The 918,518-nt window shown below is 70.8% G+C and carries 847 protein-coding genes, 4 tRNA genes, 3 rRNA genes, 2 pseudogenes and 2 riboswitches (2 of these 858 running past the window's edge); of the genes and pseudogenes, 512 read left to right on the forward strand and 344 right to left on the reverse strand.

The features are described from left to right. Positions 1-76: the 3' end of a PqqD family peptide modification chaperone gene (locus CVS47_RS02380; protein WP_127094651.1), read on the forward strand. It extends 1,316 nt beyond the left edge of the window; only the last 76 of its 1,392 coding nucleotides appear in the window; its start codon lies beyond the left edge, outside the window; it ends in the stop codon at positions 74-76. A 46-nt stretch (positions 77-122) separates the two neighbouring features. Here CVS47_RS02380 and lepB read toward each other — a convergent pair whose 3' ends face one another. Then, on the reverse strand, positions 123-821 hold the full coding sequence (lepB, locus tag CVS47_RS02385) for a signal peptidase I (RefSeq protein WP_164734583.1): 699 nt from the start codon (positions 819-821) through the stop codon (positions 123-125). 238 nt (positions 822-1,059) lie between these two features. On the opposite strand from lepB, the gene CVS47_RS02390 reads away from it, so the two are divergent. After that, on the forward strand, positions 1,060-1,575 hold the full coding sequence (locus CVS47_RS02390; RefSeq protein WP_127094653.1) for a hypothetical protein: 516 nt from the start codon (positions 1,060-1,062) through the stop codon (positions 1,573-1,575). A gap of 8 nt (positions 1,576-1,583) precedes the next feature. On the opposite strand, the gene CVS47_RS02395 is transcribed toward CVS47_RS02390, so the two are convergent. The 9 genes from CVS47_RS02395 to CVS47_RS02435 all read right to left on the reverse strand — a co-directional run bounded on the left by CVS47_RS02395 (position 1,584) and on the right by CVS47_RS02435 (position 10,714). Continuing rightward, on the reverse strand, positions 1,584-2,546 hold the full coding sequence (locus tag CVS47_RS02395) for a nucleotidyltransferase family protein (protein ID WP_127094654.1): 963 nt from the start codon (positions 2,544-2,546) through the stop codon (positions 1,584-1,586). A 5-nt stretch (positions 2,547-2,551) separates the two neighbouring features. After that, positions 2,552-3,154, reverse strand: a complete 603-nt coding sequence (locus CVS47_RS02400) for a hypothetical protein (protein WP_127094655.1) — start codon at positions 3,152-3,154, stop codon at positions 2,552-2,554. 240 nt (positions 3,155-3,394) lie between these two features. Further along, the gene (locus CVS47_RS02405; protein ID WP_127094656.1) at positions 3,395-4,054 is read right to left on the reverse strand and encodes a hypothetical protein; all 660 of its coding nucleotides are present in this window, start codon (positions 4,052-4,054) and stop codon (positions 3,395-3,397) included. Positions 4,055-4,275: 221 nt separating this feature from the next. Further along, a complete protein-coding gene (locus tag CVS47_RS02410) occupies positions 4,276-5,109 on the reverse strand; it encodes an AraC family transcriptional regulator (protein WP_164734584.1) in 834 nt (277 codons plus the stop codon). A gap of 416 nt (positions 5,110-5,525) precedes the next feature. Then, the gene (locus tag CVS47_RS02415; protein WP_127094658.1) at positions 5,526-6,836 is read right to left on the reverse strand and encodes a UDP-glucose dehydrogenase family protein; all 1,311 of its coding nucleotides are present in this window, start codon (positions 6,834-6,836) and stop codon (positions 5,526-5,528) included. 26 nt (positions 6,837-6,862) lie between these two features. Beyond that, entirely contained in the window at positions 6,863-8,113 is a 1,251-nt protein-coding gene (locus tag CVS47_RS02420; RefSeq protein WP_127094659.1) for a glycosyltransferase, read from the reverse strand. Next, entirely contained in the window at positions 8,110-9,045 is a 936-nt protein-coding gene (locus CVS47_RS02425; protein WP_127094660.1) for a glycosyltransferase, read from the reverse strand. Before CVS47_RS02425 ends, CVS47_RS02420 begins: the two co-directional genes overlap by 4 nt. Further along, on the reverse strand, positions 9,042-9,788 hold the full coding sequence (locus tag CVS47_RS02430) for a polysaccharide pyruvyl transferase family protein (protein ID WP_127094661.1): 747 nt from the start codon (positions 9,786-9,788) through the stop codon (positions 9,042-9,044). Before CVS47_RS02430 ends, CVS47_RS02425 begins: the two co-directional genes overlap by 4 nt. Positions 9,789-9,871: 83 nt before the next feature. After that, complete coding sequence (locus CVS47_RS02435; RefSeq protein WP_164734585.1) at positions 9,872-10,714, reverse strand: glycosyltransferase; 843 nt, start codon at positions 10,712-10,714, stop codon at positions 9,872-9,874. Positions 10,715-10,941: 227 nt separating this feature from the next. Here CVS47_RS02435 and CVS47_RS02440 point away from each other — a divergent pair, with 227 nt between their 5' ends. The 6 genes from CVS47_RS02440 to CVS47_RS02465 all read left to right on the forward strand — a co-directional run bounded on the left by CVS47_RS02440 (position 10,942) and on the right by CVS47_RS02465 (position 18,555). Beyond that, positions 10,942-12,000, forward strand: a complete 1,059-nt coding sequence (locus tag CVS47_RS02440) for a glycosyltransferase (RefSeq protein WP_127094663.1) — start codon at positions 10,942-10,944, stop codon at positions 11,998-12,000. After that, positions 11,997-12,746: a hypothetical protein gene (locus CVS47_RS02445; protein ID WP_127094664.1), complete on the forward strand. Its 750-nt coding sequence runs from the start codon at positions 11,997-11,999 to the stop codon at positions 12,744-12,746. The genes CVS47_RS02440 and CVS47_RS02445 overlap by 4 nt, the downstream gene beginning before the upstream one ends. A 2-nt stretch (positions 12,747-12,748) precedes the next feature. Continuing rightward, the gene (locus tag CVS47_RS02450; RefSeq protein ID WP_164734586.1) at positions 12,749-14,146 is read left to right on the forward strand and encodes an O-antigen ligase family protein; all 1,398 of its coding nucleotides are present in this window, start codon (positions 12,749-12,751) and stop codon (positions 14,144-14,146) included. Then, positions 14,059-15,603: a lipopolysaccharide biosynthesis protein gene (locus CVS47_RS02455; protein ID WP_127094666.1), complete on the forward strand. Its 1,545-nt coding sequence runs from the start codon at positions 14,059-14,061 to the stop codon at positions 15,601-15,603. Before CVS47_RS02450 ends, CVS47_RS02455 begins: the two co-directional genes overlap by 88 nt. A gap of 182 nt (positions 15,604-15,785) precedes the next feature. Continuing rightward, entirely contained in the window at positions 15,786-17,393 is a 1,608-nt protein-coding gene (locus tag CVS47_RS02460) for a fibronectin type III domain-containing protein (RefSeq protein ID WP_127094667.1), read from the forward strand. A gap of 136 nt (positions 17,394-17,529) precedes the next feature. Continuing rightward, complete coding sequence (locus CVS47_RS02465; protein ID WP_206502723.1) at positions 17,530-18,555, forward strand: glycoside hydrolase family 5 protein; 1,026 nt, start codon at positions 17,530-17,532, stop codon at positions 18,553-18,555. Between the two features lie 70 nt (positions 18,556-18,625). Here CVS47_RS02465 and CVS47_RS02470 read toward each other — a convergent pair whose 3' ends face one another. The 3 genes from CVS47_RS02470 to CVS47_RS02480 form a co-directional block, all read right to left on the reverse strand. Further along, positions 18,626-20,179, reverse strand: coding sequence for a sugar transferase (locus CVS47_RS02470; protein WP_127097149.1), 1,554 nt, complete (start codon positions 20,177-20,179; stop codon positions 18,626-18,628). Between the two features lie 356 nt (positions 20,180-20,535). Then, on the reverse strand, positions 20,536-21,144 hold the full coding sequence (locus tag CVS47_RS02475; RefSeq protein ID WP_127094669.1) for an arsenate reductase/protein-tyrosine-phosphatase family protein: 609 nt from the start codon (positions 21,142-21,144) through the stop codon (positions 20,536-20,538). A gap of 1 nt (position 21,145) precedes the next feature. Then, entirely contained in the window at positions 21,146-22,642 is a 1,497-nt protein-coding gene (locus CVS47_RS02480; protein WP_241240247.1) for a tyrosine-protein kinase domain-containing protein, read from the reverse strand. 206 nt (positions 22,643-22,848) lie between these two features. Between CVS47_RS02480 and CVS47_RS16845 the strand changes: the two genes are divergently transcribed. From CVS47_RS16845 to CVS47_RS16730, 7 genes are all read left to right on the forward strand, one after another. Continuing rightward, the gene (locus tag CVS47_RS16845) at positions 22,849-24,129 is read left to right on the forward strand and encodes a hypothetical protein (RefSeq protein WP_206502724.1); all 1,281 of its coding nucleotides are present in this window, start codon (positions 22,849-22,851) and stop codon (positions 24,127-24,129) included. 187 nt (positions 24,130-24,316) lie between these two features. Continuing rightward, on the forward strand, positions 24,317-24,763 hold the full coding sequence (gene rplM, locus CVS47_RS02490) for a 50S ribosomal protein L13 (protein ID WP_127094671.1): 447 nt from the start codon (positions 24,317-24,319) through the stop codon (positions 24,761-24,763). 29 nt (positions 24,764-24,792) lie between these two features. After that, positions 24,793-25,299, forward strand: coding sequence for a 30S ribosomal protein S9 (gene rpsI / locus CVS47_RS02495; protein ID WP_127094672.1), 507 nt, complete (start codon positions 24,793-24,795; stop codon positions 25,297-25,299). A gap of 14 nt (positions 25,300-25,313) precedes the next feature. Next, positions 25,314-26,672: a phosphoglucosamine mutase gene (glmM, locus tag CVS47_RS02500; RefSeq protein ID WP_127094673.1), complete on the forward strand. Its 1,359-nt coding sequence runs from the start codon at positions 25,314-25,316 to the stop codon at positions 26,670-26,672. A 192-nt stretch (positions 26,673-26,864) separates the two neighbouring features. Further along, the gene (locus tag CVS47_RS02505; RefSeq protein ID WP_127094674.1) at positions 26,865-28,475 is read left to right on the forward strand and encodes a tyrosine-protein kinase domain-containing protein; all 1,611 of its coding nucleotides are present in this window, start codon (positions 26,865-26,867) and stop codon (positions 28,473-28,475) included. A 4-nt stretch (positions 28,476-28,479) separates the two neighbouring features. Further along, positions 28,480-29,337, forward strand: coding sequence for a helix-turn-helix domain-containing protein (locus CVS47_RS02510; RefSeq protein ID WP_127094675.1), 858 nt, complete (start codon positions 28,480-28,482; stop codon positions 29,335-29,337). A 379-nt stretch (positions 29,338-29,716) separates the two neighbouring features. Next, the gene (locus CVS47_RS16730) at positions 29,717-29,872 is read left to right on the forward strand and encodes a hypothetical protein (RefSeq protein ID WP_164734588.1); all 156 of its coding nucleotides are present in this window, start codon (positions 29,717-29,719) and stop codon (positions 29,870-29,872) included. On the opposite strand, the gene CVS47_RS02515 is transcribed toward CVS47_RS16730, so the two are convergent. Continuing rightward, on the reverse strand, positions 29,851-30,777 hold the full coding sequence (locus CVS47_RS02515; protein ID WP_127094676.1) for a Ppx/GppA phosphatase family protein: 927 nt from the start codon (positions 30,775-30,777) through the stop codon (positions 29,851-29,853). The genes CVS47_RS16730 and CVS47_RS02515 overlap by 22 nt on opposite strands. 9 nt (positions 30,778-30,786) lie before the next feature. Further along, complete coding sequence (locus tag CVS47_RS02520) at positions 30,787-31,338, reverse strand: YdcF family protein (RefSeq protein WP_127094677.1); 552 nt, start codon at positions 31,336-31,338, stop codon at positions 30,787-30,789. Between the two features lie 127 nt (positions 31,339-31,465). Here CVS47_RS02520 and coaA point away from each other — a divergent pair, with 127 nt between their 5' ends. The 5 genes from coaA to tsaE all read left to right on the forward strand — a co-directional run bounded on the left by coaA (position 31,466) and on the right by tsaE (position 36,538). Beyond that, positions 31,466-32,419 (forward strand): type I pantothenate kinase, encoded by a 954-nt coding sequence (gene coaA, locus CVS47_RS02525; protein WP_127094678.1) that lies wholly within the window; start codon positions 31,466-31,468, stop codon positions 32,417-32,419. Between the two features lie 68 nt (positions 32,420-32,487). Continuing rightward, entirely contained in the window at positions 32,488-34,341 is a 1,854-nt protein-coding gene (glmS, locus tag CVS47_RS02530; protein ID WP_127094679.1) for a glutamine--fructose-6-phosphate transaminase (isomerizing), read from the forward strand. Positions 34,342-34,503: 162 nt separating this feature from the next. Then, positions 34,504-34,917, forward strand: coding sequence for a holo-ACP synthase (locus CVS47_RS02535; RefSeq protein ID WP_127094680.1), 414 nt, complete (start codon positions 34,504-34,506; stop codon positions 34,915-34,917). Next, the gene (gene alr, locus CVS47_RS02540) at positions 34,914-36,038 is read left to right on the forward strand and encodes an alanine racemase (RefSeq protein ID WP_241240248.1); all 1,125 of its coding nucleotides are present in this window, start codon (positions 34,914-34,916) and stop codon (positions 36,036-36,038) included. Before CVS47_RS02535 ends, alr begins: the two co-directional genes overlap by 4 nt. Continuing rightward, positions 36,035-36,538 carry a tRNA (adenosine(37)-N6)-threonylcarbamoyltransferase complex ATPase subunit type 1 TsaE gene (tsaE, locus tag CVS47_RS02545; RefSeq protein ID WP_127094681.1) on the forward strand — a complete coding sequence of 168 codons (504 nt, stop codon included), beginning with the start codon at positions 36,035-36,037 and terminating at the stop codon, positions 36,536-36,538. Before alr ends, tsaE begins: the two co-directional genes overlap by 4 nt. On the opposite strand, the gene CVS47_RS02550 is transcribed toward tsaE, so the two are convergent. Then, positions 36,522-37,475, reverse strand: coding sequence for an alpha/beta fold hydrolase (locus CVS47_RS02550; RefSeq protein WP_164734589.1), 954 nt, complete (start codon positions 37,473-37,475; stop codon positions 36,522-36,524). The genes tsaE and CVS47_RS02550 overlap by 17 nt on opposite strands. 123 nt (positions 37,476-37,598) lie before the next feature. Between CVS47_RS02550 and CVS47_RS02555 the strand changes: the two genes are divergently transcribed. Genes CVS47_RS02555 through CVS47_RS02595 form a run of 9 tightly spaced genes read left to right on the forward strand, consistent with a single transcriptional unit; the run spans position 37,599 to position 44,092 of the window. Further along, positions 37,599-38,813, forward strand: coding sequence for an OmpA family protein (locus tag CVS47_RS02555; RefSeq protein ID WP_127094683.1), 1,215 nt, complete (start codon positions 37,599-37,601; stop codon positions 38,811-38,813). A gap of 1 nt (position 38,814) precedes the next feature. Beyond that, positions 38,815-39,375: a DUF3060 domain-containing protein gene (locus tag CVS47_RS02560; protein WP_127094684.1), complete on the forward strand. Its 561-nt coding sequence runs from the start codon at positions 38,815-38,817 to the stop codon at positions 39,373-39,375. Then, positions 39,375-39,671, forward strand: a complete 297-nt coding sequence (locus tag CVS47_RS02565) for a DUF4190 domain-containing protein (protein ID WP_127094685.1) — start codon at positions 39,375-39,377, stop codon at positions 39,669-39,671. Before CVS47_RS02560 ends, CVS47_RS02565 begins: the two co-directional genes overlap by 1 nt. Next, a complete protein-coding gene (locus CVS47_RS02570) occupies positions 39,668-40,381 on the forward strand; it encodes a response regulator transcription factor (protein ID WP_127094686.1) in 714 nt (237 codons plus the stop codon). The genes CVS47_RS02565 and CVS47_RS02570 overlap by 4 nt, the downstream gene beginning before the upstream one ends. Beyond that, positions 40,378-41,346, forward strand: a complete 969-nt coding sequence (locus CVS47_RS02575) for a sensor histidine kinase (protein ID WP_127094687.1) — start codon at positions 40,378-40,380, stop codon at positions 41,344-41,346. Before CVS47_RS02570 ends, CVS47_RS02575 begins: the two co-directional genes overlap by 4 nt. Positions 41,347-41,350: 4 nt before the next feature. Beyond that, positions 41,351-41,983: a tRNA (adenosine(37)-N6)-threonylcarbamoyltransferase complex dimerization subunit type 1 TsaB gene (gene tsaB, locus CVS47_RS02580; protein ID WP_127094688.1), complete on the forward strand. Its 633-nt coding sequence runs from the start codon at positions 41,351-41,353 to the stop codon at positions 41,981-41,983. After that, positions 41,980-42,489 carry a ribosomal protein S18-alanine N-acetyltransferase gene (gene rimI, locus CVS47_RS02585; protein WP_127094689.1) on the forward strand — a complete coding sequence of 170 codons (510 nt, stop codon included), beginning with the start codon at positions 41,980-41,982 and terminating at the stop codon, positions 42,487-42,489. Before tsaB ends, rimI begins: the two co-directional genes overlap by 4 nt. Then, complete coding sequence (tsaD, locus tag CVS47_RS02590) at positions 42,486-43,559, forward strand: tRNA (adenosine(37)-N6)-threonylcarbamoyltransferase complex transferase subunit TsaD (RefSeq protein WP_127094690.1); 1,074 nt, start codon at positions 42,486-42,488, stop codon at positions 43,557-43,559. The genes rimI and tsaD overlap by 4 nt, the downstream gene beginning before the upstream one ends. Further along, on the forward strand, positions 43,556-44,092 hold the full coding sequence (locus tag CVS47_RS02595) for a RodZ family helix-turn-helix domain-containing protein (RefSeq protein ID WP_241240249.1): 537 nt from the start codon (positions 43,556-43,558) through the stop codon (positions 44,090-44,092). The genes tsaD and CVS47_RS02595 overlap by 4 nt, the downstream gene beginning before the upstream one ends. Before the next feature lie 13 nt (positions 44,093-44,105). Here CVS47_RS02595 and CVS47_RS02600 read toward each other — a convergent pair whose 3' ends face one another. Further along, positions 44,106-45,308, reverse strand: a complete 1,203-nt coding sequence (locus CVS47_RS02600; protein ID WP_127094691.1) for a class I SAM-dependent methyltransferase — start codon at positions 45,306-45,308, stop codon at positions 44,106-44,108. 214 nt (positions 45,309-45,522) lie between these two features. On the opposite strand from CVS47_RS02600, the gene CVS47_RS02605 reads away from it, so the two are divergent. The 4 genes from CVS47_RS02605 to CVS47_RS02620 all read left to right on the forward strand — a co-directional run bounded on the left by CVS47_RS02605 (position 45,523) and on the right by CVS47_RS02620 (position 51,533). Then, positions 45,523-46,653, forward strand: a complete 1,131-nt coding sequence (locus tag CVS47_RS02605) for a hypothetical protein (protein ID WP_127094692.1) — start codon at positions 45,523-45,525, stop codon at positions 46,651-46,653. Between the two features lie 104 nt (positions 46,654-46,757). Continuing rightward, positions 46,758-47,903: a hypothetical protein gene (locus tag CVS47_RS02610; RefSeq protein ID WP_127094693.1), complete on the forward strand. Its 1,146-nt coding sequence runs from the start codon at positions 46,758-46,760 to the stop codon at positions 47,901-47,903. 98 nt (positions 47,904-48,001) lie between these two features. Then, positions 48,002-49,906 carry a dynamin family protein gene (locus CVS47_RS02615; protein ID WP_127094694.1) on the forward strand — a complete coding sequence of 635 codons (1,905 nt, stop codon included), beginning with the start codon at positions 48,002-48,004 and terminating at the stop codon, positions 49,904-49,906. A 31-nt stretch (positions 49,907-49,937) separates the two neighbouring features. Further along, positions 49,938-51,533 (forward strand): dynamin family protein, encoded by a 1,596-nt coding sequence (locus CVS47_RS02620; protein ID WP_127094695.1) that lies wholly within the window; start codon positions 49,938-49,940, stop codon positions 51,531-51,533. Here the strand turns inward: CVS47_RS02620 and CVS47_RS02625 are convergent. From CVS47_RS02625 to CVS47_RS02640, 4 genes are all read right to left on the reverse strand, one after another. Next, positions 51,450-52,181, reverse strand: coding sequence for a hypothetical protein (locus CVS47_RS02625; RefSeq protein ID WP_127094696.1), 732 nt, complete (start codon positions 52,179-52,181; stop codon positions 51,450-51,452). The genes CVS47_RS02620 and CVS47_RS02625 overlap by 84 nt on opposite strands. A gap of 2 nt (positions 52,182-52,183) precedes the next feature. Then, entirely contained in the window at positions 52,184-53,206 is a 1,023-nt protein-coding gene (locus tag CVS47_RS02630) for an IniB N-terminal domain-containing protein (protein WP_127094697.1), read from the reverse strand. A gap of 130 nt (positions 53,207-53,336) precedes the next feature. Further along, on the reverse strand, positions 53,337-55,859 hold the full coding sequence (locus CVS47_RS02635; protein WP_127094698.1) for a helix-turn-helix domain-containing protein: 2,523 nt from the start codon (positions 55,857-55,859) through the stop codon (positions 53,337-53,339). Beyond that, the gene (locus CVS47_RS02640) at positions 55,856-57,463 is read right to left on the reverse strand and encodes an Hsp70 family protein (RefSeq protein ID WP_127094699.1); all 1,608 of its coding nucleotides are present in this window, start codon (positions 57,461-57,463) and stop codon (positions 55,856-55,858) included. Before CVS47_RS02640 ends, CVS47_RS02635 begins: the two co-directional genes overlap by 4 nt. A 258-nt stretch (positions 57,464-57,721) precedes the next feature. On the opposite strand from CVS47_RS02640, the gene groES reads away from it, so the two are divergent. The 3 genes from groES (at position 57,722) to CVS47_RS02655 (ending at position 60,572) form a co-directional block, all read left to right on the forward strand. Continuing rightward, positions 57,722-58,018, forward strand: a complete 297-nt coding sequence (groES, locus tag CVS47_RS02645) for a co-chaperone GroES (protein WP_127094700.1) — start codon at positions 57,722-57,724, stop codon at positions 58,016-58,018. A 176-nt stretch (positions 58,019-58,194) separates the two neighbouring features. Beyond that, on the forward strand, positions 58,195-59,160 hold the full coding sequence (gene rarD / locus CVS47_RS02650) for an EamA family transporter RarD (RefSeq protein WP_127094701.1): 966 nt from the start codon (positions 58,195-58,197) through the stop codon (positions 59,158-59,160). A 152-nt stretch (positions 59,161-59,312) separates the two neighbouring features. Then, entirely contained in the window at positions 59,313-60,572 is a 1,260-nt protein-coding gene (locus CVS47_RS02655; RefSeq protein WP_127094702.1) for an ABC transporter substrate-binding protein, read from the forward strand. A gap of 292 nt (positions 60,573-60,864) precedes the next feature. Here CVS47_RS02655 and CVS47_RS02660 read toward each other — a convergent pair whose 3' ends face one another. The 4 genes from CVS47_RS02660 to CVS47_RS02675 form a co-directional block, all read right to left on the reverse strand. Beyond that, positions 60,865-61,650: an ABC transporter ATP-binding protein gene (locus CVS47_RS02660; RefSeq protein ID WP_127094703.1), complete on the reverse strand. Its 786-nt coding sequence runs from the start codon at positions 61,648-61,650 to the stop codon at positions 60,865-60,867. Then, complete coding sequence (locus tag CVS47_RS02665) at positions 61,647-62,522, reverse strand: ABC transporter ATP-binding protein (protein WP_206502813.1); 876 nt, start codon at positions 62,520-62,522, stop codon at positions 61,647-61,649. The genes CVS47_RS02660 and CVS47_RS02665 overlap by 4 nt, the downstream gene beginning before the upstream one ends. Before the next feature lie 121 nt (positions 62,523-62,643). After that, positions 62,644-63,621, reverse strand: a complete 978-nt coding sequence (locus CVS47_RS02670; protein ID WP_127094704.1) for a branched-chain amino acid ABC transporter permease — start codon at positions 63,619-63,621, stop codon at positions 62,644-62,646. A 5-nt stretch (positions 63,622-63,626) separates the two neighbouring features. Continuing rightward, positions 63,627-64,946, reverse strand: coding sequence for a branched-chain amino acid ABC transporter permease (locus tag CVS47_RS02675; RefSeq protein WP_241240250.1), 1,320 nt, complete (start codon positions 64,944-64,946; stop codon positions 63,627-63,629). Positions 64,947-65,261: 315 nt separating this feature from the next. Here CVS47_RS02675 and guaB point away from each other — a divergent pair, with 315 nt between their 5' ends. Beyond that, positions 65,262-66,764 carry an IMP dehydrogenase gene (gene guaB / locus CVS47_RS02680; protein ID WP_127094705.1) on the forward strand — a complete coding sequence of 501 codons (1,503 nt, stop codon included), beginning with the start codon at positions 65,262-65,264 and terminating at the stop codon, positions 66,762-66,764. Positions 66,765-66,900: 136 nt separating this feature from the next. Here guaB and CVS47_RS02685 read toward each other — a convergent pair whose 3' ends face one another. Continuing rightward, positions 66,901-68,010 (reverse strand): FAD-dependent oxidoreductase, encoded by a 1,110-nt coding sequence (locus CVS47_RS02685; RefSeq protein WP_277600962.1) that lies wholly within the window; start codon positions 68,008-68,010, stop codon positions 66,901-66,903. A 450-nt stretch (positions 68,011-68,460) separates the two neighbouring features. On the opposite strand from CVS47_RS02685, the gene CVS47_RS02690 reads away from it, so the two are divergent. Genes CVS47_RS02690 through CVS47_RS02710 form a run of 5 tightly spaced genes read left to right on the forward strand, consistent with a single transcriptional unit; the run spans position 68,461 to position 73,971 of the window. Then, positions 68,461-69,579 (forward strand): GuaB3 family IMP dehydrogenase-related protein, encoded by a 1,119-nt coding sequence (locus CVS47_RS02690; protein ID WP_127097154.1) that lies wholly within the window; start codon positions 68,461-68,463, stop codon positions 69,577-69,579. Then, complete coding sequence (locus CVS47_RS02695; protein ID WP_127094707.1) at positions 69,576-70,484, forward strand: SURF1 family protein; 909 nt, start codon at positions 69,576-69,578, stop codon at positions 70,482-70,484. The genes CVS47_RS02690 and CVS47_RS02695 overlap by 4 nt, the downstream gene beginning before the upstream one ends. A 9-nt stretch (positions 70,485-70,493) precedes the next feature. Continuing rightward, on the forward strand, positions 70,494-70,973 hold the full coding sequence (locus tag CVS47_RS02700; RefSeq protein WP_127094708.1) for a DUF3817 domain-containing protein: 480 nt from the start codon (positions 70,494-70,496) through the stop codon (positions 70,971-70,973). Continuing rightward, on the forward strand, positions 70,970-72,568 hold the full coding sequence (gene guaA / locus CVS47_RS02705) for a glutamine-hydrolyzing GMP synthase (RefSeq protein ID WP_127094709.1): 1,599 nt from the start codon (positions 70,970-70,972) through the stop codon (positions 72,566-72,568). Before CVS47_RS02700 ends, guaA begins: the two co-directional genes overlap by 4 nt. Before the next feature lie 5 nt (positions 72,569-72,573). After that, positions 72,574-73,971, forward strand: coding sequence for a glycosyltransferase (locus tag CVS47_RS02710; protein ID WP_164734590.1), 1,398 nt, complete (start codon positions 72,574-72,576; stop codon positions 73,969-73,971). Positions 73,972-74,006: 35 nt separating this feature from the next. Here CVS47_RS02710 and CVS47_RS02715 read toward each other — a convergent pair whose 3' ends face one another. Further along, complete coding sequence (locus CVS47_RS02715; RefSeq protein ID WP_127094710.1) at positions 74,007-74,726, reverse strand: MBL fold metallo-hydrolase; 720 nt, start codon at positions 74,724-74,726, stop codon at positions 74,007-74,009. Between the two features lie 74 nt (positions 74,727-74,800). Here CVS47_RS02715 and CVS47_RS02720 point away from each other — a divergent pair, with 74 nt between their 5' ends. Next, positions 74,801-75,352, forward strand: coding sequence for a TetR/AcrR family transcriptional regulator (locus CVS47_RS02720; RefSeq protein WP_127094711.1), 552 nt, complete (start codon positions 74,801-74,803; stop codon positions 75,350-75,352). Between the two features lie 46 nt (positions 75,353-75,398). Here the strand turns inward: CVS47_RS02720 and ligD (CVS47_RS02725) are convergent, their stop codons facing one another. Together ligD (CVS47_RS02725) and CVS47_RS02730 are read right to left on the reverse strand one after the other, a co-directional pair. Further along, positions 75,399-76,628: a non-homologous end-joining DNA ligase gene (gene ligD, locus CVS47_RS02725; RefSeq protein WP_127094712.1), complete on the reverse strand. Its 1,230-nt coding sequence runs from the start codon at positions 76,626-76,628 to the stop codon at positions 75,399-75,401. A 119-nt stretch (positions 76,629-76,747) separates the two neighbouring features. Continuing rightward, positions 76,748-77,656: a Bax inhibitor-1/YccA family protein gene (locus CVS47_RS02730; protein WP_127097156.1), complete on the reverse strand. Its 909-nt coding sequence runs from the start codon at positions 77,654-77,656 to the stop codon at positions 76,748-76,750. A 156-nt stretch (positions 77,657-77,812) separates the two neighbouring features. Here CVS47_RS02730 and CVS47_RS02735 point away from each other — a divergent pair, with 156 nt between their 5' ends. From CVS47_RS02735 to CVS47_RS02745, 3 genes are all read left to right on the forward strand, one after another. Beyond that, the gene (locus CVS47_RS02735) at positions 77,813-78,820 is read left to right on the forward strand and encodes a glycerophosphodiester phosphodiesterase family protein (RefSeq protein ID WP_127094713.1); all 1,008 of its coding nucleotides are present in this window, start codon (positions 77,813-77,815) and stop codon (positions 78,818-78,820) included. 68 nt (positions 78,821-78,888) lie between these two features. Continuing rightward, entirely contained in the window at positions 78,889-79,707 is an 819-nt protein-coding gene (locus CVS47_RS02740) for a M23 family metallopeptidase (protein ID WP_127094714.1), read from the forward strand. A 5-nt stretch (positions 79,708-79,712) separates the two neighbouring features. Next, a complete protein-coding gene (locus CVS47_RS02745) occupies positions 79,713-80,357 on the forward strand; it encodes a 4'-phosphopantetheinyl transferase family protein (protein WP_127094715.1) in 645 nt (214 codons plus the stop codon). A 24-nt stretch (positions 80,358-80,381) separates the two neighbouring features. Here CVS47_RS02745 and CVS47_RS02750 read toward each other — a convergent pair whose 3' ends face one another. Together CVS47_RS02750 and CVS47_RS02755 are read right to left on the reverse strand one after the other, a co-directional pair. Next, the gene (locus CVS47_RS02750) at positions 80,382-81,677 is read right to left on the reverse strand and encodes a M1 family metallopeptidase (protein WP_127094716.1); all 1,296 of its coding nucleotides are present in this window, start codon (positions 81,675-81,677) and stop codon (positions 80,382-80,384) included. After that, a complete protein-coding gene (locus tag CVS47_RS02755) occupies positions 81,674-85,621 on the reverse strand; it encodes a Pls/PosA family non-ribosomal peptide synthetase (protein ID WP_127094717.1) in 3,948 nt (1,315 codons plus the stop codon). Before CVS47_RS02755 ends, CVS47_RS02750 begins: the two co-directional genes overlap by 4 nt. Before the next feature lie 118 nt (positions 85,622-85,739). Here CVS47_RS02755 and CVS47_RS02760 point away from each other — a divergent pair, with 118 nt between their 5' ends. Beyond that, positions 85,740-86,885, forward strand: coding sequence for an ArsB/NhaD family transporter (locus CVS47_RS02760; protein WP_241240251.1), 1,146 nt, complete (start codon positions 85,740-85,742; stop codon positions 86,883-86,885). Between the two features lie 92 nt (positions 86,886-86,977). Here the strand turns inward: CVS47_RS02760 and CVS47_RS02765 are convergent, their stop codons facing one another. Continuing rightward, complete coding sequence (locus CVS47_RS02765) at positions 86,978-87,325, reverse strand: DUF7882 family protein (RefSeq protein WP_315269100.1); 348 nt, start codon at positions 87,323-87,325, stop codon at positions 86,978-86,980. 130 nt (positions 87,326-87,455) lie between these two features. Between CVS47_RS02765 and CVS47_RS02770 the strand changes: the two genes are divergently transcribed. Next, positions 87,456-87,914 (forward strand): MarR family transcriptional regulator, encoded by a 459-nt coding sequence (locus CVS47_RS02770; protein ID WP_127094719.1) that lies wholly within the window; start codon positions 87,456-87,458, stop codon positions 87,912-87,914. Positions 87,915-87,942: 28 nt separating this feature from the next. Here the strand turns inward: CVS47_RS02770 and CVS47_RS02775 are convergent, their stop codons facing one another. Further along, on the reverse strand, positions 87,943-88,317 hold the full coding sequence (locus tag CVS47_RS02775; protein ID WP_127094720.1) for a hypothetical protein: 375 nt from the start codon (positions 88,315-88,317) through the stop codon (positions 87,943-87,945). 157 nt (positions 88,318-88,474) lie between these two features. Here CVS47_RS02775 and CVS47_RS02780 point away from each other — a divergent pair, with 157 nt between their 5' ends. Next, positions 88,475-88,732 (forward strand): hypothetical protein, encoded by a 258-nt coding sequence (locus CVS47_RS02780; protein WP_127094721.1) that lies wholly within the window; start codon positions 88,475-88,477, stop codon positions 88,730-88,732. Positions 88,733-88,843: 111 nt separating this feature from the next. On the opposite strand, the gene CVS47_RS02785 is transcribed toward CVS47_RS02780, so the two are convergent. Together CVS47_RS02785 and CVS47_RS02790 are read right to left on the reverse strand one after the other, a co-directional pair. Then, a complete protein-coding gene (locus CVS47_RS02785; protein WP_127094722.1) occupies positions 88,844-89,539 on the reverse strand; it encodes an HAD family hydrolase in 696 nt (231 codons plus the stop codon). Then, positions 89,536-90,081, reverse strand: a complete 546-nt coding sequence (locus CVS47_RS02790) for a hypothetical protein (RefSeq protein ID WP_127094723.1) — start codon at positions 90,079-90,081, stop codon at positions 89,536-89,538. Before CVS47_RS02790 ends, CVS47_RS02785 begins: the two co-directional genes overlap by 4 nt. A 107-nt stretch (positions 90,082-90,188) precedes the next feature. Between CVS47_RS02790 and CVS47_RS02795 the strand changes: the two genes are divergently transcribed. The 8 genes from CVS47_RS02795 to CVS47_RS02830 all read left to right on the forward strand — a co-directional run bounded on the left by CVS47_RS02795 (position 90,189) and on the right by CVS47_RS02830 (position 103,298). Next, positions 90,189-90,680, forward strand: a complete 492-nt coding sequence (locus CVS47_RS02795; RefSeq protein WP_127094724.1) for a GNAT family N-acetyltransferase — start codon at positions 90,189-90,191, stop codon at positions 90,678-90,680. Positions 90,681-90,762: 82 nt separating this feature from the next. After that, positions 90,763-91,986, forward strand: a complete 1,224-nt coding sequence (locus CVS47_RS02800; protein ID WP_127094725.1) for an FAD-binding domain-containing protein — start codon at positions 90,763-90,765, stop codon at positions 91,984-91,986. Positions 91,987-92,131: 145 nt separating this feature from the next. Further along, entirely contained in the window at positions 92,132-93,499 is a 1,368-nt protein-coding gene (locus CVS47_RS02805) for an APC family permease (protein WP_127094726.1), read from the forward strand. 204 nt (positions 93,500-93,703) lie between these two features. Beyond that, on the forward strand, positions 93,704-95,101 hold the full coding sequence (locus tag CVS47_RS02810) for an alanine--tRNA ligase-related protein (protein ID WP_127094727.1): 1,398 nt from the start codon (positions 93,704-93,706) through the stop codon (positions 95,099-95,101). 137 nt (positions 95,102-95,238) lie between these two features. After that, positions 95,239-96,261, forward strand: coding sequence for a 3-oxoacyl-ACP synthase III (locus CVS47_RS02815; RefSeq protein ID WP_378790701.1), 1,023 nt, complete (start codon positions 95,239-95,241; stop codon positions 96,259-96,261). Then, positions 96,255-98,936, forward strand: coding sequence for an alpha/beta fold hydrolase (locus tag CVS47_RS02820; RefSeq protein WP_127094729.1), 2,682 nt, complete (start codon positions 96,255-96,257; stop codon positions 98,934-98,936). The genes CVS47_RS02815 and CVS47_RS02820 overlap by 7 nt, the downstream gene beginning before the upstream one ends. Beyond that, the gene (locus CVS47_RS02825; protein ID WP_127094730.1) at positions 98,933-99,907 is read left to right on the forward strand and encodes an NAD-dependent epimerase/dehydratase family protein; all 975 of its coding nucleotides are present in this window, start codon (positions 98,933-98,935) and stop codon (positions 99,905-99,907) included. Before CVS47_RS02820 ends, CVS47_RS02825 begins: the two co-directional genes overlap by 4 nt. A 208-nt stretch (positions 99,908-100,115) precedes the next feature. Beyond that, complete coding sequence (locus tag CVS47_RS02830) at positions 100,116-103,298, forward strand: right-handed parallel beta-helix repeat-containing protein (RefSeq protein WP_206502726.1); 3,183 nt, start codon at positions 100,116-100,118, stop codon at positions 103,296-103,298. An 81-nt stretch (positions 103,299-103,379) separates the two neighbouring features. Here the strand turns inward: CVS47_RS02830 and CVS47_RS02840 are convergent, their stop codons facing one another. Genes CVS47_RS02840 through CVS47_RS02855 form a run of 4 tightly spaced genes read right to left on the reverse strand, consistent with a single transcriptional unit; the run spans position 103,380 to position 106,724 of the window. Continuing rightward, the gene (locus tag CVS47_RS02840) at positions 103,380-104,321 is read right to left on the reverse strand and encodes a sugar kinase (RefSeq protein ID WP_206502728.1); all 942 of its coding nucleotides are present in this window, start codon (positions 104,319-104,321) and stop codon (positions 103,380-103,382) included. Beyond that, a complete protein-coding gene (locus CVS47_RS02845; RefSeq protein ID WP_127094731.1) occupies positions 104,318-104,944 on the reverse strand; it encodes a bifunctional 4-hydroxy-2-oxoglutarate aldolase/2-dehydro-3-deoxy-phosphogluconate aldolase in 627 nt (208 codons plus the stop codon). Before CVS47_RS02845 ends, CVS47_RS02840 begins: the two co-directional genes overlap by 4 nt. Beyond that, complete coding sequence (locus CVS47_RS02850; protein WP_127094732.1) at positions 104,941-105,702, reverse strand: SDR family oxidoreductase; 762 nt, start codon at positions 105,700-105,702, stop codon at positions 104,941-104,943. The genes CVS47_RS02845 and CVS47_RS02850 overlap by 4 nt, the downstream gene beginning before the upstream one ends. Next, a complete protein-coding gene (locus CVS47_RS02855) occupies positions 105,699-106,724 on the reverse strand; it encodes a zinc-dependent alcohol dehydrogenase (protein WP_127094733.1) in 1,026 nt (341 codons plus the stop codon). The genes CVS47_RS02850 and CVS47_RS02855 overlap by 4 nt, the downstream gene beginning before the upstream one ends. Before the next feature lie 151 nt (positions 106,725-106,875). Between CVS47_RS02855 and CVS47_RS02860 the strand changes: the two genes are divergently transcribed. From CVS47_RS02860 to CVS47_RS02875, 4 genes are all read left to right on the forward strand, one after another. Further along, complete coding sequence (locus CVS47_RS02860) at positions 106,876-108,246, forward strand: ABC transporter substrate-binding protein (protein WP_127094734.1); 1,371 nt, start codon at positions 106,876-106,878, stop codon at positions 108,244-108,246. 127 nt (positions 108,247-108,373) lie between these two features. Next, entirely contained in the window at positions 108,374-109,216 is an 843-nt protein-coding gene (locus CVS47_RS02865) for a carbohydrate ABC transporter permease (protein ID WP_206502732.1), read from the forward strand. Further along, positions 109,203-110,150: a carbohydrate ABC transporter permease gene (locus CVS47_RS02870; protein ID WP_241240252.1), complete on the forward strand. Its 948-nt coding sequence runs from the start codon at positions 109,203-109,205 to the stop codon at positions 110,148-110,150. Before CVS47_RS02865 ends, CVS47_RS02870 begins: the two co-directional genes overlap by 14 nt. Positions 110,151-110,152: 2 nt before the next feature. Continuing rightward, positions 110,153-110,476: an L-rhamnose mutarotase gene (locus CVS47_RS02875; protein ID WP_127094736.1), complete on the forward strand. Its 324-nt coding sequence runs from the start codon at positions 110,153-110,155 to the stop codon at positions 110,474-110,476. Between the two features lie 12 nt (positions 110,477-110,488). Here CVS47_RS02875 and CVS47_RS02880 read toward each other — a convergent pair whose 3' ends face one another. Both CVS47_RS02880 and CVS47_RS02885 read right to left on the reverse strand, forming a co-directional pair. Beyond that, positions 110,489-111,253: a FadR/GntR family transcriptional regulator gene (locus tag CVS47_RS02880; protein ID WP_127094737.1), complete on the reverse strand. Its 765-nt coding sequence runs from the start codon at positions 111,251-111,253 to the stop codon at positions 110,489-110,491. A 9-nt stretch (positions 111,254-111,262) separates the two neighbouring features. Further along, positions 111,263-112,489, reverse strand: a complete 1,227-nt coding sequence (locus tag CVS47_RS02885; protein ID WP_241240253.1) for a mandelate racemase/muconate lactonizing enzyme family protein — start codon at positions 112,487-112,489, stop codon at positions 111,263-111,265. An 84-nt stretch (positions 112,490-112,573) separates the two neighbouring features. On the opposite strand from CVS47_RS02885, the gene CVS47_RS02890 reads away from it, so the two are divergent. The 4 genes from CVS47_RS02890 (at position 112,574) to CVS47_RS02905 (ending at position 116,129) form a co-directional block, all read left to right on the forward strand. Further along, complete coding sequence (locus tag CVS47_RS02890; RefSeq protein ID WP_127094738.1) at positions 112,574-113,542, forward strand: aldo/keto reductase; 969 nt, start codon at positions 112,574-112,576, stop codon at positions 113,540-113,542. Positions 113,543-113,618: 76 nt separating this feature from the next. Further along, complete coding sequence (locus CVS47_RS02895; protein WP_127094739.1) at positions 113,619-114,467, forward strand: fumarylacetoacetate hydrolase family protein; 849 nt, start codon at positions 113,619-113,621, stop codon at positions 114,465-114,467. Then, on the forward strand, positions 114,464-115,228 hold the full coding sequence (locus CVS47_RS02900) for an SDR family NAD(P)-dependent oxidoreductase (protein ID WP_241240254.1): 765 nt from the start codon (positions 114,464-114,466) through the stop codon (positions 115,226-115,228). The genes CVS47_RS02895 and CVS47_RS02900 overlap by 4 nt, the downstream gene beginning before the upstream one ends. A gap of 43 nt (positions 115,229-115,271) precedes the next feature. Beyond that, a complete protein-coding gene (locus tag CVS47_RS02905) occupies positions 115,272-116,129 on the forward strand; it encodes an amidohydrolase family protein (protein ID WP_127094740.1) in 858 nt (285 codons plus the stop codon). 75 nt (positions 116,130-116,204) lie between these two features. On the opposite strand, the gene CVS47_RS02910 is transcribed toward CVS47_RS02905, so the two are convergent. The 5 genes from CVS47_RS02910 to CVS47_RS02930 form a co-directional block, all read right to left on the reverse strand. Next, positions 116,205-116,582, reverse strand: coding sequence for a hypothetical protein (locus CVS47_RS02910; protein ID WP_127094741.1), 378 nt, complete (start codon positions 116,580-116,582; stop codon positions 116,205-116,207). Beyond that, on the reverse strand, positions 116,579-117,214 hold the full coding sequence (locus CVS47_RS02915; protein WP_127094742.1) for a hypothetical protein: 636 nt from the start codon (positions 117,212-117,214) through the stop codon (positions 116,579-116,581). Before CVS47_RS02915 ends, CVS47_RS02910 begins: the two co-directional genes overlap by 4 nt. A 131-nt stretch (positions 117,215-117,345) precedes the next feature. Then, the gene (locus CVS47_RS02920) at positions 117,346-117,951 is read right to left on the reverse strand and encodes a hypothetical protein (protein WP_127094743.1); all 606 of its coding nucleotides are present in this window, start codon (positions 117,949-117,951) and stop codon (positions 117,346-117,348) included. A 131-nt stretch (positions 117,952-118,082) separates the two neighbouring features. Further along, positions 118,083-118,814, reverse strand: a complete 732-nt coding sequence (locus tag CVS47_RS02925; RefSeq protein ID WP_127094744.1) for an alpha/beta hydrolase family protein — start codon at positions 118,812-118,814, stop codon at positions 118,083-118,085. After that, positions 118,811-119,287: a cupin domain-containing protein gene (locus tag CVS47_RS02930; RefSeq protein WP_127094745.1), complete on the reverse strand. Its 477-nt coding sequence runs from the start codon at positions 119,285-119,287 to the stop codon at positions 118,811-118,813. Before CVS47_RS02930 ends, CVS47_RS02925 begins: the two co-directional genes overlap by 4 nt. A gap of 319 nt (positions 119,288-119,606) precedes the next feature. Between CVS47_RS02930 and CVS47_RS02940 the strand changes: the two genes are divergently transcribed. Both CVS47_RS02940 and CVS47_RS02945 read left to right on the forward strand, forming a co-directional pair. After that, positions 119,607-120,971: an MFS transporter gene (locus tag CVS47_RS02940; RefSeq protein ID WP_127094746.1), complete on the forward strand. Its 1,365-nt coding sequence runs from the start codon at positions 119,607-119,609 to the stop codon at positions 120,969-120,971. Between the two features lie 104 nt (positions 120,972-121,075). After that, positions 121,076-122,560, forward strand: a complete 1,485-nt coding sequence (locus CVS47_RS02945) for a hypothetical protein (protein ID WP_206502733.1) — start codon at positions 121,076-121,078, stop codon at positions 122,558-122,560. Positions 122,561-122,609: 49 nt separating this feature from the next. Here the strand turns inward: CVS47_RS02945 and CVS47_RS02950 are convergent, their stop codons facing one another. The 4 genes from CVS47_RS02950 to CVS47_RS02965 are packed head-to-tail and all read right to left on the reverse strand — an operon-like array spanning position 122,610 to position 126,648. Then, entirely contained in the window at positions 122,610-123,659 is a 1,050-nt protein-coding gene (locus CVS47_RS02950) for an ABC transporter ATP-binding protein (RefSeq protein WP_164734591.1), read from the reverse strand. Next, the gene (locus CVS47_RS02955) at positions 123,649-124,530 is read right to left on the reverse strand and encodes an ABC transporter permease (RefSeq protein WP_127094748.1); all 882 of its coding nucleotides are present in this window, start codon (positions 124,528-124,530) and stop codon (positions 123,649-123,651) included. Before CVS47_RS02955 ends, CVS47_RS02950 begins: the two co-directional genes overlap by 11 nt. A 4-nt stretch (positions 124,531-124,534) precedes the next feature. Beyond that, positions 124,535-125,410: an ABC transporter permease gene (locus CVS47_RS02960; protein WP_127094749.1), complete on the reverse strand. Its 876-nt coding sequence runs from the start codon at positions 125,408-125,410 to the stop codon at positions 124,535-124,537. After that, positions 125,407-126,648 carry an ABC transporter substrate-binding protein gene (locus CVS47_RS02965; protein WP_127094750.1) on the reverse strand — a complete coding sequence of 414 codons (1,242 nt, stop codon included), beginning with the start codon at positions 126,646-126,648 and terminating at the stop codon, positions 125,407-125,409. The genes CVS47_RS02960 and CVS47_RS02965 overlap by 4 nt, the downstream gene beginning before the upstream one ends. A gap of 53 nt (positions 126,649-126,701) precedes the next feature. Between CVS47_RS02965 and CVS47_RS02970 the strand changes: the two genes are divergently transcribed. Together CVS47_RS02970 and CVS47_RS02975 are read left to right on the forward strand one after the other, a co-directional pair. Beyond that, the gene (locus CVS47_RS02970; protein WP_164734592.1) at positions 126,702-127,445 is read left to right on the forward strand and encodes a TVP38/TMEM64 family protein; all 744 of its coding nucleotides are present in this window, start codon (positions 126,702-126,704) and stop codon (positions 127,443-127,445) included. After that, positions 127,438-128,076 carry a CDP-alcohol phosphatidyltransferase family protein gene (locus CVS47_RS02975; protein WP_127094752.1) on the forward strand — a complete coding sequence of 213 codons (639 nt, stop codon included), beginning with the start codon at positions 127,438-127,440 and terminating at the stop codon, positions 128,074-128,076. The genes CVS47_RS02970 and CVS47_RS02975 overlap by 8 nt, the downstream gene beginning before the upstream one ends. 7 nt (positions 128,077-128,083) lie before the next feature. Here CVS47_RS02975 and CVS47_RS02980 read toward each other — a convergent pair whose 3' ends face one another. Beyond that, a complete protein-coding gene (locus CVS47_RS02980; protein WP_127094753.1) occupies positions 128,084-129,571 on the reverse strand; it encodes a dihydrolipoyl dehydrogenase family protein in 1,488 nt (495 codons plus the stop codon). Between the two features lie 36 nt (positions 129,572-129,607). On the opposite strand from CVS47_RS02980, the gene CVS47_RS02985 reads away from it, so the two are divergent. Further along, on the forward strand, positions 129,608-130,252 hold the full coding sequence (locus tag CVS47_RS02985) for a class I SAM-dependent methyltransferase (RefSeq protein WP_127094754.1): 645 nt from the start codon (positions 129,608-129,610) through the stop codon (positions 130,250-130,252). Positions 130,253-130,333: 81 nt separating this feature from the next. Here the strand turns inward: CVS47_RS02985 and CVS47_RS16735 are convergent. Further along, a tRNA-Met gene (locus CVS47_RS16735) sits at positions 130,334-130,409 on the reverse strand. Positions 130,410-130,612: 203 nt separating this feature from the next. Here CVS47_RS16735 and CVS47_RS02990 point away from each other — a divergent pair. The 3 genes from CVS47_RS02990 to CVS47_RS03000 all read left to right on the forward strand — a co-directional run bounded on the left by CVS47_RS02990 (position 130,613) and on the right by CVS47_RS03000 (position 135,000). Continuing rightward, positions 130,613-132,796: an adenylate/guanylate cyclase domain-containing protein gene (locus CVS47_RS02990; protein WP_164734593.1), complete on the forward strand. Its 2,184-nt coding sequence runs from the start codon at positions 130,613-130,615 to the stop codon at positions 132,794-132,796. Next, positions 132,793-134,220, forward strand: a complete 1,428-nt coding sequence (locus CVS47_RS02995) for a mechanosensitive ion channel domain-containing protein (RefSeq protein WP_127094756.1) — start codon at positions 132,793-132,795, stop codon at positions 134,218-134,220. The genes CVS47_RS02990 and CVS47_RS02995 overlap by 4 nt, the downstream gene beginning before the upstream one ends. Before the next feature lie 66 nt (positions 134,221-134,286). Further along, complete coding sequence (locus CVS47_RS03000) at positions 134,287-135,000, forward strand: hypothetical protein (protein WP_127094757.1); 714 nt, start codon at positions 134,287-134,289, stop codon at positions 134,998-135,000. A 10-nt stretch (positions 135,001-135,010) separates the two neighbouring features. On the opposite strand, the gene CVS47_RS03005 is transcribed toward CVS47_RS03000, so the two are convergent. Next, positions 135,011-135,409, reverse strand: a complete 399-nt coding sequence (locus tag CVS47_RS03005; RefSeq protein ID WP_127094758.1) for a YccF domain-containing protein — start codon at positions 135,407-135,409, stop codon at positions 135,011-135,013. 141 nt (positions 135,410-135,550) lie between these two features. Here CVS47_RS03005 and CVS47_RS03010 point away from each other — a divergent pair, with 141 nt between their 5' ends. From CVS47_RS03010 to ligD (CVS47_RS03020), 3 genes are all read left to right on the forward strand, one after another. Further along, on the forward strand, positions 135,551-138,010 hold the full coding sequence (locus CVS47_RS03010) for an ATP-dependent helicase (protein WP_127094759.1): 2,460 nt from the start codon (positions 135,551-135,553) through the stop codon (positions 138,008-138,010). A gap of 48 nt (positions 138,011-138,058) precedes the next feature. Further along, positions 138,059-139,255 (forward strand): SseB family protein, encoded by a 1,197-nt coding sequence (locus CVS47_RS03015; RefSeq protein ID WP_127094760.1) that lies wholly within the window; start codon positions 138,059-138,061, stop codon positions 139,253-139,255. Positions 139,256-139,424: 169 nt separating this feature from the next. Continuing rightward, positions 139,425-140,465, forward strand: coding sequence for a non-homologous end-joining DNA ligase (gene ligD, locus CVS47_RS03020; RefSeq protein ID WP_127094761.1), 1,041 nt, complete (start codon positions 139,425-139,427; stop codon positions 140,463-140,465). Positions 140,466-140,615: 150 nt separating this feature from the next. Here the strand turns inward: ligD (CVS47_RS03020) and CVS47_RS03025 are convergent, their stop codons facing one another. The 4 genes from CVS47_RS03025 to CVS47_RS03040 all read right to left on the reverse strand — a co-directional run bounded on the left by CVS47_RS03025 (position 140,616) and on the right by CVS47_RS03040 (position 144,973). Beyond that, a complete protein-coding gene (locus CVS47_RS03025; protein ID WP_127094762.1) occupies positions 140,616-141,662 on the reverse strand; it encodes an ATP-dependent DNA ligase in 1,047 nt (348 codons plus the stop codon). Between the two features lie 27 nt (positions 141,663-141,689). Continuing rightward, a complete protein-coding gene (locus CVS47_RS03030) occupies positions 141,690-142,850 on the reverse strand; it encodes an AI-2E family transporter (protein WP_127094763.1) in 1,161 nt (386 codons plus the stop codon). 114 nt (positions 142,851-142,964) lie between these two features. Next, positions 142,965-144,197 carry an acyl-CoA dehydrogenase family protein gene (locus tag CVS47_RS03035; RefSeq protein ID WP_127094764.1) on the reverse strand — a complete coding sequence of 411 codons (1,233 nt, stop codon included), beginning with the start codon at positions 144,195-144,197 and terminating at the stop codon, positions 142,965-142,967. Positions 144,198-144,310: 113 nt separating this feature from the next. Beyond that, on the reverse strand, positions 144,311-144,973 hold the full coding sequence (locus tag CVS47_RS03040) for a TetR family transcriptional regulator (protein ID WP_127094765.1): 663 nt from the start codon (positions 144,971-144,973) through the stop codon (positions 144,311-144,313). A gap of 90 nt (positions 144,974-145,063) precedes the next feature. Here CVS47_RS03040 and CVS47_RS03045 point away from each other — a divergent pair, with 90 nt between their 5' ends. Continuing rightward, positions 145,064-146,566: an FAD-dependent oxidoreductase gene (locus CVS47_RS03045; RefSeq protein WP_127094766.1), complete on the forward strand. Its 1,503-nt coding sequence runs from the start codon at positions 145,064-145,066 to the stop codon at positions 146,564-146,566. A 169-nt stretch (positions 146,567-146,735) separates the two neighbouring features. On the opposite strand, the gene CVS47_RS03050 is transcribed toward CVS47_RS03045, so the two are convergent. Further along, positions 146,736-147,236 carry a small multidrug efflux protein gene (locus tag CVS47_RS03050; RefSeq protein WP_127094767.1) on the reverse strand — a complete coding sequence of 167 codons (501 nt, stop codon included), beginning with the start codon at positions 147,234-147,236 and terminating at the stop codon, positions 146,736-146,738. Between the two features lie 134 nt (positions 147,237-147,370). Here CVS47_RS03050 and CVS47_RS03055 point away from each other — a divergent pair, with 134 nt between their 5' ends. The 5 genes from CVS47_RS03055 (at position 147,371) to CVS47_RS03075 (ending at position 152,155) form a co-directional block, all read left to right on the forward strand. Next, complete coding sequence (locus CVS47_RS03055) at positions 147,371-148,588, forward strand: sensor histidine kinase (RefSeq protein ID WP_241240255.1); 1,218 nt, start codon at positions 147,371-147,373, stop codon at positions 148,586-148,588. Beyond that, positions 148,585-149,187 carry a response regulator transcription factor gene (locus CVS47_RS03060; RefSeq protein ID WP_127094768.1) on the forward strand — a complete coding sequence of 201 codons (603 nt, stop codon included), beginning with the start codon at positions 148,585-148,587 and terminating at the stop codon, positions 149,185-149,187. The genes CVS47_RS03055 and CVS47_RS03060 overlap by 4 nt, the downstream gene beginning before the upstream one ends. Before the next feature lie 133 nt (positions 149,188-149,320). Further along, positions 149,321-150,484: an ADP-forming succinate--CoA ligase subunit beta gene (sucC, locus tag CVS47_RS03065; protein WP_127094769.1), complete on the forward strand. Its 1,164-nt coding sequence runs from the start codon at positions 149,321-149,323 to the stop codon at positions 150,482-150,484. Between the two features lie 31 nt (positions 150,485-150,515). Beyond that, on the forward strand, positions 150,516-151,418 hold the full coding sequence (gene sucD / locus CVS47_RS03070) for a succinate--CoA ligase subunit alpha (protein WP_127094770.1): 903 nt from the start codon (positions 150,516-150,518) through the stop codon (positions 151,416-151,418). A gap of 296 nt (positions 151,419-151,714) precedes the next feature. Then, entirely contained in the window at positions 151,715-152,155 is a 441-nt protein-coding gene (locus tag CVS47_RS03075) for a nitroreductase family deazaflavin-dependent oxidoreductase (protein ID WP_127094771.1), read from the forward strand. A 6-nt stretch (positions 152,156-152,161) separates the two neighbouring features. Here the strand turns inward: CVS47_RS03075 and CVS47_RS03080 are convergent, their stop codons facing one another. Further along, a complete protein-coding gene (locus CVS47_RS03080; protein ID WP_127094772.1) occupies positions 152,162-153,622 on the reverse strand; it encodes an NCS2 family permease in 1,461 nt (486 codons plus the stop codon). Positions 153,623-153,757: 135 nt separating this feature from the next. Here CVS47_RS03080 and CVS47_RS03085 point away from each other — a divergent pair, with 135 nt between their 5' ends. Genes CVS47_RS03085 through purH form a run of 3 tightly spaced genes read left to right on the forward strand, consistent with a single transcriptional unit; the run spans position 153,758 to position 157,713 of the window. Further along, the gene (locus CVS47_RS03085; RefSeq protein ID WP_206502734.1) at positions 153,758-155,473 is read left to right on the forward strand and encodes a cell division protein PerM; all 1,716 of its coding nucleotides are present in this window, start codon (positions 153,758-153,760) and stop codon (positions 155,471-155,473) included. 4 nt (positions 155,474-155,477) lie between these two features. Next, positions 155,478-156,077, forward strand: coding sequence for a phosphoribosylglycinamide formyltransferase (gene purN / locus CVS47_RS03090; RefSeq protein WP_127094773.1), 600 nt, complete (start codon positions 155,478-155,480; stop codon positions 156,075-156,077). 28 nt (positions 156,078-156,105) lie between these two features. Further along, positions 156,106-157,713, forward strand: a complete 1,608-nt coding sequence (gene purH, locus CVS47_RS03095) for a bifunctional phosphoribosylaminoimidazolecarboxamide formyltransferase/IMP cyclohydrolase (protein ID WP_127094774.1) — start codon at positions 156,106-156,108, stop codon at positions 157,711-157,713. A gap of 70 nt (positions 157,714-157,783) precedes the next feature. On the opposite strand, the gene mmsB is transcribed toward purH, so the two are convergent. The 5 genes from mmsB to CVS47_RS03120 all read right to left on the reverse strand — a co-directional run bounded on the left by mmsB (position 157,784) and on the right by CVS47_RS03120 (position 164,870). After that, positions 157,784-159,049 (reverse strand): multiple monosaccharide ABC transporter permease, encoded by a 1,266-nt coding sequence (mmsB, locus tag CVS47_RS03100; RefSeq protein ID WP_241240256.1) that lies wholly within the window; start codon positions 159,047-159,049, stop codon positions 157,784-157,786. Next, entirely contained in the window at positions 159,036-160,562 is a 1,527-nt protein-coding gene (gene mmsA / locus CVS47_RS03105; RefSeq protein WP_127097163.1) for a multiple monosaccharide ABC transporter ATP-binding protein, read from the reverse strand. Before mmsA ends, mmsB begins: the two co-directional genes overlap by 14 nt. 103 nt (positions 160,563-160,665) lie before the next feature. After that, complete coding sequence (gene chvE / locus CVS47_RS03110) at positions 160,666-161,763, reverse strand: multiple monosaccharide ABC transporter substrate-binding protein (protein WP_127097165.1); 1,098 nt, start codon at positions 161,761-161,763, stop codon at positions 160,666-160,668. A 331-nt stretch (positions 161,764-162,094) separates the two neighbouring features. Further along, positions 162,095-163,129 carry a LacI family DNA-binding transcriptional regulator gene (locus tag CVS47_RS03115; protein ID WP_127094775.1) on the reverse strand — a complete coding sequence of 345 codons (1,035 nt, stop codon included), beginning with the start codon at positions 163,127-163,129 and terminating at the stop codon, positions 162,095-162,097. 316 nt (positions 163,130-163,445) lie between these two features. Further along, positions 163,446-164,870: a dihydrolipoyl dehydrogenase family protein gene (locus CVS47_RS03120; RefSeq protein WP_127094776.1), complete on the reverse strand. Its 1,425-nt coding sequence runs from the start codon at positions 164,868-164,870 to the stop codon at positions 163,446-163,448. 162 nt (positions 164,871-165,032) lie between these two features. Here CVS47_RS03120 and CVS47_RS03125 point away from each other — a divergent pair, with 162 nt between their 5' ends. The 4 genes from CVS47_RS03125 (at position 165,033) to CVS47_RS03140 (ending at position 171,057) form a co-directional block, all read left to right on the forward strand. Then, a complete protein-coding gene (locus tag CVS47_RS03125) occupies positions 165,033-166,523 on the forward strand; it encodes a DNA-3-methyladenine glycosylase 2 family protein (protein ID WP_127097166.1) in 1,491 nt (496 codons plus the stop codon). Further along, positions 166,520-167,041: a methylated-DNA--[protein]-cysteine S-methyltransferase gene (locus CVS47_RS03130; protein ID WP_127094777.1), complete on the forward strand. Its 522-nt coding sequence runs from the start codon at positions 166,520-166,522 to the stop codon at positions 167,039-167,041. Before CVS47_RS03125 ends, CVS47_RS03130 begins: the two co-directional genes overlap by 4 nt. Positions 167,042-167,422: 381 nt before the next feature. After that, positions 167,423-169,243, forward strand: coding sequence for an ABC transporter ATP-binding protein (locus tag CVS47_RS03135; RefSeq protein WP_127094778.1), 1,821 nt, complete (start codon positions 167,423-167,425; stop codon positions 169,241-169,243). Then, entirely contained in the window at positions 169,240-171,057 is a 1,818-nt protein-coding gene (locus tag CVS47_RS03140) for an ABC transporter ATP-binding protein (protein ID WP_127094779.1), read from the forward strand. The genes CVS47_RS03135 and CVS47_RS03140 overlap by 4 nt, the downstream gene beginning before the upstream one ends. Before the next feature lie 58 nt (positions 171,058-171,115). Here CVS47_RS03140 and CVS47_RS03145 read toward each other — a convergent pair whose 3' ends face one another. Continuing rightward, positions 171,116-171,571: a GNAT family N-acetyltransferase gene (locus tag CVS47_RS03145; protein ID WP_127094780.1), complete on the reverse strand. Its 456-nt coding sequence runs from the start codon at positions 171,569-171,571 to the stop codon at positions 171,116-171,118. Positions 171,572-171,715: 144 nt separating this feature from the next. On the opposite strand from CVS47_RS03145, the gene CVS47_RS03150 reads away from it, so the two are divergent. Further along, complete coding sequence (locus CVS47_RS03150) at positions 171,716-173,935, forward strand: NADP-dependent isocitrate dehydrogenase (protein WP_127094781.1); 2,220 nt, start codon at positions 171,716-171,718, stop codon at positions 173,933-173,935. A 59-nt stretch (positions 173,936-173,994) separates the two neighbouring features. Here CVS47_RS03150 and CVS47_RS03155 read toward each other — a convergent pair whose 3' ends face one another. From CVS47_RS03155 to CVS47_RS03165, 3 genes are all read right to left on the reverse strand, one after another. Continuing rightward, complete coding sequence (locus CVS47_RS03155) at positions 173,995-174,951, reverse strand: BadF/BadG/BcrA/BcrD ATPase family protein (protein ID WP_127094782.1); 957 nt, start codon at positions 174,949-174,951, stop codon at positions 173,995-173,997. 28 nt (positions 174,952-174,979) lie between these two features. Further along, positions 174,980-176,461, reverse strand: coding sequence for a L,D-transpeptidase family protein (locus CVS47_RS03160; RefSeq protein WP_127094783.1), 1,482 nt, complete (start codon positions 176,459-176,461; stop codon positions 174,980-174,982). Between the two features lie 123 nt (positions 176,462-176,584). Continuing rightward, positions 176,585-177,082 (reverse strand): hypothetical protein, encoded by a 498-nt coding sequence (locus tag CVS47_RS03165; RefSeq protein ID WP_127094784.1) that lies wholly within the window; start codon positions 177,080-177,082, stop codon positions 176,585-176,587. 131 nt (positions 177,083-177,213) lie between these two features. Here CVS47_RS03165 and CVS47_RS03170 point away from each other — a divergent pair, with 131 nt between their 5' ends. The 7 genes from CVS47_RS03170 (at position 177,214) to CVS47_RS03200 (ending at position 183,925) form a co-directional block, all read left to right on the forward strand. Next, on the forward strand, positions 177,214-178,407 hold the full coding sequence (locus CVS47_RS03170; protein ID WP_127094785.1) for an ROK family transcriptional regulator: 1,194 nt from the start codon (positions 177,214-177,216) through the stop codon (positions 178,405-178,407). 77 nt (positions 178,408-178,484) lie between these two features. Further along, positions 178,485-179,747 carry an extracellular solute-binding protein gene (locus CVS47_RS03175; protein WP_127094786.1) on the forward strand — a complete coding sequence of 421 codons (1,263 nt, stop codon included), beginning with the start codon at positions 178,485-178,487 and terminating at the stop codon, positions 179,745-179,747. Positions 179,748-179,823: 76 nt separating this feature from the next. Beyond that, positions 179,824-180,795, forward strand: a complete 972-nt coding sequence (locus tag CVS47_RS03180) for a carbohydrate ABC transporter permease (protein WP_127094787.1) — start codon at positions 179,824-179,826, stop codon at positions 180,793-180,795. Beyond that, positions 180,792-181,757 carry a carbohydrate ABC transporter permease gene (locus CVS47_RS03185; protein ID WP_127094788.1) on the forward strand — a complete coding sequence of 322 codons (966 nt, stop codon included), beginning with the start codon at positions 180,792-180,794 and terminating at the stop codon, positions 181,755-181,757. Before CVS47_RS03180 ends, CVS47_RS03185 begins: the two co-directional genes overlap by 4 nt. Before the next feature lie 43 nt (positions 181,758-181,800). Then, complete coding sequence (locus CVS47_RS03190) at positions 181,801-182,727, forward strand: ROK family protein (RefSeq protein ID WP_127094789.1); 927 nt, start codon at positions 181,801-181,803, stop codon at positions 182,725-182,727. Continuing rightward, entirely contained in the window at positions 182,720-183,499 is a 780-nt protein-coding gene (locus tag CVS47_RS03195; protein ID WP_127094790.1) for a glucosamine-6-phosphate deaminase, read from the forward strand. Before CVS47_RS03190 ends, CVS47_RS03195 begins: the two co-directional genes overlap by 8 nt. Positions 183,500-183,529: 30 nt before the next feature. After that, the gene (locus tag CVS47_RS03200) at positions 183,530-183,925 is read left to right on the forward strand and encodes a PPOX class F420-dependent oxidoreductase (protein ID WP_127094791.1); all 396 of its coding nucleotides are present in this window, start codon (positions 183,530-183,532) and stop codon (positions 183,923-183,925) included. A 21-nt stretch (positions 183,926-183,946) separates the two neighbouring features. Here the strand turns inward: CVS47_RS03200 and CVS47_RS03205 are convergent, their stop codons facing one another. The 5 genes from CVS47_RS03205 to CVS47_RS03225 all read right to left on the reverse strand — a co-directional run bounded on the left by CVS47_RS03205 (position 183,947) and on the right by CVS47_RS03225 (position 188,862). Next, entirely contained in the window at positions 183,947-184,345 is a 399-nt protein-coding gene (locus CVS47_RS03205) for an NUDIX hydrolase (protein ID WP_241240257.1), read from the reverse strand. Further along, positions 184,342-185,706, reverse strand: a complete 1,365-nt coding sequence (locus CVS47_RS03210; RefSeq protein WP_127094792.1) for an FAD-binding oxidoreductase — start codon at positions 185,704-185,706, stop codon at positions 184,342-184,344. The genes CVS47_RS03205 and CVS47_RS03210 overlap by 4 nt, the downstream gene beginning before the upstream one ends. Then, positions 185,703-186,098 (reverse strand): YrdB family protein, encoded by a 396-nt coding sequence (locus tag CVS47_RS03215; protein WP_127094793.1) that lies wholly within the window; start codon positions 186,096-186,098, stop codon positions 185,703-185,705. Before CVS47_RS03215 ends, CVS47_RS03210 begins: the two co-directional genes overlap by 4 nt. A 62-nt stretch (positions 186,099-186,160) precedes the next feature. Beyond that, positions 186,161-187,309, reverse strand: a complete 1,149-nt coding sequence (locus tag CVS47_RS03220; RefSeq protein WP_127094794.1) for an N-acetylglucosamine-6-phosphate deacetylase — start codon at positions 187,307-187,309, stop codon at positions 186,161-186,163. After that, positions 187,306-188,862, reverse strand: a complete 1,557-nt coding sequence (locus tag CVS47_RS03225; RefSeq protein WP_241240258.1) for a family 20 glycosylhydrolase — start codon at positions 188,860-188,862, stop codon at positions 187,306-187,308. The genes CVS47_RS03220 and CVS47_RS03225 overlap by 4 nt, the downstream gene beginning before the upstream one ends. Before the next feature lie 77 nt (positions 188,863-188,939). Then, positions 188,940-189,024, forward strand: a riboswitch (ZMP/ZTP riboswitch). A gap of 37 nt (positions 189,025-189,061) precedes the next feature. Between CVS47_RS03225 and glyA the strand changes: the two genes are divergently transcribed. Next, entirely contained in the window at positions 189,062-190,336 is a 1,275-nt protein-coding gene (glyA, locus tag CVS47_RS03230; protein WP_127094796.1) for a serine hydroxymethyltransferase, read from the forward strand. 260 nt (positions 190,337-190,596) lie between these two features. Next, complete coding sequence (locus tag CVS47_RS03235; RefSeq protein WP_127094797.1) at positions 190,597-191,484, forward strand: bifunctional methylenetetrahydrofolate dehydrogenase/methenyltetrahydrofolate cyclohydrolase; 888 nt, start codon at positions 190,597-190,599, stop codon at positions 191,482-191,484. A 118-nt stretch (positions 191,485-191,602) separates the two neighbouring features. Here the strand turns inward: CVS47_RS03235 and CVS47_RS03240 are convergent, their stop codons facing one another. The 10 genes from CVS47_RS03240 to CVS47_RS03285 form a co-directional block, all read right to left on the reverse strand. Continuing rightward, positions 191,603-192,337 carry an amino acid ABC transporter ATP-binding protein gene (locus tag CVS47_RS03240; RefSeq protein ID WP_127094798.1) on the reverse strand — a complete coding sequence of 245 codons (735 nt, stop codon included), beginning with the start codon at positions 192,335-192,337 and terminating at the stop codon, positions 191,603-191,605. After that, entirely contained in the window at positions 192,334-193,179 is an 846-nt protein-coding gene (locus CVS47_RS03245) for an amino acid ABC transporter permease (RefSeq protein ID WP_127094799.1), read from the reverse strand. Before CVS47_RS03245 ends, CVS47_RS03240 begins: the two co-directional genes overlap by 4 nt. A gap of 20 nt (positions 193,180-193,199) precedes the next feature. Beyond that, positions 193,200-194,054, reverse strand: coding sequence for an ABC transporter substrate-binding protein (locus CVS47_RS03250; RefSeq protein WP_127094800.1), 855 nt, complete (start codon positions 194,052-194,054; stop codon positions 193,200-193,202). A 130-nt stretch (positions 194,055-194,184) separates the two neighbouring features. Then, positions 194,185-194,979: a transglutaminase-like domain-containing protein gene (locus CVS47_RS03255; protein WP_127094801.1), complete on the reverse strand. Its 795-nt coding sequence runs from the start codon at positions 194,977-194,979 to the stop codon at positions 194,185-194,187. A 63-nt stretch (positions 194,980-195,042) separates the two neighbouring features. After that, positions 195,043-195,843 (reverse strand): HpcH/HpaI aldolase family protein, encoded by an 801-nt coding sequence (locus CVS47_RS03260; protein WP_127094802.1) that lies wholly within the window; start codon positions 195,841-195,843, stop codon positions 195,043-195,045. Continuing rightward, complete coding sequence (locus CVS47_RS03265) at positions 195,828-196,613, reverse strand: 2-keto-4-pentenoate hydratase (protein WP_127094803.1); 786 nt, start codon at positions 196,611-196,613, stop codon at positions 195,828-195,830. Before CVS47_RS03265 ends, CVS47_RS03260 begins: the two co-directional genes overlap by 16 nt. A 238-nt stretch (positions 196,614-196,851) precedes the next feature. Continuing rightward, entirely contained in the window at positions 196,852-197,985 is a 1,134-nt protein-coding gene (gene hpaD, locus CVS47_RS03270) for a 3,4-dihydroxyphenylacetate 2,3-dioxygenase (RefSeq protein WP_127094804.1), read from the reverse strand. A gap of 1 nt (position 197,986) precedes the next feature. After that, entirely contained in the window at positions 197,987-199,501 is a 1,515-nt protein-coding gene (gene hpaE, locus CVS47_RS03275; protein WP_127094805.1) for a 5-carboxymethyl-2-hydroxymuconate semialdehyde dehydrogenase, read from the reverse strand. A 47-nt stretch (positions 199,502-199,548) separates the two neighbouring features. Next, entirely contained in the window at positions 199,549-200,244 is a 696-nt protein-coding gene (locus CVS47_RS03280; protein ID WP_127097168.1) for a GntR family transcriptional regulator, read from the reverse strand. Positions 200,245-200,249: 5 nt separating this feature from the next. Then, positions 200,250-201,803 (reverse strand): fumarylacetoacetate hydrolase family protein, encoded by a 1,554-nt coding sequence (locus tag CVS47_RS03285; RefSeq protein ID WP_127094806.1) that lies wholly within the window; start codon positions 201,801-201,803, stop codon positions 200,250-200,252. A 108-nt stretch (positions 201,804-201,911) separates the two neighbouring features. Here CVS47_RS03285 and CVS47_RS03290 point away from each other — a divergent pair, with 108 nt between their 5' ends. The 3 genes from CVS47_RS03290 to CVS47_RS03300 all read left to right on the forward strand — a co-directional run bounded on the left by CVS47_RS03290 (position 201,912) and on the right by CVS47_RS03300 (position 205,681). Continuing rightward, positions 201,912-203,291, forward strand: a complete 1,380-nt coding sequence (locus CVS47_RS03290; RefSeq protein ID WP_127094807.1) for an MFS transporter — start codon at positions 201,912-201,914, stop codon at positions 203,289-203,291. Between the two features lie 108 nt (positions 203,292-203,399). Next, positions 203,400-205,295 carry an FAD-dependent monooxygenase gene (locus CVS47_RS03295; RefSeq protein ID WP_127094808.1) on the forward strand — a complete coding sequence of 632 codons (1,896 nt, stop codon included), beginning with the start codon at positions 203,400-203,402 and terminating at the stop codon, positions 205,293-205,295. A 32-nt stretch (positions 205,296-205,327) separates the two neighbouring features. Further along, positions 205,328-205,681: a hypothetical protein gene (locus tag CVS47_RS03300; RefSeq protein ID WP_127094809.1), complete on the forward strand. Its 354-nt coding sequence runs from the start codon at positions 205,328-205,330 to the stop codon at positions 205,679-205,681. Here CVS47_RS03300 and CVS47_RS03305 read toward each other — a convergent pair. Beyond that, positions 205,662-207,314, reverse strand: coding sequence for a thiamine pyrophosphate-binding protein (locus tag CVS47_RS03305; protein ID WP_127094810.1), 1,653 nt, complete (start codon positions 207,312-207,314; stop codon positions 205,662-205,664). The genes CVS47_RS03300 and CVS47_RS03305 overlap by 20 nt on opposite strands. A gap of 339 nt (positions 207,315-207,653) precedes the next feature. Here CVS47_RS03305 and CVS47_RS03310 point away from each other — a divergent pair, with 339 nt between their 5' ends. The 6 genes from CVS47_RS03310 to CVS47_RS03335 all read left to right on the forward strand — a co-directional run bounded on the left by CVS47_RS03310 (position 207,654) and on the right by CVS47_RS03335 (position 214,463). Then, a complete protein-coding gene (locus tag CVS47_RS03310; RefSeq protein ID WP_127094811.1) occupies positions 207,654-209,126 on the forward strand; it encodes an NAD-dependent succinate-semialdehyde dehydrogenase in 1,473 nt (490 codons plus the stop codon). A gap of 139 nt (positions 209,127-209,265) precedes the next feature. Beyond that, positions 209,266-210,561 (forward strand): ABC transporter substrate-binding protein, encoded by a 1,296-nt coding sequence (locus tag CVS47_RS03315; protein WP_127094812.1) that lies wholly within the window; start codon positions 209,266-209,268, stop codon positions 210,559-210,561. Position 210,562: 1 nt separating this feature from the next. Next, positions 210,563-211,453: a carbohydrate ABC transporter permease gene (locus tag CVS47_RS03320; protein ID WP_241240260.1), complete on the forward strand. Its 891-nt coding sequence runs from the start codon at positions 210,563-210,565 to the stop codon at positions 211,451-211,453. Further along, entirely contained in the window at positions 211,450-212,289 is an 840-nt protein-coding gene (locus CVS47_RS03325) for a carbohydrate ABC transporter permease (RefSeq protein WP_127094813.1), read from the forward strand. Before CVS47_RS03320 ends, CVS47_RS03325 begins: the two co-directional genes overlap by 4 nt. 34 nt (positions 212,290-212,323) lie before the next feature. After that, a complete protein-coding gene (locus tag CVS47_RS03330; RefSeq protein WP_241240261.1) occupies positions 212,324-213,397 on the forward strand; it encodes a winged helix DNA-binding domain-containing protein in 1,074 nt (357 codons plus the stop codon). A 22-nt stretch (positions 213,398-213,419) separates the two neighbouring features. After that, a complete protein-coding gene (locus tag CVS47_RS03335) occupies positions 213,420-214,463 on the forward strand; it encodes a DUF4436 family protein (RefSeq protein ID WP_164734595.1) in 1,044 nt (347 codons plus the stop codon). A 20-nt stretch (positions 214,464-214,483) separates the two neighbouring features. Here the strand turns inward: CVS47_RS03335 and CVS47_RS03340 are convergent, their stop codons facing one another. Then, the gene (locus CVS47_RS03340) at positions 214,484-215,926 is read right to left on the reverse strand and encodes a helix-turn-helix transcriptional regulator (RefSeq protein ID WP_127094815.1); all 1,443 of its coding nucleotides are present in this window, start codon (positions 215,924-215,926) and stop codon (positions 214,484-214,486) included. A gap of 119 nt (positions 215,927-216,045) precedes the next feature. On the opposite strand from CVS47_RS03340, the gene CVS47_RS03345 reads away from it, so the two are divergent. Further along, positions 216,046-217,926 (forward strand): phosphoenolpyruvate carboxykinase (GTP), encoded by a 1,881-nt coding sequence (locus tag CVS47_RS03345; protein WP_127094816.1) that lies wholly within the window; start codon positions 216,046-216,048, stop codon positions 217,924-217,926. A 128-nt stretch (positions 217,927-218,054) separates the two neighbouring features. On the opposite strand, the gene CVS47_RS03350 is transcribed toward CVS47_RS03345, so the two are convergent. From CVS47_RS03350 to CVS47_RS03400, 11 genes are all read right to left on the reverse strand, one after another. Next, a complete protein-coding gene (locus CVS47_RS03350) occupies positions 218,055-219,977 on the reverse strand; it encodes an ABC transporter ATP-binding protein (protein ID WP_127094817.1) in 1,923 nt (640 codons plus the stop codon). 93 nt (positions 219,978-220,070) lie between these two features. Next, the gene (locus tag CVS47_RS03355; protein WP_127094818.1) at positions 220,071-221,057 is read right to left on the reverse strand and encodes an NADP-dependent oxidoreductase; all 987 of its coding nucleotides are present in this window, start codon (positions 221,055-221,057) and stop codon (positions 220,071-220,073) included. A 133-nt stretch (positions 221,058-221,190) separates the two neighbouring features. Continuing rightward, positions 221,191-221,703, reverse strand: coding sequence for a DUF2231 domain-containing protein (locus CVS47_RS03360; RefSeq protein WP_127094819.1), 513 nt, complete (start codon positions 221,701-221,703; stop codon positions 221,191-221,193). Positions 221,704-221,737: 34 nt separating this feature from the next. Next, complete coding sequence (locus tag CVS47_RS03365; protein ID WP_127094820.1) at positions 221,738-222,244, reverse strand: DUF2231 domain-containing protein; 507 nt, start codon at positions 222,242-222,244, stop codon at positions 221,738-221,740. Between the two features lie 147 nt (positions 222,245-222,391). After that, positions 222,392-223,864 carry an MFS transporter gene (locus CVS47_RS03370; RefSeq protein WP_127094821.1) on the reverse strand — a complete coding sequence of 491 codons (1,473 nt, stop codon included), beginning with the start codon at positions 223,862-223,864 and terminating at the stop codon, positions 222,392-222,394. A 55-nt stretch (positions 223,865-223,919) separates the two neighbouring features. Next, the gene (locus CVS47_RS03375) at positions 223,920-224,270 is read right to left on the reverse strand and encodes a Fe-S protein (RefSeq protein ID WP_127094822.1); all 351 of its coding nucleotides are present in this window, start codon (positions 224,268-224,270) and stop codon (positions 223,920-223,922) included. A 40-nt stretch (positions 224,271-224,310) separates the two neighbouring features. Beyond that, the gene (gene ribH, locus CVS47_RS03380; RefSeq protein ID WP_127094823.1) at positions 224,311-224,784 is read right to left on the reverse strand and encodes a 6,7-dimethyl-8-ribityllumazine synthase; all 474 of its coding nucleotides are present in this window, start codon (positions 224,782-224,784) and stop codon (positions 224,311-224,313) included. Next, on the reverse strand, positions 224,781-226,058 hold the full coding sequence (gene ribA / locus CVS47_RS03385; protein WP_127094824.1) for a GTP cyclohydrolase II: 1,278 nt from the start codon (positions 226,056-226,058) through the stop codon (positions 224,781-224,783). Before ribA ends, ribH begins: the two co-directional genes overlap by 4 nt. Then, a complete protein-coding gene (locus tag CVS47_RS03390; RefSeq protein WP_127094825.1) occupies positions 226,055-226,699 on the reverse strand; it encodes a riboflavin synthase in 645 nt (214 codons plus the stop codon). Before CVS47_RS03390 ends, ribA begins: the two co-directional genes overlap by 4 nt. After that, complete coding sequence (gene ribD / locus CVS47_RS03395) at positions 226,699-227,733, reverse strand: bifunctional diaminohydroxyphosphoribosylaminopyrimidine deaminase/5-amino-6-(5-phosphoribosylamino)uracil reductase RibD (protein WP_127097171.1); 1,035 nt, start codon at positions 227,731-227,733, stop codon at positions 226,699-226,701. The genes CVS47_RS03390 and ribD overlap by 1 nt, the downstream gene beginning before the upstream one ends. Positions 227,734-227,794: 61 nt before the next feature. After that, positions 227,795-227,956: riboswitch (FMN riboswitch) on the reverse strand. 37 nt (positions 227,957-227,993) lie between these two features. After that, positions 227,994-228,572, reverse strand: coding sequence for a TetR/AcrR family transcriptional regulator (locus CVS47_RS03400; protein ID WP_127094826.1), 579 nt, complete (start codon positions 228,570-228,572; stop codon positions 227,994-227,996). A 103-nt stretch (positions 228,573-228,675) separates the two neighbouring features. On the opposite strand from CVS47_RS03400, the gene CVS47_RS03405 reads away from it, so the two are divergent. Beyond that, positions 228,676-229,503 (forward strand): alpha/beta fold hydrolase, encoded by an 828-nt coding sequence (locus CVS47_RS03405; protein WP_127094827.1) that lies wholly within the window; start codon positions 228,676-228,678, stop codon positions 229,501-229,503. Positions 229,504-229,617: 114 nt separating this feature from the next. Here the strand turns inward: CVS47_RS03405 and CVS47_RS03410 are convergent, their stop codons facing one another. From CVS47_RS03410 to sdhC, 10 genes are all read right to left on the reverse strand, one after another. Further along, on the reverse strand, positions 229,618-230,505 hold the full coding sequence (locus tag CVS47_RS03410; RefSeq protein WP_127094828.1) for an Fpg/Nei family DNA glycosylase: 888 nt from the start codon (positions 230,503-230,505) through the stop codon (positions 229,618-229,620). Between the two features lie 76 nt (positions 230,506-230,581). Then, positions 230,582-231,145, reverse strand: coding sequence for a GNAT family N-acetyltransferase (locus CVS47_RS03415; protein WP_127094829.1), 564 nt, complete (start codon positions 231,143-231,145; stop codon positions 230,582-230,584). Between the two features lie 23 nt (positions 231,146-231,168). Beyond that, positions 231,169-232,173 carry a tryptophan--tRNA ligase gene (gene trpS, locus CVS47_RS03420; RefSeq protein ID WP_127094830.1) on the reverse strand — a complete coding sequence of 335 codons (1,005 nt, stop codon included), beginning with the start codon at positions 232,171-232,173 and terminating at the stop codon, positions 231,169-231,171. Between the two features lie 38 nt (positions 232,174-232,211). Continuing rightward, positions 232,212-234,107, reverse strand: a complete 1,896-nt coding sequence (locus CVS47_RS03425; protein ID WP_127094831.1) for an NHL repeat-containing protein — start codon at positions 234,105-234,107, stop codon at positions 232,212-232,214. Positions 234,108-234,188: 81 nt separating this feature from the next. Next, a complete protein-coding gene (locus tag CVS47_RS03430) occupies positions 234,189-235,055 on the reverse strand; it encodes an exodeoxyribonuclease III (RefSeq protein ID WP_206502737.1) in 867 nt (288 codons plus the stop codon). Positions 235,056-235,133: 78 nt separating this feature from the next. Next, a complete protein-coding gene (locus tag CVS47_RS03435) occupies positions 235,134-236,309 on the reverse strand; it encodes a YihY/virulence factor BrkB family protein (RefSeq protein ID WP_127094832.1) in 1,176 nt (391 codons plus the stop codon). A 109-nt stretch (positions 236,310-236,418) separates the two neighbouring features. Beyond that, positions 236,419-237,186: a succinate dehydrogenase iron-sulfur subunit gene (locus CVS47_RS03440; RefSeq protein ID WP_127094833.1), complete on the reverse strand. Its 768-nt coding sequence runs from the start codon at positions 237,184-237,186 to the stop codon at positions 236,419-236,421. Then, on the reverse strand, positions 237,186-238,991 hold the full coding sequence (gene sdhA, locus CVS47_RS03445) for a succinate dehydrogenase flavoprotein subunit (protein WP_127094834.1): 1,806 nt from the start codon (positions 238,989-238,991) through the stop codon (positions 237,186-237,188). The genes CVS47_RS03440 and sdhA overlap by 1 nt, the downstream gene beginning before the upstream one ends. 43 nt (positions 238,992-239,034) lie before the next feature. Beyond that, on the reverse strand, positions 239,035-239,478 hold the full coding sequence (locus tag CVS47_RS03450) for a succinate dehydrogenase hydrophobic membrane anchor subunit (RefSeq protein WP_127094835.1): 444 nt from the start codon (positions 239,476-239,478) through the stop codon (positions 239,035-239,037). Further along, positions 239,478-239,900, reverse strand: a complete 423-nt coding sequence (gene sdhC / locus CVS47_RS03455; protein ID WP_127094836.1) for a succinate dehydrogenase, cytochrome b556 subunit — start codon at positions 239,898-239,900, stop codon at positions 239,478-239,480. The genes CVS47_RS03450 and sdhC overlap by 1 nt, the downstream gene beginning before the upstream one ends. Before the next feature lie 206 nt (positions 239,901-240,106). On the opposite strand from sdhC, the gene CVS47_RS03460 reads away from it, so the two are divergent. The 8 genes from CVS47_RS03460 (at position 240,107) to CVS47_RS03495 (ending at position 249,512) form a co-directional block, all read left to right on the forward strand. Beyond that, positions 240,107-241,222 carry a mannose-1-phosphate guanylyltransferase gene (locus tag CVS47_RS03460; protein WP_127094837.1) on the forward strand — a complete coding sequence of 372 codons (1,116 nt, stop codon included), beginning with the start codon at positions 240,107-240,109 and terminating at the stop codon, positions 241,220-241,222. 153 nt (positions 241,223-241,375) lie between these two features. Continuing rightward, a complete protein-coding gene (locus tag CVS47_RS03465; RefSeq protein ID WP_206502738.1) occupies positions 241,376-242,488 on the forward strand; it encodes a BMP family lipoprotein in 1,113 nt (370 codons plus the stop codon). A 91-nt stretch (positions 242,489-242,579) separates the two neighbouring features. After that, positions 242,580-244,097, forward strand: a complete 1,518-nt coding sequence (locus CVS47_RS03470) for an ABC transporter ATP-binding protein (RefSeq protein WP_127094839.1) — start codon at positions 242,580-242,582, stop codon at positions 244,095-244,097. Then, positions 244,094-245,389 (forward strand): ABC transporter permease, encoded by a 1,296-nt coding sequence (locus tag CVS47_RS03475; RefSeq protein WP_127094840.1) that lies wholly within the window; start codon positions 244,094-244,096, stop codon positions 245,387-245,389. Before CVS47_RS03470 ends, CVS47_RS03475 begins: the two co-directional genes overlap by 4 nt. Further along, positions 245,389-246,669, forward strand: coding sequence for an ABC transporter permease (locus CVS47_RS03480; protein WP_127097173.1), 1,281 nt, complete (start codon positions 245,389-245,391; stop codon positions 246,667-246,669). The genes CVS47_RS03475 and CVS47_RS03480 overlap by 1 nt, the downstream gene beginning before the upstream one ends. Positions 246,670-246,671: 2 nt before the next feature. Further along, positions 246,672-247,073, forward strand: coding sequence for a cytidine deaminase (locus CVS47_RS03485; protein WP_127094841.1), 402 nt, complete (start codon positions 246,672-246,674; stop codon positions 247,071-247,073). Then, positions 247,070-248,365 (forward strand): thymidine phosphorylase, encoded by a 1,296-nt coding sequence (locus tag CVS47_RS03490; RefSeq protein WP_127094842.1) that lies wholly within the window; start codon positions 247,070-247,072, stop codon positions 248,363-248,365. Before CVS47_RS03485 ends, CVS47_RS03490 begins: the two co-directional genes overlap by 4 nt. Positions 248,366-248,396: 31 nt before the next feature. Next, positions 248,397-249,512, forward strand: a complete 1,116-nt coding sequence (locus CVS47_RS03495) for an adenosine deaminase (RefSeq protein WP_127094843.1) — start codon at positions 248,397-248,399, stop codon at positions 249,510-249,512. Positions 249,513-249,785: 273 nt separating this feature from the next. Here CVS47_RS03495 and CVS47_RS03500 read toward each other — a convergent pair whose 3' ends face one another. The 8 genes from CVS47_RS03500 to CVS47_RS03535 form a co-directional block, all read right to left on the reverse strand. After that, a complete protein-coding gene (locus tag CVS47_RS03500) occupies positions 249,786-250,622 on the reverse strand; it encodes an endonuclease domain-containing protein (protein ID WP_241240262.1) in 837 nt (278 codons plus the stop codon). Positions 250,623-251,196: 574 nt separating this feature from the next. After that, positions 251,197-251,928, reverse strand: a complete 732-nt coding sequence (locus CVS47_RS03505; RefSeq protein WP_241240263.1) for an alpha/beta hydrolase — start codon at positions 251,926-251,928, stop codon at positions 251,197-251,199. 47 nt (positions 251,929-251,975) lie between these two features. Beyond that, the gene (locus tag CVS47_RS03510) at positions 251,976-253,127 is read right to left on the reverse strand and encodes a mannitol-1-phosphate 5-dehydrogenase (protein WP_127094844.1); all 1,152 of its coding nucleotides are present in this window, start codon (positions 253,125-253,127) and stop codon (positions 251,976-251,978) included. Beyond that, entirely contained in the window at positions 253,127-253,564 is a 438-nt protein-coding gene (locus CVS47_RS03515) for a PTS mannitol transporter subunit IIA (protein ID WP_127094845.1), read from the reverse strand. The genes CVS47_RS03510 and CVS47_RS03515 overlap by 1 nt, the downstream gene beginning before the upstream one ends. A 103-nt stretch (positions 253,565-253,667) precedes the next feature. Continuing rightward, positions 253,668-255,338 (reverse strand): PTS mannitol transporter subunit IIBC, encoded by a 1,671-nt coding sequence (locus CVS47_RS03520; protein ID WP_127094846.1) that lies wholly within the window; start codon positions 255,336-255,338, stop codon positions 253,668-253,670. Then, positions 255,335-257,041, reverse strand: a complete 1,707-nt coding sequence (gene ptsP / locus CVS47_RS03525) for a phosphoenolpyruvate--protein phosphotransferase (protein ID WP_127094847.1) — start codon at positions 257,039-257,041, stop codon at positions 255,335-255,337. The genes CVS47_RS03520 and ptsP overlap by 4 nt, the downstream gene beginning before the upstream one ends. Positions 257,042-257,066: 25 nt before the next feature. Continuing rightward, positions 257,067-257,342 carry an HPr family phosphocarrier protein gene (locus CVS47_RS03530; RefSeq protein ID WP_127094848.1) on the reverse strand — a complete coding sequence of 92 codons (276 nt, stop codon included), beginning with the start codon at positions 257,340-257,342 and terminating at the stop codon, positions 257,067-257,069. A gap of 31 nt (positions 257,343-257,373) precedes the next feature. After that, positions 257,374-257,700, reverse strand: coding sequence for a PTS sugar transporter subunit IIB (locus CVS47_RS03535; protein ID WP_127094849.1), 327 nt, complete (start codon positions 257,698-257,700; stop codon positions 257,374-257,376). Between the two features lie 132 nt (positions 257,701-257,832). On the opposite strand from CVS47_RS03535, the gene CVS47_RS03540 reads away from it, so the two are divergent. Next, positions 257,833-259,782, forward strand: coding sequence for a BglG family transcription antiterminator (locus CVS47_RS03540; RefSeq protein WP_127094850.1), 1,950 nt, complete (start codon positions 257,833-257,835; stop codon positions 259,780-259,782). 9 nt (positions 259,783-259,791) lie between these two features. Here the strand turns inward: CVS47_RS03540 and CVS47_RS03545 are convergent, their stop codons facing one another. Genes CVS47_RS03545 through CVS47_RS03555 form a run of 3 tightly spaced genes read right to left on the reverse strand, consistent with a single transcriptional unit; the run spans position 259,792 to position 262,998 of the window. Continuing rightward, positions 259,792-260,376: a GNAT family N-acetyltransferase gene (locus CVS47_RS03545; protein ID WP_127094851.1), complete on the reverse strand. Its 585-nt coding sequence runs from the start codon at positions 260,374-260,376 to the stop codon at positions 259,792-259,794. Between the two features lie 55 nt (positions 260,377-260,431). After that, on the reverse strand, positions 260,432-262,171 hold the full coding sequence (locus tag CVS47_RS03550) for a phospho-sugar mutase (RefSeq protein ID WP_420899337.1): 1,740 nt from the start codon (positions 262,169-262,171) through the stop codon (positions 260,432-260,434). Further along, positions 262,168-262,998 carry a purine-nucleoside phosphorylase gene (locus CVS47_RS03555; protein ID WP_127094852.1) on the reverse strand — a complete coding sequence of 277 codons (831 nt, stop codon included), beginning with the start codon at positions 262,996-262,998 and terminating at the stop codon, positions 262,168-262,170. The genes CVS47_RS03550 and CVS47_RS03555 overlap by 4 nt, the downstream gene beginning before the upstream one ends. 124 nt (positions 262,999-263,122) lie before the next feature. On the opposite strand from CVS47_RS03555, the gene CVS47_RS03560 reads away from it, so the two are divergent. Then, entirely contained in the window at positions 263,123-264,583 is a 1,461-nt protein-coding gene (locus CVS47_RS03560; RefSeq protein ID WP_127094853.1) for an NAD(P)H-quinone dehydrogenase, read from the forward strand. 95 nt (positions 264,584-264,678) lie between these two features. Here the strand turns inward: CVS47_RS03560 and CVS47_RS03565 are convergent, their stop codons facing one another. Both CVS47_RS03565 and CVS47_RS03570 read right to left on the reverse strand, forming a co-directional pair. Beyond that, positions 264,679-266,445 carry an acetyl/propionyl/methylcrotonyl-CoA carboxylase subunit alpha gene (locus CVS47_RS03565; RefSeq protein ID WP_127094854.1) on the reverse strand — a complete coding sequence of 589 codons (1,767 nt, stop codon included), beginning with the start codon at positions 266,443-266,445 and terminating at the stop codon, positions 264,679-264,681. Between the two features lie 98 nt (positions 266,446-266,543). Beyond that, positions 266,544-267,188 carry a Maf family protein gene (locus CVS47_RS03570; RefSeq protein WP_127094855.1) on the reverse strand — a complete coding sequence of 215 codons (645 nt, stop codon included), beginning with the start codon at positions 267,186-267,188 and terminating at the stop codon, positions 266,544-266,546. A gap of 50 nt (positions 267,189-267,238) precedes the next feature. Between CVS47_RS03570 and CVS47_RS03575 the strand changes: the two genes are divergently transcribed. From CVS47_RS03575 to CVS47_RS03595, 5 genes are all read left to right on the forward strand, one after another. After that, positions 267,239-268,597 carry a class I SAM-dependent RNA methyltransferase gene (locus CVS47_RS03575; RefSeq protein WP_420899338.1) on the forward strand — a complete coding sequence of 453 codons (1,359 nt, stop codon included), beginning with the start codon at positions 267,239-267,241 and terminating at the stop codon, positions 268,595-268,597. Beyond that, positions 268,594-269,250: a response regulator gene (locus CVS47_RS03580; RefSeq protein ID WP_127094856.1), complete on the forward strand. Its 657-nt coding sequence runs from the start codon at positions 268,594-268,596 to the stop codon at positions 269,248-269,250. The genes CVS47_RS03575 and CVS47_RS03580 overlap by 4 nt, the downstream gene beginning before the upstream one ends. Beyond that, positions 269,240-270,496: a sensor histidine kinase gene (locus CVS47_RS03585; RefSeq protein ID WP_127094857.1), complete on the forward strand. Its 1,257-nt coding sequence runs from the start codon at positions 269,240-269,242 to the stop codon at positions 270,494-270,496. Before CVS47_RS03580 ends, CVS47_RS03585 begins: the two co-directional genes overlap by 11 nt. Next, complete coding sequence (locus CVS47_RS03590) at positions 270,493-271,542, forward strand: hypothetical protein (protein ID WP_127094858.1); 1,050 nt, start codon at positions 270,493-270,495, stop codon at positions 271,540-271,542. The genes CVS47_RS03585 and CVS47_RS03590 overlap by 4 nt, the downstream gene beginning before the upstream one ends. A gap of 96 nt (positions 271,543-271,638) precedes the next feature. Beyond that, positions 271,639-271,842, forward strand: a complete 204-nt coding sequence (locus tag CVS47_RS03595; RefSeq protein ID WP_127094859.1) for a hypothetical protein — start codon at positions 271,639-271,641, stop codon at positions 271,840-271,842. A 259-nt stretch (positions 271,843-272,101) separates the two neighbouring features. Here CVS47_RS03595 and CVS47_RS03600 read toward each other — a convergent pair whose 3' ends face one another. Then, entirely contained in the window at positions 272,102-272,356 is a 255-nt protein-coding gene (locus CVS47_RS03600) for an acyl-CoA carboxylase subunit epsilon (RefSeq protein WP_127094860.1), read from the reverse strand. Beyond that, positions 272,353-273,969 carry an acyl-CoA carboxylase subunit beta gene (locus CVS47_RS03605; RefSeq protein WP_127094861.1) on the reverse strand — a complete coding sequence of 539 codons (1,617 nt, stop codon included), beginning with the start codon at positions 273,967-273,969 and terminating at the stop codon, positions 272,353-272,355. Before CVS47_RS03605 ends, CVS47_RS03600 begins: the two co-directional genes overlap by 4 nt. 96 nt (positions 273,970-274,065) lie before the next feature. On the opposite strand from CVS47_RS03605, the gene CVS47_RS03610 reads away from it, so the two are divergent. The 7 genes from CVS47_RS03610 to CVS47_RS03640 all read left to right on the forward strand — a co-directional run bounded on the left by CVS47_RS03610 (position 274,066) and on the right by CVS47_RS03640 (position 282,106). Beyond that, positions 274,066-274,860 carry a biotin--[acetyl-CoA-carboxylase] ligase gene (locus CVS47_RS03610; RefSeq protein ID WP_127094862.1) on the forward strand — a complete coding sequence of 265 codons (795 nt, stop codon included), beginning with the start codon at positions 274,066-274,068 and terminating at the stop codon, positions 274,858-274,860. Between the two features lie 93 nt (positions 274,861-274,953). Next, on the forward strand, positions 274,954-275,514 hold the full coding sequence (locus tag CVS47_RS03615) for a PH domain-containing protein (protein ID WP_127094863.1): 561 nt from the start codon (positions 274,954-274,956) through the stop codon (positions 275,512-275,514). Positions 275,515-275,598: 84 nt separating this feature from the next. Beyond that, positions 275,599-276,735, forward strand: a complete 1,137-nt coding sequence (locus CVS47_RS03620; RefSeq protein ID WP_127094864.1) for a 5-(carboxyamino)imidazole ribonucleotide synthase — start codon at positions 275,599-275,601, stop codon at positions 276,733-276,735. A gap of 192 nt (positions 276,736-276,927) precedes the next feature. Next, the gene (purE, locus tag CVS47_RS03625) at positions 276,928-277,395 is read left to right on the forward strand and encodes a 5-(carboxyamino)imidazole ribonucleotide mutase (RefSeq protein ID WP_127097178.1); all 468 of its coding nucleotides are present in this window, start codon (positions 276,928-276,930) and stop codon (positions 277,393-277,395) included. After that, positions 277,392-278,870, forward strand: coding sequence for an LCP family protein (locus tag CVS47_RS03630; RefSeq protein ID WP_378790970.1), 1,479 nt, complete (start codon positions 277,392-277,394; stop codon positions 278,868-278,870). The genes purE and CVS47_RS03630 overlap by 4 nt, the downstream gene beginning before the upstream one ends. Before the next feature lie 3 nt (positions 278,871-278,873). Continuing rightward, positions 278,874-279,998, forward strand: a complete 1,125-nt coding sequence (locus tag CVS47_RS03635) for a glycosyltransferase (RefSeq protein WP_127094865.1) — start codon at positions 278,874-278,876, stop codon at positions 279,996-279,998. A 155-nt stretch (positions 279,999-280,153) separates the two neighbouring features. Beyond that, positions 280,154-282,106, forward strand: a complete 1,953-nt coding sequence (locus CVS47_RS03640) for a cell wall-binding repeat-containing protein (RefSeq protein WP_127094866.1) — start codon at positions 280,154-280,156, stop codon at positions 282,104-282,106. A 28-nt stretch (positions 282,107-282,134) separates the two neighbouring features. Here CVS47_RS03640 and CVS47_RS03645 read toward each other — a convergent pair whose 3' ends face one another. The 6 genes from CVS47_RS03645 to CVS47_RS03670 all read right to left on the reverse strand — a co-directional run bounded on the left by CVS47_RS03645 (position 282,135) and on the right by CVS47_RS03670 (position 287,688). After that, positions 282,135-283,040: a glycosyltransferase family 2 protein gene (locus CVS47_RS03645; RefSeq protein ID WP_127094867.1), complete on the reverse strand. Its 906-nt coding sequence runs from the start codon at positions 283,038-283,040 to the stop codon at positions 282,135-282,137. Between the two features lie 64 nt (positions 283,041-283,104). After that, on the reverse strand, positions 283,105-284,184 hold the full coding sequence (locus CVS47_RS03650) for a glycosyltransferase family 2 protein (RefSeq protein WP_127094868.1): 1,080 nt from the start codon (positions 284,182-284,184) through the stop codon (positions 283,105-283,107). Next, the gene (locus tag CVS47_RS03655; protein WP_127094869.1) at positions 284,177-284,923 is read right to left on the reverse strand and encodes an ABC transporter ATP-binding protein; all 747 of its coding nucleotides are present in this window, start codon (positions 284,921-284,923) and stop codon (positions 284,177-284,179) included. The genes CVS47_RS03650 and CVS47_RS03655 overlap by 8 nt, the downstream gene beginning before the upstream one ends. Beyond that, positions 284,907-285,773 (reverse strand): ABC transporter permease, encoded by an 867-nt coding sequence (locus CVS47_RS16885; RefSeq protein WP_127094870.1) that lies wholly within the window; start codon positions 285,771-285,773, stop codon positions 284,907-284,909. Before CVS47_RS16885 ends, CVS47_RS03655 begins: the two co-directional genes overlap by 17 nt. Positions 285,774-285,860: 87 nt before the next feature. Further along, positions 285,861-286,772, reverse strand: coding sequence for a glycosyltransferase (locus CVS47_RS03665; protein ID WP_127094871.1), 912 nt, complete (start codon positions 286,770-286,772; stop codon positions 285,861-285,863). Between the two features lie 49 nt (positions 286,773-286,821). Continuing rightward, entirely contained in the window at positions 286,822-287,688 is an 867-nt protein-coding gene (locus tag CVS47_RS03670) for a glycosyltransferase family 2 protein (protein ID WP_127094872.1), read from the reverse strand. A 214-nt stretch (positions 287,689-287,902) separates the two neighbouring features. Here CVS47_RS03670 and CVS47_RS03675 point away from each other — a divergent pair, with 214 nt between their 5' ends. Genes CVS47_RS03675 through CVS47_RS03695 form a run of 5 tightly spaced genes read left to right on the forward strand, consistent with a single transcriptional unit; the run spans position 287,903 to position 294,155 of the window. Beyond that, positions 287,903-289,876 carry a DUF6541 family protein gene (locus CVS47_RS03675; protein ID WP_127094873.1) on the forward strand — a complete coding sequence of 658 codons (1,974 nt, stop codon included), beginning with the start codon at positions 287,903-287,905 and terminating at the stop codon, positions 289,874-289,876. Further along, positions 289,873-290,766, forward strand: coding sequence for a glycosyltransferase family 2 protein (locus CVS47_RS03680; RefSeq protein ID WP_127094874.1), 894 nt, complete (start codon positions 289,873-289,875; stop codon positions 290,764-290,766). Before CVS47_RS03675 ends, CVS47_RS03680 begins: the two co-directional genes overlap by 4 nt. A gap of 38 nt (positions 290,767-290,804) precedes the next feature. Continuing rightward, positions 290,805-291,941 carry an NAD-dependent epimerase/dehydratase family protein gene (locus tag CVS47_RS03685; protein WP_127094875.1) on the forward strand — a complete coding sequence of 379 codons (1,137 nt, stop codon included), beginning with the start codon at positions 290,805-290,807 and terminating at the stop codon, positions 291,939-291,941. After that, positions 291,938-293,038: an acyltransferase family protein gene (locus CVS47_RS03690; protein WP_127094876.1), complete on the forward strand. Its 1,101-nt coding sequence runs from the start codon at positions 291,938-291,940 to the stop codon at positions 293,036-293,038. The genes CVS47_RS03685 and CVS47_RS03690 overlap by 4 nt, the downstream gene beginning before the upstream one ends. A 16-nt stretch (positions 293,039-293,054) precedes the next feature. Then, positions 293,055-294,155 (forward strand): glycosyltransferase family 4 protein, encoded by a 1,101-nt coding sequence (locus tag CVS47_RS03695; protein ID WP_127094877.1) that lies wholly within the window; start codon positions 293,055-293,057, stop codon positions 294,153-294,155. On the opposite strand, the gene CVS47_RS03700 is transcribed toward CVS47_RS03695, so the two are convergent. From CVS47_RS03700 to CVS47_RS03715, 4 genes are read right to left on the reverse strand one after another with little or no spacing between them, the layout of a single operon-like run. Beyond that, entirely contained in the window at positions 294,145-295,389 is a 1,245-nt protein-coding gene (locus CVS47_RS03700; RefSeq protein WP_127094878.1) for a hypothetical protein, read from the reverse strand. The genes CVS47_RS03695 and CVS47_RS03700 overlap by 11 nt on opposite strands. After that, the gene (locus CVS47_RS03705) at positions 295,382-295,813 is read right to left on the reverse strand and encodes a DUF2304 domain-containing protein (RefSeq protein ID WP_127094879.1); all 432 of its coding nucleotides are present in this window, start codon (positions 295,811-295,813) and stop codon (positions 295,382-295,384) included. The genes CVS47_RS03700 and CVS47_RS03705 overlap by 8 nt, the downstream gene beginning before the upstream one ends. Continuing rightward, positions 295,810-296,541 carry a glycosyltransferase family 2 protein gene (locus CVS47_RS03710; protein ID WP_127094880.1) on the reverse strand — a complete coding sequence of 244 codons (732 nt, stop codon included), beginning with the start codon at positions 296,539-296,541 and terminating at the stop codon, positions 295,810-295,812. Before CVS47_RS03710 ends, CVS47_RS03705 begins: the two co-directional genes overlap by 4 nt. A 40-nt stretch (positions 296,542-296,581) precedes the next feature. Next, the gene (locus CVS47_RS03715) at positions 296,582-299,302 is read right to left on the reverse strand and encodes an LGFP repeat-containing protein (RefSeq protein WP_127094881.1); all 2,721 of its coding nucleotides are present in this window, start codon (positions 299,300-299,302) and stop codon (positions 296,582-296,584) included. 134 nt (positions 299,303-299,436) lie between these two features. Here CVS47_RS03715 and rfbA point away from each other — a divergent pair, with 134 nt between their 5' ends. The 7 genes from rfbA to CVS47_RS03750 all read left to right on the forward strand — a co-directional run bounded on the left by rfbA (position 299,437) and on the right by CVS47_RS03750 (position 309,020). Further along, positions 299,437-300,306, forward strand: a complete 870-nt coding sequence (gene rfbA, locus CVS47_RS03720; RefSeq protein ID WP_127094882.1) for a glucose-1-phosphate thymidylyltransferase RfbA — start codon at positions 299,437-299,439, stop codon at positions 300,304-300,306. Then, positions 300,306-301,304: a dTDP-glucose 4,6-dehydratase gene (rfbB, locus tag CVS47_RS03725; protein ID WP_127094883.1), complete on the forward strand. Its 999-nt coding sequence runs from the start codon at positions 300,306-300,308 to the stop codon at positions 301,302-301,304. The genes rfbA and rfbB overlap by 1 nt, the downstream gene beginning before the upstream one ends. Beyond that, entirely contained in the window at positions 301,304-302,713 is a 1,410-nt protein-coding gene (locus CVS47_RS03730; protein ID WP_127094884.1) for a sugar nucleotide-binding protein, read from the forward strand. Before rfbB ends, CVS47_RS03730 begins: the two co-directional genes overlap by 1 nt. A gap of 220 nt (positions 302,714-302,933) precedes the next feature. Further along, positions 302,934-305,057 (forward strand): acyltransferase family protein, encoded by a 2,124-nt coding sequence (locus tag CVS47_RS03735; RefSeq protein ID WP_127094885.1) that lies wholly within the window; start codon positions 302,934-302,936, stop codon positions 305,055-305,057. A gap of 54 nt (positions 305,058-305,111) precedes the next feature. Next, positions 305,112-306,248 carry a UDP-galactopyranose mutase gene (gene glf, locus CVS47_RS03740; RefSeq protein WP_127094886.1) on the forward strand — a complete coding sequence of 379 codons (1,137 nt, stop codon included), beginning with the start codon at positions 305,112-305,114 and terminating at the stop codon, positions 306,246-306,248. Next, a complete protein-coding gene (locus tag CVS47_RS03745) occupies positions 306,245-306,952 on the forward strand; it encodes an SGNH/GDSL hydrolase family protein (protein ID WP_127094887.1) in 708 nt (235 codons plus the stop codon). Before glf ends, CVS47_RS03745 begins: the two co-directional genes overlap by 4 nt. A gap of 43 nt (positions 306,953-306,995) precedes the next feature. Further along, positions 306,996-309,020, forward strand: coding sequence for an acyltransferase family protein (locus tag CVS47_RS03750; RefSeq protein WP_127094888.1), 2,025 nt, complete (start codon positions 306,996-306,998; stop codon positions 309,018-309,020). Between the two features lie 65 nt (positions 309,021-309,085). Here CVS47_RS03750 and CVS47_RS03755 read toward each other — a convergent pair whose 3' ends face one another. The 3 genes and pseudogenes from CVS47_RS03755 to CVS47_RS03765 form a co-directional block, all read right to left on the reverse strand. Further along, positions 309,086-310,831, reverse strand: coding sequence for a cell wall-binding repeat-containing protein (locus CVS47_RS03755; RefSeq protein WP_164734596.1), 1,746 nt, complete (start codon positions 310,829-310,831; stop codon positions 309,086-309,088). A 102-nt stretch (positions 310,832-310,933) separates the two neighbouring features. Next, a pseudogene (locus CVS47_RS03760) lies at positions 310,934-311,892 on the reverse strand (glycosyltransferase). A 67-nt stretch (positions 311,893-311,959) separates the two neighbouring features. Next, the gene (locus tag CVS47_RS03765) at positions 311,960-313,369 is read right to left on the reverse strand and encodes an O-antigen ligase family protein (RefSeq protein WP_127094890.1); all 1,410 of its coding nucleotides are present in this window, start codon (positions 313,367-313,369) and stop codon (positions 311,960-311,962) included. Between the two features lie 42 nt (positions 313,370-313,411). Here CVS47_RS03765 and manA point away from each other — a divergent pair, with 42 nt between their 5' ends. The 4 genes from manA (at position 313,412) to CVS47_RS03785 (ending at position 319,416) form a co-directional block, all read left to right on the forward strand. Beyond that, the gene (manA, locus tag CVS47_RS03770) at positions 313,412-314,584 is read left to right on the forward strand and encodes a mannose-6-phosphate isomerase, class I (RefSeq protein WP_127094891.1); all 1,173 of its coding nucleotides are present in this window, start codon (positions 313,412-313,414) and stop codon (positions 314,582-314,584) included. A 143-nt stretch (positions 314,585-314,727) separates the two neighbouring features. After that, on the forward strand, positions 314,728-315,045 hold the full coding sequence (locus tag CVS47_RS03775; protein ID WP_127094892.1) for a WhiB family transcriptional regulator: 318 nt from the start codon (positions 314,728-314,730) through the stop codon (positions 315,043-315,045). Positions 315,046-315,139: 94 nt separating this feature from the next. After that, positions 315,140-318,007 carry a glycosyltransferase gene (locus CVS47_RS03780; protein ID WP_127094893.1) on the forward strand — a complete coding sequence of 956 codons (2,868 nt, stop codon included), beginning with the start codon at positions 315,140-315,142 and terminating at the stop codon, positions 318,005-318,007. Continuing rightward, the gene (locus CVS47_RS03785; RefSeq protein WP_127094894.1) at positions 318,004-319,416 is read left to right on the forward strand and encodes a DUF5719 family protein; all 1,413 of its coding nucleotides are present in this window, start codon (positions 318,004-318,006) and stop codon (positions 319,414-319,416) included. Before CVS47_RS03780 ends, CVS47_RS03785 begins: the two co-directional genes overlap by 4 nt. Before the next feature lie 16 nt (positions 319,417-319,432). Here the strand turns inward: CVS47_RS03785 and CVS47_RS03790 are convergent, their stop codons facing one another. Continuing rightward, entirely contained in the window at positions 319,433-319,876 is a 444-nt protein-coding gene (locus CVS47_RS03790) for a metallopeptidase family protein (RefSeq protein WP_241240264.1), read from the reverse strand. A gap of 80 nt (positions 319,877-319,956) precedes the next feature. Here CVS47_RS03790 and CVS47_RS03795 point away from each other — a divergent pair, with 80 nt between their 5' ends. The 3 genes from CVS47_RS03795 to ahcY all read left to right on the forward strand — a co-directional run bounded on the left by CVS47_RS03795 (position 319,957) and on the right by ahcY (position 321,894). Beyond that, entirely contained in the window at positions 319,957-320,136 is a 180-nt protein-coding gene (locus CVS47_RS03795; RefSeq protein ID WP_127094895.1) for a hypothetical protein, read from the forward strand. 10 nt (positions 320,137-320,146) lie between these two features. After that, positions 320,147-320,350 carry a DUF3499 family protein gene (locus CVS47_RS03800; RefSeq protein WP_127094896.1) on the forward strand — a complete coding sequence of 68 codons (204 nt, stop codon included), beginning with the start codon at positions 320,147-320,149 and terminating at the stop codon, positions 320,348-320,350. A gap of 83 nt (positions 320,351-320,433) precedes the next feature. Further along, complete coding sequence (gene ahcY, locus CVS47_RS03805; RefSeq protein WP_127094897.1) at positions 320,434-321,894, forward strand: adenosylhomocysteinase; 1,461 nt, start codon at positions 320,434-320,436, stop codon at positions 321,892-321,894. Positions 321,895-321,904: 10 nt separating this feature from the next. Here the strand turns inward: ahcY and CVS47_RS03810 are convergent, their stop codons facing one another. Beyond that, entirely contained in the window at positions 321,905-322,765 is an 861-nt protein-coding gene (locus tag CVS47_RS03810) for an RDD family protein (protein WP_127094898.1), read from the reverse strand. Positions 322,766-322,781: 16 nt separating this feature from the next. Here CVS47_RS03810 and CVS47_RS03815 point away from each other — a divergent pair, with 16 nt between their 5' ends. The 3 genes from CVS47_RS03815 to katG all read left to right on the forward strand — a co-directional run bounded on the left by CVS47_RS03815 (position 322,782) and on the right by katG (position 326,717). Continuing rightward, entirely contained in the window at positions 322,782-323,777 is a 996-nt protein-coding gene (locus CVS47_RS03815) for a stage II sporulation protein M (protein ID WP_127094899.1), read from the forward strand. 95 nt (positions 323,778-323,872) lie between these two features. After that, positions 323,873-324,373, forward strand: coding sequence for a Fur family transcriptional regulator (locus CVS47_RS03820; protein ID WP_127094900.1), 501 nt, complete (start codon positions 323,873-323,875; stop codon positions 324,371-324,373). A 31-nt stretch (positions 324,374-324,404) separates the two neighbouring features. Next, the gene (gene katG / locus CVS47_RS03825; RefSeq protein WP_127094901.1) at positions 324,405-326,717 is read left to right on the forward strand and encodes a catalase/peroxidase HPI; all 2,313 of its coding nucleotides are present in this window, start codon (positions 324,405-324,407) and stop codon (positions 326,715-326,717) included. 64 nt (positions 326,718-326,781) lie between these two features. Here the strand turns inward: katG and CVS47_RS03830 are convergent, their stop codons facing one another. The 6 genes from CVS47_RS03830 to CVS47_RS03855 form a co-directional block, all read right to left on the reverse strand. Then, positions 326,782-327,570: an MIP family channel protein gene (locus CVS47_RS03830; RefSeq protein ID WP_127094902.1), complete on the reverse strand. Its 789-nt coding sequence runs from the start codon at positions 327,568-327,570 to the stop codon at positions 326,782-326,784. Between the two features lie 167 nt (positions 327,571-327,737). Next, positions 327,738-329,045 (reverse strand): DUF58 domain-containing protein, encoded by a 1,308-nt coding sequence (locus tag CVS47_RS03835; RefSeq protein WP_127094903.1) that lies wholly within the window; start codon positions 329,043-329,045, stop codon positions 327,738-327,740. A gap of 6 nt (positions 329,046-329,051) precedes the next feature. Next, positions 329,052-330,023, reverse strand: coding sequence for an AAA family ATPase (locus CVS47_RS03840; protein WP_127094904.1), 972 nt, complete (start codon positions 330,021-330,023; stop codon positions 329,052-329,054). Beyond that, complete coding sequence (locus tag CVS47_RS03845; protein WP_127094905.1) at positions 330,020-331,174, reverse strand: DUF4350 domain-containing protein; 1,155 nt, start codon at positions 331,172-331,174, stop codon at positions 330,020-330,022. Before CVS47_RS03845 ends, CVS47_RS03840 begins: the two co-directional genes overlap by 4 nt. Beyond that, complete coding sequence (locus CVS47_RS03850) at positions 331,171-331,848, reverse strand: DUF4129 domain-containing protein (RefSeq protein WP_164734597.1); 678 nt, start codon at positions 331,846-331,848, stop codon at positions 331,171-331,173. Before CVS47_RS03850 ends, CVS47_RS03845 begins: the two co-directional genes overlap by 4 nt. A gap of 2 nt (positions 331,849-331,850) precedes the next feature. After that, positions 331,851-333,269 (reverse strand): DUF7847 domain-containing protein, encoded by a 1,419-nt coding sequence (locus tag CVS47_RS03855; protein ID WP_127094907.1) that lies wholly within the window; start codon positions 333,267-333,269, stop codon positions 331,851-331,853. 163 nt (positions 333,270-333,432) lie between these two features. On the opposite strand from CVS47_RS03855, the gene mtrA reads away from it, so the two are divergent. From mtrA to hpf, 5 genes are all read left to right on the forward strand, one after another. Continuing rightward, positions 333,433-334,113: an MtrAB system response regulator MtrA gene (gene mtrA / locus CVS47_RS03860; protein ID WP_127094908.1), complete on the forward strand. Its 681-nt coding sequence runs from the start codon at positions 333,433-333,435 to the stop codon at positions 334,111-334,113. A gap of 5 nt (positions 334,114-334,118) precedes the next feature. Further along, positions 334,119-335,831 carry an MtrAB system histidine kinase MtrB gene (gene mtrB / locus CVS47_RS03865; RefSeq protein ID WP_127094909.1) on the forward strand — a complete coding sequence of 571 codons (1,713 nt, stop codon included), beginning with the start codon at positions 334,119-334,121 and terminating at the stop codon, positions 335,829-335,831. Positions 335,832-335,842: 11 nt separating this feature from the next. After that, positions 335,843-337,495 (forward strand): LpqB family beta-propeller domain-containing protein, encoded by a 1,653-nt coding sequence (locus CVS47_RS03870; protein WP_164734598.1) that lies wholly within the window; start codon positions 335,843-335,845, stop codon positions 337,493-337,495. A gap of 161 nt (positions 337,496-337,656) precedes the next feature. Beyond that, positions 337,657-338,316 carry a ComF family protein gene (locus CVS47_RS03875; protein ID WP_127094911.1) on the forward strand — a complete coding sequence of 220 codons (660 nt, stop codon included), beginning with the start codon at positions 337,657-337,659 and terminating at the stop codon, positions 338,314-338,316. 92 nt (positions 338,317-338,408) lie between these two features. Further along, complete coding sequence (gene hpf / locus CVS47_RS03880; protein ID WP_127094912.1) at positions 338,409-339,074, forward strand: ribosome hibernation-promoting factor, HPF/YfiA family; 666 nt, start codon at positions 338,409-338,411, stop codon at positions 339,072-339,074. Positions 339,075-339,132: 58 nt separating this feature from the next. Here hpf and CVS47_RS03885 read toward each other — a convergent pair whose 3' ends face one another. The 3 genes from CVS47_RS03885 to CVS47_RS03895 all read right to left on the reverse strand — a co-directional run bounded on the left by CVS47_RS03885 (position 339,133) and on the right by CVS47_RS03895 (position 342,980). Beyond that, on the reverse strand, positions 339,133-340,449 hold the full coding sequence (locus CVS47_RS03885) for a coiled-coil domain-containing protein (protein WP_127094913.1): 1,317 nt from the start codon (positions 340,447-340,449) through the stop codon (positions 339,133-339,135). A gap of 88 nt (positions 340,450-340,537) precedes the next feature. Further along, positions 340,538-342,334 carry a DEAD/DEAH box helicase gene (locus tag CVS47_RS03890; protein WP_127094914.1) on the reverse strand — a complete coding sequence of 599 codons (1,797 nt, stop codon included), beginning with the start codon at positions 342,332-342,334 and terminating at the stop codon, positions 340,538-340,540. A 55-nt stretch (positions 342,335-342,389) separates the two neighbouring features. Next, positions 342,390-342,980: a PadR family transcriptional regulator gene (locus CVS47_RS03895; protein WP_127094915.1), complete on the reverse strand. Its 591-nt coding sequence runs from the start codon at positions 342,978-342,980 to the stop codon at positions 342,390-342,392. 260 nt (positions 342,981-343,240) lie between these two features. Here CVS47_RS03895 and secA point away from each other — a divergent pair, with 260 nt between their 5' ends. Beyond that, positions 343,241-346,060, forward strand: a complete 2,820-nt coding sequence (secA, locus tag CVS47_RS03900) for a preprotein translocase subunit SecA (protein WP_127094916.1) — start codon at positions 343,241-343,243, stop codon at positions 346,058-346,060. Between the two features lie 190 nt (positions 346,061-346,250). Continuing rightward, a complete protein-coding gene (locus CVS47_RS03905; RefSeq protein ID WP_127094917.1) occupies positions 346,251-347,477 on the forward strand; it encodes a pyridoxal phosphate-dependent aminotransferase in 1,227 nt (408 codons plus the stop codon). 75 nt (positions 347,478-347,552) lie between these two features. On the opposite strand, the gene CVS47_RS03910 is transcribed toward CVS47_RS03905, so the two are convergent. Then, positions 347,553-347,993 carry an Rv3235 family protein gene (locus CVS47_RS03910; RefSeq protein ID WP_127094918.1) on the reverse strand — a complete coding sequence of 147 codons (441 nt, stop codon included), beginning with the start codon at positions 347,991-347,993 and terminating at the stop codon, positions 347,553-347,555. 164 nt (positions 347,994-348,157) lie between these two features. Here CVS47_RS03910 and CVS47_RS03915 point away from each other — a divergent pair, with 164 nt between their 5' ends. Next, entirely contained in the window at positions 348,158-348,763 is a 606-nt protein-coding gene (locus tag CVS47_RS03915; RefSeq protein WP_127094919.1) for a hypothetical protein, read from the forward strand. A gap of 386 nt (positions 348,764-349,149) precedes the next feature. On the opposite strand, the gene CVS47_RS03920 is transcribed toward CVS47_RS03915, so the two are convergent. After that, positions 349,150-349,431, reverse strand: coding sequence for an excisionase family DNA-binding protein (locus CVS47_RS03920; RefSeq protein ID WP_127094920.1), 282 nt, complete (start codon positions 349,429-349,431; stop codon positions 349,150-349,152). Positions 349,432-349,529: 98 nt separating this feature from the next. Here CVS47_RS03920 and CVS47_RS03925 point away from each other — a divergent pair, with 98 nt between their 5' ends. Genes CVS47_RS03925 through CVS47_RS03935 form a run of 3 tightly spaced genes read left to right on the forward strand, consistent with a single transcriptional unit; the run spans position 349,530 to position 352,985 of the window. Next, a complete protein-coding gene (locus tag CVS47_RS03925) occupies positions 349,530-350,159 on the forward strand; it encodes an SAF domain-containing protein (RefSeq protein ID WP_127094921.1) in 630 nt (209 codons plus the stop codon). Next, positions 350,156-351,457 (forward strand): CpaE/TadZ family protein, encoded by a 1,302-nt coding sequence (locus CVS47_RS03930; RefSeq protein ID WP_241240265.1) that lies wholly within the window; start codon positions 350,156-350,158, stop codon positions 351,455-351,457. Before CVS47_RS03925 ends, CVS47_RS03930 begins: the two co-directional genes overlap by 4 nt. Positions 351,458-351,494: 37 nt before the next feature. Further along, positions 351,495-352,985, forward strand: coding sequence for a sensor histidine kinase (locus CVS47_RS03935; RefSeq protein ID WP_127094922.1), 1,491 nt, complete (start codon positions 351,495-351,497; stop codon positions 352,983-352,985). Between the two features lie 81 nt (positions 352,986-353,066). Here the strand turns inward: CVS47_RS03935 and CVS47_RS03940 are convergent, their stop codons facing one another. Beyond that, entirely contained in the window at positions 353,067-353,315 is a 249-nt protein-coding gene (locus CVS47_RS03940) for a WhiB family transcriptional regulator (protein WP_127094923.1), read from the reverse strand. Between the two features lie 242 nt (positions 353,316-353,557). Here CVS47_RS03940 and CVS47_RS03945 point away from each other — a divergent pair, with 242 nt between their 5' ends. Beyond that, positions 353,558-353,938, forward strand: coding sequence for a histidine kinase (locus CVS47_RS03945; RefSeq protein ID WP_127094924.1), 381 nt, complete (start codon positions 353,558-353,560; stop codon positions 353,936-353,938). 16 nt (positions 353,939-353,954) lie between these two features. Here CVS47_RS03945 and bcp read toward each other — a convergent pair whose 3' ends face one another. From bcp to aroA, 3 genes are read right to left on the reverse strand one after another with little or no spacing between them, the layout of a single operon-like run. Further along, a complete protein-coding gene (gene bcp, locus CVS47_RS03950) occupies positions 353,955-354,425 on the reverse strand; it encodes a thioredoxin-dependent thiol peroxidase (protein WP_127094925.1) in 471 nt (156 codons plus the stop codon). A 9-nt stretch (positions 354,426-354,434) separates the two neighbouring features. Then, complete coding sequence (gene rsgA / locus CVS47_RS03955; RefSeq protein ID WP_127094926.1) at positions 354,435-355,517, reverse strand: ribosome small subunit-dependent GTPase A; 1,083 nt, start codon at positions 355,515-355,517, stop codon at positions 354,435-354,437. After that, entirely contained in the window at positions 355,514-356,920 is a 1,407-nt protein-coding gene (gene aroA / locus CVS47_RS03960; RefSeq protein ID WP_127094927.1) for a 3-phosphoshikimate 1-carboxyvinyltransferase, read from the reverse strand. The genes rsgA and aroA overlap by 4 nt, the downstream gene beginning before the upstream one ends. Positions 356,921-357,031: 111 nt before the next feature. On the opposite strand from aroA, the gene CVS47_RS03965 reads away from it, so the two are divergent. The 4 genes from CVS47_RS03965 (at position 357,032) to CVS47_RS03980 (ending at position 361,832) form a co-directional block, all read left to right on the forward strand. Continuing rightward, a complete protein-coding gene (locus CVS47_RS03965; protein WP_127094928.1) occupies positions 357,032-357,646 on the forward strand; it encodes a sigma-70 family RNA polymerase sigma factor in 615 nt (204 codons plus the stop codon). Further along, positions 357,643-357,885: an alpha-ketoglutarate decarboxylase gene (locus CVS47_RS03970; RefSeq protein WP_127094929.1), complete on the forward strand. Its 243-nt coding sequence runs from the start codon at positions 357,643-357,645 to the stop codon at positions 357,883-357,885. Before CVS47_RS03965 ends, CVS47_RS03970 begins: the two co-directional genes overlap by 4 nt. A 120-nt stretch (positions 357,886-358,005) precedes the next feature. Further along, the gene (locus tag CVS47_RS03975; protein WP_127094930.1) at positions 358,006-360,546 is read left to right on the forward strand and encodes a bifunctional lysylphosphatidylglycerol flippase/synthetase MprF; all 2,541 of its coding nucleotides are present in this window, start codon (positions 358,006-358,008) and stop codon (positions 360,544-360,546) included. Next, complete coding sequence (locus tag CVS47_RS03980) at positions 360,543-361,832, forward strand: alpha/beta hydrolase (RefSeq protein WP_127094931.1); 1,290 nt, start codon at positions 360,543-360,545, stop codon at positions 361,830-361,832. The genes CVS47_RS03975 and CVS47_RS03980 overlap by 4 nt, the downstream gene beginning before the upstream one ends. 13 nt (positions 361,833-361,845) lie before the next feature. Here CVS47_RS03980 and CVS47_RS03985 read toward each other — a convergent pair whose 3' ends face one another. Further along, a complete protein-coding gene (locus tag CVS47_RS03985; RefSeq protein ID WP_127097182.1) occupies positions 361,846-362,739 on the reverse strand; it encodes a diacylglycerol kinase in 894 nt (297 codons plus the stop codon). A 145-nt stretch (positions 362,740-362,884) separates the two neighbouring features. Here CVS47_RS03985 and CVS47_RS03990 point away from each other — a divergent pair, with 145 nt between their 5' ends. Further along, on the forward strand, positions 362,885-364,189 hold the full coding sequence (locus CVS47_RS03990; RefSeq protein WP_127094932.1) for a GNAT family N-acetyltransferase: 1,305 nt from the start codon (positions 362,885-362,887) through the stop codon (positions 364,187-364,189). A 180-nt stretch (positions 364,190-364,369) separates the two neighbouring features. Here CVS47_RS03990 and CVS47_RS03995 read toward each other — a convergent pair whose 3' ends face one another. Further along, on the reverse strand, positions 364,370-368,158 hold the full coding sequence (locus tag CVS47_RS03995; protein ID WP_206502824.1) for a multifunctional oxoglutarate decarboxylase/oxoglutarate dehydrogenase thiamine pyrophosphate-binding subunit/dihydrolipoyllysine-residue succinyltransferase subunit: 3,789 nt from the start codon (positions 368,156-368,158) through the stop codon (positions 364,370-364,372). 156 nt (positions 368,159-368,314) lie between these two features. Between CVS47_RS03995 and guaB1 the strand changes: the two genes are divergently transcribed. Next, positions 368,315-369,772, forward strand: coding sequence for a GMP reductase (gene guaB1, locus CVS47_RS04000; RefSeq protein ID WP_127094934.1), 1,458 nt, complete (start codon positions 368,315-368,317; stop codon positions 369,770-369,772). A gap of 12 nt (positions 369,773-369,784) precedes the next feature. Here the strand turns inward: guaB1 and CVS47_RS04005 are convergent, their stop codons facing one another. Further along, positions 369,785-370,876, reverse strand: a complete 1,092-nt coding sequence (locus CVS47_RS04005; protein WP_127094935.1) for a glycoside hydrolase family 76 protein — start codon at positions 370,874-370,876, stop codon at positions 369,785-369,787. 148 nt (positions 370,877-371,024) lie between these two features. Between CVS47_RS04005 and CVS47_RS04010 the strand changes: the two genes are divergently transcribed. Further along, positions 371,025-372,365, forward strand: a complete 1,341-nt coding sequence (locus CVS47_RS04010) for a hemolysin family protein (protein WP_127094936.1) — start codon at positions 371,025-371,027, stop codon at positions 372,363-372,365. Continuing rightward, complete coding sequence (locus CVS47_RS04015) at positions 372,362-373,417, forward strand: hemolysin family protein (protein WP_127094937.1); 1,056 nt, start codon at positions 372,362-372,364, stop codon at positions 373,415-373,417. Before CVS47_RS04010 ends, CVS47_RS04015 begins: the two co-directional genes overlap by 4 nt. 288 nt (positions 373,418-373,705) lie before the next feature. On the opposite strand, the gene CVS47_RS04020 is transcribed toward CVS47_RS04015, so the two are convergent. Beyond that, a complete protein-coding gene (locus CVS47_RS04020; RefSeq protein ID WP_127094938.1) occupies positions 373,706-374,770 on the reverse strand; it encodes an NADH:flavin oxidoreductase/NADH oxidase in 1,065 nt (354 codons plus the stop codon). A 96-nt stretch (positions 374,771-374,866) separates the two neighbouring features. Between CVS47_RS04020 and CVS47_RS04025 the strand changes: the two genes are divergently transcribed. The 4 genes from CVS47_RS04025 (at position 374,867) to CVS47_RS04040 (ending at position 378,287) form a co-directional block, all read left to right on the forward strand. Next, positions 374,867-375,676: an ADP-dependent NAD(P)H-hydrate dehydratase gene (locus CVS47_RS04025; protein ID WP_241240266.1), complete on the forward strand. Its 810-nt coding sequence runs from the start codon at positions 374,867-374,869 to the stop codon at positions 375,674-375,676. A 181-nt stretch (positions 375,677-375,857) separates the two neighbouring features. Further along, on the forward strand, positions 375,858-377,180 hold the full coding sequence (locus tag CVS47_RS04030) for a DUF2029 domain-containing protein (RefSeq protein WP_241240267.1): 1,323 nt from the start codon (positions 375,858-375,860) through the stop codon (positions 377,178-377,180). Positions 377,181-377,199: 19 nt separating this feature from the next. Then, on the forward strand, positions 377,200-377,526 hold the full coding sequence (locus tag CVS47_RS04035; protein WP_127094940.1) for a thiamine-binding protein: 327 nt from the start codon (positions 377,200-377,202) through the stop codon (positions 377,524-377,526). Next, positions 377,523-378,287, forward strand: coding sequence for an NUDIX hydrolase (locus CVS47_RS04040; RefSeq protein ID WP_127094941.1), 765 nt, complete (start codon positions 377,523-377,525; stop codon positions 378,285-378,287). Before CVS47_RS04035 ends, CVS47_RS04040 begins: the two co-directional genes overlap by 4 nt. 22 nt (positions 378,288-378,309) lie before the next feature. On the opposite strand, the gene CVS47_RS04045 is transcribed toward CVS47_RS04040, so the two are convergent. Genes CVS47_RS04045 through CVS47_RS04055 form a run of 3 tightly spaced genes read right to left on the reverse strand, consistent with a single transcriptional unit; the run spans position 378,310 to position 380,502 of the window. After that, positions 378,310-379,059 carry a DUF429 domain-containing protein gene (locus CVS47_RS04045; protein ID WP_127094942.1) on the reverse strand — a complete coding sequence of 250 codons (750 nt, stop codon included), beginning with the start codon at positions 379,057-379,059 and terminating at the stop codon, positions 378,310-378,312. A 4-nt stretch (positions 379,060-379,063) separates the two neighbouring features. Further along, positions 379,064-379,642 carry a GNAT family N-acetyltransferase gene (locus CVS47_RS04050; RefSeq protein ID WP_127094943.1) on the reverse strand — a complete coding sequence of 193 codons (579 nt, stop codon included), beginning with the start codon at positions 379,640-379,642 and terminating at the stop codon, positions 379,064-379,066. A gap of 38 nt (positions 379,643-379,680) precedes the next feature. Next, positions 379,681-380,502, reverse strand: coding sequence for a sulfite exporter TauE/SafE family protein (locus tag CVS47_RS04055; RefSeq protein ID WP_127094944.1), 822 nt, complete (start codon positions 380,500-380,502; stop codon positions 379,681-379,683). Positions 380,503-380,559: 57 nt separating this feature from the next. Here CVS47_RS04055 and CVS47_RS04060 point away from each other — a divergent pair, with 57 nt between their 5' ends. Both CVS47_RS04060 and CVS47_RS16740 read left to right on the forward strand, forming a co-directional pair. Next, positions 380,560-380,877: a histone-like nucleoid-structuring protein Lsr2 gene (locus CVS47_RS04060; RefSeq protein WP_127094945.1), complete on the forward strand. Its 318-nt coding sequence runs from the start codon at positions 380,560-380,562 to the stop codon at positions 380,875-380,877. An 82-nt stretch (positions 380,878-380,959) separates the two neighbouring features. Then, positions 380,960-381,100, forward strand: a complete 141-nt coding sequence (locus CVS47_RS16740) for a hypothetical protein (protein WP_164734599.1) — start codon at positions 380,960-380,962, stop codon at positions 381,098-381,100. A gap of 2 nt (positions 381,101-381,102) precedes the next feature. Here CVS47_RS16740 and CVS47_RS04065 read toward each other — a convergent pair whose 3' ends face one another. Then, the gene (locus CVS47_RS04065) at positions 381,103-381,657 is read right to left on the reverse strand and encodes an AAA family ATPase (protein ID WP_127094946.1); all 555 of its coding nucleotides are present in this window, start codon (positions 381,655-381,657) and stop codon (positions 381,103-381,105) included. A gap of 33 nt (positions 381,658-381,690) precedes the next feature. On the opposite strand from CVS47_RS04065, the gene CVS47_RS04070 reads away from it, so the two are divergent. Both CVS47_RS04070 and CVS47_RS04075 read left to right on the forward strand, forming a co-directional pair. Beyond that, positions 381,691-382,275 carry a GrpB family protein gene (locus CVS47_RS04070; protein WP_241240268.1) on the forward strand — a complete coding sequence of 195 codons (585 nt, stop codon included), beginning with the start codon at positions 381,691-381,693 and terminating at the stop codon, positions 382,273-382,275. Further along, a complete protein-coding gene (locus CVS47_RS04075; RefSeq protein WP_127094948.1) occupies positions 382,272-382,673 on the forward strand; it encodes an arsenate reductase ArsC in 402 nt (133 codons plus the stop codon). Before CVS47_RS04070 ends, CVS47_RS04075 begins: the two co-directional genes overlap by 4 nt. 40 nt (positions 382,674-382,713) lie before the next feature. Here CVS47_RS04075 and CVS47_RS04080 read toward each other — a convergent pair whose 3' ends face one another. After that, positions 382,714-383,619 (reverse strand): L,D-transpeptidase, encoded by a 906-nt coding sequence (locus tag CVS47_RS04080; RefSeq protein WP_127094949.1) that lies wholly within the window; start codon positions 383,617-383,619, stop codon positions 382,714-382,716. Positions 383,620-383,691: 72 nt separating this feature from the next. Then, the gene (locus tag CVS47_RS04085) at positions 383,692-384,870 is read right to left on the reverse strand and encodes a hypothetical protein (protein WP_127094950.1); all 1,179 of its coding nucleotides are present in this window, start codon (positions 384,868-384,870) and stop codon (positions 383,692-383,694) included. Positions 384,871-385,133: 263 nt separating this feature from the next. On the opposite strand from CVS47_RS04085, the gene CVS47_RS04090 reads away from it, so the two are divergent. Further along, the gene (locus CVS47_RS04090; protein WP_127094951.1) at positions 385,134-385,805 is read left to right on the forward strand and encodes a sigma-70 family RNA polymerase sigma factor; all 672 of its coding nucleotides are present in this window, start codon (positions 385,134-385,136) and stop codon (positions 385,803-385,805) included. Here the strand turns inward: CVS47_RS04090 and metX are convergent. Both metX and CVS47_RS04100 read right to left on the reverse strand, forming a co-directional pair. After that, positions 385,753-386,958: a homoserine O-acetyltransferase MetX gene (gene metX, locus CVS47_RS04095; protein WP_127094952.1), complete on the reverse strand. Its 1,206-nt coding sequence runs from the start codon at positions 386,956-386,958 to the stop codon at positions 385,753-385,755. The two genes, CVS47_RS04090 and metX, sit on opposite strands and share 53 nt — an antisense overlap. 41 nt (positions 386,959-386,999) lie before the next feature. Then, positions 387,000-388,031: a DUF2332 domain-containing protein gene (locus tag CVS47_RS04100; protein ID WP_127094953.1), complete on the reverse strand. Its 1,032-nt coding sequence runs from the start codon at positions 388,029-388,031 to the stop codon at positions 387,000-387,002. Between the two features lie 123 nt (positions 388,032-388,154). Between CVS47_RS04100 and CVS47_RS04105 the strand changes: the two genes are divergently transcribed. Continuing rightward, positions 388,155-388,853, forward strand: a complete 699-nt coding sequence (locus CVS47_RS04105; protein ID WP_127094954.1) for an SDR family NAD(P)-dependent oxidoreductase — start codon at positions 388,155-388,157, stop codon at positions 388,851-388,853. 67 nt (positions 388,854-388,920) lie between these two features. On the opposite strand, the gene CVS47_RS04110 is transcribed toward CVS47_RS04105, so the two are convergent. Next, a complete protein-coding gene (locus CVS47_RS04110) occupies positions 388,921-390,243 on the reverse strand; it encodes a bifunctional o-acetylhomoserine/o-acetylserine sulfhydrylase (RefSeq protein WP_127094955.1) in 1,323 nt (440 codons plus the stop codon). Positions 390,244-390,383: 140 nt separating this feature from the next. On the opposite strand from CVS47_RS04110, the gene CVS47_RS04115 reads away from it, so the two are divergent. Both CVS47_RS04115 and CVS47_RS04120 read left to right on the forward strand, forming a co-directional pair. Beyond that, a complete protein-coding gene (locus CVS47_RS04115) occupies positions 390,384-391,169 on the forward strand; it encodes an SDR family oxidoreductase (RefSeq protein ID WP_164734600.1) in 786 nt (261 codons plus the stop codon). A gap of 119 nt (positions 391,170-391,288) precedes the next feature. After that, positions 391,289-392,299 (forward strand): hypothetical protein, encoded by a 1,011-nt coding sequence (locus CVS47_RS04120; protein WP_127094956.1) that lies wholly within the window; start codon positions 391,289-391,291, stop codon positions 392,297-392,299. A gap of 71 nt (positions 392,300-392,370) precedes the next feature. Here CVS47_RS04120 and CVS47_RS04125 read toward each other — a convergent pair whose 3' ends face one another. Further along, positions 392,371-393,876, reverse strand: a complete 1,506-nt coding sequence (locus CVS47_RS04125; RefSeq protein WP_127094957.1) for an MFS transporter — start codon at positions 393,874-393,876, stop codon at positions 392,371-392,373. 57 nt (positions 393,877-393,933) lie between these two features. On the opposite strand from CVS47_RS04125, the gene CVS47_RS04130 reads away from it, so the two are divergent. From CVS47_RS04130 to CVS47_RS04140, 3 genes are read left to right on the forward strand one after another with little or no spacing between them, the layout of a single operon-like run. Beyond that, positions 393,934-394,425, forward strand: coding sequence for a phosphoribosyltransferase (locus tag CVS47_RS04130; protein ID WP_127094958.1), 492 nt, complete (start codon positions 393,934-393,936; stop codon positions 394,423-394,425). Positions 394,426-394,429: 4 nt separating this feature from the next. After that, positions 394,430-395,143 (forward strand): uracil-DNA glycosylase, encoded by a 714-nt coding sequence (locus CVS47_RS04135; protein WP_206502743.1) that lies wholly within the window; start codon positions 394,430-394,432, stop codon positions 395,141-395,143. A 9-nt stretch (positions 395,144-395,152) separates the two neighbouring features. Continuing rightward, positions 395,153-395,797: a GNAT family N-acetyltransferase gene (locus tag CVS47_RS04140; protein ID WP_127094959.1), complete on the forward strand. Its 645-nt coding sequence runs from the start codon at positions 395,153-395,155 to the stop codon at positions 395,795-395,797. 25 nt (positions 395,798-395,822) lie between these two features. Here CVS47_RS04140 and CVS47_RS04145 read toward each other — a convergent pair whose 3' ends face one another. From CVS47_RS04145 to CVS47_RS04180, 8 genes are all read right to left on the reverse strand, one after another. Then, a complete protein-coding gene (locus CVS47_RS04145; protein ID WP_127094960.1) occupies positions 395,823-396,146 on the reverse strand; it encodes a protealysin inhibitor emfourin in 324 nt (107 codons plus the stop codon). After that, complete coding sequence (locus CVS47_RS04150) at positions 396,127-397,200, reverse strand: M4 family metallopeptidase (RefSeq protein ID WP_206502745.1); 1,074 nt, start codon at positions 397,198-397,200, stop codon at positions 396,127-396,129. Before CVS47_RS04150 ends, CVS47_RS04145 begins: the two co-directional genes overlap by 20 nt. A gap of 73 nt (positions 397,201-397,273) precedes the next feature. Next, on the reverse strand, positions 397,274-398,086 hold the full coding sequence (locus CVS47_RS04155) for an ABC transporter ATP-binding protein (RefSeq protein ID WP_127094961.1): 813 nt from the start codon (positions 398,084-398,086) through the stop codon (positions 397,274-397,276). Then, positions 398,083-398,871: an ABC transporter ATP-binding protein gene (locus tag CVS47_RS04160; protein WP_127094962.1), complete on the reverse strand. Its 789-nt coding sequence runs from the start codon at positions 398,869-398,871 to the stop codon at positions 398,083-398,085. The genes CVS47_RS04155 and CVS47_RS04160 overlap by 4 nt, the downstream gene beginning before the upstream one ends. Beyond that, the gene (locus tag CVS47_RS04165) at positions 398,868-399,761 is read right to left on the reverse strand and encodes an ABC transporter permease (protein WP_127094963.1); all 894 of its coding nucleotides are present in this window, start codon (positions 399,759-399,761) and stop codon (positions 398,868-398,870) included. Before CVS47_RS04165 ends, CVS47_RS04160 begins: the two co-directional genes overlap by 4 nt. Next, positions 399,761-400,708, reverse strand: a complete 948-nt coding sequence (locus CVS47_RS04170; protein WP_127094964.1) for an ABC transporter permease — start codon at positions 400,706-400,708, stop codon at positions 399,761-399,763. Before CVS47_RS04170 ends, CVS47_RS04165 begins: the two co-directional genes overlap by 1 nt. Before the next feature lie 9 nt (positions 400,709-400,717). Next, positions 400,718-402,229 (reverse strand): ABC transporter substrate-binding protein, encoded by a 1,512-nt coding sequence (locus tag CVS47_RS04175; protein WP_127094965.1) that lies wholly within the window; start codon positions 402,227-402,229, stop codon positions 400,718-400,720. Positions 402,230-402,366: 137 nt separating this feature from the next. Then, positions 402,367-403,368, reverse strand: a complete 1,002-nt coding sequence (locus tag CVS47_RS04180; protein ID WP_127094966.1) for an alpha/beta fold hydrolase — start codon at positions 403,366-403,368, stop codon at positions 402,367-402,369. A gap of 182 nt (positions 403,369-403,550) precedes the next feature. On the opposite strand from CVS47_RS04180, the gene CVS47_RS04185 reads away from it, so the two are divergent. The 3 genes from CVS47_RS04185 (at position 403,551) to CVS47_RS04195 (ending at position 405,276) form a co-directional block, all read left to right on the forward strand. Next, positions 403,551-404,027, forward strand: coding sequence for a carboxymuconolactone decarboxylase family protein (locus CVS47_RS04185; protein ID WP_127094967.1), 477 nt, complete (start codon positions 403,551-403,553; stop codon positions 404,025-404,027). After that, positions 404,027-404,746 carry a tyrosine-protein phosphatase gene (locus tag CVS47_RS04190; RefSeq protein WP_127094968.1) on the forward strand — a complete coding sequence of 240 codons (720 nt, stop codon included), beginning with the start codon at positions 404,027-404,029 and terminating at the stop codon, positions 404,744-404,746. Before CVS47_RS04185 ends, CVS47_RS04190 begins: the two co-directional genes overlap by 1 nt. Before the next feature lie 68 nt (positions 404,747-404,814). Continuing rightward, positions 404,815-405,276: an SIP domain-containing protein gene (locus CVS47_RS04195; RefSeq protein ID WP_127094969.1), complete on the forward strand. Its 462-nt coding sequence runs from the start codon at positions 404,815-404,817 to the stop codon at positions 405,274-405,276. Between the two features lie 93 nt (positions 405,277-405,369). Here the strand turns inward: CVS47_RS04195 and CVS47_RS04200 are convergent, their stop codons facing one another. The 4 genes from CVS47_RS04200 to CVS47_RS04215 all read right to left on the reverse strand — a co-directional run bounded on the left by CVS47_RS04200 (position 405,370) and on the right by CVS47_RS04215 (position 409,686). Continuing rightward, positions 405,370-405,825, reverse strand: coding sequence for a Fe-S oxidoreductase (locus tag CVS47_RS04200; protein WP_127094970.1), 456 nt, complete (start codon positions 405,823-405,825; stop codon positions 405,370-405,372). Then, on the reverse strand, positions 405,822-406,637 hold the full coding sequence (locus CVS47_RS04205; RefSeq protein WP_127094971.1) for an arginase family protein: 816 nt from the start codon (positions 406,635-406,637) through the stop codon (positions 405,822-405,824). Before CVS47_RS04205 ends, CVS47_RS04200 begins: the two co-directional genes overlap by 4 nt. Positions 406,638-406,815: 178 nt before the next feature. Then, complete coding sequence (locus CVS47_RS04210; RefSeq protein ID WP_127094972.1) at positions 406,816-407,559, reverse strand: PspA/IM30 family protein; 744 nt, start codon at positions 407,557-407,559, stop codon at positions 406,816-406,818. Between the two features lie 84 nt (positions 407,560-407,643). Continuing rightward, on the reverse strand, positions 407,644-409,686 hold the full coding sequence (locus CVS47_RS04215) for a TPM domain-containing protein (RefSeq protein ID WP_127094973.1): 2,043 nt from the start codon (positions 409,684-409,686) through the stop codon (positions 407,644-407,646). Between the two features lie 183 nt (positions 409,687-409,869). Here CVS47_RS04215 and CVS47_RS04220 point away from each other — a divergent pair, with 183 nt between their 5' ends. The 5 genes from CVS47_RS04220 to CVS47_RS04240 all read left to right on the forward strand — a co-directional run bounded on the left by CVS47_RS04220 (position 409,870) and on the right by CVS47_RS04240 (position 413,975). Continuing rightward, positions 409,870-410,703 (forward strand): DUF3097 domain-containing protein, encoded by an 834-nt coding sequence (locus tag CVS47_RS04220; protein ID WP_127094974.1) that lies wholly within the window; start codon positions 409,870-409,872, stop codon positions 410,701-410,703. A 127-nt stretch (positions 410,704-410,830) separates the two neighbouring features. After that, positions 410,831-411,496, forward strand: a complete 666-nt coding sequence (gene trmB / locus CVS47_RS04225) for a tRNA (guanosine(46)-N7)-methyltransferase TrmB (protein WP_241240385.1) — start codon at positions 410,831-410,833, stop codon at positions 411,494-411,496. A 22-nt stretch (positions 411,497-411,518) separates the two neighbouring features. After that, positions 411,519-412,406: a CPBP family intramembrane glutamic endopeptidase gene (locus tag CVS47_RS04230; protein ID WP_127094976.1), complete on the forward strand. Its 888-nt coding sequence runs from the start codon at positions 411,519-411,521 to the stop codon at positions 412,404-412,406. A 124-nt stretch (positions 412,407-412,530) separates the two neighbouring features. Next, positions 412,531-413,832, forward strand: a complete 1,302-nt coding sequence (locus CVS47_RS04235; RefSeq protein ID WP_127094977.1) for a hypothetical protein — start codon at positions 412,531-412,533, stop codon at positions 413,830-413,832. A gap of 67 nt (positions 413,833-413,899) precedes the next feature. Further along, a tRNA-Arg gene (locus CVS47_RS04240) sits at positions 413,900-413,975 on the forward strand. A gap of 24 nt (positions 413,976-413,999) precedes the next feature. Here the strand turns inward: CVS47_RS04240 and CVS47_RS04245 are convergent. From CVS47_RS04245 to CVS47_RS04250, 3 genes are read right to left on the reverse strand one after another with little or no spacing between them, the layout of a single operon-like run. Next, positions 414,000-414,851, reverse strand: coding sequence for a tyrosine-type recombinase/integrase (locus CVS47_RS04245; RefSeq protein WP_241240269.1), 852 nt, complete (start codon positions 414,849-414,851; stop codon positions 414,000-414,002). A gap of 33 nt (positions 414,852-414,884) precedes the next feature. Next, positions 414,885-415,127 (reverse strand): Arm DNA-binding domain-containing protein, encoded by a 243-nt coding sequence (locus CVS47_RS16890; RefSeq protein ID WP_241240270.1) that lies wholly within the window; start codon positions 415,125-415,127, stop codon positions 414,885-414,887. A gap of 24 nt (positions 415,128-415,151) precedes the next feature. Beyond that, entirely contained in the window at positions 415,152-415,745 is a 594-nt protein-coding gene (locus CVS47_RS04250; RefSeq protein ID WP_241240271.1) for a hypothetical protein, read from the reverse strand. A gap of 905 nt (positions 415,746-416,650) precedes the next feature. On the opposite strand from CVS47_RS04250, the gene CVS47_RS04255 reads away from it, so the two are divergent. Then, positions 416,651-417,526, forward strand: a complete 876-nt coding sequence (locus CVS47_RS04255) for an ArsR family transcriptional regulator (protein ID WP_127094978.1) — start codon at positions 416,651-416,653, stop codon at positions 417,524-417,526. Continuing rightward, entirely contained in the window at positions 417,523-418,212 is a 690-nt protein-coding gene (locus tag CVS47_RS04260) for a DUF3800 domain-containing protein (protein WP_127094979.1), read from the forward strand. Before CVS47_RS04255 ends, CVS47_RS04260 begins: the two co-directional genes overlap by 4 nt. 161 nt (positions 418,213-418,373) lie before the next feature. On the opposite strand, the gene CVS47_RS04265 is transcribed toward CVS47_RS04260, so the two are convergent. Next, positions 418,374-418,946 carry a hypothetical protein gene (locus CVS47_RS04265; protein ID WP_127094980.1) on the reverse strand — a complete coding sequence of 191 codons (573 nt, stop codon included), beginning with the start codon at positions 418,944-418,946 and terminating at the stop codon, positions 418,374-418,376. Between the two features lie 153 nt (positions 418,947-419,099). Here CVS47_RS04265 and CVS47_RS04270 point away from each other — a divergent pair, with 153 nt between their 5' ends. From CVS47_RS04270 to CVS47_RS17005, 3 genes are all read left to right on the forward strand, one after another. Next, the gene (locus CVS47_RS04270) at positions 419,100-420,095 is read left to right on the forward strand and encodes a TIR domain-containing protein (RefSeq protein WP_127094981.1); all 996 of its coding nucleotides are present in this window, start codon (positions 419,100-419,102) and stop codon (positions 420,093-420,095) included. A gap of 974 nt (positions 420,096-421,069) precedes the next feature. After that, positions 421,070-422,677 (forward strand): relaxase domain-containing protein, encoded by a 1,608-nt coding sequence (locus CVS47_RS17000; protein WP_277600965.1) that lies wholly within the window; start codon positions 421,070-421,072, stop codon positions 422,675-422,677. Positions 422,678-422,684: 7 nt separating this feature from the next. Then, on the forward strand, positions 422,685-423,644 hold the full coding sequence (locus CVS47_RS17005; protein WP_277600966.1) for an AAA family ATPase: 960 nt from the start codon (positions 422,685-422,687) through the stop codon (positions 423,642-423,644). Positions 423,645-423,942: 298 nt separating this feature from the next. Here the strand turns inward: CVS47_RS17005 and CVS47_RS04285 are convergent, their stop codons facing one another. After that, positions 423,943-424,122, reverse strand: coding sequence for a hypothetical protein (locus CVS47_RS04285; protein ID WP_127094982.1), 180 nt, complete (start codon positions 424,120-424,122; stop codon positions 423,943-423,945). Positions 424,123-424,568: 446 nt separating this feature from the next. Further along, positions 424,569-425,141 carry a TetR/AcrR family transcriptional regulator gene (locus tag CVS47_RS04290; RefSeq protein WP_127094983.1) on the reverse strand — a complete coding sequence of 191 codons (573 nt, stop codon included), beginning with the start codon at positions 425,139-425,141 and terminating at the stop codon, positions 424,569-424,571. Positions 425,142-425,257: 116 nt separating this feature from the next. Between CVS47_RS04290 and CVS47_RS04295 the strand changes: the two genes are divergently transcribed. Continuing rightward, positions 425,258-425,923: an SDR family NAD(P)-dependent oxidoreductase gene (locus tag CVS47_RS04295; RefSeq protein ID WP_127094984.1), complete on the forward strand. Its 666-nt coding sequence runs from the start codon at positions 425,258-425,260 to the stop codon at positions 425,921-425,923. A 361-nt stretch (positions 425,924-426,284) separates the two neighbouring features. Here CVS47_RS04295 and CVS47_RS04300 read toward each other — a convergent pair whose 3' ends face one another. The 4 genes from CVS47_RS04300 to CVS47_RS04315 all read right to left on the reverse strand — a co-directional run bounded on the left by CVS47_RS04300 (position 426,285) and on the right by CVS47_RS04315 (position 429,373). Continuing rightward, positions 426,285-427,052 (reverse strand): site-specific integrase, encoded by a 768-nt coding sequence (locus tag CVS47_RS04300; RefSeq protein WP_127094985.1) that lies wholly within the window; start codon positions 427,050-427,052, stop codon positions 426,285-426,287. A gap of 453 nt (positions 427,053-427,505) precedes the next feature. Next, the gene (locus CVS47_RS04305) at positions 427,506-428,342 is read right to left on the reverse strand and encodes a low temperature requirement protein A (protein ID WP_241240272.1); all 837 of its coding nucleotides are present in this window, start codon (positions 428,340-428,342) and stop codon (positions 427,506-427,508) included. Between the two features lie 174 nt (positions 428,343-428,516). Next, the gene (locus tag CVS47_RS04310; protein WP_241240273.1) at positions 428,517-428,918 is read right to left on the reverse strand and encodes a hypothetical protein; all 402 of its coding nucleotides are present in this window, start codon (positions 428,916-428,918) and stop codon (positions 428,517-428,519) included. 44 nt (positions 428,919-428,962) lie between these two features. Continuing rightward, positions 428,963-429,373, reverse strand: a complete 411-nt coding sequence (locus CVS47_RS04315; protein ID WP_127094986.1) for a VOC family protein — start codon at positions 429,371-429,373, stop codon at positions 428,963-428,965. Between the two features lie 620 nt (positions 429,374-429,993). Here CVS47_RS04315 and CVS47_RS04320 point away from each other — a divergent pair. From CVS47_RS04320 to CVS47_RS04345, 6 genes are all read left to right on the forward strand, one after another. Further along, positions 429,994-431,175, forward strand: a complete 1,182-nt coding sequence (locus CVS47_RS04320) for a DUF2254 domain-containing protein (protein ID WP_277600967.1) — start codon at positions 429,994-429,996, stop codon at positions 431,173-431,175. Positions 431,176-431,226: 51 nt separating this feature from the next. After that, positions 431,227-431,475 (forward strand): ANTAR domain-containing protein, encoded by a 249-nt coding sequence (locus CVS47_RS04325; RefSeq protein WP_127094988.1) that lies wholly within the window; start codon positions 431,227-431,229, stop codon positions 431,473-431,475. 151 nt (positions 431,476-431,626) lie between these two features. Further along, positions 431,627-433,000, forward strand: coding sequence for an alpha/beta hydrolase family protein (locus CVS47_RS04330; protein WP_127094989.1), 1,374 nt, complete (start codon positions 431,627-431,629; stop codon positions 432,998-433,000). 87 nt (positions 433,001-433,087) lie between these two features. Further along, positions 433,088-433,660, forward strand: coding sequence for a carboxymuconolactone decarboxylase family protein (locus tag CVS47_RS04335; protein ID WP_127094990.1), 573 nt, complete (start codon positions 433,088-433,090; stop codon positions 433,658-433,660). A gap of 146 nt (positions 433,661-433,806) precedes the next feature. After that, on the forward strand, positions 433,807-434,307 hold the full coding sequence (locus CVS47_RS04340) for a PaaI family thioesterase (protein WP_241240274.1): 501 nt from the start codon (positions 433,807-433,809) through the stop codon (positions 434,305-434,307). A gap of 87 nt (positions 434,308-434,394) precedes the next feature. Next, positions 434,395-434,691 (forward strand): hypothetical protein, encoded by a 297-nt coding sequence (locus CVS47_RS04345; protein ID WP_127094991.1) that lies wholly within the window; start codon positions 434,395-434,397, stop codon positions 434,689-434,691. A gap of 210 nt (positions 434,692-434,901) precedes the next feature. On the opposite strand, the gene CVS47_RS04350 is transcribed toward CVS47_RS04345, so the two are convergent. Beyond that, positions 434,902-435,165: a hypothetical protein gene (locus CVS47_RS04350; protein ID WP_127094992.1), complete on the reverse strand. Its 264-nt coding sequence runs from the start codon at positions 435,163-435,165 to the stop codon at positions 434,902-434,904. Between the two features lie 156 nt (positions 435,166-435,321). On the opposite strand from CVS47_RS04350, the gene CVS47_RS04355 reads away from it, so the two are divergent. From CVS47_RS04355 to CVS47_RS04370, 4 genes are all read left to right on the forward strand, one after another. Then, positions 435,322-435,909: a dihydrofolate reductase family protein gene (locus CVS47_RS04355; RefSeq protein ID WP_164734602.1), complete on the forward strand. Its 588-nt coding sequence runs from the start codon at positions 435,322-435,324 to the stop codon at positions 435,907-435,909. Positions 435,910-436,180: 271 nt separating this feature from the next. Further along, positions 436,181-436,915, forward strand: a complete 735-nt coding sequence (locus CVS47_RS04360; RefSeq protein WP_127094994.1) for a response regulator transcription factor — start codon at positions 436,181-436,183, stop codon at positions 436,913-436,915. Then, positions 436,912-438,393 (forward strand): sensor histidine kinase, encoded by a 1,482-nt coding sequence (locus tag CVS47_RS04365; protein WP_127094995.1) that lies wholly within the window; start codon positions 436,912-436,914, stop codon positions 438,391-438,393. Before CVS47_RS04360 ends, CVS47_RS04365 begins: the two co-directional genes overlap by 4 nt. Before the next feature lie 37 nt (positions 438,394-438,430). Then, entirely contained in the window at positions 438,431-439,366 is a 936-nt protein-coding gene (locus CVS47_RS04370) for an alpha/beta hydrolase (RefSeq protein WP_127094996.1), read from the forward strand. A 64-nt stretch (positions 439,367-439,430) separates the two neighbouring features. On the opposite strand, the gene CVS47_RS04375 is transcribed toward CVS47_RS04370, so the two are convergent. The 9 genes from CVS47_RS04375 to CVS47_RS04415 all read right to left on the reverse strand — a co-directional run bounded on the left by CVS47_RS04375 (position 439,431) and on the right by CVS47_RS04415 (position 449,961). Next, the gene (locus CVS47_RS04375) at positions 439,431-441,026 is read right to left on the reverse strand and encodes a carbohydrate-binding domain-containing protein (protein WP_127094997.1); all 1,596 of its coding nucleotides are present in this window, start codon (positions 441,024-441,026) and stop codon (positions 439,431-439,433) included. Then, the gene (locus CVS47_RS04380; protein WP_127094998.1) at positions 441,008-441,844 is read right to left on the reverse strand and encodes a polyphosphate polymerase domain-containing protein; all 837 of its coding nucleotides are present in this window, start codon (positions 441,842-441,844) and stop codon (positions 441,008-441,010) included. The genes CVS47_RS04375 and CVS47_RS04380 overlap by 19 nt, the downstream gene beginning before the upstream one ends. After that, positions 441,841-442,443 carry a DUF4956 domain-containing protein gene (locus CVS47_RS04385; RefSeq protein ID WP_127094999.1) on the reverse strand — a complete coding sequence of 201 codons (603 nt, stop codon included), beginning with the start codon at positions 442,441-442,443 and terminating at the stop codon, positions 441,841-441,843. The genes CVS47_RS04380 and CVS47_RS04385 overlap by 4 nt, the downstream gene beginning before the upstream one ends. Next, complete coding sequence (locus CVS47_RS04390; protein WP_127095000.1) at positions 442,440-443,591, reverse strand: glycosyltransferase; 1,152 nt, start codon at positions 443,589-443,591, stop codon at positions 442,440-442,442. Before CVS47_RS04390 ends, CVS47_RS04385 begins: the two co-directional genes overlap by 4 nt. 5 nt (positions 443,592-443,596) lie before the next feature. Then, entirely contained in the window at positions 443,597-444,697 is a 1,101-nt protein-coding gene (locus tag CVS47_RS04395; protein ID WP_127095001.1) for a phosphodiester glycosidase family protein, read from the reverse strand. Between the two features lie 110 nt (positions 444,698-444,807). After that, positions 444,808-446,751 carry a glycoside hydrolase family 127 protein gene (locus tag CVS47_RS04400; RefSeq protein ID WP_127095002.1) on the reverse strand — a complete coding sequence of 648 codons (1,944 nt, stop codon included), beginning with the start codon at positions 446,749-446,751 and terminating at the stop codon, positions 444,808-444,810. Further along, positions 446,748-447,641, reverse strand: a complete 894-nt coding sequence (locus CVS47_RS04405; protein ID WP_206502746.1) for a carbohydrate ABC transporter permease — start codon at positions 447,639-447,641, stop codon at positions 446,748-446,750. Before CVS47_RS04405 ends, CVS47_RS04400 begins: the two co-directional genes overlap by 4 nt. Positions 447,642-447,644: 3 nt before the next feature. Continuing rightward, complete coding sequence (locus CVS47_RS04410) at positions 447,645-448,592, reverse strand: carbohydrate ABC transporter permease (protein ID WP_241240275.1); 948 nt, start codon at positions 448,590-448,592, stop codon at positions 447,645-447,647. A gap of 70 nt (positions 448,593-448,662) precedes the next feature. Then, the gene (locus CVS47_RS04415; RefSeq protein ID WP_127095003.1) at positions 448,663-449,961 is read right to left on the reverse strand and encodes an ABC transporter substrate-binding protein; all 1,299 of its coding nucleotides are present in this window, start codon (positions 449,959-449,961) and stop codon (positions 448,663-448,665) included. A gap of 167 nt (positions 449,962-450,128) precedes the next feature. On the opposite strand from CVS47_RS04415, the gene CVS47_RS04420 reads away from it, so the two are divergent. Both CVS47_RS04420 and CVS47_RS04430 read left to right on the forward strand, forming a co-directional pair. Then, a complete protein-coding gene (locus CVS47_RS04420) occupies positions 450,129-451,154 on the forward strand; it encodes a LacI family DNA-binding transcriptional regulator (RefSeq protein WP_127095004.1) in 1,026 nt (341 codons plus the stop codon). 267 nt (positions 451,155-451,421) lie between these two features. Further along, positions 451,422-452,756, forward strand: coding sequence for an MFS transporter (locus CVS47_RS04430; RefSeq protein WP_127095005.1), 1,335 nt, complete (start codon positions 451,422-451,424; stop codon positions 452,754-452,756). Positions 452,757-452,802: 46 nt separating this feature from the next. Here CVS47_RS04430 and CVS47_RS04435 read toward each other — a convergent pair whose 3' ends face one another. The 4 genes from CVS47_RS04435 to CVS47_RS04450 form a co-directional block, all read right to left on the reverse strand. Further along, positions 452,803-453,267: a GNAT family N-acetyltransferase gene (locus tag CVS47_RS04435; RefSeq protein WP_206502747.1), complete on the reverse strand. Its 465-nt coding sequence runs from the start codon at positions 453,265-453,267 to the stop codon at positions 452,803-452,805. Between the two features lie 15 nt (positions 453,268-453,282). After that, on the reverse strand, positions 453,283-453,747 hold the full coding sequence (locus CVS47_RS04440; protein ID WP_206502748.1) for a DUF2255 family protein: 465 nt from the start codon (positions 453,745-453,747) through the stop codon (positions 453,283-453,285). Between the two features lie 72 nt (positions 453,748-453,819). Continuing rightward, positions 453,820-454,602 (reverse strand): alpha/beta fold hydrolase, encoded by a 783-nt coding sequence (locus CVS47_RS04445; protein ID WP_127095007.1) that lies wholly within the window; start codon positions 454,600-454,602, stop codon positions 453,820-453,822. 78 nt (positions 454,603-454,680) lie between these two features. Further along, positions 454,681-455,190 (reverse strand): DUF1990 family protein, encoded by a 510-nt coding sequence (locus CVS47_RS04450; protein ID WP_127095008.1) that lies wholly within the window; start codon positions 455,188-455,190, stop codon positions 454,681-454,683. 139 nt (positions 455,191-455,329) lie between these two features. Between CVS47_RS04450 and CVS47_RS04455 the strand changes: the two genes are divergently transcribed. The 4 genes from CVS47_RS04455 (at position 455,330) to CVS47_RS04470 (ending at position 458,130) form a co-directional block, all read left to right on the forward strand. Then, entirely contained in the window at positions 455,330-456,040 is a 711-nt protein-coding gene (locus CVS47_RS04455) for a hypothetical protein (RefSeq protein ID WP_127095009.1), read from the forward strand. Between the two features lie 270 nt (positions 456,041-456,310). Continuing rightward, positions 456,311-457,318, forward strand: a complete 1,008-nt coding sequence (locus CVS47_RS04460; protein WP_241240276.1) for a class I SAM-dependent methyltransferase — start codon at positions 456,311-456,313, stop codon at positions 457,316-457,318. Between the two features lie 69 nt (positions 457,319-457,387). After that, complete coding sequence (locus CVS47_RS04465; protein ID WP_127095010.1) at positions 457,388-457,579, forward strand: hypothetical protein; 192 nt, start codon at positions 457,388-457,390, stop codon at positions 457,577-457,579. Positions 457,580-457,584: 5 nt separating this feature from the next. Beyond that, entirely contained in the window at positions 457,585-458,130 is a 546-nt protein-coding gene (locus tag CVS47_RS04470; protein ID WP_127095011.1) for a DUF2087 domain-containing protein, read from the forward strand. Positions 458,131-458,147: 17 nt separating this feature from the next. Here the strand turns inward: CVS47_RS04470 and CVS47_RS04475 are convergent, their stop codons facing one another. Continuing rightward, on the reverse strand, positions 458,148-458,945 hold the full coding sequence (locus CVS47_RS04475; RefSeq protein WP_241240277.1) for an aspartyl protease family protein: 798 nt from the start codon (positions 458,943-458,945) through the stop codon (positions 458,148-458,150). Between the two features lie 147 nt (positions 458,946-459,092). On the opposite strand from CVS47_RS04475, the gene CVS47_RS04480 reads away from it, so the two are divergent. Together CVS47_RS04480 and CVS47_RS04485 are read left to right on the forward strand one after the other, a co-directional pair. After that, positions 459,093-459,674, forward strand: coding sequence for a dienelactone hydrolase family protein (locus CVS47_RS04480; protein ID WP_127095012.1), 582 nt, complete (start codon positions 459,093-459,095; stop codon positions 459,672-459,674). A 211-nt stretch (positions 459,675-459,885) separates the two neighbouring features. Beyond that, entirely contained in the window at positions 459,886-460,596 is a 711-nt protein-coding gene (locus CVS47_RS04485; protein WP_127095013.1) for a hypothetical protein, read from the forward strand. A 96-nt stretch (positions 460,597-460,692) separates the two neighbouring features. Here CVS47_RS04485 and CVS47_RS04490 read toward each other — a convergent pair whose 3' ends face one another. Beyond that, positions 460,693-461,535 carry a dienelactone hydrolase family protein gene (locus CVS47_RS04490; RefSeq protein ID WP_127095014.1) on the reverse strand — a complete coding sequence of 281 codons (843 nt, stop codon included), beginning with the start codon at positions 461,533-461,535 and terminating at the stop codon, positions 460,693-460,695. A gap of 78 nt (positions 461,536-461,613) precedes the next feature. Then, entirely contained in the window at positions 461,614-462,411 is a 798-nt protein-coding gene (locus tag CVS47_RS04495) for an MOSC domain-containing protein (protein ID WP_241240278.1), read from the reverse strand. A gap of 146 nt (positions 462,412-462,557) precedes the next feature. On the opposite strand from CVS47_RS04495, the gene CVS47_RS04500 reads away from it, so the two are divergent. The 3 genes from CVS47_RS04500 to CVS47_RS04510 all read left to right on the forward strand — a co-directional run bounded on the left by CVS47_RS04500 (position 462,558) and on the right by CVS47_RS04510 (position 464,782). Then, a complete protein-coding gene (locus tag CVS47_RS04500; RefSeq protein WP_127095015.1) occupies positions 462,558-463,130 on the forward strand; it encodes a TetR/AcrR family transcriptional regulator in 573 nt (190 codons plus the stop codon). Beyond that, positions 463,127-464,296, forward strand: coding sequence for a GDSL-type esterase/lipase family protein (locus CVS47_RS04505; protein ID WP_127095016.1), 1,170 nt, complete (start codon positions 463,127-463,129; stop codon positions 464,294-464,296). The genes CVS47_RS04500 and CVS47_RS04505 overlap by 4 nt, the downstream gene beginning before the upstream one ends. Before the next feature lie 90 nt (positions 464,297-464,386). Next, positions 464,387-464,782 (forward strand): VOC family protein, encoded by a 396-nt coding sequence (locus CVS47_RS04510; protein WP_127095017.1) that lies wholly within the window; start codon positions 464,387-464,389, stop codon positions 464,780-464,782. Positions 464,783-464,853: 71 nt separating this feature from the next. Here CVS47_RS04510 and CVS47_RS04515 read toward each other — a convergent pair whose 3' ends face one another. After that, positions 464,854-465,693: a hypothetical protein gene (locus CVS47_RS04515; protein WP_127095018.1), complete on the reverse strand. Its 840-nt coding sequence runs from the start codon at positions 465,691-465,693 to the stop codon at positions 464,854-464,856. A gap of 341 nt (positions 465,694-466,034) precedes the next feature. Here CVS47_RS04515 and CVS47_RS04525 point away from each other — a divergent pair, with 341 nt between their 5' ends. Continuing rightward, positions 466,035-466,550, forward strand: coding sequence for a CGNR zinc finger domain-containing protein (locus CVS47_RS04525; protein WP_127095020.1), 516 nt, complete (start codon positions 466,035-466,037; stop codon positions 466,548-466,550). On the opposite strand, the gene CVS47_RS04530 is transcribed toward CVS47_RS04525, so the two are convergent. The 8 genes from CVS47_RS04530 to CVS47_RS04565 form a co-directional block, all read right to left on the reverse strand. Next, positions 466,541-467,053 (reverse strand): Rho termination factor N-terminal domain-containing protein, encoded by a 513-nt coding sequence (locus CVS47_RS04530; protein ID WP_127095021.1) that lies wholly within the window; start codon positions 467,051-467,053, stop codon positions 466,541-466,543. The genes CVS47_RS04525 and CVS47_RS04530 overlap by 10 nt on opposite strands. A 118-nt stretch (positions 467,054-467,171) precedes the next feature. Then, on the reverse strand, positions 467,172-468,908 hold the full coding sequence (locus CVS47_RS04535) for an AMP-binding protein (protein ID WP_241240279.1): 1,737 nt from the start codon (positions 468,906-468,908) through the stop codon (positions 467,172-467,174). A 67-nt stretch (positions 468,909-468,975) separates the two neighbouring features. Continuing rightward, positions 468,976-470,340: an ABC transporter substrate-binding protein gene (locus CVS47_RS04540; protein WP_127095023.1), complete on the reverse strand. Its 1,365-nt coding sequence runs from the start codon at positions 470,338-470,340 to the stop codon at positions 468,976-468,978. A gap of 70 nt (positions 470,341-470,410) precedes the next feature. Then, a complete protein-coding gene (locus tag CVS47_RS04545; protein ID WP_127095024.1) occupies positions 470,411-471,358 on the reverse strand; it encodes a carbohydrate ABC transporter permease in 948 nt (315 codons plus the stop codon). After that, the gene (locus tag CVS47_RS04550; protein ID WP_127095025.1) at positions 471,358-472,365 is read right to left on the reverse strand and encodes a carbohydrate ABC transporter permease; all 1,008 of its coding nucleotides are present in this window, start codon (positions 472,363-472,365) and stop codon (positions 471,358-471,360) included. Before CVS47_RS04550 ends, CVS47_RS04545 begins: the two co-directional genes overlap by 1 nt. Before the next feature lie 175 nt (positions 472,366-472,540). Continuing rightward, a complete protein-coding gene (locus tag CVS47_RS04555) occupies positions 472,541-473,242 on the reverse strand; it encodes a phosphotransferase family protein (RefSeq protein ID WP_164734603.1) in 702 nt (233 codons plus the stop codon). An 86-nt stretch (positions 473,243-473,328) separates the two neighbouring features. Continuing rightward, positions 473,329-475,227 (reverse strand): alkaline phosphatase, encoded by a 1,899-nt coding sequence (phoA, locus tag CVS47_RS04560; RefSeq protein ID WP_127095027.1) that lies wholly within the window; start codon positions 475,225-475,227, stop codon positions 473,329-473,331. 208 nt (positions 475,228-475,435) lie between these two features. Further along, entirely contained in the window at positions 475,436-475,891 is a 456-nt protein-coding gene (locus CVS47_RS04565; protein ID WP_127095028.1) for an SRPBCC family protein, read from the reverse strand. Positions 475,892-476,122: 231 nt separating this feature from the next. Between CVS47_RS04565 and CVS47_RS17010 the strand changes: the two genes are divergently transcribed. Further along, positions 476,123-476,257, forward strand: a complete 135-nt coding sequence (locus CVS47_RS17010; RefSeq protein WP_277600968.1) for a hypothetical protein — start codon at positions 476,123-476,125, stop codon at positions 476,255-476,257. 31 nt (positions 476,258-476,288) lie between these two features. Here CVS47_RS17010 and CVS47_RS04570 read toward each other — a convergent pair whose 3' ends face one another. After that, a complete protein-coding gene (locus tag CVS47_RS04570; RefSeq protein ID WP_127095029.1) occupies positions 476,289-476,501 on the reverse strand; it encodes a hypothetical protein in 213 nt (70 codons plus the stop codon). 205 nt (positions 476,502-476,706) lie between these two features. Here CVS47_RS04570 and CVS47_RS04575 point away from each other — a divergent pair, with 205 nt between their 5' ends. Both CVS47_RS04575 and CVS47_RS04580 read left to right on the forward strand, forming a co-directional pair. Continuing rightward, a complete protein-coding gene (locus tag CVS47_RS04575) occupies positions 476,707-477,786 on the forward strand; it encodes a DNA polymerase IV (RefSeq protein ID WP_206502750.1) in 1,080 nt (359 codons plus the stop codon). Between the two features lie 102 nt (positions 477,787-477,888). Then, a complete protein-coding gene (locus CVS47_RS04580) occupies positions 477,889-478,722 on the forward strand; it encodes a transglutaminase-like domain-containing protein (protein ID WP_127095030.1) in 834 nt (277 codons plus the stop codon). A 41-nt stretch (positions 478,723-478,763) separates the two neighbouring features. On the opposite strand, the gene CVS47_RS04585 is transcribed toward CVS47_RS04580, so the two are convergent. Continuing rightward, positions 478,764-479,081 (reverse strand): hypothetical protein, encoded by a 318-nt coding sequence (locus CVS47_RS04585; RefSeq protein ID WP_127095031.1) that lies wholly within the window; start codon positions 479,079-479,081, stop codon positions 478,764-478,766. A gap of 94 nt (positions 479,082-479,175) precedes the next feature. On the opposite strand from CVS47_RS04585, the gene argS reads away from it, so the two are divergent. From argS to prfA, 8 genes are all read left to right on the forward strand, one after another. Further along, positions 479,176-480,843 carry an arginine--tRNA ligase gene (gene argS, locus CVS47_RS04590; RefSeq protein ID WP_127095032.1) on the forward strand — a complete coding sequence of 556 codons (1,668 nt, stop codon included), beginning with the start codon at positions 479,176-479,178 and terminating at the stop codon, positions 480,841-480,843. 39 nt (positions 480,844-480,882) lie between these two features. Beyond that, positions 480,883-481,713: an LmeA family phospholipid-binding protein gene (locus tag CVS47_RS04595; RefSeq protein ID WP_127095033.1), complete on the forward strand. Its 831-nt coding sequence runs from the start codon at positions 480,883-480,885 to the stop codon at positions 481,711-481,713. Positions 481,714-481,858: 145 nt separating this feature from the next. Then, positions 481,859-483,298 (forward strand): diaminopimelate decarboxylase, encoded by a 1,440-nt coding sequence (lysA, locus tag CVS47_RS04600; RefSeq protein ID WP_241240280.1) that lies wholly within the window; start codon positions 481,859-481,861, stop codon positions 483,296-483,298. After that, entirely contained in the window at positions 483,295-484,620 is a 1,326-nt protein-coding gene (locus CVS47_RS04605) for a homoserine dehydrogenase (RefSeq protein ID WP_127095035.1), read from the forward strand. The genes lysA and CVS47_RS04605 overlap by 4 nt, the downstream gene beginning before the upstream one ends. Position 484,621: 1 nt before the next feature. Beyond that, on the forward strand, positions 484,622-485,716 hold the full coding sequence (thrC, locus tag CVS47_RS04610; RefSeq protein ID WP_127095036.1) for a threonine synthase: 1,095 nt from the start codon (positions 484,622-484,624) through the stop codon (positions 485,714-485,716). Next, the gene (gene thrB / locus CVS47_RS04615) at positions 485,713-486,666 is read left to right on the forward strand and encodes a homoserine kinase (RefSeq protein ID WP_127095037.1); all 954 of its coding nucleotides are present in this window, start codon (positions 485,713-485,715) and stop codon (positions 486,664-486,666) included. The genes thrC and thrB overlap by 4 nt, the downstream gene beginning before the upstream one ends. Before the next feature lie 178 nt (positions 486,667-486,844). Beyond that, a complete protein-coding gene (gene rho / locus CVS47_RS04620) occupies positions 486,845-489,175 on the forward strand; it encodes a transcription termination factor Rho (RefSeq protein ID WP_127095038.1) in 2,331 nt (776 codons plus the stop codon). 20 nt (positions 489,176-489,195) lie between these two features. Then, on the forward strand, positions 489,196-490,275 hold the full coding sequence (gene prfA, locus CVS47_RS04625; RefSeq protein WP_127095039.1) for a peptide chain release factor 1: 1,080 nt from the start codon (positions 489,196-489,198) through the stop codon (positions 490,273-490,275). A gap of 141 nt (positions 490,276-490,416) precedes the next feature. Here prfA and epsC read toward each other — a convergent pair whose 3' ends face one another. Both epsC and cysK read right to left on the reverse strand, forming a co-directional pair. Then, on the reverse strand, positions 490,417-491,016 hold the full coding sequence (epsC, locus tag CVS47_RS04630; RefSeq protein WP_127095040.1) for a serine O-acetyltransferase EpsC: 600 nt from the start codon (positions 491,014-491,016) through the stop codon (positions 490,417-490,419). Then, on the reverse strand, positions 491,016-491,954 hold the full coding sequence (gene cysK, locus CVS47_RS04635; RefSeq protein WP_127095041.1) for a cysteine synthase A: 939 nt from the start codon (positions 491,952-491,954) through the stop codon (positions 491,016-491,018). The genes epsC and cysK overlap by 1 nt, the downstream gene beginning before the upstream one ends. 107 nt (positions 491,955-492,061) lie before the next feature. Here cysK and prmC point away from each other — a divergent pair, with 107 nt between their 5' ends. From prmC to CVS47_RS04655, 4 genes are read left to right on the forward strand one after another with little or no spacing between them, the layout of a single operon-like run. Then, the gene (gene prmC / locus CVS47_RS04640; protein ID WP_127095042.1) at positions 492,062-492,961 is read left to right on the forward strand and encodes a peptide chain release factor N(5)-glutamine methyltransferase; all 900 of its coding nucleotides are present in this window, start codon (positions 492,062-492,064) and stop codon (positions 492,959-492,961) included. A 43-nt stretch (positions 492,962-493,004) separates the two neighbouring features. Beyond that, positions 493,005-493,724, forward strand: a complete 720-nt coding sequence (locus tag CVS47_RS04645) for an L-threonylcarbamoyladenylate synthase (RefSeq protein ID WP_127095043.1) — start codon at positions 493,005-493,007, stop codon at positions 493,722-493,724. Then, the gene (locus CVS47_RS04650; RefSeq protein WP_127095044.1) at positions 493,721-494,863 is read left to right on the forward strand and encodes an MraY family glycosyltransferase; all 1,143 of its coding nucleotides are present in this window, start codon (positions 493,721-493,723) and stop codon (positions 494,861-494,863) included. The genes CVS47_RS04645 and CVS47_RS04650 overlap by 4 nt, the downstream gene beginning before the upstream one ends. Then, complete coding sequence (locus CVS47_RS04655) at positions 494,860-495,357, forward strand: Cg1360 family ATP-synthase-associated protein (RefSeq protein ID WP_127095045.1); 498 nt, start codon at positions 494,860-494,862, stop codon at positions 495,355-495,357. Before CVS47_RS04650 ends, CVS47_RS04655 begins: the two co-directional genes overlap by 4 nt. A 149-nt stretch (positions 495,358-495,506) precedes the next feature. Here CVS47_RS04655 and CVS47_RS16895 read toward each other — a convergent pair whose 3' ends face one another. Then, entirely contained in the window at positions 495,507-495,656 is a 150-nt protein-coding gene (locus tag CVS47_RS16895) for a hypothetical protein (protein WP_241240281.1), read from the reverse strand. On the opposite strand from CVS47_RS16895, the gene atpB reads away from it, so the two are divergent. From atpB to CVS47_RS04700, 9 genes are all read left to right on the forward strand, one after another. Then, a complete protein-coding gene (gene atpB, locus CVS47_RS04660) occupies positions 495,622-496,314 on the forward strand; it encodes a F0F1 ATP synthase subunit A (protein WP_378791070.1) in 693 nt (230 codons plus the stop codon). The genes CVS47_RS16895 and atpB overlap by 35 nt on opposite strands. A gap of 42 nt (positions 496,315-496,356) precedes the next feature. Then, positions 496,357-496,593 (forward strand): F0F1 ATP synthase subunit C, encoded by a 237-nt coding sequence (atpE, locus tag CVS47_RS04665; RefSeq protein WP_127095047.1) that lies wholly within the window; start codon positions 496,357-496,359, stop codon positions 496,591-496,593. 29 nt (positions 496,594-496,622) lie between these two features. Continuing rightward, positions 496,623-497,198 (forward strand): F0F1 ATP synthase subunit B, encoded by a 576-nt coding sequence (locus tag CVS47_RS04670; protein WP_127095048.1) that lies wholly within the window; start codon positions 496,623-496,625, stop codon positions 497,196-497,198. Further along, complete coding sequence (locus CVS47_RS04675) at positions 497,198-497,989, forward strand: F0F1 ATP synthase subunit delta (RefSeq protein WP_127095049.1); 792 nt, start codon at positions 497,198-497,200, stop codon at positions 497,987-497,989. The genes CVS47_RS04670 and CVS47_RS04675 overlap by 1 nt, the downstream gene beginning before the upstream one ends. Positions 497,990-498,060: 71 nt before the next feature. Continuing rightward, a complete protein-coding gene (atpA, locus tag CVS47_RS04680) occupies positions 498,061-499,698 on the forward strand; it encodes a F0F1 ATP synthase subunit alpha (RefSeq protein ID WP_127095050.1) in 1,638 nt (545 codons plus the stop codon). A gap of 23 nt (positions 499,699-499,721) precedes the next feature. Continuing rightward, positions 499,722-500,618 carry a F0F1 ATP synthase subunit gamma gene (locus CVS47_RS04685; RefSeq protein ID WP_127095051.1) on the forward strand — a complete coding sequence of 299 codons (897 nt, stop codon included), beginning with the start codon at positions 499,722-499,724 and terminating at the stop codon, positions 500,616-500,618. Positions 500,619-500,643: 25 nt separating this feature from the next. Beyond that, positions 500,644-502,092, forward strand: a complete 1,449-nt coding sequence (gene atpD, locus CVS47_RS04690; RefSeq protein WP_127095052.1) for a F0F1 ATP synthase subunit beta — start codon at positions 500,644-500,646, stop codon at positions 502,090-502,092. Position 502,093: 1 nt separating this feature from the next. Beyond that, positions 502,094-502,354 (forward strand): F0F1 ATP synthase subunit epsilon, encoded by a 261-nt coding sequence (locus tag CVS47_RS04695; RefSeq protein WP_127095053.1) that lies wholly within the window; start codon positions 502,094-502,096, stop codon positions 502,352-502,354. Between the two features lie 97 nt (positions 502,355-502,451). Beyond that, entirely contained in the window at positions 502,452-503,201 is a 750-nt protein-coding gene (locus CVS47_RS04700) for a YaaA family protein (RefSeq protein WP_127095054.1), read from the forward strand. A 1-nt stretch (position 503,202) separates the two neighbouring features. Here CVS47_RS04700 and CVS47_RS04705 read toward each other — a convergent pair whose 3' ends face one another. Then, on the reverse strand, positions 503,203-503,685 hold the full coding sequence (locus tag CVS47_RS04705) for a DUF4282 domain-containing protein (protein WP_127095055.1): 483 nt from the start codon (positions 503,683-503,685) through the stop codon (positions 503,203-503,205). 158 nt (positions 503,686-503,843) lie between these two features. Here CVS47_RS04705 and CVS47_RS04710 point away from each other — a divergent pair, with 158 nt between their 5' ends. The 5 genes from CVS47_RS04710 (at position 503,844) to CVS47_RS04730 (ending at position 511,451) form a co-directional block, all read left to right on the forward strand. Beyond that, positions 503,844-504,596 carry a DUF5684 domain-containing protein gene (locus CVS47_RS04710; RefSeq protein ID WP_127095056.1) on the forward strand — a complete coding sequence of 251 codons (753 nt, stop codon included), beginning with the start codon at positions 503,844-503,846 and terminating at the stop codon, positions 504,594-504,596. A gap of 105 nt (positions 504,597-504,701) precedes the next feature. Beyond that, positions 504,702-505,679 (forward strand): aldo/keto reductase, encoded by a 978-nt coding sequence (locus CVS47_RS04715; RefSeq protein ID WP_127095057.1) that lies wholly within the window; start codon positions 504,702-504,704, stop codon positions 505,677-505,679. Positions 505,680-505,770: 91 nt separating this feature from the next. Next, entirely contained in the window at positions 505,771-506,583 is an 813-nt protein-coding gene (locus CVS47_RS04720) for a PP2C family protein-serine/threonine phosphatase (RefSeq protein ID WP_127095058.1), read from the forward strand. Between the two features lie 89 nt (positions 506,584-506,672). After that, positions 506,673-509,855 carry an FtsK/SpoIIIE domain-containing protein gene (locus CVS47_RS04725; RefSeq protein ID WP_127095059.1) on the forward strand — a complete coding sequence of 1,061 codons (3,183 nt, stop codon included), beginning with the start codon at positions 506,673-506,675 and terminating at the stop codon, positions 509,853-509,855. A 33-nt stretch (positions 509,856-509,888) separates the two neighbouring features. Beyond that, positions 509,889-511,451: an APC family permease gene (locus tag CVS47_RS04730; RefSeq protein ID WP_127095060.1), complete on the forward strand. Its 1,563-nt coding sequence runs from the start codon at positions 509,889-509,891 to the stop codon at positions 511,449-511,451. Positions 511,452-511,557: 106 nt separating this feature from the next. On the opposite strand, the gene ald is transcribed toward CVS47_RS04730, so the two are convergent. Together ald and CVS47_RS04740 are read right to left on the reverse strand one after the other, a co-directional pair. Next, positions 511,558-512,673, reverse strand: a complete 1,116-nt coding sequence (gene ald, locus CVS47_RS04735; protein ID WP_127095061.1) for an alanine dehydrogenase — start codon at positions 512,671-512,673, stop codon at positions 511,558-511,560. Between the two features lie 33 nt (positions 512,674-512,706). Then, positions 512,707-513,696: an asparaginase gene (locus tag CVS47_RS04740; protein WP_127095062.1), complete on the reverse strand. Its 990-nt coding sequence runs from the start codon at positions 513,694-513,696 to the stop codon at positions 512,707-512,709. Between the two features lie 69 nt (positions 513,697-513,765). Here CVS47_RS04740 and CVS47_RS04745 point away from each other — a divergent pair, with 69 nt between their 5' ends. Beyond that, positions 513,766-514,242, forward strand: a complete 477-nt coding sequence (locus CVS47_RS04745) for an OsmC family protein (RefSeq protein WP_127095063.1) — start codon at positions 513,766-513,768, stop codon at positions 514,240-514,242. Positions 514,243-514,338: 96 nt separating this feature from the next. On the opposite strand, the gene glpK is transcribed toward CVS47_RS04745, so the two are convergent. From glpK to CVS47_RS04760, 3 genes are all read right to left on the reverse strand, one after another. Then, positions 514,339-515,850 (reverse strand): glycerol kinase GlpK, encoded by a 1,512-nt coding sequence (gene glpK / locus CVS47_RS04750; RefSeq protein WP_127095064.1) that lies wholly within the window; start codon positions 515,848-515,850, stop codon positions 514,339-514,341. Positions 515,851-515,934: 84 nt separating this feature from the next. Continuing rightward, positions 515,935-516,690 (reverse strand): MIP/aquaporin family protein, encoded by a 756-nt coding sequence (locus CVS47_RS04755; protein WP_127095065.1) that lies wholly within the window; start codon positions 516,688-516,690, stop codon positions 515,935-515,937. A 116-nt stretch (positions 516,691-516,806) separates the two neighbouring features. Further along, positions 516,807-518,525 carry a glycerol-3-phosphate dehydrogenase/oxidase gene (locus CVS47_RS04760; protein WP_127095066.1) on the reverse strand — a complete coding sequence of 573 codons (1,719 nt, stop codon included), beginning with the start codon at positions 518,523-518,525 and terminating at the stop codon, positions 516,807-516,809. A gap of 100 nt (positions 518,526-518,625) precedes the next feature. Here CVS47_RS04760 and CVS47_RS04765 point away from each other — a divergent pair, with 100 nt between their 5' ends. Further along, a complete protein-coding gene (locus CVS47_RS04765; protein WP_378791056.1) occupies positions 518,626-519,603 on the forward strand; it encodes a sugar-binding transcriptional regulator in 978 nt (325 codons plus the stop codon). A 1-nt stretch (position 519,604) separates the two neighbouring features. On the opposite strand, the gene dhaM is transcribed toward CVS47_RS04765, so the two are convergent. The 4 genes from dhaM to CVS47_RS04785 form a co-directional block, all read right to left on the reverse strand. After that, entirely contained in the window at positions 519,605-520,342 is a 738-nt protein-coding gene (gene dhaM / locus CVS47_RS04770) for a dihydroxyacetone kinase phosphoryl donor subunit DhaM (protein ID WP_127095067.1), read from the reverse strand. After that, on the reverse strand, positions 520,339-520,971 hold the full coding sequence (dhaL, locus tag CVS47_RS04775; RefSeq protein WP_127095068.1) for a dihydroxyacetone kinase subunit DhaL: 633 nt from the start codon (positions 520,969-520,971) through the stop codon (positions 520,339-520,341). Before dhaL ends, dhaM begins: the two co-directional genes overlap by 4 nt. An 8-nt stretch (positions 520,972-520,979) precedes the next feature. Next, positions 520,980-521,972 carry a dihydroxyacetone kinase subunit DhaK gene (gene dhaK, locus CVS47_RS04780; RefSeq protein ID WP_127095069.1) on the reverse strand — a complete coding sequence of 331 codons (993 nt, stop codon included), beginning with the start codon at positions 521,970-521,972 and terminating at the stop codon, positions 520,980-520,982. A gap of 82 nt (positions 521,973-522,054) precedes the next feature. Then, positions 522,055-522,771: a lysophospholipid acyltransferase family protein gene (locus CVS47_RS04785; RefSeq protein WP_241240388.1), complete on the reverse strand. Its 717-nt coding sequence runs from the start codon at positions 522,769-522,771 to the stop codon at positions 522,055-522,057. A 190-nt stretch (positions 522,772-522,961) separates the two neighbouring features. Between CVS47_RS04785 and CVS47_RS04790 the strand changes: the two genes are divergently transcribed. Both CVS47_RS04790 and dxr read left to right on the forward strand, forming a co-directional pair. Further along, positions 522,962-523,924: an FKBP-type peptidyl-prolyl cis-trans isomerase gene (locus tag CVS47_RS04790; RefSeq protein WP_127095070.1), complete on the forward strand. Its 963-nt coding sequence runs from the start codon at positions 522,962-522,964 to the stop codon at positions 523,922-523,924. A gap of 48 nt (positions 523,925-523,972) precedes the next feature. After that, positions 523,973-525,058 carry a 1-deoxy-D-xylulose-5-phosphate reductoisomerase gene (gene dxr, locus CVS47_RS04795; protein WP_127095071.1) on the forward strand — a complete coding sequence of 362 codons (1,086 nt, stop codon included), beginning with the start codon at positions 523,973-523,975 and terminating at the stop codon, positions 525,056-525,058. A 51-nt stretch (positions 525,059-525,109) separates the two neighbouring features. On the opposite strand, the gene CVS47_RS04800 is transcribed toward dxr, so the two are convergent. After that, complete coding sequence (locus tag CVS47_RS04800; protein WP_164734604.1) at positions 525,110-526,780, reverse strand: Mur ligase family protein; 1,671 nt, start codon at positions 526,778-526,780, stop codon at positions 525,110-525,112. Between the two features lie 115 nt (positions 526,781-526,895). Here CVS47_RS04800 and CVS47_RS04805 point away from each other — a divergent pair, with 115 nt between their 5' ends. From CVS47_RS04805 to CVS47_RS04815, 3 genes are all read left to right on the forward strand, one after another. Further along, positions 526,896-528,248, forward strand: coding sequence for a M50 family metallopeptidase (locus CVS47_RS04805; protein ID WP_127095072.1), 1,353 nt, complete (start codon positions 526,896-526,898; stop codon positions 528,246-528,248). A gap of 91 nt (positions 528,249-528,339) precedes the next feature. Continuing rightward, on the forward strand, positions 528,340-528,708 hold the full coding sequence (locus CVS47_RS04810) for a YciI family protein (RefSeq protein WP_127095073.1): 369 nt from the start codon (positions 528,340-528,342) through the stop codon (positions 528,706-528,708). Further along, positions 528,705-529,961 (forward strand): RNA polymerase sigma factor, encoded by a 1,257-nt coding sequence (locus tag CVS47_RS04815; RefSeq protein ID WP_127095074.1) that lies wholly within the window; start codon positions 528,705-528,707, stop codon positions 529,959-529,961. Before CVS47_RS04810 ends, CVS47_RS04815 begins: the two co-directional genes overlap by 4 nt. Before the next feature lie 10 nt (positions 529,962-529,971). Here CVS47_RS04815 and CVS47_RS04820 read toward each other — a convergent pair whose 3' ends face one another. Next, the gene (locus CVS47_RS04820; protein ID WP_127095075.1) at positions 529,972-531,921 is read right to left on the reverse strand and encodes an anthranilate synthase family protein; all 1,950 of its coding nucleotides are present in this window, start codon (positions 531,919-531,921) and stop codon (positions 529,972-529,974) included. 184 nt (positions 531,922-532,105) lie between these two features. Here CVS47_RS04820 and ispG point away from each other — a divergent pair, with 184 nt between their 5' ends. Beyond that, positions 532,106-533,257, forward strand: a complete 1,152-nt coding sequence (gene ispG / locus CVS47_RS04825) for a flavodoxin-dependent (E)-4-hydroxy-3-methylbut-2-enyl-diphosphate synthase (protein ID WP_206502753.1) — start codon at positions 532,106-532,108, stop codon at positions 533,255-533,257. Between the two features lie 51 nt (positions 533,258-533,308). Here ispG and CVS47_RS04830 read toward each other — a convergent pair whose 3' ends face one another. Together CVS47_RS04830 and CVS47_RS04835 are read right to left on the reverse strand one after the other, a co-directional pair. Next, positions 533,309-534,745, reverse strand: coding sequence for an RNB domain-containing ribonuclease (locus CVS47_RS04830; RefSeq protein WP_241240282.1), 1,437 nt, complete (start codon positions 534,743-534,745; stop codon positions 533,309-533,311). 62 nt (positions 534,746-534,807) lie between these two features. Further along, positions 534,808-535,707 (reverse strand): LysR family transcriptional regulator, encoded by a 900-nt coding sequence (locus tag CVS47_RS04835; protein ID WP_378791050.1) that lies wholly within the window; start codon positions 535,705-535,707, stop codon positions 534,808-534,810. Between the two features lie 100 nt (positions 535,708-535,807). Between CVS47_RS04835 and CVS47_RS04840 the strand changes: the two genes are divergently transcribed. Together CVS47_RS04840 and CVS47_RS04845 are read left to right on the forward strand one after the other, a co-directional pair. Next, entirely contained in the window at positions 535,808-537,211 is a 1,404-nt protein-coding gene (locus CVS47_RS04840; RefSeq protein ID WP_164734605.1) for an MFS transporter, read from the forward strand. Beyond that, positions 537,208-537,975 (forward strand): 3-hydroxybutyrate dehydrogenase, encoded by a 768-nt coding sequence (locus tag CVS47_RS04845; protein ID WP_127095077.1) that lies wholly within the window; start codon positions 537,208-537,210, stop codon positions 537,973-537,975. Before CVS47_RS04840 ends, CVS47_RS04845 begins: the two co-directional genes overlap by 4 nt. Before the next feature lie 32 nt (positions 537,976-538,007). Here the strand turns inward: CVS47_RS04845 and CVS47_RS04850 are convergent, their stop codons facing one another. Then, a complete protein-coding gene (locus tag CVS47_RS04850) occupies positions 538,008-538,706 on the reverse strand; it encodes a GntR family transcriptional regulator (protein WP_127095078.1) in 699 nt (232 codons plus the stop codon). 124 nt (positions 538,707-538,830) lie between these two features. On the opposite strand from CVS47_RS04850, the gene CVS47_RS04855 reads away from it, so the two are divergent. From CVS47_RS04855 to CVS47_RS04870, 4 genes are all read left to right on the forward strand, one after another. Beyond that, positions 538,831-539,838 (forward strand): 1-aminocyclopropane-1-carboxylate deaminase, encoded by a 1,008-nt coding sequence (locus CVS47_RS04855; RefSeq protein ID WP_127095079.1) that lies wholly within the window; start codon positions 538,831-538,833, stop codon positions 539,836-539,838. Positions 539,839-540,049: 211 nt separating this feature from the next. Further along, positions 540,050-540,586 (forward strand): RNA polymerase sigma factor, encoded by a 537-nt coding sequence (locus CVS47_RS04860; RefSeq protein ID WP_127095080.1) that lies wholly within the window; start codon positions 540,050-540,052, stop codon positions 540,584-540,586. After that, positions 540,577-541,791: a hypothetical protein gene (locus CVS47_RS04865; RefSeq protein WP_206502754.1), complete on the forward strand. Its 1,215-nt coding sequence runs from the start codon at positions 540,577-540,579 to the stop codon at positions 541,789-541,791. Before CVS47_RS04860 ends, CVS47_RS04865 begins: the two co-directional genes overlap by 10 nt. 70 nt (positions 541,792-541,861) lie before the next feature. Continuing rightward, entirely contained in the window at positions 541,862-543,619 is a 1,758-nt protein-coding gene (locus CVS47_RS04870) for a proline--tRNA ligase (RefSeq protein WP_127095082.1), read from the forward strand. Positions 543,620-543,856: 237 nt separating this feature from the next. Here the strand turns inward: CVS47_RS04870 and CVS47_RS04875 are convergent, their stop codons facing one another. Next, a complete protein-coding gene (locus CVS47_RS04875) occupies positions 543,857-545,185 on the reverse strand; it encodes an HNH endonuclease (RefSeq protein ID WP_241240283.1) in 1,329 nt (442 codons plus the stop codon). 127 nt (positions 545,186-545,312) lie between these two features. On the opposite strand from CVS47_RS04875, the gene CVS47_RS04880 reads away from it, so the two are divergent. Next, positions 545,313-546,374 carry an LOG family protein gene (locus CVS47_RS04880; protein WP_127095083.1) on the forward strand — a complete coding sequence of 354 codons (1,062 nt, stop codon included), beginning with the start codon at positions 545,313-545,315 and terminating at the stop codon, positions 546,372-546,374. Positions 546,375-546,393: 19 nt separating this feature from the next. Here the strand turns inward: CVS47_RS04880 and CVS47_RS04885 are convergent, their stop codons facing one another. Together CVS47_RS04885 and CVS47_RS04890 are read right to left on the reverse strand one after the other, a co-directional pair. Further along, positions 546,394-547,194: an NADH:ubiquinone oxidoreductase subunit 4 (chain M) gene (locus CVS47_RS04885; protein ID WP_127095084.1), complete on the reverse strand. Its 801-nt coding sequence runs from the start codon at positions 547,192-547,194 to the stop codon at positions 546,394-546,396. Positions 547,195-547,241: 47 nt separating this feature from the next. Continuing rightward, positions 547,242-547,745, reverse strand: a complete 504-nt coding sequence (locus CVS47_RS04890) for a pyridoxamine 5'-phosphate oxidase family protein (protein WP_127095085.1) — start codon at positions 547,743-547,745, stop codon at positions 547,242-547,244. An 89-nt stretch (positions 547,746-547,834) separates the two neighbouring features. Between CVS47_RS04890 and CVS47_RS04895 the strand changes: the two genes are divergently transcribed. From CVS47_RS04895 to CVS47_RS04920, 6 genes are all read left to right on the forward strand, one after another. Next, positions 547,835-549,694: a lipase family protein gene (locus CVS47_RS04895; protein ID WP_127095086.1), complete on the forward strand. Its 1,860-nt coding sequence runs from the start codon at positions 547,835-547,837 to the stop codon at positions 549,692-549,694. 128 nt (positions 549,695-549,822) lie between these two features. Further along, positions 549,823-550,812, forward strand: coding sequence for a transcription termination factor NusA (gene nusA / locus CVS47_RS04900; RefSeq protein WP_127095087.1), 990 nt, complete (start codon positions 549,823-549,825; stop codon positions 550,810-550,812). A 68-nt stretch (positions 550,813-550,880) separates the two neighbouring features. Continuing rightward, positions 550,881-551,132: a YlxR family protein gene (locus tag CVS47_RS04905; RefSeq protein ID WP_127095088.1), complete on the forward strand. Its 252-nt coding sequence runs from the start codon at positions 550,881-550,883 to the stop codon at positions 551,130-551,132. Positions 551,133-551,244: 112 nt separating this feature from the next. Continuing rightward, positions 551,245-554,049: a translation initiation factor IF-2 gene (gene infB / locus CVS47_RS04910; protein WP_127095089.1), complete on the forward strand. Its 2,805-nt coding sequence runs from the start codon at positions 551,245-551,247 to the stop codon at positions 554,047-554,049. Between the two features lie 93 nt (positions 554,050-554,142). After that, a complete protein-coding gene (rbfA, locus tag CVS47_RS04915) occupies positions 554,143-554,682 on the forward strand; it encodes a 30S ribosome-binding factor RbfA (protein ID WP_127095090.1) in 540 nt (179 codons plus the stop codon). A gap of 128 nt (positions 554,683-554,810) precedes the next feature. Then, positions 554,811-555,785, forward strand: a complete 975-nt coding sequence (locus tag CVS47_RS04920) for a CPBP family intramembrane glutamic endopeptidase (RefSeq protein WP_127095091.1) — start codon at positions 554,811-554,813, stop codon at positions 555,783-555,785. Here CVS47_RS04920 and CVS47_RS04925 read toward each other — a convergent pair. Next, positions 555,728-556,648 carry an HhH-GPD family protein gene (locus tag CVS47_RS04925; RefSeq protein WP_127095092.1) on the reverse strand — a complete coding sequence of 307 codons (921 nt, stop codon included), beginning with the start codon at positions 556,646-556,648 and terminating at the stop codon, positions 555,728-555,730. The two genes, CVS47_RS04920 and CVS47_RS04925, sit on opposite strands and share 58 nt — an antisense overlap. A gap of 72 nt (positions 556,649-556,720) precedes the next feature. Between CVS47_RS04925 and CVS47_RS04930 the strand changes: the two genes are divergently transcribed. The 13 genes from CVS47_RS04930 (at position 556,721) to CVS47_RS04990 (ending at position 570,617) form a co-directional block, all read left to right on the forward strand. Continuing rightward, a complete protein-coding gene (locus CVS47_RS04930) occupies positions 556,721-557,407 on the forward strand; it encodes a nucleoside/nucleotide kinase family protein (protein ID WP_127095093.1) in 687 nt (228 codons plus the stop codon). Beyond that, positions 557,407-558,306: a tRNA pseudouridine(55) synthase TruB gene (truB, locus tag CVS47_RS04935; protein WP_127095094.1), complete on the forward strand. Its 900-nt coding sequence runs from the start codon at positions 557,407-557,409 to the stop codon at positions 558,304-558,306. Before CVS47_RS04930 ends, truB begins: the two co-directional genes overlap by 1 nt. Further along, the gene (locus CVS47_RS04940) at positions 558,303-558,671 is read left to right on the forward strand and encodes a hypothetical protein (RefSeq protein ID WP_127095095.1); all 369 of its coding nucleotides are present in this window, start codon (positions 558,303-558,305) and stop codon (positions 558,669-558,671) included. The genes truB and CVS47_RS04940 overlap by 4 nt, the downstream gene beginning before the upstream one ends. Positions 558,672-558,718: 47 nt before the next feature. Then, positions 558,719-559,168, forward strand: a complete 450-nt coding sequence (locus CVS47_RS04945) for a hypothetical protein (protein WP_127095096.1) — start codon at positions 558,719-558,721, stop codon at positions 559,166-559,168. Further along, positions 559,165-560,124: a bifunctional riboflavin kinase/FAD synthetase gene (locus CVS47_RS04950; protein ID WP_127095097.1), complete on the forward strand. Its 960-nt coding sequence runs from the start codon at positions 559,165-559,167 to the stop codon at positions 560,122-560,124. The genes CVS47_RS04945 and CVS47_RS04950 overlap by 4 nt, the downstream gene beginning before the upstream one ends. Before the next feature lie 73 nt (positions 560,125-560,197). Beyond that, positions 560,198-561,205, forward strand: a complete 1,008-nt coding sequence (gene deoC, locus CVS47_RS04955; protein WP_127095098.1) for a deoxyribose-phosphate aldolase — start codon at positions 560,198-560,200, stop codon at positions 561,203-561,205. Positions 561,206-561,239: 34 nt separating this feature from the next. Continuing rightward, on the forward strand, positions 561,240-562,742 hold the full coding sequence (locus CVS47_RS04960; RefSeq protein ID WP_127095099.1) for an aldehyde dehydrogenase family protein: 1,503 nt from the start codon (positions 561,240-561,242) through the stop codon (positions 562,740-562,742). Continuing rightward, entirely contained in the window at positions 562,739-563,599 is an 861-nt protein-coding gene (locus CVS47_RS04965; protein WP_127095100.1) for an aldehyde dehydrogenase family protein, read from the forward strand. The genes CVS47_RS04960 and CVS47_RS04965 overlap by 4 nt, the downstream gene beginning before the upstream one ends. Before the next feature lie 71 nt (positions 563,600-563,670). Further along, positions 563,671-563,883 (forward strand): heavy-metal-associated domain-containing protein, encoded by a 213-nt coding sequence (locus CVS47_RS04970; protein ID WP_127095101.1) that lies wholly within the window; start codon positions 563,671-563,673, stop codon positions 563,881-563,883. Further along, entirely contained in the window at positions 563,880-566,309 is a 2,430-nt protein-coding gene (locus CVS47_RS04975; RefSeq protein ID WP_127095102.1) for a heavy metal translocating P-type ATPase, read from the forward strand. The genes CVS47_RS04970 and CVS47_RS04975 overlap by 4 nt, the downstream gene beginning before the upstream one ends. 98 nt (positions 566,310-566,407) lie before the next feature. Further along, the gene (locus CVS47_RS04980; protein ID WP_127095103.1) at positions 566,408-567,073 is read left to right on the forward strand and encodes a hypothetical protein; all 666 of its coding nucleotides are present in this window, start codon (positions 566,408-566,410) and stop codon (positions 567,071-567,073) included. Between the two features lie 199 nt (positions 567,074-567,272). After that, the gene (locus CVS47_RS04985) at positions 567,273-569,435 is read left to right on the forward strand and encodes a DEAD/DEAH box helicase (RefSeq protein WP_127095104.1); all 2,163 of its coding nucleotides are present in this window, start codon (positions 567,273-567,275) and stop codon (positions 569,433-569,435) included. A 153-nt stretch (positions 569,436-569,588) separates the two neighbouring features. Next, positions 569,589-570,617 (forward strand): 6-phosphofructokinase, encoded by a 1,029-nt coding sequence (locus tag CVS47_RS04990; protein ID WP_127095105.1) that lies wholly within the window; start codon positions 569,589-569,591, stop codon positions 570,615-570,617. 253 nt (positions 570,618-570,870) lie between these two features. Here CVS47_RS04990 and CVS47_RS04995 read toward each other — a convergent pair whose 3' ends face one another. From CVS47_RS04995 to CVS47_RS05005, 3 genes are all read right to left on the reverse strand, one after another. Then, positions 570,871-571,437 carry a hypothetical protein gene (locus tag CVS47_RS04995; protein WP_127095106.1) on the reverse strand — a complete coding sequence of 189 codons (567 nt, stop codon included), beginning with the start codon at positions 571,435-571,437 and terminating at the stop codon, positions 570,871-570,873. A 611-nt stretch (positions 571,438-572,048) separates the two neighbouring features. Beyond that, positions 572,049-574,157 (reverse strand): S9 family peptidase, encoded by a 2,109-nt coding sequence (locus tag CVS47_RS05000; RefSeq protein ID WP_127095107.1) that lies wholly within the window; start codon positions 574,155-574,157, stop codon positions 572,049-572,051. A 53-nt stretch (positions 574,158-574,210) separates the two neighbouring features. After that, positions 574,211-575,815 carry a molybdopterin-dependent oxidoreductase gene (locus CVS47_RS05005; RefSeq protein ID WP_127095108.1) on the reverse strand — a complete coding sequence of 535 codons (1,605 nt, stop codon included), beginning with the start codon at positions 575,813-575,815 and terminating at the stop codon, positions 574,211-574,213. A 285-nt stretch (positions 575,816-576,100) separates the two neighbouring features. Here CVS47_RS05005 and CVS47_RS05010 point away from each other — a divergent pair, with 285 nt between their 5' ends. The 5 genes from CVS47_RS05010 to CVS47_RS05030 all read left to right on the forward strand — a co-directional run bounded on the left by CVS47_RS05010 (position 576,101) and on the right by CVS47_RS05030 (position 580,828). Next, positions 576,101-577,348, forward strand: coding sequence for an inorganic phosphate transporter (locus CVS47_RS05010; protein WP_127095109.1), 1,248 nt, complete (start codon positions 576,101-576,103; stop codon positions 577,346-577,348). Beyond that, positions 577,345-577,677 carry a peptidase gene (locus CVS47_RS05015; RefSeq protein WP_127095110.1) on the forward strand — a complete coding sequence of 111 codons (333 nt, stop codon included), beginning with the start codon at positions 577,345-577,347 and terminating at the stop codon, positions 577,675-577,677. The genes CVS47_RS05010 and CVS47_RS05015 overlap by 4 nt, the downstream gene beginning before the upstream one ends. Before the next feature lie 72 nt (positions 577,678-577,749). Beyond that, positions 577,750-578,658: a phosphodiesterase gene (locus CVS47_RS05020; RefSeq protein WP_127095111.1), complete on the forward strand. Its 909-nt coding sequence runs from the start codon at positions 577,750-577,752 to the stop codon at positions 578,656-578,658. A gap of 142 nt (positions 578,659-578,800) precedes the next feature. Further along, positions 578,801-580,273, forward strand: a complete 1,473-nt coding sequence (locus tag CVS47_RS05025) for an aspartate ammonia-lyase (RefSeq protein ID WP_127095112.1) — start codon at positions 578,801-578,803, stop codon at positions 580,271-580,273. A 108-nt stretch (positions 580,274-580,381) separates the two neighbouring features. Further along, positions 580,382-580,828, forward strand: a complete 447-nt coding sequence (locus CVS47_RS05030) for a DUF4190 domain-containing protein (protein ID WP_127095113.1) — start codon at positions 580,382-580,384, stop codon at positions 580,826-580,828. Between the two features lie 74 nt (positions 580,829-580,902). Here the strand turns inward: CVS47_RS05030 and CVS47_RS05035 are convergent, their stop codons facing one another. After that, positions 580,903-581,769, reverse strand: coding sequence for a fumarylacetoacetate hydrolase family protein (locus CVS47_RS05035; protein WP_127095114.1), 867 nt, complete (start codon positions 581,767-581,769; stop codon positions 580,903-580,905). 193 nt (positions 581,770-581,962) lie between these two features. Here CVS47_RS05035 and CVS47_RS05040 point away from each other — a divergent pair, with 193 nt between their 5' ends. From CVS47_RS05040 to CVS47_RS05055, 4 genes are all read left to right on the forward strand, one after another. Beyond that, complete coding sequence (locus CVS47_RS05040) at positions 581,963-583,270, forward strand: ABC transporter substrate-binding protein (protein ID WP_127095115.1); 1,308 nt, start codon at positions 581,963-581,965, stop codon at positions 583,268-583,270. Positions 583,271-583,362: 92 nt separating this feature from the next. Further along, entirely contained in the window at positions 583,363-584,235 is an 873-nt protein-coding gene (locus CVS47_RS05045; protein ID WP_127095116.1) for a carbohydrate ABC transporter permease, read from the forward strand. Then, on the forward strand, positions 584,232-585,131 hold the full coding sequence (locus tag CVS47_RS05050; protein WP_127095117.1) for a carbohydrate ABC transporter permease: 900 nt from the start codon (positions 584,232-584,234) through the stop codon (positions 585,129-585,131). Before CVS47_RS05045 ends, CVS47_RS05050 begins: the two co-directional genes overlap by 4 nt. A gap of 1 nt (position 585,132) precedes the next feature. Continuing rightward, positions 585,133-585,819, forward strand: a complete 687-nt coding sequence (locus CVS47_RS05055; RefSeq protein ID WP_127095118.1) for an alpha/beta fold hydrolase — start codon at positions 585,133-585,135, stop codon at positions 585,817-585,819. Positions 585,820-586,051: 232 nt separating this feature from the next. On the opposite strand, the gene CVS47_RS05060 is transcribed toward CVS47_RS05055, so the two are convergent. From CVS47_RS05060 to hisD (CVS47_RS05070), 3 genes are read right to left on the reverse strand one after another with little or no spacing between them, the layout of a single operon-like run. Next, positions 586,052-586,795: an HpcH/HpaI aldolase family protein gene (locus CVS47_RS05060; RefSeq protein ID WP_127095119.1), complete on the reverse strand. Its 744-nt coding sequence runs from the start codon at positions 586,793-586,795 to the stop codon at positions 586,052-586,054. Further along, a complete protein-coding gene (locus CVS47_RS05065; protein ID WP_127095120.1) occupies positions 586,795-587,553 on the reverse strand; it encodes an SDR family NAD(P)-dependent oxidoreductase in 759 nt (252 codons plus the stop codon). Before CVS47_RS05065 ends, CVS47_RS05060 begins: the two co-directional genes overlap by 1 nt. Further along, complete coding sequence (gene hisD / locus CVS47_RS05070) at positions 587,550-588,881, reverse strand: histidinol dehydrogenase (protein ID WP_127095121.1); 1,332 nt, start codon at positions 588,879-588,881, stop codon at positions 587,550-587,552. Before hisD (CVS47_RS05070) ends, CVS47_RS05065 begins: the two co-directional genes overlap by 4 nt. Before the next feature lie 106 nt (positions 588,882-588,987). Here hisD (CVS47_RS05070) and CVS47_RS05075 point away from each other — a divergent pair, with 106 nt between their 5' ends. From CVS47_RS05075 to CVS47_RS05090, 4 genes are all read left to right on the forward strand, one after another. Continuing rightward, positions 588,988-589,989, forward strand: coding sequence for a LacI family DNA-binding transcriptional regulator (locus CVS47_RS05075; protein WP_127095122.1), 1,002 nt, complete (start codon positions 588,988-588,990; stop codon positions 589,987-589,989). 119 nt (positions 589,990-590,108) lie between these two features. Further along, positions 590,109-591,089: a nuclear transport factor 2 family protein gene (locus tag CVS47_RS05080; RefSeq protein WP_127095123.1), complete on the forward strand. Its 981-nt coding sequence runs from the start codon at positions 590,109-590,111 to the stop codon at positions 591,087-591,089. Between the two features lie 27 nt (positions 591,090-591,116). Beyond that, positions 591,117-592,283 (forward strand): cupin domain-containing protein, encoded by a 1,167-nt coding sequence (locus tag CVS47_RS16900; protein ID WP_127095124.1) that lies wholly within the window; start codon positions 591,117-591,119, stop codon positions 592,281-592,283. Between the two features lie 11 nt (positions 592,284-592,294). After that, positions 592,295-593,101 (forward strand): nitrilase-related carbon-nitrogen hydrolase, encoded by an 807-nt coding sequence (locus CVS47_RS05090; protein ID WP_127095125.1) that lies wholly within the window; start codon positions 592,295-592,297, stop codon positions 593,099-593,101. On the opposite strand, the gene CVS47_RS05095 is transcribed toward CVS47_RS05090, so the two are convergent. Further along, complete coding sequence (locus CVS47_RS05095) at positions 593,092-594,042, reverse strand: LysR family transcriptional regulator (protein WP_206502761.1); 951 nt, start codon at positions 594,040-594,042, stop codon at positions 593,092-593,094. The genes CVS47_RS05090 and CVS47_RS05095 overlap by 10 nt on opposite strands. A 78-nt stretch (positions 594,043-594,120) precedes the next feature. Here CVS47_RS05095 and hisD (CVS47_RS05100) point away from each other — a divergent pair, with 78 nt between their 5' ends. The 4 genes from hisD (CVS47_RS05100) (at position 594,121) to CVS47_RS05115 (ending at position 598,047) form a co-directional block, all read left to right on the forward strand. Further along, a complete protein-coding gene (gene hisD / locus CVS47_RS05100; RefSeq protein ID WP_127095126.1) occupies positions 594,121-595,437 on the forward strand; it encodes a histidinol dehydrogenase in 1,317 nt (438 codons plus the stop codon). Positions 595,438-595,583: 146 nt separating this feature from the next. Beyond that, entirely contained in the window at positions 595,584-596,753 is a 1,170-nt protein-coding gene (locus CVS47_RS05105; RefSeq protein WP_127095127.1) for a PrsW family intramembrane metalloprotease, read from the forward strand. A 213-nt stretch (positions 596,754-596,966) separates the two neighbouring features. After that, positions 596,967-597,335 carry an FKBP-type peptidyl-prolyl cis-trans isomerase gene (locus tag CVS47_RS05110; RefSeq protein WP_127095128.1) on the forward strand — a complete coding sequence of 123 codons (369 nt, stop codon included), beginning with the start codon at positions 596,967-596,969 and terminating at the stop codon, positions 597,333-597,335. A gap of 151 nt (positions 597,336-597,486) precedes the next feature. Next, complete coding sequence (locus CVS47_RS05115; RefSeq protein WP_127095129.1) at positions 597,487-598,047, forward strand: YceI family protein; 561 nt, start codon at positions 597,487-597,489, stop codon at positions 598,045-598,047. Here the strand turns inward: CVS47_RS05115 and CVS47_RS05120 are convergent. Further along, positions 598,013-599,005 (reverse strand): DMT family transporter, encoded by a 993-nt coding sequence (locus CVS47_RS05120; RefSeq protein WP_241240284.1) that lies wholly within the window; start codon positions 599,003-599,005, stop codon positions 598,013-598,015. The two genes, CVS47_RS05115 and CVS47_RS05120, sit on opposite strands and share 35 nt — an antisense overlap. Before the next feature lie 122 nt (positions 599,006-599,127). Beyond that, on the reverse strand, positions 599,128-600,438 hold the full coding sequence (locus CVS47_RS05125; RefSeq protein ID WP_241240285.1) for an MFS transporter: 1,311 nt from the start codon (positions 600,436-600,438) through the stop codon (positions 599,128-599,130). Between the two features lie 180 nt (positions 600,439-600,618). On the opposite strand from CVS47_RS05125, the gene rpsO reads away from it, so the two are divergent. Next, the gene (gene rpsO, locus CVS47_RS05130; RefSeq protein ID WP_127095130.1) at positions 600,619-600,888 is read left to right on the forward strand and encodes a 30S ribosomal protein S15; all 270 of its coding nucleotides are present in this window, start codon (positions 600,619-600,621) and stop codon (positions 600,886-600,888) included. 106 nt (positions 600,889-600,994) lie between these two features. On the opposite strand, the gene CVS47_RS05135 is transcribed toward rpsO, so the two are convergent. Both CVS47_RS05135 and CVS47_RS05140 read right to left on the reverse strand, forming a co-directional pair. Further along, on the reverse strand, positions 600,995-601,936 hold the full coding sequence (locus CVS47_RS05135) for a linear amide C-N hydrolase (RefSeq protein WP_164734606.1): 942 nt from the start codon (positions 601,934-601,936) through the stop codon (positions 600,995-600,997). Between the two features lie 67 nt (positions 601,937-602,003). Beyond that, the gene (locus tag CVS47_RS05140) at positions 602,004-603,023 is read right to left on the reverse strand and encodes an isopenicillin N synthase family dioxygenase (protein WP_127095132.1); all 1,020 of its coding nucleotides are present in this window, start codon (positions 603,021-603,023) and stop codon (positions 602,004-602,006) included. Between the two features lie 177 nt (positions 603,024-603,200). Between CVS47_RS05140 and efeU the strand changes: the two genes are divergently transcribed. The 6 genes from efeU (at position 603,201) to CVS47_RS05170 (ending at position 610,742) form a co-directional block, all read left to right on the forward strand. Beyond that, entirely contained in the window at positions 603,201-604,232 is a 1,032-nt protein-coding gene (gene efeU / locus CVS47_RS05145; RefSeq protein ID WP_127095133.1) for an iron uptake transporter permease EfeU, read from the forward strand. Further along, positions 604,229-605,482 (forward strand): iron uptake system protein EfeO, encoded by a 1,254-nt coding sequence (gene efeO / locus CVS47_RS05150; protein WP_127095134.1) that lies wholly within the window; start codon positions 604,229-604,231, stop codon positions 605,480-605,482. Before efeU ends, efeO begins: the two co-directional genes overlap by 4 nt. 1 nt (position 605,483) lies before the next feature. Next, entirely contained in the window at positions 605,484-606,776 is a 1,293-nt protein-coding gene (gene efeB, locus CVS47_RS05155) for an iron uptake transporter deferrochelatase/peroxidase subunit (RefSeq protein ID WP_127095135.1), read from the forward strand. A 235-nt stretch (positions 606,777-607,011) separates the two neighbouring features. Continuing rightward, the gene (locus CVS47_RS05160) at positions 607,012-608,724 is read left to right on the forward strand and encodes a hypothetical protein (protein ID WP_127095136.1); all 1,713 of its coding nucleotides are present in this window, start codon (positions 607,012-607,014) and stop codon (positions 608,722-608,724) included. A gap of 163 nt (positions 608,725-608,887) precedes the next feature. Then, a complete protein-coding gene (locus tag CVS47_RS05165; protein ID WP_127097206.1) occupies positions 608,888-610,093 on the forward strand; it encodes an LLM class flavin-dependent oxidoreductase in 1,206 nt (401 codons plus the stop codon). 1 nt (position 610,094) lies between these two features. Further along, positions 610,095-610,742: an FMN reductase gene (locus CVS47_RS05170; protein WP_127095137.1), complete on the forward strand. Its 648-nt coding sequence runs from the start codon at positions 610,095-610,097 to the stop codon at positions 610,740-610,742. Between the two features lie 19 nt (positions 610,743-610,761). On the opposite strand, the gene CVS47_RS17030 is transcribed toward CVS47_RS05170, so the two are convergent. Further along, positions 610,762-612,204, reverse strand: coding sequence for a DNA/RNA non-specific endonuclease (locus tag CVS47_RS17030; RefSeq protein WP_338142385.1), 1,443 nt, complete (start codon positions 612,202-612,204; stop codon positions 610,762-610,764). Between the two features lie 137 nt (positions 612,205-612,341). Here CVS47_RS17030 and CVS47_RS05185 point away from each other — a divergent pair, with 137 nt between their 5' ends. After that, the gene (locus CVS47_RS05185; protein ID WP_127095138.1) at positions 612,342-614,336 is read left to right on the forward strand and encodes a glycosyltransferase; all 1,995 of its coding nucleotides are present in this window, start codon (positions 612,342-612,344) and stop codon (positions 614,334-614,336) included. A gap of 6 nt (positions 614,337-614,342) precedes the next feature. On the opposite strand, the gene CVS47_RS16745 is transcribed toward CVS47_RS05185, so the two are convergent. From CVS47_RS16745 to CVS47_RS05195, 3 genes are all read right to left on the reverse strand, one after another. Continuing rightward, positions 614,343-614,504, reverse strand: coding sequence for a hypothetical protein (locus CVS47_RS16745; protein WP_164734607.1), 162 nt, complete (start codon positions 614,502-614,504; stop codon positions 614,343-614,345). A gap of 97 nt (positions 614,505-614,601) precedes the next feature. After that, complete coding sequence (locus CVS47_RS05190; RefSeq protein ID WP_127095139.1) at positions 614,602-615,285, reverse strand: response regulator; 684 nt, start codon at positions 615,283-615,285, stop codon at positions 614,602-614,604. Next, the gene (locus tag CVS47_RS05195) at positions 615,282-616,559 is read right to left on the reverse strand and encodes a sensor histidine kinase (RefSeq protein ID WP_241240286.1); all 1,278 of its coding nucleotides are present in this window, start codon (positions 616,557-616,559) and stop codon (positions 615,282-615,284) included. Before CVS47_RS05195 ends, CVS47_RS05190 begins: the two co-directional genes overlap by 4 nt. Before the next feature lie 185 nt (positions 616,560-616,744). On the opposite strand from CVS47_RS05195, the gene CVS47_RS05200 reads away from it, so the two are divergent. Then, positions 616,745-618,196 (forward strand): cation:dicarboxylate symporter family transporter, encoded by a 1,452-nt coding sequence (locus tag CVS47_RS05200; protein ID WP_206502763.1) that lies wholly within the window; start codon positions 616,745-616,747, stop codon positions 618,194-618,196. A 68-nt stretch (positions 618,197-618,264) separates the two neighbouring features. On the opposite strand, the gene CVS47_RS16750 is transcribed toward CVS47_RS05200, so the two are convergent. Then, a complete protein-coding gene (locus CVS47_RS16750) occupies positions 618,265-618,402 on the reverse strand; it encodes a hypothetical protein (RefSeq protein WP_164734608.1) in 138 nt (45 codons plus the stop codon). Between the two features lie 12 nt (positions 618,403-618,414). Beyond that, the gene (locus CVS47_RS05205; protein WP_127095141.1) at positions 618,415-618,597 is read right to left on the reverse strand and encodes a DUF5302 domain-containing protein; all 183 of its coding nucleotides are present in this window, start codon (positions 618,595-618,597) and stop codon (positions 618,415-618,417) included. 353 nt (positions 618,598-618,950) lie between these two features. Here CVS47_RS05205 and CVS47_RS05210 point away from each other — a divergent pair, with 353 nt between their 5' ends. From CVS47_RS05210 to CVS47_RS05230, 5 genes are all read left to right on the forward strand, one after another. Continuing rightward, entirely contained in the window at positions 618,951-621,230 is a 2,280-nt protein-coding gene (locus CVS47_RS05210) for a polyribonucleotide nucleotidyltransferase (protein WP_127095142.1), read from the forward strand. 233 nt (positions 621,231-621,463) lie between these two features. Beyond that, the gene (locus tag CVS47_RS05215; RefSeq protein WP_127095143.1) at positions 621,464-622,519 is read left to right on the forward strand and encodes an aldo/keto reductase; all 1,056 of its coding nucleotides are present in this window, start codon (positions 621,464-621,466) and stop codon (positions 622,517-622,519) included. Between the two features lie 179 nt (positions 622,520-622,698). Further along, a complete protein-coding gene (locus tag CVS47_RS05220) occupies positions 622,699-623,301 on the forward strand; it encodes a histidine phosphatase family protein (RefSeq protein ID WP_127095144.1) in 603 nt (200 codons plus the stop codon). A gap of 39 nt (positions 623,302-623,340) precedes the next feature. Continuing rightward, on the forward strand, positions 623,341-624,159 hold the full coding sequence (locus tag CVS47_RS05225) for a 4-hydroxy-tetrahydrodipicolinate reductase (RefSeq protein WP_127095145.1): 819 nt from the start codon (positions 623,341-623,343) through the stop codon (positions 624,157-624,159). Continuing rightward, complete coding sequence (locus tag CVS47_RS05230; RefSeq protein ID WP_127095146.1) at positions 624,156-624,608, forward strand: hypothetical protein; 453 nt, start codon at positions 624,156-624,158, stop codon at positions 624,606-624,608. The genes CVS47_RS05225 and CVS47_RS05230 overlap by 4 nt, the downstream gene beginning before the upstream one ends. A gap of 64 nt (positions 624,609-624,672) precedes the next feature. Here CVS47_RS05230 and CVS47_RS05235 read toward each other — a convergent pair whose 3' ends face one another. From CVS47_RS05235 to CVS47_RS05250, 4 genes are all read right to left on the reverse strand, one after another. Continuing rightward, positions 624,673-625,581: a TIGR01777 family oxidoreductase gene (locus tag CVS47_RS05235; protein ID WP_164734609.1), complete on the reverse strand. Its 909-nt coding sequence runs from the start codon at positions 625,579-625,581 to the stop codon at positions 624,673-624,675. Beyond that, a complete protein-coding gene (locus CVS47_RS05240) occupies positions 625,574-625,999 on the reverse strand; it encodes an OsmC family protein (RefSeq protein ID WP_127095148.1) in 426 nt (141 codons plus the stop codon). The genes CVS47_RS05235 and CVS47_RS05240 overlap by 8 nt, the downstream gene beginning before the upstream one ends. A 113-nt stretch (positions 626,000-626,112) precedes the next feature. Beyond that, on the reverse strand, positions 626,113-626,682 hold the full coding sequence (locus CVS47_RS05245) for a DUF4395 domain-containing protein (protein ID WP_127095149.1): 570 nt from the start codon (positions 626,680-626,682) through the stop codon (positions 626,113-626,115). After that, complete coding sequence (locus tag CVS47_RS05250; RefSeq protein ID WP_127095150.1) at positions 626,675-627,112, reverse strand: TlpA family protein disulfide reductase; 438 nt, start codon at positions 627,110-627,112, stop codon at positions 626,675-626,677. The genes CVS47_RS05245 and CVS47_RS05250 overlap by 8 nt, the downstream gene beginning before the upstream one ends. 123 nt (positions 627,113-627,235) lie before the next feature. Between CVS47_RS05250 and CVS47_RS05255 the strand changes: the two genes are divergently transcribed. From CVS47_RS05255 to dapF, 17 genes are all read left to right on the forward strand, one after another. After that, a complete protein-coding gene (locus tag CVS47_RS05255) occupies positions 627,236-628,039 on the forward strand; it encodes a thymidylate synthase (RefSeq protein ID WP_127097209.1) in 804 nt (267 codons plus the stop codon). Continuing rightward, positions 628,036-628,530: a dihydrofolate reductase gene (locus CVS47_RS05260; RefSeq protein WP_127095151.1), complete on the forward strand. Its 495-nt coding sequence runs from the start codon at positions 628,036-628,038 to the stop codon at positions 628,528-628,530. The genes CVS47_RS05255 and CVS47_RS05260 overlap by 4 nt, the downstream gene beginning before the upstream one ends. After that, the gene (locus CVS47_RS05265) at positions 628,530-629,291 is read left to right on the forward strand and encodes an SDR family NAD(P)-dependent oxidoreductase (protein ID WP_127095152.1); all 762 of its coding nucleotides are present in this window, start codon (positions 628,530-628,532) and stop codon (positions 629,289-629,291) included. The genes CVS47_RS05260 and CVS47_RS05265 overlap by 1 nt, the downstream gene beginning before the upstream one ends. 258 nt (positions 629,292-629,549) lie before the next feature. Continuing rightward, the gene (gene dapA / locus CVS47_RS05270) at positions 629,550-630,527 is read left to right on the forward strand and encodes a 4-hydroxy-tetrahydrodipicolinate synthase (RefSeq protein WP_127095153.1); all 978 of its coding nucleotides are present in this window, start codon (positions 629,550-629,552) and stop codon (positions 630,525-630,527) included. 55 nt (positions 630,528-630,582) lie between these two features. Then, positions 630,583-632,259: a ribonuclease J gene (locus CVS47_RS05275; RefSeq protein WP_127095154.1), complete on the forward strand. Its 1,677-nt coding sequence runs from the start codon at positions 630,583-630,585 to the stop codon at positions 632,257-632,259. A gap of 44 nt (positions 632,260-632,303) precedes the next feature. After that, positions 632,304-632,798, forward strand: coding sequence for a GNAT family N-acetyltransferase (locus CVS47_RS05280; protein WP_127095155.1), 495 nt, complete (start codon positions 632,304-632,306; stop codon positions 632,796-632,798). A gap of 75 nt (positions 632,799-632,873) precedes the next feature. Beyond that, on the forward strand, positions 632,874-635,564 hold the full coding sequence (locus tag CVS47_RS05285; RefSeq protein WP_127095156.1) for a DNA translocase FtsK: 2,691 nt from the start codon (positions 632,874-632,876) through the stop codon (positions 635,562-635,564). Further along, entirely contained in the window at positions 635,564-636,130 is a 567-nt protein-coding gene (gene pgsA / locus CVS47_RS05290) for a CDP-diacylglycerol--glycerol-3-phosphate 3-phosphatidyltransferase (protein ID WP_127095157.1), read from the forward strand. Before CVS47_RS05285 ends, pgsA begins: the two co-directional genes overlap by 1 nt. Continuing rightward, positions 636,127-636,588 carry a CinA family protein gene (locus CVS47_RS05295; protein WP_127095158.1) on the forward strand — a complete coding sequence of 154 codons (462 nt, stop codon included), beginning with the start codon at positions 636,127-636,129 and terminating at the stop codon, positions 636,586-636,588. Before pgsA ends, CVS47_RS05295 begins: the two co-directional genes overlap by 4 nt. A gap of 152 nt (positions 636,589-636,740) precedes the next feature. Beyond that, positions 636,741-637,049 carry a helix-turn-helix domain-containing protein gene (locus CVS47_RS05300; protein WP_127095159.1) on the forward strand — a complete coding sequence of 103 codons (309 nt, stop codon included), beginning with the start codon at positions 636,741-636,743 and terminating at the stop codon, positions 637,047-637,049. Between the two features lie 68 nt (positions 637,050-637,117). Continuing rightward, the gene (locus CVS47_RS05305) at positions 637,118-637,342 is read left to right on the forward strand and encodes a DUF3046 domain-containing protein (RefSeq protein ID WP_127095160.1); all 225 of its coding nucleotides are present in this window, start codon (positions 637,118-637,120) and stop codon (positions 637,340-637,342) included. A gap of 249 nt (positions 637,343-637,591) precedes the next feature. Continuing rightward, entirely contained in the window at positions 637,592-638,641 is a 1,050-nt protein-coding gene (recA, locus tag CVS47_RS05310; RefSeq protein WP_127095161.1) for a recombinase RecA, read from the forward strand. Next, a complete protein-coding gene (locus CVS47_RS05315; RefSeq protein WP_127095162.1) occupies positions 638,641-639,354 on the forward strand; it encodes a regulatory protein RecX in 714 nt (237 codons plus the stop codon). The genes recA and CVS47_RS05315 overlap by 1 nt, the downstream gene beginning before the upstream one ends. A 136-nt stretch (positions 639,355-639,490) precedes the next feature. Then, positions 639,491-641,038, forward strand: a complete 1,548-nt coding sequence (gene miaB, locus CVS47_RS05320; RefSeq protein ID WP_127095163.1) for a tRNA (N6-isopentenyl adenosine(37)-C2)-methylthiotransferase MiaB — start codon at positions 639,491-639,493, stop codon at positions 641,036-641,038. A 41-nt stretch (positions 641,039-641,079) separates the two neighbouring features. Then, positions 641,080-642,012 (forward strand): tRNA (adenosine(37)-N6)-dimethylallyltransferase MiaA, encoded by a 933-nt coding sequence (miaA, locus tag CVS47_RS05325; RefSeq protein WP_127097210.1) that lies wholly within the window; start codon positions 641,080-641,082, stop codon positions 642,010-642,012. Further along, positions 642,009-642,428, forward strand: coding sequence for a GNAT family acetyltransferase (locus tag CVS47_RS05330; protein ID WP_127095164.1), 420 nt, complete (start codon positions 642,009-642,011; stop codon positions 642,426-642,428). The genes miaA and CVS47_RS05330 overlap by 4 nt, the downstream gene beginning before the upstream one ends. A 60-nt stretch (positions 642,429-642,488) precedes the next feature. Next, positions 642,489-643,352 carry a diaminopimelate epimerase gene (gene dapF / locus CVS47_RS05335; protein WP_127095165.1) on the forward strand — a complete coding sequence of 288 codons (864 nt, stop codon included), beginning with the start codon at positions 642,489-642,491 and terminating at the stop codon, positions 643,350-643,352. A 37-nt stretch (positions 643,353-643,389) separates the two neighbouring features. Here the strand turns inward: dapF and CVS47_RS05340 are convergent, their stop codons facing one another. Continuing rightward, positions 643,390-644,028, reverse strand: a complete 639-nt coding sequence (locus CVS47_RS05340; RefSeq protein WP_127095166.1) for a class I SAM-dependent methyltransferase — start codon at positions 644,026-644,028, stop codon at positions 643,390-643,392. An 80-nt stretch (positions 644,029-644,108) separates the two neighbouring features. Between CVS47_RS05340 and hflX the strand changes: the two genes are divergently transcribed. After that, entirely contained in the window at positions 644,109-645,626 is a 1,518-nt protein-coding gene (gene hflX, locus CVS47_RS05345) for a GTPase HflX (RefSeq protein WP_127095167.1), read from the forward strand. Positions 645,627-645,719: 93 nt separating this feature from the next. Here hflX and CVS47_RS05350 read toward each other — a convergent pair whose 3' ends face one another. Continuing rightward, positions 645,720-647,681: a prolyl oligopeptidase family serine peptidase gene (locus CVS47_RS05350; RefSeq protein WP_127095168.1), complete on the reverse strand. Its 1,962-nt coding sequence runs from the start codon at positions 647,679-647,681 to the stop codon at positions 645,720-645,722. Between the two features lie 57 nt (positions 647,682-647,738). After that, complete coding sequence (gene lexA, locus CVS47_RS05355) at positions 647,739-648,431, reverse strand: transcriptional repressor LexA (RefSeq protein WP_127095169.1); 693 nt, start codon at positions 648,429-648,431, stop codon at positions 647,739-647,741. Between the two features lie 257 nt (positions 648,432-648,688). Between lexA and CVS47_RS05360 the strand changes: the two genes are divergently transcribed. The 6 genes from CVS47_RS05360 to CVS47_RS05385 are packed head-to-tail and all read left to right on the forward strand — an operon-like array spanning position 648,689 to position 653,020. Further along, positions 648,689-649,051 (forward strand): LysM peptidoglycan-binding domain-containing protein, encoded by a 363-nt coding sequence (locus tag CVS47_RS05360; RefSeq protein WP_127095170.1) that lies wholly within the window; start codon positions 648,689-648,691, stop codon positions 649,049-649,051. Positions 649,052-649,072: 21 nt separating this feature from the next. Then, positions 649,073-650,167 carry a histidinol-phosphate transaminase gene (locus CVS47_RS05365; RefSeq protein ID WP_206502765.1) on the forward strand — a complete coding sequence of 365 codons (1,095 nt, stop codon included), beginning with the start codon at positions 649,073-649,075 and terminating at the stop codon, positions 650,165-650,167. Continuing rightward, positions 650,164-650,778 carry an imidazoleglycerol-phosphate dehydratase HisB gene (gene hisB / locus CVS47_RS05370; RefSeq protein ID WP_127095172.1) on the forward strand — a complete coding sequence of 205 codons (615 nt, stop codon included), beginning with the start codon at positions 650,164-650,166 and terminating at the stop codon, positions 650,776-650,778. The genes CVS47_RS05365 and hisB overlap by 4 nt, the downstream gene beginning before the upstream one ends. Then, a complete protein-coding gene (gene hisH / locus CVS47_RS05375) occupies positions 650,775-651,425 on the forward strand; it encodes an imidazole glycerol phosphate synthase subunit HisH (RefSeq protein WP_127095173.1) in 651 nt (216 codons plus the stop codon). The genes hisB and hisH overlap by 4 nt, the downstream gene beginning before the upstream one ends. 58 nt (positions 651,426-651,483) lie before the next feature. Next, a complete protein-coding gene (gene priA / locus CVS47_RS05380) occupies positions 651,484-652,230 on the forward strand; it encodes a bifunctional 1-(5-phosphoribosyl)-5-((5-phosphoribosylamino)methylideneamino)imidazole-4-carboxamide isomerase/phosphoribosylanthranilate isomerase PriA (protein ID WP_127095174.1) in 747 nt (248 codons plus the stop codon). After that, a complete protein-coding gene (locus CVS47_RS05385; protein WP_127095175.1) occupies positions 652,214-653,020 on the forward strand; it encodes an SseB family protein in 807 nt (268 codons plus the stop codon). The genes priA and CVS47_RS05385 overlap by 17 nt, the downstream gene beginning before the upstream one ends. 87 nt (positions 653,021-653,107) lie before the next feature. Here CVS47_RS05385 and CVS47_RS05390 read toward each other — a convergent pair whose 3' ends face one another. After that, on the reverse strand, positions 653,108-653,524 hold the full coding sequence (locus tag CVS47_RS05390; protein ID WP_378790726.1) for a DUF1844 domain-containing protein: 417 nt from the start codon (positions 653,522-653,524) through the stop codon (positions 653,108-653,110). A gap of 236 nt (positions 653,525-653,760) precedes the next feature. Between CVS47_RS05390 and infC the strand changes: the two genes are divergently transcribed. The 18 genes from infC to argH all read left to right on the forward strand — a co-directional run bounded on the left by infC (position 653,761) and on the right by argH (position 672,311). After that, complete coding sequence (gene infC, locus CVS47_RS05395; RefSeq protein WP_127097212.1) at positions 653,761-654,426, forward strand: translation initiation factor IF-3; 666 nt, start codon at positions 653,761-653,763, stop codon at positions 654,424-654,426. A gap of 71 nt (positions 654,427-654,497) precedes the next feature. Beyond that, positions 654,498-654,692 carry a 50S ribosomal protein L35 gene (gene rpmI, locus CVS47_RS05400; protein ID WP_127095176.1) on the forward strand — a complete coding sequence of 65 codons (195 nt, stop codon included), beginning with the start codon at positions 654,498-654,500 and terminating at the stop codon, positions 654,690-654,692. Between the two features lie 32 nt (positions 654,693-654,724). Beyond that, entirely contained in the window at positions 654,725-655,105 is a 381-nt protein-coding gene (gene rplT / locus CVS47_RS05405; RefSeq protein ID WP_127095177.1) for a 50S ribosomal protein L20, read from the forward strand. An 89-nt stretch (positions 655,106-655,194) separates the two neighbouring features. Beyond that, a complete protein-coding gene (locus tag CVS47_RS05410) occupies positions 655,195-655,995 on the forward strand; it encodes a TrmH family RNA methyltransferase (protein WP_127095178.1) in 801 nt (266 codons plus the stop codon). 85 nt (positions 655,996-656,080) lie between these two features. Next, positions 656,081-656,863: an amino acid ABC transporter ATP-binding protein gene (locus CVS47_RS05415; protein WP_127095179.1), complete on the forward strand. Its 783-nt coding sequence runs from the start codon at positions 656,081-656,083 to the stop codon at positions 656,861-656,863. A 74-nt stretch (positions 656,864-656,937) separates the two neighbouring features. After that, the gene (locus tag CVS47_RS05420; protein WP_127095180.1) at positions 656,938-657,843 is read left to right on the forward strand and encodes a glutamate ABC transporter substrate-binding protein; all 906 of its coding nucleotides are present in this window, start codon (positions 656,938-656,940) and stop codon (positions 657,841-657,843) included. 110 nt (positions 657,844-657,953) lie between these two features. Continuing rightward, complete coding sequence (locus tag CVS47_RS05425) at positions 657,954-658,601, forward strand: amino acid ABC transporter permease (protein WP_127095181.1); 648 nt, start codon at positions 657,954-657,956, stop codon at positions 658,599-658,601. Next, a complete protein-coding gene (locus CVS47_RS05430; RefSeq protein WP_127095182.1) occupies positions 658,598-659,500 on the forward strand; it encodes an amino acid ABC transporter permease in 903 nt (300 codons plus the stop codon). The genes CVS47_RS05425 and CVS47_RS05430 overlap by 4 nt, the downstream gene beginning before the upstream one ends. A 44-nt stretch (positions 659,501-659,544) precedes the next feature. After that, positions 659,545-660,594, forward strand: a complete 1,050-nt coding sequence (gene pheS / locus CVS47_RS05435; RefSeq protein ID WP_127095183.1) for a phenylalanine--tRNA ligase subunit alpha — start codon at positions 659,545-659,547, stop codon at positions 660,592-660,594. After that, complete coding sequence (gene pheT, locus CVS47_RS05440) at positions 660,594-663,104, forward strand: phenylalanine--tRNA ligase subunit beta (protein WP_127095184.1); 2,511 nt, start codon at positions 660,594-660,596, stop codon at positions 663,102-663,104. Before pheS ends, pheT begins: the two co-directional genes overlap by 1 nt. A 43-nt stretch (positions 663,105-663,147) precedes the next feature. Next, positions 663,148-664,176 carry an NAD-dependent epimerase/dehydratase family protein gene (locus CVS47_RS05445; RefSeq protein WP_127095185.1) on the forward strand — a complete coding sequence of 343 codons (1,029 nt, stop codon included), beginning with the start codon at positions 663,148-663,150 and terminating at the stop codon, positions 664,174-664,176. Positions 664,177-664,417: 241 nt separating this feature from the next. Next, the gene (gene argC / locus CVS47_RS05450; protein WP_127095186.1) at positions 664,418-665,476 is read left to right on the forward strand and encodes an N-acetyl-gamma-glutamyl-phosphate reductase; all 1,059 of its coding nucleotides are present in this window, start codon (positions 664,418-664,420) and stop codon (positions 665,474-665,476) included. Next, positions 665,473-666,630 carry a bifunctional glutamate N-acetyltransferase/amino-acid acetyltransferase ArgJ gene (argJ, locus tag CVS47_RS05455; RefSeq protein WP_127095187.1) on the forward strand — a complete coding sequence of 386 codons (1,158 nt, stop codon included), beginning with the start codon at positions 665,473-665,475 and terminating at the stop codon, positions 666,628-666,630. The genes argC and argJ overlap by 4 nt, the downstream gene beginning before the upstream one ends. Next, the gene (gene argB, locus CVS47_RS05460) at positions 666,627-667,535 is read left to right on the forward strand and encodes an acetylglutamate kinase (RefSeq protein ID WP_127095188.1); all 909 of its coding nucleotides are present in this window, start codon (positions 666,627-666,629) and stop codon (positions 667,533-667,535) included. The genes argJ and argB overlap by 4 nt, the downstream gene beginning before the upstream one ends. Continuing rightward, on the forward strand, positions 667,528-668,778 hold the full coding sequence (locus CVS47_RS05465; protein WP_127095189.1) for an acetylornithine transaminase: 1,251 nt from the start codon (positions 667,528-667,530) through the stop codon (positions 668,776-668,778). The genes argB and CVS47_RS05465 overlap by 8 nt, the downstream gene beginning before the upstream one ends. Then, a complete protein-coding gene (gene argF, locus CVS47_RS05470; RefSeq protein ID WP_127095190.1) occupies positions 668,775-669,698 on the forward strand; it encodes an ornithine carbamoyltransferase in 924 nt (307 codons plus the stop codon). Before CVS47_RS05465 ends, argF begins: the two co-directional genes overlap by 4 nt. Positions 669,699-669,717: 19 nt before the next feature. Beyond that, entirely contained in the window at positions 669,718-670,869 is a 1,152-nt protein-coding gene (locus CVS47_RS05475) for a DUF418 domain-containing protein (protein ID WP_127095191.1), read from the forward strand. An 11-nt stretch (positions 670,870-670,880) separates the two neighbouring features. Continuing rightward, entirely contained in the window at positions 670,881-672,311 is a 1,431-nt protein-coding gene (gene argH / locus CVS47_RS05480; RefSeq protein WP_127095192.1) for an argininosuccinate lyase, read from the forward strand. Positions 672,312-672,400: 89 nt separating this feature from the next. Here the strand turns inward: argH and CVS47_RS05485 are convergent, their stop codons facing one another. Together CVS47_RS05485 and CVS47_RS05490 are read right to left on the reverse strand one after the other, a co-directional pair. Beyond that, positions 672,401-673,009, reverse strand: a complete 609-nt coding sequence (locus CVS47_RS05485) for a hypothetical protein (RefSeq protein WP_127095193.1) — start codon at positions 673,007-673,009, stop codon at positions 672,401-672,403. A 4-nt stretch (positions 673,010-673,013) separates the two neighbouring features. Then, positions 673,014-673,631, reverse strand: a complete 618-nt coding sequence (locus tag CVS47_RS05490) for a helix-turn-helix domain-containing protein (protein WP_127095194.1) — start codon at positions 673,629-673,631, stop codon at positions 673,014-673,016. 190 nt (positions 673,632-673,821) lie between these two features. On the opposite strand from CVS47_RS05490, the pseudogene tyrS reads away from it, so the two are divergent. The 22 genes and pseudogenes from tyrS (at position 673,822) to CVS47_RS05600 (ending at position 699,649) form a co-directional block, all read left to right on the forward strand. Beyond that, positions 673,822-675,113: pseudogene (gene tyrS / locus CVS47_RS05495) on the forward strand (tyrosine--tRNA ligase). A gap of 5 nt (positions 675,114-675,118) precedes the next feature. Then, entirely contained in the window at positions 675,119-675,979 is an 861-nt protein-coding gene (locus tag CVS47_RS05500) for a DUF4184 family protein (protein WP_127095195.1), read from the forward strand. Positions 675,980-676,436: 457 nt separating this feature from the next. Then, a 16S ribosomal RNA gene (locus CVS47_RS05505) occupies positions 676,437-677,959 on the forward strand. Positions 677,960-678,398: 439 nt separating this feature from the next. Beyond that, positions 678,399-681,508, forward strand: a 23S ribosomal RNA gene (locus CVS47_RS05515). 103 nt (positions 681,509-681,611) lie between these two features. Further along, a 5S ribosomal RNA gene (gene rrf / locus CVS47_RS05520) occupies positions 681,612-681,728 on the forward strand. The 16S, 23S and 5S rRNA genes sit together here, the layout of an rRNA operon. Before the next feature lie 1,312 nt (positions 681,729-683,040). Beyond that, on the forward strand, positions 683,041-684,072 hold the full coding sequence (locus CVS47_RS05525) for a hypothetical protein (protein WP_127095197.1): 1,032 nt from the start codon (positions 683,041-683,043) through the stop codon (positions 684,070-684,072). After that, entirely contained in the window at positions 684,072-685,115 is a 1,044-nt protein-coding gene (locus CVS47_RS05530) for an HAD-IIA family hydrolase (RefSeq protein WP_127095198.1), read from the forward strand. The genes CVS47_RS05525 and CVS47_RS05530 overlap by 1 nt, the downstream gene beginning before the upstream one ends. Positions 685,116-685,132: 17 nt before the next feature. After that, on the forward strand, positions 685,133-685,282 hold the full coding sequence (locus tag CVS47_RS16755) for a hypothetical protein (protein ID WP_164734610.1): 150 nt from the start codon (positions 685,133-685,135) through the stop codon (positions 685,280-685,282). Next, a complete protein-coding gene (locus tag CVS47_RS05535) occupies positions 685,279-686,088 on the forward strand; it encodes a TlyA family RNA methyltransferase (protein WP_127095199.1) in 810 nt (269 codons plus the stop codon). Before CVS47_RS16755 ends, CVS47_RS05535 begins: the two co-directional genes overlap by 4 nt. Beyond that, positions 686,085-687,032 carry an NAD kinase gene (locus CVS47_RS05540; protein WP_127095200.1) on the forward strand — a complete coding sequence of 316 codons (948 nt, stop codon included), beginning with the start codon at positions 686,085-686,087 and terminating at the stop codon, positions 687,030-687,032. The genes CVS47_RS05535 and CVS47_RS05540 overlap by 4 nt, the downstream gene beginning before the upstream one ends. Next, positions 687,029-688,726: a DNA repair protein RecN gene (gene recN / locus CVS47_RS05545; protein WP_127095201.1), complete on the forward strand. Its 1,698-nt coding sequence runs from the start codon at positions 687,029-687,031 to the stop codon at positions 688,724-688,726. Before CVS47_RS05540 ends, recN begins: the two co-directional genes overlap by 4 nt. Positions 688,727-688,773: 47 nt before the next feature. Next, positions 688,774-690,489, forward strand: a complete 1,716-nt coding sequence (locus tag CVS47_RS05550; RefSeq protein WP_127097213.1) for a CTP synthase — start codon at positions 688,774-688,776, stop codon at positions 690,487-690,489. Further along, complete coding sequence (locus tag CVS47_RS05555) at positions 690,486-691,094, forward strand: NUDIX domain-containing protein (RefSeq protein ID WP_127095202.1); 609 nt, start codon at positions 690,486-690,488, stop codon at positions 691,092-691,094. The genes CVS47_RS05550 and CVS47_RS05555 overlap by 4 nt, the downstream gene beginning before the upstream one ends. A gap of 8 nt (positions 691,095-691,102) precedes the next feature. Next, complete coding sequence (gene xerD, locus CVS47_RS05560) at positions 691,103-692,026, forward strand: site-specific tyrosine recombinase XerD (RefSeq protein WP_127095203.1); 924 nt, start codon at positions 691,103-691,105, stop codon at positions 692,024-692,026. A gap of 170 nt (positions 692,027-692,196) precedes the next feature. Next, positions 692,197-693,030, forward strand: coding sequence for a ParA family protein (locus tag CVS47_RS05565; protein ID WP_127095204.1), 834 nt, complete (start codon positions 692,197-692,199; stop codon positions 693,028-693,030). Next, positions 693,014-693,859: a segregation and condensation protein A gene (locus CVS47_RS05570; protein ID WP_127095205.1), complete on the forward strand. Its 846-nt coding sequence runs from the start codon at positions 693,014-693,016 to the stop codon at positions 693,857-693,859. The genes CVS47_RS05565 and CVS47_RS05570 overlap by 17 nt, the downstream gene beginning before the upstream one ends. After that, positions 693,849-694,487: an SMC-Scp complex subunit ScpB gene (gene scpB, locus CVS47_RS05575; protein WP_127095206.1), complete on the forward strand. Its 639-nt coding sequence runs from the start codon at positions 693,849-693,851 to the stop codon at positions 694,485-694,487. Before CVS47_RS05570 ends, scpB begins: the two co-directional genes overlap by 11 nt. Beyond that, on the forward strand, positions 694,484-695,290 hold the full coding sequence (locus tag CVS47_RS05580) for a pseudouridine synthase (RefSeq protein WP_127095207.1): 807 nt from the start codon (positions 694,484-694,486) through the stop codon (positions 695,288-695,290). Before scpB ends, CVS47_RS05580 begins: the two co-directional genes overlap by 4 nt. Then, entirely contained in the window at positions 695,287-696,405 is a 1,119-nt protein-coding gene (locus CVS47_RS05585; RefSeq protein WP_127095208.1) for a prephenate dehydrogenase, read from the forward strand. The genes CVS47_RS05580 and CVS47_RS05585 overlap by 4 nt, the downstream gene beginning before the upstream one ends. After that, positions 696,398-697,132, forward strand: a complete 735-nt coding sequence (cmk, locus tag CVS47_RS05590) for a (d)CMP kinase (protein WP_127095209.1) — start codon at positions 696,398-696,400, stop codon at positions 697,130-697,132. Before CVS47_RS05585 ends, cmk begins: the two co-directional genes overlap by 8 nt. Then, entirely contained in the window at positions 697,122-698,645 is a 1,524-nt protein-coding gene (gene der / locus CVS47_RS05595) for a ribosome biogenesis GTPase Der (RefSeq protein ID WP_127095210.1), read from the forward strand. Before cmk ends, der begins: the two co-directional genes overlap by 11 nt. A 98-nt stretch (positions 698,646-698,743) precedes the next feature. Further along, complete coding sequence (locus CVS47_RS05600) at positions 698,744-699,649, forward strand: NUDIX domain-containing protein (protein WP_127095211.1); 906 nt, start codon at positions 698,744-698,746, stop codon at positions 699,647-699,649. A gap of 38 nt (positions 699,650-699,687) precedes the next feature. Here CVS47_RS05600 and CVS47_RS05605 read toward each other — a convergent pair whose 3' ends face one another. Further along, entirely contained in the window at positions 699,688-700,071 is a 384-nt protein-coding gene (locus tag CVS47_RS05605) for an RNA-binding S4 domain-containing protein (protein WP_127097214.1), read from the reverse strand. 304 nt (positions 700,072-700,375) lie between these two features. Here CVS47_RS05605 and CVS47_RS05610 point away from each other — a divergent pair, with 304 nt between their 5' ends. Next, complete coding sequence (locus tag CVS47_RS05610) at positions 700,376-701,587, forward strand: HNH endonuclease signature motif containing protein (RefSeq protein ID WP_127095212.1); 1,212 nt, start codon at positions 700,376-700,378, stop codon at positions 701,585-701,587. 144 nt (positions 701,588-701,731) lie between these two features. Here the strand turns inward: CVS47_RS05610 and CVS47_RS05615 are convergent, their stop codons facing one another. Then, on the reverse strand, positions 701,732-702,316 hold the full coding sequence (locus CVS47_RS05615) for a GNAT family N-acetyltransferase (protein ID WP_127095213.1): 585 nt from the start codon (positions 702,314-702,316) through the stop codon (positions 701,732-701,734). A gap of 143 nt (positions 702,317-702,459) precedes the next feature. Here CVS47_RS05615 and CVS47_RS05620 point away from each other — a divergent pair. Together CVS47_RS05620 and CVS47_RS05625 are read left to right on the forward strand one after the other, a co-directional pair. Further along, positions 702,460-702,533, forward strand: a tRNA-Pro gene (locus CVS47_RS05620). A gap of 76 nt (positions 702,534-702,609) precedes the next feature. After that, positions 702,610-703,425, forward strand: coding sequence for a shikimate 5-dehydrogenase (locus tag CVS47_RS05625; RefSeq protein ID WP_127095214.1), 816 nt, complete (start codon positions 702,610-702,612; stop codon positions 703,423-703,425). A 40-nt stretch (positions 703,426-703,465) separates the two neighbouring features. Here CVS47_RS05625 and CVS47_RS05630 read toward each other — a convergent pair whose 3' ends face one another. Next, positions 703,466-704,491 carry an NADPH:quinone reductase gene (locus tag CVS47_RS05630; RefSeq protein WP_127095215.1) on the reverse strand — a complete coding sequence of 342 codons (1,026 nt, stop codon included), beginning with the start codon at positions 704,489-704,491 and terminating at the stop codon, positions 703,466-703,468. Between the two features lie 133 nt (positions 704,492-704,624). Between CVS47_RS05630 and CVS47_RS05635 the strand changes: the two genes are divergently transcribed. Then, the gene (locus CVS47_RS05635; protein WP_127095216.1) at positions 704,625-705,611 is read left to right on the forward strand and encodes an aldo/keto reductase; all 987 of its coding nucleotides are present in this window, start codon (positions 704,625-704,627) and stop codon (positions 705,609-705,611) included. Between the two features lie 86 nt (positions 705,612-705,697). Here CVS47_RS05635 and CVS47_RS05640 read toward each other — a convergent pair whose 3' ends face one another. Continuing rightward, positions 705,698-706,861 (reverse strand): serine hydrolase domain-containing protein, encoded by a 1,164-nt coding sequence (locus CVS47_RS05640; protein ID WP_127095217.1) that lies wholly within the window; start codon positions 706,859-706,861, stop codon positions 705,698-705,700. Positions 706,862-706,911: 50 nt separating this feature from the next. On the opposite strand from CVS47_RS05640, the gene CVS47_RS05645 reads away from it, so the two are divergent. The 3 genes from CVS47_RS05645 to CVS47_RS05655 all read left to right on the forward strand — a co-directional run bounded on the left by CVS47_RS05645 (position 706,912) and on the right by CVS47_RS05655 (position 708,938). Beyond that, complete coding sequence (locus CVS47_RS05645; protein ID WP_127095218.1) at positions 706,912-707,208, forward strand: DUF1905 domain-containing protein; 297 nt, start codon at positions 706,912-706,914, stop codon at positions 707,206-707,208. Between the two features lie 65 nt (positions 707,209-707,273). After that, positions 707,274-708,356 (forward strand): YihY/virulence factor BrkB family protein, encoded by a 1,083-nt coding sequence (locus CVS47_RS05650; RefSeq protein ID WP_127095219.1) that lies wholly within the window; start codon positions 707,274-707,276, stop codon positions 708,354-708,356. Between the two features lie 87 nt (positions 708,357-708,443). Then, positions 708,444-708,938 (forward strand): prepilin peptidase, encoded by a 495-nt coding sequence (locus CVS47_RS05655; RefSeq protein WP_127095220.1) that lies wholly within the window; start codon positions 708,444-708,446, stop codon positions 708,936-708,938. A gap of 25 nt (positions 708,939-708,963) precedes the next feature. On the opposite strand, the gene CVS47_RS05660 is transcribed toward CVS47_RS05655, so the two are convergent. Then, complete coding sequence (locus CVS47_RS05660; RefSeq protein WP_127095221.1) at positions 708,964-709,695, reverse strand: glutamine amidotransferase; 732 nt, start codon at positions 709,693-709,695, stop codon at positions 708,964-708,966. Positions 709,696-709,897: 202 nt separating this feature from the next. On the opposite strand from CVS47_RS05660, the gene CVS47_RS05665 reads away from it, so the two are divergent. From CVS47_RS05665 to CVS47_RS05675, 3 genes are all read left to right on the forward strand, one after another. After that, the gene (locus tag CVS47_RS05665) at positions 709,898-712,369 is read left to right on the forward strand and encodes a glycogen/starch/alpha-glucan phosphorylase (protein ID WP_378791242.1); all 2,472 of its coding nucleotides are present in this window, start codon (positions 709,898-709,900) and stop codon (positions 712,367-712,369) included. A 76-nt stretch (positions 712,370-712,445) separates the two neighbouring features. Continuing rightward, positions 712,446-712,679 carry a response regulator gene (locus tag CVS47_RS05670; RefSeq protein WP_127095222.1) on the forward strand — a complete coding sequence of 78 codons (234 nt, stop codon included), beginning with the start codon at positions 712,446-712,448 and terminating at the stop codon, positions 712,677-712,679. Next, positions 712,666-713,322 carry a CYTH domain-containing protein gene (locus tag CVS47_RS05675; protein WP_127095223.1) on the forward strand — a complete coding sequence of 219 codons (657 nt, stop codon included), beginning with the start codon at positions 712,666-712,668 and terminating at the stop codon, positions 713,320-713,322. The genes CVS47_RS05670 and CVS47_RS05675 overlap by 14 nt, the downstream gene beginning before the upstream one ends. A gap of 92 nt (positions 713,323-713,414) precedes the next feature. Here the strand turns inward: CVS47_RS05675 and lpdA are convergent, their stop codons facing one another. Beyond that, positions 713,415-714,815, reverse strand: a complete 1,401-nt coding sequence (gene lpdA / locus CVS47_RS05680; protein WP_127095224.1) for a dihydrolipoyl dehydrogenase — start codon at positions 714,813-714,815, stop codon at positions 713,415-713,417. Positions 714,816-714,876: 61 nt separating this feature from the next. Then, positions 714,877-715,542 (reverse strand): copper resistance CopC family protein, encoded by a 666-nt coding sequence (locus CVS47_RS05685; RefSeq protein ID WP_127095225.1) that lies wholly within the window; start codon positions 715,540-715,542, stop codon positions 714,877-714,879. A gap of 256 nt (positions 715,543-715,798) precedes the next feature. On the opposite strand from CVS47_RS05685, the gene CVS47_RS05690 reads away from it, so the two are divergent. The 3 genes from CVS47_RS05690 (at position 715,799) to CVS47_RS05700 (ending at position 717,618) form a co-directional block, all read left to right on the forward strand. Beyond that, complete coding sequence (locus tag CVS47_RS05690; RefSeq protein ID WP_127095226.1) at positions 715,799-716,296, forward strand: FHA domain-containing protein; 498 nt, start codon at positions 715,799-715,801, stop codon at positions 716,294-716,296. Further along, on the forward strand, positions 716,296-716,979 hold the full coding sequence (gene ftsR, locus CVS47_RS05695; protein WP_127095227.1) for a transcriptional regulator FtsR: 684 nt from the start codon (positions 716,296-716,298) through the stop codon (positions 716,977-716,979). The genes CVS47_RS05690 and ftsR overlap by 1 nt, the downstream gene beginning before the upstream one ends. Positions 716,980-717,072: 93 nt before the next feature. After that, the gene (locus tag CVS47_RS05700; protein WP_127095228.1) at positions 717,073-717,618 is read left to right on the forward strand and encodes a MerR family transcriptional regulator; all 546 of its coding nucleotides are present in this window, start codon (positions 717,073-717,075) and stop codon (positions 717,616-717,618) included. Between the two features lie 203 nt (positions 717,619-717,821). On the opposite strand, the gene CVS47_RS05705 is transcribed toward CVS47_RS05700, so the two are convergent. Next, positions 717,822-718,631 (reverse strand): ParA family protein, encoded by an 810-nt coding sequence (locus CVS47_RS05705; RefSeq protein ID WP_127095229.1) that lies wholly within the window; start codon positions 718,629-718,631, stop codon positions 717,822-717,824. 73 nt (positions 718,632-718,704) lie between these two features. Here CVS47_RS05705 and CVS47_RS05710 point away from each other — a divergent pair, with 73 nt between their 5' ends. The 3 genes from CVS47_RS05710 to def are packed head-to-tail and all read left to right on the forward strand — an operon-like array spanning position 718,705 to position 724,707. Then, the gene (locus tag CVS47_RS05710; RefSeq protein ID WP_127095230.1) at positions 718,705-722,112 is read left to right on the forward strand and encodes a pyruvate carboxylase; all 3,408 of its coding nucleotides are present in this window, start codon (positions 718,705-718,707) and stop codon (positions 722,110-722,112) included. Between the two features lie 14 nt (positions 722,113-722,126). Continuing rightward, a complete protein-coding gene (locus CVS47_RS05715; RefSeq protein WP_206502840.1) occupies positions 722,127-724,208 on the forward strand; it encodes a nucleotide-binding protein in 2,082 nt (693 codons plus the stop codon). Positions 724,209-724,215: 7 nt separating this feature from the next. Beyond that, positions 724,216-724,707, forward strand: coding sequence for a peptide deformylase (gene def, locus CVS47_RS05720; protein WP_127095231.1), 492 nt, complete (start codon positions 724,216-724,218; stop codon positions 724,705-724,707). 85 nt (positions 724,708-724,792) lie between these two features. Here def and CVS47_RS05725 read toward each other — a convergent pair whose 3' ends face one another. Beyond that, positions 724,793-726,619 carry an AMP-dependent synthetase/ligase gene (locus CVS47_RS05725; RefSeq protein ID WP_127095232.1) on the reverse strand — a complete coding sequence of 609 codons (1,827 nt, stop codon included), beginning with the start codon at positions 726,617-726,619 and terminating at the stop codon, positions 724,793-724,795. A 181-nt stretch (positions 726,620-726,800) separates the two neighbouring features. Between CVS47_RS05725 and CVS47_RS05730 the strand changes: the two genes are divergently transcribed. The 3 genes from CVS47_RS05730 to CVS47_RS05740 all read left to right on the forward strand — a co-directional run bounded on the left by CVS47_RS05730 (position 726,801) and on the right by CVS47_RS05740 (position 729,844). Beyond that, positions 726,801-727,751 carry an ROK family protein gene (locus CVS47_RS05730; protein ID WP_127095233.1) on the forward strand — a complete coding sequence of 317 codons (951 nt, stop codon included), beginning with the start codon at positions 726,801-726,803 and terminating at the stop codon, positions 727,749-727,751. A 3-nt stretch (positions 727,752-727,754) separates the two neighbouring features. Further along, the gene (locus tag CVS47_RS05735) at positions 727,755-728,444 is read left to right on the forward strand and encodes a lysophospholipid acyltransferase family protein (RefSeq protein WP_127095234.1); all 690 of its coding nucleotides are present in this window, start codon (positions 727,755-727,757) and stop codon (positions 728,442-728,444) included. A 62-nt stretch (positions 728,445-728,506) separates the two neighbouring features. Continuing rightward, positions 728,507-729,844 carry a class II 3-deoxy-7-phosphoheptulonate synthase gene (locus CVS47_RS05740; RefSeq protein ID WP_127095235.1) on the forward strand — a complete coding sequence of 446 codons (1,338 nt, stop codon included), beginning with the start codon at positions 728,507-728,509 and terminating at the stop codon, positions 729,842-729,844. Positions 729,845-729,907: 63 nt separating this feature from the next. On the opposite strand, the gene pknB is transcribed toward CVS47_RS05740, so the two are convergent. Continuing rightward, complete coding sequence (pknB, locus tag CVS47_RS05745; protein WP_127095236.1) at positions 729,908-731,857, reverse strand: Stk1 family PASTA domain-containing Ser/Thr kinase; 1,950 nt, start codon at positions 731,855-731,857, stop codon at positions 729,908-729,910. 83 nt (positions 731,858-731,940) lie between these two features. Continuing rightward, complete coding sequence (locus CVS47_RS05750; RefSeq protein WP_241240287.1) at positions 731,941-733,221, reverse strand: muramidase family protein; 1,281 nt, start codon at positions 733,219-733,221, stop codon at positions 731,941-731,943. Between the two features lie 163 nt (positions 733,222-733,384). On the opposite strand from CVS47_RS05750, the gene CVS47_RS05755 reads away from it, so the two are divergent. Next, positions 733,385-733,735, forward strand: a complete 351-nt coding sequence (locus tag CVS47_RS05755) for an Rv2175c family DNA-binding protein (protein ID WP_338142382.1) — start codon at positions 733,385-733,387, stop codon at positions 733,733-733,735. Positions 733,736-733,744: 9 nt separating this feature from the next. Here CVS47_RS05755 and CVS47_RS05760 read toward each other — a convergent pair whose 3' ends face one another. Next, complete coding sequence (locus CVS47_RS05760) at positions 733,745-734,839, reverse strand: polyprenyl synthetase family protein (protein ID WP_127095237.1); 1,095 nt, start codon at positions 734,837-734,839, stop codon at positions 733,745-733,747. A 66-nt stretch (positions 734,840-734,905) separates the two neighbouring features. Here CVS47_RS05760 and CVS47_RS05765 point away from each other — a divergent pair, with 66 nt between their 5' ends. The 10 genes from CVS47_RS05765 to CVS47_RS05810 all read left to right on the forward strand — a co-directional run bounded on the left by CVS47_RS05765 (position 734,906) and on the right by CVS47_RS05810 (position 745,791). Further along, complete coding sequence (locus CVS47_RS05765; RefSeq protein WP_127095238.1) at positions 734,906-735,277, forward strand: DUF3040 domain-containing protein; 372 nt, start codon at positions 734,906-734,908, stop codon at positions 735,275-735,277. A 214-nt stretch (positions 735,278-735,491) separates the two neighbouring features. Beyond that, complete coding sequence (mraZ, locus tag CVS47_RS05770; protein ID WP_127097219.1) at positions 735,492-735,923, forward strand: division/cell wall cluster transcriptional repressor MraZ; 432 nt, start codon at positions 735,492-735,494, stop codon at positions 735,921-735,923. A 102-nt stretch (positions 735,924-736,025) separates the two neighbouring features. Continuing rightward, a complete protein-coding gene (gene rsmH / locus CVS47_RS05775) occupies positions 736,026-736,979 on the forward strand; it encodes a 16S rRNA (cytosine(1402)-N(4))-methyltransferase RsmH (RefSeq protein ID WP_127095239.1) in 954 nt (317 codons plus the stop codon). Beyond that, on the forward strand, positions 736,976-737,566 hold the full coding sequence (gene ftsL, locus CVS47_RS05780) for a cell division protein FtsL (RefSeq protein ID WP_127095240.1): 591 nt from the start codon (positions 736,976-736,978) through the stop codon (positions 737,564-737,566). The genes rsmH and ftsL overlap by 4 nt, the downstream gene beginning before the upstream one ends. Positions 737,567-737,570: 4 nt before the next feature. Further along, positions 737,571-739,355, forward strand: a complete 1,785-nt coding sequence (locus tag CVS47_RS05785) for a peptidoglycan D,D-transpeptidase FtsI family protein (protein ID WP_127095241.1) — start codon at positions 737,571-737,573, stop codon at positions 739,353-739,355. Positions 739,356-739,382: 27 nt separating this feature from the next. Beyond that, positions 739,383-740,798 (forward strand): UDP-N-acetylmuramoyl-tripeptide--D-alanyl-D-alanine ligase, encoded by a 1,416-nt coding sequence (locus CVS47_RS05790; RefSeq protein WP_127095242.1) that lies wholly within the window; start codon positions 739,383-739,385, stop codon positions 740,796-740,798. After that, the gene (gene mraY, locus CVS47_RS05795; protein WP_127095243.1) at positions 740,795-741,901 is read left to right on the forward strand and encodes a phospho-N-acetylmuramoyl-pentapeptide-transferase; all 1,107 of its coding nucleotides are present in this window, start codon (positions 740,795-740,797) and stop codon (positions 741,899-741,901) included. The genes CVS47_RS05790 and mraY overlap by 4 nt, the downstream gene beginning before the upstream one ends. Further along, entirely contained in the window at positions 741,898-743,463 is a 1,566-nt protein-coding gene (gene murD, locus CVS47_RS05800; protein WP_127095244.1) for a UDP-N-acetylmuramoyl-L-alanine--D-glutamate ligase, read from the forward strand. Before mraY ends, murD begins: the two co-directional genes overlap by 4 nt. Then, positions 743,414-744,682, forward strand: coding sequence for a putative lipid II flippase FtsW (gene ftsW, locus CVS47_RS05805; protein ID WP_127095245.1), 1,269 nt, complete (start codon positions 743,414-743,416; stop codon positions 744,680-744,682). Before murD ends, ftsW begins: the two co-directional genes overlap by 50 nt. Further along, complete coding sequence (locus tag CVS47_RS05810; RefSeq protein WP_127095246.1) at positions 744,679-745,791, forward strand: UDP-N-acetylglucosamine--N-acetylmuramyl-(pentapeptide) pyrophosphoryl-undecaprenol N-acetylglucosamine transferase; 1,113 nt, start codon at positions 744,679-744,681, stop codon at positions 745,789-745,791. Before ftsW ends, CVS47_RS05810 begins: the two co-directional genes overlap by 4 nt. Before the next feature lie 9 nt (positions 745,792-745,800). Here CVS47_RS05810 and CVS47_RS05815 read toward each other — a convergent pair whose 3' ends face one another. Continuing rightward, entirely contained in the window at positions 745,801-746,208 is a 408-nt protein-coding gene (locus CVS47_RS05815) for a GntR family transcriptional regulator (protein WP_127095247.1), read from the reverse strand. A 105-nt stretch (positions 746,209-746,313) separates the two neighbouring features. Between CVS47_RS05815 and murC the strand changes: the two genes are divergently transcribed. From murC to CVS47_RS05865, 10 genes are all read left to right on the forward strand, one after another. Further along, a complete protein-coding gene (murC, locus tag CVS47_RS05820; protein WP_127095248.1) occupies positions 746,314-747,717 on the forward strand; it encodes a UDP-N-acetylmuramate--L-alanine ligase in 1,404 nt (467 codons plus the stop codon). A gap of 3 nt (positions 747,718-747,720) precedes the next feature. Continuing rightward, positions 747,721-748,752, forward strand: a complete 1,032-nt coding sequence (locus CVS47_RS05825; protein ID WP_241240288.1) for an FtsQ-type POTRA domain-containing protein — start codon at positions 747,721-747,723, stop codon at positions 748,750-748,752. Between the two features lie 267 nt (positions 748,753-749,019). Beyond that, on the forward strand, positions 749,020-750,168 hold the full coding sequence (ftsZ, locus tag CVS47_RS05830; RefSeq protein ID WP_127095249.1) for a cell division protein FtsZ: 1,149 nt from the start codon (positions 749,020-749,022) through the stop codon (positions 750,166-750,168). Positions 750,169-750,177: 9 nt separating this feature from the next. Continuing rightward, positions 750,178-750,867, forward strand: coding sequence for a YggS family pyridoxal phosphate-dependent enzyme (locus tag CVS47_RS05835; protein ID WP_127095250.1), 690 nt, complete (start codon positions 750,178-750,180; stop codon positions 750,865-750,867). Between the two features lie 31 nt (positions 750,868-750,898). Further along, positions 750,899-751,360, forward strand: coding sequence for a cell division protein SepF (locus CVS47_RS05840; protein ID WP_127095251.1), 462 nt, complete (start codon positions 750,899-750,901; stop codon positions 751,358-751,360). A gap of 9 nt (positions 751,361-751,369) precedes the next feature. Then, positions 751,370-751,672: a YggT family protein gene (locus CVS47_RS05845; RefSeq protein WP_127095252.1), complete on the forward strand. Its 303-nt coding sequence runs from the start codon at positions 751,370-751,372 to the stop codon at positions 751,670-751,672. Positions 751,673-751,766: 94 nt separating this feature from the next. Further along, positions 751,767-752,393, forward strand: coding sequence for a DivIVA domain-containing protein (locus CVS47_RS05850; protein ID WP_127095253.1), 627 nt, complete (start codon positions 751,767-751,769; stop codon positions 752,391-752,393). A 51-nt stretch (positions 752,394-752,444) separates the two neighbouring features. Continuing rightward, positions 752,445-752,960 carry a signal peptidase II gene (lspA, locus tag CVS47_RS05855; RefSeq protein WP_241240326.1) on the forward strand — a complete coding sequence of 172 codons (516 nt, stop codon included), beginning with the start codon at positions 752,445-752,447 and terminating at the stop codon, positions 752,958-752,960. A gap of 1 nt (position 752,961) precedes the next feature. Beyond that, on the forward strand, positions 752,962-753,882 hold the full coding sequence (locus CVS47_RS05860) for an RluA family pseudouridine synthase (protein WP_127095255.1): 921 nt from the start codon (positions 752,962-752,964) through the stop codon (positions 753,880-753,882). Positions 753,883-753,936: 54 nt separating this feature from the next. Further along, positions 753,937-754,512, forward strand: coding sequence for a GNAT family N-acetyltransferase (locus tag CVS47_RS05865; RefSeq protein WP_127095256.1), 576 nt, complete (start codon positions 753,937-753,939; stop codon positions 754,510-754,512). A 4-nt stretch (positions 754,513-754,516) separates the two neighbouring features. Here the strand turns inward: CVS47_RS05865 and CVS47_RS05870 are convergent, their stop codons facing one another. Then, complete coding sequence (locus tag CVS47_RS05870) at positions 754,517-754,990, reverse strand: NUDIX hydrolase (RefSeq protein WP_127095257.1); 474 nt, start codon at positions 754,988-754,990, stop codon at positions 754,517-754,519. A 175-nt stretch (positions 754,991-755,165) separates the two neighbouring features. Between CVS47_RS05870 and dnaE the strand changes: the two genes are divergently transcribed. From dnaE to CVS47_RS05900, 5 genes are all read left to right on the forward strand, one after another. Further along, the gene (dnaE, locus tag CVS47_RS05875; protein WP_241240327.1) at positions 755,166-758,636 is read left to right on the forward strand and encodes a DNA polymerase III subunit alpha; all 3,471 of its coding nucleotides are present in this window, start codon (positions 755,166-755,168) and stop codon (positions 758,634-758,636) included. Positions 758,637-758,709: 73 nt separating this feature from the next. Next, positions 758,710-760,032 carry a hypothetical protein gene (locus CVS47_RS16905; RefSeq protein ID WP_241240289.1) on the forward strand — a complete coding sequence of 441 codons (1,323 nt, stop codon included), beginning with the start codon at positions 758,710-758,712 and terminating at the stop codon, positions 760,030-760,032. A gap of 66 nt (positions 760,033-760,098) precedes the next feature. Then, the gene (gene hisD / locus CVS47_RS05890; protein ID WP_127095259.1) at positions 760,099-761,400 is read left to right on the forward strand and encodes a histidinol dehydrogenase; all 1,302 of its coding nucleotides are present in this window, start codon (positions 760,099-760,101) and stop codon (positions 761,398-761,400) included. A 12-nt stretch (positions 761,401-761,412) separates the two neighbouring features. Continuing rightward, positions 761,413-761,937, forward strand: coding sequence for a transcriptional regulator NrdR (nrdR, locus tag CVS47_RS05895; protein WP_241240290.1), 525 nt, complete (start codon positions 761,413-761,415; stop codon positions 761,935-761,937). A gap of 10 nt (positions 761,938-761,947) precedes the next feature. After that, entirely contained in the window at positions 761,948-762,988 is a 1,041-nt protein-coding gene (locus CVS47_RS05900; protein WP_127095260.1) for a quinone-dependent dihydroorotate dehydrogenase, read from the forward strand. Here CVS47_RS05900 and CVS47_RS05905 read toward each other — a convergent pair. Further along, a complete protein-coding gene (locus tag CVS47_RS05905; protein ID WP_127095261.1) occupies positions 762,963-763,556 on the reverse strand; it encodes a DUF3043 domain-containing protein in 594 nt (197 codons plus the stop codon). The genes CVS47_RS05900 and CVS47_RS05905 overlap by 26 nt on opposite strands. A gap of 48 nt (positions 763,557-763,604) precedes the next feature. Between CVS47_RS05905 and CVS47_RS05910 the strand changes: the two genes are divergently transcribed. The 6 genes from CVS47_RS05910 to CVS47_RS05935 all read left to right on the forward strand — a co-directional run bounded on the left by CVS47_RS05910 (position 763,605) and on the right by CVS47_RS05935 (position 769,506). Continuing rightward, positions 763,605-764,999 (forward strand): dipeptidase, encoded by a 1,395-nt coding sequence (locus CVS47_RS05910; RefSeq protein WP_127095262.1) that lies wholly within the window; start codon positions 763,605-763,607, stop codon positions 764,997-764,999. Between the two features lie 86 nt (positions 765,000-765,085). Further along, positions 765,086-765,451: a HesB/IscA family protein gene (locus CVS47_RS05915; RefSeq protein WP_127095263.1), complete on the forward strand. Its 366-nt coding sequence runs from the start codon at positions 765,086-765,088 to the stop codon at positions 765,449-765,451. 158 nt (positions 765,452-765,609) lie between these two features. After that, complete coding sequence (gene ctaC, locus CVS47_RS05920; RefSeq protein WP_127095264.1) at positions 765,610-766,506, forward strand: aa3-type cytochrome oxidase subunit II; 897 nt, start codon at positions 765,610-765,612, stop codon at positions 766,504-766,506. After that, a complete protein-coding gene (ctaD, locus tag CVS47_RS05925; RefSeq protein WP_127095265.1) occupies positions 766,506-768,269 on the forward strand; it encodes an aa3-type cytochrome oxidase subunit I in 1,764 nt (587 codons plus the stop codon). Before ctaC ends, ctaD begins: the two co-directional genes overlap by 1 nt. Next, positions 768,270-768,704 carry an aa3-type cytochrome oxidase subunit IV gene (ctaF, locus tag CVS47_RS05930; protein ID WP_127095266.1) on the forward strand — a complete coding sequence of 145 codons (435 nt, stop codon included), beginning with the start codon at positions 768,270-768,272 and terminating at the stop codon, positions 768,702-768,704. Between the two features lie 4 nt (positions 768,705-768,708). After that, positions 768,709-769,506 (forward strand): PP2C family protein-serine/threonine phosphatase, encoded by a 798-nt coding sequence (locus CVS47_RS05935; protein WP_127095267.1) that lies wholly within the window; start codon positions 768,709-768,711, stop codon positions 769,504-769,506. A 44-nt stretch (positions 769,507-769,550) separates the two neighbouring features. On the opposite strand, the gene CVS47_RS05940 is transcribed toward CVS47_RS05935, so the two are convergent. The 5 genes from CVS47_RS05940 to ctaE form a co-directional block, all read right to left on the reverse strand. After that, complete coding sequence (locus CVS47_RS05940; RefSeq protein WP_127095268.1) at positions 769,551-770,000, reverse strand: rhodanese-like domain-containing protein; 450 nt, start codon at positions 769,998-770,000, stop codon at positions 769,551-769,553. 231 nt (positions 770,001-770,231) lie between these two features. Then, positions 770,232-772,031 carry a cytochrome bc1 complex cytochrome b subunit gene (qcrB, locus tag CVS47_RS05945; protein WP_127095269.1) on the reverse strand — a complete coding sequence of 600 codons (1,800 nt, stop codon included), beginning with the start codon at positions 772,029-772,031 and terminating at the stop codon, positions 770,232-770,234. Positions 772,032-772,057: 26 nt separating this feature from the next. After that, positions 772,058-773,137 (reverse strand): cytochrome bc1 complex Rieske iron-sulfur subunit, encoded by a 1,080-nt coding sequence (gene qcrA / locus CVS47_RS05950; protein ID WP_127095270.1) that lies wholly within the window; start codon positions 773,135-773,137, stop codon positions 772,058-772,060. A 40-nt stretch (positions 773,138-773,177) separates the two neighbouring features. Next, a complete protein-coding gene (qcrC, locus tag CVS47_RS05955; protein ID WP_127095271.1) occupies positions 773,178-773,978 on the reverse strand; it encodes a cytochrome bc1 complex diheme cytochrome c subunit in 801 nt (266 codons plus the stop codon). A gap of 14 nt (positions 773,979-773,992) precedes the next feature. After that, complete coding sequence (gene ctaE, locus CVS47_RS05960; RefSeq protein WP_127095272.1) at positions 773,993-774,637, reverse strand: aa3-type cytochrome oxidase subunit III; 645 nt, start codon at positions 774,635-774,637, stop codon at positions 773,993-773,995. A gap of 178 nt (positions 774,638-774,815) precedes the next feature. On the opposite strand from ctaE, the gene trpD reads away from it, so the two are divergent. Both trpD and CVS47_RS05970 read left to right on the forward strand, forming a co-directional pair. Then, entirely contained in the window at positions 774,816-775,886 is a 1,071-nt protein-coding gene (gene trpD, locus CVS47_RS05965; protein ID WP_127095273.1) for an anthranilate phosphoribosyltransferase, read from the forward strand. A 12-nt stretch (positions 775,887-775,898) separates the two neighbouring features. Beyond that, positions 775,899-776,894, forward strand: coding sequence for a PHP domain-containing protein (locus CVS47_RS05970; protein WP_127095274.1), 996 nt, complete (start codon positions 775,899-775,901; stop codon positions 776,892-776,894). A 196-nt stretch (positions 776,895-777,090) separates the two neighbouring features. Here the strand turns inward: CVS47_RS05970 and CVS47_RS05975 are convergent, their stop codons facing one another. Genes CVS47_RS05975 through CVS47_RS05985 form a run of 3 tightly spaced genes read right to left on the reverse strand, consistent with a single transcriptional unit; the run spans position 777,091 to position 779,390 of the window. Beyond that, a complete protein-coding gene (locus CVS47_RS05975; protein ID WP_420899340.1) occupies positions 777,091-778,008 on the reverse strand; it encodes a 5'-3' exonuclease in 918 nt (305 codons plus the stop codon). 48 nt (positions 778,009-778,056) lie between these two features. Continuing rightward, positions 778,057-778,866: a hypothetical protein gene (locus CVS47_RS05980; protein ID WP_127095276.1), complete on the reverse strand. Its 810-nt coding sequence runs from the start codon at positions 778,864-778,866 to the stop codon at positions 778,057-778,059. Beyond that, positions 778,851-779,390, reverse strand: coding sequence for a hypothetical protein (locus CVS47_RS05985; protein WP_127095277.1), 540 nt, complete (start codon positions 779,388-779,390; stop codon positions 778,851-778,853). The genes CVS47_RS05980 and CVS47_RS05985 overlap by 16 nt, the downstream gene beginning before the upstream one ends. Before the next feature lie 290 nt (positions 779,391-779,680). Between CVS47_RS05985 and CVS47_RS05990 the strand changes: the two genes are divergently transcribed. Then, entirely contained in the window at positions 779,681-780,751 is a 1,071-nt protein-coding gene (locus CVS47_RS05990; protein WP_127095278.1) for a fatty acid desaturase family protein, read from the forward strand. Positions 780,752-780,891: 140 nt separating this feature from the next. On the opposite strand, the gene CVS47_RS05995 is transcribed toward CVS47_RS05990, so the two are convergent. Then, entirely contained in the window at positions 780,892-781,098 is a 207-nt protein-coding gene (locus CVS47_RS05995; protein ID WP_127095279.1) for a cold-shock protein, read from the reverse strand. 414 nt (positions 781,099-781,512) lie between these two features. After that, positions 781,513-782,592, reverse strand: a complete 1,080-nt coding sequence (locus CVS47_RS06000; RefSeq protein WP_127095280.1) for an FUSC family protein — start codon at positions 782,590-782,592, stop codon at positions 781,513-781,515. A 70-nt stretch (positions 782,593-782,662) separates the two neighbouring features. Here CVS47_RS06000 and CVS47_RS06005 point away from each other — a divergent pair, with 70 nt between their 5' ends. The 4 genes from CVS47_RS06005 to CVS47_RS06020 all read left to right on the forward strand — a co-directional run bounded on the left by CVS47_RS06005 (position 782,663) and on the right by CVS47_RS06020 (position 785,039). Beyond that, on the forward strand, positions 782,663-783,031 hold the full coding sequence (locus tag CVS47_RS06005; RefSeq protein ID WP_127095281.1) for a TraR/DksA family transcriptional regulator: 369 nt from the start codon (positions 782,663-782,665) through the stop codon (positions 783,029-783,031). A 22-nt stretch (positions 783,032-783,053) separates the two neighbouring features. After that, positions 783,054-783,443 carry a YchJ family protein gene (locus tag CVS47_RS06010; protein ID WP_127095282.1) on the forward strand — a complete coding sequence of 130 codons (390 nt, stop codon included), beginning with the start codon at positions 783,054-783,056 and terminating at the stop codon, positions 783,441-783,443. Positions 783,444-783,516: 73 nt separating this feature from the next. Further along, positions 783,517-784,293, forward strand: coding sequence for an isocitrate lyase/PEP mutase family protein (locus CVS47_RS06015; RefSeq protein WP_127095283.1), 777 nt, complete (start codon positions 783,517-783,519; stop codon positions 784,291-784,293). A gap of 80 nt (positions 784,294-784,373) precedes the next feature. Beyond that, on the forward strand, positions 784,374-785,039 hold the full coding sequence (locus CVS47_RS06020; protein WP_241240291.1) for an SDR family oxidoreductase: 666 nt from the start codon (positions 784,374-784,376) through the stop codon (positions 785,037-785,039). Between the two features lie 12 nt (positions 785,040-785,051). Here CVS47_RS06020 and CVS47_RS06025 read toward each other — a convergent pair whose 3' ends face one another. Continuing rightward, positions 785,052-785,822, reverse strand: coding sequence for an LON peptidase substrate-binding domain-containing protein (locus CVS47_RS06025; RefSeq protein WP_127095284.1), 771 nt, complete (start codon positions 785,820-785,822; stop codon positions 785,052-785,054). Between the two features lie 116 nt (positions 785,823-785,938). Here CVS47_RS06025 and CVS47_RS06030 point away from each other — a divergent pair, with 116 nt between their 5' ends. From CVS47_RS06030 to uvrB, 5 genes are all read left to right on the forward strand, one after another. Then, the gene (locus CVS47_RS06030) at positions 785,939-786,436 is read left to right on the forward strand and encodes a DUF427 domain-containing protein (RefSeq protein WP_241240292.1); all 498 of its coding nucleotides are present in this window, start codon (positions 785,939-785,941) and stop codon (positions 786,434-786,436) included. Positions 786,437-786,686: 250 nt separating this feature from the next. Next, positions 786,687-788,141: a 30S ribosomal protein S1 gene (gene rpsA, locus CVS47_RS06035; protein ID WP_127095286.1), complete on the forward strand. Its 1,455-nt coding sequence runs from the start codon at positions 786,687-786,689 to the stop codon at positions 788,139-788,141. Positions 788,142-788,283: 142 nt separating this feature from the next. Beyond that, positions 788,284-788,946, forward strand: coding sequence for a hypothetical protein (locus CVS47_RS06040; protein WP_127095287.1), 663 nt, complete (start codon positions 788,284-788,286; stop codon positions 788,944-788,946). Between the two features lie 74 nt (positions 788,947-789,020). Then, the gene (gene coaE / locus CVS47_RS06045; protein ID WP_127095288.1) at positions 789,021-789,635 is read left to right on the forward strand and encodes a dephospho-CoA kinase; all 615 of its coding nucleotides are present in this window, start codon (positions 789,021-789,023) and stop codon (positions 789,633-789,635) included. A 97-nt stretch (positions 789,636-789,732) separates the two neighbouring features. Beyond that, entirely contained in the window at positions 789,733-791,814 is a 2,082-nt protein-coding gene (uvrB, locus tag CVS47_RS06050; RefSeq protein WP_127095289.1) for an excinuclease ABC subunit UvrB, read from the forward strand. A 132-nt stretch (positions 791,815-791,946) separates the two neighbouring features. On the opposite strand, the gene CVS47_RS06055 is transcribed toward uvrB, so the two are convergent. After that, complete coding sequence (locus CVS47_RS06055; protein ID WP_127095290.1) at positions 791,947-792,192, reverse strand: hypothetical protein; 246 nt, start codon at positions 792,190-792,192, stop codon at positions 791,947-791,949. Between the two features lie 42 nt (positions 792,193-792,234). Between CVS47_RS06055 and CVS47_RS06060 the strand changes: the two genes are divergently transcribed. From CVS47_RS06060 to CVS47_RS06115, 12 genes are all read left to right on the forward strand, one after another. Beyond that, positions 792,235-792,687, forward strand: a complete 453-nt coding sequence (locus tag CVS47_RS06060; RefSeq protein WP_127095291.1) for a MarR family winged helix-turn-helix transcriptional regulator — start codon at positions 792,235-792,237, stop codon at positions 792,685-792,687. A gap of 123 nt (positions 792,688-792,810) precedes the next feature. Beyond that, positions 792,811-795,165: a 5'-nucleotidase C-terminal domain-containing protein gene (locus CVS47_RS06065; protein ID WP_127095292.1), complete on the forward strand. Its 2,355-nt coding sequence runs from the start codon at positions 792,811-792,813 to the stop codon at positions 795,163-795,165. 119 nt (positions 795,166-795,284) lie between these two features. Beyond that, positions 795,285-798,173 carry an excinuclease ABC subunit UvrA gene (uvrA, locus tag CVS47_RS06070; RefSeq protein WP_127095293.1) on the forward strand — a complete coding sequence of 963 codons (2,889 nt, stop codon included), beginning with the start codon at positions 795,285-795,287 and terminating at the stop codon, positions 798,171-798,173. A 2-nt stretch (positions 798,174-798,175) separates the two neighbouring features. Further along, positions 798,176-800,092 (forward strand): excinuclease ABC subunit UvrC, encoded by a 1,917-nt coding sequence (gene uvrC, locus CVS47_RS06075; protein WP_127095294.1) that lies wholly within the window; start codon positions 798,176-798,178, stop codon positions 800,090-800,092. Between the two features lie 48 nt (positions 800,093-800,140). Next, entirely contained in the window at positions 800,141-801,022 is an 882-nt protein-coding gene (gene rapZ / locus CVS47_RS06080) for an RNase adapter RapZ (RefSeq protein ID WP_127095295.1), read from the forward strand. Positions 801,023-801,086: 64 nt separating this feature from the next. Beyond that, positions 801,087-802,064 (forward strand): DNA-binding protein WhiA, encoded by a 978-nt coding sequence (gene whiA / locus CVS47_RS06085; protein ID WP_127095296.1) that lies wholly within the window; start codon positions 801,087-801,089, stop codon positions 802,062-802,064. A gap of 152 nt (positions 802,065-802,216) precedes the next feature. Then, positions 802,217-802,843: a superoxide dismutase gene (locus tag CVS47_RS06090; protein ID WP_127095297.1), complete on the forward strand. Its 627-nt coding sequence runs from the start codon at positions 802,217-802,219 to the stop codon at positions 802,841-802,843. Positions 802,844-802,947: 104 nt separating this feature from the next. Further along, the gene (gap, locus tag CVS47_RS06095) at positions 802,948-803,958 is read left to right on the forward strand and encodes a type I glyceraldehyde-3-phosphate dehydrogenase (protein ID WP_127095298.1); all 1,011 of its coding nucleotides are present in this window, start codon (positions 802,948-802,950) and stop codon (positions 803,956-803,958) included. An 8-nt stretch (positions 803,959-803,966) separates the two neighbouring features. Then, positions 803,967-805,184, forward strand: a complete 1,218-nt coding sequence (locus CVS47_RS06100) for a phosphoglycerate kinase (protein ID WP_127095299.1) — start codon at positions 803,967-803,969, stop codon at positions 805,182-805,184. Continuing rightward, on the forward strand, positions 805,172-805,987 hold the full coding sequence (gene tpiA / locus CVS47_RS06105; RefSeq protein ID WP_127095300.1) for a triose-phosphate isomerase: 816 nt from the start codon (positions 805,172-805,174) through the stop codon (positions 805,985-805,987). The genes CVS47_RS06100 and tpiA overlap by 13 nt, the downstream gene beginning before the upstream one ends. A 114-nt stretch (positions 805,988-806,101) precedes the next feature. Beyond that, positions 806,102-806,350: a preprotein translocase subunit SecG gene (gene secG / locus CVS47_RS06110; protein WP_127095301.1), complete on the forward strand. Its 249-nt coding sequence runs from the start codon at positions 806,102-806,104 to the stop codon at positions 806,348-806,350. A gap of 1 nt (position 806,351) precedes the next feature. Next, the gene (locus CVS47_RS06115; protein WP_127095302.1) at positions 806,352-806,708 is read left to right on the forward strand and encodes an RNA polymerase-binding protein RbpA; all 357 of its coding nucleotides are present in this window, start codon (positions 806,352-806,354) and stop codon (positions 806,706-806,708) included. An 80-nt stretch (positions 806,709-806,788) separates the two neighbouring features. Here CVS47_RS06115 and pgl read toward each other — a convergent pair whose 3' ends face one another. The 6 genes from pgl to tkt are packed head-to-tail and all read right to left on the reverse strand — an operon-like array spanning position 806,789 to position 814,943. Beyond that, entirely contained in the window at positions 806,789-807,580 is a 792-nt protein-coding gene (gene pgl / locus CVS47_RS06120) for a 6-phosphogluconolactonase (protein ID WP_127095303.1), read from the reverse strand. Continuing rightward, positions 807,573-808,532, reverse strand: coding sequence for a glucose-6-phosphate dehydrogenase assembly protein OpcA (locus tag CVS47_RS06125; RefSeq protein ID WP_127095304.1), 960 nt, complete (start codon positions 808,530-808,532; stop codon positions 807,573-807,575). The genes pgl and CVS47_RS06125 overlap by 8 nt, the downstream gene beginning before the upstream one ends. After that, positions 808,529-810,079, reverse strand: a complete 1,551-nt coding sequence (gene zwf / locus CVS47_RS06130) for a glucose-6-phosphate dehydrogenase (RefSeq protein WP_127095305.1) — start codon at positions 810,077-810,079, stop codon at positions 808,529-808,531. Before zwf ends, CVS47_RS06125 begins: the two co-directional genes overlap by 4 nt. Before the next feature lie 7 nt (positions 810,080-810,086). Next, positions 810,087-811,706 (reverse strand): glucose-6-phosphate isomerase, encoded by a 1,620-nt coding sequence (locus CVS47_RS06135; protein WP_127095306.1) that lies wholly within the window; start codon positions 811,704-811,706, stop codon positions 810,087-810,089. Beyond that, complete coding sequence (gene tal / locus CVS47_RS06140) at positions 811,703-812,821, reverse strand: transaldolase (protein WP_127095307.1); 1,119 nt, start codon at positions 812,819-812,821, stop codon at positions 811,703-811,705. The genes CVS47_RS06135 and tal overlap by 4 nt, the downstream gene beginning before the upstream one ends. A 22-nt stretch (positions 812,822-812,843) precedes the next feature. Then, positions 812,844-814,943, reverse strand: coding sequence for a transketolase (gene tkt / locus CVS47_RS06145; RefSeq protein ID WP_127095308.1), 2,100 nt, complete (start codon positions 814,941-814,943; stop codon positions 812,844-812,846). A 197-nt stretch (positions 814,944-815,140) separates the two neighbouring features. On the opposite strand from tkt, the gene CVS47_RS06150 reads away from it, so the two are divergent. Continuing rightward, the gene (locus CVS47_RS06150; protein ID WP_127095309.1) at positions 815,141-816,076 is read left to right on the forward strand and encodes a heme o synthase; all 936 of its coding nucleotides are present in this window, start codon (positions 815,141-815,143) and stop codon (positions 816,074-816,076) included. Between the two features lie 34 nt (positions 816,077-816,110). On the opposite strand, the gene CVS47_RS06155 is transcribed toward CVS47_RS06150, so the two are convergent. Beyond that, positions 816,111-816,512, reverse strand: a complete 402-nt coding sequence (locus CVS47_RS06155; protein WP_127095310.1) for a dinucleotide-utilizing enzyme — start codon at positions 816,510-816,512, stop codon at positions 816,111-816,113. Between the two features lie 106 nt (positions 816,513-816,618). Beyond that, positions 816,619-817,602, reverse strand: coding sequence for a COX15/CtaA family protein (locus tag CVS47_RS06160; RefSeq protein ID WP_127095311.1), 984 nt, complete (start codon positions 817,600-817,602; stop codon positions 816,619-816,621). A 251-nt stretch (positions 817,603-817,853) separates the two neighbouring features. Between CVS47_RS06160 and sufB the strand changes: the two genes are divergently transcribed. The 12 genes from sufB (at position 817,854) to CVS47_RS06220 (ending at position 829,465) form a co-directional block, all read left to right on the forward strand. Further along, positions 817,854-819,272: a Fe-S cluster assembly protein SufB gene (gene sufB, locus CVS47_RS06165; protein ID WP_127095312.1), complete on the forward strand. Its 1,419-nt coding sequence runs from the start codon at positions 817,854-817,856 to the stop codon at positions 819,270-819,272. Continuing rightward, a complete protein-coding gene (gene sufD / locus CVS47_RS06170; protein WP_127095313.1) occupies positions 819,272-820,456 on the forward strand; it encodes a Fe-S cluster assembly protein SufD in 1,185 nt (394 codons plus the stop codon). Before sufB ends, sufD begins: the two co-directional genes overlap by 1 nt. Further along, on the forward strand, positions 820,453-820,779 hold the full coding sequence (locus CVS47_RS06175) for a non-heme iron oxygenase ferredoxin subunit (RefSeq protein ID WP_127095314.1): 327 nt from the start codon (positions 820,453-820,455) through the stop codon (positions 820,777-820,779). Before sufD ends, CVS47_RS06175 begins: the two co-directional genes overlap by 4 nt. Continuing rightward, complete coding sequence (gene sufC, locus CVS47_RS06180) at positions 820,780-821,562, forward strand: Fe-S cluster assembly ATPase SufC (RefSeq protein ID WP_127095315.1); 783 nt, start codon at positions 820,780-820,782, stop codon at positions 821,560-821,562. A gap of 9 nt (positions 821,563-821,571) precedes the next feature. After that, entirely contained in the window at positions 821,572-821,901 is a 330-nt protein-coding gene (locus tag CVS47_RS06185) for a metal-sulfur cluster assembly factor (RefSeq protein WP_127095316.1), read from the forward strand. Between the two features lie 65 nt (positions 821,902-821,966). Further along, positions 821,967-823,127 (forward strand): MalY/PatB family protein, encoded by a 1,161-nt coding sequence (locus tag CVS47_RS06190; protein ID WP_127095317.1) that lies wholly within the window; start codon positions 821,967-821,969, stop codon positions 823,125-823,127. Continuing rightward, on the forward strand, positions 823,124-824,497 hold the full coding sequence (locus tag CVS47_RS06195; RefSeq protein ID WP_241240293.1) for an MFS transporter: 1,374 nt from the start codon (positions 823,124-823,126) through the stop codon (positions 824,495-824,497). The genes CVS47_RS06190 and CVS47_RS06195 overlap by 4 nt, the downstream gene beginning before the upstream one ends. Positions 824,498-824,553: 56 nt before the next feature. Next, entirely contained in the window at positions 824,554-825,501 is a 948-nt protein-coding gene (locus CVS47_RS06200) for a siderophore-interacting protein (protein ID WP_127095318.1), read from the forward strand. Then, positions 825,498-826,511, forward strand: a complete 1,014-nt coding sequence (locus tag CVS47_RS06205; protein ID WP_127095319.1) for a FecCD family ABC transporter permease — start codon at positions 825,498-825,500, stop codon at positions 826,509-826,511. Before CVS47_RS06200 ends, CVS47_RS06205 begins: the two co-directional genes overlap by 4 nt. Beyond that, positions 826,508-827,578, forward strand: a complete 1,071-nt coding sequence (locus tag CVS47_RS06210) for a FecCD family ABC transporter permease (protein ID WP_241240294.1) — start codon at positions 826,508-826,510, stop codon at positions 827,576-827,578. The genes CVS47_RS06205 and CVS47_RS06210 overlap by 4 nt, the downstream gene beginning before the upstream one ends. Then, positions 827,575-828,399 carry an ABC transporter ATP-binding protein gene (locus CVS47_RS06215; RefSeq protein WP_127095320.1) on the forward strand — a complete coding sequence of 275 codons (825 nt, stop codon included), beginning with the start codon at positions 827,575-827,577 and terminating at the stop codon, positions 828,397-828,399. Before CVS47_RS06210 ends, CVS47_RS06215 begins: the two co-directional genes overlap by 4 nt. Positions 828,400-828,433: 34 nt before the next feature. Next, the gene (locus tag CVS47_RS06220) at positions 828,434-829,465 is read left to right on the forward strand and encodes an ABC transporter substrate-binding protein (protein ID WP_127095321.1); all 1,032 of its coding nucleotides are present in this window, start codon (positions 828,434-828,436) and stop codon (positions 829,463-829,465) included. 117 nt (positions 829,466-829,582) lie between these two features. Here the strand turns inward: CVS47_RS06220 and CVS47_RS06225 are convergent, their stop codons facing one another. Beyond that, positions 829,583-830,215: a biotin transporter BioY gene (locus tag CVS47_RS06225; RefSeq protein WP_127095322.1), complete on the reverse strand. Its 633-nt coding sequence runs from the start codon at positions 830,213-830,215 to the stop codon at positions 829,583-829,585. Between the two features lie 208 nt (positions 830,216-830,423). On the opposite strand from CVS47_RS06225, the gene CVS47_RS06230 reads away from it, so the two are divergent. Next, positions 830,424-832,022: an ABC-F family ATP-binding cassette domain-containing protein gene (locus CVS47_RS06230; RefSeq protein ID WP_127095323.1), complete on the forward strand. Its 1,599-nt coding sequence runs from the start codon at positions 830,424-830,426 to the stop codon at positions 832,020-832,022. 42 nt (positions 832,023-832,064) lie between these two features. On the opposite strand, the gene CVS47_RS06235 is transcribed toward CVS47_RS06230, so the two are convergent. From CVS47_RS06235 to CVS47_RS06250, 4 genes are all read right to left on the reverse strand, one after another. Next, a complete protein-coding gene (locus CVS47_RS06235) occupies positions 832,065-832,967 on the reverse strand; it encodes an SURF1 family cytochrome oxidase biogenesis protein (RefSeq protein WP_127095324.1) in 903 nt (300 codons plus the stop codon). Next, complete coding sequence (locus tag CVS47_RS06240) at positions 832,964-833,176, reverse strand: hypothetical protein (protein WP_127095325.1); 213 nt, start codon at positions 833,174-833,176, stop codon at positions 832,964-832,966. Before CVS47_RS06240 ends, CVS47_RS06235 begins: the two co-directional genes overlap by 4 nt. Next, complete coding sequence (locus CVS47_RS06245) at positions 833,173-833,589, reverse strand: DUF3099 domain-containing protein (RefSeq protein WP_127095326.1); 417 nt, start codon at positions 833,587-833,589, stop codon at positions 833,173-833,175. The genes CVS47_RS06240 and CVS47_RS06245 overlap by 4 nt, the downstream gene beginning before the upstream one ends. A gap of 64 nt (positions 833,590-833,653) precedes the next feature. Further along, the gene (locus CVS47_RS06250) at positions 833,654-834,352 is read right to left on the reverse strand and encodes a DUF4190 domain-containing protein (protein WP_127095327.1); all 699 of its coding nucleotides are present in this window, start codon (positions 834,350-834,352) and stop codon (positions 833,654-833,656) included. A 140-nt stretch (positions 834,353-834,492) separates the two neighbouring features. Here CVS47_RS06250 and CVS47_RS06255 point away from each other — a divergent pair, with 140 nt between their 5' ends. After that, a complete protein-coding gene (locus tag CVS47_RS06255; RefSeq protein ID WP_127095328.1) occupies positions 834,493-835,203 on the forward strand; it encodes a beta-ketoacyl-ACP reductase in 711 nt (236 codons plus the stop codon). Between the two features lie 38 nt (positions 835,204-835,241). On the opposite strand, the gene serB is transcribed toward CVS47_RS06255, so the two are convergent. Together serB and glgC are read right to left on the reverse strand one after the other, a co-directional pair. After that, positions 835,242-835,880 (reverse strand): phosphoserine phosphatase SerB, encoded by a 639-nt coding sequence (gene serB / locus CVS47_RS06260; RefSeq protein WP_127095329.1) that lies wholly within the window; start codon positions 835,878-835,880, stop codon positions 835,242-835,244. A 26-nt stretch (positions 835,881-835,906) separates the two neighbouring features. Beyond that, complete coding sequence (gene glgC, locus CVS47_RS06265; protein WP_127095330.1) at positions 835,907-837,151, reverse strand: glucose-1-phosphate adenylyltransferase; 1,245 nt, start codon at positions 837,149-837,151, stop codon at positions 835,907-835,909. Positions 837,152-837,229: 78 nt separating this feature from the next. On the opposite strand from glgC, the gene glgA reads away from it, so the two are divergent. The 3 genes from glgA to CVS47_RS06280 all read left to right on the forward strand — a co-directional run bounded on the left by glgA (position 837,230) and on the right by CVS47_RS06280 (position 839,629). Continuing rightward, positions 837,230-838,423, forward strand: coding sequence for a glycogen synthase (glgA, locus tag CVS47_RS06270; RefSeq protein ID WP_127095331.1), 1,194 nt, complete (start codon positions 837,230-837,232; stop codon positions 838,421-838,423). Positions 838,424-838,475: 52 nt separating this feature from the next. After that, positions 838,476-839,261, forward strand: a complete 786-nt coding sequence (locus CVS47_RS06275) for an ABC transporter ATP-binding protein (RefSeq protein ID WP_127095332.1) — start codon at positions 838,476-838,478, stop codon at positions 839,259-839,261. A gap of 110 nt (positions 839,262-839,371) precedes the next feature. Then, positions 839,372-839,629, forward strand: a complete 258-nt coding sequence (locus CVS47_RS06280) for a type B 50S ribosomal protein L31 (protein ID WP_127095333.1) — start codon at positions 839,372-839,374, stop codon at positions 839,627-839,629. A 123-nt stretch (positions 839,630-839,752) separates the two neighbouring features. On the opposite strand, the gene CVS47_RS06285 is transcribed toward CVS47_RS06280, so the two are convergent. Then, on the reverse strand, positions 839,753-840,484 hold the full coding sequence (locus CVS47_RS06285; protein ID WP_241240295.1) for an exonuclease domain-containing protein: 732 nt from the start codon (positions 840,482-840,484) through the stop codon (positions 839,753-839,755). Between the two features lie 92 nt (positions 840,485-840,576). Between CVS47_RS06285 and CVS47_RS06290 the strand changes: the two genes are divergently transcribed. Continuing rightward, entirely contained in the window at positions 840,577-841,476 is a 900-nt protein-coding gene (locus tag CVS47_RS06290; RefSeq protein WP_127095335.1) for an alpha/beta fold hydrolase, read from the forward strand. On the opposite strand, the gene CVS47_RS06295 is transcribed toward CVS47_RS06290, so the two are convergent. Then, entirely contained in the window at positions 841,436-841,990 is a 555-nt protein-coding gene (locus CVS47_RS06295) for a CGNR zinc finger domain-containing protein (protein ID WP_127095336.1), read from the reverse strand. The genes CVS47_RS06290 and CVS47_RS06295 overlap by 41 nt on opposite strands. Before the next feature lie 72 nt (positions 841,991-842,062). Between CVS47_RS06295 and CVS47_RS06300 the strand changes: the two genes are divergently transcribed. After that, positions 842,063-843,079, forward strand: coding sequence for an EamA family transporter (locus tag CVS47_RS06300; RefSeq protein WP_127095337.1), 1,017 nt, complete (start codon positions 842,063-842,065; stop codon positions 843,077-843,079). On the opposite strand, the gene CVS47_RS06305 is transcribed toward CVS47_RS06300, so the two are convergent. Continuing rightward, the gene (locus CVS47_RS06305) at positions 843,051-843,524 is read right to left on the reverse strand and encodes an Lrp/AsnC family transcriptional regulator (RefSeq protein ID WP_127095338.1); all 474 of its coding nucleotides are present in this window, start codon (positions 843,522-843,524) and stop codon (positions 843,051-843,053) included. The two genes, CVS47_RS06300 and CVS47_RS06305, sit on opposite strands and share 29 nt — an antisense overlap. Positions 843,525-843,692: 168 nt before the next feature. On the opposite strand from CVS47_RS06305, the gene pdhA reads away from it, so the two are divergent. The 4 genes from pdhA to CVS47_RS06325 all read left to right on the forward strand — a co-directional run bounded on the left by pdhA (position 843,693) and on the right by CVS47_RS06325 (position 849,405). Next, the gene (gene pdhA, locus CVS47_RS06310; RefSeq protein WP_127095339.1) at positions 843,693-844,838 is read left to right on the forward strand and encodes a pyruvate dehydrogenase (acetyl-transferring) E1 component subunit alpha; all 1,146 of its coding nucleotides are present in this window, start codon (positions 843,693-843,695) and stop codon (positions 844,836-844,838) included. Continuing rightward, complete coding sequence (locus tag CVS47_RS06315) at positions 844,835-845,881, forward strand: alpha-ketoacid dehydrogenase subunit beta (protein WP_127095340.1); 1,047 nt, start codon at positions 844,835-844,837, stop codon at positions 845,879-845,881. Before pdhA ends, CVS47_RS06315 begins: the two co-directional genes overlap by 4 nt. Next, complete coding sequence (locus CVS47_RS06320; RefSeq protein ID WP_127095341.1) at positions 845,878-847,326, forward strand: dihydrolipoamide acetyltransferase family protein; 1,449 nt, start codon at positions 845,878-845,880, stop codon at positions 847,324-847,326. The genes CVS47_RS06315 and CVS47_RS06320 overlap by 4 nt, the downstream gene beginning before the upstream one ends. Before the next feature lie 522 nt (positions 847,327-847,848). Beyond that, positions 847,849-849,405: a DEAD/DEAH box helicase gene (locus CVS47_RS06325; RefSeq protein ID WP_127095342.1), complete on the forward strand. Its 1,557-nt coding sequence runs from the start codon at positions 847,849-847,851 to the stop codon at positions 849,403-849,405. Between the two features lie 379 nt (positions 849,406-849,784). Here the strand turns inward: CVS47_RS06325 and CVS47_RS06330 are convergent, their stop codons facing one another. Next, the gene (locus tag CVS47_RS06330; protein WP_127095343.1) at positions 849,785-850,381 is read right to left on the reverse strand and encodes an SACE_7040 family transcriptional regulator; all 597 of its coding nucleotides are present in this window, start codon (positions 850,379-850,381) and stop codon (positions 849,785-849,787) included. Positions 850,382-850,486: 105 nt separating this feature from the next. Here CVS47_RS06330 and CVS47_RS06335 point away from each other — a divergent pair, with 105 nt between their 5' ends. The 5 genes from CVS47_RS06335 to CVS47_RS06355 are packed head-to-tail and all read left to right on the forward strand — an operon-like array spanning position 850,487 to position 856,797. Beyond that, positions 850,487-852,055 (forward strand): carboxyl transferase domain-containing protein, encoded by a 1,569-nt coding sequence (locus tag CVS47_RS06335; protein WP_127095344.1) that lies wholly within the window; start codon positions 850,487-850,489, stop codon positions 852,053-852,055. A 4-nt stretch (positions 852,056-852,059) separates the two neighbouring features. Then, on the forward strand, positions 852,060-854,237 hold the full coding sequence (locus CVS47_RS06340) for an acetyl/propionyl/methylcrotonyl-CoA carboxylase subunit alpha (protein WP_127095345.1): 2,178 nt from the start codon (positions 852,060-852,062) through the stop codon (positions 854,235-854,237). After that, positions 854,218-855,366: an acyl-CoA dehydrogenase family protein gene (locus CVS47_RS06345; RefSeq protein ID WP_127095346.1), complete on the forward strand. Its 1,149-nt coding sequence runs from the start codon at positions 854,218-854,220 to the stop codon at positions 855,364-855,366. The genes CVS47_RS06340 and CVS47_RS06345 overlap by 20 nt, the downstream gene beginning before the upstream one ends. A gap of 4 nt (positions 855,367-855,370) precedes the next feature. Further along, positions 855,371-855,988, forward strand: a complete 618-nt coding sequence (locus CVS47_RS06350; RefSeq protein ID WP_378790305.1) for a MaoC family dehydratase — start codon at positions 855,371-855,373, stop codon at positions 855,986-855,988. Next, positions 855,985-856,797, forward strand: coding sequence for an HpcH/HpaI aldolase/citrate lyase family protein (locus tag CVS47_RS06355; protein ID WP_127095347.1), 813 nt, complete (start codon positions 855,985-855,987; stop codon positions 856,795-856,797). The genes CVS47_RS06350 and CVS47_RS06355 overlap by 4 nt, the downstream gene beginning before the upstream one ends. A 103-nt stretch (positions 856,798-856,900) precedes the next feature. Here the strand turns inward: CVS47_RS06355 and CVS47_RS06360 are convergent, their stop codons facing one another. Together CVS47_RS06360 and CVS47_RS17045 are read right to left on the reverse strand one after the other, a co-directional pair. Beyond that, complete coding sequence (locus CVS47_RS06360) at positions 856,901-858,079, reverse strand: MFS transporter (protein ID WP_241240297.1); 1,179 nt, start codon at positions 858,077-858,079, stop codon at positions 856,901-856,903. Between the two features lie 237 nt (positions 858,080-858,316). Further along, positions 858,317-858,772, reverse strand: a complete 456-nt coding sequence (locus CVS47_RS17045; RefSeq protein WP_206502770.1) for an HNH endonuclease signature motif containing protein — start codon at positions 858,770-858,772, stop codon at positions 858,317-858,319. Positions 858,773-859,088: 316 nt separating this feature from the next. Here CVS47_RS17045 and CVS47_RS17050 point away from each other — a divergent pair, with 316 nt between their 5' ends. Further along, positions 859,089-859,601: a hypothetical protein gene (locus CVS47_RS17050; protein WP_206502772.1), complete on the forward strand. Its 513-nt coding sequence runs from the start codon at positions 859,089-859,091 to the stop codon at positions 859,599-859,601. 378 nt (positions 859,602-859,979) lie between these two features. Here the strand turns inward: CVS47_RS17050 and CVS47_RS06370 are convergent, their stop codons facing one another. The 3 genes from CVS47_RS06370 to CVS47_RS06380 all read right to left on the reverse strand — a co-directional run bounded on the left by CVS47_RS06370 (position 859,980) and on the right by CVS47_RS06380 (position 861,890). Continuing rightward, entirely contained in the window at positions 859,980-860,336 is a 357-nt protein-coding gene (locus CVS47_RS06370; RefSeq protein WP_127095348.1) for an iron chaperone, read from the reverse strand. A gap of 10 nt (positions 860,337-860,346) precedes the next feature. After that, the gene (locus CVS47_RS06375; protein ID WP_127095349.1) at positions 860,347-860,952 is read right to left on the reverse strand and encodes a histidine phosphatase family protein; all 606 of its coding nucleotides are present in this window, start codon (positions 860,950-860,952) and stop codon (positions 860,347-860,349) included. Between the two features lie 80 nt (positions 860,953-861,032). Beyond that, positions 861,033-861,890 carry a Sir2 family NAD-dependent protein deacetylase gene (locus CVS47_RS06380; protein WP_378790306.1) on the reverse strand — a complete coding sequence of 286 codons (858 nt, stop codon included), beginning with the start codon at positions 861,888-861,890 and terminating at the stop codon, positions 861,033-861,035. A 155-nt stretch (positions 861,891-862,045) separates the two neighbouring features. On the opposite strand from CVS47_RS06380, the gene CVS47_RS06385 reads away from it, so the two are divergent. After that, positions 862,046-862,861, forward strand: a complete 816-nt coding sequence (locus tag CVS47_RS06385; RefSeq protein ID WP_127095351.1) for a TrmH family RNA methyltransferase — start codon at positions 862,046-862,048, stop codon at positions 862,859-862,861. A gap of 105 nt (positions 862,862-862,966) precedes the next feature. Here the strand turns inward: CVS47_RS06385 and CVS47_RS06390 are convergent, their stop codons facing one another. Next, a complete protein-coding gene (locus CVS47_RS06390) occupies positions 862,967-863,821 on the reverse strand; it encodes an SGNH/GDSL hydrolase family protein (RefSeq protein ID WP_378790307.1) in 855 nt (284 codons plus the stop codon). A 317-nt stretch (positions 863,822-864,138) separates the two neighbouring features. Between CVS47_RS06390 and CVS47_RS06395 the strand changes: the two genes are divergently transcribed. The 3 genes from CVS47_RS06395 (at position 864,139) to CVS47_RS06405 (ending at position 873,450) form a co-directional block, all read left to right on the forward strand. Further along, positions 864,139-865,947: a DEAD/DEAH box helicase gene (locus tag CVS47_RS06395; RefSeq protein WP_127097225.1), complete on the forward strand. Its 1,809-nt coding sequence runs from the start codon at positions 864,139-864,141 to the stop codon at positions 865,945-865,947. A 127-nt stretch (positions 865,948-866,074) separates the two neighbouring features. Then, the gene (gene pulA, locus CVS47_RS06400) at positions 866,075-872,173 is read left to right on the forward strand and encodes a pullulanase-type alpha-1,6-glucosidase (RefSeq protein ID WP_127095353.1); all 6,099 of its coding nucleotides are present in this window, start codon (positions 866,075-866,077) and stop codon (positions 872,171-872,173) included. Between the two features lie 191 nt (positions 872,174-872,364). Then, complete coding sequence (locus tag CVS47_RS06405) at positions 872,365-873,450, forward strand: VIT1/CCC1 transporter family protein (RefSeq protein ID WP_127095354.1); 1,086 nt, start codon at positions 872,365-872,367, stop codon at positions 873,448-873,450. Positions 873,451-873,507: 57 nt separating this feature from the next. Here the strand turns inward: CVS47_RS06405 and CVS47_RS06410 are convergent. Beyond that, a tRNA-Leu gene (locus tag CVS47_RS06410) sits at positions 873,508-873,592 on the reverse strand. Between the two features lie 120 nt (positions 873,593-873,712). Between CVS47_RS06410 and CVS47_RS06415 the strand changes: the two genes are divergently transcribed. Both CVS47_RS06415 and CVS47_RS06420 read left to right on the forward strand, forming a co-directional pair. Further along, positions 873,713-875,041, forward strand: coding sequence for a M20/M25/M40 family metallo-hydrolase (locus CVS47_RS06415; protein WP_127095355.1), 1,329 nt, complete (start codon positions 873,713-873,715; stop codon positions 875,039-875,041). 57 nt (positions 875,042-875,098) lie between these two features. Beyond that, positions 875,099-875,920 carry an undecaprenyl-diphosphate phosphatase gene (locus CVS47_RS06420; protein WP_127095356.1) on the forward strand — a complete coding sequence of 274 codons (822 nt, stop codon included), beginning with the start codon at positions 875,099-875,101 and terminating at the stop codon, positions 875,918-875,920. 25 nt (positions 875,921-875,945) lie between these two features. Here the strand turns inward: CVS47_RS06420 and CVS47_RS06425 are convergent, their stop codons facing one another. Then, positions 875,946-876,818: a PAC2 family protein gene (locus tag CVS47_RS06425; RefSeq protein WP_127095357.1), complete on the reverse strand. Its 873-nt coding sequence runs from the start codon at positions 876,816-876,818 to the stop codon at positions 875,946-875,948. 96 nt (positions 876,819-876,914) lie between these two features. On the opposite strand from CVS47_RS06425, the gene CVS47_RS06430 reads away from it, so the two are divergent. The 9 genes from CVS47_RS06430 (at position 876,915) to lnt (ending at position 886,966) form a co-directional block, all read left to right on the forward strand. After that, positions 876,915-877,601, forward strand: a complete 687-nt coding sequence (locus CVS47_RS06430; protein ID WP_277600977.1) for an HAD family hydrolase — start codon at positions 876,915-876,917, stop codon at positions 877,599-877,601. After that, positions 877,598-878,650, forward strand: coding sequence for a tRNA (adenine-N1)-methyltransferase (locus CVS47_RS06435; RefSeq protein ID WP_127095358.1), 1,053 nt, complete (start codon positions 877,598-877,600; stop codon positions 878,648-878,650). Before CVS47_RS06430 ends, CVS47_RS06435 begins: the two co-directional genes overlap by 4 nt. Before the next feature lie 9 nt (positions 878,651-878,659). Continuing rightward, positions 878,660-879,625 carry an FKBP-type peptidyl-prolyl cis-trans isomerase gene (locus tag CVS47_RS06440; RefSeq protein WP_127095359.1) on the forward strand — a complete coding sequence of 322 codons (966 nt, stop codon included), beginning with the start codon at positions 878,660-878,662 and terminating at the stop codon, positions 879,623-879,625. 44 nt (positions 879,626-879,669) lie between these two features. Beyond that, positions 879,670-880,665, forward strand: a complete 996-nt coding sequence (locus CVS47_RS06445; protein WP_127095360.1) for a helix-turn-helix transcriptional regulator — start codon at positions 879,670-879,672, stop codon at positions 880,663-880,665. After that, entirely contained in the window at positions 880,662-881,621 is a 960-nt protein-coding gene (locus tag CVS47_RS06450; protein ID WP_127095361.1) for a helix-turn-helix transcriptional regulator, read from the forward strand. The genes CVS47_RS06445 and CVS47_RS06450 overlap by 4 nt, the downstream gene beginning before the upstream one ends. 113 nt (positions 881,622-881,734) lie before the next feature. Continuing rightward, complete coding sequence (gene tatA, locus CVS47_RS06455; protein ID WP_127095362.1) at positions 881,735-882,013, forward strand: Sec-independent protein translocase subunit TatA; 279 nt, start codon at positions 881,735-881,737, stop codon at positions 882,011-882,013. A gap of 64 nt (positions 882,014-882,077) precedes the next feature. Then, positions 882,078-882,830: a twin-arginine translocase subunit TatC gene (gene tatC, locus CVS47_RS06460; RefSeq protein ID WP_127097227.1), complete on the forward strand. Its 753-nt coding sequence runs from the start codon at positions 882,078-882,080 to the stop codon at positions 882,828-882,830. Further along, positions 882,827-885,343, forward strand: a complete 2,517-nt coding sequence (locus tag CVS47_RS06465; RefSeq protein ID WP_127095363.1) for a DEAD/DEAH box helicase — start codon at positions 882,827-882,829, stop codon at positions 885,341-885,343. Before tatC ends, CVS47_RS06465 begins: the two co-directional genes overlap by 4 nt. A 63-nt stretch (positions 885,344-885,406) precedes the next feature. Further along, positions 885,407-886,966: an apolipoprotein N-acyltransferase gene (gene lnt / locus CVS47_RS06470; protein WP_127095364.1), complete on the forward strand. Its 1,560-nt coding sequence runs from the start codon at positions 885,407-885,409 to the stop codon at positions 886,964-886,966. Between the two features lie 18 nt (positions 886,967-886,984). Here the strand turns inward: lnt and CVS47_RS06475 are convergent, their stop codons facing one another. From CVS47_RS06475 to CVS47_RS06490, 4 genes are all read right to left on the reverse strand, one after another. After that, positions 886,985-887,368 (reverse strand): RNA polymerase-binding protein RbpA, encoded by a 384-nt coding sequence (locus tag CVS47_RS06475; RefSeq protein WP_127095365.1) that lies wholly within the window; start codon positions 887,366-887,368, stop codon positions 886,985-886,987. A 130-nt stretch (positions 887,369-887,498) separates the two neighbouring features. After that, positions 887,499-888,293: a glycerophosphodiester phosphodiesterase family protein gene (locus CVS47_RS06480; protein WP_241240299.1), complete on the reverse strand. Its 795-nt coding sequence runs from the start codon at positions 888,291-888,293 to the stop codon at positions 887,499-887,501. Positions 888,294-888,303: 10 nt separating this feature from the next. Further along, positions 888,304-889,425, reverse strand: a complete 1,122-nt coding sequence (locus CVS47_RS06485; RefSeq protein ID WP_127095367.1) for an SPFH domain-containing protein — start codon at positions 889,423-889,425, stop codon at positions 888,304-888,306. Then, positions 889,422-889,892 carry an NfeD family protein gene (locus CVS47_RS06490; RefSeq protein WP_127095368.1) on the reverse strand — a complete coding sequence of 157 codons (471 nt, stop codon included), beginning with the start codon at positions 889,890-889,892 and terminating at the stop codon, positions 889,422-889,424. The genes CVS47_RS06485 and CVS47_RS06490 overlap by 4 nt, the downstream gene beginning before the upstream one ends. Before the next feature lie 130 nt (positions 889,893-890,022). Between CVS47_RS06490 and CVS47_RS06495 the strand changes: the two genes are divergently transcribed. Then, the gene (locus CVS47_RS06495; protein WP_127095369.1) at positions 890,023-890,787 is read left to right on the forward strand and encodes an SDR family oxidoreductase; all 765 of its coding nucleotides are present in this window, start codon (positions 890,023-890,025) and stop codon (positions 890,785-890,787) included. Positions 890,788-890,863: 76 nt separating this feature from the next. On the opposite strand, the gene CVS47_RS06500 is transcribed toward CVS47_RS06495, so the two are convergent. Then, complete coding sequence (locus tag CVS47_RS06500; protein ID WP_127095370.1) at positions 890,864-891,418, reverse strand: HdeD family acid-resistance protein; 555 nt, start codon at positions 891,416-891,418, stop codon at positions 890,864-890,866. A 147-nt stretch (positions 891,419-891,565) separates the two neighbouring features. Further along, the gene (locus tag CVS47_RS06505; protein ID WP_127095371.1) at positions 891,566-892,486 is read right to left on the reverse strand and encodes an AEC family transporter; all 921 of its coding nucleotides are present in this window, start codon (positions 892,484-892,486) and stop codon (positions 891,566-891,568) included. A gap of 82 nt (positions 892,487-892,568) precedes the next feature. On the opposite strand from CVS47_RS06505, the gene CVS47_RS06510 reads away from it, so the two are divergent. Together CVS47_RS06510 and CVS47_RS06515 are read left to right on the forward strand one after the other, a co-directional pair. Next, positions 892,569-893,525, forward strand: a complete 957-nt coding sequence (locus CVS47_RS06510) for an epimerase (RefSeq protein WP_127095372.1) — start codon at positions 892,569-892,571, stop codon at positions 893,523-893,525. A 55-nt stretch (positions 893,526-893,580) separates the two neighbouring features. After that, positions 893,581-894,840: a hypothetical protein gene (locus CVS47_RS06515; RefSeq protein WP_127095373.1), complete on the forward strand. Its 1,260-nt coding sequence runs from the start codon at positions 893,581-893,583 to the stop codon at positions 894,838-894,840. On the opposite strand, the gene CVS47_RS06520 is transcribed toward CVS47_RS06515, so the two are convergent. The 6 genes from CVS47_RS06520 to CVS47_RS06545 form a co-directional block, all read right to left on the reverse strand. Beyond that, positions 894,767-895,324, reverse strand: a complete 558-nt coding sequence (locus CVS47_RS06520) for a hypothetical protein (protein WP_127095374.1) — start codon at positions 895,322-895,324, stop codon at positions 894,767-894,769. The two genes, CVS47_RS06515 and CVS47_RS06520, sit on opposite strands and share 74 nt — an antisense overlap. Next, on the reverse strand, positions 895,321-895,920 hold the full coding sequence (locus CVS47_RS06525; protein WP_127095375.1) for a hypothetical protein: 600 nt from the start codon (positions 895,918-895,920) through the stop codon (positions 895,321-895,323). Before CVS47_RS06525 ends, CVS47_RS06520 begins: the two co-directional genes overlap by 4 nt. After that, positions 895,917-896,528: a hypothetical protein gene (locus tag CVS47_RS06530; RefSeq protein ID WP_127095376.1), complete on the reverse strand. Its 612-nt coding sequence runs from the start codon at positions 896,526-896,528 to the stop codon at positions 895,917-895,919. The genes CVS47_RS06525 and CVS47_RS06530 overlap by 4 nt, the downstream gene beginning before the upstream one ends. Positions 896,529-896,618: 90 nt before the next feature. Next, positions 896,619-897,110 carry a hypothetical protein gene (locus tag CVS47_RS06535; RefSeq protein ID WP_127095377.1) on the reverse strand — a complete coding sequence of 164 codons (492 nt, stop codon included), beginning with the start codon at positions 897,108-897,110 and terminating at the stop codon, positions 896,619-896,621. A gap of 695 nt (positions 897,111-897,805) precedes the next feature. Next, positions 897,806-898,297: a hypothetical protein gene (locus tag CVS47_RS06540; RefSeq protein ID WP_127095378.1), complete on the reverse strand. Its 492-nt coding sequence runs from the start codon at positions 898,295-898,297 to the stop codon at positions 897,806-897,808. Positions 898,298-898,374: 77 nt separating this feature from the next. Continuing rightward, positions 898,375-899,091 carry a hypothetical protein gene (locus CVS47_RS06545; RefSeq protein WP_127095379.1) on the reverse strand — a complete coding sequence of 239 codons (717 nt, stop codon included), beginning with the start codon at positions 899,089-899,091 and terminating at the stop codon, positions 898,375-898,377. Between the two features lie 515 nt (positions 899,092-899,606). Here CVS47_RS06545 and CVS47_RS06550 point away from each other — a divergent pair. The 3 genes from CVS47_RS06550 (at position 899,607) to CVS47_RS06560 (ending at position 901,273) form a co-directional block, all read left to right on the forward strand. Then, positions 899,607-899,810: a type IV secretory system conjugative DNA transfer family protein gene (locus CVS47_RS06550; RefSeq protein WP_127095380.1), complete on the forward strand. Its 204-nt coding sequence runs from the start codon at positions 899,607-899,609 to the stop codon at positions 899,808-899,810. 289 nt (positions 899,811-900,099) lie between these two features. After that, positions 900,100-900,543: a HEAT repeat domain-containing protein gene (locus CVS47_RS06555; protein WP_127095381.1), complete on the forward strand. Its 444-nt coding sequence runs from the start codon at positions 900,100-900,102 to the stop codon at positions 900,541-900,543. A 43-nt stretch (positions 900,544-900,586) separates the two neighbouring features. After that, positions 900,587-901,273 (forward strand): hypothetical protein, encoded by a 687-nt coding sequence (locus tag CVS47_RS06560; RefSeq protein WP_127095382.1) that lies wholly within the window; start codon positions 900,587-900,589, stop codon positions 901,271-901,273. Positions 901,274-901,324: 51 nt separating this feature from the next. Here CVS47_RS06560 and CVS47_RS06565 read toward each other — a convergent pair whose 3' ends face one another. From CVS47_RS06565 to CVS47_RS06590, 6 genes are all read right to left on the reverse strand, one after another. Continuing rightward, complete coding sequence (locus tag CVS47_RS06565) at positions 901,325-901,666, reverse strand: hypothetical protein (RefSeq protein WP_127095383.1); 342 nt, start codon at positions 901,664-901,666, stop codon at positions 901,325-901,327. A gap of 114 nt (positions 901,667-901,780) precedes the next feature. Next, complete coding sequence (locus CVS47_RS06570; RefSeq protein WP_127095384.1) at positions 901,781-903,148, reverse strand: hypothetical protein; 1,368 nt, start codon at positions 903,146-903,148, stop codon at positions 901,781-901,783. Positions 903,149-903,407: 259 nt separating this feature from the next. Continuing rightward, positions 903,408-904,100: an alpha/beta fold hydrolase gene (locus tag CVS47_RS06575; protein ID WP_127095385.1), complete on the reverse strand. Its 693-nt coding sequence runs from the start codon at positions 904,098-904,100 to the stop codon at positions 903,408-903,410. Between the two features lie 189 nt (positions 904,101-904,289). Continuing rightward, positions 904,290-905,837 (reverse strand): GMC family oxidoreductase, encoded by a 1,548-nt coding sequence (locus tag CVS47_RS06580; RefSeq protein ID WP_127095386.1) that lies wholly within the window; start codon positions 905,835-905,837, stop codon positions 904,290-904,292. Further along, entirely contained in the window at positions 905,834-907,216 is a 1,383-nt protein-coding gene (locus tag CVS47_RS06585; protein ID WP_127095387.1) for an alpha/beta fold hydrolase, read from the reverse strand. The genes CVS47_RS06580 and CVS47_RS06585 overlap by 4 nt, the downstream gene beginning before the upstream one ends. Further along, positions 907,213-908,112, reverse strand: a complete 900-nt coding sequence (locus CVS47_RS06590; protein ID WP_127095388.1) for an SDR family oxidoreductase — start codon at positions 908,110-908,112, stop codon at positions 907,213-907,215. The genes CVS47_RS06585 and CVS47_RS06590 overlap by 4 nt, the downstream gene beginning before the upstream one ends. Positions 908,113-908,261: 149 nt before the next feature. Between CVS47_RS06590 and CVS47_RS06595 the strand changes: the two genes are divergently transcribed. Continuing rightward, positions 908,262-909,488 carry a sensor histidine kinase gene (locus tag CVS47_RS06595; RefSeq protein ID WP_127095389.1) on the forward strand — a complete coding sequence of 409 codons (1,227 nt, stop codon included), beginning with the start codon at positions 908,262-908,264 and terminating at the stop codon, positions 909,486-909,488. Between the two features lie 9 nt (positions 909,489-909,497). Here the strand turns inward: CVS47_RS06595 and CVS47_RS06600 are convergent, their stop codons facing one another. Continuing rightward, positions 909,498-909,944 (reverse strand): SRPBCC family protein, encoded by a 447-nt coding sequence (locus tag CVS47_RS06600; protein ID WP_127095390.1) that lies wholly within the window; start codon positions 909,942-909,944, stop codon positions 909,498-909,500. Positions 909,945-910,034: 90 nt separating this feature from the next. Beyond that, positions 910,035-911,003 (reverse strand): alpha/beta fold hydrolase, encoded by a 969-nt coding sequence (locus CVS47_RS06605; RefSeq protein ID WP_127095391.1) that lies wholly within the window; start codon positions 911,001-911,003, stop codon positions 910,035-910,037. A 57-nt stretch (positions 911,004-911,060) separates the two neighbouring features. On the opposite strand from CVS47_RS06605, the gene CVS47_RS16760 reads away from it, so the two are divergent. Then, positions 911,061-911,450, forward strand: a complete 390-nt coding sequence (locus CVS47_RS16760; protein ID WP_164734611.1) for a nuclear transport factor 2 family protein — start codon at positions 911,061-911,063, stop codon at positions 911,448-911,450. A 50-nt stretch (positions 911,451-911,500) separates the two neighbouring features. Further along, positions 911,501-911,848 carry a hypothetical protein gene (locus tag CVS47_RS06615; protein WP_127095393.1) on the forward strand — a complete coding sequence of 116 codons (348 nt, stop codon included), beginning with the start codon at positions 911,501-911,503 and terminating at the stop codon, positions 911,846-911,848. Between the two features lie 41 nt (positions 911,849-911,889). Here CVS47_RS06615 and CVS47_RS06620 read toward each other — a convergent pair whose 3' ends face one another. The 5 genes from CVS47_RS06620 to polA form a co-directional block, all read right to left on the reverse strand. Beyond that, positions 911,890-912,654 (reverse strand): SGNH/GDSL hydrolase family protein, encoded by a 765-nt coding sequence (locus tag CVS47_RS06620; protein ID WP_127095394.1) that lies wholly within the window; start codon positions 912,652-912,654, stop codon positions 911,890-911,892. Between the two features lie 15 nt (positions 912,655-912,669). Continuing rightward, positions 912,670-914,064 (reverse strand): MFS transporter, encoded by a 1,395-nt coding sequence (locus CVS47_RS06625; RefSeq protein WP_127095395.1) that lies wholly within the window; start codon positions 914,062-914,064, stop codon positions 912,670-912,672. A gap of 29 nt (positions 914,065-914,093) precedes the next feature. Further along, entirely contained in the window at positions 914,094-915,140 is a 1,047-nt protein-coding gene (locus CVS47_RS06630) for an LLM class flavin-dependent oxidoreductase (RefSeq protein ID WP_378790309.1), read from the reverse strand. Positions 915,141-915,249: 109 nt separating this feature from the next. After that, positions 915,250-916,929, reverse strand: a complete 1,680-nt coding sequence (locus CVS47_RS06635) for a DUF885 domain-containing protein (RefSeq protein WP_127095397.1) — start codon at positions 916,927-916,929, stop codon at positions 915,250-915,252. Positions 916,930-916,969: 40 nt separating this feature from the next. Beyond that, on the reverse strand, positions 916,970-918,518 hold the 3' portion of the coding sequence (polA, locus tag CVS47_RS06640; protein ID WP_127095398.1) for a DNA polymerase I. It continues 1,091 nt past the right edge of the window; the window shows 1,549 of its 2,640 coding nt (coding positions 1,092-2,640); its start codon lies off the right edge, out of view — the gene reads right to left on this strand; it ends in the stop codon at positions 916,970-916,972.

The raw sequence follows: 918,518 nt of genomic DNA on the forward strand, positions 1-918,518 counted from the left end.
CATCGCGGCCGACGTCTCGGACTTCCTCGCGCACCTCCTCGACGGCGGCCTGATCGAGGCGCGTCCACAGCCCTGACGCGTCAGCGCCGGGCTGGGCGGCGCGGTGGACCCGAAGCAGCCGCCTACAGACCGGCCCAGCGCGGGATCGGCCAGATGACGGCGGCGGCCCTGCCGACCAGCCCGTCGCGGGTGGCCCACCGCCAGCATCCGTCATCCGCCCCGGGAGCACGGCAGAACGCGGCGGAATCCGACGAGTTGCCCCTGTTGTCACCGAGCACGAGGTAGGAGCCGGCGGGCACCACCACCTCGTCGAAGCAGCGGGGCGATCGCGCCTCGGTCGCACAGTCGAGCGAGCCGGGGACGAACGGAAGGTCATTGCTGACGTAGTCCTCCGCGAGGGGTGTGCCGTCGACCTCCACAGCCCCCTCGGCCGAGCAGCAGGCCACTCTCTGACCGGGCAGCCCGATGATCCGCTTGACGAGGGTGTGCGGGCCGGTCGGCCCGAACCCGGTCACCTCGCCCACCCAGCGAGCGGCGTCCTTCAGGGCGCCGCCGGAGGGCTGCTCGCCGCCGTCCCACGCCGCACCGGCGTCGAACACGACCACATCACCCATGCCCGGTGCGGCGCCGACATACGCCAGCCGGTTCACGAGGATCCGGTCGCCGTTCTGCAGGGTCGCGTCCATCGACGCGGACGGCACGGCGTACGGCTTGGCCACGAAGGTGAGGAGCAGGCCGAACACCACGAAGGCGGCGAGGAGATGGAACCACACGCTGCCGCCGATGCGCCTCCAGAGCGGTCGGGGGGCGGCATCCGTCACGTTCCGAGGGTATCGATGCGGCGGATCGGGGACGTCCGCCGGTCCCTTACGCGCCACCGGACGTCCCCGACGCGCCGAATTCCGCCAGATCCGGGTGCGAAGGCGCCCGTCCTCTGGTGTGCGAAGGGCCGACGGCTATAGTCAAGGTGTCGTCGACCGGTGAAAGGTCGTGGCGAGAGGTTTGGGGACCGATCGTCGCGATGCCGGCAGGCGCGCGATTACGTGACTGGGGAGTCGTATGGTCAATTCTGCTGTGCAGGAGAGCGCCCTTTCGAAGGGGGCGGGTCTCGTCGATCTCGTCGTCGAGGACGGAAGCGCCATCGTGCTGCGCAACCATTCCTTGCACGACCTCACCGTGCTGGTGTCGTTCGTGACGAACGCCCGCGGCCGGAATCCGGAGGAGGCGCGCGCGCGGGTGGAGAGCACCACGGGCGGCGGGCCGAACGGAGAGGGGCACGTGCCGCGGATCTCGTCCGACGACGATGAGCGCGACGCGTACCGCACCGTCTGGCGCGACGAATTCGGAATGCGCACCGCGATCTCGGGCGACTACATCTGCACGCGCTTCGGCAGCGTGACGGTGTCGCTGTCGGCTGGATCGCGGTTCGCGTTCCACGTCGGCGCCGGGCCGACGACCGTGGTGGCCGGTGTGGCAGCCCTCGGTCTCGGCACCGACGACGACGTGGCGCTGTCGCCGATCTCCGACGGCCCCGTCGCGGTCATCGCCGCGGCGATCGAGCCCCTGTCGCGCTGACGCCTCCGTCAGCGGTCCCGCCGGTGGGCGCGGATCGCGCGGACCGCGCGGGGGAGCGAGCGGATGCCGCGGCCCCAGCGGGCCGCGCGCGCGAGCGTCATCGAGCGCAGGTCGGTGCCGACGTGGGGGAGCGCGAGGCGGAGATCAGCGGCGCTCGGCCAGACGGCGGCGCGGACGATCTGCGACCGCTCGCGGATGGACGCGCGCCGGAAGGCGGAGATCCAGAAGTACGCGCCCGAGCGGGCGTCGACGCGCTCCCGCCAGGCGCGCACCTGAGCCGGGTCGACGGCTGAGGCGTCGTCGCCCGCGGAGATGCCGAGCGCCGACAGCACGGGGGCGAGCGTCTCCGCGCTCCCCGTGAGGCGCGCGAGATCCGAGATGTCCTGGCGCTCGGTCGGTGTCAGCTCGAGGCGGAGGAGGTTCGCGAGCTCCTCCTCGTGACGCGGCTGACGATCCGTGCCGCGCATGGAGTGCAGGGCGAGGATGAGGAACGAGCCCGTCCTGTCGGGGACGACGCAGTCGCGGTGCGCGAAGTCCATCAGCGTGCGCCGCGACCAGAGGTGCTCGAAGGTGACCTCCGGGAGTGCCAGCATCCCCGGGTAGAAACGGTGGACGTCGATGTCGCACGGCCAGCGGTCGTGGAGGAACGTGCGGGAGTGCTTGCCCATGTGGCGCCCGAGAACTGTTGAACCTCGTTCGCGCCAGCCGGCGCCGATCACCGCGTCGCACAGCTCGTCGAACGCGGCGGGGTCGACCAGCACGTCGATGTCGCCGGACGTCCGATGCGGGCGGAGCCCGTGGCGATGCAGGGCGGGGCCTTTGATGAACAGCGCGCGGATCCCCGCACGATCAAAGAGGGCCTGCAGCCACGCGTGACCCAGCTCGACGGCGGTGGCGAGGGACAGCTCGGCGACCGGCGACCCGGTGTCTTCCGCCGATCGGTCGTCGACGACGCCGGTCCCGTCGAGCATCCGGCTCAGAGCATCCCCGTCCGGGGCGGCATCGTAATCGACGTGGTGACCCGCAGGGAGCGCCCGCCGACGGTGAGCACGGCAGCGACCGGGAAGACGACGCTCTGCTCGAGATGTGCGGCCGAGCCGATGCCGACGGAGCCGAACTCCACCGGGAAGATCACCGTCTCATGGGCTGCCACGTCGAGAACGGACGTCGTCGTAAACGTCGTCGCCGGGAAGCCGTGTCGTCCGATGACGGGGGCACTCCGGTAGGCGACCGTGCGGGAGGATTCCGCGACGCGCTCCCCGTTCCACCGCTCCACGGCGAAGCCGGGTGCCGCACCGACGCCCGGCGCGGAGACCGCGGGACGGAACACGGTCACCTGGAGGAGGGCCGGCTCCCTCTCGATCGGCCGCGAACCGTTGCTGAGCACGAGCTCGAGCGGCAGGGCGACGCCGCCGAGCGCGCTCGCGACGCCGTGATCCGCATCGCTCATCGTCCAGTGGAGGATCGGACGGTAGACCGCCGTCGACCGCACGCGGCTCTTCACGAGCCGCGTCGCACCACCCAGGAGTGAGCGCGTCAGGGAGACCTGACCGCGTCGGTCCGCGTCGATTTCGAGCATCGGCAATCCAGCTCCTGGGGTGGGTGAACCCCCTCACTCTCTCCCGAACCCTCCGGAGGGCATTCGCCCGCGGCGCTGATCGTCGCTTCGGCGTCGCGAAACGAACGAAAAGGGCCCCCGTCGACTCGATCCTGGGGAGATCGGGCGACGAGGGCCGTGCCTCGAGGAGTGACCGGGATGCTGGGGACACCGCCGGTGCGGGCTGGAACGCCTACCGCGAGGAGTTGGGGGGAGGGTGGATCAGAGGATGCCGGCGCCCACCGGGACGGAGATCGTGGTGGCCGCCGTGAGGGTGCGCCCGCCGATGGTCACGATCGTCGTCACGGGGAAGTCGGCGAGTGCTGCGATCGTCAGACCGGTCGAGTTGCCCGCGAGCCCGAACTGCACCGGGATGTTGAGCGAGCCGTTGGCAGCGATCGTGACCGGGACGGTGGTCGAGTACGTGGTGAGGGGGAAGCCGAACTGGCCGACGATCGGGGCCGACTGATAGGTGGCCGTGCGCGATCCGGACGGAGTGCTGGCACCGTCGAACTGACGCACGCCGAAACCGCGCGCGCGCCCCACGGTGATGGGAATGCCCGAGGGGCGGCCGACGGTGATCTGCACCGTCGCCGACTCGCCGGAGATCGCACCGGATCCGTTGGTGATCGTGAGCTGGGTGGGAACGGTGACCAGGGTCTGGGCAGTGACCAGTGATGCGGAATCGAGGATGCCGAGCGTGAGCAGGCCGGTGTTGCTGCTCGTCCAGGCGAGTCCCGCATTGTTCACCGAGGCGACGGCCATGGGTGCCGCGGCGGAGGCGACGATGACCGGAACCGACCACGCGGCGCCCTTCATCACGGAGCGGCGGCTGAGCCCGCGGGCGGCGTCAGCGGGGTTTCGGGTAACGAGGTCGGTCATTCCAGCTCCAGGTTCGGGAAAAGTGAGTGGGTTGTGCTGTCACTTTGTCCCGAACCCGCGGATGGGGCGATCGTCCTGGCGTCGATCAACACGGCCGTGGCGCGGAATTCACCTGTTCGGTCACACCCGTCGCATCAGGCCGGACAGCACGTCGCGCTGGGTCTTGTCGCGTGCGACGCCGGAGTCGTGTGGCGTATCAGCGCTCGTCGCGACCCGCGCGGTCAGCGCGAGCGGAGTTCCGCCGGCGACTTCGCGCCGTGGGCCTGGAATGCCCGGCGCATCGCGGCGGTGTTGCTGAAGCCGGAGTGCCGGGCGATCTCGGTGATCGACAGGGCGTCGTACTGGGTGTCGCCGAGCAGCGACTGGGCCAGCTCCAGGCGGAGTGCACGAAGCGCTGCCGCCGGCGACGTCCCCTCGCGGGCGAAGAGGCGCTGGAGATTGCGCATCGACATGTGCAGGTCTCGCGCGAGGTCTTCCACCCCGTAGTCCGGATCCGCGCGATTGAGGAGGAGCAGCATCCGAGCCCGGTGGCTGGGTCGGCCCGACTGCAGCGACGGCGGCTCGGTCTCGACGCGCTCGAGGAGGACGCCGTAGGCCATCTCCACCAGGAGCCGTTCGACCAGATACGACGACACCCTCGTCTGCACCTCGGCGCGGCGTGCGACGGAGCTGGCGAACGTCAGCATGCCGTGATTGAGCGGGGTGCCCGCGAGCGCGAACGGCGACGGAGCCTCCGGCACGCTCGCATCGACCACGTTGTCAGTGTCCAGCCAGACGACGGTCGCGCGAGCGTCTTCGCTCCAGTGGATATCGGCCTGCTGGGTGCTGTGGATCAAGACCCCGACGGCCGGCTCGTCCGCGTGGAGCAGATCGGGGCTCAGGGCGACGCGACCCTCGGTCGCGAAGATCATGACCGTGGTGCGGGCGACATCCGTGCGCGGCGACCAGTGCCAGCGCGGACCCCGCGGCCGATGTGCGCTGACGATGGCAGAGCGGTACTCCTGCACCGTAAGCAACCCGCTGGCCGGCGCGTCCATGTCCAGGCAGGCGGCCATCGCTCTGCGTAGTGCTCCGTTGGGCATGTTGTCCGATCGAATCTCTGGGAACGGGCGACCGCGCCCTTGCGGCGATCTGGGAGAAGTCTATGACTTTGTCGCGAAAAGCAGGGACCACTGTCGCGCAGTTCGCACCTACATGAATTGCGCCAATCTTGCGCTCTCATCGTGGGCGCCTTGTGGGACGCCCTCCTAACGTGGAGTCATCGCCTGGTGAACCCGAAGCACCGGGCGACGTCGCCGCCGAGAGATCGGCGGTCGGCATCGGGCCTCGCGCGTGCCCTGCAGCGCGCGCGAGGCCTCTTCCGGCTACTGGGGAGCTGACGGAAGAGGCCGGTCCGCACTGGGGAACACAGCACGGGGCCGGCGCGATCTGATCGCGCCGGCCCCGACTGGTTCCCCCGCTTTACGCCGGCTCAGGGGCGACCCATGCCGTAGTACGTCCACCCCGCGGCGCGCCACGCGGCGGCATCCAGGCAGTTGCGGCCGTCGACGACGATCCGTCCAGCGGTCAGGGTGGCTGCGTGCTCCGGAGAGAGCTCGCGACGGTACTCGTCCCATTCCGTGACCACGATGATCGCGTCAGCCGCACGCAGGGCCTCGTCACGATCCTCGACGTACGTCAGCTGCGGGTGGACTCGCTGCGCATTTGCGATGGCCTCGGGATCCGTGACGGCCACGTGGGCACCGAGGCCGTGAAGCTTCACCGCCACATCGAGGGCGGGCGAGTCGCGGATGTCGTCGCTGTGCGGCTTGAACGCTGCCCCGAGCACGGTGATGTTCTTCTTGAACACCGTGCCGGCGAGGGCCTCCACGACGAGCTCGACGGCCCGGTCTCGCCGACGGAGGTTGATCGCGTCGATCTCACGGAGGAAGGCCACGGACTCACCGCGGCCCAGCTCTTCGGCTCGAGCGGAGAATGCCCGGATGTCCTTCGGCAGGCACCCGCCGCCGAATCCGATGCCGGCGCCGAGGAAGCGGCGCCCGATCCGCGCGTCGTGTCCGATCGCCTCCGCGAGCTGTGTCACGTCTGCCCCGGTGACTTCGGCGATTTCCGCCATCGCGTTGATGAATGAGATCTTGGTGGCCAGGAAGGCATTGGCGGCAACTTTCACCAGCTCGGCCGTCGCGAGGTCTGTGACGATGAAGGGCGTGCCCTTCCCGACCGCGGGGTGGTACACCTCCCGCAGAATGTCGGCGGCGCGCTCGCCCGCTGTACCGCTGGGCACGCCGGCGACGAGGCGGTCGGGGTCGACCGTGTCCTGGACAGCCCAGCCCTCGCGGAGGAACTCAGGATTCCAAACAAGCGTGGCGCCGGTGGCCTCCACGCGAGGAGCGAGCCCGGCCGCCGTCCCGACCGGCACCGTCGACTTCCCGGCGACGATGTCCCCGTCGTCGAGGTAGGGGAGGAGACCGTCCACTGCCGCATTCACGTACGTCATGTCGGCCGCATAGCCGCCCGCCTGCTGCGGCGTTCCGACGCCGATGAAGTGCACCGAGGCATCCTTGGCCGCCGCCATCTCGGTGGTGAAGCGGAGGCGTCCCGACTCGATGCCCGCGGCGAGGATCTCCTGCAGCCCGGGCTCGAAGAAGGGAGCCTCACCCTTCGACAGGGATTCGATCTTCCGGGTGTCGACATCGATACCGACGACGTCGTGGCCGATGGATGCCATGGCCGCGGCATGCACCGCGCCTAGGTAGCCGCAGCCGATCACAGACAAACGCATAGGACGTCCTTCGTTTGGGTCGATAGTCAAAGGGCGGCCAGGTCGATCGGCTTCCGCCTACGGCTGGCACTCCGCGAGCGTGTCACATGAGCGAGGCGCGCGAGAAATTCCTCTACGCGGGCGTCCCAGGAATGATGCTCCCCGACGGATTCGCGTTGTGTGCGAATGCGAGCCTCATCATTGCTCGTCGCCCGGAGAAGGGCGGCTCTTAGCGCGTCCGGCAAAGCGGTCCAATCGGTGAAGATGTGAACGTCGGACCCGGACGACTTCAGCGCCGCCGCGTCTCCCGATGGCGTGCAAACAACGCTTAGACCCAGTGCGGCGTACTCGTAGATCTTGAGGGGTGAGTGGTACATCTCACTGCTGGAGGACTTAGTATGCCCCGCGAACCCGACGTGCCACGTGGCGATCCGCTCGACTGCCTCTGCATGACTCAAGCGTCCGAGGAAGGCGACGTTTTCCCAGCCCTCTTCTCGGCTGAGCGACTGGAGTCGTTCGAGGTCTCCGCCCTCGCCCACGATCTCGACCGCGATCCGGGCGCCCGTCTCCCGCAAGATCTGTTCCCGGCAGGCCTTGACGGCCGCAAGGAAGACGTCGAGATGCTGCCAGGCGACGACAGATCCGACGAAGCCGATCACAACCCGGCCAGGACTGCGTGGACTGCGCGGCACCAGCGTGAGCGACTTCCTCACGCCGTTCGGAAGTACAAGAATCTTGGAGGGATCGACCGCGGCGAACCGGACGATCTCTTCCGCGAGAGGCCGGCTCACGGAGATCACGAGATCCGCGCGCCGCAGAACGTGACGCTCGATCAATGCCGCCAGCTTCTCGGCGCGAAGGACTTTGCGGTCGTGCGCAGTCTCCCGCGAAAGGATCCCATTGGCTTCCACTACCCGGATCGTGGCGTGTTTCCAGCGGTGGAAGCTCGTCAGGCTCTGAAGAACTGCCGCGCGTTCGTAGATGAAGTGCGGACGCGGGCTGCGCGCCGTTCGGACGAACGTGCATAAGCCCGACCACAGACCGGCGCCGATGCGGATCGCGTCGGCGATGCGGATCTTCGCGTTGGACACGCCGCCGTAGTCGGATTGACGCACTCTTGCGAACCGACCCAGAAAGGGTAGGGACGACGCCAGAGTCAGAGTGACCTCGATCCCGGCGATCTGCAGAGCCTCGATGAAGTTGACGATGTGCGTACGTGGCCCAGGTGTGTTGCTGTTCGACCCGATCGAGATGCGGAAACCGCCGACCAGATAGTCGGCGCGCTTAGTGACCGTCAAACCGTCGTCCGCTTTCGTAGGGGCGAAACGCCCATGGTCGAAGCGCGCCGCACGAGATCAGCTGTGAGGTCGCCCGGCATCGAAGAGATCGCTATGCCACCTTGGGATACGACGCGAGCGATCTGGTGCTGGTGGTCGTCGACATGCTCGCCGAAGCGCCTACTCCTCGGAACGACGATCGGGTAGATGCCCGCATCGAGGAGTTGCAGGATGGTTCCCACACCGGAATGGGTGATGACTACATCGGCGTCCACGGCGGCTGCATGGAACTCCGACGCACTCATCTCCGACCGGACCTCTCCCGGAAGGTCATGTCGGGCAGTGACACCGACCTGCCACACAGTTCGATCATCGGCGAGTCCGGTAGCGAGGATCGCGTCGATCATCGCGTCGAAACGAAATCCTTCGATAGTCCCGAGGGTGACGAATAGGCGAGGACTGATTGCCTCGGGGCGGGCGACATGGGCCTCGAAATCGTTGAGGACGCCGGGTATCGCGCGCCAGCGACGATCAGACCACCCGGCGTGCTGCGTATGGAGATCTGCCGCCCGCAATGCCTTAAGGATTCTTCCTGACTGCGATGGCCCGTCCACGCGGGAAACGCTCTCGATGTAGGTCGACTTGATGCCAGCCATCCGTGCTGCGGGAAGAACGGCGACCGCGAGCGCGGCGCCGGTGCTGACGGCCTGGTCGAAGTGCTCTTCGCGAAGCAGACGCCGTATCTGTCTGTATACGGAGAATGTCGTCCGTGAATCGCGTGGTCGGATGTACGGCACGTGCAGAACGTGCCGACCCTCGAGCAGCGACTCGCTCTGCGGCGTGCGGAACGTGACCCACAGTGAGTCTTCCGAGGGTTCGAAACGGTGGGAAAGCCTGACCAGCTGAGCCAGGTGTCCGCCTGTCGAAGCCGCGAACAGCATTCTCCGGCTCATGGGGCCACTTCCTTTCGTCTTGAGCGCGCGTTGCTGGCGCTGAAGAGATCAATAGGGAATGCTCCGAGGAGCGAATCGCTGGACCATTCAACAAGCGGAGAAGGCCGCATCCGAATCGCCGCTTGCACGTCGTCCGCGAGGGGCGGCAGATCCTGCCCGATCCCCCTGAAGTAGTCCTCGTACTTGAAGAGCGACTCGCTCTGCGGGCGAAGCATGACCGTCGGCACTCCGAAGGAATGCGCCACGATCAGCCCGTGGAGTGAAGATGCGATGACGAGGTCGCTCCAACGGATGCGGGCGAGGACCTCCGTGAGGGGGCCGCGGGGATCCAGCACGCGAGGATCGCTGGCATCGAAATGCGGAAGATCGTTGAGGTTTGGCACGATAGCCACAGCGGGCGATTCATTCCGGTGGAGAAGTAACTCCTCGTCCTGCCACAGATGGCGGACGAGAAGTCCAGGATCACCAAATACAGCCGGCACATGGATCCCGCGGTTCTGCAGGAACTCACGAGTCCGTGGGCCGCGCACCGCCCGGACATCGAGATCTGAGAACGTGTGCAGACGTGGGTCCATCTTTCCGTTCACGCCGGTGCCCCACACGGTCGCCCCGCTACGTGCGAAATGCATGATCGAACCGATGGCGAGCAGATCATTTGAGGGATTGACCGGGTCGGGGGCGCCGAGCAGACGGGCTGATCTGACCACAACCTCAGGGCCGAGGAGGTCGCCGAAATTGTTCACCCGGGGTCCCCACCGCAGAATCCTGCCGATCGGGCCTGGAAAGATCCGCTTCCGAGGATTCCAGTGGACTATGCGACCTCGACTCACGACGATGACCCGCCAGATGCTGCCTGGGAGATTCGCTTTCCCATCAGCCTCTTGAATTTGCTGCTCCGCTGCAGGCGCGCACGGTACCCGTTCGCAGATATGAGGATCTTCCGCGCCATGCTCGGCGGCTCCGGGAGCCTGTTCCAGTCGATCTCGAAGAGAGACGAGCGATCAGCTAGACGTGGCAAGCCGACCTGGGTCTGGACGGTGTTGCTCGTGTGCATGGCCCTGATCCACGAAGGTGGACGGCGCACGTTGACGACCTTCTCCGTCTTCTTCACGAGGTGATGCTGGCGGAAGTAGACGCCCAGGAAGGCGCCGTCTGCTGAGGGCTGCTCGATGAGTGACATGAAGGGGTTGGAACTCCAGTGGCCGGTGAACAACGCGCCGTCGCATGCCCGCAGTCCCCAGGGGAAGTTGATGAAGACGCGGTCCTGACCGGCGTACTCCGATTGAACAGCCTCGATGAAGTCGATCGCGAGCGCATCGTCGTTATCCACGCGGGTTGTGATGAGCGGACGAGCTCCGGTGTATCCCCGATCGCGCAGAAGTGCCCCCATCGTGGCGTTGGTCATTCCTGACACGAAGACCGGCTCGACGGGCGGTCCATACGACGCCATCCGGTCCTTGAACCACTGGGGGCTCTCGTCATCGCAGAAGATGAGCCATCTGAAGGTTTTCGTCGACTGACTCCTCAGGGAGGGCAGCGAGAAGGTCTCGAACTCCGCGAGCCGACGCTCAAGCCAGGCGTCCTCGAGACGTCGCGCGGCAGGACCGTACTCCGGCGTCGTTAAGATGTTGAATTTGGTGAGCACCAGGTGGTCGAACTCCGCAGCCACATTCCCCGCCCGTTCACGTCGGCTCCACATCAGCAAAACGATGAAATCCTATGCGGGGTATGTTTCGCCTAAGCTACAGGAGCGGGCGCAGTCAACACGATGGCGCGGAATGCGCGTCTGTTGTCGCGAGGTAGTTCACCTCCGACCTCGGCTTCGCAAGAAGCCCGCAGCGCTCGGTATGATCGTCGCTCGTGCGGTTCTGAGCCCGCACCTGGGAGCCGTCTCGCATGGGTGAAGTGCAACTGTTGCCACCGGAGGAACGGCCCTCCGTTGTCGTCCTTCAGTCTGTCAGCGCCCCTTCGCGCGGCATCGACTTCGTTTCGGAACTCGAGCGTCATGCAACGGTCGAGACGTGCTTTCGCTACTTCTCCTGGCCGCGAGCTCTGTTGACCGACTACGACGTACTGCACATGCACTGGCCGGAATATTGGATTCGTAACTCGAACGTGTGGAAGCGATCGGCTCAATACGCCCTCTTCCCTCTGTTACTGGTGAGGCTGCGCCTGCGGAGGGCAGCCGTCGTGCGGACGATGCACAACGTAGCCCCTCATGAAGGCGGGTCTCGGCTCGAATCCCTCTATCTCCAATGGTTGGACCGGGTCACCACTCTGCGCATAAAGCTGAACCCATCGACCATCGCCCCAGATGGTGCAGCCTTCGCGACCATCCCCCACGGCGACTTCCGAGCATTCGCAGAGCTGGTCGTACCGAACACGGCCCGCGTCGGTGGTCGCATCCTCTTCTTCGGGCACATACGCGAATACAAGGCCGTACCCGAGCTGCTCCGAGCGTTCTCGGCGATCTCGGACCCGGCGCTCTCGCTGCATGTCGCCGGCGGGGTGAAGGGAGCCGGACTGCGCGCCCAGATCGAATCGCTCGCATCGTCGGACGAACGCATCGCCACGACACTCGCCTTCGTTGAAGATCGAGATCTCGCGCGAGAGGTCGTGCAGTCGACACTCGTGGCGCTGCCGTACTCGGAGATGAACAATTCCGGTGCCGTCTTCGTTGCGTTGTCTCTGGGGCGCCCCGTTCTCGTACCTCGGTCTGCCGCAACAGACGACCTTGCCAAAGAGGTGGGGGAGCAGTGGGTCATCAGATTCGACGGCCCGTTGGACAGGGAGGTACTCGAGCGTGCTACATCCGCGGCGCAGGATCTTCTCGGATCGTCATCTGATGCGCCGCGGCTGCATGAGCGCGATTGGGCGCGACTCGACGAGCTTCACTATCGAGCCTATGTCGCCGCCCTGGCGCTAGTTCGTCCTCCTCGGAAGGAATCCAGTTGAGCGGCCTGATCTTCACCATCGCCCAGAACGGCTACGACACGGCGTTTCTGCAGTGCATCGCCTCTCAGCGTGCATATGCGCGCCGCATCGGCGTCGAGTACGTCGCTGTCACCAGGCCTTCCCGTGTGGAGGACACGGCGCTCAGCGCCTGGCTGAAGTTGCCTCTGGCACAGGCCGGCCTGGAATCCGGGTACGACTGGGTCATGTACATCGACGCGGATTGCGAGGTGAGTGGGCTCGCTCCGGACTTCCGGGAAGGTCGGGACCCGAACGGCAGTGTCTTCATGGCAGACGGACGAAGCGGTCGAGTCAACTCCGGCGTCATCATGTGTCGGAATACGGAGGCCGCCAGGACCTTCCTCAACCTCGTCATTGATAGTGCGACGAGCGTGGTTCCTCCGGAGGACCGGTTGCACCTCAAGTATGAGAACGGGAACGTGATCTTCGTAGATCGCGTGCATGGAGGCGTGTCGCCTCTTTCGCAGGAATGGAACAACGCGTCCGATCCAGATCTTGCGGACTTTGTCCGTCACTACACAGGGGACATGCGCCCGATGCTGAAGCGCACCCCGTGGCGGGAGCTGCAGTACCGCGTGCTCAAGCGGTTTCGCTCACGCCAGCTGTCGAAGTTCCAGAGCCAACCAGAAAGTAGAGGCGAGGGATTCGTGACCGCGTTGATGCGCCTTCGCGACGAAGTGCTCGAAGCGCATCCCGAAATCACGCTAGCTGTGACTCACAGGCGTTGATGATGAGCCGCACGCTGCCGACCTGGAGCTTCTTCGCGCTTGCGGCCGTCGCAACGGTTGCCATCACCTGGCTGACCCTGGTGATCTCGAGTCAGCCGGGTTTGAGCGCCTTCACCCTCGTCCCGCTCGCCGCGGCAGCGTGTATCGCGCTCCTTCTTGTGCCCACTGATTCACTTCTGGCGATAGCCCTCATCGTCTACTTGTTCATTCCTCGAACAGTGCTGTCCCTCAATGACCTGTTGAGCACGGTGACTCCGTCGCTCGCGGTGGTTCTGGTGTGGGCTGTCCGAACGGTGACCAGCAGGGATCGATCTCGCGTGACCGCTGTCGGCGGGGGAACTCAGAGCCTCGTTGCCCTGTCAGGGCTGTGGCTCGTCGTCAGTGTGGTGACCCACCGCGCACAGGAGAGCATGATCGCCTGGTCGTTGGACTTCTGCATTCTTCTCCTCCTCCTCATGGTCGTGCCTTCAAGCCCTGAGGCTCGGTCGAATCTCGAGAAGGCGTTCCTCTGGTCTTCGGTCATCATGGTGGTGCTCTGTGCCATCGAGTTCGCGGCTGGATCAAACATCCTGCTCGATCCGCTCTACAGGGCGCTGGGTCTCCCGGAGGTGCAGCACTGGTCCGTGTATCGCGCAACCGGCACGCTCGGACATCCGCTTTACGCTGGCCTCTTTTTTTCCATGGCATTTGGTCTGGCATTCGGCAAACGATTCCAGGTAGGAGACAACCGGTATCTCTGGTTCGCGGCGGCGAACATACTCGGCGTACTTCTCACGGTGTCGAGAAACAGCCTCGGGGCCATCGCGGTGGCGGTCGCCGTCGTATTGATACCGAGCATCTTCTCCCGCTCGACGGCCCTGCGCAGCGGCAGCAAGATCTTGATCGCCGCCGCCGTTGCCGTCGCTGCGTTCGCGGTCACGCAAGCCCCGGTGTTCCAAGACCGGCTGACCTCAGACGAGGCGCAAGGATCCACAAATGCACGGGATTACATCTTCGGGGTCGCGTTGCAGGCAGCCGCCGACCACTCCTGGCTAGGTGCTGGACCTTCAACGTCGATCGTCGCCGCGGCTCCCTTCAACCCCCGCGGTGCGATCATGGAGAGTGCGTACCTGCAGACGCTGACCAGCTTGGGCGTGCCGGGTCTCATCCTTCTCTGTCTTCTCATCGCGGGTGGCGCCATACGGGCGATCCGGACGCGTTCCTACGGACCGCTCGGGCTGCTCGCCGCTTACGCATTTTCCATCGGTTTCTTCAACATCCTTGAGTCGAGCAGGCCGTCGCTCCTTCTAGGGGGGCTCGCGCTGATGCTCACATGGCAGAGCGCAACGCCCGGAGCGCCATCGATGCTTCCAACCTCCGACAGGCACCGGAGACCTCGGCCTGCCGCGTTGATCACATGACGGACGACTCGGAGTTCCGCCGCCGGGCGGTTTCCGGTGCTGGATGGGTTGCTGCCGACAAATGGAGCAATCGCCTCATGGGGCTTCTCGTCCTCGTGGTCCTAGGGCGACTACTGTCGCCGCAGGACTTCGGTCTCGTGGCGGTCGCGACAGCCTTCATGGCCTTTGCGGCCGTTTTTGTGGAGCAAGGCCTGGGCCGATCGCTCGTGCAGAAGCATGAACTCTCCTCGATATACCCCAACACCACGCTGTGGACCTCCCTCGTGACGTCGGGGCTCATCGCCGCAGTGATCATCGTTCTGGCGCCGCTGATCGCCGGGGTCTACGGTGCAGGGGACGAACTGACGCCCGTGATCCAATGGCTCGCCGTGGGGTTGGTCATCAACGCACTGTCGTCGACTCCGGCAGCGCTACTCGAGCGAGAGTTCAAGTTCAAGTCTCTGGCGATTCGACGTTTCGCGGGCACGATGGTGGGCGGCGTTGCTGCCGTCATTGCGGCGCTCTTCGGTCTCGGCGTGTGGAGCCTTGTCATTCAGTCTTTGACGACAGGCGTCGTCGGGTTGCTCACTCTGTGGACAGCAAGCAAATGGCGGCCCCAGTTCGAGTTCAGCTTCTCTAAGCTGAAAGAACTGTGGGGCACGGGTACCAGCATCATCGGTATGGAACTGATCGGTCTCCTGAATTCTCAAGCGGATCGCCTGCTCATCGGGGCTTTTCTGGGCCCCACGACGCTCGGCTACTACTTCATGGCAATCCGCATCGTCTCGATCGTCGTTGAACTGTTCTCATCCGTTTTCTCGGGGATATCGCTCACGACCTTCTCTCGGCTGCAGAACGACCGACCGCGCCTTCTTGCGTGGTTCTACAAGTTGACGAGCTTGAGCAGCACTACTGCCATTCCAATCTTCGCAGTAGCGGGCACAACGGCCCCGGTGCTCCTGCCGTTCGTCTTCGGCGCCCAATGGGCCCCGAGCGTCGTCCTGATGCAGATCCTGTGCTTCCTTGGCGCGCTGAATGCGGTCGCGTATTTCGACAGGTCTGTACTTATTGCGGTCGGCAAGGCGCGGGCCGCTTTCCTGCTCACGCTGGGTCAGGCTCTTCTCGGACTCGTGCTGGTAGTCATCGCGTTGCCGTGGGGAGTGGTGTTCGTGGCAATCGCGGTGACTTTGCGGCAGTACGCCTACTGGCCGATGAGGCTCGTTATCTTGAAGCGGAACGTCGGAGTCGAGCCGTGGAAGTACTTCCTCCAGTGGCTGCGTCCGTTCGGTCTGTCCGTGCTTGCGGTAGGACTGTCGCTTCTCATGACCCTTTATCTGCCGCAGTTGAGTCAAAATGCGCCGATTGTCTTCGTGGCGGCGAATGTGCTGATCGTCACGGTAATCTTCCTCGCGGGCACATGGGCGCTGAACCGCAGCTTCTTCAGTGACCTCATGAAGATCGTCCGACGAAAAATGTGACACGCATCACGCGGTCGGCAATCGAACCCCGGAGGTTCTCCATGATCAGAAGCCGATCCGCCCGGATGAGCGCAGTCGTCTTGGCGCTGTCGGTCTTTCTTTGTTCAGTTCTGCAGCAGGGGACACCTGCGCAGGCGGGGACAGAGGTGGCGACGAAGGGCCCGTCGAGCACGTTGAATCGCATGGCTGACACCGCGACAGTAGCCTCTGGCACGCACGAGGAGACGTCCGCCGCCATCAGCAAGATCGGTGACTGGGTGGTGGCAAAGCATTCGTCCGACTCCGCTGGCGCCAGCGCCAATGCCAAAGCCCGAGGCAACTACGCAGAGCTGTCGTTCAGTGGGGACTCGGTGGAATGGATCGGACGATCGGGACCCTCGCTCGGGATCGCGGAGGTGTATGTCGACGGCGTGATGATGAAGCAGGTCGACCTCTACTCGAATCAGCAGACCTTCCAGACGGTGTTGTTCCGCACTGGAAGTCTCAGTACGAATACGCACACCATCCGCATCGTTCGGACTGGCACCCACTCCGCCAGCTCGACAGGGAACGACATCTCGCTGGACGCATTCCGGGTCATCGACAATGCGGCGCCCGCTGCGCCGCGGAACATCTCGGTGGCTCCCGCGCGTGACAGCCTCCTCGTCAAGTGGGATCCGTCTTCTGAGCCGGACGTCGTCGGGTACCGTCTCTATCGAGCGCTCGAGGACGGCCCGTTCGCGCTCATCAGCGGAAGCGACTCGCTGTCGACGACGAACTTCTTGGATGTCGGGCTGACGTACGGGGCGCGATACCGATATTCGGTCACTGCGTTGGATTCCAGCGGCAACCAGTCGCTGCGCGGCAAGCTGCCTTCGGCGGTCCAGCCTGCTCCCGTCACGCCGCCGTTTCGGGCCTCGAACTGTCCGGCGACTGGAACAAAAGTGTCGACCCTTGAACAACTGCGCACCGCAGTCGCGAGCGCGCGTCCCGGCACGGTCATCCTCCTGGCTCCTGGAACCTACAGAGGCGGCATAACAGTCACGTCGAGTGGTACGAGCGATAAGCCGATTTGGATCTGCGGCCCTCGGACGGCCATTCTCGACAACCAGAACGTCCAGTCCAAGAACGGAGTGCATCTGGACGGTGCAGACAACGTTCACGTCGCCGGCATCTCGATCCAGAACTTCCGCAAAGGCATCGTCATATCCGGATCCGTCGGGTCGTCGGTTGCCGACGTCTCGATCGCCTCGACCGGCGAAGAAGCGGTTAAGGTCCGCTACTCTTCGACGGACACCGCCGTGCTCTATAACGTGATCCGCCAAACCGGTCTGGCTATACCGATGTATGGGGAAGGCGTCTACCTCGGCACTTCACCGAAAGACTGGTGCTCTGTGAACGGCTGTGAGCCCGACCGCAGCGACCGCACCGTCGTCGTCGGAAACGACATCGCCCGTACCACCGCTGACCCGATCGAGGCCAAGCCGGGGACGTCGGGTGGCGTGATCCGTGGCAATACAATCGATGCAGGCGGAGTGTCTGAAGTGACCACGATCGTCGCGATCAAGGGCAACGACTACATCGTCGTTGACAATGTCGCCCGAAACGGTGTCGGCCCGTCGGGCTTCTACGCGAGCGAGACGGAAGTCGCGGGGTGGGGTCAGAACAACATCTTCGCGAGGAATAACGTGGCGCTCCTGAACGCAGGGGTAGCGATATATGTGAAGACGGGTGCTAACAATGTGGTCGATTGCTCGAACACCCCTGCTGGGCAGGGCGTGGAGCGGTCGAATGTGGTCTGTCAGAAATAGCAAAGACCGCGCCCATGTCATTTCCACGAGAACACCGCTGAGACCGTCGCCCGCGGGACCGGCGGGGCAACCTTCGCTACCTGCGGCCCCCCCGACGACGCGCCTTGCCCTTCGTGCCCTGACGACGGTCGCTCTAGTGTTGTCGATACTTTCGTGCCTGACTGGATGTGTTCCCGAGAAGACGCCGCTCGAGCGCTACCTGGCCGGCAAGGATTACCTGAGAGGGGTAAACCTCTACACGCTGGTTTTGCAGAGAGACGCAGCGCCCGGAGCAACCGTCGGCGATTCGCAAGCTTCCTATGACTATCTCGCTGATCGGGGTGTGTCGGTCGTGCGCCTGGGTGTGCCGTGGCAGCAGCTCCAACCCATCGCTGCAGGGCAATCCGCAACTGACGCTCTGAGCAAGCCCGTCTCGGCTGACTACCTGGATCTCCTGGAGTCGCAGGTCGACATGGCGGACAAAGCTGGCATACGGATCATCCTTGATCTGCACAATGGCTGCACCTATCCCTGGGGCCCGGGGGCCTACGTCCCGGGTTCCGTCGTATGCGGCGACGGCATCAGTCCCACCGATGTGAAGAAGGTATGGCTGGCGTTATCCGACCGTTTCCGTGAGGACGATCGCGTCGCCGCCTACAACCTCTTCAACGAACCACGCGCTCGTATCGGGGTGGATCTCTACTTCGACTATGTCCAGGTGGTGATCGACGCGCTTCGTAGCTCTGGGGACCATCACGCCATATGGATCGACTCGATGCCAGGAGGAGCTCCGGGGGGATTTCCGCGCATCGCCGAGGACGGATCGCCCCTCCACGACCCCATCGATGCTCTCGTTTATTCGCAGCACTTTTACCGTCAAAATGGTGAAAGCCGAGCTCGTCTCCTCGAGAGAGTCACTGACTTCGGTCTCTGGTGTCAGCGGAACGGCGTTCACTGCTCCATCGGAGAGATGGGCTGGAAGGCTAGCGCTCCGCGCGGCACAGCGGATGTCTTCACAGCCGTGTACGAGTTGGCCAACTCTTTTGAGATGGATGTCCTGTATTTCAATGCCAGCTCGGTCCCGAAGTCAGGGGATATGGCAGCCTACTTCGCCGCGACCGGGTCCAGTTCCATCGACTCGAGTGGTCCGCAGGCAAACGTGATCGAGCAGTTCCTCGATTGAACCGATGTGTCGACTTAGTGGGCCGTCCTACGGCTGAGCCCGGTCGCTGACGGCAGGGTGTCTGACGGCTTCAGGCGGCGGTCATGCCTGGGCGCAGCACAGCCTTGCCGGTCTTGAGCAGGATGAGGATGTCGCCGGCCAGCGACCAGTTCTCCACGTAGGAGAGGTCCAGGCGCACCGAGTCCTCCCACGAGAGCGTGGAGCGGCCGCCGACCTGCCAGGCGCCGGTGATGCCGGGCTTCGCGAGGAAGCGGCGGTGCACGTGGTCGGCGTACTTCTCGACCTCGCTGGCGAGCGGGGGACGGGGGCCGACGAGCGACATCGAGCCGCCGATGACGTTGAACAGCTGGGGCAGCTCGTCCAGGCTGAACTTGCGCATGATGCGGCCGATCGGCGTGACGCGCGGGTCGTTGGTCATCTTGAAGAGGATCTCGTTGCCCGCATCGCGCTGCGCGGCCAGCAGGCCGGGCAGCAGTGCCTCTGCGTCCGGCACCATCGTGCGGAACTTGAGCATCGTGAACTCGCGTCCCTTGAGCCCGATGCGCTTCTGGCGGAAGAAGATGGGGCCGTCGCTGCTCAGCCGGATCGTGATGATGAGGAACAGGAACACCGGGCTCAGCACGATCACGCCGAGGAGGCTGGCCGACAGGTCGGTGATCCGCTTGAGGAAGAGCTGTCCCTTGCTGAACCGGGGCGTCTCCACGTGGATGAGGGGGAGGCCCGCGACCGGGCGCGTGTGCAGACGCGGCCCCGCGATGTCGACGATGCTCGGCGCCAGCACCAGATGCTGGCGGCCGGCCTCGAGCTGCCAGGAGATCTGCTTGACCTTGAATGGAGGCAGCTCATCGGTGCTGGTGACGACGACCGTGTCGGCGCCGACCGCGCGCATGGCCGCGCTGATGTCGTTGACGTTGCCCATCACGGGGATCTCGGTGGCGCCGATCGTGGCGCCGACCTGGCCGGTCGGGATGCAGGCGCCGACGACGTGATAGCCGGCGCCGGGGGTGCGGGTGAGTTCGTGCGCGATGCGCTCGACAGACTGCTCCGAGCCGATCAGCAGCACCCGTGAGGAGTAATCGCCGGTGCGCCTGCGACGCAGGAGCCAGTGGCGCCAGAGCGACCTCTCCGCCATGAGGAGCAGGATGCCGGTCGGCAACGCGACGAGCAGATAGCCCCGGGCGACGTCGAACTGGAGGAGGAAGCTGGCGATGATCACGACGCTGAAGACGACGAAGCTCGAGTTCGCGACGCGGACATACTCCATCGACCCGGTGCCCACGACGCGGGGGCTGCGGGTGTCGGCCATCGACAGGCCCACCATCCAGAGGACGACGAGGAGCGCGGAGAACATCCAGTACGAGACGTCGGTCAGTCGCGTGTCCGCCGCCATGGCGACCTTCGCGGCGCCCACGCCCAGCCACAGCACCTGCGTGCCGTAGACCACGAGCACCAGCACGAGAAGATCACTGAAGAGCAGCCGACGCGCGTACCCCGCGGTCCACCCATGGAACCCCGACCGGGGGGTCCGGTCGAACTGCGCGACGACGGGTGCGGATTCGGGGTCTGCGGCGGGCGGCGCGACCGAGGCGCGCGGGCGTACAGGCAGAAGTCCGGCCGGGCGCATCACGCGCTCCGGCGTGTGCAGTTCCGTGCCGGCTTCGTGTTCGCCCGGGATCTGCACGTCGAGATCGATTTTCACGTGGCCCCATTTCCGGCGATGTCGCGCCAGGCCCGCAGCGTGAGGTTCACCACACGCCTGCGAGGTCGGCTGTGAACTCCCTTGGATCGTGACGCTACCCGCCGATACAGCACCGTATTGAGCGGGCAGGTTACGTTGGCGTTAATTGATCCCGGGGTCGTCGCGGGGTGGAACTCGCAGGCTGGAACCGCCGCGCCCGCGACGCGGAGGCGCAACCGGTGTCGCGGTCGGATCGGCATGGCGCGCGAGGACGTAGACATGTCGTTCTGGGGATGGATAGGTCAGCGTCCCGCCGGCATCAGTGCCACTGCGCGGCGGAAAAGACCCACGACGGCTTCCGCGGCGGGCACGAGCTGAGCCCCGGAGAGCTCGTACACCTCGGTGCTCCGCCGGTAGGGGTCGATCACGTCGAGATCCGTCGGCGCCTCCGGCGGCGGGACGATGCCGCGGAACGACGAAGCGAGGGAGACCACCGACCGCAGGGCGGCTTCGGCGGACAGCGCCCCGTCGACCTCGTCACGGAGCTCCTCATCGGTGATCTCGGCGGCGATGCGTGCGAGCTCCCGGACCGTGAAGGCCTTGCGCGTGGCTGCGGGAGTCAGTTCCACGATCGACCGGCGGTGGTCGCGGGCCATCGCCAGCACCAGATCCGCCTCGGTCAGATCGGCGGCCACCAGCTGACGGGCGCGATGGGCCGCGGCATCAGCCACCCCCGCGCGCAGTGCGACGGCCTGAGCCTCCTCGGGCATGCCGGCGCCCACGAGGGCGCCGGTGCCGGCGCTGCGCACCGACACGTCGAGGAAGGAGCTCAGCTCGCGACGCAGCAGCTGCTCCGCCAGCGGCGAGCGGCAGATGTTGCCGGTGCACACCGTCAGAATCCGGAACGTCACCTCACGCGCCTCGCGCGCTCTTGACGGGCTCGACCGAAGCGCTCGAGGACTCCGCGGAACCAGCGGACGAGAGGAGATCGGATGCCCCGACCGCCGCGTCGGACGCCGGCCCCGAGGTCGCCTGATCCTCGCGCTCGCGACGGAGCTGGGCGCGGGTGGTGCCCTTCGAGCGGATGTCGTTGTTCGCGCTGTAGGTGTAGCTGCCGTAGCCGTAGCTGTCGGGACCCTTCGAGGGCAGCATCGTGACGATGACGCCGAGCAGGTTGCTGCCGATGCCGTTCAGGGTCTTGACGGCGGCCTCCAGCTGCGGGCGCTTCGTGCTGCCCGAGGCGGCGATCAGGATCACGCCGCTGGTGTACTTCGACACCACGGCGGCGTCGGTCACCAGCAGGAGCGGGGGAGCGTCGACGAGGACGTAGTCGAACGCCTCGGTCAGCTCAGCGAGCGTGCGCTGCATAGCGTGGCTGCCGAGGAGCTCGGCGGGGTTGGGAGGAACGCGACCCGAGGGCAGGACGAAGAGCTTGCCGCGACCCCAGCGCTGCAGGACGTCGACGAGCTCGGCGTTGCCGATCAGCACGTCGGTGAGGCCGGAACCGCCCTCGACGCCCATGTAGTCGGCGACGCGGGGGAGGCGCAGATCGCCGTCGACCAGCGCCACACGGGCGCCCGTCTCGGCCAGCGCGATGGCGAGGTTGGCGGTGGTGGTCGACTTGCCCTCGCCCGGTCCGGCGCTGGTGATGACGAACGAGCGCGAGCCCGCGCCGGCGTCCACCCCCACGAACTGCAGGTTGGTGCGCAGAGTGCGGAAGGACTCCGCCCGCGGGTTCATCGGATCGGCGTGCACGATGAGCGGGCGCTTCTTGGCGTCCGCGTCGAACGCGATGCCGCCCAGGAGCGGTTTGTCGGTGACGACCTCGATGTCGTGGATCGAGTGGATGCGCGTGTCGAGCACGGTGCGCAGCACGGCGAATGCCATGCCGAGGGCAAGACCGAGCAGGGCGCCGAGCGCGACGCTGAGCGGGAAGTTCGGGCTCGACGTGGCGGTCGGCACGAGCGCCGGCTCGATCGTCTCGATGCGGACGAGGCTGGCGGCGTCGCCCTCGGGCTTCTCGAGCCGATTCACGACGACGTCGGCGAAGTTCTTGCCGACGGAGTTGGCGATCGCGGCCGCCTGCTCCGGGTTCGGATCGTTGACCGTCGCGGAGATGATGACGGTGTTCGTGGGAACGGATGCCGTCACCTGACGCGCGAGCTGCGCCGAGGTCGTGTCGAGGTCGAGCTCGTCGATCACGCGGTCGAGGACGGCGGCGCTGTCGACCACGTCGACGAAGCTCGTCACGGCCTGACGTGCGTAGTTCGTGCCCTGCGCGAGCTCGCCGACCACGGCGCTGTCGCTCGCGCGGACCGACACGTAGAGCTGCGTCGTGGCCTGGTACTCCGGTGTCTTGAGCAGTGCCCAGCCGAAGCCCGCTGCCGCCCCGAGGACGGTCAGAGCCACGATGAAGATCCAGTTGCGGTGAAGGATTCTGACGTAATCGCGCAGTTCCAAGAAGCTGTTCCCCTCGAGCGGCGCCTGGTGCGCGACCACCCGAAGGCCGCGTATCCGGAGCGCACGGTGCTCGTTGCCGGAATTCTATAGTTGTCGTCGAGCGGGTGCTGAACCCGCCGTCGCCCGCCGAGATCCGCCCGACCGATTGGCTAGACGTGACCTCCCTCTCCGAGCTGTTCGCTGACGACCCCGCAGCAGCCGCACCCGCCGACGGCACGCGAAGCGACCAGATCGCCCGGCTTCGCGACGTCGTGGGAGCTCCGGCGAGCGGCGCGGCGACACCCCGGCCGGCGGTCGAGACCGCGTCCGCGGGGGCCTCCGCGCTCGCCGCGGTGGTCGGCGAGCGTGCCCCCGCACTGCAGCCCGCACGGGCCGCCGCGGGATCGTCGGACGGTCCCGCGGCTGATTCCGCCTCGAGCCGCTTCGGCGAGATGCGACAGATGGTCGGCCTCGACCGGATCGGCGCCGTGACGGCGATCGTGTCCGTCCTCGCGGTGGTCGGCGTCGTCTCGGGGGCGACCGCGCTGCAGGCCACATCGGGAGATGTGCGCGAGGCGCAGCAGAGCCTGCGCGCGGAGGAGGCAGACCTCCGCAACCACGTCACCGCCCTCGACACCGCGCAGACGCGCTTCGAAGACGCGGTGCAGGATGCTGCGGCCCTGGCTGCGGAGGCCGACACCACGCTCACCGCCCTCGCCGGGAAGAGCGACGAGACGGCCCGCGTGACGGCGACCGGGGCGCTCGGCCGGCTGCGATCCAGCGTCTCCGCCCAGGAGGCGGCATCGACGCCGCAGTACGTCTCCGCATCGCTGCCCTCCGGTGAGCTGGCGGAGGTCGCCACGGCGCTGGACCGGGTGCGCGCCACCGCCGGTCAGGTCGAGGTCGCGATCGACGACACCCGATCCGCCCGCGCCGCGGTCGAGCAGTCGCGCGCCGTCTTCATCGACGCGCTGTCCGGTTTCGGCGGCACCCTGCCGACGACGGCCGCCACGATCGTCGCCGAGAACACCGCCGCCGAGGCCGCCTACCGCGACGGCGTGACCGCCGCGCTGGTGGCCGTCACCGCCGAGCAGCAGGCCGGCGGCTCGGGCCTGGCCGCGATGATGACGTACGCGAGCGCCGTCGACAGCCTGCGAGCGGACAACGACCGGGCGATCGCCGAGATCGAAGCCGAGATCGAGGCGCGCGACAACGGCGGATCGAACGACGGCGGGATCTTCGTCCCCTACACGCCGCCGTCCTCCGGCGGGGGATCGCCGACGCAGCCGACGCCGCCTGTCACGGACCCGGGAACCCCGGTCGACCCGGGCACCGGGGGAGGGGCGCCGACCGATCCTCCGGTCGACCCGCCCGTCGATCCGCCCGTCGATCCCGATCCGACGCCCACGGAGCCGCAGCCCGAGCCCACCCAGCCCGAGGCGCCGGTCGGCGGCTGACGCATCCCGCCCCGATTTGGGCGCGGCATCCTCATGCCGTAGTCTTGACCTTTGGTGTCCGGCTCTGCTGACCCGGCCCGCGAACGTGAGCCCTCCACTGGCGTGTTCCACCGTGCTTCTGTACGGAGAACCACCCCGGAGCGGGATTCACGAACCTCTCCGTTCGATTCAAGAAAGCAGCACTACTGTGACGCGCACTTTCACCCCCAAGGCTGGCGAAGTCCAGCGCGAGTGGCTCATCATCGACGCGACCGACGTCGTCCTGGGCCGTCTCGCCACCCACGCCGCGGCGCTCCTGCGCGGCAAGCACAAGGCGACCTTCGCCAACCACATCGACTCGGGCGACTTCGTCGTGATCATCAACGCCGAGAAGGTGGTGCTGACCGGTCAGAAGGCCGAGAAGAAGAAGGCGTACCGCCACTCCGGCTACCCGGGTGGTCTGAAGTCGGTCACGTACACCGAGCTGCTCGAGAAGAACCCCGAGCGCGCCGTGGAGAAGGCCGTGCGCGGCATGCTCCCGAAGAACAGCCTGGGTGCCGCCCAGCTGCGCAAGCTCAAGGTGTACCGGGGTGCCGAGCACCCCCACGCGGCCCAGGTGCCGTCGACGTACATCATCGACCAGGTCGCCCAGTAAGCGCCGCTCAGACAGCTAAGGACACACTCGTGGCGAACATCTCCGACTCCATCGACAGCGCCGGCACCGCCGACGCGCTCCAGAACTACTCGACCGAGACCCCGGCCGACGAGACCAGCGAGGCCGCCGCGCCCCGCCCGGTGCTCAGCGTCCCCGGTGCCGCGGTCGGCCGCCGCAAGCAGGCCATCGCCCGCGTGCGCCTCATCCCCGGCTCCGGTGTCATCACCGTCAACGGTCGCGAGTTCGAGGACTACTTCCCGAACAAGCTGCACCAGCAGCTGATCACCGACCCGTTCACGGTGCTGAACCTCACCGGCGCCTACGACGTCATCGTCCGCATCTCCGGTGGCGGCCCCTCGGGCCAGGCCGGTGCGCTGCGTCTGGGCATCGCCCGGTCGCTGAACCAGATCGACGCCGAGAACAACCGTCCGACCCTGAAGAAGGCCGGCTTCCTGTCGCGTGACGCCCGCGTCATCGAGCGCAAGAAGGCGGGTCTCAAGAAGGCCCGTAAGGCTCCTCAGTACTCGAAGCGCTGATCGGCACCGCTCCGATGCCGCTTTTCGGCACGGACGGGGTGCGGGGGCTGGCCAACGGCCCCCTCACCGCCGACCTCGCTCTCTCCCTGGCCCAGGCGACCGCCGTCGTCCTGGGCCAGGGCCGTACGGCCGACGCGCGTCGTGCCGCAGGCAAGCGCCTCACCGCCGTCGTCGCGCGGGATCCGCGCGTCTCGGGTGAGTTCCTCGCCGCCGCCGTCGCGGCCGGCCTCGCCTCGTCCGGTGTGGACGTGCTGGAAGCCGGCGTCCTGCCGACCCCTGCCGCGGCGTTCCTCATCGCCGACATGGACGCCGATTTCGGCGTGATGGTCTCGGCCTCGCACAACCCGGCGCCCGACAACGGCATCAAGATCTTCGCGCGGGGCGGCGTCAAGCTCCCCGACCTCGTCGAGCAGCGCATCGAAGCGGCCATGTCCGGCCCGAAGCTGCAGCCCACCGGAGCGGGTGTCGGTCGCATCCGGCGCTTCTCGGACGCCGAGGATCGCTACGTCATCCACCTGCTCGGCTCCCTGCCGCACCAGCTCGACGGCATCCACGTCGTGCTCGACTGCGCGCACGGCGCGGCCTCCGGTGTGTCGCCCGAGACCTTCCGCGACGCCGGGGCGCGTGTGACCCTGATCGGGGCCGACCCCGACGGCATGAACATCAACGACGGCGTGGGCTCCACCCACCTCGACCAGCTCGCGCGCAAGGTGCGGGAGGTCGGCGCCGACCTCGGCATCGCCCACGACGGCGACGCGGACCGCTGCCTGGCCGTGGACGCCGACGGCAGGATCGTCGACGGCGACCAGATCATGGCCATCCTCGCGGTGGCGATGAAGGAGCGCGGCCACCTCGTCAAGGACACGCTCGTGGCCACGGTGATGAGCAACCTCGGCCTGCACAAGGCGATGGCCGACCACGGCATCACCGTCGAGCAGACCTCGGTCGGCGACCGCTACGTGCTGGAGCGCATGGACCAGGGCGGCTTCTCGCTCGGGGGAGAGCAGTCCGGCCACGTCATCATGAGCGAGTACGCGACCACCGGTGACGGCCTGCTGACCGGCCTGCACCTCGTCGCCGAGATGGCTCGTCAGCGCAAGACGCTCGCCGAGCTCGCGTCGATCATGACGGTGTTCCCGCAGGTGCTCATCAACGTCAAAGGTGTGGACCGCACCCGCGCCACCACGGACGAGGGCGTCGCGGACGCCGTCGCGAAGGCGACGGCGGAGCTCGGCGCCTCCGGACGCGTGCTCCTGCGCCCGTCGGGCACGGAGCAGCTCGTCCGCGTGATGGTCGAAGCCGCCGACGAGCACACGGCTCACCGTCTCGGCGAGCAGCTCGCCGACGTGGTCCGCGAGCGCCTCGCCATCTGACGATCCCCGTCGGCCCCCACCGGCGGCGTCTCGCGCCGCTGTCGTCCCCTCCGACGGCGTCTCGCGCCGCTGTCCGGCCTGCGGCGGATCGTAACGCGACAAGACTCGCGCGTTCCGCGACGGGCGGCGCGGACCCCGAACGACGCTCGCTCTACAGTCAGGAGCTGAGGTCGACGAAGGGGGAGATCGGCCGTGGAACTGAGGACGTATCTGCGCATCCTGCGCGCGCACTGGCTCGGACTGATCGTGCTGGTGGTCGTCGGCGTCGTGAGCGCCTTCGGATGGACACTGCTCCAGCCGAAGGTCTACAGCGCCGACGCGAGCGGCATCGTCGCGCCCGTGCGCACGGAGCTGTCGGGCAACGACGCCGGCTCCGCGCTCGTGGCCGAGAACCTGGCCAAGGCGAAGGTCGGCTCCTACCTCGACCTCGGGTCGTGGCGGGCCGTCGCCGAGCACGCGATCGCCGAGCTCGGCCTCACCTCCAGCCCGGAGTCGCTGGTGAACCGCGTGCAGGTGAGCAACCCGACCGACACCGTGAACATCAGGGTCGTGGCATCCGCATCCTCCCCGGAGGGCGCCCGCGATCTCGCGCAGGCCTGGATCCGCGCGATGGCCACCGAGGTCGAGAACCTCGAGACGAGTGGCGGCGTCAGCCTCGCCACGGTGCAGCTGGTGCCCGGCGACACCGCCCGGCTGCCGTCGTCGCCGAGCTCCCCGAACGTGCGGATCGCCCTGGCGCTCGGCGCCCTGGCGGGTCTCGTGCTCGGCATCGCCTACGCGGTGCTGCGGTACACACTGGACCGCCGCATCCGCTCCGCCGACGCGGTGGAGAAGGAGACGGGCCTCTCGGTGGTCGGCACCATCCCCGACGAGAAGTCCTTCACCGCCGACAACCGGCTGCTGCCCGTGGACGGCATCTCCAGCGGATCGCATGCCGACCTGTTCGGCGTCTCCGAGGCGATGCGCGAGCTGCGCACCAACCTCCAGTTCATGGACGTCGACAACCCGCCGCGGATCATCGTCGTCACGAGCCCGCTCCCCGGTGACGGCAAGTCGACCACGAGTGCCAACCTGGCCATCACGCTGGCGGCCAACGGCTCCAAGGTCGTGCTCATCGACGGCGACCTCCGCCGCCCGATGGTCGCCACGATCTTCCGCCTCGTCGACGGCGTCGGCGTCACCGACGTGCTGGCCGGCCGTGCCACCGTGGAGGACGTCGCCCAGCGGGTGGGCCGCAAGGGCAACCTCCTCGTGCTCGGCGCCGGCAAGCTGCCGCCCAACCCGAGCGAGGTGCTCGGCTCCGAGCGCATGAAGAACCTGCTGCGGACACTCGCGAAGGACTACACGGTCATCGTGGACGCGCCGCCCCTGATCCCGGTGACGGATGCCGCGGTGCTCAGTCACAGCGCGGACGGCGCCATCATCATCACGAGCGTGGGCAAGACGACGTTCGAAGCGCTGACCAAGGCGCTGCAGAACCTCGAGCGCGCCGGCTCGCGCGCGCTGGGCGTCGTGCTCAACCGCGTGCCGCGCAAGGGCCGCGGCGGCTACCACGACTACCGCTACGCCGGGGACTACTACCGCTCGAAGGGCGGAGAGGACGGGTTCGACATCGACCTGACAGAGGACACCGCGGGGACCATGGTCTCCGCGGGCGCGCCGGGCGCAGCATCCACCCCTTCCCCGTCATCCGCGACGCGGCCTGCATCCGGTGTCACGGGCTCGCCCGCGGCGACCGGCACGGCCACGCCGACGGTCGTCGCGACCGACTCCACGCGCCGCTCGCGCAGAAGCAAGAGGTGATGTGATGCTGCGCGAAGAGGGAACAGTGCTCGCCGGCCGCAGGGTCGCCCGCTCGGCGACGGTCGCCGTGTTCGGCACGGCGAGGATCCGCCACAGCTTCGTGCCCGAGGGGGAGGCGCCGCTGCGGCTGGACGCCGGCCCCGAGGCCGTCGGACTGCACGCGGTGCGCACCGGAGCGGTCATCGCCGAGACGGCCGTCGGCCCGCGGCGGTTCCTGGCCGGCGACGCATTCGCCGCCGGCGACCGCACGCCGCCGCTCGCGCTGCGCGGCGATGTCGAGGTGCTGTCGCTCCTCGTGCCCCGCGACGCCTTCGTCGGCGTGGAGACCCCGCGCGGCGGGGAGGTGCGGGTCATCACGAAGGACAACCCGCTGCTCGCGCCGACGATGGACTTCATCGGTCGCGCGGGTCGCGCGCAGAGCGACGAGATCTCCGGATTCACGGCGTACTACTTCGAGCGGCTGCTGCAGGAGATGATGATCGGCCTGCTCGTCAGCGCGTCGGCCTCCACGCCCGTGCCGCAGGGGCCGGGCACGTTCCTCCAGGCCGTGGCGGCGATCACCGCCCAGCGCGCCGACCCCGCCCTCTCGCCGCGGAGCGTCGCCCGCCACCTCAACCTCTCGCTGCGGCAGCTGCAGCGCGCGTTCCAGGCCCGTTCGACGACCGTCGAGCGGGAGATCCGGCGCGCCCGGGTGCAGCACGCGGTGGCCCTCCTCCGCGACCGCTCCTACGACTCGCTGAGCGTCGAGCAGATCGGGCAGTACTCCGGGTTCGCCGGCGGCTCGAGTCTCGCGAGGGCGATGGCGGCCGAGGGGTTCGAGTCGCCCGCCCGCGTGCGTCGCACCTCCCGCTCCGGCCACTGACCCTCGACCTCCCGCTCCGCCCACTGACCCTCGACCTCCGCGTCACGACTTCTGCGCCATCGGGCGACAGGTCGGTCGCTGCGCCGCGCCGTCCGGCGACACGATGCCACGCATCGCCCTCCGCGCGCCGGAGCGCGCCATGATGGGATCGGCAGATCGCACCCGAACGGCGATCGTCCATCGTGGCCCGGAGCACTCGACCGGGTCGTCGCGCTCGCACGTCGTGACCTGAAGGATCGACGAGCGCGTGGACCGCGTGGAAGCTGGGGCTGATGCGCGACAGGCACTCGCAGCGGGACCCTTCATCGGAGACCGCCGTGGTGTGGCCGGCGGTGGGCCCGGGGGGACGGTGCCGCGAATGAACCCTTTGGGAGGGATCATGACCGAGGACCTCGATCGTGAGAACGGCGACCGCAACGCCGTTCGTCGCGTCCGCAAGAGCGCCGCGTGGTCGGCATCCGTCATCGCGACGGCGATCGGCGCATCGTCCGTCGGCGAGCTGACCGGCGCGCGTCAGTCGAGCGTCTCGAGGTAGCGCAGCAGCACGCCCTCGCGAAGGGCCCACGGACTCACCTCGAGCTCGTCGACGTCGAGGGCCTTCATCGTCGCGTGCAGCACGACGGCGCCGCCGACGACCTGGAAGGTGCGCTCGGGGGTGATGCCCGGCAGCTGCTGCCGTGCGTCGGCCGGCATGCCCGCCATGCGCGGGATCCAGTCCTTGAGCGCTGAGCGCGTCAGGATCAGCCGCTCGCTCTCGCCCCATCCCGGGGCCGACGTGCCGGCCAGGCGCGCCAGCGACCGGATCGTCTTGGACGACCCCACGACGTGATCGGGTGCGGTGCGCCCGGACATCGCCGCGAGCACCGGCGCGAGCCGTGCGCGGACGTGCGCCCGCAGGTCGCCCATCTGCTGCTCGGTGGGCGGGTCGTCGGGGAGGAAGCCGACCGTCACGCGGCCGGCGCCCAGCGGCAGGGACAGAGCCACGTCGGGCAGCTCGTCGGCGCCTGCGGCGACCTCGAGGGAGCCCCCGCCGATGTCGATCATGAGGATCTCGCCGGCCGACCATCCGAACCACCGGCGGATCGCGAGGAACGTGAAGCGCGCCTCGCCGGGACCGTCGAGCACCTGCAGCGGCACGCCGGTCACGGCCTCGACGCGGGCGATCACCTCGGCGCCGTTCGTCGCCTCGCGCAGCGCCGACGTCGCGATCGTCAGGAACGCCGCGACGCGCTCGCGCTCGGCGACCCGCCGCGCCTCGCCGACGGCCGCCTCCAGCGCCCGCACACCCTCCTCGCTCAGCGCGCCGTCGGGCTCCAGGAAGCGCATGAGACGCAGGACGGTGCGGTGCGAGGTCGTCGCGACCGGCATCGCGCCGGGGCTCGCTTCGGCGACCAGGAGGTTGACGGTGTTGGAACCGATGTCGAGGACTCCCAGGCGCACGCGTCGAGACTACTGGTCGGTCAGGGTGGCGCAGGGCGTGACCGCCGCCTTCACGAACGCCGCGGTCTGGTAGGCGTACTGGTAGATCCAGCCGACCGGGGAGATGGGGTCGTCGACGCCGACGACGGTCGTCTCGCCGGGGAAGCAGCGCCCGAAGATGTAGCGGGTGCGCGCGACGTGAGGGGTGAAGGTGATGACGGCGGCGGTGGAGAGGCCCTCCTCCTGGGCGTACGCGCTGAGCATCGCCGCCTCGCCCTTGGTGGTGAACGGCTCGGGATGCCGGCAGACGACCCCGTCCTGTCTGCACAGCTTCTTCGCGGCCCACTGCGGGCCGGCGGCGGGGATGGAGACGAGGATCCGGTCGGACACGCCGTCGGCGCGCAGCTGCTCGGCCATCTGCGCGCGGGCCGTCGTGATGGGTCCGATGATGAAGATCACGTCGGCGCGGTCGGGTCGGTGCTCGGCCGGGAAGACGTAGACGGGGAGCCCCGCCACGACGACGGCCAGCACGCACAGGACGGCCGCGGTGATCACCGCCCACCACTCGCGCCTCGAACGCATCGGCCCGCCTTCCCCTGGTCTTCGCGGGCGCCGGCGGCCGTCGGGCCCGATGGTACCCCGCCGCGCTCGCGGCTCCCTGTGACGCGGCGGCACGGGGCCGCGGCATCCGCTCGGTTAAGATGGCGCCATGTCCGCCGACGAGGCCGTCACGGCCGCCCCGCCCTCCGCGCTCTACCGTGCGCTCGACCGCGAGGACTGGGCCCGGCTGGCTCCCGAGATGGAGCAGCCCCTCACCGCCGCCGAGGTGGTGCAGCTGCGCGGGCTGGGCGACCGGCTCGACCTCCAGGAGGTGCAGGAGGTCTATCTGCCGCTGAGTCGTCTGCTCAGCCTGTACGCGCGGGCGACGAAGAGCCTCGGCGCCTCGACGAGCACGTTCCTGCACGAGCCCGACACCACGACGCCGTTCCTCATCGGCATCGCCGGGTCGGTGGCCGTCGGCAAGTCGACCATCGCGCGCCTGCTCCGCGAGCTGCTCAGCCGCTGGTCCGACACCCCGCGGGTGGAGCTGGTGACCACCGACGGCTTCCTCTACCCCAACGAGGAGCTCGAGCGTCGCGGACTCATGGCCCGCAAGGGGTTCCCGGAGTCCTACGACCGCCGCGCGCTGCTGGATTTCCTCACCGACCTCAAGAGCGGCGCTCCCGTCGCCCGCGCCCCCTTCTACTCGCACCTGCGCTACGACATCGTGCCCGACGCCGTGGTCACCGTCCGCCGCCCGGACGTCGTCATCGTCGAGGGGCTGAACGTGCTGGCACCGCCGCCGAGCGCGAACGAGGTCTCCGTCAGCGAGCTGTTCGACTTCTCCATCTACGTGGATGCCGCACCCGACGACATCGCGCAGTGGTACGTCGACCGCTTCATGGCCCTGAAGAACGGCGCGTTCGCCAACCCGTCCTCCTACTTCAACGCCTTCGCCGAGATGAACGACGAGGAGGCGCACGAGACGGCGCTCGGCTACTGGACGAGCATCAACCTGCCGAACCTCGTCGAGAACGTGCTGCCCACCCGCCACCGGGCGACGCTCATCCTCCAGAAGTCCGCTCAGCACACCGTCGATCGCGTGCTCCTGCGCAAGCTCTGAGGGGACGCGACCCGCGGCATCCGTTTCGTTCAGGCTCCTCGCATACCCTCCCTCGTAGCATGGAGGTCATGTGCGGAATCGTCGGATACGTGGGTCCTCGTCCCAGTGAGCCCATCCTCGTGGCGGGACTCGCCCGGCTGGAATACCGCGGATACGACTCCGCCGGCGTCGCCGTCATCGACCACGACGGCGGCCTCGGCATGCGCAAGCGCGCGGGCAAGCTCAAGGTGCTGCGCGACGACCTCGCCGCCCATCCGCTCCCCGCGGGGACGACCGGCATCGGCCACACGCGGTGGGCCACGCACGGCGGCCCGACCGACGGCAATGCGCACCCGCACCTCGCCGACGACGACAAGCTGGCGCTGATCCACAACGGCATCATCGAGAACTTCGCCGAGATCAAAGCCGAGCTGCTCTCCGAGGGCTACACCTTCCGCAGCGAGACCGACACCGAGGCCGCGGCCATCCTGCTCGGTCGCGAGTACCACGCCGCCGACGGCGACCTGCAGGCCGCATTCCGCGCGGTCGTCGTGCGCCTCGAGGGCGCCTTCACCCTGCTCGCCATGCACCAGGACCACCCCGGCCTCGTCGTGGGCGCCCGCCGCAACTCGCCGCTGGTGATCGGCCTCGGCGAGGGCGAGAACTTCCTCGGCTCCGATGTCGCGGCGTTCGTCGAGCACACGCGCAACGCCCTCGCCATCGGCCAGGACCAGATCGTCGCGATCACCCCCGAGGGCGTCACCGTCACCGATTTCGACGGCAACGACGTCGAGGTCGAGCCGTTCGAGGTGCTGTGGGATGCCGCGGCCGCCGACAAGGGCGGATGGTCGAGCTTCATGGCCAAGGAGATCAGCGAGGAGCCCGAGGCCGTCGCGAACACCATCCGCGGCCGCATCCACGAGGGTCAGGTCGAGATCCCGGAGCTGGACGGTCTCGACGAGCTGTTCGCCGGCATCAACCGCGTCATCATCGTCGCCTGCGGCACCGCCGCGTACGCCGGCCAGGTCGGCAAGTACGCGATCGAGCAGTGGGCGCGCATCCCGGTCGACGTCGAGCTCGCGCACGAGTTCCGCTACCGCGACCCGGTGATCGGCGACGACACGCTCGTCGTGTCGATCAGCCAGTCGGGCGAGACGATGGACACGCTCATGGCCGTCAAGTACGCCCACGAGCGCGGCGCGAAGACCCTCTCGATCTGCAACACCCAGGGCGCCACGATCCCGCGCGAGTCCGACGCGATCGTCTACACGCACGCCGGCCCCGAGGTCGCCGTCGCCTCCACCAAGGCATTCGTCGCGCAGATCACCGCGCTGTACCTCCTCGGCCTGCACGTCGGCCGGGTGCGCGGAACGCTCAGCGCCGTCGAGGCCGAGCAGCACGTCCGCGAGCTCGAGTCGATCCCGGCGAAGATCCGCCGCATCATCGACGAGGAGCAGGGACGCATCGAGCAGCTCGCGCACTGGATGGCCGACACCCGCTCGGTGCTCTTCCTCGGACGCCACGTCGGGTTCCCCATCGCGATGGAGGGGGCTCTCAAGCTCAAGGAGCTGGCCTACATCCACGCGGAGGGCTTCGCCGCCGGCGAGCTCAAGCACGGACCGATCGCGCTGATCGAGGCCGGACAGCCCGTCTTCGTCATCGTGCCGTCTCCGCGCGAGTCCGCCGAGCTGCACAAGAAGGTCGTCTCGAACATCGAGGAGATCCGGGCCCGCGGCGCCCGCGTCATCGCCATCGCCGAGGAGGGCGACGCCGCCGTGCTGCCGCACGCCGACGAGGTGCTGCGCATCCCGCTCGCCGGACCCCTCTTCGAGCCGCTGCTGGCCGTCATCCCCCTGCACATCTACGCCATGGCGCTGTCGATGGCGAAGGGTCTCGACGTCGACCAGCCGCGCAACCTCGCGAAGTCCGTCACCGTCGAGTAGAGCCGGGCCCACCGCGCTGTCCGCGAGACTGCACCCGGACGGCGAGACAGCGGGCTTCCTCCTACGTCTCGCCGCTCGGGTGCAGTCTCGCGGTCGAACGGGGCGAGGGGCGCGCGGGATAAAGTGGCGGGTGCCCCGGGGAGGGGCCGGAGGGGAGCGGCGATGATCGTCGGCATCGGCGTCGACCTGGTCGACATCCCGCGGTTCGAGCGCTCCCTCGAGCGCACGCCGCGGCTGCTCGAGCGCCTCTTCACGTCGGGCGAGCGCGTGCTCGCCCCGCGGTCGCTCGCCGCGCGGTACGCCGCCAAGGAGGCGCTCATCAAGGCGCTCGGCGGCTCGGACGGCGTGCACTGGACCGAGATCGAGATCACCCCCGAGCCGTCCGGTCGCCCCTGGTTCACCTTGACCGGCTCCACCGCCGAAGTCGTGGCCGCCCGCGGCATCACGTCCCTCCACCTGTCGATGTCGCACGATGCGGGGCTCGCGACCGCCTACGTCGTCGCGGAGTCGGAGTCGGAGCCGCAGACGACGGATGCCGCGGCCGCCGGTCCGGCCGGCGAGCAGGTCGCCGCGTGAGCCGGCTGCCGGTGGGCTCGATGCGCGAGGCCACGATCGACGTCGGCGCGATCACCGCGAACGTGCGGCACCTGCGGCGTCTGACGGAGTCCGAGGTCATCGCCGTCGTCAAGGCCGACGGCTACGGCCACGGCGCCCTGCGCTCGGCGGTGGCCGCCGTCGACGGCGGTGCGTCGCGCATCGGCGTCGCGGACGTCGGCGAGGCTTTGCTGCTGCGCAAGGGCGGCATCCGCGCGCCCATCGTGGCGTGGCTGCACGCGCCGGGCATGTCCTTCCTCGAGGCGGCCGCGGGCCACATCGAGCTCGGCATCTCCTCATTCGACCAGCTGCTGGCGGCGGCGGCCGCGGCATCCGCCGATCGCCCCGTCGGCGTGCACCTGAAGATCGAGACCGGCCTCGGCCGCAACGGCATCGCACCCGAGGACTTCGCACGGGTCTGCGCCGAAGCCGCACGGCTCGAGCGCATCGGCAAGCTCCGGGTGATCGGGATCTTCAGCCACCTCTCCAACACGAGCCGCGACGAGGATCTCGCGCAGCTGCGGGCGTTCCAGGACGGCCTCGGAGTCGCCGCCGCCGCAGGACTCGCGCCGCAGCTGCGCCACCTCGCGGCGACCCACGCCGCGATCGAGCTCCCCGAGACGCGGCTCGGCTGCGTCAGGCTCGGCATCGGCATCTACGGACTGTCGCCGATCGCCGGACGCTCCTCGGCCGACCTCGGGCTCCGCCCCGCGATGACGCTCCGCGCGGCGGTCGCCGCCGTCCGTCGCGTCGGCCCCGGGCACGGCGTCTCGTACGGCTTCGACCACCGCACCGAGCGCGAGACGACGCTCGCCCTCGTCCCCCTCGGCTACGCCGACGGCGTGCCGCGGCAGGCGTCCGGCGCCGGGCCCGTCTCGATTCGCGGTCAGCGTTTCCGGGTCGCCGGTCGCGTCGCCATGGATCAGGTCGTCATCGACGTCGGCGACGTCCCCGTCGCGGTGGGCGATGAGGCCGTGCTGTTCGGCGACCCCACCCTCGGCGTGCCGTCGGCGACCGACTGGGCGGATGCCGCGGCCACGATCAACTACGAGATCGTCACGCGCATCGGACCGCGCGTCACCCGGCGGCAGGTGTCGGCGTGAGCGGTCTCGACCCGCTCGTCGGCCGACGCGAGGTGTCGTCGCCGGGGGCGATGGAGACCTTCGGCGAGGAGATCGGACGGATGCTGCGCGGGGGCGACCTCGTCGTGCTGACCGGTCCGCTGGGCGCCGGCAAGACCACGCTCACCCGCGGGATCGCAGCCGGCGTCGGCGTGCGCGGACCCGTGCAGAGCCCGACGTTCGTGATCGCACGCACCCACCCCTCGCTCATCGGCGGACCGAGCCTCGTGCACGTCGACGCCTACCGGCTGGGCTCGCCCGCCGAGCTCGACGACCTCGACATCGATGTGGAGCGCAGCGTCGTGGTAGTCGAATGGGGTCGCGGCATGGTCGACGGCCTGCGCGACGAGTGGTGGGAGATCGAGCTCGAGCGTCCGGTCGGCGGACGCGGTGCCGACACGATGTGCGGCGACATCTCCGCCCACACGCTGGAGCTCGATGCCGACGCCCCGAGGATCGTGACGGTCAGCCGACGGCCGTGAGCCGCGGCATCCGCTCGTCCTTCGCCTCGGCCATGGTCCCGAGGACGGCCGCGGGGTCCTCGATGTGGGCGAAGTGGCCGGCATCGTCCAGCCGGCGCTCGGCGAAATCGGGGATGTCGACGACGAAGGCGGCAGCGTCGGAGTCGGCGCTGAAGACGTCGTGGCGGCCGCGTACCGAGCGGACCGCAGCGGTGATCCGCCTCCAGACCCGCGTGTCGTAGCGCGCCGCCAGCTTCGCCGCGCGGACGAAGGACTCCGGACGGATCTCGTCGGCGAGGGCGTCGGCGACGCTCGAGTGCACGTAGCGCGGGCTGGCGAAGAGCGGAGAGGCCAGCCGGCGAATGAGCCCGGCGCGCCGCAGTGTGCGCAGAAGCCCGCGGCCGTCCGCGGGCAGAGCCGCGAGGAACCGCATGGCCAGCAGCATGCCGGCGAACCCGGGCAGGCGTCGTCCGGCCCGCAGAGGATGCCGCACGGCGTCGGTCACACTGCGACCGGTGGGGGAGACGAGCGTGACCGACAGCGTCGCGTCCGGCTCCGTCGCGGCGATGTCGAGGGCGACGAAGCCGCCGAGCGAGTGGCCGACGACGTGCCAGGAGGTGTAGCCCAGCGAGCGGACGGCCAGCACGACCGCCTCGGACAGCTCGCCGATCCCGGCACCCGCCGGCAGCGACCGGCTCTCGCCCCAGCCGGGCAGATCGGGGATGACGAGATCGGACAGGGGGCGCGCGGACGCATCGGATGCCGCGACCAGCGGCGTCCACGTGGTCCAGGACCCCGCGGCGCCGTGGAGGAGAACGACGGCCGGTCCACCCGCCTTCCGTCCGGCACGGACGACCACGGGGCCGGTCGCCGTCTCCACCGTCACGCGGCGCAGGCCGATCGCGCGCTCGCTCAGGAGGAGCGCGGCGGAGCGGCGAGCCGGTCGAGAAGGTTCCACACCTGTTCTTCGGCGCCCGGGCGGTGCCGGTTTGCACGACGGGCAGGTCATGTCGCGGAACTGCGACACGACTGCGACAGGGCCGCGACACCGCCGCGGCACGGCCACCAATAACGTGGAGGCATGAACCGCACTCGCCCACTGCACCTCTCGGTGACCCTCGTGGTCGCCGGCACGATCGTGCTCCTGTCAGGGTGTTCCGCGCAGGTCGTCGCCGCAGGGTCGGCTGCGCCGCCCGCGAGCGCGACCCCGTCGGCCTCGGCGACGGGGGCGACGGCGGCAGCCGTGGACGCGCCCACCGTCGCGGGCTATCCCGTGGGGGAGTTCCCGCCGGTGCCGCTGTTCCAGCTGCCCGACCTGGCCCTACTGGACGGTTCCGCCTCCGCCTTCACGATCGATCTCACCGCCCGCGTCGGCGACCACCCGGGCCTCACGGTCGCCCCCGCTCACTGCGACGCGTCGGGAGCGGTGGTCTCCGGCGCCGGATCGGCCTACCTCTACGGCGACGGCTCGGGCACCTACACCGGGCCCGACGGCACGGTGCAGAACTTCCGGGACGGCTCGGGCACCACCGTCATCGGCGACGTCACGATCCAGAACTTCGGCGACGGGTCGGGCACCTACGCCGACGGGGCGACGACGATCCAGAACTTCGGCGACGGCTCGGGGACATACGTCGACCCCGAGCTGGCGGTGCAGATCTTCGGCGACGGCTCCGGCAACTGGACCCGCGGCGACGTCACGATCCAGAACTTCGGCGACGGGTCGGGCACCTACGCCGACGGCACGACCCGCATCCAGAACTTCGGCGACGGGTCGGGCACGTACACCGACCCCGGCATCACCATCCAGAACTTCGGCGACGGGACGGGAGTGGTCGACGGCACCCCCGTCGAGGTCGCGCCGATCGCCACGGTCCCCGTGCTCGGCGTGTTCCCGACGCTGGCCACCCTGGCGCCGCTCGCGTCCTGCGGCACCACCATCACCCTGTCGGACGGCGTGCTGTTCGACTTCGATCAGGCGGTCGTCCGATCCGATGCCGTTCCCGTCCTCGACGCGCTCGCCCGCGCGCTCGGCGAGACCGGGGCGCCCCAGGCGGTGATCTCGGGCCACACCGATGCGATCGGCTCGGACGACGACAACCAGGAGCTCTCGGAGCGTCGCGCCGCTGCCGTCGTCGCGGCCCTCCGCGATCGCGGCGTGTCGGGCGGCCTCTCGGCGGAGGGCTTCGGCGAGTCCCGCCCCGTCGCGCCCGATGAGATCGACGGCGCCGACAACCCCGCCGGACGGCAGCTGAACCGCCGTGTCGAGATCTTCATCCCCGCGTTCGGAGCATGAGATGACCCGAGTGACCCCCCTCGTCCCTGTCACCGCCGCGCGCCGCGTCGTGCTCAGCGGCGGCGCCCTGATCCTCGCCGTGATGATGGCGGGATGCGCGGTCAGCCTCTCGGCCCCGGCATCCGGCACGCCCGCCGGCGAGGAGACGGCCGTGACGCCCGGCCCCACGTCGCCCGCGCCGGCGCCGTCCGTTCCGGCGACCGGTTCGGCGGACGGCCCTGCCCCGTCCTCGTCGCCGTCCGATGACCGCCTGACGCGGGAGGACCTCCTCGCCGCGGCATCCATCACGATCGCGTGCACCCCGGGACTCGTGCTCACCGAGCCCGGCGCTGTCACGCGGGTCGAGGGGACGTGCGAGGACGTCACCGTCGCGACCGATGCCGCCTACGTCGTCCTCGACGACGCGTCCCGCGTGACCATCACCGGCAGCGGAGTCGTCGTCTCGGCGCTCGCCGTCGACACGATCTCCATCGACGGCGACGCGAACACGGTGTGGTGGACGGGGTCGGCACCCGTCGTCACGGATTCCGGCGCCGGTAACGTCATCGAACGGGAGCGCTGATGTCCGCTCCCGTCATCGCCTGGCAGGGATGGCCGCGCCCCCCGGCGCGCACCGACGGGCTCGCCGTGGCCGCGCTGGTGCTCGGCGTCTGCGGATTCGGGCTCCTGCCCGTGGTCTTCGGCCACGTCGCGCTCCGCCGCATCCGCCGGACCGGCGACCAGGGCGCGGGACTCGCGATCGCCGGGCTCGTGCTCGGCTACCTCGCCCTCGCGGCGGCCGCCGTCGGCGTCGTGCTGCTCGTGCTCGCGGTCGGGATCCCGCTGTGGGCGGCTGCCGCATCCGGAGCGCTCTCGTGACCGAGCGGCCCTCCCTCCTTCTGATCGACGACGACGAGGCCATCACGGCCGGACTCGGGTCCTTCCTCGAGCGCAGCGGGTTCACAGTCCGCGTCGCCGGCGACGGCCGTGACGGCCTCGCCGCACTGGCCGAGGAACGGTTCGACGTCGCGGTCTGCGATGTGATCATGCCCCACATGGACGGGCGCGAGTTCGTGCGCCGCCTGCGGGCGGAGGGGAGCTGGATGCCGGTGATCCTGCTCACCGCGGTCGGGGAGTCGTACGAGCGCAGCGCCGCGCTGGACGAAGGCGCCGACGACTACCTGAACAAGCCGTTCGATCCGCAGGAGCTGCTGTCGCGCATCAGGGCGGTGCTCCGCCGCAGCGTGCCGGGGGAGCGGCCGCTGAGCGCTGCCTCGCGGCTGCGTGCCGGCGAGCTCGAACTGGACCGCTCCGCCCGCCGGGTGCGGCTGGCCGGTGCGGAGCTCGCCCTCACGCCGAAGGCCGTGATGCTGCTGGACTACCTCATGGCGCATCCGGGCGAGGTGCACACCCGCGAACGACTGCTCTCGACACTGTGGGGGTTCGACTTCGCCGCGAGCACCCGCGCGGTGGACCACCGGGTTGCGGAGCTGCGCCGTCTGCTGGACGACGATCCGGCCGAGCCGCGGTTCATCGAGACGGTGCAGACCCTGGGCTACCGGTTCTGCGCGGAGGTGGTGAGCGGATGAGGCGCGTGAGGACGGCCGTCGTGGTGCTCGCCCCGCTGCTTCTGGCCGCCGTGGTCGCCCTCGTGCTGGTCGTGCTCGGCGAGCGTCGCCGGCTCGTGGTGGAAGTCGCCCTCCCCGGAGTCGTGGTGATCGTCGGGGCGGTCGCCGCCGCCGTCGTGGCGATCGGTCTGCTTGTCGCGTCCGCACGACGACGTGGTGCGCGTCGACGCGAGGCCGCGCGCGCCGACGGCCTCGCCGACGGGCGTGAGGAGGAGCGCGCCGCGCGCCGCCGCTTCCTCGCGCGCCTCGACCACGAGCTGAAGAACCCGGTCACCGCGATCCGCGCGACCCTGGCCGGCGCCGCGGATCCGGGGGTTCCGCTCGAGGGGCCGCTGGCCGTCGTCGACGCCCAGGCGCGCCGCGTGGCGGCGCTCGTGTCCGACCTCCGCAAGCTCTCCGAGATCGAGACCCGTCCGCTCGAGACCGAGCCCGTCGTGCTCGAGGATCTGGTGAACGAGGCCGTGGCGGCCGTCGGGCAGCAGCGTCCCGACGCGCGGGGGCGGGTGACGGTGACGGTCTCGCGCGTGCCGTGGCCGATCCCGACACTCGCCGCCGACCCCGACCTGCTGTCGCTCGCCCTCGACAACGTCCTGGGCAACGCGGTGAAGTTCGCCGACCGCGGGCCGATCGAAGTGCGCGTCCGCGAGGATGCCGGCTGGGCGGTCGTGGAGGTGGCCGACACCGGTCGCGGCGTTCCGCCGGATGCGCAGGCGCAGGTGTTCGACGAGCTCGCGCGGGCCGAGAACGCGCGGGATGTGCCCGGTTCGGGCATCGGTCTCTCCCTCGTCCGCACGATCCTGCGCCGGCACGGGGGCGATGCGCAGCTGCTCTCCCGCGAAGGGGCGGGCACGGTGGTCACCCTGCGGCTCCCCATCCCGCCCGGAGCCGGTGGGGCGGCGACCGTCGGCGCGTCCCGACTACCCTGAGAGGGTGTTCCTCGGCATCGACACCTCCCTCGGCACGGCCGTCGCGCTCGTCGACGCCGACGGGTTCGTCGTCGCCGAGGCGTCGAGCGACGACCCGCTGGGCCACGCCGAGGTGGTCGGCGATCTGCTCGCCGCCGTCACCGCGGGTCAGCGCATCACGCACGTGGTCTCCGGCATGGGTCCGGGTCCTTTCACCGGCCTGCGCGTCGGGATCGCCGCCGCGCGCGCGTTCGCCCTCGGCTGCGGCATCCCCGTCGTCCCCGTGCCGAGCCACGACGCCGTCGCGCTGCAGGTGCTCCTGGCCGATGCGGTCGAGAGCCGTGACACGCCGCGATTCGCGGTGGTGACCGATGCCCGGCGGCGGGAGTTCGCCTGCTCCGTCTACGACGGGCTGGACGACGACGGGCTCCCCGTCCGCGTGGGCGGTCCGCTCCTCTGGCCGCGCGACGAGACCGACGCGCGTCTCGCCGAGTCCGGAGCGCGCCGGGTCGATGCGGCGACGGTGCCCGCCGCTCTGCTCGCGACCGCCGCCGCCCGCGCCCTCGGCGCCGGTCGAGCGCTCGCCGGCGCGGAGCCGCTGTACCTGCGCTCGCCGGACGTCACCATGCCCCGCGGACCGAAGCGGGTGACCGCATGAGCCTGCGCGAGGCGACCGTCGCCGACCTCGACGGCATCATGGCCATCGAGCGGATGTCCTTCCTCGGTGACGCCTGGTCGACCGCGGTCATGGAGGCCGACATCGCCTCCCCGCACACCTGGTACGTCGTGTGGGAGGAGGGGGCCGGCATCCGCGGCTACGCCGGTCTGCGCGCGCCCGCGGGCTCCGCGGACGCCGACGTGCAGACCATCGCGCTCGCCGCCGACGCCCGCGGCCGCGGACAGGGCCGCGCCCTCCTCCGCGCGCTGCTCTCCGAGGCGACCCGGCGCGGCGCGCGCGAGGTGTTCCTCGACGTGCGCGACGACAACACCGCGGCGCAGTCGCTGTACGTCTCCGAGGGTTTCGTGCCGATCGGCCGCCGCCCGAACTACTACCCGGCCGACGGCGGGGTCGACGCGATCGTCATGAAGCTCGAGCTGCGCGGGTGGGTGGCGCATCATGCGAGGACGGATGCCGCGGCCCCCGGTCAGGAGTGGTGCACGTGAGCGCGGCCGAGCCGCTGGTGCTGGGCATCGAGACGAGCTGCGACGAGACCGGCATCGGCATCGTCCGCGGCCGCACCCTGCTGTCGAACACCATCGCGAGCAGCATGGATGAGCACGCCCGCTTCGGCGGTGTGGTGCCCGAGGTCGCAGCGCGCGCCCACCTGGAGGCCCTGCAGCCGGCCGTCGAGGCGGCGCTGGCGGAGGCGGGCGTCGCGCTCGCCGACCTCGATGCCGTGGCCGTCACGAGCGGTCCGGGACTCGCGGGTGCGCTGATGGTCGGCATCGGCGCCGCTAAGGCGCTCGCCGTCTCGCTCGACCGCCCGCTCTACGCGGTCAACCACCTCGTCGGGCACATCGCCGCCGATCTCCTCGACGAGGACGCACCGCCGCTGGAGTATCCGACCGTCGCGCTGCTGGTCAGCGGAGGGCACACCTCGCTCCTCCTCGTCCGCGACCTGACCTCCGACGTGGAGCTGCTCGGCGAGACCGTCGACGACGCCGCCGGCGAGGCGTTCGACAAGGTCGCACGCCTGCTCGGGCTGCCGTATCCCGGCGGGCCGGAGATCGATCGCGCCGCCGACGGCGCTGCCGGTCCCGCCGGCGACGCCACGGCCATCCGCTTCCCCCGGGGTCTGTCCCGCGCGTCCGACATGGCCGCCCACCGCTACGACTTCTCGTTCTCGGGGCTCAAGACCGCGGTCGCGCGCTGGGTGGAGCAGCAGGACGGCGACATCCCGGTCGCCGATGTCGCAGCATCCTTCCGCGAAGCGGTCGTCGACGTCCTCATCACGAAGGCGCTCGACGCCTGCGCCCGCTTCGAGGTGCCGCGGCTGCTGCTGGGCGGAGGCGTCGTGGCGAACCGCCGACTGCGCGACGTCGCGACCGAGCGCGCCGAGGCCGCGGGCGTGACGCTGCGCATCCCGCCGCTGTCGCTCTGCACCGACAACGGCGCGATGATCGCCGGGCTCGCGGCCGAGCTGATCTCCTCGGGCCGCCGTCCCTCGACGCTCGCGTTCGGGGCGGACTCCACCCTCCCGGTGACCGAGATCCAGGTCGCGGAGCGGTCGTGACCGACGATCGGGATGCTGCGGCCACCCCGTCGGGGTCCGACGACCGCCTCGGCGAGACGCCGCCGATCTTCCGCGCGCCGCCTCCGGCGGTCGTCCCAAAGACTCCGCACCCGGAGCCCGTCGTGGAGGCGCCGTCGCCGGATGTCGCGCCGGCCGGTGAGGACCTCGTGCTGCCGGGTGCGCATCGCGGCGGCTTCGCCCGGCTGCCGACGGCCCCTGTGGGTATCGCGGCGCCCGTCGTGCCCGTCGACGACGTCGCTCCCCGCGTGGAGTGGGCGCCGCGTGCGCCGGTGTCGCGCGGACTGTCGGCGTGGGCGCTGGCCTTCGCCGTGCCCGGCCTCGCCTTCTCGCTGATCGTGGGCTGGGGGTTCCCCATCGGACTCGTCGCCGTCGTGGTGGGCGTCATCGCGCTGCGGCGTCCGGCCGAGAGCCGCGGCACCGCGCTCTGGGCGATCTGCCTCGGCGCGCTCTCCGTGCTCTACAGCGCGGGCTGGCTCATCTGGGCGGCGCAGCGTCTCGCCGTCCTCGGCTGAGGCGTCGCGCGATTCAGACGCGGTCGGCCAGCAGCGTGAGCCGCTTCGACCCGATCCGCGTCACGATGAGCGTCGCGGAGGCGTCGCCGCGCAGCTTCAGCGACGTCCGCAGGCGGGCGGGATCGATGTCCACTCCCCGCTTCTTGATCTCCAGCACACCCACTCCGCGCTCGCGGAGGGCCCGTGACAGCGCCTTCACATCCGACGGAAGCTCCTCCCGCACGCGGAACGTCGACACGAACGGGCTCGTCAGCGGGGCGTCGGAGGTCAGGTAGGCGATGCCGTCGGCGAGCATCCCGGCATCGAGTGCGCGCGCCACGTCGCCGATGAGGCGCGCGCGGATGACCGCGCCGTCCGGCTCGTGCACAAAGGCCCCGAGCGGCCTCACCGGCTCGTCCTCCGCGTCGGCGGCGGCGGTCAGCTCGTGGGCGGCATCCCCGCGCATCATGAGCGCCGCCCGCCGCACACCCGGCCGGGCGAGCGCACCCGACCAGAGCACGAGCTCGATCGTGGAGCCGTCGGCGCTGACCCACTGCGCCTCGACGCCGTCGGGGATCGTGTCCCGGTCGAAGCCCGGCCCGAGCTTGATGCCGGTCGGCACACGGGCCGCGAGGGCGAAGGCCCAGTCCAGCGGCGGGGTGTGGTCCTCCGCGCGCAGGCGGGTGGTCTCGGAGTGCCCGGCCGTGCGGCGCGCGGGGTCGAGCCAGACGGCATCGACCGGGAGAGCGGATGCCGCGCCCGGCGCGTGATCCTCGGCGCGGCCGGCGCGCACCGACGCGTCCGCCCCGAACGGTGCGAGGTTGTACGCCGCGATCGCGGCCGTGATCTCGTCCGCGTCGACGGCGGTGACACGGAGCCCGAGGCCGGCGAACCCCATCGCGTCGCCGCCGATCCCGCAGCCGAGGTCGGCGACCGAGCGCATGCCGGCGTCGCGGAAGCGCGCCGCGTGACGTGCCGCCACCGAGAGCCGCGTGGCCTGTTCGAGGCCGGCGCGGGTGAACAGCATCCGCGCGGCGAAGTCGCCGAACTTCGGCTTCGCCTTCTCGCGCAGCCGTGCCTGCCCGACGACCGCCGACACCAGTGCGGGGGAGTGTCCGTCCGCACGCAGCCGCGAGACCGCGCGGGTGACGTCGGCCGTGGATGCGATGGCGGGCTGTGCGTCCAGCAGCCGGAGGCCTTCGGGCGTGAGGAGGGCGCTGAGCTCTGCCGAATCCATCCGGCCAGCCTACGACGCACCCCCGGCCGCTCCCGGCGGGGCCCCGCGCGGACGGTACCCCGTAACCCCCTAAGGGGCCCGGGGGCGTCCCCGCAAACCCCCCGCCGCAGCATCCCATTGTCCGGAGTCCTCCCCGATGCGACCCCCGGTGCCCGGCTCGTAGCGTGAGGCCAACATCACACCGGGGTCTGTCCCCGAGATTGGGAAAGAAACCATGGCGGACAACACCAGCGTCGCTGGCTCCTACAACACCGGCGTGTGGGGCTCGGGCAACGAGGACAACACGACCAACAACGCGAACCTGAACCTCGGCATCGCGGACTCCTTCAACGCGGACGACTCCACGAACGACAGCGGCAACAGCGCCGTGGGCATCGCCGATTCCTACAACGAGGACAACTCGGTCAACGACAGCGGCAACGCCACGACCGACATCACCGACTCGTGGAACACCGACTCCAACGACGTCGTCACCGACACCGCCGACTCGTTCAACGACAACTCGGACAACTCCGACAACTCGGACAACTCGGACAACTCCGACAACTCGGACAACAGCGACAATTCCGACAACAGCGACAACTCGGACAACTCCGACAACTCGGACAACTCCGACAACAGCGACAACTCGGACAACTCCACGACCGACAACAGCGACAACTCGGTCAACGACTCCTACAACGACAACTCGGTCGACATCACGGAGGACTCGTACAACTCCTGGACCGACGACAACTCGGTGACCGTCGGCGTCCGCGACTACAGCACGGGCCTCGGCAACCTCAGCATCGGCGGCGGCGCCGCAGGCACCGGCACCGGTGACGTGTGGGTCAACAACCAGAACACCATCATCGACCAGTCGGTCAACGGCGCCGGTGACGGCGGCTTCGCCGGCGGCGGGTCGGCGGTCGTGGCCTCGGGTGAGGACTCGATGGCTGCGGGCGACGGCATCAGCATCGTCAACACGATGGACTCGTCCGAGACCATCACGGCGACCGACGGCAGCGTCAACATCGGCAACGAGACGACGATCACCACCGTCACCGACTCGTACAACGAGTACAACGAGACCAACGAGTGGACCGACAACTCGGTCGACACCACGGTCACCGACTCGTACAACGACAACTCGAGCGACTGGAGCGCGACGGACTCGTTCAACGACAGCTCCGCCGACTGGAGCGCGGCCGACTCGTTCAACGACAACTCGACCGACTACAGCGCGATGGACTCGTTCAACGACGAGAGCAGCCAGCTGTGGACGACGGACATCAACGCCGACGTCGACGTCATCATCGACAGCCAGAACGCCGCCGTCCTCGACGGCTCCGACTTCGCCGGCTGACACAGACCGCCCGGCCGCCGCCGCCTCGTGGCGGCCGGGCACCACATCCGTCCTCCCCGGACGGATGACACGACTTCACCACCCTCTTCCAGAAAGCGACGGCCATGGCCACCTTCGACGCCACAGACGACTCGTTCAACACCCGCGTGCGCGACTCGTTCAACACCACCACCACCACCAACAACGCCACCCTCGGCGCCGACCTCGACAACGTCGGCAACACCGACGCCTCGACCAACAACAGCGGCAACTCCGCCTGGTCGATCGACGGCAGCGGCAACACCGACAACTCGACCAACGACAGCGGCAACGTCGACTGGTCGATCGACGGCAGCGGCAACACCGACTCGAACGACACCACCACCACCACCACGGGGTCGGGCAACGACAACTCCGACAACTCCGACAACTCCGACAACTCGGACAACTCGGACAACTCCGACAACAGCGACAACTCGGACAATTCCGACAACAGCGACAACTCGGACAACTCGGACAACAGCGACAACTCGGACAACTCCGACAACTCGGTGACGGACAACAGCGACAACTCCGTCAACGACTCGTACAACGACAACAGCCTCGGTGTCATCAGCGGCTCGTACAACAGCAGCATGGACGACCACTCGGTGGCCGTCGGTGTCCGCGACTACAACACCGGCATGGGCGACCTCGACCTCGGCGGTGCCGGCGGCGGCGGCGGAGACGTCTGGGTCAACAACCAGAACACGATCGTCGACCAGTCGGTGAACGGCGCCGGCGACGGCGACTTCTCGGGCGGCGGCTCCGCGGTCGTGGCCTCCGGCGACGGCTCGATGGCGGCCGGCGAGGGCATCTCGATCACGCAGGTGCGCGACTCCTCCACCACGATCTCGGCCGACGGCGGCGACGTGAACCTCAACAACGACACGCGCATCACCACCATCGACGGCTCGTACAACACCTCCACCGTCGAGACCACGTGGACCGACAACTCCGTCGACACCAGCATCGCCGACTCATACAACGACAACTCCGACAGCTACACCGCGGCCGACTCGTTCAACGACAGCTCGGACAGCTACACGTCGACCGACTCGTTCAACGACAACTCGGACAGCTACAGCGCCGCCGACTCGTTCAACGACCTGTCGGTCACGCACGACGAGAGCAACTGGAACATCGACGCCGACGTGATCTGGGGCAGCGACGACTCCGTCATCGCCCAGGACGCGACGGTGGACGTCGACCCCGGCGACTGGGCAAGCTGAGGATCCGTATCCCGACCGGCACCGAATAGCGATCAGGACCTGACGGCCCTGGGTGGGAGACCGCCCGGGGTCGTCGGGCGTCGAACGAGAGGTCGACCATGCCCCCCACCACCCGTACGACCGAGGATGCCGCAGCCGACGTGGTCGCGGCCCGTCCCGCCGCCGACCTGCTCGCGCTGGTGGAGCGCACGGCGGGCCTGTCCGACTCCGTCGGACGCTCGGACCTGGTCTCCCGGCTCTCCGAGACCCGGCAGCGGCTGATCGACCCCTACGTGCGGGTGATCATCGTCGGGCAGTTCAAACAGGGCAAGAGCAAACTCGTCAATGCGCTGGTGAACGCACCCGCGTGCCCCGTGGACGACGACATCGCCACCAGCGTGCCGACCTCCGTCTCATACGGCGAGGAACCCGAGGCGTTCGCCCTGATCCGCCGCGACGAGGGCACCGAGCCGTCGATCGAGCGGCGGCCGATCGCGCTGGACGACCTCGCCGAGTTCGTCTCCGAGAAGGGCCAGGGCGGTAAGGGCCTCGAGGTCGTGGGCGCAGAGGTGAAGATCCCGCGCGCCCTGCTGAAGGGCGGCCTCCGCCTCGTCGACTCCCCGGGCGTCGGGGGAGTCGAGTCGACCCGCTCCGTCAGCACGCTCGCGGCCCTGTCGACCGCGCACGCCGTGCTGCTCGTCTCCGACGCCTCGCAGGAGTACACCGAGCCGGAGGTGCAGTTCCTGCGGCACGCGCTGCGCGTGTCGCCGAACGTGGCCGCGGTGCTGTCGAAGACCGACATCTATCCCGAGTGGCGCCAGATCGAGCAGATCGACCGGTCGCACCTCGGCGACGTGGGCCGCATCCCGATGTTCGCCGTCTCCAGTGACCTGCGGATGATGGCGGCCCAGGAGCAGGACCGCGAGCTCAACGAGGAGTCCGGGTTCCCGGCCCTCGTCGCCCACCTTCGTCGCGACGTGCTCGGGCGGGCGGAGGCCGTGCACCAGCGCGCCGCCGTGCACGACCTCGTCTCGGTCGTCGACCAGCTGGGCATGGCCGTGAAGACCGAACTGCGCGCGCTGCAGCATCCGGAGGACACCCCGGTGATGATCGCCCGTCTCGAGGACGCCAAGGCGCGCGCGGACGAGTTCCGCAGCCGCTCCTCGCGCTGGCAGGTCACGCTCTCCGACGGCATCGCCGATCTCATCTCCGACACCGAGCACGATCTGCGCGACCGCCTGCGCAAGGTGCAGCGCGAGGCCGAGCAGTCCATCGACGAAGGCGACCCGGGGCCGATCTGGGACCAGATCGCGGAATGGCTCGACCTGCGCGTGTCCGCCGCCGTCTCGGAGACCTTCGTCTGGACCAACGAGCGCTCGCGCTGGCTGTCCGAGCGGGTCGCCGACGAGTTCGTCAGCGGCGAGTCGGAGCTGCCCTTCATCGACGTGGGCGACACCGACGGCATCCTCGATCCCGTGGAGCACCTCCAGGGCATGGAGGAGGGCCGCCTCGGCGCGGCCGAGAAGATCTACATCGGCGTCCGCGGCTCCTACGGGGGCGTGCTCATGGCCGGTCTCGCAACGAGCCTGGTCGGACTCAGCCTGATCAACCCGCTGTCGCTGCTCGTCGGCGTGCTGGTCGGTCGCCGGGCCTATCGGGAGGACATGTCCTCACGTCTGTCGCGACGCCAGGCCGAGGCGAAGATGCTCGTCCGCCGGCACATCGAGGACGTCGTGTTCCAGGTCGGCAAGCAGCTCAAGGACCGGCTCCGGCTGGTGCAGCGCGTCTCGCGCGACCACTTCGGCGCGATCGCCGACCAGCTGCACCGGTCGCTCTCGGAGTCGGTGCTGGCGGCCAAGCAGGGGGCGACGGTCTACGCGAGCGATCGCGACGGCCGGATCGCCCAGCTGCAGACGCAGCTGGGGCGCATCGAGGCGCTCCGCCGGCAGATACCCGCACCCCTCGAGGTGCAGGCCGTCCCCGGCGATGCCGACGCCCGCGCCGCGGCGGGGACGGCACGATGATCTGCGGTCGGCGCATGTGGGGGCTCCGCCGATGAGCCGCGGGGCGTCGGGCGAGGTCGGCCTGCTGGTCGACCTCGCCCGCGACGTCTATGCCGACGACGCGACGGCGACGGATGTGCTCCAGGCGGCGCGCGCCCGCCTGCGCGAGCCGCTGCGGCTCGCGGTCGCCGGGATGGTGAAGGCCGGCAAGTCCACGCTGCTCAACGCCCTGATCGGCGAGCAGATCGCCCCGACCGACGCGGGGGAGTGCACGCGCACCGTCACCTGGTACCGGTACGCCAAGACCGCACGCGTCACCGCCCACCTCGTGGGCGGCGGCGAGGTGCGCCTGCCGGTGCGACGGTCGGCGGGCGCCCTGGTGCTCGACCTCGACGGACGCACGGCCGACGACGTGTCGCGCATCGATGTGGAGTGGCCCTCGGAGAACCTCCGCGGCACCGTCCTCATCGACACCCCGGGCATCGCGTCGCTCTCCGAGCGCGTCTCCGCGCGCTCGACGCGGTTCCTGACGCCATCGGACGCTCCGTCCGAGGCCGACGCGATCTTGTACCTCCTGCGGCACATCCACGCGTCGGACGTGTCGTTCCTCGAGGCGTTCCACGACACCGCCGCCGGCGCCGCGCAGACCGTCAACGCGGTCGCCCTGCTCTCCCGGGCCGACGAGATCGGCGCGGGCCGCATCGACTCCCTGCTCTCGGCCGCGCGGATCGCGGGGCGGTACCGCGCCGACGGCGAGCTGCGCTCGATCGCGCTGGAGTGCATCCCGGTCGCGGGCCTCCTCGCCGAGGCTGCGCGCACACTCCGGGAGAACGAGTTCGCCGCGCTGCGGGAGCTCGCCGACCTCGACCGCAGCACCCGCGACCGCATGCTCATCTCGGTCGACCGCTTCACGCGTCCCACGACCGACTGCTCGCTCTCGCCGGCGCAGCGCCGTGCCCTGCTCGCCCGGTTCGGGATCTTCGGCATCCGCCTCGCCACGGCCCTCATTCGCGGTGGAGCCCGGACGTCGTCGGAGCTATCCGAGAGACTGGTGCAGCAGAGCGGTCTGGTCGACGTGCAGCGCTTCGTCGCCGAGCAGTTCCGGGCGCGCGCCGGGGCGCTGAAGGCGCGGACCATCCTCGACACGCTCGAGCGTCTCATCCGCGATCGGCCCCGTCCGGGGACGGCCTCCGTGCACGCCGGCATCGAGCGCATCCGCTCGTCCAGCCATGATCTCCGGGAGCTCGATCTGCTCGCGCTGCTGCGCACCGGCGGTCCCACCGTCCTGCCGGAGGACGCCGTCGAGGCCGAGCGCATCATCGGCGGTGCGGGCACGGCGTCGCTGTCTCGCCTCGGGCTCGGGGAGTCGGCGCGTCCGTCCGACGTCGATGACCGCGTCCGGTCGCTCCTCGGCCACTGGCGCGCCCTGAGCGAGAGCCCCCTCAGCGACCGCCGGACGGTGGAGACCTGCCACGTCGTGATCCGCAGCCTGGAAGGCGTGGCGGCTCAGCGGGCCTTCGACGGGACGAGCCGGTCCGACGACGACGGACCGGCTGTCCCGGAGTCAGATGCCGGCGCCGGCGGACGGGGCGACGGGACCCCGGCGGATGTCGTGCTTGCGGGCGGTCCAGGCAAGAGCGGGCGGTAGGGCGCTCACCAGCAGGCCGAGGGTGGCCAGCGCGAGCTGGACGAGCAGGATCTGCTCGAGCGGCGCACCGCGCTCGCCGAACGCGACGATCTCCCGCGCCAGCAGGAAGACTCCGCCCGAGAACATGAGGGAGCCGAACTGCCACCACCGCACATTCGGGCGGCGGGCGGCGAACGACACCTGCAGCATGATCTGCAGCAGGATCACGACGACGGCCGGAGTGAAGACGGTCCAGAACAGGATGTCGGCCGCCGTGGTGTACGTCGCCTCCTGACGCGTGCCGTCCACGGCGCGCACCAGATCCGCGATGGCGGGCAGCTGCGCCTGCCGGATGACGAACATGTAGATGACGCCGGCGGCGCCGGCGGCGAGGCTCGCGATCCAGAGGATGCGGCTGACGGCGATCAGGAACGGCGGGCGCACCTTCACCAGGACCGGCGGCGCCTCCTTGTCTGCCAACGACGGACGCTGCGGCATCCCCGTCGCACCCGTCGCGTCCGCACCGGAAGACGCGCGAAGGTGCTCGAGTGAGGTGCCGGTGTCGGAGGTCACGTGCTCCTGGACCGGTGCGGCCGCAGCATCCGCCGCCGGGTTCTCGGGGGGCGGCGACTGCTCGCCGGCTCTCCTCGGCTTGAGGGGCGACCGCACGCTCAGTACTCCTCGCCCGCCGCGGCGGTGTCGGGGAGCATCGCGTCATCGGAGGCGTAGTCGTCGGACTCGGTGCTGACGTCGGCCTCGGCGTACTGCGCGGCGGCGTCGGCGTAGGGGTCCTCGGCGGGGGCCGCCTCGGCGAACTCCTCGGCCGGCGCGGCCTCCTCGGCGGGGGCCTCCTCGACGGGGGCGTCATCGAGCGGGGTCTCTTCGATGATCATCGCGGCGTCCGCGTCGGCGGCGACCACGGTGGTGGATTCGTCGGTGAAAGATCCGTCGACGGCCACGGTCGTGGAGCCGTCGTTGAAGGAGTCGTCGGTGTCGACGGTGGTGGACTCGTCGTTGTTCGATCCGTCGGTGTCGACGGTGGTCGATCCGTCGTTGTACGAGCCGTCGGTGTCGACCGTGGTGGAGCCGTCGGTGGTCGTGTCGGTGTCGGTGTCCTCGTCGAACGAGTCGTCGATGATCGTCACGTCGGTGTCGTTGCCCATGTTGACGTCGTCTCCGGCGTTGATCGTCGTCGACTCGTCCTTCGTCTGGTCGATGTCGACCGACCCGCCCGCAGCGATCGTGTCGTCGCCCGAGGCGACGACCGCGTCGTTGTCGAAGTTCTGCGTCACGTCGCCCTCGGCCCAGATGTTCTGGTTCACCGACTGGTCGACGATCGTGTCGCGGTCATCGACCGTCTGGAAGTGGTTCGTGATGTTCTTGATCTCGCGCACCACCGCATTGGACTCCTGGCTGGGCCCACGCCCGCCGCCTCCGCCGCCGTTCCCGCCGGAGCCGCCGCCGTCCACGTGGACCACCTTCGTCACACCGACCGGGACCTGCACGACGCTGGTGCGCTCGATGATGACGGGCGCGACGCTCTGCACGTCGTGGGCGGAGACGTTGTTGAGCCCGCACCGCGACAGCGCGGCCTGCGGGTCGTCCTCGAACTCCGCGGCCGCGACCGGATCCTTCAGCAGGCTCAGGATGAATTCGATCAGGGCGTCGGCGACTGTGGCGAGCGTCATGCTCATGCTCGGCTCCTCTTGGTAGGGCGTCTGTTCAACGTAGAACGTCGGCGTGGGGGGCGCGTCGGGGTATATCCCCAACGACGCCGGGATCTATAGGGGGGTCTCACCCCAGGAGTGGGGGATGTGCCGGCGCTCACGCCGACGCCCGGTTCTGCGCTCCGCCGTCGTCGGCGGATTCGTCGAGGGCCACGCGGAGCTTGGCGATGAGGTCGGAGCGGTTCGTGGCGCCGAGCCGGCGGCGGATGCGGGCGATGTGGTGCTCCGCCGTGCGGGGGCTGATGAAGATCGCCGTGCCGATCTCCGCGTAGGTCTTCCCCTGGACGACGAGGGCGGCCACCTCCAGCTCCCGGGCGCTGAGCTCGCTGTGCGAGCGCGGCTTCGACGGGGATGCCGGAGCCTCCTCCATCGCGGTGGGGCGCACCTCCTCATGGGGGTGCAGCCTCCGGGCGACGGCCAGGAGCCGCGAGATCGTGCGACGCTCGTCGGTGAGTCCGGCGCCGTGGCCGGCCAGCCGGGCGCCGTCCCAGGCCAGTCCGACCGCGGACAGGCCGAGCGCGGCATCCTCCACCGCATCGGCGTCGACGGTGCCGGCCAGCACCGAGGTCCACACCCGGCCCGCCTGGGCCATGGTCGCGGCGAGCCGGTTGTGGGCGGCGGCCTCGACGAGGGCCCGTGCGTGCGGGCGCAGCTGCGCGGGGCTGTCGAGCAGGATCGCGCGCTGCACGCCGGCCCAGTGCAGGTGGGCCGACCACAGCGGCGGCGAGCCGAGCCGGGACATGCTCGCCAGCGCCTCGGTGAAGTGCGGCTGCACGCGGTCGATCTCGCCGACGCGCACCGCCGTGACGACGAACTCGCCGAGGGGCAGGATGCTGTACAGGTCGAACTGGGCGCGCAGCAGGCTCTCGCGCGCGCCCCGCCACGCCGTGGTCAGTGCGGCGGCGTCGTGGTAGCGGCGCGCGATGGCCACGGTCAGGGCGTCGAGCAGGAGACGCTCGCGCGGAGCGAGGCTGCGCGCGTCGGGGAGGATGCCGGCCAGCGTCGACTCCACGTCTCCGGCGCGCTCCTGCTGCAGCGCGACCCAGGCCTTCCACAGCAGCAGCCGGCGCTGTGCCCACGCGCCGCCGTGCCCGGCATTCACAGCCGACTCCAGCACCGAGTGGGCGACCTCGGGCTCGCCCAGGTTGAGGGCGGCCAGCGCCGCCAGCACGGCGGGCAGCTCGGGGGTCGGGCCGCTCGCACCGGACGCGGAGTACATCTCGGAGGCGCGCACGAGGTCGTGCAGTGCGGACTGCCCCGATCCGGTCAGCGACTGGGCGAGGCCGCGGCTGAGCAGGTCGGTCGCGACCGAGAGGGTGGAGGGGATGGTGCGCCCCGGCGCCGCCGTGGCGTGCCGCAGTCCGCGCTCCCGGTCGGCGACGGCGATCGCGGCCACGCTCGCGTGGGCGGAGGTGAGGGGGCTGCGCGGAACGGCGCTGCGGTACACCTGGTCGCTCATCGGCAGCAGGCCGCGCGCAGCCCAGATGGAAGCGGACAGGTCGATCGCGGCATCCCGGTCGGCATGCCCTTCGGGCACCTCCACGGAGTCCAGCGCGGAGCCGGCGGCGTCGATCGCCCCGAGCGCCCAGGCGGCGGATGCCACGCGGACGGCGACCACCGTCTCGTCGGCGCCGGACTCCTGGGCGCTGCGGTAGAGCTCCCGCGCGCGCCCCGGGTCGGTCGTCAGCATCTCGTCGCCGCGGTGCAGGAGCGCCGCGGCCAGCCGTGGGTCGCGGACGCCGGCGGGCAGGCGCAGCGACGCGTCGGCGGCGGCGTCATCGGTGAAGGCGCGGATGAGGCGCTCCACCGAGAGGGTGGACAGCACCGCGTCGCGCACCAGGGGCATGGGGCTGCCGTTGGACAGGAGGAACCCCTCGGCGTACGCGGCGAGGACGAGCGCCGGCTCGGCGTCGGGTGCGGGCTCGCCCTCGGACGCGAGGCAGACCGCCTCGACGAAGGCGCGCACGGCGGGTGTGCTCGAGCGCAGGCGATGGGCCACCACATCCTGCAGGGCGTCCGCGGTCTCCGGATGGCGCGGATCGTCGCACCGCTCGCCGTCGTGGACGGCCAGCGCCTCGGCGACGAGCCAGGCCGCGCCGCCGGTGGTGGAGAGGATGTCGCGGAGGCACGCCGTGGTCAGGCTGGTGCCGCGCTCCTCGAGATGCGCGGCCACGTCGGCGCGCGACACGTGACCGAGCACGAGTGCGGGCTGCGACTGCTCGAGGATGCGGGTGGCGGCCTCGGCCGGGGCGCCCGGGAGGAGCGGGCGGCAGGCCACCAGCAGCCCCGCGTCGACGTCGGCGGCGCGATCGGCCACCGCCGCCAGCAGGGCGGGGTCGAGGAGGTGCGCATCGTCCACCAGGAGCACGTCGCTCTGAGGAAGTCCCGGCACGTCGACGGCGGAGGTGAGGCGCACGACAGCCGTTCCGCCGGCCGCGATCCGCTGCCGCAGGCGGCGCAGCAGCCGCGACTTGCCCGACCCTGCCGGTCCGATGATCAGGGCGCGGTGCGGTGCGCCGCCGGTGGCGAGCACCTCCGCGTGGGTGCGGGCGAGGATCGGCAGGAGCGCGGGCGGTTCGGCAGAGGACAGATGGCCGGACATCCGGGGGGCGGCGTTCATCGGGTCGTCTCCTCCGCCGGCGCCGGGGTGGCGGCTGCCGGATCGTCCTCCCCGCCGAACAGCACGACGGGGGTGTCCGCCGGCTGCAGGAGCGGGGTGGCGCTGTCGGAGGGCGAGGGGACTCCGGGTGCGGGCGTGGTGGCCGGCGTCGACGACGCGGGCGGCGTCTCGGTGTCGGCGTCCGCGCCGTCGGGCAGCGATCCCGACAGCACGGTGATGGCGATGCCGCCGGCGAGGACGAGGGCTCCGGCGATGACGGATGCCGCAGCCGGCCCCCGTCCGAGCCATCCGCGTCGCGCGGGGCGGGGGGCGGGTGTCTCCGCGGCGGAGGCGGCGACGTCGCCGGCGCGGGCGGCCGTGCCCCGCGCGTCGGCGCCGGATGCGGCGCTTCCGGCTTCCGTCGCCGCGGCGGCGCCGGCGCGGGTCGGCACCCACATCCTGCGCGGCTTCTTCTGCGGGCCGACCGCCGGCGAGGGCGCCGGCTCCTCGTCGAAGACGTCGTCGTCCACCGGGACGTCGACACGGAAGGACGCCGCGGCGGCCATCGCCGCACCGAGCGCGATGATCGCCTTCGGGTCGGCGTCGACGGCGATGGGGCGGTCGAACCTCTCCGAGAGCAGCTGCGCGACACGGGGGATGCGCGAGGACCCGCCCGTCAGGAGGATGGCGTGCAGGTCGTCGCCGTCGGTGTCGAGGTCGGCCGCGGTCATGGCCTCCGCGAGCACGTCAGCCGTCTTGCCGATGGACTCCTCGATCATGTCCTCGAACTCCGAGCGCGTCAGGCGGACGGTCGTGCGTCCGCCGCCGATCATGATGGGCACGACGGCCTCGGAGTCGAACGACAGCGATTCCTTCGCGTCGATGCATTCCCGGCGCATCGCGGCCCACGCCACCCGGCTCTCGTCGTCGATCCTCATGGCCTCGGGCCCGATCCCCGCCGCGGTGACCGCGTGGCGCAGCACCAGATCGTCGAAGTCGGATCCGCCGAGCGCCGCCATCCCGGCCGGCTCGCCGGCGACCGCGAGCACGCCGTCGTGCGTCTTGCGCAGCACCACGGCGTCGAAGGTGCCGCCGCCGAGGTCGTAGACCGCCAGGAAGCGCCCCGGCGGCACGGCTCGCGACGCCTCGTAGCGACGCGCGGCGGCCTCCGGTTCGGTGAGCAGCAGCACGTCCTTCCAGCCTGCGCGCGCCAATGCCCCGCGGACGGCGTCGATGCGGTGACCGCGCCACTCGACGGGGACCGTCACGGCCACGCCGCTGGGCGGAGCGCCCTCGCGCTCGGCGACGACGTCGATGACCCAGGTGACGACCTCGGCGAAGACGTCCTCGGGAGCGAAGCGCCGGTCGCCGGCGAGGATCGGGACGTCGTCGCCGATCCGCCGCTTGAACTCGCGGATGACGCGCTCCGGCTGCGCGATGGCCCGCCGTGCGGCGGCGTCACCGAACAGCAGCTCCCCGTCGGCGACGAACACCGCGCTCGGCGCGCTGTCGCTGTGACGCCCCAGCGGGAACGACACGGGCTCGGCATGTTCCGCCGCCCGCATCGTCGCCGCCGCCGTGCGGCTGGTGCCGACATCGACGGCAAGGTAGTACGACGTGCTCATCTGCGATCAACCCCAGAAGATCAGGTGGGGGACTCCGGCCGATCATTCCCAGTCATCGTGCCGCCCCGCACAAGTCCTATTCGGGTCCAGTGAAATATCGGATTGGCCGCACCGCAAGGGGATGGACGGATCGATTCCCCCGGGCTGGCACTCGCGTTGCGGGAGTGCCAGCGCTTCCCTAGACTGGTGTTAGCACTCGCCATGGGTGGGTGCTAACAAGTCTTCCGTTCCGAAGCGTTGAGAAAGAAGAGGTAGACCGTGTCGGTTTCCATCAAGCCGCTCGAAGACCGCATCGTCATCCAGCAGGTCGAGGCTGAGCAGACCACCTCCAGTGGTCTCGTCATCCCCGACACCGCCAAGGAGAAGCCCCAGGAGGGCGAGGTCGTGGCCGTCGGCCCCGGCCGCATCGACGACAACGGCAACCGCGTCCCGATCGACGTCGCCGTGGGCGACCGCGTGATCTACAGCAAGTACGGCGGCACCGAGGTCAAGTTCGGCGCCGACGACTACCTCGTGCTGTCGGCACGCGACGTGCTGGCGGTCGTCGTCCGCTGAGACGCCCCCGCATGACAGAAGGTCCGGACGCTTCGGCGTCCGGGCCTTCTTCGTTCCACCCCCGCGCGTTCTTCGCTCCCGCCGTCCGGGGTCTCTCCAGCGGGCCCTCCACCCGGAGGCCACGCAGGTCGGTGTGGACCTGCCCGCGCCGCGGAGGCCGGTCCTAGGCTGGAACGATGACGTCCCGCGCGCCCTCCGCCCCCGCTGCGGCGTCGCCCGCGGATCCGGCTCGCGAACGCACCCTCGGCGGCCTCTACGCCCTGGCGGCGTATCTCCTCTGGGGCTTCCTGCCGCTCTATTTCCTGCTCCTCGTGCCGACGGGTCCGTGGGAGCTGGTCGCCTGGCGCATCCTGTTCTCCCTGGTCTTCTGCGTCCTCCTCCTCGCGGTCACGCGCGGCTGGCAGCGGTTCGGAGTCATCCTCCGCAGTCCGCGCCTGCTGGGGTGGACGGCCCTGGCGGGCGCCTTCATCTATGTCAACTGGCAGGTCTTCATCCTCGGCACGCTGTCGGGGCACGTGATCGAGACGAGCCTGGGCTACTTCATCAATCCCGTCGTCACCGTGCTGTTCGGCGTGCTGTTCCTGCGCGAGCGTCTGAGGGTCACCCAGTGGGTCGCCATCGGGCTGGCCGTCGTGGCCATCGCCGTCATCGTCTTCGGCTACGGCCGGTTCCCGTGGATCGCGCTGTCGCTCGCGTTCTCGTTCGGGCTCTACGGGCTCGTGAAGAAGCGGATCGGCCCGTCCGTCGACGCCGTGAGCGGACTCACGCTCGAGACGGTGTGGCTGATCCCCGTCGCCGTGGTGCAGCTCCTCGTCGTCTCCTCCGTCACAGGTCTCACGATCGGCACCGCGGGGCCTGGACACACGGTTCTGCTGCTCCTCGTGGGCGTCGTCACGGCCGTGCCGCTGCTGCTCTTCGCGTCGGGCGCCCGTCGCGTGCCGCTCACCGTCATCGGGCTGCTGCAGTTCGCCGCGCCCATCCTGCAGTTCATCACCGGCGCCTGGCTGCTGGGCGAGACCATGACCCCCGAGCGCTGGTTCGGCTTCGGCCTGGTGTGGCTCGCGCTGATCGTGCTCTCCGCCGACTCTGTGATTCACGCGCGCCGTCTGCGCGGAGTCTCCGATGTCGCCGCATTCACCTGATCGGACGCGAAATCACGGGCTTGGATAACGATTGGGTCGCGTAACACATCGTTAACCAGTTGCAACACTCGCGAGACAGGCGGCGGGCTAGGTTTGGGGGCACTGGGCCGGCGCCCGAGCCGCGCCCGCGTTCATACACAGCAAGGAGCAACATGAACGTCTTCTCACGTACCCGCACCGGAAAGATCCTCGGCGTCATCGCCGTGGCCGGCGCGAGCGCTCTCGTCCTCGCCGGCTGCGCCGGCGGTGGAGGCGGCACAGCGTCGTCCGCCTCGTCGGGACCCGCCGAGGACCTCACCCTCAAGATCGGCACCGTCCTGCCCCAGACCGGCAGCCTCGCCTTCCTCGGCCCGCCCGAGGAGGCCGGCGTCGGACTCGCCGTCACCGAGGTGAACGAGGCCGCCAAGGGCATCACCATCGACGCGACCTTCGGCGACTCGGGTGACGCCGACAACAAGGCGTTCGAGACCACGGTCCCGAAGCTGCAGGCCGCGGGCGTGTCCGCGATGATCGGCGCCGCGGCATCCGGCGTCACCAAGCTGTTCCTCGACAGCAACGTCAGCGCCGGCATCATCACGTTCTCCCCCGCCAACACGTCGCCCGACTTCACCACGTGGGACGACAACGGCCTCTACTTCCGCACCGCCCCCAGCGACCTGCTGCAGGGCGAGGTTCTCGCGAACCTCATCGCGGAGGACGGCCACAAGAACATCGGCATCATCTACCAGAACGACGCCTACGGCACCGGCCTCTTCGGCGTCGTCAAGGAGGTCTTCGAGGGCACCGGCGGAAAGGTCGTCGCCGACGCGTCCTACAACGACGGCGACTCCTCGTTCGACGCCCAGGTCGCGACCATCACGGCGGCCAAGCCCGACGCGGTCGTGCTGATCACGTTCGACCAGTTCGCGACCATCGCGCCGCTGCTGTCGAACGCCGGCATCGCCCCCGCCGACTACTACCTGGTCGACGGAAACCTCAAGAACTGGGGCACCGACGTCGCCGTTCCGCTCGAAGGTGCCAAGGGAACGCTCCCCGGCCCGAAGCTGTCGGACGACTTCCAGGAGCGCCTCAACGAGAACTGGACCGCCGCGGGCAACACCGAGCTGGCGGACTACTCCTACTCGGGTGAGTCCTACGACGCGGTCGTGCTGCTCGCGCTCGCATCGCTGGCCGCCAAGTCGACCACCGCGACGGACGTCGCCGCGAAGCTGCAGGAGGTCTCCGGCGGCACGGGCGACGGCGAGAAGTGCACCACCTTCGCCGACTGCGCCGACATCATCAACGGCGGCGGCGTCGCGGACTACGACGGCTACTCCGGACCGGTGACGTTCGACGAGAACGGCGACCCGACCGAGGCCACGATCGGCATCTACCAGTACGGCGCCGACAACAACTACGCGCGCATCAACTGATACGCCTGTGACGCGAGGGCCCCGGAGCGATCCGGGGCCCTTTCGCGTGCCCGGTGCGCGCCCGCGTGCTGAGCCCGCGTGCGGAGTCCGCGCAGCGTGCTGAGTCCCCGCGGCCGGGCGCCCGCGTGCGGAACCGGAGGAGATGTGGGGATCCGGAGGACCGTGCCGCAGCATCCCTCCTCCCGCTCCGCACATCTCCTCCCGATCGCACGGCACGATACGTGAGGTGATGCGCCGGGCACACGGAAGAGGGACCGGATGCCGCGGCATCCGGTCCCTCTCGACGCTCGCGTCAGCTCTCGTCGGCGCCCAGGGTGCCGAGGTACAGGCCGATGACCTTGGGGTCGTTGAGCAGTTCGCGGCCGGTGCCCTCGTAGGCGTCGCGACCCTGATCCAGCACGTACCCGCGATCGCAGATCTGCAGGCAGCGGCGGGCGTTCTGCTCGACCATGATCGTCGTCACGCCGGCCTTGTTGATGTCGGAGACGCGGATGAAGGCGTCGTCCTGGCGGACGGGGGAGAGGCCGGCGGACGGCTCGTCGAGGAGCACGACGGACGGGTCCATCATCAGCGCCCGCGACATGGCCACCATCTGGCGCTCGCCGCCGGAGAGCGAGCCCGCGCGCTGCTTGAGACGCTTCCCCAGCTCCGCGAAGATGCCGGTGACGAACTCGAGGCGCTCCTTGTAGATCTTGGGGTTCTGGAAGAGCCCCATCTGCAGGTTCTCCTCGATCGACAGAGAGGGGAAGACGTTGTTCGTCTGCGGGACGAACGCCACCCCGCGCTGCACGAGCTTGTCGGCCTTGAGCCCGACGATGCTGTCGCCGTTGACGGTGATCTCGCCGCCGCGCACCTTGACCAGGCCGAAGATCGCCTTGAGCAGCGTCGACTTGCCGGCGCCGTTCGGGCCGATGATGCCGATCAGCTCGCCCTTCCGGGCGATCAGGTTCGTGCTGTTGAGGATGTTGACGCCGGGCAGGTAGCCCGCCACCAGGTCCTTCACCTCGACGACGACCCGGTCGCTCTTGCCCTCGGCGAGCGCGCTGGCGCCCGAGACCGCGGTGGAATCGCCCCTCATCGCTTGCCCTCCTCGGCCTCCTCGACGGAGACCTCGCGTTCTTCCTTGATCTCTTCCAGCAGCTGCACCGCGGAGGTGTCGAGCTCGCCGGCCACACGGCCGGTGACCACGCCGAGGTCGACATCCTGGTGGCTGCCGAGGTACGCGTCGATCACGGCCTGGTCGTTCATGACCGTGTCGGGCGGGCCTTCGGCCACCACCCGGCCCTCGGCCATGACGACGACCCAGTCGGCGATGTGGCGCACCATGTGCATGTCGTGCTCGACGAACAGCACCGTCATGCCGAGGTCCTTGAGGTCGAGGATGTGGTCCAGCAGCGACTGCGTCAGCGCCGGGTTCACCCCGGCCATCGGCTCGTCGAGCATGACGAGGGCGGGGTCGCTCATGAGCGCGCGTGCCATCTCCAGCAGCTTGCGCTGACCGCCGGAGAGGGATGCCGCGAAGTCGGCCTCCTTGGCGTCGAGCTTGAAGCGCGTCAGAAGGTCACGCGCCTTGTCCTCGTTCACCTTCTCCTGCTTGCGCCAGATGGCGGGGAAGAAGCTCTGCCAGAACTTCTCACCGCTCTGGTTCGGAGCGCCGAGCTTCATGTTCTCGAGCACCGTGAGGAGCGACAGCGCCTTGGTCAGCTGGAACGTGCGCACCTGACCCATCCGGGCCACCTTGAAGGCGGGGATGCCGGCGAGGCTCTTGCCGTCGTACGACCACGTTCCCGAGTTGGGCTTGTCGAAGCCGCACAGCAGGTTGAACAGCGTGGTTTTGCCGGCGCCGTTCGGACCGATGAGGGCCGTGATCGCATTGCGCGGGATCTCGAGGTGCTCGACGTCGACCGCGGTCAGGCCGCCGAAGCGACGCGTGACGTTGTCGACGACCATGATCGGGTCGTTCTTGGCGACGCCGGGGACGTTCTCGCCCTTGGCGAGTCCCGTGGTCTTCGGACGCGCCACGCTCCCCGTCGTGGGGGCCGCATCGGCCGCCACCCCGTCGATCGGCTCGTTACTTGACAAAGGTCATCTCCCTCTTGTCGCCGAGGATGCCCTGCGGTCGGAAGATCACCAGGAGCATGAGTGCCACGCCGACCAGGATGAACCGCAGCGTGCCGGCCTGGATGTCTGACATGGGAAGGTAGCCCGCCGAGGCGAGCTCGGGCAGCAGGTTGCCCAGCAGCGCCATGACCATCCAGAAGATGATCGCACCCAGCGAGGGGCCGAAGATCGTCGCGGCTCCGCCCAGCAGCAGGATCGTCCAGATGAAGAAGGTGAGCGACGTGGTGTAGCTCGACGGGACGACGGCGGAGGGGAGGACGTAGACGATGCCGCCCATCGCGCCGATCACACCGCCCACGACCAGCGACTGCATCTTGTAGGCGAAGACGTTCTTGCCGAGCGAGCGCACGGCGTCCTCGTCTTCGCGTATGCCCTTGAGCACGCGCCCCCACGGGCTGCGCATCAGCGCCCACACGACGAAGATCGCCAGCGCGAGCATCAGGAGGCCGAACACGCGCATCCAGAGCTCCTGCTCGTTGTACGTGAAGGGGCCGAAGCCGTAGGTGCCCGAGGGGAACGGGTTCGCCGACCGGAACCCGTCGTGGTACCCGCCGAGCCCGTCGGCCGAGTTGGTGAACTCGTCGAAGACCTGCGTCGTGAAGAGCAGCCGCACGATCTCCGCAGCGGCGATGGTCACGATGGCGAGGTAGTCGGCTCGCAGACGAAGCGTCGGAATGCCGAGTGCCACGGCGAACACCGCAGCCAGCAGGAGGCCGATGATCATTCCGAGCCACCAGGGGAGGCCGAAGCTGAGGACCGAGATCGCGTAGCCGTAGCCGCCGAGGGCCATGAAGCCGGCCATGCCGAAGTTCAGCAGGCCCGTGAACCCGAAGTGCACGGCCAGACCCGTCGCCGCGAGCGCGTAGGCGATCGTGACGGGGCTCAGCAGAGCAGCGAGTGTGTTTCCGAGGATGGCGCCCCAATCCATGGCGGCTACCCCAATCTCTCTTTGCGACCGAGCAGGCCCTGCGGTCTGATCAGCAGGATGAGGATCAGCACGACCAGCGCGCCGGCGTACTTGAGGTCGGACGGGATGAACAGCGTGGAGGTCTCCACGACGATCCCGACGATGATCGAGCCGACGAGGGCGCCGAACGCCGTTCCCAGTCCGCCGAGCGTGATGGCGGCGAAGATCAGCAGCAGCATCTGCGTGCCCATGTCCCACCGCACGCCGGGGCGGAAGTACGCCCACAGGATGCCGGACAGGGCCGCGAGGACTCCCGCTAGCACCCACACGATGCGAATGACGCGGTCGACGTTGATGCCGGACGCCGCGGCGAGCTGGGGGTTGTCGCTGATGGCGCGCGTGGCCTTGCCGATGCGGGTGCCCAGCAGGAAGTAGGCGACGCCGAGGATGACGATGATGCTGACGCCCATGCTGATGAGGTCGATGTAGGACAGTGAGATCGGCCCGAACTGCAGCGGAGTGGGGCTCGCGCCCGGCAGCTGGAAGGTCGATCCGCCGATCAGGTACTGGTAGAAGTAGCGCAGCGCCAGGGACAGGCCGATGCTGACGATCATCAGCTGCACCGTTCCGAGCCCTCTTCGCCGGAGTGGTCGCCAGAGACCCGCGTCGAGGGCGAGCCCCAGGATGCCTCCGCCCAGGACCGCCACGATGAGGCCGGCCCACAGCGGCAGCTGCCAGAAGGTGGTCGCCATCAGCGCGACGAGCGCGCCCCACGTCACCATCTCGCCGTGCGCGAAGTTCGACAGGCCGGTCGTGCCGTAGATGAGGGCGGCGCCCATGGCCGCCAGCGCCAGCAGCAGACCGAAGTTGAGGCCGTTGATGATGCGGGAGAAGAGCTGATCGGCGAACGACTGCGTCTGCCTCTCTCCCTCGCCGAGGAAGAGGTTCACGATCTTGGACCCGGTGAGGCCGAACTCCACCTCCTGAGAGGCGGAGTCGCCGGCGACGATGACGCCGTCCGGCAGCGTCGACTCGTCGACGGTGAGCGTGAACGTCGCCTTCTCGGGCACGTACAGGCGCCACTTGCCCTCGGCGTCGGTGACGGTCGAGGCGTCGAACCCGCCGCCGTCGACCGACAGCTTCACGTCGGGCACGGGCTTGTCGTCGAAGGTGATGACGCCCGCGAAGTAGAAGTCGGTCTTCTCCTGGTCGCCGCCGGGGGTGTCGGGGGCGGCGGCGTAGGCGGCCAGCGGCGAGCCCACGGCCATGAGCGCCACGGCAAAGGCGGCCACCAGGAGCACGAACCACCTCAACGGGCGTCGTGCGGTCGCGATCGTGGAACCCACGGAACCTCCAGTTAGTCACCACTGCAGACCGGAGCCTCGGTGGACATCGGCCTTGATGAACGGTACGAGCGTAATGTGTCGGTTCTGTTTCGCGTACCGGCCGATTCCGAGACGTGATCGAATCGGAACTCCGGCCCACCATACGGGGAATCCAGTCCCGTTCCGGGTTCCCGCCCCCGTCGTGTACGCGCGCACGCGGGAACAAAAGCGCGGTGCGCCCGCTTAGAATCGGTGTCGGAGCCGGCGGACATCGTGTCGCTGCGCACCGGCCGTCGTCGTCCACGAGCAACGCGCCGCGCGCGCAGGAGAACCCATATGGAGCACAACGACCCGTTCGGCATCGTCGGACTCACCTACGACGACGTCCTCCTCCTGCCGGGTCACACCGACGTCATCCCCAGCGAGGCCGACACCTCTTCGCGTGTCACCCGCCGCATCACGGTCGCGACGCCGCTGCTCTCCAGCGCGATGGACACCGTGACCGAGGCCCGCATGGCGATCGCCATCGCGCGCGAGGGCGGGCTCGGCATCCTGCATCGCAACCTTTCCATCGAGGAGCAGGCCTCCATGGTCGACCGCGTGAAGCGCAGCGAGTCGGGCATGATCTCCAACCCCATCACCACCACCCCCGACGCCACCATCGACGAGGTCGAGGCGCTGTGCGGGCAGTTCCGCATCTCGGGTCTGCCGGTCATCGACGAGTCGGGCCGACTGGTCGGCATCGTGACCAACCGCGACACGCGCTTCGTGTCGGGCTTCGAGCGCTCCTCCACCCGCGTGAAGGACGTCATGACCAGCGAGGGCCTGGTGACGGCCCCCGTGGGGATCGGCGCCAACGACGTGATCGCCCTCTTCGCCAAGCACCGCGTCGAGAAGCTGCCGCTGATCGATGCCGACGGCAAGCTCGCCGGCCTCATCACGGTCAAGGACTTCGACAAGAGCGAGAAGTATCCCCTCGCGACGAAGGACGACCACGGCCGCCTGCGGGTCGGTGCGGCCATCGGCTTCTTCGGCGACGCGTGGGAGCGCGCCGAGGCGCTGCGCGACGCGGGCGTCGACGTCCTCGTCGTCGACACCGCCAACGGCCAGTCCGCCGGCGTCATCGACATCGTCCGCCGCCTCAAGGCCGACCCGTCGTTCGAGCACATCGACATCATCGGCGGCAACGTCGCGACCCGAGAGGGCGCGCAGGCGCTCATCGACGCGGGTGTCGACGCGGTCAAGGTCGGTGTCGGTCCCGGGTCGATCTGCACGACCCGCGTCGTCGCCGGCGTCGGCGTCCCGCAGGTGACGGCCGTCTACGAGGCGTCGCTCGCGGCCCGCGAGGCCGGCATCCCGGTCATCGCCGACGGCGGCCTGCAGTACTCGGGCGACATCGCCAAGGCGCTCGTCGCCGGTGCCGACAGCGTCATGCTCGGGTCCCTCCTCGCCGGCACCGACGAGTCGCCGGGCGAGATCGTCTTCCAGGGCGGCAAGCAGTTCAAGCAGTACCGCGGGATGGGATCGCTCGGCGCGCTGCAGACCCGCGGCAAGAAGACGTCGTACTCGAAGGACCGCTACTTCCAGGCCGACGTGCCCACTGACGACAAGCTGATCCCCGAGGGCATCGAGGGACAGGTCGCCTACCGCGGCCCCGTTGCGGCTGTCGCCTACCAGCTCGTCGGAGGACTGCGGCAGTCGATGTTCTACGTCGGCGCGCGCACGATCGACGAGCTCAAGGCCAAGGGCAAGTTCGTCCGCATCACCGCGGCGGGGCTCAAAGAGTCGCACCCGCACGACGTGCAGATCGTCGTCGAGGCGCCGAACTACAAGAAGTAGCCCCCGCCGCGCCCGCCCGCGGGTCGTCCTTCCTGTCCACGAAACGTGGCAACACGCCGTGCCGCTCGCGCGCCGGACGGCGTGTTGCGACGTTTCGTGGTGAGGGGGACGGTGCACAGGCGAGATGCGTCCGCGGTCAGCGGAGGCGGAAGACGGGATCGGCCTGGGCCGAGGGGTCCTCGGCGAGGTCGGCCAGCACGGCGCCCACGCCGGGCGCGAACTTGAAGCCCTGCCCGGAGAACCCGGCGCCCACGACGATGCGCCCGACGCGGTCGAGCACGAACGCCTCGTCGGGGGTCGACGTGTAGGTGCAGCTGATGGGATCCGCCGTGCAGGGCTCGAGCCCCGGCATCCACTCGGCCACGTAGTCCGCCAGTGCGGCGGCGTGCACGTCGGTGCGGAACGGGCGCGCGTCGGGGTCGACCTCGTCGCCCACGAGGTGGAAGCCGACCTTCACGCCCTCACCGGGCGACGGCATGCCGTAGACGTTGCCGGGCCACGATCCGGGGGTGACGAAGTGGTTGAACGAGGGCCAGGCCGTGGACGGATGCCGCGGCGCGAAGTGCGCGGGACTCTCCTCCGTCACGCGCAGGGGCGGCAGGGCGATGCCCGGGAGCATCCGCGCCGTCCACGCGCCCACGGTCACGACGGCGACCTCGGCCCGGACGATGCCGGTCGCCGTCCGGATGCGGACGCCGTCGGCATCCTGTGACACGTCCTCGACGGGCGTCTCCCAGCGCACCTCGCCGCCCGCCGCGGTGATGCGCTGCTCGAGCGTCCGCATCGCGACCGCCGCGCGCACCACGCCGGCGTCGGGGGAGTGCAGCACCGTCCCGTCGAAGCGCATGCCCGTCCAGCGCCGCGCCGCCTCGGCCGGATCGAGGAGTTCCGACGGGATGCCGCGGCTCGTCAGACCCGCATGAATGTCGGCCAGTCCGCCGCCCGTGCCGCCGAGGGCGGCGCCCGAGCCGTGCGAGACGAGGCCGTGCAGGCGCAGCAGCGGCTCGCCGTCGGGCTCGCCGAGGGCGTCCCAGCCCTCGCGCGCGCGGGCGAGCAGATCGAGGTAGTGCGGGTCGGCGTAGGCGTTGTTGACATTGCGCGTCGCGCCGTGGGACGCACCGCGCGTGTGCCCGCGCGCGAAGCGCTCCAGGACGAGCGGGCGCTCGCCGCGCCGGGTCAGCGCCCACGCCGTGGAGAGGCCCATGATGCCGCCGCCGACCACGACCACCCGCGTCTTCTCGTCCACGCCCCGATCCTTCCAGTCCGCGGACGCGCCCGCGCTCCTCGCCCCCTCGCGAGACGTCGCAACACGCCGCTCGGCTCTCGCGGTGGGCGGCGTGTTGCGACCTTTCGCGGTCGTCGGCGCCGGAGCCGCGTCCGGGCGAGGACGGCCCGCCCACCCCTCGCGAGACGTCGCAACACGCCGCGCACCTGACCCCCTCGCGAGACGTCGCAACGCAGAGCGCACCTCACCCCCTCGCGAGGCGTCGCAAAACGCCGCGCACCTGCCGCGGCGGACGGCGTGTTGCGACGTTTCGCGGTGGTCGGAGGGTGGTCGGGCGGTGATCGGCGGGGGGTGAGGGGGTGAGGCGACGGCGACCGCGGACGTCGTCATGCGACAGCGCGACCGCAGAAGCGAGCGGATGCCGCGTCCCCCCACCCTCTCGGACCGCCCGGGTAGGCTGGAGGGGTGAGCATGGACATCGAACTGGGACGCGCCAAGCGCGCTCGCCGCGCCTACACGTTCGACGACATCGCCGTGGTGCCCTCGCGGCGCACGCGCAACCCGGAGGACGTTTCGACCGCCTGGACGATCGACGCCTTCTCGTTCGACATCCCGGTCCTCGGTGCACCGATGGACTCCGTCGTGAGCCCGCGCACGGCCATCATGCTCGGACAGCTCGGCGGTCTCGGCGTGCTCGACCTCGAGGGACTCTGGACCCGCTACGACGACCCGGAGCCGCTGCTCGCGGAGATCGCGTCGCTCGACACGCGGGCGGCCACCGGCCGCATGCAGGAGCTGTACGCCCAGCCGATCCGGCCCGAGCTCGTCACCGCCCGGCTCGCGGAGGTGCGCGAGGCCGGCGTCACCGTCGCCGGCGCGCTCACCCCGCAGCGCACGCAGGAGCTGTACGAGACCGTCGTGGCAGCCGGCGTCGACCTGTTCGTCATCCGCGGCACGACCGTGTCGGCCGAGCACGTCTCGTCGGTCGACCAGCCGCTGAACCTGAAGAAGTTCATCTACGACCTCGACGTGCCGGTGATCGTCGGCGGCGCCTCCACCTACACCGCCGCGCTCCACCTCATGCGCACGGGCGCGGCCGGCGTGCTCGTCGGCTTCGGCGGCGGAGCGGCGTCGACCACGCGAGCGGTGCTCGGACTCCACGCGCCGATGGCCACGGCCGTCGCGGACGTCGCCGGCGCGCGCCGCGACTACCTCGACGAGTCGGGCGGACGCTACGTCCACGTGATCGCGGACGGCGGCGTGGGCACCTCCGGCGACATCGTGAAGGCGCTCGCCATGGGCGCGGATGCGGTCATGCTCGGCGTCGCGCTCGCCCGCGCGACCGACGCCCCCGGCCGCGGCTACCACTGGGGCCCCGAGGCGCACCACGCCAAGCTGCCCCGCGGCCGTCGGGTGAAGGTCGACCAGATCACCGACCTCGAGTCCGTGCTCTACGGCCCCGCGCCCGTCGCCGACGGCACCGCCAACCTCATCGGTGCGCTCAAGAAGTCGATGGCGACCACCGGCTACTCCGATCTCAAGGAATTCCAGCGCGTCGAGGTCGTCGTGGCGCCCTACAGCCTCGAATGACCGCCCCCGCGGCCGGTGCGCCGCCCACGGATGTGCCCGACGTCTTCCCGCCCACGCTGCGGGAGGTGCTGCTGCGGCCGCGCTGGATCGCGATGCTGCTGCTCTGCCTCGTCGTCGCGGGCGTCTTCGCCTGGCTCGGGCAGTGGCAGCTCGGTCGCGCGCTCACGTCGAACCCGCTTCCGCCCGGGGCGACGGAGCAGGTGCTGCCCATCGCCGATGTCGTCGAGCCGGGCGCGTACCTCGACGGTCCGCTCGTGGGTCAGCGCGTCACCATCACCGGAACCTGGGTCGCCGACGACTTCGTGATCGTCTCCTCGCGCTTCAACGACGGCCAGGAGGGCTACTGGGTCACCGGACAGCTGCGGGTCGCCGACACCGCCGCGCCGACCTCCCTCGCCGTCGCCCTCGGCTGGGCGCCGACCGAGGAGGCCGCGCGCGCCGCCGTCGACCAGCTGAACGCCGAGGCGATCAGCGGATCGACAGCGCCCTTCGCCATGACCGGGCGCCTCATCTCCGACGAGGGGCCGGCCGTCCCCCGCCAGAATGTCGACCCGCAGACCATGACGCGCATGTCGCCGGCCGCGCTCCTCAGCCGGTGGCACGACATCGACGGACTTCAGGTCTACCGCCCCTACCTGGCGGCCGAGGTCGCGCCGCCGTCGCTGCAGGACATCGCCTCTCCCGCCCCCGACGAGGGCTCGTCGATCAACTGGCTGAACATCTTCTACGCGGTCGAGTGGGCCGTGTTCGCGGGCTTCGCCTTCTACCTCTGGTACCGCCTGGCGCGCGACGCCTGGGAGAAGGAGGTGGAGGAGCTGGAGGATGCCGCGGCCGCGGCATCCGGTCCTCCTCCGCCGGTCGAAGCCACCCGCACTCCGGACGAGGGCGCCGAGGCCCGCGAGTAGACTGGGGGCATGCCCGCCGCCCCTCGACTCGCGTCGTTCCCGGCCATCCGCAGCGCCCTGAAGTTCTACCAGATCTGCTCGGTCATCACCGGCGTCGGACTGCTGCTGCTGTGCGCCGAGATGATCCTCAAGTACACCCCGCTGCGCGTGGAGCTCTTCCTCGGCGGCTCCGGCGGCTTCCTCTGGTTCGCACCCGTCATCGACGGTGCGGAGGGCCTCGTCTCCACCGGTGACGGCTTCAATCTGTCACTCGGCATCCTCGTGGCCCACGGCTGGTTCTACGTGGTCTACCTCTTCGCATGCTTCCGCGTGTGGAGCCTGATGCGCTGGCACTTCGTGCGGTTCCTGCTGCTCGCCACCGGCGGCGTCGTGCCGCTGGCATCCTTCTTCCTCGAGGTGCGCGTCGCCCGCGACGTGCGCCGGTATCTCGCCGAGCGAGAAGCCCGAGAAGCGTCCCCGACCCCCCTCGCCACGGAAGGCACCCGGTGACCCAGAGTCCATCAGAAGCAGGGACCGAGACCGATCAGCGACCCGTCCTGGTCGTCGACTTCGGTGCGCAGTACGCGCAGCTCATCGCCCGCCGCGTCCGCGAGGCCGGCGTCTACAGCGAGATCGTGCCGCACACCTTCACCGCGGCGGAGATCGCGGCGAAGAACCCCGTCGGCATCATCCTGTCGGGCGGGCCGTCGTCGGTGTACGAGCCGGGCGCCCCGTCGCTGGACGGGGGCGTGTTCGAGCTCGGCGTGCCCACGCTGGGCATCTGCTACGGCTTCCAGGTGATGGCCCAGGCCCTCGGCGGCGAGGTCGCGAACACGGGCCTGCGCGAGTACGGGGCGACGGATGCCGCGCTCGCCGGCGACGGCGGCGTGCTGCTCGGCGGGCAGCCGGCCGCGCAGAACGTGTGGATGAGCCACGGCGACCAGGTCTCGCGCGCACCCGAGGGGTTCGACGTGCTGGCGTCCACGACGGCGACGCCGGTGGCGGCCTTCGGATCGGACGAGCGCCGCATGTACGGCGTGCAATGGCACCCCGAGGTCAAGCACACCGACCACGGGCAGCAGGTCATCGAGAACTTCCTGCACCGCGCCGCGGGCCTGCCCGCCGATTGGAACAGCGGCAACGTCATCGCCGAACAGGTCGACCGCATCCGCGCGCAGATCGGCACGGGCCGTGTGATCTCGGCGCTGTCCGGCGGCGTCGACTCCGCGGTCTCGACCGCCCTCGTGCACAAGGCCGTCGGCGACCAGCTCACGGCGATCTTCGTCGACCACGGTCTGCTCCGTAAGGGCGAGCGCGAACAGGTCGAGCAGGACTACGTGGCCTCCACCGGCGTCCGCCTCATCACCGTCGACGCGCGCGAGAAGTTCCTCTCCGCGCTCGAGGGCGTCAGCGACCCCGAGCAGAAGCGCAAGATCATCGGACGCGAGTTCATCCGCGCCTTCGAGGCCGCCGAGCGCGACCTGATGGCCGAGGCCGCCGCCGACGGCGAGCCCATCCGCTTCCTCGTGCAGGGCACGCTCTACCCGGACGTCGTCGAGTCCGGCGGCGGCACCGGCGCGGCGAACATCAAGAGCCACCACAACGTGGGAGGTCTGCCGGAAGACCTGCAGTTCTCGCTCGTGGAGCCCCTGCGCACGCTGTTCAAGGACGAGGTGCGCGCCATCGGCCGCGAACTCGGCCTCCCGGAGGCGATCGTCGGGCGCCAGCCCTTTCCGGGCCCCGGCCTCGGCATCCGGATCGTGGGTGAGGTCACCGCTGACCGTCTCGAGATTCTGCGCGATGCCGACGCCATCGCCCGCGAGGAGCTGACCAAGGCGGGTCTGGACGACGAGATCTGGCAGTGCCCGGTCGTCCTGCTGGCCGATGTGCGCTCGGTGGGCGTGCAGGGCGACGGTCGCACCTACGGTCACCCGATCGTGCTCCGCCCGGTGTCGAGCGAAGACGCGATGACGGCCGACTGGACGCGACTGCCCTACGACGTGCTGTCGAAGATCTCCAACCGCATCACGAACGAGGTGCGCGAGGTCAACCGTGTCGTGCTCGACGTGACCTCGAAGCCGCCGGGCACGATCGAGTGGGAGTAGGCGGGATGGTGGAGGGCTTCCCCGACGCCGTCTACGTGGTGCTGTCGAGTCGGCTGATCCCCGACCACGACGGCGGCTACACCTTCGCCACCCTCGCGCGCGCCCGGCAGATGGCTGCCGCCGGCGTCGACGACGGCCGCGGCCCGCTGCTGCTGACGGTCGATCCGGGCACGCCCGACGACCACGAGCGTCACCGCCGCACCTTCGCGGCGCGCGACCTGATCACCGGCGTCGACCGCATGCGCAATCTCTTCGACGAGGCGGCCGACCCCGCCGGCGGTGCGGCCGCGTGGCTGCGGGCGGCGGCCCACCCGGGTGGCGCGGATCCGGCATTGGAGTACCGGCGGATTCCGGATGCCGCGGGCCGTCCGGTGCTGTCGCTGCCGGTCATCGCGGGCAACCCCGACTGGCACGTGAGCACGGCGCCCGTGGTGCTGCATGACGCGACCGGTCGGCCGGTCGGTGCGATGGATGGGTTCGGCGCCCTCTACCGCGCGTGGCTCGACCATGTGCTCGCGGAGCTGCGCGTCGGCGACCCGTCGCGCGAGGTCGTCGTGCTGTGCGAATCGCGGCAGCTCGGCGAGCTGCTCGCCGGCTGGGAGGACCCGGGCGCCCGCGTGCTGCACACCGTCCACACGATCCACCTCGAGCCCCCCTTCACCCCCGAGGCGCCGGTCAACGCGCTGTGGTCGCGGTGGCTCGGCGTCGCCGACCGCTTCGACGCCGTGCTCTGGCCGACCTCCGCGCAGCGCGACGACGTCGCCGGGCGGTTCGGCGGATCGGGTGTGCACCTGGTGGTCCCGCAGGGAGTGGATGCCGCGGCATCCGTCGTGCCTCCGACGCACCGGGTGCCCGGTCGGGTCGTCATGCTGAACCGGCTGGCGCCGGGCAAGCGCATCGACCACGCCGTGCGGGCGTTCGCGCGCGTGCGCGACCGGGTGCCGGAGGCGTCGCTCGAGGTGTTCGGGGAGGGCGCCGAGAGGGATCGGCTGCAGTCGCTCGTCGACGACCTCGCGCTCGGCGACGCGGTGCACCTGCGCGGCACGACCCACCAGCCCGATCGGGAGCTGGGGGAGGCGATGGTGTTCCTGTCGACCTCGGCCTACGAGGGGCAGGGGCTGTCGATCGCCGAGGCGCTCGCTCACGGCTGCCCGGTCGTCACGTACGACGTGCGGTACGGCCCCCGCGAGGCGCTGAGCCGCGGCGGAGGCGTGCTCGTGCCCGACGGAGACGAAGACGCCCTCGCCGACGCGCTGGTGCGGGTGCTGACCGATCCGGGCGAGCACGCACGGCTCGCCGCGGAGGCCGTCGACTCGGCCCGCCGTCTCGACCCCGCGCTGGTGATGGGCGCGCTGGCCGAGGCCGTGCGGACGGCGCTGAGCGCGCCGCCGCGCCGCGGCTGACGCCGTCGCGACGCGGACGGGTCGCCGCGAACGTCTCAGGCGCGGGCGGCGTCTGCCCGGACGGCGGCGACGATGTCGGCGGGGGAGCCGTGCCAGGGCGTGCCGTGGCCGGGCAGCACCCATGCGGCGGACACCTCCGCGAGCCGGTCGAGGGAGGCGAGCGCCTCGGCGGGGTCGTCGGTGAACGGCGCGGGCTGCGCGCCGGCGCGGCCGGTCGTGACGTGGCGCGTCGTCAGCGCGTCGCCGACGAAGACGGCGTCGGCGGCCGGCACGTGGACGGCGATGCTGCCGGGCGAGTGGCCGGGGAGGGAGATGATCCGGGGTGCGCCCGGCAGGGGGAGCACGTCGCCGTCGGCGACCTCGGTGACGGCCGTCAGCGGAGGCACGCGCCACCCGCGTTTGCGCAGGGAGTAGCCGAAGAAGCCGGTCGTCGGCGCGAGCCGCATCTTCGGCATCTCCAGCTTCGGCTTCTCGCCGCCCATCGCCCGCGCGGCGTCGCCGGAGTGGACGAACACGGGCACGCCCACCTCGCAGCGCAGGCGCTCGGCGAAGCCCAGGTGGTCGCTGTCGCCGTGCGTGACGATGAGCCCCCGGATGTCGGCGAGCCCGCGCCCGATCGACGACAGCTCCGCGACCAGGTCGTTCCAGTGGCCGGGCAGGCCCGCGTCGACGACCGTGATGCCCTCGTCGGTCACGACGAGGTAGGCGGCCACGATGTCGTTGCCGATGCGATGCAGGTGGGTGTCCAGCTTCATGATGTCCTCCGGGTTTGGTTATGGCTACGGTACGTAGCTATGATGGCTTATGTCAATAGCCATGAGGAGTTCCGATGCCGACACCCGACAGAACATCCCGTGCCGAGATCGTCGCGGCCGCGGCATCCGTGCTCGAAGCGGGCGGTGTGCCGGCGGTGACGATGCAGGCCGTCGCCGAACGCGTGGGCGTCCGCGCGCCGTCGCTCTACAAGCGGGTCCGCGACCGGGACGGACTCCTCCTGCTCGTGGCGGAGGATGCGGCGGACGACCTCACCGCGCGCCTGGCCGCGTGCGAGCCCGACCTGCCGGCCTACGCCCGCGCGTTCCGGGAGTTCGCCCGGGCGCGACCGGAGGGGTTCCGGCTGATGTTCGCGTCATCCGACGCCGCGGAGGCGACAGAGCGTGCGGCGCGACCGGTCGTCGACGCCTGCCGGGAGATCGTCGGCGCGGAGGCGGCCCTCGACGCGGCACGACTGTTCACCGCGTGGGCCGTCGGCTTCCTCACGATGGAGCTCCTCGGGGCGTTCCGCCTGGGGGGCGACGTCGACCGGGCGTTCGCCTACGGGATCGCACGTCTTCTGGACGGCCTGACCGAAGGCGCGTCCGACCGGACCGCCGAAGGCTGAGCCGCCTCATCCGGACCGCGAGCGGGCATCGCGCGGGCCGAGCGGCTCACGCCTCGGGCCAGGTGCGCCCCGCCCACGGGTTGTAGTCCGCGATCAGCTCCTCCTGCCCGGGGCGGTCCGCCTCGGGGACGTGCTGCAGGTTCACCCGCACGCGGTACCAGAGCGAGCTCGAGCCGCGCATGCCGTCGACGAGCACATCGGCGGGATGCAGCATCCCGGCCGCCTCCGGATGCGTCGCCCGCCACTGCTCCAGCGCGTCGAGCGCCTCGGGCTTCGTCTTCGTGCGGGCGACCTCGATCAGCGGCATGGTCGACGCCCGGCGTCCGGAGCCGTCGCCCGCGCGCGGCGGCTTCTCGGCCGGACCGAGCTCACGCGCGAGAGCCAGCAGCCCGTCGAGCGTGCCGACGGCGTCGTCCATGCCGGCGTGCGGGTCGCCGATCTCGGCGTAGCGGGCCGGCACCGTGAGCGCGGTGAACTCCTCGGGACGGCGGTCGCGCACCTCGTCCCAGTGCAGCGGCGTCGACACCCGAGCGTCGGCGAGCGGCCGGATCGAGTACGCGGATGCCACGGTGCGGTCCTTCGCGTTCTGATTGAAGTCGACGAACACGCTCTCGCCGCGCTCCTCCTTCCACCACCGTGCGGTGGCGAGCCCGGGCGCCCGGTTCTCGACCTCGCGGGCGAGGGTCTCCGCGGCGAGGCGCACATCGGCGAAGGTCCACTGCGGCGCGATGCGCACGAGGATGTGCAGGCCGCGCGAGCCGCTCGTCTTCGGCCAGCCCACGAGGCCCATGTCGTCGAGCACCTCGCGCGCGACCATCGCGACGTCGACGATCTGCGACCAGCCGACGCCCGGCATGGGGTCGAGGTCGACGCGGAGCTCATCGGGGTGATCGAGATCCTCCGCCCGCACGGGGTGCGGGTTGAGGTCGAGGCAGCCGAGGTTGACGACCCAGGCGAGGCCCGCGGCATCCCGGATCACCGTCTCCTCGGCTGACGTGCCCCGTGCGTACTGCAGCGTCGCTGTGTCGATGAAGCCGGGATGGTTCTCGGGCACGCGCTTCTGGAAGAACGCCTCCTGCGAGATGCCCTTCACGAAGCGCTTGAGCACCATCGGCCGTCCGCCTGCGCCGCGCAGCGCGCCGTCGGCGACGGAGAGGAAGTACCGCACGACGTCGAGCTTGGTGATGCCGGGCTCGGGGAAGACGACCTTGTCGGGGCTGGACACGCGCACCTCGTGCCCGTCGATCTCCAGGAACTCTTCCTTGCGCGCAGCCATGTGCCGAGGCTATCCACGACCCGCGACACGGGGCGAGACCTTGACGTCGCCCGCGCGGCCGGGAACGCGGAACGGCCGCCCGGTGAACCGGACGGCCGTTCTCGGAAGGGATGCTGCGGCTAGTTGTTGCCGCGGGCGATCGCGAGGATGCGCAGGATCTCGACGTACAGCCACACGACGGTGACCATGATGCCGAAGCCGCCCATCCAGCCGTAGACGCGGGGGGCGCCGTTGCGCACGCCCTGCTGCACCTGGTCGAAGTCGAGCACCAGGGAGTACGCCGCCATGATGACGACGAAGACGCCGATGATGACGCCCCACGGGATGCCGAACGGGCCGGGCATGCTGCGCAGGCCGAAGGCGCCGCCGGCGATCGGCGCGCCGAAGACCATGAGGCCGAGGTTGATCAGCGAGAAGACCAGGTAGCCGATCATCGCGATCATGAAGATCTTGGTGGCCTTCTTCGACGCCCGGATGCGGCCGCTGGCGAACAGGGCGAGCGTGACGCCGACCACGACGAGCGTCGCGAGGGTCGCCTGCACGACGATGCCCGGGTAGAGGAACTCGAAGAACGCGGAGATGCCTCCGACGAACAGGCCCTCGAACGCGGCGTAGGCGAAGATCAGCGCGGGGCGGACCTTCTTGCGCGACGTGAAGATGATGACCATCGACAGGACGAAGCCGACGAGCGCGCCGATCACCCAGGGGAGGGGGTTGATGCGCGTGTCAGCCGCAGGAGCGAGACCGCCCAGGCTCCACACCCAGCCGACGGCGGCGGTGACGAGCAGGACGGCGAACAGGCTGACGGTCTTCATGACGGTGTCTTCGACCGTCATGCGGTCGGTCTGCACCGCGCCGGCGGCGGGGGCGGCGTACATGCCCTCCATCTGCGCCTGTGCGGCCATGTTCACGCCGGCGTGCTGCCCGGCTGCGGACGCTGCCGGCGGCGGGGTCAACGTCGGGTAGGCCTGCCCGGACCTCTTGTCCTGGAAGGCGGGATTGTTGAACGCGGGGTTGTTGAGGGCCACTGCTCTCACACTCCAAAGTCGGTCTGTCTCAGCCCGGTGCTGTCCCTCAAAGATAGCCGACCTGCATACGGGCACACCTGATCACGGCTGGGATTCGGCCCAGAGCGTACCCATCGTGGTATGCGGATGCCGCGACCCGGCCCGTAGCCTGGTCTCGTGCCGCGGATCCCTCCCCTCGTGATCGGACACCGGGGGGCGCCGGGGTACCGGCCCGAGCACTCGCGCGCGTCGTACGAGCTGGCCCTCGCCCTGGGCGTCGACGCCGTCGAGCCCGACGTCGTCCCGACGCGCGACGGCGTGCTCGTCGTGCGGCACGAGAACGAGATCTCCGGCACCACCGACGTGGCCGACCGGCCGGAGTTCCGCGATCGCCGCGCCACGAAGACCGTGGACGGCGAGATGCTCACCGGCTGGTTCACGGAGGACTTCACGTGGGCCGAGCTGTCGACCCTCCGCTGTCGAGAGCGGCTGCCCGGCCTCCGGCCGGAGAGCACGGCTTTCGACGACACCGAGCCGGTGCTGCGGCTGCGCGACGTGCTCGACCTCGTGCGCGACGCCCGCGGCGCCCGGGAGGTCGGTGTCGTGCTCGAGATGAAACACGCGACGTACTTCTCCGGCATCGGGTTCGACGTCGCCGCCCTGGTGGAGCACGAGCTGCGTGCGGCGGGCTGGGCGGACGGCGCGCATCCGCTCGTGGTCGAGTCGTTCGAGCTCTCGGTGCTGCGGCGGGTGCGGGAGCGCGGCATCCGTGCCACGTGGATCTACCTGCTCGAGGAGACCGGGGCACCGGCTGATCTCGTGGCCGCGCACGGGGCGGCGTCGGCGCCGCCGTACGCGCAGACCCTCTCCCCGACGGGACTCGACGGTCTCGTCGGGATCGTCGACGGCATCAGCGTCGACCGGCGGATGATCCTCGATCCGGACGCCCACGACCGTCCCCGCGGGCCGGCGGCCTTCGTCGCCGAGGCGCACGCGCGCGGCCTCCTCGTCTACACGTGGACCTGCCGCGCCGAGAACGCCTTCCTGCTGACGCCGTTCCGCACGAGCGCCGACCCGGCGGAGATCGGGCGCTACGCCGAGGAGTGGGCGGTGATCCGGGATGCCGCGGTCGACGGTGTCTTCGTCGACCACGCCGACCTCGGTGTCGCTTTTTTCCGCGGATGAGCGCCGAAACCCGACGCGATCGGGCCCTCCGTGCGTCTCCGCCGCGGGCGCCGCAATAGAGTCGGCCTATGTCGCAGAACCGGGATGAGCCGGCGCAGGCCGGTCTCGGCCGGCGCGGGTTCATCGCGGCATCCACTCTGCTGGCCCTCGGGCTGACGAGCTTCGACCTCGCCCGGCTCGCCCCGCCGGCCAGCGCCGCGGCCCCGTTCTGGGGGTATCCGCTGCGCGCGTACGGCACCGTGAGCACGATCTTCAACCCCGGTCAGACGATCACGAAGGACGAGCGGGCCCACGACGGCATCGACTTCACCAACTCCGTGCCCGGATCCCGCAACGGCGACCCGATCTTCTCCGTCGCCGACGGCATGGTGCTCGCATCCCAGTCCGGCGGCGCCTACGGCAACCTCGTGATCATCCAGCATCAGGACGGCTGGCGCAGTCGGTACGCGCACACCACCGACGGCAGCCTGATCGAGAAGGGGATGCCGGTGAACCGCGGTCGCAAGATCGCCACCATCGGCGCGACGGGCAACGCCACCGGCCCGCACCTGCACTTCGAGGTCCTCAACGACGGGGTGCTCCAGGACCCCTGGCCTTTGATCCGACGGGCGCCGCTGCCCGGTCTCGGAAACACGTACTCTCGCGATCTGACGGAGGCTGACATGTCCGTGCAACTGTGGCTCTACACCCCCACGAACTCGCTCATGCTCGTGGACCACATGAACATGACGATCCGCAACCTCGGCAACGTGCCGTCGGTCGAGCGGGACTTCTTCTCGTCGGGCGCCTTCTCCTATCGTCCGATCGGCGAGCCGGCGTGGACGAACACGTTCAAGAACTTCACCTACGTGAAGGTGCCGAACGTGGTCAACCAGCCCGCGACCTAGCGGCGGTGACCGTCGACAGCGCGTGTGTCGGCCCCGTCGCCCTGGCGTGGGCGGTCGCGCCGCCGGACGATGACGCGGCGATCCGCGCGGCCGCGGCGCACCTGCCGGCCTCGCAGGCGCGGCGCGCCAGGTCGCTCACCGGTGCCCGGGCTGCGGCTTTCCTCACGGGACGGCGTCTGCTCGCCCTGCTCGCTGCGGACCTCGTGCCCGGCGTCGCCCTCGAGATCGACGCGCGGTGCGCGACCTGCGGCGAGGACCATGGGCGTCCCCTCGCGGTCGGTGCGCCGCTGGCGCTGAGCGTCGCCTACGCCGGGCCGCTCGTCGTCGCCGCAGCAGCGCTGCAGGAGGACGTTCGGGCCGTGGGCGTCGACGTCGAGCGGGAGGGCGGAGTCGCGGACCTCGGCGACCTCGTGCCGGCGGGTGCGGGAGGTCTGGCCGGGTGGACGCGCATCGAGGCGGTCGTCAAGGCCGATGGCCGCGGCATCCGTCTCGACCCGGGAGAGGTGCGCATCGACCTCACCGCCGCGGGGCCGCTGCTGGGTCAGGCGGCCGCCCGGCTGCCGGGCCGCGACGACGTCGTCGAGGTGGCCACGGTCACCGGCCCCGCCGGGCATCTGCTCAGCGTCGCGGTCATCGCCGCGCGCGTCTGAGCGAGCGGATGCCGCAGCCCCGCGTCACGCGGCAGGCAGGGCGGGCAGCGCCGTCTCGTCGAGCCACGGGCGCAGAAGATCGCGTGCGGCCGCGCCCGCCCGCTCCGCGACCAGGCCGGTGAAGTCTGCCGTCCTGACCGTGCGGCCGCGCCCGGCATCGGTCCAGGCGCGCAGGAGGGCGAAGAACGCATCGTCGCCGATGGTCAGGCGCAGCGCGTGCAGGGTGAGCGCGCCGCGCTTGTAGACGCGGTCGTCGAACATCAGCTCGGGCCCGGGGTCGGCGAGCAGGAGGTCCTGCGGCAGCCGGCGCAGGCGGGCGTGGTGGGCCGTGGCCTCGGCGTGGGCGGATGGACCGCCGGAGCGCTCCGACCAGAGCCACTCGGCATAGCAGGCGAAGCCCTCGTTCAGCCAGATGTCGCGCCACAGCGCCAGGCCCACGCTGTTGCCGAACCACTGGTGGGCCAGCTCGTGGGCGATGAGGCGCTCGAGACCGCCGAAGCCGTCGATGTGGTTCGAGCCGAAGATGCCCATGCCCTGCGCCTCGAGGGGGATCTCGAGATCGTCGGCGGTCACGACCACCGCGTACGCCGGCGAGGGGTAGGGGCCGAAGACCTCCTGATACAGGGCCATCATGCGACCGAGGTCGGAGAAGTCTGCGTGCACCCGCGACGCCGCGGGGCGGGGGTAGTGCAGCTCGCCGCGCACGCCGTCGAGGTCGAGCGTCTCGGTGACGTAATGCCCCATCTGCACGGTCACCAGGTACGTCGGCGTCGGGGTCACCCACTCGAACACCCACGCGCGCCGGCCCCGCACGGTGGCCACCTCGACCAGGGGACCGGCGGCGACGTCGTAGCCGGGGTCGGTCGTGAACGACAGCCGGTAGGTCGCCTTGTCGGACGGCACGTCGTTGCAGGGGAACCAGGTCGGGGCGCCCGTGGGCTGCGAGGCGACGATCAGGCCGTCCTCGAGCTCCTCCCACCCGAGGGTGCCCCAGCGCGTGCGGCGCGGCCGGGGTGCGCCGCCGTAGGCGATCTCGAGGTCGAACCCCTCACCCGCCCGGAGCGGCCGCGAGGGCTTGACCTTCACCTTGCGGTCGCTCTGCGTGAATCCGGCGCGCGGGTCGCCCCCGAGGCGGACCTTCGTCGCCCGCAGCCCGACGAGGTCGAAGGACAGGGCGGCGGTGTCGCTCACCACCGTGCCGGAGATGCGGGCGGTTCCCGACAGCCGGTTCGTCGCGATCTTGTAGTCGAGCTGCAGGTCGTAATGCGACACCGACACCGCGGCATCCCCGCTCTGCGGCGTGTACGCGTCGACGGTCATGCGTCGGCGGCCTGATAGGCGCGGACCTTCACCACCCGCCAGGGACCGATCGGGTTGCCGCTCCAGCGGCTTCCCACCGGCACGTCCTCGCCGCGCATGACGAGCGACGCCGGGCCCACCGTCGCGTCGGCGCCGATGGTCGCAGCGGGCAGGACCACGCTGTGGGGGCCGAGGGTCGCACCCGGTCCGAGGGTCACGGTGTCGATGCTCATCACTCGATCATGGAACAGATGCGTCTGCACCACGCACCCGCGGTTCACCGTGGCGCCGTCGCCCAGGGTGACGAGGTCGGGTTCGGGGAGCCAGTAGCTGTCGGTCCAGACGCCTCGGCCGATCTTCGCGCCGAGCGAGCGCAGCCACATCGCCAGCGCCGGCGTGCCTGCGGCGGAGTTCGCGAACCAGGGCGCGGCGAGCATCTCGGTGAAGGTGTCGGCAACCTCGGTGCGCCACACGAACGACGACCAGAGCGGATGCTCGCCGGGGCGGATCACGCCCACGAACGTCCACTTCGCGAGGGTGGTGATCGCCGCGGCGACGGCTCCCGCCAGGAGCAGCACGGACCCCGACAGCACCGCCGCGACGAGCGGACCCCACTGCTCGCTGAGCCAGCCGAGCGTGAGGAGCACGGCGAGCCCGAGGGCGCAGGTCACCACGACGGGGATCAGCCGGCACAGCTCCCACAGGGTGCGGGCGACCCGGAGGCGGCGGGCGGGCCGGTAGGTGCGGTCGAGGTCGGCGTCGTTCACGACGCGGCGGAGGCGCACGGCCGGCGAGCCGAGCCACGACGACCCGGGCTTCGACTTCTCCGGAGCCACCGACAGCACGGCGACCAGGCCGTCGCGCGGCACGCGGTGCCCGGGGCCGGCCATGCCGGAGTTGCCGAGGAACGCGCGCTTGCCGATGCGCGCCGGTCCGATGCGCATGCGTCCGTGGCGGAGCGCGTAGGTGGCCACCATGGTGTCGTCCGCGAGGAAGGCGCCGTCGTCCACGGTGGTCATGGAGGGGATGAGGAGCACCGTGGATGCTTCGACATCGCGTCCGACGGTGGCGCCCAGCATCCGGAGCCAGACGGGGGTGAAGAGACTCGAGTAGATCGGGAAGAGGGTGGTTCGGGCGGCGTCGAGGATGCGCTCGGTCGTCCAGGCCTGCCAGGCGATGCGGCCGCGCACGGGGTGGTCGCCCTCGACGAGCCCGATGGCGAGGAGCCGCACGGCCAGCACTACGACGCCGGCGAAGACCACGCCCGCCACGAGCACCGCCGGCACGAGCCAGGCCAGGAGCGCCGGGATCGCGTCGGCGATCGAGTCCGCACCGCGCATGCCCGCGGCCAGCACCAGCCCGCCGGCGGAGAAGGCCGCGAGGGGGAGGAGCGCGAGCGCGGTGGAGGACGCCGCGTACGCCCACAGCCAGCGGCGGCGGACGGGCGGGCGCGGGAGGTCGTCCGGAGTCGCCGACCCCACGCGGACGGCGGGGGAGCCGGCCCACTGCTGGCCGGCGCGCACGCGACCGAACACCGCGGAGCCGGGGGCGATCTCGGCGCCGCGGCCGATCTTGGTGCCGGGCGCGAGCGTGCTGCGCGAGCCGATGGTGGCGCCTGCGCCGATGCGGATGCCCCCGATGCGGACCGTGTCGCCGTCGATCCAGGAGCCGGTGAGGTCGACCTCGGGCTCGATGGCGGCGCCCGATCCGACCTCGAGCATGCCGGTCACGGGCGGGAGGGTGTGCAGGTCGACGTCGCGGCCGATCTTCGCGCCGAGCGCCCGCGCGTAGTACGTGACCCAGGGGGCGCCGGCCATGCCGACGGGGTCGATCTGCCCGGCGACCTGCTCCGCGAGCCAGAGGCGGAGGTGCACGCCGCCGCCGCGCCGGTAGTCGCCGGGGCGCACGCCGGCCAGCAGGAGCCGGGCGGCGCCGGCCGACAGCGCCATGCGGCCCAGCGGCGTCGCGAACACGAGGAGCCCCGCGACGATGACCCACAGCGGTGCGTCCGGGAGGAAGGCGAAGCCGGGCACCAGCTGGAGGATCCAGCTCGCCGTCAGCAGCCAGAGCAGCCAGCGGATGCCGCTCAGCACGAACAGCGGCACACCGGCCACGGTCTGCACCCACTGCATGATGCGCGGAGTGGGGGAGGCGCTGGTGAAGACGGCGGGCTCGCCGTCGTCCTCCGCGGACTCCGCCTCGACGGCCTCGGCCATCTTCGCCAGCCGCGGCAGGTCGTAGACGTCGGCCATCGTGAACTCGGGCGCACGGGTGCGGATGCGCGATACGAGCTGCGCCGCGGCGAGGGACCCGCCGCCGAGCTGGAAGAAGTCGGCGTCCAGGCCGCCTGGCCGGATGCCGAGCACCGCGCCCCACTGCTCGGCCAGCCACGCGGCGGTGCCGGAGAGCTGACCGTCCTCGCCGTCCCCGTCGGTGAGAGGCCAGGGAAGAGCCGCCTTGTCGACCTTGCCCGAGGTGCGCACGGGCAGGTCGTCCACCGTCGCCAGAAGGGGGATGAGGGGTGCGGGAAGAGTCTCCGCCAGCTCGGCGCGCGCCCGGCCGCGGTCGAAGCCCGCATCGGGGACGACGTAGCCGACGAGCAGCGCGACCCCGGCCGCGGAGCGCTGCACGACGACGGTGGCGGCCGAGACGTCGCTGAGCGACTGCAGGGCCGCCTCGACCTCGCCCAGCTCGATGCGCCGACCGCCGATCTTGACCTGGTCGTCGGCGCGGCCCTGGAAGACCAGACCGGCCGCCTCTGCGCGAACGAGATCGCCGGAGCGGTAGGCGCGGTCCCAGCCGAGAGTCGGGAAGGGGGCGTACTTCTCGGCGTCCTTCGCGGGATCGAGGTAACGGGCAAGGCCCACCCCGCCGATGATGAGCTCTCCGACCGCGCCCTCGGCCACCGGCATCCCGTCGCCGTCGACGACCGCCAGCGCCCAGCCGTCCAGCGGCAGGCCGATGCGCACCGGCGCCGTGCCGTCCATCAGCGCCGCGCAGGCCACGACCGTCGCCTCGGTGGGGCCGTACGTGTTCCAGACCTCGCGGTCGTCGCCGATGAGCCGCGCCGACAGCTCGGGCGGCAGCGCCTCGCCGCCGAAGATCAGCAGGCGGATGTTCTCGATCGCGTCCTGCGGCCAGAGGGCCGCGAGGGTCGGCACGGTCGAGACGACGCTGATGCTGTGGCCGACCAGCCAGGGGCCGAGGTCTTCACCGGAGCGGACGAGCGCGCGGGGCGCGGGCACGAGGCACGCCCCGGATCGCCACGCCAGCCACATCTCCTCGCACGAGGCGTCGAACGCCACCGAGAGTCCGGCCAGCACGCGGTCTCCCGGGCCGAGCGGCGCGCCGCGCAGGAAGAGGCGCGCCTCCGCGTCGACGAACGCCGCCGCCGAGCGGTGCGAGACGGCGACGCCCTTGGGCACCCCGGTCGAACCCGAGGTGAAGATGATCCACGCGTCGTCCTCGACCGTGGGCGGCGGCACGATGAGCGTCGCGCTCGACGAGGGGTGGGGCGCATCGCCGGCGAAGAGCGCGCCGGCGTCGCCGGCGGACGGCGCCGACTCCGCGGAGGGCGTGAAGACGCCGCGGGCGCCGATGACCCCGCGGACGTGCGCCTCGCCGAAGACGAGGTCGGCGCGCTCCTGCGGATCGTCGGCGTCCACCGGCACGTAGGCGGCGCCGGCCGCGAGGATGCCGAGGATCGCCACGTAGAGCGCTCGGTCGCCCGACGGCATGCGCACGCCGACCCGGTCGCCGCGCACGACCCCGTGCTCGTGCAGGCGCGCGGCCGTGCGCCACACCTGCGCCAGCAGCTCCGCGTAGCTGAGCGCGCCGTCGGCGTCCTCGAGCGCGGACGCCTCGGGATGCCGTGCCGCGGTGTCGCGGAGGATGTCGATCAGCGTGCGCGGTGGGGGCGCGACGGACGTGCGGTCGAACGCCTCGGTGGTCGGCGGGCTCGCCATGTCCACTCACACACCTCTCGGGATCGCGCCTCCGGTGCGTGGCGCGCGGCACAGGATACAGGGGCGATCGGAACGGCACGGGAACGGGAGGCTCGTCGCGCGACGGCATGATGGACGAGTGAAACTCGCGGTCATCGGCGCAGCCCTGCTCGCAGCGGGCGTGGTCGCCGCCGTGACCGGCGTGCTTCCGGCGGAAGACGTCGCGGCGATCGGGGAGCGCGTGTGGCCGATCCTGCTGTTCGTCGTCGCCATCACGATCGTCGCGGAGCTGGCGGCGATCGCCGGGCTGTTCGACGTCGTCGCGGCGTTCCTCGCTCGCCTGTCCGGCGGTCGCACGTGGACGCTGTGGCTGCTCGTGGTCGCCCTCGCCGTCGTCTGCACCTCGTTCCTGTCGCTGGACACCACGGCGGTCCTGCTCACTCCGGTGGTCGTGGGTGTGGCGAAGGCCAACCGCCTGCCACCGCTGCCGTTCGCCCTCGCCACGGTCTGGCTGGCCAACACGGCGTCGCTCGCGCTCCCCGTGTCCAACCTGACCAACCTGCTCGCGGTGCACCGGCTGGACGCGGGCACGGGGGAGTTCCTCGCGCTCCTCGGCCCCTCGGCGCTCATCGCCGTCGTCGTGACGGTCGCGATCCTGGCGCTCGTGAATCGACGCGACCTGCGCGGGAGGTTCGACCCGGCCCCTGCGCCGGCCGTCGGCGACCGGCCGCTGCTGATCGTGTCGGCGATCGTCGTGACCGCGCTGCTGCCGCTGCTGGTGTCGGGGCTGGACCCGTGGATTCCCGCGCTGGCCGCCGCCGCCGTGATGGTCATCGTCTACGTCGTCCGCGCGCCGCGCGCCCTGCGGCCCGGCCTCGTGCCGTGGCAGCTCGTCGTCTTCGCCTCCGGGCTGTTCCTCGCCGTGGGCGCGCTGCAGTCGCTGGGAGCCGACGCGGTGATCGCCGCGGTCGCCGGCCACGGCGACGACCTTCCCGCCCTCGTGCGGCTGGCCGGGACGGGCCTGGTCGGCGCCAATGCGATCGACAACCTTCCGGCCTACCTCGCGCTGGAGAACACCGCAGACACGCCGGCACGGCTGGGCGCCCTGCTGGTGGGCGTCAACGCGGGCCCGCTGATCACGCCCTGGGCGTCGCTGGCGACCCTGCTCTGGCACCAGCGCCTGGAGGCCGCCGGCGTGCGGATCGGCTGGGGTCGCTACGCCCTCCTCGGATTGTGCGCGGCACCCGTCATCGTCTTCCTGGCGGTGCTGCCGCTGGCGCTGTGAGGCGGTGCCGGCGCACAGGACGCACGAGAAAAGGCCAGGCTTCGCGCCTGGCCTTCTTCGTCGGCGCCGAGCGCCGTGCGGATGTCGCCGCGTCAGGCGGCGGTGACGAGTCGGTCGGGTACAGCCGTCTCGGCCGCGTACCAGCTGTCGAGCTCGATCTGCAGTCCGCTGCCCGAGCTGGCACGGATCGCGAAGTCCTGCAGCACGGCGGAGTCGAGCTTGCCGGCTTCGACAGAGGTGAAGACGAACCGGAGGGGGATCGATTCCTGCAGCCAGAGCGCGGAGCGGCCGGCCGGATCGGTGATGGTGTGGCGCCAGCCGAGCGTGAAGCTCTCCTTGCGGCGCAGTTTGGTGGTGATGACCACCTTGAGATGACTGAGCAGAGCGTCGGGGAACTCGATCGGCTCCGCACGGTCGCCGTAGTACAGCATGCCCATCATGACTCCTTCGGTGTGTCGATCGGCGCATCCGCGGTGGCGGAGCCGACTTTCTCGACTGTACCCGAAAACTCACTCATTTAGTTAAACCAGTGAATAGCTCACTCGGTTAATCATCAGGTAGGATGAAATCATGACGACCAGCAGCAGCACCGACGCGGGCGGCGAGACGCCGACCCTGCGCGCTGCCCTTCTGGCCTACGGCAACGCCCGCGCACGCAGCGTCGGCGCCGCCCGACGCACCCTCGACATCGGCGAAGGCGACGCCCGCGCGATGCTGCACATCGCCGATCATCCGGGCATCAGGCCCTCTCAGCTCCGGGAGTTCCTCGACATCACCGCCGCGGGCGTCACCGCGCTGATCGATCGCCTCGAGCGCCGTGATGTCCTCCGCCGCGATGCCGATGCGGATGACAGGCGGGTCACGCGCATCACCCTCACCGTCGACATGACGGCGACACCGTGGGTGGCCTTGACGCGCTTCGACACCCGATTCGACGAGGCCACCGCACTGATGGATCAGGCGGCGGTCGGCCGGTTCGCCGCCTCTCTCGACGAGCTCACCCGCGCGACGGCCGGCGCGCCGTCCTGACACGACGGGCGCTCCCGAGCGGTCGACCTCAGCTCGCGTCGGCTCCGGCGAAAGCCGCTGACTTCGCTTCGAGGAACGCGCACAGTTCGGCCACCACCGACAGCTCCGAGGCGAGGCTCGCGACAGCGGCCGCGTCGAGCACGGCGGTGTCCTCCCGGGCCTCGAGCGTGACGCGCCACGTCGTCGAGGGCGCGGCGTCGGGCTCGATGTAGATCACCGTCGGGGCATAGGTGAGGCGCACCCCCACCAGACCGGTGTCGGCTCCCTCGTCGCCGTCCTGCTGCATCACCGTCACCGTCGCGGATGTCGGATGCCCGAGCGCGCGGAACTCCTCGAGCCACCCGGCGATGGTGCGCTGGCTGCGGAAGGGCATGAACGAGGTCTCCTCGGCGTAAACGGACATCAACAAAACCGTACCTGGGGGCTCTGACATCCATCCACACCCCTGAGGATGGATGTCGCTACACCGTCGCTCACCGGTCTGCAACGGTCACCGGTGAGCGGGCGGTCGGTCCTAGCCTTCGGGTTGGATAACGCCCCGCAGAAGGACAGGAGTCGTCATGAGCGAGAACAGCGACACGTCGTCGCACGACCGAGCGAACAACGAGCCGATCGAGGAGCCCGTCGACCCGAGCGCGGAGGCCGCGCCCGCCGATCCGGAGACCGGCGCCGCGGAGCCGTCCACGGAGCCGAGCACCGAGAAGGACCCCGGTGAGGAGCCGAAGGCCGCCCGCCCCCACGATCCGTCCCCGGATCACGAGGCCGTCGGCATCGGCGTCGTCGGCGGACCGCAGGTGGATCCGGACGCCGGAGCCTGACCGCGGAGACCGCAATGCGGACGGATGCCTCGGCCCGAGGCATCCGTCCGCCTCTCGTCTCGTCGCCGAGACCACGTGCGAGACCGCCGCGCAGCGGATCGCACGCGAGCATTACGGGGTGACGCGTTCCAGCAGCCCATCGAGGGCGTCGCGGAGCTCGGTCAGGGAGTCGTAGACGGCGATCGCACCGGCATCGGTGAGCTCGGCGGCGGAGAATCCCCCGGTGCGCACGGCGACGGTCGGCACCTCGGCCTTGGTCGCCGCCACGATGTCCCAGGTCGAGTCGCCGATCATGACGCCCGACGTGCCGCCCACGCGGTCGAGTGCGGTCTGCACGAGATCGGGCTCGGGCTTGCTGTTCTCGACGTCGTCGGAACTCGTCCAGGCATCCACCACGTCGGCGCCGTCCACGAGGTCGAGGAAGCGCTCCACGTGCTCCGCCTTGCCGGAGCTCGCCAGCACCACCTGGAACCCGCGCTGCTTCACCGCCACGAGCAGGTCGTGGGCCGACGCGAACGGCTTCACCTCGTCGATGACCTCGTCGAACTCCTCGGTCCAGGCCTCGCGCAGCGCCTCGCCGTGCTCCGCCTCGACGTCGTCGCTCGTGACGCTCGCGATCAGCTGATCGCCGCCCATGCCGATGGCGCGGTGGATGCGCCACACCGGCACCGTGATGTCGTGCCGGCGGAAGGCGCGGAACCACGACAGGGCGTGCTGGTAGTTCGTGTCGACCAGCGTGCCGTCCACGTCGAACAGGACCGTGTCGACGGCCAGCGGCGTGCGCAGGGCGTCGTCGCCGCGCGTCATCGATGCAGGAGGCTCTGGAGGAAGCCGGCGACGGGGCGCTGCTGCTCGCCCTGCTGCGCGCCGAGGATCAGGAGCGCACCGGTCGCGAGGGGGATGAGCCACTGCACGACGCGCTGCTGACGCTGTGCCGAGGCCAGCTTCCGGGATGCCGCGGCACCTGGCTCGGTCACGCCCGCACCGCCCTCTTCGGCCCGAGCGGCCATCTTCGCGCCGAGGATCGCCGAGTACCCGGTCGCGATCAGGGCGAAGGCGGTGATGCCGAGCTTCAGCTCGGTGTTGGCGCGCGCCTCCGGCTGCTTCACGAGGCGGGTCTTGTTGCCCAGGATGAGCCCCACGCCCCCGATGCCGTGGGCGATGATCGCGGTGAGCTGCACAGGAGCCCACCGGCCCCACCCGATCGAGGACAGACGGAGGCGCTCCGACGGCTCGGCGGCCTTCGCGGTGCCGCCGTTGAGTCCGACCGCGCCCATCAGGGCACCCCCGAACCACGCGGCCAGGCCGACGTCGTGGAGCGAGCGGACAAGGGTGTTGCGCTGGGACATCTAGGATTCCAATCCGGGTGGTGAGCGGCTCACCTTCGTCGATCCCAACCCGATCGGCACGGGGGTTGCCCACCCGGAGCCGACGTGCAAGCAGAGGGAGCGCAGCAGTGCCGATCCGGATCGTGGAGGTCGCCTACGACGATGAGCGCGCCCAGGAGCTGCGCCGGCAGCTGAACGACGACCTCGACCAGCGGTATGCGCCGCTGCACGCCCCGGCGGAGTCCGACGAGGTGCGCGCGGCGCGGGCCGAGGCGCTGCGCACCCGCCCGGAGGAGATCGTCCAGACCTGGCTCGCGCTCGACGAGGGCGGCGCGGCTGCGGGGCACGTGATCCTGCGCCGGCTCGGCGAGGAATGGGAGCTCAAGCGCCTCGTCGTCACACCGGCCGCGCGGCGCCGCGGCGTCGGGCGCGCCCTCACCGCCGCCGTCGTCGACCGCGCCCGGACGGACGGCGCGCACCGCGTCATCCTGCAGACCGGTGCCGCACAGCCCGAGTCGCTGGCCCTCTACACGGGCGCCGGATTCCGGCCCATCCCGGTCTACGAGCCCTACGCCGCCACCATGGCCGGCTCGCTCTGCTTCGCGCTCGACCTCGACTGATCCCCGTGTCGGCACGTCGCGTCGGCCGTGAGATCGGCGGGCAGCCGATCCCGAGGTCCGACCCCCGGGGCACACTGTCACCGTGCCCTCGCTTCCCGTGCCGCCCCCGCCGTCCATCGGCACCTCCGACGACACGGCCGCCTGGGTCGCGGAGCACCTCGGCGACCTCACTCGCGAAGGCCCTGAGGGGGTGCGGGCCGGCGGCTTCACCGGGGGCCAGGCGGCGGCGGATGCTGCGCTCGCCGCCCTCGACATCACCGGCTATGCGCGGTCGCGCAGCACCGTGCTCCCCGCATCGCGCAGGGGCGCGTCGCGGATGTCGCCCTACATCCGGCACGGCCTGCTGAGTCTCCGCGAGGTGTGGGACGCGGTGTCGGACGCCCACGACCAGGACAGGAAGCGCTACCGCGACGAGCTGCTGTGGCAGGAGTACGCGCGACACCTCTACGCCCGGGTCGGCCCGGCGCTGGGCAGGCCGCTGCGCGCGGAGCAGCCTCGCTCCGGCCGATGGGACGGTGACCCGTGGCCGGCCGAGATGGCCTGCATGGACTTCACGGTCGGCATGCTCCACGACGAGGGCTGGCTCGTGAACCAGACCCGGATGTGGCTGGCGTCGCAGTGGACGGTGCGCGCCGGCGCCGACTGGCGTGAGGGGGAGGACGAGTTCTTCGCCCACCTCCTCGACGGGTCGCGGGCGGCCAACCGCCTCGGCTGGCAGTGGACCGTCGGCACGGGCAGCGGCAAGCCCTACGGCTTCAGCCGCTGGCAGGTGCAGAAGCGTGCGCCGCAGCTGTGCCGCTCGTGCCCCCTCGCCGACCGCTGTCCGATCGAGAACTGGCCCGACGCCGGTGCCGGGCCGTCGGTCACCGGACCGGATCTGGGTCGTGGCGTGACGCCGTCGGGCCCCGCGGAGGTGCAGGGGTCGGGGGCGTCGACGGTCTGGCTGACGGCCGAGTCGCTCGGACACGGCGACCCCGCGCTCGCCGCCGATCCTGCCCGGCCCGCGGTCTTCGTGTTCGACGAGCCGCTGCTGCGCCGCCTGCGGCTGTCGGGAAAGCGCCTGGTCTTCCTGGCCGAGACGCTCGGAGAGCTCGCCGCGACGCGTCCGCTCGAGGTCCGACGGGGACGGGTCGCCGACGAGCTGGCCGGCCGGGACCTCGCCACCACCTACGCGCCGGTGCCGGGGTGGGCCACCCGGGCGGCCGCGCTGACGCCGGTAGAGGTGCATCCCTGGCCGTGGCTGACCCGACCCGGCGGTGGCCCGGTGCAGTCGTTCTCGGCCTGGCGCCGCGCCCTGAGGGTCTGAACCGGCTCCTCGACGGGGTGGGCGGCAGCAGCCGCATAACGGGGCGCGGGCCGCGCGTCAACCGGCGTGCGATGCACGCCGGGCATGACCCAAGCTCTCACGGTGCGGTCCGCCACAGGGGTGGAGTGCGCCCGAAGGAGTCTCCATGCCCACCGATGCCGCCCCGACGTCCGAGGGGCCGAACGACACCCGGCTGCGCCGCGCCATCACCGGTCCGCTTTTGTTCGCCTTCATCCTCGGCGACGTGCTCGGCGCGGGTATCTACGCCCTGATGGGCGTGCTGAGCGACAGGGTGGGCGGGATGCTCTGGGCACCGCTCCTGCTGGCGCTCGTGCTCGCGCTCCTCACCGCAGGGTCGTACGCCGAGCTCGTAACGAAGTACCCGCGCGCCGGTGGCGCGTCCGTCTTCGCGGAGCGCGCCTTCCGCAACCGTCTCGTGTCGTTCCTCGTCGGATTCTGCATGCTCGCGGCCGGAGTGGTCAGCGCCGCCGGACTCTCGCTCGCCTTCGCGGGGGAGTACCTCCGCACCTTCATCGACCTGCCGACGATCCCCGTCGCGATGGTCTTCCTCGTGATCGTGGCGCTGCTGAACGCCCGCGGCGTGCGCGAATCGCTCGGCGCGAACCTCGTCATGACCGTGATCGAGGTGAGCGGCCTGGTGATCGTGGTCGTCGTGGTCGGGCTGCTGCTGGCGGGCGGCGGCGACGTGTCGCGTGTCACGCAGCTGCCGGAGGGCACGGGCGCGGCGACCGCGGTGCTGGCCGGTGCCATCATCGCCTACTACTCCTTCGTGGGCTTCGAGACCTCCGCGAACATGATCGAGGAGGTCAAGCAGCCCTCCAAGACCTATCCGGTCGCACTGTTCGGCGCGCTTCTGGCGGCAGGCGTCGTGTACGTGCTGGTCGGACTGGCGAGCTCGATCGCCCTGCCGGCGAGCGAGCTGTCGGAATCGAGCGGACCGCTGCTCGCCGTCGTCGAGGCGAGCGGTGTGGCCATCCCGTCATGGCTGTTCAGCCTGATCGCCCTCGTCGCCGTCGCCAACGGGGCGCTCCTGACGATGATCATGACGAGCCGCCTGACCTACGGGATGTCCGAGCAGAGGCTCCTCCCGCGCACGCTGTCGCGGGTGCTCCCGCAGCGCAAGACGCCGTGGGTCGCGATCCTCGCCACCACGCTCGTCGCGATGCTGCTCACCCTCGTCGGCGACCTCGCCACCCTGGCCGAGACCGTGGTGCTCCTGCTCCTGTTCGTCTTCCTGAGCGCCAACGTCTCGGTGCTGGTCCTCCGCCGCGACCGTGTGCAGCACGCGCACTTCAGGGTCTGGACGTTCGTGCCGGTGCTGGGCGTCGCATCCTGCATCCTGCTGATGACCCAGCAGCGCCCCGAGGTCTGGCTTTTCGGGGCGATCCTCTTGGCCGTCGGTGCGGTGCTCTACGTGATCTCGCGCTGGACGCGGTCGCGCGAGGGCGCGAGGGACGCTGACCTGGCCGAGGAGACCGCGCCGCGGGCCTGAGGCAGCACGGACGGACAAAGAGGAAGGCCGTGGGTCAGATGGACCCACGGCCGGTGGTGGAGGACTCAGGAATCGCACCTGACGGGGCGCCTCATGTGCGCATCCCCCGAGATCACTCACTATAGCCAGGCCCGGAATGGTAGACAAGTCGCGGGAGGAGGCACGTCGAGACCCACCCGCCGGGGGTCTGCGTGTCCTACACACATGAACGCTGACGAGATCCGCCGCGCCTACCTCGACTTCATGACCGAACGCGGTCACGTGATCATCCCGCGCTCGCCCCTCGTTCCGAAGGACGACCCCACGACGCTCTTCACGGGGAGCGGCATGCAGCCGCTCCTTCCGTACCTGCTGGGGGCGCAGCATCCGGCCGGCACGAGGCTCGCCGACAGCCAGACCTGCCTCCGCGTGCAGGACATCGAGGAGGTCGGCGACAACCGGCACACCACCTTCTTCGAGATGCTCGGCAACTGGAGCCTGGGCGACTACTTCAAGCAGGAGCAGATCCCGCAGGTGTGGACGTTCCTGACGGCCAAGGTCGGCCTCGATCCCGACCGCATCTACGTGTCGTGCTTCAGCGGCGACCCGAAGAACGACATCCCGAAGGACGAGGAGTCGGCGCAGCTGTGGACGGGCTTGTTCCAGGAGGCGGGCGTCTCCTCCGACCAGGTCGACGTGGGGACCGAGGAGCACGCCGCCGCCGTCGGCACCGGCGGTGCGCGCATCGCCTTCTACGGCAAGAAGAACTGGTGGTGCCGCGGGGGGAAGGCGGAGGACATGCCCGTCGGCGAGCCCGGCGGCCCCGACACGGAGATCTTCTACCTGTTCCCGACCGTCGAGCACGATCCGACGTTCGGCGAGCACTGCCACCAGAACTGCGACTGCGGACGCTTCATCGAGCTGGGCAACTCGGTGTTCATGGAGTACCGCCGCACCGAGACGGGCTTCGAGCCCCTGCCGAAGAAGAACGTCGACTACGGCGGCGGACTGGCGCGTATCGCGGCCGCGGCGATCGACAGCCCCGATGTGTTCCGCATCGGGCTGCTGTGGCCGATCATCGAGCGCCTGCAGGAGCTGTCCGGTCGCAGCTATGAGGACGAGACCGTGAGCATGCGCGTCATCGCGGATCACCTGCGCGGCGCGACCTTCCTCGCGGTCGACGGGGTGATGCCGGGCAACAAGGCGCAGGGGTACGTCATGCGCCGCCTGCTGCGCCGGGCCATCCGCTTCGCCTTCGACCTCGGACTCGAGGAGAACTTCTTCCCGCAGATCATCCCCACCATCGCGGAGATCTACGAGGCGCACTATCCCGAGGTGGGGGAGCACGCCGAGTACGTCGAGAAGGTGCTGGTGAAGGAGGAGCAGGCCTTCCGCCGCACGCTCCGGAAGGGGCTGAAGCAGCTGCGCGCGTATCGCGGCACCACGGTGACCGGCGCCGAGCTCTTCGTGCTCTACGACACCTACGGCTTCCCCGTCGAGCTCTCCACCGAGGAGGCGGGCCGTCAGGGGATCGTGGTCAGCGAGACGTGGCGCGACGAGTTCGACGAGCACATGACCGCCCAGCGCGAGCGCTCGCAGCGCTCCACCACCCTGCACGTCTGACAGCCTTCCGGAGGTCGCGCGGGCTGATTGGACACCTGTCGCACACGCCGCCGGTGTGCAAGCCCCGCATCTTCACAGCCGAAGTGGGGTAGAACGTCCTGTGGAGGAAAAAAGTTCGACCTCCTATGGAGGATCGCTTGCCCGGTAATGCTGTTTCCCGTTTCCAGAACGTCGCGCTGTTGTCGGTGGCGAGCGTTCTGCCCAGTCGGGTGACCACCTCGGATGACATCGAGGGTCGCCTCGGCCCCTCCTTGGCACGCCTCAAATTGCGCAGCGGCCTCCTCAAACGCGTCGCCGGCGTGCTCGAGCGACGCAACTGGGGTCCGGGAGAGTCGGCCGACAAGGCCACCATCGCGGCAGGGAAGCGCGCGCTGGACGAGGCCGGCGTCGACGCGTCGCAGGTGGGCCTGCTCATCAACACGTCCGTGACGCGCATGCATCTCGAGCCGTCGGTCGCCGTCGCGCTGCATCACGGGCTCGGGCTGCCCAGCTCCGCGGTGAACTTCGACGTCGCGAACGCGTGCCTCGGCTTCATCAACGGGATGTCGCTCGCGGCCACGATGATCGAGTCCGGCCAGATCGACTACGCCATGGTCGTGGCCGGCGAGGACGCGGACGACATCCAGGTCAACACCATCGAGAGACTCCTCCGCTCCGAGTCCGACCGCGACGGGTTCATGAGCGAGTTCGCCTCGCTCACCCTGGGCTCGGGGTCCGCCGCAGCCGTGCTCGGCCGGGCCGACGCGCACCCCGAGGGTCACCGCATCCTCGGCGGCGTCACCCGCGCGGCCACGAACTTCCACACCCTCTGCGTCGGCAGCGTCGACGGCATGTTCACCGACGCGAAGGCGCTGCTCAAGGGCGGGCTCGACCTCGTGGTCTCGGCGTGGAAGGAGGCGTCGGCGGAGTGGGACTGGAAGTCGATGAACCGCTACATCACGCACCAGGTCTCGTCGATCCACACCGACGCCATCGTCAAGGCCGTGCACCTCGACCGATCGAAGGTGCCGACGACCTACCCCCGCTACGGCAATGTCGGTCCGGCCTCCGTGCCGATCACGCTCGCGCAGGAGCAGGACAGCCTGCGTCAGGGCGACCGGGTGCTGCTCATGGGCGTCGGGTCGGGCCTGAACACCGCCATGATGGAGCTCGCTTGGTGAACGACGCGACGCGGACGATCGCGGCCCTGCCCGGCATCGACGTCCGCGTCAGTCGGACGAGGCTGGTGCCGGAGCGCGACTCCGGAGCGGTGCACGAGTGGCACTACCTCGACACCGGCGCCGAGCTCGAGCGCCGGGGCGTGCCCGTCGCGGGCACGATCCTCGCCGTCCACGGCAATCCGACCTGGTCGTACCTCTGGCGCGGCATCGTCTCCGCCTCGCTGCGGGCCGCCGAGGCGGGGCGACCCGCCTGGCGGGTCATCGCCGTCGACCAGCTCGAGATGGGGTTCTCCGCGCGCACCGGCGTCGCCCGCCCGCTCGCGCGCCGAGTCGCCGACCTGGGCGACCTCACCGCCGATCTGGGGCTCACCGGGCCCGTCGTGACCCTCGCCCACGACTGGGGCGGACCGATCTCCCTCGGCTGGGCCGTGGATCACCCCGAGCTGCTCGCGGGGGTCATCGCGCTGAACACCGCCGTGCACCACCCTGACGGCGTGCCCATCCCCGCTCCCCTCCGCCTCGCCGGCGCCCGCGGGGTGCTCGCCAACGGCACCGTCCGCACGACGGCGTTCCTCGACACGACCCTCGCCCTGGGACACCCGGCGCTCGCGCCGGAGGTCAAGGACGCCTTCCGTGCGCCCTACCGCACGGCGGCACGCCGCACCGGGATCGGGGCGTTCGTCGCCGACATCCCCGTCGATGCGACGCACGGAAGTCACGCCGAGCTCCGGCGCATCTCCTCGGGCGTCGCCGCCCTCGACGTGCCGGCGCTGTTCCTGTGGGGACCCGCGGACCCGATCTTCGGCGACCGGTACCTCGACGACCTGATCGATCGGATGCCGCGCGCCGACGTGCACCGATTCGAGGGCTCAGGGCACCTGATCGCCGAGGACCGGCCCTACGCGGACGCCGTCCTCGCCTGGCTCGACGACAACGCGGCCCGGCTGACGGGGGCGGCACGCGGATCGTCCGCGGGGGAGGCGGCGGAGCAGACCCCGGTCGCCGACGCCGTCGCCGCCGCACGCGACGCGGCGACGTTCGCACCGCTGTGGGCGGCGCTCGACGCCCGTCGCGACGACGACGGCGTCGCGGTCATCGACATGTCCGCGCGGGCCGGGCGCCCCGCGCGCGTGAGCTGGCGCCGGCTGGACGACCGCGTACGGAACCTGGCCGCGGGCCTCCGCCGCATCGGCGTGCAGAAGGGCCAGCGCGTCTCGGTGCTCGTCCCGCCCGGACCCACGCTCACGGCCGTCATCTACGCCTGCCTGCGCATCGGCGCGATCGTCGTCGTGGCCGACGCGGGACTCGGCGTGCGCGGGCTGTCGCGCGCGGTGCGCGGGTCGTGGCCCGACGTCGTCATCGGGGAGCTGCCCGGGCTGACGGCCGCCCGCGTGCTGGGCTGGCCCGGCATCCGCATCTCCGTCCCGCGCCTCCCGAAGATCTCCGCGGCGGCCCTGGGCGTATCCCACGACCTCGCCGGCGTCGCCGCCCTCGGCGCGACCGCGCCGCTGCCGGCGGAGCCCGCGCCCGACGACTCCGCCGCGATCCTCTTCACCTCCGGCTCCACCGGGCCGGCGAAGGGCGTGGCGTACACGCACCGGCAGCTGTCGGCGCTCCGCGACATCCTCTCCGCGCACTTCGGCGTGACGGCCGACACCGGCCTCGTGACGGGCTTCGCGCCGTTCGCCCTCCTCGGCCCCGCACTCGGCACCCGCTCGGCCACGCCCGACATGGACGTCTCCGCGCCCCGCACCCTCACCGCCGCCGCGGTGGCGGCCGCCGTGCGGGCCTCCGATGCGCGCATGGTCTTCCTCTCGCCGGCGGCGATCCTCAACGTCGTCGCCACCGCGGACGCCCTCACGGCCGACGACCGCGCCGCCCTGGCGACGGTGCAGACGTTCCTCTCGACCGGCGCGCCCGTCGGCGAGCCGCTGCTGGCCGCCGCGGCCGCGCTCATGCCCGGGGCCGAGCCGCACACGCCGTACGGCATGACGGAGGGCCTCCTCGTCACCGACCTCACGCTCGCCGACATCCGGGGAGTGTCGGATGCCGCGGACCGCGGTGTCTGCGTCGGACGCGCGATCGAGGGCAACATCGTGCTGATCGACCCGCTCGACGACGACGGCCGCCCCGGCGGTTCGCCCGGCTCGGCGGCGGGGGTGCTCGGCGAGGTCGTCATCTCCGCCCCGCACCTCAAGACGTCCTACGACCGGCTGTGGCTGACGGACCGCACCGCGGGTGCCCAGGTGCCCGCGGAGGGCCGCTGGCACCGCACGGGCGACGTCGGCCATCTGGACGCCGACCGGCGGCTGTGGATCGAGGGCCGCCTGCCCCACGTGCTGACGATGACGGACGGCCCCGTCGCACCGGTCGGGCCCGAACAGCAGATCGAGACCGTGCCGGCCGTGCGCCGCGCCGCGGTCGTCGGCATCGGGCCGCACCGGCTGCGTCAGGCGGTGGCCGTCGTGGAGACGACCCCGCCCGCCGGGCGCCCTGCGCTGGCCGGACCCGAGGTCACCGCGGCCGTGCGCAGCGCGACCGACCTCCCGCTGGCCGCGGTGCTCGTGGTGCCGGAGCTGCCGACCGACATCCGCCACAACTCCAAGATCGACCGCACGCGACTGTCGGCGTGGGCCGAGGGCGTGCTCTCGGGCGGACGGACGGCGCGGCCGTGATGGTCACCGTCACCGGCGCCTCCGGCTACCTGGGGCGCGCCGTCGCGGCGGAGCTGATCGCCGCCGGTCACGAGGTGCGCACGCTGCAGCGCCGCCCGAGCACCGTCGCCGGCGCCACGGACGTGCTCGGCTCGATCGACGACCCCGCCGTCGTGGCGCGGGCCCTGGACGGCGCCGAGGGCGTCGTCCACCTCGCGGCGAAGGTATCCCTCGCCGGCGACCCGGCCGAGTTCCGCACCGTCAACGTCGAGGGCACGAGACGGCTCCTCGATGAGGCCGGCCGAGCCGGGGCATCCCGTTTCGTGCAGGTCTCCTCGCCGTCGGTCGCCCACGCGGGCGCCTCGCTCGCCGGCGTCGGGGCGGATCCGGCGTCTCCGGCCGACGCCCGCGGCGAGTACGCCCGCACGAAGGCCGAAGCGGAGCTCCTCGCCCTCGCCCGCGACTCGGCCGCCCTGCACGTCGTCGCCGTCCGCCCCCATCTCGTGTGGGGACCGGGCGACACCCAGCTCGTCGGCCGCATCGTCGACCGCGCGCGTCGCGGGCGTCTGCCCCTCCTCGACGGCGGTCGCGCCCTCATCGACTCCACCTACATCGACAACGCCGCGACCGGCATCGCGGCGGCGCTGCATCAGGCCCCGGCCGTGCACGGGCGGGCGTTCGTCATCACGAACGGCGAGCCGCGACCCGTCGGCGAACTGCTGGCCGGAATCTGCCTCGCCTCGGGCGTGCGCCCGCCGTCGTGGAGCGTCCCCGCGGGGGTGGCGCGGGCGGCCGGCTCGCTGATCGAGCGCGCGTGGGCGCTGCGCCCGGGCGCAGACGAGCCGCCGATGACGCGGTTCCTGGCAGAGCAGCTCTCCACCGCGCACTGGTTCGACCAGCGCGAGACGCGCGCGGCGCTGCAGTGGGCTCCGGCCGTGTCGATCGACGAGGGTCTGCGACGCCTCGCGAGCCACGCCGCGGCGGGCCGCTAGCGCGCTCACGCGGCTGGGGGTGCGCCCCGCTCCGGTGCGCCGTGCATGGCGGACTTCGATCCTCCGGGAGTCCGCATTTCCCTTGCGCTCCCTCATACGTCATTCATATGATGTTTGCAGGTGCCCCCCGCACCACCCGTCCACAAGGTCGTGATCGGATCGCGGCTCCTGCGTACGGGCATTCCTCTCCGGACAAGGAGTCCACCCCGTGAAGATCAGCCATCTCCGCGGCGGAGCGTTGGCGGTGATCGGTGCCCTGGCGGTATCCGTCGCCGTCGCCACCCCCGCCGCAGCTGCTGCGCCGAAGACCCTCCACACCTCGCCGGACGGGTCGGGCGACGCCTGCACCGTCGGTCAGCCCTGCTCGCTGCCCACCGCCAAAGACCGCGTGAAGGACCTCGTCGCGGGAGGGGGCGTCGACGTCGTCGTCGAACTCGCCGACGGCACCTACCGCGTCGACGAGCCGCTCGAGTTCCGTCCCGAGGATGCCGGCGGTGCCGACGGGTCGGTCCGCTGGACCGCGGCGCGCGGTGCCTCGCCGATCGTCTCCGGTGCCCAGCAGGTGTCGGGCTGGACCGTCTCGGATGCCGACGCCGGCATCTGGGTGGCGGACACGCCGCAGGGCGTCGACACCCGTCAGCTCTACGTGAACGGCGTGTACGCGCAGCGCGCGCAGCGCCAGGTCGCCGGAGCCGATCTGGCGCTGGATGAGACCGGCATCACGCTGAAGAACCCCGACCTCGCGTTCATGAACGACCTGCCGCAGCCGGACCGGGTGGAGTTCGAGGCGAAGGGCGACTTCACCTACCGGTATTCGCCGGTGGCGTCGATCGCGGACAACAAGGCGACCATGGACCAGCCCGCGTGGGAGAACAACACGTGGGGATGGGACACGCCGCAGTTCGCGCTGCTCGGCGGATCGACCTATTGGTTCTCCAATGCCCTCGCCTTCCTCGACGAGATGAACGAGTGGTACATCGACCCGGACGCCGGGAAGCTGTACTACAAGCCCGGTGCCGGGGTCGACCCGAACACGCTCGACGTCGAGCTGCCGCGGGTCGAGGTGCTCATGAGCATCGGCGGCACGTACGACGAGCCGCTGCAGAACCTCGCCTTCGAGGACATCACCTTCACAGGCACCTCCTGGCTCGGACCCTCCACCGACGGCTACGCCACCCAGCAGAACGGGTCCTACATCAAGGACCACTACGACTACCGGCCGGCTGATGCCTTCACCAGCTGCTCCCGCGGCTGCGAGCTCTTCGAGCGCGCGCGCACCAGCTGGTACCAGGAGCCGGCGGCCGTGCAGGTCTCCGCGGCCTCCGGGGTGCAATTCGAGCGCAACCTCTTCATCACGCTCGGCTCCTCCGCTCTCGGCATCGGCAACGACACCAACGCCGCGCTGAGCGGCGTCGGCCTGGGCGCGAGCGACATCCAGGTCATCGGCAACCGCTTCACCGAGGTCGGCGGCCACGGCGTCTTCGTCGGCGGCAACCGTCCCGAGGCGCATCACCCCGACGACGAGCGGATGATCAACCACGACATCACGGTCGAGCACAACACGGTGACGCGGGCGGCGGTCGAGTACAAGGACAACTCCGGCATCCTCAGCACGTACGTCACCAACGCGCGCATCCAGAACAACGAGGTCTCCAACGTCGCCTACGACGGCATCGACACCGGCTACGGCTGGGGCATGAACGACGCCGGCGGCAACGACGAGTACACCAAGCGCGGGTACTACAACTGGAACACCCGCTACGAGACGCCGACCACGCTGAAGGACAACGTCGTCGCGGGCAACCTCGTGCACAACACCAAGTCGCAGTTCGCGGACGGCGGCTCGATCTACAACCTCTCGGCGAGCCCGGGATCTGTGACCGAGCGCAACTACCTGTACAACGTCTCCGGTGTCGGTCTGTACCTCGACGAGGGCACGCGATCGACGATCTACCGGCAGAACGTGCTGCAGGGCACCAGCCCGTGGGTCTTCACCAACGCGTACAACGCCACGAACACGAGCGACAACCTCCTCACGCAGAACTGGTACAACTCCGGCGGCGCGCAGACTCCGAACCTCGAGTCCAACCGCAACCGTCTCGTGGACAACGTGCAGGTCTCCGGGCTGAACTGGCCGGACGCCGCGCGTCAGGTGATCTGCGAGGCCGGCGTCCCCGCCGATCTGCGGACCACGCTCAACGGGAACCTGTTCAGCGAGAACGCCGCCTGCGGCAGCACCGGAGATCCCGTCAAGAAGCCCTACTCGACGACCGCCACCTCGGCCTCGAGCTCGTACTTCGCTCAGGCCGACGGGTCCTTCGCGATCCGCGCCCAGGGCGCGGACGTGTGGGGCGGCGGCGGACAGCGGGATGACGCCTACGGGTCCATCTTCCAGAAGGACGCCGTCAACGGAGCCTCGAGCGTCTCGGCGCGCGTCGACACGATCGGCGACGCGAACGCCTGGGCGAAGTCGGGCGTCATGATCCGCAACGACATCGACCAGCCCGGTGCGTCTGCCGGCTACGCGCTCGTGGCCGTCACCCCCCGCAACGGCGTCGCGTTCCACTGGGACGCCGACGGCGACGGCTACGTCGAGAGCTCCGCCGCGGCGAACGTGAACACGTTCCGCCCGGTGTGGGTCAAGCTCGACCGGGCAGGGGATCAGGTCAGCGCCTGGTACTCCTACGACGGTGCGAACTACGCGCAGGTCGGCTCCACCGTCGCGCTGAAGAACGCCGCGTCGGTGCAGGATGCCGGCATCTTCTCGTCGTCGCACGACACCGGCCGGTCGGCCGTCAATGTGTTCAGCGACCTCGCGATCGAGCGCGACACGGTGAAGCCGACGGCGACGCTGGCCGCGCCGACGACGGCCGGACCGTTCACCGCGCTCGACCTCCAGGTCGACGCGGCCGATGACCGCGGCCTGTCCAAGATCGTGGCGAACGTCTACAAGGGCGGCACGCTCGTCAAGAGCACGCAGTCCGCGGTGGCGGGGGGCGCGACGAGCGCGACCCACACGGCGTCGGTCTCGCTGCCCGACGGCGAGTACCAGCTCAAGTACAACGCGCACGACCTGGCCGGCAATGTCTCGAAGACCGGGACGTTCGCGTTCACGATCGACGCGACCGCGCCGACCGCGACGGTGAAGGACGGCGCGCAGTTCACCGTGGCGACCGGGGCGACCTACGACAAGGTGAGCTTCAAGCTCTACGACGCCGGTCGCGTCGACAAGGTCGAGCTGAACGGGGTGGTGAAGGACCTGTCGAACAACGCGTGGTCCGACGTCAACTTCGTGACGCCCGGCGTGTTCGGCGCGGTGAAGGGTCTCAACACCCTGGTGGTGTTCGATGTCGCGGGCAACACCGCGACGACGACCTTCACGCTCAACTGACGACACGACGATGCCCCCTCGTTCGGTGAACGAGGGGGCATCGTCGTGCGTGGACGAACCGGGCAGGTCAGCCCTGGACCGTCAGCGCTGGACGGGGTCCGACGCGGAGGCGGCGAGCAGGTCCAGCTGACGACGGTGGGGGAGGCTCTCCCAGTCGCCGCGGCCCAGACAGGCGAACGCGCCCGCAGCCACCGCCGTGTCGAGGCGCTGCTCGGCGGGGGAACCTGCGAGCAGCTCGGCCAGGTACCCCGCGACGAAGGCGTCACCGGCTCCGACCGTGTCGACCGGCACGATCGGCAGCGCGCTTCGTCGCAGCATCCGACCGCCGTCGAGCACCAGCGCACCGCGCTCGCCCAGCTTCAGGGCGACGACGGAGGGGCCGAGAGCGGCGATCCGGGTCACCAGCTCCTCCTCGTCGCCCGCGCCGACGAGGAGTTCGGCCTCGTCCGCTCCGGCGAAGACGAGATCCGCGGATGCCGCGAGCCTCCGGTAGAGCGCACGCGGGTCACGTCCGCGCCACAGCGACGGACGGTGGTTGACGTCGAAGGAGACCGCGATGCCGGCCGCGCGGGCGACCTCGACAGCTTCGTCCACGGCGGCGGCGGCGCTCTCGGAGAGCGCAGGGGTGATGCCGGTCACGTGCAGCACCGACGAGCTGCGCAGCAGCGCGGGGTCGATGTCGTCGGGTGCGAGCCGACTGCCCGCACTGCCCGCCCGCCAGTACTGGACCGAGATGCGACCGGGTGCGGACTCGGCCTTCATCATCGCCCCGGTGCCTGCCGCGTCATCGATCCGCACCACGGCGTGAACGCCCTCGGCGCGCAGTTCGCGGGCGATCCGCCGACCGGCGACGTCGTCGCCCACGCGCCCGACCCAGGTGGCGGCGCCGCCGAGTCGGGCGACGCCGATCGCGACATTGCTCTCCGCACCGCCGAACGACAGCCGGTAGGCGTCGCCCTCGCCCGATTCGACGGGCCGGAACAGCGCCATCGTCTCGCCGAGGGTGACGAGCCCGCCGGTCACGCGGCCGCTCGCGCCTGCAGGGCCGCACGGCCGCGCTCGGTCACCCCGGACAGGTCGCCCGCGTCCAGCTGACGCCGTGGTGCCAGCCAGCTGCCGCTGACGGCGGGCACGGCGGAGTGCGCGAGGTAGGCGGCGGCGTTGTCCGGGCCGACCCCGCCGCTCGGCACGAAGCCCATATCCGGGAAGACCGCCGCCAACGCCTCGATCATCGCGAGGCCGCCGAGTCGATCCGCGGGGAAGAGCTTCACCGCGTCGAGACCGTCGCGGCGCGCGCGCTGCACCTCGCTCGCGGTGGCCACACCGGGCAGCACCGCCAGACCGAGCGCGCGTGCGCGGTCGACGACGGCCGGGTCGTACCCGGGGCTGACGATGAACGTCGCCCCCGCGTCGGCGGCGCGATTCACCTGCTCCTCGTCCAGCACCGTGCCGGCGCCGACGACGAACCCGCGTGGCGCGCCCGCGCTCATCGCCGCGAGCAGCTCCAGCGCGTGCGGCGTGCGCAGCGTGATCTCCGCGCAGGCGATGCCGCCGGCATCCAGCGCCTGCGCGAGGTCGGCGCCGATGTCGGAGCGATCGGCCACCACCACGGGGATGATCGGATGCGGGCGCAGCCAGTCCGTCATCGCCCGAGCCACCCGCCGTCGACGGGGAGGATGACGCCGTCGACGTAGTCCGAGGCGCGGGAGGCCAGGAAGACGGTGGCGCCCCCGATGTCGGAGGCCTCGCCCCAGCGACCGGCGGGGATCCGCTCGAGGATGCTGCGCGAGCGGTCGGCGTCCGCGCGCAGGGGAGCGGTGTTGTCGGTGGCGATGTAGCCCGGCGCGATGGCGTTCACATTCACGCCCCGGGGCGCCCACTCGTTCGCCAGGGCCTTCGTCAACCCTGCGATCCCCGACTTCGCCGCGGCATACCCGGGCACGTTGATCCCGCCCTGGAAGCTCAGCAGCGAGGCGGTGAAGATCACCTTGCCCGAACCGCGCTCGAGCATGCCCTGCGCGACGGCCTGGGTGAGGAGGAACGGGCTGCTGAGGTCGACCTCGACCACGCGGTCCCAGAGGTCGGCGGGATGCTCGGCGGCAGGGGCCCGCTCGATCGTGCCGGCGTTGTTGACCAGGATGTCGACCCTTCGGCCGCGCAGCTCGTCGGCGAGCGCGAGGACCGCGGCGCGATGCGAGAAGTCGCACGCGAAGGACGAGAACGTCCGGCCGTGCGCGGCGACGGCGAGGGCGACCGCGCTGTCGGCATCGGCCTCGCGGGTGCTGACGGCGATGATGTCGGCCCCGGCGCCGGCGAGGGCGTCCGCCATCGCCAGCCCGATGCCGCGGCTAGCGCCCGTGACGAGCGCGGTGCGCCCGGCGAGGTCGAACAGCGAGGCGGTCATCGGTCGCCGCCGACCGCGACGAGGAGCTTCAGCGCCTGTCCGGCTTCGAGCGTCGCGAACGCGTCACCCGTCCGCTCCAGCGGGACGACGTCGGTGATCAGCGCATCGGTCGGGATGGCCCGGCCGCCGGCGAGGAGGTCGACGGCGGTCTCGAAGTCCTGCCGCTGGTAGACCCGCGCACCCAGGAGGCGCAGCTCGCGCCAGAAGACCCGCTGGAGGTCGATCTCCCGCGGCTGCGAGTGGATGGCCACCACGACGATCGTGCCGCGGACCTTGGCGAGCGCGGTCATCCCGCGCACCGCGGCCGCGGCTCCCGAGACCTCGAAGACGACGTCGGCGCCTGCCCCCTGCGTCCACTCCTCGACGGCCGCCGTCTGATCGACGGCGGTCGGGTCGAGCGTGCGGAAGCCGAGCTCGTCGATGGAGGCCCGACGCCCGGCATCCGGCTCGATCACGACGACCTCCGCGCCGACGTGGCGGGCCACGCTGGCGATGAGGACGCCGATCGGACCTCCGCCGATCACCACGGCCTTGTCGCCGGCAGCGAGCTCGGAGCGCCGCACGTCGTGCACGGCGACGGCGACGGGCTCGACGAGGGCTCCCTCGCGCAGCGGGAGGTCCTGCGGCAGCCGCACCAGCGTGCCGGCGGGCACGTTCCAGAGCTCCTGGAGCGCGCCGGGGGAGTCGATCCCGATGAAGTCGAGGTTCTGGCAGATGTGCTCGTTGCCGGCGAGGCACGCGGGGCAGGTGCCGTCCCACGCGAGCGGCATGACCGTCACGCGGTCGCCTTCGGCCCAGCCCTCGACGCCGGTGCCGAGCGCCGTGACGACGCCGCTCATCTCGTGTCCGAAGACAAGGGGATGCTGGACGCGGGCGTCCATGTCGCCGTGGAAGATGTGGAGGTCCGTGCCGCAGAGGCCGGCGTACGCGACGCGCACCTGCACCTGTCCGGGCGGGGGAGCCTGCGGCTCGAGATCCACGGGGTTGACGTTTCGAGCCGAGACGTAGTGAAGTGCGCGCACGACTGCTCCTCTCCGATGAGTGCGGATGAGGTCGCCATCCGCTCCTCCACTGTACGGGTCTTTCTTCATAGGTCACATGTATGATCTAATGAATTCGCGAGCCGCAGCAGCGGCGAGTCGTCAACGACGTCGACCTCTTGAAGGACTTGAAATGGCCACACAGCATCGCCGCTTCTCCCGCGCCACCCGATTCGGGGCCCTCGCCATCGCCGGGCTCGCCGCCGTCGCCCTGAGCGGCTGCGGGGCAGACGCCACCGGAGGAGGGGACTCCTCGTTCGGGTTCACCCAGGCCGAGCAGGAGGCCGACAGCCCCATCACCGTGTGGGTGGATGCCACCCGCGAGCCGATCATCGACGCGTTCGAGGCCGCTCATCCCGACGTGCAGCTGAATGTCGAGACCTACGACGGCAACGCCAGCGGCTCGGCGAGCCTGCAGACGCGCATCGCCCTGTTCGATCAGGCAGGCGAGGGCTGGCCCGATGTCGTCTTCTCCACCCAGAACAACGACGCCTCGTGGGCGTCGAAGGAGACCAACGGCGTGCAGGCGTTCGCCGCGCCCGTCAACAAGGGGTGGTTCGACCAGGAGTTCCTCGACGGCTTCACACCGGGCTCGCTCGACCCGCTGACCATCGACGGCACGGTCTACGGACTGCGCAACGACCTCGCGCAGGTCGTGTTCTGGTACGACCAGACGCTCTTCGATCAGCTCGGCTACACGGTCCCCACGACGTGGGAGGAGTACGAGGCGCTCAGCGACAAGGTCGCGGCGGAGAACCCCGGCTACATCCTCGGCTCCGTCGGCGACGGCTTCCTCGGCTCGTACGTCTATTACTGGGGCGCGCAGGCGCCGATCTTCCAGCTCGACGGCAACGAGTTCTCCTCCGACTTCGAGGCGGAGAACTCGCAGAAGATGACCGATCTCCTCGACCACATGGTCGAGAACGGCACAATGTCGACCAACTCGGTGTTCGGCTCGGACTTCATCCAGGAGGCCCAGGGCAAGGTCCTCGGGATGCCCGGACCGGTGTGGTTCACCGGAGCCATCTTCCAGAACCCCGACAGCCTCAACGTGCCGGCCGGACAGCTCGGCGCGTCCACCCCGCTGCACTGGGAGGGCGAGGACATCGGCACAGGCAACGTCGGCGGCGGCACCTGGCTCGCCTCCAGCCACTCCAAGAACCTCGACGCGGTGAAGACCTTCATGGAGTTCGCCACGAGCTCCGACGAGTACCAGGTCGACCTCGCCCCCGGGTATCCCGCCTACGCTTCGGCGGGCGAGAAGTGGATCGCGCAGCAGGCCTCCGGCGGATACTTCGTCGGCGACTTCGAGAAGAACGTCATCGACGCCGCCGGTCAGGTCTGGGGCGGATGGGGCTTCCCGAGCTTCAGCGCCGAGACGGCGTACTCCAAGGTGGTCCTGCCGGCGCTCGCCGCGGGTTCGACGATCGGCGATGTCGCGTCGGACTGGCAGCAGGAGATCCTCAACGAGGCGCAGGTGCAGGGCTACACCGTCGCCCGCTGATCATGCCCACTCCGAGAAAGGCCCGCACATCGTCACCTCAACGATGACGCCCCTTTCCGCCGGCGCGGAGACGCGCCGGCGGAAAGGCGATGCACGGCGTCGCAATCCGAACCGCTCCCAGTCGGCGATGGCCTATGCCTTCTCCTCCGGGTACGGCATCCTGCTCCTGGTGTTCGGGCTCGGGCCGGCCCTCTACGCCGTCTTCCTCGCCTTCACCCAGGCGGGGCAGTTCGTCGGGGTGGAGAACTTCGTCCGCGTCTTCGCCGACTACCGGTTCTGGCCCGCGGTCCAGCACGTCGCCACCTACCTCGTCATCTGGCTCGTGTTCCAGATCGCCTTCGTGGTGCTGCTCGCGCTGATCGTGCACAACTTCGCCGCGCGATGGGTGTCGACGTCGGCCCGCTTCATCTACTACATCCCGGGGGCGCTGGCCGGGGCATCCAGCGTGCTGCTCTGGCTGTTCCTGCTGGACCCGTCGGTCAGCCCGGTGTCCGGGCTCCTGCGCGCGATGGGGTTCGACTCCTTCGTCGCCACCGTGTCGGTGGACAACCTGCCCGTCATCTTCACCGTGATCTCGTTCTGGACCGGGGCGGGGCAGTGGATCGTGATCATGTACGGCGCGCTGAACAACATCAGTCCCGAGATCATGGAGGCCTCGAGGATGGATGGTGCGGGGCCCGTCAAGACCGCCTGGTACATCCAGCTGCCGCTCCTGCGGAAGTGGATCTCGTACATGGTCGTCATGTCGGTCGCGGCGGGCAGCCAGCTGTTCGTCGAGCCCCGGGTGCTCTCGCAGGCCAGCAAGGGCGTCGTTCCGCCCGACTACTCCCTCAATCAACTGGCGTACCTCTACGCCTTCCGGCAGAACGACTTCAACGGCTCCGCGGCGATCTCCCTGATCCTGCTGGTCGTCGCGCTCGCTCTGGCCGCCTTCTTCGTCTTCCGAGGAGGACTCTTTGAGCGCGACTGACACGGCCGTCCCGCAGGTGCGGGTCACCGACGACGAGACACCGGTGCGCCGGCGCCGGCGCTCGCTGGCCCCGGGCGAGTGGCTCGGGCGCGCCCTGGCGGTCGTGATCGCCCTCTTCTTCGTGGTGTTCTTCGCTCTGCCGCTGGTGTGGCTGATCCTCGCGCCGACCAAGACGCCTCGCGAGCTGCTGCTGAACGGCCCATTCGACTTCGGGGCCTTCGCGACGCTGGCCGAGAACTGGAACGCACTGACGGCGTTCCAGAACGGCATCGTCTGGACCTGGCTCGGCAATGCCGCGTTCTACACCGGCGCCGCGCTCGTGCTGACGCTGCTGGTCAGCATCCCCGCCGGCTACGCACTCGCGATGATCGATTTCAAGCTGCGACGGGCCCTGCTGGCCGTGACGCTCATCGTGATGCTCATCCCGAGCACCGCACTCGTGCTGCCGACATTCCTCGAGCTCAGCGCCGTGAAGCTCATCGGCAACCCGCTGGCGGTGATCCTGCCCTTCTCGTTCTTCCCGTTCGGGGTGTACCTGACGTACATCTACTTCTCGACGAGCATCTCGAAGGACCTGCTCGACGCGGCGCGCATCGACGGCGCGGGGGAATGGCGGGTGTTCTGGCGCGTCGCCATGCCGCTGGCGACCCCGGTGATCGCCCTGGTGGGCTTCTTCAACGTCGTCGGCAACTGGAACAACTACTTCCTCCCGTTCGTGATGGTTCCGGGACGACGCGCTCCCATCCAGGTCGGGTTGGCCGAGCTGCTGTCGAACGTGCCGCTGTTCAACCCGACATCCGCCGGGTCGGTGACGATCGAGCTGCCCGTGCTCGCACTGGCCACCCTGGTCTCGGTCGCACCGGTGCTGCTGATCTTCCTGTTCTCGCAGCGCTTCCTCGTGACGGGGATGACCGCGGGCGGGACGAAGGGCTGACGATGCTGCGCGTGGCGATGGTGTGCCGCATGGTGCCCGAGAAGCGCGAGGAGTACCTCGCCCTTCATCGGGCGGTCTGGCCGGGCGTGGAGCAGACCCTCCGCGAGGGGAACATCCGCAACTTCAGCATCTTCGTGCGGGGCGACGTTCTCTTCGGCTACTACGAGTACGTGGGCGATGACCTCGCCGCCGACGACGCCAGGATGGCGGCCGATCCCGTCACGCAGCAGTGGTGGGAGCGCACGCGACCCTGCCAGCTGCCGTTCGACGCGGACGGCACGGAGCCGAACTGGCAGACCATGGCCGAGGCCTGGCACCTGGACTGAGGGGTGCCGACCTCAGCGCTCGCGGGCGGTGGGGAAGCGGCGGCGCTGCCACGCATCCAGGATGTGCGCGCGCATGGCGGCCTCCGCCTCGGCGGGGTCTCCGGCGGCGATGGCGTCGTGCACCCGGCGGTGCTCCTCGAGCGTGACGTGGAAGGCGTCGGTGGACTGGTTGCCGACGAAGCGGGCCGACTGACGGGCCCGGGAGAACAGGATCTTGGTGATGCTGCTCGCGAGCTCGTTGCCCGACAGTGTCATGACGAGGAAGTGGAACTCCAGGTCGGCGTCGGGGAACACCTCCGGGTCTTCGACCGACTCCTCCATGCGCAGGAGGGACTCCGTCACCATCGCCAGCTGCTCCTCCGTCCGGCGGGACGCCGTCGCCGACGACATCGAGCCCTCGAGTGAGGCGCGGATGACGGCGATGTCGTCGAGGACGCCGAGGGAGGAGTCGTTCTCCAGCAGCACGGCGAGCACCACGGGGTCGAGGATGTTCCACATCGTCTTCGGCTGGACGATGGTGCCACGGCCGGGGGCGACGCTGATGAGGCCCTTCTCCTCGATCCGCTTCACGGATTCGCGGATGACGGTGCGGCTCACGGCGAAGTGCTGGGCGAGCTTCTCCTCGGGCGGCAGCGCGTCGCCGGGGGAGACGTCGCCCTTGACGATGGCTTCGACGAGATCGTGCACCACGGCCACGCCCAGGCGCGCGGCGGGCATCCGCGGGGCCGAGCTGCGCAGTGCCGACGCGGTGCCCGAGGGCGGGGTCTGCTCGCTCATGCGGTCAGCCTAGTCGCGGCTCTGCGTGCCCTCGGGACGGTCGTGCCGATCGCCCTCGGGCACCAGCCGCAGTCCGGCGCGCGAGGGGCGCACGTGCGGTCCCGCACCCACGAGCCAGCTCGCTCCGCGGTGGTCGCTCCCCGCGATGAGAGCCTCGTCGACGCTGACACCGTGACCGGGGGTGTCACCGAGGATGATTCCCCCGTCGGCGAACTCCTGATCGATGCTGACCCCGAACGGCGAGCCCAGGTCCTGCACCTCGGCGGTCAGATGATTCGGCACGGACGCGGCGGCGTGCGCGACGGCCTGGTTGGCGGTGACGCCCACCGGGCTGATCGGCAGGTCGCGGCCGTGGGCCAGCATCGCCACGCGCAGGAAATGGGTCACGCCCCAGGTGCACCCGACCTGGACGACGTCGACGCCGCCCGCATCCAGGAGCGGACGGAACTGCTCGAGGCCGGTCAGGTTCTCGCCGGTGGCGACGGCGGCGCGGATGCTGCGGGTCAGGCGCGCGTGGCCCTCCGCGTCCCATCGACGCAACGGCTCCTCGACCCAGGTCAGGTCGAGGTCGCGTTCCAGCTCGCTCACGTAGCGCACGGCCTGCTTGACGCTCCAGGATTCGTTCGCGTCGAACATGACGCCGGGTCGCCGGGAGTTCCGCCCCATCGCGTCGCGCAGGATGTGGAGCCGGCGGCGGTCCACGTCGAGGTCGCGTCCGCCCTTGAGCTTGCCGCTGCTGAAGCCGAGATCGGCCATCTGCGCGTAGAACACCGCCAGCTCGTCATCGCTGAGCGCGATGTCCAGCCCAGAGGCGTAGCCGGTCACGAATCGATCCCGCCCGCCGAGCAGGCGCCAGAGGGGTTCACCCGCGGCCTTCGCCTTGATGTCCCACAGAGCCATGTCGAACGCGCCGATGCTGCCGAAGGTGGCCCCCGCGTGACCCGCCTTGAAGACGCGCGCCAGCATCCTGTCGTACAGGGCGGTCACGGCGCGCGGATCCTCGCCGTCGATGGCAGGGAACAGGCGTGCCAGGTCGCCGACGTGACCGGTGCCGACGCCGGTGATGCCGGCGTCGGTGTCGACCAGGACGATGGCCTCCTCGGTGATGCCCGAGGCGATGTGTCCGTTGACATCTCCGATGGGACGACCCCACTCGCGGAACGTGTGCAGAACGCGGTAACCGGTGACCTTCATATCGCCCTTGACTTCCTGCTGGCCGGCGCTCGGATCGAGCACACAAACAACATACATCATATGTTATCGTCGGCACAGACGCGCGTCGCTCGGCGCCGGCACCGACTCGCGACGACGGAGGAAGCGATGCGCACGCGCTCGACGACGAGGACGCCCGCGCTGACCGAGATCGGCTTCGGCGGCGCCCAGATCGGCAACCTCTCGCGAGCCGTCCACGAGGACGTCGCGCGCGGAGCCGTCGACGCCGCCTGGGATGCGGGCATCCGGTACTTCGACACTGCTCCGCACTACGGACTCGGTCTGTCGGAGCGCCGCCTCGGAGCCGCGCTGCGCGGTCGCCCCCGCGCGGACTACGTCCTGTCGACGAAGGTCGGGCGGCTGCTGGTCGATTCGCCCGACACCGCCCACCTGCAGGACGACGACGGGTTCGCCGTGCCGGCCGCGGTGCGCCGCCGGTGGGACTTCTCGCGCGACGGCATCCTCCGCTCCGTCGAGGAGAGTCTGACCCGCCTGGGCCTCGACCGCATCGACATCGCCTACCTCCACGATCCCGACGAGCACTGGGAGGCGGCGTCGACGTCGGGTGTCGGCGCGCTCATCGAGCTGCGCGACCAGGGCGTCGTGTCGGCGGTCGGCGCCGGCATGAACCAGGCCGGCATGCTCGCCGACTTCGTCGAGCGCTGCGACGTGGACGTGGTGATGGTCGCCGGCCGGTACACGCTGCTGGACGACGCGGCCGCCGAGCGGCTGCTGCCCCTGGCGGCGGAGCGCGGTGTCGGCGTGGTCGCCGCCGCCGTCTACAACTCGGGCCTGCTGAGTGCACCCCGCCCGCCGGCGGACGCCACCTACGACTACTCCACCGCTCCCGCAGAGCTGCGGGAGCGCGCGAACGCGATCGCCGACATCTGCGAGCGGCACGGTGTCGACCTGCCCTCCGCGGCCATCGCGCATCCTCTGCGCCGGCCCGAGGTCGTCTCGGTGGTGGTGGGGCTGCGCACCCGCGAGCAGGTGGAGTCGACGCGGGAGCGGTATCGCACCCGCATCCCCGCGTCGGTGTGGGCGGAGCTCTCCGCGGCGGGTCTCGTCGCGGCATGACACGGTCGGGCGGCGCGTGCCGCCCGTGACACGGTCGGCGGCGCAGTCCGCTCGGCCGGCGAGGAGAGGAGATCGGATGAGACTAGCCAGACGGGGAGCCCCGGGTTCGGAACGCGTGATCGCCGAGGTGTCGGGAACGGGCCGCGTCCTGCCGCCCGAGTTCGGCGACCTGAACGGCGCCTTCCTCGAGAACGGTGCGCTCGAGCGTCTGTCAGCTCTGGATCTGTCGAGCCTGCCGGTCGACGATCTCGAGTCCGACGAGCGCTGGGCGGCGCCCATCGCGACTCCGGGGAAGGTCGTCTGCATCGGTCTCAACTACCGCGACCACGCGGCGGAGACGGGCGCTGCCATCCCCGCGGAGCCCGTGGTGTTCATGAAGGACCCGTCCACGGTCGTCGGCCCGTTCGATGACGTGCTCATCCCGCGGGGCTCGGTGAAGACCGACTGGGAGGTCGAGCTCGGCGTCGTCATCGGCCGGACGGCGCGCTATCTCGACTCGGTCGAGAGCGCCGCCGACTGCATCGCGGGCTACGTCACATCGCACGACGTCAGTGAGCGCGAGTTCCAGCTCGAGCGCGGAGGCCAGTGGGACAAGGGCAAGAGCTGCGAGACCTTCAACCCCTGCGGGCCGTGGTTCGTGCCGGCCGCCGAGGTCGCCGATCCCCAGGCCCTTCGCCTGTGGGCCACCGTGAACGGTGAGTCCCGGCAGGACGGCACGACCGCCGACATGGTCTTCTCGGTGCTCGAGATCGTGCACTATCTCTCCCAGTTCATGGTGCTGCGCCCCGGTGACCTCATCAACACCGGGACCCCGGCAGGAGTCGGACTCGGGATGCCGCAGCCCGCCTACCTGCGGGCGGGCGACGTCGTCGAGCTCGGCGTCGAGGGCCTCGGCATCGCACGCCAGCGGATGGTGCAGGCGTGAGCGCGCCCACCACGGGGCTGACCGGCCTGGTCGCCGTCGTCACCGGTGGCGGGTCGGGCATCGGCCTGGCCACCGCGGAGCTGCTGCGCGACCTCGGCGCGTCCGTCTGGTGCCTCGACGCCGCGGACGGCGACGCGAGCCCGGGCACGCGGCGCCTCGCCTGCGACGTGCGGGACGGGGCATCCGTCTCAGCGGCCATCGACGCGGTGACCGCGGCCGAGGGGCGCATCGACGTGCTCGTCAACAACGCCGGCATCAGCGCCGTCGGCACGGTCGAAGCCTTCGACGAGACGGAGTGGGCGCGGGTCCTCGGGGTGAACGTCGTCGGCATGGCACGTGTGAGCGCCGCGGCGCTGCCGGCGCTGCGGCGATCCACGACCCCGGTCATCGTCAACGTCTGCTCGATCGCGGCGCTCAACGGGCTGCCCGAGCGCGCCCTGTACTCCGCGTCGAAGGGCGCCGTCTACGCGCTGACGCTGGCGATGGCCACCGATCACGTGGGGGAGGGCATCCGCGTGAACGCCGTGAGCCCCGGCACGGTCGAGACGCCGTTCGTGACCCGGATGCTGGCGGGGTTCCCCGATCCGGTCGCCGAGCGCCGGGCTCTCGAGGCGCGGCAGGCCACCCGGCGTCTGGTGCAGCCCGACGAGGTGGCACGCGCGATCGCCTATCTGGCCGACCCGGCCGCGTCGTCCACGACCGGCACGGTGCTGGACGTCGACGGCGGCGTCACGCGGCTGCGCGTGCGACCCATGCCGTGACCGCGACCGTGACCGTGACCGCGACGAGCGAGAGGATACGGGGATGATCGACGCGCATGTGCACCTGTGGGACCCGCGGGTGCTGTCGTACGACTGGCTCGAGGGAACGCCGATCGATCGGCCCATGCTGCCGTCGGACTACGCCGGTGAGGGCCTCGGGGCGCGCGGCGCCGTCTTCGTGCAGGCTGCCGACGATGCCACCGATCCGGTCGACGAGGCGCGATGGGTCGCCTCGCTCGACTGGCCTGAGCTGCTCGCGATCGTGGCCGGTGCGGATCTCGCGGCGGGTGCCGACGCGGTGGGCGCGCAGCTCGACGCCCTCGCGGCCGTGCCTCGTGTGAGCGGCGTGCGCCACCTCCTGCAGGCGACGGATGCTGCGGACTTCGGCGCCCTCGCGCCCGGGCTGCAGGAGCTCGGCGCGCGCGGCGGAACCTTCGACGCCTGCATCCGGCACCACCAGCTGCCCGCCCTCATCGCGCTGCTGCGCTCGGCGCCGGAGCTCGTCGTGGTGCTCGACCACGTGGGCAAGCCGCCGATGGATGAGGGCATCGACAGCGACGCCGGTGCCGCCTGGGCGCGGTCGCTGGCGGAGCTGGCCGAACGGCCGCGCACCTTCGTGAAGCTGTCCGGGCTGACGGCGGAGGCTCCCGACGCGGACGCGGTCGACCGTCATGCGAACGGGTACCTCGCTCACGCCCTCGACGTCTTCGGCCCGGGGCGGGCGATGATCGCCAGTGACTGGCCCGTCAGCACGACGTTCGGTGCCGGAGGCGCGGTAAGCGAATGGGTGGAGCGCGTGCGCGCCCTCGTCCCCGCTTCGGGGTGGGACGACGTCGCCGAGGGGACGGCCCGCCGGGCCTATCTGCCGAACGGCGAAGCCGCGCTCGCAGCACGGCACTGACGCCGGGCTGCGCGGCACGGACGCTGCGCTGCCCTGACCTGACGCTGCGCTGGGCGCGGCGGAGGAGCGCTGACGTCAGCGCGGCGGCATGAAGACCGCAGCCGCAGCCTGGATCTCCTCGTCCGTGGGCACCCGCACCTCGTAGTCGCGCGCCCTGACGTGGGCGAGGAAGTCGGCATCGGGCGACACCCCGTAGGTCTGCACGTAGTAGGTGACGGGCCCGGTCCACACGAACTCGCCGTCGGTGCGGATCGTCATCGGCACGACCTTCTCGTCGTCCTTCAGGATGTCGACGCCCAGAGCCGTCGTGCGCATGACCACGGCACCCGCCTCGAGGTACGCGCCGATCCGCGCGACCTCGTCCTCCGGCAGCCGCTCCTCGTTCAGCGGGGGCCGCTGTCCCGCGGCGGTGGGCACCCAGCCCGGCTGGAACACGGAAACCTGCTTCATCATGGACGTCCTCCGTTCTGCGGGCTGAAGTGCACCCACGTGCCGCTCGGCGGCCACACCGGGGCGCCCGTGACGGGATCGAGGTCTGTGACGAACGGAGCTCCGTTCGGCTGCGACCACACCGGCGTCGTGGGCGCCGTCACATCGACGCCGAGATCGTTCGACAGCTGCTGCGCGAACCCGTTCGGGTCTGCGCCGGTGTCGCACGAGAACAACCGTATCGGGGTCTGCCCGTCCCAGTCGGTGCGCCTGCGGACGACATCGGCGAAGGTCGAGGCGTCCATCATCGTGCCGTCGCCGCCCTGGACCTGCTGGGGAGACCCGTGCAGGTCCAGGACGTACTCGCCCGGATATTCCGGCACGTGCGCCGCCGCGTCACGATCCCTCTTCGGGAGGAAGTGCCACCCGGCGTCGGTCCTGCGCCCCCGGCGGGCGATGATGTCCCCCAACCACCCGCGGGCGGTGGCGTCGCTGACGCTGTCCGCATCGAAGGTGTCCACGTCCCGCACCGCGCGCACGATGCTGTCGAGATGGTTGTCGAGGTTCGTCGTCAGCTGGGACAGCTTGAGGTCGGTGTGACGCATGCCGTCCAGCACCGCCTGACGGAGCTCCCGCATGACCGGTTTGATCGACATCTGAGCCCCTCCCGACTTCGCGAGACGCCGACGCGTCCCGATGCTCAGAACGATAGGCGCCACGACCCGGAGAGGCGATGGAGAGAAGTACCCATGCGGTTCCGGCCCACGGTGCGGGCTTCGACGCCGGATCAGTCCGGCAGTGGGACGGGCCGATGGGTGCGGGGGTCGACACGGAACGCGAGACGGGGCGGGATGCCGGTGAGGTCCACCGACACGATGTCGACAGGACGTGTCACGAGGCCCGCCGCCCTGTCGAGCACGCGCTGCCGGATGCCGTCGAGATCCAGTTCGCGGGCGCCGTCCAGGCGGACGACCCGATGCGATCCGAGCACCGAGCCCTGGTCGTCGTGCACGACGAAGTCGCGGGTCTCGACGACCTTCGCGGGGGAATCGGCCTGCGGGGTCAGGTCGTGGATCAGCCCGAGCGCCGACGCCGTCTCGACCCCGTCGGCTTGGAGCTGGAAGGTGACCTGGTCGGTCTCGAGCCACACGTGGTTGTCGGTCTCCTTGTTCGGCATCGGGATGCCGAACGGTCCCGGTGGAGTGAGCTCCGTCTCGATGTAGGCGAGGGCGTAGCGCCGCCGGAAGCTCTGGAAGCGCTCGCCGTCCGCCAGGGAGAGCGCACTCAGCTGGATGTGGGCGAGGATCTGTCGCGTGGGGAAGTGCGCCTCATGCGTCGCCCATCCGAGGTCGCCCCGGCGAGCCAGCCACGCCCCGTAGAACACCTGTGACATCGAACGTCCCTCCTGCCGCGCCGCAGCGCATCGTCGCCGGCGAGTGCCGACACGACGATGAGGAGGGAGGCCGGGGGTGTCCTGATACCTGATGCTCGGGCCTGAACTGCGCGGCGGCGTCGCCCTTCGCCTCAGACACTGGCCGCGCGACCCCGTTCGAGCCAGGCGAAGACGTCGCGCCAGTGCGGTGCCGAAGGATCGATGGCGTCGAGATGGGGGAGGCTCGGCAGCTCCAGGAACGCGATGTCGCGTCCCGCCGCCCGAGAGGCGGCGACATAGGCGCGCGACTGCGTGACGGGGACGCGGGCATCGTCGCATCCATGGACGACGAGCACGTCGCCGGGCGGAGGGATGTGAGCGATGGGTGATGCCTCGGCGAAGAGGTCCGGCCGACTCTCGGGCGACGCCTGGAGGAACTCCTCGACCGCACCGTCCCCGCTGCCCTCGCGATATGCGGCGACGAGATCCGTGACCGGGGCGAGCGCGACGATCGCATCCCCGGCGCGACCGTTGAGCAGAGCCAGCTGTCCTCCGACCGAGTGCCCGATGATGAGCAGTTCCGATGTCGGGTCCCACGCCCGCACCGACGTCAGCGCGGCAGCGACGTCGTCCCGCGTGGCGGCCCAGCCGTCCCCGGCCCGTCGGTATTCGATGTTCGCGACCAGCCACCCGGCTTCGAGCAGAGCCGGCGCCAGCGGCCGCATCAGGCCGGCGGTGAAGGGCGCTCGCCAGTAGCCGCCATGGATGAGCGCAGCGACGCCGCGGCGTCGCTCACGCGGATGCGACAGCTCGATCCGCTGATCGGGATGATCGCCGTAGCGGAGGATGCCCTCTGACGAGCCCCCGACCGGGGAGGCCGTCACGCCCCGTCGACCGCGCCCTCGGGCAGGAAGTCGACGCCGTTCGCAGCCGACAGGCGGACGACCTCGGCGGGGTCGGTGACGTTGTGGAGCAGGCTGAACAGGTTCGCCAGCTTCCCGCCGGGACTGACCCAGAAGAGCGACTTCGCCACCGAGTCCTGCTTGTTGTAATAGGCGTGCGGCAGGTTGCGGGGCATCTGGACGAGATCGCCGGGGCCTGCGGTCGTCCACTGTCCATCGAGGTAGAGCGTGTAGACGCCCTCGAAGACGTAGATGAACTCGTCCTGCGTGGGGTGCACGTGCGGAGGGACTCCGGTGCCGGCCGGATCGAGCGACAGCCACGAATAGGTCGACGCGCTCTCGATCTTGGTGGTGTACGTGTGCCCGAGGACGTTCCACACCCGACCGGCGTAGGCCTCGTCCGCCCGCACGATTCCCGCGGGAAGATCGCCGAGGATGATCTCTTCGGAACTCATTGCGATGTCCACCTCTCCCTGAATGACGCTGACGCTATCAGGCGACCTCTCGCGGCCGTCATGCGCGGATGAGATCTCGACCATCCCGTCCGGCATCTTCCCCGAGAACGCCGCATCCCGAGCCCTCCACGCCCGACACGGCTTCCGCGAACTCGGCATCCGGGAGCGGATCGGACTGATGACATGCGGTCCCTAGTCCCGGCAGTGGCGCGACGACGTCCTCGTCGAACGGCGCAGTATGGGGTCATGACCATCGAGGAGCCATCGTGGCGGCCGGTGTGACCGCCTGTCGCGGTCCCGCGCGCGCTCGGTCGTGCGCGTGAACGGCCCGTCGGGGGAGGATGCTGCGCCGGGGCGCGTCCACGGGACGGGTGCCGTCATCGTCGCTCAGCTGCTGCTGCGGACGGCGTCGGCCGCGGGAGCGCTCGCGCTCGGCTCGTACTTCGTCGACCTGTCGCGCGACGGCGCGCCCGTGGGTGCGGTGCTCCTCGGCGTGCTGTCGGGTCTCAGCTTCCTGGCCGAGCTGGTGCTCGCTCCCGCTGCCGGGTCCGCCAGCGACCGGCGCGGACGGCGCGTCTTCCTCATCGTCGCCCCCCTCCTGGCGGCGGCGGGCATCCTGCTCACCCCCGGTGCGTCGCTCATCGCCGCGGCGCCCTCCGTCGCGCTGGTGGTCGTCGTGGTGGGCACGTCGCGGCTCCTCGACGGTGCCGGCGCCGCGATCTCCGCGCCGGCGACGCTGGGCCTGCTGGCCGATGCGAGTGACGGGGACCGGGCACGCAGGGGCCGCGTGACGAGCCTGTACGAGCTGTCCTCGTCCGGCGGCATCGCCCTGGGCGCCGTCGCGGGGCCGCTGCTGTTCGGCGCCCTGGGGCTGTGGAGCTTCGCGGTCCTCTGCGGCGTCTATGTCGTGGCATCCGTCATCGTCCTGATCTTCGTCCCGCCCTCCCCGGTCGGCGTGTCGACGCCCACCCGAACCCGCGCCACCGACCGGATCCGGGTACTCCTCCAACCCCGGCTCCTCGCCTTCCTGCCGGCCTGGATCGCCGTGAACGCGATCCTCGGCATCTGGGTCACGTCGCAGATCACCTTCGTCCTCGCCGGCGATCGTCGCGCCGAGGGCCAGAGTTTCCCGGGTGCGTTCGCCGGGAACGAGGCGGGGCTGTCGGCCGTCCTCGGGGTGTATGTGCTCGTCTTCAGCCTCTGCATCCTCGCGTGGGCGTTCTTCATCGGACGGCTTCCGACCGTGCCCGTCCTCTTCATCACGGTCGCGGGAGCGATCGTCGCCTCCCTGGGCCTGATGCTGGCCAATCACGGACTGCCGCTCGCCGTCGCCCTTCCGCTGGTGCTGCTCGGGGTCTTCCTCGAGGCCGGCTTCACGCCCGCCGCGCTCACCCACCTCAGCGACATCTCACGGGAGTATCGCGAGAACCGGGGTCTCATCATGGGTGCCTACTCGGTGGTCGTGGGGGCCGGGTACCTCCTCGGCAACGTCCTCGGCGGTGTGTTCGCGGAGTGGCTGCTGTTCGACGGACTGGCGCTGTTGACGATGGCCCTGGCCGTGGTGGCGCTCGTGGCGATCGCGGCGATGGCCGTGGTGGAGAAGCGCTCGCGCGCCGGCGACCGCCGTCACGGCGACGAGTCGGGCACGACATCGGTCGCGACGGATCCGAACGAGCACCCGTGAGGCAGAATGCAGGCAGAGCCGGGATCGACCCATCCGCGACCCCGCCGGTGACGAATCATCCGACAACGACGTAGGACGTGGCCCTGCGGGCACGGAAGGAACCCATGCGACTGGCGACGACGCTCCGGCGGTTCGAACTCGAGACGCGCCCCATCCACCCCGATACGCGGGCGGCGCTCGATCTCCGGTGGGCCCAGCTGCCCGAGCACGTGAAGACGCCCAATCAGCTTCTCGGGCGCTGCGCCGTGGGCTGCGAGGGCACGCACGGGGTCTTTCCGAAATGCAATCTGACGTGTTCGCCCTGCTACCACTCGGCGGATGCGAACAAGGTGCGCATCGACGGCGACCACACCGTGGACAACGTCGCGCGTCAGATGGCCTACCTGCGCAAGATCAGAGGGCCCCGCGCTCATGCGCAGCTGATCGGCGGCGAGGTCAGCCTGCTGTCGGCCGAAGACCACGCACAGGCTCTGCTCGCGATGCGCGCGGCCGGTCGAGAGCCGATGTCCATGACGCACGGCGACTTCGACGACGAGTACCTGCGGGATCTCGTGCTCGACGCGGACGGCGTGCCGCGCTTCGACAAGGTCTCCTTCGCGGCGCACTTCGATTCCCTCATGCGCGGGCGGCGCGGCGCCGTCCGTCCGCACAGCGAGGCGGAGCTGAATCCGTTCCGCGAGAAGTTCGCCCAGATGTTCGTCGATCTCAAGCGCGACCACGGCGTCAACCGGTATCTGGCCCACAACATGACGGTCACACCGTCGAACGTCGATGAGGTCGAGCAGGTCACCAGGGACGTCCTGGAAATGCCCTACGACATGATGTCGTTCCAACCGGCGGCGTTCATCGGAGACGATCGCCGCTGGCGCGAGGACTTCGGCGAGGTCACGATCGACGCCGTCTGGGAGCGCATCGAGCGAGGCGCCGGCCACAAGCTGCCGTGGCAGGCCACCCAGTTCGGTGATCCCCGGTGCAACCGATCCACGGTGGGCGTCCGCGTCGGCGCGGGGTTCGCCGCGCTGCTCGACCCCGAGGAGCCCAAGGACATCGCGGCACGCGATCGCTTCCTGGATCACTTCGGGGGGATGATCTTCGGCGACGTGCCGAAGCCGATCCTGACGGTCAAGGTGGTGCGCGCTCTCGCAGCCCACCCGGGCGATATCGCTCCGCTGATCGGGCTCGCTCGACGCGTGCTGCGGCGCGCCGGCGGCCTGGCCCGCGTGCTTCGTGAGGCACGGCGCGGGAAGGTCTCGTTCAAGACGTTCGTCGTCCACAACTTCATGGACGCCGCGCAGGTCGATCCGGCCTGGAAGCTCATGGAGCAGGGCCTCGTGGCGGACGACCCTCTCCTCAAGGAGACGCAGGAGCGGCTGGGGTCGTGCATGTACGCGATGTCGCACCCCGAGTCCGGACGTCTGGTCCCCGCGTGCGTGCAGCATTCCGTCCTGGATCCGATCGAGAACGTGGAGCTGCGGCGACTGCTTCCCCTTCCCGGCCTCCGCGACGGCGCCGAGCCGCAGATCGTCGCACGGCCGTCCGGGCTGAGCGCCGTCCGCGAGACCGGACCGGCGCGCGTCGGCTCGATCTGATCGGCACCGGCGCGGCCTGGTCGGCGCCACCACGCTGTTCCTGCCCGAGTCAGGCGGTCACGACGTGCACCGCCGCTTCGGGCAGGGTCAGCACGACCGGCTGACCCACGACGCACGACTGCATCGGCGAGACCTCCGCGTGCAGCAGAATGCCCCGACACCGGACGGCGACCTCGAGGCGGGCTCCGGTCCCCCGCAGCGTCTCGACGACGCCGGCGACGCCCTCGACCCCCGGATGCCGCTCCGAGGCGGGCTGGAGCACCACGTCCTCCTGGCGGATGACGAGGGTGCCGGGGCCGTGGGCGACCCCGCTTGAGACGCGGACCATGCCCAGCGCGCTGTGGTGCCACCCGCCGTCCACGGTGCCGGGCACCTCGTTGCGTCCACCCATCAGCTGCGCGGCCCGCATCGTGCGCGGTCGACGGTAGGCCTCGGCCACCGTGCCCTCACCGAGGAGCCGGCCGTGCTCGATGAGGGCGATGCGATCCGACACCCGCGACGCCTCGTCCCGGTCATGGGTGACCAGGACGATGGTGGGAGACGCGGCAGCCCGGACCGATTCGAGCAGGTCGTGCATATCCGCGCGAAGTGCGGGGTCCAGCGCGCTGAAGGGCTCGTCCAGCAGCAGCACGGCGGGAGCCGCCGCGAGAGCGCGGGCGATCGCCACGCGCTGCTCCTGACCGCCCGACAGCTCGTCCACCCGGCGGTCGCCGAAGCCGGACAGCTGGACCATGTCCAGGTAGGCATCCGCCCGTTCCCGGGCCGACGCCCGAGACGCCCCCGCCACCCGTCCTGCGAAGGCGACGTTGTCCACGACGGACAGATGAGGGAAGAGCAGCGACCGCTGGAAGACCATGCCCACGCCGCGGCGCTCGGCGGCGACGCCGGCGACGTCTCTCCCCCCGATCAGCACCGAACCGGCATCCGCCGTCTCGAGTCCGGCGATGACCCGCAGGAGGGTGCTCTTGCCCGATCCGCTCGGTCCGAGCACGGCGGTGCAGCTCCCGGCCTCGACCGTGAGCGAGACGTCGTGCAGGGCGGGGAGGCCGGCGTCGGTGAACCGCTTCCCGACGCCGCGGAGAGCGAGTTCAGCGCTCACGAGCTGCTCCCGCGCCAAGGGAGGCCACAGGATCCGGGATGCCGCGGGTCGGCGCCGGGCGGACGGCCCCGCGCCGCGGGCCACGCAGTCGGAGGACGGCGAGCAGGAGCGCGATCGGCGGGAGGACGGCGGTCAACGACATGACCGCGACGGCCGCGTCGTTGCCGAGACCGGCGGCCGCGCTCGCGACCACGAGGGGGAGTGTCACGATCTCACCACCGCCGACGATGAGGGTCACGATGTAGTCACTCCATGCGATGAGGAACGCGAAGAAGGCCGCACGCGCGAGCGCGGGGGCGATCATCGGGAGCTGGATGCGGCGCAGGACCTGGAGCCTCCCGGCGCCGAGCAGCCGCGCCTCCTCCTCGTAAGAGAGGTCGTAGGCCCCGTAGGCGGCGCGCATGACGAACGCGGTGTAGGGCAGCGCGAGGACGACCAGCACGATGACCACCCCGGCCGCGGAAGGCACGTGAACCCGGAGGAGGAGCACGTTGACCCCGAGGACGGCGGCGAAGGGGGGCAGGGCGATCGGCGCGAGCAGCATCGCGGAGACGGTCCGCGGGAACGGGACCGCGCCGAACGTCAGAGCCCGTGCGGCCAGCGCGCCGAGGGGAGTCGCGACGGCGGCGACGATCAGTCCCAGCAGAACGGAGCGCGCGAAGGAGGGGAGGGCTCCGAAGCCGACGGCGTCCTCGACGCCGCGCAGTCCCCAGGACGTCGGCAGCGGAGACGGGAACGACCACGCGTCGGCGAACGACCAGAGGGCCAGCGGCAGGAACGGCACCGCGAACCACACGACGAGGGCGATCGTGGCGGCGAGACGGATCAGGCGTCCGGCCCCTCGCGGGGCGGTCAGGGCGCTCGAGGTCATGCGGTCACCGCCATACCGCAGTGCGTCGCAGGGCCGCGAACGTGCCCCCGACGAAGGCGAGGGCGATGGCGCACGTGATGAGGGCCACCGCGGCCGCCTCCGGGCGGGAGTCGAGCGACACCCCTTGGAAGAGGCGCACCGCGAGCACGGGCAGCGGCTCGGGATAGGTGCGTCCCAGCAGCCACGACACCTCGTACGAGCCCAGTGCGTACACGAAGCTGATCGCGGCGCAGATCACGATGGACGGCATCGTCAGGGGCAGCAGCACGTGGCGGAAGCGACGCCACCGCCCGGCGCCGAGCAGAGCGGCGGTCTCGTCGTACGTGGCGATCCGTGTGGCGAGCGTTCCTGTCACGACCAGGGCGACGAACGCCGACTCCTTCCACGCGAACTCGGCGATGACGGCTCCCCACAGCGGCCCGCCCACCCATGCCGGCCACGCCTCGGGCGGGATTCCGAGCAGCCGCGGCAGGACACCTGCGTCGGACAGCAGCAGCCCGATGGCGGCCGCGCCGATGAGGTGGGGCACGGTGACGGTGGTGGCGCCGAGCGCCGCGATCAGCCGGCTGCCGATCCGTCCCGACACGATGACCACGGCAGCGACCGTCCCGACGACGACGGCGACCAGCGTCGCCACCGTCGCCACGGCCAGGGAGACGATCACGGCCGCCCCGAGCTCGCGCGGGTGGGCGAGGAACGCGTCCGCCCGCGCCACCGCGGGGCCGGCGACCGGCATGAGACCGAACGCCTGCAGCAGCGTCGCTCCGATGCCGCCGCCGACGACCAGCGCGGCCGGCAGCACGGCCGGGAGCACGAGGAGCGCACCCTGCACGCGCTGGGCGGTCGTCCCGCGGCGTCGCGCGACAGGCGCGAAGCTCATTCCTGCAGGACGCCGGATCGCCAGCCGTCGTCGAGCGCCGGCACCCACTCCGCCGCGAGCTCGCCGTGCGCGTTGCGCGAGAGGACGTCGTAGCCCGGCACCACCGGCGATGTCGGAAGGGCGTCGAACAGGGCTCGGTCCGCGTCGCCCAGTCCGTCGATGTCCAGCACGGTGAACTGCCCCCACACGTCCGGCTGCGCTTTCGCCACCTGCTGCTCGACCGACAGCGCCACGTTCGCGACGACCATCGCGCCGGCGATCGAGTCGGAATTGGCGGGCAGTCCGAGGAAGCTGGCGTTGCCCACCGTCCCCTCTTCGAGAGTGAGGACCTTGGTCTCCGGCGGGTACGTGCCGTCGGCGACGAGGTCCGTGAGGGTCGCGGGCCCGTACGTCATCGTGATGTCGATCTGGCGGTCGGCGAAGAGCTGGCCGAGCTCCGCCTCGTTCGCGGGGTAGGTGTCGCCACCGCGCCACAGGCTCGGCGCCAGCGCGCTGAGGCGCTCGTACAGTGCGGGTGAGAGCTCGTCGTAGGCATCCTCCGAGAATGTCGCAGGCACCTTGTCCGAGCCGCCGGAGACGCTGGCCAGGACCTCGCGCACGAACACGGAGCCGGTGAAGTCCGGGGGAGCGGGGTAGGTGAAACGGCCGGGGTGCGCCTCCGCCCAGTCCAGCACCCCCGCCAGCGTCGTGGGCGGGTCGGGGATGGCCTCGGCGTTGTAGGCGAGGGTGAACTGCGCCTTGTGCCAGGGGGCCTCGCAGCCGTCGACCGGCGTGCCGAAGTCCGATTGTAGGAGCGGGTCATCTGGGTCGGTGCCTGCCATCGAGGGCAGGAGGCCGGTCCAGTCGCACAGCCACGCGTCGGCCGCCTTGCCCGTGCGGAAGTTGTCTCCGTTGACCCAGATGAGGTCCACGGTGCCGTCGGAGCGGCCCGCCTGGATCTCGGTGAACACGCGGTTCAGGGCATCGCGGGTATCGGTCACGGGCACCCGCTCGACCGTGACGCCGTATTCGGCGGCAGCGGGCGACAGCACGTCGTCGACGTAGGCGTTGCCCTGATCGTCTCCGCCGTACATCCACAACTGGACGGTCTGACCGTCGGCGTCGGCGAGCACGCTGTCCCAGTCGTCGTACGTCTGAGACGCCTCTGTCTGCGGTGCCGCACACGCCGCCAGGGCGAGGAGGCCGATGCCGAGAGCCAGGGCGGATGCCCGACGGTGTCGGGATCCGGAGCGGGGCATGGTTCCTCGTTTCGGTCAGCAGGCGAAAGAGTCGCGTCGCATTAGGGTATGGGATGTCGGAAGGAAGCGTGACGTCGATGATGCGCGTGTTCTCCGGCGCCCGGTCCGGACGGCGGGTGTGGCTGCGACTCGTCCTCCTCCTCGTCTTCGTCGCGCTCGCCGCAGTGGTCGGAGTGCTCGTCGGCCCGGCCGATCTGGCACAGGTGCGGGCGTGGGCGACCGGGGTCGGAGTCGGCGGTGCGATGCTGTTCGTCGTCGCGTACGCCGGGCTCACACTCACGCCCGCTCCGAAGAACGTCCTCACCGTCGCCGCGGGACTGGTGTGGGGCTTCTGGCCCGCGCTGGCGATGGTCTACATCGGCGCTCTGCTCGGCGCTGCGGCCTCCTTCATCCTGGGCCGCTGGCTGGGGAGGGAAGCCGTGGAGCGACTGACGGGGGGGCGGGTGGAACGAGTGGATGCCGCGCTCGCGCGTCGAGGATTCCTCGCGGTCCTCGGGGCCCGCCTGGTGCCCCTCATCCCGTTCACCCTCATCAACTACGGGTCGGGGCTGACGTCCGTCCGGGTGCGCGACTACGCCCTCGGCACGGCGGTCGGGATCATCCCCGGGTCCGTCGCCTACGTCGCTCTCGGCGCGTTCGGGCTGGAGCTCGGGCCGCCGTTCTGGATCGCCGTGTCCGTGCTGGGCGCGCTCGCGCTGGCCGGAGTGATCGCGGGGGCGGTGCTCCGGCGCCGCAGCGGCAGCCGACCCGACGGTGGCGGGACGCCCGATCGGACGGGCGAGGTGGGGAGTGCTTGACGCCTCGGCGCGGGCGCTGCTGGCGCGTCCGCTGGAGGCCGCCGCGGCCGCCATCGACCGCCCGCACGTCACCCCCGATCGCCTCACCGTCGCGGGGCTGGCGCTCGGGGTCGCGGCGGCCGGCGCAGCGGCGATGCAGCTGTGGGGGGTCGCTCTCACACTCTGGCTCGTGTCCCGGCTGGCGGATGGCCTGGACGGCACGCTCGCGCGGCGTCGACGCGCGCGAGCGCCGCGAGGGGATCAGTCGCGGGAGAGTCACGCGGGCGGCTTCCTGGACATCACGGCGGATTTCGTCGCCTACGGGTCCACGGTCGTCGGCGTGGCGATCGGCGCGGCGAACCAGTTCGACGCGCCGTGGTGGCCGTTCCTGCTCGTCCTTCTGACGTACTACGTCAACGGCACGGCCTTCCTGGCCTTCTCGTCCATCGCCGAACGGACCGGTCGCACGCTGGACGACGGGCGGTCGCTGTCGTTCCTGGGCCGCATCGCGGAGGGGACCGAGACGATCGCCGTGCACGCCCTGTGGATGATCGTGCCGTTCTGGTCATGGCAGATCGCCCTGGGATGGTCGGTGTTCGTCGCGGTGAGCGCCGCCCAGCGCATCATCGTGGGTTATCTGCGCCTCCGCTGAGACGACATCACGCGCGTCGTCTGCGCACCGCGGACAGCCCGCGGATCGCCAGCGACACCGCTCCTCGGCCGAGACCGCGTCGGGCCTCGGACACGACGGCGTTCCACCCGGCGTCCGAGTACGTCGGGTAGGCGTGGATGGTCGAGGCGAGTGCGTTCACCGACAATCGCGCTCTGGTCGCGACGGTGTACTCGGCCAGCGACTCGCCGGCTCGCGGGCCCACGATCACCGCCCCCGCGACCCGTCCGCGACGGTCCACCACGATCTTGGTGAAGCCGTCCGTGTGTCCGTCCGCGATCGCCCTGTCGAGGTGGGCGTGCTGCTGCACGATCACACGCATGCCCCGGCCGGGGGCCTGCGCAGGGTCGACACCCACGGCGCCGACTTCCGGCGACGTGAAGGTCACGCGGGGGACGACGTCGAGGTCGGCTGCGCGCGACAGCCCGAGCACGGCGTTCGTCGCGGCCACGCTGGCGTACATTCCCGCCGTGTGGGTGAAGCGCGGGAGGGCGGTGACGTCACCGGCCGCGCGGATGCGCGGATTCGACGTCTTCATCGCACGGTCGACGGCGACCGCTCCGCTCGCGTCGAGCGCCACGCCGGCGACCTCCAGGCCGAGAGCGCCCGTCCTGGCCTGCCGTCCCAGAGCGGCCAGCATCCGATCGAACACCACGTCGGAGCCGTCGCTGAGACGGGCGCCCCCGGAGGCGGAGGTCGCACTCGTCCCCGCGGCCGACACGGCGCGCACGGAGGTCTTCAGGCGCACGTCGACACCGTCGGCTCGCAGAGCCTCGAGGACGACCTGCGAGGCCTCGGCGTCCTCTTTCGCCAGGAGGCGGTCTCCTCGGTGCACGAGCGTCACAGAACTGCCGAGCCGGGCCATCGCCTGGGCGATCTCGCACCCGATGGCGCCGCCGCCCTGGATGAGGAGTCGATCCGGACGTTCGTCCAGATCCCAGAACGTCTCATTCGTGAGGACATCGATCGACTCCGCACCCTCCGCCGGACTGCGGATGGGGGCGCTTCCCGTCGCGACGATCGCGTCACGGAACCGGATGCGCTCCGCGTCGACCACCACCGCATCCGGGCCGTCGAACCGGGCATGCCCGCGCAACGAGTGCACGCCGTCCTTCGCGAGCGCGTCCGGGGAGTCCACAGGCTCGATCCGGCGGATGGCTGCGCGCACATGAGACATCACGGCGCCGAAGTCGATGGGGACGTCCTGCCCTCCGACCCCCAGCGTGGACCCGTGCCGAGCGGCGTGCGCCGCGGCCGCCGTCGCGATCAGAGCCTTCGACGGGACGCACCCCGTATGCAGGCACTCGCCGCCGAAGCGCCCGGCCTCGATGAGCAGCACGCTCGCCCCGAGGGCGGCCGCCGTCCGCGATGCGACGAGCCCGGCGCTTCCCGCGCCGAGCACGACGAGGTCCCACTGCCTGCTCGCCGCCTGAGCGGGGGTCACGGTGGAGCCGACGCGCCGAGAGGATCTGGTCATGCCCGAAGCCTAGAGTGGACGGGGAACGGGGGACGGATGGCAGCGTTCTTGCGACGCTACGGCGTCGGCGCGCGATGGTACGACACCCTCTCCGGCGAGCGCTGGGTGTACCGGGCAGGCAGACTCGCCGGAGTGCAGCTCCTCGCGCCGCGCCCGGGTGACGTCGTGGTCGATCTCGGGTGCGGCACCGGATTGAACTTTCTTCTGCTCTTCGAGGCCGTCGGTCCTCGGGGCATGATCATCGGGGTGGACCGGAGCCCGGACATGCTCGACCGCGCACGCCGACGTGTCGACCGTGCGGGATGGGATGGGCAGGTGCGTCTCCTCCAGGCAGATGCAGTCCGCCTCGACCCGTCCGACGTCGTCGATCTCGCCGGCCGCCCCGCGGACGCGCTCTTCAGCACCTATGCATTGAGCGTCATCGGGGACCGGCAGACCGCCTGGAACCTGTCTCTCGAGACGCTGCGGCCGGAGGCGCGGGCCTGCGTCGTCGACATGCAGCCTCCGCGAGGGACGTGGCGCTTCCTCTCGCCCCTCGCCCGGCTCGCCTGCGCCGCCGGCGGCGCGGACATCACCGCGCGGCCGTGGCGTCTCCTGGAGAGGGTGGCGGACCCGTCCACGCTGAGGCGGTCGGAACGCAAGGGCGGGCACATCGTGGTCGTGGCCGGCGACATCGCCTGATCCGGTCGAAGTCCGTCCTCGGGCCGTACGAGATCGTCCCGTCGTAGCTCGGGCCCGTGACCATGTCCACGGGCGGGGAAGTGGACGCGACGGCGGGAGTCGAACCCGCAACGCTGCCGGGTATGAGCCGGAGCCCGGGACCACCCGGATCGCCGCGATGGCCCACGGTAACCCGCCGGACGCCGGCGGGCCGGCTGGATGACCCCGGGTGACGATGTGGTCCATTTCGCGACAGCTCTTCGTGCATCACACGACGAAACGTCTTCGAGACGGACACAGGTCTCGTCGCCTCGACAGTGTGATGTCGAGAAGGGCCCTCGCAGGCGGGCGCCGCCGCATCACGGACGACAGGGAGACCTCGTGACCGACGCCGAGACGCGTGCGCCAGTGACCGAGAGCGCACGACTGGACGGGCAGGATGCCGCCGGCAGGACCGCGAAGAAGGAGCGGAGGCGCCGCGGCGGGCTCAGCATCCAGTCGAAGCTCCTCATCATGCTTTTGGCGGTCAGCCTGATCGCCTCGGTCATCATCGGCGTCATCGGCTACGTGAGCGGACGCGAGTCGCTGCGCGAAGCGGCATTGGACCAGCTCACGACGATCCGGGAACTGCGCGTCGGCGAGGTCGAGAACGCCATGAAGAGCGTCCAGACCGGTGTCAGCCTGGATTCGCGCAACCTCAGCGCCCAGACCCTGTCCCGTGAGATCAACGCCGCCTGGGACGAGCTGCAGACCCGGCAGCTCACGTCCGAGCAGGATGCGCAGCTCGACGCCTACTACGCCGACACCTTCCTCCCGCAGCTGCAGGAACGCACGGGTGATCCGTACAGTCCCAGCGCCTTCGTCCCGACCTCCAACGCCGGGCGGTGGGCGCAGTACCACTTCACCATCCAGAGCGAAGACTTCGACGCGAAGCTGAATGACAACGACGGCGATGACGGCAGTCCCTACTCCGCGGTCGCCGATCGTTACGGCGACTACCTCTCACGGCTCGTGACTCAGGCCGGTTACGAGGATGTGCTCCTGATGAACCTCGACGGCGACGTCGTCTACTCCGCCTACAAGGGCGTGGATCTCGGGACGAACCTCAATGACGGACCGTATCGCGAGTCGCTGCTCGGCGACGCGTTCCGCAGTGTCGTGGCGACCAACAGCGTCGCCGCCCTCGAGACGACCGACTACGAGCGATGGATCCCGTCGCTCAACACCCCCACCCTCTGGGTCCTCTCCCCGGTCGGCAACGACACCGCCATCACGGGCGTCATGGCGGCGCAGATCCCCCTCTCGCGGATCAACGACGTGATGACCGGCGGGAACCGCTGGAAGGACCAAGGGCTCGGTGACACCGGCGAGGTCTACCTCGTGGGCCAGGATCATCTGATGCGCAGCACCTCCCGGCTGCTCGTCGAGGATCCCGAGGACTACCGCGCCCGCGCGATCGCGAACGGCACCCCGCCCGTGGTGGCCGACCGCATCGTGGCGGTGAACGGCACAGTCCTGCTGCAGCCCGTGAACACCGTGTCGGTCGAAAGTGCTCTGAAGGGCGAGTCGGGCACATCGATCTCGACCGGCTATCTCGGCAATGAGAACATCACCGCCTACAGTCCCGTCCAGATCGACGGACTGAACTGGGTCGCCGTCGCCCGCATCGACACCTCGGAGGCGTTCGCGCCGGTCGTGGACTTCACCCGCAGCCTGCTGCTGTCGCTCCTGGCGATCGTGCTCGCCGTCAGCGTCCTGTCGCTCCTGCTCGCGCAGGTCTTCACGCGGCCGATCAAGAAGCTGGTGGATGCGGTGCGCCGCGTCTCCGGAGGAGAGCTAGCCGTCTCCGTCCCGGTCTCGTCGCGGGATGAGATCGGCGATCTCGGGACCGCGTTCAACGACATGGCCTCCAGCCTGCGCGTCAAGCAGGAGCTGATCGACGCGCAGCACACGGAGAACGAGAAGCTCATGCTGACGCTGATGCCGGAGACCGTGGCCGAGCGCTACCGGGCGGGCGAGGAGACGATCTCCGAGGAGCACGAGAACGTCTCGGTCGTGTTCGCGGAGCTCGTCGGCTTCGACGAGTACAGCCACGAGCTGACGGGCGACGCCGAGATCGCACAGCTGAATCTGCTCATGCGCGGATTCGACGAGGCCGCGGCCAAAGCCGGCGTCGAGAAGGTCCGCACCCTTCGCGGCGGCTATCTCGCGAGTGCCGGGCTCAGCGTTCCGCGAGTGGACAACGTGCGGCGTGCGGTGGACTTCGCGCGCGAGATGCGGGCGGTCGTGCAGCGGTTCAACGCGCAGACGGGCAGCTCCCTCGATCTCCGCGCCGGCGTGGACACCGGCACCGTGACGAGCGGCCTCGTCGCCCGCACGAGCCTCGCCTACGACCTGTGGGGTGACGCGGTCAACCTGGCGTATCGCGTGCGCAGCGTGTCCGGCGACCCGGGCATCTACGTCACCCAGGCGGTGCGTGATCGCATGCAGGACAGCATCGCCTTCATCCCGGTGGGCGCCGTCGAGCTGCGCGGAGCATCGCAGCAGGTGTGGAGGATCGAGTGAGCGCGGATGTGCTGAGCGGCGGCTTCCTGTGGTGGATCATCGGCATCGCCGTCGGCGTGCCGGTGATCCTCGTCGTGCTGACGGAGGTGCTCAACACCCTTACGCGGCAGAGCAATCCGGCGGCCAAACCCGTCCGGCTGCTGCGCAACTGGGTGGTCCCGGTCGGCGCCCTCTTCGCCCTGCTGGTGTTCGCGCTGCGCTCGCCCGCCGATCAGGTGTGGGCACGCGTCGTGGCGACCGTGCTCGGCTTCCTCGTCATCCTGCTGGTGCTGTCGGCCTTCAACGTCGCTCTCTTCTCCAACGCCAAGGCGGGGTCGTGGCGTGAGCGCATCCCGTCCATCTTCGTCGAGCTGGCCCGGCTCATCCTCGTCGTCGTGGGCCTCGCCATCCTCTTCCAGTGGGTCTGGGAGGCGGATGTCGGCGGGCTCATCGCCGCGCTGGGAGTGACGTCGATCGTCATCGGCCTCGCCCTGCAGAACGCCGTGGGCGGTGTCGTCTCCGGCCTGCTTCTGCTCTTCGAACAGCCGTTCAAGATCGGCGACTATCTCGAAGTGGGAAGCGTGGAAGGCAGGGTCGTCGAGGTGAACTGGCGCGCCTGCCACATCGATACGGGGTCCGGCATCCAGATCGTCCCCAACTCCACCCTCTCCGGCGCGTCCTTCACCAATCGCAGCCAGCCCCTCGGGCCGTTCCATGTGACCACGACTGTGACGTTCACGACGGATGATCCCCCTCACGAGGTCGTCCAGCTCCTCGTGGACGTCGCGGATTCGCTGCCGATGCGGTGGGAGGCGGAGCGCGCCGCCGCGGAGTACGCCGGCTCGGGCAGGTATTCCGTCTCACTGCCGATCGCCGGCCCGTCCGACGGCTCCCGTGCGCTGAGTCTCTACCTCGCATGGCTCTGGTACGCCGCACGGAGGCGAGGGCTCGCCCTGGACGGCGACGCGACCGACCCGATCGCGGAGCCGGGCATGCTCGAGCGGGCGTTGGAGGTCGTCGGGCCGACGCTGCACCTCGGCGATGAGGAGCGCGACCTGGTGCTGTCGACCGGGAAGCTCGAGCGCTACGGACGCGGCGAGATCGTCCAGGCGCAGGGCATCCTGCCTCACGAGATGCGATTCATCGTCGACGGACGGGTGCGGCTGGCCGTGGAGGTGGCGGGAGGTCGCGTGGAGTTCGCGACGGCGGAGCCGGGGGACTACGTCGGCCAGACCGCGCTCACCCGCGAGAAGACGTTGACGGAGGCGATCGCCGCCGATGTTCTCACGGTTCTCGTGCTCCCACTCGCGACCGTCGATCGGCTCGTGCGCGCTCGTCCCCTGCTCGCCGCCGAGATCGGGCAGTCGATCGAGCTCAAGCGAAAGCTCGCCGCCGAGGCGCTGTCCGGCGCGGATGTGGTCCGCGAGGTGCTCGGCGGCGGCTGAGCTCATCGTCCCGCCTCCTGGGAGAACGGGGTGAACGACGGGCGAACGCTCGACTAACGTTGTGCCATGACGACGGTGACACGGCGAGGCATCCTCGCTGTGGGCATCGGTGTCGGGCTTCTCATCGCCGGCGTCGTGGTCGCACTCGTGCTCGGCGAAGCGCTCGACATCACGCCCTTCCCGGCCAGGCCCGCTGCCACGCCGGACGGCGACATCCCCCTGGCCTGGCTGGCCCGCATGCTCCTCGCGCTGACACTGGCCTGGATCGTCATCGGCATGTTCGCGTCACGCACCAGCCTCATCCGCCGGCCCGGTGCGGCGGCGGCGCGCGCATCCTGGATCGGCGCGACACGGCCGTGGCGCGCGAGGGAGTCCACGCTCGGGATGCTGCCGCTCGACCGGTGGCTCCTGCTGCTCGTTCCGGGGGCATTGCTCGGAGCCACCCGCGCGGTGCAGACGTCGTTCTCGGCACCGCTGCACCTGCTCGTCGTGCTGCTGGGGTGGATCGCGTTCGCGGTCGTGCTGCGGGTCGTGCTCGGCAGCCGCTCCCCGTGGCCGGTGCTGGCCGCCGTCGCCGGGGTCGTGGTTCTGCGCAGCGCGCTGACGCTGCTCGCCCTCTCGTTCGCCGGGCCCGGCGGATCGGAGGGTGCGTTCTGGTCCGACCCGCTGCTGCGCGGGCTGTACATCGCGCTGGCCGTCGCCCTCTACGTGTGGATGCTGGTCGCCGCCGTCTGGGCCTTCACGAGCAGTCCGCGGCGCCGCCGCGTCGACGCCGGCTAGACGCCTCTCCTCAGCGCGCGGGGAAGGCGCGGGACCCGCCCACGTCGACGATGTCCTTGCCCAGCGGCATCAGCGAGATCGGGACCAGCTTGAAGCTGGCGATGCCCAGCGGGATGCCGATGATCGTGATGCACATCGCGACGCCCGTGAGGATGTGGCCGATCGCGAGCCAGATGCCGGCGAGGATGACCCAGATCACGTTGCCGATGAACGAGCCGACGCCCGCGGTCGGCTTGTCGACGATGGTCTTGCCGAACGGCCACAGCGCGTAGACGCCGATGCGGAACGACGCGATCGCCCACGGGATGGTGATGATCGGGATGCACAGGATCACTCCCGCCAGCATGTAGGCGAGGAACATCCAGAAGCCCGACAGGACGAGCCAGATGATGTTGAGGATGACGCGCATGCGTCCATTCTCCCGGTCGGCGCCCGCGAAGCCGCTGTGCGAGGCCCGGCCCGGCCCGTGACGCGAGCGGCCGGCGCGGGCGGTGGCCGCGGCATCCGGTCCCGGGCTCGTGTCGGAGGCGCCGCGTAGAATGGTGGCGACATGACCGATGCACCTGTGCCCCTCATCGTGGCCGGTGATCGCGGCCCGCAGGCCGGCGCGCCGAGCGGCGCCCGTCCCGACGAAGACCTCCTCGAGGGCCTCAACCAGCCGCAGCGCGACGCCGTGGTCTACCGCGGTCCGGCGCTGCTCATCGTGGCCGGCGCGGGGTCGGGCAAGACACGCGTGCTCACCCACCGCATCGCCAGCCTGCTCCGCACGAGAGACGCCTGGCCCAGCCAGATCCTCGCGATCACGTTCACGAACAAGGCCGCCGGCGAGATGCGCGAGCGCGTGCAGCAGCTCATCGGCGAGCGCGCGCAGGGCATGTGGATCTCCACGTTCCACTCGGCGTGCGTGCGCATCCTGCGGCGCGAGGCCGAGCAGTTCGGCTTCACCCGCTCGTTCACCATCTACGACTCCGGCGACTCCCGGGCGCTGATCAAGCGCCTGGTGAAGGAGCACCAGGGCGACGCCTACGGGCTCACGCCCGCGGCCGTGCAGGGCAAGATCTCGAAGCACAAGAACGAGCTGGCCGACGCGGAGTCGTACGCGCGGCAGGCCAACATGGAAGATCCGGCCGAGCGCGTCTTCGTCGAGATCTTCGCCGACTACCAGCGGTCGCTGCAGCGGGCCAACGCCTTCGACTTCGACGACCTGATCGCCCAGGTGGTGTATCTCTTCCGCGCCTTCCCGAAGGTCGCCGACATCTACCGCAAGCGGTTCCGACACATCCTGGTCGACGAGTACCAAGACACCAACCACGCGCAGTACGCACTGATCCACGAGCTCACGCGGCCCCCCGGCTCCGACGCCGAGCCGTTCGCCGCCTCGGGCGGGATGATGATCTTCGAGCCCGAGCCGACGGGCGAGGATGCCGCGTCCCTCACCGTCGTCGGAGACTCCGACCAGTCGATCTACGCCTTCCGCGGCGCCGACATCCGCAACATCACGGAGTTCGAGCGCGACTATCCCGGCGCGAAGGTCGTGCTGCTCGAGCAGAACTACCGCTCGACCCAGAACATCCTGAGTGCGGCCAACGCGGTCATCAGCAACAACTTCGACCGCAAAGACAAGAAGCTCTGGACCGACGTGGGTGCCGGTGCGAAGATCATCGGCTTCACCGGCTACTCCCAGCACGACGAGGCGCAGTTCGTCGCCGACGAGATCGAGTCGCTGCACAAGGGCGGTCTCGACTACTCCGCGATCGCCGTGTTCTACCGCACCAACTCGCAGTCCCGCGCGCTGGAGGAGATCTTCATCCGCTCTGCGCTGCCGTACAAGATCATGGGCGGCACGAAGTTCTACGACCGCGCGGAGATCAAGGACGCGATGGCCTACGTCACGGCCGTGGTGAACCCCGCCGACGAGATGGCCGTCCGCCGCATCCTGAACAAGCCCCGCCGCGGCATCGGCGACGTGACCGAGACCTCCATCGCGCGCTACGCAGCCGACGAGGGCATCACGTTCCGCGATGCGCTCGCCAACGCCTCGGCGCTCGGCGTCGGGCCCAAGATCCAGGCCGCGATCACTCAGCTCGACAAGGTGCTGGCCGAGGCGGCGGAGATCATGATCCCGGCCTCGGGCGAGCTGCCGCCGCCGACCTCGGTGGCCGAGGGCGTCACGCTCCTGCTGCAGAAGAGCGGCTACCTCGATGCGCTGCGCGTCAGCAAGGATCCGCAGGACGAAGCGCGACTCGAGAACCTCGACGAGCTCGTCGCCGTGACGCGTGAGTTCGCCCGGAGCAACCCCGAGGGCACGGTCATCGACTTCCTCACCGAGGTCGCGCTCGTCGCCGACGCCGACGACCTCGAAGACGCGTCGGGCTCCGTCTCGCTCATGACCCTCCACACCGCGAAGGGCCTCGAGTACGACTCGGTGTTCCTGACGGGCGTCGAGGAGGACCTCATCCCGCACCGCATCTCGGCGGGCGAGCCGGGCGGTCCGCAGGAGGAGCGCCGGCTGTTCTACGTCGGCATCACGCGCGCCCGTCAGAGGCTGTTCATGTCGCTCGCGATGACCCGCGCGCAGTTCGGCGAGGTGACTGTGGCGATGCCGAGCCGGTTCCTGCAGGAGATCCCCGCCGACATCATCGATTGGCGGCAATCGCCCGGCGACGTGAACTCGCGCGGCGGCACGCAGTCGCGGGCGCTCAACGCCCGGCGGCCCGGCGGCTCGGGCTCCGGCTTCGGCGGGGGGTCGACCTCGCCACGACGGTTCGGCGACGACCTCGTGCCGAAGGGCACATCGCTCGACCGCTTCCCGAACCGGGTGCCCGCCCGCGTGCGCGACAACGGCGCGATGGAGCTGGCCGCGGGCGACCGCATCCGGCACGAGGATTTCGGCGAGGGCCGCGTCGACGCGGTCACGGGCGAGGGTGCCAAGCGCGTCGCCCATGTGCGCTTCGAGAAGGTCGGCGCCAAGAAGCTGCTCGTCAAGATCGCGCCGATCGAGAAGCTGTAGGGCGTCGGCTCCCGGCATCGGCTCCGGAGAGCCGGTTAGGGTCGAGAGATGGGCATCTTCTCGCGCTCGAAGCGCACTGACCCGACTTCCGACGAGCAGAAGGGCGCGGATGCCACGGCGTCCGGTGCCGCGGATGCCGGCGATTCCGGCTCGATGGATGCTGCGGCCTCCGGTGCCGCGGATGCCACGGCCTCCGGCTCGACCGAGACCGTGACGGACAGCGCCGGGAGCGCACCCGCGGCCACCGTCGGCATCTCGATGTCGACGTACCGCGGTGTGGGAGCGCCGGCGGGCGCGCCCGTCGCAGCCGAGCCGGCGTCGAGCGGTACTCCGGCGGGCTCCACCGTCGGCGCCTCGGCGGGCGCCTCGTTCGGTCTCGCGGGCGGTGCGTCCGGCGGCGGCCCCGCGGGCGCGGGAGCCGCAGCATCCGCTCGTCCGCCGGCAGAGGCGCCTCAGGGTGCGGAGCGCGCGCCGGGGATGCGCGACAACGGTCTGCTGCAGGCCGCGCTCGCGGAGCTCCCCGCCGAGCCGACGTCGCAGCAGATGCTGAACGCCGCGCGGCAGCTCCTGCAGGGCCACGTGTTCCTGCGGGTGGAGGGCGACGCGCGGGCGCTCATCGAGGCGGGGGAGAACCTTCCGCTGCAGGTGGCGACGCAGGGCGATGCGCAGTGGGCGCTCGCGTACAGCGGCGGCGATGCGCTGCGGGCGAGCGTGCAGGCCGACGGCGCGACGGGCACCTCGGCGCTGGCGCAGCCCGTGACGGCGGTGATCCAGCACGTGCTGCAGGGGCCGTACGCCGGTCTGGTGCTCGACCACGCGTCGGGCACGTCCCGGCTGATGCTGCCGCGCGATCTGCTCGAGCGCGCCGTCAAGGACACGACGCCCGAGTTGCGGATCAAGTCGCTGCTGGCGGCTCCCCGCACAGCCGAGACGGCCGGGCAGGTCGTCGAGGCGATCGCCGCCGGACCCGTCTGGGTCGCGGCGAGTCGCCCTGCCGAGGGTCAGACGCCTGGCATCGCCGAGGCCCGCAGTGCCGACGGCACGCGCTTCCTCGAGCTGTTCTCGCACCCCCTGGAAGTGTTCGCGCTGCGTCCGAACGACCAGCCGGTGCCGGTGAAGACGGCTCAGCTCGCGGCCGCACTGCGCAGCGATGAGGGCATCAGCGGTGTGCTGCTCGATCCGGCGGGTCCGTGGATCCAGCTGTCGCGTGAAGAGCTCGCGCCGATCCTCGCCGTCCAGGAGTGACCTGAGGCTCTGCCGCGCGCGAGCACGACGCAGGCGGATCGGTGTGGCGGGGGCCACGGCGCGGGGCCGGCGCGGGCGTGATCCTGCCCGCGTCCTGCACGTGCGGCGGTCGTGAAGCCCCGGCGCAACGGGGTGACGGGCGGCGCCGGGCGCCCCTAGTGTCGGAGGCATGGCGAGCCCGCACATTATGCTGACCGTGCCCGGAGGCGCCTCCGGCGATCGCGAGGTGCGGGTCTCCAGCCCCGACCGCGTGCTGTGGGCGGAGTCCGGGATCACCAAACGGGAGCTCGCGGAGTATCTGATCGCGGTGTCCGGCCCGTTCCTCGCCGCCAACGGCGATCGGCCCGTCTCGCTGGAGCGGTTCCCCGACGGCGTCGACGGCGAGAGCTTCTTCTCCAAGAACCCGCCGAAGGGGGCGCCCGACTACGTCGAGGCCGTCACGGTCGTCTACAACAGCGGGCGCCGGCATCCGCAGCTCGTCCTCACCGAGCCCGCTGCCATCGTGTGGGCCGCGCAGATGAACACGGTCGTGTTCCACCCGTGGGCCTCACTCCGGGCGGACACCGACAACCCCGTGGAGCTGCGGATCGACCTCGATCCCCAGCCGGGCACCGGCTTCCGCGAGGCCGCCGCCGTGGCTCCGGCGCTGCGGGACGTGCTGGCCGAGGCGGGACTCGAGGCCTGGACCAAGACCAGCGGCAACCGCGGTCTCCACGTGTTCTGCCCGATCGAGCCGACGCACGAGTTCCTCGACGTGCGTCACGCGGTCATCGCCGCGTCGCGCGAGCTCGAGCGGCGCATGCCCGATCGGGTGACGACGAGCTGGTGGAAGGAGGAGCGCGGTGAGCGCATCTTCCTCGACTTCAACCAGGCGAACCGCGACCGGACGATGGCCGGCGCCTACAGCCCGCGCGCACTCCCCGCCGCGACCGTGTCGACGCCGATCACGTGGGACGAGGTGGCGGATGCCGATCCCGCGGCCTTCACCGTCCGGTCGGTGCCCGAGCGGCTCGCGACGGTGGGCGACGCGTGGGCCGGCTTCGCCGAGCGTCCCGGACGCATCGACACGCTCCTGGAGTGGTGGGAGCGGGACCTCGCGAACGGGCTGGGCGAGCTGAACTTCCCGCCCGACTTCCCGAAGATGCCGGGTGAGCCTCCGCGCGTGCAGCCCAGCCGCATCAACCCGGACAACTGGCCGAAGGACGAGTAGGCCGGTCGGGCCTGCTGCGCGACGTCTGCACGACCGGCGGGGCTGGTGAGGGCAGGAGTGACGGGTGTGGGCGGCGCGGAAAGGGTCGTCGTGCAGACGTCGGCGCGAGCGCGGTGTGTCGACGCGCTGCGCTGCCCGCCGCGGGACGGGTTACTCGAGCACGTCGCCGACGTCGTAGGCGGAGACCGATTCGAGCTGGTCGTACGTGCACGAACGCGGGTCGCGGTCGGGGCGCCACCGCTCGAACTGCGCCGTGTGGCGGAAGCGCCAGCCCTCGAGCTGGTCGTACCGCACCTCCAGCACCTTCTCGGGGCGCAGCTTGACGAAGGACATGTCCTTGTCGGCCCCGGTGAAGCGCGACTTCTCGCCGGCACCGGTGACGGCTTCGCCGTCGTCGTCGCGCTCGACAAGGGGCGCCAGCTCGTCGATGAGCTCGAGTCGCCGTGCGTTGCTGAAGGCGGAGACCGCGCCGATCGGCAGCAGCGTCCCGTCATCGCCGTAGAGGCCGACCAGCAGCGAGCCGAGACCCTGACCCGACTTGTGCACCCGGTAGGCCCACGCCACGACGTCCGCCGTGCGGGCGTGTTTGATCTTGAACATCGTGCGCTTGTTCGGGGCGTACGGCTGGGCCAGCGGCTTGGCCACGACCCCGTCGAGCCCGGCGCCCTCGAACGTGGTGAGCCACTCCCGCGCGATGGCGGGATCGGTCGTCGTGCGGGTGACGTGCACGGGATGCGGCACATTCCCGAGCAGATCGAGCAACTGCGCCCGGCGCACCTCGAACGGCTCCGACTGCAGGTCGCGGTCGCCGCGGGCGAGAAGGTCGAAGGCGATGAACATGGCCGGCGTCTTCTCCGACAGCATCGTCACGCGCGAAGCCGCGGGGTGGATGCGCTGCGTCAGCGAGTCCCAGTCCAGCCGCTGCGAACCGGGTTCGCCCTTCAGCACCGCCACCTCGCCGTCGATCAGACACGGCTCGGGCAGCAGCCGCGCGAACGCCTCGACCAGCTCGGGGAAGTACCGCGTGAGCGGCTTCGCGCCGCGACTGCCGATCTCGACGGTCTCCCCGTCCCACGACACGAGCCCGCGGAATCCGTCCCACTTCGGCTCGAAGCTCAGACCGCCGGGGGTCTGGGACGGATCCGGGATGTCGGGGATGGACTTCGCCAGCATCGGCGCGGGGATGTCGTAGGGCATGGTCACATCCTGTCGTGAGGGTCCGACTCAGCCCACGGTGGGCTTCGAGGCCTCCACGAGCTCCTTCTTCTTCGGGCGCGCCCAGCTCGCCGGAAGGTCGTCGCCGTCCCAGACCTGGATGATGCCCCACACCACCGCGGTGAGGGGGACGGCCAGCAGGGTGCCGAGGATGCCGCCGATCGCGGTGCCCGCGGCGAGGGCGACGAGCACGACGAACGAGTGGAGCTTGAGCGAGCGGCCCATCAGCACCGGCTGGAGGAAGTTGCCCTCCAGCTGGTTCACCGCCACGACGATCCCGACCACGATCAGGGCGACGACCGGCCCCTGTGCGACGAGAGCCACGAGAGCAGCGAGGATGCCGGCGGTCACGGCGCCGACGATCGGGATGAACGCGAGCAGGAACACGAGCACGGCGAGGGGGATCGCGAGGGGCACCTGCAGGATGAGCAGCCCGATGAGGATGCCGATCGCGTCGACGGCGGCGACGGATGCCGTGCCGCGCACGTAGGAGCCGAGCACCGAGATCGTCTTGTGTCCGACGCGCTGCGCGCGGTCGTACTTCTCGCCCCGGAACGGACGCAGGACGAACTCCCACATGCGCGGGCCGTCCTTGAGGAAGAAGAAGAGGATCACCACCAGCAGCACGAAGCCGGTGAGGAAGGTCGCGATCGCGCTTCCGGCGGCGACCGCGCCGGAGCCGAACTGCGAGCTGGTGAGGAAGTCCTGGAGCGACGCGATCCACTCGTCGATCTGATCCTGCGACGGGGCGAAGGGGAGCTGCTGCGCCCAGTCCACGGCCTGCTGGAAGCCGGACGACGTGCGCGCCGACAGGTCGTCCCACTGGTCGCGCACCGCGATCACGATGACCCATGCCAGTCCGCCGAGCACGACGACGACCGCGAGCAGCGTGATCACGGTCGCCAGCAGCGCGGGGAGGCCTCGGCGTCGCATCCACATCACCACGGGCGCGAACGCGGACGCGAAGATCAGCGCCAGGATCAGCGGGATCACGACGACCGACACCTGCCGGATGCCCCAGATGAGACCCGCGAGGAGCACCACCACGACGATGATCTGGATGGCGCGGATGGCGAGGCGGCCGAAGACATCGCTCCACGGCGTCGCCGCCCTGCGGATGGGATCGGCGGGAACAGGCGCGGGAGCTGAGTTCCGGGGGAACAGGTGCATGATCCGACGGTAGGGGAGCGAAGGCCCCGGAGCGGCGGGGTTGCGGGCGCGTGTCGCACACCGTAGGGCGTGACGACGCCCCGCGGTCGGGCGATGGGCCTCAGACGAGCGTGCTCAGGCGAAGGCGCTCATGCCGGTGATGTCGCGACCGATCAGCAGCGCCTGAACAGACTCCGTGCCCTCGTAGGTGTGGATGGCCTCGATGTCGGCCATGTGCTGCATGACGCCGTACTCCAGCAGGATCCCGTTGCCCCCGAGGAGATCACGGGCGGATGCGGCGATCGTGCGCGCCGTGCGCGTGTTGTGGTACTTCGCGAGCGAGGCCTGGGTGGGACGGAGCCGTCCGTCCGCCTCGAGGTCGGCGAGGTGCCGGCAGTACAGCTGCATGCCGGTGAGCTCCTCGAGCATCTGGGCGAGCCGTTCCTGCACCATCTGGAACTTCGCGAGCGGCTTGCCGAACTGGATGCGCTGCTGGGCGTACTGCAGCGCGGCCTCGTAGCAGGCGGTCGCATGGCCCAGCGCCGACCATGCCACGCCCGAACGCGTGGCGTAGAGGACGGTCGAGGCGTCCTTGAACGACCGCGTGCCGGGCAGGACGGCAGTGGCGGGAACCCGGACGGCGGTGAGGGTGATGAGGGCCTGATGGATCCCCCGCAGCGAGGCCTTGCCGCGCATCGGCTCGCCGACGTAGCCCGGGGTGTCCTGCGGGACGAGGAAGCAGCGGACCGTCCCGTCGTCGTCGGCACCGGGCGACTCCACCCGCGCCCAGACGAAGGTCACCCCGCCGGATGCGCCGTTGCCGATCCACTTCTTCGCGCCGTCGAGGACGAAGCCGCCGTCGGTCTCACGCCGCGCGCGCGTCTCGAGCGACACGGAGTCGGAGCCGTGATCGGGCTCGGTCAGGGCGAATGATCCGAGCACCTCGCCCCGGGCGATGGGCAGGAGCCAGGCGGCCTTCTGCTCGTCGCTGCCGAACAGTGCGAGGGTGCGCAGTGCGAGTCCGCCCTGCACGGCCACCACGGTGCCCATCGATCCGTCGCCGCGGGAGATTTCCATGTTGACCAGCCCGGCGCCCAGGGGCGTGAGATGCGTCAGCCCCTCGTGCTCGATCCCGTCGGTGAAGAGGTCGAGCTCGCCCATGCGTCGCACGACGCTCAGGTCGTACTCGCCGCGGTCCCACCACTCCGCGATGCCCGGCGCGATCTCTTCCGAGAAGGTGCGTGCGCGCATCCACGCGTCACGCTCCTCGGCGCTGAGGTCGTCGAAGACGCCGTAGTAGTCGGTGTCGAGCGGCGCCGCGATCTCGTAGCGCTCGGTCTGCCGGCCGGGGACGGGGGTGAAAGACATGGGGGCCTCCAAGGTGACCAGCCCAGCGTACCGCGGCACTCAGTTCCAAGGTCAGCGGTACGCGGTGTCACGACGGTGGTGGGTGGCCGGGCGTCAGCCGCCCGAACCGCGGGTCAGGTGCCGAGGGCGGCGCCGAGGCGGCGGGCGACCTCGGCGGCCGGCATCCCGCGGGGGAAGACGGCGACGGCGACGTCGTCCGCGCCGGCGGGGGAGCCCGCCGGGTGCACGCCGAACCGGCGCATCGCGTCGTCGAGTGCCCGGCGCAGCACGGTGACCGGCACGCGCTTGGGTCCGCGGATGAGCTGCCGCAGCACGTGGTTGTGGACGGCCGTCACGAGGGCCGCGAAGCCGACGGCGTCGAGCGGGTCGAGGCCGGGCAGGGCGGAGCGCAGGTACTCGTCGAACAGCCGCTCGTAGCGGAACACGGTGACGATCTCGCGGTCGCGCAGCGCCGGCACCTGCCGGACGACGGTGTACCGCCGACGGGCGAGCTCGGGGTCGGAGGCGAAATGCCGGAACACCTGCACGCACGCCTCGCACACCGCCGCCCAGGGGTCGTCGTGCGCCTCGCCGAGGTAGTCGCGCAGCTGGGCGAGCAGCAGCTCGTGGTCGGCGAAGACGACGTCGTCCTTGCCGCCGAACTGCCGGAAGAAGGTGGAGCGCGAGACCCCGGCGGCGCGGGCGATCTGCTCCACCGAGGTCTGGTCGAAGCCCTGGGCGGCGAAGAGGTCGATCGCCGCGGCCACCACCGCGGAGGGGGGCGGGCTCTCGGTCATGGCCGAAGCCTAATCGGCCGCACCCGCCCGTCGCGGCCCGGGAGGTGTCAAGCCCTTTGCGCAGACGGGCGGCGCGGCTTGGCTGTGAGCATGGAATCCCTCTGGAGGACCGGCACGCCCCGCATCACCGGCACCCCGTTCGCCCCCGGCTCGCGGTCCGACGTGGTCGTGGTGGGCGCGGGTCTCACCGGGCTCGCCACGGCGCTCATGCTCCAGCGGGCCGGTCGCACGGTCACCGTCATCGAGGCGGGCGAGGTCGCCCAGCTCGCTACCGGCGGCAACACCGGCAAGCTCTCCCTGCTGCAGGGGTCGGTGCTGTCCACGCTGCGCCGCCACCACTACGCCGCGCTCGTGAAGGCCTACGTCGACGCGAACCGCGCGGGCATGGAGTGGCTCACCGGCTTCGCCGAGGAGGCGGGCGTGCCGTTCACCCGTCGGACCGCGTACTCCTACGCGCAGACGGATGCCGCGGCATCCACCGTCGACGACGAATTCGACGCAGCGCGGGAGGCCGGCCTCGACGTGCGGCGGGTCGACCCCGACGCGCTCGACGTGCCGTTCCCCGTCGCCGCGGCCATCGCCCTCAACGACCAGGTGGCCCTGGACCCGGCGCGGATCGCGGGCGCGCTCGCCGAGCAGTTCGTCGCCGCGGGCGGGTCTCTCCACACCGGACTGCGGGTGACGAAGGTGCACACGCTGCCCGACCCGCGCGTCGACACCCCCGAGGGGGTCGCCTTCGCCGATCACATCGTGCTCGCCACCGGCGCCCCGATCGCCGACCGCGGCCTCTACTTCGCCAAGACGAGTGGCCTGCGCTCGTATTGCGTCTCGTTCGCGACCGATCGCCCGGTGCCCGACGGACTGCTGCTCTCGGTCGACGGCCCGACGCGGTCGATCCGCTCGGTCACGACCATCGACGGACCGGTCGCCGGCCTCATCGTCGGCGGCAACGGTCACCCGGTCGGCCGCTCGGACAGCGAGCGCGCGGCCGTCGACGACCTCGTCGACTGGACCCGCCGGTACTTCCCCGAGGCCGTCGAGACGCACCGGTGGTCGGCGCAGGACTACCAGTCGCACGACCTCATCCCCTTCGTCGGCGCCCTGCCCCGCGGCCTCGGACGCATCCGCTTCGCGACCGGCTACGGCAAATGGGGGCTGTCGAACGCGCCGTGGGCGGCGATCCGGCTGAGCTCGGAGATCCTCGGCGTGCCGTGGCGCGACCGCCCCGCGTGGATGACCGGGATCGGCACGCGGCTCACCGTGCCCGCCGACCTCGCCCAGGGCGCGGTCGAGAACGCTCGTGTGGGCGCGGCCGCCGCCGCAGGCTGGGCGGGAGCCATGACGACGCGGACCCCCGTGCCGAAGCCCGCCGAAGGTGAGGGCGTCGTGGCCACGCGCGGCGTCGAGCCCGTCGCGATCTCCACCACCGACGGTCAGACGAGGGCGGTGAGCGCCGTCTGCCCGCACCTGGGCGGCATCCTGTCGTGGAACGACGCCGAGTGCACGTGGGACTGCCCCCTCCACGCGTCGCGCTTCGCGGCCGACGGCACGCGCCTCGAGGGCCCGGCGGTGCGGGACCTCGAGGCGCGCTGACCCGAGGCGCGCTGACCCGAGGCGCGCTGACCCGAGGCGCGCTGACCCGGGACGCCCGGACGGGGGCCGCGGTCAGCGGGCCCCCGGGCAAACGCCAGACGCCGACGTCAGCCCGCGCGAGCGGCGGCCCGCGCAGACGTCAGCCGCGCAGGCGTCAGCCGCGCAGGCGTCAGCCCGCGAAGGCGAACACGCCGGTGATGAGGAGCGTGACGGCGGTCGTCCACAGGACGATCGCGGCGGCCTGCCAGACGAGCACCGTCTTCACCGGGACGCCCGTCGACACGAGCGCGGCGGAGGTGATCTGCGTCGGCACGAGCAGCGGTCCCAGCAGGCTCACCCCGGGCGTCCCGTAGCGCTCGTACGCGCGCATGACCTTCTGGCGGCGAGCCGTCGGCGGCTCCTCCGTGCGGCCGCCGCGGGTCACGACCGCGGTGCGCACGCGGGCGCCGAGCAGCACCACGACCAGCACGCAGAGGAAGTTGCCGACGGCGCCGGCGATGGCGGCGACGACGGGGTGCAGGCCGCCGACGATGCCGATGGCGGCGGCCCCCTCGCCCTCGACGAACGGCACGGCCCCGGCGACGGCGACGATCAGAGGCTGCACGAGCACGGGCACCTGCGAGACGAGGTCCTGGAAACCGAGGACGAGGTCGGAGATCGGGTTGGACATGGGGTCTTCCTTCCGTGGGGTGTGATTCCATCCCAGCCGCCCCGCGTGCGCTGCGGCAGTGTCGCGGCGTCACCTCCTGTCGTGAGGATGAGCAGCCCGGGGCATGACAGAAGTCATGGTCGTACCCTGGCCGGGTGACCAGAATCCCGCCCTCCTCGTCCTCGACGCCTGCGGCGCCGTGGCTCGCGCGCAGCGTCAGCGCGACCTGGTGGTACACCGCGGGCTCCGTGCTCCTCTTCGCGGTCGTCACCGCCTTCGTGTGGGCCGTGCCGACGGTCCTCTCTCCGCCCGTGCTCTCCCGCCCCGTGACCTCGATCGTCTTCGCTGCCGGCGCGCTCGTGTGGCTGACCGGCGGCACGGTGCTGCTCCTGACCTACCGGCGGCGGGCGATGTCGGAGATGACGGATGCCGCGACCGCCCCCTCGGCCGCGGTGCTGGTGGGGGCGCTCGTCGCCTCCGGCGCAGGTGCGGTGGCGATGGCCGTGGCCGCCGCCTCGCCCCTGCTCGCGATCTCGACCGTGGCCTTCGCGCTGTGCATGGTGCCCCGGATGCCGGGCGTGCGCCTGCGGCTGACCGCGGCGGTGACGATCGTGCTGATCGTGGTCTGGATCGTCGAGGGCACGCGCGACACGGCAGCCGACGAGTCGGGCGTGGCGCTCTTCCACCCGTTCTTCTCCGTGCTGCTCCCGCTCGCCACGGTGCTGTCGCTGTGGTGGTGGGACGTGGTGGGCGAGCTCGATCGTGCCCGGGGCGTGGAGAGCAGGCTCGCCGCCGTGCAGGAGCGCCTGCGTCTGGCCGGCGACCTGCACGACCTCCAGGGGCACCACCTCCAGGTGATCGCCCTGCAGCTCGAGCTCGCCGACCGCATGATCGCGCGCGACCCCGCCGCCGCTGCGGAGCAGGTGCGGCTGGCGCGCGCCTCGGTCGACGACGCGCGTCGCGGCACCCGCGAGCTCGCCGGTCGGTTCCGAGGGGTTCCGCTCCCCGACGAGCTGGCGAACGCGGCCGACCTGCTGCGCGCGGCCGGGCTCCGCGTCGATCTCGACGTGGCGCCCGGGGCGGAGGCGGCTCCGGCCGACGTGCTCGGACCGGTCGTGCGCGAGTGCACGACGAACGTGCTGAAGCACGGCGGCGGCCGGTGGGCGCGCCTCGCGCTCGCGCGCACCGGCGCGGGCTGGGAGCTGCGCGTGTCGAACGACGTCGGCTCGGCGCCCACGTCCCGGTCGGGCTCCGGCCTGGCCGGCATGGCGGAGCGGGTCGGTGCGGCCGGCGGCGACCTGCGCCATCAGGTGGCGGGGGATGCGTTCGAGCTCGTGGCCTCCGTGCCCCAGGCCGCGGGGGTGCCGGCGTGATCCGCGTGCTCATCGCCGACGACGAGGACATGATCCGGTCGGCGCTCGCGTCGCTGCTGCGGCTGGAGGACGACCTCGACGTGATCTCGGAATGCCGGGACGGCGCGGAGGCCGTCGCCGAGGCGCTGCGTCTGCGTCCCGACGTGTGCCTGCTCGACCTCGAGATGCCCGGACTCGACGGCGTCGAGGCGGCCGCGCGCATCCGGCAGCAGATCCCGGCGCGCTGCGTCGTCGTGACCCGGCACGCGCGCCCCGGGGTGCTGCGGCGTGCGCTCAGCGCCGGCGTCGACGGCTTCCTGCCGAAGTCGCGTCGCGCCGATGACGTGGCCGCGGTCATCCGCGAGGTGGCGGCGGGGCGCCGCTACGTCGACCCGGAGATCGCCGCCGACGCCCTGAGCGACGAGCGCAGTCCGCTGACGGAGCGCGAGCTCGACGTGCTGCGCACGGGGGAGCAGGGGGCCACGATCGCGCAGATCGCGGCATCCCTCCATCTGTCCCCCGGCACGGTGCGCAACCACGTGTCGTCGGTGCTCGGCAAGCTGGGCGTCCAGACCCGTCAGCAGGCCACGATCATGGCACGGGAACGCGGCTGGATCTGACCGTCGGGCAGGCGGCCCGTCGGGCGTCCACAGCCGCGAGTAGTAGGCTGTGTGACCGTCCCGATATCTCGATATCGAGAGATTTCCGCGCTCGATGCGCCCATCCCACCGTTCGCCACCGAAGGATTGCACTGTGGATCTGTACGAGTACCAGGCACGTGACCTTTTCGAGAAGTACGAGGTGCCGGTTCTCGCCGGCATCGTCGCGGACACCCCCGAGGAGGTGCGTGCAGCAGCCGAGAAGATCGGCGGCGTCGTGGTCGTCAAGGCCCAGGTGAAGGCCGGAGGCCGCGGCAAGGCCGGCGGCGTCAAGGTCGCCAAGACCCCCGACGAGGCGTTCGAGGCGGCGAAGGCGATCTTCGGCCTCGACATCAAGGGCCACATCGTCAAGCGCGTCATGGTCGCGCAGGGTGCGCGCATCGACAAGGAGTACTACTTCTCGGTGCTGCTGGACCGCGCCAACCGCTCCTACCTGTCGCTGGCCAGCGTCGAGGGCGGCATGGAGATCGAGGAGCTCGCGGTCGAGCGTCCCGATGCGCTCGCGCGCGTCGAGGTCGACCCGCTGACCGGCATCGACCAGGCCAAGGCCCTCGAGATCGCCCAGGCCGCCCGCTTCGACGACGAGCTGGCTCCCAAGGTCGCCGACGTCTTCGTCAAGCTCTTCCAGGTCTACAAGGGCGAGGACGCCACGCTCGTGGAGGTCAACCCGCTCGTGCTCACCGAGGAGGGCGACATCATCGCCCTCGACGGCAAGGTCTCGCTCGACGAGAACGCCGACTTCCGTCACCCCGACCACGCGGAGCTCGAGGACAAGGACGCCGCCGACCCGCTCGAGGCGAAGGCCAAGGCCAACGACCTCAACTACGTCAAGCTCGACGGCCAGGTCGGCGTCATCGGCAACGGTGCGGGTCTCGTCATGTCGACGCTCGACGTCGTCGCGTACGCCGGTGAGAAGCACGGCGGCGTGAAGCCGGCCAACTTCCTCGACATCGGCGGCGGCGCATCGGCGGCGGTCATGGCCGCGGGCCTGGATGTCATCCTCGGCGACGAGCAGGTCAAGAGCGTCTTCGTCAACGTCTTCGGCGGCATCACCGCGTGCGATGCAGTCGCCAACGGCATCGTCGGCGCGCTCGAGACGCTGGGCGACAGCGCCTCCAAGCCGCTGGTCGTGCGCCTCGACGGCAACAAGGTGGAGGAGGGCCGCGAGATCCTGCGCGCCGCCAACCACCCGCTCGTGACCCTGGCCGAGACGATGGACGAGGGCGCCGACAAGGCCGCCGAGCTCGCCAACGCCTGATCCGACGCAGACCCAAAGGACCACACAGAACATGTCGATCTTCCTCAACAAGGACTCCAAGGTCATCGTCCAGGGCATCACCGGCGGCGAGGGCACCAAGCACACCGCGCTGATGCTCAAGGCCGGCACCCAGGTCGTCGGCGGCGTCAACGCCCGCAAGGCCGGCACCACCGTCTCCCACACCGCGGCCGACGGCTCGGCCGTCGAGCTGCCCGTCTTCGCCTCGGTCGCCGAGGCGATCGAGAAGACCGGCGCCGACGTCTCCATCGCTTTCGTTCCGCCCGCGTTCACCAAGGACGCGATGATCGAGGCCATCGACGCCGAGATCCCGCTCCTGGTCGTCATCACCGAGGGCGTGCCGGTCGGCGACACCGCCGAGGCCTGGGCCTACGCCCAGTCCAAGGGCGACACCACCCGCATCATCGGACCGAACTGCCCCGGCATCATCACCCCCGGCGAGTCGCTGGTCGGCATCACGCCCGCCAACATCGCCGGCAAGGGTCCGATCGGGCTCGTGTCGAAGTCGGGCACGCTGACCTATCAGATGATGTACGAGCTGCGCGAGATCGGCTTCTCGACGGCCATCGGCATCGGCGGCGACCCGATCATCGGCACCACCCACATCGACGCGCTCGCCGCGTTCGAGGCCGACCCGGAGACCAAGGCGATCGTGATGATCGGCGAGATCGGCGGCGACGCCGAGGAGCGCGCGGCCGACTTCATCAAGGCGAACGTCACCAAGCCGGTCGTCGGCTACGTCGCGGGCTTCACCGCCCCCGAGGGCAAGACCATGGGCCACGCCGGCGCCATCGTGTCCGGCTCGGCCGGCACCGCGCAGGCGAAGAAGGAGGCCCTCGAGGCCGCCGGCGTCAAGGTCGGCAAGACGCCGAGCGAGACCGCCGACCTCATGCGGGAGATCATCGCCGGTCTCTGACCCGGGTTTCCGAGGGGCGGATGCCGCGGCCACAGGCCGCAGCATCCGCCCCTCGTCTTTTCCCCGGCCCCTGGTCTCCGGTGGTCAGCCCCGCTCGGCCGTCGACCCTCCGCCGTGCCGTGGCGCGGCGCGGCGTGCCGTGCCGCGCCGTGCCGTGCCGCGCCGTGGCGCGGCGTGGCGTGGCGTGGCGTGTCGGGAGGAGATGTGCAGAAGCGGAGGGGGATGCTGCAGCATCCGTCCTCCCGATCAACACGTCTCCTCCCGACTGGCCACACACCCCGACGTAGGGTGGAGGCATGCCATTGACCGGAGAGTACAAGCCGAGCACCGCCGAGTGGGCCCGCACGCAGGCCGAGCGCTACGAGGCGTCGGGCGGCACCGAGGCGAACGAGCTCCGGGGCGTGCCGATCATCGTGCTGACGACCGTCGGGTTCCAGAGCGGGGCGCTGCGCAAGACCGCGCTAATGCGCGTCGAGCACGACGGACGCTACCTCGTCGTCGCCTCCAAGGGCGGCGCGCCCGATGAGCCCCGCTGGGGCGAGAACATGCGCCGTCACGCGCACGTGGAGCTGCAGGACGGCGCGGTGAGGCGCGACTACCTCGCCCGCGAGCTCGAGGGCGACGAGCGGGCGGAGTGGTGGGCGCGTGCCGTGGCTGTGTGGCCGGACTACGACGCCTACCAGAAGAAGACCGACCGCCAGATCGCGATCTTCGTGCTGGAGCCGATGGCGTCCTGACGGGCGTCAGCCCAGCAGCTGCTCGATCGGCCCCCGCGCGAAGAAGACGACGAAGCCGGCGGCGACGATCCACAGCAGCGGGCTGATGCCGCGCGCCTTGCCCGAGAACGCGCGCACCAGCACCCACGAGATGAAGCCCGCGCCGATGCCGTTGGCGATCGAGTAGGTCAGCGGCATCACGGTGACCGTCAGGAAGACCGGGATCAGGGCCGACACGTCGCTGAGGTCGATGTGGCGGATCTGCGCCATCATCAGCGCGCCGACGATGACGAGCGCCGCGGCGGCGATCTCGGTCGGGACGATCGAGGTGAGCGGCGTGAGGAACATGGCGAGCAGGAACAGCACGCCCGTGACGACGTTCGCGAGGCCCGTGCGGGCTCCCTCGCCGATGCCCGAGCCCGACTCGATGAAGACGGTGTTCGACGACGACGAGGTCACGCCGCCGGCGACGGCACCCACGCCCTCGACGATGAGCGCCGAGCGCAGGCGCGGGAAGTTGCCCTTCTCGTCGGCCAGGCCCGCCTCCCGGGAGAGGCCGGTCATCGTGCCCATGGCGTCGAAGAAGTTCGTGAACACCAGGGTGAAGACGAGCATGAGGGCGGCGAGCACGCCGATGCGCCCGAAGGAGCCGACGAGGTCGACCTGACCCACCAGGCTGAGGTCGGGCAGGCCGATCCACTGCGCCGGAAGGGTCGGCACGCTCAGTCCCCAGCCGCCCGGGTTCTCGGCGGTGCGGCCGCCCAGGTGCCAGATCGCCTCGACGATGACGGCGACCACGGTGCCCGAGAGCAGACCGATGAGCAGGCCGGCTTTCACCCTGCGCGCGATGAGGATCGACGTGAGCACGAGCGTGAAGACGAACAGCAGGGTCGGGACCGTCGTGATCGACCCCTGCACGCCGAGTCCGACCGGCGGCGAGGACAGTCCGGTCGAGGTGACCAGGCCGCTGTCGACGAAGCCGATGAAGGCGATGAACAGGCCGATGCCCACCGTGATGGCGGTCTTGAGCGCCAGCGGGACGGCGTCGAAGATCATGCGCCGCAAGCCGGTCGCGGCCAGCAGCACGATGATCAGGCCGTTGATGACGATGAGGCCCATCGCCTCGGGCCACGTCACCTGGCCCACGACGCTGACGGCGAGGAACGAGTTGATGCCCAGGCCCGCGGCGAAGGCGAAGGGCAGGCGGGTGACCAGCCCGAACAGGATCGTCATCGCGCCGGCGGTGAGCGCCGTGACGGCCGCCACCGCGCTGAAGCCCAGCTGGTTGCCCACGACATCGGTGCCGCCCGACAGGATGATCGGGTTCAGGATGACGATGTAGGCCATCGTCACGAAGGTGACGACGCCGCCGCGCACTTCGGTGCCGACGGTGGATCCGCGGCGCGAGATCTCGAAGAAACGGTCGAGGATGCCGCCGGGCTCGCGCGTCTGCGGGGCGTGGTCGGTCTCGGGGGGAATGGTGCTCATGGGTGACCTCCGCGTTGAAGGTTAGCCCCACCGGCGGCGCCCGATGATCCGCCGAGGGGATCTCCCGCGACGGTCGCCGGGGAACGGGCGTGGGCGACGGGGTGGACGCGACGCCGTGGGTAGGGTCGATGGGGCATGAATCGCCTTCTCGTCGCCCTCCTCTCCCTCATCGACGCCGTCCTCGCGGCGGCGATCGGTCTCGCGATCGCGCTCGCGCCGCTGACGGCTCTGTGGGCGTTCGGCCTCGGCGGCTCCGCCGACTGGGGCACGCTGTGGCCGGCGTCGGCGACGATCTGGCAGCTCGGGCACCTCGTGCCCGTCGCCGTCACCCTGCCCGACGCGTACCTCGCGGCGACCGGCATCGACCGGTCCGCCGGCGCGTTCGTGCTCTCGCTCGCGCCGACCGTCTTCGCCCTGTTCACCGCGGTCTTCGCCGCGCGTTCGGGCGCCCGGGCGTCGCGCGCCGACGCCTGGATCACCGGCGTGGCGTCATCGACCGTGGTGTTCGCCGTGCTCGCGGCGCTCGTCGCCGTCACCGGGGGGAACGCCGTGGCCGCGACGGAGACCTGGCAGGCGATCCTGTTCCCGACCCTCTTCTTCGCCGTGCCCGCGCTGGTCGGCGCGATCGTCATCGAGTGGCGCGAGGCGGGAGCGGGAGTGGTCGCCCGTCTGCGCGACCGCGCCGAGGCCGTCGCCGGCGGGTGGGGCGAGCTTCCCGCCCTCGCCGCGCGCGGCACCGCGATCGTCGTCGCCGGCTTCGTCGGGATCGGCGCCCTGGCCGTCGCCGTGGCCGTCGTCGTGGGCGGCGCGCAGGTGGTGTCGCTCTTGGAGGCCGGGCACATGGACGTGGTGGGCGTCACCGTCACCGCGCTCGGCCAGCTCGCGTTCCTCCCCACGCTGATCGTCTGGGCCGCCGCCTTCCTGGCCGGCCCCGGGTTCGCGCTCGGCACCGCGACCTCCGTCTCGCCGGTCGGCACGCAGCTCGGCGTGATCCCCGGCATCCCCGTGCTCGGCGCGGTGCCGCAGCTCGATTCCCCGTGGTTCCTGCTGACCGCCCTCCTGCCGGTCGCCCTCGGGGCTCTCGCCGGATGGGCGGTCCGCTCGCGTCTCGTCGCGCACGCCGACGCGGCGCCCGCCCCGGCCTCCGTCGCGCCGTGGGCGACGCCCTCGCTGGAGGGGCTGATCGGCGCACCCCCCGAGGCTCGGACCGCGGCGCAGGACGAGCCGGGCGACCGGTTCGGCGTGCGCGTCGCCCTCATGGCCGTCATCGCGGTGCTCTCCGGCGCCGCGGCCGCCCTCCTCGCGCAGCTGACGTCCGGCTCCCTCGGCCCCGGGCGCCTCGCCGAGGTGGGAGCCGCCCCCGGGCCCGTCGCGCTCGCTGTCGGTCTCGAGGTCTTCGTGGGCGCGGCGATCCTGCTGCTCTCACCTCGTCGGCGCTCCCGCCGCTCGACCTCGGACGACGTGCGCTCGACGTCGGATGACGATCGATCGGCCTCCGACGACGGGCGCTCCTGGTGGCGACGCGACCGCGGCGAAGACGAACGAGCGGATGCTGCGCCGGCGCGCGTCGACGCGGACGACCGGGTCGGTGCGGCGACGCGTGCGTCGGTGTGGGACGGTCGCATGGGCGGCGACGCCGCCCCGGCGGGAGTCGGCGCCGCCTCCCGCGGAGAGCAGGGGAGGGGCCGCTCCGTCGCCGTCGAGGATTCCGACGCCGCCGGCACGACGCCTGCGGACGAGACGGCCCCGGCCCCGGAGGACACCGCGCCCCTCCCGCCCTTCGTGCCGCGCGAGCGCGGCGAGGGGGAGTCGGCCCCCCGCAGGCCGTCGCCGCTGCCCCCGGTAGACTGACCGCGTGCTCACGGTCGCCGTCCTCATCTCCGGCACCGGGTCCAATCTCCGTGCACTGCTGGACGCCGCCGCGCACGAGGACTACCCCGCCCGCATCGTGGTCGTCGGCGCCGATCGCGAGGCCGACGGCTTCGCGCACGCCGAGGCCCACGGCATCCCGACCTTCCTCGTGCCGTTCCGCAACTTCGCCGACCGCGAGGACTGGGGCCGCGAACTGGCCGACCAGCTGCGCACCTGGTCGCCCGACCTCGTGGTGCTGAGCGGTCTCATGCGGCTCCTGCCCGCCGACCTCGTCGCGGAGTGGTCGCCCCGCATCATCAACACGCACCCGGCATTCCTCCCCGAGTTCCCCGGAGCGCACGGCGTGCGCGACGCCCTGGCCGCGGGTGTCGACCGCACGGGCGCGAGCGTCATCGTCGTCGATGCCGGCGTGGACAGCGGGCCCATCCTCGCCCAGGACCGCGTGCCGATCCGCGTCGGCGACGATGAGCACGCCCTCCACGACCGCATCAAGCCCGTCGAGCGCCGACTGCTGATCGACGTCGTGCGCCGCATCGCGACCGGCGAGCTCGATCTCGCCGCCGCATCCGCTCCCTCCCGTTAGCCACCCTCCGACCCGTCAGGAGCCCCGCATGGCCGGACCCCGTCATGACCCCGCCCTCTACCGCGACCGCGATGTCGTCCCCGTCCGTCGCGCGCTGATCTCGGTCAGCGACAAGACCGGGCTGCTGCAGCTCGCCGAGGCGCTCGCCGCCGCGGGCGTGCAGATGATCTCCACCGGCGGCTCGGCCACGATGCTCCGCGACGCGGGCTACGACGTCACGGACGTCGCGGCGATCACCGGCTTCCCCGAGTCGCTCGACGGCCGGGTGAAGACCCTGCATCCGAAGGTGCACGCCGGCCTGCTGGCCGACCTCCGCCTCGAGGACCACGAGCGCCAGCTGGCCGAGCTCGACGTGCAGCCGTTCGAGCTGGTCGTGGTGAACCTGTACCCGTTCGTGGAGACCGTCGCCTCCGGCGCGCAGGGCGACGACGTGGTCGAGCAGATCGACATCGGCGGACCGGCGATGGTGCGCGCCTCGGCGAAGAACCACGCCAACGTCGCCATCGTGGTCTCGCCCGAGTCGTACCCGGCCATCATCGAGGCGGTCGCCGCCGGCGGCACGTCGCTCGTGCAGCGCCGCGAGCTCGCCGCCCGCGCCTTCGCCCACACGGCGGCCTACGACACCGCCGTCGCCACGTGGTTCGCCGAGGGCACGCTCGCCGCGGAGGAGGACCTGCCGGCCCACCTCACCATCAGCGCGGAGCGGCTCAGCACCCTGCGCTACGGCGAGAACTCGCACCAGCGCGCCGCCATCTACACCCGCACCGGCGGCCACGGGATCGCCCAGGCGACGCAGCTGCAGGGCAAGGAGATGTCGTACAACAACTACGTCGACGCGGATGCCGCCCTGCGGGCCGCGTTCGACATGGTGAAGCCCGCCGTCGCGATCATCAAGCACGCCAACCCCTGCGGCATCGCGGTGGCCGCACCCAACGCGCTCGACCCGATCGCCAGCGCCCACCTGCGCGCCCACGAGTGCGATCCGGTGTCGGCGTACGGCGGCGTGATCGCCGCCAACGGCACGGTCACGCTCAAGATGGCCGAGAACCTCAAGGACATCTTCACCGAGGTGATCGTCGCGCCGTCGTTCGAGGATGCTGCGCTCGAGGTCTTCCGCACGAAGAAGAACCTGCGGCTGCTGCAGCTTCCCGCCGACTGGCAGCAGGAGCGCATGGACGTGCGCCTCGTCTCGGGCGGCCTCCTCCTGCAGGACGCCGATCGCTTCCCCGGCGACATCGACTCCGTCGCGAAGGACTGGGAGCTGGTGTCGGGGGAGCGCCCCGACCACGACGAGATGCAGAACTTCATCTTCGCGTGGAAGGCCGGCCGGGCCGTCAAGTCCAACGCGATCGTGCTGGCGAAGGGATCGGCGACGGTCGGGATCGGCATGGGCCAGGTCAACCGCGTCGACTCCTGCCGTCTCGCCGTGGAGCGGGCGGGAGATCGCGCGCGCGGGTCGGTCGCAGCATCCGACGCGTTCTTCCCCTTCGCCGACGGCCCGCAGGTGCTGCTCGACGCCGGCGTCTCGGCGATCGTGCAGCCCGGAGGCTCCGTTCGCGACGACGAGGTCATCGCGGCGGCGCAGGCGGCCGGCGTGACGATGTTCTTCACGGGCGAACGGCACTTCTTCCACTGAGCCGGCAGCGCGGAAACGAGAGACGCCTCGTCGCCGAAGCGACGGGGCGTCTCTCGTTGTGCGAGTCGGCTCAGCGACGGGTGCGGTTCTTGTTCCACACGTCGAAGGCGACCGCCAGCAGGAGCACGAGGCCCTTGATGAACTGCTGCACGTCGGTCGAGATGCCCATGAGCGACATGCCGTTGTTGAGCACGCCCATCACGAGGCCACCCGCGATGGCACCGACGACGCGGCCGACACCGCCCTGGACGGCGGCGCCTCCGATGAAGGCGGCGGCGATGGCATCCAGCTCGAACAGGTTGCCCGCGCCGGGACCGGCGGAGTTCAGACGTCCGGTGAAGACGATGCCGGCCAGCGCGGCCAGCACGCCCATGTTGACGAACAGCAGGAAGTCCACGCGGCGGGTGTTGATGCCCGAGAGCTTGGCTGCATTGCGGTTGCCGCCGATCGCGTAGATGTGGCGGCCGAACACGCTGCGGTTCATGACGACCGAGTAGCCGATGATCAGCACGGCCAGTACCACGAGCACGATGGGCGTGCCGCGCGAGTTGGGTGCGACGCCCAGCAGGTAGGTCAGGTACGCGATGAGCGCGCCGCCGCCGAGGATCTTGAACAGGAACCACACGCGGGGCTCGTTCTGGAGCTCCAGCGCCGCGCGCTTGGTGCGCTGACGCACCTGGCTGAACACGAACAGCACGAGCGTGAGCACGCCCAGGCCGACGGTGATCCACTCCGCGGGGGAGGAGGAGGCGGGGAAGAGGTCGGGGAACAGGTAGCCGCCGCCGAGCGCGCGGTACTCCGACGGGAACGGCGTGATCTGCGTGTTGCCGAGGGTGATCTGCGTCAGGCCGCGGAAGAGGAGCATGCCGGCGAGCGTCACGATGAACGCGGGTATGCCGACGTACGCGACCCAGAAGCCCTGCCACATGCCGACCACGGCGCCCAGGATGAGCGAGAGCACGATGCCCAGCCACCAGGGAAGGCCCATCTGCACGATGAGCACGCCCGAGACGGCGCCGACGAAGGCGGCGACCGATCCGACCGACAGGTCGATGTGGCCGGCGATGATGATCATCACCATGCCGATGGCGAGGATCAGGATGTAGCTGTTCTGGACGATGATGTTCGAGACGTTGCCCGGGGTGAGCAGACGCCCGCCGGTCAGCGCCTGGAACAGCAGCACGATCACGATCAGCGCGATGAAGATGCCGATCTCGCGCAGGCGGGAGGTGAAGAACTGCACGATCCCGCCGTTGTCGCCGGCGGATCCCCCGATGGGGCCGCGGGGGGTGTCGTTCAGACCCTTCCCGATGAGGGTGTTGTCAGGCACTGACATGGTCGGCTTCCTTCTCCTTCGTCATGAGCACCATGAGGGCCTCGGGTGTGGCCTCCTCGATGGGCAGCTGGCCGGTGATGTGGCCCTCGCTGAGTGTGTAGATGCGGTCGCAGATGCCGAGCAGCTCGGGCAGCTCGGACGAGATGACGAGCACCCCCTTGCCCTGCGCGGCGAGCGTGTTGATGATCGTGTAGATCTCGTACTTGGCCCCCACGTCGATGCCGCGTGTGGGCTCGTCGAGGATGAGCACCTCGGGATCCGAGTACAGCCACTGCGACAGCACGACCTTCTGCTGGTTGCCGCCCGAGAGCTTGCCCACCACGACGTCGACCGTCGGGGCCTTGATGTTCATCGACTGCCGGTAGCGGTTGGCGACGAGGTACTCCTCCTGGCCGTCGACCCAGCCCCGTCGGGTGAGCTTGCGCATGCCCGCGAGCGAGATGTTGCGCTTGATGGTGTCGATCAGGTTCAGTCCGGCGCCCTTGCGGTCCTCGGTCACATACGCCAGCCCGGCGCGGATGGCCTTGGGCACCGTCGAGGTGTCGACCTTCTGCCCGCGGACGTAGACACTGCCGGTGATGCGCGATCCGAAGCTGCGGCCGAACACGCTCATGGCGAGCTCGGTGCGACCGGCGCCCATGAGGCCCGCGATGCCGACGACCTCGCCCGCGCGCACGGTGATGTTCGCGCTGTGGATGACGACGCGGTTGGCGTCCGTCGGGTGGTGGACCGTCCAGTCCTCCACGCGCAGCACCTCATCGCCGATCTCGGCGTCGCGGTCGGGATAGCGGTTCTCGAGCTCGCGGCCGACCATGCCGCGGATGATGCGGTCTTCGCTGGTGCCGCCGGTGGCGACGTCGAGCGTCTCGATCGTCCGGCCGTCGCGGATGATGGTGACCTCGTCGGCGATGGCGCGGATCTCGTTGAGCTTGTGGCTGATGATGATGCAGGTGATCCCCTGCCCCCGGAGGTGGCGGATGAGATCGAGCAGGTGCGCCGAGTCGTCGTCGTTGAGCGCGGCGGTCGGCTCGTCGAGGATGAGGAGCTTCACGTCCTTCGAGAGCGCCTTGGCGATCTCGACGAGCTGCTGCTTGCCGACGCCGATCTCGTTCACGGGCACGTCGGGGCTGTCGCCGAGACCGACGCGGGCCAGCAGCTTCGCCGCCTCGCGGTTCGTCGCGTCCCAGTCGATGAGTCCGCGGTGCGTGATCTCGTTGCCGAGGAAGATGTTCTCGGCGATGGAGAGGTAGGGGCTGAGAGCCAGCTCCTGATGGATGATGACGATGCCGGCGGCTTCGCTGTCGCGGATGTCCTTGAACTGGACGATCTGGCCGTCGAACTCGATCTCGCCGCGGTAGTCGCCCGCGGGGTAGACCCCGCTGAGCACCTTCATGAGAGTGGACTTGCCCGCGCCGTTCTCGCCGCAGATGGCGTGGACGGTGCCCCGCTCGACGGTCAGCGACACGTCGGCCAGCGCGATGACGCCGGGGAACTCCTTGGTGATCGAGCGCATCTCGAGGATGGTGCTCACGAGGTCCTCCTTGCAGTGCCGACTTCGTCGGCGGGATGAGGGGAAGGGAGACGGCGGGAGGGCACGAGGCCCTCCCGCCGATGAGTCACTTGAGGTCGGACTCGGTGTAGTAGCCGCTGTCGACGAGGACGTCCTGGTAGTTGTCCTTCGTCACGATCGTCGACTTGAGGAGGAACGACGGGACGACCTTCTCGCCGTTGTCGTACGTCTCGGTGTCGTTGACCTCGGGCTCGCCGCCCTTGCGGATCGCGTCGATCATCGAGACGGCCTGCTTGGCCAGCTCGCGGGTGTCCTTGAAGATCGTCGAGTACTGCTCGCCGGCGATGATGGACTTGATCGAGCCGACCTCGGCGTCCTGACCGGTGATGACCGGGAGGGCGTCGGCGGCGTAGCCGCCGGAGGTCAGCGCGGAGATGATGCCGATCGACAGGCCGTCGTAGGGGGACAGCACGCCGTCGAGGCGGGTGTCGCCGATGACGGTGAGGATGTTCTCCATGCGCTCCTGGGCGGTCTCGGGCAGCCAGCGCAGGATCGCGGCCTGGCCGAACTCCGTCTGGCCGCTGGGGACCGTGAGCACACCCGAGTCCATGTAGGGCTTGAGGGTGTCCATGGCGCCGTTCCAGAAGAAAGTGGCGTTGTTGTCGTCGGGGCTGCCCGCGAAGAGCTCCACGTTGAAGGGGCCGGCGGCGCCGGTCTCCTGACCGGAGGCGTCCAGGACACCCAGGCCGGTGAGGAGCGACGTGGCCTGCTGGACGCCGACCTGGTAGTTGTCGAACGTCGTGTAGTAGTCGACGTTCTCGGTGCCGTTGATGAGGCGGTCGTACGCGATCACCGGGATGTCGGCGTCGGCGGCCTGCTGCAGCACGTCGGTCAGGGTGGTGCCGTCGATGGAGGCGATGACCAGGGCCTTGGCGCCCGAGGTGATCATGTTCTCGATCTGCGAGACCTGGGTGGGGATGTCGTCGTTCGCGTACTGCAGGTCGACCTGGTAGCCGAGGTCCTCCAGCTGCGACTTGACGTTGTCGCCGTCGGCGATCCAGCGCTCCGACTGCTGGGTCGGCATCGCGACGCCGATGATTCCGCCGGCCTCCTCGGTGGCATCGGTGCTGCCGCCGCTGCGGTCGCCCGCGCAGCCGGCCAGGCTGAGGGCGAGGACTGCAGCCCCCGCGACCATGGTGAGCATGCTGTGCTTCTTCACGCTGGTTCCCTTCGTTGGGTTCTTGATTCGCGGCTGTCCGGGGTTGGAGGCCGCCTCGTGATCGCAGACGGACGCACGGCCGGGCACGCTCGACCACCGGCTGGGCGAGACAGAGCGTCCCCGTGTCCATGGCGGGCGATGCGCGCATGTCGGAACGACGTCGTCTCGACTCGTCCGCTTCGTAGCGGACTCCGTCGGGGGTGGCGTGGCGGTCATGTGACCGTTCACATTGTGTGAGTGATGCTACCCCGCCGGTGTGCGTCGCTGTCAAGTGAGCGGATGCCGCGGCCCCGAGCGTTGCGGAAACGTGACTATCTCAGCGGGTCGGCGTAGCCGTGGAGGAGCGCACGATCAGGCGCAGGTGATCGGGCTGCGCGACCATGTCCTCCTCAGGCTGCACACCCAGATCGGCGAGGAGATCGCCGACCGCGCGGCGGCCGATCCCCTCGAAGTCCTGACGCACGGTGGTCAGCGGCGGCCAGAGGTGCGCCGACTCGGGCACGTCGTCGAATCCGACGATCGAGATGTCCTCGGGCACCGACCGGCCGATGGCGCGGACCGCATGCATGAAGCCCAGCGCCATGTGGTCGTTCCCGGCGAAGACGGCCGTGGCGTCCTCCATGCGCAGCAGCTCCATGCCGGCCTCGAAGCCGAACTTCGCCGTCCAGTCGCCGAGCACCGGCGGGCGCGGCGAGAGGTCGTGCGCGTCCATCTCGGCCAGGTAGCCCTGCATCCGGTGGTCCGCCTCCACCCAGTCACGGGGTCCGGCGATGTGCAGGATGCGCGAGTGACCGAGGTCGATCAGATGCCGCACCGCCGCGCGGGCGCCGGCGATCTGGTCGTTGTGCGTGCCGCCCAGTCCGGTGGGGGCGGTCGGCGAGACGATCTTCACCGGCACGGGCAGCTGCAGCTCGTCGAGGATGGGCACGACCCGTGACTGCGGGGCGACGGCGATCAGACCCTCGACCGACTGCCGGACGAGATGGTCGATCGAGGCGCGCACGTCGTCGGGGGCGCTCGAGGCGAGGTTGGTGACGGTGAGCCGGTAGCCCGCCGCGCGGGCGGCGGACTCGACCCCCTGCACCATGGTGGCCAGGCCGTAGGTCGTGGTGCGCGGCCCCAGCACGCCGAGGAGTCTCGTGCGACTCGTGGCGAGCGCCCGGGCCGCCTGGCTCGGCACGAACCGGAGCTCCGCGATGGCGGAGCGCACCCGCTCGGCCGTCTCGGGCCGCAGCTGCGAGCTGTTGTTGATCACGCGGGAGACGGTCTGGTACGACACCCCCGCCAGACGGGCGACATCGCGGATGCTGGGCGCGCGACCGGCGGGGCCGGGGGTGTCGCTCGCACTCATCGGTCCGCCTCGCTGCGTGGGTCGCGCACGTCGCGTGACCGGTCACACAGAGGATAACCCCCGCGCCTCCGAGCGGACCGCCCGGCGGGGAGTCGTCGCACCGTCGCGAACGGCCCGCGCCATCCGCGGAATGGACGTACGTGGGACGCATGTCCGTCTCGGCATGCATCCGCCGGCGGCACCTCCCCGATGCCCACGAAACGTCGCAACACGCCGCGCCGCCGCGCCGCCTGACGGCGTGTTGCGACTTCTCGGGAGGGGCTGGGGGGCGGGGGATCGAGCCGCGGCGGGCGCACGGGTCGGGTCCGCGCGGGGATCAGGTGGTCGGGCGCCCGTAGGTCTCGAGGAAGCGCAGCCAGACCTCGCTCACGGTCGGGTACGACGGCACCGCGTGCCAGAGCCGCGTGAGCGGCACCTCGCCGACGACGGCGATCGTGGCCGAGTGGAGCAGCTCGGCGACGTCCGGCCCGACGAAGGTCGCGCCGATGATGACGCCGCGGTCCTCGTCGACGATCGCCCGGGCCTTGCCGACGTAGTCGTCCGACACCGTGCTGGAGCCGGCGACCCAGCTGAGGTCGTAGTCCAGGACCCGGATGCTGCGCCCCGCCTTCCGCGCGGCGGCCTCGGTGAATCCGACCGAGGCGACGGGCGGGTCGGAGAAGGTCACCTGCGGCACCGCGTCGTGGTCGGCCGTGGCGACGTGGACCCCCCAGGGTGCGGCATCCACCCGCTCGCCCTTGGCGCGGGCGGCGATGACGTCGCCGGCGGCCCGTGCCTGGTACTTGCCCTGGTGCGTCAAGAGCGCCCGGTGGTTGACGTCGCCGACCCCGTAGAGCCAGTCGGTGCCCTTCACGAGGAGCGTGTCGTCGACGTCGAGCCAGGCGCCGGGCTCGAGCCCGATCGTCTCGAGTCCGAGGTCCTGCGTGCGCGGGGTGCGGCCGATCGCGACCAGCACCTTCTCGGCCGTGACGGGCTCGCCCTCCGACAGCGTGAGGACGGCCTTGTCGCCGTCGCGCGTCACCTCGGTGACGTCCGCGCCGTCGCGGATCGTGACGCCGAGCGCGCGGAGGGAGTCGGTGACGAGCTCTCCCGCGAAGGGCTCCATGTTCGTCAGCAGTCCGGAGCGGACGAGCAGCGTGACGTCCGTGCCGAATCCGGCATACGCCGTCGCCATCTCGACGCCGACGACGCCGCCGCCGATGATGGCGAGCGACGCGGGCACCTCCTGGGCGCTGGTGGCTTCGCGGCTCGTCCACGGCTCGATGTCGGCGAGCCCGGGGATGTCGGGCAGCAGTGCGGCGGAACCGGTTGCCGCGACGACGGCGTGGGTCGCGGTCAGGCGGGTGACGGTGCCGTCGGCGGCGGTCACCGTGAGCGCCTTCACGCCGGTGAACTCCGCGTGGCCGCGGATGAGGTCGATGCCCGCCTTCGCCACCCACTTCACCTGCGACGAGTCGTCCCAGTCGTGGGTGATCGTGTTGCGACGCCGCAGCACCCCCGCCACGTCGACGCTGCCGGTGACGGCCTGCTTCGCCCCGTCGACGGCCTGTGCCGCGCGGACGGCGGCGGCACTGCGCAGCAGCGCCTTGCTCGGCATGCACGCCCAATAGGAGCACTCGCCGCCGACCAGCTCGGCCTCGACGAGAGCGGTGCGCATCCCGCCCTGCACCGCCCGATCGGCGACGTTCTCGCCCACGGCCCCGGCTCCGATGACGATGACGTCGTACTCGAGTTCGCTCATGGCCTCACGCTAGCCCCGTCGCCCGCGTGCAGCCCAGGGTTGTGACCGATGCCGTCGGTGTGCGTCGGTCCTCGGGCGCGTCCGTGCCGCGGCACACCCATGTCCGTTTTCCGCGAGCCGAGGTCGGGGGCGCGTGTCAGGCTGGATCCCGTGAGCCTCACCATGACCTTCGACGAGCGGTACCGCGCGATCGACTCGCGCGACACCCGCTTCGACGGGCAGTTCGTCACGGCGGTGAGATCCACCGGCATCTACTGCCGCCCCAGCTGTCCGGCGCGCACGCCGAAGGCCGCCAACGTCACGTTCTACGCCACGTCCGCCGCCGCCCACGAGGCCGGCTATCGCGCCTGCAAGCGCTGCCTCCCGGAGGCCGCGCCCGGCTCGCCGGAGTGGAACCTCCGCGGCGACGTCGTGGCCCGGGCGATGCGCCTCATCGCCGACGGCATCGTGGAGCGCGAGGGCGTGCCGGGGCTGGCCGCGCGCCTCGGCTACTCGCCGCGCCACCTGACCCGCCTCATCGCCGCCGAGCTCGGAGCCGGGCCCCTCGCTCTCAGCCGCGCTCACCGGGCGCACACCGCCCGCATGCTGCTCGTGGGCACCGAGCTGCCCGCGTCGGAGGTGGCGTTCTCGGCAGGGTTCGCCAGCATCCGTCAGTTCAACGAGACCGTGCGCGAGGTCTTCGGGATGCCGCCTCTCGAGCTGCGCGCGCGCCGTGCCGCCGGGCGGCCCGAGGCTCCCGCCGGCCAGCTCGACCTCGTGCTGCCCCATCGCGGCGAGCTCGACTCCGCCGGCCTCTTCGGCTGGATGGCCGCCCATGCGGTCGGGGGAGTGGAGTCCGGCAGCGCGCATCGGTTCGCCCGCACGCTGCGGCTCCCGGGTGGTCCGGCGTGGTTCGAGCTGCGCGTCGATGCGGACGGCCGCGTGCGCCTCCGCGCCCAGCTGGCGGCGCTCTCCGACCTTCCCGCGATGGTGACCCGCGCACGCCGGCTGTTCGACCTCGACGCGGATCCGGTCGCGGTGGACGACGCGCTGTCGCAGCATCCCGAGCTGGCCCCCCTCGTCGCAGCGGTCCCCGGCGTGCGCGTTCCGGGCGCGGTGGACCCGCACGAGATGCTCATCCGGGCGATGATCGGCCAGCAGATCTCGGTGGCCGCCGCCCGCACCGCGCAGACGCGGCTGGCCGATGCGCTGGGCGAGCGCATGCAGACGCCCCACGGGGAGGGCATCCTCTTCCCGACGACCGCCGCGATCGCCGAGCGCGGCCACGAGGTGCTGCGCGGACCCGCTGCGCGCGTGCGCTCGGTCATCGGCGCGGCCGCCGCTCTGGCCGAGGGCCGGCTCGATGTCGGCCCCGGCGACGACGGCGCGGAGCAGCGCGCGGCGCTGCTGGCGATGCCCGGGATCGGTCCGTGGACCGCGGACTACGTGCGCATGCGCGTGCTGCAGGACCCCGACGTGCTCCTGCCGGGCGACGTCGCGGCACGCGCCGGGGCGCTCGCCGCCGGCATCCCCGCGGACGCTGCCGGACTCACCCGCTGGGCCGCCCGCGCGGCCCCCTGGCGCAGCTACCTGATGGCGCACCTCTGGTACGCCGCGCCCGTCACGCGCGCGTGGCGGGCGACCCCCGACCCGATTCCGACGGAGGACTCATGACCGCGACCACCGCCACCGCCACCGCCACCCTGCAGACCGTCGCCACCCCCGACGGTCCGTTCACCCTCCTCGTCGACGAGGAGGGCCGGGTGCTCGCGTCGGGCTGGACGGCCGAGGCCGACGCCGTGCTCGCGCGCCTGCGCCCCGCGCATCGTCCCGTCGACGTCACGACAGGGACGACGGATGCTGCCGCCGCCGTCGCCGCGTACTACGCCGGCGACCTGACCGCGATCGACACGGTGCCGGTGCGGCAGTTCGGCACCGCGCTGCAGAGCGCGGGGTGGGACGCGCTCCGGGGGATCCCCGCGGGTGGGCCGCTCAGCTACACCGGGTTCGCCGCCGCGCTCGGACAGCCGAGCGCGGTGCGGGCCGCAGCATCCATCTGCGCCCGCAATGCGCCGGCGCTCTTCGTGCCGTGCCACCGGGTGCTGCGCACCGACGGCTCGCTGGGCGGCTTCGCCTGGGGCGTCGAGGTGAAGGAGAGCCTCCTCGCGCGCGAGTCCGCCGCCGCGCGCTGAGCGAGTCCGCCGCGCGCTGAGCGAGTCCGCCGCGCGCTGAGCGACGGTGCCGGCGCGGTCGAGCGAGCGAGCGCGGCGAGCCGAAACACCGCAGCCGGATACCGGCCGAGCTCTTGCGCGCCGGCAGACCCTGGGAATATCCTGGAGGGCTGTCGTCCGCGCCCCGCGGTCGCTGCGCGAAGGAGGATGACATGACCCTGATCACCATCACGCCGGTCCGCCCCCTCCCGCTCGTCTCTCGCGCGTCGCGCCACTGAGCGCGCGGCCGGCATATCGCCGGCGCGCCCAGCGTTGTCGCCCCCGGGCAGGAAAGCCGCCCGCCTCCGCGCGCCCGCCGACCCTTCCGCTCGCTCCACCCGCCTCACACGTCCCACAAGGATCATGACCTCCACTGCATCGCCGCCTCCGCGCCTGTCCACGCCGCGCGCCCTCGCGCGGCTCCTCCCCTTCGCCAAACCGGTCGTCGGCCGCCTGAGCATGGGCGCCGTCAGCGCGCTCCTGGCCTCGCTGCTCGCCCTGTCGATCCCGCTCGTGCTCGAGGTGATCGTGCAGGGTCCGATCGCCTCCGGCGACATCGGGCAGATCGCCTGGGGAGCTGTGGCCATCCTGCTGCTGGGCCTGGCCGAAGCCGGGCTGATCTGGCTCCGCCGCTGGTTCGTGCTGGCCCCCGCCACGGGCGTCGAGTACGACATCCGCCAGACCTTCTACTCGCGCCTGCAGCGGCTGCCGGTGTCGTTCCACGACCGCTGGCAGTCGGGTCAGCTGCTGAGCCGCATGATGCAGGACCTCAGCATGCTGCGCCGCTGGCTCGCCTTCGGGCTCGTGCTCCTCGTCGTCAACGTCCTGACGATCCTCGTCGGCACCGTGCTGCTGTTCCGCTGGCACTGGCTGCTCGGCACGCTGTTCCTCGTCTGCTCCCTGCCGCTGTGGTTCAGCGGCTACGTCTTCGAGAAGACCTACGGCGCACTCGCGCGCCAGAGCCAGGACCAGGCCGGCGACCTCGCCACCTCGGTCGAGGAGAGCGTCCACGGGATCCGCGTGCTGAAGGCGTTCGGCCGCGGCGCCCACGCGCTGAAGAAGTTCACGCGCCAGGCCGAGACGCTGCGCCAGACCGAGCTGCGCAAGGCCCGGGCCATCGGCATGATCTGGTTCTGGCTCGTCCTGCTGCCCGACATCGCCTTCGCGCTGTGCCTGGGGGCGGGCATCTACCTCGTGCAGCTGAACCAGCTGACGGTGGCCGAGCTCGTCGCGTTCTTCGCGATGGCCACGGTGCTGCGCTGGCCGATGGAGTCGATCGGATTCCTCTTCTCCTTCGCCCTCGACGCCCGCACGGCCACCGATCGCATCTTCGAGGTGTTCGACGAGGAGAACACGATCGTCGACCCCGAGAACCCACGCACGATCACCGAGCCGCGCGGCGCGCTCTCGTTCGAGGGCGTGCACTTCCGCTATCAGGACTCGGCCGAGACCGAGCGCGATCTCATCGACGGCGTCGACCTCGTGCTGGAGCCGGGGGAGACCATGGCCCTGGTCGGTCTCACCGGCTCGGGCAAGACGACCCTCACCACCCTCCCGACACGGCTCTACGACGTGACGGGTGGCCGGGTCACCCTCGACGGCGTGGATGTGCGCGACCTGACGCTCCATGAGCTGCGCCGGCACGTCGGCATGGCCTTCGAAGACGCCACGCTCTTCTCGCAGACCGTCCGGGAGAACGTGCTGCTCGGGCGCGAGGATCTCGAGCCCGGCAGCCCCGAGGCGGAGGCCGTCATGCGCGAAGCGCTCGCGGTCGCGCAGGCCGGCTTTGTCGAGGACCTCCCCGACGGCGTCGACACCGTCATCGGCGAGGAGGGGCTGAGCCTCTCGGGCGGTCAGCGTCAGCGTCTCGCGCTCGCGCGCGCGGTCGCCGCCCGTCCGGCCGTCCTGGTGCTCGACGACCCGCTGTCGGCGCTCGACGTCGACACCGAGGCGCTCGTGGAGGACGCCCTTCGCGAGGTGCTGTCGGCCACGACGGCGCTCGTCGTCGCCCACCGTCCGTCCACCGTGATGCTCGCCGACCGTGTCGCCCTCCTGGAGGACGGCCGGGTCACGGCCGTCGGCCGCCACTCCGACCTGCTCCGGGAGAGCGAGCACTACCGACACGTGATCTCGAGCCTCGAGACCGATGACGCCCGCCAGCGGGAGACGGAGGCGACGCGATGAGCGCCACGACCGTGACCGGCACGTCCGGTGAAGACCGCTCCGACTACACGCGCGACGAGAGCCGCGCCATCCGCCGCCGGTCGCTGCGCCTGCTCGGCTCGCTGGTCTCGCCGCTCACGTGGCAGCTCGTGCTCGCCGGCGCGGTGCTGATCGTCTCGACCGCGCTGCGCGTGGCGGGTCCGGCGCTGATCGCCTACGGCATCAACAACGCCCTGCCGGCGGTGGTGGAGCGGACCGACTGGATGCCGACGATCGGCGTGGTGGCGGTGTTCCTGTCCGCCGGTGTCGGCGGCGCAGCCCTGATCGGCTGGTACGTCGTCGTGGCAGCGCGCCTGACCCAGGCGGTGATGCTCGATCTGCGCAAGCGGATCTTCCTGCACACCCAGCGGCTGAGCCTCGAGTTCCATGAGTCGTACACGTCGGGCCGCATCATCTCCCGCCAGACCAGCGACCTCGACACCATCAAGGAGCTGCTGGACGGCGGACTGAATGAGCTCGTCTCCGGCATCCTCTACGGCGTCTTCACGCTCATCGCCCTGCTGCTGCTCGACTGGCAGTCGGGGGTCATCCTGCTGGTGATGGGCCTCCCGCTCTACCTGCTCATGCGGTGGTTCTACACGCGCTCGCAGCGCGTCTACCGGGAGTCGCGCGTGATCAGCGCTCAGGTCATCGTCAAGTTCGTCGAGACGATGACCGGCATCCGCGCCGTGAAGGCGTTCCGCAAGGAGCGTCGCAACGACGACGAGTTCGGCGCGCTCGCCGCGGACTACCGCGAGGTCAACATGCGCTCGATCCGGCTCTTCGGAACCTTCGAGCCCGGCCTCATGGCCGTGGCGGCCGTCTCGGTCGCGCTCGTGCTGCTGTGGGGCGGTCTGCGCGTCGTCGACTCCTCGCTCCTCATCGGAACCCTGCTGGCCGCCGTGCTCTACGTGCGCAACTTCTTCGCCCCGCTGCAGGAGGTCGCGTTCTTCCTGAACTCCTACCAGTCGGCCACGGCGGCGCTCGAGAAGGTGTCGGGCGTGCTCGAGGAGGAGCCCACCGTGCCCGATCCGGTCACGCCGGTCGACCTGTGGACCTCGCGCGGCCATATCCGCTTCGACGGCGTGCGCTTCGGCTACAACGCGGCGACGACGATCCTGCCGGACTTCACGCTCGACATCCCGGCGGGGCAGACCATCGCCCTCGTGGGCACCACCGGCGCCGGCAAGTCGACGCTCGCGAAGCTCGTCTCGCGCTTCTACGACCCCACCGAGGGCAGCGTGACGCTCGACGACATCGACCTGCGCCGGCTGCACCCGAAAGACCTGCGGCGCGCGATCGTCATGGTGACGCAGGAGGCGTACCTGTTCAGCGGCACCGTCGCCGACAACATCGCACTCGGCAAGCCCGACGCGACGATGGACGAGATCCGCGCGGCCGCGCGGGCGGTGGGGGCGGACACCTTCATCGAGGCCCTGCCCGACGGCTACGACACCGACGTGAACAAGCGCGGCGGACGTGTCTCGGCGGGACAGCGCCAGCTGATCTCGTTCGCCCGGGCGTTCCTCGCCGATCCGGCGGTGCTCATCCTCGACGAGGCCACCGCCTCGCTCGACATGCCGAGCGAGCGGATGATACAGGACGCCCTGCAGACGCTGCTGGCCGACCGGACGGCCATCATCATCGCCCACCGGCTGTCCACGGTCGCCATCGCCGACCGCGTACTGGTGATGGAGCACGGCCGCATCATCGAGGACGACACGCCCGCGGAGCTCATCGCCGGCGACGGCAAGTTCGCGCAGCTGCACGCGGCCTGGCGCGAGTCGCTGGTCTAGGAGAGCGGATGCCCCGGCTCGCGTTTCTGCGCGGGTCGGGGCGTTCTACGTCCCGCCGTCAGATGCGGGTCTCGGCGACGACCTCGCCGTACGGCGTCTCCCCCACGGGGGTGAAGCCCACCCGCTGGAAGAACGCCTCCGGGCCGTCCTCGCCCGATTCGTAGACGACGTCGACGTGGTCGAAGCCGCGTGCCCGCGCCTCAGCGAGGAGCCCGTCCACGGCGAAGCGGCCGATGCCGCGGCCCTGCTCGTCGGCGTCGACGTTGATGCGCCACAGCACGGAGCGGAAGTGCTCCTCGGGGTGGTCGGCGTCGAAGTTCGCGCTGACGAAGCCGAGGACGCTGCCGTCCTCGTCGATCACGACGCGCTGCCACGTCGTCGTCGGATTGACGACTGTGGCCGCGACCCCGTAGCTGACGGGGGAGAGGTACTCCTCCTGGCCGGGTTTCAGCGACATGTTGTTCACCGCCACGATCGTGGCGGCGGACAGTTCGACCAGGCGCAGTTCACCCATGCGGACAGGCTAGCGCCCCGGCCCCTCCCGCAGACAATCCCGACACCATTCGTCATAGGACGTTCATCAGGGAAAGTATCTCGATATCAAGATACTTTGCCTCTTTGCGATAGGCTGGCCGAGAACTCGAACGGAGACAACCTGGTGACCGAATCGACCATCATCTACACCTACACCGATGAGGCGCCCGCGCTGGCGACGGCCTCGTTCCTGCCGATCGTGCAGGCGTTCGCGCGCCCCGCGGGTATCGACATCGAGACCCGCGACATCTCTCTCGCCGGACGCGTGCTGGCCGCCTTCCCACAGAACCTGACTCCCGAGCAGCAGGTGGGTGACGCGCTCGCCGAGCTCGGCGGCCTGGCCACCCTGCCCGAGGCGAACATCATCAAGCTGCCGAACATCTCCGCGTCGATCCCGCAGCTGAAGGCGGCCATCGCGGAGCTGCAGGCTGCCGGCTTCGACATCCCCGACTACCCGGACGAGCCGCAGTCCGTCGAGGACAAGGACGTCCGTGCCCGCTACGACCGCATCAAGGGCTCCGCCGTGAACCCGGTGCTGCGCGAGGGCAACAGCGACCGTCGCGCACCGCTGTCGGTGAAGCAGTACGCCCGCAAGCACCCGCACCGCAACAAGCCGTTCCCCGCCGGCTCGAAGACCCGCGTGGCCACGATGGGCCATGACGACTTCCGCTCCAACGAGAAGTCGGTCGTCATCGCCTCGGACGACGTGCTGAGCATCCAGCACGTCGCCGCCGACGGCACCGTCACCCCTCTCAAGTCCGGACTCAAGGTGCTCCCCGGCGAGATCGTCGACGCGACCTTCCTCTCGGGGTCGGCGCTGGACGCGTTCCTGGCCGAGACGCTGGCGGCCGCGGCATCCGAGGACGTCCTCTACTCGGTGCACCTGAAGGCCACGATGATGAAGGTCAGCGACCCGATCATCTTCGGGCACGTGGTGCGGGCGTACTTCGCCGACGTGTTCGAGCGCTACGGTGACGCCATCGCCGCTGCCGGACTCACCGCCAACGACGGACTCGGCGCCGTGCTCGCCGGTCTCGGCTCGATCGAGGGCGGTGCGGAGATCGCCGCCGCCATCGAGGCCGACCTCGCCCGCGGACCCCGCCTGTCGTACGTCAACTCCGACAAGGGCATCACGAACCTGCACGTCCCCTCGGACGTCATCGTCGACGCCTCCATGCCCGCGCTGGTGCGCAACGGCGGCAAGCTGTGGGGCGTCGACGGCGCCGAGGACGACACCCTCGCCGTCATCCCCGACTCGTCGTACGCGAGCGTGTACCAGACGACGATCGACGACGTCATCGCGCACGGCCCGCTCGACCCGGCGACCATCGGCACCGTGCCGAACGTCGGACTCATGGCCCAGGCGGCCGAGGAGTACGGCAGCCACGACAAGACGTTCGAGATCGCGAGCGACGGCGTCGTGCAGATCCTCGACGGCGCGGGCGCGGTGCTCATCGAGCACGAGTTGCACCGCGGCGACATCTGGCGCGCGACGCAGACGAAGGACATCCCCGTCCGCGACTGGGTGAAGCTCGCCGTCGGCCGTGCCCGCGCGACCGGTGCGCCGGCCGTGTTCTGGCTCGACGCCGACCGCGCCCACGATGCGAAGCTCATCGAGAAGGTCACCACCTACCTCGCCGAGCACGACACCGAGGGGCTGACGATCACGATCCTCCCGCCGGCCGAGGCGACCCAGTACTCGCTGGACCGCCTGCGCACGGGCGAGGACACGATCTCGGTCACCGGCAACGTGCTGCGCGACTACCTCACCGACCTGTTCCCGATCCTCGAGGTCGGCACCAGCGCCAAGATGCTGTCGATCGTCCCGCTGCTCGCCGGCGGCGGGCTGTTCGAGACCGGCGCGGGCGGCTCCGCCCCCAAGCACGTGCAGCAGCTCGTGGCCGAGGACTACCTGCGCTGGGACTCCCTCGGCGAGTTCTTCGCCCTGGCCGCGTCGCTCGAGCACCTCGCGACCTACACGGGCAACGTGCGGGCCCAGGTGCTGGCCGACACGCTGGATGCCGCGACCGGCACGTTCCTCGAGAACGACAAGTCGCCCGGCCGCGCGCTCGGCACGATCGACAACCGCGGAAGCCACTTCTACCTCGCCCTGTACTGGGCGCAGGAGCTGGCCTCGCAGACGGCCGACGCCGACCTGGCCGCGACCTTCGGGCCGGTCGCGGAGAAGCTGGCCGCCGACGAAGAGGCGATCGTCGGCGAGTTGCTGGCCGTCCAGGGCCGCTCGGTCGACATCGGCGGGTACTACCGTCCCGACCCCGAGCTGGTCGAGGGCGTCATGCGCCCGTCGCAGACGCTGAACACGGTCATCGACGGCATCAGCTGACACGACGACACGGGTGAGGGGCGGATGCTGCGGCATCCGCCCCTTCTCCGTCTTCGCTGTCAGGCCGTGGTCGAGCGCCCGACGAGGGCGGCGAGGGGATGCTGCGGCGACAGGTCGACGAGCCGCTCGACGCCGTCGATGCCGTGACCGCGCGGCGGCACGAGCCGGGAGCCGGCCGCGGTGACGGCGGCCTCGAACGCCGCGCGCAGCACGGGGGAGCCGAAGACCCCGCCGATCGCGCACACGTCGGCCGCGTCCTCCGCCTGCTCCGTCCGGCGCAGCGCGGCCGCGGCGCTCGCGGCCAGCTCGGCGGCGGCGCGCCGGGAGATGGAGATCGCGACGTCGTCGCCGTCGAGCGCCGCCCGGGCGACGGGTTCGGCGAAGGCGGCGACCACGCCGACCTTGCCCGGATCGGACTGCAGATCGATGTAGGCGTCGGCAAGGTGCGGCCACCGCGCGCGCACGGCGTCTGTCAGCGCAGTGGGTGATCCGCGGCCGTCGAATGCGCGCATCACGGCGTCGAGCGCCTCGCGCCCGATCCAGTAGCCGCTGCCGGCGTCGCCCATCAGGTAGCCCCAGCCGTCCACGCGGGCGACGGCGGCGCGGCCCACGGCCAGCGTCACGACTCCCGTGCCGGCCGCCACGACGACGCCCTGCCCGTCACCGAGGGCCCCCAGGAACGACGTGGTCGAGTCGTGCGCCATCACCACCCGCGCGACGCCCGTGCCCGCCAGGAGCTGCCGCAGGGCGTCGGGATCGGCCTCGGCGTCGGTGAGCCCGGAGACGCCGGCGGCGACGACGTCGACGGCGACGTCGGTGCGCTCCAGCTCCGCCCGGACGACGGCGGCGAGCTGCGGGAGGAGCGGGGCGTCGGTGCGGATGCCGGGGTGCACGGCGTCGCGGGACGTGCCGGCGGTGCGCGCCTTGATGCCCGTCTGTCCGGCGTCGAGGGCGATCGCGAGCACGCGACCCGCGGTCGCGCCGTCGGCGGGCGCGGCGAGCGGATCGGGTGTCACACGGTCACGATAGCCGGTGGCCGGAGGCTCAGTAGTAGACGGAGACCTCGGTGCCCAGCGGTGCCCAGTCGTACACGTACTGCGCGGCGTCGATGGTCATGTTGATGCAGCCGTGGCTCATCGGATTGCCGAAGTTGTTGTGCCAGTAGGTGCCGTGGAAGGCGATGTCGCCGTTGAAGTAGCTCACGTACGGCACATCGGGCGTGTAGTAGTGCGGCTCCTTGGTCAGGTCGCGGTTGCCCATGCCCTGGATGCGCACGTGCGCCTGCATGCGGAAGTCGCCGGTCGGGGTGTCGTTGGGTGTGAGGCCGGACGAGACCGCCCAGGACTGCACGACGGCGTTGTTCTCGAACAGGTACGTGCGCTGCGCGCTGAGGTCGACCTCGATGCGGCGGGCGAGCGTGGTCGTCGTGAACGGCACCTCGGACACGGCCAGCGGGTAGACGCCGTTGCCGTCGGCGAGCTGCGTGGCGAAAGCACCTGCGACGCCGTCGGTCGAGTCGAGCGCACGCCCGACGACGCCGGCGGTGAGGTCGCTCAGGGCGTTGCCCGACGAGTCGGTGATGACGGTGGCGTTGACGACGTCGCGGTTGACGGCGGCGGCGAGGCCGTCGACGGTCGGCTGGATCGCGGCGGCATCGGCGGTGACGGTGAAGTCGCCGTTCTCGGCCGGCGTGACGGTGAGCCAGGAGGCGGCGACAGCTCGGTCGACGGGCACGGTGCGCTCGTCGCCGATGTAGAACCCGACGGTGTCGAGCACGCCGTTGAGCTTGTCGGCAGTCGCCTGGGCCAGCTCCGTGGTCGTCGACGAGTCGATGGGCACCAGGGCCGGCGCGAGGTCGATGCTGGTGGCGCCGCTCTCGAACGCGTCCTGCAGGGCGCCCTGCACGGCGGCGACGTCGACGCCCTCGCCGGACTGGGCGGCGGTCACGGCGAAGGACGCCGTGTTCGCGTCGAAGGCCACCTGAGCACCGACGGGCTCGCTGTAGAGACCGGGAACAGCCTCGCGGAGCGCCTCGGTCGCCGTGGCGGGGTCGACGGTCACGGGTGCGTCGATGGGCGCGGCGAACCACGCGGTGGGGTTCCACATCGGGTTCTGCGCGAACGCGGCGTCGGCCAGGGCCTGCGCGTCGACCGTCGCGCCGAGGTCCGCGCCGCTGACGGCGACGTCGCCGCCGGCTCCGGTGAGCACCACCGTGGTCTCGGCGAGCCGGTTCTGCACCGCCTCAGCGGCGGACCCGGGGGTCATGCCGCCCACCGGGACGCCTGCGATGGCGGATCCGGGCGCGATCAGCACGAGGGACGCGGCGACGAGCCCGACGACGGCGGCCGCCGCGGGGATGCCGATCCACAGGCCGAGGTGGCGCTTCTTCGGCGCCGGCTCGGCGGGAGCCCATTCGTACCCGAATGCCGCGCCGTCACCGCCGCTCTGAATCGGCGTCGTAGGAGCGTCGGAGGGAACGCCGGAAGGCGCCTCGTCGGCATTCGGCTTGGTTGCCAGATCGGTCACGCCATCACCCCCGTGCTGTGAACCCGAATCTCTATGGTAAGGGACGCAGGGATCGGCGCGTACAACGGTCGCATCACGACCCCGCGGAGCGTGAGCCGACATCGCGGCGTCCGCTCACCAGGCTCAGCCGTTGTCGGCGCAGATGTCGGCGAAGCGCTGACCGGTCTCCTGGAACTGCGTGCCGAGGTCCGTGAGGTCGCCGACCTTCGACATGTCTCCGTCGGCGACGGAGCGCATGATGCCCGAGGCCTGCGTGAACATGTCCTTCAACTCGGGGACGACGGCGGCGACCTGGTCGTTGGTCACCTGCGCGGAGATCGAGGTCAGCTGCTCCGCCGCGGCGGTCATGCTGTCGGCGACCGCGCCGGGGTCTTCGGCGCTCGCCGACTGGAAGTCGTCGGTCGCGGCGCTGATCGTCTGCTGCACGAGCGCGCAGGCGTCGGCGGTCGACTGGCCGCCGTCGCCGGCATCATCGCCGGAGGTGGCGGGGGCCGACGCGCCGGCACTGCCGGACACCGCGGGAGCGGCGGTGGGGGAGGCCGTGCAGGCCGTCATCCCGAAGACGGCGGTCGCGGTCAGCGCGAGGGCGGCGCAGAGATGGGCGGTGCGGGTGCGGCGCATGGTGGCCCCTTTCGTCGCGTTCCAGCCTACGTCGCGGGCTGTGAGTCGGCCGGGTAACGAATTCGTAAAGAGTCCGAGCAAATTCGCCGGAACGCTTGTGCGGGCGGGATTCGTAAGGTCTACTAACAAACATGTCTCCCGCCGATCAGAGCCTGCCGACCGCGACGCTCGAGCCGGCCGTGCCCGCTGCGCGGACGCGCTCTTTCGGCTCCGGCCGTGCCCTGCGCCAGGGCGGAAAGGTGCTCCCCGAGCACGCCCGCGGGCACAACCGGTCGCTCGTGCTCCAGACCCTCTTCCACGAGGGCGCGATGAGCCGCGCCGACCTCTCGCGCGAGACGGGGCTGACCCGGGTGACGATCTCGGATCTCGTGTCGGAGCTGATCGACGACGGCTTCATCGCCGAGAAGGGGATGCGCGAGGCATCCGGCCCCGGAAAGCCCGCGATGCTCGTCGATCTCGACCGCGACGGCCACCGCATCGTCGGTCTCGACCTGTCCGGCGCCGACGTCTTCATCGGAGCCGTCCTCAGCCTCGACGGCGAGATCGTCCACCGCGCGGAGGTCCCCGTGCCCGACGGCAGCGACGAGGTGGTCGCGACCGTCGTGGACCTTGCCCGCGGGCTCGTCGACCGGGCCGATGCCCCCGTGCTCGGCGTCGGCGTCGGCACCCCGGGTGTGGTCGACGACCGCGGTGTCATCCTCACGGCGCCGAACCTCGGCTGGGCGGGCTTCGACCTCGAGGGCGCGCTGCGCGCGGCCCTCCGTCTGCCGGTGCTGGTCGCCAACGACGCCAACGCCGCGGTGCTCGCCGAATACACCTTCGGGGGTGCGGCCGACGACGTCCTGCTGGTGAAGGTCGGGCGCGGCGTCGGCTCGGGGCTGCTGGCCTCGGGGCAGCCGATGCGCGGCGCCCGCTTCGCGGCGGGGGAGATCGGCCACGTCACCGTCGGCACGGACGGCGGCCCGGTGTGCGTCTGCGGCAAGATCGGATGCCTCGAGGCCTGGCTCTCCGTGCCCTCGCTGACCCAGCGTCTCGCCGGTGCGGGCGACGCCGAGCGGGAGGGCATCCTCCGCGACGCGGGCGAGCGCCTGGGCATCGCGCTGGCGCCCGTCGTCGGCGCCCTCGACGTGACGGAGATCGTGCTCTCCGGACCCCTCGATCTGCTGGACGGTCCCCTCGCGGACCAGGCCGTCCAGACCCTCCGCACGCGGACGCTCGCGCGTTTCCACGACGGCGTGAGCGTGCGGATGACGCAGCAGGGCCAGGACATCGTCCTGCGCGGTGCTGCCGTCATGGTCCTCTCGGGACAGCTGGGCGTCTCGTGAGGACGGGGCCGATCCCGGCCCCGCATCCCCGGGCGGACCGACCGGTCCGCCGCACTCCATGAGAACAAGGAAGTCACATGAACAAGAAGCTCGGAGCCCTGGCTCTCCTGGGTGCGTCCGCGGTGGCGCTGGCGGGATGCTCGGGAGGCGCCGGCGGCGCGTCGAGCGCGGCGGCCACCGGTGACCTCACGGTCTGGCTCGTCGGCACGGACACGCCGCAGGACGCCCGCGACTACCTGAAGAAGACCTTCGAGGACGAGCACCAGGGATGGACGCTCACGATCGAGGAGAAGACCTGGGCCGACACCAGCGACAACTACATCGCGGCGCTGTCCTCCAACGACGCCCCCGATGTGGTCGAGGTGGGCAACACCCAGGCGCCCGGATTCATCTCGCAGGGCCTGTTCGCCGACCTCTCCTCGGTGCAGAGCGCCCTCGGCGGAGACGACCTGCTGCAGAGCTTCGTCGAGCTGGGCTCCGAGGACGGGACGCTGTACGCGGCGCCCTACTACGCCGGCTCGCGCGTGGTCTTCTACTCGCCGTCGATGTTCACCGGCACGGTGCCCACCACGCTCGACCAGTACGTCGCCGACGGCATGGCGATGAAGACCGAGACCGTCTCGGGCATCTACGCCCCCGGCAAGGACTGGTACAACGCGCTTCCCTACATCTGGGCGCACGGCGGCGAGATCGCGGTGAAGGACGGCGACGCCTGGGACGCGCAGTTCTCCAGCCCGAAGAGCATCGCGGGCCTCGAGCAGCTGCAGGAGGTCTACCAGAAGGCGAACAACGCGCCGGCCGACGCCGACGAGACCGACCCGCAGGTGCCGTTCTGCGCCGGCGAGGTGGGCTTCCTGTCCGCCCCCGCGTGGATGAAGGGCTCCGTGCTCGCGGCCGCCGACGCCAAGGCGCCGGGCTGCCCCGACACGTACGGCAAGGACCTCGCCGCGTTCGCGCTGCCCGGCATGACCGCCGGTGAGGTCGCGCCGGTGTTCGCAGGCGGCTCGAACATCGCCGTCGCGGCCAAGAGCGACGCCAAGGAGATGGCGACCTCCGCCCTCGAGATCATGCTGTCCGAGGGGTACCAGAAGATCATGGCCGAGAACGGGCTGATCCCCGCGCTGAGCTCGTTCGCGACCTACCTCCCCTCCGACGAGATCACCACGCAGGCGGCCAAGGCCGCGTCGGGCTCGAAGGCTGTTCCCGCCAGTGCCAACTGGTCCGAGGTCGAGTCCGCCGGCGTCATCAAGGACGCCCTGGTCAAGATCGCGCAGGGCGAGGACGTCACGACCATCGCCGAGGGACTGGACTCGCAGATCGAGGCGATCCTCAACAAGTAGGCGGGCCCGCCCGTCACGAGGGGTCCCGTCCGCGGGGCCCCTCGCCCCGACATCCGATTTTCCCGAAGGAGACGCCGTGGCCGAGGCCCTGCTCACCGCGCCGCCCGCGAAGGCCGCGGGACGGCGACCGCGTCCGACGGCGCGCGAGAGAGCCCGCGGACGCCGCGACGCCCGCGGAGCGTGGACTCTGCTGGCCCCGTCGGTGGTGATCCTCGCCGTGATGGTCGGGTACCCGGCCGTGCTCATGGTCGTGCAGTCGTTCACCGACTACTCGATCAAGAACAAGGTGCAGGGCACGCTCGCGGACTTCGTCGGCTTCGCCAACTACCTCGAGGTCTTCACGCAGTCCGACTTCCCGATCGTGCTGCTGCGCAGCCTCGGGCTGATGGTGGCCATGACGGTGCTGATCGTGTTGCTCGGCGTCCTCGTCGCGGTGCTGATGACCCGCCTCGGGCGCGGGTGGCGCATCACGGTCTCGGTCGGCCTGCTGCTGGCGTGGGCGATGCCGCCGCTGGCGGCGACGACGGTGTGGGGCTGGATCTTCGACACGCAGTACGGCGTCGTCAACTGGGCGCTGAACACGGTCACCGGCACCTCCGACTGGACCAATCACTCGTGGCTGCTGAACCCCTGGTCGTTCTACATGGTGCTCACGATCATCGTCGTGTGGCAGGGGGTGCCGTTCGTGGCGTTCACCACCTTCGCCGCCCTCGGCCAGGTGCCGGGCGAGGTGCTCGAGGCCTCCTCGCTCGACGGGGCCACCGGCTTCGCCCGCTTCCGTCTCGTCGTCTTCCCGTACCTCCGCAGCGTGCTGACGGTCGTGCTCGTGCTGCAGGTGATCTGGAACCTGCGCATCTTCACGCAGGTCTACGCGCTGCAGAGCCGGGGCGGGCTCGTGTCGGAGACGAATGTGCTCGGCACCTACCTCTTCCGGCAGGGCGTGGGCGAGTTCGGGGTCACGAGCGCCATCGGCGTGATCATGGTGGTGCTGCTCCTGGCCATGTCGTGGGGATACGTCCGCACCACCCTCAAGGAGGAGGAGCTGTGAGCACGCAGGTGAGTGCGGCCACGCAGGTCGCCACGGTCGGCGTCGACGAGGTGCTCGCCGAGGGCGGGCGGTCGAGGACGCCGGCGCGGCGATCGCTCGAGGTCCGGCGCCCGTCGTCCCGGCGTCGGCTGAGCCGCACGCTGCTCAACGTCGCCGCTCTCGTGGTGTTCGTCTGCTCCGTCTTCCCGGTGTACTGGATGGTGAACATGTCGTTCACCCAGGGCCGGCAGATCATCAGCCGCGACCCCGACTTCCTGCCGCTCGAGTTCACGGTGCAGAATTACCTCACCGCGTGGACCCGCGAGGCGGCACCCGGCCAGACCGACTTCCCGCACGCCCTGCTGACCTCGTCGATCGTCACGGTGGGCGTGCTCGTGGTGACGCTGCTGTTCGCCTTCCTCGCCTCCATCGCCGTCGCGCGGTTCCACTTCCGCGGCCGCCGGGGCTTCATCGTGTCGGTGCTGATCATCCAGATGATCCCCGGCGAGGCGATGATGTTCACGATCTACGGAATGATCGACGACTGGCGTCTCATGAACACGCTTCTCGGGCTGGGGATCGTCTACCTCGCCTCGGTGATCCCCTTCACGATCTGGACGCTGCGCGGCTTCGTCGCCGGTGTGCCGGCCGACCTCGAGGAGGCGGCCATGATCGACGGCTGCACCAAGAGCCAGGCATTCTGGCGGGTCACGTTCCCCCTGCTGGCCCCGGGTCTCGTCTCCACGGGCATCTTCGCCTTCATCCAGTCGTGGAACGAGTTCACGATGGCGCTCCTCCTCATGAAGGGCTACAACCTCACCCTCCCGACCTGGCTCAACTCGTTCCAGTCGGCGACCGAGGCCACCAACTGGGGCGCCGTCATGGCGGGCGCCACGCTCATCTCCATCCCGGTCGTGATCTTCTTCCTCATCGTGCAGGGACGGATGACCGGAGGGCTCGTCGCCGGGGCGGTCAAGGGCTGATGCGTCGCACGTATGACGCCGCCTCCCGCACGGAGGCCAGCCGATGAGGGTCGGCCTCGACGTCGGCGGCACCAAGACCGACGCGGTCGCGCTGGGCGACGCCGGCGAGGTGCGGGCACGCGTCCGCCTTCCCACCGCGTGGGGTCCGGACGGCGTGGTGCAGACGGTCCTCGCGGCCGTCGACCGTCTCTCCCTCGACGCCGGAGCATCCGCCGAGGCGATCACCACCGTCGGCGTCGGGATGCCGGGACAGGTGCACCCCGGAACGTCGAGGGTCGTGCACGCCGTCAACCTGGGCGTCGACGAGTTGGACCTCGCCGCCGCCGTCGCCCCGCTCCTGGGCGTGCCGGTGCGGGTGGAGAACGACGTCAAGGCCGCGGCGCTGGGCGCGCATGCGCTCGACGGCGGCGGCGGGTCGATGGCGTACCTCAATCTCGGCACCGGCATCGCGGCCGGCATCGTGACCGAGGGCACGCTGTGGCGCGGAGGCCGGGGGACGGCCGGTGAGGTGGGTCACATCTCCGTCGATCCCGCCGGCCCGGCGTGCCGGTGCGGCCAGCGCGGCTGCATCGAGGCGTTCGCCGGTGGGGGAGCGCTCGCCGAGCGCTGGGGCCGCCCGGGCGCGCTGCCCGTGCGCGACATCTTCGACGCGGCGGAGGCCGGCGACCCGCTCGCCGCCGCGCTGCGGTCCAGCCTCGCGCGCGGCGTCGCCGCGGCCGTCCGGGTGCTCGTGCTGACGACCGACGCCGATGTGGTCGTGCTCGGCGGCGGCCTCACCGGGCTGGGGCACCGCCTGCGCGCGGACGTCGCGGCCGAGCTCACACGCAGCGCCGCGGCATCCCCGTTCATGCGCTCGCTGCGGTTGGATGAGCGGGTGCGCCTCCTCGCCCCCGAATCGCCCGCCGCCGCCCTCGGCGCCGCGCTGGTCGGCGCGACGCGTGACGCGGAAGGAGCGCTGGCCCGTGGCTGAGGTCGTCATCGTGGAATCGCCGGCGGCTGCCGGGACGCTGGTGGCAGAGGCCGTCCTCCGACTGGTGCGCTCGCGTCCCGATGCGGTGCTCGGGCTGGCGACGGGCTCGACCCCGCTGCCGGTGTACGAGGCGCTGCGGGCCCGCGTCGGCGAAGTCGACCTGTCGCGCGTGCGCGGCTTCGCGCTCGACGAGTACGTGGGCATCGACCCCGCGCATCCCGAGAGCTACCGCTCGGTCATCACCCGGGAGGTCGTCGGGCCGCTCGGACTGACCCCCGACCGGATCCGCGTCCCGGACGGCTCGGTCGAGGGCATCGAGCACGCGGGCGAGGACTACGAGCGGGCCATCCGCGAGGCCGGCGGCGTCGACCTCCAGCTGCTCGGCATCGGCGGTGACGGCCACCTCGGCTTCAACGAACCGGGCTCGTCGTTCGCCTCGGAGACCCGCGTGAAGACGCTGACCGAGCAGACCCGCGCCGACAACGCCCGCTTCTTCGACAGCGTCGACGACGTGCCCCGGCACTGCATCACGCAGGGGCTCGGCACGATCCTGCGGGCACGTCACCTCGTGCTGCTGGCCTTCGGCGAGGGCAAGTCCGAGGCACTCGCCGCGGCCGTCGAGGGGCCGCTCACGGCGTCGCTGCCCGGCTCGGCGATCCAGCTCCATCCGCGCGTGACCGTCGTGGTCGACGAGGCGGCCGCCGCGCGGCTCGCGTTCGCCGACTACTACCGCTACACCTACGCGCACAAGCCCGCCTGGCAGGTGATCTGAACCGCGCGGGCGCCGCCTAGTCTCGGGAGCGTGACTCTTCCCGACGGGCTTCTCGCGCTGCTGCGCGCCCCCAGCACCTGCTATCTGGCCACCGTGATGTCCGACGGCTCGCCGCAGCTCACCCAGGTGTGGGTCGACACCGACGGCGAGCACGTCGTGATCAACAGCGTCTCCACCCATCTCAAGGTGCGCAACGTGCGGCGCGACCCCCGCGTCGCGCTGACCGTGAGCGACCCCGCACACCCGAGCGGCTTCATGCAGGTGCGCGGGCGCGTCATCGACATCACCGAGGCGGGCGGCGCCGAGCACATCGACGAGCTCTCCCACAAGTACACCGGGCGCCCCTACCCGTGGTACGGCGGCCGTGATCAGGTGCGCGTGATCCTCACCATCGAGGCGGAGAAGATCAGCGGCACCGGCATCTGACGCCCGGCGCCGAGCACGCCCTCAGCCCCAGACGAGGGGGAGGAGGTGGTCGCGACTGAGCGGCGCCAGCGGGAGGGTGGATGCCTCGGCCCGGCCGATCCAGCGGAGTTCGGCGATCTCGGCGCCGACGACCGGCTCCAGGCCGACGCCGTCCAGGTGGAACACGTCCGCGACCACGGTGTGCCCCGGCTCGTTCGCCGCGTCGGCGGTGAAGCTGCCGGCGGAGCGGAGCGTCGTGAGCGGCACATCGAGACGGAGTTCTTCGGCCAGCTCCCGCACCAGGCAGGCCGCGGCATCCTCCCCGGGCTCGGGCTTGCCGCCCGGCTGCATGAACACGCTCGTCCCGGCCTTGCGGACGAACAGCACGCGCTGGTCGGCGTCGACGATGATCGCCGCGGAGACGTGGATCCGCCCGGTCACGGCGCGAAGACCTTGCCGGGGTTCATGATCCCGAGCGGATCGAAGACGCGCTGGATGCCGCGCTGCAGCTCCCACTGATCCTCGCCCAGCTCGTCGACCAGCCAGCGGCGCTTGAGCACGCCGACGCCGTGCTCGCCCGTGAGCGTGCCGCCGAGCCGGAGCGCGGCCCGGAACAGGTCGTCGGCCGCCGCCCACACCTCCGGCGGCACGTCGGGGCCGGCGAACACGAAGTTCGGGTGCAGGTTGCCGTCGCCCGCGTGCGCCACCGTGGGGATGGCGAGACCGTGCTCGCGCTCGACGCGCGCGATCTCGTCGAACATCGCGGGCAGGGCGCTGCGCGGCACCGACACGTCCTCGATGAGTGAGGTGCCGAGCGTCTCCATCGCGGGGTGCATCGACCGGCGCACCGTCAGCAGCCGCTCGCCCTCCGCCGCGTCGGCCGCCACCGCGACGGTCCCGCCGACGCCCCGCAGCACGTCCGCGATCGCCTCGGCCTCCGTCGCCGCGGCCGGACCGTCGGTCTGGATGGTCAGCTGCGCGGCGCCCGGGGTGGGGGCCGGCAGCTGCAGGAGCCGGTGGACGGCGGCCAGGGACGCGGCATCCATCAGCTCCATGATCGCCGGCTGCACCCCGGAGGCCGTCACGGCGGCCGAGGCGACGGCGGCGGTGCGGACGTCGGGGAACGTCGCGGCGAGCGTGCGCACCTCGCCGGGTACCGCGCGGCGGAGCTTGAGGGTCGCGCCCACGACGACGCCGAGCGTGCCCTCCGAGCCGATGATCAGCGAGGTCAGGTCGAGCCCGGTGACGCCTTTGACGCTGCGATGGCCGAGATGGAGGAGCCGGCCGTCGGCCAGCACGAGGTCGACGCCGAGCACCGCATCGCGCACGACCCCGTATTTCGCGCAGAGGAGACCGCCGGCGCCCGTGGCGATGTTGCCGCCCACGGTGGAGATCGCGCGGCTGGCCGGATCCGGTGCCCACCACAGCCCCTGGGCGGCGAGGGCGGCGTTGAGGTCGCCGTTGAGGATGCCGGGCTCGACGACCGCGATGAGGTCGTCGGCGCGCACCTCGAGGATGCGCGTCATGTCGCGCACCGAGAGTGCGATCTCGCCGCCGCCGGCGTTCGCACCGCCCGCGAGGCCGGTGCCCGCGCCGCGCGTGACGACCGGGGTGCGCGTCGCGGTCGCGATCCGCAGCGTCGCCTGCACGTCGTCGACGGATGCCGCGTGCACGACAGCCAGCGGCGTGCCGGTCGCCGCGTGCCCCGACTTGTCCGCGCGGGCGTCGTGCAGCGAGGCGGGCCGCGTGTCGACGCGCTCGCCGAGGGCGTCTCGCAGGAGGGCGAGGACGTCGGCGCTCACGTGAAGCGGCGTCGTCCCGCGATGACGCCGGCCGTGACGGCGACGACGGCGAAGATGAGGCCCACCCAGGTCGCCCCGATGCTCCACCAGGCGATGGTCGCGGAGGCGTAGACGAGCAGCTCCACCACGGCGCGGATGAACGGATGCACGGCCAGCACGGCCCGCGGAGAGACGAAGAGCGCCCACAGCAGGATCGCGACGACGGGGGCGCCGATGCCGGCGACGATGTTCCACGGGAACTCCCACGCCGCGAAGCCCCAGAACGCGAGGGTGCCGAAGGCGAACAGCTCGCACACGAACGAGACCACCTCGACCGCGGAGAGCGGGCGCCGGGTGCCGGCCGGGTACGGCTCGGCGGGCGCCTGCGGGCTCGTGCGGGATGTCTCGGACATGCCTCGATTCTACGCGCGCGCGGGCAGGCGACCTCCGTCGAGCGACGACGCGGGGTGCGGGTTCAGTCGGCCGAGCCCGCCGTCCACACCCGGTGCACGTGAAGGTCGCCCGACAGCAGCACGGCGTCCGCCGACATCCCGGCTTCCAGCCGGCCGAGGTCCGCGTCACGCCCGACGGCTCGTGCCGGCGTCTCGGTGAGGGCGCGGACGGCGTCCACGAGCGGCACGCCGGCGTCGACGACGAGGCGCAGGGCGCGGTCGTGGGTGAGCGTCGACCCGGCGATCGACCCGCCCTCGACGAGACGCGCCGTGTCGCCCGCCACGTCGACCGCCAGGCTCCCGAGCAGGTACCGGCCGCCGGGCGCGCCCGCCGCTGCCATCGCGTCGGTGATGAGGGCGATGCGCCCGGGGGCGGCCGCGAAGAGGATGCGCACCACGGCGGGATCGAGGTGCACGCCGTCCGCGATGACCTCCAGGATCACGCGGGGATCGGATGCCGCGGCCCCCACCGGCCCCGGGGCGCGATGACCGAGTCCCGGCATGCCGTTGAAGGCATGGGTCAGGATGCGGGCGCCGGCCTCGACGGCCGCGCGCGTGATCGCGGCGTCGGCGGAGGTGTGGCCGATGGCCGGGACGGCGCCGGCGGCCGCGACCATCCGGATCGCCGCCATGCCGCCGGGAAGCTCCGGCGCGAGCGTGATCTGCCGCACCGTCCCCCGGCCGGCGTCGAGGAGCCGCCGCACGGCGTCGGCCGCGGGCGCCTGCAGGAGGGTCGGATCGTGCGCGCCGCGATGTTCGGCGTCGAGGAACGGCCCCTCGAGGTGGGAGCCGAGGATGTCGGGGTCGCTCTCGACGAGGTCGGCCACCATCGCGGCCCGTCGCTCCAGGTCGGGGAGCGGAGCGGTCACGAGCGAGACGATCGCGCGCGTCGTGCCGTGCGCGCGGTGCAGCGTGCGGGCGCGGCGGACGGCGTCGGGCCCGTCGTCGTACGACACCCCCGCACCGCCGTGGCCGTGGATGTCGATGAAGCCCGGGGTGAGCACCGCGTCCGGGCCGGCGAGGGCCGCAGCATCCACCACGTCCTCATCGCCGACGTTGCGCCAGCTCCCACCGGTGCCGACTGCGCTCACGCGGCCGTCGGCGAAGCTCACCCAGGCGTCGGCCGTCTCCGTGCCGCCGGAGACGAGCCGTGCGGAGTGGATGACGGTCATCGCGACGCCCAGGCGATCTCGGGGGAGCGGAAGAACGCGATGCCCCGGGCGTCCCAGAGCGGCCCCAGGCCGGCGACGCGCGCGCGGAACGAATCCCAGTCTCGGCCCGCGGCCGGCGACCACGCGATCTCGGCGATCGCGGCGATGCGCGGGAACGCGAGCGTGTCGATGTCGTCCAGGGAGCGCACCGTCTCGGTCCACAGCGGCGCCTCGACGCCGAGGATGTCGGCCTCGCCGATGCCGTCGACGACGTCCACCGGCTCCCACGAGTACGCCCGCTCGACGCTGGTCGGGCCGTCGGCCCAGGTGAGGCCGAGCGCCGTCCCCTCGTCGTACTTCATGTCGAGGTACGCGGCGTCGGCGGGGGAGAGGATCACCTGCGCGCCGTTCGCGACGAAGGCGCGGGCCGCGGCATCCGCCCCGTCGATCGGCTCCGTGAAGCCCCAGTACTGCCCGACCGTGCTGTCGTCGATGGTGGCGGATCCCGCCTCGTGCCAGGCGATCGGGGTGCGGCCGAGGTCGGCGACGATGCGCGTGGCCCTCGCCATGAAGACGGCGAAGTCCTCGGGATCGGTGCCGTGGCACTCGTCGCCGCCGACGTGCAGATACGGTCCCGGGGTGAGCCCGGCGATCTCGCCGAAGACGTCCGCGAGGAAGTCGTACACCGCCTCGTCGCCGATGCGCAGCGACGAGAAGCCGACTCCGATCCCCTCGTACGGGACGCCGCTCTCGGGCATAACACCGCCCTGGGCGCGGATCTCGTCGGTGAGCACGGGGGCCTCGACGAGCTCGGGATACGCGAGGCCGACCGCGTGGGTGTGCCCGGGGACGTCGATCTCGGGCACGACGGTCATGTGCCGCGAGGCGGCGTAGGCGACGATGTCGCGGAAGTCCGCCGTGGAGTAGAAGCCGCCGGCGTCGCCGCCGACGGCGGTGCCCGACGCGCGCTCGGTGAGCAGCGGCCGTGAGCGCAGCTGGAGCCGCCAGCCCTGGTCGTCGGTGAGGTGCAGGTGCAGCGCGTTGAACTTGAGCGCCGCGGCGCGGTCGATGTAGGCCCGCACGGTCTCGACCGGGGCGAAGTGGCGGGCGACGTCGAGCATGACGCCGCGGTAGCCGAAGCGCGGGGCGTCCTCGATCACCCCGGGCGGGAGGGTCAAGCCGCCGGCGTCTCTCTCGGTGTCGGTGCCGGTGCCGGCGCCTCTCTCGGGGTCTTCGTCGGTGTCCGGTCGCAGCAGCTGGCCGAGCGTGTGCGCCGCGTAGAAGAGTCCGGCGGCGTCGGGCGCGGAGACGTCGACGGATGCCGCGTCCACCACGATGCGCGACGACTCCGGCGGGCCGCCGTGCGCGAGGCGGAAGGCGATCCGGGGAGCGGGGTGACCGGCGGACGCGGGTTCCGGAGCACTGCTGCCCGTGACCTCGGCGACGATGCGGGTCCAGGTGGCCGCGGCATCCGCCTCTCCGGCGACCGGCTCACCGGCCACGAGCCGGAACGGCGCGGCGGCGGCATGGAGGGCGACGGACGCAGGGAGCGGGACGAGCGGGAGGGGGGTCACGGCATCTCCGTCCGGGCGACGACGCGGTCGCAAGTAAGGGGTCCTAACAAACGTGGTGCCGAGCTTATCCGTTATGCTCGTCGTGTCGCGACTGGCGTTGAGGTGGACATCCACCGGGGAGCGACGGACAACGGCATTCGACCGTACGCCTGGGCCGATGCGGACCTCATATCCCCCTGCCGCCGTCAAGGAGTTCGTCATGACCGATCCCTACTTCAACGCCCCCCTCTCCGAGGTCGACCCCGAGATCGCGCAGGTGCTGCAGCGCGAACTGGACCGCCAGCGCGGCTTCCTCGAGATGATCGCCTCCGAGAACTTCGTGCCCGTCTCCGTGCTGCAGTCGCAGGGCTCCGTGCTCACGAACAAGTACGCCGAGGGCTACCCCGGCCGCCGCTACTACGGCGGCTGCGAGGAGGTCGACGTCGCGGAGGAGCTCGCCATCGAGCGCGCGAAGTCGCTCTTCGGCGCCGGGTTCGCCAACGTCCAGCCGCACTCGGGCGCGACGGCCAACGCCGCCGTCCTGCACGCGATCGCCCGCCCCGGCGACACGCTGCTGGGCCTCGCGCTCGACCAGGGCGGTCACCTCACGCACGGCATGAAGATCAACTTCTCGGGCCGGCTGTACGACATCGTCGCCTACGGCGTCGACCCCGAGACCTCGCTCATCGACATGGACGAGGTGCGTCGCCTGGCCCTCGAGCACAAGCCGAAGGTCATCATCGCGGGCTGGTCGGCCTACCCCCGCCAGCTCGACTTCGCCGCGTTCCGCGCGATCGCCGACGAGGTCGGCGCCTACCTGTGGGTCGACATGGCGCACTTCGCCGGCCTCGTCGCCGCGGGCGTGCACCCGAACCCGGTGCCGCACGCCCACGTGGTCTCCTCCACGGTGCACAAGACCATCGGCGGCCCGCGGTCGGGCTTCATCCTGACCAACGACGCCGACCTCGCGAAGAAGCTGAACACCGCCGTCTTCCCCGGTCAGCAGGGCGGCCCGCTCATGCACGTGATCGCGGCGAAGGCCACGGCGTTCAAGCTCGCCGCGACCCCCGAGTTCCGCGACCGTCAGGAGCGCACGGTGCGCGGCGCCGCGATCCTCGCCGAACGTCTCGTCCAGCAGGACGTGAAGGATGCCGGCATCGCCGTCCGCTCCGGAGGCACTGACGTGCACCTGGTGCTGGTCGACCTCCGCGAGGCCGAGATCGACGGCAAGCAGGCCGAGGACCTCCTCCACGACATCCACATCACGGTCAACCGCAACGCGGTGCCCAACGACCCGCGGCCGCCGATGGTGACCTCCGGTCTGCGCATCGGCACCCCGGCGCTCGCGACGCGCGGCTTCGGCGACGAGGAGTTCACGGAGGTGTCGGACATCATCGCCCTCGCCCTCCTGCCCGGCGCCGACGTCGAGGCGCTCCGCGCGCGCGTCGCCGCGCTGACCGCCCGCTTCCCGCTGTACCCCGACCTCCAGCAGTAAGCGGCCGGCCGGGCTCTGGTCGGCGGCGCTGCGGCGCGCCTTCGTGCGGCTGAGCTCCGCACGGCGTGGCCGTCGCCCCCCGGGATAGACGCGAATCGCGCTGGTGCACACCGCAGTGCGGCGTTTCCGTGCCCGGATCGCGTTCATCCGGGGATGGGGATGCTGCGGGTGCGGGATCCGCGGGGGTTGCCACCGCTGATACCTATGGGCATAGTTAAAGCGACCGGCCCTGAACCGGTCCCACGAAGTGAGGATGCACGATGACCGCGCAGACCCTGGACGGCAAGGCAGCCGCCGCACAGATCAAGACCGAGCTCGCCGAGCGTGTGGCGGTGCTCCGCGGGCGCGGTGTCGTGCCCGGCATCGCCACGGTGCTCGTCGGAGCCGACCCCGCGTCGCAGCTCTACGTCGGCATGAAGCACCGGCAGTCCGAGGCGATCGGCATGAACTCGATCCAGGTCGAGCTGCCCGCCACGGCGACGCAGGAGGAGGTCGAGGCGGCGCTGGACGCGCTGAACGCCGACCCCGACTGCCACGGCTACATCGTGCAGCTGCCACTGCCGAAGCACCTCGACACCGACGCGCTCCTCGAGCGCATCGACCCCGCGAAGGACGCGGACGGCCTGCATCCGACCAACCTCGGCCGCCTGGTGCTGAACGTCAACGCTCCCATCACCACGCCGCTGCCCTGCACCCCGCGGGGTGTCATCGAGCTCCTGCTGCGCAACGACTACGACCTCACGGGCAAGGAGGTCGTCGTCGTCGGCCGCGGCGTCACCATCGGACGCTCGATCGGCCTGCTGCTGACCCGCCGCGAGATCAACGCCACCGTCACCCTGACCCACACCGGCACGGTCGACCTCGGTCACCACCTCCGTCAGGCCGACGTCATCGTCGCGGCCGCCGGCGTGCGTCACATCGTCACGGCCGAGAACGTGAAGCCGGGCGCGGCGGTGCTCGACGTGGGCGTCACGCGCGAGACCGACCCCGAGACCGGCAAGAGCCGCATCTACGGCGACGTGCATCCTGACGTCGCCGAGGTCGCCGGCTTCCTCTCGCCCAACCCGGGTGGAGTGGGCCCGATGACGGTCGCCCTGCTGATGACGAACGTCGTCGAGGCCGCCGAGCGCGCCGCCGGCATCGCCTGACCCGCACCCGCTGTCACCCGCTCAGCAAGCGGGGAATCGCTTCCTCGCTCACCGAGCGGGGAAGCACTCCTCGCTCGACGAGCAGGGGCGCGTCGCCTCAGCGACCGGGGAACGCGATTCATCCCGTGAATCGCGACAGGAACGCCCTCGTGCGGTCTTCGCGGGGTGCGCGGAACACCTCCGCGGGCGGACCCTGCTCGACGATGCGGCCGCCGTCGAGGAACACCACGCGGTGCGCCACGTCGCGGGCGAACGCCATCTCGTGGGTCGCCATGAGGATCGTCGCGCCGTCTTCCGCCAGGCTGCGCACGAGCGCCAGCACCTCCCCGACGAGCTCCGGGTCGAGCGCCGAGGTGATCTCGTCGAGGAACAGCACCTCGGGATCCGTCGCGATCGCCCGCACGATCGCCGCCCGCTGCTGTTGCCCGCCCGACAGCCGGTCGGGGTGCTCGCGCGCCTTGTCGGCGAGGCCGACGCGTTCGAGCAGACGGATGCCGCGCTCCTCCGCCGCGCGACGGGGCTCCTTGCGCACCACGCGCGAGGCGAGCGTCACGTTGTCGAGCACGGACAGGTGGGGGAACAGGTTGTAGGCCTGGAAGACCGCGCCGAAGCGGGCGCGCACGGCGTTGGCCTCGATGCGCGGGTCGGAGATGTCCTCGTCGCCGAGCAGGATGACGCCGTCGTCGATCGGCTCCAGCAGGTTCAGGCACCGCAGCAGCGTGGACTTGCCCGAGCCGCTCGCCCCGATGAGCGCGACGACCTCGTGCTGCGCCAGTTCCAGGTCGATGCCGTTCAGCACGTCGCGCTCGCCGAACGACTTGCGCAGCCCCTCGGCCCGCAGCAGGGCGCTCACAGCAGCGATCCCGTCTGCTCGCGCGCCCGCAGGCGGGCGGCGTACCAGTCCGTGAGCCGGATCGTCGGGATCGCCAGCAGGACGAAGAGGATGCCGGCCACCACGTACGGCGTGAAGTTGTAGGTCTGCGCCGTCGCGATCTGGGCGGCGCGCACGGCGTCGACGGCTCCGAGGATGGAGATCAGCCCGACATCCTTCTGCATCGAGATGAAGTCGTTCATGAGCGGCGGCGTGACCTTGCGCAGCGCCTGCGGCAGCACGACGCGGCGCAGCGTCTGCACGTAGCCGAGGCCGAGGGCGCGGGCGGCGAGTCGCTGCGACGGGTGCACAGCCTCGATGCCGGCGCGGATCACCTCGGCGACATAGGCGGAGTAGGTCAGGGTCACGGCGATGACGCCCAGGATCACCGGTGGGATGCGCTGGCCGGTGATCGTGGGCAGGCCGAAGCCGATCAGGAAGAGCACGATGATGAACGGGATGCCGCGGAAGAGGTCGGTGTACGTGGCGGCCAGTGCGCGCAGGGGGAAGAACACCGGACCCCGCAGCGTCCGCAGCAGGGCGAGGAGCAGCGCGCCCGCGCCGACCGTCAGCACGGAGAGCCCGAGCACCTGCAGGTTCAGCAGGAAGCCGGCCCAGACGTCGGGGAGAGACTCCCACGCGATCCGCGGGTCGAAGAACGACTGCTGCACCGCGGCCCATCCGGGCGTGTTCAGGACGACCGCCCACACCACGACCGCGAACGCCACCGTGGAGGCGACCGCCGTCAGGATGGATCGGCGCTCCCGCCCGCGACGGTAGGCGCGGCGCTCGAGCTCGAGCGCGCTCGGGGGTGCGGAGGTCACGACTCGACGCTAGCGCGCCGTCACTGGAGCTTCGTCACGCCCTGACCCGACCCGAGCCACGTGTCGGTGATCTCGGCGAGAGTGCCGTCCTCGCGGAGCGCGTCGACGGCGGCCGTGACGTCGGCGGTGAGCGGGGAGTCCTTCGGCAGCAGCAGGCCCCACTCGTCGGGGACTCCGGCGATGGGCAGCTCGCCGACGATGAACGAGTTCTCGATGTAGACGCCGGTGGCGTAGTACGCCGTCGGCAGGTCGAGCACGATGGCGTCGATCTGTCCGGCCTTGAGCGCCGCGACGGCGTCCTCGTTGGTGTTGTAGAGCTGCGGGGCGACGTTCGGGGCGACGGCCTCGTCGATGGTGGTGGCGCTCGTCGAGCCCGCGAGAGCGCCGAGGGTGAGGTCCTTCAGGCCCGCGATGTCGGTCACCCCGTCGGCGGCGCCGCCCGTGATGGCCACCACTGCCTGGCTCGCCTGGTAGTACGGGGAGGAGAAGTCGACCGCCTGCTTGCGCTCGTCGGTGATCGTGTACTGCTGCAGGTTGAAGTCGAAGCTCTTCGGGCCGGGCGCGACAGCCGACTCGAAGCTCGTGCGCACCCATTCGACGTCGTCCTTCGCGAAGCCGAGCTTGTCGGCCACGGCGTAGGCGACGGCCGCTTCGAAGCCCTCGCCGGAGGTCGGGTCATCGTCGATCACGTAGGGGAAGTACGCCGGCTCGCCCGTCGCGATGGTCAACGTGCCCGGCGTGAGATAGCCGGCGTCGGCGGGGCCGTCGCTCGCGGTGCCGGACGAGTCGGACGGGCCGCCGCCGGCGCAGCCGGTGAGGGCCAGCGCGGTCAGCAGGCCGAGGGCGGCGAGGCGGACGGAGCGGGGGCGGGACATGGCGACTCCAGGTCGGTGCGGATCGGGCGCGGGTGCTGTGGTGCGCGGGATCCCCATCTTCTCGTCCGCCGGACGGACGCGAGCGCTTGCGGGTCGCTTTGTTACACGCTCTTCACGAAGCGACCGGAGGTCAGCCGATCGTGACGAACTCGTCGATGTCGTCGGCGGGCAGGGTGTCGACCACGGCCGACACCTCGACCGACACGAGGTCGGCCAGGCCCGAGATCGTCGTCAGGAACGCGGTGTCGGCCGCGTCGCGACCGGTGGCGATGCGCACGAGCGTCTGCCGGGGGGCCAGGGTCGTGGCATCCACCACTCTCCAGGCATCCTCGATCCAGGCCTCGGCCACCGCGTGGAAGTCCATCGGATGCAGGCCCGGTGCGTAGACGGCGACGACGCGTGCGGGCACGCCGAGAGCGCGCAAGAGCGCCACGCACAGGTGGGCGTAGTCGCGGCAGACGCCCTGACGGGCGAGCAGCGTGCGCGTCGCGCCGTCGGTCGGCAGGCTCGAGCCCGGCACGTAGAAGAGCCGCGTGCCGACCCAGGACGACACGGCGGGGAGGAGTTCGCGGTGCGAGAGTCCGGCGAACTCCTGGACGGCGGTGGGTCCGAGGACGTCGGACTCCGCGTACCGACTGGGGCGCAGGTACACGAGGCGGTCGGTGCGGGTGGCGACCGGGGAGGAGCCGGGGCCGCGGATGCTCGCGTCGTAGTCGACGATGAGACGGCCGGTGTCGGCCTCGACCGTGTGCAGTCGCGTGCCGTGGAGGTCGGAGTGCGGGATGGCATCGAGGGGGCGGCCGTCCAGCGTGGCGGTGAAGTGCTCGGTGACCGGCGTGTAGTGCCCCGACGCCGCGACGGCGAACACGAGCTGCGCGGGCGACGTGATGTCGAGGACGATCGTGCTGGCGATGTCGCGTTCCATGCCTACAGCGTGGCATCCCGCATCGTGCGCCGTGAACCCCCGGATGTATCGGACTCCGACGCGTCAGTAGCCCGCGCGGTCGGTTCCGTCGGCGGCGGACCAGCGGGCGGCGAGGGCCTCGGAGCCGCGCGCGAGCAGAGCGACGTCGGCGCCGACCAGCACGAAGGCCGCTCCCGCGCGCAGGTAGTCCTCAGCGACGGCCGGGTCGAAGGCGTTCACGCCCACCGGCTTGCCGGCCGCGCGGACGGCGTCGAAGGTGCGGCGGACCGCGTCGACGACGTCGGGGTGGGTCTGGCTGCCCAGCACGCCCATCGACGCGGCGAGGTCGGACGGCCCGACGAACACGCCGTCGACCCCGTCGACGGCGGCGATCTCCGCAGCGGCCTCGACGCCCCGAGCCGTCTCCACCTGCACGAACACCGAGACGTGGGCCGCGGCATCCGTCAGGTAGTCGTCGACCCGGTTCCAGCGCGCCGAGCGCGCGAGGGCGCTGCCGACACCGCGGATGCCCCGGGGCGGATAGTGAGCGGCCTGCACGACCGCCTCGGCCTCGGCCGCCGACGACACCATGGGCACGAGGATGTTCTGTGCCCCCAGATCGAGAACCTGCTTGATCGTCACCGCGTCTGCGGACGGCACGCGCACGACGGGCGTCGACGGATACGCGGCGACGGCCTGCAGCTGCGCGAGCGTCGACTCGAGGCCGTTGGGGGAGTGCTCCATGTCGATCAGCAGCCAGTCCAGGCCCGCTCCCGCGCAGATCTCCGCGACCAGCGGGCTGCCCGACGACACCCACATGCCCGCGAGAGGGCGGGATGCTGCGCTCAGCCGGTCGCGGAACGTCGGCGTCAGACGAAGCGGCATTCGATGACTCCCATCTCGCGATAATCGCACCGGACACTGTCGCCGCGCGACACCCACATCGGGCGTGTGAAGGATCCGGCGAGGATGATCTCGCCGGCCTCGAGACGGGCGCCGTGCTGCGCGATCTTGTTCGCGAGCCACGCGACACCGGTCGCCGGGTGTCCGAGCACGCCGGCGGCGACACCGGTCTCGATGATCTCGCCGTTGCGCGAGAGCACTCCCGGCACCCAGCGGAGGTCGATCTCGTCGGGGCGCTTGTGCACGTCGCCGAGCACCATCGCCCCATAGGCGGCGTTGTCGGAGATGGTGTCGACGATCGTCCTGCCCTCCATCTCGATGTGCGAGTTGAGCACCTCGAGGGCGGGGACGGCGTAGTCGATCGCGGCGAGGGCGTCGTCGAGGGTGCAGTCGGGGCCCTCCAGCGAGCTCTTCAGCACGAAGGCGAGCTCGACCTCCACGCGGACGTTGGAGAAGTGCTCGACCGGGATGTCGGCGCCCGAGCCGTGCACGGTGTCGTCGAACATCACGCCGTAGTCGGGCTCGGTGATGCCGGTGGCCTCCTGCATGGCCTTGGAGGTGAGCCCGATCTTGCGTCCGACGAGACGCCGGCCGGCGGCGACGTTGCGGTCGCGCCACACGCCCTGGATGGCATAGGAGTCCTCGATCGTCGCGTGCGGGTAGCGCGCTGTGATGCGGGCGATGATCCCGTGCGTCCTGTCGGCCTCGGCCAGCTCCTCGGCGATCGTGGCGATCTGCTCGGCGGTCAGCATCCGTCGTCCTTCCTGCCTGTCTCTCGTGCCCCGCCGTCTGCTGCCGCTGGTGTCCGGCCGTCTGGTGCCATTCGTGTTCTGCCGTCTGCTGCCGATCGTGTTCCGCCGTCTGCTTCCGTCGGTGTCGCGCCGTCTGCTGCCATTCGTGTCCCACTTTCTGCAGACCATCCCGGCGTGTTGTGCAGAAAGTGGGACATGGTGGGGCTGAGGGCGGCGGCAGGGGCGGACACGGTGGGGGTCACAGCTGGTGCCCGAGCTTGCCTTCGCCGTCGGCGCGGGTGTAGCTGAACCCGTCGGCGCCGATGGTCACGGCCATCTCGCTCGAGTGGGTGCGGGAGTGCACGGGCTGCGGCTCGCCGTCGAGGTCGAGCACGAGGGAGCCGTCGGTGTACCAGGACGGCACGACAGGGTTGCCCCACCAGTCGCGGCGCTGGTTGTCGTGCACGTCCCAGGTGATGACCGGGTTGTCGGGGTCGCCGGTGTAGTAGTCCTGCGTGTAGATCTCGACGCGGTGCCCGTCGGGGTCGCGCAGGTACAGGTAGAAGGCGTTGCTGACGCCGTGGCGTCCCGGTCCGCGCTCGATCGCGTCGGATCGGCGCAGCGCGCCGAGCTTGTCGCAGATCGCGAGGATGTTGTGCTTCTCGTGCGTCGCGAAGCACACGTGGTGCATGCGCGGCCCGTCGCCGCCTGTCATGGCGGTGTCGTGCACGGTGGGCTTGCGGCGCATCCACGCGGCGTAGACGGTGCCCTCGTCGTCCTGGATGTCCTCGGTCACGCGGAACCCGAGCGACTGCATGAAGCCGACCGCCCGCGGCACGTCGGGGGTGATCTGGTTGAAGTGGTCGAGGCGCACGAGCTCACCGGGGGTGTGCAGGTCGTAGCGCCACGACAGGCGCTCGACGTGCTCGGTGGCGTGGAAGAACTCGTACGGGAACCCGAGGGGATCCACGACCCGCACCGAGTCGCCGATGCCCTTCGTGTAGCCGCCGGGCTCGCGCCGCACGTCGCAGCCGAGCTCGGTGTAGAAGGCGACCGCGGCGTCGAGGTCCTCGGGCGTCCGCACCCGGTACGAGAAGGCGGCGACGGCGGCGACCGGCCCCTTCCGCAGCACGAGGTTGTGGTGGATGAACTCCTCCGTCGAACGGAGGTAGATCACCTCGTCGTCCTCCTCGGTGACGTGCAGCCCGAGCACGTCGACGTAGAACACCCGCGACGCGGCGAGGTCGGTGACGACGAGCTCCATGTACGCGCAGCGCAGGATGTCGGGCGGCGAGACGCTCGGCACCGCGATCGGGTCGTCCGAATGGATCGGCGCCTCCTGCGAGACGTAGAAGCCCGACGACGTCAGGGTCATCTGCGAGCGGTCGGTCACGTCAGGCTCCCTTGCCGAAGGTGGGGTTGTGTGCCGGTCCGAGCGTGATGTGCACGGCCTGCTGGTCGGTGTAGAAGTCGATCGAGCGGTAGCCGCCCTCGTGCCCGAGTCCGGAAGCCTTCACGCCTCCGAACGGCGTGCGCAGGTCGCGGACGTTGTTGGAGTTGAGCCACACCATCCCCGCCTCGACGTTCTGCGCGAACGTGTGCGCGCGCCGGAGGTCGTTGGTCCACACGTACGCGGCGAGGCCGTACTTCGTGTCGTTCGCGAGCGCGAGCGCCTCCTCCTCGGTGTCGAAGGGCGTGATCGCCACGACCGGACCGAAGATCTCCTCCTGGAAGATGCGGGCGTCCGGCGCCACGTCGGCGAACACCGTCGGCTGCACGAAGTTGCCGGTCGGGAAGCCCTCGGGGCGTCCGCCGCCGGCGACCAGCCGGCCCTCGCCCTTGCCGAGCTCGACGTACGACATCACCTTGTCGAAGTGCTCGGGGTGCACGAGCGCCCCCACCTCGGTCGCCGGGTCGTGGGGATAGCCGACCCGCACGCGGCTCGCCTGCGCGGCGTAGCGCTCGACGAAGGCGTCGTAGACCGACCGCTGCACGAGGATGCGGCTGCCCGCGGTGCAGCGCTCGCCGTTGAGGGAGAACACGCCGAAGATCGTCGCGTCGATCGCGGCATCCAGATCGGCGTCCTCGAACACGATCGCCGGCGACTTGCCGCCCAGCTCCATCGAGAGTCCCTTGAGGAACGGTGCGGCGTTCGCGAAGATCAGCTTCCCGGTCGAGCTCTCGCCGGTGAACGAGATGAGGGGCACGTCGGGATGCTTCACCAGCGCGTCTCCGGCATCCTCTCCCAGTCCGTTGACCAGGTTGAAGACGCCCTGCGGGAGGCCGGCCTCCTCGAAGATCCCGGCCCAGAGCGACGCGGAGAGCGGGGTGAACTCCGCCGGCTTGAGCACCACGGTGTTGCCGGTCGCCAGGGCGGGGCCGAGCTTCCAGGACTCCAGCATGAACGGGGTGTTCCAGGGCGTGATGAGCCCCGCGACGCCGATCGGCTTGCGGTTGACGTAGTTGAGCTGGCGGCCGGGCACCTTGAAGGCGTCATCGGTCTGGGCGACGATCAGGTCGGCGAAGAAGCGGAAGTTCTCCGCGGCGCGACGGGCCTGCCCGAGCGCCTGGGTGATCGGCAGACCCGAGTCGAAGGACTCGAGCTCGGCCAGGCGCGCGTCCCGCGACTCGACGAGGTCGGCGATGCGGTGCAGGACGCGCGAGCGCTCGCGGGGCACCATGCGCGGCCACGGGCCGTCGGTGAAGGCGCGACGCGCGGCCGCCACGGCGCGGTCGATGTCGGCCTTCTTGCCGGCGGCGGCCTGCGCGTAGGTCTCGTTGGTCACCGGGTCGAGCACGTCGAAGGTGTCGCCGTCGACGGAGTCGGTGAAGGCGCCGTCGATGTAGTGCTGGATGCGGGTGGGTAGATCGGCGGGCACGGGCCTGCTCGCCAGGGCGGTGTCGGTCATGGTTCCTCCGTCGTCGACAGGTCGTCGAAAGGTCGAAAGTCGAATGGTCAGAAAGCGGGGAGGCCGAGGGCCTCGTCGGGGTGCTCGTGGATCATGTACGCGTCGAGCGTCGCGGAGCGGTGGCGGCGTGCCGCCTTCTCGATCTCGCCGAGCGGCGCCGACGTCTCGATGAGCCGCAGGATGTTCTCGTGCTCGGCGACCGACTCCTGCGCGCGCCCCGGCACGAAGCTGAACGTCGAGTCGCGCAGGTGGCCGAGCCGCGCCCACTCGCCCCGCACCAGCTCGAGGAGGCGCGGGTTGACGCACTTCTCGAAGAGTGTCGCGTGGAACTCCTGGTTGAGCCCGGTGAAGGCGCGGGGGTCGAAGTGGTCGAGCGTCTCCACCATGAGCGCGTTGATGTCGCGGGCACGGCGGACGTCGTCGATCGTGAGGCTGCGCGCGGCCAGGGCCGTGGCCGTGCCCTCGAGGATCGAGAGCGCCTGCATGCTGTGGCGGTAGGCGGAGTCGTCGACCATGGAGACACGGGCGCCGACGTTGCGCTCGAACATGACGAGGCCCTCGGCCTCGAGCTGACGGATGGCCTCGCGGACCGGCACGACGCTCATGTCGAGCTCGCCGGCGATCGACCCGAGCACGAGCCGGTAGCCGGGCACGAACTCCTGGCGCGCGATGCGGTCCTTGATCCAGCGGTAGGCCAGCTGCGACTTGCTGAACGTGGCGTCGGGTGCGCGCGTCTCCGGGATCGCGTTCACGAGGTCGACTCCCGGGCGTCGTAGATCGCGCGCCAGGCGGCGTTCATCGGGAAGAGCCCGTCGACGGGATGCCCCGCGGCGACCTGCTCCGCGATCCACGCGTCCTCCTCCTCCTGGGCGAGGGCGGCGCGGGCCACGTCCTCGGCCATCGCGCGGGGGAGGACGATCACACCGTCGGCGTCGCCGACGATGACGTCGCCCGGCTGCACCGTGGTGCCGCCGCAGGCGATCGTGAGGTCGACGTCCCAGGGGACGTGCTTGCGGCCGAGGACGGCGGGGTGGGCTCCGCGCGAGTAGACCGGCAGGCCGATCGCGGCGACCGCGTCCATGTCGCGCACGCCGCCGTCCGTGACGATGCCGGCCGCACCGCGGGTACGGGCGCGGAGGGCCAGGATGTCGCCCAGCGTGCCGGATCCGCTCTCCCCGCGCGCCTCGATGACGATGACCTCGCCCTCCTCGACGGCGTCGAACGCCCGCTTCTGGGCGTTGTAGCCGCCGCCGTGCGCGGCGAAGAGGTCTTCGCGGTTGGGGACGAAGCGCAGCGTGCGCGCGACGCCGATGAGCTTCATCTCGGGGTGGGTGGGGCGCACGCCGTCGATCGTGACGTTGTCGAGGCCGCGCTTGCGCAGCTGCGCCGACAGGGCCGCCACGGGCGTGACGTCGAGCACGGCCCGCAGCTCGGGGGAGAGGGCGCGCGCAGTCTCTTCCGGCGAGCGAGACGAGCGAGTCGAAACGTCCCCGTCGCTGCCGTCGCCGTGTCGGCTGCCGCCGACCGCAGCCGCCGCCTCCGCCGACCCCCACGCCTCGGCGCGCTGGGTGTCGTCCACCGCGGGCAGCGAGCCGAGAGCCGGGTCGAAGGGCACCTGCCCCTCGACGACGGTGGTCCGCAGGCGGCCCGACGTCGGAGCACCGGGCGCGGTCGGGGCATCCACTTCGATCTCGACGACGTCTCCCGGCACGATCACCGTCGAGCCCGCGGGCGTGCCGGTGAGGATGACGTCGCCCTCTTCGAGCGTGAAGTGCTGCGACAGGTCGGCGACGATCTGGGGGAGGGCGAAGATCAGGCCGGCGGTGGTGTCGTCCTGAGCGGGCTCTCCGTTGACCCACGCGCGCACGCGCAGCTCATCGGGGTCGACCGCGCGTGCGTCGATGAGCCCCGGGCCGAGCGGGGTGAAGCCGTCGCCGCCCTTCGACCGGACGTTGGATCCCTTGTCGTTCGCACGCAGGTCGTACAGTCCGAGGTCGTTCGCCGCCGTGACCCAGGCCACATGGTCCCACGCCCCGTCGACGGTCACGCGGCGAGCCGGGCGGCCCACGACGAGGGCGATCTCCGCCTCGAAGGCGAGGAGCTCGGTGCCGTGCGGGCGCTCGACGGTCGCGCCCGAGGCGGCGACGGAGCTCGACGGCTTGAGGAAGTAGGAGGGATCGGCGGGGCGGCGACCGCGCTGATCGGCGCGCGAGGCGTAGCTGAGGTGCACCGCGATGATCTTGCCGGGGCGGGCCGGCAGCGCCGAGAAACGGGGGTCCGCGGCATCCGTCTGCTGAGTCATGAGCTCCCTCGCTCTTGCGTCGTATCTGAAATCGTATATGATCTGATCACGTCCGGCAAGCATCGCCGCCCATCCCGACAGCAGCATCGCATCGACACAGGAGTCACGATGAGCAATCCTTCCCCGTCCGCCTTCACCCCGACGGGCACGATCTCCGCGCCGGCCGACCGTCGCCGCGTGGTCTTCGCCACCGTGGTCGGCACCACCGTCGAGTGGTACGACTTCTTCATCTACGCCACCGCGGTCGGTCTGGTCTTCGGCCAGCTGTTCTTCGGCAGCCTGGGCGCCGACAGCGCGATCCTCGCCTTCGCCACCGTGGGCGTCAGCTTCCTGTTCCGCCCGCTCGGCGCCTTCCTCGCCGGGCACTTCGGCGACAAGTTCGGCCGCAAGGTCGTGCTGATGTGGACGCTGATCCTCATGGGCATCGCGACCGCGCTCATCGGCGTGCTGCCGACCTACGAGTCGATCGGCGTGGCCGCGCCGATCCTGCTCGTGCTGCTGCGCATCCTGCAGGGCCTGTCGGCCGGCGGCGAGTGGGGCGGCGCGGTGCTGATGGCCGTCGAGCACGCTCCGCGGAACCGCCGCGGCGCGTTCGGAGCCTCGCCGCAGATCGGCGTCCCGCTCGGACTGCTTCTGGCCTCCGGCGTCATGGCGCTCATGACCGTGATCGCACCCGGCGACGCGTTCGTGCAGTGGGGCTGGCGCGTGCCGTTCCTGCTGAGCGTCGTGCTGATCCTCATCGGCTGGTACGTCCGCCGCCGCGTCGAGGAGAGCCCCGTCTTCGCGGAGCTGGCCGAGCGCAAGGAGAAGGCGCGGATGCCTATCGTGCAGCTCTTCCGCAAGCACGCGCTCCTCGTGCTCATCGCCGCCCTCGTGTTCGCCGGCAACAACGCCGTCGGGTACATGACCACCGGCGGCTACATCCAGGGCTACGCGACGAACCCCGACGGCCCGCTGGGCCTCGAGCGCGGCCCCGTCCTCTGGGCCGTCGCCGGCTCGGCCGTCACCTGGCTGATCTCCACCCTCGCAGCCGGCTTCGTCTCCGACCGCATCGGCCGCCGCACGACGTACGTCATCGGCTGGCTGCTGCAGCTCGTCGGCGTCTTCACGCTGTTCCCGCTGGTGAACACCGGCAGCATCGGACTGCTGTTCCTCGGACTCGCGATCCTCACAATCGGCCTGGGCTTCACCTACGGACCGCAGGCGGCGCTCTACACGGAGCTCTTCCCGGCATCCATCCGCTTCTCCGGCGTCTCGATCTCCTACGCGATCGGCGCCATTCTGGGCGGGGCGTTCGCGCCGACCATCGCCACCGCGCTGGTGAAGGAGACGGGCACCACGATGTCCGTCACCTGGTACCTCGCCGGCATGACGGTGATCGGCCTCATCGCGACCCTCCTCCTGCGCGACCGCAGCGGCATCCGTCTCGGCCTCGAGGCCGAGGAGGAGCAGGCGGTCAGCCCGATCCGCGGCCTCGCCAAGGTCTGACCCGAGGCTCGCCGCGGCACGGCCGAGACGCCCGCGAAGCCGCCGAAACCGCACCGCTCGACAAGCCGACCCGCACCGCCGTCCGCACCCGCCATCCGAGGGGATCCCATGCAGTTCCACCACCACGGCTACGTCTCCGGTGACCCGCGCGTGCAGCCCGCCGCCGGCATCGGCCGGGATCGGCCCGCCGACCTCCCCGACGAGGTCGACGTGCTCATCGTCGGCTCGGGGCCCGCCGGCATGCTGCTGGCGGCGCAGCTCGCGCAGTACCCCGACGTCTCCACGCGCATCGTGGAGCGCCGGAGCGGGCGCCTGGAGCTCGGTCAGGCCGACGGCATCCAGCCCCGCAGTGTCGAGACGTTCCAGGCGTTCGGCTTCGCGGAGCGGATCATCGCCGAGGCGTACAACATCGCGTGGATGAACTTCTGGGGACCGGACCCCGAGGACCCGAGCCGCATCATCCGCACCGCTCGCACCGAGGACTACGCGTTCAAGATCAGCGAGTTCCCGCACCTGATCGTGAACCAGGCGCGCGTGCTCGACTACTTCGCCGAGGCCGCCGCCCTGGCGCCCGGACGCATCGTGCCCGACTACGGCATGGAGTTCGCCGGCCTCACCGTGCACCCGGAGGGGGAGCACCCGGTCGAGGTGCGCCTGCGCCGGACCGAGGGCGACCGGGCCGGCGAGGAGCTGACCGTGCGCGCGACGTACGTCGTCGGAAGCGACGGCGCCCGCAGCGGCGTGCGCGAGGCGATCGGCCGCACGCACCTCGGCGCCTCGGCCGCGCACGCGTGGGGCGTCATGGACGTGCTGGTCAACACCGACTTCCCCGACTGGCGCACCAAGTGCGCGATCAACGCGGAGGCCGGCAACATCCTCCTCATCCCCCGTGAGGGCGGCTATCTCTGCCGCGTCTACGTCGACCTGGGCGAGGTGCCCGCCGGCGACAACCGCCAGGTGCGCTCCACTCCCGTCGAGGCGGTCATCGAGCGGGCGAACGCGATCCTGCACCCGTATGCGATCGACGTGAAGCAGGTGGCGTGGAGCAGCGTCTACGAGGTCGGGCATCGTGTGACCGACCACTTCGACGACGCCGCCGACGAGCCCGGTCGCGAGCCGCACGTGTTCCTCACCGGCGACGCGTGCCACACCCACAGCGCGAAGGCCGGCCAGGGCATGAACGTGTCGATGCAGGACGGCTTCAACCTCGGCTGGAAGCTGGGCTCGGTGCTCACCGGTCGCAGCCCCGCGTCGCTGCTGACGACCTACTCCGCCGAGCGTCAGCCCGTCGCGCAGGAGCTCATCGACTTCGACCGCGAGTGGTCGTCGCTGATGGCGCGCAAACCGGAGGAGATCTCCGACCCGCAGGACCTCGCCACCTACTACCTGGCCACGGCGGAGTTCCCGTCCGGCTTCATGACGCGTTACGCGCCGTCGTCGATCATCGCGGGCGCGGCCCGTCAGGAGCTCGCCGAGGGCTTCCCCCTCGGCAAGCGCTTCGCCTCCTCCGAGGTCGTGCTCGTCGCCGACGGCAACCGCGTGCACCTCGGGCACCACGCCCGTGCCGACGGCCGCTGGCGCATCTACGTGTTCGCCGACCGGGCCGCGCCGGGTGAGGACTCGGCCCTGTCGACCTGGGCGCAGTGGTGGACGGATGCCGCGGCATCCCCCCTCGCGACGTTCACGCCCGCGGGGGCCGACGCCGACGCGGTGTTCGACGTCAAGGTGGTCTACCAGCAGCCGCACGAGGAGGTCGACGTCACCCGCGTGCCGGATGCCTTCCGTCCGCAGACCGGCCCGCTCGGCCTCACCGACTGGGAGAAGGTGTTCGCCGCCGCGCCGAGCGCGTGGACGAGCACCGACATCTTCGAAGAGCGGGGCCTGTCGCGCGACGGCGTCGTGGTGGTCGTGCGGCCCGACCAGTACGTCGCGCACGTCCTGCCGCTGACGGCGACGGACGAGCTCGCGGAGTTCTTCGCGGGCAACATGCTGCCCCCGCGCTGAGCAACCCCGCCCGGGTGGGTCAGAATCGGGGCATGAGCACCGAGTACTCCGCCGATGCGGCCGCCGACCACCTCGAGGCGGATCTGGTGGGGCGGCCGCTGTCGCCGATGCGCCGCTCGCTGCGGATGATCGCCTCCGTCGTGACGACCGCGCTGTCGGGCGACGCCGATCCCGTCGGTGCGGCGATCGACCTCGTCGTCACGCGACGCGCGTCGGGCGCCGAGGTGCTGCGCGTCAAGGCCGGGAGCATGGAGGAGGCCGACCGGCTGCTGCAGGTCGTGCGTCAGGACCTCGCCACCAAGACCGTGCGGGAGTTCGCGGCCGAGTGGCGCCACATCGACGACGACCGCGACGGCGGCGACGGCGTCACGAGTTCACGCGGATGATCTCCTGCTGGTACGGCGCGACGACCGCGCCGGAGATCCGCAGATCCAGCAGCAGGAACGGCCGCTCGTCGGCGGGTCTGGCGGCCCACTCGGCGAGGCGGTCGAGGTCGGCCAGCGTGCGCACGGCGACACCCTCCGCCCCGACGGCTGCGGCGAGCCCGGCGAAGTCGACCTCGGGAATGCGCATCGGAGCCTCGGCGAGACCCTTCAGGCCGTAGAGGTTCACCTCTGCGCCATAGGCGGCGTCGTTCCAGACGACGGCGACGCCCCGGCCGCCGGCCACCCGCACCGCGCTCTCGAGATCGGCCAGCGCCATCAGCCCGCCGCCGTCGCCCGTGGTGAGCACGACCGTCGACCGGGGCTTCGCCAGCGCGGCGCCCGGAACGGACGCGAAGCCGAAGCCGATGGACTGGAAGGCCGTGCCGACCATGATCATGCGGTCGGGTGAGGCCACCGGCCAGTACATGTTCGCCCAGCCGATGAAGTGGCCGCCGTCGGAGACCACGACGCGATCCTCGGGCAGCAGCTCCGCGATGCGGCGCGCCGCCGAGCGCGGGTCGAGGCGTCCGTCGGGGGCGAGGTCGTCACCGGGCTCCTGCGTGCGGGCCGCCGGCACGTCCACCGACTCGCGCCAGCCCGACGGCGCCGCGCCCGTCGCGCGGAGGTCGTTCAGAAGCAGACGCGCCGTCGCCGTGACGTCGGCCCGCACGAAGCCGCCCACGTTCGGGTGGGTCGCCGTCGGCGCGGTGTCGACCTGGTACACCCGGGTGCCGGGAGCGAACAGCTCGCCGAAGCGCATCGTGAACTGGTTGAGTGAGGCGCCGAAGACGACGGCGACGTCGGCCTGACGCACGAGCTCCATCGCCCGCTCCGCGCCGAAGCCGCCGGTGACGCCGAGGTCGTACCGGTCGTCGGGGAACACCCCGCGCCCCAGTGCGCTGGTGGCGGTGAGGGCACCCGTGGCGGCGGCGAGCTCGCCGAGCACGTCGGAGGCCCCGGAGATCCAGGCGCCGCGGCCGGCCAGCAGCAGCGGGCGCTCGGCGACGGCCAGTGCTGCCGCCATCTCGTGCACGGCCGAGCGAGCGTACGGGCTCGCCGGCTGGAGCGGAGCCGGGATGCCGGGCAGCGGCGCGTCGGCGACCTCTCCGGCCTCCCGGGCGGCGACGTCGTACGGGATCGCGAGCACGACGGGCACGCGGTAGGCGAGCGCGTGCTCGATCGCGATGACGGTCGTGGCCGCAGCATCCGTCCGTCCTGCGGTGTACGTGCGCGCGCCGACGGCGGAGGCCATCGCGATCTGGTCGACGTCCCACGGACGGCGTCCGGACGTGGGCTCGTCGCCGACCACGAGCAGCAGCGGGACGTGCGCCTGCACCGACTCGGCGAGGGCGGTGAGGGTGTTGGTGAAGCCGGCGCCGTAGGTGGCGGTGGCGGCCGCGAGCCCGCCGCCCGCGCGGTGGAACGCGTCGGCGGCGACGACTCCGCCGGCCTCGTGGCGCACCGCGGTGAAGACGGCGTCCGTGCGGCGCTCGATCGCGTCGAGGAAGTGGGCGTTGCCGTTGCCCATCACGCCGAAGACGTGGTCGACGTGGCGGGCGAGGGTGACGGCGACGTGCGCGGAGACGGAGGACATGCGGGCCTTTCGAGACGGGAACGGAGTCGGATCCGTATGTGTCTCGTCCCTCCGGCGATGGAGGGGCGGCGTGCCCTTTTTTCGAGCACCGGCGTCGTGACGGCCGGACTCCTCGATTGTACAAGCGCCGCGGGGGACCGGCGGGGCGACGGATGCCGGGGGCCGCGGCACATCGAGGAGACACCCGTCCCGCTCGCCGCCCGGGACACGGATCCTGCCTCGGATGGACACGATGTACAGCGCCAGGCCCGCGCCGGCTTGGAAGAATGGGAGCACCGCCGATGGATGCTCGTCTGCAGCATCCATCCGCGCCGACGCCGCCCGACGAAGGGAATCCCCGTGACCGAGAACCGTGAGACCCAGCTCCTGGCGGACGTGCCGGACGGATTGTTCATCGGGGGCGAGTGGCGCCCCGCCGCCGGGGGAGCGACGCTGCGGGTCATCGACCCGTCGACCGGCGAGGTCGTCAAGGAGATCGCCGACGCGCGGGCCGAGGACGGCGCGGCGGCACTGGACGCCGCGGTGGATGCTGCGGCGGACTGGGCCGCGACCCCCGCCCGTCAGCGCGGCGAGATCCTCCGCCGCGCGTTCGACCTGCTGCAGGAGCGCAAGGAGGACTTCGCGCTGCTCATGACGATCGAGATGGGCAAGCCGCTGGCCGAGGCGCGAGGGGAGGTCGTCTACGGCGGCGAGTTCCTGCGCTGGTTCAGCGAGGAGGCGGTGCGCGCCACCGGCCGCTACGGCGCGAACCCCGAGGGCACCGGCCGCATGATCGTGTCGCAGCACCCGGTCGGGCCGTGCTTCCTCATCACCCCGTGGAACTTCCCGCTGGCGATGGCCACCCGCAAGATCGCGCCGGCGCTCGCCGCGGGCTGCACCGTCGTCATCAAGCCCGCCGAGTTGACCCCGCTCACGACCCTCTACTTCGCCAAGCTGCTGCAGGACGCCGGTCTCCCGGCAGGTGTCGTCAACGTCTTCACGACGTCGACGTCGGGCGCCGTGTCGGAGCCGATCATCCGCGACCCGCGCCTGCGGAAGCTCTCGTTCACCGGCTCGACGCCGGTCGGCGTGAAGCTGCTGGAGCAGGCCGCCGGCGGTGTCCTGCGCACGTCGATGGAGCTCGGCGGCAACGCGCCGTTCGTCATCTTCGACGACGCCGACCTCGACAAGGCCGTGGAGGGCGCGATGGCGGCGAAGTTCCGCAACATCGGTCAGGCGTGCACCGCGGCGAACCGCTTCATCGTGCACCGCTCCATCGCCGACGAGTTCGCCCGCCGGGTCACCGAGCGCGTGCAGGGGTTCCGCATGGGCCGCGGCACCGAGGACGGCGTGACCATCGGACCGCTCATCGACGACCGCGCGGTGGCGAAGGCCGAGGCGCTCGTCAAGGACGCCGTCGACCGCGGCGCGATCCTGCGCACGGGCGGCCGCCGCGGTGACGGCGCGGGGACGTTCTACGAGGCCACCGTCGTCTCGGACGTGGCGGAGGGCAGCGACATCCTCCGCGAGGAGATCTTCGGACCGGTGCTGGCCATCGTGCCGTTCGACGACGAGGACGAGGCCGTCCGTCTCGCCAACGACACCGAGTACGGCCTGGTCTCCTACGTCTACACCGAGAGCCTCGCGCGCGGACAGCGCATGATCGAGCGCCTCGAGACCGGGATGATGGGGCTCAACGTAGGGGTGGTCTCCAACGCGGCCGCGCCGTTCGGCGGATGGAAGATGTCGGGACTGGGTCGCGAGGGCGGCGCCGAGGGCATCCACGAGTACCTGCAGACCAAGTACACGCTCACCCCGAACCCCTTCGGCTGAGCCGCTCCTACCACAAACGCGCTCCAGGCGCGGATTTTTCTCGTACGACCCCGCAGGGCGTCGGGCGGCGTTAGCGTTCCGGGGAAGCGGGCGCTCGTGCCGCCCGCGCTTCGTGGCCGCACACATCCTGGAGTGACTCATGACGCTTTCCCGCCGCGGTTTCCTGATCGGCGCAGGCGCCGTCTCGCTGCCGGTCCTGCTCGCCGGGTGCGGCTTCGTGCCGCAGAGCACGCCGACGCAGCGCACGGGCACCCTCACCTTCACCACGTGGGGCACCGATGCCGAGCTCGCCGGCTTCCGCACCGCCATCGCCGCCTTCGAGAGCGCCAACCCCGGCCAGACCGTCACCCTCAACGCCGTGCCGTACGAGCAGATGTTCTCCAACATCGACGCGCAGCTGCAGGCGGGCAACCCGCCCGACATCTTCCGCGTGCCGTACTACACGTTCGGCGCGTACGCCGGGCGCGGGCAGCTCCTCGACCTCAAGCCCCTGCTCTCCTCCGACCGGCAGGCGCAGTTCACCGAGCCCGCCTGGGCGGCTGTGCAGAACCAGGGCGGGGTCTTCGGCCTGCCGCACCACACCGACACGTCGGCGATCCTGGTCAACACAGAGCTGCTGGCCGCCGCAGGCATCACCGAGGTCCCCACGAGCGTCGAGGACGCCTGGACCTGGGAGGAGCTGGCCGCCATCGGCGACAAGCTCCGCGGCGGACTCCCGTCGGGCACCTACCCGTGGGCGTACAACTGGCAGGGCAACGGCGTGACCCGCTGGCTCAGCCTGCTGTTCCAGGCCGACGGCGCCTTCCTCCAGTCCGATCAGAAGACGCCCGCGATCGACTCCGACGCGGCCCGCAAGGCCGTCGAGTTCTCCAGCTCCTTCTTCTCGAAGGGCTACGTGCCGGCGAACAACACGATCAACTCCTCGAGCTATGCCAGCGAGTCGTGGTTCTCGCAGTCGGTCGCGATGGTGTGGTCGGGCGCCTTCCAGATCCCGGATGCCGACGCCACCGCCACCTTCGACTGGACCGCCACCTTCGCTCCGCGCGACGTCCGCACCGGCGGGGACTTCGGCGGCAACGCCCTGGTCGCGACGGCGAACACCGCGCAGCCGGAGCTCGCCGCATCCTTCCTGGAGTTCATGACCGACGCCGAGCAGATGCGTGACTTCTGCGCAGCGGCGTCGCTCCTGCCGACCCGCGGCGACCTGCTCAACGGCGACCTGAAGTTCGACGTGCGTCCGGAGCTCGCGCCGATCTTCGCCGCCCAGGCCGGCGGCGTGCAGCCGCAGGACGTCGCACAGGTGGCGTCGCCGTCGATGTCGGCGATCATCCCGGTGCTCAAGGAGCAGCTGGACCTCGCCTTCACGGGTGCGCAGGATGCCGCCACGACGGTGCAGAACCTCCAGAGCGGCATCGCCACGGCGATCGGTGCCTAGAGTGGCGCGGCCGCGCCGGGCGGGGGCGCGCCGGGAGGCGCTCGCGGCGTACGCCTTCATCGCCCCCAACTACCTGCTGCTGCTGATCTTCGTGCTCGTCCCGCTCGTCGGCGCGTTCCTGGTCAGCCTGCAGCGCACCGACGGCTTCGGCGACGGCACATTCACCGGACTCGACAACTACGCCCGGCTCGCCTCCGACCCCCTGTTCTGGCGGTCGCTGGGCAACACGCTGCTCTTCACGGCGATCGTCACGCCGCTGTCGATGGCCTTCGGGCTCTTCGCCGCGGTGATGCTCAACTCCGCCCTCCCCGCTCGGCCGGTGCTCCGCTCGCTGCTCATCCTGCCGATGGCGGTCTCGGGCGTCGCGACCGCCCTGATCGGCGTGCTGATCTTCGACCAGAACTCCGGGGCGCTGAACAAGATCGCGCAGCTGTTCGGTCTGCCCTCGATCGACTGGCAGTCGCAGGCGGGCCCGGCCTTCGCGTCGATCGTCATCGCCACGGTGTGGTGGCGCACCGGCTTCAACATGCTCATCTACCTGGCCGGACTGCAGGGGCTCGGGCCCGATCTCTACGAGGCCGCGCGGCTCGACGGCGCCGGAGCGTGGCAGCGCTTCCGCAACGTCACCCTGCCGCTCCTCGGACCGACGACGTTCTTCCTCGTCATCCTCAACGTCATCTACTCCTTCCAGGTCTTCGACATCGTCTTCGTCCTCACCGGCGGCGGGCCGGGCGGGGCGACCTCCGTCCTGGTCACCTACGCGTACGAGACGGGCTTCGTGACGCGCGATCAGGGATACGCCGCGGCGATCGGCATGGTGCTGTTCCTGTTCGCCCTCCTCTTCGCCGCCGGGCAGTGGCGTGCGAGCCGCACGAGGGACCTGGTCGAATGAGCACCCGCGTGCAGCGCACCGCCCGCTGGAGCACCGCCGCCCGCACGGTCATCGTGCTGGTCATCGGGCTCATCACGATCTCGCCCCTCTACTGGATGGTCGTGGTCGCCTTCTCCACCCGCTCCGAGCTGCTCGGCGGGGGCGAGTTCCGCCTGTGGCCGCGGGAGTTCACGCTCGAGAACTTCACCCGCGTGTTCGGGTCGTTCCCCGTGGCGACGTGGTTCGGCAACTCCGTCGCGATCGCGGTCGTCGTCACGGCGCTCTCGGTCATCACGAGCCTGCTCGCCGGCTACGCGTTCGCGCAGCTGCGCTTCCGCGGTTCGACGGTGCTGTTCTTCATCGCCCTGGCGACGCTCGTGCTTCCGGTCCAGGTGATCATCGTGTCGCTCTTCCGCCTCATCACCGGCCTCGGCATCTACGGCACCTACTGGGGCGTCATCCTGCCCAGCGCGGCCTCCGCCTTCGGCCTCTTCCTCGCCCGGCAGTTCATGCTCGGCATCCCGAGGGAGCTCATCGAGGCGGCGCGTCTGGACGGCGCATCCCACGTCCAGACGTTCCTGCGCGTCGTGCTCCCGATGTCGAAATCGCTCATCGCCGTGCTGGTGTTCATGGGCCTCCTGCAGTCGTGGAACGACTTCGCGTGGCCCCTCATCGCCCTGCGCGACAATCAGCTGTTCACCCTGCCCATCGGGCTGCTGTTCCTGCAGGGTCAGGCGAACAGCGACTACGGGGCGACGATGGCGTTCGCGCTCATCAACGTCGTGCCGATCGCGCTGGTGTTCCTCTTCTTCCAGCGGTACTTCATCGCCGGCTTCGCCCGCAGCGGCATCAAGTAGCCGCCGTGTCGATGCGGCACGGCAGGATGTCGTCGTGCGCGCACTTCCCGACCGCCGGCTGAGGTCGCATCTCCTGTCGGCGCCGGCGGCGTCGATCGGCGGCGCCGCGGGCCACATGACGGCCGCCCAGGCGCAGGAGTTCTGGGGCGGCCGCTGGGCGCTGGCGCTGCGCACGCGCGGTCAGCCGACGCTGCGCGACGTCGACGCCGCTTTCGACCGCGGCGAGATCGTGCGCTCGTGGACGATGCGCGGCACGATCCACATCGTCCCCGCACGCGACCTGGGCTGGCTGCTGGCGCTCACGGGGGAGCGGCAGCGGCAGGGCGTCGCCGCGACGCACCGGCGCGAGGGCATCGACGCCGACGAGCTCCGCCGGGCGGAGCGTGCCACCCTCACCGCGCTGGCGGGAGGCGGGCGACTCGCGCGCACCGAGCTCTTCGCGGTCCTCGAGGGGGCGGGCATCTCGACGTCATGGCAGCGCGGCTACCACCTGCTCTGCGGTCTGTCGTGGCGCGGCGTCGTCTGCCAGGGGCCGGTCGTGCCGCGCGCGGGTGGTCCGACGCGGGAGCAGTACGTCGTGCGGACCGACGAGTGGATCACGGATGCCGCGGCCCCCGCCGACCCGCTCGCCGAGCTGTTCACGCGCTACATCACCTCGCACGGCCCCGCCGGCGCCCGGGACTTCGCGTGGTGGTCGGGGCTGCCGCTGGGCGCCGCGCGGGAGGCGGCGGCCGCGGCATCCGATCGCGTGTCCGTCGTCCCCGGAGGCGGGGAGCCGGTCTACGTGGCTGCGGGCCCGGCTCCCCGGCGGGCTCCGCGGATGCCGGGGGTGCTGGCCCTGCCCCCGTTCGACGAGTACTACCTGTCGTACGCCGACCGGACGGGCGTCTGCGCGCCCGCTCTGCTCGGCCGTGTCGGACCGGGCGCGAACGGCATGGTGCGGCCCGTCCTCGTCGCGCGCGGCGAGGTGGCCGGCGCGTGGTCGCACTCGCACGCCGTCGGCCGGCACGCGGGTGACCCGCTGCCGGATCTCTTCACCGCGGACTCCGCCTCGCCGGAGCAGGTGGACGCCGCGCTGCAGCGCTATCGCCGGTTCCTCCTGGGCTGACGCGTTCTGCCACACTGTCACCGTGCGGGCGGGAACGAGGAGACGCGGCTGGGTGGTCGCGCTCGTCGTGCTGGCCTTCCTCGGCCTCTACGTCGGCGTCGTCGCCACGTACGCGCTGACCGAGACGCAGTCCACCGGATCGAGCTGCCTCCCCGCCGATGAGCTCCCGACGGACCGCATCACCCTGTCGTTCACCCCGCAGTCGGTGGATGCCGCGGGCGAGCGCATCAGCGGCAGCCTCGACGTGCTCTCCTTCGGACCCGCGGCCGATGCGGACGAGCGGCTGCAGGGGCCGCTGACGATCTACCTCTCCAACGTCGACACGTCGCGCACCCTGACCTACGAGCCCGGGACGATCCCGTCCGCGCAGACCGTGCGCCTCATCGCCGAGGGCGAGATCGAGCGCTGGCCCGTCGACGTCTACCGCTCGCCGGTGGCCATCATCGCCGTCCAGAACGCCGGCACCGCGCAGGAGTCGGTGGTGCCGCTCGTGGTCTGCGGCACGCCGCACGTGCCGGGCTGGACGTTCCGCTCCGAGACGAGCGAGGCGACCAGTCAGCTGTTCACCGTGAACGGCACACCGGCCGACGAGGTGGTCATCATCGCGCAGCGGTCGGTCGCTCCGGTGACCTTCGGCGTCGTCATCCTCGTGCTCATGGTCGCGATGCCCGTTCTGTGCCTCACGATCGCGCTGCGCGTGCTGCGGGGGCGGCGCAAGGCCGAGGCGACCCTGATGAGCTGGATGGCGGCCATGCTGTTCGCCACGATCCCGCTGCGCGGCTTCCTGCCCGGCAGCCCACCGGTCGGGTCGTGGGTCGACTTCCTCGTCGTGATCTGGGTGCTCACCGGCCTGGTCAGCGCGCTGGTGATCTACGTCGTCGCCTGGCTGAAGTGGGGCCCTGACGGCGAGCGGCCCCGGGGCGAGCAGCCCCACGGCGCTGCCGGCGCGGTGACAGTGCCGGTGGCCGCCGACGCGCACGGATCGCAGGGTGCCGGCGGTGCCGCGGGTGCCGGCGGTGCCGCGGGCGACGGCGGAGGCGGCTCCGACGGCGGCGCAGCCGACTGAGCCCGACCGGATTCGCGGACTCAGCCCTCGGCGTGCCTCTCGAGGAAGCTGTAGACCTCTGTGTCGTCGACGCCGGGGAAGTCGCCCGAGGGCAGCGGCGAGAACATGTGCATGTGCACGCGTGCGCTCGGCCACGCCTTGCCGCTCCATCGGGCGGCGACGTCGGCGGGCGGGCGGCGGCAGCACGACTGGTCGGGGCAGTGCGAGCTGGAGCGCTTCGTCGTCTCCCGGCCGCGGAACCACCGCGCGTCGTCGAAGGGCACCCCGACCGTGATGGAGAACTCGCCGGCATCCGTCGTCCCGGTCTGCGTCGAGCACCAGAACGTGCCCGACGGGGTGTCGGTGTACTGGTAGTGCTCCGTGGTGCGGTTGTGCTCCTCGAAGGCGGAGCGCGCGAGGAAGCGGCGGCAGACGATCTGCCCCTCGACCGACCCCGTGACGTCCATGGGCACCGGCAGGTCGTCGTTCTCGTAGACGCGGTTGATCGCTCCCGAGCCGTCCACGCGCAGGAAGTGCAGCGGGATCTCGAAGTGCTGGGTCAGGAGGTTCGTGAGCCGCATGGCGGCCGCCTCATGGGTGACGCCGAAGGCATCGCGGAAGTCCTCGACGGCGAGGTTGCGGTCGCGCTTGGCCTGCTGCAGGAACGCGAGCGAGGCCGTCTCGGGCATGAGGCAGCAGGCGGCGTAGTAGTTGATCTCCAGGCGCTGCTCGAGGAAATCGGCGTAGTCGACCGGCCGCTCGTGCCCCAGCAGTCGGTGGGCCATCGCCTGCAGCGCCATCGACCGCAGGCCGTGGCCGCCGGGGATCGACGCCGGCGGCAGGTAGATGCGGCCGTTCTCGATGTCGGTGACGGAGCGCGCGGAGTGGGGGAGGTCGCTGACGTAGAGCAGCTCGAAGCCCAGCTGCTGGGCCATGATGCTGACCGTGCGGTGCGTGAGAGCTCCGCTCGAGTGCCCCGCCGCCTTGAGCTGGCGCTCGGCGAGCTTCTCGATGTCGGCGAGGTAGTTGCCCTTCTCCCGCATGCGCAGCCGGAGCTCCGTGTTGGCGCGGCGCGCCTCCTCGGGCGTCGCGATCGTCTCGCGCTCACGACGCTCGAGCTCGCGATGCAGCCCGATGATCGATTCGAGGGTCTCGTCGCTGGTGCCCTTCGTGACCTTCACCGGAGGGATGCCGAGCCGGCGGAACACCGTTCCGGCCTGCAGCCGGGCCAGGTCGATCTCGAGCGCGGCCCGGCGGTTGGGCGGCTCCGCCGACAGCAGCTCCGCCACCTCGATGCCCGTCGTGGCGGCGATCGCCTGCAGCAGCGAGAGCTTCGGCTCGCGCTTGCCGTTCTCGATGAGACTCAGCTGGCTGCCCGCCACGCCGACCTTCTCGCCGAGTTCGTCCAGCGTCATCCCGGCCGCCACGCGCTGGTGGCGGATGCGGTGACCGAGGGTCGTGAGCTCGAGCGACGTGGAGGCCATTCCTTGAGCATACGGAAAGATTCACGTTTCTTACAGCATGCAGGTCGCGAAAAGGTCGAGGTAATCGCGTCACAGTGGAGGAAGACCGCAGATGACGTGTCGATCGAGGAGGAACGAGCATGGCATTGGCCGACATCTTCACCCGCCCCACGTCCACCCCCGCCCGCGAGGCGCGCGGCTTCGGCCGGCGCCCCCACGTCACGGGAGCGGGCATGGACGCCCTGTACGCCTGGGTCGATGAGATCGCCGCGCTGACGCAGCCTGCCGGCATCCACTGGGTCGACGGCTCGCGCGCCGAGAACGACGCGCTCCTCCGTCAGCAGGTCGACGAGGGCAAGCTCATCAAGCTCAACCCCGAATGGCGCCCGGGCTCCTACCTCGCCCGTTCGCACCCGAGCGACGTCGCCCGCACCGAGGGGCGCACCTTCATCGCCTCCGAGCGCGAGGAGGACGCCGGCCCGACGAACAACTGGGCAGACCCGGCCGAGATGCGCAGCATCCTGACCGGTCTCTTCGAGGGGTCGATGCGTGGTCGCACGATGTACGTCGTCCCCTTCTCGATGGGCGCCGTCGGCGGCCCGCTGTCGCACATCGGCGTGCAGGTGACCGACAGCGCCTACGCGGTCACCTCCATCGGCATCATGACCCACGTCGGCACCGCCGTCCTCGAGCAGATCGCCGACGGCGCCGGCTGGGTCAAGACCGTCCACTCCGTCGGAGCGCCGCTGGCGCCGGGGGAGGAGGATGCCGCGTGGCCCTGCAACGACGAGAAGTACATCGCCCACTTCCCCGACACGCTCGAGGTGTGGTCGTTCGGCTCCGGCTACGGCGGCAACGCGATCCTCGCCAAGAAGTGCTTCGCCCTGCGCATCGCGTCGGTCATCGGCCGCGACGAGGGCTGGCTGGCAGAGCACATGCTGCTCATCCGCGTCATCGCCCCGTCCGGCAAGGCGTACCACGTCGCCGCGGCGTTCCCCTCGGCGTGCGGCAAGACCAACCTCGCGATGCTCCGCCCGACCATCCCCGGCTGGCGCGTCGAGACGCTCGGTGACGACATCGCGTGGCTGCGCCCCGGCGACGACGGACGCCTGTGGGCGATCAACCCCGAGGCCGGCTTCTTCGGCGTCGCACCCGGCACGGGCGAGTCGACCAACGTCACCGCTGTCGAGACGCTCTGGGGCAACACGATCTTCACCAACGTCGCGCTCCGCCCCGACGGCGACGTGTGGTGGGAGGGTCTGACCGACGAGGCCCCGCCGCACCTGACCGACTGGGAGGGTAACGCCTGGACGCCCGGACTCGGCCGTCCGGCCGCGCACCCGAACTCGCGCTTCACGGTGGCCGCGGCGCAGTGCCCGCAGATCGCCTCCGACTGGGACGCGCCCCAGGGCGTGCCCCTGGATGTCATCCTCTTCGGCGGACGTCGGGCGACGAACGTCCCGCTCGTGGTCGAGGCGACCGACTGGACGCACGGCGTCTTCATGGGCTCGAACATCTCGTCCGAGCGCACGGCGGCCGCGGAGGGCACGGTCGGCGAGCTGCGCCGCGACCCGTTCGCGATGCTGCCGTTCTGCGGCTACAACATGGCCGACTACTTCGGCCACTGGCTCAAGATCGGCCAGAAGCTGCGTTTCGACCGCGCGCCGCGCATCTTCCAGGTGAACTGGTTCCGCAAAGGTTCGGACGGACGCTTCCTGTGGCCCGGATTCGGCGACAACTCCCGGGTCATCGACTGGATCATCCGCCGCATCGACGGCGAGGTCGACGCGGTCGACAGCCCGATCGGACGCCTGCCCCGGACGTCGGACCTCAACCTCGACGGCATCGAGGTGCCGCAGGCCGACCTCGACGAGCTGTTCGCGATCGACCCGACCTCGTGGCAGCGGGAGGCCGACCTCACCGAGGAGTTCTACGCGACCTTCGACGGCCGCGTGCCGGCGGCCCTCGAGTCGGAGCTCTCCGCGCTGCGCTACCGCCTGAAGCAGGCCCCGCAGGCCTGACCTCCGGTCCGGTTTCCCGGGCGTATATCCGCGAGACTGCAACCGGAGCGCCAGACCTAGGGTGTCCCCCTAGGTCTCGCGCTCCCGGTGCAGTCTCGCGGTCGATGCGGGCGGGTGCGCCGACCGGGTCAGACGAGCAGCTGGTGCCGGGCCAGGTCGCGGTACAGCGGGGTCGACACGACCAGCTCGGAGTGCGTGCCCTGCCCCACGACCTGGCCGTGGTCGAGCACGACGATCAGGTCGCTGTCGACCACGGTCGACAGGCGGTGGGCGATGACGACCAGCGTGCGGCCGGTGGCGACGGCATCCAGAGCGTCCCTCATCCGCTGCTCGTTGAGACCGTCCAGCGACGACGTCGACTCGTCCAGCAGCAGGATCGGCGGGGCGGCCAGCAGCGCGCGCGCGATGGCCAGACGCTGCCGCTCGCCGCCGGAGAGCATGACGCCGCTCTCTCCGACCGGCGCGTCGATGCCGAGATCGTTGCGCTCGAGCACCTCGGTGAGGTTGACGGCGCGCAGGACCTGCTCGCATTCGGCGTCGGTGGCCTCGGGTGAGGCGAGACGCAGGTTGTCGGCGATGGTGCCCGCGAGCGTCGGGGCGTCCTGCTCGACGTAGCCGAACTGCGCGCGGAGGGCATCGCGCTCGAGCGAGCGGATGTCGCGCCCGTCGAGCTCGATCGCGCCCGCGGTCGGGTCGTAGAACCGTTCGATGAGCGAGAGCACCGTGCTCTTTCCGGCACCGCTCGGGCCGACGAGTGCCACGCGCGCCCCGCGGGGGACCGCGAAGGAGACGCCGCGGAGGACGTCGAGGTCACGGGCCTCCGGCTCGTCGGCGACCTCGTCGGCGGTGCGGTCGAGCCGCGCCTCCTGCAGGACGGAGCGGGCCTCCTCCGCCGCCTTCGCGCGAGCCGCCACCACGTTCTCCGGATAGCGGAACCGCACGTCGCGGAACGCGATGGCCGGAGCATCCGCCGTGCGGGCCTCCGGCTGAGCCGCGCGCGCCGCGGCGGCGGCGTCGTCCTGCGACTCGGTCGGCAGGTCGAGCACCTCCTGGATGCGACCCAGCGCCCCCAGCGCCTGATTGACGGAGGTGATGGCGCCGAAGGTCGAGCCGAGGGGCGCGATCAGCATGAAGAGGAAGAGGATGAACGTCACAAGGCTCGCGATGCCGATCGCCCCGGACGCCACGCGGAAGCCGCCGACGCCGAGGACGACCAGGAGCGACACCTGGAGCGCGATGCCGGCGATGGGCACGACGAGCGCCGAGACCTTCGCGATCCGAACCCCGACGTCGTACGCCTCCGTCGCCAGTCCCGACACCGAGGCGATCTCCCGCTCGGTCGCGCCCGCGGCGCGGACCGTGCGGATCGAGCCGACGGCGCGCTCCACCCCCGACGCCAGCTCGCCGACCTTGACCTGCTGCTCGGCCGAGGCGGTGCGGATGCGTCCGCTCAGCAGCACCACCACGACGACGGAGACGCCGATCACCACGAGGATGAGCACGAGCAGCACCGGGTCGATGACGGCCATGGCCACGAGCGCCCCGACGAAGATGAGCGCGTTGCCCACGGCATCCGCGAGGCCCTGCGTGAGCACGGCGTACAGCAGGGTGGTGTCCGTGCCGACACGCGAGACGAGGTCGCCCGTGCGGCGGGCGTCGAACTCGCTGATCGGCAGGCGCAGGATGCGCGCGATGAGCTTGCGCCTGCTCGAGAAGACGACGGCCGTGCCCGTGCGCTGCAGGAGGTAGTGCTGGTAGCCGGAGATGACCGAGGAGATCACCACGAGCGCGATGAGCACCCCCACCAGCACGCCCAGGGGCGCCTGATTCTGGACGCGGTCGATGACCTGGCCCACGAGGAGCGGCTGGGCAAGCGTTGCGCCGGCGCCGAGGATGCTGAGAACCGCGATGACGACCAGCACGGGCTTGTGCTCGAAGATGAACGGCAGCAGCTGGCGGAAGGTCGCGCGCGGCCCCTCCGGTGTCTTGCGCCGCCGTCCCCGTGGCCGGGGTGCGGGGGACTCGGACGTGGGGCGTGCGTCGACAGACAAGCGTGTTCCTCGAGGATCTGCGGAATCCGTGCGGTGCGGATCCGTCACCGTCGACCGTACTTCGTGTCCCTGTGCGCCGGGCGCGGACCGCGACTAGTCGCGCGCCTCCATCACCTCGCGCGCCTTGAGCACCCGGCGCGTGTTGACGGGGTGCGTCGCCAGCACGACCTTGCCCCGCGAGTGCAGCTTCTGCAGGTCGTCGTACGCCTCGACGACATCGCCCAGCGGGTAGAAGCCCGAGACCAGCACATTGACCACGCGGCGCTCGGCCAGAGCGACGAGCCGCTCGAGCTGGGACGTGCCGTGGGCGACGGCCGCGGGGTCCTCCGACAACAGCGCGATCTCGCGGTCGCGCCGGTCGCCGCTGGAGCGGAACCGCGCCTCCGGCACACCCAGCTCGGCCGCGAGCTCATGGCCGTCCTGCCCGAAGTTGTCGATGAACGCCGTGACGCCGTCGGGCGCCTTGGCGCGGATGCGGTCGGCGATCCCCTCGCCGTACCGCACGGGCGTGATGCCCATCTGCCGCAGGTAGTCGAAGTTGCGGTCGCCGCAGGTGCCGATGACACGCGCGCCGAGGTGCTTGGCCACCTGCGCCTCGATGCTGCCGACCGCACCTGCCGCGGCCGAGATCACCACCGTGTCGGAGGGGCCGATCTTCAGCTCGTCGAGGATGTCGAGCGCGGTGACGCCCGCGAGGTAGAGGCCGCCGGCGGCTTCGAACGGCACGCCCTTGGGCTTGCGGACGAGATGGTCGACGCCGACCGTGAGGTGCGTCGCGTGCGCACCGGCCCGCACGTGTCCGACCACGTCGGACCCGACGGGGAATCCGGTGACGCCGGGACCGACGGCGACGACGATGCCCGCGAAGCAGCTGCCCGAGCGGCGGGGGTAGGGGTCGTCCCAGTCCTCTTCCGCGCCCGAGCGCACGAAGCCCTCGATGTGATTGAGCGACGTGGTGATGACCTCGACGCTGACCTCGCCGGGCCCCGGCTCCGGCAGGGGGCGCTCGACGAGGTGCAGGACCTCGACTCCGCCGGGTTCGTCGTACTCCACCACTGAGGCGTTCGCGACCTTCTTCATTTCGGATCCTCCTGACACGGCGAGATGCACTGACCCGAAAGTAGGGCGCGCCGACCACGCGGACCAGGCCTTGACGGGCCCGGCCGCGTGGTCCATGGCCCCGCCCCGGCCGGAGCACCGGGGCGGGACTGCGTCAGGGGCGCTCGGGCACCCGGAAGGCCTCGCCCTGCGTCGTCTCCGCGGCGACGCGGATGCCCCATCGATAGGCGAGCTTGCCGCCGAGCCAACCCGAGAAGCTCAGGAACAGCAGGCTCACGATGCTGAAGACGAAGGCGAACATCGGGATCTCACCGGTCGTCGTGCGGAGGAAGAACTGGAAGAGATAGGCGCCGCAGACCAGGAAGTTGATGCCCATGTGGATCGTCGCCGCGCTCGAGGCCCGCGTGCGGTCGGGGATGCGCAGGTAGTCGTGGATCCCGAAGATGATGGCCGGGATGCTGCCGAGCAGGCCGATCGCGATGAGCACGCGCGATCCGGTGGCATACGGTGCCGGGTCGGCCGAGATCAGGCCGATGATGTCGAACACCAGGCTCGCCACCCATGCCCCGATCGGGATGGTGATCGCGATGGCGTGGAAGGGGTGGCCGTACGGTCCGGCCAGGATCGTCGCCGGCCGCTTGGCGGGGTTCTGCTCCTGATCGCTCATGCTGTCTCCTCGGGGTGGGTGCGTCGGCGGTCGGTCACGGAAGCGGCTCGTAGCCCTCGGCCTGTGTGCGCTCGTCGGCGACGCGCACCCCGAAGGTGTGCGCGAGCTTGCCGCCCAGCCATCCGGAGGCTGCGAGCAGCACGATGCCGGCGACGCTCGCCAGGAACGCCATCATCGGCACCACGTCATCGCTGTCGCGCAGCAGCAGGCTGACGAGGAAGAGACACATCACGGCGAGGTTGAGCACCATGTGCGTCGTACCCGTCGCGCGGGCGGTCGTGCCCGGGGGCAGACCGAACCAGTCGATGACGCCGAGCAGGGCGGCGGCGACCGACCCGATCAGGCCGATGATGATGAGGATGCGGGCGCCGACCGCGAAGGCGGACGCGTCATCCCCCGTGAGGGCGAGGATGTCGAAGATGATGGCGGCGACCCAGGCCCCGATGGGGATGATGATCGCGATCGGGTGGAACGGGTGTCCGTAGGGTCCTGCGATCGGACTGCGCGGGTACTTGGAACGTGCGGGCGGCGGATGGGCCATGGCTCTCCCTCGGTGAGTCAGGCGAACGTATGCCGAGGCGGATCCGGATCGTGATGTGGTTGACATCCGACCCGGTCATCCGGACGATTCCGCGCAGACGACGGATGCCGCGGGCCCAGCGGCCCGCGGCATCCGTCCGTCGGCGGCTCAGAGCGACGCGGTCGCACCCACCCCGATGTTCTCCTCGAAGTCGACGTCCTTCGTCTCGGGGGAGAGGATCAGGGCGATCATCGTGAGCACGCCCATCGCCGAGAGGTAGAGCCCGACGAGGACGGGGTTGCCGTCGCCGCTGAGCGACCACAGCCACAGCGCGACGATCGGCGCGAGGGCCGCGCCCAGGATCGAGGCGACGTTGTACGAGATGGCCGATCCGGTGTAGCGCACGTTCGTCGGGAAGAGCTCGGGCAGCACCGCGCCCATCGGTCCGAACGTGGCCCCCATCAGCACGAAGCCGAAGACGAGGAAGGCCTGCACCAGCGCGCCGGTGAACTTCGGGTCGGCGTGCGGCAGGAGGAAGACCGAGAAGGTCAGGCCGAACACGATGATGAGTCCGGTCACCCACATGAGCAGCTTCCGCCGGCCGATCGCGTCCGCGAGCGGGCCCGACAGCAGGGTGAAGATGCCGAAGAAGACGACGCCGACGATCTGCATGATGACGAAGTCGGTGAAGCCGAAGCCGAGGCCCGGATAGAACTGCGCGGCGAACGCGGTCGCGTCGTAGGCCGGGCCTCCGCGCTCGGCGGCGGCCCGCGCGGCGGCGGCCGCGGTGGCGAGGTCGGCGGCCTTCGTGCCGTACGACAGCGTGAACTGCGTCATCAGGTAGAAGAGCACATAGGTCGCGAGCATGATGAAGGTGCCGAGGATCAGCTGGCGCCAGTTGTTCCGCAGGGCCGCACCCAGCGGGAAGCGGCGGATCGCGCCGGTCTTCTCCGCCGCGGAGAACGTCTGGGACTCCACGAGCCGCAGGCGCACGTACAGGCCCACGATCACCATCACCGCCGAGAAGAGGAACGGCACGCGCCACCCCCAGGCGAGGAACTCGGCGGAGCGCTGCGCGCCGCCGTCGGGGTGCGGGAGGGCGAAGTTGATGATCAGGAAGACCGCGTTCGCGATGATGAAGCCCAGCGGTGCGCCGAGCTGGGGGAACGTGCCGTACCAGGCGCGCTTGCCCTTCGGCGCGTTCTCCGTGGCCACCAGGGCGGCGCCCGACCACTCGCCGCCGAGCGCGAAGCCCTGCACGAGCCGCATCAGCAGAAGAAGGAGGGCGGCCCACACGCCGATGTCGGCGAAGGTGGGCAGGCAGCCGATGAGGAAGGTCGCGATGCCCATCGTGAGGAGGGATGCCACGAGCGTGGCCTTGCGCCCGAAGCGGTCGCCGAAGTGGCCGAATACGATGGCCCCGAGCGGCCGCGCGATCATGGCGGCGCCGAAGACGCTGAACGACAGCAGCAGCGACGTCGTGTCGTTGCCCGTCGGGAAGAAGAGGACGGGGAAGACGAGCACGGCCGCGGTGGCGTAGGCGTAGAAGTCGTAGAACTCGATGGTGGTTCCCACCAGGCTCGCGGTGATGACGCGCGAGCGGGAGTTGGCGGGCCGGGCTGCGGCGGAGGTGGCGGACACGGGTGACAAGCCTAGACCCGTGGGCGGCCGCGCTGCGGGAGGTGAGGCCTCGGCGTCAGCGCCAGAGCACGGCGATGCCGGCGTTGACGAGCGTCAGCACGCCGACCGACCAGAAGAGGGCGGGCGCGACGGCGGCGCCGCGGCGCTGGCGCCCCGACCCGATGCCCAGGATCGCGCCGATGATCAGCAGGACGACGAGCTTGACGGCGATCTTCACGTAGTTCAGGTCGCCGTCCGTGCCCCACGGCGCCGCCAGGGCGAGGCCCGCGACGGCGGCGATGGCCAGCCCGCCGTCCATGACGCGCGTGAACTTCCGGGCTCCGGTGGCCGCGACCACCCACGAGCCGAAGAGCACGGCGAAGCCGACGAGGTGGACGAGGACGACGGCGTGGCGAAGGAACTCCATGCCGCCAGGGTACCTTAAGCCTGGCTGAAGGTGTACGGCGTCAGGCCCGGAGCGCCTGCAGCACGAGGGCGGTGCGGATCGCCGCATCCGCCGCCTCCGCTCCCTTGTCCTCCTTGGAGCCCTCGAGGCCGGCGCGGTCGAGTCCCTGCTGCTCGTCGTCGAGAGTCAGCACCCCGAAGCCCACGGGCTTGCCGGTGTCGAGCGCCACACGCGTGAGACCGTCGGTGGCCGCCGACGACACGTACTCGAAGTGGGGCGTGCCGCCCCGGATGATGACGCCGAGGGCCACCACCGCGTCGGCTCCTGCGTCGAGTGCGGCCTTGGCCGCCACCGGAAGCTCGAACGACCCCGGCACGCGCACGAGGCGCCACGAGGCCCCCGCCGCATCCAGGGCCCGCTCCGCGCCGGCGATCAGACCGTCGCTGATGGCGTCGTGCCATGTGCCGGCCACCACGACGATGTCCAGTCCGGAGGCGTCGGCCCCGCCCGTGATCGGTGCTCCCTTGCCGCTCATGAGCCGGCTCCTTCGTGCATCTGTGCGATCGCATCGGCGAGGTCCTGCTCGGCGATGATGTGGCCCATGCGGTCGCGCTTGGTCTGGAGGTACTGGTGGTTGTTGGGCCCGACGCCGACCAGCAGAGGCACCTGCTCGACGATCTCGAGTCCGAGCTCGCGCAGCTGCGCCACCTTGTCGGCGTTGTTCGTCAGCAGGCGCACCTTCTCTATGCCGAGATCGGCGAGGATGCCCGCCGCTGCGGCGTAGTCGCGCGCGTCGGCCGGGAGGCCGAGGGCGAGGTTGGCGTCGACGGTGTCGAGCCCCCGCTCCTGCAGGCTGTAGGCGCGCAGCTTGTTGATGAGCCCGATGCCGCGGCCCTCGTGGCCGCGCATGTAGACCACGACGCCGCCGTCCTGCTCGATGGCGTCGAGCGCCGCGTCGAGCTGGGGGCCGCACTCGCACTTCAACGACCCGAAGGCCTCGCCCGTCAGGCACTCCGAGTGCACGCGGACCAGCGGGGCGTCGTCGTCCAGGTCGCCGGAGATCACCGCGAGGTGATCCGTGCCGGTCGTGCGGTCCTTGTAGGCGCGGAAGCGGAACACGCCGTGCGACGTCGGCACGGTGGACTCGGCCCGCAGGCTGACGCGACGGCGAGCGACGGCGGGGACGGTCGCGTCGGCCGGATCGGTCTCCTCGAGGTGCGCGATCAGCTGCTCGATGGTGATGACCGGCAGGTTCTCGCGGGCGCCGAGCTCGAGCAGCCCCGGCAGCCGCATCATGCTGCCGTCCTCGGCGACGACCTCGCCGATCGCGCCGACGGGGGACAGCCCCGCGAGCTTCATGAGCTCCACGGCGGCCTCGGTGTGGCCCGCGCGCTCGCGGACGCCGCCGTCGACGGCGCGGAGGGGGAGCACGTGTCCGGGACGGATGACGCTGGTCGGCGTGGACTCGGGGTTCGCCAGCACGTTCAGCGTGTGCGAGCGGTCGGCCGCGCTGATGCCGGTGGACACGCGGTCGGCCGCGTCGACGCTGACCGTGTAGGCGGTGCCGCGTGCGTCCTCGTTCTGCGCGACCATGGGCGGCAGGTCGAGGCGGTCCGCCCAGTCCGCGGGCATCGGGGCGCAGATGAAGCCGCTGGACCAGCGGATGGTCCAGGCCAGCCACTCGGCCGTCGCCTTCTCCGCGGAGAGGATGATGTCGCCCTCGTTCTCGCGGCTCTCGTCGTCGGCGACGATGACCGGCCGGCCCGCGCGCAGCGAGTCCAGGGCCTCTTCGATGGTGGAAAGGCTCATCGCGAGCCTCCTTCTGTCGGGACGGCCGCAGCCGTCGGGGAGAATGCGAGCAGGCGCTGCACGTGCCGCGCCAGGATGTCGGTCTCGAGGTTCACGCGGTCGCCGAGCGAGCGGCCGCCGAGGGTCGTGGCGGCGAGGGTCTCGGGGATGAGCGAGACCTCGAACCACGCGTCCGGCTCGGACGCCGGGCTGGCCGCGCTCACGGTGAGCGAGACGCCGTCGACGGCGATCGACCCCTTGTCGACCACGAGCGGCGCGAGCTCCGCCGGCAGGGAGATGCGCAGCACGCTCCACTGATCGCCGGGACGGATGTCGAGGATCTCGCCGGTGCCGTCGATGTGCCCCTGGACGATGTGGCCGCCGAGACGGCCGTGCGCGACGGTGGCCCGCTCGAGGTTGACCGCGCGGCCCTCGTCGATGCCGGCGAGCGTGGACATGTCCAGCGTCTGACGCATGACGTCGGCGGTGAACCAGTCCTCGCCGCGGTCGACCACGGTGAGGCAGACGCCGCTGACGGAGATCGAGTCGCCGTGTCCGGCATCCGACACCGCCCGGGGAGCGCGCACGGTCACGCGCACGCCGTCACCCGATGCGGTCACAGCCGTCACTGCGCCGATCTCTTCGACGATTCCGGTGAACATCAGGAGGCTCCTTCGACGAGGGGGGAGGGGTGGGCGATGACCAGGAGGTCGTCGCCCAGGTGCTGCACGTCGGTCACCGACAGGCGGCGGGCATCCGCGATCGTGGTGACCCCGAGGTCGGTGACCGCGAGGCGGCCGCCCCCGAGCAGCACCGGCGCGAGGTAGACCAGCACCTCGTCGGCGAGCCCGGCGGTCACGAACGCGCTGGCGAGGGTGGGTCCGCCTTCCACGAAGACGCTCTGGATGCCGCGCCCATGCAGATCGCGGAGCACCTCGGGCAGATCGCGCCCACCCGCAAGGACCGGGGTCTTCGGGTGGCGGAACAGTGCGGCATCCGCCGGCACCTCGCGTCGCCCGATCACGACGGGCACCGGCTGCGTCGGATACAGCGAGCCGTCGGGGGTGCGGGCTGTCAGCGACGGGTCGTCCGCGAGCACCGTGCCGGTGCCGACGACGATGGCGTCGGCCTGGGCCCGGCGGCGGTGGACGTCCGCACGGGCGACCTCGCCCGTGATCCACTGGCTGGTGCCGTCGTCGGCGGCGGCGCGGCCGTCGAGGCTCTGCGCCCACTTGACCGTCACGCGCGGACGTCCGAGCCGGGTCGCCGTGAGCCACCCGTCGAGGAGCGTCTCGCCGTCGGAACGACGCACGCCCGCCGCCACCTCGACCCCTGCCTCCGCGAGGCGCTCGGCGCCGCCGCCGGCGACGGGGTTGGGGTCGTCGACGGCGTAGAGGACGCGCGAGACGCCGGCCTCGAGGAGGGCGACCGCGCAGGGTCCGGTGCGCCCGCGGTGGTTGCAGGGCTCGAGGGTCACGACGGCGGTCAGGCCGGACGCGTCGCCCCCGTCGAGGTGCGAGAGGGCGTCGACCTCGGCGTGCGGGGTGCCGGCGCCGCGGTGCCACCCCTCGGCGACGATGCGGCCGTCGGGGGAGAGCAGCACGGCGCCGACCTGCGGGTTGATGCCGCGGGGGCCGCGCGCGGCGAGCTCGAAGGCGCGGCTCATCGCCGCGTTCTCGGCCTCGCTCACCGTCATGCGCTTCCCGCCCTCGTCCGGATACCGGGGGTGCTGGGAAGACGCGTCGCGCACGCGACGCCTGTGCTGCCTCCCATCCGGACTAGCGACGAAACCTCCGTCGCATCACCGTCGGTTCCGGAATTCCACCGGATCGGCCCTCGCCGCATCCGCAATCGGATGGAGGACGAGGGTTCGCGGACTGTCACCGCCGGTTCGGATTCCCACCGACCCCGGAGCACTTGCTGCTCATCAGTGTAATCAACGCGGGACGGGCGGTTTCATTCCGTGACGTGCGCGCGCTCCAGGGCGGCGTCGATGAGGGTCTCCGCTGCCGCGCGCGCGTGCGCCGCGGCATCCGGTCGTCCGCTGATCGCCGCGGTGGTCTGCGCACCCTCCGCGAGCAGGGCGAGCTGGTCGCCCAGCACCTGATCGACGGCGAGGTCGGCCACGAGGCCGGCGACGTAGCGCCCGAACCCGGCCTTCTGCGAGCGCGCGGCCGCCGCGACGGGCGCCGAGACGGCGCCGAGCTCTCCGAAGGCGTTGATGAACCCGCAGCCGCGGAAGTCGTCGGTGCGGAACCACCCGTCGAGGAAGTCGTAGACCGCCAGGAGCTTCTCGCGGGGGGTGACGGCCGACGCGCTCGCCTGCGCGATGCCCGCGTTCCAGATGTCGGTGCGGTGATCGAGCACCTCGACCAGGAGCGCGTCCTTCGAGGGGAACTCGGCGTAGAGACGCTTCAGGGGCACGTGCGCGGCGGCACGGACGGCGTCCATTCCGACCGACTGGATGCCGCGGCCGTAGAAGAGGCGGTCGGCGGCGTCGACGATGCGTTCGCGGTCTGTATGGAGCTCCGACATGACCTGCTCACCTCCGAGGGGTTGCGTGGAGAACGCTCGTTCTCTACTGTAGCCCTATCGAGGTGAGAACGACCGTTCTCATCCGTCACACGAGGAGGACCCCATGGGTTACATCACCGTCGGCCAGGAGAACTCGACCCCGATCGAGCTGTACTACGAGGACCACGGCTCCGGCGCTCCGGTCGTGCTCATCCACGGCTATCCTCTCGACGGCTCGTCGTGGGAGCGACAGGCCCGCGAGCTGCGTGAGGCCGGCCGCCGCGTCATCACGTACGACCGCCGCGGCTTCGGCCGTTCGTCGAAGGTGGAGACGGGGTACGACTACGACACCTTCGCCGCCGACCTCGACGCAGTGCTCACGCACCTCGACCTCACCGAGGTCACCCTCGTGGGCTTCTCGATGGGCACCGGCGAGCTCGCCCGCTACGCGAAGAACCACGGCACCGACCGCGTCGCCAAGTTCGCCTTCCTCGCCTCGCTCGAACCCGGGATGCTGGGGCAGGGCGCGCCGCAGGAGCAGTTCGACGGGATCGCGGCCGCCGCCAAGGCCGACCGCTTCGCGTGGTTCACCGAGTTCTACAAGAACTTCTACAACCTCGACGAGAACCTCGGCTCGCGCATCTCGCAGGAGGCCGTGACGGCGAGCTGGAACACCGCGACCGGCAGCGCCCCGATCGCGGCCTACGCGGTCGTCCCGACGTGGATCGAGGACTTCACCGCGGATGTCGAGGTCGTGGCCGCGAGCGGCAAGCCCGTGCTCATCGCGCACGGCACGTCCGACAACATCCTGCCGATCGACCTCACCGGCCGCCCGTTCTCGAAGGCGGTGCCGAACGCCGAGTACCACGAGATCGACGGCGCTCCCCACGGCATGCTGTGGACGCACGCCGAAGAGATCAACGCGGTGCTGCTCCCCTTCGTCACCCGCTGATCGCCCATCGCAGGCCCGGTTCCGCTGTGCGGGCCGGGCCTGCGACGTCTCCGCGCCCGGTACCCGCGTCGCTCGTGGGTCAGCGCAGCGAGTCGACACGCCGGACGGCGCCGGTCACTTCAGCAGCCGCGACAGGCGCCGGTCGGCCAGCAGCTTGCCGCCGGTCTGACACGTCGGGCAGTACTCGAGGGAGTTGTCGGCGAAGAACACGCTGCGCACCTCGTCGCCGCAGACCGGGCACGCCTGCCCGCGGCGGCCGTGCACCCGCATCCCGCCGCGCTTGGCATCCTTCAGATCGGCCGGAGGCTTGCCGGATGCGGCGGCCACAGCATCCGTGAGCGTCGTGGTCATGGCGGCGAAGAGGTGGTCGACGTCGGCCTCCCCGAAGCTCGACGCCAGGGCGTAGGGCGACATCTTGGCCGCGTGGAGGATCTCGTCGGAGTAGGCGTTGCCGACCCCGGCGATGATCGACTGGTCGCGCAGCACGCCCTTGATCTGGGTGCGGCGGCCGGCCAGCAGCGCGGCGAGCTCGTCGCGGGTGAAGGCGGGGTCGAGCGGGTCGGGTCCGAGGCGCGCGATGCCGGCTACCTCGGCCGTGTCCCGCACGACGTAGACCGCGAGCGACTTCTTCGTGCCGGCCTCGGTGAGGTCGAAGCCCGAGCCGTCTTCGAAGACCAAGCGCAGCGCGATGGGCGTCTTGCCTGGACGGAGCACGGTGGCGGGCACCTGCTCGTACCACCGCAGCCACCCGGCCTTGGCGAGGTGGAACACGAGGTGCGGCGCCCCGTCCGCGGCTGCGTCGTCCGCCGGCTCCGTCGCGAGGTCGAGGAACTTGCCATGACGCTCGACCGCGGCGACCCGCAGCCCCTGCAGCGCCTGGACGGGAGGGTCGTACGTCTTCAGCGCGGCGATGGAGGTGACCGTCACGCGCATGATCTGAAGGCCGCGCACGCGGCCGCGCAGGAAGTCGGCCAGCCCCTGCACCTCGGGCATCTCGGGCATGCGCCCATCCTGGCACGCGGCGAAAGGCGCCGGGCCGGGCTTGCGTGGGCCGGTCGATCCCCGTGCCGCTCGGCCGTCAGTCCGCGAGCACGGGCCAGGGCTGCGGCATCCGAACGTCTGTGGGAAGGAGGGCGGCGATCCACCCGTCGTGATGACCGCGGGGACCGTGCAGCCCCTGACGGAGCAGGCCCTCGTAGCGGAAGCCTAGCGCGCGTGCCGCGCGGGCGGAGGCGATGTTGCCGGCGATCGCGCGCCAGCCCAGCCGGACCAGCGCGAGCCCCTGCGGGTCGAGCGCGACGTCGACGACGGCACGGCCGGCTTCGACGAGATACCCCTGGCCGCGCGCGGCGTCGGCCATCCAGTATCCGATCTCGCCCTCTTCGTCCTTCAGGGCGTGGACGCCGATCATGCCGACCAGCAGGCCGTCGGCGCGGATGGCCCACGTCACCTCGGCGCCCTCGTCCCACCACGTCTGCGTCTTGGCGATGAAGTCGTCCGCGTGATGGCGCTCGTACGGCGCCGGCACGGTCGTGTACTGCTGCAGGACGGGATCCTGACACGCCGCGAAGATCGCCTCCGCATCGTCGGGCGACGGCGGTGACAGCACCAGCCGGTCGGTGCGCAGCACAGTGATCTCCACCCGGCCACGCTAGCGGCCGGCCGTCAGACCCGGCGGAGCAGACCGATCTTGTCGTAGACGTCGGTGAGGGTGCGGTCGGCGGTCTCCTCGGCGCGCGCGGCGTTGCCGCTGAGCACCCGGTCGAGCTCGGCGGGGTCATCCAGCAGCGCCAGCGCGCGCTCGCGCACCGGACCGAACTCCGACACCACGACCTCGGCGAGGCCCTTCTTGAAGTCTCCGTAGCCACGGCCGGCGTACTCGTCCTCGATCGACGGGATCTGCCGGCCGGTCAGCGCGGCGTAGATGACGAGCAGGTTCGACACCCCGGGCTTGGCCTCGCGGTCGTAGCGCACCGTGCCGTCCGAATCGGTCACCGCGCGCATGATCTTCTTCGCCGAGACCGCCGGGTCATCGAGCAGCCAGAGCACACCGGCATCCGACTCCGCCGACTTCGACATCTTCGCCGTCGGGTTCTGCAGGTCGTAGATGCGCGCGGTCTCCTGCTGGATGACCGGCATCGGCACCCGGAACGTCTGCCCGTACCGCGCGTTGAAGCGCTCGGCGAGATCGCGCGTCAGCTCCACGTGCTGCTTCTGGTCGTCGCCGACCGGCACGATGTCGGTCTGGTAGAGCAGGATGTCGGCGGCCATCAGCACCGGGTAGGTGAAGAGGCCGACGGAGGTGGCGTCGGTGCCGTAGCGCTGCGACTTGTCCTTGAACTGCGTCATGCGCCCGGCCTCGCCGAACCCGGTGATGGTCGACAGGATCCACGCGAGCTCCGCGTGCGCGCGCACGTGCGACTGCACGTAGAGCGTCGAGCGCGACGGCTCGATGCCGGCGGCGATGTACTGCGCCGCCGTGCGCCGCGTCTTCTCACGCAGCTCGGCGGGGTCGTTCGGCTGGGTCAGCGCGTGCAGGTCGACGACGGAGAAGAACGCCTCGTACGAGTCCTGGAGCTCGCGCCACTGCATGAGCGCCCCGATGTAGTTGCCGATCTGGAGGGAGTCGGCCGAGGGCTGCATGCCGGAATAGAGGCGCGGGGTGGTCACCGCCCTATTTTACCGGCGCGGGATGCCGCACCCGCGCGTCACTGGAACTCGTCGACCGCCACGGGCGCAGCCGCGCCGACGAACGCGACGATGTGCCGGCCGCCGGATCCGGGCTGCGCGGGATCGGCGGGCGCGTTGTCGGTGACCCACACGTTGCCCGACGGGTCGACGGCGATGCCGGTCGAACCGGTGAAGCCCTCGAAGGTGTAGCCGGTGCCGTCGGGCGAGATCGGCTCGCCGGTCACCAGATCGCGCGGACAGGTGGCGGCGTCGGCGCCGCAGAACTCGCTGATGCGCTGCCCGCTCGCGTTGGCCACCCAGACGTTGCCGTCGCCGTCCGTCGCGATGGCCCGCGGCACGGTGATGCCACCGCCTGTGAAGGGCACCGACACGGTCGTGCCGTTCGGAGAGATCAGCATGATCGACGGGAGCCCGCGGGGTCCGGGGGTGCTGTCGGCGCAGGCCGGCACGCCGCCGGCGGCGTTGGCCACCCAGACGTTGCCGGCACGGTCGCTCGTGATGCCCAGGGGCTGGTCGAAGCCCTCGGAGAGCGGTGAGGAGTCGAGGGGCTCGCCGTCGCGGCCGAGCACGGCGACGCTGTCGTCGCCGGAGCCGGTCACGAAGACGCTCTGGCCGTTGTCGACGATGCCGAAGGGCGTCCGCAGTCCGACGCTGCCGAGATTCTTCGCCTCGCCGGGGTCGGCGGCCGTGTAGCGGCTGATGGTGTCGTTGCCGCAGTTGGCGATCCAGAGGTTGCCGTCGCGGTCGACCTCGAGGCCCTGCGGCGAGCTGAGCCGGCCGCGGGTGTAGCCGGTCTCGGGGGAGACCTGGGTGGGTCCGTCGAACAGCGCCACGGCGCCGTCGGTGCTGTCCGCGGTGTCGGCGCAGGCGCCGGCAGCGCTCACCCAGAGACGGCCGGTGCGATCGAAATCGATGCCGAGCCCGGTCTGCCCGCCGGGGAGGGCCGAGACCCGGCTGCCGTCGGGGGCGAACTCGACCACGCGCGCCCCGCAGAGAGCGCTGCCGGTCTCGTCGACCGGATAGCTGTCGGTCACGAAGATGTGCCCGTCGGGATCGATGGCGAACGTGCCGGGGCCGACGAGCGCGTCGTCGCCCTCCTCCGCGCCCGTGAAGCGCAGGGCGAGCGTCCACGCGGTCGGCGGCTCGGCGAGACCGGGGTCGAGGTTGCGCGCTGTCAGAGACAGGGCGAAGAGCTGGTCGGCGGAGCCGGACGGGTCGCGGGCGATGCCGGCGAAGGCCGCGGACGCCGAGGCGAGCCGGTCGCGGTCGTTGCCGGCGGCGGTGAACAGCGAGTCGCAGGACTTCGCCGTCTGCAGGCACGCCGACAGCATCCGCGTGAGGGAGGTGAACGTCGCCAGGGTGGGTGTCTCCGCCCCGTTCGGCGAGGTCGAGAGCACCGTGCCGAGCGCTCCGGTCGCCGGGTCGGCGAGGTTGGCGGCCATGCTCGCCGCATTGGTCACCGCCTTCTCGCGTCCGGTCGGCACGGCCTGTCCGAAGAACGGAGCCAGACCATAGCCGGCGGCCACTGTCGTGCGCTCGTTGAGGGTCACGGAGGTCGCGGCCGGATCGACGATGACCCCGAGGAGGGCGCGCTCGGCGTCCTTCGGTCGGGCGTCGACGTAGACGACGCCCTCCACGTCGGTCTCATCGATCTCGAGGTCGAATCCGCCGGTGGCGTCCGTCGTGCCCGTGCCGATCGCGCGGGAGCCGTCGGGACCGGTGTTCCAGGCGGTCACCGTCCATGCGGAGCGTGACACGCCGGAGGCGAGCGGGTCGAGCGTGCCCGACAGGGCCCGCGGCGGGTCGGGGGTGGGCGTCGGGATCACCTGCGTCGGAGCGGTGCAGCCCGACAGCACCAGCACCGCGCCGACCAGTGCGGCGGCGGCTGCGCGCGTCCATCGACGACCCGTCATCGACATCTCCCCGCGCGCTCGCCCATCACCGCGATTCTACCCAACGGGTTCGGCCCGACCGCCGCCGGATGCCCGGGAGGTTCACTGCCCGATGGTGTAGTCCGCGATGACCGGCGCGTGATCGCTCCACCGCGTGTCCCACGACGGCGCCCGCACGACGCGGTAGCCGCTCGCCCGCGCGGCCAGCTCAGGCGACGCGAGGTGGTAGTCGATGCGCCAGCCGGTGTCGGTGTCGAACGCGCGCCCGCGCATCGACCACCACGTGTACGGGCCGTCGACGTCTCCGGCGGCCCGCCGTCCCACGTCGACCCATCCCAGCCCGGTGCCCGAGGAGCCGTCGACGCCGGTCACCGCGGAGCCCTCCTCGCCGAGGAACCGGTCGAAGTACGCGCGCTCCCGCGGGAGGAACCCGGCCTTCTTGACGTTGCCCTTCCAGTTGCGGATGTCGAGCTCGCGGTGGCCGACGTTCAGGTCGCCCATGATCAGCGCGAGCGGGGTCGCGGCGCGGAGCCGCGGCATCCGCTCCTCCATGGCGTCGAGGAACGCCCACTTCGCCTCCTGCTTGGGGGAGTCGGCCTCGCCGGTGTGCACGTAGGCGCTGACGACGGTCACGAGCTCGCCGTCGACGTCGAGGTCGGCTTCGATCCAGCGGCCCGCGCTGTCGATGTCGACGTCCGCACCGTCGGCGTCGCGACCGAGGCCCCGGCGCACCGCGACGGCGGACGTGCGGGTGGCGATGGCGACGCCTGCGCGGCCCTTGGCGACCGCCTCGTCGTTGACCAGCTCCCAGCCGGGGAGGGCCGCGGCGAGCTCGTCGGCGCTCGCCCGCACCTCCTGCAGCGCCATCACGTCGACCTCCGCCTCGGCCAGCCAGTCGAGCATGCCTTTCCGCACCGCCGCCCGGATCCCGTTGACGTTGACCGAGGCGATGCGAAGGGGGCGTGACACGTCCGCCAGCCTAGGCGCAGCCGCCGACAGCGAGCCCGGCGCAGGAGCGGGGAGGAGCACGGCCGGCGCAGGAGCGGGTCAGTCCAGCAGCACGCCCCGCGACGCCGGCGCGGGGGCCGTCCGCTCGAGCTCGTCGAGGTCGTCCTGCGCGGCACGCAGCGCGCGCTCGGCGGCCCAGGCCCGGTACCACGGCGCGTGCGTGCGCTCCTGCCGGGCGGACCGCAGGCGCACCTGCGCGGCGAGCACCAGCGCCGCGTGCTCGGCGCACACGCGCTCCTCCTCGCTCTGCCCGCCGAGCGGGATCTCCCGGTCCGTGGCGGCCACGGCGATCCAGGACGCCGCGACCAGCATCACGATGCCGTTCAGCCGGAACCACAGCAGCAGGCCGATGAAGACCGCGAAGGTCGCCAGCAGCAGATTCGTGGGGGTGTAGAAGAGCAGCAGACCCGCGCCGAGCTGCAGCACGGTCAGCGCGCCTCCGCCGATCATGGCCCCGGGGCGGATCGTGCGCCACGGCAGCGCGGTGCCGGTCAGGAAGCGCACCATCGCCCCGAGCGCGGCGGTGTTGATCGCGAACGACACGATGACGGTCACGATGCGGATGCTGGAATTCACCCCGGCGGATCCGATGTGCCATCCGACCATGGAGAGCAGCCAGTCCAGGGTCAGTGTGCTCACGGTGCTGAGGCCCGAGCCGACCAGCAGGGCGACGCCGAACAGAAGGGCGGCGAGGAGGTCGCGTGCCTTGAGCAGGAAGTAGCTGCGGGGGTCGAACGGCAGACCGAAGATGTCGCGCACGGCCCGGCGGGAGAACGTGACCCAGCCGATGGCGGTCCAGATGACCGTGACGATGGCGATCGCTCCGGTGACGCTGAGCACGCCCGTCGTGCTGGTGGCGATCGCTGTCACCTGGTCGGGCGTGAAGAGACCGCCCTCTTTCCTGATCAGCCCGGGGATGTAGGTGTTGACGACCCCGATCATCGCCGTGATCGCCGACGAGCTCGCCCCGAGCCACAGTCCGACGCTGGCGAAGGCCACGTAGATCGCCGCGAAGATCGCGAAGAGCGCCTGGTAGCTCACTCCGGCAGCCAGGAGGAACCCGTTCCGCTGCAGGAAGTGGCGCCAGACCCGCACGGGGAACCAGGCGAGCGTCGCCCGGGTGAGCTCCGTCGCGCGGGCCAGCGGCTCGTCGAAACGCTCGCGCAGGGCCTCCTGCGCGTCGTCCCAGCGCGGCCGGCCGCTGTTCGAGGTCACCGTGACAGGATAACGATCCGGAAGCGGCCGGCCCGCGGCATCCGTGCCCGGAACCACGGAACGCCCGCCGGGAGGGCGGGCGTTCCGTGTCGGCTGCGTGCGAGGACGCTCAGCGGCGACCGCGCATGACGGCCTGCTTGACCTCGGCGATGGCCTTGGTGACCTCGATGCCGCGGGGGCACGCCTCGGTGCAGTTGAAGGTGGTGCGGCAGCGCCACACGCCTTCCTTGTCGTTGAGGATGTCGAGGCGCACGTCGGCGGCGTCATCGCGGGAGTCGAAGATGAACCGGTGCGCGTTGACGATCGCGGCCGGGCCGAAGTACTGCCCGTCGGTCCAGAACACGGGGCACGACGAGGTGCACGCGGCGCAGAGGATGCACTTCGTCGTGTCGTCGAAGATCTCGCGGTCGGCGATCGACTGCACGCGCTCCTTGCCCTTCTCCGGCGTGGAGTTGGCGATCAGGAAGGGCTGGACGTCGCGGTAGGAGGCGAAGAACGGCTCCATGTCGACGATGAGGTCCTTCTCGAGGGGGAGGCCCTTGATCGCCTCGACGTAGATCGGCTTCGAGATGTCGAGGTCCTTGATCAGCGTCTTGCAGGCGAGGCGGTTGCGGCCGTTGATGCGCATGGCGTCGGAGCCGCAGATGCCGTGCGCGCACGAGCGGCGGAACGACAGGGAGCCGTCGACCTCCCACTTGATCTTGTGCAGGGCGTCGAGCACGCGGTCGGTGGAGTAGAGCTCCACGTCGTAGTCGATCCAGCGCGGCTCCTCGTCGACCTCCGGGTTGAAGCGGCGGACGATGAAGGTCACGAGGAACGACTGGATGCCGGTGTCCTCGGTGGTCTCCTGGGTGTCGGCGTCTGAGACGAGAGTCATCAGTACTTCCTCTCCATGGGCTGGTAGCGCGTGATGACCACGGGCTTCCAGCCGAGCTCGATGTGATCGGCCGGGTGCGACGAGTGGGCATCGCCCGTCAGGTAGGCCATCGTGTGCTGCATGTAGTTCTCGTCGTCGCGCGTCGGGAAGTCATCGCGCATGTGACCGCCGCGGCTCTCCTCGCGGTTCTGCGCGGAGTAGACGACGACCTCGGCGAGGTCGAGCAGGAACCCCAGCTCGACGGCTTCGAGCAGGTCGGTGTTGTACCGCTTGCCCTTGTCGTCGACGTGGATGTTTATGTAGCGCTCGCGGAGGTCGGCGATGACGTCGAGGACGTGGGCGAGGGAGTCATGGGTGCGGAACACCTGGGCGCCCTTGTCCATCTCGTCCTGAAGCGTCTTGCGCAGGACGGCGATGCGCTCCTCGCCCGGGTTCGCACGGAGCGTCTCGATCATGTCGCGGACGGGGCCTGCGGGGTCCTCGGGGAGCGGCACGAAGTCGGCCGTCTTGACGTACTCGACCGCGTTGCGGCCGGCGCGCTTGCCGAAGACGTTGATGTCGAGCAGCGAGTTGGTGCCGAGGCGGTTCGAGCCGTGCACCGACACGCAGGCGCACTCGCCCGCGGCGTAGAGGCCGGGCACCACGGTCGTGTTGTCGCTGAGCACCTCGGCGTTGTTGTTGGTCGGGATGCCGCCCATCGCGTAGTGCGCGGTGGGCATGACGGGCACCGGCTCCGTCACGGGGTCGACGCCGAGGTAGGTGCGGGCGAACTCGGTGATGTCGGGGAGCTTCGTCTCCAGCACCTCGGCGCCCAGGTGCGTGCAGTCCAGCAGCACGTAGTCCTTGTGCGGTCCGGCGCCACGGCCCTCCGCGACCTCCTGCACCATGCAGCGCGCGACGATGTCACGCGGCGCCAGGTCCTTGATGGTCGGGGCGTAGCGCTCCATGAAGCGCTCGCCGCTGGCGTTGCGCAGGATCGCGCCTTCGCCGCGGGCGCCCTCGGTGAGGAGGATGCCGAGCCCGGCCAGACCGGTCGGGTGGAACTGGAAGAACTCCATGTCCTCCAGCGGCAGGCCCTTGCGCCAGACGATCCCGACGCCGTCGCCCGTGAGGGTGTGGGCGTTCGAGGTCGTCTTGTAGATCTTGCCGAAGCCGCCTGTGGCGAAGATGACGGCCTTCGACTGGAAGACGTGCAGGTCTCCGGTGGCGAGGTCGTACGCGACGACGCCGGAGACGAGTGTGGAGCCGTCAGGCGCCTTCACCGTCAGCAGGTCGAGAACGTAGTACTCGTTGAAGAAGTTGATGCCGAGCTTGACGCAGTTCTGGAACAGCGTCTGCAGGATCATGTGGCCGGTGCGGTCGGCGGCGTAACAGGATCGGCGCACAGGCGACTTGCCGTGGTCGGCCGTGTGGCCGCCGAAGCGGCGCTGGTCGATCTTGCCGTCGGGCGTGCGGTTGAACGGCAGGCCCATGTTCTCGAGGTCGATGACGGCGTCGATGGCCTCCTTCGCGAGGATCTCGGCCGCATCCTGGTCGACGAGGTAGTCGCCGCCCTTCACGGTGTCGAAGGTGTGCCACTCCCAGGAGTCCTCTTCGACGTTCGCGAGCGCAGCGGCCATGCCGCCCTGCGCCGCGCCCGTGTGCGAGCGGGTCGGGTACAGCTTCGAGATGACGGCCGTGCTGGCGCCCGGTCCCGCCTCGATGGCCGCGCGCATGCCGGCGCCGCCGGCGCCCACGATGACGATGTCGAACTGGTGGTAGTGCACGCCGTCCTTGATGACGGACTCGGAGGTCTGGGTGCTCACGTGGGGGTGCTTTCCGTCCGGGAGAGGGGACACCGACCGGCGCTCAGGCGCAGATCGAGGAGATGGTGTCGGAGGCGGTGGCGGGATCGAAGCCGAGGCAGGGGTCGAAGGTCGTGATGACCAGCGTGCCCAGGACGATGAGGAACGCGGCGGCCACGACGACGGCGCCGACGAGCACCGCGCGGGTGCGGGGGTGCGTCACGTAGTCGTTGATGATCGTGCGCATGCCGTTCGCGCCGTGGATCAGCGCGAGCCACAGCATGAGGCCGTCCCAGGCCTGCCAGAAGGGAGAGGCGTACTTGCCGGCGACGAAGGCGAAGTCGATGCCGGAGATGCCCTCGCCGACCATGAGGTTCACGAAGAGGTGCCCGAAGATCAGCACGACCAGGATGAGCCCGGACACGCGCATGTAGATCCAGCCCCACTTCTCGAGGTTGGAGCCCTTCTTGCGGACGACCGGGGTGCGGGGCGCTTCGATCGTGGTCATCATTCACCTCCGAAGGCGAGCATCAGATGCCGAGGCGCGAAGCCGGCCATGGTGACCGCCCACACCGCGAGGACGCCCCACCAGAGCTGACGCTGGTGCCGGGTCGCCCAGCTCCAGGAGTCCACCGCGATGATGCGCAGGCCGTTATAGGCGTGGTAGGCGATGGCCGCGACCAGCACCACCTCGCCGAGGGCCATGATCGGGTTCTTGTAGGTGCCGATGACCGCGTTGTAGGCCTCAGGGGACACGCGGATGAGCGCGGTGTCCAGGACGTGGACCAAGAGGAAGAAGAAGATGGCCACACCGGTGATGCGGTGCAGCACCCACGACCACATCCCCTCGTTGCCCCGATAGAGCGTCCCGCGAGGGACCTTCGAGGTGGTCCGCGATATCGACGGTGTCACGCGTGCGTCTGCAGACACGGTCGTCCTCTCTGATCGATGATGCCCGGATGCCGCGGCCCGAGGGTCGCATAGAGCCTTCTCAGTGTATTGCCGGGTAGATGCAGAGAGGGTTCGGGGTGCCCGGGTATCTCGATGTCGAGATACCTCAGCACCGCCGCGGCGCTGCGGAACGGTACGCCGGGAGGAGATGGGGCCGCGGCATCCGCACCGATACTCTGGTGCGCATGCCCGCATCCCTGGACGACTTCTACGCCGTGATCCCCGCCGGAGGCGTCGGCAGCCGGCTGTGGCCTCTCTCCCGCGCCGACGCGCCGAAGTTCCTGCACGACCTCACGGGCTCCGGGCACTCGCTGCTGCGCGACACCTGGGACCGCCTCGCGCCCCTGTCGGGCCCGGACCGGATCGCCGTCGTCACCGGACGCGCCCACCGCGCCGCCGTCGAGGCGCAGCTCCCCGGCATCGCCGACCACAACGTCTTCCTCGAGTCCGAGCCCCGCGACTCCGCCGCGGCGATCGGCTTGGCCGCCGCGATCCTGCACCGCCGCGAGCCCGACGTGGTCATCGGCTCCTTCGCCGCCGACCACGTCATCCGCAGCTCCCGCGTGTTCGAATTCGCCGTCCGCGACGCGGTGGAGGTGGCCCGCGAGGGCTACATCTGCACGATCGGCATCACCCCGTCGGAGCCCGCGGTCGGCTTCGGATACATCAAGAGAGGTGCGGAGCTGATCGTCGAGGGCGCCCGCGACGCGTCGCTCGTCGAGAGCTTCGTCGAGAAGCCCGATCTCGAGACCGCGAAGAAGTACGTGTCCGACCGCGACTACCTCTGGAACGCGGGCATGTTCATCACTCGCGCCGACGTGCTTCTCGCGGAGATCGCCGCCAACAACCCGAAGCTGCACGCCGGACTCCTGGAGCTGGCCGAGGCCTGGGACGACCGCGCGCTCCGCGGCCCCGCCGTCGACCGCATCTGGCCGACGCTGCCGAAGATCGCCATTGACTACGTCGTCGCCGAGCCCGCCGCCCAGAAGGGCAAGCTCGCGGTCGTCCCCGGCCACTTCGACTGGGACGACGTGGGCGACTTCGCGAGCCTGGCCAAGCTCAACTCCGGAGGCCGCAAGAACGACCTCGCGATCCTCGGCGAGAACGCGCGCATCCTGTCCGACGCGGCCAGCGGCATCGTCGTGACCCACACGAAGCGCGTCATCAGCGTCATCGGCGTGAAGGACATCGTCATCGTCGACACGGACGACGCCCTCCTGGTCACCACGAGCGAGCACGCGCAGCGGGTGAAGGGCGTCGTGGACGCCCTGAAGCTGACGGGTCGGGGAGACGTGCTCTGACGGATGCCGCGGGCCTGCCGTATGGCGGCTCTGTTGCGTCTTTGTAACCATTCGCCTGCACACCCGGATCGGGCATGCAAGGGCGAGGTCACAGTGGGTAATCTCGGCACCATTCGCCCGCGAGGTCCGCGGGCATCTGCACGTGGAGGCACAGTGACCATTTCGACCCGAAAGAGCGTGTTCGCCGGCCTGGCCGCCGTCAGCGTCGTCGTCGCCCTCGCAGGCTGCGGTTCCGCGCCCGCCGCCACCCCGACGTCGTCCGAGGCTGCAGGCGGAGGAGCCGTCGACGGCTTCAAGCCCTGCATGGTCTCCGACGCGGGTGGCTTCGACGACAAGTCGTTCAACCAGCTCGGCTTCGAGGGCATGGTCGCGGCATCCGACGCCCTGGGCGTCGAATACAAACAGGTGCAGTCCGACTCCGAGGCGGACTTCGCCCCCAACCTGACGAGTCTCGTCGACCAGAACTGCACGCTGATCATTACCGTCGGCTTCGCGCTCGCCTCGGCGGCGGGGGAGTCGGCCACGGCCAACCCCGACATCGAGTACGTTTCCATCGACGACGTGGTGGACAACGACTTCGACGGCAAGACCGACGCCGAGAACATCAAGCCCATCGTGTTCGACACCTCGCAGGCCGCGTTCCTCGCCGGCTACGCCGCGGCGTCCTACTCGGCTGACAAGGACAAGAAGGTCGGCACGTTCGGCGGTCAGAACTTCCCGACCGTCTCGATCTTCATGGACGGCTTCAAGCAGGGCGTCGAGTACTGGAACGCGCAGAAGAGCGACACCATCCAGGTGCTCGGCTGGGACGGCACGGACGGCCTGTTCACCGGTGCGTTCACCGCCAACCAGGACGCCATCAACGCGGCTCAGGGCCTCGTCGACCAGGGCGTGGACGTGCTCCTGCCCGTCGGCGGACCGATCTACCAGAGCGCAGCCTCGGTGATCCGCGCCTCCGGCCGCGACATCGCCCTCATCGGCGTGGACGCCGACGTCTACGAGACCGACCCCAGCGTCGCCGACCTGTTGCTGACCTCGGTCCGCAAGGGCATCGACGTGGGCGTCGAGGACGCCGTCAACGCCGCCGGCCAGGGAGAGTTCGACAACACCCCGTTCGTCGGCACGCTGGAGAACGACGGTGTCGGCCTGGCGCCGTTCCACGACTTCGAGTCGAAGATCTCGCCCGACCTCCAGGGTGAGCTGGACACCATCAGCGCCGGCATCATCGACGGGTCCATCCCCGTCACGTCGTACCTGAACCAGTAGCACCGCAGGGCAAAGGGGAGGTCGGGCGACCGGCCTCCCCCTTCTTCTGCCCTGGCATCCCCGACGACACCGCTCACTAGGATCGAGGACTATGAAGCTCGAACTCCGCGGCATCACCAAGCGGTTCGGCACCCTCATCGCCAACGACCACATCGACCTGGTGGTCCAGCCCGGCGAGATCCACTGCCTGTTGGGTGAGAACGGCGCGGGCAAGTCGACTCTGATGAACGTCCTGTACGGCCTGTACCGCGCAGACGAAGGATTCATCCTCCTCGACGATGAGGTGCAGAACTTCCAAGGACCCGGCGACGCCATGCGCGCCGGCATCGGCATGGTGCACCAGCACTTCATGCTCATCCCCGTGTTCACAGTGGCCGAGAACGTCATGCTCGGTCACGAGTCCACCAAGGCGGGAGGCCGCCTCGACGTCGAGTCCGCCCGCGCCCGCGTGCGGGAGATCTCCGACCGGTTCGGGTTCGACGTCGATCCCGATGCCCTCGTGGAGGATCTCCCGGTCGGCGTGCAGCAGCGCGTCGAGATCATCAAGGCACTCTCCCGCGACGCCCGCGTGCTCGTCTTCGACGAGCCGACCGCCGTGCTCACGCCGCAGGAGACCGACGAGCTGATGCTGATCATGCGTCAGCTCAAGGAGGCCGGCACCTCGATCGTCTTCATCACGCACAAGCTGCGCGAGGTGCGCGAGGTCGCGGACCGGATCACCGTCATCCGCCTCGGCAAGGTGATCGGCGAGGCCTCGCCCGATGCCACGAACGCCGAACTGGCCGAGCTGATGGTCGGCCGCGCGGTCGAGCTGACGGTGCACAAGGACGCCCCGACCCTCGGCGACCGCGCGCTCGTGGTGGACGATCTCACGGTCATCGACGCGAAGAACCAGGTTCTCGTCAGCGGCGTCAGCTTCGACGTGCGCGCAGGCGAGATCATCGCCATCGCCGGCGTACAGGGAAACGGGCAGACCGAGCTGACGCAGGCGCTCGTCGGCCTCGAGCAGCGGGTGACCGGGTCGATCACTCTGAACGGCACCGAGCTGGTGGGCTCCAGCGTCCGCGGCATCCTCGACGCAGGCGTGGGCTTCGTCCCGGAGGACCGCAAAGAGGACGGGCTCGTGGGCGGTATGACGATCGCCGAGAACCTCGTGCTCGACCGCACCGACGGACCGCCGTTCGTGCGCGGAGGCGGTCTGCGCCTCGGGTACATCGCCGAGTTCGCCGAGGAGAAGTTCCGCGAGTTCGACGTCCGCGGGCGTGGCATCGACACCCCCGTCGGCACCCTCTCCGGCGGCAACCAGCAGAAGGTCGTGCTGGCGCGCGAGCTGAGCCGCGATCTCTCCCTTCTCGTGGCCGCGCAGCCCACCCGGGGGGTGGATGTCGGCTCGATCGAATTCATCCACAAGCGCATCGTGGAGACGCGGGATGCCGGCATACCGGTCATCGTCGTCTCGACCGAACTGGACGAGGTGACCTCGCTGGCCGATCGCATCATCGTCATGTATCGAGGTCGGATCGTCGGCATAGTGCCGGGCGACACACCGCGTGGCGTCCTGGGGCTGATGATGGCCGGCGAAGTGCCCTCCGAAGGAGTCGCCGCATGAGCGAGAACCTCACGGGTGGGGCGCTCATCGGCCCATCCGCCCAGCTCCCGGCCGAGCCGCCCCCGCCCTCGAAGTGGCACGACACGTTCCTGCGGATCACCCAGGGCAATGCGATCATCTCGGTGCTCGCGGTGGTGCTCGCCCTTCTGGTCGGCGGAGTCATGATCGCCTTCACCGACGAGGACGTGCAGACGGCATCCGGCTACTTCTTCGCCCGACCGTTCGACACCATCTCCGCGGTCTGGAACGCCGTGTCCGGCGCCTACATCGCACTCTTCCAGGGGTCGATCTACAACTTCGGGGCGCCGACCTTCGAGCGCGGAATCCGTCCCCTCACCGAGACGCTCACATTCGCGACACCCTTGATCGCCGCGGGTCTCGGGGTCTCGCTCGCCTTCCGCATCGGCATGTTCAACATCGGCGGCCGCGGGCAGATGCTCATGGCCTCGGCTGCCGCAGGGTGGGTGGCGTTCTCGCTGGACCTTCCGTTCGGCATCCATCTCGCTGTCGCCCTCCTGGCCGGCCTCGCCGCCGGTGCGATCTGGGCAGGAATCGCGGGAGCGCTGAAGGCGTGGACAGGCGCGCACGAGGTCATCGTGACGATCATGCTCAACTACGTCGCCTTCTACCTGCTGTCCTTCATGCTCCGCACCCCCGGGCTGCTGCAGGCACCCGGCTCGAGCAACCCGAAGACGCCCCCGATGAAGGAGACCGCGGTGCTTCCGGACCTTCTCGGCCCGCAGTACAACCTGCATTTCGGCTTCGTCCTCGTGATCCTGGCCACGGTGCTGGTGTGGTGGATCCTGAGCCGTTCGAGCCTCGGGTTCAAATTCCGCGCCGTGGGTGAGAACCCCAACGCCGCACGGGTCGCCGGCATCAACGTCAAGAACATGTACATCTACGGCATGCTCATCGCCGGCGCGCTCATCGGCCTGGCCGGGGTGAACCAGGTGCTGGGCACGATCACGACCGGCTTCTCGTCCGACATTGACGCCGGCATCGGATTCGATGCGATCACCGTCGCGCTCCTGGGTCGTTCCACCCCGTGGGGCACCTTCGCCGCCGGCATCCTCTTCGGTGCCTTCAAGGCCGGCGGGTTCGCCATGCAGGCGGCCGAGCAGATCCCGATCGAGATCGTCGCGGTCGTCCAGGCGCTGATCGTGCTGTTCATCGCCGCGCCGCCGCTGGTGCGCACGATCTTCGGGCTGCCGTCGCCCGAGCGCGACCAGAAGCGTCAGCGCAAGGCCCGCGCCAAGCAGCTGCAGGCCGAGGCAAGAACGGTGGTGAAGTGATGACGACCGCCGGTACCGCGGGACTGCTCACACGGGCGCCCGAGCAGGCATCGATCCGCAGCTGGAAAGCGCCGATCTCCCTCGTGGTGTTCACCGCTCTCTACGTGCTCCTCATCAGCGCTGCCGCGCGCGACGGGGTCTCGACATTCCGCCTGTCCACCGACGCCGACGCGATTCAGCTGCCGTCGCTGTCGGTACCCGTCGGGCCGGCGGCCTGGGTCGCCGGACTGCTCCTGCTGGTGCTCACCGGAGTGGCCTTCGCCCTGGTGCAGCGTCGCTTGCGCACCCCGCTGTGGCTCATCATCGTCTACATCCTCGTCGCCGTCTTCGGGTTCCTGACGTGGGCCATCGCCGGAGCTGCCATCCCGGTCGCCGGCCTGCTCGCCGGTGCGGTGGCCCTGGCCATCCCGCTCATATACGGCGCACTGGCTGGAGTGATCGGTGAGCGCGCAGGTGTGGTGAACATCGCGATCGAGGGTCAGCTGCTGGCCGGCGCCTTCAGCGCCGCGGTCGTGTCGACCATCACCGGGCAGCCCCTCCTGGGCATGGTGGCCGCGATGATCGCGGGCGTCCTGGTCGCCGCGGTGCTGGCGGCGTTCGCCATCAAGTACCTCGTCGACCAGGTGATCGTCGGCGTCGTGCTGAACGTGCTCGTCGCGGGTCTCACGAGCTTCCTTTACTCGCAGGTGCTTCAGCCCAATCAGGCGACCTTGAACACCCCGCCGCGGTTCGACCGACTCCCGATCCCGCTGCTCAGCGAGATTCCCATCCTCGGTCCGGTTCTCTTCCGCCAGACGATCATCGTGTATCTGATGTACATCGCCGTCGCAGTGGTGTGGTTCGCCATGTTCCGCACCCGTTGGGGTCTGCGTCTGCGGGCCGTCGGCGAGCATCCGCAGGCCGCCGACACGGTCGGCATCAACGTCAACGCGACGCGCTTCTGGAACGTCCTGCTGGCGGGGGCGATCGCGGGGCTCGGCGGCACCGTGTTCACCATCGGCAACGGCATCGCTTTCAACAAGGAGATGACCGCGGGAGCAGGCTTCATCGCGCTGGCCGCGGTGATCTTCGGGCAGTGGGACCCCATCCGAGCGACCCTGGCGGCGCTGCTGTTCGGCTTCGCCTCCAGCCTTCAGAGCACCCTCAGCGTCATCGGCTCGCCGGTGCCGAGCGAGTTCATGCTCATGCTCCCGTACCTCGTGACCATCTTCGTCGTCGCCGGTGTCGTCGGACGCTCCCGCGCTCCTGCCGCCGACGGCCAGCCATACATCAAGGGATGACAGTGACCGACATCGACTGGGATGAACTCCGTGCCGTGGCCACCGACGCGATGGAGCGGGCGTACGCGCCGTATTCGCGCTACCGGGTCGGCGCCGCAGCCCTCGTGAGCGACGGACGCATCGTCTCCGGATGCAACGTCGAGAACGCCTCGTACGGCGTCGGCCTCTGCGCCGAGTGCGCCCTCGTCGGAGACCTGCACATGTCGGGCGGCGGGCAGCTCGTCGCGTTCGTCTGCGTCAACAACGACGGACAGACGATCATGCCGTGCGGACGCTGCCGTCAGCTGCTCAACGAGTTCGCGCTGCCCGGGATGCTGCTCGAGACCGTGTCGGGGATCCGCACCATCGACGAGGTGCTGCCCGACGCCTTCGGCCCGCGCGACCTCGAGGACGCCGCGCGGTGAGCTCCGGGGTCGAAGCGTTCGACGCCGTCGACGTCATCCGCGCGAAGCGCGACGGCGGAGCCGTGCCCGAAGACGCGCTGCGGTGGATGGTCGATGCGTACACGCGCGGCTACGTCGCCGACTCGCAGATGGCCTCCTTCGCGATGGCCGTGCTCCTCAACGGCATGGAGCGCGACGAGATCCGCGTGATGACCGACGCGATGATCGCCTCGGGGGAGCGCATGAGCTTCGCCGGCCTGGGGAAGCGCACGGTCGACAAGCACTCCACCGGCGGGGTGGGCGACAAGATCACCCTTCCGCTGGCTCCGCTCGTGGCATCCTTCGGCGTCGCCGTGCCCCAGCTGTCGGGCCGCGGCCTCGGCCACACCGGTGGCACGCTCGACAAGCTCGAGGCGATCCCCGGCTGGCGCGCGGCGCTGTCCAACGACGAGATGACCGCCCAGCTGCGCGACGTCGGCGCGGTCATCTGCGCCGCGGGCTCCGGGCTCGCCCCCGCCGACAAGAAGCTCTATGCGCTCCGGGACGTGACGGGCACGGTCGAGGCGATCCCGCTGATCGCGTCGAGCATCATGTCGAAGAAGATCGCCGAGGGCACCGACGCGCTCGTGCTCGACGTGAAGTTCGGCTCCGGCGCCTTCATGCGCGACGTCGACCGTGCGCGCGAGCTCGCCCGCACCATGGTCGCGCTCGGCACCGACTCGGGCGTGGCCACCACCGCGCTGCTCACCGACATGAACACGCCGCTGGGCCTGGCGATCGGCAACGCGAACGAGGTCCGCGAGTCGGTCGAGGTGCTCGCCGGCGGCGGCCCCACCGACGTGGTCGAGCTCACTCTCGCGCTGGCGCGCGAGATGCTCGCGCTCGCCGGGCAGCCCGATGCCGACGTCGAGGCCGCTCTGGCCGACGGACGGGCGATGGACGCGTGGCGCCGGATGATCCGCGCGCAGGACGGCGATCCGGATGCCGCACTGCCTCAGCCCCGCGAGACGCATGTGGTCGCGGCATCTGCCGACGGCTTCGTCTCGCGCATGGAGGCACTGCCCTTCGGCATCGCCGCGTGGCGCCTCGGCGCCGGACGTGCGCGCGCGGAGGATGCCGTGCTGCACGCCGCGGGCATAGACCTGCTGGTCAAGCCGGGCGACGCCGTGCGCGCGGGCCAGCCGCTCTTCACCCTGCTCGGGCATGACGACACGCGCTTCGAGCGTGCCCTCGACGCCCTGGAGGGCGCGTGGGAGATCGGCGACACCCCGCCCGCCGCCGCCCCGCTCGTCCTCGAGCGCATCACCGCCTGACCCAACCCACCTCTACCCCGGGAGCACCACGATGCCCATCGACCAGAACGGCGATGCCCTCGTCGAGGGCGTGTCGATCCGCCGCCTGCCCAAGATCTCGCTGCACGACCACCTCGACGGGGCGCTGCGGCCGGCGACCATCGTCGAGCTCGGCGATGCCGTCGGCCTCGACCTCCCCGTGGCCGACGCCGACGGCCTCGGCACGTGGATCGGCGAGCAGAGCGACTCCGGTTCGCTCGTCGAGTACCTGAAGACGTTCGACCTGACCACGGCCGTCATGCAGACCCGCGAAGGCCTCACGCGCGTCGCGCGCGAGTTCGTCGAGGACCTCGCCGAGGACGGCGTGATCTACGGCGAGGTGCGCTGGGCCCCCGAGCAGCATGTCGGCGGCGGTCTGTCGCTGGAGGAGGCCGTCGAGGCGGTCCAGGACGGGATCGAGGAGGGAGAGGATGCTGCGGAGCGGGCAGGCCGCGACATCCGCGTCGGTCAGCTGATCACCGCGATGCGCCACACCGACCGGTCGCTCGAGATCGCGAAGCTCGCTGTCGCCTTCCGTGGGCGCGGCGCCGTCGGCTTCGACATCGCCGGTCCCGAGGACGGCTTCCCGCCGTCGCGGCTCCGCGACGCATTCGAGTACCTCGCATCGGAGTTCTTCCCGACGACCGTGCACGCCGGCGAGGCCGCCGGGCTCGACTCCATCCGCTCGGCGCTGGTCGACGGCCGCGCGCTGCGCCTGGGCCACGGCGTGCGGATCGCGGAGGACCTCGAGGTCGTCTCGCGCGCCGGCGAAGAGGTGCTCGTGCAGTTCGGCGACCTGGCTCGCTGGGTGCGCGACCGGGAGATCCCGCTCGAGCTGTCGCCGTCGTCGAACCTGCAGACCGGGGCCATCGAGCGCTGGGGCACGGAGCTCGGCGACCACCCGTTCGACCTGCTGTATCAGCTGGGTTTCGCGGTCACGGTGAACGTGGACAACCGCACCATGAGCCGCACGTCGCTGACGCGCGAGCTCGCGCTGCTGGTCGAGACCTTCGAGTACGACCTGGCCGACCTCGAGGCGTTCCAGCTGAACGCCGCCGCAGGCGCCTTCCTGCCCGTCGAGGAGCGCGAGGAGCTCATCGAGCTGATCGCCGACGGCTTCGACCGCTGACCGGCTGGACGGGCCACCCGTTCGTCCCGCTCGTTGGGTTGGGGATCGGCCCGTTCGTTGGGTGGGGGATCCGCCCGTTCGTTGGGCGGGGCAGTGCCCGTCTGGCGGCGGGCCCCGGAGGCGCGCAACTCCACGGGTCGCGCTGGTTTACGGCCCGTCTCGCGGCGGGCCCGGAGGTGCGAAACTCCACGGGTCGCGCCGGTTTACGGCCCGCAGGCGTCGTTGCGCCCGGCATCATGCGCAATTCCGTGGAGTTCCCGCAGACCCGCCGGCTCAGCGGCTGTGCGAGAGGACGGCCTGCAGCATCGCGCGCAGCTCGTCGGGGCGGTACATGATGTCTTCCGCCAGGAGCCGGATCGTCGTGTAGCCGAGTCCGGCGGCGACGAGGTCGCGGCGCCTGTCGCGCTTCTGCGCAGCCCAGCCTTCGTGGAACGCCAGGCTGTCGCACTCGACGATGAGCCACCCGTCCACCACGAGGTCGACGCGTCCGACGCCGCGCAGCGTGACCTGGATGGCGACCTGGCAGCCCAGCGAGCGAAGAAGAAGTCGGACGAGGGTCTCCGGCCCGGCTTCGCTCCGTGGGTCCAGCAGCGGACGAAGGGCGCGGAATCTCCGCGGGAGACGCGCGAAGACACTCTCGACTCCGTTCTCATCCACCAACCCGAGGTGCCAGGCGCTGTCCAAGGTCGCGATGGCGTCGCGCGGCGTCTGGCATCGACATGCCTGCGCGAGGGCTTCGACGAGGTCTGCGCACATCGCCTCGCGGCGCACGTGTGTGGAACGCCAGTGGGCTCGTGTCGTGCCCGGGCGCAGAGGAAGTCGCGTCGTCCCAGGCTCGAACTGCAGGTGCAGATGGTGACGCGTGCGGACGAAGACGCCGAGCTCTGCGAGCAGCGAGACGCAGTCGAGCCTGCCGCCGAGCCGGCCTGCCTCCACAAGCGAGGCGTGTGTTCCGGCACGCACGTAGCGTCCGCGTCGCAGACGGAGCAGTGATCCGTCCGCGACGAGCGCGGCACGCGTCTGTCGCTTCACGCCGGCCCGAGCGAGGGCGGACGGCGGCAGATACTCCGCCGACAACAGGTCGACGGCGGTCGGGCCGGCGGCTGTCATCCCCGTAGGCAAGCAGACACAGCCCCACCGCCACCTTGGGCCTGCTCCGATCCGTGGACACCGGCCGACCAGGACGAGCGGGGGAGGATTCCAGAGTCAGCCCGTGCGGCCGGAGGAGTCAGCAGGGGATGACGGCATCGGCGGCGGAGCCTCGAGGGCGACACCGGCTTCAGCGGCGGAGCCGGTGCAACTCCACGGAATCGGCTGGCTGACGCGTCCGCGACCTGCCCGTCACCGCGTGTCGGCGCCAATCCGTGGAGTTAGATCCAGCGTCCGGCTAGCGCGCGGAGCGCGAGAGGGGGGCCGGTGTGGTGAAGCCGGCGAAGGGCGGTGTGGTCACCCCGCGGGGGCCGGTGTGGTCGAGCCGGTGAGGGCGCCGTGGTCGAGCCAGAAAAGGGCGGTGTGGTTAGCCCGCGGGAGGCCGGTGTGGTCGAGCGGGGGAGGGCGCCGTGGTCGAGCCCGGCGACGCGGCGCGGTCAGCCGGCGGGCAGCCGGTGTGGTCGAGCCCGGCGACGCGGCGCGGTCAGCCGGCCGGCGACGCGGCGCGGTCAGCCGGCGGGAGAGGGCGGCGCGGTCAGCCGGCGGGGGAGAGGGAGGCGGCGAAGGTGCCGACCAGCTCCGTCAGCCGCGCGGTCATGGCGGCGTCGTCGATCGTGGGGGTGCCGTCGCCGGTCTGCGGGCCGTAGTCCCCGAACGACGCGTGCGAGGCGCCGTCGATCTGGACGAGCTGGGCGTCGGCGGGCAGCGCGCCCCGGGCATCCGCGATCTTCTCCGGCGTCGACAGCCCGTCGTCGCTGCCGCCGATGCTGAGCACCGGCAGGTCGGTGCCGGACAGGTCGTTCGCGCAGTAGCTGCCGAACAGCACCAGCCCGTCGGCGTCGCCGGCGAGCTGGCACGCCCGCACACCCCCGAGCGAGTGGCCGCCCACCATCCAGCGCTCGACACCGGGCGCGGCGTCGGTGAACGCCGAGAGCGGCCGCAGGTCGAAGAACGCGAGATTCAGCGTCGGGCGGGTGATGACGACGGTGAGGCCGTCGTCGGCGACGAGTCCGGACAGCTTCGCGGCGTAGGCGAGCGGGTCGACCTTCGCACCGGGGATGAACACCAGCCCCTCGTCACCACCGCCGGACGCGGGGGTCATGACGATCGAGTCGCCCGAATCGTCCAGCACAATCGCCGGGTCGTCGCGCACCGCTTGCAGCGGGCCGGGCTCGGCGCCCATGACGCCGATGTTGGCGTAGAGGAGGAGGGCGACGATCACCAGTACGATCAGCCCGACGAGAACAGATCCGATCCAGATCAGCACCCGCCGACCGCGCCGGCGACCGCGCGGCTCCGCCGCCCCCTCCGTCGTCACGCCAGCTCGGCCTGTCGCGCCGCGACGACGGCCTCCACCTGCGAGAAGAGCGGATGCTGCGGCTCCAGCCCCGTGACGGCGGCGGTGAAGGTCGCGGCATCCTGTTCGCGGATCTGCCGCTGCAGATCGACCGACTGCGCGTCCTCGTCGTCATCGAACGCGAGCGCGGCGCCCATCGCTCCGACCAGCGCGGCGGTGTCCAGTCCGCGCTCGGCGGCCTCGGCGGCGGGACCGACGAAGCGCTCGTGCCGCGACAGCTTGCGCAGCGGCTGGCGCCCCACCCGCCAGACGGTGTCGGGCAGAAGCGGGTTCGCGAAGCGGCGCAGGATCGTCGCCCGGTACTCGGCCTGGGTGACGGGGTCGAGCTCGTGCTTGGCCACGAGCAGGGCCGACGTCTCCTCGAGCACAGCCTCGACCTGGGCGGCGATCGTCGGCTCGGCGAGGGCATCCGAGATCTTCTCGACCCCCGCGAGCGCGCCGAAGTACGCCGTCGTGGCGTGCCCGGTGTTGACGGTGAAGAGCTTCCGCTCGATGTAGGGCTCGAGGTCGTCGACGAAGTGCGCGCCGGGGATCGACGGCGGGTCGTCGCCGAAGGGCGGGCGCTCGATCGCCCACTCGTAGAACGGCTCGACGGTGACGTCAACGCCGCCGCCCTCGGGCTGCCCCGGCACGATGCGGTCGACTGCGGTGTTGGCGAAGACCGCCCGGCCGGACAGCTCCGGCCAGTCGTCGCCGGCGAGCTCGACGATCGCGTCGCGCAGGATGTCGGTGGCGTTGATGGCGTTCTCGCACGCCATCACCTGCAGCGGCCGCGACTGCAGGTCGCGCAGCGCGAGCGCCGCCACGATGTGCGGCGCGACGAACTTGAGGATCGTCGGGCCGACGGCGGTCGTGACGATGTCGGCTGTCGAGATCTCGTCGACGACCTTTCCGGGCTCCTCCGCGCTGTTGACGGCGCGGAAGCCGGTCACGACGGTGTCGCCGCCGCCCTCGCCGACCGCGTGGACGGTGTACTCGGAGGCCGCGTTGATCGCGTCGACGAGCGGCGCGGCGACGTCCGAGAAGACCAGCTCGTAGCCGCCCTCGTGCAGCAGCAGGCCGACGAAGCCGCGGCCGATGTTGCCGGCGCCGAAGTGGACCGCCTTCATCAGACGCCCGCGGCCGACACCAGCGCGAACAGCTCTTCCGGCGTCTGCGCCTGCTTCAGCTTGGCGACCTCGTCCTCGTCGGAGAACAGGATCGCGATCTGCGACAGGATCTCGAGGTGCTCGTCGCCCTTGCCGGCGATGCCGACGACGAAGGTGACGGGCTCGCCGCCCCAGTCCACGCCGCCGTCGTAGCGGACGACCGACAGGGCGGACTCGAGGATCGCGGCCTTCGTCTCGTTGGTGCCGTGGGGGATGGCGAGCTCGTTGCCCATGTAGGTCGAGACGGTCACCTCGCGCTGCTGCATCGCGTCGAAGTACGCGCTGGTGACGGCGCCGACGGACTCGAGGATGTCGGCGGCCTCCTTCATCGCCTCTTCGCGGGAAGCTCCGCCCGAGTGGATCCGGACCTGGCCGAGGCTCAGGACATCACGTGCCATGGTGTCGCCTTTCATTGGGTGGATGCCGCGGCATCCGCTTCTCACGGAGATGACTGCGGGGCCGGGGGCGTCTCGCCGCCCGGCCCCGCAGCGATGTCATCTTCTATGCACCATCCTGGTGCTGGTCGCGGACCAGGTCCACGACCTCTTCGTACTTCGGGGAATTCATGAAGTTGTCCACCGAGACATGGATGGCCTCAGGGGACTTCTGACGTGCCCGATCGGTGAGCTGGTTCTGCGTGATGATGAGGTCGGCGCTGCCGTCGAGGTTCGCGATCGCCTGGTTGACGACCGTGACGCCCTCGATGCCCGCCTTCTTCATCTTGTTGCGCAGGACGCTCGCGCCCATCGCTGACGAGCCCATGCCCGCGTCGCACGCGAAGACGATGCTGCGCACCTGCTTGGTGGTCAGCAGACCGCCGTCTTCACGACCGCCGGACGCGGCCTGCGTCTCGAGCTTGTCGAGCGCCGAGTCCGCGTCGCGCTCGGCGGCGTCGTCCCGTCCGCGAGAGGAGCGGAGCGCGTCCATGGCCACAGACGCCTTGCCCTTGTTCGCCTCGGTCTGCGCGATCGCGGCACCGAACGAGTCGCCCTCGGCGAGCAGATCGCGCTTGCGCGAGGCCCTCAGGATGACAGCGGCCACCAGGAAGCTGACCGCCGCGGCGAGGACCACCGACAGGTAGACGACGACGAGGTTGCCCACGCCGGGTCCGATGCCGGCGGCGCTCACGGCGATGATGCTGCCGGGAGCCGCGGGGAAGGCCAGACCTCCGCCGAGCAGCGCGTTGGTGGCGACACCGGTCGCACCGCCCGCGATGAGCGCGAGGATGGTCATGGGCTTGGCCAGCGCGTACGGGAAGTAGATCTCGTGGATGCCGCCGAAGAACTGGATCACGATCGCGCCGGGGGCGGATGCCTTCGCGGCGCCGACTCCGAAGAACGTGAACGCCAGCAGCAGACCCAGACCGGGGCCGGGGTTGGCCTCGATGAGGAACAGGATCGACTTGCCGGTGTCGGCGGCCTGCTCGATGCCGAGCGGGGTGAAGACACCGTGGTTGATGGCGTTGTTGAGGAACAGCACCTTCGCGGGCTCGACGATGATCGACAGCAGCGGGAGCAGGCCGAGCGAGACGAGCCAGGCCACCGCGGCGCCGAGCACCGTGGAGATGCCGAGCATGATCGGTCCGAACACGAAGAAGCCGATGATGGCCAGGATCATGCCGAGGATGCCGGCGGAGAAGTTGTTCACCAGCATCTCGAAGCCGGGCTTGATCTTGCCGTCCCAGATGCGGTCCATCTGCTTGGTGGCGTAGGCCGCGATCGGGCCCATGATCATCGCGCCGAGGAACATCGGGATGTCGGTGCCGACGATGACGCCCATCACGGCGATGGTCGCGACGACCCCACCGCGCTCGCCGTAGACCATGCGGCCGGCGGTGTTGGCGATGAGGAGCGGCAGGAGGTAGGTGACCATCGGGCCGACGAGGCCCACGTAGGCGCTGACGTCACCGGCAGCGAGCTGCGTCATGGCGCCGTTCCAGCCGATGACGGCCGGGTCGCCGCCACCGCCGATGATCTCGGCCACGGGTGCCCAGTGCCAGCCGAAGGGGCTGTTGGCACCGAAGAAGCCGGCCGGGATGAAGAGCATCGTGATGAAGCCCCAGGCGATGAACGCCGCGATGTTGGGCATGATCATGCCCGAGAGGAATGTGCCGAAGCGCTGGACCGCGACGCGCGCGCCCCCGGGCTTCTTCGTGGCTGACGCCGTCGTCATTGCTGTGTCTCCTTCGATTCCGGGGTGTCTCCCTCAGCGGGAGGGTTCTCGTGGGCGGCAGCGGCTTGCGCCGCCGACCGTGCCCCCGCCGCGTCGTCCGCGGAGAGGGCGGCCTCGGCGATGACTCGGGCATCGTCGAGGGTGTGCTGCAGAAGAGTGGCCCGCACGTCGGCGAGAGCGGTGGGCGCCATGGACAGGGATGTTGCACCGAGGCCGACGAGCACGACGGCCAGCAGAGGATCTGCGGCGGCCTCGCCGCAGATCCCGACCGGCTTGCCGAGCGCGCGCCCCGCGGCGCCCACCTCACGGATGAGTCGGAGGACGGCGGGATGCCACGGGTCCTGGAAGCCGGCGACGGAGCCCAGGAGGCGGTCGGCGGCCAGGGTGTACTGGGTGAGGTCGTTCGTTCCGATCGAGGCGAAGTCGGCGTGCTTCAGCACGCGATCGGCCAGGAGCGCGGAGGACGGCACCTCGACCATGACGCCGGCGGTCTTGATGCCGTAGTCGCGGGCCAGGGCGGTGAAGTACGTCGTCTCCTCCACCGTGGCCACCATCGGCGCCATCACCCACAGATCGGCCGCGGTCGCCGCATCCGCCTGCGCCAACGCGGTGAGCTGTTCGCGGAGGATGTCCTCGCTGGCGCGCAGGGCGCGGATGCCGCGGAGCCCCAGCGCGGGGTTCTCCTCGTGCGCGTCATTGAGGAAGGCGAGCGGCTTGTCGGCGCCGGCGTCCAGCACGCGCACGACGACCTTCTTGCCGGGGAAGGCCGCGAGAAGCTGCGTGTACGACTCCCGCTGCTGCTCGACCGTGGGTGCCTGGTTGGCGCTGAGGAACAGGAACTCGGTGCGGAACAGGCCCACGCCCTCCGCTCCCAGGGCCACGGCCTCGGCGGCGCCCTCGGGCTTGCCCAGGTTGGCGAGCAGGGGGACGGCGGTGCCGTCGGCCAGGGCGCCGTCGGTGATCGGCGCGGTCGCCGCCGACGCGCGGTCGGCGGCGCGGTTCGCGGCCTGGCTGAGCTCGTCGGCGCTCGGCTCGACCGTGACGACGCCCTTCGCGGCATCCACGATCACGGTCTGTCCGTCGAGGAGGCCCTTGGCCTCCACCGCACCCACCACGGCGACGATCGACTTCTCGCGGGCGAGGATCGCCGTGTGCGACGTCGGTCCACCCTCGGTGGTGATGAGGGCCAGCACCTTGTCGAGGTCGAGGAGGGCGGTGTCGGCCGGCGCGAGGTCTTTCGCGACCAGGACGAACGGATGCCCCGGGTCGGGCACGCCGGGGGCGGCGACGCCCCGCAGCCGCGCGATCACGCGCTGGGCGACGTCGTCGAGGTCGGCGGCGCGCTCGCCCAGGTAGCCGCCCATGGCGGTGAGGGTGTCGCGGAACGTCGCGAACGCGTCGAACACCGCCCATTCGGCGGTGCGGCCCTGCGCGATGCGCGCGGCGATCTCGTCGGCGAGGCTCGGGTCCTCCGCCATCATCGCCTGCGCCTCCAGGACGTCCTGCGCCGCGCCGCCCGCCTGTGCTCCGCGGGCCTCGAGCTCGCGCGCGACGGCGGCGACGGCGTCCGTCACGCGGGCCGTCTCCTCGTCGGGCGTCGCGGTGCTCGGTGCGTCGCTCGGAGCCGGCAGCGGCTCCGCCATCCGGGCGACCGGTCCCTGGGCCACGCCCAGTCCGATGCCCACGCCTCTCAGCTCTGCCATCGTCCGTCCTCCTTCTCGCGTGATCTCACGCTGCGTCGTGGTCGGTGGTGAGGAGCTCGGCAAGCCTGTCGAGCACCGTCTCCGCGTCGTCTCCGTCGGCAGTCAGGGTGACGTAGTCGCCCTGCTCGACACCGAGGGCGATGACCCCGAGGATGCTGGCGGCGTTGATCGGCGCACCCGCATCCTTCGCGACGGTGACGGGGATGCCGGAATCCTTCGCGGCCTGCGCGAACATCTTCGCCGGGCGGGCGTGCAGCCCATGGGCGGAGCCGATCCGCACGGTGCGGGTGAGCTGGGGCATGTCCGTGTCCTCTCGTCGTTGCAGTGGTGGGTCAGGATCCGGCGGCGAGCTGTCCGCCCGCGACCGCGTCGCGGACGAGGCTCAGCGTCCTCGACCCGTCCAGATCCGTGAAGATGTCGGGCGGCAGGAGCACCACCGTGGTTCCCCGGGCCGCGGCATCCCGTTCGATGCGGGGGAGCGCATGCGACAGGTGCGGTCCGACGAGGACCACGTCCGCGGAATCGAGATCGATCGGAAGAGAGAGCTCGGTGCCGGCGGAGGCGCTGTACGGCAGACCCCGTTCGTGCGCGGCACGCCGCACACGCTGAGCGACGAACGTACTGGACGCTCCCGCTCCACAGACCACAAGGATCCTCATCGACCCGCCTCCTGCGTCCATTGTTGTGAATCGGCTGAGAGTGGACAACCAGGGTGGTTTCCGCCCCCGCGGAATGCCGGGGCGTGGGGCGGCCGTCGCGTGCGGCTGCCGTGATTGACTGGGGGCGGCGCGATGCGCGCCCTTGCGGAGGACGACGTGACCAGAGCGCGGCAGGATCGCCTGCTCGGCATCCTCGCCCGCGACGGATCCTGGGCCACCGCCGCCACCCTGGCGGACGCCCTCGGGGTGACGCCCCGCAGCATCCGCTCCTATGTCACCGCCGTCAATGCGCGCGTCGTCCCGGGCGGTTCAGCCATCGAATCGGGACCGCAGGGCTACCGCGCGGGCGCCGAGGCGGGTGCCGCCCTGCGCGCCGGTGCCGGCGGCGAGAGCGGCACGCCGCGCGATCGCCTCCACCGGGTCGTGCGCTCGCTGCTGGACGCCCCCGACGGCGTCGACGTGCACGAGACGGCGGAGCGGCTCCACGTCAGCACGGCGACCGTCGACGCCGACCTGGCCCGCGTGCGTGCGCTGCTGGGCGGCACCGAGCTCACCCTCGAGCGCTCCGCCGACCGCGCGCGCCTGCGCGGCACCGAGATGGCGCAGCGGCGACTGCTGAGCAGGCTCGCCCACGACGAGATGGATGCCGGGTCGTTCGACCTCGGCGCGCTGCGCCGCACGCTCGGCGAGGGGTCGGTCGGCGCCCAGGCCTTCGGTCCGTTCAAGACCGACCTCGTGGCCGAGCTCGGCGCGCTGGGCTACTTCGTCAACGAGATCGGCATCTCCGACGTCGTCATGCACATCGCCATCGCCGCCGACCGGGTGGCCCGCGACCGCGGCCTCGAGGGCGGCGCGTCGGCCGAGCGCCCCGCCCAGAGCGAGGTGGGGGAGATCATCGCGCGCCTCGCCGTCCGCCACCTCGGCGTGGAGCTCGGTCCCGGCGACCGCCAGCACCTTGCGACGCTGGTGCTGACGCGCGTGGTCGCGCCCGGCGCCGGCGACCCGGTCGACGACGCCCGCGCCCGGCTCGAACCCGATGTGGAGAAGGCGGTCCGCGAGGTCGTCGAGCGCGCCGCGGGGCAGTTCCTCGTCGACATCGCCCACGAGGACTTCATCCTGCGCCTCGCCCTGCACGTGCAGAACCTCCTGCACCGCTCGCGCGAGCAGGCGTGGTCGCGCAATCCGCTCACGCGCTCGCTGAAGTCGACGTACCCGATGATCTTCGAGGTGGCGGTCTACATCGCCAGCGGTCTGAACGAGAGCCTCGGCATCCCGCTGCTCGACGACGAGATCGCCTACATCGCCATGCACGTGGGCGGCCGGCTCGAGCGCAGCAGGCAGGCCGACCAGCTCCTCACCGCGACGATCGTGTGCCCGGGCTACTACGAGCTGCACGAGCTTCTGCGCTCGTCGGTCGACCGCTCCCTCGGCCAGGCGATCGAGGTCACCGGCGTCGAGACGCGGGTGGACCCGGACTGGGGCTCGATCGACACCGATCTCGTGCTCACGACGATCGACCCCGCCGTCGCCGGCGACCGCATCGTGCGCATCCAGCCGTTCCTCACGGAATCGGACGTCGAGCGGGTGCAGGCCGCCGCCGGGCGCATCCGCCGGGCACGAAGGCTCGCGAGACTCCGGACGGAGCTCGAGCGCTACTTCGACCCGCACGCGTTCGTGCACGGGCTGGAGCCGGGGGAGGATGCCGCCATCCGGCGTCTGGGGTCGCTGCTGGTCGCCCGCGGCGTGATCGACGACGACTACGTCGAGCGCGCCCTCCAGCGGGAGCAGCTCTCCTCCACAGCCTTCACCGAGGCGCTCGCCGTCCCCCACGCCATGGGGATGACGGCCACGCGCACGGAGATCGCGATCGGCATCGCCGACCCGTCGATCCCCTGGGGCGAGGGCCGGGTGCAGGTGGTCGCGCTGGTGGCGTTCTCCGAGACCGACCGCGAGGCGTTCCAGACCGTCTTCGAGCAGTTCGTCGAGGTCTTCTCCGAGCGCGAGAGCGTGCAGCGGATCGTCCGGCGGGCGACCGACTTCGCCGGCTTCCTCGACGAGCTCGTCGCCGTCATCGACGGCTGAGCCGCAGGGTCACCGTCCGCGCAGGCGCTCCGACAGCCCGAGGCGCACGGCCGGCCACTCGGCGGCGATGATCGAGAAGACCACCGTGTCGCGCAGGGTGCCGTCCGGCCCGAGGCGATGGCTCCGCAGCACGCCGTCCTGTTTGGCGCCGAGACGCGCGATCGCCGCGCGCGACTGCCGGTTGTGCCAGTGCGTGCGCAGCTCCACCGCGATCGCCTCGCACGCCTCGAAGGCGTGACCGAGGGACAGGAGCTTCATCGCCGGGTTCACCTCGGTGCCCTGGGCCTCGCGGCCGAGCCACGTGTAACCGACCTCGACGTGCCGGTTGGGCTGGTCGATGCCGCAGAACGTCGTCATGCCGACGACCTTGCCCGTCGCGACGCGGCGCACCGCCCAGGGGTTCATGATGCCCTGGTCGCGCAGGCCGAGGCGCATCGCGATCTCGTCGGCGACACCCTCCGGCCGGGGGACAGAGGTGTACCAGGCGTACTCCAGGCCCTCGCAGGCCGCCGCGAGGTCATCGGCGTGCTCCGGACTCAGCGGCTCCAGCCGGACGTACGCGTTCTCGAGGGTGACCGGCGTGATGAGTTCCACGCGTCGAGCCTAGGCCGCGGCATCCATCGCTCCGGACGGCTGCCGCGGCCCGGCGTCAGCCCAGGTCGGCCAGCAGCGCCCGCGCGCCGGCGGTCAGCGCGGTGATGCGCGCCCGCGCGTCGTCGACCGAGTCGCCGCGGACGTCGAGGTACAGCTTGAGCTTCGGCTCGGTGCCACTGGGGCGCACGACCACGCGCGACCCGTCGGAGAGCCACAGGCGCAGCACATCGCCGGGGGGAAGGTCCGCGAAGCCGTCGAGCAGATCGTCGACGCGGTCGACGCCGACCTCGCCGATGCGCTCGGGGTGCCGAGCGCGCAGCGCGGCCATGATCCGGGCGATCGCCGAGACGTCCTCGACGCGCACCGAGATCTGGTCGCTGTCGAAGAAGCCGTAGGTCTCGCCGAACTCCCTCAGCAGGTCGCCGACGCCGGCGCCGCGTCCGCGGGCCTGCGCGGCCAGACCGAGGAGCGCCACCGCCGCGGAGATGCCGTCCTTGTCGCGGACGGTCTCGGGATTCACGAGGTACCCGAGGGCCTCCTCGAAGCCGTAGACCATGCCGGGTGCCCGGGAGATCCACTTGAAGCCCGTGAGCGTCGCGTGGAAGTCGAGACCGTGATGCTCGGCGACGGTCTGCAGACCCGGGGAGGACACGAGCGACGAGGCGAGCGACGCGTCGGTGCCCTCGGCCAGCCGCGCGGCGCGTGCTCCGAGGAGCAGGCCGACCTCGTTGCCGGTGAGGCGGCGCCAGCCGCCCTCCGCGGCATCGTCGGGGATCGCGACGGCGAGGCGGTCGGCGTCGGGGTCGTTGGCGACCACGAGCTCGGCGCCGGCCGCGCGGGCGGTCTCGAACGAGAGGTCCATCGCGCCCGGCTCCTCCGGGTTGGGGAACGAGACCGTCGGGAACCTGCCGTCCGGCGAGATCTGGGCCTCGACGACCGTCGGCCGGGGGTAGCCCGCGGCATCCAGGATCCGCGCGAACGTCTCCCACCCCACGCCGTGCATGGCCGTGTAGACCCACCTCAGACCCGCGGCGCCCTCCGGCGCCGGAGCGACCGCCGCGGTCGCGTCGACGTACGCGTCGACGATCGACTCGGGCGCGATCTCGTAGCCGAGCGAGCGGGGGAGCGCGCCCACGGTGCCGCCGTCGGCGACCTCCTGGATGCGTGCGGCGATCTCGGCGTCGGCGGGGGCCACGATCTGCGAGCCGTCATCGGGGCCGCCGAGGTAGACCTTGTAGCCGTTGTCGTTCGGCGGGTTGTGGCTGGCGGTGACCATGACCCCGGCATCGGCGCCGAGGTGCCGGACGGCGAAGGCGAGCACGGGGGTGGGCAGCAGGCGGGGGAGGAGGATGGCGCGCAGACCCGCACCGGCGAAGATCTCCGCCGAGTCGCGCGCGAAGACATCCGAGTTGCGCCGGCCGTCGTAGCCGATCACGACGCTCGGGACCTCCGCGTCCGAGCGGCCGCGGACGTAGGCCGCGAGCCCGGCGGCGGCCTGGGCGACGAGCACCCGGTTCATACGGTTGCTGCCGGCGCCGAGCTCTCCGCGGAGGCCGGCGGTGCCGAACGCGAGGCGCGCCGAGAAGCGGTCCGCCAGATCGGCGGACGCCGCGGCATCCCCGTTCTCGGAGCGCTCGAGCAGGTGCGACAGTTCGTCGCGGGTGTCGGGGTCGGGGTCCTGCGCGAGCCAGGCCCGTGCGCGATCGACGGCCGAGCCGTCGCGCGGAACCGCAACGTGCTCCGGGGCGGGATCCTGTCGCTCGGGCCCGGCGGCGGCCACGGTGTCCTCGCTCACAGGCGGCCGATCACGCGGGCCAGCAGGTCGGAGATGACGGGCTCGGCGGTGCGTCCGGCCTCGAGCACCTCCTCGTGACTCAGCGGCGTCTTCTGGATGCCGGCGGCGAGGTTCGTGATGAGGGAGAAGCCGAGGATCTCCATGCCGGCCTGCCGCGCGGCGATCGCCTCGAGCGCCGTGGACATGCCGACGATGTGCCCGCCGATCGCCTTGGCCATCTGCACCTCGGCCGGCGTCTCGTAGTGCGGCCCGCGGAACTGCGTGTACACGCCCTCGTCGAGCGTCGGGTCGACCTCGCGCGCGATCGCGCGCAGACGCGAGGAGTACAGATCGGTCAGGTCGATGAAGGTGGCGCCTTCGAGAGGGGAGTCCGCGGTCAGGTTGATGTGGTCGCTGATGAGCACCGGCTGCCCCGGCGCCCAGGTCTCCCGGATGCCGCCCGCGCCGTTGGTGAGCACCATGATCGTGGCGCCGGTCGCCGCCGCGGTGCGCACGCTGTGGACGACCCGGCGCACGCCGTGGCCCTCGTAGTAATGGGTGCGCGCACCGATGACCAGGACGCGGCGGCCGGACGGCGTCAGGATGCTGCGGAGCGAGCCCACGTGCCCGGCCAGCGCCGGCGCGCTGAAGCCGGCGACCTCGGTGGCCGGGACGGTGGCGACCGTCTCGCCGATGAGCTCCGCGGCGCGTCCCCAGCCGCTTCCGAGCGTGAGGGCGATGTCGTGGCGTTCCACACCGGTCAGCCGGGCGATGTCCGCGGCGGCGTCGGCGGCGACGGCGAACGGGTCGGCGGCGGGGTCGTCAAGGGGGTGGGGGTCGTGTGACATGGATCCCACTCTAGGAACACCGCGTCGGCGGGGCCAGGAGACGGATGCCGCAGCCCGCCCGGCCCGCGGCATCCTGCGCCTCGTCCGATGCCGCGGTGTGCGCTGGTCCCCGCGGCAGGGGAGAATGGAAGACATGTCGTTGAGCTTCGAGAGCAGCCAGAGCGTCGCCATCATCGGCGGCGGACCGGGGGGATACGAGGCGGCGATCGCGGGGGCGCAGCTCGGGGCCGACGTGACACTGATCGAGCGGGTCGGCATCGGCGGATCCGCGGTGATCACCGACGTGGTCCCGTCGAAGTCGCTCATCGCCACCGCGGATGCCGCCGTCGCCGTCTCGGAGGCGACCGACCTCGGCGTGCAGTTCTTCGCGAAGGGCGGCGACGGACGACCGCTGCGGCCCGAGATCGCCATCAACCTCGCCGCCGTCAACAAGCGCCTGCTGTCGCTGGCGCGCCAGCAGTCCGACGACATGCGCGCCTCGCTCGTCGAGGCGGGGGTGCGGATCATCTCGGGCCACGGGCGACTGGACAGCGATCGCGGCGTCATCATCTCGACCGGCCCCGACGGCACCGACTTCGACCGCGTCGAGGCCGACACCCTGGTCATCGCGACCGGATCGTCGCCCCGCGAGCTGCCGTCGGCCCGGCCCGACGGCCAGCGCATCTTCACCTGGACCCAGCTGTACGACATGAAGGCGCTGCCGGCGCACCTGATCGTGGTCGGCTCGGGTGTGACGGGTGCGGAGTTCGCGTCGGCGTACATGAACCTCGGCGCGAAGGTGACGCTGATCTCCAGCCGCGATCAGGTGCTCCCGGGCGAGGACAAGGACGCGGCGGCGGTGCTCGAGAAGGTCTTCAAGCGCGGCGGCATGACCGTCCTATCGAAGTCGCGCGCCGAGTCTGTCGTCAACATCGGCGACGGGGTGACGGTGACGCTCTCCAGCGGGCAGGTCGTCGAGGGCAGCCACTGCCTGCTGGCGGTCGGCTCCATCCCCAACACCGCCGGCCTGGGGCTCGAGGAGGCGGGCGTGCAGATGACCGACTCCGGTCACATCCAGGTCAACCGCGTCGCGCGCACCTCGGTGCCCAACGTCTACGCCGCCGGCGACTGCACCACGTTCGTGCCGCTCGCCTCGGTCGCATCGATGCAGGGGCGCACGGCGGTGTTCCACGCGCTCGGCGACGTGGTCATCCCGCTGGAGCGGCGCCGCATCGCGTCGAACATCTTCACCGCTCCCGAGATCGCGACCGTCGGCTGGCAGGAGAAGGACATCGAGGACGGCCTCATCGACGGCGTCGTGAAGAAGCTGCCGCTGGCGGCCAACCCGCGCGCCAAGATGATGGGCATCCGCGACGGCTTCGTGAAGGTGATCGCGCGCAAGGGCAGCGGCACCGTCATCGGCGCCGTCATCGTCGCCCCCCGCGCCTCGGAGCTCATCTACCCGCTCGGCATCGCCGTGGAGCGGCGGATGACGGTGGACCAGGTCTCGCGGGTGTTCGCGGTGTACCCGTCCCTGACCGGCAGCATCACCGACGCGATGCGCTCGATGCACTCCGTCGACCACTCGGACGCCGCGCGCGGCTGACCGGTCGCGGCCGGGCGACCGCCCGCGCGGCCGGGCCGCCGGCAGCGCAAGCGGCAGGCTGCCGACGCGGCAGGCGATCGCCTGCGGGCCCGTGGCTAGGAGATCGTCAGGAGCGCGTGCCCGGCCGACACGGTGGCACCGGGCGTCGCGTTGACCGAACCAACGACGCCGTCCTTGTGGGCCTGGATCGGCTGCTCCATCTTCATGGCCTCGAGCACGACGACGAGGTCGCCCTTGACGACCTGCTGGCCCTCCTCGACGGCGAGCTTCACGACGGTCGCCTGCATCGGCGACGTGACGGCGTCACCCGAGGCGCCGGCCATGACGGTCGTCGCGTGCGAGCGCCGTGACGGCGGGACCGCCGCCGGGCGACCGGCGGCCGACGGCGCGGCCACGATGCGGTCGGGGAGGCTGACCTCGAGCCGCTTGCCCGAGACCTCCACGACGACGGTGTGGCGCGTCTCGTCGGCCTTCGGGACTCCGGCCTCGCCGTCCCACGGCGGGATGTCGTTGACGAACTCGGTCTCGATCCAGCGGGTGAACACCCCGAACCGGCCGTCTTCCGCCGTGAAGGCGGGGTCGCTGACCACCTTGCGGTGGAAGGGCAGCACGGTCGGCATGCCCGAGACCTCGAACTCGTCGAGCGCGCGACGGGAGCGCTCCAGCGCCTCCGCGCGGTCGCGGCCGCTGACGATGATCTTGCCCAGCAGCGAGTCGAAGGCGCCGCTGACGCTGTCGCCGGCGGTCACGCCGGAGTCCAGACGCACGCCGGGGCCGCCGAAGGTCTTGAAGACGTTGATGGTGCCGGGCTGCGGGAGGAAGCCGCGCCCCGGATCCTCGCCGTTGATGCGGAACTCGATGGAGTGCCCGACCGGCTCGGGGTCGTGGTAGTCCAGGGTGCCGCCCTCGGCGATGCGGAACTGCTCGCGGACGAGGTCGATGCCCGTGACCTCCTCGGAGACGGGGTGCTCGACCTGGAGACGCGTGTTCACCTCGAGGAACGACACGGTGCCGTCGGCGCCGATGAGGAACTCGCACGTTCCTGCGCCGACGTAGCCGACCTCTTTCAGGATGGCCTTCGACGACTCGTAGAGCAGCCGGTTCTGCTCCTCGGTGAGGAAGGGTGCGGGAGCCTCCTCGACGAGCTTCTGGTGGCGACGCTGCAGCGAGCAGTCGCGGGTCGAGACGACGACGACCGTGCCCGCGGCATCCGCGAGGCACTGGGTCTCGACGTGACGCGGCTTGTCGAGGTACTTCTCGACGAAGCACTCGCCGCGGCCGAACGCCGCGATCGCCTCGCGCGTCGCGGACTCGAACAGCTCGGGGATCTCCTCGATGGTGCGGGCCACCTTGAGGCCGCGTCCGCCGCCGCCGTAGGCCGCCTTGATGGCGATCGGCAGGCCGAACTCCTCGGCGAACGCGACGACCTCGTCGGCGCCGTCGACGGGACCGGGGGTGCCGGGGGCGAGCGGGGCGCCCACCTTCTCGGCGACGTGGCGCGCGGTGACCTTGTCGCCGAGCGCCTCGATGGCGTCGGGCGACGGGCCGATCCAGGTGAGACCCGCGGCGATGACCGCGCGGGCGAAGTCGGCGTTCTCGGCGAGGAAGCCGTAGCCCGGGTGCACGGCATCGGCGCCGGAGCGCCGGGCGACCGAGAGGATCTTGTCGATCGAGAGATAGGTGTCGGCGCTGGTCGACCCTTCGAGGGCGTACGACTCGTCCGCGAGCCGCGTGTGCATCGCGTCCCGGTCCTGGTCGGCGTAGACGGCCACGGACGCGCGTCCGGAGTCCCTCGCGGCGCGGATGACACGAACGGCGATCTCGCCGCGGTTCGCGATGAGCACCTTGGCGATCTCAGGCATGGATGTCAGCCTATCGACCGGATCCGGAACGTTTTTGAGCGGTTCCTACAAGAACCGACGAAAAACGTGGGATTCCTACGACAACGTCGGCGCGCCTGTCAGATCTGGTTCCACAGCGCCGGCCAGTCCACGCCGAGCTCGCGCACCAGGCGCCGGAGGGTGGACAGCGACATCCCGACGACCGTGGACGGGTCGCCCTCGACGCGCTCGATGAAGGCGCCGCCGAGACTGTCGACGGTGAACGCGCCCGCGACCTGCAGCGGCTCGCCGGTGGCCACGTACGCGGCGATCTCGTCGTCGGTGACGTCGGCGGCGAAGGAGACGGATGCCGCGGCCACCGCCTGCGCGCGCGTGGGAGCGGCGTCCGGCGAGAGCCGGATCACGCTGTGTCCGGAGTGCAGCACGCCCGTGCGTCCGCGCATGTCCTTCCACCGCGCGACGGCGACGTCGGGCAGGAGCGGCTTGCCGAGGATCTCGTCGCCCAGCGCGAACATCGAGTCGCCCCCGATGACGATGCCGTCGAAGCCCGGATCGTCCGCGGCGAGGCGGGTGGCGACATCCTCCGCCTTCCGCTCCGCGAGGAGGAGCACGTGCGCGTCAGGATCGAGCCGACCCGTCGCGGCCTCGACCTCGGCGATGACCGCCTCCTCGTCGACGAGCGGCGACATCGTCTCCGGCTCGATGCCGGCCTGCCGCAGCAGCATCAGTCGGGCGGGGGAGGTGGAGGCCAGGCAGACGCGCATGCGGCCACGCTACCGCCGCCCGCCGGGGCGACCGGCGGGCAGGGTGTGGGATGCTCGGACCCGTGGACAGCGGAGACGTTCTTGACCTCGACATCACCGATGTCGCCCACGGCGGTGTGTTCGTCGCCCGGCTGCCGGCGGGGGACGCCGACCAGGGGCGCGGCCGCGTCGTGTTCGTGCCGGACGCGATCCCGGGGGAGCGCATCCGCGCGCGACTGACGGACGTGGGCAAGGCGTCGTTCTGGCGCGCCGAGGCCCTCGAGGTCCTGGATGCCTCGCCCCACCGCCAGGCGCATGTGTGGCGTCAGGCCGACATCGACGTGCCGCCGGAGGATCGCCCGGGCGGCGCGGACTTCGGACACATCGCGCTCGAGCACCAGCGGACGCTGAAGCTGGAGGTGCTGCAGGACGCGCTCACCCGCATCGGCCGGGTCGACGTGCCTGCGACGATGGAGGGCGCCCTGCCGGTCATGGACGCCGAGGGTGCCGTCGCGGCCGAGGAGTCCCCGGATGCCACGCGGTGGCGCACCCGCGTCAGCCTGCACGTCGACGCGGAGGGCCGGATCGGACCGTACGCCGCCCGCAGCCACCGGGTGGTGCCGGTCGCGGACCAGCCGCTCGCCACCGCCGCGATCGAGGAGGCCGCGCGGCACATCTCCGGCACGCGGGGCCGCATCGACTTCGTCCAGCCCGCCGACGGCAGGGTGCGCACCGTCGCCCGACCCGACTCCGATCGTCCGGTGCGCGGACGTCGGCGTCCCACCGCCCATCCCGCAGACGCACGCGCAGCGCGCGAGGTCGTCATCGAGCGCGTGGGCGACCGCGAGTTCCGCGTCGACGCGGCCGGCTTCTGGCAGGTGCACCGCCTGTCGGCGTCCTCGCTGACCCGCGCCGTGACGGACGCGCTCGTCGGCACCGTCGACGGCGACGCCGCACACCTCGACCTCTACGGCGGGGTCGGCATGCTCGCCGCCGCGGTCGGGGATGCCGGTGGCCCGGGCACCCGGGTCACGTCGGTCGAGTCCGACGCGCGGGCGACGGAGCACGCCGGCGAGAACCTGGCGGAATGGGTCGGCGCCCGGGCCGAGACCGCGCGCGTGGACCGCTACCTCCAGCGCCTCATCGCCGACGCATCGGCGGCGGAGCGGTCGCGGCTGGCGCGCGGTGTGGTCGTGCTCGACCCGCCGCGGGCGGGTGCGGGAGCGGACGTCGTCGAGGCGATCGCCGAGCTCGATCCGGCCCGCATCGTCTACGTCGCCTGCGACCCGGTCGCGCTGGCCCGCGACCTCGCGACGTTCGCCGACCGGGGGTACGTCGTGGACGGCGCCGTGCGCGCGATCGACCTGTTCCCGCACTCGCACCACGTCGAGGCGGTCGCCGCCCTCACTCCCTCTAGGCTGGCCCGATGACACGGGTGGCGCTGATCGACGACCATGAGTCCGTGCGGCTCGGGCTCGAGGCCGCGTGCGCACGATCGGGTAACGACGTCGTCTTCTCCGGCGCCGGGGTGGCGGAGTACGTCGAGTGGCGAGAGTCCACCCGATCGCGTCCCGCGGACGTCGTCGTGCTGGACCTCACCCTGGGCGACGGCTCCACGGTCACCGAGAACGTCAGCCGCCTCGTGGCGGAGGGGTCGAGCGTCATCATCCATTCCATCGCCGACCGCCCCGCCGCGGTGCGCGAGGCGATCGCCGCCGGAGCTGCGGGGGTGGTGAGCAAGTCCTCGCCCATCGGCGATGTGGCCGCGGCCATCCGCACGGTGGCGCAGGGCGAGCTGCTCGACAACGTCGAGTGGGCCAGCGCCGTCGAGGGCGACCGCGAGTTCGCAGACGCGCAGCTCTCGACGCGTGAGCGCGAGGTGCTCCGGCTGTACGCCGCCGGGCTCCCGCTCAAGGTGGTCGCCGACCGCCTGGGCGTCGCCTACTCGACCGCCAAGGAGAACATCACCCGCGTGCGGCTCAAGTACGTCGAGGTGGGCCGCCCGGCTCCGACGAAGGTCGATCTGCTGCGACGCGCCATGGAAGACGGGATCGTGTCGTCGGAGGGCAGCCGTGGCGATTGACTCCGAGCGCGCCGTCCTCGACGAGGCCTGGGGGCACATCTCCCAGACCCGCGACACCAGCGTGGGGCTCGGCTCGTTCACGCGTCAGCGTATCGAGCGCATCATCGGCTACGCCGCCGCGCTCGGCTCCACCATTCTGGGCGGCCAGGCTGTCGCCGGTGTCTTCGGCAGTGTCGAGGAGCAGCCCGAGTGGAAGCTGCCTCTCCTTCTCCTGACCTTCCTGCCCCTGGCGGCGATGATCGCCGCCTGTATGTTCGGCCGGTTCGTCCGCACGGCGGCCGGCGTCTTCGCCGTCGCCTACGTCGTCGCCCTCATCCTGTGGCCGCTCGCGTCAACGGGGTCCGCGCCGGAGCCCGGCGGTAATCCTCCCTGGATCTACCTCTTCGTCAACATCTCGACGCTTGCCGCTGTGCTTGCCTTCCCCCTGGCGCTGCAGCTCGCGTGGACGATTGCGATCCCGTTGCTCTGGGGCCTCGTCCGCCTGATCCAGGTGGACTTCGACAGCGCTTTCACCGTCTATCTCGCCCTCGACGTCTCCTTCACCCTGATGCTCGGCGGCGTCCTGATGGCGCTGGGGTGGGTGTTCCGCTCGCTCGCGTCGAACGTCGACGGCACGCGGGCTCGCGCGGTGGACGCCTACGCCGACGCCGCGGCGTCGGCGGCCTCGGAGCAGGAGCGGTTCGCCGTCGCCGCTCTCATGCACGACAGCGTGCTCGCGGCCCTCATCGCCGTGGAGCGCGCGGCGACGCCGCGAGAGCGGACGCTGGCCGCGGCGATGTCGCGCGAAGCGCTCACCCGCCTCGCCAATGCCGAACAGGACTCCGGCGAAGGCAGCGACGCTCCGCGCCCGATCGACTCGGTGGCCGACGACATCGAGAGGGAAGCCGGCGAGCTCGGCGTACAGCTCTCGGTCGCGCGCTCCATCGCTCCGGCGGCGCCGCCCATCCCCGGGCGCGTGGCTCGTGCGCTCGCGCTCGCTGCCACCCAGGGCGTCGCCAACGCCGTCCAGCACGCGGGCGGACGGGGCCTGTCCGTCTCGGTCTCGGCGACGGACACGCCGGCGGTGGTGCGCATCGCCGTCCGCGACACCGGCGCCGGGTTCGACTTCTCCGCCGTGCCCGACGACCGCCTCGGCATCCGAGCCTCGATCATCGCCCGCGTGGCCGCCATCGGCGGATCGACGGACATCGTCTCGGACACCGCAGGAACGACCATCACGCTCGAGTGGGGACACCCGGAGCAATGAGAAGCGTCCGTTCCGTCCTGGTGGGGCTGGGTATCGCCTTCATCGCCTACTTCGCTCTCCGCGCGCTCTGGTGGGTGGGGGCGCCCACGCCCCCGAACTCCCTGGCCCTCGCCGCGCTCACGCTCTTCCTCGCCACCGCGCTGCTGTGCCTGCTCTGGACTGCGCCGACCGCCACGGTGGCCGCGGCGACGGAGGAGGACGCGGAGGCGGGCAGTGGAGGCGGGCCATTGCATCCTTGGGCATGCGCCCTCGCGCTGGCGACTGCGGCCATCCTGCCCACGGCCATGGCCTTCGCCGTCGGACCCGACGCGCGCCTCCGGCCCTATTACGCGTGGATTCTCGGCGGTGTCGGCGCGATCATGACGATAGTCATGTCGCGACGGCGCCCATGGATCGCGTGGATCGGCATGATCATCCTGACAGTGGGTGTTGTCGCGTGGATGGGGCCGGCTGAGCCCTGGGGGCTCGGGCTGATCGGGTCGTACATCTGGGTGGTGGTCGCCCAGCTCATGGTCCTGTCCCTCGACCGCGCCGCGCGCGACACCCGTCGCCTGACGGTCCTGCAGCGCGCCACCTCCGGATGGCAGGCCTCCCAGACCGTCCGGCAGCGGGAGCGACGTGTGCAGGTGCAGCGGGCGCTCGCCGTCGCCGGTCCCGTCCTCACCGAGGCGGTCGCGTCGGGCGGCGTCCTCAGCGAGGAGGAGCGGCTGGAGGCGCGAATCGCCGAGGGACGGCTCCGCGACGAGCTGCGCGGCCCCCGCCTCCTCGACGACGCGGTGCGCGACGGGATCGACGCGGCGCGCCGACGGGGAGCGACGGTCACGGTCCTCGACGAGGGCGGACTCGACGACGCGCCGGAGGCGGCCCTCGAGCTCATCCGCCGCGAGCTCGCCGAGACGCTGAGCACCTCGAGGTCGGAACGCGTCATCATCCGGACCTCGCCGCACGAGAGCATCGCGGTCACGGTCGTGGGTCGCTCCGCCGACGGCGGGTCCGAGGACGTCGAGCTGTGGCAGGAGATCGCGCACCCCGTCCTGGACGCGTGACGACCGCGAGCCCGTGGGACGTCGTCGAGCGACGGCCTGACGACGAAGAACGCCCGCTCCCGATCGTGCCGTATCGAGGATCGCTAGGTTTCCGTCATGGAGACTCGACCGCAGATGAGCCAGAGCCGCTACCTCGTCTACCTCACGTACGGGCTGGTGGTGTCCGTCGTCATGGTGGGCGTCGGGATCTGGGGCGTCGGCTGGAGCGCTGAGCCCATCCTGGGCTGGATCATGCTCGTTGCCGGCATCGCCATCACGGCGCTGTCGATCGTGCAGCTGCGGCACGCACGCACCCGCTAGACGCGACGCGCGTTCGCCTGCCACGGCCGAGCCGGGGAGCGGAGTCGGAGGAGGCGAGGGGCGGCGAAGCCGCCCGCCCCTCGCCTAGCGAACGGTTACCCGAAAACCGTCCGCACTGGCCAAGCCCGGGCCCGACTACCCTGCAGTCGAGCGGACCGGCCGAACGCCAGAGGCGTTCCAGCTCCATAAGTATGTGTCGGCGCCTCAGGGTGCGTCTGTAGGTATTTTGGGGGACACCGCCGAGGACGGCGGCGACGCGTCACCAGCCGCTGCGAGCCCATCCGACGTCGCGCCGCAGCGGGGCGCGCAGCCCGCGCTGCGAGGCGCGCCACGCGTCTCCGGACGCGGTGTCCGACGCCGTCGCGGCTGCGGCCTCCGTCGCGTAGGCCTCGCTCACGACCGCCACGAGTGCGGCGAGCTCCTCCGGCGACGGGCTGCCCCGCCGGACGTCGATCGACAGCGGCACGATCGCGTCGGCCGTGGCCGCAGCATCCGATCCGGTCTCCTCGGTCACAGGGGGATGTTCCCGTGCTTCTTGGGCGGCAGGCTGGCGCGCTTGCCGCGCAGCGCGCGCAGGGCCTTGGCGATCGACACGCGCGTCTGCGCCGGCTCGATGATGCCGTCCAGCTCGCCGCGCTCGGCCGCGAGGAACGGCGAGGCCACATCGTAGGTGTACTGATTCGCCAGGCGCGTGCGGACGGCCGCCACGTCTTCGCCGGCCTCTTCGGCCTTGCGGATCTCTCCGCGGTAGAGGATGTTCACCGCGCCCTGACCGCCCATGACGGCGATCTCGGCGGTCGGCCACGCGAGGTTGATGTCGGCGCCGAGCTGCTTGGACCCCATGACGATGTACGCGCCGCCGTAGGCCTTGCGCAGGATGACGGTGACCAGGGGCACCGTCGCCTCGGCATAGGCGTAGAGCAGCTTGGCGCCGCGGCGGATGACGCCCTCCCACTCCTGGTCGGTGCCCGGCAGGTAGCCCGGCACGTCGACGAGGGTGAGGATCGGCACCGAGAACGCGTCGCAGAACCGCACGAAGCGGCTGGCCTTCTCGCCCGCCTGGATGTTGAGCGTGCCGGCCATCTGCGACGGCTGGTTCGCGATGATGCCGACCGTCCGGCCCTCAACGCGGCCGAAGCCGATGACGATGTTCGGCGCGAAGAGCGGCTGCACCTCGAGGAAATCGCCCTGGTCGACGATGTGCGAGATGACCGTGTGGATGTCGTACGGCTGGTTCGGCGAATCCGGGATCAGCGTGTTCAGCGTGCGATCGGCGTCGGTGGTCTCGAACTCGAACGCCGACTCGTAGACCGGGAGCTCCGCCATGTTGTTGTCGGGGAGGAAGCCGACGAGGGTGCGCGCGTAGTCGAGCGCGTCCTCCTCGTCCTCCGCGAGGTAGTGCGCGACGCCGGAGCGGGTGTTGTGCGTGTAGGCGCCGCCCAGCTCCTCCATGCCGACGTCCTCGCCGGTGACCGTCTTGATGACATCGGGACCGGTGACGAACATCTGGCTGGTCTTGTCGACCATGATCACGAAGTCGGTGAGGGCGGGGGAGTACACGGCGCCGCCGGCGGCCGGTCCCATGATGATCGAGATCTGCGGGATGACGCCCGAGGCCTGCGTGTTCAGGCGGAAGATCTCGCCGTACTTGCCGAGCGCGACGACACCCTCCTGGATGCGGGCTCCGCCGGAGTCGAGGATGCCGATGCAGGGCATCCCGCCGCGGAGGGCGAACTCCATCACCTTGATGATCTTGTCGCCGGCGACCTCGCCGAGCGACCCGCCGAAGGTCGAGAAGTCCTGCGAGTAGACCGCCACGGTCCGCCCGTGGATGGTGCCGACGCCCGTGACGACCGAGTCGCCGTAAGGGCGGGAGCGGTCCATGCCGAAGGCGGTGGTGCGGTGGCGCACGTACTCGTCGAGCTCGACGAAGCTGCCGGGGTCGACGAGCTGGACGATGCGTTCGCGCGCCGTGCCCTTGCCCTTCGCGTGCTGCTTGGCCTGAGCGCTCTCCTCGGCGCGCACGACGGCGTCGGCGTAGCGCTCCCTGAGGTCGGCGATCTTTCCGGCGGTGGTGAAGAGGTCGGGCTGATCGGTCACGGATTCCACCCTAGCGAGCAGGCCCATGAGCCGGTTGGAGAGTGCGCACAAGCGGCCGCGGCATCCACTGTGCGATGCATTCATCGGATGCCGCCTCCACCGGTCTCGCCATAGGGTGTGGGCATGCCGATCCCCTCCGAGGGGTACCCCCTCGCAGCCGCCGTCAGCCCCCGCGTCCAGGTCACCGAGCGCACCGACTCCACCAATGCCGACGTGGTCGCAGCCATCACGGCCGACGCCGACCTCTGGCCGCATCTCTCGCTGCTGCTGACCCGCGATCAGCGCGCCGGCCGGGGCCGCCTGGACCGCAGCTGGACCGCTCCCCCCGAGACCGCGCTCGCCGTCTCGGTCGTGGTGCGCGTCGACGCCCTGCCCGTCGCCGCCCGAGGGTGGATCCCGCTGATCGCCGGAGCCGCGATGACCCGCGCGGTCGCCGCCCAGCTGCGCGGCACCGGCCACTCCGCCGGCCTCAAGTGGCCGAACGACGTGCTGCTGGACGGTGCCAAGGTGAGCGGCATCCTGGCCGAGGCGGTTAACGCTCACCCTGACATCGTCGTCATCGGCTCCGGTGTGAACACGACGATGACGGCGGTCGACCTGCCGGTCGAAACGGCGACCTCCTTCGCCGCGGTCGGCGTGGACGTCGACGAGGACCGCCTCCTGGCGGACTACCTCGGTGCCCTCGACGAACAGCTCTCGGCTCTCGCCGCCGCAGGAGGGGATGCCGCGGCATCCGGAGTCCACGCGGAGATCTCGACGCTCTGCACGACCGTCGGGTCGGACGTGCGCGTCGCGCTGCCGGACGGCTCGTCGCTCGAGGGGCGCGCCGTGCGCATCGACGCCGACGGACGCCTCGTCGTCGACGTGGACGGAGACGAAACGGCTGTCGCCGCGGGCGACGTCGTCCACGTGCGCTGAGACCGGCCGCGCCCCGACGCGCGCGGCCACTGTTCGCGTCCTTCCATGGCGTGGCCAACCGGCCTGCTCGACGCCCGGCCCCATGATGGAGGGGTGACTCAGCCGACGCCGTATGCGGGGCGTCCACAGATGCCCGCGCCGGGAGCGCCGACCCCGGAGCTGCGCATCGCGCGCTTCCGCCGCCACGCCCGCCGGCTGTTCTGGTGCGCGATCGTCCTGATCGCCGTGGCGGGGGCGGTCGGCTACTTCCTCGGCAATCTCCCCGACCCGTTCGAGGACTGGATGCTGCTGGCGGCGGCGGGCCTCGTCGTGCTGCTGCTGGTCGTGCTGCCGTTCCTGTCGTGGGCCGGTCACACCTTCACCGTCACGACCCGCCGGGTCATCGAGCGCTCGGGGATCTTCGGGCGCCACTCGCGCGAGCTGTCCCACGTGCGGGGGTACAGCATCCAGGAGCGCCGCGGCATCGGTCAGCGCCTGTGGGGCGCCGGCACGCTCACCCTCTCGAACGGCGTGGACGTGCCCATGCGCCTCGCCGACATCCCCAGCGTGCAGCTCGTGCACGAGGTGCTCGCCGACCAGGTCGAGGTCAACCAGATCCTGGCGCACCGCGATTCGCAGGCCTACCCCGGTCCGCCGCCCCCACTGCCCTCCTGACCTGTCGGTCGTCGATCGGACGCCGACGCGTCGCGCGTCGAGCGGGCGTTGCGGGAGGATGGGGGAGTCGGAAGGAACCCCATCATGACCCTGCGTATCGGAGTCGTCGGAGGCGGGCAGCTGGCCCGCATGATGATCGCCCCCGCCGTCGAGCTCGGCGTCGATCTGCGCGTGCTCGCCGAGGACGAGGGGATGTCGGCCGCCCTGGCGGCCACGGCCGTCGGCGATTATCGTGACGCGGACGTCGTGCTGGCCTTCGCGCGTGACGTCGACGTGATCACGTTCGACCACGAGCACGTGCCGCAGGACGTGCTGACCGCGCTCGTCGATGCCGGGGTCGCCGTGCGCCCCGGCCCGTCGGCGCTGCGCCACGCGCAGGACAAGATCGTCATGCGCACCCGCCTGGCCGAGCTCGGGATGCCGCAGCCGGACTGGGCGGCCGTGTCGGACGCGGTCCAGCTGCAGCAGTTCCTCGACGATCACGGCGGGCGCGCAGTCGTCAAGACGCCGCGCGGCGGCTACGACGGCAAGGGCGTGCGGGTCGTGTCGCTGGCGACCGAGGCCGACGACTGGTTCGCCGCGCTCGCCGAGGACGGGCACGGCGGGGAGCTTCTCGTGGAGGAGCTCGTCGACTTCCGCCGCGAGCTCGCGCAGCAGGTCGCCCGGCGGCCGTCCGGTGAGGTGCGCACATATCCGGTGGTCGAGACGGTGCAGCGCGACGGCGTGTGCGCAGAGGTCATCGCCCCCGCGCCCCGCGCCGGGGAGCGTCTGACCGCGGTGACGGCCGCCCTCGGCGTCGCGATCGCCGAGGGACTCGGAGTCGAGGGGATGCTGGCGGTCGAGCTCTTCGAGACGACCGACGATCGCGTGCTGGTGAACGAGCTGGCGATGCGCCCGCACAACAGCGGCCACTGGTCGCAGGACGGCGCGGTCACCGGCCAGTTCGAGCAGCACCTGCGGGCCGTCCTCGACCTGCCCCTGGGCGACACGTCGCCGCGGGCGCCGTGGTCGGCGATGGTGAACATCCTCGGCGGACCGACGTCGGGGACCCTGGAGGACCGCTTCGCCGCCGCGATGGACGACTGCCCCGAGGTGAAGATCCACACCTACGGCAAGGCGCCGCGCCCCGGCCGCAAGGTGGGTCACGTGAACGCGACGGGCGACGATCTCGACGACGTCGTCTACCGCGCCCGCGCCGCCGCGTCGTTCTTCCAGGACTGACCCGGCGTTCCGGCTCGCCACACCCCGCTCGGCGAGCGGGGTGCGGCGATTCCGACTCGCCGCGCTCGCTCGACGAGCGGGTGCGCGCCGTTGCGGGGTTCTTCCAGCGACCCGGCTTAGCCTTGCCGGGTGACTGCGCCCGAGAACGATCAGCCGCTGCACGCCTCCGACTCGCCTCTGGTCGGCGTCGTCATGGGCTCCGACTCGGACTGGCGTGTCATGAGCGATGCCTCGCAGGTCCTCACGGATTTCGGCATCCCGCACGAGGTGGAGGTCGTCTCGGCGCACCGCACGCCCGACAAGCTGATCCGGTACGGTCGCGAGGCCCGGGGCCGCGGCATCCGCACCGTCATCGCCGGCGCCGGCGGAGCCGCTCACCTTCCGGGGATGCTCGCGTCCGTCACAGCCCTCCCCGTCATCGGCGTGCCCGTACAGCTCGCGACGCTCGACGGCCTGGACTCGCTGCTCAGCATCGTGCAGATGCCCGCCGGCATCCCGGTCGCCACCGTCTCCATCAACGGCGCGAAGAACGCCGGACTCCTCGCCGTGCGGATCCTCGCCGCCTCCGACTCCTCCCTCGCCGACCGGGTCGAGGCGTACGCCGCCGACCTCGAGGCGCAGGTCGAGCAGAAGAACGCCCGCCTCAAGGAGTCCCTGTGAGCGTCACCCACCCGCCGCTGTCGTCCGCGCCGCGCGTGGCCACCACGTCCTCCTCATTCCTCGAGGAGCGCCCCCTGCGCTATCCCGACGCGTCCTCGCGCGCCGTGATGACGCGCCGCGGCTGGTGGCTGATCCTCCTCAACTTCCTGCTGCCGGGCTCGGCGCAGGTGCTCGCCGGCAACCGCCGCCTCGGCCGCTTCGGTCTCGGTGCGACGCTGGCGATGTGGATCATCCTCATCCTCGGCGGCGTCACGATGATGCTCTGGCCGGCGGTCGGCGTCAGCGTCGCGGTCGGCGCGTGGATCCCCGACTGGCTCGCCTGGTTCCGCTGGCTGCCGCTCACGATCGTGCAGGCGGCGCTCATCGGCTATGCGGTGCTGTGGGGCTTCCTCACGATCGACACCCTCCGCCTCGTCCGTCTCATCCGCACGGGATCCCTCGCGCGATTCGGCATCGCCGTCGTCTCGGTGCTGCTGCTCGTCGGCGCCTCCAGCGGTGCGGCGTACGCCGCGAGCCTCGCCGGTGCGGTGCGGGACTCGTTCGCCGATCTCTTCGGAGCGTCCGCTCCCGTGGTGCCGCCCTCGGAGGGCTACTACAACATCCTCATGCTGGGCGCCGACAGCGGCGAGGGCCGTGACTCGATGCGGTACGACAGCATCTCCGTCGTATCCATCAACGCGACCACGGGCGCCGTGACCATCACGGGCATCCCGCGCGACATGCCGGGCTTCCCCTTCGCCCCCGGTCCGATGCAGGACCAGTACCCCGACGGCCACCAGGGTCACGCGGACGCCCGCTGCGGGTGGGGCAGCGGCATCAACCAGCTGCGCACCGAGGTGGAGGTCTGCCAGGACGGCACCACGCTCTACCCGGAGGCGAAGGCCAACGGCTCCACCCCCGCCATCGAGGCGACCAAGGATGCCGCGGAGGGCATCCTCGGCATCCAGATCCCCTACTACGTCTTCATCGACATGCACGGCTTCGCTGCGCTCGTCGATGCGCTCGGCGGCGTCGACGTGACCGTCGAGCAGCGTCTGCCGGAAGGCGGCGGTCCGTCCTACCCCGGCGAGCCGGCGGAGGACTGGGCGTCCGGCTGGATCGAGCCGGGGGCGCAGCACATGGACGGCGACACCGCGCAGTGGTACGCGCGATCCCGGTACACGACCGACGACTTCGACCGCATGAAGCGACAGCGTCAGCTGCAGCAGGCGATACTCGCGCAGTTCACCCCGCAGAACGTCCTCGCTCGCTTCCAGGACGTCGCGGCCGCGGGCACCGCCATCGTCGAGACCGATCTGCCCCAGGGTCTCATCGCCCCGACGCTCGTCGACCTCGCGCTGAAGGCGAAGTCGCAGCCCGTCACGACGGTCGAGCTGAGCCCGCCGCTGGTCGATGAGTACGAACCGGACTTCGCGTTCATCCAGCAGCACATGCAGCAGACCCTGCACCCGCCGACGCCCGCTCCGGGGGGCTGACGCGTGGTGGCGACACTGCGCGTGGTGCTCGACCAGGTCGCCGCGCCCACCGAGCCGACGCTCGAGGAGGCCTCCCGCGAGCTCGCGAAGGCCCTCGTGTCGGCCGCACCGGCAGGCTGCGAGGTCGCGGCCATCGTGCCGTCGGGCCCCGATCGGGATGCCGCGGCCACCGCCGTGCCCGGACTCGCCTCCGTCCGCATGCTGCCTCTCCCACGCCGCGAGCTGGTCGGGGCCTGGCAGCTCGGCGTGGCGTCGGGCGTCGGCGGCGGGATGATCCACTCACCGTCCCTCCTCGCGCCCCTGGTGAAGCACGACCGCGTGCACGACAACGACCAGACCGTCGTGACGCTGTGGGACCTGCGCGCCTGGGAAGCGCCGTCGGAGTTGCCGCGCGGGCTGACCGCCTGGCACCGCGGAATGCTGAAGCGCGCGGTCAAGCACGCGGATGCCGTCGTGGTGCCGACGCACGCGGCCGCGCTGCGGCTGGCGGAGGCCGCGCCGCTCGGCGACCGCATCCGCGTCATCGCGGGGGCCGCGCCGTCGGGCTTCGCGGTGCCGACCGACGAGGTGGGCCGCCGACGCCACCTCGGGCTGCCGGACGGCTACGTCCTCGTGTCGGGGGGAGCCGCAGCATCCGACGCCCTCGACGTGGCGTTCGGCGCGGTCGCCCGGGCCGGGATGGACCTGCCCGTCGTCGTGATCGACGCTCCGGACGGGGAGGAGTCGGCGCTTGTCGAGCTCGCTTCCGCGGCCGGCATCCCGGAGCGCCAGGTGCACGTGCACGGCGCTCTCGAACCGGCAGACCGCGGGGCCGTGTTCGGCGGGGCGCTGGCGCTGCTGGCGACGTCGCGGCGCACCGTGTTCCCGTGGCGCGTGCTCGAGGCGTTCGCGGTCGGGGTGCCGGTGGTCGCGGCCGACTCCCCGGTGCTCCGCGAGATCGTCGTCGACGGCGGCGTCCTGGCGGGCGGCGGAGACGATGACGCCGATGCGCTCGGCGCGGCGCTGGCGGACACCCTGGGCTCGGCGGCACGCGTCGAGACGCAGTCCGTGCTGGCCGCGGACCGTGGTCGCTCCTTCTCGTGGCGGGAAGCCGCCGACCGGGTGTGGCAGCTGCACGCCGACCTCTGAGCGCCCGGAGGGCGCCCGTCACGGCGGGTGCCCGGCATCAGCGCTGGTAATCTTCGATCAGCCAGCGGCTCCTCTCACGGCGTCATCGTCGTACCCCCTCGGTCGAACCGCACGGCGCAGACATCGGGGAGAACACCTTGCGCGCAACAGGCCGCTTGACCGCCACCATCTCCATCCTCGCCGCGGCCGGGATGGTGCTCATCTCCGGACCGGCATCCGCCGCCACCGTGCCGGCGGTGCCGGCGGCCACGGTGCCGGCGGCCACGGTGCCGGCGGCCGCTGGGGACAGCGTGTCGCGGCTGGCGGGCGCGGATCGGTTCGAGACGTCGGCGAAGGTGAGCGCGGCGTCGTTCGCGCCGGGTGTGCCGGTGGCGTATGTGGCGACGGGGTACAACTTCCCGGATGCGCTGTCGGCGTCGGCCGCGGCGGCGAAGCTGGGCGGTCCCGTGCTCTTGACGGCACCTGACTTCCTGCCCGGAACCGTCCGCACGGAGCTGGTACGGCTCAAAGCGGGAAAGATCGTGGTGCTGGGCAGGACCGGGGCGGTGACCGACGCCGTGCTCTCGCAGCTGGGATCACTGACCTCGGGCTCGGTGTCGCGACTGGCCGGCGCGGATCGGTTCGAGACCTCGGCGATGGTGAGCGCGGCGGCGTTCGCGCCCGGCGTGCCCGTGGCCTACGTGGCGACGGGCCGCAACTTCCCGGATGCGCTGTCGGCGTCGGCCGCTGCGGGCAAGCAAGGTGGCCCGGTGCTGCTGACGGAGCCGGATTCCCTCCCGTCGTCGGTGCGCGCGGAGTTGGCGCGGGTGAAGCCGGGCAAGATCGTCGTGCTCGGTCAGGCGGGTGCGGTGTCGGAGACGGTGCGCTCGCAGCTGGCGTCCCTGACGTCGGGGTCGGTGTCGCGGCTGGCCGGTGCGGACCGGTTCGAGACCTCGGCCAAGGTGAGCGCGGCGGCCTTCGCGCCGGGTGTGCCGGTGGCCTACGTCTCGACGGGCTACAACTTCCCGGATGCGCTGTCGGCGTCGGCCGCGGCGGCGAAGCTGGGCGGGCCCGTCCTGCTCACGGCGCCGGGTTCTCTGCCGGGGTCGGTGCGTGCCGAGTTGACGCGGCTGAAGCCGGGAAAGATCGTGGTGCTCGGTCGGGCCGATGTGGTCTCCGACGCGGTGCGCATCCAGCTGGGGGCCATCGGAGTCACGCCGAGCGCCGGCGACGGCGACGGGCACTTCACGATCGCGACCTACCCCGACACCCAGCAGGAGGTGTTCGACTGGGCCGGAACGCGCTTCATCGACCGGTCGAAGTGGCTGGTGGCTCAGCGCAAGGCGCTCGACCTGCGCTTCGTCATCCACACCGGCGACGTCGTGAACTGGGACACCGACGCGCACGAGCAGTACGTCGTCGCACGTGCGGCGATGCAGCCGCTGAACGACGCAGGCATCCCGTATCAGCTCAGCATCGGCAACCACGACACGCTGGCGACCGGGCCGGGCGGAGGTGCACGGGACAGCAAGCTCACCCGCCAGTACCAGCGCACGACGACGACCTTCAACTCCTATTGGAAGCCGACGGATTACAGCGCGCTCGCGGGCCAGTTCGAGCCGGGCAAGGTCGACAACACCTACTCGTCGTTCACGGCCGAGGGCGCGGACTGGCTGGTGATCAACCTCGAGCTGTGGCCCCGCGTCGACGCCGTCGCGTGGGCGGCGAAGGTGATCGAGGCGCATCCCGTCAGCAACGTCATCATCCAGACCCACTCCTTCCTCGACGCCTCGGGCAACATCTACGGTGCCGGGCAGAGCGTCACTCGCTGGTCCTATGGCGATTCGTCACCGCAGTACGTCTATGACAAGCTCGTCGCGCCGTACGGCAACGTGAAGATCGTCACGAGCGGCCACACCGGGTCGGCCACGTCGAAGGTCATCACGACCGCGGCGGGCAACAACGTCGCCTTCGTGCTGCAGGCGCTCCACTCGAACGACGACAATCCCGTGCGGCTGTCGGACATCGACGTGAATGCCGGGACCATCGGCACGCAGGTCTACGCCCCGGAGAGCGGCCGGACCTGGGACGTGCACACTCTGACCGGGCTCAGCTTCCTGCACGGCTGAGGCGTTCGGCCGCGGTCGGCCTTCGCGCTCAGCGCGCGGAGGCCGCCTGCGCGACGATCTTCGCGATGTCCTCAGCGGAGTAGGTCGCGGCGATCTGCTGGTCGTTGCCGCCTCCGGTGAGGTTGTCGTACCAGAGCGCCACCTCCTGCGTCTCGTCGATCAGCGGAAAGGTGCGGCTCACGCCGTCGATCAGCCGGATCCTCACCCCGTGGTGGACGGCGGTGTAGTGGATCCACACGTCGTCGGCGGCTGCCGCCGTCTCGCGGAAGTCGCGCCCGCGCTGCTGGAGGATCTTCAGGAAGGCGGGGGAGTGGATGATGCCGGAGACCGCGGTCGGGAAGGTGAGGAACGACGGCTCTGCCCGCTCGCTGAACTCCCACGTGGCGTAGGGAGCGAGCTTCTCTCCGGTCACCTCGATCTCGCGAGCCCGGTAGCAGACGACCTGGTCGGGTGTGCGCTCGTGCTCCGACACGAGCCGCTCCAGCCACCAACGGGGATAGATGGTGTCGTCGTCGGCGGTCACGAGCGGGTGCGCGATCGCGGCCGTGCTCTCCAGATACGGGTAGTACTTCGTGTGCGGGCCGAAGTTCTCGGCGAGACGGATCTCGAGTCCCCGTCGGCGCAGGCGCCGCAGGGCGGCCGGCGGCTTGGCGAACGTCGCGGGCTCGTCGAGCCACAGGATCAGGCGCGACGGCCGGAGGCTGCCGCGCGCGATCGACTCGATGGCGAGGTGGCTCCACGCGGTGCGCATGCCGTAGGTCGTCAGCGAGACGACCGGCCCGGAGCCGCCGCCGATGCGCGAGAGCAGCACCCGGTTCAGGACCGACAGGCGCAGGGGACCGGGCAGATCGACACGGGATGCCGCGGTGCGGGCTTTCCGGTACGCCCCGCGGACGCGATCCCGTCCGCGGGCGGCGATGCGACGGACGCCCATCACGCGAGCGGGGCCGAGACGGTGCGAGCGCCCGGAGCGAGGCGGGAGGCCGCGGCATCCGTCGTCATCGGTCTCCGTCCCCCCGGCGACGCAGTCCGCGTACCCACTGCTTACGGCGCCACACGAATCCGCGGATGCGCGCGTCCATGGTGCGGTCGAGATGGGCGCGGAGCTCGCCGATCGTGGCCTCGAGCGCGTCGATGCGGGCGTCCGACTGCTCCCGGCTGATGCGCTGCTCCTCGGCGACGCCGTCGAGCCCCTCGCGCACGGTGCGGTCGATCGACTGCACGGCGTCGGAGATCTCGCCGCGGATCTTGCGGTGCCGCTTCTCGGTCACCCGGGAGAGGTAGAGGGGGAGTCCGGTGCCGTACTGGTCGACGAAGGCGCGGAGCGCCTCGTCGCGGTGCCGGCCGTCGGCGATCCAGTGGTCGCGGGGGGCGGCGAACACGCTGTTGCCGAGTACGCCGCGCTCCTCCAGCCGCTGGTTCCAGTACGCCAGCACCCGGTCGCTCGCATACGGCACGGGGCCGAGCTGGAGGATCTGCAGGTTGAACGCCCAGTCGGCCGCTGCGGGGAGGCTTGCGTCGTAGAGCCCCAGCCGGTCGTGCAGCGACCGGCGGTAGAGGAAGGAGATGGGCACGAAGCGGTTGAAGTCGAGGAGGTCCGACAGGAGCACCTCGGGGTTGTGCTCCTCCAGCAGGTAGCCGCCCGTGCGGACGGCCGTGTCGCCCTCCCACCGCTCGTGCACGACCTCGGTGCGCACGAGCGCCGCGTGGTCGTCGGGGTGCGCCTGCAGGTAGGCGACCGTCTCGGTGAGGAAGTCCGGATGCCACGAGTCGTCGTCATCGTGCAGCGTCAGCAGCGGCGCGGTGCTGGCTGAGACCCCCGCGTTCGCGGCGGGCCACCGGCCCGTGGCGGAGGGGTTGTGGATGACGGAGGTGCGGTCGCGGAGGGTCGCCGGCTGCGCGGCGAGGACCTGCTCCACGGCCTGCGGGTCGCCGCCGTCGTTGACGATGACGACCTCGTAGTCGCCGAACGTCTGCGCGGAGATGCTCCCGAGCGCACGCGACAGGAAGAGCGGGCGGTCCTTCGTCCGGACGACGACCGCGACGAGGGGAGCGGGGGCAGCCGCATCCTCACCCACGACGCAGCACCTCGACGCCGTCGGCGCTCGGACCGTCGAAGACGATCTTGCCCTGGCGGAGCACGATGGCCCGCTCGCACAGGTTCGAGACCATGTCGAGGTCGTGGCTCACCACGACGAGCGTCTTGTTCTGCGCGTGCAGCTCGCGGATGCGGGCGAGGCACTTCTTCTGGAAAGGCTCGTCGCCGACGGAGAGGATCTCGTCGATGAGGAGGATGTCGACCTCGGTGTGGATGGCGACCGAGAAGGCCAGCCGCAGGAACATGCCCGAGGAGTAGTGCTTCACCTCGGTGTCGATGAACTGCTCGATCTCGCTGAAGGCGACGATGTCGTCGAATCGGTCGGCGCTCTCCTTGCGGCTCATGCCGAGGATCGCGGCATTCAGGTAGATGTTCTCGCGGCCGGAGAGGTCGGGGTGGAAGCCGGCGCCGACCTCGATGAGGCCCGCGACGCGGCCGCGGGTGAGCACCTTGCCGCGGTCGGCGGTCAGGACCCCGGAGATCATCTTGAGCATCGTGGACTTGCCCGAGCCGTTGAGCCCGAGGAGGGCGACGGCCTCACCCTCGCCGATGGTGAAGGACACCCCGTCGAGCGCGTGGAAGTCGGTGGTCAGCGGCTTGCGGCGGACAGCGGCGAGCGCGGTCTCCTTGATGGAGTGGGTGTGACGCAGCTTGAAGTCCTTGTGGACGTCATCCGCGAGGATGCGCGGCAGCGTGTCACGGTCAGAGGTCCTGGGCAAAGCGCCCCTCCAAGCGACGGAAGACGGCCTGGCCGATGAAGAGGATGACCAGTGAGACGGCGAGACCGATGCCGGCGAACGCCCAGAGATTCGGGATGGTCTGACCATCCGAGGGGTTCAGCGGCATCCACAGGCCGAAGTGGAAGAGCTCCACAGCGGCGGTCAGCGGGTTGAGGCGGTAGAGCGTGAAGAGGAAGCCCGGCACCTTCTCGGCGACCATCTCCCACTGGTACATGACGGGGGAGGCCCACACCGCGCACATCGTGATGATCTCGACGAACGACTGCGCGTCGCGGAAGGTGACGTTGATCGCGCCGAAGAGGAGCCCGAGCCCGGTGGCGAGCACCGCGATGATGAGCAGCGACAGCAGGATCGCGGCGATGCTGAGCACGGACGGCGTCCACCCGAAGAACAGGGCGATGACGATCACGACGAGGATCTGCGGGACGGCGTTCACCGCCGCGATGAACATGCTCGAGACGGGGAACATCTCGCGCGGCAGGTAGATCTTCTTGATGAGGGCCGCATTGTCCACCAGCGAGCGCGTGCCGTTGGAGAAGGCCTCGTTGAAGAACGTGATGATCGTGATGCCGGCCAGCAGGTAGATCGGGAAGAACTCGACCCGCTGGTTCATGCCGAGGAAGTAGCCGATCGCGACGTAGAAGACCACGAACTGCACGAGCGGCTTGACGTAGGACCACATCCAGCCGAGGACCGATCCGCGATAGCGGATCTGCACCTCCTTGCGGACGATCAGAGAGAGCAGGTACCGACGGCCGAAGACGTCGAAGAGCCCCCGGCTGTGGCCGGGCTCGTGAAGCACATCGGCTTCGCTCGACGCAGTGCGCATGGAACCCCTTCGGGCGCTGTCCTGTCCGCCCCGATCAGGGCAGAACTACTGTAGGTCTCTCGGTGCGGGTGTCCGGGTCACGGCGCACTAGGCGGCGACGGCGGTCCTCGTGACGGATTCGGGCTTCGGGTCGAATCGGATGGCGGCGAGCAGGCGGCCGGTGATGCGCCGGCGCAGACGCAAGGCCACGCGGCCGCGGTGCATCAGGAGCTGCGCGCGCACGAAGAACCGCACGTAGGACAGCACGGACTCGTGGTGCAGGTGGTACGACCCCTCGTTGCGGGCGCCGTAGGCGAACTTCCAGATGTTCTGGTCGTCGATCTTGGAGAAGTCGCCGGAGAGGTTGTTCGGGGTGTCGTGCATGACCTTGCTGTCGAGGATGCACACGCCCGGTCCGATGCCGTTGCCGGCCATGCGGGCGTAGGCCGCGTCGTCGAACCAGATGAAGTACTCGCGCAGCGGGAGGCCGATGCGCTCGACGGTCTCGCGGGTGTAGAGCGCGGAGACGAAGGAGCAGGTCTGCACCAGGACCGCCCGCTGGCCGAGCGCCCACAGGCGGGCCCACTTCCAGTCGGGAGCGGCGATGTTCATCTCGGCGAGCTCGTCGTGGTCGAAGTAGACCAGGGAGCACGCGAAGGGAACGCCGCCGGGCATCGCCGCGTTCGCCGCCGCGTGACCGCGGACCAGCTCGTCGAGCGCCGCAGGCTCGGGGTAGCAGTCGTCGTCCATCAGCCAGAACAGGTCGGCGCCCAGGTCGTAGGCGCGCTTCATCCCGGTGGCGAAGCCGCCGGCGCCGCCGGTATTCTCCTCGAGGCGCGTGACGTCCAGCGTCGGGTCGACCTCGGCGGCGAGGAACTCCTTCGTGCCGTCGGTCGAGGCGTTGTCGACCACGACGATCCACTCGGGAGGCGTCGTCTGCGCACGCAGACGGGACAGGACCGTCTTCAGCTTCTCGAGACGATTGAAGGTGACGACGACCGCGGCGACGCGCTGTGACACGAGACGGACCTCTTTCGGGGCGGGAGGGCTGACGAGGGGCGACGCGTCGTCAGGAACGACGGCGACCGATCCGGAGGCGGCTGGTGACGCGGTGGACGGCCCGGCGCACGGTCTGCTGCAGGGAGTAGTGGCGCGCCGTCTCCTCGATGTACTTCGAAAGGTACAGGAGGCCGCCGATGCCGTTCTTGTCGATGTACTCCTGCAGGAGCCGGTCGCGGACCATGCGGTCGAACTGCATGTGGTCGAGGCTCTCGCCGAAGACGCTGTTCGAGCTCGCGCCGGTGGCGTGCGGGCGCTGATGCCAGTAGGCCAGCGGCTCCTCGCCGACGAAGATCACCCGCCCATGACGGACGAGGCGGAGGTTGAACTCCCAGTCGCCGACCGCCTTGAGCGCGGGGTCGTACCACCCGATCTCGTCGTAGACGCGGCGACGCACCACAAGGGCGATCGGCACGACGCGGTTGGTCTGCAGGAGGTCGTACATCGAGACCATCTCGCCCGGCGGCACGAAGGGCGCCCGGCCGATCTCGATCGCCTTGTCTCCGACGATCTTCTCGAACACGATCTCGGTGCGGGCGGCGGCGCCGACGGCCTCCGGGTCCGCGTCGAGCGCGCGGGTCATGACGGACAGGAAGTCGCGGTCCCAGGTGTCGTCGTCATCGTGCACGACGACGTACTCGCCGTGGGCCTGCTGCGCACCGAGGTTGGCGGCGGCCTCCATCGATCCGGAGCCGCCCTCGACGTGGATGACCTCGACGCGGCCGGCCATGGCGGTGCGGCGCGCCGAGACCAGCTCGTCGACGGGGGCGACCCGGCCACCGTCGTTGACGATGATCAGTCGCCAGTCGGTGAGGGACTGTGCCAGCACGTCATCCAGGGCCCGTCGCAGCAGCTGCGGACGGTCCTTCGTTCGCATGACGATGCTCACTCGTTCGCGGGGTTCAGACACTCGACGCAACCTCAGGGGTGGGAACTCACAGCCGTCGCCGGTGGGCGGGCATGACGGCTCAGTCTATCCGCTCGCCCTCGCCGAACCTGAGTGTCCTCACCGGGGCCGCCACAGCGCCGCCGGTAGACTCTGCCGTCGGCCGCCGTCGATGCGGTCCCCCCATTCAGGAGAGCACTCACCCATGACCTGGCTGCCCCTCGTCGGAGCGGCCGCGGCCACTGCCGCGGTCATCCTCCTGCCCGGTCTGGTACTGGCGCTCATCCTCGGACTGCGGGGACTCTGGGCCTGGGCCATGGCCGGTCCGTTCGGGGTCACCGTGGTGGTCCTCGCCTCGCTCGCCGCTCCCTTCGCCGGCCTCCCCTGGGGGCTCCTGCCCGTGGGCATCGTCTTCGCGGCCATCGCCGTCGGCCTCGCCGTCGCGCGTGCCGCCACGGGCGGCTTTCGCCGTCGTGACGACTCCGATCCCGCGTCCGGCAGCCCCCGCGGTGCGCGGTGGTGGGCGGTGCCGGTCGGCCTCGTGATCGCCGCCGTCGTGCTGGGCGTCCAGCTCGTGCGCGTGGTGCAGGATCCGGGCAACATCTCGCAGACGTTCGACAACATCTTCCATCTCAACGCGATCCGCTACGCGCTGGAGACCGCCAACGCCTCTCCGCTGCACCTGGGCAGCATGACCTCCGAGAACGGCGGGGTGTGGTTCTATCCCTCCGCATGGCACGCCGTCGCGTCGCTCGTGGTCCAGCTGACCGGTGCCGCCATCCCGGTCGCCAGCACCGCCCTCGCCTTCGTCGTGGCCCTCGTGCTGTGGCCGGCCGGGGCCCTGCTGCTCACGCGCACCGTGTTCGGGTCGAACGCCGCCCTCCTCGTGTCGGCGGGCGTCCTCTCGGCCGCCCTGCCCGCCCTGCCCCTGCTGCCCATGGACTACGGGGTGCTGTATCCGTACGCCTTCGGGCTGTCGCTGGCTCCCGCCACGATCGCGGCCACCGTCGTGCTGCTCCGGCTGCCGGCCGTCCGCGACAGCCGCCCCGCGTGGGTGTGGGTCGTGGCCGTCGTCGGCGCGCTGCCCGGCGTGACCATCGCGCACCCCGGGGCGTTCATGGCGTGGCTCGTGATCGCCTCGCTCGCGGTCCTGGTCGCCTTCGTCCTGTTCCTCCGCACGCGCCCGGGCCGGCGCCGCGTCGTGGCAGCCTCGGCCGGGTTCGCCGTCTACGTCCTCGTCGCCTTCGTGGCCTGGCGGGTGCTGCGGCCCCCGCTGGACGCGCGCACCTGGCTCCCGACGGTCACCCTCGGCCAGGGCATCGGCGAGGCCGTGACGCTCTCCTACTGGTCGGGTGCCATCCCGATCGTCGTGGTCGCCGCCCTGGTGGTCGGTGTCGTCGTCGCCGTCCGCCGGCGGACCCGCATCGACGTGTGGATGCTGGCGGCGCTGGCCGCGACATCCATCCTCTACATCGCCGCCATCTCGCTGCCCTGGCTGCAGCTGCGCGATCTGCTCACGGCGGCCTGGTACAACAACGCGCCGCGCCTGGCGTCCATCGTCCCGATCATCATCGTGCCGCTGGCCGCGCTCGGTGCCGCCGCCGTCTGGAACGCGTGGCGTCGCCGCTCCCTGGAGCGCGAGCGCGGGTCGTCGGGCTCCGGCTTCACGGTCGCCGTGGCGGTCGGCGCGGTGCTCGCGCTCGTGGTCGCCACGCAGCTGGGCGCCATGCAGCAGGCCGTGCGCGAGGCGGCGAGCGGCTACTCCCTCACGCCGGACTCGCCGCTCGTGTCCACCGACGAGATGGCGCTCCTGCGTCGTCTCCCCGACGAGGTGCCGCAGGACGCGGTCATCGCCGGCAGCCCGTGGACCGGAGCCGGCGTCGCCTACGCCATCAGCGGGCGCGAGGTCCTCATGCCCCACACCTTGATGGACATCGACGACGAGACCGAGCTCATCAACGACGAGCTGGATGACGCTGCCACCCGGCCCGACGTCTGCACTGCGATCCTCGACAAGAACGTGGAGTACGTGCTCGACTTCGGCGACCGCGAGGTGCACGGCGCCGTGCACCCGTTCCCCGGTCTCGACGACCTGGCGACCTCCAGCGCCGTCGAGGCCATCGACCGCGAGGGCGACGCCGTCCTCTACAAAGTGATCGCGTGCGGATTGGACCGATGAGCACCATCGACATCGTCGTGCCCTTCTGGGGCGACCCCGGCCTCCTGTTCGAGACCGTCGCCTCCGTGCAGGCGCAGCGCGACACCGACTGGCGCCTCGTCGTGATCGACGACTGCTACCCGGACGACTCCGTCCCGGCCTTCTTCGCGGCGCTCGACGACCCGCGGATCACTTACGTCCGCAACGAGGTGAACCTGGGCATCACGGAGAACTACCGCGAGGCGATCCGTCTCGCGCGCTCGGAATTCATGACGATCCTCGGATGCGACGACCTGCTGCACCCCGGATACCTCGAAGTGATCCGCCGCACGATCGCCGCCGTGCCCGACGCGGACGTCATCCAGCCCGGCGTCCAGGTCATCGACGAGCGCGGCACGGTCATCCGGCCGCTCGTCGACCGCGTGAAACAGGGACTCCTCGCGCCGCGCGGCGGCAGCGGCATCGCCGTCCTGCGCGGACAGGCCATGGCCACGAGCCTCATCCGCGGCGACTGGCTGTACTGGCCGTCACTGACATTCCGCGTCGAGACGCTCCGCCGCATCGACTTCCGCGAAGGCCTGCCCATCATCCAGGACCTCGCGCTGCTGATGGACATCGCCTTCGAAGGCGGCACGCTCGCATACAACCCGACGCTCGCCTTCTCCTACCGTCGGCACGGCGGAAGCGCCTCGCAGAAGACCCTGCTCGACGGCCGGCGCTTCCGCGACGAGCGCACCTACTACCGTCAGGCGCGCGGCCTGGCCGAGGCCCAGGGGTGGTCGGCGACCTCCCGCACCGCCCGCGTGCGCCTCATGTCGCGCCTGCACGGCATCGCCGAGCTCCCGGGCGTCCTCCGGCGCGGCACGGGCGCCGGGATACAATCGACCGTCGCGCACATCCTCGCGCTCTGAGTCGCGGGGAGCGCCGCCGCACCACCGTCAGGAGAGCCATGCCCGATCACGTCCTCATCACCGGCGGCGCCGGCTTCATCGGAACGCGCCTCGCGAAGCGGTTCGTCGAGTCGGGCCGCACCGTGACGGTGCTGGACGCGCTGATCCCGCAGGTGCACGGCGACGACCCCGCGACCACCTCGCCGCTGCTCCGGTCCCTCGACGGCGTGGCCGAGGTCATCCACGGCACGGTCACGTCCTCCGATGACCTCGGCAGGGCGCTCGACCGGGCCACGATCGTCGTCCACCTCGCCGCGGAGACCGGCACCGGCCAGTCGATGTACGAGATCGACCGGTACGTCGAGGCCAACGTCGGCGGCACCGCCAAGCTGCTGGACATCCTCGCCAACAGCGAGCACACCGTCTCTCGCATGGTCATCGCCTCTTCGCGCTCCATCTACGGCGAGGGCGCCTACCGCACGGCCGACGGACGCATCGTCTATCCGCCCCACCGCGCCGACGCCGACATGGCGGCGGGCGACTTCGACGTGCACCTCGCGGGGGAGGGGGCCATCGAGGTCATCCCCACCGACGAGCGCGCGACGCTGCATCCGTCCTCGGTCTACGGCATCACCAAGCAGATGCAGGAGTCGCTCATCATGACCGTCGGCCCGACCATCGGGGTCGAGCCGGTCGCGCTGCGCTACCAGAACGTCTACGGACCCGGGCAGTCGCTCAAGAACCCCTACACCGGCATCCTCTCGATCTTCTCGACCCTCATCCGCCAGGGCAAGGAGATCAACATCTTCGAGGACGGGCTGGAGAGCCGCGACTTCGTCTATATCGACGACGTCGTGGAGGCGACCTTCCTCGCCGCCACGGAGCCGGCTGCCGCGGGTGGCGTCTTCAACGTCGGCTCCGGCGTCGCGACCACCGTGCACGACGTCGTGGCCGCCCTGTTCGCCGCGTTCGGCACCACCGTCCCGACGCGGGTGTCGGGCAACTACCGGCTGGGCGACATCCGCCACAACATCGCCGACACGACCGCGCTGCGCGAGAAGCTCGGCTTCACGCCGGCGGTGTCGTTCTCCGAGGGCGTCTCCGCGTTCGTGGACTGGGTGCGCACCGAGCCGGTCGAGGGCGACAGCTACCAGCGCTCCCTCGACGAGATGGCCTCGCGGAACCTGCTGAAGTGAGCGCGGCCACCGCGCTGCGCGGAACGCCGTACCCGTATCGGCGCAACAGCCTCAACCTCTTCCGGCTGATCCTGGCCGCGATGGTGCTGTTCGCGCACGCGTTCTACATCGCCGGAGCCGGCGACGGACCGCACCTCCACGGCGAGAACCTGGGCGGCTGGGCGGTCGCGGGCTTCTTCGTGCTCTCCGGCTTCCTCATCACGCGGAGCCGGCTGCGGACGAAGCCCGGCGACTACCTGCTGCACCGCATCGCCCGCATCTTCCCGGGCTTCGTCGTCTGCCTGCTGGTCATCGCCTTCGTCTTCGCGCCGATCGCCGCGCTCATCGAGCACGGCACCCTCGCGGGCTTCCTCAGCACGCCCGTGACGCCGCTGCAGTACGTGTGGGGCAACATCACTCTCTACATCGACCACTACGACATCGGCACGACGCTGCAGTCGGTGCCGTATCCGGGCGCGTGGAACGGCTCGCTGTGGACGCTCTTCTACGAGTTCTGCTGCTACATCATCGTCTGGCTCCTGGGCGGCCTCGCCGTCTACCGGCGCTCACCCTGGCTCGCGGCCGTCGCGTTCCTCGCCGGGCTCGCCGTGTGGATCGGCATCGACCTCGCACAGCGCTGGGGCCTGGACGAGAGCTTCTTCCTGCTGGCCAAGCTCGCCCCCTTCTTCCTCGGCGGCGCGTTCGTGTACTTCATCGTCGAGCGGGCGGGCATCAACCGCTGGGTGGCGATCGGATGCCTCGTCGTCGCCGTCGCGCTCATCTTCCTCGTGCCGCGCTGGGGCGGACAGGCATCCGCCCCGTTCCTCGCCTACGGGCTGCTGTGGCTGTCGGCCGTCATCCGGCAGCCCGCGTGGATCGCGCGCAACGACGTCTCGTACGGCTTCTACATCTACGCGTGGCCGGTGCAGCAGCTCGTCGTGCTCATCGGCGGACTGGCGCTCGGATTCCCCGTCTACATCGTCGTCACCATCGTCGTCACCTTCGCCCTGGCGTGGCTCAGCTGGGTCGGCATCGAACGCCGGGCGATGCGGTGGGTCAGGCCCGCGGCATCCACCGGCTCTCCCGAGAGCGTGCCCGGCGACATCCAGCGCGCCTGACGTAGGCTGGCTGACCGTGCCCCGCGTGCTCGTCGACCTGCTGTCCTACTCCGGAACCAAAGGGGGGATGGAGACCTACACCCGGGAGCTCTACCGCTCCCTCGGAGGCCTCGACGACGACTACGAGTACATCGGCTACCTCAGCAAGGAGGGGGCGCAGCTCGACCGCTCCTGGTTCCCCGGCCGCATCATCGAGTCCGGCATCAGCGGCGAGAACCGATTCCAGTGGGCCTGGGGCGAGCTGACGCAGGTCGCGAAGGCCGCGGCGGCCGAGAACGCCGACCTCGTGCACGCGCCCGCCACGCTCGGACCCCGCAGGACGAGGATGCCGACCGTCGTGACGATGCACGACATGCTCTACTGGTCGCACCCCGAGTACATGTCCACGCCGCTGTACACCGCCCCGGTGAAGTGGATGGAGAAGGTCGCTGCCCGCAACGCCGCCCGCATCGTCACGATCAGCCCGACGTCCGCCGACGAGATCGTCCGCTTCCTCGGCGTCGAGCGCGACCGGCTCGACGTCGTGCCGCTCGCCGGCAGCGCGCCGCTGAACGTCGACAGATCGTGCGCGGGGGAGAACGGCCCGATGATCCTCGCGATGGGCAACCGGCGGCCGCACAAGAACTGGGCCGCGCTCATCCGGGCGATCGCCCTGCTTCCGGCGGACGACCGGCCGCGCGTCGTGATCACCGGAGGCCGGGGCGAGGACCCGCTGCAGGCGGACGTCGAGAGCACCGGCATGCAGGCGTGGGTGGAGCTGCGCGGATGGGTCGACGACGACGAGGTGCGCGAGCTCTACTCGACCGCATCGGCGCTGGCCATCCCGTCGCTGGCGGAAGGATTCTCCCTGCCGACCCTCGAGGCGATGGGCGCCGGCGTGCCCGTCCTCCTCAGCGACATCGACGTGCACCGCTACGTGGGCGGCTCGGCCGCGCGATACTTCGACCCGCGCGACGACCGGTCGGTGGCCGACGCGATCGCCGCCGTGACGACGGATGCCGCGCTCCGCGACCGCCTGAGCGCGGAGGGCCGGGCGCGCGCGGCCGAGTTCACGTGGGAGCGCACGGCGCGCGAGACCCGCGCCTCCTTCGACGCCGCGCTCGGGCTCAGGCGCTGAGACTCACGCGGGGCCGCAGGAGCCCCGTCGCGTGCACGACGACTCCCACGACGGGTCCGGCGAGCAGCGCCGTGAGCACGCGCGGCAGCTCCGGAACGGGCAGGAACAGGCTCGCCACGGTCACGGCCGACGCGGCGATCCAGCTCGCGAGATAGAGCCGGTGACGACCGCCGGCGAGTGCCGCGGGGCCGGTGATGCACAGCAGCCCGGTGAGCCCGGCGCTGGCGACGATCGCCGCGTACGCGGGGGCGGGCAGCTCGTACCGTCCGCCGTACAGCAGCGACACGACCCACGGCCCGACCACGACGGCCAGGGCGGAGAGCACGACGGTCGCGCCGAGGAGACCCGAGCCCCACACCAGCACCCGTCGTCTCACCTGCTCGGCGGCGTCGCGGAACGTGACCACGAGATAGCTCTGCAGGGCGAGGAGCGGGATGACCAGCGGCGCGCGCGTGAGGGTGATCACGAGGATGAGTGACGCCAGGAGCGCCGCGTCGTCGCGCGCCGAGGTGACGCCGAGCAGGAAGGGCAGTCCCGAGATCATGATCCCGGTCGCGATCGCGGCGCCCACGGTGTGCAGGCTGTGCCGCAGCAGCGTCGGCAGATCGGCGTCGAGGGCGAGCCGGGAGCGGATGCCGCGCCCGGCGATCAGCCAGATGAGGAGCGCCGCCAGGGAGAACGGCACGGCGACGGCCCAGCCGATGGCGATGAGCCCCGCGCCCAGGAGCACGGCGGCGCCGACGGTGAGGAGGCGCACGCCGGCGTCGGCCACCGTCATCCCGGCCACGCCGCGCCAGTCCTTGACGCCGTAGAGCGCTCCGCTGATGGCCGCGACGAACGCATAGCCGACTGCGGCGACCGCCAGCGCCGCGACCAGGGGGACGGTGTCGGCGCCGAAGACGTCGGGCGCCCACAGCATGGCCGTCGCCGCCACGACCACGGCCGCGATCGCCGCGTAGATCACCGCGAAACGCGCGAGCACGCCCCATCCGCCGCCCTGCGCGGTGGAGCGGGAGGCGCGCGTCGCCTCCTGCTGGATGCCGGACAGGCCCGACACGACGAGGTAGACGATCGACCAGAAGACGCTGAAGACGACGTACTGCGCCTGGTCGACGAAGGCCGGGACCGCGGCCTGGATGATGTAGCCGATGCCGCCGGCGACCGCGGTCGCGCCGAGGATGTACGCGAGGCCCCCGCCGGAGCGCTCGGGCGCCGCGGCGGAGTTCTCAGACAACGGGCGGCTCGCTGCGGCCGATCGGAGCCGCGTCGGCGACGCCCTCGGCGGGGCGTCGGAGCGCGGGGGAGTCCAGCTCGTCCACGCGGGCGGTCAGATGCTCCAGCTGCGTGCGGAGGATCGTCACCTCCTCCGCGGTGCGGCGGATCTCCTCCTCGGCCTGCGACAGCTCCCACGACAGGTGCAGGGCGACGCCGAGAAGCAGAACGATCGCGATGGCGAAGAGCAGGTTGGCCGGCAGCTCCACCCCGACGACGCGGGTGAGTCCCTGCAGGAGCTGGGGGAAGATGCCGAGCACGAGCACGCCGACGCCGATGACCAGCCAGAGAGCGGCGTACTTCTCGCGGAGGCGCCGCGTCAGCAGCATCGCGATGACGACGACGATGAGGACGAGTGAGAGGGCGATGCCCAGGAAGACGATCATGCCGGTCCCCGTTCCCGGCCGGTGGGCCGTCGCATGATGGCGAGGCTGAGGGCGAACGCCGAGCGCAGCAGGTAGACCGTGGAGCCCCAGGCGCCCTGGCTCGGACGCCCGAACGCGCGCGGACGCATCGCGACGGGCACCTGCGTGACGGTCAGACCGGTGTGGCAGGCCGCGACGAGGGAGTCCAGGGTGTCGCCGAGGTACTCGGCCGGGTAGTAGCGGACGTACTGGGCGATGGCGCGGGGTCCGGCGGCGCGGAAGCCGCTCGTGACGTCGGTGAGCCTGGTCTTGGCCACCCGCGAGACGATCGCGGCGAGGAGCTTCATCGCCCACTTCCGCGGGCCGCGCACCTGATAGTCCCCGACGTCGCTGAAGCGGGCGCCGATGGAGATGTCGGCCGTCTCGAGTCCCGCGAGCACGCGGTCGATGTCGGCCGGATTGTGCTGGCCGTCTGCGTCGACCTGGATGGCGCGGCCGTATCCCATGCGCTGGGCATAGGTGAACCCCGTGCGCATGGCGCCGCCGACGCCGAGGTTGAAGGGGAGGGACAGCACGATGGCCCCGGCCGCGCGGGCCACGGTGGCCGTGGCATCCATCGATCCGTCATCGACGACCGCGACGTCGTAGCCCCGTCCGGTGCCCAGGATCTCGCGCACCGTGGTGCCGACGTTCTGCTCCTCGTTCCATGCGGGGACGATGACGAGCACGGAGTCGGCGGGACGGGTCATGGTGCTCACAGCGTATCAACCGAGGGGTGCCGCCCCCGTCTCACTCGAGGCGGTAGGTGCCGTCGGCGAGCAGTACCAGGGTGCCGCCCTGGAACCGCTGCGACCAGCGTCCGTCGCCGGCCCGCTCGTTGCCGAGCGGGAAGCCGAGGGTGCCGCTCTCGCCGCCGCGTCGCAGGTACTCCGCCCGCAGCGCGCCCCGGGTGACGAAGGCTCCGTCGGCGGAGACCAGGATGCTGCCGCCGGTGAAGTCCTGTCGGAAGCCGCCGGCCGTCGCGTACTCGTTCTTCGTCGGCACGCCGAGCACCCCGCCCGCGCCGCCCTGCTGCGCGTGGAACGTGCGGATGTAGCCGCGGGTGACGAACGTGCCGCCGGACGTCGCGTACAGCGTCGCCTTCTCGAAGGCTTGGATGCTGCGCCCCGACCCCAGCGCGGACGCCGGGCCGGTCGCGAAGCCGAATGAGTCGAGCCCGCCGTTCTTGCGGTAGCCGTCGAAGAAGGACCCGACGACCGCGGATGCCGCGGCAGCACGAGGCACGAAGACGACGCCCGACGCGAACTCCTGGTACCAGCCCGAGGGGGTCTCCTTCTCGATGCCGGTCGGCGCGCCCAGCACGTCGCTGCCGCCCGCCACGAGGGCCGCCTGGAGGATGCCCCCCACGACGGCGGCTCCGCTGCGCCCATCGGCGCTCATCCAGATCTCTCCGCCCTGGAAGACCTGCTTCTGGCCCTTCTCGCCCTTGAGCACCGGACCGGTCGGCCAGCCCAGGCGACCCTTCACGCCGCCGGCCGCTTCCAGCGCCTTGCCGACCGCCGCGGGCACTGCCGTCGTCGCGGCGGCGCTGCAGTAGATCCGGCCGCCCTGGAAGTCCTGCACGACGCCGTCGCCGACGACGCGCTCAGGTCCGGTGGCGGCGCCGAGGAAGCTCGTCACGCCACCCGACGTGCGGTAGCTGCGGCCGATGACGCCGCCGACGGCGAAGGAGCCCGCGGAGGAGGTGGTGAGCGTCGTCGCGCCGAAGTCCTGCGAGAACGTGGAGTCCGATCCGACCTGCGGGCCGGTCGGCCAGCCCAGCGCCGCCACGCCGCCGGCGTTCGCCAGCGCCTTGGACAGCGCGGTGACGGTGAACGTGCCGGATGTGGAGACGTAGATTGTGCCGCCCTGGAACTTCTGCGAGTAGGCGCCGTTCTTCGACTGCTCGTTCTCGAGCGGGGCGCCCAGCGCGCCGCCGATGCCGCCGGCCGCCGTGTAGCCGCGGAACGTCTCGCCGCGGACGAGGTACTGCTGGCCGCCGGAGGCGCGCGCCATGAGGGCCCCGCCGAATTGCACGTACGGCCCGGCATCGGTGCGGCCCGCGGTCACGGGCCACCCGAGCTTCGCCGGTCCACCGCCCGTGAGGAACGCGGACGTGAAGGCTGCGTCGAGTGCGACGGTGGACGTCGGGCCCTGGAACACGCTGCCGGTGGCGAAGTCCTGACGCGACCCGCCCTCGAAGCGGTAGGCGCGGCTCGCGGGCCATCCGAGCGGTCCGGTGATGTTGCCGGACTTCTCGTAAGCGTCGTTGATGGGCTGCGCGACCGCGAAGCCGCGGCCGTCCGACGGGCGGACGTAGATGCGTCCCCCTTCGAAGTTCTGGTACCAGCCGCCGCCTGCCTGGGCGACGAAGCTCGTGGGCCACCCCAGCCCGCTGGCGACCTCGCCGACCGAGCGGTACTCGTCGCGGGTGCCGCCGACGGTGCCCTGCACGACGGTGGTGCCGTTCTGCAGGTAGAGGTCGGCGTTGGCGAAGCGCTGCGACCAGCCGCGACCGGGCCACTCGCGCATGGAGCCGGTGGAGGCGCCGATCCAGCTGTTCGCACCGCCCGAGTCCTGCCAGAAGCGGGTCAGTCCTGCTCCGAGCTGCACCGAGGTGCTGCCGAACCAGTCGGTGAAGTTCTGGAAGAAGTTGCGGTTGCCGTAGGCGGAGCAGCCGTCGCCCTCGCCGTAGCCGGCGCGCAGCGCCGCAGCGTTCGGCTGGTACGGCGTGTAGTAGTAGAGGTTCGACGTGGCCTGGTTCTCGATGTACACGGGCGAGGAGCCGCAGGCCGCGTTCGGGCTCCAGCGGATGTTCCAGGTGCGACCGGGCGCGTAATAGGTGAAGTACCGGTTCTCGGTGTAGATCTTCATCTGCCGGGCGGCGCCGTACATCTGGTTGTAGAAGCCGTAGTAGCGGGTGTCGCAGGCGGCCGTGTCGGGGCATCCCTGGCCCATCGCGATCGTGTACCGCCAGTCCGACGGCCACGTGTGCGTGACGAGGCCCTGCTCCTTCTCGAGCATGACCAGCAGCACCTGCGGGTTGATGCCGCATGCCCGTGCCACCTTCGCGATGATGCGGGCGGCCGACTCGGAGCCCTCGCCCGAGTACGCGTCGCAGTAGCTGTCGGCGCCGCGGCTGGAGGTGGCCTGGCGGAAGTCCTTGAGACACGTGTAGCCCGACTGGCAGCGCGACACCTTCTGGCGCAGGAACGAGTCGATCCGCCCCTCGTCCATCGCGGACGAGTTGAAGAACACCGAGTCGGAGATGATCATGCCGGGCCGGAACTTCGACAGATCCGCGGTCTTGACGATGCCCGTCGGCGCGGCGACCGCCTCGACGGCGCCGGTCGGAGCGACCGACGCGGTGGCCGGCGACATCGGTCCCGCGGCGAGCAGGCCCACGGCCAGAGCGAGGCTGGTCAGCAGCGCGAGGAGGGCGCGCGGGGGCGCAGGATGGCGTCGAGTCACGGGGACCAGTGTGACTGAAGTTGTTCGTGGATACCACTGTTACTCGCGGGATGGCGTCAGACACGCCGCGTGTCGGCGTTTCTTCGCACTCGCCCGCGACGGGCGGAGAGGCCGGTCTATGCCACGATTGACAGGTGAAGGGCATCATCCTGGCCGGCGGTTCCGGCACGCGTCTGCATCCGATCACGCTCGGCGTCTCGAAGCAGCTCATTCCCGTGTACGACAAGCCGATGGTGTACTACCCGCTGTCGACGCTGATGCTCGCCGGCATCCGGGACATCCTCATCATCACCACGCCCCACGACGCGCCGTTCTTCGAGCGCCTCCTGGGGGACGGGTCGCAGTTCGGGGTGTCCCTCACCTTCGCGCAGCAGCCTTCGCCCGATGGGCTCGCGCAGGCCTTCACCATCGGCGCCGATTTCATCGGCGACGACAAGGTCGCGCTCGTGCTCGGAGACAACCTCCTCTATGGCCCTGGACTCGGCACGCAGCTCAAGCGCTACGCCGACGTCGACGGGGGAGCCGTCTTCGCCTACTGGGTCAGCGAGCCCTCCGCCTACGGTGTCGTGGAGTTCGATCCCGACGGCCGCGCCGTGTCGCTCGAGGAGAAGCCGGCCACGCCGAAGAGCAACTACGCCGTTCCCGGGCTGTACTTCTACGACAACGACGTGGTGCAGATCGCGCGCGACCTCGAGCCCTCGCCGCGCGGCGAGTACGAGATCACCGACGTCAACCGCGCGTACCTCGAGCGCGGCAAGCTCCAGGTCGAGGTGCTCCCGCGCGGAACGGCATGGCTCGACACCGGGACGTTCGACCAGATGACGGATGCCGGCGACTACGTGCGCACCATGGAGCGCCGGACGGGCCTGCGCATCGGCGTGCCGGAGGAAGTGGCCTGGCGACAGGGCTTCCTCGACGACGACTCGCTGCGCGAGCGCGCGAGCACGCTGGTGAAGTCGGGGTACGGCACCTACCTGCTCGAGATCCTGGAAAGAGGACGCTGATGGCCGATCTGCTCGTGACCGGCGGCGCCGGCTTCATCGGCTCCAACTTCGTGCACCACGTCGTGGCGCACACCGACCACCGCGTGACGGTGCTCGACAAGCTCACCTATGCCGGCAACCGCGCGTCGCTGGCAGGGCTCCCGGAGGACCGCGTGCGGCTCGTCGAGGGCGACATCGCCGACGCCGAGCTCGTCGACGGCCTCTTCGCCGAGGTCGATGCCGTCGTGCACTACGCGGCCGAGTCGCACAACGACAACTCGCTGCACGACCCCCGGCCCTTCCTGGACACCAACATCATCGGCACGTACACGCTGCTGGAGGCCGCGCGCCGCCTCGACCGCCGGTTCCACCACATCTCGACCGACGAGGTCTACGGCGACCTGGAGCTCGACGACCCGCAGCGGTTCACCGAGGACACCCCCTACAACCCGTCCTCGCCGTACTCCTCGACCAAAGCCGGCAGCGACCTGCTCGTGCGCGCCTGGGTGCGCTCGTTCGGTGTGCGGGCGACGATCTCGAACTGCTCGAACAACTACGGCCCGTACCAGCACGTAGAGAAGTTCATTCCGCGTCAGATCACGAACGTCATCCGCGGCATCCGTCCCAAGCTCTACGGGAAGGGCGAGAACGTGCGCGACTGGATCCACGCCGACGACCACTCGTCGGCCGTGCTGACCATCCTCGACCGCGGCGAGATCGGCGAGACCTACCTCATCGGCGCCGACGGCGAGAAGAACAACAAGGACGTCGTCGAGATGATCCTCGAGATCATGGGCGAGCCGCGCGACGCCTACGACCACGTCACCGACCGCGCCGGCCACGACCTGCGTTACGCGATCGACTCGACGAAGCTGCGCTCCGACCTCGGCTGGACGCCCTCCTTCGGCGACTTCGAGTCGGGCCTGGCCGCCACGATCCAGTGGTACCGCGACAACGAGGCCTGGTGGGCGCCCGCCAAGGACGGCGTCGAGGCCTTCTACGCCAGCAAGGGCCAGTGATGGCCGAGTTCGGCAAGCAGCTGTCGGTCGTCGAGACGACGATCCCGGGCCTGGTGGTCTTCGAGCTCCCCGTCCACGGCGACTCCCGCGGCTGGTTCAAGGAGAACTGGCAGCGCGAGAAGATGACCGCGCTGGGGCTCCCCGACTTCGGTCCGGTGCAGAACAACATCTCGTTCAACGACGCCGCGGGCACGACCCGCGGCATCCACGCCGAGCCCTGGGACAAGTGGGTCTCCGTGGCCACCGGGCGCATCTTCGGCGCCTGGGTCGACCTGCGCGAGGGGCCGAGCTTCGGCGCGGTGTTCACCACCGAGCTCGACCCGTCGCGCGCGATCTTCGTGCCGCGCGGCGTGGGCAACTCGTACCAGACGCTGGCTCCCGACACCGCCTACACCTACCTCGTCAACGACCACTGGTCGCCCGACGCGGCGTACTCCTTCCTCAACCTCGCCGACGAGACGGCCGCCATCGCCTGGCCGATCCCGCTCTCCGACGTCGAGATCTCGCCGAAGGACCTCGCGCACCCGCGGCTCGCGGACGTCACGCCGATCCCTCGCCGCAAGACCCTCGTCATCGGGGCGGGCGGGCAGCTGGGCGCGGCCCTGCGCAGCGGTTACGGCGAGGACCCCGCGGTGGAGTTCGCCATGCGCGCGGACCTCGATCTGACGGATCCGGATGCCGCGGCCTCCCGCCGCTGGCGCGATTACGGCACGATCGTCAACGCCGCCGCCTACACGGCCGTCGACACGGCCGAGACCGCGGACGGTCGTCGCGCGGCCTGGGCGTCGAACGTGTCGGGTCTCGCGACGCTCGCCGGCATCGCCGCCGCCAACGGCATCACGCTCGTCCACGTGTCGAGCGACTACGTCTTCGACGGCTCGCTCGAGCGGCCCTACCGCGAGGACGACGCCGTGTGCCCGCTCGGCGTCTACGGGCAGACGAAGGCCGCGGGCGACGCGATCGTCGCGACCGTGCCGCGCCACTACATCGTGCGCACCTCCTGGGTCATCGGCGAGGGAAAGAACTTCGTCCGCACGATGGCCTCGCTGGCCGAGCGCGGCGTCGACCCGCGGGTCGTGGACGACCAGACCGGGCGGCTCACCTTCACCGAGGACATCGCCCGCGGCATCCGGCACCTTCTTGACGTGGACGCCCCGTACGGCACGTACAACCTGACGGGCGCGGGGGAGCCGACGACCTGGGCGGACATCGCCCGCCGCGTGTACGAGCTCACCGGACACGACGCCGAGCGCGTCACCGGGGTCTCGACCGAGGAGTACTTCGCCGGAGCGACCGGACCCGTCGCGCCGCGACCAACCAACAGCGTGCTCGACCTCGGCCGGATCGAGGACACCGGGTTCGCGCCGGCCGACGCGGCCGCCTCGCTGGAGTCGTACCTGCGGGTCTGAAGCGCCCGCACGGCCACCCGCGTCCGTGCGCGCCCCGCGGGCGCGCGCTCGGGCGCGCACAGGGGCCGGTCGTAGACTGATCGGCGCCGCGGCCCAGGTTGCGGGAGTGCGCTGCGCACTCCCGCTCCACCCGCCCGGGCTTCCCCCACGCCTCACGGAGATCCGCCATGTGCTCGACCCCGCCTCGCCCCCGGTGCGGCGTCCCCGCGCGGACGGTCCGATGACCGCCCCCGTGACGGCGGCCCCTCCGGCGGCGGCGCGGCCGCGCGCACCCTTCCGGACGGACATCCAGGCGCTGCGCGCCGTCGCCATCGGCGCGGTCGTGCTGAACCACCTGTGGCCGACGGTCTTCACCGGCGGCTACGTCGGCGTCGACGTCTTCTTCGTGATCTCCGGCTTCCTCATCACCGGGCACCTGTGGGGCGAGCTCGAGCGCACGGGCCGCGTCCGGCTCGGCGCGTTCTACTCGCGGCGCATCCGACGGCTGCTGCCGGCTGCCCTCCTCGTGCTGACCGTCGCGGCCGCACTGGTCGCCCTGTTCCTGCCCTACACCCGCTGGGCGCGCAACGCCGGCGAGATCGCGGCCAGCGCCGGCTACGTCGAGAACTGGTTCCTCTCCGCGATGTCGGTCAACTACTCGGCACTCAACGACTCCGCCAGTGTGGCGCAGCACTACTGGTCGCTCTCGGTGGAGGAGCAGTTCTACCTCATCTGGCCGCTGCTCCTGGCAGGAGCGGTGCTGTGGGGCGGCCGCCGGCTGTCGGGCGCCTCGCCGCGCCGCCGCCGCGCGTTCACCGCGCTGGCCGTCGTAGGGGTCCTGTCCTTCGCGGCCAGTGTCGTCTTCACCGCCGTGACTCCCGCCCAGGCCTACTTCATCACCTTCACGCGCGCCTGGGAGTTCGCGGTCGGCGGGCTCATCGCGCTCGGCGCGACGCTGGTGCGCGTCTCGAAGCCGTGGGCGCAGACGCTGAGCCTCGCCGGTGCCGTGGCCGTCGTCGCGTCGGTCTTCCTCTACGACCACGAGACGGCGTTCCCCGGGGTGGCGGCCGCGCTCCCTGCGTTGGGCACGGCGGCGATCATCATCGCGGGGACGGTCACGCGCCCGCTGTGGCACACCCGGCTCAGCGCCGCCGCCCCGGTGCAGTGGCTGGGCGGCGTCTCGTACTCGCTGTACCTGTGGCACTGGCCGCTGATCGTCGTGGCGCCCTTCGCCCTCTCGATGGAGCTGCGCACGCCGGTGAAGATCGGCATCCTGGCCGTGGCGCTGCTGCTCGCCTGGGCGACGAAGAACCTCGTCGAAGACCCGGGTCAGCGCTGGCGCTGGTGGTCGGGATCGGTCCGTCGCGCCGTCGGAGGCATGGTCGCCGGCATCCTGGTGGTCCTCCTGTGTGCGGGGGCGCTCCTCGTCGGCTCGCAGCTGCGCGGCGCGGACGACGTGCCGACGGCGGCCCTTCCGACCGGGTCGTGCGTCGGACCCGATGCCCTCGCGCCCGGCGCGGACTGCCCCGACGCGTTCGCGGCCCCGGCCTCTGTCGAGATGACGGCCAAGAACGAGTACTTCTACACCCCGCCGGAGTGCGGCGGCTTCCTCGACATCCTCAGCTACGGCGACAAGCAGACCACCACGCGGTGCGATTTCGGTGCAGGACAGCCCACGGCCGACGTGTGGCTGGTGGGGGACTCCCATGCGCAGCAGTGGCAGGGCGCCGTGTTCGACCTCGCGCGCGAGCGCGGCTGGCGTGTCACGACGAGCTACTACGGGGGATGCCCGGCGGCCGATGTGGCGTTCCGCGGCTTCCGCGAGCCGTGGGGCCAGCCCGACATCGATCAATGCGTGCGGTGGTCGCGCGAGGTCGCCGGTGAGATCGCGACCGAACGGCCGCAGATCGTCTTCACCTCGATGGCGGCCCGAGAGCAGATCGTCGACGACGGCTCCGGCTCTCCCGAGATCGATCAGTTCGCCGCCGGACTGGAGCGCGACTGGACGCGCTGGGCCGACGCCGGGTCGCAGGTCGTCGCGCTCGCCGACCCGCCCCTCAACGGCGTCGTGCGCAGTCCGGACTGCCTGCTCCTCGCAGGAGACGACCCCGTCTCGTGCGCGCGGCCGCGCGCCGAGGCGCAGCCGGCCGATCCCCTCGTCGTCGCCGCGCAGGCGATCGACCGACCCGACGTGCGGCTCATCGACCTCACCGATCGCTTCTGCGACGCATCCCTCTGCTACGCCGCCGTGGGCGGTCTGCCCGTGTACTACGACGCGGATCATCTCAACCTTCAGTTCGTCCGCCTGCTCGCCCCGGTCATCGCCTCCACCCTGGACGCAGGCCCCGCGCAGGCGGCCGGGTAGGCTTTCAGGGTCGCGCGAGCGGCGCACATCGCCCCCTCCCCGAAGCGGAACATCATGGATCTCCTCATCGTCGGCTCCGGCTTCTTCGGCCTCACGATCGCAGAGCGGGCCGCGGCATCCGGTCGGAAGGTCACCGTCATCGACCGCCGGCACCACATCGGCGGCAACGCGTACAGCGAGAACGAGCCCCAGACCGGCATCGAGGTGCACCGTTACGGCGCGCACCTCTTCCACACCTCGAACTCGACGGTGTGGGAGTACGTCAACCGGTTCACGACCTTCACCGACTACGTGCACCGGGTGTACACGAACCACCGCGGCGTCGTGTTCCCGCTGCCGATCAACCTCGGCACGATCAACCAGTTCTTCCAGTCGGCGCACTCGCCCGCGGAGGCGCGCGCCCTCGTGCTCGAGCAGGCCGGCGAGTTCGACGTCAAGCAGGCCGCGAACCTGGAGGAGAAGGGCATCGCCCTCATCGGGCGCCCCCTCTACGAGGCGTTCATCCGCGACTACACCGCGAAGCAGTGGCAGACCGACCCCACCGAGCTGCCCGCCGAGATCATCAGCCGTCTCCCGGTGCGCTACACCTACGATAACCGCTACTTCAACGACACGTGGGAGGGTCTGCCCACCGACGGCTACACCGCGTGGATCGAGCGGATGGCGGACCACCCGAACATCGAGGTGCGCCTCTCGACCGACTTCTTCGACGAGAGCCAGCCCCTGAACCAGAAGGCGACCGTCGGCCAGGTGCCCGTCGTGTACACCGGCCCCGTGGACCGCTACTTCGACTTCGCCGCGGGCGAGCTGTCGTGGCGCACGCTCGACTTCGAGGAGGAGGTGCTCGACATCGCCGACTTCCAGGGGACGCCGGTGATGAACTACGCCGACGCCGACGTGCCGTACACGCGCATCCACGAGTTCAAGCACTTCCACCCGGAGCGCGCCGGTCGCCACCCCTCGGACAAGACGGTCATCATGCGGGAGTACTCCCGCTTCGCCACGCGCGAGGACGAGCCCTACTACCCGGTCAACACCCCGGAGGACCGCGCGGGGCTCCTCGCCTACCGCGAACTGGCCGCGGGGGAGAAGGACGTGCACTTCGGCGGACGCCTGGGCACCTACCAGTACCTCGACATGCACATGGCGATCGGGGCGGCGCTGTCGATGTGGAACAACCAGCTGGCGTGAGAGCCCGCCGTTCCGTCCACCTCCTGATCGCCGCCGTCGTGGCGGCGATCCTCACCGCCTGCGCGCCGGCGACGCAGTCCCGAGAGACGTCCACGGCCGCCACGAGCCCGCCCGCGCCCACGGTGACGGCCGTCCCTGCCGAGACCGCCGGCGCCGTCACCTCGCTCGTGATCGTGGGCGACTCGAACACCACGGGCTTCACCGGGACGCTCGACGCCGGTCTCGCGGCGGGCACGGCGTGGGCGGCGCTGCTGCCGGCGGATCGCTTCCCGATCGCCGGCGGCTGGGCGGTGGACGGCGCGACCACCGCCGCCATGCGCGACGGCATCACCGCCGCTTCGGTCAGCGGCGGCGACCGCGTGCTGGTCATGGGCGGCACGAACGACCTGTCGCGCGGCATCGACACCGAGACGATCCTCGGCAACGTCCGCGCGATCGTCGCCGCGAGCGGTGCTCCGGCGGCGACCGTGCTGGCCATCGCACCGTCCGAGGGTCGCCCGGGCGCGACCGACGATCTCAACGCCGAGCTGGAGGCGCTCGCCGCCGGCGAGGGCTGGAACTTCATCGACCCGTGGGCCGGCGCCCGCACGGCTGACGGGCGCTGGTCGGAGGACTATCTGACCGACGGCGTCCACACCACTCCGGAGGGCTACGCCCGTGCCGGACAGGCAATCCTCGCCCATCTCGAAGGCGGGGTGCAGTGATGCACGCGATAGATCCACCCTCGCACCGGAGCGTGATCACCGCATGACGGCGGTCACCACCGGCTCGCGGCGGGCGTCGACCCTCCCCGAGCCTGCCGCGGCGTCGCATCGCGCCGACATCGACGGGCTCCGTGCGCTGGCGATCCTGCTGGTCGTGAGCTACCACGTCTGGTTCGACCGTGTGTCGGGCGGGGTCGACGTCTTCCTGATGATCTCCGCGTACTTCCTCACCGGCTCGCTGGCGCGGCGACTCGTCGCGGGCGCACCGCTCGAGCTGGGGCAGTACTGGTCCCGCCGGTTCGCGCGACTCCTGCCGGCGGCGGCGGTCGTCCTGGTCGCCGTGCTCGCCGCGGTCTGGCTCTGGTACCCCGCATCGGCATGGACCGACGTCTGGGCGCAGACGTGGTCGTCGCTGTTCTACGTGCAGAACGCCGAGCTCGCAGCATCCGCAGTCGATTACTACGCACGGGATGCCGCATCTCTGAGTCCGCTCCAGCACTTCTGGTCGCTGTCGGTCCAGGGGCAGGTCTTCGTGCTGTGGCCCGTCGCGATGCTGCTGACGGGCGGTCTCGCTCGGCGTCGCGGATGGGACGTGCGCCGTACCCTGCTCGTGCTCTTCGCGGGCATCTTCACCCTGTCGTTCCTGTACTCGGTGTTCCACACGCGCGCGGCGCAGGAGTCGGCCTACTTCGATACGGCGGCCCGGCTGTGGGAGTTCGCCCTCGGCTCCCTGCTGGCCCTCGTCGCCCCGCGCATCCGGCTCCGCGCGTGGGCCGCGGTCGTCGTGGGATGGATCGGCATCGCCGGGCTGGTGCTCTGCGGCGTGCTGGTCGACGTCCAGGGAGGCTTCCCCGGCTCCCTCGCCCTGTGGCCCACGCTGAGCGCCGCCGCGGTCATCATCGCGGGGCAGACCGCTTCGCGTGCGGCCCCGGCCGCGTTCCTGGCGAGCCGCCCGCTCCTGCGCCTGGGCGGCATCGCGTACGCGCTGTACCTCGTGCACTGGCCGATCCTCATCACGTGGCTCGTCGTCAGCGGCGAGCCCCGCGCGGGCCTCATGTCGGGCGCGGGTGTCATCGCGCTGTCGCTGCTCGCCGCCGTCGTGCTGACCGCGCTCGTCGAACGGCCGATCCAGCGGTCCGCGTGGATCGGTGCGCGGACAAGACGAAGGATGCTGGCGCTCGCCGTCTCCGCAGCCGTCGTGGCCGTGCCGCTCGCCGTCTGGCAGACCTCCGAGACGGTGCGCGCCGCGGCGCTGGAGAGCTCGTCCGCCAATCCGGGCGCCGTCGTCCTCCTGCCAGGCGGATCCGGGGTGGGGGGCGACTACGAGACGACGCTGCCCCTTTCGACCACCCTGGGCGACGAGTGGGTCGCGCTCGACGGCGCGTGCACGGGTGAGCTCGCCCCGGCGACCGATGTGGTGCGCGAGTCCTGCCTCGAGCAGCGTGCCGACGGCGACCGGCGCGGCACCCTCGTCGTCGTGGGCGACTCCCATGCCCAGCAGTGGTCGGGCGCGATGCTCCCGCTCGCGCGCGACCGCGGCTTCGATGTGGTCGCGCTCCTCAAGGGCGGCTGCTCCTTCGCCGCGGACGAGCCGTACGGCGCGAACATCGAGGGCTGCGATGAGTGGCGCGACGAGGCGATGGCGCACATCGCGCGCCTTCAGCCCGACGTCGTCGCCGTGATGGGAACCCGCTCACGCGCGGACGGAGCGGACGAGTACGTGCCCCGCGGGCTCGAGCGGACGATCGCCGACATGCGAGAGACCGGCGCGGAGGTCATCGTGATGCGCGACAACCCCCGGTTCTCCTTCAACATGTTCGACTGCGCGCAGGAGGCAGCCGATCCGGCGGAGGAGTGCGCCCTCTCCGCGTCCGACGTGCTGGCCGACACCAACCCCGCGGCGTCGCTCGCCGGCGACGGGGTGCGCGTGATCGACCTGACCGACTACCTCTGCCCCGACGGCGTGTGCCTTCCGGTCATCGGCGGCGTGTCGGTCTACCTCGACGACAACCACCTGACCGGCACATTCGCGCGCACCCTTGCGGGTGCGCTCGACCGCGCGCTCTGACCGGGCCCTGATGATGGAGCGGGCGACGCGCAGCGCGTCGCCCGCTCGCCTCGGCGGGTGATGTGTCAACGCGTCGCCGCGCGGGCGAACAGTCGTACGAAGTCGGTCACCGACGCGTCGGAGCCGAGGACGATGATCTTTCCGGGCTTCAGCCTGGCGAGTTCATCGGTGATGTCCTGCGACATCGTGTCACCGCTGGTCAGCAGCACGGGGGCGCCGACGCTTCCTGCGGCTGGGGCGCCGGAGAGGGCGTCGGGGAACTTCCACCCGTTGGCGAGATAGACCACCGGGACGCCGGGCGCGAAGGTCGCCGCCGAGACCGCCGCGGAGGTGGCGAACCGATCGGCTCCGGCAAGCCGATCGACGCGCGCGGCGTACGCCCGCGCGGTCGACAGCACGCTGTCGCTCACCGAAGCAGCGGAGCCGAGGACGACGATCTTCGCGGGCTTGAGGCGGGTGAGCTCCGCCGAGACGCTGCTCGAAAGGCTCGATCCGTCGGTGAGCAGAACCGGGCCACCGAGGGTACCCGCGGCAGCCGCTCCCGAGAGCGCGTCGGGAAACTTCCACCCGTTCGCCAAATACGCGACCGGCACGCCCGGCGAGAAGGACGCGGCGGACACCGCGGCAGAGGTCTCGAAGCGGTCATCGCCGGCCGTCCGCTCCACGGTCGTGGCGTATCGAGTCAAGGAGGTGACGACGCCTGCACCGACGGAAGCCTCGGAGCCGAGCACCACGATCTTCGCCGGAGTGAGACGTGCGAGCTCGTCCGCGATGACGGTGGGCAGGCTCTCCCCGTCCGTCAGGAGGACGGGGCCGCCGAGAGCGCCGGCAGCAGCGGCTCCCGAGAGCGCGTCGGGGAACTTCCAGCCGTTCGTCACGTAGGCCACAGGGACGCCGGGCGCGAACGTCGCCGCCGACACGGCTGCCGATGTCTGAAAACGATCGTCACCCGCCAGGCGGGTCGCCGGCGCCGCGCCGACGGGAACGACACCTCCAGCGACTCCTTCGCGATGCTGACCGGCGACGACCTTGACGAGTGCCGCGGATTCCACAGTGGTTGCACCCTCCCACCACTCCTCTGCGACCGGTGCCATGGGGTCGAGACCCTCGTACCCGACCGTGTACTCGCCGGGAGGCAGTGCCACCGAGTACGGCACGATGTCGTCGTGGAAGAGGTCTGCGGCAAGACCAGGAAGGCGCACCCACTCGGCGCCGTCCCGCTCGTAGAGTCGCGCGCCCGCCACGTCGGATGTCGCACCCGGCGCCAGCCCGGACGCGCCGAGGGTGCCGGAGATCCGCGAGTCGAGCGATCGCGCAGTCGCCGTGAGGCCCACCTGCTGCTCACCATCGGCGAGGGTGATGGAGGAACCCGACCCGAAGCGGAGGAACTGGACGGACGTCAGCGGTGACTTCTCGGTGTTCTGTCCGTCGAAGCCCGACGTCCCCACCGCGACACGATACGTACCCGCCGGCAGGCCTGCGTAGCCGAAGTGGATGCTCTTGCTGAAGATGGCGTCGCCGAGCACCGAGTAGACCTTCTGGCCGTCCTCGCTGGTGAGCCAGGCCGTGTAGCTCCGGTTCCCGGGGTGCGCGGCGAGCAGAGCCGTGACATCCATGTTTCCGGAGATCCGAGCGGTTCCGCCGGGCGGCAGGTCGTCTGTGCGTGCAGGCATGAGCGTGCTGCCGACGGCCTCAGCGCGGTCCGGTGCCGCGACCGATCCGGCCGTCATCGCCCCGGCGACGAGCAGCACGGCGGCGATCACCGCCGTGGATCGACGGATGCGGATGTGGGCACGGGTGAACAACGACAAGACGACCCCCTGGTTTCGGGAGCGCAGCATCGCGGTCCCGCTCGATGCAGACGCGGCCAATATATCAGTCGCGTCGCACTGCGATCCTTCGGCTCAACGCCGTCAGGCGGTCAGCGCGGGCATCGGCCGCCAGGAGCGGTCGCGCGCGATCTTGCGGCCGTCGCGGAGGCCGCGGAAGAGGTTCGAGGTGCCGCGCACGGTGCGCTCGACCAGGAGCAGGCGGATGAGCTCCTTGCCGAAGGTGAGTGCCGTGCCGAGGGCGAAGGGGATCGGCCGGTAGACGCCGAGCGCTCGGTAGTAGCGCTGGATGTGCGCGCGATTGCGCATGATGTAGTACCGGTACGCGTTGCTCGAGGCGTTCATGTGGCGCACGCCGAAGTCGTGCTGCTTGATCTCACGGGTGCGGCGCGCACGAACTCGTCGACGATCACCGACGCGGTCCGGCGGGAGGCGAGCCAGCCGTACATCTGGTCGTCCCAGTAGATGAAGAACCGCGGATCGGGGAGGCCGATCTGCGTGACGATGTCGCGGTGGATGAACATGCCCTCGAAGCATCCGGAGTTCATCGGCTTGTACCCCGACGCGTCGAAGCCGGCGGGGGCGAAGGGGATCGGGATCGCGAGCGGCTCGGCGATGCGGTACTGCCAGTAGAACTCGCTGCCGTCGTAGTCGTAGCGCCGGCCCTGGATGCTCTTGAATTTCGGTGCCCAGCGGCCCATCTTCGCGAGGCCGTCGGGGATGACCTCGACGTCGTCGTCCATGAGCCACATCCACTGCGAGCCCAGCTCGTACGCGACGCGCATTCCCTCGCTGAAGCCGCCCGACCCGCCGGTGTTGGAGTCGAGGCGGCGGTAGACGAGCTCGGTGCCGAGGCGCTCGCGGAAGGACTCGACCACCTCGGTCGTGTCGTCGGTGGAGGCGTTGTCGACGATGACGACGTGACCCGGCTTCGGGTCCATCACGATGATGCTCTCCAGCAGCCTCGTCAGCAGCCCGGACCGGTTGTAGGTGACGATGGCGATGGTCGCCGTGGCGGGGTCGAAAGCGGTCGCAGACGTCATCTCAGGGCTTCCGGCTGGCTGGGGCATAACCTCAGCATCCTACCGCGGGCGCCCGAGCCGCCCGTGCTCACCCGACCTTGGCGACCGGCTCGATCGGATCGCCCATCTCCATCGCGAGCGTCTGCTCCGCGGGGCCGACGCCGATGAGCGGGGACTGCTTGATCTTGAAGGCGAACAGGAGGAGCAGCATCCATCCCCACATCATGAGGGGAGCGGATTCGGAGAGCCCCTGAACGAGGAGGATGGCTCCGAGCAGCGTCGGGAGCAGGGTGAGCGGCGAGTACGGACGGTCGGCGCGCAGATCCCAGCGGGGGCGGTCGACGGCGAAGAACCACGAGCGCCACACGAACGCCAGGTAGGTCAGGCCCATCAGCACGATGCCGATCACGCCGAGCTGGAAGTACACGTCGATCCACATGTCGTGGGCCTGGATGACCGTCCGGCCATGGATGAGGATCCAGCCGTCGAACGCGGGATCCCACGGCAGCCAGGGCGTCGCGAAGCCCCAGCCGGCGGCAGGGCGCTCGGCGGCACGTGCCAGCACCGTCTGCCAGATGCCCTCGCGCGCGTCGAGGTCCTCCGCGCGGTCGAGCGCGCCGAACACGGGTCCGCGCCAGAGCCACAGCGCGATCAGTCCGCCGACGCCGATCACGGCGTAGCCGGCGTAGTACTTCGTGCGCTGCCCCGGCCGTGAAGCTGTGCGCATGAGGAGCACCGTCGTGAGCACGATGACGACGCCGACCGCGGCGAGGGTCGCCGTGGCGGAGGAGGCCCGCACGAAGAGGAAGGCCGAGAGCAGCATCCATCCGATCAGCAGCACGCGACGCGGCGCGCGGTTGGAGTACCGGATGGCGAAGACGACGACGGCCATGAGCGCCGCGGCGGCGAGGAGGTTCGAGCTGCCCCAGATGCCCTGCAGCCGGCCGTCGCTGAAGAGGTCGCCGCTCGACCAGTGCAGAGCGGGATCGACGGGCTCCATCGGCAGGACGAAACCAGGGAGGAGCGGTCCGCGGACGATGAGGGCGACGGCGACCTCGAAGACCAGGGAGAGCCCGATCGCCCACTTGAAGGCGGACGCGATCGCGCGGACGACTTCGCGCCACGTCAGCACCGCCGCGACGAAGAAGGCCTGCACGCTGGTGATGACCAGCAGGGCCCAGGTGAGGGCGGAGGTGACGGGCCAGGCGGACCAGAGGATCGACAGTCCCGCGAACAGGATGTAGCCCATCGCGTACCAGGGCAGCCGACGCCACTGGACGGTCGGTCGGATGTTCAGCCACAGCACGGCGGAGACGATGCCGCCGGCGGCGAGCAGGGCGGCGGCTCCCGCGGCACCGAGCGCGTGGACCAGCGCCGGACCGGCGACCGCCTGGAAGAGCACGAAGATGCACCAGCCGCGCAGCAGGAGGTGCCGCGTCTTCTCGCGCACCGGCGCGGCCGGGAGGGCTGACACCGGATGCTTCGTGTGGACCGCCATCGTGCCCTCAGGCTACCGCGGCCGCGCGTTTAGGCTGGAGGGGTGCTGATCCGTCTGTCGAACACCCCTCGTGACTACGCCTGGGGCTCGACGACGATGCTCGCCGAACTCGAGGGGCGCGAGCCCAGCGGACGGCCGGAGGCCGAGGTCTGGTTCGGCGACCACCCCGGGGCGCCCGCCCGCGTCGAGGACGGCACGGGCCGCACGCTCGACGACGTGCTCGGCGGCGAGAAGCTGCCCTTCCTGCTGAAGCTGCTGGCTGCGGCATCCCCTCTCTCCATCCAGGCGCACCCGTCGATCCCGCAGGCGCGCGCGGGCTTCGCGAGGGAGGATGCCGCGGGTGTGCCCCGCGACGCCGGTCACCGCAACTACCGCGACGACAATCACAAGCCCGAGGTCATCGTCGCTCTGCGCGACGGGTTCGAGGCTCTCGCGGGACTGCGCGACCTCCCCGCGACGCTGCGCCTCCTCGAGGGTCTCGGCGAGGCCGCGTCGCCGCTGCGCGACCGTCTGGACGCCGCGAGCCCCGACGCCTCGCTGCGCGCGGCGATCGGATGGCTGCTCTCCGGAGAGGCGCAGGGCGAGGTCGACGCGATCATCGCCGCGGCGATCACGGCCGCGGTCCCCGGGTTCGCGGCGGAGCTCGCGGTCGCCCGCCGTCTCGCGGAGGCGGCGCCCGGCGACCCCGGCGTCGTCGTGGCGCTGCTGATGAACCTCGTCACCCTCGCCGCGGGGGAGGCGGTGTTCGTCCGAGCCGGGGCGCTGCACGCCTACCTCGGCGGGCTCGGGGTGGAGATCATGTCCGCCAGCGACAACGTGCTGCGCGGCGGTCTCACGCCCAAGCACGTCGACGTGGCCGAGCTCCTCGAGGTGCTCGACACCACCACGGGCCCCGCAGGGATCCTCGCGCCGGTCGCCGAGGGCGCGGGCATCCAGCGCTTCGCTCCGCCGGTCTCCGACTTCGCCCTCCTGCGCATCGACGCGTCCTCCGCCGGCCCCGTGCCGCTGGACGGCCCGGCGATCGCCCTGTGCACGGCCGGTCGCGTCACGGTCCGTGGAGCGGGCGGAGGAGAGGTGACGCTCGAGCCGGGGCAGGCCGCCTTCGCCTCGGTCGACGAGTCGCCGCTGCAGCTCTCCGGTGAGGGCGATGCGTTCCTCGCGGAACCCGGAGCGACATCCGACCGCGCTCCTGACGACGCCTCTTCCGCTCCCTGACAGGCGACACGCCGTCGGCGCGTCGTGAAGGTTCAAGGGGTGGATGAGGCTTTATGATCCGCGACTTGACCGGAACGAATTACACCGGTGTAATTGGTTCGAACACGCGGACCAGCGTGGGGGGATACAGGCAGGAGAACGATATGACGGGTTACCGTTCCGGCGTTCCCGATAATTGGTTCGTCGATCCGGTTCAGCTGGGTGTGCCGGGGGTGCGTCGTCCCGTCGAGGGAGTCGACGACAACCCGCTGTCCTGGCAGACGGACGCGCTGTGCGCGCAGACCGACCCCGAGGCGTTCTTCCCCGAGAAGGGCGGATCGACCCGCGACGCGAAGCGGATCTGCACGACGTGCGACGTGAAGGGCGAATGCCTGGAGTACGCGCTGCAGAACGACGAGCGCTTCGGCATCTGGGGCGGTCTCAGCGAGCGCGAGCGCCGCAAGCTCAAGCGCCGCGCCTGATTCCGCGGCGCCGGCGGGTGCGCGCGCGCTGATCTCGCGCCCGCGGCGCGTGCGCCCCGACGGCACGGGGGGAGGCGCTTAGGCTGACTGCGCCATGCCCGCCAGAGTCCACGCCATCCTCGTTGTGCGCCCCGACGGCCGCGCACCGGCGGCGCTGCACCTCGCGCGGACCCTGTCGGCCCTCGACGACCAGCAGCGCCGGCTCGACGCCCTGACCATCGTCCTCTGCGGCCCCGACGACGCGCTGCGCGAGATGGCCGCGGCATCCGGAGCGGAGTCGGTCATCACGACCGGCGCTTCCACCCGCTTCGCCGCGGCAGCCGCGCTGGCGACGCCGCGGCTCACCGGCGACGCAGTCTGGCTGCTCGCCCAGGACACCGCGCCCGAGACGGATGCGCTGGCCCGCCTCGCCGGCGCGCTCGAGCTCGCCCCGTCGGTCGCCTTCGTCGCCCCGAAGCTGGTGCGCTGGGAAGACCGCACGCAGATCGTGTCGCTCGGCGTCACGATGACCTCGCTCGGCACGACCGTGGGCCTCGCCGACGGCCAGCTCGATCAGGGGCAGCACGACGCGGCCGAGGACGTCCTCGGCGCCGACGTGCGCGGACTGCTCGTGCGGACGGATGCGTGGCGACGGCTCGGCGGTCTGGACGGCGCCCTCCGCGGCGCCGACGAGGGACTCGATCTCGGGGTGCGGGCCAGGCTCGCCGGAGCACGGGTCTCGCTCGTGCCGACCGCGCTGGTGGCCACCGCGGGAGACGGCGTCGCCGGCGTGCCCGCACCGCTCAGCCCCCAGCGCGTCCAGCACCGCGCCTTCATCGAGCGCACCGCGCAGCTGCACCGCCGGCTGGCCTACGCGCCGGCGGCCGCCGTGCCCTTCGTCTGGCTCTCGCTGCTGCCCCTCGCCGTCTGGCGCACCCTGGTGCACCTCGTCGCCAAGCACCCGGTGATGGTCGGCATCGAGTGGGGCGCCACCGCCACGGTCATGGCTCGCCTCGGCGCCATCGCCCGATCGCGCGGGCGCATCCGCGCAGCCCGCCAGGCGCCCTGGAGTCAGCTCACGGCTCTGCGGGCGACGCGCACCCAGCTCCGGGAGCGCCTCGACGACGAGGCCGAGCCCGTCCCCCTGGGCGGCGCACGCCCACGGGAGGAGCTGCGCTTCTTCATCGGCGGCGGTGCCTGGCTGGTGCTGGCCGCGCTCATCCTCAGCGTGGCGGCCTTCCCCGCGCTGCTCGCCTGGCCGGTGATGGGCGGCGGGGCTCTCGAGCCCCTCCGCGCCACCGTGGCGCAGCTGTGGGCGGACGCCGGCTACGGACTCCGCGCGACCGGGCTGGACGCGGTCGCCCCGGCCGATCCGTTCGCCGCGGTGGTCGCACTGCTCGGCACCCTGTGGCCGGCCGAGCCCTCGCGCGCACTCGTGCTGCTGTGGCTCGCGGCGCTCCCGCTGGCGGCACTCGGCGGCTGGTTCGCCGCGACGCGGGTCACCTCGCGGTCGTTCCTGCGCATCGTCGGCGGAGTGGTGTGGATGCTGGCCCCCGCCTTCCTGACGGCGCTGGTCGACGGACGCCCCACCGGCGTGCTGGTGCACCTGCTGCTGCCCTGGCTGTTCTACGCCGGGAGCGTGGCGCATCGCTCGTGGGCGGCGGCGGGTGCGGCATCCCTCCTGCTCCTCGCGGTCGTGGCCTGTGCGCCCTCGCTGGCACCGGCTCTGCTTGTGCTCACCATCGCGGCGATCGCCGTCAACGTCGCGATCCGCGGCGCGCGCGGCACGGCCCGCCTGGTGTGGCTGGTCATCCCCGCGGCCGTCGTCTTCGCACCGCTCGTCTGGGTTCAGGTGCGCGCGGGCAATGCGCTCGCGCTGCTCGCCGACCCGGGCGTCGTCTGGGCGGGTCCGGTGGTCTCGGCCGACGCGACCGGCCGCGCGCTCCTCGCCGCCGGTCTGCCGACGTCCGACCCCGGCGGCTGGGGGGCGTTCCTCAGCGGCGCCGGCGTCGACATGCCCGTCTGGTGGGTGCCGTTGCTGGCCGCCCCCCTCGCTGTGCTCGCGCTCATCGCCCCGCTGACCCAGCGCTGGGCGGCCGGAGCCGTGCTGCTCGCGATCACCGCCGCCGGGCTCGCGACGGCGCTGGCGGCCGTGGGCGTCACCGTGTCGTTCGCGGAGTCGGCGCCGGTGGGGGTGTGGCCCGGCGCGGGCCTCAGCCTCGCGTGGCTCGGCGTCATGGGCGGCACGCTCGTCGCCCTCGACACCGGACTGGCGCCGCGCCTCGTGGCGGTGCGGACGGCAGTCGGGGCCCTGGTCGTCGTCGCCGTCTGCGTGCTCGCCGTGCCCGCGCTGACCTCGCTCGGCCGCGGAGCCTCCGCCCTGACCAACGGCCCGGAGAGCACCCTCCCCGCGTACGTCGCCGCCGCCGGTCGCGACGACGCGTCGGTCGGGACGATCACCATCACCCCGCAGAACGCCGGCGGCGCCGCCGGCCGCATCGTGTGGGGCGGCAGCGAGACCCTCGGCGCACAGTCGACCGTGGCGGCCACGCGGCGCACGGCCTCGCCCGCCGACGTCGAGGTCGCCGACCTCACGGCCGACCTCGTCTCGACCGGGGCCGGCGACGTGGTGGAACGGCTCACCCGGGCGGGCGTCGACTTCATCCTGCTCGCCCCCGCACCCGCCCCGGAGTCGGACGTCGCCCGCGCGTTCCGGCTGAGCGCCGCCACCGCGATCGACCAGCGCGACGGACTCGACGCCGTCGGCACGACCTCCAAGGGCGAGCTGTGGCGCTTGACGGCGCCCGCCGACCCGCGGCCGGAGGCCGCAGCATCCGTCTCGACCCTCGCCGTGTGGATCGCCGTCCTGCAGCTCGCGGTGGTCGCCACCGCGCTGCTCCTGGCGCTTCCCACGAGCGTCTCCCGACGCACCGCACGCCGCTCCTCACGCGTGGTCGGCCCGTTCTGGCAGGAGGGTCGATGAGCGACCGCCGCGGTTTCCGCTGGGCCACCACCGGCGCACGCCTCGTCGGCGGCACGGTCGCGGCCGCCGGCTTCGTCGTGCTCGTCGTGACCGCCGTGGCCGCACCCTGGCCGTCGACGGCGCGCGAGCCGGTCTCGGTGCAGGCCACGCCCGCGCCGGCCGACACCGTCGTCTCGTGCACGGGCGGCCTGCTCGCCCTCGGCCGCGACGCGCGGGATCCGGCGCGACTCACGGTCGCCGCGGCGCCGTCGATTACGGTCGGCACCCCCAACGGCGCTGCAGCGCCGCTCGAGACCGCCCTGGCGGGATCGGGTGCGCTGAGCTCCGGCGGAACCGCCTACACGGCGCCGCCCGAGAACGGCGCACGTGTGGATGTCGCGGCCGCCGGCTCCGCCGTCGCCACCGACGACGACCTCCGGGGGTTCGCCGCGTCCGCGTGCCGCCAGCCGCTCATGGAGTCCTGGCTCGTGGCGGGGAGCACCGCGACCGGCTCGGCGGACATCGTGCTGCTGTCCAACCCCGGCCAGGTGCCGGCATCCGTCGAGCTGACGGTCTACGGACAGTCCGGCCCGTCCGTGCCGCCCGGCGGATCGGATCTCGTCGTCCCCGCGGCCACGCAGATCGCGGTTCCGCTCGCCGGCATCGCGCTCGGCGAGACCGCGCCGGTCATCCGCGTCACCGCCACCGGCGCACCCGTGCAGGCCGCGGTGCAGTCCTCCCTCACGCGGACCCTCGCTCCGGTCGGCGTCGATCAGGCCGGACCCTCGGCGGCGGCGTCGACCGACGTCGTCATCCCCGGCGTCGACGTGACGGTCGCCCCGGTATCGGGCGCCGCCGAGCCGACCACGCTGCTGCGGGTGCTCTCGCCGACCGCCGACACCACTGCCACCGTCACCGTCACGCGGGTCGGCGGCGCCGAGCCGGTGACGCAGCCGGCGAGCGTGGCGATCGCGGCCGGCGTGCCGACTCAGGTCGACCTGACCGGACTGTCCGTCGGACGCTACGTCGTGCGGGTCACGGCGGAGGCCCCTCTCGTGGCCGCCCTCTGGCACACCACGGGGATGACGGAGGGCTCGGACTTCGCCTGGTACACCCCGGCGCCGGCCGTCACCGCGCCGAGCGTGTTCGCCACGGTGGCCGGTCCCGCGCCGGTTCTGAGCCTGGTGAACCCCGGCGCGGCGGACGCCGCTGTGCGGATCGTTGCGGCCGACGGCTCGGACGATCAGACCGTCACGGTCGCGGCGGGCTCGTCTGCATCGACGACGCTGGATGCCCGCACCGTGTACACGATCGACCCGTCGGGCGGCACGGTCGAGGCCGCGCTGTCGATGTCGGGCGACGGCGCCCTGGCCGGATACCCCGTGTGGCCCTCCGCGGCCGCGGTGCCCACGATCACCGTCTACCCGTGACGACGGTCGCTGCCGGTCAGAAGTAGCGGAAGCGCTCGGGCCCGAGGTCCCACGGATCGCGGTCGAGGTACTCGGCCGCCGCCCGGAAGACGCTGCCCTCGACCATCATGCGGCGGTGCAGCTCGTCGTCGCGGTGCGGGTGCCCCAGCCGCTCGACGGGCAGCCGGAAGATGACGATGCGCTTCTCCTCGCGGAGCGTCTGCCAGCGCGGGATGCCGTCGGCATCGCTCTCGGGAGGCATGTCCGCCACCTCGAAGCTCACGTCCTCCAGCTCCGACCACGCCGAGCGCAGGAACTCCGCGGCGGTGCCGACGGCCAGGTCGAAGCGCTCGGCGCGCGTGTCGAGTGGGGGGAGCGGCGGTCGCACCACCGGGCTGCGGTCCTCGCGGCCGTGACGGCCGTGGCGGGACGGACGCCTGCGGGGGACCGGGCTGCTCGCCGCCGATCGTCGCCACGCCATGCGTTCATCCTAGATCCGGCGCGGCCTCCCCGGCGGGCACCTCCGCCGCGCGGTTCGACCTCCGCCGCGCGGTCCGCCCTGTGCAGGATGACGGAGATGTGCAGGATGCCGGACCACCCGTGCCCGCAGCATCCGTCATCGTGCACGTCTCCGCGTTCGTGCGCGTCTCCGCGATCGTGCACGTCTCCGCGTTCATGCGCATCCCCGGCGCTGGCGACAACCGGCGCGGCCTCCCCGGAGGGTACCTCTGCGGCGACTAGCATGACGACGATGCGCGAGAGACTCTGTTCCAAGGTGGCGTGCGCCCGCGAGGCCGTCACGACGCTCACCTTCGACTACGAAGACCAGATGGCCGCGCTCGGTCCGCTGGGTGCGGGCGACGATCCGCACGCTCACGACCTGTGCGCGATCCACACCGATCGGCTCTCCGTTCCGCGCGGCTGGATGGTCGTCCGCCACGAGACGGTGCGCTGAGCCGCACCCGCTGACCCGCACGCTCGGACGTTTCGCGGCGTCATCCGGGGCCCGGTGTCGCGCCGCGGTGGGAGGATGGCGGCATGACGACCACCTCCGTCTCCACCAGGATCGATTTCGACGTCGCCGACCTCCGCCTCGCCGAGGCCGGGCGCCATCAGCTCCGCCTCGCGGAGAACGAGATGCCGGGGCTCATGGCCCTGCGCCGCGAGTTCGCCGCGACGCAGCCGCTTGCGGGCGCGCGCATCGCGGGCTCGCTGCACATGACGGTGCAGACCGCCGTGCTCATCGAGACGCTCGTGGCGCTGGGCGCGCAGGTGCGCTGGGCGAGCTGCAACATCTTCAGCACCCAGGACGAGGCCGCCGCGGCCGTCGTCGTCGGCGACGGCACGCCGGACGACCCGCGCGGCGTGCCGGTGTTCGCCTGGAAGGGCGAGACCCTCGAAGAGTACTGGCGCTGCACCGAGCGCATCTTCGACTGGTCGGCGGAGGGCTCCGACGGCCCGACGCTCATCCTCGACGACGGCGGCGACGCCACGCTGCTCGTGCACAAGGGCGTCGAATTCGAGAAGTCGGGGAGGGTTCCGGATGCCGCACCCGGCGATTCGCGGGAGTACGGCGTCATCCTCGACACCCTGCGACGCAGCCTCGCGTCCGATGCGCAGCGCTGGACACGCGTGGCCGCCGGGCTCGTCGGCGTGACGGAGGAGACGACCACCGGCGTGCACCGCCTGTACGAGCTGGCCGCGTCAGGCGAGCTGCTCTTCCCGGCGATCAACGTCAACGACTCGGTCACCAAGTCGAAGTTCGACAACAAGTACGGCATCCGCCACTCCCTGCCCGACGGTCTCAACCGCGCCACCGACGTGCTGATCGGCGGCAAGGTCGTGTTCGTCTGCGGCTACGGCGATGTCGGCAAGGGCGCCGCGGAGGCGCTTCGCGGACAGGGCGCCCGCGTCATCGTGGGCGAGGTCGACCCCATCTGCGCGCTGCAGGCCGCGATGGACGGCTACCAGGTCGTGCCGCTGGACGACGTGATCGGCGACGTCGACATCGTCGTGACGGGCACAGGCAACACGGACGTCGTGACCGTCGAGCACCTCCAGGGACTCAAGCACCTCGCCATCGTCGCCAACGTCGGCCACTTCGACGACGAGATCGACATGGCGGGGCTCGCGGCGATCCCCGGGGTCGAATCGGTGGAGATCAAGCCGCAGGTGCACGAGTGGCGCCTGCCGTCGGGGCGCAGCATCCTCGTCCTCAGCGAGGGCCGGCTCATGAACCTGGGCAACGCGACCGGGCACCCGTCGTTCGTCATGAGCGCCTCGTTCACCAACCAGGTGCTCGCGCAGATCGAGCTGCACGCCAACCTGGCCGCCTACCCGGTCGGCGTGCACGTGCTGCCCAAGGCGCTCGATGAGAAGGTCGCCCGTCTGCACCTCGACGCGCTCGGCGTGAAGCTCACCACCCTGACGACGGCGCAGGCGGCCTACATCGGCGTACCGGTGGACGGTCCGTTCAAGCTCGACCACTACCGCTACTGACGGCGGCGGCTCAGCGCTCGGGATAGCCCCGGGGGCCGTCGGGCGCGCCGGCGACGAGCCGGTCGACGCGGCGTTCCTCCAGCTCGAGGGCGCGCAGCTCGCGGTCGTGCCGCACCGCGGCGACGCCGCGCAGCAGCAGCTCCGGGTCGACGGCGGGCACGGGGGAGACGAGCTCGCGCACCTCGGAGGCGAGGGATGCCGCGACCCGCGCCCGCGCAGAGGGCTCCATGCTCTCCGCCTGGCGCACGAACTGCGCGATGCGGCGGGCCAGGCGGTCGGGGAGGCGCGCGACGTCGGCGACGTCGGCCCAGACGGCGAGCGCGGGCGGGGCGCCCGGGGCGGGCGGCGGGAGCTTCGGCGCGCGCGTGCGCTCGGCGTAGGTGCCGGCCAGGAGATCGCCCAGGCGCTGCGCCCGCGGCGTCAGCGCGCCGACGACCCCCGCCACGGCGCCGAGGGTGAACCACAGCTCGAAGACGCCGACGAGCGCCCGGATGAACGCCTGACGGAAGCCGGAGGCCCCGCCGTCGGCGCGGACGATCCGCGCACCCACGGCGAGCCGTCCCAGGCTCCGGCCGCGCGTCGCCGTCTCGACGGTGGTGGGCACGACCACGGTGACGATCACCAGCATCGTGATCGAGAGGATCGGGAACAGCGCGGGGTCTATGGCGCCCTGCGAGGCGAGCCAGGTGGCGACGAGCGCGAACAGGAGGAAGGCGCCCGCGCCCACCGCCATGTCGATGAGCACGCCGAGCGCGCGGAGGAAGAAGCCGACGGGCTGAACGTCGAGCGCGACGGCCTCGCCGGTGAGGATCTCGTCCTGCGCCAGCTCCACCCGGATCGCGCCGGCGGGCGTGGTGGCGTCGGACGGCATGCGTACAGTTAACCAAATGGACCTCGACGCCCTCACCGCCGCCCGGCGGGAGGAGTGGGCCCGCCTCGACGAACTGGGCCGGCGCCGCCGCCTGACCGGCCGCGAGGTCGATGAGCTGGTGGCCCGCTACCGCTCCGCGTCCGCCGATCTGGCCGACATCAAGACGTCCGCCGGTCGCACCCTGCAGGGCGATCACGTCTCCACCCTGCTCGCGCAGGCCCGGCTGCGCCTGACCGGCGCGGGCGACGACGGCCTCCGCCGGCTGCCGCGGTTCTTCCTCCTTCAGCTGCCTGCGGCGCTCTACCGCGTGCGGTGGACGACGCTCATCATCGCGGCGGGGTTCGCGGCCGTGGCATCCCTCGTCGCCGTCTGGATCTCGCAGGACCCCCTCCTGGTCGCCTCGCTCGGCGCCGAGGCGCAGCTGCAGGACTACGTCGACAACCGCTTCACGCAGTACTACAGCGAGGACCCCGCCGCCGTCTTCGCCGGAACGGTGTGGACGAACAACGCGTGGATCGCGGCGCAGTGCGTGCTGTTCGGCATCACCGGCGTCTGGCCGGTGATGGTGCTCGTGCAGAACGCCATCGGCATCGGCACGACCGCGGCCGTGATGACCGCCTTCGACCGCGGGGACGTCTTCCTGCTCTACATCGCCCCGCACGGATTGCTCGAGCTGACCTGCATCTTCGTCGCGGGCGCGGCGGGACTCCACATCTTCTGGGCGTGGGTCGCTCCCGGAGCCCGCTCCCGCGGCGAGGCGCTCGCGCAGGAGGGCCGATCCCTCGCGACGGTGGCGATCGGCCTCGTGCTGGCGCTCGCCCTCTCCGGCGTCGTGGAGGGCTTCGTCACACCCCAGCCCTGGCCGTGGCCGGTCAAGATCGGGCTCGGGGCGCTCGCCCTCGGCGTCTTCCTCTTCTACATGCTCGTGGTCGGCCGCCGTGCGCACCGTCGCGGCGAAACGGGAGACCTGACCGAATACGAGGCGGGCACACCGCGCCTCGTCGCCGGCTGACCGACCAGCGGCACAGGCTCCGGTCATCCGGTGTTCATCGTGTTCTCACGGGACGTTTTTTTGAACTGTTCAAAATAAGCCGATACCCTGAGGTGATGGAACTCGGAGACGCGGAACACGGCGACACGGCCTCGGCCGCGCTGCTGCGGAGCGCCGGGCTGCGGGTCACCTCGCCCCGGCACGCCGTCATCGAGGCCCTCCGGGAGAGGGCGCACGCGAGCGCCGAGGAGCTGTTCGCGCACGTCGCACGCCACCGTCCCGAGACGAGCCTGCAGTCGGTGTACAACGCGCTGGGTGACTTCGTGGATGCCGGTCTCGTGCGTCGCATCGAGCCCGCCGGCCGTCCGCGCCTGTATGAGCTGCGCGTCGGCGACAACCACCATCACGCGGTCTGCACGTCGTGCGGCGCCGTCGCCGACATCGAGTGCGCGACCGGCGTCGCGCCGTGCCTGGTGCCCGCCGACACCGCCGGTTTCGTCATCCGCACGGCGGAGGTCACCTACTGGGGCCTCTGCTCCGCGTGCGCCGTCCGCGCGGCCCGTCCCGCCGAGGATGCGGTCCTCGCCGACACCGCACCCGCCTCCGACCGCCACTGACCACCTCTGACCGCCTCTCGAAAGGGAACACATGAGTGAGAACGACGACACCGCGACCGGCATCGGCAGCGAGCCGACCGACACGGACCAGTCCGTCACCGACATCGACACACCGGTCGACGAGCGCGCGGACGGCGAGAGCCGCCCCAGCCCGAACCCGGATGACGCGACGTGCCCGGTGATCCACGACCGTCAGCCGCTCCCGGTGAACGGATCGGCGAACCGGAAGTGGTGGCCCGAGCAGCTGAACATCAAGATCCTCGCGAAGAACCCTCCGGCGCGGAACCCGCTCGGCGAGGGCTTCGACTACCGGGCGGCCTTCGAGTCGCTGGACCTCGCCGCCGTCAAGGCGGACATCGCCCGCACCCTGACCGACAGCCAGGACTGGTGGCCGGCGGACTTCGGCAACTACGGCCCGCTCATGATCCGCATGGCCTGGCACAGCGCGGGCACCTACCGGGTGACCGACGGACGCGGCGGCGGAGGCACCGGACAGCAGCGCTTCGCGCCGCTCAACAGCTGGCCCGACAACGTCAGCCTCGACAAGGCGCGGCGACTGCTCTGGCCCGTCAAGAAGAAGTACGGCCAGAGCCTGTCGTGGGGCGATCTGATGATCCTCACGGGCAACGTCGCACTGGAGACCATGGGCTTCTCGACCTTCGGCTTCGGCGGTGGGCGCCCCGACGTCTGGGAGCCGGACGACGACGTGTACTGGGGTCCCGAGACCACCTGGCTCGGCGACGAGCGCTACTCCGGCGACCGCGAGCTGGAGAAGCCGCTCGCGGCGGTGCAGATGGGTCTCATCTACGTGAACCCCGAGGGGCCCAACGGCAACCCCGACCCGCTGGCGTCGGCCCGCGACATCCGCGAGACCTTCGGGCGGATGGGCATGAACGACGAGGAGACCGTCGCCCTCATCGCCGGTGGCCACACCTTCGGCAAGACCCACGGCGCGGCGCCCGACACGAACGTCGGCGACAACCCCGAGGCGGCCGGCATCGAGAGCCAGGGCCTGGGCTGGGCCAACAGCCACGGCACCGGCACCGGCGACGACACCATCACCTCGGGTCTCGAGGTCACGTGGACCTACCACCCCACCCGGTGGGACAACGAGTACTTCCACATCCTCTACGCCTACGAGTGGGAGCTCATGCGCAGCCCCGGCGGCGGGCACCAGTGGCGACCGGTGAACGGCGGCGGCGCCGACATGGTGCCGCTGGCGCACTCCGACGGCCGTCGCGAGCCCCGCATGCTCACCAGCGACATCGCGCTGCGCGTCGACCCCGCCTACGACGAGGTCTCGCGCCGCTTCGCCACCGACCCCGAAGCCTTCGGCGACGCGTTCGCCCGCGCGTGGTTCAAGCTCACGCACCGCGACATGGGTCCGATCGCCCGCTACCTCGGTCCTGAGGTGCCCACGGAGCAGCTCATCTGGCAGGACCCGGTGCCCGCCGTCGACCACGCGCTGATCGACGACGCGGATGCGGCCGAGCTGAAGCGCCGCATCCTCGACGCGGGGCTGAGCGTGGCCGAGCTCGTCGCCACGACGTGGGCCGCGGCATCCACCTTCCGCGGGAGCGACAAGCGCGGCGGCGCCAACGGCGCCCGCATCCGTCTGGCCCCGCAGAAGGACTGGGAGGTCAACAAGCCCGCCCAGCTCGCCCGCGTGCTCGAGGTGCTCGAGGGCGTGAAGGCGGCTTTCGACGCCGAGCGCGGCGACGGCAGGAAGGTGTCCCTGGCCGACCTCATCGTGCTGGCGGGCAACGCCGGTGTGGAGAAGGCGGCACAGGATGCCGGGGTCGAGGTCACCGTGCCGTTCCGGCCCGGCCGCACCGACGCCACGCAGGAACAGACCGACGAGCACTCGTTCGGCCACCTGGAGCCCGCTGCGGACGGCTTCCGCAACCACCAGGGACCGCTCGCCGGTCTGCCTGCGGAGTATCACCTGCTCGACCGGGCCAACCTGCTGACGCTGACCGCGCCGGAGATGACGGTGCTGGTCGGCGGACTCCGCGTGCTCGGCGCGAACTGGGACGACTCCGCCTACGGCGTGTTCACCGACCGTCCGGGCGTGCTCACGAACGACTTCTTCGTGAACCTGCTGGACCTCGGCACCACGTGGAAGCCGCTCGACCCGGGCTCGCACGCCTTCGAGGGCCGTCGCGACGGCTCCGGGGAGGTGCTCGGCCGCGGCACGCGCGTCGACCTGCTGTTCGGGTCGAACTCGGAGCTGCGCGCGCTGGCGGAGGTCTACGCCTCCGACGACGCGGCGGAGAAGTTCGTGCACGACTTCGTCTCCGCCTGGGGCAAGGTCACCGAGCTCGACCGCTTCGATCTGGTCTGATCCCCCTCTGAACGACGAAGCCCGCCCCGGTGCCCCGGGGCGGGCTTCGTCGTGCGACCCGGCGTCAGTCGACGCGCGCCTCGGACTGCAGCGGCGGCAGGTCGACCGTCTCGAACAGGGCGCGGTGCAGCCATCCGGCCAGCAGGCCGCCCACGACCGGGAAGACCAGGAAGACCCACAGCTGCGACAGCGCGTCGATGCCGCCGTAGAGTGCGGTCGCCAGGCTGCGGGCGGGGTTGACGGAGGTGTTGTCGATCGGGATCGAGGCGAGGTGGATCGCGACGAGCGTGAGGCCGATCGACAGGCCCGCCACGGTGCCGTTGCCGCGCTTGGTGTGGGTCACGCCGAGGATCACGAGCACGAAGATCGCGGTGAAGAGCACCTCCGCGATGATCGCCGCCCCGAGGCCGAAGCCGCCGGGGGAGGAGGCGCCGTAGCCGTTGCTGGCGAATCCGCCGTCCTGCGCGGTGGCGAGCCAGTCGCCGGGCCCGAACAGGCCGATCAGCACGAGCAGGGTGGTGCCGACGGCGCCGCCGACGAACTGGGCGACGATGTAGGCGGGCGCGTTCTTCCAGCTGAAGCGGCCGGCGGCGGCGAGGCCGAGGGTGACGGCGGGGTTGAAGTGGCCGCCGGAGATGTTGCCCCAGGCGTAGATGCCGGCCATGAGGGTGAGGCCGAAGGCGAGCGAGACCCCGACGAACCCGACGCCGAGCGGGGTGCCGTTGTCGGCGAGGCCGAAGGTCGCGGCGAACAGGGCGGTTCCGATGGAGCCGAAGACGAGGAGGAAGGTGCCGAGGGCTTCGGCGGCGAGCTTGGTGACCGTGGTGGGCGGGGTGACGAGGGTGTCCGACATGAGGCGTCCTTTCCGGGTGTGCTGAGACGGTATCGCGCGGCACCGGAGCCTCCCAGCTGATTCGACGACGGTGCCCGGATCTGAGCGAGGACGTCACGTCCCGGCAACGCGGGCGTCGCACGACGTTCTCATCCACGGCCCCGGCGGCCCCGACGGCCCCGTCGCCGTCACAGGCGCCCGGTGGCCTTGAGCGCGAGGTAGCGGTCGGCGATCCGCGGGGGCAGCGCCTCAGGCGTGTCGGCGATCGCATCCGCTCCGCCGCGGGCGAGCGCGTCGGCCACGCGGCGGGCGTCGCGGAGGCTCCGTTCCGCGGATGCCGCGCGGTAGACCTCGTCGCTGGTGCCGCGCTGGGCGGCGATGTCGTGCAGCCGGGTGTCGGTCGCCGTGCCGACGACGACGTGCCCGGCGCGGCCGAGGGCGGCGAGCGAGCCCAGCAGGCCCCGAGCCGATTCGGGCGCGTCCTGCGCGGTCAGGATGACGACGAGGGCCGGACGCGAGGCGAGTGTGCGCACCTGGGCGAAGGCGGCATCCCAGTCGGTGTCGATGAGCTGCGGCTCGACCGGGGCCATCGCGTCCACGAGCGCCGGCAGGAGCGCGGTGCCGTCGACGCCGGTGACGCGCGCCCGCACCACCCGGTCGAACATGACGAGGTGAACATGATCGCCCGCGCGGGCGGCGAGGGCGGACAGGAGCAGCGCCGCCTCCATCGCGGCATCGAGTCGCACGCCGTCGCCGACACGGGCGGCGCTGGTGCGGCCGGTGTCGATGAGGATCACGACGTGCCGATCCCGCTCGGGCCGCCACGTCCGCAGCATCGTGCTGCCCGCGCGGGCGGTCGCCCGCCAGTCGATGGAGCGCACGTCGTCGCCGCGCACGTATTCACGCAGCGAGTCGAACTCGGTGCCCTGTCCGCGCACCTGCACGCTCGTGCTGCCGTCGAGCTCGCGCAGGCGCGCCAGCCGGGACGGGAGATGCCGGCGCGACGCGAAGGGAGGGAGCACCCGCACGACGCCCCGCGACTCGATGCGCGCCTGCCGTCCGGCCAGGCCCAGCGGACCCTGCGCACGGATGACGACGAAGCCGCTGGACAGCTCGCCGCGGCGCCGCGGCACCAGCGGCACCCGCAGGCGCCGGCGCTCGCCGGCGGGCACGTCGAGGTGCATCCGCTCCGCGGGCGCGCCGGCCGTGGGCTGCCAGGCGTCGCGCACCTGGCCCCGCAGGCGACGCGGTCCGGCGTTCGCGACGGTGAGGACCGTCTCGACCGGCTCGCCGAGCCGCACCCGCGTGGGCGCCGAGCGCTCGATGCGCGCGCGGCGCGGGTCGGCGGCGGCCGCGACATCCGCTCCTGCGATGATCGCGCACGCGAGCAGCCAGAGCGCGGCGGTCAGCCACGGGTCGACGCCCACTCCCGAGAGCACGACGACCGGCACGACGCCGGCGGCGACGAGCAGGGGGAGGCGACCGGTGAGGTACACGGCGGGTCAGATCGGAACGCGCGTCTGCTGCAGCACGCCGGTCAGCACCGCGTCGACGGACACGCCCTCGAGCTCGGCCTCGGTGCGCAGGCGGATGCGGTGGCGCCACGCGGGGATGACCATCGTCTGCACGTGGTCGGGGGTGATGGCGGGATAGCCGCCCAGCCACGCCCACGCCTTCGCCGCGGCCAGCAGCGCGGTCGACGCGCGGGGGCTGACGCCGAGCTGCACCGACGGGCTCTGGCGGGTCGCGCGGGCGAGGTCGACGACGTATGCGAGCACGTCGTCGGAGACGGCGACGGATGCTGCGGCCCGCTGCGCCGCGCGGATCTCGGCGGCTCCGACGACCGGGCTGAGATCCTCCAGAGCCCGCGGATCGAAACCGGCCGCGTGACGCCGCAGGACGTCGATCTCGGCATCGCGGCCAGGAACGTCGATCACGAGCTTCAGCAGGAAGCGGTCGAGCTGGGCCTCGGGGAGCGAGTAGGTGCCCTCGTGCTCGACCGGGTTCTGCGTCGCGGCGACGAGGAACGGGTCGGGGAGCGCCCGCGTCACCCCGTCGGTGGACACCTGGCGCTCCTCCATGGCCTCGAGAAGCGCGGACTGCGTCTTCGGCGGCGTGCGGTTGATCTCGTCGGCCAGCACGATGTGCGTGAAGATCGGCCCCTCGCGGAAGTCGAACTCACCCGAGCGTGCGTCGTAGACGAGCGAGCCGGAGACGTCACCGGGCATGAGGTCGGGCGTGAACTGGATGCGCTTGGTGTCGAGTCCCAGCGCGCGGCTGAACGACCGCACCAGCAGCGTCTTCGCGACGCCGGGAACACCCTCCAGCAGCACGTGACCACGCGAGAGCAGGGCGATGAGCAGTCCGGTGACGGCGCCGTCCTGACCGACGACGGCTTTGCCGACCTCCAGCCGGACGCGGTTCATCCCCTCGCGGAGCGCGGCGTCGTCGAGGGTGGTCTCGGGGAGGGTCATGGGCGGTTCCTTTCGGGTCGCACGGCCGCCTGGACGGCGGTCTCCAGGTCGCGGAGGCTGTCGCTCAGGGCGAGAAGCTGCCGATCGTCGGCGGGGAGGTCATCGAAGAGGATGCCGCGGAGGCGGCTCCGATCGGCGCCGAGGCGGTCGGCCGCGGCGTCGGCGATCTCCGGAGCGGAGGCGGCGGGACCGAGGGCGAGCGTGCGGGCCAGGCGGCCCAGGGCGCCGATGCGGAGCTGGTCGGCGGAGTGGACGGCGTCCCGTGACCTGCCGTACAGCCGCGCGCGCCCCTCGGTGGTCTCCGACGCCCGCACCGTCACCGGGAGGCGCTCGGCCACGAGCGGACCGAAGCGTCGGCCGCGCCAGACGGCCGCCGCCAGCGCGGCGCCGAGCAGGAGCAGGATGGCGGGGGTGACCCATCCGGGGGTCAGCTCGCCGAGCGATGCACCGGACGCCCCGGCGTCGGCGTCGGCGATGCCGGGGACGAACCACACCAGCCGCGGCGTCGCGCCGAGGAGGTTCACGGCGAGCGCGGCGTTGCCGGAGGTCGCGAGGTGCTCGTTGGACAGCAGCGCCCGTCCGTCGACGGCCGTCACGTCCCCGGTGGTCAGCAGGGCGAAGGCGTCGCCGTCGACGGGGTAGCAGCCGTCGACGCCCCCGCCGGCGGAGAACACGTCGCCGGGTTCGATCGTGCCCGCCCGGCTGGCGGCCTCATCCTCGCAGCGCGGTTCGACGGAGCCTCCCGGCGCGACGCCGGTGGACCGCGACCCGGACAGCAGCAGCCTCAGGTCGCGCGAACTCGGGTCGATGAGCACGACGGAGGGCGCGGCGTCCGCCAGCGTCGTGAGGGTCTCGTCGGCGAGGTAGCGCGCATCGGCGATCGCGAGCGTCGCAGAACCCTCCGACAGCGCACGAGAGGCTGTCGCCCGGTCGCGGGCCACCACGACGTCGACGCCGCGTTCGGCGAGGATGCGGGCGAGGGCACGACCGCCCTGGGGCGCGGCGGACTCGGGGTCGAGTGCGTCGCGCTGAGCCCGTTGACCGGCGCCGGAGATCACCGAGCCGAGAATGCCGACGAGCACCACCACCAGGCCGATCACGGTCCACGCGGCGACGGCGCGGCGGCGGGACGTGGGACGGACGTCGGTCACGACAGCGACCCCGACAGGGTCGCGGGGGTCAGGGGCGTCCGACGCTGCACGTCGTCGTCGACGGCGACGATCCGCTGGTACAGCTCGGCCGTGCCCGGTCGGCGAAGGTAGCGGACGTCGTCGAAGGCCGCAGCCGCGGAGTCGAGCTCGGCGGCCGCGTCGGGGAATGCGCGGGCGGCGGCGCGGGCGAAGCCGTGCACGGTCGTCCCCGGCGGCGCATCCACGACGCCCCGCTCGTCGAGCCCGCGGGCGAGCGCGCGGAAACGCAGCACCACGGCGTCCACCCACTCCCCGGCGGCGGCGCTCGCCTGCGCCTCCGCGCGCAGCTGCGCGGCCGTGCGCTCCTCGGCATCGCCGAACAGCTCGCCGGCCGGCACCGTACGGGAGCGCACGAGCGCGCGCGGTCGGCCCCAGATGAGGAGCGCGGCGACGACGAGCGCGATGAGGACCACGACGACGATCACGGCCAGCAGCGATCCCCATCCGCCCTCGACCTGTCCGTTGAACAGGTTCGCGAAGAAGTCCCCGATCGCACGGGCGAGGCGGTCGATCGCCGTGGGCTCCGAGACGGCGTAGGACGGGTCGGTCAGCTCCTGCTCGGCCCACCGTCGCGCCTCATCCCCGTCGGGGGTCAGAGGGGGCGCGTCGAGGCCGAGGGGCGGCAGGAGCGTCACGATCACCGGTCGTCGCGGTCCTCGGAGGATCCGGGGGCGGCCCAGCGGGTGGGGGACTGCTCCTCGGGTGTGGCGGGGGTCGCCGGAGGCGCGGGCGGAGCCGGCGGGTACGCTGCAGCCTGCGGGGAGGAGCCGTCCTGCGGGTAGGAGTCGTCCTGCGGGTAGCGGCCGTCCTGGGGGTACCCGTTGTTCTGCGGGTAGCCGTTGTTCTGGGGGTACCCGTTGTTCTGCGGGTAGGAGCCGTTCTGCGGGTATCCGCCGTCCTGCGGGTAGCCCGGCGTGGGGGCGGCGTATCCGTAGGGCGCGGGCGCCGCGTATCCCGCCGGCGGGGCGTAGGACGGGGGCTGCACGCCGTACGCGCCGTATGCCGGCGGGCGGGGGGTCTCGCGGCCGATGTGCGCGCGATACGGGTCCGGCAGGCCGGTGGCTCCGGCATCCCGCTGATCGACGTACGACAGGAGGTCGGCGTCGAGCCCCTCGCGGCGCATCCGGCAGTCGATGTAGATGAGCGCGACGGCGGTCGACTGGACCACGACCGCGACGGCCTGGATGGCGAGGGTGACCACCTGCACCAGCACGCTCGTCGCGAGCACGGCGATGATCGAGGTCGCATCGGGCTCACCGGTGGGCGCGATGATCGTGCCGAGGCCGCTGGAGAGGAAGGAGAACGGGATGCTGATGACCTGGCCGATGGCGCTGAAGACCACGCTGATGATGACGATGATGCCCAGTGCCGGCCAGAAGCGGCCGCGGATCAGGCGCCACGAGCGGCCGATCGCCTGTCCGATGCCGGCATCCTCGAGGATGATCGCCGAGGCTGCCAGCGACAGCTTCGTCGAAAGCCACAGGGACAGCGGGATGAGCCCGATCGCGGACAGGACGATGAGCCCCACCGCGACCGGCAGGGACGCCTGCGCGACGAGGAAGAGCACGCCCACCAGGATCCCCAGCAGGAGGAATACGGCGACACTGACGAGCGCCGTGAACCCGACGAGCCGCCAGGCCACCGGCCGCACCCGCCGCCACAGTGCACGGAGGGGGAGCTTCTCGGCCAGCACCGCCGCGGCGACCTCGCTCACGACGACGCCCTGGACGAGCACGCTCATGGCCCCGGCAGCGAGACCGAGCACGATGCCGGTCGCCGCGGTGAGGGCGACGGAGCCGGCGGTGACCGCCTCGAACTCGTCGGTGCCCCAGCGGAGGGTCTCCAGCCGGGAGAAGGTCAGGAAGCCGACACCGACGACGCCGAGCAGAACGACGAGGTAGCTCACCACCTGCACGGGCAGGGCGAAGCCCAGGAGCACCTTGGGATTGTGGCGCAGGACCGAGAAGGACCTGCCGAGGATCGTGCCGAAGCCCAGCGGGTGGAGGGGGATGATCCCCGGACGGGCCGCCGGTGTCCAGGCCGGGTACGCGCTCACGAGTCCTCCTCCTGCTGTGCCTGCATCCATCGTGTCACAGGCATCCCGCGGCCCAGCCCGCCCACGGCCCCTCTCCAGGAGCGTCCACTAGTGTGTGAGAGCGCACGGGGGATCGAGCGGCACGTCGTGCCGTCCCCATGGAACTCGAAGGACGCACGCACGCATGACTTCACGGATCCTGGTTGTCGACGACGACACAGCCCTGGCCGAGATGATCGGCATCGTGCTGCGCACCGAGGGATTCGACACGGTCTTCTGCGCCGACGGGGCCGCCGCGGTCGACGCATGGCGCACGGAGCGGCCCGACCTCATCCTCCTCGACCTGATGCTGCCCGGCATGGACGGCATCGAGATCTGCACGCGCGTGCGCGCGGAGTCCGGCATCCCGATCATCATGCTCACCGCCCGCACCGATACGGCCGACGTCGTGCGCGGTCTCGAGGTCGGCGCGGACGACTACATCGTCAAGCCCTTCAACCCGAAGGAGCTCGTCGCCCGCATCCGCACGCGCCTCCGGCCCGCCGCCCAGGCCGCCGCCGAGACGCTGCGGATCGGGGACCTCTCCGTCGACGTCGCCGCGCACGAGGTGCGTCGCGGCGATGAGGTCATCGCCCTGACACCGCTCGAGTTCGAGCTCCTCGTCGCCCTCGCCGCGAAGCCCCAGCAGGTGTTCTCCCGCGAGATGCTGCTCGAGCAGGTGTGGGGCTACCACTACAAGGCCGACACGCGACTGGTGAACGTGCACGTGCAGCGCCTCCGCGCGAAGGTCGAGCAGGACCCTGACAACCCCCGCATCGTCACGACGGTGCGCGGCGTGGGCTACCGCGCCGGCGCCGTGGTCTGAGCGCCGTGTCCGGCGCGCGAGGAGCGGGCGCAGCATCCCGCGCGTCGCTCTCGGCGTGGCGCGACTGGCGCTCGTGGCCCGAGAGCCTGAGCTCGCTGTGGCGCCGCTCGCTCCGCTTCCGCACCATCCTGGTCACCCTCGCCCTCACGGCGCTGACGATCCTCGTGGCATGCGTGTGGATGGGCCTGGCCGTGCAGAACGATCTCTTCACCTCGCGCAAGGACCAGGTGCTCACCTACGCCGCGCGCGCGACGGAGGCCGCTCAGCTCACGCTCGACAACGCCGTGGTCGAGGGAGACCCGGTGCAGCTGGAGACGCTGCTGAACACCGTCGCCCGTCAGCTCAGCCAGCAGTCGTCGAGCAATTCGTTCGCGGTGACGCGCATCGCGGACGGACCCTCGCCGGTCGCTCCGCCCGACATCTTCTCGGGCGCCCTGTCGGTCGAGGAGAACGACCTCGTCTCCGACGGTCTGCGCACGGCCGTGCGCGGCAAGGCCGACGCCCAGTGGTGGCAGTCGGTCTCCCTCCCGACGGCCGACGGCACCGCCGTCCCCGGCATCGTCGTCGGTCAACAGCTTCAGGTTCCGGAGGTCGGCGCCTACGAGCTCTACCTCGCGTACGACCTCGGCAGTGCCCCGCAGACCCTCGGCTTCATCCAGGGCACGCTCTGGGTCGTCGGCGTCGCGTTGATCTTCCTCGTCGGGGCGATCTCCTGGTTCGTGCTGCGATCGGTGACGACCCCGATCGGGGAGGCGGCCGACACCAGCGCCAAACTCGCCGCCGGCGAGCTCGGCGTGCGGCTGCCCGTGCGCGGAGAGGACGAGCTGGCCACCCTCGGCCGCTCGTTCAACGCCATGGCCGACAGCATCGAGTCGCAGATCAAGGAGCTCGCCGAGCTCTCGCTCGTGCAGCAGCGCTTCGTCTCGGACGTCTCGCACGAGCTGCGCACGCCGCTGACGACCATCCGCCTGGCCGCCGACATGATCAACGACCGCCGCGACGATTTCGACCCCGCGACCGCCCGTGCGGCCGAACTGCTCAACGCCCAGGTGCAGCGCTTCGAGACCCTGCTGACCGACCTGCTCGAGATCAGCCGCTACGACGCCGGCTCGGTGCAGCTCGAGCTGGAGCCCACGAGCCTCGCGCACCTCGCCGAAGACGTCATCGCCTCGATGAGCACCCTCGCCGAACAGCACGGCAGCGATGTGCGACTCGTCGCCCCCGGTGGATATTCCCCGGTCGACATGGATCCGCGGCGTGTGCGCCGCATCGTGCGCAACCTCCTCGGCAACGCCATCGAGCACGGCGAGGGGCGGCCCATCGTCGTGACCGTCGACAGCAATCAGGCCGCCGTCGCGCTCTCCGTGCGCGACTTCGGCCTCGGCATGACCGCCGTCGACGTCGAGCGCGTGTTCGACCGCTTCTGGCGGGCCGACCCGTCGCGCAAGCGCACGATCGGAGGCACGGGCCTCGGTCTGTCGATCGCCCTCGGCGACGCGAAGCTGCACAACGGCGAGCTGACCGTGTGGTCCGAGCTCGGGCGCGGCACGAACTTCGTGCTGGCCCTGCCGCGCACCGCCGGGCGCGCGCCCGACCCGTCGCCGCTGTCGGCGGACGAGGGCCACGACAGCCCGGCGGCGATCGACGCGCTCGGCCTGACGCAGCCGATCGTGCTGCCGGTCATCGACGCACCCGTCACCGGAGGGCGGAACCGATGAGACTCCGACGGATGCTGGGGGCTGCGGTCGCACTGACGATCGCCCTCGCGCTCGCAGCCTGTTCCGGGCTGCCGATGACGAGCCCGGTGATGCCGGGCCGCGCGCCCGGCACAGCGCAGGAGGTACCCGACTTCGTCCTCCGGCCGGACAGCCCCCAGCGCGGGGCGACGCCCCAGGAGATCGTGGAGGGGTTCATCCGTGCGGGCTCCGGTCCCGCCGGGGGCTGGGCGGTCGCCCGCGAATACCTCACTCCCGGGGCATCCTGGAATCCACTCGCCGCCGTCACCATCGACGAGGGCGAGCGCGTCTACTCGGATGCCGGCCTCGGGGGAGTCACCCTCGCGCTGACGCAGATCGCCGGCGTCGACGCGAGCGGCGCCTACTCGGTGGCCGACCTCGGCTCTGCCCTGCTCGACTTCCGTCTCGAGCAGAGCGACGGGGAGTGGCGCATCAGCCAGGCCCCCGACGGCGTCGTGCTCAACCAGAACGTGTTCGCCAACGTCTACAAGCGCTACCAGCTGATGTTCTTCGACGACTCGTGGTCGACCCTCGTCCCCGATCTGCGCTGGTTCCCGACCACGAACGCGGCGGCCCGCGTGACGGACACCCTCGTCGACGGCCCGAGCCCGTGGCTCGCCGCATCGGTGCGCACCGCCATCCCCGACAACGTGGTGCCGCCGGGCTCCGTGCCCGTCGTCTCGGGAGTGGCGCAGGTCGAGCTCGGTCCCGATGTGGTCTCGCTCGACCAGGACACCCGCGACCGCATGCAGACCCAGCTCGAGACGAGCCTGGCGCTCGCGGGGGTCACGGAGGTGCAGATGACCGTGGCGGGCGCACCCCTCCAGGGCGAGCGCCTCCAGAAGACCGCGACCGGCGTCGACGCGCGCGCGCTCGCGCTCACCGACGCGGGCTTCGGCTTCCTCACGAGCGGCGCGCTCGAGCCCATCGACGGGCTGTCCGACGCCATCACCGGACTGTCGTCCACGCCGCTGGCGATCCAGGTCTCACCGACCCAGGATGCCGCGGCGGTGCGCCTCGACAACGGCGCCGTCGTGCGGGTGCCGGCCGACGGACCCGTCTCCGACGTCGACCAGCGGCCGGGGATGATCGATCCGACGATCGACCGGTATGGCTGGATCTGGACGGTTCCGCGCGACAGCCCGACGTCGATCCTCGCGACCTCGCCCGACGGCGAGCAGGTGAGCATCACCAACGGCTGGGGCGGGGCGACGGCCGTGACCGCGATGGTCGCCTCGCGGGACGGCACCCGGATCGCCGCGCTCGTGGAGAGCGGCGGACGGACGTTCGTGTGGGTCAAGGGCATCATCCGCCAGTCCGACGGCACACCGGCCGCGCTCGGCGTGGAGCTCGAGCTCGCCTCGACGGCCGGCCAGGGCACGGGGCTCACCTGGCTCGACGACGCGACCGTGGGCGCCCTCGTCCTCGGTGCCGACGGACCGGCGACGCTCGAGCAGCCGGTCGGCGGACCGGGCTCGACCGTGGCGGCCCCGATCGGGGTCAGCTCGGTGTCCGGCTCCAACCAGACCACGACGGTCCGCCTCCGCGGCGACGACGGGGCGCTGTACGTGCGTCGCGGCACGAACTGGAACCAGACCGCGTCGGGCGTGCTCGTGCTGGCGACGCAGCAGGGCCCCGGCCGCTGAGTCGGGCCGGCTCCGCGTCGGGCCGCGCCGGTACCCGGAGCCGCTGAGCGGTGCAGCCGCAGCGGTGGCATGAGTCCTCCACAGCGCCCTGACATCCGGAGCCGTCACCGATCCGCTCGCGCGCCGAGTGGACCGGGCGCCGATGACGGGAGGCTGGCCGCATGCGTCTCCCGCCGGTCGTACGCCTCTCGCTCGAGGACGCCCTCGCCCTCCTGCTGCCCGTCGAGTGCGCGGGCTGCGACGAGCCCGACGCGGCGCTGTGCGATGCCTGTCGGTCGGCGCTGGCGCCCGCGCCGACGCTGCAGATCCTCGATGGCGTGCGCGTCTGGAGCGGGCTGCCGTTCGCGGGGGTGCCCGCCCGTGTGCTGCGGGCGCTGAAGGAGGAGGGGCGGACCGGCCTCGCGCCGTCGATCGCACCGGCGCTCGCCGCCGCCGTCCGCGCGCTCGATCGCGATGCAGTGCTGGTGCCGCTGCCCACATCACGCGCCTCGATGCGCCGGCGCGGCTATCGGGTCGTCGACCTCGTCGCTCGCCACGGCGGCCTGCGCGTCACACGCCTGCTGTCGCCCGGGCGCGCCACCGCCGATCAGCGGGGCCTCGGGGTCGACGAGCGGGCGCGCAACGTCGCGGGCAGTCTGCGTGCGCGAGGCGGTGCCGGAGCACGGGTGATCGTCCTCGACGACGTCGTCACCACGGGCGCCACGCTCTCCGAAGCCGTCCGCGCGCTCCGACACGCCGGGGCGGAGATCGTCGGATGCGCCACGATCGCCGCCACCGCGCGCCACAACGGCCGCCGCGCACCCCTAGTGACAGATCCATAGATGACACCCGGTGCCCCCGCGACTACCTTGGGGGGACACAAGGCGACTGACGGTCCGCCCTTGACCCGGCGGACCGGACCAAGGAGGTCATGATGGAAACCAGCATCGTCGGCGTAGGCGTAGGGATCACCGATCGATTCCGCACTGTCGTCGAAGAGAAGGCCGTCCGCATAGAGCACCTCGCGCCACGGGCGCAGACCCTGGAGATCAAGGTCACGCACCGCTCGTATCGCAACAACCGCATCGACGATGAGACCGTCGAGCTCACGTTGACCGGCAAGGGCCCGATCGTCCGGGCGGAGGCCGTCGACGGCGACAAGTTCTGCGCGCTCGACCTCGCCGTCGACAAGATGGCGGAGCAGCTGCGCCGGGCGAAGGACAAGCGCGTCGACGCCCGCAACCACCCGCGCGGAGCCCACTTCGAGAAGGGCACCGGCCTGATCGAGGGTATCGACGTCGAGCCGGCCTCCGCCGAGGCGCTCCACGCCGTCGCAACCGGCTCGGTGCCGGTGGTCACCGCGGTCGAGGAGGAGGCCGACTACACGCCCGTCGTCATCCGCACGAAGAACTTCGACGCCGAATGGATGACGGTCGAGGAGGCGGTTGACCGGATGGAGCTGGTCGGCCACGACTTCTTCCTCTTCATCGACGCCCGCAGCGATCACCCGAGCGTCGTCTACCGCCGCAAGGGCTGGGACTACGGTGTCATCTCGCTGACCGCACTGGCACCGCCGGTCGAGGAGAAGCTCGCGTCCTGAGGCGCGACAGAAAGAGGGAGGGATGCCGCGGCATCCCTCCCTCTTTCTGTTCAGGTCGTCAGTCGAAGAGCCCGCCGAGGAGGCTGCCGATCACGACGCCGCCGAGGATGCCGCCCATCCCGCCACCACCGCCCATGCCGCCCCCCTGCTGACCGCCCCAGCCGCCGGGACCCTGCTGCGGGCGGGAGGAGTCGATGTCGCGCTGAGCGAGCTGCAGGGCCTCGCTGGCGAGCATGCCTGCGCGGCGGGCCATCTGGAGGGCGGGCTCCATCGAGTCCTCGTCGCCGGAGAGGCCTTCCATGTCGAGGCGGACGCGCTCGGCCTCGGCCAGCCGGGTGCGGGCGTCGGCGCCGATCCACCCGCGGTGGCCCGCGATGACGCTGCGGGCGACGGCGATCTGGCGGTCGGCGTCGTCGACGGCGTGCCGGATCTGCTCGACGGTCGGGAGCGGTCGCGCCGCGCGCTCGCGCGCCTTCGCGATCGCCACGTCGAGGCCGGTGTTGGCTTCGCGCAGCTGCGTCAGCTCGTGGAAGGGATCCGCCTTCGCGCTCGCGGGGGACAGAGCCGACAGCGCCTTCTCGAGCGCAGCCGTCGCCTCCTGCACGGCGGGGGTGCGCGGGGCGTCGCGGGCGGCGACGAGGTCTCCGCGGGAATCGGCCACCACGTCTGCGAGTGTCGACTGCGCGCGCAGCGCCTCGACCTCGAAGTCGTCGACCGCGTCGAAGAGGGAGGCGGCGCGGCGCACCGCCTCGGTGGCGGTCTCCAGTGCGATCAGCGCCTGGTCGCGCTGGCCGGCCGCGCGACGGCGCTCGGAGACGGCGGCACCGTGCTCGGCGAAGTCCAGCAGCTGCTCGGCCTCGTCGGCGTTGGCCGCGACGGTGTTCACCGCGTTCTCGCTGTACCGCTCGCGGACGCGGGCGATGACCGCGCGCACGTCGGGAAGGCGCTCGCGCAGACGCTCGGCGTCGGTGCGCACCCCGGCGAGGATCTCGGGCGCACGACGCACGGTGGCGATGCGCGCCTCGAGGGCCTCGGTCTTCTGCTCGAGCAGGTCGTTCGCCCACTCGCAGAGCTGCACGATGCGCGCGTTGCGGGTGATGAGCTCCTCGCGCGTGTCGGGGATCTCGTCGTGGTTCAGCTGGTGCAGGTGGAAGGCCTCCGACATGTGCGTGCGCACCGCGGTCAACGCCTCGCGCAGCTCGGCCGTGGCGGCGACGCCCAGCTCGGCCTCGGCGAAGGACAACTCGTCGGTGGTCAGGCGGATGCGCTCGTCGGCCTCGACGAGCGCGCTCTGCGCGCGACGGTCGAGGTCGGCATCCTGCGCGTCCTGCTGCGCCTGCTCTTCACGTCGTCGTCTGCCCCAGAAACCGGCCATAGCTCGATCCTAGATTCCGCCGCGGCACCGACTCGACCGGTTCGCCCTGAGCGCAGGGCGGTCGCCTCGCGACGACCGCCCCGACGGCTCAGTCGCGGTGACGGGGCTTGCGCGGTGCGCGGTCGTCACGGTCGGAGCGCGCGTCGCGGTCGAAGCCGCCCCTGCTTGCGCCGTCCGTGCGCGAGCGGCCGGGACCGCCGGTGTCGAGGCGGAGCTGGATGAGCTGACCCGAGATGCGCGTGCCCGACAGGCGATCGAGGGTGGCGGCGGGCAGGTCGGCGGGCAGCTCGACGAGCGAGAAGTCGGGCCGGATCTGGATGGCGCCGAAGTCACCGCGGCCGAGGCCGCCCTCATTCGCGAGCGCGCCGACGATCTGGCGCGGCTCGACCCGCTGGCGCTTGCCGACCGCGATGCGGTAGGTCGCCATGGGTCCGCTGTTGCCGCGCGGGCGGCGCTCGGGGCGCTCGCCGCGGGTGTCGCCGTCGGTGCGGCGCGGGCGCTCCTCGCGGGGAGCGGGCTCGGGGTCGGCCTCGAGCAGCAGCGGTGAGTCGCCCTGGGCGACGACGGCCAGGGCGGCCGCGACATCCACCTCGGGCACGTCGTGGTTGCGGACGTAGTGGGCGATGATGTCGCGGAAACGGTCGATGCGGGCGCTCTGCGCCAAAGCGGCGGTGATGCCGTCGTCGAAGCGCGAGAGCCGGGTGACGTTGACCTCGTCCACACTGGGCAGCTTCATCTCGGTGAGCTCCTGGCGCGTGGCGCGCTCGATCGCCTTCACCAGACCGCGCTCGCGCGGGGTGACGAAGCTGATCGCGTCGCCCGAGCGACCGGCGCGGCCGGTGCGGCCCACGCGGTGCACGTACGACTCGGTGTCGGTCGGGATGTCGAAGTTGACGACGTGCGAGATGCGGTCGACGTCGAGGCCGCGGGCCGCGACATCCGTCGCCACCAGGATGTCGAGCTTGCCCGACTTCAGCTGATTGACGGTGCGCTCGCGCTTGTCCTGCGCGACATCGCCGTTGATGGCGGCGGCGGAGTAGCCGCGGGCGCGCAGCTTCTCGGCGATCTCCTCGGTGACGATCTTCGTGCGGCCGAAGATGATCATGCCCTCGAAGTTCTCGACCTCGAGGATGCGGGTGAGCGCGTCCATCTTCTGCTGCCACGCCACGATGAGGTAGCGCTGGGTGGTGCTCGCGGAGGTCGTGGTCTTGGTCTTGACCGTGATCTCCTCCGGGTCGTGCAGGTACTGCTGCGACATCCGGCGGATGGAGGCGGGCATGGTCGCGGAGAAGAGTGCGACCTGCTTGGTGGCGGGGGTGTCGGCGAGGATCGTCTCGACATCCTCCGCGAAGCCCATCTTCAGCATCTCGTCGGCCTCGTCGAGCACGAGGTACTTGAGCTCGGACAGGTCGAGCGTGCCCTTGTCGAGGTGGTCCATGATGCGGCCGGGGGTGCCGACCACGATGTGGACGCCACGGCGGAGCGCCGACAGCTGCACGCCGTAGCCCTGCCCGCCGTAGACGGGGAGCACGTGGACGCCGCGCGTGTGCGACGCGTACTTCTCGAAGGCCTCGCAGACCTGCAGCGCGAGCTCACGCGTGGGGGCGAGCACGAGGGCCTGCGGCGTCTTCTGCGTCAGGTCGAGCCGGTCGAGGATGGGCAGCGCGAACGCGGCCGTCTTGCCCGTGCCGGTCTGGGCGAGACCCACGACGTCGCGGCCGGACAGCAGCGTCGGGATGGTCGCCGCCTGGATCGCGGAGGGCGTCTCGTAGCCGACATCGCGCAGCGACTTGAGCACGGCTTCACCCAGCCCCAGATCTGCGAAGGTCAGGGATGCGGGCTCGGTGGACGTCTCGGCTGCTGCGGGGTACTCGGTTTCAGACACAGTTAAGGGTAGTGGGTGGCGGCTGTGAGACCACAGGATGCCGCGGCATCCTGTCTCAGGCCACCGCGGGTCGGGCGGGCCGACCTCGACGCGGACGGTCGGTCGACAACGCCAGCGAGTGAGCCTGCTCCGGATGCTGCGCCAGTCGCCGCTCGGTGTGGTCGAGCCAGCGCACCTCGGCCTCGGCCGCGAAGATCAACGAGTCCACCACCAGCGACCGGGCGAGCTCCTCGGGGCCGTCCGCGTGCGGATCGGCGGCGGCCTTCAGCGCGCGGAGCTGCGTGACGGACGACCGCCGCTGGATGTCGATGATCCTCGCCACGTCCACCCCGGGGAGGGTGGAGGCGACGGCGAGCTTGACGGCCAGCTCGTCGCGCGTGGCGCCCGCGCGCACCACCGGCGCGGCGAGCCACTCGCGGACGGAGGCGGATCCGGCATCCGTGATCTCCCAGAAGACGTGACCCTGCTCGTCGATCTCGCCCTTCTCCACCAGCCCGTCGCGCTCGAGGCGGTCGAGGGTGTTGTAGATCTGGCCGACGTTCAGCGGCCACGTCGAACCGGTGCGCCGGTCGAACTCCGCCCGCAGCTGATAGCCGTAGCACGGCCCCTGGTCGAGGATGGCGAGCAGGCTCTGGCGGACGGACACGGCCATACCATACCCGGTATGTACATACGCGGTATGGATTCCGGTCACCCGGCGCCCGGCGCCCGGCGCGCGGCGCGCGTCACGTGCGCGGGCGGAGGAGAGACGCATGCCGCGACGGCGGTGCTCCCGAGCACGCCGCCCAGCGCGCTCCAAGGTCACGGCCCGATAACATGAAGGGATGTGTCTGCGGCCCTCCGGGGCCGGGCACGGCGGGCGGTCCGCGAACCGGAGCGCCGCACCCGACAGATGGAGATCGTCCCGTGGCAAATCCGCTCGAGAAACTGCTTCGCGCCGGTGAGGGCAGGATCCTGCGCCGCCTGCAGCAGGTCGTCAGAGCCGTCAACGCGCTCGAAGAGGACTACACCCAGCTCACCGACGAGGAGCTGCGCAGCGAGACCGCCGAGCTGCGCGCCCGCTTCGAGGCCGGCGCGACGCTCGACCAGCTGATGCCGGAGGCCTTCGCCGCCGTGCGCGAGGCTGCCAAGCGCACCCTCGGCCAGCGCCCCTACGACGTGCAGATCATGGGCGGTGCCGCGCTTCACCTGGGAAACATCGCCGAGATGAAGACCGGTGAGGGCAAGACGCTCACCGGCGCCTTCCCCGTCTACCTGAACGCCATCGCCGGCAAGGGCGTGCACGTCATCACGGTCAACGACTTCCTCGCGTCGTACCAGTCCGACCTGATGGGCCGCATCTACCGCGCGCTCGGGATGACCAACGGCACGATCGTGTCGGGTCAGACCCCCGAGGTGCGCCGTGTGCAGTACGAGGCGGACATCACCTACGGCACGAACAACGAGTTCGGCTTCGACTACCTCCGCGACAACATGGCGTGGCGCAAGGAGGACCTCGTGCAGCGCGGTCACTTCTTCGCGATCGTCGACGAGGTCGACTCGATCCTCATCGACGAGGCCCGCACCCCGCTGATCATCTCGGGCCCGTCCTCGGGCGAGGCGAACCGCTGGTTCGTCGAATTCGCGAAGATCGCCAAGACCCTCGATCCCGGCGTCGACTACGAGGTCGACGAGAAGAAGCGCACCATCGGCGTGCTGGAGCCCGGCATCGAGAAGGTCGAGGACTACCTCGGCATCGACAACCTGTACGAGTCCGCGAACACGCCGCTCATCTCGTTCCTCAACAACTCGATCAAGGCGCTCGCCCTGTTCAAGCGCGACACCGACTACGTCGTGATGAACGACGAGGTCATGATCGTCGACGAGCACACCGGCCGCATCCTCGTCGGGCGCCGCTACAACGAGGGCATCCACCAGGCGATCGAGGCGAAGGAGGCCGTGCCGGTCAAGGCCGAGAACCAGACCCTCGCCACCGTCACGCTGCAGAACTACTTCCGCCTCTACGAGAAGCTCGCCGGCATGACCGGTACGGCCGAGACCGAGGCCGCGGAGTTCATGTCGACCTATCAGCTGGGCGTCGTGCCGATCCCGACGAACAAGCCGATGATCCGCAAGGACCAGTCCGACCTCGTCTACAAGAACGAGCAGGCGAAGTTCACCCAGGTCGTCGAGGACATCGCCGCCCGGCACGCGGAGGGCCAGCCCGTGCTCGTGGGCACGGTGAGCGTCGAGAAGAGCGAGCTGCTCTCGCGCATGCTCGCCAAGAAGGGCATCAAGCACGAGGTGCTCAACGCCAAGAACCACGCCCGTGAGGCGGAGATCGTCGCCCGCGCGGGCCGGCTGGGAGCTGTCACCGTCGCGACCAACATGGCCGGTCGCGGCACCGACATCATGCTCGGCGGCAACGCCGAATTCCTCGCCGTGCAGGAGATGAAGGGCAAGGGACTGGATCCGGTCGAGACGCCCGAGGAGTACGAGAGCGAGTGGGATGCCGTCTACCAGGGCACCCGCGACACGGTGGCGGAGGAGGCGACCAAGGTCGTCGAGGCCGGCGGACTGTACGTGCTCGGCACCGAGCGCCACGAGTCGCGTCGCATCGACAACCAGCTGCGCGGACGCTCGGGTCGTCAGGGCGACCCGGGGGAGAGCCGCTTCTACCTGTCGCTGACCGACGACCTCATGCGCCTCTTCCAGTCGGGTGCGGCCGAGGCGATCCTCTCCCGCACGAACTTCCCCGACGACGTCGCCATCGAGTCCAGCATGGTCTCGCGCGCCATCAAGAGCGCGCAGTCGCAGGTCGAGGGCCGCAACGCCGAGATCCGCAAGAACGTCCTCAAGTACGACGACGTGCTCAACCGCCAGCGTGAGGCGATCTACTCCGACCGCCGCCACATCCTGGAGGGCGACGACATCGCCGGCCGGGTGCAGCACTTCATCGAGGACGCGATCAACGCCGTCATCGACGACCACACCGGCTCCGGTCACACCGAGAGCTGGGACTTCGACGCCCTCTGGACCGAGCTCAAGACGCTCTACCCCGTGAGCGTGACGATCGACGAGGTCGTGGCGGAGGCCGGCAACAGGGGCCGCATCACGCCCGCCGTGCTCAAGCGGGAGATCCTCTCCGACGCGAAGATCGCCTACGCGACGCGCGAGGAGACGCTCGGCGAGTCGGCGACGCGCGAGCTCGAGCGTCGCGTCGTGCTCCAGGTGCTCGACCGCCGGTGGCGCGACCACCTCTACGAGATGGACTACCTCAAGGACGGCATCGGCCTGCGCGCCATGGCGCAGCGCGACCCGCTGATCGAGTACCAGCGCGAGGGCTTCACCATGTTCCAGGCCATGATGGGCCAGATCAAGGAGGAGTCGGTCGGCTACCTCTACAACCTCGAGGTCGAGGTGCGCCGCGGCGACGGCGACGCGGACGCCGTCGCCCAGGTCGAGGCGAAGGGTCTGGGTGCCGCGCCCGTCGAGGGCCAGAAGCTCGAGTACTCGGCGCCGAACGACGCCGGCGAGGTCGAGGTGCGCAACGACCGCGGTCAGGTGCAGCAGGCGGCGACCAACCGCGTGCGCAACGCGGCGGCCGCGGCATCCGCTGCCTCCGCTCCGGCAGCACCCGCCGCCGTCGCCGAGGCCCCCCGCGGCGCCTTCGGCCAGCGGACCGACAGCGGTGCTCCGGCCGGCGCGAATCGCGCCGATCGTCGCGCCGCCGACAAGAAGAAGTAGCCGCACCCGCGGCCTTTCCCCGCGCGTCGTCCGATACGCCTGTTCCGGCAGGCGCAGGACGTTCCTCACCCGGATCGTCCTGTGCTCGCCGGAGCAGGCGTTCTCGCGTCGGCGGGAGACCGGCCACGGATGCCGCGGCCAGGCCAGAAGTGGACGATTGGCCGCGACGGGCCGGGCGTATTCTGAACCGATGAGCCCGCTGCGCACTCTCGACCAGTCGTCGAAGCTGAAGGACGTCCTCTACGAGATCCGCGGCCAGGCCCTCGTCGAGGCCGGGCGTCTCGAGGCCGAGGGACACACCATCCTCAAGCTCAACACGGGCAATCCGGCCGCGTTCGGCTTCGAGGCGCCGTTCCAGATCGTGCGCGACATGATCGAGGCGATCCCGCAGGCCCACGGGTACAGCGAGAGCCGCGGCATCATGTCGGCCCGTCGCGCGGTCGTCTACCGCTATGAGCAGACCCCCGGCTTCCCGAAGGTCGATCCCGACGACGTGTTCCTCGGCAACGGCGTCTCCGAGCTCATCACGATGACCATGCAGGCGCTGCTCGACGAGGGCGACGAGGTGCTCATCCCCGCGCCGGACTACCCGCTGTGGACGGCGATGACCAGCCTCGGCGGCGGCACGCCCCTGCACTACGTCTGCGACGAGCGCAACGGCTGGCAGCCCGACATCGAGGACATCCGCTCCCGGATCACGCCGCGCACGAAGGCGATCGTCGTCATCAACCCCAACAACCCGACGGGGGCGGTGTACTCGCGCGAGATCCTGCAGCAGATCGTCGAGGTGGCGCGCGAGCACTCGCTGCTGCTCCTCGCCGACGAGATCTACGACCGCATCCTGTTCGACGGCGCCGAGCACATCCCCCTGGCGACCCTGGCGCCCGACCTGCTGTGCCTCACCTTCAACGGACTGTCGAAGACCTACCGGGTGGCCGGCTACCGCTCCGGCTGGATGGTGATCACGGGGCCGAAGGCGCACGCCGCCGGCTTCCTCGAGGGCATCAACCTGCTCGCCTCCACGCGCCTGTGCCCGAACGTGCCCGCGCAGCACGCCGTGCAGGCGGCCCTGTCGGGTGTGCAGTCGATCGACTCCCTGATCGCCCCGATGGGGCGACTGCACGAGCAGCGGGATGCCGCGTGGGAGGGTCTCGAGAAGATCCCGGGCGTCTCGTGCGTGCGGCCGGAGGGGGCGCTCTACGCCTTCCCGCGCCTGGACCCCGAGGTCTACGAGATCCACGACGACGCGAAGCTCGTCTACGACTTCCTGGTGGCGGAGCACGTGCTGCTGGTGCAGGGCACGGGCTTCAACTGGCCCGACCCCGACCACCTGCGGATCGTCACGCTGCCCGAGGCGCGCGTGCTGTCGCAGGCGGTGGAGCGGCTCGGCAACTTCCTGTCCTCGTACAAGCAGTAGCACCGCCGGCAGGGGCCGGAATGGTGGCGAGCGGGTCGTTCACGACGCTGGGTCCGACCCGCTCGCACGTCTTCGTCAGAGCAGGGCGAGCGAGGTGGCGCGCCAGCGGCGGTCCATGCCCTCGGCCCGCAGCGCGACGGCGCGGGTGCGGGCAGGACCGCTGACGATGATGACCGCCTCGACCACGCCGTCGGCGGGGGAGGAGTGGTGCACCGAGAGGATGGTGTGCACCGGCCGGGTCGCGGGCACGCCGCGGGCGCTCCGTGCACGTGCCGCGAGGTTGGCGCGGGTGAGGAGGGCACGGTAGGAGTCCTCGGTCATCCAGCGCGCGAGCTGATCGACCTCGCGGACCCCGGCCAGCACCTCGAGCACGCCCCGGGTCAGGTTGGTCAGGAACGGCTCGGGATCGGGCAGCGACTCGGTGGAGGTGCGCTGCGGAGCGAAGAACTCCGAGAGCTCCATCGCCCCCAGGTGTCGCGGTGCCGTCCTCGCGGTGCTCGCCGGCGTCGGTGCCATCGGATCGTCTCCCCGCGGTCTGTCGGTTCTCGTCACGTGGTGTCGCGAAATGACACCTCCCGTGTCGTGAAAGTGAACCACAGGGCGAACTCTCAGGAAACAGGTGCGCGTCGTCTGTGGATAACTCGTGACCGACCCGTGACCTTCTGCCCTAGCCTCCGAGGGTGCGCTGGGATCGCTTCTTCGAAGACCTCGAGGATCAACTCGCTTCGGAGTGGGAAGCGGAGCGCGCCGCGCTCGACACCGAGGCGGAACGGCTGCGCCTCGCGCGCGTCGGTCTCCGCGAACGACTCGTGGCGGCGGCCGACCGCGAACCCGGCGGCGCGCCGCCGTCGATCGAATTCACCGACGGCACGACGGTGAACGCCGCCATCACCGGCGTCGGCGCTGACTGGGTGGCGCTCGATCCCGGCACCCGCATGGGGGCGATCCTCGCGCCGACGGCATCCCTCATCTCGATCGGGATGCCGCACGCCGATCTGCTGCGCTCCGCCCGTCCGGCGACCGCGCGGGGCTCATCGCTGGCGGAGCGCATGACACTCGGCTTCGTGCTGCGCGACGTGGCGCGTCGGCGCCTGCCGGTGACCGCGCACCTCGTCGGCGGTCGGGCGCTCACGGGCACGATCGACCGCGCGGCCGCCGACCACTTCGACATCGCGCTGCACGAGGCCGGCGCGGCCCGGCGCGCCGACTCGGTCAGCGGCCATCGGCTGGTGCCGTTCACCGCGCTGGCATGGCTGCGCATCGAGAGCGCGGCGGCGATACTCTGACGCCCGGCGAGTGGTCGGGGACGCGGGAGCCCGCTCAGTCGGCGTTGCGGATGACGCCGGTGCCGGGCGCGGGCGCCGGCGCCGGACGCGGATAGCGATGTCCGGTGAAACCCACCGACGCTGAGCCTCCGGCTCGTTCACCTGACGCCTGTTGCGGCACTCGATGATTCATTCCTGCGTAGAGCGTCACCTGGACGAAAGTGAGAACCGAATGGCGCAGCATCCGGTTCACTCAGGTGACACGTGTGGTGGTATCCCGCGGCCCATTCCAGCTGGGAGCGTCAACCGAAGGCTCGGGAATGTCCGGCGAGGCGAGATGCGCGCACCTGAGTCGCGGCGAGGCGAGAACGCGCGAGCGACGAACGGGGCGCGAGTCCCGAGCCCGCTCAGTCGGCGTTGCGGATGACGCCGGTGCCCCACAGCTCGGGGAAGCTGGCGGCGTTCGACTGGCGCCACAGGGCCATGCGCCGCGCCTCTTCGGCCTGATCATCGACGTACTCGCCGACGCTGGCCTCCTCGACGCGCCACTGCGCCGGCGATCCGACGCGCATGCCGCGCAGACGACCCTCGGCGATCAGGTCCACGACCTCGTCGACCGTCACGCCCAGCACCTCGGCCACCTGGGCCGGGGCGAGCAGGCGCACGTCGGAGGTCGGCGCGTCAGGCATGTCCTCATTATCACCGGACCCGCACGGTCCCGGCCCGCTGCGACACCCGCTGTGGATAACGCCGGATGCCCCCGGACCGTCTGAGCGACGATGGTCGCATGAGCGCAACCGAACCCGGCCGCCGCCGACCGCGCGGCTTCTGGAGCGACACCCGCTTCTTCCTCGGCGTCGTGCTGGTCGTCGCATCGGTGGCGGGCGTGTGGTTCGTCGTCTCGGCCGCGCGGCAGACCTCGCCCGTCTACGCGGCCACGCGCACCATCGTGCCGGGAGAGGTCGTGGGCGCCGACGACCTGCGCGCGGTCGACGTCGCGCTGGGCGCGCTCGGCGAGACCTACCTGCCCGCGCAGACCCTGTCCGACGGACTGGTGGCGACGCGCACCATCCCCTCGGGCGAGCTCGTCGCCCGGAGCGCGGTCGGCGACGCCGGCGCGTCGACGCTCACCACCGTCGTCCTGCGCAGCGCCGTCGACGTCCCCGCCTCCGTCGAGGCCGGGACTGTGGTCGAGGTGTGGTCGGCCCCGCTCAAGGAGCGGGGCGTCTACGACACTCCGCGCATCCTCGTCGCCGATGCCACGGTCGTCTCGGTCACCCGTGACGACTCGATGATCGGCGGCGGGGCGGCCACGCTCGAGGTCGTCATCCCGCGATCCGACGTGCCCGCGACGCTGACAGCCATGTCCGACGAGTCGGCTCTGTCGGTGGTGCCCTCGGCGGGCGGCGCGCGGTGAGGGTCTTCGTCGCGGTCGACCCGCCGCGCGGTCGGGCGCTGGAGGAGGATCTGGAGCGCGAGGGCGCGGAGGTGACCGGTGCAGCGGATGCCGCGACGCTCGCGGCCCTCGCCGCCGACGCGCTCGTCGGGGGTCGGGCAGTCGTCGACGTCGACGCGCTCACCGCCGCGGTGCGGGAGGCCGACATCCTCGTGCTGCAGGCGGATCGCACCACCCTGACCGCCGACACGGTCGCGCTCTGCGATCGCCTCGGCGTGCGCATCGTGCCACTCTGCGCGACGGAGTCCGACGAGCGACTGAGCGCGGCCTTCGGCCTCGGTCCGGCACTGCCGCCCGACGCCGCGGCGTGGCAGGTGCTCGAGGCGGCGGCCCGGGTGCCGCACCCGGTCGACGTCACGCCGCGTGCCGCCCTCCCCGGGGTGATCGCCGTGTGGGGTCCGGCCGGAGCGCCCGGACGCTCGACCGTCGCGGTCGAGCTCGCCGTCGAGCTGGCCCGCGGCGGGCGGCACGTCGCGCTCGTCGACGCCGACACCCACGCGCCCTCGCTCGCCCTGTCGCTGGGGCTGGCCGACGAGGGCCCGGGCTTCGCCGCGGCGTGCCGGCAGGGCGAACTGGGCGGCCTCGACGCGCGCGAGCTGACCCGGATCAGCATCCCCCTGTCCTCCGGCGGTGTCGACGTGCTCGCCGGCATCAATCGCCCGTCCCGCTGGCCAGAGCTCAGCGAGGCGCGCGTCGCCGGGGCGCTCACCGTCTGCCGCACCTGGGCGGAGCACACGGTCGTCGACGTCGCGTCGTCGCTGGAGCGCGACGAGGAGATCGTCAGCGACCTCGACGGACCGCGGCGCAACGCCGCCACGCTCGCGGCCCTGCGCTCCGCCGACCTCGTCGTGGCGGTCGCCTCCGCCGATCCGGTCGGCATCGCCCGCTTCCTCCGCGGCTACACCGAGCTCCGCGCGACGGTCGGCACGACGCGGGTCGCGGTGGTGGTGAACAGGCTGCGGCCCGGCGTGCTCGGCATCGATGCGCGCGGGCAGGTGCGGCGTGCGCTCGACCGGTTCGGCGGCATCGAGGACGTGTGGTTCCTGCCGATGGACCCGCGTTCGGTGGATGCGGCGACCCTGGCCGCCCGGCCGGTGGCCGACGTGTCCCCGCGGTCGCCCTTCTCCGCCGCCGTCCGGCGGTTCGTCGGCGAGGCGGTGGTGCCGCCGCGCACCGCGGGGGAGTCCCGCGAGCGGAGCGGCGCGCGCGATCCGAGCGCCCCGGTCACCCGCACGCGACGGAGCCGCCGCGCGGCATGAGCGGGCGCGGCGATCACCGCCCGCCTAGGCTGGGAGCATGTCGACCCTCAGCGATCTCGTCTACGCCCAGGGGCGCTCCCGCGACGCCGATGTGGAGTGGCTGCACCGCCTCGCCGGCGATGGCCAGCTGCTCGCCGACCTCGCCTTCGCCGACATCGTGCTCTGGGTGCCGACGGCCGACGATTCCTACATCGCCGTGGCGCACGCGCGCCCGAGCGGCGCCGCGACGCTCTTCTACCGCGACATCGTCGGCGACCGCGTGCGGCCGCAGTGGCGCACGCAGGTGCACGAGGCGTTCCAGTCCGGCACGATCGTCGACTCCGCCTCGCCCGACTGGTTCGAGGAGACGCCCACGCGCGTGCGCGCCGTGCCGATCGTGCGCCAGTTCCCGCACGGCGGCTCGCCCATCCCGATCGGCGTGGTGACCCGGCACACGAACCTCGGCGAGACGCGCACGCCCTCGCGGCAGCAGATCACCTTCAACGACTGTGCCGACGAGCTCTTCGGCATGATCGCCTCCGCCGACTTCCCCGACCTCGCGGCGCCCACGGCTCCCCGCCGCGGCGCGCCCCGCGCCTCGGACGGGCTCATCCGCCTCGACGTCGACGGGATCACCACGTTCGCCAGCCCGAACGCTCTGTCGGCCTTCAACCGCATGGGCTTCGACGACGAGCTCGAGGGGGAGGCGCTCGTGGAGGTCACGACGCGCATCATCCCCGAGAAGCGGCAGTTCGACGAGTCGCTGCCCCTGGTGGTCACGGGCCGGGCGCCCTGGCGCGCCGACATCGAGGCCCGCGGTGTCGCGGTGTCGTTGCGCACCATCCCGCTCAAGCACCGGGGCCAGCGCATCGGCGCCATCGTGCTGTGCCGCGACGTCACCGAGATCCGCCATCAGGAGCAGGAGCTCATCACCAAGGACGCGACGATCCGCGAGATCCACCACCGGGTGAAGAACAACCTGCAGACCGTGGCGTCGCTGCTGCGCATCCAGGCGCGCCGCTCGCACTCCGACGAGGCGCGCGAGGCGCTCACGCAGGCCATGCGCCGCGTCTCGGCGATCGCCGTCGTTCACGACACGCTGTCGGAGGGGCTCGCGCAGAACGTGAACTTCGACGAGGTCTTCGCGCGGGTCATGAAGCTCGTGGCCGAGGTCGCCGCCTCGCCCACGACGCATGCGCGCACGCGCTCGACGGGGCAGTTCGGCACCCTGCCCAGCGAGTACGCCACGCCCCTCGCGCTCGCCCTCACCGAGCTCGTCACCAATGCCGTCGAGCACGGGCTCGCCGGCCAGGAGGGCGACGTCGAGATCATCGCCGACCGCACCGACGACCGCCTCGAGGTGCGCGTGCGCGACACGGGCGTCGGCCTCCCCGAGGGTCAGGTCGGTCGCGGTCTGGGCACGCAGATCGTGCGCACCCTGATCCAGGGCGAGCTCAGCGGCACCATCGACTGGCACACCATCATGGGCAGCGGCACCGAGGTGACCATCGACATCCCGATGCGTTACATCGCACGGTCATCGAACTGAGAGGAGAGGGGATGCCGCGGCATCCCCTCTCCTCTCAGGCGAATCCTGACCGCGACGGCAGCCGGACGGAGGAATCCGTCGTCAGCTCGCGCGGCGCGCGCGGGCGGCGCGACGCTTGAGCGCGCGACGCTCGTCTTCGGAGAGCCCGCCCCACACGCCGGAGTCCTGGCCGCTCTCGAGGGCGTACTGCAGGCAGACCTCGGTGACGGTGCACCGGGCGCAGACGGACTTCGCCTTGTCGATCTGGTCGACCGCCGGGCCGGTGTTGCCTACGGGGAAGAACAGCTCGGGGTCTACGGTCAGGCAGGCCGCTTTGTCGCGCCAATCCATGGTGATGCTCCTCGGAACGAGTCGGGTCGAAGTTCAGGGCCCGGTAACAGTCCGGTACCCTGTGGGTGTGCGAGCGAACGCTCGCCCCACTTCGCTGTGGGAGCACACGGCTTTCTCAAGCCTCCCATACCATATGGGAGGAATCAAGAGATGTCTCGCAGGTTTCGTGTAGGTGCACGCGCCGGCGCCCGTCGAGCGCCGTGATTCCGCGGCCGGCGCCGCGAAGAAGGAGATCGATCGCGATGACGAGAAACCCGTTCGCGCGCATCGCCGCCGGCCTTCTGGCACTCGAAGCGGTGGCCGTCGTCGTGCTCCTCGTGCAGCAGGTGCTCGCCCTCCTCGCCGGAGACGTCGACTCGGCCGAGAGCGCGATCGCCCTGACCGTCCTGACCGCGGTCGGCGCGGCGGCTGTCGCCGCCTTCGCCGTCGCGACGTGGCGCGGTCAGTCCTGGGGGCGCTCGGGCGGCATCGTCACGCAGGCGCTCATCGCGGCCGTCGCGCTCGGCGCGGCGACGGGGGCTTTCGCCCACCCCGTCATCGGGCTCGCGCTCGCAGCACCCGCGATCGTCACCTTCGTGATGCTCGTGCTCGCCGCGCGGCGCGCGGGCGCCGACCGCCGCTAGACCCGGTCCGGCAGCGTCAGGCGCCGATGAGGGTGCGGATGCGCTCGACGTGGCCGGTGGCCTTGACGTTGTAGAGCGCGTGCTCGACGCGTCCGTCCTCGTCGAGGATGACCGTGGAGCGGATGACGCCCTCGTAGGTCTTGCCGTAGTTCTTCTTCTCGCCCCACGCGGCGTACGCCTCGAGCACTGCGTGGTCCTCATCGCTGAGGAGGTCGAAGGTCAGGCCGTCGCGCTCGCGGAACTCGCTCAGCTTCGTGGGCGAGTCGGGCGAGACGCCCAGCACGGTGTACCCGGCCGACTGCAGGCCCGACAGGTTGTCGCGGAAGTCGCAGGCCTGGGTCGTGCAGCCGGGCGTCATGGCCGCCGGGTAGAAGTAGAGGATGACGCGGCCGCCGCGCAGGTCGTGCAGCGAGACATCGTCGCCGTCCTGGTTCTTCAGGGTGAAATCGGGTGCCTCGTCGCCGGGTGCGAGCCGCGTGTTCGTCATGGCTCCAGCCTAGGAGTGCCGGCCGTTGTCCGTCGCGAACGTCGCCAGCAGCCGCTGCAGCGAGTCGAGGCGTGCCGCCCCGTGCGGACCGGCGCGACCCTCCTCGACGGCCTCGACGATCGCGCAGTCGGGGGCGTCGGGCAGGTGGGTGCATCCGCGCGGGCAGTCTTCCGCGATCTCGGCGAGGTCGGTGAACGCACGGAGGATGTTGTCGGTGTTCACGTGCCCGAGGCCGAACGAGCGCACGCCGGGGGTGTCGATGACCCAGCCGCTGCCGCCCTGCCCGTCGTCGTAGCGCAGCGACACGGTGGACGAGGACGTGTGGCGCCCGCGGCCCGTGACGGTGTTCACGTGGCCGGTCGCGCGGTCGGCCGACGGCACCAGTGCGTTGACCAGCGTCGACTTGCCGACGCCGGAGTGTCCGACGAAGACGGTCGAGTGCCCGATGAGGGCGGCGCCGATCTCCTCGATCGGCATCTCCTCCTCGCCGCCGTCGCGGCGGGCGCTGGTGAACACCTGAAGGTCCTCGAGCCCGGCGAAGTGGCTCAGGAACTCGGCCGGATCGGCGAGGTCGGTCTTCGTCACCACCATGAGCGGTCGCACACCCGCGTCGAGGGCCGCGATCAGGTAGCGGTCGACGAGGCGCTCGCGCGGCTCGGGGTCTGCCGCGGCGACCACCACGAGCATCTGGTCAGCGTTCGCGACGATGACGCGCTCCACCTGATCGGTGTCGTCGGCGCTGCGGCGCAGCAGCGACGAGCGCTCCTCGATGCCCACGATCCGCGCCAGCGTGCCGTCGTCGCCCGTCGTGTCTCCGACGATGCGGGCCCGGTCGCCGGTCACGATCGCGATCTTGCGCAGCTCCCGGGCGCGGGAGGCGAGCACCTGGTGCTCCTCCGGGCCGCCCTCGTCGACCAGGACGGTGTAGCGGCCGCGGTCGACCCCCAGCACGCGGGCGATGCGGGCGTCGGCGTGGGCCGGGCGCCGCTTCGTGCGCGGCCGGTTCGCCTTCGGGTTCGGACGCACCCGGATGCTGCTCTCGTCGTACGCGGAGTCGTCCTCCTCGTCGTCGACGTCATCGAGCCAGCTCACGCGGGGGCTTCCTCCGCGTGGGCTGCGGATGACCGCGATGCGGTGCCCGCGGCATCCGCGTGTCCGGTGTCATGCGCACCTTCGACGAGGCCCAGCCACAGCTCGGGGAACTCGGGAAGGGTCTTGGCGGTGGTGCCGATGTCGTCGATCTCCACGCCCGGCACGGCGAGTCCGAGGAGCGCGCCGGTCGTGGCCATGCGGTGATCGCCGTGCGCGTGCCAGGTGCCGCCGTGCAGGGGGCGGGGGACGATGCGGATGCCGTCCTCGAGTTCGTGGGCCTCGCCGCCGAGTCCGCGCAGCTCGCCGATCAGCGCGGCGATGCGGTCGGTCTCGTGGCCGCGGATGTGCCCGATGCCGTAGAGGGTGGTCGGCGCGTCCGCGAACGCGGCGAGGGCGAAGATCGTCGGGGTGAGCTCGCCCGCCGCAGACAGGTCGAGGTCGACGCCGGTGATGCCGGCGCCGCCCGTGACGATCATGGCGCCGCCGCGCCGCGACACCCGGGCGCCCATCAGCGACAGGATGTCGCCGAGCATCGCGCCCGGCTGCGTCGAGTGCACGGGCCACCCCGTGATCGACACGGTGCCGCCGGCGATCATCGCGGCCGCCAGGAACGGCGCGGCGTTGGAGAGGTCCGGCTCGATCGCGATGTCCTTCGCGCGCACCGGCCCGGCGGGCACGACCCACTCGCCGGGGGCGGGGCGCTCGACGTGCACGCCGCGGTGGCCGAGCGACTCGATCGTCATGTCGATGTGAGGCTGGCTGGGCAGGCGGCCGCCGGAGTGGATGAGATGGAGTCCCACGTCGAAGCGCGGCGCCGCCAGCAGGAGGCCCGAGACGAACTGGCTCGACGCGCTCGCGTCGATCGTCACCTCGCCGCCCCGCGTGTGCCCGCGACCGCGGACGGTGAAGGGGAGCGACCAGTGACCGCCGTCGTCGATGTCGACGCCGACGTCGCGCAGCGCCTTGATCATCGCGCCCATCGGACGGTGCAGCGCGCTCTCGTGCGCGGTCAGGGTGACGTCCCCCCGGGCGAAGCCTGCGAGTCCCGCAACGAAGCGCATGACGGTGCCGGCCTGTCCGCAGTCGATCTCGGTGCCGCCCCTGAGCGGCCACACGGGCGTGACCTCGAGGTCGTCGCCGAAGTGCCCGCTGCCCTCGAGCCGCTCGATGCCCACACCGAGAGCCTGGAGCGCTTCGATCATGCGCGCGGAGTCGTCGGAGTGGAGGGGAGCCGACAGGATGCTGGGACCCTCGGCCAGCGCGGCGAGGATCAGCTCGCGGTTGGTGAGCGATTTCGAGCCCGGAACGGCGAGCGCGGCCCGCAGCGGACCGTCGGCGACGGGGGCCGACCAGCGGCCTCGCGGACGAGGTCCGCCGTCGTGGGAATACCGATCCGCGTTCATCGGGTTCTACCCTACTGAACCGCATCGGAACACTCAGAAGGGGGAGAAGTGCACACCGTGCTCGAACGACCCACCCTGGCCGGGCGGGGCTCCGACGTAGACTGGCGCCTGATGGACGAGGACGCACAGACCACGGTGGATCCCAGCGCGCAGTTCGAAGAGCAGGCGCTGCCCTTCATGGACCAGCTCTACGCCGCCGCGATGCGGATGACCCGCAACCCGGCGGACGCCGCCGACCTCGTGCAGGAGACCTTCGTCAAGGCATTCGCCTCGTGGAAGACCTTCACGCAGGGGACGAACCTCAAGGCGTGGCTGTACCGCATTCTCACCAACACCTACATCAACACGTATCGCAAGAAGCAGCGCGAGCCCTACCAGGGCACGATCGACGAGCTCGAGGACTGGCAGCTCGGCGGGGCCGAGTCCACGACCGCGACCAGCTCGCGGTCGGCGGAGGCCGAAGCGATCGACCACATGCCGGCATCCGTCGTCAAAGACGCGCTGCAGGCCATCCCGGAGGACTTCCGGCTGGCGGTGTACCTCGCGGACGTCGAGGGCTTCGCCTACCAGGAGATCGCCGACATCATGAAAACCCCCATCGGCACGGTCATGAGCCGCCTGCACCGTGGCAGGCGCCTGCTTCGCGACCTTCTCGCCGACTATGCGCGTGAGCGCGGCATCAGTGCCGCCTCCGCGGGACAGACAACGAGTGGAGCAGAGAAATGAGCGACTGCGGCTGCGACAAGGCCAAGCGCGACCTGGAGGAGTACCTCCGCGACGAGGTCTGCAAGACGAGCCACCAGGACATCTCCGACCACTTGGAGAACTGCCCCACCTGCCAGGACGAGGCGCTCGTCGCCCGCACGCTGACCGACGTCGTCGCGCGCGCCTGCAAGGAGAGCGCACCCGAGGAGCTCCGCGAGCAGGTGCTCTCGCGCCTCCGCGCCGCGCAGACCACGCACTGACGGCGGGATGCCGCGGCCTGACGACATAGCAGGCGCACAGCCGTCGCGCGGTGGCCGCCCAGCGCCGCGGCTCTAGGATCGATCCCGGAGAAACGGGGTCAGCGCATGGGAATCGCGCAGGTGGACACTGTCCGTGCGCCGGTGGCGGCGCGACGCCGTCTCAGCGGCGGCGTGACGGTGCTGCGGTCGTACCTGCGGCGGAACCCGGTGGCGGTCTCGTTCGCCCTGCTGATCCTCCTCACCGGCATCGCCAGCGGGTCGCTGTGGGGGCGCGAGGACGCGGTGCTCCTGGGCTGGGGCGCGGCCTCGCTCGGAGCGCCCGCCACGTGGTGGACCACCGTGACGGCGCTGATCATCCCCGACTCGACGGTGGATGCCGTTCTGTCGATCCTGCTCGCCCTGTCCGCGCTCGCCATCGCCGAGCGCCTGCTCGGGGTGCGGCGGACGATCGTCGCGATGGCCGTGACGGGCGTCGTGGCCCTTTTCGTCGGCGCCGGCGCGCAGGCCGCCGTCGCCGGCCTGCCCGAGGTCAGCGACGCCGCGGCGCAGACGATGGTGCTCGACCCGACGATCCCGATCGCGGGTGCGGTGGCAGCATCCTCCGCCCTCGCCGGCGTGCTGTGGCGACGGCGCCTGCGCATCGTGACCTTCGCCGCGCTCGGCATGTTCGCCCTGTACGCCGGCGATGTCGATTCCTGGTTCCGGCTCATCGCCGCGCTGCTCGGACTCCTCCTCGGATTCGGGCTCGCCCGCGGCGCCGCCCGCCGGTCGTGGCATCGCAGCTCCAGCAGGGAGATCCGCTCGCTCCTCGCCGTGATCGTCGCCGTCACCGGCCTCGGTCCGATCGCCGCCCTCGTGGCCGGCGGCGGACGCGGCCCGCTCTCCCTCGTCGCCGACGCCTTCACGCAGTCGGACAACTGGCTCTCGCAGCGCTGCGAACGGCAGTACGTGCCGGCGTGCGACCACGAGTTCGCCCTCCTCGTCACGCGCGGCGCCGGGCCGGCGATCCTCGCGATCGTCCCGCTCGCGCTCCTGGTGCTCGCCGCCTGGGGTCTGCGCAACGGACGTCGGAGCGCCTGGATCCTCGCCGTCGCGGTCAACGCCTCGCTCGCGGCCCTCGCGATCATCACCCTCGCGCTCGGCGACATCTCCTTCCCCGATCCGGTCGACGGGGCGACGTTCGAGTGGGCGCTGTGGTTCATCTCCTCCGCGATACTCCCCGTCGGCGTGATCGTGGTGCTGGCGCTCAATCAGCGCCGCTTCCGCGTGCGGGCCTCCGCGCGGGCGCGGCGCACCTGGGGCATCGTCGTCGGCGTGGCCTTCGTCGCCTGCGCCGGTGCGTTCCTGCTCGTCTCCAGCGTGCTCACGAAGTCGTTCGACGTCACCCCGACGCTCGCCGACCTCCTCACCGAGATGGTGCGGCGCTTCATCCCGCCCGCGTTCCTGCAGGGCATCGGCCAGCCGCCCTTCCCGCGGGGCGGCGCCGCCCTCGTGGTCTATCAGTGGGTGGGCGTCGTGTTCTGGGTGGTCTTCGTCGTCGCGACGCTCCGCCTCTTCCGCAGCACCGCACTTCCCGAGGGCTCGGACAGCTCATCGCTCACCCTGTATCGCTCGCTCCTGCGGCGCGGCGGCGGCACCCTGTCGTTCCTCGGCACGTGGCGCGGCAACGCGCACTGGTTCAGTGACGACCTGCAGTCTGCGGTCGCCTACCGCGTGGTGGGGGGAGTGGCGCTCGCCGTCGCCGACCCGCTCTGCCCCCGCGGGCGGGAGGGCAGCACCCTGCGCGGATTCGCCGACTTCGCCATCTCCCGCGGCTGGACGCCGGTGTTCTACAGCATCCACGACGACTTCCGCCCCGCCTTCGAGGCGATGGGCTGGCACACCGTCGAGGTCGGTCAGGAGACGGTGATGCACCTCCCCGGACTGCAGATGGCCGGCAAGCAGTGGCAGAAGGTGCGCTCGCCCCTCAACCGCGCCGAGCGCGAGGGCATGACCGCCCAGTGGACGAGATGGCGCGACCTCCCCGCGGGCGTCAGCTCGCAGATCATCGACATCAGCGAGCAGTGGGTGACTGACAAGTCCCTGCCCGAGATGGGGTTCACCCTCGGCGGGCTCGAGGAGCTCGACGATCCCGACGTGGCGCTGCTGCTGGCCGTGGACGCCGGCGGGCGCGTGCAGGCCGTGACGAGCTGGATGCCGTCGTGGCAGGATGGCCGCATCGTGGGGTGGACCCTCGACTTCATGCGCCGGCGCGACGACGCGCCCAACGGGGTCATGGAGTTCCTGATCGCGAAGGCGGCGCTGCTCATGAAGGACGACGGCGTGCAGGTGCTCAGCCTCTCCGGCGCGCCCCTCGCGACCCGTCCGCGCACGGAGGGCGAGAGCGCCGCCGAACCGACCGCGCTCTCGGCGTTCCTCGGCTGGCTGGCCGGCGTGCTCGAGCCGGTCTACGGGTTCGCGTCGCTGTTCCGCTTCAAGAGCAAGTTCCTCCCGGAGTACCGCACCATGTACATGGCCTACGCCGACCCGGTCGAGCTCGGCTCGATCGGCGCCGCCGTCGGGCGGGCGTACCTGCCCGACGCGTCGCCGCGCGAGTACGTCGCGGTCGTGCGCACGCTTCTCGCTCCCCCCGGGCGCGCCCCCGCCGGCGCCCCGCGGTGACGTACTGGATCCTCGGCCTCGAGCTCATCGACGGACCGGTCCTCCCCGCCTGGGGGATCCTCACGGCGCTGTGCACGGTGCTGGTCGCGCTCGTGCGGCCGCGGCATCCGTGGCGCCTCCTCGTCGGCACGCTGGTCGGCGCGGCTCTGGCGGTCGGGACCGTCGTGGTCCTCGACGAGCAGCGCACGTTCGGGGTCGTCATCCCGCCCGAGGCCGGAGTGTGGGCGGCGATCGGGCTCGGCGGCGCGGGACTCGGGGTCGCCGGCGCATTCGGCCGGCCGGCACGGCGCATCGTTCCGGCGGTGCTGCTGATCCTCACCTCCCTCGTGCTCGGAGCGCTGGGGGTCAATCGGGCCTTCGACATCACGCACAACCTCGCCGCGCTGATCGGCGTGCAGGCGGTCGGGGCGATCGACCTCCCGCGGCAGACCGACACCGCCGTCCCCGCGCAGCCGCTCTCCGCGACGTGGACGCCACCGGCCGGCATGCCCGAGAAGGGGCTCGTCGGCGCCCTGACGGGGGACGACCGCATCCCGTCACCCGGCTTCGCCGCCCGGGATGCCGCGATCTACCTGCCGCCCGCGGCGCTGGTGCCCGATCCGCCCGCCCTGCCCGTCATCGTGTTCATGATGGGTCAGCCCGGGGCGCCCGACCCGACCTCGCTGTCGCGCACACTCGACGCGTTCGCCGCGCAGCACGACGGCCTGGCGCCGATCGCCATCGTCGCCGACCAGCTCACCGGCCCCACCGTCGACCCCGCCTGCCATGACTCCGAGACCTACGGCGCCGTCGAGACGTATTTCACCACCCACATCCCGGAGTGGATCCGGACGCATCTGAACGTGCCCGACGACGCCGCCTACCGCGTGATCGGCGGCTACTCCAACGGCGGATCGTGCGCGGCGCTGTGGGGCGCCTCGCACCCCGACGTCTGGGGCAGCATCCTCGATGTGTCGGGCAACGAGTTCCCCGGATCCGAGACGGTGCAGGCCACCACCGCGCGCGTCTTCGGCGGCGACAGCGACGCGTTCGAGGCGGCCAAGCCCGCCGCCGTGCTGGCCCGCAACACCGGGTCGTACGAAGGGCACACCGCCGTCTTCACACTCGGCGCCGACGACGACGTCTTCGGTCCCGGGCAGCGGTCCAACGCCGCCGCCGCGGAGGCCGCCGGCTTCACGGTGCGGGTGATCGAGATCCCGGGCGCCGGGCACGTGGGCCCGGCGCTCGACACCGGACTGGCCGAGGGCGTCGCCGCGCTCGCCGTGCCGCTGGGGTTGTCGGACTGAGCCCGTCGCCGGGTCAGCCGTCCGGCGCGAACAGCGAGAGCGCGGCGGGCACGACCTCGATCTCGAGGGGCAGCGCGCCGACGGGCTCGCCGTCGGCGTAGGCGGTCACCCCCGCGGCATCCATCCTCACGCGGGTGACGCGGTGCGTCGAGACCTCCGCGACACCGGTGTGCGTTCCCCGGTACACGCGGGGGAGGAGGCGCAGCAGCCGCAGGCGCCCGACCGGACGCACGAGGGTCAGGTCGAGCACCCCGTCGGCGATGTCGGCGTCGGGGCAGATCGGGATGCGGCCGCCGTACGTGCGCCCATTGCCGACGGTGGCCATCAGCAGGTCGCCGGACAGGCGTTCCTGCGTGCCGTCGGCCCGGACGAGGTCGAGCGTGTACGGGATGCCGCGCAGGGTCAGGAATTCGCGCAGGATCGCGATCGTGTACCGCGACCGGCCCCGAGGCCAGCGCATCGCGTTGGCGCGGTCGTTCACCCGGGAGTCGAAGCCGCTCGCCAGCACGGTGCCGAAGAACTCGCCGGGGCCGTCGGCCCGCGAGATCCGGGCGAGGTCGATGCGACGGGTGCGGCCCCGGGCGATCAGTTCCACGGCCCCGGCGATGTCGAGGTCGCCGAGCCCGACGGCGGCCGCCATGTCGTTGCCCGTGCCGATCGGGATGATGCCCAGCGGCACCGGTGTGCCCGCCAGCTCCTGGATCGCGAGGTGCACCGTGCCGTCGCCACCGGCGACGACGACCGCCTCGGTGCCGAGCGAGAGCGCGGTCCGCAGCAGGCGCGTCGATTCGGCCGCGCTGCCACCGCTGAGCACGGTCGTGCGGATGCCGCGGGCGCGCAGGCGCTCCGCGGCCTCCGGCACCGCCCGGCCGTGCGCCCCCGCCCGCGCGGCGGGGTTGACGAGCATCGTCACCTCCACCGCGTCGTCCCCTCCGCCCCGCCCACGACGCCCCCGTCTCGACCCGCGCTCGGGGTTCACGATAGCGCCGTGGTCCGCGCTCACGCCGCCGCTTCCCGTCGGCGCGGCGGCGCGCAGTCGTTAGCCTGGAGGGATGCCCCACCTCGACTGGAAGAAGCTCCCCCTCGACGCGGCGGCGGTGGCCGCGGCATCCGCTGCCGGATTCGACTACCGCCTCGTCGACACCTCCGACGAGGAGGCCTACGGCGCCGCGATGGCGACGATCCGGCGCGGGTTCCTCGACGACGAGGGCACGGCGGAGCAGCTGCAGGCGGCGCGGGACGACATCCGCTACCGGCGGTTCACCGGCGTGTACGACGACGGTTCCGCGGCTCCCGCGACGCCGGTCGCCACCGTCGCCTCGTGGGTCACCGAGCTCACACTGCCCGGCCGCACCGTGCTGCCGATGTGGGCGATCAGCGACGTGACGGTCGCCGCCACCCATCGCCGTCGCGGACTCGCGCGCACGCTCGTGGAGGGGGAGCTCCGCACCGCCGCGGACGCCGGCCTCGCCATCGCGGGCCTCACCGTCTCGGAGGCCACCATCTACGCGCGCTTCGGCTTCGGTCCGGCCGCCTTCCTGACCGACATCGAGATCAGCTCCTCGCGCGTGACGTGGACGGGACCGCGCCCCGCGGGGCGCCTCGACTACCTCGACCGGGACGCCCTCGCCCGCGAGTTCGCCGCACTGCACGCGCGGGTGCGCCTGGATCGCCCGGGGGAGATCGAGGGATGGCCCGGGCTGTGGCAGCGCGTCTCGGGCGTCGCGCCGGGTGACGAGAAGGCGAAGAGCGTGCGAGGGGTGCGGTGGACGGATGCCGCGGGCACCACCCGCGGCGTCGTGTCCTACCGGATCGCGGTGAACGAGGACGACTACGCCCTCAACGCCCTCGAGGTGGACCACCTGATGGCCGAGACCCCCGACGCCGCTGCGGCGCTGTGGCGCTTCCTGCTGGAGCACGACCTCGTCGGGGTCGTGCGCGCGCCGCGTCTGTCGGTGGACGAGGCGGTGCGATGGATGGTCTCCGACCAGCGGGCGATCCGCGGGATCGGCCGCGACCACGAGTGGCTGCGCATCCTCGACGTACCGCGCGTGCTGTCGGCCCGGCGCTACGGCGCGCCCGGTTCGGCGGTGATCGCGGTCGCCGACCCGCTCGGATATGCAGAGGGCACCTGGCGACTCGACGTGGTCCCTGACGGCACCGCCGTCGTCGAGCCGGTCGACGCCGCGGCCGACCTCGCGCTGTCGGTCGCAGACCTCGGCTCGATCCTGCTCGGAGGCGTGCGGCCCTCCACCCTGCGGGCCGCGGGGCGGATCGCCGGCGACGCGGATGCCGCGCTCGGCCTCGAGCTCATGTTCGCCTCGCCGCGCGTCCCGCACCTGAGCTTCTGGTACTGACCGGGCTGCGGCATCCGTCGCCTCCCGCGCGTGTTCCGGCAAGCCGGGGAGGCGACACGACGGGGCTCGATTCTCCGCGCCCGCGTGTCGCCTCGGATCCCCGCCGGAACGCCCGCGGCATGAGACGCGACAGGGCGGACGGGCCGCAGCCCGTCCGCCCTGTCAGCGAAGACGCGGGTCTCAGGTCGTGAGCGCCCGCTGCATGATGTCTGCGTGCTCGCGCGCGTGCACCTTCGGCGACCCGGTGGCGGGCGATGCGGCGCTCGTGCGGGACACGCGGCGGATCGTGCGCCCGCCGAGTCGCGAGGCGACCTCGAGCGAGATGAACGGCCACGCACCCTGGTTCTCGGGCTCGTCCTGCACCCACACCAGCTCGGCGTTCGGATAGGACTCCAGCACGGCGTTCAGCTCGTCGATCGGCGCCGGGTAGTACTGCTCGAGGCGCACGAGGGCGATCTGCGGGTTGGGGTTCTTCTCCAGCTCGGCCTTGAGGTCCCAGTGGATCTTGCCGGCGTGCAGGAGCACACGGGTGACGGCCGAGCGATCGCCGCCGCGGGCGTCGTCGAGCACGGGCTCGAACCTGCCGGTGGTGAAGTCCTCGACGGGGCTGGTGGCGCCGCGCAGGCGGAGCATGGCCTTCGGCGTGAACACCACGAGCGGACGACGCGGGCGCATGTAGGCCTGGCGGCGCAGCAGGTGGAAATACGAGGCGGGCGTCGAGGGGCGCGCCACGGTCATGTTGTCCTGCGCGCACATCGACAGGTAGCGCTCGATGCGGGCCGACGAGTGGTCGGGTCCCTGACCCTCGTAGCCGTGGGGGAGCAGCAGCACGACGCTCGACTGCTGGCCCCACTTCTGGTCGGCGGCGGAGATGTACTCGTCGATGACCGACTGGGCGCCGTTGGCGAAGTCGCCGAACTGCGCCTCCCACAGCACCAGCGCGTCGGGGCGCTCGACCGAGTAGCCGTACTCGAACGCCATGGCGGCATACTCCGACAGCAGCGAGTCGTAGACCCAGAAGCGGCCCTGGTTCTCGCTCAGGTTGGTCAGCGGGATCCACTCCTGGCCGTTGGCCCGGTCGTGGAGCACCGAATGGCGCTGGACGAAGGTTCCGCGACGGCTGTCCTGGCCGGCGAGGCGCACGTTCGTGCCCTCGAGCAGGAGAGAGCCGAAGGCCAGCAGCTCGCCGAAGGCCCAGTCCACGTTGCCGTTGCGGCTCATGTCGAGGCGCTTCTCGAGCAGCTGCTGCAGTTTGCCGTGCACGGTGAAGCCGTCGGGTCGGTTGACGAACGCGTCGCCGATCAGCTGCACGACGTCGACGCCCACGCCGGTGGTCTCGGGAGCGCCGGCGGCCGGCTCGACCGGGCCGTTCTCGTCCACGACGTTCGATGTGCCGGTCTCGGCCTCGTGCGTCTCGGCGAAGGCGATCTCCAGGCGGTCCTGGAAGTCGCGCTTGGCCTGCTCGTACTCCTCCTCGGTGATGTCACCGCGGCCGACGAGCGACTCGGTGTACAGGCGGCGCACGGAGCGCTTCGCCTCGATGAGGTTGGTCATGAGCGGCTGCGTCATCGAGGGGTCGTCGCCCTCGTTGTGACCGCGACGGCGGTAGCAGACGAGGTCGACGACGACGTCGCGGTGGAAGCGCTCACGGTAGGCGAAGGCCAGCTGCGAGACGCGGACGACGGCCTCGGGGTCATCGCCGTTCACGTGGAAGATCGGCGCCTGGATGGTCTTGGCGACGTCGGTGGCGTACACCGAGGTGCGCGCGTCACCCGGGACGGTGGTGAAGCCGACCTGGTTGTTGACCACGACGTGGATGGTTCCGCCGGTGCGGTAGCCCCGCAGCTGCGACATCTGCAGCGTCTCGACGACGACGCCCTGGCCGGCGAAGGCCGCATCGCCGTGCACGAGGATCGGCAGCCACGCGAAGGTGCCGATCGGCTTGCGGTCCTGCTTCGCGCGGACGATGCCCTCCAGCACGCCGTCGACCGTCTCGAGGTGCGAGGGGTTGGCGGCCAGCAGGATCGGCAGCTCGTCGCCGCGGTCGTCGACGAAGGTGCCCTCGGTGCCGAGGTGATACTTGACGTCGCCCGATCCGCTCTTCGAGCCGACGGCCACGGAGCCCTCGAACTCGCGGAACACCTGGCCGTAGGTCTTGCCGGCGATGTTGGTGAGCACGTTGAGGCGGCCGCGGTGGGCCATGCCGATCGCCGCGCCGTCCATGCCGGCCTGCGCCGCACCCTGGAGGATCTCGTCGAGGAGGGGGATGAGCGACTCGCCGCCCTCGAGGCTGAAGCGCTTCTGACCGACGTACTTCGTCTGCAGGAAGGTCTCGAACGCCTCGCCCTCGTTGAGCTTGGAGAGGATGCGCAGCTGCTCGTCGTGGCCGGGCTTCTGGTACTTCACCTCGACGTTGTCCTGGAACCACTTGCGCTGCTCGGGATCCTGGATATGCATGTACTCCAGGCCGATGGTGCGGCAGTAGGAGTCGCGCAGGACGCCGAGGATGTCGCGCAGCTTCATCTGGCGCTTGCCGCCGAAGCCGTTCGTGACGAACTCGCGGTCGAGGTCCCAGAAGGTGAGCCCGTGCTCCTCGATCTCGAGGTCGGGGTGCGTGCGCTGCACGTACTCCAGCGGGTCGATGTCGGCCATCAGGTGGCCGCGCACGCGGAAGGAGTTGATGAGCTCCTGCACGCGGGCGGTCTTGTCGACGCGCTCGGCGAGGTCGACGTTGATGTCCGAGGCCCAGTGGATGGGGGCGTAGGGGATGCGGAGGGCGGCGAAGATCGACTCGTAGAAGCCGCGCTGCCCGATCAGGAGCTCGTGCACCTTTTTGAGGAACTCGCCCGAGCCGGCGCCCTGGATGACGCGGTGGTCGTAGGTGCTGGTGAGGGTGATCGTCTTGCCGATGCCCAGCTCGACGAGCGTCTTCTCGCTGGAGCCCTGGAACTCGGCGGGGTACTCGAGGGCGCCGGCGCCGACGATGCAGCCCTGGCCCTTCATGAGGCGGGGGACGGAGTGGACCGTGCCGATGCCGCCCGGGTTGGTGAGCGAGATGGACGTGCCCTGGAAGTCGGCCGCGGTCAGCTTGTTGGTGCGCGCGCGGGTGACGAGGTCTTCGTAGGAGGCGAGGAACTCCCCGAAGGACAGGGTGTCGGCGCGCTTGATGCTCGGCACCATGAGGGCGCGCGTGCCGTCGGGCTTGGGCAGGTCGATCGCGATGCCGAGTCCGACGTGCGCGGGGGCCACGACCGACGGCTTGCCGTCGACCTCGGCGTAGAACACGTTCTGGCTCGGGAACTCCTTGAGCGCCTGGATGATCGCCCAGCCGATGAGGTGCGTGAAGCTGACCTTGCCGCCGCGGGTGCGGGACATGTGGTTGTTGATGACGATGCGGTTGTCGATCATCAGCTTGGCCGGGACCGTGCGCACGCTGGTGGCGGTCGGGACGGTCAGCGACTCGTCCATGTTCGCCGCGAGGGTCTTCGTCATGCCGCGCAGGGGCGTGACGGTGTCCTGCTCGCTCGCGTCCTCGGGCGACGAGGGCGCGGCCTTGGGTGCCTGGGCCGGGATCGGCTGCTTCGCCGCCGGCTTGGCCGTCGTCCGCGCCACGGGCTGCGCGCCCACGACGGGGATCGGCGCCGTCACCGGACGGGGCTCGGACGCGGCCGGCTGGGTGCGCGCGGGAGTCGCGGCGGCGGGAGTCGTGGCAGAGGCAGCCGGCGCGGTGCCGTTGCTCTCCGCCGCGGGTGCCGATGGGGCCGCGGCCGCCGGTGCCGCTGCGGGTGCCGAGGAGGCGCCGGAGTCGGACGATCCGGACGGCTTGTAGGCCTCCAGGACCGGCCACCAGGCCTTGTCGACGGAATTCTTGTCGTTCGTGAACTGCTCGTAGAGCTCTTCGACGAGCCACTCGTTGGCCCCGAACTCTCCCTCGCTCGAAGTCCCGACGCCTGTCACCTGGCTCGACACGGCTAGATCGCCTGCTTTCATCAGTGAAGTCTGAGAAGCGCGGGGCGGTCAGAGCCCCCCCGCACACGGTTCTCAATCCTATCCCAGATCCCCGTGCCGACAGCGGGCGTCAGCCGACCAGAGGCGCGGCTGATCCCGAATGGTTACCTTGGAGGAGTGGAGTTCTACGGAGACCGGCCCGACGTCGACCTGACCTACTCGGATGTCTTCCTGGTGCCGCGACGATCGGCGGTCACCAGCAGGCTGGATGTCGACCTCGCCCCGCGCGACGGCACGACGGCGACGCTCCCCCTCGTCTCGTCGAACATGAACTCCGTGACGGGGCCCCGGCTGGCTGCGACCCTCGCCCGCCGGGGAGGCCTCGGCGTGCTGCCGCAGGACATGCCGCTGCAGGAGCTCGATGCCGCGATCCGGTGGGTGAAGGAGCAGCCCGTTTCGTGGGACACGCCCCTCGTGCTGCCGCCCGACGCCACCGTCGCCGACGCCGGACGACTCCTCCCTGCCACCGAGGGTCACGGGATCGTCGTCGCCGCGGCCACCGGCGGCCGCCTGTCGATCGGCGACGTGCAGGGCGTGGTCCCGGCATCCCGCCTCGGCACCGCCCTCCCCGACGCGCGCCTCGGCGATCTCGTGCGCGGCGCGACGCCGTCGATCGACGCCGAGGACGTCGGCAGCGCCCGCCACGCGTTCGACCTGCTCGTCGCGGCCGACGCCGAGACGGTCTGCGTGCTGCACCACGGCTTCGTCGTCGGCACCCTCTCGCGTCGCAGCGCGCTGCGCTCGACGCTGTACACCCCGGCTGTCGACGTATCGGGCCGCCTCGTCGTGGCTGCGGCGGTGGGCATCAACGGCGACGTGCAGGGCAAGGCGAAGGCGCTCGCCGCGGCCGGCGTCGACGTCCTCGTCGTCGATACGGCCCACGGTCACCAGGAGGGGATGCTGCGGGCGCTCGCCGCGGTCGCCGACCTCGACCTCGGCATCCCCATCGCCGCGGGCAACATCGTCACCGCCGAGGGGGTGCACGATCTGGTGCGCGCGGGCGCCAGCATCCTGAAGGTCGGCGTCGGCCCCGGCGCCATGTGCACCACGCGCATGATGACGGCGGTCGGTCGCCCGCAGTTCTCCGCCGTGCTCGAGACGGCCGAGGCCGCCCGCATCATGGGCGCCCACGTCTGGGCGGACGGCGGCGTGCGCTACCCGCGCGACGTCGCGCTCGCGCTGGCGGCGGGTGCGGCATCCGTCATGATCGGCTCCTGGTTCGCGGGCACCATCGAGTCTCCGGGCGAGTTGCGCGTCGACGATGCGGGCCGTCCCTACAAGGAGTCGTGGGGCATGGCCTCCTCGAAGGCGGTGCACGAGCGCTTCGGGCGCCTCGACCCCTACGACCTCGCCCGCAAGGAGCTGTTCGCCGAGGGCATCTCGTCGTCGAAGATCTACCTCGACCCGCTGCGGCCGGGGCTGGAGGACCTCCTCGACATGATCACGTCGGGGGTGCGGTCCTCCTTCACCTACGCGGGTGCATCGACCGTGCCCGAGTTCCACGAGCGGGCGCGCGTCGGCCGGCAGTCGGCGGCCGGCTACGAAGAGGGCAAGGCGCTTCCGGTCAGCTGGTGACGCGCGGCGCCGTCAGCTCGTGACGGCGACCGCGGCCTCCAGCGTCATCCACGCGCCGAGCTGCACCGACAGATCACCGTCGGGCTCGCTGCCGCCGTCGGTGGCGCCCCCGACCGCGGCGCGCGGAGCGCCGTCGCGGCCCGAGGGCGCGACAGCGCCACGGCGGGGGTCGGCGGAGAACAGCGGCCGGCCGTCGATCTCGAGGCGTCCGTCCCAGAGGGCGCGCGCTTCGGACAGCACGAGACGACGGGCGGATGCTGCGGCATCCGCCGTCTCCGGACGATCCGCGAGCCGCACTGCCGCCTCGGCGAGATACCGGCACAGGATGCCGGCGAAGAGCCCGCCGTCCCCGCCGCCCGCGGTCGGGAGCAGTCCGTCCGGCTCGCACCAGGCCGCGATCGCGCGGACGAGCGCGGCGGCGGCGTCCGCCCGTGACGGGTCGGAGTCGGTCGCGAGCGCGAGCTGCGCGCCGAGCGCGACGCCCTGGTTGTAGGTGTAGAGCGTGTCGCGCACGACGCCGCCCTCCACGCCGTCGCGCACGAGCCCGGTCGTCTCGTCGGTGAGCTGCCGCAGCATCCAGTCCTCGAGCTGCGCCGCCCGCGTCGCGTCGTCCGTGCGCGCGAGGAGGATGGCGGCGGGTCCGTTGGCGGGCGCGTTGTAGAGCGAGCTGCCGACGTGCCAGGGGAGCGCGCCGACCGCCGGGTCGATCCCGTGCGCGAGGCGGCGCGAGATGCGGCGCACGGGGCGGTGGCGACGCTCGGGAGCCGTGCGCTGCAGGGCGAGGCCCATCCAGGCGATGTCGTCGTAGAAGCGATTCACCCAGCGGCCGGCGGTGCGCAGGCGCACGGTGCGGGCGAGCATGCGCAGCCGGCGCTCGCGGGCGGGGGAGGGCCGGTGCAGGAGGGCGTCGCCGGCGCAGTCGATGAGGTGCGCGTGCCACCAGTAGTGCCACACGGCGAGCTCGTCGAGGGCTCCGCGCAGTCCGGTGCGGGCAGGCCATCGCGGCCGCGCCCACGCGACACCCACCGCGTGCCGTCCGAAGCGCTCCCGCACGGCGTGCTCGGCGGCGGCGGCGCGGTCGTTCCACTGCTCTCGATCGGGCATGCGCCCATCCTCCCCCCTCAGCCGCCGCAACCCGCGGACACAGCAGGCGGACGGCGTGCAGGCCGTAGACTGGAGGGACGATGGACGACCCTCCCAGTAGACCCGCGCCCCGCGTTCCCGCACCTCCGACAGCGGAAGGTGATGCGTGATGGATTACGTCATGCTGGGCGTGGGGCTTCTGCTCACGGTCGGGACCGGCCTGTTCGTCGCGAGCGAGTTCGCGCTGGTCAATCTCGACCGCGCCGACCTCGAGGCCCGCCAGGCGGCGGGGGAGTCACGACTCGCGCTGACGATCAGCGCTCTGCGCATCACCTCGACGCACCTCTCCAGCGCGCAGCTCGGCATCACGCTGACGACGCTCCTCACCGGTTACACGATGGAGCCGGCGATCTCGAATCTGCTGCGCCCCGTGTTCGCGGCGTGGGGCCTGCCGGAGGGCTTCGCGTCGCCCTTCGCCGTGGTGCTCGGCGTCAGCGTCGCGACCGTGCTGTCGATGATCCTCGGCGAGCTGGTGCCCAAGAACTTCGCCCTGGCGATCCCGCGCCAGACGGGCAAGCTCGTCATGCCGTTCCAGGTCGCCTTCACCACGGTGTTCCGCCCGGCGATCGCGCTGCTCAACGGAAGCGCCAACGGCGTGCTGCGCCTCATGGGCGTCGAGCCCAAGGAGGAGCTGTCGGGCGCGCGCACCGCGGAGGAGCTCTCGAGCCTCGTCCGCCGCTCGGCCAGCGCCGGCGTGCTCGAGGAGGACACGGCCTCGCTCCTGGACCGCACCCTCACCTTCGCCCGCCTCACCGCCGCCGACGTGATGACGCCGCGGCCCAGCATCCACGCCCTGTCGGCGGACGACAGCGCCGAGGACGTCATCCAGCTCGCCCGTCGCACCGGCCACAGCCGATTCCCCGTGTACGAGGAGTCGATGGACGACATCACCGGCATCGTGCACCTGAAGGCCGCCGTCGGCGTGCCGCGCGACCGCCGTGCCGACGTGCCCGCGGCCGCCCTGGCCAGCGAGCCCCTGCGCGTGCCCGAAGCCGTGCACCTGGACACCCTGATGGCGGAGCTCCGCGCCCGCGGCTACCAGATGGCGATCGTCGTCGACGAGTACGGCGGCACCGCGGGCGTCGTCACGCTCGAAGACCTCGTCGAGGAGATCGTCGGCGAGGTGCTCGACGAGCACGACCGCCGCACGGCCGGCATCGCACGGGTGAAGGACGGCGTGCTGTTCCCGGGCGAGCTGCGACCCGACGAGCTGCGCGACCGCACCGGCATCCGCATCCCGGAGGGCGACGTCTACGACACCGTGGGCGGCTACATCATGAGCGTGCTGGAGCGGATCCCCGTGACCGGCGACACGCTCGTCACCGACGACGGGACCATCGAAGTGCAGCGCATGGACGGACGACGCGTGGACCGGGTGAAGTTCGTGCCCGCCCTCGTGCCGGACGACGCCGAGAACGCCCAGGCCGCGAGCGGAGGTGAGCGTCGATGAACGACTGGGCCGGAATCGCCTGGCTTTTCGTGCTGCTGGCGTTCAACGCGTTCTTCGTCGGCGCCGAGTTCGCCGTCATCTCCGCGCGGCGCTCGCAGATCGAGCCGCTCGCCGAACGCGGGTCGCGATCGGCGAAGACCGCGCTGTACGCCATGGAGCACGCGACGCTCATGCTGGCCACCAGCCAGCTGGGCATCACGATCTGCTCGCTGCTGATCCTGAACGTCTCCGAGCCGGCGATTCACCACCTGCTCGAGGTGCCGCTGGGTCTCACCGGCATCTCCGAGGAGGCCGTGAGCGTCGCCGGATTCGTCATCACCCTGCTGCTCGTGTCGTACCTGCACGTGGTCTTCGGCGAGATGGTGCCGAAGAACCTCGCGTTCTCGCTGCCCGACCGCGCCGTGCTCATGCTCGCGACGCCGCTGGTGTGGGTGTCGAAGGTCTTCCACCCCGTCATCGTCACGCTGAACTGGATCGCCAACCACGTCGTGCGCCTGTTCCGGGTCGAGCCGAAGGACGAGGCCGCCTCGACCTTCACCCTCGACGAGGTCGCCACGATCGTGAACCAGTCGCGCATCGAGGGCGTGCTGGACGACTCCTCCGGCGCCCTGTCGGCCGCGCTGGAGTTCACCGACAAGAAGGCGATGGATGTCGCGGTGCCGCTCGCGGGTCTCGTCACCCTTCCGGAGCGCGTGACGCCCGATGAGATCGAGCGCGCCGTCGCCAAGCACGGCTTCTCGCGGTACGTGATCGTCGACGCCGACGGCCTCCCCGTCGGCTACGTGCACCTGAAGGACATCCTGCGGGCCGCAGAGGGACCGGATGCCGCGACCGACGTCGCCCGTCCGGTGCCGGCCAAGCGGATCCACCACATGGTGCCGGTGGTCGAGACGACGGACCTCGAGGACGCGCTCGCCCTCATGCGCCGGGCCGGGCGCCACCTCGCGCAGGTGCGCGACCTCGACGGCCGCGTGACAGGTGTGCTGTTCCTCGAGGACATCATCGAGGAGCTCGTCGGCGAGGTGCAGGACGCCACCCGTCGCGGCCGGTGACGTGTCTTCGCGTCACCTGACGCGTGATGCGGCTTCGGCTGGGCGGTAACCGCGGATCGCGTCAGGTGCAGACGGCAGGGCGCCATGTGCCGGATGCTGCGCAGCATCCGGTCCCGTTCACCTGACGCGTGATGCGGCATCGCCTCGGCGGTAGCCGCGGATCGCGTCAGGTGCAGAGGGCAGCGCGACACGTTACGGATGCTGCGCAGCATCCGTTCCCGTTCACCTGACGCGTGCTGCGGCTGCCGGCCCGCGGAGGCCGCATCCCGCGTCAGGTGAGGGCGCGGGTCAGGGGCGCGCGCGGAGGTACTGCGCGGGCCAGTAGTCGATCTCGACGCCGAGCTCGGTCGCGGCGCGGAGGGCGAAGTGCGGGTCGCGCAGCCACTCGCGCCCGGCCAGCACGGCGTCGGCCTGACCGCTCGCGACGATCTGCTCGGCCTGCGCCGCCTCGGTGATGAGGCCGACGGCCGCGGTCGGCACGTCGGACGTCTGGCGCACCCCGGTCGCCAGTTCCACCTGATAGCCGGGGAACACCTCGATCTGCTGGTGCCGGACGAGGCCGCCGCTGGAGATGTCGAACAGGTCGGCTCCGGCGTCCCGCGACCAGCCGGCCACGATCGCCGTCTCGTCGACGTCGAGTCCGCCCTCGGCCCAGTCGGTGGCGGAGAACCGCACCAGGAGCGCGACGTCGGGCGCGGCATCCCGGATCTCGCGGACGATCCGCAGCACCAGGCGTGCGCGGTTCTCGAGCGATCCGCCGTACTCGTCGTCACGCTGATTGGACAGCGGCGAGAGGAACTGGTGCACGAGGTAGCCGTGCGCGGCGTGGATCTCGAGCACCTCGAAGCCCGCCTCGAGCGCCCGCAGCGCCGCGGCGACGAAATCGGACACGACCTCGTCGATGCCGGTGATGTCGAGGGCCAGGGGCTCCGCGTAGCCCTCGAACGCCACCGCCGACGGGGCGACGGTCTCCCAGCCGCCCTCGCCCACCGACACCGACCCGCGCCGGCCGGAGAACGGCGACCAGGTCGAGGCCTTGCGGCCCGCGTGGGCCAGCTGCACGCCGGCCAGCGCTCCGCGGCTGCGGATCGCCGAAACGATCGGCTTCCACGCCTGCACCTGCTCGTCGTTCCAGATGCCGACGTCCTCGGGCGAGATGCGCCCCTCCGGCGAGACCGCCGTGGCCTCGGCGATGACGAGCCCCGCGCCGCCGGAGGCGAACTGCGCGAGGTGCGTGTGGTGCCACTCCTGCGGCACGCCGTCGACGGCGCTGTACTGGCACATCGGAGCCACCCAGAGGCGGTTGCGCGCGGTCAGGCCGCGCAGGTCGAGGGGGGTGAAGAGTGCGCTCACGGGGAGACGTCCGATCGGATTCGGGGGCTTTCGGCGGGGTTATCGTGGGGCATGCCCGAGCGATGGACCGCACAGGACGCCGGACGCGTCCTGCGGATGCCAACCGACGACGACGACAAGTATTCCCGAGGGGTGCTGGGCGTCCGCACCGGCTCCGAGCAGTACCCGGGCGCCGCCGTCCTCGGCGTCGAGGCCGCGTGGCGGACGGGGACGGGCATGGTGCGCTACCTCGGTCCGGAGCGTCCGAGCACCCTCATCCTGCAGCGTCGCCCCGAGACGGTGACCGCCGACGGGCGCGTGCAGGCGTGGCTGATCGGATCGGGAACGGATGCCGCGTCCCGCTCCGTCGACGAGACGGCGGCGCTGCGCGGCATCCTGTCGGGCGACCTCACCGTGGTGGTCGACGCCGGTGCGCTCGACCTCGCGCCGTCGGGCACCGCGCCGCGCATCGTCACCCCGCACGGCCGCGAGCACACCCGGCTGCGCGAGGCGCTCGGGCTCGCGCCCCTGAGCGCCCAGCCCGACGAGGAGGAGCGGGCGGACGCCGCGGCCGAGACCGCCGCGGCGCTGGGCGCGGTCGTGCTGCTGAAGGGCGCGGTGACGATCGTCGCGACCCCGGACGGGTGGTCGACGCGGGTGCAGGCGGGCACGCCCTGGCTGTCGACCGCGGGGACGGGCGACGTGCTGGGCGGCGTCGTCGGAGCCCTCGCCGCCGCGGCGGGGGAGGACGCCGATGCGGGGGAGCTCGGCCGGGTCGCGGCGACCGGAGCCTGGCTCCACGGGCACGCCGCGTCGCTGGCCGCCACCGCCGCGGCGGCCGGGCCGGACGGCTCGGGGCCGATCACCGCGCTGGACGTCGCCGAGCACCTGCCCGCCGCCGTGGCCGCAGCGCTCGCCGCCGCCTAGCCGCGCCGCCGCATGGCCGCGCCACCGAGTAGCCGCACGTAGGCCCGGCGCCGCACGTCGGCCGGCGCCGCACGCCGGCCCGGCGCCGCTCCGACCGTGCGCGCCGACCCGGTCGCGTGAGGCTCGGACGGCGGCGTCCGCTCACAGGGAGTCGAGAGCACGCCCCCCGTAGAATGCACCTGTGTCGAGGCGTGCTGTTCTGTGGATCGCGTTCGTGGTCGTGCACGCGGTCGTCGCGTGGCTCGGCTGGGTGCTGCCCAACGCGGCGATGGGCGACGTCTATCTCGTCTACGAACGCTGGTCGGCCGCGTGGCTGAACGGCGGCTACGTCGACCCCGCCATCTACGGCCTCACGACCGTGCGCGAGTACGTCGGCTTCGTCGGGATCAACGAGCCCTGGGTCTACCCGCAGCTCGCGATCATCCCCATGCTCCTGACGCACGCGCTCGCGTGGCTCGTGAGCTACACCCCGGCGTGGGCGATCCTCGTGACGCTGGCGGATGCCGCGGCCTTCGCCCTCCTCGTCGGTCGCGGCCGCTCGCGCGGACGTGTGACGGCCGCCTGGTTCTGGCTCGCGTTCATCCTGCTGCTCGGCCCCGTCGGCCTCTACCGGCTCGACGGCTTCACCGTGCCGCTGGTGCTCGCGGGCTGCCTGTGGCTCGTCGGCCGCCCCTGGCTCGGCTCCGCACTGCTGTCGATCGCCGTCTGGATGAAGGTGTGGCCGGCGGCCATCCTCGCCGGTGCGGTCATCGCCGTGCGCCGTCGCTTCGCGCTCATCGGCGCCGCATTGGCCGTCTCCGCCGTGACCGCGGGCGTCGTGGCCGTGCTCGGCGGCGCGTCGAACATGCTCGGCTTCGTCGGGGATCAGGCCGGTCGCGGTCTGCAGATCGAGGCGCCCATCAGCACGCCCTACCTGTGGCGCTCGGTCTTCATGCTTCCCGACAGCGCGGTCTTCTACGACCCGGACATGCTCACGTTCCAGGTGAGCGGCCCGTTCCTCAACGAGGTCATCGCGATCATGACGCCGCTGCTGGCCCTCGCCGTGCTGTCCGTCGCCGGACTCGGCGCGTACAAGATGCTGCGCAAGGCGTCGTTCGCGGCGCTCTTCCCCCCGCTCTCGCTGGCGCTGGCGCTGGCCTTCATCGTCTTCAACAAGGTCGGCTCCCCGCAGTACATGGTGTGGATGATCGCGCCGCTGGTGATGGGCCTCGTCATCGACCGCCGCCGGTGGGCGCGTCCCGCGGTGCTCGGTCTCGTCGCCGCGCTCCTGACGTTCATCGTCTACCCGCTGCTGTACGACGGCCTCATGCTGACCTACCCGTACGCCCTGCCGACACTGGCCCTGACCCTGCGCAACCTCGCCGTCGTGGCCCTGTTCGCCTGGACGATGGTCATCCTCGTCCGCGTGCCGGTGCGGGCGCCGCTGGAGTGGCCGACGCTGACGCGTCCGTCACGGGCGCGCACAGCATCCGCTCCCGTCCCCGAGCTCGTCGAGAACGCCTGATCCACCTCCGGAGGTCACCATGCTCGTCGCCTTCTCCGTCGCCCCCAGCGGCACCGGCAGTGCCGACGGATCGGTGCACGACGCCGTCGCCGCCGCGGTCCGGGTCGTGCGCGACTCGGGACTCCCGCACCGCACCACGTCGATGTTCACCGAGATCGAGGGCGAGTGGGACGAGGTCTTCGACGTCGTGAAGCGCGCCACCGAGGCCGTGCAGGCGTTCGGCTCGCGGGTCTCGCTGGTGCTGAAGGCCGACATCCGTCCCGGTTACACGGGCGAGATCGACGCGAAGCTCGAGCGGCTCGAAGACGCCATCACCGAGTCCGACGGCACCTCCGCCCCCGCGTGAGCGCACCCGCACCCGGCTCAGCGGGCGACGCGGCCGGCGACCTCGCGCGGGCACTCGCGGGAGCCCGCGCGCGCACGGCGGGCGACATCGCCGACACGTCTGTTCGCGTCGCGGCGACCGTGGTGCTTTTCCGCGACGCCGACGGCGGTCCGGAGGTGCTGCTGATCCAGCGGCCAGGCCGGGGGACGTTCGCCGGCGCCTGGGTGTTCCCCGGTGGCGCGGTCGAGCCGGCCGATGCCGTCGGGCCGGCGGAGGACGCGGAGGAAGAGGCTGTCGCGCGCGTCGCGGCGGTGCGCGAGACGGCCGAAGAGGCCGGGCTCGCGGTCGATGCGGGCGAGCTGGTCACGCTCTCGCGGTGGGATCCGCCGCCCGGCATCGCCGTGCGCTTCCGCACGTGGTTTTTCGTGGGCCGAGCGCCGCGAGGCGCGCTGCGGCTGCAGCCCGGCGAGGCGGTCGGGGCCGACTGGGCGCGGCCGAGCGATGTGCTCGAACGGCACGGTCGCGGCGAGCTGACCCTCTACCCGCCGACCTTCGTCACGCTCTCGCGCCTGAGCATGCAGCCGAGCATCGACGCTGTGCTTGCCGAGGCGCGCTCCGCCGGAGTCCAGGACTTCGCGACGCAGGTGCGCGACGGCGGTGCGCTGCTGGTCTGGCCGGGTGACGCGGAGGACGGATCGACGCGAGAGGATGCTGCGGCCCCCACCGCCCGCCATCGTCTGCGTGTCGACGCGCTGCCCTGGACCTACGAGCACACGGCGTAGCCGCGGCATCCCCCTCTCCTGTTCAGGAGACGAGGTCGGCGAGGTGGCCTGTCGGGAGGACCACCCAGCCCTCGCGTCGCGCGCGATCGATCTGTGCGGCACTCGGCCGCCCGTAGCGGCGGAGGAGCGCTGCCCGAGCGGACAGTGCGGCGATGACGGCGTCGAAGGCGTCGCACGACCTGATCATCAGTTCCGCGTGGTCGCCGAGAACCAGCCACGGAGCCTCGTCGATGAGCCGGGCGAGGAGCCGTCGGCGCACGTCGGCGTCGAGCCGGTAGCCGCGGACGTCCCACCCCCACAGCCGCAGCGTCGCGCCGGGATAGACCTCCGCGACCGTGCCGCTCTCCGCCGACCGGTCGACGGCCACCCCGTTCGCGGCGAGCCGTGACAGCAGACCCGCGCACCGCATGGCGGTGAGCCCCAGGCGGTCGGTGGAGACGCTCAGCGGCCAGCGCCCGATCGCGGCGTGGACGGCGCGATCCGTCTCACGGTAGGCGAGGGTGCGGCGCCACTCGATGCCGCCGTCGGGCGTGGCGACGCCGGATGCGTGCGCGGCGACGAAGGCCACGAACTCGTCGGGCCAGCCGAATGCGCAGTCGATGCCGAGCCGGTCGAGGCCGGCGGCGGCCGTGACGATCCGCTTGTCGTCGGCGTTCAGCTCGAGACTCTCGAGCCGTGCCCGCCCGGGCGACCAGGCGATGACCGCCAGCGCCGTGCCCGGCGCTCCGGCGGCGAGGTCGACGCCGCCGGTGCGCCATGGAGACTCCTCCACGCGTTCAGCCGGCGGGCGGGACGGTGAGTCGCATCACCGTCTTGCTCGTGCCGATGTGGCGCTCGAACGTGAAGCCCGCCTTCTCGAACATGGTCCGCGTCCCGTTGTGGAGGAACGAAGAGGAGGTCCGCTTGCCGGCCTTCGGCTCGTTGGGGAACGACACGACCTCCCCGCCGCCGGCCTCGGCGATGAGGCCGAGCGCGCCCTGCAGCGCCTCCCGCGCCACGCCGGAGCGCCGGTGGTCGCGGTCGACGAAGAAGCAGGTGATCCGCCACGGCGCCGGTCTGGTCTCGCCGGCGTCGTACTGCTTCCGGTGGTAGATGCCGGGCAGTTCGGTCGGGCTGCCGTACTCGCACCAGGCGATCGCGGTGTCGCCGTCGAAGACGAGCGCGGCATGGGCCACGCCCTCCTCGACGAGGCGGCGCTTGAACGTCTTGCGGTCGTAGTCGTCCTTCACCGTGTGCTCGGTGTCGCTGTGGAAGTACGAGCAGTAGCACCCGCCCCACACTCCGTTGTGCTTCTCCGCGAGGGCCAGCCACGCCGGGAACGTCTCCGGCGTCAGCGGCCTGATCCGACCGTCCATGGCTCGAGCGTAGGGGTGCCCCGCGCGCGCGGGAAGGCTCAGGCGCCGGTGAACTGCGCGATCGTGTCCCACGCGAGCTTGACGATCAGCAGCGAGAGCACGACGAGGAACACGATCCGCACGAAGCGGTTGCCGTTGCGCGTCGCCATCCGCGCCCCGATGAAGCCGCCGGTCATGTTCAGCGCGGCCATGGCGATGCCGAGCACGAGGATGATCTCGCCGTGCACGCCGTAGACCGCGAGCGCGGCGAGGTTGGTGGTGAGGTTGGCGATCTTCGCGTTGACGCTGGCCTGCAGGAATCCGAATCCCAGGACGCCGACGAGGAGGATGACGAAGAACGACCCGGTGCCCGGTCCGAGGATGCCGTCGTAGAAGCCGACCAGGACGCCGATGAGCGCAGCGCGCCACGCCACCGAGGCGGTGCGCGTGTGCCGCGGCTCGTGGTGGAGCCCCATCTGCGGCTTGAGGAGCGTGTAGACGGCGACCACCACGACGGCCGCGAGCACGATCGGCGTGAGCACCTCCCGCGGGACGAAGCGCGAGAGCGCGGCTCCCACCGCAGACCCGGCGAAGGCGCCGATGACTAGAGGCACCAGGAGCGCGCAGTGCACGCGGATGCGCCGCAGATAGACCCAGCTCGCCGACAGTGTGCCGAAGAAGGACGACAGCTTGTTCGTTCCGAGGATGAAGGGCGTCGAGACGTTCTGCGGCACGGCGATGACGAGGGCGGGGAGCTGGATCAGTCCGCCACCGCCGACCACCGCATCGACCCAGCCCGCGACCCCGGCGGCCACGAGGAGGAAGATCAGCGCCCCCGCCGACACGGGGAGCCAATCGGCGAGCAGCGGACCATCGAGCACCGGTCGATTCTGGCCTGTCGGCGGGAGCCCGCCAAACCGGCGCCCTAGGCTGGGTGCATGGTTCAGCGGACGGTCACCCAGATCACCGACGACCTCGACGGGTCGCTCGGCGCCCGGTCCGTCACCTTCGCTTTCGAGGGTGCATCGTATTCGATCGACCTGTCGGAGGCGAACCGGGCCCGTCTGCGGGAGGCGCTCGCGCCGTTCATCGAGAACGCGGTCCGCGAGGGCGGTCCCGAGGGGCGGCGCGCGTCCTCCGCCGGAACGTGGCGACGCGAAGACCTGCAGGAGTGGGCCAAGGACCGCGGCTATCGCGTGGGCGACCGCGGACGGGTGCCGCAGAGCATCGTCGACGAATACCTGTCGACACGCTGAGCCGACCCGGCGCCGCGCCGCGCGCATCCGCAATCCGCCGGTCGTGACCCTCCGTCGCGCTTCCAGCCGCGAGAATGGAAGCATGTCACGACGCAAGGATGGACGGCCCCGCACGGTGGCAGCACCGGTGATCGAACGGCGCCGCACCCCGTCGACGACGCCGCCCGTCGCGCCAGAGGTCGCAGACCGTCACGTCGAGGACCCGCACGCGTCGCGCAGCTGACCTCAGCCGTGGAGCTGGTCGTCGAGCAGAGCCTCGAGGGTGGCCAGCCGCTCGTCTCGGTCGCCGGTGACCTCGGCCACCGTCACCCCGTCGCCCACGAGCTCCGGATCGTCGATGAGCTCGAGCAGGACGTCGTTCATGGCGGTGCGCAGCGCGAGGTGCTCGTCCGCGCCGACGTGGATCTCGTCGCGCGCCGACAGGGGCAGCACCACCAGCAGATCCACGGCGCGCATCGCGCGCGCGGTGATCGAGGTGTATCGCGCCAGGAGGTCGCGCGGCGTGCTGGTGCCCTGCACCTCGTCGAGGGCGAGCAGATAGGCCACGAAGTCGAGCGGCCCGCGCTCCGCGATGAGGTCCGCGGACGGGTCGCCCTCCCCGAGCCGCTCCGCGGCGATCCGCAGCTGCGCGGCGAACATCCCGGCACCGGGTGCGTCCCAGGTCTCGTCGAGGAGCTCGAAGGGATCGGGAAGGACGACGAATGCCGGATGCCGCGCCGCGAAGTCGGCGATGAGCGTGCTCTTGCCGCTGGCGTGGGTGCCCGAGATCACGATGCGCACGACGCGACTCTAGGGGAGCGGGGAGAATGGAGTGTGCCCCGTTCCTCCCCTCGTCGCCTCGACGTCCGCGACCGGGAGCTCATCGGCGGCGTGGAGAGGCTGCAGGTGACCCTGCACGATGCCGATCCCACGTGGCGCGACGTCTTCGAGGAGCACCGTCGACGTCTGCGGCAGGCGCTCGCCGATCGAGCCGTGCTGATCGAGCACATCGGCTCGACGTCGGTCGCCGGACTCGCGGCCAAGCCGATCGTCGACATCGTGGTCGCCGTCGCGGACATCGCCGCGGAGGAGGACTACCTGCCCGCCCTCGTGGCGGCGGGGTACGTGCTGCGGGTGAGGGAGCCCGGCCACCGGCTCGTGCGCACACCCGAGCGCGACGTCCATGTGCACGTGTACGCGGCGGGCGATGCGGCCGTGGAGGCGTACCTGCTCTTCCGCGATCGCCTGCGCGCCGACGCCGCCGACCGGTCGCTGTACGAGAGCACGAAGCGCGCGCTGCTCGATCGGGCGTGGGACGACATGAACGCCTACGCGGATGCCAAGACCGCCGTCATCCGCGGTATCCTCGAGCGCGCGCGAGCGCAGCGCGATTCCGAAGCAGGGGAGGACGGGCCATGACTGAGAGGCCCGCTGTCCTGTTCGTCTGCGTGCACAACGCCGGCCGCTCCCAGATGGCCGCCGGCTTCCTGCAGGCTCTCGCCGGGGACCGCATCGACGTGCTCTCCGCCGGTTCCGAGCCGAAGGACCGGCTGAACCCGGTCGCGGTCGCCGTCATGGCCGAGGACGGCATCGACATCGCCGGGAGCACCCCGAAGCTCCTCACCGTCGACGCCGTCCGGGAATCGGACGTGGTCATCACGATGGGCTGCGGCGACGCCTGCCCGATCTTCCCCGGCAAGCGCTACGAGGACTGGGCGCTCGACGACCCCGCGGGTCAGGATCACGAGACCGTCCGGCGCATCCGCGACGACATCCGCGTTCGCGTCGAGACCCTCATCGACGAGCTGACGGCATAGGCCGCAGGCGAGCGACCGCACCCGGATCGACCCGCCGACGTCAGGGCTGGATGAGGATGGGTGTTCCGAGGGGGAGGGTGTCAAGCGCGGTGATGGCGTCACCGGACACGCGCACGCAGCCGTGGGAGATGGCGCCGGAACGCTCCTCGTAGAAGTGGATGCCGATGAGGCCGCCGTCCTGGCCTCCGAAGGGCTCGTCAGCCGCCGACGAGTGCATCGAGCTCAGGGTGATGGGGTAGACGGTCTGATCCTGCGCCGGGTCGAGGTAGCGGGCCTGGACGTAGCCGACGACGCCGGTGGGAGTCGGTGTCTCCGACGCGCCGACAGCGGCCGGGAAGCTCTCCCGCACGTCACCGGAGGCGTCCACGATCGAGACCGTCTGATCACCGACGGAGATCACCACGTGTGCGGCGAGGTCCTGGGCTTTGGTGAGGAGTTCGGAGCGGATCCACCCGACCGACTGCGCCGGCGCGTCCGGGTTCTCGGACGGAAGCGTCTGACGCGCGGGCGTGAGCACCAGCGACCAATCGCCGTCGGTGCGGACCGGGACGACGACCGTGCTGTCGCCCAGGAAGTTCTTCGCCGCCAGCCGGGCGACGGGCGTGATGCGGTCGTCGCCGAAGAGGGGCGCGTCGGCGGCGATCGTGTACGCGGCGGTGAGCTCCGCCGGCACGTCGTTCGATGCGAATCCGAGGAGGGCCGGAATCACCGCGTTGTATCGCGCCTCCGGGAGAGCGGCGACCGTCGCGTCATCGGGCGCTGCGTACGGCGCCGCGCTGGGGGTCGGCGTCACGGAGGCGGTGGGGGATGGCGACGCTGAGGCCGACGGCGTAGCCGTCGCGGCCGGCGGGTCGGGCTGGGCGAGGACGAATGCGCCGACGCCGAGCACGACGAGGGCGGCTGCGGAGGCCGCGATGATGCCGGTGCGGCGGGTGGGAGTCATCATGTCGACCGTAGTTCAGAGAAGGGATGGGCCGGCCCCCGAGGGGACCGGCCCATCACATCGGTACGAGGTGTGTCAGCCGCTGACGACCGGGAGGCCGGTGCCGCCGCCGCTGCCGCCGCCGGGGGTGACCGGTGTGACGGGGTTCGCGGAGACGTCGAAGGTGCCGGCCGCGGTGCGCTCGCTGCGGACGCCGGAGACGGTGATCGTGTACGTCCCGGTGCCTGCCGTCTCGGGGAGGATGACGAAGCCGGCGAACGCGCCGGTCTGGTCATCTGCGAAGAAGCTGACCTCGGTCGGCGGGAGGACGACGACGCCGCCGCTGGGGTCGGTGACCACGATGGTGATCTCCTCGTTCGGGCTGAAGCCGGTCGCAAGGAACTTCACACCGGTGCTGGTCGCGTCGGCGAGCGGAAGCGACGCCGGGTCGGTCACGACGGCGAGGGGATCCAGCGGAGCGGGGGCGGTCGGGAAGACGAAGTTGATCCGCAGGCCTTCGGTGCCGGGGAAGACCTCGCCGTTCGTGCCGTACTCGGTAACGATGGCGCTGCCATCGGTGCTGCCGGGCTCCAGGTCGCTGAAGTCGGTCGTCGTCGTCCAGTTGCCGTCAGCGTCGACCGTCACGGTCGCGGCGGTGCCGGTCTGCACGGCGCGGGCACCGTAGGTGATGACGATGGAGGCGCCGGGGTTGCCGGTGCCCGAGAAGGTCGGTGTGGTGCTCTCGACCGGGGTGGTGGAGTTCGACCCGGGGGTCGTCACCGTGAACGGGTTGGCCGGTTTCGGCGCTACAGCCAGGGTGAAGGACACTGTTGCCGGCGCGACGGCAGGGTCCGGGTTTCCGCTAGCCGCATCGAGAGCAGTCACCGTGGCCGTGATCTCCGTCTGACCCGTGCTGACGTTCTCGAAGTTGTAGATGCCCGACCAATTGCCATCTGCATCCGGCGTGCTGCTCCCGTAGGTGATCTGCACATTTCCGTCCAGATCGAGGAAAGTGATCGACGCGGTATCACCGACCGGAAGACCGGTGCCGGCGAACGGCACGACGTTGGGGAACGTCTGCTCCACGCCGGTGGCGCCGTCGGCGGGCGACGTGACGGCGAACGGCTCCGCGGCGTTCGCGGCGGTCACCGAGACGACCGAGGGAACGACGACGAGAGCGGATGCCGCGACGAAGACGGCAAGCCGCGAAGCGAGCGACCGAGACCTCAGCCCCCGCACCTTCGCGTCGTCGCGGGCAGGGACTGACAATGTCATGAACTCTCCAATGAATACAGCACGAGTGGGCGAAGCGCCCGACCTATGTCTAACACGCGGTGTACAGGTCGAGGGTCGCCTCGGTGATGAACGGTCGGTGACCGTCGCCATACGGAGCGACAGCAGAACGAAATCACCGGCGATCGGGTGAATTCGGCGACATCGGTCGCGAAATGGGCGACATCCCGACCGTTTCGCGACAACATTCGCCCTGAGACAGTTCGGCGTCCGCGGCGGGTCGGATCAGGCCGGACGATGAGCCTGTGACCGAAACCCCCGCGGTAGCTCTCCGCTCGGAGACCCCTCGTGCAGAGGTGTGCCCCGCGGAGCTCGCCGACCTCATCGAGAGGACGGCCCTCAAGGACGTGCCCGCCTTCGGCGAGGTGTACGACGCGCTGGCGCGGCGGGTCTTCGGCCTCATCGTGCGGGTGATCGACAATCGCGCGCTGGCGGAGGAGATCCACCAGGACGTCTTCTTGGAGATGTGGAACAAGGCGGGTGCCTTCGATCGGTCCCGCGGTTCCGCGAGCACCTGGGCGCTGACGATCGCGCACCGGCGGGCCATCGACGGGGTGCGCGCTCGCCGCGCCCACCGCGAACGGGACCACAGCGCCGGCCTGAGAGACATCGCGCTCTCGGTCGAGGACGTCAGCGAGTCGGTCATGCACCGCGAGGACGCACGTCGGCTGCGCCAGGCGCTCGAGACCCTCTCCGAGCGCGAGCGGCTGTTCCTGCATCTGGCCTACAGCGAGGGGCGCAGTCAGAGCGAGATCGCGGCACTCACCGGCACCCCGCTGGGCACCGTCAAAACCGTGACGCGCACCGCGCTCACGCGTCTGCGGGCCACCCTCACCGGCGCGGGTTCCCGCAGCGACGTGGCGGTCAGGCGTCCAGCAGTCGTCGCAGGTGAGCGCCGACCGCTGCCGTCTCGATGAGGAAGCCGTCGTGACCGAAATCGCTGGTCAGCACGACCGCCCGCTCCCCGTCGAGGGTTCTCGGGATCGAACGCGCGATCCGGTGCTGACCGTCGATCGGGAAGAGCCGGTCGGTGTCGATGCCGACCACGAGCGCCGTCGCGGTGACCGACCGCAGCGCCTCTTCCACCCCGCCGCGGTCACGGCCGACGTCGTGCGAGTTCATCGCCTCCACCAGGCGGATGTAGGAGTTCGCGTCGAACCGGCGGGTGAACTTGTTGCCGTGGAAGTCGAGGTAGGACTCGACCGCGAAGCGTCCGCCGTGGCCGAGCGGACTCACGCCGGACTGCCATGACCGCTGGAAGCGCTGGTTGAGCTCCGTCGGGCTGCGGTAGTTCAGCAGCGCCATGCGTCGCGCGAGGGCGAGACCCCGGTGCGGCCCGTCGCCGTCGCCGCTGTCGTAGTACTGCCCGTTCTGGAAGCGCGGGTCGACCTGGATCGCCGCCAGCTGCACCGAGTTGAGCGCGATCTGATCGGCTGTGTTCACCGGCGGGGCCGACAGGATGCCGACGCGCTGCACGCGGTCGGCGTGCCCGACCGCCCACTCCAGCGCGTGCATCCCGCCCATCGAGCCGCCGATGACGGCGGCCCACGTGCCGATGCCGAGGGTGTCGGCCAGCAGAGCCTGCGCGGCGACCTGGTCGCGGATCGTCACGTACGGGAAGCGCGCGGCCCACTCGTAGCCGTCGGGCGCGATGCTCGCCGGACCGGTCGACCCCTGGCATCCGCCCAGCATGTTCGGGGCGACGACGAACCACCGGTCGGTGTCGATCGGGCCGCCCGGGCCGACGATGTCGTCCCACCAGCCGGCGGTCGGATGCCCCGGCCCGGCCGGACCGCGGAGGTGGCTGTCGCCGGTCAGCGCGTGCAGGACGAGCACGGCATTGTCGCCGGCGGCGTTCAGCTCGCCCCACGTCTCGTAAGCGAGGCGGAAGCCCGGGAGGCGGCCCCCGCCCTCGGTCGCGAAGGCGCCGAATGCGGCGAACCGGCGCTCGCCGACCGGGTCGCCGTCGCGCCACGCACCCGTCACCGGGGGGCGTCCGAGGAGCAGGCGCGCGTCGGCCTCCGTGACCGGCGCCGAGGGCACGGTGTCTTCGGAGGTCTGCCAGTCCATGACTGCCATTCTCCCGGTCCCCGCCGGAAGCGGGCGGACTGTTACGCGCTGCGGAAGGCGGAGGTCTCGTAGACGGCGCCGTGCTGGCCCGCCAGCGCCACCGGCACGGCATCGACCGTCTGCACGAAGCGGTGGTCGACGGCGAGGCCGACGGGAACGCGCGCGTCGATCTCGGGGAGCGTGCCGGCCGTCTCGTTCGAGAGCCACAGCACGCGGCGGCCGAGCCGCGCGCTCAGGCCCGTGACCGTGTCGGCGAAGCGCCGGCGCGCCTCCGCGTCGAGGTACAGGAGCACGGCGCTATGGAAGACGACCAGCGTGGCCTCGGGCGGCGCCTCGGCGGCCAGGGGAGTGACGAGGTCGATGATGTCGCCCCGCTGGATGTCGGGCGACGCGGCGGCGGCGATCGCCGCGGCGCCGCGCAGGCGCGCGACCCGGGAGTCGTGATCGGGTCCCGGCCAGACCAGATTCGCCAGCCAGGCGACGGCGTCGTGGTCGGACGCGTCGATCGGGTCGAGGTCGATGCCCCGCCGCCAGACGACCTCCGGCATCCGATCCGGAACGGAGGCGTCGTCGTCGACCCGGCAGGCGAGCGAGAACGCCGTGGCGCCGGCTCGCGGGTCGATCCGGTGCGGTCCGGAAGGTGCGGCGTAGTCCACGCTGTAGCGCTCGGGGAAGAGGCAGAGGCCCGCGGCGGTGCCGGTCTCGAGCAGGGCGACGGGCCCGTCGAGGCGCGAGAGTACCGGCAGCAGCGTGGCGCAGCGGTTGGGCTCGTTGGTCTGCACGCTGCGCTGGGTGGCGATCGCGATGACGTCGTCCCACGCGGAGCGCAGCCACGGGATCCACGACTCCGCCGGCTCCAGCGCGCAGCCCGCCCAGCGCGAGGCGGCGAACAGCAGGTTCGGCTGCTGCAGACGCCGGGGGAGCGCGGCGATCCGGGCGCAGAGATCCGGATGCTGCGCGATGCCGCACGCCCAGTCCTCGTAGAGCGGCGAGGTGCCGTGCGCCCAGCGCCGGCCGAAGTCGTCGTAGACGGCGGCGACACGCTCGGCGGCGGCGGAGTCGACGTTCGACATGGCGACACCTTATGGCCGCCGGAGAGAACGGGCTGACGTCCTCCGCCCGGCGCGTTCAACGCCTCGGCCGCCTCTCGGTCGTGCGGGGCGCAGGACAATGGAGACCCACAACACGGAGGACCCATGGCCCGCTATCTCATCATCGCCGCGTCCAGCGGGATCGGGCAGGCCACCTGCGCGCTCCTGCGCGAAGCCGGGCACGAGGTCGTCACGACCGCCCGCGACACCTCGACCATCACCCCCGACGTGATCCTCGACGCGAGCGACTTCGACGCCGTCGACGCCGCCGTCTCGAACGCCGGTGAGCTGGACGGCATCGCGACGTTCGCGGGCTCCATGATCCTCAAGCCGGCGCACCTGACCTCCCGCGAGCAGTACGACGAGACGATCGCGGCATCCCTGACCCCGGCCTTCGCCACGGTGCGGGCCGCCGGCCGTCATCTGCGCTCGGGCGGATCCCTCGTGCTCGTCTCGTCCGCGGCCGCCCTGGCGGGACTGCCGAACCACGATGCGATCGCCGCGGCCAAGGCCGGCGTGATCGGCCTGACCCTGTCGTCCGCGGCGAGCTACGCCTCGCAGAACCTGCGGATCAACGCCGTCGCGCCCGGGCTCACGCAGACGCCCCTGACGGCGGCCCTGACCGCGACCGAGGGCTCGCGCAAGGTGTCGGAGAACATGCATGCCCTGGGTCGTCTCGGCAAGCCGGACGACGTCGCGCGGGCGGTCGTCTTCCTCCTCGATCCCGCCAACGACTGGATCACCGGTCAGGTGCTCGGCGTCGACGGCGGTCTCGGTCACGTGCGCCCGAAGGTGCGTGCCTGAGAGATCGGTCGGCAGAACGACGGATGCCGCCGCCCGGTCGGGGCGGCGGCATCCGTGTTGCCCTGCGTCAGGCGCGCGCGGCCTCGGTCACGCGGTGCGCGGCGGCGAGAGCCTGCTCGAGGTCGGCCTTCAGGTCGTCGATGTTCTCGAGTCCGAGCGACAGTCGCACGAGCCCGGGCGTCACGCCGCTGGTGAGCTGCTGCTCGGGCGTGAGCTGCGAATGCGTCGTCGAGGCGGGGTGGATGACGAGCGAGCGCACGTCGCCGATGTTGGCGAGGTGGCTGAAGAGCGTCAGGCTGTTGACGAACTCACGGCCCGCCTGCACGCCGCCCTTGAGCTCGAACGACAGCACCGCGCCGACGCCCTTGGGGGCGTAGGTGTTGGCCGCCGCGTACCAGGGGGACGTGGGCAGGCCCGAGTAGTTCACCGACGCGACGTCGTCGCGGTTCTCGAGCCATTCGGCGATCTCCTGCGCGTTCTGCACGTGACGCTCGATGCGCAGCGACAGGGTCTCGATGCCCTGGATGAGCAGCCACGCGCTCTGCGGCGAGATCGCCGCGCCCAGGTCGCGGAGCAGCTGCACGCGGGCCTTGATGACGTAGGCGAGACCGTCGCCGACGGCGGTCGTGTACGAGGCGCCGTGGTAGCTGGGGTCGGGCTCGGTCAGGCCGGGGAAGCGGTCGACGTTCTCGGACCACTTGAACGTTCCGCCGTCGACGATCACTCCGCCGATCACGGTGCCGTGGCCGCCGAGGAACTTGGTGGCCGAGTGCACGACGATGTCGGCGCCGTGCTCGAACGGACGGATGAGGTACGGGGTCGCGATCGTGTTGTCGACGATCAGGGGCACACCCGACTCGTGCGCGACGTCGGCGACGAGCCGGATGTCGAGGATGTTGATCTTCGGGTTGCCGATGGTCTCGGCGAAGAAGAGCTTGGTGTTCGGGCGGACGGCCGCGCGCCACTCCTCGGCGTCGTCCTGGTTCTCGACGAAGGTCACGTCGATGCCGAGCTTCTTCAGCGTGTACTTGAAGAGGTTGTAGGTGCCGCCGTAGATCGAGCTCGACGAGACGATGTGGTCGCCGGCCTCGGCGATGTTGAGCACCGCGAAGGTCTCGGCCGCCTGGCCGCTCGCGACCAGCAGCGCTCCGGTGCCGCCCTCGAGCGCGGCGACGCGCTCCTCGACGACCGCCTGGGTCGGGTTCTGGATGCGGGTGTAGATGTTGCCGAACTCCGCCAGCGCGAAGAGGTTCGCGGCGTGGTCGGCGTTGTCGAACACGTACGACGTGGTCTGGTAGATCGGCGTGGCGCGAGCCTTGGTCACCGGGTCGGGCGCGGCGCCCGAGTGGATCTGCTTGGTCTCGAAACGCCAGTTCTCGGGAGCGGACACGGCATCCTCCTACGGGTGCGGAAGGCGCAGCGGGTGCCGCGCGGCTTCTGCGAGAGTACGGATGCCGCAGCACGGCCGACAAGGGAACGGACATGCTGCGTAACCTGGGGCCCTTCTCCGGCGTCGGTAATGTGGATCGCATGTCCAGCAGACGCGCAGTGGTGACCGGAGCGAGTTCAGGGATCGGTGCCGCGACCGTGCGGGCGCTGCGCACGAGCGGGTGGGACGTCGTCGGCGTCGCCCGTCGCGCCGCCCGCCTGGAGGAGCTCGCCGGCGACACGGGGGCGGAGGTGTTCGCCGCCGATCTGACCCAGCAGGCAGACGTCGACGCACTGGCGGAATGGCTCGCGCAGAGCGGCTCCGTCGATGCGCTCATCCACGTCGCCGGCGGTGCGCGCGGCACGGACCGCATCGAGGACGGTGCCGTCGACGACTGGCAGTGGATGTTCGACGTGAACGTGCTCGCCGCGCAGCGACTCGTCGCCGCGCTGCTGCCGCAGCTGCGGGCCGCCGCGGCCGTCAACGGGCACGCCGACACGGTCTTCCTCACCTCGACGGCGGCGACCACGCCGTACCCCGGTGGAGGCGGCTACAACGCCGCCAAGGCCGCGGAGTCGATGGTTCCGCAGGTGCTGCGCCAGGAGCTCAACGGCGAGCCGATCCGCGTCATCGAGATCGCCCCCGGAATGGTGCAGACCGAGGAGTTCACCCTCAACCGCCTCGGCGGCGACGCCGAGGCGGCCGAGCAGGTGTACCAGGGTGTCGAGAATCCGCTGCTCGCCGAAGACGTGGCCGACGTCGTCGCGTACGCCGTGAACGCCCCGGGGCACGTCAACCTCGACCTCGTGCTCATGCGGCCCGTCGCGCAGTCGGCGCAGCACCTCCTCGCCCGCGGACCCCTCCGGGTGCGCGGCGGACAGGACTGAGACCGCCGGTGCCGCGCGGCCCGTCCGCCGAGCCGCTCGGTGGCCCGTCCGGCGGACGCGTGCTCGAGGTGGCGGCTCTCGCCGCCCGCCCGAGGCGGGTAGAGCTGAAGAGGTTCCGCGTGGCGTTCGCGGCGTCGCACCCGTGGATCGCGACGCCCGCCCCCGCCGCACGCAGGGTGATCCTCGGGGTCGGCGCCGCAGCGGGCGTGCTCGGTGTGCTCACGCTGGCCTTCGGGTTCAGCGAGACGGTGGCCGAGGGCGGTGACGACGTCGTGGGTCAGTCCGCGGGGATCGCGGCGGTCGGGCTGCTCATGCTCATCGGACTGGTCGTGCTCGTCTGGGCGACCGTGCGCACCGCCCGTCGCAAGGAGACGCCCCTGCGCCACTGGCGTCTGGCGCGCTTCGCGGCGGAGAACGGCCTGACCTACATCCCCGGTCCGGTTCCCGGCGTGCTGACGGCCTGGCGGGAGCGCGGGCTGCTCACGATCGCCCGCGCCGTCCGCGCGCGGACCCCCGACGGACGCCTGGTCGAGTGGGCCGACTACGAGCTGCGCCAGGGAAACGCGACGTCGAGCAGTACCCAGTTCGGCGGGTGGATCGCGGTGGCGCTGCGCCGCCCGCTGCCGCACATCGTGCTGCGCTCGACCGCGCGGGGGAGTCGTGCGCTGTCGACGGCCGCCGTGCCCGACGCCTCCCAGCGGCTCTCGCTGGAGGGCGACTTCGACCGGCACTTCACCCTCTACTGCCCACGCGGCTACGAGCGCGATGCGCTGTACCTCTTCACGCCCGACGTCATGGCGCGCGCCATCGATGCCGCCGGCGGCTGGGACATCGAGATCGTGGATGACCGGCTGCTCATGGTGCGCTCCCGCGATGTCGTGACGACCGACGCCCGCTCCTGGGTCGAGGTGGTCGCCGCCGCCAACGCCTTCGCGGGGAAGGTGCAGCAGTGGGAGCGCTGGCGCGAGGAGCGCGTCGATCCCGTCGGAGACGGCGGCACGGGCATCGAGGTGGCCGGCGTGGCGCCCGCCGGTCGCCGTCTCCGCACCTCCCTCAGCCCCGCCACCTGGGTCTGGCTCGGCATCACCGTCGTCGTGCTCGCGGCCGTGGTCGTCGCCGGCCTCCTCTGACGCCGGCACGACCTCTTGCGCCTGCGAGAGTTCCTGCCAAGCCCGCACGGTGCTCCTGCGAAGCCGGTGAGTCAGAGGATCTGCGCCTGCCCGGCGGTGCCCTCCGGATCGGGGGCGGCCGCGGCATCCAGAGCCTCATCGCCGAAGGCGACCTTGGGCACGAAGAGCAGCAGCACGGCGGCGAGGAATCCTCCGGCGGCGCACACGGTCCACACCGTGATGTAGCCGCCGAGCGAGGCCGCCGTCTGGCTGGCGACCGTTCCCGCGCCCACGGCCAGCACGACGCCGAAGATCGCCGAGGCGAACGTGCCGCCGATCGTCTTGGTGGTGTTCGTCAGCGCCGACGAGATGCCCGTCTGGCCGCGAGGTGCGGCCGCCGCCGCCGCGGACGGCAGCGCCGCCACGAGGGCGCCCGACCCGAGACCGGCGATCGACAGGTTCAGCAGCACCTGCCACAGCTGCAGGTGGAAGGGCAGGAACAGGAGGTAGCCGATGCCGACGAGGGCGGAGGCGCCGATGAGGATGAGGCGCGGGCTGCCCTTGCGCGACGTGACGGCGAAGAGCACCGCGCCCACGATCAGCGAGACGAGATAGACGCCGATGACGTTGGAGCGGTCCGTGGCATCCAGACCCAGTCCATAGCCGAGGGAGGAGTCGGTGCCCGCGTACGTCGACAGCGGCCCCTGCGCGCCCAGCAGGCTGATGCCGACGAGGAAGGCCGTGGCCTGCACGGGCCACATCTCCGGGCGGGCGAGCACGCGCACGTCGACGGCCGGATCGTCCTGCCGCAGCTCGTACCGCACGAAGACGACGAAGGCGGCGAGCCCCGCGACCAGCAGCACCCAGGTCCAGACGAAGCCCGGGCCGTTGAGTCGGAGGAACGTCAGCGCGCTGGTGATGAGCAGCAGTCCCATCGCGAGGATCACGAAGCCGCCGGTGTCCAGACGCCGGCCCGGCAGCGGCTCGGATTCGGGGACGCCCAGCCAGATGACCACCGCGATCAGGGTGACGGCGATCGCCGGAATCGTGAGCGTCACGGTCAGGTCGCCCGTGGCGGCGAAGATGCGCCCCGCGGCCAGCGCGCCGATGATCGCGCCGGCCTGCAGGCCGACGACGAGGAGACCGGCCGCACGGCGGGTGAGCGAGACGCCGCGCTCCTGCACGCGGCCGCGCTCGAAGATGAGGGCGATCTCGAGGGGCAGCCACACCACGTAGAACCCCTGGAGCGCCCAGGCGATGAGGAAGGTCCAGAACGATCCGGCGAACACGAGCCACCAGCTCGCCCCCGCGGTCAGGATCGCAGCGATCAGCAGGATCTTCTTGTGGCCGTACATGTCGCCGAGCTTCGCCAGCACGGGCACGACGAGCGCCGACAGCAGCAGCTGCGCCGCCTCGAACCAGTTGACGTCGGCGTCGGTCACGCCCAGGTGCGCGACGATGTCGCTGAAGAGCGGCACGTAGAAGCCCTGCAGGATGCCGCTGGTCAGCTCGACGAGGATGAACCAGCCGATCAGCCCGGTCGTGATGCCGAGAGCGGACCCGCGGAGGCGGTCGGCGGCGGCGGAGGCGCGGGACACGACGGTGAGACTACACCGGGGCGGCCCTACGCTGGTCGGACGGAGAGAGGGGTCCACGTGACCGAGGAACGAGAGCGGCTGTCGTGGGACGGCTTCGGGGAGGCGGCCCGCGATCTGGCCCGCTCGATCGTCGCCGACGGGTTCGAGCCGGAGGTGGTGGTGGCGATCGCGCGCGGCGGGCTGCTGCCCGGCGGGGCCATCGCCTATGCGCTGGGTGCGAAGAACTGCGGCGCCCTGAACGTCGAGTTCTACACCGGCATCGGCGAGGTGCTGGATGCGCCGGAGGTGCTGCCGCCGACCCTCGACCTCGACTACCTCGACGGGCGGCGCGTGCTGCTGGTGGACGACGTCGCCGACAGCGGCCGCACGCTCGCGCTCGCCGTGCAGCTCTTGGCCGACGCCGGCGCCGACGTGCGCTCGGTGACGATCTACACCAAGCCCGGCACCGTGGCCACGCCCGACTACTCCTGGCGCGAGACGACGCTGTGGATCGACTTCCCCTGGTCGGCGCGCGGTCCGGTTCAGGACGAGTCGGCGAACGGCGCCTGAGCCGGTGGCGCTGTCGCTGACCGAGCTCGGCGCGTCGGGCCGGATGGACCCGGGCTGGGCCGACGCCCTCGCCCCCGTCGGCGCCGACATCGCCGCCCTCGGGGAGCGCCTGCGGGCGGAGGTGGCGGCCGGCAGGCACTACCTGCCCGCCGGCGAGAACGTGCTGCGGGTGTTCCAGCGGCCGCTGGCCGACGTGCGGGTGCTCATCGTCGGGCAGGACCCGTACCCGACGCCGGGGCATCCGATCGGCCTCTCCTTCGCCGTCGACGGGCACGTGCGCCCGCTGCCCCGGAGCCTCGCGAACATCTATCAGGAGCTCGAGTCCGACCTGGGCATCGCGCCGGCGCCGCACGGCGACCTGTCGGCGTGGAGCGATCAGGGCGTCATGCTGCTCAACCGGGTGCTGACCGTCGCGCCGGGACAGCCGGCATCCCACCGCGGCTGGGGCTGGGAGAAGGTCACCGAGCACGCGATCCGCACCCTGGTGGCACGCGACCGGCCGCTCGTCGCGATCCTCTGGGGGAAGGATGCGGCGAACCTGCGCCCGCTGCTGGGTTCGACGCCGATCGTGGAATCCGCCCACCCGTCGCCGCTGTCGGCCCGACGCGGATTCTTCGGCTCGTCGCCGTTCTCCCGCACCAACGCGCTGCTGGGCGAGCAGGGTGCCGAGCCCGTGGACTGGCGGCTGCCCGCTGAGCCCGTCGCCTCCGCCGCGTAGGCTCGCAGCATGCTCGAGGAGGAATACCAGAAGCGGCGCGTGCTCCCGCGCCACCTGCGCAAGCCGCCGGTCGAGGAGGCGCCCTTCGCCTACGAGATCCGCGTCGCCCGAGAAGGCGACATCCCCGACATACGAGAGATCTACAACTACTACGTCACCAACTCCGTGGTGACCTTCGACGAGAAGCGGTGGACGATCGCGCAGTGGCGCGAGAAGTTCGCGCACCTGCGCAAGCTCAGTCTGCCGTTCCTCGTGGCGGAGTCGCCGTCAGGCCAGATCCTCGGCTACGCGCTCGTGCAGCCCATGTCGACCAAGTCGGCGTACCGGTTCAGCGTCGAGAACTCGATCTACCTCGGCCACGCCGCGGCGGGCAAGGGTCTCGGCCGTGCCCTCCTCGAGGCGCTCATCGGGGAGTGCGAGAACGCCGGAATCCGCGAGATCGTCGCGATCATCAGCGACAAGGGCGCGGAAGCCTCCGTCGCGCTGCACGAGCGCCTGGGCTTCGTCGAGGTCGGCCGCATGGGCCGCGTCGGGTTCAAGTTCGGCCGCTGGCTGGGCACGATTTACCTGCAGAAGCACCTGAAGCCGAAGAAGCAGTCGCGGTCGCTCTTCGGACGCCGCGAGCGCGGCGGCGAGGACGGCGCCGGGGGCTGAGAGCGGGGCGCGGCGCCGGTCAGGCTCAGCGCTTCGCGACCTGCCGCACCTCGTCGACGAGCGTGCGCCACGGCCCGGCGACGGCCTGGTCGGGCAGATCGGCCTCGCGGTGCTGCTCGCCGCAGCGGGCGCTGATGCTCCAGACGTAGCGGTCGGCGCCGCGGGTCTCGCCCACCGACTCGTCCCAGGGGCAGCTCTCGATCAGCATGACCCAGTGCTCCTGTTCGTCGGGCGCCGGCTCGGCGCTCCACGTCTTGCGCATGCCCGCGATGCCGCCGGTGCGCACGACAGTCACGACGACGAGAGCGGATGCCGCGGCATCCGCATCATCAGCGGTCGGTTGACTCATCCTCCAGCACGCCGACTCCTGTCCACCCCGCGCGGACGGCGTCGACGACCTCCGAGTCCTCACCGTACTCCTGGCTCGCCGCGGCCAGGGTGGCCGCCGCGAACGCCGCGAAGTCGGCGGTGGGCGACAGATCGCCGGTGATCGTGCGGTACCAGACGAGTCCGGCGCGCTCCCATGCGTTGCCGCCGAGGGCCGTGGCCGCCAGGTAGAACGCGTGGTTCGGGATGCCGGAGTTGATGTGCACGCCGCCGTTGTCGTCGGTCGTCTCGACGTAGTCGTCCATGTGCGCGGGCTGCGGGTCGCGCCCGAGGACGTCATCGTCGTAGGCCGTGCCGGGGGCCTTCAGCGAGCGCAGGGCCTTCCCCTGCACGGCCGGCGTGAAGATGCCCGCACCGATGAGCCAGTCGGCGGCGTCGGCCGTCTGGCCCTTCGTGTACTGCTCGGTCAGCGCGCCGAAGACGTCGGACAGCGACTCGTTGAGCGCGCCGGGCTGGCCCTGGTACTCGAGCCCGCCCTCGTGCTCGGTGACACCGTGCGTCAGCTCGTGCGCGATGACAGTGAGCGACGAGGTGAACCCGGTGAAGACGTCGCCGTCGCCGTCGCCGAACACCATCTGCTCGCCGTTCCAGAACGCGTTGTCGTAGTCCTCGCCGTAGTGGACGGTGGCGAGGAGCGGGGCACCGGCGCCGTCGATGCCGCTGCGCTGGTAGGCCTCCCAGTAGAAGTCGAACGTCGCGCCCAGGCCGTCGAACGCCTGGTCGACGGCGGGGTCGCCCGAGGCGGGATCGTCTTCCCCGCGCACGCGGGTGCCGGGCAGGTCTTCGGTGGTCTTCGCGTCGTAGATCGTGCGGTCGGCGGCGGGGGCGTTCTCGACGACCAGCGTGCCGTCGCCCTCGATGGACAGGCGCACGCGGGAGCGCTGCGGGCGGACGGTGCGGTCGGCCAGGAGCGTCGCCTTCGCGGCGGCCGAGGCGCGTGCCAGCGCGGGCTCTTCGGTGGCGGCCAGGCGGGCCAGGAGATACGGGGGGATGATCCCATGCAGCGCGCTCGTCATGGTCAGAGGCTAACGCCGACCGGCGACATCCGTCCGTTGCGCGGCGACATCGCGACACACGTCGGCGGCGCCGTCAGGAGGCTCCCGCGGAGCCCGGATCGATGACCGGGACGGATGCCAGCAGGCGCCGCGTGTAGGCGGCCTGCGGCTGCAGCAGCACCTTCTCGGTCGGCCCCTCTTCGACGATGCGGCCGTCCTTGAGCACGAGCACGTCGTCGCAGAGGTTCTGCACCACGCCGATGTCGTGCGAGACCAGCAGGAGCGTCATCCCGTCGCGCTGGCGCAGCCGCCCGAGCAATGCGAGGATCTGCGCGCGGACGGTCACGTCCAGGGCCGACAGCGGCTCGTCGCCGACCAGCAGCGTGGGGCGGTGCACGATGGCCCGGGCGAGCGCGATGCGCTGACGCTGACCGCCGGAGAACTCGTGCGGGAACCGCTCGGCCATGTCGGCCTCGAGTCCGACGTCCTCGAGGGTCTCCCGCACCCGCGCCCGACGGTCGCCGTCGATCCCGAGGGCCCACAGCGGCTCGCCGACGATGCGTCCGACCGACATGCGGGGGTCGAGCGAGGCGTACGGATCCTGGAACACGACACCGGTGGCCCGTCGCAGCCAGTGCAGGGAGCGGGCGGAGGCCGCGGCATCCACCTCTCTGCCCTGGAAGTGGACGGTGCCCGCCGTCGGGGTGTCCAGGCCCAGCAGCAGGCGGATGAGGGTGGACTTGCCCGAACCGGACTCGCCGATGACGCCGACCGCGGAGCCGGTGCGCACGTCGATGTCGGCGTCCTCCAGGGCGACCGTCGTGCGGGGGCGCTCGAACAGCGAGGCGCGGGGGAGGCGATGGGTGCGCCCGAGCCCTCGGCCGCGCAGCAGCACGTCGTCGCTCATGAGGTGCCCTCCGGTCGCCACACCGTCGCCGTGGCATCGCGCAGCAGCCCCTGCGTGACCGGCGACTGCGGTGCCGTCAGAAGGCGGCCGATGGGCGCATCCTCGACGACGCGGCCGTCGGACAGCACCACACCGTGCGTCGCGATGCGCGACAGCACCGCGAGGTCGTGGGTGATGAACACGAGCGACATGCCGGAGTCCTCGACGAGACCGAGCAGGAGTCGCAGGATCTCGTCCTGGATGGTGACGTCCAGCGCGGTGGTCGGCTCATCGGCGATGAGCAGGCGCGGACGGCACGCCAGGGCCATCGCGATGGCCACCCGCTGACGCTGACCGCCGGACAGCTGATGCGGGTAGCGGTCGACGATGCGCGCCGGGTCGGGCAGGGCGACGCGCTCGGCCTCGCCGATCGCGCGGGCCTTCGCCTCGGCGCGGCTCGCTTTCTCATGGATGCGGATCGACTCGGCGATCTGGCGGCCCACCGTGCGGATCGGGTTGAGGGCGGTGCGCGGCTCCTGGAACACGATGCCGATGTCGTCGCCGCGCAGCTGCGCCAGCTCGCGGTCGGGCATGCCGATGAGCTCGCGGTCGTTCCAGCGGATGCTGCCGCCGACCTCGGCGCCCGCGGGGAGCAGGCCGAGGATCGCCAGCGCCGTGAGCGACTTGCCCGATCCCGATTCGCCGATCAGGCCCAGGCGGGCGCCGTCGGGCACGGCGAAGGACACGCCGTCCACGACCCGCCGGCCGTCGATGTCGATGGTGAGGCCCTCCACGCGGAGGCTCATGCGACCACCCCCGGCACGTGCGTGCGGGCGGTCGCCCTGTGGCGCGACAGCGTCGGGTCGGTCGCCTCGCGCAGGCCGTCGCCGAGGAGGTTGAAGCCCAGCACCGTCAGCGTGATCGCGAGCCCCGGCCAGACGACCGACAGCGGGTACACGCCGATGTAGCGCTGCAGGTCCGACAGCAGCAGCCCCCACGACGGGTCGGTGAGCGAGGCCCCGAAGCCCAGGTACGACAGGCCCGCTTCGGCGAGCACCGCGACGGCCATCGCCCACGAGAGCTGCACGATGAAGACCGGCGCGACGTTGGGCAGCAGGTGACGCACCAGGTTCTGCAGGGGAGTGAGCCCGACGGCACGTCCGGCCAGCACGAAGTCGGTGTGCAGCACGCGCCGCAGTTCCGGCCGCGTGACGCGGGCGATGTTCACGCCGAAGCCGATGCCGACCGCCCAGATGACCACCCACAGCGAGCGGCCCCACACCGCGGCGATCATCGTGGCGATGATGAGCACCGGGAAGGCGATGAGGATGTCGACGAGCACCGCGACGGACTCCCGCACCCAGCGCACCGTCAGCGCGCCGAGGCCCGCCAGCGCGATGCCGATGACCGTGGCGATCACCCCCGCGCCGACCGCGACGAACACGGTGGTGCGCGCGCCGGCCATGAGAAGGCTCAGGATGTCGCGGCCCGACCCGTCCGTGCCGAGCAGGTGCGGCCAGCTCGGCCCCGCCCAGCGGGCGGAGATGTCGGTCGTGGTGGGGGAGAACGGCGTCCAGAAGAGGGCGATGAGGGCGGTCAGCGCGATGAGCAGCACGACGGCGACGCCGAACCGACCCGTCGACAGCGACAGCAGGCGACGGAGCCAGCCGTCGCGGGGCGTATCGACGGCGGCCATCACGACTCCCTCTGGCGCGGGTCGATGACGCGGTGGAGCAGATCGACCACGAACCCGACGAGCAGCACGAAGCCGGTGAGCACGAGCAGCTCTCCCTGCACCTTGGGGAGGTCGCGGTTGCCCACGTCGGTCACCAGCATGCGTCCGATGCCCGGCAGCGTGAAGAGCTGCTCGATCACGACGGCGCCGACCACGATGCCGGCGACCTGCAGTCCGAGCACCGTGATCACGGACAGCCCGACGTTCGGCAGACCGTGGCGCAGCAGGGCCGTGGTGCGTGTCAGGCCCTTCGCCGCCGCCGTGCGCACGTAGTCCTGGCCGATCGCTTGGAGGGTGGCGCTGCGCACGAAGCGCAGCAGCATCGCGCCCTCGACGACGCCGATCGTGAGGGCGGGGAGGATGAGGGCGCGGAGGGCGGCGCCCGGATCGGCCCACCCGTCACGGGGGAAGCCCTGCGCCGGCAGCCAGCCGAGCCAGACGGCGAAGACGACGACGAGCATCATTCCCGCCCACACGACCGGCACCGCGGCCAGCGCCTGCGACGCCACGCTGAGGGCCGTGCCGCCGGGGCGGCCGCGGCGGAGGGCGGACAGCACGCCGAGCGGCACGCTGATGACGAGGGCGATGGTGAGCGCGAGGATGCCCAGCGGCACCGTCACCTGCGCCTTCTGGGCGAGCTCCGCCGCGACCGACGAGCCGGTCAGCAGGGAGCTGCCCAGGTCGCCGCTCAGCACGCCGCCGATCCAGCCGAAGTACTGCGTGATCGCCGGTTCGTTCAGCCCGAGGCTCTCGCGGATGGCGGCCACCTGCGCGGGGGTGCCCTCGCTGCCCGCGATCAGCTGGGCGATGTCTCCCGGCAGCACGCGCAGCGACAGGAAGATCAGCACGCTGGCCACGAACAGCCCCACCAGGAGGAGGGCTGCCCGGGTCAGCGCGTAGCGGATCACTCCGGGAGGCTACTTCGAGACGGTGACGCCGGCGAGGTCGATGCGCGAGTTGATCGAGTCGACGGGGAAGCCGCTGACGGTCGACTGCACCGCGGTGATCGTCGCGCCGTTGTAGAGCCAGTCCGCTGCGCTGTCCTCCGACACGATCTTCGCGGCCTGCGCGAGCAGGTCGGCCGACTCGTCGGGGTCGACCGTCGCGAGCGCCTCCTGGTACAGCTTCTGCACGTCGGGGTTGTCGTAGCCGAAGTAGTAATCGGGGTTGGCGAAGTTGCCGAAGTCGCGAGGCTCGACGTGCAGCACGAAGCTGAGGTCGTAGTCGCGGTTCGTGTAGACGTCCTGCAGCCAGGTCGAGAACTCGACCGCGTCGACGGTCAGGTCGACGCCCACGGCCTCGAAGTCCGACACGAGCACCTGCGGCACGGTGGTGCCGTAGAAGGACGGGATCGTCAGGGTCAGCTCGAGGTTCTCGGCGCCGGCCTCCGCGAGGAGCTCCTTGGCCCGCTCGGGGTCGTACGAGATCGTGCCCGAGAGGTCCTCGTAGCCGGGATCGAGCTCCGGGATCGGGCCGTACAGGGTCTGGCCCGCGCCCACCGCGGTGACGAGGTCGTCGTGGTTGATCGCCAGGCGCAGGGCCTCGCGCACGCGCTTGTCGTCGAGCGGCGCCTTCTTGTTGTTGAACGCCAGGGTCGCCTTGTCGGTGGTCTTGCCCGTGGTCAGGCTGAAGCCCTGCGCGCCGTCGAGCTGCGGCGCGAGGGTCGGGTCGACCGCGGTGAGCACGTCGAGGCTGCCGTCCAGCGCCGCGTTGACGCCGGCGGTGAAGTCGGGGATGTACTGCAGGACGACGGATGCCACGCCCGCCGGCTCTCCCCAGTACGCGTCGTTGCGGGCGAGCTCGAGGCTGTCGCCCTGGTTCCACCGCGTGAGGGTGAAGGGACCGGTGCCGTTCTCGGCCGTCTTGAGGTCGGTGGTGTCGCCCGCCTTGACGACGAGGCCGGCCGGACCGGTGAGGTTGAACAGGAAATTCTGGTCGGGCGTCGTCAGGGTCACGACGACCTTGTCGGCGCCGTCGGCGGCGATGCCGGCGACGTTCGCGAAGTCGGCGTGGCCGATGATCGTCTCGTCGTCCTTGACCTGCGTGAAGGAGGAGACCACGTCGTCGACCGTGAGGGGGTCGCCGCTGTGGAACGCGACGCCCTGCGCGAGGGTGAAGGTATACGTCAGGCCGTCATCGGAGACCGTGTGGTCCGTCGCGAGAGCGTTCTCGACCTCGTTGTCCTGCGACCGGCTGACGAGCCCCTCGTAGACGTTGCCGATGAGCACCTGCTCGAGGGCGGCGCCGCTGGTGTGGCGGATGTCGAGGTTCGACGGCTCGAGCACGAGGCCGACCCGCAGGGTGGCGCTGGAGTCCGCGGGGCCTGCTGACGTCGTGGTCTCGCCCGACGGGCTGCCGGTGCAGGCGGTCAGCAGCAGCGCGCTCGTGGTGACGAGGGCGGCGGCGGCCAGGGTGATGCGGCGACGCATGTGGGGGTCCTTTCGCGGGGCCGCGGCATCCAGGGGGTGTGAGGATGCCGGAGAAGTCGGCGACTCGGGGGTTGGGGCAAGCCTACGGTTCCGTCCGAGACGGCGTGCAACGCGCTACATGGAACGCAACACAGGTGTCAATCCTTCCGGACGAGGCTCCGCAGGCGACGACCGAGCTCGACCGGCAGCTCCTCCTGCACGTTGTGCCCCGACACGACGGTCTCGATCGATGCCGTCGGGACGCGTGCGGCGAAGACCGCGGCATCCTCTTCCGTGACGTAGCCGTGGTCGCCCCGCAGGAGTGTGACGGGTGCCGCGACGGCGGCGAGGTCCTCCCACCCGGCTTCTCCGAGGACAGCCGAGACGGCGTCGTGCGGCGCGGAGGCGGATGCCGCGGCCTCCGGCTCCGGCGCAGCATCCGGGTGCGGCGCGGCATCCGGCTCCGGCGCGGCAGGCGCAGCCGCGGCGGCTGCGGCGAGGTGGGCGAAGTGGTGCTTCCACTCGACCCGCCCGTCGGGGCGCACGCGGGAGTTGAGGAAGACGCCGCGCTCGGCGGCGGTGCGCGAGCCCCCGAGTCCGAAGGCCAGGGCGCGCTCGACGAGCTCGTCGCGGCTGGCCCAGTCGGTCGGTCCGGCGAAGAACTGCCGGATCTGGGAGGCGCCGGCATCGGGGTCGAGGCCCGGGGTGATGTCGATGACGACGAGCTCGCTCACGAGATCGGGGCGGGATGCCGCGACCGCCGCCGCCGTCAGGCCGCCCAGCGACTGCCCGACGAGGAGCTGCGGGGTGTCGGTCCAGGCATCCATTCCCGCGGCGACGTCCGCGGCGAGGAGTCGCGCGACGTAGGCGGCGTCGTCACGCCACGAGGAGTCGCCGTGCCCGGGGAGGTCGATCGCCAGGGCGGGGAGCCCCATCGCGAGGAGCGTGGTGTCCCACGTGTGGGCGTTCAGCCCCGCGCCGTGCAGCAGCGTCACCACGGGCGCGGCACCGGGTGCGTCGGCCGGAGTGGTGCGGATGGCGCTCAGCCGGCGACCGTCCGGAAGGGTCAGCTCGACGCGCTCGCGGTGGGGGAGCGCGCCGTCGTAGCCGATGTCGGCGGCCTGGGCGGGCAGGAAGGAGAATTCGTCGAAGTCGGTCACGCGGCATCCTCGGTGGTGACGGGTCAGGGCCCTCCATTGTCCCTCTCGCACCCCTTCCGCGACGATGTCCCACTCGCTGCACAACACGCCGATGCCTTCTGCAGAAAGTGGGACATGAAGAGGGGAGCCGTTCTGGTCATCCCCACCGGCCGTGCCGGGCCGGGGCTGGATAGGCTGGCACCATGTCGGATGAACGCCGTGTGCACCTGTCCCGCTCGGCGCCGGAGGCCTACAAGGCGCTCGAGGCGTTCTCCAAGACGGTCGGCGCCATCGCCACGGCGAACGGCATCGACGATCGCCTGAAGGAGATCGTCCAGCTGCACGCGTCGCAGCTGAACGGGTGCGCCTACTGCGTGCGGGTGCACGTCGACCGGGCACTGGTCGCGGGTCTCACCGCCGACGAGATCGCGCAGCTGGCCACGTGGCGCGAGTCCGGCGTGTTCGACGAGCGCGAGCGGGCGGCGCTCGAGCTCGCGGAGGCGTTCACGTTCATCTCCGAGGAGGGCATCCCCGACGCCGTCTACGACCACGTCGGCGGCATCCTCTCGGAGCAGGAGTATGTCGGGCTGAGCTGGATCCTCATCTCCATCAACGCCTTCAACCGCGTCACCATCGCCGGTCGGTACCCGGTGCCGCCCCGACCCGCGGCGACCTCCTGATGACCGACCAGACACTCGTCCCGGGCGCGATGAACTTCCGCGACGTCGGCGGCCTGCCCGCCGGTGAGGGCCGTACCCGCTCCGGCGTGCTCTACCGCTCCGGCAACCTGGCCGCGCTCGAGGAGCCCGGCACCGCCGCCTTCCGCGAGCTGGGGGTGCGCCGCATCATCGACCTGCGCGACGACGAGGAGGTCGAGCGCTCGCCGAGCCGCGTGGACGGCATGGACCTGCAGATGCAGCGCGTGCCGCTCTACCTCGGATCGATCTCGTCGTTCTTCCAGAAGGATGCGTCGCTGACGCAGTTCTACCGCGAGATCGTCGAGGACTCCGCCGACCAGGTGGTCGAGGTCGTCCGGAGCGTCCTCGCCGATCAGCCGGTGCTCGTGCACTGCACGGTCGGCAAGGACCGCACGGGTGTGACCGTGGCGCTGACGCTGCTCGCCGCCGGCGTCGACCAGGAGGCGGTCATCGCCGATTACGCGCGCACCGAGTCGATGCTCCCGGTCGAGCGCAACGAGATGATCGTGGCGCGACTGCGGGCGACGTTCCCCGACTCCGAGAACCTCGTGGAGCTGGCGACCCGCTCGCCCGCCCACATCATGCGCGGGCTGCTCGACGACCTGACGGCGCGCTACGGCGGACCGGTGGAGTACCTCCGCGCGAAGGGCCTCCGCGATGACGAGATCGCCGACCTGCGACGGGTGCTCATCGAGCCCTGATGGCCGTTGGCGACCGATTCGAGTGAGGTTAGGCAACCCTTCTCTGCGGCGGGTACACTGAGAACGTCATGTCCTCCGCCGAACACAACGCCAGCCTCTGCCGCACGGTGCGCCACGCGCGCGTGCAGCAGCTGATCACCGCCGACGAGAACGCACTCTCGGAGCTGCAGGCCGTCCTCGCGACGCTGCCGATCTGCTCGACCGGCCGGGTGTTCATCGAGGTCCCCGACGCGTCGTGGATCGGCGAGGTGAGCGCTCCGGCGCGGATGGTCGTGACGTGGCTCGACCGCTCGACCCGCAGCGGTGCACCCGGCACCGGCCGTGCGTGCGCGACCGGCGCGGCGCTGTCCCGCGCCGTCGCCGCATGGGCCGACGAGATGCTCTGCGCTGAGGACGACGCCACCCGCGTCACCCTGCTCGGTGGCTACCTCGGGACGGCCGACATCGTCGACCACCTCACCGGCCGCCTCGGCATGACCGCCGACGCCATCCACACGCCGGAGCGCTTCGGTCTCACGACCGCGCGCTGACGCACGTCGCCCGCGCTGACGCAACGCCGCCAGCTGTGACGCACGCCGCCCGCTGGTGCCCGCCATCCGCGCGCTGACGCACGCCCTCTGCGGTCAGGACCCGCGCGGGACGTAGTTGCCGTTCTCCAGGCCGGCCTCGATCTCGAACCGGTTGCGCAGCGGGTTCCGCCCCGAGAGCGAGTACAGCACCGGCATGAGGAAGCCGTAGCGGCGCCACTGCCGCGCGTGCACGGCTTCGTGCGCGATGATCGCGTCGGTCACGGGCTCGTCGCCGGTCAGGAAGCAGTCCCCGACGCAGACGCCGCCCCGCGGAAAAGCCCACGACGGGAGTCCGCGGAAGACCCAGAGCCCGCCCCGGCGCTCGATGCGCCCCGTGCTCCACAGCGTGCCCCATGCCCAGCCGACGGTGCGGCCGTACCAGAGGCCGACCCGGCTCACGGGGGAGTCAAGCAGAGCGTTCGGGATCATCCGCTCGATGCGCTTTCCGCGGGCGACGGCGCGATCGGCGTCGGCGCGCCACGAGCGCGGGGGCGTCGGGATCGGGCTCACGCGAGCGCCCCGACCAGGCGCAGGATCGCGCCGAGGTCCTCGACGGCTGCCTCGGGTGAGGAGGGCGAGAATTCCGTGAGGGATGCCCCGGCCAGCGGCATCCGCTCGCGCACCGCCTTGATCGCCGCGACCACCTGAGCCACCGTCGCCCCGAAGGGGACGGGGTAGGTGAGTGCGCCCATCTCGCCGGGATCGAGCACGTCGAGGTCGACGTGGATGTACACGCGGGCAGCACCCGTGGCGGAGACGGCGTCGGCAAGCGCGGCGGGGTCGGCGAGGTCGTCGACGCTGAGTACCGTCATCCCGGTCGCCGAGACGTAGAGCTCTTCGCCGAGGTCGAACTCGCGCGTGCCGGCCAGCACCACGCGGTCGGGCGTGATGACCTCGGCCGGAAGGCTCAGCACGTCGGCGCCTTCGCCGAGGATGGCGCGCAGCACCATGCCGTGGAACGCGCCGGAGTCCGACGTCTCGGGGGAGTTCAGGTCGGCGTGCGCGTCGAGCCACACCACCGCCAGGTCGGGACCGGCGACCGCGCCCACCCCCGCGAGGGTGACACCGCAGTCGCCGCCGATGACGACCACGGGCTCGTCCGCCTCGGCGACGGCCTCCTCGATCGCCGTGCGGACGCGGGTGAGCGAGCTGAGGCGCCGCACGCCCGACTCCAGGCTCTCGCCGGCCTCGGCGGGCACGTCGATGACGGTGGTCGTGGCACGGGGCAGGTCGCCCGCGATGGCGAGCGCGCCGTCGATGAGCTGCATCGCGCGGGAGGACGACGAGCCCTGCCACTGCGGCGCGACGATGAATCGGGTCATGGGCTCATCCTGCCCCACCCCGCACGAGCGCCGAGGCCGCTCCGCGCAGGGCGAACACGGCCGCCCCGTCACGCCGGCGAACGGCGACGGGCATGCCCGCAGACGGCGACCGGCACGCCCGGAAACAGCGACGGGCGCCGCCCCCCGAGGAGCGACGCCCGTCGAACGGGTCAGTGCGTCAGCTCTGGCCGCTCTCGATCGCGGCCGGAGCCTGTCCGCCCTTGAGCGCGGCGAGACGGGCCTCGACCTCGGTCAGCTCGCCGACGTCTTCGAGCTGGTTGAACTGCGCGTCCAGGCTCGACGCGGCCAGCTCCTGCTTGCCGGCGGCGAGCGCCTCCTGGCGGCGGATCTTGTCCTCGAACCGGCCCAGCTCGCTGGTCGGGTCCATGACGTCGATCGACTTGACGGCGTCGACGACCTTGTTCTGCGCCTCGGCGGTCTTGGCTCGGGCCATCAGCTCGGAGCGCTTCGACTTCAGCTGCTCCAGCTTCTGCTTCATGCCGTTGAGGCCGTCCTTCAGCTGGTCGACGACCTGCGTCTGCGTCGCGATCTGCGGAGCCGTGGCGCGCGCCTCGTTCTCCTCGCTGATCTGACGCTGCAGGGCGATCTTCGCCAGGTTGTCGAACTTGTCGGCGTCGGCGGTGTTGCCCGCGCGGCGCAGCTCGTCGGCCTTGCGACTGGCGGCGAGGGCCTTGTTGCCCCACTCGGTCGCCGCCTGGACGTCCTCGGCGTGGTCGCGCTCGAGCAGGCGCAGGTTGCCGATCGTCTCGGCGATGGCCGACTCGGCGTCGGCGATGTTGTTGGAGAAGTCGCGCACGAGCTGGTCGAGCATCTTCTGGGGGTCCTCGGCGGAGTCGAGCATGGAGTTGATGTTCGCCTTCAGGAGGGTCGAGATGCGACCGAAGATGGACTGCTTTGCCATCGGGTTTCCTTCCTATTCGTGGGAGAGGTCGAGAAGTGGATCAGGACGAGGGATGCCGCACCGGGGCGGCGACGGGAGTGCGGCTCAGAAGCGGCCACCTCCTCGGCGAGCACGGGTGCCGCCCCCGCCGAAGCTGCCGGGACGCATGCCGCCGGACGACCGGCCTCCGCCGCCCCCGCCGAACATGCCACCGAGCCCGCCCGAGCCGCCCAGGCCGCCTGATCCGCCGGAGCGCCCGCCGCCGAGCATGGAGTTGATGACGATGCCGCCCAGCACGGCGCCCAGCATGCCGCCGCCGGAGTTTCCGCCGCCCTGGCCGCCGCCCAGCATCCCGCCGAGTCCGCCCCCGCCGCCGAAGGCGCCGACGTCGTCCTGAGCGCGCTGGATGGCCTCCGCCGCCAGCTGCGCCGAGCGCTGCGCCTGCTGCAGCGCCTGCGCGGGGTCGACCGCCTGCAGCTGCTGCGCCTGCACCAGCGAGGCGCCGGCTTCGGCCAGCCGCGTGCGCGCTTCGGCGCCGACGGCACCGCGCCGTGCCGTGATGTAGTCCTCGGCGGCCGAGACCTGCGCCTGCGCCTGCAGGATGGTCTGACCGACCTGCTGACGGGCGCGCTCGGCCTGAGCTGCGGCATCCCGCACACCCTGGGTGACCGCGTCGATCTCGGTGTTCGCCGCCTGCAGCGACTCGAGCGTCTGCAGCGGGCGCTTGTCGGAGCCGTTGCTCGTCGCCCGGGCGGCGTCCACGCGCTGGCGCGTCGAGGCGATCGCCGCGGCGACGCGCCCGTCGGCGTCGGGGAGTGTCGCGGCGGTCGCCATGTCGGTCTCGAGCTCGGCGAGGAGAGACGTGATGCCCGCGTCGGCGGCCGCGAGGTCGGCGCCGAGCTTGTCGACGGCCTGCTCGAGCAGCACCGCCTGCGCGACGGCGTCCTCTGCGGCACGGATGCCCACGGCCGCCTCGCCGCCGCGTCCGGCGCCGATGTCGGTCTCGGCCTCCGTCAGTCGCGCGTCGGCGAACGCGATGCGCTCGCGCGCCTGATCGGGGTTGTCGGCGATCGTGGCCAGGGCATCCGCGGAGTAGCGCGCGGTGAGGGCGGTGAGGGATGCTTCCGAGCCGGCGATGCCGGCGGCCGCCGTCTCCCGCGCCTCCCGCACGCGCGCGAGCGCCTCCGGAGCGTTCTGCTCCAGCTTGCGCAGCTCGTCGAACGCCTCGGCCTTCTCATCCAGACCGTCGTTGGCCTCGCGGCACAGCTGGATGATCTGCTCGTTCCAGGCGCGCGTCTGCTCCTCGGCGTCGGGCACCTCGTCATCGAGCTGCTGCTTCAGCGTGAAGGCCTGGGTGAGGTTCTGCGACGCGCGGGCGAGAGCCTGCTCGAACTCGGCGGTCGCGGCATCCCCGAACTGCGCCTTGGCGAAGCCGAGCTCCTGCTCGCTCGTCTTGACGGCGTCGTCGGTGGCGACCAGCGCGGACGACGCCTCGCGGGCGAGATCCGCGGTGGAGATCTGCGGGGGACCGGCGGGCGCGGTGACCGACGGACGACGCCGCCTCCGGATGAGCCAGATGACGCCGCCGATCACCAGAGCGATGACGACCACCACGAGGATGCCGGTGATGACCCCGCCCCCGTCGGCACCGGTCGGGCTCGCACCGCCGCCGGCCGTGCCGAGCAGCTGGTCGATGGTGCCGGCGGCCGTCGTGGCCGCGCCGATCCAGTCGCCGGCGGTGAGCTGCGGCTTGACGGCGTCCTCGACCTGGCTCACCTGCGGGACGCTCAGCGGCCCGCTGCTGTCGGCGGAGAGGTAGAACTGGCGGGAGTCGACGGCGACGGCCAGCAGATACTGCTTGGGTCCGAGGCCGTTGTCGTTGGCGAGCTGGTTGGCCCACGCCTCGCTGTCGTCCGGAGACGTGAAGGTGTCGACGTAGACCACGAAGATGTCGACACCGGTGGTGCGGTAGGTCTCGGTCATCCTCGTGCTGAGGTCGATCGCCTCCTGATCCGTGAGGACGCCCGCCTCATCGGTGATGTAGGAGTCGGCCAGCGGAGGCGGGGGAGTGGCGGAGGCCGCCGTCGCCGCTCCGGTGAAGACGATCGCGAGCGCCGCGGCGAGCGACACCGCCCAGCGAGCACGCATCGACTCCTCCTCCGCGGGGACTCCACAGCCGTCCCTCCGCCCGAGTCTATTGACGGACCGCTTCCCGCGGGAAGCGAGGGCGGCGGCTTGACGGGGCGGACGACCCCCGGTAGGCGCTCACCCGGCGGGTCCGGCCTCCGCCCGGGTGCGCGGCGGCTACGCTCGCCCGGTCGGGAGGGGCGCATGGACGATCGGTACGGCTCGGATGTGCTGGCCAAGGGCTGGCGCGAGAAGGCCGCGAAGGTGCTCGCGCGCGTGCCGGCGGAGCGCGACCTCGTGGTCGAGGTGGCGGCCGACGGCTACTGCGGCGCCGTCGTGCGGGTCGGCTCGAGCCTTGTGGAGCTCGAGGACCGAAACGGCAGGCGACGCCAGTTCCCGCTGGGCGCGGGCTTCCTGATCGACGGTGCCGACGTGATCCTCGTGCCGCCCGCTCCGAAGGCTCCGGCCGCTCCGGCCCGGACGGCGTCGGGTTCGTTCGCGGCGCCCGACTCGCGGGCCCGCGTCGCCCGCGCCAGCCGCATCTGGGTCGAGGGGCGCCACGATGCCGAGCTCGTCGAGAAGGTCTGGGGCGACGACCTGCGCGCAGAGGGCGTGGTCGTCGAATACCTGCAGGGCGTCGACCTGCTCGACCAGGCGCTCGCCGACGATCCGCCGTCCGCCGAGCGGCGCTACGGCGTGCTGGTGGACCACCTGGTGCCCGGCTCGAAGGAGACGCGCCTCGTCGAGGCCACGCTGCGGGGCCCGCACGGCCGCCACCTGCGCGTCGTCGGGCATCCCTACATCGACGTCTGGCAGTGCGTGCTGCCCCGCGCCGTCGGCATCCAGCGATGGCCGGAGGTGCCGCGCGGCATCGAGTTCAAGGTCGGCGTGTGCCGCGCCCTCGGCTGGCCGGCGCGCGACCAGGCGGACATCGCCCGGGCGTGGAAGCGCATCCTCGGCAGCGTGACCTCATACCGCGACCTCGAGCCGAGTCTGCTCGGACGCGTCGAGGAGCTGATCGACTTCGTGACGGCCTGATCCCCGCGGAGCACGCGCGGCGGGCCCGCTCCATGGCGGTCGTTACCCTGGAAGGGTGTCCGACACCCCCGCCGACCCGCGACGCCACCGCGACCGCCCCGTGTCCTTCGTCCGCCGCAGCGGGCGGATGTCCGACGGGCAGGACCGCGCGTGGGAGCGCCTCGCGCCGGAGTACCTGCTGACGGTCACGCGGGATGCCCCGGCCACCAGCATCCTCCCGGGCACCGCCATCGACCCGCGCGACGTCTACGGCCGCCAGGCCGCGCTGATCGCCGAGATCGGCTCGGGGCAGGGTCACGCCATCGTCGCGGCCGCCTCGTCGCGCCCCGACGACGACTTCCTCGCCATCGAGGTCTTCCGGGCCGGGCTGGCACGCACGATGTTCGACGCCGACCGTGCCGGCGCCCGCAACCTGCGCATGGTCGAGGCGAACGCGCCGGAGGTGCTCGCGCACCTGCTGCCCGAGGCATCCCTCGACGAGCTCTGGGTGTTCTTCCCCGATCCGTGGCACAAGCACAAGCACTTCAAGCGGCGCCTGGTCACGGCGGAGTTCGGCGACCTCGCCGCGCGCGTGCTGAAGGACGGCGGGATGCTGCGCCTGGCCACCGACTGGGAGGAGTACGCCCGGTGGATGCGCGACGTGCTCGACGGCATCCCCGCCCTCGAGCGCGCCTTCGACGGCGACTGGTCCGACCGCTTCGACGGTCGCGTCGTGACCGCCTTCGAGCGCAAGGGCGCACGCGTCGGACGCGACATCCGCGACCTGGCCTATCGCCGAGCACCCCGCACATGAGCGCCCGTCAGCTGGACCGCTGATGCCGCAGCATCCGTCGTCGTCTCCTGCCGTCGCCCTGCCGGCGTGGTCGTGGGGACTCCTTCCCGCTCTGCTCGTGTGCCTCGCGGCGCCGGCCTTCTTCGTGCTGCTGCTGCCCTGGCTCGGATGGGTGCTGCTGGCGGCGGCGATGGCATCGGCGTGGATGCTGGAGCGCCGCGCGTCCGCTCCACTCGAGGTCCTGCCGGGTCGGACGCGTCCGCCGAGCCTTCTGCGCGACCTCTCGCTCATCGCCGCCGGGCTGCTCGTGGTCAGCGTGATCCCGTTGAAGGCGGAGCTCGACAACGTGGCGTTCGTGCGCTTCACCCTGGGCCTCGGCGGTGCCGTGGTGGTGCCCTATGTCATCTCGCGGTTCGTCTACCGCGACCGGGCGATCGGCTTCCCGTGGCGCGGGGGCGGCCGATGGACGACCTTCCAGTGGGCCTGGCTCGCCAGCGTGCTGGTGCTGGGCTGGCTGATCCTGCCGTTCTACTTCATCACCTCGGGGGTCTACCTCAACTGGCCGGTCGTGAACACCCCCGAGCTCATCGGCCGGCTGTTCGTCGGGGTCGGCGCCGTCGGCATCTGGGATGAGCTGTTCTTCGTCTGCACCGTCTTCGCGCTGCTGCGCCGGCACTTCCCCGTCTGGCAGGCGAACGTGCTGCAGACCATCGTGTTCGTGTCGTTCCTGTGGGAACTCGGCTACCGCGCGTGGGGCCCTCTGCTGACGATCCCCTTCGCGCTGCTGCAAGGATTCATCTTCCTGCGCACCCGATCGCTGGCCTACGTGGTGACCGTGCACCTGCTCTTCGACGCAGTTGTGTTCCTCGTGCTGGTGCACGCCCACAACCCCGGCGTGCTCGACGGCTTCTTCCTCGTCCCCTCTCCCTGATCCGACCACCCCTGATCGTCACGATTCGCCTCCGGTCGCGGGCGCTTGTACCACTCGCTCAGCCTGGTATGGGAAAATCCGATGACGCGGTCGGCGGATCTTCCCTGCTGCGCGAGGAGGATGCGTGACCGCTCAGGAACAGGAGCGCGCGGCGACGACCGTGCCGCCCCCGGGGGCGTCCGACCGGACCTCGCTCGTCGCCCGCGTCTGGAACGGCTCGATGCGTCTCCTCCGCTCGGCGCCGACGACGACGATCAACCGTGATCCGCTTCCCGCGGGTGTCATCAGCCGGGTGCTGCTGCTGTGGGGCGTCGGACGTGCGATCAACCTTCTGATCCTGTTCGGCTGGTACCAGATCTCCAAAGCGGGGAAGTGGGGCTTCGGCCCCGAAGGCGAGCTCGTCACCACCTTCCTCAACTTCCTCAGCGACTGGGACGGCGCCCGCTACGGACGCATCTCGCAGGTCGGCTATCCCACGTGGCTGCCGCTCGCGCCGAGCGGTGTCGTGCAGCCGAACGACTGGGCGTTCCTCCCCGTCTTCCCCTGGCTCGAGCGGGTCATCTCCGATGCGCTCGGCGTCCCCTGGCAGGCCGCCGGTGTCGGTATCAGCATCATCGCGAGCGCCGGCGCCACCGTCATGCTCTATCTGCTGCTGCACCGCGTCACCACGCCGAAGTCAGCCTGGTGGGGCGTCGTGCTCTTCACGCTCAGCCCGCTGTCCTTCGTCTTCGTGCTCGCCTACGCAGAGTCGCTCATCCTGATGCTGCTCTTCGCCTGCCTGCTGCTGGCGGTGAACCGGCGCTACGCCTGGATCGCCCCCGTCGGGGTGCTCGCCGCCTATGTGCGGCCGGGCGGCCTCGCGATCGCGCTGACGCTCGGCGTCGTGTTCCTCGTGCGCTGGGCGCGCCGCGCAGAAGACCCGTTCCCCGCCGCGCAGCGCTGGGGCATGATCGTCTCGGCCGGCCTCATCTCCGTCGCCGGCCTCTCGTGGTCGTACATCGCCCAGGCCGTCACCGGCACACGCGACGCCTACGTGCGCACCGAGATCGCCTGGTGGATCCCTTTCGTCGGCGACGGCCACTTCGTGCCGCTCACCCCGTGGTTCCGCTTCTGGGGCTCGTATCTCGGCATCCTGGGCGTGCTCATGGTGCTCACGATCGCCGGTGGCTTCATCGTGTGGATGCGCTCCAAGCCCATCCGCGCCCTCGGCGTCGAGGTCTGGTCGTTCGTGGCCGGCTACGGGCTGTACCTGTTCGCCGTCTTCCTGCCGCAGCAGAGCCTGTTCCGTCTGCTGATGCCGATGGCGCCGCTGCTCGCCGACTCGCGCTTGTCTTCCACGGCCACCCGACGCCGCCTCGGCGTCGTCGTCTGCATCGTCCTGCAGGTCGTCGCGGTGCTGCTGCTGTGGACCATCGGCTGGCCGTGAACCGGATGCTGCGGCCCCGCCCGCGTCCGGAGGCCCCTGCCGCCCGGTGATAGCATCGTGTGGTTGCGCCTCCGTAGCTCAGGGGATAGAGCGTTGGTTTCCGGTACCAAAGGTCGCTGGTTCGATTCCAGTCGGGGGCACCAGTCGGGACAAGGGATCGCGGGTCTTCAGACCTCGCGATCCTTTTCTTCTGACAACAAAATGACAACAGATGATTCGTGTCGGGCGCGATCGAGAGCGATCGCAACCGCGTCCACATCACCATCGAAGAGGTCTGCATAGACGTCCAGTGTCATCGCGGCAGAGGCGTGGCCGAGCATTCTCTGGATCGATTTCACGTGCGCGCCGGCTTGGACGGCGAGGCTCGCGGCGGTGTGGCGGAGGTCGTGCGGCGTGACCCGCGGCATCGTCGGATCGGCCGCGCGGGCTTCGCGGACCGCCGCGGTGAACCATCCGTTCCTCGACGCGGGGATCAGCAGGTGGGACGTGCCGTCACCGAAGACGAGCTGATCCGCGCTCTTGCCGGCGATGAGCTCGTGCAGCGGATCTAAGAGGAAGCCCGGAAACGGGACGGATCTCGACCGGTGCGACTTCGGGGTACCGACGTGCACCTGGTGCGACACCTTCACGGCGTTCTCGCGGACATCGATCCTGTGACGGGCGAGGTCGAGATGGCGGACCCGGATTGCGGTGGCTTCGCCCCAGCGGAGGCCCGTGTAGGCGAGAAACAGCACGAGGGTGGGGTGTCGCGCGTGATCGGCGAGGACTTGGACCTGCGCGTGAGTGAGATACGCGTGGCCGCGGACGTTGTTCCCCTTGGCTGGCAGCTTCACCCCGCGTGCGACGTTCTGCGCCAGGCGGCGGTCCGCCACCGCCGCATCCAGGATGCCCGCGAGGATGCTGTGGGCGCGTCGTACGGTCGTGGACCCGCCCGAGATCGTCGACACCCAGGTCTGCACCTCGGAGTGCCGGATGGACGTGATCGCCCGCGCGCCCCACGTGGGTTCGACATGCGTCAACCACGCCGAGACGAGCGGCCTGTACGACGAGGGTTAAAGGACACCTTCGGGCTGCCGCAGCCACTCCTTCGCCAAGGTCGCGACGGTCACGAGGCCACTCGCCGGGTCTACATATTGGCCGCGATCCTTCGTGATCTCGACCTCCGCCAAGCGCCGCTCCGCGTCACGCTTCGTCGAGAATCCACGCTCGGTCGTCTGCCGGTGATCCGGTCGCCGGTAGATGATCCGGTAGCGCCGCTTGCCTTCGGTGCTCGTATAGGAGTGAACGCTGCCCATGGATGCCGCCTCGGAGCGTGAGGATCAGGCGGACGCCGACAACTCGTGCGCAGGGCGGCCAATCGTGGACGTCATGCCGGCTAGGCGCCCCGCTTTCCGTGCCTTCTTGATCCAGTCAGATGCGGTCCGTTCAGGGACGGCGAGCTCGGCGGTGATCAGCTTCACCGGCGGTCGGCCGGCGAGAGCGGCAGCGCCGTAGAGGATCTCGATGACATCCCACCGCTCATCCTTCACGCCGTGCTTCACAACCGCGGCCACCAGCCACGGCGGAAGGATCCGGTTGTCATCTGCGGTGAGGTCCGAGACCGTCGCCCACTTCGCTTCCGGCTCCTCGGCCAGCCGGACAGCGATGCAATGCGGGACCGCAGCCTGCAGAACGCCCTGGGTGGAAGTGTGCCGCAGCTTTTCCTCGTCGAAGTCATCGCTCACCCCGCGATTGACGATCACGGACGGCACGTATCGTCCCTTCACCTCGCGATAATGCGCCTCGATCGTCGTCTCAATGCCCGAAGCGTCGTCGAGCGATGTCGCGATGAACCCGTTCGCGATTCGCAGCGACGACCCTAAAGGCGTCTGCGCCGCAGCTTCGGTCATTTCCTCGCCGGTCAGCGTTGTCACGTCGACTATCACCGCCTCAGTCTGTCTTACCCCGCCACCATTCCGCAGATCACGGTCCGCTCACCGTATCGCTGATACGAGTTCCACAGAAGAGGTGAGGCTTTCCGCAAAATAGCGCGGCCCGAACGCTGCTGTGTGGTCCGGCCTGTGGCCGGGCTGCGGTCGCCCTGCGGGCTCGATGTGTTGCTGTGAAGCCTTCGGCAGCGGACGGGCGGGCGGGCTTCGTGCAAGCGGTTGCGCCGCCGGCTTCCTTCCGACAAGTGCGGCACGCGGTCGCTGCGCTCCCTCACATCGCACCGAACTTCTCTCCTCCCACCGCCCTGACGGGTTGCGCTGCGCCCGTCCGCCCTCCGCGGCGACTCTGTCGCCTTCACGCCAACACACCAATGTGAAAAGGAGAAGTCTTCGACACGCAGTACCGGCATGAAAGGCCAAGCGCCCGCCCAGTACGCCAGGATCACTTTGCGGTCTCTGGAAGAGTCCTGCAGGATGCGCACGAGATCAGTAGGCGGCCGCCGCACGAGAGCGGCTAGAGGCCGCGCGTCGCGAACGAGAACGCCGGGATCAGGACGCACAGACCTTCGGCTGGCGCGACAACCAGCCGGGAGGCTCCGCGCCCACGCGTGGCTCACGCCTCTAAGCACCCTCAGGTCGCATCTGCCGCGGAACGATCACCCCACGGCCCAGAACCGGCGATCCTCGAGGGGCGGTCACGTCCGCCAGTTCAAGAGGATGAGTTCCCGGGGGGACATTCCGGGGCCGTTCCTATGGAATCGCGCACATGGCGCATCGCACTGTGTCGCATGCGGCATCGCACGGCGAATCGAATGGTGTGTCTCAGTATCTGGTGCGAAACGGCAAATGGGATCCGCCCGAATCCGGTAAAACGAAAACAGCCATGTGGTTTGATCGTCGACATGACATCGGAAACGAATCGCGCCACTCCGGCAGAGACCAGGGCTGACATCACGCGCCTGTCCGCTCGCGGCTACACGCAGCTTCGTCAGGTGCTCGTCCAGCTTCCGGACACGGAAGACCCTCGTGCATCCACGCTCGCACGCATGCTCAGCGAACGCAAGCACCGCCCGCTGTTGCTCTACATCATGCTGCTGACGTGCTGGCCCTGGCTCGAGGACCGCCGCGAACCGCTGCCGGGCGGCTTCTGGGTTCGCGCTCTCACCGCGCCCGGCGCACCGACATGGTCGCCGTCGACGCTGTCTCGCTCCTGGGGCGAGCTCGAAGAGCTTGGACTCATCACCAAGCCCGAGAAGCGCGAGGGTCGCTTGATGCGCCCCACGCCGCGTCGTGAAGACGGCGCGGTCGTCGAGGGAGGCGGCGTCCCGTACGACGCACCCGGAGGCCGGCGCGACCGCTGCAACACCTACTTCGCTCTCCCCGACGAATTCTGGACGGAAGAAATTTTCGCCAAGCTGTCGCTGCCCGCGCTCGTCATGCTCCTGCTCGTGGCGAAAGAGACTCAGAGCAAGCCCGAGGTCTGGCTCACCTACGACCGCATCGAAGACTGGTACGGGATCAAGCAGAAGTCCGCGCAGAACGGCCTCACGGATCTGCGGAAGGCGGGTCTGCTGCACCGCCGCATCGAAGAGGTGAAGACCACATTCTCCGCCACCGGCAGCACTGTCCACATGTGGTACTCGCTCAAAGGACCGTTCGGCCGTGAAGCGCGTCTCGCCCTCCAGGACCGCGCCGCGAAAGAACGAAAGAAACGACTCAAGCGCGCCGCCCGCGCGAAGAACACACCCCCGAAGGAACAGCCATGACCATCTCCCGCATGATCTACGTCGATGACTCCGGCTCCGTCGACCAGGGGCTCATCGTCTACGGCTGGCTCGAGGTCAGCCCGGAGCGATGGCGATACGCACTGCGGACCATCCTCGAACTGCGCAAGGAGCTGTACCGAGACCACAAGGTCCCGCCGGCGACCGAACTGCACGCGACCAAGTTCGTCAACGGTCGAAACCGAATCGCGACCACCGCGGGTGACGGTCCCGCGGAGTGGAAGACCCTCGGACGCGCCGTCGCTGAACAGTGCCTCCAGGTCCTCGCCGACAGCCCCGACATCAAGGTCGGCGCTGTGTGGAGGGGCACCAACGCCACAGGCCGCGCCTACTACGAGGAACGTGGCGAGGTCTACCGCGAGCTCATCAATGGGTGGAACGACGACCACCGCGCCGACGACAGCTACGTGTTCGTCAGCATGGACGGCAACGGATCAGACCCCACCTACTTCGACGCCCACCGATCCCTGCCGCTCGACACACGCCACATCATCGAGGACCCGATGATGCACGACTCCGGCCGGTCCCAATGGGTCCAGATGGCCGACCTCGTCGCGTACACGGCCTACGCGCACCTGAACCGGCACCAGGGGAACCGGTTCGGCTGGAGCTGGTATGAGGACTACCTGCGCCCGAAAGACGTCAACGGCGGCCCGAAGCGACTCTGACCGCGAAAACAGCAAGACCCGCTCATCCACGAGTGTGGGGCGGGTCCGCTCTTCGATTATGCCTGCATCTTTGCGGATACACAAGCCTGAGGGGAAGGTGCGCCTGCTCGGCCCGTGGCTCGCGCTCGGCGCATCTCATACCCGCCACCGGGCCCAGAAGTTCACCGCGCGGCAGTTACGGCGCCCGAAGCAAGGGCCTCAGCCACCTCGTCTGAAAACCGGAGTAGCGGAGAAGCTTCCCCGTTGTCCAGCAAGCCTTCACCGGTCAGTGTCAGGGGGTCCATCCCCTCAAAGGTCACGGTTGCGGTTACTTCTCCCGGCCAATTGTGGTCGAAGCGAACGACACGAAAGGTATCGGCCTCCGAAATCACAGATGAGCCGTCGATCACGCCCTCGGACGCGGCTACGCTCAGCGTTAGCGGGGCCCCTCGGCGGTGTGCTGTCACGCTCGGAGTGGGCTCATCGCCCTCGCGATCATCGAACTTGATGATGACCACCAGACCCGCGGTGAACAGCAGGATCCGCAGTGGACGTTCTTCGCTCAGCTCCACGTGAGCAAAGGTGACGACCTCCCCACGCGTCACGAGCAGAACCGCCGTCCAGAGTCGATCCGCCCACTCGCGACGATACGAGTTGCCGCGAGCGGTCGTCCACATGGCCTCCACGGCGCCCGGGCCACCCAACGCCTTCTCGATCTGCTCCACAGCAGCAATGCGTTGCGGCTTATCCATCATTTTCTCACCCTTCTATCTGACCGCCTCCAATGCTGTGGCGGGGCAGACCAGTCTAAGAAGGCGCTCCGACATCGCCTCGGGTGTTGAGCGCAAATCCGTTCCACGATCGCACGAGGTCGCCGCAGATCCTACGCAGGTCGATAGAGTCGCGGCGTGGAAGGCGCGAAAGAGTATGAGGTGGCGCTGTCGTTCGCGGGTTCGGAGCGAGCATACGCAGCCGCGGTGGCGGAGGCGCTGCGAGTCGCCGGGGTCAGAACGTTCTACGACGAGTACGAGGACGAGGCTGTCCGCCTGTGGGGTCTTGACCTAGCCGAGGAATTCCATCGGATCTACAGTGAAGCGAGTTCTGTGGTGGTCATGTTCGTATCGTCCGAGTATCGGGATCGGATGTGGACTCGTCATGAACGGCGCTCCGCAATTGAGCGTGCTCTGCGCGAGCGCCGCGAGTACATCCTGCCTGTGCAGTTCGATGCGACCCAGCTCCCGGGAATTTCTGCGAACATCGGCTACCTGGCCTCTTCCGCTGTGACGCCGGAGCAACTTGCAGAGCGAATCCAACAGAAGATAGTCGCGATCGGTGGTCGCATCCCTGCCCGTTCCGGAGCCACCAGCGGCTGGTTAGCGGACGGCGCTAACCGGGTTCCTGGAACAACTACCGTGCAGGTATTAGATGCGCGCGAATCGCCGATCGTTGGCGCGCAGGTAGCTCTGGTCAGAGCGAACGAAACCGCTTCCTTCGCGTCTACTGACACCGGGGGCACTGCGAGCATCATGCTCCCAGGCCGGGAGATGGTCACGGCGTGGATCGCCCATCCCGATTTCCGTGCTGGAGTGGTGGACAGCCATGATTCCGCGTCGGACCTGACCGTTCGCCTAATTCAGAAGCCGGGCTACTCCAGTCACATCTTCGAAACGTCGACCGGCTATTTGCCTGACTTTGAGGGTCGCTTGAATCCCATCTCCGATGGGGCGCGGAGATATTTCTATGGTGACAACATCGCCGCAAACGGCACAGCCGCAAACCCTGCCCTTGTCGAACTCGATGTCCCTCTCGCAGTCGAGGACCGGCAGGGACGTAGACGGCTGCTCACCTTCCGTGGATTGACTGGTCACCAGAGCCTGCTAGAAGTCGCTACTCACTCAGCGTGACGGCACTACTGCCCAGGTGACGCCACCGGTGACGTGTCGAGCGGTTCGGATAGCGCCGCAATCGTCCGGACCAGACGTCGGCACCGCAGGCGGCATCAGAGGTAGCCGGGGTCGCCGGCGAACCGCAGCATAGGCGTGTGGTCGAGGGTCGTCGTCGAACTGTGCGCAGTTCAACGCCGCGAGAAGCGACACGTATCTGGTATGGCACCGCACACACGGGTAAGTGTTGCCGGGTGTAACCGACCGGCGCGGCTCCGAAGGCCACCTCGGCCCTAGGGGTCGTTCTCAGGGAGGGGCTCATGCAATCGGAGTGACTTCTCTTTCACGTCAAACAAACCCCGCCGCGCCCTGGCCATCGTGTATGCCTCAGCGCGGAGCTCGTTGGCGAGAGCCGAGGTGAGACGGCCTCGAGGCATCCGCACCCACCCGTCCGGAAGACGATACACATGAGTCACGCGCCGCTCGTGTGCCACCACACCCCCCGTCTGGTCGTGAGAAGGCAAGGCTGACACGGCGTCAAGAGCATGTCTGTCCGCCAAACGGCTGTCATCAGCAACTCATGGCCTCAGTTGTCTCGCCCATCGGACGCCAACGAGCCGAACCTGCCTCGTGCTAGGAACACGAAAGGTGGGTTGCAGCGAAGCGCGAGCCGCTTTGAGCGGAGCTGCCCGCCAAATGGCGAGAATGTCGCGCATTCGAGGAGCGGATCGAGAACCAGATGACGCCGGCTAACGCTCAACAAGACTCATGCTGCAATGCACGCAGGCACCAATGTGTAACTGCGTAGCGGTTCCGCATGAAGCGGCGTAGCTTGGTCGCATGCGGGGAGGCTTAGAGCGGTGGAAGCGGGGTACGGAGTCGCGCGGCCTTCGGCACGCTCTCGCGTATGCGCTCGACGGTGTCTGCGACGCGCACGTTCAGGAGTCCTCAGGTGGCGTGGCGCTGGAGGGATACAGCGGGGTCTCGGATATGGGGTGACGCGGTTCATTGTCGAGGACGGCGAGGTCTCGGCGGACGCGCTCTCGGCGGGGGCGTTGCGAGTATGGCTGGCCGGTCACGACCCGATCTCGGGGCAGGAGCGGGGGAGACCGCACCTGCGCGCGGAGTCGGATCTGCTGTTGGACGCGACGCTGAATCACCCGAGGTCGTACAGCATCGCCGCCCTGCTGCACCCCGAACTCTCAGTGGAGTTCGAGGCTCTGCAGGACCGCATCCGCGACCGCACCGTCGTCCTGTGGCAGCAGGAGCTGAACGCCCGCCGCCGACACGGCGGCCTCATCCGCGAGGACATCTCCCGGCTCGAAGTCGTGGAGCTGCAGCACCGCCGCTCCCGCGCCCTGGACCCCCACATTCACCGGCACCTGTGGCTGAACGTCAAAGTCCGCGGCCGGGATGGGCAGTGGACGAATGTCGATTCGCGGGTGGCGATGAAGTTCCACACCGTCATCAACGCCGAGGGCGAGTTAGCCGCCCGCACCGACCCGCAATGGTTGACAGCCCTCGCGCGGCACGGGTACACGATCGACGCCGACGGGGAGATTACGGAGTTGGCTGCGCTGGTGGCGCCGCTGTCGCGCCGGTCGGCGCAGATCGAAGCGAACCGTGCCCGTCTGATCGCGGAATGGCAGGCAGCACACGGGGGCGCGACGCCGAGCCTGGCGGTGTTGCAACAGATCGACCGGCGCGCGTGGGCGGTCGCCCGACCGGACAAGCCCGCCGTCTTGGACGAAGAGTCCTGGGAGCGTGCCGTTCGCGAAGAACTCCAGGGCCTCGATCCCTCGATCGGTCACCCCCGCTCACTTTCGCCGCTCGCCGCGATTCCGCTTGGCCACCTGGACGTGAACCTGTTGGCGGCGATGGCGGTGGTGGATGCGAATGACCGGTCGCGGAGCTCAGGCGGACGCTTCAGCCTGTACGACCTCCATGCCGGCGCCCTTCGGGCCCTCTCCCGCACCGGCGTCATCGTTGACCGCGCAGAGCTGAACGATGTACAGCACTGCATCATCGCGACAGCGATGTCTTCAGTAGTGCGGTTAACGAGCGAGCAGAACGTGCCCGGGCATGTAAAGCAATACATGGCCACAAACACGCTCCGCTCGAAGGTGCGGCTGGCTCGCGATTTCGACCTGATCGCCACCCCCGGCCCCTCCGTCCCACGCGCCGATCTCCGAACCGCGGCAACACGGGTACTCGACGCCGACCGCCTTGACGCCTCTCAGCTCGACGCGGCCTCGGCCATCGCCGGGCATGCCGGGCTTGTCACGGTCACAGGCCCGGCCGGTGCAGGCAAAACCACGATGCTCCGCCTCGCCCACCACGCCCTCCGGGCCCGGCGGCGGCGCATGCTGGTTGTCGCTCCCACCCGGACGGCCGCGTCCATCGCCGCCGAAGAGATCGGCGCGACGGCCACGAGCCTGCACGCCCTTCTCTACGACCACGGGTTCCGATGGACTAAGAACGCCGCCGGTGCTCAGGTGTGGACCCGCCTCGCACCCGGCGACACCGACCCGACCACCGGCGCCAGCTACTCCGGTGCTACGAAGTATCCCCTGCACAAGGGGGGACCGAATCGTTGTGGATGAGGCGGGGATGATGGACCTGCAGACCGCCGAAGCCCTCACCACCATCACCCTCGAATCTCGGGTGGGACTCGCTCTCGTGGGCGATCCGCACCAGGCCGCGCCCGTCGGACACACCGGCGCGATGGTGATCGCAACCCGCGCCACCTCCACCGCGATCGAACTCGACACCGTACACCGGTTCCGCGACCCCGCCTACGCCGCCCTCACCCTCCATCTCCGCAATCCCCGCGACCACGAGCACGCACTCGAAATCGCCCAGACACTCAACGACACTGGCCACGTCATCCGGGTCGACAGCACGGACGCCGCTCGGACCGCGATGGTCAACGCCTACTTCGACACTCACGCTCACGGGCACACTGTCGCGCTAATCTGCGGCACCAACAGCGAAGTCGACGCCGTCAACACCCTCATCCAGGAGCAGCGCGTCACGTCCGGGCAGCTCGGCGCGGCAACAGCGGCGTGGGGGAGAGGCGAGCAGCGGCTCCTCGAAGGTGACACCGTCCAAACCCGACGCAACGACCGGAGCAGTGGCGTGGAAAACCGGGCCACCTGGATCATCCACCGCATCCACCCCGACCGCATCGACCTGGTCTCACCCACCGACGCAGGCGAACACCGATGGATCACCCACGACTACGCCGCAGACCATGTCCAGCTCGCCTACGCGTCCACCGTGCACGGCATCCAAGGCGACACCACCCACACCGCCATCGTCGGCCACGACGTCAACGCCGCTGGCCTGTACGTTGGCCTCACCCGCGGACGCCATCACAACACCGCAATCACCCTCGCACACACGGACCACGCCGCGATCAACCAGCTCGCCAACACGATGCTCCGCGGCCATGACGAAACCAGCATCACCCAGTCCGTCAATTCGGTCCGCGACGAGCTCAGACGCTCCGCACGCCAAGCCCCACAAACTCAGGCGCTACGCGCGCATGGGACCAGCCTCGCTCGATGAGCTCGTAAACCACGGTCGGAAAAGGGTCAGATCCGAGGTTTTGCCTGTCCGTTTGAGGTACCTCAGCGGCATCCTTCAACGGGCGGGTCTTACGGGAATCGTCGCTCCAGAACAGCTGACCATCGGACGTATCCAGCTGAGGCCGCGCACATGAGTCTTAGCTTGACGCGCAGCAGTTCCCCTCTGATCGTTCTCGCGACCCCCTGGCTGGTGGCGCATAGCGACCGACGAGCAGCGCGGTGAGGGATCCGCCCGCGGGCGGATCGTGTTCCCGCTAGCGGTCATCCTTGTCGGTCGCTCAGAAGCTGACCGTGCCCCACTCGATGTCGACGACACATAGTTCACCGTTGGTCTCGCCGAAGAAGACATCGGACGGATACGACCCGCCGTTCTCGGCGGTCGTCGTATCGAGGCCCTCTAGATTGATCGTCCACTCGGCGCCAAGTGACCGCTGCTGCTGCCAAGAATCGCCAGTCAAACGTCCAGGTTCACCCCCGGATAGACCGAACCACCGCTCCGGGTCGCCGAACTCTGGCGACGACCCCGGGCACGCACGCGGGCTATCGGCCCCGGCTACAACTTCCTGAACGATCTGATCCGTGACTTCGATGACTTGCGCGCCCCCTGAGCCCCAGATCATGGTGTCGACGGAGCATCCATTGAGGACGGCCCCGGTCGCTGCAATCGTGACTATGGCAGCTACTCGCGCGCGACTTATGACTCAAACCTACGTCGAGGGTCTTCGCCGCGCCATTGCTCGGTCCACCCCTGACCGCGTTCCAGGCGTCCGGTAGCGGATCCGCTTGCGGGCGCGATATCAGTCGCGTGGTCGAGGCGTCGCACGCAGCTGCTCCAAAGCCTGGTGGGGGAAGGTGTGCTGCTGCGAAGCACAAGCGTGGCGAGCCGCAATCCTTGCCCCGGGAGTCAGGGACTCGACGTGGTCCAGGCCTCGGCAAGGCTGCGGTCCAGGACGCGGCGCCAGCCTGGCGGGGCGTTCGGCTCGCGGCTGGTCGTGCCGGCCATCCAGAGGATGGCCATGAGGTCGTCGTGGGTGAAGTCCGGCGAGAGCGAGCCGTCGCGGTGTGCGGCGTCGACGAGGTCGCTGCCGAGTTCGATGGAGCGGGTGCAGGCGTTGATGAGCGCGGTCGCATCTGGGAAGCGGCGGAGCATGGCGTCGTTCATCGCCGGGTCCTCCAGCTGGAGGTCGATCATCCCCGAGACGAATTTCTCCAGGCGCCCGCGTGAGGAGCGTTCTTCGAGCGCGCGCTGGGTGAGGTCCTTCAACTTGGCGCCGGCGACCGCGGGGATCACGGCGTCGATGAGGGCCTCGCGGGAGCCGATGCGGTTGTACAGCGTGCCGATGCTCACGCCAGCATGTCGGGCGATGTCTTCGAGCGGCGCAGCGAGACCGCGGGCGCTGAAGATGTCGAGAGCGGCGGCGTGCAGCTTCTCGACGTTCTCACGCGCATCGCGTCGAAGGGCCTTCTGCTCGCCCATGGGATTCTCCCGACTCTTCTTGAGGATGACCTCAACTTAGGTCTACGGTGATACTGAGGCTGCACTCAACTTAGCGGCCGCCGCCCGCGTTTCGACGCATCAAACGTCAGGATGCCATGCCCCTCCTCACAGTGATCGGTGCCGGCCCCGGCCTGGGCCTGGAGATCGCCCGCGTCTTCGGCCACGCCGGCTTCACCGTCGCCCTCCTCTCCCGCCACCAGGAGAAGCTCGACGGCCTGGCTGCCCTCCTCGCCGACGAGGGGATCCAAGCCAAGGGGTTCGCCGCCGACATCGCGCGGCCCGAGACGCTGACCGCGGCGCTTCAGGCGGTCAAAGACGAGCAAGGCCCGATCGACGTGCTCGAATTTTCCCCCGCCGACGTGTCCCTCGCCCCGGCCAGCGTCCTCGAGGTCACGCCCGAGAACCTGCAGCCCCAGATCGATTTCTACCTCGGCGGGGCGCTCCGTGCTGCCGGCGCGGTCCTCCCGGACATGATCGCCCGCGGCAGCGGCACGATTCTCGTCACCACCGGCGGCGGCTCCATCACCCCCAACGCGGCCTACGCGAACATCGGAATCGCCGCTGCAGGCCTGCGGAACTGGACACTCAACCTTCACGACGCACTCCAGCCCCAGGGCGTCTACGTCGCCCACATCGCAATCTCCGCCCTCATCAACGCAGGCCACCCCGACGCCGCAGCCGATGTCATCGCGAAGTCCTACCTCGACCTCTACGTGAAGCGCGATCGGGCCGAGCTGCACTACGTCGCCCACACGGCCTGACTCAGGGCTGCCCGGGCTCCGAAGAGCGACGTTCAGTCGGGTCCTACCCGCCCCCAGCGTGCGCCATCTGCTTCCCCCCATCCCACAGATCGAAGAGCCGTCCTCGTAGAGCTCACCACCGCCGGAGCTGACCTCATGCGCTCGACGTCCGCCGAGCACGCAGAACCCAGCGCCGATCTCCTTGACGCGATTGATCCGGCCGATCGGGACGTGCTCGAACGTGGCATCCCACAACCGGCAAGAGGTGACTCTCGATCACGACGAGATCGTTGAGGGGGTTGGCCGCCACGTCGGGCCTGCCCCGACCCATCTGATGCCAGGGAGGCGTGAGTGCGGCTGCGAGAGTTCTTCTGACACAGCCCTATATCCGTGTCCGATTTCCGCCAACGCTTGACAACAAAATGACAACAGATGATCGAGATCGGGCGCGATTGAGGCTCTCGCAGGCGATCGAAAAACGTTGAATTTCCGCGGTTTTCGGACCGAAAGAGAAGCGCGAAAACCCCCGGTCAGGGTTTCCGGTACCAAAGGTCGCTGGTTCGATTCCAGTCGGGGGCACCAGCCGGGACAAGGGATCGCGGGCCATCAGGCCTCGCGATCCTTTTTCTTTTGACAATGAATTGGCAACAGACGATTCGTGTCGGGCGCGATCGAGAGCGATCGCAACCGCCTCCACATCACCATCGAAGAGGTCTGCATAGACATCCAGTGTCATCGCGGCAGAGGCGTGGCCGAGCATTCTCTGGATCGATTTCACGTGCGCGCCGGCTTGGACGGCGAGGCTCGCGGCGGTGTGGCGGAGGTCGTGCGGCGTGACCCGCGGCATCGTCGGATCGGCCGCGCGGGCTTCGCGGACCGCCGCGGTGAACCATCCGTTCCTCGACGCGGGGATCAGCAGGTGGGACGTGCCGTCACCGAAGACGAGCTGATCCGCGCTCTTGCCGGCGATGAGCTCGTGCAACGGATCTAAGAGGAAGCCCGGAAACGGGACGGATCTCGACCGGTGCGACTTCGGGGTACCGACGTGCACCTGGTGCGACACCTTCACGGCGTTCTCGCGGACATCGATCCTGTGACGGTTCAGGTCACCACCAGAGTCGTCGCGCCGGCGGCTGAGAAACCTGCCCAATGGATCACAAGTCGCCGGTCACGCTGGACCGGCTTCACCTAGAAGGCCGTATCCGTATCCTCGCCCAGCGGTCCGAAGATATAAACCGGCGAGTCCGCCTCGATCAGTTCAACGGAACCCCGCTAACGACCGCTGACCGATCCTTGCTCCTGCACCGAGAGCTCGGGGATTCACGTGACGCGAGCGACTAGTGGGTTGCGATCGAGGACTCGATACGAGGAACTAGAGCGTGGATTTCTTCCGGCGCGGGATCGACAGGCCTGGCAAGCTCAATGTCTATGCTCGGCCTGTGAGTGAGCCAATGCCTGCGCTCGACCCCACTCTGCTCGCGCTCCTATCCATATTCGGCGGCGCTGCCTTGACCGTCGCCGCGGGCTTCGTCGGCGCTTGGATTCAAGGCCGGCGCGAGCACACGAAATGGCTGAGAGATCAGCGCTACCTCGCGCACCTGGACTACCTCAAGAAGAAGGACAGGTACAGGTGCAGGCCTGCTCCGGTGGCCGCGATCGAGCCGAAGAGAGCCAGGTGCGCGTACCGCCAGCTGAAGGTGCGCTCTGGCCTTGCTTCCAGCACGAGGCGGGAGGGGACGAGGAAGTAGGTCCACCAGACTGCGGTGGCGATGAGCACGCCGGATGCGATGATCAGCACGGCCTCTGGCGACCACCCTTTCTCTTGGGTGAGAGCACCGACGGCCGCGACGGTGCCGGCGATGACTTCCCCGATCGTTATCAGGGTCAGCAGCCCGAATCGTTCTGCGAGATGACCGGCGTTCCAGGGCGAGTAGCCATAGCGGCGGGTCGCGATCGCGGGAGCCACCATCTCGCCCAGGGCCAGCACCACTATCAGGAGCACGGTCGCCGTTGCGGGGAGCGGCAAGACCGCCGTCAGCACCCACCCGACCTGGGCCGCGGAGATGATCGCCACGTAGGACAGGGCGTTGCGACGGTGTTCGGGGTCCTGGTTCGCAGCACGAAGCCATAGGGCGATGAGGGGAACGCGCATGATGACGTACCCGACGACCATCAGCAGATTGTTGGGACTTTCACCTCGCGCAGCGGTGTCGAAGCTGACGGGAAGCCCGTAGACGAGCACGACTACACCGATCATCGGCACGATTGTGGTCGCTCGGATCAGCAGGTCATCGTTGCCGTATGCCGACGCGAACCAGGAGTAGTTGAGCCACGCCCAACTCACCGCCCACACGGCGAAGACGAAAGCTCCGATCGCGGGCCAGATCGTCCCGGCCGCGAGGTGTTCCGCCAGCTGGTCGGATGCCGCGGCGAACGCCACGACATACGACTGCGCTCGGCCGGATCGCGGCCCCGCATCGGTCGGATGCGGTGCCGCAGCTCGTGCCGGAGCTGTTCAGCGAACGCGTCCGTCTCAGCCACTGGCCCTCCCCGCCTTACTCCGCTCGTGCCCTTGAGCCTGACGCTGACGCTGATGAGAAAACATTCATGGAAGTCACGGCACGTAGGTGTTGTTGGTAATGCCGAGCTGGAACAGCTCGCCTGCCCACAACAACTGCGCCACCCCGATGCCGACTCCGGAGGCGATGAGAACGGCTGTCACCGAAAACACAATCCCGGAGTTGCCGTACCCCTTGTACCCTAGAACGATCAGTCCGATCAACCCGAGGAGGTGAGCCAGAACCAGCGGAACACCACCGACCATTTCCGCGAACCCGGCCATCGTCGTTCCGGCCGATACAGCCTTCCCCTGCTCGGTCTGCGCCTCGAACTGCGCCAACCCGTACCAAGCCCACGCGACCGCTGCCGCCGGGATACCCAGAGCCGCGACAACCCAGAAGCCCACACGCCACCCATCCGCAGCCCGCGCCTGCTTCGATGTGGGCTGCTCGATCACGCGGTCAGCTTACTGAGGCCTCGACGATGCGGGCGGGCTGACAGTCAGCGTGCGTTGAGTGATTCTTGGGGCGGATTGTACATGAACTCGATGCGCACGCCGTTGTCGTCTTCGACGAAGGACGCGTAATAGCGATCGCTGAACCGTGGATACGGTTTCGGCTCACGTACCGACGTCCAGCCAGCCTCGATCGCAACGGCGTGCAAACGGTCGACCTCCTCCCGAGACCCCATCGCGAAAGCCAGGTGTTGCCAGCCCACGCGTCCCGTCCGATGGGGGACGCTCGACAGCTTCCGGGCAGGGTAAAGAACCAGTTCCTCTTCGCCGCGGTACCAGGACACGGAATCATCGGCGTCCTGCCGGGTGCATCCCAATGCGCTCATCACAGGGTCGAACTGTGCGACCGACCTCGACAGGTCACGCACGCTGATCCCGATGTGGTCGAAGAGAGACATAAGGACATCCTGTGCGGCTCGCGCCAAGCAGACAAGACAAATGAATGCCGGGACCTCATCGAAGGTCCGGCCGCCCCACCGTGCTCAGGTCGACCCCAATCGAGACAGGTCGAGCCGTATCTGCTGCGGACCGATCCTCTGGCCTGCGGGGGGTTGCTGGAGTACGGATAGTTGGCCGCCCGTGAATAGACCGGTGGCTTGGATCGTGTCCAATTTCCGCCAACGCGTGACAACAAAATGACAACAGATGATCGAGATCGGGCGCGATCGAGGCTCTAGTAGACGATCGAAAAACGTTGAATTTCCGTGATTTTCGGACCGAAAGAGAAGAGCTAAAACCCGCGGTTAGGGTTTCCGGTACCAAAGGTCGCTGGTTCGATTCCAGTCGGGGGCACCATTTCAGGGGACGTTCAGCAGCGGGGCGAGACCGCGGGCATGAATGAGCTCACCGTCGGGCACGCCCGCGTCTCCACCATCGAGCACGACCCATCGCTCAGCGTTCAGCGCCCCAAGACCTGGTCCGCATGCGGATCCGCTCGCGCGCATAGGATTCAGCAGTGACGGTCAGGTCTCGGAGCGCAGCACAGTCGTCTCTCCGTCGGCTGTTCACGAAAGTCTGGGTGCGGGCCTCCGTGTTCGTGCTGGTGGCGGTGGTGTTCGCACTTGCTGCGGGTGTCATCGGCGCCATCCTGCCGTTCCGGGTGGTGATCAACCTCGGCCAGAACTCGGTCGGATCTCTGCTGCAGATCATCGCGACGGCGATGCTGACCGCCACGACGTTCTCCGTCACCGCGATGGTGACCGCTTATTCGTCGGCCACAACGACCGCGACACCGCGCTCCACACAGTTGCTGATCGCCGACCCCACCTCGCAGAAATCGCTGTCGGTCTTCGTGGGCGCGTTCGTCTTCTCGATGGTGGGGATCATCGCGCTGTCGACGGGGTACTACAACGATCAGGGGCGCACGATTCTGTTCGTCGGCACCCTCCTCGTGATCGCGGTCGTGGTGGTCACTCTCATGCGGTGGATCGCTCACCTTGCCGACTTCGGGAGGATGGCGGACGTCATCGATCGGGTGGAGCGCGCTGCCGCGGATTCGTTGCTTGCCTACGCGTCGGACCCGGCCTTGGGAGCTCAGCGACTCACCGATATCCCTGCGGGATCCCACCAGGTGTGGGCGGAGGACGTCGGTTTCGTCGTTCACGTCGACGTCGCTGCCCTGAACCGGGTGGCCACGGCGAGCGACGTCAAGATCTACGTCGATTCGACCGCCGGACGCTCAGCAGGTCCGCTGAACCCTCTCTGTCACGTCGTGGGTCGTCTCCCGGCGTCCGATGCAGTGAAGGTCCGCTCCGCGTTCCGCATCGCAGCACACCGAGACTACGAACAGGACCCCAGGTTGGGCGTCATCGCTTTGGCCGAGATCGGCAGCAGGGCTCTATCGCCGGCAACGAACGACCCGGGGACAGCGATCGAAGTCATCTCGGCGCTTCAGCGCGTGTTCGTCCGCGCGCTCACCGTGACACCTCATCCGGAGGCGACTTTCGATCGCGTCTGGATCAAGCCGCCTGAAGTCGAGACCCTCGTCACGGACGCATTCCGCCCCATCGCCCGCGACGGCGCATCACTCATCGAAGTCCAGACCCGCCTGCAGAAAGCTCTCGCGTCCATCGCCGCCGCCGCCCCGGATCACCACGCGACGCTCGAAGCGGCGGCACGAGACGCCATGCGCAGAGCCCGTAAGTCTCTGGACAAGGCCGACTACCACGATCTCCGAGCCACGGTGCGGGGGCTTTGGTAGCTGCAACCGTCCCTGCGAGATGAACCTCGACCGTTTCCTACCGCGTCACGAATGACGACGGAGACCAGCATCTCCACTCAGATGGTGGCCGACCAGTTGCAGCGCGCTCTGAGCAGTCGCGTCCTGATCGAGCAGGCCAAGGGCGTGATCGCAGCCCAGGCCGGCGTTGACATGCACACGGCATTCAACATCCTGCGGAGCTATGCCCGTGCGCATCAACTCAAGTTGAGCGACGTCGCAGAGAGAGTGTCCGAACGCGAGCTCATCCTCACCGACCTCGCACCGGCCCCGGCCGACTGACGATTGCAAGGCGACCGGCTATCGTCGCCGGGGGTGGGCAGGCGCCATACTGAGGCGAGCTCGCGGGGCTGCGAGTGTGACCGTAGGCGGGGATTCTCACGACGTCGTGCAGGATCATGCGCAGCATCCGCCATGGAGAAACGAGCACCGCATGATGGACTGTCTCCCCGCTACGGGCGCCGAGCCCCCGCTATCCTGGGCGATCGGAATTGCGCTCATCGTCGCGGGGGCAGCAGCCCTGATTTGGACGGCGCACCGGCGCAAGAACGACGACAGGCGGCAGGCGACGATCGGTGCACGAACGGCTCTGACCACTCTTCTGGTCCTCGCCATCGGGGTGAATGGTGTCTTCGTCGCCGCCCCGCATGCGGCGGCAGACGACGGATGCCCCGCGGCGAGCCCGAGCCCCACTCCGAGTCCGACATCGACGGTCTCCGCCCCGGTGATCGGAGCCGATCAGGATGTCGTCTTCGACAGCGGTGGCGTCCCGACGTTCGGCAGCTATCGAGGCCCGTCCGACCCGTCGCAGCCTGTCGCGGCGGCCGTCATCATCGGCGGGACAGGAGCGATCGACCGCAACGGCAACGCCGCCACCTTGGCAACGGACGCATACTCGTGGATCGCCGACCTGCTCAGCGCGCAGGGCATCGCATCGCTCCGCTACGACAAGCTGGGCACGGGCCAGACCGGCCTGGGACCGTATGCGGCCGATCCGTCGCAGATGCTGCCCCTGAGCTACGAACGGCTGCGCATCCAGCCGGCGCGGGACGCACTGTCGTTCCTCGCCGTCCAGCCCGGCGTCGACCCGTCGCGGCTGATCATCGTCGGGCACAGCGAGGGTGGGGCCGTCGCCATCACGATCGCCGGCGACCTTCGCGGCGCGCCGGCTCCGGCTGCCCTCGCTCTCGTCGAGCCCGCGTACACCCGGATCCTCGAGATCCTCTCGCAGCAGTTCACGTCGCAGATGGATGCCGCAGCAGCGGCGGGAGCCATGACGACGGGTGATGCGCAGACACTGACCGAGTGGATGACCCGAGGCGTGCAGGAGATCCGCACCGGCACCCCGCCGTATCCCGAGCCGGAGCCCGCTCCGCTGCCGGATGCGACAGACTTCACGGCGACCATTCAAAGCATCATCGCCTCGAACATCTACGGCAGCGACCCCGCTGCGATGGTCGTCACGCACGCCGACCGCACCCTCTACGGGCAGGGGTACGACGCCATCGATCCCGCCGAGATCGCACCGCGGATCGGGGTCCCGACGTTCATCACCTGCGGCACGAAAGACTTCAACACTCCCTGCGGGGACGGCTCGCAAGGCTCAGGGGTGATCGCGCTCAAGGATGCGTTCAGCCCCGGAATCGCTCGATTCGTGCAGTTGCCGGACACAGTCCACATCCTGCGCGATGTCGGGGATGCGGACGTCCCCGACATGGCCGATCAACTCACATACCCCTTCTCGGCCCATCTCTCCGATGAGTTCACCGTCTTCCTGGAGCCCTTCCGCACCCCACGCGCACCGTGACCTGCGGATAGGTTCGCTCGGAACGTCCGACTTCGCGGATGCGTGCAATCTCCCCACCAGCTCGACACCGACACAGGAAGCAGATCCATGTCACGCCCTCGCCCCTACTCATCCACCGTCACCGTCCCGTTGCCCTCGGACGATCAGCTCCGTGCCGCGCTCGGCGACGGCTACGACTCCGATCGTGCGCTCAACGTCGTGAAGATGTTCGCGGGCACCGGTGACTTCCTGCCCGCGCTGATCGGGATGGTCCGCGCGATCTTCGGAGCCGACGACATCGACGCGCAGCATCGCGAGACGATCATCCTCCGCGCGGCATCCCTGCTGAACGTTCCGTACGAATGGCAGGCGAACGAGCAGATGGCACAGAACGCGGGCCTGACCGCCGACCAGATCGAGCGGCTCGCCGCCGACGGCCCCGTCGAGGGGGCGGGTGCGGAATTCGACCTCCTCGCCGCCGCGACCGACGAGATGCTCACGTCGGCCACGTTGACCGATGGCACGCTGCAACGACTCATGGACGTGTTCGGGGTGCAGACCACGCGGCGCTACATCGTGACGATCTCGTGGTTCAGCCTGCTGAGCCTCTTCCTCAACGCAACACGCGTGCCCCTCGAGACGACCGACAAGATCGGGTCGCGGACCAGCCCACTCGAGTAACAGATCAGCCCGCGCGGTCCGAGCCTGTCGCAGCGACGACGAAGGATGGGTCACGTCCGTCCGTGCTGGCCATCACTCTGGGATGTGATCCTCCGAGGCCGACTCCGGGGAGTGTGCTTCGCGGATAGGTGCGGCAGTATCGGTTCGTGACCGATCCCCGCTCCCGCACGTTCGACTGGGCAGATCCTGTCGATGCACTCCGACAGACCCGGACCGCCGGATCCGGACTCGAGGCGCTCCGTGCCATGATCGCCGGGTCGATCCCACCGCCGCCCATCGCGCAGCTGATGGGCTTCACTCTCGTACAGGCCGAGCCGGGCCTCGCGGTGTTCGAGTGCCAACCGGCGGAGTTCCACTACAACCCGATCGGCGCCGTCCACGGGGGACTGGCGTGCACGCTGCTCGATTCCGCGCTCGGCTGCGCCGGCCACACGACGCTTCCCGCCGGCGTGGGATACACCTCTGTCGACCTCAGCGTGAGATACCTCAGGCCGATCACCCACGCATCAGGCATCCTGCGGGCGACCGGCCGCGTTCTCAAGCCCGGCCGCCGGGTCATCTTCACCGAGGGGGAACTGACCGACGCCGCCGGCCGCGTCGTCGCGGCCGCCACGTCGTCGCTGCTGGTGCTGTCGCCCACGGACTAGCCTCCGCCACCGGCGGAGCCGCGGCGACCGAGAAGACGACCGAGATCAGCACACGCTAAAGTCACGAGCACAACGAGAGGCGGCACTGTGAGCGAGGCCGAGCAGAGGTATGCGGATCTGATGATCGAGCTCGTCGACTCCAACGACGGGGTCACGGAGGTGGGCGGTGATCTGCTCGTCCACGGGGGCCCGTTTGCGCGCCTCGTCGGCGATGAGCTCAGCGTCCGTCTCCCGCCAGATCGTGTCGAGGATCTTCGCACCCGTGGGATCGTTCGTCGGCACCACGGCGAGTGGGTGCTCGTCGAGGATCAGTCGATCTGGTCCGAGATGGCCCGCGAGAGCCACGAGTTCGTCGGCGAGCCTCCCGTCGGCAAGCAGAGCTAGCGCCCCGTCGCTCTGAGGACAAGCTGTCGGCTCCGTCACAGAGCGACGGTGGGTTCCGATCCTTTGCGCCCGAGTCGCGCTGCTGACGCCGGAGAGAGTCGTGCGTCCGGGTACTCGAGAGCTGCACGCGACCATGAGGCGAGGGCTGCCGGCATCAAGTCCATGACCCCTCGAGCTGGGCGCCGACCCTGTCGCGGCGCGTCATAGGTCTCAGCGGCCGTGATCGGCCAGGATCTGATCCACATCGATCCGGGCCAACAGGGCATCCCAATCGATGTCACGCGCCGCTTCCGCGACGGCGGCGTCGGCGTAGGCCTTGCCGTTCCGGTGCACGGTGACGCCCGCCGGCGTCAAAGAGTTGAGCGCCGCCAGGATCGCATCGTCGATGGCCTCGACGTCGAAGTCGGCCCCGACGGTTGCCAGATAGTCGGCGGAGAGAGTGTACGAGACGGTTCCGATCTCAACGTTGCTCATGCGCGACAGCATAGGCGGAAGGTGGTCGCTCGTTCGGTGCTGCCGGTGAGCGTCCATGTGTTCCCCCGTCGAACCATGGGTGCTCGCGGGCGAATACGCGATTCTCGATGCTCCTGGGGCCTGGAGGCCTGCGCCACGTTTGCGTATGTTCGACGCATGGGCCGGATCGTCGTGGAGCAGATCATCACCGCGGACGGTTTCGTGCAGGACACCGACGGCGGCATGAAGTTCATGGACGCCGCGCCGATCGACACCGCCGACGCCGATCAACTCGACATGCTGAGACGAGTCGGGGCCATCGTCTTCGGGCGTAACACCTACACGATGTTCGCCGGCTACTGGCCCACCGCCGATCCGGTCGTCGAGCCGGTCGCGAACCCGATCAACTCGCTTCCCAAGCACGTCATCAGCAGCACACTCGAATCAGCTCCGTGGGGCGATCACGCCCCAGCCATCGTCGAAAGCGGGAACGCGGTCGACACTCTCGTGCGCCTCCGGTCAGCCGTCGAGGGCGATCTCCTCGTGTGGGGCAGCTTGCAGCTCACAGATGCACTCTTCCGAGCCGGGCTCGTCGACGTGCTGCGTCTGCGCTTCATCCCCAGCCTCATCGGCGACGGGCGTGGTCCGACCCCGACCGACTTCAGCCAGGCCGTCATCACGCAGGTCGCGAGCCACACGGGGTCCGGCTGGGTGACCATCGAGTACGAAGTCAGCACACAGGAACGCGCGACCGGGGACAGCTGACGATCAGCACGAGGCTGCCCATCCGAGCGCGACTCTGACTGAGCAGTCCATTGCCCCGTCGTCCGCTCGCCGGCGTTTCATGGTGCCTGTCCACGCGAGGCCGGACGCTATCCTCGACGAACCACGACGACACGTCTCTGCCCTCGACCACGGGTCTCTCAGGGGCGGTCAGGAACGCTCATAGGAACCTCCAAGGTGGGGGCATCACGGTGAGGGCATCCGTCGTCGACCTCGTGACGACCGCCACGGCTCCGCCGGGAACAGGATCGACATGCACGCTTCCGCCTCACGCTCCGCGCCTCTGACGCGACCCGACGGGTCACCGGTCCGCGCGCTCATCGTGGACGACGAGCGCAACCTCAGCGAGCTGCTGCGGATGGCGCTCGCACACGAGGGGTGGGATGCGCGCACCGCGGCCAACGGACAGGAGGCGCTGGGCGCCATCCGCGAGTTCGCGCCCGACATCGTCGTGCTCGACATCATGATGCCCGGCCTAGACGGCATGGAGGTGCTGGCGCGCGTGCGGGCCACGGGCAACGACGTGCCGGTGCTGTTCCTCACGGCGAAGGACGCGGTCGAGGACCGCATCGCCGGCATCTCCGCCGGCGGCGACGACTACCTCACGAAGCCGTTCAACCTCGAGGAGGTCGTGGTGCGACTGCGAGGGATGGCCCGCCGGCACGTCGCCGCAACGGCCGCCGCTGATCCGCTGCTCCACGTCGGCGACCTGAGCCTCGACGAGGAGACCTACGAGGTCGAGCGCGCCGGCACGCCGATCAAGCTGACGGCCAAGGAGTTTGAACTGCTCCGTTACCTCATGCAGAATCCCCGTCGGGTGCTCAGCAAGGCGCAGATCCTCGACCAGGTGTGGAGCTACGATTTCGGCGGCAATGCGAGCGTCGTCGAGATCTACATCTCCTACCTGCGCAAGAAGATCGACACGATCGGCGAGCCGCTGATCCACACCGTCCGAGGCGTGGGCTACACGATCAAGCCCGCACGATGACCCGCAGGAGCTGGACGCTGCGGCGGACGCTCGTCATCAGCGTCGCCGCCCTCCTCGCTGCGGGCCTCATCGTCTCCGGGTTCGCGACGAGCCTGGCGCTGCGATCGTTCGTGTACGAGCGGCTCGACGCCCAGGTTCTGGAGTCGCTGAACTTCATATCCGGGCCGGGCGGAGCGGGCGACCTGTACGACCGTCGCGGACCGTCGGGTGGCTCAGACGGCTCTGACGCGAGTGGAGGCTCCGACGGCACCGGCCCAGGCCAGCGCGTCGGATCGCTCCAGGTGATCCTCGACGCCGACGGGGCCGTCATCGCGTCGGCGTACATCGCCTCCGACGGCACCAAGATCGCGCTCTCGGACGCGCAGGTCGAGACGCTGGATGCGGCCGGTCTCGTTCCGCGGACGCCCACCACCGTTGATCTCGGCGGAGACCTGGGGGCATTCCGGGTCGCGTCGGAATCCGCCGGCGGCGCGACGGTGATCGCGGGCAACTCGCTCGACGACGTGACCGCGACCACCGATGCGCTGACCTGGATCCTCCTCAGCGTGAGCGCGCTGACGCTGATCGTCGTCGTGGTGGTGCTGTCGCTCGTCATCCGTCGCAACGTCCGGCCGCTCGAGCGAGTGGCCGCCGTCGCCGAGCAGGTCGCGGAGCAGCCGCTCGCGCAGGGTGACGTCGAGATCCGCGAGCGAGTGGCCGCCCGCGACACCGACCCGCACACCGAGGTCGGACGGGTCGGAAGCTCCCTCAACACCCTCCTCGGTCACATCGAGGCTGCGCTGACCGCGCGCCAGCACAGCGAGCAGCAGCTGCGCCGGTTCATCGCGGACGCGAGCCACGAGCTGCGCACGCCGCTGGCATCGATCCGCGGGTACGCCCAGCTGTCGATGGGGGAGGCTGCTCCGATGACCCCGACTCAGCAGAGGTCGTTCGACCGCATCGCGGCGGAGTCGGAGCGGATGAGCTCCCTCGTCGACGATCTCCTGCTCCTGGCGAGACTGGATGCCGGACAGCCCCTCCGCCGCGAACCGGTGAGCCTCGCGATGCTGGCCATCGACGCAGTCAGCGACGCCCACGCCACCGACTCGGGCCACGACTGGCGGCTGGAGGTCGGCGAGGACGCGATCGAGGTGCCGGGCGACGAGAACCGGATCCGGCAGGTCATCGCGAACCTCCTGCGCAACGCGCGGACCCACACCCCGGCGGGCACGGTCGTCGTCACCTCCCTGAGGGAGCACGACGGGGATGCTGTGCTCGAGGTGACGGACGACGGGCCCGGCATCGACCCGGCCGTGCGCGATCGGCTGTTCGAGCGCTTCGCCCGCGGTGACCACTCGCGCAACCGGGACGCGGGCAGCACCGGCCTCGGTCTCTCCATCGCGGAGGCCATCGTCACCGCGCACGGCGGCGCCATCTCCGTGCGCAGCGAGCCGGGCTCCACCGTCTTCACCGTGCGCCTCCCGCTCCTGCAGTCATAGCTGCGGCCCGCCGCCGGGCGCGGCCTAGGGTGGCCGCATGGACATCGACGTCGTCGACCCGGCGCTGCGCGCATCCGTTCTGAAGATCCCGAAGATCGATCTGCGCCGTCGGCCCGTGCGCGTGCTCGTGCGGTGGATCGGACGCCACCTCCTTCGCGCTCACCCGGTGCCCGGCGTGCGAACGCGCGACCGGCGGACGGAGGCGGTGCGCGTGCGCACCTACGTTGCTGCGCAGCCGTCGACCCGAGCGGCACTGCTGTGGATCCACGGGGGCGGGCTGGTGATCGGATCTGCGCGCCAGGACGACCGGCTCTGCGCCGAGACCGCCGCACGCCTGGGGATGACCATCGTCTCGGCCGAGTACCGGCACGCGCCGGAAGCGCCCTTCCCTGCCGCTCTCGACGACGTCTACGCCGTCTGGCAGTGGATGATCTCGACGGACAGTGACCTCGACATCGATCCTGGACGTATCGTCGTCGGCGGTGAGAGCGCTGGCGGTGGACTCGCAGCGAGCCTCGTGCACCTGCTGCACGACACCTCCGCCGTGCAGCCGATCGCCCAATGGCTGTTCTGTCCGATGCTGGACGACCGCACCGCCGCCGACCGCGCGCTCGACAGGCACGACCACTGGGTCTGGAACAACGAACTGAATCGCCTGGGCTGGTCGTCGTACCTGCCCGTCGCACCCGGCGCGATCGCCGTTCCAGAATACGCCGTTCCGGCACGAAGAGATGACCTCGCCGGGCTCCCGCCGGCCTGGATCTGCGTGGGCGACATAGAGCTGTTCCTCGACGAGGACACGGCGTACGCCGAACGTCTGCGCGAGGCCGGCGTCGAGGTCGAGCTCGATGTGATCGCAGGGGCACCACATGGGTTCGAGAACTGGGCCGCGGAGACACCGCCCGCGCTGGCTCTGGTGGCGCGGGCGCAGGAGTGGCTGAGTCGGACGCCCGGGGTGCGCGCGCCGGCATGACGCGAAGCGGGTCCCCGCGTGACGCGGGGACCCGCCCATGGTCGGACCGGCTGGACGGTGGAAGTCAGCCTCGGGGGCCTGATCCGGGGCCGCCCGACCCCGGGCCGCCGCCGATGCCGCCGCCGCCCATCATGCCGCCGGCGGTCGCGGTGCCCTCGGTGACTGTCGCCGCCGAGATGCCGTTGACGAGGACGCTGTACGTCGCGCCGTCCTCGAGGTCGACCGAGGAGAAGACCACGGACTGGAACGTCTTCTCGGCCGTGAAGGTCGCCACGACAGTGCCGTCGGCATCCGTGAGCTCGACCGTGTCACCGGCGTTCCCCGACGCGCCCGCGGAGATCCAGGACTGCGTCGATCCGTCGCCGGGCGATTCCGCCATGCCTGCGCTTCCGACGGCGAGCAGGGTGCCGCCGGTCACGGAGAACACCCCGTTCGTGTCGAGCGCGCCGTTGCCGTCGCTGGTCGGACCGAACACGGTGATGGTGCCACCGGAGATGGTCATGGAGCCGTTCGAGTCGAGTCCGTCTCCGCCGGCGTCGACCACGATGGTGCCGCCGGCGATCGTGAGCGTCTCGCCGGTGTCCTGCATGCCGCCGCCTGTGCTGGAGCCCGAACCGCCGGATGCGTTCACACCGTCGTCGGATGCCGTGATGTCGATCTGGCCGCCCGAGAGGGTGATCGCTGCGGCCTCGAGCGCCTCGTACGACTGCGACACGGTGACGCTGCCGCCGGCGATCGCGAGCGCGACGTCGCCGTGGAGACCGTCGCCTTCGGTGGCGACATTCAGCTCGCCTCCCGTGACGATGACGTCGGTGAGCGCGTCCACTCCGTCGTCGGTGGCTGTCGCATCGATCGTGCCTCCTTCGATGAGCACGTAGCCGCGTGCGGCCTCTTCCTCGTTGTCGCTCTTGAGAGCATCTCCGCCCGCCGTGAGCGAGAGCGTCCCGCCCTCGATCGTCACAGAATCCTTCCCCCGAAGGGCGTCGTCGGCGGCGGTGACGCTGATCGTGCCTGACAGGATGGCGAGATCGTCGGTGCTCGTGATGCCGTCGTTGCCGTTGCCGTCGACCACCAGGGCACCCGTGCCGGTGATGGTCAGGTCGGCGGAGCTGTAGAGCGCGGCGTTCGCGTCCGCGTCGTCGGCGTAGGCCGCGGCATCCGACAGCGCGTTCGTCGTCCCGTCGGCCAGGGAGACGGCGACGTCGTCGGCGGTCACGACCTCGATCGCCGGGCCGTCGGCGTTCGAGATGGTCGCGTCGTCGAGGATCAGGACGACCTGCGCGTCGTCAGCTGCCGAGACGACGACGGAGCCGTCGAGTGTGCCGGAGAGGCGGTAGACGCCGGCGGTGGTGATGGTCACCGTCGCACCGTCGACGGACACCCCCGCGGAGGTCGTCGTCGCGGTCGAGCCGCTCAGAGTGACGTCTGCGGCGTCCGCCGCGGACCATTCGTCGTCTCGGACGACCGTCGCGTTCTCGTTCGCGGCGATCAGCGCGTCGGCGGTCGCATCCGTGGTCTGCGCGACGGCGTTCTCCGTCACCGCGGCGATGTCGGATGCCGCGGTGGCGGCCGGCTGGACGGTCGTCGTCGCGCAGGCCGCGAGGACGAGCGCGGCGATGCCGAGGGGGATGGCGGGCAGGATCAGGCGGCGTCTGCGCATGATGTCTCCTCTTTTCGGGTGATGGGTGAGCGGACGGAATCAGGGGAATGGAGGAGGGCGCCGGCGAAAGGGCCGCGGAGCAGCCGCGCCCACTTGTTGCGGGGGAGGTGAGGATGCAGGGCGGCCATGCCGGTGGCGTACTTGCTGATGCTCACCGGCCGGTGGCCGGCCCGCCACAGCACTCGGTCGACATCGGAGGCCGCCGCGGGCGACTTGGTCTCGAGGATCACGAGGTGCGGTGTGGTGAGCACTGGGCCGGCCACGTCGTCCCACTCCAGGTCGACGTCGACGGTGGCGCGGGCCGCGCGGTCGGCCGAGACGAACGTGGCACGACGGTACCGGGTGGTCAGCCGCACTCCGAGGTCGTCGGCCCGCCGACCTCCGACGCCGATGGAATCCAGGCCTTCCGCAGCGTAATCGCGGGCCATCTCGGTGAGGCGGCGACGATCGGACGCCGGGTACTCCACCCGGTCTTTGACCGTCGCGCTGCGAGCCCCGCGGGTCTTGAGCTCGAGGAACGCGGTTCGCGAGTCGAGGTAGGTGCGGGTGCGGAGCTTGAAGCGCCGGCGCCGCGGCTGAGCCGCCATGCGGAAGCTCAGCAGGTCGGGGGTGTCGAAGTAGACGGACTCGTAGCGGAACGAGCGGGCTCCCGCGGTGTCGAGGACCAGCGTGCGCGCATCCAGCGATGCGACGACGCGAGCCGCGGCATCCCGGGTCAGGACATACTTCCGGTCGACGCGGGTCTGTAGAGCGGCGTCGGCGATGAGTCGCTCGAGATCGATGCCCTCGAAGCGGCTGAGGTCGAGTGTCGCAGTCATCGCGCCTGCTCCTCGACGAGGGCCTCGTGCGAGACGGGCGTGGCTGCGGCGATACGCGGCAGCCGGTAGCGGACGTCGACGAGGGTGGTGTCGTCGACGAGGTCGAGGTGCTGCACGGTGAGCGAGGTCACGGTCGCGCCGAGCCGGCGCTCGAGCTCGGCGCGGAGCGCGTCCTCGTCGGCGATCGCCCGATCGACGTGCACGCTCTGGTGGCGCGAACGGCTCAGCAGCGCGGGGTGGTCGGCCGCCCACATGACGACCAGGACGAGCGTCATGAGCGAGAGCGGGATCCACGGCTGCGCCGTCGGGAGTCCGGACACGAGACCAAGGGCGAGCGCGGAGAAGTAGTAGGCGACCTCGCGCTGAGAGACCTCTGAGGAGCGCAGCCGGATGATGGACAGCACCCCGAACAGCCCGAGGCCGAGTCCGACGGCGACCTCCGACGAGCCGAGCACGGTCGTGACGGCCAGGACGCCGATGTTCACTCCGAGGAAGGCGACGACGAGGTCGCGGCGGCGGTGACGGCGGTAGTACAGGGCGAAGCTCAGGATGCCGGCAGCGACGATGTCGGCGGTGATGAGCAGGAGCGTGGTGTTCATGGGGTCCTCTCGAAGCGGTGCGTGATGTCCATCTGAGCCGGGCCGTCTGGCGCGCTCCTTGAGCGTTCCTGTGACGGAGCCAAGCGTCCGGAGACGTCGGCTGGTCGTCCTGCGGTCGCGCTGCGGCCGAAGACGAAGCGCCGCTGCACCTGGAAGCTGGTGACGAAAAGCACCGCCTCGGTGACCGCTTTGGCCAGGAGCAGCGGAAGGCCCGCCCCGGTGAGCGCCTCCATCCACACGACGTTCGACGCCAGGAGGAGCGCAGCCAGGCCGGCGTACCTCGCAGCCTGCGTGCTGACCCGGGTGCGGCGGGGCCCGCGGAAGACGATCCGCCGGTTGACGGCGAAGTTGACGCTCGCGCTGACCAGCCGTGCGCCGACGATGGAGGCGAGCAGCGAACCCGTCAGCGCCTGGAGGATCAGGAGCGCGACCGTGTCGACGAGGAAGGCGAGCAAGGAGGACGCGGCGAACAGCAGGAGCGGGAGCGTGACACGCAGCGAGTCCACGAGAGGTCGGAAGTGGCTGGACGCGTTCTGCGCGAGGTAGACGGTCTCGATCCGGATCTCGCGGGCGGCGAACCCCGCTCGTCCGAGGCGCAGCAGCATCTCGATCTCGTACTCGAAGCGCTCGCCGGGCACCTGTCGCAGCCAGGGCAGCATGCCGACCGGGATGCCGCGGAGTCCCGTCTGCGTGTCGGAGGCGCCCCACCCGGCCGCCACCCGGAAGAGCGCCCGCGAGATCGCGTTGCCGACCCTGCTCCGGAGGGGGACCTCGCCGCGGAAGCCGCGCGCTCCGAGCACGAGCACGGACGCGCCCCGGGCCGAATCCGCCCGCAGCGCGTCGGCCACCCGCAGGATGTCGCGAGCGGTGTGCTGCCCGTCGGCATCCGCGGTGACGACGTCGTCGCCGGACCCTCTCTCGTCGATGTCGCGGAAGCCGGACTTCAGGGCCGCGCCCTTTCCGCGGTTCGCCGGGTGCGCGAGTACGCGGGCGCCGGCGCGGTGCGCCGCCGCGAAGCGCCCCTCGAAGGCGTCGCCGCTGCCGTCGTCCACGATCAGGACCTCCACGTCGGGATCCTGGTCGAGGAGGTCGCGGACGAGGGGCACGAGGTGCTCGCCGGGTTCGTACGCGGGGATGAGGATGATCACCGCGGTCAGCCGGCCACGTAGAGGATGTCGCTCGTGCCGCGCTCGCCGCCGTTGGACGGCTCGTTCACCACGACCCCGTTGAGGTACATGGTCGACGAGCCGCCGCCGTCGAGGTTGTAGGCGGTCGTCACGCCGAGCCCGGTCATGATGTCGGCGAGTCCTGTCAGCGTGACGCCCTTGCTGTAGCCCTCTGATCGCCCGTCGACGACGACGAACACGTAGTGGTCCGCGTCGATGACGCCGACCGCCGTCCGCGGCTGCTCGCCCTGGATGGAGTGGTTGCCGACGTTGGTGTCGACTTCGACGTCTTCGATACCGTCGACGACCGCACCGTCCTCGACGATGGCCGGGCCGAACGAGATGGTGTTCCACACCCCGGCGGCGACGAGCTCCTCCGCGGTGGTCGCGGTCTCGTCGTAGACCTCGACGTGTCCGTCGGTGTAGAACGCCAGGCCCTCGCGGGCGCCGTCGTCGCGGTAGACGACGCCGTTGCGGATCTCGATGCCCGTCGTGCGGAAGCCGTAGTAGTCGCCGTTGACGGCGAAGACCGCATCGTTCTGCGCCGCTATGGTGCTCGTGGTCTCGGTGATGTTCTCACCGAACTGATCTTTCGCGAACGCGGATCGCAGCTGTGTGGCGTCGGAGACGACGACGTCGGCGACGTAGTACGTGACGGTGTCGTCTCCCGACCCCGTGGTCACCTGCGTCACGGTGATCGTGCTGTCGGCGTCGGAGTACGAGGAGTCGGTGACGACCGCCTCTGTGGCGGTGCCCTCGGCAGACGCAGACGCAGACGCAGACGCAGACGCAGACGCAGACGCAGACGCTGTCGCCGAGGCGCTGGCGCCGGCTTCCGTCGAGACGGGAGAATGCTCGGCCTCGTACGCCGAGACGTCGGAGATCTCGACGTGCTCGATCAGGAATCGGTCGGCCGCCCACGCGGCCGTTCCTCCCGCCGCCAACAGCACGGCGAGTCCTCCGGCGATGGTCGCGTTGCGGATGCGCCGGCGTGTCGTGCGCCGGCGTCGGACCGGCCCCGCGACACCTTCATGAGGGGTCTCGTCGTCAGGTCGGGGAGCGTGGTGCGGGGGAGGCGGGGTGTCCATGCCTCCAGGGATACGGACGCGCCCTTCACCGGACGTTCATCGTCCCTGTGGTTTCCGGAAGAGTGTCCCGTCCGGATGGGAAGGGCGAGGCGATCCGCCGCCCGCCGGCCTCAGGCCGTGGGGACCCACACGCGCATCGTCGACGGGCCGCGCAGAGCCCAGTCGTGGTAGCGAACGAGTGGCACTTCGCCCGTGACATCGGCAGTGTCGCGTCCGTCCGTCGGCTCAGGGGAGTAGGGCCAAGAGCCGTCCTCGTCGCGCAGCTGCTGCACGCGGGCCCAGACCCGCCCGTCGCGTTCGCGCAGTCCGGCTGACGTGTCGATGCGCACGTCGTCGACATCGACGAGACCGCCGGGCAGGTCGACGGACTCCAGCGCCAGCACCTCGGGGCCGCGCTCCACGGCGACGCAACCGCGGACGGCGTCGATGCGGGTGTCGGCATAGGTGAACCGCGGCGCCATCGGCAGCAGCAGCTCGACGATGTCGCCGTCGAGGAAAGCGCGACGCAGCTCGACGGGGCCGGTCGGCACATCATGAGTGCTCGCGGCTCCGGCATCCTTCACCGTCACGGTCGCCCCCTCCGCCCAGGCCGGCACGCGGAGCGTGAGTGTCCACTCCGCCTCGCTGTCGCCGACGATGCGTAGGCGAATGAGCCCCGTGCGCGGATAGTCCGTCTCGACATCGAAGCCGACGGCGCGTCCGTCGGGCAGCGTCGTACGGATCTCGGCCGGGGCGTACTGGTGGAGCTGGACGCCGGCGCTGTCGACGGTGGCGAGGTAGGCGTCGAGGCTCGCCAGCGTGCGCGCGACATTCGGCGGGCAGCACGACACGTCGAACCACGGCGCCCGCAACGATGACGACGCCCGCGGCGATGTCGTCGACGGGTCTGCGGGAATGCCCGGCACCCGCTGGTGGAGCGTGTTCGCGTAGTAGAACGAGGTGCCTCGAGGATCGGGGGACGTGGCCAGCACGTTGTACAGGGTGCGCTCGATCAGGTCGGCGTACGCGGCATCGCCGTCCGCCAGCAGGAGGCGCCAGCTGAACATGATGGAGCCGATGCCCGCGCATGTCTCGGAGTAGGCGCGGTCCGGCGGCAGCTCCCAGTCCTCGCCGAACGCCTCGTCCTGGTGGTGGGAGCCCTGACCGCCGGTGATGTACGTGCGGCGGGCGACGGTGCGCGTCCACTGCTGCCGGAGGGCATCCAGCAGTCCACGGTCATCGGTGTCGACGGCCACGTCCACCGCGCCGGCGGCGAGATAGTTGGCCCGCACCGCATGTCCGTGGAGCGACGAGGTGTCGCGCACCGGCTGGTCGTCCTGGAAGTAGGAGCGGCCCCACTCGATGTCGGCCAGCGTTCCGTGTCCCCGGCGCTCCACGAACAACCGGGCCTGCGCGGTGTAGCGCGCGTCGCCGGTCAGTCGGCCGAGCTCGGCGAGCCCGACCTCCACCTCGGGGTGACCGCACACCGCCGACCGTCCGCCGGGGCCGAACACCTCGCAGATGAGATCCGCGGCGCGGACGGCGACGTCCAGGAGCCCGTCATCGGCTCCGGGACGCGTGCGACCGCGCGCGACGGCGGCCTGGAAGAGGTGCCCCAGGCAGTACAGCTCGTGGCCCCACTCGAGATCCGACCAGCGGGCCGCCTGGCCTGGGCGCCCGAACTGCGTGTTCAGGTACCCGTCGGGTTCCTGTGCGGCGGCGACTCGGCGCACCGTGTCGGCGAAGAGCCGGTCGAGCTCGGCGTCGCCGCGCCGCCCGATCTCCCAGGCCACGGCCTCGAGGTACTTGTAGACCTCGGAGTCGGAGAACTCGCGCCCCCGGCGTCCTGCGGGGAGACGGCCCGCGACGGCGAGGTCGAAGTTGCCCAGCCAGCCCTCGGACTCCAGCCGGCTGCGGATGTGAGCAAGGGTGGCGCGGGCGTTGACGTCCTGACGAGCCCCCCAGAAGCCGCCCGTGATGCGGACCTCGTCCTGGCCCAGGGGCCGGCGGGCTCCCGCGGGCGGTGCGACGGGGGAGAGGGGTGCGGTGGTGGTGGTGGTGGAGGTCATGGTCATCCCTTGAAGGCGCCGGTCATGAAGCCGCGCACGTAGTGACGCTGGAGGAGGAGGAACAGGATGATGCAGGGCAGAGCGAGCACGACGACCCCGGCCTCGGTCGCGCCGTAGTCGACGACCCCCTGCACCTGTCCGCGCAGATTGGCCACGGCGAGGGGGAGAGTCATCCGGTTGCTGTCGCTGATGAGGATCAGCGGGGCCATGAAGTCGTTCCACGCCGCCAGGAAGGCGAACAGCCCGACGGTGATCAGTCCGGGCTTCACCGCGGGAAGCAGCACCCGGCGAAGAGCGCCGAAGCTGGAGCATCCGTCCACCATCGCCGCCTCATCCAGCTCGCGGGGGATCGACTCGAACGAGATGCGCATCATGAACATCGAGAACGGCAGCTGGAACATCGTGAGCACCAGCGCGACGCCGACGAGGGAGTTGCCGAGGCCGACGCGGGTCAGCAGCACGTAGAGCGGGATGAGCAGTGTCGCGTAGGGGACCATCAGGATCGCCAGCGTGGTGAGGAACAGCGCGTTCTTGCCGGGGAACGAGAAGCGGGCGAACGCGTAGCCGCCGGTGAGTGAGACGAGGAGCGTGAGCGCCACGGTCAGCAGCGACACGAACAGCGAGTTGCCGAGGTAGACCCAGATGCCCGCCTGGTAGTTCGCCAGCGACGCGTAGTTGCCGAACCCCCAGCCGTCGGTCTGGCTCGTGCCGGCGCGGGGCTCGAACGAGGACACGGCGGTCCACACCAGCGGGTACAGGAAGATGATCGCGAGTGCGGCGGTGAATACGCCGTAGGGCATGCCCATCAGCAGGCGACGTGATCGGCGGCGGGGCCGGGGCTCCTCGACGCGGATGAGCGCGGTGGCTTCCAACGGAGGTCGTGCGGTGGTGGTCATGGTTCAGCTCTCGTCTGCGCTGCGGAAGAAGCGCAGCTGGAAGATGTTGATCACGATGAGTGCAAGGAGCACGATCACCGAGAGGGCGGCGGCGATGCCGAGGTTGTTCTGGCCCTGGAAGGCGACGTTGTAGATCAGCTGCACGATCGTCATGGTGCTGTTGTCCGGTCCGCCCTTGGTGAGGATGTAGAACTGCTCGAAGGCGAGGAGCGAGCCGGTCACGCAGAGCACGACCGTGAGCGCGAGGGTCGGACGCAGCAGCGGCAGCGTGATGCCGCGGAAGGTCTGCCACCGCGATGCGCCGTCGATGCGCGCGGCCTCGTACACCTCGTCGGGGATGCCCTGCAGTCCGACGAGCATCAGCAGCATGTAGAAGCCCGCGTAGCGCCAGACGATGAGGAACACCGTGGACCAGAGCGCACCCTCGGGTGTGCCGAGGAAGGTGAAGCCCCACGCGGACATGAGGTCGGCGAACGGCCCCGCGTAGGGGGAGTAGAGGACGTAGAAGAGGAGGGATGCCGACGCCAGGCCGAGGGCGCTGGGGACGAGGAACGACGTGCGCAGGATGGATTTCCACCGCGTCGACTCCTGCACCAGCAGGGCCAGTCCCAGGCCGAGGGCGATGAGAAGCACGGTCGTGATGACCGTGTACGTCAGCGTGAAGCCGATCGACTGCCAGAACAGGCGGTGGTCGACGGCGTCGACGAAGTTCTCGGGGAGATTGGGCCCGCGGTTTCCCGACAGCAGCGGCCAGTCGGAGCCCGACATCTGCAGCACCAGGCCCAGCGGGACGATGAAGACCAGCAGGACGAACAGGGCCGTGGGGGCGGCGTAGAGCCAGCCGGTCGCGGCGGCCCGACGCGCGCGGCGCGACGAGCGCGGTCGGCGCGGAGGCTTCGGGGGCGTGTCGGCGCCGACGGCGACGGCGGCGGGACGGATGTCGGTGGCCAAGGTGTTCCTCCGGGGCGGTGGGGCGGGACGGGGTGAGGCGCGCGGTGCCAGTGACCGCGCGCCCCGACCGTTACTGACCGAGAACGTCGGTGATCGCGTCGTTGTCCGCGTCGACGGATGTTCCGTCGCCGAGGACGGCGTTGCGCACCAGGGTCAGCCACGGGCTGCCCGGTGCGTTGAACGCCTGCTGGAAGTTCAGCGCGACGGGGGTGTCGCCCTCGCCGGCGACCTCGTTGATCGTCACCAGGCGCGGGTCCTTCGAGGAGTACTCGTTCGTGGCGAGGTCGGACCGCGACACGACGTCGTTGTCCTTGGCGAGCACGCCGACCTGGGCGTCCTCGGACATCATCCAATTCAGGAAGTTCCACGCCTGCGGGCTCTTCTGCGAGTCCTTCGAGACGCCGATGCCGTCACCGCCGACGAAGGTCGATGCGCCGCCATCGACACCCGGGATTCCGGCCACGCCCGCCTCGAACGGCGTGGAGGACAGGAGCGTGGCGGGGTACATCATGAGACCGACCTTGCCCTCGGTGAAGGCGGCCGTCCACGTCGGACCGGCCTCGTCCTGCGAGCTCGGAAGAACCGCTCCGCTGTCCCAGAGGTCTTTCCACGTCGAGTAGACCTCCTTCGCGTTGTCGTCTGCCAGCTTCGACTCGGATCCCTCGTCGTTCATGACCTGATCGCCGGATGCCCAGATGCTCGGGAACCAGGTGAAGACGAGGCATCCGCCGCAGTTGAGACCCGTCGCGGTGCCGTACGTGTCGGGCTTGTTCAGTGCCTGCACCTTCTTGGCGGCGTCGGCGAACTCCTCCATCGAGGCGGGGGCCTTGTCGGGGTCGAGACCCGCTTCGCTGAAGAGCTCCTTGTTCCAGAACAGCATCGACAGATCCAGGACGAACGGAAGGACGTGCTCCTTCCCGTCCGAGGTGCCGGCGGCGAGGTGACCCTTGTTGATGGTGTCCTTGAAGGACAGGCCGTCGATCTGGGTCGAGATGTCCTGGAAGAGCCCCTGCTCCACCCAGTTCGGCACGTAGACGATGTCGGCGGCGAAGAGGTCGGGCAGGCCGTTCGAGCCGGCTGCGGCACCGACCTTCGCGACGTAGTCGTCGTTGGGCACGACCGTCAGTTCCACCTGATTCTCGTGCGACGCGTTGTACGCCTCCACCAGCAGCTTGGCCTGCTTCTCGAGCGGAGCGCGTGTCCACAGGGTGAGCGTGGAGCCGTCATCCACGCCTTCCGCGGGGATGTCGGCGGCGGGGGTGGTGGTGCCGCTGCCGCCGGAGCAGGCGGCCAGGGAGCCGACCAGGGCCCCCGTGGCGAGAATCGCGGCGATGGTCCGTACCGCGGACCGACGTCGAAAGTGGGTCATTGCTTCTCCTCGTGCTCTCCATCGAGATGCTTCCGTGGCGAGGTGCCCGGACAGCGGGGTGAAAAGGATGGGAGTCGAAAAGTCCGAAACCCATTTCGAAAAGTTAGCGCGGGGAGGCGATAGTGTCAACAGGGAGCACCGGTAACGTTTTCGCAACAGGAGAATTCATGCCACCCAGCGAAGGGGCCATGCGCGCCACGACGCTCAATGACGTCGCCCGTCGGGCCGGCGTATCCATCGCGACCGCATCGAAAGCGCTGAACGGTCGCGACGACGTCGCCGCGGCGACGCGCGCGCGTGTGCTCGCGGCCGCCCAGGAACTCTCCTTCACACCGAACGAGATGGCGCGCGGCCTGCTCGCCGGGCGAACCGGAACCGTCGGCCTCCTCACGAGCGACCTCGAAGGCCGATTCATGCTGCCCATCCTCATGGGGGCGGAAGACGCGTTCGGGGCGGGTCAGATCAACGTCTTCCTCTGTGATGCGCGTGGCGACGCGATCCGCGAGCAGCACCACCTCAAAGCCCTCCTGAGCCGGCGCGTCGACGGGATCATCGTCGTGGGCCGCCAGACCGACCCCCGCCCCTCGCTGGGCCAGGACCTTCCCGTTCCGGTCGTCTACGCGTACGCGCCGTCCGATGACGAGCGCGATCTCTCCCTCACCCCGGACAACTACGCGGGCGGCCGTATGGCGGTGGAGCACCTGATCGCCTGCGGACGCACCCGCATCGCACACGTGTCGGGCGACCCGTCCTATGCCGCAGCCCAAGACCGCCTGGCCGGGGCGCGGTCGGCGCTCTCTGCTGCGGGGCTGGAGCTCGTGGGGGACCCGATGTTCTCCGAGTGGAGCGAGCACTGGGGCCGGGACTCCTCCGCGATGCTGCTCGCGCGGCATCCCGAGATCGATGCGATCTTCTGCGGCTCGGATCAGCTCGCCCGCGGCGTGCTCGACACCGCCCGCGACCTCGGCCGGAATGTGCCCGACGATCTGGCCGTCATGGGCTACGACAACTGGGAGCTGCTGGCGACGAATTCGCGGCCGCAGTTGACGAGCATCGATGCGAATCTCCAGCAGCTCGGACGCCACGCCGCCCAGCGGGTGTTCGATGCCATCGACGGCGTCGATGTCGGCGAAGGGGTGCACCACCTGCCGGTGCGGCTGGTCATCCGCGGCTCCACCATCGCCCGGCGTTGAGGGGACGCCACGACTCAGCACCCTCGCCACCGGCTCGACGAGCTGCTGCAGAACGCCGTGCGATTCTCGATCGTGGCAGCGCTCGATCGGGCGCGCACCTTGAGCTTCAAGGATCACCTCGCCACCCTGCGCGAGATCGCCGGAACCTCTTCGTGACCATCAGCGCGCCGTCACGACGGCGTGCGTCGCGCTCCGCGGACGGAGAGTAGATCCGCGACAGCCACGGGGCCCGTGGGCGGGCCCTCACCGCGCAATAGGCTGGCGAGGGTGAGCGAGGTCGCGGGAGACGCCCCAGGCGCCGGCGCCCCCGGCGCCAACGCCCCCGGCGGCGGCGGCCCCGAAGAGGTGCTCCGCGTTCCGGCGTTCGCGCTCTTCTGGAGCGCGACGACCATCCGAGCCCTCGGAAGCGCGGTCGCCGGCGTCGCTTTCCAGGTGCTGATCGTCACCGTCATCGGTGCGACGGCCCTTCAGATCAGCATCCTCAGCGCCCTGGGTGTCGTCCCCTACCTCTTCCTCGGACTGATCGTCGGCGCCGTGATGGACCGGTGGCGACGCCAGCCCACCCTCGTCATCACGAGCATCGGACGCGCGCTCGCGCTCGCATCCATCCCCGTGCTCGTTCTCACGAATGCGCTGAACTTCTGGTCTCTCGCGGCCGTCGTCCTCACTCTGGGCGTCCTCACGCTCTTCGCCGACTCCGCCGCTCAGCCGTTCCTGCCCCACCTCGTCTCGCGACGGTCGCTCGTGATGGCGAACGCGCGGCTCGGTCAGAGCGCAACGGTGGCCGGCACCGCCGGGCCCGCACTCGGCGGCGCGCTCATCACTCTCGTCGGCGCACCGCTGCTCTTCGTGTTCGAGGCGGTCATCCTCGCGGTGGCGGCGCTTCTCCAGTCCCGTATCCGGGTCGTAGAGACACGGCGGAAGGCTCGCGCACCCGGTCGTCACATCGGCCATGACATCGCTGAGGGCATGCGGTACACCTACCGGCACCGGATGCTGTTGCCACTGGCCGTTTCCGTCCATCTCTGGTTCCTCGCGAACAGCATCGTGACGACGTTGTTCGGCGTCTTCGCCTTGCGAGAGCTGGACGTCCCGGAGTGGGCCTTCGGCCTCATCCTCGCCGTCGGCGGGCTCGGCGGCTTCCTCGGCGCTCTCCTCGCTCCCCGCGTCGGCTCTCGAGTCGGGGCAGGACGAGCGATCCTCCTCGGCCGGATCGTGACGGTTGCGCCCTGGCTGACGCTCGCTCTCCTTCCTCTCACAGCCGCCACTTCGCTTGCGCTTCTCGTGCCCGTGCTCGCTGCCGCGCAGTTCCTCTACGCGCTGTCGCAGGGAATCGAGGACGCCAACGAGATGGGCTACCGCCAAGCCGTGGCACCCGATGCCCTGCAGGGCAGGATGAATGCGACCATCCGCACCGCCAACCGGGTGATCTTCTTCTTCGGAGCCCTGCTGGCCGGACTGCTCGCGACCCTCCTGGGCTACCGGGTCACCATCGGCATCGCTGCGGCCGTCTTCGCCGTCGCCGCTCTCGTCATCGTCTTCTCGCCGCTGCGCAACGCGCGACACGGCGACCAGCACACGATCGAGAGCACCCCCGTCTGAGCTACCGCCCTTGGAACGCCGGGTGACGGGAGACCGCGCCGGGGGGTCAGGCGGATGAGCGGGCGAGAGGTCGCGACCACGCGACCTCCTGATCCAGCTGCCCGGTCTCTTGGAAGAGCCGCACCTGATGTGCATCCGCGAGCACCCTGATGAGGTCACCGCGATCCGCCGGTGAGAACCCGAGGCTCTGCCAGAACGACCCGGAACGGCGCGAGAACAGCCAGGCGCGATGGGCGCCCTCGGCCGCGGCTCGGGTCAGTGCGTGGGTTGCCAGTCGTGTGCCGGAACCACCGTGGCGTCGACCGGGGATCACGGCGACGGACCGGATGAGCGCGTGACTCCCGTCGTGACTCAGTTCGTAGCCCGTGCTGCCGGTGATGGTTCCGTCGGCGCCGCGTTCGACCCAGAGGCGGACACTCGGGGCATCGAGCCCGGCGATGGTCAGATCTGATTCGGCGAGGAAGTCACGCAGCGATCCGACCTCGGCCGGCGCGAGCAGGGTGAGGGGCACGCGATCGATTCTCGTTCAACCCTCATCCGGTGACCCGGCTGTGTCGAGTCTCGAGAGGCGCAGGGTGGACGCACGAGACTCGTCGGTGACCATGGATGCCGCGCCGAGACCGTACTTGTACCGGTACGCCGTGTCGATCGCCGCAGCGTCGTGGTCGCCGACCGGCGTGACGCTCACGTCGATGATGTCGGCAGAGAGCAGGACCCGCGCTCGCCGCCGTGCAACAGCTCGGCCATACCAGCCCGTCGTGCGCCGGTGCCATGTCCGGACGAACACGTGCTCGCCTGCAACGACCACCCAGATCGGTGTCCAGTCGGAGGCGGAAGAGTCGGCGCGCCCCATGGAGATCGGCAGCTCGAGGGTGTCGGAGATGCGTTGGAGGTCGTCAGCACACCAGGCCACGGAGTCCGGCGCCGACGGCTTCTCACCTGATGTCATGAGGCCATTCTTCTGCCTCGCCGGACGCTGTTCCCCGTTCACGTGCAGGGACTCGATGCGCTGAAGCGGTGACCGGTTCACCGGTCGTCCGGCATTCAGCGTCGTTCGTCGACCTCAGTCGGTGTTCTCGAGGATGAGTCGCGTCGCCTCGCGCGGCGCGTCCCACTGGGGGAAATGACCGCACCGCTCGAACCAGTGCAGCACGGCATCGGGGAACAGGTCTGTGGCGCGCGCGGCCTGTTTGGGCACGGTCACCAGGTCTCGCCGTCCCCAGCCGATCGTGACTCGGCCGGGCACCGTGCCGGCCGGAGCGCCCTGCTGCGGAGGGCCCTTCGTAAGGGCGTCCATGGCCGCGCCCGTCGCGGGGGAATCCGCCAGTCCGCGCACGTCCGGCAGGACGATCTCCCGCGACAGCGCCCATGGTCGCGCCGACAGCTGAGCCAGCAGCAGAGACCTCCCGACGGGAGTGCCGAGCAGGGTCGGCAGCACGCCCCGCAGCGCCCGGACCAGAGCGATCGACGGCCGCAGGGTCGCGGCGAAGACGAGGAGCTCGCGGTGACTCCAGAACCCGCCCGGGTCCAGCGCCACGGTGTCTCCACCGACGCCCCGCCGCGCGAGTTCGAGCACGATCCGTCCGCCCATCGACTGACCGGCGGTCGAGATCCCGTCCAGCCCCTGCTCGCGGATGAAGTCCGCGACCGCGTCGGTCAGGGTGGCGATCGAGACCTCACCGGGCAAGGGCGGTGTGTGTCCGAATCCCGGCAGGTCGACCGCGATGACCTCCCGGTGCTCGGCCAATCGATCCAGGATCGGGGTCCAGGATCGCCAGCCTGCCCCCAGACCGTGAACCAGTAGGAGGGGGCTGCCACTCCCGCGTCGGATGAAGTTCAGCGTCATCCCGCGACCCTAGGGCAGAGGATCCCGGCCGCACGAGTGGATTGACATCCCGGTGACCACAGGTGACCGGCGGGCGGCCTACGCGTCGTCGCGCGGGCGTTCGACGAGCGCGCCGAGATACCGGCGGATCATGCTGGTCTGCACCACTCGGACCAGGGGAGCGCCGAGTCGCGTGAACCACCGCCCAGGAGCGGAGAAGGCCGTGATGAAGAAGCAGACGTCACCGGTGGGCAGGAGCCGCACCTCGAATCTCTCCTCACCGCGGAGAGGATGACCAGGAAGTGTGCCATAGGCGAAACCCGCCCGATCGGGCGTGCGCTCGGCCCAGACGACGCGGCATGGTGCGGAGAAGGCGACGAATCCGAGAGGGAGACGCATTTCCACGGTCGAACCGACGCGCACCGGGACCTGCGAGAGCGAGATGTCGACACCGGCGCGCCTCTGCGCCTCTCCGCGCAGGAGGTCGTCGGCCGCCCGCTGGAAGACGTCACTTCCGTGGCCGATCGTCCGCTGCATGCGCACGTGCCGGTAGCCGTCGGGCAGGGCGCCGGCGGTGGCGCCCACCTGCGGGTACGTGAGCTCCGGCATCCGTCCACCGTACGCCCGACGAGCCCGCCGGGTCCGCGCCGGCGGCACGGCGCGATCTCCACGCTCGAGGACCCGCAATCACGCGATGTGCGTGGTGGCACGGATACCGCCCGCGCCGCTGCGGCCCGATCGTGGCTCCATGCACACCACACTCGCTCCGCATTCCGCCACCCGACTCGTGGCGCCGTCCACCTCGTCGACGATCGCCTTCGTCGCGCTACTCATCGCCCTCGTCGCGCGACAGGTCTTCGCCATCTGGGAGGGCTACGACGGATCGATGACCTACGACGACCTCCGGAGACTCGGCGATGCCTACTGGCCCATGAACCTCCTCGTCTTCGGCCCGGCGTACGCCATCGGCTTCACCGCCCAGGCGATCCTCGCGTGGCGGCTCGGCCGCGGACGCGGAAGGGTCGTCACCTGGCTGGGGGCGACGCTGCTCCTGGTCGGAGGCACGCTGTTCGCCCTCGTCGCGACGGCACATTCCCTTCCGTACGACTGGGCCTCGCACCGCGGCATCCTCGATGAGGCCACCGGACGCGCCGTCGTCGAGGCGTTCGACACCGTGGGCACGGCCTCGCTCGTCCCGTACATCCTGGCCGCGCAGGCGGTGATCGCGCTCGGCGCTCTCGTGACCGCGGTCGGCGCGCGCCTCTCAGGCACACTGCCGACGTGGGTGCTGGTGGCCGTCATCCTGCTCGTGCTCGCCTTCGCGCTCGTCCCGTCCGCGCCCGGGACCGCGATCACGATCGGGCTCGCCCTCATTCAGACCGTCGTCTGGGCGGTGCTCGGCTGGTTCGGCTTTCGTCACGCCCAGCGTGGTGCGGGAGCCGTGCGAACGGGAGAATGAGTTCATGCGCGTGGTCGGGGCTCTCGCCGGCATCGGTGTCGCGCTCCTCGTCGTCGACCTCGTGCTGTATCTGAACGGCGTCGGCGGGTTCGCCACGCATCCGGTTTCGAGCGTCAGCCTGGTCGCGGGCGGGGTGGGTACGGCACTCCTGGCCGCACGGGCTCCCGAGCGCACGCGCGGTTGGCTGACCGGCCTTGCCGTCGCCGTCATCGCCTACCTCGCGCTGGGCGCTTGGGGGAGCGTCGATCCGAGCCCGGTGGTGCTGGCGGTGTGGACGATCGCCGGGGTGCCGATCACCGGGCTCGTGACGGTGGTCGGATTGGCGGCGGGGGGCTGCGCCGCACGGCGATCGTCCTCGCGGCGGTCGTGGGCGCGCTGTCGGTCGCGGGGGCGGCCGTCGCCCGCCCGATCGCGCCGTTCGACGGCGTCGCCACGGTGGCGCCCGCGAGCGGCGACTCGCTCGCCCCCGTGGTCACCGACCTCCTCATCGCGGTCTACGGTGTGCGCATGGGCTTCGACGGTGCCGCGGTCGACTACGACCGCTTCATGGGGCGCTACTCGGCGGGACTGAGCGCGCCCTTCGCGGACTTCGCCGGTGTGCGGGCGGGGCAGCAGGTCCTGGACGTCGGCTGCGGTCCGGGGGCCTTGACCGCCGAGCTGATCGCTCGTGTCGGCGCGCGCTCCGTCACCGGAGTCGACCCGTCGGAGAGCTATGCGGCTTCCGCGCGCGAGCGCTTCCCGGCGTCCCGCATCGAGGTCGCGACGGCCGGCGCGCTTCCGTTCGCGGACGACGACTTCGATGCGACCCTCGCGCAGCTCGTCGTCCACTTCATGACCGACCCCGTACACGATCTCCGCGAGATGGCTCGGGTCACTCGGTCCGGTGGCGTCGTCGCCGCGTGTGTCTGGGATCATGCGGGAGGAGCGAGCCCGCTGAGCCGGTTCTGGGATGTGCTCAGCATTGTCGATCCGTCCGCGCCCCGCGAGTCCGCGCTTCCGGGCACGAGCGAAGGCCAGCTTGCGGAGTACCTCGTCGGGGCGGGACTGGACGACGTCGTCGAGAGCGCGCTCACCGTTCGGGTGCTGCACCCGACGTTCGAGGACTGGTGGACGCCCTACCTCCGCGGTGCCGGACCGGTCGGTTCCTACATCGACGCGCTCGACGACGACGGCCGCGCCGCGCTGGAGGTCTCAGTGCGCGCCGCGATGCCGGCAGCGCCGTTCGAGGTGACAGGCTCTGCCTGGGCCGCCCGGGGCACTGTCCGCGCGGCGAGTTAGCGCCCACTCCCGCAGGCGTCGCCGAGCCCTGATTCCGCATCGTGCACGCGACTGCGGCATCCTGAGGGGATGGCCGGAACACCGACGGGGTTCGACTTCACGATCCGCGGAACGCAGGTCGTGATCCGCCATCACGGACGCCTCGCGACGACCCTGCGCGGAACCGCTGCGGTCGCCTTCCTCGCCGACATCGAGCGCCGTGATCCGCAGCAGGTGATGGCACGGGCGACCGGCAACTACAAGCGCGGCAACGAGAGGTGAGTGGCATGTCGTCCGACACGAACTGGCGCGGGATCATCGCGGCCCTGTCGAACCCGGCTGCCCGCGAGGTGTTCGCCGAGGTGGTGCTGGGGGTCGATGGTCTGCCCGCCCTCGAACGCCTCTCGCCCTCCCGGCGGCGTCGCGTCGTCGACGTCCTCATCACGTCAGGGCTGGTCCGGCACGGCGCCGACGGGCGACTCGTCGAGACGCCGGACGTCTTCGCGAACGCGCTGGCGGCGGACCCCGCGCCGCCGAGACCGTCGCGCGTGGATCGGTTCTTCGACGGCGGAGGACGGCTGACGGGCTATCCCACGCAGCCGGCGGTGAGGGCGTCGCTTCTCGAGAAGATCGCGCGCGAGACCGTCGAACCGGGCGAGGTGCTGGACGAGAAGACACTCAACAGCCGGCTCGCCGCGGTGGCGGACGACGTGGCGCTCCTCCGGCGGCATCTCGTCGACCACGGCCTGCTCGAGCGGACCCGATCCGGCTCGGAGTACGCGCGACCGGCTGAGGGTGACGGCGCATCCCCGCCCCACATGCGGGAGGACTGAACGTCTCCGAGAGCGATCTAGCGGTAGCCCCACCAGCCTTCGGCGAGGTGCAGCGCCCAGTCGGCCTGCCGGAGCACCGGCATTCCGAGGATGAGGTCGAACGGCGGATCGCCGGGCCGCTCGATCCCGGCGATGTCGGCGACCCCGGCGATCGTCGGGGTGAACGTCCTGCCGCCGACCGTCACGGCCTCCATCCGCACCATGTCCACGGCCGACTCGGACCCGCCGGCATCGATCCCGTGGGAGGAGCCGTCAGGGCGGAACAGCCCGCTGTGACGGCGGGTGAAACCGCGGTCGACGATGCTGATGCTCGCACCGGAGTCCCAGATCGCATCGGCCACCACGTCGCCCCAGCGGACCTGCACGTACGGATGCCGCCGCGACGACCGGACGAGATCGCGCCGCTCGTCCACGGCGCGGTCGCCGTCGAACTCGAGGACAGCCTCGGAGAACAGGAAGTCGAGGCGGTGTGCCCCGAGGACGTCGAGTCCGAGCAGGGACGGCGCCGCCGGAAGCCGCTCCACATCGAAGCGCGGCCGGTCGACCCGCAGGCCGCCGATCGTCATCTCGGCCGCTTCCACACTGTCGCCGCGATCACCCACTCCGAACACCCCGCGACCGGGATCGGACCCGGATGCCGCGGGCACCAGCATCCGGCTCAGATCGCCCTCGGCGAGCGCGCTGTGCGCACCACCCGTGTCGACGATGAGCCGTTGCCGCACGCCGTCGATCTCTGCGACGACCGACACCATGAGCGCCTCGGGAACGTCCGGGTCGGGCTCGAGGTCCAGCTCCACGGCAACGATCACCCTCACCACCCCCGATCCGTCATCGTGGACCGAGCCTATGACCGCGACGTTCTTGCGACCCCGCAGTCCGCACCAACGGGGCTGAGACCTCGTGCTCGTGTCCGTGGTGGGTCCTAGATTGATGGATCACCCACGGTCCATCGGAGGAACGCCATGACCACCGTCCTGCTCTTCCATCATGTGCTCGGTCTGACCCCCGGCATCCACGCCTTCGCCGACCGCCTGCGCGAATCGGGCCACGAGGTGATCACGCCCGATCTGTTCGACGGCCGCACGTTCGCCACGATCGACGAGGGTTTCGCGTACCGGCGTGAGAGCGGCATCGACACCGATGAGCGAGCGGATGCCGCGGCCGCCGCTCTCCCGTCCGACATCGTCTACGGCGGCTTCTCCCTCGGCGCGATGCCCGCGCAGCGCCTCGCCCAGACCCGCGACGGCGCTCGTGGAGCGGTACTCCTGGAGGGATGCGCGCCCGTCGGTGACGACGGGTTCGGTCCGTGGCCGCCGAGCGTGCCCGCGCAGATCCACGGGATGGACGCCGACGAGTTCTTCATCGGCGACGGCGACGCCGATTCGGCGCGCGAGATCGTCGCGACCGTGCCCGGGTCGGAGCTCTACCTCTACCCCGGCGACGGTCACCTCTTCTCGGACAGCTCGCTGCCCGGCTACGACGCCGAGGCGACCGAGACCGTGATGGCAAGGGTCACGGCGTTCCTCGAGCGCGTCGGCGCCTGATTTCTGTCGCCGCTGGCCGCGGGCGCTGCGGTCCGAACCTTCGGACAGGAGCGAGGGATGCTCTCGGCTCTCACACCGGGTTCACGCTCGACGTGCGACAGAGCGCCGGGCGCACCGCTGACCGTCACCGCCGAACGCTCGCGTCTTCTGTGCAGGCGGAGTTCATCTCCTGGTCGGATGCTGCGCCGCCGCCGCCCCCTACGGTGACAACATGACCGGCTCAGCCCCTCGAAAGGCAGCCCGCGGGCGGTTCCCGGGGCTCATCGCGTCGCTGCTCCTTCTCGGGTCCGCCGCGCTGCAGCAGATCGCCGCTGTTCAGCGGTGGGCCCAGGCTGATCCGGTGCAAGAAGGTCGGTCCATCGAAGACCACCTGTTCGACTACATGTTCCCCGAGCAGCCGTGGGTACCGATCGGGGTTGCGGCCGAACTCGCCGGCGTCGCTGATCTTCTCCTGGCGTGCGGCGTCGGACTGGCGGTCTTCGTGGGGGGCCGGCGTTTTACGGTCGCCTCGGTCGCTGCTGCTCCGGTGATCCTCTGGTTCGCGTACGCGGGTGCGCATGCTCTTCTGTCCGGGATCCTCGGCGTGCCGTCGGCGCTGGTCTCCCCGGTCGCTGCTCTCCTGCTCGGCACGGTGGCCGCGGTGGGCCTCGTCGCGATCGCAGCCACCGTGGTGCGACGGTCGTGGGCGACCGCCGTCGCGTGCCTCCTGCTTGTGGGAGCGACCTGGCCCGGCTACGTGGCCGCGGCCTTCGTCATCGCTCCCGCGTTCGTCGGATACCAGTCGTTCGACAGCACGCCGTGGACGGAATCGGTCGGAGCGGTCGCGACGGCTGCGGCCGGCATCGCGCTGCTCGTCTCCGCTCTCCTGACGACGTACACCGACACACCGTTGCCGCAGACCGGCGGAAGAGCGGACTCATGAGTGGTTCCCCGTCCTGGGTCACACTCGAGGAGGGGTTCGGGCTCGACGACGCGTGCGTCGCGGCGGTGCCGCGGAAGCCAGGGTCGATACCGCCTCTCAGTGGAAGGTCTCGACCAGGAAGTCCTTCATTGCGCTCCAGCTGCGACGCTCCGCGATGGCGTTGAACTGCGCGCCGTGCGCGGGGTCGTTCGCATCGGGGAGGGTGAAGGCGTGCATCGCGCCGGCATACACGGTGAGCTCCCAGTCCACGGCGGGGGCGGTGCGGAGGTCGTTGACGAAGGCGAGCATCGCGTCGTCCGGCGCGACCGGATCGGCAGCGCCGTGCAGCACCAGCACCTTCGCGGCGATCTGAGCAGCCTCTCCCGCCGGCCCGGTCGGCAGGCCGCCGTGGAAGCTGACCACCGCGCCCACCTCGGCGCCGGTGCGCGCGAGCTCCAGCACCGCTGATCCGCCGAAGCAGTATCCGATCGCGGCGGTGCGGCTCGGGTCGACGGAGGGCTCGGTCAGGAGCTGGTCGAATGCCTCCCCGAGCCGCTTCCGCCACAGTGGGCGATCCCTGTAGAAACCTCCTGCGACGGCCGGGGCCTCCTCCGGCGTGGGGCGGATGTCGGCCCCATAGATGTCCCCGGCGAAGGCGCTGTAGCCGAGCCGGGCGAGCATGTCGCAGCGCATGCGGACGTAGTCCGTCACGCCGAGCCAGTCGTGCACCACGAGGATGCCCGGATGCCGGCCGTCATCGGCCGGTCGCGCGCTGTAGCCCCGGTAGGCGACGCCGTCGGCCTCGTAGTCGACGTCGCCGGAGACGATGCCGTCCTCGGGAAGCGGCTCCCGCTCGAGGATCCGGGTGAGGGGCGGGGTGTAGGTGTTCACGCGGTACTCCCATGCGGCATCGAGCACGGCGGTCCCGGGTGGAGCGCCTGCGGTCGTGGCTCCCTCCATCGTCGTGCCTTCAGCAGCGCACGGCGCCGAGGAGGCCGATCCCGGACCGGTCCCGAGGGCATCCGGATCGGCCCGAGCTCAGACGGAGACGTCGTCACCGACCGCGACGACCGCGGGCCTGCCGTCGAGCACGGGCACGAGCCAGACGCCGAAATAGGTCTTGCCGTCCTTCTTGCGATGCTTCGCGAGCGTGCGGATCGGCTCCTTGCCGCGCGCGAGCGACACCGGATCGATCGTCGTCATGACGCAGCGATCGCACCTGCCGGCGACGCGGAACGCGGTCTCGCCGAGGCGGACGGACGACCAGTCGTCTTCGGCGAACGGTGCCTCGCCGTCGACGACGACGTTCGGGCGGAACCGCACCATGTCGAGGGGTGCGGTGTCGTCCTCGGTCCACCGGTCGAGCTGCGCGAGGGACGTCTCGCTGGTCAGCAGGAGCGGGCCGACGTCGGCGAGCGAGACATGGTCGCCGGGCAGTCCGCCATGCGCCGGGTTGACGGTGCGTGCAGCGGGGTCCGGCTGCCACACGAGGCGGACGTCGCGTCCGAGTCGTGCGGTCAGCCACTCGGCCGACTCGTCGCCTGCCGGCAGCGCGGTGCCTTGACGCGAGTAGCCGACCGGGACGGGCGCAGCATCCGCCGGCAGATCCACCCGGAGAGGATCGGACCGCCCGTCGCCCAGCAGGAGCCCGCCATCGGCGAGGACGTCGGCCGTGAGAGCGAGCAGACCGTTCGCCTCGCGCGCGGTCACGGGTTCGCCGTCCGGATCGACGACCGCCCAGCGGCGATCGCCCTCGAGCCCCCACGGCTGCACGCGCGCCGAGCGGACATCCCCGCCGGCGAACGACTTGATCGGGTAGAGGCGGAGCCGGGTCACCTGCACACGTGTCACGCTACCCGCCGTCTGCGCCGCACAGCGAGCTGATACTCCGCAGGCGTCGAGGGGCCGCTCCCATGGAGAAGAACCGCGCCGACGGAAGCTAATACGTGTCGGAATAATCCGAAGAGGATTAGGATGGGCGTGTGACACGCCGCACTCTGACTCCCGCCCTCGTCATCGACGTGGCTGCAGCGCTCGCCGATCGCGACGGCTTCGACGCGATCGTCGTGTCCGCGGTGGCTGAGAAGCTCGGCGTGCGGAGCGCCAGCCTGTACGGACACGTGCGCGACCGGCAGGCGATCCTCGCCGGGGTGCAGAAGCTCGCGATGAACGAACTGGCCGACACGATCGGAGCGGCGATCGCCGGACGTTCGCGAGCCGAAGCGCTCTTCGCCATGGGCGAGGCGCAGCGGCGCTACGCGCGCGAGCGTCCCGGGTGCTGGGAGTCCCTGCAGCGCCGCGCGGAGGTGGGCGTGCCGCAGTCCGACGAGTCGTCGAGGGTCGCGACGCTCGCACTCGCCGTCCTCCGTGGCTACGGCCTCGCCGATCATGATGCCGTCCACGCGGTGCGCGTGGCCGGCGCGGCCATCGGCGGATTCATCGGTCTGGAGCGGACGGGGGCTTTCGACCATCGCGATCACGACGTCGAGGAGTCGTGGCGACGCACCATCGACATGCTCGACGGCGCGTTCGCATCGTGGGGAGCCGCAGCATGATCACCACTCCCATCGAGCCGGCGCTGTTCCGCGGCGGGGCGACGCTCGAACCGGCGACACACGGGCTCCGTCTGCACCGCCTCCCTCCGTGGGTGCGCGAGCAGTTTCCCGACCCTCAGCTGCTGATGATGGAATCGCAGCCGTCCGGCATCCGGATGTCCTTCCGCTCCACGGCGCAGCGGATCGAGCTGACGACCCATTCCACGCGGGTGGTGTATCGCGGCGCGGACCGTGCGCGCGGCCGCGTCGACCTCTTCGTCGACGGTGAGTTCCGTGAGAGCGACACGCTGGCCGGAGGTGACGCGATCACCGTCGACCTCACCGACGGGACCACGGGCTTCGTCCCGGGCGCTTCGCATGTGAGCGTGTTCGGAGAGCTGCCGGCGTCCGACAAGCGCATCGAGATCTGGCTGCCGCACAACGAGACGGTCGACCTCGTCGCACTCCGATCCGACGCGCCGCTCGTCCCCTCGCACGAAGCCCTGCCCGTCTGGGTGCATCACGGATCGTCCATCAGTCAGGGATCCAACGCCGGCGCGCCCAGTGACATCTGGCCCGCCGTCGCTGCCCGGCACGCGCGCGTCGACCTGCGCAATCTCGGATTCGGCGGGAGCGCGATGGTCGACCCCTTCATGGCCCGGGTCATCAGGGACAGCGCCGCCGACGTCATCAGCGTGGCACTGGGCATCAACGTCGTGAACGCCGATGCCATGCGGCTGCGCGCGTTCGTGCCCGCCGTGCACGGGTTCCTCGACGCGATCCGCGACGGCCACCCGCACACGCCCGTCGTTCTCATCTCGCCGGTCTTCGCCGGCATCCACGAGGCGACACCGGGACCCGGTGCATTCGACCCCGCGACGATCGGCACCGATCAGGTGAGATTCATCGCGACCGGTGACCCCGCAGATGTCGCCGCCGGAGCCCTGACCCTGGAGGTGATCCGCCGCGAGCTGGCGTCCCTCGTGGAGCGACGATCCGCTGACCCGCATCTGCACTACCTCGACGGACTCGACCTGTTCGGCTCCGACGACGCATCGCGTCTGCCGCTCGCGGACGGCCTGCATCCCGACGCGGAGGCACACCAGCTGATCGGGCGGCGGTTCGCGGACACGCTGCTCCGCGTCCGCGGTGGGACACCGCCCTTCGCTGCTGCATCTTCCTCATGAGCACGCCTGTCCCGTCGACATCCACGTGCTCGCGATCGACGGGCGCTGAGGGGGAGGTGCAGAGGAGCTCGGCGCGCTAGATTGCCGGTCATGGCGGAGATTTCAGCTCTCACGGTGTTCGCAGGCCTCCCCGTTCGCCGGCTGGCGAAGGCGGTCGAGTGGTACGGGGAGGTGCTCGGTCGGGAGCCCGACGCTCATCCCGCGCCCACCATCGCCGACTACTACCTGACGCCCGACCGCGTACCGGAGCACGGCACGCTGCAGCTCCGTGAGGACGCGGGGCGCGCCGGTGGTGGGATGGTGACGATCAATGTGGAGGACATCGCCCTCTTCGCACAGTCGCTGGAGCGCGTGCACGTGGCCTTCGACACCCAGGAGTTCCGCATCGATGCGGTCGACGTGAGCTCGGTGACCGTCGGCACCTTCGAAGACCCCGATGGGAATGCCGTCACCGTGGTCCAGCCTCACCTCCGAACACGCCGGTGACGCCATTCTCCGAGGCGTGAACAACACCTCGGGAAGGCGTGGACGCGTCCCTCGCGGTCGAAGTCGGGCGTCTAATCCGAGGGCAGGAAGCGGACGGGAAGATCCGCCACGGGCAGCCCTGAGTCGCGCACGCGAGCCTCGACGGCTCGGTGCTCCTCCGCGGGGGCGACGACCTGCACCTTGTCGACGCCGTCGATCTGGGGTCCGCCGTCCGCGAAGTACCTGGTGACGCCGTGCTCGTCGACCAGAGCGCTGAGCATCGCGGACAGCCGTTCCTGCTCGCCTGCTGCGACGACGACACCGAGCGACGGTGCGCCGACCTCCACGGCCGTGGTCGAGTCCATACCCGCGGCATCCCGGAGGTCTTCCGCGTGGGCGACCAGCGGCAGCAGTCCGCCGACGCCGTCGGCAGGATCCTCCTCGGCGAGAAGCGAGAGTCGGCCGTCGGCCTGCACGTTCGCGTACAGCGCGAGGCCGGTGACGACGTCGTCGAGTCGATCGAAGAGCGGAGCAGCGTCGAGGCCGACGAGTGGACAGGGTCCTGTTCCTTCCTCTCCGATCGAGAGGGTCACAGCATTGCCGCCGTCGGTGGAGACCCGGAGAGCCCAGTCGACGTCGTCCGGGTACGGGCTCAGGCACGCGGCTTCCCTGACGGCGTCGAGGGCGGACTCGTCGACGGTCGCGCCGATCCACGCCCGCGCGTCGGAGAACGTCGGCGACTCCACCCAGCGCTCCGACCCGTCGAGGGTGACGCCCGGGATGGCCGACAGCGTGTCGGTCAGCTGATCGAACGCGGCATCCGTCCGGGGGAAGTGCGTCTCGTCGATCGCCCACCAGAGAAGAATGGTTGCGCCGAGCGCCAGACCGGCCGCCGCGACGCCACCCGCCACCAACCCCCCGCGTCTGCGCACGATCCGATTGTGCCTCCGGGGGCGGCAGGACGTGAAGACCGGCAGGTGAACATCTCCCGCGTCCTGCGCCGGCCGGGGCGACGGCGACCCGTCGTGTGCGCGACGAGCCGGCAGGCGCTCACCTCACCACTCGGGTGAGCGCCGCGGGCGGCGAAGAGGCGACCGGGTCGAGGTCGACGCGCCGAGCAGGGCATGCCGTGCAGCGCACGTACCGGACGCGTCCCTCGCTCGTCGCGTGCACCGACTCGGTGATCCATGCGTGCTCGTGAAGGGACGCCGTGACGAGGGGTGATGCGAGGGTGCCGGGAAGGGTCATGCTTCCAGCGTGATGTAATGCCCTTATGCATCTCAACCCTTACGGGGAGTACGCCGTGCTCCTGGCCGCGTCGCTCGCGAATGACTGGCCGGGCGACCGCGCGGGGATCGAGGAGCGCACGATCGAGAAGGGCATGACGATGCGGTTCCCCGTGGCATCCGACGATCACGTCCTCACCCGCGCCGTGATCGACGACTGGCTGCGCGTCGTCGACGAACCCGACCCCGACGCCCGGGCGGGGCTGCTCGACACGCAGATGGCGGCAGCGGCCGCATACCCGCGCCTGACGAACCACGACGGCGAGGGGTGGCATCTGCACTACCGGGACGACGACGCGGCTCTGCCCCGCGTCCTGGCGGCCGTCATCTCGGTCGGGACGTCGCTGCATCTCGTCACGCGCGGGATGCACCGGCTCGGACGGTGCGCGGCGGAGCCGTGTCGAGCGGTCGTCGTGGATGTCACGCGCAACGGTCGCCAGCGCTACTGCTCGGTGCGGTGCGCCAACCGCGCCGCCGTGCGCCGCCACCGCGCTCAGGCCTGAGCGGACTCCAGCGCGGCGATCAGATCCGCCTTCGCCAGCCGGTAGTACTTCGGGATCTTCATCTCCTTCGCCTGGCGCCGCAGCTCGATCAACGTCGCGGGCGTCGGCTCAGGTGCGGGAAGGGGCGGCGTCAGATCGTCCACGTCGTGTTCGTGTGCGGAGGCGCGGGCACCCTCGTCGCCGACCCCGCCGCGCGCCGCGGGGGCGGGGGTGGTGGCGGAGGCCTCTCCGGCCTGCGCGGCGATGACGGCCGCCAGCGCTGCCTCCGCCGCCGCCGCCTTCCTCTGCGCGGCCGCATGCTTCTTCGACAGCTGCTCGGCCCGTCGCGTCAGCTTCGCGGCCCTCTTCCGGAGCTTCCCGTGGGACTTCTTGACGGCTTTCCGCGCGGCCGTCACCGCGTCGTCCGCGGCGGCGAGAGCCCGCTCCGCATTCTTCTCGTGCTTCTTCGACGGCTTCTGCTTCTTCGAGGTCGTCTTCGATGCGCGTGCCTTGCTGCCTGACATAGGAAGAGCCCTTCATCCGCCCACACTCGTAGGGTCAGGCCACGCTACGCCCATTCCCGCGTGGGGACGGGAGACCCGTGACGCACATCAGCATCGGGCAGGCGATGCCGGGCTCCGGTCAGCGGCCGGTCAATCCCGGGAAGTCGCCGTCGCGCCACTCGTCGCGCTGGTCGCGCGGCGTGTCGGCGAGCTCCTCCTCGCGCTGACGCAGCTCGACGCGGCGGATCTTGCCCGAGATCGTCTTGGGCAGCTCCGCGAACTCGATGCGGCGCACACGCTGGTGCGCGCCGAGGTGGCGGCGGGCATGGCGCAGGATGTCCTCAGCCGTCGCGGCATCCGGTTGCCATCCCGACGCGAGCGTGACGTAGGCCTTCGGCACATTGAGGCGCACCGCGTCGGGGGCGGCGACGACGGCGGCTTCCACCACGCCGGGGTGCTCGATGAGGGCGGACTCGAGCTCGAACGGGCTGATCTTGTGGTCCGACGATTTGAACACGTCGTCGGTGCGGCCGATGAAGGTGATGTAGCCGTCCGCATCCCGGATGGCCACGTCACCCGTGTGGTAGAACCCGCCGGCCATCGCCTGCGCGTTGCGCTCCGGATCGTCGAGGTAGCCCGGCATGAGATTGACCGGATGCTGCGACAGGTCGAGGCAGATCTCGCCTTCGCCCTCGCCCTGCACGCGCTCGCCGCTGACGGGGTCGACGAGCACCACGGGCACGCCGGGGAGCGGCCGTCCCATCGATCCGACCTTCACGGCCATGCCGGGCGGATTGCCGATCTGCGCGGTGGTCTCGGTCTGGCCGTAGCCGTCGCGGATGTCCAGGCCCCAGTGCGAGCGGATCTGCTCGATGACCTCCGGGTTGAGGGGCTCTCCGGCTCCGATCGCCTCGCGCAGGTCGCCCCCGCCGCCTGAGAGGTCGGCGTTGATCAGCATCCGCCAGACGGTGGGCGGCGCGCAGAACGTGGTGACGTGGTGCTCGCGGATCTTCTCGATCAGCGCCGCGGCGTCGAAGCGCGCGTAGTTGTAGATGAGGATCGTCGCCTCCGCCATCCACGGCGCGAAGAAGCACGACCACGCGTGCTTCGCCCAGCCGGGCGAAGAGATGTTGAGGTGGACGTCGCCCGGGCGGATGCCGAGGAGGTACAGCGTGCTGAAGTGCCCGACGGGATACGACACCTGCGAATGCTCGACCAGCTTCGGACGCGAGGTCGTGCCCGACGTGAAGTAGAGGAGAAGCCGGTCATCCGGCGCCGTGCCCGGGTGGGGGAGGCGCGCGTCGTCGCGGCCGGCGTACGCGTCCGCGAACCGCAGCCAGCCGTCGACGTCGCCGACGCTGATCCGCGTGTAGTCACCCGGCACGTCGGCGAACTTCGCGGCATCCTCCGGATTGCAGATCACGTGGCGCACCGACGCGCGCTCCACGCGGTCGACGAGGTCGGACGGCCCGATCGCCGTCGCGGTCGGCATCAGCACGGCCCCCAGCCGCATGACCGCGAGCATCGACTCCCACAGCTCGACCTGGTTGCCGAGCATGAGCAGCACCGCATCGCCGCGTCGCACGCCCTGCTGCGCGAGCCACGCGGCGACCTGCTGGGATCGGCGGAACATCTCGTCGAAGGAGTACCGCGCGACGCGGCCGTCGTCCTCGATGATGACGAGCGCCGGACGGTCGTTTCCCTCGGCGATCGCGTCGAACCAGTCCGACGCCCAGTTGAACGCCCCGTCGAACTGCGGCCACCGGAACTCCCGGACGGCCCGGTCGACGTCACCGCCGAAGCCGAGAACCTGGTCGCGGGTCCGGCGGAAGGCCTCGGTCGCCTGCGTCGGCTCGGATGATGCGTGCGCGGTCACGTGCTCTCCTGGGGACGGATGCTGCGGGCCGGGCGGCAGCATCCGCCCGGCCCTCTCATCTTGCCCCTCAGCCGCCCGCGGTGGCGTTCTCGTAGGCGCGCATCGCCGCGCTCTGCGCGTCCGCCAGCGCCTGTGCTGTCGTCTTGTCGCCGAGCAGTGCCGCGGTGACGGCGTTGTTCAGCTCGCTCTGGATCGCCTGACCGGCGGGGGAGGAGCCGAAGGTCGTGCCGTAGTCCACGACGTCGTAGTAGGTCGAGATGACCTGGTCGAAGCCGGCGTCACCCGACTCGGTGACCCGTTTCTCCCGGATCGCCTGATCGGCCGACGGCGATCCGGTGAAGAGCCCGGTGTTGATGCCGCCGTCCTCGGCGCGCGTCGCGGCACGCGCCTCGCCGGCCGCCGCCCATGCGTCGTCGCTGGTGACGTCCACCATCCACGCGCAGGCCGCGGCCGGATTCTCCGCGCCGACGGGGATCACGAACGCCGAGCCGCCGGCGACGGAGAAGGGCTTGCCGTCGGCGTCCTTGAAGGGCACGGCCTCGATGTCGATCTGGCCGACGTACGGCGACAGCACGTTCGGGTACCACTGGGCGTTCACCTGTGCGCCGACCTGGTTCGTGACGAACTGATTGTTGTCGCCGAACGTGTCGAACGAATCGGTGAAGCTCTTCACCGAGGCGAAGCCGCCCTGGGCATCGGTGATCTGCTTGAGCAGATCGATCCCGGCGGCGTTCCCCGGCGCGTCGAGCGTGGGGACGCCGTCGGCGTCGCTGAGCTGACCGCCGAGTCCGAGCACCCACAGGCTCGCCTGTCCCGTGGCGACGGGGTCGAAGCCCAGACGCGTCGGCACCCCGCCGGACGCCTGATACATCTTCGCGACGGCGCCCAGGAGCTTGTCGGGCTGCGAGGTGTCGATCTCGTCGCTCGTGACACCGGCCTCGGCCATCACGGTCTTGTTCAGCAGGATGGCCGGCGGCTGGTAGAACTGCGGCACCGCCCAGATCCCGTCCTGGAAGCGCACGTCGTCGACGACCGACGGGTACCAGTGATCGTCGGGGGTGACGTCGTGCGCGGTGAAGCAGGCGTCCAACGGCATGATCAGATCCTGCGCGGCGTACTGCGTGACGTACCGGCGGTCCATCTGCACGACGTCGGGCACGTCGCCGCTGGCCAGACGCGTGGTGAACTTCTGCGCGTCGAAGGCGGTGGCGTCGAGGTCGACCTGCACGCCCGACAGCTGTGCGGCGGCGTAATCGAGACGGGCCGTGCCGACGTCGTCGGCGTTCTCGAAGCCCCAGGCGGAGACGGTTCCGCTCGGCTCGGCGGCGAAGTCGACGTCGGCTGCGACCTCGCTGCCCCCGCCTCCCGCGCATCCGGAAAGGACGACGGCGGATGCTGCGATCAGCATCACCCCGGTCACTCGCTTGTTCATGTGCTGTTCCTCTCGTGTCGTGCCCGCGGGAGTCGTGCTCCGCGGGCCCGGCGCCAGGACGGGCGCCGGGTCATCCCTTCCGCCCCTGGGTCGCGACTCCCTCGATGAAGTAGCGCTGGCCGAAGGCGAACAGGATGAGCATGGGGACCGTGATGATCAGCGACGCGACCATCACGTACTGGTAGTCGCCCTGACCGCCCGCGGTCGGGCTGTACTTCGTCATGGCGTAGGCGATGCCGAGCGGCGCCGTGAACCCGTCGACCGAGCCGGCGTTCAGGTAGATGAGAGACGCCTGCAGGTTGTTCCAGCTGGCCTGGAACTCGAAGAGGAACACGATGATGAACGACGGGATCGACAGAGGCATCGCGATCCGCCAGAACATCGTCCAGTAGCTCGCTCCGTCGATCCGGGCGGCCTCGAACAGCTCGCGCGGGAGACCGAGGAAGAACTGGCGCTGGAGGAAGATGTAAAACGCCGAGCCGAAGAGGTTCATCCCCCACAGCGGCACCCAGGTGCCCAGCATCCCCGTCTCCTTCCAGATCAGGTAGATGGGCACCATCGTCACCGCGCCGGGGAGCATCATCGTCGCCAGGACGAGGCCGAACAGGAGCTTGCGCCCCGGAAAGCGGAAGTACGCGAAGCCGAACGCGACGATCGAGCTCGAGATCGACACCGCGATGGCGGCCAGCAGCGCGATGGCGACGCTGTTGAACATCCACGACAGCAGCGGCAGCTGGTTCCAGACCTCGACGTAGTTCTCGGGTGTGAAGGTGCGCGGGATCAGCGAGTTGTCGAAGACCTCGCCGCGCGGCTTGAAGCTCGCCGCCAGCAGCCACGCGAACGGATACAGGAACAGCAGCGAGAACCCGAGCAGGATCACGGTGAGCACGAAGCGCCCGATGAACGTCTGCGGGGTGCGGGGTCGCCGCCGCGCGCGCCGCGGCACGGGCGAGGAGACGGCCACCGCCAGCTCGGGCATCGGCTCGCTGACGCCCGGCGTCTCACGTGTCAGAGCCATCAGCGGTCTCCCTCGTAGTAGACGAACCGATTGCCGAAGCGCACCTGGATGACCGTGATCGCCATGATGATGACGAACAGCAGCCAGGCCATCGCCGCCGCGAAGCCGAAGTTGAACTCGCGGAACGCCTGCTGGAAGAGATAGATGGCGTAGAAGAGGGATGCTTCGGGCGAGGCGTTGCTCTGATCCCGCCAGAAGAGCAGGTAGGCCTGGTCGAAGACCTGGAACGCGGCGATGGTGAGCACGATGACGTTGAAGAACATCGCTCCCGAGATCATCGGCAGGGTGATGGAGAAGAACTTGCGCACGGCGCCGGCACCATCGAGCGAGGCGACCTCGTAGAGCTCGGTCGGCACGCTCTTCAGCGCGGCCAGGAAGATGACCATCGTTCCGCTGACGGTCCACAGCGCCATGATCACGATGCTCGGCTTCACCCACGCGGGGTCGACGAGCCACTGGGGGCCGGCGATGCCGAAGAAGCGCAGGAACTGGTTGATGGCCCCGGTGTTGCCGTTGAGCAGGAGGAAGAAGATCGCCGCCGTCGCGACAGCGGGGGTCATCTTCGGCAGGTAGAACAGCGTGCGGAAGACGCCGGCACCCCGGCCGACGCGGTTGAGCAGCAGGGCGAGGGCGAGGGCGAACGCGATCTCGAGCGGCACGGCCATCACGGCGTAGAACAGCGTGTTCGCGAGGGAGACGCCCACGCGCGGGTCCTGGAACAGCTCGGCGTAATTGGCCAGACCGACCGGCCGTGCACGGTTCGTGGCGAGGTTGTAGTTGCTGAACGAGATGTAGAGGCTGTAGATCATCGCCCCCGCGGTGAAGACGAGGAAGCCGATGATCCACGGCGTGATGAACAGGTAGCCGGCGACGGCTTCGCGCTTGTTGTAGTGCTGCTTCACGCGCGGGCGACGGGCCGTGCCGCGGCGCCCCCCGGGGAGAAGCGAGCGTGCGGATGCCTCGCCCTCCTCGACGGTGGTCGTGGAGGGCCGGAGCGTGGCGCTCATCGTCCCGGCATCCGGCGAGGGGAGTGGCTGCCGTACATGTGGTCGCCCTTTCGGTCGCGGCGGGCCCCGGCCGTGCGGCTCTGCACTTCTAGGGACACCTCTTGGCGCGAGTGTCGGTCCACTTCTCCCGCTTCTGCGAGACCCTTGCTTCTCCTGAGGAGAAGGTGTACTCGTCTCAGGCGACTCGTCCGGACGCGAGCTGCCGCGTGAGCTCCGCGAGGTACTCGGGCGGGCCCGCCTCGGCGAACCAGAGCCAGAGCTCTGCGGCGACGATGGGCGTCCAGGCGCGCACCTCGGAGCGGTCGGCGCCGTAGGCGTCGACCATGACGTCGAACGAGCGCGGGTCCTTGCGGGAGGCGCCCCAGGCGGCGCGCGCGAGTTCTCGCAACGGGTCGCCGGCGTGCGCGGCCTCCCAGTCGAGGACGGCGGTGATGGTCGCACCGATCGCGAGCGCGTTGCCGTCTGTCCAGTCGCCATGGCAGAACGCGGGGGAGCGCGGCGCGGGGATCTCCAGCGCGAGGGGCGGGCCGCCCGCGGCGCGATAGCGCGCGACGATCAGTGCGTCATCCGGCGCGGGCGCGAGTCCGGCGGGTGGGGCGGTGGCGTGCAGCCGCCGCAGCAGCGGCATGGAGCCCGCCAGGCGCTCGTTGCGCAGGTCGGCGGTCGAGGCGTCGAGTCGCTCGCCCGGCATCCGGGTCATGAGGATGACCCCCGGTGCCTCCGACACGATCCGTGGAACGGGGAGGCCGCAGCCGGCGGCCGCCCGTAGCGCGCGGACCTCCGTCTCGTGCCGGACGGGGTCGCTCAGGCGCTTCTCGACGAGAGAGACCCCGTCGAGGTCGACGGCCCGTACGGCGCCCACGGCTCCCTGCTGCACAGGCGACATCCTCCCTCACTCCCGGCGCCGGTGGGAATGCGGAAGGCGGTGCGCACCGTCACCGGCACGCACCGCCTTCCGGGGGTTCAGTTGTGCGACAGGGCGTGACCGCGACGGTGGCGACGGATGACCAGGTAGGCGCCGCCGGCAACGAGCGCCAGTGCGATGCCGCCCAGTGCGAACGGCACGGACGTGCCCGTGGTGGCCAGGCTGCCGGTGCTGCTGCTGCCCGAGCCGCTGCCCGCGGCGGCTGCCGGCGGGGTGGCGCTCGCCGTGGGCGCCGGGTCGACCGGCGCGGCGGCCGAGACGCTGACGTCGGCCGTGAGCACCACACCGGTCTGCGCGCCGGTGAGGGTGACGGTCTGCGTCCCCGGCTCGGCGGGGGCGGTCACCTGGAACGAGGCGGTGCCCCGGAGGACGTCCTGCTGTCCGAGGTCATCGGATCCCCGCACCTGCCAGTCGGCGTTCAGCCCGGACGCGGTGACCGTGTAGGTCGCGCCCGGCAGCACCTCGGTCGGTGCGGCGAGCGTGGCGGCCGCGCTGAGGGAGGCGAGGTCCTGGTTCAGGCCGAGCGTGTTCGCCGACGTGAAGAACAGGTCGGTCTGATCCGTGAGACCCACCACGTTGGCGGCGCCGGGACCGTAGCCCGCGATGCGCACCTGGGCGCCGGTGTGCTGCTGGGATCCGCCTGCGGCAGACGTGCCGTACGCCACGATCATGGGGGCGCCCTCTTCGGTGAGCAGGTGCGTGTTCAGCCCGGGGATGGCCGAGCCGACGATCTGGCTCGTGTGGGCGTGATCGGCGGTGACGACGACGAGCGTGTCCCCCTTCGTCTCGGCGTACTCCAGCGCGACCTGCACGGCCTCGTCGAGGTCGACGGTCTCGCCGATCTGACCGCAGGCGTTGGCGGCGTGGTCCTGCTTGTCGATGCTCGCGCCCTCCACCTGGAGGAAGAACCCGTTGTCGTTGTCGAGCAGGTCGATCGCCTTGTCGGTCAGGTCGGCGAGGGACAGGCCCGTCTCGAGGCGCTCGGGATTCTCGGTGCACGCCACGGGTGCCGGAAGCTTCGTCGAGTCCGCGTCCGGGATGTCGGTGGCGTCCGGTCCGACCCACCGGGTCGGGAAGTTGCCCAAGCTGAACAGGCCGAGGAGCGGCTGGTCGGCGTCGGCGGTCGTGACGGCCGCCAGTTCCGCCGCGTTGTCGACGCGCTGGTAGCCGCGGTCGGAGGCCTGCTCGAACAGCGTCTTGCCGGCCCAGGGGCCGGCAACGGCGGACTCCTCGAAGGTCGCCGCACCGCCGCCGAGCGTGACGTCGGGGCGGACGTTCAGGAGCTGCTCGCTGATCGAGCCGAGGCCGCCCGCTTCGACGGACTCCGAGCTGCAGTCCGCGGTGGTCTTCACGGGGCCGAAGCAGCCGCGCTTGGAGATGTGGGCGATCTCGGCGCCGGGGGTGGCGTCCTGGATCTCCGCCGTCGAGACGTTGCCCGTCTTGAGGCCGTTCGCCTTCGCGATCTCCAGGAGGGTCGCCTGCGGGTCCAGGTCGACGTCGACGCTGAGACGGCCGTTGACCGTCTTCGTGCCCGTCGACCAGCCGCTGGCGGTGGAGGCGGACTCCGAGGCGTAGTTGACCGAGCCGTCCGCGTTCACCGCGTACGTCGTGTACGAACCCGTCAGGGGAAGCGCGTCGATGCCGGCGAAGCGGCCGCCGGCGCCCTCGGCGTAGTTGCGGGCGACGGTGATCTCGGAGTCGCCCATTCCGTCGCCGATGAGGAGGATGACGTTCTTGGCGGGGCCGTCCACGAGGGATTCGCGGAGCATCTCCGTCATGTCGCCGTCGTTGCGGGTCGCGCCGCCGTGCTCGGTGACGTCGTCGGGGGTGGCGGCCGACGCGGGAAGGGCGGCGAGGCCGACCAGGCCGACGAGTGCGGCCGAGGTGGCGGTGAGGGCCAGGGCGGCGCGCATGCGCCGCGCGGTCCGGTGCTTCATGGGGAGTCCTGTCGTTCGGAGGAGCCGTGGGGACGGCTGCATAGGGTTCTCCCAGGAAACAGGGACCAGGTCGACGGCAGTGCGCCGAAAGGGTGACCGGCAGGTGACGCGACGGTGGCCATCCGGTGGCCGCGGCATCCGATCGTCACCGCGACCGGGAACGACGAAGCGCCCGGCACGCGAGGTGCCGGGCGCTTCGTGGAGAGGATCAGGCCTCGACGTCTCCGCGCCAGGCGCCGGTCGCCGTGCCCTTCTTCTCGATGAACTCCTTGAAGTTCTCGAGGTCCTTCTTGACGGCGTGCTGACCGACGCCGACCACCGAGCCGAGCGTCTCGAGGAAGCCCTCGGGCTTCCAGTCGAGCTGCACGGTCACGCGGCTGGTCGTGTCGCTGAGCTTGTGGAACGTGACGACCCCGGCGTGGTCGGTGTCGCCGCCGGTGCTGTTCCAGGCGACGCGCTCGTCGGGGTGCTGCTCGGTGATCTCGGCGTCGAACTCACGCACCTGACCGGCGATCTTCACGACCCAGTGGGTGTGGGTGTCGCCCGTCTGGGTGATCGACTCGACCTCGTCGAGGAAATGCGGGAAGGACTCGAACTGGGTCCACTGGTTGTACGCCGTCGTGACCGGCACGTCGACGTCGATGGTCTCGATGATCTGCGTCATGGCTTCTCCTTGGATCGGTGGAGTCCACTCAACCGCGCCTGCCTCCCCGATGACCGGGCCTTGCCAGAGTCGCGGCGGTGTGCTGTCATACGCCGCCGCGGAGTGGGGGAGAAGTTCATATGCGAATGCATACGTTTCGCCGATCGTCAAGGCCCGATAACCGCGCGAGACTGCGCTTTGAATGGGGGGAGCGGTCGCACTCAGCGGCCTGCACGGAGCACAGGAGACGACATGCGGGACGACATCACGGCGGCGACGATCCGGTCGGTGCTCGATGCGTGCGCGCAGCTGGTCCGTCGTCAGCCTCGACGCCGCTCCACCTGGGTGCCGGCGTTCGACGCCGCCCCGGCGCGCGCGTCGGCCTGACCTCCGGAGCGCCGCAGTCGGCGCTCGTGCGTCAGGCCTGACGCAGCTCCTCGTGCGAGGCCTCCATGGCCGTCGACTTCAGCTGCATGATCGCCACGGCCTCGTGCAGGGCGCCGACCGACGTCTCGAGCTCGTCGTACCGGTGGACGAAGCCGTTGGCATCGCGCGCCGTGATCGTGACGAGGGCGTACCCGTGGCGCGCCACCCGTCCGCTGCTGCGACTCGACCGCTTGCGCTCACCCATCGGATCCCCTTCCCCGTGACGACGAGCGTCGCTCCGGACGTCCCGTCGGACTCAGGATGCCGCACCGCGCCGTCGGCACGCGGTTGCGACGTGCCGCGGCGCGCGGTCCGTCGCGAGGTGTGTCGCCGGATGGAGCGGACTGTCGGCGTGTCGCGGTGGCCGGCCCGGGGTGGAGGGCGTCGGCGGCTGCGGGCAGACTGACCCCATGAGCGACGAGACGCGCGCGTGGGTGCTGCATGTCGACCTCGACCAGTTCATCGCGGCCGTCGAGGTGCTCCGGCGGCCCGAGCTCGCCGGCCTGCCCCTGATCGTCGGCGGCCGCGGAGAGCCGGGCGAGCGTGCCGTGGTCTCCACGGCGTCGTACGAGGCGCGCGCGTTCGGCGTCGGATCGGGGATGCCGCTGCGCCTCGCCGCCCGGAAGGTGCCGGATGCCGTCATCCTGCCCGTCGACCGCGAGGCCTACGAGGCGGCTTCCGACGAGGTGACGGCGACGCTGCGCGCGCACCCCGGAGCAGTCGTGCAGGTGCTGGGCTGGGACGAGGCCTTCGTCGGTCTGAGCGTCGCCGACCCGGAGGCGTCGGCTCGTGCGCTGCAGGCCGAGGTGCTCGAGCGCACGCGCCTGCACTGCTCGGTCGGCATCGGCGACACGCTCGTGCGGGCGAAGGTCGCCACCGGCTTCGGCAAGCCCGCCGGCATGTTCCGCCTCACGGCCGACACGTGGCTCGATGTCATGGGCGCACGCCCGACGATCGATCTGTGGGGCGTCGGCAAGAAGGTGTCGGCGCGGCTCGCCGGCCTCGGCGTGGAGACGGTGGCGCAGCTCGCCGACGCAGACCCCGCCGCCCTGGTGGCGGAGTTCGGCCCGAAGATGGGGCCGTGGTACCGGCAGCTCGGACAGGGCGGCGGCACGGCGGTCGTCGACGACACGCCCTGGGTCGCCCGCGGGCACTCGCGTGAGACGACCTACCCGGTCGACCTCGGCGAGCGCGCCGCGATCCTCGCCGCCGTCGACGACCTCTTCGACGCCGTGTGGGCGGACGTGACCGGCGAGGGCCGGCCCGTCGTCGGGCTGACGCTGAAGGTGCGCTACGCGCCCTTCACCACGAAGGTCTTCACCAAGAAGATCCCGGCCACATCCGATCGTGCGGAGGTCGCCGCGCGTGTTCGCGATCTCGTCGACCGGATGGAGCCGGATCGGGCCGTGCGGCTGCTCGGCGTACGCGCCGAGATGACCATGCCGGAGGACGCGCGGGAGGGGCACACGCCGACCCGCGGAGGCTGGTGACATCCCGGTCGACGACCGGCGGAACACGGCGTCCCGGGCGGGCTGCGGCACGGTCGGGGGATCGCGGTCCGGGGGCGGCTCGCGGCGTGCGAGGATACTCCGGTGCAACGCGTCGTGACCGCTGAACTGGACCTCGAGCTGGGCGCGTCGGTCGACCTCATCTTCTCGATCGCGACGGCCCAGCCCGTGCCGCTGTCGCGTGAGATCCTGACGTTCACGCAGGGCGATCGCGAGTACACCCCGACCGAGATCGTCGACCAGTCCGGCAGCCGCCTGCACCGCCTCACCGGGGAGGCCGGACGGCTCGAGGTGCGCTACGAGGCGGTCGTCGACGGGGCGGCCGCCAGCATCCGCACGAGCGATCTCGAAGCCATCACCTACCTGCGTCCGAGCCGCTACTGCCAGTCCGACGAGGTGTTCTCCCAGGCCCGCCGGCAGTTCCGCGGCCTCGGCGGTCACGAGCTCATCGCGGCGGTGTCGGACTTCGTCTCCGCGAGCGTCACCTACACGCCGGGGCTCAGCATGGGCACCGACAGCGCGGTGACCACCCTCATGACGGGCCAGGGCGTCTGCCGCGACTACGCGCACGTCGTGATCGCGCTGCTGCGGGCGATGGACATGCCCGCCCGTTACGCCGCCTGCTACGCGCCGGGCCTGCGCCCGATGGACTTCCATGCCGTCGCCGAGGCCTACCACGACGGTGCCTGGTACGTGCTGGACGCGACCCGCCTGGCCGACCGCCGGAGCCTCGTGCGCATCGCCACGGGACGGGACGCCGCGGACTGCGCCTTCCTCAGCTACCACGGAGGTCACGTCGCGATGCCGCACATGCGCGTGGACGCCTGGACCGTGCCCGACGATGCCGACGGTGACTCCGTAGCCGCCGCGGATGAGGACGCCGCGGACGACTTCACCTCCCTGGTGCAGATCGCCTGACGGTCCGGCCGCCGCGGCCGCTGCGGGTGCGCGCGGCGCGTTCAGCCGGCCTGGACGGCGGTGGAGACGAGCACCACGATGACGGGCACGAGCCCGAGGATCGCGCCCACGGCTCCGTAGACGCGGGGCCGAGCCACGACCATCGCGATGATCCCCAACAGGACCGCCACCGCCCCGACCACCACGGAGGCGTAGAAGAAGAGGACGGCGAGCACGGCTCCGCCCGACAGACCCTGCCCGTCGACGGCTGCGCCGAGGACCCAGAAGGCGATGATCATCAGTGTCGCGACCGCCCCCACCACGAGGGATGCGATGCCGAGTCCGCGACGAGAGCGCGGGGGTGCAGAGGGGCCGGTCATGGCGACAGCATAGGGCGCCCTCCGGCAGTCCTGCCGGAGGGCGCCGCCGCCCGTTCAGGGGAGCCGGAGGCGGCCGAACTAGACTGGACCGGCTATGGACCCCGAAGCCCTCTCCGCCGCCCTGCTCGCCGTCGTGACCCCGCTCGCGGAGGCTCGACGCCAGGGATCCAGCGCCGGGCTCACCGCCGCCGACCTGGTCCTGGACCGCCCGAAGAATCGCGACCACGGCGACTGGGCGTCCAACGCCGCGCTGAAGCTCGCCAAGAAGCTCGGCGCCGACCCGCGCGAGTTCGCCGCCGAGATCGCGGCCGGCCTGACGGAGGTCGACGGCATCATGTCGGTCGACGTCGCCGGACCCGGCTTCATCAACATCACGCTGGATGCCGCGGCCGCCGGCGCGCTCGCGAAGACCATCGTCGAGGCGGGGGCGGCGTTCGGATCCAACGAGTCGCAGCGGGGCAACACGATCAACCTCGAGTTCGTCTCGGCGAACCCCACCGGCCCGCTCCACATCGGGCACACGCGGTGGGCGGCGCTCGGCGACTCGATCGGTCGCCTGCTCCAGGCCAGCGGAGCGACCGTCGCGCGCGAGTTCTACATCAACGACGCGGGCGTGCAGATGGAGCGGTTCGGCCGCTCCGTGCTCGCCGCGGCCACGGGCCAGCCCACCCCCGAGGGCGGCTACGCCGGCGGCTACATCGACGAGCTCGGACGGCGGGTGCTCGTCGAGCGCCCCGACCTGCTCGACCTCCCCGAGGAGGAGCAGGTCGCGGCGGCGCGCGATGCGGCATACGCCCTGCAGCTCGGCGAGCTCCAGGCATCCCTCGCCGCGTTCAACGTCGACTTCGACGTGTGGTTCTCCGAGCGGGTGCTGCACGCGAAGGGCGCGGACGGTGGACCGAGCCTCGTCGACGAGGCCGTCGACCGCCTCGTCGCGCAGGGCCACGTGTTCGAGGACGAGGGCGCCGTCTGGGTGCGCACCACCGACTTCGGCGACGACAAGGACCGGGTCATCCGCCGCTCCAACGGCGAGTACACCTACTTCGCCGCCGACGCCGCGTACTACCTGAACAAGGGCGACCGCGGCTTCGCGCACAAGATCTACCTGCTCGGCGCCGATCACCACGGCTACGTGCACCGGCTGAAGGCGCTCGCCGGCGCGGCCGGCGACGACCCCGACGCCGACATCGAGGTGCTCATCGGGCAGCTGGTCTCGGTCAACGGTGCGCGGCTGAGCAAGCGCGCGGGCAACATCATCGAGATGGACGACCTGCGCGAGTGGCTCGGCACCGACGCGCTGCGGTACTCGCTGGGCCGGTACCCCGCCGACTCGCCCCTGACGCTCGACCCCGAGCTCCTGCGCAAGCGCACGAACGACAACCCGGTCTTCTACGTGCAGTACGCGCACGCCCGCACGCACAACGTCGGACGCAATGCCGCGGCATCCGGGGTCGACCGCTCGGAGTTCGCACCCGAGCTGCTGACGCACCCGACCGAGTCGGCGCTGCTCGGCGCCCTGCAGGAGTTCCCGCGCATCGTCGCCTTCGCCGCGGAGGTGCGCGAGCCGCACCGCGTCGCGCGCTACCTCGAGGAGCTCGCCGGTCTGTACCACCGCTGGTACGACAGCTGCCGCGTGATCCCGCTCGGAGACGCTCCGGTCGAGGCCGTGCACCGCACGCGCCTCTGGCTGAACGACGCCACCGGACAGGTGCTGCGCAACGGACTCGACCTGCTCGGCGTGAGTGCGCCCGAGCGCATGTGACACCGGGGTGCCTGTGCTGAGCGAATGGATCGACATCACGTGAGCGACGCTCAGCAGACGCAGCCGCTCCCGGATCCGCGCGCGCAGTGGGTGCTGTCCGCGTCAGACGAGCCCCGGCCGCGCCGCCGCGCCTGGCCGTGGCTCGTCGGACTGCTGCTGGTCGTCGCTCTGGCGGTCGGCGCCTGGTTCGTGGGGGAGTGGATCGCGCGCGACATCGTCACCAAGACGATCCGCCAGGGCGCGATCACCCAGCTCTCGCTGCCCGCCGACCAGCAGATCGACGTCGACATCGAGGGCGCCGTGCTGCCGCAGCTCATCGCGGGCACGCTCGACGATGTGACCGTGGCGTCCGATGACGTGACGTTCGGCGCGCTCTCCGGCGACGTCGTCGTCCGTGCGCAGGGCGTGCCCGTGCGGGGGGATGCCGCGGCCCGCAGCGCCGCGGCGACGATCCAGCTCGACACGCCGGAGCTGCAGACGCTGCTCGAGCAGATCCCCGACTTCCCGGCGGCGACCGTGGGCCTGGTCGAGCCGAACGTGACCGCGTCGACCGAGTTGCAGCTGTTCGGCGCGGGGATCCCGATCGGCATCACGCTCACCCCGGGAGTCGCCGACGGCGACATCACGCTCTCGCCGGTCTCCCTGAAGCTGGCGGGTGCGGAGCTGACGGCGAGCGACCTCACCGAGCGCTTCGGAGACCTGGCCGGCGTCGTGGTGCGCGACTACGACGTGTGCATCCGCGAGTACGTTCCGGCGGGCGTCACGCTCACCGGCATCCGGGTCTCCGGCGACCGGGTGATCGCCGACCTCGACATCGACGGCGCGATCATCACCGACCCCGCGCTGCAGGCGAACGGCACCTGCGCGTGAGCGTGCGGCGGGCGGGCCGTCTGCCGGGGTCGCGGGCGCGGTTGCCCTAGACTTCACGGGTGCCCGGCGCGTGATCCGACCGGCCGCGGCGCACCGCCCGTGATCCGGGCGCCCGTGCTTCCGACACCACCGATTGGCCCACCCCGTGTCCGCCCCGACCTCCCCGCACCCGGCGCCCGCACGGCCCGTCCGCCCGGACGACGCCAACGCGCTCGCGGCGAACGTGTGGCCGGCATCCGCCGAGCGCGACGAGCGCGGCATCCTGACGCTCGCGGGGATCGCCGCCGACGAGCTGGTGGAGCGCTTCGGCACGCCGCTCTACGTGCTGGACGAGGACGAGGTGCGCGCACACGCGCGTCGCACGCTCGCCGCCTTCGCCGACGCGACCGCGGCGCACGGCTCTCGCGCGCGGATCTACTACGCCGGCAAGGCCTTCCTCTCGACCGACGTGGTGCGCTGGGTGATGGACGAGGGCCTCGCGGTCGACGTCTGCAGCGGCGGCGAACTCGCCGTGGCGCTCGCCGCCGGTGCCGACCCCGCACGGCTGGGCTATCACGGCAACAACAAGTCCGTGCGAGACCTCGAGCGCGCCGTGCAGGTGGGCATCGGCTCGATCGTCCTCGACAGCTGGATCGAGCTCGAGCGCCTCGCCGCCGTCGCGCAGCGACTCGGCCGTGAGCAGTCGGTGCTCGTGCGGGTCAACAGCGGTGTGCACGCCGAGACGCACGACTTCCTGGCGACGGCCCACGAAGACCAGAAATTCGGCTTCCCGCTGACGGACGCGGCGGCTGTCGTCGCCCGCATCCGCGAGACGCCGGGGCTGGCGTTCGTCGGACTGCACTGCCACATCGGGTCGCAGATCTTCGGCACCGCCGGCTTCGAGGAGTCCGCGTCGCGCCTGGTCGCGGTGCACGCGGCCCTGCTCGAGGGCGGCGAGGTGCCCGTCCTCAACCTCGGCGGCGGCTTCGGCATCGCCTACACCTCCGCCGACGACCCGACGCCGATCGAGCAGCTCGCGGCGGGGATCGTCGACGCCGTCGCCCGCGAGTGCGCGAGCCGCGGCATCCCGGTTCCGGACTTCGCCTTCGAGCCCGGACGGTCCATCGTCGGCCAGGCCGGCGTGACGCTGTACGAGGTCGGCACGATCAAGCCGGTCCGCGTGTCCGACGACCTCGAGCGCCTCTACGTCAGCGTCGACGGCGGCATGAGCGACAACGCCCGGCCCGCCCTGTACGGCGCGCAGTACTCGGCGCGCGTCGCCTCCCGCGTCAGCACCGCCGAGCCGGCCCTGTCGCGGGTCGTCGGACTGCACTGCGAGTCGGGCGACATCGTCGTGGACGCGGAGTACCTGCCCGCCGACGTGGCGCCCGGAGATCTGCTCGCCGTGCCGGCGACCGGCGCCTACTGCGCCGCGCTGTCGAGCAACTACAACTTCGTCCCGAGGCCGCCCGTCGTGGCGGTCAGCCAGGGACGCGCCCGCGTGATCGTGCGCGGAGAGACGATCGACGACCTGCTGGCACGCGATGCCGGCGTCGGCCCGTCGAGCACGGAGGAGAACCACATGAACGAGCGGAACGACACGTGAGCGACTATCGCCGACTGCGGGTGGCGCTCCTCGGCGCCGGCGCCGTGGGGTCCCAGGTCGCCGCGCTGCTGCTGAAGCACGGCGACGAGCTCGCCGATCGGGCGGGCGCATCGCTGGAGCTCGTCGGCATCGCCGTGCGCGACCTCGACGCGCCCCGCGACGTCGACCTCCCGCGTGAGCTGTTCACGACGGATGCAGAGGAGCTCATCCTCGGCGCCGACATCGTCATCGAGCTGATGGGCGGCATCGAGCCCGCCCGCACCTACCTGATGCAGGCGATCAACTCCGGCGCCGACGTGGTGACCGCCAACAAGGCGCTCCTGGCCACCTACGGCTCCGAGATCTTCGAGGCCGCCGACCAGGTCGGCGCGCAGGTGTACTACGAGGCCGCGGCCGCCGGCGCGATCCCGATCATCCGGCCACTGCGCGACTCGCTCGCCGGCGACCGCGTGCAGCGGATCATGGGCATCGTCAACGGCACGACGAACTACATCCTCGACCGCATGGACACCGAGGGCGCCGACCTCGTCGACGTGCTCTCCGAGGCGCAGGCGCTCGGCTACGCCGAGGCCGACCCGTCGGCCGACGTCGACGGCTACGACGCCGCGCAGAAGGCCGCCATCCTCGCGAGCCTGGCGTTCCACACGACCGTTCCGCTGTCGGCCGTGCACCGCGAGGGCATCATGGGCCTCGACAAGGCGATGATCGACGCCGCCCGCCACGCCGGCTACGCCATCAAGCTCCTCGCCGTGTGCGAGCGCCTCGCCCCCGAGGACGAGGGCGAGGAGGGCGAGTCGATCTCCGTGCGCGTCTACCCCGCACTCGTGCCGCGCTCCCACCCGCTCGCCAGCGTCCACGGCGCGAACAACGCCGTCTTCGTGCAGGCCGAGGCCGCCGGTTCACTCATGTTCTACGGCGCGGGCGCCGGCGGCGTGCAGACCGCGTCCGCGGTGCTCGGCGACGTCGTCTCCGCCGCCCGCCGCCACATCGCCGGCGGTGTGGGCGTGGGCGAGTCGACGCGCGCGAACCTGCCGGTCGTGCCGATCGGCCGCGTCACCACGCGTTACCAGATCACTCTCGAGGTCGACGACCAGCCGGGCGTGCTGGCGACCGTCGCGGGCACCCTCAGCGAAGGACGCGTGTCCATCGCCACGGTCGAGCAGACCGTCATCAGCGAGTCCGCCGACGGATCGGGCGTCGCCCGGCTCGTCATCGGAACCCACAAGGCCCGGGAGCAGGACCTCAGCGAGACCGTTGCGCGGCTGGCCGCCAGCGGCGTCGTCGAGCGCGTCGCGTCCGTCCTGCGAGTAGAAGGAGACTGACATGGCACACCTCTGGCGCGGAGTCCTCCGCGAATACGCCGACCGGCTCGGCGTGACCGACGACTCGACGGTGGTGACGCTCGGCGAGGGCGGCACGCCGCTCCTGCCCGCTCCCGCGCTGTCGCAGCGCACGGGCGCCGACGTGTGGGTGAAGTTCGAGGGCATGAACCCCACCGGCTCGTTCAAGGACCGCGGCATGACCGTCGCGCTGTCCCGCGCGGTCGAGCACGGAGCGAAGGCCGTGATCTGCGCCTCCACGGGCAACACCTCGGCGTCGGCCGCCGCCTACGCCGCGCACGCCGGCATCACCGCCGCCGTGCTCGTGCCCGAAGGCAAGATCGCGATGGGCAAGCTCAGCCAGGCCGTCGCGCACAACGGCCGCCTCATCCAGATCCGCGGCAACTTCGACGACTGCCTCGAGATCGCGCGCGAGCTCGCCGACCACTACCCGGTGCACCTCGTCAACTCCGTCAACCCCGACCGCATCGAGGGGCAGAAGACCGCCGCCTACGAGGTCGTCGAGGTGCTCGGCGACGCGCCCGACTTCCACTTCATCCCCGTCGGCAACGCCGGCAACTACACGGCCTACTCGCGCGGCTACCGCGAGGAGGCCGACCGCGGCGTCGCGACCAAGGTGCCGCGCATGTTCGGCTTCCAGGCCGAGGGCTCCGCGCCGCTCGTCCGCGGCGAGGTCGTGCGCAACCCCGAGACGATCGCGTCCGCGATCCGCATCGGCAACCCCGCATCGTGGGAGCTCGCCCTCGAGGCGCGCGACGCGACCGACGGCTGGTTCGGCGCCATCGACGACGCCCGCATCCTGGCCGCGCAGAAGCTGCTGTCGTCCGAGGTGGGCATCTTCGTCGAGCCCGCCTCCGCGATCAGCGTCGCCGGTCTGATGGATCGCGCCGAGCAGGGCCTCATCCCGGCCGGCTCGCGCGTCGTCCTGACCGTCACGGGCCACGGCCTCAAGGACCCGCAGTGGGCCCTCCGCAACGCCGACGGCAGCGACGTGACGCCGACGGTCGTGGATGCCGCGACCTCCGAGGTCGCATCCGTGCTGGAGCTCGTCCCGACCTCCGCGGGAACGCCCGCGTGAACGCAGCCGGCGGCGGGGAGCGCGCCGGGCACCGCTCGGTGCACGTGCGCGTTCCCGCCACCAGCGCGAACCTCGGTCCGGGCTTCGACACCCTCGGCCTCGCGCTGAGCGTGTACGACGAGCTCGTCGTGACCGAGCTCGGTCACGACGGCCTCGAGATCCACGTGACGGGAGAGGGCGCGGCATCCGTTCCGATGGATGCCTCGCACCTCGTCGTGCGGGCGATGGCGCATGCCTTCGCCTCTGTCGGCCGCCCGCTCCCGGGCGTCCGCCTCGAGGCTGTCAACGCCGTGCCGCACGGCCGGGGACTCGGGTCGTCCGGCGCCGCCGTCGTGGCCGGGCTGCTCGCCGCGAAGGGGCTGCTCGAGCCCGAGGTCGAGCTCGACGCCGACGCTCTCCTGCGTCTCGCGACAGAGCTGGAGGGGCACCCCGACAACGTCGCCCCCGCCCTGTTCGGCGGGCTGACGATCGCCTGGGTCGACGAGACCGGTCCGCAGCACAAGAAGCTCCTCGTGCACCGCGGCGTCTCGCCCCTGGTGTTCGTGCCCGAATTCACGATGTCCACGAGCGTGGCGCGCAGCCTCAACCCCCTGAACGTGCCCCGTGAGGACGCGGTCTTCAACGTGTCGCGCTCTGCGCTGCTCATCGCGGCGCTGACGCAGAGTCCCGAGCTGCTGCTGGCCGCCACCGAGGACAAGCTGCACCAGAACTACCGCGCCCAGGCCATGCCCGAGACCGACCGACTGGTGCGGGCACTCCGTGCGGAGGGCTTCGCTGCCGTCGTCTCCGGGGCAGGTCCCAGCGTGCTCGTGCTGGCAGACGGCGCCGGCAGACGCCTCGAAGCGGCCGATCTCGCGCACTCCGTCGTCGACACTCCCTGGGACGCCCGCATGCTGGCCGTCGACTTCAAGGGTGGTACAGTGAAGGAGTACACGGAGGGTTCCACGTAACACGTGAATCTGGCCTCCGGCGCAAATCTGCGACAGCACTGCATACCCCTCAGCCACTGACGGGAAGAACGCGGCCTTCGGGCCGCCCCCACCGTCGAAGGCATCGCGGGCACGGATCCGTCATGTACGGATCCTCATGCGGTCGTGCACATCCACCCGCTTCACAAAGGGAGAACTCGTGGAGTCCATCTCCGAGATCCATGCTGCTGAGCCTTCGGCCGACGAGCGCGTAGACGCGTCCGCCACCGAGGAGAACGGCACCGGCGCTTCGAACGCCGACACCACCACCGCTCCGGCGGACGACGCTCCGGCCGATGAGGCCGCGGAGGTCGAGCCCGCCGAGGACGAGACCGCTGAGGTCGCTCCGGATGCTGCGACCGAGACCGCCGCGGACGCTTCGGCTGCCGACGCTGTCGCTGCCGACGCTGCTCCGGCCGAGCCGGTCGCCGACGCTCCGGCTGAGGACCCGACGCCGGCCGACGTGCCCGTCGAGACGGCCGAGGCCGTCGCCGACGAGAAGCCGGCCAAGGCGCCGCGCAAACGCGCCCCGCGCCGGGCCAAGAGCTCCGACCTGCCCGCCGCTCCGGCCGAGACCGCGGCCGAGACGCCGGCTGCCGAGACCGCCGCCGGCGCGACCGACGCCGCTCCGGCCGAGGCCGCGGCATCCGACGCCGTTGCCTCCGACACCGCTTCTTCGGACGCCGGCGCTCCGGCCGAGACGGCCGACGCCTCCGCTGCGTCCGAGACCGCCGCCGCCGACAGCACGTCGTCCGACGAGGCGCCCGCCGCCACGACCGAGCGCGCCCCCGCCCGGTCGGGTCGCTCGACCGGCCGCGGCCGCAACGCCCGCGCCGCGCAGGCGCCTGCCGACGAGACCGAGGCTGCTGACGCCGCCCCGGCCGCCGACGACGCGCAGCCCACCGCTGACGCCGACGCCGACGAGCGGACTCAGAACACGTCGGCCTCGAACGCCCAGAACACCCAGGGCGACGACGACGGCGCCGACGCGAACGGCGACGGCGACGGATCCGACTCCGGGTCCAACCGCGGACGCAGCCGGAGCCGCAACCGCAGCCGCAGCCGTGGCGGCAACGCCAACGGCAACGCCAACGGCAACGCGCCCCAGAACGGCAACGTCCAGAACGGCAACGCCCAGCAGGGCAACGCCCCGCAGACGGCACAGGGCGGCAACGTCCCCGCGCAGGCACAGGCCGACCAGGACGACGCTCCGGTCAACGGCCGCGGCCGGCAGCAGCAGCAGCAGCGCAACAACAACGCCAAGCGTCGCGGTGCGCCCAACGCCAACGGCGACGAGTTCGAGACCGAGATCACCGAGGACGACGTCCTCATCCCGATCGCCGGCATCCTCGACGTGCTCGACAACTACGCCTTCGTCCGCACCAGCGGCTACCTCCCCGGCACGAGCGACGTCTACGTCTCGCTCGGCCAGGTGAAGAAGTACAACCTCCGCAAGGGCGACGCCGTCGTCGGCGCGATCAAGCAGCCGCGCGAGGGCGAGCAGTCCACCCGCCAGAAGTACAACGCGCTGGTCAAGGTCGACTCGGTCAACGGCCTCTCGGCCGAAGACGCCGGCGACCGCGTCGAGTTCGGCAAGCTCACGCCGCTCTACCCGCAGGACCGCCTGCGCCTCGAGACGGCTCCCGAGAAGCTGACGCAGCGCATCATCGACCTCGTGGCGCCGATCGGAAAGGGCCAGCGCGGCCTCATCGTCGCGCCCCCCAAGGCCGGCAAGACCATCGTGCTGCAGCAGATCGCCAACGCGATCGCGACGAACAACCCCGAGGTGCACCTCATGGTCGTGCTCGTCGACGAGCGGCCCGAAGAGGTCACCGACATGCAGCGCACCGTGAAGGGCGAGGTCATCGCCTCGACCTTCGACCGCCCCGCGGAAGACCACACCACGGTCGCCGAGCTCGCCATCGAGCGCGCGAAGCGCCTCGTGGAGCTCGGTCGCGACGTCGTCGTGCTGCTCGACTCGATCACCCGTCTGGGCCGCGCGTACAACATCTCCGCGCCGACCTCCGGCCGCGTGCTGACCGGCGGCGTCGACGCTTCGGCGCTGTACCCGCCCAAGCGCTTCTTCGGCGCCGCGCGCAACATCGAGAACGGCGGATCGCTCACCATCCTCGCGACCGCGCTCGTGGAGACCGGTTCCAAGATGGACGAGGTCATCTTCGAGGAGTTCAAGGGCACCGGCAACAGCGAGCTGCGCCTGTCGCGCCAGCTGGCCGACAAGCGGATCTTCCCCGCGGTCGACGTCAACGCCTCCAGCACGCGCCGCGAGGAGATGCTGCTGTCGGCCGACGAGGTCAAGATCACCTGGAAGCTGCGTCGCGCCCTCGCCGGCCTCGACACGCAGCAGGCCCTCGAGGTCGTGCTCGGCAAGCTCAAGGAGACCTCGAGCAACGTCGAATTCCTCGTGCAGATGCAGAAGTCGATCCCGACGCCGACCGGCCACAGCCACGGGCACGAGAACAACATCCGCTGATCCGCGGGGAGGAGCACACCGTGTTCGACTCCGTGAAGCCGCTCCTCGATGAGCACAAGGCCGTCCAGGAGGAGCTCAGCGATCCCGCCGTGCACGCCGATGCGGCGCGCGCCAAGCGGGTCAATCGCCGGTACGCCGAGCTCAGTCGCATCGTCGCGGCCCACGACGCGTGGGCCGCGGCATCCGATGACCTCGAGGCCGCGCGCGAACTCGCCCGCGAGGACGACGCGTTCGCCGAGGAGGTGCCCGCTCTCGAGGAGCGCGTCGCCGAGACGCAGGAGAAGCTGCGGCGGCTCCTGATCCCGCGCGATCCCGACGACGCCCGCGACGTCATCATGGAGATCAAGGGCGGCGAGGGCGGCGCCGAGAGTGCGCTGTTCGCGGCCGACCTCCTCCGCATGTACCTCCAGTACGCGGCATCCCGCGGCTGGAAGACCGAGCTCCTGGAGCGCACCGAGTCCGACCTCGGCGGCTACAAGGACGTGCAGGTCGCGATCAAGGGCTCCTCCGCCGACCCCGCGCAGGGCGTGTGGGCGCACCTCAAGTACGAGGGCGGCGTGCACCGCGTGCAGCGGGTGCCGGCGACCGAGTCGCAGGGGCGCATCCACACCTCCACGACCGGCGTGCTCGTCTTCCCCGAGGTCGACGAGCCCGACGAGGTCGAGATCAGCCCGAACGACCTCAAGATCGACGTGTTCCGCTCCTCGGGTCCGGGTGGACAGTCCGTCAACACGACCGACTCCGCGGTGCGCATCACCCACCTGCCGACCGGCATCGTCGTGTCGATGCAGAACGAGAAGTCGCAGCTGCAGAACCGCGAGGCCGGCATGCGCGTGCTCCGTGCCCGCATCCTCGCTCGGCAGCAGGAGGAGCTGGATGCCGCGGCATCCGACGCCCGCAAGTCGCAGATCCGCGGCATGGACCGCTCCGAGCGGATCCGCACGTACAACTTCCCTGAGAACCGCATCGCCGATCACCGCACCGGCTACAAGGCGTACAACCTCGACCAGGTGATGGACGGCGCCCTCGGCCCGATCATCGAGTCGTGCATCGCCGCCGATGAGGAGGAGCGTCTGGCCTCCCTCGGCCAGGACTCCTGACCCGCCCCGCGTCAGCACTGACCGCGAGACTGCACCCGACCGGCCACACGTCGGGTGCGACCCTATGTTTCGCCGCGCCGCTGCAGTCTCGCGGACGAGCGGACGAGCGGACGAGCGGACGAGCAGACGGGCGAGCGGGCGTCAGATGATGTAGTCGGGCGCGGTCAGCAGGGCGCGGGTGTCGAGACCCTCGCGCCGCGCGCGGGGCTTCGCGGGGACGCCGACGAGGATGCTGCCTTCCGGAGCATCCCGGGTCACCACCGCATTCGCGCCGATGACCGAGTCCGCGCCGATCGTGATCGGCCCGAGCACCTTGGCACCCGCCCCGACCGCGACGCGGTCGCCGACGGTGGGGTGGCGCTTGCCGCCCTCGCGCTGCCGTCCGCCGAGGGTGACGCCGTGGTACAGCATCACGTCGTCGCCGACCTCGGCCGTCTCTCCGACGACGACGCCCATGCCGTGGTCGATGAAGAACCGTCGGCCGATCACGGCGCCGGGGTGGATCTCGACGCCGGTCAGCGCGCGCGTGACCTGCGAGCCGGCGCGCGCCGGGAAGCGGATGCCGCGCACCCACAAGGCGTGCCACACCCGGTACGCCCACACGGCGTGCAGGCCGGGATACAGCGCGGCGATCTCGAGGCCGCTCCGGGCGGCGGGGTCGCGCAGGCGCGCGGCCGCGACATCCTCGCGCATCCGCGAGACGGCGACGCGCACGCCCGACAGCAGACCGGGGAGCGGCATCAGTCCTCGCGCAGGTCTTCGTAGAGCGCGGTGGAGAGGTAGCGCTCGCCGAAGGACGGAATGATCACGACGATGTTCTTGCCGGCGGCCTCGGGGCGCTTCGCGACCTCGAGCGCGGCCCAGATCGCCGCACCGCTCGACATGCCGACCAGAATGCCGTCCTTCGAGGCCGTCTCGCGCGCCAGGCGGATGGCGTCGTCGAACTCGACGTCGATGACCTCGTCGATCACGTCACGGTCGAGGATCTGCGGCACGAAGTTCGGTCCGATGCCCTGGATCTTGTGCGGGCCGGGGTGCCCCTCCGTGAGCATGGGGGAGTCCTTGGGCTCGACGGCGATGACCTTCACGCCGGGCACGCGCTCCTTGAGCACCTGTCCGACGCCGGTGATGGTGCCGCCCGTGCCGATGCCGGCGACGAAGTAGTCGACCTTGCCGTCGGTGTCGCGGAGGATCTCCTCGGCCGTGGTCTTGCGGTGGATCGCGGGGTTCGCCTCATTCGCGAACTGCTTGGCCAGCACGGCGCCGGGGGTGCGGGCCGCGATCTCCTCGGCCTCGCCGACGGCCTGGGTCATGCCCTTGGTCGGGTCGGTGAGCACGAGCTCGGCGCCGAACGCCTTCAGCAGCAGCCGGCGCTCCTTCGACATCGAGGCGGGCATCGTCAGGATCACCTTGTAGCCGCGGGCGGCTCCCACCATCGCCAGGGCGATGCCGGTGTTGCCGCTCGTCGCCTCGACGATGGTGCCGCCCGGCTTCAGCTCGCCGGACGCCTCCGCGGCGTCGACGATCGCGATGCCCAGGCGGTCCTTGACGCTGGAGGCCGGGTTGTAGAACTCGAGCTTCGCGAGGATCTGCGCGTCCACCCCCTCGGCGACGCGGTTGAGCTTTACCAGCGGGGTGTTGCCGAAGGCGGTGGTGATGTCGGGATGGATGCCGGTCATGACAGGCCTTTCGCGGGGCGGGCGGGGCGGCGATACGCTCGCTCAGCCTACGGGAGCGCGCCCGCAGAGGTTCCTGTGTGACAGGCCGCCTAGGCTGGGTGATCGCCATGACCACGCTCCCGAACACCCCTGCCGAGCCGTCACGCGCCGTCTCGCTCTCCGCCGCGCTCCGCGAGGCCGTGCAGGCGCTGGCCGCCGCCGGCGTGCCGGATCCGGACGTCGACGCCGACCTCCTCGCGGCGCACGTCCTCGGCGTCGGTCGGGGGGGCGTGCAGGCGGCCGCCATCCGCGGCGACCTGCTCGCGCCCGAGCACGACGACGCGCTGCGCGCGCTCACCCGTCGCCGTGCGACGCGCGAGCCCCTCCAGCACCTCACCGGCACGGCGCCCTTCCGCCACCTCGAGCTGCGCGTCGGCCCCGGCGTGTTCGTGCCGCGGCCCGAGACCGAGATGGTCGCGCAGCTCGCCGTCGACGCGCTGATGGCCGCGGCATCCCCCTCTCCGATCGCCGTCGACCTCGGCACCGGGAGCGGCGCGATCGCCCTCGCCCTCGCAACGGAGGTGCCGCACGCCCGCGTCTACGCCGCGGAGAACTCCGCCGACGCGCTTCCGTGGACGACGGAGAACTTCGCGCGGGTCGGCGCCGACAACGCGCAGCTCGTGGACGCCGACCTGGAGCACGCGTTCCCCGAGCTCGACGGGACCGTCTCGGTCGTCGTGTCGAACCCTCCGTATGTGCCGGATGCCGCGATCCCGCGCGACCCGGAGGTGCGACTCTTCGATCCCCCCGCCGCGCTGTACGGGGGGCCGGACGGTCTCGACGTCGTGCGCATCCTCAGTCGCGTCGGCCTGCGGCTGGCCCACCCCGGCGGCACGATCGTGCTCGAGCACGGGGAGTGGCAGGGCGAGGCGATCCGGGGCATCCTGTCCGCGGACGGGTGGCGCGCGGCATCCACCCATCCCGACCTCACGATGCGCGACCGCGCCACCACCGCCCTCCGGCCCTGACGCGCACGGCATGCGGGGTTCCCGCCCGTAGAATGAGCGCGCCATGTCCTCTCTCTACGACTGCCGCGACGAGGCGCAACTGCTCCCCGGCATGCGCCACGCCCGTCAGGCCATCGGCCGGGGGGAGCTCGTCGTCCTGCCGACCGACACCGTCTACGGCATCGCCGCCGACGCGTTCAACGCGCGCGCCGTGCAGGGCCTGCTGGAGGCCAAGGGCCGCGGGCGGCAGTCGCCCCCGCCGGTGCTGGTCGCCGGCTCGACCACGCTCCGCGCGCTCGTCGCCGAGCTGCCGGAGGCCGTCGAGAGACTCGTCGAGAGCTTCTGGCCCGGAGGTCTGACCATCGTGCTGCCGTCGCAGCCGTCGCTGTCGTGGGATCTCGGCGACACGAACGGCACGGTCGCCGTGCGCATGCCCGACAACCGCCTGGCCCTCGAGCTGCTGGAGGACACCGGTCCGCTCGCGGTCTCCAGCGCGAATCTCACAGGCAAGGCCGCCGCGATCATGGCCGCCGACGCGCAGGCCATGCTCGGCGACAGCGTCTCGGTGTACCTGGACGGCGGCCCGTCGCGCACCGGCATCGCCTCGACCATCATCGACGCGACGCGCCTCGTCGGCGGGCAGGACGACCCGCGGGTGACGGTCCTGCGGGAGGGCGCCGTCGGACTCGCCGCCCTGCGCTCGGTCCTGGGCGACCTCCTCGAGCCCGACCCCGTTCGCGAGGGCGCGCGCGAGACGGCGGTCGCCGAGGACCCGCACGCGTGAAGCAGTACGTCTTCGTCATCATCCTCACGGCGGCGATCACGCTGACGCTCTCGTGGGCGGTGTGGCGACTGAGCCTGCGCTTCAAGCTCTATCCGGGCATCCGCGAACGCGATGTCCACAAGACGCCGACGCCCCGGCTGGGCGGCATCGCGATGTTCCTCGGGGTGTGCGCCGCCTTCGCGGTGTCGGCCCATCATCCGTTCTTCTCGATCTTCTGGGCCGACCCGAAGGCCGTGCTGTCGATCCTCGCCGCGACGCTCATCATCGTGCTGGTCGGTGTCGCCGACGATCTGTGGGACCTCGACTGGATGATCAAGCTCGGCGCGCAGTTCCTCGCCGCCGGCATCATCGCGTGGTTCGGCGAGCTGCAGATCTACACGCTCCCGATCGGCGGACTCACGGTCTCGAGCTGGGTGAGCTTCACGCTGACCGTCTTCTCGATCGTGATCGTGATGAACGCCGTCAACTTCATCGACGGCCTCGACGGACTGGTCGCCGGCGTCTGCCTCATCGCGAACGTCATCTTCTTCGCCTACTCGTACATCCTCGTCCGCGACATCGGCGCCAACTCGTTCTTCAACCTCGCGTCCTTCATCGCCGCCGTGCTGATCGGCGCGTGCGTGGGATTCCTGCCGCTCAACTGGAGCCCCGCCAAGCTCTTCATGGGCGACTCCGGTGCGCTCATGCTCGGCCTGCTGATGGCCTGCTCGGCCATCGCCATCACCGGCCAGCTCGAGCCCGCGGTCCTCGACCCGGCGGAGTTCGGCCGCTCCCAGCTGCTGGGTGCGTTCATCCCGATCCTGCTGCCCATCGTCGTCGTGCTGCTGCCCCTGCTCGACTTCGGCCTCGCGGTCATCCGTCGCATGAGCGCCGGCAAGTCGCCCTTCTCCCCGGATCGCAAGCATCTTCACCACCGGATGCTGGACATGGGCCACTCGGACCGTGACGCGGTCCTCATCTTCTACGCGTGGACGGCCGTCGTCGGTCTCGCCGTCCTGCTGATGTACATCGGCACGCAGGAGGATTGGCCGGGGGAGTACCTCATCGGCGTCGCCTTCGGCGTCGTCGGCGTGGCCGCCTGCCTCGCCGTCACCCTGCTGCCCTCCCACCGCACCCCTCACCAGGAGTCCCTCCCATGAGCCCCAGTCCCGTCACGAGCACGCCGATCCTCCGCACCGCCCTGGTGTGGTCCGCGATCGTCGCCGCCGTCCTCGCCGTCGTCTTCGGCGTCGTGGGCTTCCTCGTCGGAGGAGGGGAGGGCCTCGGGAGCGGCCTCCTCGGCGTCGTGCTGTCGGCGGTCTTCCTGGCCATCACCGCCGGCAGCATCCTCATCGCCAACCGCTGGTTCGGAGATGCGCTCTACGTGCCGATCTTCTTCGGGATCGTGCTGGGCGGCTGGATCCTCAAGCTCGTCGTCTTCGTCGTCGCGCTCCTGCTGCTGCGAGGCCAGCCCTGGATCGATCCGATGATCTTCTTCATCGCGGTCGTGACGTCCGTGATCGCATCGCTGGTCGTCGACGTCGTCGTGCTGCTGCGCATGCGCGTTCCCACCGTGAGCGACGGCCGGCTGCCGACGGCCGTCGTCGACGACGAGGCTCCGGTCTCTCGACGTGGAGACACCGGCGCCGTCTGAGCGCACATCCGGCCCGCGCGAGTTTGGTAGGGTGGAGACTGCGCCCGCCCCCTCAGCCGTATTCTTGCTGGGATTCTGCGGAGTGACTCACCGACCATCGTCGCACCGGCCTGAGCCTGTGCCCCTGAGCTGGAGCCAGCGCTGTTTACTCACGTCGCGAGCCTGATCGCCATTGCCGCCGAATCGGACGATAGCGGCTTCCACCCGCCCTCGATCGAGGAATTCTTCCCCGACGCCATCTTCTTCGACGGCACCATCTTCGCGATCACGCGCATCAACCTGATCCAGATGCTGGCCACGGCCGTGCTGATCCTGGTCTTCATCCTCGGCACGCGCCGCATGAAGCTCGTTCCGGGCAGGTTCCAGAGCATCGTCGAGATGGGCCTCGACTTCGTCCGCGTCAACATCGCGCACGACCTCCTCGGGCGCAAGGACGGCAACCGCTTCCTGCCGATCCTGACGACGTTCTTCTTCATGATCCTGTTCATGAACCTGACGGGAATCATCCCGTTCCTGAACATCGCCGGCACCAGCGTGATCGCCGTGCCCCTCCTGCTCGCGATCGTCGCCTACGTGACCTTCATCTACGCCGGTGTCCGCAAGAGCCCGGGCAACTTCTTCAAGAACTCGCTGATGCCCCCCGGGCTGCCGTGGTTCCTCTACATCCTGATCATCCCGCTCGAGTTCCTCTCGACCTTCATCATCCGGCCCGTCACGCTGACGCTCCGACTGCTGATGAACATGATCGTCGGGCACCTCATGCTGGTGCTGTTCTTCGCGGCCACCCAGTTCTTCATCGTCACCCTGAGCGGCTTCTGGTCGCTGCTCGGCGTCGGAACGCTGGCGTTCGGCTTCGCCTTCACCCTCTTCGAAATCCTCGTGGCCTTCCTCCAGGCCTACGTCTTCGCCATCCTCACCGCGGTCTACATCCAGCTCGCGGTCGCGGACGAGCACTGATCGGGTCGGCAACCGCCGCCCCCTACGAAAGGAAAAACCCCCGTGGACGCAACTACGGTTCTCGCTGAAGTGACCGGCTCGGTCGCGACGATCGGATACGGCCTCGCCGCCATCGGCCCCGCCATCGGTGTGGGCATCGTCGTCGGCAAGACGATCGAGGGCGTCGCCCGTCAGCCCGAGCTGGCCGGCCGCCTGCAGGTCCTGATGTTCATCGGTATCGCCTTCACCGAGGCGCTGGCGTTCATCGGCATCGCCACCGGCTTCATCTTCGGCTTCTAAGCCATCCGCACTCGACTTAAGGAGACAGGATGCTGAGCGCTCTTGTCACGGTCGCCGCAGAAGAGGGCGGCACGCCGACGAACCCGCTGATCCCAGCGGTCTACGACATCATCTGGTCGGCAGTCTGCTTCGTCGTCATCCTCTTCGTGTTCTGGCGGATCGTCCTGCCGCGCATGCAGAAGCTGCTCGACGAGCGCTCCGCAGCGATCGAGGGCAACATCGCCAAGGCCGACGAGGCGCAGCGCAAGGCGGAGGCGGCACTCGAGGAGTACACCGCCCAGCTCGCCGCGGCGCGCAAGGAGGCGGGCGAGATCCGCGAGGCCGCCCGTGACGACGGTCGCAAGATCGTCGCCGAGGCGAAGGACACCGCATCCGCGGAGGCCGCTCGTCTGACCGCGACCGCGCACACGCAGATCGAGGCGGAGCGCCAGACGGCGCTCGTGTCGCTGCGCAGCGAGGTGGGCACGCTCGCCCTCGACCTCGCCGGCAACGTCATCGGCGAGACGCTCACCGACGACCAGAAGGCGCAGGCCGTCGTAGACCGCTTCCTGGCCGAGCTCGAGGCATCCGAGTCTGCTGCGCAGGCTCAGGGTCCGAGGGCGTAATGGGCAGCGCGACCACACAGGCCCGCACGGCGACGACGGCGGCGCTGGATGCCTCCTCGGCCGTCGACCTCGGCGTCGCGCGCGATCTGTTCGCGGCGGCACGCGCGCTCGATGACTCCACCCAGCTGGGCGGAGCGCTGTCGGACGCGTCCGCGACGCCCGCGTCGCGGGAAGCGCTCGTGCGGGCCGTCTTCGGAGCGGTGTCGTCTCCGGCGTCCCTCGACCTGCTGACGACCATCGTCCAGCAGCGCTGGTCGTCGACGTCCGATCTCATCGACGGCATCGATGACCTCGCCGTCCGCGCGGCCTCCCTGGCCGCCGGCGACGCCGACGTCGAGGGTGAGCTGTTCGGGTTCTCCCGCACCGTCGCCGAGAACCCCGAGCTCGAGCTCGCTCTCGGAAGCCGGGTGGGGGATGCCGCGGCGAAGTCCGCGCTGATCGAGAAGCTCCTGGGCGGTCGCGTCAGCGAGGCGACCGCACTGATCGTCACCTCCCTCGTGCGTCAGCCCCGCGACCGCCGGGTGCGCTCGCTGCTGAGCGCGGCGATGAAGACGGTCGCAGGCCAGCGGGGACGCACCGTCGCGACGGTCGTGACGGCTGTGCCGCTGAACGAAGCGCAGTCGTCCCGGCTGGCCGCCGCCCTGACGGCGAAGTACGGCACGCGCGTGTCGATCAACACGGTCATCGACGCGTCGGTGGTCGGGGGTCTGCGCGTGCAGATCGCCGACGACGTCATCGACGCGAGCGTCTCGTCGCGGCTCGCCGACCTCCGTCAGCGTCTCGCAAGCTGACACACGCCGCCGCGAGGCGGAGTTTTCGGGGCACGGAGCCCCACACCGAAGCATTGAGTAAAGGGAAGACAATGGCAGAACTATCGATCAGCCCCGACGTCATCCGTGACGCGCTGAAGGATTTCGTCGCCGCCTACGAGCCCTCGGGCGCCGCGGCGACCGAGGTCGGCTACGTCATCGACGCCGCCGACGGCATCGCCCACGTCGAGGGTCTTCCCGGCGTCATGGCCAACGAGCTGGTGAACTTCGCCGACGGCACCCAGGGCCTCGCCCTGAACCTCGACGAGCACGAGATCGGCGTCGTGGTGCTCGGTGAGTTCTCCGGCGTCGAGGCCGGCCAGGAAGTCACCCGCTCCGGCGAGGTGCTGTCGGTCGCCGTCGGCGACGGCTACCTCGGCCGCGTGGTCGACCCGCTCGGAAACCCGATCGACGGACTCGGCACGGTCGCCACGACCGGCCGCCGCGCCCTCGAGCTGCAGGCGCCGGGCGTCATGCAGCGCAAGTCGGTGCACGAGCCGCTGCAGACCGGCATCAAGGCCATCGACGCCATGATCCCCGTCGGCCGTGGCCAGCGTCAGCTGATCATCGGCGACCGCCAGACCGGCAAGACGGCCATCGCGATCGACACGATCATCAACCAGAAGGCCAACTGGGAGTCGGGCGACGTCAACAAGCAGGTCCGCTGCATCTACGTCGCCATCGGTCAGAAGGGCTCCACGATCGCCTCCGTCAAGGGCGCGCTCGAGGATGCCGGGGCCATGGAGTACACGACGATCGTCGCGGCTCCGGCCTCCGACCCGGCCGGCTTCAAGTACCTCGCCCCCTACACCGGCTCGGCCATCGGCCAGCACTGGATGTACGAGGGCAAGCACGTCCTGATCATCTTCGACGACCTGACCAAACAGGCCGAGGCCTACCGCGCCGTGTCGCTCCTCCTGCGCCGCCCGCCGGGCCGCGAGGCGTACCCCGGCGACGTGTTCTACCTGCACTCCCGCCTGCTCGAGCGCTGCGCGAAGCTGTCCGACGCTCTCGGCGCCGGCTCGATGACCGGTCTGCCGATCATCGAGACGAAGGCCAACGACGTGTCGGCCTACATCCCGACCAACGTGATCTCGATCACCGACGGCCAGATCTTCCTGCAGTCCGACCTCTTCAACGCCAACCAGCGTCCCGCGGTCGACGTGGGCATCTCGGTGTCCCGCGTGGGCGGCGACGCGCAGGTGAAGTCGATCAAGAAGGTCTCCGGGACGCTCAAGCTCGAGCTCGCGCAGTACCGCTCGCTCGAGGCGTTCGCGATGTTCGCGAGCGACCTGGATGCAGCATCCCGTCGTCAGCTCTCCCGCGGCGCGCGCCTGACCGAGCTGCTCAAGCAGCCGCAGTACTCGCCGTACCCCGTCGAGGAGCAGGTCGTCTCGATCTGGGCCGGAACGAACGGCAAGCTCGACACCATCGCGGTCGAGGACGTGCTGCGCTTCGAGCGCGAGCTGCTGGACTACCTCCGTCGCAACTCCTCGATCCTCGAGACGCTGCGCGACACCAACGTGCTGAGCGACGACCTGGTCGCCGAGCTCACGTCGAAGGTGGACGAGTTCATCCCGCAGTTCCAGGCCGGGGACGGTCAGTCGCTGACCCAGCCGGGCAGCGATGACATCGCCGCCGCGGACGCGGGCGACGTCAACCAGGAGAAGATCGTCAAGGGCCGCCGCTAAGGCGGCGCCGCGAGACAGGAACCATGGGCGCACAACTCCGGGTCTACAAGCAGAAGATCAGCTCTGCCCAGACGACCAAGAAGATCACGAAGGCGATGGAGCTCATCGCCGCCTCGCGCATCCAGAAGGCCATGGCGCGCGTTCGGGCATCCTCGCCCTTCGCCCGCGCCGTGACCCGTGCGGTGTCCGCGGTGGCGACGCACTCCAACGTCGAGCACCCGCTCACGCGGGAGCGGCCGGTGATCCGCCGGTCGGCGGTGGTCATCTTCGCCTCCGACCGCGGCCTCGCCGGCGCCTTCAACTCCCAGATCCTCCGCGAGGGCCTGGAGCTGTCGGAGCTGCTCCGCTCGCAGGGCAAGGAGGTCGCGTACTACGTCGTCGGCCGCCGTGCGGTGGGGTACTTCCAGTTCCGTCGCATGCAGACGGAGGCCGAGTGGACGGGTGACACCGACACGCCTCACTTCCGCACCGCGGAGGAGATCGCCGACGTGCTGCTGGCGGCCTACAACCGCGGCGGTGACAACGGCGGCGTCGACGAGATCCACCTCGTGTACAACCGCTTCGTCAGCATGATGACCCAGTCGCCGGAGCAGGTCCGCCTGCTCCCGCTCGAGGTCGTCGAGGCCGACGAGGCCTCGTCCGCGCAGGTGTACCCCCTGTACGAGTTCGAGCCCGACGCCGAGACGGTGCTCGACGCCGTCCTGCCCGTCTACATCCAGAGCCGCGTCTTCAACGCCCTCCTGCAGTCGTCCGCAGCGAAGCACGCGGCCACCCAGAAGGCGATGAAGTCCGCCAGCGACAACGCCGACAAGCTCATCACCGACTACACGCGGCTGCGCAACAACGCCCGTCAGGCCGAGATCACACAGCAGATCGCCGAGATCGTCGGCGGCGCCGACGCGCTCTCGTCGGGCAAATAGACCTCACACGAAAGAGAATGAAGCCATGAGCCTCACCGCTGAGAAGACGCAAGCCCTGGTCGTCGGGCGTGTCGCCCGCGTCACGGGCCCCGTCGTCGACATCGAGTTCCCGCACGACTCGATCCCCGACATCTACAACGCGCTGAAGACCACCATCGTGATCGACGGCGAGTCGAACGAGATCACGCTCGAGGTCGCCCAGCACCTGGGTGACGACCTCGTCCGCGCCATCTCGCTGAAGCCGACCGACGGCATGGTCCGCGGTCAGGACGTCCGCGACACCGGCGGCCCCATCACCGTCCCCGTCGGCGACGTGACCAAGGGCAAGGTCTTCAACGTGACCGGCGACGTGCTGAACGGCGAGCCCGGCGAGACCGTCGAGGTCACCGAGCGCTGGGGCATCCACCGCAAGGCGCCGAGCTTCGACCAGCTCGAGTCCAAGACGACCATGTTCGAGACCGGCATCAAGGTCATCGACCTCCTGACGCCCTACGTGCAGGGTGGCAAGATCGGCCTGTTCGGCGGCGCCGGCGTCGGCAAGACCGTCCTCATCCAGGAGATGATCCAGCGCGTCGCGCAGGACCACGGTGGCGTGTCGGTGTTCGCCGGTGTGGGCGAGCGCACGCGTGAGGGCAACGACCTCATCGCCGAGATGGAGGAGGCGGGCGTCTTCGACAAGACCGCCCTTGTCTTCGGCCAGATGGACGAGCCGCCGGGAACGCGTCTGCGCGTCGCCCTGTCGGCCCTGACCATGGCGGAGTACTTCCGCGATGTGCAGAAGCAGGACGTCCTGCTCTTCATCGACAACATCTTCCGCTTCACGCAGGCGGGCTCCGAGGTCTCCACGCTCCTCGGCCGCATGCCGTCCGCGGTGGGCTACCAGCCCAACCTCGCCGACGAGATGGGTGTGCTCCAGGAGCGCATCACCTCCACGCGCGGTCACTCGATCACGTCGCTGCAGGCCATCTACGTCCCCGCCGACGACTACACCGACCCGGCGCCGGCGACCACGTTCGCCCACCTGGACGCGACCACCGAGCTGTCGCGCGAGATCGCGTCGAAGGGCCTCTACCCGGCCGTCGACCCGCTCACCTCGACCAGCCGCATCCTCGACCCGCGCTACATCGGCGCCGACCACTACCGTGTGGCCACCTCGGTCAAGCAGATCCTCCAGAAGAACAAGGAGCTGCAGGAGATCATCGCCATCCTCGGTGTCGACGAGCTCTCCGAAGAGGACAAGGTCGTCGTGTCCCGTGCGCGCCGCATCCAGCAGTTCCTGTCGCAGAACACCTACATGGCCAAGAAGTTCACCGGCGTCGAGGGCTCCACGGTCCCGATCAAGGAGACGATCGAGTCGTTCGACGCGATCGTCAAGGGCGACTTCGACCACGTGGCCGAGCAGGCCTTCTTCAACGTCGGCGGTATCGGTGACGTCGAGGAGAAGTGGGCTCAGATCCAGAAGGAGAACGGCTGACATGCCGCTCAAGGTGAGCCTCGTCTCCGCTGACGCGGAGGTCTGGACGGGGGAGGCGACGCTCGTCATAGCCAAGACCGTCGAGGGCGAGATCGGCTTCATGGCCGGGCACGAGCCCGTGCTGGCCATCCTGGCCGAGGGTCAGGTCCGCATCACGCAGGCCGACGGCTCGAAGATCCTCGCGAACGCGCAGGACGGCTTCCTCTCCATGGAGGGCGACGACCTCACGATCGTCGCCGGAAACGCCGCGCTCATCGCCTGACACCTCAGATCCGCCGGGAGACCACATCCGCGACGGGACCGCACGCATCGCGTCGGGTCCCGACGGGGGTGTGGTCTCTCGCATGAAGGGATGACGGATGCTGGTGCTCCTGCCCCCGTCGGAGACCAAGCGCCCCGGCGGCCCGGGCGGCGCCTGGCGCCGCGAGGCGCTGTCGTTCCCGTCGCTGGAGCCGCAGCGGCGGGACGTGGTCGCGGCGCTGATCGCGCTGTCCGCCGTCCCGGACGACGCCGCCCGGGTGCTGAAGCTGGGCGCCTCGCAGCGGGGCGAGGTCGCCGTCAACGCCGCCCTCGCCGGCGCGCCCGGGCTGCCGGCGGTGGATCGCTACACGGGTGTCCTCTACGACGCGCTGGGCGCGGCATCCCTCGACGCCGCCGCCCGGCGCTGGCTCGGCCGCAGCGTCGCGATCCACTCGGCGCCGTTCGGTCCCGTCCGCGCGCTCGAGCGCATCCCCGCCTATCGGCTCGGCGCCGGCATCTCGCTGCCGGGGCTTCCCGCGCTCCCGCGCCTGTGGGGCGCCGTCGTGACCGCGGCGATCGCCGAGGAGCAGCCGGGCTTCGTGCTCGACCTGCGCTCGGAGGCGTACGTCGCCCTCGGGCCGGTGCCGGCATCCGTCCCCTCGGTGTACCTCCGCGTCGTCACCGAGACCGAGGCGGGCACCACGCGGGCGCTCAACCACTTCAACAAGCACGCGAAGGGTGCGCTCGTGCGCTCCCTGGCCGAGCACCGCCCGCGGGTGTCGTCGATCGCGGGACTGCGACGATGGGCGGATGCCGCGGGCTGGCGCCTGCGCCACGGTCGCGCCGGAGAGCTCGACCTCGTCGTCTGAATCAGCGGCGGGTGTTCTCCGCCGTGCGCTCGGTGTTTTCCGCGATGGCGATGAGGGCGACGACCGCCTCGATGAGGAAGCGGAGCACGATCACGGCGAGGAACGAGAACAGCGGCACGAGCACGAGCGTCGCGACGATGAGGGAGACGCCGGCACCCGGGTTGTACCCCAGAGCCGAGGCGCCCCGCACGATGCCGCCGATGAAGTAGACCAGGAAGCCGATCGCGATGACGATCAGTCCGACGATGTAGAACACGCTGGCGAGCCGACGCGTGATGAACGTGCGGAACGAGACGTCGAAGAGGGCGCGGAGGAATCCCCGGCCGATCGCGGCCGCGTCGGAACCCGCGGGGGAGGGCACTCCCGTGTCGTCGGGATCGGTCGCCGGGTCGTAGCCGTCGCCCTCGCCGCGCGCCGACTCGCGCGCCGCCTGCGCTGCGGGCTGGGCCGGAAGGGGAGGGACAGGGGGGATCGCGCTGCTCATGGCTTCCTTTCGGCGGAACGCTCCGCGTCGTGTTCAGCGTAACGACCGCCGACATACCTGGGAATCGACTGACAGCCGACCGGTGTCGTCGCTAGCATGTGATCGCAGTGGGGGGCAGTCCTCGCCGACATCCGATCCGTTCCATGAAAGGGACGCGCATGTATTCCGATCCGAATGACGCAGCCGCCTTCGCGGTCTTGGCCGTCTTCTACGTCTTCGTCTTCATCATCGCCATCGCCGGCTACATCATCTCGTCGTTCTTCCTCATGAAGATCTTCGAGAAGGCGGGGGTGCAGGGCAAGTGGCGCGCCTGGGTGCCGATCTACAACACCCTGATCTTCGTCAAGCTCGGCGACCTGAGCCCCTGGTGGCTCCTGGTGCTGTGGGGCGGCACGATCGTCCTCGGCTGGGTGCCGGTGCTCGGCACCCTCATCGGCCTCGCCACCTTCGTCTACACGATCCTCGCCGCCTGGCGCGTGGGACTGAAGCTCCAGAAGGAAGCCGTCTGGCTCATCCTGTACTTCTTCCTGTCCATCGTGTGGTTCGGCATCAACGCCTTCGACAAGTCGCGCTGGAACACGGCGATCCCGGCCGCGCCGTGGGCCGGCAACTTCCTCGCCGACAAGACCGTCTGGGAGGGCGTCCCCGTCCAGAGCAGCGCGCTCGGCTCTGCCGCGGCGTCCGCCGGCTACCAGCCCCCCGCGGGCTACCAGCCTCCCTCGGGATACGAGCCCCCGGCCGGCTACCAGCCGCCCACCGGTTCCGTCCCGCCCGCCCCGCCGGCCGGCTACACGCCGCCCGCGCCGCCGGCATCCTCCGCCCCGGAGCCGCCCACGGTGCCGCCGACCACGCCCCCGCCGCCGCCGGCCTCGCCCGAGCCGCCCGCGGCTCCGGACCAGCCCCGGACCTGATCGGAGTGAAGCGCCCCTCGCGACGCGAGGGGCGCTTCGTCGTTCCCGCGACTCCGGCGTGCCCATGACGCCGATCCGCCTGCCGGCGGGAGGTAGCGTGGCGGCATGAGCACTCCCGCATCACGCCACGTCGGAGCATCCGGCCTCGTCGTTTCCGCGGTCGGATTGGGCTGCAACAACTTCGGCCGGCCCGGCACGCGCAGCGAGACGCTGGACGGCACGCGCGACGTCCTGTCGGCCGCCATCGCGGCGGGCGTGACGTTCCTCGACACGGCCGACATGTACGGTGGCGAGCCGGGTCAGAGCGAGACGCTCATGGGCGAGGCGCTGCGCGGACGGCGGGACGAGGTCGTGCTGGCCACGAAGTTCGGCCACCCCGGACGCGACATGGGCTACACGGTGCGCGGATCGAAGGCGTCGCGCTCGTACATCCGCACCGCCGTCGAGGCATCGCTGGCGCGACTGCAGACGGACTGGATCGACCTGTACCAGCTCCATGTGCCCGATCCCGAGACGCCGATCGAGGAGACGATCTCGGCCCTCGAGGATCTCGTACGCGAGGGCAAGATCCGCTACTTCGGCCATTCCAACCTGGCCGGGTGGCAGATCGCGGAGGCGGAGCTGACGGCGCCGGGCCGCGGCATCCGCTACATCTCGGCACAGAACCACTACTCGCTGCTCTCGCGCGGTGCCGAGCGCGAGGTGCTGCCGGCCGCGCGCCGATTCGGACTCGGGTTCTTCCCCTTCTTCCCGCTCGCCAACGGTCTGCTGACCGGCAAGTTCACGCGCGAGGGGGGACCGGAGGACAGTCGCATCATGCGTCAGCGTCCGCATGTCTGGAGCGACGCGCCCTGGGACGCGCTCGAGGCGTATCGCGACTTCTGCGACGAGCGGGGCATCACGATGCTGCAGGCGACGTTCGGGTGGCTGCTCGCCCAGGATCCCGTGTCCAGCGTCATCGCGGGAGCGACGAGCCCCGAGCAGATCGAGGCCAACGCGGCGGCGGCCGCGTGGACGCCCGACGGCGCCGACCTCGCCGCGATCGACGCCCTGTTCCCGCTTCCGGCGGACCCCGCAGAATAGCGGATGCGGGAGCCGGCCGAGACGGTCCACTAGGCTGGGAGACCCCGGCGCCCTGTCGCGCCGCAACGCCGCACGACAGGAAGAGGTGAAGATGTCCGATGTGGTCACCCGCTCCCGAACGCTCCCGCTTCCCGGCGGCGAGATCGAGGTGTCCTGGGCAGCCGTGACGCACACGGGTCTGCGGCGGGACAACAACCAGGACGCGGTGCTCGCGGACTTCCCGCTGTTCGTCGTCGCCGACGGCATGGGCGGGCACATCGGCGGCGAGATCGCCAGCACCAGCACCGTCGACCGCCTCCGGCCGATCGCCGAGTCGGGCGACGTGTCGACCAAGGCCATAGAGAAGGCGCTGTCGAAGGCGGTCAAAGACATCGCGTCGCACGTGGACACCACCGACGACGGCACCGGCACGACGGTCACCGGCGTGTTCCTGGATGCTGCGGGCGGGTCGGTCCACTGGGTCACCCTGAACATCGGCGACTCCCGCGTGTACCTCCTGCGCGATGAGACGATCGTGCAGATCACCACCGACCATTCCGTGGTGCAGGAGCTGATGGCCGCCGGCCGGCTCAGCCCGGAAGAGGCGGAGAACCACCCGTACGGCAACGTGATCACGCGGGCCGTCGGACCCAGCGAGAGCGTCACCCCCGACTACGTGCGGCTCGACGTCGTCGACGGCGACCGCTTCGTCGTGTGCTCGGACGGACTCACCAAGGAGCTGACCGACTACGGCATCCAGCACTTCCTGGCCGAGCACGAGGATCCCGCGGCGGCCGTGGACGCGATGCTGGAGGCGGCGCTCGAGAACGGCGGCCGCGACAACATCTCGATCGTGGTGCTGAACGCCGTCCGGCGTTCCAGCGACTCGGCGGACGCCGACACCGCCACGCACGCCACGCGGTGATTCCTCCCCATCGCGGTCGCTGACACTCGCGACCCCGGGCGGTCGCCCCGCGGGTGGGTCCGGTCTTCCGCCGGCGCGAGACTGGCGCGATGTCTCGACTCCTGCGCGGATCGCTCGTGCGTCCGCCCGTTCCGCCTGCGTCCGTCGCCGGCGCGGACACGTCTCCCGTCCCCGCCGTCGACGAGCCGATCGTCCTCCCGCCGCCGTGGACGCCGTCGCCGCGCCCGGGGCTTCCCCTCCTCGCGTCGATCGTGCCGGTGGTCGGCTCCGTCGCGCTGTTCCTCGTCACCGGCTCGGTGCTGGCGCTGTGGCTGGCGCTCCTCGGACCGCTGATCGCCCTCGCGAACATGGCCGACGGCGCGCGCTCCTCCCGCCGCGCCCGCCGCGCCGCGGACCGCGACGCACGGTCCGCGCGGGAACGCGCCGCGGTCGAGGTCGAGCGCCGGCACGCGGCGGAGCGCGAGCGCCTGCGTCAGCGGCATCCCGACGCGGCGACCCTCCTGGCCGCCGCCGAGGCGGAGGTGTGGCGGCCGTTCCCCGGACGCGGCGATGTGCTCGTCGTCGGTGCGGGCGACGCACCGAGCGCGGTGCGGATCTCCGGGGGCGGCGAGGCGGCCCGCACCCTGAGGGCGGGCGCGGCCGCCGTCGCCGACGCGCCCGTGCTCCTGGGGGTCGACACCGCCGTCGCCGTGGTCGGGGCGCGTGTGCTCGTCGATGCCGTGGTGCGCGCGCTCGTCGTACAGGCGTGCAGCATCGCCGCGCCGGGCGAGCTCGAGCTGATCGCCGTGTCGCCGCGCGACGCCTGGGCGGAGCGGATGCCGCACAGCCACGTGCCGGCGACGCGCGCCCTCGCCGTGCTCGACGCCGACGATCCGCGTCCGCGTCGTGCGGACGGCGTGCTCGTGCGCGTGCCCGCCGACACGCCACCGCCGTCCTGGTGCGGGGCCGTGCTGACGGTCTCGTCTCCGCAGCGGGCCCGCCTCGACCATGACGGACGCACGAGCGAGCTGCGCGTCGAATGCCTGTCCGCCGTGCAGGCCGCCGACGTCGCGGCCGACCTCGCAGGGCGTGCGCTCGCGCTGGGGGTGCGGACGGAAGTCGCCGAGACCGTCGTGCACCTGGCCGATCTCCTGGCCGACGCGCCCGAGCCCGCCGCCGGCGGCCTCCGGGCGGTGCTGGGCCGGCACGACGGGTCGCCCTTCCCGGTGGATCTCGTGTCGGACGGCCCGCACGCCGTCGTCGCCGGGGTGACGGGCTCGGGGAAGAGCGAGCTTCTCATCTCGTGGATCCTGTCGCTGTGCGCGCAGACGTCCACCGCCGAGGTCAGCTTCCTTCTCGCCGACTTCAAGGGCGGGACGGCGTTCGACGCTCTCTCCGGTCTGCCGCACGTCACCGGGGTCCTCACCGACCTCGACGGCGGGGGAGCGCGTCGCGCCATCGACAGCCTGCGTGCCGAGGTGCGGTGGCGCGAGCGGGCTCTCGCCGACGCCGGAGCCCGCGACATCCGCGACCCGCGGGTGCACATCCCCAGACTCGTCATCGTGGTCGACGAGTTCGCCGCGCTGCTGGGGGCCCATCCCGAGCTGCACGCCGTGTTCATCGACGTCGCGGCGCGCGGGCGGGCACTGGGGATGCACCTCATCCTGGGCACGCAGCGGGTGGCGGGTGTCGTGCGCGAGTCGCTGCTCGCGAACTGTCCGCTGCGGGTCAGCCTGCGCGTCACCGACGCCGCCGACAGCAGGGCCGTCATCGGCACCGATGAGGCCGCGCTCCTGCCCGGAGGACGAGCAGGGGCCGGGCGCGCGCTCGTGCGTCGCGCCGGCGACGGCGCTCCGCTCGCTGTCCGGATCGCCCTCGCCGAACCGGGCGACGTCGAGCGCGTCGCCCACGCGTCGCGCGGCCCGGCGCCACGGCGACCGTGGCTGCCCGACCTGCCTGCCGTCGTGCCGCTGGCCAGTCTGCTCGGCCAGGGTGGCGCGGGCGACATCGTGCTCGGCATCGTCGACGAGCCCGAGCGGCAGCGGCAGTCGCCCGCCCTTCTCTCGGCCGCGGACCGGGGGATGCTGGTGGTCGGAGCGGCCGGAAGCGGCACATCGACCATCCTCGACGTCGTCGCGGCCCAGGCGCGCGGATCGGCCGTGAGGCTGCCCGCAGATGCGGAGGCGGCGTGGGACACGGTGTCGGGGCTGGCCGATCATCCGCCCGGTCGCGGCGATGTGCTGCTGCTCGACGATCTGGACGCCCTCGCCGGAGCGTTCCCCGCCGAGTACGCCGCCGCCGTCTTCGAGGCGCTCGAGCGCCTCGTCCGGCAGGCGGGCGCCGGCGGGTACCTCGTGGTGGCCGGCGTCCGGCGGCTGTCGGGACCCGTCGCCCGGCTGGCGGAGCTCCTGCCGCGCAGAGCGCTGCTGGCGATGCCCTCGCGGGCGGACTATCTCGCGGCAGGAGGCGACGGCTCCCACCATGCGACCGACGCCGCCCCCGGTCGAGGACGGCTCGACGGGCGCGATGTGCAGTTCGCCATCGCAGAACCGGAGGGCGACGGCCAGGCAGCCGATGCGCTCCGGGCGCTCGAGTACCCGGAGTCGGACTGGACCCGTGTGCCCGGGTGGATCTGGGGGGAGCCCGCCGCGGACGCGGGGTTCGCGCCGGAGCGGACGACCGCATTCGTCGCCCGCCGGTCGGCTGTCACGCGCGGGGCGCTAGAGAGCTGGTGGGCGGCCGGTGTCGCCGTCATCTCCGTGGAGGATGTCGCCGCCCATTCCACGGCAGCCATCACGGAGGTGACGGCGCCGCGCGTCGTCTACGGCGAACCGGAGGAGTGGCAGCGCCACTGGACGCTGCTCTCGCGCGTGCGCGGCGACGGCGACCTGCTCATCGACGCTGCGTGCGCGGGCGAGTACCGGCTCCTCACCGGCGACCGCACCCTCCCGCCCTACTGCGCGCCGGGACGGGCCCGGGCCTGGCTGCGACGCGCCGGCGGTCCGGCCGAGCGCGTCACGCTGCCCACCGCGCCCACCGCGCCCACTGCGCCCGCCGCACCCGCCGCACTCGCCGCACCGGCCGCGCCCGGCCGCCGAACAGCCCCACCCGCACCCGAGCCGCCTCGCGCACCCGAGTCGGTCGTGCTCGAGCCGCCGGACGCTCCCGAGCCCCACGTTCCCGCTCCGGAGCCCCCCGTTCCCGCTCCGGAGCCACCCATTCCCGTCCCGGTGCCACCCGCATCCACGGTGCCCGCCACCCGCCGCAGCCGGCGCCATGAGCGCGCCTCTTGACCGTTGCTCGCGCGCCGCCCTAGTTTCAGGGCTGTGACTACCACTCCGATCGACCTCACCCGACCCGACGGGAAGGGCCTCGCCGCGGGCACACTCGGCCTCTGGGGCTCCACCGTCATCGGGCTCGCCTCCACAGCCCCCGCCTATTCGCTCGTCGCAACCCTCGGCTTCGTCGTCCTCGCCGTCGGCGCCCAGGCGCCCATCGTGTTCGTGATCGCCTTCATCCCGATGCTGTTCATCGCCTTCGCCTACCGCGAGCTGAACAACGCGGTCCCCGACTGCGGCACGACCTTCACGTGGGGCACGAAGGCGTTCGGCCCCTGGATCGGATGGATGGGCGGCTGGGGCGTCGCCGCAGCCGGCATGATCGTGCTCGCCAACCTCGCACAGATCGCCGGGATCTACTTCTGGGCGCTCATCGACGGCATCGTGGGCAGCGGTGAAGACGCCCTGCTCTCCGACAACGTCCCGCTCGTCACCGCGACCGGTGTCGTCTTCATCGCGGCGATGACCTGGGTCAGCTGGCGGGGGGTGGAGATCGGCGAGCGCATCCAGAACATCCTGCTCGCCCTCCAGTACGCCGCGCTCGGCCTCTTCGTCGTCGCGGCCCTCTTCCAGTTCTTCACCGGCTCCGCGCCCGATGCGACCCCGTTCGACTGGGCCTGGTTCAACCCGTTCGCCGGCAGCGACTGGGGCAGCTTCGTCGAGGCGAGCCTGCTGGCGATCTTCATCTACTGGGGCTGGGACACCTGTCTCGCCCTCAACGAGGAGACCCGCGACCCCAAGCGCATCCCGGGTCGCGCCGCGCTGCTGACGACCGTCATCCTCCTCGTCACCTACGTCGGCGTCACGATCGCGGCGATGATGTACGCGGGGCTCGGCGAAGAGGGAACCGGACTCGGCAACGAGGCGAACGCCGACGACTTCTTCCTCGGGATCAAGGACGGCCTCCTCGGGCCCTTCGGCTGGATCCTCGTGCTCGCCGTCATGATCTCGGCGATCTCCTCGACCCAGACGACGATCCTCCCGACCGCTCGCGGCACGCTCGCCATGGCGGCGTACAAGGCCCTGCCGCGGCGGTTCTACCGTGTGCACCCCGTCTACAAGACGCCGTCGTTCTCGACGCTCGTCATGGGCGTGGTCGCGATCGTCTACTACGTAGGCATGACGCTCATCAGCGACAACATCCTGCAGGATTCGATCCTGTCGCTCGGACTCGCCATCGCGTTCTACTACGCGATCACCGGCTACGCCTGCGTCTGGTACTTCCGCAAGGAGCTGTTCGACTCGGCGCGCAACTTCTTCTACCGGTTCCTGTTCCCGCTGCTCGGCGCCCTCATGCTCACCTACGCCTTCGTCCAGTCCGCGATCGACATGTACGACGTCGACTACGGCTACACGGTGCTCTTCGGCATCGGCGGCACCTTCGTGCTGGGCATCGGGTCGCTGGCGATCGGCGTGGTCCTGATGCTGATCTGGTTCCAGTTCCCGCGGGCCAAGGCGTTCTTCCGCGGCCAGAGCCTCAACCGCGACACCGAGGTGCTCGTGCCGGAGGACGGCGCCGATCTCGTCCGCTCGGTCGACGGCGGCATCTGACGACGACGACGGAACGGGGCCGAGCGCGCACCAGCGAGCTCAGCCCCGTTCGCGGTCGTGCGAGGGCGATCGCGATCCGCGCGACGACCCCGTTCTCAGACCGGCGTCACGCCAGGACGTCGGCGAGGGATGCCGCATCCAGGCCGTGGGCGGTCGCCACGCCCTCGTTCACCACGCGCCCGGCGTGCGTGTTCAAGCCCTCCGCCAGCGCGGCGTCAGCGCGCAGCGCGTCGCGCCAGCCCCGCCCGGCGATCTGTCGTACGTAGGGGAGCGTCGCGTTGGTCAGCGCCGAGGTCGAGGTGTTCGGCACGGCTCCGGGCATGTTCGCGACGCAGTAGAACACCGTGTCGTGCACCGCGAAGGTCGGGTCGGCGTGCGTGGTCGGGTGGGTGTCCTCGAAGCAGCCGCCCTGGTCGACGGCGATGTCGACGAGCACGCTGCCCGGACGCATGCGCGAGACCATCTCGTTCGTCACCAGCTTGGGCGCCTTCGCGCCCGGGATCAGCACGGAGCCCACGACGAGGTCGGAGTCGACGACAGCGCGGTCGAGGTCCAGCGGGTTGGACGCCGCGGTCTTGATGCGCCCCTGGAAGTGGTCGTCGAGGAAGCGCAGGCGCGGCACGTTGGTGTCGAACACCGTGACGTCGGCGCCCAGGCCGACGGCGATGTAGGCGGCGTTCGCGCCGGCCACCCCTCCGCCGATGATCGTCACCCGGGACGGCCGCGTACCCGGCACACCCGACATCAGCAGACCGCGTCCCCCCTCCGACCGCAGGAGCGTGTGGGCGCCGACCGTCGGGGCGAGGCGGCCCGCGACCTCGCTCATCGGCGCGAGCAGGGGAAGGATGCGACCGGGCAGCTGCACCGTCTCGTAGGCGATCGCGGTCACCCGGTCGGAGACGAGCTGATCGGTGAGCGGGCGGTCGGCCGCCAGATGCAGATAGGTGAAGAGCACCAGGTCGTCGCGGAAGTACCCGTACTCGCTCGGGATCGGCTCCTTGACCTTCAGCAGCAGCTCGGCGCGCGCCCAGACCTCCGCGGCGTCCTCGACGAGGGTCGCGCCGGCGTGGGCGTACTCCTCGTCGGTCATGGAGGAGCCGGTGCCGGCGCCGGACTGCACGATCACCTCATGCCCGGCCAGCACGAGGTCGTGCACACCGGCGGGTGTGAGCGCGACGCGGTACTCGTTGTTCTTGACTTCAGCGGGGACGGAGATCCTCATCGATCGTCCTTTCCGCTCCTCGTGGGAGCGTCTCTAGAAGACGGGGCGGATCGCCCCGACGGTGGTGCCGCCGCCCGACACGGACAGGGACAGCGCGGCCATCGTGTCATCGACGGCGGAGGTCTGCAGGGCGCCGGCGCGCTCGAGGAGGCGCAGTGCGACCGCGGTCGCCGCACGGCCGCTGCCGTCGAGCATCTTCAGCGCGACGGTGGTGCCGTCGGGTGCCGTCATGACCATCACGCCTTCGGCGCCGCCCTTGGCGAAGACGCCGAGCCGCTCGATGACGATGGTGTCGTCCATGCCCGGTCCGTCGATGGCCCAGGGGTTCTCGCGGACGGCGCGCACGAGCGCACCGGCGTTGCGGTGCAGGGCGAACGGCGACGTCTCGGACGACGTGGCCACGCGGTGCACAGCCCGGGCGAGGCCGATGAGGGTGATCGCGAAGATCGGCGCGCCGCAGCCGTCGACCGCGGTCGCGGCCACGCGCTCGCCGGTCAGTCGTTCGACGACCTCGCGGATGTGCACCTGGAGCGGATGCTTCGGGTCGAGGTATCCCTCGACGTCCCACCCGTTCGTGGTGCAGGTGAGCAGCATCGCGGCATGCTTGCCCGAGCAGTTCATACGGATGCGGGCGGGGGAGCCGAGCTCGCGCACGAGCTCGTCGCGCGCCGAGCGATCCTCCGGCCACGCCGCCGGGCAGGCCAGCGCGTCCTCGTCGAGGCCCGCCTGCTCGAGGATGGCGCGTGCGACGGCCACGTGACGGTCGGTGCCGGTGTGGCTGGCCGTCGAGAGTGCGAGCTTCTCGCCCTCCAGGGAGGCGCCCGCCGTGAGGAAGGCGAGGGCTTGCAGGGGCTTGAGGCTGGAGCGGGGGAGGATCAGGGCATCCGCCTCGCCGAGCGTGGTGGCGACCGTGCCGTCGGGCGCGAGCACGACCGCTGCGCCGGCGTGGCGCGACTCGATGAACCCGCTCCGTTCGACGACGGCGAGTTCCACGGCTCCGGCGACGGGGAAGGTGTGCGGCACCGGTCCAGCCTACCGCCGGGCCGCCGCATCCCCCGGCCCTGCGCCCGCCGGCCGTGGAAGACTGGCGGCATGAACGGCGAGCACCACTACGCACTCACGGCGACCTGGACGGGCAATCGCGGCGCCGGAACGACCGGCTACCGCGACTACGACCGCGGCATCACGGTGTCGGTCGCGGGCAAGCCCGATGTGCTCGCCTCAGCAGACAAGCCCTTCCGCGGCGACCCGGCGCGCTGGAACCCCGAGGACATGCTCCTGGCTTCCCTCAGCGAGTGCCATCTGCTGTCGTACCTCTACGCGTGCGTGCAGGCGGGCGTCGTCGTCACCGCCTACGAGGACGCCGCGACGGGCGTCATGGTGGAGGACGGCCAGGGGTCCGGCCATTTCCGCGAAGTGGTGCTGCACCCCCGGGTCACGGTCTCCGATGCCGCGATGGTGGATGCTGCGACCGCCGCCCACGCGCGGGCGCATGCCACGTGCTTCATCGCCAACTCCGTCAACTTCCCGGTGCGCCACGAGCCCACCATCCTGATCGCCGGCGACTGACGCACCAAACACCGCGAGACTGCACCCGACCGGCGAGACCGAGGCGGAAAGCCTCAGTCTCGCCGTGCAGGTGCAGTCTCGCGGCGGGGGGTGGGTTCAGACGACGTCCTCGTCCACCCAGTCCATCGACTTGGTGACGGCCTTCTTCCAGAGGCGCATCTGACGGTCGCGCTCCTCGGGGTCCATGTTCGGCTCCCAGCGCTTGTCCTCCTGCCAGTTCGCGCGCAGGTCGTCCAGGTTGTCCCAGAAGCCCACGGCCAGGCCTGCGGCGTACGCCGCGCCCAGAGCCGTGGTCTCCGCGACGACCGGGCGCACGACGGGCACACCCAGGATGTCGGCCTGGAACTGCATGAGCGCGTCGTTGGCGGTCATGCCGCCGTCGACCTTCAGCTCGGTCAGGTCGACGCCCGAGTCGGCGTTGACGGCGTCGAGCACCTCGCGCGACTGGAAGGCGGTCGCCTCCAGCGCGGCGCGGGCGATGTGGCCCTTGGTGACGTACCGGGTCATTCCGACGAGCGCACCGCGCGCATCCGGACGCCAGTAGGGCGCGAAGAGACCGGAGAACGCCGGCACGAAGTACACGCCGCCGTTGTCGTCGACGGACTTCGCGAGCGTCTCCACCTCGGGGGCCGAGGAGATGATGCCGAGCTGGTCGCGCAGCCACTGGATCAGCGATCCGGTCACGGCGATGGAGCCTTCCAGCGCGTAGTGAGCGGGGCCGTCGCCGAGCTTGTATCCGAGGGTGGTGAGCAGTCCGTTCTTCGAGCGGACGATCTCCTCGCCCGTCTGGAAGATGAGGAAGTTGCCCGTGCCGTAGGTGTTCTTGCTCTCGCCCGGGTCGTACGCGGCCTGGCCGAAGGTGGCGGCCTGCTGGTCGCCCAGGATGCCGGCGATCGGGGTCTCGCGCAGCAGCGACGAGGACTCGACGTTGCCGTAGACCTCGGAGGAGGAGCGGATCTCGGGCATCATCGACTTCGGGACGCCGAAGTCGGCGAGGATGTCGTCGCGCCACTGCAGGGTCTCGAGGTCCATGAACAGGGTGCGGCTGGCGTTGGTGACGTCGGTCGCGTGCACACCGCCGTCGATGCCGCCGGTGAGGTTCCACAGCACCCACGTGTCGGTGGTGCCGAAGATCAGGTCGCCGGCCTCGGCCTTCTCGCGGGCACCGTCGACGTTCTCGAGGATCCAGACGATCTTGGTGCCCGAGAAGTAGGTCGCCAGCGGAAGGCCGACGATGGTCTTGTAGCGCTCGGTGTCGCCGTCGGCGAGGCGGTCGACGATCGACTGCGTGCGGGTGTCCTGCCAGACGATGGCGTTGTAGACCGGCTTGCCGGTGTTCTTGTCCCACACCACCGCGGTCTCGCGCTGGTTGGTGATGCCGACGGCGGCGATGTCGTGGCGGGTGATGTCGGCGCGGCTGAGGGCCAGGCCGATCACCTCCTGGGTGTTGCGCCAGATCTCCAGCGGGTCGTGCTCGACCCAGCCCGCCTTCGGGAAGATCTGCTCGTGCTCCTTCTGCCCGACGGAGATGACGCTTCCCTTGCGGTCGAAGATCATCGCGCGCGTCGACGTGGTTCCCTGGTCGATGGCGAGAACGTAGTCAGCCATGGGTGACTTCCTTGTCTTTGTGTTTTCTTGTGTTCGGTGAGGGAGGTGCGGGCGCCGCCGGGGCGGCGCCCGCGAGGAGGTGGATCAGCTGCCGAGGCTCAGCAGCACGGGGGCGAGCAGGCCGGCCAGCACTCCGCCGATGAGGGGACCGACGACGGGGACCCAGGAGTAGGACCAGTCGCTGGAGCCCTTGCCCTTGATGGGCAGCAGAGCGTGCGCGATGCGGGGACCGAGGTCACGAGCCGGGTTGATGGCGTACCCCGTCGGACCACCGAGCGAGGCGCCGATGCCGACCACGAGGAGGGCGACGGGCACGGCCGACAGGCCGCCGATGCCTCCGGGGACGCCCACGTCGGCCACGCCGTAGTCGGCGAAGCCGAAGATCACGAAGACCAGCACGAAGGTCGCGATGATCTCGGTGGCGAGGTTCCAGCCGTAGGAGCGGATGGCGGGGCCGGTCGAGAAGACGCCCAGCTTGGAGGCTGCGTCGGGCTCGTCGTCGAAGTGCTGCTTGTACGAGACGTAGCAGAGCACCGCACCGATGATGGCACCGACCATCTGACCGAGGACGGCGACGCCGAACATCGGGAAGTCGATCGTGCCGCGCACGAGGAGGCCGATGGAGACGGCGGGGTTCAGCTGAGCGCCCGAGTAGGCCGAGGCGATGACACCGGCGAACACGGCGAGACCCCAGCCCCAGTTCACCATGAGGAACCCGCCGGCATTGCCCTTCGTCTTGGCGAGGGCGACGTTGGCGACGACACCGGTACCGAGCAGGATCAGCAGCCCGGTTCCGACGACTTCCGAGAGGAAGTACAGACCCAGATTCACTTCTTGCATGTCGACAATGACCTTTCAGGTGTGTGTCCGCGTTCGCATCGTTGCACGGCCGCGGGCCGCCGGTTGAGGCTGACGCTACTCCCCGCGACGCGGTCGTCGCGGAGAGGAACGCCGCTTCAGGATCGTGTCGCGCTGACCTCTTCGAGCTCGACGAGGTGCATGGTGCGCAGCTGGTCGGTGGCGTCCGCGATCTCCGCGTCGCGACGCGCCTCGTCCCAGCCCAGGGGCTCGGCGACCGCGTCGGCGACCTCGCGCAGCGTGCGGGCGCTCATGCCGCCGACGAACGCGATCGAGGTGCGCCGCAGCAGCACGTCCATGAGGTGGACGACCTGCTCGGTGCGGGCGAGGTGCGCCAGCTCCTCGCGGTAGTAGCCGTCGGTGGCGGGCAGCGGCTCGGCTCCGGCGGGGATGACCTCGAGGACCTCGGTCGCGCGGGTGCCGTAGCGCGTCAGCATCCGCTCGACGAGCTCGCGCGAGTGGCCGGCGCTGTGCGCGCGGACCCACGTGCCGCGGGCGGCGGGCGTCTGCGGGTAGTCCTTGCCGCCGCCGATCGGCCGACCGGCGGTGCTGATGCGGTGGGGGCGGCCCAGCGTCGCGAGCGTGCGTGTGCTCAGGTGCTCGGCGAGCGCCCGGAAGGTCGTCCACTTGCCGCCGACCAGGCTGAGGACGGGCGTGCCCTCGTGCGTGTCGTCGACGATCCGGTAGTCCCGCGAGACGAAGCCGGGAGCGGTGTCGTCGTGGTGGGGCAGGGGACGGATGCCGGAGAACGTGTAGACGATCTGCGAGCGGTCCACCGTGATGTCGGGGTAGACCTCCTTGACGAGGTCGAAGAAGTAGTCGATCTCGTCCTCGGTGATGACCGCGGGCTTGCTCGGGTCGGCGTCGATGTCGGTGGTGCCGACGAGCACGCGTCCCTTCAGCGGGAAGATGAGCACGATGCGGCCGTCGGAGTTCTCGAAGAAGATCTCACGGCCCTTCGTGGCGGTGAGCAGCTCGTCGTTGTCGAGGACGATGTGCGAGCCCTTGGTGCCGCCCATGAAGCGCGTCTGCATGCCCATGGCGCCGTTGGTCAGATCGGTCCAGGGGCCGCTAGCGTTCACGACGACCTTCGCGCGCACCGAGAACTCGTCGCCGGTGAGCTCGTCACGCAGCTGGACGGAGCCGTGCTGCATGCCGACGGCCGAGACGTAGTTGACGGCCGAGGCGCGGGGCCCGCCGGCGACAAGGCCGTCGTGCATGACGTCGAGCGCGAGGCGCTCGGGGTCCCACATCGAGGCGTCGTAGTACGTCGCGGTGTACTTCAGGTCGGGGTTGAGCCGGGGGAGGGCCGCCAGCGACTTCTTGCGTCCGTGGAACTTGTGACGGGGGACCGTGCCGCCGCCGCGCGAGAAGGTGTCGTAGATGACCAGGCCGATCTTGATCAGCAGGGCACCGCGCTCGCTGGGCTTGCCGCGCCCGTGCGTGATGAGCAGCCGGAAGGGCGCCGACAGGATGCCGGAGAACGTCTTGAAGATCGGGATCGTCGTCTCGAGCGGCCGCACGTAGTGAGGGGCGGTCTGCAGCAGCGCGTTGCGCTCGGTCACCGCCTCCTGGACGAGACGGAACTCGCCGTTCTCGAGGTAGCGGATGCCGCCGTGCACCATGTGGCTCGACGCCGACGACGCACCGGAGACGAAGTCGCCCTTCTCGACGAGGGCGACGTCCACCCCCTGGAGCGCGAGGTCGCGGAAGGTGGCCAGGCCGTTGATGCCGCCGCCGATGATGAGGACGTCGACGTCCCCTCGGTCGCGGAGGGTCTGCACGTCGGGCCGGATGGAGGAGGAAGTCGTCGTCATTGCGCTGCCTTTCTGTGAAGCTCTCTCCACACTCGTCCTGTGTTGAACGGAGTTGCAAGCCCTTTGCACAAACGTGCAGACTGCAGTATCGACGGAGGAGGTGACGACGGTGCCGACCGCTTCGACGCGTGCGCAGGACGCCCTGCGCGCCGCCCAGCTCTACTACCTCCAGGACCTCACCATGGAGGCCATCGCGCGCGAGATGAAGATGTCGCGCTCGTCCGTCTCGCGCCTCCTCGCCTCTGCGCGCGACACGGGTCTGGTGACCATCTCGATCCACTCCCCGCAGGATGCCCGCAGTCAGGTGGAGAGCCGCATCGCGCGTCGATTCGGGGTGACGGCGCGGGTCGTGCCGACGCCGTTCCGCATCAGCGAGGCCGAGCGGCTCGAGCGCACGGCGCTGTCGGCCGCCCGCCTGCTCGCCGAGCGCGTCGAGTCGTCGATGACGATGGGCATCGCGTGGGGCTCGACGCTGTCGGCGGTCGCGCGGCACCTGCCGTCCAAGCGCACGCACGACGCGCGCGTCGTGCAGATGAACGGCGCGGCCAACGTCCGCACCTCGGGCATCACCTACGCGGGTGAGATCCTCGCCCGCTTCGGTGCGGCGTGGTCGGCACCCGTGCACCCCTTCCCGGTGCCGGCGCTCTTCGACGATCCGCTCACGAAGCAGGCGATGTGGCGCGAGCGCTCCGTGCGGGCGGTGCTGGAGATCCAGGAGCGCGTCAACATCTTCGTGTTCGGCCTCGGGTCGCCCGACGCCGACGTGCCCAGCCACGTCTATTCGGGCGACTACTTCGACGAGGCCGATCAGCGCTCCATCGAGCGCAACGGCGTCGTCGGCGACTGCGCCACGGTGTTCTACCGGGCGGACGGCTCATCCGACGGCATCGACCTCAACGAGCGCTCCAGCGGCCCCGATCTGGAAGCGGTGCGCCGCATCCCCACCCGCTTCTGCATCGTGTCGAGCCTCTCGAAGCTCGACAGTCTGCGCGGTGCGCTCGCCGCCGGCCTCATCACCGACCTCGTGGTCGAGGAGTCCCTCGCCCGGCGGCTCCTGGAGGTCACCGCCGGGCGGTGAGTCACATCTCGCCGAACCCGTCCTCGATCATCCCGCGCAGCTCGTCGAGGGCGGCGCGCGCCTCGCGTCCCGTCGCGGCCACCCGTACGGTGGCGCCGCGTCCGACGCCCATCGCCATGAGCGACAGCAGGCTGTTGGCCGCCACCGGCGCCATCTGCGACCCGAGGTCGGTGACGGTGACGCGCGCGTCGAATCGACCGGCCGCGCGTGCGAAGGACGCCGCCGGGCGCGCGTGCAGACCGGAGGGGTTGCGGATGACCGCCTCGAACGACAGCTCGGCGTCGTCGGCCGGCTGCTCGGCGGAGGCGGGGGCCGCGGCATCCGTCGTCTCCGGCTCCGGGATTCCCAGCTGCTGACGCTTCGCCGCCAGCGCGGTGTCAAGCTGCGCGACGATCGCGTCGAGGTCGGATCCGGATGCCGCACCCACGACCGCCGCGACGAGTCCCTCGACGAACGGCGCGGGGCTGAGACGCACCGTGATGTCGGGATCAACGAACTCCAGGGCGGTCTCGGCACTGAGGATGGCCGACCCGAGGTCCATCAGGACCAGGACGCCGTCGCCCGACGCGGCACGCTCGACCGCTTCGGCGATGGCCGCGGCATCGGTCCCCAGGGCACCGTCCGGGGTGCCGGCGGCGATCTCCACGAGCGGCGGGTCGTCTCCGCCCATCTGAAGGGCCAGCTCTCGGGCGGCTGCCGCGAGCGCGGGGCTGTGGGAGACCGCCACGATCCCGATCACGACGCGGCCAGGGTGTCGCGGAGCGCCTCGAGGAGCAGGGTGGCCGACGCCGCACCGGGGTCGAGGTGTCCGGCGCTGCGCTCGCCGAGGTAGCTGGCCCGGCCCTTGCGCGCCACGAGCGGCACGGTCGCATCGCGCCCGGCGGCCGCGGCGGTCGCCGCCGCCTCCGCAGCGGATACCGCGTCTGCCCCGCCGGCGACGGCGTCGTCCCAGGCCTGAAGGGCCGGCGTGAAGGCGTCGATCATCGTCTTGTCGCCGGGCTCGGCCTTGCCGCGCTGGACGACGCCCTCCACCCCGGCGCGGAGCGCGGCCCCGAGCGTCGCCGCGTCGAGCGCGTCCTCCGCTCCGGCGGCGCCGCCCAGGCGCAGGAAGAACGTGCCGTACAGAGGACCGCTGGCGCCGCCCACCGTCGAGACGAGGGTCATGCCGATCGCCTTGCCGAGGTCGGCGGGCGTCGCGGCGCCGTCGAGCTTCGGAAGCACCGCGTGCATGCCCCGTGCCATGTTCGAGCCGTGATCGGCGTCGCCGATGGCCGAGTCCAGCTCGGTCAGCTCGGTCTGGTGCTCGTCGATGAGGGAGGCGAAGCGCGTGATCCAGGCGCGAAGGTCCGCGGTGGTGACATCGGTCATCGCGGCCGTCACGCTCCCCACCGCAGGCCGGGCGTCACGACCGGCGCGTCCCAGAGGCGCAGCATCTCCTCGTCGGCTTTCACGATCGTGAGCGAGCACCCGGCCATGTCGAGGCTCGTGATGTAGTCGCCCACGAGCACGCGCTCCACCGAGACCCCGGCGGTCTCCAGCAGCGGCGCGATCTCGGCCCACATCACGTAGAGCTCGATCAGCGGCGTGCCGCCGAGACCCGACAGCAGCACGATGGTCGGACCCGTGGCATCCATGTCCGCCAGGATCGGGTCGACGAGCATCGAGGCGATCTCCTTCGCGGTGGCGAGCGGGCGGCGCTCGCGGCCGGGCTCTCCGTGGATGCCGACTCCGACCTCCATCTCGTCGTCCGGGAGCTCGAAGGTGGGCTTGCCCGCGGACGGCACGGTGCAGCTGGTCAGCGCGACCCCCATCGAGCGGCCGTTGCCCGACACCTTCTCGGCGAGGGCGAGCACCGCGTCGAGGTCGGCGCCCTCCTCGGCGAGGGCGCCGACGATCTTCTCCAGGATCACCGTCGTCCCCGTGCCGCGCCGACCGGCCGTCCACGTGGAGTCCTGCACCGCGACGTCGTCGGCGACCACGACCGTCTCGACGCGGATGCCCTCGCCCTGGGCGAGCTCGGCGGCCATCTCGAAGTTCAGGACGTCGCCGGTGTAGTTCTTCACGATGTGCAGCACGCCGGCGCCGGAGTCGACGGCCTGATCGGCGGCGAGCATCTGGTCGGGTGTGGGGGAGGTGAACACCTCGCCCGCGCAGGCGGCGTCGAGCATGCCGCGGCCGACGAAGCCCCCGTGCATCGGCTCGTGACCCGAACCGCCGCCCGAGACGAGCGCCACCTTGCCGGCGCGGGTCGGCTCACCGCGCAGGATCACCCGGTTCTCGGTGTCGACGCGGACGTCGGGGTGGGCCGCCTGGATGCCGCGCAGCGCGTCGGCCAGCACATCGGCGGGGGAGTTGATGAGCTTCTTCATGATTCCTCCATGACGGCGTCGGTGCAGTCAGGGAGAATCTCCCGCGCGGAGGGGAGACTGTCAAGGGCGCGCGACGGCGCGCTCAGCGACGCTCGTGCGGCAGGACCTGCTTGATGCGCTCGATGGGGTTCGCGGCGGGGACCTCGTTGTAGGCGCCGGCGAGCTCTTGGCCGGACAGTGCATGGATCGCGGCCATGATCTCGTCGGTGGCGCCGCGGCGCGCGCGGCCGGAGGTGGCGGGACCGTGCGGAGAGAGGTCGAGCGGCTGGCCGAAGCGGACGGTGATGCGCTCACTCGTCGAGGGCACCTTCGCGCCGACGGGCATGACCTTGTCGGTGCCGATGAGGCCGACCGGGACCACGGGCGCGCCGGTCTGCAGGGCGAGGAAGGCGACGCCCGTGCGGCCCTTGTAGAGGCGGCCGTCGAGGGACCGCGTGCCCTCGGGATAGAGCGCGACGGTGCGCCCTTCCTCGAGGAGACGGCGCTGCTGGTCGAGCGCGTCGAGGGCGGCCTGCCCGGCGCCGCGCTCCACGGGGATGGCGCCGATCGCCGTGAAGAACTCTCGTGATGCCCAGCCCTTCGCGCCCGACCCGTCGAAGTAGCTCGACTTGGCCAGGAAGTGCACGGGACGCGGGGCGGCGACGGGGATGGCGATGGAGTCGATGAACGACAGGTGGTTGCTCGCGAAGATCACCGGGCCGGTCTTGGGCACCAGTGCGCGGCCCTCCACCTTGGGGCGGTAGACCAGCCGGGCCAGGGGCGTGATGATGAACCGGCCCAGGAAATAAGTGGCGCCCATCCGCGTGACCGGGGCCTCGTGATCGGTGTCGGGATCGGCCTCGCCGGGCGCGGCGGTCTCCTCGGATGTCACCCGTCGAGGGTACTCCCGAATGCATACCCGCCCTGGCATGGCCCGCGCTCCCAGGCAGGACAGAGGAAGCATGGGGGAGGATGGGGCGTCCCCTTCTCCTCAGATTCTCGAGGTATCCGTGCGTCTTCGCCCACTTGCCACCCTGTCCATCGCCGCGGCCGCGGTCGTGCTGCTGGCCGGCTGCTCCGGCGCCGGCGGCGTCCCCGCAGACAGCGCGAGCCCCAGCGCCTCGGCCGCAGGAGACCTGTGCGCGGCCGCCGCCCCGTCGGGCGCGGCATCCGATGCGGTCACCGTCGACGGAGCCCCCGGCACGGAATCGACCGCCGGTTTCACGTTCCCGCTCGACATCCCCGAGCTGCAGCGCACCGTGGTGTCGGAAGGGTCCGGCGATCCCGTGCAGAGCGGACAGCTCATCTCCTACGCCCTCTCCGCCTTCAACGCCGACACCGGTGAGAAGCTCGGGGCGGTCGGCTACGCGGAGAGCGAGATCCTCCCCGCCCCGATCACCGCCGACAGCCCGCTCGGGCAGGTCATCGGCTGCGCCACGCCCGGCAGCCGCGTCGTCGCGACCTTCCCCGCGTCGGAGAACGGCCCCGGCGAGGTGTACGTGTTCGACTTCCTCGAGATCGTCCCCGACGCGGCGTGGGGCGAGCCGCAGACTCCCGAGGCGGGCCTGCCGACCGTCACCCTCGCGGACGACGGCACACCCACCATCGAGGTGCCGAAGACCGATCCGCCCACGTCGACGGAGGTGTCGACGCTGAAGAAGGGCGACGGCGCGGTCGTGGCGAGCGGCGATCAGGTGCTGATCCAGTTCCGCGGTGCGCGGTGGTCGTCCGGCGAGCTCTTCGACGGAGGCGACACGTGGGCCAGCGGCACGCCGTACACGGGCGCCACGACCGGTTTCGTCCCCGGGTTCACGAAGGCCCTGGAGGGCCAGACGGTCGGCTCGCAGGTGCTCGTCGTCATCACGCCGGCCGACGGCTACGGCGAGGGTGAGATCAACGACACGGACCTGAAGGGCGACACCCTGGTCTTCGTGATCGACATCCTCGGCGCTCAGCACCCGCAGGCCCAGTAACACCGCAGCACTCCCCGGACGCGCCGCGTCCCGCCCTAGGCTGGCGGGATGCGGCGCGTCCTCGTTCTCGGCTCCACCGGCTCCATCGGCACCCAGGCGCTGGACGTGATCCGCGCCAACCCGCACCGGTTCGAGGTGGTCGGCCTGTCGGCCGGCACCGACCGCGCGGGACTCGAGGCGCAGGCCGCGGAGTTCGGCGTCGAGGCGACGGCGCTCGGCGCCGTCGAGGCGGAGCAGCTCGTGCGCGACGTCGAGGCCGACGTCGTGCTGAACGGCATCACGGGCTCGGTCGGACTCGGTCCGACCCTGGCGGCGCTCGAGCGCGGCCGCACGCTCGCGCTCGCGAACAAGGAGTCGCTGATCGTCGGCGGCGACCTCGTGCGCGTGCTGGCGGAGAAGGGGCAGATCGTCCCCGTCGACTCTGAGCACTCCGCGATCGCACAGGCTCTGCGCGCCGGCGAGCACAGCGAGGTGCGGCGGCTCGTGCTGACCGCTTCGGGCGGCCCGTTCCGGGGGCGCACCGCCGCCGAGCTTCGGGACGTCACCCCCGCGCAGGCGCTCGCCCACCCCACCTGGGACATGGGCCGGGTGGTGACCACGAACTCGGCGACGCTGGTGAACAAGGGCCTCGAGGTGATCGAGGCGCACCTGCTGTTCGACGTCGACTACGACGACATCGACGTCGTCGTGCACCCGCAGTCGATCGTGCACTCGATGGTCGAATTCGTCGACGGCTCCACGATCGCGCAGGCCTCTCCGCCCGACATGCGCCTCCCGATCTCGCTCGGCCTCGACTGGCCGCAGCGCGTGGGCGGCGTCGGCCGTCCGCTGGACTGGACCGTCGCGACGTCGTGGACGTTCGAGCCCCTCGACGACGAGGCGTTCCCCGCCGTCCGTCTCGCCAAGCGCGTGGGCCGGGCCGGTGGCACATATCCCGCCGTCTTCAACGCGGCCAACGAGCAGGCGGTCGACGCCTTCCACGACGGCCGGCTGAGCTTTCCGGGCATCCTCGACACCATCGACCGGGTCGTCGACGCGCACGAGGCGCCCGGCGCCCTCACCCGCGAGAGCCTGGCCGAAGCCGAGCGCTGGGCGCGCGAGACCGCCGATCGCGCGATCGCCGCGGCAGCCTGAGGCCGAGCCTGAGCCCGAGGTCGGTCACCGGCTGATCACCGCGACCGGGCGTCAGGGGAACGCGGGCCGCAGCGGGTCGGAGTCGGGCGTCTCGTCGTCGGGGTACGGCACCGGCCAGTGGGAGTCGGGCACGTCCCATCCGGCGTCGCGCAGCGCGCGCCGGGAGAGCTCGCGCGCGGAGTAGGGCGTGCGCACGCCGCGGATGTCGCGGTAATCCTGGTGCCCGGGGCCGGCCCAGAGGATGGCGTCGCCCTCGCCGACGAGACGGATCGCCTCGACGATCGCGCGCTCGGGCGGCGAGTACTCGTGGATCTCGGCGTCGGGACGTGCCCTGCGCGCCCCCTCGATGAGGGTCGCGCGGATGGAATCGGGGTCTTCGAAGCGCGGATGGTGGTCGGTGATGACGAGGATGTCGCTGCCGAGCACGCTGGTGCGGCCCATGTCGTGTCGCTTCGTGGCATCCCGGTCGCCGTCGGCGCCGACGAGCATGACGACCGTGCCCGGCGTGACGCGCCGCACGGCGGCCAGCGTCTTCTCGAAGGCGTCGGGGGAGTGGCCGAAGTCGACGTACACCGCCGGGCCGTGCTCTCCCGAGACGAGCTGGATGCGTCCCGGCAGGTAGGCGTCGATGCGGCCCGTGCCGCCGGCCGACGCATCCAGCGCACCGCGCAGACGGTCCCAGGAGTAGCCGCCCTCGAGCAGCATGACGATCGCGAGGCCCGCGTTGGCGGCCATGTGGCGGCCGATGACCGGCACGACGGTGGTGAGGGTGCGTCCGTCGGTCGAGGTGAGCGTGAACTCCGTGCCCGCCGGCCGCTCCGCGAGGATCCGCACGGTCCAGTCGGCGGATGCCGCGGCCTCCGGATCATCGGCGATGTCGGGTGTGCCCACCGTGACGAAGGGCACCTCGCACCGGGCCGCGACCTCGGCGCCCGGGGCGGAGTCGAGGCAGATGACGGCCGTCCGCGCGCGGTCGGGCCGGAAGAGGGGGAGCTTGGCCTCAAAGTACTCGCGCATGTCGGCGTAGTCGTCGAGGTGGTCGTGGCTGAGGTTCGTGAAGCCGGCGACGTCGAAGACGAGGCCGTCGACGCGGCGGCGGCTGAGGGCCTGTGCGCTGACCTCCACGGCGACGGCCTCGACCCCGCGCTCGCGCATGAGGGCGAGGAGGGCGTGCATCTCGGACGCCTCGGGCGTGGTCAGACGCGAGACGATGACCTCGCCGGCGATGTGGCGCTCTGCGGTCGAGGACAGGCCGCTGGTGACGCCGAGCTGGCCGAGGATGCCTTCGAGGAGATGCGACACGCTCGTCTTGCCGTTGGTGCCGGTGGTGGCGAACAGCAGGGGCAGGTCGTCGTCGGCACCGGTGCCGTACACCCACGCCGAGAGGGCACCGAGCATGCCGCGGGGGTCGTCGACCACGAGGATCGGCAGTCCGGCGTCGGCGGCCAGCGCTGCGCCGTCGTCGTCGGTGAGCACCGCGACGGCGCCCTTCTCGGCGGCCGTCGCGGCGAATTCGGCGCCGTGCCTGTTGGCACCGCGGATGGCCACGAAGACCTCGCCCGCGCGCAGGTCGGCGGTCGCCAGCGTGATGCCCGAGACGAGACGTCCCGTCGTGTCGCCGCGCACCTCGCGGGCGAAGCGCTCGGCGAGATCTGCGAGTGCTCTCGTCGGCGGGCTGTCGGGCCGGAGCACCGGGGGCAGGCGGGAAGCAGCGTTGTCCATGGCCTGACAAGTCTCTCATCCGCGGGCCGGGCGCCCGGGAGGCGGGCTCCGTCGCGCCTCGGGGCGGCACGCCGTGCACGGCCGTTTCAAAGACAGCGGCGGGTACGGTGAATCCGTGACCGTCCTCGCCTTCGTGATCGGCATCGTCCTCCTGGTCGTGGGGCTCGCGGTGTCCATCGCGCTGCACGAGATCGGCCACCTCGTGCCGGCCAAGAAGTTCGGCGTGCACGTGGGCCAGTACATGGTCGGCTTCGGTCCGACGCTCTTCTCGCGCACCGTCGGCGAGACCCAGTACGGCATCAAGGCGTTCCCGCTCGGCGGCTACATCTCCATGTCGGGCATGTACCCGCCGTCCCCCGCGGAGCGCGAGGCGCAGGCAGCGGGCACCGCCGCCCCCGCCGCTCGTGCCTCCGGGCGCTTCTTCGCCGCCATGGTGCAGGACGCGCGTCTGGCCAACGAGGAGACGCTGATCGCCGGGCGCGACCGCGTCTTCTACCTGCTGCCGGTCTGGAAGCGCGTCGTCATCATGCTCGGCGGGCCGCTGATGAACCTCCTGCTCGCCATCGTGCTGTTCGCCATCCTGTTCAGTGGCATCGGCGTGCAGACCGCCTCGACCACCGTCGCCTCCATCACCCAGTGCGTCCTGCCGGCCGACACGACCCAGACCGCGTGCGAGCCCGGCGACCCGGCGACGCCGGCCGCCGAGGCGGGGTTCGCGCCGGGCGACACGATCCGGTCGATCGACGGCACGGCGGTCTCGACGTTCGACGAGACGTCCGCCATCATCCAGGCGAACCCCGGCCGTGCGCTGGACGTCGTGATCACGCGCGACGGCGCCGACCAGACCCTGACCCTCACCCCCGTGCTCGCCGAGCGTCCCGTCTACGACGAGAACGACAACCCCGTGACGGATGCCGCGGGCACGCCCGTCACGCAGGACGTCGGCTTCGCCGGGATCGGTCCCGCCTCCGTGCTGACGCCGCAGCCGATCTGGGCGGGGCCGCAGGCCGCGGTCGAGAACGTCGGCGCGGTGTTCGGCATCATCGCGCAGCTGCCGGTGAAGGTCTACCAGACCGCTGAATCCCTGTTCACGGGGGCGGACCGCGATCCGAACGGTCCGCTCAGCGTCGTGGGCGTGGGCGTCATCGCGGGCGACGTCGCGGCGTCGGAGTCTCCCATCCTCAACCGCGTGGCGGGGTTCCTCGGTCTCCTGGCGTCGCTCAACATCGCGCTGTTCGCCTTCAACCTCATCCCGCTGCTGCCGCTGGACGGCGGTCATGTGGTCGTGGCGCTCTGGGGCGGCCTCAAGAACGTGTGGGCGAAGCTGCGCCACCGGCCGCCGCCGCCTCCGGTCGACGCGACCCGCCTCGTGCCGCTCACTTTCATCGTGGTCATCCTGCTGGTGGTGATGGGCGGCATCCTGATCGTCGCCGACCTGATCAACCCGGTGTCGATCTTCGGACCGTAGCGCCCGCGCGATCTTTTCCCGGCACCTGTCGATATCGGGGTTGCCCGTTCGCTGAGGGGATGAAACTGTTCCCTCAACGGAAGGACCCCTCATGAAGTACGTCATCATGTTCACCTCCGACCCCGCGCTCGACGCGCAGACGCCCCCGGAGGCGATCAGCGAGGAGTATGCCGCCGTCTACCGGTGGTTCCAGCAGCACGACGACCAGATCAGCGACGGGGGCGCCGAGCTCCAGCCCGTCGAGACCGCCACGACGGTGCGCCACGGCGGCGACGGCGTCGTGGTCGTCGACGGCCCGTTCTCCGAGGCGAAGGAGGTCATCGGCGGCTTCAGCGTGCTGGACGTGCCCGATCTCGACGCCGCCATCGCGGTCGTCCGGGAGTGGCCCATGCTCCGCCGCCCCGGCACGTCCGTGGAGATCCGCCCCATGGTGACCGACTACTCGCAGTTCGAGTCGTGACGGGGGATGCCGCGGGCCGTGCGGGCGAGGACGACCGGCCCGCGGCATCCGATGCGCTCCTCGCCCGCACGGTGCGGGAGGAGGCGGCGCGCCTCGTCGCGACGCTGACGGCGTCGTTCCGGAGCTTCGACATCGCGGAGGAAGCGGTCGCGGCGGCCGTCGAAGAGGCCGTGCGGGCCTGGCGTGTGCGCGGCGTCCCGCCGAACCCGGGCGCCTGGCTGTCACGCGCGGCGCGAAACAACGCGCTCGACCGCATCCGCCGCGAACAGCGCCTGCGCACGCGGCTGCCCCTGCTGGCCGCGCCGGAGGCGACGATGCCGGACGAATCCGATCCCGCGGTCGACGAGCGCCTGCCGCTGCTGTTCGGATGCTGCCACCCGGCCCTCTCGCCCGACGCGCAGCTGGCCCTGACCCTCCGCGCGGTGTGCGGGCTGACCACGCGCCAGGTCGCACGGGCGACTTTCAGCACCGAGCCCGCCGTCGCTCAGCGCATCGTGCGGGCGAAGCGGAAGATGGCGGCCTCGGGCATCCCCCTGCGGATCCCCGACGCGAGCGGCTTCCCGCCGCGCCTGGACATCGCGCTGGCGGTCGTGGCGGCGATGTACAGCGAGGCGCACCTCCGCAGCGGCGCGGATGCCGCGGCCGACCGCGACATCGCGGACGACGCCGTCTGGCTCTCGGGCGTGATCGTCGGCGCCCTGCCCGCCGAACCTGAGGCCCGCGGGCTGCGGGCGCTGCTCCTCCTGCACTCCGCCCGCGAGTCGGCGCGCGCCGCCGACGGCGAGCTCGTGCTCCTGGAGGATCAGGACCGCACGAGGTGGGATGCCGCGCTGATCGACGAGGCGGGCCGGGAGCTCGACCGCGCGGCCGCGCGGCGTCGGCCGGGGCGGTGGCAGCTGCACGCCGCCATCGCCGCGTGCCATGCGGATGCCGCGAGCTCGGCCGAGACGGATTGGCCGCAGATCCTCGCGCTCTACGACCTGCTGCTGCGCCACGACGGGTCGGCGGTGGTGCGGCTGAACCGCGCGGTGGCGCTGTCGCGGGTGGGCGCGCCGCGCGCGGCCCTCGAGGAGGTCGACGGCCTGCGCGAGAGGCTCGGCGGGTCGCACCTCTGGCACGCGGTGCGGGCGGCGCTGCTGCGCGACCTCGGCCGCGGGGAGGAGGCGCTGGCCGCCGACCTGACGGCGCTGGAGCTCACCGCCAACGATGCCGAGCGACGGCTGCTCGCACGACGGGTCGAGCAGGGGCGCTGACGCCCGCCGGTCAGGCCGTCGGGGTCAGCGCCTGCGTGACCAGCCGCTCCAGGGTCGCCATGCCGTCGCGCGACAGGATCGACTCCAGGTGTCCCTGCACCGACGCGAACGCCGGACCCCGGAGGGCGTACACGTCTCCCGAGTGCGCATCGGCGGCGATCTCGGCGACGCCGACGCGGGTGGTGCCGGCCGGCACCCGCGCGGTGAAGGTGTTGTAGAAGCCGATCGAGGCGTCGCTGCCGAAGACGTCCACCGTGCGCTGCAGTCCCTGGTGCGGGGCGTCGAGCGGAGCGAGCTCCACCCCCAGGGCATCCGCGAGGATCTGATGGCTGAGGCACACGGCCAGCAGCGGGCGATGCGCGGACAGGCGCTGTCGCACGACCTCCCGCATGCGTCGCATGCGCGGGCTCTCCGGGTCGCGGGGGTCACCGGGCCCGGGGCCCGACACGACCAGCTCGGCCGCATCCAGATCCTCATCGGTCACGGCGGTCCACGGCGCGATCGACACGTCGAGCCCCAGGTGGCGCAGCTGGTGGGCGAGCATCGTGGTGAAACGGTCCTCGGCGTCGACGACCAGCGCGGTGCGGCCGTGCAGCGGCCCCGGCTCCGTCCCGCCCTGCGGGTTCAGCCAGAAGGCGGCGAGGCGGGCGTTGCGCGACTCGAGCAGCGCGGCGATGTCGGGGTCCTCCGCCAGCGGCCGGCGCATGTCGGCAGGGCGGTCGGGGTCGGCGTCGGCCGGGCCGGCCGTCGGGGTGTCCCGTGCGATCGCGCCGATCGCGCCGAGCACGCCCGCCGCCTTCCCGTGCGTCTCGCCGACCTCGCCGTAGGGGTCGGAGTGGCGCACGAGCGTCGCGCCGACCGGGACCCGCAGCATCCCGTCCTGCAGATACGCGGTGCGGATGAGGATCGGAGCATCGAGGTCGTGGGTGCGGCCGTCGCCGGTGGGCGTGAACAGCGCCGCGACCCCGGAGTAGTAGCCGCGCGGCGTGCGCTCGTGACGGGAGATCACCGTGCACGCGTTCTGCATCGGCGAGCCGGTGACGGTGGGGGCGAACATCGTCTCGCGGAGGATGTCGCGCGGATCCATGCGGCTGTTGCCGCGCAGCACGTACTCCGTATGGGTCAGTCGCGACATCTCCTTGAGATGCGGCCCGGTGATGCGGCCGCCGTCGGCGCAGACGGCGCTCATCATCTTGAGCTCCTCGTCGACGACCATGAACAGCTCCTCGGTCTCCTTCGTCGACTGGAGGAACTCCGTCAGCGTGGCCGCGGTCGCCCCGCCGGCGGGGTGCCGGAAGGTGCCGGAGATGGGGTTCATGGTGACGACGGCGGATGCCGCGGCATCCGCCGCGCCTGACTGCTCGCGGTCGACGCGCGCGCTCACGTGCGCCTCGGGGCTGGCGCCGACGGCGACGTGCCCGGGGGTCACGACGGCGAAGGTCCAGTACGCACCCTTCTCGTGCTCGAGGAGTGCGCGGAACCACGTCAGGGCGACGGTGGCGGGGTCGCCTTCGACGCCCGCGGTGAAGTCGCGGCGGATGACGAAGTTCGCGCCCTCGCCTCGTCCGATCTCCTCGGCGATGACGGTGCGCACGATCTGCGCGTAGTCCTCGTCGTCGATGTCGAACCCCGCGCCGCGCAGCGGGACCGGGGCGGAGGGCAGCTGGACGAGGGCATCCTCCAGGGGCAGCGAGTCGTGCGCGTCGACGACGAGGCACCGCAGGGGCGCACCGTCGTCATGGCACACGAAGCCGCGTTCCCGCACCTGCCGGAACGGAACCAGGGCGAGCACCTCGCGGGGGGTGCCCGCGGCATCCGTCAGCGGGATGTCGGCCAGCAGCTCGACGTCCACCACATCGCCGGTGAGGACCTCCACGGTGCGGCCGTCGCGGGCGAGCAGGGCGAACGGGATGCCGCGCGCGGCCAGGTCGGAGAGTGCACGGGGAGCGGGGCCGGGCATGATCGGTCCTTCGTCGAGGGGGCGGTCACCCCACGAAGAAGACCGCCCGGGCGGGGGCGGTCTGTGGTCGCGAGAACACACCGCCTATGCGGTGCGCCACCAGGAGATGTTCGCGGACATGCGCCGAAACTATCACAGCGCCTTCCTGAGGCCCCTCCCAGCCCCTGCGGCGTAGTGTGAGAGCGTGCCAGCAGTGAATCTCGGGATGCCCAAGGTCCCCGAAGTCCTCGCCCCTCGTCGCAAGTCCCGCCAGATCAAGGTCGGGAAGGTCCTGGTGGGCGGAGGTGCCCCCGTCAGCGTCCAGTCGATGTGCACCACGCCGACCACCAACATCAACGCCACGCTGCAGCAGATCGCCGAGCTCACCGCCTCCGGCTGCGAGATCGTGCGCGTCGCGGTTCCGTCCCAGGACGACGCCGACGTGCTGCACATCATCGCGAAGAAGAGCCAGATCCCCGTCATCGCCGACATCCACTTCCAGCCGAAGTACGTCTTCCAGGCGATCGACGCCGGCTGCGCCGCCGTGCGCGTCAACCCCGGCAACATCCGCAAGTTCGACGACCAGGTCGGGGCGATCGCCAAGGCCGCGAAGGACGCGGGCGTCTCGCTGCGCATCGGCGTGAACGCCGGATCGCTCGACCCCCGCCTGCTGCAGAAGTACGGCAAGGCCACGCCCGAGGCGCTCGCCGAGAGCGCCCGCTGGGAGGCGAGCCTGTTCGAGGAGCACGACTTCCACGACTTCAAGATCTCGGTCAAGCACAACGACCCGGTGATCATGGTCAAGGCGTACCGCCTGCTCGCCGAGATGGGCGACTGGCCCCTTCACCTCGGCGTGACCGAGGCCGGCCCCGCCTTCCAGGGCACGATCAAGAGCGCGACGGCCTTCGGCATCCTGCTCGGCGAGGGCATCGGCGACACCATCCGCGTCTCGCTGTCGGCCCCGCCCGCCGAGGAGGTCAAGGTCGGCCTGCAGATCCTGCAGTCGCTCAACCTCCGAGAGCGCCGGCTCGAGATCGTCTCGTGCCCGTCGTGCGGACGCGCCCAGGTGGACGTCTACTCCCTGGCCGACAGCGTCACCGAGGGTCTCAAGGACGTCACGGTGCCGCTGCGCGTCGCCGTCATGGGCTGCGTCGTCAACGGACCGGGCGAGGCCCGCGAGGCCGACCTCGGCGTCGCCTCCGGCAACGGCAAGGGCCAGATCTTCGTCAAGGGCCAGGTCGTCAAGACGGTGCCCGAGGAGGAGATCGTCGCCACCCTCATCGAGGAGGCGCGCCGGATCGCCGACGAGATGGGTCCCGACGCCGCGCTCGGGACTGCGCAGGTCGTCACGGCCTGACAGCTCGGACGCCTGTCAGGGCGCCGGCGCCCGTCGGGAAGCCGGCGTGCGTCAGGGCGTGAGGACGATCGTGCCCGACGCGATGTCGACCGATTCCAGCCGCAGTCGCACCGTCGCGCCCGCGGGGGCGGTCAGCCCGGCGACTTTCGCCGACACCGGCGGCTCGGCGATCTGCACGCGCGCGCCGTCGCCCCGAACGCCGAGAACGACGGCGTCGAAGCTCTCGCCCACCCGGACGGCGAGCACCGCGGCCTCGATGCGGTCCACGGTGCCGGAGTCCAGGCGTCCGGCGACCCCGTCGCTGCGGCCCATGATCTTGGGCAGCTCCGACAGGCTCGTCCGCGCCCACGGCGGCACGGGCCGGTCGTTCGCGAGCGCCTCGCAGATCACCAGCGACCACCGGTCCACCAGGCGGCGCAGCGGCGCGGTCGTGTGCGCGTACGGCGCGCCGATCGCGGACTGCAGCGGATCGGCGGGCGGCTCCCCGTCGAAGGCGACGTAGCCGGCTCCCCGGAAGAGGGAGGCCGCGGCATCCATGATCGCCGCCGTCACCACCTGCGAACGGTCGAGTCCGCGCAGGTAGTCGCCGTACGACACGCCCTCGCGCCACGGGACGCCGAGCGCCACGGTCTGCTCGCGGAACGCGGCGACGTCGTCGGGGTCGGCGGCGGGCATGGTGCGGAGGATGCCGACCCGCCCGCGCAGCATGATCTCCGCCGCGGCCATGCCGGTCAGCAGCGAGACCTGCGCGTTGTACTCCTCGACGGCGAGCGACACCTCGCGCTCCAGGCGGTAGTGCCCGTCGTCGGACACCACGCGCGTCTCGGGGATGTTGAGGCTCGCACCGCCGCGCTCGGCTTCACGGGCGGAGCGGAGCGGTCCGAACCACGCGAGCGCGACGAGGCTCGCCGGTCCCGTCCCCGCATCGATCGCCGCCTGCGCATCGATGTAGCTCCAGCGGGCGCGCGAGCGCACCACCCCGCGGCGCAGCGTGGTGGCGACGGGTCGCGCCTGCTCGTCGAGCTCGAAGCGCCAGACGAAGGCGCGACGGTCCTGATCGGGCAGCAGCGATGCCGCGTCCTCGCTGAGCACGGCGGGATGCAGGGGGATGCGTCCGTCGGCGGCGTAGATCGTCTGCCCCCGGCGCCGGGCCTCCGCGTCGACGGCACCTCCGGGCTGCACGAAGGCGGGGACGTCGGCGATCGCGTAGTGCAGCACCGCGCCGGTGGGGGTGCGCTCGAGGTGCAGTGCCTGATCGAGGTCGAGGGAGCCCTCCGGATCGATCGTCAGGAACTCGATGTCGCGCAGGTCATCGACTCCCGCGGCGGCGGGATCCACCGGGACGGTGCGAGCGGCCGCCTCGGCCTCGGCCAGCACCTCGGCGTTGAAGGCAGTGGGCAGATCGAGCTCGGCGCGCAGCTGCGCGAGGGCGGCGCTCAGCTCCCCGGCGGAGTCGCGGCGGACGAGACGGGGGCGGCGGGAGGGCACCGCTTCAGTGTAGGCACGGGGTCGCCGGCCGAGGCCGGGCGGGGAGCCCATCGGGAACGGCGTCAGCGCCCGGGCGCACCCTCGAGCTGATCGGCCATGTCGGCGAGGCGGCGGCGCAGCGCCTCGACCACGGCGGCGACCGCCGGACGCGTCAGCGATTCCGGTCGGAGCACCATCCAGTAGGGGAGGTGCTCGTCGACGACTCCGGGAAGGATGCGCACGAGGTCGGGGTGACGGTCGGCCACGAAGCAGGGCAGCAGTCCGATCCCGGCGCCCGCGCGGGTGGCCTCCACATGCACGAACACGTTCGTCGAGGTGAGCGAGTCGCGCATCGTCGGCACGAGCCGCCGCGGCGCGTCGAGGTCGTCCACCAGGAGCATCGAGTCGATGAAGTACACGAGCGGATGCTGCGCCAGCTCTCCGAGGTCGGCGGGCGCGCCGTGGGCGTCGAGGTAGTCGCGGGACGCGTACATGCCCAGGGTGTAGTCGGCCAGGTGGAAGGCCTCCGCCCGGTGCACCTGCGGGCGGCCGACGACGACCTCGATGTCCAGCCCCGAGCGCTGCTGCAGCGCGCGCCGGGTGACGGTGACGATCTCCACCTGCAGCGCGGGATGGTCGCGCTGCAGGGCGGCGACGGCGGGAGCGGCGACATATGCGCTGAAGCCGTCGGTCGCCGACAGCCGCACCACTCCGGTGACGGCGGTCGCAGCATCCGGCGACTGCAGGAGACGGACCGCGGACTCGACACCCTCCGCGGCCTGCACCGCGCGCCGCCCGAGGTCGGACAGCTCCCAGCCGCCGATCGTGCGCGCGAGCACGCGGCCTCCGAGTGCGGTCTCGAGCGCGGAGATGCGGCGCGCCACCGTCGTGTGGTTGAGGCCCAGCGTCGTTGCGGCCGTCGTGTACCGCCCGCTCCGGGACACGGCGAGGAGCACGAGGAGGTCCTGCGGATCGGGGTTCACATCTGCAATTCTGCACATGCCGAGCGCCGAAATGGCCATTGCGAGGATCGGGAACTGCACGTTTACTCATGTGAGTCAACGACGACCCACGAGGAGAACCATGACTTCCGCCGAGAACGCGCGCTCGCGCACCGCCGATCCGACCCCCGCCTCCGGCGACACCGCAGCCTCCGGTCTGAAGCGCATCGTCGCAGCCTCGATGATCGGGACCGTGGTCGAGTGGTACGAATTCTTCCTCTACGCCACTGCCGCGAGCCTCGTCTTCGGCACCGTCTTCTTCCCGAACGCGGGAAGCCAGCTCGACGGCATCATCGCCGCCTTCCTGACGTACGCGGTGGGCTTCATCGCTCGTCCGCTCGGCGGCATCGTGTTCGGACAGATCGGCGATCGCCTGGGCCGCAAGCACACGCTCCAGGTCACGATCATCATGATCGGCGTCGCGACGTTCCTCATCGGCTGCCTGCCGGGCTTCGGCACGATCGGCTACTGGGCGCCCGCGCTCCTGGTCGCGCTCCGCTTCATCCAGGGCTTCGCGCTGGGCGGCGAGTGGGGCGGCGCGGTGCTGCTGGTCGCCGAGCAGAGCCCTGATCGGTCGCGTGCCTTCTGGGCGAGCTGGCCGCAGGCGGCCGTTCCCGTCGGCAATCTGCTCGCGACCCTCGTGCTGCTGACGATGTCGGCCATCCTCCCCGCGGCGCAGTTCCTCGAGTGGGGCTGGCGCGTCGCCTTCTGGCTCTCGGCCGTGATCGTGCTCGTGGGCTACTACATCCGGAAGCACGTCAGCGAGGCGCCCATCTTCCTCGAGGCGCGCGCCCAGGTGGAGTCCGAGAAGGCCGTCAGCTACGGCGTGTTCGAGGTCGTGCGCCGCTACCCGACGGGCGTTCTGAAGGCCATGGGCCTGCGCTTCGCGGAGAACATCCTGTACTACATCATCGTCAGCTTCACGATCGTGTACCTGACGACGGTCCACAAATACGACACGAGCCAGCTGCTGCTCGCCCTGCTGATCGCGCACGCCGTGCACTTCGTCGTGATCCCGCAGGTCGGACGCCTGTGCGACCGCATCGGACGCAAGCCGGTCTACCTCGCCGGCGCCGTGCTGGGCGCCACCTGGGCCTTCTTCGCCTTCCCGATGTTCGACACCCTAAACCCGGTGCTCATCGTGCTGGCCGTGACCGTCGGCCTCTGCTTCCACGCCCTGATGTACGCCGGACAGCCCGCGATCATGGCCGAGCTCTTCCCGACCCGCATGCGCTACTCGGGCGTCTCACTGGGCTACCAGGTGACCTCGATCGTCGCCGGCTCGCTCGCGCCGATCATCGCGACCGCACTGCTGCAGCGCTTCCAGTCGTGGCTGCCGGTGGCGCTCTACATCGTCGCCGCCTGCGTGATCACACTGATCGCGGTGCTGACGCTGCGCGAGACGAAGGGCCTCTCGCTGCGCGCCGTCGATGACGCCGATGCTGCGCGCTTCGATCTGCCGACCGGCCGGGCAGCGCGCGCATGACCTCCGAGGATCTGACGGGCCGCCGCGCGCTGGTGACCGGCGGTGGAGCGGGCATCGGCGCCGCCATCGCGCGCGAGCTGGCGTCGCGAGGGGCGACGGTGGTGGTGGCCGATCTCGATGCGGAGGCGGCCGGCGCCGTTGCGGCCGAGATCGGCGGCGAGGCATGGGTGGTCGACCTCTCGGCCCGCGACCAGGTCGAGTCGGACGAGTTCGCCGCCCGGGTGGCGGGCACCGACATCCTGGTCAACAACGCCGGCGTGCAGCGCATCGCCGCCATCGAGGACTTCGACCCCGAGGCGTTCCGCTTCATCCTGCGTCTCATGGTCGAAGCGCCCTTCCTCCTCGTCCGCGCGGCGCTGCCGGGCATGTACGAGCGCGGCTTCGGCCGGATCGTGAACATCTCCTCGGTGCACGGCCTGCGGGCCTCGCCCTACAAAAGCGCCTATGTCGTCGCCAAGCACGGCCTCGAAGGCCTGTCCAAGGCGACCGCGCTGGAGGGTGGAGAGCACGGTGTCACCAGCAACTGCGTGAACCCGGGCTACGTGCGCACGGCGCTGGTCGAGAAGCAGGTAGCCGACCAGGCGGCCCGCCGCGGCATCGACGAGTCGGAGGTGCTCGAGAAGGTCTTCCTCACCGAGAGCGCGATCAAGCGCCTCGTCGAGCCGGAGGAGGTCGCCTCGCTCGTCGGCTGGCTGACGACGGATGCTGCGGCCATGGTCACCGGCGCCAGCTACACCATGGACGGCGGCTGGTCGGCGCGCTGAGGCTGGTCGGTCGGAGGCGCCGGCGCCGGTGGTCAGCCGGTGCCGGTATCTTCGCCGGGGTGGGCGTCGGTGTCCGACACCGGCTCGGCGACCAGGTCGAGCGAGAGCCAGTTCTCCCGGCTGAGGGCGGCGGCCCGGTCGGCGTCGCCGCCGCGGATCGCGTCGAGGATGGCGGCGTGCTGGGCGACCGAGTCCCGGGCGGCAAACGAGGTGAACCGCGTGCGCTCCGCCCGCCGGAGCAGCGGGGTGGCGAGTTCGAGCACCTCGGCGATCATCGCGTTCCCGCTCGCGCGCACCAGCACGTCGTGGAACTCGTCATCGTGCGTCAGGGCCCGGTCGCCGTCGCCCTCCACGACGGCGCGCTCGAATGCGAGGGCCGCGGTTTCGATCTGCGCCAGTGCCTCGCCGCCGAGACGGGGCACCGCCAGCCGCGCCGCGAGCTCGTGCATCGAGGCGGCGATCTGCTGGGCGCTCACCGTGGATGCCGGATCGACGGGGGAGACGATGGTCGAGCGTCCGGGCTGGGAGACGACGAGCCCGGCGCGCTCCAGCCGCAGCAGGGCCTCGCGGATGGGCGTGCGGCTGACGCCGAGCCACGCCTCGATCTCCGTGTCGCGCAGGCGCTCGCCGGGGGAGAGGGTGCCGTCGACGATCGCATCCCGGAGGGATGTGTAGACGTTGTCCCGCAGCAGCTCGCGCGGCTGCGTGCGGACAGCGGAGGGAACGGGCATGAGGCTCCTTCGAGGACGTCCTCAGCGTAGCCGCTGGGTGCGGCTGTGAAATGCGATATCCAGGATATCGGCTACGGTGTAACGAACCCGACCCGCGGCATCCGCACTCTTCTGGAGGACTCCCATGGCCATCTCCGACTTCGAGCGGTACCCGCTGACCTTCGGCCCGAGTCCCGTGCACCACCTGCCGCGGCTGACACAGCACCTCGGCGGAGCGCAGATCTGGGCCAAACGCGAGGACGTCTCCAGCGGGCTGGCCTTCGGCGGCAACAAGATCCGCAAGCTGGAGTACCTCGTGCCCGACGCGCTCGCTCAGGGTGCGGACACGCTGGTCTCGATCGGCGGCTACCAGTCCAATCACACCCGCCAGGTCGCCGCGGTCGCGGCCAAGCTCGGCCTGAAGGCCCGGCTGGTGCAGGAGAACTGGGTGGAGTGGCCGGATCCGCTGAGCGACCGCGTCGGCAACATCCAGCTCAGCCGCATCATGGGCGCGAAGGTGACCCTCGACTCCGCGGGCTTCGACATCGGGATCCGCTCGAGCTGGCAGGACGCGATCGACGAGGTGATCGCGGACGGCGGCACGCCGTACCCGATCCCCGCCGGTGCCTCCGAGCATCATCTGGGCGGCCTCGGCTTCGCGAACTGGGCCTACGAGGTCGAGCAGCAGGAGCGGGAGCTGGGCGTGTTCTTCGACACGATCATCGTCTGCACGGTCACCGGGTCGACGCACGCCGGCATGATCGCCGGCTTCGCCGGTCAGGATCGGCCGCGCCGGGTGATCGGCATCGACGCGTCCGCGACGCTGGAGAAGACCCGCGCGCAGGTCGAGCGCATCGCCCGGCACACCGCGGAGCTCATCGGACTCGGGCGCGAGCTGAGCGACGACGAGATCACCGTGCTGGAGGGCTGGGCGGGCGACCTCTACGGCATCCCCGTCGAGTCGACCCTCGACGCGATCCGGCTGGGCGGCTCGCTCGAGGCGATGATCACCGACCCCGTGTACGAGGGCAAGTCGCTGGCGGGGCTCATCGACCTGGTCTCGTCGCGCGAGATCCCGGCCACGAGTACCGTGCTCTACGCCCACCTGGGCGGCCAGCTCGCGCTCAACGCCTACAGCGGGCTGTTCCGCTGAGTCGGGGCTGTTGCAGCGCGGGCCCGGCGGCTGTTTTTTCGTCAGCCGGACGGCCGACTCGCGCCGGCGGATGCACCGTCGGTGGTGCGGGTGTCGTCCGGTGAGGCGTGTATGTCGCCGCTCCCGGTGCGGGTCGTGCAGGCGTCGCGCGGCGTCCGGAATTCGCTGAGCGATTCGGGAACCATCCGGGGCGTCGCGGACACTACTGGGTATGGATGACGCCGACCCCGGGTTGTGGGCCAGAGTGCGCAGTGGCGACGAGGCGGCCCTTGCCGCGCTGTTCGACCGGCATGAGCCACGGCTGTTCCGCCATGCCGCGCGCCTGCTGACGTCGCGCGAGGACGCGAAGGACGCCGTGACGATCGCGTTCTTCGAGCTGTGGCGCAAGCGGGAGAGCGTCCGTCTCGTCGACGGCTCGCCGTTGCCGTGGCTGCTCACGACGGTCGCCAACTGCGCGCGCAATCTGGAGCGCTCCGGGCGCCGCTACCGAGTGCTGCTCGAACGGACCCCTGCTTCTCACCGCGCTCCCGCACCGACGGCGCACGACGAGAGCGGCGTGCTCGCGAGCCTCAAGAAGCTGCCGCCCCGCGAGCAGAGCGTGATCGTGCTGTCCGTGCTGGAGGGCTATCCCGAGCGGGACATCGCCGACGCCCTCGGCATCCCCATCGGAACCGTCAAGTCCCGGCTCTCGCGCGGCAAGGCGCGACTGCGGGACGAGCTCACGTCTTTGGAGGCGTCATGGGCATGAACGACGACCAGCTCACCCCCGCGGAGCACGCGGCCGTCCGTCAGCGGCTCCTCGCCGGGGCGCGACGCATCGAGCCCGTCGGTCGGCACCGGAACGCATGGATCGCGGGATCGGTCGCCGTCGTCCTGATCCTCGCCCTCGCGGGCGGCGCAGTCGGCATCGGCGGACTCCTCGGAACCGCGCAGCCGCAGCCGGCGACCACCGCCACGGCATCACCGTCACCGTCGCCGACACCCACCGTCACCCCGACGCCGAGCATCTCGCCGACGCCGTCTCTCACCCCGACCGAGCCGCCCCCGCCGGTGCCCGCCGTGGCCTTCGACGGCGACTGCTCGCGGGTGCTGACCGACGAGGAGGCCAGCGAGGCGGCAGGCGAGCCGGTGAGCCTCTTCGGCCGATCGACCGACAGCTCTCTGTACCCGGAGACGACAGCGTCGACCAATCTCCTCGGCGGGATCCAGTGCGCGTGGCGCGGCGAGGAGATCGGGATCGGCAGCTTCGTCTCCGTGACGGTGCTGGACGCGCGAGCCGTTCCCGCGGATGTCACGGACAAGTACTCGGCCTCTGTCTGCACAGGCCTGTCGGCGGTGTGCGAGACGGTGCGCGTGGTCGGCGACGCATGGATCGGCGCCACGGTACCGCGAACAGTCTCGGACCTCGGCTCCCCGACGGAGGACGAACTGCAGAGCATCGACAACGCTCTGGCATTCGTCATCGACGCCGTCTCCTCGCGGCTTCCGGAGACGAGCACCGTCGCCGTTCCCCGCCAGAGCTCGTGGTGGGCGCCGGGATCGTGCGAGGCGCAGCGCGCAGCGGTCGACCGGGCGGCCGGCGGGTCGATGGAGGCGCGGTTCCCCGGCGACTTCGTGCCGGAGGGTCTCACGTGGGACGCCATGGTCGCGGCGGGAGTGATCCAGTGGTGCCCCTGGTATCGGTATTCCGACACGGGGCGTGGGCCGCTCTTCCAGATCTACTCGCAGCCCGGAGCGGCGGCGCCGGACGCAGACTACCTCGAGCGCGCCCGTCTCACGCCCGTCGAGGTCGACGGCGCCGACTCCGCGTGGATCGCGTACAGCGAGACCTACCCGGACGAAGGGATGGTGGTCGCTGTGCGCGGCGACAACCGGCTCACGGTGACGTTCTCCGGCACCACGGAAGACGGGCTTCGTGCGATGGTGGCCGAGCTGCTGCAGGCCGCAGGCTGAGTCGGCGGGTGCTCTCGGGCATCCGCCGACCGGCGGGCCGCGGCATCCTGCCTGTCTAGACTGAATCCTCGTGGTCACACGTCTCTCTACCTTCTTCCTCCGCACCCTTCGCGAGGACCCTTCCGACGCGGAGGTCACCAGCCACCGGCTGCTCGTACGCGCCGGCTACATCCGCCGTCAGGCGCCCGGCGTATTCGCCTGGCTGCCGCTGGGCCTGAAGGTCAAGGCGAAGATCGAGACGATCATCCGCGAGGAGATGGCCGCCGCGGGGGCGTTCGAGGTGCACTTCCCCGCGCTGCTGCCGCGCGAGCCCTACGAGGTGACCGGTCGCTGGGACGAGTACGGCGACGGGCTGTTCCGCCTGCAGGACCGCAAGGGTGCCGACTACCTCCTGGCTCCCACGCACGAGGAGGTCTTCACCCTGCTGGTGAAGGACCTGTACTCGTCGTACAAGGACCTGCCGCTGACGATCTTCCAGATCCAGGACAAGTATCGCGACGAGGCCCGTCCGCGGGCCGGCCTTCTGCGCGGTCGCGAGTTCACCATGAAGGACGCGTACTCGTTCGACGCCACCGATGCGGGACTGGATGCCTCGTACCAGGCGCAGCGCGACGCGTACGAGCGCATCTTCTCCCGCCTCGGTCTCGAGTACGTGATCGTTGCGGCCGACGCGGGTGCCATGGGCGGATCGAAGTCCGAGGAGTTCCTTCACCCGACGGCCATCGGCGAGGACACCTTCGTGCGCTCGGAGGGCGGCTACGCCGCCAACGTCGAGGCGTTCACGACGGTCGTCCCCGACGCGATCCCGTTCGATGGACTGGGGGAGCCCATCATCTTCGACTCGCCCGACACCCCGACGATCACGACGCTCGTGGATCACTCGAACGCGGTGCTCGACGGGTCATACACGGCCGCTGACACGCTCAAGAACGTCGTGCTCGCGCTGACGCACCTCGACGGCTCGCGCGAGCTCGTCGTCGTCGGGCTTCCCGGCGATCGCGACGTGGACGACAAGCGTGTCGAGGTCGCGTTCGCTCCCGCCGAGGTCGAGGCCGCCACGGCCGACGACTTCGAGAAGAACCCTCTGCTGGTGAAGGGCTACATCGGCCCCTGGTCGGCGACCGGCGCCGTGCTCGGCGAGGAGTCCGCGACCGGCATCCGGTACTTCCTGGATCCCCGGGTCGTCGACGGGACCGCCTGGATCACCGGCGCCAACATCGACCAGAAGCACGTCCACTCCCTCGTGGCCGGACGCGACTTCACGTCCGACGGCTTCATCGAGGTCGCGACCGTGCGCGAGGGCGACCCCGCGCCGGACGGATCCGGTCCTGTCAGCCTGGCGCGCGGCATGGAGATCGGGCACGTGTTCCAGCTCGGACGCAAGTACGCAGAGGTGCTCGGGCTCAAGGTGCTCGACGAGAACGGCAAGCTCGTCACGGTCACGATGGGCTCGTACGGCATCGGCGTGACCCGCATCCTCGCGATCATCGCCGAGCTCAACAACGACGACCGCGGCCTGATCTGGCCGGAGTCGGTGGCGCCCTTCGACGTCCACGTCGTCGCGACGGGCCGGGATGCTGCGGCCTTCACGCTCGCCGAGTCGCTGTCGTCGGATCTCGAGGCCGCTGGCTTCGACGTCCTGTTCGACGATCGCCCGAAGGTGTCGCCCGGCGTGAAGTTCGGCGACGCCGAGCTCGTCGGCGTGCCCCGCATCGTCATCGTCGGGCGCGGCGCGGCGGACGGCGAGGTCGAGCTCTGGGACCGTCGGACCGGCGATCGCACGGTCGTCCCCGCGAGCGAGGCCGTGGCCCGACTCACCGCGAGCTGACCTGGCCACGCGCGGGGATCGCCTGCCGCGGGTCGGCGTCCCTCAGGCGGGCGCCGGCTTCCTGCCGGGCGGGACGTCGGACCACGGCGCCTTCCACGCCATCACCGTCAGGACGGCGCCGGCTCTCGGCCGGGCGGGACGTCGGACCACGGCGCCTCCACGCCATTACCGTCAAAACGGCGCCGGCTCTCGGCCGGGCACGACGTCGGACGAGAGCGCCTTCCGACACCGCTGCCGTCAGAACGGTGCCGGCTCGTTGTCGACGCCGCTCTGAAACACCGGCATCCGGCGCTCGGGCTCGACGAGGTAGCGGCGGCCGGTCGGCGATATCCACTCGATGACGCCACCGCTGCCGGCAACCTGCCGCACCGACCACCCGCCGCTGTGCTTGACGTGATGGTGACCGGAGCACAGTGGCGCCAGGTTCTCCAGCGACGTCTCGCCGCCGTCGACCCAGGCCTGGGTGTGGTCGATCTCGCAGCGTGACGCGGGCATCGTGCATCCGGGAGCGAGACATCGCTCGGCCCGCCACCGCACCAGCCGCTTGAGTTCGGGTGGCGGGTCGTAGCGTGTGCGGCCGACGGAGAGGGCGATTCCGGTTTCAGGGTGCGTGAGGATGCGCACCCAGGAGGCGGCGGCACCGCACAGCTCGCGGGCGCGATCGATGCCGATCGGACCGATGCCCTCCACCTCGGCGGGGTGCGTCCTCGCGTGCTCCGGGTCGAGGAGGGAGAGCGCCGGGACGGTGACCAGGACGGTCGGGCGGATGCCCCGGGCGACGGCGCCGTGGTCTGGGCAGATGCCGTCGATGAGCAGGTCGCAGAGGATATCGGCGCGCGCCTGGTCGAGCGACCGATCGCTCGCGCGTTCCGTGAGCGGGCGGTCGTCCCCACTCCCGCGCCCTGTCATCGCCTTCGCCATGCGCGTCAGGCGGTCGAAGACCGCGTGGGCCTCGACCGCCGGGAGGTAGGCCGTCACGCGCATCATGCCGTCGACAGCCGGCTCGATCGTCACGCACCGTTCGGTGACGCCGCGCGCGTGACGCTCGGCGAGCGTCACCGACTCCTCCGTCTCGATCAGACGGCGCAGCCGCCGACGGAACGATCCCGCGGGGAGCGCCCCTGCGAGTTCGACGGCCTCACGCGTCAGTCGGGCAGCAGTCGCAGGATCGGCGGCATCGAGCAGGTCGACGAGATAGCGCGCGTGCTGATCGGTGATCCGCGCGTGCATCATGGCGTCGAGCGCTGCCGGGTAGCGCTCGGCCAAGGCGGTCGAGCCCGCCATGAGGTCGCCGACCGCGTATTCGGTGAGCCGGAGGGCGGCGGCGAGTTCGAGGCGGAGCGAGCGGTCGATCATCTCGTCCGCGACGGCGGAGGAGCCCGCATGCGTCATAAGCTCCCTGCGCAGAGCGGCCACCGAGGCGTACTGCTCCGCCGTCTGCATCGTGAGCACCGCGGCGATGTCGGTGACCTGACCGACCGGGTCGCGCGGCGTGAATGCGGCCGCACGCACGTCGACGTCGTCCCAATAGCCCGGGTAGGGCTCGGTCTCGTCGTCTCGGTACATGATCAGAGTTTAGAACATATGTTCTAGAAATGCGAATGCTTGCGTACATCTGTGAACGGCGAATCCTCCACAGGAGGACGGGTGGAAGCTCCGCCCGTCGCGCTCCGTCGCATGACAGGGTGGAGACATGGAGACCGGATCGACCAACCCGATTCCCCCCGAGGTCACGGAAGACCTCCGCCGCACGATCGAGACCGCAGGGATCACCGAGAGCGCCGATCTCGTGGCGCGCATCCTCGCGACGGGCATCGGCATGGGGCTGGACCGCACCGACCGGCTCGACCTCAAGATCACGACCGCGGCACTTTCCGAGATGCGGGCCGCCTTCCGTCTCTTCGCGCCGTTCTCCGACGTGCCGAAGGTGACCATCTTCGGGTCCGCGCGCACCCGGCCCGATGACGCCGCCTACCGCCAAGCCTCGGATGTGGCGGCGGCGCTCGCCGGCCACGGGTGGATGGTGGTCACGGGCGCGGGTCCGGGCATCATGCAGGCGGCCGCCGAGGGCGCCGGCCCCGATCACTCGCTCGGTGTGTCGATCCGCCTGCCGTTCGAGCAGCGTCCGAACGCGATCGTGGAAGCCAACGCGCGCAACGTCGCGATGAAGTACTTCTTCACGCGGAAGCTGATGCTCGTGAAGGAGTCGAGCGGCTTCGTCTGCGTGCCGGGGGGCTTCGGCACGCTGGACGAGATGTTCGAACTGCTCACCCTGCAGCAGACCGGCAAGGCCGAGCCCACCCCCGTGGTGCTGCTCGACGAGCCGGGCGGCACGTTCTGGAAAGGACTGGAGACGTTCGTCCACGAGCACCTCGAGACCGCCGGCGTGATCTCGCCCCACGATTTCGATCGGGTCGTCATCACCGATTCCGTCGACGAGGCGACAGCCGAGATCATGGGCTTCTGGCGCAACTACGACTCGATGCGGTGGGTCGGCGGACGACTGGTGCTCCGGCTGAAGGCCGCGCCGACGGACGCGGAGATCGAGGAACTCAACGAGCGATTCCCCACCCTGCTGGCGGACGGCCGGATCGAGCGCACCGAGCCCCTGCGGGTCGAGCGCGAAGACGACGACAAGATCGACCTGCCGCGTCTCGTGCTTCGGCTGAACCAGTGGCGCGTCGGTGAGCTGCACCGACTCATTCGCGCACTGAACGACCTGCCCTCGGCACCTTCCGAGACGGCGATCCCGTAACCCGCACCGGCCCGACGGTTCAGTAGCCGGCGGCGCTCCGGATCCTGTCGCGCTCGGCGACGAGGTCCGGGTAGCCGTAGAAGAACCTCAGCTTGTCGGCAACGAGGGAATTGTCCTGTCCCGTCGGCGTGGGTTCCGCGACGAACGTCACGAACGTCTCGGCGAAGTCCTCGCCGACGCTGGTGGCGGCGTACTCGGTCACGAAGTCCGCTTCGTGCTCCGCGTAGAGCGCCGACGCGGCCTCGGGGTCGCCGTTGTCAGCCGCGGGAGCCGACGGACCGTAGTCCTTCCAGAACTCGTCGTCGAACGCGACGATGTACGACTGCGTCCGGGCACACCCGTCGGCGATCTCGAACGTGGTGCAGTCGAGTCGTCCGATGTCCACCTGATCGACCGACAGTGACAGCATGTGGGCGAACTCGTGGACCAGCGTCTCCCTCATGGTCGGGTCCCGCGAGTACGCGAGATTCACTCCGAGCACCCAGAAGCGCGGATCGACGTCGTGGGATACGTAGGCGGCGGTGTCGACGTCGCCCGAGTCACCGGCCCGCATCTCCCTGATCTGGTCCGCGCGTTCCCCGGCCACCTCACGGAAGGCGTCCCACACTTCCTCGGCGCGCGCGCTGGGCTCCGGCTCCAGCACTCCGTCGGAGACACGGTAGACGTTCACCGCATCGAGCGCCTCATCCTCGAACTCGCCGTAGGGGAGCGGATCCGTCCACTTCTCCGTCGGGATCGCGCACCCGGCGAGAACACCCCCGGCCACGAGGGCGGCGACGAGGGAGAGGGCGAGGCGGCGCACGACCTCAGAGTAGGTCACGCGCCGCCCCGGCGAGGAGCGGATCACACGTCCGCCCGCCGCATCCGTCAGCCGACGATGCGCCCGTGATTGGTGATGTCGTCGTCCGGGGTGTCGCGGGTGACCAGCGACTTCAGCATCACAGCCGCCATCGCGATCCTGTTCTTCGCCGGCTCCCAGAACTCCGTCTCGACGGGGGAGACCTTCAGCAGGGTGATCCCCGGGGTGTCGAGGCCGTCCTCGAACCAGATGTCGAGCGACGGCGAGTACAGCTCGGCCATCTTCGCCTCGTCGTGCACGATGCTCGCGCGTCCGGCGACCGAGACGTAGCGCATCCCCTTCGCATCGCAGTAGGCGAGGTTGACGTCATGGTCGGCCTTGGCCTCCTCGACCTTCTTGGTGTCCTCCGAGGTGAAGAACCAGATGTCGCCGTTGTCGTCCATCTCCCGTGTGCTCATCGGGCGGCTGACGAGCCTTCCGGCGTCGTCCTGCGTCGTCAGCATGGTGAAGTCGATGTCCTCGACGAGTTCCTTCACGCGATCGCGTGCTTCCTTGCCTGTCAGTTCCGTCATGACTCGATGCTCCTGCCTGGCCGCATCGATCGCCAAGGTCTTGACATCGTCGGACGGTCGCCCCGACCGCGCCGACCTACGATTGACCGATGGCCGATCACCCCCGTCAGGGCGTCTGGCGCGTGCGCTTCAGTGCGCTGCCGACGCTGCTGGCGCGTACGCCGCCGGGCGTTCGGACGATCGCCGGTCTGGGCGTCGCCGTCCTCGGCGTGATGATCGTCTTCCGCCCTCTGACCTCCCTCCTGCTGCTGTCGGTCTACGTCGGATGCAGCGCGATCATCTCCGGCCTGTTCACCCTGATCGTCCACCGCAGCTCGCCGGAATGGTGGACGCGCGTGTTCGCGGTGCTGTGGCTTCTCGGCGGGACGGCGGTGCTCATCTGGCTGGGGCGCAGCTTCGAGGTCCTTCCCGTCGTCCTGGCCATCCTGATCATCCTCGGCGGGCTGGCCGCGCTGGGCGACGCCGTGCTCGGCGGGAGCGTCAGCGAACGCGTGCTCGCCGCCGCGTGGGGAGGAGCGCAGCTGGCCTTCGGCATCCTCTCCCTGACATGGCCCGACGTCACCCTGCTCGTCGTCGCCGTGGTCTTCGGAGCTCGCACGATCGTCTTCGGCGCGGCATCCGTCATCGGCGGCATTCGGGAGCTCGCGCGGCGCGCGCAGCCGCCGGAGTCCGCGGGCACCGTCGAGCGCGCGCGGGCGCGGCGCGGGCGCGCATGGGCGGCCGGGGGGCGCTACGCGCTGGCCCTCATGCTGATTACGGCGTCCGCCGCCGGCTGGGGGCTCAACGACTGGCTCGCCGACGGCGCCCCCGTCCTCGACGGGTTCTACGACCCGCCGGACGATGTTCCCTCCGAGCACGGGAGGCTCATCCGTGCGGACGACTACGTGGGCTGGCCGCCGGCCGGAGGCGAGGTGCAGCGGATCCTCTACACGACGCAGGATTCGGCCGGCAGGGCGGCCGTCGCCAGCGCGCTCGTCATCACCCCGGTCGACCCGCCGCCCGGGCCCCGACCGGTGGTCAGCTGGAATCACGGCACGACCGGCGTCGCGCGCAGCTGCGCGCCGAGTCTGCGCGAGGATTCCGCGATCGACTGGGCCATCCCGGCGGTGGACGAGGTCATGGCGCGAGGGTGGGTGGTCGTCGCCTCCGACTACTCCGGACAGGGCGCCCCCGGAGTCTTCCCCTACCTGATCGGAGCAGGGGAGGCGCGGTCCTCGCTGGACGCCGTCCTCGCAGCGCGCGAGGCGCAGGCCCGTTCCACCACGGGCTTCGTCGAGCTCGGGTCGGAGGTCGCCGTGTGGGGTCACTCGCAGGGAGGCCACGCTGCCCTGTGGACGGCTCAGCTAGCACGCGACTACACGCCTCAGCTCACGATCGTCGGAACGGCGGTCGCGGCGCCCGTGGCGGACCCGAAAGCGCTCGCCGGTGAACTCATCCGCGGCGGTGCCGGCGCGGAGCTGTCGGTTCTCACCGCCTGGGTGCTGGCCCCCTACAGCCAGACCTATCCCGATGTCTCGCTCAACACCTACGTTACGCCTGCCGCTCGCGCCATCGTCCGGGAGATGACGCAACGATGTCTGCTCGAGCCCGGCGTCGTGGTCTCTCTCGTCAGCGCGCTGGGAGTGTCCGAGGATCGCCCGATCTACTCCGCCGGCCTCATCGGAGGGGCTCTGGGCGACCGGTTGGCCCAGAACGCCGCGACCGGTCCGTTCCCGAGCCCCGTCCTGGCCGTGTGGGGGAGCGCCGACGAGGTCGTTCCGCCGCGCCTGCAGGAGGAGTGGGTCCGCAGCCAGTGCGACGCAGGCACCGCGATCGACAGTGCCGTTCTGGCCGGCTACTCGCATGTCCAGCCGATCACTCCGGGCTCCCGCTTCCTGCCGACCCTCATGCGCTGGACGGCGGAGCGGTTCGACGGAAGGAGTGCACCGGCGGCCGAGTGCGCCGGATGAGCATCCCCGTCGTCACCGCCCGGGTGGTGGCCGGCTCTCCCAGGAGGTTCGGCGCAGCATCCGGTATCGTATGGAGGATGCCGCGGGGCGCGCACGTCCCCGGTGAGAGCTGAATATTGGAGGGCACTGTGGACATCGATCTCGGACTGCTGAGGACGATCGAGCGGGAGAAGGACATCCCCTTCGACGAGCTTGCACGCATCATCGAGCAGGCGATCCTCACCGCCTACGGCCGTCACGTCTCCGAGTCCGGAGAGATCCCCGCCGGCGCGCGGTCGGAGCTCGACCGCAAGACCGGGCACGTCGCCATCTACGCACCCGTCCTCGACGACGAGGGTGCGATCGTGGGCGAAGAGGAGCAGGTTCCCGACGACTTCGGCCGCATCGCCGCCTTCGCCGCCAAGCAGGTCATCAGCCAGCGTCTGCGCGACATCGCCGACGACGCCGTGCTCGGCGAATTCCGCGGCAAGGAGGGCGACATCGTCGCCGGCGTCGTGCAGCAGGGTCCGAACCCGCGCATGGTGCACGTCGACCTGGGCACGGTCGAGGCGATCCTCCCCCCGGAGGAGCAGGTCCCCGGCGAGCAGTACACCCACGGATCGCGCCTGCGCGTCTACGTCACGTCGGTGTCGAAGGGACTCAAGGGTCCGCAGATCACCGTGTCGCGCACGCACCCCGGCCTCGTGCGGAAGCTCTTCTCGCTCGAGGTGCCCGAGATCGCCGCCGGACTGGTGGAGATCGTCTCGCTCGCCCGCGAGGCCGGCCACCGCAGCAAGGTCGCGGTCAAGGCGAACGACCCGTCGATCAACGCCAAGGGCGCCTGCATCGGCGAGCTCGGCCGTCGCGTCCGCGCCGTCACCGAGGAGCTCGGCGGCGAGAAGATCGACATCGTCGACTACGACCCCGAGCTCGCGAAGTTCGTGGCGAACGCGCTGTCCCCGGCGAAGGTGACCTCCAGCTTCATCCTGGATGCCTCGTCCAAGGCCGTCCGCGCGCTGGTGCCGGACTACCAGCTGTCGCTGGCCATCGGCAAGGAAGGCCAGAACGCCCGCCTCGCCGCCAAGCTGACCGGCGCGAAGATCGACATCCAGCCCGACAGCATCCTCGAGGACGCGTGACGCGGACGCCGGTCTCCCCTGAAGCGGAGCGCACGAAGGGGTCGGCGGGCTGAGCCCCCAGGTGTAGAATGGAATCTGTACGAACGTGCGTCGGTTGTCGCGCTCGTGCCTCCCGGTCCTCCCTGCTCAGGGTGGTGGCCATCGATTCCGCGCTCATCCCCGATGAACGTGCGGCGATTCCCGGGAGGGGCGCGTGGGTCCACCCGACTCTCGAGTGTGCGGAGACCGCCATCCGGCGCCGTGCCTTTGTGCGTGCATTGCGTGTGTCGGGTTCGCCCGATGCGCAGACCTTGATCGACCACCTCCAGCGAAACGGCTGAACGGCTATGGAAAAAAAGTGAACGGCTCGAAATGAGTCCCGTCCGCGACTAACGGTCTGCCCTGCCTGGGTGGACCCCAGACAGGAGAATTGTGGCTAACGCCAAACCCCGCGTGCATGAAATCGCCTCCGAGCTCGGAGTCGACAGCAAGGTCGCTCTGGCCAAGCTGAAAGAACTGGGCGAGTTCGTCAAGAGCCCGTCGTCCACCATCGAGCCCCCTGTGGCCCGCAAGCTCCGCGCCGCTCTTCAGGCCGAGGGAGGCGCCGCGAGCGCCGCCGCCCCGTCCAAGCCGGCTGCAGCCACCTCCGGGCGTCCCGCCGGTCGTCCCGGTCCCGTCCGTCCCGCCGGCGGCCCGACCCCCGGCCCCGCGACCCCGGCTCCGGCAGCGCCCGCCGCTCCCACGGCGGCGACGCCCGCCGCTCCGTCGGCACCGCAGCCGTCCGCACCGCAGCCCGCCGCGCCGGCACCCGCCGCAGCGGCCGCGGCCACCCCGGCAGCTCCGTCGGCCTCGACCGAGGCGCCGGCCGCACCCGCGGCATCCGCTCCCACCCCCGGTGGCTCCGCTCCGGCGGCTCCGCGTCCGGGTGGCGCGCCGCGTCCGGGCAACAACCCCTTCGCCTCGGCGCAGGGCATGGGTCAGCGTCCCGCCGGCCCGCGTCCGGGTAACAACCCGTTCGCCTCGGCGCAGGGCATGGGCCAGCGTCCGTCGCCCGGCAACATCCCACGTCCCCAGGCTCCGCGCCCCGGCGCACCTCGTCCCGGCGCACCGCGTCCTGGTGGCGCAGGTCGTCCCGGTGGCGCAGGTCGTCCCGGCGCGCCCTTCCAGCAGCGTCCCGGCGGTCCCGGTCGCCCCGGCGGCGCCGGCGGCGGCTTCCAGCGTCCCGGTGCTCCCGGTGGAGCGCCCGGCGGCGGCGGCTTCGCCGGTCGCCCCGGCGGTGGTGGCGGTCGTGGCCGCGGCCCCGGCGGCGGCACCGCAGGTGCGTTCGGAAAGGGTGGCGGCAAGTCCAAGCAGCGCAAGTCGCGTCGGGCCAAGCGCCAGGAATTCGAGATGCGGTCCGCCCCGGTCGTCGGTGGCGTCAACGTCTCGAAGGGCAACGGCGAGATCATCCGCCTGCGTCGCGGCGCATCGATCGCCGACTTCGCCGACAAGCTCGAGGCGCTGCGCGGCTACACCGTGCAGCCCGGCACGCTCGTGACGATCCTGTTCAACCTGGGTGAGATGGCCACGGCCACCGAGTCGCTCGACGAGGCCACCTTCGAGGTGCTCGGCGAGGAGCTCGGCTACAAGATTCAGATGGTCTCGCCCGAGGACGAGGACAAGGAGCTCCTCGAGGGCTTCGGTCTCGATCTCGAGGCCGAGCTGGAGGCGGAGGACGAGGACGACCTCGAGATCCGGCCTCCCGTCGTGACCGTCATGGGTCACGTCGACCACGGTAAGACCCGACTGCTCGACGCCATCCGCCAGACCAACGTGGTCGCGGGCGAGGCCGGCGGCATCACGCAGCACATCGGTGCGTACCAGGTCTGGACCGAGCACGAGGGCATCGACCGCGCGATCACCTTCATCGACACTCCGGGTCACGAGGCGTTCACCGCCATGCGTGCCCGTGGTGCGCAGGTGACCGACCTCGCGATCCTCGTGGTCGCCGCCGACGACGGCATCATGCCGCAGACGGTGGAGGCGCTGAACCATGCCCAGGCGGCCAACGTGCCGATCGTCGTCGCGGTCAACAAGATCGACAAGCCCGACGCCAACCCCGGCAAGGTGCGCCAGCAGCTCACCGAGTACGGCCTGGTCGCCGAGGAGTACGGCGGAGACGTCATGTTCATCGACGTCTCGGCGCGCAACAACATCGGCATCCAGGACCTCCTGGACGCGGTGCTGCTCACCGCCGACGCCGGGCTCGACCTCACGGCCAACCCGAACAAGGCGGCGCGCGGCGTGGCGATCGAGGCCAAGCTCGACAAGGGTCGCGGTTCCGTGGCCACCGTGCTCATCCAGTCCGGAACGCTGCGGGTCGGCGACGCGATCGTGGCGGGCACCGCTTACGGCCGCGTGCGTGCCATGGCCGACGAGAACGGCGACGCCGTCCTCGAGGCATGGCCGTCGCGTCCGGTGCAGGTGCAGGGTCTGAACTCCGTGCCCCGTGCCGGCGACACCTTCATCGTCACCGAGGAGGACCGTCTCGCCCGTCAGATCGCCGAGAAGCGCGAGGCCGCCGAGCGCAACGCCCAGCTGGCCAAGGCCCGCAAGCGCATCTCGCTCGAGGACTTCACCCGTGCTCTCCAGGAGGGCAAGGTCGAGTCGCTCAACCTCATCATCAAGGGCGACGTGTCGGGTGCCGTCGAGGCGCTCGAGGAGTCGCTCCTCAAGATCGAGGTCGACGATTCGGTGCAGCTGCGGATCATCCACCGCGGTGTCGGTGCGATCACCGAGTCGGATGTGAACCTGGCGACGATCGACAACGCGATCATCATCGGCTTCAACGTCCGCCCCGACCCGAAGGCCCGCGAGCGGGCGTCGCGCGAAGGCGTGGACATCCGCTTCTACTCGGTCATCTACAACGCGATCGACGACGTCGAGCAGTCCCTCACGGGCATGCTCAAGCCGGAGTTCGAAGAGGTGCAGTCGGGTGTCGCCGAGATCCGCGAGGTGTTCCGCTCCTCGAAGTTCGGCAACATCGCCGGTGTCATCGTGCGGTCGGGAACGATCACGCGAAACGCCAAGGCGCGTGTCATCCGCGACGGCATCGTGCTGGCCGACGGCCTGGCCATCGAGTCGCTGCGTCGGTTCAAGGACGACGTCACCGAGGTGCGCACGGACTTCGAGGCCGGTATCGGCCTCGGCAAGTTCAACGACATCCAGATCGGCGACGAGATCGAGACCACCGAGATGGTGGAGAAGCCCCGGAGCTGAGCTCCGAGACCGTCAGGATGCCCCGCCCTTCACGGGGCGGGGCATCCTGTCATTCACCCGCCGTCGCGGCGGGTTCGCACAGAGGGAGAGATCATGGCAGGCGAACGACAGGCACGAGTGGCCGACAGGATCCGGGTGGTGCTGGCCGAGCGGCTCGAGAAGGGCCTCCGCGACCCGCGTCTCGGATTCGTGACCATCACCGACGTGAAGGTGACCGGCGACCTCCAGCACGCCTCCGTGTTCTACACCGTCATGGGCGACGAGGCGCTGCGCGCCGACACCGCCGCGGCTCTCAAGTCAGCCAGCGGCCTGCTGCGGACCGAGGTCGGCAAGCACCTCAACACTCGTCTCACGCCGTCGCTCGAGTTCTTCCTCGACGCGATCCCTGAGAACGCCGACCACATCGCGGCCCTGCTGCGCGAGGCGCGCGAGCGCGACGCCGCCGTGGCGGGTCTGGCCTCGACGGCGACGTACGCCGGCGACGCGGACCCGTACGTCAAGTCGCGCGATGCGGACGACGACGTGGCCGCCGCGCCCACGAGCGACGTCGCGAACGATGCCTCCGACGACGACGGCTCCGACGACAACGACGACGCGTCCGACGGCGACGCGAAGGCATCCGCCACGTCCTGACCGGGCAGGGCGGCGGTCGCCAGTCTCACGCTGCCGGCCGCCCTCCGTCGCCCCCCCCCCGCGCGACTGAGCACGATCTCCGCCGCAGGGGGGAGGTCGCGCTCCCGCGCCGTCGATAGCGTCGGAGCATGACCGCTTCCCGCGTCGACCTCCCCGCCGTCACCGTGTTCGCCGTCAGCTCCGTCGTGCTCGCCTGGCTGGTCGCGCTGCCCCTGTGGCTGCGCGGAGAGGGACTGACCGACATCCTGCTGGCCCCCACCGCGGCGGCGATGATGTTCACGCCCGCCCTCGCCACTGTGCTGGCCCTGCTCGTGCAGCGGCGCACCCGAGGTCGTCGCGGCGCGCGCGCGGTGCTGCGCGAGCTCGGCATGTGGCCGCTGCGTCCCGCGCGGCGAACGGTCGGCGTCGCGGTGGCCATGATCGTCGCGATGCCGCTGATCCTCATCGTCGGGCTCGGCGTGATGGCCCGGACGGGTGCCGTCACGCTCGACCTGACCGACTTCTCGGGGTTCGCGCAGGCGCTGCAGACGGGCGTGCCCGCCGGCATCGAGCTGCCCCCGGTGCAGCTGCTGGTCGCGCTCCAGCTCGCCTCCATCCCGCTCGCCGCCGTCATCAACGCGCCGTTCGCGTTCGGCGAGGAGGTCGGGTGGCGGGGCTGGCTGCTGCCGGCCCTCCGCCCCCTGGGCACGTGGCCGGCGCTGCTCGTCTCGGGCGCCTTCTGGGGGCTGTGGCACGCACCGCTGATCCTGCTGGGCTACAACTTCGCCGAGCCCAACCCGCTCGGGGTCGTCCTGATGATCGTGGCGTGCTCCCTGTTCGGCGTGATCCTGGGGTGGAGCCGCCTGCGCACGGCGTCGGTCTGGCCGGCGGTGTTCGCGCACGGCGCCTTCAACGCGTCCGCCGGCGTGGGGGTGCTGCTCGTCGCCGCCGATTCCCCGGTGCCGTCCGCGGCGATCGCGGGCCCGCTCGGCGTGATGACGTGGGTCGTGTTCGCGCTGGCGATCGGGGTGCTCCTGGTGTCGGGCCAGTTCCGCGGCGATCGGCTTCAGGCGGAGCTGCGCCCCGACCCCGTGCGGCCGGCCGTCGCACCCGTCTCCGGGTGAGCCGGCAGGCGCAGCAGTGAATCGGATGCTTCGGCGAGCCCGTCCGCGATGAGCGAGTCGATCGCGCGATCGCGCTGAGCGCCGTCCGGCCAATCCGCGAGAACCGCGGTCAGCGGAACCGGGTCGGGTGCGGCATCCCGCAGCGTTCTGAGGACCGCACCGCGCGCCTGCCGGTCGCTGCCCTCGTAGCGCGCCTGCCGGCGGCGCTCGTCGCCGGTGTCGGGATAGCCCGCGGCGCGCCAGGCGCAGCGGTCCGCGAGCGGGCAGGCGCCGCAGCGCGGCGCACGGGCGGTGCAGACGACCGCGCCCAGCTCCATGGCCGCGGCGTTGACGATCGCGGCTGCGGAGTCGTCGGCGGGCAGCACCGCCGCCATCGCGGCGAGGTCGCGCTTGGCGGGCGGTCCGGGCTGCGAGCGCCCGTCGACCGTGCGGGCGAGCACGCGCCGCGTGTTCGTGTCGACGACGGGATGCCGGTCGCCGTAGGCGAACACCGACACCGCCCTCGCCGTGTAGTCGCCGATGCCGGTGAGGGCGAGGAGGGCCTCGACGTCGCGCGGCACCACGTCGCCGTGGCGCTCGGCGATCTCGCCCGCGGCGCGGTGCAGCCAGATGGCGCGGCGGGGATAGCCGAGGTTCGCCCACTGCCGGACGGCCTCCGCGGGGGCGTCGGCGGCGAGGTCGGACGGTCGCGGCCAGCGCAGCAGCCATGCCTCGAGGTGGGGGATGACCCGCGTCACGGGCGTCTGCTGCAGCATGAACTCGCTGACGAGCACGCCCCAGGCATCGAACCCCTCGCGCCGCCAGGGCAGGTCGCGCCGGTGCTCCGCGTACCAGGCGATGAGGGGCGTCGCGAGGTCGGGCACGGCTCTCACCCTAAGCCGCACCGACGCACGGCGGCCCGCACCGTGGCCACGCGCCCGCCGTAGGCTGGGAGCGTGCGACTGCCCACGACCCCGGTGACCTCCCTCTGGCGCGATCTGCGTGATGAGGTGCGGCACAACTACCCGGCCGGGCGCGTCGTGCTGGCGGTCGACGGTGTCGACGGCGCAGGCAAGACCACCTTCGCCGACGGCCTCGCCGAGGCGTTCTCCGAGGCGGGCTCAGCGGTCTACCGCGCGAGCATCGACGGCTTCCACCGCCCCCGGTCCGAACGCTACGCGCGCGGCCGGGACTCCGCGGAGGGGTTCTACCGCGACTCCTACGACTACGCGACGTTCCGCCGCGTGCTGCTCGACCCGTTCCGGGAGGGCGCCCAGACCGGGGCGTCCACCGGCTTCCAGCTCTCCGCCTTCGACGTCACCCGCGACGCGCCCGTCGAGGCCGCGTGGGTGACCGCCCCGCGGGACGCCGTGCTCATCGTGGACGGCATCTTCCTGAACCGGCCCGAACTGCGCGGCCTCTGGAACTGGGCGCTGTGGCTCGAGGTGCCCTACGCCGTGTCCTTCGCGCGGATGGCCCTGCGCGACGGATCCGACCCCGACCCCGATGCGCCCGCGAACGCCCGCTACCGCGGCGGGCAGGAGCTGTACCGCCGGGAGGCGCGGCCCAGCGCCGCCGCGACCGCAATCGTCGAGAACAGCGACCTCGCGCATCCGGTCCGCATCTTCGGGGACTACTGCTGATGGCCGGACCCACCGGCATCCTCCTCGTCGACAAGCCGGGCGGCATCACGAGCCACGACGCCGTCTCCCGCACCCGCAAGGCGCTGAACACCCGCAAGGTCGGACACGCCGGCACGCTCGACCCGATGGCGACCGGCCTGCTGGTGCTGGGTGTCGGCCACGCCACGCGGCTGCTGACCTACATCGTCGGTCTCGACAAGACCTACGAGGCCACCATCCGCCTCGGCTCGTCGACGTCGACCGACGACCGCGAGGGGGAGACCCTCACGACAGCGGATGCCGCGGCGATCGCCGCGCTGACCGATGACGCCGTCGACGCCGGCATCGCGGCGCTCACCGGCGAGATCTCGCAGGTGCCGAGCACCGTCTCGGCGATCAAGGTCGACGGGCGTCGCGCCTACGACCTCGCCCGCGCGGGTGAGGACGTGCAGCTCAAGGCCCGCGCCGTCACCGTCAGCCGGTTCGACGTGCGGGCGCGCCGCTCCTCGTCGGAGAGCCTCGACCTCGACGTCGCCGTGGACTGCACCAGCGGCACCTACATCCGGGCGCTCGCCCGCGATCTCGGCGAGGCGCTCGGCGTCGGCGGCCACCTCACGGCCCTGCGTCGCACCCGCATCGGACCGTTCGAGGTGGACCAGGCGACCGCGGTCGACGCCATCGGACCGGACGGCCTGCTCACGCCGGCGGCGGTCGCGACCGCCGTCCTGGGCGCCCTCCCGGTGTCGGGCGACGAGGCCCGCGACCTGCGCCACGGCAAGCGCCTCGCCGGTGCCGCCGGCCGCGTCGAGCGCTTCCCGAGCGCCGCGGTCGACCCGGCGGGCGCGCTCGTGGGGATCGTGGAGCGCCGGGGGCCGGACGTGAAGAGCGTCATGAACCTGCCGGGGGAGGAGAGCGCGTGATCCTGTGGCTGACCCTCGTGGGGGTGGGGCTCGCCGTTCTCGCCGGACTCCTGTGCGTCGTGCTCGGCCTGGCCGGCCGCCGGCCCAGCGACCTCTCGGTCGGCTCGCTGGCCCTCGTCGAGCTGTACCTCGTCGTGCAGGTCGTGACGTCGATCGTGGCGCCTCTCACCGGCAACCCGCCGACCGGCAGCCTGCTGGAGTTCTGGGTCTACCTGGTCTCCGCGGTGCTCGTGCCGCCCGCCGCGGTGTTTTGGGCGCTCCTGGAGCGCAGCCGCTGGAGCACCGTCATCATGGGTGTCGCCGCGCTCGCCGTGGCCGTCATGGTGTGGCGCATGTACGCGATCTGGACCATCCAGGTCGCGTGAGCCCGCCGGACGTCCGCCGGCGCACGGCAACTAAGCTGGAGGGCGACATGTCCACCGCACCCACCTCGCGCCGCATGACCGGGATCAGCCGGGTCCTCGTCGTCGTCTACGCGATCATGGCGCTCGCCGCCACCGGACGCTCGTTCGTCCAGATCGCCGAGAGATTCGATGAGGCGCCGGTGGCGTACACGCTGTCGGCCGCGTCGGCCGTCGTCTACATCATCGCCACGCTCGGGCTCGTCTTCGCCCGCTTCGAGGCCTGGTACCGCATCGCGTGGGTCGCCATCGTCTTCGAGCTCGTCGGGGTGCTGGTGGTGGGCACCCTGTCGCTGGTCCTCCCCGAGCTGTTCGCCCACCCCACGGTGTGGTCATGGTTCGGGCTGGGCTACCTCTTCATCCCGCTGGTCCTGCCGTTCTTCGGGCTCTGGTGGCTCGTCGCCCACCGCCGCGGGCGTCCCGTCGCCCGTCGTCCCGTCGCCGCGGCATCCGAGCGATGATCGTCTTCCGCGATCCGTCCGAGGTCCCCGCCGACTTCGGTCCCTCGATCGCCGCCATCGGCAAGTTCGACGGGGTGCACGCCGGTCATCGCGCCGTCATCAACAAGGCGAGGGTGGATGCCGCGGCCACCGGCGCGCGCCTGGTCGCGGTCACGTTCGACCGCAACCCGCTGAGCCTCCTGCGTCCCGACAAGTGCCCGGAGAGCCTCATCGGCGTCACGCAGAAGCTCACCTTCCTCGGCGAGACCGGCGTGGACGCGACCCTGCTGCTGACCTTCGACGAGGCGCTGGCGAACCTCACGGCCCGCGAGTTCGTCGAGCACGTGCTGGTCGGCTCGCTCGCCGTGCGCACCGTCCTCGTCGGCGAAGACTTCCGCTTCGGCCGCGGTGGCGCCGGCGACCCCGCGCTGCTGGCGGAGATGGGCGGCGAACTCGGGTTCCGGGTTGAGGTCGTCGACGACATCCGCTCGGTCGACCGCGACCGCCGGGTCTCCTCGACCTGGATCCGCGAGCTGCTCGCGGAGGGCGACGTCGAGGGCGCCGGCCGGCTGCTCGGTCGCCCGCACGCGGTCTGGGGCGAGGTCGTGCACGGACTCAAGCGCGGTCGCGAACTCGGCTATCCGACGGCGAACCTCTCGGCCGACCTCGAGGGCTTCGTGCCCGCCGACGGCGTCTACGCCGGCTGGCTCGTCGACGAGGGCGTCCAGGGCGGCACCCGGCGACAGGTGCGGTACCCCGCGGCCATCAGCATCGGCACCAACCCGACCTTCGACGACGTGCCGGTGCGCCAGGTCGAGGCCTACGTGCTCGACGAGACCGACCTCGACCTCTACGGCCACCACGTCGAGGTGCAGTTCACCGCGCGCATCCGCGGCATGGTCGCCTTCGGCGGCATCGACGCCCTCATCGCCCAGATGGGCGACGACGTCAGCCGCGTCCGTGCCGCGCTCACGTGAGCGGCGGCATCCGTAGATCCCGATCGAGCGCCGTCCTACGATCATTCCCATCCCCACCATTCAGGAGTCGCGCATGAGCCGCACCGATCTGCAGACGCTGCCCGAGCGTGCCCTCGACCTCTTGGGGGGCCAGCCCGACGACGCCACGCTCGGTCGCTACCTCCACGGGCTGCCCGGCGTCGACGCCGTCGGCCTCGAGCAGCGCGCCGCCGCGCTGGGCACGCGTTCCATAAAGACGTCGTCGAAGCTGTGGGCGCTCGAGCGCATCATCCAGCTGATCGACCTCACCACCCTCGAGGGCTCCGACACCCCGGGCAAGGTGCGCTCGCTCGTCGCGAAGGCGCTGCGACCGGATGCCTCGGACCCGACGTGCCCGAGGGTGGCGGCCGTGTGCGTCTACGGCGACATGGTGCCCGACGCCGTCGGGGCGCTCGGTGCCGCCCACGGCGACCCCGACGACGGGCTCATCAGCGTCGCGGCCGTCGCCACGGCGTTCCCGAGCGGCCGCGCCTCGCTCGAGGTCAAGCTGCGCGACACGGCGGAGGCCGTGGCCGCCGGCGCCGACGAGATCGACATGGTCATCGATCGCGGCGCCTTCCTCTCCGGGCGCTACGGCCTCGTGTTCGAGCAGATCGCGCGCGTCAAGGAGGCGTGCCGTCGTCCGGACGGCACCGCCGCCTCGCTCAAAGTGATCCTCGAGACCGGCGAGCTCACCACCTACGACAACATCAAGCGCGCATCCTGGCTCGCCATCCTCGCGGGCGGCGATTTCATCAAGACGTCCACCGGCAAGGTGCAGCCCGCGGCCACCCTGCCCACCACACTGCTGATGCTCGAAGTCGTCCGCGACTGGCACCGCGCCACGGGCGAGAAGGTCGGGGTCAAGCCCGCGGGCGGCATCCGCACCTCGAAAGACGCCATCAAGTACCTCGTGACGGTCGCCGAGACCGTGGGCGAGGAGTGGCTTCAGCCGCACCTGTTCCGCTACGGCGCCTCGAGCCTGCTCAACGACGTGCTGCTCCAGCGCCAGAAGATGCGCTCCGGGAACTACTCCGGCGCCGACTACGTGACGATCGACTGATGCCGGTCTGCGCACCGCAATCGAAAGGTCAGGGATGAGCTTCCTGGAATACGCCCCCGCGCCCGAGTCGCGCTCCGTCCTGCGGCTCCGTGAGGACTACGGCCTCTTCATCGACGGCGAGTTCCGCGCCGGCCGCGGAGAACCGTTCGCGACGATCTCGCCGGCGGACGAGTCGCACATCGCCATGATCGCGCAGGCCGACGAGGCCGACGTCGCCGACGCCGTCGCCGCCGCGCGCCGCGCCTACGACACCGTGTGGTCGACGATGAGCGGCCGCGACCGCGGCAAGTACCTGTACCGCATCGCCCGCCTCGTGCAGGAGCGCGCCCGCGAGCTCGCCGTCGCCGAGAGCCTCGACAACGGCAAGCCGATCAAGGAGAGCCGCGACGTCGACGTGCCGCTCGTGGCCGCGTGGTTCTTCTCCTACGCCGGATGGGCCGACAAGCTCGACTACGCCGGGCTCGGCGCGAACCCGCGTGCCCTGGGTGTCGCCGGTCAGATCATCCCGTGGAACTTCCCCCTGTTGATGCTGGCGTGGAAGATCGCCCCGGCGCTCGCCGCCGGCAACACCGTCGTGCTCAAGCCCGCCGAGACCACGCCGCTGTCGGCGCTGATCTTCGCCGAGATCCTGCAGCAGGCCGACCTGCCGCCCGGTGTGGTGAACATCGTCACCGGTGCGGGCGCCACCGGCGTGGCGCTCGTCGCGGCCGACATCGACAAGGTCGCCTTCACCGGCTCGACCGGCGTCGGCCGCGCGATCGCCAAGCAGGTCGCGGGCACCGGCAAGAAGCTGACGCTCGAGCTCGGCGGCAAGGCGGCGAACATCGTCTTCGACGACGCCCCCATCGATCAGGCCATCGAGGGCGTCGTCAACGGCATCTTCTTCAACCAGGGTCACGTCTGCTGCGCGGGCAGCCGCCTGCTGGTGCAGGAGTCCATCCACGACGAGGTCGTCGCGCGCCTCAAGGAGCGCCTGTCGACCCTGCGCCTCGGCGATCCGCTCGACAAGAACACCGACATCGGCGCCATCAACTCCGCCGAGCAGCTCGAGCGCATCCGCACGCTCACCGCGGCCGGCGAGGAGGAGGGCGCCGAGCGCTGGAGCCCCGACTGCGTGCTGCCCGACAACGGCTTCTGGTTCGCACCGACGATCTTCACCGGCGTCGAGACCAGCCACCGCATCGCGCGCGAGGAGATCTTCGGGCCCGTGCTGTCGGTGCTGTCGTTCCGCACGCCCGCCGAGGCGATCGCGAAGGCGAACAACACCCCCTACGGCCTGTCCGCGGGCATCTGGTCTGACAAGGGCAGCCGCATCCTCGCCGTGGCCGACAAGCTCCGCGCGGGCGTCGTGTGGGCGAACACCTTCAACAAGTTCGACCCCGCCTCGCCGTTCGGCGGCTACAAGGAGTCCGGCTACGGCCGGGAGGGCGGACGCCAGGGCCTCGCCGCCTACCTCGCCCCCGCAGCATCCGCCACCGCTCTCACAGCGGCGCCGGCGAGACCGAAGCGCTCCGCGAGAAAGGCGGCCGCGAAATGACGCGCCTCTCCGTCCCCAAGACCTACAAGCTCTACATCGGCGGCTCCTTCCCGCGCAGCGAGTCGGGGCGCACCTACGAGATCCGCGCGGCCGACGGGTCGTTCCTGGCCAACGCCGCACAGGCCTCCCGCAAGGACGCGCGTGACGCCGTCGTGGCCGCACGCGCGGCGGTCAAGGGCTGGTCGGGCGCCACCGCCTACAACCGCGGACAGGTGCTCTACCGCATCGCCGAGCTCCTCGAAGGCCGGCGTGCGCAGTTCATCGACGAGATCGTTCAGGTCGAGGGCGTGTCGGCGGAGGCCGCTGCGGCGCAGGTCGACGAGGCCATCGACCGCTGGGTCTGGTACGCCGGCTGGACCGACAAGCACGCGCAGGTCGCCGGCAACGCGAACCCCGTCGCCGGTCCGTACTTCAACATCTCGGTGCCCGAGCCCACGGGCGTCGTGGCCGTCATCGCGCCGCAGGACTCGTCGCTCCTGGGGCTGGTCTCGGCCGTCGCGCCGCCGCTCGTCACCGGCAACGCCGTCGTCGTGGTCGCCAGCGAGCGCTACCCGCTGTCGGCGATCTCGCTCGCCGAGGTGCTCGCGACGAGCGACGTGCCCGGGGGAGTCGTCAACGTGCTCACGGGCTCGCCCGCTGAGATCGCGCCATGGCTGGCCGCGCACGCGGACGTCAACGCGCTCGACCTCGTCGGCGCGGGCGCCCTGGACTGGGTGGACCTGCAGATCACGGCCGCCGACACGCTGACCCGGGTGCTGCCGCCCGAAGAGGGACCGGATGCCGCGGCTCCGAGCCTCGAGCGCATCAGCGCGTTCACCGAGATCAAGACGGTGTGGCACACCAAGAGCCTGATCTGAGGTCGGATACCCCCGGGGAATACCCCCCGGGGGTATCCTGTTGACTCCGGTGACGATCGAAGGAGTCAGTCATGGAGAGCTACACGTACCTCGTCGAGGGCATGACCTGCGCGCACTGCGCCGCCGCCGTGACCACCGAGGTCTCGGCACTGCCGGGCGTCGACAGCGTCGACGTGGACGTCGCGGCCGGAACCGTGCGGGTGACCGCCGCAGCCGAGCCGCCCGCGTCCGACCTCGAGGCGGCTGTGTCGGAGGCCGGCTACACCCTCGCCGGTCGGTCATGAGCACGCCCGTGGTCGACGGGGAGCGCCGCGAGGCGACCCTCGCCATCGAGGGCATGACGTGCGCGAGCTGCGTGGCGCGCGTCGAGAAGCGCCTGCAGGGAGTCGACGGCGTCGTCGCCTCGGTGAACCTCGCCACGGAGTCGGCGAAGGTGTCGTTCCCCTCGGGCGTCGGCGAGGACGACCTCCTCGCGGCCGTCCGCCGTGCGGGCTATGACGCGACGGTGCGCCGCAGCACCGGCGCGACGCCGGCGGCGGTCGCGCAGGCGGCCGAGCTCGGCTCCGGCGACCAGGCGCCACCTGTCGAAGGAGCCGCTGTCGAGGAAGCCGTCGTGAATGCCGCGGCGCACGGTGCTCCGTCGCACGACCACTCCGGGAGCTCCCACGACCACGCGGCCGGCGCTCCCGACCACACGACCGGTGCCCACGAGCACGCGGCCGGCGCTCACGACCACGGTGCGGACGACGAGCCGGGCAGGACCACCCTGCGCACGCGGTTCGCGGTCAGCGCCGCCCTCGCGGTGCCGGTCGTCGCGCTCGGCATGATCGAGCCGCTGCAGTTCGCCGGATGGCAGTGGGTCTCGCTGGTGCTCACCGCACCGATCGTGTTGTGGGGCGGCTGGCCGTTCCACCGGGCCACGCTCCGCAACGCGCGACACGGCGCCGCGACGATGGACACGCTCATCACGCTCGGCACGATCGCAGCGCTCCTGTGGAGCGTCTGGGCGCTCGTCTTCGGCGGTGCAGGCGGCATGGGCATGACCGAGGGCTTCACGCTCTTCGGGCGGTCGGAGGATGCCGGGTCGCACGTGTACTTCGAGGTCGCGGCCGCCGTCACCTCCTTCCTGCTCCTCGGCCGGCTCATCGAGCAGCGCTCGAAGCGCCGCGCCGGCGCGGCGCTCCGCTCCCTGATGGACCTGGGCGCCAAGGACGTCGAGCTCGCGGACGGCCGGCGCGTGCCGATCGGTCAGCTCCGCGTGGGCGAGGTCTTCGCGGTGCGCCCGGGCGGCACGGTGGCCGCCGACGGCATCGTCGAGGACGGCTCCGCCTCGGTCGACCAGAGCATGCTCACCGGAGAGTCGGTTCCCGTCGAGGTCGCACCGGGCGGCAGCGTGACCGGCGGCACCCTCGTCGTCGACGGCCGCATCCTGGTGCGCGCCGCCTCGGTGAGGGAGGACACCCGGCTCGCGCACATGGCTCGACTGGTCGAGGACGCGCAGGCCGGCAAGAGCCGAGTCCAGCGTCTCGCCGATCGCATCTCCGCGGTGTTCGTGCCGATCGTCATCGTGCTCGCGGTGCTCACCGTGCTGGCCTGGGTCATCGCGGGACAGCCCCTCGCCTCCGGGTTCATCGCCGGCGTGGCGGTGCTGATCATCGCCTGCCCCTGCGCGCTGGGGCTCGCCACGCCCATCGCCGTGCTCGTCGGAACCGGACGCGGGGCGCAGCGCGGCATCCTGGTCACCGGACCGGAGGCGCTCGAATCCGCCGACCGCGTCGACACGGTCGTGCTCGACAAGACCGGCACCGTGACCGAGGGCCGCATGTCCGTGCGGTCGGTCGTGACGGCACCCGGCACGGGCGAGGCGGAGGCGCTGCGTCTGGCGGCCGCCGTCGAGTCCGCCTCGGAGCACCCGCTCGCCGCGGCCGTCGTGCGCGCCGCCGACGGGGGCGGGCTCATTCCTGCCCTCACGGACTTCGCCAGCCACGCCGGTCACGGCGTCACCGGCACCGTCGAGGGTCGCGCCGTCTTCGCCGGGCGCCCCGCCTTCGCGCAGTCGCAGGCGCAGGGTGGCGCGCTGCCGCCCGAGCTCTCGGCGGCCGTCGCCGACATCGAGCAGCGGTCCACGGCGGTCGTCGTGGGCTGGGACGGGCAGCTTCGCGCCGTGCTCGAGATCGCCGACACCGTGCGCGCGGACAGCGCCGCGGCCGTCGCCGCCCTGCACGACCTCGGGCTGGAGGTCGTCCTCCTGACCGGCGACAACGCGGGAGCCGCACACGCGGTGGCCGACCAGGTCGGCATCCGCACGGTGGTCGCCGGCGTTCTCCCCGAGGGCAAGGTCGTCGAGATCGAGCGCCTGCAGGCGGCCGGACGACGCGTCGTCATGGTCGGCGACGGGGTCAACGACGCCGCTGCGCTCGCCGTCAGCGATCTCGGCGTCGCCATGGGCGGCGGGACGGATGCCGCCCGGCATGCCAGCGACATCACCCTCGTGCGCTCGGAGCTGTCGGCGGCCGTCGACGCGATCCGGCTCAGCCGGCGCACCATGCGGGTCATCCGCGGCAACCTGTTCTGGGCGTTCGCTTACAACGTGGCCGCTCTGCCGCTCGCCGCGCTCGGACTGCTGAACCCGATGATCGCCGGAGCGGCGATGGCCTTCTCCAGCGTGTTCGTCGTCCTCAACAGCCTGCGGCTGCGTCGCGCGCTCTGACGCGCCGCCGCGCGCCGGATCGCGACGCGTCCCGCCGGGCTCCCCGGCGGCGCGGCATCCGTCGGTACTGTCGGAGGACCCCTGCGAACGGAGCCGGCATGCCCACGACACCGCGTCACGCCACCCGCGCGTGGGCCGCTGCGCTCGCGGCGGCCGCGCTCGTCCTCACCGTCACCGCGTGCGTCCCGGAGCCCGGCCCGTCGGGCTCCGCCGCGCCGACCACGACCCCCGGCGGCACGTCCAGCGCCGCGCCGTCGGCGTCATCCGCCGCGCCGAGCCCCTCCGCGACGCCGACCGCGACCGCCGCGGCCGGCGACATCTCGCTGCCCTCGTCGTGCGAGCAGATCTACTCCGCGGGCATGCTCGCGTCGTTGAACGAGACCACGCCGCCGCTGAACGACCCGGGTGTGACGCTCCTGTCGACGCAGATCAGCGAGGCGCTGGAGGTCCTGGATGCGGCCCCCACCATCCGCTGCTCCTGGGGCACGCCGTCGGAGTCCGGGCTCGCCACCAACGTGACGATCGTCGACGCGGCGCAGGCCGCCGCGGTGCAGACGGGCCTTGCGAACGCCGGGATCGGCTGCGAGTCGACCCTCGGCGGAACGCTGTGCGCAGCATCCACTCAGTCCCTCACGCTCGACAACGTGCTGGTCACCCGGGGCGAGACGCACTTCCTCCGAGGCAACGGCTGGGTGTCGACCTCGTGGATCTCCATCGACCCCGAGGGGTACACGCCCGACATCGTGTCGACGCTCTGGGGCTGACTCCCGCGGATGGCGTAGAATGGCGCCAGGGGAACACGTCGTCGTCTCCGCATCCTGCTGAAGCGGGATCCTGCGGGCCTCACGACTGAGCTCCGACCCGCGTCGCCGCCACCTTCTGGAGTCGACGCGGTGCGCGCCCGCCTCTCCGGCCTCTGGATCGGATCAGGAAGGCGCTTCCGCACTCACGCTCAGGAGGAGCATGCCGACCACGGCACCGGCGCACAGATCTGCGCAGACCTCGGCGAACCGCCGCAGGTCATCGTCTCGTCGCGACGACGAGGCCCCCGTCATCCCGATCCTCGCCCGCAAGGTGCGCGAGGTCGAGGCCAAGGCCCAGCGGGGCAAGCTCGGCCCCACCAACCGGGTCAAGTTCCAGGTCATCGCCTTCCTGGTGCGCGAAGAGCGCGCCCGCGTCAAGGCCGACACCGAGATCACCGACGGCGCGCGCGCGGAGCTGCTCAAGCGCCTCGACGGCGTCGCGACGATCCTCGCCAAGACCGCCGCACGCGACACGTCGCTCATCCAGCTGCTCGAGGTCGACCAGGCCGCGTCGCCGGTCGCCCGGCGCATGCGCCGCGACTGGCTCCTCGAGTCGGGTGCGGAGCTCGCTCCCGACGAGCTGATCATCACGGATGCCGCGCCGTCATCCGCGCCGGTCGTGCCGCCGGCTCTCGCCCAGCGCCAGGTGGTGCCGGTCGCGATCGAGTCGCGTCAGATGGCCAACCCGTTCCTCCCGCCCGACCTGAGCGCCCCCGTCGTACGCGAGCAGCCCCGCCGCCGCCTCGACGGGTGGGAGCTCATGGGTCCGCTGTACAAGGCGTTCGAATCCGGAGCCGGCGGCACCGCGGCATCCATGACCCTGCCCGACGTCCCCGAGTTCGACCGTCTGTCGCCCAAGGGCCTCGAGATCATGCCGCACCAGTCGCGGTTCCTCGAGGCGGTCCGCGAGGGCCACCGCTCGTTCCTGCTCGCCGACGAGCCCGGCCTCGGCAAGACCGCCGAGTCGGTGCTGGCCGCCTCGGTCGCGTCCGCGTACCCGCTGCTGGCCGTCGTGCCCAACGTCGTGAAGATGAACTGGGTGCGCGAGGTCGAGCGCTGGACGCCCCTGCGCCGTGCGACGGTCGTGCAGGGCGACGGCGAGAACATCGACGCGTTCGCCGACGTCTTCATCGTCAACTACGAGATCCTCGACCGCCACCTCGCCTGGCTCAGCTCCATCGGGCTGAAGGGCATGGTCGTCGACGAGGCGCACTTCATCAAGAACCTCACCTCGCAGCGGTCGCAGAACGTGCTGGCGCTCGCCGGCCGCATCCGCGAGCGCGTGCGCAACCCGCTGATGCTGGCCCTCACCGGAACGCCGCTGATCAACGACGTCGAGGACTTCGACGCCATCTGGCGCTTCCTCGGCTGGACCAACGGCGAGAAGCCGGGCCCGGAGCTCATGGAGCGTCTCGACGCCACGGGCCTGACCCCGGCCGACAAGGCGTTCTACCCCGAGGCCCGCGAAGCGGTCATCTCGATGGGCATCGTGCGGCGCAAGAAGAAGGATGTCGCCGCCGACCTCCCCGACAAGCTCATCGCCGACCTCCCCGTCGAGCTCGACGACGAGTACGGCCGCTCCATCCGGCACGCCGAGCGCGAGCTCGGGCAGCGCCTCGGCGCGCACTACCGTCGCATCATCGAGGCCCGCGGAGATCGCGGACTCGCGATCGGCGAGGTGGACGAGGACATCGTGCGCCTCGTCGCGCAGAACGAGCTGGACGAGTCGAAGTCGGCCGGCTCCGGCTCGGAGAACGTCTTCACGATGGTCCGGCGCATCGGTCAGGCCAAGGCGCTGCTCGCGGCGGACTACGCCGTGCAGCTGCAGCGTTCCGTGGGCAAGGTCGTCTTCTTCGCGAAGCACATCGACGTGATGGATGCTGCGGAGAAGCACTTCGCCGCAGCCGGACTCCGCACCATCTCGATCCGAGGAGACCAGACGTCCACCGCGCGCCAGGCCGGGATCGATGCCTTCAACGAGGACCCGGGCGTGGGCATCGCGGTCTGCTCGCTGACCGCCGCCGGCGTCGGCCTCAACCTGCAGGCCGCCTCCAACGTGGTGCTGGCGGAGCTGTCGTGGACGGCGGCCGAGCAGACGCAGGCCATCGACCGCGTGCACCGCATCGGCCAGGACGAGCCCGTCACGGCCTGGCGCATCATCGCCGCGCACACCATCGACACGAAGATCGCGGAGCTCATCGACTCGAAGCAGGGCCTCGCGCTGCGCGCGCTGGACGGCATCGTCACCGATCCGCAGTCCAGCGACTCCGTGCAGCTCTCGGCGCTCATGCATCTCACCCGTCAGGCGCTCGGCGCGGTCTGAGGCCGATCGACGCTCGTGCGAGGCGGCGGCGCGCTCTTCCGGGAGTGCGCCGCCGCCCGCGTTTCCGCCGTGTGGCAGGCCCGCGGCATCCGGCGCTAGTGTCGGAGAGGCAGCGTCGCCGACTCGATCATCCCGACAAGCGAGGACCACAGCATGAAGATCGGCATCCTGACGAGTGGCGGAGACTGCCCGGGCCTCAACGCGGTGATCCGCGGCGTGGTGCTCAAGGGCACCACGAACTACGACATCGAGTTCGTCGGCATCCGCGACGGATGGCGCGGCGTCGTCGACGCGGACTTCTTCCCCCTCACGCGTCACGAGGTGAAGGGCCTGTCGAAGGTCGGCGGCACGATCCTCGGCACGAGCCGCACCAACCCGTACGAGGGGTCTCGTGGCGGCGCAGAGAACATCTCCAAGACGCTCTACGGCCACCGCATCGACGGCATCCTCGCGATCGGCGGGGAGGGCACGCTCGCCGCCGCCGACCGCCTGTCGAAGGACGGCATCAACGTCGTGGGCGTCCCCAAGACGATCGACAACGACCTGCGCGCGACCGACTACTCGTTCGGCTTCGACACCGCCGTCAACATCGCGACCGACGCGATGGACCGCCTCCGCACGACCGGCGACTCCCACCAGCGGTGCATGGTCGCCGAGGTCATGGGGCGTCACGTCGGCTGGATCGCGCTGCACGCCGGCATCGCCGCCGGTGCGCACGTCATCTGCATCCCCGAGGTGCCGCTCTCGCTCGACGAGATCGTCGACCAGGTCAGCCGGGCGCACGACCGCGGCCGCGCGCCGCTCGTCGTCGTGTCGGAAGGGTTCAAGCTCAAGGGCATGGAGGAGGCGTTCAGCGACAAGGGCCTCGACGCCTTCAACCGCCCGCGCCTCGGCGGGATCAGCGAGATCCTCGCCCCCGAGATCGAGCGCATCACCGGCATCGAGACCCGCTCGACCGTGCTCGGTCACATCCAGCGCGGCGGCTCGCCCTCGGCCTTCGATCGCGTGCTCGCGACGCGTCTGGGTCTCCACGCCGCCGACGCGCTGCGCGAGGAGGCCTGGGGGCAGATGGTCGCGATGCGCGGCACCGACATCGTGCGCGTGCCCTTCGGCGACGCCCTCGGCGAGCTCAACACCGTGCCGCTGTACCGCTACGAGGAGGCCGCGGCGCTGTTCGGCTGAGTGCGCGCGGTGTTCGGCTGAGCCGGTGAGCGTCCCGGCGGTGTTCCGCTGGGCCGATGCGGTGTTCGGCTAAGCCGGTGCGGTGTTTCGGCTGAGTCGGCGCGGTGTTCGGCTGAGCTGCCGGCGGTGTTCTCCTGATTCTGTGTGTCCCACTTTCCGCACAACACGCCGGGCGCGTCTGCGGAAAGTGGGACACCGGTAGGGCACATCGGATCTCGGGCTCACCGAGCGTCCGGCACACCTGATCTCAGGCTCACCGAGCCTCCGACCACCCGGCTCGCCGAAGGGCGGAGCGGACCCTGTCCACGGCCTCACGGCCGTCCCCGCGCATGTGGTGGTTGAGGATGCGCACATGGTCCCAGCCCGTGGCGCGGATGCGGTCCCAGCGGTCGCCGTCCTTCTCGAACTGGCGGTGATCGTCGGCGTGCACGCGGCCGTCGTACTCCGGGGCGACGCGCCAGCGTGGATACGCGAGGTCGAGCTCCGCCACGAAGCGACCGCTGCCGTCGCGCAGCGCCCAGTTGATCTCGGGTTCGGGAAGGCCGGCGCGCCCGAGGACGAGCCGCAGCTTGGTCTCGCGCGGCGACCTCACTCCCACCCGGACATCGCGAAGTGCGCGGTCAAGGATGCGGCGCCGTGCGTCCCCCATCATCGCGACCTCTTCTCTCAGCTCCGCGACGGAGGCGAGAGGGCGGTCGCCCGAGACGAGGTAGTCCGCGGCCGCGACGAGATCGTCTAGCCGCCAGAGGGTGCCCGTTTGTCGCCACGCCCGGACGGGGTGTTCGATGCGGAGACCGTCGGCATCGGTGACGGCGCGCATCTCCCTCGTCTGAAGCCGATGTCCGACGATTCCGACAACCCGTGGCTCGCGGGCGGGCCGATGCGCCGACACATGGATGGCGGGCCTCCGCGGCCATGTCGGAACAGGGGCGCCGTGCAGAGCCAGCGCCGTCTCGTGGCTGAAGAACTGCCAGTCCCTCATGCGTGGGAGGTACTGTCTGCACCGGGCGCGGAGGTCCTCCTCGTGCGCCCACTCGAAGGTGCGCACACCGGGGTAGGGCCGCCGCAGCTCAGCACGCCGCAACGCGTCCACGGAATGACCGAGCGCGACCGCCTCCGAGATCGAGAAGGACTGCGCCAGGCCGGTGGGGAGTGGTCGGGGACGAGGCATCCACCATCGTGCCGTCGGCGGCGGCGCCCGAGCGCCTCTGGCCCCATGCCGGCGAAGTCCTTCCGGCAGCGCGCACCTGGGGAGGAGCACCCGCTCCCTCGCATGTCCCACTTTCCGCACAACACGCCGCTGAGTTGTGCGGAAAGTGGGACATGCAAGCGCTGGCCGACACCCCCGCACCCCGCCTCACCCCGGCAACCCCGCCGCACCCCGCCACACAACAAGCCCCGCCACACAACAAGGGGACGGGATGCTGCGGTTCACACCTCCGCGAGGCCGAGCACGTCGAGCAGCCAGGCCACCTCGAACGCGCGCTCGCGCCAGGCGTTGTAGCGCCCCGTGACGCCGCCGTGGCCGGCGACCATCTCGCACTTGAGCAGCACGTCGGCGCCGACCTCGCGGAGGCGGGCCACCCACTTCGCGGGCTCGACGTAGAGGACGCGCGTGTCGTTGAGCGACGTGACCGCGAGGATCCGCGGATAGGTCACACCCGAGCGCACGTTCTCATACGGCGTGTACGACTTCATGTACGCGTAGACGTCGGCGTTGTGCAGCGGGTCGCCCCACTCGTCCCACTCGATCACGGTGAGCGGCAGGTCCTCGTCGAGGATCGAGGTCAGCGCGTCGACGAAGGGCACGTCGGCGACGATCCCGGCGAAGAGCTCCGGCGCGAGGTTGGCCACGGCGCCCATCAGCAGGCCTCCGGCCGATCCGCCTTCGGCCACCAGCCGGTCGGGCGTGGTGTAGCCGCTGTCGACGAGGTGACGGGCGCTGTCGACGAAGTCGGTGAAGGTGTTGCGCTTGTGCAGCAGCTTGCCGTCCTCGTACCACTGGCGGCCCATCTCGCCGCCGCCGCGGACGTGCGCGACGGCGAAGACGACGCCGCGGTCGAGCTCCGACAGGCGGGCGATCGAGAAGCGCGGGTCGATCGAGTGCTCGTACGAGCCGTAGCCGTAGAGGTGCAGCGGACGCGGCTCCGCGCCGGCCTGGCCGAACGAGCGCTTCCACACGAGCGAGACGGGCACCTGGGTGCCGTCTGCGGCCGGCGCCCAGACGCGCGCCTGCGCGTAGGCGGCGGCGTCGTAGTCGCCCAGCACGGGCTGGCGCTTGCGCAGGATGAGCTCGCGAGCGGCCGGGTCGTAGTCGTAGACGGTCGAGGGCGTCACGAAGGAGTCGTAGCCGAGGCGCAGCAGGGGCGGCGCCCACTCCCGGTTGCCGCCGAAGCCGGCCGCGAAGAGCGGCTCGTCGAAGTCGAGCTCGTCGACGGCGCCGGTGGCGTAGTCGAGCAGACCGACGCGGGCGAGGCCGTCGCGGCGGTACTCGATGGTGGCGAAGTCGCGGAAGCAGTCCACGTCGATCAGTCGCGTGCCGGGGGTGTGGGGGAGCAGCACGGTGCGCTCGCCCGTGGGATCGGATGCCGCGACCCGCACCAGCTCGAAGTCGAGAGCGTCCTCGTTGTGCAGGATGAGCAGGACGTCCTCGCCGTCCAGGACCGCGTGGTCGACGGAGTACTCGACGCCCTCGCGGCGCGGCCAGACGACGGTGGGGGCGGCGGTGAGATCGGATGCCGGCACCAGCCAGTCCTCGGACGTGATGGACGATCCCATCCCGATGACGAGGTACTTGTCGCTCCGCGTGAAGCCCGCGCCGAGCCAGAAGCGCTCGTCGGGCTCGTGGAACAGCGTCACGTCGGCTGCGGCATCCGTCCCCACCGCGTGCGCCCAGACGGTGTCGGGGCGCCACTTGTCGTCCACCGTGGAGTAGACGATGGACCGGCCGTCGGGGCTGAACTGCGCGCCGGCGGCGATGCCGGTCAGCTCGTCGGCGAACGTCTCACCGGTCTCGAGGCTCCGCACGCGCACGGTGTAGCGCTCGTCGCCCGTGGCGTCGACGCCCCACAGCATGAGGCGGCCGTCGTCGGTCACGTCGAACGCGCCGAGCGAGAAGAACTCCAGGCCCTCCGCCTCGGCGTTGCCGTCGAACAGCACCTGCTCGCCCGGCACCGCCACCTCCGGCGACAGCTCCGGCGGGGTCCAGTCGTCGGGCGACGAGATCGGCGCGCGGCACTGGATGCCGTACTGCTGGCCCTCGACGGTGCGGCCGTAGTACCACCAGTCGCCGCGGCGCGACGGGACGGACAGGTCGGTCTCGAGCGTGCGGCCCTTGATCTCGGCGAAGATGCTCTCGCGCAGTCCGGCCAGGTGCGCCGTGCGCTCCTGCGTGTAGGCGTTCTCCGCCTCGAGGTGCGCGATGACGCCGGCGTCGTCCTTGTCGCGCAGCCACTCGTAGGAGTCCTCGACCGCATCGCCGTGGTGCGTGCGGACGGTCGGGACGCGGCGGGCGACGGGGGCAGAGGTGGTGTCGGTCACCACAACACGCTAGCCGAGGGCGCCCCGCTCGGGGCGCCCTCGGACCGAGCGTGTCAGCGCACCGTCACCAGGTTCTTCTGCCAGCCGGACGAGCCGTTGGGCGCGATCGGCGCGCGCTCCTGGATCTGCAGGTTGCCGGCGGCGTCGGTGGCCCGCACGGCGAGGTAGTGCGTTCCGGGGGTGGCATCCCAGTCGAGGTACCACTGCACCCAGGTGTCGCTGTTGATCGGCGTCGAGAGCGTCGCGGGCACCCAGTCGCCGTTGTCGATCGAGACCTCCACCTTCTCGATGCCCACGGTCTGGGCCCACGCCATGCCGGCGATCTTCGTCGCACCCGCGTCCACCGGGGCGTCGACGCGCGGGGTGTCGATGCGCGAGGAGAGCTTGATGGGAGCCTCGGCGCTGTAGCCGCGGGGAGTCCAGTACGCCTCGTCCTGCGCGAAGGTCGTGACTTTCAGCGAGGTGAGCCACTTCGTGGCCGACACGTACCCGTAGAGCCCGGGGACGACCATGCGCACGGGGAAGCCGTGCTCGAGGGGCAGAGCCTCGCCGTTCATCGCCACCGCCAGGATGGCGTCGCGGTTGTCGTCGGTCAGTGCGTTCAGCGGCGTGCTCGCGGTGTAGCCGTCGACGCTCTCGGAGAGCACCATGTCGGCGCCGGACTGCACGCCCGCCATCTTCAGCACGTCGCGCACCGGCACGCCCCACCAGGTCGCGTTGCCGACGAGACCGCCGCCGACCTCGTTCGAGACGCAGGTGAGGGTGATGGCGTACTCGTCCAGGCCCATGCCGACGAGGTCGTCGAAGCTCAGCTCGACCGTGCGGTCGACCATGCCCTCGATGGTGAGCTTCCAGGTGGACGGATCGATCGACGGCACCGTCAGCGCCGTGTCGACGCGGTAGAAGTCGGCGTTCGGCGTGATGAGCGACGAGATCCCCGGGATGTCGAGCTCGGCGCCCGCCGGGATCGTCACGGTCGTGCGCGGTGAGGGGATGTTCAGCGCCTCGCGCAGCTTCTCGACCGACGAGGTGGCGGCGGAGACGACACGGGCGCCGGCGCCGACGGCCAGGGCCGCGACGGCCGAGATGCCGGTCATCACGAGGAATCCGCGGCGCGAGGGAGCTGCGGCCTTCGGCGAGCCCGCGCCCGCCTCGATGACAGGGGAACCGGATGCCGCGGCATCCGCCGGCCCGTCCGTCGCGGAGTCGCGCCACGCCTTCAGGCGGCGCACGAGCAGGAGGATGAGGAACGCCCCGGCGATGGTGCCGACGACCGGCGGGATGGCCGACAGGAAGGTCGCGCCGGTGCGGGTGACGATGGCGGCGGTGGACAGGACACCGGCGATGACCATGGCGATCACGCCCAGCGGCGGCCGCAGGTACTGCAGGATGCCGGCCACGGCGGCGGCGACGATGACCGCGATGCCCAGGCCGATGAGCAGCGCGGGCTTGTCGAAGTCGCCGAACGTCGTGATCGCGAACTCCTTGAGGGGCCGCGGGACGATGTCGATGACGAACGAGCCGACGGCCAGGATCGGGCTCGCCGAGCGGTCGACGACGAGCGCCACCGCCTCGGCGACGGCGAGGAACCCTCCCGCTGAGACCACTCCGGAGACGGCCGCCCAGGCGACGAACCGTGCCGATCTGCTGCGGGACATGAGTCCGCCCTTCTGCTGTACTGCGGGCACACCTGCTGTGGGTGCGTGTCCTGCATATTCGCCCCGGGCGGGGGATCGGATTGCGTTGCGCGCTGAGTGTCGCGTGCGGGATCGACGGCGGTCGTCCTCCGTCGTGTCGGCGACGGCGGCCGCCTCGGTGAATCGCACCGTGATGTGCGAGGATTCGATGGCCGGTGAACGCGCCGCGAAGTCCAGGTGAACTCTTCGTTCACCGTGCCGATGTGCTCGGCGCCCCTCCTGCTCCCTCCCCCTGGAAGGCCCACGGTGGACACCGCCGCACTGATCATCGTCCTGGTCATCGCCCTGGCACTGTTCTTCGACTTCACGAACGGGTTCCACGACACCGCCAACGCGATGGCCACCCCCATCGCGACGGGAGCTCTGAAGCCCAAAGTCGCGGTGCTGCTGGCGGCTGTGCTCAACCTCGTCGGCGCATTCCTGTCGACGGAGGTGTCGCGCACCATCTCGCACGGCATCATCCGGGAAGACGAGATATCGGCCTCGATCTTCCCGGCGCTCATCTTCGCCGGCCTCATCGGCGCCGTGACGTGGAACATGCTCACCTGGCTGCTCGGGCTGCCGTCGAGCTCCTCCCACGCTCTGTTCGGCGGCCTCATCGGCGCCACGATCGTCGGCGTCGGCTTCGCGGCGATCAACTTCGGAACCGTGCTGAGCAAGGTGATCCTGCCCGCGCTCATCGCGCCCTTCACGGCGGGCGTCATCGCCTTCCTCGTCACGCGGATGGCCTACGCCATCACCCGCAGGAGCGACTCGAAGCCCGATGGACGCGACGGCTTCCGGTGGGGTCAGATCTTCACGTCCTCGCTCGTCGCCCTCGCCCACGGCACCAACGACGCCCAGAAGACGATGGGCGTCATCACCCTGGCGCTGATCACCGTCGGCTGGCAGAGCTCGGATCACGCCGACCCGCAGCTGTGGGTCATCCTCGCCTGCGCCCTCACGATCGCCCTCGGCACCTACATGGGCGGCTGGCGCATCATCCGCACCCTCGGCAAGGGACTCACGGACGTGAAGCCGGCGCAGGGCTTCTCGGCGGAGACCTCGACCGCGGCCACGATCCTCGCCTCCAGCGCCCTCGGCTTCGCGCTGTCGACCACGCAGGTGGCCTCCGGCTCCGTGATCGGATCGGGCCTCGGCCGGCGCGGATCCATTGTGCGCTGGGGCACCGTCGGGCGCATCGCCGTCGGCTGGCTCCTCACCCTCCCCGCGTCGGCAGCGGTCGGCGCAGTCGCCGCGCTGTTCGTCGTCTGGTGGGGCGAGGCGGGCATCGTCGTCGACGCCGTCCTGGCGGTCGCCATCATCCTGTTCCTGTTCTGGCGCTCCCGCCGCAACCGCGTCGACGCGGGCAACGCGATGAGCGAGGTCGCCGAGTCCGGTCGCGCCGTCAAGGTGACGCGGCACCCGCCGCCCACGCGCCGCCGTCGCGCGCAGCAGCGCGCCGCGGAGAAGAGCAGGGCGGGCGCCGACTCCGAAGACGGGAGCGGCCGATGAGCGTCGACATCAACTGGCTCGCCTTCCTGCAGGTCTTCGGCGCCGCGCTCGCCGGCGCGGTGCTCGTCGTCGGGTTCTACGCGCTCGGACTCCGTCTGCTGGTGCGCGCCGGCCGCGTGCCGGTGGTGGCCCCGGCCGAGTTCACCGACGCGATCTCGGTCATCTCGCCCAAGCACGCGCAGCGTGCCGCGCACCGCGCCGAGAAGGCGGCCCGCAAGAATCCGCTGTCCGAGGGGCAGAAGCGGGTCGCGCAGTTCGGCGCGTACGCCAGTTTCGCGCTGTGCGCGGCGGCGGTGCTGGCGGGACTGCTGCTCATCGTCCTGGGCTGACTCCGCGAACCGGCGGCTGGCGAACCACCGCGCCGGCGCCAGGGCGTCGGGGCCTCGCCCTAGGCTGACGGCATGGTCGCGGCATCCTTCTCCCTCGGTCAGCACCCGCCCGCCCGGCGCACCATCGTGCACCTCAGCGACACCCACCTGCTCGGCGGCGACCGCCTTCTCGGCGGGGTCTACGACACGGCGGGCCACCTGACCCGGACGCTGGACGCGATCACCCGTCTCGGAATCGCGCCCGACGCACTCGTCTTCACCGGCGACCTGACGGACGTCGGCGAGCCGGAGGCCTATCGGGCGCTCCGGGCGCTGGTCGAGCCGGTCGCCGCCGAGCTCGCCGCCCCCCTGATCTGGGTCGCCGGCAACCACGACGAGCGACCCGCGATGCGGCGCGAGCTGCTCGACGGGGAGGCGAGCGAAGAGCCGGTCACCGGCGTCTGGGACCTCGGCGGGCTCCGCCTCATCGCGCTGGACAGCAGCGTGCCCGGCTGGCACCACGGAGAAGTGGATGCCGCGCAGCGTGAGTGGCTCGCGGCGGAGCTGGCGACGCCCGCGCCGCTGGGAACGCTCCTCGCCCTCCACCACCCCCCGCTGCCCAGCCACATCCCGCTCTTCGACATCCTCGAGCTGCGCGACCAGCCGCTGCTGGCCGACGTGCTCGCCGGCACGGACGTGCGCGGCATCCTGGCCGGTCATCTGCACTACTCCACCAGCGGCACCTTCGCTGGCATCCCCGTGAACGTCTCGGCGGCCACCTGCTACACGATGAACCTGCAGCGGCCGCCCGCTGAGGTGAACGGCATGGACGCCGGGCAGTCCTTCCACCTCGTGCACGTCTACGACGAGACGATCACCCACGCGGTGGTGCCCGTCCTCGACGCGCCCACCGGCGACTTCTTCTCGGAGGAGTGGGTCGAGCGCATGGCCGCGCTGAGCCCGGAAGAGCGTCTCGAGCAGTTCTCGCGCAAGCGACGCTGAGCCGCAGCGTCCACCGGTCCTCTCGACACGGCGGATACGCGGTCCGCGACACCTGTACGCGGCGTACACGTGGGGCCCGAAGGTCGCCGAGTACGCTCGGAGGATCCCCCCTCTCGCTTCGTGACCCACAAGGACTCTTCACATGGCACTGGACGCAATGACGCGCACCCGCACCGAGACCGACTCGCTCGGCTCGCTCGAGATCCCGGAGGACGCCTACTGGGGCATCCACACGGCCCGGGCGCTGGAGAACTTCCCGATCGCGAAGCGACCGATCTCCGTCTACCCCGACCTGGTGGTCGCGCTGGCGATGGTCAAGCAGGCGTCCGCCCGCGCGAATGCCGAGATCGGCGACCTGGACGCGGAGAAGGCCGACCTCATCGACCGCGCGGCCCAGCTGGTCATCGACGGCCAGTACCACGAGCAGTTCGTCGTCGGCGTCATCCAGGGCGGGGCCGGAACCTCCACCAACATGAACGCGAACGAGGTCATCACCAACATCGCGCTCGAGCTCGCCGGTCGGGAGAAGGGCGACTACGCCTTCCTGTCGCCGATCGACCACACGAACCGCAGCCAGTCCACGAACGACGTATATCCGACGGCCATCAAGATCGGCCTCGCGCTGACGCTCCAGAGCCTGCTCGACGAGCTGAGCCTGCTGCGCCAGGCGTTCCTCGCCAAGGCCGTCGAGTTCCACGACGTGCTCAAGGTCGGTCGCACGCAGCTGCAGGACGCGGTGCCGATGACGCTCGGCCAGGAGTTCCACGGCTTCGCCACGACGCTGGGGGAGGACCACAACCGGCTCAAGGAGAACGCGTACCTGCTCTACGAGATCAACATGGGCGCCACGGCCATCGGCACCGGCATCACCGCCCACTCGGGCTACTCCTCTGCCGTGCTGCACCAGCTGCGCCGTATCACCGAGCTCGACCTGGAGACCGCGGTCGACCTCGTCGAGTCCACGAGCGACACCGGCGCCTTCATGTCGTTCTCCGCCTCGCTCAAGCGCAACGCGGTCAAGCTCTCGAAGATCTGCAACGACCTGCGCCTGCTCTCCAGCGGTCCGCAGGCCGGCCTCGGCGAGATCAACCTGCCGGCGCGCCAGGCGGGATCGAGCATCATGCCCGGCAAGGTCAACCCGGTGATCCCCGAGGTCGTCAACCAGGTCGCCTTCGCCGTCGTCGGCGCCGACATGACCGTGACGATGGCCGTGGAGGGCGGACAGCTGCAGCTGAACGCCTTCGAGCCGGTCATCGCGCACTCGATCTTCCAGTCGATCACGTGGATGCGGCAGGCCATGTGGACCCTGCGCGTCAACTGCGTCGAGGGCATCACCGCCAACCGCGAGCGCCTGGGCGCGATGGTCGGCTCTTCGGTGGGCGTCGTCACGGCGCTCACCCCGTTCATCGGCTACGCCGCGTCGGCGGCCCTGGCCAAGACGGCGCTGCTGACGAACCGCAACGTCGCCGACCTCGTCGTCGAGGCGGGGCTCATGTCGCGCGAAGAGGTGCAGAAGCAGCTGTCGCCGGCCCGCCTGTCGGGGCTCGAGACCATCACCGCGGCGATCCCGATCGTGCAGGCGGCGGAAGATCTCGTGGTGGCCGAGAAGGACTGACCGGCGATACCACACGCGCCGTCGACGGCGGTGCACTGTCGGCGAACGCTCAGACACCGCTACCTTGTGACACGTCCCTGTACAACCGACGTCTCACGAGGAGCCACGATGACTGACCCCAACGGACCCGCCAACTCACAGCCCCCCGCCTACTCGCCGCCGCCCGCCGCCGGCCAGCCGGCGCCCTACAACTCCGCCCCGCCGGTCGGGTCGGGCGATTACGGCAGCACCTCGACGACGTACCCGGGCAAGACCCTCGGCATCGTCGCGGTCGTCGTGGCGATCTTCTTCAACGTGATCGGCCTGATCCTCGGCATCGTCGCGCTCGTGCAGAGCCGCAAGGTCGGCCGCAAGAACGGTCCGGCCGTCGCGGCCATCATCATCGGCGCGATCCTGACGGTCGTGGGCATCATCGTCGCCGTCCTCGTCATCGGAGCGATCGGCGCCGCCACCGGCATCGCCAATGACGCGCTGCAGGCCTGCGAGGCCGCCGGCTACACCGGGACGGTCACCGTCCAGGGCGTGGAGATCGACTGCTCGACGCTCTCGCGCTGATCGCACAAGAAGGCCCCGCCGCGCATGCGCGGCGGGGCCTTCTCGCGTCCCGTGTCGCGCGTCTCGCCCGCGCGTCAGTCGAGGATGCGGCAGTGCGTGGTGAGCGACCCGATGCCGTCGACGCCCACGGTCACCGTCGAGCGGTCGCGGAGGAAGATCTGCGGATCGCGCGAGTAGCCGGCGCCGCCGGGGCTGCCCGTGGAGATCAGGGTGCCGGGCAGCAGGGTCGCCGACTGCGACAGGTGCGCGACGAGCGTGGCGACGCTGCGCACCATCTGGTCGGTCGACGCGTCCTGCACGGTGCGCCCGTCGACGATGGCCCAGATGTGGAGGTCCTGCGGGTCCGGGATCTCGTCGGCCGTGACGACGAAGGGTCCCGTGGGCGTGAAGCCGTCGAACGACTTGCAGCGCGACCACTGCGCCTCGGAGAACTGGATGTCGCGGGCCGTGATGTCGTTGACCACGGTGTAGCCCCAGACGTGCGACAGAGCGTCGGCGGCCGAGACGTCGTGCGCCGGCCGGCCGATGATGACGCCGAGCTCCGCCTCGTAGTCCACCGACTCGCTGAGCGAGCGCGGCCACGAGGTCGTGGCCTCGTGGGCCGTCAGCGAGTTGGGCCACAGGGTGAAGACCGTGGGCGCGGTGTCGGTCTTGAGTCCGAGCTCGCTGGAGTGCGCGGCGTAGTTCAGGCCGATCGCGAGCACCACCGGTGGAGCGAGCACCGCCGAGGCGAAGCGAAGACCGGAGACCGGATGCCGCGGGCCGGCGCCGGCCGCGGCGTCGCGCACGCGCGCGAGCAGATCGTCACCGCCCGCGATCAGCTCCTCGAGGAATCGCGGGGCGCCGTCGAAAAGATCCTCGACGACGACGGCGTCCTCGTCGATGATGGTGACGAGGCGAGGATCGTCCGCTCCGTCGAGGAACACATGGGCGAAGCGCATGCCTCCACGCTACCCGGCGGGGCCGGGCGGCCGCGTCATTCCGGGGTGGAGGGGCCGCAGCATCCGGCTCGACGGCGGAGGACGCACCGCCTGACGCGTCAACCCTATACGTATTCATGTTGCGGGGATGTAACGATAACCTCGCCCGGATTTAGGCTTCCCTTACCCGAATGCATACGTATACTCTGTGGCCATGTCATCTACCAAGAAGCGCGTCATCTCCCTCGTGGCCATGGCGGCCGTGGGTGCATTCGCTCTCACCGCTTGCGGCGCCGGCAGCCGCACCGGCAATGAGAATGCCACCTCCGTCACCTGCGACTACACCGCACCCGAATCCGCGACCACCGTCAACGTGCTCGCCTACAACTCCTCCGCGATCGATCCCTTCACCGACACCATGGTGTCGAGCTGCTCGAAGGACGACGTCACCGTCAAGCACGACCCGATCGACTTCGGCGGTCAGGTCACCAAGACGACCGCGACGCTGGCCGGCGACACCGGCAGCTACGACATCGTCGAGACGTACGGCTACGTCATCCCCAGCCTCGCGAACGACGAGAAGCTGATGCCGCTGGACGATCTGTTCGCCAAGTACGCGGCGGACTACGAGCTCGACAGCATCAGCGAGTCGATGCGCACGGGCATGTCGTACGACGGCAAGCTCTACGCCCTGCCGATGCAGGCGCAGATGTTCATCATGGCCTACCGGTCCGACATCTTCGACGAGCTGGGGCTGGAGGTGCCGAAGACGTTCGGCGACATGATCACCGCCGCCGAGGCCATCAAGGCCGCGGGCAAGATGGAGTACCCCATCGCCCTCCCGTGGCTCGCCACATCCGACGTCGCCACCAGCTTCCAGGCGGTCATGAACTCCCTCGGCGCCGACTTCACCACGTCCGACGGCGAGGTCACGCTCGACACCCCCGAGGGCAAGCAGGCCCTCGAGGCCATGCAGAGCCTGCAGCCCTACATGGATCCGCAGGTGACGACGTTCGACCAGCCCAAAGTGCAGCAGCAGATGTACAACAACACCGCGGCGATGTCGATCATGTTCTCCGGCCGCATGAGCGACCTGACGGATGCCGCGAACAGCAAGCTCTCGGACTCGTTCGCCTTCGCGGCACCGCCGAAGGTGTCGTCCGACGCGCAGTACCTGTACAACCGTCTCTCCATCGACGGGTGGTCGATCCCCTTCAACACGAAGCTCGATCCCGACATGCTCTTCGTGATGATGGCCTCGGCGGTCAGCGAGGACGCATCGAAGGCATCCGTGCCGGCCGCCTACCCGGCCCGCGAGGGCATGATGACCCCCGACAACTCGCCCTACGGACAGGCGGCCAACGACTCGATCGCGGGCACCATGCCCCCGGTCGTGTCGCCGGTGCTCGCTCCCGTCAGCAACGAGATCACGCCGATCCTGGCGCAGGTCCTGGCGGGCAACCTCACGGTCGACGACGGTCTGGCGCAGATGCAGGCCGCCGCCGAGAAGGTCGCGGGCTGACGCCCACCCCACCCACCCACCGGTGAACGGAACGACCGCGGCCTGTGCCGTCCGGCACAGGCCGCGGTCGTCGATCGAAGGGAGTCGCTCCGATGAAGGCCCGCGAATTCTGGCTGCTGTTTTCCCCCAGCCTGCTGATCATGAGCGCCCTGCTCATCCTTCCCCTGGCGCGCACCGTGCAGTGGAGCTTCGAGAACGTGCGGTACGGCACGCCCGGCACCTTCGTCGGGCTGGGGAACTTCGCCGACGCCCTCACCGACCCCCGGTTCCACCGGGCGGTGATCTTCACGGTGGCCGTCACGGTGGTGACCACGGCCATCCTCATCGTCTTCGGGTACCTGATCGCCACCGCGGTCAACACCCTTCGGCTCACGCGACCCCTGGTGCTCGGCATCATGCTCGTGTCGTACGTGCTGCCGAACCTCGTCGGGGCCGTGGCGTTCTCCTGGCTGTTCGATGACAACTTCGGCGGCGTCGTGAACCGGTTCATCGGTCTTCTCGGCGGAACGCAGGTGCTGTGGTTCACCGATCAGGTGCCCAACGCCATCCTCGTCATCGCGAACACGGTCTGGCAGATGCTCCCGTTCGCGATGCTCATCATCCTCGCGGGGCTGCAGGGCGTGCCGGTCGAGCTGCGCGAAGCCGCCCGCATCGACGGCGCCAACGCCTTCCAGACCCACCTCAGCGTGATCATCCCGACCATCCGCGGAGTGCTCGGCTTCGTCACGCTCATCTCGATCATGGACGTGCTGCGCCTCTTCGACGTGCTCATCCCGCTGTCGCCGCAGGCCGAGACGATCGGCAACGAGTCGATCATGCTCTACGTCTACTCGGTCGCCTTCGCCAACGGGGCGAACGAGCTCGGCCTCGGCAGCGCGATCAACGTCCTGACCATCCTGCTCATCCTCGTCATGCTCATCCCCTTCATCCGAGGGATCTTCAAGGAAGCGAAGGCCGCGCGATGACCCTCACCACCGAGACCCTGTCGACGCGGGCCATCACCACCGGCGACCTCAAGGGGAAGAACCGCCGCCCGCGGGCCGGACGCCGTGTGCGCCTCCTCACCGGCACCCTCCTCGGGCTGCTGTGCGTGCTCATGCTCAGCCCGTTCATCTGGATGACGCTGTCGGTGACCAAGCCCACCGACGTCGCCTTCGCGAACCCGCCGGTGCTGTTCGGCTACGAGCCCACCTTCAAGGCGTTCGTCGACCTGTGGCAGACCACCTACTTCGCCGACTACCTCGTCAACACGCTGGCCGTCGCGGTGATCTCCACCGTGATCGCCCTGGTGATCGGCATCCCGGCGGCCTACGCCCTCTCCCGGTTCCCGAGCTACATCTCGGCCCTGCTGCTGGTGCTGGCGCTGGTCTTCCGCGCCCTTCCGCGCTTCGCCGTCGTGCTCCCGATGTACGACATCAGCCGTGCGCTGGGCATCTACGACACCACCTTCGCGCTCGCGATCGCCCTCGTCGCGATCAATCAGCCGTTCACCATCTGGCTGCTGCGCAACTTCTTCGCCGAGATCCCGCGCGAGCTGGACGAGGCGGCGATGATCGACGGCTGCACCCGCATCGGGATGCTGCGGCGCGTCATGATCCCGCTCATGGGCCCGGGCATCCTCACCGCCGGCATCTTCGTGTTCCTGTTCGCGTTCCAGGAGTACCTGACCGCCCTCGTGCTCACCGACACGTCGTCCAAGACCGTGCCGGTCTTCATCGCCACGCAGCTCGGACAGACGCTGCCCATGCTGCAGCAGGCCGGCGCGGCATCCATGCTCCTGACGATCCCCGTGATCCTCATCGCCTTCATCGCCCAGAAGTACCTCGTGGCGGGCCTGAGCGACGGCGCCGTCAAGGGCTGACGTGGGAGGGCTCCCGCTCGTCCTGCTGGCGGGGATGAACTGCACCGCCGAGCTGTGGACCGGGTGCGGGGTCGACGACGCCCTCACGCCGGTGCTCGACCGGCCGACGATCGACGAGCAGGTCGAGCAGCTCGCCGACACCCTTCCCGAGCGCTTCGTGCTGGGCGGGCTGTCCCTCGGGGCCATCGTCGCCATGGAGCTCGCCGTTCGCGCTCCCGACCGCGTCGCCGGGCTGTGCTTCGCCTCCACCAACGCCAAGGCGCCGACGGATGCCCAGCAGGCGGGATGGCGGGAGTGGACGCGGCAGCTCGACGACGGCGCGACGGCGGCGGAGCTCCAGAGGTCGATCCTGCCGGCGCTGCTGTCGGCTGAAGGCCTCGCCCGCCCTGACCTCGTCACGAGAGTCGTCGCGATGGGGGAGGAGACGGGCGAGCGGATGCTGCGCGCACAGCTCCTCCTGCAGTCCACCCGTCACGACCTCCTCGCGCGGCTTCCGGAGGTGAGGGTGCCGGCGCTGGTGATCTCCGGGACGGCGGACGCCATCTGCCCGCCGACGTTCCACACCGAGATCGCCGCCGCGCTTCCCGGAGCCCGCGTCGTGGCCGTGGACGCCGGCCACCTCCTCCCGCTCGAGCGGCCCGACCAGATCGGGGCGCTCGTGCGCGCGTTCCGCACCCGGCTGGGCTGAGTCGGTCGCGCGACGCGCGGGTGTTCCGGTTCGCCGAACGCCGGGCTCACCCCGCGGGTCGCGCCCACCCCGCGGGTCGCGCCCACCCCGCGGGGGCGCTCAGTCCCGCGGGTCGCGCTCAGTCCCGCGCTTCGCGCTCAGTCCCGCGCTTCGCGCTCAGTCCCGCGCTTCGCGCTCAGTCCCGCGCTTCGCGCTCAGTCCCGCGCTTCGCGCTCAGTCCCGCGCTTCGCGCTCAGTCCCGCGCGTCGCGCAGCATGCGGAAGTGCTCCATCAGCGAGTGCGCGAGGTTGTAGACGACGAGGCCGGCGCCGTCGTCGAAAGCCGCACGCGCCGCAGCGGAGGTGCCGACGATGTCCATGCGCAGCCGCCCGGCGTCCGCCAGCGCCGTGTTGACCCTGGCGGTGGAGTCGGCGGGCGACGGATCGTCGGGTCCCGAGGACGCGGCCAGGTCGGCGGGACCGATCATGATGCCGTCGAGACCGGGGGTGCCGATGATCTCCGCGGTGGCCGCCGCGCCGGTGGGCGATTCGATCATGCCCAGCACGAGGGTGTCGGCGAGGAAGCGATCGCGGTGCTCGGACGCCGGCACCTGGCCGAAGCGTCCGGCCCGGCTGTAGGTCGCGAACCCGCGGGTGCCGACGGGCGGATAGTGTGCCGCCGAGACGAGGGCTGCGGCCTGCGCCGCATCGTCCAGGTGCGGGGCGAGGATGCCCTCCGCCCCCTGGTCGAGCGCCCGGAGGATCATGCCGGTGTCGCCCTCGCCGATCCGCACGATCACCGGCACCTGGTGGAGGGACGCCACGGCGATGTGCTGGCGCAGCGGGATCAGGTCGGCGGGGCCGTGCTCGCAGTCGACCAGGATGAAGTCGAAGCCGGCGACAGCGGCCATCTCGACGAGCTCCTCCGCCGGCATCCGCAGCAGGACGCCCACCAGCCGCTCTCCGGCGTGAGCGCGGGACCGCAGCGACGGGCGCATCACGCGATCATCCCGGCCGACAGGTCGACGTCCGCCCCGCACATGCCGGGCATCGCGAGCATCGCGACGACGGCCGCGCCGACTTCCTCCTCGGTCACCATCCGCCGGAGAGCCGATCGCGAGACGAACGCCTCCTCGGCGTCGGCCACCGAGCCGCCCGAACGCTCCGCCTCCAGCCGGAAGTTGCGCTCCATCCTCGGGCCGGCCACGGGACCGGGGGAGAGGGTGTTCACGCTGACCCCCGCCGGCCCGACCTCGAACGCGAGCGTCGAGGTCAGTCCGATCACCGCCATCTTGGAGGCGGTGTAGGGCGTGCGGTGGGCGAGCGGGCGCTTGCCCGACACGGACGCGATGTTGATGACGTCGCCGGAACCCCGCGCGGTCATCCCGGGGAGGAAGGCGCGGCACATGAGGAACGTGCCCCGGACGTTGACGTCGAAGACCTCGTCCCACTCCTCGACCGAGATGTCGGTGAGCGCGGCGACCGGTCCTGCGATCCCGGCGTTGTTCACCAGGATCGATACGGGGGTGCCCTCGAGCTCCTCGCGGAGCCGGTCGACGGACGACGGATCGGAGACGTCGCACGCGGCAGCTCGCGCCCGATCGCCGAGACGCTCGACGATCCCGGCGAGCTTCGACGCGTCTCGCCCGACCACCACGACGTCCGCGCCGGCGGCGTGGAGGGCGGTCGCGATGGCCGCGCCCAGCCCGCTGCCGCCCCCGGTCACGAGGGCGACGCGACCGCCGAGGTCGCTCACCGGGCCGGGGTCCCGGCGCCGGCGCCCTCGGTCTGCGCGATCCAGTCGTGCTGCGTCCCGCCGTGCCGCCAGGACCGCACGTCGCCGGAGCGGGCGTGCCCCTCGAACAGCTCCACGCGGGCGGCCCGACCGCAGACCTCGCCGAGCGTCGCGGACGAGGCGGTGTCGGTGATCTCCTGGTAGGTGACGGTGCGGAGGTACTTCCCGACCCAGAGGCCGCCCGTGTAGCGGGCGGCGCCCAGCGTCGGGAGAACGTGGTTGGTGCCGATGACCTTGTCGCCGTAGGAGACGCAGGTGTTCTCGCCGAGGAAGAGCGCGCCGTAGTCGTGCATCTTCTCCAGCGCGGCGCGCGGCTCGGCGGTGAAGATCTGCACGTGCTCGAAGGCGAAGTCGTCGGCGAGCGCGTAGGCCTCGTCCAGGTCGTCCACCACGATCACCTGACCCCAGTCGCGCCAGGCCGGTCCGGCGTAGTCGCGGGTGGGCATGCCGGGCAGCAGCTGCTCGATGTGCTCCATCACCCGGCGGCCCAGCGCCTCCGAGGTGGTGATCAGCACCGCGGGCGACTCCGGCCCGTGCTCCGCCTGGGACAGCAGGTCGACGGCCGTGAGGAACGGGTCGGCGTCGTCGTCGGCCACGATGAGGATCTCGGTCGGTCCGGCGAACAGGTCGATGCCGACCTCGCCGAAGAGCTGGCGCTTCGCCTCCGCCACGTACGCGTTCCCGGGACCGGCGATCATGTTCACCGGCGCGATGGTCTCGGTGCCGACGGCCATGGCGGTCACGGCCTGCACGCCGCCGAGGATGTAGATCTCGTCCGCGCCGGCGAGCTTCATCGCCGCCACGGTCGCGGCGGGGATCTCGCCGCGGATGGGCGGCGTGCACGCCACGACACGGGGGACGCCGGCCACCTTGGCGGTGATGATCGTCATGTGCGCGGAGGCCGTCAAGGGGTACTTCCCGCCCGGGATGTACGCGCCGGCGGCCTGGACGGGAACGTGCTTCTGTCCGAGGTGGACGCCGGGGAGGGTCTCGACCTCGATGTCGACCAGCGAGTCGCGCTGAGCCTGCGCGAACCGGCGGACCTGCTCCTGCACGAAGACGATGTCGTCGATCACCTGCTGGTCGAGCGTCGCCATGATCTCCGCGACCCGCGCGTCGTCGAGCCGGAACGGCTCGGTCCAGCGGTCGAACTCCTCGGCGTAGCGGCGCACGGCGTCGTCGCCGTTCGACCGGATGTCCGAGATGATCGCGCCGACCCGGGTGGCGACGTCCGCCTGGGTCGTGTCGGTGAACGACTTCGTCGGCGCGCTCTTGAGGAATCGAGGCATCAGTGCTCCCTTTCGTACATACGTATGTAGACATTATGACTTCGTATGCATGCCAGAGCAACCCGTCCGCTAGACTTCGCCTGACGGAGTGGGCCGAGGGGGTGCGATGGCTGTCACCAGCAGAGACGTCGCCCGGCTCGCGGGGGTATCGCAGCCCACGGTGTCCCGCGCGCTGCGGGATGACCCGCGCGTGTCGGAGGACACCAAGAAGCGCGTGCGCGACGCGGCCGTGCTGCTGGGCTACGTGCCCAGCGAGGCGGGTCGCGCGCTGTCGTCGGGACGCACCCGCCGCATCGGTCTGCTCGTGACGGATCTGAAGAACCAGTTCTACTCGAACATCATCGCGCCGGTCCATGACGAGCTCGAGGGCATCGGCTACCAGCTGATGCTCCACACCGAGACCGCCGACAACGAGACGGTGGCCGAGCGACTGATCGCGAACGGTCTGGACGGCGTGATCCTGGCCACCACGACGGTGGACTCCGTCGCGCCCCTGCGTCTGCGCGACCGCAGCCTGCCGTTCGTCTACTTCAACCGCACGGCGGCGTACGTCGACGCCGACGCCACGGTGGTCGCGCCCTCGCGCGGTCTGAGCGAGGCCGTGACGCGCGCCGTCGAGCTCGGACACCGGCGTATCGGTGCCGTCCTCGGCCCCAGCAACACCAGCACGGCGCAGTCGCGCGAGCTCGCGCTGCGCGCGGCGCTCGCCGAGCACGGTCTCGTGCTCGAACCCGACACCGTGCGGCGCGGACCCTACGACACGGCGTCAGGCGACGCGGCGACCACCGAGCTGCTGGCGATGCCCGCGCCGCCGACGCTGATCTTCTGCGGAAACGACGTCGTGGCGTACGGCGCCCTGAACGCGGCCCGGCGCGCCGGATTCGACGTCCCCCGCGATGTGTCCGTCGTCGGATTCGACGACCTCCCGCCGGCCGCCTGGCCGATCATCGAGCTCACCACGATCGCCTACGACCTGTCGGGCATGGCCCGGGAGGCCGCGCGCCTGATGGCGCGGCGCATCGAGGAGCCCGACGCTCCGCTCGCCCACGTCGAGTACGAGACCTCCTTCGTCGAGCGCCGCACGCTCGCCGCCGCCGCGTCGCGCTGAGTGGCTCCGGCCGCCGCGGTCGCGCGGCCCTTGCATCGGCGTTGTGCATACGCATACACTGACGGCACGACATCCCCAGCGTCGTCGGAACGGCGGCGCGGAACACTAGGAGCGAACGAGTGCCTCTCGACCCGGTTGCCTACCAGCCGTACGCGGACCCCGACGACTTCATCCGCGAGGTGACCGATCTGATCTGGGTGGACCGGTCGATCAGCTACATCCGCGAGAACTACGAACCGGACTCCATCGTCCACGGCGCCTACGGCACCTCCACGACCCGCGACGAAGTCATCGAGGGGTCGCTGATGCGCATCTCGGCGACGCCCGACCGCGTCGGCCAGGCCGAGGACGTCATCTGGGAGGCACGGGGAGACGACGCCTTCCTGAGCTCGCACCTCGTGCTGTCCTCCGACCTGCACAGCGGCGACCACAGCCGCACCATCGCCAACTGCCTGTATCGCCGCGGACGCATGGTCGAGGAGTGGGTCGTGCGCGACTCCCTCGCGGGAGCGCTGCGTCGCGGGGAGGATCTGGACGAGCTCGCCCGTGCGCAGGCCTTCCGCGGCTACACCGGTTCGTGGACCGAGCCGGCGCCCGCCGACCCGATCGCCCGCGGTGACTCGGGTGCGCGCCCCGACGACCACCGCTCCGAGGTCGAGACCGTCATCGACATGATCCAGACCGTGTGGAACGACCGCGACCTGCAGAAGGTCGAGAAGTTCTTCCTCCGCGATCTCGTGATGCAGACCGTGGGCGACCGTCTCGTGATCCGCCCGGAGGGCTACCGTCGCGCGCTGCTGCGCTTCCTCGAGTCGTTCCCCGCGGGACGGTTCGAGATCCGCGACATCCAGACCAACTACGACGTCCGATACGCAGGCCTCCGCGTGGCGGTCACGTGGAAGTTCGTCGGCGACTACATCGGGGTGCCGAACTACGGACCGCTGACCGGGCGGCCCATCGACCTGCTGGGCATCTCGCAGTTCACCTTCCACAACGGCGCCCTCGTCAAGGAGGTGCGTCTCTGGGACGACATCGCCCTGCGCGCCCAGATCGCCGGCATGCGCGGCGACGAGCCCATCGGCTTCTCGAACATCTACTGAACGTCACCGAAGAAAGAAGAGCACACCATGAGCACCGATCACCTCAGCCACGACGTGACCGTCGACGCGACCGAGATCGAGCGGCGGACCATCCTCAAGTCGGACTGGGCGCCCCACCGCGCCGCGTTCATCGACTGCCGCACCCCCGGTTCCGACCGCAAGGAGAACTACGCCTTCATCGGCGGCGGCGTCTCCCAGAATGCCGGTCAGGTCATCAACCTGACCGAGGAGCACGGCTTCAACACGGGTGCCGCCGGAATGCCCAACGGCATCTCGAACAACCTGCACCTGCACTTCACCGCCGAGGTGTTCGTCAACCTGGGCGGCGAGTTCCGCCTGCGCTGGGGCATCGACGGCACGCAGGGCGAATACGTCAGCACGGACGGCGACGTCATCTCCATCCCGACCTGGATCTTCCGCGGCTTCACGAACGAGGGCCCGGACGAGGGCATCCTGTGGACCGTCCTCGGACGCGACGTCACGGGCGGCATCATCTGGGGGCCGTCGGTGCTCAAGGAGGCGGAGTCGTACGGCCTGCACCTGACGGCCGACAACCAGCTCATCGACACCGTCGCCGGCGACGTGCTGCCCGATGACGTCGCGCTGATCAAGCCGATCCAGCAGAAGTACGTCGACGAGCTGACGACCTACTCGGTGGAGCAGATGCGCGGACGCGTCATCCAGCCCGCCGACCGCGTCTACAGCCGCCACGCGCTGCTGTGCGCCGCACTTCCGGGCGGTGCCGCCGAGCTCGCGCTCGCGATCGGCTACGGCATGAGCGAAGACCGCCGTCAGGTGCCGAACATCCACGAGCCGCACTCGTTCAACATGGCGTGGGTGCGCGCGGCGGAGGACGAGGGGATGCTGCGGCACCGGCACAGCCGGACGCAGGCGCTCCTGGTGAAGTCGGGGCGCTGGGCGGTCACGCTCAACGGCGACCCGTCGACGACCGTCGAGCTCGGACCCTCGGACTCCTTCTCCGTGCCGGTGGACGCATGGCGCGCCTTCCGCTGCATCGAGGCCGGCGAGGGCGGCGCGGGCGAGCTCCTCGTCGTCAACGGCGGCGACGACCGCGTCTACCTCGAGTGGGCTCCGGAGGTCGTGGATGCCGCGCGCGACGCCGACTGGATGATCGACCCCAACGGCTACCTGGCGCCGGTCGGCGTCATGGTCACGGCGACGGAGGACGACTGAACCACGGGAGCGTGACCCGCACCCTGCGCGTGGCCGCGATCTCGCCCGACATCCGTCTGGGCGAGGTCGCGGCCAACGTCGCGCGGATCGCCGACGCGCTGACCCGCGCCGGGTCCGACGGCGCGCAGCTCATCGTGGTGCCCGAGCTCGCGACCAGCGGATACGTCTTCCACGACGCCGCGGAGGCCGCGGCCGCTGCCGTCACGCGCGAGGACCCGCTGTGGCGCGAGCTGTCGGCCACGCTGCCCGAGGGAACCGTGGCCGTCGTGGGCTACGCCGAGCGCGACGGGACCGCCGTCTACAACACGGCCGCGGTGCTGACCCGCGACGCGCGGATCGGCGACTACCGGAAGGCGCACCTGTGGGGCGGCGAGGCTGCTCTCTTCACACCGGGTGAGCGGGCCGGCGAGGTCTACGACACCCCGATCGGACGACTTGCCGTGGCCATCTGCTACGACAACGAGTTCCCGGAGGTGCCGCGCAGACTCGCCCTCGCGGGCGCCGACATCCTCGCCCTGCCGGTCAACTGGCCCCTGGTGCCGCGACCCGACGGCGAGCGCGCGCCGGAGGTCATCCAGGCGATGGCGGCGGCGCGGTCGTCGCGCCTCGCGACGGTCATCGCCGACCGCCGGGGCAGCGAGCGCGGAGTCGCCTGGACCGGCGGGACGAGCGTCATCGACGAGGACGGCTGGCCCGCGGCCGAACAGGCCGGTGCGGAGACCGCCTCCGCGACACTGTCGCTCCGGCCGGCCGGAGACAAGAGCCTGCCGCCGCACAACGACCTCTTCGCCGATCGACGGCCCGACCTCTATTCCTGAGCGTCCACCGGGGAATCGCCGGCCGCGATGCGACCGGCGTGACGGGCCACCCGCTCCCGGAGCATGTCCTGCGCGAGGTCGGACAGACGCTGCGTGGCGGGCGAGAGGGTGGCGCCCTCCCGCTGGACGAGCGCGATCGTGTCGTGCAGCGGCTCAGCGAACGGCGTCAGCAGGATGCCGTCGGGGAACCCGGGCGACTCGGCGATGGTGCGCGACACGATGGTGTCGGCCGCACCGGACGCCACGACGCTGAGCGCCGTCTCCACGTGCTCCACCTCGATGGCCGGATCCAGCGTGAGGCCCTCCAGCCGCGCACGGGCGCGCAGCTGGCGTCGGGTCGGATCGCTCCACCCCGCGTAGGCGTCGTAGAGCACCAGCTTCCGCTCGGCCACCTCCGCGATGGTCAGCGGGCCGGCATCCGGGCTCCGCTCCGACGACGCGAACAGCACCTCGTCCCGGAAGAGCGGCGTGATGCGGAGACCCGCCTCCTCGACCGGGAGCACGACGACGCCCGCCTCCAGTTCGCCGGCCGCGATCGAGGTGGCCACGAGCGCGGAATTGAGACCCACCAGACGGACCTTCACGAGCGGATGCCGGCGGTGGAAGGTCTGCACGAGATCGCCGAGGTCGTAGTACGCGGCGTTGCGCAGCACGCCGAACGTGCACGTTCCTCCCTCGAGCGACCGGAGGGCGCGCACCGACTCCACGCCGTTGTCGATCGCGCCGACCGCCTGGCCGGCGTGCGCCCGGAGGGCGTGTGCGGCCTCGGTGGGCACGAGCCTGCGGCCGCCGCGGGTGAACAGCGGGGCACCCAGCTCCCGCTCGAGTCGGGCGATGAGCTCCGACACCGAGGCCTGCGTGATGTCGAGCTCGTCGGCTGCGGCGGTGAACGATCCGAGGTCCATCGCGGCCAGGAACGCCCGCAGCTGCACGATGGTCACGAGGCAATGGTAAACCCTGTGCTGAGCATCGGAACCACTGGTCTTGTGGGGGATCACGCGCCGACCTAACGTGAGGGCATGCGCTTCACTCCTGCCGTCCTCGAGGGCCTCCGGGGCTCGTTCCACCACCTCAAGACGCCGCTCGTCGACGCGCCGGCCGCCCAGCGCGACCCGGCGGTGATCGAGACGGTCTCCCGCATGTTGCTGGACATCCAGCGCCGCGGCATGGACGCCGTACTCGACTATGCCCGATCGCTCGACGGCTACAGCGGGGGAGAGGTCGAGCTCGCACCCGACCGCATCGCCTCGAGCGGCGACCGGCTGCCCGCCGACCTCCGCGCGGCGATCGAGCTCGGATCGCAGCGCACCCGCGCGTTCGCGGTCGAGCAGCGCTCGCATCTGACGGGCTTCCAGACGGAGCTCGTGCCCGGGCTCGTCACGGGCGTGCGCTACGTCCCGGTCTCCCGCGTCGGCGCCTACCTGCCCGCCGGTCGCTTCCCCCTGACGGCGAGCGCGTTCATGACCGTCGGCGTGGCCAAGGAGGCCGGCGTGCCGACGGTCATCGCCTGCACGCCGCCCCAGCCGCACGGCGGCGCCAACGACGCGGTCGTCTACGCCGCGCACCTGTCGGGTGTGGACCGCGTGTTCGTCCTCGGCGGGGTGCAGGCGCTCGCGGCGATGGCGTACGGGCTCTTGGGCGAGCTGCCCGTCGACATGCTCGTCGGCGCGGGCAACGCCTTCGTCGCCGAGGCGAAACGACAGCTGTTCGGCGCCGTCGCCATCGACCTGCTCGCGGGGCCCTCCGAGGTCGCGGTCATCTCCGACGAGACCGCCGACCCCGAGATCGTGGCCGCGGACCTCCTCGGGCAGGCCGAGCACGGCCCGAACTCGCCCGCCGCGCTCGTGACGACGTCGGAGGAGCACGGCCGCGCCGTCGTCGCCGCTGTCGACCGTCAGCTCGCCGGACTCGCGACGGAGCCCATCGCCGGGCCCGCCTGGCGCGACTACGGCTCGGTGACGGTCGCCGACGACCGCGAGACGGCTGCTGCGCTCATGGACGATCTGGCGCCGGAGCACCTCGAGGTCATCTCGGCCGACGACGACTGGTACCACGACCGGCTGCGCAACTACGGCTCGATCTTCCTCGGACCGTGGAGCACCGTCGCCTACTCGGACAAGGGGATGGCGGGCACCAACCACGTGCTCCCGACCGCGGGCGGCGCCAAGCACAGCGCCGGCCTGTCGGTGTCGCGCTTCCTGAAGCCGCTCACCTACCAGCGCATCGTGCGCGAGGCGACGCCGGAGCTCGCGAACGCCGTCCAGGTGATATCCGACTCCGAGGGCATGGCCGCCCACAGCGCCACCGCCACCATGCGCCTCGCCACCTACGCCTGAGCGGCGCCGCGTCTCGTCCCGCTTCGCCCGCTCGACGACCGGTCGTCGCCTCGCCCGCTCGACGACCGGCCCACGCTCCGTGCGCTCGATGACGGGTCGAGCGCACGCGCGGATCGGGATGCGCGGGGACTCATAGGCTGTGCGCCATGACCTCTCCGTCCCCGCTGTCCCGACCGCACGACGGGACGCCGGCGAGCATCGTCCGGCCGCCGGCATCCCCTCCGGTGCTTCCCGTCGTCCCCCGCAAGGGACGCAGCGCGTCGATCTGGCTCATCGCCGTCACCGTCGTGGTGCTGCTGGCCGTCGCGGGGTACTTCCTCGCGGCACTCGGGCCCGCGGCATCCATCGCCGGAATGGTCCTCGCGCTCATCCCGCTCGCGGGGGTGCTGTTCGCGGTGCGCCTCATCGACCGGTGGGAGCCGGAGCCGCGGAGCCTGGTGATCCTCGCTGTGGCGTGGGGCGCCGTCGTGGCCGTGGCGATCGCGCTGGGGGTCGATCTGCTGCTGACGCTCGTGCTCGGCCGGGCCGACACGCCCGCGGCGGAGGCGCTCAGCTCCGTCGTGCAGGCGCCCCTCGTGGAGGAGTTCGCGAAGGGCCTCGGCGTCTTCCTCATCTTCGTGACGGCCCGTCGGGCGTTCGACGGTCCGGTGGACGGGGTCGTGTACGGCGCGCTCGTGGGCGCCGGCTTCGCCTTCACCGAGAACATCCAGTACTTCGCCGTCAGCCTCATCGAGGGCGGCGCGACCCAGGCGACGGTCACGTTCTTCCTGCGGGGCGTGCTCTCGCCGTTCGCGCACGTCATGTTCACCGCGGTCACGGGCTTCGCGCTGGGACTCGCCGCGCGCCGGGGACTCCGCGCGGGGCAGGCGCTCGGGCTGTGGGTGGCGGGAATGGCGGGCGCCGCCGTGCTGCACGCGCTGTGGAACGGCTCCGCGGCCTTCTTCGACTTCTTCGCGCTCTACGCCACGCTGCAGGTGCCCCTCTTCGTCCTGTTCGTGCTCGGAGTGCTGGCGCTGCGCCGGGAGGAGGCGCGGCTCACCCGCGCCCGGCTGGGGGAGTACGCGGCTGTCGGATGGTTCACCGCCCAGGAGGTCGACATGCTGGCCACGCCGGCCGGACGGCGGGCGGGCATCGCCTGGGCACGCAGCCTGCCCGGCGACCGAGCCGGCACGATGAAGGCCTTCATCACCGAGGCGACGGCGCTCGCCGCGGCCCGTCAGCGCGCGCTGTCGGGCCGCGATGCCGCGGCCGCCCGAGACGAGCACGTGCTGCTGCAGCGGTCGGTCGCCGCCCGAGCTGCGCTGTTCGCCCGCTGACAGCGCGTGTCGTCCGGCCGCGCCGGCCGCGATCACGGCGTCCGGCACGGCCCTTGACAGCCCCGCACGCTCTGGGCACCATGGGAGAAGACCAACTCAGCGCTCGGTTGACACGCAGGCATCGCCGCGGCACCGGGCGCTGAGTCTGTGTACGGGGTGTGCATCGGGCCCCGGCGCTTTGACCCGCCCGCTCGGCTCGGGTTGGATGGACCCATGACCAACGAACGCACCAAGCCCGAATTCGACGCCCCCCAGGGCCCCGCCCCCAGCGACCTCGTCATCCGCGACATCGAGGTGGGCGACGGCGCCGAGGCCAAGCCCGGCGACACGGTCACCGTGCACTACGCCGGCGTCGAGTACGAGTCCGGCGAGGAGTTCGACTCCTCCTGGGGCCGGGGCGAGAGCATCCAGTTCCCCCTTCGCGGCCTCATCCAGGGGTGGCAGGACGGCATCCCGGGCATGAAGGTCGGCGGCCGCCGCGAGCTCGTCATCCCGCCGCACCTGGCGTACGGTCCCGCCGGCGGACACTTCCTCGGCGGCAAGACCCTCATCTTCATCATCGATCTGCTCGCCGTCGGCTGATCCCGCTGAGCGAGACCGGAGGAGCGGGTGCCGCGGCATCCGCTCCTTCGTCGTCTCCGACGCCTGATACATTCAAGGGAATAGATCTGCGCGTCCCGCGTTCCATCTCCCGAAACGCCGGATCACCGGCCCGTCTTGGAGGACCGACATCATGACCACCACGAACACCATCGACATCCCCGGATACAAGCCCGGCACGTGGGAGCTCGACCCCTCGCACAGCGAGGTCGGCTTCACCGTGCGTCACATGATGATCTCGAAGGTGCGCGGCTCCTTCGGCATCAAGAGCGCCACCTTCATCGCCCCGGAGAACCCCCTCGAGGCCTCCGTCACCGCGCACGTGGACGCCGCATCGCTCGACACCAAGGACGAGGGTCGCGACCAGCACCTCCGCTCGGCCGACTTCTTCGACGTCGAGACCTACCCGTCGATCGACTTCGTCTCGACCGGCGTCCGCGTCGAGGACGGCGAGATGCTCGTCGACGGCGACCTGACCATGCACGGCGTGACCAAGCCCGTCACCTTCGAGTTCGAGTTCGGCGGCTTCGGCACCGACCCGTGGGGCAACTCCAAGGCCGGCGCGACCGCCAAGGCCGTCGTCAACCGCGAGGACTTCGGTCTGACGTGGAACGCCGCGCTCGAGACCGGCGGCGTTCTCGTCGGCAAGGACGTCACCATCACGCTCGACCTGCAGGGCGCGCACCAGGCCTGATCGCCGGTGCTCCGGAGGGACCGCTCGCCTCGGCGATGCGGTCCCTTCGTCGTCCCAGGGCGCGCAGGCGGTCCTGCGCCAGCACGATGCCCGCGAACACGACGAGGGCGCCGACGGGCTCGTTCCAGGTCAGCGGCTCCTGCAGGACCGTCATCCCGAGGGCGACGCCCACGATCGGCGTGATGTACGTCACCGTCGAGGCGCGGGTCGGCCCCCATGCGCGCAGCGTGTTCTGGTTCCAGATGTAGACCACGCCGGTGCCGAGGCAGCCGAGCGCGATCATCGACAGCACGACCGGCGGAGTGAGCGAGACCGGGCCGAGTGCGATCGCCGGCGTCAGGACGACCATGACGGCGGCGCCGAGCCCGATGTTGAGGAACGAGAAGGTGAGCGCGCTCATGCCGGTGCGCGGCACGAAGCGCCGCATGTACGCGAGGCTGAAGCCGTAGCAGGCCGTCGCTCCGAGCATGGCGACCTGCGCGGGGATGCTCTGGGCGAGATCCAGCCCCTGCCAGGGCGCGATGATGACCCCGACCCCCAGCATCCCGATCAGGATGCCCGTCAGCTGCACGGGTCGCAGCTTCTCGACGCGGAAGAGCAGCCCCGCCATGACCGCCGTCATGATCGGCGTGGTCGCGTTGTAGATGCTCGCGAGGCCCGACGTGACGTGCTGCTGGGCCCACGAGAACAGCAGGAACGGCAGCACGCAGAAACTGATGCCGAGCACGAGCATGTGTCCCCAGACACGGATGCTGCGGGGCAGCCGCTCGCGCCGGATGGCCACGAACGCACCGAGGGTGATGGCCCCGAGCACCAGGCGCGACCACGCCACCTGGGCGGGGCTCAGCCCCTCCAGCCCGACCTTCATGAACAGGAAGCTCGACCCCCACACGATGCCGCACAGGACGAACTGCACCGTCACGGTGGCGGAGGTCGGGGTGCGCGGAGCGTCGGTCACCCTGCGAACCTAGCGCCGGCCGCCGACGCGGCACGTGGGCGTGTACAGCTGCGTCCGAAACCCGCCGACACCTGGCAGTCCGGCGCCGTCCAGGAAGGACGCGTCCGGCGCGGGTGCGCGGTTCAGGGCTCGGGATGCAGGGCGTCGTAGTCGCGGAAGCGCGGGTTCGCGCGCACGAGCAGCCACACGAGCGTCACGATGACCAGGCCGCCGATGAGCGGCGGGAACCACAGCGTGGTGAGTGTCGCGAGGGTGCCGGCGTAGAGCGCGCCGACGCGGGGCCCGCCCGCCACGACCACCACGAAGATGCCCTGCAGACGCCCGCGGATCGCGTCGGGGACGGCGGCCTGCATCATCGTCGAGCGGTAGATCGCGCTGACGTTGTCGGCTGCGCCCGCGACGGCGAGGAAGACGAAGGCGACGGCGATGAGCGCGAGGTTCGCGGACTGCTCGCCGACGTCGGCGGGCGCGAAGACGCCGAGAGCGGCGGCCAGCAGCACGGCGCCGAAGGCGAGGATCGCGAGCCCGTAGACCTGGATGGACCGCTGGATGCCGATGCCGTGGTGGCGCACCCTGCCGATCGGGCCGGAGAACAGGCTCGAGAGGAAGGCCCCGGCCGCGAACGCGGCCGTCAGCACGCCCGTCGTGATCGGCCCGCCGCCGAGGAGCAGGGCGCCGATCGCCGGGAACAGCGCGAGCGGCTGGCCGAAGGTCATCGCCGTGATGTCGAGGAGGTACTGCAGGCGGATGTTGGTCGCCCGCCGCAGGAACGTCCACCCGTCCTTCAGCGACTCGAGGCCCGGCTTGACGATGACCCCCTCCGGACGGATGCTCGGCAGCGTGAACAGGCCGAGGAAGAGAGACAGCATCAGCACGACGTCGATCGTGTAGGTCCACTGGTAGCCGGCGACCGCGACGAGGATGCCCGCGAGCGCGGGCCCCGCCATCACCATGACGCCGACGGTGATGCCGTTGAGCGCGGCGGCCGCCGGCAGGAGGTCACGGGGGAGGAGGCGCGGTGTGATCGCCGACTTCGTGGCCATCACGATGGAGTTCGCCGCGGCGTTGACGACGCTGAGGAGGTAGAGCCACCACACCGTCTCGAGGTGGCCCCAGGCGAGTCCGGCCAGCACGGCGGTGGAGACCCAGGTGACGGATGCGGCGATGAGCGCCACCGTCTTGCGGTCGAACGCGTCGGCCAGCATCCCTCCGTAGAGGCCCGCGAGCACCATGGGCACGAGGCCGGCGACGGCGATCATCGAGACGGCGAAGGTGTCCTGCGTGAGCTCGTAGACGTGGAGCATGACCGCGACGATCGTCAGCTGTCCGCCGAGTCCGGCGAGCGTCGAGCCGATCCAGAGCCGCGCGAACGCCGGGCTGGCGGAGAAGGGGCGCAGGTCGAGGAAGTGCTCGCGGCGCAGGCGCGTCTTCACCTCTTCGTTCCGACGGCGCCCACCACGTCTCCGACCCTAACGGGTGCCCGCAGCCTCGGGACGCGGCATCCGTCCCATCCCTGATAGACTCGCAAGGTTGCCGTTTGATCGGCCGCGGATAAAGAGAGCTCGCACATCGTGTGCCGGGCGCCGCGCAGTGAGAGAAAGGGGATCCCATCTATGCCGCTCGATTCTGACGCCAAGAAGGCGATCATCGACCAGTACGCCACGCACCCCGGTGACACCGGATCCCCCGAGGTGCAGGTTGCGATGCTGTCGCAGCGCATCAAGGACCTCACCGAGCACCTGAAGGAGCACAAGCACGACCACCACTCGCGTCGTGGTCTGTTCCTGATGGTCGGTCAGCGTCGCCGTCTGCTCGGCTACCTCCAGGACATCGACATCGCCCGTTACCGGTCGCTGATCGAGCGCCTGGGGCTTCGCCGCTGACTCGCAGCCGCGTATATCGCCTTCCGAAGGCCGTCCCACGGTGTGGGGCGGCCTTCGTGCTGTCCGGCGCGCAGTCGCGCGCGTCCGCGAAGCGCCCGGACGCCGCTCAGTAGCTGAGCGTCGCCGGTTCGAGTCCCCTCGTCTGATCGCCCACCAGCGAGAGCTGCGTCGGGTCGAGGCGCCGCACCTCGGCGGTCCCGGCGAGGTCGTCGAGGCATACCCAGAAGATGTTCGGGCTGCGGGTCGCGCCGAAGTAGTAGACCCGGTTGGTCAGGTCGGCGCCGGCGCGCCACCACGTCGGGTAGACGTCGCCGGTCGAGTACGGCGCCCCGAACGGCACCGAGACGTTCGCGATGAGCTGGAACACGCCGGCCACGGCCTGCTCCTCGTTCTCCGGCTCCGGCAGGTGGTGCAGGAAGTAGGCGGCCCGCACGAAGCGGTCGAGCGAGGTGATGTCGCCCGGGGGCGGCAGCTCGCCGCCGAACGGGCGGTAGCGCGCGAGGTTCGCGAGCTGCTCGTCGAGCGCGGGGGAGTTGGCCATCACGGTGTACTCCGGTCCGTGGTGCACCACGAGGGCGCCGTCGATCGGCTCGATGACGGCCGCGTCGCCGCTGGCGTCCTCCAGGGCGATGTGCACGCCCATCTCCAGCCCCCGGAACAGCGGCGAGGTGATGCGCACGCGGTCGAGGTCGGCCACGGCCTCGGCGACCGTGGCGTAGGAGTCCAGCAGGTACTGCGTCCACAGGGCGTTGGCGAGCGTCGGCCGCCCGTCGGGCTCCGGGAAGGACACGTCCTCCGGGTCGAGGTAGAGGGCGTGGGCGGCGAACCCGCGCTCGTTCATCCCATCGACCGTGCCCACGCCCCACATGCTGGTGACGACGCTGCTGTAGCGCGACGTCCAGCGCAGCGCCTCCTCGTCGGGCCCGCCGCGGCGTTCGGTGCCACGGGGCACGAACCAGAGCTCGGGCTCGTCGCTGACGGCCCAGTCCATGCAGCGGCTGACCGTCTTGGCGACGGCATTGTCATTCCAGAAGATGCGGGTGCACACGAGCGCGAGCGTAGCCGCCGGACACGGCCGCAGACGGTGCGACGCAGCGGCGGTCGCGGATGTGCCGTCAGGATGTCGCGGCGCGCGCTTTCACGAGGTCGCCGTGCCAGCGCTCGGCGACATCCGGGTGGGCGCGCAGGCGGGATTTCAGCGCGTTCTCGCCGTACAGGGCGTGGATCGGGTTGCTCGGGTCCTGCGTCACGCCGCGGGCCTCGGCGGCCAGCTCTGCCGGCAGCTCGAGCAGCGGCAGGCGCTGATCGAGCGCGGGGTTGAAGAAGAAGGGGACCGAGATGCGGTCGTCCGGAAGCCGCGGCGAGATCACCCGGTGGTTCGTCGCCGTCAGGTAGCCCTGCGTGGCGTACTCGAGCAGCTCACCGATGTTGACGACGAAGGCGCCGGGCACGGAGGGGGCGTCGACCCACTCGCCGTCGCGCTCCACCTGGAGACCGCCCTTGCCGGGCTCGACCCACAGCAGCGTCAGCACACCGGAGTCCTTGTGCGCGCCGACGCCCTGCTGGGGCTCGGGGGCGTCGGTGCCGGGGTAGCGGACGATCTTGATGAGGGTGGACGGCTCGCCGAAGTGGTCGTCGAAGTAGCCCTCCGCAGCGCCGAGGGACAGGGCCCAGGCGCGGAGCAGCTTGCGCGCCACGCCGGAGAGGTGGTCGTGCCACTCCGAGACGACCTCTCGCAGCTCGGGCTGCGCGGCCGGCCAGAGATTCGGTCCGGTGAGACGGGCGAAGTCGGGCGCGTCGGGGTCGTCGACGGCGGCGCGCTCCGGTCCGATGTCGATCTGCTCGCGCCAGTCGACGGCGCCCTGGGTGCGCTCCCCGCCCACCCGCGTGTAGCCGCGGAAGTGGGGGCTGGTGATGTTCTCGATGGCGAGCTTCTCGGCCTCGGGGAGCGTGAAGAACGCGCGGGCCGCCTCGTGCAGTCGCTGCTCGAGCTCAGGGGAGACGCCCGTTCCGGTGAGGTAGAAGAACCCCACATCGTGGGTCGCCGCGCGGAGATCGTCGCGGAATCGCGCGGCGGCCTCGGGGCCGTCGTCGAGGCGGGACAGATCGAGGATGGGCAGGGTCGGCTCGGACATGGATCGAGGCTAGATCGGCTCCGGCCCCGACGGCCCAATGTTGCCCCGCGTTACCGCCGCAGCGACATCTGCGGGATTTGCGCCGTCTGCCGGCGGAGGTAAGGTGAGACTTACTGAGGCTCGCCTTACCTGCTGAGACGGCCCGAGTCCTCCCCTCCCACTGAAAGTCCGTCCGCCGTGCTCGCCACCTTCCTCATCGGCCTCCGTGAAGGCCTCGAAGCCGCGCTGGTCGTCGGCATCCTCGTCGCCTATCTGACGCGCCTCGGCCGTCGCGACGTGCTGCCCCGCATGTGGGCGGGCATCGCGCTGGCGGTCGTCCTCGCCGTCGGCATCGGGGCGGTGCTCACGTTCGGCGCCTACAGCCTCACCTTCCAGGCCCAGGAGCTCATCGGCGGTTCCCTGTCTCTCGTGGCCGTCGCCATGGTGACCTGGATGATCTTCTGGATGCAGAAGGCCGCCCGCTCGCTGAAGGCGACGATCGAGGGCGGCATCGACCGGGCGCTGGCGCAGGGCACTCTCTGGGGGATGGTGCTCATCGGCTTCGTGTCGGTGGCCCGCGAGGGCATCGAGACCACGCTGCTGCTGTGGTCGATGGTGCAGTCCTTCGGCGATGCGCCGTCGGCGCTGCTGGGCGCTCTGCTCGGTCTGCTGGCGGCGGTCGTGCTCGGGTGGCTTCTCGCGCGCGGGATGCTGCGGCTCGATCTCCGGCGGTTCTTCACGTGGACGGGCGGCTTCCTCGTCGTCGTCGCGGCAGGGGTGCTCGCCTACGCGCTGCACGACCTGCAGGAGGCCGGCGCGCTGCCCGGCCCCTTCACCGACGCAGCCCCGCGGGATCCCGCCACCGGTGCGGTCGCCGTCGGCTGGTCGGGGTTCCCGTTCGGCTGGGCGTTCGACGTCAGCCAGACCATCCGCCCGGGCGACGCCCCCGCGGCGCTCCTGCAGGCGACGGTCGGCTTCATGCCCGCCATGACCTGGCTGCAGGTGATCGCCTGGGCCCTCTACGTCGCGATCGTCGGCGCGTTCTTCCTCCGCAACGTGCGCCGCGGCCGTCCGCGCCGTGCCGCGGCCGACGCGGCAGCCCCCGCCCCGGTGGCCGCCTCCCCTGTGCCCGCCGCGGCGGGCCGGGCCGCAGCATCCGCTTCCCCCTCAACCCCTGTCCTCCCCGGTGCGATGTACACCGCGCCGGCGTCCCCTCCTGGAGCAGCATGAGAACCCTCCGTACCACCGCCGGACGCGCGCTGACCGCCGCCGGTGTCGTCGCCGTCGCCGCGCTCGCGCTGAGCGGCTGCGTCGCCAAGGCCGACACCTCGGCGGCCGGCTCCTCCGCCGGCCTCACCGTCACGTCGACCGACGACTCCTGCCAGGTGTCGGGTTCCACCGCGCAGAGCGGCACCCTCGCGTTCGACGTGACCAACGGCGGCAGCCAGGTGACGGAGTTCTACCTGCTCGCCGACGACGGGCTGCGCATCGTCGGCGAGGTCGAGAACGTCGCCCCCGGCGCGAGCCGCAGCCTCACGGTCGTGGCGCAGCCCGGGAAGTACTTCACCGTCTGCAAGCCCGGGATGATCGGCGACGGCATCGGTCGCGCCGACTTCACGGTCAGCGGCGATGCGGTGACGGTCGACGGGCCCGACGGGGAGCTCAAGCAGCAGGCCGTGGACCTCTACGCCGCCTTCGTGAAGGATCAGGTCGCCCAGCTCGTACCCGCCGTGCAGCAGCTCGCCGATGACTACGAGTCCGGCGACGACGCGGCGGCGCAGGCCGCGTTCCCGCAGGTGCGGGCCTACTACGAGCGCATCGAGCCGGTCGCTGAGGCGCTCGGCGACCTCGACCCGCGCATCGACTACCGCGAGGTCGACGCCGTCGCCGAGGGGCTGGACTGGACCGGCTTCCACCGCATCGAGAAGGATCTGTGGGTTCCCGCGCAGGACGCGCTGAACGCCGACGGCGAGACGCCCGCCTGGCAGGGCTGGGCGCCCTCCACGCCGGAGGAGCGCGCCGCCTACGGCGACGGACTCATCGCGGACGTGCAGGAGCTGTACGACTACGTGCACGGGCCGGAGTTCACCCAGTCGCTCGACGCGCAGGGAGTCGCCGGTCTGAGCAACGGCGCGATCGCGCTCCTCGACGAGGTCGCCACGGGCAAGATCACCGGCGAGGAGGACTGGTGGTCGGGCACCGACCTTTACGACTTCGCCGCGAACGTCGAGGGCTCCAAGATGGCCTTCTCCCTCGTGCGCGACTTCGCCGACAGCAAGGGCCAGGACGGCACGAGCCTCGTCTCCCGCATCGACGCCGGCTACGGCGACCTCGAGGCCGCGCTCGCCGCGCACGGCTCCCTCACCGACGGGTTCGTGGGCTACCGCACCCTCACCGACGCCGACAAGCGCGAGCTCACCGACCTCATCAACGCGCTCGCCGAGCCGCTCTCGCGCCTGACCACGACGGTGCTCGACTGACATGACCGACCGCGCCATCCCCGAGCCCGAGCACCGCGGCGGCATCAGCCGTCGCGGCATGCTCGGCCTCGTGGGCGCCGCCGGAGCGGTCGTCGGTGCCGGCGCGGGAGTCGCCGGGGGCGTGGTGGCGGCCCGCTCGGCATCGGCGACGACAGCGGATGCGGCATCCGTCCACCCGTTCTTCGGCGAGCACCAGTCCGGCATCACCACACCCGTGCAGGATCACCTGCACTTCGCGTCGTTCGACATGATGGCCCGGACGACCCGCGAAGACCTCATCGCGCTGCTGCAGGACTGGTCGTACGCCGCCTCGCGGATGACCCAGGGGCTCGACGTCAGCGCCAGCGGCGCCGTCGGCGGATCGCCCGAGGCGCCGCCGGACGACACCGGCGAGGCGCTGGGGCTGCCGGCCAGCTCGCTCACCATCACGTTCGGCTTCGGCCCGACCCTCTTCGACGGCGACGCGGGCGACCGCTACGGGATCGCCGCACGACGTCCGCCGGAGCTCGAGCGCCTGCCCGCGTTCCTCGGAGAGGACCTGAACCCCGACGCCAGCGGCGGCGACCTCTGCATCCAGGCCTGCGCCGACGACCCGCAGGTCGCCGTGCACGCGATCCGCAACCTGAGCCGCATCGCCTTCGGCCGCGCGCGGATCCGCTGGTCGCAGCTCGGGTTCGGGCGCACGTCCAAGACGACCGCGGCGCAGGCGACGCCGCGCAACCTCTTCGGGTTCAAGGACGGGACGGCGAACATCCTCGCCGACGACGCCGCGGCCCTCGACGCCGCGGTGTGGGTGTCCGGCGCCGACCAGCCGTCGTGGATGTCGGGCGGCAGCTACCTCGTCGCCCGCAAGATCGCCATGCTCATCGAGTCATGGGATCGCGTGCGACTGTCGGAGCAGCAGAACATCGTGGGCCGCGACAAGGCGGCCGGCGCTCCGCTGTCCGGCGGCGACGAGTTCGCGCGCCCGGATCTCGAGAAGACGGATGCCGCGGGCGCCGCCGCCATCCCGGCGCGCAGCCACGTGCGGCTCGCCCATCCCGACTCGAACGGCGGCGTGCAGATCCTCCGCCGCGGCTACAACTTCGTCGACGGCAACAACGACCTCGGACGCCTCGACGCCGGCCTGTTCTTCCTGTCGTTCCAGCGGTCGCCCGCGCAGTTCGTCACGCTGCAGCGCTCGCTGTCGACCGATGCCATGAACGAGTACATCCGGCACGTGGGCACCGGCATCTGGGCCGTCCCGCCCGGTGCGGCCCAGGGGTCGTACGTCGGCGCAGGCCTGTTCAGCTGACCCGACCCCCCGCGTGGTCCCCGGGTTGGGGACGACTTTCGTCGCCTCGGCGCGAGTGCAGGCGACGAAAGTCGTCCTGAAACCGATCGCATGCCACCCGTGGAGTTCGAGCGCGCCGCCGGTGGAGAGCGAGAGGGGGGCGACCCGAGGACTGCGCTGCCGATGTATCTGGGGCGGGTGCGGTCTCTCTTGATGGTCGAGGCGATCCGCCTGCCATCGACTGGAGGAAACACGCATGAACGCTCCATCCGCACACCTGCGCTCCACCCTGACCCTGTCGTGCATCCTGGCGCTGGGGGCATCGTCGCTCGCCTTCCCGGCGGCCGCGTTCGCCGAGGATGCCGCGCCCGCGCCCGCGCCCGAGACCAGCGTCAGCGCACCCGGAGCACCCGGTCCGGACTCCGCCGCACCGCCTGCGGAGTCCGCGCCGGTCGCTGCCGAGCCGGCTCCAGAGTCGGTCGCGGCCGCACCTGCCGCTGAGCCCAGCCCCGCTGAGCCGGCCGCTGCGCCGGTCCCCGCTGAGCCGGCCGCTGAGCCCGTCGCCGAGCCGGCCGCTGAGTCCGTCGCTGAGCTCTCCACTGAGCCCGAGCCCGCTTCCCCCGCCGACCCGCCGTCCGTCTCGCCCCCGACCTCCACTCCCGAGCCGGACGCCACACCAGAGGCCACGCCCCCGGCGACGGAGCCCGTGACCGACGCCGCTCCCGAGCCGGCGGCTTCGCCGATCGTCGAGGTCGTCGACCCCGCCACGACCACTCCCGACGAGGTGCTGAGCGCGGAGGCCGCCGAGCCGACCGTGACGCTGTTCGCCGACGAGGCGCCGGCGCTGCCCGCGCCGGGCGATCCCTGCTATCCGGCGGTCTGCATCGACAACGGCACCGTGCTGCTGGCGGTCAATCCGACCGGCGAGCTCAACACGACCGACGGCGCCGGCAGTGCCGCAGGTGGGGGTGACGCGGGCCTGGAGTTCCTCCCCACCGGCAACGACTCCACCTCGCCGGGCTGCCTCTGCGAGGGGTGGGGCGTGGCCGACCCCGGAACGGGCGTCTGGGGCGGCGCGAACATCCACGAGCTCGGGGCCGGCGGGGAGAACCTGACGCTCGAGTCGTTCACGCACACGGGATCCACGGCGACCTCGGTCGTCACCGTGAACGACGGCGACGGCGTGCCGTACTTCCGTGTCACGCACGAGTACGTGCCCTCCACCGCCACGCCCCACCTCTACCAGGTCAACGTGACGATCGAGAACATGTCGGGCGCGCCGATCGCGACCGTTCAGTACCGGCGCGTCATGGACTGGGACGTCGAGCCGACCGCGTTCAGCGAGTTCGTCACGATCGACGGCGGCACCGCGTCGGCGCTGACCTACACGAGCGACGACGGCTTCGCGAGCTCGAACCCGCTGAGCGGTCCGAGCGCGATCCTCGGCGAGGGGAACATGGTCGATTCCGGCCCCTCCGACCACGGCGCGCTCTTCGACTTCGACTTCGGTCCGCTCGGTGTCGGGACGTCGCTGTCGTTCGTCATCTTCTACGGCGGCGCGGCCTCGGAGTCCGAAGCGCAGGCGGCCCTGGCAGCCGTCGGCGCCGAGGCGTACTCCTTCGGCCAGACCGCGGACGACCCCGCGGGAGGGACGCCCAACACCTTCATCTTCGCGTTCGGCAAGGTCGGGGGCGCCGCCATCTTCACCCCGCCCGTCGAGGCGCCGGTCGAGACGCCGACCGTGGCGGCTCCGGTCGTGCCCGTCTCGGTCGTCACGGCGGTCGAGGCTCCCGCGCCGGTCGCCGAAGTGACCGGCTCGGTCCCCGCTGCACTCGCGGCCACCGGGGCCGCGGACGGCACCGTCGCGTCGTCGGCCACCTGGTCGGCCGCAGCCGGGGCGGCGCTGCTGCTCGGACTGGTGCTCCTCGCCGGCCCCCGTGTCCTGCGTCGCGCCGTGCGCACGCGCTGATCCGTCGGACACGAGTGGGCCCTCGACACGTGTCGGGGGCCCTCTCGCATGTCAGGGAATAGATTCGACGTGACGATGTTTCATCAGATACATTCAGATGAATAGAAGCGGATGCCACGGCATCCCGGATCGGAGATCGATCGTGAACGACACGACACCCCAGATGCAGTTCGGCATCTTCACCGTGAGCGACATCACCGAGGACCCGACCACAGGCCGGACCCCGAGCGAAGCGGAGAAGATCCGCGACACCATCACGCTCGCCAAGCACGCCGAAGAGGTCGGGCTCGACGTCTTCGCCCTCGGCGAGCACCACAACCCCCCGTTCTGGTCGTCGTCGCCGACCACCACGCTCGCTTTCATCGCCGCGCAGACCGAGCGTCTCGTGCTGTCCACGGCCACCACGCTCATCACGACGAACGACCCGGTGAAGATCGCCGAGGACTTCGCGATGCTGCAGCACGTCTCCGGCGGTCGCACCGACCTCATGCTCGGTCGCGGCAACACCGGACCGGTCTACCCCTGGTTCGGCAAGGACATCCGTCAGGGCCTGCCGCTCGCCATCGAGAACTACGCGCTGCTGCACAAGCTCTGGCGCGAGGACGTCGTGGACTGGGAGGGCAAGTTCCGCTCGCCCCTGCAGGGATTCACCTCCACGCCCCGCCCGCTCGACGGCGTCGCGCCGTTCGTCTGGCACGGCTCCATCCGCACGCCCGAGATCGCCGAGCAGGCCGCGTACTACGGTGACGGCTTCTTCGCGAACAACATCTTCTGGCCCGCGGAGCACTACCAGCGCCTGATCGCGCTGTACCGCCAGCGCTTCGCGCACTACGGCCACGGCACGCCCGAGCAGGCGATCGTCGGCCTCGGCGGCCAGGCGTTCATGGCCAAGAACTCGCAGGACGCCGTCCGGCAGTTCCGCCCCTACTTCGACAACGCGCCCGTCTACGGTCACGGTCCGTCGATGGAGGACTTCGCCGAGATGACCCCCCTCACGGTGGGCTCGCCCCAGCAGGTCATCGACCGCTACGCCGGCATGCGCGACATCTACGGCGACTACCAGCGCCAGCTGTTCCTCATCGACCACGCGGGCCTGCCGCTGAAGACCGTCCTCGAGCAGCTCGACATCCTGGGCGGCGAGGTCGTGCCGGTGCTGCGTCGCGAGCTCGCCGAGAACCGTCCCGCCGAGGTCCCCGACGCCCCCACGCACGCGGCCCTCGTCGCCAAGGCGTACGCCGACGGCGCACCCCGTGAGGCACGCCCGCACGCCAACCGCGGCGACAACGTCACCGGAAGCTCGCCCTACCAGGACACCCCGGCACGCCAGGGCTCCGCGTTCGGCGCCGCGGCGACACGATCGGTGGCGTGAGATGACCGCCTCCCGCCGCATCGCGGTCGTCTCCGCCGGCCTCTCCAACCCCTCCTCGACCAGGCTCCTCGCCGACCGGCTCTCCGCCGCCGTCGTGCGGGACCTGCGGGAGCAGGGCATCGAAGCCGAGGTCGACGTATTCGAGCTGCGCGACTACGCGCACGACATCATGAACAACCTCATGACCGGCTTCGCGCCGGCCGCGCTGGAGACGATGGTCAACACCGTCGTCTCGGCCGATGCCCTCATCGCCGTGACGCCGATCTTCTCCACGAGCTACTCGGGGCTGTTCAAGTCGTTCATCGACATCCTCGACCCCGACGCGCTCTCGGGCACCCCGGTGCTCATCGGCGCGAACGCCGGCACGGCGCGTCACTCGCTCGCGATCGACTACGCCATCCGCCCGCTGTTCACCTACCTGCACGCGGAGCCCGTGCCCACCGGCGTCTTCGCCGCGTCCAGCGACTGGGGCGGAAGCGCCGACCAGGTCGCCCCCCTGGGCAACCGGGTGGATCGCGCCGCGCGCGAGCTGGCCGACGCCGTCGCACGGCGGGAGCCCGCGGCATCCGAGGATCCCTTCGACCCGTCGACCTACCTCGGCGAGGGCCGCTCGTTCGGCCACCTGCTCGGGGGCCTCGCGGGGGAGTAGCCGGCGACCGCCTCTTCCGTCAGCGGGAGAGGCGGATGTCGGCGGGATCGTCGAGTTCGCGCCACGCGGCTCCGGGTCGCGACGCGGGCACGAGTGCCAGGACGTCGGCCTCGGCCAGGAGGCCGACGTCGATCCCCGCTTCCGCCGCGATGTCGGCGATCGGCGCCTGGAAGGTGCGGAAGCCCGCGAGCGGTGCCACCGCACGCTCCTCACCCGTGTCGATGAGCCGCGACTGGTCGAGCACGAAGCCGGCGGCCGCCAGGGGAGATCCCGCCCCGGCGGTGGCCCAGGCCGCGATCTTCCAGAACCGACGGGGGAGGCGCACGCCGCGATACGGCGGGTCGTCGTCCTCGAGCACCGGCGCGGTGAAGACGGAGACGCGCAGGCGATTCGCGCCGGCGTAGGCGAGCACGTGGTCCTCGAGACCCAGCCACAGGTCGGGCGACTGGTTGAACCCCGACGCCTGCGGCGCGGCGTTGGTGAAGAAGAAGGTCTGCTCCGTCGCGCGGCGGGCTGTCGACTCGTCTCCCCAGCCGGGATCGCGCCGGCGCACGAGGTGCCCGCGGTCGAGATCGTTGCGCGCGTACACCTCGGGCCCGCACTGCGCGTCGGCGTCGGCCCGCGGGTCGTACTCCCAGTCGCCGGTGCGGGCGAGGTCCTTGAGGGACGCGCCGTCGATGTTGACGCCGGTCACGCAGGCCAGCCGTCGCGCGGTCTGCAGCACGACCGAGAAGTGAAGATAGGGGAGCACCGCGACGGGCACGTCGTCGGCGGGCATCGGCAGGGGCAGCGCCGACCCCAGGAAGCCGGGGTCGTAGCCCGGTCCGTACGTCTCGGTCATGGGAACACCTTTCCACGGGGAGCGGACAGCGACGCGCGTGCGCGCGCGCCGCGTGAGGACCGCGTCCAGCAGCGCACCGAGGACCAGCGCGACGACGATCGACACGACCACTGCGAGCACCGGCGCTCCGGGGAGCAGCTGCCCCACCAGCGCGCCGACGAACGCCTGGTACAGCGCCCAGACCAGCGCGGCGCCCGCGGCGAACGGCAGGTGACGTCGCACCGGCATGCGGCCCGCGCCCGCCGTGAGGTTCACCGCGAGCCGGGCGAACGGGATGAAGCGCGCCGTGAACAGCACCGACGCGGTGCGGCGGTCGAGGCGGTCGCGCGCCCACGCGAAGGCCGCCGTCACCCGCGGCCGCCGCATCCAGGTCCAGCGGTCCAGCCCGACGCGGCGTCCGACGGCGTAGCAGAGCACGTCGCCGCAGAGCGCGGCCGACGCCGCCACCAGCACCACGCCGACGAGCGACGGCGCGCCCTGCGAGACCGCGAGTGCGGCCAGCGCGGTCACCGCGGCCTCGCCGGGGAGGATCACGAGGAACGCGTCGCCGAGCACCAGCGCGAACAGCAGGGGCAGCACGGCAGGGCTCGCCGCCAGCCCCGTCAGCGCATCGTCGATCATCACCGAGGCCAGCGTCCCCCGCGCAGGGGAACGCGTCGGCAGACGCCCGGTGGCCGCACGTCGAGCATCCGGTGAACGTCGCGTGCGGGGGCGCCGGAACGTGGAGCGGATGCTTCGGCGAGGGCCACCCTGGAGGTGTGAGAGTCGCGCTGCTGGCCGAATCCTTCCTTCCGCACATGAACGGCGTCACGGGGTCCGTGCTCCAGGTGCTGCGTCACCTCGAGCGCGAAGGGCACGACGCACTGGTGATCGCGCCCGGCACGGGGGAGCCCGATGCACCGCTGCACGGAGCCCGCACCGCGCTCCTGCGGTCGGTCCCGCTGCCGTCCTACCCCGAGGTGCGCGTGGCGTTCGCCCGCACCGCCCGGCTCACCCGTCTGCTCCGTGCGTTCTCGCCGGACGTCGTCCACCTCGCCTCGCCCTTCGTCCTGGGCGGGCAGGGCGTGGTGGCCGCCGACGTGCTCGGCGTGCCCAGCGTCGCCGTCTACCAGACCGACGTCATCGCCTACGCGGAGAAGTACGGCGTGCCCGGCATGGCTCCGCTCGCCGCGCGGCACGTCTCGAAGCTGCACCGGCGCGCGACGCTGACCCTCGCGCCCTCCTCGGCGGCCGCGGCCCAGCTCGAGGGGCTCGGCGTGGACCGCCTCCGCACCTGGGGCCGGGGCGTGGACGCCGAGCGCTTCCACCCGTCGCGCCGGAGCGAGGCGTGGCGCCGCGCCCACGGCGCTCCCGGCGAGGTGCTGGTGGGCTACGTCGGCCGGCTCGCACCGGAGAAGCAGGTCGAGGACCTCGCCGCGCTCGCCGGCATCGAGGGCGTGCGCCTCGTCGTGATCGGCGACGGACCGGCCCGCTCACGCCTGGAGACGCTGCTTCCCGGAGCCGTCTTCACCGGCTTCCTCGGCGGCGACGCGCTGGCGACGGCCCTCGCCAGCCTCGACGTCTTCGTGCACCCGGGTGAGAGCGAGACGTTCTGCCAGACCGTGCAGGAGGCGCACGCCAGCGGCGTGCCCGTGGTCGCCACGGGACGCGGGGGCCCGGTCGACCTCGTCCGCAGCAGCATCGACGGGTGGCTCTACCGGCCCGGCGACCTCGCCGACCTGCGTGCGCGGGTGAGCGACCTCGCGGGCGATGCGGCCAAGCGCCGGTCGTTCGGGCTCGCGGCCCGCGAAGCCGTGCGCGAGCGCACCTGGGAGGCCCTGGGCCACCAGCTGCTCGGACACTACGACGACGCCCGGATGCTGCGCCGGCTCGACGAGGCGACCGTGGTGCGAGCCGCGACCCGAACCTCCGGCCCGCCCGCGTCCCGGGCGGACGATGCGCCCGCCGCGCCGCGGTGGGCGCGGTACGTGGCCCTCGGCGACTCGATCACGGAGGGGCTGTGCGACGGCTCGCGCGTGCCGGAGGGCGAGTACCGCGGCTGGGCCGACCGGCTCGCCCTGCTCCTCGCGCACGCCCGCACCGGCTCGACCCGCTTCCGCTACGCGAACCTCGCCGTGCGCAGCCGCCGCATCCAGGACGTCCTCCGGGAGCAGATCCCGGCCGCCCTGGCCCTGCGACCGCAGCTGGTGTCGGTGCTCGTCGGCGCCAACGACCTCGTGAGGGTCGGCGCCGACCCGGTGGCACTCGCCGCAGACCTGGAGCGCGGCGTCCGCACCCTCCGCGACGCGGGATGCGACGTGCTGCTCGTCACTCCGTTCCTGCCGCACCGGGCCACCGCACGCGTGCTGGCCGGCCGATTCGCCCGCTTCGCATCGGAGCTGCGCCGCATCGCGCGCGACACCGGCTGCGTGCTCCTCGACGTCGACGCCGTGCCCGAGATGGGCGGACTCGGCATGTGGGCCGAGGACCGGGTGCACCTGCAGGCCGTCGGCCACCGGTTCCTCGCCTACCGCGCGGCGGAGGTGCTCGGCGTGCCCGACGCGGAGGCGCTCGGCGAGCTGGACGCCGCGCTGCACGCCGACGAGGACGCACCGGTGCCGAGCCTGCCGTCGCGTGTGTGGCTGCGCCTGCACGCGATTCCGTGGATGCTGCGGCGCATGGCCGGCCGGACGGCCGGCGACGGCATCGCGGCCAAGCACGACGGCTACGTCGAGCTGCGGCCGCGCTCGACGACGCGGCGCGCGGAGGCCTGACCGGCCTCAGCCCTGGATGCCGCCCTCGAAGGTCTCCAGCTCGAGTGCCACCTGACGGCGCATCTCCGCCTCCTCGGCGGCCGAGATCGTCAGCTCCTGCTCGTCGGGCGCGGCGTCGGAGCTGACCTCCGGCTCGTCGCTGGGAACGGGTGTGGCGTCGCGGTCCATGTCGCACTCCTTCGCTCGCGCCGGCGCAGTGCCGACCCGACCACCGTAGGCGGAGGTCCTCCCGCCCGCCAGCGGGTTGCGTCGGCCGGCGCGCGGCTCAGCTGCGCCAGGAGTACTCGGTCTCCGGGCGCCCCGGCGATCCGTAGCGCGGCGCGCGCTGCACGCGGGAGACGTCGGCCAGGTGCTCGAGGTAGCGGCGCACGGCGACCCGCGACATCCCGAGCCTCTCCGCGGCCTCGCTCGCCGACAGCGGTCCGTGCGCGCGCAGCTCGGCGGCGACCCGTTCCAGCGAATCGGCCGACAGGCCCTTCGGCGCCGCGGCCGCCACGGCCGGCCGGAGGGCTCCCAGCATCCCGTCGATCTCGGCCTGCGTCGCGTCGCCCGCCGCATCGGACGCGCGGCGGCGGTAGTCCTGGTACTGCTGCAGCCGCTCGCGGAACGTCGCGAAGTCGAACGGCTTGACGAGGTAGTGCACCACGCCGAGGCCGACCGTCTGGCGCACCACGTCCGCGTCGCGCACCGAGGTGATCGCGATGACGTCGACCGAGGCGCCCCGCGCCCGGACGTGGCGGAGCACGTCGAGTCCGGTGCCGTCGGGCATGTTCATGTCCAGCAGCACGAGGTCGATGCCTCCCGCGGGCGGCCGCTCGAGCACGGCGCTGATGGCGGCACGGGCGCCGGTGGCCTCGGCCACGACCTCGAAGCCGTCCAGCCGCGCGACGTAGTGCCGGTGCAGCTCCAGGGTCAGCGGCTCGTCGTCCACCAGCAGCACGGAGATCACGACGGGCTCCGGGCGGGCAGGTCGGCGCGGAAGGTCGTGGGGGCGGTGGTGCTGAGCTCGAGGGTGCCGCCCGCGTCCTCCACCAGCGAGCGCACGAGCGCCAGACCGACGCCGCGCCCTTCGGCGCCCGCCGGCTTCGTGGAGAACCCGTGCTCGAACACCTTCTCGCGCAGCTCGTCGGGCACGCCGCCGCCGCTGTCGGAGACGGTGAGCCCGATGCCGAGCGGGCCGCGGGCGATGCCGACGCGCACCCAGCGCGGCAGAGGGCCGGCGGCCGCCGCATCCAGCGCATTGTCGATCAGATTTCCCACCACCGCGACCTGATCGATCGGCGCGAGCACCGAGCCCGGAGCGTCGGGTGAGATGTCGGCCGTCCAGTCGATGCCGCGCTCGGCGGCCTGCGACGCCTTGCCGAGGAGGAGCGCCCCCACCGTCGGATCGCCGTCGCGGCGGGCGTTCACCTGATCGATGAGCTCCTGGCTGCGGCGGGAGGTGGCCGTGAGGATCTGCACGGCCTCGTCGGTGCGCCCGAGCTCGATGAGCGCGACGGCGGTGTGGGCCCGGTTGCCGTGCTCGTGGGTCTGCGCGCGCAGGGCCTCGCCGAGCGTGCGGAGCGACTCGTACGACGACAGGGCGTCGCGCACCGCGCCGGCCGGGAGGTCGCCGGTGACGCGGCGGGTGACCCGGCGGGCCAGCAGAGCGCCCGCGACGCCTGCCGTCACGACCGCCAGCGCGATGGCGAGCGCGACGGGGAGCCGGGCGAGGAAGGCGGACGAGATGCTGCCGATGGTGACGCCGACCGCGACCCATCCCACCTGGCGGCCGTCCGCCTCCACCGGGACGATCGTGCGCACGGAGGGGCCCAGCGTGCCGGTGAACTCCTCGGTGAGCGCGACGGGGGACGAGGGGATCGTGCCGATGTAGGGGAGCCCGATCTGCGCGGGATCGCGATGGGTGACGCGGATGCCGTCCACGGTCATGATCGTGACGAAGTCGACGCGCGACTCGGCCATGACCCGCACGGCGACCGGCTGCAGCACGGCGGTGGGATCCGGATCGCCGGCCAGCTCGGCGCCCACGTCGGGGGACGCCGCCAGCGCGGAGGCCACCGCCGCCGTCACCCGCTCCGCTTCGGCGCGCACCGCCCGCTGCGACTCGAACAGCAGCAGCGCGGTCATGGCGCCGGCGATGAGCACCCCGGCCACGCAGAGCGCGAGGAACACCCGGGATGCCGCGCTGCCGACTTCCCGTGACCTCCTGGTGCGAGCGGCCACGCCCGTCCTCCTGTCCGCCTCTTCGCGATCCTCACATGCCCGGCCACGCCGCGCCCGCTGCGCGCATGCGCGACCAATACGACCACAAATCGCGGCGCGGCGCGCGCGGGCGCATCGTGAGTGCATCAGCCGGTTCCCTCCGGCCCACAACCTGGACGAAGCAGTCCCGATCGATGGAGGCGACGATGTCTTCCCGCATTCCCCAGACCACCACTCTCCGACTTCCCGGCTTTGCCTGGCGCCGCGGCAAGCGCAGCTGGGACCGTCACACCTGGCTCTACGTCTCGGTCATCATCGCCGTCGTCCTGGGCGTGGTCGTCGGTCTTCTCTGGCCGGCCTTCGCCGTCGGCCTCGAGCCGATCGGCAAGGCCTTCGTCAACCTGATCAAGATGATGATCGCGCCGATCATCTTCTGCACGATCGTGGTGGGTGTCGGCTCGATCGCCAAGGCCGCGACGGTCGGCAAGATCGGCGGCCTGGCGCTCGTCTACTTCATGATCATGACGACCTTCGCCCTGGCCATCGGCCTGGTCGTCGGCAACATCATCCACCCGGGCGACGGCCTGGACATGACCTCGTCGACCTACGACACCTCGAACGTCGAGGCGAAGACCACGCAGGAGTTCCTCCTGGGCATCATCCCGACCACGTTCTTCAGCGCCTTCACCGGCACGAGCGTGCTGCAGGTGCTGTTCATCGCCCTGCTGGTCGGCTTCGCCCTCCAGGGCCTCGGCCGTCGCGGCGAGCCCATCATGTTCGCCGTCAAGCAGCTGCAGGTGCTCGTGTTCCGCATCCTCGGCATGATCCTGTGGCTCGCCCCCCTCGGCGCCTTCGGCGCCATCGCCGCGGTCGTCGGAAAGACGGGCGTCGCCGCGATCGTGAGCCTCGGCATCCTGCTCATCGCCTTCTACATCACCTGCGCCGTGTTCATCGTCGGCATCCTCGGCACCCTGCTCTACGCCGTCGCCCGCATCAACCTGTTCAGCCTGATGAAGTACCTGGGCCGCGAGTACCTGCTCATCGTCGGCACCAGCTCCTCCGAGTCCGCCCTGCCGCGCCTCATCGCCAAGATGGAGCACCTGGGCGTCTCCAAGCCGGTCGTCGGCATCACGGTGCCCACCGGCTACTCCTTCAACCTGGACGGCACCGCGATCTACCTGACGATGGCCTCGCTGTTCATCGCCGCCGGCATGGGCACGCCGATGTCGATCCCGGAGCAGATCGGGCTCCTGGTGTTCATGGTCATCGCCTCGAAGGGCGCGGCCGGCGTCACCGGCGCGGGCCTCGCCACCCTCGCCGGCGGTCTGCAGGCCTTCCGTCCCGACCTTGTCAACGGCGTCGGCGTCATCGTCGGCATCGACCGCTTCATGTCCGAGGGCCGCGCCGTCACCAACTTCACCGGCAACGCCGTCGCGACCGTCCTCATCGGCACCTGGACCCGCGAGTTCGACCGCAGCCGGGCACGCTCGGTGCTGGCCGGGGAGCTTCCGTTCGACGAGGCGTCGCTGACCGGCCACGACCACGACGGCATGTCCGCCGCGCCGGACGCGGTCGGTACGCAGGGTAGGGAGGAGGCCGCGGTCACGGCCGAGGGCGACCGCCGGACGGCGGCGGCGGGCACCGCGCCGCGCGCCTGATCCCGGAGAACACGATGGCCCGGACTGCGCTCAGCGCGGTCCGGGCCATCGTCATCCGTGCGGGCGGGTCACTCCTCGCCGACGGGCGGGAGGTCGTCGGCCTCCGCGTCGATCTCGAGGGGTCCCTCGTCGGGGTCGGATCCGTCCAGATCGGGCAGGGTGTCGGCTTCCGCCTCGATCTCGTGGAAGGTCGGGTCGAAGACCATGTCGTGCTCCTCTCAGCCGCTCTTGCGGCGGAACTCGCGCTTGGTGACGGCGCCGTGCGTCCCGTGGACGGCGGAGTCGCCGTCCAGGTGCGCCTGGCCCTCACGGTGCGTGGCGTTCTTCTTGTCGAGCGCCTCTTTGAACTTGCGCTTCATGTCGTCGGATGCCGCGGCATCCGCGGTGTCGTCGGTACTCATGTGCTCAGCCTAGACAGAGGGCGCCGATGGGGGAGGAGTTCATCCGCGCGACCACCGCCGTCCACCCCGCCGACGCCCGCGCTCAGGCTCTGCGGAGCGTGGACTGGTAAGGTCGGGAGGGTTGCCCTTGCGGCATCCGCTCAATTTCACATCGAGCAATTCACGGAGCAGGCCGGCAGGAAGCTGGTCCCCAGTGGTGGTCTCCCATTCTCACGCAGCATGGTGGATTTCGACCGGTGGCCAGTGCCAGCGAACGCGGTCATGCCGCGCGCCGATAACTGCCTGTTCCTGCTCCTTCGAAGCACTCGTGCGCCATTCGGGCACGCGAGTCTAAAAAAAGAAGGAGAGACCTCTTGGAAGGTCCTGAAATCACCGCCGCCGAAGCCGTCCTCGACAACGGACGCTTCGGCACCCGCACCGTCCGGTTCGAGACCGGCCGGCTCGCCCAGCAGTCCCAGGGAGCAGTCGCCGCCTACCTCGACGAGGAGACGATGCTCCTGTCGGCCACCAGCGCAGGAAAGCACCCGCGCGAAGGCTTCGACTTCTTCCCGCTGACCGTCGACGTCGAGGAGCGCTCCTACGCCGCCGGCAAGATCCCCGGCTCGTTCTTCCGCCGCGAGGGTCGTCCGTCCACCGAGGCCATCCTCGTGTGCCGCCTCATCGACCGCCCGCTGCGCCCGTCGTTCGTCGAGGGCCTCCGCAACGAGGTGCAGATCGTCGTCACCGTGCTGTCCATCGCTCCCGGCGAGTTCTACGACGCGCTGGCCATCAACGCGGCCTCCCTGTCGACGCAGATCTCCGGTCTGCCGTTCTCCGGCCCGATCGCCGGTGTGCGCCTCGCACTCATCCCCGGCCACGGCGAGCACGCCGACCAGTGGATCGCGTTCCCGACCGTGTCGCAGCTCGAGGACGCCGTCTTCGACCTGATCGTCGCCGGTCGCGTCCTCGACGACGGAGAGGTCGCGATCATGATGGTCGAGGCCGAGGCCACCGAGGGAAGCTGGAACCTGATCAAGTCGGGCGCCGTCAAGCCCAACGAGCAGGTCGTGGCCGAGGGCCTCGAGGCCTCGAAGCCCTTCATCAAGGAGCTCGTCGCCGCGCAGAACGTCGTGGCGAACACGGCGGCGAAGCCCATCAAGGAATTCCCGGTCTTCCTGCCCTACAGCCAGCAGACCTACGACTTCGTCGCCGGCCGCGCCTACGACAAGCTCGTCCCGATCTACCAGATCGCCGACAAGCAGCAGCGTCAGGACGCCGATGACCAGCTGAAGGACGCCGTCAAGGCGGAGCTCCTGGCCGCCGTCGAGGCGGGCGACCTGCCCGCCGTCGCGACGCTGGAGTTCTCGGCCGCGTACAAGTCGGTCACCAAGCTGATCGTCCGCGGACGCATCCTCTCCGAGGGCGTGCGCATGGACGGCCGCGGCCTGGCCGACATCCGTCCGCTCGACGCCGAGGTGCAGGTCATCCCGCGCGTCCACGGTTCGGCGATCTTCCAGCGCGGCGAGACCCAGATCCTGGGTGTCACCACGCTGAACATGCTCAAGATGGAGCAGCAGATCGACTCCCTCTCGCCGGTGACGCGCAAGCGCTACATGCACCACTACAACTTCCCGCCGTACTCCACCGGTGAGACCGGTCGCGTGGGAAGCCCGAAGCGCCGCGAGATCGGGCACGGCTTCCTGGCCGAGCGCGCGCTCGTGCCCGTGCTGCCCAGCCGCGAGGAGTTCCCCTACGCGATCCGTCAGGTGTCCGAGGCGCTCGGCTCCAACGGCTCGACGTCGATGGGCTCCGTCTGCGCCTCGACCCTGTCGCTGCTGAACGCCGGTGTGCCCCTGCGGGCCCCCGTCGCCGGTATCGCCATGGGCCTCGTCACCGACCAGGTCGACGGCCAGACCCGCTACGCGGCGCTGACCGACATCCTCGGCGCGGAGGACGCGCTCGGCGACATGGACTTCAAGGTCGCCGGCACGAGCGAGTTCGTCACGGCCATCCAGCTCGACACCAAGCTCGACGGCATCCCGTCGTCGGTCCTGGCCGCCGCGCTGACCCAGGCCCGTGAGGCCCGCCTCACGATCCTCAACGTCCTGAACGCCGCGATCGACGCGCCCGACGAGATGGCGCCCACCGCGCCCCGCGTCATCAGCGTGCAGATCCCGGTCGACAAGATCGGCGAGCTCATCGGGCCCAAGGGCAAGACGATCAACGCGATCCAGGACGAGACCGGCGCCGACATCTCCATCGAGGAGAACGGCACCGTCTACATCGGCGCGGTCGACGGCCCGTCGGCCGAGGCCGCTCGCGCCCAGGTCAACGCGATCGCCAACCCGACCAACCCGGAGGTGGGGGAGCAGTTCCTCGGCACCGTCGTGAAGATCGCCGCCTTCGGCGCGTTCGTCTCGCTGCTGCCGGGCAAGGACGGCCTCCTGCACATCAGCGAGGTGCGCAAGCTCGCCGGTGGCAAGCGCGTCGAGAACGTCGAAGACGTGCTCGGCGTCGGTCAGAAGATCCTCGTGAAGATCACCAAGATCGACGACCGCGGAAAGCTGTCGCTCGAGCCGGTGGTCGAAGAGGCCGCCGACCAGGAGGGTCGCGCCGCGGCCAGCGCGGGCCCGGAGGCCCCCGCCGAAGGCTGATCCTTCCTCCTCATCGCGGATGCCCGCCCCTTCCGGGGGCGGGCATCCGTCGTCTCCGGCCGGTGATCGCGCGGCCGGTCGCCTCGTGATGCAAGCGTTATGGAAAATTCACCATTCGTCCGCCGGGGTGAACGGCGTGGAGACGGCAGGGCCCTAACCTGTCAGTACGTGTCGGGGGGCACGGACGCCTGGCCGTCACCTCTCCGACGCGACGCCTGTCGAGGAGGTGACGGATGACGGACTTCGACGTTCGAGCCACGGTCGGGCCGGCCGGTCGCACCGCCGCGTCCGCCGTCGCCGGCGACCCCACCGGAGGCGCCCCGCATCCGTCGGCGCCCATCCCCGTGCAGGGGAGGCCGCTCGGCGAAGGAGTCCGCACCCCGCTGGGCGAGACCGGCTTCCGCATCTTCCCGCTGGTGCTCGGCGCCGCCGAGTTCGGCTGGAACGTCGACGCCGACGCGAGCCAGGGCATCCTCGACACCTACGTCGGGCTCGGCGGCAACGCCCTCCACACCTCCGACAGCTTCTCCGCCGGGCGCAGCGAGCACATCCTCGGCCGGTGGCTGCACTCCCGCGGCCTGCGCGACGACATGGTCCTCGGCGTCCGCGTCGGCGGGCACCCCGACAACCCCGGACTGGGCTCGGTCAATCTGGTGCGAGCGGTCGAGGCATCCCTGACCCGTCTGCGCACCGACCGCATCGACGTGCTGTTCCTCGATGCGCGGACCGACTCGACCACGCCCCTCGAAGACACGCTCGCCACCGCCGAGTGGCTGGTCGAGACCGGGAAGGTGCGGTCTCTGGCCGCTACCGGGTACACCGCCGCCCAGCTCGTGGAGGCGCGCATCCTGGCCTCCGCCGGCTTCCCCCGCATCTCGGTGCTCGACGTGCCCTTCAACATCCTCCGCCGACAGGACTTCGACGCCGACCTCCGCCTCGTCGCGGGGGCGCAGAGCATGGCCGTCACCGCCTCGCACGCCCTCGAGCACGGCTTCCTCTCCGGGCGCCACCGCACGCGCACACGCAGCACCCTGTCGGCGCGCGGCGCGCAGCTCGCGGCGAACCTCAACCGCCGCGGCGGTCGCACCCTGCGGGCCCTCGACGCCATCGGCACCGAGCTCGGCGTGCCCGACGCGGCCGTCGCCGTGGCCTGGCTGCTCGCCCAGCGACTGGTGACAGCGCCGATCGTCAATGCCTTCGCGCCCCAGCAGGTCGAGGAGCTCGTGCAGGGCGTCGGTGTGCGTCTCAGCCGCTCCCAGCTCAGCGAGATCGCGCGCGCCTCCGAATAGGCGCAAATCCGCTGCGCCCGCGCTCGCGCGGAGAGCGAGGAACCGCTGCGCCGGCGCCCGCTCGCGACGGGCCCGCCTCGTGGCAGGCGGCGCGCCCGGCGCACAAGGGTCGGAGGGTCGCCGGGAGGGTGTCGTAGGGTGGAAGTCACCCACAAACGTCCCCGACGAAGTGAGCAGCAGTGACGCACTTTATCTACCTGGTGCGTCACGGCGAGCACCAGAACGCCGAGCACGGACTGGTCGACGGACCGCTGTCCCCCCGCGGTCGCCGCCAGGCCTCTCTGCTCGCCGACCGACTGTCGGGGGTCCCGCTGGACGCCGTCTGGCATTCGCCGCTCGAGCGGGCGAGCGAGACCGCGCGCGCCGTCGCCGACAGGCTGCCGTCCGTCTCGCCGCAGCCGTCCGCCCTGCTGTTCGACTGCGTTCCCACGGGCATGACACCCGAGACCCCGTCCACGTTCGAGCCGTTCTTCGGCAGCGTCACGGAGGCCGAGATCGACGCCGGCGGTGCGCAGATGGCCGATGCGGTCAGCGAGTTCCTCGTGCGCAAGCCGGGCGACGTGCACGAGCTGCTCATCACCCACAACTTCGTCATCGCGTGGTTCGTCCGCGAGGTGCTGCAGGCGCCCGACTGGCGCTGGATGACGCTCAACCAGGCCCACTGCGGACTGACGGTGATCAGTCAGAAGCAGGGGCGCCCGTGGACACTGGTGACGCACAACGACCTCGCGCACCTGCCGGTCGAGCTGCGCACCGGCCTCCCGGAGAACCTCCCGGTCTGACGCGGCGGGGCGTCCGCACGGGCCCGTAGGCTGGGCGACATGACGACACGCGTGGCCCTGGTGGGCGGCACCGGCAAGCTCGGCGGCATCATCCGCGACGTCATCGAGCAGGAGGACGGCTTCGAGGTGTCGGCCGTGCTGTCGTCGCGGTCCGACCTCGACGAGATCGACGGCGCCGACCTCGTCGTCGATGCCAGCATCCCGTCCATCTCCATCGACGTCGTCCGCGCGGCCGTGCAGCGGGGCATCCCCGTGCTCGTGGGCACCTCCGGGTGGTCCGCCGAGCGCATCGCGCTGATCAGGCCGCTGGTGGATGCTGCGGGCAGCGGTGCGCTGTTCATCCCGAACTTCTCGCTGGGGTCGGTGCTGGGCTCCGCGCTGGCCGCCGCCGCGGCGCCTTTCTTCCCCTCGGTGGAGATCGTCGAGGCCCACCGGGAGACGAAGATCGACTCGCCGAGCGGCACCGCCGTGCGCACTGCCGAGCTCATCGCCGCGGCGCGCTCCTCGGTCGGACCCGTCGAGTCGCCCCACGTCGATCAGCGCGCGCGCGGCCAGCAGGTGGCGAGTGTGCCGATCCACTCGCTGCGCCGCCCCGGCGTCATCGCGCGGCAGGAGACCATCCTGTCGGGTGCGGGGGAGGCGCTGTCGATCGTGCACGACACGGTGGACCCTGCCGCGGCCTACGCTCCGGGCATCCGCATCGCACTCGCGGCGGCGGTGGACGTGCGCGGGGTCGTGGTCGGCCTCGACAGCTTCCTCGACATCGGCATCCGCGCACCGCGTCCGGCGACCCCGAAGAGCGCGGCGACCGACGAGGGCGACGTGCCCGGCCAGGTGGCCCGGGTCACCGGCGCATGAGCGCGCGCATCGGCGTCGCCGTGATGGCGGTCGTCCTGGCGCTCTACATCGGCCTGGTCGGCCAGCGGGCCTGGCTGCTGCTCACCGCGCGGGAGCCGATCGCGGTGGCCATGGGCGTGGCGCTCGTCGTGCTGCCGGCCATCGCGACGTGGGCGATCGGACGCGAGCTCTGGTTCGGCGTGCGGGCGGAGCAGGTGGCGCGTCGCCTCGAGGCGGAGGGCGGACTCCCGACCGACGACGTGGCGGTCCGGCCGAGCGGACGCGTCCTGCGCGAGGACGGCGACGCCGTCTTCCCCGTGTACCAGGCGGAGGTCGAGGCCTCGCCCGAGTCGTGGCAGGCCTGGTTCCGGCTCGCGCTCGCCTACGACGCCGCGGGCGACCGCAGACGCGCGCGGGCTGCCGTCCGGAAGTCGATATCGCTCGAGGGCGCCTCCCGCCGCACGCGCTGAGGGCTCGCGCCGAGCGGCGCTCGCGCTGAGCGGCGCTCGCGCGGAGCACCGCACGCGCGGAGGCTCAGGCCGGGTCGGCCAGCGCGGCGGCGACCGCGGACTCGACCGTGGGGTGCCGGAACTCGAAGCCCGACGCCTGCAGCACCTCGGGTGCCACGTCGGCGTCGGTGGTCAGGAGCGCCTCCGTGGCATCCTTCCCCAGACCCAGCTTCAGCGCCCACTCCGGTGCGCGCAGCAGGAACGGGCGGTTCATCTGCGTCGCGAGGGCGAAGCCGAGGTCGTTGGCCGTCGCGCGCGTCGGACCGGTGAGGTTCACCGGACCCTCCAGCTGCGCGTCCACCACGTGGCGGATCGCCCGCACCTCGTCCTCGAGCGAGATCCACGGCCACACCTGCGTGCCCCGGCCGATCGGTCCGGAGACGCCCAGGCGGGTGAGCAGGAGCAGCGGCTTCAGCACGCCCCGGCGGTGCACGACCGGCGCCGTACGGAGCATCGACACGCGCGCGTGCGGACCCGCTGCGGCGGCCGCCGCCTCCCATTCGCCGCACAGGTCGGCCAGGAACGTCTCGCCGCGGGGCGAGGTCTCCGTCAGGCGCACGCCCGGGACGGAGCCGTAGTAGCCGACGGCGGAGGCGGACACGAGGGGCGGAGCATCCGTCTTCAGCTCACGCACGGCGCGCGCCAGAGCTCGGGTCGGAGTGATGCGCGACCACACGAGGGTGCTCTTGTAGCTGCGAGTCCAGGGGAAGCGACCGATGCTGGCGCCGTTCAGGCCGATGACGGCGCGGGCGCCGGCGAGCAGCGACGGGTCGAGCGGGCGGTCGTCGGTGAGCCACTCGTGCTCGTCGGCGGTGCGCGGAGGCCGGCGGACGAGCGTGGTCACGCCGATGCCGTCGGCGCGGAAGCTCTCGATCAGAGCCTCGCCGATCAGACCGGACGCGCCGGCCAGGACGACGCGACCGGACTCAGGCAAGCGTGGCCTCGAGCGTGATCTCGATGCCCGAGAGCGCCTGCGACACCGGACAGTTCGCCTTGGCATCCGCCGCGATCCGGTCGAAGTCCTCCTGCGAGAGTCCGGGGACGACGGCGTTGACGTTGAGGTGGCTGCCGGTGATGCCCGTGCCCGGTGCGAAGGTGACCGAGGCGGTCGTGTCGACCGACTCAGGGGGAGTGCCGTTCTCGGCGAGGGCATGGGAGAAGGCCATGCTGAAGCACGCCGCGTGGGCCGCCGCGATGAGCTCCTCGGGGGTGGTGACAGACGTCGACCCCTCGCTGCGCGCCTTCCAGTTCACGTCGAACGTGCCCGCACCGGACGAGTCGAGGGACACGGTCCCCGAGCCGTCCATCAGAGAACCCTTCCAGTGGGTGGTCGCTTCGCTGGTGACGGTCATGGCAGCCTCCTGACGTGGGTGCGCCGCGCGGATCGGGCGCATCGCGGCCAGCCTAACGAGGCGTCCGCGCGCAGACGACGGCTTGACACCGGCTCACGAGTCGGCCGTTCGGCTCAGGCTGCCGGGCGCCGACGGCCGACGAGGCCGGTGCGCTGGAGGGCGAGGTACATCATGCAGCCGAGGCACACCCCGAACACCGCGTTCAGGAAGGCCGCGACGAACGCCAGGGACGCGGCGATCGGCAGCGCCCAGGGCACGCCGACGAGGTGCAGGATCAGTCCGACGACGCTGACGAAGAGGCCGACGCCCTGCGCGAACCGCGGCGGACGCGGATCCTCGAGCTCGGTCGGAGGGCTCAGCCGCGGGCGGATCAGCCGGCGGAACAGCACGCCCCACGGCGCCGTCCGGGGCGCCACGACGGACCAGGCGAAGAGGAGGGCGATGACGAGCAGCAGCAGGAAGCCGGGGTCGAGCGCCCGCTCACCCGGTGAGGCGGCGCGGACCGCCCAGGTGTCGGGGACGAAGCTCTCCGATGCCAGCGGCTGATAAGCGAACCAGCCGAACGTGCGCGCCGTCGACATCCCCGTCAGCGAGACGAGCACGGTGATCGCGAGGAGGACGGCGGTGATGGATGCCGCGAACCGCGGTCCGCGCGGATCGATGCCGGCCGGGCGCTCAGACATCGCTTCTGCTCCCGTCGAGGCCGGCGAGCTCGAGCTCGATGACGTCGGGGTTGGGCACGCCGCCGAAGCGGGTGCGGATGACGCCGTGGCGATCGAGGATCAGCGTGGTGGGCGTCTGCATCACGTGGAAGTGCCGCGCGAGGTCGGGGCGGTGCGTGAGGTCGACGTCGAGGTGGCGCACGCCCTCGTGCGCGGCCGCGACGGCCGCGAGCTGGCGGTGCACGCCGGGGCAGCGCGAGCAGATCTCGGTGCTGAACTGCAGGAGCGTGGCCGTCTCGCCGAGCCCGTCGGCACCCAGACGCTGCGCGTCGACGACTTCGTGCGGCAGATGGCGCTGCGGGGTCCGCTGACGCCACTGCAGGCAGGCCCCGATCGCGACGGTCACGACCAGCAGCACGGCCAGCACGACGAGCGCGTTGATCAGGGTCACAGCCGACAAGGTTATCTGCTTTCCCCTGAATGGATCCGGAGACGGCGTCCGGTGACGGAGGATGACCGGGCGGCCGCCCGGCTCACCCGCGCGCCGGGCGCGTCCGCCGGTATCGTGGACGTCGTGACGACCCCCACCCCGTACGAGGATCTGCTGCGCGATGTGCTCGAGAACGGCACGCACAAGGACGACCGCACCGGGACGGGCACGACCAGCTCGTTCGGACGCCAGATCCGCTTCGACCTGTCGGAGGGCTTCCCCCTCATCACCACCAAGCGCGTGCACTTCAAGTCGATCGCGTACGAGCTGCTCTGGTTCCTCCGCGGAGAGTCGAACGTGCGGTGGCTGCAGGAGAACGGCATCACGATCTGGGACGAGTGGGCCGACGCCCAGGGCGAGCTCGGCCCCGTCTACGGCGTGCAGTGGCGGTCGTGGCCCGATCGCGACGGCGAAGGCATCGACCAGATCTCGCAGGTGATCGATCGCATCCGCGCCGACCCCGACTCGCGCCGCCTCATCGTGTCGGCGTGGAATCCCGCCGACATCCCCGACATGGCCCTCGCGCCGTGCCACGCGCTGTTCCAGTTCTACGTCGCCGACGGCAGGCTGTCGTGCCAGCTCTACCAGCGCAGCGCCGACCTGTTCCTCGGCGTCCCCTTCAACATCGCCTCCTACGCCCTGCTGACGATGATGATCGCGCAGCAGACCGGCCTCGAGCCCGGCGACTTCGTCTGGACGGGCGGCGACTGCCACATCTACGACAACCACCTCGAGCAGGTGCGCGAGCAGCTCACCCGCGAGCCGTACCCGCTGCCGACCCTGCGCATCACCCGCACGCCGGAATCGATCTTCGACTACCGCTACGAGGACTTCGTCATCGAGGACTATCAGCACCACCCCGCCATCCGCGGAGCGGTCGCGGTATGACGCACATCGGCCTGGTCTGGGCCGAGGCGGCCGGCGGCGTCATCGGCGCCGATGGCGGCATGCCCTGGTACGTGCCCGAGGACCTCGCCCACTTCAAGGACGTCACCGCGCAGCATCCGGTCGTCATGGGACGACGCACGTGGGAGTCGCTGCCCGAGGGATTCCGGCCCCTGCCCGGCCGCGCGAACATCGTGGTGACGCGGTCGGCGGACTGGGAGTCCGACGGCGCGCAGCGCGCCGGGTCGCTCGAGGAGGCGCTGCAGGCCGCGGGGGACCCCGAGCGGGTCTGGGTGATCGGCGGCGCGGGCCTGTTCCGCGAGGCGATCGGCAGCGCCGACCTGCTGGAGGTGACCGAGCTCGACCTGGAGGTCGAGGGCGACACCTTCGCTCCGCCGCGGGACGGCTGGCGAGTCGTCGCCGCCGACCCGGCGGAGGGGTGGCACACGTCGCGCCGCGGCATCCGCTACCGCTTCCTGCGCTGCGAGCGCTGATGCCCGTCGCCCTCATCACCGGCGCGAGCTCCGGACTCGGCGCCGAGTTCGCCCGCCAGCTCGCCGCTCGCGGAGCGGACCTGGTGCTGGTCGCCCGCACGCGCTCGGCGCTCGAGCGCGTCGCCGCCGAGGCGGGGGAGCGCTACGGCGTGCACTGCGACATCATCGTGGCCGACCTGTCGGATCCCGAGCAGATCGCCGCGGTGGTCGAGCGCCTGGCGAGCCCGGAGCGTCCGGTCGACGTGCTCGTCAACAACGCCGGCTACGGCCTGCCCCTCGCCTTCGAGCGCAACGACATCGACGACGAGGTGCGCCACCTGCGCGTGCACGATGAGGCGACGATGCGCCTGATGCACGCCGCCCTCGGCCCGATGCTGGCCCGCGGGAGCGGCCGCATCATCAACGTCGCCTCCGTCGCGGCGTTCATCCCGCGCTCGACCTACGGCGCGGTGAAGGCCTGGATGGTCAGCTTCAGCCGCTGGGCGAACGCCGTCTACGCCCCGCGCGGAGTGACCGTCACGGCCGTCTGCCCGGGATACGTGCACACGGAGTTCCACGAGCGCCTCGGACTCCCGCCCGGCCAGGAGGGCATCGCCTCCTGGATGTGGCTGAACGCCCCCGACGTGGTCGCCGAGGCGCTCCAGGATGCCGCGCGCGGCCGGTCCGTCTCGGTGCCGTCGCTGCGCTGGAAGGCGCTGACCCGCCTCGTGCCGCTCCTCCCCGACCGCCTCGCCGCGCGGATGGGCATGCGCGGGCGCTGATCCCGTCGCGGGCCGGTCGCGGACCGGTCGTCGAGCGTTGGTGTCCCCGTCGATGAGCGTTGATGTCGCTGTCGATGAGCGTTGATGTCGGTGTCGGTGAGCGTTGATGTCCCACTTTCTGCACAACTCGCCGACGCCGTCTGCAGAAAGTGGGACATCGGTCGGGGGTCGCGCACACGTCGACCAGAACTTCGGAGGGCCCAGCCATCCACCCGCACCCCGAAGCGGCGCGCGCGGGCGAACCGATAGCCTGGAGTCATGACGCACTCGGGCAACCCCTTCGGGCAGGTGCTCGTCGCGCTGGTCACTCCGATGACCGCCGACGGCGAGGTCGACTGGTCGGCCACCGAGAAGCACATGGACGACGTCATCTCGGCCGGAGCCGACGGCATCGTCGTCACCGGCACCACCGGCGAGACCAGCACCCTCACCGATCCGGAGAAGATCCGGCTCGTCGAGGTCGGCAAGGACGTCGCGGCGGGGCGCGCCAAGATCATCACGGGCGGCGGCTCGAACGAGACCGCCCACGCCATCGAGCTCTACAAGGCGAGCGAGAAGGCCGGCGCCGACGGCATCATGATCGTGACGCCGTACTACAACAAGCCGACGCAGGCGGGCATCCTCACGCACTTCCGCCTCGTCGCCGACGCGACCGACCTGCCGGTCATCCTCTACGACATCCCCGGACGCACCGGCGTGCCGATCCGGTACGAGACGATACTGCGCCTGGCGAAGCATCCGAACATCCTGGCCATCAAGGACGCGAAGGGCGACTTCAGCGAGGTCAGCCGGGTGCTCAACCAGACCGACCTGCTCTACTTCTCGGGCGACGACGCCAACGTGCTCCCGCACCTGTCGATCGGCGCGTCCGGGCTCATCGGGGTGACGGCCAACATCGCCGCCGCCCCCTACCGCACCATCGTCGACGCGGTCAACGCGGGGGATCTCGCCACCGCCACCGCGGCTCACCGCCGTCTCGAGCCGCTCGTCCGCGCGATCATGACGCACGTCCCGGGGACGGTGGCGGCCAAGTACGTGCTGCACGGCCTCGGCCGCATCGGCAGCCCGCGCGTGCGACTTCCCCTGGTCGGGCCGGAGGAGTGGGAGGCCGCCAAGATCGAGGACGAGCTCGCCCTCGTCACCGACGTGACCGGCGCAGACTTCTCCAACTTCCGCCCCGACCGCAACGCCGCCGCCGGCGGCGCACTGCCCAAGGTCTCGGGCACCACCCGGTGACGAACCGACACTGACAGAACGGATGCCGTGACCCGGCATCGCGAGGAGGCACTTCATGCCCACTGACGTCTACGATCCGCCCGCACTCGCCCCGGGGACGCTGCGCGTCATCCCGCTCGGCGGCCTCGGCGAGATCGGCCGCAACATGACCGTGTTCGAGTACGAGGGCAAGCTCCTCGTCGTCGACTGCGGCGTGCTGTTCCCCGAGGAGCACCAGCCCGGGGTCGACCTGATCCTCCCCGACTTCGAGCCCATCAAGAAGCGCCTCAACGACATCGTCGGCGTCGTGCTCACGCACGGCCACGAGGACCACATCGGCGCCGTGCCCTACCTCCTCAAGCTCAAGGGAGACATCCCCCTCATCGGCTCCGGGCTGACCCTCGCGCTGGTGGAGGCGAAGCTCAAGGAGCACCGCATCAAGCCGTACACGCTGACGGTGAAGGAGGGCGACCACGAGAAGCTCGGGCCGTTCGACCTCGAGTTCATCGCGGTCAACCACTCCATCCCCGATGCGCTCGCCGTCGCGATCCGCACGCCCGCCGGTCTGGTGCTGGCCACCGGCGACTTCAAGATGGACCAGCTGCCCCTCGACGGCCGCCTCACCGACCTCCGCTCCTTCGCGCGGCTGGGCGAGGAGGGTGTCGACCTCTTCCTCGTGGACTCGACCAACGCCGACGTCCCGGGGTTCACGCCTCTCGAGCGCGAGATCGGGCCGGTGCTCGACCAGATCATCGGACGCGCCCCGCGACGGGTCATCATCGCGAGCTTCTCCAGCCACGTGCACCGTGTGCAGCAGGTGCTGGATGCGGCAGCCGCCCATGGCCGCAGGGTCGCGCTCCTCGGCCGCAGCATGGTGCGCAACATGGGCATCGCCGAGGACCTCGGCTACCTCCACGTGCCGCAGGGCATCCTGATCGACTACAAGAAGGCCCGCGACCTGCCCGACGACAAGATCGTCTACATGTCCACCGGGTCGCAGGGCGAGCCGATGGCCGTGCTCAGCCGCATGGCCAACCTCGACCACGAGATCCAGCCGGGTCCCGGCGACACCGTGATCCTGGCTTCCAGCCTCATCCCGGGCAACGAGAACGCGGTGTACCGCGTCATCGACGGCCTGACCAAGCTGGGCGCGAACGTCGTGCACAAGGCCAACGCCAAGGTGCACGTGTCGGGCCACGCCGCGGCGGGGGAGCTGCTCTACTGCTACAACATCCTCACTCCGCGCAACGTGCTGCCGATCCACGGCGAATTCCGTCACCTGATGGCCAACGCCCGGCTCGCCCAGGACAGCGGCGTGCCCGCCGAGCGCACCATCCTCGGTGAGAACGGCACGGTCATCGACCTCGCCGACGGCGTCGCGACCGTCACCGGTCAGCTCGACATCGGCTTCGTCTACGTCGACGGCTCGACGGTCGGCGAGATCACCGACGCCGACCTCAAGGACCGCAGGACGCTCGGCGAGGAGGGGTTCATCTCCGTCATCGTCGTGGTCGACTCGGCCACCGGCAAGATCATCACCGGTCCCGAGATCCACGCCCGCGGGTTCGCGGAGGACGACGCGGTGTTCAACGCCGTGAAGCCCAAGATCGCCGCAGCCCTGGCCGAGGCGGCGAATTCGGGGGTGCGCGACACGCACGCGCTGTCGCAGGTCGTGCGCCGCACGATCGGCCGCTGGGTCAACCAGTCGCTGCGCCGTCGTCCGATGATCGTGCCGCTCGTCATCGAGGCCTGACCGGGGGAATCGATGCCGATTCTGGAGTTCGGGGAGTAGTCGACGTGCCGGTCTCGTTCACCGTGCGTCCCGCCGTCGCCTCCGACGGAGCCTTCCTCGCCGACATGGCCGTGGAGGCCGCCAACTGGCGAGCCGGCGACCCCCGACCGCGCCACGAGATCATCGCCGCGCCGGTCTACAGCCGCTTCATCGGCGGATGGATGCGCCCGGGCGACGCGGGTCACGTGGCCGTCGACGCGCAGGAGACCCCGATCGGCGCGGCCTGGTACCGGATGTTCCCCCGCACCGATCCGGGCTTCGCGTACGTCGGCACGGGCGTGCCGGAGCTCATCATCGGCGTGCGTCCCATCTGGCGTGCGCACGGCGTCGGGCGGGCGCTCCTCCAGCGGCTCGCCGACCAGGCGCGCGCCGACGGCTTCGCCCGTCTGAGCCTGAGCGTCGAGCGCGGCAACTTCGCCACGACGCTCTACCGGAGCGAGGGGTTCGCGGTCACCCAGGCCGGCTCCGGCCGCGACACGATGGTCAAGCTGCTGCGCTGAGCCGCAGCATCCGCTCCGCCGTCGGGGGCCGCGTCGATCCACGCCGTTGGGGGTGGAGGCACGTAGCGTGGGGGCATGGCCAGGAGTCCCAGTCCGACCACGAGTGGTCGCGCGTCCGCGAAGGGCACACCGTCGCGCGCACGCAAGCCCGAACCCGCACCCAAGCGCTACGTCGACGACGTCGATCGGCCGCCCGTCGTGGTGCGCGGCTGGCTGGGACTCGCTCACGCCGTCGGCGGGCTCTTCCGCGCGTTCGGCCCCGAGACGCTCGAGAAGGACCAGCGCCGCGACGGCCTGCCCTTCCTGATCGTCCTCCTCGCGGTCACCGGCGCGATCGTGGAGTGGTTCCTGGTCGGCACCGAGGTCTCGGCCACCGTCAGCGCCTACTCCGTCGGCGGTCTGGTCGGTCGGCTGGCGTTCTTCATGCCCGTCCTCCTGCTGCTGCTCGCCGGCTGGCTGTTCCGGCACCCGCCGTCGGTCAACGACAACGGCCGGATCGGCATCGGCTTCGTCCTGTTCGTCATCCCCATCGCGGGCTTCTGCCACGTGCTGGGTGGTCGTCCGGCTCCCAAGGACGGCCTGCCCGCGCTCAGCGAGGCCGGTGGCCTGTTCGGCTGGATGGTCGGCGAGCCGCTCGCCCTCGGACTCACGGGCGTCGGCGCCTGCATCGTCCTGGGCCTCCTCACGATCCTCAGCATCCTGATCCTCACCAAGACCCCGCCGAACCGCATCGGCCGGCGCCTGGGCGACCTGTACGCGTGGATGTTCGACGCCGAGCGACCGGCGCCGCGTCCCGAGGGCGTCGCCTTCGACGACGGCGAGAAGGATGCTGCAGCCACCGATCCCGCCTTGCCCTGGTGGCGTCGCAACAAGACCGGCCGCGAGCAGGATCCCGACGACGGCATCGGCTCCCAGGACCTGACCGAGCTGCTGACGCCGGGCACGAGCGAAGGGGGCTTCGAGAAGGCCGCCATCGCGACGCCGCCCCCGCCGCCGCCCGTCACCGCCGATGCGCTGACCGAGATCATCGCGCCGCTCGGCGCCTCGGGCCGCAAGACGGCCCCCGACACCTCCCTGCGCGACGACAGCCCCGACACCGGCGAGGTGCTGCCCGGGCTCTCGGGGATCGGCACCGACGCCGAGGGCGTCCCCTCCGCCGTCAACTACCGCCTGCCGGCCGTCACCGCCCTGGCCGCCGGAACGCCGCACAAGTCGCGCTCCGCCGCCAACGACGAGGTCGTCCGCGCCATCACGAGCGTGCTCGACCAGTTCTCCGTCGACGCGCGCGTGACCGGGTTCTCCCGCGGTCCGACCGTCACGCAGTACGAGATCGAGGTCGGCCCGGGCGTCAAGGTCGAGCGCATCACCGCCCTCACCAACAACATCGCCTACGCCGTGGCATCCAACGAGGTCCGCATCCTCGCGCCGATCCCCGGCAAGAGCGCGATCGGCGTCGAGATCCCCAACAGCGACCGCGAGATCGTGACGCTGGGCGACGTGCTGCGCTCCGAGGCGGCGGCGAAGTCCACGCACCCCATGACCATCGGCGTCGGCAAGGACGTCGGCGGCGGCTACGTGGTCGCGAACCTCGCGAAGATGCCCCACCTCCTCGTGGCCGGATCCACGGGCTCGGGCAAGTCGAGCTTCGTGAACTCCATGATCACCAGCCTGCTCATGCGGGCGAAGCCGTCCGACGTGCGCATGGTGCTCATCGACCCGAAGCGGGTCGAGCTCACCTCCTACGCCGGCGTGCCGCACCTCATCACGCCCATCATCACGAACCCCAAGAAGGCCGCCGAGGCGCTGCAGTGGGTCGTGAAGGAGATGGACATGCGCTACGACGACCTCGCGTCGTTCGGCTTCCGTCACATCGACGACTTCAACCGCGCGGTCGTCGCCGGTGAGGTCGAGGTGCCGGTCGGCAGCGAGCGGGTGCTGAAGCCGTATCCGTACCTGCTGGTCGTCGTCGACGAGCTCGCTGACCTCATGATGGTCGCGCCCCGCGACGTCGAGGACTCGATCGTGCGCATCACGCAGCTGGCGCGCGCCAGCGGCATCCATTTGGTGCTCGCCACGCAGCGGCCGTCCGTCGACGTCGTGACCGGCCTCATCAAGGCCAACGTGCCGTCGCGTCTCGCCTTCGCGGTCACGAGCGTCACCGACAGCCGCGTCATCCTCGATCAGCCGGGCGCCGACCGCCTGATCGGCCAGGGCGACGCGCTCTTCCTCCCGATGGGCACGTCGAAGTCGCTGCGCGTCCAGGGCGCCTGGGTCAGCGAGTCCGAGATCGAGAAGGTCGTCAAGCACGTCACCGCGCAGGCGCGACCGGACTACCGCGACGACGTCGCCGCCGAGGTGCAGAAGAAGGAGGTCGACGCCGACATCGGAGACGACCTCGAGCTGCTCCTCGCCGCCGCGGAGCTCGTCGTCTCCACGCAGTTCGGCTCGACCTCGATGCTCCAGCGCAAGCTGCGTGTCGGCTTCGCGAAGGCGGGCCGACTCATGGACCTGCTGGAATCGCGCGAGATCGTCGGACCCTCCGAGGGTTCCAAGGCCCGTGACGTCATGGTGACGGCGGAGCAGCTGCCGGGCGTCATGGCCCGGCTGCGCGGCGGAGACGCTCCGAGCGGGGGAGGCGCGGCATCCGCGGGTCCCTCCGGGGTTCCGCCGCGGCCGCCGGACCCGGTCGACGCCCAGTTCGACGGATACCCGGTCGTCGAGGCGGATGACGACGAAGACGCCTGGGGCCTGACGGGACGCGACTGATGACCGTGCCCCGCCAGCTCCCCAACGCGATCACGATCGTGCGCATCCTGTGCGCACCGGTCTTCCTGTGGATGCTGATCGCGGATGCCGGCACCGACGGCCCGCTGCGCTGGTGGGCCGCCGCGCTGTTCGTGGTTGCGATCGCGACGGACGGCATCGACGGGTGGATCGCCCGGAAGTACGACATCGTCTCCGATCTCGGCAAGCTGCTGGATCCGATCGCCGACAAGGTGCTGACGGGCCTCGCCTTCGTGGGACTGTCGATCCTCGGCGAGCTGCCGTGGTGGATCACGATCGTCGTCCTCATTCGTGAGATCGGCATCACCGTCTACCGCTTCATGGTCGTGAGCGACCACGTGCTGGCGGCGGCCTGGATGGGCAAGCTGAAGACCGTCGCGCAGGCCGTGGCCCTGTCGCTCGCGCTGTTCCCGCTCTGGACGATCGTGGGCGAGTGGATCTGGTGGGTGAACGGCGTCACGATGGCGATTGCGGTCATCCTCACGATCGCCAGCGGTATCGACTACGTCATCACCGAGATGCGGGCGGCCCGCCGGAAGCGCGCGTGAGCGACGCGTCCGCGCTCCTCGACCTGCTGCGCGAGCGCGGGTGGACGGTGGCGGTCGCCGAGTCGCTCACAGGGGGACAGGTCGCCTCCGCCCTCGTGGATGTGCCCGGCGCCTCTGCCGTGATGCGCGGGGGAGTGGTCGCGTACGCCACGGACGTCAAGCGGGACGTGCTGGGGGTGGATGCCGCGCTCCTCGCCGCAGAGGGTGCGGTGCACCCGGAGGTGGCACGGCAGATGGCCGCGGGCGTCGCGGCGCTGCTGGGTGCCGACGTGGGCATCGCCACGACGGGCGTCGCCGGCCCGGATCCGCAGGACGGGAAGGACGTGGGCACGGTGTGCATCGCCGTCCGCACCCCCGTCGGCGAGGTGGTCCAGACGTTCCACATCGACGGCGACCGTGCCGCGATACGGTCCGCGACGACTGCCCGAGCGCTGTCGGAGACGCTGCTCGCACTGTGAATCCGACGGGTCGGGAATGCCTGCGTTTCCATCGCGTTACATCCGGCGATTCCCACCCTTCCCCCAGCGCGCGGGGTTAGATTGGCACCATTCGGTGTTGTACTGTGGTCCACCCGGACAACAGCAGGAATCAGCAGTGAGGAGGGGACCCCATGATTCTGGTACGTCAAGAGATCGGCGACGTTCTCCGCGATTTCCGTCAGCAGAAGGGCCGCACCCTCCGACAGGTCGCCAGCCGCGCAAGCGTCGCGCTGGGCTACCTGAGCGAGGTCGAGCGTGGTCAGAAGGAGGCCTCGAGCGAGATCCTCGCCTCGGTGGCGGAGGCGCTCGACGTCCCCATCTCCACGATCATGCGCGAGGTCGGCGACCGCATCTCGGTCCTCGAGGGCCTGCAGACGTTCCCCGACGTGGTGCCCGACGACCTGGTCGCCTCGGTCGACGCCGAGCTCTCGCTGCGCTGACTCCGTCGTGCACCGGATGACGGCTTCCTTCGTCGTGCCTGAGCGGGTCGTGTCCGACGGTGCTGCTCATGAGGCGCAGTGAGTTCCTGCGCGCCGTCGACGATGAGTTCGGCGGGCGCGCGACATCCCTCCTCCACGATCTCGTGCTGAACGCCGTCGGCGGTCGCACCGCCGCCCAGGCGCTCGACGCCGGGGTGCCGCCGCGCGACATCTGGCTCGCCCTGTGCGTCGACGCCGATGTCCCGGTGGAGCGCCGGCACGGCGTCGGACGTCTCGAGCCGCGCGAGCACTGATCTCCGCATCGCCGCTCCTGAGACGCGGCGTGTCGTCGAAGATGTGTTCGATGCGCGCGTAGGCTCCTGCACAGCTGGTGTCGAGCGCCCGTCCATCCACGATGGCGGGGGGTGCAGGTCCGGATGTCGGAGGCCCCTCCTAGCGTGAGGAACGTCGAACGACACCACATGCCTTGTCGCAGCATCCGCTTCAGCCGAAGCGGAGCGCGGCAGCCTACAGGCGACCGACCCCCGCAGAAGGAGCACGACATGCCATCACCCGCCGACCGCGAGAAGGCCCTCGACTCGGCCCTCGCCCAGATCGACCGGCAGTTCGGAAAGGGCTCGGTCATGCGGCTGGGCAGCGATGACCGTGCTCCCGTGGAGGTCATCCCCACCGGGTCCATCGCGCTGGACGTCGCGCTCGGCGTGGGCGGTCTGCCCCGGGGTCGCATCATCGAGATCTACGGCCCGGAGTCCTCGGGTAAGACCACGCTGACACTGCACGCGATCGCCAACGTGCAGCGCGCCGGCGGCATCGCGGCGTTCATCGACGCGGAGCACGCGCTCGACCCCGACTACGCCCAGAAGCTCGGCGTCGACATCGACCAGCTTCTGGTGTCGCAGCCCGACACGGGTGAGCAGGCGCTCGAGATCGCCGACATGCTGGTGCGCTCCGGCGCGATCGACCTCGTCGTCATCGACTCCGTGGCCGCGCTCGTGCCGAAGGCCGAGATCGAGGGCGAGATGGGCGACACGCACGTGGGTCTCCAGGCGCGCCTCATGTCGCAGGCGCTGCGCAAGCTGACCGGTGGTCTCAACCAGACCAACACCACGATGATCTTCATCAACCAGTTGCGCGAGAAGATCGGCGTGTTCTTCGGCTCGCCCGAGACCACCGCCGGCGGCAAGGCGCTGAAGTTCTACGCGTCGGTCCGCCTCGACATCCGTCGCATCGAGACGCTGAAGGACGGCACGGAGGCGGTCGGAAACCGCACCCGCGTCAAGGTGGTCAAGAACAAGATGGCCCCGCCGTTCAAGCAGGCCGAGTTCGACATCCTCTACGGCGTGGGCATCTCGCGCGAGGGCAGCCTGATCGACTTCGGCGTCGAGCACATGATCGTGAAGAAGTCGGGCGCCTGGTACACGTACGAAGGTGAGCAGCTCGGCCAGGGCAAGGAGAACGCCCGCAACTTCCTGCTCAAGAACCCCGACATCGCGGTGGAGATCGAGACGAAGATCAAGACCAAGCTCGGCGTGGGCGTGCCCAAGGGGACGGCTGAGGTCGCCGACGAGCTGGCTGCCCGTCGCCCGGCCTGATGGTCCATTTCGTCGACAGCGGCGACGAGTCCGCCGACGAGCTCGCACCCGTCATCCCGCTGTTCGGCGGCGCCGCTTCTTCCGCGGGCCGCCGGACGCGGGAAGGCGGAGGTGACGTACGCAGCGGGTCCTCCCGCGGGTTCGGGTCCCGAGAGGGTGTGGAGACCGGCGACGAGGAGGCATCCCCGCCGGCTCGCAAGGGTCGGGTTGCAGAGCCTAATGAGTCCCCGCGCGATCTCGCGGAGAAGGCCCTGCTGCGCAAGCTGCGCACGCGGTCGCTGTCGATCCGCGAGGCGCGCACCGCGCTGACCGGGTTCGACCTGGCCCGCGAAGACGCCGAGGACATCATCGAGCACCTCGAGCGGATGGGCTATCTCGATGACGCCCAGCTGGCCGAGCAGCTCATCCACGCGGGCTCCGACCGCAAGGGGCAGGGGCGCACCGCGATCGCGCAGACGCTGAGCAAGCGCGGTGTCGCCCGGGAGGTCGCCGACGCAGCGCTGTCGGCGCTGCCCGACGACGATGCCGAGCGCGCTCTCGAGTTCGCCCGATCGAAGGCGGGGTCGATGCGGTCGCTCGACCGCGACACCGCCCTTCGACGGCTGACCGGACAGCTGGCGCGTCGCGGCTACGGCGGTTCGATGGCCATGACGGCGGCACGCACCGCTCTCGACGAGACCGGTGTCGGCGGCTCGAGCGTCCGCTTCCGCTGAGGTGCGGGGCGCGGGTTCCGCTGACGGCCCGCGCCCCGCACCCGTGCGCGACGCGCCGACTCCGCTGACGGGCCCGCGCCTCGCGCGTCCGTGCGCGGCGTCCTCTGCGGCACCGGATCGTAGAATGGCCGACATCATGACCTCCCCGCTCAGCTCCCCGACGTTCATCGCGCCTTCGGTCGCCGCACGTTCCGACGACGGCCGGGTCCGCACCTACGAGGTGAGGACCTTCGGCTGCCAGATGAACGTCCACGACTCCGAGCGGCTCTCCGGATCCCTCGAGAGCGCCGGCTACGTGCGGGCCGAGGCTGGCGCCGATGCCGACGTCGTCGTGATCAACACGTGTGCCGTCCGCGACAATGCCGCGGGCAAGCTCTATGGCACCCTCGGCCACCTCAAGTCCGTCAAGGACAAGCGCGACGGCATGCAGATCGCCGTCGGCGGGTGCCTCGCCCAGATGGACAAGGACGCGGTGCAGCAGAAGGCTCCGTGGGTCGACGTGGTGTTCGGCACGCACAACATGGGGTCGCTGCCGAGCCTGCTCGAGCGCGCCCGGCACAACGGGGAGGCGGAGCTGGAGATCCTCGAGGCGCTCGAGATCTTCCCGTCCACCCTGCCCACCCGGCGCGACGCGGTCCACAGCGGCTGGGTGTCGATCTCCGTCGGCTGCAACAACACCTGCACGTTCTGCATCGTGCCGAGCCTGCGCGGCAAGGAGAAGGACCGCCGTCCCGGCGACATCCTCAACGAGATCCGGCTGCTCGTCGACGACGGGGCGATCGAGGTCACCCTGCTCGGGCAGAACGTCAACTCCTACGGCGTCGAGTTCGGCGATCGGCAGGCGTTCGGCAAGCTCCTGCGTGCGGCGGGCGAGATCGAGGGTCTGGAGCGCATCCGCTTCACTAGCCCGCATCCGGCCGCCTTCACCGACGACGTCATCGATGCGATGGCCGAGACGCCCGCCGTCATGCCGCAGCTGCACATGCCGCTCCAGTCGGGAAGCGACCGCATCCTCAAGGCCATGCGTCGCTCCTACCGCAGCGAGCGCTTCCTCGGCATCCTCGACCGCGTCCGCGCGCGGATGCCGCATGCCGCGATCTCGACCGACATCATCGTCGGCTTCCCGGGTGAGACCGAGGAGGACTTCCAGGACACTCTGCGCGTCGTCGAGCAGGCCCGCTTCGCCACGGCCTTCACGTTCCAGTACTCGATCCGTGAGGGCACTCCCGCGGCCACCATGGCCGATCAGGTGCCCAAGGAGGTGGTGCAGGAGCGCTACAACCGTCTGATCGCGCTGCAGGAGCGCATCAGCCTCGAGGAGAACCAGGCCCAAGTGGGTCGCGAGCTCGAGGTTCTGGTCTCCACCGGCGAGGGAAAGAAGGATGCCGCCACCCGGCGTCTGACCGGACGCGCCCAAGACAATCGGCTCGTGCACTTCGACGTGCCCGACGGCTCTGCCACGCCCCGCCCCGGAGACGTCGTGACCGTCGTGGCCACGCACGGTGCGCCGTTCCACCTGCTCGCCGACGCCGTCCCGGGAGCCCCGCTGCGCGTCCGGCGCACCCGTGCCGGCGACGCGTGGGATCGCTCGCAGGCCGAGTCGTGCGCCGTGCCGGCGCCGGGCGACGCGTCGGCTCCCCGCGCCGTGTCGCTGGGGCTGCCGACGCTCCGCGTCGGCGTGTGAGCGCACCCGTCGCGAACAGCGAGCCGGACACGTCGCAGGCGATGGCGGCTCCGGAGGAGGCCGACACTCGCCTGTGGGCCGTCGTCGGCGCCACCGGCACGGGCAAGACCGGTGCCTCGCTCGAACTCGCGGAGGCGCTCGCCCGACGCGGCCGTCCCGCCGAAATCGTCAACGCCGACGCGATGCAGCTGTACCGCGGCATGGACGTCGGCACGGCCAAGCTTCCCCCGGCCGAACGCCGCGGCATCCCGCACCATCTCTGGGATGTGCTCTCTGTGCGCGAAGAGGCCGCCGTCGCCCGCTACCAGCACGAGGCTCGCGCGGCGGTCTCCGCCATCCGCGGTCGCGGTGCCGACGCGATCCTCGTGGGCGGCTCCGGGCTGTACGTCTCGAGCGTCCTGTTCGACTTCGCCTTCCCGCCGCGCGATGCGTCCGTGCGCGCCGAGCTGGAGGCCGAGCTCGCGCAGGTCGGTCCGGGGGAGCTGTTCGCGCGGCTGCGCGCACTCGATCCGGTCACCGCGCAGAAGGTCGATCCGCGCAACGGCCGCCGTGTCGTGCGGGCGCTGGAGATCCTCGCGCTGGGGGAGAGCACCCACGGAGCGGCACTGCCCGAGGAGCCGGTGCCGTGGCATCCGCGCACCCGCATCGTCGGACTCGACGTTCCCCGTGCGGACCTGATCTCGCGTCTCGACGCGCGCGTGGAGGAGATGTGGGCCGCGGGGCTCCTCGATGAGGTGGAGCGCCTCCGCGCGGACGGGCTGGAAGAGGGTGTCACGGCCCGCCGCGCCATCGGCTACGCCCAGGCCCTGGAGCAGCTGTCGGGCGCGCTCACACGCGCCGAGGCGATCGCGCAGACCCAGGCGCTGACGCGCCGCTACGCCCGCCGGCAGGTGTCGTGGTTCCGCCGCTATCGCGACGCGCGCTGGATCGAGGGCGGGCATCCGTGCGCGTTGAACCGGATACTGGAGTCATGACACACATCCGCGCGTTCGCCATCCGCGACACCGAGTCCGTCATCGACCTGTGGCAGGAGACCGGCCTCACGCGGTCCTGGAACAACCCCCACCTCGACATCCAGCGCAAGCTGAGCGTGCAGCCCGAGCTGTTCCTCGTCGCCGAGGACGGCAGCGACATCGTCGGGTCGGTCATGGCCGGCTACGACGGCCACCGCGGCTGGATCTACTACCTCGCCTCCTCCCCGCAGCGCCGCGGCGAGGGCATCGCACGGGATCTGCTCGCCCACGTCGAGGAGCTTCTGCTGGAGATGGGCTGCCCCAAGGTGCAGCTCATGGTGCGACCCGGCAACGAAGACGTGCTGAGCCTCTACGACAAGCTCGGCTACGAGCGGTTCTCCACGACCACGACGGGCAAGCGGCTCATCGCCGACTGAGGCCCGCGCGCCGCCGTCCCTTCCTCCCGGCGGGTCCGACGGCGCCCGTAGACTGAGGGCATGCCCCAGACGATCGCCTTCACGAAGGGGCAGGGGACCGGCAACGACTTCATCCTGCTGCCCGATCCCGACGGCGAGCTCGACCTCTCCGACGCGCAGGTGGCCGCGCTCTGCGACCGCCGCTTCGGCATCGGCGCCGACGGCATCCTCCGCGTCGTGCGGACTCCCGCGATCCTCGACGGCCATCAGGCGGCCGCGGACGGCGCCGAGTGGTTCATGGACTACCGCAACGCCGACGGCTCTCCGGCCGAGATGTGCGGCAACGGCATCCGCGTCTACGTCCGGTACCTGCTCGAGACGGGCCTCGCCGAGCTGCCTGTGGACGGTTCGCTCCTGATCGGCACGCGCGCCGGAGTCAAGCGCGTCTCGCGCCCCGACGAGCACCTCGAGGTCGATCTCGGGGAGTGGCGCACGGAGGAGGACGAGGTGCTCGTCCGGGCGAAGGGTCTCCCCGTTGCGCGCCCGGGACTGAGCGTCGACGTCGGCAATCCCCACGTGGTGGTCGCGCTGTCCGGTCCCGACGAGCTCGACGGCCTCGACCTCGCCGTCCAACCCATCCTCGATCCGGCTCCGCGCGACGGCGCCAACATCGAGTTCGTGGTGCCGAGCGACCCGCTGGTGCACCACGGCGTCGGCTCCATCCGCCTCCGGGTGTTCGAGCGCGGCGTCGGCGAGACCCTGAGCTGCGGAACGGGCGTCGCAGCCGCAGCGCTCGCCGTGCGTCACTGGGCCGGCGCCGCCGCGCCCGACCGGTGGACGGTCGACGTGCCGGGCGGCACGCTGAGCGTGCGCATGGTCGACGGACGCGTGCTCCTGTCGGGACCGGCATCCCTCGTCTTCAGCGGACAGGTCGCGCTGGCCTGACGGTCTCGACGGTCGAGCCGAGCGAGGCCGCGTCGGGCTAGACCGTCTCGGCGCCCGCGTCGGTGACGCCGTGCCTGCGCACCTTGAGCACCCGGAAGCCACGGGCGGTCGATGCCCGCTGCACCGTGTAGCCGTCGGGGAAGGATGCTTCGAGCCACCGTTGCAGCGAATCCGAGCCGAGATTGCGCTGCACGACGAGCCAGGCGTCGCTGCGCTCGTCCAGGCGCGGGATCCAGCGCTCGAGCAGGGCGTGCAGCTCGTTCTTGCCGACGCGGATCGGAGGGTTCGAGCGGATGGTGCGGAACGCGACGCCGTCGGGAACATCCGCCGGCAGCACGGCGTTGACATTGGTGAGGCCGAGTTCGTCGCAGTTGCGCCGCACGAGGTCCAGGGCGCGTTCGTTCACGTCCACCGCCCAGACGGTGGCATGAGGGGACTGGAGCGCCAGCGACATTGCGATCGGACCCCAGCCGCACCCGAGATCCAGGAGATGACCCCCCGGCGGTGGCGGAGGGGTGCTGGACAGCAGCACCTCGGTGCCGGAGTCCACGTGGTCGGGGCTGAAGATCCCGCCCGCCGTCGTCACCTCGAACGGCCGTCCGGCCAGGGTGACGCGGATGCGTCGGAGCTTCTCGGGTCCCGCAGGCGTCGCAGTGAAGTAATGGTCGCTCGCCATCCAGCGAGCGTAGCGGAGAGGCCCCCCAACGGGGGAGGCTAGAGTCTGACGACGTCGCGATGACGTCCTGAAAGGAACCCATGACAGACACCACGACACCCGTGAACACCGACGAGACGATGGTGGACCCGGTGGATCGTGTGCTGTCGCGCGCCGAGGGACGCTCCGGCGTCCGCGTGTTCGGCGCCGCGCAGGCGCTGCAGGACGAGGCGACCACCGTCGGAGCGGACTCGGACGGCGATCAATGGGATCGCGAGGACCGCGCGGCGCTGCGTCGCGTCGTCGGACTGTCCACCGAGCTCGAGGACGTCACCGAGGTCGAGTACCGGCAGCTCCGCCTGGAGAACGTGATCCTCGTCGGCGTGCACCCGCAGGGCGAGCAGACCGACGCGGAGAACTCGCTGCGCGAGCTGGCCGCCCTCGCCGAGACGGCGGGAGCCGTCGTCCTCGATGCCGTGCTGCAGCGCCGGCCGCACCCCGACCCGGCGACGTACCTCGGGCGGGGCAAGGCGGCCGAGCTCCACGATCTCGTGCGCGCCCTCGGCGCCGACACGGTGATCGCCGACACGGAGCTCGCCCCCAGCCAGCGCCGTGCGCTGGAGGACGTGGTCAAGGTGAAGGTCATCGACCGCACGACGGTGATCCTCGACATCTTCAGCCAGCACGCCAAGAGCCGCGAGGGCAAGGCGCAGGTGGAGCTCGCGCAGCTCGAGTACCTGCTTCCCCGCCTCCGCGGCTGGGGTGACTCGATGAGCCGCCAGGCCGGTGGCCAGGTCGGTGCGGGCGGGGCGGGCATGGGCTCGCGCGGACCGGGTGAGACGAAGATCGAACTCGATCGCCGCCGCATCCGCACCCGCATGGCGCAGCTGCGCCGTCAGATCCGCGACTTCGCCCCGGCGCGCGACGCCAAGCGCGCCGAGCGCAAGCGCAACACGATCCCGTCCGTCGCGATCGCCGGCTACACGAACGCCGGCAAGTCGAGCCTGCTGAATCGGCTGACGAGTGCCGGCGTGCTGGTCGAGAACGCGCTGTTCGCGACCCTGGATGCCACGGTCCGGCGTTCCACCGCGTCCGACGGTCGCGTCTACACGCTGACCGACACGGTCGGCTTCGTGAGGAACCTCCCCCACCAGCTCGTCGAGGCGTTCCGCTCGACCCTCGAGGAGGTCGCGGACGCGGACGTCATCCTGCACGTCGTCGACGCCGCGCACCCCGACCCGGCGGCGCAGCTGCAGACGGTCCGCGATGTGATGGGCGACGTCGGCGCGCGCGATGTGCCGGAGCTGGTCGTCTTCAACAAGGCCGACCTGGTCGACGAGGGCACCCGGATGGTGCTGCGTGGTCTGGAGCCCCGTGCGCTGTTCGCCTCCTCCCGATCGGGCGAGGGGATCGACGACCTGCGGGCCGCCATCGAGAAGGCGCTGCCGCTTCCGGCGGTGGAGGTCCGCGCGATGGTGCCCTACGACCGCGGCGACCTCGTCTCGGCCGCGCACCAGTCGGGCCACATCCTCTCGCAGGAGCACGAGGAGGCGGGCACGGCCTTGCATGCCTACGTCTCGGAGCGCCTGGCCGCCGATCTGGAGCCCTTCCGGGTCTGAGACCTGCCGGCGGCGGTCGCGGCAGGGCGTGACGCCTCGCCGCGCCCGCTCACCAGCCGGGACAGCCGGGACGTGCCCTGTCGCCGCGCCCGCTCAGCGGGCGGGGAGTTCGCCCTCCAGCGGGAGGACGGGCACGTCGGCGGGCGTGAAGCCGACCACCTGGCCGAGGAAGCTCAGCTCGGCCTCGAGCGAGGCGACGATCGTCTCCGCCCGCCGGAACCCGTGCGACTCGCCTTCGAAAGCCAGGTAGGCGTGGGCGATGCCGCGCTCGGCCAGGGCGTCGCGCACCGCCTCGGACTGCGCCGGCGGAACGACCGGGTCCTCCGTTCCCTGCTCGATGAGCATGGGCGTCGTGAAGCGGTCGAGATGCGTGAGCGGCGACCGCTCGACGTAGAGCGCCTCCGCCTCGGGGTAGGGGCCGACGAGACCGTCGAGGTAGCGCGCTTCGAAGTCGTGCGTGTCGGCGGCGAGGGCGCGCAGGTCGGCCACGCCGTAGCGGCTGATCCCGGCGGCGAAGACGTCGCCCGCCGTCAGCGCGCAGAGCACCGTCCACCCGCCCGCCGACCCGCCGCGGATCGCCAGGCGGTCGGCATCGGCCACGCCGGCCTCTGCGATGCCCGCGGCGGCGGCGATCATGTCGTCGCGGTCGATCACGCCCCACTGCCCCCGCAGGCGCTCGCGGTAGGCCCGCCCGTAGCCGGTCGAGCCGCCGTAGTTGACGTCGAGCACGCCGATGCCGCGGCTCGTGAAGAACGCGACGTCCATCGCGGCGCCGCCGGAGGCGTGCGCGGTGGGGCCGCCGTGGGCCAGCAGCAGGTAGGGCGGCAGCTCGCCGTCCGGTGCGGCGACGTCGGGGTTCGTCGGCGGGTAGGCGAACGCGTGCACGGGACCGTGGTCGCCGTCGAAGGTCAGCTCCTGCGCGACGGGCAGCCATGCGGCATCCGGAGCCTCGTCCACCGTGCCCCGCACGAGCCGCGGTGCGGGCGCGGCATCGTCGAGATCGACCTCCCACAGGCCACCGAGCGTGCTCGACCCGGAGCCGCTGAACAGCACGCGGGTGCCGTGGACGCCACCGAGGAGAAGACGCGAGGACGCGTCGGCGGGGAGTCCGCGGACGTCGTCGCCGTCGAGCACGGCCAGGACGTCCGCGCCGTCGGTGCGGACGGCGAGCACGCGCCCGTCCGCGAGCGGCGCGAACCAGCGGGCGCCGAGGTTCCACAGCGGGCCGCCGGTGTCGGCATCCGCGGGCGCGACGGCGACGGATCGTCCGTCGAGATCGGTGCGGTCGAGGTTCCACCGCCCCGTGCGGTCGGAGGAGTGCAGGATCTCCCGGTCGGACACCCACTCGGGCTGAAGCACGGACACACCCGCTCCTCCCGCCAGGGTCCGCCACGATCCGACGGTGCCGTCCGCATCGAGATCGCCGACCCGCAGCTCCGAGGCGTCCCAGGGCATGTCGGGATGATCCCACGCGATCCAGGCGAGCCGCCGCCCGTCCGGTGACACCTGCGGCGCGGCGAGGAAGTCGCTGCCCGCGACGACGGAGATGAGAGACGCCGGGTCCGCCGACCCGGAGCCGTCGAGCGGGATCGCGACGATGTCGCGCTGCGGGACGGGTTCGCCGGCGTGCACCTCCCGCACGGCGAGGAGACGACCGGCCGCGAGCACCAGGTCCGCGTACCGCGCGCGAGGATCCTCGGGCGTCAGGGCCACGGGTTCGAGGCCGACGCCGCCCCGCCACACCCGCTGGTCGCCGCCGTGGACGAAGAACAGCGACCCCGTGGCATCCGTCGTCCATGCCCCGCCGCCGTACTCGTGGACGCGGCTGCGCACGTCCCAGGGGGCGGACAGCACCGTCTCGGGTTCGCCTCCGCGCGCCGCCGCCTCGGCGGTCAGGCGTCGGACCGCGGACCGGCCGTTCTCGGCGGGCAGACGCTCGAGCCACCAGATGTCGTCGCCCACGTAGCGGCCGGCGTCGACCGGATGGGAGCCGGCGGCCACGTCACGGGCGGAGAGCGGCGACGGCCAGGATCCGTAGGGGAGTGTCTGAGTCACCCGTCCACCGTACGCGGCGGCGCGGACGCGTCCGCGGGCGACCGGCGCGGCGGCGGCTCAGATGGCGCGAAGGACCGCCACGACCTTGCCGAGCACGGTGGCCTCGTCGCCGAGGATGGGCTCGAAGGCGGAGTTGCGCGGCAGCAGCCAGGTGTGTCCGTCGCGGCGGCGGAAGGTCTTGACCGTCGCCTCCTCGTCGAGCATGGCCGCGACGATGTCGCCGTTGTCCGCGTCGGGCTGAGAGCGGACGACGACCCAGTCGCCGTCGCAGATGGCGGCGTCGATCATCGACTCGCCCGAGACCTTCAGCATGAACAGGTCGCCCTTGCCGACGAGCTGACGCGGCAGCGGGAAGATCTCCTCGACCTGCTGCTCGGCGGTGATCGGTATGCCGGCGGCGATGCGTCCGACGAGCGGCACGAGGGCGGCGTCCCCGACGGCGGGGGCGGTGTCGGCGGGGTTCTCGGTCGAGGTGCCGGGGAGGTCGATGAGGACTTCCATCGCGCGCGTCTTGCCGGGGTCGCGACGCAGGTAGCCGCTCAGCTCGAGCTGGTTGAGCTGGTGGGTGACGCTGGAGAGCGACTTCAGGCCCACGGCGTCGCCGATCTCGCGCATGCTCGGCGGATAGCCGTGGCGGGCGATCGAACGCTGGATGACCTCGAGGATGGCGAGCTGCTTGTCGCTGAGGCTCTTGCGGCGGCGGGTCTGAGGCTTGTCGCGCGCTCCGTCGGCCGGTGCCGGCTCGGTCATCTTCGTCTCCTGTCTGAGGCCCTCCTCCGCATCGGTCTTCGAATGTCGGAGGTCGGTGATGGGCTACTCGTATCGAAACCGTATCCGCAGACCAGGCCCGCGACGCTGAAGGCGTCCGCGTGTCGTGTTCGAAAGATTCGCGGACATCGACGCGCTTGACACCCTACAAGATCGAAGATAACTTCGGAAAAGAGATTCGCATCCGGCACTCCCGGCCGAGTGCCGGATGCGAACCTCTCCCCGCCCAAGGAGCAGCCATGACCACCATCGCTATGACGTCCGTCCGTTCGACCGGCACGACGCGTCTGCGCCTGACCGTCCGCGGCCGCCGGGTCCTGGCTGCCGCGGCGGCCTTCCCCGCCGCCGCCGCCCTGGCCCTCGCCGTCGTGGGCGGCTCAGCCGCCACCGCGACCCCCGACGCGGGAATGCCGGGGGGCTCGTTCGAGACGGTCACCGTCGCCGCCGGCGAGTCGCTGTGGTCCATCGCCCAGCACATCGCACCGTCGGCCGACCCCCGTGACGTCGTGTCGGCCCTCGCGCGCCTCAACGCCCTCGAGGGTGGAACGCTCACGGCCGGCCAGAAGCTTTCGGTGCCCGCCGAGTACGCCGCCGGGGAGTGAGCGCAGGCCCACGGCTCTACGATGGGACGGGTGACCGCTCGTCTCGATGACCTCCCGCTCCGCGATGATCTCCGCGGAATGACGCCCTACGGCGCACCACAGGCTCCGCTGTCGGTGGCCCTCAACGTCAACGAGAACACCCACCCGGTGCCGCAGCACGTCGCAGACGACATCCTCGACGCGATCGCCCTCGCACTGCGCGAGGTCAACCGCTATCCCGACCGCGAGTTCACCGCTCTGCGGGAGGGGTTCGCCGACTACCTCGGGCACGGTCTGGAACGCGATCAGATCTGGGCGGGCAACGGCTCGAACGAGGTGCTCCAGCACATCCTCCAGGCGTTCGGCGGCCCCGGCCGCACCGCCTTCGGCTTCGCGCCCACCTATTCCATGTACCCGCTGCTCACGCGCGGCACCGGCGCCGAGTGGATCGCCGGCACCCGCGGGCACGACTTCGTCGTGACGGCCGACGACGCGGCCCGCCAGGTCGCCGACGCGCGGCCCGACGTGGTGTTCCTCTGCGCGCCGAACAACCCCACCGGCACGCCGATGGGGCTGGACGTCATCGAGGCGGTCTACGACGCGACCGACGGCATCGTCATCGTCGACGAGGCCTACCAGGAGTTCGCCCCCCGCGACGAGCGCTCGGCGGTCACGCTCCTGCCCGACCGCGAGCGTCTCGTGGTCTCCCGCACCATGAGCAAGGCCTTCGCGTTCGCGGGTGCCCGCGTCGGCTACCTCGCGGCGGACCCCGCCTTCATCGATGCGCTGCGTCTCGTGCGGCTGCCCTACCACCTGAGCGCCCTCACCCAGGCGGCCGCCACGGCGGCCCTGCGTCACGCCCCGGTCATGCTGTCGATGGTCGACGAGATCGTCGCGCAGCGCGAGCGGATCTCCGCGACGGTCGCGGCCCTGGGGTACCAGCCCTACGAGTCCTGGGCGAACTTCGTGCTGTTCGGGGGAGTGGACGACCCGGCCGCCACCTGGCGCGCACTCTACGATCGCGGCATCCTGATCCGCGACATCGGGATCCCGGGACACCTCCGAGTGACGGCCGGCACCGAGGAGGAGACCACCGCGTTCCTCGACGCCCTCGCCTCGGTAGGATCGGCCTCATGACCCGTCCCGACACGCACAGGACGGCCTCGCTGCGTCGTGCCACCAGCGAATCCACCGTCGAGCTGAACCTCGACCTGGACGGCACCGGCGTCGCGCGCATCGACACCACGGTGCCGTTCTTCGACCACCTGCTGACCGCCTTCGCGAAGCACTCGCTGACAGACCTCACCGTGCGCGCCTCCGGCGACACGCAGATCGACGCCCACCACACGGTGGAGGACGTCGCGATCGTCCTCGGCGACGCCCTCCGAGAGGCCCTCGGCGACAAGTCCGGCATCTCGCGCTACGGCGACGCCCTCGTGCCGCTCGACGAGGCGCTCGCGCAGGCGGTCGTCGACCTCAGCGGTCGGCCGTACCTCGTGCACGACGGCGAGCCTGCGGGCTACGAGTTCCACCTCATCGGCGGACATTTCACCGGCTCGCTGGTGCGTCACACGTTCGAGGCCATCGCGTTCCACTCCGCCATGACGCTGCACGTGCGCGTGCTGTCGGGCCGCGACCCCCACCACATCGCCGAGGCGGAGTACAAGGCGTTCGCGCGCGCGTTCCGTCAGGCCAAGGCGCTCGATCCCCTCGTCTCGGGCATACCGAGCACCAAGGGCGCTCTGTGACCCGCAGGCCTCTCGTCGCGGTCCTGGACTACGGATCCGGCAACGTCCACTCCGCCGTCAAGGCGCTCGACGCGGCGGGAGCCGACGCGCGCCTCACGAGCGACCGGGCTCTCGTCATGGACGCCGACGGCCTCCTCGTGCCCGGCGTCGGCGCCTTCGAGGCGGTCATGACGGCGCTGCGCGAGAGCCGCGGCGACGAGCTCATCGATCGGCGGCTCGCCGGAGGACGCCCGGTGCTGGGCATCTGCGTGGGCATGCAGGTGATGTTCGAGCGCGGCGTCGAGCGGGGCACCGACACCGCAGGCCTCGGCGAGTGGCCCGGGACCGTCGACCGGCTCGAGGCGCCCGTCCTGCCGCACATGGGCTGGAACACGGTGTCGGCGGGGGAGGGCTCCCGTCTCTTCCACGGACTGGAGGACGAGCGGTTCTACTTCGTGCACTCGTACGGCGCACGCGAGTGGGGCCTCGACGTGCAGCCGCCCTTCCCGGCCCCGGTGCTGACGTGGGCCACCCACGGCGCGCCGTTCCTGGCCGCCGTCGAGAACGGTCCGCTGGCCGCGACGCAGTTCCACCCCGAGAAGTCCGGTGCCGCCGGCATCCGTCTGCTGTCCAATTGGATCGACGGTCTCGCCGCGGCTACGCTCTGACCTCGTGTCCTCCCGCCGGGGCGCCCCGCCCGGCGTCTCCCCGAGCATCGATTGAGCCATGAACGATTTCGCCTCCATTCCCGAGCTGATCCTCCTCCCGGCCGTCGACGTCGCCGAGGGGAAGGCGGTCCGCCTCACCCAGGGTGAGGCCGGCAGCGAGACGAGCTACGGCGACCCGGTCGACGCCGCCCTCGAGTGGGCGCGCCAGGGTGCGCAGTGGATCCACCTCGTCGACCTCGACGCGGCCTTCGGCCGGGGGAACAACGCCGGTGTGCTGCGCAAGGTCATCAAGCACGTCCGCGGCGTGCACATCGAGCTGTCGGGGGGCATCCGCGACGACGCGTCGCTCGACGCCGCTCTCGAGAGCGGCGCCACCCGCGTGAACCTCGGCACGGCCGCCCTCGAGAACCCCGAGTGGGCCGCCGATGTCATCGCCCGCTACGGCGAGGCCGTCGCCGTCGGACTCGACGTGCGCGGCACCACGCTCGCCGCGCGAGGCTGGACGCGAGAGGGCGGCGACCTCTGGACGGTGCTGGACCGCCTGGAGTCCGCCGGCTGCAGCCGCTACGTCGTCACCGACGTCACGAAGGACGGCACCCTCCAGGGCCCGAACCTCGAGCTGCTGCGCGAGATGACCGGTCGCACGCCGAAGCCCGTGGTCGCCTCGGGCGGCATCTCCAGCCTCGACGACATCGCCGCCCTGCGCGAGCTCGTGCCGCTGGGCGTCGAGGGTGCGATCGTGGGCAAGGCCCTGTACGCCGGAGCCTTCACCCTGGCCGAGGCGCTCGATGTCGCCGGAGGCTGATCACCCGCACGACCACGGCCACCACGCCGGCGACTCCGCCGGCGTGCCGTGGAAGGGCCGCGCATTCGAGTCGAACCCGAATTCGGGCGACGACGGCTCCGCCGACCCCGATCTGCTGGCTGCGCTCCGCGCGTTCCGTGAAGGGAAGGGCTCGCAGACCGACGTCGTGGACGCCTACCGTTCCGCCCGCCTGCTGATCCCGCTCGTCGCGCAGAAGGGCGAGATGGGCGTGGCGCCGTCCGGCCTGGCGGTCGACAAGACCCAGGAGCTCTCGATCGTCACGGTCGCCGCGCCCGACGGCCGGCGCGTGCTGCCGGTGTTCACCTCGGTGGAGACGATGGGCCGCTGGGATGCCGCGGCTCGTCCTGTCCCCGCTCCCGGAGTGCGCACGGCACTGGCCGCCGCGGACGACGACAGCGAGCTCATCGTCATCGACCCCGGCTCGGACACCGAGTTCATCCTGCGGCGTCCGGCCATGTGGGCGATCGCCCAGTCGCAGGCGTGGGACCCGTCCTTCGCCTCGCCGGAGGTCTTCTCGGCCCTGCAGGCGAGCGTGGCGGGCGAGCTCGCGGTGCTCGATCTCACCGTGCAGCCGGGCGACCCCGACGCGCGTCTCCGCGGCCCGGAGCTCGTCGTCCGCCTCGAGCTGATGGAGGGGCTGGATCAGGCTCAGCTCGACGCCGTGCTGTCGAGGCTGGCGCGCCGCTGGGCCACGGACGACCGCATCGCGGTGCTGGTGGACTCGCTCACCGTGAAGCTCGTGCGCTCCAGGGATTCGCCCGCCGGCTGAGGAGTGCGGCCGCCTGCCGGCTGAGGAGCGCGGCCGCCCGCCGACCGACGAGCGCCACCGGCCGCCGACCGACAGGCGGAGCCTCCGTCAGTTGACGGGGCCCGTCCACTTCTCGCCCGGTCCCTTGCCGATCGGATCGGGGATGACGGAGGCCTCGCGGAATGCCAGCTGCAGCGACCGCAGCCCATCGCGCAGCGAGCGGGCGTGCATGTCGCTGATCTCGGGGGCGCCGGCCGTGATGAGGCCCGCGAGCGCGTTGATGAGCTTGCGCGCCTCGTCGAGGTCCATCTCCGCGTCGGGGTCGTGGGCCAGTCCCACCTTGACGGCGGCGGCGCTCATCAGGTGGACGGCCGCCGTCGTGATGACCTCGACGGCGGGCACGTCGGCGATGTCGCGGGTCGCCTCCGAGGCGGCGCGCTCCTGCTCCTCCCACCGGGCCTGACGCGCGTCGGCGGCGCCCTCCGGGGTCTCGAGCGGGCTGTCATTGCCGGGAATCGTGTGCACGTCGTTCTCTCTGCTAAACTTCAGGGGACTCCGGGGCTCTCGCCCCGGATCGCAAGAGGATCACATCCCACCCGCGCTTGCCGTTCCAGGCTACCGGGTCACGCACTCCGCCCCGTCCCACCCGGATGGGGTAGGCCCTCGCGGGTGACGGGTGCAGAGCCGGCGCTCCGCGTCGTGCCGGGTGGAATGCCCTCCTGCGTCCGTGACGCAACCGTGTCGCGGTGGTCATCACCCGCATGAAAGAGGAGTTCCGCATCAGCGATCCCCGCACCAACGACCGCATCCGCGTCCCCGAGGTCCGCCTCGTCGGACCCGCGGGTGAGCAGGTCGGCGTCGTCCGCATCGAGGTGGCACTGCGCCTGGCCCAGGAGGCCGACCTCGATCTCGTCGAGGTGGCCCCGAACTCGAAGCCCCCCGTGGTCAAGATCATGGATTACGGCAAGTTCAAGTACGAGGCTGCGCAGAAGGCCAAGGAAGCGCGTCGCAATCAGGCGAACACCGTCCTCAAGGAGGTCCGGTTCCGTCTGAAGATCGAGGCTCACGACTACATAACCAAGCTCAAGCGCGCCGAGGGCTTCCTCCAGTCCGGCGACAAGGTCAAGGCCATGATCCTGTTCCGCGGACGCGAGCAGTCGCGTCCCGAGCAGGGCGTCCGGCTCCTCCGCAAGTTCGCGGAGGACGTCGCGGAGTTCGGCACGGTGGAGTCCAACCCCACCATCGACGGCCGCAACATGGTGATGGTCGTGGCTCCGCACAAGAACAAGTCCGAGGTCAAGACCGAGCAGAACGCCCAGCGCGCGGCCAACAAGGAAGCCGCACGCTCGGCCCGCACCGGCGGACCCGACGACGAGGACGACGACGAGACGGTGGATGCCGCAACAGCACCCGCCGCGGCCGAATAAGCCCCCACAGACTCCCGCTCCGGCGGGACACCGACTCCCGCCCGCGGGAATCCGAACCGAAAGAAGAAGAGATGCCGAAGCAGAAGACCCATTCGGGTGCCAAGAAGCGCTTCAAGGTCACCGGCAGCGGCAAGCTGATGAAGCAGCAGGCCGGCATGCGCCACAACCTCGAGGGCAAGTCGTCGCGTCGCACGCGTCGTCTCAACCAGGAGCAGGTCCTGGCCCCGGGCGACGCCAAGGTCGCGAAGAAGCTCCTCGGCCGCTGACGCGGACCGACGCACGTTAGGAACAGATAGTCATGGCAAGAGTCAAGCGGGCAGTAAACGCCCACAAGAAGCGTCGGGTCATCCTCGAGCGCGCCAAGGGATACCGCGGACAGCGGTCGCGCCTGTATCGCAAGGCCAAGGAGCAGGTCACCCACTCCCTCGTCTACGCGTACCGCGACCGTCGTAAGCGCAAGGGCGACTTCCGTCGTCTGTGGATCCAGCGCATCAACGCCGCGAGCCGCCAGAACGGCCTCACGTACAACCGTCTGATCCAGGGTCTTGGCCTCGCGGGCGTGCAGGTCGACCGTCGCATGCTCGCCGAGCTCGCGGTCAACGAGCCCGCGACCTTCGCGTCGCTGGTGGCGACCGCCAAGGGCGCGCTGCCGACCGACGTGAACGCCAAGAAGGCGTAAGCACCGGCATCCTGATCGACGGGGCGTCTCTCTGCGGAGAGGCGCCCCGTCGTCATGTCCGGCCGGGTCGCCCGCCCTAGACTGAAGCCGTGCTGGAGAATCCGCGCTCGCCGCGCGTGCGCGCAGTGGCGAAGCTGACCAAGCGCAGTGCGCGCGAGGAGACCGGGCTGTTCCTCCTCGAGGGGCCGCAGGCCGCGCGGGAGCTCCTGGCCCACCGCGCCGAGACGCTGGTGGAGCTGTTCGCGACGCCCACCGCGATGGAGCGGCACACCGATGTGCGGGATGCTGCGGCCGCTGCCGGGGTGGAGATCGAGTTCACCACCGAGGCGGTGCTCGACGCCATGGCCGACACCGTCACCCCGCAGGGCATCGTGGGGGTCGCCCGCCAGGCGCCGACCTCGGCGCGCGACGTCTTCGCCTCGGCGCCCCGACTCGTGGCCGTCTGCGAGGAGGTCCGCGACCCGGGCAATCTCGGGACGATCATCCGCGCCGCCGACGCCGCCGGCGCCGACGCGGTCGTCCTCACCGGGCGCACGGTGGACCCGTACAACCCCAAGGTGGTGCGCGCGACCACCGGCTCCCTCTTCCATCTGCCCGTCGCCGTGGGCGTCGAGCTCGCCGTCGTCGTCGACCTTGCGCGCGGTGCCGGACTCCAGGTGGTGGCCGCGGACGTGGGCGGGAGCGACTTCCTCGCCGCGCGTCCGCTCCTCGGCCGACCGACCGCGTGGGTGTTCGGCAACGAGGCACGCGGACTCGACGACGAGGCCCTCGCTCTGGTCGACCGATCGCTCCGCCTGCCGATCTACGGGAGCGCGGAGTCGCTGAATCTGGCCACCGCGGCCAGTGTCTGCCTGTACGAGACGGCCTTCGCGCAGCGCGCTCCCGTCTGACGATCGCGTTCCAGCCCTGTTACAGATCGGTAAAGGTCGCGGCGTGCGTTTGGCGTCCGGCACAGCCCGTACATAGTTTGGGGTCATGGTGACCTCCGATTCATCGCCGACGGAGGCCTCGGCCCCCGTCGGTGCGCCCCTCGTCGTGATCTCCGGCGTGCAGAAGCACTACGGCGACTTCCAAGCACTGACCGACGTCGATCTGACCGTGCACAAGGGCGAGGTCGTCGTCGTGATCGGCCCGTCGGGCTCGGGCAAGTCGACACTGTGCCGCACCATCAACCGCCTCGAGACGATCACCTCCGGGTCGATCACGATCGACGGCAAGGAGCTGCCCAAGGAGGGCAAGGGTCTCGCGAACCTGCGTGCCGACGTGGGCATGGTGTTCCAGTCCTTCAACCTGTTCGCCCACCTCACGATCCTCGAGAACGTGACGCTCGGCCCGATCAAGGTCCGCAAGATGAAGAAGGCCGACGCCGAGCGCGAGGCGCAGGTGCTCCTCGACCGCGTCGGCGTGGGCCATCAGGCCTCCAAGCTCCCCGCGCAGCTCTCCGGCGGCCAGCAGCAGCGCGTCGCCATCGCCCGTGCGCTGGCCATGAATCCGAAGGTGATGCTCTTCGACGAGCCCACCAGCGCGCTCGACCCCGAGATGATCAACGAGGTCCTCGACGTGATGGTCGGCCTCGCGCAGGACGGCATGACGATGATCGTCGTCACGCACGAGATGGGCTTCGCCCGCAAGGCCGCCGACCGCGTGGTCTTCATGGCCGACGGCCGCATCCTCGAGGACGCCCAGCCCGAGGAGTTCTTCACCCACCCGCGGTCCGACCGCGCCAAGGACTTCCTCTCGAAGCTCATCACCCACTGAGCCCGTACCCGTCCGCCGTCATGCACCGTCGGCGGAGAGCAAGAAAACGCATACGAAACCCAGGAGGACATCACATGCGCACCAACCGCATCATCGCCGGCGTCGGTCTCACCGCCGCCGCGCTGCTCGCGCTCACGGCCTGCAACAGCGGAACGCCCGGGGCCGCCCCGGCGGAGAGCGGCGCAGCCGGCTCCGACGGCGCCCTGTTCGAGGTCGCCACCGACGTCACGATCGCGGACAGCCCGACCTTCGACGCGATCACCGAGCGCGGCAGCGTCAAGATCGGCGTCAAGGAGGACCAGCCCGGTCTCGGCTACCTCGACCCGACCACCAACGAGCGCTCCGGCTTCGACGTCGACATCGCCCGCTGGATCGCGGCATCGCTGGGCTACGACGAGGACAAGATCGAGTTCACCTCGATTCCCTCGGCCAACCGCGAGCAGGCCATCATCAACGGCGACATCGACTACTACGTCGGCACGTACTCGATCACCGACAAGCGCAAGGACCAGATCTCCTTCGCCGGTCCGTACTTCGTCACCGGTCAGGGCCTGCTGGTCGCCGCCGACAGCGACATCACGAGCGTCGACGACCTGTCCGGCAAGAACGTCTGCTCCGCCACCGGCTCCACCTCGATCCAGCGGATCAAGGACGAGCACCCCGAGGCGACCACGACGGAGTTCGACACGTACTCGCAGTGCGTCGAGCAGCTCAAGTCGGGTCAGGTCGACGCGGTGACCACCGACGAGGCCATCCTCATCGGCTACGCCGCCCAGGACCCCGACAACCTGAAGGTCGTCGGCGACGTCTTCAGCGAGGAGCGCTACGGCGTCGGCATCCAGAAGGACGACGCGGCGTTCGTCGAGTTCGTCAACACGATGCTGACCGACGGTGGCGACACCTGGACCGCGATCTTCGACAAGAACCTGGGCGCCTCGGGCGTCGAGGCGACGCAGCCGAAGGTCGACGCGGCCGAGTAAGCCGTGTGGCGGCGTCATCCCGTATCGGGTGACGCCGCCACCCGCCTCCGGCCGGCTCCCGCCGGCCGGAGGCGCACCACACTGATCGACGAGAGCGACAAGGGGCCGCCGTGGGGATCATCACCGACAACCTCGACCTGTGGGGCGAGGCCCTGTGGGGAACCGTCGTCCTGTTCCTGGCGGGCGGGGCGCTGGCGCTCGTGCTCGGGGTCATCGTCGGCGCCATGCGCGTCTCGCCGATCCCGGTCGCCCGCACCGTGGGCGCGCTCTACGTCAACACCGTGCGCAACACCCCGCTCACGCTGATCTTCTTCTTCTTCGCCTTCGGCGCGCCGCTCCTCGTCGACTTCCGCGTGAACTTCCTGATCCTGGGCATCCTCGCGCTCGGTCTGTACACAGCCACCTACGTCGCCGAGACGCTGCGCTCCGGCATCAACACCGTGCCGGTCGGCCAGGCCGAGGCGGCCCGGGCGCTCGGCCTCACCTTCGGCCAGGTCATGACGCTCGTGGTGCTCCCGCAGGCCGGGCGGTCCGTCATCCCCCCGATGATGAGCGTGCTCATCGCCCTGCTGAAGAACACCACGGTCGCCGCCGGCTTCTCGGTGCTCAACCTGGGATCCATCCGCGCCAACTTGAGCGAGCGCGGAGAGAACGCGTTCGGCGTCATCCTCTGGGTGATGCTCGTGTTCGTCGTCCTCGTGCTGCTGCTGGCGGCCGTGCAGAGATACCTCGAGAACAAGTGGAGGGTCGCGCGATGAGTTCCGTCCTGTACGACGTCCCCGGCCCGCGGGCCGTCGTCCGCAACCGCATCCTCGGTGCCATCACCATCGTGGTGGTCCTCGCCCTCCTCGGCTTCGTGGTGTGGCGCTTCGCCATCACCGGCCAGTTCAGCGCCCAGAAGTGGTCGGTCTTCACGTACTCGGCCATCTGGGAGGCCTTCGGACTCGCGACACTCCGGACGCTGGCCGCATTCGCCGCCGCGGCCGTGGGAGCCGTCGTCCTCGGGTTCGTCCTCGCGATCGCCCGACTGTCCGAACACGCGTGGGTGCGCATCCCGGCCACCGCGATCGTCGAGGTGCTGCGCGCCATCCCCGTGCTCGTGCTGATGCTGTTCCTCTACTACGGCCTGCCGGTCATCGACATCAAGCTCGGCTCCTACCTGTCGGTCGTCATCGCGCTCGTCGTCTACAACGGCGCGGTCATCTCCGAGATCCTGCGCGCGGGTATCGAATCGCTGCCGCGCGGCCAGAAGGAGGCGGGCTACGCCATCGGCCTGCGGAAGTCCGGCGTCATGCAGCTGATCCTGCTGCCGCAGGCGATCCGCGCCATGCTCCCGGTCATCATCGCCCAGCTCGTGGTCACGCTGAAGGACACCGCGCTCGGCTTCATCATCACCTACCCCGAGCTGCTGTACTTCGCCAAGACACTCGGATCGAACGCGCTCTACGGCTCACCGCTCATCCCGTCCGCGATCGTCGCCGGCGCCATCTACATCGGCATGTGTCTGCTGCTGTCCTTCGCGGCGCAGACGGTGGAGAAGCGACTGCGCCGCTCTCCGCGAGCGGTCGCGCCCACGGCGGGTGCACCGACGCGCGAGGGGATCACCGACACGTCGCTCATCGTCGCGCAGCGTGACGCGCCCGACCTCAAGGACTGACGCCGGGCTCGGCGGTCGCGCGGCCGTCGGTAGACTCGATTCTCGTGTCCGACGCCCCTGAGAACCCCCCCATCACGCCGGAGGCGGTGGATGCCGCGGTCCAGGCCGCCATCGATGCCGTGGCCGCCGCAGCCGACACCGCGGAGCTGAAGGCGGCCCGCGCCGCGCACAGCGCCGAGGGCTCGCCGCTCGCCCGCCTCAACGCGCAGCTGCGCAACGTCGCTCCGGCGCAGAAGGCCGAGTTCGGCAAGCTCGTCGGCCAGGCCCGCGGACGCGTGAACCAGGCCTTCGCCGCCCGCGAGGCGGAGCTCGCCGAGGCCGAGACGGCCGCCCGGCTCGACGCCGAGCGGGTGGACGTGACCGCTCTGGCGTCTCGCGCACGGGTGGGGGCGCGGCATCCGATGACCCTCCTCCAGGAGCAGATCGCCGACATCTTCGTCGGCATGGGGTGGGAGATCGCCGAGGGGCCCGAGCTCGAGCACGAGTGGTACAACTTCGACGCGCTGAACTTCGACGTCGACCACCCTGCGCGTCAGATGCAGGACACGTTCTTCGTCGATCCGGTCTCGCGCCACCTCGTCATGCGCACGCACACGAGCCCCGTGCAGGTGCGCTCCATGCTCGAGCGCGACCTGCCGATCTACGTGCTGTGCCCCGGCCGCGTCTACCGCACCGACGAATTCGACGCCACGCACCTCCCGGTCTTCACCCAGTTCGAGGGGCTCGTCATCGACAAGGGCATCACCATGGCGCACCTCAAGGGCACCCTCGACCACGCCGCGCGCGTGCTGTTCGGGCCCGAGGCGAAGACGCGCTTCCGCGCGAACTACTTCCCCTTCACCGAGCCCTCCGCCGAGCTCGACCTGTGGCACCCCACCTTCAAGGGCGGCGCCCGCTGGATCGAGTGGGGCGGCTGCGGCATGGTCAACCCGAACGTGCTGCGTGCGGCGGGCATCGACCCGGAGGAGTACTCCGGCTTCGCCTTCGGCATGGGGATCGAGCGGACGCTCATGTTCCGCAGCGACGTGCAGGACATGCGCGACATGGCCGAGGGCGATGTCCGTTTCAGCGAGCAGTTCGGGATGGTGGTCTGATGCGCGTTCCGCTCTCCTGGCTCCGTGAGTTCGTCGACCTTCCGGACGACGTCACGCCCGAGGCCGTGCTCGCCGATCTCGTGCGCGTCGGCTTCGAGGAGGAGGACGTCCACGGCTTCGAGCTGACCGGGCCCATCGTCGTGGGCGAGGTCCTGTCCTTCGACGCCGAGCCCCAGTCCAACGGCAAGACGATCCGCTGGTGCCAGGTCGACGTCGGCGAGGCCGAGGGGGGAGTGCGCGGCATCGTCTGCGGCGCCGGCAACTTTTTCGCCGGCGACAAGGTCGTCGTCACGCTTCCCGGCGCTGTGCTGCCCGGGCCGTTCCCGATCGCCGCGCGCAAGACCTACGGTCATGTGTCCGACGGCATGATCGCGTCGGCCAAGGAGCTCGGACTCGGCGACGAGCACTCCGGCATCCTGCGCCTGGTCGAGCTCGGCATCGACGCGCCCGTCGGCACCGACGCCATCGCCCTCCTGGGATTGGACGACGTGGCCGTGGACATCAATGTCACGCCCGACCGCGGGTACGCCCTGTCCGTCCGCGGTGTGGCCCGCGAGTACTCCCACGCGACCGGTGCGGTCTTCCGCGACCCGGGGCTGCGTCCCTGGGGAGAGGTCAATCTCCGCGACGAGCAGGCGTTCTCCGTCGCCGTCGACGACCGGGCGCCGATCCGCGGCCGCGAGGGGGCGACGGAATTCGTCGCCCGCATCGTGCGCGACGTCGACCCGACCAAACCCACGCCGGCCTGGATGGTCGCCCGACTGACGCTCGCCGGCATCCGCTCGCTCGGCATCCTCATCGACATCACCAACTACGTGATGATCGAGCTCGGTCAGCCGATCCACGGCTACGACCTCGATCGCCTCACGGGCGGCATCACCGTGCGCCGTGCGCAGCAGGGCGAGACGCTCGAGACGCTCGACGGCAAGGTGCGCACCCTCGATCCCGAGGACCTCCTCATCACCGACGAGTCCGGCCCCATCGGCCTGGCCGGCGTCATGGGCGGCGGCACCACCGAGATGACGGATGCCACGCGCAACGTCCTCATCGAGGCGGCGACGTTCGACACCGTGTCGATCGCGCGCACGGCGCGACGCCACAAACTGCCGTCGGAGGCCTCTCGCCGCTTCGAACGCGGTGTCGACCCGGCGATCCCGTTCGTGGCCGCCGCGCGCGTCGCCGAGCTGATGGTCGCCTACGCGGGCGGCACGGACACCCGCGCCGGCGGCGCTCTCCTGCGCCCGTACTCGACGCCGGGCATCGACCTTCCGCAGGACTTCGTGCCGGGACTGATTGGGGTCGCGTACACGCCGGAGGAGATCGTGGCGGCGCTGGAGATGGTCGGATGCCGCGTTACCGCCCGTGCAGGCGATTGGGCCGTGTCACCCCCGACGTGGCGGCCCGACCTCACCGACAAGTGGACGCTCGCCGAGGAGGTCGCCCGCATCGAGGGCTACGACCGCATCCCCTCGATCCTGCCGACGCCGCCCTCGGGCCGCGGTCTCACGATCGCCCAGCAGGGTCGTCGCCGCGCGGCCAACGCCCTCGCCGCGGCCGGCTACGTCGAGACCCCGTCCTTCCCGTTCACCACGGAGGCCGCGAACGACCTGCACGGCTCCGAGTCGGGGGAGCACCTGCCGAGCATCAAGCTCGCCAACCCGCTCGACGGGCAGTCGCCGTTCCTGCGCCGCTCGCTCGTCCCCGGTCTGCTCGAGGTCGCGCACCGCAACGTCTCGCGGGGCTTCACCGACCTCGCGCTGTTCGAGAGCGGCACGGTCTTCCTGCCCGCGCCGGGCGTGACCTACGGCACCGACACGGTTCCACCGCTGGCGGTCCGGCCGGACGCGGCGACCCTCGCCGCACTCGACGACGCGATCCCGCCGCAGCCGCGCCATGTCGCGGTCCTGCTCACGGGCAACGTCTCGCCGAAGCAGCCCGGCCACGCGTCCGTCGCGGCGGACGTCGCCGACGCGCTCGACGCGGTCCGCACGATCGCCGCCGCCGCGGGCGTGACGGTGGATGTCGCGCAGACGCGCCGCGCCGCCCTGCACCCGGGACGCACCGCCGTGCTGTCGGTGCACGGCAGGGAGGTCGGCTACGCGGGCGAGCTGCTGCCCGCCGTGGCGCAGGCGGCCGAGCTCCCGGGACGTGTCATCGTCGCCGAGCTCGACCTCGACCTCGCGCTGTCCCTCGCGGGCGAGCGCGTGGTGGCGGCCTCCCTCTCGGGCTTCCCGGCCGCCACCCAGGACGTCTCGCTGGTGCTGGGTGCCGAGGTGCCCGCGGCCGACGTCAGGGCTGCTCTGCACGACGGTGCGGGCGCCCTGCTGGAGTCGCTGCGCCTGGTGGACGACTATCGCGGCGCCGGCGTGCCGGAGGGTGCGAAAAGCCTCACGTTCGCCCTGCGGTTCCGGGCACCGGATCGCACGCTGACCGCCGCCGAGGCGACCGAGTCGAAGCTGGCGGGCGTCGCGGTCGCGGCCCAGCGTTTCGGCGCGACCCTGCGCGAGTAGCCGGGGCCTCGCGCCGCGGCATCCGCTCTGCTGGGATGGGGACATGACCGACGTCCTCATCCTCGGCGGAACGGGCTGGCTGGGCGGCGAGGCGGCCCGCCGGTGGATGGATGCCGGAGCCCGCGTCACCTGTCTCGCCCGCGGCGGGCGCCCGGCTCCGTACGGTGCCGCGCTCGTCACCGCCGACCGCGACCATCCCGAGGCGTACGCGCACGTGGCCGATCGCGAGTGGGAGGAGGTATTGGACGTCTCGTCCACTCCCCGGCACGTGGAGACGGCCATCGCCGCGCTGGCCGGCCGCACGCGGCACTGGACGTATGTCTCGAGCGTCTCCGTGTACGCCTCGTCCGACGTCGCCGGGCAGGACGAGGGCGCGGAGCTGGCCGACCCCGCCGCGCCGGGGGAGCCGTACGACTACGCGCGCGCGAAGGCGGCGTGCGAAGCGGCCGTCCGGCACGCTCTCGGCGGCCGCACCGCGGTCGTGCGTCCCGGACTGGTGGTCGGTCCCGGCGACCCGAGCGACCGCTTCGGCTACTGGCCGGCCCGCTTCGCCCTCGCCGGGGGAGAGCCCGTCCTCGCCCCGGAGGCTGAGGATCGGACGGCGCAGGTCATCGACGTGCGGGATCTCGCCGACCAGATCGTCGCCCTGGGCCGGGAGCGCTGGGTCGGCACGATGAACGCGGTCGGCGACCCGGTGCCGCTCGCGCGGCTCCTGCAACTGGCCCGCGAGACGGCCGGCCACACCGGCGACCTGATCGTCGCCGACGATGCGTGGCTCGAGCAGCACGAGGTGCAGCACTGGGCAGGTCCCCGGTCGCTGCCCCTCTGGCTGCCGCGCGACATGCCCGGCTTCGCGACGCGCACGAACGCCGTCTACCGGCTGCTCGGCGGAGTGCTCCGCGACCTGCGCGTCACCCTCGCCGACACCCTGGCCGACGAGCGGGCGCGCGGGCTGGACCGGGATCGCGCCGGCGGCCTCACGCGCGCCGAGGAGGAGGTGCTCCTCGCCGAGCATCGGTCGGAGCACGGCGCGGAGCAGCGTGCGGACAGCGGGACGGGAGAATCCGGCTGATTTGGCCGACCGCGTCCACTGCCGCTATCGTCGGCCCATGCCCTCGGCCGCCCCGGACCTGCAGATGCTCCCTGTGAGCACCGCTCCCGCGCGCCGACGCCGGGCCGGACGCCGACTCTAGGCGACGACCCGCTCCTTCCGCCGTGCCGGCGGGTTCGAGTGCGTCGCCGCCCTCGCTCCCACCCGTCATCCCGCGCCGCGCCGCCTCGCGTGCAGGCGCTCGCACCTTAAGGTGGAATCCATGACCTATTCGGTCGCCGTCTCCGGCGCCTCCGGCTACGCCGGCGGTGAGATCCTGCGCATCCTCGCCGCGCACCCCGACATCGAGATCCGCACCGTCACGGCGCACTCCAACGCGGGTCAGCCGCTCGTCGCCCACCAGCCGCACCTGCGGTCGCTGCGTCACCTCGAGCTGCAGGAGACCACCCCCGAGGTGCTCTCCGGCCACGACATCGTCTTCCTCGCCCTCCCGCACGGGCAGTCCGGCCAGTACACCGACGCGCTCACCGACACGGCGCTCGTCATCGACGCGGGCGCCGACCACCGGCTCGAGACCGTGGCGGACTGGGACCGCTTCTACGGCGGCTCCTTCCACGAGCCGTGGGTGTACGGCGTGCCCGAGCTGCCCGTCGGCGGCGGAGTCCAGCGCGAACGGCTGGTCGGGGCATCCCGCATCGCCGCCCCCGGCTGCAACGCCAGCACCGTCAGCCTCAGCCTCGCGCCCGGAGTGGCCGCCGGCGTCATCGACGCCGGCGACATCGTCGCCGTCCTCGCGGTCGGGCCGAGCGGCGCGGGCAAGAGCCTCAAGCCCACCCTGCTGGCGAGCGAGATCCTCGGCTCGGCCAACCCCTACGCCGTCGGCGGCACGCACCGGCACATCCCCGAGATCCGCCAGGCGCTGCGCGCGGCGCGTGCCGCGGGAGTGCCCGACGCGCCGATCCGCATCTCCTTCACGCCCGTCATCGTGCCCATGTCCCGCGGCATCCTGGCCACCTCCAGCGCCCCGCTCGTCGAGGGCGTCTCCGACGCGGACGTCCGCGCCGCATGGGAGTCGGCCTACGGCGACGAGACCTTCGTGCAGCTGCTGCCCGCGGGGGAGTTCCCCCGCACCGCCGACGTCCTCGGCGCGAACACCGCGCTCATGGGCATCGCGATCGACCGCGACGCCGGGCGCGTCGTGGTCGTCACCGCCGTCGACAACCTCGCCAAGGGCACCGCGGGAGCCGCCGTCCAGTCCATGAACATCGCGCTCGGCCTGCCCGAGGACCGCGCCCTCACCGTGAACGGAGTCGCGCCGTGAGCGTCACCGCGCCCCAGGGATTCGAGGCGGCCGGCGTCGTCGCGGGTCTGAAGTCGACCGGCAAGCCGGACCTCGCCGTCGTCGTGAACCGCGGCCCCCTCAAGGTGGGCGCGGCGGTCTTCACGAGCAACCGGGCCAAGGCCAACCCCATCATCTGGTCGCAGCAGGCGATCCAGGACGGGGTGGTCGAGGCGATCGTGCTCAACTCCGGCGGGGCGAACTGCTTCACCGGCAGCTTCGGCTTCCAGACGACGCACCAGACGGCCGAGAAGGCCGCCGAGCTGCTCGGAGTGAGCGCCGGTGACATCCAGGTCTGCTCGACCGGCCTCATCGGCGTGGGCGACGAGACGTTCCGCGCGAACGTGCTCTCCGGCACCGAGAAGGCGATCGCGGCGCTCGGCTCCGACGGCGGCGCCGACGCGTCCCTGGCCATCATGACGACCGACTCGCGGCCGAAGCGGGTGGTGCTCGAGCGCGACGGCTGGGTCATCGGCGGGATGGCGAAGGGCGCCGGGATGCTGGCCCCCGGCCTCGCGACGATGCTCGTGGTCATCACCACCGATGTGGTGCTCACCCCGCAGCAGGCCGACGAGCACCTCCGCCGCGCGACGCGGACGAGCTTCGACCGTCTCGACTCGGACGGCTGCATGTCGACCAACGACCAGGTGACGCTGCTGGCCAGCGGCGCCAGCGGCATCACCCCCGACGCCGACGCCTTCGGCGACGCGCTCGCCGCGGTGTGCCTCGACCTCGCCGAGCAGCTCCAGTCCGACGCCGAGGGGGCGAGCCACGACATCTCCATCCAGGTCGTGCACGCGGCATCCGAGGAGGACGCCGTGGAGGTGGGGCGCTCGGTCGCCCGCAACAACCTCTTCAAGGCGGCGATCTTCGGCAACGACCCCAACTGGGGGCGGGTGCTCGCCGCGATCGGCACGACCGACGCGGCCTTCGACCCCTACGACGTCGACGTCTGGATGAACGGCGTGCGCGTCTGCACTCAGGGCGGCCCCGACCGGCCCCGCGAAGAGGTCGACCTGACGCCTCGCGCCACCGACCTCGTCATCGACCTGCGGGTCGGCGAGGCCGAGGCCACGATCCTCACCAACGACCTCACCCACGACTACGTCCACGAGAACAGCGCGTACGCCTCATGACCGGCATCGACCTCCAGGACACCGACCCGGCCGAGGCCAGCGTCAAGGCCGCCGCGATGATCGAGTCGCTGCCGTGGCTGCGGCAGTTCCGCGACCGTGTCGTCGTCGTCAAGTACGGCGGCAACGCGATGATCAGCGACGAGCTGCAGGAGGCGTTCGCCGCCGACATCGCGTACCTGCGCTACGTCGGCGTGAAGCCCGTCGTCGTGCACGGCGGCGGTCCGCAGATCTCGTCCATGCTCGACCGCCTGGCGATCCCGAGCGAATTCAAGGGCGGCTACCGCGTCACGAGCACCGAGGCGATCTCGGTCGTGCGCATGGTGCTCACGGGGCAGATCAATCCGCAGCTCGTCGCGAAGATCAACGCGCACGGACCGCTCGCGACCGGCCTGTCCGGTGAGGACGCCGGCCTCTTCGGCGGGCGCCGCCGGGGCGTGGTCATCGAGGGCGTCGAGCACGACCTGGGCCGCGTCGGCGACGTCACCGAGGTCGATCCGCAGCCGATCCTCGATCAGCTCGACGCCGGGCGCATCCCGGTGGTCTCCAGCATCGCGCCGGATCTCGATCACCCGGGCAGCTCCCTGAACGTGAACGCGGATGCTGCCGCCGCCGCCCTCGCGGTCGCCCTGGGCGCCGCGAAGCTCGTGGTCCTCACCGACGTCGCGGGCCTCTACGCCGACTGGCCGAACCGCGACTCGCTCGTCTCCCACCTGACCTCCACCGAGCTGCGCGCGATGCTGCCGACGCTCGAGTCGGGCATGATCCCGAAGATGCAGGCCTGTCTGGACGCCGTCGAGGGCGGCGTCGAGACCGCGGCGATCATCGACGGGCGGGTGCCGCACTCGGTGCTCGTGGAGATCTTCACCAGCAAGGGAATCGGAACAGAGGTGGTGCGCGGTGGCTGAACAGGCAGGTCCGACGTGGCAGGACGACGCGGGGCGCGACCTCGTGCGGAGCTTCGGAGACCGCATGGCCATGTTCGTGCGAGGGAAGGGCGCCCGTGTCTGGGACGCCGAGGGACGTGAGTACCTCGATTTCCTGGCGGGGATCGCCGTCAACTCCCTCGGGCACGCCCACCCGGTCTTCGTCGAGGCGCTCGCCGAGCAGGCCGCGACCCTGGCCCACGTGTCGAACTACTTCGCCACGCCGCCCCAGCTCGCGCTGGCCGGCCGGCTGAAGCGCCTGGCGGGCACCGGCGAGAGCGGCCGCGTCTACTTCGGCAACTCCGGCGCCGAGGCCAACGAGGCGGCCTTCAAGCTCGCGCGCCTGCACGGCGCGGCCAGCGGTCGCACCCGCATCCTGTCGCTGAAGGACGCCTTCCACGGCCGCACGATGGGCACGCTCGCCCTCACCGGCAAGCCGGCGATGCAGGAGCCGTTCCTGCCCATGGTGCCGGGCGTCGAGTTCATCGACTCCACGATCGAGGCGCTGGAGGCGGCCATCGACGACCGGGTCGCCGCGCTGTTCGTCGAGCCCATCAAGGGCGAGGCGGGCGTCATGCCCCTGCCCGACGGCTACCTCGAGAGCGCCCGCGCGCTCACCGAGCGCCACGGCGCCCTGCTCATCATCGATGAGATCCAGACGGGCGCCGGGCGCACGGGGGAGTGGTTCGGCTTCCAGCACGTCGGCATCACACCCGACGCGATCACGGTCGCCAAGGGCATCGGCGGCGGTTTCCCGATCGGCGCGCTCATCACCTTCGGCGCGGCGAGCGAGCTGTTCTACCCCGGCACCCACGGCTCGACCTTCGGCGGCAACGCCCTCGGCACCGCGGTGGCCGGCGCCGTCCTCGCCGAGATCGAGCGCGCCGACCTCGTGGCCAACGCCGCGCGACGCGGCGCGCAGCTGCGGGAGGGGATCGCCGCCATCGGGTCGTCGCTGGTGGCCGGATGCCGCGGCCAGGGCCTCCTCATCGGGGTCGCGCTGCAGCATCCCGTCGCCAAGGCCGTCGTGGCGGCGGCCCAGGAGCAGGGGCTCATCATCAACGCGCCGAACGACACGACCATCCGCCTCGTGCCGCCGCTCACGATCGGCGATACCGAGGTCGGGGAGTTCCTCCGTCTCTTCGCCGCATCGCTGGCGTCCGTCGAGGATGCGCTGCTCCTCGACTCGGCCGCGGCACCCGTCTCCGGGGCGGTGCCGGCATGACCCGTCACCTGCTGCGCGACGACGACCTGACCCAGGCCGAGCAGGGCGAGATCCTCGATCTCGCCCTGGAGCTCAAGAAGGACCGCTGGTCCGACCGCTCCCTGGCGGGCCCGCAGACCGTCGCTGTCATCTTCGACAAGTCCTCCACACGCACCCGCGTCTCCTTCGCGGTGGGGATCGCCGACCTGGGCGGCTCGCCGCTCATCATCTCCACCGCCAACAGTCAGCTCGGCGGCAAGGAGACCCCGGCCGACACCGCCCGTGTGCTCGAGCGCCAGGTCGCCGCCATCGTGTGGCGCACCTACGCGCAGGCCGGGCTCGAGGAGATGGCACGGGACACGCGAGTGCCCGTCGTCAACGCTCTGAGCGATGACTTCCACCCCTGCCAGCTGCTGGCCGATCTGCTCACCATCCGCGAGCACAAGGGCGACCTGGCGGGGCTGACCCTCGCGTTCTTCGGCGACGGCCGCAGCAACATGGCGCACTCCTACGTGCTCGCGTGCGTCACGGCCGGGATGCACGTGCGCGTCGCCTCGCCCGAGGACTACGCCCCGCGCGAAGACGTGATCGCCGATGCCGACCGCCGTGCCGCCGAGACCGGCGGTTCGGTCACGCTCCTGACCGACGCGAACGAGGCGGCCGCCGGCGCCGACGTCATCGTGACCGACACCTGGGTGTCGATGGGCAAGGAGGAGGAGAAGCTCGCGCGCCTCCGCGACCTCGGTGGCTACAAGGTCACCCAGGACACGATGGACCTGGCCGACCCGGGGGCGATCTTCATCCACTGCCTCCCCGCCGACCGCGGGTACGAGGTGGACGCGAACGTCATCGACGGACCGCAGAGCGTCGTGTGGGACGAGGCGGAGAACCGCCTCCACGCCCAGAAGGCTCTGCTGGTCTGGCTGCTGAGGCAGCGCTGAGGCTGCGGCACGGGATGTGATGACGGCACTCGATCGCGCCGCCTCGTCGCCACTGCGGCGCGCGCTCTCGGCCAACGTCGAACGCCTCGACGGCTCCGCCCGCGCCGGCGGAGTGGACCTCGCGCGCGGCCTCGCGGTGCTGGGCATGCTGGCCGCGCACCTGTTGAGCATCCCCGAGCTGGAGGCCGGCGACCCGTCGACCTGGGGCGGGATCGTGGACGGCCGCTCGTCGATCCTGTTCGCCACGCTCGCGGGGGTGTCCCTGGGCCTGGCCACCGGCGGCCGGGCGCCGCGCACGGGCCCGGCGCTGCGTGTCGCACGCCTGCGCCTGGCCGTCCGCGCGGGCGCGCTGTGGGTGCTGGGCGTCGCCCTCATCCTCACCGGCGTCCCCGTGTACGTGATCCTGCCCGCCTACGCGATCCTGTTCCTGCTGGCGATCCCCTTCCTGCGGCTGCGAGCACCCGTGCTGCTGACGGTGGCCGCAGCATCCGCGGTTGGTCTGCCGTTCCTGCAGCCGCTCCTGGAGTCCGCGCCGGCGTGGTCGACCCCCGCGGGCGGATGGGTCTCGCTGCTGCTCGGCTGGCACTACCCCTTCACCGTCTGGGCGGCGTTCGTCCTGGCCGGGCTGGGGGTCGCCCGTGCCGGAATCGGCCGTCTGTCCGTCCAGCTCGCGATGCTGGTCGCCGGAGCGGTCCTGGCCGCGGTGGGATACGGGACGGCTGTCGTGCTCGCCGTGCCCGAGCCCGTCTCCGCGGTCGTCCCCGCCCTCGTGCGCACTCCGGGCGAGGAGTACGCGGCAGCGGTGTGGACCGCGGAACCGCACTCGAGCGGCCTACTGGAGGTGATCGGGTCCGGCGGGTTCGCGCTGGCGGTGATCGGCCTGTGCCTGCTGATCTGCCGGACCGGTGTGCGGACGATCCTGCTCCCGCTGCGCGCCGTGGGCGCGATGCCGCTCACGGCCTACACGGCGCAGCTCGTCGTGTGGGCGGTGTGGGCGGGGAACGCGCTCGGAGACACGGGCGACCTCTCTGGATTCCGCCAGCTCGACCCGTTCCCGGTCATCACGCTCGCGACCGTTCTCGGTTGCACCCTGTGGGCCCTGCTCATCGGCCGGGGACCCCTCGAGTGGGTGCTCGACCGGCTCGCTCGGCTCGTTCCGTCCCGCGGCTAGGCTGGTCGATCGTGAGCGAAGAGACCAACGACCGCACGAACGACGGCGCCCTCTGGGGCGCCCGATTCGCCTCCGGACCCTCGCCGGAGCTGGCTGCCCTGTCGCGCTCGACGCACTTCGACTGGGCGCTGGCCTCGTACGACATCGCCGGCTCCCACGCCCATGCGAAGGCCCTCGCGGCGGCGGGCTACCTGACCGCTGATGAGGAGCAGCGCATGCACGCGGGTCTCGACGCGCTCGCGGCAGCGGTCTCGGACGGAACGCTCGTCGCCGGTCCCGACGACGAGGACGTGCACGGCGCCCTCGAGCAGGCGCTCATCGCCGAGGTCGGACCCGAGCTCGGCGGCAAGCTGCGCGCGGGTCGCAGCCGCAACGACCAGATCGCGACGCTGGTGCGGCTCCACCTCCTCGACCACTCTCGCGTGATCGCGCGCGACCTCCTGCGGCTGGTCGACGCGATCGTCGCCCAGGCCGACGCGCATCGGGCGGCCATCATGCCCGGCAGGACGCACCTCCAGCACGCCCAGCCGGTGCTCCTCGCGCACCACCTGCAGGCCCACGCATGGCCGCTCGTGCGCGACCTCGAGCGCCTGCGCGACTGGACCGCACGCGCTGCGGTCTCGCCGTACGGCGGGGGAGCGCTCGCGGGATCCTCACTCGGGCTCGACCCGCAGCTCGTCGCCGACGAGCTCGGCTTCGCCCGTCCGTCGGAGAATTCGATGGACGGCACCGCCGCACGCGACGTGGTGGCGGAGTTCGCGTACATCGGCGCGCAGATCGGCGTCGACCTCTCACGGTTCGCCGAGGACGTGATCATCTGGAACACGCGGGAGTTCGGCTTCGTGCAGCTGCACGACGCGTACTCGACCGGGTCGAGCATCATGCCGCAGAAGAAGAACCCCGACATCGCCGAGCTCGCACGCGGCAAGTCCGGGCGCCTCATCGGCAACCTCACCGGACTCCTCGCGACGCTCAAGGCACTGCCCCTGGCCTACAACCGCGACCTTCAGGAGGACAAAGAGCCGGTCTTCGACTCCATCGTCACCCTCGAGGTGCTGCTCCCGGCCTTCGCCGGCATGATCGCGACGCTCCGCTTCGACACGGAGCGGATGGCGCAGCTCGCCCCTCAGGGATTCTCGCTGGCGACCGACGTCGCCGACTGGCTCGTGCGGAAGGGGCGGCCGTTCCGCGAGGCGCACGAGATCTCCGGCGCGCTGGTCCGCTTCTGCGAGGAGCGGGGCATCGAGCTGCACGAGGCGGACGACGCCGCTCTGGCTGGCATCTCGGCAGACCTGACCCCGGATGTGCGCGATGTGCTCACGATCGAGGGCTCCGTGGCGAGCCGCTCAGGGGTCGGCGGCACCGCCGGCGTGCGCGTCGACGAGCAGCGTGCGGAACTGGTGGCGCGAGCGCAGGCGGTCACCCACGCCCTCGGCCTCTGACGGCGGTCTTCGCAGCGGCGGTCGCGGGCGGCCGGTCGTCGCGGCAGCGGCCGGGCCGAAGCATCCGTATCGGGCCCGATCCTCGGCGGTCACCAGATGGCGAGGCGGATCAGTCCTCCCAGCACCGCTGCCCACAGGAGGCTGGAGAGCGTGCCGATGATGAACCGCTCGCGCGACTGGGCTTCGGCCAGCTCGGAGAACCGGCCGACGCCCTTCACGGCCACGACGACCGCGATGGCCTCGGGGAAGCCGGCGATGATGGCCACGACGACCGCGGTGCGCTCGAGGTAGCCGATCGTCGTGCCGCCGCGCATGACCTCGCGCGTCGAGGCGATCGCCGACGGGTCGTCCTCCGCACCGGGGCGCGGGGGAGTCTGCACGAGGATGCCGCCCGCGATGCCCTCGCGGACCGATCCGCGCGTGGCGATGTCGAGGATGCGTCGGGTGACCGGGTCGCCTCCGACGACGGCGACGGCGGTGCCCAGCATGGCGAGCCCGAGGCCGACCCAGATCGGCACGTTCGCCGGGGCGATGGCCACCACGAGCAGTGCCGCGATGACCAGACCGGCCGCCGTGATCAGGGGGGCGTTCGCAGGCTTGCGCAAGCTCACGGTGACGAGGGCGAGCGCTCCGCTCAGCGCGAGGTAGAGGAAGATCGACAGGATCGCCGTGAGGATCGCGTCGGGAACGAGCACCATTCCGTCAGTCTCGCACGGGGCCCGGACGCCGGTTCAGCGCGTCCAGCACCGCCGCGAGCGCCGGGATCGCGGCCTCTTCGGCACGGAGCCCCGCGGCCTTCGCCCTCAGACTGACCGCCGTCTCGGTGATGCCGAGCCGCGCCGCGATCTCCTTCTGCGTCATCCCCTCCGACAGCAGATCGGCGACCTCCCAGCCCGGGCCGGTGCGGCGCTCCCGCAGTTCGAGGAGGAGGCGGATCAGCGCTTCCGCCCCGTCGGCCTCCGCGGCGTCGGCGTCGGCGGCGGTCAGCGCGAGCCGCCACTGCGACGGCTTCGCACGGTCGACCGCGTCGCGGGCGTGGATGAACGCGGGACCGCGAGCCGCGCGGATGTCGTCGGGAAGCGGGCGCTGCACCTCGCCGACCCCGATCCCGACACTCCAGGCGCCGGTGCGCACGAGGTGGAGGGCGACGTCCAGGGCGGTTCGCCCGTCGTCCGTCGCCGCCTGCACCTCGTCACCGGCGTTGCGGTCCGGAGCGAGCGCGAGCCGGCGTCCCGCGCGGCGCGCGACCTCGGCGACGGCGGACGGGACGAGGTCGTCGTTGGTCCGGCTGTCGCGCTGATCCGCGGTGATGACGAACATGCATGCTCCAGTCCACAGACTTACTTCGAGGGTGATTATGCCACGAAGCATAAGTTCCGTCCAGGGTGAGGCTTCTGAGGTTTCCAGGCTTCATACCCCCGCCCTGAAGCCCTGCGACCTCATCGCGGGACGGCCGTGCCGGCGGAGTCGGTCGGGGCGCCGCTGATAACCTCGACGCGTGTCAGCCGCAGTGATCCCGACCGCGCCCGCCAACGATCCGTCGTTCGACAACGTCTGGGACGAGCTCGTCTGGCGCGGCCTCGTGCAGGTGTCCACCGACGAGCAGGCGCTGCGCACCATGCTCGGCGGCGAGCCGATCTCGTTCTACTGCGGATTCGATCCGACTGCCCCGAGCCTTCACCTGGGAAACCTGGTGCAGCTGCTCACCATGCGCCGTCTGCAGCTCGCCGGTCATCACCCCCTCGGTCTGGTCGGCGGGTCCACGGGTCTGATCGGCGACCCCCGGCCGACCGCCGAGCGCACCCTGAACGAGCGAGAGACGGTCGAGGAGTGGGTGGGCTACCTGCGCGCGCAGGCGAGCGCTTCCTCGACGTCGATGGGCCGAACGCCGCCCGGATGGTCAACAACCTCGACTGGACCGCTCCGCTCAGCGCCATCGACTTCCTGCGCGAGATCGGCAAGCACTACCGCGTGGGCACGATGATCCGCAAGGACGCGGTCGCCGCACGCCTCAACTCCGAGGCGGGCATCAGCTACACGGAGTTCAGCTACCAGATCCTGCAGGGCCTGGACTACCTCGAGCTGCATCGCCAGTACGGATGCATGCTGCAGACCGGCGGCAGCGACCAGTGGGGCAACCTCACGAGCGGAACCGATCTCATCCACCGCGTGGAGGGCGTGTCCGTGCATGCCATCGGCACACCGCTGATCACCAACAGCGACGGCACGAAGTTCGGCAAGAGCGAGGGCAATGCGATCTGGCTGGATGCTGCGATGTGCAGCCCGTACCGGATGTACCAGTTCTGGCTCAACACCGATGACGCCGACGTGATCTCGCGACTCAAGGTCTTCACGTTCCTCCCCAAGGCGGAGATCGAGGAGCTCGGGCAGCTCGTCGCCGCCGAGCCGTTCCGCCGGGAGGCTCAGAAGAGGCTCGCCCGCGAGGTGACGGCGTTCGTCCACGGTCCGGAGGCCGCGGCATCCGTCCTGGCGGCGTCGGAGGCGCTCTTCGGGCAGGGGGATCTGACGGCGCTGGATGCCGCGACCCTCCGCAGCGCGCTGGAGGAGCTCCCGCACACCCGGGTGTCGGAGCCGACGACGGTCGTGCAGGCGCTCGTCGCGACGGGACTGACGGCGAGCCTGTCGGAGGCGCGGCGCGCCGTCGCCCAAGGCGGCGTGAGCGTGGACGGACAGCGGGTCGATGACGAGAACGCCGTCATCGCGGGAGCACTGCCGGGCGGAGTGTCCGTGCTGCGCCGCGGGAAGAAGACGCTCGCCGGCGTGTTCGTGTCGTCGAGCTGACGAGCATGCCCTTCACCGCCAGCCACGCGGTCGTCGCGCTGCCGTTCGTGCGGACGCCGCTCGTGCCGGCGGCCATTGCGATCGGAGCGATGACGCCCGACCTCCCGCTGTTCCTCCGTGGGTGGGGGATCGATTACGGCCGCACGCACAGCCTGTCCTGGCTGCCGGTGACGATGCTGGTGGCGCTGGCGCTGCTGCTGGTCTGGCGCTGCCTGCTGCGCCCGGCCGTCCGTGAGCTGCTGCCGCGCGAGGTGGCCCGTCGGATTCCCGCGGAATGGGATGCGAGCCCGGCCGTGGCACTGCAGCAGACCTTCGGCGGCACCACGGGCCGCCGACTCCCGCAGACCGCCCTGCTCCTCGTCTCGCTCGCCCTCGGGGTGGCGAGCCACATCGCCTGGGACGTGTTCACCCATGAGGGGCGCTGGGGCACGGAGATACTCCCCGTGCTCGACGAGGACTGGGGTCCTCTCACGGGCTACAAGTGGCTGCAGCACGGGTCGAGCGTCTTCGGGCTCGTGGTCCTCGCCATCTGCGCTGTGTCGGTCCTGCACAGGAGATCTCCCGGTGGGGAGCCCGCGCGCCTGCTGCCGACGACCGTGCGCGTCATCTGGTGGCTCTCCCTTCCCGCCGCGCTCCTCCTCGCGTGGGGAGTGGGCCTGGTGGCGTACGGCCCGCTCTCGCCGACCTGGACCGTCGCGCATCTCGCGTACCGGGTGCTGCCGCCGGCGTGTGCGGCGTGGGGCGCCCTGACGCTCCTGCTGTGCGCCGTCATCGTCGTGCGCCGTGCCGCACAGCGACCGAGGGAGCGCCGCGACGCGTCCGACACGCCCGGGACGTCGCCGGATTTGCCGAGTCCCCGAGCCTGACGTAACGTATTACTTGTTCGCCCCACAGGGTTGCGAGAGGCTCAGAGCTTCACCCCCTCACGTCGGCGAACATCCCTCACGTCGGAACGGTTTCAGCCGGGCCACTTGAGGATCGCAGGCCTCCGGGTCTACGATGGAAATCCCCCTCCGAGCAGTGCGAGCAGCAGTTCGCCTCTCGAAGCACATGATCGGTCGCAGAGATCGACGTGTCCAATCGGGGGTAGGTTTGTGAAGTTGCCCTTCCGGCAGACACGCGAGTGTCGACGGGGGGTGCGTCCGTTCCTTGAGAACTCAACAGCGTGCACTTGTCATATGCCAATGAACCTCGCAATCAGCCTTTGGGTTGGTTGGTGAGATTTCTTTGAGATTAATTGAATTGTCAGTGATGGCATTCTTTTGGTCAGGTTGAACTCGTGCGGTCTTTCACCTTTTTCCGGTGGGGATCGTGCATCATTTTTTTATGGAGAGTTTGATCCTGGCTCAGGATGAACGCTGGCGGCGTGCTTAACACATGCAAGTCGAACGGTGAAGCCAAGCTTGCTTGGTGGATCAGTGGCGAACGGGTGAGTAACACGTGAGCAACCTGCCCCGGACTCTGGGATAAGCGCTGGAAACGGCGTCTAATACCGGATATGAACCACAGCCGCATGGTTGGTGGTTGGAAAGATTTTTTGGTTCGGGATGGGCTCGCGGCCTATCAGCTTGTTGGTGAGGTAATGGCTCACCAAGGCGTCGACGGGTAGCCGGCCTGAGAGGGTGACCGGCCACACTGGGACTGAGACACGGCCCAGACTCCTACGGGAGGCAGCAGTGGGGAATATTGCACAATGGGCGGAAGCCTGATGCAGCAACGCCGCGTGAGGGATGACGGCCTTCGGGTTGTAAACCTCTTTTAGCAAGGAAGAAGCGAAAGTGACGGTACTTGCAGAAAAAGCGCCGGCTAACTACGTGCCAGCAGCCGCGGTAATACGTAGGGCGCAAGCGTTATCCGGAATTATTGGGCGTAAAGAGCTCGTAGGCGGTTTGTCGCGTCTGCTGTGAAAACTGGAGGCTCAACCTCCAGCCTGCAGTGGGTACGGGCAGACTAGAGTGCGGTAGGGGAGATTGGAATTCCTGGTGTAGCGGTGGAATGCGCAGATATCAGGAGGAACACCGATGGCGAAGGCAGATCTCTGGGCCGTAACTGACGCTGAGGAGCGAAAGGGTGGGGAGCAAACAGGCTTAGATACCCTGGTAGTCCACCCCGTAAACGTTGGGAACTAGTTGTGGGGGCCATTCCACGGTCTCCGTGACGCAGCTAACGCATTAAGTTCCCCGCCTGGGGAGTACGGCCGCAAGGCTAAAACTCAAAGGAATTGACGGGGACCCGCACAAGCGGCGGAGCATGCGGATTAATTCGATGCAACGCGAAGAACCTTACCAAGGCTTGACATATACGAGAACGGGCCAGAAATGGTCAACTCTTTGGACACTCGTAAACAGGTGGTGCATGGTTGTCGTCAGCTCGTGTCGTGAGATGTTGGGTTAAGTCCCGCAACGAGCGCAACCCTCGTTCTATGTTGCCAGCACGTAATGGTGGGAACTCATGGGATACTGCCGGGGTCAACTCGGAGGAAGGTGGGGATGACGTCAAATCATCATGCCCCTTATGTCTTGGGCTTCACGCATGCTACAATGGCCGGTACAAAGGGCTGCAATACCGTGAGGTGGAGCGAATCCCAAAAAGCCGGTCCCAGTTCGGATTGAGGTCTGCAACTCGACCTCATGAAGTCGGAGTCGCTAGTAATCGCAGATCAGCAACGCTGCGGTGAATACGTTCCCGGGTCTTGTACACACCGCCCGTCAAGTCATGAAAGTCGGTAACACCTGAAGCCGGTGGCCCAACCCTTGTGGAGGGAGCCGTCGAAGGTGGGATCGGTAATTAGGACTAAGTCGTAACAAGGTAGCCGTACCGGAAGGTGCGGCTGGATCACCTCCTTTCTAAGGAGCTTCTGGCAGCCGGCGTCCTCTTCGGGGGTCGTGTGGTTGTCCAGGCGCCAGATCGAGACGAATGTTCTCGCTGGTAGCTCATGGGTGGAACATATGACGAGGTGCTGTTCGGGTTGTTCCGGGCTGAGTACGCCGCTTGCGGTGGGAAAGGTTCGGGGTGGTCGGGGTGGCACATGCACGCTGTTGGGTCCTGAGGGACCGGTCGTGATCGCCCTGTGGGGTGGTTGCTTCTTTCCTCTGGGCCTTGCCTTCTGTCACCGGGTCGGTGGTGGGGGTGGGGTACCGCCCGTACTTTGAGAACTACACAGTGGACGCGAGCATCTTCAAGATGACCTTTCGGGGTTGTCTTGTTTTGATGATCTTAAAGATCATTAGTCAATTTCGAGTCAGGCCTTCGGGTCTGGTCCGATTCTTTGATGAACTCATGTGATTTCAAGTCTTTAAGAGCAAACGGTGAATGCCTTGGCATCTGGAGCCGAAGAAGGACGTAGCAATCTGCGATAAGCCTCGGGGAGTGGATAAGCACACTGTGATCCGAGGGTGTCCGAATGGGGAAACCCCGCTGGGCGGCGTGCCGACCTAGTGACTCCCGCCTGAATATATAGGGCGGGTAGAGGGAACGTGGGGAAGTGAAACATCTCAGTACCCACAGGAAGAGAAAGCAACCGCGATTCCGTTAGTAGTGGCGAGCGAAACCGGAACAGGCTAAACCGAGTACGTGTGATATCCGGCAGGAGTTGCGTATTCGGGGTTGTGGGACTTTTTGGGCTGCTCTGCCGAGCAGCCGGCGTGACAAGAAGGTATAGACGAACAGGATTGAAAGCCTGGTCATAGAGGGTGTGAACCCCGTAGTCGAAATGCCTTGTCTTGGCGTGAAGAGTATCCCAAGTAGCACGGGGCCCGAGAAATCCCGTGTGAATCTGTCAGGACCACCTGATAAGCCTAAATACTCCCAGATGACCGATAGCGGACAAGTACCGTGAGGGAAAGGTGAAAAGTACCCCGGGAGGGGAGTGAAATAGTACCTGAAACCGTTTGCTTACAAACCGTTGGAGCCTCCCTAGTAGGGGTGACAGCGTGCCTTTTGAAGAATGAGCCTGCGAGTTAGCGATATGTGGCGAGGTTAACCCGTGTGGGGTAGCCGTAGCGAAAGCGAGTCTGAATAGGGCGATTCAGTCGCATGTCCTAGACCCGAAGCGAAGTGATCTATCCATGGCCAGGTTGAAGCGACGGTAAGACGTCGTGGAGGACCGAACCCACTTAGGTTGAAAACTGAGGGGATGAGCTGTGGATAGGGGTGAAAGGCCAATCAAACTTCGTGATAGCTGGTTCTCTCCGAAATGCATTTAGGTGCAGCGTTGCGTGTTTCTTGCCGGAGGTAGAGCTACTGGATGGCCGATGGGCCCTAAAAGGTTACTGACGTCAGCCAAACTCCGAATGCCGGTAAGTGAGAGCGCAGCAGTGAGACTGTGGGGGATAAGCTTCATAGTCGAGAGGGAAACAACCCAGACCACCAACTAAGGTCCCTAAGCGCGTGCTAAGTGGGAAAGGATGTGGAGTTGCTTAGACAACCAGGAGGTTGGCTTAGAAGCAGCCACCCTTGAAAGAGTGCGTAATAGCTCACTGGTCAAGTGATTCCGCGCCGACAATGTAACGGGGCTCAAGCACGTCACCGAAGTTGTGGCATTGACATTTTTGGTAGGCCTTCGTGGTCCAGCCGTGTTGATGGGTAGGAGAGCGTCGTGTGGCCAGCGAAGCGGCGGTGTGAACCAGCCGTGGAGGCTACACGAGTGAGAATGCAGGCATGAGTAGCGAATGACGTGTGAGAAACACGTCCTCCGAAAGACCAAGGGTTCCAGGGTCAAGCTAATCTTCCCTGGGTAAGTCGGGACCTAAGGCGAGGCCGACAGGCGTAGTCGATGGACAACGGGTTGATATTCCCGTACCGGCGAAGAACCGCCCAAGCTAATCCAGTGGTGCTAAGTGCCTGAATCCCAGTGTATCGATCCCTTCGGGGTGAGAGCGTTGGGCCTAGCGCACGACCCCATGCTGGTGCGGTTAGCGTATTAACAGGTGTGACGCAGGAAGGTAGCCCATCCCGGGCGATGGTTGTCCCGGGGCAAGTGCGTAGGCCGAGTGATAGGCAAATCCGTCACTCATTGAGGCTGAGACACGATGCGGATAAAAAGTGGGTGATCCTATGCTGCCAAGAAAAGCATCGACGCGAGGTTCAAGCCGCCCGTACCCCAAACCGACTCAGGTGGTCAGGTAGAGAATACTAAGGAGATCGAGAGAATCGTGGTTAAGGAACTCGGCAAAATGCCCCCGTAACTTCGGGAGAAGGGGGGCCATCCACTTATACCAGCTTGCCTGGAAAAGGGTGTGGTGGCCGCAGAGACTAGTGGGTAGCGACTGTTTACTAAAAACACAGGTCCGTGCCAAGTCGCAAGACGATGTATACGGACTGACGCCTGCCCGGTGCTGGAAGGTTAAGAGGACCGGTTAGCCGCAAGGCGAAGCTGAGAATTTAAGCCCCAGTAAACGGCGGTGGTAACTATAACCATCCTAAGGTAGCGAAATTCCTTGTCGGGTAAGTTCCGACCTGCACGAATGGCGTAACGACTTCCCAACTGTCTCAACCGCGAACTCGGCGAAATTGCATTACGAGTAAAGATGCTCGTTACGCGCAGCAGGACGGAAAGACCCCGTGACCTTTACTATAGCTTTGTATTGGTGTTCGGTGTGGCTTGTGTAGGATAGGTGGGAGACTTTGAAGCGTGGACGCCAGTTCATGTGGAGTCATTGTTGAAATACCACTCTGGTCACTCTGGATATCTAACTTCGAACCGTGATCCGGTTCAGGGACAGTGCATGGTGGGTAGTTTAACTGGGGCGGTTGCCTCCCAAAAAGTAACGGAGGCGCCCAAAGGTTCCCTCAACCTGGTTGGTAATCAGGTGGCGAGTGTAAGTGCACAAGGGAGCTTGACTGTGAGACTGACAGGTCGAGCAGGGACGAAAGTCGGGACTAGTGATCCGGCAGTGGCTTGTGGAAGCGCTGTCGCTCAACGGATAAAAGGTACCTCGGGGATAACAGGCTGATCTTGCCCAAGAGTCCATATCGACGGCATGGTTTGGCACCTCGATGTCGGCTCGTCGCATCCTGGGGCTGGAGTAGGTCCCAAGGGTTGGGCTGTTCGCCCATTAAAGCGGTACGCGAGCTGGGTTTAGAACGTCGTGAGACAGTTCGGTCCCTATCCGCTGCGCGCGCAGGAAGTTTGAGAGGATCTGACCCTAGTACGAGAGGACCGGGTTGGACGAACCTCTGGTGTGTCAGTTGTTCCGCCAGGAGCACCGCTGATTAGCTACGTTCGGGATGGATAACCGCTGAAAGCATCTAAGCGGGAAGCCGGCCTCAAGATGAGACTTCCATACCATTTATGGTGAGAGGCTCCCAGCCAGACTACTGGGTTGATAGGCCGGATGTGGAAGCGTGGCAACACGTGAAGCTGACCGGTACTAATAAGCCGATGACTTGATAACACACCGTTCATGGTGCTTGCGTCCACTGAGTGGTTCTCGATGTACGGTCGAGAACCGCACCAACATTCTTTGTTGTGTGCACGATTTGAAACATCACAAGTGTTTCGGCGGCCATAGCGAGAGGGAAACGCCCGGTCACATTCCGAACCCGGAAGCTAAGCCTCTCAGCGCCGATGGTACTGCAGGGGGGACCCTGTGGGAGAGTAGGACACCGCCGAACAACCTCTTTGAAAACACGAAATGGCCACCCCGCGGGTGGCCATTTCGCGTTAACAACCTCACAGTGAAAAGGACGGTTCCCCATGGCCCAAGACGAGCAGCGCGACGATCGCGCACGGCGTTCAGGACCCGGGTCTGCAGGTGGCAGACGTCCTTTCACTGCACGCGATGCCTCGAACGGCGCACGTGCCGGCCGCGATGGTGAGCGGAAGTCGTACCCGCCTCGTGATGGCGAGCGGAAGTCGTACCCGCCTCGTGATGGTGAGCGGAAGTCGTACCCGCCTCGTGATGGTGAGCGGAAGTCGTACCCGCCTCGTGATGGTGAGCGGAAGTCGTACCCGCCTCGTGATGGTGAGCGGAAGTCGTACCCGCCTCGTGATGGCGAGCGGAAGTCGTACCCGCCCCGTGATGGTGAGCGCAAGCCTTATGAGAAGCGCGACGGCGACCGCCCCTATGCGGCTCGTGATGGCGAGCGTCGTTCGTACCCGCCGCGCGATGGTGAGCGGAAGTCGTACCCGCCCCGTGACGGTGAGCGGAAGTCGTACCCGCCCCGTGACAGTGAGCGGAAGTCGTACCCGCCCCGTGACGGTGAGCGGAAGTCGTACCCGCCGCGCGATGGTGAGCGGAAGTCGTACCCTCCCCGTGATGGTGAGCGGAAGTCGTACCCTCCCCGTGATGGGAACCGGAAGCCCTACGAGAAGCGTGACGGCGACCGTCCGTACGCAGCTCGTGATGGTGAGCGGAAGTCGTACCCGCCCCGTGATGGTGAGCGGAAGTCGTACCCGCCCCGTGATGGTGAGCGGAAGTCTTACCCGCCGCGGGATGGCGAGCGTCGTTCGTACCCTCCCCGTGATGGTGAGCGGAACTCGTACCCGCCCCGTGATGGTGAGCGGAAGTCTTACCCGCCGCGGGATGGCGAGCGTCGTTCGTACCCTCCCCGTGATGGTGAGCGGAAGTCCTACCCGCCCCGCGACGGTGAGCGGAACTCGTACCCGCCCCGCGATGGCGAGCGTCGGTCGTACCCGCCGCGCGAGGGGGACCGTAAGCCCTACGAGAAGCGTGACGGGAACCGCCCGTACGCAGCTCGCGATGGCGAGCGGAATTCGTACCCGCCGCGGGATGGCGAGCGTCGTTCGTCCCCTCCCCGTGATGGTGAGCGGAAGTCGTACCCGCCCCGTGATGGTGAGCGGAAGTCCTACCCTCTTCGTGACGGTGAGCGGACCTCGTACCCTCCCCGTGACGGACATGCCCGGTCGCACGCTCCCCGAGCCGGTCGTGAACGCGAGTACCGTCCGGAGGACGAGCTTCGTCCGGTGCGGTCTTTCCACGATGACCCGGTGCTCCCCGACGACGTCACTCCCGACTCCTTGGACAAGGGCGCCCGGAACGAGCTGAAGACCCTCACGAAGGAGAACGCCGAGTGGGTGGCGCGCCATCTGGCGATGGCGTCGCGTCTGATCGAGGACGACCCCACGCTTGCCCACGCACACGCGGTCTCGGCGTCGCGTCGGGCCGGTCGGATCGCGATCGTCCGCGAGACGCTCGCGATCACCGCGTACACGATCGGCGACTACGCGCTGGCTCTGCGAGAGCTGCGCACCTACCGTCGCATCTCCGGTAAGGACGACCAGATCGCCCTCATGGTCGACAGCGAGCGTGGGGTCGGCCGCTCGGATCGCGCCCTCGAGCTCGGGCGATCCGTCGACCGCGCGACGCTCCCCACCCAGGTGCGCGTCGAACTCGCCATCGCCATGTCGGGTGCACGTCTCGACCTGGGCGAGCCGGAGCGCGCTCTCACGGAGCTCGACATCCCCGAGCTCGATCCCGACCGTGCCTTCGAGTGGAGCCCGGCGCTGTTCGCGGCGCGCGCTTCTGTGCTCGAGGAGCTCGGTCGCAGCGACGAGGCGGAGCAGTGGCGGGCCCGCGCCGAGGTCGCCGAGGACGCACTCGGATTGAACGAGGACGAAGGCTCGGACGAGGTGGTCGTCGTCGAGGAGGTCTTCGAGGCCGAGGACATCGCGGGTGGCGACGCCGACGACGACGAGGCGTCGGACGAGGACTTCGACGAGGCGTCCGAGGAGGACGCCGACGATGCGTCGGACGAGGACTTCGACGAGGCGTCCGACGAGGACGCCGACGATATGTCGGACGAGGACTCCGAGGCGACGGAGGACAGCTCCGATGACGCGACGAGCGACGGCTCTGATGACGCTCCGTTCGACGCTGAAGAGTATGCGACGGGCGGCGCCTCGCAGCCGCGCCATGACGTCGCCGACGGGGAAGCGGAAGCCGAGACCGAGGCCGACGTCGAGGCCGAGCCGGCCGAGGACGGCGGACGCGACTGATGGCGTTGTTCTCCCGGGGCAGGTCCGCGGCGGAGGGGACTCCGCTCGACGGCATCGATGCGGTGCTCGCGGACCTCGACGGTGTCGTGTACGCCGGGCCCGGCGCGCTGCCCCATGCGGTCGAGAGCCTGAACCTCGCCGGACGCACGCGCCGGCTCGGGTACATCACCAACAACGCGTCGCGCACCGACGCGTCGGTGGCCGCTCACCTGACCGAGCTCGGGCTCGACGTCCGCCCCGTGGATGTCGTGACCAGCCCGCAGGCGGCGATGCGGCTCCTCGCGCCGCGCGTCGCCGCCGGGTCGACCATCCTCGTCGTCGGCGGTGAAGGTCTCGTCGTCGAAGTCGAGAAGGCGGGCTTCACGGTGACCCGCAGCGCCGACGACGCGCCCGCGGCCGTCGTGCAGGGCTTCGCCCCCGAGGTGGGCTGGGGGCAGCTGGCCGAGGCGGCGTACGCGCTCGCGCTGCCGGAGGACGAGGGCGGCATCCCGTGGATCGCGACCAACACCGATTGGACGATCCCGCAGGCCCGGGGCATCGCGCCGGGCAACGGCACGCTGGTGTCGGCGGTCCACACGGCGGTCGGCCGCCTCGCCGTCGTCGCCGGCAAGCCCGAGACGCCCATCTTCGAAGAGGCGGTGGCGCGGTTCGGGGCGCAGCATCCGCTCTTCATCGGCGACCGTCTCGACACCGACATCGTCGGCGCGCGGCGGGCGGGCATTCCGTCCGTCCTCGTCCTGACGGGCATCGACCGGCCCAAGCACGTGCTGGCGGCGGGGCCCGACTCGCGCCCGGACTTCATCGTCGGTGATCTCCGCGAACTCCACGAGCCCTATCCGCGGGCGACCACCGACGGCGATGTGACCACCGTCCGTGGCGCATCCGTGCAGATCGACGGCGCCGACATCCGCATCGTCAGCGAAGGGGATCGCCCGATCGACCTCGTCCGTGCCGGTGCTGCGGCGATCTGGGGGAGTGGACGCGCGATCTACGGCTTCCGGGTTCCGGAGCGCCTGTACCACGACCCGTTCCACCGGCCGTAGCGGCGTACGCTGGGCGCATGAGCGATGCGCCCTCCCCGGACGAAGCCCACGAGCTGGTCAGCCGTCTGCGCGTCATCGAGGAGCAGCCGCTGGCGGCTCGAGCCGACGCGTACGCCGCGCTCCACGACGAGCTCGCCCAGCAGCTCGAGTCCGCGCCGCCACGGTGACCGCCGGATCTCAGCGACTCGACGCCGCCCTCGCGAGCCGCGGGCTGGCACGGTCGCGCACGCATGCGGCCACCCTGATCACCGAAGGCCTGGTGACCGTCGACGGGCGCGGCGTCGTCAAGCCGTCCGCGCCGGTGACGGAGGAGAGCGTGCTCGTGGTCGCCGGTGCGGACCACTACGTCAGCCGTGCCGCGCACAAGCTGATCGCCGGCCTCGATGCCTTCGACGTCGTGGTCGCCGGTCGGACGGCCCTCGATCTCGGAGCGTCGACCGGGGGCTTCACCCAGGTGCTGCGGGAGCGCGGGGCGGAGCCCGTGGTCGCTATGGACGTCGGTCACGGGCAGGTCGCAGCATCGGTCGCCTCCGACCCGGGGGTGATCGTCATCGAGGGGTTCAACGCCCGCGACCTCACGCGCGAAACACTGCGCGCCGCCTCGCGCGTCGACGCGGCGCCCGACGTCGTTACGGCCGACCTGTCATTCATCTCCCTGACCCACGTGCTCGGGCCGATCCGCGACGTGATGGCCGACGGCGCCGACGCCGTGCTGCTGGTCAAGCCGCAGTTCGAGGTCGGCCGCACCGCGGTGCGCGGTGGTCTCGTGACGGATGCCGGACTCCGCGCCGACGCGGTGACCGGCGTGCTCTGGGCTGCCTGGGACGTCGGCCTCCGCACGCTCGGAGTCATCTCCTCCCCACTGGTCGGCACGCACGGCAATGCCGAGTTCGTCGTCCACTTCGCGGCTGACCGGGGGACCAATCCGACAGAATGGTTGAGCACGGTCAGCCGATTGGCAGGAGAGCGATGATCGACGAGCGGTACATCCTCGTCGTCGCGCACGCCCGCCGCGACGACACGGTCGAGGCTGCCCAGCGCGTCCTCGACGCCCTGTCCTCCGCCGGTGCGCGCCCCGTCGTCACCGCCGATGACCGGGCGGAGCTGATCGCCGCGCTCGGCGACCTCCCCGACGTCCTGACGCTCGGCGACGACGTCTCGGTCGCCGACATCGAGCTGGCCATCGTCCTCGGTGGCGACGGCACGATCCTGCGGGCGGCCGAGATCGTCCGCGACGGCACCGCGCCCGTCCTGGGCATCAACATGGGCCACGTCGGGTTCCTCGCCGAGATCGAACGCGACGACATGGACGACGCTGTGCGCCACGTCATCGAGCGCGACTACGGCGTCGAGGAGCGACTCACGCTCCAGGTGCGGGTCAAGGACTCCGAAGACGCCGTGATCTACGAGACGTGGGCGCTCAACGAGGCGACCGTCGAGAAGGCCAGCCGCGAGCGCATGCTCGAGGTGGTCATGGAGGTCGACGGCCGCCCGCTGTCCAGCTTCGGCTGCGACGGCGTCGTGGTGGCGTCGCCGACCGGGTCGACGGCCTACAACTTCTCCGCGGGCGGACCGGTGATCTGGCCGACGGTCGAGGCGATCGCCGTCGTCCCGCTGTCGGCGCACGCGCTGTTCGCCCGTCCGCTGGTCGTGGGCCCGGAGGCCGCGGTCGCGATCGAGGTCCTCGAGCGCACGAACGGGACCGGCATCCTGTGGTGCGACGGTCGGCGCTCGCACGAGCTGCCCCCGGGCGCCCGCGTCGTCGTGCGCAGGTCCGATCGACCGGTGCGTCTCGCTCGGCTGCACCCCGCCGCGTTCACCGACCGCCTCGTGCGGAAGTTCCGTCTGCCCGTCGAGGGGTGGCGCGGCCCGGTCCTCCCGCCGACCGGCGCGATCATCCATCCGGAGCAGCTGTGATCGAGGAGATGCGCCTTCGCGATCTCGGAGTGATCGCGGAGGCGACGCTCCCCATGGGTCCCGGGTTCACGGCGATCACGGGTGAGACGGGCGCCGGCAAGACCATGGTCGTCACCGGCCTCAGCCTCCTGATGGGTCAGCGCGCCGACTCGGGCGCCGTGCGGGCCGGAGCGGCTCAGGCATCCGTCGACGGCGTCTGGATCGTGCCCGACGAGGGCCCCGTCGTCGACCGGGTCCGCGAGGCCGGCGGCGATGTCGAGCAGGTCGGCGCGGGGCGAGCGGAGCTCTTCGTCGGGCGCACCATCTCGAGCGAGGGCCGCAGCCGCGCCACCGTCGGCGGTCGTGCGGCGCCGGCCGGCGTGCTGGCCGACATCGCCGATCAGCTGGTGGTCGTGCATGGGCAGTCCGACCAGTTGCGGCTGAAGTCCGCAGCCGCCCAGCGCGAGGCCCTCGACCGCTTCGGCGGCGAGCCGGTGGCCGCCGCGCTGACGGCGTACCGCGCGGCCTACGAGGCCTGGCGCGCCGTCGAGCGTGACCTGGCGGCGCTCACGGGCGACCGCGACGCACGCGCGGCGGAGGCCGCAGAGCTGCGCACCGCGATCGCCGACATCGAGGCCGCGGAGCCCCAGCCGGGGGAGGACGTCGAGCTCGCCCAGCGTGCCGAGCGCCTCGCCAACGCGGAGGAGCTGCGCCTCGCCGCCGCGACCGCCCACGACGTGCTCTCCGCCGAGGACGACGCGCCCGATGCGATCGGGCTCATCGCCGAGGCCCGCCGCGCTCTGGAGCGCGCCGCGTCCAGCGACACCGCGCTCGAGGATCTGGCCGCGCAGGCGGCCGAACTCGGCTACCGCGCGACCGACCTCGCCGCCTCTCTGGCCGGCTATCTCGCCGACCTCGACGAGTCGGGTCCCCATGAGCTGGCCGCCGTCGAAGAGCGCCGTGCCGTCATCGCCGGACTCGTCCGCGCCCACGGCACGCTCGAGGCCGCGATCGATCTGCTGCGCACCGGGTCGCTGCGTCTGGCCGACCTGGACGACGACGGCGATCGCGTCGAGCGCCTGCGACAGGAGCGGGATGCCGCGGCATCCGTCCTCGACACCGCCGCGGCCGCCCTCACCGACGCGCGCACCCGCGCCGCCGCACGGCTGTCGACCGACGTGACCGAGGAGCTGCACGCCCTCGCGATGCCCGACGCGACGCTGACGGTGGAGGTGTCGCCGGGCGCCGAGTCCACCAGCGGGCGCGACGACGTCGCGATCCTGCTAGCTCCGCACCCCGGTGCGGCGCCCCGTCCCGTCTCGCGCGGGGCGTCGGGCGGCGAGCTGAGCCGGGTGATGCTCGCCATCGAGGTGGTCATCGCCGCGACCGATCCCGTGCCCACGTTCGTCTTCGACGAGGTCGACGCCGGCATCGGCGGGGCGGCCGCGATCGAGGTCGGCCGACGGCTGGCACGGCTGGCGGAGTCGTCGCAGGTCATCGCGGTGACGCACCTCGCCCAGGTCGCGGCATTCGCCGGCAACCACCTCACCGTCGTGAAGGCGAACGACGGCTCGGTGACCGCGTCGAGCGTGACACGGCTCGACGGCGCGGAGCGCGAGCACGAGATGGCGCGCCTGCTGTCGGGCCTGGCGGATTCGGATGCCGCGATCCTCCATGCCCGCGAGCTTCTCCAGACCGCACGCGCCGTATCGTGAACCGTACGGATTCCTCCCACCCTCGACTGATAGGCTCGAAGCCCGTGATGCAGACTTCAGATCCGGGACAATCGAACGACACCACCAGGCACATCTTCGTGACCGGCGGTGTCGTTTCCTCGTTGGGCAAAGGCCTGACTGCGGCAAGCCTCGGCAACCTCCTGACGGCCCGCGGACTGCGTGTGGTCATGCAGAAGCTCGACCCGTATCTCAACGTCGATCCGGGCACGATGAACCCGTTCCAGCACGGCGAGGTGTTCGTCACCGACGACGGGGCCGAGACCGACCTCGACATCGGGCACTACGAGCGGTTCCTCGACATCGAGCTCAGCCAGGCGGCCAACGTCACGACCGGCCAGATCTACTCGCAGGTGATCGCGCGCGAGCGCCGCGGCGAGTACCTCGGCGACACCGTGCAGGTCATCCCGCACATCACCGACGAGATCAAGCGCCGCATGCGCCTCCAGGCCACGGAGGAGCCGCGCCCCGACGTGATCATCACCGAGATCGGCGGCACGGTCGGCGACATCGAGTCGCAGCCGTTCATCGAGTCGGCCCGCCAGATCCGTCACGAGCTCGGCCGTCAGAACGTGTTCTTCGTGCACGTGTCGCTCGTGCCGTTCATGGGCGCCTCCGGCGAGCAGAAGACCAAGCCCACCCAGCACTCCGTCGCGGCGCTCCGCTCGATCGGCATCCAGCCCGACGCGCTCGTGCTGCGCAGCGACCGCCCCGTCACCGACAGCAACAAGCGCAAGATCGCGCTGATGTGCGACGTCGATGAGGGTGCCGTCGTCAACGCCGTCGATGTGCCCAGCATCTACGAGATCCCCACGATGCTCCACGACCAGGGCCTGGACGCGTACATCGTGCGGACCCTCGGTCTCGACACTGCGGGCGATGTCGACTGGACCCGCTGGGGCAAGGTGCTCAAGGCCGTCCACAACCCCAAGCACGAGGTCACCGTCGGCCTGGTCGGCAAGTACATCGACCTGCCCGACGCCTACCTGTCGGTGACGGAGGCGCTCAAGGCCGGCGGCTTCGCGCAGGAGACGCACGTCAACATCCGCTGGGTCCCGTCCGACCTCTGCGAGACGCCGGAGGGCGCCGAGAAGGCGCTCGGCGAACTCGACGGGATCGTGGTGCCCGGCGGCTTCGGCATCCGCGGCATCGAGGGCAAGATCGGCGCGCTGCGGTTCGCCCGCGAGCAGGGCATCCCGACGCTCGGCATCTGCCTCGGCCTGCAGTGCATGGTGATCGAGTACGCCCGTCACGTCGCCGGCATCGAGGATGCGTCCTCGAGCGAGTTCGACCCCGACACCGAGCACCCGGTCATCGCGACGATGGAGGAGCAGGTCGACATCCTCGAGAAGGGCGACCTCGGCGGCACCATGCGTCTCGGCCTGTACCCGGCCGATCTCGCCGAGGGCTCCATCGCGGCCGAGGTCTACGGCGGACGCACCGCCTCCGAGCGCCACCGCCACCGCTACGAGGTGAACAACCGCTATCGCGACCGCATCGCGGAGGCCGGGCTGGTGTTCTCGGGCATCAACCCCGACCTCGACCTCGTCGAGTACATCGAGCTGCCCCGTGAGGTGCACCCGTACTACATCGCCACGCAGGCGCACCCGGAGCTGCGCTCGCGTCCCACCGACGCGAACCCGCTCTTCCGCGGCCTCGTGGGCGCCGCGCTCGAGCGCCACCGCGCCAGCGAGCTCTTCGACGACGTCGAGTCCGAGGACGACCTCGCCGGCAGCCCCGCATGAGCGAGGTTCGAAACGACGGGACGGATGCCGCGGCGGACGCCCTCCACGACGAGCCGGTCGAGCCCGACATCGTCGACAGCGAACTGGTCTACGAGGGCCGCGTCTGGGACGTGCGCTCCGACACCTTCCGCTACAACGGCGACGAGCTCGTGCGCCAGTACGTGGATCACCCCGGCGCCGCGGCGATCGTGGCCGTGGACGACGACGGCCGGGTGCTGCTGATCCAGCAGTACCGGCATCCGATCCGCCACCGCGACTGGGAGATCCCAGCCGGTCTGCTCGACATGGAGGGGGAGTCGCCGATGGCGGCCGCCGTCCGCGAGCTGGAGGAGGAGGCCGACCTCGCGGCGTCGTCGTGGGAGCCGCTGATCAGCATCTTCACCACGCCGGGCGGCAACGACGAGGTCGTGCACCTGTTCCTCGCGCGCGGCATCAGCGCCCGCGATGCCGCCCACGCGCGGGAGGCGGAGGAGGCCGACATCCGGGTCGAGTGGGTGCCGATGGCCGAGGTCGTCGACGCCGTGCTGGCCGGGCGGATGCGCAACGGCATCCTCGCGACGGGAGTCCTGGCGGCCGCCGAGCGACTGCGCCGCGACGCCCGCTAGGCACACCGATGCGGCTGGATCGCGCCGTCGACGCGTATCTGCGTCACATCTCCCTCGAGCGCGGTCTCAGCGACCACACCGCCGCCGCGTATCGGCGTGATCTCGCGGGCTACGTCCAGTGGCTGGCCGAGCAGGGCCTCGACGACTCCGATGAGGTGTCGGCGGCGACGGTGGCCGCGTTCGCGGCGGAGCGGGCGTCCGCGCAGCCGCCGCCCGCGGCATCCAGTCTCGCCCGGCTGCAGTCCTCGATCCGCGGGCTCCACCGCTTCCTCACCCGCGAGGGGCTCGCGACCGACGACCCGACGGGCCGACTGCGTCCGCCGAAGGCGCCGCAGCGGCTGCCGAAGGCGCTGACGATCGACCAGGTGGAGCAGCTGCTGGATGCCGCGGGTCCGGCGCCCGCCGACGCCGCGCCGGGCGACCTGCTCGGCCTGCGCGACCGCGCCCTGCTGGAGCTCCTGTACGCCACCGGCGCGCGAGTGTCGGAGATCGTGCAGCTCGACGTGGACGACGTCGCGCACGGCGACGTGCTGCGCGTGCGCGGCAAGGGGTCGAAGGAGCGGATCGTTCCCGTGGGGTCGTACGCGCGGGCCGCGATCGACGCGTACGCGACGCGCGCCCGTCCGGAGCTGTCGCGGCGGGGGACCGCCACACCCCGGCTGTTCCTGGGCGCACGGGGGGCGCCGCTCTCGCGCCAGAGCGCCTGGCTGATCATCGCCGCCGCCGCCGAGCGCGCCGGCCTCACCGCGCACGTGTCGCCGCACACCCTGCGGCACTCTTTCGCCACGCACCTGCTGCAGGGCGGCGCCGATGTGCGCGTGGTGCAGGAGCTCCTCGGCCACGCGTCGGTGGCGACGACCCAGATCTACACGCACGTGTCGGTGGACGCCCTGCGCGATGTCTACGTCACGTCCCACCCCCGCGCGCGCTGAGCATCCCGTCGATCGACGTCGTCCCTGCTCGGATCGTCGCTCCTGCGGGCCAGCCCTGCGGGCGGCGGCCGGGCGGGCGACTAGGATCGGGAGGCGACAGGGCGAAGTCAGGAGAGTCTGTGGCGGCCACGAAACGAGCAGCGACGCGGAAGTCGGCGGACGACGCGCCGATGGGACCCACCGGGCGTCCGTACCACGGTTTCCCGACCCCGCCGAAGCTCGACGGGCACGGTCCGGCGCGCATCATCGCGCTGTGCAACCAGAAGGGCGGCGTCGGCAAGACGACGACGACCATCAATCTGGCCGCGTCGCTCGCCAACTACGGACGCCGCGTGCTCGCGGTCGACTTCGACCCGCAGGGCGCGCTCTCCGCCGGTCTCGGCGTGCAGACCCACGACGTCCCGACGATCTACGACCTGCTGCTGGACCCGAAGCGCGACGCGCGCGAGGTCATCGTGCGCACCGACACGCCCGACCTCGACATCATCCCGGCGAACATCGACCTCTCGGCCGCCGAGGTGCACCTCGTCAACGAGGTGGCCCGCGAGATGATCCTCGCCCGCGTGCTGCGTCAGGTCGCCTCCGACTACGACGTCATCCTCATCGACTGCCAGCCCTCGCTGGGGCTGCTCACGGTCAACGCGCTGACCGCCAGCCACGGCGTCATCATCCCGCTCGAGTGCGAGTTCTTCGCGCTGCGCGGGGTGGCGCTGCTGATCGAGACCATCGAGAAGGTGCGCGACCGCCTGAACCCGACGATCAAGCTCGACGGCCTTCTGGCGACGATGTACGACTCCCGCACCCTGCACTCGCGAGAGGTGCTCGACCGCGTGGTCGAGGCGTTCGGCGACGACGTGCTGGAGACGGTCATCGGCCGCACCGTGAAGTTCCCGGACGCGTCGGTGTCGGGCATGCCGATCACCGAGTTCGCGCCCGAGCATCCCGCCGCTCAGGCGTACCTGAGGCTGGCGCGGGAGCTGGTCGCCCGTGGCGCCGTCGCCTGAGGACGACGACACCACCGGCACGGCCGAGGCCGCGTCGCCCGGGGAAGACGGCGCGTTCCGCGTCTCGCTCGGCGTCTTCGACGGACCGTTCGACCTGCTGCTGAGCCTCATCTCGCAGCACGAGCTCGACATCACGGAGATCTCGCTGAGCCGCGTCACAGACGAGTTCATCTCGTACCTGCGCGGTCTCGACACCGACGAGGAGCTGGACGCGGCATCCGAGTTCCTCGTCGTCGCCGCGACGCTGCTGGACATGAAGGTCGCCGGACTCCTGCCGCAGGGCGAGCTCGTCGACGCGGAGTCCGTCGCGCTCCTCGAGGCGCGCGATCTCCTGTTCGCCCGGCTGCTGCAGTACCGCGCGTTCAAGCAGGTGTCGGTGTGGTTCGCCGAGCGGCTGCAGTCCGAGGACCGCCGGCACGCCCGGTCGGTGCGGCTGGACGAGAAGTTCCGCCGCGCCGCGCCCGAACTGGTGTGGACGCTCACGCCCGACGACTTCGCCGCGCTGGCCCTGCTGGCGATGACGCCGAAGGAGATCCCGCGGGTGGGGCTCGATCACCTGCACGCGCCGCTGGTGAGCATCCGGGAGCAGGCGGCCATCATCGTCACCCTGCTGCGCAGCGCCGGGACTCTGTCGTTCCGCGAGCTCGTCGCCGGGGTCGCGGAGCCGGGGGTCTTCGTCGCCCGATTCCTCTCGGTGCTGGAGCTGTACCGCCACGCCGCCCTGTCGTTCGAGCAGCTGGAGCCGCTGGGCGAGCTCACGCTGCGCTGGACCGCGGAGCGCTGGTCCGAAGAGAACCTCGCCACGTTGGGAGCCGACTATGACCGCTGACACCCGAGCAGAGCAGGAGACGGATGCCGCGGCATCCACGTCTCCGGAGGAACAGCTCCGCGCACAGGACCCCGTCTCGGTCGCGCGCCGACTCGAGGCGATCCTGCTGGTGATCGAGGAGCCGCAGAGCCTCGTCGCCCTCGCCGCGGCGGTCGGCTCGCCCGTGGCCGCCGTGCGCCAGGCCGTCGAGGGGCTCGTCGAGGACTACGACGGCCGCACCGGCGGACCGCGTCGCGGCTTCGAGCTGCGCGAGGTGGGCGGCGGGTGGCGGCTGTACGTGCGCGCCGAGCACGACGATGTCGTGTCGGAGTTCGTGAACACCCAGGCGCCGTCGCGGCTGTCGCAGGCCGCGCTGGAGACCCTCGCGGTCATCGCGTACAAGCAGCCCGTCAGCCGCAGCCAGGTCGCGTCCATCCGGGCGGTAAACGTCGACTCGGTCGTGCGGACGCTCCTCGCGCGCGGTCTCATCACCGAGGCCTTCACCGATGCCGAGACCGGCGCGATCCACTACGAGACGACGGACGCGCTGCTGATCAACCTGGGCATCAACTCGCTCGACGAGCTGCCCCACATCTCTCCTCTGCTGGAGGACGGCGCCGACGGCTTCGACGAAGGGATCGCACGATGAGCGACGAGGACGCGCGCGACGCCGCCGGGCCGGAGGGCGTGCGCCTGCAGAAGGTGCTCGCCGGTGCGGGCGTGGCCTCGCGCCGCGTCGCGGAGGACATGATCGTCGCCGGACGCGTGCGCGTGAACGGCACGGTCGTCACCGAGCTCGGCCGCCGCATCGACCCCGAGAGCGATCTCGTCGACGTGGACGGTACGGCGGTGCAGCTCGATCAGTCGAAGCGGTACGTGGTGCTGAACAAGCCCACCGGCGTCGTCAGCTCGATGAACGACGACCGCGGCCGCCCCGATCTCCGGCAGTACACGCGTGACTGGCCGGAGCGGCTCTACAACGTGGGCCGCCTCGATGCCGACACCAGCGGCCTGCTCGTGCTCACCAACGACGGCGAGCTCGCCCATGTGCTCGCCCACCCGTCGTTCGGCGTGACGAAGGTCTACATCGCGAAGGTGGAGGGGCGGGTGACCGCGCAGACCATCGCGACGCTGACCCGCGGCTTCGACCTGGAGGACGGGCCGATCCGCGCCGACAAGGCCCGGCTGCTGTCGGCCTCGAACGCGGGGGACGGCTCGCTCGTGGAGCTGACGCTGCACTCCGGGCGCAACCGGATCGTGCGTCGCATGATGGCCGCGGTGGGGCATCCGGTCGTCGAACTCGTCCGGCGTCAGTTCGGCCCGCTCCACCTGGGAACGCTCCCCGTGGGGCGCGCGCGGGAGCTGACTAAACTGGAGAGAGGCGCGCTTCTGACACTGTCGCGCCGCGGGGCGGGTGACGCTGCGCCGACCGAGTCCCAGGAGACCGAGTGAGCGACGACTCTTCCGCGCCTGCCCGCGTGGCATCGCGCGTTCAGGGGACGGTGCGCATCGTCGGAGCGGGGCTGCTGGGGTCGTCCGTCGGGCACGCGCTGCGTGCCCGTGGCGTCGACGTCGTGCTGGCCGACGCCTCGCCCGCGCAGCTGCGCCTGGCCGTGGACTACGGCGCCGGCCGACTGCCGGCCGATGACGACCGTCCCGGACTCGTGGTGGTCGCCGTGCCGCCGGACGTGATCGCGGACGTCATCCAGCAGGAGCTCGCCGATCATCCCGACGCCGTCGTGACCGACGTCGCGAGCGTCAAGCTCGAGCCGCTGCGCGAACTCCGCCGGCGAGGTGCCGATCTGACGCGCTACATCGGTTCGCACCCGCTCGCCGGGCGGGAGCGCGGTGGCGCGATCTCGGCGCGGGCCGACATCTTCGTCGGCCGCCCGTGGGTGGTGTGCCGCGACGGAGAGACCTCCGCGGCCGACCTCGCCGTCGTGGAGGCGCTCGCGCTCGACCTCGGCGCCACCCCGATCGAGATGAGCCCCGAGGAGCACGACCGCGCCGTCGCCCTCGTCTCCCACGTGCCGCAGATCGTCGCGAGCCTGCTGGCCGGACGCTTCGTGGAGGCGCCGGACGAGTCGCTGCGCCTCGCCGGACAGGGTGTGCGCGACACCACCCGCATCGCCGCCTCGGCCCCCGAGCTGTGGACGCAGATCCTCGGCGCCAACGCGGCGCCGGTCGTGGACGTGCTCGACCGCCTCGCCGACGACCTGTCGGCGGTCTCGGCGGCGCTTCGTGAACCGGATGCCGCGGGATCCCGCCGCGCGGTGGCCGACGCCATCCGCCGCGGCAACGACGGTGTCGACCGGCTCCCCGGCAAGCACGGTCAGAACCGCCGCTTCGAGTCGGTCGTCGTCATGGTCGACGACACTCCCGGCCAGCTCGGACGCCTGTTCGGAGAGCTGGGCGAGCTCGACGTGAACGTCGAAGACCTCCGCCTGGAGCACTCGCCGGGCGCGCAGTTCGGTCTCGCCGAGATCAGCGTCGTGCCCGGCGCGGTGCGCCGTGCCGTCGACGGACTCCAGGCGCGCGGCTGGAAGATTGCGAGCACCAATGACTGACCCGAACGACGTGGCCGCGGCATCCGCGTCCTCTGCTCCCGTGCTCGTCGCCATCGACGGACCCGCCGGCAGCGGCAAGTCCAGCGTGTCGAAGCAGGTCGCGCGTCGGCTCGACTACGGCTACCTCGACACCGGCGCCGCCTATCGTGCGCTGGCATGGCTGGCACTCGAGCGCGGTGTCGACACCGCCGACGAGCAGGCCGTCCGGGGCGTGGCCGACGACTTCGACTACGCGATCTCGCTCGATCCCGGCGACTACTGGGTGCGGGTCGGCGTCACGGACGTGACCGACGCCATCCGGGAGCCGCGCGTGACCGACGCGGTGAGCGGTGTCGCCCGTGTGCGACCCGTGCGCGAGAGCGTGAACCGTCTGTTCCGCGTGCTCGTGGCGGAATCCGGTCGACGCGGCGTCGTCGTCGAGGGACGCGACATCACCACGGTCGTCGCCCCCGACGCCCCGGTACGCGTGCTGCTGACCGCCGCGCCCGAGGTGCGGGCCGCGCGCCGCAGCCGCGAGATCACGACCCAGGATGCTGCAGCCGTCGCCGACGCGCTGCACCGCCGCGACGCCGCCGATTCCACCGTCGTCGACTTCCTCACCGCCGCCGACGGCGTGAGTGTCGTCGACTCCACCGACCTCGATTTCGAGCGCACCGTGGAGGCCGTCATCGACGTCGTCACGGTCTCGCTCGGCACCCCACAGACAGGAGCACCCGATGGGCGCTGAAGAAGAGTACGAGGGCGGGCCCGATCAGCTCGCCGAGAAGATGGCCAACCTCGACGAGGAGCTCGCCGCCGCGCGCGCCGAGACCCTCCGCGCGTCGCTGGCCGACTACGACCTCGAGGACGACGACGCGCGCCTCCTCGACACCGAGGACTACGCCGAGGGCGAGGCGATCTACTCGCCGGCGCTCCCCGTCGTGGCGATCGTGGGACGCCCGAACGTGGGCAAGTCCGCGCTGGTGAACCGCATCCTCGGCCGACGCGAAGCCGTCGTCGAGGACACCCCCGGCGTCACGCGCGACCGCGTCACCTACAAGGCCGAGTGGATGGACCGGCGCTTCTCGCTGGTCGACACCGGCGGATGGGAGCCCGACGCGCGCGGGATCGACCAGTCCGTCGCGCTCCAGGCCGAGATCGCGATCGACCTCTGCGACGTCGTGATCTTCGTCGTCGACTCGAAGGTCGGGGCCACCTCGACCGACGAGGCGGTCGTCAAGCTGCTGCGCAAGAGCGGCAAGCCGGTCTTCCTCGTCGCCAACAAGATCGACGACGCGCGCCAGGAGCCCGAGGCGGCGGCACTGTGGAACCTCGGACTCGGACAGCCGTATCCCGTCTCGGCCATCCACGGCCGCGGCGTCGCGGACCTCCTCGACGAGATCATGAAGGTGCTGCCGGCGATCTCGGCGGTCGCCAAGGACGAGGTCGCGGGACCGCGTCGCGTCGCGATCCTCGGACGCCCGAACGTCGGCAAGTCATCGCTGCTGAACAAGGCCGCCGGGGAAGAGCGCGTCGTCGTCAACGAGCTCGCCGGCACGACCCGCGACCCGGTCGACGAGATCGTCGAGCTCGGCGGCAAGATGTGGCGCCTCGTCGACACCGCCGGTATCCGTCGCCGCGTGCACCTGCAGCAGGGCGCCGACTTCTACGCGTCGCTGCGCACCTCGGCGGCGCTCGAGAAGGCCGAGGTCGCTGTGGTGGTGCTGGATGTCTCGCAGCCGATCTCGGAGCAGGACGTGCGCATCATCGACATGGTGCTCGAGTCGGGTCGCGCGCTCGTGCTCGCCTTCAACAAGTGGGACGTGCTGAACACCCCCGAGTACGAGAACGCCGAGCGTCGCCGCTACCTCGAGCGCGAGATCGAGCAGGACCTGGCGCACGTCGCCTGGGCCCCTCGGGTGAACATCTCCGCGCGCACGGGGCGGCACCTCGACAAGCTCGTGCCCGCGCTGGAGACCGCGCTCGAGTCGTGGGATCAGCGCATCGCCACGGGCAAGTTCAACGCCTTCCTGTCGGAGCTGGTCGCGGAGCACCCGCACCCGCTCCGCGGCGGGAAGCAGCCGCGCATCCTGTTCGGCACGCAGGCGGGCACGCGTCCGCCGACCTTCGTGCTGTTCACGACCGGCTTCCTCGACCCCGGCTACCGTCGCTTCATCCAGCGCCGCCTGCGCGAGATCTACGGCTTCGAGGGGTCCCCGATCGTCGTCAACATGCGGGTGCGCGAGAAGCGGCAGCGGTAGGCGCGGCGGCGGTGCCGCCGGGCATATCGGCCCGGCCGTCTGTGTCGTTGCGCTTCCGGCGCCGCCGTCGGCGCGCGACCGTGTGACAGGGTGGAACCGTGACGATCGTGCCGCCCGCCTCAGGCGAACCCCGCCGTCCGTCCGGTCCGCGTGACCCGGGCGACGCGTGGGTGGTCGCCGACTCGGGGGAGAAGTACTGGGGGCGCTTCGGCGCCGCGGGACTGCTCGCCGTCGACGCCGAGCGCGGCATCCTGCTGCAGCACCGGGTGTCGTGGAGTCATTTCGGCGACACGTGGGCGCTGCCGGGCGGCGCTCGGCACGAGTACGAGTCCGCGCGCGACGGTGCGTTGCGCGAGTCCGCCGAGGAGGCGGGCGTGCCCGCCGGGGCGATCCGCTCGCGCTTCGAGAGCGTGCTCGACCTGGGCATCTGGTCGTACACGACGCTCGTCGGCGACGTTGTGCAGCCCTTCGAGCCGGTGATCAGCGATCCGGAGAGCAGGGCTCTCGCCTGGGTGCCGGTCGATCAGGTCGACGATCTGCCGCTGCATCCGGCCTTCGCCGACTCGTGGCCCCGCCTGCGCGAGCTGCTCGACGTGCGACCGGTCGTGGTCGTCGACGTCGCGAACGTCGTCGGCTCCGTGCCCGACGGCTGGTGGAAGGACCGCGCCGGTGCCGCTCGTCGGCTCGTCGAACGGCTGGAGCGGCTGTCTGACCGGGGGATGGATGCTGCGGCCCTCGGCCTGCCCGAGACGACCTGGTTTCCCGGTTTCGTCGCGGTGGTCGAGGGCGACGGGCGGAGTGCGGCGGATTCGTCGACGCCTGCCGTGCGCGTCGTGGCGGCGGAGCGCTCGGGCGATGACGCGATCGTCGCGCAGACCGTGGAGCTGCGCGCGACGGGACACGATGTGCGCGTCGTCACGAGCGACCGCGAGCTGGCCGGGCGGGTGACGGATGCGGGTGCGTCTGTCGCGGGGACGAGCTGGCTGCTGGGGCAGTTGGGCTGATCGGCTCCGCCTTTCGAGCTCGTCCTGTGTCGGGCCCGTCAGTCGTCGTCGGCGTCGCGGCCGCGGAGCCGATCGATGTCGCGACGTTCGCGCTTCGTGGGACGGCCGGCGCCGCGATCGCGCATGGGGACGAAGGCGATGGATTCGCGCGGCGGCGGTGGGGGAGTCCGGTCCTCCATCGACTCCGCGACCACGGCGGCCCCGACGCGCTTGCTGATGGGACGCCGGACGACGAGCTGACGGTCGAAGCCGGCGATGCGGACGCGAAGCTCGTCTCCCGGGCGCACCGGCTGAGCGGCCTTCACCCTGTCGCCGTTCACCCGCACATGTCCGGCACGGCAGGCGGCCGTCGCGGCGGAGCGCGTCTTGTAGACCCGGACCGCCCACAGCCAGGCGTCCACACGGGCGGACGTGGCATCCATCATGGGTCGTCCTCTCCGTGAGCTGGCGCGTGGGGCCTCGCCGCCGATGCGGTCGGAACTTCCATCGTAAGAGGGGTGAGGCACGCGTCTTATCTGCTGCGGTCAGCCGCGATTCCACGACATGCCTGGCGTGTGGCTTCGCATCCACAGAAACGATCGCCGCTCGTACGAGTGTCGTACCTATGTTCTAAACTTGTGACATGTCCGACAGCGCTTACGAACGCCGACTCCGGCTGAGTGGAGCGACGACGGGTGGCCACCACCACCCGATGCCGTCGACCTCGTCCGCGAGGCATCCGACCTGATGGCGGTCTTCAGCGCCCACCGGTTCGTGCGTCTCGACGCGCTGCGACGCGAGCAGCTCGACGACGCCGCGCGAGCGGGGCGGGAGCTCACCGACGTCGTCGAGCGCGGGATCCGTCTGGAGGTCGCGGCGGCGCTGCGCATCACGGAGTTCGCGGCTGCTCGTCTGCTGGCCACGGCGGAGGCGCTCGTCGATCGCTATCCCGCGCTGCTCGATTCGCTCGCGTCGGCGCGCATCACCGAACGCCACGCGGAGCTTCTCGTCGAGAGCCTCGACCAGCTCGGGGCGCGGGTCGCGGGCGACACGATCAGACGCGCTCTCGCCGTCGCTGAGGGGGAGTCAGTGGGAACCCTCCGCCGATTCCTCCGCCGCATGGTCGACGAAGCGACCGAGGCCTCGCTCGCCGAGCGTCACGTGGAGGCGCTGCGTCGTCGGCGCATCCTCGTCGAGCCGGCCGATGACGGGATGGCCTGGCTGATGGCACTGATGCCGGCGGTCGAGGCGCACGCCGCGCACGGCAGGATCACCGCGATGGCGAAGGTGCTGGCCGGGCGTGAGGGCGAGAAGCGCACGCTCGATCAGCTGCGGGCGGACGTGGTGGGCGACCTGCTCATCGACGACGAGTCGTCGGCGCATCCGGACGAGACGCGGGGCATACGCGCGACCGTGGCCGTCACCGTGCCGGTGCTCGCACTGCTCGACGGGTCGGAGAACGGGTCCTCGGGAGTCCCGGGTCTCACGGCGACAGCGGGGATGGCGCGGGTGGAGGGCGTCGGCCCGATCTCGGTCGCGCAGGCGCGCGCGCTCTGCGGAGGAGCGGACGGATGGATGCGGATCCTGACCCACCCCGAGACCGGCGCCGTCCTCTCGGTGGGCCGCGACCTTTACAGGCCGCCGCCGGCTCTCCGACGACTCGTGCGATGGCGAGCGGATCGGTGCATGGCGCCCGGCTGCGGGATGCCGGCCGGTCGGTGCGAGATCGACCACACCGTGGCGTGGGAAGCCGGCGGCACCACCGAGCTGTCGAATCTCGCTCCCGTCTGCAAAGGCCACCACCTCGTCAAGCACCACGGCGGCTGGCAGGTTCGCCAGGTCGAAGGCAGCGGAGGCGCGCTCGAGTGGACCTCACCGACGGGGCGCCGCTACACCGTCGCTCCCGAGCGCCGGGTACCGGTCTTCCTCGCGGCGGACGATTCCACCGCGCCGTTCTGAGCGCGCGTCGTTCTGGCTGCGTGCCGTTCAGACTGCACACCGTTCTGGCTGCGCGCCGGTCTCACCTCCGCGCCGGTCTGAACTCCGCGCGACGAGCACTGCGGCTGCGCCGCACGCCCGGCGCCGATGGGTCGGTCGGTGAACTCAGCCTTCGAGGTCGAGGAGCACGATGGGACGATCGGGCTTCGGGCGCGCCACCTCGCGGAAGCCGGCCTCTTCGAACACCGAGAGGAGGCCGTGATAGAGCTCGCTCGAGTGGTGCGTGCCGACGGCCGTGTCGATGGGATACGCCTCGAGCGCGCGGGCGCCGCGGTCGCGGGCGAACGCGATCGCATCGTCGAGCAGGCGGCGGTTCAGCCCGCGCCCGCGGTGCTCGCTCCGCACGGCGAAGCAGGACACCGCCCACACCCCGTCGTCGTCCAAGGGTTCGGTCGAGTTCTGCGCGATCATCCGGGTGCGCGCGATCCTCCGCTGAAGGGTGCGCGGGCCGACACGCACCCACCCCGCTGCGGCCCCGTCGACGTACGCGATGAGCGCGGGAGGCACGTCGCCGTCGAGTTCGGCGCGCAGCATCCCGGCCCTCTCGTCCTGCGTGCTCGCGTTGAACTCGGCGTTCGTGATGGTCCACCACTGGCACTGACAGGTCGTGCCGTCGCCGCCGCCGGTGAGAGCGTGCTCAGCGTCGTCGAAGCGGTCGGCGGTCGCGGGAGCGATGACGATGTCGGTCATGCGGCGACCGTACTCCGCCCGCACGACAGACGCCACGCCGAACCGCGCCAGGACTGCGACGTCGGGTCCACGCGTTCGCGGGGGAGCGGGCGACCCGGTAGGATAGTCGAGTTGCCCGCACGCGGGTGGCGACAACAGAACATCGGGATGTGGCGCAGCTTGGTAGCGCACTTGACTGGGGGTCAAGGGGTCGCAGGTTCAAATCCTGTCATCCCGACCGAAACGTCGAAGGGCCGGCTCATGAGAGCCGGCCCTTCGTCGTTCCCACGGCACTCGCGCGCCACAATGGGCTCATGCCGATTCTCAACAAGGACATGACGCTCTGCATCTCCCTGGCGGCGCGGCCGTCGAACCTCGGCACGCGGTTCCACAACTTCCTCTACGAGGAGCTCGGCCTGAACTTCATCTACAAGGCGTTCACGACCCAGGACATCGAGGGCGCGATCAGCGGCGTGCGCGCTCTGGGCATCCGCGGATGCTCGGTGTCGATGCCCTTCAAGGAGGCCGTGATCCCGCTCGTCGACGAGATCGAGGAGTCCGCGGCGGCCATCGAATCCGTCAACACCATCGTGAACGACGGTGGTCGCTTGACCGCGTCGAACACCGACTACGAGGCCATCGCGCAGCTGATCGCCGAGCACCGGCTCGACTCGGCGTCGACCGTGCTCGTGCGAGGATCCGGCGGCATGGCCAAGGCGGTGGTGGCCGCCTTCCGCGGCGCCGGCTTCGACGACCTGACCGTCCTCGCCCGGAACGAAACGAAGGGCGCCGCGCTGGCCGAGAAGTACGGCTACGCCGCTGTCACCGAAGACCCCGCGCCGGGCGCGCGCATCATCGTCAACGTCACACCTCTGGGCATGGACGGGACGGATGCCGCGGCCCAGGCGTTCGGCGACGACCACGTGGCCGCCGCCGAGGTGGTCTTCGACGTCGTCGCGTTCCCCGCCGAGACGCCGCTGATCCGCGCCGGCCGAGCCGCCGGCGCGAAGGTCATCACGGGTGCGGAGGTGATCGCCCTCCAGGCGGCGCGCCAGTTCGAGCGCTACACGGGAGTGGCGATCACCCCCGACCAGGTCGCCCGGGCGTCCGCGTTCTCCCGCGAGGGCTGACGCCACGAGACGCCGCGCGCTCTCACCTGGCGAGCCTGGCTCAGAGCTCGGCGACGCGCACCAGCACCTTGCCCACGGTCGCGCCTTCGACGGCGTCATGGGCGGCGGCGGTCTCCTCGAGCGGGAACCACGTCAGCGGCAGGCCGTGCTCCTCACCCACCGGAAGCGCGCCGTCGGCGAGCGCCGCCGTGATCGCGGTGACCGCAGCATCCAGAGCCTCTTCGCCGACGGTGTACAGCAGCACGCCCTGCACGCGCACGTTCTTGGCGAAGGTCGGGCGCACGGGCATCGCGAAGTCGTCGCGGCCGCCGTCGTCGGCGTAGTACGCGATGCTCGCGTGGTTCGCCGCGATCTCGGCGTCGATCGCCGCGTTGACCGAGATCGACACCTCGACGATGTGATCGACACCATGGGGCGCGATCTCGCGCACCTGCGCCACGACGTCACCCGCGGTGTAGTCGATGGTGTGGTGAGCTCCGGCGGCCCGGGCGAGCGCCGCCTTGCTCTCCGAGCTGATCGTGGAGATGACCGTCGCTCCCGCCCAGCGTGCGAGCTGGATCGCGGCATGACCGACCGCTCCCGCACCGCCGGCGACGAGGACGACCCGGCCGTCGAGAGACCCGGGGGAGAGCACGGCCGGTCCCTGCTCATGCACGGTCAGAGCGCGATGCGCCGTCACGGCAGGCACACCCAGGCTGGCGCCGAGCGCGAAGTCGACGTCGTCGGGCAGCGGGACGGCTCGTGATGCGGGCACGACGGTGAACTCCTGCGCAGTGCCGGTGGGCCGCTCGTGCTGAGCCAGGTGCACCCATACGCGATCGCCGACGGACAGACTGTCGACCCCATCGCCGACGGCGTCGATCACGCCCGCGCCGTCCTGATCGGGCACCACCTCCGTGAAGTCCTGTCGGCGGGTCGAGCCGGCGCGGGCCTTCCAATCGGTCGGATTCACGCCCGATACGGCGATGCGCACGCGCACCTCACCGGGGCCGGGCGCGCCGGGTTCGCGATCGACCAGCGTGAGGACGGAGGAATCACCGGGGGCGGTGTAGACGATGGCTCTCATGCCGGTGACCAACCCTCCCTGTCCGTGCGTCATTCCCCGGCCGGACGATCCCGGACCACTGCCGGGTCCATCGGCCGCGAGATCCGTGGTCATGGCATGCTGAAATTCCCCCACCCTCCGGAAGAGGACAACAATGCAGCAGCGACCCCTCGGCAGAACCGGCCGCGACGTCTCCGTCATCGGCCTCGGCACCTGGCAGCTCGGCGCCGATTGGGGCGATGTGAGCGAGGAGGACGCGCTCGCCGTCCTCGCCGCCTCCGCTGACGCCGGCGTCACGCTCTTCGACACCGCCGACGTGTACGGCGACGGCCGCTCGGAGACGCTCATCGGTCGCTTCCTCGCCGACCGCCCCGACGCGGGCATCACCGTGGCGACGAAGATGGGCCGCCGCCAGGAGCAGGTCAAGGAGAACTACACGCCGGAGAACTTCCGCGCCTGGACCGAGCGGTCGCGTCGCAATCTCCGCACCGACACGCTCGACCTGGTGCAGCTGCACTGCCCTCCCACCGATGTGATCGAGGACGACGCGACCTACGACGCCCTCGACGCGCTGGTCGCCGACGGCGCCATCGCCGCCTACGGCGTCTCGGTGGAGACCAGCGCGCAGGCGCTCGCCGCGATCGCCCGCCCGAACGTGACCAACGTGCAGATCATCGTCAACCCGTTCCGCCTCAAGCCCCTCGACGAGGTGCTGCCGGCAGCGGATGCCGCGGGCGTGGCCATCTTCGCGCGCGTCCCCCTGGCCAGCGGCATGCTGTCCGGCAAGTACACCGCCGACACGACCTTCGCGGCGAACGACCACCGCTCCTACAACCGCCAGGGCGAGGCGTTCGACCGGGGCGAGACGTTCTCCGGCGTGGACTACGAGGTCGGCCTCGCCGCCTCGCGCGAACTCGCGGCGGCACTCCCCGACGGAGTGACCCTCCCCGCGGCGACGCTGGCCTGGATCGCGAGCCGCACCGGCATCACGACCGTGATCCCCGGCGCGCGCACCGTCGCCCAGGCGACCTCGAACGCGGCGGCCGCCTCCGTGGCGGGCCTCGACCTCGACGCCTTCGACGCCGCCGTGCACGAGGTGTACGACCGCCACCTGCGAAAGGCCATCCACCCCCTCTGGTGAGCTCGCGCCGCCCGCTCGCGCAGCCCGCACCTCGCGCCGCCCGCTCGCGCACGTCGCGCCGTCCGCGAGCGGGCGGTGAACCGGGGTCAGCGCCCCGCGTACACCGCCCGCTCGAACGCGGCGACGCCGGCGGCGCACGCCGGATCGAAGAACGGCAGCAGCTGCGTCGCCCACACCGCGGCGACACCCGAACGCCGGTCGATCCAGTAGTGCATGTTGGCGAGCCCCGCCCACGACAGGGTGCCGGCTCGCCGTCCGCCCGGCACGTCCTCGTCGGTCACGAGGAACGACGTCGCCCACGACGTGCGCAGTCCGGGGAAGAACTCCGCATCGCGCGTCACGCCCGGCGCGGCGGAGGCCAGCGGGGTGACCTCGAGCCCCGGCATCCCCTGTACGGCACGCTCGATCGTCGCCTCCTGCAGGACACGTCCACCGGGTGCCGAGCCGTCGCCGAGCCACACCCGCAGCAGGGCGAGCACGTCGGGGACCGTCGAGAACAGGCCCTGCCCGCCCATGTCGAGCTCGGGGGTGTCGGGCGGTTCGACGGTGACCGGCGCGAGCGTGCCGTCGAGACGCCGCCGGTGCAGCACGGCCCTCCGCGCGCGCATGTCGGGGCGCAGGTCGAAGGACGTCGACGTCATGCCGCACGGCGCGCAGATCCGCTCCTGCACCACGGTGTCGAGACGCTGTGCGCGCACGGCGGCCACGATCAGCCCGAGCCAGTCGAGCGAGGTGCCGTACGTCCAGCGCGCGCCGGGATCGTGAAGCAGGGGAGTGCGCAGGGAGTCGGCCAGCGGGGTGGTTGATCCGCTTCGGCGCCGTGCTCGGGCGAGGGCCGCGTAGCGGGGGTCGAACATGTCGTAGGCGAGACCCGACGTGTGCATGAGGAGCATCCGGCTCGTGATGTCGCGCACGGGCGGCCGGGTGCGCATCCGGCCGTCGTCGTCGAGGTCCTCCAGCACCTCGAGCTCGCCGATGGCCGGCAGGTACTCGCGCGCCGGCGCGTCGAGGTTGAGGATCCCGTCCTCCACGCACTGCAGGGCGACGGTGGTCGTGAAGGCCTTCGTGACGGAGTACACACCGATGACGGTGTCGGATGCCGCGGCCTCCGCCATGTCATCGTCCACCGCCCCGCGGCGCCCGGCCGCGTGCAGGAACGTCGTCTTCGAGGCCGATGTGGTTCCGGCGATGACGAACGGGACACCGCCGGCCACCGCGTCATCGATCGAGCGCGTCACGTCGTCGTGCATCCTCCGAGCCTAGGAGACCGTCGCGATAAGGTGCTCTGCGTGAGGCCCGCGTGAACATCGACTTCGACGACGTCGTCTTCCTCTGGAAGGCTCGCACCGATTCGGACTGGTTCTTCACCGCCGTCCCGGCCGAGCTCAGCGAGCTGATCCGCGAGATCCCGCGCCCGACGCGCGGCTTCGGCTCCGTCCGCGTCGACGCCCGTGTCGGGCTGTCCGCCTGGCGGACCTCGATCTTCCCGAGCGCCGACGGGCGCTACTGGCTCCCGCTCAAGCGCTCGGTCCGCGACGCGGAGCACCTGGTCGAAGACGGTCCGGTCTCCGTCGCGCTCAAGATCCTCGACGCCTGACGACGGGCGGATCGGGCGCTGTCAAGCACGCGAGACCTGCGCGGCCGCCCGATAGCCTGAAGCGCATGGCCGAGGCATCCCCATCGCCCGCACTGATCCCCCGAGTGATCGCCCGCGCGCTCACTCTCACACCCGTTCGGGTGTTCCTGCTCTACGGGGAGCGCCGCGGGCCGATGCTCGCCGACAGCATCACCTACCGCACGCTGTTCAGCGTCTTCGCCGGCGTGCTCCTCGGCTTCTCCGTCGCCGCCGTCTGGCTGGCCGGCAACCCCGTCGCGTGGCAGGCGCTCATCGACGCCGTGGACAGCGCCATCCCCGGTCTGGTCGGGGAGGGCGGCGTCATCGACCCGGACGCGATCAAGGCGCCCACGGGCTTCACCGTGGCCGGCGTGATCGCCCTCATCGGTCTGCTGGGTGCGGCGATCGGAGCGATCGGCTCGCTGCGCACGGCCATCCGGCTCATCGCCGGGAAGGTGCACGACGACACGCTGCCCGTCATCGTGATGGGCCGCAATCTGCTGCTGGCCATCGCCCTCGGCGGCGCTCTCGCGGTCTCGGCGGCCGCGACGTTCCTCGCGACCGCGGGCATCGGCATCCTGACAGACCTGCTGGGGTTCGATGAGACATCGCCTGCGGCGGTCATCGGCACCCGCGCCGTCTCGGTGCTGGCCGTCTTCCTCCTCGACGCGATCGTCGTCGCGGTGATGTTCCGCACCCTCTCCGGCACGCGCCCCCCGCGTCGCGCTCTGCTCACGGGCGCGGTGATCGGCGGCATCGGCCTCACCGTGCTGCAGCAGCTGTCGGGCCTGTTCGTCGGCGGCGCCACGTCCAACCCGCTGCTGGGCGTCTTCGCGACGCTCATCGCGCTGCTGCTGTGGATCAACCTCAGCGCGCAGGTGATCCTCATCGCCTCCGCCTGGATCGTCGTCACGATGGCGCAGGAGAGCGACCGCGTGCACGAGCGGTTCGGCGCCGCGACCTTCGTGCAGCGTCGGGTGCGTCAGGCGGAGGCCTCGGTGCGCGTCGCCACCGACGAGCTGCAGGCCGCCCGCACCGCCGAGTCCGCCGAGCGCGCGGCGATGGAGAAGGCTGCGGCGAAGGCGGCCGAGAAGGAGGCCGCGAAAGCCGCGGAGAAGACGTCCGGCTGACGCGTCCCGTCGGTCCGCCGGCGATGAGTTCTCCACAGAGGAGCGGATGCCGCACCGCACGCTGCCTGCGGCGGTCACACTGAAGCGATGTCCCCGCCCGACGCGCTCGCCGGCGTCGCGGTGCTCCTGTCGTACGCCTGGCTGGCGGCCGCGAGCGTGGTCCTCACCGTGGTCGACGTGCGGACGCACCGGCTCCCGGACCGCGTCGTGCTGCCGGGCTACGCCGTCGGGATCGTCCTGTTCGCCATCGCCGCGGCGCTGACGAACGACCCCGGGCCGCTGCTGCGTGCCGTCGTCGCGGGGGCGGCGCTATTCACCGGCTTCCTGCTGCTGCGGGTCGTCAACACCGCCGGCCTGGGCGGAGGCGACGTCAAGCTCGCCGGCGTGCTGGGGCTCTTCCTCGGCCGGATCGGCTGGGACGCCGTGCTCACCGGGCTCGTGGTCGCCTTCCTGATCGGCGGCGTCTCCGCGCTCGTCCTTCTCGCCCTGCGGCGGGCGCGGCGCTCCACGGCGCTGCCGTTCGGACCGTTCCTGCTCGCGGGCGCATGGTGCGGCATCCTCACCGCCGTCGTCGTCGCGTGATCCGCCGCCGGGAGGCGAACCTGCCTCAGCGGGCGAAGCGCTCCGTGAAGGTGCGGAGCATCCGCGCGGTGTGCTCGACGGGCGCGCGACGCACGGCGGCGAGAGTCAGCTCGAGTTCGTCGGCGGCGAAGTATCCGAAGTCGGCGTACGCGTGGATGCGCGTGGTGATGCCGTCGACGTCCAGCTCGGGGTGGAACTGCGTGGCGTAGACATTGCGTCCGACGCGGAACATCTGGACCGGACAGGCGGGGGAGGACGCCAGGAGGACGGCGTGCTCCGGGAGCACCCGGATGGCCTCCTTGTGCCCGACGAATGCGGTGAACTCGGCCGGCATCCCCGCGAGGATCGGGTCGTAGACACCCGCCTCGGTGAGCGTCACCGGCACGACACTGATCGGCTCGGAGTGCGTGCGGTCGATGATCGCGCCCTGGTGCGCGCCGAGGGTCCCCACGCCGTAGCAGGCGCCGAGGAACGGGAAGTCCCGCCGCACGACGCGGTCGAGGAGCGTCGAGAACTCGGCTTCGACGCGCAGCTGCACCGGCGACTTCTTCTCCGCCGGGTCCGACGCGTTGAAAGGCCCTCCGCCCACGAAGATGCCGGAGATCTCGTCGAAGTCGAAGCGCGGCATCCGCGTCGCCTCCACCCGCACCCGCACGAGCTCCGACGGCTGCAGACCGGTGCCGCGCAGGAAGAGCTCGTACTCCTCGTCGGCCGGCCCGTCCTCGGCGCGCGTCGCCAGCAGCACGAAGGGTTTCACCCCCTCACGATAGCCGCGGGGGAGCGGGCTCCCGCGCGGCGCGGATCGGGCTCTCCGTCACCAGCGTGTTAACTTCCCCCGTGCGACAGGTGAATCATTCGCGGGCGCCACCGGCGGTCTGTACCTTCGTACTGTGCCCCACGAAGAAGCTGACCTCGCCCCCGTCGACTCCGTCGCGCCCGCCGCCTCCGGAAGGACGCAGATCGCCGACCACCCGCTCGCCCTCGCGCCCGTGAGCGCGCCGGCGAGCTCGGTCGACGGCTTCGTGCGCGAGTTCCTCAAGAACCTCAACTTCACGCAGGGCGTCCCGCTGTCGGCGTCCAGCCCCAACGACCGCTACCTGGCGCTCGCGCACACCGTGCGCGATTACCTCATGGCGCGCTGGCTCGAAGACCAGCGCGGCCAGCGGGAGGCGCAGTCCAAGGGCGTCGCCTACCTGTCGGCGGAATACCTCCTCGGCCGGCAGCTCGACAACAATCTGCTCGCCAGCCGCCTCACGGACGTCGCCACGGAGGCGCTCGCCAAGTGCGGCATCGACATCGACGACCTCCGCCAGCAGGAGGTGGAGCCCGGACTGGGCAACGGCGGTCTCGGGCGGCTCGCGGCCTGCTTCATCGACTCCCTCGCCACCATGAGCGTGCCCAGCATCGGGTACGGCATCCGCTACGAGTACGGCATCTTCCGTCAGACCTTCGTCGACGGCCAGCAGGTCGAGCAGCCCGACGCCTGGCTCAGCCTCGGCTCACCGTGGGAGTTCCCCCACCCGGAGGCGGCGCAGACCATCTCCTTCGCCGGCCACACCGAGACCTACGACGACGACGGCGTCGAGCGCTCGCGGTGGATCCCCGCGTGGAACGTGCAGGCGGTCCCGTACAACTACATGGTGCCCGGGTACCACAACGGCCGGGTCAACACGCTGCGCCTGTGGCGTTCCGTCGCCACGAACGCCTTCGACCTGCGCATCTTCAACTCGGGCGACTACGAAGAGGCCGTGCGCGCGCAGATCTTCGCCGAGAACATCTCGAAGGTGCTCTACCCCGAGGACTCGACGCCCCAGGGCAAGGAGCTGCGCCTCCAGCAGCAGTACTTCTTCGTCGCGGCCTCCATCCGCGACTTCCTGACGAACGTGCTCGCCGAGGACTTCGACCTCGAGAAGCTCCCCGAGCGCATCATCTTCCAGCTGAACGACACGCACCCCGTCATCGCGGTGCCCGAGTTCATGCGCGTCCTCGTCGACGAGAAGAAGATGGACTGGGATGCCGCGTGGGCGATCACCCAGCAGTGCTTCGCGTACACCTGCCACACCCTCCTGCCGGAGGCGCTCGAGGTCTGGTCGGTCGATCTCCTCGGACGCCTGCTGCCGCGGCACCTCGAGATCATCTACCGCATCAACGACGAGTTCCTCCTCGCGGTCCGCGAGCGGTTCGGCGACGACGAGATGCGCATCCGCAACATGTCGATCGTCTCGGACTTTCCCGAGCGCTCGGTGCGCATGGCCTACCTCGCCACCGTCGCCGGCGCGAAGGTCAACGGCGTGGCGGAGCTGCACTCGCAGCTGCTGCGCGACAAGGTGCTGCCGGACTTCAACGAGTTCTACCCCGGCAAGTTCACCAACGTCACCAACGGCGTCACGCCGCGCAGGTTCATCCGCCTGGCCAACCCGCAGCTCGCCGACCTCATCACCGAGGCGCTCGGCGCCGGGTGGACGGTCGACCTCGAGCGCCTGCGCGGGCTCGAGTCCTTCGCGGAGGACCCGGAGTTCCGCGCTCGCTTCGCCGAGGTGAAGGCCGCCAACAAGCGCACGCTCAACACGGTGCTGCTCGCGCGCGACGGGCTCAGCGTGCCCGACGGCCACATGCTCGACGTCATGGTCAAGCGCCTCCACGAGTACAAGCGCCAGATGCTCAAGGTGCTGCACATCGTGACGTCGTACGAGGGCATCATCTCGGGACGTGTCGACGTCAAGGACGTCACGCCGCGCACCTTCATCTTCGGCGCGAAGGCGGCACCCGGCTACGTGATGGCCAAGCGCATCATCCACCTCATCAACGCGGTGGGTTCGGTCGTCAACGCCGATCCCCGCGTGGAGGGACGCCTCAACGTCGTCTTCCCGCCGAACTACAACGTGACCCTCGCCGAGCGCGTGATCCCGGCCGCCGACCTCTCGGAGCAGATCTCGCTGGCCGGCAAGGAGGCCTCCGGCACGGGCAACATGAAGTTCGCGCTGAACGGCGCGCTCACCATCGGCACGGACGACGGCGCGAACGTCGAGATCCGCGAGCTCGTGGGAGACGACAACTTCTTCCTGTTCGGCATGACCGAGCCCGAGGTCGAGGCGCTCTGGGCAGAGGGGTACCGCCCGAGCGAGTTCTACCAGAAGGACGAGGATCTGCGCCGGGCGATCGACCTGATCGCCTCCGGCGCCTTCTCCGGCGGCGATCGGACCACGTTCGAGCCCGTCGTGTCGAACCTGCTGTACGACGACCGCTTCATGGTGCTCGCCGACTACGCCTCCTATATCGCGGAGCAGGGGAAGGTCGACGCGGCCTACGGCGACCAGGACGCCTGGACGCGCTCGGCGATCCTCAACGTCGCCCGCAGCGGCTACTTCTCGTCCGACCGATCGATGCGCGACTACATCCAGCGCATCTGGCACACGCCCCCGGCGTACTGAGCGCCTCCGGCCTAGCACGGAGAGCTCGCCGGCGCACGCTCCCGTGCGCCGGCGGCGCTCGGTCTACGCTGGATCCATGACAATCGCACGACTGCACGGCGGCCCGCTCGACGGACAGGTTCTCCCCCTGGAGAGCCCCGACCTCGATTCGCTCATCGTCCCTTACAGCGAGACGCAGGTCGTCTACGAGCGCAAGGGCGATCTGGAGAACACCGGCACGGACGACGGCCCCACCGAGGCCCAGTTCTGGTTCATCGAGTCCGAGGACGTCATCGACCCCTACAGCGACGAACCGCGTGACCGTCGCTGACGAGCCCGTCCCCGACCGCACCGGTGAGCCGGTGCGGTCGCTCGAGGTGGAGCGCACCTACGACGTCGACGCGTCGACCGCCCTGCCCGACTGGCACGACATCCCCGGCGTCGCCGAGGTGATGCCCGAGGAGATCCGCGAACTCGACGCGCGGTACCTCGACACCGAGGAGCTGCACCTCGCGCACGCCGGCTACGCGCTGCGTCGCCGCACCGGGGGACACGACGCCGGGTGGCACATCAAGGGGCCGCTCATCGACGGCGCGCGTGTGGAGACCGCCTGGCCGCTCGGCATCGACCCCGACGAGGACGTCCCCGATGCGGTGCGCGCCGAGATCCACAAGGTCACGGATTCTGCGCTGCACCCGCTCGCACGCGTCGAGAACTCGCGCGTGCCCACCGCGCTCCGCGCGGCGGACGGCGGGCTGATCGCCGAGTTCGTGGACGACCACGTGCGCGGCTCCGACCTGCGCGGCGACACCGTCCGCGAGTGGCGCGAATGGGAGGTCGAGCTCGGTCCCGCCGCCCCGGCCGACCCGGCCGAGCGGGAGGAGCTGTTCGCCGCCATCGAGAGCGCGATCATCGCGGCGGGCGGCCGGCCCGCCGGACCTTCGTCGAAGCTCGGCCGCACCCTCGGACGCTGAGACCGAGAAACGCCCCGGCTGTCCGATGGACGGCCGGGGCGTTTCGCATCTGCGCCCGCGTCAGCGGGGCACAGCGTTCGATCAGTCCGCGATCACAGGTTGATCATGTGGCCGGCGAGGCCGTGGAAGGCCTCCTGCACGGCCTCGGAGAGCGTGGGGTGCGTGTGCACGTTGCGCGCCGTCTCCAGCGCGGTCAGGTCCCACTTCTGCGCGAGCGTCAGCTCGGGCAGGAGCTCCGACACGTCGGGTCCGATGAGGTGGCCGCCGAGCAGCTCGAGGTGCTCGCCGTCGGCGATCAGCTTGACGAATCCGATCGGCTCGCCGAGCCCGTTCGCCTTGCCGTTGGCGCTGAAGGGGAACTTGGCGACCTTGACGTCGTAGCCGGCGTCGCGCGCCTGCTGCTCGGTGAGGCCGAAGGACGCGATCTGCGGCGAGCAGAACGTCGCGCGGGGCATCATCCGGTAGTCGCCCAGCGGCATCGTCTCGGCCTTGCCGATGGTCTCGGCCGCCACGATTCCCTGCGCCTCGGCCACGTGGGCGAGCTGCAGCTTCGCGGTGACGTCGCCGATCGCGTAGATATGCGGGACGTTCGTGCGCATGTAGTCGTCGATCGCGATGGCGCCGCGGTCGGTGAGGGCGACGCCCGTCTTGTCGAGGCCGTAGCCGTCGACGTTCGCGGCGAAGCCGATCGACATCAGCACGCGGTCGGTGTCGACGGACTGGGTCTCACCGCCGCCGTTGGGCGTGTAGGTGACGGTGACGTGGTCGCCGTGGTCGGTGACCGTCTCTACCTTGGTGGAGGTCAGGATCTCGACGCCGTACTTCTTGTACTGGCGGGCGATCTCCTTCGACACGTCGGCGTCCTCGTTGGGGAGCGCGCGGTCGAGGAACTCGATGATGGTGACCTTGACGCCGTAGTTCACCATCACGAAGGCGAACTCCATGCCGATGGCGCCCGCCCCGACGATGACGATCGACTCGGGGAGGTCGCGGTTGAGGATCTGCTCCTCGTAGGTCACGACGTTCTCGCTCAGGGTGACGCCCGGCAGCAGCCGGACGGTGGAGCCCGTCGAGATGATCGCGTTGTCGAACGTGACGCGCTCCGAGGAGCCGTCGGTCATCACGACGTCGATGGTGTTCGCGTCGGCGAACGTTCCACGGCCCTCGTATTCGGTGACCTTGTTCTTCTTCATCAGGTAGTGAATGCCCTTGACATGGGTGTCCGCGACCTTCCGGCTGCGATCCCACGCGACGCCGAAGTCGAAGTGCACCTCGCCGGAGATGCCGAAGAGATCCGCCTGGTCGTGGAAGACGTGGGCGAGATCGGCGTTGCGCAGCAGCGCCTTCGAGGGGATGCAGCCGACGTTCAGGCACACACCGCCCCAGTACTTCTCTTCGATGATGGCGACGGAAAGACCGAGCTGGGCGCTGCGAACGGCCGCGACATAACCGCCGGGGCCGGCGCCGAGGATAGCGACGTCGTAGTGAGGCATGCCTCCAGCCTAGTGCTCGGGAGGCATGCCGGAATCGGCCTGTGGCGCCGCCGAAACGCGGTCAGCGCGAGGTCGAGGACTGCCCGCGCGCCCGCCCGACGAGCACCGCTACGAGCGCGCCGCCCGCAGCCACGAGGACGATCCCGCCGATGATCCACGGCCACGGGGGCGTGCCCTCGGAGTCGCCCGCGGCGTCGACCGTCGTCGCCGACGGCGAGGGTGCCGCCTCCACCGCTTCGGTGGCGCTCGGAGCGGGACTCACCGCCGTGGTGGCCGCCGGGGTGGCGGTGGGCGTGGGGGCAGGTGCGGCCGCGGCCACCGTGAAGTCGAGCTCCCCGGAGATCGGGTGGCCGTCGCTGGAGACGACCCGCCACAGCACGGTGACGGCGCCGCCGGCGGAGGCTGCGGCGGAATCGACGGCCTGGGTCACCGTCGTGCCGGCGACGGCGGGCCCACCGGAGGAGAGGGAGGTGCCCGCGGCATCCGTGATCTGCACCTCGGTCGCCCCCGGATCTGCCAGCAGCTCGCCGCTGAAGGTGAGGGTGAGCTGCGCGGGGGCGGCGTCGAGGGTCGCACCGGCGGCGGGGTCCGTCGAGACGAGCTCGTCGTGCGCACTGGCGGGCGCGGCGACGAGCACTCCGCCGACCATCCCGCCGAGCACGAGGAGCGCAGCGGCCACGACGGAGGCGAGAAGGCGCGGGCGACGGGTGGGGGAGTGGTGCGGCATCCGTTCAGGCTACCGGCGCCACCTCCGCGCCAGTTGGATGGGGGACACACGCCGGAAGCGGCCCGCCGCACTCGACACGGCGGCTCTCCACTCAGTAGGTTCGGATACTCGACAGGCTTCGTCACGTGCGTCGCGGAGCATCCTCCGCGACGCACGTGCACATCAGAGGGACGTCCGGACTCAGAGCCTCCTCACCCGCCACCGCCGTCGAGGCGGGGTGGGCGATCGGCTAGTCTGGATGCGAAGGAGGTACGCCGTGGAGGACAACCGCACACCCGGACCGGAGGACATCCGGCGAGGCGCCGACGCCGGCTCTCCCGACGCGCCCACCGACGTCACGCAGACGTTCGGGCACGACTCCGACCTGTCGTTCGTGCCGTTCGGCGCCGACCTCAACGAGGCGGAGATCGAGGCCATCGGAGCGCTGCCCTCCCAGGCCGCGCTGCTGCTCGTGCGCTCCGGTCCGACGGCCGGCGCCCGGTACCTGCTCGACACCGACGTGACGACCGTGGGCCGTCATCCCGAGGCCGACATCTTCTTCGATGACGTCACCGTCTCGCGCCGTCACGCCGAGATCACCCGCGACGGTGCCTCGTTCGAGATCGTCGATCAGCGCTCGCTCAACGGCACCTACGTGAACGGGGAGCGCGTCGATCGCGCGTCACTCGTCAACGGCGCCGAGGTGCGCATCGGCAAGTTCCGTCTCAACTTCTTCGTCTCGCCCGCCGACCTTCCGCTGCACGCGGAAGGCTGATGCCGGCGGCCTCCGCCCGCGAACGTTCGTCGTCCGCGGGTCTTCTCAGCATCGGCCAGGTGCTGGCCCGGCTGACCCCGGAGTTCCCCTCCCTCACCTCGAGCAAGCTCCGCTTCCTCGAGGTCCAGGGGATCGTGACGCCCACGCGCACCGAGTCGGGCTACCGCAAGTTCTCGCAGGCCGACGTCGATCGGCTGCGTCTCGCGCTCACCCTCCAGCGCGACCACTACCTGCCGCTCCTCGTCATCCGCGACTACCTCGCCGACGTCGACGCCGGCCGCGACCCGGCCCCGCCCACCGCGATGCCCTCGATCGTGCCCGCGCCGCGTCGCTACCGCCGCGAGGAGCTCCTGACGGCGGCCGGCGCGTCGCCGCAGCTGCTCAACGACGCCGTCAGCACCGGTGTGCTGGGCGCCGACGCGTACACCGATCAATCGGTCGCCATCCTGCGCGCCCTCGTGGCACTCGACCGCCACGGTATCGAGCCGCGCCACGTGCGCACCCTGCGGCAGAGCGCCGAGCGCGAAGTCGCGCTGATCGAATCCGCGCTCTCCGCACTCCTGCGTCGGACGGATGCCGCGTCCCGCGCGCGCGTCAGCGATCTGGGCCCTGAACTGGCCAAACGTCTCGACGAGCTGCGCGGGATCTACGTGCGCGCCTCGCTCGAGCGACTGCTGTCCTAGCGCGACACGCCGACGCCGACGACCCGATGTCGTTGCCCGGCCGCCCGGGCTGATCTAGCGTGGGCACTACCCGAACCGATGAGGAGGACGCGTATGACCGCTCCCGAAGCGGCCGGCGACACACCGTTCGCCGCCGATCTCCTCTTCACCGACGGCTTGCCCGCGATGGATGACGAAGTGGGCTACCGCGGCGCTCAGGCCGCACGCGCCGCCGGCATCACCTACCGTCAGCTCGACTACTGGGCCCGCACGGAGCTCGTCGAGCCCACCGTGCGCGGTGCCAGCGGCTCCGGTTCGCAGCGCCTCTACGGTTTTCGCGACATCCTCGTGCTGAAGCTCGTCAAGCGTCTCCTCGACACCGGCATCTCGCTGCAGCAGATCCGCGTGGCCGTCGATCAGCTCCGCGCCGCCGGCATCCGCGACCTCGCCGGCACGACGCTCATGAGCGACGGCGCATCGGTCTACCTCTGCACGTCCAACGACGAGGTCATCGACCTCGTCAGCCGCGGTCAGGGCGTCTTCGGCATCGCCGTGGGCAAGGTCCTCCGCGAGGTCGAGTCGACCCTCGTCGACTTCGACGCCCAGGTGCCCGACGCGGTCGACGAGCTCGCCGCCCGCCGCGCGGTGCGCTCGGCCTGACACTCGCTCATGCGTCCGCGAACAGCGCGTGCGCGTTCAGCGCGTGCGCGCAGCGATGATCGTCGTGCCCTCAGGGCTGTCCGGGAGATGATCCCGGGCTGGTGCGGAGGACGCTGATCGTCGCGCCGTCATGGGTGCGGCGGGTGATCAGCGCGTGCTGCTGCGGAGCGGGCTGGCTCTGCGTGCCCTCGGGGGCACCGCGGTCAGGCGCGCGCTTCGCCCGGAACCGGGATGCGACCGGTGCGCATGACACGGTCGAGGAGCGCGTCGAAGTCGGCCGCCAGCTCCTGGGCCGAGTCGCCGGGCCAGATGTGGAGCGGCTTCGCGGCGCCCTGCGCCTGCTGCAGCGAGGTGCGCTCGGGGAGCTGCGGCGCGAGCACGAGCGGCCCGAACATGTCGCGCAGCTCCTTGATGCGGAACTGGTGCTCGATCGACTGCGGTCGCACGCGGTTCACGACGATGCCGAGCGGCTGGAGACGGGGGGAGAGGCCGCGGCGGATCTCCTCGATCGCGCGCAGAGCGCGGTCGGCGGCGGCCACGGAGAACAGTCCGGGCTCCGTGACGACGATCACGCGGTCGCTCGCGGCCCACGCCGTGCGGGTCAGCGCATTCAGCGACGGGGCGCAGTCGACGAGCACGAGGTCGTAGTCGGCCTCGATGGTCGCGAGCGCCTCCTCGAGCTTCCAGACGTCGCGCACACTCGGGTGCGGGCCGTCGAAGTTGATGGCGGAGGGGCTGCCGATCATGACGTCGATGGTGCCGGGGTGGACCTTCGCCCATCCGCTGGAGGTGATCGCCTGATGGACGACCTTCTCCTTGGGATTGGCCAGGACGTCGGCGACATTCAGGCGGCCTGCCACCTGGATGTCCATGCCCGTCGAGACATCGGACTGGGGGTCGAGGTCGACGACCAGGGTACGGACGCCGCGGGCGAATGCGGCGGAGGCGAGCCCCAAAGTCACGGTCGTCTTACCGACCCCGCCCTTGAGCGAGCTGACGGAGAGTACGTGCACGAGGCTCTACGTTACCGTCCCGTAGGCTGTGCGGACACTCAGGCTTCCCGCCCGGTCCCTCTGCGAGGTGCACATGTTCCGAAAGATCCTGGTCGCGAACCGCGGAGAGATCGCCATCCGCGCATTCCGTGCGGCTTATGAGCTGGGGGCCAAGACCGTCGCGGTCTTCCCCTACGAGGACCGCGGTTCGCTGCATCGGCAGAAGGCGGACGAGTCCTACCCGATCGGCGAGCAGGGGCATCCCGTGCGTGCCTATCTGGACGTCGAGGAGATCATCCGCGTCGCCGTCGAGTCGGGTGCCGACGCGATCTACCCGGGATACGGATTCCTCTCCGAGAATCCCGACCTGGCCGCCCGCGCCGCCGAGAACGGCATCACGTTCATCGGGCCGCCCGCGCGGGCGCTCGAGATGGCCGGCAACAAGGTCACGGCCAAGGAGCACGCGATCGCCGCGGGCGTGCCGGTGCTGGCCTCGACGCCCGCTTCCGATGACGTCGACACGCTCGTCGCCCAGGCGGCCGACATCGGCTTCCCCATCTTCGTGAAGGCCGTCGCCGGCGGCGGCGGTCGCGGCATGCGCCGCGTCGCGACGCCCGAGGAGCTGCCCCCGGCCATCGCCGAGGCCATGCGGGAGGCCGGTGCGGCGTTCGGCGACGCGCGGGTGTTCCTCGAGCAGGCGGTCGTGCGCCCGCGCCACATCGAGGTGCAGATCCTCGCCGACGCGACGGGTCACACCGTCCACCTCTTCGAGCGCGACTGCTCCGTGCAGCGCCGTCATCAGAAGGTCATCGAGATCGCCCCGGCGCCGAACCTCGACGAGGAGCTGCGTCAGCGCATCCACCGCGACGCCGTCGCCTTCGCCGAGTCCATCGGCTACGTCAACGCGGGCACGGTCGAGTTCCTCGTCGACACCGCCGGTGAGCGCGCCGGCCAGCACGTGTTCATCGAGATGAACCCGCGCATCCAGGTCGAGCACACCGTCACCGAGGAGGTGACCGACGTCGACCTCGTCCAGTCGCAGATGCGCATCGCGGCAGGGGAGTCGCTCGACGAGCTCGGACTGTCGCAGGACCGCATCGTCCTGCGCGGTGCCGCCCTCCAGTGCCGCATCACGACCGAGGACCCGTCACAGGGGTTCCGACCGGACACGGGCCGCATCACGACCTACCGCTCGCCCGGCGGCGCCGGCATCCGTCTCGACGGCGGCACCACGGCGGCCGGCTCCCAGATCAGCCCGCACTTCGACTCCATGCTCGCGAAGCTGACGTGCCGCGGACGCGACTTCCCCGCGGCCGTCGCCCGCGCCAAGCGCGCACTGGCAGAGTTCCGCATCCGCGGCGTCTCGACGAACATTCCCTTCCTCCGCGGCGTGCTGGACGACCCGTCCTTCGTCGCCGGAGACCTCAGCACCGCGTTCATCGAGGAGCGCCCGCAACTGCTCACGAGCAACCCGTCGCGCGACCGCGCGACGAAGCTGCTCACCTGGCTCGCCGACGTCACGGTGAACCAGCCGTACGGGCAGAAGCCCCTGTCGGTGTCGCCGGGGAGCAAGCTGCCCACGTGCGACCTGAGCGCGGCTCCGCCCGTCGGTGCACTCGAGCGGCTCCGCGACCTCGGTCCCGCCGGGTTCGCCGCCTCTCTGCGCGCGCAGACCGCCCTCGCGGTCACCGAGACGACGTTCCGCGACGCCCACCAGTCCCTGCTCGCGACCCGCGTGCGCACGCGCGACCTCGTCCGGGTCGGTCCGCACGTGGCGCGCATGACCCCGCAGCTCCTCTCGATCGAGGCGTGGGGCGGCGCCACCTACGACGTCGCGCTGCGCTTCCTCGCGGAGGACCCCTGGGAGCGGCTCGCCGCGATCCGCGAGTCGATCCCGAACATCCCGATCCAGATGCTGCTGCGCGGTCGCAACACCGTCGGCTACACGCCCCGTCCGGTCGAGGTGACGGACGCGTTCGTCCGCGAGGCGGCGTCGACCGGCGTCGACATCTTCCGCATCTTCGACGCCCTCAACGACGTCGACCAGATGCGCCCCGCGATCTCGGCTGTGCTCGAGACCGGCACGGCCGTCGCGGAGGTCGCGTTCTGCTACACCGGCGATCTGCTGAACCCCGCCGAGCAGCTGTACACCCTCGACTACTACCTCGGACTGGCCGAAGCCATCGTCGCCTCCGGTGCGCACGTGCTGGCCATCAAGGACATGGCCGGACTCCTGCGCCCCGCGGCGGCCGCGAAGCTCGTCACGGCCCTCCGCGAGCGGTTCGACGTGCCCGTGCACCTGCACACCCACGACACGGCGGGCGGCCAGCTCGCGACGCTGCTGGCCGCGAGTGCCGCCGGCGTGGACGCCGTGGATGCTGCGGCCGCACCCCTGGCGGGAACGACGAGCCAGCCCTCGCTGTCGGCCCTCGTCGCCGCCCTCGCCCACACCGATCGCGACACCGGCATCGACCTGCAGGCCGTCAGCGACCTGGAGCCGTACTGGGAGGCCGTGCGGCACCTCTACCGCCCGTTCGAGTCCGGGCTCCCGAGCCCGACCGGCCGCGTGTACCACCACGAGATCCCCGGCGGTCAGCTCTCGAACCTGCGGCAGCAGGCCATCGCCCTCGGCATGGCTGACGACTTCGAGCTCATCGAGGACATGTACGCCGCCGCCGACCGCATCCTCGGCCGCATCCCGAAGGTCACGCCCTCGTCGAAGGTCGTCGGCGACCTCGCACTGGCCCTCGTCGCCGCGAAGGCCGATCCCGCCGACTTCGCCGAGAACCCGCAGAACTACGACATCCCCGACTCGGTCGTGGGCTTCATGGCGGGCGAGCTGGGCGACCTGCCGGGCGGGTGGCCGGAGCCGTTCCGCACCAGGGTGCTCGCCGGACGCGAGGTCTCCATCGAGGTGCCCCCGCTCACCGACCAGGAGCGCGCCGGTCTCGACGGCGACGCGGTAGAGCGTCGCCGCACGCTCAACCGCCTGCTGTTCCCCGGACCGGCCAAGGAGTTCGAGAAGAACCGCGAGACGTACGGCGACCTCTCCTCGTTGGGGACGCCCGACTACCTCTACGGGCTCACCCCGGGGGAGGAGCACGTCGCCGAGATCGACCCCGGCGTGCAGCTCTACGTGGGTCTCGAGGCCATCGGCGAAGCCGACGCGAAGGGCATCCGGACGGTCATGACCATCCTCAACGGGCAGCTCCGCCCGGTCTACGTGCGCGACCGCGGCATCACGGTCGAGGCGCGTCAGGCCGAGCGGGCCGACACCTCGAAGGCGGGCCAGGTGGCCGCTCCGTTCGCCGGCGTGGTGACCGTCAAGGTGGAGGCGGGAGCATCGGTCAAGGCCGGTCAGCCCGTCGCGTCGATCGAGGCGATGAAGATGGAGGCGGCCATCACCGCCACCGTCGACGGCGTCATCGAGCGGCTCGCGATCACGGGGAGCCAGCAGGTGGAGGCGGGCGACCTTTTGGTCGTCATCCGCCCCTCGCAGTAGCCTGTGAAGGGGTGATGACAGCCCACCCCCCGCTTGGAGATGCCGCAGTGACGCCCGATCGCAATGACCAGCAGCCGGAAGACAGCACCGAACACGGCGTCCTCGACGACTCCGGAAACCTCGATGTCGCCCGACTGGACATCCTCGGCGGACCCGCCACGGAGCAGATCAGTGTGATCGTTCCCGCCGCCCACGACGACGACCTCCTCGACGATGACGTGGTCGACGACGAGCTCGACCCGGCTCGCATCGACGAGGAGCTGACCGGCGCCGAACTGTCGGCGCCCACCGACCCGCAGACCGCCGACCTGGCCGCCACCGCCGACGAGGTCGTCGTCATCGACCTCGAAGACGACGACGATCCGGATGACTCCCGCCCGGTCGCGGCCGAGCACGACGAGACCGCGACGGCGTCCGACGCCGAGATCGTGGACGTCGAGGTCGTCGACGACGCCGACGACGCCGACGTCGCAGATGACGCCGAGGTCGCAGATGGCGCGGCTCCCACGGCAGACACCGCCGCGGCGGACGCCGCCGCGCTGAGCGCCGCCTTCGACGCCCGCGTGCGCGAGGAGATGGATGCCGCGGCCGCTGCTGCCGTCGCCGCGACCGCCGCCGCGGTCTCGGGTGCGGCGACGGCCTCGGCGACGAGGCCCGCATCGCCCTACATGACCAGCCGCCGCGCCGTCCGCACGGGCGCCGTTCCCCTGCCCCCGCGCGAGGTCGAGCCGCCCCGCGCCGAGCAGCCGGCACCCGCCGAGCCGAGCGCGTCGGACCTCGAGACCCCGGCTCCCGCGGCCGCGGCGGCATCGGCCGTCGAGCAGACGCCCGCGCCTCAGCCCGCAGCGGCTTCCGCGTCCGCCGCGGAGGCGGCTCCTGCGTCCGCACCGGGGGCGACTCCCGCGTCCGCACCGGCATCCGAGCCCGTCGCCCCGGAACCGGCAGAGTCCGAGATCGAGCACGAGTCGACGCCGGAACCCGTGGCTGCCGCGCCGGAGCCCGCCGAGGCGCCGGAGACTCCAGCACCCGCGCGCGCGATCCGACGCCCCGCACCGGAGGCCGCGGACCGCACGCAGGCGCTCGAGCGCGTCACCACCCGCCCCGACGTCGCCCTGACCTCCAAGCGGCTCGGCGAGTTCGAAGCCGGTCGGGAGTCGTCCGACCTCCTCACGGCCGATCGCCTGCTCGACCCGTCGATGATCGTGCGGCCGGAGCCGGAGGGCGCCTGGCGTCACTTCATCTACCGGCTGACGGGCAAGCGCATCAACCTCGGCGACGGTCGGGTGGCGCGTCGCCGCAAGGAGCTCGACCGTCGGATCGCGGTGCCGCTCAGCGGCAATGCGCGGTTCGTGCCGGTGCTCTCGCGCAAGGGCGGCGTCGGCAAGACGACCGTCACGACCCTGCTGGGCATGGCGCTGGCCGACGCCCGCGACGACCGCATCATCGCGATCGACGCGAACCCCGACCGCGGCACGCTCGCCGAGCGCATCGCGAAGGCGAGCGGCAAGACGATCCGCGACCTGGTCCGGGTGCGCAGCAGCGTCCGCGGCTACAACGACATCTCGGCCGTCGTCTCGCGCGACGAGACGCGCCTGGACGTGCTGGCGTCCGACTCCGATCCCCGCGTGTCCGAGGCGCTCAGCGACACGGACTACCAGGACGTCGCCTCGCTCGCCGCGCACTACTACTCCATCGTGCTGACCGACACGGGCACCGGCATCGTCCATTCCGTGATGGGGGCGACCCTCGAGGTCGCCGACCAGATCGTGGTGGTCGCCGGTCTCAGCGTCGACGAGGCGCGCCTGGCCTCCGAGACGCTCACGTGGCTCGAGACCAACGGCTATGCGGAGCAGGTGCGCACCGCGGTCGTCGTGCTGAACAGCGGTCGTCCCGGCGCGCCCATGGTGCGCCCGGACGAGCTCGAGGCGCACTTCCGCACCCGCGTGCGTGCCGTGGTGCGCGTGCCGTACGACCCGCTCATCGCGGCCGGGAGCGCCATCACGTTCCGCGACCTCCAGCCCGATACGCGTCTCGCCGCGCGGGAGCTGGCTGCCGCCGTCGTCGAGGGCCTGCGCGCCCTCCCCGCCGCCGCGTAGCGCCGCTGTGTCGGTCCGTCCCATCCGGGTCTTCGGCGACCCCGTCCTGCGCGCCGTCAGCGCGCCCATCGAGCACATCGACGACGGCGTGCGGGCGCTCATCCGCGACCTCCTCGACACCGTCGAGCTCCCCGGACGCGCCGGCGTCGCCGCCCCGCAGATCGGCGTCGGCCTCCGGGCGTTCAGCTACAACATCGACGGCGACATCGGCTACGTCATCAACCCCACCCTCGTGGAGGTGTCGGGCGAGCCCGAGACCGTGGGCGAAGGCTGCCTGTCGGTGCCCGGGCTGTGGCACGACGCGATCCGCCACCCGCACGCCAAGGTGGTCGGCATCGACCTCGACGGGCAGGAGATCGTCCTCGAGGGCGACGGTCTGCTCGCGCAGGCGCTGCAGCACGAGACCGACCACCTCGACGGCCGCCTCTACCTCGAGCGCCTCTCGCCCGAGGACCGGCGCATCGCCATGCGGCAGATCCGCGAGTCCGACTGGTTCTGACCCGCCGAGGCCGCAGGCAGCTGAAGAGAAGAGAGACCCGGATGCCGCGGCATCCGGGTCTCTCTTCGTCCGTGGTCGGCTCGGCTCAGCCGACCGAGACGTTGGTCGTGTTCACCGGCTCCGCGTAGAGCTGGGCGACGTCGTTGGCGAAGTCCGACATGATGACGTTGCGCTTGATGCTCATCTTCGGGGTCAGGTGGCCGCTCGCCTCCGTCCACTCGGTCGGGAGGATCACGAACTTGCGGATCGACTCGGCCCGCGAGACCCCCTTGTTCGCGATGTCGATGGCGCGCTGCACCTCGGCTCGCACCGCGGCATTGCTCGCCGCGACGTCCAGCGACATGTCGGCCGGCAGCCCGTTGTTCGACAGCCACGCGGGAAGCATCTCGGGGTCGAGGGTGACGAGCGCGGAGATGAAGGGCTTCTGATCTCCGACGACGACGACCTGCCCGACGATGGGATTCGATCGGATGGGATCCTCGAGCGCCGCCGGGGCGACGTTCTTGCCACCGGCCGTGACGATGATCTCCTTCTTGCGCCCCGTGATCGACAGGTAGCCCTCCTGGTCGAAGGAACCCAGGTCGCCGGTCTTGAACCAGTCTCCGTCGAACGCCTCCGCGGTCGCCTCGGGGTTGCGCCAGTACTCCTTGAAGACGTTGATGCCGCGCACCTGGATCTCGCCGTCGTCATCGAGGCGCACGCCGACGCCGGGGAGCACGGGACCCACCGATCCGATCTTCGACGCACGGGCGAGGTTCACCGTCGCGGGCGCGGTCGTCTCGGTGAGACCGTAGCCCTCGAGGATGACCACGCCGAGGCTGTGGAAGAAGTGCCCGAGCCGCGCGCCGAGCGGCGCCGAGCCCGAGACGGCGTAGATGACCCTGCCGCCCATCGCCGCCCGGAGCTTGTTGTAGACAAGGCGGTCGAAGACGGCGAACTTGATGCGGGTGCCGAGCGGGATCTTCGCGCCCTCCTGCTGCAGCCGGGAGTGCTCGATCGCCGTGTGGGCGGCGGCGCGGAAGATCTTGCCCTTGCCGCCGGCCTCCGCCTTCTGCTCGGCCGAGTTGTAGACCTTCTCGAAGACGCGGGGGACGGCCAGCAGGAACGTGGGCTGGAAGGAGCCGAGCGCGGGAAGGAGCTGTTTGGTGTCGGGCTGGTGCCCGGTCTTCACCCCGGCGTGCACGTCGAGGATGGAGATGAAGCGGGCGAACACGTGCGCCGTCGTGATGAACAGGAGCGTCGAGGCCCCCGGCATGGTGACCACCTCGCTGAGCGCCTTCGCGGAGTTGCGCGCCAGCTCGACGAAGTTGCCGTGGGTGAGCACGCAGCCCTTGGGGCGCCCGGTCGAGCCGCTCGTGTAGATCAGCGTCGCGATGTCGGAGGAGTTCGCGAGCGAGCGGCGGCGCTCGATCTCCGCGTCCGCCACCCCGGCGCCACCCGCCACGAGCTTGTCGAGGTCGCCGCGGTGCATCTCCCAGACCTTGCCGATGAGGGGGAGCTCGGCGCGCACCTCGTCAAGGCTCGCGGAGTGGGCCGTGCTCTCGAGGATGCAGGCGATGGCGCCCGAGTCCGACAGGATCCACTGGATCTGGGTGGGGGAGCTGGTCTCGTAGACCGGCACCATCACCGCTCCGGCGTAGAAGAGCGCGAAGTCGACCAGCGTCCACTGGTAGGTGGTGCGGGCGATGAAGGCGACCTTGTCGCCCGGCTCGAGGCCGGCGGCGACGAAGCCCTTGGCCAAGGCGATCACCTGGCGCTGGAACTCGGCGGCGGAGACGTCCTTCCACCCACCGCCCTCGGGGAGGGCGAAGAGGGCGAGATCGGGCGTGGCCCTCACTCGCTCGACGAGCAGATCGGCGACGTTCGCGCTCGGGTCGGCGGGGACGACGGCGGGGACTTCGAACTGGATCACGGCAGCTCCTTCGGTACCGGTGGACAACTCTGTGGAACGAGTCTACCGGGGCGCCTGTTCGCGCCCCGGAGCCGGATGCCGGATGCGGAATGCCCCGCGCCACTAGACTTCGAGGCGCCGACGCGGGCGCGCGGCAGAGCGGAAGCGGCCCACGCAGGTGCGCGATCGAAGGGAAGCCACGGTGCACAGGATCGGGATCGACATCGGCGGAACGAAGATCGCCGGCGCCGTGGTGGATGCGGACGGACGCATCCTCGAGAAGCTCCGCATCGAGACGCCGATCGACGTGCGTGAGCTCGCGAACGCGGTCGTGAACATGACGACGCACCTGAGCGCCGCGCACGAGGTGGACGCCGTCGGCGTCGCGGCGGCGGGCTTCGTCGACAAGGCCGGAACGACCATCATCCACGCGCCGAACATCGCGTGGCGCAACGAACCTCTCCGCGCCATCCTCGAGGAGCGCATCCCGCTGCCGGTCACCATCGACAACGACGCGAACGCGGCCGGCTGGGCGGAGTTCCGCTTCGGCGCCGGGCGGGACGTGAGCGACATGGTGATGCTGACGATGGGCACCGGCGTCGGCGGCGCGGTGGTGCTCGACGGAAGGCTCTATCGCGGCGGGCACGGCATCGCCGCCGAGCTCGGCCACGTGCGCTTCATCCGTGACGGCCTCCTGTGCGGCTGCGGACAGAGCGGATGCCTGGAGATGTACGCCTCAGGCCGCGCGCTGCAGCGACAGGCCGAGGAGATCGCCGACGGCGGCGGCATCGGAGCCGGCCTGGCGGCTCTGCGGGCGCAGACCGGGCAGATCTCCGGGCCGGCGATCTCGCGGCTCGTGCTCGCCGGAGATCCGGGAGCCACCGAGGCGCTGCGCCGGGTGGCCACCGCGCTGGGGGAGGCGTGCGGCGGATTCACCGCGACGCTCGACCCCGAGCTCTACGTCATCGGGGGAGGGGTCGCCGAGCTCGGCGAGGACCTCCTCGGCCCCGTGCGCCTGGCCTACGAGACGTCTCTGCCGGGCTACGGCGACCGCGAGGTGGCGCGCTTCGCCATCGCGCGCCTCGGCAACGACGCCGGGGTGATCGGCGCCGCCGATCTCGCGGGCGCATCCACCCCGGCGGAAGCGAGATAGCCGATGTTCTACTGGCTGATGAAGTACGTCGTCATCGGACCGATCGTCAAGGCGATCTGGCGGCCCTGGATCGTGGGGCGCCGGAACGTACCCGAGACGGGGGCGGCGATCCTCGCCAGCAACCACCTCTCGGTGATGGACTCCGTCTTCCTGCCTCTCCTGATCGACCGGCGGATGTCGTTCCTGGCCAAGAGTGACTACTTCACCGGCAAGGGGCTCAAGGGCTGGGCGACGCGGATGTTCATGAAGGCGACGGGTCAGATCCCGATCGACCGCTCGGGTGGCAAGGCGTCGGAGGCCTCCCTCAACACCGGACTCCAGGTGCTCGGGCGGGGCGACCTCCTCGGCATCTACCCGGAGGGCACGCGCAGCCCCGACGGCAAGCTGTACCGGGGCCGCACGGGCCTCGCGCGCATGGCGCTCGAGGCCCGGGTGCCGGTCGTGCCGGTGGTCATGGTCGACACCGACACCATGCTCCCCATCGGGCACACGCTGCCGCGCATCGTCCGCGTCGGCGTGGTCATCGGCGAGCCGCTCGACTTCTCGCGCTTCGCGGGCATGGAGGGCGATCGCTACATCCTCCGCTCGGTCACCGACGAGATCACCGTCGCGCTGCAGCGACTCGGGGAGCAGGAGTACGACGACGTCTACGCCTCGACCGTGAAGGACAGGCTCCCCGCCCCGCCGCGCTGACGGCGGTCCGGGGCATCCGTCACACGGCATCGCCGTCACCGTGCCCCGGCTAGGATCGAGGGATGCTGCAGCAGCTCGACCCCCTCGACCACTGGCGGACCCTGCCCATCAAGCAGCAGCCCGCGTGGGCCGACGCCGATGCCGTCTCGGCCGTCTCCGCCGAGATCGCGACGCTTCCGCCCCTGGTGTTCGCCGGAGAGGTCGACAACCTCCGCGAGCGGCTCGCGCGGGCGGCCTCGGGGCAGGCGTTCCTGCTGCAGGGCGGCGACTGCGCCGAGACGTTCGCCGGCGCGACGGCGGAGCAGATCCGCAACCGCATCAAGACCGTGCTGCAGATGGCCGTCGTCCTCACCTACGGCGCCTCGATGCCCGTGGTGAAGATGGGCCGCATGGCGGGGCAGTTCGCCAAGCCGCGCTCCAGCGACACCGAGACGCGCGGCGACGTCACGCTGCCCGCCTACCGCGGCGACATCGTGAACGGCTACGACTTCACCGAGGGCTCCCGGCGGCCCGACCCCGCGCGCCTGCTGAAGGGGTACCACACCGCCGCGTCGACCATCAACCTGATCCGCGCCTTTACGCAGGGTGGCTTCGCCGACCTCCGCGAGGTGCACAGCTGGAACCAGGGCTTCGCCAAGAACCCCGCCAACCAGCAGTACGAGCGCCTCGCGTCGGAGATCGACCGCGCCATCAAGTTCATGGAGGCCGCCGGCGCCGATTTCGACGAGCTGCGCCGCGTCGAGTTCTACACCGGCCACGAGGGCCTGCTGATGGATTACGAGCGCCCCATGACGCGCATCGACTCCCGCACGCTGACCCCGTACAACACGTCCGCGCACTTCCTGTGGATCGGGGAGCGCACACGCGACCTCGACGGTGCGCACATCGACTACTTCTCGAAGATCCGCAACCCCATCGGTGTGAAGCTCGGTCCCACGACGACGCCCGAGACGGCGCTGGCGCTCATCGACAAGCTCGACCCGACCCGCGAGCCCGGACGCCTGACGTTCATCACCCGCATGGGCGCCGGCAAGATCCGCGACGCGCTGCCGCCGCTGCTGGAGGCCGTCCGCGACTCCGGTGCGACGCCGCTGTGGGTTACCGACCCCATGCACGGCAACGGCATCACGACGCCCACCGGCTACAAGACACGCCGCTTCGACGACGTCGTCGACGAGGTGCGCGGCTTCTTCGACGCGCACCGCGACGCGGGCACGTTCCCCGGCGGCATCCACGTGGAGCTCACCGGCGACGACGTCACCGAGTGCCTCGGCGGCTCGGAGCACATCGACGAGGCCTCTCTCGCGACCCGCTACGAGAGCCTGTGCGACCCGCGCCTCAACCACATGCAGAGCCTCGAGCTCGCCTTCCTCGTGGCCGAGGAGCTCGAGAAGCGCTGAGACCGAACGAGAAGAGCGGATGCCGCGGCATCCGCTCTTCTCGTTCGTGCCGGCGGGCCGGGATCAGCCGGAGACCTGGAAGCGCAGCGAGACCTCGGATCCGGCGCGCACCAGCTGACCGGCCGCCGGCACCTGCGCCTCCACCCGGGTGGCGGAGTCGAGGAAGAGATCCCAGGTGGCGAGGTACTGGTAGGTGAAGCCCAGGTCGGAGAGCTTCTTCTTCGCCGCGTCGCGCGTCAGCCCGACCACCGAGGGCACCTCGACCGGCTCAGGGCCCTTCGACACCGCGAGGGTCACCGATTCGCCGGGCACCCAGTTGCCGCCGCCGTCGCGGCCGGCGATGTAGATGACCGCTCCGGCGTCGAGGTCGTCGTTGAACTCCTCGTACGTGCCGGCGACGGACAGCCCGACCTCTTCGAGGGCGGATGTCGCGTCCTGGACGCTCTTTCCGCCGACATCGGGCAGCGGGCCGGCCGAGACCGAGAGCGAGGCCGTGTCGCCCTCGTGCACGCTGCAGCCGTTCGTGCAGTCGATCGCGTCGGCGCCGCCGCGCGGGGTGACCGAGGCGGACAGCACCGCGCCCTTCTCCGCGTCGGTGAACGACTGCTGGTCCGGGTCGGTGATGACGATGCCGAGGCCCGTCAGCGTGCTCCGCGCCTGATCGTCGTTGAGGCCGGCCAGAGCAGGGATGTCGCGGGGCTGGGGTCCCTGCGAGACGAGGACGGCCACGCTCGCGCCCCTGTCGACGCGGGTGCCCTCGCCGGGGTCGCTGCCGACCACCGCGCCGGCGGCCACGTCGAGGCTGTAGACGTCTCGCTGCTGGGCGGTGAGCCCCTGCGCGACGAGCGCCGCCTCCGCCTCGGTGAAGGACGGCGTCCCCGCCACTGCGGCCACGGAGACCATCGAGCCGGGACCGGAACCGAAGTACCACCCCGCACCACCGGCGACGACGGCCAGCAGCAGCACCAGCGCCAGGAGCCAGCCGCCCTTGGCGGCACGGCGGCGCGCGACCGTGCGCAGGCGCGAGGCGTTGTCCACCTCCTCGGCGGCGGCGATCGGCGCGGTCACGCTCGGCGGCAGCACCCGGGTGAGCTCACCGGAGTCGCGCACGTCGTCGGCGACGCGTCGCCGGGACGGCGTCAGCGTGCGCGCGACCTGCGGCGCGACGCCCAGCTCCCGCTCGATCTCGCGGAGGCGGTTCAGCATCTCGGCCGCGTCGGAGGGGCGGTCGTCCGGCACCTTCTCCGTCGCCCACAGCACGAGTTCGTCGAGCGGCTCCGGGACCCCCGGGTTCTTGACGCTGGGCCGCGGCACGGAGTCGGTGGCGTGCTGGAAGGCGATCTGCATCGGCTGCTCGCCCTTGTACGGCTGCTCGCCGACGAGCATCTCGTAGAGCATGATGCCGAGCGCGTAGATGTCGCTGCGCGCGTCCGCGGTGCCGCGGGTGACGAGCTCGGGTGCGAGGTAGGCGATCGTGCCGAGCAGCTGCGCGCCGGTGGCCGTGTTGGCGGTGGTCGCCCGCGCCAGCCCGAAGTCGCCGATCTTGATGCGGCCGTCCTCGGCCAGCAGCACGTTCTCGGGCTTCACATCGCGATGGATGATGCCGCCGCGGTGGGCGGCAGCGAGCCCCGACAGCACGGCGTCCATGATCGTGATCGTCTGCGTGATGTTCAGGCGGCGCTGCTCGCGCATGAGCTCGCGGAGCGTGATGCCCGGCAGGTACTCCATGACGAGGTACGCCATGTCGCCGTCCTGGCCCTGATCGAACACGTTCACCACGTGCGGGTCCGCCAGGCGCGCGGCCGCGCGGGCCTCCTGGATGAAGCGACTCTGGAACACGCTGTCGTCGCTGAGGTGGCCGTGCATCACCTTGAGCGCGATCCGGCGCTCGAGCCGGAGGTCGGTCGCGACGTACACGGTCGCCATGCCGCCGCGCGCGATGCGCGCGCGCACCCGGTACCGGCCGTCGACGAGACGGCCGATCAGCGGGTCGGCCTGCTGACTCGTGCTCACGCCCCGAGTCTACGGACGGGGGAGCGCCGCACCCGGGAGCGGCTCACCCACCGTGACCAGGTCGAGATCGGGGCGGATGGGGGTCACCCGAGCACCGACAGCCACGTCGTCGCAGGCTGCTCCCACTGCGCGTAGCGGTCGGGATAGGCGGAGATCTGCACCGCCTGCGCGGCGTCGGCGAACGACATCGACTCCCAGCCCGCGATGTCGAGGAGGCCCCGGGTGTCGTAGCCGTTCGGGTCCGAGGCGCCGCCGAAGAACACGCGCGTGGCGTAGCCCGGATCGGTGACCTCCGCGGCGGTGCCCCAGCCGGTGCTCGGCCGCTGCTGGAACAGGCCCAGCGAGTCGCGGTCGCCCCAGTCGAGGTTGCGCAGCCAGGACTCCTGCATCGCCGTGCCCAGGGCGATCGCGATGCCGCGGTCGGACACGCCGAGCTGACGGCCGATGCCGATGATCGTGCGGGCGTTGGCCGCCTGCTCCTCGTCGAGATCGAGAGGGGTGGAGGATGCCGCGGGCACCGCCGCGAGCGCGGCCACCGTCGCAGCGTCGGGGATCGCCAGCGACTGGCCGGGGTAGATGATCGAGTCCGCGCCCAGGCCGTTGGCCTCCAGGAGCGCGCGGATGCTGACGCCGTGGCGCTGCGCGATGCCGCTGATGGTGTCGCCGGCCACGATCGTGTAGCCCGCGGCCGCCGGCGCGGGTGCGGGTGCGGGCGCCGCCACCGGCGCGGCAGGTGCGGGCGCCGCCGCGGTGACGGGGGCGCTGCCCGGGAGGGCGAGCTTCTGGCCCGGCATGATCACCGACGACCAGCCGAGGCCGTTCGCGTCGAGCACGGCCTGCGTGCTGACGCCCGCGCGCCGGGCGATGGCGCTGATGGTGTCTCCGACGGCGACGGTGACGGCGCCCGCCGATGCGGGTGCGGGAGCGGGTGCGGCGGGTGCGGGAGCCGCGGTCGGAGCCGGCGCGCTCCCGGTGACGCGCAGGTGCTGGCCGGGGTGGATGACCGAGGACCATCCGAGGCCGTTGAGGGCGAACACGTCGGCGATCTTCACCCCGAAGCGTGCGGCGATCGCGCTGATCGTGTCTCCGGGCTGCACGACGTAGTCGCCGGCCTCGACCCCCATCAGGGCGGCCTGCACGGCGGAGGCGCGGAACGTCGCGGCCGCCGGCTCGCCCGACAGACGCGGCATCCGCAGTTCGCTGTTGCGGGGCGCATCAGCGGCGTGCGCGGGCACGGCGGCGAGGGTCAGCGCGAGCGATCCCGCGATCGACCCCGCGACGACGGCGGGCAGACCGGACGTCGGCAGGCGTCGTGGTGCCGGGTGCACCGTCTGAATCGGCTCGGGTCCGATGGGCTGGCGCACGGGACTCCCTCTCGTAGGCTCCGGCCACCGTGCCACGACGGCGTGACGGGTGTCAACGAAAGTGACGCATGTGAATTATGAGACTTCTGTTACACAAGCGCACTCGCCGCCATCGACCCGACATGCGCTCACCGCCCCCCGGCGGAGGTGGCATAGTGGCACCGTGACCGGGAAGAACGTGCCCAGCATCCACACCGACTGGCTGACGATGCCCGAACTCGTCGCCGCTCTGGACGAACCGCTCGGGCGGGTGAAGCGCCTGCTCGACGAACATCACCTGGTCGGCAGCCGCCGTCACGGCGTCTTCCGCGTGCCGTCGATCTTCCTCGTCGACGGGCACCCGCTGACCTCGCTGCGGGGCACGATCATCGTCCTGCAGGACGCCGGCTTCAGCGACGACGAGGTGATCGACTGGCTCCTCCAGGACGAGGAGCTCATCGGAGCGGCTCCCATCGAGGCCCTGCGGGCCGGTCGCAAGATCGAGGTCCGTCGGGTCGCGGCGACCCTGGCCTGACGCTCCGCCTCAGGCGGTGCGGGCGACGGCCGCCCGCGCGAGATCGCGCAGCTGCCCCACGGCCGCATTGCCGAGCCGCGCACCCGACAGCGCCCGCTCGGCCTGGCGGGCGTAGTCGGCGATGAGGGCCTCGATGCGCTCGAGGGCTCCCGAGTCGATGATCGTGTTCTGCAGCGCGGCGATCTGACCGGCGTCGAGCCCCGGGTCGCCGATGAGCTCGTCGACGGTGCGCACCGCGGAGGCGGGGAGGCGTTCGCGGGCGTAGGCGATCAGCACCGTGCGCTTGCCCTCCCGCAGGTCGTCGCCGCTGGGCTTGCCGGTGACCGCCTCGTCTCCGAACACGCCGAGCACGTCGTCGCGCAGCTGGAAGGCCATGCCGAGCGGATGCCCGAAGCCCGCCAGCGCGGCGAGCTGGGCATCGTCGGCGCCGGCGAGTGCGGCGCCGATCGTGAGGGGCTGCTGGATGCTGTACCGCGCGGATTTGAGGGAGGCCACCCGCAGGGCGCGTTCGGCGTGACGGTCATCGGGCTCGGACCGGAACGCGGACTCCTCGGCGACGTCGAGGAACTGGCCCACGGTCACCCCGCGGCGCATGACGCCGTACTCGGCGCGGGCGGCGGCCGCCGCCGCGCCGTCGACCTCGGAGAAGCCCTCCTCGGCCAGATCGTCGCTCCAGGCCACGAGCAGGTCGCCGAGGAGGATCGCACCCGACCTGCCGAACGCCGCAGCGTCGCCGACCCACCCGTGCGCGACATGGTGCGCCTCGAGGGCGCGGTGCGAGGAGGGGCGTCCGCGGCGCGTGTCGGAGTTGTCGATGAGGTCGTCGTGGACGAGCGCGGCCGCGTGGAACACCTCCAGCGACGCGGCGACGGAGAGCGCGGCCGGATCGAGCGCCGCAGGCACGTTCGAGGATTCCTCCACAGCCCTCCACCCGGCGATGCAGAACCGCGCCCGGAGGCGCTTCCCACCGCGGAGCGAAGCCGCGCCGGCATCGGTGAGAACGGCGGCTTCGGGGCCCCATTCCTCCGATTCCAGGCGGCGGGCGATGAGGAAGGTGTCCAGTCGCTGGGAAACAGCTTCGATCGGGTCCGGAGAGGGGTCCACGGGCCTAGCCTAGTGATCGACGGCACAGCTAGAATCGGCCGGGAACGAACGTAAAGAGGGGGAAGCATGCCACTCTCCGAACAGGAGCAGCGTCTGCTTGACGAGATGGAACGCCATCTCCTGCGCAACGACGCGGATGTCGTGAGCGCGCCGCGCGATGGTCGCACGCTGAGCTATCGCAACATCGTCTACGGCACGATCCTCGTCCTCCTCGGCCTCGGCGGTCTCATCGTCGGCGTGTCCGTGCCCCTCGTGGTCGTCGGCGTCATCGCCTTCGCGGTCATGCTGGGCGGCGTCATCCTCGCCGTGACCCCGACCAAGGGCACCCCGCGCGTGCAGGCCGAGCCGGGCCGCCCGGTCAAGGCGCCGGCATCGTCCACGTCGTTCATGGATCGTATGAACGAGCGCTGGGACCGTCGTCAGGGCGGCGACCGCTGACCACCTGAACCTTCGCGCATCGGGCTGAGTCCGATCCGCTGACACGAGAGCACCGACCCCTCAGGGTCGGTGCTCTTTTCGTTTCCCCGGAAGTCTCCGGGGCTGCATGCGCGAAAAAGCGCTCTTTCGTCGCGCCAGCCGTAGGGAAGTGGAGGAAAGTGGAGTAAAGTGGCGAGCACGAACCCGGAGGGCCGAGACGAAGGGGGTGACGGCGATGCTGTTGGGCACGCACACTCCCAAGCTCGACGACAAGGGCCGCGTCATCCTCCCGTCGAAGTTCCGCGACGACCTCGGCTCGGGCGTGGTCATCACCCGCGGCCAGGAGCGCTGCCTCTACGTGTTCAGCACCGAGGAGTTCGAGCGGGTCCACGAGCGTATCCGCGAGGCGCCGCTCTCCAACAAGCAGGCGCGCGACTTCCTCCGCATGTTCCTGTCGGGTGCGAGCGCCGAGAAGCCGGACAGCCAGAACCGCATCACCGTCCCCCCTCACCTCCGCACCTACGCGGGACTCGACCGCGACCTCGTCGTCACCGGCGTCGGCGCACACGCCGAGATCTGGAACTCCGACGCGTGGGCCACCTACGCCGAGAGCAACGAGGACTCCTACTCCGAGATGGAGCAGGAGGTGATCCCGGGACTGTTCTGACCCTCGGCTGCGATCTCCAGCCGTTTCTGCCCTGACGCACTTCCCCGGCGCCAGGTCGAAACGGAGGGGGATCGGAGCAGAGGGCCCCAGGGCCCCGACATCATGGATATCCGCGACATCCACACCCCCGTCCTGCTCGAGCGCTGCATCGAGCTCCTCGCCCCGGCGATCTCCCACGACGGCGCCGTTCTCGTGGACGGCACCCTCGGCATGGGCGGTCACACCGAGGCGCTGCTGCAGCGCTTCCCGGGGCTTCACGTCATCGGGCTCGACCGCGATCAGGACGCGCTCCGCATCGCCGAGGAGCGCCTCGCTCCGTTCAGCGACCGCACCACGTTCGTGCACACCGTGTACGACGGCATCGCCACGGCCATCGAGGACGCGGGCGCTGGGCCGGTGGACGGCATCCTCTTCGACCTCGGCGTCTCGTCGCTGCAGCTCGACGTCGCCGACCGCGGCTTCGCGTATGCGAAGGACGCGCCGCTCGACATGCGGATGGACCAGACTGCCGGCCCCACCGCCGCCGACGTGCTGGCCACCTACGGCGAGGGAGACCTGCGCCGCATCTTCGAGCGCTACGGCGAGGAGCGCCTCGCCGGCCGCTACGCCCGCGCCATCATCGCCGCGCGCACGCAGGAGCCGCTGCTGCGCTCCGGCCGCCTCGTCGACATCCTCCAGGCCGCGACGCCCGCCGCGCTGAAGCAGGCCGGTCACCCGGCCAAGCGCGTGTTCCAGGCGCTGCGCATCGAGGTCAACGGCGAGCTGGCCGTGCTCGAGCGCACCGTGCCGGCGGCGCTGTCGCAGCTGCGCGTCGGCGGACGCATCGTCGTGATGTCGTACCAGTCGCTCGAAGACCGTCTGGTCAAGCGCGTGCTCCAGGATGCCGCGGCCTCCACCGCGCCCGCAGGGCTCCCCGTCGAGCTCCCGGAGCACACCCCCCGTTTCCGCCTGCTCGTGAAGGGGGCCGAGACGGCCTCCGCAGAAGAAGTGGCGCGCAATCCCCGCGCCGCGCCTGTCCGGCTGCGTGCGGCCGAGCGCATCAAGGAGTCGATGTGACCACCGCGAACGCCCTCTCGACCCCCGCCCTCCGGCCCGCACCGGGGCGGAGCGCACCGGCCCGTCGCCTGCAGGCCGTCGACGCCCCCGCCGTCCGCCGGCGTCCGCGCGTCGCCTACGCCGTCGTCGCACTGACCGGTGCCCTCCTCATCGGCGGGGCGCAGATGGTGCTCTCGATCCTCACGACGCAGGGCTCCTACGAGGTGTCCACCCTCACGCAGCAGCAGCGCGAGGTGACGTGGCAGCGGCAGATCCTCGCCGACGACGTCGCCGGGCTGAGCTCTCCGCAGTACCTGGCGGCCAACGCCGCCGCTCTCGGAATGGTGATCGACGAGTCGCCCAGCTACCTCCGCCTCAGCGACGCCAGCGTGCTCGGCGCGGGGGAGGCGGCTGCCGCCACCTCCTCGATCGACGCCATCGGGCGCGGCGCGGTGCCGAACGAGCTCATCGCCGACACCCCGCTGATCACCGCGCCCGACGCGACGATCGCGGGCGTGCCGGTCGTGACCCCGGAGGTGAGCGGCGACGGTGTCGCGAACACGCCGCCCGCACTGACCGACGGTCTGCCGACTCCGGCCACACACTGACATCATGACGACCCGAGCCACACGCAGCCCGCGCCGCCGCACCGTCACCGCCCTCTTCATCGTCCTGGTCGTCCTCGTCGCCTTCATCGTGCGACTGGTCGACATCCAGGTCGTCAACGCCGACGAGCACGTCGAGGACTCGATCGCCCTCGGCCTCGGCAACTCGCACACGCTGTGGGGCACGCGGGGCGAGATCGTCGACGAGTCCGGACAGGAGCTCGCCGGCAGCATCCTGCTCTACGACGCGCAGCTGAGCCCCCTCAACGTCAAGAACTTCCAGCGCACGGATGCCGACGGCACCAAGCTCACCGTGCCCGTGGCCGACACGGCCGCGAAGATCGCCTCGGTCACCGGTCAGACCGCGGAGGAGGTGACCGCCATCGTGGAGGACGCGCTGGCGGCCGACCCCGACTCGCAGTACGCGTCGCTGAAGAAGGGCATCTCCACCGAGATGTACCGCCAGCTCGTTGACCTGAAGCTGCCCTTCATCTACTTCACGCCGCATCCCGCCCGCACCTACCCCGACGGCGCCGTGGCCGGCAACCTCGTGGGCTTCATGGGATCGGACGGCGAAGCGCTCGGAGGCATCGAGAAGACGCAGGATGCCTGCCTCGCAGCCTCCGACGGCCTGCAGAAGTTCCAGCAGGGCAAGGACGGCGTCGTGATCCCGGGCACCGAGGTCACCGACCCCGCGATCGACGGCGGCACGCTCCAGCTGACCATCAACAAGGACCTCAACTGGTATCTCCAGCAGCTCGCCGCCGAGCAGGGCCAGGACATGGGCGCCCAGCGGGCGACGATCACCGTCGTCGAGGTGAAGACCGGAAAGATCCGCGCCGCCGCGGAGTGGCCCGCGATGGACCCGAACAACGTGTCGGCCTCCGACCCCGCCGATCGGTACAGCCACATCTTCACCGACACCTTCGAGCCCGGGTCGACCTTCAAGTCGCTGACCGCCGCCGCGCTCATCGACGGCGCCGGCCAGACGCCGGCCTCGACCGTCATGGCCCCCGATCAGGTGACCTTCGCCAACGGCGCCCGCGTCCGCGACGGACACCCGCACGCCGACCTGGACTACACGCTGACCGGCGTGCTGATCGACTCCTCGAACGTCGGCATCTCGACCTTCAGCGAGCGGATGTCGACCCAGGCCCGCTACGACTACCTGAAGAACTTCGGCATCGGCCAGGGCAGCGCGGTCGACTACGAGGGCCAGGCCACCGGCACGCTCTACCCGGCCGACGAGTGGGGCGCGCAGACCGCGTACAACACCACGTTCGGGCAGGCCGTGACCACGACCGTCCCCGAGCTGATGGGCGCGTACGCCGCCATCGCGAACGACGGCACGCGCATGCCGCTGTCGCTGGTCGAATCGTGCACCAAGCCCGATGGGACGGTCGTCACCCCCGACCTGCCCGATCCCGTGCAGGTCATCAGCCCCGAGAGCTCGAAGCAGATGCGCGAGATGCTCGAGAACGTCGCCACCCAGGCCAACTACGGCCAGGAGATCGGCGTGCCGGGCTACCGCATCGCGGTCAAGACGGGCACCGGTGAGAAGTCCGACGGCAAGGGCGGCTACAAGGCCGGCCTCTACTTCACGACCATGATCGGCTTCGTCCCCGCCGACGACCCGCAGTACCTCGTCGCCGTCACCCTCGATGAGCCCACTGTTGTAAGGTCGTCTACGGCCAACGCCTCCGCGTTCCAGAAGGCGATCACGCAGGTCGTGAAGACCTATCGCGTGATGCCGGCGACGTCGGAGGGTCCCCAGCTCCCCGCGTTCGGGTGAGCCCCGCCACGCGCGGCCGGAGAACCCATGATCGCCCTCACACTCACTGAAGTCGCCTCCGCCATCGGGGGAGAGCTCCACCTCCGCGGAGCAGACACGCCCGACACGGTGGTCCGCGGCACCGTCGACACCGACTCCCGCAACATCGGCCCCGGCGACGTCTTCGTCGCCAAGCCCGGTGAGACCACCGACGGCCACCTCTTCGTCTCGGTCGCGGCCGACGCCGGTGCGGCGGCGGCCGTCGTGGAGCGGGTGGTGACGGAGGCATCCGTCTCCCAGATCGTCGTCCCCGACGTCGTGACCGCCCTCGCCGACCTCGCCCGCGCGGTGGTCGCGCGCGTGCGCGCGCACGGCGACCTGCGCATCGTGGGCATCACCGGCTCCAACGGCAAGACGACGACCAAGAACATGCTCGCCCGCATCCTCTCCGACGAAGGGGAGACGGTCGCGCCGCGCGCCTCGTTCAACAACGAGGTCGGCGCCCCGCTCACGATGCTGCGCGTCGACGACCACACCCGCTTCCTCGTCAGCGAATTCGGCGCCAGCGGCCCGGGGGCGATCGCGCACCTCGCCGGCCTCGTCGAGCCGGACATCAGCGTCGTGCTGATGGTGGGCATGGCCCACGCCGGCGGCTTCGGGGGCATCGAGGCGACGCGCGCGGCGAAGTCCGAGCTCATCGAGGCGACGCGCCGCGGCGGCACGGCGGTGCTGAACGCCGACGACCCGCGCGTCGCGGGCATGGCCTCGATCGCCGCCGAGCGCGGCATGTCGGTCCGGTGGTTCGGGCGCGGCGCCTCCGCCGACGTCCGCGCCGACGACGTCGAGGTCACCGCCGACGGCACCCGCTGCACCGCCGTGGTCGATGGCGTGCCGCATGCGCTGCATCTGCGCGTGCTCGGCGAGCACCACGTCATGAACGCCCTCGCGGCGCTGGCCACGGCCACCGTGCTCGGCGTCGCCCCCGACGCCGCCATCGGGCGCCTCGAGGAGCTGCAGCTGGCCGAGCGCTGGCGGATGGAGCCCCTGGGCTCCGAGCGCGTGCGCATCATCAACGACGCCTACAACGCCAGCCCCGACTCGATGTCCGCGGCGCTGCGCACCCTCGCGCAGATCACCGGCCCCGACGAGCGCACCGTCGCCGTGCTCGGCGCGATGAGCGAGCTCGGCGAATGGGACGGCGAGGAGCACGACCGCGTCGGCCTGCTCGCCGTGCGCCTGGGCATCCAGCGCATCGTGGTCGTCGGCGCCGCCGCGCGCCGGATGTTCCTCGAGGCCATCAGCCAGGGCTCGTGGGACGGCGAGGCCGTCTTCTTCCCTGACGCCGACGAGGCGTACGACTACCTGACGGGCGAGCTCCGCGACGGAGACCGCGTGCTGGTGAAGTCGTCCAACGCCGCGGGGCTCCGCTTCCTCGGGGATCGTCTGGGAGAATTCTTCTCGTGAGATCACTTCTGACGGCAGCGGCGATCTCCCTGGCCTTCACCCTCTTCCTCACTCCGGTCTTCGTGCGGCTCTTCCGCACCTGGGGCTGGGGTCAGGTGATCCGCACGCCGGAGGACATCCGCAACCCCTCGCACGGCGAGAAGCGCGGCACGCCCACCATGGGCGGCACGATCTTCATCGCGGGAACCCTGGTGGGCTATCTCGTGGGCAGCTTCACCGGCAACAACCCGCCGACCATCTCCGGATGGCTGGTCGTGTGGATGATGGTCGGCTTCGGCACGGTGGGCTTCATCGACGACTTCATGAAGGTGCACCGCCAGCGCAGCCTCGGACTGTCGGGCTGGCCCAAGGTCGTCGGGCAGATCATCGTCACCATCCCGTTCGCGGTGGTCGCGCTGAACTTCCCGAACATGATGGGCTACACGCCCGCCTCTCCCTACATCTCGCTCTTCCGCGACATCTCGGTGCTGTCGCTCATGGCGCTCGGTCCCATCCTCGGCTGGCTGCTCTACCTCGCGTGGGTGTCGTTCATCGGGGTGGCCTGGTCCAACAGCACCAACGTCACCGACGGCCTCGACGGACTGGCCGCGGGAGCGGGCATCTTCGTCACCGGCGCCTACAGCCTCATCGCCTTCTGGCAGTTCAACCAGGTCTGCACCGGCGAGCGCACGAACACCACTCTGCAGGCCTGCTACGCGGTCCGGGACCCGTTCGACCTCGCGATCGTCGCGGCCGCCTTCTCGGCCTCGCTGGTCGGATTCCTCTGGTGGAACGCGCCGAAGGCGAAGGTCTTCATGGGCGACGTCGGCTCGATGGCGATCGGCGGCGTGATCGCGTCGATGTCGATCCTCACGCACACCGAGCTGCTCGGCGTGCTGGTCGCCGGCGTCTACATCATCGGACCCGGCTCGGTGGTGCTGCAGCGCACCTACTTCCGCCTCACGCGCGGCAAGAGGCTGTTCCTCATGAGTCCGTTCCACCACCACCTCGAGATGCGCGGGTGGCCGGAGATCACGATCGTCGTGCGCATGTGGATCATCGCCGGGATGCTGGCGGTCACCGGTGTCGGCCTGTTCTACGTCGAATGGCTCGCGCGCACATGAGCACCCCCGCATCCGATGCGAGCCGCCTGGACACCCTGACCAGCTGGCACGCGGACTGGGCGGGACTGCGCGTCGCCGTCCTCGGTCTCTCGGTCACCGGGTTCTCGGTGGCCGACACCCTCACCGAGCTCGGCGCCGACGTGCTGGTCGTGTCGGAGTCCGCGTCCGATGAGTACTCCGGCCTCCTGCCGGTCATCGGCGCGCGCCTGTGGACCGGGTCGCTCGACACGGTGCCCGACGACCTGCGGGCGTTCGCCCCCGAGGTCGTCGTGGCCTCCCCGGGGTTCTCGCCGCAGCATCCGCTCATCGCGTGGACGCGTGCCGAGGGCATCGCGCTCTGGGGTGACATCGAGCTCGCGTGGCGGGTGCGGGACAAGGTCGTGCGCGCCGACGGCTCGAGCGCGCCGTGGGTGCTCATCACCGGCACGAACGGCAAGACCACCACGACGCGCCTGGCGGCCTCGATGATGGTCGCGGCCGGCCTGCGCGCCGCGCCGGTGGGCAACATCGGAGTGCCCGTGCTCGATGCCGTCCGCGATCCGCAGGGGTTCGACGTGCTCGTCGTCGAGCTGTCGAGCCATCAGCTCTGGTACCTGTCGCTGCAGACCGGGCCCGAGCCGCTGTCGCCCGAGGCCAGCGTCTGCCTCAACCTCGCCGACGACCACCTCGAATGGCACGGCTCCTTCGAGGCGTACCGGGATGCCAAGGCCGGCGTCTACACGAACACCCGCACCGCCTGCATCTACAACAAGGCCGACGCCGCCACGCGGATCATGGTGGAGGAGGCCGAGGTGATCGAGGGCGCCCGCGCCGTCGGGTTCGACCTCGGCATCCCCGGACCGAGCGACCTCGGGGTCGTCGACGGGATCCTCGTGGACCGCGCCTTCCTCGAGGAGCGCCACACGAGCGCCCTCGAGCTGACCACGGTCGAGGACCTCGCCGCACGCGGGCTCGGCGCTCCGCACATCGTGGCCAACGTGCTCGCGGCGAGCGCGCTGGCGCGGGCGGTGGGCGTCAGCCCGGCGGCGATCCGCACGGCGCTGGATGACTTCCGGCTCGACCCGCACCGCATCGAGGTCGTCGCCGTCGCCGGCGGCATCACCTGGGTCGACGACTCCAAGGCCACGAACCCCCACGCTGCGGCCTCGTCGCTCGCCGCGTATCCGGGCGCCGTGTGGCTCGTGGGCGGTCTGCTGAAGGGCGTCGACATCGCCGATCTCGTCGCCGGACGGGGAGCGCGCGCGAAGGCGGCCGTCGTCCTCGGCGCCGATCGCGCCGAGGTGCTCGCGGCGTTCGCGCGACACGCGCCCTCGGTGCCGGTCTTCGAGGTGGACGGCACAGAGACTGGGACCATCATGGCGCGGGCCGTCGAACTGGCTGCCGGAATCGCCCGTGACGGGGATGTCGTCCTGCTGGCCCCCGCCGCGGCATCCTTCGATCAGTTCTCGTCCTACGCCGACCGTGGACGGCGATTCGCCGACGCGGTGAAGCAGTGGATCGAGAGGGCAGCCGATGGCCGGCACGACGCAGACCCGGACTCGACCCCCGGCTCTTCCCCCTGAGACCCCGGCGCGCGCAGGTCTCGCCGCGCGGGTGTCGCTCGGCCGGGTCTTCGCCCCGGTGCCGAGCGAATTCCTCCTCATCGCCTCCACGGCGCTGCTGCTGACCGGCTTCGGACTCGTGATGGTGCTGTCGGCGACGACCGCCACGGCGACCGCCGCCGGACAGCCGCCGTACGAGGCCGTCATCAAGCAGGCGGTCTTCGCGGTCATCGGCATCCCGCTGATGTTCATCGCGAGCCGGCTGCCGATCGCCTTCTGGAAGCGCATCGCCTGGCCCTCGCTGATCGGCGCCACGGCCTTCCAGATGCTCGTGTTCGTGCCGGGGCTCGGCGTCGAGGCCAACGGAAACCGCAACTGGGTGCAGATCGCCGGTCTGCAGTTCCAGCCGGCCGAGTTCCTCAAGATCACCCTGGCTCTGTGGATCGGCTACGTCCTGTTCCGCAAGCGCACGCTGCTCGGGCTGTGGCGCCACGTGTTCATCCCGCTGGTGCCCGTCTCGGTGCTCGTCATCGCCACCGTCATGGCCGGTCACGACATGGGCACGGCGATGATCCTCGCCATCGTCGTGCTCGGCGCGCTGTTCTTCTCGGGCGTCAAGCTCCGGATCTTCATCCTGCCGCTCATCGCCGCGGGATTCGGCGCGTTCCTCTTCGCCGTCAACAGCCCCGACCGCATGCGCCGGATCCTGAGCTTCCTCAACCCGAACTGCCTCGACGACTACTTCAACGACTGCTACCAGCCGCTGCACGGCATCTGGGGTCTCGCCAACGGCGGCGTGTTCGGCCTGGGGCTCGGCAACTCCAAGGAGAAGTACGACTGGCTGCCGGCAGCTGCGAACGACTACATCTTCGCCATCGTGGGGGAGGAGCTGGGGCTGATCGGATGCGCCGTGGTCCTCGCGCTCTTCGCCCTCTTCGCGGTCGGCGCCTTCCACGTCATCCGCAAGACCGACGACCCGTTCGTGCGCATCGTCTCGGGCGGCATCACGATGTGGATCGTCGGCCAGGCCCTCATCAACATCGGCGTCGTGCTGCGCCTGTTCCCCGTGCTCGGCGTCCCGCTGCCGTTCATGTCGCAAGGAGGAACGTCGCTGCTGTCGGTGCTCCTCGCCTCCGGGGTGCTGCTGTCGTTCGCGCGCTCACTGCCCGCGAAGACCGCGACCCTCGCGCCGCGTGCACCGATGGCCGCGCGCGCGCCGCGTGCGAAGATCTCCCGGTGAGTTCCTCCGACCCGTCCCGCACGTATCTGCTCGCCGGCGGCGGAACAGCCGGCCACGTCAACCCGCTGCTCGCCGTCGCCGACGCGCTGCGTGCGCGCGAGCCGGAGGCCGAGATCCTCGTCCTCGGCACGCGGGAGGGCCTGGAGGCCCGGCTCGTGCCCGAGCGCGGCTACGAGCTCCTCTTCGTCGACAAGGTGCCGTTCCCGCGGCGCCCGGATCGCGCCGCAGCGGCCTTCCCCAGCCGGTTCCGCCGCGCCATCGGGCAGGTGCGCGGCCACATCGTCAGCCGCGGCGTCGACGTCGTGGTCGGCTTCGGCGGCTACGCCTCGGCGCCGGCCTACGTCGCCGCGCGCCGCGCGCGCGTGCCCGTCGTGGTTCACGAGGCCAACGCCAAGCCGGGCCTCGCGAATGTGCTCGGCGCGCGGACGGCCGCCGCCGTCGGTGTGGCCTTCGACGGCACGCCCCTGGCGCGTGCGCAGGTCGTGGGCATGCCGCTGCGGCGCGAAGTCGTGGACCTCGACCGTGACGCGCTCCGCGCGGAGGCCGCCGCCCACTTCGGCCTGCGCGCCGAACTGCCCACGCTCCTCGTGTTCGGCGGCTCCCTCGGCGCCGCCCGCCTCAACGCCGCCTTCGGCCCCGTCGCGGGAGGCGAGGCGTGGCGCGCCGTGCGCGATGCCGGATGGCAGCTGCTGCACGTCACGGGAGAGCGCTCCGAGCTCGTCGATCCGGAGGCGGAGGGCTACGCCCTGCGCCGCTACGTCGACCGCATGGATCTCGCGTACGCCCTCGCGGACCTGATCGTCTCGCGGGCGGGGGCCGCCACGGTGAGCGAGATCAGCGCCCTCGGCATCCCGGCGGTCTACGTCCCGTACGCCGTCGGCAACGGCGAGCAGGCGCTGAACGCGCGGTCCGCGGTGAAGGCCGGCGCGGCGCGTCTCATCCTCGACGCGGAGTTCACGGGCGACCGGGTGCGCTCGGAGATCGTCCCGCTGCTGGCCGACGCGGCGGCGCGGACGCGGATGACGGATGCCGCGGCCGCCGCCGGCGAGCGATCGGGCGCCGAGAACGTGGTGGCCCTGATCGACCAGGCCCTCGCGGGCGATCGGTAGCCGCGACGTTCAGGCCCGCGGCCGGCCGAGATCCGTCGCGCCGCCCCGGAGGGCCGCATCGACGAGCGCGCGCGCGTCGTCGTCGCCGATGCGCAGCGATCGCATCTCCCCGGCGAAGGCCGCCGCCGCCCGTTGCGCCTGCTGCCTCGCGGGGTCGCCCTGGGGCGAGATGACGGTGCCGTTGCGACCGAGCGTCTGCACGAAGCCCGCCGCCTCCAGCTCCTTGTAGGCGCGGGCGACGGTTCCGGGGGCGACGCCGAGGTCTTCGGCGAGGCGGCGCACGGCCGGCAGACGCGCGCCGGCCACCAGCCGACCCGCGCCGACGGCGTCGACGACGCCGATCCGCAGCTGTTCGTACGGCGGGAGGGGCGACGCAGGATCGATGCGCAGTCCGGAGACGTCGGCGGTGTCGGTCACGGCGCCATCGTCGCGGCCCCCGGGCCGCGTGTCAAACGGGCGGGCTCGGCGGCCCGGGCGCGCCGGGGGGTCCCGCGCAGAAGGCCGACCTAGGATCGGAGGGTCATGATCACACCCGACCTCACCCTGCCGATCCCCGAGCGGATCGAGGCGGCCCACTTCATCGGCATCGGCGGGTCGGGCATGTCCGGCCTCGCGCGCATGTTCCTGGCCCGCGGCATCCGCGTGTCCGGATCCGACCGTGCCGACAGCCCGGGCCTGCGCCGGCTCGAGGCGCTGGGGGCGACGGTGCACGTCGGCCATGACGCCGCGAACCTCGGCGACGCCGACACGGTGATCCACACGGGCGCCATCTGGCCTGAGAACCCGGAGTTCGTGCTGGGCAAGGAGCGCGGGATGCCGGTCATCCACCGCTCGCAGGCGCTGCACTGGCTCATCGGCGGACGCCGGCTCGTCTCGGTCGCCGGCGCGCACGGCAAGACGACCTCCACCGGCATGATCGTCACGGCCCTGCAGGCGCTCGGTGCCGATCCGAGCTTCGTCAACGGCGGCGTCATCACGTCGCTCGGGGCCTCCAGCGACACCGGCGCAGACCCGCTGTTCGTCATCGAGGCCGACGAGTCCGACGGCACCTTCCTGCTGTACGACACCTCGATCGCGCTCGTGACCAACGTCGATCCCGACCACCTCGACCACTACGGCAGCGAGGACAGCTTCGTCGAGGCGTTCGCGCGCTTCGCGAACGAGGCGCGGGAGTCCGTCGTCATCTCGGCCGACGACCCCGGCGCGCAGCGCGTGACCGCCCTGCTCACGCACCCGAACGTCATCACCTTCGGCGAAGCGGACGCCGCGACCCTGCGTCTGCGCGACATCCGCACCGACGGACCCGTGTCCTTCACCCTCGAACACGAGGGGCGCTCCTTCGTCGCGCAGCTCGCCGTGCCCGGCGCGCACAACGCGGTCAACGCCGTGGGGGCCGTGGCCGTGCTCGTCAGCCTCGGCTACGACGTGGAGCCCGCGCTGCGCGCCGTCGAGGGCTTCGCGGGCACGGCCCGGCGCTTCGAGCTGCACGACGTCGTCCGCGGCGTCAGCGTGTTCGACGACTACGCCCACCACCCGACGGAGGTCGCCGCGGCGCTGGCGGCGGCGCGCACCGTCGTCGGCGACGGCCGGCTCATCGCGCTGCACCAGCCGCACACCTACTCCCGCACGCAGCTGATGGCGGCCGAGTTCGCCGGCGTGCTGGAGCACTACGCCGACCACACCGTCGTGCTCGACGTCTACGGCGCACGCGAGGACCCGATCCCCGGGGTGACGGGGGAGCTCGTCAGCTCCGCCTTCGCCGACCCCGGCCACGTGCACTACGTGGCCGACTGGGATCAGGCCGCCCGCTACACCGCCGCCGTGGCGCGCGACGGCGACTACGTCATCACCCTCGGCTGCGGCAACGTGAACCTGATCATCCCGCAGGTGCTCGAAGCGCTCGCGACCGCAGACGCGGGGGAGTGACCCGTGCGTCGGCCGGCTCCGATCCCGACTCCGGCGCCCGAGCGCCCGGATGACGCGGCGACCCGCGCCGTCACGAGCGCCTCGGACGCCGCGCGCCGGGAGCCGACGCCGCCGGTCCCGCTCCCGCCCGTCGCGAAGGGCGCGACCGCCGCGAAGGACGCCCGCGCCGCGGAGGACGCCCGCGCCGCGGAGGACGCCCGCGCCGCGGAGGCCGCCTCTCGCGAGACGCCCGCGCCGCCTGCGTCGCCCACGGCGGACGCGCCCGCCGATGACATCGGCCTGCGCGACGTCTGGCGTGCCGCTCGCGCGCGACGCAAGGCCCTCCGCGCCGAGATGCGCCGCTTCACGCAGCGCCGCCGACGCCGGCGCGCGGTGTGGCTGGCGGCCGCGGCATCCGTCGTCGTCCTCGTCGCCGTGACGGTCGGAGCCGCCTACAGTCCGCTGTTCGCCGTGGAGCGGATCGAGGTGGTGGGAACGTCGCAGCTCGACCCGGCCGCCGTCGAACAGGCTCTCGCGAGCGAGATCGGCACGCCCCTCGCCTCCGTCGACGGGAGCGCCGTGAAGGCGGCGCTCGTCGCGTTCCCGCTCGTGGAGAGCTACGCGCTCGAGGCCCGTCCGCCGCACGACCTCGTCGTGCGCATCGTCGAGCGCACCCCGGTCGGCGCCATCCAGTCGCGCGCCGGATGGACCGTCGTCGACGCCGCCGGCGTCGTGCTCTCGACCTCGACCGGCGCCCCCGCCGGCGAGCCCGTCCTCGACATCACCGGCGGCCTCTCCTCCCCGGCGTTCGCGGCCGCGGCGACGGTCATGCGGGCACTGCCCGACACCATCCGCCCGCAGGTGACCGCGGTCACGGCCACGACCGCCGATGACGTCACCCTCACCCTCGGGTCCCGGGGCGTCCAGGTCGTGTGGGGCGGCACGACGGACTCCGCCCGCAAGGCCGTCGTGCTGCAGCAGGCGATGGCGGCGTTCCCGATCGCGTCGGTGTCGTCGTACGACATCTCGTCACCCGAGGCGATCGTCGTCCGCTGATCAGGACGGCGCGTCCGCCTGTCTGCCGAAGCTTCTCCACCGAGCAGCGAGGCTTCTCCGTCGAGCAGCGGAGGCTTCTCCGCCGAGCAGTGGAGGCTGCGGACACGGCCGCCGAAAAGATTCGACACGGGATCGCCGACACGCCCGCGCGCCTGCGGGACGGCGCGGCAGGGCGACCTAGTTTCGAGTCAGGAATTGCATACCGAGCAATACTTTACACCTCTACTAGAGGTTGAAGGTTATCAGGTCCAGGGCACGGAGGCCGGCATGAGCCAGAACCAGAACTACCTCGCCGTCATCAAGGTGGTCGGCGTGGGCGGCGGCGGCGTGAACGCCGTCAACCGCATGATCGAGCTGGGCCTGCGAGGGGTCGAGTTCATCGCGGTGAACACCGACGCGCAGGCGCTGCTGATGAGCGACGCAGACGTCAAGCTCGACGTCGGACGCGAACTCACGCGCGGCCTCGGCGCCGGCGCCGATCCGGAGGTCGGCCGTCGCGCCGCCGAGGATCACGCCGAGGAGATCGAGGAAGCCCTCCGCGGGGCCGACATGGTCTTCGTCACCGCGGGCGAGGGCGGCGGCACGGGCACGGGCGGCGCGCCCGTGGTCGCGAAGATCGCCAAGTCGATCGGCGCACTGACCATCGGTGTCGTCACCAAGCCGTTCTCCTTCGAGGGGCGACGCCGGCAGAGCCAGGCCGAGATCGGCGTGGCGAAGCTGAAGGAAGAGGTCGACACCCTCATCGTGGTGCCGAACGACCGTCTGCTGGAGATCAGCGACCGCGGCATCTCGATGATCGAGGCGTTCGCGACTGCCGACCAGGTGCTGCTCGCCGGTGTGCAGGGCATCACCGACCTCATCACCACGCCGGGTCTCATCAACCTCGACTTCGCCGACGTGAAGTCCGTCATGCAGGGTGCGGGCTCCGCCCTCATGGGCATCGGCTCCGCCCGAGGCGCGGACCGCGCGATCAAGGCGGCCGAGCTCGCCGTCGAGTCGCCGCTGCTCGAGGCGTCGATCGAGGGCGCGCACGGCGTGCTGCTCTCGATCCAGGGCGGGTCCAACCTGGGCATCTTCGAGATCAACGACGCCGCGCAGCTGGTGAAGGAGGCCGCGCACCCCGAGGCCAACATCATCTTCGGAACGGTCATCGACGACACGCTCGGCGACGAGGTGCGCGTCACGGTCATCGCGGCCGGCTTCGACAGCGGCGAGCCGACGCTCCGCCTCGACCCGGTCACGGCGTCGCGTCCGCTGACGGCTCCCGTCGTGCCCGCGATCCCCGCGCCCGAGGTCGCCCGCGAGTACGTCGCCGAGAAGCCGGAGAAGGAGACCGTCTCGGTCGCCGCCTCCGACTCCGGGTACGACTCGGCCTTCGGCGATGACGACCTCGACATCCCCGACTTCCTGAAGTAAGTCGCACGCGTGACCCCGGACCTGCCCGACCGGCTCGCCGACGTCGACGGCCGCATCGCGGACGCGGCGCGGCGGGCCGGTCGGGACCCCCGCGACATCACCAGGATCGTGGTCACCAAATTTCACCCGACGTCCCTCGTCGAAGAGCTCGTGCGCCTCGGCGTGCGTGACGTCGGCGAGAACCGTCAGCAGGAGCTCAGCGCCAAGCGCGCGGAGCTCCCCGATGCCGGGCTCCGGTGGCACTTCATCGGGCAGGCGCAGGCCAACAAGGCGCGTGCCGTCCGGGCCGCGGCATCCGCCGTCCACTCGGTGGACCGCGAGCGGATCGCCGACGCCCTCGACGCGGCGGCGCCCGATGACGACACCGATCCGCTCGACGTCTTCCTCCAGGTCAACCTGACGGACGATGCCGGCCGGGGAGGGGTGGCTCCGGCCGACCTCGAGCGGCTCGCCGAGCACGTGACAGGATGCCGCAGCCTCAAGGTGCGCGGGGTCATGGCCGTCGCACCGCTCGACGAGAACCCGGCCGACGCCTTCGAACGACTCGCCGGTTACTCCCGGCGGGTGCGCTCCGTGGTGCCGGACGCCACCTGGATCTCCGCCGGCATGACGGCGGATTTCGCCGAGGCGATCGCCGCCGGCGCGACACACCTGCGGATCGGTTCCGCAATCACCGGCCCGCGGCCACCCCGCGGCTAACCTCGAAACAGACGAACGAACGGAGCATCCGATGTCGAACCCGCTCAAGAAGACCATGGTGTACCTGGGTCTCGCCGACGAGGAGGAGATCTATGAGGAGCCCGCTCCGCAGCCCGCGAACCGCAGCAAGGCCCAGGCCGTGAAAGAGGTCGCTCCCGTGACTCCGCTCCACCGTCCCACGGTCGTGCGTCAGCCCGCGCCGTCCGCGGTCAGCGAGATCCTGACCGTCCACCCCAAGCAGTATCGCGACGCGCAGGTCATCGCCGAGAACTTCCGTGACGGCATCCCCGTCATCATCAACCTCTCGCAGATGAGCGATGCCGACGCCCGCCGTCTCATCGACTTCGCGAGCGGCCTGTCGCTCGGCCTCTACGGTCGTATCGAGCGCGTGACCAGCAAGGTGTTCCTGCTGTCGCCCGAGAATGTCGCCGTGTCCGGCGAGGGCGGCGTCGCGCAGGCGGATCCGGAGTCTGTCGCCTTCGCGACACCGTAGCCTTAACGGGTGAACATCCTCGGCCTCATCGCCTCGATCCTCAACGCGCTCCTCCTCATCTACGTCCTGGTCCTCCTTGTTCGTCTGATTCTGGACTGGATGCCGATGCTGAATCGGGAGTGGCGCCCTCGCGGCGCCGGGCTCGTGGCCGCCGAGGTCGTCTACACGGTGACCGATCCGCCCATCCGCACGTTGCGCCGGTTCATCCCGCCGCTGCGTGTCGGGGCGATCGCGATCGACTTCGCATTCGCGCTCACGATGCTGCTCTGCTTCGTGCTGCTGGGCATCACGGGCTCCCTCGCACGGGCCTGAGGCGCCTACTATGCTGGCCTGATACGGTGGCCGTTCCGCGGTCGGTCCCCCCGATGTCGGCCTGCGACCTGAACTGTCGAAAGAGGAAACAACAATGGCATTGACCCCCGATGACGTCGTCACCAAGCAGTTCCAGCACGTCCGGTTCAAAGAGGGTTTCGACCCCGACGAGGTGGACGATTTCCTCGACGAGATCGTCGTGGAGTGGCGCAAGACCATCGCGGAGAACGAGGAGCTGAAGGCGAAGCTCGCCGCGCTCGAGTCCGGCGATGCCCCGGCCGCTGAGAGCACGGAGACGCCGGCACCGGTGCCCGCCGCATCCGAGGAGCCCGCTCCCGTCATCGAGTCCGCTCCCGCGCCGGTCGCCTCGACCGGCTCGGACGGTACGCCTCCCGCCGCCGCCAGCGCCGGCATCATCGAGCTGGCCCAGCGCCTGCACGACGAGCACGTGGCCGAGGGTGTCTCCAAGCGCGACCAGCTCATCTCCGACGCCCAGACGCAGGCCGCCAGCATCCTGGCCGACGCAGAGGCCAAGGGCCGCGACGAGATCGCACGCCTCGACAAGGAGCGCGCGATCCTCGAGACCCGCATCACCGAGCTGCGGCAGTTCGAGCGCGACTACCGCACGCAGCTGCGCAGCTGGATGGAGGGCAAGCTCCGCGACCTGGAGACGACCAACACCTCCTCGGGCGCCACTCCGGTCTCGACCATCGGTCTGTAAGGCGGTCTTTTGACGAGCCGGACCCCCCTCGGCAAGGCGGCGGCCGGCACGATCATCGCGGTTCTCGCGGCGATCGTGCTGGCCGCCGACCAGTTCACGAAGCATCTCGCGATCGACGGCCTCCCTCCTGAGGAGCCGGTGAAGATCCTGGGCGACGTGCTGGTGTTCTATCTCATCCGGAACTCCGGAGCCGCGTTCTCTCTCGGCTCGGAGGTCACCTGGGTGTTCTCCATCGCGCTGGCCGCGGTCGCCGTCGTGATCGTGTTCCTGGCGACCACGCGCGTGCGCTCTCGGGTGTGGGCGATCCTGCTCGGCCTGCTTCTCGGCGGCGTGCTCGGCAACCTGACCGACCGGCTGCTGCGCGAGCCCGGCTTCGGCGTCGGCCACGTCGTCGACTTCATCAGCACGCCGTGGATGATGCCCGCGATCTACAACGTCGCCGACATCTTCATCGTGACGATGATGATCGGCGTCGCGCTGCTGGTGTTCACCGGACGCCACCTCGACGGCACCCGGGAGCCGAAGCGCGCCGACGACGATGTCGACGCCGACGTCACCGAGCACTGACGTGGACCGGCGCACACTCCCCGTCCCCGACGGCCTCGACGGCACGCGTGTCGATGCGGCCCTGGCCAAGATGCTCGGCTTCTCGCGCACCTTCGCGGCGGAGGTCGCGGAGGCCGGCGGCGTCCGCCTGGACGGGCGCCTGGTCGGCAAGTCCGATCGGGTGACCGGCGGCGGCTGGCTCGACATCGAGTGGGAGGCGCGCCGCCAGGCCGAGATCATCCCCCTCGCCGTCCCCGACCTCGGGATCGTCTACGAGGACGACGACATCGTCGTGGTCGACAAGCCGTCGGGAGTCGCCGCGCACCCCTCCGTCGGCTGGGAGGGTCCGACCGTTCTCGGCGCACTGGCCGCCGGCGGCGTGCGGGTGGCGACCACCGGTGCCCCCGAACGTCAGGGCGTCGTGCACCGCCTCGACGTCGGGACCAGCGGGCTCATGGTGGTGGCGAAGACGGAGCACGCCTACACGGTCCTCAAGCGCGCCTTCAAGGAGCGCGAGGTCGAGAAGATCTACCACGCCGTCGTGCAGGGCCACCCCGATCCGCTCTCGGGCACAATCGATGCGCCGATCGGGCGGCGTCCCTCCGCGTCGTGGAAGTTCGCGGTGACGCCCGACGGCAAGGACTCCGTCACGCACTACGAGACGCTCGAGGCGTTCCCCGGGGCTTCGCTGCTGGAGATCCACCTCGAGACGGGCCGCACCCACCAGATCCGCGTGCACATGGCTGCTCACCGGCATCCGTGCGTCGGCGATCCGCTGTACGGGGCCGACCCGACGATGTCCGCGCGTCTCGGCCTGACGCGGCAGTGGTTGCACGCCCATCGGCTGGCCTTCGCCCACCCGGCCGGCGGAGAGCGCGTGGCGTTCGAGTCGCCGTATCCCGCCGATCTCGCGCATGCGCTCGAGGTGCTCCGCGGCGACTGACGCGCGCGCCGGTCGGCTCTTGCGGGTGTCGGATGCCTCGGCCACAGTGATCGCATGGCCTTCGACGTGCGTCCTGCCGACGTCTTCGACGACGTCGCGACCCTGCTGAGCCCCAAAGACCGCACCAAGCAGTCCTGCTGGTGCCTGTCGTACCGCCTGGCCTATCCGGAGCGGCGCGCGATGACGGGCCTCGACCAGGCCGAGTACGTGGCCGGGCTCTGTGCGCGCACGCCCGCGCCGGGCGTCGTGGCGTACGACGGCGAGATGCCGGTGGGGTGGGCCGGGGTCGCGCCCCGTGCAGAGCTGCACGCGTTCACCCACGGGCGCGTCATCCCCACCGTCGACGACCTGCCGGTGTGGAGCGTCTGGTGCTTCAAGGTGCGAGGCGGTCACCGCAGGCAGGGGATCGCGCACGCGCTCCTGGACGGGGCGGTCGCGTTCGCCCGAGCGTCGGGCGCGCCGGCTCTGGAGGGCTATCCGGTCGACACCGGCGACCGGCGCGTCGACGCGATCTCGGCCTTCGTGGGCACGCGTCGCATGTTCGAGGCCGCGGGCTTCACCAAGGCGGCCGACACGGACTCGACCCGCGGTGAGTTCCCCCGCGTGCTGATGCGCCTCGACCTGCGGTGACCGGTCAGCGACCGCCTTCGAAGTGCGCCGGCTCCGCGTCGGCGACGGCGCGCGCGATCCGCCGCTCCATCTCGTCTCCGAGCGGAGGAAGGGCGTCCAGGCCGTACCAGCCCACTTCGGTCATCTCCCCGTCGACGGGATACGGTTCGCCCGAGACCCAGGAGCACCGGAAGGTCAGGTCGAGGTAGTCGCTCTGGTCTCCGTTGGCATAGGTGACGCGGGGGATCTGGTGCACCCAGACGAGCCGGTCGACGCGGATCACGACACCCGCCTCCTCGAGGGCCTCGCGCGCCGCCGCATCGGCGGGCTCCTCACCGGGGTCGATGATGCCCGTGATCGGCGTGAGCGCGCCGTCGTCGCTGCGGCGGCCGAGGAGCACCCGCCCCTCGTGGAGCACGACCGCGGTGACGCCCGCCAGGAACAGCGGCTCGTGGCCGATCTTCTCGCGCAGCGCCAGGACGAAGTCAGGAGTCGGCATGCCCTCACGATACGGCGAGGGGCCGACCTGCACCCTCAGGTCGAAGGTGAGGCGAGTCGGCTCCGCAACCGGACGACTCCCGGCCTCGGCCGAGGTCGATGTCCGCGTCCCTTCGTAGACTCGATCCGTGGCATCCGACTCCTTCGTTCACCTCCATGTCCACAGCGAGTACTCCATGCTCGACGGGGCGGCGCGCATCCAGCCCATGGTCGCGGAGGCGGTGCGGCTCGAGATGCCGGCCATCGCCGTGACCGACCACGGCAACACGTTCGCGGCCTTCGAGTTCTACCGCGCGGCCACCGCCGCCGGCATCAAGCCGATCATCGGCATCGAGGCCTACGTCACGCCCGGAACGCACCGGTCCGACAAGGCGCGCGTCCGCTGGGGCACGCCCGAGCAGTCCGGCGACGACGTGTCGGGCTCCGGCGCCTACACGCACATGACCCTCCTCTCCGAGACGACGGAGGGCATGCACAACCTCTTCCGGCTCTCGAGCCGGGCGAGCATGGAGGGCTACTACTTCAAGCCGCGCATGGACCGCGAGCTGCTGCAGAACTACTCGAGCGGCCTGATCGCCACGACCGGCTGCCCGTCCGGCGAGGTGCAGACCCGCCTGCGGCTGGGGCAGTACGACGCCGCACGGGCCGCGGCCGCGGAGTTCCAGGACATCTTCGGCAAGGACAACTACTTCGCCGAGATCATGGACCACGGGCTGAGCATCGAGCGTCGCGTGATGGGCGATCTGCTGCGCATCTCGAAGGACCTCGGCATCCCGCTCGTCGGCACGAACGACCTGCACTACACGCACCAGCACGACGCGACCAGCCACGCGGCCCTGCTGTGCGTGCAGTCGGGGTCGACCCTCGACGACCCGAAGCGCTTCAAGTTCGACGGCGACGGCTACTACGTGAAGTCGGCGGCGGAGATGCGCCAGGTCTTCCGCGACCACCCCGAGGCCTGCGACAACACGCTGCTCATCGCCGAGCGGTGCGAGGTCGAGTTCAACACGAGCGCCAACTACATGCCGCGCTTCCCGGTGCCCGCCGGGGAGACGGAGGAGTCGTGGTTCATCAGGGAGGTCGAGAAGGGCCTCGAATTCCGCTACCCGGACGGCATCCCCGCCGAGGTCCGTCGGCAGGCGGAGTACGAATCGGGCGTCATCGCGCAGATGGGCTTCCCCGGCTACTTCCTCGTCGTCGCCGACTTCATCAACTGGGCGAAGGACAACGGCATCCGGGTCGGCCCCGGGCGAGGCTCGGGCGCCGGCTCGATGGCCGCGTACGCGATGCGCATCACCGATCTCGACCCGCTGCAGCACGGACTCATCTTCGAGCGCTTCCTCAATCCGGATCGCGTCTCCATGCCCGACTTCGACGTCGACTTCGACGACCGGCGCCGCGGCGAGGTCATCCAGTACGTCACCGAGAAGTACGGCGACGAGCGCGTCGCGCAGATCGTCACCTACGGCACGATCAAGGCGAAGCAGGCGCTCAAGGACGCCGGACGCGTGCTCGGCTTCCCGTTCAGCATGGGGGAGAAGCTCACCAAGGCGATGCCGCCCGCGGTGATGGGCAAGGACATGCCGCTGGAGGGCATGTTCGACAAGGACCACCCGCGCTTCAAGGAGGCGTCGGAGTTCCGCGCCCTCATCGAGACCGATCCTGAGGCGAAGACCGTGTTCGACACGGCCGTGGGGCTCGAGAACCTCAAGCGTCAGTGGGGCGTGCACGCCGCCGGCGTCATCATGTCCAGCGAGCCGCTGATCGACATCATCCCGATCATGCGCCGCGAGCAGGACGGTCAGATCGTCACGCAGTTCGACTACCCGTCGTGCGAGTCGCTCGGTCTGATCAAGATGGACTTCCTGGGGCTGCGCAACCTCACGATCATCAACGACGCCCTCGACAACATCTCCGCCAACCGCGGGCACCCGCTCGTGCTGGAGGAGCTGCCGCTCGACGACCGGGGCGCCTACGACCTGCTCACCCGCGGAGACTCGCTCGGGGTCTTCCAGCTCGACGGCGGTCCGCTCCGCAGCCTGATGCGCCTCATGCGGCCCGACAACTTCGAAGACATCTCGGCGCTCATCGCGCTGTATCGGCCCGGCCCCATGGGCGCGAACTCGCACATCAACTACGCGCTGCGCAAGACCGGCCAGCAGGACATCACGCCCATCCACCCCGAGCTGGGTGAGGCGCTGTCCGACATCCTCGACACCACCTACGGCCTCATCATCTACCAGGAGCAGGTGATGGCGATCGCGCAGCGCGTCGCCGGGTTCTCCCTCGGTCAGGCCGACATCATGCGTCGCGCGATGGGCAAGAAGAAGAAGTCCGAGCTCGACAAGCAGTACGCCGGGTTCGAGGGCGGAATGAAGGCCAACGGCTACTCCGAAGCGGCGATCAAGACGCTGTGGGACATCCTGGTGCCGTTCTCCGACTACGCCTTCAACAAGGCGCACTCCGCGGCCTACGGGCTGATCTCGTACTGGACGGCGTACCTCAAGGCGCACTATCCCGCCGAGTACATGGCGGCGCTCCTGACCAGCGTCGGCGATGCGAAGGACAAGCTCGCGGTCTACCTGAACGAGTGCCGGCGCATGGGCATCAGGGTGCTGCCGCCCGATGTGGGCGAGTCCATCCGCTACTTCGCCGCCGTCGGCGAAGACATCCGCTTCGGCCTCGGCGCGGTACGCAACGTCGGCGCGAACGTGGTCGACGGCATCGTCGAGGCGCGGCAGAAGACGACGTTCACGTCGTTCCACGACTACCTCGCGAAGGTGCCTGCGCCGGCGGCGAACAAGCGCACCGTCGAGTCGCTCATCAAGGCGGGTGCGTTCGACTCGTTCGGCGCGACCCGTCGCGCGCTGCTGGAGATCCATGAAGACGCCGCGGAGGCGGCGGTCGACACGAAGCGCAAGGAGGCGACCGGCGCGATCGGCTTCGACTTCGACAGCCTCTACGACGACATCCAGGAGATCGCGCCCGCGAAGGTGCCCGATCGGCCCGAGTGGACCAAGAAGGACAAGCTGGCCTTCGAGCGCGAGATGCTGGGCCTGTACGTGTCCGACCACCCGCTGGCCGGGCTCGAGGTGCCGCTCGCCAAGCACGCGTCGACCAGCATCCACGATCTCCTGGCCTCCGACGACGTCTCGGACGGCGACCAGGTGACCGTCGCGGGACTGGTGACGAGCGTGCAGCACCGGGTGGCCAAGCAGAGCGGCAACCCTTACGGCATGATCACCGTCGAGGACTTCGACGGCGAGGTGACCGTCATGTTCATGGGCAAGACCTACACGGAGTTCGCCGGGTCGCTGCAGGCGGATTCGATCCTCGTCGTGCGCGGCCGGGTCTCCCGCCGCGACGACGGCCTCAACCTGCACGCCGTGTCGGCGTTCTCGCCGGATCTGGGAGCGATGGATGCCTCGGGGCCGCTCGTGCTGGTGATGCCCGAGCAGCGCGCCACCGAGTCGGTGGTGGGCGAGCTCGCCGAGGTGCTGGCCCGTCACCGCGGCGATACGGAGGTGACCCTGCGGCTGTTCAAGGGGTCGACCGCGAAGGTGTTCGAGGTTCCGATGCCTGTGCGTGTCACAGCCGATCTCTACGGCGAGCTCAAGGGCCTGCTCGGCCCGCAGTGCCTCGGCTGATCTCATAGATGTCTCATGTCGGCTGGGTAATATGCCAACGCGAGTCGCGGCGGCGCGACCGGAGAGGAACACCGTGAGCGACCATCAGTGGAACGACGACCAGGCGCAGGCCGAGGCCGACGTGCGGGACGAGGCGGGAACGCCTGTCGACCAGGACCGCACCGGGGCCGACGGGCACGACGCGGCGGCGACCACGTCCGGGCCGCAGCCGCAGTACGGCGTCGGTCCGTTCTCCATCCGGGAGGTCGCGCTCGCGGGAGTGTGGCTGGTGGCGTTCGTGGCGTCCTTCTTCCCGCTCTACAGCCGGTCGATCGACGGCGGTTCCGTGTGGGAGAGCGGCATCGACTGGGTGCTGCGGATCGGCGTGCCGACGGTCGCTGTCTTCCTCATCGTGCTGCGCCGCTTCTCGCCCCAGGGCATCCGCCGGGTCGGCTCGCTGGGCATCGACCAGTTCGCCTCGGTCGCGTTCTCCGTCGCCTCCGTGCTGTGGCTCGCCTCGATCTGGAACAGCTTCATCGCCCTCGCGGAGAGCGGGGTGTGGATCGGCTCGTGGGTCATCTGGGTCGAGTTCGTCTTCCTGACCGCCGGTGTGGTGCTGACGGTGATGGCCCCGGTCATCCCCGTGCTGAAGGATGACTTCCGCGACCGCCCCGAGATCCCGGCCCACCGCAACGCACGCCCGATCCGCGCGATCACGCCCCGGCCCGCGCCCGCTCCGCGCGAGAAGGCCGCGCCGCCGGTCGCCTCCGTCGCAGACGAGCACGAGGACGTCGCCTCGCCCGACGACCACACGTCGGTCTTCGACGCGGTGCACGACGGCCGGGATGCCGCTCACGACGCCCCCTACCGGGACGGCGCCCCGTACCAGGAGGACGCCCCGTACCAGCAGGACGCCCCGTACCAGGACGCAGCTCAGCCCGGCGCCGACGGCACCGGCACGCCGCAGAGCGGATACCAGGTCAGCGGCTACCCGGAGGCCGGCGCGCAAGAGCGGGGATACGACGACGCCGGCGCACAGGTGCCGGGCTACCAGCGCTCCTCCTCCGTCACGGACGACCAGGAGACCGGCGCCTACCCGCCGCTCGCCGACGACACCATGCCCGCCCGCGGCGGCGCCGTCGCCGACGCATCCGTGGACGACACCTGGACCCCGCAGCAGCGCCGCGGCACCTACGAGCCCGCCGAGGCCGAGCCGCAGGCGCCGTCGTACCAGGCGTTCTGGGCACTGTCGCCGGTCGAGCGCGAAGTGCTCGACGAGCGCGGTCTGCCGATCTTCCGGGTCGGCCCGACCGCGTGGGCCCTCGTCATCGAGGACCGCGGGTCCGTCTTCGTGATCCGTCATGAGGACGGTCGCGTCGGCTACCTGCACGACGTCAGCGGCGTCACGCGCGGCTGATCATCGGGCCGGCCGGGTCGCCGTCGCGCGGCTCGGCCGACCGGTCACGGCCGGTAGCCTGGAGGGATGCTCCGCACCATCGACCTCCGCGGTCGCGACATGACCGCAGCCGAGCTCCTCGCCACCGTCCCGCGCGCCACGGCGGCCCGGGAGGCGGCCGTCACGGCGGCAGCGGCGATCGTCCACGAGGTCGCCGAGCGCGGCGAGGACGCACTCCGCGACCAGGCCGACCGCTTCGACGGCGTGCGCGACCACGCGATCCGTGTGCCAGCGGCGCATCTCGAGCAGGCCCTGGCGGGGCTCGATCCGCGGGTGCGCGACGCGCTCGACGAGGCGATCACGCGCGTGCGCACGGCATCGGCGGCGCAGGTCCCTCCCGAGCGCACCACGGAGCTCGCTCCCGGTGCCCGCGTCGTGCAGCGCTGGCAGCCGGTGCGCCGGGTCGGCGTCTATGTGCCCGGCGGCAAGGCGGTCTACCCCTCGAGCGTCGTGATGAACGTCGTCCCCGCCCAGGTCGCGGGTGTGTCGGAGGTCGCTCTCGCATCGCCCCCGCAGAGCGACCAGGGCGGCCGGGTGCACCCGGTGATCCTCGCCGCCGCCCACCTGCTCGGCGTCACCGAGGTCTACGCGATGGGCGGCGCCGGCGCCGTCGGCGCCTTCGCCTACGGAGTGCCCGCCCTCGACCTCGAGCCGGTCGACATCGTCACCGGCCCCGGCAACAACTTCGTGGCGGCCGCCAAGCGCGCCGTGGCGGGGCTCGTCGGCACCGACTCCGAGGCCGGCGCCACCGAGATCCTCATCGTGGCCGACGATTCGGCCGACGCCCGGCTGGTGGCGGCCGACCTCATCAGCCAGGCGGAGCACGACGAGCAGGCCGCCGCGGTCCTGGTCACCACGAGCGAACGTCTCGCCGGCGACGTCGCGCGGGAGCTCGCCGAGCGCGTACCGCGCACGCGGCACAGCGCGCGCGTCGACATCGCACTCTCCGGCCCGCAGTCCGCGGTGATCCTCGTCGACGACGTCGCAGCCGCGACGGCCGTGAGCAACGCCTACGCCCCCGAGCACCTCGAGCTGCACCTCGCCGAGCCTCGCCCCGAGGACTTCGTCCACGCCGGCGCCGTCTTCGTGGGGGAGTCCTCGCCGGTCAGCCTGGGCGACTACCTCGCCGGAAGCAACCACGTGCTCCCCACCGGCGGGCAGGCCCGCTACGCCGCCGGGCTCTCCGCCAGCACCTTCCTCCGCCCCCAGCAGGTCATCGACTACGACCGCGCGGCGCTGGCGGAGGTACGAGAGCGGATCGTGGCCCTCGCCGACGCGGAAGCACTGCCCGCGCACGGCGAAGCCGTCCAGGCGCGCTTCGAGGCGTAGTCTTTCCCTGCCATGCACTGCCCGTTCTGCCGCCATCCGGATTCCCGCGTCATCGATTCCCGTACCAGCGACGACGGGCTCAGCATCCGTCGACGTCGGCAGTGCCCCGAGTGCGGCGGCCGATTCTCGACCATCGAGACCGCGAGCCTCAACATCATCAAGCGCTCCGGCGTGATCGAGCCCTTCAGCCGTGAGAAGGTCATGTCAGGTGTCCGGAAGGCCTGCCAGGGGCGACCCGTGACCGATGCCGACCTCGCCGTGCTCGCGCAGAAGGTGGAGGAGGCCGTCCGGCAGACGGGCGCGTCGCAGATCGAGACCAACGAGATCGGCCTGGCCATCCTCGGTCCTCTCCGCGAACTCGACGAGGTCGCGTATCTCCGCTTCGCGAGCGTCTATCAGGCGTTCGATTCGCTGGAGGACTTCGAGAGCGCGATCGGTCAGCTGCGCGCCGACCACCTCGCCGGCGGACCGCGGGCCTCCCGCGCCGACGACGAGGCGCCCGCCGCCGAGACGTTCGACGCCTCCCCGTCCCGGTAATCTGGCGGGGATGTATCCCCTCCTCTTCCGCACCGTCCTCGCGCGCCTCGACCCCGAGACCGCGCACCACGCGGCTGTCGTGGTGATCCGCGCGCTCGGGGTGCCGCCGCTGTCATGGATCGCCCGTGCCGTCACCTCACCGGCGCGGTCGCTGCGCACCGAGGCCCTGGGCCTCGTCTTCGACTCGCCGTTCGGCGTGGCCGCCGGGTTCGACAAGGACGTGACAGCCGTGCGCGGCCTCGACGCGCTGGGCTTCGGCCATGTCGAGGTGGGCACCATCACCGCCGTGCCACAGGACGGCAACCCGCGCCCTCGTCTGTTCCGCCTCATCCCCGATCGCGCGGTGATCAACAGGATGGGCTTCAACAACGGGGGAGCGGAGGCCGCCCACGGCCGCCTCGCCCGTCTGCGACGCCGGCCGCGGCGTGCGATCGTCGGCGTGAACATCGGCAAGAGCCGCGTGGTGGACGTCGCCGACGCGACTGCGGACTACCTCCGCAGCGCGACGCTGCTCGCGCCGCTCGCGGACTACCTCGTGGTCAACGTCTCCTCCCCGAACACCCCGGGGCTGCGGGGCCTGCAGGCGGTGCAGACCCTGCGCCCCCTGCTGGAGGCGGTGCGGGATGCCGCGGGGCGGACTCCGCTGCTGGTGAAGATCGCCCCCGACCTGCCCGACGACGAGGTGGAGGAGATCTCTCGTCTCGCGGTGGAGGTGGGCCTCGCCGGGCTCGTGGCGACCAACACCACCCTGTCGCGCACCGGTCTGCGCACCGATGCGTCCGTGGTCGAGGCCGCCGGTGCGGGCGGACTGTCGGGAGCGCCGCTGCGCGCCCGCGCCCTGGAGGTGCTGCGGCTCGTCCGCGGCGTCGTGCCGGCGGACTTCTGCGTCATCTCTGTCGGCGGTGTCGACACGGCCGACGACGTCCGCGAGCGGCTCGAGGCCGGCGCCGACCTCGTCCAGGGATACACGGCGTTCCTCTACCGCGGCCCGCTGTGGGCGCGACAGATCAACCGCGGCCTGGCCGTCAGGCGGGGCGTCCGCCGCGCCTGACCTGCGGCTTCGGCAGGCGCATGAAGCGCATCTGGATGGTGCGCATCGCGGCGTACCATCCGAGGCCCCGCTCGGTGCGCTCTTCCCCGAACTTCGCCCGCGCGGCGCGCTTGGCGCGGATCGACGTGATGATCATGTCGCCGATGACGAACAGGATGAAGATCCACAGCACGATGAACGCGTAGTACTGCACAGGCGGGTAGGGGATGAACGTCGCGACGATCACGAGCACCATCGCCGGCATGACCGCCTCGCCCAGGTGCCAGCCGGAGTCGACCAGATCGCGGATGAACCGGCGCTGCGGACCCTTGTCGCGCACCGGGAGGAACTTGTCATCGCCGGCTGCCATGCCCAGGCGGGCCTTCTCGCGCTGCGCCGCCATCTCGGAGCGGGCGCGGGCCTTCGCCTCCTTGGTGTCGGCGACGAGCGGACGACGGCGGGCCGCCTCCTGCTCCGCACGGCTCGGCGTGGCGCGGCCCTTGCCCGATCCGCCGACGGGAACGCCGTTGAGGGCGGTGCCGTCCGAGGGGGCGTCGCTGGGCGCGGGGGCTGCGGGGGTCTTGGCCACGGTTCTCATCCTCGGGAGTGCGGAAGGGGGTCTCCTAAGATTACCCGCATGAGCTCCGACCTGTCCCGAACCGAATCCGTGCGGGATGCCGCCACCTCCGGCATCCCCGCAGCACTCGCCGATCTCGGGGCTCTGGTGAGGATCCCCTCCATCGCGTGGCCCTCCTTCGACCAGACCCAGCTGGGTCGCAGCGCCGAGGCGATCGCGGCCCTCGTGCGCGACACCGGCGTCTTCGAGAGCGTCGAGATCAAGACCGCAGCGATCCCGGGCACCGACGAGCAGGGTCAGCCGGCCATCCTGGCGACGCGCGCCGCGCGCAACGGTCGCCCGACCGTGCTGCTCTACGCGCACCACGACGTGCAGCCCCCCGGCGACGAGGCCCTGTGGGAGACGCCGCCCTTCGAGCCCACCGTCCGCGACGGCCGGCTGTACGGCCGCGGCGCCGCCGACGACAAGGCGGGAGTCATGGCGCACGTCGCCGCCGTGCGCGCGCTGCGCGAGGCGCTCGGCGACGACTTCGACCTGGGCGTGGCGCTCTTCATCGAAGGGGAGGAGGAGTACGGCTCGCGCTCCTTCGCCGGCTTCCTCGCGGACAACGCCGACGCGCTGCGGTCCGACGTGATCGTCGTCGCCGACTCGGGCAACTGGGATTCGCGCACGCCGGCGGTGACCGTCTCACTCCGCGGCAACGCGCGCTTCACCCTCACCGTCCGCACCCTCGACCACGCCTCGCACTCCGGCATGTTCGGCGGAGCGGTGCCCGATGCGATGCTCGCGACGATCCGCCTGCTCGACAGCCTCTGGAACGAGGACGGCTCGGTCGCCGTCGCCGGCATGACGGAGCGGGATGCCGCGACCCCCGAGTACACGGAGGCCACGCTCCGCGAGGAGGCCGGACTGCCCGACGGCGTGCAGCCGATCGGCGGAGGCAGCATCCTCAGCCGCATCTGGAACAAGCCGGCGATCACGGTGATCGGCATCGACGCGACGACGGTGGCCGCGGCATCCAACGCCCTCGCGCCCAGCATGTCCGTCGTCGTCAGCGCCCGCGTCGCCCCCGGGCAGAGCGCCCGCGAGGCGTACGAGGCGATGGAGACGCATCTGCGCGCGCACGCCCCGTTCGGCGCGCAGCTCGAGTTCAGCGACCTCGACCTCGGCGACGGCTTCCTCGTCGACACCTCCGGCTGGGCGGTGTCGGCCGTCCGTGACGCCCTGCACGCCGGCTACGGCGTGGAGCCGGTCGACATCGGCGTGGGCGGGTCCATCCCGTTCATCTCCGATCTCGTCCGGGAGTTCCCGGGGGCGCAGATCCTCGTCACGGGGGTGGAGGACCCGCACTCGCGCGCGCACAGCCCCAACGAATCGCTGCACCTCGACACGTTCCGTGCGGCGGTCCTCTCCGAGGCGCTGCTGCTCGCCGACCTCGACGCGCGGACGCTCTGACCGGCTTCGGGGCCGCCCGGGCAACCCGGGCGTAGAATCGTCAGGGCGGCACCGCCGTCCGCACCAGGACCCTCGCAAGGAGAGCCATGACCGACACCGCACTGTCGACCGACCAGATCGCGCGCGCACACGGCGTGCTGCTCAGTGATGCCGCCGCCGGCAAGGTGAAGAGCCTGCTCGGCCAGGAGGGTCGCGATGACCTCCGCCTGCGCGTCGCCGTGCAGCCGGGTGGATGCTCGGGCCTGATCTACCAGCTGTACTTCGACGAGCGCTTCCTCGACGGCGACGTCGCCGTGGACTTCGACGGTGTCGAGGTCGTCGTCGACGAGATGAGCGTCCCGTACCTCGACGGCGCCACCATCGACTTCAAGGACACGATCTCGGAGCAGGGCTTCACGATCGACAACCCGAACGCCGCGGGCAGCTGCGCCTGCGGCGACAGCTTCCACTGATCCACGTGGATCACCGGCCGGGTCGCGCGTCCTGAGGGACCTGCGAACCCGGCCGTTTCCGTCTTCACGTCGAGAGTCCGGCTGGGCGGATGGCCTGAATACACTGAGCGCTTGCCGTAGACTTGCGGGCGTCTCTCTCACCTCCGGAAAGGTGCACTGTGCCGTCGAAACGCCGCATCCGCTGGGCTGTTCTCCCCGTCGGGATCGCAACGGCCGTCGTCCTCGCCGGGTGCACCCCGACAGAGCTGAACGGCTTCCTGCCGGGCTTCCAGGAAGACGGTTCGCAGGCCACGAACCACACCGCGATGGTGTCGGGTCTGTGGGTCAACTCCTGGATCGTCCTGCTCGCGGTCGGCGTGATCACGTGGGGTCTGATCCTCTTCGCCGCGTTCGCGTACCGGCGTCGCAAGGGGCAGTCCGGCCTTCCGGTGCAGCTCCGCTACAACATGCCGATCGAGATCTTCTACACGATCGTGCCGCTCATCCTCGTCATCGGGTTCTTCGCCTTCACCGCGCGTGACCAGACGATCCTCGAGACGCAGACCGAGAACCCCGACGTGTCGATCACGGCCATCGGGAAGCAGTGGGCCTGGGACTTCCAGTACAACGGCGAGGACGCCGACAACGAGGACGCCGTGTGGACCATGGGCGTCCAGGCCGTCCCGACCGCCAGCGGCGACGTCGACCAGGCGGCCCTGCCGACCCTGTACCTCCCGGTCAACAAGACGGTGAAGATCAACCTCCAGTCGCGCGACGTGATCCACTCGTTCTGGATCATCGACTTCCTGTACAAGAAGGACATGTACATCGGGCGCGAGAACTACTGGTCCTTCACGCCGACCCGCGAGGGCACCTACGCCGGCAAGTGCGCCGAGCTCTGCGGCGAGTTCCACTCGGCGATGCTCTTCAACGTGAAGGTCGTCAGCGAGTCGGAGTACGACGACTACCTGGCGTCGCTCCGCGCCGCGGGAAACACCGGAGACATCTCACAGGCCTACAGCCGGCTCGGCAACCTGCCCGGCACCGGGGCCACGAACAGCGAAGAAGGTAAGTGATGGCGACGACGCTTCCGCTTCAGGAGAAGTCCTCCGGGCGTCCGTTGACCCTGCCCCCTCGTCAGGCGGCGCTGCTGACCTCGACGCGGGTCGAGGACAAGGGAAACCTGATCGTCAAGTGGATCACCTCCACTGACCACAAGACCATCGGCTACATGTACCTGATCGCCTCGGTGATCTTCTTCATGCTCGGTGGCGTCATGGCGCTGATCATCCGCGCCGAGCTCTTCGAGCCCGGCATGCAGGTCGTGCCGACCAAGGAGCAGTACAACCAGCTGTTCACGATGCACGGCACGATCATGCTGCTGATGTTCGCGACGCCGTTGTTCGCCGGCTTCGCCAACGTGATCATGCCGCTGCAGATCGGGGCGCCCGACGTCGCGTTCCCGCGCCTCAACGCCTTCGCCTTCTGGCTGTTGCTCTTCGGCTCCACCATCGCCGTCTCCGGCTTCCTCACCCCGCAGGGCGCGGCCGCCTTTGGCTGGTTCGCCTATCAGCCCTTGGCAGGCGCGAGCTTCTCACCGGGCGCAGGTGGGAACCTGTGGATGCTGGGCCTCGGCATGAGCGGTTTCGGCACGATCCTCGGCGCCGTGAACTTCATCACCACGATCATCACCATGCGCGCTCCGGGCATGACGATGTGGCGCATGCCGATCTTCACGTGGAACACGCTGATCACCAGCATCCTCGTGCTCATGGCCTTCCCGGTGCTCGCCGCCGCGATCCTGGCCGCTGCGGCCGACCGCGTGCTCGGCGCCCACATCTACGACCCCGCGAACGGCGGCGTCCTGCTGTGGCAGCACCTGTTCTGGTTCTTCGGGCACCCCGAGGTGTACATCATCGCCCTGCCGTTCTTCGGCATCGTGTCGGAGATCTTCCCGGTGTTCAGCCGCAAGCCGATCTTCGGATACAAGACGCTCGTCTACGCCACGATCGCGATCGCCGCCCTGTCGGTGGCCGTGTGGGCGCACCACATGTACGTGACCGGTGCGGTCCTGCTGCCGTTCTTCGCGCTCATGACGATGCTCATCGCCGTTCCGACGGGTGTGAAGATCTTCAACTGGGTCGGCACCATGTGGCGAGGCTCCGTGACGTTCGAGACGCCGATGGTCTGGTCGATCGGCTTCCTCATCACCTTCGTGTTCGGTGGTCTCACGGGCATCATCCTCGCCTCGCCGCCGCTGGACTTCCACCTGTCCGACTCGTACTTCGTCGTGGCCCACTTCCACTACGTGGTGTTCGGCACGGTCGTGTTCGCGATGTTCGCCGGCTTCTACTTCTGGTGGCCGAAGTTCACCGGTCGCATGCTCAACGAGCGTCTCGGCATGGTGCACTTCTGGATGCTGTTCATCGGCTTCCACATGACCTTCCTCGTGCAGCACTGGCTGGGCGTCGACGGCATGGTGCGCCGCTATGCGGACTACTCCGCGGCCGACGGCTTCACCTGGCAGAACCAGCTGTCGACGATCGGCTCCATCATCCTGGGCGCGTCGATGATCCCGTTCCTGTTCAACGTCTGGGTCACCGCCCGCAAGGCTCCCAAGGTGACGGTCAACGACCCGTGGGGCTACGGCGCTTCGCTCGAGTGGGCCACCTCCTGCCCGCCGCCGCGTCACAACTTCACGTCGATCCCGCGCATCCGCAGCGAGCGTCCCGCGTTCGACCTGAACCACCCCGAGGCCGGCGTGCCGGTGGGCGTGGGACCGGCGAAGGACGCTCCCGACGCCCCGGTGGCCGACCTCGCCGAAGGAAAGGTGAAGTAAGTGCGCACCAATGTGGCTCTCTGGTGGATCCTGACCGGCTTCTTCTTCCTGGTCTTCGTCGCCTACACGGTGTGGAACATCATCGCTCACCCGCAGCCGGAATGGTGGCACGGGATCGAGTGGGTGGGCAGTGTCGCACTGCTGTTCACGGCACTCATGGGATCGCTCATCGCCTTCTACGTGCAGCGCGTGCACGCCGCACAGGGCGGCGAGCTCCCCGCCGACATCCTCACCGCCGACATCGATGACGGCGACCCCGAGCTGGGTGAGTTCAGCCCCTGGTCGTGGTGGCCCATCATCCTCGCGTTCTCGGCTGCCATCGGCATGATCGGTCTCGCGGTCGGCACGTGGATGTTCCCGATCGGCCTCGGCATCTTCGCCGTCGCCATCGTGGGCTGGGTGTACGAGTACTACCGCGGATACTTCGCGCGCTGATCGTATGAGGCTCACCGGAGCCTCCGTCTCGGAGGTCGGACCCCGACGCTCGGTGAACCAGGATGCCGCCTTCACGGCATCCTGGGGAGCCGCCGTCGCCGACGGTGTCGGCGGTGGACCTGCCGGCGACCTCGCCTCCGCTGCGCTCGTGCACCGACTCGTCGCAGGCGTGCAGCGCGAGATCGGCGAGGAGCGGCTGCACACCCGCATCCGCCTGGCGAACTGGGACCTGCGGGCGCACACGGCCCGTGACAGCGCCCTGGCTGGCATGGCGACCACGCTGACGGGCGTCTTCGTCGACGTGGAGCCCGGGCGTCTGCTCCTCGCGCATGTCGGCGACTCGCGCGCCTACCGCCTTCGTGCGGGCGACTGCCGCAGGATGACGCGCGACGACTCCTACGTCCAGGAGCTCGTCGACCGCGGCATCGTCATGCCGGAGAACGCCTGGACGCATCCCCGGCGGAACATCATCACCGCGTCCTACAGCGGCAACGAACGGGACATCGTCCGCATCGAGCCCCACGACGCCCAGGAGGGCGACCGCTGGCTCCTGTGCAGCGACGGCGTGACCGACTACGTGCCGGAGGTCCTCGTGGCCGACGTGCTCCGCTCAGCGGCGTCTCCGGCCGATGCCGCGGCCGAGCTGGTGCGCCTGGCGGATGACGCGGGCTCCGCCGACAACATCACGGCGGTCGTCGTCGACGTGCAGTCCGGGGACACTCTGAGCGATCGTGCGCAGTTCACGGGAGCGGCATCCGCCCGCTTCTGCGAGGAGCCCGACGACCTCGGTCGCACCGCCTAGGCGGACCCCGTCGGCGACAGTCCGTCGGCGCGGGAGCGTGCCCGTCAGCGCACCAGTGCGACGAGTCGGTCGCGCATGCGGGGGAGGGTGCCGTCGTCATCCTCGGTGGGATAGCCCTCCCGTGCCCAATACTCGAAGCCGCCGATCATCTCGCGCACCGAGTAGCCCGCCTGTGTGAACGCGAGTGCTCCCTTGGCGCCGGCGTTGCACCCCGGACTCCAGCAGTAGACCACGACGGGCATGTCGAGGGGGATGTCGTGGGCTGCCCGCTCCGCAATCGTCCCGTAGGGGATGTGGACCGCACCGGGGATGCGTCCCTGGGCCCAGGCCTCGGCGCCGCGCACGTCGACGAGGAGGAACCGCTCACCGGCCTTCTGCGCCTCGTACACGTCCGATGGATCGGTCTCGCAGGCGAGCTTGGCGGCGAAGTACGCGGCGGCGGCGTCCGCGGTCGCGGTCGGCGCAGAGGTGCTGGTCGGGAGATCAGTGGTCATGACGTCAGCGTATGGTCGCCGACCGCACTCACTGCTGCCTCGGAGCGCCACACTGCGCAGGATTCCTGCCGGGTCCCGACCTGCCGTTGGAGTCCGCCGCGCCGCTGGGTTCCGCCCCGCAGCCGGGTTTGGCCTGCCGGCCACGCTCACGCCCGAAGTGCCTCGGGTACGGAGACGCGAACGCCCGGGTGGTCATCCACCCGGGCGTTCGCGTTGTTCGAGGCCGTGGCCTCAGGACTTCTTCTTGCCGTCCTTGTCATCGGGGATGATGACGTTCGACGGGCGGACGGCGGTCTCGGAGGAGTGGCCGTCGTCGATCGGCTTCAGCGGAGCGTCGGGGACGCCGGCGCGTGCGTGGGCACCCTGCAGCTCTTCGGCCTCGTCGTGCGCGATGTGCTCCAGCTCGTGGTGCTGGTGGGCCACCGCGGCGTCGAGCTCGCCCTGCGTGAGGGGCGTGAGGCGATCCTCGAAGAACCACCGCGACAGCGAGGCGCGGATGTTCTCATGCCAGGGGATCTGGCCACGCGAGTTCGGACGCACCACGAGGGGCTCGTTCGTCTCGAAGCCGATCAGACGCCAGCGCTCGTACTCGTCGACGGGCTGGTGCACCTCGATGTACTCGCCGCCGGGGAGGCGGACGATGCGACCGGACTCGTACCCGTGCAGGGCGATCTCGCGGTCCTTCTTCTGCAGGGCGAGGCACATGCGCTTGGCGACGAAGTACGCGACCACCGGTCCGACGAACAGCAGGGCCTGCAGAGTGTGGATGACACCCTCCATGGTCAGCTGGAAGTGCGTGGCGATGATGTCGGACGATGCCGCAGCCCACAGTACGGCGTAGAACGTGACGCCGGCGGCGCCGATGGCCGTGCGGGTGGCCGCCTGGCGGGGACGCTGCGCGATGTGGTGCTCGCGCTTGTCACCCGTGATCCACGCCTCGATGAAGGGATAGATCATCACGAGCACGATGAACAGCCCGAGGCCGGCCAGCGGGATGATGATGTTCCACGACCAGGTGTTGTTGAACAGCACCGTCTCGAGGTGCGGCGGCACCAGTCGGAGCGCACCGTCCGCGAAGCCGATGTACCAGTCGGGCTGGGTTCCGGCGGACACGGGGGAGGGGTCGTACGGCCCATAGTTCCAGATCGGGTTGATCGTGAACAGCGACGCGACCAGGACGATCACACCGAACGTGATGAAGAAGAAGCCGCCCATCTTCGACGCGTAGACCGGCAGGATCGGGTAGCCCACGACGTTGTCGTTGCGACGGGCGGGACCGGCGAACTGCGTGTGCTTGTTGATGATCATGAGCATCAGGTGCAGCGCGAGCAGAGCAACCAGGATCGCGGGCAGCAGCAGGATGTGCAGCGTGTAGAGGCGGCCGACGATCTGGTCACCCGGGAATTCTCCGCCGAACAGCAGGAAGGAGATCCAGGTGCCGATCAGCGGGATGCCCTTGACCATGCCGTCGATGATGCGGAGGCCGTTGCCGGACAGCAGGTCGTCGGGGAGCGAGTAGCCGGTGAAGCCCTCTGCCATCGCAAGGATGAACAGGATGAAGCCGATCACCCAGTTGACCTCGCGGGGCTTGCGGAATGCTCCGGTGAAGAAGATGCGGAGCATGTGCACGCCGATGCCGGCGACGAAGACGAGCGCGGCCCAGTGGTGGATCTGACGGACCAGCAGGCCGCCGCGGATGTCGAACGACAGTCGCAGCGAGGAGTCCAGTGCGGCCGACATCTCGACGCCGCGCATCGGGATGTACGCACCGCTGTAGTGGGTCGGCACCATCGACGCCTGGAAGAAGAACGTCAGGAACGTGCCCGACAGCAGGACGGCGACGAAGCTCCACAGCGCGATCTCGCCGAGCATGAAGGACCAGTGGTCGGGGAAAATCTTCCGACCGAGCTCCTTGACGATGCCCGACATGCTCGTGCGCTCGTCGAGGTAGTTCGCCGCGCCTGCGACGAAGCGGCCGCCGAGCGGCTTGTCGGTGGAACGCGCGTCAGGGAGCGCAGGCTCCGTGGTCACGTTCTCCGTGGGGTGAGTCGAGGTGCTCAATGCCGCTCCCAGAAGCTCGGGCCGACGGGTTCGAGGAAGTCGCTCTTGGCGACGAGGTACCCGTCTGCGTCGATGGTGATGGGCAGCTGCGGCAGCGGACGCGCCGCCGGGCCGAAGATGACCGCCGCGCCGTTCGCCACGTCGAACTGAGACTGGTGGCAGGGGCACAGCAGGTGGTGGGTCTGCTGCTCGTACAGAGCCACGGGGCATCCGACGTGCGTGCAGACCTTGGAGTAGGCGACGATGCCCTGGTAGGACCAGTCAGCCTTCTCAGGTGCTTCGTTGAGGTCTTCGGGGAGGAGGCGCATCAGCAGGACGATGGCCTTGGCCTTCTCCTCCAGGTAGCCCTCCTCATGGGTGAGCGAAGCCAGCTCCTCGGGGATGACGTGCACGGCGGAGCCGAGCGTCACGTCGGCCGCGCGGATGCGCTCGCCCGACGGGTCGTGCGTGAGGTAGGCGCCCTCGGTCCACATGGTCTGGCTGAGCAGCGGCACCGGCTGGCCGGCGATGGGGTTGGCTGCCGTGTTCTGCGGAGCGAGCCCGCGGAAGAGCGTGACGCCGGGGATGATCGAGGCCGCGAGGGCCGCGAACAGCGAGTTGCGGATCATCACGCGACGTCCGAAGCCGGACTCCTTGTCGGCGATCTCAAAGACGGCCACAGCCGCCTCGCGGGTGCTGTCCTTGCCGCGGGTGGCGTGACGGGGCTCGATGTACTCCTTGTCGGACATCACCGCCTTCGACCAGTGGATGGCGCCGAGGCCGAGCGCCAGGAGCGCCGTTCCGATGCCGAGACCGATGAAGAGGTTGTTGCTGCGGATGTCGACGATCCGCCCGCTCTCGATCGGGAAGATCATGTAGGCGGCGACCGCCCAGATGCTGGCCGCGACCGAGAGGTAGAACAGCGTGTAGACCGTGCGGACGGCGCGCTTCATGACCGCCGGGTCCTTGTCCGTCGCACGCTCGCGGTGCGGCGGAAGCTCAGGGGGCTGCACCGGATCGATGACCGCGACGGTGAGCCCCGGAGAGGGCTTCCAGGAAGGCCTCTCGTGCTCGAGCGCGTCGACTTCGTGTGCCATGGTGCTCCTCGTCAATCCGTGCGTATCGCGTCAGGGAAGATCAATTGGATTTCGCCGTGACCCAGACGGTCAGTGCGATGAGGGTGCCGATGCCGAAGATCCAGATGAAGAGACCTTCGGAGACCGGTCCGAGGGAGCCGAGGTCGAATCCGCCGGGGGACTCGTTCTGCTGCAGGTAGACCAGGTAGGAGATGACGTCGCGCTTCTCCTCCGGGGTCAGGTTCATGTCATTGAAGACCGGCATGTTCTGCGGGCCCGTGACCATGGCGGCGTACATGTTGAGCGGTGACACCGTGTGGAGGTTCGGGGCGTACTTGCCCTCGGTGAGTGCTCCACCGGCGCCGGCGACGTTGTGGCACATGGCGCAGTTGATGCGGAACAGCTCGGCACCGTGCGCCGAGTCGCCCTGTCCATCGAGGACCTCGGCCGCCGGGAAGGTCGGGCCGGGGGCCGTGGACTGGACGTAGGCCGCGATCGCCGCGACCTGGTCCTCGGTGAACTGCGGCGGCTTCTGCGGTGCCTGCGGCCCGCTCTGCTGGAGGGGCATGCGTCCGGTGCTGACCTGGAAGTGGACAGACAGCTCGCCGACGCCGTAGAGCGACGGGCCGTTCTCGGAACCCTGCAGGTTCAGGCCGTGGCACGTGGCGCAGTTCGCCTGGAAGAGCTTCTGGCCGTCCTCGACGGTGAGCGCGCTGGCGGCCGCCGGCTCGGTGGTCGACGCCATGGCTGCCGACGCTCCGGCGTAGATGCCGCCCGTGAGGAGCAGGCCGATGCCGATCAGCGCCGCGGCAGCCCAGGGGCTCCGGCGACCGGTCGGACGATGCTTCTTCTCGCGTGCCATTCGGGCAGCTCCGCTCATTTCAGGAAGTAGATGACGAGGAACAGGGCGATCCAGACCACGTCGACGAAGTGCCAGTAATACGACACGACGATCGAGGTGGTCATCTCCTTGCGGCCGAAGTTCTTCACCGCGTACGCCCGGCCGATGACCAGGAGGAAGGCGATGAGACCGCCGGTCACATGGAGGGCGTGGAAGCCCGTCGTGATGTAGAACGCCGAGGCGTACGAGTTGGCGCTGATGGGCATGCCCTCGGCGACCAGCTGCGCGTACTCCCACACCTGGCCGGAGACGAAGATGGCGCCCAGGGCAAAGGTGAGGAAGAACCACTCGACCATGCCCCAGCGCTGGAAGAACGACTTCGACTTCACCGTGTACGGCTGGAAGCGCTCGGCGGCGAAGACGCCCATCTGGCACGTCACGGAGGAGAGCACCAGGATGATGGTGTTCACGGTGGCGTAAGGGACGTTGAGGAGCTCGGTCTCCTGCGCCCAGAGCTCGGGCGAGGTGCTGCGAAGGGTGAAGTAGATCGCGAAGAGCCCCGCGAAGAACATCACCTCGCTGCCGAGCCACACGATGGTCCCGACAGCGACCGGATCTGGCCGCTTGACGGAGCGCATCGCCTGGGAATAGGCCGCTGTTGTGGTCGTCACAATCCCCATTATGACTCAGGTGGAGAGGGTGGCTTCCATCCCCGGACAACGATTTAGCTTCACGTCGGCCTAGTTCGGCCTCGGACTGCGCTGGGAGTCCGCTTCGAGTGCTCACTGCGCCGCTTGTGCGTCGGCTGAGCACCGCGCGGCCGGTCGCGCTGTGCTCTCCGCACTACGATCGGGAGGCATGGCGGACCTTCACACCTGGCCGGACATCCTCACCGATCTGCTCTCGGGCCGCGACCTCAGCGTGTCCGAGTCGACGTGGGCGATGCGTCAGGTGATGCGGGGCTCTGCCAGCCCGTCTCAGCTCGCGGGCTTCCTGGTCGCGCTGCGGGCCAAGGGCGAGACGGTCGATGAGATCGTCGGCTTCCGCGATGCGATCCTCGAGGCGGCGCTGCCGCTCCGCGTGGACGCCAACGTGCTCGACATCGTCGGCACCGGCGGCGACCGCTTCGGCACGGTGAACGTCTCCACGATGGCGGCGGTGGTGGCCGCGGCATCCGGGATCCCCGTCGTCAAGCACGGCAACAAGGCTGCGAGCTCCTCGTCCGGTGCCTCTGACGTGCTGGCTGCTCTCGGTCTCGACCTCACGCTGTCGCCCGAGGCCGTCGCCGAGGTGCTCGCGCGCACCGGCATCACGTTCGCCTTCGCCTCGGCCTTCCACCCCGGCTTCCGTCACGCGGGGCCCACGCGGTCCGAGCTCGGCGTGCCGACGGTGTTCAACATCCTCGGGCCCCTGTGCAACCCGGCGCGCGCCGAGGCGAATGCGGTGGGCGTGGCGCACCTCGACCGCGTGCCGCTCATCACGGGCGTGTTCCGCACCCGCGGTGCGACGGCGCTCGTGTTCCGCGGCGACGACGGGCTCGACGAGCTGACGACGACCGGTCACAGCCGCCTGTGGGAGGTCAGCCGCGGCGACATCCACGAGCACGACCTCGACCCCCGCGACCTCGGCATCCGCCTGGCCGACATCGACGAGCTCCTCGGCGGCGAGCCCGCTCACAACGCCGCGATCGTGCGACGGATGCTGGAGGGGGAGAGCGGCGCGGTTCGCGACATCGTGCTCCTCAACGCCGCCGCCGGCATCGTCGCCTACCGGCTGTCGCAGGATGCCGCGCAGGTGCAGCGTCCGATCCTGGAGCGGCTGGCGGAGGCGCAGGATGCTGCAGCCGCGGCCGTCGACGGCGGCGCGGCCGTCGCGAAGCTCGACGAGTGGGTGCGGGTGAGCGCCGAGCTCGCCGGCGCGTCGGTCTGACCGGCTGCGGACATGGACCCCCGGGAGGCGCTGGACGAGATCGCGACGCTGCTCGAGCGCGAGCGATCCTCGCGGTACAAGTCGAAGGCGTTCCGCGCGGCGTCCGATGCGATCAGCGGCCTCAGCGACGCGGAGGTCCGCGACGCGGCCTCGCTCCGGCGCCGGAAGGGCATCGGCGACTCGACCTTCGCCGTCATCCAGGAGGCCCTGGCCGGGAAGACTCCCGCCTACCTCGAGGACCTGCGCGAGCGGGCGGGCGCGCAGCGCGCGTCGCAGCTGCGGAAGAAGCTGCGCGGTGACCTCCACTCCCACAGCGAGTGGTCGGACGGCCTCACCTCGATCGAGCTGATGGTCGACGCGGGCCGAGCTCTCGGGCACGAGTACCTCGCGCTCACCGACCACTCCCCGCGGCTGCGCGTCGCCAACGGCCTCTCGCCCGAGCGGCTGCGCGCGCAGCTGACGGTCGTGGCCGGCATGAGCGGCGACGGCTTCACCCTGCTGTCGGGCATCGAGGTCGACATCCTCGAGGACGGCGCCCTCGACCAGGAGCCCGATCTGCTGCGCGAGCTCGACGTCGTCGTGGCCTCGGCCCACTCGAAGCTGCGCATGGAGCGCGCTCCGATGACACGGCGACTGGTCGCCGCCGTCTCGAGCGGCCGGATGGATGTGCTCGGCCACGTGACGGGACGGCTGGTGGAGGGCTCGCGCGGCACGCGGCCCCCGTCGACGTTCGACGCGAAGGCGGTGTTCGCCGCGTGCGCTCAGCACGACGTCGCGGTGGAGATCAACTCGCGGCCGGAGCGACAGGATCCGCCCGACGACCTCATCGCCATCGCCCTGCGCGAGGGATGTCTCTTCTCCATCGACTCCGACGCGCACGCGCCCGGGCAGCTGTCGCTGATCGACTACGGCGCCGAGCGGGCCGAGAAGGCCGGCGTGCCCGTCGACAGGGTCATCACGACGTGGCCGCTGGAGCGCCTGCGCGAATGGACCGGCCGGCGGCGCTGAGCGCCTCGCGCGCCGAGCCGGCGTGTGCCGATCGGGAGGAGATGCGCCGATCCGGCGTGTGCCGATCGGGAGGAGATGTGCCGATCCGGCGTGTGCAGATCGGGAGGAGATGTGCCGATCCGGCGTGTGCAGATCGGGAGGAGATGTGCCGATCCGGCGTGTGCAGATCGGGAGGAGATGCGCCGTCACCGTGGGCTCAGGCGGCGCCGGCCTTGTCGATCGCGGCGACGATGCGGTCCATCGCGGAACCGAGACCGCGGCGCTCGGCCAGGGCCGCAGCATCCTGTCGCTCGGTGTCGCCGAGGGCACGCAGGCGCGCATCCACCTCGGGAAGGGCCAGGTCGCGGACGACCGCGACCACGGTGGGGGCGACCTCGAGGTAGTCCGAAGCCGCCGCGATCTTCGAGCGGACCCCCGCCGACATCGCCCCACCGGCCTCGGCCGCAGCGATGATCCCGGCGAGATCGCCGTGCGCGGCGAGCAGGGTGGCGGCGGTCTTCTCTCCGACGCCCGCGACCCCGGGCAGTCCGTCGGAGGCGTCACCGCGCAGGGTGGCGTAGTCGGCGTACTGCGACGGCAGCACGCCGTACTTCTTCACGACGACCGCGTCGGTCACCACCTCGAGATTGCTCATACCCCGCGCGGTATAGATGACACGCACGTCCCGGTCGTCATTGACGAGCTGGAAGAGGTCGCGGTCGCCGGTGATGACGTCGACGGGAAGAGCCGAGGTCGTGGCGAGCGTGCCGATGACGTCGTCCGCCTCGTGCTCCGCGGCGCCGACGATCGGGATGCCGACAGCGGCCAGCGCCTCGCGGATGACCGGCACCTGCACCTCGAGAGGGTCGGGCACGACCTCCACGTCGGGGCCGACCTCGATGACCTCGGCGACCCGATGGGTCTTGTAGGTCGGGATGAGGTCGACGCGCCACTGCGGTCGCCAGTCGTCGTCCCAGCAGGCCACGAGGTGGGTCGGCTCGTAGAGCGTGATCAGCTTGGTGATGATGTCGAGGAAGCCGCGCACCGCGTTCACCGGTGACCCGTCAGGCGCCTTGACCGTGTCGGGAACGCCGTAGAACGCGCGGAAGTACAGCGACGCGGAATCAAGGAGCATCAGTCGGTCGGCCACCCGGCCAGTCTGGCAGGGTACGCAGACGCTGCTCTAGCAGCCCGGGCCGCGCGGGTTCTCCAGACAGGTCTTGTCGACCAGCGCCGTGCGCACCTCGACGATCCGCACGTCATAGCCTGACGTGGTGGCCTCGACGAAGCCCGCGACGGGGCGCCAGCGTCCGGTGCCGAAGTCGACGGCGGCGCTGTAGAGCACCGTTACGCCTACCGTGTAGGTGCCGCGCTCGCCGTAGGCGTGACTGGTCGGCGTGGCCGTGAAGTCGGCCTGGCCGAGCTGTGCCCAGGTCGCTCCGCCGGTGTCGGTCGCACGTGTCGTGCCGTCGCCGTACGAGAAGCGGTATCCGGCGGGCGTGAAGCGCACGGTCACGTCGTACTCGAACAGCCGGCCGGCGATGTCCTGAGCGGATGCCGCGGCGACCACGTTCGTCGCCATGCCCACGATGCCGACACCGTCCGGTTCGCCGACCAGGCTCGGACGCGCCGGCACGAACGACGCGAGGTCAGCGATCGTCACGTCGGGCAGACCTACGACCTCGTAGTTGCCGCGGCAGAACTCCGTCGGGGAGGGGATGCACTGCGGAGTCACGGCCGGCCCGGTCCCGTCGTCTTCCGCCCCGCCGCCGCCCCCACCACCGGCGTCGGACTCGTCTCCCCGCCCGCCCGAGCCGTCATCGCCCGGGTCGGTGACGCTTCCGCCGATGTCCACGCTCGACCCGTTGTTGGAGATGGTGCAGTTGTGTGTATATGTGCCCGCCTGGCAACTTCCATCAGCGAAAGCCGCGGCTGCATCAATAGCCACGAAAGCTGCAGCAATCGACAGGGTCAGGATCAGCTTGCGGAACACGTTGGTTCACCTTTCCGCCCGTCAATTGCTGAAAGCTTGAAGCCCGTCGGAGAGCTCGGGCTCGGGGTCATCAAAGTGGCTATCGACTGGACGGGTAGGCGATCTGGACTGACGACTGAGTTGCCATCTCGATCCACAACCTCGATATCTGCAACGCGAAGACAGATGGCTAATTGAAGAGCACCGTTATCACCGGGCTCCAAGATCGCGATTGAATCGATCGAGGCGTCACCCGACTGTGTCCAGCCGTCCGCATGCATCTGGGAGTAGCTCTCACGGACAGCGGCGTTCAGATCACCAGACGTCCAGCTATACATTGGCTCGAACGTGGCCGGGTCGCTCAGATCCACCTGATTGAGCGCGTCGACATAGTTGCGGTAGGTCTGCTCGGCCGCGGCGAACGCCTCGTCCTCCGTCGCGAACGACGGCGTGCTGACGACCGGCGCGGGCTCGCCCGTGCAGCCGCTCAGCAGCGCCGCGGCGAGAGCCGACGCGGCGACGATGACGGACAGACGGGAGCGCACGCCCCCACCGTAATCCCGCCTCACGCCGTCGCGAGGAGTTATCCACATGGGGAGGAGCGGGGCCGCAGCATCCGGTGTTCGAACCAGGCTCCGAGCCATTCCTCTGTGGTTCCTGTAGATCCTGCGCGCATCCCGCCCACGGCATACGACCACACGTAGTCTGGGCCATCAGCGATCGGCACTCGCCGTTGGCTTCCATCTCCGGACTTGCACCGCGAGTTTGCCAACCGATCGGGTACCCCATCGCTTCTGTCGCTGCTGTCACCTACCCTGACGCCCGTCTCGGACCCGTGCGCTCCACCCGCGCGGGGAATGACACCTTCCCGCACCTGACCCACGCGTACACCGAGGTGTCGCAACTCGTGCGGGAGACCGGCCTCCTCGGTCGTCGCCAGGGCTTCTACGCGATCGTCGGCGGCGTGCTGGCCCTCGCGTTCGGTGGGGCCGTCACCGGCTTCATCCTGCTGGGCGACAGCTGGTTCCAGCTGCTCATCGCCGCGGCGCTGGGCATCCTGTTCACGCAGGCCGCGTTCCTGGCCCACGAGGCGGCGCACAAGCAGATCCTCGCCTCCGGTCCCGCGAACGAGAAGCTCGGACGCTTCCTCGCCGCCGGCGTCGTGGGAATCAGCCTCGGCTGGTGGAACTCGAAGCACACCCGCCACCACGCCAACCCGAACCGGGTCGGCAAGGATCCCGACATCGAGGTCGACACGATCCGCTTCCTCGAGGAGGATGCCGCGAAGACGCCGCTCCTCATGGGGTTCATCGTCCGCCGTCAGGGCTGGCTGTTCTTCCCGCTGCTCACGCTCGAGGGCCTGAACCTGCACTTCCTGGGCATCAAGCACCTCATGAGCCGCGGACCCGTCAAGGGCCGCTGGACGGAGCTGTCGCTCATCGCCGTGCACTTCGCCGTCATCCTGGTGCCTGTGTTCCTCCTGCTGCCGCTCGGAATGGCGTTCGCCTTCATCGGCGTCATGCTCGCCGTCTTCGGCGTCTACATGGGCGCCTCGTTCGCCCCCAACCACAAGGGCATGCCCGTCATCGACGCCGGCGCGAAGCTCGACTTCTTCACCAAGCAGGTGCGCACCTCCCGCAACATCAGCGGCGGATGGTGGGCGACCATCCTCATGGGCGGCCTGAACTACCAGGTCGAGCACCACCTGTTCCCGAACATGCCGCGGCCGCACCTGGCCCGCGCGAGCGAGATCGTGCGTGAGCACTGCGCGACCCTGGGCGTGCCGTACACCGAGACGACCGTGCTGCAGTCGTACCGCATCGTCATCGAGTACCTGAACCGCGTCGGCCTGGCCGCGCGCGACCCGTTCGACTGCTACATCGTCGAGCGCTTCCGTAAGGTCTGAGACAACACGACAGAAGCGCCGGCGCACATCATGTGCGCCGGCGCTTCTCTCGTCTTCATCCGGAGACGAAGCAAGAGGTCGCCCCGCTGATGCGGGACGACCTCTTGTCGTTCAGAGCGCGAGGCTCAAGACGAGGTGGTTCAGAGCGGACGGATGTTCTCCGCCTGCAGGCCCTTGGGGCCCTGTGCCACGTCGAACTCGACCTGCTGGTTCTCCTCCAGGTTGCGGAAGCCACCGGTCGAGGCGATCGCGCTGTAGTGCGCGAACACGTCGGGGGTGCCGTCGGACGGGGCGATGAAGCCGTAGCCCTTTTCGGAGTTGAACCACTTGACGGTTCCAGTTGCCATGATGTCTTCTTTCTTCAGGTGTTCGGCACGGCTTATGCGGTGCCCAGATGACCACGCCGTGCAAGGTGTGGACAGGGGATCGGCGAAAGGCCGAAGAGGAGGGACGTCACCGCAGCGGCGGTAGACGTGGGGCCCGCGCGAAAGGGCGGGCAGGACGCCAAGAGAGGCGTTCGGGAAGTCGGGATCGTTCTACTCTCGCTCCGGGCCGAGGGCTTCCGGAGGGTTCTTCTCAGGCGGCTGAGCCGTCTACGGGATGATCGCGGCCGAGGTCGGCATCACAGATCCAGAAGCGCGAACGCTGACCCGACCTGTGGATCACGATTCAGCCTACACGGGTCTGCCGCGCGCGGACCACCCGCGACATGAAGCGTCATCCTCCGTTCACCGTGGCGACGCTGTCACGGGGGCCGAGAATCACCGGCGACGGATGCTGCGCACCCCGGTGGTCGCGGGAGGCTCCTCCTGCTCGCCCAGCGCCTCGTGCACGCGGCGCAGGTCCACGAGCAGCGAGCCGACGAGCATCCAGTGGCGGCGCGACGGCGCGGACACGTTGAGGGGCGCGGTCAGTGCCGCAGGCTCGTCGGCCGGAACGACGGGCTCCTCGCGCGGCAGCGTCCGCGAGAGCTCGCGCCGCGCATCGTGCGCCGCCCGCCGGAGCTGTTCGGCGATGGCGCGCACGGCCGGCTCCTCGCTGATGCCGTCGTCGTACAGGTCGGCGACCGCCCGCGTCATCCCGATGACCTGCGTCACGATCGGTCCGAATCGGTCCAGCAGCGCGGCGAGGTCGGCGAGCTCCTGGCGGTGCCCGCGGCCGCGGGGGTTGAGTGCCAGCGACTCTTCGCTCGTCGCGATGGCCGCCTCCGCGGCATCCCGCATCGGACGCATGAGCCGCGCCTCGATGAGGAGTCCCTGCAGCTCGGCCGGCGTTCGGGCGGTGTCGAGCGCATCCGCGAGTCGCTCGAGCGACGACGCGATCTCCTCGAGCAGACGGTCGACGGCCTCGCGCGCGGGCCGCATCGCGACGGGCGGTACGAGCGCGATGTTCACGAGGATGCCGATGACGGCGCCGATCACCGTCTCCAGGATGCGGTCCACGGCGTATCCGGGGGTGGCGGCCGCGAGCGCCAGCACGAGCATCGCGCTGATGGCGACCTGGTTCGTCGTGCCCGAGGTCATCCGCAGCGCCCAGGCGATGAGCAGCGCGGAGACGATCGCCAGGAGGACGATCGGCGTGCCGCCGCCGAGGAACACGCCCAGGAGGGTGGCGATGAGCACGCCGATGATGACGCCGACGCTGCGCTCGATCGCCTTGCCGAAGGACTGGTTGAGGCTCGGCTGCACCACCAGGAGCGCCGCGATCGCCGCGAAGACCGGCGGCGGTCCCTGCACCGCCCACCCGGCGACGAGCCAGGCGGCGACCGCGGCCAGCCCCGACTTCGCCACGAGCAGGAACGGCGTCCGCTGGGGTGCGCGGAGGGAGACGGGGATGCGCATGCCTCCCACGGTAGGCCTGGGGGAGCGAGCCCGGCGACGCGATGTCGCCGGGCTGACGCACACTGGTGTCATGGCGGACTCCCGGGATGCGACGGACGAGATCGCCCGCGCGCTGGCAGACCGCCGACGCGCCCTCGAAGCGGAGCTCGGCATCACCGGCGAGCGCCTCGGCGACATCCGTGCAGCCCGGGCCGACACGGTCGCCGATGACGAGCACGACCCGGAGGGTCCGACGCTGGCGGCCGAGTGGTCGCGCGCGGAGGGGCAGCGGGCCGACACCCTCAGCGAGCTCGCCGACCTGGAGGCTGCCGAGGCGCGTCTCGCCGCCGGCACCTACGGCGTCTGCGAGGGGTGCGGGCGCAGCATCCCTCCCGCCCGTCTCGCCGTCCGTCCCGCGGCTCGACGCTGCGTCGCCTGCGCTGAGGGGGCCGGGCGATGACGAGGTCGCGGGAGGTCGTCGCGTGACGAAGGCGCGAGACGGCGGACTGTGTCCGTGCGGAAGCGGCATCGCCTATGACGGATGCTGCGCCCCCGCCCATCGCGGGGAGCCGCCCGCGACGGCCGAGGCGCTGATGCGCAGCCGGTATTCCGCCTTCGTCCGCGGCGACAGCGCGTATCTGCGCGACACCTGGCATCCCGGAACGCGCCCGGACGTGCTGGACGTGGACGACGGGACGCGCTGGCAGGGCCTCGAGATCCTGTCGGCCGAGGGCGGCTCCGGCGACCGCCGGGGGAGGGTGGAGTTCCGTGCGCGCTGGCGCGACGGCGCGAAGAGCGGCGTGCTGCACGAGCGCAGCCGGTTCGTGTTCCAGAGCGGCCGCTGGTGGTACCTCGACGGCGTCGTGGACTAGTCCAGACAGCCCGCCCGCGCAAGCGCAGGCACCCTGAGGGCATCCGGAGTGCCGGCCGCGCTAGCGTCGGAGCATGACCACTCAGCAGGAGAAAGCACAGACCCTCGCCGCTCTGCACGCCGCCCCGGAGATCCTTCGCGTCGTGAACGTCTGGGACGCCGTCTCGGCCTCGGCCGTCGCCGCGCTGCCCGGCACGAAGGCGCTCGCCACCGCCGGACACTCGATCGCCGCGAGCCACGGCTACGCCGACGGCGAGCAGATCCCCCTCGACCTCATGATCGCCGCGATCCAGCGCATCACCGCCGTGACGGACCTTCCCGTGTCCACCGACCTGGATGCCGGGTTCGGCGACGCCGGCGAGACCACCCGCCGCGCCATCGGAGCGGGCTCGGTGGGAGCGAACGTCGAAGACCGGCTGAAGCCGCTCTCCGAGGCCGTCGCGGCCGTGGAGGCCATCGTGCGTGCCGGCGAGGCCGAGGGCGTCCCGTTCGTGCTCAACGCCCGCACCGACGCCTTCGTCCGCGGCGGCGACCGCCCCGCGGCCGAGTCCGTCGCCGACGCGATCGAGCGCGGACGCGCATACCTCGACGCCGGCGCTGATCTGGTCTTCGTGCCCGGCGTCCTCGACGCCGATGTGACGCGGCAGCTCGTCGAGGGCATCGGCCATCGCAAGGTCAGCGTCATCGGGCTGCCCGGCGCGCTCACCGCCGCGGAGTACGAGGCGCTGGGCGTCGCGCGCATCTCCTATGGGCCCATGACCCAGCGTGTGGCGCTGACGGCGCTGCAGGATCTGGCCACCGATCTCTACGCCGACGGTGTGATCCCGGCCTCCACGCGCCCGCTCAACTGACACGGTGCGCCCGGCCGTGCGATCCGCCGGCCGGGCGCAACCCCGTGGTGACGGGGGGCGGGATCACGCAGACTCGTCTCATGACTGACGAAGATCGCATGTCCCCTCGCACCCTCATCATCGGCGGCCACGGCAAGGTCGCCCTCCTCCTCGAACCGCTCCTGGCCGACCGCGGCGAGACGGTGACCGCCGTCATCCGCAATCCGGAGCACCGCGCCGACGTCGAAGAGACCGGCGCTCAGGCCGTCGTCGCCGACGTCGAGTCGCTCGACCTCGAGCAGCTGACGAATCTCCTCAGCGGGAACGACGCGGTCGTCTGGACCGCGGGTGCCGGTGGGGGGTCGCCCGAGCGGACGTACGCCGTCGACCGCGACGCCGCGATCCGGGCGATGGATGCCGCCCAGGATGCCGGAGTCGGCCGCTTCGTCATGGTCTCGTACTTCGGTGCCGGGCCCGATCACGGGGTTCCCGAGGACGACGACTTCTTCGCCTACGCGGAGGCGAAGACGCAGGCGGACGAGCACCTGCAGGCGAGCGGTCTGGGCTGGACGGTGCTCCGTCCCAGCGCCCTCACCCTCGACCCGCCGACGGGGCGCATCGACGCATCCGCCGAAAAGGCCGGCTCGGTGCCCCGCGGAGACGTGGCCGCCGTCATCGCCGCGGTGCTGGCCGATGCCTCCAGCATCCGCCGCGTCATCTCGTTCAACAGCGGCGACACCGTCATCGCGGACGCGATCAGGAGCTGAACCGAACGGGCGTCAGGGCCGCGGGGGCGTCGTGTCGTCCCCGGGCTCGTCGCCCGTCTCGTCGTCCCGCACGGCGTCGCCCTGCTCCTCGTCGGCGTCGGCCGGCTCCGCACGCGTCTCGGCGGCGACGGCTCGACTCAGCGCGTCGAGCTCCTCCTCGAAGGACCGGTCGGCGCTCCCGGCGGTGAGCACCGGCTCCGCCGCGAGGGTGAGGTCGATGAGGCCTGCCAGCAGACCGCCCATGGTGGGGGAGCGCAGCAGCCGCAGCTGGTCGAGGTCGCCGAGAGGGGCGATGGCGGCGAGCTGCCAGCTCGACTCGACGGGATCCTCGGAGAGCTCCACGTCGGCGGGCCACGACGTCTCCGAGTACTCGGCGGCGCGGGCGAGTACTCGGCGCACCGTGCGCTCCGCCTCGGCCCGCAGGGGCGTCAGCGCCTCGTTCCAGGTCAGATCGGGCACGGGCCGCACCTTCGCCCGCGGATACGGGTCGTCGGGCAGCCACTCCTCGACCTCGAACCGCTCGGCGCCGCGGGCCACGACGTGCACATCCGTCGCGCCCGCCGCGACGTGCGTGAGCCGCGCGAACGTGCCGATGCCGAAGCGGTGATCGCCGCCGCCCGCCTCGAAGCCGCGCTCGATCAGGACGACGCCGAAAGCCGGCTCCGCGTCGTCCAGCACCGTGCCGAGCATGATCCGGTAACGCTCTTCGAAGATGCGCAGCGGCAGGGGCATGTAGGGGAACAGCACCGAGCCCAGCGGGAACATCGCGGTGGCGGCATCCATGGACCCAGTCTGGAGGAGATCCGCGTCACAGGGTCCGATTCGCTTCGATGTCGAGTATTCCGCGACGGCCGGTCGTCCGCGGCCCCGAGGCGGTGCGGCCGGTCGACAATGGAGAGGTGAAGAGACCCTCGCCCGCGCCGCTCGCCCCCGGTCAGGAATCCGTCTGGGACTACCCCCGTCCGCCGGCCGTCGACCGCGTCGACCGACGCGTCGTCGTCGTCTTCGGCGGTGTGACCGTCGTCGACACCCGAGACGTCGTCCGGGTGCGCGAGACCAGCCACCCGCCGGTGTACTACCTGAAGATCTCCGACTTCGCGCCCGAGTCGCTCGTCGAGGCGGCAGGCTCCTCGTGGTGCGAGTTCAAGGGGCGCGCCGCCTACTTCGACCTCGTCGCCGGCGGCCGGAGGGCGGACGGCGTCGGATGGACCTACCCGGAGCCGGCACGGGGATATGGGCTGCTCGACGGACGGGTCGCGCTGTACGCCGGGCCGATGGACGCCGTCACCATCGACGGCGAGACGGTCATCCCGCAGCCGGGAGGCTTCTACGGCGGATGGATCACGCACGAGGTCGCCGGACCGTTCAAGGGCGGGCCGGGATCGTCGGGCTGGTGAGGATGCCGGGAACAACCGAGTCCGGAGCGGCGTTCTGATATCCTGAAGTGTCCACCACGTGACCCTCGTCGGTCACGGACTCGGACATCGCACCACAGACAACCCGCTTCGCCTCGGCGTGGCGCTGCGTCCACCTTCCCCACAGTCCGGTCCTTCCGGGCGCCGCCGCGGTCTGAGACCGTGCGGGGATCGGAGATGCGGCGCGGCATCCGTGGCCTGAGACCCCAACCCAACAAGGACAACCCACTACATGACTATCGCAACGACCGCCCCGGCCACCAAGCAGGTCGCCATCAACGACATCGGATCTGCTGAGGACTTCCTGGCCGCGGTCGAGAAGACACTCAAGTTCTTCAACGACGGAGACCTCATCGAAGGCACCGTCGTGAAGATCGACCGCGACGAGGTCCTCCTCGACGTGGGCTACAAGACCGAGGGCGTCATCCCCTCGCGCGAGCTTTCGATCAAGCACGACGTCGACCCGAACGAGGTCGTCAAGGTCGGCGACGCGGTCGAGGCCCTGGTCCTCCAGAAGGAGGACAAGGAAGGCCGCCTCATCCTGTCCAAGAAGCGGGCTCAGTACGAGCGCGCCTGGGGCGATGTGGAGAAGATCAAGGAGAACGACGGCGTCGTCACCGGTTCGGTCATCGAGGTCGTCAAGGGTGGCCTCATCGTCGACATCGGACTCCGCGGCTTCCTCCCGGCGTCGCTCATCGAGCTGCGTCGCGTCCGCGACCTGACCCCCTACCTGGGTCAGGAGATCGAGGCCAAGATCCTCGAGCTCGACAAGAACCGCAACAACGTGGTCCTGTCGCGCCGCGCCCTGCTCGAGCAGACGCAGTCCGAGTCGCGCACCACGTTCCTCAACAACCTGCACAAGGGCCAGGTCCGCAAGGGCACGGTGTCCTCGATCGTCAACTTCGGCGCGTTCGTCGACCTGGGCGGCGTGGACGGCCTCGTGCACGTCTCCGAGCTCTCGTGGAAGCACATCGAGCACGCCTCCGAGGTCGTCGAGGTGGGCCAGGAGGTCACCGTCGAGATCCTCGAGGTCGACCTCGACCGCGAGCGTGTCTCCCTGTCGCTGAAGGCGACGCAGGAAGACCCGTGGCAGGTCTTCGCCCGCACCCACGCCATCGGCCAGGTCGCGCCGGGCAAGGTCACCAAGCTCGTCCCGTTCGGCGCCTTCGTGCGCGTGGCGGACGGCATCGAGGGACTCGTGCACATCTCGGAGCTCTCCGGCAAGCACGTCGAGCTCGCCGAGCAGGTCGTGTCGGTCGGCGAAGAGGTCTTCGTCAAGATCATCGACATCGACCTCGAGCGTCGCCGCATCTCGCTGTCGCTCAAGCAGGCCAACGAGTCGGTCGACCCCAACGGCACCGAGTTCGACCCCGCCCTCTACGGCATGGTCACGGAGTACGACGAGAACGGGGAGTACAAGTACCCCGAGGGATTCGACCCCGAGACCAACGCCTGGAAGGAAGGCTCGGACGAGGCCCGCGAGAAGTGGGAGCAGGAGTACGCCGCTGCCCAGGGTCGCTGGGAGGCGCACAAGGCCGCCGTCGCCAAGGCGCTCGAGGCCGAGGCCAACGCCCCGACCGAGACGTCCAGCGCGTCCTCGTCGTTCGCCTCCGACGTCAACGGCGGCGGAACGCTCGCCGATGACGCCGCCCTCGCCGCTCTGCGCGAGAAGCTCTCGGGTCGTTGATCCGCTGATCGACTCCGGTCGATCGCTCACAGGGCCGGGATCCTTCGGGATCCCGGCCCTGTGCCGTTTCCGGATGCCGCGGTCACAGCATCCTCGGAGAGACGCGCCCTACGGTGAGCAGTCCGAAACGACGGAGGAGACCATGGGATTCTGGGACCGCCTGATGGGCAACGACGACACCGCGCGGCCGGCGCCGCAGCCGGGTCGCGGCGCCGCCCCCGGTGAGGGGGCGCAGAGCGAGGACGAGCGCGCGATCGAGCGCTACCGCTACCTGCTGCGCACGGCACCGCCGGAGACCATCGAGCAGGTGCACGCCGAGGCGTTCGCGCAGCTCACGGAGCCGCAACGCCAGCAGGTGCTCGCCGAGCTCTCGGCGGGGCTCGATCCCGCGGAGCAGCCGCGGTCGACCGACCCGCAGGCCATGGCGCGTGCGGCGACCCGTGCGGAGTACCGGTCGCCCGGGTTCATGGAGCGCACGCTCGGTGGGGGCGCAGGCGGGCAGCGCGGACCAGGGATGGGCGCGATGATCGGCTCGTCCCTCCTCGGCACGGTGGCGGGCTACGTCATCGGCTCGGCCCTCGTGAGCGCCTTCATGGCGCCGGCCTTCGCCGACGGCGGGTACGGCGACGGAGGCTCCGGCGACGGAGGTTCCGGCGACGGGGGCTCGGGCGACGGAGGTTCCGCTGACGCCGCCGGTGCCGACTCGGGCGCCGTCGACGGAAGCTTCGGGGGTGACGTCGGCGGCGGATTCGGCGGTGACTTCGGCGGCGGCGACTTCGGAGGCGGCGACTTCGGCGGCTTCTGACGGCCGCCGAAGTCGGGCGGCGGTGGCCGCGGCATCCGTCACTCGACGGGTCCGGCGCGTGGGATGCTCGTTTCATGTCTCTGATCGCTCTCACCGGCGGCATCGCGTCGGGCAAGTCGACCATCGCGCGGCGGCTCGCCGAGCACGGAGCCGTCATCGTGGACGCCGATCAGATCGTGCGCGACGTGCAGGCCCCCGGGTCACCCGTGCTGGGGAGGATCGCGGCCGAGTTCGGCGATGAGGTCATCCAGGCGGGCGGATCACTCGACCGGGCGGCCCTCGGAGGCCTCGTCTTCGGCAACCCCGACAAGCTGGCACGGCTCAACGCGATCGTGCACCCCGCGGTGCGCGAGGAGTCGACGCGACGGTTCGCCGTCGCCGCGGAGGCGGACCCGGACGGCGTCGTCGTCTACGACGTGCCGCTCCTGGCGGAGTCGCGTGCCCACGACCCCTGGGAGCTCGTCGTCGTCGCCCACGCTCCCGCCGAGGTCCGCGTCGGGCGACTCGTCTCCGAGCGCGGCATGACGGAGGCGCAGGCCCGCGCTCGCGTGGCCTCGCAGGCCACCGATGCCGACCGGCTCGCGCTGGCGGATGTCGTCATCGACACGGCGGGAACGATGGCGGACACCCTCCGCCAGGTCGACGAGCTGTGGGAGAGGATGCCGCGGCTCCTCGCCGCGCGCGCCTGAGGGCCTGCGGCGCGGCGCTCCGGCATCCGGATCTCGCCGTCCTCCGCGCACGGCGAACGCCCGTCCCGATGTCGGAGGGTCGCCGTACCCTGGAACAATGCAGGCGACACGTTCCGTCCGGCCGTTCGAGGTCATCAGCGAGTACCAGCCCTCCGGCGATCAGCCGGCGGCGATCGCCGATCTCGCCGCGCGCATCAACGCCGGAGAGACCGATGTCGTGCTGCTCGGCGCGACGGGAACGGGAAAGTCCGCCACGACCGCCTGGCTGGTCGAGCAGGTGCAGCGGCCGACCCTCGTGCTCGCCCACAACAAGACGCTGGCGGCGCAGTTGGCCAACGAGTTCCGCGACCTCATGCCGAACAACGCGGTCGAGTACTTCGTCTCGTACTACGACTACTACCAGCCCGAGGCCTACGTCCCGCAGACCGACACCTTCATCGAGAAGGACTCCTCCGTCAACGCCGAGGTCGAGCGCCTGCGCCACTCGACCACGAACTCGCTCCTCTCGCGTCGTGACGTCATCGTCGTCTCGACCGTCTCCTGCATCTACGGCCTCGGTTCGCCCGAGGAGTACCTGCGGGCGATGGTGGCCCTGCAGGTGGGGGAGCAGTACGACCGCGACGCGCTGATCCGCAAATTCATCTCGATGCAGTACAACCGCAACGACGTCGACTTCTCGCGAGGAAACTTCCGGGTGCGCGGCGACACGATCGAGATCATCCCCGTCTACGAGGAGTACGCGATCCGCATCGAGATGTTCGGTGACGAGATCGAGGGTCTGTACATGCTCCACCCGCTCACGGGCGACGTGGTGCAGAAGATGGATTCGGTGCCGATCTTCCCGGCGACCCATTACGCCGCCGGCACGGAGACGGTGCAGCGGGCTATCGGCACCATCGAGCACGAGCTCGAGGAGCGACTCAAGGAGCTCGAGTCGCAGAACAAGCTGCTCGAGGCTCAGCGCCTGCGGATGCGCACCACGTTCGACCTCGAGATGCTGCAGCAGCTCGGCTTCTGCTCCGGTATCGAGAACTACTCGCGTCACCTCGACGGTCGGCTGGCGGGCGATCCTCCGCACACGCTGCTCGACTTCTTCCCCGATGACTTCCTGATGGTGATCGACGAGTCGCACGCCACGGTGCCGCAGATCGGCGCGATGTACGAGGGCGACGCGTCGCGCAAGCGCACGCTGGTCGAGCACGGATTCCGGCTTCCGAGCGCCATGGACAACCGCCCGCTGCGGTGGGACGAGTTCAAGGAGCGCGTCGGTCAGACCGTCTACCTGTCGGCCACGCCGGGTCGCTATGAGATGGGCATCGCCGACGGCGTCGTCGAGCAGATCATCCGCCCCACGGGGCTCGTCGACCCGCAGATCATCGTGAAGCCGTCGAAGGGCCAGATCGACGACCTGCTCGAGCAGATCCGGCTGCGGGTCGAGCGGGATGAGCGCGTGCTGGTGACGACGCTCACCAAGAAGATGGCGGAGGAGCTCACCGACTTCCTCGGCGAGCACGGGGTGCGCGTGCGCTACCTCCACTCCGACGTCGACACGCTCCGCCGCGTCGAGCTCCTGACCGAGCTGCGCGGCGGCGTCTACGACGTCCTCGTGGGCATCAACCTGCTCCGCGAGGGCCTCGACCTCCCCGAGGTGTCGCTGGTCGCCATCCTCGACGCCGACAAGGAGGGCTTCCTCCGATCGGGTACGTCGCTCATCCAGACCATCGGCCGCGCAGCGCGCAACGTGTCCGGCGAGGTCCACATGTACGCGGACAACATGACCGACTCCATGCGCAAGGCGATCGACGAGACCGACCGACGTCGCGACAAGCAGATCACGTACAACATGGAGAACGGGATCGATCCGCAGCCGCTGCGCAAGAAGATCGCCGACATCACCGACGCCCTGGCGCGCGAAGGCGCCGACACCGCGGCGATGATGTCCGATCGGAAGGGCCGCGCGGGCGCCACGGGCAAGGGCAAATCGCCCACACCGCGTCTGCGCCGCGAGGGCATCGCCGCCGAGGGCGCGAACCAGCTGGAGTCCACGATCGAGGATCTGACGAACCAGATGCTGGCTGCGGCATCCGAGCTGAAGTTCGAGCTGGCCGGTCGTCTGCGCGACGAGGTGCAGGACATGAAGAAGGAGCTGCGCGCCATGGAGCGCGCGGGACACGCCTGACCTGGGCGCGCGGGCGGGTTCGTCGCGTCGCGCGTCGGAGAAGCCTGCGTCCGATTCCGCAATGAAGCTCGGCGGGCAGCGGGTGATCGCGCCTGGGAGAGCCCGAAGGCGCATCTGCTCGTGGGGACGTGCTCAGGGGCAGTGCATGAGTGGCTTGGGCCCGCTGCGGTCGAACGTGTGCGCCGACATGGGCGCGCCGCACAGGGGGCACGGCCGCTCGGTCCGAACAGGCTCCGGGGTCGTCTCGTAGGGGCCGACCGACGCGGGACCCGCAGCGCGCACGAGCTTGGTGTTGAGCCAGAGGTACCACCCGCCGGCGGCGCGCACCCGCTCACGCAATCGGGGGCGCGGGACGTCGGATCCATCGGGGGTGGCCATGACTCTTAGTGTACTAAACATTCGTGCCATTAGGATGGGGTCATGGATTCGCCCGACGATCTGCTCCGGCTCGACAACCAGGTCTGCTTCGCCATCGTGACGGCCGCGCGGAACGTCGTCGCGATCTACCGTCCCGTTCTCGAGCCGCTGGGTCTCACGCACCCGCAGTATCTGGTCATGCTGGCGCTGTGGGAGCGCGCTCCGCGATCGCTCGGCGAGTTGGCGGAGGAGCTGGCGATGGAGCCCGCGACGCTGTCGCCGCTGATCAAGAGACTTGAGTCCCAGGGAAGGGTTCAGCGTGCGCGGCGACCCGCTGACGAGCGCGTACTCGAGATCACCCTGACGCCCGAGGGGCGTGCCTTGCGGACGGACGCCCTGCAGGTTCCGCAGAAGATCATGGACGCCGTCGGGGCGGACGCCGAGGCGCTCGGCCACCTGCGCGATGCCCTCGCGCCGTTCAGCGGGCGTCGAACGGGAACGTACGCGGCATCCTGAATGAGCACTTTCTCATGAACCTAGGCCGATTCCCAGCTGCATCATAGGCTCGCCGTGGCGCCGTTCCGCCCAGCGTCGTGCAGACGGTCGCCTCCCTTCCGGTTCGAACAGAGGACGCCATCCATGCACTCTCGACCTTCCGTCACCTCCCGCAGATCCCGCGGGCTCCGACTGGGCGCAGGGGCGGTCGCCACGATCGCGGCCCTCGGCGCCGGTCTCCTGGCGGCCCCGGCCGCGCAGGCGGCGGATCCGGTGACCATCGACCTCGTCACTGTCAACGACTTCCACGGACGGATCGAGGCGTCCGCTCCGGCGGGCGGCATCGCGGCCATCGCCACGGCCGTGAACGGCATCCGTGCGAGCAACCCGAACACGATCTTCGCCGCCGCCGGCGACATGATCGGCGCATCGACGTTCACCTCGTTCATCCAGCAGGACACCCCGACGATCGAGACCCTCAACGCCGCGGGGCTCGACGTCAGCTCCGTCGGCAACCACGAGTTCGACCGCGGGTGGAGCGACCTGGTCGGCCGCGTGCAGCCGCTCGCCCTGTGGGAGTACCTGGGGGCGAACGTCTACGACCGCGCCACGGGTCAGCCCGCCCTCCCGAGCTACTACGTCAAGGACGTCGACGGCGTGAAGGTCGGCTTCATCGGCGCCGTCACGAACGAGCTGCCCTCGCTGGTGAACCCCGCCGGCATCGCCGACCTCGACATCCGCGACGTCACCACCGAGGTCAACCGCGCCGCGGCCGAGCTCACCGACGGCACCGACACGGGCCTCGGCGACGGGGGAGTCGGACTCGCCGGCCCCGACGCCAACCTCGAGGCCGACGTCATCGTCCTCCTCGTCCACGAGGGAGCGGCGACGCCCGCCGTCGAGTCGGCGACCGACCCTGCGTCGCCCTTCGGCCGCATCGTGAACGGCGCCAGCCCGAAGATCGACGCGATCGTCTCGGGTCACACGCACCTCGCGTACAACCACCAGATCCCCTTCGAAGGCGGACAGCTCGCGACGCGCCCGGTCATCTCGTCCGGGCAGTACGGCGAGAAGTTCAGCGACATGAAGATCACGTACGACCGCGAGGCCGGCGCCCTCGTCTCGATGGCCAACACGACCTTCGACATGTACACGACGCCCGCCGGATCGACGACACCCGTCGCGAACTACGCCCCGGACGGACCGATCGCCGCCCTCGTGCAGCAGGCCGTCGACGCCGCCGCCGTGCCCGGCGCGAAGCAGCTCGGCACCATCACCGCCGACTTCAACCGCGCGCTGCAGCCCGGCACCGACGCGCAGGGCAACCCCGCCAACGTCGAGAACCGCGGCGGAGAATCCACGCTCGGCAACTTCGTCGCCGACGTGCAGCTCTGGTCCGCGCAGCGGACCGACGCCTCGACGGCGGTCGCGTTCATGAACCCGGGCGGACTCCGCGCGAACCTGACGTTCGCGCCCGACGGCGTACTGACGTACAAAGAGGCGGCGGCCGTCCAGCCGTTCGCCAACACCCTGGTGAACGTGACCATGACGGGCGATCAGATCCGCCAGGCGCTCGAGCAGCAGTGGCAGCCCTCGACCGCCGCCCGGCCGTTCCTCAAGCTCGGCGTCTCGAAGTCGCTGACGTACACGTTCGACCCGGCAGCCGCCGCCGGATCGCGGATCACGTCGATGACGCTGAACGGCTCGCCCGTCGACCCGACCGCCTCGTACCGCGTCGTCGTCAACAGCTTCCTGGCTGCCGGCGGGGACAACTTCCCGGCCTTCGCCGCGGGCACGGCCAAGACCGACACGGGCAAGGTCGACCTCGAGTCGATGGTCGACTACATGGCCGACGCGGGCACCGTCTCACCCGACCTCGCCCAGCGCGCGGTCGGCGTGTCCCTCTCGGCGCCCGGCCCCCAGGGCTACGTCGGCGGCACCTCGCTCACGGCCGACCTCTCGTCGCTGGACTTCACGACGTCCGAGACCGCCGCGGGCACGGTGAGCGTCACGATCGGCGACGCGCCGGCCGTCACCGCGACGATCGACCGAACCCTCACCGTGGCCAACGACCTGACCGGTCGCGCCTCGGTCACGGTGCCGGTGCCGACCGGCGTGTCCGGTGCGGTCCCGCTGACCATCACCACCCCGTCGGGCACGAGTGTGTCGCTCCCGATCACGGTCTACCAGGAGCCGGTGGTCGAGACCTCGCCGACGGTGACGATCGGCTACCCCGGCAAGCTGCTCGTGCGCGCCGGCTCGTCGCTGCCCTACACCGTGCTGGTCTTCGCCTCGGGCGAGACGCCGACGGGCGAGGTCACGGTCTACGACGGGTCGAAGGTCGTCGCCACGGCCGTCCTCACCGAGGCGGACCGCGGCAGGGTCAAGGTCACCGTGAAGGGCCTGAGCCGCGGCCTGCACCTGCTGTCGGCGACCTACGGCGGCAGCGACACCCTCGAGCCGAGCCGGGGGCCCGCCCTCCCGGTGCTCGTCTGGTGATCCTGCAGCGCTGACGAACGAGGCGGATGCCGCGGGCCGGACGGGCCCGCGGCATCCGTCGTTCCTCGCTCGGAGCGAACCCCGGGGCCGGTGTCGGAGGGGCCGCCTAGACTTGTCCGGTGCCCATCGTTCCTGTCGTCGCGCCCGGAAAACTCAGTGTTCGCGGTGCTCGCGTGCACAACCTGAAGAACGTCGACCTCGATATCCCGCGGGATTCGCTCGTGGTGTTCACCGGCCTCTCGGGGTCGGGAAAGTCGAGCCTCGCGTTCGACACGATCTTCGCGGAGGGCCAGCGTCGCTACGTCGAATCGCTGAGCGCCTACGCCCGCCAGTTCCTCGGCCAGGTCGACCGCCCCGACGTCGACTTCATCGAGGGGCTGAGCCCCGCCGTCTCGATCGACCAGAAATCCACCAACCGCAACCCGCGGTCGACGGTGGGCACGATCACGGAGATCCACGACTACATGCGTCTGCTGTGGGCGCGCATCGGCGTGCCCCACTGCCCGGAGTGCGGCGAGGTCATCCAGCGCCAGACCGTGCAGCAGATCGCCGATCAGCTCATGGAGCTGGAGGACCGCACCCGCTACCAGATCGTCGCGCCGATCGTCACGCAGAAGAAGGGCGAGTTCGTCGACCTGTTCCGCGAGCTCGGCGCGAAGGGCTACGCCCGCGCCATCGTCGACGGCGAGCTCATCCAGCTCGCGGAGCCGCCCGTGCTGAAGAAGAGCTACAAGCACGACATCGCGGTGGTCGTCGACCGTCTCGTGGCCGCCCCCGACATCCTCGGCCGCGTCACCGACTCGGTCGAGACCGCGCTGGGGCTCGCCGGCGGGATCATGCAGGTCAACTTCGTCGACGGCGAGGGGGATGACGCGTGGCAGAGCTTCTCCGAGAGGCTCGCCTGCCCGAACGGGCACCCGCTGCAGCTGACCGAGATCGAGCCGCGCACCTTCTCGTTCAACGCGCCCTTCGGCGCCTGCCCGGCCTGCTCGGGCCTCGGCACCCGCATGTCGGTCGACCCCGACCTCATGCTCGGCGACGAGGACGCCTCCATCCGCGAAGGCGTGCTGATCCCGTGGACGACCCAGGGCAAGGGGCTCTTCCAGTACTACGAGCGCCTCCTCGAGGGACTGGCGCGCGACCTGAACTTCTCGCTGGACACCCCGTGGCGGATGCTCCCGAGCGACGTGCGCGAGGCCGTGCTGCGCGGCGAGAACTACAAGGTCACCGTCAAGTGGAAGAACCGGTACGGGCGCGAGATGCGCTACGCCTCCGGGTTCGAGGGCGTGGTGCCCTACATCGAGCGGCAGTACACGCAGGCCGAGACCGACTCTCAGCGCCAGCGCTGGTCGGAGTATCTGCGCGAGGTGCCGTGCCCCGTCTGCGACGGCGCGCGCCTCAAGCCCGAGGTGCTCGCCGTGCTCGTGCACGGGCACTCCATCGCCGACGCCTCGCGTCTCAGCCTGGCCGACGCGCAGGAATGGTTCGCGCAGCTGCAGCTCAGCGACCGCGAGGCGAAGATCGCCGCGCAGGTGCTGCGCGAGATCCGCGCGCGTCTCGACTTCCTCATCCAGGTCGGGCTCACCTACCTCAACCTCGGACGCTCCGCCGGCTCGCTGTCAGGTGGCGAGGCCCAGCGCATCCGCCTCGCGACACAGATCGGCTCCGGTCTCACCGGCGTGCTGTACGTGCTCGACGAGCCGTCGATCGGCCTGCACCAGCGCGACAACCGCCGTCTCATCCAGACGCTGGTCACCCTCCGCGACCTCGGCAACACCCTGATCGTCGTCGAGCACGACGAGGAGACGATCCAGGCGTCCGACTGGGTGGTCGACATCGGACCCCGGGCGGGCGTGAACGGCGGCAGCGTCGTGCACTCCGGGCCCATGGACTCCCTCCTGACCGAGCGGGAGTCGCTCACCGCCGACTACCTCACCGGGCGCCGCGAGATCCCGACTCCGAAGAAGCGCCGGCGCATCGACAAGAGCCGCAAGATCACGGTGGTCGGCGCGCGCGCCAACAACCTCCGCAACGTCACCGTCGACTTCCCGCTCGGCGTGCTCACGTCTGTCACCGGAGTGAGCGGATCGGGCAAGTCCTCCCTCGTCAACGACATCCTGTACGAGGTGTTGGCGTCGCGCCTCAACGGCGCCCGCCGAGTGCCGGGCAAGCACACCCGCGTCACGGGCACCGACGAGCTCGACAAGGTCGTGCACGTCGACCAGGGCCCGATCGGCCGCACGCCGCGCTCGAACCCCGCCACGTACACCGGCGTCTTCGACCGCATCCGCACCCTCTTCAGCGACACCCCCGAGGCGAAGGTCCGCGGCTACCAGCCCGGACGCTTCAGCTTCAACGTCAAGGGCGGCCGCTGCGAGGCGTGCTCGGGCGACGGCACGATCAAGATCGAGATGAACTTCCTCCCCGACGTGTACGTCGACTGCGAGGTGTGCCACGGCAAGCGGTACAACCGCGACACGCTCGCCGTGCACTACAAGGGCAAGAACATCGCCGAGGTGCTCGAGATGCCGATCGAGGAGGCCGCGGACTTCTTCGAGCCCATCCAGGCGATCCACCGCTACCTGCGGACCCTCGTCGACGTCGGTCTCGGCTACGTCCGCCTCGGCCAGTCGGCCACGACCCTGTCGGGCGGCGAGGCGCAGCGCGTCAAGCTCGCCACCGAGCTCCAGCGCCGCAGCAACGGCCGCAGCATCTACGTGCTCGACGAGCCGACCACCGGCCTGCACTTCGAGGACGTCCGGCGCCTGCTCGAGGTCCTCAACGGCCTGGTCGACAAGGGCAACACGGTCATCGTCATCGAGCACAACCTCGACGTCATCAAGTCGTCCGACTGGATAATCGACCTCGGCCCCGAGGGTGGCGCCGGCGGCGGGCAGGTCATCGCCACCGGCACGCCCGAGCAGGTCGCGCGGGTCGAGGCGAGCCACACCGGCGGGTTCCTCGCCGAGGTGCTGGGCGGCGGCCAGGCGGTCCGCAAGGCGGGCTGAGCGTGGCCGCACAGCTCTCGTACCGCCCGAAGCCGGGGGAGATCCCCACCAATCCGGGCGTCTACCGCTTCCGCGACGCCGACGGGCGCGTGCTCTACGTCGGCAAGGCGAAGAATCTGCGCGCCCGGCTGTCGAACTACTTCGCCCCGCTGCGGTCGCTGCACGAGCGCACCCGCCGGATGGTGACCACCGCGGCATCCGTCGAATGGACCGTCGTCGACAGCGACGTGGATTCGCTCCAGCTGGAGTACATGTGGATCAAGGAGTTCGATCCGCCGTTCAACGTCCGCTACCGCGATGACAAGTCCTACCCCTTCATGGCGATCACCCTCGCCGACGAGGCCCCCCGGGTCATCGTCACGCGCAACCACCGCATCAAGGGTGCCAAGTACTTCGGCCCGTACCCGAAGGTATGGGCGGTGCACGACACCATCGACCTGATGATCAAGGTCTTCCCGATCCGCACCTGCAGCGACGCGTCGTACAAGAAGGCCATGCAGTCGGGCCGCCCGTGCTTCCCCGGGCAGATCGGACGCTGCGGCGGACCCTGCTCGATGAAGGTCACGATCGACGAGCACCGCGCGATCGTCGACGACTTCATCTCCTTCATGTCCGGCGGCGACGAGCGGTTCGCCCGCGCCCTGACGGCACGGATGAAGGAGGCCTCGGCGGCGATGGACTACGAGGCCGCCGCGACCTACCGCGACCGGCTCCAGGCCATCGACGCGGTCCTCAAGCGCAGCGCGCTGGTGCTGGCCCCCGATACCGACGCCGACGTCTTCGGCATCGCGGAGGACGAGCTGTCGGCCGCCGTGCAGCACTTCGTGATCCGCGGCGGCCGCGTGCGCGGTGTGCGGGCCACGACCATCGACAAGGAGCTCGACATCGCCGGGGCCGACCTCGTCGACCAGGTGCTGCAGCGGGCGTACGGGGATGCCGCGGCCGCGGACATCCCCCGGCAGGTGCTCGTGCCCACGCTGCCCGACGACGCGGCGGATCTCGAGCAGTGGCTGCGCGACCGCCGCGAGCGGCCCGTGTCGATCCAGGTGGCGCAGCGCGGGCGCAAGGCCGACCTGATGAAGACCGCGAACCTCAACGCCCAGCAGGCGCTGATGCTCCACAAGACGCGGCGCACCAGCGACTACGTCGCCCGCTCACAGGCGCTCACCGACCTCCAGGAGGCGCTCGACCTGGCCGAGGCGCCGCTGCGCATCGAGTGCTTCGACGTCTCGCACCTCAGCGGCACGAACGTCGTCGCGTCGATGGTGGTGTTCGAGGACGGCCTGCCGCGCAAGGACCAGTACCGCTCCTTCGGCGTGCCCGAGACGACCGACGACACCGACTCGCTCTACCAGGTGCTCACACGGCGTCTCGCCTACCTCGACCGGCCCGAGGAGGGGGAGGAGCTGCCCGATGTCGAGGCGGTCCTGGCCGCCGGCGTCTCCGACGGCGAGGTCGTCACCACGCGCAAGAAGCCGCGCTTCGCCTACCGGCCGCAGCTTCTCGTCGTCGACGGCGGCAAACCCCAGGTGGAGGCCGCGGCGCGCGCCCTCGCAGACGCCGGGCACTCCGAGATCGCCCTGTGCGGCATCGCGAAGCGACTCGAGGAGGTGTGGATGCCGGGGGAGGAGTACCCGGTGATCCTGCCCCGGACGAGTGAGGCGCTGTACCTGCTGCAGCGGCTGCGAGACGAGGCGCACCGCTTCGCCATCACCCACCAGCGGCGGCGGCGCAAGCGTGACATCTCCAGCGTCCTGGCGGAGGTGCCCGGTCTCGGAGACACCCGCATCAAGGCGCTGCTGCGCCACTTCGGCTCGGTCTCGGCGCTGCGCGAGGCGACGCCCGAGCAGATCGCCGAGCTGCCGGGCATCGGCCCCAAGCTGGCGGCGACCGTGCACGCCCATCTGTCGGAGGGATGAGTCGGTCCTCCGGCGGGTGGGTAGGCTGGGGGAGAAGACGGGGGACACATGAGCGAGGCGGAGGACCGGCAGCCGGGTGAGGTGCTGATCGTCACGGGCATGTCGGGAGCGGGTCGCTCCACGGCCGCCAACGCGCTCGAGGACCTCGATTGGTACGTCGTCGACAACCTCCCGCCGCGCATGCTGAAGCCGCTGCTGGAGCTGACCGAGCTCGCCGGCGGCGCCGTGCCGCGCGTGGCGGTCGTGGTGGACGTCCGCGGGCGCGACCTCTTCACCGAGCTGCCCGCCGTGACGCGGGCCCTGCGCGACGCGCGGCAGCTGCGCGTGCTCTTCCTCGACGCCTCCGACGACGCGCTCGTCCGCCGCTTCGAGTCGGTGCGCCGCCCGCACCCGCTCCAGGGCGACGGCACGATCCTCGACGGCATCCGCCGAGAGCGGCAGCGCCTGGCCCCCGTGCGCGAGGGCGCGGACGTGCTCGTGGACACCTCGGCGCTGAACGTGCACCAGCTCTCGTCGCGCATCGTCGAGCTCTTCTCCGAGGAGGGAGCCGCCCGGCACACGGTCACCATCATGAGCTTCGGCTTCAAGTACGGTCTGCCCACCGACGTCGACATGGTCGCCGACATGCGGTTCCTGCCGAATCCCTTCTGGAACGAGGCGCTGCGTCCCCTGACGGGCCAGGATGCCGCGGTGCAGGAGTTCGTGCTCGCACAGCCGGGCGCGACCGAGTTCATCGACGCCTATGCGAGCGCACTCACGCCCGTGCTCGCGGGATACCAGCGCGAGAACAAGCGGCACTCGGTGATCGCGGTGGGGTGCACGGGCGGAAAGCACCGCTCCGTCGTGACGGCCGGCGAACTCGCCGAGCGCCTGTCGTCGCAGCCGGGCGTGGCGGTCCGCGTGACACACCGCGACCTCGGTCGCGAGTAGGCTGGACCCTCGTTCCGACCCCGAGTCGTCTCGCCCCATGCCCATCTGAGACTTGAGGAGTCCCGTGCCGCTGACCGCCGACGTGAAGGCCGAGCTCATGGCCGTCCGCGACCTGCGGCCCACCGCCCGGGTCGCCGAACTGACCTCCCTCCTGCGCTTCTCGGGAGGGCTGCACTCCATCGCCAACCGCGTCGCGGTGGAGGCGGAGCTCGACTCCGACGCCCTCGCCCGGCGCACCGCACGCGACCTGATGGAGTTGTACGGCGTGCGCCCCGAGCTCGTGCACGTGCAGGGTTCCGGCCAGCGCAGCGGCAGCCACTACGCCGTGCGCGTCATCGAGGGCGGTGAGACCCTCGCCCGGCAGACGGGCCTCCTCGACCAGCGCCGCCGCCCCGTGCGCGGCCTCCCGAACAAGCTGACGACCGGCTCGCGCGGCGATCTGTCCGCCGTCTGGCGCGGTGCGTTCCTCGCGTCCGGCTCCCTGAGTGAGCCCGGGCGCTCCGCCGCGCTCGAGATCGCGTGCCCGTCGCCCGAGGCCGCCATGGCCCTCGTCGGGGCCGCCCACCGGCTGGGCATCCCCGCCAAGGCGCGCGAGGTGCGCGGCGTGCCGCGCGTCGTCGTCCGCGACGGCGAGGCCATCCGCCAGACGCTCGCCGAGATGGGCGCGAAGCGCACCGCCGGCGAGTGGGATCAGCTCCGCCAGCGGCGCGAGGTGCGCGCCGGGGTGAATCGGCTCGTCAACTTCGACGACGCGAACCTGCGCCGCTCCGCCCAGGCCGCCGTCGCCGCCTGCGCCCGCGTCGAGCGCGCGCTCGAGATCCTCGGCGACGAGGTGCCCGACCACCTGAAGGAGGCCGGCGATCTGCGCCTCGCGCACCGCGATGCCAGCCTCGACGAGCTCGGCCACCACGCCGACCCTCCGCTGACCAAGGACGCCGTGGCCGGCCGCATCCGGCGCCTCCTGGCCATGGCCGACAAGAAGGCCGAGCAGGACGGCGTGCCCGACACCGAGTCGGCCGTGCCGGTGGGTGTCGAGGACTGAGACCTCCGGGCGGGCGGACGCCGCGGCGTCCGATATCGCCCGTCATGCGGGGAAGCAACCCCTGCTCCACCGCGTTGCCCCTCACTAGGATGAACACGTCACCCTCGCCGCGCCGAGGAGCCTCGGCCCGGCGCCGACCGGAAGAAGAGAACATGGCGATCTACACGCTGCCCGACCTCCCCTACGACTACGCCGCGCTCGAGCCGCACATCAGCGCGAAGATCATGGAACTCCACCATGACAAGCACCACAAGACGTACGTCGACGGCGCGAACACCGCGCTCGAGAAGCTCGCGGAGGCCCGTGACAGCGGCGACCTCGCGAACGTCAACAAGCTGGAGAAGGACCTGGCCTTCAACCTCGGCGGCCACGTCAACCACTCGATCTTCTGGACGAACCTGTCGCCCAACGGCGGAGGCGAGCCCGAGGGCGAGCTGGCCGCGGCGATCCAGGAGTACTTCGGCGGCTTCGCCAAGTTCCAGGCGCACTTCACCGCCGCCGCCACCGGCATCCAGGGCTCCGGCTGGGCCGTGCTCAGCTGGGACTCGATCGGCCAGCAGCTGATCATCCAGCAGCTGTTCGACCAGCAGTCCAACACCGCTCAGGGCACCGTGCCGATCTTCCAGCTCGACATGTGGGAGCACGCGTTCTACCTCGACTACCTCAACGTCAAGGCGGACTACGTCAAGGCGGTCTGGAACATCGCCGACTGGGCCAACGTGGCGCAGCGCTTCACCACCGCCCGTGAGAAGACTTCGGGCCTGCTGGTACTGTCATAGCAACAGCGGGCGTCCCGGCGGGATCGCCCGCCGGGACGCCGTTGTCCTTCGCGATCCACCCGCAACAACCGCGCTCTCGCGCACGACACATCAGGAGATCTTCCGTGACTGTCAAGATCGGAATCAACGGCTTCGGCCGTATCGGACGCAACTACCTCCGCGCCGCGCTCGCGCAGGGCGCGGACCTCGACATCGTGGCGGTGAACGACCTCACCGACAACAAGACGCTCGCGCACCTGCTCAAGTACGACTCGGTGGGCGGACCGCTCGCCGAAGAGGTGACCTACGACGAGGACTCCATCACCGTCGGCGGCAAGACCATCAAGGTCTTCGAAGAGCGCGACCCGGCCAACCTCCCCTGGGGGGAGCTCGGCGTCGACGTGGTCATCGAGTCCACCGGTCGCTTCACGAAGGCGGAGGACGCCAAGAAGCACATCGCCGGCGGCGCCAAGAAGGTGCTCATCTCGGCTCCGGCCACCGGTGACGACGTCACCGTGGTGATGGGTGTCAACGAGGGCGACTACGACCCCGAGAACCACGTCATCATCTCCAACGCCTCGTGCACGACCAACTGCCTCGCACCGCTGGCCAAGGTCTTCAACGACGCCTTCGGCATCGAGCGCGGCTTCATGATGACCGCGCACGCCTACACGGCCGACCAGAACCTCCAGGACGGCCCGCACAGCGACCTCCGTCGCGCCCGCGGTGCCGCGATCAACATCGTCCCCGCCTCGACCGGTGCCGCGAAGGCCATCGGCCACGTGCTCCCCGAGCTCAACGGCAAGCTCAGCGGCTCCTCGTACCGCGTTCCCGTGCCCACCGGCTCGATCGTCGACCTCACCATCGTGACGCCCGCCGAGGGCCTCACCGTCGACCAGGTCAACGCCGCCTACAAGGAGGCCGCCGCCGACGGTCGCCTCGCCGGCTACCTGCAGTACACCGAGGACCCGATCGTCTCGAGCGACATCCAGGGCAACCCGCACTCGTCGATCTTCGACTCGGAGCTGACCAACGTCAGCGGCAACCTGGTCAAGGTCTCCGCCTGGTACGACAACGAGTGGGGCTACTCCAACCGTCTCGTCGACCTGACCGAGTACGTCGCCGAGCGTCTCTGAGCCCGGCCATGGCCCTGCGCACCCTCGACACCCTGGGTTCGCTGGCCGGCAAGCGCGTCATCGTCCGTGCTGACCTCAACGTCCCCCTCAAGGACGCGGTCATCACGGACGACGGCCGTGTGCGGGCCACGCTCCCCACGCTGAACGCCCTCATCGACCAGGGCGCGCGCGTCGTCGTCTGCTCCCACCTGGGACGACCCGACGGCGCACCCGACGACCGCTACAGCCTGGCTCCCGTCGCCGAGCGGCTCTCCGAGCTGCTGGGCTCGCCGGTCGCCTTCGCCCGTGACACCGTGGGCGAGTCCGCCCGCGAGACCGTCGACGGCCTCGCGGACGGCGACGTCGCGGTGCTGGAGAACCTGCGCTTCAACGCGGGCGAGACGTCCAAGGACGATGCGGAGCGCCGGGCCTTCGCGCAGCAGCTCGCCGCCCTGGGTGACGTCCTGGTGTCGGACGGATTCGGTGTCGTCCACCGGAAGCAGGCGAGCGTCTACGAGCTCGCCGAGCTGCTGCCGTCCGCAGCAGGCCTGCTCATCGCCACCGAGCTCGACGTCCTGGACCGTCTCACCGAGAACCCCGAGCGGCCGTACACGGTCGTGCTCGGCGGCTCGAAGGTCAGCGACAAGCTCGGTGTCATCGAGCACCTGCTCCCGCGCGTCGACCGCCTCCTCATCGGGGGCGGCATGATGTTCACCTTCCTCAAGGCGCAGGGCCACGCCGTCGGCAAGAGCCTCCTGGAGGAGGACCAGCTCGAGCGCGTGCGCGGCTACATCGCGACCGCACAGGAGCGCGGCGTCGAGCTCGTGCTCCCCGTGGACGCCGAGGTGGCGGCATCCTTCTCCGCCGACGCGGCGCATGTGACGGCCGACGTCGACGGACTCGAGGACACCCCTGCCGGTGCGGACGGTCTGGGGCTCGACATCGGCCCCCGCACCGCGGAGCAGTTCGCGGACGTCATCCGCTCGAGCAGCACGGTGTTCTGGAACGGCCCGATGGGCGTGTTCGAGTTCGCCGACTTCGCGCACGGCACGCGCTCCGTCGCCCAGGCGCTCACCGAGGTCGACGGCCTGTCGGTCGTCGGCGGCGGCGACTCGGCGGCGGCAGTGCGCCAGCTCGGCTTCACCGACGACCAATTCGGACACATCTCGACGGGCGGCGGAGCGAGCCTGGAGTTCCTCGAGGGCAAGAAGCTCCCCGGACTGGAGGTCCTCGGATGGTCGCAGTGACGCAGGAATCGACGGGCGGCGCCGCGCGCACCCCGTTCATCGCCGGCAACTGGAAGATGAACCTGGATCACCTCCAGGCCGTCGCGTTCGTGCAGAAGCTGCAGTGGACGCTGAAGGACGCCAAGCACGAGGACGGCTCGGTCGAGGTCGGGATCTTCCCCCCGTTCACCGACATCCGCACCGTCCAGACGCTGATCGACGCCGACAAGATCCCGTTCTCGCTCGGCGGCCAGGACCTCTCCACGAAGGACTCCGGCGCGTACACCGGCGAGGTCTCGGGACAGTTCCTCGCGAAGCTCGACTGCCGCTACGTGATCATCGGGCACTCCGAGCGTCGCGAGTACCACCAGGAGAGCGACGAGATCGTCGCCGCCAAGGTGCAGGCGGCGCTGCGTTACGGGCTCGTGCCGGTGATCTGCGTCGGTGAGACCGCCGACGACCTCGAGGAGTTCGGCGCGAGCGCCGTGCCCGTCGGCCAGCTCAGGGTCGCACTCGAAGGCGTCCCCGCCGACGCGGACATCGTGGTGGCGTACGAGCCGGTCTGGGCCATCGGCTCCGGCAAGGCCGCGACGCCCGACCAGGCACAGGACGTCTGCGCGAAGCTCCGCGCGGTGGTGGGGGAGTCCCTCGGGGCCGACGCCGCCGCGCGCACCCGCGTGCTCTACGGCGGCTCGGTGAAGTCCGCGAACATCGCGAGCTTCATGCGCGAACCCGATGTGGACGGCGCCCTCGTGGGCGGCGCGAGCCTCGTCGTCGACGAGTTCGCCGCCATCATCCGCTTCCAGAAGCACGTCGGCGTCTGACGACACCGTCCGCCCCGCCCGCCGCCCGTTGCGGCGAGCGGGGCGGAATCGTGTCAGCCGGTATACTCGAGGCTTGTGCGGTCCATCGGACCGCGGTGAAAGGCTTCAACGACTGTGGACATCCTCCAGTTCGTCCTGCAGGTGCTGCTCGGCATCACGAGCCTCCTGCTGACGCTCCTCATCCTGCTGCACAAGGGCCGCGGTGGCGGCCTCTCCGACATGTTCGGCGGCGGCATGACCTCGGCGATGGGCTCTTCGGGCCTCGCCGAGCGCAACCTCAATCGCTTCACCGTGATCCTCGCACTCGCGTGGTTCCTGTCCATCGTGGCCCTCGGCCTCATCACCAAATTCCAGGGGATCTGACATGGCCACAGGAGGAAACGCGATCCGCGGCACCCGCGTCGGTGCAGGACCCATGGGCGAGCAGGACCACGGCTTCCACGCCGACCGCGTCGCCATCTCCTACTGGGACGCCCTGGGCAACGAGACCGTCCGCCACTTCGCCGCCGGCATCGCCGACGAGGAGATCCCCGAGACGATCGACTCCCCGCACTCCGGGCTTCCCGCCGGTCGCGACCGCGAGAACCCGCCGGCCGTCGCCAAGACGGAGCCGTACAAGACGCACCTGGCCTACGTGAAGGAGCGCCGTACCGAGAAGGAAGCCACCGACCTCCTCGACGACGCACTGCAGCAGCTGCGCGAGCGCCGCGGTCAGGGCTGACCGCGCGCACACGACGAAAAGGGAGAAGCGGATGCCTCGGCATCCGCTTCTCCCTTTGCTGTCCGGTGCGGTCGTCCGGCTCAGTAGTCGCGGTCGATGAGCTCCTGCGGGACCTGTGCGGCGGCGGCGTCGTCGACGAAGAGCACCGTCCGCCGACGGCCCTTCGCGCCGGCGGCGGGGACGCTCAGGTAGCTCGCTCCGGCGAGGGCCAGTCCGAGCGCAGAGGCCTTGTCGGCTCCGGCGAGCACCATCCACACGCGCTGCGACGAGTTGATCACCGGCCGGGTGACCGAGATGCGATCCGGCGGCGGCTTGGGGGAGTCCCGCACCGCGACGGTGGAGACGTCGACGAGCGAGATCTCCGGCCGGTCGGGGAACAGCGAGGCGATGTGGCCGTCGGGGCCCACGCCCAGCAAGCAGATGTCGAACGACGGCCAGGGGCCGCTGTCGGCGCGGTCGGCCGGGGCGAAGGCCGCCAGCTCCTCGGCGTAGGCGGAGGCCGCGGCATCCAGATCCAGGCCGCTGTCGGTCGACGCCATCGCGTGGATGTTCGCTGCGGGGATGTCGAGGCCGTCGAGGAAGGCCTCGCGGGCCTGCTTCTCGTTGCGGTCGTCGGAATCCTGCGCGACGAAACGCTCGTCGCTCCACCAGAAGTGCACGCGCGACCAGTCGATCTTCGACGCCTTCGGCCGGGCGGCCGCGGCGCGCAGCACCGCGGTGCCCATCGTGCCGCCGGTCAGGGAGACGTGCACCGTCTCGCCGGCTTCGCTGCGCTTGTAGACCCGGCTGAGGAAGCGCGAGGCGACCGAATCCGCGAGGTGATCGGTGTCGGGACTGATCACGACCCGCTTCTCGGTGAAGAACTCAGCCATTCGTCTCCGTTGCCTCCGGCGGGTCCAAGAGCGACCAGCCCTCGGTGATCACTCGACCATACAGGACGTCCGGATCGAGCCTGCGCAGCTCCTCGGCCAGGCACTCCCGCAGGGTGCGACGGGGGAAAGCGAGGTCGTGACTGGGCTGACCGGGCTGCGTGAGCACCGCCATCCCCGGGGTCGGACGCTCCAGCACGATATCTCCGCCGGCTCGCGTCATGCGCACCGACTTGATGCCGTGCGGCCACTCGTCGGCCGACAGATAGGAGTACGCCACCGGCACGTCGAGCTTCAGACGCAGCCACGCCGCGAGGAGCGCCGTGGACGGGGAGTCGGAGGCGCCGCGCACCTCGACGGCGGTGACCTCCTCGTACGGCGGCTGGTCGAGGACAGCCGCGAGCTGCTCGCGCCAGCGGGTGAGCCGCGTCCACGCGAAGTCGGTGTCGCCGGGCGCGTAGCTCTCGCCGAGGCCGGCGATCCAGGACGCGGGGTCGTCCTGCGTCGAGGCGTCCGTGATCCGTCGCTGCGCGATGCGGCCGATCGGAGACTCTGCGCGCATCGGCGGGGCGTCGCCGGGCCACCAGGCCACGACAGGCGCGTCGGGCAGCAGGAGTCCGGTGACGAGGCTCTCCGGGTTGGACCCCGCGGCGCCGAACGCGCGCAGCACCACGACCTCGCTGGCGCCGGCGTCACCGCCCACGCGGATCTGCGCGTCCAGGCGGGCGTCGGCGTCGTCTCCGTCGCCGCCGTTGACGATCAGCACGATGACGCGCATCGGGTGCTCGCGCGAGGCGTCGTTCGCCGCCTCGATGACCTGCTCCTCGAGCCCGCGCCGGGTGGCGATGATGAGCGTCAGCACACGACCGAGGGCGACGGCGCCGCCCTCCTCGCGCACGTTGACCAGCGCGCGGGAGATCTTGCTGACGTTGGTGTCGGGCAGTTCGATGATCACGGACGTCTCCAGGTTCTTCCGTCACGGGCGAGCAGTTCGTCGGCGGATGCCGGACCCCACGAGCCGGGGGCGTACTGCTCCAGCGGGCCGCCCTGCTCGGCCCAGAAGTCCTCGATGGGGTCGAGGATCTTCCACGAGAGCTCGACCTCCTCGTGACGGGGGAACAGCGGCGGGTCACCGAGGAGGACATCGAGGATGAGACGCTCGTAGGCCTCGGGGCTCGCCTCGGTGAACGCGTGGCCGTAGCCGAAGTCCATCGTGACGTCGCGCACCTGCGTGCCGACGCCGGGGACCTTGGAGCCGAAGCGGATCGTGACGCCCTCGTCGGGCTGCACGCGGATCACGAGCGCGTTCTGGCCGAGCTCCTCGGTCTGGCTGCGACCGAACAGCAGCTGCGGCGCGCGCTTGAACACGACGGCGATCTCGGTCACGCGACGGCCGAGGCGCTTACCCGTGCGCAGGTAGAAGGGCACGTCGGCCCATCGGCGCGTGTTCACCTCGAGCTTGACGGCCGCGTAGGTCTCCGTCGTGGAGTCGGGCTTCATCCCGTCCTCCTCGAGGAAGCCGAGCACATGCTCGCCGCCCTGCCACCCGCCGGCGTACTGCCCGCGGGCGGTGGCCAGGGAGAGGTCCTCCGGCAGCCGCACGGCGGCGAGAACCTTCTCCTTCTCGGCGCGGAGGTCCTTCGCGTTGAAGCTGATCGGCTCCTCCATCGCGGTGAGCGCCATCAGCTGCAGGAGGTGGTTCTGGATGACGTCGCGCGCGGCGCCGATCCCGTCGTAGTAGCCCGCACGGCCCCCGACGCCGATGTCCTCGGCCATCGTGATCTGCACGTGGTCGACGTAGTTGCGGTTCCAGAGCGGCTCGTACAGCTCGTTGGCGAAGCGCAGCGCGAGGATGTTCTGCACCGTCTCCTTGCCGAGGTAGTGGTCGATCCGGAAGATCGAGTCCGTCGGGAAGGCCGAGCGCAGCGCGTCGTTGAGCGCGCGCGCCGAGTCGAGGTCGTGTCCGAAGGGCTTCTCGATCACCACGCGGCGCCAGCAGTCGTCGTCGCCCGCGTCCTCGCCCACCAGACCCGAATCCTTCAGCTGCTTCGCGACGATCGGGAAGTCCTTGGGGGGGATCGACAGGTAGTACGCGTGATTGCCCATCGTGCCGCGCTCCACGTCCAGGGCGTCGACGGTCTCGCGCAGGCGCGCGAACGACTCCGGGTCGTCGAAGGTGCCCTGCACGAATCGGATGCCCTGGAGCAGCTGACGCCACGTGTCCTCGCGGAACTCCGTGCGCGCGTGCTCGCGGACCGCGTCGTAGACGACCTGGGCGAAGTCCTGGTCCTCCCAGTCGCGGCGCGCGAACCCCACCAGCGCGAAGCCGGGCGGCAGCAGGCCGCGGTTCGCCAGATCGTAGACGGCGGGCATGAGCTTCTTGCGGGAGAGGTCTCCCGTGACGCCGAAGATGACGAGCGCGCTCGGACCGGCGATGCGGTTGAGGCGTCCGTCTTCGGGGTCGCGCAGCGGGTTGTGCCCGCGCGAGATCTGGACGGTCATCGGACTCCTACTGTGCGGCCTCGAAGAGTGCGAGCACTTCGGGCTGGGGATCGGTGAGGGTGATGGTCAGCACGGGACGGCCGTGGGCCGCGAGCACCGCGGCGTCGCCGGCGGCCTGCGCCGCGATCAGCTGGCCGAAGGTGAACGGTCGACCGGGGATCTCCAGGTCGACGTCGGTGCTCTCGAGGATCTGGACGAACACGCCGTTGGCGGGACCGCCCTTGTGATACTGCCCGGTCGAATGGAGGAAGCGCGGCCCCCAGCCGAACGTGGTGGGCCGGCCGGAGTCGGCCGCGATGAGCTCGCGGAGACCCTGGAGCTGCGGGAGTGACTGCCGGTCGACGTAGGCCTGCACGGCGACGTAGCCGTCGGCGGGAACGCGCTGCCACAGCGCGTCCAGCGCCGCGGCCACCGTGCCGCCCGTGGCGAGGGCGGGATCGCTGACCCGCACCTCGACGCCGTCGGCGGTGAACGCGGGAGCCGAGGTCTCGGGACGCGACTCCAGCAGCCCGCGGGTCGCGGTCTTGGCCGACTCGACGTCAGGCTGGTCGAAGGGGTCGATCCCGAGGATGCGCCCCGCGATGGCGGTGGCGTACTCCCACACGATGAACTGCGCGCCGAGCGAGCCGCTGACCAGCACCTCGTCGTCGTGCCGCTCGAACAGGTGGAAGCGCCCGGCCTCGTCGACGAAGCGCACGACCTGGAGGTCGGCGGGTCGCGTATCGAGCTCGGGGGACACCGGGAGCAGGACGACGGGCAGGATGCCGGTGCCGCCCTTGCCCGTGGACTCCGCCACGAGCTGCTCGATCCAGTCCGGCAGCCCGACGATGTGCGTGCCGTCGCTGACGAGACCCAGCTTGTCGCGGCGCGGGGTGCCGGCGGCGATCGCGGACGCCAGGACGAGCGCGGGGTTCTCCGGGCTGTCGATGGCGACCTCGAGCAGGGTGGCGTCGGCCTCGTCGAGCAGCTCGGAGATGTCGACGCCGGCGAGGCCGGCGGGCACGAGCCCGAAGGCCGTGAGTGCGGAGTAGCGGCCGCCGACCGTCGGGTCGGCGGTGAAGACGCGGTACCCGGCTTCGCGAGCGGACTCCTCCAGCGGGGATCCGGGATCGGTCACCACGACGATGCGCTGCACCGGGTCGATGCCGACGTCGCGGAAGGCGGCCTCGAAGGCCCGGCGGGCGGAATCGGTCTCGACGGTGGAGCCGGACTTCGACGAGACGACCAGGACCGTCCGGTCCAGACCGCCCGTCTCCGGGTCGCCGTCGATGGCGCTCAGCACCTGGCCGGGTGCCGTGGAGTCGAGGATGAGCAGCGGCACGCCCGCGGTCTGGGCGATCACCTCCGGCGCGAGCGACGACCCGCCCATGCCCGCCAGCACGACGCGGGTGAGCCCCGCGGCGACCAGCTCGGCGCGGAGCGCCTCGATCTCCGGCACGAGAGGACGGGACACCGACACGGCCTGCAGCCAGCCGAGTCGGCGGGAGGCCTCGTCCTCGGCGGCGGCGCCCCACAGGGTGGGGTCGCCCGCCGTGAGTCCGGAGGCGACCATGCCCGCGACGAGGCCGGGCAGAGTCTCCTCCACCACGGCCTTCGCACGGCCGGTCAGACGGATGTCGAACGTCATGCGTCGCCCTGGAGCGAGGACTTCAGGGCCGTCGAGACGGTCTCCTGCAGCTCGTGCCAGGAGGCGATGAACTTCTCGACGCCCTCGTCCTCGAGCACCTGGGTCACGTCGGCGAAGTCGACGCCGACGGCGGCCAGCTGATCGAACACCGCGTGGGCGTCGGCGTAGTTGCCGGTGATGGTGTCGCCCTCGAGCACGCCGTGGTCGAACGTCGCCTGCAGCGTCTTCTCGGGCATGGTGTTCACCGTGCCGGGTGCGACGAGCTCGGTGACGTAGAGCGTGTCGGGGAGGTTCGGGTCCTTCACACCGGTCGACGCCCACAGCGGACGCTGGACGGTGGCGCCCGCGGCGAGCAGCTCTTTCGCCCGGTCGTCGGCGAAGCGCTGCTCGAACAGCTCGTAGGCGAGGCGCGCGTTCGCGATTCCGGCCTTGGACGTGAGCGCCTTCGCCTCGGGGGTGCCGATGGCGGCGAGGCGCTTGTCGACCTCGGTGTCGACGCGCGAGACGAAGAACGAGGCGACGGACTGCAGGGTCGAGATGTCGTGACCCGCGGCCTTCGCCTTCTCCACGCCGGCGAGGTACGCGTCGATCACCTCGCCGTAGCGCTCGAGGCTGAAGATCAGCGTGACGTTGACGGAGATGCCCGCGCCGATGACCTCGGTGATCGCCGGCAGTCCCGCCTTGGTCGCCGGGATCTTGATCAGCGCGTTCGGGCGGTCGACGGCGGCGGCCAGCTTCTTCGCCTCGGCGATGGTCGCCTCGGTGTCGTGGGCGAGATCGGGGGAGACCTCGATCGACACGCGTCCGTCGACGCCGTCGGTGGCTGCGAATACCGGCTGGAAGACGTCCGACGCCGCGCGGACGTCGTCGGTGGTGATCTCGAAGATCGCCTCGTCGGTGGAGGCGCCGCGCTCGGCGAGGACCTTCACCTGACCGGCGTAGGACTCGCCGTTGGCCAGGGCCCCGGCGAAGATCGTCGGGTTGGTGGTGACGCCGGTGACGTTGCGGGTGGCGATCAGATCGGCCAGGTTGCCGGTGATGATGCGCTGACGGGACAGGTCATCGAGCCAGATGCTCACTCCGGCGGCTGCCAGCTGGGCGGTGGGGGTGCTCATGCGTGCGCTTCTTCCTTCTTCGTCACCGCTGGGCGGCGGCGATGCTGTCGCGGGCGGCCTGGACGACGGCGTCGGCGGTGAAGCCGAATTTCTCGAACAGGGTCTTGTAGTCGGCGGAGGCGCCGAAGTGCTCGATCGAGACCGAGACGCCGTGGTCGCCGACGAGGCCCCGCCACGGCAGGGCGATGCCCGCCTCGACCGAGACACGGGCCTTCACGGAGGGCGGCAGGACGGACTCGCGGTACGCGGCATCCTGCTCGTCGAACCACTCCAGAGCGGGCGCCGAGACGACGCGGGCGTTGATGCCCTCGGCGGCCAGCGTCTCGCGCGCGGCCACGGCGAGCTGCACCTCGGAGCCGGTCGCGATCAGGATCACGTCCGGGGTGCCTCCGGGCGCCTCGGCGAGGACGTACGCGCCCTTGACGGCCTCGTGGGCCGAGGCGAGCTCGTCACCGGATGCCGCACCCTCGCCGCGCGCGAAGACCGGCACGTTCTGACGGGTCAGGGCGATGCCGGCGGGACCGGCGTTGCGGCGCAGGATCTCGAGCCAGACGACACCGGTCTCGTTCGCGTCCGCCGGGCGCACCACCGTGAAGTTCGGGATGGCGCGGAGCGAGGCGAGCTGCTCGATGGGCTGGTGGGTCGGGCCGTCCTCGCCGAGGGCCACCGAGTCGTGCGTCCACACGAAGATCGACGGGATGTCCATCAGCGCCGCGAGCCGGACGGGCGGACGCATGTAGTCGCTGAAGATCAGGAACGTGCCGCCGAACGGGCGGGTCGGCCCGTGCAGCGTGATGCCGTTGATGATCGAGCCCATCGCGTGCTCGCGGATGCCGAAGTGCAGCACTCGTCCGTACGGGTCACCCGACCACTCGTGGGTGGACCACTCGGGCGGGAGGAAGGACTTGGCGTCGGTGATGGTGGTGAGGTTCGACTCGGCCAGGTCGGCCGATCCTCCCCAGAGCTCGGGCAGACGTGCGGCCAGGGCGTTGATGACCTTGCCCGACGCGGAGCGGGTCGACACGTCGGTGCCCGCCTCGAAGACGGGGAGCGCCGAGGCGATGTCGTCGGGGAGGACGCCGGCCTCGAGGCGGTCGAGCAGCTGCTTGCGCTCGGGGTTGGCCTCGGCCCACGCGTCGAACGAGGTCTGCCACTCGGCGTGCGCCTGAGCGCCGCGCTCGATGAGCCCGCGGGTGCGCTCGATGACCTTCTCCTCCACGACGAAGCTCTGCCCGGGGTCGAAGCCGAGCACCTCCTTGGTGGCCTTGAGCTCGTCGGCGCCGAGCGCGGAGCCGTGGATCTTGCCGCTGTTCTGCTTGCCGGGCGAGGGCCAGCCGATGATCGTCTTCAGGATGATGAGGGACGGCTTGTCCGTCACGCCCTTGGCGGCCTCGACGGCGGCGTAGAGCTCGGCGACGTCCTCGACGTACTGGCCGGTCTTCTTCCAGTCGACGGTCTGGACGTGCCAGTCGTAGGACTCGTAGCGCTTCGCGACGTCCTCGGTGAAGGCGACGTTGGTGTCGTCCTCGATCGAGATCTGGTTGGAGTCGTAGATCGCGATGAGGTTGCCGAGCTGCTGGTGGCCGGCGAGCGAGGACGCCTCGCTGGTCACACCCTCCTGCAGGTCGCCGTCACCCGCGATCACGTAGATGTGGTGGTCGAACGGGGATTGGCCCGCGGGCGTCTCCGGGTCGAAGAGGCCACGCTCGAAGCGCGCGGCGTAGGCGAAGCCGACGGCGGACGCGAGGCCCTGGCCGAGCGGGCCGGTGGTGATCTCGACGCCGTCGGTGTGGCCGTACTCCGGGTGACCGGGGGTCTTCGAGCCCCACGTGCGGAGCGCCTCGAGGTCGGAGAGCTCGAGGCCGAAGCCGCCCAGGTACAGCTGGATGTACTGAGTGAGCGAGGAGTGCCCCACCGACAGGATGAAGCGGTCGCGCCCCAGCCAGTGCGTGTCGGACGGGTCGTGGCGCAGCACCCGCTGGTACAGCAGGTAGGCGGCGGGCGCCAGGCTCATGGCGGTTCCGGGGTGGCCGTTGCCGACCTTCTCCACCGCGTCGGCTGCGAGCACTCGGACGGTATCCACCGCGCGCTCGTCGATTTCATCCCACTGCAGATCCGACACCCGGCCGCCTTTCTCGAGGAAGCGCCTCAGAAGACCGTGCCGCGGCCCTCTTCGCGAGGAAAAAGGGGGGTCGGCGTACTGGGCGCGCGTTGAGAATCAGCATAGCGAGATCACCGGCCCGGCTGGACAGCGCGAGACGTCGTGTGACGATGCCTTAGACTGGAGGACGACCGGGACGCGGCACGATACGGGGGGCGATGGACATCTCTACGGGTGCCTCCACCCTCTCGGCAGCCCATCCGGCCGCCCCTCGCTCCCTCGGCCGCACGATCCGCGCCTACGTCGCTCTGACGAAGCCGCGCGTGCTCGAGCTCCTCCTCGTCACGACCGTTCCGGTCATGATCCTGGCGTACGGCGGCTTCCCGTCGCTCTGGCTCGTGCTCGCCACCGTCATCGGAGGATCGCTGAGCGCCGGCTCCGCCGCCGCGTTCAACATGTACCTCGACCGCGACATCGACGCGCACATGCAGCGCACGGTCAACCGTCCGCTCGTGACCGGCGAGGTCTCGCCGCGCGGAGCGCTGGTGTTCGCGTGGACGCTGGCCGTGGCATCCACCATCTGGCTCTGGCTCACCACCAACTTGCTGGCGGCGGCCCTGTCGGCGGTGGCCATCTTCTTCTACGTCGTGATCTACACGATCATCCTCAAGCGGCGCACCGAGCAGAACATCGTCTGGGGCGGCATCGCGGGATGCTTCCCGGTCGTCATCGGCTGGTCCGCGGTCACCGGCTCGCTGTCGTGGACGCCGATGATCCTCTTCCTGCTGGTGTTCCTGTGGACGCCGCCGCACTACTGGCCCCTGTCCATGAAGTACGCGCGTCAGTACGACGAGGTCGACGTGCCGATGCTGGGCGCCACGCGCGACAGCTCCCAGGTCGGCCTGCAGGTCATCCTCTACGCCTGGGCGACGGTGGCGTGCTCGCTGCTGCTCATCCCCGTGGCATCCATGGGGCTCGTGTACACGGTCTCGGCGCTCGTCTTCGGCGGCTGGTTCCTCTACGAGTCGCACCGGCTCTACTCGCGGGCCGTGCGAGGCACCGAGCCGCGGCCCATGCGCGTCTTCCACGCGTCCATCACGTACCTGACGCTGCTGTTCGTCGCGATCGCCGTCGACCCGCTGCTGCCGTTCTGAGGCGCAGCCGGGCCGACGGCATCGTCGCTCGGCGTCAGCGCGCGGCGGTGACCTCGTCGCGGGCGGGTACGACCTCGCCGTCCGCCACGACCTCGTCGGTGCGCACGAACACGGCGTCGTCGGCGGGCTCCGCGTCGTCGGCCACATCGACCGCTTCGGCGGTCGGCGTCGCGACGGGCAGGAACGAGCGGGCGGCGGCCAGGGCCAGCAGCACGAAGAGGCCGACGAGGCCCGCGGCGAGCAGGCCGGAGCCGATGGTGATCCAGGACTGACCGCCGTAGACGAGGCCGCCCGTGGCGGTCTGGTCGTCGAGTCCGGCGATCATGGCGGGCAGCGTCGTGGCGACGATCGCCGCACCGGCGACGGTCACGGCGAGCGAGGCCACCAGGAGGATCCAGAACGGGATGCTGCGGGTCAGGCTCGGACGAACGTTCATGCGGAGAACTCCTCAGGGTGTGGGGCGCCGCGGACAGCGGCTCCACGACCCTCGCACCGTCACCCGGACGACCTCTCGGCGCGGGCGATGAGTCTCCTATGCGATGTCAGTGCGCGCCGGCGGTGGCCCGGCGACGCGGCGCGGCCGCGGCGGGCGCCGCCTCATCCTGCTTCAGGTGCATCACCACGGCGGTCATCGCCGCCACGAGGGTGACGGCGAGCACCATGTGGATGTTCACCAGCACGATCGGGAGCCCGGTGCGCGCCTGCCACAGTCCGACGGCGATCTGCACGACCTCGACCGCGAGCAGCAGCCCGACCCAGCGACGGAGCCGCAGGGTCGCGGGCGTGCGCCACGCGGCGATCAGCAGGGCGATCGTCAGAGCGAAGGTGACGTAGGCCGGCCAGGAGTGCACGTGCTGCCACAGGACCGGATCAAGGCCGTTGCGCGCGGCCTCGTCGTCGCCGGCGTGCGGGCCGGAGCCGGTGAGGAGGATGCCGACCAGCACCGTGACGGCGACGGCCGCGCTCGTGGCGTGGGCCAGGCCCGCGAAGAAGGGCGTGACCACGCGCACCCGCGGGCGACCCGGGGCGTACACGCGGGCCACGAGGGCGGCGGCGTTGGCCACCAGGGCGGCGGAGATGACGAAGTGGATGCCGACCAGCGTCGGCGGCAGGTGCAGCCAGACGACGATGCCGCCGATGACGGCCTGGAGGATGATGCCCACGCCGTTGGCGAGGGTGAGGATGCGCAGGTCGCGGCGGCCGGTGCGCACGACGGCGAGGAAGGCCACGAGCGCGATGACGACGAGGATCCCCGTCAGCGTGCGGTTCCCGAACTCGATGAGGCCGTGCACGCCGAGCTCCTGGGTGGGAACGAGGGAGCCGCCCGTGCAGTAGGGCCACGTGTCGCAGCCCATTCCCGAGCCGGTGAGGCGCACGAGACCGCCCGTGCCGACGATGAGGATGTTGCTGATCAGTGCGAGCCACGCGAACACGCGGGCGAGGCGCCCGACGCGGTCGGGGAGGCGGCGCAATAGGGATGCGACGCCGCGGCGGTCGGGGCGCGGCGCGGTGAGCGTGTCGGCCATTCCTCACCTCCTGGGAGAGTGCTCCGCGGGGTGCGGGAGCGGTGGTCCCGGCTGCCCGAAGGGGGAGCGGAACCTGTAGAATCGAAGGGTCGGGAGGCGTACGCGAAACGCGTCGTGCTCCCCTGACAGTTTAGGCGCGATGGACGGCGCCACTTGAGAGGGCCCGCAAGCGGCATCCTTCCCCGGGATATTCCCAGGGACCGGAATGCCGGGGCGGATGACACCGTTGAGGCCCGGAGGAGAGTGTGACCATGTCTGATGTGCTCATCGATCGTCCCGAGCTGGACAGCCTCGGGCAGTACGAGTTCGGCTGGCACGACGCCGACGCGGCGGGTGCGCTCGCCCAGCGCGGGATCAACGAGGATGTCGTGCGCGGCATCTCGGGGCTGAAGAACGAACCCGAGTGGATGCTCAAGACCCGACTGAAGGGCTACCAGCTCTTCGGTCGCAAGCCGATGCCGACGTGGGGCGCCGACCTCAGCGAGATCGACTTCGACAACATCAAGTACTTCGTGCGCTCCACCGAGAAGCAGGCCCAGTCGTGGGAGGACCTCCCCGAGGAGATCCGCAACACGTACGAGCGCCTCGGCATCCCCGAGGCCGAGCGCCAGCGCCTCGTCGCCGGCGTCGCCGCGCAGTACGAGTCCGAGGTCGTCTACCACCAGATCCGCGAGGACCTGGAGCAGCAGGGCGTCATCTTCATGGACACCGACACGGCGCTGCGGGAGCACCCCGAGTTCTTCGAGGAGTACTTCGGCACCGTCATCCCCGCCGGCGACAACAAGTTCGCGGCGCTGAACACGGCCGTGTGGTCGGGCGGCTCGTTCGTGTACGTGCCCAAGGGCGTCCGCGTCGAGATCCCCCTCCAGGCCTACTTCCGCATCAACACCGAGAACATGGGCCAGTTCGAGCGCACGCTGATCATCGCCGACGAGGACTCCTACGTCCACTACATCGAGGGCTGCACGGCGCCGATCTACAAGAGCGACTCGCTGCACTCCGCGGTCGTCGAGATCATCGTCAAGAAGAACGCCCGTGTGCGCTACACGACGATCCAGAACTGGTCGAACAACGTCTACAACCTCGTCACCAAGCGCGCGATCGCGCACGAGGGCGCGACGATGGAGTGGATCGACGGCAACATCGGCTCCAAGGTCACGATGAAGTACCCCTCGATCTTCCTCGTGGGCGAGCGCGCCAAGGGCGAGACGCTGTCCGTCGCGTTCGCCGGTCCCGGTCAGCACCAGGACGCCGGCGCGAAGATGGTCCACATGGCGCCTTACACGCAGTCGTCGATCGTCTCGAAGTCGATCGCCCGCGGCGGAGGACGCGCCGGCTACCGCGGCGAGGTCCGCATCGACGAGAACGCCCACCACTCCGCCAACACGGTGCGCTGCGACGCCCTGCTGGTGGACACGATCTCCCGCTCCGACACCTACCCGGCGATCGACATCCGTGTCGACGACGTGCAGCTCGGCCACGAGGCGACCGTCTCGAAGGTCAGCGAGGAGCAGCTGTTCTACCTCATGAGCCGCGGCATGCCCGAGGACGAGGCGATGGCCATGATCGTGCGCGGCTTCATCGAGCCCATCGCCCGCGAGCTGCCCATGGAGTACGCCATGGAGCTCAACAAGCTCATCGAGATGGGCATGGAAGGATCCGTCGGCTGATGACGACCACCACCGAGGCGCCCGTCGTGGTGCCTGGCTCCACCGCGCACTCCGACGGGGCGTTCGTGCCCGTCCAGACCCGCTCGGAGCGTCCGTCCTCGTTCGACCCGGCGGACTTCGACGCCCCCACGGGCCGCGAGGTCAACTTCAAGTACACGCCCGTCGCCAAGCTGGCGGCGCTGTTCGTCAACGAGGCGGCGCCCGCCGGCGTCGTGGCCGTCTCGGTCGACGCCCCCGCCGAGGTCGAGCAGCTGACCCTCGCGGTCGGTGCCGCCCCCCGCGGCGAGGTCTTCCGGCCCGAGGACCTGCCCGCGGCGATCGCGTGGACGCAGGAGACCGAGGCGCCGCTGCTGCGCATCCCCGCGAACGCGGAGCTCGACCGTCCCGTGCTGGTGACCCTCACCGGCACCGGAGGCGTGGCCCACGCGCACGTCGTCATCGAGGCGATGCCCAACTCGCGCGCCACCGTGATCTTCCGTCACACCGGCACCGCGCAGCACGCGCAGAACGTCGAGATCATCGTGCGCGACGGCGCCCGCCTCGACGTGGTGTCACTGCAGGAATGGGACGACGACGCCGTGCACGCGGCATCCCACCAGGCCCGTGTCGACAAGGACGCCCTGCTGCGTCACTTCGTCGTGAGCTTCGGCGGCGCCGTCGTGCGCGTGAACCCGTCCGTCGAGCTCGCCGGCCCCGGCTCCCAGGGCGAGCTGTACGGCCTGTCGTACTCCGACGCAGGCCAGCACCTCGAGAGCCAGGTGTACCTGCACCACAAGGGCCCGAACACCCGCGGCGACGTGCTCTACAAGGGCGCTCTGCAGGGTGCGGGCGCGCGCAGCGTCTGGATCGGCGACGTGCTGATCGGACCCGACGCCGTGGGCACCGACTCCTACGAGGCCAACCGCAACCTCGTGCTCACCGATGGCGCCCGCGCCGACTCGGTGCCGAACCTCGAGATCGAGACCGGCGACATCCAGGGTGCCGGCCACGCCAGCGCCACCGGACGCTTCGACGACGAGCAGCTCTTCTACCTGCAGGCGCGCGGCATCGACGAGGAGCAGGCCCGCCGCCTGGTCGTCATCGGCTTCCTCGCCGAGATCGTCCAGAAGCTCGGCATCCCCGCCCTCGAGGAGGAGCTGTCCGCCGCGATCGAGCGCGACCTCGTGCAGGGGGCCGCTGCATGAGCGCCTCCCGCGTCTGCGCGTTGAGCGCCCTCGAGCAGGACACCGCCCTGCGCGTCGAGGTCGACGGCGTCCCGATCGCCGTCGTGCTGGACTCCGCCGGCGAGGTGCACGCCATCGGCGACGTGTGCACCCACGGCGACATCTCCCTCTCCGACGGCTTCGTCGACGGCGACACGCTCGAGTGCTGGGCCCATGGGTCCGCCTTCTCGCTGCGCACCGGCAAGCCCCTCAACCTCCCCGCGTACGAGCCCGTCCCCGTCTACGCCGTCACGATCGACGGCGACGACGTGCTCATCGACCCGACTGTCACGAAAGAAGCCTGAATGTCTGTCCTGGAAATTCGCGACCTGCACGTCACGGTCGAGACGGATGCCGGCACCACGCCCATCCTCAACGGTCTGAGCCTGACCATCCGCACGGGTGAGACGCACGCCATCATGGGCCCCAACGGCTCCGGCAAGTCCACCCTCGCCTACACGATCGCCGGTCACCCCAAGTACACCGTCACCGGCGGCTCCATCACCCTCGACGGCGACGACGTCCTCGCGATGACCGTCGACGAGCGCGCCCGCGCCGGGCTGTTCCTCGCGATGCAGTACCCGGTCGAGATCCCCGGCGTGACGGTCACCAACTTCCTGCGCACGGCCAAGACCGCCGTCAGCGGCGAGGCCCCGTCGATCCGGACGTGGACCAAGGACGTCAAGCAGTCCATGAAGAACCTCCGCATGGACCCGAAGTTCGCGCAGCGCAACGTCAACGAGGGCTTCTCGGGCGGCGAGAAGAAGCGCCACGAGATCCTCCAGCTCGAGCTGCTCAAGCCCCAGATCGCCGTGCTCGACGAGACCGATTCCGGCCTCGACGTCGACGCGCTCAAGATCGTCTCCGAGGGCGTCAACCGCGCCAAGGCCGAGACGGGCCTCGGCGTGCTGCTGATCACGCACTACACGCGCATCCTCCGCTACATCCACCCCGACTTCGTGCACGTCATGGTCGCGGGCCGCGTCGTGGAGGAGGGCGGGCCGGAGCTCGCCGAGCGCCTCGAGGACGAGGGCTACGACCGCTTCCTGACCCCGGCGGCCGAGTCCGCCGTCGACGCCGACGCGTAGGCTCGCAGCATGACCGCGACCATCACACCGGAGAAGTACGACGAGGTCACCGAGGCCCTGAAAGACGTCATGGATCCCGAGCTCGGGATCAACGTCGTCGACCTCGGCCTCATCTACGACCTCGCGTGGGACGACGAGAACGACGCGCTGGTCATCCACATGACGCTGACGTCGGCGGGCTGCCCGCTGACCGACGTGCTCGAGGAGCAGACCGCCCAGGCCCTCGACGACGTCGTGGAGCGCTTCCGGATCAACTGGGTCTGGATGCCGCCGTGGGGTCCGGAGCGCATCACCGACGACGGCCGCGACATGATGCGGGCCCTCGGCTTCGCCATCTGACCGCTCGCGTGACCGCGGGTGACGCGAGCGCACCTCCCACCGGGCCGCGTCGGTAGGCTCGTCGGGTGAGTGCTCCACCCCTGCGCGCCCTGCCCGTCGGCGAACTGCGGCAGCGCTCGAGCACGAAGTGGCGCCGCTACCCCGAGAACGTGCTGCCGCTGTTCGTGGCCGAGACCGACTACGCGCTCGCCCCGGAGATCACGCGCGTGCTGACGCGGGCCGTCGAGCTGGGCGACACCGGCTACACGCCGCCGCACCCCGGGGTGGCGGAGGCGTTCTCCGCGTTCTCCGCGCGCCGCTTCGGGTGGGAGGTCGATCCGACCGCCGTGCGCTGGACCGGCGACGTGATGATGGGCGTGGTCGAGATCCTCCGCCGAGTGATCGCCCCCGGCGACGGCGTCATCGTGATGCCGCCGGTGTACCCGCCGTTCTTCGACACCGTGGAGGAGGCCGCCGGCGTGCCGGTGCGCGTGCCGCTGACTCGTCACGAGGCGGGATGGGCGGTCGACCTGGACGGCGTGGAGACGGCCCTCGCCGCGGGCGCCCGGGCCGTGCTGCTGTGCAGTCCGCACAATCCCACCGGCACCGTGCACCCCCGCGCGGTGCTCGAGGCCCTGGCCGACATCGCGGAGCGCCACGGCGCGACCGTGATCAGCGACGAGATCCACGCACCGCTCACCTACGACCGCGACGCCTTCACCCCGTTCCTGGCCGCGGGGGAGGGCGCCCGGCGCGTCGGCTACGCCGTCACGAGCGCCAGCAAGACGTTCAATCTCGCGGGTCTGAAGTGCGCGGTGATGGTCGCCGGCGGGCCTGCTCAGGGGGAGGTGCTGCAGAGCCTTCCGTGGGAGGTCGAGTGGCGCACCGGCCTGTTCGGAGCCCTCGCCAACGTGGCCGCCTACGCACCCGAGTCCGACGCGTGGCTCGACAGCCTGCTCGCCGCGCTCACGGAGAGCCGCGCGCTGCTGGGAGGCCTCCTGGCCGAGCACCTGCCCCGGGCGCGATGGCTGCCGCCCGAGGCGGGCTTCCTCGCGTGGGTGGACGTCTCGGACTACGGCTGGGGTGAGGATCCGGCCTCGCTGATCGTCCGGGAAGCGGACGTCGCCCTTCATCACGGTCCGTACTTCGGCACCGAGGGCGCGGGGCACGTGCGGATCAACTTCGCCTGCGGCCCGGAGGTGCTCACCGAGGCGATGGCGCGCATCGGCGCGCTCGCGCGCTCGTGACCCGGCCTGCCGTCGCGCCGACCACCGGCATCTGGACCGGCACGAACCTCGCCGTGACGCTGGGGGCCGTCGCCCTCATCTTCCTCGCGGCCATGCAGTCGCTCGCCGTCACGACCGTCATGCCGATTGTCAGCGCGGATCTCGACGGCGCGGCGCTGTACGCGGTCGCCTTCTCCGGCACGCTGGCGACCAGCGTGATCGGGATGGTGGCGGCCGGCGCGTGGTGCGACCGCTCCAACCCCGTCGGGCCGCTGACCACCGCCGTGGCGCTGTTCGTCGTCGGACTGGTCATCGCGGGTCTCGCCGTGTCGATGCCGCTCCTCGTCGCCGGGCGGCTGATCCAGGGCCTCGGCACCGGCGGCCAGACGGTCGCGCTGTACGTCGTGGTGGCGCGGGTGTACGCGCCCGAGCTGCACGGCCGGGTCTTCGCCGCCTTCTCGGCCGCGTGGGTCGTCCCGTCGCTGATCGGGCCCTTCCTCGCCGGCGCCGTGGCGGAGTACCTGCACTGGCGGTGGGTGTTCCTCGGCGTCGCCGCCCTCACCGTCGTCGCCTTCACCGTGGTGCTGGTGCGCCTCGGCGGACGTGACCTGCGTACGACGCATCCCGCGTCCGGCCGCGTCACCGGGCGTCTTGCGTGCGCCGTGGCGGTGGCCGCGGGGGCGCTGGGACTGAGCCTGGCGGGGGAGGCCGGGCCCTTCGCGATCGCGGTGGTCGCGGCATCCGTCGTCGTGGTGGCCCTCGCGGCGCGTCCGCTGCTGCCGCGCGGCACCCTCCGCGCCGGGCGGGGACTTCCGAGCGTCGTGCTCATGCGCGGCCTGATCGCCGGATCGCTCTTCGGCGCGGAGATCTACGTGCCGTACCTGCTCATCGACGACTACGACTTCTCGCCCACCTTCGCGGGCCTCGGGCTCACCACCGCCGCACTGCTCTGGGCCGCCGGTGCGGAGGTGCAGGGACGCCACGGCGATCGCATCGGCAACCGGCGCATCACGCTGATCGGCATCACGCTGCTGGGGCTGGCGTGCCTCACCTCCGGGGCGACGGCCGCGTTGCACCTGTCGCCGCTCGTCCTCATCGCGGGATGGTCGATGGCCGGCGCGGGCATGGGACTGATGTACCCGCGGCTCACGGTGCTCACGCTGGCCTACTCGACGCCGCAGAACCAGGGATTCAACTCCTCGGCGCTGTCGATCTCCGACTCCGTCGGCGCGGCGACGGCGATCGCCGCGATGGGCGTCGTCTTCACCGCTCTGACGGGAACGGACGGCGCGTTCCCGGCCGTCTTCGCGATCGCCGTGGCCCTCGCCCTCCTGGCCCTCGTGCCCGGCCTGCGCATGAATGCGGCGGTCGGATCGGGCCGCTCGACATGAAGACATCGCCGGCCGCCGGGTTTGAGGATGAGGCGAGGTAAGGCTAACCTAATCTCGTGACCCAGACCTCCGCAGCTCTCACCGTGCGCCCGGCCTACCGTCCGTACCTCCTCGACGTCGCCCGCGTGGACCGGCTGTCCCCGAGCTTCGTGCGGGTCACCCTCGTCGGCGACGAGCTGGAGCACTTCGGCACCGCCGGGCTCGACCAGCGCATCAAGGTCCTCTTCCCGCGCGCGGACGGCACGATCAGCGACGTCGGCCAGGACGACGAGGAGGCGGTCGCGGCGGCCCTCTGGTACGAGCGCTGGCGCGCTATCCCCACCGAGGACCGCAGCCCCTTCCGCACCTACACGGTGCGCGCCGTCCGCCCGAGCGCCCGTGAGCTCGACATCGAGTTCGTCGTCCACCACGACCCGGGTCCTGCGGGGGAGTGGGCGGCTCAGGCCGCCCCCGGCCAGCGGCTGCTCGTCGTCGGTCCCGACCAGCGCAGCCCGCATTCCGGCTCCGGCATCGACTGGCGCCCCGGTCCGGCGCGCCGTCTCCTGCTCGCCGGCGACGAGACCGCGGCGCCGGCGATCCAGTCGATCGTCGAGTCGCTCGGCGAGGGCTACGACGTCGACGCCTTCATCGAGGTGCCCGAGGCCGCCGACATCCGTCCGTGCGCGACGCCCCAGGGCGTGCGTCTGACGTGGCTGCCGCGGTCGGGCCGCGAGCACGGCGAGGCGCTGCGCGGCGCCGTCGAGGCGTGGTGCGGCTCGGCGGAGGGCGTGCTCCAGCGCGCCTCGTCGCCCCTGCCGCAGGAGCTCGACGACATCGACGTGGACCGCGACCTGCTGTGGGACAGCCCCGATCCCGCCGACGGGGAGTTCTACGCGTGGTTCGCCGGCGAGGCTGCGACCATCAAGGCGCTGCGACGCCAGCTGGTGCAGGGCTGCGGTGTGGATCGCCGACGCGTGGCGTTCATGGGCTATTGGCGCCGAGGCCAGGCAGAGCGCGTGGAATGATCCAGCGCGCCCGCACTCGTCGTGCGCGCGTGGTGTTCCTGGCCGCGGTCCTGGTCCTCCTGGTGATGATCGTCGCGAGCCTCGCCCTCGGCGCGCGCGCCATCGCCCCCGGTGTCATCGTGGATGCCTTCCTGCGACCCGATCCCGCCCTCGCCGACCACGTCGTCGTGCTCAGCCAGCGCGTGCCCCGCACCATCATCGGCGTCGTCGCCGGGGCGGCCCTCGCCCTCGCGGGCACCCTCATGCAGGGACTCACCCGCAACCCGCTCGCCGACCCCGGCCTCCTCGGGATCAACGCGGGCGCCTCGGTCGCCGTGCTCGTGGCGATCACCGTCCTCGGCATCACCAACCCCGGAGGCTTCGTCTGGTTCGCGTTCGGAGGTGCGGCCGTCGCCGCGGCGGCGGTCGCGGTGATCGGCTCGCGCGGACCCGACGGCGGCAACCCCGCCAAGCTCGCGCTGACAGGGGCGGCCGTCACCGCCGGACTCACCGCGGTGACGATGCTCGTGCTGACCACCTCCACCCTCGCCTTCGACACCTTCCGCTACTGGTCGGTCGGGGGGCTCACCTCCCGCGGCCTGGACGCCGTCGTCGCGGTGCTCCTCCCGCTCCTCGTCGGCGCGGTCATCGCGTTCTCCTCCGGCCGGGGGCTCGACCTCATCGCGCTCGGAGAGTCGACGGCGGCCGGCCTCGGCCACAACGTCGCCCGTACCCGCTCGCTCGGCATCGTCGCGACCGTGCTGCTGTGCGGCGGCGCCACCGCCATCGCGGGACCTATCGTCTTCCTGGGACTGCTCGTGCCGCACGCCCTGCGGGCCCTGGTGGGGGACGACTACCGGCGGCTGCTGCTGATCGGCGCGCCCGTCGGAGCGGCCGTGCTGCTGCTGGCCGACGTGATCGGACGCTTCATCGGCTCTCCCGGGGAGATCCAGGCCGGCGTCGTCGTGGCGTTCGTCGGCGCCCCCGTGCTGATCGCCCTCGTGCTGCGCAAGAAGCAGGTCGCGCTGTGAGCGCCCACGTGGCCGCGCGCCCCGACGCATCGCCGCAGCGGGCGGACCTCCCGGGCGCCACCGCCGCCGTGCGGCGCGCGGTGCGCCGGCGCGCACAGGTGGTGGTCGTCGCGGCCCTGGTGGCGCTGCTGGTCGTCTCGGGTCTCGCGCTCATGACGGGCGACTACCCCCTCGACATCGGCCAGGTCTGGCGCACGCTGCTGGGCGGCGGCGAGCGCGTCGAGCAGTACGTGGTGCTGCAGGTGCGCGCGCCGCGGCTGGCGATGGCGATCGTGGTGGGCGGATGCCTCGGCATCGCCGGCGCGCTCCTGCAGGGCCTTCTGCGCAACCCGCTGGCGAGCCCCGACCTCCTGGGCATCAGCGGGGGCAGCAGCGTCGCGGCGGTCTTCCTCACCGTGATCCTCGGCGTCTCCGGAGCGCCGCTCGCCATCGGCGCGTGCGCCGGCGGCATGATCGTCGCCGCGCTGCTCCTGCTGGCCGGCCGGCGCGGCGCGGACGGCGGCTACCGCCTGATCCTCGCGGGCATCGGCATCACGTTCCTGTGCGCCTCGGTGACGAGCTACCTGCTGGCCAGCGGCAAGGTGGAGCTCGCCCAGGCCGCCCTCATCTGGATCACCGGCACCCTGAGCGCGTCGTCGTGGGCGCAGGTGCTGATCGTGGCCGCCGTGCTCGTGGTGACCCTGCCCGCCGTCATCGCCGCGGCACGGTGGCTTCCGCTGACTCAGCTCGGCCCGCAGACTGCCGCCGGGCTCGGCGTGCGACCCGACCTCGTGCGCTGGGTGGTCGTCGTCGCGGCGGTCGTGCTCACCTCGGCCACCACCGCCTTCGCCGGGCCGATCGCCTTCGTCGCGCTGTGCGCCCCGGCGATCGCCCGGCCGCTGCTCGGTCACGGTGCGGTGGGCGTGGCGACGAGCGCGCTGCTGGGTGCCACGATGCTCGCCTCCGCCGACCTCGTCGCCCAGTTCGCCGTGCCGGGTCTCTCGTTCCCGGTCGGCATCGTCACGGGCGCGCTCGGCGCCGTCTTCCTCCTCTGCATCCTCGCCACCTCGAAGGGACGTCAGCTGTGAGCACCACCGTCACCGCGCCCCGCCTCGTCGCCCGCGGGCTCGACGCCGGCTACCCCGACCGCCGCGTCATCGAGGGGCTCGACCTCGAGATCGCCCCCGGGCGCATCACGATGATCATCGGCGCCAACGCGTGCGGCAAATCGACGCTCCTCGGCACACTCGCGCGGCTGCGCCCGCCCCTCGGCGGCCGCGTCGAGCTCGACGGCGTCGACGTCTCCACCCTGAACCGCCGCAGGTTCGCCCAGACGGTCGGTCTGCTGCCGCAGCATCCGACCGCCCCTGACGGGATCACCGTGGCGGAGCTCGTCTCCCGCGGCCGCTACCCCCACCGCGGTGTCTTCCAGCGCTGGGGCGCGGGAGACTCCGAGCGCGTGGACGACGCGATGGCCCGGACGGGCGTGGCGGAGCTGGCGGACCGCGCCGTCGGCGACCTGTCCGGCGGACAGCGCCAGCGCGTGTGGATCGCGATGGCCCTCGCCCAGGATCCGGAGATCCTCCTGCTGGACGAGCCGACGACCTTCCTCGACCTCAGCCACCAGATCGAGGTGCTCGACCTGCTGCGCACCCTCAACCGCGCCTCCGGCACGACGATCGTCGTCGTCCTGCACGACCTCAACCTCGCCGCCCGGTACGCCGACGACCTCGTCGTGATGTGCCAGGGGCGCGTGATCGCCCATGGCGCACCCACCGACGTGCTCACGACCGAGGTCGTTGCGCAGGCCTTCGGTCTGCAGGCGCTCGTCATGCCCGACCCCCTCACGGCGACTCCGCTCGTCGTGCCCGTCCCCGGCGGCGCCCACAGTGCCGCCGATCCCGTGTGAGAACGCGTCGCACCCGATGAAAGGAAACACAGCAATGTTCCGCCACACCAGGAAGGCCGTCGCCCTCGTGGGCGTCGCCGTCGCCGCCCTCGCTCTCGCCGGCTGCGCCGGACAGACCGGCGCCGCCGCCCCCTCCGCGTCCGATGCGGCGCAGACCGAGGGCTTCCCGCTGACCATCACGCACATGTACGGCCAGACGACGCTGGATGCCCCGCCGCAGCGCATCGCCACCTGGGGATGGGGTGCGACCGACGCGGTCCTCGCCCTCGGCATCCAGCCGGTCGCGATCCCGTCGGCCGAATACGGCGGAGGCGACGACCTCATCGTGCCGTGGGTGAAGACCGCGATCGACGAGGTCGGCGGCGAGGCGCCCGTGCTGCTGGACAACTCCACGTACGAGCTCTCCGTCGAGGAGTTGCTGGCCACGGACGCCGACGTGCTCATCGCGCCCTATTCCGGGCTCACGCAGGACGAGTACGACGCCGTGACCGCCGCGGGCATCCCGGTCATCGCACCCGAGAAGGCCCTGTGGTCGACGCCGTGGCGCGACGTCGTCACGATCACCGGCGAGGTGCTCGGCCGTGAGACCGACGCCGCGACGGTGCTGGACGGCATCGACAAGGAGGTGTCCGACGCCGCCGCGGCCAACCCGGAGTTCGCCGGCACGACCGTCGCGTTCGTCACCGCGACGCCGGACGAGGTCGACGTCTACCTGCCCGTCGACGCCCGCGTCGAGATCCTCGAGGATCTCGGGTTCGTCTCGGCGCCGTCGGTGACCGAGCTGGACACCGGCGCATCGACGTTCTACACCGCGATCAGCCCGGAGAACCTCGACAAGCTCGACGCCCAGGTGGTCTTCACCTTCGTGCAGTCCGAGGACGAGCTGCAGACCTTCCTGACGTCGGAGCGCACGCGCCTCATCCCCGCCATCGCGAAGGGCGCCGTGGGAGCCGTCGTCGGCACGGAGGACGCCTCGGCCGTCTCGCCGACGGCGCTGAGCCTGCCGTACATCCTCCCGAAGTTCGTGGAGCAGCTGCAGACCGCGACGGCGACCGCCAAGAGCTGACCCCGCCGTCCACGACGAAGCGCCCCGCCCGATCGCGAATCGGGCGGGGCGCTTCCGTCGTTGACGCGTGGTCGGGGCCATCGGCGCGGGGACGGATGCCGCGGGCCGCGGCATCCTTCAGCTGCGGCGGGAATCCACCCGGCGCACGAGCGCCCACGCGGCGGGGATGATCAGCGCGGCGAGGGCGGCCTTGATCAGGCCCGGGAGGATGAACGGTGCGACGCCCGCTTCGAGCACGGAGGAGACGGTGACCTCCGCGCCCAGGACGGTGCCGAGGATGACGGCGAGGTAGGGCACGCCGATCAGGAAGGGCACGACGCTGGCGGCGGCGAAGCCGACGAAGGCGAGCGCGGGGCGACGGTCCCACGTGCGCTCGGCGAACCAGCCCGCGAGGAAGGCGGCGGGGATGAACCCCACGATGAAGCCGAACGACGGCAGCAGGACGGCGGCGGGACCGGCGACGGCGCTGGAGAAGACCGGCGCTCCGGCGAGCCCGGCGAGCAGGTACGTCGTGAGCGCGGCGGCACCCCGGCGCGAGCCGAGGGCCGCGCCGACGACGATGACACCGAGCGTCTGACCCGTGAGGGGCACGGGGCCGATGAAGATCGACACCTTCGCGAGCAGGGCGACCAGGGCGACGCCCGACAGGACGAGCGCGGCATCCACGGCGAAGGCACGCGTGGCGGCACGGGGACGACCGACCAGATCGGCGAGGACGCGACGACCGGCGGGGGCTGCGAGCGATGACATGGGGTCCCTTCGTGGGGTGACGGCACCACGCGACGGGTGCGATGTGCATCAGCCTAGGACCCGGTGCGTGCACGACCGTCGACGCAGCGCGCCGCGCCGCACGCGGGGCCGCCCGGCGCCCTCGGAGGTTCGCGGAGCCCGGCGGCGGTAGACTCAGAGATCGGCCGATCGGTCGACCTCCTCACACCCCAAGAAACGGACGTTCGCTGTGCTCGCCGTGCACGACCTCGAGATCCGCGTGGGCGCCCGCGTGCTCATGTCCGACGTGTCGTTCCGCGTCAGCGACGGCGACAAGATCGGGCTCGTCGGCCGCAACGGCGCGGGCAAGACCACGCTGACCAAGGTGCTCGCCGGCGACCTCCTGCCCGCGGACGGCCGCGTGGACCGCTCCGGCGAGCTGGGCTACCTGCCCCAGGACCCCCGCAGCGGCGACCCGGAGATGCTCGCCCGCACGCGCATCCTCGACGCCCGCGGACTCGGCTCGCTCGCCCTCGGCATGCACGAGGCGTCGCTGCGGATGGGTGACGACGACGCGGATGTCGCGGCGAAGGCGATGCGCAAGTACAGCTCGCTCACCGAGCGGTTCGAGGCGCTGGGCGGCTACACGGCCGAGGCCGAGGCCGCCTCCATCGCGCACAACCTCTCCCTGCCCGACCGCATCCTCGAGCAGCCCCTCAGCACGCTCTCGGGCGGCCAGCGCCGGCGCATCGAGCTCGCCCGCATCCTGTTCTCCGACGCGCAGACGATGATCCTCGACGAGCCCACGAACCACCTCGACGCCGACAGCGTCGTGTGGCTCCGCGAGTTCCTCAAGAACTACAAGGGCGGGCTGATCGTGATCAGCCACGACGTCGAGCTCGTCGGCGAGACCGTGAACCGGGTGTTCTACCTCGACGGCAACCGTCAGGTCATCGACGTCTACAACATGAACTGGAAGAACTACCTGCGTCAGCGGGTGGCCGACGAGGAGCGACGCAAGAAGGAGCGCAGCAACGTCGAGAAGAAGGCCTCCGTGCTGCAGCAGCAGGCCGCGCGCTTCGGCGCGAAGGCCTCGAAGGCCGCTGCCGCGCACCAGATGGTCGCGCGCGCCGAGAAGATGCTCGCCGGACTCGACGACGTGCGCCAGGAGGAGCGGGTCGCCAAGCTGCGCTTCCCGAAGCCCGCGCCCTGCGGCAAGACGCCGCTCATGGCGTCGGGACTGTCGAAGTCGTACGGCTCCCTCGAGATCTTCACCGACGTCGACCTCGCCATCGACCGCGGGTCGAAGGTCGTGGTGCTCGGCCTCAACGGCGCCGGCAAGACCACCCTGCTGCGCATCCTCGCCGGCGTCGACGCACCCGACACCGGCCAGCTCGAGCCCGGTCACGGCCTGAAGGTCGGCTATTACGCGCAGGAGCACGAGAACCTCGACGTCGACCGCTCGGTGCTCGAGAACATGATGTCGGCCGCGCCCGACATCACCGCGACCGAGGCGCGCAAGGTGCTCGGCTCGTTCCTGTTCACGGGCGACGACGTGCTCAAGCCCGCCGGCGTGCTGTCGGGCGGCGAGAAGACACGACTGTCGCTCGCGACCCTCGTGGTCTCGTCGGCGAACATGCTGCTGCTCGACGAGCCCACCAACAACCTCGACCCGGCGTCGCGCGAGGAGATCCTCGGCGCGCTCGCCCACTACGAGGGAGCCGTCGTGCTGGTCTCGCACGACGAGGGCGCCGTCCAGGCGCTGAACCCGGAGCGCGTGCTGATCCTGCCCGACGGTGTCGAGGACATCTGGGGTCGCGACTACATCGACCTGATCAGCCTCGCCTGACCCCGCGCGCGGCTCACCCCACCGGGTGCGCCCGTCTCCGGCTCAGCGCTCGACGTGGTCGAGCAGGGCGTCCTCATCGACCATGTCGCGGTCGCGCTGCCGCCTGACGCCGCGGCGCATGCGATCCGCGGGGGATGCCGCGATCGCCGGTGCGCGGCCCTCCGCGCGCGCCCGCTCGGCCTCTTCAAGGTCTTCGCGACGGTGCTTGCGCTCGCTGCGGATGACGTACCCGATGAAGAAGAAGCCCATCAGGGCGAACAGGATCCACTGCACGGCGTACGACAGGTACGGGCCGGGGTCGTCCGACGGCGATTCGAGCGCCGCCGGTGCCGTCGCCGGCGCCGGATCCTCCGAGACCATCACGCCGAACGCGCTCTGCTCGAGGGGCTGCGCGTTCTGCGGATCGATCGCGTCGGCGACCAGGGGCAGGTTGATCGTCGGAACCTGGCCGTCCGGCGCCGTCTCGCGCCCGGAGCGGGGGAGTGACTCGCCCGGCCGGAGGCGGACGATGACGGTCGCCTCGCCGTCGGGCGGCGCGGGCACGGCGTCGGGCTCGGGCTGATCACGGCCCGGCGGCACCCAGCCGCGGTCGACGAGGAAGACGCGGCCGTCGTCGAGCTGGAACGGCACGAGCACCTCGAAGGCCGCCGTTCCGCCGTGCGGGCGGTTGCGGACGAGGAGCTGCTGGTCGGTGAGGTAGGTGCCCTGCAGGATGACGGGCGTCCACTCGTCCGCGGGCACCAGCTCGCCCCCCGCGGGGATGACGTCGGCCAGCGGGACGGGGATCGCGTCGTAGTTCTGCGCGACGAGCGCCAGCTGCTCGCTGCGCGAGGCGTTGCGGGAGAATTGCCAGTTGGACAGGAAGGCGCAGGCGATGGCGAAGACCACCGCGACGGCGACGTAGACGGTCCACCGCACGGCGGGAGGCGCGGACTGCCGGCTCATCGTTCCACCTCGGTCAGGACGTCCACCTCGACGGGGAACGAGCGGGCGGCGAGGAACTCGCGCAGGTAGCCCACGTGCTCGTCGCAGGCGACCCACACCTTGCGCCTGTCCTCCGTGTGGATGCGCGGATTGCGCCAGAGCACGCGCCAGACGGCGAGCTCCCGGCACCCCGCCCGCGAGCACTCCGTGTCGGGGAGGCCCTCGGTCATTCCCTCGGCTCGCGACCCGGGGAGGCCTGCGAGGACTCCTGGATGCGATAGACCGAGGAGGAGGTGCCCGTCTCGTGCAGGATGATCGGCGACGAGGGGGCGGTCGCGGCGGGGGCCGTCGGCGCGGAGACGCGGCTCGCCGGAGCCTCGAGCATCCGCTCGGGGTTCTCCGCGGGGGGCTCGGACACGTCCGATCCCGCGTTGGCGATCACGACCGCGATGTAGGGCAGGAACACCGCCGCGGCGGCGAACACCCAGGTGTACCAGCCGTACGGCGTGATGGCGGCCATGAGGATGAAGCACAGGATGCGGACGCCCATGGTGATGAGGTACCGGACCGACCGCGAGCTCACGTCGTCCTTGGGGGCACGAGGGAGCGAGGTCGCGGACTGGGCGTGCGCCGAACTCTTCACAGTGGTCCCAGACTACGCCGCGTGGGAGGCGGTGGATCCGTCTCACGGCACAGATCTGCGGCGCTCAGGCGCTGTAGCGCGAGCCGCTGCTCGCTCCGGCGGCGATGAGCGCGAAGAAGGCGATCACGCCGATCACGAACAGGCCGACGCCGACCCAGCCGACGATGATGCCGGCCAGTGCGAGGCCGCGGCCCTTCTCGCCGTTCTTCTTGATCTGGCCGAGCGAGATGTGCCCCATGATCGCGCCGGCGAGCCCGCCGAGGAACGGGATGATCCAGATGAATCCGACGATCGAGGCGATCAGCGAGACGATCGCGAGCACGTTCGTCTTGGGCTCGGTCGGGTAGGGCGTGTAGGAGGCGGGGTAGCCCTGCGCGGCACCGTAGGGCGCGGCGGCCGGGTAGCCGGAGGGCTGCTGCGCGTAACCGCCCTGACCGTATGCGGGCCCGGTCGGCGGGGCGTAGGACGGGGCCGACGACGTCGGCGCGCCGTAGCCGGCGGGCGCCTGCGGCGGCGTGCCGTAGGCGTCGCCGTAGGGGGCCGTCGGCTGATCGCCGTACGCGTCGCCGTACGAGGGCGCGCCGGAGGCGGGAGCGGCCGGCGGCTCGCCGTACGCGCGCTGCGCGTCGGCGTCGGTCGAGGAAGCCGACACGTCGTGCGCCGACGGGTCGTACGCGGGCGGAGCGGGCGGAGGAGGCACACTCCCCGATGCGGGCTGCTCGGCGCCGTTCTGGCCGGGTCCGCGGGTGGTGTCGTCGCTCATGGGTGCTGTCTCCTCTGCACGTGCAGCCGGCCCCGCGGTCACGGGGCGACCGTCCCAGCGTCCCAGCGCCCCCGCCGCGGTGTCAAACGGCCGCGCCGATAGGCTGGATCCGATCATCCGCCGACCTCCGGGAGCACCTCATGTCCAACGATCGCGTCGTCCTCGTCACCGGCGGGAATCGCGGCATCGGCCGTGCGATCGCCGAGCGCTTCGTGGCGGAGGGCTACAGCACGGCCGTCACCGCCCGCTCGGGAGAGGGCCCCGAGGGCACCCTGACGGTGCGCGCGGACGTCACGGACGCGGCATCCCTCGACGAGGCCTTCACCGAAGTCGAGAAGACCCTCGGCCCGGTCGAGATCGTCGTCGCCAACGCCGGCATCACGAAGGACACGCTGCTGCTGCGCATGTCGGAGGACGACTTCGACAGCGTCGTCTCGACGAACCTCGGCGGGGCGTTCCGCGTGGTCAAGCGTGCGTCGAAGGGCATGCTCCGCGCACGCTGGGGCCGCGTCATCCTCATCTCGAGCGTCGTCGGCCTGTACGGCTCGGCCGGTCAGATCAACTACGCGTCGTCCAAGAGCGGGCTGGTCGGCTTCGCCCGCTCGCTCACGCGCGAGCTCGGAGCCCGGGGCATCACGGCCAACGTCGTCGCACCCGGGTTCATCGAGACGGACATGACCGCCGCCCTCCCCGAGGACACGCAGGCCGAGTACAAGAAGAACATCCCGGCGGGGCGGTTCGCGACGCCCGACGAGGTCGCCGGCGTGGTCACCTGGCTGGCATCGGATGCCGCGGCCTACATCTCGGGCGCGGTGATCCCCGTGGACGGCGGCCTCGGGATGGGTCACTGACCCGAGCCGTCACGGCGGCGACGGCCTCGCCGCCGTCGTCAGGGCAGCAGGGGGATGACCTCGCGGAGGTCGACCGGCCCGACGACGAGATCGGCCCGGGCCCGGACGGCGGGCTTGGCGTTGAAGGCGAGCCCGAGGCCCGCGACGGCCATCATGCGCAGGTCGTTGGCGCCGTCGCCGATCGCGAGGGTGCGGCGCAGCGGCACGCCGGCCTCCGCCGCCCAGGTGGTCAGGGTGTCGGCCTTGGCCGCGGCATCCACGATCTCACCGTCGACCGTGCCGTCGAGGACGCCCTCCGGCGCGTTCAGGCGGTTGGCGCGCCACACGTCGACGCCCAGATCGGGGGCGACGGTGTCGAGGATCTCGTGGAAGCCGCCGCTCACGACGCCCACCCCGCCGCCGCGCCGGTGCACGGCCTCGATCAGCTCGCGCACCCCGGGCGTGGGCTCGATGCGGGCCAGGACCCGGGCGAACGCGGTCGTCGGCACGCCCTCGAGCGCCCGGACCCGGGAGCGCAGGCTCTCGGCGAAGTCGACCTCGCCGCGCATCGCGGCCTCGGTGGCGGCGGCCACCTCCGGCCCGCGGCCGGCCTCGTCGGCGATCAGCTCGATGACCTCGTTGCGGATCAGGGTGGAGTCGGCGTCGAGCACGACGAGGAAGCGGACGTCCGAGAGCACGACGTCCACGCTAGCGGCAGGCCGTCTCAGCCCTCGACGTGGACGTTCTTGCCGACGATCGTGATGCCGGAGTCGGTCACCGTGAAGCCGCGGGCGAGATCCCGCTCGCGGTCGACGCCGACCGTCGCACCGTCGGAGAGGGTGACGTTCTTGTCGAGGATCGCGCGGTGGATGCGCGCCCCCGACCCGACCTCCACGTGATCGAACAGCACCGAGTCGGTGATGGTCGATCCTCCGCCGGCGAGGGTCCACGCCCCGACCACGCTGCGCTCGAGGTGGGTGCCCGAGAGCACGGATCCGAGCGACACGATCGAGTCGATCGACGCGCCGATGCGGCCCACGGAGTCGCGGACGAACTTCGCCGGCGGCGAGTTCACCGACTGCGAGTGGATCGGCCACTCCATGTTGTAGAGGTTGAAGACGGGCAGGGTGGAGATCAGATCCATGTGGGCGTCGAAGAACGACTCGATCGTGCCCACGTCCCGCCAGTAGTCGCGGTCGCGGTCGGTGGAGCCCGGCACGTCGTTGCGCTTCATGTCGTACACGCCGGCCTCGCCGCGGTTCACGAAGTAGGGGATGATGTCGCCGCCCATGTCGTGGTTCGACGTCGGCAGCTCGCCGTCCGACTCGACGGCCTCGATGAGAGCGTCGGTGTCGAAGATGTAGTTGCCCATGGAGGCGAGCACTTCGCCGGGGGAGTCCGCCAGGCCGGTGGGGTTCTGCGGCTTCTCGAGGAACTCGTTGATCTTCGCGGGATCCTTCGCGTCGACGTCGATGACGCCGAACTGGTTCGCGAGCCCGATCGGCTGACGGATGCCGGCCACGGTCGCGCGGGCGCCCGAGGAGATGTGGGCGTCGAGCATCTGACGGAAGTCCATCCGGTAGACGTGATCGGCGCCGATCACCACGACGATGTCGGGCTTCTCGTCGTTGATGAGGTTGAGGCTCTGCAGGATGGCATCGGCGGAGCCGGAGAACCAGCGCTTGCCGAGCCGCTGCTGGGCGGGCACCGACGTCACGTACGAGGCCAGCAGCGGCGACATGCGCCACGTCTGCGAGACGTGGCGGTCGAGGCTGTGGGACTTGTACTGCGTCAGCACCACGATCTGCCGGAGGCCGGAGTTCACGAGGTTGGAGATCGCGAAGTCGATGAGCCGGTACTGGCCGCCGAACGGCACCGCCGGTTTGGCCCGGTCGGCCGTCAACGGCATGAGTCGCTTGCCCTCGCCACCGGCGAGGATGATTCCGAAGACCTTCGGCGTCGTAGGCATGGCACCACCCTAGGGCCGCGGTCGGCGCTGCGGGGAGCGTCTGGTCCCGTGAGTCTCGCGTGTACTAGCGTTCGTGCCATGCGCGTCGACATCGTGACCAAGGAGTACCCGCCGGAGATCTACGGCGGAGCGGGCGTCCACGCGACGGAGCTCGTCAAGGCGCTCCGCGAGAGCATCGAGGTGCAGGTGCGGGCGTTCGGCGCCCCGCGCGACGAGGCCGACACCACCGCCTACGCCGTTCCGGCCGAGCTGGCAGCCGCGAACGGTGCGCTGCAGACGCTCGGCACCGACCTGGAGATCGTCTCGGACGTCGCCGGAGCCGACGTCGTGCACAGCCACACCTGGTACGCCAACTTCGCCGGGCATCTCGCATCTCTGCTGCACGGCATCCCCCACGTCGTGACCGCGCACAGCCTCGAGCCGCTGCGACCGTGGAAGGCCGAGCAGCTGGGCGGCGGCTACGCCGTGTCGAGCTACATCGAGAAGACGGCCTACGAGCACGCCGCGGCGGTCGTCGCCGTCAGCGACGGCATGCGCCAGGACATCCTGCGCAGCTACCCCGCGCTCGACCCGGCCAAGGTGCGCGTGATCTACAACGGAATCGACGTGGAGGCGTGGCATCCGGTCGACGACCCCGACGTGCTCGCCCAGCTCGGCGTCGACGCGTCGCGGCCGTCGGTCGTGTTCGTGGGGCGCATCACCCGGCAGAAGGGCCTGCCGTACTTCCTCCGCGCGGCCGAGCTGCTGCCGCCGGAGGTGCAGGTCATCCTGTGCGCGGGCGCGCCCGACACCCCGCAGATCCTCGCGGAGGTGGAGGGCCTCGTCCGTGCGCTGCAGGAGACCCGCGACGGCGTGGTGTGGATCGACCGGATGCTGTCGCGGCACGAGCTGTGCACGGTGCTGAGCGCGGCGACGACGTTCGTGTGCCCCTCGGTGTACGAGCCGCTGGGCATCGTGAACCTCGAGGCGATGGCGTGCGGGGCGGCCGTGGTGGGGACGGCCACGGGCGGCATCCCCGAGGTCGTCGTCGAGGGGGTCACCGGGCGGCTGGTGCCGATCGAGCAGGTGCAGGACGGCACGGGCACGCCCGTGGATCCGGAGCGCTTCGTCGCCGACCTCGCCCGTGTGCTCACCGAGGTCGTCTCCGAGCCGGAGACGGCGCGCGCCTACGGCGAGGCGGGACGACGCCGCGCGGCGGAGGACTTCAGCTGGGCGGCCATCGCCCGCGAGACGGCCGCGCTCTACACGGAGGTCTCGGGCGCGTCGGCCTGACGCGGCGCGGATGGGCCCGAGCGGTGGGCGGTCCGACGGATAGGCTGGGCCCATGCCGCAGGTGCTCGAGTTCTCCGATGTCGTCGTCCGTCGCAACGCCAAGGACATCGTCTCGGGGCTGAACTGGAGCGTCTCGGGCGATCAGCGCTGGGTGATCCTCGGACCCAACGGCGCCGGCAAGACCACGGTGCTGCAGCTGGCGGACACGCTGCTGCACCCCACCTCGGGCGTCGTGTCCGTGCTGGGGGAGCGCCTCGGGCGCACCGACGTCTTCGAGCTGCGCCCGCGCATCGGCTTCGCCTCCTCCGCCATGGCCCGCCGCATCCCGCCCGAGGAGCGCGTCGTCGACGTCGTGCTCACCGCCGCCTATTCGGTGGTCGGCCGCTGGCGTGAGGACTACGACTCCATCGACGAGCGCCGTGCGCTGCGGGTGCTGGCGGAGTGGCGCCTCGACCACCTCGCCGACCGCGAATTCGGCACGCTCTCCGACGGCGAGCAGAAGCGCGTGCAGATCGCGCGCGCGGTGATGACAGATCCGGAGCTGCTGCTCCTGGACGAGCCCACGGCGAGCCTCGACCTCGGCGCCCGCGAGGAGCTGCTGATGCTCCTCGGCGGGTACGCGCAGTCGGAGACGACGCCGGCCATGGTGATGGTGACCCATCACGTCGAGGAGATCCCCGTGGGCTTCACCCACGTGCTCCTGCTCCGCGACGGCGCCGCAGTGGCGTCGGGCCCGCTGGCGGAGACGCTCACAGCCGAGAACCTGACCGCGACGTTCGGCATGCCGATCACGCTGACCGCGGCGGACGGCCGCTACGCCGCACGCGCCGCGGGCTGAGCCGCAGTTCACGAGCTCGCCCGGGGGCTGGTAGAATCGACGTTTGGTGCGCTCGCACCACAGACTTCCACCGTCCTGGCACAATCCAGGGCGCCATTCGAGGGAACACCATGAAGACTGACATCCACCCCGAGTACAAGGCGGTCGTGTTCCGCGACCTCGGCTCCGGAGAGACCTTCCTCACGCGCTCGACCGTGAGCAGCGACAAGACGATGGAGCTCGACGGCGTCGAGTACCCCGTCATCGACGTCGAGATCTCGTCCGCGTCGCACCCGTTCTACACGGGCAAGCAGCGCATCATGGACTCCGCCGGTCGCGTGGAGAAGTTCAACCAGCGCTTCAAGAACTTCGGCGGCTCGAGCAAGTAAGCCTCGTCGCCCGACAGAAACCCCCGGTTCGCCGGGGGCTTCTGTCGTACCCGGCGGGCGGGGCGCCTGTCACGGCTCGCGCCGGCCCGCGCTCTCGAGCCGGCGCACCGGATGCACGATCCGTCAGCGGATCGGCCAGCTGCCGTCGAGCCGCGCGGTGGCCTCGATGCGGCCGATGGAGACGAAGTACTCGGTGAGGCTCGCTGCCTGCGCCCGCGCCCAGCCGATCTGGCGCGTGTGCAGCTCGGCCGCCGTCGGCGGGAGCCACGGCGCGAAACGCTCGGCGAGCGCCTGAGCCAGTCGCCCCGCCGCGACCGCGTCGGCCGCGGCGTCGTGCGCGTCGTCGAGCCGCACCGCATAGTGCGCGGCGACCGCCGACAGGGTGCGCTTGCCGCGGCGGTAGCGGTCGTACGTCTTGTCGACCACGAGCGGATCGATGACCGGCGAGGGCGAGACGATCGGCTCGACGCCGTGACGCTGCGCCTCGTGCTTGAGGAGCGAGAAGTCGTACGGCGCGTTGTAGGCCACCACCGGGATGCCGGCGTCGAGCATCGCCCGGAGGGCCTCGGTCACCTCGGCGACGACCTCACGAGCCGGACGCCCGTCGGCGCGGGCACGGGCCGTCGTGATGCCGTGGATGGCGGCCGCGCCGTCGGGGATGGGTACGCCCGGATCGGCGAGCCAGTCCCGCGCCCGTACATGGGCGCCGGTGCCGTCGAGCAGCCCGACGTGGGCGGTCACGATGCGGTCGCGGGTGACATCGACGCCCGTCGTCTCGAGGTCGAAGACGCCGATCACGCGCGACCACTCCGGGCTCTCGAAGAGGGCGAGGGGCTCGGCGTGCCATCGGTCCATGCCGCTGAGAGTATGCGGCGCCGCCGACATCGGGGGAGCGGCGCACCGGCAGCGGGGCAGGGGAGGAGACGCTCCGAACGTAGACTCGCGGGATGCCCGTCGCCTCGCCCTACGCCCGGCTCCTGGAGCGCCTCCCCGTGCAACGGCACGAGACGACCGTGCTCGGCGCGACGACCGCGTACTGGGTCTACGGACCGGAGGATGCCGCGACCACCCTGCTCGCGGTGCACGGCTTCCGCGGGGAGCACCACGGTCTCGAGCCGGTCGTGGGACACCTCCCCGACCTGCGCATCATCTCGCCTGACCTGCCCGGCTTCGGCGAATCGGCCTCCCTGCCCGGACGCCCGCACGATCTGGCGGCGTACACGGAATGGCTGGCGGCCTTCGCCGCCGAGGTGGCTCCCGGTGCGCCCATCCTCGGCCACTCCTTCGGCTCCATCGTGACCGCTGCAGCTGTGGCCGGCGGCCTGCCGACGCCGAAGGTCGTGCTCGTCAACCCGATCGGCGCACCCGCGCTGGAGGGACCCCGCGGCATCCTGACCCGTCTCGCGATCTTCTACTACTGGGCGGGCGCCCGCCTGCCGAGGCCGCTGGGCGAGGCGGTGCTGCGCAACCGGGCCATCGTCCGGCTCACGAGCCTGGCCATGGTCAAGACGCGCGACCGCGCGCTCAGGCGCTTCATCCACGACCAGCACGACACGTACTTCTCGCGCTTCGCCGATCGCGACGTGCTGCACGAGGCGTTCGTCACCTCCGTCTCGCATGACGTCAGCGAGTTCGCCGCGCGCATCGCGCAGCCGACGCTGCTCATCGCGGCCGAGAAGGACGACATCACCTCCATCGAGGTGGAGCGGCGCCTCGCGACCGTGTTCCGCGATGCCGAGCTCGTCGAGATCCCCGAGGTCGGGCACCTCATCCACTACGAGACGCCGGCTCCGGCGGCGGAGGCCGTCAGGCGCTTTCTCGCGCCTTCCGCCGACGGTACGCGTTGACGTTCATGCGGTTGCCGCAGTTGCCGGTGTCGCAGTAGCGCTTCGAGCCGTTCTTCGAATAGTCGATGTAGACCGACTCGCAGTCGTCCGCCGAGCACACCCGCACGCGGTCGTACTCGTCGGCGCGGATGACGTCGACGAAGGCCATGGCGGCCTCCACGAGGATGCGCGTCGCCAGCGGCGCGTCGTCGTCGGTGGCGTGGATGTGCCAGTCGTACCCGTCGTGGATGACGAGGCGCGGGAGCGCGCGCCCGTCGCGGAGCATCTCGTTGACGAGCGGCACCGCGGCGTCGCGATCCACCTCCCACAGCTGCCGCAGGCGCTGACGGATGTCGCGCACCGCGTCGATCTCGGCCTGATCCTTGCGCATGACGCCGGTGTAGGGATTGACCTCGAGGTAGGCGCGCAGGTCGTCGGGCGTCTGCAGGGTGTCGGCGCCGTCGTAGCCGGGCAGCGTGTTGACCAGCACGACGGCGGCCGTGAGGGCCTGCTTCGTGTCATGGATGAAAACCATGTTGACTCCTGACTGACGGGGTCCTACTGTCACAAGTGTACGCACGTTCGCTCCTGACAGTCTGGGTCCACCATGGTCGCCCCCTCCGCCGCATCGACCGCTCTGACGCTGTCCCCTCGGCCGCTCGGCGGCCAGCGTTCCGGACTCGTGCTCGCCCTGGCATCCGCTCTCGCCTTCGCCTCGAGCGGCCCCTTCGTGAAGCCGCTGCTCGAGGAGGGGTGGACCCTCGGAGCGGCGCTCCTCGTGCGCATGGGCATCGCCGGGCTCATCCTCTCGCCCGCCCTGGTGCGGGCGATGCGCGCGCAGCGGGGGTTCCTCCGCCGCCATTGGCGGATCATCGTGCTGTTCGGACTCATGCCCGTCCTGGGCACGCAGATCTTCTTCTTCTCAGCCATGCAGCGGATGCCGGTGGCCGTGGCGCTCCTCATCGAGTACCTCGCCCCCGTGCTCCTGGTGGCGTGGGTGTGGCTGCGCACGCGGCGGCGCCCGTCGCGGCTGGTGCTGTGGGGGACGGCGGTCGCCGTGGTCGGCCTCGTGCTGGTCGTGGACGTCTCGGGCTCGTCCTTCGACCTGTTCGGGACGGTTCTGGCCCTGTGCGCGGCGGTGTGCGTCTGCGTCTACTTCGTGATCTCGGAGCGTGTCGATGACGACCTGCCCGCGCTGGCGCTCTCCGCCGGCGGTCTCCTCGTCGGGGCGCTGGTCATGGCGGTCCTGTGCGCGTCGGGTCTGATGCCGTTCGCCGCGCCCGACGTGTCGATCGTCCTCGCCGGGATGGAGGTCGCCTGGTATGTGCCGATGCTGTGGGTCGCCGCCGTCGGCACCACGGTGGGCTACGCGCTGGGGGTCATGGCCGTGCCGCGCATCGGTTCGCGCCTGGCGTCGTTCGTGGTGCTGTCGGAGGTGCTGTTCGCCCTCGGCTTCGCGTGGCTGTTCCTGTCGGAGGTGCCCGCGCCGATCCAGTTCGCCGGCGGCGCGCTGATCCTGGTGGGCGTGGTGCTCGTGCGGTTGGACGCCGGTGCCCCCGCGGCCGAGGCGCCGTCGACGGGTGCGGGCGCCGCGGTCACGAGTCCCGTCGCGCCAGCTCCATGAGCGGCGTCACGCGGTAGCCGATGACCTCGCCCATCGCCAGCGACGTCTCCGTGCGCTCCACGCCTTCGATGGCGAGGATGCGGGCGTCGGTGTCGAAGAGGTGCTGGGTGTCGCGGCACGCGACGCGCACGAGCAGGTCGACCTGGCCGCTCAGCCCGTGCGCCTGGACGACCTCGGGAACGCGCTGGAGCTCCACGGTGATGCGCGGGAGCTCCGCCTGGCGCACCATCACGTTGATGAACGCCTCGATCGGGAACCCGAGCGCCGATGAGGACAGCGCCCGCTCGTAGGACAGGAACACGCCGGCGCGCTCGAGCCGCGACATCCGCGCCTGCACCGTGTTGCGCGACAGGCCGAGCTTCTCGGCGAGGGCCACCACGGTGGCCCGGGGGTCGGTCGACAGCGCGGCCAGGAGTTCGAGGTCGACGTGGTCGAGGTTTCCCATAGTGCGAAAGATTAGCACCCGGGAAATCGCCGCCTCTTGTCAACATGCTCAGGGCGATCGCGAATGCTTGAGCTAGTTGAGCGCCCGACGTATCGTCGCCCCTGTCGGCAGTGTTGCCGGCGACCGCAGCGGACGGGCCCCACGAAGGCCCCGAAGCCCATCGGAGGGATGACGATGATGCACACCCTGACCCCCACGGACGACCGCGCCGCCGACGTCGACGACGTCGCCCGTCTGCTCACCCAGGACGGCGTGCGGGTGCGCGACGCCGACCTCGACCCGTGGGTGAGCGACCTCGACGCCGACGCGCTCCGCGGCCTCTACCGCGACATGGTGCTCGTGCGCCGCATCGACACCGAGGGCGTCGCCCTGCAGCGCCAGGGTCAGCTCGGCCTGTGGGCGCCCTGCAACGGCCAGGAGGCGACCCAGATCGGCACGGCCCGCGCCCTGCGCGCCGACGACTTCGCCTTCCCCAGCTACCGCGAGATCGGCGTCGGCTACGCCCGCGGCGCGGCGCCCCGCGACTTCGTCATCGCCTGGCGGGGCGAGGAGCACTCCACCTACAACCCGTTCGAGATCAACAGCGCCGTGCCCCAGATCATCATCGGCGCGCAGACGCTGCACGCCGTCGGCTACGCGATGGGCATCCAGCGCGACGGCGGCGACCAGGTCGCCGTGGCGTACTTCGGCGACGGCGCGACGAGTCAGGGCGACGTCAACGAGGCCATGATCTTCGCGTCGTCCTTCACGGCACCCGTCGTGTTCGTGTGCACCAACAACCAGTGGGCGATCTCCGAGCCCGTCACGGTGCAGGCCAGCTATCCGATCGCGGGACGCGCGCCGGGCTTCGGCATCCCGAGCATGCGTGTCGACGGCAACGACGTGCTCGCCTGCACGGCGGCCATGCGCTGGGCGCTCGAGCACGCGCGCAGCGGCAAGGGGCCTGCGTTCATCGAGGCGGTGACCTACCGCATGGGCCCGCACACCACCTCCGACGACCCCACCCGCTACCGCGACAAGGAGGAGGTCGAGCGCTGGCGCGAGCGCGACCCGCTGCAGCGCCTGGAGACCTACCTCCGCGCGCAGGGCGCCTTCGACGAGGCGTTCGCCACCGAGGTCGCGGCCGCCGCCGATGCGCTCGCCGCAGAAGTGCGCGCCGCCGCACTGGGTGCGACCACGCGCGATCCGCTGACCCTGCTCGACAACGTGTACGCCGAGCCGCACGTCGGCATCGACGAGCAGCGCGAGCGCTTCGGCGCCTACCTCGACGGATTCGCGGATGCCGCGACCGACGCCGGGGGAGCGGGACGATGACGCTGCTCACCATGGGTAAGGCGCTCAACGAGGGCCTGCGCCGCGCGATGTCCGACGACCCGAAGGTGCTCGTCATGGGCGAGGACGTCGGCAAGCTGGGCGGGGTGTTCCGCATCACCGACGGGCTGCTCGACCAGTTCGGCCCGTCGCGCATCATCGACACCCCGCTCGCGGAGTCCGGCATCATGGGCACGGCCGTGGGCCTCGCCTACCGCGGCTACCGCCCGGTCGTCGAGATCCAGTTCGACGGCTTCGTCTACCCCGCGTTCGACCAGATCGTGTGCCAGGTCGCGAAGCTGCACTACCGCTCGTCGGGCAACGTGCGCATGCCGATCACGATCCGCATCCCGTGGGCCGGCGGCGTGGGCGCCGCGGAGCACCACTCCGAGTCGCCCGAGGCGTACTTCGTGCACACGTCGGGCCTTCGGGTCGTGGCCGTCTCGCAGCCTCAGGACGCCTACGTCATGCTGCGACAGGCGATCGCCTCCGACGACCCGGTGGTGTTCTTCGAGCCGAAGCGGCTCTATCACGCCAAGGGAGAGGTCGACCTCGACGCCTCCCTCGCCGACGCCCCGCCCATGGGTCTCGCGCGCGTGGCACGCCCCGGGACCGACGTCACCGTGCTGACCTACGGCGCGCAGGTGGGCACGGCGCTGGACGCCGCGACCGCCGCCGAGGACGAGGGCATCTCGCTCGAGGTCATCGACCTGCGCTCGCTGTCGCCCGTGGACTACCGCACGATCGAGGCCTCCGTCCGTCGTACGGGACGGGTCGTGGTGACCCATGAGGCGGCGCGCGAGGCCGGTGTCGGCGCCGAGCTCATCGCCAGCGTCACCGAACGCTGCTTCCCCTACCTGGAGGCCGCGCCGATGCGCGTCACCGGGCATGACATCCCGTACCCGCCCGCGAAGCTCGAGAAGCATCACCTGCCGGACCTCGACCGGATCCTCGACGCCGTCGACGCCGTGATGGACCGGCCGAGCAGCCTCGACCGGGTCGCATCGGGCGAGAACTCCGGCCTGTCGAACGGGGGCGCGCGGTGATCCAGGACTTCCGGCTCCCCGACCTCGGCGAGGGGCTCCCCGAGGCCGAGCTCGTGTCGTGGCAGGTCGCCGAGGGGCAGACCGTCACGCTCAACCAGACGATCGCCGAGGTCGAGACCGCCAAGGCCGTCGTCGAGCTCCCGTCGCCGTTCGCCGGCACCGTCGCGACCCTGCACGCCGCCGCTGGCGACGTCGTGGAGGTCGGCTCCGTGCTCATCTCGTTCGATCTGCCGGGCGCGGAGGCCGAGTCGCGGGTGGCCGATCCGGTGAGCACGCCGTCCGTCGTCGCTGCGGCGGCGTCCGCGACGGCGGGGTCCGGGGCTCCTTCCCCGTCCGCGCCCGAGGCGCCGGTCGAGGAGAAGTCGCAGCCCAACCTCGTCGGCTACGGTGCCGCCCCACGCTCAACGGCCCGGCCGCAGCGCCGCGCACGCGCGGGCGCCGTGTCGGGGGCGGCCGCAGCATCCGATTCCGCGGTCCGCGAGGCCGCTCCGCACGATGCGATCGGTGCGCACGGGGGTGCGGAGTCGCTCGCCGACGCGCTGCTGGACCGCCCGCGGTCGACGCCGCCGGTCCGCCGCCTGGCGAAGGACCTGGGCGTCGACCTCGCCGTCGTTGCGGGCACGGGTCGTCACGGCCTGATCACCCGTCAGGACGTCGAGGCCTTCGCGAAGCGGAGGGATGCGGCGGCCACGACCTCGCCGGAGGTCGCGCGTGCCGGCATCCCGAGCGGGGGCGACGACGGCTCGCGCACCACGCGCACGCCGATCCGCGGGGTGCGCAAGCACACCGCGCAGGCGATGGTGCGCAGCGCCTTCACGGCGCCGCACGTGACGACGTTCCTGACCGTCGACGTCACGCCGACGATGGAGCTCGTCGCGTCGCTCAAGCGCGATCGGGCGCTCGAGGGGCACCGCATCGGCATCCTCGCGGTCGCCGCGAAGGCCGTGTGCCTCGCGCTCGGCGCCCACCCCGAGCTCAACTCCCAGTGGGACGAGGATGCGTATGAGATCGTCCAGCACCACGACGTGCACCTCGGCATCGCCGCGGCGACGGGCCGGGGACTGGTCGTGCCGAACATCAGGCGCGCGCAGGAGCTCACCCTCGTCGAGCTGGCGGACGCGATCGGCGCGCTCGCCGAGACGGCCCGTGCCGGTCGTACGACGCCGGCCGAGATGAGCGGCGGCACGTTCTCCATCACGAACGTCGGCGTCTTCGGCGTCGACGCCGGCACGCCGATCATCAATCCCGGCGAGGCCGGGATCCTCGCGCTCGGAGCGATCCGGCGGCAGCCGTGGGAGTTCCGCGGCGAGATCGCGCTGCGCGACGTGATGACCCTCGCGCTCTCCTTCGACCACCGCCTCGTCGACGGCGAGCAGGGCGCGCGGTTCCTCACCGCGGTGGGCGACGTGCTCCGCGAGCCCGGCCGGGCGATGCTCCTGCGCTGACCCTTTCGGTCGGCCGCCCCGTCGACACGCCCGGGCATTACGGCGGGTCGGCGGGGCGACACGCCGTCGCGCGGGGGCCAGGTGCGGCGTGTCGCGTGCTCGGCCGGCCGGCCTGTCCGCGGTGGTGCAGTGTGTGCTCGGCCCGACGGCCTGTCCACCAACCTGTCGCCGGGCGACGCGTGCCGTCGGGAGCAGGGATTCCCGGCTGTGTCAGGGCGAAGGAGAGGGCTCACGGATGCCGCGGCCCGCGGCACGCGGAGGGTCCCGGCGAGCGGCGGGTGCAGCATCCGCTAGACTGGAGGCACTTGCGAGTCCGTTCGGACTCCCTGCGTCGTCAGAACGCTCCTTCCCTCCGCGGCCGGCTTCGGCCCCGCGCGACGGAAACATTCTCACGGCGAACGATTGCGCCGACCGGTGCCTTCGCCATCCTGCTGACGCGCCGTCATCGCCGCGTCGGTGCATCGCCGCCCCGTGCCGTTCCGGCTCGGACGCGTGATGCCGCCCGCCACGAAAGGCTCACCCATGTCTTCCGACATCCCCACCTTCGCCGAACTCGGCGTGCCCGCACCGCTGGTGCGCGTGCTCACCGAGCAGGGCAAGACCAGCGCCTTCCCGATCCAGGTCGACACCCTGCCCGACACGCTCGCCGGCCGCGACGTGCTCGGCCGCGGAAAGACCGGCTCCGGCAAGACGCTGGCATTCTCCATCCCGATGGTCGCCCGTCTCGGCGGCGCGCTCGCCGGCGGCGCCCGCCGCGCCGGCCGTCCGCTCGGACTCGTGCTCGCTCCGACGCGCGAGCTCGCCACGCAGATCGATGCCGTGCTGGCCCCGCTCGCCGCGGCCTACGGCCTCAAGACCACCACCATCTACGGCGGCATCAGCCAGAAGCGCCAGGTCGATGCGCTGCGCGCCGGCGTCGACATCGTCGTGGCCTGCCCCGGTCGCCTCGAGGACCTCATGAAGCAGGGCTTCGTGACCCTCGACGCCGTCGAGATCACCGTGCTCGACGAGGCCGACCACATGGCCGACCTCGGCTTCCTCCCGGTCGTCACCCGCATCCTCGACAAGACGCCCCGCGGCGGACAGCGCCTGCTGTTCTCGGCGACGCTGGACAACGGCGTCGACAAGCTCGTCTCGCGCTACTTGCAGAACGAGGTGCTCCACTCCGTCGACGAGGCCAACTCGCCCGTCGCCGCCATGACGCACCACGTCTTCGAGACGGCCGACGCCGACACGAAGAAGGAGCTCGTCCGCGTGCTCGCCAGCGGCCGCGGCCGTCGCATCCTCTTCATGCGCACCAAGCACCACGCCAAGAAGCTCGCCAAGCAGCTGACCGACCAGGGCATCCCCGCGGTCGACCTGCACGGCAACCTGTCGCAGCCGCAGCGCGACCGCAACCTGGCCGCGTTCGGGGAGGGCAGCGTGCGCGTGCTGGTGGCGACGGATGTTGCGGCGCGCGGTGTGCACGTCGACGACGTCGAGCTCGTCGTGCACGTCGACCCGCCCATGGAGCACAAGGCGTACCTGCACCGCTCGGGCCGCACCGCCCGTGCCGGCAGCGCCGGTGACGTCGTCACCGTGATGCTTCCCGCCCAGCGCAAGGACACCGAGGCGCTGCTGCGCAAGGCCGCCATCTCCGTGCGTCCGGTCTCGGTCGCCGCGGACTCGGCCGTCGTGGGCGAGCTCGTCGGCCCGACCGCGGCGTACGTGAAGCCGCAGCCCCGCCAGGAGCAGCCCTCCGGCGGCGGACGCTCGCAGGGCGCCAACGCCCAGCGCAAGCGCGCCGCGCGCGGCGACCAGTCCGACGCGTCGCAGCGCTCCGGCCGCGAGGGCGGCGCAGGCCGTTCCGGTCAGGGTCGCGGCGCTCAGCGCTCCGCGGTCGCGCAGCCCGCGGGTGCCGGAGCATCGCGCGGTGCGTCGGCCGGCGGTCAGCGCTCCGGCGGTCAGCGCTCGGGCGCAGGTGCCGGTGCGGGTCGTCCCGCAGCGGCTGGAGCGGGACGCTCCGGCGGCCGCTCGGGTGGCCTGCGCGTCGGCGACGCCGTGCGCAGCAACCGCACGAACCGCCGCGCGCAGGGCTGATCCCGCACCGCGGCTCACTCTCCATCGAGAAGTCGCAACATGCCACCCGGCTCCGCCCGGGCACGGCGTGTTGCGACTTCTCGTGTATCCGGGGGGAGGCGAGTCGGGCGGTCCGTGGACCGCGCTGCGGCCCGCGCCGTGGCTCACTCTCCATCGAGAAGTCGCAACATGCCACCCGGCTCCGCCCGGGCACGGCGTGTTGCCACTTCTCGTGTATCCGGGGTGAGGCGAGTCGGACGGGCCGTGAACCGCGCCGCGGCCCACTCTCCAACGAGAAGTCGCAACATGCCACCCGGCTCCGCCCGGGCACGGCGTGTTGCGACTTCTCGCGTATCAGGGGGGAGGCGAGTCGGGCGAGCGTGTCCGGCCGAGCGGCGCGTCAGACGGTGAGGGCGGAGGTCGCCATGGCGGCGAGGATCCGCCGCACGGTGCTGTCGGCCGGCGTGGTGCGCACGCCCTTCACGCTGTGCGGCGTGGAGTTGATGAGCCCGAAGCAGGCGAGGGCGCGCACGCGCAGCTCGTCGTCTGAACGATCCGGGTGCACGCGGGACAGCACCTGCACCCACCCGTCGACGTACTCGCGCTGGAGGCGGCGCACGCGGTGGCGGTCGGCCTCGCTGAGGCTGGCGAGGTCGCGGTCCTGCACGCGGATGACATCGGCCTCCGCCAGGGCGAAGTCGACGTGGAACTCCACCAGCGCCTCGAGCTGCGAACGCGGGTCGTCGTGCGCCTCGGTCACGCGCCGTCCGCCGTCGCGGAGGCGCTCGCTCACGCGCAGCAGGATGGCGCCCAGCAGCGCCTGCTTGTTCGCGAAGTGCCGGTAGACGGCCGGTCCGCTGACCCCGACGGCGGCGCCGAGATCTTCCAGGCTCACGCCCGTGAAACCGCGCTCGGCGAACAGCCGCGCCGCCTCCTGGAGGAGGGCGCTCTGCCGGTCTGCCTTCGCGCGGTCGCGTTCGGTGAGTCCGCTTGCCATCTCAGTTAACCCTCGCTAACCTGAAGTCTGAGTTAGTGAACACTAACCAGAAGGATCGCGCGCGGACAACGGGCGTGATCCGATCGTGACGTCGACGGAGATGACATGACCGGGCCTGCGACCGTGGACCAAGCCGAACTGGCGCGGATGCTGCGGGCACGGGTGGCCGCGGCATCCGTCGGTGGATCGGCGTCCTCGCGGGCGCGCCATGTCGCGCGCGGCAAGCTCCTCCCGCGCGATCGTGTCGCCCGGCTGCTGGATGAGGGCAGCCCGTTCCTCGAGGTCTCGCCGCTGGCGGCGGACGGACTGTACGGGGGAGAGGCGCCGGCCGCCGGCGTGATCGCCGGCATCGGGCTGGTGCACGGTCGGCATGTGATGGTCGTCTGCAACGACGCGACCGTCAAGGGCGGCACGTACTTCCCGATGACGGTGAAGAAGCACCTCCGCGCGCAGGAGATCGCCCGCGAGAACCGGCTGCCCTGCATCTACCTCGTCGACTCCGGCGGCGCCTTCCTGCCGATGCAGGACGAGGTCTTCCCCGACCGCGACCACTTCGGGCGCATCTTCTTCAACCAGGCGCGGCTGTCGGCCGAGGGCGTGCCGCAGATCGCCGCCGTGCTCGGCTCGTGCACGGCCGGCGGCGCCTACGTACCCGCCATGAGCGACGAGACGGTGATCGTGCGCGGTCAGGGCACGATCTTCTTGGGCGGACCGCCGCTCGTGAAGGCCGCGATCGGCGAAGTGGTCTCGGCGGAGGAGCTCGGCGGCGGCGAACTGCACGCCCGCCGCTCGGGCGTCGTCGACCACCTCGCCGAGGACGACGAGCACGCCCTCGAGATCGTCCGCGACATCGTCGCGACGCTGCCGCTTCCGGGGGCGCCCGTCTGGGACGTCGGCGCGGTCGCTGCGCCCGTGGCCGACCCCGGCGAGCTGTACGACGTGGTGCCGGTGGACGTCAACCAGCCGTACGACGTGCGCGAGGTCATCTCGCGGCTGGTCGACGGCAGCGCGCTGCACGAGTTCAAGCGCGAGTACGGCGCGACGCTCGTGGCCGGGTTCGCGCGCATCCACGGCCATCCGGTCGGCATCGTCGCCAACAACGGGGTGCTGTTCTCGGAGTCGGCCTCCAAGGGCGCCCACTTCATCGAACTGTGCGATCAGCGCGGCATCCCGCTGCTCTTCCTGCAGAACATCTCGGGCTTCATGGTCGGGCGCGACGCGGAGGCCGGTGGCATCGCCAAGGACGGCGCCAAGATGGTCACCGCCGTCGCGACCACACGCGTGCCCAAGCTCACCGTCGTCATCGGCGGATCCTTCGGGGCCGGCAACTACTCGATGTGCGGCCGGGCGTACTCGCCGCGGTTCCTGTGGACCTGGCCGGCGAGCCGCATCTCCGTCATGGGCGGCCCCCAGGCGGCCTCGGTGCTGGCCACCGTGAAGCGCGATCAGCTGGAGGCCGCCGGAGAGCAGTGGTCCGAGGAGGACCAGGCCGCGTTCGAGGCGCCGATCCGTGCCCGGTACGACGAGCAGGGGAGTCCGTACTACGCGACCGCGCGCCTGTGGGACGACGGCGTCATCGATCCGCTCGACACGCGCGACCTCCTCGGGCTGGCGCTGGACGTCGTCTCGCGCACCCCGCTGCCCGAGCCCCGCTTCGGCCTCTTCCGGATGTGACGACATGACCGAGACGCTCTTCCACACGGTGCTGGTCGCCAATCGCGGCGAGATCGCGCGTCGCGTCATCCGCACGCTCCGTCGCCTGGGCATCCGGTCCGTCGCCGTCTACAGCGACGCGGACGCCGACGCGCCGCACGTGCGCGAGGCCGACGTCGCCGTGCGCATCGGCCCCGCGGTCGCGTCGGCGTCGTACCTGTCGATCGACGCGGTGGTCGCCGCCGCGCGCGAGTCGGGCGCCGAGGCGATCCATCCCGGCTACGGCTTCCTGTCCGAGAACGGCGCGTTCGCCGCCGCCTGCGAGGCCGCGGGCATCGTCTTCATCGGTCCGGGCGAGCGCGCGCTGGACGTCATGGCCGACAAGATCCGCGCGAAGGCCCACGTGCAGGAGCACGGCGTGCCCGTCGTCCCCGGCTTCAGCGCCGTCGGCCTTCCGGACGACGCCATCGCGGCCGAGGCCGAGCGCGTCGGCTACCCGCTGCTCGTCAAGCCGTCCGCCGGCGGCGGGGGCAAGGGCATGCAGATCGTCCGGCTGGCGGCCGATCTGCCCGATGCGCTGGCGACCGCGCGGCGGGTGGCCACCGCGGCGTTCGGCGATGACACCCTGCTGCTCGAGCGTCTCATCGAGCGTCCCCGGCACATCGAGGTGCAGGTGCTCGCGGACGCTCACGGCGCCGTCCTCCACCTCGGCGAGCGCGAGTGCACCCTTCAGCGCCGCCATCAGAAGGTCATCGAGGAGGCGCCCTCCCCGATCGTGGATGCCGCGACCCGCGCTCGCCTCGGAGCCGCCGCCTGCGCGGCCGCGGCATCGGTGCAGTACCGCGGGGCGGGGACGGTCGAGTTCCTCGTCGCCGCGGACCGCCCGGACGAGTTCTTCTTCATCGAGATGAACACCCGGCTGCAGGTCGAGCATCCCGTCACCGAGCTCGTCACGGGCGTCGACCTCGTCGAGCAGCAGCTGCGCATCGCGGCGGGGGAGCCGCTCGCCTTCGCTCAGGACGACATCGTGCTCCGCGGGCATGCCGTCGAGGCGCGGGTGTACGCGGAGTCGCCCGAGCGCGGCTTCCTGCCGGCGGCCGGGACGGTGGTCGTGTGGCGGACGCCGCGGGGCGAGGGCGTCCGCGTCGACGGCGCCGTCGAATCGGGGTCTCGCGTGACCGCCGACTACGACCCGATGATCGCGAAGGTGATCGCAAGCGGTCCGGATCGCCGCACGGCGCTGGCCCGCCTGGACGCCGCACTCGCGGACACCGTCGTGCTCGGCGTCGACACGAACGTCGGCTTCCTCCGGCTGCTCCTCGCCGATCGCGCGGTGGCGGCGGGCGACCTCGACACGGGCCTGATCGATCGTCTGCCGCCGTTCGTCGCCGGTCCGCCTGACGGTGCGGCGCTCGACGTGGCTGCGCTCGCCGTCGCGGCGGCCTCCTCCGTCGGGGCGGCGACCGTATGCCGCGCGGGAGCCGCAGGCGAGCCGTGGACGTCGCTCCCCGGGTGGCGGATCGCCGCGCCGGCCACCGCCGCGCCGCGCGCGTTCCTCACCGACACCGGCGTCGTCGTCGCCGGCAGCGGGGCCGCGTCGGGCGACGAAGAGGCAACCGATGATGGCCCGGCCGGCGGCGAAATGGCCGGCGCCGGCGCGCCCCGTGGTCAGGCACCCCGTGATGCGGCCTCCCGTGATGAGGCGCCCCGTGATGTAGCGCGCCGTGGTGAAGCGCCCCGTGATGAGGCGCCCCCTGGTGGTAATCCGGATGCCACGACCACCCCCGCCACGGTCGCCCTGGACGACGAGGGCGCCGTGTGGGTGCACAGCGGCGGCGGCACCTGGCGGCTGCGACCGCTGTCCCGCCGGGAGGCGGCGCAGCGGCGCCGGGATGCCCGCGAGCGCGGGGTCGCAGCATCCGATCCCGTCCTGCGGGCTCCGATGCCGGGCACCGTGGTCGCCGTGCATGTCGCCGACGGAGCCGTCGTCGCGGCAGGCGACCGCATCGTCACGGTGGAGGCCATGAAGATGGAGCACGCCGTGGTCGCTCCGCATGACGGCGTGGCCCGGCTCGACGTCGCCGTCGGCGACCAGGTGCGCCGGGATCAGACCATCGCGCGCATCGATGCGCGCGCAGAGGACGACGTCCCTCACGAGGGGACGAACCGATCGGAGGACGCAGATGCAGTACGGGCTGAATGAGGACGAGCGGGACCTCGCCGCGATGGTGCGCGAGTTCGCCGACGAGGTGATCGCGCCGCAGTCGTACGAAGCCGACCGCACCCACACGCTGCCGCTGGACGTCGTCGCCCAGATGGGCGACATGGGGCTGTTCGGGCTGCCGTTCCCCGAGGAGTACGGCGGCCAGGGCGGGGACTACTTCGCGCTGTGCCTCGCGATCGAGGCGATCGGCCGGGTCGACCAGTCGCTCGCGATCACGCTGGAGGCCGGTGTCAGCCTCGGGGCGATGCCGGTGTTCCGCTTCGGCACGGAGGAGCAGAAGCAGGAGCTGCTGCCCGATCTGCTCGCGGGGCGCGCGCTGGCGGGCTTCGGGCTGACCGAGCCGGAGGCAGGGTCCGACGCCGGCGCCACTCGCACGACCGCCCGGCGTGACGGCGATGAGTGGGTGATCGACGGGTCCAAGCAGTTCATCACCAACTCCGGCACCGGTATCACCCGCTTCGTCACGGTGACGGCGGTGACCGGCGAGCGCGACGGACGGAAGGCGATCTCGACGATCATCGTGCCCAGCGGCACTCCCGGCTTCACCGTCGAGCCGGCGTACGACAAGGTCGGGTGGAACGCTTCCGACACGCATCCGCTGACGTTCAGCGGCGTGCGCGTCCCGGCCGGCAACCTCCTGGGCGAGGAGGGTCGCGGGTTCGCGAACTTCCTGCACATCCTCGACGAAGGACGCATCGCCATCGCCGCGCTCGCAACCGGTGCCGCGGAGGGATGCCTCGAGGCGGCGGTGGAGTACTCGCGCTCGCGCATGGTCTTCGGGGAGGCGCTGTCCAAGCGCCAGAGCATCCAGTTCATGATCGCGCGGATGCAGCTGCGGGTGCACAACGCCCGTCTCGCGTGGCACCACGCGGCACGTCTGCGCGACCGCGGCCTGCCGTTCAAGACGGAGGCCGCCATCGCGAAGCTCACCTCGAGCGACGCGGCCATGGACAACGCCCGCGACGCGACGCAGATCTTCGGCGGAAACGGCTTCATGAACGAGTACCCCGTCGCGCGGCACTACCGCGACTCGAAGATCCTCGAGATCGGCGAGGGGACGAACGAGGTGCAGCTGCTCGTGATCGCCCGGGCGCTCGGGGTAGCGTGACAGCGTGACCGACGATCGTGTGCCCCCGGCTCCGGCGGGTCGGGTGGTGGAGCAGCGGGGCCTGTTCGCCGACGAGCTCGAGGTCGGCGCGCGCTACCGCCATCGTCCCGGTCGGACGGCGACGGAAGCAGACAACGTCCTCTTCTCCTCGCTCACGATGAACAACCAGGCGCTGCACCTGGACGCCGCGTTCGCCGCGACGCAGCCGTTCGGACAGCGCCTCATGAACTCGATGTGGACGCTCTCGACGATGGTCGGCGCATCGGTCGCTCAGCTGACGCAGGGCACGCTCGTCGCGCAGATCGCCCTCACCGATGTGTCGTTTCCGGCGCCGCTCTTCGCCGGTGACACGCTCACGGTCGAGACCGAGGTGGTGTCCGTCCGGCCGTCGGCGTCGCGACCGGGGCAGGCCGTGGTCACGCTCGCGCACACCGGCACTTCGCAGTCCGGGGCCGTCGTGGGCAGGGCGACCAGGGTGGCGCTGATGTGGCGATCCGCGGATGCTGCGGCCACGGCATCCACGCGATCTGCGGGATCTGCGGGATCTGCGGCATCTGCGGGATCTGCGGGATCTGCGTCATCCGCATCTGCCGCTCCTGCCGACGCGGAGGTGTCCTCATGACCCCGTTCACTCCCGGACCGGCGCTGCTGTTCTGTCCGGCCGATCGTCCGGAGCGGTTCGCGAAGGCGCTGGAGCGTGCCGATGCGGTCATCCTCGATCTCGAGGACGCCGTCGCCCCCGCCCGTCGCACCGCCGCCCGCGGCGCGCTGATCGAGTCGGACCTGGATCCGGAACGCGTGATCGTGCGCGTCAACGCCCCGGGGACCGACGCCTTCGTCGCCGATCTCGCGACGCTGTCGCAGACCGATTACCGGACCGTCATGGTCGCCAAGGCCGAGACGACGAAGTCGCTGAAGCCATTCGATGCGCGGTTCCGCCTCGTCGCGCTCTGCGAGACGGCGCGGGGTGTCGTCGCCGCCGAGAAGCTCGCCGCGCACGAGAGCGTGGTCGCGCTGATGTGGGGTGCGGAGGATCTGGTCGCGAGCATCGGCGGCACCTCCAGCCGCAAGCCGAACGGTCGCTATCGCGATGTGGCTCGGGTCGCGCGCTCGCGCGTGCTGCTCGCCGCAGCCGGAAACGGCAAGGCGGCGATCGACGCAGTGCACCTCGACATCGCCGACACGAGAGGTCTCGCCCGGGAGGCGACGGATGCTGCGGCCTCCGGCTTCGCCGCGACCGCGTGCATCCATCCGAGCCAGGTGCCGGTGATCCGCAGCGCGTACGCACCTGATTCGAAGACGATCGCCTGGGCGCGTGGGGTGCTGGCCGCGGCGGAGTCGCAGGGCGGCGCCTTCACGTACCGGGGGCGCATGGTGGATGAGCCGGTGCTGCGGCACGCGCGCGCCGCGCTGGAGCGCGCGGCGCGCTGAGGGCCCTGCAGCTCGGCGGCATGCCGGGGCCTCCGGGCTCAGCCTGGCGGTTCCTCGCGCAACGTGAGGGTGCGTATCTGCCGGTTCGTGAGCAGCACGATGATCAGGACCGTGAACGCCCCGCCGTAGACACGAACGGCACCCAGAGGGCGGTCACCGTCGCCAGTGCTCCGAAGGCGACGGTCGTGAGCGGGCGCAGGCTGTCGTCCCCCAGGCGGATGATCGAGCCCATACGACCGAGGAAGCTGGGTTCGGTGACGCCGGCGAACGTAGCGCCGAGGAGCACGGACCCGAAGCCGGCGCCGAAGCCGATGACGATGCCGGCGATGACGACGAGCCAGTATGGGCCGAGGCCGACGCCGACGATGGCCGCGCCCTGGAGGCTGAAGGACAGGAATCCCGCGAACGCCTCCCTCCGCGGTCGCCAGCGGATGACGATCGCGGCTCCTATCGCGGCGCCGATGCCCGTCGCCGCTCCGAAGAAGCCGACACCCTCCGCGCCCCATCCGTCCGCGCTGGCGCGCAAGGCGACGCCGACTCCCAGCACCGGGGCTATGGCGACGTTCAGGGTGCCCAGAGCGATGACGAGCGCGCGGGTCGTGGGTGCCTCGCGCAGGTGCACGAAGCCCGCCGTGATCCCGCGGAGGACCGGCTCGCGTGCCGCGCGCGGAAGGGCAAAGCGCGGACGCAGCCAGATGGCGATGAAGCCGACGAGGACGGCAAAGGTGACGGCGTTGACGGCGGCCGATCCGGCGAGCCCGGCCTGCGCGATGAGGACGCCTCCCGTGGCCGCGCCGAACATCCCGCCGAGGCGTCCCGCGGTCTGCATGGCGCCCGTGTAGGCCGCGAGATCCGCCCTTCGCACCAGCTGTCGTGAGATGGTTCCGCTGGCCGGGTCGTAAAAGGCGTCGCACAGCCCGAACAGGAGTGCGGCACCGAGCAGGACCGCCATCGTCGGGGTGGTCATCACGCACCAGACGGCGACGGTGATGAGCACCGCCGTTCGCGCGATGTTGAACAGCAGCATGATCCTGCGGGCGTCGAGTCGGTCGGCGAGGACGCCGCCGAAGAGCAGCGCGACCGCGCGGGGGATCGAGCCCGCGGCCACGATCAGTCCGGCGAGGGCGGGTGTCGTGGTCTGCACCGCCGTCCACGCGAGCGCGACGGACCAGATCGCGTCTCCCGCGTCTCCGATTCCGCGCATGAGCACCCACGCGTGTGCGACCCGATCGCGCCGGAAAGCGGGGACGGGCCTCAGCTGCTCGAGCTCGGTCGGAGGCACGCCCCGAGCGTAGTCCGGGCTCTGCCTGGCCTTTCGTACGAGGGCTGCTGCTCGGCCGCACTCGTTCGGATCAGCCGCTTACAGGACCGGCGCGCACCGTTCCTTCGCGGCCTCCGCACCGCGCTTCCGCACCGCGCTTCTGCACCGCGCTTCTGCACCGCGCTTACACGCCGCTCGCGTGCCGGGTCTTCCGCGTGACCTGTGTCTGTTGGGCGCAGAGCCCATCCCTCGCTCCGACTACGGAGGTACGGGCTCGCTGAGGAATCGGAAGGGCGACCTCGGCCGCAGGAGACGCGGTGGGCCGCCGTAGGGTGGGTGCAGGTGGTACTCCGCGCCGCGTCGGACGATGCGCCAGCCCTGGTTGTGCAGCCGCATGTGGCAGTTGCGGCAGAGGAGCACGCCGTCGGCCAGGTCGGTGGACCCGTGGTCGGCGTGCCAGTGACGGATGTGATGCGCTTCGCAGCGCGAAGGCGGCGCACCGCACCAGACGCAGCCACCGTCGCGGACGGCGAGGGGCCGTGCGCTGAGCTTTCGTGAAGAGGCGCTGCTGGCGACCGACGTCGAGGGGGACGCCCCTCGGGTCCTCCCACACGGGCACCCATCCGGCGTCGCACGCGTACTGCTCGCCGATGCCGGATGGGAGCACCTGTCCGGTCTCCTCGGCGACGACCACGGGAGACCGATCCGCTCCACTGACCGTTCTGATCACCCGCACGCCGGGCTGCCTGTCGCCGAACGCCTGCGCGGGGTCGGCGGCCGCGCCTGTGCGAAGGATCGCGAGCAGCGTGTCGTACTGGAGCTGCTCGTTCGTGCGCTGGTCCTCCTCGTCGGCGGTCTGGCGGTCGTGCGGCGCGAGGGCACCGGTCGTCTCTTCGTCGGATAGGGGCCTCAGCGCACCTGCAGCGGGCGACGTCGACGCCACGAAACGCGGTCCACGACGTGGGCGCAGCGCGGCGCTGAGGATGGTGCGCACCCACATGGCGGCGTCGTCGTCGAAGACGATCCGTGCGTGGTGCTGACCGTCGCGGTCGATCCACGCGCGGAACGAGCGTCGCGCGAACCGCTCATCGAACCGCGTCCGCACCCCGACCGGATCGAGCGAGTCGCGGGCGAGCCGAGCGGCCGCGGCGAGGTCTTCGACGTTGCGATGCGGCGCCTCGTCGCGCAGCTGACCGGCGGCGACGCGCCACGAGGAGACGATGATCTCGCTCTCCGCCTCCGGATAGTGCTCGATCGGCGGATCGCCCAGACCGCGCCTGATGGCGTCGTACTGGTCACGCGTCAGGTCGCCACGGGTGAGCCCGTCGACGAGCGCCGCGAACCACGGCGGGCCGAGGACAGCTGCGTCGCCCACCCCGGTGCCGCCGCCGGCGGGAGTAGCAGGAGCACGTGTCAGCCGAAGATCCTCGCCGACCGCGGTGGCCCGACGGACGTCGGCCCGCGTCGTGCCCGTCAGCGACTGGACGAGATCGGTGCCGGTGCGGTGTCCGAGACGCTGCGACAGCCCGTCGTAGCCCCGTGACCGATCCGACCGACGTTCGACCTCGGCCGTCGCGATGGCGGCGATCAGGCTCAGAGAGCGCTGCGCGTCGGCGCAGTCGGAGAGGAGGGCGAGCAGTCCGTCGTCATCGCCGGCGACGATCCGGCCGGTCGGGTCTCCGTCTCCGAGCCGGTCCGCGATCAGCCGCGCCGACTCGACGAGTCGTGACGGGGATGAAACGGACATCGATGCGCACCTGTCTCCGGAAAGGAGAGCGGGCACGTCTCTCGGCTGGTGGCATGAGACTACGCCGGGCCTCCGACATCGCCCCGCGCCGACCAGCTCATCGGCAGGACCTGTCGGCGCAGCATCCAGCCACGCGATCGACGGGACACCCGCGCCGGGAGAAGCCCCGCGCTCTCACCGCACGTCCGCCCGCAGAGCCAGGATGGCCGCCGTCACCCGCCCGATGAGGTCGTACGGAACCGGTCGGGTGTGCGGGAAGACCACGGAGTCGGTCTTCGACCGGTACGGCGCGATCTCGGCCTCGACCGCCTCGTCCAGAGCCGGCACCGGATACAGCCCGATGTGCTTCTTCCACCCGGCGAAGTGGAGCGCATAGCGGCCGCCGAGCATGACAGCCGGCATCCCGTAGCGCATCCGCAGCTCGCCGCCCGGCACCTCACCCGTGATGGCGGCGCGCACGCGGCGCAGACGGTCGGCGGTCTCCGGTGGGAAGCCGTCGATGTAGGCGTCGACGTCGTCCGCACCGCTCATCGTGCGGTCCTCAGACCCCGTCGGCGACCGGCGTGAGGAGGCGGAGGATGTCGCCGTCGAGCTCCATAGCGTGCGCCGATCCGTTCGCGAGGCGCTGCCCGACGACCGGGTAGGCGCCGTCGGTGGCGGAGCGGAGCACCTCGCGGATGAGCGCGCCGTGCGTCACGACGATGACGGATGCTGCGGCCCCCGCCGTCGCACGGTGCACGTCGTCCACCACGGCGTTCAGCCCGGCGAGCGCCCGCATCCGAAGTGCCGGCCACGGCTCCGCACCGGGCACCTCGGCCGAGTGCCAGTCGCCCCAGCGGGCGGCGAACTCGGTGGCGTCGATCCCTTCGGCCTCGCCGTAGGCGCGCTCGCGGAGCGCGGGGTAGAGGCGCGGGCGGTCGATGCCGAGCTCGTCCGCGATGATGTCGGCCGTCTCCCGGGCGCGGGACAGGTCGCTCGCGGCGATCACGACCGGCGCGCCCGGCTCGAGCGTCGCGCGGAGGAGAGTCGCGGCATCCCTCGCCTGCTGCCGGCCGGTGTCGTTCAGAGGGATGTCGGTGCTTCCCTGGATGCGCCGGTCGCGGTTCCAGTCGGTCTCGCCGTGGCGGATGAGGGTCAGCGGGGTCACCCGTCGAGCCTAAAGCGTCGCCGAAGCGGGTTCGCGGGCAGCAGCGTCCCTGTTCAGCGCAGTGCGGGGAGCCGCGCCGATCAGCGCAGTGCGGGAAGCCGCTCCGCGAGCTCCGCGAGCACCTCGCTGGTGCCGGCGTCGACCTTCACCGTCGCGCGACCGTCCGCGCGGGTCTCGCCGCGATTCACGATCACGACGGGCAGCCGGCGCCGGCGGGCGCGCTCGACGAGACGGATGCCGGAGTTGACCACGAGCGACGACCCGGCCACGAGCAGCGCCTGACTGGTCTGCACGAGCTGCTCGGCCTCGCGGAACTTCTCCAGCGGGATGAACTCGCCGAAGAACACCACATCGGGCTTGAGGAGGCCGCCGCAGACGCTGCACTCCGGCACGCGGAACCCGTCCACGCTCTCGGGCCGCACGTCGCCGTCCGGGCCGAGCAGCACGTCGGTGTCGACCCGCAGCCACGGATTCTCCGCCTCGACGCGCAGCGCCAGATCGCGCCGATCGAAGACCTGCCCGCAGTGGGTGCAGAACACGCGGCGCATGGTGCCGTGGAGCTCGACGACGCGCCGGCTGCCGGCGCTGATGTGCAGGCCGTCGACGTTCTGCGTGATGACGCCGGTCGCGACGCCCGACAGCTCGAGATCGGCGATGGCCTCGTGCCCGGCGTTGGGCCCGGCGGCGGCGAAGGTGCGCCAGCCCAGGTGGCTGCCCACCCAGTAGCGGCGGCGGGCCTCCTCGCCGGCGAAGAACTGGTCGACGGTCATCGGGGTGCGCGTGGGGGCGCCCTTGCCGCGGTAGTCGGGGATGCCCGAGTCGGTGGAGACCCCGGCGCCCGTCAGCACGGCGATCCGGCGCCCGGCGAGTGCGTCGACGGCTCGGTCGACGTCGGCGGCCACCGCGTCGTCCCACTCCGCTCGCGTCTGCACCGCCACCCCCTCGGGGTCCGAGTGTACGGGCCGCAGATGACGCCGAGGTCACGGGAGGCGTCGTCCCGGGTGCCGTGCCCGCGGCATCCGTCCGCCTCGTCACCCGAGGACGCACGAGCGATGCCGGCAGACCTGGGAGAGTGGACGGAGGAGGCGTGCACATGGGCATCGAGCGGATCGAGTCGGCGGAGGATCCCCGGCTGGCCGACTACCGGGATCTGACGGATGTCGCGCTGCGACGCGTGCTCGAACCCGCCGGTGGCCTCTACATGGCCGAGTCCGAGAAGGTGCTGGCGCGCGCTCTCGCCGCGGGGCACCGGCCCCGCTCCGTGCTCGTGCAGGAGAAGTGGCTGGCCGGCGCGGAGCGGCTGCTGGACGGCCTCGACGTGCCCGTCTACGTCGCGACGTCGGAGGTCGCGGAGGCGATCACCGGCTACACCGTGCACCGCGGACTGCTCGCGGCGATGCACCGGCCGGCGCTGCCGAGCGTCGCGGACGTGGTCGCCGGTGCGCGCCTCGTGCTCGTGCTGGAGGACATCGTCGATCACACCAACGTCGGCGCCGCCTTCCGCGGAGCGGCCGGCCTCGGCGCCGATGCGGTGCTGGTGTCGCCGCGGTGCGCGGATCCGCTCTACCGGCGGAGCGTGCGGGTGAGCATGGGCACCGTCTTCCAGGTGCCGTGGACGCGGCTGCCGGAATGGCCCGAGGCGGGCGCCGTGCTGCACGACGCAGGCCTGCACCTCGCGGCGCTCGCGCTCTCGGACGACGCCGTGCCCCTCGACGAGTTCGCGGCGTCGCGGCCGGATCGCATCGCGCTGCTCATGGGGTCGGAGGGCGACGGACTGTCCCGACGCGCGCTCGCCGCATCCGACACCGTGGTCACGATCCCGATGGCCGGGGGAGTGGACTCGCTCAACGTGGCGGCGGCCAGCGCCGTGGTGCTCTGGGCCCTCGCCCCGCGCACGTCCGCCCGCTGAGCCCGACTCGACCGCTGCGCCGGCATCGACCGAACGGCAACACCGCCGACCCGCCGACACAGCCCGCCGCGTGAGCCGCTCAAGCCGTCCCGCCCCGCGAGCCCGTCAGGCCTGCTCGCCCCGCGGAGCTGTCGGATTCGTGCCCGGCGCAAGGGTCGTCACGGGGAGCGCGTCAGGCCGCTTGGGCGAGATCGCGTCGCCCGAGGACTGGTGCCGCAGGCGCCGCAGCACCCACGGCACGAGGTACTCCCGCGCCCAGACGAGGTCGACGGTGCGCGCCTGACGCCAGGTGCGCGGGGGGAGTGACTGCGGCTGCATCGGCTGCAGATCGTTCGGCAGGTTGAGCGTCCGCAGCACCATCCGCGCCACCTCGTGATGACCGAGGGCGTTGTAGTGGAGGCGGTCGTCGTCGAAGAAGCGCATGTCCTGCACCTCCTTGAGCGCCCATTGGTCGGCCACGAGACAGTCGTACTTCTCGGCGATCGCGCGGATGTTCTCGTTGTAGATGGCGACCTTGCCGCGGATGTTCCGGAACACCGGCGTGAACTCGGTGTCGATGCCGGTGAACACCACCACGGTCGCCCCGCCGCTCACGAGGCGCACGACGGCATCCTCGAAGATCTGCGAGATCTCATCGGGGTCGGAGCCCGGGCGGATGACATCGTTCCCGCCCGCGGAGATCGTGATCAGATCCGGCTTCAGCGCCAGGGCGGGCTCGATCTGGTCGGCGACGATCTGACGGATGAGCTTGCCGCGCACCGCGAGATTCGCGTAGGCGAAGTCGTCGACCTGCGCGCCGAGCACTTCGGCGACGCGATCGGCCCAGCCCCGGTGCTCACCGGGCGCGTCCGGAATCGGATCGCCGATGCCCTCGGTGAAGGAGTCGCCGACGGCGACGTAGCGTCGCCACGGGTGGGTGTCGCTGTTCGGCACATGCGGACTCCGCCGATCGTCGTCCATGCGTGTCCCCTCGTCGTCGTCCATCTGCGTCGAGGCTAGCGAACCATCCTCCGCGGCGCCGCCCGGGGTGACGCGGGCGACCCCGGCGTTGTCCCCGGCAGCGTCTAGGGTTGTCACTCGTGCTGCCCGCCGTCAGGGGCGGTCACAGGTCGGAAGGAGGCTGCGTGGACGACACCGCCTTCGCCGCCACCGCCCCCGAGCTGCTGCCCGATGACAGCTCGCACACCGGCGACGTGCAGGCCGCAGCATCCGCCCGCCCCGGCGACGGCACCGGCGGCGCCGGACGCACCGACGGCGCCGACGCCGAGGGCGGGCACATCGGAAGCTTCGCCGCCGAGCACCTCTCGCCCTCGTTCCCGCAGCGCGCACCGTGGGGCACCGCGCAGCGCCTGCGCGCGTGGCAGGCCGAGGCGCTCGACCTCTACTTCTCGCTCGATGGACCCGACGGGCCGGGCGGCGGCCCCCGCGACTTCCTCGCGGCGGCCACCCCGGGCGCAGGCAAGACCACGTTCGCCCTGCGCCTGGCGACCGAGCTGCTGCGCCGCCGGATCGTCGACCGCATCGTCGTGGTCGCCCCCACCGAGCACCTGAAGACGCAGTGGGCGGATGCTGCGGCCCGTGTCTCGATCCGACTGGATCCGGCTTTCAGCAACCGCCACTCCGTGCCCGGCCGGCACTACCACGGCGTCGCAGTGACCTACGCGCAGGTCGCGGTGAAGGCGTCCGTGCACCAGTCGCTCATCCTGGACAGGCGCACGCTCGTGATCCTCGACGAGGTGCACCACGGCGGCGACGCCCTCAGCTGGGGCGACGCCCTGCGCGAGGCGTATCACCGCGCCACCCGGCGCCTGCTGCTGTCGGGCACGCCGTTCCGCAGCGACACCGCCCCGATCCCGTTCGTCGAGTACCACCCCGACGTGAACGGCATCCGCATCTCCCGCTCCGACTACGTCTACGGCTACCGCCGGGCGCTCGAGGACGGCGTGGTGCGACCGGTCATCTTCCTCGTCTACGCGGGCAAGATGCGGTGGCGCACGAAGACCGGCGACGAGATGGAGGCGCATCTCGGGCAGGACAACACGAAGGACATCACGTCCCAGGCATGGCGGACCGCGCTCGACCCGGAGGGCGAGTGGATCCCGGCCGTGCTGCGATCGGCCGACCGCCGTCTCACAGAGGTGCGCGAGCAGGTGCCCGACGCCGGCGGCCTCGTCATCGCGACCGACCAGACCGCCGCGCGCGCGTACGCCGAGATCCTGCGCACCATCACGGGTGAGGCCCCCACCGTCGTGCTGTCGGACGAGGTCGAGGCCTCCGCACGCATCGACGCGTTCTCATCGGGCACGAGCCGGTGGATGGTCGCCGTGCGCATGGTGTCCGAGGGCGTCGACGTGCCGCGGCTCGCGGTCGGCGTCTACGCCACCTCGGCCTCGACGCCGCTCTTCTTCGCGCAGGCCATCGGCCGCTTCGTGCGCGCCCGCCGTCGCGGCGAGACCGCAAGCGTCTTCCTGCCGAACGTCCCCTCGCTCATCGCGCTGGCCCAGGAGCTCGAGCGCCAGCGCGACCACGCCCTCGACCGCGAGGGCGACGGCGACGAGTGGAACGCCGAAGAGGACATGATGGACGCCGCCGAGCGCGAGGACAAGGCCTCCGACGCGCTCACCGAGGAGTTCACGTACCAGGCGCTCGGCTCGCACGCCCACTTCGACCGCGTCATGTTCGACGGCAAGGAGTTCGGACAGCTCGCCGTGCCCGGCACCCCCGAGGAGGAGGAGTTCCTCGGACTCCCGGGACTCCTGGAGCCGGAGCACGTGCACGAGCTGCTCATGCAGCGCCAGGCGCGGCAGGGGCGGCACCGCACCGCCCGCGAGGCGCGCGAGGCGCAGGAAGGCACCTCGGAGGGTGCGGCGGAGGCCGCGCTGCCCGCGCCCCTGCACCGCACCCTGAAGGAGCAGCGCCAGCTGCTGAACAGCCTCGTCAGCGTGTACGCGCGGCAGAGCGGCGAGCCGCACGGCGCGGTGCACTCGGAGCTCCGTCGGGTGTGCGGCGGTCCGGCGGTCGCGCAGGCGACGGTGGCGCAGCTGCAGGCGCGTATCGACCTGCTGCGCTCCCGCGTGCGCTCCTGACCACGCCCTTGACACCGCGTGGGGAGCGCGTAGCGTGGGCACCCCCCGGAACCTGTGAGTTTCCCCTCAACGATCGCAGGCGCCTCAGCAGGCACATCGACGTGCCGCTCCACCCCCAGGGAGTTACGTGTCGACGACGACCGCCGCCCGCACACGACGTGCGCTGGCCCTCTCCACCTCCGTCCTCCTCGCCCTGTCGAGCGGCCTCCTGGCCGCCGCGCCGGCGTCGGCCGCCCCCGCGGCTGCGGCAGCCGAGGCGCGCTCGTTCGCGCTCGTGGGCAGCCTGCAGAGCGAGCTGGGATGCTCCGCCGACTGGCAGCCGGAGTGCGACGCCACGGAGCTCGCGCCGACCGACGTCGCCGGGCGCTACGCAGCTGAGTTCGACATCCCCGCGGGCACGTGGGAGTACAAGGTCGCCGCGGATGACGGCTGGGACGAGGCCTACGGTCTCGACGGCGGAGCCGACGACATCCCCCTCGTCACGGCGGGGCCGTCGCGGGTGCGCGTCGTGTTCGACGACGAGCTGAAGCGCGTCGGCCTCGAGCTGCTCAGCGTGCGCGCCGGCTACGACGACGGGACGGATGCTGCGCTCGTCGCCGACCCCGTCCGTCAGCCGGGCGACGGCGAGACCTTCTACTTCGTCATGACCGACCGGTTCGCCGACGGCGACACCGCCAACAACCTCGGCGGGCTCGAGGGCGACCGCCTCACGACCGGCTTCGACCCGACCGACAAGGGCTTCTACCAGGGCGGTGACCTGGCCGGACTCCGCTCGCGGCTGGACTACATCGAAGACCTCGGCACGAGCGCCATCTGGCTCACGCCGAGCTTCAAGAACAAGCCGGTGCAGGGCACCGGCGACAACGTCTCCGCCGGCTACCACGGCTACTGGATCACCGACTTCACGCAGATCGACCCGCACCTCGGCACGAACGCGGAGCTCGAGGGCCTGATCGCTGACGCGCACGCGCGGGGCATCAAGGTCTACTTCGACATCATCACGAACCACACCGCCGACGTCATCAGCTACGCCGAGGGCGAGTACGGCTATGTGCCCTTCGCCGACAGCCCGTACACCGACGCATCCGGCGCCGTGGTCGACATCGCCGCCGAGGCGGGTACGCCCGGCTTCCCGACCTTCGACCCGTCCACGAGCTTCCCGTACACGCCGGTGGTCTCCGAGGCAGAGCGCGACATCAAGGTGCCGGCCTGGCTCAACGACCCCACGAGGTACCACAACCGCGGCGACACGACCTATGAGGGCGAGTCGACGACGTACGGCGACTTCTCCGGGCTCGACGACCTCATGACGGAGGACCCGGTGGTCGTCGACGGCTTCGTCGACGTCTACCAGGACTGGGTCGACCTCGGCATCGACGGCTTCCGCATCGACACCGCGAAGCACGTCAATCCGGAGTTCTGGCAGACCTGGTCCACCGAGGTGCTCGACTACGCCCGCGACGTCGCCGGCAAGCCCGACTTCTTCATGTTCGGCGAGGTCTACGACGCCGATCCCTCGCGCCTCGCGCCCTACGTCCGCGACACCGACATGAACTCGGTGCTCGACTTCTCGTTCCAGGACAAGGCGAAGAACTACGTCATCGGCGGCTCGCCCACGGTGCTCAGCTCGCTGTTCGCGGGCGACGACTACTTCACGACGGCCGACTCGTCGGCGACGGCCCTGCCCACCTTCCTCGGCAATCACGACATGGGCCGCATCGGGTTCTTCCTGAACGGCGCCGACGACCCCGTCGCCCGCGACCGGCTCGCACATGACCTCATGTTCCTCAGCAGGGGCCAGCCGGTCGTCTACTACGGCGATGAGCAGGGCTTCGCCGGCGCGGGCGGCGACAAGGACGCGCGTCAGAGCCTGTTCGCGACGCAGACGGCCGAGTTCGCCGCCCAGCCGCTCATCACGGGCGAGCAGCTCGGCAATGTCGACCGCTACGACACCGACGCGCCGCTCTATCAGCACATCGCGACGCTCTCCGCCCTGCGCGACGCGCACCCCGCCCTCGACACCGGAGCGCAGATCGAGCGGCTGGCCGACGACGGATCGGGCGTCTACGCGTTCAGCCGCGTCGACCGGGACGAGCGCGTCGAGTACCTCGTCGCGACGAACAACTCCGCCACCGACCAGACCGTGGACGTGCCCACGCTGACCGCGGACGCCACCTTCACCCCGCTGTACGGCGCCGGGACGTCGTTCGACACCGACGGCGAAGCGATGGCCGCGGTGACGATCCCCGCGCTCTCCGCGGTGGTCTTCACCGCCGACGGAACTGTCACCGCGCCCGATGCCGCCGCGGAGCTGACGATGAGCATCCCGGCTGCAGGAGAGGCCCTCTCCGGACTGGTGCCCGTCCAGGCCGACACGGGCGACTCGTGGCGCGAGACCAGCTTCTCGTGGCGTGTCGCCGGCGGCGACGACTGGACGGCGCTCGGCACCGCGGAGGACACGACCCCGCGGGTGTTCCACGACGTGAGCGGGCTCGCCGCCGGCACGCTGGTGGAGTACCGGGCGGTGTCGACGGATGCCGCGGGTCACCGCTCCGCCGCATCCACGTACGCCTCCGTCGGCAACCGCGTGACGTTCGCCCCCGTCCCCGAGGACGCCGCGGAGCCCGCGCCCAGCGAACCGCAGACACCCGACGTGTACGGCACGGTCAGCGTCGCCGGAAGCCTGGACTCCGAGGCCGGCTGCCCGGGCGACTGGCAGCCCGACTGCGCGCTGGTGCAGATGACGGACACCGACGGCATCTGGACGCTGACCATTCGCGACCTCCCGGCCGGGGAGTACGCGTACAAGATCGCCACCGACAACAGCTGGGACGTCAACTTCGGTGCCGGCGGCGCCCCGAACGGCGGCGACATCGCCATCACCCACGCGGGCGGCGCCATCTCGTTCTTCTTCGACCCGCGCACCAAAGGCATCCGCTCCACGGCCGAGGAGGATCCGATCCTCACGCTCGCCGGCTCGTTCCAGAGCGAGCTCGGCTGCCCGGCGGACTGGTCGCCCGCCTGCCTCGCGGCGATGATGTTCGACCGCGACGGCGACGGCGTCTACCAGTTCACGACCGACGACCTGCCGACCGGCCGGTACGAGACGAAGGTCGCGCACGACCTCAGCTGGGACGTCAACTACGGGGCGGACGGCGGCCTGAACGGCGCGGACATCGGCTTCGACGCGACCGCGGGAGAGGTCCTCACCTTCCGCTACGACCTGGCCACGCACCTCCTGACCATCACCGCCGGCGGCGGCGCGCAGCCGCTGCCCGGCGAGGGCGAGTCGCGAGCCCACTGGGTCGACGCGGAGACGCTCGCCTGGCCGGCCGCCCTGGCGCCGGTCGACGACGCGTCGGACTGGTGGCTGCACGCCGCCTCGGAGGCGGGACTGGATCTCGTCAGCGGCGTCGTGACCGGCGGTGACGATCGCATCGCACTGACGCGTGTCGCGGGCGGGCTCACAGAGGAGCAGAAGGCGCGATTCCCGGCACTCGCCGACTTCATCGCCCTGCACGTCGAGGGGGCCGATCGCGCGGCCGTCGCGGAGGTCCTGCGCGGCGAGCTCGCCGTCGTCCAGCGCACGGGCACGGGCGCTGCCGTCGCCTACACCGGGGTCCAGATCCCCGGGGTGCTCGACGACCTCTACGCCGCGGGTGTCGCGGACGTGCCGCTCGGCGTGTCCTTCACCCGCAACACCCCGACTTTCCGCCTGTGGGCGCCCACCGCGCGCAGCGCGGTCCTCCTCACCTGGGACGCGGGCTCGACGGGCGACCCGCAGCGTCACGAGGCGACCTGGGACGCGGCATCCGGTGTCTGGACGGTGGACGGCGCACGCGCGCTCACGGGCGACGAGTACCTCTGGCAGGTCGTCGTCTATGCACCCACGACAGGAGCGATCGAGACCAACGACGTGACCGACCCGGCGTCGGTCGCGCTCACCCCGAACTCCACGCGGTCCGTCGCCGTCGACATCGACGACCGGCGGTGGCAGCCGCGCGCCTGGCGGAAGACCGCGGCCCCCGTCATCGACCGTGCCGTCGACCGGGCGATCTACGAGCTGCACATCCGCGACTTCTCGATCGGCGACGAGACGGTGCCCGAGGAGGAGCGCGGCACCTACCGGGCCTTCACCCGCGACAGCGCCGGCACGGCGCAGCTGCGCCAGCTCGCCGACGCCGGCATCAACACCGTGCACCTCCTGCCGTCGTTCGACATCGCGACGATCGAGGAGGACCGCGCGCTCCAGCAGGAGCCTGCGTGCGACCTCGCCTCGTTCGCGCCCGACTCCGCGGAGCAGCAGGCGTGCGTCGGAGCGGTCGCCGACGCCGACGGCTACAACTGGGGCTACGACCCGTTCCACTTCTCCGCCCCCGAGGGCTCGTACGCCGTCGACGCCGATGGAGGCGCGCGCGTCTCGGAGTTCCGCGAGATGGTGGGAGCCCTGCACGGCATGGGACTCCAGGTCGTGCTCGACCAGGTCTTCAACCACACGGCCGAGTCGGGACAGGGCGCACGCTCGGTCCTGGACCGCGTGGTGCCCGGGTACTACCAGCGGCTGAACGCCGCCGGTGCGGTGGAGACCTCGACGTGCTGCCAGAACGTCGCCACGGAGCACGAGGTGGCGCAGAAGCTCATGGTCGACTCCGTCGTCCTGTGGGCGCGGCACTACCACGTCGACGGATTCCGCTTCGACCTGATGGGCCACCACTCGAAGGCGAACATGCTCGCCATCCGCGCCGCGCTCGACGAGCTGACACTCGCACGCGACGGCGTGGACGGGAAGAAGATCTACCTGTACGGGGAGGGGTGGAACTTCGGCGAGGTCGCCGACGACGCCCTGTTCGAACAGGCTCGTCAGGGCAATCTCGGCGGCACGGGCATCGGCACGTTCAGCGACCGGCTCCGCGACGCCGTCCACGGCGGGAGCCCGGTGGACAGCGGCTCGACCTACCAGCAGGGGTTCGGCACGGGTCTTGCGACCGACCCGAACGGCAAGGACGGACGACCCGCCGATCAGGCGCTCGCCGACCTCGGGCACGACACCGACCTGGTGAAGCTGGGTCTCGCGGGCAACCTGCGCGACTTCTCATTCACCACGTCGGACGGCACGGTGCGCTCAGGATCCGAGCTCGACTACAACGGGCAGGCGGCCGGCTACGCCGACCAGCCCGACGAGATCATCAGCTACGTCGACGCGCATGACAACGAGACGCTCTACGACCTCTCGGTGTTCAAGCTGCCCGTCGAGACGAGCATGGCGGATCGCGTGCGCATGAACACGCTGCAGCTCGCGACCACCGCGCTGTCGCAGACCCCGTCGTTCTGGCACGCGGGCACGGAGCTGCTGCGCTCGAAGTCGCTGGATCGAAACAGCTTCAACTCGGGCGACTGGTTCAACCGCATCGACTGGACCGGCCAGAGCTCGACGTTCGGCTCGGGACTGCCCCCCGCCGCCGACAACGAGGAGAAGTGGGCCGACATGGCTCCGCTGCTGGCGGATCCGGCCCTCACGCCCGGCCCCGCCGACATCGCGCAGGCCGAAGCATCCGCTCTCGATCTGCTGCGCCTGCGGCAGGAGGTGCCGCTGCTGCGTCTCGGATCGGCGGACCTCATCGATCAGAAGGTCTCGTTCCCGGGAGGAGGGACGGATGCCGCGCCCGGCGTCGTCGTGATGCTCGTCGACGATCTGGTGGGCGCGGACACCGACGCCGGGCTCGACGGGGCGCTCGTGGTCTTCAACTCGTCGCCCGACGCGGTCACCCAGGCGGTGCCGGCGCTGGCAGGACGCGGCTTCGCGCTCGCCGGGGCCCAGGCGTCCGGCTCAGACGCCGTCGTGAAGACGACCACGTGGGATGCGACGACGGGCACGGTGACGGTGCCGGGCCGCTCGGTCGCCGTCCTCGTCGACGCGCAGACGACGCCGGTGGAGACCTCGATCTTCGCCGCGCCGTCACGGCTGATCGCGAAGGCGGGCACGCCCGTGTCGATGGTGGGAGCGGTGTTCGCGGCGGACGGCTCCGCTCCGACGGGCACCGTGACGGTGTCCGACAGGGGAGTGGTCGTCGCGACGGTCGTGCTGGACGCCTCGGCGAGAGGACGCTTCAGCGTGGCGCTGCCGTCGCTCGGGCGCGGTCTGCACCTCCTGCGGGCGACCTTCACCGGCACCGATCCGTACGAGGACTCGAGATCGCGGATCCCGTTCCCGCTGCTGGTGTACTGACCGGGGCGTCTCGACTCGCTGCGCCCGCTCGACGACCGGCATGCCCCGGTCGTCGAGCGAGGGACGGGGCGACGCGCGGCCGACACCTGTGCGGCGACCCGAAATGCTGGCAATCCCGGCCTCGAGGCGGGTGCGCGCGCGGCGGGTGATTACGGTGGGAGGCTGCACCGCAGGCCACCCGAGGAGTCCCGTTGACCACCCCCGTCCCCACCGTCCGAGATCGCCGTCGCTGGGCGCAGTACCTCGTCAACGAGCGTGCTGAGGCCCTCGTCTACCGGCAGCTCGCCACCCGGCGCGAGGGGGAGGAGCGCGAGATCCTCCTGGCCCTCGCCGACGCCGAGGGGCGGCACGAGTCGCACTGGCTCGACCTGCTCGGCGGGGAGCCCGGTCGGCTTCCGCGGCCCGACCTCGGCACGCGTCTGCTCGGCTGGATGGCGACGCGCTTCGGATCGATCTTCGTGCTGGCCCTCGCGCAGAACGCGGAGGGGCGGTCGCCGTACGGCGACGAGCCGTTCGCGCCCGCCGTGATGGCGGCCGACGAGAAGATCCACCGCGAGGTCGTGCGCGAGCTCGCGGCGCGGGGGCGTCGACGGCTCTCCGGCACGTTCCGCGCGGCCGTCTTCGGTGCGAACGACGGCCTCGTCTCCAATCTCGCGCTGGTGCTCGGTATCGGCGCGACCGGAGTGGCGCCGCAGTTCGTGCTCTTCAGCGGCGTGGCGGGGCTCCTGGCGGGCGCCCTGTCCATGGGCGCGGGCGAGTTCGTCTCGGTGCGCTCGCAGCGCGAGCTGCTCGAGGCCACCGAGCCGAGCGACTACGCCGACGAGGCGCTGCCGCATCTCGATCTCGATGCCAACGAGCTCGCACTCGTCTACCGCGCTCGCGGCATGGCGGAGGCCGACGCCCTCGTGCAGGCTCGACGCACCCTCGCGGTCGTCCAGTCACCGGGGCAGCCGGCGACCGGACCGATCGTGGTGGCGACGCCGGCCTCCCACGACGTCATCGGCAGCGCGTGGGGCGCGGCGCTGTCGAGTTTCCTCTTCTTCGCCTCGGGCGCGATCATCCCGGTGCTGCCGTGGCTGCTGGGCCTGTCGGGGCTGTCGGCGGTGATCCTCGCCCTGGCCCTCGTGGGCGTCGCCCTGCTCACCACCGGGGCCATGGTGGGCCTCCTGTCGGGCGCCCCGCCGTTCCGCCGCGCGCTGCGGCAGCTGCTGATCGGCTTCGGCGCCGCGGCGGTCACCTACCTGCTCGGCCTGCTCTTCGGCGTGTCGGCCGGCTGATACACGAGGTCGTCCGGAGAAACAGGAAAGGCCCCCTGATCGGGGGCCTTTCTTCTGTGCGCGAGGGGGGACTTGAACCCCCACGCCCTATCCGGGCACTAGCACCTCAAGCTAGCGCGTCTACCTATTCCGCCACCCGCGCAAGGTGTCGAAGCTGTCACCAGCCGAGGAACGACGTTACCACGTTTCCTCAGACGCCTGGAATCGAGGCCGCCCTCCGGCCTGTCGGGCGCGACGGCATCCGGCCGGTAGCCTGGTCGCCATGGCCCCGCTCGACACGTCCGTTCCGGCGCGCCCGGACGAACCGCAGCTGAGCGAGGTCGCCGAGCTCGCCCGCGATCTCATCCGCATCGACACGTCCAACTTCGGCGGCGGCCGCTCGAACGGGGAGCGGGAGGCAGCCGAGTACGTCGGCGCCTACCTGACCGGTCTGGGCCTCTCGCCGCAGTACTACGAGCCGATCCCGCGCCGCACGAACGTCCTCGCCCGCGTGCCCGGGCGCGACCGCTCGCTGCCCGCCCTCGTGGTGCACGGCCACCTCGACGTCGTCCCGGCGATCGCGGAGGATTGGAGCGTCGATCCGTTCGGCGGCGTCGTGCGCGACGGCATGCTGTGGGGCCGGGGCGCGGTCGACATGAAGAACATGGACGCGATGATCCTCACCGCGGTCGGCGACATCCTGCGGGCGGGGGAGCAGCCGGCGCGCGACCTCGTGCTGGCGTTCTTCGCCGACGAGGAGAACGGCGGTGTCGAGGGCTCTGCGCTCGTCGTGCAGGACCACCCGGAGTGGTTCGCCGGCGCGACCGAGGCCATCAGCGAGGTCGGCGGCTACTCCATCGCGGTGGGCGACCGCCGCGCCTACCTGCTGCAGGTGGGGGAGAAGGCGCTGATGTGGATCACGCTCGTCGCGCGCGGTCGCGCCGGCCACGGCAGCCGCTTCCACCCCGACAACGCCGTCACGCGCCTCGCCGAGGCCGTGGCCGCCCTCGGACGCACGGAGTGGCCGATCGCGCTCACGTCCACCACCCGCGCCCTGCTCGGACACCTCGCCGACCTGTCCGGCATCGGCGACGCCGACCCCGACGTGCTCGCCGACACGACGGGCGCGGCATCCGCGTTCATCCGCTCCACCCTGCGCACCACCGCCAATCCCACGGGGCTCACCGCCGGCTACAAGCACAACGTCATCCCCGACCGCGCGGAGGCCCTCATCGACGTCCGGGTGCTGCCGGGCACCGAAGACGCCGTGCTGGCCGACATCCAGCGCATCGTGGGCGACGACATCGCGATCGAGACGGTCATGCGCGACATCGGCATGGAGGTGCCCTTCGAGGGCGGCCTCGTCGACGCGATGGTCGCCTCGCTCGGACGCGCCGACCCCGGCGTGCCCGTCATCCCGTACCTCCTGGGCGCCGGGACCGACAACAAGGCGCTGTCGCGGCTGGGCATCGCCGGCTACGGCTTCGCCCCTCTCCGGCTTCCGGCCGACCTCGACTTCACCGGCATGTTCCACGGCGTCGACGAGCGCGTCCCCCTGGACGCCCTCGACTTCGGGCACGACGTGCTGGTCGACCTGCTCCGCACATACTGACCGGAGGAGTCGGATGCCGCGGCATCCCCCTCTCCGCTTCTCCACCGAAAGGCGCTCATGCTCATCGAGGCCATCATCCTGGGACTCGTCCAGGGACTGACCGAGTTCCTCCCGGTCTCCTCCAGTGCCCACCTGCGGATCGTCGGCGCCCTCATGCCGGCCGCGCAGGACCCCGGCGCCGCCTTCACCGCGATCACGCAGATCGGCACCGAGGCGGCCGTGGTCGTCTTCTTCTGGCGCGACATCGTGCGCATCATCGGACGCTGGTTCCGCTCGCTCGCCGGTCGCGTGCCGCGCAACGATCCGGACGCCCGCATGGGGTGGCTCATCATCGTCGGCTCGATCCCCATCGTCGTCCTCGGCCTGCTGTTCCAGGACCAGATCGAGACGACCTTCCGCTCGCTGTGGCTCGTCGCGGCCATGCTGATCCTCTTCGGCGTGCTGCTCGGGATCGCGGACATGGTGGGCGCGAAGAAGCGCAAGCTGAACGAGATCAACATCGGGCAGGGCGCCGTCTTCGGGTTCGCCCAGGCGCTCGCCCTCGTCCCGGGCGTCTCGCGCTCGGGCGGCACGATCACCGCCGGCCTGTTCATGGGCTTCGAGCGCGCGGCCGCGGCGCGGTACGCGTTCCTGCTGGCGATCCCCGCCGTCTTCGGCAGCGGCTTCTACCAGCTGTTCAAGAGCATGGACGAGCCGGGCGTGTTCAGCCTCGGCGAGACGGCGCTGGCGACCGGCATCGCCTTCGTCGTCGGGCTCGCCGTGATCGCCTTCTTCATGAGCTACATCTCGAGGCGCAGCTTCCTGCCGTTCGTGATCTACCGCGTGGCGCTGGGCGCCCTGGTGATGGTGCTCCTGGCGACCGGCGTCATCGCGGCGTGAGCGCGGGCTGATCCGGGCCGATCGGTCAGCGGCGCGGGTCGTCGCGGTCGCGGCCGGGCTTGGTCGGACCCTCGCCGCCGCCGCGCCGCAGGTAGCGCTCGAACTCCTGCGCGATGGCGTCGCCGGACGCCTCGGGCGAGTCCCAGGTGTCGCGGGTGCGCTCGAGCTGGCGGATGTACTCCGTCATCTCCTCGTCGTCTGCCGCGGCGGCGTCGATCGACGCCTCCCACGCGGCCGACTCGGTGGCGAGCTGCGCGCGCGGCACCTGCGCGCCGGTGAGGTCCTCGAGGCGGTCGAGGAGGGCCAGGGTCGCCTTCGGCGACGGGGTGTGGCCGGCCACGTAGTGCGGCACGCTCGCCCACAGCGACGCCGCGGGGATGCCGGCGGCGTCGGCCGCGGCGCCGAGCACGCTCAGGATGCCGACGGGACCCTCGTACGAGCTGCGCTCGATGTCGAGCGTCGTGCGCAGCTGCTCGTTGTCGCTGCCGGAGAAGATCGAGATGGGGCGCGTGTGGGGCACGTCGGACATCATCGAGCCCAGGGCCACCATGCCCGTGATGTCCTCGCGGAGGGCCACATCGATGAACTCCGTCGCGAACGCCTGCCATGCCCGGGCCGGCTCCACGCCGGCGAGCAGCCACAGCTGCGTGCCGCGGAGCGAGGTGGTGGGGCGGTACAGGGTCGCCTCGGGCCAGCGGATGACCCGCGCGCCCTCGCCGTCGGTGGAGATCTGCGGACGCGTGTACTGGTAGTCGAAGTACAGCTCGGGGTCGACGGAGAACACCGGCTCGTACGATCCCTGCTCCCGCAGCAGGGAGACGGCGGCGGAGGCGGCCTCCCCGGCGTCGTTCCAGCCGTCGAACGCGACGACCACCACTCGGCGTCCCAGTCCTTCCACGCGACCCCCTCTGACCGTCCGGCGATTCGTTCCAGGATAGGCGCACCGGGCTCCCGTCGGGTCAGCCGCCCCGGGGGCGCTGGGTAGCATGGACCGGTGCAACGAAACCCTGTTCCCGCCGCGGTCCTGTGGGACATGGACGGCACCCTGGTCGACACCGAGCCCTACTGGATGGCGGCCGAGACGCCCCTCGTCGAGGAGTTCGGCGGCACATGGACGCACGAGCAGGCGCTCGACCTCGTCGGTCGCGGGCTCGAGGATTCGGCGCGCATCTTCCAGGCCGCCGGAGTGCGGATGTCGGTGCCGGAGATCATCGACCGGCTGACGGACGACGTGATGGCGAGCCTCGCCGCCGACGGCGTGCCGTTCCGCCCCGGAGCCCGGGAGCTCCTCGCCGAACTGAGGGCCGCCGGCATCAAGACCGCTCTGGTCACGATGTCGATGGGCCGGATGGCGCGCAGCGTCGTGGACCTCATCGACTTCGACGCGTTCGACGTCGTGATCGCGGGCGACGACGCCACCCGCCCGAAGCCGTTCCCCGACCCCTACCTCCAGGCGTGCGAGCTGCTGGGCGTCGACCCCGCCGACACCGTCGCGATCGAGGACTCGCCCAACGGCCTGCTCTCCGCGGTGGCCTCGGGCGCGTCCGTCATCGGGGTGCCCCACATGGTGCCGCTCGAAGGGACGGGCGCCGCGGCGCTCTGGCCGACCCTGGCCGGTCGCGGTGTCGCGGACATCGCCGAGGTCCACGCAGGTCGCACCACCGCCGGGAGCGTGCGATGAGCGACGACATGCGGCCCAGCGGTCCCTTCCGCTTCGGCGACCGCGTGCAGCTCACCGGGCCGAAGGCGCGCTTGCACACGATCACCCTCCGCGAGCGCGGCGAGATGCACACGCACCACGGCGTGCTGCGCCACGAGGACCTCGTCGGTCTGCCCGACGGCTCCATCGTCACCGGCAGCGGAGGCCACGAGTACCTCGCCCTCCGTCCGCTGCTGCGCGACTTCGTCATGTCGATGCCGCGCGGAGCGGCCATCGTCTACCCCAAGGACGCGGCGCAGATCCTTGCGCAGGCTGACGTGTTCCCAGGCGCTGTCGTCGTGGAGGCGGGCGTCGGCTCGGGCGCGCTGTCGCTGTGGCTGCTGCGGGCGATCGGCGCGGAAGGCCGGCTCATCTCGTTCGAGCGCCGCGAGGAGTTCGCCGAGGTGGCCGTCGCCAACGTCGAGACCTTCCTCGGCGCCCCGCCCGCGAACTGGACGGTGCAGGTCGGCGACCTCGTCGAGGAGCTTCCGGGCGCGGTGGCCGCGGCATCCGTCGACCGCGTCGTGCTCGACATGCTCGCTCCCTGGGAGTGCATCGACGCGGTGGCCGACGCCCTCACGCCCGGCGGCGTCGTGCTCTGCTACGTCGCCACGGCCACGCAGCTCAGCCGCGTGGCGGAGTACATCCGCGGCACCGGGCTGTTCACCGACCCCGACGCGAGCGAGACGATGGTGCGCGGCTGGCACGTCGAGGGACTCGCCGTGCGCCCCGACCACCGCATGGTGGCCCACACCGGCTTCCTCCTCACCGCCCGCCGGCTCGCCCCCGGGGCCGTGCTGCCGGAGCAGAAGCGCCGCGCGTCGAAGTCGAGCTACGGCGACGAGGACGTGGAGCTGTGGACTCCGGGCGCCGTCGGCGACCGCGACATCACCGACAAGAACCTGCGCAAGCGCGTGCGCGAGGCGCAGCGGGCGGCGCAGGGCGCCCGGATGGCGTCCGCGTTCGGCGCGAGCGGCGACGAGGACGAGCCCGCCGACCTCCCGGAAGGCGACGACGCACCGCGCGTCTAGACTGTTCCGGTGCGTAAGATCCCCGCTCTCATCGCCCTCGTCGGACTCGCGACCGTCGGACTGGTGGGCTGCTCCGCCGGAGCCACGGAGGCGTGCCCCCGGCCCGCCGCGACGGATCGCAGCACGACCGACCTGATCACGGTGACCGGATCGACGGATGCTGCGCCCTCCGTGTCGGTCTACACGCCGTTCCACGCCGATGCGACGGCTTTCGCCGACCTCGCCACCGGCTCGGGAACTCCCATCTCGACGGATGACCAGCTCGTGGTGCTGGACATCTCGCTCTACGACGGCACCACGGGTCAGCCCCTGGTGAAGACCGCCTACGACGGCTCGGACTCGTCGGTCTTCTCCCTCGCCCGGTGGTCGGAGACCTTCCCGTCGTTCACCGAGGCGCTGCACTGCGCCACGCCCGGCACCCGCACCGTAGTCGCCCTGCCGCCGGACGGCATCGCCGCCCAGACGGCCTCGTCGGTCGGACTCGCCGAAGGCGACTCCGCCATCGCCGTCGTGGACGTCCGCAAGACGTACCTGCCGAAGGCCGACGGCGCCGACCAGTACAACGACGCACTCGGGATGCCCACCGTCGTGCGGGCGCCCGACGGACGGCCGGGCATCATCGTCCCCGACGCCGCGGCGCCGTCCGACCTCGTGGTGCAGACGCTCAAGAAGGGCGACGGCGACGTCGTCACCGGCGATCAGCCGGTGCGCGTGGCCATGACGGGCGTCACCTGGGACAACCCGCGGCGCACGACGTTCACCGACACCTGGGGCTCCGAGCCCGTCTCGGTCGACCTGAGCACCGAGTCTGACGCCTTCCGGAGCGCGATCGAGGGCAAGACGGTCGGCTCGCAGGTGCTCGTGGTGATCCCGCCCGACCAGCTGGGCGACACGCCGCCGGCCGGTGTCACAGCGGGGGAGACGGTCGTCTACGTCGTGGACATCCTCGGTGTGGACGCGACCGCCGCGAAGTGACCGGCGCCCGGCGCCGCGGCATCCCTCGCCTCTAGGATGAGGGAGTGCCTTCGAACACCCCTGCGAAGAATCCTCCTGAGGAGCGGCTCGTCAACCTCGTCGTGGCGCTCATGGCGACCGAGCAGGGGCTGACGAAGGACACGATCCTCTCGTCCGTCGCCGGATACCGCGAGCAGAACGAGGCGGGCGCGTCCAAGGACGCCCTCGAGAAGATGTTCGAGCGCGACAAGGAAAGCCTGCGCGGCCTCGGCGTCCCGATCGAGACGATCGGCGACTGGGCCGATCCCGACGACCTCCGCGAGGCGCGCTATCGGGTGCCCGTCTCGGAGTACGAGCTGCCCGCCGACATCGAGTTCTCGCCGGCGGAGGTGGCTCTGCTGACCCTCGCCGGCGGCGTCTGGTCGCAGAGCTCGATGTCGGACGACGCTCGCAGCGGTCTGCGCAAGATCCGCGCCCTGGGCAACACGGTCGACGAGCCGATCATCGGCTTCTCGCCGCGGATCAGCATCCACGAGCCGGCCTTCGGCCCGCTCAAGCAGGCCATCGAGCAGTGCCGCACGGTCTCGTTCCCCTACCTCAAGCCGGGGGAGGACGCGCCGCGCGCCCGGCGGCTGCGGCCCCTCGCGCTCGTCGAGTACGACGCCCGGTGGCACGTCTATGGGGTCGACCTCGACGTGGACGCCGATCGCACGTTCCTGCTCTCGCGCATCACCGGCGACGTCGTGGTGCACCGCCAGACGTTCCCCGCCGCGCTGCGCGAGGGCGCCGGCGACCGCGCCCTCGCGGGCCTGGAGGAGCTCGCCGCCCGCCAGCGCGCCCTGCTCGAGGTCGACCCAGGCACGGAGGCCGCCCTCCGGCTCGGTCGCCGGGGCTTCGCCGCGGAGCAGGGCATCCACGTGCCCTACGTCGACGTGCACATCTTCGCCGACGAGCTCGCCTCGTACGGACCCGAGGTGCGCGTGGTGGAGCCCGCCGCGCTGCGCGACCAGGTCATCGCGCGGCTCGAGGCGACCCTGGCCGTCCACGGGGGTGCACGATGAGCCCGCGACCTCTGGTGGCCACGGATCGCGCCGCCCTCATGCTGCAGCTGGTGCCCTACCTGCTGGGCAAGGGCGAGGTCTCGGTGGCGGAGGCCGCCGACGAGTTCGACGTGACACCCGACCAGATGCGCTCGATGGTCGAGAAACTGACCGTCATCGGCCTTCCCGGCGAGCGCGGCTACTGGCAGATGTCCAACGACCTGTTCGACATCGATTGGGACCTCCTCGACCAGCGCGACCTCATCGTGATCACCAACACCGTCGGCCTCGAGCGCTCGCCCAAGCTGACGGCGCGCGAGGCGGCCGCCCTGCTCGCCGGCCTGCAGCTCGCCCGCACCGTGCCCGGCTTCGGCGACAGCGCCCTGTTCGCCGGGCTGCTGGCCAAGCTCGCGCGCGGCGCCTCGGGCGCGCCCGCCGACGTCATCGTGGCGCCGGGGCCGGTGTCCGAGGTGCGCGACACGGTCGCCGAGGCGCTCCAACGGCAGGTGGCGGTGTCGTTCACCTACAAGGCTCCGGATGCCGGACCCACGACGCGCACGGTCGACCCGGTGAAGGTGCACATCGCCACGGGCAACTGGTACCTGCAGGGGTGGTGCCACATGCGCCAGGCCATGCGGACGTTCCACCTCGATCGGGTGAGCGAGCTGGTGCTGACCGACATGCCCGTCACCCACGGCGGCGAGCCCGTGCCGGCGCCGTTCACCCCCGCAGAAGACGACATCGTCGTGCGCATCCGCTACGCACCCTCCGTCGCGCCGCTGCTGGGCGACTACCTCGGACGGGCCGACATCGTCGCCGACGGCGACCTCGTCGTGGCATCCCTCCGGCTCCCAGACGAGAACGCCCTCCGCCGGATCGCCGCCCGCCGGGGCGGTTCGGTGGAGATCCTCGATCCGCCCGCCGCGCGGCAGGCCGCCGCCGCATGGGCCGAGGCGGGTCTGGCGCAGTACCGCTGACGCCCGTCCGCGGGGCGACGCGATCTCGTGCCCAGCGCGACCCCGCGCTTCTGCCCGGGCTCGGGCGGGCAGGGTTAGACTTGTCGGACCCCGCTTACGCTAGGAGAAACACCATGCTTGGCAATCTGACCGGATGGCACTTCCTGATCCTGCTCGCGGTGATCCTGCTCGTCTTCGGTGCCGCGAAGCTGCCCGCACTGGCCAAGAGCATGGGGCAGTCCGCCCGCGTGTTCAAGGGTGAGATCAAGGCGATGAAGGAAGAGGACGCCGCGACGGCGGCCCCCGTCGCCACGAACACCGCGGCCCCGCAGCCCACCGTCGCTCCCGTCGTCGCCGACGCACCCGTGAGTGCACCGGCGCACAGCTCGGGTGCCGCCGACACCAAGCCCTGATCCGGCGGTGACGACGGCGCGTGCGCCGCGCCCGGCGGCGTCGGAGGTGCGGCGCGAGAAGAGGATGTCGCTCGGCCAGCACCTCGTCGAGCTGCGCAAACGCCTCCTGATCAGCGCCATCGGCCTGGTCGCGGGCATGATCATCGCGTTCTTCCTGGCTGAGCCGATCATCGATCTGCTCACCGTGCCGATCTCGGTCATCGCCGAGCGCACGGGCAAGGCCGTGCTGAACTTCGACACGGTCACCGGCGCCTTCGACCTGCAGATCCGCATCGCCTTCGCGGTGGGTCTCATCATCTCGTCGCCCGTGTGGCTGTCGCAGATCTGGCTGTTCATCGCGCCCGGGATGACCCGCAAAGAGGCGCGGTACACGGTGGGCTTCCTCGGAGCCGCGATTCCGCTGTTCTTCGGCGGCACCTTCGCGGGCTGGCTGATCATGCCGCACATCATCGAGCTCATGTCGAGCTTCGTGCCCGACGGTGCGGCGAACTTCTTCCAGTACAGCTACTACTACGACTTCATCCTCAAGCTGCTCCTGGTCGTGGGCGTGGCTTTCGTGCTGCCCGTCTTCCTCGTGCTGCTCAACATCGCGGGGATCCTCAGCGGCATGGCGATCCTCCGCGGGTGGCGCTTCGCCATCATCGCGATCACGGTCTTCTGCGCCCTCGCGACGCCGGCCGCCGACGTCATCTCGATGTTCCTGCTGGCGATCCCGATGCTCGGCCTGTACTTCGCGGCCGTCGGCATCGCGCTCCTCGTCGACCGGCGCCGCGCACGCCGCGCCGCAGCCGAGCTCGCCGCAGGGGCACCCGCGTGAGCGAACCCAGTCCGGCGGAGCGGTTCGCGAACGCGCGACAGCGGCAGTCCCATCCGGTGACGGCCGCGTTCGCGGCATCCCAGAGATTCGAGCTCGATCCCTTCCAGATGGCCGGATGCCAGGCGCTCGAGGACGGCCGCAGCGTGCTGGTCGCCGCGCCCACGGGTGCCGGCAAGACGATCGTCGGGGAGTTCGCGATCCACCTCGCGATGCTCGAGGACGGCGACAAGGCGTTCTACACGACCCCCATCAAGGCGCTGTCGAACCAGAAGTTCCGCGAGCTCCAGGACGTCTACGGTCCCGAGAACGTCGGACTGCTCACCGGCGACACCAACATCAACGGCAACGCCCGCGTCGTGGTCATGACCACCGAGGTGCTGCGCAACATGCTCTACGCCGACTCGGCCGCGCTCCGCGGACTGCGGTTCGTCGTGATGGACGAGGTGCACTACCTCGCCGACCGGTTCCGCGGGGCGGTGTGGGAGGAGATCATCATCCACCTGCCGTCGCGCGTGCGGCTGGTGTCGCTGTCGGCGACCGTGTCGAACGCCGAGGAGTTCGGCGACTGGCTCGACACCGTGCGCGGCGACACGGAGGTGATCGTCTCCGAGGTGCGGCCCGTCCCGCTGGAGCAGCACGTGCTCGTGCGCGGAGACCTCCTGCCGCTCTTCGACGACCGGGCCGGGATCGCCACCGCGCAGGTCAATCAGGAGCTCATGCGCATCCGCTCCTTCAAGGGGCCGACGTACGAGAACAACCGCCGTGCCTCGTCGTTCCGCTCCGCCGAGGGCGGCCGATCGCAGGGGCACAGCGACCGGAGCGGCGGCTACGGGTCGTCGGGACGCCGTCCGCACAAGGGCGGGCAGCGTCCGGTGCGCTCGGCCAACGTCCAGCGCATCGAGCGGCTCGACCGTCCGGACGTCGTGCAGCTGCTGCAGCGCTCCACCCTCCTGCCGGCCATCTTCTTCATCTTCTCGCGCGTGGGCTGCGACGCCGCGGTGCAGCAGGTGCGGCGATCGGGCCTGCGGCTCACCGATCAGGACGAGCGGCGCGAGATCCGCGCGATCGTGGAGGAGCGCACCCGCACCCTCCGCGACGAGGATCTCGCTGTGCTCGGGTACCACGAGTGGCTCGACAACCTCGAGCGCGGAGTGGCCTCCCACCACGCCGGCCTCCTGCCCGCCTTCAAGGAGGTCGTGGAGGAGCTCTTCCGCCTGAAGCTCGTCAAGGTCGTCTTCGCCACCGAGACGCTGGCGCTCGGCATCAACATGCCGGCGCGCACGGTGGTGCTCGAGAAGCTCGAGAAGTTCAACGGCGAGGCCCGGGTGGCCATCACGTCGGGGGAGTACACGCAGCTCACCGGCCGTGCCGGGCGCCGCGGCATCGACGTCGAGGGACACGCGGTCGTGCAGTGGACCGAGGGCATGGATCCGCAGCAGGTCGCCGCGCTCGCGTCCCGTCGCACGTATCCGCTGAACTCGAGCTTCCGCCCCACGTACAACATGGCGGTCAACCTCATCGACCAGTTCGGCCGGCCGCGCGCCCGCGAGATCCTCGAGTCCTCGTTCGCGCAGTTCCAGGCCGACCGCGCCGTGGTCGGCCTCGCCCGCCAGGTGCGCGAGGCCGAGGAGTCGCTGCAGGGCTACCAGCAGGCCATGACCTGCCATCAGGGCGACTTCGCGGAGTACTCCTCGATCCGCCGCGAGCTCAGCGACCTCGAGAAGCTGAATCGCAAGGACGCCAACGCCTCGCGGGCCACCCGCGACACCCGTCAGCGACAGCTCGCCTCGCTCCGGCGGCGCATGCAGCGGCACCCCTGCCACTCCTGCCCCGAGCGCGAGTCCCACGCACGGTGGGCGGAGCGCTACTGGAAGCTCAAGCGCGCCACCGACAAGACCCGCGAGCAGATCCGTACGCGCACGGGCACTGTGGCGCGCGTGTTCGACCGCGTCGTGGAGGTGCTGCGCTCCCTCGACTACGTGCGCATCGAGGACGACGGCGCGACGACGCTGACCCCCGCCGGTCGCACGATGCGGCGCATCTACGGCGAGCGCGACCTGCTGGTCGCCGAGTCGCTGCGACTGGGCATCTGGGACGACCTGGATGCCCCGTCCCTGGCCGCACTGGCGTGCAGCCTGGTCTACGAGCCGCGCCGCGACGAGTCCGATCCGGGTGAGCACGGGATGCCGCGAGGACCGTTCCGCACCGCCCTGGCCCGTACGCAGGAGCTGTGGCAGAGGCTGGACGACCTCGAGCAGGATCACCACCTGCCCGGCACGCTTCCGGTGTCCGCCGGTCTGGCGTTCGCCATGCACGGCTGGGCCCGGGGCGACATGCTCGATCGCGTCCTGGCGAACGCCGACATGGCGGCCGGTGACTTCGTACGGTGGAGCAAGCAGACGATCGACCTCCTCGATCAGCTGTCGCTCGTGGCGGACGGTGCCGTCGCCACGACGGCCCGCAAGGCGCTGGACTCCGTCCGGCGCGGAATCGTGGCCTACAGCACGGTCTGACGCCCGTCCGCGGCTCGCTCAGCCCTCGGCGGACACCCACCCGTGGCCGCTTAGGGTGGTGGGGTGCCTGCCGCGTCCCGCCCCCTGCTGCCGCTCTGGGCCGCGGTCGCGAGCTCGGTCGCGGGCGGGCTGCTGCTGACCACTGCGTTCCCGGCGCTGGGCTGGTGGCCGATGGCCTTCCCCTCCGTCGTGCTCGCGCTCGTCGGGCTGGTGGGGCGCCGCATGTGGTCGTCCGTCCTGGTCGGCTTCGCCTTCGGCGCGGCGTTCTTCTTCGTGAACCTGTTCTTCACCGCGCGCTACCTCGGCCCCGTCCCGTGGATCGCCCTGTCGATGCTCGAGGCGCTCCTGACGGCCGCGTTCGCGGTGCCGATCACGCTGGCCTACCGGTGGCTGCCCCGCGTCATGCCGGGCGCAGCATCCCGTCTGCTCCTCCTGCCCGCGCTGGTGGGGGCGCTGTGGACCCTCCGCGAGCAGATCGTCGGGTCGTGGCCCTATGGTGGGTTCCCCTGGGGGCGCATCGGGGTGACCCAGGTCAGCGGACCGGCCGCCGGGCTGGCGTCGTGGGTCGGGATGTCGGGTCTCACCTTCCTCGTCGTCCTCCTGTGCGCCATGGCGGTCGAGTACGTGCGGCACGGGCGCTTCCGCAGGTGGCTCGCGGCGGTCCCCGCTCTGATCGTGGTCGCGGTGCTCTTCCTGGTGCCGGCCTTCCCGACGACGGCCGCCGGTGTGCTGCGCGTCGGCGCCGTGCAGGGCAACGGCCCCGCCGGCTACTTCGATGAGCGCGAGCCCAACGCCGTGCTGGGGGCGCAGCTCAGCGCCTCCGAGCCGCTGCAGGGCGAGAAGATCGACGTGCTGCTGTGGCCCGAGGGCGGCATCGACTCCGACCCGACGTCCAACCGCTCGACCGCCTTCGTGCTCGACCGTCTCGGGGAGAGCCTCGACGCGCCCCTTATCATCGCGGCGGCCACCGGCCGCGGCGACCTCTTCTACAATTCCTCGATGCTCTGGCGCGCGGGCGAGGGCGCCGTGCAGACGTACGACAAGCGGCATCCCGTGCCCTTCGGCGAATACGTCCCCGACCGGTCGTTCTGGGAGAAGCTGTCGCCCGACCTCATCGGGCTCATCGGCCGGGAGTACACCCCGGGCACGGCATCGCCCCTCTTCGACCTGAACGGCGTGGGTGTGGGCCTCGCGATCTGCTTCGACGTGATCTACGACGACGTCATCTGGGACGGCGCGGCCGAGGGAGCCGAGGTCTACATGTTCCAGACCAACAACGCCGACTTCCGGGGCACGGACGAGAACCTGCAGCAGCTCGCCTTCGCGCGCATGCGCGCCATCGAGACGGGCCGGTCGGTGGTGAACCTGTCGACCGTCGGCACGAGCCAGGTGATCACCGCTGATGGCGCGGCCATCGACGGACTGACCGAGGACGTGGCGGGTCACATGATCACGGACGTGCCGCTGCGGACGGGTCTCACCCCCGCCGTGGTCGCCGGCCCGTGGATCAAGATCTCGCTCGGCTGGGGGAGTCTCGCGGCCCTCGCCCTGCTGGGCTTGACGCAGGCGGTGCGGCGCCGCCGCAACGCGAAGACGCCGGCCCCCGTGGGGACCGGCGTCTGAGAACGCGCGTGCGGGGCGTCAGGCGCTGAGCTTGTGCGCGGCGGCGTCGTCACCGGCACCGCGGCGCGACCGCACGTAGGCGAGGCGCTCCTCGAGGAGCTCTTCGAGCTCCGGCACGGTGCGACGCTCCAGGAGCATGTCCCAGTGGGTGCGAGCGACCTTGTCCTCGCTGTGGTCGACCGTGGCGGTTCCCTCGCCGATCCGCAGCAGGGCCTCAGCCCCGCAGGTGCGGCATTCCCAGGCGGGCGGGATCTCGGCGTCCGCCGCGAAGGTCATCGTCGTGTCACGTGCACACACGGTGCAGGTGTAGGTGTGCTGTGCGCGCTCATGGAACACGACGCCGTCTTCGCTTTGTAGGCTCTGGGCGCCGAGTCGGATGCCGCGCAGGCTGCGATCTGCCATGTTGTGGTCCTCTCGTCTGCTCTCAGGTATAACGACGCCACCTGTGCGGATCATCCGAAGGACGGGCTTCCCGGCCCCATTCACAGACGATGCTCAGGGCCTTGTGGTTACCACCGCGCGAGCGCCCGGATCAGCGCCGGGGCTTGTCGCCGTCGACCAGCGACAGCGCGAGATCCGCGCGGTCGGTGACCAGTCCATCGACGCCAAGGGCGAGGAGTCGCCGCATGTCGTCGGGCTCGTTCACGGTCCAGACGTGCACCTCGACCGACGCCCGATGGGCGTAGTCGACGAGCCTCGGTGTGAGCACGCGGAGGAGGCCCTGCCGCTCGGGGATCTGCACCGCGTCGATGCCGCGGAGCACGCGGTGAGCCAGACGGGGGGAGTGGAGGGCGACGGCGAGCAGGAGTCGAGCGATGACGCCGCGGCCCGCGGAGGTTGCCGGCCGGGCATCGCCTCGGGTCGCCGCGTCGAGCGCCTGCCGCCGCCGCGCATCGGAGAAGCTCGTCAAAAGCACCCGGTCGCTGTACGGCGCCACGGCGGCCCCCACCGGTGCGGCGGCGGCCGCCGCCTTCACGTCGAGGTTGAAGCGCAGCGTGGGGAAGCTCTCGAGCGCCTGCGCCAGGGTGAGCAGGCCACCGCGGTGGGCCATGAGCTCCTCGAGCTCGAGGAGGCGGACGTCGGCGATGGCACGCGGATCGCCCGCCACACGCGAGAGATCGGCATCGTGGAAGAGCACGACGGCACCGTCGGCCGTGAGGTGGCAGTCGGACTCCACGTAGGTGACGCCGGCTCCGTGGGCGAGCGCGATCGCCGCGAACGTGTTCTCGGTGACGCCGTCCGCGGCCGCCTCGGCTGTCACCAGACCGCGATGGGCGAGGACGCGGGGCGTGGCGGCTCGGACGAAGAAGGGGTGCTGCGGTGTCACCGTGGACGTGTCAGCGTGCGGACGGCTCGTCGCCGACGGGCCCGGTGACGGCGGACGGCGCATCGCCGATGGGTTCGACCGCGGAGGACTGCGCATCGGACGCGAACGCGTCGGCCGCTGCAGCGGCCTCCCGCACGGCCTGGGCAGCGGCCTCAGCCGCGTCGGACCGCGCCGGCATGGGCGTCCGGCGGGGCGCAGACGCGGCATCCCGATCAGCCTTCGGCTTCGCCTGGGAGGGACCGTCGGAGCCGGCGAAGGCCGAGCCGATGCCCTTCAGGGCCGAGGTGAGCTCGCTGGGGACGATCCAGAGCTTGCTGGACGCGCTCTCGGCGATCTTCGGCAGGGTCTGCAGGTACTGGTAGGCGAGGAGCTTGTCGTCGGGGTCGCCGATGTGGATGGCGTCGAAGACCATCTGGATGGCCTCCGACTCGCCCTGGGCACGAAGGACGGCCGCCTGCTTCTCGCCCTCGGCCCGCAGGATGTCGGCCTGTCTGCGGCCCTCGGCCTCCAGGATCTGCGACTGCTTGGACCCCTCCGCCGTGAGGATGACGGCTCGGCGATCGCGCTCCGCGCGCATCTGCTTCTCCATCGAGTCCTGGATCGACAGCGGCGGGTCGATCGCCTTGAGCTCGACGCGACCGACGCGGATGCCCCACTTGCCGGTGGCCTCGTCGAGGACGACGCGCAGCTGGTTGTTGATGTTGTCGCGGCTGGTGAGGGCCTCTTCGAGGTTCAGGCCACCGACGACGTTGCGGAGGGTCGTGGTGGTCAGCTGCTCGACGGCGCCGAGGTAGTTGGCGATCTCGTAGCTCGCCGCACGGGCGTCGGTGACCTGGAAGTAGACGACCGTGTCGATGGACACCACGAGGTTGTCTTCGGTGATCACCGGCTGCGGCGGGAAGGAGACGACCTGCTCGCGCATGTCCATCAAGGGACGGAGGCGGTCGATGAACGGGATCAGGAGGTTCAGGCCGGGGGTGAGTGTCTTGTGGTACCGGCCGAGGCGCTCGACGACACCCGCGGTGGCCTGGGGCACGATGCGGATGGAGCGCAGGATCGTGACCAGGGCGAAGATGATGATCGCGGCCACGACGATCCACAGGATCGTCTGGGGGATGATCGAGTCGTTCATGCGGTGAGCTCCTCCTGGGGGCGGACGTGGGCGGTGGCCCCGTCGATGCGGTTCACGAGCACGGTGGTGCCGGGCTCGATGTCGGAACCCGGAAGCGAGCGGGCGGTCCAGATGTCTCCGTTGGACAGTTTGACCTGTCCGGAGTGCGACGTGACGGTGGAGAGCACCTGCCCCCGGAGCCCGATGAGGGCCTCGACGTTCGAGGGCGTCGTATCCTCGCCGCGTCGCAGACGTCGCAGCAGGGGCGGTCTCAGCAGGAGCACCATGGCGACGGCGACGACGGCGGCGATGACGATCTGCAGCCAGAGCGGAGCACCGAGCAGATCGGCTCCCAGGCCGGCGAGACCCCCGACGCTGAGCATGAGGAACGTGAAGTCGAGCGTCAGCATCTCGATCACGAGGAACAGCAGGATCAGGACCAGCCAGGCGATCCAGGCGAACTGTTCGATGGCGGTGACGATGTCCACGATGAGCCTCCTCGTCTTCTTCCGAACCTAACACGACCCCTTTCGCGGGGGGCCGGGTTGGTAGGGTCGGAAGGCCTTCCCGACATGTTCGGAGGCCGCTCACACTGTTCTTCTCGACGGGAGTCACCTCGTGTCCCAGATCCTTCCGCCCGGGTCGCTCGCCGGCCGCTCCGCCCTCGTCACCGGCTCGTCCCGGGGGATCGGCGCCGACACCGTGCGGTACTTCGCCGAAGCCGGCGCGAACGTCGTGGTCAACTACCGCAACAAGGCGCCGCGAGCCGAGAAGCTCGGCGCGCAGCTGCGCGACCTGGGTGTGGAGGCGCTCGTCGTCGGCGCCGATCTGACCGATGCCGACTCCGTGCAGGCGCTCATGGACGAGGTGCGGCGCGCGTACGGGTCGCTCGACATCCTCGTGCTGAACGCGTCCGGCGGCATGGAGGCCGGCATGGCAGCGGACTATGCCCTCCAGCTGAACCGCGACGCGCAGGTGCGGGTGCTCGAGACCGCGCTGCCGCTCCTCGGCGAGGGGTCGCGGGTCGTGTTCGTCACCAGCCACCAGGCCCACTTCATCCGGACGACCCCGACGATGCCCGAGTACGAGCCGGTGGCGCTGTCGAAGCGCGCGGGCGAGGACGCCCTCCGCGAGATGATCCCGCAGCTCGAGGAGCGCGGCATCGGCTTCGTCGTCGTGTCGGGCGACATGATCGAGGGCACCATCACCGCCACGCTGCTGGAGCGCGCCAACCCCGGCGCCATCGCGGAGCGACGCGAGTCGGCGGGCAAGCTGTACGACGTGGCCGAGTTCGCCGCGGAGGTCGCCCAGGCCGCCGTCGACCCGATCCCGGCCGATCACACGCGCCTGGTCGGCGACACCGGTTCGTTCGGCGCGGAGTAGGCGCCGCGGCATCCGCTCCACGACGCAGCCCCCGGTCGGTGACCGGGGGCTGCGTCGTTCGGGGGAGCGGTGCGGGTCAGGCGCGGCCGAAGGTGAACGCGCGGACGATCTGCACGACGCCGAGCACGATGAGCATGATGCCCAGGAGCAGCCAGAGCACCAGGGCGCCGAGCAGCGCGTTCACCAGCAGGTAGATGCCGGCGATGATGCTGATGACCGCGAAGAGGATCGTCCACACCCGGGAGCCGGAGCCGCCGAGGGTGGTCAGCGCGACGACGCCTTCGACGATCCACATGATGCCGATCAGGACCGCCACGAAGACCGCGAGCGTCGCGGCGGTTCCCTGGAGGTTCGCGAACGCCACCACGCCGGCGATGACGAACAGCAGTCCGAGGACGATGTGGAAGGCGCGGGACGAGCCGCTCATGGCCTTGGAGAAGATGCCGAGTGCCGCGTACACGATGCCGCCGGCGATGGCGTAGATCGCGATGACGGTCGTGACGAAGACCGCCGCGGCCGCGGGCTGCCAGACGATCAGGATGCCGGCGAGCAGGGCCAGCACGCCGCCGATGCCGAGCGCGGTGCGGATGCCGTTGACGATGGGCGAGGAGGTGGGGGTTGCCGTGGACATGACCGTCGCTTTCTGGGTATCACCTGGGAGGACTCCGGCCCCAGGGTAGAGCCTCGGGTTCGTCCGCCGGGGGAGGCCGACGGCATCGGCGCGCCGGGTGGGGGACCGGAGCTGTCCGGAGAGGGCTCAGCTGCCGGGGGAGCGCGCTCAGCCCAGCAGGGCCAGCGCCGCCAGCAGGACGGGAAAGCAGCCGAGCGTGGTCACGAAGACTGTGTCGCGGGAGATCGCCTCTCCCACGCCGTAGCGCTGCGAGTAGTTGAAGACGTTCTGCGCGGTCGGCAGCGCCGCCAACACCACGACGACGAGGACGTCCGACGGGGCGAGGCGGAACAGGTACGTCGCCACGGCCCACGCCACGACCGGCATCACCAGGAGCTTGAGTGCGGAGGCGACGAGCACATCACGACGCCGCCCATGGGACCCCAGGACCCGCTGCCCGTGCAGCGAGATGCCGTAGCTGATGAGGAGCACCGGCACGCACGCGTCGGCGATGAGCTGGGCGGGGTCCATCACGATGTGCGGCAGATCGATCCCCGTCACCGCGACGAGGGTGCCCAGCACCGATCCGATGAGGATCGGGTTCGTCGCCGTGCGCCGCAGCACCGGAAGGAAGGCCCGCTGCCCGGAGGTGACGGCATCCAGGATCGCGAGCGTCACCGGGGTGAAGATCAGCAGCTGCAGCAGGATGACCGGCGCGGGGAAGGCGGCGCTCCCCAGCAGGTAGAGCGACAACGGGATCCCGATGTTGTTCGAGTTCACCTGACCGGCGGACAGGGCGCCGATGACCGTCTCGGCGGTGTCGCGACGCCAGACCAGACGCGCGATCAGCACATAGACGGCGATCACGACCACGGCGGCGATGCCGGAGACCGGGAGCAGCGACGAGAACAGGGTCTGCACGTCCGCCTGCGACAGCACCACGAACAGCAGGAAGGGCGAGAGGACGAAGAAGGTGAGGCGGCTCAGGACGGGTCGCGCGTGCTCCCCGAGCAGATCGATGCGGCCGATGATCCAGCCGACGAGGATGGCGACGCCCACCACCACGAATCCCGTCAGCGCCTCGAACACGCTTCGAGCCTAGGCCGCGTGGTCCGGCGCAGCCGACGCGCCGCTAGCGTGAAGGGGAGCCGTCGCGGACGGCCGTGGGGGGATGCCGATGTCACGCGTCGCAGTGATCGCCGGAGCGTCAGGCTTCGTGGGGGAGGCGCTCGCCCGTGCGCTCCTCGACGAGGGCTACGAGGTGCGCCGGATCGGGCGCCGGGAAGCCGTGACGTGGGATGACCCGTCGGCGATCGCCCGCGCCGTCGATGGGGTGGACGTGCTCATCAACCTCGCCGGCAAGTCCGTCAACTGCCGCTACGGGGATGCGAACCGGCGGGAGCTTCTGCGGTCGCGGGTCGAGACGACGCGGGCGCTCCGGCAGGCGGTGGCGGTTGCGCCATCCCCTCCGCCCGTCTGGCTGAACGCCTCGACATCCACCATCTACCGCCACGAGATGCAGCGCGCGAACACCGAGTCGGCGGGGATCATCGGCTCGGGCTTCTCGGTCGATGTGGCGCGCGCATGGGAGGCGGAGCTGTTCGAGGGCGACCTGCCGGGCACCCGCCGCGTCGCACTGCGCATGGCCATCGTGCTCGGCGACGGCCCGGCACCGAACATCCTGCGGCGCCTGGCGCGGCTCGGCGTCGGCGGACCGCAGATCGACTCCTGGTGGTTCCCGCACCGGCGCTACCGCGGCATCGGGGAGCACGCGAGCGGGCTCGAGCGCTCGACGTGGCACCGCACCCGCGGTCGGCAGAAGTTCAGCTGGATCCACATCGACGACGTCGTGGGCTCGGTGCGCTTCCTCGTCGGGCGCGACGACATCTCAGGCCCCGTCAACCTCGCGTCCCCGCATCCGGTCGACAACCGCACGCTCATGCGCACGCTGCGGAAGGCGGTCGGCATGCCGTTCGGTCTGCCCGCCTGGAGGTGGATGCTGGAACCCGCCATGTGGGTGCTCCGCACCGAGCCGGAGCTCGTGCTCAAGAGCCGGTGGGCGGTTCCCGAGGTGCTCACCGATGCCGGGTACCGCTTCGAGCGTCCTCGTCTCGAGGACGCCGTCTGAGCGGCTTCCCCATGCGCGGCGTGGTCCCCACGCCATGCCGCCCTAGGATGAGCCCGTGATCGGCCTGCTGCGCACCTGGGTGACGGCCCTTGCCGCCTCATGGCCGGAGGTGCTCGCCTGGTATCTCGGCGGCACCCTCGTGCGCGAGGGCATCCTGACCCTCGCGGCTCCGATCGGTCCCGACAGCGCGCTCGCCGCCTTCCTGCTGCTGCCCATCGCCGTGCTGGCGCGACTCGTCTCCTTCGTGGGCATGTTCCTCGCGGTGCGCCGATCGCTCCCCGCGTTCGCCGCGACGACCGCCGAGAGCGGTGTCGCCCGCCGCGGACGGTTCAGCGGCTTCGCGGACGTGCTCCTCGCGAGCATCGTCCCGTTCTTCGTGCTCTACGGTCTGCTCGGCCTGCTGCAGGACGACTTCGCGGCCTACGCCAACCGCGCCTTCCTCTACTCATTCGGGGGAGGGGACTTCCTCTCGCCGGGCGACGGGCCCCTGGTGGTGGTCGTCATCGTGGTCGCGCTGGCAGGTCGGATCGTCCTCAAGCGCTTCGGGTCGCGGCTGCCGCGCGGGGCGACGGTCGTGGAGATCTACCTCGAGGCCGTGTGGGTCTTCGTCGCGGTCAGCGGTCTCAGTGCCGTCTTCGCCGGCGTGCTCGCGTGGGTGCAGGACCGGCAGATCGTGCGGTGGTTCCTCGACGTGCGTCAGGGGCTCCGCGACCTGTGGGAGCCCATCCGAGTGACGATCGACGGCATCGACGGACTCGTCCCGCTGCTGCTTCAGCTGCTGGCACTGCCCCTGGCCTGGCTGCTGATCGCCGGCATTGTCTACACCCGCGAGCTCGCGTCCGTCGCCGGGGAGCGGGTGCTGTCGCCGCGGCTGGAGGCGAACCTGCGGGCGCGCGCACAGCGTCTGCCCGCGTTCGTGACGCGCCGGCGTCATCTCGTCACCGACGAGTGGGACGACGTCTACAAGCCGCTCTCGGTCTCGGCGCGTCTCATCGTGCGGATGGGCTGGCGCGCGCTCATCGTCTATGCGGCGTCCTACGCCCTGGTCGCGGCCGTGGCGCAGTGGGCGGTGTGGTCTCTGACCCGGATGCTGGGACCCCACGCGGCGGACTGGTGGATCGTCGCGCTGCCCGTCGTCGCCACCGCGGTCGCCACCGTGACGGAGACGGCGCGCATCACCCTCGTCGGCTCCGCTTTCGACCGGGCGCTGGACGCGTGGCGGTTGCGGCGCGGGTCGGGCGTCAGCCCTGCGCCGGGTCTTGTTCCGACAGTCGCAGCGTCACTTCCACCGGCAGACCGTCCTCCGTCACCGTGATGCGCACGGCGGCGGTGCGGAAGGTGCCCGTCGGCGTCAAGAACACCGATTCCACGCTGTACGGTGCCGTCGCGCTCGGGTCGCAGCCCGTCGCGAAGCCTTCGCCGCGCCCGTAGCCGTACTTTGCGACGTCGTATTCGGTCGGCCACTCGATCGGGCCCTCGGGTCCCGGGGCGACCAGGTCGATGACACAGGTCGCGCTGTCAGACCCTCCGACGGGCGCCACGTCGATGACCGCCGCGGCGAGCGCGGCGTCGGGTGGCAGCACGATGGAGCCCGAGCCACCGGGGAACTCCTGCGAGGCGCGCACGGTGAACTCGAGCCCGCCCGCGGTGGCGGTCTCGCCCGCGGCCGCCTCCACGGTGCGCGGCTGGATGGCGCTCCGCTCGGCGATCGGCACGACGATCAGCAGGGCGACGAGGCCGGGCACGACGACGACCAGGCAGACGAGCGCGACCCGATGGCGGCGCAGGAAAGCCCTCATGACGCGTCCCTCGCGAGCTCGGGTGCGCGTACCTCGGCGGTGGGGGAGACGTCGGTGGGGAGATCGAAGCGGACGACGGCGACGGAGTCGAGAGCGGTGGTCTCACTGATCTGCAGGACGAACTCCGCCGTCCCCGCCTGCAGAGCGTCGCGCGGCACCTCGAACAGTGCGCTCGAGCGGTACCGCAGGCCGGGTGACGGCGCCTGCGCCACGAAGGAGGGGAGGGGGGCGATCGTGGCGGCGGCGAAGGAGCGCCCGCCCATCCGCAGCTCGCTGCGCGCGAAGGAGCACGACGTCAATCGGCACACCGTGGTGACGTCCACGACGACCCACGCACCCGTCGTCTCCGACGGGGGAGCGCCGGCCTCGCCGAAGGCCAGCTCCTCCGCCACCGTGACGCCGTGCACGACCAACTCGGTCTGCCGCGACGCCACCGTCTCGCCGATGGCACCGGTGATCTTGAGAGGGGTCTGGATCTCGTCCTCCGACGGGGCGGTGACGGTCGCGAGGGCTGCCACGACGAGGAGGGATGCCGCGGCACCCGCCGCGATCAGCCGTCCCCGTCTGCTCGGGCTCCGGGGCGGGCGCTCGTTCACGGCCGCTCCTGCACGATGCCCGCCAGCACCCGGCCGGTCGTGGCATCTTCGATCGGATTCGTCGGGTCCAGGTAGCGCTCGTAGATGCCGATCCTCACCTCGGCCGCATCCGGCGGGGTCTCGTCGTCGGCCAGGTTCCAGACGTAGTACACGTCGACCGGCAGGCCGGGCTGCACCGGCGGATCGACCGATCCGTCGCGCACGCTCACCGTCGAGCCGGAGCCCTGGTCGAGCCGCAGGTCGAGCGGCGAGAGCCAGCCGAACGCGCGACGCGCCGGCTCGTCGCCGGTGTAGGTCAGGCGCGCACGCAGCACCACCATCGACCCCTCCCGGACCGTGCCGCTCGCCGGGTCCCGGTCGGTGACCTCCAGTGCCTCGAACTCGATGCGGTAGAGGCCGTTGTCGTACGTGTCGCCCAGACCGTAGGTGGGCTGCCGCGCGTCGGGCACGTCGGCGAAGCCGCCGGCCAGCGCGATGACGACGACGACGAAGACGACGATCGCGGCGGCGATCAGGGCCAGGCGGCGGCCGGTGCGGTCCGGTGACGGCGGGAGAGCAGCATCCGTCTGCGCGTCCTCTCGGCGGTCGGACGTGGGCACCGCGGACACGCGCATCTTCTCCGGGTCGATCGGACGGTCGGCAGGGGATCGATCTGCCGAGACTGTACCGCACGTTCCGAGCGCGCTCGGTGCCGCTGCTCAGTCGGAGGACGGCGAGCTGACGAAGACGCCGATGCGGTCGCCGTCTTTGACGAACTGCAGCGACGCGTCGGGGAAGCGGTCCCGCAGCTCCGGGGGAGCGTTGCTGTCGACGCCGAAAGTGATGGTGGCCGGGAAGTCGCCGAAGCGGCAGCCCGAGTAGACGGGGCCCGACGCGGAGTAGCCGTTCTGGGGATCGCCTTCCTCGGGCATATCGGAGGTGAGCGCGGCGGTGAAGCAGTCTCCGCCGCCGTTCCCGGACATGCTGTATGTCGTCTCGAACAGCGTGAGACCGAAGAACGTGTACGTGGCGGAGCTCGCGCCCGCGCCGAACCATCCGGCCGGGACGGACACCGCCGAGTCGGGGTCGAGGGTCGCGACCTGTGGTGCGCCGGACGACGTCCTCACCGGGGCGATGCTCACCAGCCCGTAGGTCACCACGGCGGCGAGCGCCGCCACGGCGACGAGCGACGCGATCCACGCGACCCACACGACGCGACGGACCTGGGGACGTCGTGGGAGGCGTGCAGGGACGGGCGTTTCGCCGACGGGTACATCATGCGATGGGGCGACCTGCGCGGCACCAGATGCCACGTGCGTGGCGGCCGGCGGGGTCGGAGACGGTGAATGCGTGGTCGGGGCAGCGCCCGACGACGCGGCTGTCGGGCCGTCAGGCTCTGAGCGCAGCGCGGAGCCCTCGAGGTCGGCGAGCCGTCTCAGGGCTTCCGGGTCATCGCTGATGTCCGCCGACGGGCCATATGCGCGGTAACGCAGTGCCTCCAGTTCCGAACGGCCAGAAGGATTCATGGGTTCGATGGTCTCACGCGTGTGTTCCCCGTCGGGAGCTGCTGGGCTTGTCTACCAGGCTCGACGACGAGTTCTGTGTCGGCGTGCGCCGAGTGGCGCCGACATAGTGACGGTGTTCGCTCACCGAACTCGACAATGGTGCAGCGTTATTGTCAGGGCCGGTAGTCGACGGGTCGCGGCTTCGGAATGTCGGGATTGCCGCTATGACCGGCTGAACCGTGTCCGGGGTTTCCGAGCGTGTGCGCGATCACCCGCAGGACGCGGAACACCCCGTGTAGTGTACGAGACCAGACGTTGGAGCCTGCCGTCGGTCGGGCGATCTGCGAGTCATCTGCGCCCTTGCCACTGTCGGTCATGCAGCCTGTTGTTCTGCCGGGCGCTTAGAACGGAATGAAGTTTTCGAGCACCGTGACCGCGAGTGAGTCGTAGAAGCGAATGACAAGCCCGGTGCGGTTGTCGACGACGAGCGTTTTACGTAGGGCGGGGTCTTGAAGCGATTTCAAGAGCACAAGGCTGTGACCGTCCCCGATGTATTCAATGTCAATGGGGGTGTCCGTGTCGCGACTGGGTCGCCCCCAGACCGGCAGATGCTCAGGGAAGAGAAGTTGGAGAGGCGTGTTCGTCACCCTTGCTCGGTACGAACGAGAGGGGCTTCGCTCTACGCCTGTGGTGAGAGTGCCGTCACGGAACGACGAATCGACGCCGTTGGTGAGGTCGCGTGCTGTCCACTCCTGTCGGGCATGGTCGATGGTCAACTCGTAGCGCACGGTTTCTTGCCGTGATTCCCAGATGCCTTGCACGCGGAATCGGGTCGGTCGCTCGGGAAAGCTGTCATTCTCGGTTAGCTGACTGAGCAGGTCTGTCGTAGTCAAGCTCAACGTTTCGTCCTCACGTCGGTGGATGTCACTGTGGGGCGGGACACATAGAGCCCCGCCCCACAGTGAGGGTCTTAGAACACTCCGGCTTCTTGACCGTTGGGGTATTCACAGTTGGTCTGCGCCGAGGAGGCGTAGCACTGGAACCGCGGTGACGTGGGATCGCCGACAATCGGGATGGCCATGTTCTCGGCGTTGTCATAGACCCATTCGAGGTTGAAAATCACCGAGTACTTGCCTTCGTCGGTTGTTGTCCGATCCACCCATTCCGTGCCGGACGTCTGCGTGCCAGGACCGAAATCGAAGTCCGTGGAGTTCTCGAACGTGGGGAGTGTGATTCCCTGCTGACGTTGCAAGATCACGTTGCCGGACGTGTCCATAGAGATGCCGTCATCGTTAGTGAAACGCATGTAAACCTTATGCGAGGTCTGCTGGAGATTCATCAGCGCGTAAGCGCTGATGTGCCGCTCCCATACGAGCGTGTCGCCTGTGTACTTCCGGTAAGTCGTGCCCCACTGGCACTCGACTTCCCACACGTCCGTGATCGTGCATGCAAAACCCTCCACGTCCCGAGCCGCCGCGTCGCCCGGCGATTGAGCGTCGGACTCATCCTCAACGGGGATGCTCTGAGGAGCGATGGCGTTGCCCTCAGCATCCGGCGCCCACACTAGACGCACGCGGGGGCGCCGGCGCACGTCGAGACTGACGACGTGCGACCAGCGCTCCCGCAGCCCCGATCGCCAGCAAGCCGGCAAGACAAGGCACGGAGCCGAGGTCTCGCGAGACGTCAATCGCAGCACCCTCGTCAGTTGCAGATGTGTATGTGCAGATATGCGCAAGTGGAACAGCTGAAACTCGCGAAGTCGGTTGCGCTTGAAAAGACTCGCCCGCCAGGGCTCCCGCGGGAGGCGCGTAGATGAAGCAGGACGCATCTCCAGTTCGAAGCACGTTGATTGCCGCGACCAGTGGGAACGCAATCATCAGAACGCCCGCGATGGTAAGAATGACGATGATCGCAGCCCGAATCGAGAGGGTCGGCTTGGAAACTTGGCGGGTGCTCATTTCTTCAGCCTGACCGCAAACAGCACCGGTCACAAGCCGGTCGTACTCGAGGGACTGAGCCAAGTCACAAATCCCAAGAGACCGCCGCTACCCGGTGGCGAACAGCGCCGTCCGCGAGAGCGGCGCGAACGCCAGCTCGGGTGCCCACACTCGGAGCGTCATCACTGGGCGTGACCGGTAACCCGGTATTCCGGTGGGCGCGACGGTGGTCGCCAGCAAGCCGCTCTAGGCCTCGTTCGAGGACATGATGATCGTGATCGCCGGACCTAGCGTCGGCAAGTCGACGTCGCTGGTGATCCCGGCCCTGCTGTCCGCTCCCGGGGCCGTGGTGTCCACCTCCAACAAGAGGGACGTCCTGGACGCCACACGCGACCTGCGCGCCGCCGCAGGGCCCGAGTGGGTCTTCGACCCGCAACGCGTCGCGCTCGAGGAACCAACTTGGTGGTGAAACCCGCTTTCGTACGTCGCGGACGACACCAAGGCCGAGAAAGTGGAGCGAAACCGACCGCGCTCGACAACGTATTTCGGGGAGTCAGACACGTTGCGAAGAATGATTACTGAAACGTTAGCGATGCAAGTCGCAGGACCGCTTCAGGAGCTCCGTCTTCCCTCCACCTAATGCTGATAATGCACATTATGTCAGCTCAGACGTTGACGGACCTGGCATCGCTCCCCGAGCCGGCGGACGCCCGTTCCATATCCTTGAACCTTCTGCGCGCACTGACACTATTTGCGACATGGTCACCGCTGACGACCTGCCACTCGACGCGCCGCCCCGCGTCCTGATCGCGCTGGCCGTGGATCGCTGGGGTTCAGTCGGCCTCATGGTGCGATGTGCTCGCCTTTATCGCGAGATGGACTGGGGTGCTGAGCCCGAACTCCTGTCGTACCTCGCCGGCCGAGCCGAACCTCGCTGGGCGGCTCTCGGTTACGGCACCCAGGGGTACTTCGTGCGCACGTGGGCCCCACGGGCGATGCTCTATGCCTGGGATGCCCGTGCGGTGACGGTGGTGCAGGAGGCTCTCGCCGACGAGCACTGGAGACCGCGTGAGATGGCGCTCAAAGTCGTCGCCCACCGCCGGCTCGAAGCGGCGGCCGATGCCGTCGCCGCGCTCCGCGCGGACCCGAGTCCTCGGGTCCGCGCCGCCGCGGAGCGGGCTCTCCACCGGATCGCGGGCTAGCGCGGGGGGTCTCGCTCACGTTTTTGAGCGGCACACTGGGTCTATGGAGTTCCACGGAGTCGTGCCGATTGATGCTCCGGACCCGAGTGTCGAGTCGGAGGCGCGTCTCCGGGCGGTGTCCTTCCCCGTGGTCCAGCTCACCCCGCGGCCGTCTCTTACGCGCTCTCCGATCACCGGCTTCGCGGAGAGCCTCGGACCGGCAGGACGCGAAGACTCGACGGTGGCGTTCACCTACACGCTCTGGAGGCACCCGGAGGATCACGCCGACCCTCGGAACGAGATCGAGTTGGACGAGCGGACCCGTCGCGCGATCGAAGAGGAACCTCCGTGGGGTCGTCCCACATGGCTGATCGCGCAGGCGCGGCTGCTCAAGTACCCCATGCTCTGGGAGGCTGTCAGGACCACGTGGAGCGCAGCATCCGGCACTCGACGAACGTCGCTCCCCCAGTCGCTCATGGACCACACCGATCACGTCTTGCGCAACCAGTTCCGCGAAGAGCTCGGCCTTCCGCCGGGCCCGACCAGCGACACCCGCTGGCAGGTGACACCGGCTGCCGTCTCAGACGCCACGGCGAACCTCGACGGCCGAGATGTGCCGGCGCTCCAGATCGACACGGATCCCTTCGTCTACAGCCTGGGCTTCCGCCTCGACGAGCACGTCGTGTGCACGAGCGTCCTCCCCCGCGACAGCCTGCCCATCGTGGACCTCACCTTCACCACCGACCGCTGACGCGAACACGGCCGGCTGCAGAGTCTGCGGTCGACGAATGCCCGAAGGTGGCTACTTCTCGGCTCTTTCGAGCAGCGTGCCTCCGACCAGTTCCGTCTCCGACCGAGTGAGCGCGGTCGGCGATGACGCGAACTGCATGATCCGGTCATCCGGCGTCGTGCCGGTCAGCCCAGGCCCGCCGCACAAGAGCGACCGGTTGGACTCCTCGACGGGGACGTAGACGATGCACACCGCGTCATCCGCGCTCCGCACCGCCCAGTAGGCGTTTCCCGCGGCGTCCTCCCCCACGTACCTGCTCGTGTCTTCGGCGACGCTGCTCCACTCGCCCGCGGGCAGGGAGTCACCGGGCACGCGCCCGCGATCGAAGATCGGCGACGCGCCGGTGGCGGACACCCCTGGGCCTGCGGCGCAGCCCGCGAGCAGCAGTGCTACCGCGATCGAGGCCGCACCGCGGCGCATCGTCCGATCATGCCGTCGATATTCATTACTTTCGTCGCCCAGCGCCGGTCATGACGCCGCGGGAGAAGAGGGGCCGGTGGTGTCGTCGTCCTGCGATGAGAGAGCCGCGGACGGGACGTCCTTCGGTAGCGTCTCGTCCACCACCACCTCTTCGGGTTTCCGCAGTCTGGGTGGAGCAGCCGACCAGTCCTTGAGGCGTTGGCCAATGCTGTCGTAGGAAACCAGGATCGCGTCCATGACGGAGTCGATGAAGCCCGATCGTCCAGCCAGGCGCGCGGCGCCCATCTTCCCGATGTACGTGACCGTGAAGGATCTGATCTCCTTCGACGGATCGATGACGAGAACGCTGGGGTCCTCACGTACCGTCTTCAGGAGCTCAGCTGTCCCTCCGCGTTGACGCGAAGCGAATGCTTCGACGCGGATCGTATCCGGTGCATCCTTCAGCTGGCGCATGAGCCAGTTCACTCGCGTCGTCGGTCTGCCCTCGGCCGGCGCGCTGGTCGAGAAGGAACAAGTTATCTGGGCTGCGCGAACGTCTACAGTGACGGTCAGGGGCGAGACCGCGTTGGGGATTCGGATAGCTCCCGACATCTTGCCGTCACTCACGAGCATGTCGGTCACGGCGGCGACTCGAAGCGACGGGTCAGAGATCTCAGCCTTGGAGAGGACTTGAGTGACGTCGGCACCGAGGCGTTGCCCGAGTTTCAGGGCGCTATAACGCAGCAGGGCGTCGAACCGACTGGCGACCTGGGCCGCGTCTTTGTCTCTTTTTCGCAGAGTGCCACTTGTGACAGCGTCGCGGACGGGGACCCAACTCGTACCCATGTCGGTGAATTCGACAGCTCCGGACTTCGGATGCTCCAGATAGCGGATCAACTCGCCCAGAATCCATGCCTGGTCTGGATCGGCGACTCCGCGGAATTCCTTCTGCATAATCGCCGCCGTCAGCACCTCTGTCCAAGAGAGGTGGTGCATGGTGACGTACTTCGATTTCCGCTTGTCGACGGTGGTCGGGTGCGTGCCTGCGGCAGGTGGTATCTCGTTCGAAATGGTGAGTAACGCGTCGAAGCGGTGCTCCCTCGCGACGTCCAGATAATTCTCGAGTTGCTCGCGCTGGAGTTCGTTATTGCCCGTCTTGACTTCGACCAGCGCGGTCCAGACCTTGCTCCCCCGCTTCACGCGAATGAGGCCATCCGGAAACACCTTTTTGTCGCCCAGATGAAAAGGGACTTCGATGTATGTCTCCAGCGTCCCTGCTGGCGCGCCCATTCGACTTGTCAGCACGCGACCGTACTCTTTCACCGAACTCATCACGGCAAGGAGAGCGGATGTCGCGCGACGTTCTTGTTCATCAGCGCCGCTGATTCCAGAAGTCGGAATCAGGCGAGCAACGTTCCAAGGATTTTCTTCTGCCATTTCTCTACTCCATCGCTGAAACGACTTATCCTCGAAACGCTATCGGCTTCCTCCCCCACACCTGGTCTACCGCGCGCCGCAAAGCGTGCATCGACGGATCGAGAGCGGTCGATTCTTGGGATGGAGCCGTTCATGCTCGCTCGTAACGTGCAAGGCACCGCTCGGATCGTCGATGTCCGTCCTTGTTCCGAGCGTGCCGAGTCGGCGCACGCATCCAACACCGTGTGAGCGCCGGCCCAGAGCGTCTCACGGCCGCACTTCAGGCCGTGGCGGCCCCCGCGGCCTGGGCGATCACGTCGGCCACGACATCGGCCTGCGAGACGTAGACCGCGTGACTTCCCGGGACGGTGGTGATCTCGGCGCCCATTCGCGTGGCCATGTGCTGCAGCATCGCCTGGTCGAACGCCTTGTCGTCGCGGCCGATCACCGCCCAGGTCGGCCGCTCGCGCCACGCGGCCTTCGTCACGGGCACGGCGAACACCGACATGTTGACGGGCACCTGCGCGTCCCGCAGGAACGCCGCCTCGTTCTCGTCGAGATCGGCCGCGAATCCGGCCGCGAAGCTGTCGCGAGCCAGGAAGCCGTAGCCGTCGTCGCCGATGTCGATGACGAACTCGGGCGTCGGGGCGAAGCCCTCGTACTGCTGGGCGCTGGTCTCCCCCGTATCGGGCGCCAGCGCGGCGACATAGACGAGCGCAGCGACGTTCGGGTGGAGTCCGGCCTCCGTGATCACGGTGCCGCCCCAGGAGTGTCCGACGAGCACCGCAGGGCCGTCCTGCTGGTCGAGCACGCGCGTCGTCGCCGTCACGTCGTCCTCGAGCGAGGTCAGCGGGTTCTGCACGACGGACACGCGCAGGCCGCGCGCGGTCAGCCGGTCATAGACCTTGCGCCAGCCCGAGCCGTCGGCGAATGCGCCGTGCACCAGGACGACGTTGGTGATGTCGGTGTTCATGGAGTCTCCTCGTTCGATGTGCGGATGCCGCGCCCACCACTCCCCGACGGGTGTGGCGGCACGGCACCCGGCGACTCCTGCGATACGCAATATATTGCATATAGGCTTTGAGCGCCAGATGTGGGCACCCCGAAGGTCGGCAGAGCGCACCTCGACACCGGCGGCGGGCGGTGCCGCCGGCATCCGTCGTCAGCGACCGGCGAGCATCCGATCCGCTGTGCGCAGCGACAGCGCCATCTGGGTGAGACCCGGATTGGCGGCGAGCGCGCTCGGGAAGGTGGAGTTGTCGCAGATCCAGAGGTTGTCGATGTCGTGCGAGCGTCCCTCGGCGTCGACGACCCCCTCCCCCGGGTCGTCGCTCATCCGGCAGGTACCGAGGGTGTGGGCGCTGCGCGGGAGCACGCGGGTGGTGCGGGCACCGGCCGCCTCGAGGATGCTCGTCATCGTTCGTACGGCGTGGGTGTCGATCGCCTTCTCGTTGTCGCCCGGCGAGAAGGTGATGGTCGCTCTGGGGAGTCCCCATTCGTCGAGTTCGGACGAGAGGTCGAGTCGGTTTCCGTCGGCGGGGAGGCACTCGGCGTTCATTCCGATCCCGGCGCTGTAGCGGCCGGCATCCAGCTCGTCCATCAGCTCCTGTCCCCACAGGTCTCCGCCGCGCACGAGCGACGTCGCGTACGTGAACGGCATCACGCCGAGGCTCTGGAGGAGGTAGCCGCCGGCGAAATCGGCGTCGGAGGGCCGGAGGAAATCCTCCGTGATCAGGGCGGACGGATAACCGCGGTACCCGCGGATCTGCTCGTCGAAGCGTCCCCACACCTGCACCGCGCCGTGGGCGAGGAAGTTGCGGCCGACCATGCCGCTGGAATTCGCGATGCCGGCGTGGAGAAGCAGGCGTGGCGTCTCTACTCCCCCGCCTGCGAGCACGAGCGCATCGCACCGCTGGCGGCGCTCGACGCCGTCGCGCCGGTAGGTCACGGCGGTGACCCGTCCACGCGCGTCCTGCTCGATCCCGATGGCGACGGACTCGGGACGGATCTCGGCGCCCGCAGCGACGGCGGCGGGCAGGTAGGTGATGGCGGTGGACGCCTTCGAGCCGTGCCGCTCGCCCTGGTGGATGGATCCCACGTTCGTGGTGGCATGGCGCAGCCCGTGGTGCGGCTGGTCGCGGTCGCGCGTGATGATCGCGGCGGGAGCGTCGGTCGCGCGGATGCCGAGCGCGGCCGTGCCGACGGCCATGAGGTCGGCGGGCGCATTGCGCTGCGGCGGCGCGTACAGGTAGGTGCGCGAGGGGTCCCACGGATACGGCGTCGGACCGGAGACGCCGATGTACGCCTCGACCTCGACGAGGTAGCGCGTGAGCTCGTCGGGATCGACCGGCCAGTCGGCGCCGAGCCCGGTCTCGGTGTGGAGTCGGAGGTCGCGCGCGTCGGGCCGCGGCGTGAACGCCCCCCAGTGCACGGTGCCGCCGCCCACGCCGAACCCGCTGTTGTTCGGGCCGAACGCGGTCGGCGCGTCACCGCCGCTGAAGCGGCTCGACATCCAGTTGATCGCCGTCGCGTCGATCTCATCGGGGGTGGAGTCGGCGGGGTCGTGGTTCGGGCCCGCCTCCAGCGCGACCACGCGCAGGCCGCGCTCGGCGAGCCGGGCGAGGAGCGGGGCTCCTCCGGCACCGGTGCCGATCACCACGACGTCGACGCTCTCGTCGTCGTCGTAGGTCTTCATTCCGTCGAGGTTCATGCGTCGCTTCCGGTCTGGTCGGGGCCTGCGGGTCGCCCGAGGTCGGAGGGCTCCCAGTCGTCGCGTACACCGGCCGCGAGCGTGCGGTAGCCGGCGAAGGCGACGTCCTCCGCGCCGGTCGCGAAGCCGTCGTAGCCGACGCGCGCCAGCGAGGCAGGGTGGATCAGCCACTCCCGTGCGAGGTCGACCCGCACATCCTGGAACCAGCGGCGCAGCGCCTCGCCGTCCGCGGCGGCTCCGGGCACGCCCTCGCCGGCGAGCACGGCCTCGAGCGCGGCATCCGGATCGTCGTCCCACGCTGCGGCCAGGTCGTCGAGGCCCTCACGGTAGGCCTCGTCGTCGGAGAGGGCGCCGGTCGGCCGCCACCCGTCTCCTCCGCCCGCGGCGAGTTCGGCGTCGACGCGGGCGGCGATGTCGATCCGTCCGCCGTCGGGCTGCGGCACGAGCCGGTCGGCGATGGATCGCAGCAGGCCGAGCTGCGTCGCGCTGAGCACACGTGGCGCGTAGTCGGGAGAGTCGGCGAGCGCGCGCCGGGCGAGGGTGCTGCGCACCCGCGGCGTGGTGCGCGGCGAGGCGATGAGCCGGCCCCATTCGGCGGGGACGGGCGCGCGGCGGGCCTCGATCCCCTCCCAGAGGTCGGACATCGCAGCGGCGACGGCGCCCGGTCGCTCGTAAGGGAGCAGGTGTCCGGCGCCCGGCAGCGAGACGAAGCGGGCGCGCGGGTACACGTCTGCCAGCAGCGCCGGCTGGGCAGAGGCGCCCAGCAGCTCGTCCTCGTCGCCGCCGAGCACGACGCACGGGAGGTCGAGGACGCCGATGGATGCTGCGAGGTCCTCGTCGCTCCCTTGTTCGAGCCAGCGACGCCAGGCCAGGGGCGACATCGTGCGGACGGTGTCGATGACGTCGCGCTCCCAGACCTCGGGCAGCGGTGCCCCGACGTTGTCCTGGACGAAGGCGCGCGCGTGCTCCTCGGAGATGGGCCCGCCGGCGACCCAGGAGAGCATCTCGGCCCGCTTCTCATCGGGCATGGGCTCGGGTCGCGGCGGCGACGGCGCGAGCAGCACGAGACCCATGAGGCCGAAGGCCGCGATCTCGCCGTCGCGCACGCGCTGGGCGATGCGCGCGGCGATCTTCCCTCCCATGCTGTGCGCGCACAGCAGCCACGGGCCGCCGTCGGCCTCGCGCTCGATGACGGCGACGGCTACGTCGACCTGGGCGTCGACGGAGCCGTCGGCGGCGTCCTCCGACCCGCCCTGCCCGGGCAGGTCGATGCCGATCACGCGGAAGCGGGCGTCGAGCTCAGCGATGAGCGGAAGAGCGGCGGCGGCGTCGAGGCCGAGCCCGGGGAGGAAGAAGACGGTGCAGGCCGGCGCCGTCACGGCGTGACCATGCCGCCGTTGACGTTCAGCGTCGCACCGGACACGTAGCCGGACTCCGCCGACGCGAGGTACACGTACGCCGGGGCGAGCTCGGCCGGCTGGCCCGACCGCTGGTAGGTGTTCTCGTCGTCGAAAGCGGCCATCTGCTCGTCCGAGACCCCTCCCGACACCTGCAGCGCCGTCCAGACGGGTCCCGGCGCCACCACGTTCACGCGGATGCCCCGCGGCGCGAGCTGCTGGGCGAGCCCCTTCGACAGGTTGTTGATCGCCGCCTTCGTCGCGGCGTAGTCGAGGCGATCGGGCGCGGGCTTGTACGCCTCGAGCGATGCGGTGTTGATGATGCTGGCGCCCTCGCGGAGGTGCGCCATGGCCGCCTTGGTGATCCAGAAGGTGGCGAACACGTTCGTGCGGAACGTCGATTCGAACTGCTCGTCGCTGAGGTCCTCCAGCCGGTCGACGGCGACCTGCTTGCCGGCGTTGTTGACCAGGATGTCCAGTCCCCCGAGGAAGTCGGCAGCGTCCGCCACCAGACGGCGGCACGTCTCGGCGTCGGAGACGTCGGCCACGATGGCGCGGCCGCGACGACCGGCGTCCTCGACGAGCGAGAGGATGTGCGCGGCATCCTCCTCCTCGCCCGGAAGATGGGTGATGACGACGTCGGCGCCCTCGCGGGCGAACGCGATGGCCACCGCTCCCCCGATGCCGGAGTCGCCGCCGGTGATCAGCGCGCGGCGGCCGTCGAGGCGACCGCTCCCCCGGTACGTGGCCTCGCCGAGGTCGGGCACCGGAGTCATGCGTGCCTGCACGCCGGGCTCGGGCTGGTGCTGGATGGGCGGCTCGACCCGGTCGTATCGGGTCACCGGGTTGACGAGACTGTACTGATCCTCCTGCGGCATACCGCCACGCTAGAACGCGGAAACCATCCGGCCGGGGGCTTGCGCTCGCCGGGGGATGCAGTACAAGGCGTCACCCCGACCGGCTCAGGGCGGCCCTGGGGTCGACGGCTATCCTGGGCGCAGAGAGTCGTTCGCGAGGAGATGGGTGCGTGGCCACTGCGCAGGACGCGACGCGACGGCATGCGATCGCCGCATACCGGGTCATCGGCGAGCCGCCCGAGCCCGACCTGGAAGGCCTCGTCCAGCTGGCCGCCGCGATCTGCGGCGTCTCGAGCGCGGTGATCAACATCATCGACGATCGGCATCAGCACCAGATCGCGGCCGTCGGCATCGAGCCTTCGACATGCAGCCGTGAGGATTCCATGTGCGCCGTGGTCTTCCGGCAGCCCGGCCACGTCATCGTGCCCGACGCCCGCGTCGATGCGCGGTTCGCGAGCAATCCCTTCGTGACGGGTGACATCGCCCGCATCCGGTTCTACGCGTCGAGCCCCCTCGTCACACCGTCCGGCATTCCCATCGGCACGCTGTGCGTCTTCGACGAGGAAGTCCGCGAGCTGTCCGCCCGGGACAGCGCGGCGCTGGTGATCCTCGCCCGTCAGGTCGTGGACGTCCTCGAGCTGCGACGCATGACGCGGGCGCTGCGCGCGTCGAACGATCAGCTGCAGAACTTCGCCTCGCAGGTGAGCCACGACCTGCGCAATCCGCTCACCGCGGTGCTCGGCTTCATCGAGCTCGCCGCCGGAAGCCCGGAGCTCGCGGATGCACCACGCGCCGTATACGCCCTCGGACGCGCCGAGTCCGCCGCCGCTCGCATGGAGACGATGATCGGGGAGCTCCTGGACTTCGCCCGTATCGGCGCCGATCCTCGCCGCACGCTCGTCGACCTGGAAGCGGTCCTGCGCACGGTCGTGGAAGACCTCGATGCGACGCTCCGAACCACGCCGACCCGGCTGACCATCGACGCGGCCGTGCAGGTGCGGGCAGACGAGACGCTCCTCGTCGTGCTGTTGCAGAACCTCGTGTTCAACGCCATCAAGTTCAGCGCAGCCGGCGGCAGGGCGCCGGTCGTGCACGTGAGCGCCGTGGACATCTCGGGGGGCTGGCGCATCACCGTCGACGACAACGGTCCGGGTGTCGCCGTGGCCGAACGTGAGAGCGTCTTTGAGCTGTTCGAGCGTGGAGGCGCGACGGAGGTGGACGGCGCGGGGATCGGGCTGTCCACCTGTCGTCGCATCGTGGAGGCGCACGGCGGACTGATCGGAATCGACGACTCGCCGTTCGGCGGCGCATCGATCTGGGTGGTCCTGCCGGACCCGGCATGGGCGTCGTCGCCGTCCGCGGCGCCCACGCCGGACGACCTTCCGGTCAGCGCCTGATCGAGCCGGTCAGCCGCGTGCGGTGCGGGCCTCGAGAAGAGCCTGGATGCGTGCGACGCCGGCGGAGAGATTGCTGCGCACGCCCTGCTCGATCATCGGCTCGACGAAGCGCATCATGCCCGCCGGCTCGCCGTCGATGCGGGCCGCGAGACGCGTGCGCTCGCCGTCGGGTGTCAGGTCGAAGGTGACCGTGGTGGGCAGCGGACCCGACACGCTGGTGATCCGCATGCGGCGCGGCGCCTCGAAGTCCGTCACGCGGAACTCGAACTCCACCTCGCGTCCGACCGCCGTCATCCGCGACCGCAGGCGGCTGCCGACGCCGATCGGCGGCGGCGAGAGCAGCTCCTCGGAAATGACCGACGGGTCCCAGAGCGGTCGGTTGGCGCCGTCGCTCACGAAAGCGAACACCTCGTCGACGGGGTGGTCGATCGTGGCGGTTTCAATGACGGTGAACATCGGGCTCCTTCGGCGCGGTCGTGCGATCTGATCACAGGCGCGGTCGGGGATGCAACCGGTGGCGCCCCGTCGCCCGTCGTGCACGCGCGCTCACCGATCAGGGTCGTACGCCTCCCACAGGATGCGGGCGTGCAGGCGTTTGGAGGCCTCGACGCCCCGCCGATCATGGCGGAGCGCGCTGACCCATTCGCGCACCCGCGCGCCCACCGCGGCGAGCACCATGCGCACGTCGGCATGGCGGGCGGGGGGAAGGACGGCCTCGGCCTCGGGCATGCGCCCTTTCCGCGGAAGCGTGCCGTCGAGGTGGCGGACAGCCAGCCGTGCGACGCCGATCGCGTGGCCGTTGATGACCGCGTGGGCGGCTCCTTCGATCTCCCAGCGCCACGCGTCCTGCGCCGCCGCGACGATCCGCGAGTGGAAGCGTCGCGGTGACGAGTGGTCGAACTCGCCGCGGACGAGCAGCACCTTCGCCGTGACCGGGGCGATCTCTTCGCGCATGCGGAAGCGCAGCATCGCCGGAAGGGTGCGCAGGAAGTATCCCGTGCCGCAGAGGAGGTACGCGGCGAGGGCCGTCATGGCCAGATGCACCGACTCGTGCACAGAGGACTGCGCGAAGCGGACGGCCTGGATCAGCGCCCCGGGCTCCTGGTCGTCGACGACCGGTCCGACGAGGATGGCGTGGCTGATGCGGGGGCGGCGTCGCAGCACCTCGACGACGACCTGCGTGCCCATCGAGTGCCCGAGCAGCACGGGGTTCTCGAGATCGAAGCGATCGAGCACCGCCTCGACCTGGTCGGCGAAGAACGCCGTGTCGGGGCGTCCCGGCGGCTTCGGCAGGCCGCCGAAGCCGGGGAGGTCTAGAGAGTAGACGTCGCCGCGATGTGCCAGCGTCGGCGCGAGGAACTCGAAATAGGTCGAGGCCACGCCGAGACCGGCGACCAGCACGAAGGGGCGGGACGGACCCGGCTCGGTCATGCCGACGTGCGTCACCCTCGTGATTGCGTCATCGCACTCGACGAGGTCGACGTCGATGCGGATGGGCGAGCGATCTTCCGGCATCCTTCCAGGATGGCAGTTCGCTCCGGTCCTCCCGGACACGCGCCCTACCCTGGGGGAATGGATGCCGCGACCTCCCGCCACGCGACGGTGCGCGCCGCGGAGATCGAGCTGCTGGGCTCGGACGCCCGGAGGGATCCGTCGAGGGCGGCGGAGCTGATGCATCCGGACTTCCTCGAGATCGGCCGATCGGGGCGGGTGCGGTTCTTCGACGAGATGGTGGAGGCGCTCGCCGCGGAGGACGCGCGCCCGACCCCTGTCACCGATGAGTGGCGCTTCCGCGACCTGGCGCCGGGCATCGTGCTGGTGACCTACCGGATCCGGCGCGCCGGCCGCGACAGCCGTCACTCGTCCATCTGGGACCTCGCGGACGGGTCGCCCCGGGTGGTGTTCCACCAGGGGACGCACCTTCCCGACGGCTCCGCGGATCAGGACCGACCCCGCGGGTGAGGGCGCGGGAAGGTCTATCGACGACAGACGGACTCGCCTAGCGTGGACGGATGACTCCGAACACACGCCGCACCCCAGGCCGCGCCGGACGGACGACGGCCCATGTCTTCGAAGCCCTGCTGGTCCTCGCGCTGGCCTGCCTGGCCGCCGGCTTCGCGTGGGTCATCGCCGGCAGCGTCGGCATCAGCCTGCTGACCGGCGCGACCTTCGGCCTCCTCGGATCGCTGTGGGCGTGGCGGACCGTTCGGACCGGTCGGACGCCGCAGGACGACCACGCCGGCGATCAGCGCCGCGCCGGCTCCCGGCCGATCGCCGAGGAGCGACGCCGCCGAGGTCAGGGCGGCGCGTTCGACCAGCCGGGCACCTCCGGGTTCGGAACGCCCGGACTCGGCGGCTGACGGCGCTGCCGCCGCCGTCCGCGGAGGGCGGTGCCGTCCGGTCAGCGCGCCGACGGCTCGATGCGCGTCCACTCCGCGTACTTCGCCTGCCGCCCGTCCCCGGACGACGTACCGGTGAGGCGCCGGCGCACCCATGGGCCGACATGCTCGCGGTAGTACGCCCGTCCGCCCGGACGGGCGCGCTCGGGCGTCTCGGGCAGCGACCACCACTCGGGCGCGGGCTGCTGTCCGAGCGCCTCCAGCACCCGCGCAGCCACGCGATGGTGGCCGCGGGCGTTCATGTGCAGCCGGTCCTCGGACCAGTACGCGGGGCGTGAGAGTTCCGTGTCGGGCCAGTTGTACGCTCGGACGACATCCGGCCTGTCCGCTATCCGCTGCTCGACGGCCGCGCTGAGGAGGTCGCCGCGTCGCTGGAAGACGCGTCCGAGCGGCAGCTGGGCGGACGGGTTGGCGCCCGACAGCAGGATCAGCGCCACGCCTTCCTCGTCGCACCGCCGCAGCACGTGCGAGAACGCGTCGACGATCCGCGTCACCGACGCCCGGGGACGGAGGATGTCGTTGCCTCCGCCGTTGAACGACAGGTGCGTCGGGCGCAGGGCGAGCGCCGGCTCGAGCTGCTGCTCGACGATCGGCCAGACGAGGCGGCCGCGGATGGCGAGATTCGCGTACTCGATGGAGGCGCCGGATGATGCCGCCCACCCCTCGGCGACGAGATCCGCCCACCCGCGCACGTGGCCGTCGGGCAGGTCGTCGCCGACGCCCTCGGTGAAGGAGTCGCCGATGGCGACGAAGCGGACGGAGGGCACCGGCCCAGCCTAGGCTCAGCGGTCGTCGAGCGCGGCACCTCGTCGGTCGGCGAGTCCCCAGGCGGCGAGCGCGGCGACGGCGAAGAACGCGGCGAACACCACGAACAGCACGGGTGCGCCGCCGAAGGCCAGCAGGGGCGGCACGGTGAGGGGCGCCGCGATGGACGCGAGACGCCCGACGCCGGCGGCCCAGCCCGACCCCGTCGCCCGCAGGGAGGTCGGGTACATCTCGGGGGTCACGGCGTACAGCGCGCCCCAGGCGCCGAGGTTGAAGAACGACAGCGCCATGCCGGTGCCGATGATCATGGCCTCGGAGCCGGCCGTACCGAAGAGGACGGCCGCGACCGCCGATCCCGCGAGGAAGACCGACAGGGTCAGCCGACGGCCCCACACCTCGATGAGCCACGCGGCCACGGCGTAGCCGGGCAGCTGGGCGAGCGTGATGATCAGCGTGAAACCGAACGAGCGGACCAGGTCGTACCCCTGCGACACGAGGATCGTCGGGATCCAGATGAACGCCCCGTAGTACGAGAAGTTGACGCAGAACCAGACGAGCCAGAGGCTGCCCGTCCGCGCGCGGAACTCGGCGGACCACAGGGCCGCGAGGCGCTCGCGGGTGGTCGGCGCGACCACGGGCGCGACGGATGCCGCGGCGCGCGGTGTCCGCTCCGGCACGGGTTCGACCGCGGCGCCTGCCGGACGTCCGCCCACCGGTGCTGCGGCCTCGAAGGAGCGCACCACGGCGTCGGCCTCATCGGTCCGCCCGCGTCCGGCGAGCCACCGCGCGGATTCGGGGAGGCCCCAGCGGACGACGAGCGCGTAGACGGCCGGGATGGCGCCGAGCGCGAAGGCCCAGCGCCAGCCGTCGGCGGAGCCGGGGATGACGAGGTAGCCGATGAGGGCGGCTGCGGTCCACCCGATGGCCCAGAACGCCTCGAGGATGACGATGAGCCGCCCGCGGATGCGCGCCGGTGCGAACTCGCTGACATAGGTGGAGGCGACCGGCAGCTCGGCGCCGAGACCGAGCCCGACGAAGAAGCGGAAGACGAGCAGGAGCGCGAGTCCGCCGACGAGGGCGCTCGCCCCCGTCGCGACGCCGTAGACGATGAGGGTGAGGGCGAACACCTGCCGGCGTCCGAAGCGGTCGGCCAGCAGCCCGCCGAGGGTGGCTCCGATCGCCATGCCGAGGAATCCCACGGAGGCGATCCACGCGGTCTGGCCGGGCGCCAGCTGCCACTGCACGGCGAGGGCCGCGATGATGAACGAGATCAGCCCGACGTCCATGGCGTCCAGCGCCCAGCCGAGCCCCGAGCCGGTGAGCACCCTGAGGTGCTTCCGGTTCAGGGGAAGCCGGTCGAGCCGGTCGGCCGGCGAATCGTCCGTCACGGTCGCGGGCGCGGCATCCGTCATGTGGTCATCGTAGGCGCCGCCGCGCCTGGTCAGGCCAGCATGTCGCGCACGAGCGGGATGACCTTCGTGCCGTACAGCTCGATCGACCGCATCATGTGCTCGTGCGACAGCGTTCCCGTCGAGAACTTGAGGTCGAAGCGGTCCAGGCCCAGCAGCTGCACCGTGTGCGCGATCTTGCGCGCGACGGTCTCGGGCGACCCGGAGTAGATGGCCCCCTCGGGTCCGACGTCGTGCTGGAAGCGCATCCGGCTGTAGGGAGGCCACCCGCGCTCGCGGCCGATGGTGTTGTTCATCGCCTCGAAGCCGGCGTACGCCTCGTCCCAGGCCTGCTGGTCGGTCTCGGCGATGTGTCCCGGCGAGTGGACGCCGATGGGGAGGGTGTCGTGGCCGAAGCTGTCGACGGACCGGTGGAAGAGGTCGACGTACGGACGGAACCGCTCCGCCGGGCCGCCGATGATGGCGAGAAGCAGACCCAGGCCGTGCCGCGCGGTGCGGACGACGGACTCGGGAGATCCGCCGACGCCGACCCAGGCCTTCAGGCGCGACCCCGTCTTCGGATACACGTCGGCCGCGTCGAGCGATGCCCGCGTCGTGCCGCTCCAGGTGATCGGCTCCTCGTCGAGGAGCTTCGTGAACAGGTCGAGCTTCTCCTCGAACAGCGCCTCGTAGTCGCGCAGGTCGTAGCCGAAGAGCGGGAAGGACTCGATGAAAGACCCGCGTCCGAGGGTGACCTCGGCGCGCCCCTCGGAGAGCGCGTCGAGTGTCGCGAAGCGCTCGAACAGGCGCACGGGATCATCCGACGACAGCACCGTCACCGACGTTCCGACCTTGAGCCGCTCCGTCCGTGCGGCGATGGCTGCCAGCACCACCTCGGGGCTCGAGATCGCGAACTCCTTGCGGTGGTGCTCCCCCACGCCGAAGAAGTCCACACCCACCTCGTCGGCGCGCACCGCCTGCGCCACCACATTGCGCACGGTCTGCGCGTCGCTCACGCGGGTGCCCGTGGCATCCACGGTCACGTCTCCGAAGGTGTCCAGGCCCAGCTCCACCACGGACGCATCGTGCTCGGTCATCATTCTCTCCTCGGCGCGACGCCTCCCGACGAGGCGTGTCTATGCGCATGCATACAAACGCGCGTGGAGCGCGGCTATTCCCGGGGCGGGTGCGAACCGCCCCGGGAACCGGTCAGACCGCGCGCTCGAGCGCGGTGCGGAGGGTGTCGAGGCCGACGCCTCCGATATCGAGCGCCTTCTTGTGGAACTCCTTGATCGAGAAGGCGTCACCCTTCGCCGCCGCGTAGTCGTCGCGCGCCTGCTCCCAGATGCGCTGTCCGACCTTGTACGACGGCGCCTGTCCGGGCCAGCCGAGGTAGCGGTTGACCTCGAAGCGCACGAACTCGTCGGACATGTTCACGTTGCGGCGCATGAACTCCAAGGCGTAGTCGGCGTCCCACGTGCCCTGGCCGTCGGGGCGCGGCTTCTTCAGGTGCACCCCGATGTCCAGCACGACGCGCGCCGCGCGCATGCGCTGGCCGTCGAGCATGCCCAGCCGGTCGGCGGGGTCGTCGAGGAAGCCGAGCTGCTCCATCAGGCGCTCGGCGTAGAGGGCCCACCCCTCGGCGTGGCCGGACGTGCCGGCCAGCAGCCGACGCCACGAGTTGAGCTCCCCGCGGTTGTAGACGGCCTGCGCGATCTGCAGGTGGTGGCCGGGAACGCCCTCGTGATAGACGGTGGTGAGCTCGCGCCAGGCGTCGAACTCGGTCACGCCTTCGGGCACGGACCACCACATGCGACCGGGCCGAGAGAAGTCGTCGGTCGGGCCGGTGTAGTAGATCCCGCCCTCCTGGGTGGGCGCGATCATGCACTCGAGGCGACGGATCGGCTCGGGGATGTCGAAGTGCGTGCGGCCGAGCTCCTCGATGGCGCGGTCGCTCGTGCGCTGCATCCACTCCTGCAGCGCCTCGGTGCCGTGGAGGCGTCGCGCCGGGTCGGACTCGAGGAACGCGACGGCCTCCTCGACGGAGGCGCCGGCCTTGATCTCGTCGGCGATCGACTCCTGCTCAGCGACCATGCGCGCGAGTTCCTCGACACCCCACTCGTACGTCTCGTCGAGGTCGATGACGGCCCCGAGGAAGCGCTGCGACTGCAGGGCGTAGTTCTCGCGGCCGACCGCGTCCTCCTGCCCCGCGGCGGGCGCCAGCTCGCTCTGGAGGAAGCCGGCGAGGCGGTCGTAGGCGACGCGGGCGGCGTTGGTGTTGTCGGAGAGCTCGCGGGCGAGGGATGCCGGCAGCTGGCCCTCCGACGGAGCGGCGCCGCCGGCGAACTCGGCGAAGAATCCGGTGTCGGCGGTGTAACGGCCGATCTGGGTGGCCACCTCCGTCACCTGGCGGCGCGCGGGGACGACACCGCGGGAGATGCCTTCGCGCAGCGTCGCGATGTAGCCGTCCACGGCGTCGGGCAGCGTCGAGAGACGGGTGGAGATGACCTTCCAGTCGTCGGAGGTGTCGGTGGGCATGAGGTCGAAGACCGCCCGGATGTCCTGGGCCGGAGAGGCGATGACATTCACGTCCCGCAGGTGCCAGCCGGCCTCGTGCACGGCGAGATCGAGGCGCAGCTCGCGGCTCAGGTCCTCCTGCGTGACGCGGTCGATCTCATCGACCGGGTCGGCGGCCTCGAGCGCGGTCAGCGTGCGGCGCGCGGCCTCCGCCATCCGGTCGGCTCCCTGCGGGGAGTAATCGCCGAAGCGGTCGTTGTGCTCGTTGCGCCCGATGTAGGTCGCCAGGGTGGGCGCGAGCTCGGCCAAGGTGTCGACCCACGCGTCGGCGATCGTGTCGACCGGGGTGGGTGTGCGTGATGCATCCGTCATACGTCGAGCCTAGGAGCGCGCCCGGCCCGCGACAATCGGGTCAGTGCCCGGCTTCGTTCCAGTCCGCGCCGCGGCCGATCTGCACGTCGAGCGGGACGGTGAGCGACGCGGCATCGCCCATCCGGTCGCGCACGATGCGCTCCGTGGCATCCCACTCCCCCGGCGCGACCTCCACGACGAGCTCATCGTGGATCTGCAGCAGCACGCGCGACGACAGCTGCTGCGCGGTGAACTCCCGGTGGATGTTGAACAGCGCGACCTTCATGATGTCGGCGGCGCTGCCCTGGATGGGGGCGTTCAGCGCGGCACGCTCGGCGTTCTCGCGCAGCACCCGGTTGGGGCTGGTGAGGTCGGGGAACGGACGGCGGCGCCCGAAGATCGTCTCGGTGTAGCCGTCGATGCGCGCCTGCTCGACCGACGAGCGCAGGTAGTCGCGCACCGCCCCGAAGCGCGAGAAGTACTCCATCATGAGCTGCTTCGCCTCGGACTGGTCGATGCGCAGCTGCTTCGACAGCCCGAACGCCGAGAGGCCGTAGACGAGGCCGTACGACATCGCCTTCACCTTCGTGCGCATGGGCGCCGTGACGTCGGCGGGGTCGACGTTGAAGACGCGAGAGCCGACGAAGCGGTGCGTGTCCTCTCCCGAGTTGAAGGCCTCGATGAGCCCCGGGTCTTCCGACAGGTGCGCCATGATGCGCATCTCGATCTGCGAGTAGTCGGCCGTCAGCAGCGCCTCGTAGCCCTCGCCGACCTCGAAGGCCGAGCGGATGCGGCGGCTCTCCTCGTTGCGGATCGGGATGTTCTGCAGGTTGGGGTCGGTGCTCGAGAGCCGGCCGGTCTGGCTGCCCGTCTGCACGTAGGTCGTGCGGATGCGCCCGTCGGCGACGATGGCGGTGTCGAGCGACTCGATGATCTGACGGAGCTTCGTGGCCTCGCGGTGCTGCAGCAGCAGGTTCAGGAACGGGTGCGGGCTGCTCTCCTGCAGATCGGCCAGGACGGCGGCATCCGTCGAGTATCCGGTCTTCGTCTTGCGGGTCTTCGGCAGCGCCAGCTCCTCGAAGAGCACCTCCTGCAGCTGCTTGGGTGAACCGAGGTTGACCTCGCGGCCGATGGCGGCGTAGGCGTCCTGCGCGATCGCGTCGGCGCGCGCGGCCAGCTCGGCGGAGAAGCCGGACAGCTTCTCGTGGGAGACGGCGACGCCCGCGAGCTCCATGTCGGCGAGGGTCTGCAGCGTCGGCAGCTCGATGTCGCGGAGCACGGATGCCACGGAGTCGGCGAGCTCGGCACGCTGCGCCTCGGCGACGCGGAGGGTGTACCAGGAGAGCTGTCCGATGGAGGCGCCGTCGTCTTCGGGCACGAGCTGCTGCGGGTCGGCCTCGGGGAGCTTCTCGCCGAGGTAGCGGTCGACGAGGTCGGCGAGCGTTTTGTCGGGGAAGCTCGGACGCTGCAGCCAGCCCGCGAGGATCGTGTCGAAGACGAGACCGTCGAGGCGCACGCCCTCGCGGCGGAGCGCCTTGACCTGCACCTTCGCGTCGGTGAACACCTTGGGGGCGTCCGACTCGAGCCAGGGGCGGAGGGCCGCGGCGAGC

Origin of the sequence: Microbacterium lemovicicum, assembly GCF_003991875.1 — a bacterium.
GTDB classification, from domain to species: domain Bacteria; phylum Actinomycetota; class Actinomycetes; order Actinomycetales; family Microbacteriaceae; genus Microbacterium; species Microbacterium lemovicicum.

Excerpts from the sequence above, each read along its gene's own strand:
- CVS47_RS05565 (WP_127095204.1), top strand. The coding sequence starts at position 692,197 with ATGGGACCCACCGGGCGTCCGTACCACGGTTTCCCGACCCCGCCGAAG.
- prmC (WP_127095042.1), top strand. The coding sequence starts at position 492,062 with ATGACCACGCTCCCGAACACCCCTGCCGAGCCGTCACGCGCCGTCTCG.
- argB (WP_127095188.1), top strand. The coding sequence starts at position 666,627 with ATGACCGGCATCGACCTCCAGGACACCGACCCGGCCGAGGCCAGCGTC.
- CVS47_RS16730 (WP_164734588.1), top strand. The coding sequence starts at position 29,717 with ATGACCGAGGACCTCGATCGTGAGAACGGCGACCGCAACGCCGTTCGT.
- CVS47_RS05610 (WP_127095212.1), top strand. The coding sequence starts at position 700,376 with ATGGCGGTCTTCAGCGCCCACCGGTTCGTGCGTCTCGACGCGCTGCGA.
- ribH (WP_127094823.1), bottom strand. The coding sequence starts at position 224,784 with ATGAGCGGCAAGGGAGCACCGATCACGGGCGGGGCCGACGCCTCCGGA.
- CVS47_RS06290 (WP_127095335.1), top strand. The coding sequence starts at position 840,577 with ATGCCCGTCGCCTCGCCCTACGCCCGGCTCCTGGAGCGCCTCCCCGTG.
- CVS47_RS03620 (WP_127094864.1), top strand. The coding sequence starts at position 275,599 with ATGACCCTGCGTATCGGAGTCGTCGGAGGCGGGCAGCTGGCCCGCATG.
- CVS47_RS04195 (WP_127094969.1), top strand. The coding sequence starts at position 404,815 with ATGTCCTCCGCCGAACACAACGCCAGCCTCTGCCGCACGGTGCGCCAC.
- CVS47_RS02860 (WP_127094734.1), top strand. The coding sequence starts at position 106,876 with ATGGCCACACAGCATCGCCGCTTCTCCCGCGCCACCCGATTCGGGGCC.
- dhaL (WP_127095068.1), bottom strand. The coding sequence starts at position 520,971 with ATGACCGATGTCACCACCGCGGACCTTCGCGCCTGGATCACGCGCTTC.
- metX (WP_127094952.1), bottom strand. The coding sequence starts at position 386,958 with ATGGACTGGCAGACCTCCGAAGACACCGTGCCCTCGGCGCCGGTCACG.
- CVS47_RS03685 (WP_127094875.1), top strand. The coding sequence starts at position 290,805 with ATGCCCGATCACGTCCTCATCACCGGCGGCGCCGGCTTCATCGGAACG.
- qcrC (WP_127095271.1), bottom strand. The coding sequence starts at position 773,978 with ATGGCACGCGAGAAGAAGCATCGTCCGACCGGTCGCCGGAGCCCCTGG.
- CVS47_RS04360 (WP_127094994.1), top strand. The coding sequence starts at position 436,181 with ATGCACGCTTCCGCCTCACGCTCCGCGCCTCTGACGCGACCCGACGGG.
- CVS47_RS05260 (WP_127095151.1), top strand. The coding sequence starts at position 628,036 with ATGACGCACATCGGCCTGGTCTGGGCCGAGGCGGCCGGCGGCGTCATC.
- CVS47_RS04695 (WP_127095053.1), top strand. The coding sequence starts at position 502,094 with ATGCCGCTCAAGGTGAGCCTCGTCTCCGCTGACGCGGAGGTCTGGACG.
- hflX (WP_127095167.1), top strand. The coding sequence starts at position 644,109 with ATGACAGACACCACGACACCCGTGAACACCGACGAGACGATGGTGGAC.
- CVS47_RS06345 (WP_127095346.1), top strand. The coding sequence starts at position 854,218 with ATGCAGTACGGGCTGAATGAGGACGAGCGGGACCTCGCCGCGATGGTG.
- CVS47_RS04010 (WP_127094936.1), top strand. The coding sequence starts at position 371,025 with ATGGATTACGTCATGCTGGGCGTGGGGCTTCTGCTCACGGTCGGGACC.
- CVS47_RS03495 (WP_127094843.1), top strand. The coding sequence starts at position 248,397 with ATGCCCATCGACCAGAACGGCGATGCCCTCGTCGAGGGCGTGTCGATC.
- CVS47_RS02440 (WP_127094663.1), top strand. The coding sequence starts at position 10,942 with ATGGGTGAAGTGCAACTGTTGCCACCGGAGGAACGGCCCTCCGTTGTC.
- miaB (WP_127095163.1), top strand. The coding sequence starts at position 639,491 with ATGACCTCCCCGCTCAGCTCCCCGACGTTCATCGCGCCTTCGGTCGCC.
- CVS47_RS04855 (WP_127095079.1), top strand. The coding sequence starts at position 538,831 with ATGGCCATCTCCGACTTCGAGCGGTACCCGCTGACCTTCGGCCCGAGT.
- rapZ (WP_127095295.1), top strand. The coding sequence starts at position 800,141 with ATGAGCGAGGCGGAGGACCGGCAGCCGGGTGAGGTGCTGATCGTCACG.
- CVS47_RS03220 (WP_127094794.1), bottom strand. The coding sequence starts at position 187,309 with ATGACCGTCATCCACTCCGCACGGCTCGTCTCCGGCGGCACGGAGACG.
- CVS47_RS06580 (WP_127095386.1), bottom strand. The coding sequence starts at position 905,837 with ATGAACCTCGACGGAATGAAGACCTACGACGACGACGAGAGCGTCGAC.
- CVS47_RS06520 (WP_127095374.1), bottom strand. The coding sequence starts at position 895,324 with ATGAGGGCTTTCCTGCGCCGCCATCGGGTCGCGCTCGTCTGCCTGGTC.
- CVS47_RS04875 (WP_241240283.1), bottom strand. The coding sequence starts at position 545,185 with ATGTACCGAGACGACGAGACCGAGCCCTACCCGGGCTATTGGGACGAC.
- CVS47_RS03875 (WP_127094911.1), top strand. The coding sequence starts at position 337,657 with ATGCGTCTCCCGCCGGTCGTACGCCTCTCGCTCGAGGACGCCCTCGCC.
- CVS47_RS03670 (WP_127094872.1), bottom strand. The coding sequence starts at position 287,688 with ATGCGAACGAAGGACCGTCCGCAGCTGCTGCGACGGGCCCTGGATGAC.
- CVS47_RS03480 (WP_127097173.1), top strand. The coding sequence starts at position 245,389 with ATGACGACCGCCGGTACCGCGGGACTGCTCACACGGGCGCCCGAGCAG.
- CVS47_RS03565 (WP_127094854.1), bottom strand. The coding sequence starts at position 266,445 with ATGCCTGAGATCGCCAAGGTGCTCATCGCGAACCGCGGCGAGATCGCC.
- qcrA (WP_127095270.1), bottom strand. The coding sequence starts at position 773,137 with ATGGCACACGAAGTCGACGCGCTCGAGCACGAGAGGCCTTCCTGGAAG.
- CVS47_RS05740 (WP_127095235.1), top strand. The coding sequence starts at position 728,507 with ATGCTGCAGCAGCTCGACCCCCTCGACCACTGGCGGACCCTGCCCATC.
- CVS47_RS02715 (WP_127094710.1), bottom strand. The coding sequence starts at position 74,726 with ATGAAGCTGGACACCCACCTGCATCGCATCGGCAACGACATCGTGGCC.
- CVS47_RS03425 (WP_127094831.1), bottom strand. The coding sequence starts at position 234,107 with ATGACGGGTCGTCGATGGACGCGCGCAGCCGCCGCCGCACTGGTCGGC.
- pdhA (WP_127095339.1), top strand. The coding sequence starts at position 843,693 with ATGACGATGATGCACACCCTGACCCCCACGGACGACCGCGCCGCCGAC.
- CVS47_RS02720 (WP_127094711.1), top strand. The coding sequence starts at position 74,801 with ATGCCGACACCCGACAGAACATCCCGTGCCGAGATCGTCGCGGCCGCG.
- CVS47_RS03885 (WP_127094913.1), bottom strand. The coding sequence starts at position 340,449 with ATGGCCGGTTTCTGGGGCAGACGACGACGTGAAGAGCAGGCGCAGCAG.
- CVS47_RS03075 (WP_127094771.1), top strand. The coding sequence starts at position 151,715 with ATGCCATTGACCGGAGAGTACAAGCCGAGCACCGCCGAGTGGGCCCGC.
- CVS47_RS04905 (WP_127095088.1), top strand. The coding sequence starts at position 550,881 with ATGGAATCTGTACGAACGTGCGTCGGTTGTCGCGCTCGTGCCTCCCGG.
- CVS47_RS06355 (WP_127095347.1), top strand. The coding sequence starts at position 855,985 with ATGACCCCGTTCACTCCCGGACCGGCGCTGCTGTTCTGTCCGGCCGAT.
- recA (WP_127095161.1), top strand. The coding sequence starts at position 637,592 with ATGCCATCACCCGCCGACCGCGAGAAGGCCCTCGACTCGGCCCTCGCC.
- CVS47_RS03765 (WP_127094890.1), bottom strand. The coding sequence starts at position 313,369 with ATGGCGGTCCACACGAAGCATCCGGTGTCAGCCCTCCCGGCCGCGCCG.
- mmsA (WP_127097163.1), bottom strand. The coding sequence starts at position 160,562 with ATGCGCTCGATCACCAAGGAGTTCCCCGGCGTCATCGCGCTGGCCGAC.
- CVS47_RS05700 (WP_127095228.1), top strand. The coding sequence starts at position 717,073 with ATGACCGCTCCCGAAGCGGCCGGCGACACACCGTTCGCCGCCGATCTC.
- miaA (WP_127097210.1), top strand. The coding sequence starts at position 641,080 with ATGGCGGCTCCGGAGGAGGCCGACACTCGCCTGTGGGCCGTCGTCGGC.
- CVS47_RS05265 (WP_127095152.1), top strand. The coding sequence starts at position 628,530 with ATGCCCGTCGCCCTCATCACCGGCGCGAGCTCCGGACTCGGCGCCGAG.
- CVS47_RS03985 (WP_127097182.1), bottom strand. The coding sequence starts at position 362,739 with ATGCTCGTCAACCCCGCCGCGCGGGCGGGGGCGCACGGCCGGGCGGTG.
- CVS47_RS03785 (WP_127094894.1), top strand. The coding sequence starts at position 318,004 with ATGAGCGACCGCCGCGGTTTCCGCTGGGCCACCACCGGCGCACGCCTC.
- CVS47_RS04895 (WP_127095086.1), top strand. The coding sequence starts at position 547,835 with ATGGCCGATCACCCCCGTCAGGGCGTCTGGCGCGTGCGCTTCAGTGCG.
- CVS47_RS03250 (WP_127094800.1), bottom strand. The coding sequence starts at position 194,054 with ATGTCCCGCCCCCGCTCCGTCCGCCTCGCCGCCCTCGGCCTGCTGACC.
- CVS47_RS04155 (WP_127094961.1), bottom strand. The coding sequence starts at position 398,086 with ATGAGCGACGACGTGCTGCTGCGCGGCCGAGGGCTCGGGCGCACCCAT.
- CVS47_RS05900 (WP_127095260.1), top strand. The coding sequence starts at position 761,948 with ATGTATCCCCTCCTCTTCCGCACCGTCCTCGCGCGCCTCGACCCCGAG.
- CVS47_RS02605 (WP_127094692.1), top strand. The coding sequence starts at position 45,523 with ATGGCGGACAACACCAGCGTCGCTGGCTCCTACAACACCGGCGTGTGG.
- CVS47_RS05360 (WP_127095170.1), top strand. The coding sequence starts at position 648,689 with ATGACCACCATCGCTATGACGTCCGTCCGTTCGACCGGCACGACGCGT.
- CVS47_RS05840 (WP_127095251.1), top strand. The coding sequence starts at position 750,899 with ATGTCGAACCCGCTCAAGAAGACCATGGTGTACCTGGGTCTCGCCGAC.
- CVS47_RS06160 (WP_127095311.1), bottom strand. The coding sequence starts at position 817,602 with ATGGCCGACACGCTCACCGCGCCGCGCCCCGACCGCCGCGGCGTCGCA.
- CVS47_RS06450 (WP_127095361.1), top strand. The coding sequence starts at position 880,662 with ATGAGCCCGCGACCTCTGGTGGCCACGGATCGCGCCGCCCTCATGCTG.
- CVS47_RS03190 (WP_127094789.1), top strand. The coding sequence starts at position 181,801 with ATGAGGGTCGGCCTCGACGTCGGCGGCACCAAGACCGACGCGGTCGCG.
- CVS47_RS04810 (WP_127095073.1), top strand. The coding sequence starts at position 528,340 with ATGAAGTACGTCATCATGTTCACCTCCGACCCCGCGCTCGACGCGCAG.
- CVS47_RS03140 (WP_127094779.1), top strand. The coding sequence starts at position 169,240 with ATGAGCGCCACGACCGTGACCGGCACGTCCGGTGAAGACCGCTCCGAC.
- CVS47_RS04920 (WP_127095091.1), top strand. The coding sequence starts at position 554,811 with ATGACCGCTTCCCGCGTCGACCTCCCCGCCGTCACCGTGTTCGCCGTC.
- CVS47_RS02790 (WP_127094723.1), bottom strand. The coding sequence starts at position 90,081 with ATGTCCCAGCGCAACACCCTTGTCCGCTCGCTCCACGACGTCGGCCTG.
- CVS47_RS03520 (WP_127094846.1), bottom strand. The coding sequence starts at position 255,338 with ATGACGACGGCGTCAGCCACGAAGAAGCCCGGGGGCGCGCGCGTCGCG.
- CVS47_RS02555 (WP_127094683.1), top strand. The coding sequence starts at position 37,599 with ATGAACCGCACTCGCCCACTGCACCTCTCGGTGACCCTCGTGGTCGCC.
- CVS47_RS05685 (WP_127095225.1), bottom strand. The coding sequence starts at position 715,542 with ATGCCGCACCACTCCCCCACCCGTCGCCCGCGCCTTCTCGCCTCCGTC.
- CVS47_RS03375 (WP_127094822.1), bottom strand. The coding sequence starts at position 224,270 with ATGGAGTTCCTTCGCCACGCCGTCGTCCTCGTCCACCTCGTCGGCTTC.
- CVS47_RS04080 (WP_127094949.1), bottom strand. The coding sequence starts at position 383,619 with ATGATGACTCCCACCCGCCGCACCGGCATCATCGCGGCCTCCGCAGCC.
- CVS47_RS05605 (WP_127097214.1), bottom strand. The coding sequence starts at position 700,071 with ATGGATGCCACGTCCGCCCGTGTGGACGCCTGGCTGTGGGCGGTCCGG.
- CVS47_RS05200 (WP_206502763.1), top strand. The coding sequence starts at position 616,745 with ATGTCTTCCCGCATTCCCCAGACCACCACTCTCCGACTTCCCGGCTTT.
- CVS47_RS04505 (WP_127095016.1), top strand. The coding sequence starts at position 463,127 with ATGATCACCACTCCCATCGAGCCGGCGCTGTTCCGCGGCGGGGCGACG.
- purH (WP_127094774.1), top strand. The coding sequence starts at position 156,106 with ATGGCCGGACCCCGTCATGACCCCGCCCTCTACCGCGACCGCGATGTC.
- CVS47_RS04160 (WP_127094962.1), bottom strand. The coding sequence starts at position 398,871 with ATGAGCCTCCGCGTGGAGGGCCTCACCATCGACATCGACGGCCGGCGG.
- CVS47_RS04965 (WP_127095100.1), top strand. The coding sequence starts at position 562,739 with ATGACGCGCCTCTCCGTCCCCAAGACCTACAAGCTCTACATCGGCGGC.
- CVS47_RS04335 (WP_127094990.1), top strand. The coding sequence starts at position 433,088 with ATGTCACGCCCTCGCCCCTACTCATCCACCGTCACCGTCCCGTTGCCC.
- CVS47_RS06020 (WP_241240291.1), top strand. The coding sequence starts at position 784,374 with ATGACTGACGAAGATCGCATGTCCCCTCGCACCCTCATCATCGGCGGC.
- dxr (WP_127095071.1), top strand. The coding sequence starts at position 523,973 with ATGCGGCGCGTCCTCGTTCTCGGCTCCACCGGCTCCATCGGCACCCAG.
- CVS47_RS02890 (WP_127094738.1), top strand. The coding sequence starts at position 112,574 with ATGCGCACGCGCTCGACGACGAGGACGCCCGCGCTGACCGAGATCGGC.
- CVS47_RS06570 (WP_127095384.1), bottom strand. The coding sequence starts at position 903,148 with ATGGCAGAAGAAAATCCTTGGAACGTTGCTCGCCTGATTCCGACTTCT.
- mmsB (WP_241240256.1), bottom strand. The coding sequence starts at position 159,049 with ATGTCAGTGCCTGACAACACCCTCATCGGGAAGGGTCTGAACGACACC.
- CVS47_RS03390 (WP_127094825.1), bottom strand. The coding sequence starts at position 226,699 with ATGTTCACCGGAATCGTCGAAGAGATCGGCGCAGTGACGGCTGTGACC.
- CVS47_RS04585 (WP_127095031.1), bottom strand. The coding sequence starts at position 479,081 with ATGACCGGCCCCTCTGCACCCCCGCGCTCTCGTCGCGGACTCGGCATC.
- CVS47_RS02810 (WP_127094727.1), top strand. The coding sequence starts at position 93,704 with ATGAACGCTGACGAGATCCGCCGCGCCTACCTCGACTTCATGACCGAA.
- CVS47_RS06015 (WP_127095283.1), top strand. The coding sequence starts at position 783,517 with ATGACCACTCAGCAGGAGAAAGCACAGACCCTCGCCGCTCTGCACGCC.
- ribD (WP_127097171.1), bottom strand. The coding sequence starts at position 227,733 with ATGACGGTGAGCGAGGCCGAGAACGCGGCGATGAGCCGCGCCTTCGAG.
- cmk (WP_127095209.1), top strand. The coding sequence starts at position 696,398 with ATGACTGACCCGAACGACGTGGCCGCGGCATCCGCGTCCTCTGCTCCC.
- CVS47_RS05915 (WP_127095263.1), top strand. The coding sequence starts at position 765,086 with ATGACCGACACCGCACTGTCGACCGACCAGATCGCGCGCGCACACGGC.
- CVS47_RS06040 (WP_127095287.1), top strand. The coding sequence starts at position 788,284 with ATGGGATTCTGGGACCGCCTGATGGGCAACGACGACACCGCGCGGCCG.
- CVS47_RS03815 (WP_127094899.1), top strand. The coding sequence starts at position 322,782 with ATGGACCTCGACGCCCTCACCGCCGCCCGGCGGGAGGAGTGGGCCCGC.
- ftsZ (WP_127095249.1), top strand. The coding sequence starts at position 749,020 with ATGAGCCAGAACCAGAACTACCTCGCCGTCATCAAGGTGGTCGGCGTG.
- CVS47_RS05040 (WP_127095115.1), top strand. The coding sequence starts at position 581,963 with ATGTCATCTACCAAGAAGCGCGTCATCTCCCTCGTGGCCATGGCGGCC.
- CVS47_RS02610 (WP_127094693.1), top strand. The coding sequence starts at position 46,758 with ATGGCCACCTTCGACGCCACAGACGACTCGTTCAACACCCGCGTGCGC.
- CVS47_RS06175 (WP_127095314.1), top strand. The coding sequence starts at position 820,453 with ATGAGCGCCTCCCGCGTCTGCGCGTTGAGCGCCCTCGAGCAGGACACC.
- CVS47_RS03790 (WP_241240264.1), bottom strand. The coding sequence starts at position 319,876 with ATGGCGTGGCGACGATCGGCGGCGAGCAGCCCGGTCCCCCGCAGGCGT.
- sufD (WP_127095313.1), top strand. The coding sequence starts at position 819,272 with ATGACGACCACCACCGAGGCGCCCGTCGTGGTGCCTGGCTCCACCGCG.
- CVS47_RS04185 (WP_127094967.1), top strand. The coding sequence starts at position 403,551 with ATGTCGGATGAACGCCGTGTGCACCTGTCCCGCTCGGCGCCGGAGGCC.
- CVS47_RS03130 (WP_127094777.1), top strand. The coding sequence starts at position 166,520 with ATGACCGCGACCACCGCCACCGCCACCGCCACCCTGCAGACCGTCGCC.
- CVS47_RS03120 (WP_127094776.1), bottom strand. The coding sequence starts at position 164,870 with ATGAGCGAACTCGAGTACGACGTCATCGTCATCGGAGCCGGGGCCGTG.
- CVS47_RS05475 (WP_127095191.1), top strand. The coding sequence starts at position 669,718 with ATGACGGCACTCGATCGCGCCGCCTCGTCGCCACTGCGGCGCGCGCTC.
- CVS47_RS04960 (WP_127095099.1), top strand. The coding sequence starts at position 561,240 with ATGAGCTTCCTGGAATACGCCCCCGCGCCCGAGTCGCGCTCCGTCCTG.
- CVS47_RS02955 (WP_127094748.1), bottom strand. The coding sequence starts at position 124,530 with ATGACCTCGAGCGCCCTGACCGCCCCGCGAGGGGCCGGACGCCTGATC.
- CVS47_RS03800 (WP_127094896.1), top strand. The coding sequence starts at position 320,147 with ATGCGCGAGAGACTCTGTTCCAAGGTGGCGTGCGCCCGCGAGGCCGTC.
- CVS47_RS05785 (WP_127095241.1), top strand. The coding sequence starts at position 737,571 with ATGACGACCCGAGCCACACGCAGCCCGCGCCGCCGCACCGTCACCGCC.
- CVS47_RS04115 (WP_164734600.1), top strand. The coding sequence starts at position 390,384 with ATGTCCAGCAGACGCGCAGTGGTGACCGGAGCGAGTTCAGGGATCGGT.
- CVS47_RS04330 (WP_127094989.1), top strand. The coding sequence starts at position 431,627 with ATGATGGACTGTCTCCCCGCTACGGGCGCCGAGCCCCCGCTATCCTGG.
- CVS47_RS03290 (WP_127094807.1), top strand. The coding sequence starts at position 201,912 with ATGAGCAATCCTTCCCCGTCCGCCTTCACCCCGACGGGCACGATCTCC.
- der (WP_127095210.1), top strand. The coding sequence starts at position 697,122 with ATGGGCGCTGAAGAAGAGTACGAGGGCGGGCCCGATCAGCTCGCCGAG.
- CVS47_RS02965 (WP_127094750.1), bottom strand. The coding sequence starts at position 126,648 with ATGCCCCGCTCCGGATCCCGACACCGTCGGGCATCCGCCCTGGCTCTC.
- CVS47_RS05170 (WP_127095137.1), top strand. The coding sequence starts at position 610,095 with ATGACCGCCTCCCGCCGCATCGCGGTCGTCTCCGCCGGCCTCTCCAAC.
- CVS47_RS05865 (WP_127095256.1), top strand. The coding sequence starts at position 753,937 with ATGGCCTTCGACGTGCGTCCTGCCGACGTCTTCGACGACGTCGCGACC.
- CVS47_RS03530 (WP_127094848.1), bottom strand. The coding sequence starts at position 257,342 with ATGCCCCAGCTCACCCGCACCGTGCGGATCGGCTCCGCCCATGGGCTG.
- CVS47_RS03870 (WP_164734598.1), top strand. The coding sequence starts at position 335,843 with ATGCTGGGGGCTGCGGTCGCACTGACGATCGCCCTCGCGCTCGCAGCC.
- CVS47_RS02575 (WP_127094687.1), top strand. The coding sequence starts at position 40,378 with ATGAGGCGCGTGAGGACGGCCGTCGTGGTGCTCGCCCCGCTGCTTCTG.
- CVS47_RS03170 (WP_127094785.1), top strand. The coding sequence starts at position 177,214 with ATGTCTCCCGCCGATCAGAGCCTGCCGACCGCGACGCTCGAGCCGGCC.
- CVS47_RS06295 (WP_127095336.1), bottom strand. The coding sequence starts at position 841,990 with ATGGTTTTCATCCATGACACGAAGCAGGCCCTCACGGCCGCCGTCGTG.
- CVS47_RS06065 (WP_127095292.1), top strand. The coding sequence starts at position 792,811 with ATGCACTCTCGACCTTCCGTCACCTCCCGCAGATCCCGCGGGCTCCGA.
- CVS47_RS05650 (WP_127095219.1), top strand. The coding sequence starts at position 707,274 with ATGGCCGAGGCATCCCCATCGCCCGCACTGATCCCCCGAGTGATCGCC.
- CVS47_RS02510 (WP_127094675.1), top strand. The coding sequence starts at position 28,480 with ATGCTGCGCGAAGAGGGAACAGTGCTCGCCGGCCGCAGGGTCGCCCGC.
- CVS47_RS06475 (WP_127095365.1), bottom strand. The coding sequence starts at position 887,368 with ATGGCAGATCGCAGCCTGCGCGGCATCCGACTCGGCGCCCAGAGCCTA.
- mtrA (WP_127094908.1), top strand. The coding sequence starts at position 333,433 with ATGACTTCACGGATCCTGGTTGTCGACGACGACACAGCCCTGGCCGAG.
- epsC (WP_127095040.1), bottom strand. The coding sequence starts at position 491,016 with ATGCCGCTCCCCGGTCTGCTGTCGGGCGTGCGCGTCGCCGTCTCGCGG.
- hisD (WP_127095126.1), top strand. The coding sequence starts at position 594,121 with ATGCGCTTCACTCCTGCCGTCCTCGAGGGCCTCCGGGGCTCGTTCCAC.
- CVS47_RS06330 (WP_127095343.1), bottom strand. The coding sequence starts at position 850,381 with ATGGCAAGCGGACTCACCGAACGCGACCGCGCGAAGGCAGACCGGCAG.
- CVS47_RS03730 (WP_127094884.1), top strand. The coding sequence starts at position 301,304 with ATGGCCGAGTTCGGCAAGCAGCTGTCGGTCGTCGAGACGACGATCCCG.
- scpB (WP_127095206.1), top strand. The coding sequence starts at position 693,849 with ATGACCGCTGACACCCGAGCAGAGCAGGAGACGGATGCCGCGGCATCC.
- CVS47_RS05485 (WP_127095193.1), bottom strand. The coding sequence starts at position 673,009 with ATGGTGCTCGTTCCCGACGCGATCCTCACGGCGATCCTGTCGATCTTC.
- CVS47_RS04355 (WP_164734602.1), top strand. The coding sequence starts at position 435,322 with ATGGGCCGGATCGTCGTGGAGCAGATCATCACCGCGGACGGTTTCGTG.
- dapA (WP_127095153.1), top strand. The coding sequence starts at position 629,550 with ATGACGCACTCGGGCAACCCCTTCGGGCAGGTGCTCGTCGCGCTGGTC.
- CVS47_RS02930 (WP_127094745.1), bottom strand. The coding sequence starts at position 119,287 with ATGAGTTCCGAAGAGATCATCCTCGGCGATCTTCCCGCGGGAATCGTG.
- CVS47_RS06340 (WP_127095345.1), top strand. The coding sequence starts at position 852,060 with ATGACCGAGACGCTCTTCCACACGGTGCTGGTCGCCAATCGCGGCGAG.
- dhaK (WP_127095069.1), bottom strand. The coding sequence starts at position 521,972 with ATGAAGAAGCTCATCAACTCCCCCGCCGATGTGCTGGCCGACGCGCTG.
- hisD (WP_127095121.1), bottom strand. The coding sequence starts at position 588,881 with ATGCCTCGATTCCTCAAGAGCGCGCCGACGAAGTCGTTCACCGACACG.
- argS (WP_127095032.1), top strand. The coding sequence starts at position 479,176 with ATGGACCCCGAAGCCCTCTCCGCCGCCCTGCTCGCCGTCGTGACCCCG.
- CVS47_RS05640 (WP_127095217.1), bottom strand. The coding sequence starts at position 706,861 with ATGCACGACGACGTGACGCGCTCGATCGATGACGCGGTGGCCGGCGGT.
- CVS47_RS03010 (WP_127094759.1), top strand. The coding sequence starts at position 135,551 with ATGACCGATGCACCTGTGCCCCTCATCGTGGCCGGTGATCGCGGCCCG.
- CVS47_RS02635 (WP_127094698.1), bottom strand. The coding sequence starts at position 55,859 with ATGAACGCCGCCCCCCGGATGTCCGGCCATCTGTCCTCTGCCGAACCG.
- CVS47_RS04995 (WP_127095106.1), bottom strand. The coding sequence starts at position 571,437 with ATGCGCGCCGTCACCGATGCCGACGGTCTCCGCATCGAACACCCCGTC.
- CVS47_RS04760 (WP_127095066.1), bottom strand. The coding sequence starts at position 518,525 with ATGACGACGACTTCCTCCTCCATCCGGCCCGACGTGCAGACCCTCCGC.
- rpsO (WP_127095130.1), top strand. The coding sequence starts at position 600,619 with ATGCCGCTCGATTCTGACGCCAAGAAGGCGATCATCGACCAGTACGCC.
- CVS47_RS04395 (WP_127095001.1), bottom strand. The coding sequence starts at position 444,697 with ATGGACACCCCGCCTCCCCCGCACCACGCTCCCCGACCTGACGACGAG.
- CVS47_RS05790 (WP_127095242.1), top strand. The coding sequence starts at position 739,383 with ATGATCGCCCTCACACTCACTGAAGTCGCCTCCGCCATCGGGGGAGAG.
- CVS47_RS02755 (WP_127094717.1), bottom strand. The coding sequence starts at position 85,621 with ATGGCGAGCCCGCCGACCACCGAGGCGTTCGACCGCACGTCCGTCGCG.
- CVS47_RS04450 (WP_127095008.1), bottom strand. The coding sequence starts at position 455,190 with ATGCCGGAGCTCACGTACCCGCAGGTGGGCGCCACCGCCGGCGCCCTG.
- coaA (WP_127094678.1), top strand. The coding sequence starts at position 31,466 with ATGTCCGCCGACGAGGCCGTCACGGCCGCCCCGCCCTCCGCGCTCTAC.
- zwf (WP_127095305.1), bottom strand. The coding sequence starts at position 810,079 with ATGACCGTCCAGATCTCGCGCGGGCACAACCCGCTGCGCGACCCCGAA.
- lexA (WP_127095169.1), bottom strand. The coding sequence starts at position 648,431 with ATGACCGAGCCGGCACCGGCCGACGGAGCGCGCGACAAGCCTCAGACC.
- CVS47_RS06325 (WP_127095342.1), top strand. The coding sequence starts at position 847,849 with ATGTCTTCCGACATCCCCACCTTCGCCGAACTCGGCGTGCCCGCACCG.
- CVS47_RS16900 (WP_127095124.1), top strand. The coding sequence starts at position 591,117 with ATGAGCACCGATCACCTCAGCCACGACGTGACCGTCGACGCGACCGAG.
- ftsR (WP_127095227.1), top strand. The coding sequence starts at position 716,296 with ATGCCGGCGGCCTCCGCCCGCGAACGTTCGTCGTCCGCGGGTCTTCTC.
- thrC (WP_127095036.1), top strand. The coding sequence starts at position 484,622 with ATGGCACACCTCTGGCGCGGAGTCCTCCGCGAATACGCCGACCGGCTC.
- CVS47_RS03540 (WP_127094850.1), top strand. The coding sequence starts at position 257,833 with ATGCGCGCCCTTGCGGAGGACGACGTGACCAGAGCGCGGCAGGATCGC.
- glmS (WP_127094679.1), top strand. The coding sequence starts at position 32,488 with ATGTGCGGAATCGTCGGATACGTGGGTCCTCGTCCCAGTGAGCCCATC.
- rimI (WP_127094689.1), top strand. The coding sequence starts at position 41,980 with ATGAGCCTGCGCGAGGCGACCGTCGCCGACCTCGACGGCATCATGGCC.
- CVS47_RS04720 (WP_127095058.1), top strand. The coding sequence starts at position 505,771 with ATGTCCGATGTGGTCACCCGCTCCCGAACGCTCCCGCTTCCCGGCGGC.
- CVS47_RS05385 (WP_127095175.1), top strand. The coding sequence starts at position 652,214 with ATGTCGCCGGAGGCTGATCACCCGCACGACCACGGCCACCACGCCGGC.
- ctaD (WP_127095265.1), top strand. The coding sequence starts at position 766,506 with ATGGCGACGACGCTTCCGCTTCAGGAGAAGTCCTCCGGGCGTCCGTTG.
- CVS47_RS04485 (WP_127095013.1), top strand. The coding sequence starts at position 459,886 with ATGACCGGCTCAGCCCCTCGAAAGGCAGCCCGCGGGCGGTTCCCGGGG.
- CVS47_RS03400 (WP_127094826.1), bottom strand. The coding sequence starts at position 228,572 with ATGTCGGAGCTCCATACAGACCGCGAACGCATCGTCGACGCCGCCGAC.
- CVS47_RS02775 (WP_127094720.1), bottom strand. The coding sequence starts at position 88,317 with ATGTCCGTTTACGCCGAGGAGACCTCGTTCATGCCCTTCCGCAGCCAG.
- CVS47_RS03440 (WP_127094833.1), bottom strand. The coding sequence starts at position 237,186 with ATGACTCTCGTCTCAGACGCCGACACCCAGGAGACCACCGAGGACACC.
- CVS47_RS05530 (WP_127095198.1), top strand. The coding sequence starts at position 684,072 with ATGGCGTTGTTCTCCCGGGGCAGGTCCGCGGCGGAGGGGACTCCGCTC.
- CVS47_RS03830 (WP_127094902.1), bottom strand. The coding sequence starts at position 327,570 with ATGTCGGACACCCTCGTCACCCCGCCCACCACGGTCACCAAGCTCGCC.
- CVS47_RS02700 (WP_127094708.1), top strand. The coding sequence starts at position 70,494 with ATGCCCGCCGCCCCTCGACTCGCGTCGTTCCCGGCCATCCGCAGCGCC.
- CVS47_RS04100 (WP_127094953.1), bottom strand. The coding sequence starts at position 388,031 with ATGTCGAACGTCGACTCCGCCGCCGCCGAGCGTGTCGCCGCCGTCTAC.
- CVS47_RS16885 (WP_127094870.1), bottom strand. The coding sequence starts at position 285,773 with ATGCGCACTGCGTCGAGCGAAGCCGATGTGCTTCACGAGCCCGGCCAC.
- ptsP (WP_127094847.1), bottom strand. The coding sequence starts at position 257,041 with ATGGCAGAGCTGAGAGGCGTGGGCATCGGACTGGGCGTGGCCCAGGGA.
- CVS47_RS02535 (WP_127094680.1), top strand. The coding sequence starts at position 34,504 with ATGATCGTCGGCATCGGCGTCGACCTGGTCGACATCCCGCGGTTCGAG.
- rfbB (WP_127094883.1), top strand. The coding sequence starts at position 300,306 with ATGGCCGATCTGCTCGTGACCGGCGGCGCCGGCTTCATCGGCTCCAAC.
- CVS47_RS05580 (WP_127095207.1), top strand. The coding sequence starts at position 694,484 with ATGAGCGACGAGGACGCGCGCGACGCCGCCGGGCCGGAGGGCGTGCGC.
- CVS47_RS03925 (WP_127094921.1), top strand. The coding sequence starts at position 349,530 with ATGAGCGCAACCGAACCCGGCCGCCGCCGACCGCGCGGCTTCTGGAGC.
- CVS47_RS05245 (WP_127095149.1), bottom strand. The coding sequence starts at position 626,682 with ATGTCTGAGCGCCCGGCCGGCATCGATCCGCGCGGACCGCGGTTCGCG.
- CVS47_RS04545 (WP_127095024.1), bottom strand. The coding sequence starts at position 471,358 with ATGGCTCTGACACGTGAGACGCCGGGCGTCAGCGAGCCGATGCCCGAG.
- CVS47_RS02875 (WP_127094736.1), top strand. The coding sequence starts at position 110,153 with ATGCTGCGCGTGGCGATGGTGTGCCGCATGGTGCCCGAGAAGCGCGAG.
- ctaE (WP_127095272.1), bottom strand. The coding sequence starts at position 774,637 with ATGGGGATTGTGACGACCACAACAGCGGCCTATTCCCAGGCGATGCGC.
- guaB (WP_127094705.1), top strand. The coding sequence starts at position 65,262 with ATGGAGCACAACGACCCGTTCGGCATCGTCGGACTCACCTACGACGAC.
- CVS47_RS04060 (WP_127094945.1), top strand. The coding sequence starts at position 380,560 with ATGGTTCAGCGGACGGTCACCCAGATCACCGACGACCTCGACGGGTCG.
- ribA (WP_127094824.1), bottom strand. The coding sequence starts at position 226,058 with ATGAGCCTTTCCACCATCGAAGAGGCCCTGGACTCGCTGCGCGCGGGC.
- CVS47_RS04705 (WP_127095055.1), bottom strand. The coding sequence starts at position 503,685 with ATGAGCAGCGCGATCCCCCCTGTCCCTCCCCTTCCGGCCCAGCCCGCA.
- CVS47_RS02620 (WP_127094695.1), top strand. The coding sequence starts at position 49,938 with ATGAGCCGCGGGGCGTCGGGCGAGGTCGGCCTGCTGGTCGACCTCGCC.
- CVS47_RS04415 (WP_127095003.1), bottom strand. The coding sequence starts at position 449,961 with ATGACCCACTTTCGACGTCGGTCCGCGGTACGGACCATCGCCGCGATT.
- CVS47_RS04150 (WP_206502745.1), bottom strand. The coding sequence starts at position 397,200 with ATGACGAGCGCGCTGCATGGGATCATCCCCCCGTATCTCCTGGCCCGC.
- CVS47_RS05140 (WP_127095132.1), bottom strand. The coding sequence starts at position 603,023 with ATGTCCGAGCCGACCCTGCCCATCCTCGATCTGTCCCGCCTCGACGAC.
- CVS47_RS05970 (WP_127095274.1), top strand. The coding sequence starts at position 775,899 with ATGGACCCCCGGGAGGCGCTGGACGAGATCGCGACGCTGCTCGAGCGC.
- tal (WP_127095307.1), bottom strand. The coding sequence starts at position 812,821 with ATGAGCACCCCCACCGCCCAGCTGGCAGCCGCCGGAGTGAGCATCTGG.
- CVS47_RS06155 (WP_127095310.1), bottom strand. The coding sequence starts at position 816,512 with ATGAACGTTCGTCCGAGCCTGACCCGCAGCATCCCGTTCTGGATCCTC.
- CVS47_RS03705 (WP_127094879.1), bottom strand. The coding sequence starts at position 295,813 with ATGATCGTCTTCCTGGGCATCGCCCTCTCACTCGTCCTCATCGTCGTC.
- CVS47_RS04175 (WP_127094965.1), bottom strand. The coding sequence starts at position 402,229 with ATGCGTCGCCGCATCACCCTGGCCGCCGCCGCCCTCGTCACCACGAGC.
- CVS47_RS05015 (WP_127095110.1), top strand. The coding sequence starts at position 577,345 with ATGAGCGTCGACATCAACTGGCTCGCCTTCCTGCAGGTCTTCGGCGCC.
- CVS47_RS04785 (WP_241240388.1), bottom strand. The coding sequence starts at position 522,771 with ATGGGCGCCACTTATTTCCTGGGCCGGTTCATCATCACGCCCCTGGCC.
- CVS47_RS06605 (WP_127095391.1), bottom strand. The coding sequence starts at position 911,003 with ATGCCGGAAGATCGCTCGCCCATCCGCATCGACGTCGACCTCGTCGAG.
- CVS47_RS05315 (WP_127095162.1), top strand. The coding sequence starts at position 638,641 with ATGGTCCATTTCGTCGACAGCGGCGACGAGTCCGCCGACGAGCTCGCA.
- CVS47_RS06600 (WP_127095390.1), bottom strand. The coding sequence starts at position 909,944 with ATGTTCACCGTCATTGAAACCGCCACGATCGACCACCCCGTCGACGAG.
- CVS47_RS03315 (WP_127094812.1), top strand. The coding sequence starts at position 209,266 with ATGACGCTTTCCCGCCGCGGTTTCCTGATCGGCGCAGGCGCCGTCTCG.
- CVS47_RS06590 (WP_127095388.1), bottom strand. The coding sequence starts at position 908,112 with ATGCCGCAGGAGGATCAGTACAGTCTCGTCAACCCGGTGACCCGATAC.
- CVS47_RS05550 (WP_127097213.1), top strand. The coding sequence starts at position 688,774 with ATGCAGACTTCAGATCCGGGACAATCGAACGACACCACCAGGCACATC.
- CVS47_RS06000 (WP_127095280.1), bottom strand. The coding sequence starts at position 782,592 with ATGCGCATCCCCGTCTCCCTCCGCGCACCCCAGCGGACGCCGTTCCTG.
- CVS47_RS05500 (WP_127095195.1), top strand. The coding sequence starts at position 675,119 with ATGCCCTTCACCGCCAGCCACGCGGTCGTCGCGCTGCCGTTCGTGCGG.
- CVS47_RS04530 (WP_127095021.1), bottom strand. The coding sequence starts at position 467,053 with ATGTCAGGCAGCAAGGCACGCGCATCGAAGACGACCTCGAAGAAGCAG.
- CVS47_RS06005 (WP_127095281.1), top strand. The coding sequence starts at position 782,663 with ATGGCGGACTCCCGGGATGCGACGGACGAGATCGCCCGCGCGCTGGCA.
- efeB (WP_127095135.1), top strand. The coding sequence starts at position 605,484 with ATGACCGACCGCGCCATCCCCGAGCCCGAGCACCGCGGCGGCATCAGC.
- CVS47_RS03000 (WP_127094757.1), top strand. The coding sequence starts at position 134,287 with ATGACGACGGTGACACGGCGAGGCATCCTCGCTGTGGGCATCGGTGTC.
- CVS47_RS04325 (WP_127094988.1), top strand. The coding sequence starts at position 431,227 with ATGACGACGGAGACCAGCATCTCCACTCAGATGGTGGCCGACCAGTTG.
- CVS47_RS03405 (WP_127094827.1), top strand. The coding sequence starts at position 228,676 with ATGGGTTACATCACCGTCGGCCAGGAGAACTCGACCCCGATCGAGCTG.
- CVS47_RS02415 (WP_127094658.1), bottom strand. The coding sequence starts at position 6,836 with ATGCGTTTGTCTGTGATCGGCTGCGGCTACCTAGGCGCGGTGCATGCC.
- CVS47_RS03605 (WP_127094861.1), bottom strand. The coding sequence starts at position 273,969 with ATGGGCCTGCTCGCTAGGGTGGAATCCGTGACCGATCAGCCCGACCTC.
- CVS47_RS04860 (WP_127095080.1), top strand. The coding sequence starts at position 540,050 with ATGGATGACGCCGACCCCGGGTTGTGGGCCAGAGTGCGCAGTGGCGAC.
- CVS47_RS05940 (WP_127095268.1), bottom strand. The coding sequence starts at position 770,000 with ATGACCACTGATCTCCCGACCAGCACCTCTGCGCCGACCGCGACCGCG.
- CVS47_RS03575 (WP_420899338.1), top strand. The coding sequence starts at position 267,239 with ATGCTCGGACCCGTGGACAGCGGAGACGTTCTTGACCTCGACATCACC.
- CVS47_RS03990 (WP_127094932.1), top strand. The coding sequence starts at position 362,885 with ATGCCCCACCTCGACTGGAAGAAGCTCCCCCTCGACGCGGCGGCGGTG.
- CVS47_RS04420 (WP_127095004.1), top strand. The coding sequence starts at position 450,129 with ATGCCACCCAGCGAAGGGGCCATGCGCGCCACGACGCTCAATGACGTC.
- CVS47_RS03775 (WP_127094892.1), top strand. The coding sequence starts at position 314,728 with ATGACGGGTTACCGTTCCGGCGTTCCCGATAATTGGTTCGTCGATCCG.
- CVS47_RS06250 (WP_127095327.1), bottom strand. The coding sequence starts at position 834,352 with ATGAGCGACGACACCACCCGCGGACCCGGCCAGAACGGCGCCGAGCAG.
- CVS47_RS06415 (WP_127095355.1), top strand. The coding sequence starts at position 873,713 with ATGGCCCCGCTCGACACGTCCGTTCCGGCGCGCCCGGACGAACCGCAG.
- CVS47_RS06550 (WP_127095380.1), top strand. The coding sequence starts at position 899,607 with ATGATGATCGTGATCGCCGGACCTAGCGTCGGCAAGTCGACGTCGCTG.
- CVS47_RS04380 (WP_127094998.1), bottom strand. The coding sequence starts at position 441,844 with ATGACTGCGACACTCGACCTCAGCCGCTTCGAGGGCATCGATCTCGAG.
- CVS47_RS03965 (WP_127094928.1), top strand. The coding sequence starts at position 357,032 with ATGGACGAGGACGCACAGACCACGGTGGATCCCAGCGCGCAGTTCGAA.
- katG (WP_127094901.1), top strand. The coding sequence starts at position 324,405 with ATGAGTGAGAACGACGACACCGCGACCGGCATCGGCAGCGAGCCGACC.
- CVS47_RS02690 (WP_127097154.1), top strand. The coding sequence starts at position 68,461 with ATGGACATCGAACTGGGACGCGCCAAGCGCGCTCGCCGCGCCTACACG.
- CVS47_RS06150 (WP_127095309.1), top strand. The coding sequence starts at position 815,141 with ATGGACATCTCTACGGGTGCCTCCACCCTCTCGGCAGCCCATCCGGCC.
- CVS47_RS04365 (WP_127094995.1), top strand. The coding sequence starts at position 436,912 with ATGACCCGCAGGAGCTGGACGCTGCGGCGGACGCTCGTCATCAGCGTC.
- CVS47_RS03580 (WP_127094856.1), top strand. The coding sequence starts at position 268,594 with ATGACACGGGTGGCGCTGATCGACGACCATGAGTCCGTGCGGCTCGGG.
- CVS47_RS03035 (WP_127094764.1), bottom strand. The coding sequence starts at position 144,197 with ATGTCTTTCACCCCCGTCCCCGGCCGGCAGACCGAGCGCTACGAGATC.
- CVS47_RS02520 (WP_127094677.1), bottom strand. The coding sequence starts at position 31,338 with ATGCGTTCGAGGCGCGAGTGGTGGGCGGTGATCACCGCGGCCGTCCTG.
- pgl (WP_127095303.1), bottom strand. The coding sequence starts at position 807,580 with ATGGCTGAGTTCTTCACCGAGAAGCGGGTCGTGATCAGTCCCGACACC.
- CVS47_RS03135 (WP_127094778.1), top strand. The coding sequence starts at position 167,423 with ATGACCTCCACTGCATCGCCGCCTCCGCGCCTGTCCACGCCGCGCGCC.
- CVS47_RS02915 (WP_127094742.1), bottom strand. The coding sequence starts at position 117,214 with ATGTCGATCAAACCGGTCATGCGGGAGCTCCGTCAGGCGGTGCTGGAC.
- CVS47_RS04510 (WP_127095017.1), top strand. The coding sequence starts at position 464,387 with ATGGCGGAGATTTCAGCTCTCACGGTGTTCGCAGGCCTCCCCGTTCGC.
- trmB (WP_241240385.1), top strand. The coding sequence starts at position 410,831 with ATGTCCGACGGGCAGGACCGCGCGTGGGAGCGCCTCGCGCCGGAGTAC.
- CVS47_RS06280 (WP_127095333.1), top strand. The coding sequence starts at position 839,372 with ATGAAGACTGACATCCACCCCGAGTACAAGGCGGTCGTGTTCCGCGAC.
- CVS47_RS04105 (WP_127094954.1), top strand. The coding sequence starts at position 388,155 with ATGGCCCGCTATCTCATCATCGCCGCGTCCAGCGGGATCGGGCAGGCC.
- CVS47_RS02910 (WP_127094741.1), bottom strand. The coding sequence starts at position 116,582 with ATGATGAAGCAGGTTTCCGTGTTCCAGCCGGGCTGGGTGCCCACCGCC.
- CVS47_RS02880 (WP_127094737.1), bottom strand. The coding sequence starts at position 111,253 with ATGAGCGAGCAGACCCCGCCCTCGGGCACCGCGTCGGCACTGCGCAGC.
- CVS47_RS03610 (WP_127094862.1), top strand. The coding sequence starts at position 274,066 with ATGCCGATCCCCTCCGAGGGGTACCCCCTCGCAGCCGCCGTCAGCCCC.
- CVS47_RS04315 (WP_127094986.1), bottom strand. The coding sequence starts at position 429,373 with ATGTCTCTCTTCGACCACATCGGGATCAGCGTGCGTGACCTGTCGAGG.
- CVS47_RS03025 (WP_127094762.1), bottom strand. The coding sequence starts at position 141,662 with ATGCCCTACGACATCCCCGCGCCGATGCTGGCGAAGTCCATCCCCGAC.
- bcp (WP_127094925.1), bottom strand. The coding sequence starts at position 354,425 with ATGACGAACACGCGGCTCGCACCCGGCGACGAGGCACCCGATTTCACC.
- CVS47_RS03175 (WP_127094786.1), top strand. The coding sequence starts at position 178,485 with ATGAACAAGAAGCTCGGAGCCCTGGCTCTCCTGGGTGCGTCCGCGGTG.
- CVS47_RS02740 (WP_127094714.1), top strand. The coding sequence starts at position 78,889 with ATGTCGCAGAACCGGGATGAGCCGGCGCAGGCCGGTCTCGGCCGGCGC.
- CVS47_RS02410 (WP_164734584.1), bottom strand. The coding sequence starts at position 5,109 with ATGGCCGCCTGCCTGGACATGGACGCGCCGGCCAGCGGGTTGCTTACG.
- CVS47_RS02630 (WP_127094697.1), bottom strand. The coding sequence starts at position 53,206 with ATGAGCATGACGCTCGCCACAGTCGCCGACGCCCTGATCGAATTCATC.
- CVS47_RS05850 (WP_127095253.1), top strand. The coding sequence starts at position 751,767 with ATGGCATTGACCCCCGATGACGTCGTCACCAAGCAGTTCCAGCACGTC.
- CVS47_RS06510 (WP_127095372.1), top strand. The coding sequence starts at position 892,569 with ATGCCGATGTCACGCGTCGCAGTGATCGCCGGAGCGTCAGGCTTCGTG.
- CVS47_RS04370 (WP_127094996.1), top strand. The coding sequence starts at position 438,431 with ATGGACATCGACGTCGTCGACCCGGCGCTGCGCGCATCCGTTCTGAAG.
- rsmH (WP_127095239.1), top strand. The coding sequence starts at position 736,026 with ATGGATATCCGCGACATCCACACCCCCGTCCTGCTCGAGCGCTGCATC.
- CVS47_RS16755 (WP_164734610.1), top strand. The coding sequence starts at position 685,133 with ATGAGCGATGCGCCCTCCCCGGACGAAGCCCACGAGCTGGTCAGCCGT.
- CVS47_RS03235 (WP_127094797.1), top strand. The coding sequence starts at position 190,597 with ATGACCGCGCAGACCCTGGACGGCAAGGCAGCCGCCGCACAGATCAAG.
- CVS47_RS02695 (WP_127094707.1), top strand. The coding sequence starts at position 69,576 with ATGACCGCCCCCGCGGCCGGTGCGCCGCCCACGGATGTGCCCGACGTC.
- argF (WP_127095190.1), top strand. The coding sequence starts at position 668,775 with ATGACCCGTCACCTGCTGCGCGACGACGACCTGACCCAGGCCGAGCAG.
- ald (WP_127095061.1), bottom strand. The coding sequence starts at position 512,673 with ATGAGGATCTCCGTCCCCGCTGAAGTCAAGAACAACGAGTACCGCGTC.
- atpD (WP_127095052.1), top strand. The coding sequence starts at position 500,644 with ATGAGCCTCACCGCTGAGAAGACGCAAGCCCTGGTCGTCGGGCGTGTC.
- CVS47_RS05225 (WP_127095145.1), top strand. The coding sequence starts at position 623,341 with ATGACGACACGCGTGGCCCTGGTGGGCGGCACCGGCAAGCTCGGCGGC.
- mraZ (WP_127097219.1), top strand. The coding sequence starts at position 735,492 with ATGCTGTTGGGCACGCACACTCCCAAGCTCGACGACAAGGGCCGCGTC.
- CVS47_RS04975 (WP_127095102.1), top strand. The coding sequence starts at position 563,880 with ATGAGCACGCCCGTGGTCGACGGGGAGCGCCGCGAGGCGACCCTCGCC.
- pheT (WP_127095184.1), top strand. The coding sequence starts at position 660,594 with ATGCGCGTTCCGCTCTCCTGGCTCCGTGAGTTCGTCGACCTTCCGGAC.
- CVS47_RS03325 (WP_127094813.1), top strand. The coding sequence starts at position 211,450 with ATGAGCACCCGCGTGCAGCGCACCGCCCGCTGGAGCACCGCCGCCCGC.
- ahcY (WP_127094897.1), top strand. The coding sequence starts at position 320,434 with ATGACGACCACCTCCGTCTCCACCAGGATCGATTTCGACGTCGCCGAC.
- CVS47_RS04655 (WP_127095045.1), top strand. The coding sequence starts at position 494,860 with ATGAGCCCCAGTCCCGTCACGAGCACGCCGATCCTCCGCACCGCCCTG.
- hpaE (WP_127094805.1), bottom strand. The coding sequence starts at position 199,501 with ATGACCGACACCGCCCTGGCGAGCAGGCCCGTGCCCGCCGATCTACCC.
- CVS47_RS04645 (WP_127095043.1), top strand. The coding sequence starts at position 493,005 with ATGTCCTCTCTCTACGACTGCCGCGACGAGGCGCAACTGCTCCCCGGC.
- CVS47_RS06435 (WP_127095358.1), top strand. The coding sequence starts at position 877,598 with ATGAGCGACGACATGCGGCCCAGCGGTCCCTTCCGCTTCGGCGACCGC.
- CVS47_RS05035 (WP_127095114.1), bottom strand. The coding sequence starts at position 581,769 with ATGCGCTTCGCCCATGTGTTCCTCGACGGAGCGGACGATCCTCGCCTC.
- CVS47_RS04470 (WP_127095011.1), top strand. The coding sequence starts at position 457,585 with ATGTCGTCCGACACGAACTGGCGCGGGATCATCGCGGCCCTGTCGAAC.
- chvE (WP_127097165.1), bottom strand. The coding sequence starts at position 161,763 with ATGCTCACCATGGTCGCGGGGGCTGCAGTCCTCGCCCTCAGCCTGGCC.
- CVS47_RS04865 (WP_206502754.1), top strand. The coding sequence starts at position 540,577 with ATGGGCATGAACGACGACCAGCTCACCCCCGCGGAGCACGCGGCCGTC.
- CVS47_RS05305 (WP_127095160.1), top strand. The coding sequence starts at position 637,118 with ATGAGGCGCAGTGAGTTCCTGCGCGCCGTCGACGATGAGTTCGGCGGG.
- CVS47_RS02805 (WP_127094726.1), top strand. The coding sequence starts at position 92,132 with ATGCCCACCGATGCCGCCCCGACGTCCGAGGGGCCGAACGACACCCGG.
- CVS47_RS04165 (WP_127094963.1), bottom strand. The coding sequence starts at position 399,761 with ATGGCCGCCGTCGATACGCCCCGCGACGGCTGGCTCCGTCGCCTGCTG.
- CVS47_RS05025 (WP_127095112.1), top strand. The coding sequence starts at position 578,801 with ATGGCACTGGACGCAATGACGCGCACCCGCACCGAGACCGACTCGCTC.
- CVS47_RS04455 (WP_127095009.1), top strand. The coding sequence starts at position 455,330 with ATGCACACCACACTCGCTCCGCATTCCGCCACCCGACTCGTGGCGCCG.
- CVS47_RS06370 (WP_127095348.1), bottom strand. The coding sequence starts at position 860,336 with ATGAGCGGTGCGGACGACGTCGACGCCTACATCGACGGCTTCCCACCG.
- CVS47_RS03365 (WP_127094820.1), bottom strand. The coding sequence starts at position 222,244 with ATGGCCCATCCGCCGCCCGCACGTTCCAAGTACCCGCGCAGTCCGATC.
- CVS47_RS03555 (WP_127094852.1), bottom strand. The coding sequence starts at position 262,998 with ATGTCACACGACCCCCACCCCCTTGACGACCCCGCCGCCGACCCGTTC.
- CVS47_RS02850 (WP_127094732.1), bottom strand. The coding sequence starts at position 105,702 with ATGACCGCCTCGCTGTTCGACCTCGCCGGGCGCACCGCGCTCGTCACG.
- CVS47_RS03145 (WP_127094780.1), bottom strand. The coding sequence starts at position 171,571 with ATGGGTGAACTGCGCCTGGTCGAACTGTCCGCCGCCACGATCGTGGCG.
- CVS47_RS03345 (WP_127094816.1), top strand. The coding sequence starts at position 216,046 with ATGGCATTGGCCGACATCTTCACCCGCCCCACGTCCACCCCCGCCCGC.
- CVS47_RS05060 (WP_127095119.1), bottom strand. The coding sequence starts at position 586,795 with ATGCGCCCGTCGCTGCGGTCCCGCGCTCACGCCGGAGAGCGGCTGGTG.
- CVS47_RS02750 (WP_127094716.1), bottom strand. The coding sequence starts at position 81,677 with ATGACCGTCGACGCGTACACGCCGCAGAGCGGGGATGCCGCGGTGTCG.
- CVS47_RS02665 (WP_206502813.1), bottom strand. The coding sequence starts at position 62,522 with ATGGTCGTCGACAACGTCACGCGTCGCTTCGGCGGCCTGACCGCGGTC.
- CVS47_RS06240 (WP_127095325.1), bottom strand. The coding sequence starts at position 833,176 with ATGACCGAGGGCCTCCCCGACACGGAGTGCTCGCGGGCGGGGTGCCGG.
- CVS47_RS06560 (WP_127095382.1), top strand. The coding sequence starts at position 900,587 with ATGGAGTTCCACGGAGTCGTGCCGATTGATGCTCCGGACCCGAGTGTC.
- CVS47_RS02905 (WP_127094740.1), top strand. The coding sequence starts at position 115,272 with ATGATCGACGCGCATGTGCACCTGTGGGACCCGCGGGTGCTGTCGTAC.
- CVS47_RS04025 (WP_241240266.1), top strand. The coding sequence starts at position 374,867 with ATGCCAACCGACGACGACGACAAGTATTCCCGAGGGGTGCTGGGCGTC.
- CVS47_RS04570 (WP_127095029.1), bottom strand. The coding sequence starts at position 476,501 with ATGGGTGAGCGCAAGCGGTCGAGTCGCAGCAGCGGACGGGTGGCGCGC.
- CVS47_RS05655 (WP_127095220.1), top strand. The coding sequence starts at position 708,444 with ATGTCCCCGCCCGACGCGCTCGCCGGCGTCGCGGTGCTCCTGTCGTAC.
- CVS47_RS16890 (WP_241240270.1), bottom strand. The coding sequence starts at position 415,127 with ATGGGCAGCGTTCACTCCTATACGAGCACCGAAGGCAAGCGGCGCTAC.
- CVS47_RS03085 (WP_206502734.1), top strand. The coding sequence starts at position 153,758 with ATGAATCGCCTTCTCGTCGCCCTCCTCTCCCTCATCGACGCCGTCCTC.
- CVS47_RS05285 (WP_127095156.1), top strand. The coding sequence starts at position 632,874 with ATGGCCAGGAGTCCCAGTCCGACCACGAGTGGTCGCGCGTCCGCGAAG.
- CVS47_RS04385 (WP_127094999.1), bottom strand. The coding sequence starts at position 442,443 with ATGAACACCACGCTCCTGCTCATCACCGCCGACATCGTCGCTGCCGGC.
- CVS47_RS02460 (WP_127094667.1), top strand. The coding sequence starts at position 15,786 with ATGGCTGACACCGCGACAGTAGCCTCTGGCACGCACGAGGAGACGTCC.
- pgsA (WP_127095157.1), top strand. The coding sequence starts at position 635,564 with ATGACCGTGCCCCGCCAGCTCCCCAACGCGATCACGATCGTGCGCATC.
- CVS47_RS03940 (WP_127094923.1), bottom strand. The coding sequence starts at position 353,315 with ATGGATTGGCGCGACAAAGCGGCCTGCCTGACCGTAGACCCCGAGCTG.
- CVS47_RS02785 (WP_127094722.1), bottom strand. The coding sequence starts at position 89,539 with ATGACGCGCGGCGACGACGCCCTGCGCACGCCGCTGGCCGTCGACACG.
- CVS47_RS04710 (WP_127095056.1), top strand. The coding sequence starts at position 503,844 with ATGTATTCCGATCCGAATGACGCAGCCGCCTTCGCGGTCTTGGCCGTC.
- CVS47_RS03030 (WP_127094763.1), bottom strand. The coding sequence starts at position 142,850 with ATGCACCTGTTCCCCCGGAACTCAGCTCCCGCGCCTGTTCCCGCCGAT.
- CVS47_RS03590 (WP_127094858.1), top strand. The coding sequence starts at position 270,493 with ATGAGAAGCGTCCGTTCCGTCCTGGTGGGGCTGGGTATCGCCTTCATC.
- CVS47_RS05555 (WP_127095202.1), top strand. The coding sequence starts at position 690,486 with ATGAGCGAGGTTCGAAACGACGGGACGGATGCCGCGGCGGACGCCCTC.
- CVS47_RS02400 (WP_127094655.1), bottom strand. The coding sequence starts at position 3,154 with ATGCTCGAAATCGACGCGGACCGACGCGGTCAGGTCTCCCTGACGCGC.
- cysK (WP_127095041.1), bottom strand. The coding sequence starts at position 491,954 with ATGACCGGCATCCATCCCGACATCACCACCGCCTTCGGCAACACCCCG.
- CVS47_RS02560 (WP_127094684.1), top strand. The coding sequence starts at position 38,815 with ATGACCCGAGTGACCCCCCTCGTCCCTGTCACCGCCGCGCGCCGCGTC.
- CVS47_RS04845 (WP_127095077.1), top strand. The coding sequence starts at position 537,208 with ATGACCTCCGAGGATCTGACGGGCCGCCGCGCGCTGGTGACCGGCGGT.
- CVS47_RS05045 (WP_127095116.1), top strand. The coding sequence starts at position 583,363 with ATGAAGGCCCGCGAATTCTGGCTGCTGTTTTCCCCCAGCCTGCTGATC.
- CVS47_RS02615 (WP_127094694.1), top strand. The coding sequence starts at position 48,002 with ATGCCCCCCACCACCCGTACGACCGAGGATGCCGCAGCCGACGTGGTC.
- CVS47_RS05445 (WP_127095185.1), top strand. The coding sequence starts at position 663,148 with ATGACCGACGTCCTCATCCTCGGCGGAACGGGCTGGCTGGGCGGCGAG.
- CVS47_RS05030 (WP_127095113.1), top strand. The coding sequence starts at position 580,382 with ATGACTGACCCCAACGGACCCGCCAACTCACAGCCCCCCGCCTACTCG.
- CVS47_RS03340 (WP_127094815.1), bottom strand. The coding sequence starts at position 215,926 with ATGGCCTCCACGTCGCTCGAGCTCACGACCCTCGGTCACCGCATCCGC.
- CVS47_RS02710 (WP_164734590.1), top strand. The coding sequence starts at position 72,574 with ATGGTGGAGGGCTTCCCCGACGCCGTCTACGTGGTGCTGTCGAGTCGG.
- CVS47_RS05490 (WP_127095194.1), bottom strand. The coding sequence starts at position 673,631 with ATGTTCGTCATCACCGCGGATCAGCGCGACAGCCGGACCAACGACGAC.
- CVS47_RS02765 (WP_315269100.1), bottom strand. The coding sequence starts at position 87,325 with ATGATGGGCATGCTGTACTACGGCGACCGTGCGGAGCCGATCGAGTTC.
- CVS47_RS16740 (WP_164734599.1), top strand. The coding sequence starts at position 380,960 with ATGTCACGACGCAAGGATGGACGGCCCCGCACGGTGGCAGCACCGGTG.
- CVS47_RS06275 (WP_127095332.1), top strand. The coding sequence starts at position 838,476 with ATGCCGCAGGTGCTCGAGTTCTCCGATGTCGTCGTCCGTCGCAACGCC.
- ftsW (WP_127095245.1), top strand. The coding sequence starts at position 743,414 with ATGGCCGGCACGACGCAGACCCGGACTCGACCCCCGGCTCTTCCCCCT.
- CVS47_RS04145 (WP_127094960.1), bottom strand. The coding sequence starts at position 396,146 with ATGAGTCAACCGACCGCTGATGATGCGGATGCCGCGGCATCCGCTCTC.
- CVS47_RS04265 (WP_127094980.1), bottom strand. The coding sequence starts at position 418,946 with ATGATGGATAAGCCGCAACGCATTGCTGCTGTGGAGCAGATCGAGAAG.
- hpf (WP_127094912.1), top strand. The coding sequence starts at position 338,409 with ATGGAAACCAGCATCGTCGGCGTAGGCGTAGGGATCACCGATCGATTC.
- CVS47_RS04945 (WP_127095096.1), top strand. The coding sequence starts at position 558,719 with ATGTCCACCGCACCCACCTCGCGCCGCATGACCGGGATCAGCCGGGTC.
- rpsA (WP_127095286.1), top strand. The coding sequence starts at position 786,687 with ATGACTATCGCAACGACCGCCCCGGCCACCAAGCAGGTCGCCATCAAC.
- CVS47_RS05110 (WP_127095128.1), top strand. The coding sequence starts at position 596,967 with ATGACCAACGAACGCACCAAGCCCGAATTCGACGCCCCCCAGGGCCCC.
- CVS47_RS03045 (WP_127094766.1), top strand. The coding sequence starts at position 145,064 with ATGGAATCCCTCTGGAGGACCGGCACGCCCCGCATCACCGGCACCCCG.
- CVS47_RS05415 (WP_127095179.1), top strand. The coding sequence starts at position 656,081 with ATGGTGACCTCCGATTCATCGCCGACGGAGGCCTCGGCCCCCGTCGGT.
- CVS47_RS04035 (WP_127094940.1), top strand. The coding sequence starts at position 377,200 with ATGCTCGTCGCCTTCTCCGTCGCCCCCAGCGGCACCGGCAGTGCCGAC.
- CVS47_RS05205 (WP_127095141.1), bottom strand. The coding sequence starts at position 618,597 with ATGAGTACCGACGACACCGCGGATGCCGCGGCATCCGACGACATGAAG.
- CVS47_RS06090 (WP_127095297.1), top strand. The coding sequence starts at position 802,217 with ATGGCGATCTACACGCTGCCCGACCTCCCCTACGACTACGCCGCGCTC.
- sufB (WP_127095312.1), top strand. The coding sequence starts at position 817,854 with ATGTCTGATGTGCTCATCGATCGTCCCGAGCTGGACAGCCTCGGGCAG.
- CVS47_RS03080 (WP_127094772.1), bottom strand. The coding sequence starts at position 153,622 with ATGAGCACCATTCCCCCCGAGACCGACCACGCCCCGCAGACGCGCGAG.
- CVS47_RS06135 (WP_127095306.1), bottom strand. The coding sequence starts at position 811,706 with ATGACGTTCGACATCCGTCTGACCGGCCGTGCGAAGGCCGTGGTGGAG.
- CVS47_RS04950 (WP_127095097.1), top strand. The coding sequence starts at position 559,165 with ATGATCGTCTTCCGCGATCCGTCCGAGGTCCCCGCCGACTTCGGTCCC.
- CVS47_RS04490 (WP_127095014.1), bottom strand. The coding sequence starts at position 461,535 with ATGGAGGGAGCCACGACCGCAGGCGCTCCACCCGGGACCGCCGTGCTC.
- CVS47_RS04820 (WP_127095075.1), bottom strand. The coding sequence starts at position 531,921 with ATGCCCGGCCCCGCTCCCCGTGCACTCTCCGACCTGGCCGCGCGCGGC.
- CVS47_RS06220 (WP_127095321.1), top strand. The coding sequence starts at position 828,434 with ATGTTCCGCCACACCAGGAAGGCCGTCGCCCTCGTGGGCGTCGCCGTC.
- CVS47_RS02970 (WP_164734592.1), top strand. The coding sequence starts at position 126,702 with ATGTCGGAAGGAAGCGTGACGTCGATGATGCGCGTGTTCTCCGGCGCC.
- CVS47_RS05215 (WP_127095143.1), top strand. The coding sequence starts at position 621,464 with ATGACGGACTTCGACGTTCGAGCCACGGTCGGGCCGGCCGGTCGCACC.
- CVS47_RS05050 (WP_127095117.1), top strand. The coding sequence starts at position 584,232 with ATGACCCTCACCACCGAGACCCTGTCGACGCGGGCCATCACCACCGGC.
- hisB (WP_127095172.1), top strand. The coding sequence starts at position 650,164 with ATGACCCGTCCCGACACGCACAGGACGGCCTCGCTGCGTCGTGCCACC.
- CVS47_RS05935 (WP_127095267.1), top strand. The coding sequence starts at position 768,709 with ATGAGGCTCACCGGAGCCTCCGTCTCGGAGGTCGGACCCCGACGCTCG.
- CVS47_RS03470 (WP_127094839.1), top strand. The coding sequence starts at position 242,580 with ATGAAGCTCGAACTCCGCGGCATCACCAAGCGGTTCGGCACCCTCATC.
- CVS47_RS06315 (WP_127095340.1), top strand. The coding sequence starts at position 844,835 with ATGACGCTGCTCACCATGGGTAAGGCGCTCAACGAGGGCCTGCGCCGC.
- CVS47_RS17005 (WP_277600966.1), top strand. The coding sequence starts at position 422,685 with ATGATGGACCTGCAGACCGCCGAAGCCCTCACCACCATCACCCTCGAA.
- CVS47_RS02640 (WP_127094699.1), bottom strand. The coding sequence starts at position 57,463 with ATGAGCACGTCGTACTACCTTGCCGTCGATGTCGGCACCAGCCGCACG.
- CVS47_RS02565 (WP_127094685.1), top strand. The coding sequence starts at position 39,375 with ATGTCCGCTCCCGTCATCGCCTGGCAGGGATGGCCGCGCCCCCCGGCG.
- CVS47_RS02660 (WP_127094703.1), bottom strand. The coding sequence starts at position 61,650 with ATGAGGGGCGATTCCACCGCGGTCTCGGGCGCCAGCGCGCTCGCCGAG.
- CVS47_RS04980 (WP_127095103.1), top strand. The coding sequence starts at position 566,408 with ATGCCCACGACACCGCGTCACGCCACCCGCGCGTGGGCCGCTGCGCTC.
- lpdA (WP_127095224.1), bottom strand. The coding sequence starts at position 714,815 with ATGCCTCACTACGACGTCGCTATCCTCGGCGCCGGCCCCGGCGGTTAT.
- CVS47_RS04670 (WP_127095048.1), top strand. The coding sequence starts at position 496,623 with ATGCTGAGCGCTCTTGTCACGGTCGCCGCAGAAGAGGGCGGCACGCCG.
- CVS47_RS06185 (WP_127095316.1), top strand. The coding sequence starts at position 821,572 with ATGACCGCGACCATCACACCGGAGAAGTACGACGAGGTCACCGAGGCC.
- CVS47_RS17010 (WP_277600968.1), top strand. The coding sequence starts at position 476,123 with ATGCGGGACGACATCACGGCGGCGACGATCCGGTCGGTGCTCGATGCG.
- CVS47_RS04565 (WP_127095028.1), bottom strand. The coding sequence starts at position 475,891 with ATGACGCAGATCATCGAGACCATCGACGTCGACGTGCCGGTCACGACG.
- CVS47_RS03015 (WP_127094760.1), top strand. The coding sequence starts at position 138,059 with ATGGGCATCTTCTCGCGCTCGAAGCGCACTGACCCGACTTCCGACGAG.
- CVS47_RS04880 (WP_127095083.1), top strand. The coding sequence starts at position 545,313 with ATGGAGACCGGATCGACCAACCCGATTCCCCCCGAGGTCACGGAAGAC.
- CVS47_RS03410 (WP_127094828.1), bottom strand. The coding sequence starts at position 230,505 with ATGCCCGAGATGCCCGAGGTGCAGGGGCTGGCCGACTTCCTGCGCGGC.
- CVS47_RS02960 (WP_127094749.1), bottom strand. The coding sequence starts at position 125,410 with ATGAGCTTCGCGCCTGTCGCGCGACGCCGCGGGACGACCGCCCAGCGC.
- CVS47_RS04290 (WP_127094983.1), bottom strand. The coding sequence starts at position 425,141 with ATGGGCGAGCAGAAGGCCCTTCGACGCGATGCGCGTGAGAACGTCGAG.
- CVS47_RS03165 (WP_127094784.1), bottom strand. The coding sequence starts at position 177,082 with ATGCGCCGCACCCGCACCGCCCATCTCTGCGCCGCCCTCGCGCTGACC.
- CVS47_RS03710 (WP_127094880.1), bottom strand. The coding sequence starts at position 296,541 with ATGACCCGTCCCGCCGACTCCGTGCTCGTCATCGTCCCCGCATGGAAC.
- CVS47_RS03970 (WP_127094929.1), top strand. The coding sequence starts at position 357,643 with ATGAGCGACTGCGGCTGCGACAAGGCCAAGCGCGACCTGGAGGAGTAC.
- CVS47_RS02920 (WP_127094743.1), bottom strand. The coding sequence starts at position 117,951 with ATGTCACAGGTGTTCTACGGGGCGTGGCTGGCTCGCCGGGGCGACCTC.
- CVS47_RS03300 (WP_127094809.1), top strand. The coding sequence starts at position 205,328 with ATGAGCACCGAGTACTCCGCCGATGCGGCCGCCGACCACCTCGAGGCG.
- CVS47_RS04675 (WP_127095049.1), top strand. The coding sequence starts at position 497,198 with ATGGGCAGCGCGACCACACAGGCCCGCACGGCGACGACGGCGGCGCTG.
- CVS47_RS04015 (WP_127094937.1), top strand. The coding sequence starts at position 372,362 with ATGAACGACTGGGCCGGAATCGCCTGGCTTTTCGTGCTGCTGGCGTTC.
- xerD (WP_127095203.1), top strand. The coding sequence starts at position 691,103 with ATGCGGCTGGATCGCGCCGTCGACGCGTATCTGCGTCACATCTCCCTC.
- CVS47_RS05275 (WP_127095154.1), top strand. The coding sequence starts at position 630,583 with ATGCCCACTGACGTCTACGATCCGCCCGCACTCGCCCCGGGGACGCTG.
- CVS47_RS04350 (WP_127094992.1), bottom strand. The coding sequence starts at position 435,165 with ATGAGCAACGTTGAGATCGGAACCGTCTCGTACACTCTCTCCGCCGAC.
- CVS47_RS03285 (WP_127094806.1), bottom strand. The coding sequence starts at position 201,803 with ATGACTCAGCAGACGGATGCCGCGGACCCCCGTTTCTCGGCGCTGCCG.
- CVS47_RS03560 (WP_127094853.1), top strand. The coding sequence starts at position 263,123 with ATGGAAGACATGTCGTTGAGCTTCGAGAGCAGCCAGAGCGTCGCCATC.
- CVS47_RS03910 (WP_127094918.1), bottom strand. The coding sequence starts at position 347,993 with ATGGCACCGACGCCGGCGAGCACCGCGAGGACGGCACCGCGACACCTG.
- CVS47_RS05420 (WP_127095180.1), top strand. The coding sequence starts at position 656,938 with ATGCGCACCAACCGCATCATCGCCGGCGTCGGTCTCACCGCCGCCGCG.
- CVS47_RS05430 (WP_127095182.1), top strand. The coding sequence starts at position 658,598 with ATGAGTTCCGTCCTGTACGACGTCCCCGGCCCGCGGGCCGTCGTCCGC.
- CVS47_RS05630 (WP_127095215.1), bottom strand. The coding sequence starts at position 704,491 with ATGAGAGCCATCGTCTACACCGCCCCCGGTGATTCCTCCGTCCTCACG.
- CVS47_RS16760 (WP_164734611.1), top strand. The coding sequence starts at position 911,061 with ATGGATGCCGCGACCTCCCGCCACGCGACGGTGCGCGCCGCGGAGATC.
- CVS47_RS05735 (WP_127095234.1), top strand. The coding sequence starts at position 727,755 with ATGTTCTACTGGCTGATGAAGTACGTCGTCATCGGACCGATCGTCAAG.
- murC (WP_127095248.1), top strand. The coding sequence starts at position 746,314 with ATGATCACACCCGACCTCACCCTGCCGATCCCCGAGCGGATCGAGGCG.
- CVS47_RS04840 (WP_164734605.1), top strand. The coding sequence starts at position 535,808 with ATGACTTCCGCCGAGAACGCGCGCTCGCGCACCGCCGATCCGACCCCC.
- CVS47_RS17030 (WP_338142385.1), bottom strand. The coding sequence starts at position 612,204 with ATGATCGACGATGCGCTGACGGGGCTGGCGGCGAGCCCTGCCGTGCTG.
- rplT (WP_127095177.1), top strand. The coding sequence starts at position 654,725 with ATGGCAAGAGTCAAGCGGGCAGTAAACGCCCACAAGAAGCGTCGGGTC.
- CVS47_RS05870 (WP_127095257.1), bottom strand. The coding sequence starts at position 754,990 with ATGCCGACTCCTGACTTCGTCCTGGCGCTGCGCGAGAAGATCGGCCAC.
- deoC (WP_127095098.1), top strand. The coding sequence starts at position 560,198 with ATGAGCCGCACCGATCTGCAGACGCTGCCCGAGCGTGCCCTCGACCTC.
- ligD (WP_127094761.1), top strand. The coding sequence starts at position 139,425 with ATGGCGAGCCCGCACATTATGCTGACCGTGCCCGGAGGCGCCTCCGGC.
- tpiA (WP_127095300.1), top strand. The coding sequence starts at position 805,172 with ATGGTCGCAGTGACGCAGGAATCGACGGGCGGCGCCGCGCGCACCCCG.
- CVS47_RS05105 (WP_127095127.1), top strand. The coding sequence starts at position 595,584 with ATGACCTCTCCGTCCCCGCTGTCCCGACCGCACGACGGGACGCCGGCG.
- CVS47_RS04725 (WP_127095059.1), top strand. The coding sequence starts at position 506,673 with ATGTCTCGACTCCTGCGCGGATCGCTCGTGCGTCCGCCCGTTCCGCCT.
- atpA (WP_127095050.1), top strand. The coding sequence starts at position 498,061 with ATGGCAGAACTATCGATCAGCCCCGACGTCATCCGTGACGCGCTGAAG.
- CVS47_RS05710 (WP_127095230.1), top strand. The coding sequence starts at position 718,705 with ATGTTCCGAAAGATCCTGGTCGCGAACCGCGGAGAGATCGCCATCCGC.
- CVS47_RS06305 (WP_127095338.1), bottom strand. The coding sequence starts at position 843,524 with ATGGGAAACCTCGACCACGTCGACCTCGAACTCCTGGCCGCGCTGTCG.
- CVS47_RS05075 (WP_127095122.1), top strand. The coding sequence starts at position 588,988 with ATGGCTGTCACCAGCAGAGACGTCGCCCGGCTCGCGGGGGTATCGCAG.
- CVS47_RS06615 (WP_127095393.1), top strand. The coding sequence starts at position 911,501 with ATGACTCCGAACACACGCCGCACCCCAGGCCGCGCCGGACGGACGACG.
- CVS47_RS04480 (WP_127095012.1), top strand. The coding sequence starts at position 459,093 with ATGACCACCGTCCTGCTCTTCCATCATGTGCTCGGTCTGACCCCCGGC.
- CVS47_RS04210 (WP_127094972.1), bottom strand. The coding sequence starts at position 407,559 with ATGGCAAAGCAGTCCATCTTCGGTCGCATCTCGACCCTCCTGAAGGCG.
- CVS47_RS05300 (WP_127095159.1), top strand. The coding sequence starts at position 636,741 with ATGATTCTGGTACGTCAAGAGATCGGCGACGTTCTCCGCGATTTCCGT.
- CVS47_RS02865 (WP_206502732.1), top strand. The coding sequence starts at position 108,374 with ATGGCCTATGCCTTCTCCTCCGGGTACGGCATCCTGCTCCTGGTGTTC.
- CVS47_RS05715 (WP_206502840.1), top strand. The coding sequence starts at position 722,127 with ATGACAGCCCACCCCCCGCTTGGAGATGCCGCAGTGACGCCCGATCGC.
- CVS47_RS03945 (WP_127094924.1), top strand. The coding sequence starts at position 353,558 with ATGACGAGAAACCCGTTCGCGCGCATCGCCGCCGGCCTTCTGGCACTC.
- CVS47_RS05240 (WP_127095148.1), bottom strand. The coding sequence starts at position 625,999 with ATGACCGTCACCAGCGAAGCGACCACCCACTGGAAGGGTTCTCTGATG.
- dapF (WP_127095165.1), top strand. The coding sequence starts at position 642,489 with ATGCCCCAGACGATCGCCTTCACGAAGGGGCAGGGGACCGGCAACGAC.
- CVS47_RS04260 (WP_127094979.1), top strand. The coding sequence starts at position 417,523 with ATGACCATCTCCCGCATGATCTACGTCGATGACTCCGGCTCCGTCGAC.
- CVS47_RS04540 (WP_127095023.1), bottom strand. The coding sequence starts at position 470,340 with ATGAACAAGCGAGTGACCGGGGTGATGCTGATCGCAGCATCCGCCGTC.
- CVS47_RS03535 (WP_127094849.1), bottom strand. The coding sequence starts at position 257,700 with ATGAGGATCCTTGTGGTCTGTGGAGCGGGAGCGTCCAGTACGTTCGTC.
- CVS47_RS05635 (WP_127095216.1), top strand. The coding sequence starts at position 704,625 with ATGCAGCAGCGACCCCTCGGCAGAACCGGCCGCGACGTCTCCGTCATC.
- CVS47_RS03510 (WP_127094844.1), bottom strand. The coding sequence starts at position 253,127 with ATGAAGGCGGTCCACTTCGGCGCCGGCAACATCGGCCGCGGCTTCGTC.
- CVS47_RS04465 (WP_127095010.1), top strand. The coding sequence starts at position 457,388 with ATGGCCGGAACACCGACGGGGTTCGACTTCACGATCCGCGGAACGCAG.
- CVS47_RS03780 (WP_127094893.1), top strand. The coding sequence starts at position 315,140 with ATGCCCGCCAGAGTCCACGCCATCCTCGTTGTGCGCCCCGACGGCCGC.
- CVS47_RS04755 (WP_127095065.1), bottom strand. The coding sequence starts at position 516,690 with ATGCAAGAAGTGAATCTGGGTCTGTACTTCCTCTCGGAAGTCGTCGGA.
- tatC (WP_127097227.1), top strand. The coding sequence starts at position 882,078 with ATGTCGCTCGGCCAGCACCTCGTCGAGCTGCGCAAACGCCTCCTGATC.
- CVS47_RS06100 (WP_127095299.1), top strand. The coding sequence starts at position 803,967 with ATGGCCCTGCGCACCCTCGACACCCTGGGTTCGCTGGCCGGCAAGCGC.
- CVS47_RS04890 (WP_127095085.1), bottom strand. The coding sequence starts at position 547,745 with ATGACGGAACTGACAGGCAAGGAAGCACGCGATCGCGTGAAGGAACTC.
- CVS47_RS06025 (WP_127095284.1), bottom strand. The coding sequence starts at position 785,822 with ATGGATGCCGCCACCGCGATGTTCCCGCTGGGCTCGGTGCTGTTCCCC.
- CVS47_RS04005 (WP_127094935.1), bottom strand. The coding sequence starts at position 370,876 with ATGCCCGATCGAGAGCAGTGGAACGACCGCGCCGCCGCCGCCGAGCAC.
- CVS47_RS03295 (WP_127094808.1), top strand. The coding sequence starts at position 203,400 with ATGCAGTTCCACCACCACGGCTACGTCTCCGGTGACCCGCGCGTGCAG.
- CVS47_RS05165 (WP_127097206.1), top strand. The coding sequence starts at position 608,888 with ATGCAGTTCGGCATCTTCACCGTGAGCGACATCACCGAGGACCCGACC.
- CVS47_RS04990 (WP_127095105.1), top strand. The coding sequence starts at position 569,589 with ATGAAGATCGGCATCCTGACGAGTGGCGGAGACTGCCCGGGCCTCAAC.
- CVS47_RS06420 (WP_127095356.1), top strand. The coding sequence starts at position 875,099 with ATGCTCATCGAGGCCATCATCCTGGGACTCGTCCAGGGACTGACCGAG.
- CVS47_RS04140 (WP_127094959.1), top strand. The coding sequence starts at position 395,153 with ATGCTCGAGGAGGAATACCAGAAGCGGCGCGTGCTCCCGCGCCACCTG.
- CVS47_RS03305 (WP_127094810.1), bottom strand. The coding sequence starts at position 207,314 with ATGTCCTCCGTCTCCGCGCACGTCGCCGTCACCCTCGCCCGCCACGTC.
- coaE (WP_127095288.1), top strand. The coding sequence starts at position 789,021 with ATGTCTCTGATCGCTCTCACCGGCGGCATCGCGTCGGGCAAGTCGACC.
- CVS47_RS06555 (WP_127095381.1), top strand. The coding sequence starts at position 900,100 with ATGGTCACCGCTGACGACCTGCCACTCGACGCGCCGCCCCGCGTCCTG.
- CVS47_RS05995 (WP_127095279.1), bottom strand. The coding sequence starts at position 781,098 with ATGGCAACTGGAACCGTCAAGTGGTTCAACTCCGAAAAGGGCTACGGC.
- CVS47_RS04970 (WP_127095101.1), top strand. The coding sequence starts at position 563,671 with ATGGAGAGCTACACGTACCTCGTCGAGGGCATGACCTGCGCGCACTGC.
- CVS47_RS16745 (WP_164734607.1), bottom strand. The coding sequence starts at position 614,504 with ATGGACCGCGACGCCACACCCGTTCCCAGCGACGAGCCGGAGGTCAGC.
- CVS47_RS02655 (WP_127094702.1), top strand. The coding sequence starts at position 59,313 with ATGAACGTCTTCTCACGTACCCGCACCGGAAAGATCCTCGGCGTCATC.
- glf (WP_127094886.1), top strand. The coding sequence starts at position 305,112 with ATGGATCTCCTCATCGTCGGCTCCGGCTTCTTCGGCCTCACGATCGCA.
- CVS47_RS06390 (WP_378790307.1), bottom strand. The coding sequence starts at position 863,821 with ATGGACGACGATCGGCGGAGTCCGCATGTGCCGAACAGCGACACCCAC.
- CVS47_RS04575 (WP_206502750.1), top strand. The coding sequence starts at position 476,707 with ATGAGCGACGAGACGCGCGCGTGGGTGCTGCATGTCGACCTCGACCAG.
- CVS47_RS04405 (WP_206502746.1), bottom strand. The coding sequence starts at position 447,641 with ATGACCACCACCGCACGACCTCCGTTGGAAGCCACCGCGCTCATCCGC.
- CVS47_RS05340 (WP_127095166.1), bottom strand. The coding sequence starts at position 644,028 with ATGGCGAGCGACCATTACTTCACTGCGACGCCTGCGGGACCCGAGAAG.
- sufC (WP_127095315.1), top strand. The coding sequence starts at position 820,780 with ATGTCTGTCCTGGAAATTCGCGACCTGCACGTCACGGTCGAGACGGAT.
- CVS47_RS05160 (WP_127095136.1), top strand. The coding sequence starts at position 607,012 with ATGAACGCTCCATCCGCACACCTGCGCTCCACCCTGACCCTGTCGTGC.
- CVS47_RS02980 (WP_127094753.1), bottom strand. The coding sequence starts at position 129,571 with ATGACCAGATCCTCTCGGCGCGTCGGCTCCACCGTGACCCCCGCTCAG.
- infC (WP_127097212.1), top strand. The coding sequence starts at position 653,761 with ATGAAAGAGGAGTTCCGCATCAGCGATCCCCGCACCAACGACCGCATC.
- CVS47_RS05330 (WP_127095164.1), top strand. The coding sequence starts at position 642,009 with ATGACACACATCCGCGCGTTCGCCATCCGCGACACCGAGTCCGTCATC.
- tatA (WP_127095362.1), top strand. The coding sequence starts at position 881,735 with ATGCTTGGCAATCTGACCGGATGGCACTTCCTGATCCTGCTCGCGGTG.
- CVS47_RS03920 (WP_127094920.1), bottom strand. The coding sequence starts at position 349,431 with ATGCCTGACGCGCCGACCTCCGACGTGCGCCTGCTCGCCCCGGCCCAG.
- CVS47_RS06115 (WP_127095302.1), top strand. The coding sequence starts at position 806,352 with ATGGCCACAGGAGGAAACGCGATCCGCGGCACCCGCGTCGGTGCAGGA.
- CVS47_RS03675 (WP_127094873.1), top strand. The coding sequence starts at position 287,903 with ATGACCTGGCTGCCCCTCGTCGGAGCGGCCGCGGCCACTGCCGCGGTC.
- CVS47_RS02600 (WP_127094691.1), bottom strand. The coding sequence starts at position 45,308 with ATGGATTCGGCAGAGCTCAGCGCCCTCCTCACGCCCGAAGGCCTCCGG.
- glmM (WP_127094673.1), top strand. The coding sequence starts at position 25,314 with ATGCCGCTTTTCGGCACGGACGGGGTGCGGGGGCTGGCCAACGGCCCC.
- CVS47_RS05005 (WP_127095108.1), bottom strand. The coding sequence starts at position 575,815 with ATGTCCCGCAGCAGATCGGCACGGTTCGTCGCCTGGGCGGCCGTCTCC.
- CVS47_RS03810 (WP_127094898.1), bottom strand. The coding sequence starts at position 322,765 with ATGCCGTCCGACGCCACCACGCCCGCCGGCGCGATCCGGGTGGAGCTG.
- CVS47_RS04700 (WP_127095054.1), top strand. The coding sequence starts at position 502,452 with ATGCTGGTGCTCCTGCCCCCGTCGGAGACCAAGCGCCCCGGCGGCCCG.
- CVS47_RS03050 (WP_127094767.1), bottom strand. The coding sequence starts at position 147,236 with ATGTCCAACCCGATCTCCGACCTCGTCCTCGGTTTCCAGGACCTCGTC.
- rbfA (WP_127095090.1), top strand. The coding sequence starts at position 554,143 with ATGGCAGGCGAACGACAGGCACGAGTGGCCGACAGGATCCGGGTGGTG.
- CVS47_RS03750 (WP_127094888.1), top strand. The coding sequence starts at position 306,996 with ATGACGGCGGTCACCACCGGCTCGCGGCGGGCGTCGACCCTCCCCGAG.
- CVS47_RS03735 (WP_127094885.1), top strand. The coding sequence starts at position 302,934 with ATGACCGCCCCCGTGACGGCGGCCCCTCCGGCGGCGGCGCGGCCGCGC.
- CVS47_RS06485 (WP_127095367.1), bottom strand. The coding sequence starts at position 889,425 with ATGAACGACTCGATCATCCCCCAGACGATCCTGTGGATCGTCGTGGCC.
- glpK (WP_127095064.1), bottom strand. The coding sequence starts at position 515,850 with ATGGCTGACTACGTTCTCGCCATCGACCAGGGAACCACGTCGACGCGC.
- CVS47_RS04985 (WP_127095104.1), top strand. The coding sequence starts at position 567,273 with ATGCCGACCACGGCACCGGCGCACAGATCTGCGCAGACCTCGGCGAAC.
- truB (WP_127095094.1), top strand. The coding sequence starts at position 557,407 with ATGGCCGGACCCACCGGCATCCTCCTCGTCGACAAGCCGGGCGGCATC.
- CVS47_RS06625 (WP_127095395.1), bottom strand. The coding sequence starts at position 914,064 with ATGACGGATGCCGCGCCCGCGACCGTGACGGACGATTCGCCGGCCGAC.
- CVS47_RS02425 (WP_127094660.1), bottom strand. The coding sequence starts at position 9,045 with ATGAGCCGGAGAATGCTGTTCGCGGCTTCGACAGGCGGACACCTGGCT.
- glyA (WP_127094796.1), top strand. The coding sequence starts at position 189,062 with ATGACCGATCCCTACTTCAACGCCCCCCTCTCCGAGGTCGACCCCGAG.
- CVS47_RS03215 (WP_127094793.1), bottom strand. The coding sequence starts at position 186,098 with ATGTCCGAGACATCCCGCACGAGCCCGCAGGCGCCCGCCGAGCCGTAC.
- CVS47_RS05975 (WP_420899340.1), bottom strand. The coding sequence starts at position 778,008 with ATGCTCCTTGATTCCGCGTCGCTGTACTTCCGCGCGTTCTACGGCGTT.
- CVS47_RS03255 (WP_127094801.1), bottom strand. The coding sequence starts at position 194,979 with ATGGAACGCGACATCGCCAGCACGATCGTCCTCGACATCACGTCGCCC.
- CVS47_RS16750 (WP_164734608.1), bottom strand. The coding sequence starts at position 618,402 with ATGGTCTTCGACCCGACCTTCCACGAGATCGAGGCGGAAGCCGACACC.
- CVS47_RS04075 (WP_127094948.1), top strand. The coding sequence starts at position 382,272 with ATGACTGAGAGGCCCGCTGTCCTGTTCGTCTGCGTGCACAACGCCGGC.
- murD (WP_127095244.1), top strand. The coding sequence starts at position 741,898 with ATGAGCACCCCCGCATCCGATGCGAGCCGCCTGGACACCCTGACCAGC.
- CVS47_RS03820 (WP_127094900.1), top strand. The coding sequence starts at position 323,873 with ATGGAACTCGGAGACGCGGAACACGGCGACACGGCCTCGGCCGCGCTG.
- CVS47_RS02670 (WP_127094704.1), bottom strand. The coding sequence starts at position 63,621 with ATGGATTGGGGCGCCATCCTCGGAAACACACTCGCTGCTCTGCTGAGC.
- CVS47_RS04375 (WP_127094997.1), bottom strand. The coding sequence starts at position 441,026 with ATGCGCAGACGCCGCCTGATCCTGCCCGCCATCCCCCTCGGCATCGCC.
- CVS47_RS06285 (WP_241240295.1), bottom strand. The coding sequence starts at position 840,484 with ATGGACCGATGGCACGCCGAGCCCCTCGCCCTCTTCGAGAGCCCGGAG.
- aroA (WP_127094927.1), bottom strand. The coding sequence starts at position 356,920 with ATGAACGCGGATCGGTATTCCCACGACGGCGGACCTCGTCCGCGAGGC.
- CVS47_RS04525 (WP_127095020.1), top strand. The coding sequence starts at position 466,035 with ATGCATCTCAACCCTTACGGGGAGTACGCCGTGCTCCTGGCCGCGTCG.
- CVS47_RS06335 (WP_127095344.1), top strand. The coding sequence starts at position 850,487 with ATGACCGGGCCTGCGACCGTGGACCAAGCCGAACTGGCGCGGATGCTG.
- CVS47_RS03515 (WP_127094845.1), bottom strand. The coding sequence starts at position 253,564 with ATGGCACGTGATGTCCTGAGCCTCGGCCAGGTCCGGATCCACTCGGGC.
- CVS47_RS03115 (WP_127094775.1), bottom strand. The coding sequence starts at position 163,129 with ATGAGTGCGAGCGACACCCCCGGCCCCGCCGGTCGCGCGCCCAGCATC.
- CVS47_RS04685 (WP_127095051.1), top strand. The coding sequence starts at position 499,722 with ATGGGCGCACAACTCCGGGTCTACAAGCAGAAGATCAGCTCTGCCCAG.
- CVS47_RS02770 (WP_127094719.1), top strand. The coding sequence starts at position 87,456 with ATGACGACCAGCAGCAGCACCGACGCGGGCGGCGAGACGCCGACCCTG.
- CVS47_RS03040 (WP_127094765.1), bottom strand. The coding sequence starts at position 144,973 with ATGACCGAGAGCCCGCCCCCCTCCGCGGTGGTGGCCGCGGCGATCGAC.
- phoA (WP_127095027.1), bottom strand. The coding sequence starts at position 475,227 with ATGAAGCACCGGACCGCGCGGCGCATGCGCGCCGCCCTGGCCCTCACC.
- CVS47_RS06300 (WP_127095337.1), top strand. The coding sequence starts at position 842,063 with ATGGTCGCCCCCTCCGCCGCATCGACCGCTCTGACGCTGTCCCCTCGG.
- CVS47_RS04190 (WP_127094968.1), top strand. The coding sequence starts at position 404,027 with ATGACCGACCAGACACTCGTCCCGGGCGCGATGAACTTCCGCGACGTC.
- CVS47_RS04715 (WP_127095057.1), top strand. The coding sequence starts at position 504,702 with ATGAGCACTCCCGCATCACGCCACGTCGGAGCATCCGGCCTCGTCGTT.
- CVS47_RS05910 (WP_127095262.1), top strand. The coding sequence starts at position 763,605 with ATGAGCTCCGACCTGTCCCGAACCGAATCCGTGCGGGATGCCGCCACC.
- CVS47_RS02450 (WP_164734586.1), top strand. The coding sequence starts at position 12,749 with ATGAGCCGCACGCTGCCGACCTGGAGCTTCTTCGCGCTTGCGGCCGTC.
- CVS47_RS04230 (WP_127094976.1), top strand. The coding sequence starts at position 411,519 with ATGCCGCAGCATCCGTCGTCGTCTCCTGCCGTCGCCCTGCCGGCGTGG.
- CVS47_RS06235 (WP_127095324.1), bottom strand. The coding sequence starts at position 832,967 with ATGAGCCGGCAGTCCGCGCCTCCCGCCGTGCGGTGGACCGTCTACGTC.
- CVS47_RS03125 (WP_127097166.1), top strand. The coding sequence starts at position 165,033 with ATGACCTTCGACGAGCGGTACCGCGCGATCGACTCGCGCGACACCCGC.
- CVS47_RS06055 (WP_127095290.1), bottom strand. The coding sequence starts at position 792,192 with ATGGCCACCCCCGATGGATCCGACGTCCCGCGCCCCCGATTGCGTGAG.
- CVS47_RS02985 (WP_127094754.1), top strand. The coding sequence starts at position 129,608 with ATGGCAGCGTTCTTGCGACGCTACGGCGTCGGCGCGCGATGGTACGAC.
- uvrB (WP_127095289.1), top strand. The coding sequence starts at position 789,733 with ATGCAGGCGACACGTTCCGTCCGGCCGTTCGAGGTCATCAGCGAGTAC.
- CVS47_RS02395 (WP_127094654.1), bottom strand. The coding sequence starts at position 2,546 with ATGCTCGACGGGACCGGCGTCGTCGACGACCGATCGGCGGAAGACACC.
- CVS47_RS04850 (WP_127095078.1), bottom strand. The coding sequence starts at position 538,706 with ATGCCCGTTCCCTCCGCTGTCCGCACGCAGCCGCGCGAGCTGCTGCGG.
- CVS47_RS03840 (WP_127094904.1), bottom strand. The coding sequence starts at position 330,023 with ATGACCCTCCCCGAGACCACCCTCGACGACGCCGCGCTCCGCGAGGGG.
- CVS47_RS06255 (WP_127095328.1), top strand. The coding sequence starts at position 834,493 with ATGTCCAACGATCGCGTCGTCCTCGTCACCGGCGGGAATCGCGGCATC.
- CVS47_RS05020 (WP_127095111.1), top strand. The coding sequence starts at position 577,750 with ATGGTCGCGGCATCCTTCTCCCTCGGTCAGCACCCGCCCGCCCGGCGC.
- CVS47_RS03935 (WP_127094922.1), top strand. The coding sequence starts at position 351,495 with ATGTCGACCCTCAGCGATCTCGTCTACGCCCAGGGGCGCTCCCGCGAC.
- CVS47_RS04050 (WP_127094943.1), bottom strand. The coding sequence starts at position 379,642 with ATGGACGGTCGGATCAGGCCGCTGACGCCGGAGACGTTCCCGGCGTGG.
- CVS47_RS05765 (WP_127095238.1), top strand. The coding sequence starts at position 734,906 with ATGCCACTCTCCGAACAGGAGCAGCGTCTGCTTGACGAGATGGAACGC.
- glgC (WP_127095330.1), bottom strand. The coding sequence starts at position 837,151 with ATGCCTACGACGCCGAAGGTCTTCGGAATCATCCTCGCCGGTGGCGAG.
- CVS47_RS04800 (WP_164734604.1), bottom strand. The coding sequence starts at position 526,780 with ATGGACAACGCTGCTTCCCGCCTGCCCCCGGTGCTCCGGCCCGACAGC.
- CVS47_RS03500 (WP_241240262.1), bottom strand. The coding sequence starts at position 250,622 with ATGACAGCCGCCGGCCCGACCGCCGTCGACCTGTTGTCGGCGGAGTAT.
- CVS47_RS03645 (WP_127094867.1), bottom strand. The coding sequence starts at position 283,040 with ATGGGCGTCCGTCGCATCGCCGCCCGCGGACGGGATCGCGTCCGCGGG.
- CVS47_RS03595 (WP_127094859.1), top strand. The coding sequence starts at position 271,639 with ATGGAGACTCGACCGCAGATGAGCCAGAGCCGCTACCTCGTCTACCTC.
- CVS47_RS03360 (WP_127094819.1), bottom strand. The coding sequence starts at position 221,703 with ATGAGCGATCAGGAGCAGAACCCCGCCAAGCGGCCGGCGACGATCCTG.
- CVS47_RS04085 (WP_127094950.1), bottom strand. The coding sequence starts at position 384,870 with ATGACATTGTCAGTCCCTGCCCGCGACGACGCGAAGGTGCGGGGGCTG.
- CVS47_RS02390 (WP_127094653.1), top strand. The coding sequence starts at position 1,060 with ATGGTCAATTCTGCTGTGCAGGAGAGCGCCCTTTCGAAGGGGGCGGGT.
- CVS47_RS06630 (WP_378790309.1), bottom strand. The coding sequence starts at position 915,140 with ATGATGACCGAGCACGATGCGTCCGTGGTGGAGCTGGGCCTGGACACC.
- CVS47_RS04550 (WP_127095025.1), bottom strand. The coding sequence starts at position 472,365 with ATGAGCGCCACGCTCCGGCCCTCCACGACCACCGTCGAGGAGGGCGAG.
- CVS47_RS03450 (WP_127094835.1), bottom strand. The coding sequence starts at position 239,478 with ATGACCACGATCGAAGCGCCCCGCACCCCGGTCGTCCGCAAGAAGGGC.
- CVS47_RS05615 (WP_127095213.1), bottom strand. The coding sequence starts at position 702,316 with ATGACCGACATCGTCATCGCTCCCGCGACCGCCGACCGCTTCGACGAC.
- CVS47_RS06500 (WP_127095370.1), bottom strand. The coding sequence starts at position 891,418 with ATGTCCACGGCAACCCCCACCTCCTCGCCCATCGTCAACGGCATCCGC.
- CVS47_RS02470 (WP_127097149.1), bottom strand. The coding sequence starts at position 20,179 with ATGCGCCCGGCCGGACTTCTGCCTGTACGCCCGCGCGCCTCGGTCGCG.
- CVS47_RS04295 (WP_127094984.1), top strand. The coding sequence starts at position 425,258 with ATGCCCCTCCTCACAGTGATCGGTGCCGGCCCCGGCCTGGGCCTGGAG.
- CVS47_RS04445 (WP_127095007.1), bottom strand. The coding sequence starts at position 454,602 with ATGACGCTGAACTTCATCCGACGCGGGAGTGGCAGCCCCCTCCTACTG.
- CVS47_RS03355 (WP_127094818.1), bottom strand. The coding sequence starts at position 221,057 with ATGAAGAAGGTCGCGAACGCCTCAGTGGTGGAGTACGACGAACCCGGC.
- priA (WP_127095174.1), top strand. The coding sequence starts at position 651,484 with ATGAACGATTTCGCCTCCATTCCCGAGCTGATCCTCCTCCCGGCCGTC.
- CVS47_RS03460 (WP_127094837.1), top strand. The coding sequence starts at position 240,107 with ATGCCCGCATCCCTGGACGACTTCTACGCCGTGATCCCCGCCGGAGGC.
- CVS47_RS06575 (WP_127095385.1), bottom strand. The coding sequence starts at position 904,100 with ATGAACACCGACATCACCAACGTCGTCCTGGTGCACGGCGCATTCGCC.
- CVS47_RS05540 (WP_127095200.1), top strand. The coding sequence starts at position 686,085 with ATGATCGACGAGCGGTACATCCTCGTCGTCGCGCACGCCCGCCGCGAC.
- purE (WP_127097178.1), top strand. The coding sequence starts at position 276,928 with ATGGGCTCCGACTCGGACTGGCGTGTCATGAGCGATGCCTCGCAGGTC.
- CVS47_RS03905 (WP_127094917.1), top strand. The coding sequence starts at position 346,251 with ATGAGCCCGCTGCGCACTCTCGACCAGTCGTCGAAGCTGAAGGACGTC.
- CVS47_RS03570 (WP_127094855.1), bottom strand. The coding sequence starts at position 267,188 with ATGCGCGTCTGCCTGGCCTCCACCTCCCCCGCCCGACTGATGCTGCTG.
- CVS47_RS06385 (WP_127095351.1), top strand. The coding sequence starts at position 862,046 with ATGGGCATCGAGCGGATCGAGTCGGCGGAGGATCCCCGGCTGGCCGAC.
- CVS47_RS05115 (WP_127095129.1), top strand. The coding sequence starts at position 597,487 with ATGACCACCACGAACACCATCGACATCCCCGGATACAAGCCCGGCACG.
- rpmI (WP_127095176.1), top strand. The coding sequence starts at position 654,498 with ATGCCGAAGCAGAAGACCCATTCGGGTGCCAAGAAGCGCTTCAAGGTC.
- CVS47_RS06635 (WP_127095397.1), bottom strand. The coding sequence starts at position 916,929 with ATGACGGATGCATCACGCACACCCACCCCGGTCGACACGATCGCCGAC.
- CVS47_RS04215 (WP_127094973.1), bottom strand. The coding sequence starts at position 409,686 with ATGCGTGCTCGCTGGGCGGTGTCGCTCGCCGCGGCGCTCGCGATCGTC.
- CVS47_RS02780 (WP_127094721.1), top strand. The coding sequence starts at position 88,475 with ATGAGCGAGAACAGCGACACGTCGTCGCACGACCGAGCGAACAACGAG.
- CVS47_RS05365 (WP_206502765.1), top strand. The coding sequence starts at position 649,073 with ATGGGACGGGTGACCGCTCGTCTCGATGACCTCCCGCTCCGCGATGAT.
- trpD (WP_127095273.1), top strand. The coding sequence starts at position 774,816 with ATGGCGGACCTTCACACCTGGCCGGACATCCTCACCGATCTGCTCTCG.
- efeO (WP_127095134.1), top strand. The coding sequence starts at position 604,229 with ATGAGAACCCTCCGTACCACCGCCGGACGCGCGCTGACCGCCGCCGGT.
- CVS47_RS02405 (WP_127094656.1), bottom strand. The coding sequence starts at position 4,054 with ATGACCGACCTCGTTACCCGAAACCCCGCTGACGCCGCCCGCGGGCTC.
- CVS47_RS05670 (WP_127095222.1), top strand. The coding sequence starts at position 712,446 with ATGACAATCGCACGACTGCACGGCGGCCCGCTCGACGGACAGGTTCTC.
- CVS47_RS04205 (WP_127094971.1), bottom strand. The coding sequence starts at position 406,637 with ATGACCCGATTCATCGTCGCGCCGCAGTGGCAGGGCTCGTCGTCCTCC.
- CVS47_RS02945 (WP_206502733.1), top strand. The coding sequence starts at position 121,076 with ATGCGACTGGCGACGACGCTCCGGCGGTTCGAACTCGAGACGCGCCCC.
- CVS47_RS06205 (WP_127095319.1), top strand. The coding sequence starts at position 825,498 with ATGATCCAGCGCGCCCGCACTCGTCGTGCGCGCGTGGTGTTCCTGGCC.
- CVS47_RS02895 (WP_127094739.1), top strand. The coding sequence starts at position 113,619 with ATGAGACTAGCCAGACGGGGAGCCCCGGGTTCGGAACGCGTGATCGCC.
- CVS47_RS02845 (WP_127094731.1), bottom strand. The coding sequence starts at position 104,944 with ATGACGGACTGGCTGCGCCCGCATCCGATCATCCCCGTGGTGGTGGCC.
- CVS47_RS06060 (WP_127095291.1), top strand. The coding sequence starts at position 792,235 with ATGGATTCGCCCGACGATCTGCTCCGGCTCGACAACCAGGTCTGCTTC.
- CVS47_RS03680 (WP_127094874.1), top strand. The coding sequence starts at position 289,873 with ATGAGCACCATCGACATCGTCGTGCCCTTCTGGGGCGACCCCGGCCTC.
- glgA (WP_127095331.1), top strand. The coding sequence starts at position 837,230 with ATGCGCGTCGACATCGTGACCAAGGAGTACCCGCCGGAGATCTACGGC.
- hisD (WP_127095259.1), top strand. The coding sequence starts at position 760,099 with ATGCTCCGCACCATCGACCTCCGCGGTCGCGACATGACCGCAGCCGAG.
- nrdR (WP_241240290.1), top strand. The coding sequence starts at position 761,413 with ATGCACTGCCCGTTCTGCCGCCATCCGGATTCCCGCGTCATCGATTCC.
- CVS47_RS04400 (WP_127095002.1), bottom strand. The coding sequence starts at position 446,751 with ATGACCATGACCTCCACCACCACCACCACCGCACCCCTCTCCCCCGTC.
- argC (WP_127095186.1), top strand. The coding sequence starts at position 664,418 with ATGACCTATTCGGTCGCCGTCTCCGGCGCCTCCGGCTACGCCGGCGGT.
- CVS47_RS03265 (WP_127094803.1), bottom strand. The coding sequence starts at position 196,613 with ATGCTGACCGCCGAGCAGATCGCCACGATCGCCGAGGAGCTGGCCGAG.
- CVS47_RS06225 (WP_127095322.1), bottom strand. The coding sequence starts at position 830,215 with ATGTCATCGCTCGCAGCCCCCGCCGGTCGTCGCGTCCTCGCCGATCTG.
- CVS47_RS05625 (WP_127095214.1), top strand. The coding sequence starts at position 702,610 with ATGCCGATTCTCAACAAGGACATGACGCTCTGCATCTCCCTGGCGGCG.
- CVS47_RS03475 (WP_127094840.1), top strand. The coding sequence starts at position 244,094 with ATGAGCGAGAACCTCACGGGTGGGGCGCTCATCGGCCCATCCGCCCAG.
- ligD (WP_127094712.1), bottom strand. The coding sequence starts at position 76,628 with ATGGCTGCGCGCAAGGAAGAGTTCCTGGAGATCGACGGGCACGAGGTG.
- CVS47_RS02455 (WP_127094666.1), top strand. The coding sequence starts at position 14,059 with ATGGCAGAGCGCAACGCCCGGAGCGCCATCGATGCTTCCAACCTCCGA.
- sucD (WP_127094770.1), top strand. The coding sequence starts at position 150,516 with ATGTCGATCTTCCTCAACAAGGACTCCAAGGTCATCGTCCAGGGCATC.
- CVS47_RS03005 (WP_127094758.1), bottom strand. The coding sequence starts at position 135,409 with ATGCGCGTCATCCTCAACATCATCTGGCTCGTCCTGTCGGGCTTCTGG.
- dnaE (WP_241240327.1), top strand. The coding sequence starts at position 755,166 with ATGCTCGACGGGGCGGCGCGCATCCAGCCCATGGTCGCGGAGGCGGTG.
- CVS47_RS05230 (WP_127095146.1), top strand. The coding sequence starts at position 624,156 with ATGAGCGCGCGCATCGGCGTCGCCGTGATGGCGGTCGTCCTGGCGCTC.
- CVS47_RS04220 (WP_127094974.1), top strand. The coding sequence starts at position 409,870 with ATGGACGATCGGTACGGCTCGGATGTGCTGGCCAAGGGCTGGCGCGAG.
- rarD (WP_127094701.1), top strand. The coding sequence starts at position 58,195 with ATGACGTCCCGCGCGCCCTCCGCCCCCGCTGCGGCGTCGCCCGCGGAT.
- CVS47_RS03260 (WP_127094802.1), bottom strand. The coding sequence starts at position 195,843 with ATGCCGCTTCGTCTGACGCCGACGTTCCGCGACCGGCTGAGCGCAGCA.
- CVS47_RS04745 (WP_127095063.1), top strand. The coding sequence starts at position 513,766 with ATGAACGGCGAGCACCACTACGCACTCACGGCGACCTGGACGGGCAAT.